This window comes from Sorangium sp. So ce128 (assembly GCF_051525245.1).
Lineage (GTDB): Bacteria > Myxococcota_A > Polyangia > Polyangiales > Polyangiaceae > Sorangium > Sorangium cellulosum_B.
The window spans coordinates 513,564-1,436,309 of record NZ_CP150313.1; the positions used below are offsets into that span (position 1 = coordinate 513,564).

667 protein-coding genes, 7 tRNA genes, 6 pseudogenes and 1 riboswitch (2 of these 681 running past the window's edge) are annotated in these 922,746 nt (G+C 71.3%); of the genes and pseudogenes, 356 read left to right on the forward strand and 324 right to left on the reverse strand.

The features are described 5' to 3' along the window. From WME82_RS02090 to WME82_RS02100, 3 genes are all read left to right on the forward strand, one after another. Positions 1–370: the 3' end of an FIST signal transduction protein gene (locus tag WME82_RS02090; protein WP_437743868.1), read on the forward strand. It extends 728 nt beyond the left edge of the window; the window shows 370 of its 1,098 coding nt (coding positions 729–1,098); its start codon lies beyond the left edge, outside the window; its stop codon occupies positions 368–370. A gap of 25 nt (positions 371–395) precedes the next feature. Further along, positions 396–2,267, forward strand: a complete 1,872-nt coding sequence (locus WME82_RS02095) for a GAF domain-containing sensor histidine kinase (protein ID WP_438041472.1) — start codon at positions 396–398, stop codon at positions 2,265–2,267. Positions 2,268–2,379: 112 nt separating this feature from the next. After that, the gene (locus WME82_RS02100; protein ID WP_438041473.1) at positions 2,380–4,338 is read left to right on the forward strand and encodes a 4-alpha-glucanotransferase; all 1,959 of its coding nucleotides are present in this window, start codon (positions 2,380–2,382) and stop codon (positions 4,336–4,338) included. Positions 4,339–4,372: 34 nt separating this feature from the next. Here WME82_RS02100 and WME82_RS02105 read toward each other — a convergent pair whose 3' ends face one another. Next, positions 4,373–5,869: a hypothetical protein gene (locus tag WME82_RS02105; protein ID WP_438041474.1), complete on the reverse strand. Its 1,497-nt coding sequence runs from the start codon at positions 5,867–5,869 to the stop codon at positions 4,373–4,375. A gap of 198 nt (positions 5,870–6,067) precedes the next feature. Here WME82_RS02105 and WME82_RS02110 point away from each other — a divergent pair, with 198 nt between their 5' ends. From WME82_RS02110 to WME82_RS02145, 8 genes are all read left to right on the forward strand, one after another. Beyond that, positions 6,068–7,762: a serine/threonine protein kinase gene (locus WME82_RS02110; protein WP_437914577.1), complete on the forward strand. Its 1,695-nt coding sequence runs from the start codon at positions 6,068–6,070 to the stop codon at positions 7,760–7,762. Further along, positions 7,759–8,763, forward strand: a complete 1,005-nt coding sequence (locus WME82_RS02115; RefSeq protein WP_438041475.1) for a PEGA domain-containing protein — start codon at positions 7,759–7,761, stop codon at positions 8,761–8,763. Before WME82_RS02110 ends, WME82_RS02115 begins: the two co-directional genes overlap by 4 nt. 177 nt (positions 8,764–8,940) lie before the next feature. Then, positions 8,941–9,891 carry a hypothetical protein gene (locus WME82_RS02120; RefSeq protein WP_438041476.1) on the forward strand — a complete coding sequence of 317 codons (951 nt, stop codon included), beginning with the start codon at positions 8,941–8,943 and terminating at the stop codon, positions 9,889–9,891. Between the two features lie 42 nt (positions 9,892–9,933). Next, the gene (locus WME82_RS02125) at positions 9,934–10,707 is read left to right on the forward strand and encodes a thioesterase II family protein (RefSeq protein ID WP_438041477.1); all 774 of its coding nucleotides are present in this window, start codon (positions 9,934–9,936) and stop codon (positions 10,705–10,707) included. A 125-nt stretch (positions 10,708–10,832) separates the two neighbouring features. After that, positions 10,833–12,479 (forward strand): fumarate hydratase, encoded by a 1,647-nt coding sequence (locus WME82_RS02130; protein ID WP_438041478.1) that lies wholly within the window; start codon positions 10,833–10,835, stop codon positions 12,477–12,479. 490 nt (positions 12,480–12,969) lie between these two features. Continuing rightward, entirely contained in the window at positions 12,970–13,176 is a 207-nt protein-coding gene (locus WME82_RS02135) for a hypothetical protein (protein WP_157906384.1), read from the forward strand. Continuing rightward, complete coding sequence (locus tag WME82_RS02140; protein ID WP_438041479.1) at positions 13,176–14,117, forward strand: alpha/beta fold hydrolase; 942 nt, start codon at positions 13,176–13,178, stop codon at positions 14,115–14,117. The genes WME82_RS02135 and WME82_RS02140 overlap by 1 nt, the downstream gene beginning before the upstream one ends. A 575-nt stretch (positions 14,118–14,692) precedes the next feature. Then, positions 14,693–16,324: a protein kinase domain-containing protein gene (locus WME82_RS02145; RefSeq protein WP_437743877.1), complete on the forward strand. Its 1,632-nt coding sequence runs from the start codon at positions 14,693–14,695 to the stop codon at positions 16,322–16,324. A gap of 289 nt (positions 16,325–16,613) precedes the next feature. Here WME82_RS02145 and WME82_RS02150 read toward each other — a convergent pair whose 3' ends face one another. After that, positions 16,614–17,192, reverse strand: a complete 579-nt coding sequence (locus WME82_RS02150) for a hypothetical protein (RefSeq protein WP_438041480.1) — start codon at positions 17,190–17,192, stop codon at positions 16,614–16,616. Positions 17,193–17,208: 16 nt separating this feature from the next. After that, positions 17,209–20,604: a maltose alpha-D-glucosyltransferase gene (gene treS / locus WME82_RS02155; RefSeq protein WP_438041481.1), complete on the reverse strand. Its 3,396-nt coding sequence runs from the start codon at positions 20,602–20,604 to the stop codon at positions 17,209–17,211. A gap of 467 nt (positions 20,605–21,071) precedes the next feature. On the opposite strand from treS, the gene WME82_RS02160 reads away from it, so the two are divergent. Together WME82_RS02160 and WME82_RS02165 are read left to right on the forward strand one after the other, a co-directional pair. Further along, positions 21,072–21,674 (forward strand): hypothetical protein, encoded by a 603-nt coding sequence (locus WME82_RS02160; RefSeq protein WP_012232997.1) that lies wholly within the window; start codon positions 21,072–21,074, stop codon positions 21,672–21,674. 159 nt (positions 21,675–21,833) lie between these two features. Further along, complete coding sequence (locus tag WME82_RS02165) at positions 21,834–23,435, forward strand: serine/threonine-protein kinase (RefSeq protein ID WP_438041482.1); 1,602 nt, start codon at positions 21,834–21,836, stop codon at positions 23,433–23,435. Between the two features lie 26 nt (positions 23,436–23,461). On the opposite strand, the gene gspC is transcribed toward WME82_RS02165, so the two are convergent. The 3 genes from gspC to WME82_RS02180 all read right to left on the reverse strand — a co-directional run bounded on the left by gspC (position 23,462) and on the right by WME82_RS02180 (position 27,109). Continuing rightward, the gene (gspC, locus tag WME82_RS02170) at positions 23,462–24,421 is read right to left on the reverse strand and encodes a type II secretion system protein GspC (RefSeq protein WP_438041483.1); all 960 of its coding nucleotides are present in this window, start codon (positions 24,419–24,421) and stop codon (positions 23,462–23,464) included. A gap of 310 nt (positions 24,422–24,731) precedes the next feature. Next, a complete protein-coding gene (locus WME82_RS02175; RefSeq protein ID WP_438041484.1) occupies positions 24,732–26,525 on the reverse strand; it encodes a cytochrome b N-terminal domain-containing protein in 1,794 nt (597 codons plus the stop codon). Then, positions 26,522–27,109 (reverse strand): ubiquinol-cytochrome c reductase iron-sulfur subunit, encoded by a 588-nt coding sequence (locus tag WME82_RS02180; protein ID WP_437743883.1) that lies wholly within the window; start codon positions 27,107–27,109, stop codon positions 26,522–26,524. Before WME82_RS02180 ends, WME82_RS02175 begins: the two co-directional genes overlap by 4 nt. A 245-nt stretch (positions 27,110–27,354) precedes the next feature. On the opposite strand from WME82_RS02180, the gene WME82_RS02185 reads away from it, so the two are divergent. Further along, complete coding sequence (locus WME82_RS02185) at positions 27,355–29,718, forward strand: autotransporter assembly complex protein TamA (protein WP_437914583.1); 2,364 nt, start codon at positions 27,355–27,357, stop codon at positions 29,716–29,718. A 70-nt stretch (positions 29,719–29,788) separates the two neighbouring features. Here WME82_RS02185 and WME82_RS02190 read toward each other — a convergent pair whose 3' ends face one another. The 5 genes from WME82_RS02190 to WME82_RS02210 form a co-directional block, all read right to left on the reverse strand. Next, on the reverse strand, positions 29,789–29,944 hold the full coding sequence (locus tag WME82_RS02190; RefSeq protein ID WP_437531283.1) for a hypothetical protein: 156 nt from the start codon (positions 29,942–29,944) through the stop codon (positions 29,789–29,791). A 378-nt stretch (positions 29,945–30,322) separates the two neighbouring features. Beyond that, positions 30,323–32,701 (reverse strand): (Fe-S)-binding protein, encoded by a 2,379-nt coding sequence (locus WME82_RS02195; protein WP_438041485.1) that lies wholly within the window; start codon positions 32,699–32,701, stop codon positions 30,323–30,325. A 209-nt stretch (positions 32,702–32,910) separates the two neighbouring features. After that, positions 32,911–33,609, reverse strand: coding sequence for a hypothetical protein (locus WME82_RS02200; protein WP_438041486.1), 699 nt, complete (start codon positions 33,607–33,609; stop codon positions 32,911–32,913). A gap of 13 nt (positions 33,610–33,622) precedes the next feature. After that, positions 33,623–34,459 carry a TrmH family RNA methyltransferase gene (locus WME82_RS02205; protein ID WP_438041487.1) on the reverse strand — a complete coding sequence of 279 codons (837 nt, stop codon included), beginning with the start codon at positions 34,457–34,459 and terminating at the stop codon, positions 33,623–33,625. 159 nt (positions 34,460–34,618) lie between these two features. Beyond that, positions 34,619–35,179: an ureidoglycolate lyase gene (locus WME82_RS02210; RefSeq protein ID WP_438041488.1), complete on the reverse strand. Its 561-nt coding sequence runs from the start codon at positions 35,177–35,179 to the stop codon at positions 34,619–34,621. A 214-nt stretch (positions 35,180–35,393) separates the two neighbouring features. Here WME82_RS02210 and WME82_RS02215 point away from each other — a divergent pair, with 214 nt between their 5' ends. The 4 genes from WME82_RS02215 (at position 35,394) to WME82_RS02230 (ending at position 38,980) form a co-directional block, all read left to right on the forward strand. Beyond that, positions 35,394–36,020 carry a LemA family protein gene (locus WME82_RS02215; protein ID WP_438041489.1) on the forward strand — a complete coding sequence of 209 codons (627 nt, stop codon included), beginning with the start codon at positions 35,394–35,396 and terminating at the stop codon, positions 36,018–36,020. Between the two features lie 14 nt (positions 36,021–36,034). Continuing rightward, positions 36,035–36,820: a TPM domain-containing protein gene (locus WME82_RS02220; protein WP_438041490.1), complete on the forward strand. Its 786-nt coding sequence runs from the start codon at positions 36,035–36,037 to the stop codon at positions 36,818–36,820. Positions 36,821–37,038: 218 nt separating this feature from the next. Continuing rightward, entirely contained in the window at positions 37,039–38,250 is a 1,212-nt protein-coding gene (locus WME82_RS02225; RefSeq protein WP_438041491.1) for a thiolase family protein, read from the forward strand. A gap of 160 nt (positions 38,251–38,410) precedes the next feature. Then, positions 38,411–38,980, forward strand: a complete 570-nt coding sequence (locus tag WME82_RS02230) for a peptidylprolyl isomerase (RefSeq protein ID WP_437743892.1) — start codon at positions 38,411–38,413, stop codon at positions 38,978–38,980. Between the two features lie 61 nt (positions 38,981–39,041). Here WME82_RS02230 and WME82_RS02235 read toward each other — a convergent pair whose 3' ends face one another. The 3 genes from WME82_RS02235 to WME82_RS02245 form a co-directional block, all read right to left on the reverse strand. Then, positions 39,042–40,139: a hypothetical protein gene (locus WME82_RS02235; protein WP_438041492.1), complete on the reverse strand. Its 1,098-nt coding sequence runs from the start codon at positions 40,137–40,139 to the stop codon at positions 39,042–39,044. A 174-nt stretch (positions 40,140–40,313) separates the two neighbouring features. Next, the gene (locus WME82_RS02240; protein ID WP_438041493.1) at positions 40,314–41,258 is read right to left on the reverse strand and encodes a CHAD domain-containing protein; all 945 of its coding nucleotides are present in this window, start codon (positions 41,256–41,258) and stop codon (positions 40,314–40,316) included. 92 nt (positions 41,259–41,350) lie between these two features. Continuing rightward, entirely contained in the window at positions 41,351–43,042 is a 1,692-nt protein-coding gene (locus WME82_RS02245; RefSeq protein ID WP_437861487.1) for a ribonuclease J, read from the reverse strand. Between the two features lie 343 nt (positions 43,043–43,385). On the opposite strand from WME82_RS02245, the gene sppA reads away from it, so the two are divergent. From sppA to WME82_RS02260, 3 genes are all read left to right on the forward strand, one after another. Further along, entirely contained in the window at positions 43,386–45,185 is a 1,800-nt protein-coding gene (gene sppA / locus WME82_RS02250; protein WP_438041494.1) for a signal peptide peptidase SppA, read from the forward strand. Positions 45,186–45,692: 507 nt separating this feature from the next. Continuing rightward, a complete protein-coding gene (locus tag WME82_RS02255) occupies positions 45,693–49,112 on the forward strand; it encodes a vitamin B12-dependent ribonucleotide reductase (protein WP_438041495.1) in 3,420 nt (1,139 codons plus the stop codon). Between the two features lie 336 nt (positions 49,113–49,448). Continuing rightward, entirely contained in the window at positions 49,449–49,967 is a 519-nt protein-coding gene (locus WME82_RS02260; protein ID WP_438041496.1) for a hypothetical protein, read from the forward strand. Between the two features lie 24 nt (positions 49,968–49,991). Here WME82_RS02260 and thiL read toward each other — a convergent pair whose 3' ends face one another. From thiL to WME82_RS02290, 6 genes are all read right to left on the reverse strand, one after another. Further along, positions 49,992–50,981, reverse strand: a complete 990-nt coding sequence (gene thiL, locus WME82_RS02265; protein WP_438041497.1) for a thiamine-phosphate kinase — start codon at positions 50,979–50,981, stop codon at positions 49,992–49,994. Beyond that, entirely contained in the window at positions 50,978–52,582 is a 1,605-nt protein-coding gene (locus WME82_RS02270) for a sensor histidine kinase (protein WP_438041498.1), read from the reverse strand. Before WME82_RS02270 ends, thiL begins: the two co-directional genes overlap by 4 nt. Then, positions 52,579–53,307 (reverse strand): GTP-binding protein, encoded by a 729-nt coding sequence (locus WME82_RS02275; RefSeq protein WP_012233021.1) that lies wholly within the window; start codon positions 53,305–53,307, stop codon positions 52,579–52,581. The genes WME82_RS02270 and WME82_RS02275 overlap by 4 nt, the downstream gene beginning before the upstream one ends. Before the next feature lie 108 nt (positions 53,308–53,415). Beyond that, positions 53,416–55,233, reverse strand: a complete 1,818-nt coding sequence (locus tag WME82_RS02280; protein WP_437861544.1) for a dynamin family protein — start codon at positions 55,231–55,233, stop codon at positions 53,416–53,418. A 44-nt stretch (positions 55,234–55,277) separates the two neighbouring features. Further along, the gene (locus tag WME82_RS02285; RefSeq protein ID WP_437743905.1) at positions 55,278–56,171 is read right to left on the reverse strand and encodes a M48 family metallopeptidase; all 894 of its coding nucleotides are present in this window, start codon (positions 56,169–56,171) and stop codon (positions 55,278–55,280) included. A 168-nt stretch (positions 56,172–56,339) separates the two neighbouring features. Beyond that, positions 56,340–57,383, reverse strand: coding sequence for a homoserine kinase (locus WME82_RS02290; RefSeq protein WP_438041499.1), 1,044 nt, complete (start codon positions 57,381–57,383; stop codon positions 56,340–56,342). 220 nt (positions 57,384–57,603) lie between these two features. On the opposite strand from WME82_RS02290, the gene hflX reads away from it, so the two are divergent. Further along, the gene (gene hflX / locus WME82_RS02295) at positions 57,604–59,472 is read left to right on the forward strand and encodes a GTPase HflX (protein ID WP_438041500.1); all 1,869 of its coding nucleotides are present in this window, start codon (positions 57,604–57,606) and stop codon (positions 59,470–59,472) included. 45 nt (positions 59,473–59,517) lie between these two features. Here the strand turns inward: hflX and WME82_RS02300 are convergent, their stop codons facing one another. The 8 genes from WME82_RS02300 to WME82_RS02335 all read right to left on the reverse strand — a co-directional run bounded on the left by WME82_RS02300 (position 59,518) and on the right by WME82_RS02335 (position 68,536). Further along, positions 59,518–60,468, reverse strand: coding sequence for a hypothetical protein (locus WME82_RS02300; RefSeq protein ID WP_438041501.1), 951 nt, complete (start codon positions 60,466–60,468; stop codon positions 59,518–59,520). Positions 60,469–60,478: 10 nt separating this feature from the next. Continuing rightward, positions 60,479–61,753 carry a PEGA domain-containing protein gene (locus tag WME82_RS02305; protein ID WP_438041502.1) on the reverse strand — a complete coding sequence of 425 codons (1,275 nt, stop codon included), beginning with the start codon at positions 61,751–61,753 and terminating at the stop codon, positions 60,479–60,481. Positions 61,754–61,927: 174 nt separating this feature from the next. After that, positions 61,928–62,536, reverse strand: coding sequence for a precorrin-2 dehydrogenase/sirohydrochlorin ferrochelatase family protein (locus tag WME82_RS02310; RefSeq protein WP_438041503.1), 609 nt, complete (start codon positions 62,534–62,536; stop codon positions 61,928–61,930). Between the two features lie 106 nt (positions 62,537–62,642). Beyond that, positions 62,643–63,404 (reverse strand): hypothetical protein, encoded by a 762-nt coding sequence (locus tag WME82_RS02315; RefSeq protein ID WP_437297480.1) that lies wholly within the window; start codon positions 63,402–63,404, stop codon positions 62,643–62,645. 122 nt (positions 63,405–63,526) lie between these two features. Continuing rightward, on the reverse strand, positions 63,527–65,143 hold the full coding sequence (locus WME82_RS02320; protein WP_437743912.1) for a BamA/TamA family outer membrane protein: 1,617 nt from the start codon (positions 65,141–65,143) through the stop codon (positions 63,527–63,529). Between the two features lie 51 nt (positions 65,144–65,194). Continuing rightward, the gene (locus WME82_RS02325) at positions 65,195–66,115 is read right to left on the reverse strand and encodes a hypothetical protein (RefSeq protein ID WP_438041504.1); all 921 of its coding nucleotides are present in this window, start codon (positions 66,113–66,115) and stop codon (positions 65,195–65,197) included. A 249-nt stretch (positions 66,116–66,364) separates the two neighbouring features. Then, a complete protein-coding gene (gene hisIE, locus WME82_RS02330; RefSeq protein ID WP_438041505.1) occupies positions 66,365–67,054 on the reverse strand; it encodes a bifunctional phosphoribosyl-AMP cyclohydrolase/phosphoribosyl-ATP diphosphatase HisIE in 690 nt (229 codons plus the stop codon). A gap of 3 nt (positions 67,055–67,057) precedes the next feature. Beyond that, positions 67,058–68,536, reverse strand: a complete 1,479-nt coding sequence (locus WME82_RS02335) for a prolipoprotein diacylglyceryl transferase (RefSeq protein ID WP_438041506.1) — start codon at positions 68,534–68,536, stop codon at positions 67,058–67,060. A 215-nt stretch (positions 68,537–68,751) separates the two neighbouring features. Here WME82_RS02335 and WME82_RS02340 point away from each other — a divergent pair, with 215 nt between their 5' ends. Next, positions 68,752–69,504 (forward strand): hypothetical protein, encoded by a 753-nt coding sequence (locus tag WME82_RS02340; protein ID WP_437743916.1) that lies wholly within the window; start codon positions 68,752–68,754, stop codon positions 69,502–69,504. 5 nt (positions 69,505–69,509) lie between these two features. Beyond that, complete coding sequence (locus tag WME82_RS02345; protein WP_438041507.1) at positions 69,510–71,000, forward strand: MXAN_5187 C-terminal domain-containing protein; 1,491 nt, start codon at positions 69,510–69,512, stop codon at positions 70,998–71,000. 202 nt (positions 71,001–71,202) lie between these two features. Here the strand turns inward: WME82_RS02345 and WME82_RS02350 are convergent, their stop codons facing one another. Together WME82_RS02350 and WME82_RS02355 are read right to left on the reverse strand one after the other, a co-directional pair. Then, positions 71,203–71,463 carry a hypothetical protein gene (locus WME82_RS02350; protein ID WP_438041508.1) on the reverse strand — a complete coding sequence of 87 codons (261 nt, stop codon included), beginning with the start codon at positions 71,461–71,463 and terminating at the stop codon, positions 71,203–71,205. A gap of 220 nt (positions 71,464–71,683) precedes the next feature. Next, positions 71,684–73,477: a protein kinase domain-containing protein gene (locus WME82_RS02355; RefSeq protein WP_438041509.1), complete on the reverse strand. Its 1,794-nt coding sequence runs from the start codon at positions 73,475–73,477 to the stop codon at positions 71,684–71,686. A 729-nt stretch (positions 73,478–74,206) separates the two neighbouring features. On the opposite strand from WME82_RS02355, the gene WME82_RS02360 reads away from it, so the two are divergent. The 18 genes from WME82_RS02360 (at position 74,207) to panB (ending at position 93,287) form a co-directional block, all read left to right on the forward strand. Continuing rightward, positions 74,207–74,279: transfer RNA gene (locus tag WME82_RS02360), tRNA-Thr, on the forward strand. 81 nt (positions 74,280–74,360) lie between these two features. Further along, positions 74,361–74,442 (forward strand) — tRNA-Tyr (locus tag WME82_RS02365). A 73-nt stretch (positions 74,443–74,515) separates the two neighbouring features. Beyond that, positions 74,516–74,588, forward strand: a tRNA-Gly gene (locus tag WME82_RS02370). Positions 74,589–74,604: 16 nt separating this feature from the next. Then, positions 74,605–74,680: transfer RNA gene (locus WME82_RS02375), tRNA-Thr, on the forward strand. Between the two features lie 52 nt (positions 74,681–74,732). Beyond that, positions 74,733–75,923: an elongation factor Tu gene (tuf, locus tag WME82_RS02380; RefSeq protein WP_012233037.1), complete on the forward strand. Its 1,191-nt coding sequence runs from the start codon at positions 74,733–74,735 to the stop codon at positions 75,921–75,923. Between the two features lie 9 nt (positions 75,924–75,932). Then, complete coding sequence (rpmG, locus tag WME82_RS02385; protein WP_012233038.1) at positions 75,933–76,103, forward strand: 50S ribosomal protein L33; 171 nt, start codon at positions 75,933–75,935, stop codon at positions 76,101–76,103. Between the two features lie 29 nt (positions 76,104–76,132). Beyond that, positions 76,133–76,205, forward strand: a tRNA-Trp gene (locus WME82_RS02390). An 87-nt stretch (positions 76,206–76,292) separates the two neighbouring features. Continuing rightward, complete coding sequence (gene secE, locus WME82_RS02395) at positions 76,293–76,922, forward strand: preprotein translocase subunit SecE (RefSeq protein ID WP_438041510.1); 630 nt, start codon at positions 76,293–76,295, stop codon at positions 76,920–76,922. A gap of 30 nt (positions 76,923–76,952) precedes the next feature. Continuing rightward, a complete protein-coding gene (gene nusG / locus WME82_RS02400; RefSeq protein WP_012233040.1) occupies positions 76,953–77,483 on the forward strand; it encodes a transcription termination/antitermination protein NusG in 531 nt (176 codons plus the stop codon). Positions 77,484–77,600: 117 nt separating this feature from the next. Continuing rightward, the gene (rplK, locus tag WME82_RS02405) at positions 77,601–78,044 is read left to right on the forward strand and encodes a 50S ribosomal protein L11 (RefSeq protein ID WP_437743923.1); all 444 of its coding nucleotides are present in this window, start codon (positions 77,601–77,603) and stop codon (positions 78,042–78,044) included. 145 nt (positions 78,045–78,189) lie between these two features. Then, entirely contained in the window at positions 78,190–78,900 is a 711-nt protein-coding gene (gene rplA, locus WME82_RS02410) for a 50S ribosomal protein L1 (protein ID WP_012233042.1), read from the forward strand. Between the two features lie 3 nt (positions 78,901–78,903). Next, positions 78,904–79,434, forward strand: coding sequence for a 50S ribosomal protein L10 (rplJ, locus tag WME82_RS02415; protein WP_012233043.1), 531 nt, complete (start codon positions 78,904–78,906; stop codon positions 79,432–79,434). 98 nt (positions 79,435–79,532) lie between these two features. Next, positions 79,533–79,919 carry a 50S ribosomal protein L7/L12 gene (gene rplL / locus WME82_RS02420; protein WP_437743924.1) on the forward strand — a complete coding sequence of 129 codons (387 nt, stop codon included), beginning with the start codon at positions 79,533–79,535 and terminating at the stop codon, positions 79,917–79,919. A gap of 366 nt (positions 79,920–80,285) precedes the next feature. Further along, on the forward strand, positions 80,286–84,422 hold the full coding sequence (gene rpoB, locus WME82_RS02425) for a DNA-directed RNA polymerase subunit beta (protein WP_437743925.1): 4,137 nt from the start codon (positions 80,286–80,288) through the stop codon (positions 84,420–84,422). 141 nt (positions 84,423–84,563) lie between these two features. After that, positions 84,564–88,847, forward strand: coding sequence for a DNA-directed RNA polymerase subunit beta' (rpoC, locus tag WME82_RS02430; protein ID WP_437743926.1), 4,284 nt, complete (start codon positions 84,564–84,566; stop codon positions 88,845–88,847). Between the two features lie 396 nt (positions 88,848–89,243). After that, positions 89,244–91,481: an HD domain-containing phosphohydrolase gene (locus tag WME82_RS02435; protein ID WP_438041511.1), complete on the forward strand. Its 2,238-nt coding sequence runs from the start codon at positions 89,244–89,246 to the stop codon at positions 91,479–91,481. Positions 91,482–91,502: 21 nt separating this feature from the next. Continuing rightward, the gene (locus WME82_RS02440) at positions 91,503–92,132 is read left to right on the forward strand and encodes a GNAT family N-acetyltransferase (RefSeq protein ID WP_438041512.1); all 630 of its coding nucleotides are present in this window, start codon (positions 91,503–91,505) and stop codon (positions 92,130–92,132) included. Between the two features lie 207 nt (positions 92,133–92,339). Beyond that, a complete protein-coding gene (gene panB / locus WME82_RS02445; protein ID WP_438041513.1) occupies positions 92,340–93,287 on the forward strand; it encodes a 3-methyl-2-oxobutanoate hydroxymethyltransferase in 948 nt (315 codons plus the stop codon). Positions 93,288–93,409: 122 nt separating this feature from the next. Here panB and WME82_RS02450 read toward each other — a convergent pair whose 3' ends face one another. Together WME82_RS02450 and WME82_RS02455 are read right to left on the reverse strand one after the other, a co-directional pair. Beyond that, positions 93,410–95,557, reverse strand: a complete 2,148-nt coding sequence (locus WME82_RS02450) for a VWA domain-containing protein (protein ID WP_438041514.1) — start codon at positions 95,555–95,557, stop codon at positions 93,410–93,412. Further along, on the reverse strand, positions 95,554–96,513 hold the full coding sequence (locus WME82_RS02455; RefSeq protein WP_438041515.1) for a DUF58 domain-containing protein: 960 nt from the start codon (positions 96,511–96,513) through the stop codon (positions 95,554–95,556). Before WME82_RS02455 ends, WME82_RS02450 begins: the two co-directional genes overlap by 4 nt. A gap of 255 nt (positions 96,514–96,768) precedes the next feature. Between WME82_RS02455 and ftsH the strand changes: the two genes are divergently transcribed. Continuing rightward, positions 96,769–98,628 (forward strand): ATP-dependent zinc metalloprotease FtsH, encoded by a 1,860-nt coding sequence (gene ftsH / locus WME82_RS02460; RefSeq protein WP_437743932.1) that lies wholly within the window; start codon positions 96,769–96,771, stop codon positions 98,626–98,628. 3 nt (positions 98,629–98,631) lie between these two features. Here ftsH and WME82_RS02465 read toward each other — a convergent pair whose 3' ends face one another. The 3 genes from WME82_RS02465 to WME82_RS02475 all read right to left on the reverse strand — a co-directional run bounded on the left by WME82_RS02465 (position 98,632) and on the right by WME82_RS02475 (position 102,379). Beyond that, a complete protein-coding gene (locus WME82_RS02465) occupies positions 98,632–100,077 on the reverse strand; it encodes an Ig-like domain-containing protein (RefSeq protein WP_438041516.1) in 1,446 nt (481 codons plus the stop codon). 95 nt (positions 100,078–100,172) lie between these two features. Then, on the reverse strand, positions 100,173–101,429 hold the full coding sequence (locus WME82_RS02470) for a serine/threonine-protein kinase (protein ID WP_438041517.1): 1,257 nt from the start codon (positions 101,427–101,429) through the stop codon (positions 100,173–100,175). Further along, positions 101,426–102,379, reverse strand: coding sequence for a LysM peptidoglycan-binding domain-containing protein (locus tag WME82_RS02475; RefSeq protein WP_437715344.1), 954 nt, complete (start codon positions 102,377–102,379; stop codon positions 101,426–101,428). Before WME82_RS02475 ends, WME82_RS02470 begins: the two co-directional genes overlap by 4 nt. A 153-nt stretch (positions 102,380–102,532) precedes the next feature. Here WME82_RS02475 and WME82_RS02480 point away from each other — a divergent pair, with 153 nt between their 5' ends. Next, positions 102,533–103,555: an OmpA family protein gene (locus WME82_RS02480; RefSeq protein ID WP_438041518.1), complete on the forward strand. Its 1,023-nt coding sequence runs from the start codon at positions 102,533–102,535 to the stop codon at positions 103,553–103,555. Between the two features lie 35 nt (positions 103,556–103,590). On the opposite strand, the gene WME82_RS02485 is transcribed toward WME82_RS02480, so the two are convergent. Next, complete coding sequence (locus tag WME82_RS02485; RefSeq protein ID WP_438041519.1) at positions 103,591–105,132, reverse strand: ArnT family glycosyltransferase; 1,542 nt, start codon at positions 105,130–105,132, stop codon at positions 103,591–103,593. Continuing rightward, complete coding sequence (locus tag WME82_RS02490; protein WP_437743940.1) at positions 105,125–106,783, reverse strand: helix-turn-helix domain-containing protein; 1,659 nt, start codon at positions 106,781–106,783, stop codon at positions 105,125–105,127. The genes WME82_RS02485 and WME82_RS02490 overlap by 8 nt, the downstream gene beginning before the upstream one ends. A gap of 256 nt (positions 106,784–107,039) precedes the next feature. Here WME82_RS02490 and WME82_RS02495 point away from each other — a divergent pair, with 256 nt between their 5' ends. The 5 genes from WME82_RS02495 (at position 107,040) to WME82_RS02515 (ending at position 112,335) form a co-directional block, all read left to right on the forward strand. Beyond that, entirely contained in the window at positions 107,040–108,263 is a 1,224-nt protein-coding gene (locus WME82_RS02495) for a DUF1015 domain-containing protein (protein ID WP_438041520.1), read from the forward strand. Positions 108,264–108,296: 33 nt separating this feature from the next. Beyond that, a complete protein-coding gene (locus WME82_RS02500; RefSeq protein WP_437743942.1) occupies positions 108,297–108,734 on the forward strand; it encodes a rhodanese-like domain-containing protein in 438 nt (145 codons plus the stop codon). 95 nt (positions 108,735–108,829) lie between these two features. Further along, positions 108,830–109,540: a glycosyltransferase family 2 protein gene (locus tag WME82_RS02505; protein WP_437743943.1), complete on the forward strand. Its 711-nt coding sequence runs from the start codon at positions 108,830–108,832 to the stop codon at positions 109,538–109,540. 285 nt (positions 109,541–109,825) lie between these two features. Next, positions 109,826–111,970, forward strand: a complete 2,145-nt coding sequence (locus tag WME82_RS02510) for a HAMP domain-containing sensor histidine kinase (protein WP_438041521.1) — start codon at positions 109,826–109,828, stop codon at positions 111,968–111,970. Beyond that, positions 111,967–112,335 carry a response regulator gene (locus tag WME82_RS02515; RefSeq protein ID WP_012233064.1) on the forward strand — a complete coding sequence of 123 codons (369 nt, stop codon included), beginning with the start codon at positions 111,967–111,969 and terminating at the stop codon, positions 112,333–112,335. Before WME82_RS02510 ends, WME82_RS02515 begins: the two co-directional genes overlap by 4 nt. Here WME82_RS02515 and WME82_RS02520 read toward each other — a convergent pair. Then, positions 112,323–113,324 carry a squalene/phytoene synthase family protein gene (locus WME82_RS02520; RefSeq protein ID WP_437861725.1) on the reverse strand — a complete coding sequence of 334 codons (1,002 nt, stop codon included), beginning with the start codon at positions 113,322–113,324 and terminating at the stop codon, positions 112,323–112,325. The genes WME82_RS02515 and WME82_RS02520 overlap by 13 nt on opposite strands. A 958-nt stretch (positions 113,325–114,282) precedes the next feature. Then, complete coding sequence (locus WME82_RS02525; protein ID WP_438041522.1) at positions 114,283–118,191, reverse strand: serine/threonine-protein kinase; 3,909 nt, start codon at positions 118,189–118,191, stop codon at positions 114,283–114,285. Positions 118,192–118,944: 753 nt separating this feature from the next. On the opposite strand from WME82_RS02525, the gene WME82_RS02530 reads away from it, so the two are divergent. Continuing rightward, positions 118,945–119,469, forward strand: coding sequence for a hypothetical protein (locus WME82_RS02530; RefSeq protein WP_438041523.1), 525 nt, complete (start codon positions 118,945–118,947; stop codon positions 119,467–119,469). Positions 119,470–119,796: 327 nt separating this feature from the next. Continuing rightward, on the forward strand, positions 119,797–120,963 hold the full coding sequence (locus WME82_RS02535; protein WP_437743948.1) for a hypothetical protein: 1,167 nt from the start codon (positions 119,797–119,799) through the stop codon (positions 120,961–120,963). 155 nt (positions 120,964–121,118) lie between these two features. On the opposite strand, the gene WME82_RS02540 is transcribed toward WME82_RS02535, so the two are convergent. Genes WME82_RS02540 through WME82_RS02550 form a run of 3 tightly spaced genes read right to left on the reverse strand, consistent with a single transcriptional unit; the run spans position 121,119 to position 124,339 of the window. Further along, positions 121,119–122,639, reverse strand: a complete 1,521-nt coding sequence (locus tag WME82_RS02540) for an AMP-binding protein (protein ID WP_438041524.1) — start codon at positions 122,637–122,639, stop codon at positions 121,119–121,121. 10 nt (positions 122,640–122,649) lie between these two features. Further along, a complete protein-coding gene (locus tag WME82_RS02545) occupies positions 122,650–122,919 on the reverse strand; it encodes an acyl carrier protein (RefSeq protein WP_012233072.1) in 270 nt (89 codons plus the stop codon). A gap of 34 nt (positions 122,920–122,953) precedes the next feature. Beyond that, positions 122,954–124,339 (reverse strand): cystathionine beta-synthase, encoded by a 1,386-nt coding sequence (locus WME82_RS02550; RefSeq protein ID WP_437861801.1) that lies wholly within the window; start codon positions 124,337–124,339, stop codon positions 122,954–122,956. A gap of 387 nt (positions 124,340–124,726) precedes the next feature. On the opposite strand from WME82_RS02550, the gene WME82_RS02555 reads away from it, so the two are divergent. After that, a complete protein-coding gene (locus WME82_RS02555; RefSeq protein ID WP_437743952.1) occupies positions 124,727–126,094 on the forward strand; it encodes a sigma 54-interacting transcriptional regulator in 1,368 nt (455 codons plus the stop codon). Positions 126,095–126,220: 126 nt separating this feature from the next. Here the strand turns inward: WME82_RS02555 and WME82_RS02560 are convergent, their stop codons facing one another. Continuing rightward, the gene (locus tag WME82_RS02560; RefSeq protein WP_438041525.1) at positions 126,221–126,520 is read right to left on the reverse strand and encodes a CsbD family protein; all 300 of its coding nucleotides are present in this window, start codon (positions 126,518–126,520) and stop codon (positions 126,221–126,223) included. 434 nt (positions 126,521–126,954) lie between these two features. Here WME82_RS02560 and WME82_RS02565 point away from each other — a divergent pair, with 434 nt between their 5' ends. Together WME82_RS02565 and WME82_RS02570 are read left to right on the forward strand one after the other, a co-directional pair. Continuing rightward, positions 126,955–127,212 (forward strand): GlsB/YeaQ/YmgE family stress response membrane protein, encoded by a 258-nt coding sequence (locus WME82_RS02565; RefSeq protein ID WP_437984107.1) that lies wholly within the window; start codon positions 126,955–126,957, stop codon positions 127,210–127,212. A 411-nt stretch (positions 127,213–127,623) separates the two neighbouring features. Continuing rightward, positions 127,624–128,838, forward strand: a complete 1,215-nt coding sequence (locus WME82_RS02570; protein ID WP_437743954.1) for a pyridoxal-phosphate-dependent aminotransferase family protein — start codon at positions 127,624–127,626, stop codon at positions 128,836–128,838. On the opposite strand, the gene WME82_RS02575 is transcribed toward WME82_RS02570, so the two are convergent. After that, positions 128,835–130,664 carry a chloride channel protein gene (locus tag WME82_RS02575; protein WP_438044851.1) on the reverse strand — a complete coding sequence of 610 codons (1,830 nt, stop codon included), beginning with the start codon at positions 130,662–130,664 and terminating at the stop codon, positions 128,835–128,837. The genes WME82_RS02570 and WME82_RS02575 overlap by 4 nt on opposite strands. 61 nt (positions 130,665–130,725) lie before the next feature. Then, the gene (locus WME82_RS02580; protein ID WP_437743955.1) at positions 130,726–131,292 is read right to left on the reverse strand and encodes a MarR family winged helix-turn-helix transcriptional regulator; all 567 of its coding nucleotides are present in this window, start codon (positions 131,290–131,292) and stop codon (positions 130,726–130,728) included. 254 nt (positions 131,293–131,546) lie between these two features. Between WME82_RS02580 and glyQ the strand changes: the two genes are divergently transcribed. After that, positions 131,547–132,494: a glycine--tRNA ligase subunit alpha gene (gene glyQ, locus WME82_RS02585; protein WP_012233080.1), complete on the forward strand. Its 948-nt coding sequence runs from the start codon at positions 131,547–131,549 to the stop codon at positions 132,492–132,494. An 88-nt stretch (positions 132,495–132,582) separates the two neighbouring features. On the opposite strand, the gene pyrE is transcribed toward glyQ, so the two are convergent. The 4 genes from pyrE to WME82_RS02605 are packed head-to-tail and all read right to left on the reverse strand — an operon-like array spanning position 132,583 to position 134,660. Next, positions 132,583–133,161 (reverse strand): orotate phosphoribosyltransferase, encoded by a 579-nt coding sequence (pyrE, locus tag WME82_RS02590; protein ID WP_437743957.1) that lies wholly within the window; start codon positions 133,159–133,161, stop codon positions 132,583–132,585. Continuing rightward, positions 133,158–133,859: a bactofilin family protein gene (locus WME82_RS02595; protein ID WP_438041526.1), complete on the reverse strand. Its 702-nt coding sequence runs from the start codon at positions 133,857–133,859 to the stop codon at positions 133,158–133,160. Before WME82_RS02595 ends, pyrE begins: the two co-directional genes overlap by 4 nt. Before the next feature lie 3 nt (positions 133,860–133,862). After that, a complete protein-coding gene (locus WME82_RS02600; protein ID WP_012233083.1) occupies positions 133,863–134,177 on the reverse strand; it encodes a bactofilin family protein in 315 nt (104 codons plus the stop codon). 54 nt (positions 134,178–134,231) lie between these two features. Further along, positions 134,232–134,660 (reverse strand): bactofilin family protein, encoded by a 429-nt coding sequence (locus WME82_RS02605; RefSeq protein WP_437743959.1) that lies wholly within the window; start codon positions 134,658–134,660, stop codon positions 134,232–134,234. A 638-nt stretch (positions 134,661–135,298) separates the two neighbouring features. On the opposite strand from WME82_RS02605, the pseudogene WME82_RS02610 reads away from it, so the two are divergent. Beyond that, positions 135,299–136,651, forward strand: a pseudogene (locus tag WME82_RS02610) (styrene monooxygenase/indole monooxygenase family protein); the annotation flags it as partial. A gap of 132 nt (positions 136,652–136,783) precedes the next feature. Here WME82_RS02610 and WME82_RS02615 read toward each other — a convergent pair. Further along, positions 136,784–137,458 carry a hypothetical protein gene (locus tag WME82_RS02615; RefSeq protein WP_438041527.1) on the reverse strand — a complete coding sequence of 225 codons (675 nt, stop codon included), beginning with the start codon at positions 137,456–137,458 and terminating at the stop codon, positions 136,784–136,786. Positions 137,459–137,561: 103 nt separating this feature from the next. Beyond that, on the reverse strand, positions 137,562–137,882 hold the full coding sequence (locus WME82_RS02620) for a hypothetical protein (protein WP_438041528.1): 321 nt from the start codon (positions 137,880–137,882) through the stop codon (positions 137,562–137,564). 174 nt (positions 137,883–138,056) lie between these two features. On the opposite strand from WME82_RS02620, the gene WME82_RS02625 reads away from it, so the two are divergent. Further along, the gene (locus WME82_RS02625; RefSeq protein WP_438041529.1) at positions 138,057–138,182 is read left to right on the forward strand and encodes a hypothetical protein; all 126 of its coding nucleotides are present in this window, start codon (positions 138,057–138,059) and stop codon (positions 138,180–138,182) included. A 226-nt stretch (positions 138,183–138,408) separates the two neighbouring features. On the opposite strand, the gene WME82_RS02630 is transcribed toward WME82_RS02625, so the two are convergent. After that, the gene (locus WME82_RS02630) at positions 138,409–139,092 is read right to left on the reverse strand and encodes a phage integrase N-terminal SAM-like domain-containing protein (protein ID WP_438041530.1); all 684 of its coding nucleotides are present in this window, start codon (positions 139,090–139,092) and stop codon (positions 138,409–138,411) included. A gap of 661 nt (positions 139,093–139,753) precedes the next feature. Between WME82_RS02630 and WME82_RS02635 the strand changes: the two genes are divergently transcribed. The 5 genes and pseudogenes from WME82_RS02635 (at position 139,754) to WME82_RS02655 (ending at position 144,104) form a co-directional block, all read left to right on the forward strand. Continuing rightward, the gene (locus WME82_RS02635) at positions 139,754–140,515 is read left to right on the forward strand and encodes a hypothetical protein (RefSeq protein WP_438041531.1); all 762 of its coding nucleotides are present in this window, start codon (positions 139,754–139,756) and stop codon (positions 140,513–140,515) included. A gap of 66 nt (positions 140,516–140,581) precedes the next feature. Next, positions 140,582–140,818 (forward strand): annotated as a pseudogene (locus WME82_RS02640) (HNH endonuclease); the annotation flags it as partial. Then, positions 140,819–141,388 (forward strand): hypothetical protein, encoded by a 570-nt coding sequence (locus WME82_RS02645; protein WP_438045036.1) that lies wholly within the window; start codon positions 140,819–140,821, stop codon positions 141,386–141,388. Between the two features lie 127 nt (positions 141,389–141,515). Further along, positions 141,516–143,021: a hypothetical protein gene (locus tag WME82_RS02650; RefSeq protein WP_438041532.1), complete on the forward strand. Its 1,506-nt coding sequence runs from the start codon at positions 141,516–141,518 to the stop codon at positions 143,019–143,021. Between the two features lie 270 nt (positions 143,022–143,291). Next, complete coding sequence (locus WME82_RS02655; protein WP_438041533.1) at positions 143,292–144,104, forward strand: hypothetical protein; 813 nt, start codon at positions 143,292–143,294, stop codon at positions 144,102–144,104. Between the two features lie 567 nt (positions 144,105–144,671). Here WME82_RS02655 and WME82_RS02660 read toward each other — a convergent pair. Beyond that, positions 144,672–144,905 (reverse strand): hypothetical protein, encoded by a 234-nt coding sequence (locus WME82_RS02660; RefSeq protein WP_438041534.1) that lies wholly within the window; start codon positions 144,903–144,905, stop codon positions 144,672–144,674. Between WME82_RS02660 and WME82_RS02665 the strand changes: the two genes are divergently transcribed. Further along, positions 144,886–145,218 (forward strand): hypothetical protein, encoded by a 333-nt coding sequence (locus WME82_RS02665; protein WP_438041535.1) that lies wholly within the window; start codon positions 144,886–144,888, stop codon positions 145,216–145,218. The two genes, WME82_RS02660 and WME82_RS02665, sit on opposite strands and share 20 nt — an antisense overlap. An 880-nt stretch (positions 145,219–146,098) precedes the next feature. On the opposite strand, the gene WME82_RS02670 is transcribed toward WME82_RS02665, so the two are convergent. From WME82_RS02670 to WME82_RS02685, 4 genes are all read right to left on the reverse strand, one after another. Beyond that, entirely contained in the window at positions 146,099–146,812 is a 714-nt protein-coding gene (locus WME82_RS02670) for a hypothetical protein (protein WP_438041536.1), read from the reverse strand. Then, complete coding sequence (locus tag WME82_RS02675) at positions 146,809–147,792, reverse strand: alpha/beta fold hydrolase (RefSeq protein ID WP_438041537.1); 984 nt, start codon at positions 147,790–147,792, stop codon at positions 146,809–146,811. The genes WME82_RS02670 and WME82_RS02675 overlap by 4 nt, the downstream gene beginning before the upstream one ends. A gap of 75 nt (positions 147,793–147,867) precedes the next feature. Continuing rightward, positions 147,868–148,923 (reverse strand): AraC family transcriptional regulator, encoded by a 1,056-nt coding sequence (locus tag WME82_RS02680; RefSeq protein ID WP_438041538.1) that lies wholly within the window; start codon positions 148,921–148,923, stop codon positions 147,868–147,870. Positions 148,924–148,946: 23 nt separating this feature from the next. Next, positions 148,947–152,111 (reverse strand): VWA domain-containing protein, encoded by a 3,165-nt coding sequence (locus WME82_RS02685; protein WP_438041539.1) that lies wholly within the window; start codon positions 152,109–152,111, stop codon positions 148,947–148,949. 385 nt (positions 152,112–152,496) lie between these two features. Here WME82_RS02685 and WME82_RS02690 point away from each other — a divergent pair, with 385 nt between their 5' ends. From WME82_RS02690 to WME82_RS02705, 4 genes are all read left to right on the forward strand, one after another. Continuing rightward, entirely contained in the window at positions 152,497–153,645 is a 1,149-nt protein-coding gene (locus tag WME82_RS02690) for a serine/threonine-protein kinase (protein WP_438041540.1), read from the forward strand. Between the two features lie 92 nt (positions 153,646–153,737). Next, positions 153,738–155,123, forward strand: a complete 1,386-nt coding sequence (locus WME82_RS02695; RefSeq protein WP_438041541.1) for an AAA family ATPase — start codon at positions 153,738–153,740, stop codon at positions 155,121–155,123. Next, entirely contained in the window at positions 155,116–155,664 is a 549-nt protein-coding gene (locus WME82_RS02700; protein WP_438041542.1) for a hypothetical protein, read from the forward strand. The genes WME82_RS02695 and WME82_RS02700 overlap by 8 nt, the downstream gene beginning before the upstream one ends. 132 nt (positions 155,665–155,796) lie before the next feature. After that, the gene (locus tag WME82_RS02705; RefSeq protein ID WP_438044852.1) at positions 155,797–156,396 is read left to right on the forward strand and encodes a Uma2 family endonuclease; all 600 of its coding nucleotides are present in this window, start codon (positions 155,797–155,799) and stop codon (positions 156,394–156,396) included. Positions 156,397–156,572: 176 nt separating this feature from the next. On the opposite strand, the gene WME82_RS02710 is transcribed toward WME82_RS02705, so the two are convergent. The 3 genes from WME82_RS02710 to WME82_RS02720 are packed head-to-tail and all read right to left on the reverse strand — an operon-like array spanning position 156,573 to position 161,778. Continuing rightward, positions 156,573–159,113, reverse strand: coding sequence for a P-loop NTPase fold protein (locus WME82_RS02710; protein ID WP_438041543.1), 2,541 nt, complete (start codon positions 159,111–159,113; stop codon positions 156,573–156,575). Then, a complete protein-coding gene (locus WME82_RS02715) occupies positions 159,101–160,417 on the reverse strand; it encodes a trypsin-like peptidase domain-containing protein (RefSeq protein WP_438041544.1) in 1,317 nt (438 codons plus the stop codon). The genes WME82_RS02710 and WME82_RS02715 overlap by 13 nt, the downstream gene beginning before the upstream one ends. Then, the gene (locus WME82_RS02720; RefSeq protein ID WP_438041545.1) at positions 160,414–161,778 is read right to left on the reverse strand and encodes a metallophosphoesterase; all 1,365 of its coding nucleotides are present in this window, start codon (positions 161,776–161,778) and stop codon (positions 160,414–160,416) included. Before WME82_RS02720 ends, WME82_RS02715 begins: the two co-directional genes overlap by 4 nt. 421 nt (positions 161,779–162,199) lie before the next feature. Here WME82_RS02720 and WME82_RS02725 point away from each other — a divergent pair, with 421 nt between their 5' ends. After that, complete coding sequence (locus tag WME82_RS02725) at positions 162,200–162,715, forward strand: hypothetical protein (protein ID WP_438041546.1); 516 nt, start codon at positions 162,200–162,202, stop codon at positions 162,713–162,715. A 193-nt stretch (positions 162,716–162,908) separates the two neighbouring features. Beyond that, entirely contained in the window at positions 162,909–163,463 is a 555-nt protein-coding gene (locus WME82_RS02730; protein ID WP_438041547.1) for a hypothetical protein, read from the forward strand. A gap of 43 nt (positions 163,464–163,506) precedes the next feature. Here WME82_RS02730 and WME82_RS02735 read toward each other — a convergent pair whose 3' ends face one another. From WME82_RS02735 to WME82_RS02750, 4 genes are all read right to left on the reverse strand, one after another. Then, positions 163,507–165,231: an FG-GAP repeat domain-containing protein gene (locus WME82_RS02735; RefSeq protein ID WP_438041548.1), complete on the reverse strand. Its 1,725-nt coding sequence runs from the start codon at positions 165,229–165,231 to the stop codon at positions 163,507–163,509. A 221-nt stretch (positions 165,232–165,452) separates the two neighbouring features. Further along, entirely contained in the window at positions 165,453–165,593 is a 141-nt protein-coding gene (locus WME82_RS02740) for a hypothetical protein (protein WP_438041549.1), read from the reverse strand. A 25-nt stretch (positions 165,594–165,618) separates the two neighbouring features. Continuing rightward, positions 165,619–167,652, reverse strand: a complete 2,034-nt coding sequence (locus tag WME82_RS02745) for a vWA domain-containing protein (RefSeq protein ID WP_438041550.1) — start codon at positions 167,650–167,652, stop codon at positions 165,619–165,621. A 1-nt stretch (position 167,653) separates the two neighbouring features. Further along, positions 167,654–168,541: a DUF58 domain-containing protein gene (locus WME82_RS02750; protein ID WP_438041551.1), complete on the reverse strand. Its 888-nt coding sequence runs from the start codon at positions 168,539–168,541 to the stop codon at positions 167,654–167,656. A gap of 319 nt (positions 168,542–168,860) precedes the next feature. Between WME82_RS02750 and WME82_RS02755 the strand changes: the two genes are divergently transcribed. The 5 genes from WME82_RS02755 to WME82_RS02775 all read left to right on the forward strand — a co-directional run bounded on the left by WME82_RS02755 (position 168,861) and on the right by WME82_RS02775 (position 175,546). Beyond that, on the forward strand, positions 168,861–170,018 hold the full coding sequence (locus tag WME82_RS02755; RefSeq protein ID WP_438041552.1) for a zinc-dependent alcohol dehydrogenase: 1,158 nt from the start codon (positions 168,861–168,863) through the stop codon (positions 170,016–170,018). A 334-nt stretch (positions 170,019–170,352) separates the two neighbouring features. Continuing rightward, complete coding sequence (locus WME82_RS02760) at positions 170,353–171,915, forward strand: hypothetical protein (RefSeq protein WP_438041553.1); 1,563 nt, start codon at positions 170,353–170,355, stop codon at positions 171,913–171,915. 11 nt (positions 171,916–171,926) lie between these two features. Then, on the forward strand, positions 171,927–173,492 hold the full coding sequence (locus WME82_RS02765; RefSeq protein WP_438041554.1) for a vWA domain-containing protein: 1,566 nt from the start codon (positions 171,927–171,929) through the stop codon (positions 173,490–173,492). 280 nt (positions 173,493–173,772) lie between these two features. Beyond that, entirely contained in the window at positions 173,773–174,630 is an 858-nt protein-coding gene (locus tag WME82_RS02770; RefSeq protein WP_438041555.1) for a hypothetical protein, read from the forward strand. A gap of 10 nt (positions 174,631–174,640) precedes the next feature. Continuing rightward, a complete protein-coding gene (locus WME82_RS02775) occupies positions 174,641–175,546 on the forward strand; it encodes a hypothetical protein (RefSeq protein WP_438041556.1) in 906 nt (301 codons plus the stop codon). A 14-nt stretch (positions 175,547–175,560) separates the two neighbouring features. Here the strand turns inward: WME82_RS02775 and WME82_RS02780 are convergent, their stop codons facing one another. Continuing rightward, complete coding sequence (locus WME82_RS02780) at positions 175,561–177,096, reverse strand: WD40/YVTN/BNR-like repeat-containing protein (protein ID WP_438041557.1); 1,536 nt, start codon at positions 177,094–177,096, stop codon at positions 175,561–175,563. Positions 177,097–177,167: 71 nt separating this feature from the next. Here WME82_RS02780 and WME82_RS02785 point away from each other — a divergent pair, with 71 nt between their 5' ends. Both WME82_RS02785 and WME82_RS02790 read left to right on the forward strand, forming a co-directional pair. Then, on the forward strand, positions 177,168–179,804 hold the full coding sequence (locus tag WME82_RS02785) for a hypothetical protein (protein WP_438041558.1): 2,637 nt from the start codon (positions 177,168–177,170) through the stop codon (positions 179,802–179,804). Between the two features lie 43 nt (positions 179,805–179,847). Next, entirely contained in the window at positions 179,848–180,588 is a 741-nt protein-coding gene (locus WME82_RS02790; RefSeq protein ID WP_438041559.1) for a hypothetical protein, read from the forward strand. 46 nt (positions 180,589–180,634) lie between these two features. Here WME82_RS02790 and WME82_RS02795 read toward each other — a convergent pair whose 3' ends face one another. Further along, positions 180,635–181,597 carry a hypothetical protein gene (locus WME82_RS02795; protein WP_438041560.1) on the reverse strand — a complete coding sequence of 321 codons (963 nt, stop codon included), beginning with the start codon at positions 181,595–181,597 and terminating at the stop codon, positions 180,635–180,637. Positions 181,598–181,983: 386 nt separating this feature from the next. Here WME82_RS02795 and WME82_RS02800 point away from each other — a divergent pair, with 386 nt between their 5' ends. Beyond that, complete coding sequence (locus tag WME82_RS02800; protein ID WP_438041561.1) at positions 181,984–183,345, forward strand: hypothetical protein; 1,362 nt, start codon at positions 181,984–181,986, stop codon at positions 183,343–183,345. Between the two features lie 18 nt (positions 183,346–183,363). Here WME82_RS02800 and WME82_RS02805 read toward each other — a convergent pair whose 3' ends face one another. Further along, positions 183,364–184,338, reverse strand: a complete 975-nt coding sequence (locus tag WME82_RS02805; RefSeq protein ID WP_438041562.1) for a tetratricopeptide repeat protein — start codon at positions 184,336–184,338, stop codon at positions 183,364–183,366. A 479-nt stretch (positions 184,339–184,817) separates the two neighbouring features. Between WME82_RS02805 and WME82_RS02810 the strand changes: the two genes are divergently transcribed. Together WME82_RS02810 and WME82_RS02815 are read left to right on the forward strand one after the other, a co-directional pair. Continuing rightward, positions 184,818–186,524 (forward strand): serine/threonine protein kinase, encoded by a 1,707-nt coding sequence (locus WME82_RS02810; RefSeq protein ID WP_438041563.1) that lies wholly within the window; start codon positions 184,818–184,820, stop codon positions 186,522–186,524. Between the two features lie 99 nt (positions 186,525–186,623). Further along, positions 186,624–188,813 carry a bifunctional alpha,alpha-trehalose-phosphate synthase (UDP-forming)/trehalose-phosphatase gene (locus WME82_RS02815; protein WP_438041564.1) on the forward strand — a complete coding sequence of 730 codons (2,190 nt, stop codon included), beginning with the start codon at positions 186,624–186,626 and terminating at the stop codon, positions 188,811–188,813. A gap of 4 nt (positions 188,814–188,817) precedes the next feature. Here the strand turns inward: WME82_RS02815 and WME82_RS02820 are convergent, their stop codons facing one another. Beyond that, complete coding sequence (locus WME82_RS02820; RefSeq protein ID WP_438041565.1) at positions 188,818–190,557, reverse strand: right-handed parallel beta-helix repeat-containing protein; 1,740 nt, start codon at positions 190,555–190,557, stop codon at positions 188,818–188,820. 340 nt (positions 190,558–190,897) lie between these two features. Between WME82_RS02820 and WME82_RS02825 the strand changes: the two genes are divergently transcribed. Together WME82_RS02825 and mgtE are read left to right on the forward strand one after the other, a co-directional pair. Beyond that, positions 190,898–191,515 (forward strand): Maf family protein, encoded by a 618-nt coding sequence (locus WME82_RS02825; RefSeq protein ID WP_438041566.1) that lies wholly within the window; start codon positions 190,898–190,900, stop codon positions 191,513–191,515. A gap of 372 nt (positions 191,516–191,887) precedes the next feature. After that, complete coding sequence (gene mgtE / locus WME82_RS02830) at positions 191,888–193,222, forward strand: magnesium transporter (protein ID WP_438041567.1); 1,335 nt, start codon at positions 191,888–191,890, stop codon at positions 193,220–193,222. Between the two features lie 78 nt (positions 193,223–193,300). Here the strand turns inward: mgtE and WME82_RS02835 are convergent, their stop codons facing one another. Further along, positions 193,301–193,906 (reverse strand): hypothetical protein, encoded by a 606-nt coding sequence (locus WME82_RS02835; RefSeq protein ID WP_438041568.1) that lies wholly within the window; start codon positions 193,904–193,906, stop codon positions 193,301–193,303. Between the two features lie 394 nt (positions 193,907–194,300). On the opposite strand from WME82_RS02835, the gene WME82_RS02840 reads away from it, so the two are divergent. From WME82_RS02840 to purU, 3 genes are all read left to right on the forward strand, one after another. Beyond that, positions 194,301–194,558: a hypothetical protein gene (locus tag WME82_RS02840; RefSeq protein WP_438044853.1), complete on the forward strand. Its 258-nt coding sequence runs from the start codon at positions 194,301–194,303 to the stop codon at positions 194,556–194,558. 122 nt (positions 194,559–194,680) lie between these two features. Beyond that, positions 194,681–195,418 carry a histidine phosphatase family protein gene (locus WME82_RS02845; RefSeq protein ID WP_012233128.1) on the forward strand — a complete coding sequence of 246 codons (738 nt, stop codon included), beginning with the start codon at positions 194,681–194,683 and terminating at the stop codon, positions 195,416–195,418. Between the two features lie 105 nt (positions 195,419–195,523). Then, entirely contained in the window at positions 195,524–196,417 is an 894-nt protein-coding gene (gene purU, locus WME82_RS02850; RefSeq protein WP_437719484.1) for a formyltetrahydrofolate deformylase, read from the forward strand. Positions 196,418–196,708: 291 nt separating this feature from the next. Here the strand turns inward: purU and WME82_RS02855 are convergent, their stop codons facing one another. From WME82_RS02855 to WME82_RS02865, 3 genes are all read right to left on the reverse strand, one after another. Beyond that, on the reverse strand, positions 196,709–197,380 hold the full coding sequence (locus tag WME82_RS02855; RefSeq protein ID WP_438041569.1) for a hypothetical protein: 672 nt from the start codon (positions 197,378–197,380) through the stop codon (positions 196,709–196,711). Between the two features lie 503 nt (positions 197,381–197,883). After that, the gene (locus WME82_RS02860; RefSeq protein WP_437743998.1) at positions 197,884–198,576 is read right to left on the reverse strand and encodes a glutathione S-transferase N-terminal domain-containing protein; all 693 of its coding nucleotides are present in this window, start codon (positions 198,574–198,576) and stop codon (positions 197,884–197,886) included. A gap of 168 nt (positions 198,577–198,744) precedes the next feature. Beyond that, a complete protein-coding gene (locus WME82_RS02865; protein WP_438041570.1) occupies positions 198,745–199,635 on the reverse strand; it encodes a homocysteine S-methyltransferase family protein in 891 nt (296 codons plus the stop codon). 518 nt (positions 199,636–200,153) lie between these two features. On the opposite strand from WME82_RS02865, the gene WME82_RS02870 reads away from it, so the two are divergent. From WME82_RS02870 to WME82_RS02905, 8 genes are all read left to right on the forward strand, one after another. Beyond that, the gene (locus WME82_RS02870; protein ID WP_438041571.1) at positions 200,154–200,654 is read left to right on the forward strand and encodes a hypothetical protein; all 501 of its coding nucleotides are present in this window, start codon (positions 200,154–200,156) and stop codon (positions 200,652–200,654) included. 118 nt (positions 200,655–200,772) lie between these two features. Then, the gene (locus WME82_RS02875) at positions 200,773–202,305 is read left to right on the forward strand and encodes a S53 family peptidase (RefSeq protein WP_438041572.1); all 1,533 of its coding nucleotides are present in this window, start codon (positions 200,773–200,775) and stop codon (positions 202,303–202,305) included. 23 nt (positions 202,306–202,328) lie between these two features. Next, entirely contained in the window at positions 202,329–203,231 is a 903-nt protein-coding gene (locus WME82_RS02880) for a hypothetical protein (protein ID WP_438041573.1), read from the forward strand. A 133-nt stretch (positions 203,232–203,364) separates the two neighbouring features. Further along, a complete protein-coding gene (locus tag WME82_RS02885; protein ID WP_438041574.1) occupies positions 203,365–204,930 on the forward strand; it encodes a L,D-transpeptidase in 1,566 nt (521 codons plus the stop codon). A 201-nt stretch (positions 204,931–205,131) separates the two neighbouring features. Then, a complete protein-coding gene (locus WME82_RS02890) occupies positions 205,132–205,479 on the forward strand; it encodes a hypothetical protein (protein ID WP_438041575.1) in 348 nt (115 codons plus the stop codon). Next, on the forward strand, positions 205,469–206,950 hold the full coding sequence (locus tag WME82_RS02895; protein ID WP_438041576.1) for a TolC family protein: 1,482 nt from the start codon (positions 205,469–205,471) through the stop codon (positions 206,948–206,950). The genes WME82_RS02890 and WME82_RS02895 overlap by 11 nt, the downstream gene beginning before the upstream one ends. 1 nt (position 206,951) lies before the next feature. Next, positions 206,952–208,286 carry a multicopper oxidase family protein gene (locus tag WME82_RS02900; RefSeq protein WP_437744006.1) on the forward strand — a complete coding sequence of 445 codons (1,335 nt, stop codon included), beginning with the start codon at positions 206,952–206,954 and terminating at the stop codon, positions 208,284–208,286. Between the two features lie 241 nt (positions 208,287–208,527). Beyond that, complete coding sequence (locus WME82_RS02905; protein WP_437744007.1) at positions 208,528–209,139, forward strand: DUF2914 domain-containing protein; 612 nt, start codon at positions 208,528–208,530, stop codon at positions 209,137–209,139. A 36-nt stretch (positions 209,140–209,175) separates the two neighbouring features. Here WME82_RS02905 and WME82_RS02910 read toward each other — a convergent pair whose 3' ends face one another. From WME82_RS02910 to WME82_RS02940, 7 genes are all read right to left on the reverse strand, one after another. Next, on the reverse strand, positions 209,176–210,513 hold the full coding sequence (locus WME82_RS02910; protein WP_438041577.1) for a metallophosphoesterase: 1,338 nt from the start codon (positions 210,511–210,513) through the stop codon (positions 209,176–209,178). Positions 210,514–210,571: 58 nt separating this feature from the next. Next, positions 210,572–212,623: an alpha/beta hydrolase gene (locus tag WME82_RS02915; RefSeq protein WP_438041578.1), complete on the reverse strand. Its 2,052-nt coding sequence runs from the start codon at positions 212,621–212,623 to the stop codon at positions 210,572–210,574. A 42-nt stretch (positions 212,624–212,665) separates the two neighbouring features. Further along, the gene (locus WME82_RS02920) at positions 212,666–213,712 is read right to left on the reverse strand and encodes a hypothetical protein (RefSeq protein ID WP_437914642.1); all 1,047 of its coding nucleotides are present in this window, start codon (positions 213,710–213,712) and stop codon (positions 212,666–212,668) included. Further along, complete coding sequence (tyrS, locus tag WME82_RS02925; RefSeq protein ID WP_438041579.1) at positions 213,705–214,934, reverse strand: tyrosine--tRNA ligase; 1,230 nt, start codon at positions 214,932–214,934, stop codon at positions 213,705–213,707. Before tyrS ends, WME82_RS02920 begins: the two co-directional genes overlap by 8 nt. Positions 214,935–215,094: 160 nt before the next feature. Further along, a complete protein-coding gene (locus tag WME82_RS02930) occupies positions 215,095–215,439 on the reverse strand; it encodes an HU family DNA-binding protein (RefSeq protein WP_437297590.1) in 345 nt (114 codons plus the stop codon). 135 nt (positions 215,440–215,574) lie between these two features. Further along, positions 215,575–217,965, reverse strand: coding sequence for a hypothetical protein (locus WME82_RS02935; protein WP_438041580.1), 2,391 nt, complete (start codon positions 217,963–217,965; stop codon positions 215,575–215,577). A 1-nt stretch (position 217,966) separates the two neighbouring features. Further along, positions 217,967–220,387: a hypothetical protein gene (locus WME82_RS02940; RefSeq protein WP_438041581.1), complete on the reverse strand. Its 2,421-nt coding sequence runs from the start codon at positions 220,385–220,387 to the stop codon at positions 217,967–217,969. Between the two features lie 438 nt (positions 220,388–220,825). On the opposite strand from WME82_RS02940, the gene WME82_RS02945 reads away from it, so the two are divergent. From WME82_RS02945 to WME82_RS03050, 22 genes are all read left to right on the forward strand, one after another. Further along, complete coding sequence (locus tag WME82_RS02945) at positions 220,826–223,249, forward strand: thioredoxin domain-containing protein (RefSeq protein WP_438041582.1); 2,424 nt, start codon at positions 220,826–220,828, stop codon at positions 223,247–223,249. A gap of 489 nt (positions 223,250–223,738) precedes the next feature. Further along, entirely contained in the window at positions 223,739–225,610 is a 1,872-nt protein-coding gene (locus WME82_RS02950; RefSeq protein ID WP_438041583.1) for a GAF domain-containing protein, read from the forward strand. Between the two features lie 12 nt (positions 225,611–225,622). Continuing rightward, positions 225,623–227,314, forward strand: a complete 1,692-nt coding sequence (locus WME82_RS02955; protein WP_437744016.1) for a sensor histidine kinase — start codon at positions 225,623–225,625, stop codon at positions 227,312–227,314. Further along, the gene (locus WME82_RS02960) at positions 227,311–228,204 is read left to right on the forward strand and encodes a TIGR02757 family protein (RefSeq protein ID WP_438041584.1); all 894 of its coding nucleotides are present in this window, start codon (positions 227,311–227,313) and stop codon (positions 228,202–228,204) included. The genes WME82_RS02955 and WME82_RS02960 overlap by 4 nt, the downstream gene beginning before the upstream one ends. 689 nt (positions 228,205–228,893) lie before the next feature. Continuing rightward, entirely contained in the window at positions 228,894–229,019 is a 126-nt protein-coding gene (locus WME82_RS02965; RefSeq protein WP_438041585.1) for a hypothetical protein, read from the forward strand. A 4-nt stretch (positions 229,020–229,023) separates the two neighbouring features. Next, positions 229,024–230,223 carry an alpha/beta fold hydrolase gene (locus WME82_RS02970; protein ID WP_438041586.1) on the forward strand — a complete coding sequence of 400 codons (1,200 nt, stop codon included), beginning with the start codon at positions 229,024–229,026 and terminating at the stop codon, positions 230,221–230,223. A gap of 134 nt (positions 230,224–230,357) precedes the next feature. Next, on the forward strand, positions 230,358–233,255 hold the full coding sequence (locus WME82_RS02975) for an MXAN_6577-like cysteine-rich protein (protein WP_438041587.1): 2,898 nt from the start codon (positions 230,358–230,360) through the stop codon (positions 233,253–233,255). Positions 233,256–233,504: 249 nt separating this feature from the next. Then, positions 233,505–236,030, forward strand: a complete 2,526-nt coding sequence (locus tag WME82_RS02980) for an MXAN_6577-like cysteine-rich protein (RefSeq protein WP_438041588.1) — start codon at positions 233,505–233,507, stop codon at positions 236,028–236,030. 366 nt (positions 236,031–236,396) lie between these two features. Continuing rightward, positions 236,397–237,503: a hypothetical protein gene (locus tag WME82_RS02985; RefSeq protein WP_438041589.1), complete on the forward strand. Its 1,107-nt coding sequence runs from the start codon at positions 236,397–236,399 to the stop codon at positions 237,501–237,503. A 266-nt stretch (positions 237,504–237,769) separates the two neighbouring features. Then, positions 237,770–238,126 (forward strand): NADH-quinone oxidoreductase subunit A, encoded by a 357-nt coding sequence (locus tag WME82_RS02990; protein WP_437744023.1) that lies wholly within the window; start codon positions 237,770–237,772, stop codon positions 238,124–238,126. Positions 238,127–238,152: 26 nt separating this feature from the next. Beyond that, positions 238,153–238,698 (forward strand): NADH-quinone oxidoreductase subunit B, encoded by a 546-nt coding sequence (locus WME82_RS02995; protein ID WP_437301525.1) that lies wholly within the window; start codon positions 238,153–238,155, stop codon positions 238,696–238,698. After that, entirely contained in the window at positions 238,695–239,348 is a 654-nt protein-coding gene (locus WME82_RS03000) for an NADH-quinone oxidoreductase subunit C (RefSeq protein WP_438041590.1), read from the forward strand. Before WME82_RS02995 ends, WME82_RS03000 begins: the two co-directional genes overlap by 4 nt. A 3-nt stretch (positions 239,349–239,351) precedes the next feature. Beyond that, positions 239,352–240,566 carry an NADH-quinone oxidoreductase subunit D gene (locus tag WME82_RS03005; RefSeq protein ID WP_438041591.1) on the forward strand — a complete coding sequence of 405 codons (1,215 nt, stop codon included), beginning with the start codon at positions 239,352–239,354 and terminating at the stop codon, positions 240,564–240,566. A gap of 79 nt (positions 240,567–240,645) precedes the next feature. Further along, on the forward strand, positions 240,646–242,328 hold the full coding sequence (locus WME82_RS03010; protein WP_438041592.1) for a 2Fe-2S iron-sulfur cluster-binding protein: 1,683 nt from the start codon (positions 240,646–240,648) through the stop codon (positions 242,326–242,328). Further along, a complete protein-coding gene (locus WME82_RS03015) occupies positions 242,325–244,091 on the forward strand; it encodes a complex I subunit 1/NuoH family protein (RefSeq protein ID WP_438041593.1) in 1,767 nt (588 codons plus the stop codon). Before WME82_RS03010 ends, WME82_RS03015 begins: the two co-directional genes overlap by 4 nt. Positions 244,092–244,102: 11 nt before the next feature. After that, positions 244,103–244,777 (forward strand): NuoI/complex I 23 kDa subunit family protein, encoded by a 675-nt coding sequence (locus WME82_RS03020; protein WP_437744028.1) that lies wholly within the window; start codon positions 244,103–244,105, stop codon positions 244,775–244,777. Positions 244,778–244,881: 104 nt separating this feature from the next. After that, positions 244,882–246,339, forward strand: coding sequence for an Asp-tRNA(Asn)/Glu-tRNA(Gln) amidotransferase subunit GatB (gene gatB / locus WME82_RS03025; protein ID WP_438041594.1), 1,458 nt, complete (start codon positions 244,882–244,884; stop codon positions 246,337–246,339). 141 nt (positions 246,340–246,480) lie between these two features. Beyond that, on the forward strand, positions 246,481–247,326 hold the full coding sequence (locus tag WME82_RS03030; RefSeq protein ID WP_437744030.1) for a lysophospholipid acyltransferase family protein: 846 nt from the start codon (positions 246,481–246,483) through the stop codon (positions 247,324–247,326). Between the two features lie 104 nt (positions 247,327–247,430). Beyond that, entirely contained in the window at positions 247,431–250,832 is a 3,402-nt protein-coding gene (locus WME82_RS03035; protein ID WP_438041595.1) for a GAF domain-containing protein, read from the forward strand. A 628-nt stretch (positions 250,833–251,460) separates the two neighbouring features. Further along, positions 251,461–252,243: a hypothetical protein gene (locus WME82_RS03040; protein ID WP_438041596.1), complete on the forward strand. Its 783-nt coding sequence runs from the start codon at positions 251,461–251,463 to the stop codon at positions 252,241–252,243. Positions 252,244–252,508: 265 nt separating this feature from the next. Further along, entirely contained in the window at positions 252,509–253,153 is a 645-nt protein-coding gene (locus WME82_RS03045) for a hypothetical protein (RefSeq protein ID WP_438041597.1), read from the forward strand. 98 nt (positions 253,154–253,251) lie between these two features. After that, complete coding sequence (locus tag WME82_RS03050; RefSeq protein WP_437744034.1) at positions 253,252–253,575, forward strand: hypothetical protein; 324 nt, start codon at positions 253,252–253,254, stop codon at positions 253,573–253,575. 134 nt (positions 253,576–253,709) lie between these two features. Here WME82_RS03050 and WME82_RS03055 read toward each other — a convergent pair whose 3' ends face one another. From WME82_RS03055 to WME82_RS03075, 5 genes are all read right to left on the reverse strand, one after another. Continuing rightward, positions 253,710–254,804: a hypothetical protein gene (locus WME82_RS03055; protein WP_438041598.1), complete on the reverse strand. Its 1,095-nt coding sequence runs from the start codon at positions 254,802–254,804 to the stop codon at positions 253,710–253,712. Further along, positions 254,801–257,197 (reverse strand): DEAD/DEAH box helicase, encoded by a 2,397-nt coding sequence (locus WME82_RS03060; RefSeq protein WP_438041599.1) that lies wholly within the window; start codon positions 257,195–257,197, stop codon positions 254,801–254,803. Before WME82_RS03060 ends, WME82_RS03055 begins: the two co-directional genes overlap by 4 nt. Before the next feature lie 114 nt (positions 257,198–257,311). After that, the gene (locus tag WME82_RS03065) at positions 257,312–258,493 is read right to left on the reverse strand and encodes a hypothetical protein (protein WP_438041600.1); all 1,182 of its coding nucleotides are present in this window, start codon (positions 258,491–258,493) and stop codon (positions 257,312–257,314) included. Positions 258,494–258,694: 201 nt separating this feature from the next. After that, entirely contained in the window at positions 258,695–259,294 is a 600-nt protein-coding gene (locus tag WME82_RS03070; RefSeq protein ID WP_438041601.1) for an RNA polymerase sigma factor, read from the reverse strand. A gap of 230 nt (positions 259,295–259,524) precedes the next feature. After that, positions 259,525–260,697 (reverse strand): RNA polymerase sigma factor, encoded by a 1,173-nt coding sequence (locus WME82_RS03075; protein ID WP_438041602.1) that lies wholly within the window; start codon positions 260,695–260,697, stop codon positions 259,525–259,527. A 442-nt stretch (positions 260,698–261,139) separates the two neighbouring features. On the opposite strand from WME82_RS03075, the gene WME82_RS03080 reads away from it, so the two are divergent. From WME82_RS03080 to WME82_RS03090, 3 genes are read left to right on the forward strand one after another with little or no spacing between them, the layout of a single operon-like run. After that, on the forward strand, positions 261,140–262,126 hold the full coding sequence (locus tag WME82_RS03080; RefSeq protein WP_438041603.1) for a hypothetical protein: 987 nt from the start codon (positions 261,140–261,142) through the stop codon (positions 262,124–262,126). Positions 262,127–262,157: 31 nt separating this feature from the next. Next, complete coding sequence (locus tag WME82_RS03085) at positions 262,158–263,240, forward strand: hypothetical protein (protein ID WP_438041604.1); 1,083 nt, start codon at positions 262,158–262,160, stop codon at positions 263,238–263,240. A gap of 20 nt (positions 263,241–263,260) precedes the next feature. Further along, positions 263,261–264,301 carry a hypothetical protein gene (locus tag WME82_RS03090; protein WP_438041605.1) on the forward strand — a complete coding sequence of 347 codons (1,041 nt, stop codon included), beginning with the start codon at positions 263,261–263,263 and terminating at the stop codon, positions 264,299–264,301. A 1,828-nt stretch (positions 264,302–266,129) separates the two neighbouring features. On the opposite strand, the gene WME82_RS03095 is transcribed toward WME82_RS03090, so the two are convergent. Next, on the reverse strand, positions 266,130–266,663 hold the full coding sequence (locus WME82_RS03095; protein WP_438041606.1) for a hypothetical protein: 534 nt from the start codon (positions 266,661–266,663) through the stop codon (positions 266,130–266,132). 914 nt (positions 266,664–267,577) lie between these two features. Between WME82_RS03095 and WME82_RS03100 the strand changes: the two genes are divergently transcribed. Genes WME82_RS03100 through WME82_RS03110 form a run of 3 tightly spaced genes read left to right on the forward strand, consistent with a single transcriptional unit; the run spans position 267,578 to position 269,447 of the window. After that, a complete protein-coding gene (locus WME82_RS03100) occupies positions 267,578–267,850 on the forward strand; it encodes a metal/formaldehyde-sensitive transcriptional repressor (RefSeq protein WP_437297622.1) in 273 nt (90 codons plus the stop codon). 11 nt (positions 267,851–267,861) lie between these two features. Further along, on the forward strand, positions 267,862–268,881 hold the full coding sequence (dmeF, locus tag WME82_RS03105; RefSeq protein ID WP_438041607.1) for a CDF family Co(II)/Ni(II) efflux transporter DmeF: 1,020 nt from the start codon (positions 267,862–267,864) through the stop codon (positions 268,879–268,881). Beyond that, positions 268,878–269,447, forward strand: a complete 570-nt coding sequence (locus WME82_RS03110) for a manganese efflux pump MntP (RefSeq protein WP_438041608.1) — start codon at positions 268,878–268,880, stop codon at positions 269,445–269,447. The genes dmeF and WME82_RS03110 overlap by 4 nt, the downstream gene beginning before the upstream one ends. A gap of 79 nt (positions 269,448–269,526) precedes the next feature. Here the strand turns inward: WME82_RS03110 and WME82_RS03115 are convergent, their stop codons facing one another. Both WME82_RS03115 and WME82_RS03120 read right to left on the reverse strand, forming a co-directional pair. Next, positions 269,527–269,700, reverse strand: a complete 174-nt coding sequence (locus tag WME82_RS03115; RefSeq protein ID WP_438041609.1) for a hypothetical protein — start codon at positions 269,698–269,700, stop codon at positions 269,527–269,529. A gap of 265 nt (positions 269,701–269,965) precedes the next feature. After that, positions 269,966–272,413: a membrane dipeptidase gene (locus tag WME82_RS03120; RefSeq protein WP_438041610.1), complete on the reverse strand. Its 2,448-nt coding sequence runs from the start codon at positions 272,411–272,413 to the stop codon at positions 269,966–269,968. Between the two features lie 308 nt (positions 272,414–272,721). Between WME82_RS03120 and WME82_RS03125 the strand changes: the two genes are divergently transcribed. Continuing rightward, complete coding sequence (locus WME82_RS03125) at positions 272,722–278,352, forward strand: DNRLRE domain-containing protein (protein ID WP_438041611.1); 5,631 nt, start codon at positions 272,722–272,724, stop codon at positions 278,350–278,352. 109 nt (positions 278,353–278,461) lie between these two features. Then, positions 278,462–280,132, forward strand: a complete 1,671-nt coding sequence (locus tag WME82_RS03130; protein WP_438041612.1) for a VWA domain-containing protein — start codon at positions 278,462–278,464, stop codon at positions 280,130–280,132. Between the two features lie 94 nt (positions 280,133–280,226). Here WME82_RS03130 and WME82_RS03135 read toward each other — a convergent pair whose 3' ends face one another. The 6 genes from WME82_RS03135 to WME82_RS03160 form a co-directional block, all read right to left on the reverse strand. Further along, positions 280,227–281,225, reverse strand: coding sequence for an AraC family transcriptional regulator ligand-binding domain-containing protein (locus WME82_RS03135; protein WP_438041613.1), 999 nt, complete (start codon positions 281,223–281,225; stop codon positions 280,227–280,229). Between the two features lie 140 nt (positions 281,226–281,365). Then, a complete protein-coding gene (locus WME82_RS03140; protein ID WP_438041614.1) occupies positions 281,366–282,757 on the reverse strand; it encodes a DUF1552 domain-containing protein in 1,392 nt (463 codons plus the stop codon). Beyond that, entirely contained in the window at positions 282,754–284,499 is a 1,746-nt protein-coding gene (locus tag WME82_RS03145) for a DUF1592 domain-containing protein (RefSeq protein WP_438041615.1), read from the reverse strand. Before WME82_RS03145 ends, WME82_RS03140 begins: the two co-directional genes overlap by 4 nt. Positions 284,500–284,661: 162 nt before the next feature. Further along, on the reverse strand, positions 284,662–285,369 hold the full coding sequence (locus WME82_RS03150; RefSeq protein ID WP_438041616.1) for a hypothetical protein: 708 nt from the start codon (positions 285,367–285,369) through the stop codon (positions 284,662–284,664). Beyond that, complete coding sequence (locus WME82_RS03155) at positions 285,366–286,112, reverse strand: tetratricopeptide repeat protein (RefSeq protein ID WP_438041617.1); 747 nt, start codon at positions 286,110–286,112, stop codon at positions 285,366–285,368. The genes WME82_RS03150 and WME82_RS03155 overlap by 4 nt, the downstream gene beginning before the upstream one ends. Continuing rightward, positions 286,112–286,657, reverse strand: coding sequence for an RNA polymerase sigma factor (locus WME82_RS03160; RefSeq protein WP_437549309.1), 546 nt, complete (start codon positions 286,655–286,657; stop codon positions 286,112–286,114). The genes WME82_RS03155 and WME82_RS03160 overlap by 1 nt, the downstream gene beginning before the upstream one ends. A gap of 209 nt (positions 286,658–286,866) precedes the next feature. Between WME82_RS03160 and WME82_RS03165 the strand changes: the two genes are divergently transcribed. Further along, entirely contained in the window at positions 286,867–287,850 is a 984-nt protein-coding gene (locus tag WME82_RS03165; protein WP_438041618.1) for a hypothetical protein, read from the forward strand. A gap of 342 nt (positions 287,851–288,192) precedes the next feature. Next, on the forward strand, positions 288,193–289,563 hold the full coding sequence (locus tag WME82_RS03170; protein ID WP_438041619.1) for an aspartyl protease family protein: 1,371 nt from the start codon (positions 288,193–288,195) through the stop codon (positions 289,561–289,563). Between the two features lie 53 nt (positions 289,564–289,616). Here WME82_RS03170 and WME82_RS03175 read toward each other — a convergent pair whose 3' ends face one another. From WME82_RS03175 to WME82_RS03190, 4 genes are all read right to left on the reverse strand, one after another. Further along, on the reverse strand, positions 289,617–291,395 hold the full coding sequence (locus WME82_RS03175; RefSeq protein ID WP_438041620.1) for a hypothetical protein: 1,779 nt from the start codon (positions 291,393–291,395) through the stop codon (positions 289,617–289,619). A gap of 9 nt (positions 291,396–291,404) precedes the next feature. Beyond that, complete coding sequence (locus WME82_RS03180) at positions 291,405–291,821, reverse strand: PAAR domain-containing protein (protein ID WP_438041621.1); 417 nt, start codon at positions 291,819–291,821, stop codon at positions 291,405–291,407. A gap of 26 nt (positions 291,822–291,847) precedes the next feature. Beyond that, on the reverse strand, positions 291,848–292,924 hold the full coding sequence (locus WME82_RS03185) for a hypothetical protein (protein ID WP_438041622.1): 1,077 nt from the start codon (positions 292,922–292,924) through the stop codon (positions 291,848–291,850). Between the two features lie 324 nt (positions 292,925–293,248). Then, the gene (locus WME82_RS03190; protein ID WP_438041623.1) at positions 293,249–293,497 is read right to left on the reverse strand and encodes a peptidoglycan-binding domain-containing protein; all 249 of its coding nucleotides are present in this window, start codon (positions 293,495–293,497) and stop codon (positions 293,249–293,251) included. Between the two features lie 132 nt (positions 293,498–293,629). On the opposite strand from WME82_RS03190, the gene WME82_RS03195 reads away from it, so the two are divergent. After that, a complete protein-coding gene (locus WME82_RS03195; RefSeq protein ID WP_438041624.1) occupies positions 293,630–293,905 on the forward strand; it encodes a hypothetical protein in 276 nt (91 codons plus the stop codon). 100 nt (positions 293,906–294,005) lie between these two features. Here the strand turns inward: WME82_RS03195 and WME82_RS03200 are convergent, their stop codons facing one another. Further along, a complete protein-coding gene (locus WME82_RS03200) occupies positions 294,006–294,266 on the reverse strand; it encodes a hypothetical protein (protein WP_438041625.1) in 261 nt (86 codons plus the stop codon). Between the two features lie 290 nt (positions 294,267–294,556). Between WME82_RS03200 and WME82_RS03205 the strand changes: the two genes are divergently transcribed. Beyond that, positions 294,557–294,889, forward strand: a complete 333-nt coding sequence (locus WME82_RS03205) for a hypothetical protein (RefSeq protein WP_438041626.1) — start codon at positions 294,557–294,559, stop codon at positions 294,887–294,889. A gap of 79 nt (positions 294,890–294,968) precedes the next feature. Next, entirely contained in the window at positions 294,969–296,108 is a 1,140-nt protein-coding gene (locus WME82_RS03210) for a D-alanine--D-alanine ligase family protein (RefSeq protein WP_438041627.1), read from the forward strand. A gap of 16 nt (positions 296,109–296,124) precedes the next feature. Here WME82_RS03210 and WME82_RS03215 read toward each other — a convergent pair whose 3' ends face one another. Next, a complete protein-coding gene (locus tag WME82_RS03215; RefSeq protein ID WP_438041628.1) occupies positions 296,125–297,219 on the reverse strand; it encodes a GHMP family kinase ATP-binding protein in 1,095 nt (364 codons plus the stop codon). Positions 297,220–297,379: 160 nt separating this feature from the next. Then, entirely contained in the window at positions 297,380–297,883 is a 504-nt protein-coding gene (locus WME82_RS03220; RefSeq protein WP_437744070.1) for a hypothetical protein, read from the reverse strand. 349 nt (positions 297,884–298,232) lie between these two features. On the opposite strand from WME82_RS03220, the gene WME82_RS03225 reads away from it, so the two are divergent. The 4 genes from WME82_RS03225 (at position 298,233) to WME82_RS03240 (ending at position 305,497) form a co-directional block, all read left to right on the forward strand. Further along, the gene (locus tag WME82_RS03225; protein WP_438041629.1) at positions 298,233–300,575 is read left to right on the forward strand and encodes an ATP-binding domain-containing protein; all 2,343 of its coding nucleotides are present in this window, start codon (positions 298,233–298,235) and stop codon (positions 300,573–300,575) included. A gap of 143 nt (positions 300,576–300,718) precedes the next feature. Then, positions 300,719–300,795: transfer RNA gene (locus WME82_RS03230), tRNA-Met, on the forward strand. A gap of 733 nt (positions 300,796–301,528) precedes the next feature. Next, complete coding sequence (locus WME82_RS03235; protein ID WP_438041630.1) at positions 301,529–303,508, forward strand: globin family protein; 1,980 nt, start codon at positions 301,529–301,531, stop codon at positions 303,506–303,508. Positions 303,509–303,616: 108 nt separating this feature from the next. Then, on the forward strand, positions 303,617–305,497 hold the full coding sequence (locus WME82_RS03240; RefSeq protein WP_438041631.1) for a protein kinase domain-containing protein: 1,881 nt from the start codon (positions 303,617–303,619) through the stop codon (positions 305,495–305,497). A gap of 102 nt (positions 305,498–305,599) precedes the next feature. Here WME82_RS03240 and WME82_RS03245 read toward each other — a convergent pair whose 3' ends face one another. Together WME82_RS03245 and WME82_RS03250 are read right to left on the reverse strand one after the other, a co-directional pair. After that, positions 305,600–306,238: a hypothetical protein gene (locus WME82_RS03245; protein WP_437863177.1), complete on the reverse strand. Its 639-nt coding sequence runs from the start codon at positions 306,236–306,238 to the stop codon at positions 305,600–305,602. Between the two features lie 478 nt (positions 306,239–306,716). Then, positions 306,717–308,000 carry an MFS transporter gene (locus tag WME82_RS03250; protein WP_438041632.1) on the reverse strand — a complete coding sequence of 428 codons (1,284 nt, stop codon included), beginning with the start codon at positions 307,998–308,000 and terminating at the stop codon, positions 306,717–306,719. Between the two features lie 254 nt (positions 308,001–308,254). Between WME82_RS03250 and WME82_RS03255 the strand changes: the two genes are divergently transcribed. Beyond that, the gene (locus tag WME82_RS03255) at positions 308,255–308,464 is read left to right on the forward strand and encodes a hypothetical protein (protein WP_437549338.1); all 210 of its coding nucleotides are present in this window, start codon (positions 308,255–308,257) and stop codon (positions 308,462–308,464) included. A gap of 12 nt (positions 308,465–308,476) precedes the next feature. On the opposite strand, the gene WME82_RS03260 is transcribed toward WME82_RS03255, so the two are convergent. The 3 genes from WME82_RS03260 to WME82_RS03270 all read right to left on the reverse strand — a co-directional run bounded on the left by WME82_RS03260 (position 308,477) and on the right by WME82_RS03270 (position 313,156). Then, on the reverse strand, positions 308,477–309,403 hold the full coding sequence (locus WME82_RS03260; RefSeq protein ID WP_438041633.1) for a glutamate--tRNA ligase family protein: 927 nt from the start codon (positions 309,401–309,403) through the stop codon (positions 308,477–308,479). 67 nt (positions 309,404–309,470) lie between these two features. Beyond that, entirely contained in the window at positions 309,471–311,267 is a 1,797-nt protein-coding gene (locus tag WME82_RS03265; RefSeq protein WP_438041634.1) for a glutamate--tRNA ligase, read from the reverse strand. Positions 311,268–311,401: 134 nt separating this feature from the next. Beyond that, on the reverse strand, positions 311,402–313,156 hold the full coding sequence (locus tag WME82_RS03270; protein WP_438041635.1) for an adenylate/guanylate cyclase domain-containing protein: 1,755 nt from the start codon (positions 313,154–313,156) through the stop codon (positions 311,402–311,404). A 437-nt stretch (positions 313,157–313,593) separates the two neighbouring features. Between WME82_RS03270 and WME82_RS03275 the strand changes: the two genes are divergently transcribed. Then, positions 313,594–314,301 (forward strand): hypothetical protein, encoded by a 708-nt coding sequence (locus WME82_RS03275; protein WP_438041636.1) that lies wholly within the window; start codon positions 313,594–313,596, stop codon positions 314,299–314,301. 115 nt (positions 314,302–314,416) lie between these two features. Here WME82_RS03275 and WME82_RS03280 read toward each other — a convergent pair whose 3' ends face one another. From WME82_RS03280 to WME82_RS03290, 3 genes are all read right to left on the reverse strand, one after another. Further along, positions 314,417–314,686, reverse strand: a complete 270-nt coding sequence (locus tag WME82_RS03280; protein WP_438041637.1) for a hypothetical protein — start codon at positions 314,684–314,686, stop codon at positions 314,417–314,419. A 172-nt stretch (positions 314,687–314,858) separates the two neighbouring features. Beyond that, positions 314,859–315,239 (reverse strand): Hsp20/alpha crystallin family protein, encoded by a 381-nt coding sequence (locus WME82_RS03285; protein ID WP_044967738.1) that lies wholly within the window; start codon positions 315,237–315,239, stop codon positions 314,859–314,861. A gap of 89 nt (positions 315,240–315,328) precedes the next feature. Further along, positions 315,329–315,793, reverse strand: a complete 465-nt coding sequence (locus tag WME82_RS03290) for an Hsp20/alpha crystallin family protein (protein WP_437863332.1) — start codon at positions 315,791–315,793, stop codon at positions 315,329–315,331. A gap of 437 nt (positions 315,794–316,230) precedes the next feature. Here WME82_RS03290 and WME82_RS03295 point away from each other — a divergent pair, with 437 nt between their 5' ends. Then, entirely contained in the window at positions 316,231–316,812 is a 582-nt protein-coding gene (locus WME82_RS03295; protein ID WP_438041638.1) for a YtfJ family protein, read from the forward strand. A gap of 34 nt (positions 316,813–316,846) precedes the next feature. Here the strand turns inward: WME82_RS03295 and WME82_RS03300 are convergent, their stop codons facing one another. Beyond that, positions 316,847–317,761 carry a MerR family transcriptional regulator gene (locus WME82_RS03300; RefSeq protein WP_438041639.1) on the reverse strand — a complete coding sequence of 305 codons (915 nt, stop codon included), beginning with the start codon at positions 317,759–317,761 and terminating at the stop codon, positions 316,847–316,849. A 173-nt stretch (positions 317,762–317,934) separates the two neighbouring features. Between WME82_RS03300 and crtI the strand changes: the two genes are divergently transcribed. Genes crtI through WME82_RS03315 form a run of 3 tightly spaced genes read left to right on the forward strand, consistent with a single transcriptional unit; the run spans position 317,935 to position 321,954 of the window. Further along, entirely contained in the window at positions 317,935–319,542 is a 1,608-nt protein-coding gene (crtI, locus tag WME82_RS03305) for a phytoene desaturase family protein (RefSeq protein WP_438041640.1), read from the forward strand. Continuing rightward, positions 319,523–320,479 (forward strand): phytoene/squalene synthase family protein, encoded by a 957-nt coding sequence (locus tag WME82_RS03310; RefSeq protein WP_438041641.1) that lies wholly within the window; start codon positions 319,523–319,525, stop codon positions 320,477–320,479. Before crtI ends, WME82_RS03310 begins: the two co-directional genes overlap by 20 nt. Continuing rightward, positions 320,476–321,954 carry a lycopene cyclase gene (locus WME82_RS03315; protein ID WP_438041642.1) on the forward strand — a complete coding sequence of 493 codons (1,479 nt, stop codon included), beginning with the start codon at positions 320,476–320,478 and terminating at the stop codon, positions 321,952–321,954. Before WME82_RS03310 ends, WME82_RS03315 begins: the two co-directional genes overlap by 4 nt. 5 nt (positions 321,955–321,959) lie before the next feature. On the opposite strand, the gene WME82_RS03320 is transcribed toward WME82_RS03315, so the two are convergent. Genes WME82_RS03320 through crtD form a run of 3 tightly spaced genes read right to left on the reverse strand, consistent with a single transcriptional unit; the run spans position 321,960 to position 324,906 of the window. After that, entirely contained in the window at positions 321,960–322,451 is a 492-nt protein-coding gene (locus WME82_RS03320; protein ID WP_438041643.1) for a beta-carotene hydroxylase, read from the reverse strand. After that, positions 322,448–323,332 (reverse strand): carotenoid 1,2-hydratase, encoded by an 885-nt coding sequence (locus WME82_RS03325; protein WP_437914681.1) that lies wholly within the window; start codon positions 323,330–323,332, stop codon positions 322,448–322,450. Before WME82_RS03325 ends, WME82_RS03320 begins: the two co-directional genes overlap by 4 nt. Next, on the reverse strand, positions 323,329–324,906 hold the full coding sequence (gene crtD, locus WME82_RS03330) for a 1-hydroxycarotenoid 3,4-desaturase CrtD (protein ID WP_438041644.1): 1,578 nt from the start codon (positions 324,904–324,906) through the stop codon (positions 323,329–323,331). Before crtD ends, WME82_RS03325 begins: the two co-directional genes overlap by 4 nt. A 98-nt stretch (positions 324,907–325,004) precedes the next feature. Between crtD and WME82_RS03335 the strand changes: the two genes are divergently transcribed. The 5 genes from WME82_RS03335 to WME82_RS03355 all read left to right on the forward strand — a co-directional run bounded on the left by WME82_RS03335 (position 325,005) and on the right by WME82_RS03355 (position 332,400). Next, entirely contained in the window at positions 325,005–325,916 is a 912-nt protein-coding gene (locus tag WME82_RS03335; protein WP_438041645.1) for a polyprenyl synthetase family protein, read from the forward strand. A 362-nt stretch (positions 325,917–326,278) separates the two neighbouring features. Next, a complete protein-coding gene (locus WME82_RS03340) occupies positions 326,279–328,045 on the forward strand; it encodes an acyl-CoA dehydrogenase family protein (RefSeq protein WP_438041646.1) in 1,767 nt (588 codons plus the stop codon). A 202-nt stretch (positions 328,046–328,247) separates the two neighbouring features. Next, a complete protein-coding gene (locus WME82_RS03345) occupies positions 328,248–329,336 on the forward strand; it encodes a MaoC family dehydratase (protein WP_012233223.1) in 1,089 nt (362 codons plus the stop codon). A 213-nt stretch (positions 329,337–329,549) separates the two neighbouring features. Then, on the forward strand, positions 329,550–331,685 hold the full coding sequence (locus WME82_RS03350) for an ATP-binding protein (RefSeq protein WP_438041647.1): 2,136 nt from the start codon (positions 329,550–329,552) through the stop codon (positions 331,683–331,685). Between the two features lie 145 nt (positions 331,686–331,830). After that, a complete protein-coding gene (locus tag WME82_RS03355) occupies positions 331,831–332,400 on the forward strand; it encodes a hypothetical protein (RefSeq protein WP_193790775.1) in 570 nt (189 codons plus the stop codon). A 138-nt stretch (positions 332,401–332,538) separates the two neighbouring features. Here the strand turns inward: WME82_RS03355 and WME82_RS03360 are convergent, their stop codons facing one another. The 5 genes from WME82_RS03360 to WME82_RS03380 form a co-directional block, all read right to left on the reverse strand. Next, positions 332,539–333,996, reverse strand: a complete 1,458-nt coding sequence (locus WME82_RS03360) for a cyclic nucleotide-binding domain-containing protein (RefSeq protein WP_438041648.1) — start codon at positions 333,994–333,996, stop codon at positions 332,539–332,541. A gap of 303 nt (positions 333,997–334,299) precedes the next feature. Continuing rightward, the gene (locus tag WME82_RS03365) at positions 334,300–335,358 is read right to left on the reverse strand and encodes a retropepsin-like aspartic protease (RefSeq protein ID WP_438041649.1); all 1,059 of its coding nucleotides are present in this window, start codon (positions 335,356–335,358) and stop codon (positions 334,300–334,302) included. A gap of 3 nt (positions 335,359–335,361) precedes the next feature. Continuing rightward, positions 335,362–336,528: a hypothetical protein gene (locus tag WME82_RS03370; protein WP_438041650.1), complete on the reverse strand. Its 1,167-nt coding sequence runs from the start codon at positions 336,526–336,528 to the stop codon at positions 335,362–335,364. Beyond that, complete coding sequence (locus tag WME82_RS03375) at positions 336,525–337,370, reverse strand: ribokinase (RefSeq protein ID WP_438041651.1); 846 nt, start codon at positions 337,368–337,370, stop codon at positions 336,525–336,527. The genes WME82_RS03370 and WME82_RS03375 overlap by 4 nt, the downstream gene beginning before the upstream one ends. Before the next feature lie 35 nt (positions 337,371–337,405). Further along, positions 337,406–339,280: a vWA domain-containing protein gene (locus WME82_RS03380; RefSeq protein WP_438041652.1), complete on the reverse strand. Its 1,875-nt coding sequence runs from the start codon at positions 339,278–339,280 to the stop codon at positions 337,406–337,408. A gap of 363 nt (positions 339,281–339,643) precedes the next feature. Here WME82_RS03380 and WME82_RS03385 point away from each other — a divergent pair, with 363 nt between their 5' ends. Beyond that, positions 339,644–340,453 (forward strand): SIR2 family NAD-dependent protein deacylase, encoded by an 810-nt coding sequence (locus WME82_RS03385; RefSeq protein WP_438041653.1) that lies wholly within the window; start codon positions 339,644–339,646, stop codon positions 340,451–340,453. Positions 340,454–340,595: 142 nt separating this feature from the next. Beyond that, a complete protein-coding gene (locus WME82_RS03390) occupies positions 340,596–340,835 on the forward strand; it encodes a DUF378 domain-containing protein (RefSeq protein WP_438041654.1) in 240 nt (79 codons plus the stop codon). Between the two features lie 28 nt (positions 340,836–340,863). Here WME82_RS03390 and WME82_RS03395 read toward each other — a convergent pair whose 3' ends face one another. Beyond that, positions 340,864–341,712 carry an alpha/beta fold hydrolase gene (locus tag WME82_RS03395; RefSeq protein ID WP_438041655.1) on the reverse strand — a complete coding sequence of 283 codons (849 nt, stop codon included), beginning with the start codon at positions 341,710–341,712 and terminating at the stop codon, positions 340,864–340,866. A 200-nt stretch (positions 341,713–341,912) separates the two neighbouring features. Between WME82_RS03395 and WME82_RS03400 the strand changes: the two genes are divergently transcribed. Both WME82_RS03400 and WME82_RS03405 read left to right on the forward strand, forming a co-directional pair. Next, positions 341,913–342,782, forward strand: a complete 870-nt coding sequence (locus tag WME82_RS03400) for an isocitrate lyase/PEP mutase family protein (RefSeq protein ID WP_438041656.1) — start codon at positions 341,913–341,915, stop codon at positions 342,780–342,782. Positions 342,783–342,792: 10 nt separating this feature from the next. Continuing rightward, positions 342,793–343,968 carry an acyl-CoA dehydrogenase family protein gene (locus tag WME82_RS03405; protein ID WP_438041657.1) on the forward strand — a complete coding sequence of 392 codons (1,176 nt, stop codon included), beginning with the start codon at positions 342,793–342,795 and terminating at the stop codon, positions 343,966–343,968. A gap of 60 nt (positions 343,969–344,028) precedes the next feature. Here the strand turns inward: WME82_RS03405 and WME82_RS03410 are convergent, their stop codons facing one another. Further along, positions 344,029–344,649 (reverse strand): glutathione S-transferase family protein, encoded by a 621-nt coding sequence (locus WME82_RS03410; RefSeq protein ID WP_438041658.1) that lies wholly within the window; start codon positions 344,647–344,649, stop codon positions 344,029–344,031. A 25-nt stretch (positions 344,650–344,674) separates the two neighbouring features. Continuing rightward, positions 344,675–345,349 carry a glutathione S-transferase family protein gene (locus tag WME82_RS03415; RefSeq protein WP_437744103.1) on the reverse strand — a complete coding sequence of 225 codons (675 nt, stop codon included), beginning with the start codon at positions 345,347–345,349 and terminating at the stop codon, positions 344,675–344,677. Between the two features lie 769 nt (positions 345,350–346,118). Between WME82_RS03415 and WME82_RS03420 the strand changes: the two genes are divergently transcribed. After that, positions 346,119–346,709, forward strand: coding sequence for a GNAT family N-acetyltransferase (locus tag WME82_RS03420; protein WP_438041659.1), 591 nt, complete (start codon positions 346,119–346,121; stop codon positions 346,707–346,709). Between the two features lie 97 nt (positions 346,710–346,806). Here WME82_RS03420 and WME82_RS03425 read toward each other — a convergent pair whose 3' ends face one another. Next, positions 346,807–347,298 (reverse strand): N-acetyltransferase family protein, encoded by a 492-nt coding sequence (locus WME82_RS03425; RefSeq protein WP_437744105.1) that lies wholly within the window; start codon positions 347,296–347,298, stop codon positions 346,807–346,809. 46 nt (positions 347,299–347,344) lie between these two features. Next, positions 347,345–351,673, reverse strand: a complete 4,329-nt coding sequence (locus WME82_RS03430) for a tetratricopeptide repeat protein (protein WP_438041660.1) — start codon at positions 351,671–351,673, stop codon at positions 347,345–347,347. Between the two features lie 360 nt (positions 351,674–352,033). Here WME82_RS03430 and WME82_RS03435 point away from each other — a divergent pair, with 360 nt between their 5' ends. The 5 genes from WME82_RS03435 (at position 352,034) to WME82_RS03455 (ending at position 364,688) form a co-directional block, all read left to right on the forward strand. Continuing rightward, the gene (locus tag WME82_RS03435; RefSeq protein ID WP_437744107.1) at positions 352,034–352,633 is read left to right on the forward strand and encodes a peptidyl-prolyl cis-trans isomerase; all 600 of its coding nucleotides are present in this window, start codon (positions 352,034–352,036) and stop codon (positions 352,631–352,633) included. Positions 352,634–352,689: 56 nt separating this feature from the next. Further along, complete coding sequence (locus tag WME82_RS03440; protein ID WP_272097713.1) at positions 352,690–352,986, forward strand: polyhydroxyalkanoic acid system family protein; 297 nt, start codon at positions 352,690–352,692, stop codon at positions 352,984–352,986. A 266-nt stretch (positions 352,987–353,252) separates the two neighbouring features. Beyond that, positions 353,253–358,025, forward strand: coding sequence for a hypothetical protein (locus WME82_RS03445; protein WP_438041661.1), 4,773 nt, complete (start codon positions 353,253–353,255; stop codon positions 358,023–358,025). Next, complete coding sequence (locus WME82_RS03450) at positions 358,022–364,009, forward strand: hypothetical protein (RefSeq protein ID WP_438041662.1); 5,988 nt, start codon at positions 358,022–358,024, stop codon at positions 364,007–364,009. The genes WME82_RS03445 and WME82_RS03450 overlap by 4 nt, the downstream gene beginning before the upstream one ends. A 262-nt stretch (positions 364,010–364,271) precedes the next feature. After that, positions 364,272–364,688, forward strand: coding sequence for a YkgJ family cysteine cluster protein (locus tag WME82_RS03455; RefSeq protein ID WP_437715531.1), 417 nt, complete (start codon positions 364,272–364,274; stop codon positions 364,686–364,688). A 35-nt stretch (positions 364,689–364,723) separates the two neighbouring features. Here WME82_RS03455 and WME82_RS03460 read toward each other — a convergent pair whose 3' ends face one another. The 5 genes from WME82_RS03460 to WME82_RS03480 form a co-directional block, all read right to left on the reverse strand. Further along, positions 364,724–366,382 carry a phytoene desaturase family protein gene (locus WME82_RS03460; RefSeq protein WP_437863769.1) on the reverse strand — a complete coding sequence of 553 codons (1,659 nt, stop codon included), beginning with the start codon at positions 366,380–366,382 and terminating at the stop codon, positions 364,724–364,726. A gap of 97 nt (positions 366,383–366,479) precedes the next feature. Continuing rightward, a complete protein-coding gene (locus WME82_RS03465) occupies positions 366,480–366,935 on the reverse strand; it encodes a hypothetical protein (protein WP_438041663.1) in 456 nt (151 codons plus the stop codon). A 26-nt stretch (positions 366,936–366,961) separates the two neighbouring features. Further along, positions 366,962–367,915: an MlaE family lipid ABC transporter permease subunit gene (locus WME82_RS03470; RefSeq protein WP_437863792.1), complete on the reverse strand. Its 954-nt coding sequence runs from the start codon at positions 367,913–367,915 to the stop codon at positions 366,962–366,964. After that, positions 367,912–368,472, reverse strand: coding sequence for a hypothetical protein (locus tag WME82_RS03475; protein ID WP_438041664.1), 561 nt, complete (start codon positions 368,470–368,472; stop codon positions 367,912–367,914). The genes WME82_RS03470 and WME82_RS03475 overlap by 4 nt, the downstream gene beginning before the upstream one ends. Positions 368,473–368,625: 153 nt before the next feature. Beyond that, positions 368,626–369,402, reverse strand: coding sequence for a rhomboid family intramembrane serine protease (locus WME82_RS03480; RefSeq protein ID WP_437914693.1), 777 nt, complete (start codon positions 369,400–369,402; stop codon positions 368,626–368,628). Positions 369,403–369,465: 63 nt separating this feature from the next. Here WME82_RS03480 and cysS point away from each other — a divergent pair, with 63 nt between their 5' ends. The 4 genes from cysS to WME82_RS03500 all read left to right on the forward strand — a co-directional run bounded on the left by cysS (position 369,466) and on the right by WME82_RS03500 (position 375,182). Next, on the forward strand, positions 369,466–371,064 hold the full coding sequence (cysS, locus tag WME82_RS03485; RefSeq protein WP_438041665.1) for a cysteine--tRNA ligase: 1,599 nt from the start codon (positions 369,466–369,468) through the stop codon (positions 371,062–371,064). A 158-nt stretch (positions 371,065–371,222) separates the two neighbouring features. Further along, positions 371,223–372,188, forward strand: coding sequence for a DnaJ C-terminal domain-containing protein (locus tag WME82_RS03490; RefSeq protein WP_437744116.1), 966 nt, complete (start codon positions 371,223–371,225; stop codon positions 372,186–372,188). 50 nt (positions 372,189–372,238) lie between these two features. Next, a complete protein-coding gene (locus tag WME82_RS03495) occupies positions 372,239–373,318 on the forward strand; it encodes an AgmX/PglI C-terminal domain-containing protein (protein ID WP_437744117.1) in 1,080 nt (359 codons plus the stop codon). A gap of 418 nt (positions 373,319–373,736) precedes the next feature. Beyond that, positions 373,737–375,182 carry a protein kinase domain-containing protein gene (locus WME82_RS03500; protein WP_438041666.1) on the forward strand — a complete coding sequence of 482 codons (1,446 nt, stop codon included), beginning with the start codon at positions 373,737–373,739 and terminating at the stop codon, positions 375,180–375,182. Between the two features lie 10 nt (positions 375,183–375,192). Here the strand turns inward: WME82_RS03500 and WME82_RS03505 are convergent, their stop codons facing one another. Next, the gene (locus WME82_RS03505) at positions 375,193–376,440 is read right to left on the reverse strand and encodes a chorismate-binding protein (protein WP_438041667.1); all 1,248 of its coding nucleotides are present in this window, start codon (positions 376,438–376,440) and stop codon (positions 375,193–375,195) included. A gap of 77 nt (positions 376,441–376,517) precedes the next feature. Here WME82_RS03505 and WME82_RS03510 point away from each other — a divergent pair, with 77 nt between their 5' ends. Beyond that, positions 376,518–377,234: a TlpA family protein disulfide reductase gene (locus tag WME82_RS03510; RefSeq protein ID WP_438041668.1), complete on the forward strand. Its 717-nt coding sequence runs from the start codon at positions 376,518–376,520 to the stop codon at positions 377,232–377,234. 73 nt (positions 377,235–377,307) lie between these two features. Here WME82_RS03510 and WME82_RS03515 read toward each other — a convergent pair whose 3' ends face one another. Beyond that, entirely contained in the window at positions 377,308–377,916 is a 609-nt protein-coding gene (locus WME82_RS03515) for a response regulator (protein ID WP_012233257.1), read from the reverse strand. Positions 377,917–378,373: 457 nt separating this feature from the next. Here WME82_RS03515 and WME82_RS03520 point away from each other — a divergent pair. Then, positions 378,374–378,447 (forward strand) — tRNA-Pro (locus tag WME82_RS03520). Between the two features lie 211 nt (positions 378,448–378,658). On the opposite strand, the gene WME82_RS03525 is transcribed toward WME82_RS03520, so the two are convergent. The 3 genes from WME82_RS03525 to WME82_RS03535 form a co-directional block, all read right to left on the reverse strand. Then, positions 378,659–381,406, reverse strand: a complete 2,748-nt coding sequence (locus WME82_RS03525) for an ATP-binding protein (protein ID WP_438041669.1) — start codon at positions 381,404–381,406, stop codon at positions 378,659–378,661. 292 nt (positions 381,407–381,698) lie between these two features. Then, on the reverse strand, positions 381,699–382,670 hold the full coding sequence (locus WME82_RS03530; protein ID WP_437744122.1) for an electron transfer flavoprotein subunit alpha/FixB family protein: 972 nt from the start codon (positions 382,668–382,670) through the stop codon (positions 381,699–381,701). A gap of 105 nt (positions 382,671–382,775) precedes the next feature. After that, the gene (locus WME82_RS03535) at positions 382,776–383,603 is read right to left on the reverse strand and encodes an electron transfer flavoprotein subunit beta/FixA family protein (RefSeq protein WP_437744123.1); all 828 of its coding nucleotides are present in this window, start codon (positions 383,601–383,603) and stop codon (positions 382,776–382,778) included. Between the two features lie 255 nt (positions 383,604–383,858). Between WME82_RS03535 and WME82_RS03540 the strand changes: the two genes are divergently transcribed. Beyond that, positions 383,859–384,176, forward strand: coding sequence for a hypothetical protein (locus tag WME82_RS03540; protein ID WP_438041670.1), 318 nt, complete (start codon positions 383,859–383,861; stop codon positions 384,174–384,176). A gap of 382 nt (positions 384,177–384,558) precedes the next feature. Here the strand turns inward: WME82_RS03540 and WME82_RS03545 are convergent, their stop codons facing one another. The 3 genes from WME82_RS03545 to WME82_RS03555 form a co-directional block, all read right to left on the reverse strand. Beyond that, positions 384,559–385,374 carry a hypothetical protein gene (locus WME82_RS03545; protein ID WP_438041671.1) on the reverse strand — a complete coding sequence of 272 codons (816 nt, stop codon included), beginning with the start codon at positions 385,372–385,374 and terminating at the stop codon, positions 384,559–384,561. A 267-nt stretch (positions 385,375–385,641) separates the two neighbouring features. Beyond that, positions 385,642–386,265 (reverse strand): sigma-70 family RNA polymerase sigma factor, encoded by a 624-nt coding sequence (locus tag WME82_RS03550; protein ID WP_437914703.1) that lies wholly within the window; start codon positions 386,263–386,265, stop codon positions 385,642–385,644. Positions 386,266–386,327: 62 nt separating this feature from the next. Further along, entirely contained in the window at positions 386,328–386,651 is a 324-nt protein-coding gene (locus WME82_RS03555) for a hypothetical protein (protein WP_438041672.1), read from the reverse strand. A gap of 296 nt (positions 386,652–386,947) precedes the next feature. On the opposite strand from WME82_RS03555, the gene WME82_RS03560 reads away from it, so the two are divergent. The 14 genes from WME82_RS03560 to WME82_RS03625 all read left to right on the forward strand — a co-directional run bounded on the left by WME82_RS03560 (position 386,948) and on the right by WME82_RS03625 (position 407,853). Next, a complete protein-coding gene (locus tag WME82_RS03560) occupies positions 386,948–388,168 on the forward strand; it encodes a serine/threonine-protein kinase (protein ID WP_438041673.1) in 1,221 nt (406 codons plus the stop codon). Continuing rightward, entirely contained in the window at positions 388,168–390,735 is a 2,568-nt protein-coding gene (locus WME82_RS03565) for a protein kinase domain-containing protein (RefSeq protein WP_438041674.1), read from the forward strand. The genes WME82_RS03560 and WME82_RS03565 overlap by 1 nt, the downstream gene beginning before the upstream one ends. Before the next feature lie 29 nt (positions 390,736–390,764). Next, positions 390,765–391,865, forward strand: a complete 1,101-nt coding sequence (locus tag WME82_RS03570; protein ID WP_438041675.1) for a hypothetical protein — start codon at positions 390,765–390,767, stop codon at positions 391,863–391,865. Positions 391,866–391,879: 14 nt separating this feature from the next. Next, positions 391,880–392,986 carry a PEGA domain-containing protein gene (locus tag WME82_RS03575; RefSeq protein ID WP_438041676.1) on the forward strand — a complete coding sequence of 369 codons (1,107 nt, stop codon included), beginning with the start codon at positions 391,880–391,882 and terminating at the stop codon, positions 392,984–392,986. A 104-nt stretch (positions 392,987–393,090) separates the two neighbouring features. Beyond that, entirely contained in the window at positions 393,091–394,584 is a 1,494-nt protein-coding gene (locus tag WME82_RS03580; protein WP_438041677.1) for a hypothetical protein, read from the forward strand. A 596-nt stretch (positions 394,585–395,180) separates the two neighbouring features. After that, positions 395,181–396,296, forward strand: a complete 1,116-nt coding sequence (locus WME82_RS03585; RefSeq protein WP_438041678.1) for a PEGA domain-containing protein — start codon at positions 395,181–395,183, stop codon at positions 396,294–396,296. A 20-nt stretch (positions 396,297–396,316) separates the two neighbouring features. After that, entirely contained in the window at positions 396,317–397,900 is a 1,584-nt protein-coding gene (locus WME82_RS03590) for a hypothetical protein (protein ID WP_438041679.1), read from the forward strand. A gap of 1,051 nt (positions 397,901–398,951) precedes the next feature. Continuing rightward, on the forward strand, positions 398,952–399,575 hold the full coding sequence (locus WME82_RS03595; RefSeq protein ID WP_438041680.1) for a hypothetical protein: 624 nt from the start codon (positions 398,952–398,954) through the stop codon (positions 399,573–399,575). Between the two features lie 35 nt (positions 399,576–399,610). Beyond that, complete coding sequence (locus tag WME82_RS03600) at positions 399,611–401,167, forward strand: hypothetical protein (protein ID WP_438041681.1); 1,557 nt, start codon at positions 399,611–399,613, stop codon at positions 401,165–401,167. Positions 401,168–402,026: 859 nt separating this feature from the next. Further along, positions 402,027–402,791, forward strand: coding sequence for a PP2C family protein-serine/threonine phosphatase (locus WME82_RS03605; RefSeq protein ID WP_438041682.1), 765 nt, complete (start codon positions 402,027–402,029; stop codon positions 402,789–402,791). Positions 402,792–402,860: 69 nt separating this feature from the next. Next, a complete protein-coding gene (locus tag WME82_RS03610) occupies positions 402,861–403,028 on the forward strand; it encodes a hypothetical protein (protein ID WP_438041683.1) in 168 nt (55 codons plus the stop codon). Between the two features lie 948 nt (positions 403,029–403,976). Further along, a complete protein-coding gene (locus tag WME82_RS03615; RefSeq protein WP_438041684.1) occupies positions 403,977–405,656 on the forward strand; it encodes an L-aspartate oxidase in 1,680 nt (559 codons plus the stop codon). A gap of 83 nt (positions 405,657–405,739) precedes the next feature. Next, entirely contained in the window at positions 405,740–406,615 is an 876-nt protein-coding gene (locus WME82_RS03620) for a CPBP family intramembrane glutamic endopeptidase (protein WP_437744140.1), read from the forward strand. Continuing rightward, on the forward strand, positions 406,612–407,853 hold the full coding sequence (locus WME82_RS03625) for a patatin-like phospholipase family protein (protein ID WP_438041685.1): 1,242 nt from the start codon (positions 406,612–406,614) through the stop codon (positions 407,851–407,853). The genes WME82_RS03620 and WME82_RS03625 overlap by 4 nt, the downstream gene beginning before the upstream one ends. 83 nt (positions 407,854–407,936) lie before the next feature. On the opposite strand, the gene WME82_RS03630 is transcribed toward WME82_RS03625, so the two are convergent. Next, positions 407,937–408,437, reverse strand: coding sequence for a YchJ family protein (locus WME82_RS03630; RefSeq protein ID WP_437297724.1), 501 nt, complete (start codon positions 408,435–408,437; stop codon positions 407,937–407,939). A gap of 234 nt (positions 408,438–408,671) precedes the next feature. Between WME82_RS03630 and WME82_RS03635 the strand changes: the two genes are divergently transcribed. From WME82_RS03635 to WME82_RS03645, 3 genes are all read left to right on the forward strand, one after another. Beyond that, entirely contained in the window at positions 408,672–409,139 is a 468-nt protein-coding gene (locus tag WME82_RS03635; RefSeq protein WP_437549458.1) for a Tudor-knot domain-containing protein, read from the forward strand. A 176-nt stretch (positions 409,140–409,315) separates the two neighbouring features. Beyond that, positions 409,316–411,403, forward strand: coding sequence for an elongation factor G (gene fusA / locus WME82_RS03640; protein WP_438041686.1), 2,088 nt, complete (start codon positions 409,316–409,318; stop codon positions 411,401–411,403). A gap of 10 nt (positions 411,404–411,413) precedes the next feature. Beyond that, positions 411,414–412,730 (forward strand): hypothetical protein, encoded by a 1,317-nt coding sequence (locus WME82_RS03645; protein WP_438041687.1) that lies wholly within the window; start codon positions 411,414–411,416, stop codon positions 412,728–412,730. Between the two features lie 105 nt (positions 412,731–412,835). Here the strand turns inward: WME82_RS03645 and WME82_RS03650 are convergent, their stop codons facing one another. Then, on the reverse strand, positions 412,836–413,270 hold the full coding sequence (locus WME82_RS03650) for a DUF6918 family protein (RefSeq protein ID WP_437549462.1): 435 nt from the start codon (positions 413,268–413,270) through the stop codon (positions 412,836–412,838). 614 nt (positions 413,271–413,884) lie between these two features. On the opposite strand from WME82_RS03650, the gene WME82_RS03655 reads away from it, so the two are divergent. The 8 genes from WME82_RS03655 (at position 413,885) to WME82_RS03690 (ending at position 420,891) form a co-directional block, all read left to right on the forward strand. After that, positions 413,885–414,700 carry a hypothetical protein gene (locus tag WME82_RS03655; protein WP_438041688.1) on the forward strand — a complete coding sequence of 272 codons (816 nt, stop codon included), beginning with the start codon at positions 413,885–413,887 and terminating at the stop codon, positions 414,698–414,700. Between the two features lie 167 nt (positions 414,701–414,867). After that, a complete protein-coding gene (locus tag WME82_RS03660; RefSeq protein WP_438041689.1) occupies positions 414,868–415,422 on the forward strand; it encodes an OmpA family protein in 555 nt (184 codons plus the stop codon). A gap of 148 nt (positions 415,423–415,570) precedes the next feature. Next, positions 415,571–416,311: a MotA/TolQ/ExbB proton channel family protein gene (locus WME82_RS03665; protein WP_437744145.1), complete on the forward strand. Its 741-nt coding sequence runs from the start codon at positions 415,571–415,573 to the stop codon at positions 416,309–416,311. Positions 416,312–416,332: 21 nt separating this feature from the next. Beyond that, on the forward strand, positions 416,333–416,830 hold the full coding sequence (locus tag WME82_RS03670) for a biopolymer transporter ExbD (protein ID WP_437914721.1): 498 nt from the start codon (positions 416,333–416,335) through the stop codon (positions 416,828–416,830). After that, positions 416,827–417,687: a TonB C-terminal domain-containing protein gene (locus tag WME82_RS03675; protein ID WP_437864343.1), complete on the forward strand. Its 861-nt coding sequence runs from the start codon at positions 416,827–416,829 to the stop codon at positions 417,685–417,687. The genes WME82_RS03670 and WME82_RS03675 overlap by 4 nt, the downstream gene beginning before the upstream one ends. Next, complete coding sequence (locus WME82_RS03680; protein ID WP_438041690.1) at positions 417,678–419,012, forward strand: tolB protein; 1,335 nt, start codon at positions 417,678–417,680, stop codon at positions 419,010–419,012. The genes WME82_RS03675 and WME82_RS03680 overlap by 10 nt, the downstream gene beginning before the upstream one ends. Before the next feature lie 325 nt (positions 419,013–419,337). Beyond that, entirely contained in the window at positions 419,338–419,910 is a 573-nt protein-coding gene (locus WME82_RS03685) for a hypothetical protein (protein WP_438041691.1), read from the forward strand. 399 nt (positions 419,911–420,309) lie between these two features. After that, on the forward strand, positions 420,310–420,891 hold the full coding sequence (locus WME82_RS03690; RefSeq protein WP_438041692.1) for a hypothetical protein: 582 nt from the start codon (positions 420,310–420,312) through the stop codon (positions 420,889–420,891). Positions 420,892–421,076: 185 nt separating this feature from the next. On the opposite strand, the gene WME82_RS03695 is transcribed toward WME82_RS03690, so the two are convergent. The 4 genes from WME82_RS03695 to WME82_RS03710 form a co-directional block, all read right to left on the reverse strand. Then, positions 421,077–422,762, reverse strand: coding sequence for an FHA domain-containing serine/threonine-protein kinase (locus tag WME82_RS03695; protein ID WP_157906421.1), 1,686 nt, complete (start codon positions 422,760–422,762; stop codon positions 421,077–421,079). A 271-nt stretch (positions 422,763–423,033) separates the two neighbouring features. Beyond that, a complete protein-coding gene (gene thiD / locus WME82_RS03700) occupies positions 423,034–423,861 on the reverse strand; it encodes a bifunctional hydroxymethylpyrimidine kinase/phosphomethylpyrimidine kinase (protein ID WP_438041693.1) in 828 nt (275 codons plus the stop codon). Between the two features lie 253 nt (positions 423,862–424,114). Beyond that, complete coding sequence (locus WME82_RS03705) at positions 424,115–425,317, reverse strand: hypothetical protein (protein WP_438041694.1); 1,203 nt, start codon at positions 425,315–425,317, stop codon at positions 424,115–424,117. Between the two features lie 64 nt (positions 425,318–425,381). Beyond that, positions 425,382–425,606: a hypothetical protein gene (locus WME82_RS03710; RefSeq protein ID WP_157907469.1), complete on the reverse strand. Its 225-nt coding sequence runs from the start codon at positions 425,604–425,606 to the stop codon at positions 425,382–425,384. Between the two features lie 200 nt (positions 425,607–425,806). On the opposite strand from WME82_RS03710, the gene WME82_RS03715 reads away from it, so the two are divergent. From WME82_RS03715 to WME82_RS03725, 3 genes are all read left to right on the forward strand, one after another. Next, the gene (locus WME82_RS03715) at positions 425,807–426,592 is read left to right on the forward strand and encodes an ABC transporter ATP-binding protein (RefSeq protein WP_437744153.1); all 786 of its coding nucleotides are present in this window, start codon (positions 425,807–425,809) and stop codon (positions 426,590–426,592) included. Positions 426,593–426,598: 6 nt separating this feature from the next. Continuing rightward, on the forward strand, positions 426,599–428,800 hold the full coding sequence (locus WME82_RS03720) for an ABC transporter permease subunit/CPBP intramembrane protease (RefSeq protein WP_438041695.1): 2,202 nt from the start codon (positions 426,599–426,601) through the stop codon (positions 428,798–428,800). A gap of 325 nt (positions 428,801–429,125) precedes the next feature. Continuing rightward, positions 429,126–429,809 carry an extensin-like domain-containing protein gene (locus WME82_RS03725; protein WP_438041696.1) on the forward strand — a complete coding sequence of 228 codons (684 nt, stop codon included), beginning with the start codon at positions 429,126–429,128 and terminating at the stop codon, positions 429,807–429,809. Positions 429,810–429,832: 23 nt separating this feature from the next. Here WME82_RS03725 and WME82_RS03730 read toward each other — a convergent pair whose 3' ends face one another. From WME82_RS03730 to uvrB, 4 genes are all read right to left on the reverse strand, one after another. Continuing rightward, entirely contained in the window at positions 429,833–431,770 is a 1,938-nt protein-coding gene (locus WME82_RS03730) for a glycoside hydrolase 5 family protein (protein ID WP_438041697.1), read from the reverse strand. 188 nt (positions 431,771–431,958) lie between these two features. Continuing rightward, the gene (locus tag WME82_RS03735) at positions 431,959–432,978 is read right to left on the reverse strand and encodes a LacI family DNA-binding transcriptional regulator (RefSeq protein ID WP_437549493.1); all 1,020 of its coding nucleotides are present in this window, start codon (positions 432,976–432,978) and stop codon (positions 431,959–431,961) included. Positions 432,979–433,270: 292 nt separating this feature from the next. Continuing rightward, the gene (gene serB, locus WME82_RS03740; RefSeq protein WP_012233298.1) at positions 433,271–434,455 is read right to left on the reverse strand and encodes a phosphoserine phosphatase SerB; all 1,185 of its coding nucleotides are present in this window, start codon (positions 434,453–434,455) and stop codon (positions 433,271–433,273) included. Positions 434,456–434,855: 400 nt separating this feature from the next. Further along, positions 434,856–437,015 (reverse strand): excinuclease ABC subunit UvrB, encoded by a 2,160-nt coding sequence (uvrB, locus tag WME82_RS03745; protein WP_438041698.1) that lies wholly within the window; start codon positions 437,013–437,015, stop codon positions 434,856–434,858. Positions 437,016–437,941: 926 nt separating this feature from the next. Between uvrB and rsgA the strand changes: the two genes are divergently transcribed. After that, complete coding sequence (rsgA, locus tag WME82_RS03750; protein WP_438041699.1) at positions 437,942–438,934, forward strand: ribosome small subunit-dependent GTPase A; 993 nt, start codon at positions 437,942–437,944, stop codon at positions 438,932–438,934. 364 nt (positions 438,935–439,298) lie between these two features. Here the strand turns inward: rsgA and WME82_RS03755 are convergent, their stop codons facing one another. The 6 genes from WME82_RS03755 to WME82_RS03780 form a co-directional block, all read right to left on the reverse strand. Beyond that, on the reverse strand, positions 439,299–441,245 hold the full coding sequence (locus WME82_RS03755; RefSeq protein ID WP_437715587.1) for a sigma 54-interacting transcriptional regulator: 1,947 nt from the start codon (positions 441,243–441,245) through the stop codon (positions 439,299–439,301). A 270-nt stretch (positions 441,246–441,515) separates the two neighbouring features. Further along, positions 441,516–443,273, reverse strand: a complete 1,758-nt coding sequence (locus WME82_RS03760; protein WP_438041700.1) for a hypothetical protein — start codon at positions 443,271–443,273, stop codon at positions 441,516–441,518. Between the two features lie 221 nt (positions 443,274–443,494). Then, positions 443,495–444,337, reverse strand: coding sequence for an SDR family NAD(P)-dependent oxidoreductase (locus WME82_RS03765; RefSeq protein ID WP_437864603.1), 843 nt, complete (start codon positions 444,335–444,337; stop codon positions 443,495–443,497). A 113-nt stretch (positions 444,338–444,450) separates the two neighbouring features. Further along, positions 444,451–445,599, reverse strand: coding sequence for an NAD(P)/FAD-dependent oxidoreductase (locus tag WME82_RS03770; RefSeq protein WP_438041701.1), 1,149 nt, complete (start codon positions 445,597–445,599; stop codon positions 444,451–444,453). A 6-nt stretch (positions 445,600–445,605) separates the two neighbouring features. Then, entirely contained in the window at positions 445,606–446,439 is an 834-nt protein-coding gene (locus WME82_RS03775; RefSeq protein WP_438041702.1) for a 3'(2'),5'-bisphosphate nucleotidase CysQ family protein, read from the reverse strand. A 5-nt stretch (positions 446,440–446,444) separates the two neighbouring features. Continuing rightward, the gene (locus WME82_RS03780) at positions 446,445–447,386 is read right to left on the reverse strand and encodes an aldo/keto reductase (protein WP_437744164.1); all 942 of its coding nucleotides are present in this window, start codon (positions 447,384–447,386) and stop codon (positions 446,445–446,447) included. A gap of 419 nt (positions 447,387–447,805) precedes the next feature. Between WME82_RS03780 and WME82_RS03785 the strand changes: the two genes are divergently transcribed. The 4 genes from WME82_RS03785 (at position 447,806) to WME82_RS03800 (ending at position 451,928) form a co-directional block, all read left to right on the forward strand. After that, a complete protein-coding gene (locus tag WME82_RS03785) occupies positions 447,806–448,342 on the forward strand; it encodes a hypothetical protein (protein ID WP_437744165.1) in 537 nt (178 codons plus the stop codon). 86 nt (positions 448,343–448,428) lie between these two features. Next, positions 448,429–449,526, forward strand: coding sequence for a pectin acetylesterase-family hydrolase (locus WME82_RS03790; protein ID WP_438041703.1), 1,098 nt, complete (start codon positions 448,429–448,431; stop codon positions 449,524–449,526). Between the two features lie 247 nt (positions 449,527–449,773). Continuing rightward, positions 449,774–450,466, forward strand: coding sequence for an ROK family protein (locus WME82_RS03795; RefSeq protein ID WP_437531806.1), 693 nt, complete (start codon positions 449,774–449,776; stop codon positions 450,464–450,466). A 172-nt stretch (positions 450,467–450,638) separates the two neighbouring features. Next, positions 450,639–451,928: a cytochrome P450 gene (locus WME82_RS03800; protein ID WP_437864702.1), complete on the forward strand. Its 1,290-nt coding sequence runs from the start codon at positions 450,639–450,641 to the stop codon at positions 451,926–451,928. 259 nt (positions 451,929–452,187) lie between these two features. Here the strand turns inward: WME82_RS03800 and astD are convergent, their stop codons facing one another. Further along, a complete protein-coding gene (gene astD / locus WME82_RS03805) occupies positions 452,188–453,657 on the reverse strand; it encodes a succinylglutamate-semialdehyde dehydrogenase (RefSeq protein WP_438041704.1) in 1,470 nt (489 codons plus the stop codon). A 545-nt stretch (positions 453,658–454,202) separates the two neighbouring features. Between astD and WME82_RS03810 the strand changes: the two genes are divergently transcribed. Both WME82_RS03810 and WME82_RS03815 read left to right on the forward strand, forming a co-directional pair. Further along, positions 454,203–455,738, forward strand: a complete 1,536-nt coding sequence (locus WME82_RS03810; protein WP_438041705.1) for a hypothetical protein — start codon at positions 454,203–454,205, stop codon at positions 455,736–455,738. Between the two features lie 315 nt (positions 455,739–456,053). Beyond that, the gene (locus WME82_RS03815; RefSeq protein WP_438041706.1) at positions 456,054–456,581 is read left to right on the forward strand and encodes a hypothetical protein; all 528 of its coding nucleotides are present in this window, start codon (positions 456,054–456,056) and stop codon (positions 456,579–456,581) included. Positions 456,582–456,831: 250 nt separating this feature from the next. On the opposite strand, the gene WME82_RS03820 is transcribed toward WME82_RS03815, so the two are convergent. Then, complete coding sequence (locus tag WME82_RS03820) at positions 456,832–460,374, reverse strand: protein kinase domain-containing protein (protein ID WP_438041707.1); 3,543 nt, start codon at positions 460,372–460,374, stop codon at positions 456,832–456,834. Between the two features lie 290 nt (positions 460,375–460,664). Continuing rightward, positions 460,665–461,540 carry an ATP-grasp domain-containing protein gene (locus WME82_RS03825; protein WP_437744172.1) on the reverse strand — a complete coding sequence of 292 codons (876 nt, stop codon included), beginning with the start codon at positions 461,538–461,540 and terminating at the stop codon, positions 460,665–460,667. A gap of 245 nt (positions 461,541–461,785) precedes the next feature. On the opposite strand from WME82_RS03825, the gene WME82_RS03830 reads away from it, so the two are divergent. Beyond that, positions 461,786–464,371 (forward strand): SUMF1/EgtB/PvdO family nonheme iron enzyme, encoded by a 2,586-nt coding sequence (locus WME82_RS03830; protein ID WP_438041708.1) that lies wholly within the window; start codon positions 461,786–461,788, stop codon positions 464,369–464,371. Positions 464,372–464,462: 91 nt separating this feature from the next. Here the strand turns inward: WME82_RS03830 and WME82_RS03835 are convergent, their stop codons facing one another. Together WME82_RS03835 and WME82_RS03840 are read right to left on the reverse strand one after the other, a co-directional pair. Then, positions 464,463–465,119 (reverse strand): hypothetical protein, encoded by a 657-nt coding sequence (locus WME82_RS03835; RefSeq protein ID WP_438041709.1) that lies wholly within the window; start codon positions 465,117–465,119, stop codon positions 464,463–464,465. A gap of 116 nt (positions 465,120–465,235) precedes the next feature. Then, complete coding sequence (locus WME82_RS03840; protein ID WP_437864762.1) at positions 465,236–465,802, reverse strand: hypothetical protein; 567 nt, start codon at positions 465,800–465,802, stop codon at positions 465,236–465,238. A 491-nt stretch (positions 465,803–466,293) separates the two neighbouring features. Here WME82_RS03840 and WME82_RS03845 point away from each other — a divergent pair, with 491 nt between their 5' ends. Beyond that, positions 466,294–466,692, forward strand: coding sequence for a hypothetical protein (locus WME82_RS03845; RefSeq protein ID WP_438041710.1), 399 nt, complete (start codon positions 466,294–466,296; stop codon positions 466,690–466,692). A gap of 22 nt (positions 466,693–466,714) precedes the next feature. Here WME82_RS03845 and WME82_RS03850 read toward each other — a convergent pair whose 3' ends face one another. Continuing rightward, complete coding sequence (locus WME82_RS03850; protein WP_438041711.1) at positions 466,715–468,178, reverse strand: sigma 54-interacting transcriptional regulator; 1,464 nt, start codon at positions 468,176–468,178, stop codon at positions 466,715–466,717. Between the two features lie 11 nt (positions 468,179–468,189). Further along, on the reverse strand, positions 468,190–472,188 hold the full coding sequence (locus WME82_RS03855; RefSeq protein ID WP_438041712.1) for a protein kinase domain-containing protein: 3,999 nt from the start codon (positions 472,186–472,188) through the stop codon (positions 468,190–468,192). Between the two features lie 73 nt (positions 472,189–472,261). On the opposite strand from WME82_RS03855, the gene WME82_RS03860 reads away from it, so the two are divergent. Further along, entirely contained in the window at positions 472,262–472,729 is a 468-nt protein-coding gene (locus WME82_RS03860; RefSeq protein WP_437917345.1) for a hypothetical protein, read from the forward strand. 64 nt (positions 472,730–472,793) lie between these two features. On the opposite strand, the gene WME82_RS03865 is transcribed toward WME82_RS03860, so the two are convergent. Then, complete coding sequence (locus WME82_RS03865) at positions 472,794–473,666, reverse strand: oxidoreductase (protein ID WP_438041713.1); 873 nt, start codon at positions 473,664–473,666, stop codon at positions 472,794–472,796. A 93-nt stretch (positions 473,667–473,759) separates the two neighbouring features. Here WME82_RS03865 and WME82_RS03870 point away from each other — a divergent pair, with 93 nt between their 5' ends. Further along, entirely contained in the window at positions 473,760–474,674 is a 915-nt protein-coding gene (locus WME82_RS03870; protein ID WP_438041714.1) for a LysR family transcriptional regulator, read from the forward strand. Positions 474,675–474,724: 50 nt separating this feature from the next. Here WME82_RS03870 and WME82_RS03875 read toward each other — a convergent pair whose 3' ends face one another. Then, entirely contained in the window at positions 474,725–478,189 is a 3,465-nt protein-coding gene (locus WME82_RS03875; RefSeq protein WP_438041715.1) for a DNRLRE domain-containing protein, read from the reverse strand. Positions 478,190–478,721: 532 nt separating this feature from the next. Here WME82_RS03875 and WME82_RS03880 point away from each other — a divergent pair. From WME82_RS03880 to WME82_RS03895, 4 genes are all read left to right on the forward strand, one after another. Next, positions 478,722–480,215: a B12-binding domain-containing radical SAM protein gene (locus WME82_RS03880; protein ID WP_438041716.1), complete on the forward strand. Its 1,494-nt coding sequence runs from the start codon at positions 478,722–478,724 to the stop codon at positions 480,213–480,215. A gap of 18 nt (positions 480,216–480,233) precedes the next feature. Then, positions 480,234–481,070, forward strand: coding sequence for an acyl-CoA desaturase (locus tag WME82_RS03885; RefSeq protein WP_438041717.1), 837 nt, complete (start codon positions 480,234–480,236; stop codon positions 481,068–481,070). 10 nt (positions 481,071–481,080) lie between these two features. Then, complete coding sequence (locus WME82_RS03890) at positions 481,081–481,506, forward strand: STAS/SEC14 domain-containing protein (RefSeq protein WP_438041718.1); 426 nt, start codon at positions 481,081–481,083, stop codon at positions 481,504–481,506. Positions 481,507–481,888: 382 nt separating this feature from the next. Then, on the forward strand, positions 481,889–485,941 hold the full coding sequence (locus tag WME82_RS03895; RefSeq protein ID WP_438041719.1) for a serine/threonine-protein kinase: 4,053 nt from the start codon (positions 481,889–481,891) through the stop codon (positions 485,939–485,941). Between the two features lie 187 nt (positions 485,942–486,128). On the opposite strand, the gene WME82_RS03900 is transcribed toward WME82_RS03895, so the two are convergent. Both WME82_RS03900 and bioA read right to left on the reverse strand, forming a co-directional pair. Then, on the reverse strand, positions 486,129–486,974 hold the full coding sequence (locus tag WME82_RS03900; protein ID WP_438041720.1) for a GFA family protein: 846 nt from the start codon (positions 486,972–486,974) through the stop codon (positions 486,129–486,131). A gap of 115 nt (positions 486,975–487,089) precedes the next feature. Further along, positions 487,090–488,373 (reverse strand): adenosylmethionine--8-amino-7-oxononanoate transaminase, encoded by a 1,284-nt coding sequence (bioA, locus tag WME82_RS03905; protein ID WP_438041721.1) that lies wholly within the window; start codon positions 488,371–488,373, stop codon positions 487,090–487,092. A 304-nt stretch (positions 488,374–488,677) separates the two neighbouring features. On the opposite strand from bioA, the gene WME82_RS03910 reads away from it, so the two are divergent. From WME82_RS03910 to WME82_RS03930, 5 genes are all read left to right on the forward strand, one after another. After that, a complete protein-coding gene (locus tag WME82_RS03910; protein ID WP_438041722.1) occupies positions 488,678–489,529 on the forward strand; it encodes an alpha/beta fold hydrolase in 852 nt (283 codons plus the stop codon). Positions 489,530–489,611: 82 nt separating this feature from the next. Next, positions 489,612–490,361 (forward strand): RNA polymerase sigma factor, encoded by a 750-nt coding sequence (locus WME82_RS03915; protein WP_438044854.1) that lies wholly within the window; start codon positions 489,612–489,614, stop codon positions 490,359–490,361. Positions 490,362–490,367: 6 nt separating this feature from the next. Continuing rightward, entirely contained in the window at positions 490,368–490,610 is a 243-nt protein-coding gene (locus WME82_RS03920; RefSeq protein ID WP_437744189.1) for an anti-sigma factor family protein, read from the forward strand. Positions 490,611–490,801: 191 nt separating this feature from the next. Next, the gene (locus tag WME82_RS03925; RefSeq protein ID WP_437744190.1) at positions 490,802–491,038 is read left to right on the forward strand and encodes a DUF433 domain-containing protein; all 237 of its coding nucleotides are present in this window, start codon (positions 490,802–490,804) and stop codon (positions 491,036–491,038) included. Next, on the forward strand, positions 491,035–491,421 hold the full coding sequence (locus WME82_RS03930; RefSeq protein WP_437864933.1) for a DUF5615 family PIN-like protein: 387 nt from the start codon (positions 491,035–491,037) through the stop codon (positions 491,419–491,421). Before WME82_RS03925 ends, WME82_RS03930 begins: the two co-directional genes overlap by 4 nt. A 465-nt stretch (positions 491,422–491,886) precedes the next feature. Here the strand turns inward: WME82_RS03930 and WME82_RS03935 are convergent, their stop codons facing one another. The 3 genes from WME82_RS03935 to WME82_RS03945 all read right to left on the reverse strand — a co-directional run bounded on the left by WME82_RS03935 (position 491,887) and on the right by WME82_RS03945 (position 495,933). Further along, entirely contained in the window at positions 491,887–493,740 is a 1,854-nt protein-coding gene (locus tag WME82_RS03935; protein WP_438041723.1) for a DEAD/DEAH box helicase, read from the reverse strand. A 95-nt stretch (positions 493,741–493,835) separates the two neighbouring features. Beyond that, entirely contained in the window at positions 493,836–494,282 is a 447-nt protein-coding gene (locus tag WME82_RS03940) for a hypothetical protein (RefSeq protein WP_438041724.1), read from the reverse strand. Between the two features lie 364 nt (positions 494,283–494,646). Next, on the reverse strand, positions 494,647–495,933 hold the full coding sequence (locus WME82_RS03945) for a phenylacetate--CoA ligase family protein (RefSeq protein WP_438041725.1): 1,287 nt from the start codon (positions 495,931–495,933) through the stop codon (positions 494,647–494,649). A gap of 879 nt (positions 495,934–496,812) precedes the next feature. Between WME82_RS03945 and WME82_RS03950 the strand changes: the two genes are divergently transcribed. The 4 genes from WME82_RS03950 (at position 496,813) to WME82_RS03965 (ending at position 502,913) form a co-directional block, all read left to right on the forward strand. Then, on the forward strand, positions 496,813–498,372 hold the full coding sequence (locus WME82_RS03950) for a dipeptidase (RefSeq protein ID WP_438041726.1): 1,560 nt from the start codon (positions 496,813–496,815) through the stop codon (positions 498,370–498,372). A 52-nt stretch (positions 498,373–498,424) separates the two neighbouring features. Continuing rightward, entirely contained in the window at positions 498,425–500,692 is a 2,268-nt protein-coding gene (locus tag WME82_RS03955) for a hypothetical protein (RefSeq protein WP_438041727.1), read from the forward strand. Between the two features lie 344 nt (positions 500,693–501,036). Continuing rightward, a complete protein-coding gene (locus tag WME82_RS03960) occupies positions 501,037–501,876 on the forward strand; it encodes an inositol oxygenase family protein (protein ID WP_438041728.1) in 840 nt (279 codons plus the stop codon). A gap of 404 nt (positions 501,877–502,280) precedes the next feature. Beyond that, on the forward strand, positions 502,281–502,913 hold the full coding sequence (locus WME82_RS03965; RefSeq protein ID WP_437744198.1) for a MarC family protein: 633 nt from the start codon (positions 502,281–502,283) through the stop codon (positions 502,911–502,913). 37 nt (positions 502,914–502,950) lie between these two features. Here the strand turns inward: WME82_RS03965 and WME82_RS03970 are convergent, their stop codons facing one another. From WME82_RS03970 to WME82_RS03985, 4 genes are all read right to left on the reverse strand, one after another. Further along, on the reverse strand, positions 502,951–503,643 hold the full coding sequence (locus tag WME82_RS03970; RefSeq protein ID WP_438041729.1) for an STAS domain-containing protein: 693 nt from the start codon (positions 503,641–503,643) through the stop codon (positions 502,951–502,953). Next, the gene (locus WME82_RS03975; protein ID WP_437531912.1) at positions 503,597–504,004 is read right to left on the reverse strand and encodes a PAS domain S-box protein; all 408 of its coding nucleotides are present in this window, start codon (positions 504,002–504,004) and stop codon (positions 503,597–503,599) included. Before WME82_RS03975 ends, WME82_RS03970 begins: the two co-directional genes overlap by 47 nt. 236 nt (positions 504,005–504,240) lie before the next feature. Then, a complete protein-coding gene (locus WME82_RS03980) occupies positions 504,241–505,149 on the reverse strand; it encodes an NAD(P)H-binding protein (RefSeq protein ID WP_438041730.1) in 909 nt (302 codons plus the stop codon). After that, positions 505,146–505,601 carry a nuclear transport factor 2 family protein gene (locus tag WME82_RS03985; protein ID WP_438041731.1) on the reverse strand — a complete coding sequence of 152 codons (456 nt, stop codon included), beginning with the start codon at positions 505,599–505,601 and terminating at the stop codon, positions 505,146–505,148. The genes WME82_RS03980 and WME82_RS03985 overlap by 4 nt, the downstream gene beginning before the upstream one ends. Before the next feature lie 170 nt (positions 505,602–505,771). Here WME82_RS03985 and WME82_RS03990 point away from each other — a divergent pair, with 170 nt between their 5' ends. From WME82_RS03990 to WME82_RS04030, 9 genes and pseudogenes are all read left to right on the forward strand, one after another. Beyond that, entirely contained in the window at positions 505,772–506,713 is a 942-nt protein-coding gene (locus WME82_RS03990; protein WP_437744203.1) for a helix-turn-helix domain-containing protein, read from the forward strand. 133 nt (positions 506,714–506,846) lie between these two features. Beyond that, positions 506,847–508,547 carry a right-handed parallel beta-helix repeat-containing protein gene (locus WME82_RS03995; protein ID WP_437865039.1) on the forward strand — a complete coding sequence of 567 codons (1,701 nt, stop codon included), beginning with the start codon at positions 506,847–506,849 and terminating at the stop codon, positions 508,545–508,547. Between the two features lie 94 nt (positions 508,548–508,641). Then, a complete protein-coding gene (locus WME82_RS04000; RefSeq protein WP_438041732.1) occupies positions 508,642–509,244 on the forward strand; it encodes a glutathione S-transferase N-terminal domain-containing protein in 603 nt (200 codons plus the stop codon). Between the two features lie 215 nt (positions 509,245–509,459). Next, the gene (locus WME82_RS04005) at positions 509,460–510,500 is read left to right on the forward strand and encodes a metalloregulator ArsR/SmtB family transcription factor (RefSeq protein ID WP_438041733.1); all 1,041 of its coding nucleotides are present in this window, start codon (positions 509,460–509,462) and stop codon (positions 510,498–510,500) included. Between the two features lie 140 nt (positions 510,501–510,640). Further along, the gene (locus WME82_RS04010; protein WP_438041734.1) at positions 510,641–514,561 is read left to right on the forward strand and encodes an ATP-binding protein; all 3,921 of its coding nucleotides are present in this window, start codon (positions 510,641–510,643) and stop codon (positions 514,559–514,561) included. A gap of 127 nt (positions 514,562–514,688) precedes the next feature. Next, positions 514,689–515,432 carry a hypothetical protein gene (locus WME82_RS04015; protein ID WP_438041735.1) on the forward strand — a complete coding sequence of 248 codons (744 nt, stop codon included), beginning with the start codon at positions 514,689–514,691 and terminating at the stop codon, positions 515,430–515,432. A gap of 296 nt (positions 515,433–515,728) precedes the next feature. Then, on the forward strand, positions 515,729–519,640 hold the full coding sequence (locus WME82_RS04020) for an ATP-binding protein (RefSeq protein ID WP_438041736.1): 3,912 nt from the start codon (positions 515,729–515,731) through the stop codon (positions 519,638–519,640). 144 nt (positions 519,641–519,784) lie between these two features. After that, positions 519,785–520,327: pseudogene (locus WME82_RS04025) on the forward strand (aldo/keto reductase); the annotation flags it as partial. 136 nt (positions 520,328–520,463) lie between these two features. Further along, positions 520,464–521,765, forward strand: a complete 1,302-nt coding sequence (locus tag WME82_RS04030; RefSeq protein ID WP_438041737.1) for an aminotransferase class V-fold PLP-dependent enzyme — start codon at positions 520,464–520,466, stop codon at positions 521,763–521,765. Positions 521,766–521,819: 54 nt separating this feature from the next. On the opposite strand, the gene WME82_RS04035 is transcribed toward WME82_RS04030, so the two are convergent. Beyond that, positions 521,820–522,296 (reverse strand): VOC family protein, encoded by a 477-nt coding sequence (locus tag WME82_RS04035; RefSeq protein ID WP_438041738.1) that lies wholly within the window; start codon positions 522,294–522,296, stop codon positions 521,820–521,822. A 299-nt stretch (positions 522,297–522,595) separates the two neighbouring features. Between WME82_RS04035 and WME82_RS04040 the strand changes: the two genes are divergently transcribed. Continuing rightward, a complete protein-coding gene (locus WME82_RS04040) occupies positions 522,596–523,072 on the forward strand; it encodes a hypothetical protein (protein ID WP_438041739.1) in 477 nt (158 codons plus the stop codon). Positions 523,073–523,195: 123 nt separating this feature from the next. Here WME82_RS04040 and WME82_RS04045 read toward each other — a convergent pair whose 3' ends face one another. Continuing rightward, the gene (locus WME82_RS04045; protein ID WP_438041740.1) at positions 523,196–524,776 is read right to left on the reverse strand and encodes a hypothetical protein; all 1,581 of its coding nucleotides are present in this window, start codon (positions 524,774–524,776) and stop codon (positions 523,196–523,198) included. 833 nt (positions 524,777–525,609) lie between these two features. Between WME82_RS04045 and WME82_RS04050 the strand changes: the two genes are divergently transcribed. Next, positions 525,610–526,683: a trypsin-like serine peptidase gene (locus tag WME82_RS04050; RefSeq protein WP_438041741.1), complete on the forward strand. Its 1,074-nt coding sequence runs from the start codon at positions 525,610–525,612 to the stop codon at positions 526,681–526,683. 279 nt (positions 526,684–526,962) lie between these two features. On the opposite strand, the gene WME82_RS04055 is transcribed toward WME82_RS04050, so the two are convergent. The 4 genes from WME82_RS04055 to WME82_RS04070 all read right to left on the reverse strand — a co-directional run bounded on the left by WME82_RS04055 (position 526,963) and on the right by WME82_RS04070 (position 530,803). After that, on the reverse strand, positions 526,963–527,547 hold the full coding sequence (locus WME82_RS04055; RefSeq protein ID WP_438041742.1) for a protoglobin domain-containing protein: 585 nt from the start codon (positions 527,545–527,547) through the stop codon (positions 526,963–526,965). A gap of 250 nt (positions 527,548–527,797) precedes the next feature. After that, positions 527,798–528,457, reverse strand: a complete 660-nt coding sequence (locus tag WME82_RS04060; protein WP_438041743.1) for a MarR family winged helix-turn-helix transcriptional regulator — start codon at positions 528,455–528,457, stop codon at positions 527,798–527,800. A 157-nt stretch (positions 528,458–528,614) separates the two neighbouring features. Then, positions 528,615–529,823: an aminoglycoside phosphotransferase family protein gene (locus WME82_RS04065; protein WP_438041744.1), complete on the reverse strand. Its 1,209-nt coding sequence runs from the start codon at positions 529,821–529,823 to the stop codon at positions 528,615–528,617. A gap of 56 nt (positions 529,824–529,879) precedes the next feature. After that, the gene (locus tag WME82_RS04070; protein WP_438041745.1) at positions 529,880–530,803 is read right to left on the reverse strand and encodes an RNA ligase family protein; all 924 of its coding nucleotides are present in this window, start codon (positions 530,801–530,803) and stop codon (positions 529,880–529,882) included. A 313-nt stretch (positions 530,804–531,116) separates the two neighbouring features. Between WME82_RS04070 and WME82_RS04075 the strand changes: the two genes are divergently transcribed. Beyond that, complete coding sequence (locus WME82_RS04075; protein ID WP_438041746.1) at positions 531,117–533,027, forward strand: response regulator; 1,911 nt, start codon at positions 531,117–531,119, stop codon at positions 533,025–533,027. A 90-nt stretch (positions 533,028–533,117) separates the two neighbouring features. Here the strand turns inward: WME82_RS04075 and WME82_RS04080 are convergent, their stop codons facing one another. Next, positions 533,118–533,675: a hypothetical protein gene (locus WME82_RS04080; RefSeq protein ID WP_438041747.1), complete on the reverse strand. Its 558-nt coding sequence runs from the start codon at positions 533,673–533,675 to the stop codon at positions 533,118–533,120. Between the two features lie 400 nt (positions 533,676–534,075). Here WME82_RS04080 and WME82_RS04085 point away from each other — a divergent pair, with 400 nt between their 5' ends. Then, complete coding sequence (locus WME82_RS04085; protein WP_438041748.1) at positions 534,076–534,582, forward strand: DUF1993 domain-containing protein; 507 nt, start codon at positions 534,076–534,078, stop codon at positions 534,580–534,582. Between the two features lie 168 nt (positions 534,583–534,750). On the opposite strand, the gene WME82_RS04090 is transcribed toward WME82_RS04085, so the two are convergent. The 4 genes from WME82_RS04090 to WME82_RS04105 all read right to left on the reverse strand — a co-directional run bounded on the left by WME82_RS04090 (position 534,751) and on the right by WME82_RS04105 (position 536,870). Then, a complete protein-coding gene (locus WME82_RS04090; protein ID WP_438041749.1) occupies positions 534,751–535,242 on the reverse strand; it encodes a UPF0262 family protein in 492 nt (163 codons plus the stop codon). Between the two features lie 287 nt (positions 535,243–535,529). Then, the gene (locus tag WME82_RS04095; protein ID WP_438041750.1) at positions 535,530–535,817 is read right to left on the reverse strand and encodes a hypothetical protein; all 288 of its coding nucleotides are present in this window, start codon (positions 535,815–535,817) and stop codon (positions 535,530–535,532) included. Beyond that, positions 535,801–536,088 (reverse strand): hypothetical protein, encoded by a 288-nt coding sequence (locus WME82_RS04100; RefSeq protein WP_438041751.1) that lies wholly within the window; start codon positions 536,086–536,088, stop codon positions 535,801–535,803. Before WME82_RS04100 ends, WME82_RS04095 begins: the two co-directional genes overlap by 17 nt. 104 nt (positions 536,089–536,192) lie before the next feature. Next, positions 536,193–536,870: a hypothetical protein gene (locus tag WME82_RS04105; RefSeq protein WP_438041752.1), complete on the reverse strand. Its 678-nt coding sequence runs from the start codon at positions 536,868–536,870 to the stop codon at positions 536,193–536,195. A 240-nt stretch (positions 536,871–537,110) separates the two neighbouring features. Here WME82_RS04105 and WME82_RS04110 point away from each other — a divergent pair, with 240 nt between their 5' ends. Further along, positions 537,111–537,923 (forward strand): hypothetical protein, encoded by an 813-nt coding sequence (locus WME82_RS04110; RefSeq protein ID WP_438041753.1) that lies wholly within the window; start codon positions 537,111–537,113, stop codon positions 537,921–537,923. Between the two features lie 49 nt (positions 537,924–537,972). Here the strand turns inward: WME82_RS04110 and WME82_RS04115 are convergent, their stop codons facing one another. Next, positions 537,973–538,824: an NAD(P)H-binding protein gene (locus WME82_RS04115; protein ID WP_438041754.1), complete on the reverse strand. Its 852-nt coding sequence runs from the start codon at positions 538,822–538,824 to the stop codon at positions 537,973–537,975. A 224-nt stretch (positions 538,825–539,048) separates the two neighbouring features. Here WME82_RS04115 and WME82_RS04120 point away from each other — a divergent pair, with 224 nt between their 5' ends. Beyond that, positions 539,049–539,789: a helix-turn-helix domain-containing protein gene (locus tag WME82_RS04120; RefSeq protein WP_438041755.1), complete on the forward strand. Its 741-nt coding sequence runs from the start codon at positions 539,049–539,051 to the stop codon at positions 539,787–539,789. Positions 539,790–539,857: 68 nt separating this feature from the next. Here the strand turns inward: WME82_RS04120 and WME82_RS04125 are convergent, their stop codons facing one another. Beyond that, entirely contained in the window at positions 539,858–540,316 is a 459-nt protein-coding gene (locus WME82_RS04125) for a hypothetical protein (protein ID WP_438041756.1), read from the reverse strand. Continuing rightward, positions 540,306–541,895, reverse strand: a complete 1,590-nt coding sequence (locus WME82_RS04130; RefSeq protein ID WP_437744230.1) for a B12-binding domain-containing radical SAM protein — start codon at positions 541,893–541,895, stop codon at positions 540,306–540,308. The genes WME82_RS04125 and WME82_RS04130 overlap by 11 nt, the downstream gene beginning before the upstream one ends. Before the next feature lie 521 nt (positions 541,896–542,416). Between WME82_RS04130 and WME82_RS04135 the strand changes: the two genes are divergently transcribed. From WME82_RS04135 to WME82_RS04160, 6 genes are all read left to right on the forward strand, one after another. Beyond that, positions 542,417–544,087: a DUF1592 domain-containing protein gene (locus WME82_RS04135; RefSeq protein WP_438041757.1), complete on the forward strand. Its 1,671-nt coding sequence runs from the start codon at positions 542,417–542,419 to the stop codon at positions 544,085–544,087. Between the two features lie 122 nt (positions 544,088–544,209). Continuing rightward, a complete protein-coding gene (locus WME82_RS04140) occupies positions 544,210–545,448 on the forward strand; it encodes a DUF1552 domain-containing protein (protein WP_438044855.1) in 1,239 nt (412 codons plus the stop codon). Between the two features lie 118 nt (positions 545,449–545,566). After that, positions 545,567–546,061: a cupin domain-containing protein gene (locus WME82_RS04145; protein ID WP_438044856.1), complete on the forward strand. Its 495-nt coding sequence runs from the start codon at positions 545,567–545,569 to the stop codon at positions 546,059–546,061. A gap of 214 nt (positions 546,062–546,275) precedes the next feature. Continuing rightward, positions 546,276–547,343: a hypothetical protein gene (locus tag WME82_RS04150; RefSeq protein ID WP_438041758.1), complete on the forward strand. Its 1,068-nt coding sequence runs from the start codon at positions 546,276–546,278 to the stop codon at positions 547,341–547,343. Between the two features lie 290 nt (positions 547,344–547,633). Continuing rightward, entirely contained in the window at positions 547,634–548,575 is a 942-nt protein-coding gene (locus WME82_RS04155) for a hypothetical protein (protein ID WP_438041759.1), read from the forward strand. A gap of 202 nt (positions 548,576–548,777) precedes the next feature. Further along, on the forward strand, positions 548,778–552,692 hold the full coding sequence (locus tag WME82_RS04160) for a serine/threonine-protein kinase (protein WP_438041760.1): 3,915 nt from the start codon (positions 548,778–548,780) through the stop codon (positions 552,690–552,692). 132 nt (positions 552,693–552,824) lie between these two features. Here WME82_RS04160 and WME82_RS04165 read toward each other — a convergent pair whose 3' ends face one another. Further along, positions 552,825–553,529, reverse strand: a complete 705-nt coding sequence (locus WME82_RS04165) for a hypothetical protein (protein WP_438041761.1) — start codon at positions 553,527–553,529, stop codon at positions 552,825–552,827. Between WME82_RS04165 and WME82_RS04170 the strand changes: the two genes are divergently transcribed. The 4 genes from WME82_RS04170 (at position 553,510) to WME82_RS04185 (ending at position 558,187) form a co-directional block, all read left to right on the forward strand. Then, positions 553,510–553,857: a hypothetical protein gene (locus WME82_RS04170; RefSeq protein WP_438041762.1), complete on the forward strand. Its 348-nt coding sequence runs from the start codon at positions 553,510–553,512 to the stop codon at positions 553,855–553,857. The two genes, WME82_RS04165 and WME82_RS04170, sit on opposite strands and share 20 nt — an antisense overlap. A 470-nt stretch (positions 553,858–554,327) precedes the next feature. Beyond that, positions 554,328–555,635 carry a hypothetical protein gene (locus WME82_RS04175; RefSeq protein ID WP_438041763.1) on the forward strand — a complete coding sequence of 436 codons (1,308 nt, stop codon included), beginning with the start codon at positions 554,328–554,330 and terminating at the stop codon, positions 555,633–555,635. A 159-nt stretch (positions 555,636–555,794) separates the two neighbouring features. After that, a complete protein-coding gene (locus WME82_RS04180) occupies positions 555,795–557,459 on the forward strand; it encodes a hypothetical protein (protein WP_438041764.1) in 1,665 nt (554 codons plus the stop codon). A 173-nt stretch (positions 557,460–557,632) separates the two neighbouring features. Continuing rightward, positions 557,633–558,187: a DUF1003 domain-containing protein gene (locus WME82_RS04185; RefSeq protein ID WP_438041765.1), complete on the forward strand. Its 555-nt coding sequence runs from the start codon at positions 557,633–557,635 to the stop codon at positions 558,185–558,187. Positions 558,188–558,360: 173 nt separating this feature from the next. Here WME82_RS04185 and WME82_RS04190 read toward each other — a convergent pair whose 3' ends face one another. Beyond that, complete coding sequence (locus WME82_RS04190; RefSeq protein WP_438041766.1) at positions 558,361–559,569, reverse strand: hypothetical protein; 1,209 nt, start codon at positions 559,567–559,569, stop codon at positions 558,361–558,363. 886 nt (positions 559,570–560,455) lie between these two features. Here WME82_RS04190 and WME82_RS04195 point away from each other — a divergent pair. Then, positions 560,456–561,847 carry an RICIN domain-containing protein gene (locus tag WME82_RS04195; protein WP_438041767.1) on the forward strand — a complete coding sequence of 464 codons (1,392 nt, stop codon included), beginning with the start codon at positions 560,456–560,458 and terminating at the stop codon, positions 561,845–561,847. An 857-nt stretch (positions 561,848–562,704) separates the two neighbouring features. On the opposite strand, the gene WME82_RS04200 is transcribed toward WME82_RS04195, so the two are convergent. The 4 genes from WME82_RS04200 to WME82_RS04215 all read right to left on the reverse strand — a co-directional run bounded on the left by WME82_RS04200 (position 562,705) and on the right by WME82_RS04215 (position 569,412). Then, complete coding sequence (locus WME82_RS04200; protein ID WP_438041768.1) at positions 562,705–563,547, reverse strand: hypothetical protein; 843 nt, start codon at positions 563,545–563,547, stop codon at positions 562,705–562,707. Beyond that, entirely contained in the window at positions 563,544–567,374 is a 3,831-nt protein-coding gene (locus tag WME82_RS04205; RefSeq protein ID WP_438041769.1) for an RHS repeat-associated core domain-containing protein, read from the reverse strand. The genes WME82_RS04200 and WME82_RS04205 overlap by 4 nt, the downstream gene beginning before the upstream one ends. A gap of 265 nt (positions 567,375–567,639) precedes the next feature. Beyond that, positions 567,640–567,798 (reverse strand): hypothetical protein, encoded by a 159-nt coding sequence (locus WME82_RS04210; protein ID WP_438045037.1) that lies wholly within the window; start codon positions 567,796–567,798, stop codon positions 567,640–567,642. 183 nt (positions 567,799–567,981) lie between these two features. Then, positions 567,982–569,412 carry a hypothetical protein gene (locus tag WME82_RS04215; RefSeq protein ID WP_438041770.1) on the reverse strand — a complete coding sequence of 477 codons (1,431 nt, stop codon included), beginning with the start codon at positions 569,410–569,412 and terminating at the stop codon, positions 567,982–567,984. 226 nt (positions 569,413–569,638) lie between these two features. Between WME82_RS04215 and WME82_RS04220 the strand changes: the two genes are divergently transcribed. Next, positions 569,639–570,346, forward strand: a complete 708-nt coding sequence (locus WME82_RS04220; RefSeq protein WP_438041771.1) for a FadR/GntR family transcriptional regulator — start codon at positions 569,639–569,641, stop codon at positions 570,344–570,346. Beyond that, entirely contained in the window at positions 570,343–571,701 is a 1,359-nt protein-coding gene (locus WME82_RS04225; protein ID WP_437914831.1) for an FAD-binding oxidoreductase, read from the forward strand. The genes WME82_RS04220 and WME82_RS04225 overlap by 4 nt, the downstream gene beginning before the upstream one ends. A gap of 57 nt (positions 571,702–571,758) precedes the next feature. On the opposite strand, the gene WME82_RS04230 is transcribed toward WME82_RS04225, so the two are convergent. Then, complete coding sequence (locus WME82_RS04230; protein ID WP_272093450.1) at positions 571,759–572,352, reverse strand: hypothetical protein; 594 nt, start codon at positions 572,350–572,352, stop codon at positions 571,759–571,761. A gap of 673 nt (positions 572,353–573,025) precedes the next feature. Between WME82_RS04230 and WME82_RS04235 the strand changes: the two genes are divergently transcribed. From WME82_RS04235 to WME82_RS04245, 3 genes are all read left to right on the forward strand, one after another. Continuing rightward, entirely contained in the window at positions 573,026–573,934 is a 909-nt protein-coding gene (locus WME82_RS04235) for an ABC transporter ATP-binding protein (protein WP_438041772.1), read from the forward strand. After that, complete coding sequence (locus WME82_RS04240; RefSeq protein WP_437744248.1) at positions 573,931–574,770, forward strand: hypothetical protein; 840 nt, start codon at positions 573,931–573,933, stop codon at positions 574,768–574,770. Before WME82_RS04235 ends, WME82_RS04240 begins: the two co-directional genes overlap by 4 nt. 89 nt (positions 574,771–574,859) lie before the next feature. Beyond that, positions 574,860–575,987 (forward strand): hypothetical protein, encoded by a 1,128-nt coding sequence (locus tag WME82_RS04245; protein WP_438041773.1) that lies wholly within the window; start codon positions 574,860–574,862, stop codon positions 575,985–575,987. Between the two features lie 76 nt (positions 575,988–576,063). Here the strand turns inward: WME82_RS04245 and WME82_RS04250 are convergent, their stop codons facing one another. Both WME82_RS04250 and WME82_RS04255 read right to left on the reverse strand, forming a co-directional pair. Beyond that, complete coding sequence (locus WME82_RS04250) at positions 576,064–576,450, reverse strand: VOC family protein (protein WP_438041774.1); 387 nt, start codon at positions 576,448–576,450, stop codon at positions 576,064–576,066. A 53-nt stretch (positions 576,451–576,503) separates the two neighbouring features. Further along, positions 576,504–576,947: a helix-turn-helix transcriptional regulator gene (locus WME82_RS04255; RefSeq protein ID WP_438041775.1), complete on the reverse strand. Its 444-nt coding sequence runs from the start codon at positions 576,945–576,947 to the stop codon at positions 576,504–576,506. Positions 576,948–577,270: 323 nt separating this feature from the next. On the opposite strand from WME82_RS04255, the gene WME82_RS04260 reads away from it, so the two are divergent. Beyond that, on the forward strand, positions 577,271–577,900 hold the full coding sequence (locus tag WME82_RS04260; protein WP_438041776.1) for an HD domain-containing protein: 630 nt from the start codon (positions 577,271–577,273) through the stop codon (positions 577,898–577,900). 22 nt (positions 577,901–577,922) lie between these two features. On the opposite strand, the gene WME82_RS04265 is transcribed toward WME82_RS04260, so the two are convergent. Continuing rightward, positions 577,923–579,440, reverse strand: a complete 1,518-nt coding sequence (locus WME82_RS04265; RefSeq protein ID WP_438041777.1) for a M20/M25/M40 family metallo-hydrolase — start codon at positions 579,438–579,440, stop codon at positions 577,923–577,925. A gap of 78 nt (positions 579,441–579,518) precedes the next feature. Next, entirely contained in the window at positions 579,519–579,785 is a 267-nt protein-coding gene (locus WME82_RS04270) for a hypothetical protein (protein ID WP_438041778.1), read from the reverse strand. A gap of 383 nt (positions 579,786–580,168) precedes the next feature. On the opposite strand from WME82_RS04270, the gene WME82_RS04275 reads away from it, so the two are divergent. Further along, positions 580,169–582,421 carry a prolyl oligopeptidase family serine peptidase gene (locus WME82_RS04275; RefSeq protein ID WP_438041779.1) on the forward strand — a complete coding sequence of 751 codons (2,253 nt, stop codon included), beginning with the start codon at positions 580,169–580,171 and terminating at the stop codon, positions 582,419–582,421. 63 nt (positions 582,422–582,484) lie between these two features. On the opposite strand, the gene WME82_RS04280 is transcribed toward WME82_RS04275, so the two are convergent. Then, positions 582,485–583,810 (reverse strand): trypsin-like serine protease, encoded by a 1,326-nt coding sequence (locus tag WME82_RS04280; protein ID WP_438041780.1) that lies wholly within the window; start codon positions 583,808–583,810, stop codon positions 582,485–582,487. A gap of 358 nt (positions 583,811–584,168) precedes the next feature. Here WME82_RS04280 and WME82_RS04285 point away from each other — a divergent pair, with 358 nt between their 5' ends. Both WME82_RS04285 and WME82_RS04290 read left to right on the forward strand, forming a co-directional pair. Beyond that, complete coding sequence (locus WME82_RS04285) at positions 584,169–584,357, forward strand: hypothetical protein (RefSeq protein ID WP_438041781.1); 189 nt, start codon at positions 584,169–584,171, stop codon at positions 584,355–584,357. Continuing rightward, positions 584,339–584,458, forward strand: a pseudogene (locus WME82_RS04290) (carbohydrate ABC transporter permease); the annotation flags it as partial. The gene WME82_RS04285 and the pseudogene WME82_RS04290, both read left to right, overlap by 19 nt. Positions 584,459–584,611: 153 nt before the next feature. Here the strand turns inward: WME82_RS04290 and WME82_RS04295 are convergent. Then, positions 584,612–585,730, reverse strand: coding sequence for an STAS domain-containing protein (locus tag WME82_RS04295; RefSeq protein WP_438041782.1), 1,119 nt, complete (start codon positions 585,728–585,730; stop codon positions 584,612–584,614). 148 nt (positions 585,731–585,878) lie between these two features. Between WME82_RS04295 and WME82_RS04300 the strand changes: the two are divergent. Both WME82_RS04300 and WME82_RS04305 read left to right on the forward strand, forming a co-directional pair. After that, positions 585,879–586,019: pseudogene (locus WME82_RS04300) on the forward strand (zinc-binding dehydrogenase); the annotation flags it as partial. Positions 586,020–586,063: 44 nt separating this feature from the next. Beyond that, positions 586,064–586,951, forward strand: a complete 888-nt coding sequence (locus tag WME82_RS04305) for a transglutaminase-like domain-containing protein (RefSeq protein ID WP_438041783.1) — start codon at positions 586,064–586,066, stop codon at positions 586,949–586,951. A gap of 54 nt (positions 586,952–587,005) precedes the next feature. Here WME82_RS04305 and WME82_RS04310 read toward each other — a convergent pair whose 3' ends face one another. Beyond that, positions 587,006–588,376 (reverse strand): glycoside hydrolase family 15 protein, encoded by a 1,371-nt coding sequence (locus WME82_RS04310; protein WP_437914853.1) that lies wholly within the window; start codon positions 588,374–588,376, stop codon positions 587,006–587,008. A 412-nt stretch (positions 588,377–588,788) separates the two neighbouring features. On the opposite strand from WME82_RS04310, the gene WME82_RS04315 reads away from it, so the two are divergent. Next, complete coding sequence (locus WME82_RS04315) at positions 588,789–589,691, forward strand: LysR family transcriptional regulator (RefSeq protein ID WP_438041784.1); 903 nt, start codon at positions 588,789–588,791, stop codon at positions 589,689–589,691. A 97-nt stretch (positions 589,692–589,788) separates the two neighbouring features. Next, complete coding sequence (locus WME82_RS04320) at positions 589,789–590,211, forward strand: DoxX family protein (RefSeq protein WP_438041785.1); 423 nt, start codon at positions 589,789–589,791, stop codon at positions 590,209–590,211. A 58-nt stretch (positions 590,212–590,269) separates the two neighbouring features. On the opposite strand, the gene WME82_RS04325 is transcribed toward WME82_RS04320, so the two are convergent. Then, entirely contained in the window at positions 590,270–591,967 is a 1,698-nt protein-coding gene (locus WME82_RS04325) for a CotH kinase family protein (RefSeq protein ID WP_438041786.1), read from the reverse strand. Positions 591,968–592,162: 195 nt separating this feature from the next. Between WME82_RS04325 and WME82_RS04330 the strand changes: the two are divergent. Beyond that, a pseudogene (locus WME82_RS04330) lies at positions 592,163–592,873 on the forward strand (hypothetical protein); the annotation flags it as partial. 46 nt (positions 592,874–592,919) lie between these two features. Here WME82_RS04330 and WME82_RS04335 read toward each other — a convergent pair. Further along, on the reverse strand, positions 592,920–594,404 hold the full coding sequence (locus tag WME82_RS04335) for a glucose/sorbosone family PQQ-dependent dehydrogenase (protein ID WP_438041787.1): 1,485 nt from the start codon (positions 594,402–594,404) through the stop codon (positions 592,920–592,922). Between the two features lie 605 nt (positions 594,405–595,009). Continuing rightward, positions 595,010–595,675, reverse strand: a complete 666-nt coding sequence (locus WME82_RS04340; RefSeq protein ID WP_438041788.1) for a DUF4339 domain-containing protein — start codon at positions 595,673–595,675, stop codon at positions 595,010–595,012. Between the two features lie 293 nt (positions 595,676–595,968). On the opposite strand from WME82_RS04340, the gene WME82_RS04345 reads away from it, so the two are divergent. After that, positions 595,969–596,760 (forward strand): OmpA/MotB family protein, encoded by a 792-nt coding sequence (locus tag WME82_RS04345; protein ID WP_438041789.1) that lies wholly within the window; start codon positions 595,969–595,971, stop codon positions 596,758–596,760. Positions 596,761–596,790: 30 nt separating this feature from the next. Here the strand turns inward: WME82_RS04345 and WME82_RS04350 are convergent, their stop codons facing one another. The 7 genes from WME82_RS04350 to WME82_RS04380 all read right to left on the reverse strand — a co-directional run bounded on the left by WME82_RS04350 (position 596,791) and on the right by WME82_RS04380 (position 607,428). Further along, positions 596,791–598,971 carry a hybrid sensor histidine kinase/response regulator gene (locus WME82_RS04350; RefSeq protein ID WP_438041790.1) on the reverse strand — a complete coding sequence of 727 codons (2,181 nt, stop codon included), beginning with the start codon at positions 598,969–598,971 and terminating at the stop codon, positions 596,791–596,793. Beyond that, the gene (locus WME82_RS04355) at positions 598,955–600,520 is read right to left on the reverse strand and encodes a methyl-accepting chemotaxis protein (RefSeq protein WP_438041791.1); all 1,566 of its coding nucleotides are present in this window, start codon (positions 600,518–600,520) and stop codon (positions 598,955–598,957) included. The genes WME82_RS04350 and WME82_RS04355 overlap by 17 nt, the downstream gene beginning before the upstream one ends. 137 nt (positions 600,521–600,657) lie before the next feature. After that, entirely contained in the window at positions 600,658–601,212 is a 555-nt protein-coding gene (locus WME82_RS04360; RefSeq protein ID WP_438041792.1) for a YfiR family protein, read from the reverse strand. A gap of 102 nt (positions 601,213–601,314) precedes the next feature. Then, complete coding sequence (locus WME82_RS04365; protein ID WP_438041793.1) at positions 601,315–601,668, reverse strand: response regulator; 354 nt, start codon at positions 601,666–601,668, stop codon at positions 601,315–601,317. 155 nt (positions 601,669–601,823) lie between these two features. Then, entirely contained in the window at positions 601,824–602,324 is a 501-nt protein-coding gene (locus WME82_RS04370; RefSeq protein ID WP_438041794.1) for a chemotaxis protein CheW, read from the reverse strand. 134 nt (positions 602,325–602,458) lie between these two features. Further along, the gene (locus tag WME82_RS04375) at positions 602,459–604,798 is read right to left on the reverse strand and encodes a TonB-dependent receptor (RefSeq protein ID WP_438041795.1); all 2,340 of its coding nucleotides are present in this window, start codon (positions 604,796–604,798) and stop codon (positions 602,459–602,461) included. Between the two features lie 395 nt (positions 604,799–605,193). Beyond that, on the reverse strand, positions 605,194–607,428 hold the full coding sequence (locus tag WME82_RS04380; protein ID WP_438041796.1) for a hypothetical protein: 2,235 nt from the start codon (positions 607,426–607,428) through the stop codon (positions 605,194–605,196). Between the two features lie 111 nt (positions 607,429–607,539). On the opposite strand from WME82_RS04380, the gene trmB reads away from it, so the two are divergent. The 5 genes from trmB (at position 607,540) to WME82_RS04405 (ending at position 612,716) form a co-directional block, all read left to right on the forward strand. Continuing rightward, positions 607,540–608,220: a tRNA (guanine(46)-N(7))-methyltransferase TrmB gene (trmB, locus tag WME82_RS04385; protein WP_438041797.1), complete on the forward strand. Its 681-nt coding sequence runs from the start codon at positions 607,540–607,542 to the stop codon at positions 608,218–608,220. A gap of 57 nt (positions 608,221–608,277) precedes the next feature. Then, positions 608,278–608,514, forward strand: a complete 237-nt coding sequence (locus WME82_RS04390) for a hypothetical protein (protein WP_437744282.1) — start codon at positions 608,278–608,280, stop codon at positions 608,512–608,514. Positions 608,515–609,072: 558 nt separating this feature from the next. Beyond that, positions 609,073–609,789 (forward strand): MXAN_6577-like cysteine-rich protein, encoded by a 717-nt coding sequence (locus WME82_RS04395; protein WP_438041798.1) that lies wholly within the window; start codon positions 609,073–609,075, stop codon positions 609,787–609,789. A 519-nt stretch (positions 609,790–610,308) separates the two neighbouring features. Continuing rightward, positions 610,309–611,895, forward strand: coding sequence for an IS21 family transposase (istA, locus tag WME82_RS04400; protein ID WP_438038801.1), 1,587 nt, complete (start codon positions 610,309–610,311; stop codon positions 611,893–611,895). Next, a complete protein-coding gene (locus tag WME82_RS04405) occupies positions 611,895–612,716 on the forward strand; it encodes an ATP-binding protein (protein ID WP_438038802.1) in 822 nt (273 codons plus the stop codon). Before istA ends, WME82_RS04405 begins: the two co-directional genes overlap by 1 nt. Before the next feature lie 889 nt (positions 612,717–613,605). On the opposite strand, the gene WME82_RS04410 is transcribed toward WME82_RS04405, so the two are convergent. Together WME82_RS04410 and WME82_RS04415 are read right to left on the reverse strand one after the other, a co-directional pair. Next, positions 613,606–613,797 (reverse strand): hypothetical protein, encoded by a 192-nt coding sequence (locus tag WME82_RS04410; RefSeq protein WP_438041799.1) that lies wholly within the window; start codon positions 613,795–613,797, stop codon positions 613,606–613,608. Positions 613,798–613,915: 118 nt separating this feature from the next. Beyond that, positions 613,916–615,397: an aryl-sulfate sulfotransferase gene (locus tag WME82_RS04415; RefSeq protein WP_438041800.1), complete on the reverse strand. Its 1,482-nt coding sequence runs from the start codon at positions 615,395–615,397 to the stop codon at positions 613,916–613,918. Between the two features lie 356 nt (positions 615,398–615,753). On the opposite strand from WME82_RS04415, the gene WME82_RS04420 reads away from it, so the two are divergent. Next, the gene (locus WME82_RS04420; RefSeq protein WP_438041801.1) at positions 615,754–617,376 is read left to right on the forward strand and encodes a GMC oxidoreductase; all 1,623 of its coding nucleotides are present in this window, start codon (positions 615,754–615,756) and stop codon (positions 617,374–617,376) included. 18 nt (positions 617,377–617,394) lie between these two features. On the opposite strand, the gene WME82_RS04425 is transcribed toward WME82_RS04420, so the two are convergent. Next, positions 617,395–618,867 (reverse strand): DUF1552 domain-containing protein, encoded by a 1,473-nt coding sequence (locus WME82_RS04425; RefSeq protein WP_438041802.1) that lies wholly within the window; start codon positions 618,865–618,867, stop codon positions 617,395–617,397. Between the two features lie 4 nt (positions 618,868–618,871). Continuing rightward, on the reverse strand, positions 618,872–620,620 hold the full coding sequence (locus WME82_RS04430; RefSeq protein ID WP_438041803.1) for a DUF1592 domain-containing protein: 1,749 nt from the start codon (positions 620,618–620,620) through the stop codon (positions 618,872–618,874). Between the two features lie 637 nt (positions 620,621–621,257). Between WME82_RS04430 and WME82_RS04435 the strand changes: the two genes are divergently transcribed. Next, complete coding sequence (locus WME82_RS04435; protein ID WP_438041804.1) at positions 621,258–622,781, forward strand: right-handed parallel beta-helix repeat-containing protein; 1,524 nt, start codon at positions 621,258–621,260, stop codon at positions 622,779–622,781. Positions 622,782–622,986: 205 nt separating this feature from the next. Beyond that, positions 622,987–624,363, forward strand: coding sequence for a multicopper oxidase family protein (locus WME82_RS04440; protein ID WP_438041805.1), 1,377 nt, complete (start codon positions 622,987–622,989; stop codon positions 624,361–624,363). A 25-nt stretch (positions 624,364–624,388) separates the two neighbouring features. Here the strand turns inward: WME82_RS04440 and WME82_RS04445 are convergent, their stop codons facing one another. Further along, entirely contained in the window at positions 624,389–626,560 is a 2,172-nt protein-coding gene (locus tag WME82_RS04445) for an alkaline phosphatase D family protein (RefSeq protein WP_438041806.1), read from the reverse strand. Between the two features lie 468 nt (positions 626,561–627,028). Here WME82_RS04445 and WME82_RS04450 point away from each other — a divergent pair, with 468 nt between their 5' ends. Next, complete coding sequence (locus WME82_RS04450) at positions 627,029–627,538, forward strand: chemotaxis protein CheX (RefSeq protein WP_437744293.1); 510 nt, start codon at positions 627,029–627,031, stop codon at positions 627,536–627,538. Between the two features lie 31 nt (positions 627,539–627,569). Here the strand turns inward: WME82_RS04450 and WME82_RS04455 are convergent, their stop codons facing one another. From WME82_RS04455 to WME82_RS04465, 3 genes are read right to left on the reverse strand one after another with little or no spacing between them, the layout of a single operon-like run. Further along, positions 627,570–627,944 (reverse strand): hypothetical protein, encoded by a 375-nt coding sequence (locus tag WME82_RS04455; RefSeq protein ID WP_438041807.1) that lies wholly within the window; start codon positions 627,942–627,944, stop codon positions 627,570–627,572. 23 nt (positions 627,945–627,967) lie between these two features. Beyond that, positions 627,968–628,423 carry a hypothetical protein gene (locus WME82_RS04460; RefSeq protein ID WP_437744295.1) on the reverse strand — a complete coding sequence of 152 codons (456 nt, stop codon included), beginning with the start codon at positions 628,421–628,423 and terminating at the stop codon, positions 627,968–627,970. 17 nt (positions 628,424–628,440) lie between these two features. Further along, positions 628,441–629,961, reverse strand: a complete 1,521-nt coding sequence (locus WME82_RS04465) for a hypothetical protein (RefSeq protein WP_438041808.1) — start codon at positions 629,959–629,961, stop codon at positions 628,441–628,443. Between the two features lie 524 nt (positions 629,962–630,485). Between WME82_RS04465 and WME82_RS04470 the strand changes: the two genes are divergently transcribed. The 4 genes from WME82_RS04470 (at position 630,486) to WME82_RS04485 (ending at position 636,528) form a co-directional block, all read left to right on the forward strand. After that, positions 630,486–633,272 (forward strand): nitrate- and nitrite sensing domain-containing protein, encoded by a 2,787-nt coding sequence (locus WME82_RS04470; RefSeq protein ID WP_438041809.1) that lies wholly within the window; start codon positions 630,486–630,488, stop codon positions 633,270–633,272. Between the two features lie 48 nt (positions 633,273–633,320). Beyond that, positions 633,321–633,857, forward strand: coding sequence for a chemotaxis protein CheX (locus WME82_RS04475; RefSeq protein WP_438041810.1), 537 nt, complete (start codon positions 633,321–633,323; stop codon positions 633,855–633,857). A gap of 36 nt (positions 633,858–633,893) precedes the next feature. Continuing rightward, a complete protein-coding gene (locus WME82_RS04480; protein WP_438041811.1) occupies positions 633,894–634,271 on the forward strand; it encodes a response regulator in 378 nt (125 codons plus the stop codon). A gap of 328 nt (positions 634,272–634,599) precedes the next feature. Next, complete coding sequence (locus WME82_RS04485; protein WP_438041812.1) at positions 634,600–636,528, forward strand: ATP-dependent nuclease; 1,929 nt, start codon at positions 634,600–634,602, stop codon at positions 636,526–636,528. A 749-nt stretch (positions 636,529–637,277) separates the two neighbouring features. On the opposite strand, the gene WME82_RS04490 is transcribed toward WME82_RS04485, so the two are convergent. The 6 genes from WME82_RS04490 to WME82_RS04515 all read right to left on the reverse strand — a co-directional run bounded on the left by WME82_RS04490 (position 637,278) and on the right by WME82_RS04515 (position 644,425). Then, positions 637,278–638,780 (reverse strand): carotenoid oxygenase family protein, encoded by a 1,503-nt coding sequence (locus WME82_RS04490; RefSeq protein WP_438041813.1) that lies wholly within the window; start codon positions 638,778–638,780, stop codon positions 637,278–637,280. 112 nt (positions 638,781–638,892) lie between these two features. Next, the gene (locus WME82_RS04495; RefSeq protein ID WP_437865921.1) at positions 638,893–639,627 is read right to left on the reverse strand and encodes a hypothetical protein; all 735 of its coding nucleotides are present in this window, start codon (positions 639,625–639,627) and stop codon (positions 638,893–638,895) included. A gap of 243 nt (positions 639,628–639,870) precedes the next feature. Beyond that, entirely contained in the window at positions 639,871–641,796 is a 1,926-nt protein-coding gene (locus WME82_RS04500; protein WP_438041814.1) for a glycosyl hydrolase, read from the reverse strand. Between the two features lie 501 nt (positions 641,797–642,297). Beyond that, positions 642,298–642,654: a hypothetical protein gene (locus tag WME82_RS04505; protein WP_437744303.1), complete on the reverse strand. Its 357-nt coding sequence runs from the start codon at positions 642,652–642,654 to the stop codon at positions 642,298–642,300. Between the two features lie 97 nt (positions 642,655–642,751). Further along, positions 642,752–643,000, reverse strand: coding sequence for a hypothetical protein (locus WME82_RS04510; protein WP_437865931.1), 249 nt, complete (start codon positions 642,998–643,000; stop codon positions 642,752–642,754). Positions 643,001–643,651: 651 nt separating this feature from the next. Then, entirely contained in the window at positions 643,652–644,425 is a 774-nt protein-coding gene (locus WME82_RS04515; RefSeq protein ID WP_437865940.1) for an acyl-CoA desaturase, read from the reverse strand. Between the two features lie 555 nt (positions 644,426–644,980). Between WME82_RS04515 and WME82_RS04520 the strand changes: the two genes are divergently transcribed. Both WME82_RS04520 and WME82_RS04525 read left to right on the forward strand, forming a co-directional pair. Then, complete coding sequence (locus tag WME82_RS04520) at positions 644,981–645,790, forward strand: transglutaminase-like domain-containing protein (RefSeq protein ID WP_437865948.1); 810 nt, start codon at positions 644,981–644,983, stop codon at positions 645,788–645,790. A gap of 292 nt (positions 645,791–646,082) precedes the next feature. Then, positions 646,083–647,432, forward strand: a complete 1,350-nt coding sequence (locus WME82_RS04525) for an MBL fold metallo-hydrolase (protein WP_438041815.1) — start codon at positions 646,083–646,085, stop codon at positions 647,430–647,432. 76 nt (positions 647,433–647,508) lie between these two features. On the opposite strand, the gene WME82_RS04530 is transcribed toward WME82_RS04525, so the two are convergent. Further along, positions 647,509–648,687, reverse strand: coding sequence for a hypothetical protein (locus WME82_RS04530; protein WP_438041816.1), 1,179 nt, complete (start codon positions 648,685–648,687; stop codon positions 647,509–647,511). A 507-nt stretch (positions 648,688–649,194) separates the two neighbouring features. Here WME82_RS04530 and WME82_RS04535 point away from each other — a divergent pair. Continuing rightward, positions 649,195–649,944 carry a hypothetical protein gene (locus tag WME82_RS04535; protein WP_437865964.1) on the forward strand — a complete coding sequence of 250 codons (750 nt, stop codon included), beginning with the start codon at positions 649,195–649,197 and terminating at the stop codon, positions 649,942–649,944. A gap of 52 nt (positions 649,945–649,996) precedes the next feature. Here the strand turns inward: WME82_RS04535 and WME82_RS04540 are convergent, their stop codons facing one another. After that, positions 649,997–652,576 carry an ATP-binding protein gene (locus WME82_RS04540; protein ID WP_438041817.1) on the reverse strand — a complete coding sequence of 860 codons (2,580 nt, stop codon included), beginning with the start codon at positions 652,574–652,576 and terminating at the stop codon, positions 649,997–649,999. Between the two features lie 312 nt (positions 652,577–652,888). On the opposite strand from WME82_RS04540, the gene WME82_RS04545 reads away from it, so the two are divergent. From WME82_RS04545 to WME82_RS04560, 4 genes are all read left to right on the forward strand, one after another. Then, positions 652,889–653,659, forward strand: a complete 771-nt coding sequence (locus WME82_RS04545; RefSeq protein WP_437865992.1) for an SDR family NAD(P)-dependent oxidoreductase — start codon at positions 652,889–652,891, stop codon at positions 653,657–653,659. 235 nt (positions 653,660–653,894) lie between these two features. Next, the gene (locus WME82_RS04550; protein ID WP_437744313.1) at positions 653,895–655,544 is read left to right on the forward strand and encodes a PfaD family polyunsaturated fatty acid/polyketide biosynthesis protein; all 1,650 of its coding nucleotides are present in this window, start codon (positions 653,895–653,897) and stop codon (positions 655,542–655,544) included. A gap of 26 nt (positions 655,545–655,570) precedes the next feature. Beyond that, the gene (locus tag WME82_RS04555) at positions 655,571–663,346 is read left to right on the forward strand and encodes an SDR family NAD(P)-dependent oxidoreductase (RefSeq protein WP_438041818.1); all 7,776 of its coding nucleotides are present in this window, start codon (positions 655,571–655,573) and stop codon (positions 663,344–663,346) included. An 11-nt stretch (positions 663,347–663,357) separates the two neighbouring features. Continuing rightward, the gene (locus WME82_RS04560; protein ID WP_438041819.1) at positions 663,358–671,205 is read left to right on the forward strand and encodes a beta-ketoacyl synthase N-terminal-like domain-containing protein; all 7,848 of its coding nucleotides are present in this window, start codon (positions 663,358–663,360) and stop codon (positions 671,203–671,205) included. Positions 671,206–671,218: 13 nt separating this feature from the next. Here the strand turns inward: WME82_RS04560 and WME82_RS04565 are convergent, their stop codons facing one another. After that, complete coding sequence (locus tag WME82_RS04565) at positions 671,219–671,494, reverse strand: hypothetical protein (RefSeq protein ID WP_438041820.1); 276 nt, start codon at positions 671,492–671,494, stop codon at positions 671,219–671,221. A 338-nt stretch (positions 671,495–671,832) separates the two neighbouring features. Between WME82_RS04565 and WME82_RS04570 the strand changes: the two genes are divergently transcribed. Next, on the forward strand, positions 671,833–672,357 hold the full coding sequence (locus WME82_RS04570; RefSeq protein ID WP_438044857.1) for a GxxExxY protein: 525 nt from the start codon (positions 671,833–671,835) through the stop codon (positions 672,355–672,357). Between the two features lie 323 nt (positions 672,358–672,680). Here the strand turns inward: WME82_RS04570 and WME82_RS04575 are convergent, their stop codons facing one another. Both WME82_RS04575 and WME82_RS04580 read right to left on the reverse strand, forming a co-directional pair. Further along, entirely contained in the window at positions 672,681–673,703 is a 1,023-nt protein-coding gene (locus WME82_RS04575; RefSeq protein ID WP_438041821.1) for a PEGA domain-containing protein, read from the reverse strand. A 26-nt stretch (positions 673,704–673,729) separates the two neighbouring features. Beyond that, positions 673,730–674,686, reverse strand: a complete 957-nt coding sequence (locus tag WME82_RS04580; protein WP_437866029.1) for a hypothetical protein — start codon at positions 674,684–674,686, stop codon at positions 673,730–673,732. Between the two features lie 182 nt (positions 674,687–674,868). Between WME82_RS04580 and WME82_RS04585 the strand changes: the two genes are divergently transcribed. The 5 genes from WME82_RS04585 to WME82_RS04605 all read left to right on the forward strand — a co-directional run bounded on the left by WME82_RS04585 (position 674,869) and on the right by WME82_RS04605 (position 681,019). Next, positions 674,869–676,335 carry a formylglycine-generating enzyme family protein gene (locus WME82_RS04585; protein ID WP_438041822.1) on the forward strand — a complete coding sequence of 489 codons (1,467 nt, stop codon included), beginning with the start codon at positions 674,869–674,871 and terminating at the stop codon, positions 676,333–676,335. Beyond that, a complete protein-coding gene (locus WME82_RS04590; protein WP_438041823.1) occupies positions 676,332–677,723 on the forward strand; it encodes a formylglycine-generating enzyme family protein in 1,392 nt (463 codons plus the stop codon). Before WME82_RS04585 ends, WME82_RS04590 begins: the two co-directional genes overlap by 4 nt. Before the next feature lie 78 nt (positions 677,724–677,801). Continuing rightward, entirely contained in the window at positions 677,802–679,187 is a 1,386-nt protein-coding gene (locus tag WME82_RS04595) for a serine/threonine protein kinase (protein ID WP_438041824.1), read from the forward strand. 36 nt (positions 679,188–679,223) lie between these two features. Then, positions 679,224–680,381, forward strand: coding sequence for a serine/threonine-protein kinase (locus WME82_RS04600; protein ID WP_438041825.1), 1,158 nt, complete (start codon positions 679,224–679,226; stop codon positions 680,379–680,381). A 128-nt stretch (positions 680,382–680,509) separates the two neighbouring features. Continuing rightward, entirely contained in the window at positions 680,510–681,019 is a 510-nt protein-coding gene (locus tag WME82_RS04605; RefSeq protein WP_437744323.1) for a hypothetical protein, read from the forward strand. 267 nt (positions 681,020–681,286) lie between these two features. On the opposite strand, the gene WME82_RS04610 is transcribed toward WME82_RS04605, so the two are convergent. After that, positions 681,287–681,508: a YdcH family protein gene (locus WME82_RS04610; protein WP_157906444.1), complete on the reverse strand. Its 222-nt coding sequence runs from the start codon at positions 681,506–681,508 to the stop codon at positions 681,287–681,289. A gap of 338 nt (positions 681,509–681,846) precedes the next feature. Here WME82_RS04610 and WME82_RS04615 point away from each other — a divergent pair, with 338 nt between their 5' ends. Then, positions 681,847–683,019: a tetratricopeptide repeat protein gene (locus WME82_RS04615; protein ID WP_438041826.1), complete on the forward strand. Its 1,173-nt coding sequence runs from the start codon at positions 681,847–681,849 to the stop codon at positions 683,017–683,019. A 36-nt stretch (positions 683,020–683,055) separates the two neighbouring features. Here WME82_RS04615 and WME82_RS04620 read toward each other — a convergent pair whose 3' ends face one another. Beyond that, positions 683,056–684,192, reverse strand: a complete 1,137-nt coding sequence (locus tag WME82_RS04620; RefSeq protein ID WP_438041827.1) for a vWA domain-containing protein — start codon at positions 684,190–684,192, stop codon at positions 683,056–683,058. 634 nt (positions 684,193–684,826) lie between these two features. Between WME82_RS04620 and WME82_RS04625 the strand changes: the two genes are divergently transcribed. Beyond that, positions 684,827–686,179 carry a hypothetical protein gene (locus WME82_RS04625; RefSeq protein ID WP_438041828.1) on the forward strand — a complete coding sequence of 451 codons (1,353 nt, stop codon included), beginning with the start codon at positions 684,827–684,829 and terminating at the stop codon, positions 686,177–686,179. 82 nt (positions 686,180–686,261) lie between these two features. On the opposite strand, the gene tmk is transcribed toward WME82_RS04625, so the two are convergent. Then, positions 686,262–686,960 (reverse strand): dTMP kinase, encoded by a 699-nt coding sequence (gene tmk, locus WME82_RS04630; protein ID WP_438041829.1) that lies wholly within the window; start codon positions 686,958–686,960, stop codon positions 686,262–686,264. Beyond that, positions 686,961–687,851 carry a pantoate--beta-alanine ligase gene (gene panC, locus WME82_RS04635; RefSeq protein WP_438041830.1) on the reverse strand — a complete coding sequence of 297 codons (891 nt, stop codon included), beginning with the start codon at positions 687,849–687,851 and terminating at the stop codon, positions 686,961–686,963. Between the two features lie 193 nt (positions 687,852–688,044). On the opposite strand from panC, the gene ppk1 reads away from it, so the two are divergent. After that, positions 688,045–690,258, forward strand: coding sequence for a polyphosphate kinase 1 (ppk1, locus tag WME82_RS04640; RefSeq protein ID WP_437914890.1), 2,214 nt, complete (start codon positions 688,045–688,047; stop codon positions 690,256–690,258). 57 nt (positions 690,259–690,315) lie between these two features. Here ppk1 and WME82_RS04645 read toward each other — a convergent pair whose 3' ends face one another. Beyond that, entirely contained in the window at positions 690,316–691,062 is a 747-nt protein-coding gene (locus tag WME82_RS04645) for a hypothetical protein (RefSeq protein WP_438041831.1), read from the reverse strand. 1,399 nt (positions 691,063–692,461) lie between these two features. Between WME82_RS04645 and rpsL the strand changes: the two genes are divergently transcribed. The 9 genes from rpsL (at position 692,462) to rpsS (ending at position 699,393) form a co-directional block, all read left to right on the forward strand. Continuing rightward, positions 692,462–692,860 carry a 30S ribosomal protein S12 gene (gene rpsL / locus WME82_RS04650; RefSeq protein WP_012233473.1) on the forward strand — a complete coding sequence of 133 codons (399 nt, stop codon included), beginning with the start codon at positions 692,462–692,464 and terminating at the stop codon, positions 692,858–692,860. 37 nt (positions 692,861–692,897) lie between these two features. Then, positions 692,898–693,368, forward strand: a complete 471-nt coding sequence (gene rpsG, locus WME82_RS04655) for a 30S ribosomal protein S7 (RefSeq protein WP_012233474.1) — start codon at positions 692,898–692,900, stop codon at positions 693,366–693,368. A 304-nt stretch (positions 693,369–693,672) separates the two neighbouring features. Beyond that, positions 693,673–695,787, forward strand: coding sequence for an elongation factor G (gene fusA / locus WME82_RS04660; protein WP_438041832.1), 2,115 nt, complete (start codon positions 693,673–693,675; stop codon positions 695,785–695,787). A 9-nt stretch (positions 695,788–695,796) separates the two neighbouring features. Further along, positions 695,797–696,987: an elongation factor Tu gene (gene tuf / locus WME82_RS04665; protein ID WP_012233037.1), complete on the forward strand. Its 1,191-nt coding sequence runs from the start codon at positions 695,797–695,799 to the stop codon at positions 696,985–696,987. 10 nt (positions 696,988–696,997) lie between these two features. After that, positions 696,998–697,309, forward strand: a complete 312-nt coding sequence (gene rpsJ, locus WME82_RS04670) for a 30S ribosomal protein S10 (protein WP_272100105.1) — start codon at positions 696,998–697,000, stop codon at positions 697,307–697,309. 13 nt (positions 697,310–697,322) lie between these two features. Beyond that, a complete protein-coding gene (rplD, locus tag WME82_RS04675; protein WP_437744333.1) occupies positions 697,323–697,946 on the forward strand; it encodes a 50S ribosomal protein L4 in 624 nt (207 codons plus the stop codon). Between the two features lie 15 nt (positions 697,947–697,961). Continuing rightward, positions 697,962–698,258, forward strand: coding sequence for a 50S ribosomal protein L23 (locus WME82_RS04680; RefSeq protein WP_012233478.1), 297 nt, complete (start codon positions 697,962–697,964; stop codon positions 698,256–698,258). Between the two features lie 2 nt (positions 698,259–698,260). Continuing rightward, entirely contained in the window at positions 698,261–699,091 is an 831-nt protein-coding gene (rplB, locus tag WME82_RS04685) for a 50S ribosomal protein L2 (protein ID WP_437279857.1), read from the forward strand. A gap of 2 nt (positions 699,092–699,093) precedes the next feature. Next, the gene (gene rpsS, locus WME82_RS04690; protein ID WP_012233480.1) at positions 699,094–699,393 is read left to right on the forward strand and encodes a 30S ribosomal protein S19; all 300 of its coding nucleotides are present in this window, start codon (positions 699,094–699,096) and stop codon (positions 699,391–699,393) included. Between the two features lie 246 nt (positions 699,394–699,639). On the opposite strand, the gene WME82_RS04695 is transcribed toward rpsS, so the two are convergent. The 6 genes from WME82_RS04695 to WME82_RS04720 form a co-directional block, all read right to left on the reverse strand. After that, complete coding sequence (locus WME82_RS04695) at positions 699,640–700,686, reverse strand: tetratricopeptide repeat protein (protein ID WP_438041833.1); 1,047 nt, start codon at positions 700,684–700,686, stop codon at positions 699,640–699,642. Positions 700,687–700,691: 5 nt separating this feature from the next. Further along, on the reverse strand, positions 700,692–704,912 hold the full coding sequence (locus WME82_RS04700) for a protein kinase domain-containing protein (protein ID WP_438041834.1): 4,221 nt from the start codon (positions 704,910–704,912) through the stop codon (positions 700,692–700,694). 373 nt (positions 704,913–705,285) lie between these two features. Further along, positions 705,286–705,939: a tetratricopeptide repeat protein gene (locus tag WME82_RS04705; RefSeq protein ID WP_438041835.1), complete on the reverse strand. Its 654-nt coding sequence runs from the start codon at positions 705,937–705,939 to the stop codon at positions 705,286–705,288. After that, on the reverse strand, positions 705,939–707,369 hold the full coding sequence (locus WME82_RS04710; RefSeq protein ID WP_438041836.1) for a serine/threonine-protein kinase: 1,431 nt from the start codon (positions 707,367–707,369) through the stop codon (positions 705,939–705,941). Before WME82_RS04710 ends, WME82_RS04705 begins: the two co-directional genes overlap by 1 nt. Positions 707,370–707,501: 132 nt before the next feature. Then, complete coding sequence (locus tag WME82_RS04715; protein ID WP_438041837.1) at positions 707,502–708,926, reverse strand: GDSL-type esterase/lipase family protein; 1,425 nt, start codon at positions 708,924–708,926, stop codon at positions 707,502–707,504. Next, a complete protein-coding gene (locus WME82_RS04720) occupies positions 708,923–710,065 on the reverse strand; it encodes an SDR family oxidoreductase (RefSeq protein WP_438041838.1) in 1,143 nt (380 codons plus the stop codon). The genes WME82_RS04715 and WME82_RS04720 overlap by 4 nt, the downstream gene beginning before the upstream one ends. A 339-nt stretch (positions 710,066–710,404) precedes the next feature. Between WME82_RS04720 and WME82_RS04725 the strand changes: the two genes are divergently transcribed. The 4 genes from WME82_RS04725 to WME82_RS04740 all read left to right on the forward strand — a co-directional run bounded on the left by WME82_RS04725 (position 710,405) and on the right by WME82_RS04740 (position 720,293). Continuing rightward, positions 710,405–712,180 carry a hypothetical protein gene (locus WME82_RS04725; protein WP_438041839.1) on the forward strand — a complete coding sequence of 592 codons (1,776 nt, stop codon included), beginning with the start codon at positions 710,405–710,407 and terminating at the stop codon, positions 712,178–712,180. Positions 712,181–712,185: 5 nt separating this feature from the next. Beyond that, positions 712,186–713,121 (forward strand): 3D domain-containing protein, encoded by a 936-nt coding sequence (locus WME82_RS04730; protein WP_438041840.1) that lies wholly within the window; start codon positions 712,186–712,188, stop codon positions 713,119–713,121. Between the two features lie 138 nt (positions 713,122–713,259). Further along, a complete protein-coding gene (locus tag WME82_RS04735; RefSeq protein WP_438041841.1) occupies positions 713,260–716,088 on the forward strand; it encodes a protein kinase domain-containing protein in 2,829 nt (942 codons plus the stop codon). Then, the gene (locus tag WME82_RS04740) at positions 716,088–720,293 is read left to right on the forward strand and encodes a DnaJ domain-containing protein (protein ID WP_438044858.1); all 4,206 of its coding nucleotides are present in this window, start codon (positions 716,088–716,090) and stop codon (positions 720,291–720,293) included. The genes WME82_RS04735 and WME82_RS04740 overlap by 1 nt, the downstream gene beginning before the upstream one ends. A gap of 6 nt (positions 720,294–720,299) precedes the next feature. Here the strand turns inward: WME82_RS04740 and WME82_RS04745 are convergent, their stop codons facing one another. Further along, entirely contained in the window at positions 720,300–722,183 is a 1,884-nt protein-coding gene (locus tag WME82_RS04745; RefSeq protein WP_438041842.1) for a S41 family peptidase, read from the reverse strand. Between the two features lie 385 nt (positions 722,184–722,568). On the opposite strand from WME82_RS04745, the gene WME82_RS04750 reads away from it, so the two are divergent. Next, the gene (locus WME82_RS04750) at positions 722,569–723,396 is read left to right on the forward strand and encodes a sigma-70 family RNA polymerase sigma factor (protein WP_437744346.1); all 828 of its coding nucleotides are present in this window, start codon (positions 722,569–722,571) and stop codon (positions 723,394–723,396) included. 90 nt (positions 723,397–723,486) lie between these two features. Here WME82_RS04750 and WME82_RS04755 read toward each other — a convergent pair whose 3' ends face one another. Continuing rightward, positions 723,487–724,308 carry an MBL fold metallo-hydrolase gene (locus tag WME82_RS04755; RefSeq protein WP_236644465.1) on the reverse strand — a complete coding sequence of 274 codons (822 nt, stop codon included), beginning with the start codon at positions 724,306–724,308 and terminating at the stop codon, positions 723,487–723,489. Positions 724,309–724,708: 400 nt separating this feature from the next. Between WME82_RS04755 and WME82_RS04760 the strand changes: the two genes are divergently transcribed. The 3 genes from WME82_RS04760 (at position 724,709) to WME82_RS04770 (ending at position 728,982) form a co-directional block, all read left to right on the forward strand. Then, positions 724,709–725,254, forward strand: a complete 546-nt coding sequence (locus tag WME82_RS04760) for a YdcF family protein (RefSeq protein ID WP_438041843.1) — start codon at positions 724,709–724,711, stop codon at positions 725,252–725,254. 2 nt (positions 725,255–725,256) lie between these two features. Next, positions 725,257–727,608 carry a peptidylprolyl isomerase gene (locus WME82_RS04765; RefSeq protein ID WP_438041844.1) on the forward strand — a complete coding sequence of 784 codons (2,352 nt, stop codon included), beginning with the start codon at positions 725,257–725,259 and terminating at the stop codon, positions 727,606–727,608. Between the two features lie 249 nt (positions 727,609–727,857). After that, positions 727,858–728,982, forward strand: coding sequence for a glycosyltransferase family 2 protein (locus WME82_RS04770; RefSeq protein WP_437297930.1), 1,125 nt, complete (start codon positions 727,858–727,860; stop codon positions 728,980–728,982). Positions 728,983–728,999: 17 nt separating this feature from the next. Here the strand turns inward: WME82_RS04770 and WME82_RS04775 are convergent, their stop codons facing one another. The 3 genes from WME82_RS04775 to WME82_RS04785 form a co-directional block, all read right to left on the reverse strand. Continuing rightward, positions 729,000–729,761, reverse strand: a complete 762-nt coding sequence (locus WME82_RS04775; protein WP_437914899.1) for a YdcF family protein — start codon at positions 729,759–729,761, stop codon at positions 729,000–729,002. Between the two features lie 168 nt (positions 729,762–729,929). Beyond that, positions 729,930–731,183, reverse strand: coding sequence for an MYXO-CTERM sorting domain-containing protein (locus tag WME82_RS04780; RefSeq protein WP_438041845.1), 1,254 nt, complete (start codon positions 731,181–731,183; stop codon positions 729,930–729,932). Between the two features lie 692 nt (positions 731,184–731,875). Beyond that, the gene (locus WME82_RS04785) at positions 731,876–733,351 is read right to left on the reverse strand and encodes a PQQ-dependent sugar dehydrogenase (protein WP_438041846.1); all 1,476 of its coding nucleotides are present in this window, start codon (positions 733,349–733,351) and stop codon (positions 731,876–731,878) included. Between the two features lie 104 nt (positions 733,352–733,455). Here WME82_RS04785 and WME82_RS04790 point away from each other — a divergent pair, with 104 nt between their 5' ends. From WME82_RS04790 to WME82_RS04800, 3 genes are read left to right on the forward strand one after another with little or no spacing between them, the layout of a single operon-like run. Further along, on the forward strand, positions 733,456–734,214 hold the full coding sequence (locus WME82_RS04790; protein WP_438041847.1) for an EboA domain-containing protein: 759 nt from the start codon (positions 733,456–733,458) through the stop codon (positions 734,212–734,214). A gap of 23 nt (positions 734,215–734,237) precedes the next feature. Continuing rightward, positions 734,238–735,122, forward strand: coding sequence for a TatD family hydrolase (locus tag WME82_RS04795; RefSeq protein WP_438041848.1), 885 nt, complete (start codon positions 734,238–734,240; stop codon positions 735,120–735,122). Positions 735,123–735,132: 10 nt separating this feature from the next. Further along, the gene (locus WME82_RS04800; RefSeq protein ID WP_438041849.1) at positions 735,133–736,506 is read left to right on the forward strand and encodes an alkaline phosphatase family protein; all 1,374 of its coding nucleotides are present in this window, start codon (positions 735,133–735,135) and stop codon (positions 736,504–736,506) included. A gap of 60 nt (positions 736,507–736,566) precedes the next feature. On the opposite strand, the gene WME82_RS04805 is transcribed toward WME82_RS04800, so the two are convergent. From WME82_RS04805 to WME82_RS04820, 4 genes are all read right to left on the reverse strand, one after another. Continuing rightward, positions 736,567–738,207 carry a hypothetical protein gene (locus WME82_RS04805; protein ID WP_438041850.1) on the reverse strand — a complete coding sequence of 547 codons (1,641 nt, stop codon included), beginning with the start codon at positions 738,205–738,207 and terminating at the stop codon, positions 736,567–736,569. Between the two features lie 84 nt (positions 738,208–738,291). Further along, entirely contained in the window at positions 738,292–739,173 is an 882-nt protein-coding gene (locus tag WME82_RS04810; protein WP_438041851.1) for a UbiA family prenyltransferase, read from the reverse strand. After that, complete coding sequence (gene eboE, locus WME82_RS04815) at positions 739,170–740,657, reverse strand: metabolite traffic protein EboE (RefSeq protein WP_438041852.1); 1,488 nt, start codon at positions 740,655–740,657, stop codon at positions 739,170–739,172. The genes WME82_RS04810 and eboE overlap by 4 nt, the downstream gene beginning before the upstream one ends. Continuing rightward, positions 740,654–741,988 (reverse strand): 3-dehydroquinate synthase, encoded by a 1,335-nt coding sequence (locus WME82_RS04820; protein ID WP_438041853.1) that lies wholly within the window; start codon positions 741,986–741,988, stop codon positions 740,654–740,656. The genes eboE and WME82_RS04820 overlap by 4 nt, the downstream gene beginning before the upstream one ends. Before the next feature lie 283 nt (positions 741,989–742,271). Here WME82_RS04820 and WME82_RS04825 point away from each other — a divergent pair, with 283 nt between their 5' ends. The 4 genes from WME82_RS04825 (at position 742,272) to WME82_RS04840 (ending at position 748,128) form a co-directional block, all read left to right on the forward strand. Next, positions 742,272–742,883: a polysaccharide biosynthesis/export family protein gene (locus tag WME82_RS04825; protein WP_437744360.1), complete on the forward strand. Its 612-nt coding sequence runs from the start codon at positions 742,272–742,274 to the stop codon at positions 742,881–742,883. Between the two features lie 2 nt (positions 742,884–742,885). Further along, positions 742,886–744,367 (forward strand): oligosaccharide flippase family protein, encoded by a 1,482-nt coding sequence (locus tag WME82_RS04830; RefSeq protein WP_438041854.1) that lies wholly within the window; start codon positions 742,886–742,888, stop codon positions 744,365–744,367. A 252-nt stretch (positions 744,368–744,619) separates the two neighbouring features. Continuing rightward, positions 744,620–745,954: a nucleotide sugar dehydrogenase gene (locus tag WME82_RS04835; protein WP_438041855.1), complete on the forward strand. Its 1,335-nt coding sequence runs from the start codon at positions 744,620–744,622 to the stop codon at positions 745,952–745,954. A 479-nt stretch (positions 745,955–746,433) separates the two neighbouring features. Then, the gene (locus WME82_RS04840) at positions 746,434–748,128 is read left to right on the forward strand and encodes a SpoIIE family protein phosphatase (protein WP_437549743.1); all 1,695 of its coding nucleotides are present in this window, start codon (positions 746,434–746,436) and stop codon (positions 748,126–748,128) included. A 39-nt stretch (positions 748,129–748,167) separates the two neighbouring features. Here WME82_RS04840 and WME82_RS04845 read toward each other — a convergent pair whose 3' ends face one another. From WME82_RS04845 to WME82_RS04865, 5 genes are all read right to left on the reverse strand, one after another. Further along, complete coding sequence (locus WME82_RS04845; RefSeq protein WP_438041856.1) at positions 748,168–749,571, reverse strand: hypothetical protein; 1,404 nt, start codon at positions 749,569–749,571, stop codon at positions 748,168–748,170. Positions 749,572–749,659: 88 nt separating this feature from the next. Further along, on the reverse strand, positions 749,660–751,522 hold the full coding sequence (locus tag WME82_RS04850; RefSeq protein WP_438041857.1) for a hypothetical protein: 1,863 nt from the start codon (positions 751,520–751,522) through the stop codon (positions 749,660–749,662). Next, entirely contained in the window at positions 751,515–753,071 is a 1,557-nt protein-coding gene (locus tag WME82_RS04855; RefSeq protein ID WP_437744365.1) for a GumC family protein, read from the reverse strand. Before WME82_RS04855 ends, WME82_RS04850 begins: the two co-directional genes overlap by 8 nt. Positions 753,072–753,408: 337 nt before the next feature. Then, positions 753,409–753,708, reverse strand: coding sequence for an STAS domain-containing protein (locus WME82_RS04860; protein ID WP_012233514.1), 300 nt, complete (start codon positions 753,706–753,708; stop codon positions 753,409–753,411). Next, entirely contained in the window at positions 753,705–754,265 is a 561-nt protein-coding gene (locus WME82_RS04865; protein ID WP_437897977.1) for an ATP-binding protein, read from the reverse strand. Before WME82_RS04865 ends, WME82_RS04860 begins: the two co-directional genes overlap by 4 nt. 92 nt (positions 754,266–754,357) lie before the next feature. Here WME82_RS04865 and WME82_RS04870 point away from each other — a divergent pair, with 92 nt between their 5' ends. After that, on the forward strand, positions 754,358–755,089 hold the full coding sequence (locus WME82_RS04870; RefSeq protein WP_012233516.1) for a sugar transferase: 732 nt from the start codon (positions 754,358–754,360) through the stop codon (positions 755,087–755,089). A 210-nt stretch (positions 755,090–755,299) separates the two neighbouring features. On the opposite strand, the gene WME82_RS04875 is transcribed toward WME82_RS04870, so the two are convergent. The 5 genes from WME82_RS04875 to WME82_RS04895 all read right to left on the reverse strand — a co-directional run bounded on the left by WME82_RS04875 (position 755,300) and on the right by WME82_RS04895 (position 762,430). Further along, complete coding sequence (locus tag WME82_RS04875) at positions 755,300–756,676, reverse strand: O-antigen ligase family protein (RefSeq protein ID WP_438041858.1); 1,377 nt, start codon at positions 756,674–756,676, stop codon at positions 755,300–755,302. A gap of 116 nt (positions 756,677–756,792) precedes the next feature. Beyond that, positions 756,793–757,758, reverse strand: a complete 966-nt coding sequence (locus tag WME82_RS04880; RefSeq protein ID WP_438041859.1) for a hypothetical protein — start codon at positions 757,756–757,758, stop codon at positions 756,793–756,795. Between the two features lie 114 nt (positions 757,759–757,872). Beyond that, positions 757,873–760,338, reverse strand: a complete 2,466-nt coding sequence (locus tag WME82_RS04885; RefSeq protein WP_438041860.1) for a hypothetical protein — start codon at positions 760,336–760,338, stop codon at positions 757,873–757,875. After that, positions 760,335–761,345 (reverse strand): NAD-dependent epimerase/dehydratase family protein, encoded by a 1,011-nt coding sequence (locus tag WME82_RS04890; RefSeq protein ID WP_437744369.1) that lies wholly within the window; start codon positions 761,343–761,345, stop codon positions 760,335–760,337. Before WME82_RS04890 ends, WME82_RS04885 begins: the two co-directional genes overlap by 4 nt. Next, positions 761,342–762,430: a Gfo/Idh/MocA family protein gene (locus WME82_RS04895; RefSeq protein ID WP_437744370.1), complete on the reverse strand. Its 1,089-nt coding sequence runs from the start codon at positions 762,428–762,430 to the stop codon at positions 761,342–761,344. The genes WME82_RS04890 and WME82_RS04895 overlap by 4 nt, the downstream gene beginning before the upstream one ends. A gap of 177 nt (positions 762,431–762,607) precedes the next feature. On the opposite strand from WME82_RS04895, the gene WME82_RS04900 reads away from it, so the two are divergent. Continuing rightward, positions 762,608–763,849 (forward strand): glycosyltransferase, encoded by a 1,242-nt coding sequence (locus WME82_RS04900; RefSeq protein ID WP_438041861.1) that lies wholly within the window; start codon positions 762,608–762,610, stop codon positions 763,847–763,849. A gap of 153 nt (positions 763,850–764,002) precedes the next feature. After that, the gene (locus WME82_RS04905; protein WP_272100194.1) at positions 764,003–764,380 is read left to right on the forward strand and encodes an STAS/SEC14 domain-containing protein; all 378 of its coding nucleotides are present in this window, start codon (positions 764,003–764,005) and stop codon (positions 764,378–764,380) included. Positions 764,381–764,540: 160 nt separating this feature from the next. On the opposite strand, the gene WME82_RS04910 is transcribed toward WME82_RS04905, so the two are convergent. After that, a complete protein-coding gene (locus tag WME82_RS04910; RefSeq protein WP_438041862.1) occupies positions 764,541–765,743 on the reverse strand; it encodes a P1 family peptidase in 1,203 nt (400 codons plus the stop codon). Continuing rightward, positions 765,740–768,037: a D-alanine--D-alanine ligase family protein gene (locus WME82_RS04915; protein WP_438041863.1), complete on the reverse strand. Its 2,298-nt coding sequence runs from the start codon at positions 768,035–768,037 to the stop codon at positions 765,740–765,742. Before WME82_RS04915 ends, WME82_RS04910 begins: the two co-directional genes overlap by 4 nt. A gap of 180 nt (positions 768,038–768,217) precedes the next feature. Between WME82_RS04915 and WME82_RS04920 the strand changes: the two genes are divergently transcribed. Beyond that, a complete protein-coding gene (locus WME82_RS04920) occupies positions 768,218–770,680 on the forward strand; it encodes an ATP-dependent helicase (protein WP_438041864.1) in 2,463 nt (820 codons plus the stop codon). A 103-nt stretch (positions 770,681–770,783) separates the two neighbouring features. Here the strand turns inward: WME82_RS04920 and WME82_RS04925 are convergent, their stop codons facing one another. Beyond that, complete coding sequence (locus tag WME82_RS04925) at positions 770,784–772,646, reverse strand: hypothetical protein (RefSeq protein WP_438041865.1); 1,863 nt, start codon at positions 772,644–772,646, stop codon at positions 770,784–770,786. Positions 772,647–773,047: 401 nt separating this feature from the next. Next, positions 773,048–773,908, reverse strand: coding sequence for an MBL fold metallo-hydrolase (locus WME82_RS04930; protein ID WP_437744376.1), 861 nt, complete (start codon positions 773,906–773,908; stop codon positions 773,048–773,050). Positions 773,909–774,040: 132 nt separating this feature from the next. On the opposite strand from WME82_RS04930, the gene WME82_RS04935 reads away from it, so the two are divergent. The 3 genes from WME82_RS04935 (at position 774,041) to WME82_RS04945 (ending at position 778,257) form a co-directional block, all read left to right on the forward strand. Next, the gene (locus WME82_RS04935; RefSeq protein WP_438041866.1) at positions 774,041–775,264 is read left to right on the forward strand and encodes an MFS transporter; all 1,224 of its coding nucleotides are present in this window, start codon (positions 774,041–774,043) and stop codon (positions 775,262–775,264) included. Between the two features lie 656 nt (positions 775,265–775,920). Continuing rightward, a complete protein-coding gene (locus WME82_RS04940) occupies positions 775,921–777,171 on the forward strand; it encodes a DNRLRE domain-containing protein (protein ID WP_438041867.1) in 1,251 nt (416 codons plus the stop codon). Between the two features lie 162 nt (positions 777,172–777,333). Next, a complete protein-coding gene (locus WME82_RS04945) occupies positions 777,334–778,257 on the forward strand; it encodes an N-acetylmuramoyl-L-alanine amidase family protein (protein ID WP_438041868.1) in 924 nt (307 codons plus the stop codon). Positions 778,258–778,263: 6 nt separating this feature from the next. Here WME82_RS04945 and lon read toward each other — a convergent pair whose 3' ends face one another. Next, positions 778,264–780,675, reverse strand: a complete 2,412-nt coding sequence (gene lon, locus WME82_RS04950; protein ID WP_438041869.1) for an endopeptidase La — start codon at positions 780,673–780,675, stop codon at positions 778,264–778,266. A gap of 117 nt (positions 780,676–780,792) precedes the next feature. Here lon and WME82_RS04955 point away from each other — a divergent pair, with 117 nt between their 5' ends. Both WME82_RS04955 and WME82_RS04960 read left to right on the forward strand, forming a co-directional pair. After that, positions 780,793–781,776: a lysophospholipase gene (locus WME82_RS04955; protein WP_438041870.1), complete on the forward strand. Its 984-nt coding sequence runs from the start codon at positions 780,793–780,795 to the stop codon at positions 781,774–781,776. 14 nt (positions 781,777–781,790) lie between these two features. Then, entirely contained in the window at positions 781,791–782,177 is a 387-nt protein-coding gene (locus WME82_RS04960) for an NFACT RNA binding domain-containing protein (protein WP_437744383.1), read from the forward strand. 85 nt (positions 782,178–782,262) lie between these two features. On the opposite strand, the gene WME82_RS04965 is transcribed toward WME82_RS04960, so the two are convergent. Next, positions 782,263–782,721, reverse strand: a complete 459-nt coding sequence (locus tag WME82_RS04965; RefSeq protein ID WP_438041871.1) for a hypothetical protein — start codon at positions 782,719–782,721, stop codon at positions 782,263–782,265. A gap of 349 nt (positions 782,722–783,070) precedes the next feature. Further along, complete coding sequence (locus WME82_RS04970) at positions 783,071–783,784, reverse strand: hypothetical protein (RefSeq protein WP_438041872.1); 714 nt, start codon at positions 783,782–783,784, stop codon at positions 783,071–783,073. Positions 783,785–784,280: 496 nt separating this feature from the next. On the opposite strand from WME82_RS04970, the gene WME82_RS04975 reads away from it, so the two are divergent. Next, positions 784,281–785,585: a glycoside hydrolase family 5 protein gene (locus tag WME82_RS04975; protein WP_438041873.1), complete on the forward strand. Its 1,305-nt coding sequence runs from the start codon at positions 784,281–784,283 to the stop codon at positions 785,583–785,585. Positions 785,586–785,750: 165 nt separating this feature from the next. Continuing rightward, a complete protein-coding gene (locus WME82_RS04980) occupies positions 785,751–787,607 on the forward strand; it encodes a hypothetical protein (protein ID WP_438041874.1) in 1,857 nt (618 codons plus the stop codon). Positions 787,608–787,701: 94 nt separating this feature from the next. Here WME82_RS04980 and WME82_RS04985 read toward each other — a convergent pair whose 3' ends face one another. Continuing rightward, a complete protein-coding gene (locus WME82_RS04985) occupies positions 787,702–789,501 on the reverse strand; it encodes a sigma 54-interacting transcriptional regulator (protein WP_438041875.1) in 1,800 nt (599 codons plus the stop codon). 145 nt (positions 789,502–789,646) lie between these two features. Between WME82_RS04985 and WME82_RS04990 the strand changes: the two genes are divergently transcribed. After that, positions 789,647–793,498, forward strand: a complete 3,852-nt coding sequence (locus WME82_RS04990) for a serine/threonine-protein kinase (RefSeq protein WP_438041876.1) — start codon at positions 789,647–789,649, stop codon at positions 793,496–793,498. Here the strand turns inward: WME82_RS04990 and WME82_RS04995 are convergent. Further along, on the reverse strand, positions 793,449–795,176 hold the full coding sequence (locus tag WME82_RS04995; RefSeq protein ID WP_438041877.1) for a protein kinase domain-containing protein: 1,728 nt from the start codon (positions 795,174–795,176) through the stop codon (positions 793,449–793,451). The two genes, WME82_RS04990 and WME82_RS04995, sit on opposite strands and share 50 nt — an antisense overlap. 268 nt (positions 795,177–795,444) lie before the next feature. Between WME82_RS04995 and WME82_RS05000 the strand changes: the two genes are divergently transcribed. Both WME82_RS05000 and WME82_RS05005 read left to right on the forward strand, forming a co-directional pair. Continuing rightward, positions 795,445–797,241, forward strand: a complete 1,797-nt coding sequence (locus WME82_RS05000; RefSeq protein ID WP_437744390.1) for an AMP-dependent synthetase/ligase — start codon at positions 795,445–795,447, stop codon at positions 797,239–797,241. A 181-nt stretch (positions 797,242–797,422) separates the two neighbouring features. After that, positions 797,423–798,925 carry a hypothetical protein gene (locus WME82_RS05005; RefSeq protein ID WP_438041878.1) on the forward strand — a complete coding sequence of 501 codons (1,503 nt, stop codon included), beginning with the start codon at positions 797,423–797,425 and terminating at the stop codon, positions 798,923–798,925. Positions 798,926–798,967: 42 nt separating this feature from the next. Here WME82_RS05005 and WME82_RS05010 read toward each other — a convergent pair whose 3' ends face one another. The 9 genes from WME82_RS05010 to WME82_RS05050 all read right to left on the reverse strand — a co-directional run bounded on the left by WME82_RS05010 (position 798,968) and on the right by WME82_RS05050 (position 806,859). Continuing rightward, complete coding sequence (locus WME82_RS05010) at positions 798,968–799,690, reverse strand: glutathione peroxidase (protein ID WP_438041879.1); 723 nt, start codon at positions 799,688–799,690, stop codon at positions 798,968–798,970. Between the two features lie 269 nt (positions 799,691–799,959). Then, positions 799,960–801,147 (reverse strand): methylated-DNA--[protein]-cysteine S-methyltransferase, encoded by a 1,188-nt coding sequence (locus WME82_RS05015; protein ID WP_438041880.1) that lies wholly within the window; start codon positions 801,145–801,147, stop codon positions 799,960–799,962. Positions 801,148–801,191: 44 nt separating this feature from the next. Next, on the reverse strand, positions 801,192–802,034 hold the full coding sequence (locus WME82_RS05020; protein ID WP_437866445.1) for a helix-turn-helix transcriptional regulator: 843 nt from the start codon (positions 802,032–802,034) through the stop codon (positions 801,192–801,194). Between the two features lie 110 nt (positions 802,035–802,144). After that, positions 802,145–803,125, reverse strand: a complete 981-nt coding sequence (locus WME82_RS05025) for a DUF2169 domain-containing protein (protein WP_438041881.1) — start codon at positions 803,123–803,125, stop codon at positions 802,145–802,147. Between the two features lie 349 nt (positions 803,126–803,474). Continuing rightward, entirely contained in the window at positions 803,475–804,320 is an 846-nt protein-coding gene (locus tag WME82_RS05030; protein ID WP_437744396.1) for a nucleotide-binding enzyme, read from the reverse strand. After that, complete coding sequence (locus WME82_RS05035; RefSeq protein ID WP_438041882.1) at positions 804,317–804,715, reverse strand: sigma factor-like helix-turn-helix DNA-binding protein; 399 nt, start codon at positions 804,713–804,715, stop codon at positions 804,317–804,319. The genes WME82_RS05030 and WME82_RS05035 overlap by 4 nt, the downstream gene beginning before the upstream one ends. After that, complete coding sequence (locus WME82_RS05040; RefSeq protein WP_437761427.1) at positions 804,687–805,184, reverse strand: HD domain-containing protein; 498 nt, start codon at positions 805,182–805,184, stop codon at positions 804,687–804,689. The genes WME82_RS05035 and WME82_RS05040 overlap by 29 nt, the downstream gene beginning before the upstream one ends. Before the next feature lie 137 nt (positions 805,185–805,321). After that, positions 805,322–806,500, reverse strand: coding sequence for a caspase, EACC1-associated type (locus WME82_RS05045; RefSeq protein ID WP_438041883.1), 1,179 nt, complete (start codon positions 806,498–806,500; stop codon positions 805,322–805,324). A gap of 5 nt (positions 806,501–806,505) precedes the next feature. After that, positions 806,506–806,859, reverse strand: coding sequence for a hypothetical protein (locus WME82_RS05050; protein WP_438041884.1), 354 nt, complete (start codon positions 806,857–806,859; stop codon positions 806,506–806,508). Between the two features lie 303 nt (positions 806,860–807,162). Here WME82_RS05050 and WME82_RS05055 point away from each other — a divergent pair, with 303 nt between their 5' ends. Beyond that, on the forward strand, positions 807,163–807,762 hold the full coding sequence (locus WME82_RS05055; protein ID WP_438041885.1) for a DUF1990 family protein: 600 nt from the start codon (positions 807,163–807,165) through the stop codon (positions 807,760–807,762). A 55-nt stretch (positions 807,763–807,817) separates the two neighbouring features. On the opposite strand, the gene WME82_RS05060 is transcribed toward WME82_RS05055, so the two are convergent. Next, positions 807,818–808,627 carry a haloacid dehalogenase type II gene (locus WME82_RS05060; RefSeq protein WP_438041886.1) on the reverse strand — a complete coding sequence of 270 codons (810 nt, stop codon included), beginning with the start codon at positions 808,625–808,627 and terminating at the stop codon, positions 807,818–807,820. Between the two features lie 192 nt (positions 808,628–808,819). Here WME82_RS05060 and WME82_RS05065 point away from each other — a divergent pair, with 192 nt between their 5' ends. Next, complete coding sequence (locus WME82_RS05065; protein ID WP_437866526.1) at positions 808,820–809,758, forward strand: LysR family transcriptional regulator; 939 nt, start codon at positions 808,820–808,822, stop codon at positions 809,756–809,758. On the opposite strand, the gene WME82_RS05070 is transcribed toward WME82_RS05065, so the two are convergent. Further along, complete coding sequence (locus tag WME82_RS05070; RefSeq protein WP_438041887.1) at positions 809,746–810,240, reverse strand: hypothetical protein; 495 nt, start codon at positions 810,238–810,240, stop codon at positions 809,746–809,748. The genes WME82_RS05065 and WME82_RS05070 overlap by 13 nt on opposite strands. Before the next feature lie 90 nt (positions 810,241–810,330). Continuing rightward, positions 810,331–812,217 (reverse strand): translational GTPase TypA, encoded by a 1,887-nt coding sequence (gene typA / locus WME82_RS05075; RefSeq protein ID WP_438041888.1) that lies wholly within the window; start codon positions 812,215–812,217, stop codon positions 810,331–810,333. 150 nt (positions 812,218–812,367) lie between these two features. Continuing rightward, positions 812,368–812,575: riboswitch (cobalamin riboswitch) on the forward strand. A gap of 238 nt (positions 812,576–812,813) precedes the next feature. Between typA and WME82_RS05080 the strand changes: the two genes are divergently transcribed. Further along, complete coding sequence (locus tag WME82_RS05080) at positions 812,814–815,015, forward strand: TonB-dependent receptor (RefSeq protein ID WP_438041889.1); 2,202 nt, start codon at positions 812,814–812,816, stop codon at positions 815,013–815,015. A gap of 13 nt (positions 815,016–815,028) precedes the next feature. On the opposite strand, the gene WME82_RS05085 is transcribed toward WME82_RS05080, so the two are convergent. Continuing rightward, positions 815,029–815,523, reverse strand: coding sequence for a hypothetical protein (locus WME82_RS05085; RefSeq protein ID WP_437744411.1), 495 nt, complete (start codon positions 815,521–815,523; stop codon positions 815,029–815,031). 458 nt (positions 815,524–815,981) lie between these two features. Here WME82_RS05085 and WME82_RS05090 point away from each other — a divergent pair, with 458 nt between their 5' ends. The 8 genes from WME82_RS05090 to WME82_RS05125 all read left to right on the forward strand — a co-directional run bounded on the left by WME82_RS05090 (position 815,982) and on the right by WME82_RS05125 (position 830,891). After that, positions 815,982–817,886, forward strand: a complete 1,905-nt coding sequence (locus tag WME82_RS05090; RefSeq protein ID WP_438041890.1) for a hybrid sensor histidine kinase/response regulator — start codon at positions 815,982–815,984, stop codon at positions 817,884–817,886. A 161-nt stretch (positions 817,887–818,047) separates the two neighbouring features. Then, a complete protein-coding gene (locus tag WME82_RS05095) occupies positions 818,048–818,743 on the forward strand; it encodes a DNA-directed RNA polymerase (protein ID WP_438041891.1) in 696 nt (231 codons plus the stop codon). 78 nt (positions 818,744–818,821) lie between these two features. Further along, positions 818,822–821,482: an ATP-binding protein gene (locus WME82_RS05100; RefSeq protein ID WP_438041892.1), complete on the forward strand. Its 2,661-nt coding sequence runs from the start codon at positions 818,822–818,824 to the stop codon at positions 821,480–821,482. Positions 821,483–821,539: 57 nt separating this feature from the next. Continuing rightward, a complete protein-coding gene (locus WME82_RS05105; protein WP_012233567.1) occupies positions 821,540–823,291 on the forward strand; it encodes a serine/threonine-protein kinase in 1,752 nt (583 codons plus the stop codon). Positions 823,292–823,763: 472 nt separating this feature from the next. Further along, positions 823,764–826,214, forward strand: coding sequence for a sodium-translocating pyrophosphatase (locus WME82_RS05110; RefSeq protein WP_437866665.1), 2,451 nt, complete (start codon positions 823,764–823,766; stop codon positions 826,212–826,214). A gap of 155 nt (positions 826,215–826,369) precedes the next feature. Further along, positions 826,370–826,573 carry a hypothetical protein gene (locus WME82_RS05115; protein WP_437297996.1) on the forward strand — a complete coding sequence of 68 codons (204 nt, stop codon included), beginning with the start codon at positions 826,370–826,372 and terminating at the stop codon, positions 826,571–826,573. A 227-nt stretch (positions 826,574–826,800) separates the two neighbouring features. Further along, positions 826,801–829,230: an alkaline phosphatase PhoX gene (locus WME82_RS05120; RefSeq protein ID WP_438041893.1), complete on the forward strand. Its 2,430-nt coding sequence runs from the start codon at positions 826,801–826,803 to the stop codon at positions 829,228–829,230. Positions 829,231–829,238: 8 nt separating this feature from the next. Then, a complete protein-coding gene (locus WME82_RS05125) occupies positions 829,239–830,891 on the forward strand; it encodes a hypothetical protein (RefSeq protein WP_438041894.1) in 1,653 nt (550 codons plus the stop codon). A 45-nt stretch (positions 830,892–830,936) separates the two neighbouring features. On the opposite strand, the gene panD is transcribed toward WME82_RS05125, so the two are convergent. The 13 genes from panD to WME82_RS05190 form a co-directional block, all read right to left on the reverse strand. Next, entirely contained in the window at positions 830,937–831,326 is a 390-nt protein-coding gene (gene panD, locus WME82_RS05130) for an aspartate 1-decarboxylase (protein WP_438041895.1), read from the reverse strand. A 134-nt stretch (positions 831,327–831,460) separates the two neighbouring features. Beyond that, the gene (locus WME82_RS05135; protein WP_438041896.1) at positions 831,461–832,606 is read right to left on the reverse strand and encodes a hypothetical protein; all 1,146 of its coding nucleotides are present in this window, start codon (positions 832,604–832,606) and stop codon (positions 831,461–831,463) included. Next, positions 832,606–832,782, reverse strand: coding sequence for a hypothetical protein (locus tag WME82_RS05140; protein ID WP_437866706.1), 177 nt, complete (start codon positions 832,780–832,782; stop codon positions 832,606–832,608). Before WME82_RS05140 ends, WME82_RS05135 begins: the two co-directional genes overlap by 1 nt. Positions 832,783–832,984: 202 nt before the next feature. Beyond that, the gene (locus tag WME82_RS05145) at positions 832,985–834,085 is read right to left on the reverse strand and encodes a metallophosphoesterase (protein WP_438041897.1); all 1,101 of its coding nucleotides are present in this window, start codon (positions 834,083–834,085) and stop codon (positions 832,985–832,987) included. 92 nt (positions 834,086–834,177) lie between these two features. Next, on the reverse strand, positions 834,178–834,723 hold the full coding sequence (locus WME82_RS05150) for a DUF1232 domain-containing protein (protein WP_437715874.1): 546 nt from the start codon (positions 834,721–834,723) through the stop codon (positions 834,178–834,180). 235 nt (positions 834,724–834,958) lie between these two features. Next, positions 834,959–836,053, reverse strand: a complete 1,095-nt coding sequence (locus tag WME82_RS05155; RefSeq protein WP_438041898.1) for a hypothetical protein — start codon at positions 836,051–836,053, stop codon at positions 834,959–834,961. 47 nt (positions 836,054–836,100) lie between these two features. Further along, positions 836,101–837,180 carry a dipeptidase gene (locus WME82_RS05160; RefSeq protein WP_438041899.1) on the reverse strand — a complete coding sequence of 360 codons (1,080 nt, stop codon included), beginning with the start codon at positions 837,178–837,180 and terminating at the stop codon, positions 836,101–836,103. A gap of 4 nt (positions 837,181–837,184) precedes the next feature. Beyond that, positions 837,185–838,606: a serine/threonine-protein kinase gene (locus WME82_RS05165; RefSeq protein ID WP_438041900.1), complete on the reverse strand. Its 1,422-nt coding sequence runs from the start codon at positions 838,604–838,606 to the stop codon at positions 837,185–837,187. 107 nt (positions 838,607–838,713) lie between these two features. Further along, positions 838,714–841,329: a transglycosylase SLT domain-containing protein gene (locus WME82_RS05170; protein WP_438041901.1), complete on the reverse strand. Its 2,616-nt coding sequence runs from the start codon at positions 841,327–841,329 to the stop codon at positions 838,714–838,716. 138 nt (positions 841,330–841,467) lie between these two features. Then, complete coding sequence (locus WME82_RS05175; RefSeq protein WP_438041902.1) at positions 841,468–841,869, reverse strand: c-type cytochrome; 402 nt, start codon at positions 841,867–841,869, stop codon at positions 841,468–841,470. 359 nt (positions 841,870–842,228) lie between these two features. Beyond that, complete coding sequence (locus WME82_RS05180; RefSeq protein WP_438041903.1) at positions 842,229–843,635, reverse strand: sensor histidine kinase; 1,407 nt, start codon at positions 843,633–843,635, stop codon at positions 842,229–842,231. Positions 843,636–843,917: 282 nt separating this feature from the next. Beyond that, a complete protein-coding gene (locus WME82_RS05185; RefSeq protein WP_437744427.1) occupies positions 843,918–844,382 on the reverse strand; it encodes an SRPBCC family protein in 465 nt (154 codons plus the stop codon). Positions 844,383–844,555: 173 nt separating this feature from the next. Next, on the reverse strand, positions 844,556–845,839 hold the full coding sequence (locus WME82_RS05190) for a SprT-like domain-containing protein (protein WP_437914951.1): 1,284 nt from the start codon (positions 845,837–845,839) through the stop codon (positions 844,556–844,558). 153 nt (positions 845,840–845,992) lie between these two features. On the opposite strand from WME82_RS05190, the gene WME82_RS05195 reads away from it, so the two are divergent. Both WME82_RS05195 and WME82_RS05200 read left to right on the forward strand, forming a co-directional pair. Then, a complete protein-coding gene (locus tag WME82_RS05195) occupies positions 845,993–848,053 on the forward strand; it encodes a sulfatase-like hydrolase/transferase (protein ID WP_438041904.1) in 2,061 nt (686 codons plus the stop codon). A 5-nt stretch (positions 848,054–848,058) separates the two neighbouring features. Next, on the forward strand, positions 848,059–850,077 hold the full coding sequence (locus WME82_RS05200; protein WP_438041905.1) for a sulfatase-like hydrolase/transferase: 2,019 nt from the start codon (positions 848,059–848,061) through the stop codon (positions 850,075–850,077). A gap of 22 nt (positions 850,078–850,099) precedes the next feature. On the opposite strand, the gene WME82_RS05205 is transcribed toward WME82_RS05200, so the two are convergent. The 3 genes from WME82_RS05205 to WME82_RS05215 form a co-directional block, all read right to left on the reverse strand. Then, the gene (locus WME82_RS05205) at positions 850,100–850,669 is read right to left on the reverse strand and encodes a hypothetical protein (protein ID WP_438041906.1); all 570 of its coding nucleotides are present in this window, start codon (positions 850,667–850,669) and stop codon (positions 850,100–850,102) included. Then, on the reverse strand, positions 850,666–851,916 hold the full coding sequence (locus tag WME82_RS05210) for an AAA family ATPase (RefSeq protein ID WP_438041907.1): 1,251 nt from the start codon (positions 851,914–851,916) through the stop codon (positions 850,666–850,668). The genes WME82_RS05205 and WME82_RS05210 overlap by 4 nt, the downstream gene beginning before the upstream one ends. Positions 851,917–852,121: 205 nt before the next feature. Next, the gene (locus WME82_RS05215) at positions 852,122–852,304 is read right to left on the reverse strand and encodes a hypothetical protein (protein WP_437914956.1); all 183 of its coding nucleotides are present in this window, start codon (positions 852,302–852,304) and stop codon (positions 852,122–852,124) included. Positions 852,305–852,627: 323 nt separating this feature from the next. On the opposite strand from WME82_RS05215, the gene WME82_RS05220 reads away from it, so the two are divergent. Next, the gene (locus WME82_RS05220) at positions 852,628–853,218 is read left to right on the forward strand and encodes a Uma2 family endonuclease (protein ID WP_438041908.1); all 591 of its coding nucleotides are present in this window, start codon (positions 852,628–852,630) and stop codon (positions 853,216–853,218) included. Positions 853,219–853,258: 40 nt separating this feature from the next. On the opposite strand, the gene WME82_RS05225 is transcribed toward WME82_RS05220, so the two are convergent. Together WME82_RS05225 and WME82_RS05230 are read right to left on the reverse strand one after the other, a co-directional pair. Then, complete coding sequence (locus tag WME82_RS05225; RefSeq protein WP_438041909.1) at positions 853,259–853,771, reverse strand: DUF1993 domain-containing protein; 513 nt, start codon at positions 853,769–853,771, stop codon at positions 853,259–853,261. A 213-nt stretch (positions 853,772–853,984) separates the two neighbouring features. Further along, positions 853,985–857,074 (reverse strand): PEP/pyruvate-binding domain-containing protein, encoded by a 3,090-nt coding sequence (locus WME82_RS05230; protein ID WP_438041910.1) that lies wholly within the window; start codon positions 857,072–857,074, stop codon positions 853,985–853,987. A gap of 157 nt (positions 857,075–857,231) precedes the next feature. Between WME82_RS05230 and WME82_RS05235 the strand changes: the two genes are divergently transcribed. From WME82_RS05235 to WME82_RS05255, 5 genes are all read left to right on the forward strand, one after another. Beyond that, on the forward strand, positions 857,232–858,254 hold the full coding sequence (locus WME82_RS05235; protein ID WP_438044859.1) for a YegS/Rv2252/BmrU family lipid kinase: 1,023 nt from the start codon (positions 857,232–857,234) through the stop codon (positions 858,252–858,254). Between the two features lie 54 nt (positions 858,255–858,308). Then, entirely contained in the window at positions 858,309–858,452 is a 144-nt protein-coding gene (locus WME82_RS05240; protein ID WP_438041911.1) for a hypothetical protein, read from the forward strand. Positions 858,453–858,594: 142 nt separating this feature from the next. After that, entirely contained in the window at positions 858,595–859,233 is a 639-nt protein-coding gene (locus WME82_RS05245; protein ID WP_438041912.1) for a hypothetical protein, read from the forward strand. Positions 859,234–859,404: 171 nt separating this feature from the next. Next, the gene (locus tag WME82_RS05250) at positions 859,405–860,568 is read left to right on the forward strand and encodes a formimidoylglutamate deiminase (RefSeq protein WP_438041913.1); all 1,164 of its coding nucleotides are present in this window, start codon (positions 859,405–859,407) and stop codon (positions 860,566–860,568) included. A gap of 139 nt (positions 860,569–860,707) precedes the next feature. After that, positions 860,708–862,666, forward strand: coding sequence for a sensor histidine kinase (locus tag WME82_RS05255; RefSeq protein WP_438041914.1), 1,959 nt, complete (start codon positions 860,708–860,710; stop codon positions 862,664–862,666). Between the two features lie 24 nt (positions 862,667–862,690). Here WME82_RS05255 and WME82_RS05260 read toward each other — a convergent pair whose 3' ends face one another. The 3 genes from WME82_RS05260 to WME82_RS05270 all read right to left on the reverse strand — a co-directional run bounded on the left by WME82_RS05260 (position 862,691) and on the right by WME82_RS05270 (position 865,892). After that, the gene (locus WME82_RS05260) at positions 862,691–863,521 is read right to left on the reverse strand and encodes a hypothetical protein (protein WP_437866943.1); all 831 of its coding nucleotides are present in this window, start codon (positions 863,519–863,521) and stop codon (positions 862,691–862,693) included. Further along, positions 863,518–865,023: a DUF5924 family protein gene (locus WME82_RS05265; RefSeq protein WP_438041915.1), complete on the reverse strand. Its 1,506-nt coding sequence runs from the start codon at positions 865,021–865,023 to the stop codon at positions 863,518–863,520. The genes WME82_RS05260 and WME82_RS05265 overlap by 4 nt, the downstream gene beginning before the upstream one ends. Positions 865,024–865,343: 320 nt before the next feature. Then, entirely contained in the window at positions 865,344–865,892 is a 549-nt protein-coding gene (locus tag WME82_RS05270; protein WP_438041916.1) for a glycoside hydrolase family 11 protein, read from the reverse strand. Here WME82_RS05270 and WME82_RS05275 point away from each other — a divergent pair. From WME82_RS05275 to WME82_RS05285, 3 genes are all read left to right on the forward strand, one after another. Further along, positions 865,891–866,394 carry a hypothetical protein gene (locus tag WME82_RS05275; protein WP_438041917.1) on the forward strand — a complete coding sequence of 168 codons (504 nt, stop codon included), beginning with the start codon at positions 865,891–865,893 and terminating at the stop codon, positions 866,392–866,394. The two genes, WME82_RS05270 and WME82_RS05275, sit on opposite strands and share 2 nt — an antisense overlap. A gap of 711 nt (positions 866,395–867,105) precedes the next feature. Further along, a complete protein-coding gene (locus WME82_RS05280) occupies positions 867,106–868,452 on the forward strand; it encodes a glycoside hydrolase family 30 protein (RefSeq protein ID WP_438041918.1) in 1,347 nt (448 codons plus the stop codon). 20 nt (positions 868,453–868,472) lie between these two features. Next, positions 868,473–869,963 (forward strand): glucuronyl esterase domain-containing protein, encoded by a 1,491-nt coding sequence (locus WME82_RS05285; protein WP_438041919.1) that lies wholly within the window; start codon positions 868,473–868,475, stop codon positions 869,961–869,963. Between the two features lie 108 nt (positions 869,964–870,071). Here WME82_RS05285 and WME82_RS05290 read toward each other — a convergent pair whose 3' ends face one another. The 7 genes from WME82_RS05290 to WME82_RS05320 all read right to left on the reverse strand — a co-directional run bounded on the left by WME82_RS05290 (position 870,072) and on the right by WME82_RS05320 (position 877,896). Beyond that, a complete protein-coding gene (locus WME82_RS05290) occupies positions 870,072–871,280 on the reverse strand; it encodes an alpha/beta hydrolase (RefSeq protein ID WP_438041920.1) in 1,209 nt (402 codons plus the stop codon). Between the two features lie 156 nt (positions 871,281–871,436). Then, positions 871,437–872,651, reverse strand: coding sequence for an aldose epimerase family protein (locus WME82_RS05295; protein ID WP_438041921.1), 1,215 nt, complete (start codon positions 872,649–872,651; stop codon positions 871,437–871,439). Between the two features lie 574 nt (positions 872,652–873,225). Continuing rightward, complete coding sequence (locus WME82_RS05300; protein ID WP_438041922.1) at positions 873,226–874,929, reverse strand: DNRLRE domain-containing protein; 1,704 nt, start codon at positions 874,927–874,929, stop codon at positions 873,226–873,228. Positions 874,930–875,119: 190 nt separating this feature from the next. Continuing rightward, positions 875,120–875,752 (reverse strand): hypothetical protein, encoded by a 633-nt coding sequence (locus tag WME82_RS05305; RefSeq protein WP_438041923.1) that lies wholly within the window; start codon positions 875,750–875,752, stop codon positions 875,120–875,122. Between the two features lie 216 nt (positions 875,753–875,968). After that, positions 875,969–876,718, reverse strand: a complete 750-nt coding sequence (locus WME82_RS05310) for a sterol desaturase family protein (RefSeq protein WP_438041924.1) — start codon at positions 876,716–876,718, stop codon at positions 875,969–875,971. Between the two features lie 2 nt (positions 876,719–876,720). Beyond that, the gene (locus tag WME82_RS05315) at positions 876,721–877,287 is read right to left on the reverse strand and encodes a sterol desaturase family protein (RefSeq protein ID WP_438041925.1); all 567 of its coding nucleotides are present in this window, start codon (positions 877,285–877,287) and stop codon (positions 876,721–876,723) included. Between the two features lie 12 nt (positions 877,288–877,299). Further along, positions 877,300–877,896, reverse strand: coding sequence for a hypothetical protein (locus WME82_RS05320; RefSeq protein ID WP_438041926.1), 597 nt, complete (start codon positions 877,894–877,896; stop codon positions 877,300–877,302). Between the two features lie 522 nt (positions 877,897–878,418). Here WME82_RS05320 and WME82_RS05325 point away from each other — a divergent pair. The 5 genes from WME82_RS05325 (at position 878,419) to WME82_RS05345 (ending at position 889,525) form a co-directional block, all read left to right on the forward strand. After that, positions 878,419–885,138, forward strand: coding sequence for an RHS repeat-associated core domain-containing protein (locus tag WME82_RS05325; RefSeq protein WP_438044860.1), 6,720 nt, complete (start codon positions 878,419–878,421; stop codon positions 885,136–885,138). A gap of 2 nt (positions 885,139–885,140) precedes the next feature. Continuing rightward, positions 885,141–885,731 carry an SMI1/KNR4 family protein gene (locus WME82_RS05330; RefSeq protein WP_438041927.1) on the forward strand — a complete coding sequence of 197 codons (591 nt, stop codon included), beginning with the start codon at positions 885,141–885,143 and terminating at the stop codon, positions 885,729–885,731. Between the two features lie 109 nt (positions 885,732–885,840). Further along, positions 885,841–888,183: an RHS repeat-associated core domain-containing protein gene (locus tag WME82_RS05335; protein WP_438041928.1), complete on the forward strand. Its 2,343-nt coding sequence runs from the start codon at positions 885,841–885,843 to the stop codon at positions 888,181–888,183. Then, complete coding sequence (locus tag WME82_RS05340; protein ID WP_437914970.1) at positions 888,165–888,488, forward strand: DUF7716 domain-containing protein; 324 nt, start codon at positions 888,165–888,167, stop codon at positions 888,486–888,488. Before WME82_RS05335 ends, WME82_RS05340 begins: the two co-directional genes overlap by 19 nt. Before the next feature lie 227 nt (positions 888,489–888,715). Then, positions 888,716–889,525, forward strand: a complete 810-nt coding sequence (locus WME82_RS05345; RefSeq protein ID WP_438041929.1) for a hypothetical protein — start codon at positions 888,716–888,718, stop codon at positions 889,523–889,525. A gap of 367 nt (positions 889,526–889,892) precedes the next feature. On the opposite strand, the gene WME82_RS05350 is transcribed toward WME82_RS05345, so the two are convergent. The 3 genes from WME82_RS05350 to WME82_RS05360 form a co-directional block, all read right to left on the reverse strand. Further along, positions 889,893–891,440: a hypothetical protein gene (locus tag WME82_RS05350; protein ID WP_438041930.1), complete on the reverse strand. Its 1,548-nt coding sequence runs from the start codon at positions 891,438–891,440 to the stop codon at positions 889,893–889,895. 35 nt (positions 891,441–891,475) lie between these two features. Next, positions 891,476–892,915: a hypothetical protein gene (locus WME82_RS05355; protein WP_438041931.1), complete on the reverse strand. Its 1,440-nt coding sequence runs from the start codon at positions 892,913–892,915 to the stop codon at positions 891,476–891,478. Positions 892,916–893,136: 221 nt separating this feature from the next. Beyond that, on the reverse strand, positions 893,137–894,258 hold the full coding sequence (locus tag WME82_RS05360; protein ID WP_438041932.1) for a hypothetical protein: 1,122 nt from the start codon (positions 894,256–894,258) through the stop codon (positions 893,137–893,139). A gap of 228 nt (positions 894,259–894,486) precedes the next feature. On the opposite strand from WME82_RS05360, the gene WME82_RS05365 reads away from it, so the two are divergent. After that, complete coding sequence (locus WME82_RS05365) at positions 894,487–895,584, forward strand: RNA polymerase sigma factor (RefSeq protein WP_438041933.1); 1,098 nt, start codon at positions 894,487–894,489, stop codon at positions 895,582–895,584. Here WME82_RS05365 and WME82_RS05370 read toward each other — a convergent pair. Beyond that, complete coding sequence (locus tag WME82_RS05370; protein WP_438041934.1) at positions 895,568–895,798, reverse strand: hypothetical protein; 231 nt, start codon at positions 895,796–895,798, stop codon at positions 895,568–895,570. The genes WME82_RS05365 and WME82_RS05370 overlap by 17 nt on opposite strands. 313 nt (positions 895,799–896,111) lie before the next feature. Here WME82_RS05370 and WME82_RS05375 point away from each other — a divergent pair, with 313 nt between their 5' ends. Beyond that, positions 896,112–896,609 (forward strand): hypothetical protein, encoded by a 498-nt coding sequence (locus tag WME82_RS05375; protein WP_438041935.1) that lies wholly within the window; start codon positions 896,112–896,114, stop codon positions 896,607–896,609. Next, positions 896,602–897,234, forward strand: coding sequence for an RNA polymerase sigma factor (locus WME82_RS05380; RefSeq protein ID WP_438041936.1), 633 nt, complete (start codon positions 896,602–896,604; stop codon positions 897,232–897,234). Before WME82_RS05375 ends, WME82_RS05380 begins: the two co-directional genes overlap by 8 nt. A gap of 181 nt (positions 897,235–897,415) precedes the next feature. On the opposite strand, the gene WME82_RS05385 is transcribed toward WME82_RS05380, so the two are convergent. Next, on the reverse strand, positions 897,416–898,330 hold the full coding sequence (locus WME82_RS05385) for a hypothetical protein (RefSeq protein WP_438041937.1): 915 nt from the start codon (positions 898,328–898,330) through the stop codon (positions 897,416–897,418). Further along, positions 898,303–899,277, reverse strand: coding sequence for a ferritin-like domain-containing protein (locus WME82_RS05390; protein WP_438041938.1), 975 nt, complete (start codon positions 899,275–899,277; stop codon positions 898,303–898,305). The genes WME82_RS05385 and WME82_RS05390 overlap by 28 nt, the downstream gene beginning before the upstream one ends. Before the next feature lie 510 nt (positions 899,278–899,787). On the opposite strand from WME82_RS05390, the gene WME82_RS05395 reads away from it, so the two are divergent. Continuing rightward, on the forward strand, positions 899,788–900,147 hold the full coding sequence (locus WME82_RS05395) for a DUF2325 domain-containing protein (protein ID WP_437992587.1): 360 nt from the start codon (positions 899,788–899,790) through the stop codon (positions 900,145–900,147). A 228-nt stretch (positions 900,148–900,375) separates the two neighbouring features. Beyond that, on the forward strand, positions 900,376–900,735 hold the full coding sequence (locus WME82_RS05400) for a DUF2325 domain-containing protein (RefSeq protein ID WP_438041939.1): 360 nt from the start codon (positions 900,376–900,378) through the stop codon (positions 900,733–900,735). A gap of 41 nt (positions 900,736–900,776) precedes the next feature. Here WME82_RS05400 and WME82_RS05405 read toward each other — a convergent pair whose 3' ends face one another. The 5 genes from WME82_RS05405 to WME82_RS05425 all read right to left on the reverse strand — a co-directional run bounded on the left by WME82_RS05405 (position 900,777) and on the right by WME82_RS05425 (position 905,371). Beyond that, on the reverse strand, positions 900,777–900,995 hold the full coding sequence (locus WME82_RS05405; RefSeq protein ID WP_012233609.1) for a hypothetical protein: 219 nt from the start codon (positions 900,993–900,995) through the stop codon (positions 900,777–900,779). Positions 900,996–901,031: 36 nt separating this feature from the next. Further along, a complete protein-coding gene (locus WME82_RS05410) occupies positions 901,032–901,646 on the reverse strand; it encodes a PH domain-containing protein (RefSeq protein ID WP_437914980.1) in 615 nt (204 codons plus the stop codon). Between the two features lie 217 nt (positions 901,647–901,863). Beyond that, a complete protein-coding gene (locus WME82_RS05415; protein WP_438041940.1) occupies positions 901,864–902,127 on the reverse strand; it encodes a GIY-YIG nuclease family protein in 264 nt (87 codons plus the stop codon). Next, a complete protein-coding gene (locus WME82_RS05420; RefSeq protein ID WP_438041941.1) occupies positions 902,124–904,511 on the reverse strand; it encodes a tetratricopeptide repeat protein in 2,388 nt (795 codons plus the stop codon). Before WME82_RS05420 ends, WME82_RS05415 begins: the two co-directional genes overlap by 4 nt. An 11-nt stretch (positions 904,512–904,522) precedes the next feature. Next, entirely contained in the window at positions 904,523–905,371 is an 849-nt protein-coding gene (locus WME82_RS05425; RefSeq protein ID WP_438041942.1) for an SDR family oxidoreductase, read from the reverse strand. Between the two features lie 406 nt (positions 905,372–905,777). Between WME82_RS05425 and WME82_RS05430 the strand changes: the two genes are divergently transcribed. Continuing rightward, entirely contained in the window at positions 905,778–908,687 is a 2,910-nt protein-coding gene (locus WME82_RS05430; RefSeq protein ID WP_438041943.1) for a protein kinase domain-containing protein, read from the forward strand. Between the two features lie 199 nt (positions 908,688–908,886). Beyond that, on the forward strand, positions 908,887–909,045 hold the full coding sequence (locus WME82_RS05435) for a hypothetical protein (protein WP_438041944.1): 159 nt from the start codon (positions 908,887–908,889) through the stop codon (positions 909,043–909,045). 10 nt (positions 909,046–909,055) lie between these two features. Here the strand turns inward: WME82_RS05435 and WME82_RS05440 are convergent, their stop codons facing one another. Together WME82_RS05440 and WME82_RS05445 are read right to left on the reverse strand one after the other, a co-directional pair. After that, a complete protein-coding gene (locus WME82_RS05440) occupies positions 909,056–909,865 on the reverse strand; it encodes a DUF1566 domain-containing protein (protein ID WP_438041945.1) in 810 nt (269 codons plus the stop codon). Between the two features lie 485 nt (positions 909,866–910,350). Beyond that, positions 910,351–910,599 carry a hypothetical protein gene (locus tag WME82_RS05445; RefSeq protein ID WP_438041946.1) on the reverse strand — a complete coding sequence of 83 codons (249 nt, stop codon included), beginning with the start codon at positions 910,597–910,599 and terminating at the stop codon, positions 910,351–910,353. Positions 910,600–910,628: 29 nt separating this feature from the next. Here WME82_RS05445 and WME82_RS05450 point away from each other — a divergent pair, with 29 nt between their 5' ends. The 3 genes from WME82_RS05450 to WME82_RS05460 all read left to right on the forward strand — a co-directional run bounded on the left by WME82_RS05450 (position 910,629) and on the right by WME82_RS05460 (position 915,725). After that, on the forward strand, positions 910,629–910,805 hold the full coding sequence (locus tag WME82_RS05450; protein WP_438041947.1) for a hypothetical protein: 177 nt from the start codon (positions 910,629–910,631) through the stop codon (positions 910,803–910,805). 759 nt (positions 910,806–911,564) lie between these two features. Continuing rightward, a complete protein-coding gene (locus WME82_RS05455) occupies positions 911,565–913,340 on the forward strand; it encodes a rhamnogalacturonan lyase (protein WP_438041948.1) in 1,776 nt (591 codons plus the stop codon). Positions 913,341–913,439: 99 nt separating this feature from the next. Next, a complete protein-coding gene (locus tag WME82_RS05460; RefSeq protein WP_438041949.1) occupies positions 913,440–915,725 on the forward strand; it encodes a SpoIIE family protein phosphatase in 2,286 nt (761 codons plus the stop codon). Here WME82_RS05460 and WME82_RS05465 read toward each other — a convergent pair. The 5 genes from WME82_RS05465 to WME82_RS05485 form a co-directional block, all read right to left on the reverse strand. Next, on the reverse strand, positions 915,722–916,984 hold the full coding sequence (locus WME82_RS05465; RefSeq protein WP_438041950.1) for a hypothetical protein: 1,263 nt from the start codon (positions 916,982–916,984) through the stop codon (positions 915,722–915,724). The two genes, WME82_RS05460 and WME82_RS05465, sit on opposite strands and share 4 nt — an antisense overlap. An 803-nt stretch (positions 916,985–917,787) precedes the next feature. Continuing rightward, on the reverse strand, positions 917,788–917,979 hold the full coding sequence (locus WME82_RS05470; protein ID WP_438041951.1) for a hypothetical protein: 192 nt from the start codon (positions 917,977–917,979) through the stop codon (positions 917,788–917,790). A 63-nt stretch (positions 917,980–918,042) separates the two neighbouring features. After that, positions 918,043–919,437, reverse strand: a complete 1,395-nt coding sequence (locus tag WME82_RS05475) for an ABC transporter substrate-binding protein (RefSeq protein WP_438041952.1) — start codon at positions 919,435–919,437, stop codon at positions 918,043–918,045. A gap of 127 nt (positions 919,438–919,564) precedes the next feature. Further along, positions 919,565–920,578 carry a hypothetical protein gene (locus WME82_RS05480; protein WP_438041953.1) on the reverse strand — a complete coding sequence of 338 codons (1,014 nt, stop codon included), beginning with the start codon at positions 920,576–920,578 and terminating at the stop codon, positions 919,565–919,567. A 159-nt stretch (positions 920,579–920,737) separates the two neighbouring features. Beyond that, positions 920,738–922,746, reverse strand: partial view of a TonB-dependent receptor plug domain-containing protein gene (locus WME82_RS05485; RefSeq protein ID WP_438041954.1) — the 3' portion only. 148 nt of this gene lie beyond the right edge of the window; only the last 2,009 of its 2,157 coding nucleotides appear in the window; its start codon lies beyond the right edge, outside the window; the stop codon is at positions 920,738–920,740.

Sequence of the window (922,746 nt, forward strand, 5' to 3'; positions counted from 1 at the left end):
CGTCATCCGCGACCCGCTGCGCGTCGTCTCGCCGGGAGGGCTCTACTGCGTCGGCGAGGTCCCGGACGGGTGCCTCATCCGCGTCATGGAGGGCGACCCCATCGGCCTCGTCGGCGCCGCGCGCGAGGCCGCGACCACGGCGCGCGAAGCGGTGGCTGGGCCCATCGCCGGCGCGTTCGTGTTCGACTGCATCTCGCGGTGCATGATGCTCGGCGACACGGTGCGCGACGAGCTGACCACCTTCGAGAGCGAGCTCGGCGAGAGCGTCCCGGTGATGGGATGTCTGACCTTTGGAGAAGTCGGTACGCTGGGCCGAGGGGTACCGCAGTTTCACAACAAGACCGCTGTCGTGCTCGCCCTGGGGGCCTGAGCGCGGGAGCGGTTGGAGCCCTGTCATGGCGAGCGGCGACGAGCACGAGATCCAGGAGGAACGGCTGGCGCTCCTCAGCGTCCTCCAGGAGCTCACGGTCGCGGCGCTCGATCTCTTCGATCCGCACCAGTCGATGGGGGTCTTCCTGGAGCGGCTCGCCGAGCGCCTGAGCTGCATCGCCGTGCTCGTGCTCGTCGAGCCGGCCCCGCGGGCGCCGCGGCTCCTCGACGCCGCCGGCCTGTCGGCGAGCTCGCGCGCGCTGCCCATCCCGCCGCGCTCGCTCGTCGCGTCGGGCGAGCCCACCGGCGGGGGCGCGGGCCTCTCCTTGCCGTACCCCGAGCTCGCGCGGCCCGGGCTCGTGACGTGGCACTTCTCGCTGGAGGGGCAGGGCGACAGCGGCGCGTCCAGCCTCCTCCTCTGCTTCGAGAGCGAGCCCCCGTTCGCGCCCCGGTACCGGGGCATGATGCGCCGGCTCACGGCGACCTTCCGCACGGCGCTGGTGCACCGCCTGCTCTACGCCCGCATGATCGAGAACGAGCGCGAGCGGGCGCGGAACCTCGCCGCCGCGGAGGCGGGGCGCGCGGCGGCGGAGGCGGCGCAGCGGCGCGCGGCGTTCCTCTCGGAGGCGAGCCGGCTGCTCTCGAGCTCGCTCAATTACGAGGCGACGCTGGTGCGCGTCGCGCGCCTGCCGGTCCCGTTCGTCGCGGACTGGTGCATGGTCGACATCATCGAGCGCGAGGCGATGCTCCGGCGCGCGGTCGTCGTCCACGCCGATCCCCAGAAGAGCGAGCTCGCGCGCCTCCTGCAGGGCCAGACGCCGATGGACTCGGTCCTCCCGTCCGGCGTCGCGCGCGTGCTGGAGACGGGCGAGGCGGCGCTCTGCGAGGTCGCGGGCGCGCCCCTCGCCCCGGAGAGCGAGCGCGGCTCGTACGACAGCGAGCCGCCGGTGTCGGCCAGCGAGGCGCTCCTCATGGAGCTCGGCCTCCGGCGTTACATCTCCGTGCCGCTCGTCACGCGCGGCACGATGCTCGGCGTGCTCACCATCGCGTCCGGCCGCGACGATCTGATGTACGGCGTGGAGGACCGGGCGCTCGCCGAGGATCTCGGGCGCAGGGCCGCGCTGGCGATCGACAACGCGCGGCTGTACGAGAGCGCGCAGCGGGCGATCCGGGCCCGGGAGGAGCTCGTCGCGGTGGTGTCGCACGATCTCAAGAGCCCGCTCGCCACCATCGTCATGAACACGAGCCTCCTGCGCCGGAAGCTGCCGGGCGCGGACGAGGCGGTCGACGTGCGGCGCCCCGTCGAGCGCATCCAGAAGGCGGCCGATCGCATGAACCGCCTCATCCGCGATCTGCTCGACCTGGCGAAGCTCGACGGCGGCCACATCTCGATCCAGCCGGTGCCCCACGACGTCGCTGGCCTGCTCGGCGACGCCATCGAGCTCCTGCGGGAGGAGGCGGCGGAGAAGTCGCTGCGCCTCGAGCAGAGCGTCGAGCTCGGCGTCGATCGGGCGCTCTGCGATCGCGAGCGGATCCTGCAGGTGATCGCCAACCTCGTCGGCAATGCGATCAAGTTCACGTCGGCCGGCGGCGAGGTCGCGATCCGGGCCGAGCCGTGGGGCCGGGAGGTGCGCCTCTCGGTGCGGGACACCGGCCCGGGCATCCCGGAGGACCAGCGGGCGCGGATCTTCGAGCGCTACTGGCAGGCGAAGGAGACGGCCCACAAGGGCACGGGGCTCGGCCTCTCGATCGCGAAGGCGCTCGTCGAGGTGCACGGCGGGCGGATCTGGGTCGAGAGCAAGGTGGGCGAGGGCAGCACGTTCTTCTTCACGCTGCCGATGGTGGAGGCCGCGAGCGCGACCTCGGCAGTCGCGGCTGGCACGCGCCTCGGGGCCTGACAGCGGCATTCGGGGTTTGCCGTACAGCGGTGTAATCACATCACCGAGGCAGGAGGGTCTCTTCGTCTTGCGCGTTGGCGGTCCGATCCGTTCATCGCTATACCTTGCCACGATGAAGGACGTCGGGAACGACAGGGGCGATGCGGCGCCGGTCCAGGCTCGATGGGGCGATGACGAGAGGGGGCTCGTCGAGGCCGCGCTCGGGTTGCTGGGCATCCGCAACCTCGTGCTCGCGATCCACGATCCGAGCTTTCCCTCGGACGACGCGGAGGACATCGGGCGCGGGTCCCCGAATACCGAGGGGGGGCGCCGATTCCTCCGGTTCGCGCGGGATCTCGGCTTCAACGGCGTCCAGCTGGGGCCGCAGGGGGAGACCTCTGCCGACAACGCGTCTCCGTATGACGGCACCATCTTCTCGCGGAGCACGCTGTCGATCGCGCTCGCCCGGCTGGTCGAGGACGGCCCCTCTGGCGCGCTCCTCCGCCCCGAGTCGCTCCGGGAGATCGTCGCCGGGCGGCCTCCTGGCAGCGAGGCTCGCGCGCAGCACGGCCATGCCTACCGCGCGCAGCGCGCCGCGCTCCGCGAGGCGTACGCGTCGTTCGAGGGCCGGCGGAGGCGCGGCGAGCCCGGCGAGCTCGCCGACCTCGAGCGCCGCCTCGACGCCTTTACGCGGCGGAACGCGGCGTGGCTCGAGAGGGACGGGCTCTACGGCCCGCTCTGCGCCGAGCACCGGAGCGGCTGGTTTCACGGCTGGTCTGGCGAGCCGGAGCTGGACCGACGCCTCTATGCGCCTGGCCCTGGCGAGGTGGTCGCGTGCGGGGAGCGCAGGAGAGCGCTCCTCGACCGGTACCGCGACGAGCTCCGCTTCTACGCGTTCTGCCAGCTCCTCGCGCACGAGCAGCACGCGGCGCTCCGGACGGTGACGGCCGATCTCGGGCTCAAGCTCTACGGCGATCTGCAGATAGGCTACTCGCCTCAGGATGCCTGGGCCTATCAATCGGTCTTCCTCAGGGGGTATCTCATGGGCGCGCCGCCGAGCCGCACCAACCCGGAGGGCCAGGTGTGGAGCTACCCTGTCCTGGATCCCGCGCAGTACGCGGATGCGTCGTCCGGCGGGCTCGCGCTCGTCCGGGCGCGGATGGACAAGATGTTCGATGAGTTCGACGGGGTACGCCTCGATCACCCGCACGGGCTCGTCTGTCCCTGGGTCTATGCGGCCGACGCCCCCGATCCGCTCCGCGCCGTCCAGGGCGGGGCGCGGCTCTTCTCGTCGCCCGACCTGCCGGAGCACCCGTTGCTCGCGCGGTACGCCATCGTCTCTCCCGGGCAGCTGAACCGCGCCGTGCCCCGGTATGCCGACGGCTGGGTCACCTCGCTGTCTCCGGAGCAGGTCGGGCGCTACAGCGTCATTTTCGACACGATCGCGCGCTGCGCGGAGGCCCGCGGGCGCGCCATCTCCGACGTCGTGTGCGAGGTCCTGAGCACGCTCCCGTTCCCGCTCGGGGCCGTCCTTGATCGGCACGGGCTCGGGCGCTTCCGGGTCACGCAGAAGGCCGATCTCGACAACCCGAAGGACGTCTATCGCAGCGAGAACGCCGCGCCCGCCGACTGGATCATGGTGGGGACCCACGACACGCCGCCGCTCTGGAGGCTCCTCGACACCTGGGAGCGCGCCTCCGCGCTGGGGCGGCAGGCGGCGTACCTGGCGACGCGCCTCGCGCCCTCGCCGGCCGAGGAGGGCGCGATGGCGCGCGCGCTCGCGTCCGACCCTCGCGCGCTGGCGCAGGCCAAGCTCGCCGACCTCTTCGCCAGCCCGGCGTCGAACGTGATGGTCTTCTTCGCCGATCTGCTCGGGATGAAGGAGATCTACAACACGCCCGGGACGGTGGGCGACCACAACTGGTCGCTGCGGGTCCCTCGCGATTACGAGCGGTCCTATCTGGAGATGCGCGCGCGCGGCGCGGCCCTCGATCTCCCGCGCGCGCTCGCGCTCGCGCTGCGGGCGCGGGGTGGCGCGGAGTCGGTCGAGCGCGGGAACCTCGCCAGGCGGCTGGAACGCTGCCCGCGCTAGCCGAGAATTTCCCCGAAAAATCCGGGAAGATACTTCAGTTCGGGCTCCACACGGCCCACTTCCCCGAGGTGGCCCATGTGTCGCTCGCATCCTTGAACGCCCCGATGAACGCGGCGCTCGCGTCGAAGAACCCGTCCGGCGGCACGACCGCGTCCTTGGTCAGGGACGTCGCGGGACCGAACACGGGCGCGGACGGGTCGAAGCAGCCCTGGATACCCGGGTCCTCCTCCCGATTCTTCCGATCGGGCGCGCTCAGGAACGCGATCTCATCGAAGCCGCCGTCGTCGTCCTGGAGGATGCCTGTCCCGTCGCTCGTCTCGGCGTAGGCGAAGTCATTCACCAGATTGAAGAAGATCGAGCTCGATATGTTCTGCTCGGGATCCGGGTCGCGCACGTCGAGGCCCGACTCGAAGCCCGTGACGATCGTGTTGGCGATGTTCGCCTTCGTCGACCGCCGGAGGAGGATGCCGTACTGCTCCTTGCCCACGTCCACGCCTTTCCCGCAGAGCGTCGCGTTGTAGATCGTCGGCTCGCTCCGAGGCTCGAGCGCCGGCGTGAGCGCGAGCGGGTCGTTGTCCCCCTCGAACCCGTTCGTCTCCTCCGCGACGTTCGGGTCCTGCTGCGCCACGAGGAACTGGAGCTTTCCGCGATAACCCTGGTCCCAGTCGAAGGCGTCGTCGCCGCTGTACTGGCAGGCGAGGTGCTTTGCGTTCACCGTGCCCCCGAAGAACTCGAAGCAATCGTCGGACACGTGCCTCACCTGGACGAAATCGATGATCGTCCCCCTGCCGACCCCGCCGAGGGTGAGCCCGTTGATCTCGTTGTTCGGCGCGATCTTCACCCCGGAGTACTCGATGCGCACGTATTTGAGCGTGCCGCTCGAGTCGTTCTCGTCGATGCCCCCGTATTGCCCGTTGTTCGTCAATCCCTCGATCTGGCCCGGGGTGCGTGTGCCGTTCGCGTCCACGTGGTTGGTCGGCGCGTTGCCGAGGAGGAGGACGCCGCCCCAATCGCCGGCCATGCGATCCTCCGGGGCCTTGCTGCTCGTGAACACGATGGGCTCATCCCTGGTGCCCACGGCGATGAGCTTGGATCCGGGGTGCACCACGAGCGTTGCGGGGACCTGCGGGTTCGTCTCGCCGAGCACGGTCGTGCCCTTCTCGATGGTCAGCGTCGCCCCGGCCGAGACGTTCACCTGGCCCTTGAGGATGTAGTTCTTGTCACATTTGAGCGTGAAATCCTCCGTGATATCACCGGTGATCTCGACGGTCGGCTTGTCGGCCGCCGCGCACCCGCCTGGCGGGTCGTCGCCCTCGCCGCCGGCTGAGCCGCTCGACGAGGGGACGCAGATGCTGTCCGCGCGATTGCAGATGGCGCCGTCGAACTGCGCGCAGTCCGCGTCGGAAGTGCATTGCACATCCCGCTGCTCGATGATGAGCGAGCACGCGAGGGCGCTCGTGGCGAGCGCGCCCATGGCCAGCGCGAGGGCGGCGGCAGGTGGTGAATCGACGGGGCTGCGCTTGTGGTTCATTGCAATCACCCGATGGCAAGGGAATCGTTCTGTCAAGCAGGGCCGCGCTGTCCGGCCGACAGGGACGTGGCGAAACCGTCGCTGACAGGCCATCGCATTCGCGAGAACGTCACATGACGGCCGCTTCGAGGTAACAGGTCGCGGGCATTCTCCGGGCCGGGCTGGCCTCCCTCGGGGGATCGATCCGGCACAGGTCGAATGAGCGCTCCCAGCGATCCCAATGGTTGGCGGAAATATCGCCCGATTGCCGAGATCGGCAGGGGAGGTATGGCCGACGTCTGCCTCGCGGTCGCCCAGGGCCCCGTGGGATTCAACAAGCTCGTCGTGCTGAAGCGGGTGCGGCCCGAGCTCGTGGAGGACGCCGACATCCTGGCCATGTTCCTCGACGAGGCGCGGCTCGCGGCCCGATTGAATCATCCGAACGTCGTTCAGACGTACGAGGTCGGCGACGAGGGAGCGCGCTTCTTCATCGCCATGGAGTACCTCGACGGCCAGCCGCTCGGCAGCATTCGCTCCCGCATGGGGCACGACAAGGTGCCGCTCCCGCTCCAGGTTCGCGTCCTGTGCGACGCGCTGGCCGGGCTCCATCACGCGCACAACCTGCGCGATTTCGACGGAACACCCATCCACGTCGTCCACCGCGACGTGAGTCCGCAGAACATCTTCGTCACCTATGATGGCGTGATCAAGGTGGTCGACTTCGGTATCGCCAAGGCGGCCGACTCGCTGACGGAGACGCGCACCGGAACGCTCAAGGGCAAGGTCTCGTACATGTCGCCGGAGCAAGCGCGCGGAGAGCGCGTCGACCGGCGCTCCGACGTCTTCTCGGTGGGGGTGATCCTCTGGGAGGCGATCGCCCGGAGGCGCATGTGGAAGGGCTTCAACGATCTCGCGATCCTCGGGCGGCTCGCCATCGGAGAGGTTCCGAGGCTCACGGAAGAGGCGTCCAGGGTCGAGCTCGACCCCGAGATCGAGCGGATCTGCCAGAAGGCGCTCGCGCCCGCGCTCGAGGACCGTTATGCCTCCGCGGCCGAGCTGCAGGCGGATCTCGAGCGCTGGCTCGGCGAGCGCCACCGGGGCATGTCCGCGCGGGAGGCCGGCGAGATCGTGGCCGGCCAGTTCGCGGACGACCGGGCGCGGATCAAGCAAGTCGTGGAGGAGCAGCTGCGCGGCGTGCGCTGGACAGGGAGCTATCCGAGGGTCACGCTGACGCCCGACCTGCCGAAGCTGAGCGCCGGTCCGATGTCGATGACGCCGACCTTGACTGCGCCTGCGGCGGTCAGCGCCTCCTCGGACGGGAGCTCGATGCTGCCCTCGGTCAGCATGACCGGCGCGAAGGAGCGCCCCGCGCGCCCGAACCGCACGATATTCATGATCGCGGCCACCTTCGTCGCCATCGGCGGAACCGTGAGCGTCGGGGTCTTGCGCGCGCAGCCATGGAGGATCGCCGCGGGTGATCACCACAAGGCGCAGGTCGCCGCGCAGCCTGCGGCGGAGCCCTCTCCGAAGCAGGAAGAGGCCATCCGCCTCGTCGTCCGTGTCTCGCCGGTCGACGCGAAGGTCTCCATCGACGGCTCGCCGATGTCGACCGGCGCCTACGAGGGCCGCCTCGCCAGGGATGGCCGCGCGCACGTCATCCGCGCCGAGGCGCCGGGTTTCCTCGCGCAGGAAGAGAAGGTCACGGCGAGCAACGATCTCTTCTTGAGCCTCGCGTTGAAGAGCGAACCGGAAGCGCAGCCAGGGAGACTCGCCCCCATCGGTCGGAGCGCCCCGGTGGGCGTCGCCACGGCGCCGCCTGCGTCCGCCGCGCCGCCGTCGAGCGCGCCCGCGCCGCCGTCTGCCGAGCAGAAACCGAAGCGGGGGATCGATCTGGAGAGCCCGTACGCCCGATGAAAACCCCGAGAGCGCTCGCCCTCTGCGCCGCGATCGTGCTCAGCGCCCCGCTCGGCGCGTTCGCTCAGCCTGCCGGTAACAAGACCGAGGAGGCCGACGCCCGCTTCCGGCGAGGCGTCGAGCTCTACAACGAGGTGGATTATGGCGCTGCGCTCACCGAGTTTCGCCGCGCCTACGAGCTCGCGCCCGCATATCAGGTGCTCTACAACATCGCGGGTACGTGTTATCAGCTCAAGGACTACGCCTGCGCGCTGCGCGCCTTCGAGAAGTACCTCGCCGACGGTGGCGAGCGGCTCCCGGGCGGCCGGCGGGCCGAGGTGGCGCGGGACATCGCCGTCCTGCGGAGCCGCGTCGCGACGGTGGAGATCTCGACCTCGGCGCCGGACGTCGAGATCTCCGTGGACGGCGTGCCGGCGGGCAAGACGCCGCTCCCTGAGCCCCTTCTGATGAGCGCCGGGCGCCGCCGCATCGTCGCCGAGGCGCCGGGCCGCCCGGCCGTGTTGAGGGTCGTCGACGTGGCCGGCGGCGATCACGTTCAGCTCAAGATCGCGCTCCCGGAAGCGCGAGCCCTGCGGGACCCCGGCGAGGGCGCGGGCGGTGCGCCGGCTCCGCCTCCGGCGCCGCCGGGCGCGCTGCGGATGGACCGCGCGCCTCGCCAGCAGCGGAGCGTGCCCGTGTTCCCCTGGCTCGCGACCGGCGCGCTCGCCGTGGGCGCGGCCGCCACCGGGGTCCTCGCGCTCGGCGCTTCCGGGGACCTCGACGCGGAGCTCGATCGGTATCCCGGCGCCGCCCGCGCCGTCGAGCGAGCGCGGGCGAGGAGCGAGGCGCTCGCGCTCACCACCGACCTGCTCGCGGGCGCCGCCGTGCTCGCCGGCGGCATCTCGATCTACCTCACTGTCGCTGGTGCGGGCCCGGAGCGCGGCGATGGAGAGCGCGCGTCATCTCCTCCGGTGAGGCTCATGATCGCGCCGGCGTCTCTCGAGCTCGCGGGCTCTTTCTAGGACCGACGCAGAGCGTCGCAGGGTCGCGACGGTCAAAACGCTTGCATCCAGCGCGCTGGAGCTGCATTGATCCGGGCGATCGCCGCGGTCATGGGGGCCTCCCGTGCGGCGACGGTGCGACAAGGTGGTCAATCGCCCGCGCTGCCCGCGAGTCGAGAACGAGATGGGAGACACCAGGTGAGCACGACCAAAGCGTCTCTTGGGACCCTGTTCCTCATGCTCTCCCTGGCCGCGCCTGCGCTCGCGCAAGAGGCGGCGCCGCGGCAGCCCGTCACGGACAAGACGAAGGAGCGTTGGGCGAAGAGCCAGGGGGGCCGGTTCGGCTTCGAGATCGACGTCCTCAGCTCGTCTTACCAGCGGGAGATCGCGGCGGCGGGCGGCGAAGAGGCCTCCGTCGAGGAGTCGTCGCGGCTCGGCGTCGCCATCACCGCCGCCGCCCAGTACAAGCTCTTCGCGGGTCTCCACCTCGACGCGGAGATCCCGTTCGCGTACGGCGACGTCTCGGGCCCCCAGTCGACAGACCTGTTCGGCAGGCGGTTCACGAGCAGCGCAGGTTACAGCCAGTTCTTCATCGGCAATCCCACGTTCGGCCTCCACTACGCTGCCAACGCCCTTCCCATCCTCGCGCTCTTCGGCGGCATGAGCTTGACGATCCCGCTCCACCCGCACCCGGGCGCGGAGCTCGAGGTCGCATCGGTGGCGAACTTCCCCGCGCGGGCTTACTTCGATGCGCAGCGCGTGCTGCTCGCGCACTGGGCCTTCCGGGCGCGCGTCGGGACCGAGATCAACGTCGGCAAGGTGCTGTTCTTCACCCACGACCTCGCGAGTCAGGTCTTCTTTCCGACCCGGGACGGGGAGGACACGAAGACCGTGATCGAGCAGGGAAACGAGATCGAGTTCCGCCCGTTCGGGAACTTTGGCATCGGCATGCGCCTTCAGGCGGCGTTCCCTCTCTCCTCGAGCAACTCAGCCCAGCTCGCGGCGGAGCCGTTCGTCGGCTGGGAGCCGCTCGTGAAGGGCTCTTTCACCCGCGTCGGCGCGCTGGTCGCGCTCGACGACGACCTCGGCTTCGGCCTCGATCAGGGGAAGGTCGCCACCATCCGCGTCGCCCTGGGGAGCAAATGGTAGGGAGCGAGCGCCGGAGGGGCGAGCTACGCTGAGCGCCCCGTGATGACGACCTCCAGCCCGAGCCGCGACCCCTGGGTCGGCGTGCCGAGGGCGAACCCTGCTGCCCGGCTTCGACTCTTCTGTGCGCCCTATGCGGGCGGCGGCTCGTCGATCTACAGCGCCTGGTGGCGCGAGCTCCCCGCGCACACGGAGCTCTGCGCGATCAAGCTCCCCGGCCGCGAGGCGCGCATGAGCGAGCCGCCGTTCGAGCGCCTCACGCCGCTCGTCCAGGCCCTCGCCACCGCGCTCGAGCCATGGCTCACGAAGCCGTTCGCGCTGTATGGCCATAGCCTCGGCGCGCTCGTCTGCTTCGAGCTCGCGCGCGAGCTCCGCCGCCGGGGAGCACCGCTGCCGCGCCACCTCTTCGTGTCCGGCCGGCGTCCGCCTCACGTTCGCGGCTCGGATCCGCTCCACGGCCTGCCCGAGCCCGAGTTTCTGGAGCGGATCCGCCGCATGGGGGGCACGCCCGACGAGGTGCTGCGCGACCCGGAGCTCCTGGGGCTCTTCCTGCCTGTCCTGCGCGCGGATTTCGCGGTCAACGAGGTCGAGCCGTTCGTCCCGGGGGCCCCGCTCGAGTGTCCGATCTCCGCGTTCGGGGGCCTCGACGACGAGCGCGCGGGCCGCGCCGATCTCGAAGGCTGGCGCCATCACACGCGCGGGGCCTTCCGGGTCGAGATGTTCCCCGGCGGACACTTCTTCCTGCGGAGCGCCCGGGAGCCGCTCCTGCGGTCGATCTCGGCCGTCCTCGGCGACGTCGAGCGCGCGCTCCCCGCGTGACGGCCGGCGCTGGGTGGGTGTTGAGCCCGGGGCGGGAGCCATGCAAAGAAGGAGGGACCCCGCAGCCGCTCTGCCGCTCTGCCTCTCTTCCTCTCTGCCTCTATGCTTTCCCGGAGACCCGAACGATGACCGATTTCCAGTACCAGGACATGCTCCCCCTCGGCCATGACGAGACCCCGTACCGCCTCGTCAGCCGCGACCATGTCTCGACCTTCGAGGCCGCCGGCTCGACGTTCCTCAAGGTCGAGCCGGAGGGGCTCACCCTGCTCGCGCGCGAGGCGATGCGCGACATCGCCCACCTCCTCCGGCCCGGTCACCTCGCGCAGCTCGCGCGGATCCTCGGCGATCCCGAGGCCTCCTCGAACGATCGCTTCGTCGCCCTCGAGCTCCTCAGGAACGCGAGCATCGCCGCGGGGGGCGTGCTCCCGTCGTGCCAGGACACAGGCACGGCCGTCGTCATGGGCAAGAAGGGCCAGCTCGTCTTCACGGGCGGCGGCGACGAGGCGGCGATCGCGCGCGGCGTCTTCGAGACCTACCGCGCGCAGAACCTGCGCTATTCGCAGCTCGCGCCGCTCGACATGTACCGGGAGGTCAACACGAACGACAACCTGCCGGCGCAGATCGAGATCTTCGCGACGGACGGCGACGCCTACAAGCTCCTGTTCATGGCGAAGGGCGGCGGCTCCGCGAACAAGAGCTATCTTTACCAGGAGACCAAGGCGCTCCTGAACCCGGAGAGCCTGCTGTCCTTCATCGAGGCGAAGATCCGCGCGCTCGGCACCGCGGCGTGTCCGCCATACCACCTTGCCATCGTCGTCGGCGGCACGTCGGCCGAGTACACGCTCAAGGTCGCGAAGCTCGCCTCGGCGCGCTACCTCGACACGCTCCCGGCCGACGGCAACGCGCGCGGGCGCGGCTTCCGCGACCGCGAGCTCGAGCAGAAGGTGCTCGAGCTCGCGCAGCGGACGGGGATCGGGGCGCAGTTCGGGGGCAAGTACTTCTGCCACGACGTCCGGGTCATCCGCCTGCCGCGCCACGGCGCCTCGTGCCCCGTCGGCATCGCCGTCTCGTGCTCTGCGGATCGTCAGGCGCTCGGCAAGATCACGCGCGAGGGCATCTTCCTCGAGCAGCTCGAGACCGATCCCGCGAAGTACCTGCCCGACACCACGGACGCGGATCTCGAGGGCGAGGTCGTGAAGCTCGACCTCCGCCGTCCCATGAGCGAGATCCGCGCGGAGCTCTCGAAGTACCCCATCCGCACGAGGCTCTCTCTGAGCGGCCCGATGATCGTCGCGCGAGACATCGCGCACGCGAAGATCAAGGAGCGCCTCGATCGCGGCGACGGTATGCCGAGCTACCTGCAGGAGTTCATGGTCTACTACGCCGGGCCCGCGAAGACGCCCGCGGGCTACGCCTCCGGCTCGTTCGGCCCCACCACGGCCGGCCGGATGGACGCGTACGTCGACCTCTTCCAGGCGAACGGCGGCAGCTACGTCATGCTCGCGAAGGGCAACCGCTCGCCCGCCGTCACCGCGGCGTGCAAGAAGCACGGCGGCTTCTACCTGGGCTCGATCGGCGGTCCGGCCGCGCGCCTCGCGAAGGACTGCATCAAGAAGGTCGAGGTGCTCGAGTACCCCGAGCTCGGCATGGAAGCGGTCTGGAAGATCGAGGTCGAGGATTTCCCCGCCTTCATCGTGGTGGACGACAAGGGCAACGACTTCTTCGCCGACATCAACAAGCCGGCCGGCCGGAAGCTCGAAGTCGCCGGCTGACGTCCGGAGCCCGGAATCGCGGCCGGGCAGCTCCCCTCCGCCTCCAGCGCCGGAGCCGGCCGCCCTTTCCAACCGTGCCAGACCTTCCATGACCCGCGCAAACTCCGCGTCCGCGTCGGCGGCCGAGCGACAGCGAGGTTGACTGGCGACGATGTCCCCTCCGGATCGGCGTCGAGGACCCGATTCCATCCGTTCGTGATACGGCTCGACACCAGCTTTCCCTGCTGCCGTCACCCGGATCGACGAGGGTGACCGAGGCAAATGGTCACATTCGAGGCGTCTTGGCGCCTGTTCAGCCCGGTGTCGGCTCGACGAGCGCTGCTGGGGCCGCGGCCCGCGGGGGCACGGTCCGTGCTTTGACCTCGTGCGGAAGGAGCTGAGCATGACAGTTCGACCTGATCGCACGGTGTCTCATGGCCGCGCTGACGCTGGGCACCACCGTTTCGAGGATCGGCACGGTGGTCCCGATGGATCTCGCCATCAGCTGGAGGTGGATCGTTTGGACCGGCTGGTGCGCGCAGCGCAGGAGATCGCTGGTCAAGCAGAGCGTCGAGAGCGCGAGAAGCGCAGCGACGCGGGCCAGGAGGCGAGGCCCGGCGACGGCGGCGTCAAGTCGCGTCCGGCGCCGAGGAATCCGAGCATCGCCGACCTCGAGCGCGCGGATAACGAGGGGATGCTGCCGCCGGGGGAGACGTGATGAGCGCACGCGCGATGAGCCTCGATGGGCTCGTCGATCGGCTCGTGCCGAGCGCGCTCCGCCCCGCGGAGCGCGCGCCCCTCGCCCCTGCGCTCGACGCGGAGGTGCGGCACGTCGACACGTGGAGCGCGGGGCGCCTCGCCTATTACGTGGACGCCCGCGCTGCAGGGCGCCCCGTGGTGCTCGTGCACGGGGTCGACGCGGCCGCCTCGTCCAGGGAGATGGCGCCCCTGTTCGATGCGCTCCGCGGCGAGCGGCCGGTCTACGCGCTCGATCTTCCCGGCTTCGGCCTCTCGGAGCGAGCGGACCGCGTGTACGATCGCGAGCTCTACCGCGCCGCGCTGCGCCGCTTCCTCACGGACGTGGTCCGCGCGCCGGGCGGCGCCGACGTCATCGCGCTCTCCCTCTCCTCGGAGTTCGCCGCCGCCGTCGCCTGCGAGGAGATGAGCATTGTCCACAGCCTCGTGCTCATCTCCCCGACGGGGCTCGGCCGTGAACCTCCCGGCGCGAGCGCCCTCCTCCGGGCTGTCTCGCGCGTCCCCTACGCCGCGGAGGCGCTCTTTCGCGTGCTGGCTGCGCCGCCCAGCATTCGCTGGTTCCTGAAGAAGAGCTTCGTCGGCGCGCCGGATCCAGGCCTTGTCGACTATGCCATCCGCGCATCGAAGGAGCCTTTTGCCCACCGGGCCCCCCTCGCGTTCATCGCCGGCACCCTGTTCACGGACGACGCTCTCCAGCGCCTCTATGCGCGTCTGCCCGTCGCCACGCTGGTCCTCCACGACCGTGACCCGTATTCGCGCTTCGACCGTCTCGCCGAGCTCACGCAGCAGAACGCCCGCGTGGAGGCCGCCCGCATCGCGCCAACGCTGGGTCTCCCGCACTTCGAGCAGCTCGACGCCACGCTCGATGTCGTGCGCAGGTTCTGGGCGCAGGACCCTTGGTAGCTCTCCTCCACAGAACGACCAGGACAGCCTGGTAGGGAGCTCCGCGCAGGGCGGACGTCGATTTCCTGCGGAGCCCCCCGGCTCCGCAGGGAAGCGGAGGTCGTCCGGTCCGCTCAGGAGCCGCCGCCCTCGACGCCGAACATGTATGCGCCATTACTGACTGGCCCCTTCTGGTGTCAGCGGGCCTGTGCTCCGCTGGTTTCGGGCGACCCCGGGGGGGTCTCAAGGATCGACCTGCGACACGCATCCAGTTCCACCGCTCCTGAAGTACCTGGTGTACAATGGAGCGGTGGTGGAACACCGGGTGTGCCGACAGGAGCACCCGGTGGGTGTGGTCACGTGCGTACCGGTTCGAGCGGCGCCATTTCGTTAGGACCATGACATCTGCCGCCCGGGAGGGGTGCCCTTGCGCAGCAATCCGGCGATGGAGCGCTGCGCCAAGACATCACGATGGATGGTCAGGCGATGGAGCAACGCGGCACGCGTCTACAGGGGGCGCGGATTGTTTCCAGGCGTAAAAGTCTTTGCAAACTCCAGGTCAACGGGCTAATTAAGCTCTTATAGCGGGGGATGTCGTGAATTCAGGCGGCCAAACCATCTCTTCGACCCAGCAAGCGAGCAACAGCTTGCTTGGTCGATACCGCCTGATTGCAAAATTGGGTCGTGGTGGGATGGCGGATGTGTTTCTGGCCGTCTCCCGCGGGCCCGGGTCGTTCAACAAGCTCGTTGTTGTGAAGTGTCTCCGCGTCGGGATGGCGGATGACCCGCGCTACGTCCTGATGTTCCTGGACGAGGCCAAGCTCTCGGCCCGGCTCAATCACCCCAACGTCGTTCAGACCTACGAGATCGGGGGCGAGAGCGGCGGGTACTTCATCGTGATGGAGTACCTCGAGGGCCAGCCGCTCAAGGACGTCGTGAGGGCGGTGGTGAGCGGCTGTCCTGGCGCCGCGAGCTTCACGCGGGGGGCGTGGGTCAGGATCATCGTCGAGGCGCTGCGCGGGTTGCACTACGCGCATGAGCTCGCGGACTTCGATGGCGGTCTGCTCGGCATCGTGCACCGCGACGTCTCGCCTCACAACATCTTCGTCACGTACGACGGAGCTGTGAAGATCGTCGATTTCGGCGTCGCGAAGGCGGCCCTCAACGCGGCGCACACCGAGAGCGGAACCTTCAAGGGCAAGATGGCCTACGCCGCGCCCGAGCAGGCGATGGCGAGCGCCGACGTCGATCGGCGGGCCGATCTCTTCGCCATCGGCATCGTGCTCTGGGAGCTCCTGGCGATGCGGCGGCTGTTCGATGGCGACCACGTCGCCGTGATGCACCAGCTGCTCACGCGGGACATCCCGCGGCTCTCCGCCGTCGTGCCGGACATCGACCCGGCGCTCGATGAGATCGTGGCGAGGGCCCTCCAGCGGGATCCCGATCGGCGGTTCGCCACCGCGCAGGAGATGGGCGACGCGCTGGAGAGTTACCTGCGGGGCTCGGGCGAGGACGTCCGCACGGAGCAGCTCGGCGCGCACGTGCTCGAGATGTTCGCGGAGAGCAGGGCGCTCGTGCGCCAGCAGGTCACCGCGCAGTTCGAGTACCTGAGCTCGCTGGACGTCGCGGGCGACATCCAGCGCGCCTCGATGGTCGGAGAGTTCCCCCGCGCCTCGATGGTCATGGGGATGAACCGCTCGATGTGGCCCTCCGCGACCGCGGCCGGTCTACCCCTCCTCAGCGATCAAAGCCACAGCCTCCCCGCCCACCATCATCACGAGCCCCCGGCCGTCGATCCCGGCAGCCTGGGCGCGACGGTGGGGCGCGCCTCGTCCTGGCGGCAGCGTGGGTATCTCGCCTCTGTGCTCGGGGTGGTCGCGCTGCTCGCCGCGGGGGCCTTCGTGATGTTCCGCGAGCGCTCGCTGGAGCCCGTCGCGTCGGAGCAGCCTGCTGCCGTGTCCACGGCTGCGACGGCGCTCGAACCGGGCCCGCTGAAGGCCAAGGTCACGATCAAGAGCGAGCCCGCGGACGCGAACGTGAGCTGGAACGGGACCATGCTCGGCAAGACGCCCCTCAGCGTCGAGCTGCCTCAAGGGATGCAGGTCGTCGTGGTGTCCAGGGCCGGTTGGGTCGACGTGTCGATCTTCCTGCAGCTCTCCGCGTCGGACGTTGTCGAGCGCACCGTCGCGCTCCGGCGTCAGGACGTCAGCGCAATCCCTTCAAATTAGAGCGGCGGTCACCCGAGCGGCGGGCACCCGCGTCGGATACGGGCCCATCTCGACGTTTTCGGTGCTCAGCGCACAGGAGTGCGCTTCCGCGCCGAAAACGCCGATCTGGGCCCGTCTCCTGTGCGGGTGACCGCCGCTCTGGAGCGGGTGCAGGTTCGTGTGCCGGGCCTGACAACCACCCTCATTGATTGGCATTTTTGGCGGGAAGTTGAACGGGGAGACGGGTGGGATCTTGCTCTCCGTCTCCTCGTCTCCCTGTGAATTTTCCCGAAAAATTCGCGGGGATACTTCAGGTGCCGGTCCGGAGGACAAGCATGGAGGAACCTGCTCTGGCGGCGAGGCGGTGGACTTCTCGACCGAGCCAGTCGAGGAAATCGAGGTTCCACGGAGGCCCGTCGGGCCAGCGCTCGCGTATGCGGTCGGCGAGCTCGAGATCCCAGCTCCCGTAGAGATCCACGAGCGCGTCATGCGCCTTGCGGCCGGCCAGCGCTGCAGGGTCCCCGCGAGGCTCGCCTCCGTGCGCGAAGGCGTCATCGCAAACATAGTAGTTGCACGTCGCCGCGCGCCGCTCGGGGGGGATGGTGCAGCCCTCATGACCGTGGAAAGCGCACCTCTTGGGGAGCGCTCCGCCATCGCTGCCCTGGGGCTCGACCCGCAGGATGAGCAGGCCGCGCTGGCCCGGGCGCAGGTTGCCCGCGGCCATCTGCTCGAGCAGCCAGCCAGCGCCGCCGAGCGAGACGATCCGCCCGATGTCCGACCACTCGACCCCCGGCGGGCTGGCGCAGCAACCCGTCGGGCCCTGCGGGCATGAGCCGCACAACGTCGAGTGCAACCGCGTATGCATGCCCGCGAGCTCCAGCCGGATCATCGCGCCACCAGCGCTCCTATGCTCTGGGCGTGATCAGACGCTCCAGCCCGCGCAGCGGGATGTCCAGCCAGTCAGGCCGGTTGTTGAGCTCGTAGCCGACCTCGTAAATGCACTTCTCGAGCATGTAGAAGTCGATCAGGAGCACCGTGTCCGCGTCGCTCGCGGGCACGTACGGCGCCGCCTCGTCGGTCCGCGGCTCGGCGGTCGCCTGAGCGCGCGCGACCGTCTCCATGTATCCCGCGAGGTAGCTCGCGGAGATCCACGTCACCCAGGCGTCGGTCCACGGCTTGAGGACGGCGACGTCCTCGGGCCGGAGGCGAGCGTCCCGGAGCGCCGAGGCGCCGGCGTAGTCGAACGATCGCAGCATCCCGCCCACGTCCCGGAGCGGGCCGCGCTTGTAGCGGCGCTCGTTCAGCGGTCTCGCCGGCTCCCCCTCGAAATCGATCAGGATGAAGTCGTCGCCCGTCGAGAGCACCTGGCCGAGGTGGAAGTCGCCGTGCGTCCGGATGCGGGGGATGTCGAACTTCCTCGACACGATCTGCTGGAGCTTCGCGTTGATCTCGGCCTCGCGCGGCAGCATCGCCGACACCTGCTCCCGCACGCTCTCGGGGAGCGAGCGCTCGCGCTTCCTCAGCAGCGCGAAGGTGCGCGAGAGCATGCCGTGCGCCGACTGGAAGATCGACTGCTGGTGCAGCGTCGAGAACGACTGCTGCCCGAACGCGGGGTCCTTGCTGTGCTTGCCGAGCGTGAGGTGGAGCTGCGCTGTGCGCTCGCCGAGCAGCCGCATCCTCACGATCTCGGTGCCCATGAGCTGGTTCACGAGCGGCGGCGGCGCCGCGCGCGACGCGTCGACCAGCGTGCCGGCCGGCATCGGCGGCGCGCCCCCCTTCGCCGTCTCCTCGTCGGCGAGCACCCGCTCGAAGAAGCGGTTCAGCGCCTCGAGCGTGCTCGTCCACGCGTCGCTCTGGCTCTGCACGTACTCCTGGAGCATCGCCACCGTGGTCGCCTCGCGACCGCGGGCCTGGTACTCGATCGCCCCGGCGAGCCGCGCCGTCGCAGGGAACTGGTGCTCCGTCAGGAACCGGCCGATCTCGAGCTCCGGGTTGATGCCCTCCTCGACCTGCCGGAAGATCTTGAGGAGGAGCTTGTCGCCGTAAATGATGGTCGTGTTGCTCTGCTCGCTCTCGGAGATGCGCGCCGGGAGCTCTCCCTCGGCGCCGAGCGTCTCGAGCGTCGTCCCGAGCGGCAGCGCGTGGAGCTCGCCGACGGAGCCCGTCGCGACCCCCTGCGCCCGGATCGCGGCCAGGACGAGCGCGGCGAACTCCGGGGTCGCCAGCGCGTCGTAGAGGACGCCCTCCGGCGCCGCCGCGCTCTCCGGCTCGGGATCGAGGATCGTGACGTCCGCGATCACCGCGTGACGCGCGCGCGTCACGAGCGTCCGCGCGTAGTCGCCCGTGGCGAAGCCGATCGGCACGACATACGTCTCCGGCGAGCCGTCCGTGTACTCGACGCGCGCGAGCAGGAGGTAGTGCTCCGCCGCGGTCTGCTCGCTGCGCAGGATCGGGATGACGTCCGCGAGGGTCGTGGCGCGCCGCGTGCGCGCCTTGCCGCGGAACCAGCGCCGCGCCGCGATGAACTTCCCGAGCGTCGGCTCGAGCACCTTGCGCCCCTCCGGGGAGAGGAGCGTCCGCCACGAGCCCTTCGTCGCGATCGCGGGCGCCGCCCCGGCGTCGCCCGCGGAGATCGCCGGCGTCGCCGGCTCCAGCGCGAACCAGAAGAAGTCGTGCGGACCGAGCGACAGGGAGTAACCGCGGCTCGTGATCTCCGGGAAGCGGCTCCTGCCGAACAGCTCGACAGGCACCATGCCCTCGAAGCGCGCGAGATCGAGCTCGACGTGCTGCGCGTACCGAGAGAGGTTCGCGACGATGAGCAGCCGCTCGTCCGCGTGCGCGCGGATGAACGCGAGCACCTTGCTGTTGTCCGGGTGCAGGAACTCGATCGTCCCGCGGCCGAGCACCTTGTTCTGCTTGCGCAGGGTGATGAGCCGCTTCATCCACCAGAGGAGCGAAGCCGGGTTCTGCTGCTGCGCCTCGACGTTGATCGCCTCGTAGTGGTACTCGGGGTCGATGATGATCGGCAGATAGAGCTTCTGCGGGTTCGCCCTGGAGAATCCGGCGTTCCGATCGGCGCTCCACTGCATCGGCGTGCGCACCCCGTCGCGATCGCCGAGATAGATGTTGTCGCCCATCCCGATCTCGTCGCCGTAGTAGAGGACGGGGGTCCCCGGCAGCGAGAAGAGCAGCGCGTTCATCAGCTCGATCCTGCGCCGCGTCTTCATGAGCGGGGCGAGCCGCCGGCGGATGCCCAGGTTGATGCGCGCCGTGTGCTCCTGCGCGTAGACGCGGTACATGTAGTCCCGGTCCTCGTCGGTCACCATCTCGAGCGTCAGCTCGTCGTGGTTCCGGAGGAACGTCGCCCACTGGCAGGTCTCGTGGACAACGGGCGTCTGCTTCAGGATGTTGACGATCGGGAAGCTGTCCTCGAGCTCGACCGCCATGAACATCCTGGGCATGAGCGGGAAGTGGAAGTTCATGTGGCACTCGTCGCCGCTCCCGAAGTACGCCGCGGCGTCGGCGGGCCACTGGTTGGCCTCCGCGAGGAGCATGCGATCGGCGAAGTTCGCGTCGATGTGGCGCCGGAGCTTCCGCAAGAACTCGTGCGTCTCCGGCAGGTTCTCGCAGTTCGTCCCTTCGCGCTCGTAGAGGTACGGCACGGCGTCGAGCCGGAGCCCGTCGACGCCCATCTCCAGCCAGAAGTCGACCACCTTGAAGACGGCGGCGTGGACGTCCGGGTTCTCGAAGTTGAGGTCGGGCTGGTGGGAGTAGAAGCGGTGCCAGTAATAGGCGTTGGCGACCGGATCCCAGGCCCAGTTCGATGTCTCGAAGTCCTTGAAGATGATCCGGGCGTCCTTGTAGCGGTGCGGCGTGTCGCTCCACACGTAGAAATCGCGCCAGCGCGAGCCCTTGGGCGAGGTCCGCGCCCGCTGGAACCACTCATGCTCGTTCGAGGTGTGGTTCAGGACGAGCTCGGTGATGACGCGGATGTCGCGGCGGTGCGCCTCGCGCAGGAGGCGGGCGAACTCGCGCCGGGTCCCGTAAGACGGGTTGATGTTGGCGTAATCCGCGATGTCGTATCCGCCGTCGCGCAGCGGCGAGGGGTAGAAGGGCAGGAGCCAGATCGCGGTGACGCCGAGATCTTGGAGGTAATCGAGCTTGTCGACGAGCCCCTCGAAGTCGCCGATGCCGTCCGCGTTCGAGTCGCTGAACGCGCGGACATGGACCTCGTAGATGATCGCGTCCTTGTACCAGAGGGCGCTGCCTTCGGCGGGAGGGGGCTTTTGATCCTGGCTCATGGCTGCTCCGGCGCTGCGCGTTGTCCGCGCGACGACGCCGGGCGCACAGGATGCAGCGGCTCGGGCCCTGTGCGGCGTGAGCACGCCACCCGGGCCAGAGGTGGCCAGGGAGGCAAGGCACGCTGCGGAGTCCGCCACTGGGCGCGCACTGCCGTCCCCACGCAGATGACGCGGATCACGTGTATAGTTTAACTACTCGGGATTGCAAGACCACGCGTGCCCGACTTCGGTAGCACGCCACGCGCGGGGCGCAAAGCGGCGCGGTTGCGTTCGGCTTGCATCCGGTTGCATCCGGTTGCGCTCGTTTGCGTTCGGGTTGCGCTCGTTTGCGCTCGGGTTGCACCCCGCGCGCTGTCGAGATCGCTGCTTCGTGAGCTCGGCCCACACGTCGAACCGCAGCCGGTGTAAGAAGCGCTGGCACTCGTTCTGCGATCGGGCGAGCTCATGCCCATCGAAGGAGCATTCTCATGATGCGTGTCTTCCACGTACTCCCGCTCTCCCTCGCCGCGCTCGGAGCGCTCGCGTGCTCGTCGACCCCCGAGCCGACGATCGACCCCAACAACCCGTGCCCTCCGGGCCAGTGGTGCGCCTCTGCCGTGCCGACCACGCCGGCGACGGCGGTGCCCACGCCCACCACCACCGCCGCGCCCGCGGGCTCCGCCGCCACGCCGATCCCGCCGGTCGCCGCGGTGGCCGCGACGCCGATCCTGCAAGGGATGGGCACGACGGAGGCCCCGGGGATGAAGCCGGACGGCGGGCCGTTCGCGGGGCAGTTCCAGGAGGGCCAGGCGCTCGAGCAGCAGATCAACATCTCGCCCGGCAAGTGCTACACCGTCGTCGGCATCGGCCTCGGGGTCCAGGAGCTCGACATCCAGCTCGTCTCGCAGCCCGCGCCCGCGCTGCCGCCCGTCGTGCTCGCGCAGGACAGCACCACCGGCGCCGCGGCGACGCTCGGCGGCAAGGCCTCCGGCTGCTGGAAGAACCCCCTGCCGATCGGCGGTCCGGGCAAGGTGATCCTCAAGGCGACGAAGGGCGCGGGGATCGCGGCCGCGCAGGTCTTCATCAAGTAACGCTCCCCCGCGCGGGCTGGCCGAGTCCGCCCGCACGCGAAGACGCCCGGCCGTGCGCGTGCCGAGAGGCGTGCGCCTCGCGCGCGACTCTTCTATTCCCGCCGCCTTCCTCCTCCCCTAGAGCAGACCGACGCGGCCGTGGGCCGCGCGCGCGACTCCATGAGCGAGACCGTCTTCCTCGGCCCCGACGCCAGCAAGACCTGCGCGAGGCCGCGCTGGGAGTGGCTGTCGCCGCGCCTCCCCCCGGACCTCGAGCAGGAGGCGACGAGGCGCGTCGCGTGGATGGCGCTCTGCACGATCGTGGCGGGCTCCCTCGGCTTCCTCGTGTCGGAGATCTTCCCGGGCCTCGAGCTCGGCCCGTACCCGATCCGCGTCGCGGTCTTCCTGCCGTTCATGCTGGTCTCGGCCGCGCTCTTCGTCATCGCGCGGAAGGGGCTCCTGTCGCCGCCGCGGATCGTCGATCTCTCGTTCGCCTACAAGATCCTGGGCGCCGCGCTGCTCTCGGTCATCTCCAACGCGCAGCCGTGGCCGGAGGGGCCGGTGTTGCCGGGATGGCCGCCGGTGGCCGTCTGGGTGCTCATGTTTCCCATCATCGTCCCCGCCCCGAGCGTGCGCACGCTGTTCACCTCGACGCTGGCGATCCTCACCGATCCGGCATGCCTCTGGGTGCTCGTCCGCTCGGGCTTCATGGATCCGCCCTCGCCCGAGGCGATGCTCCGCCGCTTCTTCCCGAGCGTCATCGCGCTCGCGCTCTCCGTCCTCGTGTCGCGCGTCGTCTTCGGGCTCGGGCGCAAGCTCGACGCGGCGCGGGAGCTCGGCAGCTACCGGCTCGTCGAGCGGCTCGGCGGCGGCGGCATGGGCGAGGTGTGGCGGGCGAGGCACCGGATGCTCGCCCGCCCCGCGGCCGTGAAGCTGATCCGGCCCGAGGCGTTCCAGGGCGAGCCATCGAGCAACGGCAACGCGAAGGCGCGGTTCGAGCGCGAGGCGCAGGCGACCGCCGCGCTCCGATCGCCGCACACGATCGGCATCTTCGACTTCGGCGTCGCCCGCGACGGGTCGTTCTACTACGTGATGGAGCTGCTCGACGGCATGGACCTCGACACCCTCGTCAAGCTGGACGGCCCGCAGCCGCCCGCGCGCGTGGTCCACCTGCTCCGGCAGGCCTGCCACTCGCTCCACGAGGCGCACAAGGCCTTCTTCGTGCACCGCGACATCAAGCCCGCCAACCTCTTCCTGTGCCGCTACGGCGCAGATCTCGACTTCTTGAAGGTGCTCGACTTCGGGCTGGTGGCCCAGCGCAGGAAAGACACGGATCCCTCCAAGCTGACGGCGGACAACGCGATCACCGGCACGCCCGCGTTCATGGCCCCGGAGGTGGTGCTGGGCGACCGCCCGATCGACGGCCGGACCGACATCTACGCGCTCGGGTGCGTCGCCTACTGGCTGCTCACCGGCGCCCTCGTGTTCGAGGCCGAGACGGCGATGAAGACGATGTTGCTCCACGCGACGGAGGCGCCCGTCGCGCCTTCGAAGCGCGCGGCGCGCGCGATCCCGCCCGCGCTCGACCGCATCGTGCTCGACTGCCTCGAGAAGGACCCCGCGCGGCGGCCGCAGTCGGCGCGCGAGCTGTCCGAGCGGCTCGCCGCGCTCCGCATGGACGCCGACTGGACAGAGCAGCACGCGGCGGCGTGGTGGGAGGCGGTCGCGCCGCCGTCGCTCTCGGGCCAGGCGGCCAGGGCGGCCGTCGACGCCTTCGGCTGAGCTCCGCGCGCGCCCGGCCCAGGTCCTCAGCGGATGTTGAAGTCGACCGTCATCAGCTGTCCGCCGCGCTCGATCGCGACGGACAGGCGGTTCGCGGTCCGGAGCCGCGCGTAGGCCTCCAGCGCCTTCTGGGGATCGGTGACGTCGAAGCCGTTGATCGACCTCAGGGTATCTCCGCTCTCCAGCCCGAGCGTCTCCAGCAGCGAGCCTCGCCTGATCCTGAGCTTCAGCCCGACGACCTGGTCTCCTCGTCGCTCCGGGGTCACCCGGGCGGAGCGCATGAGGAGCGCCTGCTGCTCGAGGATCTGATCGACCGCCGCGCGGTCGACGTTGAACTCCGTGGCGCTCACCCGCCGGATGCGGGCGGCGATCTCCGGCGGGATCGAGTTCAGGTTGTTGTCGCTCCCGACCGGCCTCGCCTGAGGCCGGGGCTGCGGCGCGGGCGCCTCCTCGCGCGCGCTCTTCCCGAGCTTCCCGAGCTGCATCTGACAGCGGGCGCCGCCCGCGGTGATCCAGACGCGGTCCCACGCGATGCGCGTGAGCGTGCCTCCCGCCGCGTCGCCGCCGAGCCGGCGGAGCTGCGTCTGCCCGTCGGGGCCCTCGATGGCCGCGAACGACCACGCGGCGTCCTGCGACGCCGCGATGAGCACCACGCGTCCGGCGTCGCAGGTCGGATCGCTCCACGGATCGCCGTGCGCCGCGGGCGCGCGCTCCTCGGGCGCGCCGCCCGGGGGCGGGAGGAGCGGCCCCGTCGCCGAGTCGAACGGGTTGCGCTGGAGGATCGCTTCAGCGCTCGTCGCGTGGAGGCCGTCGCGCAGCGCGCGGTGGGACGCAGGGGGCGTGGAAGAGAGCCTTGTGGCTCTGTCCGGGATGATCGTCCTCCCGATCAAGTGAGACACCCCCGACGCCTGAAAGTAGGCGGCGGACGCGATCATCGTGCCCGCGATCCACAGGAAGTGGTGCTTCACAGCCGCATCCAGGTCCACGGGTCCTGCTCTTTCTGGGGCTCGATCGCCGCCCACGCTCGAGGCGAGCGCCGCGCGCACGCCGGCGTGGGGGCGACCGTGCACAATGTCGCCACCGCCCCTCCCTCTCGGGACGCGCAGCACCGCGCGTGCCGGCCCGTCGCGCCGGAGCGCCCGCGCGAGCGCCTGTCAGAGCGCGCGCCTTGACCCGAACGGATCGGCGCGCGTCCACGGGCCGCGCGAGCGCGGGGCGCGCGCCGCGGCGGCGCTCATCGAGAGGGGGATCGAGAGGAGGAAAGGGCGGGGCAGCGAGCGCCGGCGGGCGGCTCGCTCAGGGCTTCTTGTCGGGCGCCTTGGCGGCGACCGTCGTCCCGGGCTCACCGCGGCCGCGGCGGTACACCCAGGCGGCGAGGACCTTCCGGTCGTTCGCGGAGAGCTTCTCCTCGAACGCCGGCATGTGGCCTTCCAGGTCCTTCGCCATCGCGGCCGGCGGGTAGGCCTTGCCGCTGCCGGGGTTCGTGATCTGCGCCTCGATCCACGCGACCGAGGCCCAGCCGCGGAGCTCGGGGGCGGCCGACTCCTCGTCGTCGGTCTTGCCGTCGAGCCGGTGGCAGCTCGTGCACCGCTGCCGGACCATCTTCTCTCCGGGCGTCCCGGCGCCGGGCTCCCCGCGCGCCTGCCCCTCGAGGAACGCGGCGATCGTCTCCTGATCGGCCGCGCTCATCGGCGTGAACACCTTCGCCGCCTCGGGATCCGCGGGCGGCTTCACCGCCGACGGCATCATCTCCTTGAACGCCGTCTTGCCGAAGAGGTGGTCGGCGTCGGGATCCCTCAGCACCTCGAGCGCCCAGGCCTTCGTCCCGAACCCGGTGAGGTCCGGCGCCGTCTGCTTGTCCTTCGGCGGGCCGAGATCGTTGAGCCGGTGGCAGCTCGCGCACTCCTTCTTGTAGAGGTCCTCGCCGCGCGTCTCCGGGTCGTTCCGGAGCATCGCGAGCGCTCCCTCGGGCGGGACGCCTTGCTTGAACAGCGCCACCGCGCGCGCGGTCCGCGCGGCGCTCTGCGCCTCCGAGCGCTGGAAGCCCTCGTCCTTCGCGTCCTTCACGAACGACTTCCCCAGCAGGCCGACGGCCCCGAGGCCGATCAAGAACAGCGGCGCGAGCGCCGGCAGCCGCGCGCGGAGCGGGCCGGGCTTCCTGTCGATGAACGGCAGCAGGGCAAGGTACAGCCCGACCACCCCCGGCAGGCCGACGGTCGCGATGAGCTCCAGCGAGCCAGGGAAGTACTTGCGCAGCTCGAAGAGCGGGCGGAAGTACCAGGCGGGGCGGGCGTTGTAGTCGCTGACGGGATCCGCCGGCGCCTCGAGCGGGGCGCCGTGCTCCATGGCCGCGAGATCGAACACGACGACCAGCACGAGCGCCACGGCCAGCAGGATCAGGCCGAGCTGCTTCGGGTAGAACCGATCCGCCTTGTTGAGGTCGGCGCCGTGCGGCGTGCCGAAGCCGTGCCTGCGGAACTGCGCGAAGCTCGCGGCGAGCAGCAAGGCCATGACCGCCGGCAGCACGAAGACGTGCAGGCTGTAGAGCCGCGTCAGCGTCAGGTGGCCGAGCGAGCTCCCGCCGATGACGAGCTGCTGCGTGAACGACCCGACCACCGGGACCGAGCCCATGATGCCCGTCTCGACGCGCGCGCCCCAGTAGCCGTCCTGGTCCCACGGGAGCGGGTTGCCCGTGAAGGTGAAGCCGAGGATCACGCCGAGCAGGCCGAGGGTCAAAAACCAGCCGATCTCGCGCGGCGCGCGGTACGCCCCGTGGAGCGCGATCCGCGCCACGTGGATCGCGACCAGGATGACGAGCGCCTGCGCTCCGAAGTAGTGGAGGCCTCGGATGAGCCACCCGGCGCGCAGGGTGAAGTTGATGTGCGCGACGCTCGCCCACGCCGTGGTCGCGCTCGGGGCGTACGCCGACATGAGCAGCGCGCCCGTGACGACCTCGACGAGCAGCAGCAGCGCGAGCGCGCCTCCCCACACGTAACCGATGCGCGCGCCGCCGGGGATCGGCGCGTCGAGGAACCGGCGCAGCGGCTCGCGGTGTCCTATGCGCTCGTTCAGCCAGTCGCCGAGGCTCATCCTGCGATCTCCTGGAGCTCGGCGACCCCGTCACGGTAGCGCCGGAAGTCCACCTCGAGCCAGCCATCGACGACCCGCGTCGCGAGCGGATCCATGGGGCGCGGGGACGGCCCCGTCTCAGGCGCACCCGACAGGCCGAAGCGTGACGCGTGGCACGGGCAGTTGAAGCTCTTCTTGTCGTCGTTGAGATCGATCCCGCAGCCGAGGTGGGGGCACGTGGCGCTCATCGCGCGGATCTTCTCGCCCTCCCGGATGACCCAGATCGCGCCGAGCATCTGGTCCTTCGCGACCGTGAAGGCGTCGCGCTCCTCGCCGATCACCTTGAGCCGCCGCGGCTCACCCGGCGGGAGGTCCGCGAGGCGCCCGACCCGGACCCAGCGCTCGCGCCCGCCCGCGGCGCCGGCGCTGCCCGCGGCGGGAGCCGCGATGAAGCTCGCCGCCGGTACGGCGATCGCGCCGGCGCAGGCCAGACCGCCGATCGCCACGAGCGCCTTCAGGGCGCCACGCCGCTCCTCGGGGGCCGGGCCCGCGGACGGCGCGCCGGCGCTCGCGGGCACCCCGTGAGGCCCAGGTTCGTGCGGCAATCCATGTCCGAGGTACCCACCGGCACCAGGTTCCTTTTGCGTCGGCTCTGCCATCTCGTAGGCTCTCCCTCGCTCGCGCCGCTGTCCGAAGGCCGCCCAGACTGGAGCGGGGCCCTCGGCGGCCGAAGCGGACGCAGCATATCGAAAACACAGGCGTAACGTTGAATCCTCGCCATCGCGCACATCGGGGCGATTGCGCTTCGGCCGGCACAGCCGAAAGTTCTCTTTCAGTTGTCCAGGTCCCGATGCCTCGTCCCGTCGCCGCAGCGCTCGTGATGTTCGCCGTGCTCGGGGCCTCCGCGTGTGCCGCTTCGCGTCAACCGCCAGCGTGTACACGTCCCGACCTCAGCGGGTGCGCCATCGAGGACGTCTCGTTCGACGGCGACGACGTGATCAGCGGCGACGAGCTCGCCGCGCGGATCGCGACGGCCGAGAGCTCGCGCCTCCTCGGGGGCGCGCTCGAGCCCGTGCCGATCCTGAGCGTCTGGGACGCGCTCACGGTCGAGTACGAGCGCTTCGACCGGTTCGTCCTCGAGCGGGATCTGGCCCGCATCGAGCGGTACTACCGCGCGCGCGGGTTCTACGGGGCGCGGGTGCGGGCGGCGCGGGTGCAGCGCTTCGGCGGCCCCGGCAAGGAGGGGCGCGTGCGGGTGCGCATCGTCGTCTCCGAGGGCGCGCCGGTGAAGATCGCGTCGGTGGATCTCGCGTGGCGGGACTGGACCCTGGAGAAGGGCAGGGACATCGGCCGGCCGGTGACCGAGGCGAAGGACGAGCTCAAGGTCGGCGAGCGCCTGGACGAGGCTCGGTACGAGGAGCTCAAGAAGAACCTGCTCCGGGTGCTCACGGATCGCGGCTTCGCCTACGCGAACGTGGAGGGGCACGTCGACGTCGACCTCGTGAAGAACGAGGCGCGGGTCCGGTACACGATCGAGCTCGGCCCCGAGTGCAGGTTCGGCAAGGTCAAGCTCGAGGGGCTCGGCGAGCTGCCCGAGGGGCCCGTCAGGACGGCGATCGGCATCGAGGAGGGCGAGCGCTTCTCGACCGCGGATCTGGCGGACGCAGAGCAGGCGCTCGCCGACTTCGGCGTGTTCGGCTCCGTCGCCGTGAAGCCCGAGCTCGCGCCGCCCGGACAGCCCAGGAACCCGGTCGTCCCCGTGACCTTCTCCGTGCAGCCGTCCGCGCTGCGCGCCGTGAAGCTCGGCGGAGGCGCCGAGGTCGGCTCGCGCGTCGAGGCGCACCTCGTCGCCGGGTGGGAAGATCGCAATTTCCTCGGGGGGCTGCGCCGCTTCAGCATCGAGGCCCGGCCGGGGCTCGTCTTTTACCCGGTGGAGTTCTCGAATCTGCTCGGCAAGGAGCTCGGGGACACGTTCCGCCTCCTGCCGGAGATCCAGCTCCGGTCCGAGCTCCGCCAGCCCGGGGCGATCGAGCGGCGCACGGCCGCGGTGCTGCGCGGCTCGTTCAAGCTCTACTGCCCCCAGACAGGTGAGTTCTGCACCAAGCCGGACAAGGGGGGCGCCGGCGAGGGGGAGTCAGGAGCTGCACCAGAGGCTGCCCAGGAGGCTCCGGAGCACGCGATCGTCGGCTACCGCGAGTACGTCGGTTCCATCGGCGTCGAGCGGCCCTTCCTGAAATCGGACCTGAACGCGGCCCTCCTCTACAACGTCCAGCTGAACAGCCCGTTCACCTACAATTCGGCGCGGCTGCCCTCCGGGTTCGGGACCCTCTTCATCCCTTACCTCCAGGCGCTTGTGTCCTATGACCGCCGGCTGAACGAGGCGGGGAAGCCCGACAGGGTCACCCCCCATCACGGCTATTACATCGCGCTGGACACGCAGCTGGCCGGCTATCTGGCGTTCGACACCGCGATCGCAGAGGCCCTGGTCGGCGAGAAGGCGCAGGACGAGCGGGACAGGCGGTTTCACTCCGCGCGCGACATCCGCCTTCAGCCCGAGTTTCGCGCCTACTTCCCTGTTTCGAGGAGATGGACGCTGGGTTTCCGCTTGATGACCGGGTGGCTGTTCACGGGCGACTACGGCGACGCCTCCGTGGATCCTGCCCAGTGCGACGCCCTCGCGGGCGTGGACAGGGACCGTTGCCGGAGAGACGTGGGGGCCGACCTTCAGCTGATGCAGTTCCGCGGGTTCTTCAGCGGCGGCGCGACCAGCAACCGCGGATACGGGTACAACGAGGTCGGCCCGCACGCCCGCGTGCCGAGCCTGACAGCCGGCGACAGCGCCGACGAGGAGGACGCCCCGCTGGTCCCCATCGGAGGCCGTCTGCTGTGGGAGACGAGCCTGGAGCTGCGGATACCGCTCGGCGAGAGCCTCGGTACGGTGATCTTCGCCGACGCCGGCGATGTCACCCGGGAGCACCGGCTGTTCCGCTCGGGAGCGCAGCGCCTGCACCTCTCGGCGGGCTTCGGGCTGCGCTACGTCACCCCGGTCGGACCGCTGCGCTTCGACGTCGGCTACCGCATCCCCTGCTTGCAGGTGCTCGGCGTCTGCAACGAGACAGAAGCAGCAGGCTGGCCCGCGGACGAGCGGCCCCCGGGCAAGCTGTTCGATGTGCTGCCCATCGCCGTGAACCTGGCGATCGGCGAGGCGTTCTGACGTGCGGTGATCCGTCCGGCGGGCGCCGGAGGGCGGTGGGGCCCGCGCCTTCGGGCAGGCCCTGGGGCGATCAGCCCTCTTCTTCTTCGACGTTCCAGGCGGACAGCGCGGTCATCCCGATGGCGACCGAGCAGAGGCAGCAGAGGGCAGGCTCCTCGAACCGGAGCTCGTCGCCGCGCGACCACACGTAGAGGCCGCGCCCGTGGGGCTCCCCCGTGATGGCCACGTTGCACACGTCGCAGCGGAGCTCGGTTGCGCCTGAGGCTGCTTGACGCGCGCGCAGCGCATTGTCGGCGATCGCGTCGACCGAGACGCAAATCGGATGGGCCAGTGTCCCTGTGAGCCGGTAATCCGCACTTGCGGTCCCCTCCGGCGTAGGGCAGGGGTCCAGGTTCGCGGTCCCCTTCAGAGCGCCTTCAATCACATCCACCTCCGGCGGCAGGGCCGAATCTAGCTCAGGCCGAGACGGGACGCACGAGAAGGCTGCGCCTGAACACCATCAGGCCTGCTCCAGGGCGCACATGTAGGCGAACACGCTGAAGCGGCGCGTCATGGCCTGCATGACGTACCGCTTCAGCGTGCAATGGTGGCGGAATTTGGCGGATCAGGCGCTGGCGGACGCGGCCGTCTCGGCGGCGTCCTGGACGGCGGCCGAGCGGCTGCCGGCCGAGCGGTCGAGAGCGCAGCTCTCTTCGAGCAGCTCGACAACGTCGAGCTGGCGGATCGACTCCTCCTTGGACTGATCCTTGAGGCCGTCGGTGATCATCGTCTGGCAGAACGGGCAGGCGGTCGCGATGGTCTTCGCCTCCGTCTGGAGCAGCTGCAGTGTCCGCTTGACGTTCACGCGGTCCTTGTTCTGCTCCTCCATCCACATCTGCGCGCCGCCGGCGCCGCAGCAGAGCCCCTTCTGCCGGTTCCACCCCTCGGCCTCGACGAGCTGCAACCCGGGGATGCGCTTCAGGATGTCGCGCGGCTGCTCGTACACGTCGTTGTAGCGGCCGAGGTAGCAGGAGTCGTGGAAGACCACCTTCCCCTCGACCGGCTTGCTGGGGACGAGCTTCTTCTCGGCGACCAGGCCGAGCAGGAAGTCGGTGTGGTGCACGACCTCGAACTTCGCGCCGAAGTCGGGGTACTCGTTCGCGAGCGTGTTGAAGCAGTGGGGGCAGGTCGTGACGATCTTCCGGACGCCGCCCTGCTCCTTGTAGCCGTTCAGGGTCGCGGCGTTCTGCTCGGCGAGCATCGCGAAGAGGTACTCGTTGCCCGCGCGGCGCGCCGGATCGCCGGTGCAGGTCTCCTCCTGGCCGAGGATGGCGAAATCGACGCCGGCGGCCTTCAGGAGCCTGGCGGTCGCGCGGGCGATCTTCTTCGCGCGGTCGTCGTAGCTCGCCGCGCAGCCGACCCAGTAGAGCACGGGGGCCTGCGGCTTCTCGCCCATGGTCGGGATCTCGAGCCCCTCGGCCCAGTTGCCGCGGTCGATGCGCGCGAGGTTCCAGGGGTTGCCGTTGACCTCCATCGCGTTGAACGGATTCCCGAGCTCCGCCGGGAACTCGCCCTTCACGAGGACCAGGTGGCGGCGCATGGAGACGATCTTGTCGACGTAGCTGATCATCACCGGGCACTGCTCCTCGCAGGCCCGGCACGTCGTGCAGGCCCAGAGCACGTCCGGATGGACGACGTTCGCCACGAGGTCGACCGGCTTGTACGCAACCTCGGGGACCGGGACCGGGTTCTCCGGGGCCGCCTGCTCCGCGCCCTCCTGCGTCTCCGCCGCCTCCGCTGCCTGGCCGTCCTGCGCCGCCGCACCGTCGGTGGCCTGCCCGTTCGCCTGGGCCGCGTGGCCGTCGGCGCGCGGCTCGCCTCGCGCGCCGCCCGGCCTGTTGATGAACTCCCCCTCTCGGCCGTACAGGTGATCGCGCAGGTCCAGGGTGAGCTGCTTGGGGCTCAGGATCTTGCCCGTCTTGTGGGCCGGGCAGTTGTCGCTGCAGCGGCCGCACTCGGTGCACGTGTAGAAGTCGAGGATCGCCTTCCAGGTGAAGTCCTCGATGCGCGCGACGCCGACCGGGGCGGCCTTCTCGGGCTCCTCGGCCGCCTTCATGACCATCTCGCCGATCGCCTCGGCGCTGCCCGCGACGAGCGGCAGCCGGCCGCGCGCCTCGATGTTGCGCGTGAAGACGTTCGGGATCGACGTGATGATGTGGAAGTGCTTCGAGTGCGGGAGCAGGTTCAGGAACACGAGCACCAGCGTGACGTGCGTCCAGAACCCGATGTGCGCGAGCACGACGAGCGTCCCCGGGCTGGCGCCGCTCAGGAGGACGGCGAACAGCGAGCCCGCCGGGGCCGGGAACAGGTGCCAGCGGAGCGCCGCCGGGTCCGCGGGGACGCCCGCGAACGGGGCCGTCACGGTGGCGACGCGCTCGCAGAGCGCCGCGTCCGCCGGGCCGCACGCCGCCGTGGACCAGCGGTGGTGGAGCACCAGCGAGGCGCCGTCATAGAGCATGTCGCTCACCATCATCGTGACGATGATGCCGAGGATGAGGAGCCCCTCGCCGGACAGGGTCATGCGCCGCTCGCGCTTGACCGCCCGGTAGTAGATGAACACGAGCGCGCCGATCACGACCAGCGTGGCCATGACGTCCTTCACGAACTCGTAGATTCCGCCGAGCGGCACCGCGCCGATGCCCGGAAGCCGCACCGGCTCGTGCCCCAGGATCCACAGATCGAACGACGGGTCGATGCCGCGCCCCCACAGCATCAGCGTCCGGAGCAGGAGAACCAGGAATCCGACGAAGATGAGCTTATGCGCCAGCCCGGCGAGCGGGTAGTAACCCATCTTCCGTTGCCGGAAGGCGTACTCCCAGGTGCCTTTGAGGCGCTCGGCGATCCGGTCGAGCCGGTCTTCCCCGCGCCCGACCTTGAGGAGCTGCCAACGCCGGTTGGCGCTCCACGCAAAGGCGGCGAAGAGGCCGACGAGCAATGTGAGCATCCACGTGGGATTCATTCGCGGGGCGTCTCCAGGTGTAAAATGGCCACATCTTTTAAGGTGGGCGGCTGCCGGACGTCAACCGCGCGGCGGCGAGGGAGCGCGCGGGGCTCCTTCGCCGGATTTCTGTTCTTGCAAGGGCGGATACGTCGGGGCGCGCTGGGGGCTCCTCGCGCGGCGGGGGCGCGGGCGGGGCGCGCCCCGCGAGCGGCTCAGAGCGTGAACTCGACGCTCTTTTCTTCGGTCGCGGCGGAGGGAGACAGATCGAGCGCCATGCTGTACGAGCGCTGGCCGACCCGCGCGCTCAGGCGGACGCGGATGGGGGCCGTCGCGTCGTTCAGCTTGTCGAGCCGCACGACGACGCGGTAGCGGCCCCGCGCCGGCTCGCCCTCGGTGAGGAAGACGTTCTCCACGTTCTGCTCCTGGCATTCGCCGCTCACGCGCGGGCAGTCGCGGTCCTTCATGAGGCCGCTCGCCGTCGGCTCCCCGACGCGCGCGAGCTCTCCCGCCGGGTCATAGACGTTGAGATCGACGTCGGCCTCGGGCTCCTCCCAGGCGATCGTGAACTGGAGGATCCCTGTGTGGAGCCCGCAGCCCTCGTCGATCACGCCGTTGCAGTTGTTGTCGCGGGCGTCGAAGCAGAGCTCGACCCCCGTCGGTGTGCAGGCGATCTCGAGCCCGACGCCCTCGGGGACCTTGATGTCCTTCGGCTGGAGGGGCGGCCTGGGCGGGGGCGGCGGCACCTCGATGCAGCCGGCGAGGAGCAGGGCGAGGGCGGTCGCGCCGCGCGCGCCGCGCGCGACGTCGATCGCCGCGCGGGCGAGGCGCTCGCGGAGGCCGTGAGGCGCCGGCGGGCGCGGCGCGGCGCGACGGGCGCGCGGCTCGCGCTGCGGGGGACCGGGGCTTCGCATGGGGGGCTGCATGTTATCCGCCTTCAGGCTCCCTTGGGGCGCCGGCGCTGCGCGTCTCGAGCGTGGGCGGCGCGGGCGGCTTCCGCGGCTTGGGGCCGCGCGGCTTCGGGGGAGGGGGCGGCGTTCCTCCGAGGGGCAGGGGCAGGTGCATGCCCCGCGCGGCCAGGATCTCCGCCGCGTGGGGGACGGTGAGCACCAGCGCGCGCGCATAGAGCGTGATCTGGTAGGGCTCCGGCAGGTCGCCGGGACGGCCGTTGGTCGCGTGCTCGAGCAGGATCGCCGCGGTGACGCTCACGTTGAGGCTCTCCGCGAAGCCGCGCATCGGGACGCGCACGGCGCGGGCGCAGGCGGCGGCCAGGTCGGGGCGGATGCCGTCGCGCTCGTTGCCGAGCACCAGCGCGAGGCGGGGGATGCTCGAGAGGTCGCGCGGGGTGAGCTCGCCTTCCGGGTGGGTCGCCACGAGCTCGTGCCCCGAGGCGCGGAGCGCGGCGATCGCGGCCTCGGTGGTCGCGTGCGTGCGCACGTCGACCCAGCGCTCGGAGCCGCGCGAGACCGTGTTCGAGACCAGGAACTGCTCGGCCCGCTCGATGATGTGCAGGCGCTGCAAGCCGAACGCGTCGCAGGAGCGGAGCACGGCGGCCCCGTTGTGCGGATCGTGCGGCGCATCCATGGCCACGGTGACGGCGTCGAGCCGCGCCGCGATGACGCCGCGCAGCCGGGCCCTGCGCTCGTCCGTGACGAACTCCTCGAGGATGCGGGCGACGTCGGCGACGTCGAGGGAGTCGAGCGCGGCGAGCAGCCTTCGCTGCTCCTGCGCGACGAACGAGCAATTGGGGGTCGAGCGGCGCATGGCGGGGGGCGCCTCTATAGCGCGGCGCGCGCCGGGAGGCTGCGGCGCAGCGCGGCCCGGACGCGCCCGCCCCCCAGGCCGCCTCGGTCGCTCCGAGCAGCGGCGGCGCGGGCCATCGCGCCGCGCGGGATCGGCGACGATGAAGGAGACGTCCGGCCGTCAGCGTTCGATCGCGCCGATCGCGTCGATCGCGTCGATCGCGACCGCGATCCGCTCGCTCTCTGCGTACTCGACCACGGCGCAGTCGCCGGGAGAGCCGTCCTCCCAGGCCAGGCAGACGAAGTCGGCCTCGGCGTCGAGCGCGATCATGGGGTGGTGCCACACGCCGGGGCGATAGGTGATGCCCTGGGCGCCGTGGGCGATGAAGGCGCCGAGCGTCGTGAGCTCGGGCCTGTCGCCGCCGAGGGCCACGACGACGAGGTAGCGCCGCGCGCTCATCGGCACGAACGCCTGGGTCGAGCCGGGGTGCTTCTCGAGCAGGGCGATCGGGAGCGGGAAGCTCGAGCGCGGGGCGCAGCGGAACACCGAGACGTTCAGCGAGGCGTGCCCGGGGCGGAGGTTCTCTATCGCGGCGAGGTGATCGAAGCGCCGCGCCGTCCCCTGATTGGCAGGCCTGCCGGGCTCGCCGTGCGGCGAGGCCATGAGGATGTCGCCATACGGCGCATAAGCTGCGGGGCTGAGCGAATGGGCTGCGATGCGCGGGCGGTGGCTCATCGTCATGGGCGACTGTGGCGGCCTGCCACGCGTGTGGCTTCCCTGAGGCTCTCCTGCGCGGTGCATGGAGCGCGCCGGCCGAGGGCACGACAGGGAAAGGGTATCACGTCGCGGGCGCGCCGCAGCACGCCAGCCCGCCGCGAGCGCCATGGGGCCGGGTTTTGCAGGGCGCCTCGCGACGCTTACCCGACGGGTGATGCAAGCGACCCTGGAGCCAGTCATGCGGATTGTTCACAAATCGACATTTCGGAAGCGCCTCGCGGTGGCCTCTCTGTTCCTGGCGGTGCTCGCCGTCATGACGTCCGTCGTCGGCTGCCAGCGCTACGACGTGCTGGTCGAGAAAGATCAGATCGCGGCCCAGAAATGGTCCGATCTCGAGGCGGATCTCCAGCGGCGTTACGACCTGGTCCCGAACCTGGTGGCGGTCGTGAAGGGGTCGGCCAAGCACGAGGAGCAGACGCTGGCGAGCGTCGCCGAGGCGCGCGCCCGCGCGACCAGCGTCCAGCTCAAGGCCGACGATCTGACGGATCCGGAGAAGGTGCAGGCCTTCCAGAAGGCGCAGGAGCAGCTCAGCGGCTCGCTCTCGCGGCTCCTCCTGGTGCAGGAGCAATACCCTGATCTCAAGGCGAACCAGGGCTTCCACAGCCTCCAGGTCCAGCTGGAGGGAATCGAGAACCGGATCCTCCGAGCGCGCCAGGAGTACAACCAGGCAGCGCGCGAGTACAACGCGGAGCTCCTGAAGATCCGGGGCCAGGTGGTGAACAAGGCGACGGGCCAGCCGTTCAAGCCGCGCGTCTATTTCACCGCCTCTCCCGAGGTCCAGTCGGCGCCGAAGGTCTCGTTCTGATGAGGGGCGCGGCGATGCGCCGGATCGGCACGAGCGGGGCGCGGCTGCGGGCCGTGGCCAGGGCCGTCGCGGCCGCGTTCGCGCTGGTCTGCGCGCTCGTCGCGCGGCCGGCCCTGGCCGACTTCACGCCGCCGGCGCTCACGGGGCACGTCATCGACACCGCTGGGCGGCTCGATCCGCCCGACATCCGCGCTCTCGACGCGAAGCTCGATCGCATCCGCCGCGAGACAGGGTTCGAGATCGTCGCCTTCGTGGCCGGATCCCTCGAAGGCGAGACGATCGAGGACGTCGCCTACGAGGCCTTCAACACCTGGCAGCTCGGCCAGCGCGGGGCCGACAACGGCGTTCTCCTCGTGATCGCCCCGAACGAGCGGCGCGTCCGGATCGAGACGGGCAAGGGCGTGGGGGGAGCGCTCACGGATCTCCAGTCGAACGACATCATCCGGCAGACCATCAACCCGCTGCTCAGGCAGGATCGATTCCGCGACGCCATCGACCAGGGAACGGCAGAGATCGCCAGGACGCTCGTCGCCGGGACACCCGAGGAGGAACGGCGCCCGGCGCCCGACACCCGACCGGCGCCCGCTCCGGTCTCGCCGATCAAGGTCGGCGTGACGGTCGTCGCCATCGTGGCGGCGCTCGTGCTGGCGCTGATTTCGCCCTCCTTCCGCTGGTTCCTGTGGCTCGTCCTCCAGGCGATCCTCTTCCGAGGTGGCGGCGGCGGCCGCAGCGGCGGCGGCGGGTTCGGTGGCGGCGGCGGCGGTCGCTCCGGCGGGGGCGGATCCAGCGATAGCTACTGAGCCGCTGCGCGCCGCCTCTTCACCCTGTGCAGGACGGATCGGGCCGATCGGTCGGCGTCCGCGCCGGCCTTTCGATCGGCCGCTGTGCTCACCCCTGGCGTGACCGGGCGGGCACACACGACATCGACGCCGGCGCGGCGCGGGTCGAACCGAGCGGAGATTCCAGGGCGCGCGCGATCTCCCGCTGCGCGCTGACCAGGCGACGCTACGCTCTCGTCATGGCTGCTGCCCTGCGCCCTGTCTTCGTCGTCGACGCTGTCCGGACCCCTATCGCCCGTTACGCCGGCGCCCTGGCGACGGTCCGCCCCGACGACCTCGCAGCGCACGTCCTCGACGCGCTCGTGCGTCGCAATCCTTCGCTTGCGCCGCGCCTCGATCACGTCGTCTTCGGCGCGACGAACCAGGCCGGAGAGGACAACCGCAACGTCGCGCGCATGGCCGCGCTGCTCGCCGGCCTCCCTTACGAGGTCCCGGGCGTCACGGTGAATCGCCTCTGCGGCTCGGGGCTCGAGGCGGTGGCCGACGCCGCGCGGATGATCGCCACCGGAGAGACCGACTGCGCGATCGCGGGGGGCGTCGAGAGCATGACGCGCGCGCCGTTCACGATGCCCAAGCAGGCCGAGCGCTTCGATCGGAGCGCGCCGACCGTCTACGATACGACCCTCGGCTGGCGCTATCCGAACGCGAAGATGGCCGCGCGGTTCGAGCTCCAGTCGATGGGGGAGACGGCCGAGAACGTGGCCAAGAAGCACGGCATCAGCCGCGACGAGCAGGATCGGTTCGCGCTCCTCTCCCACGAGCGCGCCACGCTCGCCTGGGAGTCGGGGGGCTTCGCCGCCGAGGTGGTCCCCGTGCTCGTCCCCCAGAAGAAGGGCGAGCCCGTCCTGTTCGAGCGCGACGAGGGCGTGCGCGCCGACGCCTCGCTCGAGGCGCTGTCGAAGCTCAAGCCGGCCTTCCGCGACGGCGGGACCGTCACGGCGGGCAACTCGTCGCCCCTCAACGACGGCGCCGCGGCCCTCCTGCTCGCCTCGGGCGACGCCGTGCAGGCCGCCGGCGCGACGCCGCGCGCGCGGGTGATCGCGACGGCGACCGCCGGGGTGGATCCCAACCTCATGGGGGAGGGGCCGATCCCGGCCGTGAAGAAGCTCCTCCAGCGGACCGGGCTGCGCGTCCCCAACGTGGACCTCTTCGAGCTCAACGAGGCGTTCGCGGCGCAGGCGCTCGCGTGCTCACGCGCGCTCGAGCTCGACCCGGCGCGCGTCAACGTCCGCGGCGGAGCGATCGCGCTCGGGCACCCGATCGGCTGCTCGGGCGCGCGCATCGCGTGCACCCTCGTGCATGCGATGCGCGCGCGCGGCGCCAAGGTCGGGGTCGCCTCGCTGTGCATCGGCGTCGGCCAGGGCATAGCGACGCTCTTCGAGCGCGCGTGAGGTCATTTCGCCGCTCGTTCGCGGCGCCAGATGAGATAAGACCGCCGCAGCAGAACGCAGGAAGGGGGGCCAGCGGCTCACCTCCCTCGGCTGATGCCGCCGCCTCGGCGGCCAAGAACTGACGGCGCCGCCTCGGCGGCCAAGAAAAGGAGAAGGCCTGATGGAATTCCCCCCGATCAACGTGCCCGGCACCGGCAAGCTTCACGCTCGGCTCAAGACCTCGCTCGGTGACATCACGGTCCGGCTCGAGGAGGAGGGCGCCCCCAACACGGTCAAGAACTTCGTCGGCCTCGCCATGGGCACCATCAACTGGACCGATCCGAAGACCGGCCAGGGGATGCAGGGGACGCCCTGTTACGACGGCGTCCGCTTTCACCGCGTGATCTCGGGGTTCATGATCCAGTGCGGTGACCCGCTCTCGCGCTACTCGGACAAGGCGCAGCTCTGGGGCACGGGCGGCCCCGGGTACAAGTTCGCCGACGAGTTCAACCCCTCGCTGAGGCACGAGGGCGCCGGCGTGCTCTCCATGGCCAACGCCGGCAAGAACACGAACGGCGCGCAGTGGTTCATCACCGACGGGCCGACGCCGCACCTCGACAACCGCCACACGGTGTTCGGCAAGGTCGTGAGCGGGCAGGACATCGTCAACCGCATCGCCAACGTGGCGACCACGCGCGATCGGCCCAACCAGGACGTCGTCCTCGAGCGCGTCGAGATCTTCCGGCAGTAGGCGCGCTGCGCGCCGCGCGGCGCCGTTCAGCGCCGCGCGGCCAGCGCGGTGCTTCGCTCGTTCAGCGGGCGCAGCAGACGGTGATCCTGTCGTCGCCTTCCTCGATCTCGCCGCTGGGGTCGCCGCCGCGCGGCTGGCAGCTGCCGCTTCCGGTCACCTCGATCGACACCGAGGCGGCGGGGGACGGATCGCCGACGCAGGCCCCGTTGAACGGCACGGTCTCGGCGGGCCCCCGGCAGCGGGTCTGCTCGAAGAGCGTCAGCGTCGCCGCGCAGCGCACGCCGTCCGTGTCGCACGTGCACCGCGTGCAGCCGCGGTTGTCGACCATCGAGCTCGCGAACACGTGTCGTTCGCCGAACCCCTCGGGGCAGCTCCGCTCGCCGTCGCGCCAGACGCAGACGCCCTGCTCGAACGGCGCATCGATCTCTTGCGGGGCGCAGGCCTCGCCGGCTTCACATCCGCCGGCGTCCGCCCCGGGGGCGCACACGAGCCCCTCGATACCGAAGCGCGGCGGCGGCAGCATCGCCTCGCCGCCCGACGCGGCGCACGCCGCCGAATCCACGTTGGGCGCTTCGCCGCTGTAGCTGCCGGGCTGGAAGTCGCCGAGGTTGATGCAGTTCTCCGCCTGCACCGGCAGCGTCGCGCTCCCCCCGTCACACGCGCCGTCCACGTACACCGTGACCGCGGGCGCCTCGCACTCCACGGTCGGCGCGCCGCACGCGCACGGGCTGCAGGTCGCGGGCGTGTCGAGGGGGTCGCGGCCGCCCACGTCCACCCGCTCGGAGAAGCCCTCGGGGCAGGCGACGTCCGCGGCCTCGGGGCCCTGGTACAGGAGGCCGGGCCCTTGCCAGTCCTCGGGCACGGCGACGCAGGCGAACCCTCCGCAGTCGTCGTCGGCGCAGTCGACGGCGCCATCGCCGTCGTCATCCTCGCCGTTGGTGCACCGCTCGCCGCCGCCGGCGCCGCCGCTGCTGCTCGTGGTGCTCCCAGCCGCCGTCTGGCCTCCTCCAGCTCCGCCGGAGCTGCTGGCCCCGCCGGAGCCGCTCCCGGACGGCGCCGGGAAGAGCTCGGGCTCGAACTGGTCGAAGTCCTGGGTGCAGGCGCTCGCCGCGAGGAGAGCGACGAGCGCGGTGACGCTTTGGAAGGCAGAGCGGCGCAACACGACCTCCGGGATCGGCGGGCTTCGCCTCGGTTCGAAGGAGCCCGACCGACGGTACCACGAAGCGCCCGCCCGCACGGCGAGCTCCGCAGCCGGCAATCCCGGTGACCCTTCGCCCCGTCCGAAGCGCGCCTGCTGCGGCGCTCCTTGCTGCACCGCGCCCCGTGCGCTGCGTCATCCGCTCGGGAGCGCGCGGGGATCACCCGACCAGAGCGATGTGAGCGTCTCGAGCTCCCGCGCGAGCTCCTCGGTCGCCTTGTGAGCGAGCCGCGCCCGCTCTGCGACGAGCGCCTCGATGACGGCCGCGCGCGCGTCGGGCGCCAGCTCCTCCGCGCTCCTCATCTGCGCGAGCGCCTCGTCGGCGTCGTGCAGCTGGCCGAGGCGGCGCTGCATCCGTGACGCGGATTTCGCGGTGCGCTCGGCGCGCTCTCCGAAGAGCGGCGAGAACGTCTCCGCGGAGTAGCGCAGCCGTTTGAAGCGGATCCGGAGCGCGTGCATGGCCGCGCCGTCGCCCGGGTCGCTCGCGGCGAGCGCGCACACGTCGTCCAGGGCATCACCGATCGCTCGCCTCGCGAGCGCCTCGGCGCCGCGCTTCCTCGCTTTCCGGCGCGAGATGCGCCGATCGAGGCGCGCGAGGTGAGGCTCCAGCCGGAGCCGCTCGCCCGCGGCCGGCGCGTCGGCCTGGGTCGCGCCCGTGTCGCCCGCGGCCGGCGCGTCGGCCTGGGTCGCGCCCGCGTCGTGCGGGCGATCCTGCCGGAGCAGCTCGACGATGTGGGCCCTCGCCTCGCGCTCGAGGCGCGCGCGCTGCGCGACCCATCCTGCGACGGCCGCCCGGGCCGCCTCGTCCAGCTCGAGCGCGGTGAGCGTCTCGCGCAGCACCTCCTCGTCGCGCAGCGCGCCGGTCGCCCGCGCGAACTCACGGAGCCCTTCGGCCACGGGGCGGAGCCGCCTCCTGCCGTAGATGCGTCGCGCGGGCTTGAGCAGCGTCCGGAGCCGGCGAAGCGAGACCCGGAAGTCGTGCACCGCCTCCGCGTCCGGCTCCGCGCTCTCGCCCTGCTCGCTCGCGGCGACGACGCGCCGCGCATCGGCGCGGACGCGCTCGATGTGGGAGAGCAGCACTGGACCCAGGAAATCTCGCGCGGAGAGCCTCGCGCCGTCGCCGGCTCCGGCGCCACCGCCGCCCGAGGGCGGGGGGCTCCCCTCGAGCGGCGTCACAGGCGCGTGAGCGCCACCGTCACCAGCGGGCGCCTCCCGAGCTTCGCCTCGAGCGTCCGGCGCGCCGCGAGCCGGGCGATCTCGATGATGTCGTTGTCGCGGCGCCGCGCGCGCGGCTCGCAGTCGTTCACCGCCTGCGCGACCGCGCGCGCCGCGGCCCTCAGCGCGCCGCCCTCGAGCTCCCCGGTGACCCCGCGGGCGAGGACCTGCGGCGGCGCCGCGAGGGCGCCGTGCACATCGACGACCAGCGACACGAAGGCCACCCCGGAGCGACCGAGGTTCGCTCGCTCCCGGAGGACCTCCTCCCCGAGCTCCTCGCCGCCCGCCGTCGCCACCCGGCCGGTGACGGCCCGGCCGCTCCGGCCGAGCGGCTGCGTCTTGCCGATCTCGACGACGTGGCCGTTCTCGGCGACGAGCACCTCGGCCACGCCGCGCTCCCGCGCGAGCTCCGCGTGCCGCGTCAGGTGGTGCAGCGCGCCGTGCACGGGGAGGAAGCTGCGCGGCTGGGTGAGGTCGATCATGCGCGCCTGCTCCGTCCGGTGCGCGTGCCCGCTCGCGTGGACGCGCCGATCCGTCGACCACGTTACGAGCTCGACGCCGAGGCGGAGCAGCCCGGCCATCATATCGACGACGGGGCGATCGTTGCCCGGGATGACGCGGCTCGAGAGCACGACCCGATCCCCCTCTTCGAGGCGCAGGAGCGGGTGCGTCCCCGAGGCGAACCGCGTCAGCGTGGAGGCCCGCTCGGCCTGCGTGCCGCTCGCGATGACGAGGAGCCGCTCGCGCGGCATCGAGGAGGCGACCTCGGGCGGGACGAGCAGGTCGCTCGGCCACGGGAGCCTCCCCACGGCCTGCGCGGCCCGCACGTGCGTCTGCACGCTGCGGCCGAGCAGGCAGATCTTGCGGCGCGCGCGGATCGCGGCCTGACCGAGGGCGAGGAGGCGCTGGACGTTCGAGGCGAAGACGCCGACCACGACGCGCGCCGGCGCGGTCTCGACGAGCTCCGCCAGCGCGTGGGCGACGGCGCGCTCGCTCCCCGCCTCGCCGGGCGAGTCCACGTTGGTGCTGTCGGACAGGAGCAGCCGGACGCCGGCGTCGCCGAGCGCCCGGAAGCGGGCCTCGTCGGTCGGCTCGCCGTCGAGCGGCGTCGGGTCCAGCTTGAAGTCCCCGGTATGGACGACGAGCCCCGCGGCCGTGTGGATCGCGAGCGCCGTCGCGTCGACGATCGAGTGCGTCACCCGGAGCGGCTCCACGACGAAGCCGCCGATCGCGACCTCGCGCCCGACCTGCGTGGGCAGCAGGCGCACCTTGTCCTCGAGCGCGTGCTCCGCGAGCCGGTAGCGCACAAGCTCCAGCGCGTGCGGCGGGCCCCAGACGGGGACGTCGAGGTGACGCAGGAGGAACGGCAGCCCGCCGATGTGATCCTCGTGGCCGTGCGTCAGCACGATGCCGCGCACCTGATCACGGAGCGCGAGCACGTGATCGAAGCGCGGGTGATACACGTCGACGCCGAGGTCCGTGCTCGGGAACGTGACCCCGCAGTCGATGAGCAGCAGCCCATCGGCCTGCTGGAGCGCGAGGCAGTTCATCCCCACCTCGCCGAGCCCTCCGAGGGGCACGAGCCGCAGGGTGGACGGCGCTGGCGGGGGGAGCTGGCTCGGGGCGGGGGCGCTCTGCTCGGGATGCACGTTTGGTGGAGGGGGGCTGCCACCCAGGGCGCCGGGGGCCTACGGCCCGCGGCTTGCTGAGCTGGTCTGAAAGAGAGAGGACGACTTCTTCAAGACGTAACCCACATCGGCTCGCCGTCCCCTTCGAAACTTGGAGCGACAGTGTAGCCACAGGGTGGCCCCTTGCGTCACGCTCTCTCTTTCCAGTTCCACCGCCGGGGCCAGGCGGCGCCGACCTCACCACCGGATCTCGTGCCGCGCGGACCGGTTCCTGCACACCCTGTCTCCCCCCACCCCATCGTGACCGCCGGCGGACGCCGAGCCGCCTTTCCGTCGCCCATCCCCTGATTCCGAGGAGCCTCCGGTGATCGCTGCCCTGCTCGTCAATCTCCTCCGCCTGCTGCTGCTCCCCGTCAGCGCGCTCCGCTGGGCGTTTGCTGCACCTCGGGGCGGGTATGTCGTCCTCGAAATCGATGGCCGCGTGGTCGACCTGCAGCCCCCCCGGGTCCGCCTCGCGCTCCCGTGGCGTCCGAGGAAAAGGGCTCCGCTCTCGGTGGAGCGCGTCCGTGAGCTCGGCAAGCACCTGATGAAGGATCCGCGCCCGGCGGGGCTGCTCCTCCGGATGCGGTCGGTGCACGCGGGGCCGGCGGTCGCGGCCTCGCTGCGGGACGCGCTCCTCGAGATCCGGGCGGGGGGCAAGGACATCGTCGCCTACCTGCCGATGGGCGCCGACACCACGATGCTCCTGCTCGCCTCGGCCGCGCGGGCCATCGTCGTCGGGCCCGAGACGATGGTGTCGCCGCTCGGGTTCGCGGTGGAGGGCCGCTACGTGCGCCGCGCCCTGGAGCAGGTCGGCGTCGAGCCCGAGGTGTTCGCGAAGGGGATGTACAAGAACGCCGGCGAGGTGCTCGTGCGGGACACGATGAGCGCCGCGCAGCGCGAGCAGGTGGGCGCCCTGCTCGACGGGCGCTTCGGGGATCTGACCGCGGCGCTCGCCCAGGGGCGCCGCGTCGATCGCGAGACGGCCGCGCTGTGGATCGACGAGGCCCCCTTCGGCGCGGAGCAGGCCGTCGCGCGAGGCATCGTCGACGCGGTCGCGTACGAAGACGAGCTCGAGCACATGCTCGCGGCGGGGTCGCTCCCCTGCGCGACCGCGGCGCCGCGCCGCGCCGAGATCGGCGCGGAAAACGCGGACGGCCCGCCGGGCGCAGGAGCTCGCGCCGCCGCGCGGCATTCGAAGAGCCGCCTCGTGGCGGCGGGCCGCTACCTGGGCGCGCGGCGCGCCCTCTCGATGACGCCGGTGTGGCCTCGGCCCGTCCTCGGCGTCATCGAGGTGCACGGCGCGATCGTCAGCCGCGCCCGCTTCCGGGGCGCCTCCCTGGCCAGCGAGGAGCGGCTCGTCGCGAGCCTGCGCGCGGCGCGGCAGAACCCGCGCGTCCAGGGGGTCATCCTCCACGTCGACTCGCCGGGCGGCTCCGCGCTCGCGTCCGACAGGATCCACCACGAGGTCACCCGCCTCGCGGAGGTGAAGCCCGTCGTCGCGTGCCTGTCGAACGTGGCGGCGAGCGGCGGCTACTACGTGGCGGCGGCCGCGCACGCGATCGTCGCGCAGCCGCAGACGATCACGGGGAGCATCGGCGTGGTCTCGGCGCGCTTCGCGCTCGGTCCGCTGCTCGAGCGCCTCGGCGTCTCGACCGACGTCGTGAAGCGCGGCGCGCGGGCCGACCTGTTCTCGCCGTCGCGCAAGCTCGACGCGGGGGAGCGGGCGGTGGTGGAGCGCGAGCTCGACGCGATCTACGCGGCGTTCCTCCGCGTCGTCGCCCGCGGCCGCCGCCGCCCGGTCGAGGAGATCGAGCCGCTCGCGCAGGGGCGCGTCTACAGCGGCGCCGACGCGCAGGCGCGCGGCCTCGTCGACATGCTCGGCGGGTTCGAGCGGGCGCTCCACGAGCTACGCCAGATGATCGGGCCCAAGGCGGCGGCCATCGAGCCGGCCATCGTGCGCGCGTCGCGGTACATCCCACCTCCACCGCTGCTGCCGGCGCCGGTGCCCACGCTGCTCGAGCTCGTCGGGCTCCGAGGGATCGCCCAGGAGGTGGCGCTCGCCATCCACTGCGAGGGGGAGCGGGTGCTCGCGTATTGCGCGGAGGCGGACGACCTGGACTAGATGGCGACGGCCGGGCGGGGCCCCAGCACGCGCCCACGCCCACGGCTCCATGGAAGAGCTGGTGGTTGGTTAGGCGCATTCCCGGGAAGAGGCGGATTTTCTCGCGGGAGAAGCTGTGCGTAATCTGTGCGCCCGGTGGGTAGCACCTGTTCAGAACTGATCACGGATCGCTAGGAATCCCGTACCGGACAGAGAGGCCCTATATGTGGGCCCTGTTCGGAGGGAGATCCCAACATGTAGCGGTTCTCCTTGACGCACGGACCGTTCGCGAGTTTGGATAGCAAGCGGTCAGGCGCTCCCGCATGTCGGCGCACGCCTTTCAGGCATGGCACCTGAAACTATGCTCACTGGTCTGAAGACGGAACGTTTGAGCAGGTAGTAGGGGAGAAGCGATGAGACCTGTGGAGATCGAGGCGATGAGGCCTCGGAGTTCTCCAGGGAACTCTTTGTGCTTTCGGTAGGACCCGGGTCACCGCCAGGTGCGGTGGTTCACAGGAGGACTTGGAAATGGCCCAGTCGGCAGTTGTGGGTGACGGCGGTAAGCTCCCCGCCGGGAACGGCAAGATGGCGGCACGGACGAAGGAAGAGGGGGGGGCTCGTCCGGTGACCGGGGGGGCCGCCAAGGCGCAGGTCGACGGCGCAGCCTCGAAGAAGGGCGCGAAGAAAGGGGCCTCGCGCCCCCGCGGGCTCGGGTTCGACCGGCGGTTCACGCACCGGGCCGCGGATCCGCTCGATGAGGTCACCTGGGAGCGCCGATCGAGCGTCATCACCAACCCCGACGGCTCGGTCGTCTTCAAGATGGAAGGGGCCGAGATCCCCGCCGGCTGGTCGCAACTAGCGACCGACATCGTCGTCTCCAAGTACTTCCGCAAGGCGGGGATCCACGGCAAGAAGGAGCTCGGCGAGACGAGCGTCCGCCAGGTCGTCCACCGGCTAGCGCGCACCATCCGCGAGGCGGGTGAGCACTTCGGTGGCTACTTCGCCTCGGCGAAGGACGCGGACACCTTCGAGGCGGAGCTCGCCTACCTGCTCGTCCATCAGTACGGCGCGTTCAACTCGCCCGTCTGGTTCAACTGCGGGCTCTACCACCGGTACGGCATCGAGGGGTCGGGCGGCAACTACGCCTGGAACGAGGCCTCGGCCGACGCGGGGAACGGGAGCGCCAACGGGAAGGCGTCGGCGCCTCGAACGAACGGGGCGGGCGCGGTCGACGACATCGTCGAGACCCGGAACGCTTACGAGCGGCCGCAGTGCTCCGCGTGCTTCATCCAGGCGGTCCAGGACGACCTGATGAGCATCTACGACCTCGTGAAGAGCGAGGCCCGGCTGTTCAAGTACGGGTCGGGGACGGGGACAAACTTCAGCTCGATCCGCGGGAAGCAGGAGAAGCTCTCGGGCGGCGGGACGAGCTCGGGGCTCATGAGCTTCCTCGAGGTGTTCGACCGCGCCGCCGGCGCGACCAAGAGCGGCGGCACGACGCGACGCGCCGCGAAGATGGTCTGCCTCGACATGGACCACCCGGAGATCGTCGACTTCATCCAGTGGAAGGTCCGCGAGGAGAAGAAGGCGATGGCGCTCATCGGCGCGGGGTACCCCTCCGACTTCAACGGCGAGGCGTACCACACGGTGAGCGGGCAGAACTCGAACAACTCCGTGCGCGTGAGCGACGAGTTCATGCGCGCGGCGGCGACGGGCGCGGCGTGGGAGACGCGCTCCCGGACGACCGGCGAGGTCGTCGACACGCTGAGCGCCAAGGATCTCTGGCGCCAGATCGCCGAGGCGGCGTGGGGCTGCGCCGATCCGGGCGTGCAGTACGACACGACCATCAACCGCTGGCACACCTGCCCGAACACGGCGCGCATCAACGCCTCGAACCCGTGCTCGGAGTACATGTTCCTCGACGACTCGGCCTGCAACCTGGCGAGCCTGAACCTCACCAAGTTCCTCCGCGAGGACGGCTCGTTCGACATCGAGGGCTACCGCCACGCGGTGCGGGTGTTCTTCGTCGCGCAGGAGATCCTCGTCGACTTCTCGGCGTACCCGACCCGCGGCATCGCGAAGAACTCGCACGACTACCGCCCGCTCGGGCTCGGTTACGCCAACCTCGGCACCCTGCTCATGCTGCAGGGCATCCCGTACGACTCCGATCAGGGGCGCTCGGTGGCGGGCGCGCTCACCGCGATCCTCTGCGGCCACGCCTACCGGGTCTCGGCGGAGATCGCCGCCGCGAAGGGGCCGTTCGCCGGCTTCGCCAGGAACCGCGAGCCGATGCTCCGGGTGATGGGCATGCACCGGGACGCCGCCTACGCGATCGACCGCGACCGCTGCCCGGAGTCGCTCTGGCGGGCCGCGTGCGCCGACTGGGACGAGGCGGTCCGGATCGGGCAGGAGCACGGCTACCGCAACGCCCAGGCGACGGTGCTCGCCCCGACCGGCACCATCGGCCTCCTGATGGACTGCGACACGACGGGCATCGAGCCCGACTTCTCGCTCGTGAAGTTCAAGAAGCTCGCCGGCGGCGGCTACTTCAAGATCGTGAACCAGTCCGTGCCCGAGGCGCTCCGGCGGCTCGGCTACCCCGAGGCCGAGGTGCAGGAGATCGTCGCCTACGTCTCCGGCACGAACACGCTCCTGGCGGCGCCGCACGTGAACCGGGCGTCGCTCAAGGCGCGGGGGCTCACGAGCGACGACCTCGCGAAGGTCGAGGCCGCGATCCCCGGCGTCTTCGATCTGGATCTCGCCTTCGGCCCCTGGATCCTCGGCGAGGAGGCCTATGACAGGCTCGGCGTCTCCAAGGAGTCGCGGGCGCGCTTCGGCTTCTCGCTGCTCCAGCACCTCGGCTTCTCGGCCGCGGAGATCGAGGAGGCGAACGAGACGATCATCGGTCGCATGACGGTGGAGGGGGCGCCTCACCTGCGCGAGGAGCACTACGCGGTGTTCGACTGCGCCAACCGCTGCGGCAAGAAGGGCCGGCGGTACCTCGCGCCGATGGCGCACGTCCGCATGATGGCGGCCGCGCAGCCGTTCCTGTCCGGCGCCATCTCGAAGACAGTGAACCTGCCGAACGACGCGACGGTCGAGGAGGTGCAGCGGATCTACGAGGAGGGGTGGCGCCTCGGGCTCAAGGCGGTCGCGCTCTACCGCGACGGCTGCAAGGCGTCGCAGCCGCTCTCGTCGACCTCGAGCTCGAGCGACAGCAAGGAGAGCAAGGGCAAGGCCGACAAGGCCGAGGTCGCCGCGCCCATCGTCCAGGCAGCGACCGCGCTGGCGAGCCAGGCGCGCCCGCGCTCGCCCTCGGCGGCGGCGCCCGAGCGGTTCCGCCTGCCCAGGAAGCGCAAGGGCTTCACGCAGGAGGCGCGCGTCGGCGGGCACAAGATCTACCTCCGCACCGGCGAGTACGACGACGGGACGCTCGGCGAGATCTTCATCGACCTCCACAAGGAGGGCGCCGCGTTCCGCTCGATGATGAACTGCTTCGCGATGGCGGTGTCGATCGGGCTCCAGTACGGCGTGCCGCTCGAGACCTTCGTCGAGCAGTACACCTTCACCCGCTTCGAGCCGCAGGGCATCGTCGAGGGGCACGACTACGTGAAGATGTCGACGTCGATCGTGGACTACCTCTTCCGCGTGCTCGGGGTCGAGTACCTGAACCGCTACGACCTCGCGCACGTCCAGCCGGTCACCTCGGCCATGGAGGACCCTGTCGAGTCGCGGGCGCAGGAGAGCGGCGCGGCGTCGTTCTCGCAAACCGCGCCGGCCGCGGTGGCGCTGGTCGAGGGCGGCGGACGGACGGCGAGCGCGCTCGACGCGCAGCTCGAGGACATGATGGGCGACGCGCCGGTCTGCGACGGCTGCGGGCACATCACCGTGAGGAACGGGGCCTGCTACAAGTGCCTCAACTGCGGCAACAGCATGGGGTGCAGCTGAGCTGCGACGGGCGGGGGTGGGGGTGACGAGGGAGGGGCCGGCGGGGGGCCCTCCCACGAACTCGCGCCTTTTCGTGGCTGTTGCCTCGTGAACGGGGGGGACGGGTCTGAGGGGCTTCGCTGCGATGCGGGCCGGCGCTCGGATTCGTGGGGCCCTCCCCCGCCGGCCCCTCCCTCGTCACCCCCACCCCCGCCGACTCGGGGGGAAGGGGAGGGTGGGGGTGATCGCTGAGCGTTTGGGGGGAGGCGGGCGCGGGAGCGCTGCGGGTGAGGCCGTACGGGCTTGTACTCGGGCAGCCGTATGGATGCGCTCGGAGAAGCTCTGTAGAAGACGGGCATGATCCGGTCGCGTTCGTCCATCGCCTTCGCCGTTCTTGTCTGCAGCATCCTGTCGAGCTCCTGCCGGAAAGAAGAAGCAGAGCCGGAGACGATCCCCGCGCCTACGCCGACGGTCGCGCCTGTGGCGGCCGATCCGGTGCCGGCGGCGACACCGACGCCCGCTGCGACACCGACGGCGGCGGCGACGCAGGAGCCCGCGGCGGCCCAGGAGCCCGCGGCGGCTTCCGCCGGGGCTGCGGCGGCAGCCGATGCAGGGGCGGCGACCGCCGAGGGGGCGACAGGGGCGACGACGTCACGCGGGGGAGGCGCCTCCATCCAGGCGTGCTGCACGGCGCTCCACGCGGTCGCCACCAAGTCGGGCAAGTCGCCGGAAGCCAAGTCGAAGGCGGCGACGGCATCCCATCTCTGCGCCGGGATCGAGAAGCTCGTGAAGAGCGGGAAAACCCCGCGCGCCAAGGCGCTCACCCAGATCCGAGCAAGCCTCGCCGGGACCACAGCGCCCGCCGAGTGCAACTGAGCCAGGTCGCGCCACGCTGGCCGCTCAGGCGAAGTGGTCGTACCCCCGCGGCACGAGGCCCGTGAGCTGCCCGCCCGGTCCGAGCAACGCCACGTCGCTCTCGCCCTCCTCGCGCGACACGCAGCGGCCGATCGCCACGAAGCCGGCGAGCTCCCCGACGTCGGGGCCCGCGACCACGACCGCATAGTCCTCGCCGCCGTAGAGCGCTAGATCCAGCGCGTCCAGGCCGAGCTGCGCGGCGGCGTCGCGGAGGTCGGCGCTCACGAGCGCCGCAGGATCGAGCAGCGCGCGCACGCCGCTCGCGCGCGCGAGGTGCGCCACATCCGCGACGAGGCCGTCGGAGACGTCGATCGCCGCGCGGGCGCGCCCCGCCGCGCGGAGGCCCGCGTCGATGCGCGCCACCGGGCGGCGGAACGCGCGGATCGCCTGCTCGGCCGCGGCGCTGGCCGGCGAGATGCCGCGATCGAGCAGCGCAAAACCGGCCGCGGCGAGGCCGACCGGACCGGCGAGCGCGAGCGCGTCGCCGGGCCGCGCGCCGTCGCGCCTGAGCGGCAGAGCCGCGACGCCGAGCGCCGTCGTGGTGATCGAGATCTCGCCGCCCCGCGAGAGATTCCCGCCGATGACCGCCGTGCCGATCTCGTCGCACGCGGCGCGCTGACCCCTCGCCAGCGCGCCGAGCTCGTCGTCGCTCACGCTCGGAGGAAGCACCAGCGCGGCCAGCAGGCCGACAGGGCGCGCCCCCATCGCCGCGAGATCGCTCGCCGCGGCCATCGTCGCGCGGTAGCCGAGATCCTCGAAGCCCAGGAGATCGCGCCGGAAATGGACACCCTCGACGGCGCTGTCGACCGTCCAGACGAGCGGCTCCGGGGCGCCCGGGAGGGCGCCGCCCCGCGGGGTCACGGGCGCGAGGATCGCGGCGTCATCGCCGATGCCGCACAGAACATGATCGCCCGCCGCACCCCCGAGCACGGCGCGCAGCATGTCGATGCGCTTCCACTCGGAGCGTCCGCTCATTGGAAGATGGGCGGCAGGACGCTGTTCGCCGGCGAGCCAGCGACCGTCGGCAGCTTGACCACGAACACCGTGCCGCGCGGCTCGTTCGGCTCGATGCGCACCGTGCCGCTGTGCGCCTCGACCAGGCGCTTGACGATCGAGAGACCAAGCCCCGTGCCGCCGTGCTCCCGCGTCGAGCTCTGATCGATCTGGTAGAACGGGTCGAACACCTTCAGCCGCTCGCCGGCAGGGATGCCGATGCCCGTGTCCACGACGCGGATCTCGACCGCCTGCTGGAGAGGCGCGACGAGCACCAGCCCGGGGAGATCGTCCATGTCCTCGCTCACGGCGCGCGCGACGAGCAGCACCTCGCCCCCCGCCTCGGTGAACTTCACCGCGTTCTCGACGAGGTTGATGAACACCTGGCGCAGCCGGTCGCCGTCCCCCAGCACCGGCGGGAGATCGTCCTCGGCCTGGATCCGGAGCTCGACGCCCTTCTTCGAGGCAGCTGGCGCGATGGTCGACGCCGCCTCGACGAGCACCGGGCCGACGGCCACCTCGGTGCGATGCACGATCAATGTGCCGCTCTCCAGCTTCGAGAGGTCCAGGAGGCTCATGATGAGCCCGAGCAGCTGCTCGCTCTTCGACCGGATCGTATCGATGAACTCGCGCTGCTCATCGGTCAGAGGCCCGCCGATGCCCTCGGCGAGCATCTCGCTGTACCCCATGATCGACGTGAGCGGGGTCCGGAGCTCGTGCGACACCGTGGCCAGGAAGTTCGACTTGAGCCGGTCGAGCTCCTTCAGCCGCTCGTAGGCCTGCTCCAGCTCCGCGTTCTTCTGCGACAGCTCACGGAAGCTCTCGCGGATCGACGCGACGTGCATCGTCGAGGTGAGGAGCGATTTGTGCCCGCTGAACAGGATCAGATCGAGGACCGAGCGGAGGTGGTCCGCGATCGCGCCGAGCCGCTCCGGCCGGAGCCGCGGCGTCCGCAGCCGCCCCTCCGCCGCAGGCGCGAGATCGAGCTGGGACGCCGCCTCGATCTGCGCGACAGGGAGATCGTCGAGGCCGTCGGGCAGGTAGGGGCCCAGGATCGACCGGCCGATCGCACGCCCGTCGTACTCGATCGGGAACACCTGGTAGAGCGCGCCCTCGAAGCAGGGATCCGCGACCTCGCTGCCGGCCGACGCGCCTTGTTTTGCCGTCCGATCCGCCGGCGCCACGCTCGCCCGCCGGCCTTCCTGCTCGCCGGTCAGGCCGCCGAGCGGCGGGAGCGGCGCGAGCGCGCCCGACTCCGCGAGCGTGGCGCCGTTGATCGATTGGATCCGGATCGGCAATCCGAACAGCTTGTGAAATGACGCCGCCATCTCCCCGAGGGCCTGGCGATCCACGAGATCCTCGAGCGAGAGGGGGCCGATGCCGACGAGGTCGACCACCGGCGCCGCCGCGGGGGGAGGCAGCGTCGAGGGCTCAGGCGCGCTGGACGCGCCGTCGCGCTTCGAGGAGCTGGGCCCGTCCGCGACGCGCGCCGACGGCATCGGCGCGGAGCCCGGCATGCTGAGGAGATCCTCGTCGTCGAGACCGAAATCCGCCGGCGTCCCCTTGTGGGCGTCGGGCCTCATGGAACGATCCGGGAGCTCTTCTCGAGGCTGCCGCCCATTCGCCTCGCGAGGAGGTCGTTCACCGAGCTCGTCACCCCGAGCTGGCGCGCCGCGCTGTTCAGGAGCTCCTCGCCGCTGATCGACAGCCGCTTCGAGAGCTGATGCGTCTGATCGAGCGTCTCCCACGTGAGGTGGAGAAGACCCATGAGCGTCTCCACCGTGCCCACGCCGCGGGTCGCGACGGCCTTGTACACCGGCTCCTTGCCCCGCGCGGCGAGCCGCGCCAGCTCCTCGTCGCTCCGGATGTCGGGCAGGTCGCGCTTGTTGAACTGGATGACGAGCGGCATCCTCGCGAGATCGAGGCCGTTCTCTCGGAGGTTCTGGCGGAGATCGAAGAACGCCTCGGCGTTTCGCTGCGTCTCGGAGATCTGCGAGTCGGCGATCAGCGCGACCCCGTCCGCGCCCTGGAGCACGAGCCTCCGGGTGGCGGCGTGCATCGGCTGGCCGGGCACGGTGAACAGCTTGATGCGGAGCGAGACGTCGCCGTCCTTCGCGCGGAAGGTGAGCGGCAGGAGATCGAAGAACAGCGTGCGATCGTCCTGCGTCTCGAGCGTCATCAGCCGTCCGCGAGCGTCTGACCCGGCGAGGCCGTGCAGCGAGACGAGGTTCGTCGTCTTGCCGCTGAGCGCCGGGCCGTAATAGACGAGCTTGATCGTCACTTCACGGGCTGCGAAGTCGAGCTGCACGGCCGCATTCTCGCATGAGCGCCCGACGATTGGATATGGCCACGGCGCATGGCGGAGGAGGCCGGGCTGGGCCGGGTCTCCTCCCTTGTCAGGAGGCGTGCGCCCCGCTCAGGCCGAGCCGCCCGGCGCGTTGGGCACGCTGGACACGGGCGGAGGGATCGGCCTGCTCTCGCCGTTTTCGACGGTCCAGAGCGCGCTCCGCAGCCCCTCCAGGCGCGACGTCAGCGCCTGGAGCGCCTCGGCCTGGGCGTCGCACGCCTTGAGCTGGCTCTCGCTGCTCGGCTCGGCTTGGACCCGCTCCTCGCGCGCCGCCTTGAGGACCTCGATGACCTCCCGGTGCAGCTCCTGGCCGGCCGTGACCACCCACGCGTCGAGCCGGCTCGCGAACTCCTGGATCATCTCGTCGAGCTTCGGCCCGATCCGGGTGGCGGCCTCGCGCAGCGCGATCGGCGCCATCTCCTTCGCCTTCTTGCGGGTCTCGGCCTCGACCTTCTCCTTCACGTACACGGCCAGGACAGGCGCCGCGAGCGCCAGGATCCCGCCGAGCAGGGCGTTCGTGAACATCACGCCGAGGCCGATGGTGAAGAGCGCGAAGACGCCGACATCGTAGCCGAACGTGTCGACCTCGACGTTCGGCGGCTTCACGTCGCCGCCGAGCGCCTCGCTGACCCGCTTCGCCACGTCGTGCGCGTCCTCGCGCACGAGCGCGATCGTCTTCTCGGCGAGCGCCTCGAGCGCCGTGGCGATCTCCTTCGTCTCGGCCTGCGCCCACTCGGCGAACGTGCGCTCCAGGAACGCCCCGAGGTAGACCTTGATCTCGTCGGTGTGGGCCTCGTCGATGATCGCCGGGAGCTGCCGGAGCACATCGTCGACGAAGCGATCGAGGTCGCGGTGCACCCACGCCCGGATGGCGCTCACCTCCTCGCGGATGCCGGCGCGCCGCTCCTCGATGGTGCGCGACTGGCCTGCCAGATCCTTCTCGATCATCTCGATGCGGCGGCTGAGCTCCTCGCGCGACATCGCGGTCGCCCGCCGCCGCGCGTCCACGCCCTTGCCGAGCAGGCGCGCGGACTCGAGGCCCTCGCCGAGCGCGTTGTCGAGCAGGATGCGCCCGCGCTCCTCGGCGAGGAAACGGGTCAGGTGATCGAGCAGCTCCGGCATCCCGCTGCCGGGCCGATCACCCTCCAGCGCCCGCTCGCTCGAGATCGGGAAGACCACGGGCGATTTCACGAGCTTCCCGAGCTCGCTCCGGATGTAGGCGAGCGCCTCGACCTCCTCGTCCTGGCTCCAGATGTCGCGCTTCGTCACGACGAACAGGATCTTGTCGCGCGACTGCCCGAGCAGCTTCTCCTGGAGGAAGACCCGCTCGCTCTCCTTGAGCGGCTGGCCGGCGTCGATGAGGAACAGCACGGCGTCCGACCGCGGGATGTAGCTGTAGGTGATGTCCGCCCGCTGGAGCGAGAGGTCGTTCACCCCGGGGGTGTCGACGAGGACCACGCGCTCGCGCAGGAGCTCGGCCGGGTACCCCACCTCGAGGAACTTCACCTCGCCGGCGCTCGACGAGCGCTCGCCGCCGACGGTGAAGGCCCGCACGTCCTCGAACGGCAGGCCGGTGCGCTCGCCCGACGCGTAGACCACCTCGGCGCGCGGATCGGCCGCGTACTCGAGGTGGTGGATCACCGCCGTCGTGGGCGTCACGCCGACGGGGAGGATCGAGGCGCCGAGCAGCGCGTTCACGAACGTCGTCTTGCCGTGGTTGAACTCGCCGACCACCACGAGGTGGAAGCGATCGGCGTCGAGCTTCTTCACGAGATCGTTCGTGATGCGCGTCGCGACGCTCTTGGCGCCGAGGGCCTCGGCGAACGTCACGAGATCCCTGAGCGCCCCGGTCACGTCGTCTTTGCGGCTGTGGAAGGATTCGAGCATGTGCGTCTACCTCGGCCTTGCGCCTTGCCAGGAGCGGGAGCCCCTCAGCCCCAGATCTTGATGACTTCGTGCACCTTCTCGTCGACCTCCTCCATGGAGAGGCCGCCCGCGCCGAGCCCGGCGTGGCGCTTGTAGAGCTCGCTCTCGGCGAAGGCCCGGAGCGCGAGGACGCGCTTCGGCAGCCACGGGTGGCTGGCCGTGAACTCGGCGAACCTGCCGACGCCGCCCTTGCCCTCCTCGTGCTGGGCGATGAACGCCTCGAGGTTGAGCTCCTCGTACAGCTTGGTCGAGCCGAGCGCGAGCTTGGTGAGCGCGCGCGTCGAGACGTCGAGGCTCTTCGCGCAGAGCAGGCCGGCGCGGTCGCAGGTGACCTCGGCCCGGCGCGACCAGCCGGAGAGCGCGAGCATCGCCGGGCCGACGATCCACTTCACGAAGACCGACGCCATCCGCGTCAGGTAGTGCATGGCGGTCAGGTAGACCACGTGGCTGTTGTGGATGTGGCCGCACTCATGGCCGATGACGCTGAGCAGCTCGTCGTCGGTGAAATGATCGACCAGCGCCGAGTGCACCATGATGAACGAGTCGTCGTTCGTCCCGTAGGTGGCCGCGTTGAGGGTGGGGCTGTTGACGATGTAGATCGTCGGGGTCGCGATCCCGAGCGTCTCGGCGCAGTGGACCGCGAGCTTGTGGACACGCGGGAACTGCGCGGGGCCGACCTTGACGGCGTGGCCGAGCAGCTCGTTCTTGCCGACCGTCTTGAACAGCCTGACCGCGGCGGTCACGGCGAGCTCGACCGGACGCATCTTCTCGAAGGCGAGCCGCGTGTTCTTGTCGGACACGTAGGCATACGCGTTGCCCGCGCCGTCCCCGCCGCCCGCGCGCTGGCCCTTCCGTCTCTCGATGAAGCCCTTGAAATCGAGCGTTCCGACCTGTGCCATTCGGCGAAGGTAACGGCCTAGCCGGGACCGCGCAACGCCGCCATCGCCACGCGCAGCGAAGTTAACGCAAAATCACAGACGACCTCCGCTCACATCTGAATCAGACGGCGAAGGCGCCAAGCAGACGGTGATCAGACAGCGGAAGACGTCGGCGCGAGTCGACGCGGATCAGACGCCGAGCAGAGCGAGGAGCCCCTCCGGGCCGAGGCGCTCGAGCGTCCGCTGCCGCGCAAGGAAGCGCCGGAAGTCCTTGTAGACACCGCTGCCCTTCGGGCGGAGCTCGAAATCGGTGATGCGCGTGATGGAGAACCTCAGCGCCGCGATCACGCTCTCGTGGAACAAACGGTCGCGCTCCTCGGTTGAGAGCGGCCGCACCGCCGTGTAGCCGGCGGCGAGCGCGGCCACGAGATCCGGGTCGAGATCGTCGCCGAAGCACCACGCGAGCATCGTGACGGCGAGGTCGAACGCGGCGCTCCCGCGCGAGGCGCTCTCGAAATCGAGCAGCGCCGAGATCTCGCCGGCCTCCCAGAGCACGTTGTCGCGGAAGAGGTCGCCATGGATCAGCGTCTGGGGGCCGGGTGTCCGCGGCGCCGCGGCGCGGATCCGTTCGAGCCGGCCGGTGAGCTCGTCGACGGCGGCGGCCACGTCGGGCGGGAGGGCCGGGGCGGGAGCGGGGGCCGTCGACTTCGCGCCCGCAGGGGAACGGAGCCCCCGGAGCCGCTGGTCGAGGCTGTCGAGGTCGAACCGGCTGGCGTTCGCCCCCTCGAACGAGGCGCCGACGAGGTGCACCCGCGCCAGGGCCGCGCCGACGCGGCGGGTCGCGTCCGGCGTGACGCGCGCCTGGCAGAGCGACGATCCCCCGACCCACGGGAACAGCGCGACCGGCTTTCCAGCGTGCTCCGCGACGAACGCGGCGCCCTCCGACGCGGCGTCCGTGTCGGAGGGCGCCGCGTCGCGGCGCCGGAGCGGCTGCGGGGTGGCGACGCCCCCGGCCGCGAGGTGCTCGAGCATGCGGGCTTCGCGTGACGCCGCGCCGAGCTGCTGCTCCTCGTAGACCCGCAGGAACACCTGTCCGCGGCCGTCGGCGAGCGCCAACGCGAAGTTGGAGTTGACGCTCCCGGCGAGCAGGCCGCGCACGTCGGCGATCTCCAGGCCGTAGAGCGCGCCGATGCGGCGGGCATCCGCGAGCGAGAGGGGGGTCAGGATGGCCATCGCGGCGCAGGGTAGCCTCGCCTCGCCCGCGGTCTCTACAGGAACCTGGAGGAGCGCGCCGAGCGGGAGGCGAGGAGGGACGGGGAGGCAACGGAAGGGGGACGAGCGGCGAGAAAATGCGCGCTCCGCACGAAGATCCGCGGTGCCCCTGGTCGCGGACCGGCCCCGCGTGCGTTATGAAATCGAGTGAGCGGGAGCGACATCCCCCTTCGATTATCGAATGCCCACCCTCTACGGAAACACCACCGGACTCAGCCCCCAGGCCACCAAGACCCTCGAGCGCATCTACCGCCGCAAGGTCCCGCTCGCCAGCATCGCCACGCCCGAGCTCATCAAGGCGCTCGCCGAGGCGTCGCATGAGACGGGGCGCCAGGTCGGCGCGCTGGTGCACCGCTCGGGCGAGATCGACTACGTCATCGTCGGCGACGCGACCCGGCTGATGCTGCCGGACATCGGGCGCCTCCGCGCCGCGCAGGGCCGCTTCAGGGCGCTGCGGCTCGTCCACACACACCTCTTCAACGAGCCGCTCACCCGGGACGATCTCGTGGATCTCGTCCGTCTCCGGCTCGACCTGGTCGCGGCCGTGCAGCTCACCCCGCAGGGCGAGCCGCGGACCCTCCAGTACGCGTACAACGTGCCGGTCCACGGGAAGGAAGCGGTCACGGTGACCGTGGACGAGGCCGAGGGACGCGGCGACAGCCGCGGGGCGGCGGCGCTGCCGTATCGGACCGTGGGCCCCGTCGCGATCGGCCGCGCCGACGTCGATTTCGGCGCGCTCATCCAGGCGCTCGAGGACGAGTTCACGAAGCGGTCGCGCACGCGGTCGGTCGCGGCGAAGGACGGCCGCGCGATCCTCGTCCACGTCGCCGAGAAATCCAAGGTGGGGGCGCTCGCCCGGGCCGAGGAGAGCCTGCGCGAGCTGACCGAGCTCGCCGGCACCGCGGGCGTCGACGTCGCGGACACGGTCCTCCAGCTGCGCGATCGGCTCGACCCGCGGCTCGTGCTCGGCAAGGGCAAGCTGGACGAGGTCGTGCTGCGCGCCTCGGAGCTCGACGCGGAGACGCTGGTCTTCGACCGGGATCTGACCCCCTCGCAGGCCTCGGCGATCGCGAAGCACACGGATCTCAAGGTGCTCGACCGGACGCAGCTCATCCTCGACATCTTCGCCCAGCGGGCCGAGTCGTCGGACGGCAAGCTCCAGGTCGAGCTGGCCCAGCTGAAGTACACGCTCCCTCGCCTCGGGCAGAAGGACGACTCCCTGTCTCGCCTGACGGGCGGCATCGGCGGGCGCGGTCCGGGCGAGACGAAGCTCGAGATCGGGCGCCGCCGCGCGAAGGAGCGCGTCAGCTTCCTGGAGGCGCAGCTGAAGCGGCTCTCCCGCCAGCGCGAGCAGCGCCGCCGCCGCCGCGCCCGGCTCGGCGTGCCGGTGGTCTCGATCGTCGGTTACACGAACGCCGGCAAGAGCACGCTGCTGAACACGCTGACCGGCGCCGACGTGCTCGCCGAGAACAAGCTGTTCGCGACCCTCGACACCCGCTCGAGGCGGCTCCGTTTCCCCGAGGAGCGCGAGGTGGTGATCACCGACACCGTCGGCTTCATCCGGGAGCTGCCGAAGGACCTGTTCGCCGCCTTCCGGGCGACGTTCGAGGAGGCCGCCGACGCCGACCTCCTGCTCCACGTCGTGGACGCGAGCGATCCCGCGCGCGACCAGCACATCGAGACGACCGAGGCGCTGCTGACCGAGCTCGATCTCATCGGCATCCCCCGCATCGTGGTGTTCAACAAGGCGGACCTGATCGCCCCGGCGGAGGGGCGGCGGCTGCTCCTCGGGCACCCGGATGCGGTGGTCCTGTCCGCCACGGACCGCGAGACGACGCGGGAGCTGCTCGCGAAGCTCGCGGAGCGGCTCAAGAGCCGCTGGGAAGAGGCCGCGATGGTGCCTGCCTACGAGGCGGAAGCCGCGGAGGACGAGCTCGGGGACGGCGGGCTGTTCGAGGGAGAAGCCGAGTCGATGACGGTGCTGGGCCCGCCTTCGAGCTCCGGGGCAGGAGAGATCAGCGCGCGTGTGAGAGGGACGTTCGAGGCGTGAGCTCCGCCGGGCTCCCTGGGGAGCCCGGCGGGAGCCGGAGAGAGCTCAAGGCGTCTCCGGGATCTCCTCACACGTGAAGAGGGGGCTGGGGAGGCACTTGCCGCTCGCGCACTGCTCGTTGGTGGTGCACTCCTCGCCACCCACCAGCTTGCAAGCGCCCTTGCCGTCGCAGGCGTTGATGCCGCTGCAGTCCGCCCCGTCCTCGCTGCCGAGCGGGATGTTCGAGCACGTACCCTCCGACCCCGCGACGTTGCAGGCCATGCACGCCGTGTCGCAGGCGGCGTTGCAGCAGACGCCGTCAACGCAGAGCCCGGTGGCGCACTCGCTCGCTTCCGTGCACTCCACGCCGTTCGCGGGTTTGCACTCGCCTGCGGCGTCGCACGCCTGGCCCTCGTCGCAGCCCAGGCCCTCCGCGCCGGCCGCGGCCAGCTCGCAGGCGCCGTCTGCGCACTCGTGGCACTTCGCGCAATGCGTGTCCTCCGTGCACTCGGTGAAGCAGGCGTCGGCCTCCGGATCGCAGGCGAACTCCTCGCACGCTTTCTCCTCGCCGGGCCCGCACTCCACGCTCTCCCCGTCGCAGGTGCCGCGGCTCGTCTCGACGCCCTCGGAGCACGTCGGCTCGCCGCACTCGGTCTCGGCCTTCGAGGGGCCGCACTCGCCGTCGTCGCCCGACGCCTTGAGCGCGGCGGTGCAGGCGTCGCACTCCGCGTCGCAGGCGGCGTCGCAGCAGACGTCGTCGGCGCAGAAGCCGCTCGCGCAGTCCGTGGCTGCGGTGCACGCCTTGGCGGCGTCGCACTTCGGACAGATGGAACCGCCGCAGTCGACGTCGGTCTCTTCGTTGTTCTTCTTGCCGTCAGAACATCCGTCGTCGGGGACGTCCTCGTCCCCCGGGATGCGCGAGCGATCGACCGAGGCGATGAGCTCGCAGCCCATCCCGAGAGTCGAGAGCGCGCCAGCGCAGAGCGCCATCGCGAGAAGATGCTGTTTCTTCCACATAGTAGTCCCCTTAGAAGGTAAACCGCGCGGCGGCGCCGCCGCCTGTCGGGCTGACGAACGGAGTGACGAACGCCTTCTTCGTCACGCTCGACGCTGCGGCCTTCGCCTGGGCCGGGTCGTCGCTGAGGAGCAGGACCGCGCCGGTGACGCCGAACGTGAGCGCCACCGCGAAGGACATGTCCGCGATGAGCGCGAAGCGATCGACCTTGTCCGCGGTCTTGGTCGTCGGGGCGTCATCGAAGTCGCTCTTCGCGCCGAGCGCCTGGATTCCGAAGATCGTCCCGACCACCACACCGGCGCCCGCGAGCCCGAGGGTGACGTAGGCCGGCACCGGAGAGCGCGGCTCGATCGGCGCTGACGGCGGCGGCGGCTGCGCGGGCGGCACGTCGGCGGGCGGCGGCGGGGTGGGGGGCTGGGCCGGCGTCGCAGCGACCGGCGCCGGCGCCTGCGGCGTCAGCGTGACGTTGACCTCGCGCGCCTCGGCGAAGGTGACCTCGAGCTCCTGGCTCGCGTCGGCGAACCCCTCGGCGGAGACGGTGAGGGTGTGCTTGCCGGGCGGGACCGAGAGCTCCTTGCCGGGCTGGGCCACGCCGTCGACCGCGACCTTGAGGCCAGGCGGCGCCTCCGGGACGGTCGCGACCTTCACCTTCGCCGGCGTCTTCTTCAGGGCCTCGACGCGCGCCTGACCCTCGGCGATCTTCTCCTTGAATTTCTCGGCGTCCGGCTTCGAATCGAGGAACGCCTGCCAGGCCGCGACGGCCTCGGTGACGAGGCCCTGCTTGTCGAGCGAGAGGGCGAGCTTGTACTTCGGTGCGGCGCCGGGCACGTACTCGTCCGCCTGGCGGTACAGGTCGGCCGCGACGGTGTACTCGCCCTTGTCGAACCTGGCCTCGGCCTCCTTGTAGAGCTTCTTCGCCTCGTCCTTCTTCTGCTTCTCGGTCAGCGCCTTCTTCGGCTTGGTGGTGGTCACCTTCGTCGCGGGCTCACCGGCCTTCGCGGGAGCCGCCGTCGCGGGCGTGCCCGCCTTCGCGGGAGCCGCAGCGGGCGTCCCGGTCGCGGGCGGCGTCGCGCCGGCCGCGGGCGGCGTCGCAGCGGGGGTGGGCGCCTGCGCCGCGGATGCGGCTGGCTTCACAGGAGCCGCCGCGGCGGCCGGCTTACCTGCCGGGGGCGCAGCCGGCTTGGCATCCGTCTGCGCAGATGCCGGACTGACGCTCGTCAGCGTCAGGAGCCCAGAGACCATCGCCGCCGAGGTCAACATCGTCAGCCGGCCCGATCGTGAACGCATACCGTAAGCCCTCCTCCGCAGATAGTGTCGCGTGGGCGCCCACTTAAGCCTTGAAGGCCGCTCTACACAAGGGGTTTCGCGTTCATCCGGGGGCGCGTGCGCCTTGGCCCAGGCCCGCGCCGAGGCCCGCACCCCCGCCGCGCCCCCGCCGCTTTGGCGCGGCCTCCTCGGACATCAAGGCTCGTCGCCTCGCTCCAGCCATGCAGGGAACCGAAGCCTCGCCTCCAGCCCGAAGCCCAGGGTCGCCCGGCGCATGCGCGCGGCCCGCTCGGGGCCCCGAGGGAGGCTCTCGCGGAGCCTGCGCAGCGCCTCGATGTAGCGGGCGAACCGAGGATCCGAGAAGAGGGCGCCGAGGTCCTCCCGGATGCGCCGTATCGTTCCAGGGCTGACGCCATGGCTGCTGAAGCTCATCGTCAGTCCGGAGGCAGAGACCACCGAAGGATTGACGAAGTTCGACACCTCCGGGCGATCCAGCGTGCAGACGAGGCGCCCGGCGCCCGCGAGCTCTCCGTGGAGGCGCCGCGAGAGCGCCTCGTCGCCCGGCACGAGGAACACGATCGCCGCCCCGGCGAGGTCGCCCTCCAGGAATGCTCGCCGGTGCAGATCGAGCCGCCCCTCCCGGCTGGCTTGCTCGATGGACCCGTCGACCTGCCCTGGCGCGACGACGGAGACGCGAGCGCCCGCCGAGAGGAGGCGCTCCACCGTGTACGGCGCGTCGCCGTCCGCGCCGATGACGAGCGCCCGCTGGCCGTTGAGATCGAGCGCGATGGGAAAGAGGCGCATGGGGGTGGAGCCGACACGAACAGAGCGTCCGCGCGACGAGTGTAGACCGACGCGCCGCCCGGCGGGTGAGGTGCGTGACGCCGAGCGAGGCCGCCGCGCGCGTGGCTCAGCGGCCGGGAGATCTCTGGGGAGGAGGAGGCGGGCTGGGCGGTGGCACCGGCGGCAAAAAGGGCTGCGTGCGGAAGGCGAGCCTCCGGTCGGCGTTGCCGATGCGCGTCACGAACAGGCCGACGAAGGAGCCGAACAGCGAGTCGCCCGGCCCGATCGCCGTCGAGCCGGGCGGCCGGGTCACCCACCGCTTGATGCGATCGAGCATCTCGGCGCTCATGGGGTTCACCTCGACCAGCACGGCGACGAAATAGCGGCTGCCGTCGCGGACGAGCGATCGCTCCACGAGCGGCAGCCGCCGGGCTTCGGCGCAGTTGCGGAGCACGCCCTCGACGTTGATCGCGACCGTGCTCGACTGACCTCCGGCCTGGATCAGCTGGATCCGGAACACCTCATCCCAGAGGTCGTAGACGATCCGGCAGCTCTTGGCGGCGAGCGCGACAGGGTTGCCTCCGCTCTCGTGAAAGAGGTAGCCGCGCATCGTGATGACGGTGGGGAGCCCGCTGAGCAGCTTCTTCGAGATCTCGCCGTCGACGACGTCGCGGAAGCCCACGGTCAGCTGCACGATCGTCTTGTCGAGCGTCAAGCTCGCCACCCTGGTGGGCAGCGCGGCCGGCGCGCCGAGCGCCTGCTGCGCGTCCGCGTCAGCGATCTCCTTGGGCCCCGGCCCCTCCTGGGCCATCGACCAGCTCGCTCGGAGGGCGAGCGTCGCGAGCAGCGCGATCCCGAGCCAGCGCGCCGCTCCGCGGCCGAGCGCCACGAGCGCTCGCCGCGCCTCTCGGAGGTGCCAGGCACGGCGGCCACCGCCCGCGCGCCGCGCATCGCGCGTCGCGCGCTTCGGTCCGCGATGTGCATTGAAGCAGATCGAGCAGATCGAGCAGATCATTTCCGCTCACCGCGCCGCGCCGGGATCAGCCCGAGCAGGTTCGAGAACGCGAGCGTCACCCCGCCGACCGCCGTGTCGACCCGCAGACCGAGGTTGTAGGTGACGTCCACGGGCACGCGGGCGAAGCCCTCGTATCCGGTCGGCGCATCGGTGAACTCGCGGCGCGTCGCGAGGCCGTACAGGCCCGCGGCGCCGAAGAGATCGACGCCGTAGATGGAGCCGCGGCCGGCGTAGACCGGGATCCGGTACTCCGCCTCCAGCTTCGCGGCGAAGTCTCCGTACCGGACCTCGATGATGTCCGTGCTGAGGAAGTTCGGCGGTTGCCTCCGATCGGGCGCGAGGTCGAGCAGCCGATCCGGCAGGAGATCGGTGAGATCGCCGACGTAGAATTTCTCGAAGAAAGGCGCGTCCCCGGCTATCGCGCCGGCGAACGCCTCGACGCGGAGCACGTGCCGCAGCGGCAGGCGGAACCAGCGCTGCGCGCCGAACTCGAACTTCTGGTAGCCGTAGTCGCTGCCGAACGGCGGTACGCCCACCGTGACCGAGACCGACGCGAGCGTGCCCTGCGTCGCAAGGAAGGGCGCGTCGCGCGTGTCGTGATCGATCGCGGCGTGCAGCGACGAGAGCACCGTCTTGCCGCCAAGGATGTCGAATTCGATGGGCTCGCGGCTGTTGCCGCGCATGTGCGAGGCGACCGTGGGCACGGTCGCGTCGATCTGCTCCAGGTGGTAGTCGAGCGACAGCCGCGAGGAGGAGGAGACGTCGTGACCTGTGCCGAGCGTCGCGCCGAACCGCTTGTAGGCGACGACGGCGTAGCCCGTGACCTCGCGCTGCTCGAGCAACGGGGACTCGAAGACGACGTCCCGGTTGCCGAAGAAGTCACGGGCGTCGTTGTAGAGCACCGTCACCGTGGCCGACCAGCGGGTCCCCACGAACGCGGGGTCGACGAAGCGGGTCCTCAGCGCGAGCTGGTCGGCCGCGAGCCCGACGCCGGCGCCGAGCGTGATCCCTGTGCCGGCGAGGTTGGTCTCGGCGACCTGCACGCCAGTGAACGCGGAGAGCGGCTTCGCGTTGCCCGCGGTGTCCTCGTCGGCCGCGATGCCGAGCCAGAGGTCCTGCACGACGAACGTGTTGCGCTCGACGACGTCGATCACGAGCGTCGCGCTCCCGCGCTCGACCCCCTTGCGGAGCGAGAAACCGACCGAGGCGAAGAACCCGGTCCCGAGGAGGCGGTAGCGCGTGAGCTCGATCTCCGGATCCTCGACGTCGAGCAGGTCCCCCGCGCGGAACCTGACGTAGCGGAGGATCACGCGCGCGGCGGTCCGCACGTTGCCTCGGATCTCGATGCCGTCGAGGGTGTACCGGACGCGATGCCTCTCCTGGAGCGCCGCGCCGGGCGACGGCGCCGCCGCGAGGGGGGGCGCGGAAGCGTGCGGCGCTCGCTCCTGCGCCGTGGCTTCTGCGCCGGCGGCCACCGCGCCTTGCCCGAGCGCGCGCCTCGGGCACGTCCCCAGGAGCAACGCGCACCAGAGCGCGAGGTGGGCGCGGCCGAGCGCAGGGGGCAGGGGGATGGCCCGGGAGCGTGAAGAGCTCCGGAATCGAGGTGGATTCACGGGATTCCTGCAACGCCGCCGAAGCCTCCCGAGGCGTCGGCGACGCGCCCTTCAGCAGCGCACCCTAGCACGATCGATCTCCTCGCCGGAGGAATCGGTCGCGTCGAGATCGACCCCCGCCGCGGCGTCCTCGGCGACGGCGTCGGAGGGGACAGGGGGCGACGGCGCCCTGCAGCGGATCTGCGCCGCAGCGGTCACGCGCTGTGGCCAACGTGCATCGCGCGGCGTCGGGGCGGGCTCGGTGTGCTCTGCCAGCACGAGCAGATCCAGCCGGGCCGGCGTCGGCTCGATCAGGTGATCGGCCGCGGCGAGCAGCAGCGCCCGGACCTCGGTCCGGACGCTGGCCTCGCGCGCCCAGCGCGCGCCGACGCTCGCGGCGATGGCGCGGGCGAGGAGGAGCTCGGCGCGGCCGCGCACGTCCGCGGGGATCCAGTCCGCGATGAGCGGATCCGCGAGCATGGATAACGTCTTGCGCAGCGCGGTGACGCGGCGAGGGCCGAACCTGTCCGGCGCGCGCTCCGCGTGGCGCGCGAGGCGCCCTGCCCTGCGGAGCGCGCGCCTCGCCGCCCTGCCGACCACCGCGCCGTGCACGGTGAGCCGTTCGCGCGGCGCATCGACGGCGCGCAGCACCGCGGCCAGCGAGACCCCGCCCGCGATCACCAGCGCGATCGTCACCGCCGTCGCCTCGAGGCCGTGCAGCTTCCAGCCGCCGGTCGCCGCGACGAAGGCGCAGGCCGACGCCAGCAGGAGCGCCAGGGAGCCCAGCGCGCCTGCGGTGTGCGAGCGGCCGCGCCAGGAGCCCTCTTCGCCGTGGAGGGTCCGCGCGTAGCCGTCCGGCGCGATGAGCCGTCCTCCGCTCGGGATGAGGCCCACCATGGCTCGCCGCGCCGCGCGCCCGAGGCCGACCTCCAGCGGGCCGAGCTCGATGCCGGGCGGCTCACGGAACGGGCTCACCCATCCAGAATAGCCCATCCGCCGCCCTCACGGAGGGCGGGGGCCGGCGCGCAGCTGCAGCGGCGAAGCCTCGCCGTCTGCCGCCTCGCTCTCGCGGGCGCCACCGCCATCGGGGTGATCCTGATCGGCAGCCCGGTTGCGGCGACAGGGCTTCGTCCGTCTACGACGGGCTCTGCGGTTGCTGACAGCGCAGCGCCGCGGACAGCGCAGCGCGGCGGATCACGAAGCGTGAGCCGCCGCCACATCGAGGCAGCGACGCGCGGCGCATCACGGCTTCCCCGGGCTGTCCTTCTGTGCCCGCGATGCCTTCTCGGCGAGGCCGCTCGTGCCCATGCGTGACGCGAGCGCCGAGAGCACCGCGCGCAGCGGGACGCCGCGCGACGCGATGCCGACCAGCAGGTGGTAGATGACGTCCGCCGCTTCGGACGCGACGCGCTCGTCGCTCTCCCCGGCGATCGCCTGGGCCAGCTCGCCGGCTTCCTCGCGGAGCTTTGCGCCGAGGAGCGGCGCGCCTCCGTCGAGCAGCTTCCGGGTGTAGCTCTTCGTCGCCGAGGACGCCTTGCGCGCCTCGATCTCGCGCTCGAGGGACTCGAGCAGCGCGGACGCGTCCTGCCCCTCGTCGGCGGCCTCGGGCTCCCCGTCGCCGCGGGCATCGACCTGCCGGAAGAAGCAGCTCGCGCTCCCCGTGTGGCACGTCGGGCCGCGGGGCTCCGCGAGGATCAGGAGCGCATCCCCATCGCAGTCGGCGTGGACGCTCGTCACCGCGAGCGTGTTGCCGCTCGTCGCCCCCTTCTCCCAGAGCTCGCCGCGCGATCGGCTGAAGAAGGTGGCGCGCCCCGTCTCGAGCGTCCTCGCGAGCGACTCCCGCGTCATGTACGCGAGCATCCGGACCTGCCCGGTCAGCCGATCCTGCACGACGGCCGGTACGAGCTTGCCCTCTCCGAATGCGATCTTCACGGTCTATGCCTCTCCGGTGGTGTCGGGCGCCTCGGCGGCGCCGGTTTCGCGGGCCGTCGTCCGGCCTTCGTCCTTTGCGCTGCCGCGCCTGGCCCGCGACGGCGCGTCGCCGGCCTTCGGCGGCGCGCTCCGCTTCTTTCTCGGCGTGTCGTCCTCGTCCTCGTCGTCCTGGTCCTCGTCGTCCTGGTCCTCGTCGTCGCCGTCTGCTTGCTTGTCGGCGGCCGCGGCGGGGCTCTCCGGGAGGCTGAGCGCCATCGCCTGCTCCGGGTGGTCCAGGGCGGCCTTGTAATAGACCGCGAACGCGATCGACGCCGCGAGCCCGGTCGCCAGCGCGACGGCCTGGGAGGTCGAGTACTGGAGGGTCGCGGAGGCGGCGAACGTCTCGGGCCTGAGGGCCAGGTACAGGGCGACCGCGGGGACGAAGGAGAGCACCTGCGTCACCTTGCGCACCATGTTGTCGCGGAGGAGGTGGGAGAACCCGATCGTGTACCCCACGGCGAAGATCACGAGGCCGGCCGGGAGCAACACGTGCTCCGGGAGCGACGGCGGGATCGAGCCGCGCTCCGCGTCGTCGCGGAGGAGCTCGAGCAGGTAGCGGCAGACGCCGTAGGAGAACGTGAAGAGGAGGAAGATCTCGCCACGGAACTTCTGCCGGCGGCGCGCGAGGAGCAGGAGCGCGAGCAGCCCTGCGCCGACGAGCGCCTCGTAAATCTGCGTCGGGTGCACGGCGAGCGACGCCTCGGAGCTCGGATCCAGCCCGCGCTCCTTGACGTGCTGCACCCACGCCGGGGACCCGCTGCCGTGGTCCAGCGTGCCCTCGGCCCAGCGCGGGAACGTGCCGAGCTTCTTCAGCCAGGCGGGCGCCGTCTCGCCGAGCGGCCGGCCGAAGTCGCAGCCGAAGAGGTAACACCCGATGCGCGTGATCATCAGGCCCGAGGCGAGGCTCGGGACGGCGACGTCGGCCCAGGGGAGCAGCGGGATGCGATGGGAGCGCAGGAACAGGTACGAGCCCAGGAAGCCGCCCAGGAAGCCGCCGTACGCCACCAGCCCGCCGCGGCGGATGTCGAACATCGCGCCGAACGAGTCGAACTCGTCGAGGTTCGTGAGGATGTAGAGCACGCGCGACCCGACGACCGCGGCGAGCGCGGTGACGACGTAGCAGTTGGCCATCGTCTCCTTCGGCAGGCCGTCGCGCTCCGCGAGCCCGAGCGTCAGGTACCAGCCGACCACGAGCGAGAGCCCGAGCATGACACCGTAGCTGTAGATGGGCAGCGGACCCAGGGTGTAGGTCTGCTCCTTGACCTGGGAGGCGATCGCCGCGAGCGCGACGCCTGCGATGCCCGCGGCCGTCGCGCCTGGCTTGTTCTTCGCGATGAGCAGCCCGATCGCGCCCGCGAAAGCGATGCCCGCAGCGATCAGGAAGACCCAGAGAAGGGGCACGGTCCAGGCGGGCAGCGGGACGCGGAACAGGATGGGATGCATGGCGCCTCTCCTTACGCCTGGGCTTGGGGACCATCAAGCATCGTCTCTCGCGCATGACGCAGCGAGCCAAAGCGTTCGCTGACGCTGGTCCAACCGCGCCGGGCGATCTCGATGTGCCCGGGCCGTCAGCGCAGCGCGAAGTTCTCCCCACCCTGTCGACGGCGCCCGCGAAGCGGCTCTCGAAGTCCGCGCGCGCCGCTGCTAGCATCGATTCCGTGCTCTCTGGCCGTGCCACCGTCGGGGTCTTCGCAGTGCCTGGGCTGCTCGTGAGCGCGGCGTGTGTTCCCGAAGGGCCGGCCACGGGGGACGCGAGCGCGCGGCCAGCCGGGACGGTCGCGTCGTCGGTCTCCTCGCCGACCGCGGGCGCCGCTCCGGGAGCGCAGGGGGCGGGCGTGTTCGAGGACGACTTCAACCGGCCGGCGCTCGGCCCCGACTGGAACGCCTTGAGCTCCAAGTGGGCCATCGACGAGGGGCAGCTCTGCGTGCGCGCCGCGAGGAACCGCGGCGTGTGGTTGAAGCGGCCGCTGCCGGAGAACGCCCGGATCGAGTTCGACGCCATCGCCGAGGCCCCAGATGGCGATCTCAAGGCCGAGCTCTGGGGAGACGGTCGGAGCGGGGCGACGGCGGCGAGCTACACGAACGCGACGAGCTACCTCGTGATCCTCGGGGGATGGAAGAACACGAAGCACGTGCTCGCGCGCCTCGACGAGCACAGCGCCGAACGGCTGGAGATCGACGTGGACCCGGACAGCGACGACGACCGCGCGCGGCCGGTCGCGCCGGGGCAACCGTATCGCTTCCGGATCGAGCGTCGTGACGGCAGGACCCTCTCCTGGTCGGTGAACGACGTCGAGTATCTGGAGCTCAGCGACCCTGCTCCGCTCTCCGGTCCAGGGCACGAGCACATGGGCTTCAACGCATGGGATGCGCCGGTCTGCTTCGACAACCTGCGCATCACGCCCCTCTAGCCGCGATGGAATCGGGTGAGGTCGAACGGGAGCTCGAGGAGCTGGAGACGCGCATCGAGCGGCTGCGCGCGCTCTACGAGCAGTATTTCATGGGGATCGAACGGCTGGAGCCGCTCATCCCGCGCAAGGACGTCGAGCGTCGCATCTGGGTGATGCGGCGGGAGCAGATCAGGAACACCGGGCTCCGGTTCAAGTTCCAGATGCTGATCCAGCGCTACAACACGTTCCAGCAGTACTGGGGCCGCATCTCGCGCGAGATCGAGAACGGCACGTACCGCCGCGACGTCATCCGCGCAGCGAAGCGGGTCGGAGCGAAGGAAGCGCTCACGATCGTCGGCCGCAAGCGGGCAGAGCGCTACGCGGAGCTCGCCGAGCAGCAGGAGACAGCGCGCGAGCCGGTCCACCGCGCCGATGACAGCGGCGGTCACGAGGAGATCGACGTCGACGACGAGGCGGTCACGCTGGCGCCCCCGCCCTTGCCCGCCGCGTCGCTTTTGGGAAAGCGATCGCTGGCCGCGCTGGCCGCCGAGGAGGCCGCGCCTCGCGCCGCGGTCGCGCCGCTGACCGCACCGGAGGCGTCGAGCGCGGCGCCGGCCAGCTCGCCGGTGCGTCCTGCGCTCGCGCCGCCCGCCATGCCGCAGGCCGCCGCGGCCGTGAAGCCCGCGCCGCTGGGAGGGCTGCCCCGGGGGCTCGGCCTGACCAGGCCCCAGCAGAAGCCGGCGGAGAGCAAGCCGGCAGAGGCGAAGCCGGCCGAGGCCTCGCCAGCAGGCGCGAAGTCGCCGGCGCGCCCTGCCGTCGACAAGGCTCAGCCTGCGGCGGGCGCGAACAGCCGTCAGCGGCTCGCCGAGCTCGCGGCGGAGATGCGCGCTCAGCGCACCAAGACCGGCGACGCGGCGAAGGCCGCGGCCGGGCCTCCAGACGCGTTGACGGACGTCGCGCCCGAGCCTCCGCCTGCTCCGAAGCGACCGCCGCCCCCGAGCCCCGTCAAGCCTTCTCCTGGCGCTCCGGCCGAAGCCCCAGCGGTCGCTGCGGCCGCCGCGGCGGGCGAAGCGAAGGGCACCGGAGCGAGGCGGCAGGAGCGCATCCACTCGGAGCGCCCGCCGTCGGCCCGGCGCCGTCGCTCCACCGCGCCGCCTGCGGCGGAGACCGGCGCGGCGAGCGGCGCCCGGCATACGGCGCCGCGGACGCCGTCGCGCCCCCCGGAGGCCGCGCGCGCCGGCCTCGACGCCGCGGTGCGCGCGCGACCCGCGCCCCCGCAGCGCTCTGCTGCGCGCGACGACGAGCTCCCGGAGCAGCGGCTGCGTCAGATCTACGCGAAGTACGTCGAGACGAAGCGCGCCGCGCGTGAGTCGACGGCCGGCGTCACCTACGAGCGCCTGGCGGAGAGCCTCCGCGCGCAGGCAGCGAAGCTGCGTGCGACGAACCCGGCCAAGTCCGTCGACTACGATGTCGTCGTCAAGGACGGCAAGACCCTGCTGAAGCCGATCCTCAAGTAGCCGAAGATAGGCAAGGAGCCGAAGATCGGCTGGCAGCAGGGCGGACGCGACGTCCCAGGGCGGGGACCGACGCGCGACCGACGTTCGGCGGCGAACGCCAGGAGCGTGAGCTCGCCGAGCCAGGCTCGGTTCGCTGAGACGCTCCCGAGGACGCTCGCGTCGTCAGACGGTCGGACTGCGCGGATGAGGATGTTCCGGCGGATCAGTGATGCGCGACGCGGCGCCAAAGCTGCGGCAGTCGCTGGACCCGCGCAGGTACTCCGGCGTCGTCCTCGACGAAGAGGATCGCACACGCCGTGCGGTCGGCCTCGCGCATCCTCGCGCATAAGTCGGCCAGGTCATCGTCGGCGTCCACAACGTCGGCTTCGGCCGGCTGGGAACAGCCTTGAATGTATTTGACATTGTCAAGGGCGATCCATCGCCCAACGAACTCTTTCGATCGACATATGTCGCGCCAGCTCATTCGAGGCGCGACCAAACGAATCTTACTGCCCATTTCCCGTGAGCGACCTTCTCCCCCGTGTTCCAAAGTCAAGCGCCGACCAAACAAAGCCAGGGCGCGGCGTGCACTGAACTTTCAGAACTGTCGGGGCAGGATCTAGCACCGGTCAAAATCGGGCGTCAAGGCAAGCCTGGAACAGCCCGGACCCGCTGAGCGTTGTGTCCGATCCGGCCCACTTCCTTCATCGACATTGCGCTGGCAGCTGGGACATCGCCTCGCCCGCCCCGATCCGCGCGGCGGCCAAGGCGTGGGACTTCGCCGCGCACCCCTTGGACGCGACCGCCCGCTTGGCGCTCGCGCTGATGGCGGCCCTCGCCTCGGCCTTCTTGGGGCCATCGCAGGACGCGAAGCGCTTCACGGCGAGATCCGTGTTGCCGCCGTTCGCCAGGTTGATCGCGGCCCTGCACTCCTGCTCCGCCTTCTCGTTGCCGGGCGGCGGGACCTTGGGCGCGGTGGTCGCGGTCGGAGTCGACGTGTTCTTCGGGGTGTCCGGAGCCGGTTTGTCCGGGCCGGTGGGCTCGGGCGGGGGAGGCTCCGGGGTGGTCGTGGGCGTGCTCGTGGGCGTGCCCACGGGATCCGACGCCACGGTGACCGACGGCGCGCCGGTGGGCAGCGGGATCGCGGTCGACGTGCTCTCCTCCGTCGTGCTCCCGCCGCTCCCCTTCGTCATCATGACGACGCCCACGACGCCGAGCACCGCGACGGCCGCGACCGCGGCGAGGATCGGAGCTGCCTTGCTCTTCTGCGGCGCCGGCGGCGGCGCGGGGAACACCTGGCCGCTGCCCGTGGGCACGGCCGGGTGCGCCGGCACGGCAGCCTGATCCATGACCGTCGCGGCCTGATGGGCCTGATGGTTGACGACGGTCCTCACCGGTCCCGATCCCGTGGGCGGCCCCGCGACGAACAGCGGCTCCCCGAGCTGCGTCTGACCCGAGCGCGACGGCATCAGCGCCGTCCCGCTGGTCGGCGCGTCGCTCCCGACGAGGGTGCGCGGCGCCGCCGCGAGCACCGAGAGGCGGGCGCCCGCGCCGATCGTGAGATCCTCGTAGAACTCCCGCGCCGACTGCTGCCGGTCCTCGCGCCTCTTGCTGAGGGCTCTCATGACGGCGGCCTTCATCTTCGGCGGGGCCGCGGCGCCCATCGGCACGGCCTCGAACGGGAACGGCTGCGCCGTCATGTGCTGCGTCGCCCATGCCCACGGCGTGTCGGCGTCGAACGGCAGGCGCCCGGTGAGCATCTCGTAGGTCAGCACGCCGAGCGAGTAGACGTCGCTCCGCGCGTCGAGCTCGGTCCCCGTGAACTGCTCGGGGCTCATGTACGGCGGGGTGCCGAGCACCGTCCCCTGCTGGGTCAGCTTCTGCTCGGCCTTGGCGCTGCGCTCGTCGCGCTTCGCGATGCCGAAGTCGAGGACCTTGACGTAGTCCTCCTCGCCGGCGCGCCTGGTCAAGAAGATGTTGGCGGGCTTCAGGTCGCGGTGGACGATCCCCTTCTCGTGGGCCTCCTGGAGCGACCCGCACGTCTGCGCGATGATGCGATCGACGCGCTCGGGAGAGAGCGCGCCGCCCCGCTCGAGCGCCGTCTCCAGCGACTGCCCGTTGAGGAGCTCCATCGCGATGTAGAGCTCCCCGGTGTTCGTCTGCCCGAAGTCGTAGACTTTGATGGTGTTCGGGTGCTCGAGCTCGCTGACCGTGCCGCACTCCCGCATGAAGCGCGCGACCACCTGCGGATCCTTCGCGTGCTGCGAGAGGAGCGTCTTGATGGCGACCTTCCGCACCGACGTGCCCATCGGCTGCTCGCCGTTGTAGACGCGGCCCATCCCGCCCTCGCCGAGCACGCCGATGATGCGGAACCGGCCGCCGACGATGGCGCCGATGAGCGGGTCTGCTTCCACCGGCGCGACAGGGAGGAGCGCGCCGCACGTGGCGCAGAAGCGCGCCCCATCGATGTTTGGCTGATGGCAAGCGGGACATTCCATGCGATCGAACCTCTACCCCCGAAGCATGACGGAACGCGATCGTCGCGTCGGGCCGCTCCGCGGCGCGCCCGGGCGAGCGTGCGCCGGGCAGGATCGCAGCAGCCGTGAGCGGAGCGCAAGGGACCTCTCGCTCGCCCGAGGCGCCGCCGACGCGCGCCGTCGTCGCCCTCGTCTTCGCCCCCTCGTTCAAGTTCGCTTGCGTTCGCGTTCACGCGGCTGCTCGTCCGAGGCGCGCCGTCGCTGCGCGCGGCGTTCGGCGCGGGCACGCGGCGCGCGGAGCGCAGCTGCGTGAGCACCTCGCCGCTGCGCTCCGCGCGCCGCGGGAGCGTGCTCCTCGACGTCCGCACTTGAAAACCGGGAGCGCTCGAGCGAGATCGGCGCCGTCGGAGGACGCCGGTGCTCTGGAGCGCCCGCGCGGCCAGACCGCGCTCTCCCAGCCGATTCCAGCGAAACGGACGAAAACGATGCACACCGCTTGACACGTCTCTTGCAGGGGGCTAAGAGCCTCCTCCCTTCGCGGGACTCGTCTACCTTCGGAGCGACGTGAGCGGCACCAACAGCTTCACCTCGCTGCGGTCCAGCCCGGTCGGGACACTCCGAACCGTGCAGGCAGGCGGTCCAGCAGGGCCGGGAGTTGATTGCTCGCACAGAAGTGATCGGTCTTGGGACATTTCGCTAGGTCAGCACGCACGTTTCCCGGAGCCCGGGGACGGGCAGCGGGTGGATGCCGCTGGCGTAGCTCAATCGGTAGAGCACCTGCCTTGTAAGCAGGGGGTTAGGGGTTCAAGTCCCCTCGTCAGCTCCGATGCAAGGCGACCGGTCGGTGGTTCGGGAGGTCAGGGCAGAGACAAAGTCGGCAAAATCTAATAAATAGAGAAAATCTGGAGGGTTGCCCGAGCGGCCAAAGGGAGCAGACTGTAAATCTGCCGGCAATGCCTACGATGGTTCGAATCCATCACCCTCCACCGGAGCGACGTTTCGCTCCGAAGGCGGTCCGACCAGGAACCAGATCCGCCGGGTCACTCCCGACGGAAGCCCGCGGGCGTAGCTCAGTTGGTAGAGCGTCAGCCTTCCAAGCTGAACGTCGCCGGTTCGAACCCGGTCGCCCGCTCCGTGGTCGGTCGTTTGCCCACCTAGCTCAGTTGGCAGAGCACGTCCTTGGTAAGGACGAGGTCGTCGGTTCAATCCCGATGGTGGGCTCCAACGAGGACAGCGAAACGCAGTCGCGAACTTCATTTCGGCAGGAGACATCTCGATGGCCAAGGAGAAATTCACTCGTACGAAGCCGCACGTGAACGTGGGCACCATCGGCCACATCGACCACGGCAAGACCACGCTCACGGCGGCGCTCGTCAAGGTGCAGTCGAAGCGCAACCTGGCGAAGGCGATCTCGTACGCCGACATCGCGAAGGGCGGGACGGTCCGTGACGAGACGAAGACGGTGACCATCGCGGCGGCGCACGTCGAGTACGAGTCGGCGAACCGCCACTACGCGCACGTCGACTGCCCCGGGCACGCCGACTACATCAAGAACATGATCACCGGCGCGGCGCAGATGGACGGGGCGATCCTCGTCGTGTCGTCGCTCGACAGCGTGATGCCGCAGACGCGCGAGCACGTGCTGCTCGCCCGGCAGGTCGGCCTGAACCACATCGTCGTGTTCCTCAACAAGTGCGACGCGGTGGACGACCCGGAGATGCTCGACCTGGTCGAGATGGAGGTCCGCGAGCTCCTGTCGAAGTACAAGTTCGACGGGGACAACGCGCCGGTGGTCCGTGGCGCGTCGCTGCCGGCGCTTCAGGGCGACCCGAAGTGGGAGGAGACGATCCAGCAGCTCCTCAGCGCGCTGGACAGCTACATCCCCGAGCCGGTGCGCGACATCGACAAGCCGTTCCTGATGGCGATCGAGGACGTGTTCTCGATCAAGGGCCGCGGCACGGTGGCCACGGGCCGCATCGAGCGCGGCGTGATCAAGGTCGGCGACGAGGTGCAGATCATCGGCTTCAAGGACACGAAGAAGTCGGTCGTGACCGGCGTCGAGATGTTCCGCAAGCTGCTCGATCAGGGGCAGGCGGGCGACAACGTCGGGTGTCTGCTCCGCGGCGTGGAGAAGGAAGAGATCGAGCGCGGCCAGGTGCTTGCGAAGCCTGGGTCGATCACGCCGCACACGAAGTTCACCGGTGAGGTGTACGTCCTCAAGAAGGAGGAGGGCGGGCGCCACACGCCGTTCTTCACCAACTACCGGCCGCAGTTCTACATCCGGACGACGGACGTGACCGGCACGGTGAACCTCCCCGAGGGGGTGAAGATGGTGATGCCGGGCGACAACATCACGATGACGATCGAGCTCATCGCCCCGGTCGCGCTGGAGGAGCAGATGCGCTTCGCCATCCGCGAGGGCGGCAAGACGGTGGGCGCCGGCGTCGTCACCAAGATCCTCGCGTAGGAGGCCGACGTGGGCGAGCAGGCCGGTGGGTGGCGTGCGGCGCGCATCGCCGTCTCACTGGCCTGCCGCGAGTGCAAATCGCGGAACTACAAGACCACGAAGGCGCCGGACCAGGTGGTGTCGCTCAAGAAGTTCTGCAAGCAGTGCAAGAAGCACACGGTTCACGACGAGACGAAGTGAACGAGTGCTCAGGAAGGCGCAGCGATTCTAGGGGTATAGCTCAGTTGGTAGAGCAGCGGATTCCAAATCCGCAGGTCGGGAGTTCGAGCCTCTCTGCCCCTGCCGGGGGATGTGGGCGCCTCAGGGCCGCCCCTGGATCCTCACCGAGCAGGCCATTGTCTGCCGCGGGTCGGCGCGTTTGGTGTTGTTATGGCGAAGGGTCAAAAAGACAAGCCGCCGACGAAGGTCGCGGAGGACGAGGAGCCGGAAGAATCCGGACCGAGCTCGCCTGCCGAGGACTCGTCCCTCGTGACGCAGAGCGAGGGGACGGGGGCTGCTGACGCGAACGACGCCGAGGCGCCGCGTGCCGATGAATCGAACGACGCCGATGAGGCCGAGGGCGAGGAGGTCGCGGCCGCTCAGCTTGGCTCGGAGCGCTATGTGCTCGCCGGCTTCTTCGCCGCGGGGATGCTGCTCGCCTACCTGCTCGGCAAGGTCGTCCATGGCGTCTGGGCGACCCTCGCCAACAAGGACTGGTTCAGCCGGGCGCTGCCGGCGCTCTCCGCGGTGGGTGACGATGACAAGACGACGTACGGCATGATCGTCGGCGGCGTCGTCGCGCTGGTCGTCGTGTTGCGCGCATTCCGCAACGCCGAGCTTCGCGCCTGGAGCGACGAGGTCGCCGCCGAGCTGGCGAAGGTGAAGTGGCCGACCAAGAAAGAGGTGACGAATGCGACGTTCGTCGTCATCGCGACGACCACCGTGGCGACCCTCTACCTGGCGCTGCTCGACCGCTTCTGGGCATTCGTGACCAACATCGTTTACGGCGATGGAAGCTGAAGCAGGGAGACCCTGAGGGAATCAAGCGCCATGGCCAAGAAGTGGTACGTCATCCATACCTACTCGGGATACGAGGCGAAGGTGCGCGACGCGCTCCAGCAGCGCGTGAAGCAGTACAGCCTGGAAGATCGGTTCGGCGAGATCCTCATCCCGAGCGAGACGGTCACGGAGAACCGTCCCGGCGGTAAGACCCGCGTACGTCAGAAGCTCAGTCTGCCCGGCTACATCTTCGTGGAGATGGAGATGAACGAGCAGGTCTGGCACCTGGTCAAGGACACGCCCAAGGTGACCGGCTTCATCGGCAACCAGACGCCGCAGGAGGTCCCGATCGTTCAGATCGACAATCTCCGGCGGGGGATCGTCGAAGGGGCGGTCAAGCCGAAGCCGCGGCTCACGTTCGAGGTGGGTGAGGAGGTGCGGGTCCTCGACGGCGCCTTCGCGAACTTCACCGGCACGGTCGATGACGTGAAGATGGACAAGCAGAAGCTCAAGGTGAAGGTCAGCATCTTCGGCCGACCCACCAGCGTTGAGCTCGACTTCTCAGCCGTGGAGAAGCGCTAGCCAGGAACGGACGGCTGCAAACCTGCGGGCGAGCACCGCGCCTCCGCGGTGCTTCGCTGTTTCTCTGAATAGTAGACCGCCCGTCGGGCGGCGGTTCGATAGGGTGCGAGATTCATCATGGCGAAGAAAGTCACAGGGTACGTGAAGCTGCAGCTTCCGGCGGGCAAGGCCAACCCGTCGCCCCCCGTCGGTCCGGCGCTCGGCCAGCACGGCGTCAACATCATGGCGTTCTGCAAGGACTTCAACTCGCGGACGGCGACGCAGGGGGACATGATCATCCCGGTGGTGATCACGGTCTACTCGGACCGCTCGTTCACGTTCATCATGAAGACGCCGCCGGCCTCCGTGCTCCTCAAGAAGGCGGCGGGGCTCGAGACGAAGAAGAAGCCGGGCGCGGGCTCCAAGGAGCCCAACAAGGTCAAGGTGGGCAAGGTCACGCAGAAGCAGCTGAAGGAGCTTGCCCAGCTCAAGATGCAGGACATGAACACGACGAACCTCGAGTCCGCGATGCGCAGCATGGCGGGCACGGCGCGCTCGATGGGCATCGACGTCGTCGACTGAGGTGGTCGTGGCGCTCCCCGCCGTCGGGGATGCGCCCCGCCGCGCCGGGCGCCCCGAGAGCGGCGCCCAGCGGGCCAGAAGCAAGATTTACCACGGTAGTTTGAGGCGCACCGTGGGAGGCGAGAGCCGTTAAGAAGGAGGGCATGTGCCGAAAGTCGCCAAGAAGAAGGTCGCAGCGCGGGCAGTCGTCGACCGCGCTCGAAAGTACACATTGCAGGAGGCGTGCGCGCTCGTGAAACAAGCGGCGCCCGCCAAGTTCGACGAGACGGTGGACCTCGCGGTCCGGCTGGGTGTCAACCCGCGGCACGCAGACCAGATGGTTCGTGGCGCCGTCGTGCTCCCGCATGGGACGGGGCAGTCGCTTCGGGTCCTGGTGTTCGCCAAGGGCGAGAAAGCCAAGGAGGCCGAGGCGGCCGGCGCCGACTTCGTCGGCGAGGCGGATCTCGTGAACAAGGTCCAGGAAGGCTTCATGGACTTCGATCGCGTGATCGCCACGCCCGACATGATGGGTCTGGTGGGCAAGCTCGGCCGTATCCTCGGTCCGCGCGGCCTGATGCCGAACCCGAAGGTCGGGACCGTGACGTTCGACGTGAAGACGGCCGTCTCGGAGGCGAAGGCCGGCAAGGTGGAGTACCGTGTCGAGAAGGCGGGCATCGTGCACGCGCGGATCGGCAAGGTCTCCTTCGCGGAGAACGCGCTCCACGTGAACGCGGACGCGCTGATCCAGGCGCTCGTCCGGGCCAAGCCGGCGACGGCCAAGGGCATCTACCTCCGGAGCATCACGATGTCTTCGACGATGGGCCCCGGGGTTCGCATCGACCCGGTCCACTTCATCGGCAAGACGGAGGAGGCGTAGCCCATGGAACGGTCCCAGAAGGAAGTGCTGATCGGCTCCGTCCGGCAGAAGTTCGAGCGGATGTCTTCCGCGGTCTTCCTGGACTTCAAGGGGATGAACGTCGAAGCGGTCACCAAGCTTCGCGATGAGTTCCGGAAGTCCGGCGTGGAGTACCGGGTCGTGAAGAACACGCTCGTCCGCCACGCCATCAAGGAGCACCCCTGGGCGAAGACCCTCTCGAAGAGCCTGACCGGCATGACCGGCGTGGCTTGGAGCTACGAGGATCCGAGCGCGGCAGCCAAGGTCGTCAAGGCGTTCCGCAAGGACAACCAGAAGCTGCAGATCAAGGCGGGGCTCATCGAGGGGCAGATCCTCTCGGGGGACGCCGTCGAGACGCAGCTCGCGACGATGCCCGGCAAGGATGAGCTTCGTGCCACGCTGCTCGCGACGCTGCAGGCGCCGCTCCAGCAGTTCGTGCAGCAGCTCAACGCGCCTCTCCAGAATTTCGCCTATCTCCTGAAGGCGAAGGAAGAGGAAGCGGGTAAGCAGGCCTGAGAGGGTGCTTTCGTATCAATTGGGCCTTGCGCCCGTCTGGTTTTGGTTTACATCGCCCCCTCCCCGGGGCGCGCAGAAGAGTTTGAAGGAGTCTTGCAATGGCTGAGATCACGCGCGAGCAGGTCGTCGATTACCTCTCCAACCTCCCTGTCATCCAGATCGCCGAGCTCATCAAGGACCTCGAGAACAAGTGGGGCGTCAAGGCTGCCCCCGCGGCCGTCGCCGTCGCGGCCGGCCCCGCGACCGCCGCTCCGGCCGAGAAGGCCCCGGAGCAGACCGAGTTCGACGTCATCCTCGCGAACGCGGGCAGCAACAAGATCGGCGTCATCAAGGCGATCCGCGAGATCACCGGTCTGGGCCTGAAGGAGGCGAAGGACCTGGTCGAGGCCGCGCCGAAGACCGTCAAGGAGCAGGTTTCCAAGGCGGACGCGGAGGAGATGAAGAAGAAGCTCGTCGAGGCAGGTGCTACCGTCGAGCTCAAGTAACGATCACCGCTCCCTGCAAGGGAAATCGGGATCCGCCGGCGGACGGCGGCAGGGGCGGTCGTCCCTGCCGCACGTCCCGCTTTTGTCTGATGAACGGGACCGCGTTTGCGGGCCCTCGCGCAACGCTGAAGAGGGCCGCGAGTACGGGTCCTCGGTCAATCCTGAAGAGGACCGCGGGTGCGGGTCCTCGGCCAACGTCGGAGCTCAATGGGTCGCCACGCGGTCCGCTCTGCCCCCACAACCAAGATGTTTTGGGTCCTCATTCCCTGGGGACGCTCGCTCGCCATTCGTGCGTAGCTTCGTGTTCGTTGCTCGGTTCGAGCCGTGCGCCCGCCCCGCACTGCTCGTGTGAGCCGGAGGAAATCGATGCCGTCGGTCGTCCAATCCAACTTCCGCGTCCGTAAGAACCTGGGTCGCGTTCGTCGCATCATCGACGTCCCCAACCTGATCGACATCCAGAAGTCGAGCTACGACAAATTCCTCCAGATGAGCGTTCCGCCGAACGAGCGGGAGGAGGTCGGGCTGCAGGCGGTGTTCCGCTCGGTCTTCCCGATCAAAGACTTCAACGGCACGAGCGAGCTCGTCTTCGTCTCGTACAACCTCGAGCCGCCGAAGTACGACGTCGATGAGTGCCGCCAGCGCGGTATGACCTACTCGGCGCCGATCAAGGTCACGAACCAGCTGATGATCTACGACACCCGCGACGGCGGGGAGCGGATCGTGCGCGACATCAAGGAGCAGGAGGTCTACTTCGGCGAGCTCCCGCTGATGACCGAGACGGGCACGTTCATCATCAACGGCACCGAGCGCGTCGTCGTCAGCCAGCTGCACCGCAGCCCCGGCGTCTTCTTCGATCACGATAAGGGCAAGACGCACTCGAGCGGCAAGCTGCTCTACTCCGCGCGCGTCATCCCGTACCGCGGCTCGTGGCTCGACTTCGAGTTCGACCCGAAGGACATCATCTATGTTCGCATCGATCGCCGGCGGAAGATGCACGCGACGGTGCTGCTGCGCGCGCTCGGCTACTCGACGCAGGACCTGCTGAACTACTTCTACTCGACCGAGACCGTTTACCTCGAGAAGGGTGGCAAGTACGCGAAGAGCATCGAGTACGATCTCCTGGCCGGTCAGCGGACGACGCGCGACATCAAGATCGGCAACGACGTCATCGTCAAGAAGAACACCAAGTTCACCCGCGCTGCCATCCGGAAGATGAAGGAGGCGAAGCTCGAGCGGCTCAGCCTCGAGCCGGAGGAGCTCGTCGGGAAGGTCGCGGCGCACGACATCGTCGACCCGGAGACCGGCGAGGTCGTGGTCGAGGTGAACGAGGAGCTCACCGAGGCGAAGCTCGAGCGGCTGCGCGACGCGAACATCGAGCAGTTCCGCATCCTCTTCATCGACGGCCTGAACGTCGGCTCGTACCTCCGCGACACGCTGCTCACCGACAAGGTGAAGACGATGGAGGACTCGATCCTGGAGATCTACCGGCGGCTGCGGCCGGGCGATCCGCCGACGCTCGAGACCGCCAAGACCCTGTTCCACAACCTGTTCTTCAACGCCGAGCGTTATGACCTGTCGAAGGTCGGCCGGCTGAAGCTGAACTACAAGTTCTACCGGGATGTCCCCGAAGACGAGCGGCCGGGGCTCGACCTCACGGTGCTCACGCCGCAGGACATCCTGGAGACCGTGCGTCACCTGATCGAGCTCAAGAACGGGCGCGGCTCGGTCGACGACATCGATCACCTCGGCAACCGCCGCGTGCGCGCGGTCGGCGAGCTGATGGAGAACCAGTACCGCATCGGCCTCGTCCGCATGGAGCGCGCGATCAAGGAGCGCATGAGCATGTCGCAGGAGATCGACACGCTCATGCCCCACGATCTGATCAACGCGAAGCCGGTCAGCGCGGTCGTGAAGGAGTACTTCGGGAGCTCCCAGCTCTCGCAGTTCATGGACCAGACCAACCCGCTCTCGGAGGTCACCCACAAGCGCCGCCTCTCGGCGCTCGGCCCGGGCGGCCTGACCCGCGAGCGCGCCGGGTTCGAGGTGCGCGACGTCCACGCGACCCACTACGGCCGTATCTGCCCGATCGAGACGCCGGAAGGGCCGAACATCGGCCTCATCGCGTCGCTGTCGACGTTCGCCCGCGTGAACGAGTTCGGGTTCGTCGAGACGCCGTACCGGAAGGTCGAGAACGGCCGGGTGACCGAGGACGTGATCTGGCTCTCGGCGCTCGAAGAAGAGGGCAAGTACATCGCGCAGGCGACCGTGAACCTCGATGAGGGTGGCCGCTTCAAGGAGTCGCTGGTCTCGGCCCGCTACAACGGCGAGTTCAAGATCGTCACGCCCGAGATGGTCGAGCTGATGGACGTCGCGCCGAACCAGATGGTGTCGGTCGCCGCCGCGCTCGTGCCCTTCCTCGAGCACGACGACGCGAACCGCGCGCTCATGGGCGCCAACATGCAGCGTCAGGCCGTGCCCCTCGTCGTGTCGCACGCGCCCCTCGTCGGCACCGGCATGGAGGAGCGGCTCGCCCGCGACTCCGGCGTCTGCGTCATCGCGCGGCGCCCCGGGGTCGTCGAGAGCGTCGACGCGACGCGCATCGTCGTCCGCGCCGAGGGCGAGGGCGCCGAGGTGCCCGATATCTACCACCTCATGAAGTTCCAGCGCTCGAACCAGTCGACCTGCTACACGCAGAAGCCGGTCGTCAGGACGGGCGAGGTGGTGAAGAAGGGCGACGTGCTCGCCGACGGCCCGTCGACCGACATGGGCGAGCTCGCGCTCGGCCAGAACGTGCTCGTCGCGTTCATGCCGTGGCAGGGCTACAACTTCGAGGACTCGATCCTGGTCTCCGAGCGCATCGCCAAGGACGACGTGTTCACCTCGATCCACATCGAGGAGTTCGAGTGCGTCGCCCGCGACACGAAGCTCGGCAAGGAGGAGATCACCCGCGACATCCCGAACGTCGGCGAGGAGGCGCTCAAGGACCTCGACGACTCCGGCATCGTGCGCATCGGGGCCGAGGTGCGGCCGGGCGACATCCTGGTCGGCAAGATCACGCCGAAGGGCGAGACCCAGCTCTCGCCCGAGGAGAAGCTGCTCCGGGCGATCTTCGGCGAGAAGGCCGGCGACGTCCGCGACAGCTCGCTCAAGGTGCCGCCCGGCGTCGGCGGGATCGTCATCAACGCCCGCGTGTTCTCGCGCAAGGGGACCGAGAAGGACGACCGCGCGCGGGACATCGAGGATCAGGAGCGGGCCAGGATCGAGCGGACGCGCGACGAGGAGATCAAGATCCTCCGCGACTCGTTCTTCCGCCGCATCCGCGAGCTCCTCCTCGGCAAGGAGGCGACAGGCAAGCTCGTCGACGACAAGGGCAAGGTGCTCTTCCAGAAGGGCGCCATCATCGACGAGCCCTCGCTCGCCGAGATCCCTCGCAAGTACTGGGGGGAGATCCCCGTCGACGACGCCGATCGGGTCCAGCAGATCCTGCGCGACCTCGAGGAGCTCGTCCGCACGCGCGAGGAGCACTTCCGCGACAAGATCGATCGCCTCTCCAAGGGCGACGAGCTGCCGCCGGGCGTCATCAAGATGGTGAAGGTCTATATCGCCATCAAGCGCAAGCTCCAGGTCGGCGACAAGATGGCAGGCCGCCACGGCAACAAGGGTGTCATCAGCCGCATCCTCCCCGAGGAGGACATGCCGTATCTGCAGGACGGCAGGCCGGTCGATCTCGTGCTGAACCCGCTCGGCGTGCCGAGCCGCATGAACGTCGGTCAGATCCTCGAGATCCACCTCGGGTGGGGCGCCTTCGAGCTCGGCAACCAGCTGCAGCGGATGATCGAGCAGCAGCGCGCGAGCGCCGAGATCAAGGAGCACCTGAAGGCCATCTATGCGGGCGACGAGACGATGAACGGCTTCTTCGACAACCTCGACGACGGCGACGTCAAGCGCTTCGTCAAGACGGTCGATGAGGGCGTGTTCATGGGATCGCCGGTGTTCGACGGCGCGCACGAGTCGGACATCAAGGGCGCCCTCGATCTCGCGGGTCTCCCGACCTCGGGCCAGGCGATCCTCTTCGATGGGCGCACGGGCGACGCGTTCGATCAGAACGTCACGGTGGGCATCATGTACATGCTGAAGCTCCACCACCTGGTCGACGACAAGATCCACGCTCGCTCGATCGGGCCCTACTCGCTCGTCACGCAGCAGCCCCTCGGCGGCAAGGCGCAGTTCGGCGGGCAGCGGCTCGGCGAGATGGAGGTCTGGGCGATGGAGGCCTACGGCGCGGCCTACGCGCTGCAGGAGTTCCTCACCGTGAAGAGCGACGACGTGATGGGCCGCACCCGGATGTACGAGGCCATCGTGAAGGGGGACTACACCCTGGAGGCGGGGCTGCCGGAGAGCTTCAACGTGCTCATCAAGGAGCTCCAGTCGCTGTGCCTCAACGTCGAGCTGGTCGAGACGAGCGCAGGGGTGGAGGCGTCGGCCGCGGAGGAAGAGGAGTGATGCAGTTCGTCACGTCACGAGCGCCGCGCGCCTTCTCGGTGACGGCAGGGGAGGCGCGCCGCGCGGGCGGCGCGCTCCCGAAGACTCAAGCAGTGGGCGCGGACAGGTTCATCGGTTTCGTTTCTGTCTCCGGAGGTCTCCATGCGTGACATCTTCAGCTTCTTCGAGAAGCCCAAAGACCCGCTGTCGTTCAGCGCCATCCGCATCTCGCTCGCGAGCCCGGAGAAGATCCGCGAGTGGTCGCACGGCGAGGTGAAGAAGCCGGAGACCATCAACTACCGGACGTTCAAGCCGGAGCGCGATGGTCTGTTCTGCGCCAAGATCTTCGGGCCTGTGAAGGACTACGAGTGCAACTGCGGCAAGTACAAGCGCATGAAGCACCGTGGCATCGTGTGCGAGAAGTGCGGCGTCGAGGTCATCCAGTCGAAGGTCCGGCGCGAGCGGCTCGGGCACATCTCGCTGGCCACGCCGGTCGCCCACATCTGGTTCCTGAAGAGCCTGCCGTCGCGCATCGGCAACATGCTCGACATCACGCTCAAGGACCTGGAGAAGGTGCTCTATTGCGAGGCGTACATCGTCATCGATCCCAAGGAGACTGGCCTCATGCGGGGCGATCTCCTGAGCGAGGAGCGGTATCTGCAGCTCCTCGACGAGTACGGTGACGACAAGTTCAGCGCCGGCATGGGCGGCGAGGCGATCCTCGAGATGCTCAAGCAGGTCGACGTTCATGGCCTGGCGGAGCTGCTCAGGACGGAGATGCGCGCCGCGACCAGCGAGGCCAAGCGGAAGAAGCTCGCGAAGCGGCTCAAGGTCGTCGAGGCGTTCCGCGAGAGCGGCAACCGGCCCGAGTGGATGATGCTGACCGTGATCCCGGTGCTCCCGCCGGATCTGCGCCCGCTCGTCCCCCTGGACGGCGGCCGCTTCGCGACCAGCGATCTCAACGATCTTTACCGCCGCGTCATCAACCGCAACAACCGCCTGAAGCGGCTCCTCGAGCTGAACGCGCCGGAGATCATCATCCGGAACGAGCGCCGGATGCTGCAGGAGGCGGTCGACGCGCTGTTCGACAACGGCCGCCGCGGCAAGACGATCACCGGCCCGAACAAGCGCCCGCTCAAGTCGCTCTCCGACATGCTGAAGGGCAAGCAGGGCCGGTTCCGCCAGAACCTGCTCGGCAAGCGCGTCGACTACTCGGGCCGCTCCGTCATCGTCGTGGGCCCGACGCTGCGCCTGCACCAGTGCGGTCTGCCCAAGAAGATGGCGCTCGAGCTCTTCAAGCCGTTCATCTACAACAAGCTGGAAGAGCGCGGCTACGTCAACACCATCAAGAGCGCCAAGAAGATGGTGGAGAAGGAGCGCCCGGAGGTCTGGGACATCCTCGAGGAGGTCATCAGCGAGCACCCGGTGCTCCTGAACCGCGCCCCGACGCTCCACCGCCTCGGCATCCAGGCGTTCGAGCCGGTCCTCATCGAGGGCAAGGCGATCCAGCTGCACCCGCTGGTCTGCGCGGCGTTCAACGCCGACTTCGACGGCGACCAGATGGCGGTCCACGTGCCGCTGTCGGTCGAGGCGCAGATGGAGGCGCGCGTGCTCATGATGAGCACGAACAACATCCTCTCGCCCGCGAGCGGTAAGCCGATCATCAACCCGACCCAGGACATCGTGCTCGGGCTCTACTACGCGACCCGCGAGCGGAAGTTCGAGAAGGGGTCGTACCGCGCGGACACCCTCGCCTTCGGCGAGGACGGCGTGGCGCAGGGCTACCTGCGCGGCATCTACGCCTCCCTCGAGGAGGTGCGGATGGCGTACGACAACGGCGAGGTCGCGCTGCACGCCGGCATCCGCGTCCGCGTCCCGATCATCGACGACGACGGCAACCCGCAGCTCGACGAGTTCGGCCACGTGAAGCGCCGCATCGTCGAGACCACGGTGGGCCGCGTCATCATCTCCGAGGTCCTCCCGAAGGGGGTCGCGTTCGAGTACGCGAACAAGACCCTCGACAAGAAGGCGCTCTCGGCGCTCATCGACGTCTGCTACCGCATCCACCGCAACAAGGAGACCGTCCTCCTCGCGGACCGGCTCCGCACGCTCGGCTTCGACCACGCGATGCGGGCCGGTATCTCGATCTGCATGGATCACATGGTGATCCCGGCGGCCAAGAAGGTCCTCCTCGGCGAGGCGCAGAAGGAGGTCGAGCGCGTCGTCGAGCAGTACCAGGAGGGGCTCATCACCGACGGCGAGCGGTACAACAAGATCGTCGATATCTGGGCGAGCATCGCCGACCAGGTCACGACCGAGATGATGGCCGGCATCGGCAAGGAGACGGTCGTCGACCACGAGACGGGCAAGGAGTCGATCGAGCCGAGCTTCAACCCCATCTACATCATGGCCGACTCCGGCGCGCGCGGCTCCACGCAGCAGATCCGGCAGCTGGCCGCGATGCGCGGCCTGATGGCCAAGCCGTCCGGCGAGATCATCGAGACGCCGATCACCGCGAACTTCCGCGAGGGTCTCAGCGTGCTCCAGTACTTCATCTCGACGCACGGCGCCCGGAAGGGGCTCGCCGACACGGCGCTCAAGACGGCGAACTCCGGGTACCTCACCCGGCGGCTCGTCGACGTGGCGCAGGACGCGGTCATCTCCGAGTTCGACTGCGGCACGCTCGACGGCATCCGCGTGGCGAAGCTCGAGGAGGCCGGCGAGGTCATCCAGCCGCTCGGCGACCGCATCCTCGGCCGCGTCGCGCTGGAGGACGTCGTCGACCCGCTCACCGGCGAGGTGCTGATCACGGCGAACACCGAGCTCGACGAGCAGGCGGTGCGGTCCATCGAGGACGCCGGCATCGAGGAGGTCGTCATCCGCTCGGTGCTCACGTGCCAGCTCCGCCGCGGGGTCTGCGCGCTGTGCTACGGGCGCGACCTCGCGCGCGGCTACCGGGTCAACATCGGCGAGGCGGTGGGCATCATCGCCGCCCAGTCGATCGGCGAGCCGGGCACGCAGCTCACGATGCGCACCTTCCACATCGGCGGCACCGCGGCGCGCGGCAAGATCGAGGCGAGCTACCTCGAGGCCCGCACCGAGGGCACCGTCCGCCTCCGCCGCGCGGTCGTCCAGAAGAAGAAGGACGGCACCATGGTGGTCATGAACCGCCACGGCGAGATCGTGGTCGTCGACGAGACGGGGCGCGAGCGCGAGCACAACCGCCTCGTCTACGGCGCCATCCTCAAGAAGGCCGACGGCGAGCGCACCAAGCCCGGCGAGCTGCTCGCCGAGTGGGACCAGTTCGCGACGCCGATCCTCACCGAGGTCTCCGGCGTGGTGAAGTTCGGCGACCTCATCGAGGGCGTCAGCGTGCAGGATCGCCTCGACGAGGTGACGGGCCTCTCGCGAAAGGTCGTCATCGAGTCGAAGGCGGCCGACGTCCGCCCGCGCATCTCGCTGAAGGACCCGGAGTCGGGCAAGACGCTGAAGCTCCCGAACAGCGAGCTCGAGGCGCGCTACCTGCTCCCTGTCGGCGCCCACATCGTCGCGCAGGAGGGGGATCTCATCGAGGCCGGCGAGGTCATCGCCAAGATCCCGCGCGACACGACGAAGGTGCAGGACATCACCGGCGGTCTGCCCCGCGTCGCCGAGCTGTTCGAGGCCCGAAAGCCGAAGGATCACGCGATCATCAGCGAGATCGACGGCGAGGTCACGTTCGGCAAGGACACGAAGGGCAAGCGGAAGGTCATCATCACGCCGTACTCGCCGGACGGGCACGCGCTCGGCGATCAGGCGCGCGAGTACCTGATCCCGAAGGGCAAGCACATCCAGGTGCAGCCGGGTGACCGGGTGCGCGCGGGTGACCCCCTCCAGGACGGCCCGCCGAACCCGCACGACATCCTCCGGGTGAAGGGCGAGAAGGAGCTCTCGGCCTGGCTCGTGAACGAGATCCAGCAGGTCTACCGGCTCCAGGGCGTCGGCATCAACGACAAGCACATCGAGGTCATCGTCCGGCAGATGCTCCGGCGGGTCCGGGTGCGCGAGGTCGGCGATACGAACTTCCTGGTGGACGAGCAGGTCGAGAAGCACATCTTCGAGAAGGAGAACGAGACCGTGCTCGAGCGCGGCGGCAAGCCCGCCATCGCCGAGGCGCTCCTCCTCGGCATCACCAAGGCCAGCCTGTCGACCGAGTCGTTCATCAGCGCCTCGTCGTTCCAGGAGACGACCAAGGTGCTCACCGAGGCCGCGATCAACGGCAAGACGGACGATCTCCGCGGTCTCAAGGAGAACGTCATCATGGGCCGCCTGATCCCGGCCGGGACGGGGCTGCCCGCCTACAAGCGCCTCCAGGTCGTGGTCGAGGGCGAGCCGGTGGCGCAAGCGCCGTACGTCGCCCCCAGGCCGCGTCCCGAGGAGACGCTCACGGCCGTGAACGAGGAGTAGCCGGCCTGCAGGCGCGCCCAGGGCGGGATCCAACCCCGACCCCGGGCGCGCCGCCCATCTCCCGAAGCGCGCTCGCAGCGCTCGGGAGGCGTTTTGCCCGTCGCCCCAAGGTGACCAGCCTGGCGAGCCGCGCCGGACGTGGCGCGCGCGCCTACCCGGAGCCAGTCTTCACTTCCACGTCGCAGCGTATCGGGTCGAGCGGGCATCGCCAGCCAACCGGCGTCGGCTGGAATGCTCACGGGGCTCGCGCGCCGCGCCGAGCTCTGCTCTCATTCCTCGAGCGCACCCCATGGCTGCATACGCCGCGAGCGGCTGGCCAGCTCTCCCCGCGTGCTCCCGTTCCGCGAGGGTTCTTGGGCGCGCCACCTCCAATTTCTGGGTAGAATCAGGGTTTCGATGGCTTCCGTTCAAGGATTGAACCAGCGGATTGCCGATCGCCTCGTCCTCGAGGGGCGCATCACCCCGGACGATCACCGTCGTGCGGTGGAGTACGCGATGCGTACGCGCGGCCGTATCGAGGACGCCATCATCGAGCTCGACATCGTCAACGAGGCCGAGCTCCTGAAGTTCATCGCGACCGTCCACAACACCCGCTTCGTCTCGACCGAGAAGCTCTCGAAGGCGATCATCGAGCCCCGCGTGCTCGCCAAGGTCTCGGCGATCACCGCGACGTTGCACGGCGTCTTCCCGGTGCTGCTCGACGATCGGAACACGACGCTCTCGGTCGCGACGGCGGATCCCGACAACGACGTCGCGCTGCACGAGATCCGGCTCGCCGCGGGCGTGCGGGACGTACGCGCCATCGTCGCCAGGCCGGCGGCGGTCCGCGCGGCCATCGCGTACCACTACCGGGGCGACACGACCGCGTTCAGCTCGCTTCTGCGCCCGGTCAACTCGTTCGACGAGATCCTCTACACCAACAGCAATAACCCGTTCGACCGCGCGTCGATGACGCACGAGCGCGCATCGATCACGCACGAGCGCGCGTCGATGACGCACGTGCCGGCGGTGGTCCCGCAGCCGGCGCACGGGCAAACGATGCACGGGCTGCCGGCGCACGCGGCGCCCACGCAGGCGGCGCCGATGCACCCGCAGGCGATGCACGTGCAGCCGGCGCACGCGGCGCCCACGCAGGCGGCGCCGGTGCCTGCGCCGCTCGTCACGGCGCCGCAGGTGCCCGCGGTGATGCGGGCGCCCTCCGCGCCGCCCCGGGTGGCCCCGGCCGGGCCCCCGCCCACGCCGGTGCCCCCATCGCCGCCCCCCCAGCAGCACGTCGCTCCAGCGCCGATCTCCGCGCCGGTCGCCGCGGCGCCGCCCCCGCCGCCGCCGCATCCGACGACGACCCACGCGTACGTCGAGACGCTCAACGTCCTCGTGAGCCTGCTCGAGAACGCGCGGCAAGACCTTCGAGGCCACTCCTCCACGGTCGCCCGCATCGTCCGCAAGCTCTGCGAGCGCATCGGCCTGCCGCCGACGACGGTCGCGAGCTACGTGGCCTCGGCCTACCTGCACGACCTCGGCAAGAACGGCCCGTACCACCTCACCGCGCTCAACGTCGCCGAGTACGAGGGGCACCGGCTCGCCGCGACGAAGAGCGTCGATCTTCCGGCGCACCTCATGGAGTCGGTGGGGCTGCCGCAGGAGGTCGTCTCGGCGATCAGCATGATGTACGAGCGCTACGACGGCAGCGGCTTCCCCGATGGCCTCTCTGGCAAGGAGATCCCGCTCGGCGCGCGCATCCTCGCGGTCGCGGACACCTACGCCGATCTCACGCAGAACCCGCGCAACCCGTACCGCAAGGCGCTCCGCCCGCCGGAGGCCTGCGACGTGCTCGCCCAGTACCGCGCCACCATCTTCGATCCGAACATCGTCGATCTCTTCCGCCAGGTCATGACGGGCGACGACATGCGCGCGAAGCTGCTCTCCGATCGGCACCAGGCGCTCATCGTCGACCCGGATCCCGAGGAGACGACGGTGCTCGAGCTGCGCCTGCTCGAGCAGGGCTTCGAGGTCTCGATCGCGCGCAACGTGGCGCAGGCGCGCCGCGAGCTCGAGACGAAGGACATCGAGGTGGTCGTCAGCGAGATCGACCTCGAGGAGCCCGACGCCGGCCTCACGCTCCGCTCCGACGCGCTGAAGCTCGGCTTCGGCCGCGACAAGACGTGGGTCATCCTCACCGCGAAGACGGACCGGCAGACCGCCCAGCGCGCCTTCGATCTCGGCGTCGACGACTTCGTCTCGAAGCCGGCGTCGACCGACGTCATGGCCGCCAAGCTCCGCCAGCTCATCGAGCGGCGCTCCACGACCACCGTCCCCCGCGGCGTGTCCGGCTCGCTCGCCGAGATGGGCCTGCCGGACATGATCCAGATCCTCTGGCACGGCCGGAAGACGTGCGCGCTCAAGATCCAGGCGAACTCCATGGCCGGCGAGATCCACTTCGCCGATGGACAGGTCGTCCATGCGCTCTGGGCCGGCGCGCTGGGCGAGGACGCGTTCTACCGGATGCTCACGCTCCGGGAGGGCGACTTCCGCCTCGACCCGAGCTTCTCGCCCAGCACCCGCAGCATCACCGCGTCACCCGAGGCGCTGCTCCTCGAAGGGATGCGACGCCTCGATGAAGGGACCTTGTCCTAGGCGCTTCGCGCTGGAGACCGCTTGAAGAGCCCCGTCTGCATCGAGACCCCGCGGCTGCGCCTCTTCATCCCTCCCGTCGAGTTCGCTGGCCGCTACCTCGCCTATTTCGAGCGCAACCGCGACCACCTGGTGCGGTGGGATCCGCCGCGCCCCGAGGGCTTCTACACCGAGGCGTTCTGGCGTGAGCGCCTCCTCCGCGACCACGAGGACTTCGCCGCGGATCGCGCGCTCCGGCTCGCGCTGCAGTCGCGCGGCGCCCCCGGCGGCGAGGTGATCGGGGTCTGCAACTTCACGCAGTTCGTCCGCGGCGCCTTCCAGGCCGCGACCCTCGGCTACTCGCTCGACCAGCGCGCCGTTGGCTCGGGCCTGATGTTCGAGGCGATCGAGGCGGCGATCGCGTACATGTTCGACACGCTCGGCTTCCACCGGGTGATGGCGAACTACCTGCCGCACAACGAGCGCAGCGGCCGGCTGCTCCGGCGCCTCGGCTTCGCCGTCGAGGGGTATGCGCGCGATTACCTGTTCATCGATGGTGCGTGGCGCGATCACGTCCTGACCGCGCTGACCAACCCGAGGTCCGCGCCTCCGGGCGGCTCGCGAACGACGGGGGCAGCGCACCCTGTCCGCGGCGCCGGCCCCCGCCACGGTTGATCCGGCCGCTCCTGGGATCGCGCCGCCGCGCGGCGTCCTGGCCGCACGCCCCTGCCGGCCGGCGACCGGCCGGCAACCAGGCGAGAACGCTGAAGATTGCGGCTTACCGCCCCGCGACCGCCGCGCGCCGCGTCTTGCCCCGCAGCGGGCGCCGCCCTAGCTTGTCCCGAGGCGTGGACCGCGAGTGCGGCCGCGACCCGGAGGCACATGTACGGTCCGCAAGGCAACGGTGGCGGCAGCGCACGCAGGCCAGCGCAGCGCTCGACGAAGGTCACGGTCCCCGAGATCCGCTCCCGCAAAGGGGTCTCGCCGATCGCGATGGTGACGGCGTACGACTTCACGATGGCGCGGCTGCTCGACGAGGGCGGCGCCGATCTGCTGCTCGTCGGCGACTCGCTGGGGATGGTCGTGCAGGGGCACACGACGACGCTCCCCGTGACGGTCGAGGAGATCTGTTACCACGGGCGCGCGGTGGTGCGCGGCGCGCGGCGGGCCCACGTCGTGGGCGACATGCCGTTCATGAGCTTCCAGCTCTCTCCGATGCACGCGCTCGAGAACGCCGGGCGCATGATGAAGGAGGGCAGCTTCGAGAGCATCAAGCTCGAGGGAGGCGAGGAGATCGCCGAGCACGTGCGCCGGATCGTCGCCGCGGGCATCCCGGTGATGGGTCACCTCGGGCTCACGCCGCAGTCGGTGCACGCGATGGGCGGGTTCAAGGTGCAGGGCAAGGGCGACGAGGCGGCCGAGCGCCTCATCGCCGACGCGCGCATCCTCGACGAGGCGGGCGCCTACGCGATCGTGCTCGAGGCCATCCCGCCGGATCTCGCGGAGGAGGTGACGGCCGCGGTCTCCGTCCCGACGATCGGCATCGGCGCCGGGGCCGGCTGCGACGGGCAGGTGCTCGTCTGTTACGACCTGCTCGGGATGTTCCGCGAGCTGACGCCGAAGTTCGCGAAGCGCTTCGCCGAGGTCGGCGATCAGATCGTGGAGGCGACGCGCGCCTACGTGGACGAGGTGCAGTCGCGCGCGTTCCCCGCTGCAGAGCACAGCTTCAAGCCGAACGGGCCTCGCCGGGCCGCCAGCGTGCCCGCCGCGCCGGCCAAGACCGAGTTCGCGCCGGCCGACGAGATCCCCCCGCACTGGCAGACGCACTGAGCGCGGCAGCGCGGCGTGGCGCGGCCGGTTGACTCGACTCGACTCGACTCGACTCGACGCCGGCTGCTCCGCGCCGGCAGGCGCGCGCTCCGCGCGGGCAAGCGCGCCGGAGGGGGCCGGCCTCAGCTCGCCTGGGCTTCCGCCGGCTCCTGCCGCCCTGCGATGGCGCGCAGCAAGAGCTCGACCGCGAGCAACAGGAGCAGCAGGAGCGCGACGTAGGGCGACCCGTCGATGGATGCGGCCATGCCGCCCAGCTCTGCCGCGCGGGCGCTCTCGGCGACGCGCCTCGGGCGGAGGTCGATCTCGCGCTCCGGGACCGACACGACGCGCGTCGAGCGCTCGCCGTCCAGGGTGAGCTCGTAGAGGCCGGCGAGCGGCGGAGACACGCGCAGGCGCCGCTCGACCTCGGCGACGGGGAGCGCCTCGCGTGACTGCGAGGCCCCGTCGCGGTCGACCCGCACGCGCTCGACCTTGACGTCGTGGTAGCCGTCGAACGTCCACAGCTCGCCCGCGGCGAGGCGCCGCGCGCCGCCGCGGGCGCGCGCGGCGCCGACGAAGCCGTCGAGCAACGACAGGAACGCGGGCCGCAGCGCGACGTCGCTCTCCTCCGTGCCGAGGGGCAGCGTCATGAACAGCACCACGCCGCGCCCGAGCGGGCGGCGCACGAGGAACGGGGCGCCGTCCGCCCACCGGGCGAGCACCTCGGCGCCCTCCGAGGCCTCCGCGCCCAGCGTCGCCCGGCCGCGCGGGGCGACGTCGGCGAGGCCGGGCGCGGACGGGCCGAGCCAGCCCGCCGTCGCCGGATCCACGCCGGGCACCGGGGAGGCCGACCAGCGGACGACGCCCGGGACCAGCGGCTCGAACCCGGCGCCGAGCGGCGCCGCGGCCGCGCGCTGGCCGAGCGTCAGCAGCGCGACGCCGCCCCGCTCGACCCACGCGGCGAGCGAGCGACGCACCTCCGGCGTGAAGCCGGGCGCGTCGTCGACGATGAGCCCCGCGTGCGCGGCCAGCTCGTCCGCGTGCTCCGGGACCGAGGGCAGCGGCCTGATCTGCGCGTCCAGGTCGAGCGCCGAGAGGGCCTGCTCGAGCGGCGGCGGGCCGCCCGTCTCGACGTGCGTGGTCGCGGGGTCGACCACGACCGCGATCGAGAGCGGGCCGCCGGCGGAGATGATCGGGGCGCGGTCGTCCTCGGCGATCGCGTCGCCGCCGGTGAGCGCGGCGATCAGGATCTCGGGCGCCGCGGCCGGGAGGTCGATCGAGAGCTCCTCGGCGCGCAGGGCCGGGTCGAGCGCGACCTTGCCGAGCACGGCGTCGCCGGCGCGCACCTCGAGGGATCGCCCCGCCGCGGCGGAGGCGCCCGTCGCCGAGGCGCCTGCGGCGGCGGCGCCCGCGGCGGGCGGCGCGTCCGCGCCGCCGTCTCGCTGCGCGACGGCGACGTCGGGCCCGCGCGCCGCGGTCGACGCGGCGGTGCAGACGACGCGGACGCGCGCCTTCTGGCCGGATCGATCGGCGCGCACGATCCCGCAGTCCTGGCCCGTCGCCTCGAGCTCCTGGAGCGGCACCCACGTGGCGATGTCGGGGGTGCCCGAGATGGGCGGGGCGTTGGGCGTGCCGTCCGCGAGGTCGCTGAGGAGCACGATGCGTTTGTCGCTCTGAGGCAGCCCACGGAGCAGATCGCGGGCGAGCGCGAGGGCGCCGTCGATGTCGGTGGCGCGGTCCGACGGCGCCGCCGCGGCGAGCGCCTCGCTGACGGCGGCGAGGTTGGTGGTCGACGCGAGGGCGACGCGGGCCGGGGCGCCCGCGAGGACGAGCGCCGCGGCGTCGCCGGGAGCGAGGCCGCCGGCGAGCTCGCGCGCGGCCGTGAGCGCGCGCTCGAACCGCGAGGGCGCATGCGAGGAATCGTCGATCGACCGCCCGTCGCGCGCGGCGCCCTCGGCGCCGTCCGTGCGCGCCCGCATGCTGAGCGAGTCGTCGACGACGATGGCGAGCGCGACCGACGCGCCGGCCCTGCGGCTGAGCGACAGGTGCGAGCAGCGCAGGAGCGGCGTCGCGCCGAGCACCGCGAGCGCGATCACCGAGACGGCCCGGGTGACGAAGAGGGCGCGGTCCTCGAGGAGGCTCCGGCGCCGCGCCGTCGGCGGCGTGGGCGGGACCAGGCGCGCCGGCGGGAACGGCCGCTCCTCGGCGCGGCGACGGCGCAGGAGGTGCGCGGCGACCGGCGCGCCGACGAGCAGCGCGACCAGCAGCGCGCCGAGCGTGACGAAGCTCATCGGCGCACCTCGCCGATCGCCTGCACGAGCGAGCGGACGACGTCGGTCGGAGGATCGGCGCTCGTCGCGCGGAGCAGGCGGCCGCCGCGCGACGCGAGCGCCCGCGACCAGGCCTCGGCCAGGGCGGCGAGGCGCGCCTGGTACTGCGCGCGGACCGCGCCCGCGTCGGCCTCCACGACCGCGCCGCCCTCCAGGGCGCGGAGGCGCACGTTGCCCTCGAAGTCGAGCGTCGCCTCGCTGGGATCGAGGACCTGGAGCGCGATCAGCGTGCGGCCGCCGGTGCTCAGCGACGTGAACGCCGAGAGCGCGCGATCGGCGCCCGACGGGGCCGCGCCGGATTCATGAGCAAGATCGATGAGATCTGAGATGAGGAGGACGACGGCGCCGCGGCGGGCCTTCTTCGCGATGGGCGCGAGCGCGCGCTCGACGGCGCCGGCGTCGCCGCTCCAGTCCTGGGCGGCGGAGGTGGCCTCGAGGGCGCCGACGATCCGCTCGAACGCCTCGCGCCCCGCCATCGCGGGCAGGCCGTGGGTGCCGGCGCCGCCGAGCCAGGCGAGCCCCACCGGGTCGCCGGTGGCGAGCGCGACGCGGGCCATGGCCGCGGCGATGAGCGCCGCGTAGGCCAGCTTGGCGCCGGGCGCGCGTCGGCCGCGGTAGGACATCGAGGCGGTCGCGTCGACGCACAGCCACAGGGCGCGATCGGTCTCGGTCTCGAACTCGCGCACCATGAGGCGATCGTGGCGGAGCAGGGCGCGGCGATCGAAGAAGCGGAGATCGTCGCCGGGCACATAGGGCCGCTGACCGCCGAACTCGACCCCCGCGCCCTTGCGGACGCTCCGGTGCATGCCGGCGTAGACGCCCTCGGCGACGGCGCGCGATTTGAGGCGGAGCGGGGCGAGCCCGCCCCAGTCGATGGGGAACGCTGCGAGCGAGGCGCGGTCGGAGGCGAGCGGCACGGTGTCGCTTCTTAGCCTGGATCCACCGGGCGATCACCTCGCGGCAGCGGCGCGTCGGCGCTGCGGGTGGACGCGCGGCAGCCGTGCGTCGGCGCTGTCGGTGGACGCGCGGCAGCCGTGCGCCGGCGGCGCGCCGAGCCGCGCTCGGGGACGCTCATGGGCTCCCTCCCTCGCGCGGCTTTCTCGTGGGCTTTCCCGTTCTTCCGGGGGCGAGGGCTTGCCGAGGCGACGCCCGCCGCACATCAGCTCCGTGGAATGGCTGACGAGAAGAGGCCGGCGTCGCGCGCGTGGCTAGGGTACCTGCTGATCGCGGTCGGGATCCTGGTCCTTTCCGGGATCGTCAGGTCACGAGGGCGCCCGCTCGTGCCGTACGACGAGGCGGTCGCCGAGGTGCGGCGCGGGGAGATCTCCGCGGCGATCGTGAAGCCCGACGAGATCGAGCTGATCCGCCGCGAGAGCCCGCAACGACCGGAGGAGCGCGTCCGCGTGACGCGGCTGCCCGGCGTCGAGGATGAGCCGCTCGTGAGGGCGCTTCTCGACAAGCAGGTCCGCATCGAGGCGAAGAGCCCCCAGACGTCGGTGTGGATGCAGGTGGCGATCTGGATGTTGCCGCTCCTCCTCATCAACGCGGCGTTCTTCATGATGCTGCGGCGGGCGGGGCAGGGGGCCGGCGGGCCGCTCGGGTTCCTGCGCAGCAAGGCGAAGATCTACGATCGATCCAGGCAGGATCCGGTGCGTTTCCCGGACGTCGCCGGCGTCGATGAGGCCAAGGACGAGCTCGTCGAGGTCGTCGACTTCCTCAAGGAGCCCTCGAGGTACCGCTCGCTGGGCGGGCGGATCCCGCGCGGCCTCCTGCTCATCGGGCCGCCGGGCACCGGCAAGACGCTGCTCGCGCGGGCGGTGGCGGGCGAGGCGAACGTGCCGTTCTTCTCGCTGAACGCGAGCGAGTTCGTCGAGATGTTCGTGGGGCTCGGGGCCGCGCGGGTCCGCGAGCTCTTCGAGGAGGCGCGCAAGAGCGCGCCCAGCATCGTGTTCATCGACGAGATCGACGCCGTGGGCAGGACCCGGGGCGGCCTCGGCGCCCTCGCGACCCACGACGAGCGAGAGCAGACGCTCCACCAGCTCCTCGCCGAGCTCGACGGCTTCGACGCGCGCACCACCGTGATCCTGATGGCCGCCACCAACCGCCCCGAGGTGCTCGATCCGGCGCTCCTGCGACCCGGGCGCTTCGACCGCCAGGTCATCGTCGATCGGCCCGATCTGCGGGGCCGCGAGGCGATCCTCGCCGTCCACGCGCGGCGGGTGCCGCTCGCGAGCGACGTCGATCTCGGGCTCGTGGCGCGCCGCACGCCGGGCATGGTCGGCGCCGATCTCGCGAAGATCGTCAACGAGGCCGCGCTGGCCGGGGCGCGGCGCGGCGCGAGCGAGATCGGACAGGCCGATTTCGACGAGGCGCTCGATCGCTCGCAGCTCGGGCTCCGGCGCCGCGGGCAGATCATGACCGCGGAGGAGCGGCGGCGCGTGGCTTACCACGAGGCCGGGCACGCCCTCGTCGCGCTCGCGCTGCCGGCCGCCGATCCGGTGGAGCGGGTGTCCATCGTGGCCCGCACGATCGGCGCGCTCGGCGTCACGATCCAGGTGCCCCGCGACGAGCGCCAGCTGGTCACCGAGCAGGAGATCGAGTCGCGTGTCACGGTGATGCTCGGGGGCAGGGCGGCGGAGGAGCTCGCGCTGGGGCAGGTGTCGAGCGGCGCGCACGACGATCTCGGGCGCGCCACGGCGCTCGTCCGCGAGATGGTGACCCGCCTCGGGATGAGCCGGCGCCTCGGGCTGGCCGCGCTCGCGCGCACCGTCGGCGCGCCGATGCTCGGCGTGCTCCAGGAGGAGCGCACGTGCAGCGAGGAGACCGCCCGCGAGGTCGACGAGGAGGTGAGGGAGCGGCTCGGCGAGATGTACCTGAAGGCCAAGCAGCTGCTCGTCGATCGCCGCGAGGGCCTCGAGGCGGTCGCGGAGGCGCTCGTGCTCAAGGAGACGCTGCGCGGCGAGGAGCTGGAAGAGGTCGCGGCCGTGTCGACGCGGCGGAAGATCGCCGTGGGCCCGCCGAGCGCGGCGTGAGCCTCAGGCCGCGCGCCGCCGGCGCCTGAGGCCGCCCGCGAGCGCGGCGAGCGACAGGCCGGCGGCCGCCCACGCCCGGCCGCCGGCGCTCCCGCGCGGCGCGCCCCCGGCCGCGCGGCAGGCGCAGCCGCCGTCCTCCTCCGCGAGCTCGCCGCCGCCTGCCGGGGCCTCCGGCTCGCCGACGCCGAGCCCTCGCACCGCGATCATCTGCACGGGTCGGTCGGGGTCGTTGGACTCGACGAGGACGGTCGCCGCGAGCTCGCCGCTGGCCTTCGGCGCGAAGCGGATCGCGAAGTCGATCTCCGTTTCTGGGTCGATCCCGAGCGCCGCGTCCGCGAGCTCGAAGCTCTCCGGGTCGTCGGTCGTCACGACGGCATCGAGCAGCGCCTCCCCCGCGTTCGACAGCCGGACGAGCTCCACGTTGGCCTGCCCCACCTCCACGGCGCCGAAATCGATCTCCTGCTTGTCCAGCGCGAGGTCCGGGAGCGGAACATGGACGCGCTCGCTCTCGAAGACCCATTCCCGCTCGGTGAGCGGAAAGGCGAGCGGGATGTCGGCGAGCGGGATCGACCACGAGCGGCCCAGCAGGCTGACGCTGAACGCGGGGACGAGGTGGAGCGTGCCGTCGTACCGCACCGAGCCCTCCGGACGAACGTTGAGCTCGACCGACGGGCCTCCCAGGTAGTCCACGGAGGAGGCTCCGCCTTCGGAGGTGATGTCGCCTCCGCTCACCGTCGCCTGATCGAGCGTCTCGATGGCCACGCGATGGGTCGTGTAGCGGGCCGCGACGTCCATCGCGATGTCGAGCTCGAACCTCCCGTCGATTTCGGGGATCGAGCCGCCGATGAGGTCGCCGAGCGATACGGACGCAACGCGCTGCAGCGCGGTGGAGCTCTCCAGCGTGATGCCCGGCTCCCAGCCCCAGGCGTCGAACTGCTCTCGCGCGTGCACCTGGAAATCGATCTGGGGCACATAGGGGATATCCCCCGTCCAGTCGAAGTCCTGGCCCAGGACGGAAATGCTGATACGTCCCTGTGCGCTGACATCGAGTCCAACATCGCAGCTGAACGCGCCTCCATCCGGGGCGCCTGGCGCCATGAGCGCGAGCGCCTCTGGCCACGACGCCTCGAGCGCTCCGTTCAACGAGACCTGGGTGTCGGCGTAGACCGCCGCCCCGAGGCTGACTTGGAGCGGTGAGCCCGGCGGGACCCAGCCTGTATCGAAGTCGAGCTCGAGCGGGATGGCGTCTTTGCGCTGAAACGTGAGCGGTCCCCGCGCGCACTGGAGCGGGTCGTCCGCGCATGGCACGGCGAGCGAGTCATAGGCCGAAGCGGCCGCGGGGGCGAGGAGGGCGAGCGCGGCGGCGACGCAGGGGAGAGCGCGCCGCCGCCGGGGCCGAGCAGAGCGGAAGGCCGCGAGGGCAGCGCCGCCGGACAGCAAGGAACGCATGAGAACGATTACCACGATCCTCGCGCTCCACGCCATAGCCGCAGCCCCCCGATGGCGGCGCGCCAGGCACGTCCCAGCTGCGTTCCTGCGGCGTGCTAGCGCGCCCCGAACAGCGTGCCGACCACGATGCCGGCGGCCGCGCAGAGAATGGCCACCACGGTCCAGAGGATGAGCTCACGCGATGTGCCGCCCGCCGTCGGAGCAGGGCCAGCGGGCGTCTCGCGGACCACCGCGGCCGTGCGTTCCGGCAGCGCCCTCCTCACCGCGCTCGCCACCGCGCTCTCCGGACGCGTGACCGGATGGCCGACGTGGCCAACATGGCCGACGCCCGGGGCGGAAGCGCCGTCCTGGAGGGGCGCGGCGTAATCCAGGCCGGTCCGCTCGAGCGCGAGATCGGTGATCGAGACGGCGTCCGCGAGGCTCGCGGGGGTGTGGTGCACGACGCGCCGTTCTTCCCGGCAGGCGCGCAGGGCGTCGGCGAATGCCCTGGCGCTCGGGTGCCGCTCGGAAGGGCTCTTGGCGAGGGCCCTCAGGATGACGGCCTCCAGGCCGGCCGAGATGAGCCCGGAGCGCTCGCTGGCGCGCGGCGGCAGCGGCTGCTCGGCGATCTGCGCCGTCATCACGGCGATGGGCGTCCGCTTGCTGAACGGCACGGCGCCGACCGCCATCTCGTAGAGGATGCAGCCGAGCGCGTAGATGTCGCTGCGCGGGTCGACGTCCTCCCCGCGCACCTGCTCCGGCGCCATGTACTCCGGCGTCCCGAAGATCATGTCCTTCTCGGTGAGCCCGGTCGTCTGCTGCTCGCCGTGCACCACCTTGGCGAGCCCGAAATCGACCACGCGGACGCGGCCGGCGAAGGGGGACGGCGCGGCGCCCGCGTGCCCGTGCGGGCGCTCGATGAGCACGTTGGCCGGCTTGAGATCGCGGTGCACCACGCCCGCCGCGTGCGCGGTCTCCAGCGCGGCGCAGATCTGCAGGGCGATCTCGATCGCCAGGTCGATCTCGATCGGCGCGTGGTCCCGCAGGAGCTCCTCGAGCGAGCTGCCGTCGATGTGCTCCAGCGCGATCACGAGGAGCCCGCCCTCCTCGACGAAGTCGAGCATCCGGACGACGTGAGGGCCCTCGACGCGCTCCAGGATGGCGGCCTCCCGGTGATAGCGCCTGAAGATCTGGGGCGTGCCCGAGAGGTGCCTGTGGATCACCTTCAGCGCGACGCGCTGGCCGTCCTCGTCGCGGGTGGCGCGGTAGACGACGCCGGAGGCCCCCTCGCCGATGACGGACTCGACGGTGTACCGCGACGCGACGCCGTGCCCGGCGGGCAGGCGATCGGGCGCGGGCTGCTGCGAGGTCACCGCCCACCGCCCGCGTCCGCGGGGATCGGCGGCGCGGGGTCCGGCGAAGGCGCCCTGAGGTGCAGCTCCGTCGACGAGGTGCAGGCGCGCACGATCTTGGGGCTGAGCTCGATGGGATCGAGCCGCGCGGCGGGGTCGGCCTCGCGCCACGCGGCGCACGCGGTCTCGGCGAGCCCGGTGGCGTCGAGCGCGACGTAGGCCTCGAGCAGGTGCCGCTGCACCGTGGCGATCTGCACCCGGGCGAGATCGCCGTAGCCGAGCAGGCGGCTCGCCCGCGCCACGGCGTCGATGTAGCGGCCGCTCCGCACGTCGCCGGCGAGCTGCGGCAGCTCGGCGTCGACCCGGCGCTGGGCGTCGCGCGCGCGGCCGGCCCCCTCGGAGCGCACCAGCGCGCCGGAGCTCGCGGCCTCGGCCTTGCCCTGGGCCGTGAGCGGCAGATCCGTGAGCGGGACGAGGATCACCATGCCGCGGCGCAGCGGGTCCTGCTTGAGGTGGTTGTACTTGTCGAGCATCCACGCGTGGTCCCGCTTGCCCAGGAAGCGATAGGCGATGGTGAGCAAGGTGTCGTGCTGGCCGACGACGTACCGCAGGTTGTACGGCACGATGATCTCCTGCCCATCGGTCGGCTCGAGCCAGGGCCACGTGTCGTTCGAGAGCGCGAGGACGTCGCTCCGGTCGGCGGTGCCGAGCAGCCGCTCCGCGAGGATCGCCCAGGTCTCGCCCGCGGTGACGCGGTGGTGGCCCAGCGCGGGCACCTCCAGCCGCAGGCCGGGCATGATCGGCACGCCGGCGCCCGCGTCGAGCGCGTTGGCGGCGACGAGCACCTGCTCCATCTGCACGCGCCCGTAGGTGCGCTCCGCGATCTGCGCGAGCGTCTCGCCCTCGCGGACGACGTGCGGGAACGCCGCCGCGGCGCTGCCGACCAGCGTCGTCGCCGCGAGGGCGCCCACGGACAACCAAGCTCGCCGAGACATCACGCCGCCGAGGGTACCAGGGGATCGCGCGCTGTGGGACGGCTCGCGACCGCTCGCGCGGCGGCGCGCGGGGAACGTTTGCCACGATTTCGTCGCGCCCGTGGTTTCGTGCCAGAGTGCGCGCGACGCATGAAAGACACGACGACGGCCGGCAGGATCCCGACGTGGCTCTCGCGGCGCTCGCCTGCGGCGGCGCGGCTCCTCGCGGCCGGCCTGCTCGGGCTGGCGACGCCGGGCTGCCTCGTCCGGCAGGGGCTGTACGACGAGGCGCGCGCGGAGATCCGGAGAGAGCGCGACGCGGGTGACAGGGCGCGGGCCGAGGCCCAGAGCGCGCGCGCCGAGGCCGCGCAGCGGTCCGCGCAGGTCGCCGCCATCGAGGAGGAGCTGGCGCGCCTTTCGGACGACCTCCGGGCGCGCGATCTCAGGCTGTCCGAGGCGACGACGGCCGAGGCAGGGCTCGCGCGGCGGCTCGACGAGCTCGCCGCCATGAACCAGGAGCTGTCGGCGCGGCTCCGGAGCGCCGGGCAGAGCGTGGGGCAGCTCGCCGGGGAGCGGGGCAGCCTGTCGGTGGAGCTCGCGGAGACGCGGGCCAAGCTCGACGATCTGCGCCGGAAGCAGGCGGCGGCGGAGGCGCGGGCGGCCGGGATCCGCGACGCCGTGGACCGGCTGAAGGGCGCGGCCTCCGCGGGGAAAATCCGTGTCGCGCTCCGCGCCGGGCAGCTCGTGATCGAGGTGCCGAGCGACGCGCTGTTCGCCGCGGGGAAGGCCGAGATCCAGCGCGAGGGGCGCGCGGTGCTGGCCGAGATCGCCGCGGTGCTCCGGACGATGCCGGAGCACAGGTTCCAGGTCGCCGGGCACACCGACGACGGCCGCGACGCGAAGAGCAAGAAGGCGAAGGGCGCGCGCTCCCCGTCGAGCTGGGAGCTGTCGTCGGCCCGCGCGGTGGCGGTGGTCCAGGCGCTGATCGCGGAGGGCATGGCGCCCGGGAGCCTGTCCGCGGCTGGCTACGGGGAGTTCGCGCCAGCGGCAACGAACGTCACGGCGGAGGGGCGGGCGAAGAACCGGCGGATCGAGATCGGCCTGGTGATGGACCAGGAAGCGTTGGAGAAAGAGAAAGCAGGCGGCCCGAGCGGGGCGCCGTCAAAGCCCTGACGGGTCGCCTCCAGCGTCTCCGGGCGCCGCCTGCGTCACGTCATCGATTCACCCGCCGGCTCCCCAGCCGCCTCCCCTCGCCGCAGCGCGCACGCGGCGAGGATGCACAGCGCCGGCGTCACGACCATGTGATACCGGTCCTCGCCGAAGAACACGGCGTGCGTCAGCGCCACCGACGCGACCGCGAACGCCAGGTAGCCGACGACACCCCCGTTCGCGGGCCGGCCCGGCAGCGGCAGCGCGGCGATCAGCGGGATCGCCACCGCGAGCGGCCAGAACGCGTGCTCGTCGCCAAACACCCCGAGCGCGACCAGCCCGAGCACCGCCGCGAGCGCAAGGAGCTGCGCGACGAGCTCCCGCCGCGGCCTCCGCCGCGGCATCGCCACGACCCCGAGCGCCGCGGCGGACAGCAGGCCGAGGTGCGACGCCGTGAGCACGCGACGCCCCGCCGCGCGCCGCTCCTCGGGCCACGCCGCAGGGTTCGCCTCGCCGAGATAGCCGATCGGGAACGACTCGTGATCGAAGGTGAAGCCCAGCTTCCTCGGGATCAGGGCCAGCCAGCGACCTGGATCATCCTTGATCCACTGAAGCCCCGCGGCCATCCAGCAGTGGTCCTGCGCCACCTGGCCGCGCGCGATCGGGCAGCCGTCGCCCGCGCGCAGCGTCTCGAAGCGGCCCGTCGCGCGCGGGAACGCGCCGATGGCGAGGTTCCAGCCGCCGTTCGTCGAGACGAGCGCGCAGCCGTCCATCACGCGGCAGTTGCGGATCGTCCACGGCGCCACCACCGCGAGGGCCGTCGCGGCCGCGAGCGCCGCCGCGAGCGCGCCGCGTTTCCACGCGGCCGCCCCTCCAGACGCTGTCGCCGCCGCTCCTCCGGATGCGGACGCCTCCGGGCCGCGCATGGCCAGCAGCGCGAGCGCCGGCGCGCAGAGCAGGCTCTGGGGCCGCACCAGCGCCGAGAGCCCGAGCGCCACGCCCGCGAGGACGGCGCCGCGGGCCGGGCGACCGCGCGCGGCGTCGCGCGCGAGCAGCCAGGGCGCCGTCACCAGGCCGAGCGCCGCGAGCGGCTCCGTCATGACGAGCGCCGCATAGACGATGAGCCCCGGCGAGAGCGCCGCGAGGAGCGCCGCCACGCGGGCGCGCGCCGGCGTTGTCGCGTACCGGGCGAGGCGGTGGACCACGACGACGAGCAGCGCGCCGGTCACCGCGTTCGCGACGGTCGCCGCGTGCGGCCCGGCGCCGAACAGCCGGTAGACGAGGGCGAGGAACCCGCTGTAGCCGACCGGATAATGGCACCACGGGTGCCATACCGCCTGGCCCCCGACGATGAGATCGTCCGAGTAGCCGAGCCCGGCGGCGATGCGGCGCGCGCCGAAATCGTAGTAGTGGCCGTCCCACACGGGCTCGCGCGCCCACGCGATCGCCACGTAGAGCCGCGGCAGCAGCGCGAGCGCGAACGCGAGCGCCGAGAACGCGAGATCCCCGCCGGCGCGCTCTGACGTGCTGCACGTGCCGCACGTGCCGCGCCCGCCTCCGATCCGCGCCGTCCCGTCGCTTCCGCGCGCCGCCTCAGCCATGCGGCTTGGCGCGCGAGCCGGCAGAGATCTCGCGCAGGCGACGCATGTAGGTCTTCGCCACCTGCGCCGGATCGAGCCGCAGGTACTTGGCAATTTCCTGAATGAATCCCTGTACGTAGACGGTCGCTGGCAGGTCGCCTATCGCCTCGTTCTCGATCGCCTGGAGGTGCGCCAGCGAGATCTTGGTCCGCTGCGAGATGTCGGTGAGCTCGACCCCCTGCGACTCGCGCACCTTGCGGAGCAGCGCGCCGCTGAACTGCGTCTCGGCGTTGATCTCGCGCGCGAGCTCGGCCTGGAGCATGGCCAGCTCGGCCGCGGCGGCGGCGTTCTCGGCGCGCACCGGGCCGAGCTGCGTGCGCGGATCGTCCGGGTAGGTCGAGAGATCGTACGCGCGGCGGCGCACCGGATCGAGGAGGGTGTCGTGCGCCTCCTCGATGCGCGCCTGCTCCTTCTGGAGCACCGCGGGGCTCAGCACGCTGACCACGGGCAGGCTCCCCTCCCGGTAGGTGTCGCGCTGGCGCTTGTAGGCGCGCCGGATCTCGTCGTCAGCGGCCGTCCGCGCGAGGCCGAGCGCCTCGTAGAGCGTCGGCGGCGCGGCGCTCTTCGAGGCGGCGGCGAGGGCGCGGGCGTGCGCCTCGGCCGGGCGGGAGTCGCGCGCGGCGAGCAGCGCGAGGATGCGCCGGGCCACGCGCTCGAGGTTGCGCGCGCTCTTCGACGTCGGGCTGTCGATGAGGAGCGGCTGGCGCCGGCGCGCGGTCAGCCACACCGCGTCGTCGTGCTCGATGTGGCCGAGGTAGTCGAGGGAGATGCCGAGGAAGCGCTCCGAGACGGCGCTCATCGCGGGGCCGAGCTCCAGGTCCGAGCGGTGCCGGGTCTGGCTGACCACGAGGTGCGGCTTCACCCGCGGCAGCTGCGCGGCCGCGAGCGACGCGACCCCCTCGTCGAACCGCTTCACCTCCATGATGAAGTCGCGCGGCGTCGCGAGCGCCGGGAGCGACGCGGCCACCTTCTCCACGAGCCGGATCTTGAAGCGCTCCTTCATGAGCGCCCGGCGCAAGGTGCGCTGGTAGAGCGCGCGGCAGAAGCGGTAGGAGTGCTCGACCGCGAGCGGCTCGGGCGTGGTGGCGCAGATGCCGACGTCGGCGTGCAGGAAGAGGTCGAGCGTCGAGGAGCCGGTCGCCGCGCCGAGGCTGACGATCACGTAGTCGACGTCGAGCTCCTGGATCATCTTCATCCAGTAGGCGGCGCGGCTCGGCCGGAGCGGCGTGGCCGTCATCGGGTCGTACGCGGTCGGGACGAGCCGGAGCCCGGGCACCGTGGTCGCGATCGGCTCGGCCTTGCCCTCCTCGATGTCCTCGCGCGTGACGAGCGGCGGCGCCTCGATCCCCAGCGCGGCGTGCAGCCCCGGGCTGTAAGCGTCGGTGTCGATGATGATCACGTCGCGCCCGAGCTGCGCGAAGTACACCCCCAGGTTGACCGCGAGCGTCGCCTTGCCGACGCCCCCGCGGCCGCCCCCCACGGCGATCACGCGGCGGGATCTCGAGCTGGAGAACGAGGTGATCTCGCCCGGCAGAGGGAGATCGTCGTCCGCCGAGCCGGGCGGGAGGGTCGAATAGCGCGGCGGAGGGTAGGACTCACCGGAGCTGGACAAGGTTCCTCTTCGTGCGGCGCGCGGTGGTGCGCGGGCGGGGTGGTGCGGCGGCGAGCGGATGCGAGCGGCTCGCGGCGCGAGTCCCTCCTAGCACGCGCCGCGCGCGGCCATGAGCGCCGCCGTCGCCGGGGCTCCGTGCCGGTGCCGAGGGCTCCGCGCCGGCGACGAGGGCCGCGCGGTCTGCCCGCCCCGTCGCAGCGGCTCCCGCCGCGCGAGCCGCCTCGACGCGCCCAGGCCGCTGGGCTAGTCGCTCCCCGTGGCTACCGTCCGACCTTTCCGCGCTTACCGACCCCCCCAGGCCCAGGCGGCTCGCGTCGCGAGCCCGCCGTACGACGTCATCTCCACCGCCGAGGCGCGCATCCTCGCGGCGGGAGGCCTGCACAGCTTCCTCCGCGTCTCCCGCCCCGAGATCGACCTGCCCGAGGGGACGGACGAGCACGACGACGCCGTCTACGCCCGCGGCGCGCAGAACCTCGCCGATCTCATCGCGAGCGGCGACCTCGCGCAGGACCCGGAGCCGCACCTCTACCTCTACGCCCAGAGGATGGGTGATCACCGGCAGATCGGCGTCGTGGGCTGCGCCGCGGTCGCCGAGTACGAGCAGGACGTCATCAAGAAGCACGAGAAGACGCGCCCCGACAAGGAGGACGACCGCACCCGCCACATCGAGGAGCTCGGCGCCCACGACGAGCCGGTGTTCCTCACGTACCGCGCCGACGCGGGCATCGACCGCGCCGTCGCGGAGGCCTTGCAGTCGCCGCCCATCTACGATTTCACGACCGCCGACGGCGTCGCGCACAAGCTCTGGGTCCTCGGCCGCGCGGCGACCGCCGACCTCGAGGAGCGCTTCCAGGCGATCCCGACGCTCTACGTCGCCGATGGCCACCACCGCAGCGCCGCGGCGGCGCGCGTCCACAGGAAGCTGCGCGGCGACGGCGGCGAGCACGACGTCTTCCTGGCCGTGGTCTTCCCGCACGACCAGATGAACATCATGCCGTACAACCGCGTCGTGCGGGACCTCGCCGGCCGCAGCGCGGAGGCGCTGCTCGCAGCCCTCGGCGAGCGGCTCGACGTCGCGCCGGCGAGGGACGGCGCGGCCGCCACCCCGGCCGAGCCGCGGGCCTTCGGGCTCTACCTTGGCGGCCGCTGGTACACCGCCAGGGTCCGCCCGGGGTCGTTCGACGCGAAAGACCCGGTGGCCTCGCTCGACTGCTCCATCTGCCAGGACCAGATCCTCGGCCCGATCTTCGGCGTCAGCGACCCCCGCCGGGACAAGCACGTCGATTTCGTCGGCGGCATCCGCGGCGTCGCCGAGCTCGAGCGACGCGTCGACTCGGGCGCGTTCACGATGGCGATCCACCTCTATCCCACGCAGATCGACGAGCTCTTCGCGGTGAGCGACGCTGGGCTGCTCATGCCGCCGAAGAGCACGTGGTTCGAGCCGAAGCTCCGCAGCGGGCTCTTCATTCATACGTTCTGACGAGCGCGCCGCGCCGGGGGTAGACTGCGCCCCATGGCGGACATCAAGCGTGTATCCCCCCAGCAGGCCAAGAAGCTCATCGACGAGGAGGGGTATCTCTACCTCGACGTCCGGAGCGAGCCCGAGTATGCGGCCGGGCACCCGAGCGGCGCGCACAACGTCCCGCTCATGCACGCCGGCGCCGGCGGCATGAAGCAGAACCCCGACTTCCTCGATGTGGTCGGCGCCCTCTATCCCAGAGACGCGAAGATCATCGTTGGCTGCAAGTCCGGACAGCGCTCGATGCGCGCGGCCGAGGCCATGGTGTCGGCCGGCTACACGGCCGTCATCGAGCAACGCGCCGGCTTCGAGGGGCCGCGCGACGCGTTCGGCGCGATCACCGAGCCGGGGTGGGGGCCGGCCGGGCTGCCCGTCGAGACGGCCACGCCTGGCGGCTCCTACGCCGAGCTCCGCAAGAGCGCTGGCAGGTAATACGTCCGGCGCGCACGGCCCGCGGCGCGGCGCCGAGCGTGTTGTCGCGGCGTCGATCGCGTTGCCGGAGACCGCTCGCTCCGCTAGGAATCCGCGTGCTCCACGGTGCGCGCGTCGCAGTGGTCATCCCCGCGCGGGACGAGGCGCGATGGATCTCCGAGGCGGCGGCGTCGGTCCCCGCCTTCGTCGACCACGTGATCGTCGTGGACGATGCCAGTCGAGATGGCACGGCCGAGATGGCGCGCGCGATCGGGGACGAGCGCCTCGAGGTGCTCGTCCACCCGGAGTGCCGCGGCGTCGGCGCGGCGATCGTCGCTGGCTACCGGCGCGCTCGCGCCCTCGGCGCCTCGGCCGTCGCGGTGATGGCCGGCGACGGGCAGATGGATCCGCGCGATCTCCCGCGCGTCGTCGCCCCGATCGCCTCGGGCGAAGCCGATTACGTGAAGGGCGATCGGCTGCGCCACCCCGACGTGTGGCGCGTCATGCCTCTCCAGCGGCTCGCCGCGACGGCGGCGCTCGCCGCGCTCACCCGCCGCGCGGCGGGGCTCGACGCCCTCTCCGACAGCCAGTGCGGGTACACCGCCATCTCGGCCCGCGCGATCGACGCGCTCGACCTCGACGGCCTCTGGCCCCGCTACGGCTATCCGAACGACTTGCTCGCCGCCCTCGCGGCTCGCCGGCTCCGCGTCTGCGAGGTCAGCGTGCGTCCCGTCTACCGCGGTGAGGCGAGCGGCCTGCGCGCGCGCCACGTGCTCACCATCCTTTTCCTGATTGCCAGGAACGCCATAAGGCAGTCCCTGAGCTGATCAGGAAAATCGCAGAACGCCCGCGCGCGGACGGAACGTGTGAGTGGGAGTCGATCGAATCGACACGAGCCGCTGCGCAAAACGGTCGACAACTCGCTCGTTGGTTTCATAGCAAAGCTGCCTGGCGACCTGACTCATCAACTTGGCGCGGAGGGGCTCCAGAGGCGCGAACCCCGCGGCCATGCTTCAACAAGGGGGGTGACGGACGTGGCCATCAGCCGAGCCGCCTGGGCTAGAATCTGGAATCCGGGGAGGTCGCGGACTCTGTCGTTCACGCCTCGGGTCGTGGCCTATGCATTCGGCATCGAGCTGCCGTACAGCCTGCTTGTCCCGGTCGCTCACCTGCGCCTCCTCGGCGTCGTGGACTCGGCGGTCCAGGCGCGGCTACTCGGGCTGATCGGGCTCATGTACCTCGTCAAGACGGGGGGGCTGATCGCGCTTCTCGTCCACATGCTGCGCCCGATCGAGCGCCTGCGGCAGTACGCCGTGGCCCATCGCCTCCAGAGCGGCGCGGGCGTCGAGGACACGAGCAGCGGCGGCGCGGCGCCCCCGGAGGAGGTCGTCCTCGCCGCGGCGAACGCCGCCTACGACACCCCGCTCGCGTTCGCGACGGTCTGGGCCGTGTCGTGGGGGCTCCTGTACCTGCCGGTCACGATGGCGCTCTACTTCATCGCGCCGGACCAGAGCCCCCTCGGCGTCCAGCGCGGCGTCGCGCTGGCCCTGTTCGCGCTGGCCCTGTTCGCGGCCGCGCTGCCGCTCGCCTACAGCATCCTCGGCCGCCTGCTCGCCCCCGCCGCCGGCGTGATCTCGCTCATCGCGCGCGAGCGCGGCCTCTCCATGCCCGGCAAGGGTTACTCGCTCGCCGTCCGCCTCGTGATCCTCGGTGCCTGCCTCGCCATCGCGCCGACGAGCTGGATGGCGGCGATGGTGCTCGGCGAGACGGCGGGGCCGGCCAAGCCCGGCCTGAAGCTCACCCTGGCGATCTTCTCGATGGTCGCGGTCACCTGGGCGCCCGTCTGCGCGGGCTTCCTCGCCGGCGCCCTCGCGGGCCCGCTCCAGCAGGTCGCCGCGGTCATCCAGAAGATCGTCCAGCGCGGCGAGGTCGACCGGCTGGAGCGGATCCCGATCTATTTCAAGGACGAGATCGGCGCGCTGGCGGGCGGCGTCAACGCGATGGTCGATCGCCTGGAGGAGTCGTCCCGGCGCACGCGGAGCTACCTGGCGGAGCGCGAGCGCCTGCTGCAGGACGCGGCGCAGCGCGCGGCGCAGCTCGGGGCCGTGCTGGACAACCTCGTCGAGGGGGTGTTCGCGTGCGACCGCCAGGGCCGGCTGACGATGATCAACGCCTCGGGGCTCAGGCTGCTCGGCCTCTCGGGCCGCTCGGAGCAGGCCGGCCGGATGATCGAGGAGGTGATGGACCTCGGCCGGGTGCGCCACAGCGACGGCCGCGCCTTCACGCGCGACGAGCTGCCCATGGTGCGGGCGCTCGCCGGCGAGACCATCGTGCAGGAAGAGCAGGTGCTCGCGGACGGCCGCGCGGGCCGCGACGTCTTCCTGCGGACCAGCGCGGCGCCGATCCGCAGCGAGGGCGGGGCGGTCCTCGGCGCGGTCGCGGTCGCCCGCGACGTGACGGAGCTCATGGAGCTCGATCTGGTCAAGGATCAGTTCATCCGGGTCGGCGCGCACGAGCTCAAGACGCCGGTCGCGATCATGAAGGGATACGCGCTCGCGCTCCTGCGCAACACGAACGATCTGCCGGCGCCGCGCCGCAAGATGCTGGAGGCCATCGACCGCGGCGCGGACAGGATCAACCGCATCGTCGACGATCTCCTGGCCATCTCGCAGGTCACGCTCGACGTGCTCCAGGTCTCCGAGGAGGACGTCGATCTGAAGGAGCTCGTGCAGGAGTCGGTCGATCGCGTCGCGAAGTCGGCGAGCCGCCACCGGGTGCGGCTGTCGCTCGACGCCGAGCGGCCGCCCGTCGTGCGCGCCGATCCGGAGCGGCTGCGCCAGGTGCTCGCGAGCCTCCTCGACAACGCGGTGAAGTACTCGCCCGACGGCGGCGACGTCGACGTGACCGTCGCCGTCGCCGAGCGCGCGCCGGCGTCGTCGCCGCCGTCCTCCTGCGACGCCGCGCTCTTCTCGCAGCGGCACGGCGCGGCGCCGCGCTTCGAGGCGGTCGTGTCCGTGCGCGACCAGGGCGTCGGCATCCCCGCCCACAGGCAGGAGCGGATCTTCGAGCGCTTCTTCCGCGCGCACACGGACACCCGACACGACTACGGCGGCATGGGAATAGGGCTGTTCCTTGCGAAGGACATGATCACCCGTCACGGCGGCCGTATCTGGTTCGAGAGCGAGGAGGACAGCGGCAGCACGTTTTATTTCACCCTTCCACTCAGCAGCGAGGCCCCCGCGGCCGATCGACGATGAGCGACAGACACGCAAAGACGGTGCTCCTCGTGGAGGACGACGCGGATCTCGTGGCGCTCGTCTCCCTCGTGCTCCAGGAGGACGGCTACCGGGTCAAGATCGCGTGCAACGGCCGCGAGGCGCTGGCCAAGCTGGAGCACGACCTGCCGGATCTCATCCTGCTCGACATGAAGATGCCGGTGATGAACGGCCCGGAGTTCGCGCGCGAGCTCGAGGTCCGGCACGGGCGTCAGGCGCCCATCGTCGTGCTCACCGCCGCGGCGGACGCGCACCGGCGGGCGGCCGAGGTCGGCGCGGACGCGTGGCTCGGCAAGCCGTTCGAGCCGGACGCGCTCCTCTCGACGGTAAGGCGTTACACGGGGTGAGCGCGGAGGAGCTGCCGCCGCTCGGCGAGGTCGCGCCGCACCTCGGCCCAGTACCGCGCGGGGAACCGGCGGTGATCGAAGCCGGTCGCGCGGAACACCCGTGTGATGCGGGCATAACGGCGCAGGCTCCACTCCCTCATGATCTGGAGCGAGGGGTGGAGGCCGCGCGCCTCGATGAACGGCGCCGCCCGCGCGTAGAGCGCTGGCATGACCTCATCGAGCCAGTACCGCATCAGGGCCTGGTATCCGGGCGTGTCGACGCACCGTCCGGAGATCACCTGAGCGCGCGTGACCCCGTGGCGCGCGAGCTCCTCCTCGGGCAGGTAGCAGATGCCGCGATCGGCGTCCTCCTGCATGTCCCTCAGGTTGTTGAAGAACTGATCGAGCCGGCCGAACTCCCCGGCAGCGTCCCAGTGCTCCTTCGTCAGGAACGGAACCAGCTGAAAGATATGGCCTGACAGCCGCACCAGCATCGTGTCGTGCTCCTTCAGGGTGCGGATGAGCAGGCTGGGCGCGTGGTAGTCGGCGAGGGCGAGCAAGTAGGCGTCCCAGGCGGCGAGCGAGCGCGGTTGCATCTCGTCCAGGTCGGGACGATCGAGCGCGGGGCGGCGGAGCCACAGCGCGTGGATGGCAGAGAGCTCGCGCGCGAAGGGGCAGCACGGATCGACGAAGCCGCAGGAACGGACGCGCCTCCACGCCACCATGAAGCGGCTGAATCGCCGCGCGTGGGGCTCGATGCGCTCGTTCTCGGCGAGGCGATCGACGATCCGGATCCAGCGGATGCGATCGAGCCACGCCCGCTTCACGTCGGGCGCGAGGCCGAGCACCCACGCGGCGTTGTCCTCGTCTTTCAACGCGTCGTCCGACAGGGCGCGATAGTGCGATGAGCCGACGATCGCCGAGATCGGCTGGTAGGGAGTCCGCTCCGATGCCGGTGCGGCAGCGGGCAGGTAGGGCGGTCGAGAGGAGATGTGTTGAGTAGGTTTCACGATGTCGAGTGCCGCACGTTGAACGTGCTTGTCGCCGGTGTGTCGCCCTGGCTTCGCGCGGTCACTGGCGATTATGGACGTGGCTCACCCTGTTTGCTTGGGGCGCCTGCGTCGGTGATGGATGGTGGCTCTCTACCGTGTAGAACTTTCCGATCCTCCGAGAGATGCGCGGTGACGCCTGTTCGCCTTCCTTTATGAGGCCTTATCGTCCCCCAGTCGACGCGGAAATTCGTCGTCCAGGGCACGGGCGCCGGAGATAATGCATGGATTCCCTGTGTGTTTTGCCGGTGTGTTGGGAACATGCCGTCAATGATCGTCGGTGTATACCCTCGGCCGGTACATTGTCCAACGGATAACGTCAGTGATCGCCTGACGTCTCGGCCCTCTCTCGCTCCGTCTCGGCGGTAGGTCACGTGTTCTAGGCACATGGATTATTCCGGAGTTCCTGGCGGATGGCCTCTACGCCCCACGTGAGGGCGGGTGAGCGCCGGGGGCGAGCCTCTCTCTCTCTGCTGCTCGGTCTGCCTCGATGAGCGGCGCGACGGGAACGCTCCGACTCGCGATCGGACGCGATGCTAGACGCGCTCGTGAGAGGGGGGATTCAGCGGTTGTCATCGCGCCGTGCGTGCTGCGGTGAACGGCCCCGATCTGTGGCTGTGACCACGGTCCAAAGCGGTCATCCGCGCCAGGCGCGCCCGAGTGGCGTCCGCTCCAGACAGAGGAGATCGATCCGCGTCCCCGCGCATTCATCGTGTTCAGACCTGCAATCGAGAATCTCAGGTTCGAAAGACGTCAGGAGCATCCTTAAGGTCAACTCCATGAATCGAGCAAGGTCGGGCCCTGGCCCGTGTCCTGCTAAAGTCGTACTAAAGCTGAAGGGCAGAGCGCCCGTGACGGCTTCCCCCCCGCCGTCGAATGGGCGCTCTTTTCTTGTGTTCTTCGTCCGGGACGCGAGGTCCTAGCGCTCGCGCAGCCGGGCTACCCGGTCGCGCCAGTACTGGAGATCGAGCGCGGAGAAGACCGCGGCGGCGCGCGCGAGCTGGCGCTCGCGCTCCGGATCGCGGCGCGGGAGGTGCCGCGCGAGCTCGAAGCGGGCGCGCGCCTCCTCGACGGGCAGGCCGCGCTGCAGGGCGTCGTCGATCGCCGCGGCCCAGAGCCGCCTCGCACGCGCGTGGCCGCCGGCGAGCCAGGCGGCGAGGCCGCGCAGGCGGAGCGAGGTCGAGCGGCCGAGGGGGAAGATGCGCGCGTACCGGCCGAGCGCGCGGCATGCCTCCGCGGAGAGGTGCGAGAGCTCGCGCCGCTCCGCCGAGCCAGGGGCGTCCTCGAGCAGCGCGAGCAGCACCTCGCACGTCGCGGCATACCCGTACAGGCAGTGGTAGCCCGCCGGCTGTCCCTCGCGGAGCATGGGGAGCGTCCGCTCGGCGGCCGCGCGGGCCTCGCCCTGCGCGCCGCGGAGCAGGTGCCCCAGCGCGACCTGGCCGTGCGTGATCTGCTGCGTGCGGTCGCCGAGCCGCTGCACCTCGGCCGACAGCGCGTCGAAGATGGCGATCGCGCCCTCGCCGTCGCCGAGCAGCAGCCGGCACTGCGCGCGGCCGCTCTCCGCCCAGATGTGGCCCTGCGCGTTGTCGCTCTCGCGCGACGCGATCACCAGCGCGCCGTACAGGTCGAGCGCCTCCCTCCAGCGGCCCTCGGAGTACGCCGCGCCGGCGAGCAGCGTGATGCACTCCTCCTTGCGGCGGCGGTCGTGCAGCGCCTCGGCCAGCCGCTCGGCCTGGGTGAGCAGCGCCCGCGCGTCGCGGCACCGGCCCTCGCCGAGCGCCGTCAGCCCGCGCAGGCACGAGACGAACGCGACGCCTTGCGGGTCGTCGAGCGCCGCGGCGACCGCCGTCGCGCGCGCGGCGTACGCGTCGACGACGGCCTTCCACGGGACGTACCCGAACGCGACGCTCAGGGTCGCGTACCCGCGCGCGAGCGCGAGCGACGGGCCGAGCCGCGCCGCGGCGTTGGTCGCCGCCAGCGCGGCCAGGAAGGCGAGCGTCGGCTCGTTGCGGAACAGGTAGGTCTCCGACAGCTTCTCCGCCGCGAGCGACGCCTCGGCGAGGCGCTCGCGCTCGGCCGCGTCGCTCGCGACCGGGGCCGGCAGGCCAGCGACGTGCGCGAGCTGCAGGCCGAGCTGCTTCAGCGAGGCCATCGCCGGGCGCAGCCGCTCCCCGAGGCCCGCGCGGCCGCTCGTCGCGCGCTCCCCCGCGCGGAGCCACGCGGCCTCGTCCCGGGAGAGCAGCTCCAGCGCCGCCGCGCAGTGCCGCTCCGCGCCGAGCAGATCGCCGAGGTTGTAGTGGGCCTGGCCGAGCCGCCGCTCCCAGCGCGCGCGCCGGATCGGCGGCGCGCGCTCCTCCGGCGGGTGCGCGCCGTCGAGGTCGAGCGCCCTCTTGTAAAAATCCACCGCGTCGCCGGAGGCGCCCGTCGCGAGGGCCTGGGCGCCCGCCTTGTCGAGGTACTCCAGCGTCTTCTGGACGGCGCCCGCGATTCCATAGTGGTGGGCGAGGAGCGGGTACGACAGCGCGAGGCCCGGCGCGTCGCGGTGGCGCCCCTCGATCGCGCGCGCCGCGGCCGCGTGCAGGGCCCGCCGCTCCGCCTCGGGGATGCCCGCGTAGACGATCTCCCGCAGCTTGTCGTGCACGAAGCCGAGCCGCCCCGGCTCCGTCTCCTCGAGCACGTGGCGGCGGGCGAGCTCCGCGAGCGCGTCCATGGCGTCGACCTCGGCGAGGCCCGCGGCGCCGAGCAGCAGGCGCTCCTCGAGCTCGCGGCCCAGCACCGAGGCGAGCCGCGCGAGCGCGAGCGCCTCGTGGCTCAGCCCCGACAGCCGGCGCGCCACGAGCTCGCGCAGCGAGCCCGGCAGCGGCAGCGGCGCGGGCGGCTGGCTCCCGCGCGCGGCGCGGGCGAGCCGCTCTGCGGCGGTGCTCTCGGCGCCCGCGCGGATCCGCCACGCGTAGGCCTCGTCCCGGTAGATCACCCGCTCCTGGATCGCGGCCCGGAGGTACTCGGCGATGAAGAACGGGTTCCCCTCCGACTGCTCGAAGAGGTACTGCACGAACGCCTCCGGCGGCTCGTCCAGGGCGAGCATGTCGCGCACCATCCGCCCGACCGAGCCGCGGTCGAGCCGCCCGAGCTCGAGCCGCGAGGCCCAGGGGGCGCCGAGGAGCGAGGAGAGCGCGGGCGACGTCTCCTCGGTCCGGTACGCGCACAGGAGGACGACGGGATGGGCCGCGAAGTAGTCGGCGTCGAGGTGCTCGAGGACGGCGCGCGAGTTCTCGTCGGCCCACTGGAGGTCGTCGAGCACGAGCAGGACGGGCCGCGTCGCGGCGAACGCGGCGAGCGTGTCGGCGAGCGCGGTCCGCAGCCGGTAGCGGGCCGCGTCCGGCGGCAGCTCGGGCGGCTCGGGGTAGCGGTCGTGGCCGTGGAGCTGGGCGAGCGACGGCTCGTGCGGCGCGAGGACCCTGCCGCGCGGACCGAGCAGCGCGTCGTAGCCCGCGGGGCCGAGCTCGTTGCACCGGTCGGCCACCGCGAGCAGCAGCGGGCGGAACGGGTGCAGCGGCGCGGCCTTGACCGCGCCCTCGCGCTCGACCTCGGCGGACACGGCCGCGCACGCGCCCGTGACCACGGCCATGCGGTTGAGCGCCGCCTGGTGCGCCGCCTCGACGGCGAGGCGCGTCTTGCCCACGCCGCTCTCGCCGCCGACGACGACGAGGCTGCCCTGGCGCCGCTCGTGGGCGCGCTCGAGCGCCGCGGTGATCCGCTGCAGCGCCTCCCCGCGCCCGGCGAGGCGCGGCCGGTACAGGTACGGCTGCGCATTCGGCACGCGCACGCGCGCGCGCGCCGCGCCGCTCCAGTCGTGCGGCGGCGTGTCGGCCGCGCCGAGCTCGGCGAGGGCGGTCGCGACCTCGTCGGCGTAGCCGAGCCGGTCCTCGGGGCGCTTCTTCAGGAGCCGCGCGATGAGGGCGTCGAGCGCGGGAGGCACGTCGGCGACGAGCTCCGAGGCCGGGAGCGGCTCGGCGTAGAGGTGCATGGACAGCACGACGGCGCTCGAGTCGCCGAGGAACGGGACGCCCCCGGTCACGGCCTCGTAGATCATGCAGCCGAGCGCGTAGAGGTCCGCGCGCGCGTCGACGAGGTCGCCGCGGATCTGCTCGGGGGACATGTAGTCGGGGCTCCCCATCAGCCTGCCGCCCGCCTGCAGCACGTCGCGCCCGGTGTGCCCCTCGAACTGGAAAGCGAGGCCGAAGTCGAAGAGCACCGGCGTGCCGTCCGGGCGGATGAACACGTTGTCCGGCTTGAGATCGCGGTGGACGAGGCCCCGGCCGTGGACGTACGCGAGCGGCCGGCAGATCGCGCGGAGGAGCGTCAGCGCCTGGCGGAGCGCGCCGCCCGCCGCGCGGTGGAACGGGCGCGGCGCGAAGGGCTGGTACGAGCGCGGGATGATCGAGGCGGGCGCGATCTCCGCCGTCGCGGTGCTGGCCTGCGCGTTCATGGCCGTGGAGACGCTCACGGTTGGCTCGCTGCTCACGCTCCCGCGGGCGCGCCAGCGCTCCTGGTTGTGATCGCGGAGCGTGCGCCCCTCGATCAGCTCCATCGCGTACCACGGGATCCCGCCCTGGACCCCCTCGTCGAGCACCCGCACGACGCCCGGGTGGTCGACGCCCCGGAGCGCGTGGATCTCGCGGCGGATGCTGGAGACGAGGCTCTCGTCGCCCACGCAGACGGTCTTCAGCGCCGCGAGCGCGCCCGTGACGCCGTGCTGAGCGCGGTAGACGACCCCCATCCCGCCGCGGCCGAGCGGCGCGAGCACCCGCCACGGCCCGATGGACACCGGGACATCCGGAGGGTGCCTGGCCTGTCCCGAGCTCGGCGTCGTGATCATCGAGGGACCGACGCACCCTTGGCACGGGCCTGGATTCGCCCCAGGTGGTAGGTCAAAAGCGGCTTCCCGACATCCACGCTGGAGCTGAGTACATCCACCCGACGGCGCGCGATGATGTCACGGCGCGGCCGACCATACAACAGGTCTGTGTGGAGGCCAGCTCATCGCACGAACGCCGCGCGGCGGGGCTGCCGCACCGACAGGCGACTACACATGAGCCAGCGGAGCGTGGCTATCGAGGCTCGCGCCGGGGCGGAGGCGCGGCGCGCCTCGAGGCGCCCTCGCGCCGCGCCGTGCCGTCGTCGCGCCGCGCGGCCGCGCGGCGCGTGCACGGAGGGAGCGCCGGCGCGCGGGCACCCTCTGGACGCCAGCGCCGCGCGAGACACGGTGAACCCGGGACTCTGCGGAGGCGCGCTCTGCCGCCGCGGTCGTCGCCGCATGTCGAGACGCGATGTCGAGGCGAGCCCAGCCGCGCGGCGCTCGGGCGGGGACGTCTCGGTCTCTCGCGGCGAGCGGACCGCCGGGGATCGTCTGCTTTCCCCGCTTGGTGGATTCGACATCTCCGATGTCGTTGTCCCGTTTCATCGAGCTTCGACCGTGCCGTGCGATCCCATCGTGCACAGCTGAGCTCGCGGTACACGGTTTGCTCCCGGTGCCCTCACGGCCCGCGCTGGCGGCCGCACTTAGAAAGGGAACCAACGAATGAAGCATTCGACTCATCTCGGGGCCTTGTTGACCGTCCTGTTCCTCGCTGCGTGCGGCGGCGAAGGTGCAGATTCCGCCCCGACGGACAGCGCCGTGAGCTCCAAGCAGCTCAGGGATCTGACGGCCGATGACGTCCAATCCGCCTGCGATTCGCTCGCGGCGAGGGTGAAGCTCTCCAAGGAAGATGCCTGTGAGTACCTGGGCCTCGTCGCGTCTCCCGCCGTCGGGCAGCCGTGCGGCACGGTGAAGGACGAGTGCCTCTCCACGGCCGACGAGGCGGCCGCGGAGCAGGACGACCACGCAGCGGATTGCATGCCTCCGACCGAGCACCGCGCCGGCTGCTCCGCCACGGTGGCCGAGTACGAGGTCTGCTTGCTCGCCCAGACGCAGCGGGTCCGGGCGCTCACGTGCGACTCGGCGCTGAGCTCGCTCGAGACGGCTCCTCCGGAGTGTGATGCGGTGGCGCGCAAGTGCCCGCAGATCGTGGGCGAGGGCCCGGAGCAGGGCGCCGAGAGCCCCTGAACACGGCGCGGAGGCGCGGGCGGCCACCCATCATCGGCGATCGATCATCGATCATCGCGCTCAACGTGGACGCACGGCTCGGTGCCTGAACGAATCGCCGGTAGGCACGACACGGCCGCTTGGCGGCCGTGAGTGCCATTGTCCTACCTCTGTTTCCCTGGATCTTTTGATTCCTACCGATATTCGTGCTCGTCCGCGCCTTCCAGGGCATCTCGGCGTATGATGGGCTCCGCAGCCGGCGCGCCCGGGGAGGTTCAACCCTCGGCGTCTCGGCTCAAGCGAAGTCGCGGCTCGCGCCGGGGGTTCGCTGGCACAGAGGAGGATTTCATGAAGATCACCAAGGTTTCCGGAGTGCTCGCCCTGCTGCTGATCGCCGCCGCGGCTGCTTGCGGCAAGGGCGAGCAGCCGGCTGAGGCGAACGCGACGGTCGAGGTGACCGCCACCGCCGAATCGGCGATCGGCGAAGGCGCTTACGTCGAGGAGCACGAGAGCGGCAAGGCCGCCTTCAATGTCGCTGCCGACGGGAACGTCAAGGCCGCGGTCACGGGTCCGGACGGCAAGCCGATCCGCGAGGACGTCAGCGGCACGCTGGTGTGGAAGGACGCTTCCGGGGAGAAGAGCGTGCCGCTCACGCTCGACGCGAAGACCGGCCTCCTGGTCGCCGCCGGCCCCAAGCTGGAGGCGGATCTCACCGAGATCGGCTACACGCTCAACGTCGCCGGCAAGCCGTGGAACGGGACGCTGCACGTGCCCGCCGGCGGCACCGCCGAGCTCTTCGCCAACGCCAAGGCGTCGGCGGAGCTCGGGCTGCCGGAGGGCAAGCTCGGCCCGCACGGCGGGCGCATCGAGATCGTGGGCGACGACCGCCTCGAGCTCCTGGTCGACGAGGTGACCGGCGAGGTCCGCGTCTATGTGCTCGACGCCGACCTGAAGCCCATCGACCTCGGCGAGCGCAAGATCACGCTCGGCGTGGTGGCCGAGGCGCCGCAGGTGGTCGTCCTCGCTCCGGCGGTCGCGACCGCGGACGTGGCCGCGACCGCGGCGGCGGGGGTGGCCGCGGGGGCGTACCTGACCGGCAAGCTCGCGCTCGCCGCCGATCCGCTGAAGCTGACCATCGCGGTGCGGAACGCGGGTCGCTCGGCGGTGGCCCTGTGCGGCTACCGGGCCGGGGCGGCGTTCGCCGTCCACGCGCGCGCCCCGCGCGTGAAGGTGCGCGTGAAGACCGACTGGGACGCGCGCGTCCACGCGCTCGCGAACGCCGACCTGAAGGCGAAGGCCGACATCGACCCGAAGGTCCACGTCCACGCGGGGGCCGGCGCCGCTGCCAGGGCCAACGCGAAGGCCAACGTGCACGTCAAGGCGCCGAGCGTCCGCGTGACGCCGCCGAGCGTGAACGTGCAGATCAAGGCGCCGAAGATCTCGATCCCCAAGCCGAGCTTCAAGGCGTCGGCGTCGGCCCGCGCGAGCGCGGGCGCCAAGATCGGGGCGCATTGATGCGACGCGCGGCGGTGACGGGCGCGCCTGTCACCGCCGCAATCCCAGCGACGCGGCGTGCTCCGCGGCGCGATGGGGGCGAGGGCGTGAAGCTCCATGGCATAAAGCTCAACGGAGGTGAGTGGAACGGCACCTCGATGACCACCCGAGCGCGCTCACCCGGGGAGCGCGCGATAATCGATCTTCCCCGTCGAGGTCCGCGGCAGCTCGTCCATCGCGACGATCGTGTCCGGGACCATGTACGGGGGCAGCCGCTCCGCTAGGTACAGCCTGAGCGAGCGATCGTCCGCGTCCCCTGCGAGGGCGACGAAGCCGCGCAGCGTCTTGCCGAGGCGCGCGTCCTCCACGGCGATCACAGCGGCCTGGCGCACGGCGGGGTGCGACGCCAGCGCGGCCTCGACCTCGCCCGGCTCGACCCGATAACCCCGGATCTTCACCATCCGGTCGATGCGGCCGCGGAAATAGAAGAGCCCGTCGGCCTTGCGCTCCACCCGGTCGCGGGTCCGGTACGGGCCGCCGTCCACGGTCGTCGGCCCCGAGACCACGAGCTCGCCCGTCCCGGGGCCCTCGATGACCTGGCCGCTCTCGCCGCCCGCGTCCAGCGCGCGCAGCGCGCAGTCGGCGTAGGGGCACGCGACGCCGATCGGGACCTCGCTCGCCCCGTCGAGCGCCGCGCGGTCGACCCGGTGGAACGTGCAGACGTTCGTCTCGGTCGGGCCGTAGAGGTTGTAGAGCGCCGCGCCGGGCGCCCGCGCCGCCAGGGCCGCGAGCTCGCGCGGCGGGAAGACCTCGCCGGCGAAGAGGATGGCGCGCACGGGCGAGAGCGCGAAAGCCGGCGCCGGCGCGCCCGCGTCCGCCGCGGGGAGCGCCGCGACGAGCTTCATGAACATCGACGGCACGCCGTAGATGACCGTCGGCGCGAGCGCGCTCACCGCGTCGCGGAGCGCGCGGCCCGAGGCGAGGTCACGCCGCGCCATCGTCGCGAGCGTCGCGCCCGCGCGGAACGTCGCGAGGTGGTCGAACCAGGCGAGATCGAAGACGAGCTCGGCCACGCGGAGGACCCGATCCGCCGGCGTGAGCCCGACGAGGTCGATGCAGAAGGCCGTGAACGCATCGAGCCCCGCCCACGTGATGGGGACCGGCTTCGGCTCGCCCGTGCTGCCCGAGGTGTGCAGGATGCACGCGATGTCCTGCGCGCGGTCGTCGCGGGCGCCGCCGTCGCTCGTCCCGTCGTCGCCGTCCGCGCCGGCGCGCGCGGCTCCGCGCAGCGTGCGCCCCTCGGCGTCGAGCTCCACGCGCGGCAGGCCCTCGCGGAGCTCGGCGTCGATGCCGTCCGCGAGGCCCGCGGCCGCGGCGTCGAGCACGAGCGCCCGGCACCCCCGGGCCCGCGCGATCCGCCCGAGCCGCGCCGGCGGCGCGGTCGCGTCGAGCGGGACCGCCACGGCGCCGGCCGTGAGCACCCCGGCGAGCGCCACCGGCTCGTCGTGCGCCCGGCCCAGCGAGAGCAGCGCCACCCGGTCGCCCGGGCGCACGCCCGCCCCGCCGAGCGCCGCGCCCACGGCCGCCGCGCGCGCCGCGAGCTCGGCGTAGGTCATCGCGGCGCCGCGCGACGCGAGCGCGACGGCGTCGCCGCGCGCGGCCAGGTCCTCGGCGCGCAGGCGGAACGTGCCGGCCACCCGCTCCCCGCTAGCCCTGCGCGGCCGCGATGCGGCCGGCGACGAAGCGCGCCATGCTGTCCACGGTCGACACCGCGTCGAGGTCCACCTCCTCGTCCGGGATCTTCACGCCGAAGCGCTGCTCGATGAACACGAGCACCCGCGTCAGCGACATCGAGTCGAAGCCGGACCCGCCCGCGAACAGATCCTCGTCCAGGGCGAGCGGCGCCTTGCGCAGCAGGATCTCCTTCGCGATATGGTCGTGCAGCGCGCGCCGCACCGTGTCGAGATCGTAGGTCACCGCAATGGTCCCTTTCCAGCCGGAGCTCGGGCGCTCAGCCGATGGCCGGCGTCGCCTTGCGGGCAAGATAGTCGATGAGGTCGATCTTGGACACGACGCCGAGCACCGTCTCCTTGTCGACGACGAGCGCGATCTTCGCGTCGCTCAGGACGCCCTTCAAGAGCTCGACCTTCGTCGCGGGCGTCACGGTCGCATAGTCGCTCTCGACGAGCCCGCCGATGCTCGAGTCGAGCGTGCCGCTCCCCGTCACGAGGTGCCGGAGCAGGTCGATCTCGTGGACCATCCCGCGCAGCTTGCCGTCCTGGGTCACCGGGAGCTGGCTTATCCCGTGCGATTTCATCATGTCGATGACCTCGCGGACCCGGGCGTTCGCGTCGGCGGTGACCACCGCCCCGCTGGGCTTGACGGCGAGCAGGTCGCGCACCGTCCCGAGGCCCTTGTCCTCCTCGAGGAAGCCGTTCTCTCGCATCCAGTCGTCATTGAAGATCTTCGAGATGTACTTGGACGCGCCGTCGGGCAAAAGAACGAGGATGTTCTCCTTCTTCCCGCTCTGCCGCGCATACTTGATCGCTCCGGCCACCGCCGCGCCCCCGGAGCCGCCCACGAAGAGGCCCTCGAGCCGCACGAGGTCCCGCGTCATGAGGAAGCACTCCTTGTCGTCGACCCGGATGATCTCGTCGATGATCTTGAGGTTCATCGTGCTCGGGAAGAAATCCTCGCCGATCCCTTCGACCTTGTAGGCAAACGGCTTCGTGATCCGCTGGGTCTTCACGTAATCGTAATAGAGCGAGCCGACCGGGTCGACGCCGACCATCTTGATCTCTGGCTTCCTCTCTTTGAGGAACTTGCCAATGCCGCTCAGGGTGCCCCCTGTCCCCATGCCGGCGACGAAGACGTCGAGCTCGTCGCCGCACTGCGCCCAGATCTCGGGGCCGGTGGACCGGACGTGGGCCTCGGGGTTCGACGGGTTGTGGTACTGGTTCGCGTAGAAGCAGTTCGGCGTCTCGTCGGCGATGCGCTTGGCCACCTGGTAGTAGCTGCGCGGGTCGTCGGGCTCGACGGCGGTGGGACAGACCACGACGCGGGCGCCATAGGCGCGCAGCGTCGCGATCTTCTCCTGCGACATCTTGTCCGGCATGACGAAGACGCACTTGTATCCCCGGATGGCCGCGACCATCGCGAGCGCGGCGCCCGTGTTGCCGCTGGTCGCCTCGACGATCGTCCCGCCGGGCTTGAGCCCGTTCGCCTCGGCGTCGCGGATCATGTTCAGCGCGACCCGATCCTTGTGGCTGCCGCCCGGGTTCAGGTACTCGCACTTCACATAGATGTCGCTCTCGAGCCCCTCGGTGACCCGGTTCAGCTTGACGATCGGCGTGTCGCCGACGGCCTTCGTGATATCGCTGCGCGCGCCTCGCATCATGGGGAGACCTCTTAGCCGCCGCGCGCCGCAGCGACAAGGGGAGCCCGCGCGCGCGGCGGCGCCGCGAGAGGCGGGCTCGCCACAGCGCTGGCGAGCGCGCGCGCCTGTCGTGACTGCCGGGCCCGGCCGTCGGCCATCCTTCCTATCCTTCTAGAAGAGACAGCAAAAGAAATTGTGTTTACGATGGGGTCCACACTGCCCCTATCCGGCGCGTTATCGTCACGGGTTCAAAGGCCCTGACGGCGGCGAGCCAGAGCTCTCCGGCGCGAGCCGCCGGGGCGCGGCGCTCGCGCGCTGACGTCAACGCCACGCGGCGCTGCTGCGCGCGCCGGGGCGAGCGGACCGGCGGGCGATCTCGCGCCGCGCTCCCTGTGGTAGACTGGCGAAATGGCGTCCGAGCCGAAGATCCACCCGAGCGCCGAGACGGCGCTCCTCAAGGTCCGCTCCAAGGAGATCGCGTTCAGCCGCTTCCGCGTGCAGGTGACCGCCGGCCCGGACGCCGGGGCGTCCCAGACGTCGGACGCGACGGAGTTCGTGATCGGCACGGCGCCCGGCAACCAGCTCATCCTCACCGACCGGGCGGTGTCGCGGCACCATTGCGTGATCTCGGTCACCCCGCGGGGGTTCTTTCTCCGCGATCTCGGCAGCAAGAACGGCACGACCCTCTCCGGCTTCCGCGTCGAGGCGGCCTATCTCCTGCCGGGCGCCTTGCTCGGGGTCGGGCAGTCCACGCTCCGCTTCGAGCCGCTGGCCGAGGAGATCCGCGAGCCGCTCGGCGACGAGGAGCGGTACGGCCGGGTGCTCGGGCAGAGCGCCGCGATGCGCCGCATCTTCGGGGCGCTGCCGCGGATCGCCGCGTCGGACTCGACGGTGCTGATCGAGGGCGAGACGGGCACGGGCAAGGGCCTGCTCGCCGAGGCGATCCACGAGAGCAGCCCGCGCGCTGGGGGGCCGTTCGTCGTGATCGACTGCGGATCCATCCCGCCGACGCTCATCGAGGCCGAGCTCTTCGGGCACGCGAAGGGGGCGTTCACGGGCGCGCAGGCGGCGCGCGCCGGCGCCTTCGAGGCGGCGCGGGGCGGCACCGTGCTGCTCGACGAGATGGGCGAGCTCCCGCTCGACATGCAGCCGAAGCTCCTGCGCGTGCTCGAGGAGCGGCAGATCCGTCGCATCGGCACGATCGAGCCGACCAAGCTCGATATCCGGGTCATCGCGACGACCAACCGCGATCTCCGCCAGGAGGTGAACCGCGGAAATTTCCGGTCGGATCTCTACTACCGGCTCAACATCGTCCGCCTCCGCGTCCCCGCGCTGCGCGAGCGCCCCGACGACATCGCGATGCTCACCGCGCATTTTTACCGGCAGCTCGCGCAAGGGCAGGACCAGAGCCCCCCCGGCGAGCTGCTGGAGGCCTTCATGCGCCAGGACTGGCCGGGCAACGTCCGCGAGCTCCGCGGCGCGGTGGAGCGCGCGGTGCTGATGATCGATCCCGCGCTATTCCGCGAAGCCGTGATGGGCTCCGAGGGGGTGGACAGCGGCGCCCCGGCGCTCCCGGCGCCCCGGGACGACGAGCTCAGCCTGTCGTTCCGCGAGGCGAAGGAGCGCGCCGTGGCGCGCTGGGAGCGCACGTTCCTCACGGCGCTCGTGCGCGCGAACGGCGGCAACCTCTCGCGCGCGGCCCGCGCGGCGCGCATGGACCGCAGCCACCTGCGCGAGCTCCTCCAGCGGCACGGCGTCTCGGCGACGGAGGCGTGACGGCCGGGCCCGCGGGCCAGCGCCGGAGACGGCCGCGCGCGCCTGGTGAGCGGCCAGGGCGGCGCCGGAGGCGGCCCGCCCGGCCGGACCTCCGGCGGGCGGCGCCAGGGCGCGCCCTCTCGCTGGTTACTGATTGGCCTTCTGGCGGTTCTCTCCCTTGAGCTCCTTGGCCTTCCCTTCGGCGGCCATCTGCTCATTATCGACCAGCTTGCCGACTCGGTTCTTGATCGCGCCGGCGGCCTCTTCGACCGCGCCCTTCGCGCGCTCCTCCGCCTTGGCGTCCTCCTTTTGTACCTTTCCTCGGAGCTCCTTGGCGCGGCCCTCCGCTTCCATATGCTCGTCGCCGAGCAGCTGGCCGAGGCCCTTCTTGATCTTGCCGCCCATCTCTTCGGCGGCCCCTTCATTGCGATCGCTTGCGTTGCTCATTGCATCCTCCTCGTGGCGTGGCCTCCGCAGAGCCTCTCTGCGGCGCGCCGCCGCCGTCGACCTCGCATTGGCAACCTCCAGATGTAGCAACCGGTGCGCCATCGCATGCCGAACGGTCTTTTCTAGGACGCGGAAGGGCGATTGGGGCAGGCTACCTCGCTCGCGCTCTGCCTCTCGGCTCGCCTGAGGCAATACGCCACGCGGCGGCCAAGCAAGCAATCCCACGGTCCGACCGGACGGCCCCCGCTCTGCTGGGGGCGCACCCGCGCTGCGGTCGGATTTCGCGGTGAATGCGGCGATGCGAGCGCTCTGTCCGTGGCGTTCAGCTCGGCTGGGCGTCTGTGGAGAGCCGGGACTCCAGGGCATGGCGCGGCGCTTGCTGAACAGCCTGCATAGCAACGAGGAGCACTTCGCTCCTTTCTGGGAGGTTCATCATGTCGTTCATTCTCTTTCTCCTGTTTGGCCTCGTCGTCGGTGCTCTGGCGCGCCTCATCGTCCCTGGACGTGAGCCGGGCGGGTGGGTCGTCTCGATGATCATCGGCGTCGTCGGCTCCTTCATCGGCGGGCTGCTCGGCCGCATGTTGTTCATGTACCGTGAGGGTGAGCCGGCTGGCTTCTTCATGTCGCTCATCGGCGCCATCGTGCTGACCGCCGGCTATCAGGCGATCGCGCGGCGCCGTACGGTGGCATGAGCGGGCCGAGCGATCCTCTCTTGAGGCGCCACGCCCGATACCGGCCCACGGCGCTGCATGAAGGAGCTCTCGATCCGCCGCCGCGATCTGTAACGTCCGGGAGCACCTCGGGCCGAGAGCAGGAGGCGCGGAGGAGGCGCCGCGACCCGTGAGCGCGATCTCGGCTCAGGCGGCGCGGCGCGCCCCCCTCTCGCTCGGCAGGCTGGAGGAGGCCCTGCTCGTCGCACGGCTCACCCCCCAGGGTCGTACGACGAGCAGGGCCTTCGGCGGCCTGTGGCGGCCTGCGGCGCGGACTCCGGCGCCGGCACCGCATTTCCGCCGGCGCCGCGCCCGCTCGCCGGGTAACGCTTGACGCCGCAGGAGGCTTTGGGCTTGCTAGCGGGCTCCGCGCTTTTGCCCAAGGTCCTGGCCATGTCGTTCTCGATCCTGCCCCCGCCGATCACGCCCCTCGCCGCGATCCTGCCGTCCGAGCCGCTGCTGCTCATGGGCGCCGGTCCGGTGCCCATCCCGCAGGCGGTGGCCCAGGCGAACGGGGTCATCATCAATCACCTCGGCCCCACCATGGACCGCGTCATCCAGAACGTGAAGTACATGGCGGCCTATGCGTTCCAGACGCGCAGCGACAAGATCCTCGGCCTCGCCGGGCCCGCGTCCGCGGCGATGGAGATGGCCGTGGCGAACCTGTGCTGGCCCGGGCGCAAGGTGCTTTGCCTGAAGGTGGGGACGTTCAGCGGGCGCCTCGGCGAGATGGCGCTCGGCGTGGGCGCCGATGTCACCTTCCTCGAGGGGCCGCCCGGGCGGCCCGTGTCGCTCGCGGACGTGCGGGAGGCGATGAAGAAGCAGCGCTACGACGTGGTCACGATGGCGCACGGCGAGACGTCCTGCGGCGTCCGCATGGTCGAGATGCCGGAGATCTGCAAGCTCGCGAAGACGCAGGGCGCCCTCACGATCGTCGACGCGGTGGTCACGCTCACGGCCATGCCGGTGCACATGGACGAGTGGGGCATCGACGTCGGCATCGTCGGCGGGCAGAAGGCGCTGTCGTCGATCCCGGGCGTCTCGGCCTGCGCGTTCTCGCAGGACGCGTGGAAGGTCGTCGAGGAGCGCCCCCTGCCGCGCCCGCACTGGTGCTACGACGCGACGCGCGCGCAGCGGTTCTGGGGCTACCAGCAGTACCACTACACGGCGCCGGTGCCCGGCGTGCTCGCGCTGCACGAGGCGCTGCGCCTCGTCTGCGAGGAGACGCTCGAGCGGCGGTTCCGTCGCCACGAGATGAGCTCTCTGGCCATGCAGGCGGGCCTCGAGGCCATGGGGCTCGAGCTGTTCGCGTCGAAGGACGTGCGCCTCAACAGCGTGCTCGCCATCAAGCTGCCGTCCGGCGTCGATAGCGCGCGGATCCGCGAGTACATGACCAAGGCCTTCCGCGTCGAGATCTCGGGCGCCTTCGGCCTCAACATCGTGCGTGTGGGCCAGATGGGCGAGCAGTGCCGCTCGCACAACCTGTTCAAGACGCTCTACGCGATGGGCATGAGCTTCCAGCGAGAGGGCGTGAAGCTCGACGTCGCCAAGGGAATGGCCGCGCTCGAGCAGGGTCTGGCGGGCGATCGCGATTACTTCGTGGACTAGCTCTGCCCCACGGTGGCCCGGTCCGGGATGGCCGGACCTCCGCGCCGCCTCGCGGCGGCAAGGGCTTGCTCGCGGCGCTTGCCGGCGTCGATACGGCTCCGATGCGCGTCGAGCAGATCGCTGCGCGTCAGGATCCCGAGGACCTTGCGGGGGGCCTGCCTGGACACGACAGGGAGCCTCCCCACCCCCTCGGTGACCATGTGATCGGCGGCTTCGCGCAAGGAGCTGTCCTCGAACACCACGGCGAGCGGCCGCCGGACCAGGTGGCGGATCGAGATGGTACCGGCCTGCTCGGTGAGCACATCGCGCTGGGTGACCACGCCGACGAGCTCCCCCCGATCGTCCACGACCGGGAAGCCCTGGTGGCGCGAGCCCGCCGCCTGCGACAGCAGAAAGGCGCGGGCCGTCTCGACCGTATCGTCGGCGGCGAGCGTCACGACGGGGCGTGAGGCGGCCTCGCCCGCGGTGATCTGCGCCAGGTGATCGGCCGCGTACTCGACCGTCACGCGCGCGCCGCGGCGGGCGATCTTCTCCGTCATGATGGAGTGCCGCATCAGCAGGCTGGAGACGAGGAAGGCCGCGCTGCAGCCGCCGAGCAGCGGCAGCAGCCCCATCGGCTGCCGGGTCGTCTCGAAGGCGAAGACGACCGACGCGAGGAGCGCCCGGGACGCGCCCGCGAAGATCGCCGCCATCCCGACGAGCCCGGCGACGCGCGCGTCCACGCCGAGCCCGGGGAGGAGCGCGCTCGCGGCCAGGCCGAGGATCGCGCCGAGCCCGCCGCCGACGGTGAAGAGCGGCGCGAGCGTCCCGCCCGAGGTGCCGCTGCCGAGCGCGATCGACCAGGAGATGAACTTCATCAGCGAGAGCGACACGAGCGCGGCGAGCGCCAGGCGGCCGCTCAGGATGTCGTCGATGTTGCTGTACCCGACCCCGAGCGTCCGCGGCGCGAAGTAACCCACGACGCCGATCGCGACGGCGCCGATCGCCGGCCACCACATCCAGTGGAGCGGCAGCCGCTCGAACGCCTCCTCGATCGCGTAGATCGCGCGGGTGGCGCCCATCGCCGCGAGGCCGAGGACCGCGCCGAGCACGATGTAGAAGGCGAGCGCGGGGCCGGTCGAGGGCGCCACGGACGCCATCTCGAACGCGGGCGCGCTGTGGCCGACGACCAGGCGCGCCGCGGTCGCCGCGGTCGCGGCGAGGGCGACGGGGATCACCGAGCGCGGGCGGTACTCGAAGAGCAGGAGCTCGATCGCGAGCAGCACGGCCGCCACCGGGCTGCCGAAGGTCGCCGACATGCCCGCCGCCGCGCCCGCGGCGAGCAGCGTCTTGCGCTCGTCCGCGGTGATCCGGAGCAGCTGCCCGACCAGCGAGCCGAGCGCGCCGCCGGTGGCGATGATGGGGCCCTCCGCGCCGAACGGACCGCCGGTGCCGATGGCGATCGCCGCGGAGAGCGGCTTGAGCAGCGTTATCCGCGGCGGGATGCGGCTCTGGTTGAACAGCACCTGCTCCATCGCCTCCGGGATCCCGTGGCCGCGGATCGCCTGCGAGCCGTAGCGCGCCATCACGCCGACGACGAGCGCGCCGAGGATCGGCACGACGAGCACGAGGAGGCCCAGGTGGTGCTCGGCGGGCGACGCGGGGGCGGCGGACAGCCGGCCGAAGAACGCGAGGTTCGTGATGACGGCGATGAGCGTGGTGAGCAGCTCCGCCGCGAGGAAGGCCACGCCGCCGAGCGCGATCGCGAGGCCGCTGACGAGGACGACCCGCCGGTCGACGGCGGCGCTGGGGGCGGGGACGCGGAGGTCCTCGAGGGTCGGGCCCATCGAGGGGGCGACCGGGATGCTCTCGGTGACTGGTGGGGGTGGGGCGTTCAATCTGGACAATTCAGCTCTCCTCGCGGTCTGTCGCTTCGGGTTCGGCTCCGGCGGGGGTCTCCTCGCCTTCGAAGAACAGCGGGGGGGCCTCGTCGCCGGCGCCGAGCGCCCGGGCGAGGGTGGCGAGGCTCTGCGCGAGCGCGCTGCGCTCGTCGGCGGGCAGGCGGTCGACGGCGGTGACGAGCTCGGCCTGCGCGGTGCGGGGCGCGCGGCGGAGCAGCGCGCGGCCGGCAGCGGTGAGCGAGATCTCGGTCCGGCGCGCGTCCTCAGGCGAGGCGCGCCGGGTGACCAGCCCTCGCTCGGCCAGGCGCGTCACCACGACCGACACCGAGCTCTGGTGCGTCAGCGTGCGCTGCGCGAGCTCGGCGATCGAGGAGGCGGCCGCCTGATCGAGCTGCTGCAGCACGAACAGCTGCGCGCTGCTCAGGCCGAGCTGCCGCTCGCACGCGCGCGACGAGACGCGCAGGCGCTGTACGATCGCGCGGATCGCATCCATGACCCGCTGCGCGTCGGGCCCGCCGGGGGCCTGCCGCGCGGGGCTCTTCCGGCGCGCCGTCGAAGAACCATGGGCTCCCATATAATTGCGCGGGAACCTACGCCGCTCGCCGGTCAACCGCAAGCAGTCTGCGGACCTCCGGGGGGCAGGGGCGGATCGAGGCGGGCCGTCCTCGACGGGGTGGTCGCGGGCGGCGGTGGATGGCGGCGGGGCGCCGGCGCGGCGTCCGGCGCGCGGCGCGCGGGCCCGGAGGCAGCGCGCCGGGCGGACCGTGCGGGCGACGCTACGCGGGGCGTCGCCTGCGCGGGCGATCCAGGCTAAGAACCGGCCCTCCCATGACCTTCCAAGACCTCATTCTCACCCTGCAGAAGTTCTGGGCCGATCGCGGCTGCCTCATCGTGCAGCCGTACAACTCGGAGGTCGGCGCCGGCACCTTCAACCCGGCGACGTTCCTGCGCGCGCTCGGCCCCGAGCCCTGGAATGTGGCCTTCGTCGAGCCTTCCCGGCGGCCCGCGGACGGTCGTTACGGGGAGAACCCGAACCGTATGCAGCAGTTTCACCAGTTCCAGGTGATCCTCAAGCCGAGCCCGATCGACATCCAGGACCTCTACCTGGAGTCGCTGCGGGCGATCGGCACGAACCCGCTCGATCACGACGTCCGGTTCCTCGAGGACGACTGGGAGTCGCCGACGCTCGGGGCGTGGGGGCTCGGCTGGCAGGTGTGGATCGACGGGCTCGAGATCTCGCAGTTCACCTACTTCCAGCAGATCGGCGGGATCGACTGCCGCCCCGTGTCCGGCGAGCTCACCTACGGGCTCGAGCGGATCGCGATGTACCTGCAGGACAAGGACAGCATCTACGACGTCGTCTACTCGGACAGGGGCGGGAAGATCGTGCGCTACGGCGACATCTACCAGCGCGCCGAGTGGGAGTGGTCGACCTACAACTTCGAGGAGGCCGACATCGCCGAGCACTTCGCGGCGTTCGACGTCTGCGAGGCCGAGGTGAAGCGGCTCCTGTACCGGGGCGCGGATCCGGCGGCGAAGGGGGCGGCGATCGATCCGAAGAAGGCGCTGGTGCTCCCGGCCTACGATTTCGTCGTGAAGGCGGCCCACCGCTTCAACGTCCTCGACGCGCGGGGCGCGATCAGCGTCACCGAGCGGCAGCGCTTCATCGGCCGTGTCCGCGCGCTCGCGCGGGCGGTCGCCGAGACGTACGTCGCGCAGCGCGAGGCGCTCGGCTATCCGCTCCTCGGCGAGCAGCAGGCGAAGGCGGCGGAGTAGCGCGCAGCCGAGGCGGCGGAGGAGCGCGCTGCAGCCGAGGCGGCGGGCAGCGCGCCGTCGCCTCGGCCGGGCTTCGCGTCGCGCAGCCTCAGCCGGGCGGGGTGTCCGGGATGAAGTCGCGGCGGGTGCAGATCGCGACGACCGGCAGCCCCGCGGCGCGGATCGCCTCCGCGCCGCCCTCGAGGCGGTCGACCAGGGCGATCACGCCGACCACGGAGGCGCCCGCGGTGCGGAGCTTCTCGACCGCCTTCAGCGTCGAGCCGCCCGTCGTGATCACGTCCTCGAGGATCGCGACGGGCATCCCGGGCACGAGGCCGCGATCGCCCTCGACGAGGCGCCGCGAGCCGTGGTCCTTGACCTCCTTGCGCACGTAGAGGGCGGGGAGGGGGCGGCCTCGCAGGAAGCTCGTGAGCGACACAGCGCTCGCGAGGGGGCACCCCCCGAGCTCGACGCCGGCGACGGCCTCGCACCGCGGGAGCGCGCCGAGCGCCTCGAACATCAGCGAGCCGACGAGGGCGTGGCCCTCGGCGGTCAGCACCGACTGCTTGCAGTCGATGAAGAAGTCGCTCTCCCGGCCGGACGCGAGGACGACGCGCTTCTGCTCGAACGAGCGCTCGCGCAGCAGCGCGACGAGCCGCTCCCGCTCCGAGGCGCCGGCGGCGCTCACCGGCCGCCCCGCTTGCGCAGCGAGGCCTTCGCGGCCCCCTTCCGGAGCGCGGGGACCACGGGCGGCGGCGGCCCGCCGGCGCTCTCGGCCGCCTCGGGCTCGTCACCCTCGCCGGCGGCCGAGGCCGACAGATCGGCCTCCTCGTCGTCGTGAACGGCCGCGAGGCGCGGCTCCGGCGCAGGAGCGGGCCTCGCCTCGACGACCGGGCGCGCCGCCAGCGCGGGGCGCGCGGGGGCAGGCGCGGCGCGCGGCGCAGGCCGGGCGGGCGGCGCAGGCGCGCGCTGCTCCGCCGGCGCGCGCGCCGGCCGCGTCGCCGCGGCGCGCGGCGCAGGTGCAGCGGCGGCGACCCGCGCCGGGGCGGGGGCGGGGGCCGCGGCGAGCGGCGCGCCGGTGGTGACGTTGCCGCGCACCAGCGCGCCCGCGTGGATGCCGATCTGCGGCGCGCCGAGGTCGCCGACGACGCGCGCGCCGGGCTCGAGGATCACGGCCTCGTCGCCGGAGATGTTCCCGGCGACGGCGCCGCGGACGACGACGCGCCGCCCGCGGACGTCGCTCTGGATGAGCGCGCCCTCGCCGATGGTCACGTCGCCGGTCATGACGACGCTCCCCTCGACGCGGCCGAGGATCTCGAGATCCCCGTCGCCCTGCACGTTGCCGCGGATGGCCGTCGTCGGCCCGATCGAGGACTGGGCGGCCATCGGCTACACGTCCATGTCGACGTTGCCCTTGAACGAGGCTCCGTCCGCGATGGTCAGCCGCGACGCCTTCACGTCGCCGACGAGGCGACCGCCAGCGAGGAGATCGACGCGATCGGCCGCCGTGACGTTGCCGGTCACGTTGCCGCCCACCTGGAGCGACGCCGCCCCGATGTCCGCTTCGATCAGCGCCCCTGCGTCGATGGTGAGAGGCCCCTCGACGGTGAGCTTTCCGCGCACCGTCCCGGCGACGATCACCTCCTCGTCGGAGGTGATCTCGCCCTCGATCGTGAGCCCGTTTCCGATGATCGTACCCGCCACGTTCGTGCTCCTCGCCGCGCCCTCGCGGCGCGATTCTTCGTCCGTCAACGCGCGCTACCGCCCTGCCGGTTCACGCCGCGGGGCCTGCCCGCGCCCGCCGGTCGTCCGCTCCGAGAGCTCGGCCGGGAGGTCGAACTCCGCCTCGATGCGGCCGGCGAACGCCGCGCCTTCCTCGAGGATCACCTCGCTGCCGCCCACGTTTCCGGCGTACTGCGCGGTCGCCCGGATCGTGACGGGGCCGCGCGACGCCACGTCCCCCGTGAGCTGGCCGGACACGACGAGCGAGCTCGCCTCGACGTCTCCGGTGACCGTCGCCCCGTCCTCGATCTCGAGGTCGCCAGCCAGCTGGATGTTGCCCTCGACGCTCCCCTCGACCCGGAGCGAGCCGTCGCCATGGACGCGCCCGCGGATGCGGGCGCCCCGTCCGATGAGCGATTCGGCAGCGTCCGATTCGCTGCGCGTCGTTGTCGAACCTCGGGCCATTCTCGTCTCCTGTGCGCGGGAGGGAGCCGCGCGAGCCGGGGCGCGCACCAGACGCCCGGCTCGTCCGCTGGAGCTGGGCGAACTGGATCACCCGGCCCCGCGGCGGCGCGGACGCTACTCCAAGCGGCTGCGCCTCGCAACCGGCGGGCGGGCTCGGTGGCGGGGGCGCTCCATGGACTGACTGCAGCGGAGCCCACGGGGGGAGGGGGCGTCGCGCGGGGGGGCGAGGGGGGCCCTCCCACGAACTCGCGCCTTTTGGTGGCAATGGCCGGCTGTACGGAGGTGCCGAGTCCATGAGGCGTCGCTGCGATGCGGGCCGGCGCTCGGGTTCGTGGGGCCCTCCCCCTCGCCCCCCCGCGCGACGCCCCCTCCCCCCGTGGGCTCTCTCCAGCGGGAAACGCGGAAGGGGGGCGAGGGGGGCGAAGGGGAGGGAACGGGGAACGATGCGCGGCGACGGCGCTTGCGAGCGCGTGGGGGTGGGCGCTTCCTGCGGGGCTGGCTCGGGTGATACGGTCTCTCTTGACTGGGCTTTCCTTGCTCGCGACGCCTGCTGTGGCCCTGACGGCGAACCGACTCGGATGGCTCGGCGCGCGTCGCCCGTGGGGGCGAGCGCAGACCAACCAACCCGGGGGTTCCTCATGCGGAAGATAGCTATCGTGGGGTCTGGACAGGCCGGCCTGCTCGCGGCGCACGGCCTGGTGAAGGCCGGCTACGAGGTGACGCTCTACTCGGATCGCACGCCCGAGCAGTGGCTCAACGACTCGAAACCGACCGGCACCGCGGCGCGGTTCGACGTGGCGCTCGCGTTCGAGCGCGAGCTCGGCCTGGCCTTCTGGGAGGACGCCGCGCCCCGAGGCCACGGCGCCCAGGTGACCGCGTCTGCCACCCCGGGCAATCGCCTCCTGACGCTGGCGGGCCGCCTCGAGCAGCACTTCTTCGCGATCGATCTCCGGCTCCAGAGCCACCGGTGGATGCTCGAGCTCGAGCGGCGGGGCGGCAAGATCGTGATCGAACCCGTCACGATCGCGCGGCTCGACGCGATCGCCGCCGAGAACGATCTCACCGTCGTCGCTGCTGGACGGGGCGATCTGTGCAACCTGTTCGAGCGAGACGCCGCGCGCAGCGTCCACTCGGAGGCGCAGCGCAACGTCGTCATGATGTGCGTGACCGGCCCGAAGCTCGGGTTCGACGGCATCCCGATGCTCCCGGTCAAGTTCAACCTGTTCGCGGGCATCGGGGAGGCGTTCTGGGTGCCCTACCACCACAAGGACGTGGGACCGAGCTGGAACTGTCTCGTCGAGGCGGTGCCCGGAGGGCCGCTCGACAGATTCCAGGGCGCGAAGTCGGGCGAGGAGATCATCGCGATCGCGAAGGGGCTGGTGAAGGAGCTCATCCCCTGGGACTACGAGTGGTTCAGGGGAGCCGAGCTGTCGGACAAACACGGATGGCAGAACGGGCGGGTCGTCCCCGCGGTGCGCAAGCCCGTCGGACGGCTGCCCTCCGGCCGGATCGTGACGCCGCTGGGCGACACGGCGATGTCGATCGATCCGATCGGCGGCCAGGGCGCCAACAACGGCAACAAGATGGCGCGCAACCTGGTCGAGTGCATCGTGCAGCACGGCGAGCGCCCGTTCGACGCCGACTGGATGACGCGCACCTTCGATCGCTTCTACGCGCGGCACGGCGGGCCCACCGACAGGTTCAACAACATCCTGCTCGCCGGGGTGTCGCCTCCGATGGCCCACCTCCTCATGGCGCAGTACGGCAGCGACGGGCGGGCGGACAACACGAGCGGACAGCAGGCGCTCGCGAACGCCTTCGTGAACAACTTCAACGATCCGGCGCGGCTGACGGCGGTCCTCGAGGACGTCGGGCGGGTGCGCGCCTTCATCCGGCAGACGACCGGGAAGCCCTGGCCGCTCGCGCTCGCAGCAGGGGGCGTGGGCGTCGGCATCGCGCAGGTGCGGCAGCGCTTCGGGCTCCCGCCGGGGCATCCGGAGGAGCTCGCCACGGTTCTACGTGGTCGCGGAGATGGCTCCGCGATGGCTACTCCAGGACGGGGTGGTACCGCCCGCTCGGCGTGACGATGACGGCGGTCCGCGCCTCGGTCGAGCAGCGGGAGCTCAGTGGTTCCCGAAAGGCCTGCTGAACCAGACGTTCGCGATCGAGCCGAGCCGCTCGGCGACGAGCGCCGCCGTCGCCGTGTCTCCCGGCAGCACGAAGACACGGAGGCCGGCGATCGAGGCATCGGGCACCCATGCGTGCAACGCCGAGCCGACCGCCGGCTCTTTCCTGAGCGCCTCGAGCGCTTGCTGCGCGAGCTCTCTCTGCTTCCGCGTGTGACAGCCGGGACGCAGCTCGACCGGGACGCGCCTTGGAACCGGGATCTGGGCCTGGATCGATGCCCAATCCTGGAAGTCCGGCTCGAAGACGACGACGATCGACCGTCGCTGCCGCTCGGGCACCACCCCGATGAACGACGGGTGTTTCGAGAGCAAATCGTGCAGCGGCTGGTAGTCGGTCACGCGGAGCGCTGGCCATGCCATCTCGCCGGCCGGACTCGTGCTGCCGGGCGCCTGAACCTCCGGCTCGCAGTAGGGCTGCAGGTTCACGCCGACCGCGTGGCCCCCGGTGATCTTGTGCTGCGCGCGCTGGATCGTCGCGAGGGTGACCGGGCTGAAGGCCGCTCGATCAACGGCGGGAGGGACATCGCTCGATCGACGTGCCGCCGGGGCGGCCTCCGGCCTCGAGGACGACGGCGCGGCCGACGTCGAGGCCGGGGCTCCCTGTGGTTTCACGCCGGTGGTCGCTGCATCGCCGCCGCTCCCCGGTGTAGGAGCGTTGCACCCGGCCACGAGGAGGAGGGAAGCGGCGAGCGGTCGGGCCGCGGCGAGGCTCCAATCAAAACGCAACGGTGACTCCTGGCTGAGATTCGATGTCGCCGACCGAATGAAACCAGGTCTGGTCGAAGGGGGCCACCACGAACCCGGCGATGTGCATCCCGACGATCGCAGCGTTCCCGGAGCCGACGGGGATGTAGATCGGCGCGCCGGAGTCAGCGGGAGCCGCGATGTTGACGTCCGTCCGGCGGCCGAACCACCCGTTCGAGCGGGCACGCCCGTCGATGACCCAGGTGGATTGCATAGTGAAGATCTCGACGCTGCACTTGGCCAGATAGTTCCTGCCGCTGAACCACACGATCTGCCCGTTCGCGGGGGCCACCTTGGTCGTGATCGGTCTGGTGACTGGGCAGCACGGGTCTGTGTGAATGCGCGCGGAGTATGTCTCCGGCGGGGACGAGAGACCGATGTACACCACGTCCCACGCCGTCCGATGGCCACCGGAGAGAGGCGACTGAGGGACGGGAGGGCGGCCGTGCCGAGGATGCGCGGCCACATGGCCGGGGTGTCGAGCACCATCTCGATCAGGCCGGCCTCGGTCGCGGTCGGGATCTCGGCCGCCGTCTCGGTGGGGGCGTCGACGGGTGCGCCGCTCATCGGGGCCACCTCCGAGCGCGGGTGAGCGAGCGGGCGAAGAGGCGGCGAGCGAGGCTGGGGATGCCCATCGCGAGCGCGCGGCGTGGACGCCCCAGCCGAGCTCGAGTCGTCCGGTGTGGAGCCCGCACGAACACGCGCCGGTCTCCTTGACAAGGCGGGGCAGCCGTCAGGTACGCTTCCTTTCCGCGATGAGTGGGGCCGGCACGACGGGGTGGGGTCGGAGCTCAAGGCGCTCCCCGCTGAGGCGGCGCTCAGCGGCCAAGGGGGCTGATGACGGCGAGAGGGCCGCGGTCGACGATGGGGATGTCGATCATCGTGGTCCGCCCATCGTTGTGGCCGAGCAGCGTCTGGATCGTCCGGATGTCGATGCCCACCTCGCGAAGGTGGGACGCGAAGCTCTGGCGGAGGGGTCGGCATGTCGCGCGCTTGGCGAGCTCCGCCGCGCGTCCGGCATCGTGCACGGCCCTTTGCACTGCCGATATTTGTCGTCGATCGAGGTCGACGTCTTTGCCGCGAATCGAAAGCGCTTCGAGGAGCCGGAGGCCGTTTCCGTAGAGGAGCTCGCCGATGAGCTGAAAAGGCGGGACGAAGTGTTCGAGCAAGGTGAGCGTCTCCTGTCGCGAGAGGACCGAGGGGAGGTGCTCCGGCCGGCGTGCGCGTTCGAGCGCTTCGAGCCGGGGTATCTGGAGGTCGAGAACCCGCTTGTAAAGGAAGAGGAGCGCCCAAAGCGCTTGCTTCTGCGTGGATGCCGCGGTGCGGCGTGCGACCGCAAGCTCGTCAAGGAAGGCCGTGACCTCTTCCGCGCCCATCTGCTGTGGGGGCTTGCCGCTGTGGAAGCGGAGGAATTGCCGGATCCAGTGCACAATTGCCTCTTCGGTGCGCGGAGAGTCATGCAGGCGTCGTATGGTGGTGCGTACGGCTTCGATGAGGGTCATGTGGATGGTCCTGCATGATAGGGCCGGTTCGTCGGTCCCGCACTGGCCCTTATCGGCGCGAGGCGGGCGCGAGTTGCGGCGATCGGGGGATACGTCGACCGGGCTCTGGTCGCCCGGCGTACCCAGCCGTCGGCGCGAATCTTGCGCGACGACACGCCGTCGCCGTCCGAGACCTAGCAACGGGAATACGTAGGTACGCAGCGGCGGCCTATCTCCGCAATCTCGCAGATAGGCTGCGGAAGGTCGCGCCCTATTTGCGGGATTGCGGAGATAGGCCATGATGGGCCGCGACTTATCCTCGGGAATATGGAGATAGGGTGCCACGGTTCGCGCCCTACATGTGAAAATGCGCAGATACGTCGTGCATCACAGCTAATTGCGACGTTAGCCCGGAAGCTGATTCAGAACCTCACGCGAATTTACTCGTTCGCTCAGGCAGTCAGGATGAGCACCCCTCGATCTCGTTCTCGTCGTTCTCGAACGCCATCGTTCTCGATTGCCACAGCAAGCCGGACGAGGGCGCCCGTCTCGCGTTGGGCTTGCGGCGGCGGGCACGTGTGCCGCAAGGGCAGCCGAACGCACGCACGGGGCGCGGCAGCGACGGCGCGGGTGTCCCTGGTCAAGCTTGTGACCCACGACTCTTTGCGCTACTGCTGGGACAATGAAGAAGGAAGTCAAAGGGCGCTGCGGTCTTCATGGTGAAGACTCGGATCTTCACGACAGCCACATTCTTCCACGGTGGGCGTACCGCAGGGCGAAGGAGTCGCCATCAGGTCAGATCGTCGCCCTCAAGAACGATTGCGTGATGTTCGACGAACGACAACTCTCGGAGCACCTCCTGTGCTTCGCCTGCGAGCAAAGGCTTGGGATCTGGGACAAGTACGCGGCGGATATGAGCCGCCAAGACGGCGGCTTTATCGCGCTGGAGTCCGTGACGCTGATTCCGGGCTTGGGTCACGGCGATACCAAGGGCGCTGATGCGAGCAATCTCGATGTCGAAACGCTCGCGAGGTTCGGTGCCGCAGTGTTCTTCCGCGCGAGTCTCTGCTCAAAGCTTCCGACTATCTCCCTGGGCAAGTACGAACACGAGTTCAGGGAGTGCTTGCTGGGGAAGGCCGATTTTCCTAGTAACGCTCGGCTGATTCTGCAACTGCTTCGTGGAGCACCTGACGAGCCCACTGACCAAACGTTTGGATTCTGTGGGTCCCTCCGCGAACACGGATACCATTTACATGGATTTGTTGTCTTTGGGCTTTGGTACAATTTGTTCGTTGGTCAGCAGTTGCCGCCGAGCACTGATCAATTATGCCTCGTTCGAACGAGCCGAGTTATGATCGGGCCTTCGAATGCGTTGCTTCTTGGCCTCGGTGCGCCGCTCGCGACCAGACCGCGAAAGGGCAAAATGGCAACGCTCTACAGGTAGAGACGTCCGAAAACTGCACATCCTCATCCGTCATTGAGTCCCACCTGATCGATCCAGCACACCTCCATGCCCATAACAGACAAGACTCGAAAGATCCTCTGGGGACGTTCCGGAAATCGCTGCGCGATCTGCCGCAGAGAGCTTGTCGTCGAGAAGACGTCGCAAGACGATGAGTCCGTGGTTGGGGACGAATGCCACATCGTTTCGGGAAAGTCGCTCGGCCCACGTGCCGATGGAGAATTCCCTACAGAGCGCATAGACGATCCGGATAATCTATTGCTCCTATGTCGGGTTCATCATAAGATGGTCGACGATCAGTACGAGACCTACGACGTCGAACTGCTTCACACGCTTAAGAGCAACCATGAGCGCTGGGTCTCGTCCAAGCTGACAGAGGAGAGAGAGACTCCGCCGGTCCGGATCCGGCGCATCAAGAAGAATATCCCGTCGCACCTCGTTCGGCTCATGACCGGGAAGGACATCATCAACCTGGTTTACGGTGCTGCCGCCTTCTCCTTTCAGCTTGACGAGTTTCAATCGCAGGAGGAAACAGATCTTGTTGCTGGCTTCCTCCAGGACGCGCAGGATTGGGGCGAGATTCTACCCGAACTCGAGGCCGGCGAGCGCGTTCGCGCCGCGTTTCGTATGACGACCCAGCTTCGTGAGCTTGAAACTGCTGGCTTCTTCGTGTTTGGCAGCCAAGAGGTGCAGCAACTCGAAGGTGGTATCGGACCACCGACGCCTTTTATAGTCGCAATCCTTCACATCATGCGATCCACAAACCCTACCATTATGAAGATCACGGTCCCTCCAGACTCCAGCGAGACACCAGCGAGTGCGAAGATCACCACGGAGGACGGAAGCAATGTCTAACAAGCCGCTGCTGCCGACCGCACTTTGCGCGGCGGCAGACCGGCAGATCGTTGGGCCGCGACAATCCAGTGGCTGGTGTTTGCGTCTCGACCGGCGTATGGTGGGGGAGATAGTCGAGAGGTAGGACATGAAGGACCAGCAAGGCGACGTAGAAGACGTCGACGTTCCCGACCTCACCCCGCCCGTTCCCGTGCCAGATGGGGTTCGCGGTCTTCTGTGCGCTCTCGCCTACGGCTGGACGCCAGTCCCTATGAAGTTCGGGCGCGTCGAGCAGTTTCGATGTGGTGGCGTCGATCTCTCCGACTCGGTGCAAGACCTGGTTCTGCACAACAACAGGCTGAAAGTGACGGTTGGGGGCGATGGATTGGCCGGGCTCATGCCTTTCCCCATGGATGCCCAGCTTGACGGGATGCTGGACGGGGGCGTTCGCCTCCACGGGGACATGATTCTCAGAATAAACCGGTCCATGAGCGTCTCCCAAGAATTCGGGATGCGCGAGGTTGTCACGATCGAAGCCGGAACGTGGACCGTTGCCGAAGGAGATGCGCCGTCGCTGTGGGTCGGGGTCGTCGAGGGCATGGGAGAGATCAATGTCAGCGGCAATCTCATCATTGAACGCAGAGCTGCGGATTGGCCTTTTGCTGGACATCGGCGTCACTTTGCCTTGTTCGGACGGTATAAGTACTACTTTGTTCAACATCGCAGTAGTGATCGAAGCGGCATCGCCTGGCATCTCGTCGTAGACACGAGCGGCACGGGGATGCCAGAGATGGAGGCCGTTGGCCGGGATTTCCTGGTGCTCGAGTTCGTGCTCGGCCGCCAGCTGTGTATGCCGATGTTGGTGGGGCTAGACTTGAGTCGGCGGACCGTCGCGTGCACGATCGGATTCGACAGGCGACGGCATCTCGAGAAATACAGCTTCCCGCCCGTGCCCCTGGAGCGCGACAATGACAAATGGATCGACGTCTCCTGGCCCTCCCTCTTCTTCGAGAGAATCAGTGCCGCATGGCGACAATTGCCTCACTCGGACAAGAGCTATTGGCTTGCGCTCGACATGTACCTCGATGCAATGCGGATGCATCTCGACTTCGACTACATGCACCTTCAGATCGGACTGGAAGCATTCGCTTTCTGGCTCCTCAAACAAAGGGGCCAGGGAGATCCGCTGGACGTCAAGAGCAAGGATGCGTGGGAGGCGTGGGTACGAGAGAATAAGGAATCGATTCGGGTGCATGCCGTAGAGGGTCGCGAGGACGCACTCGTGATGAAGGTCAAGGGTGCGTGCCGACTCGCTTCAGGAAATGTCGTTCCGAGTGCCTTTCTTGCATATGGTTTGAATCTCACCAAGAATCTTCGTGGAGAATTGCGTGGGCGAGATATCGTAGTGCATCAAGGACTGATGGCCCCCAACGGATATGACACGGTCGCCGACCTGCGCCGCGTAGCGCTCGTGCGAACCATGCTGGTGGCGCTGGTTGGGCTGGCAGCCGGCTACCGCGGCGCCATCAATGGCTGGGAGGTTGGTGGCCTCGGGTATCCAATTGAGCAGCAGGAGTGGTGGGAAGTCGCGGAGAGTGACCGAACTTTCGCGGGACGCAGATTCATCGCCGAGGAGTGCGTTTCGTCATCGTAGCGGGCAAGGGCGGCGGGAGGAGGCGACTGGTGCGCACGATGGCGCGAAAAAGGCGAGACGCGGCCCACCAAGGCGCTGCACACCGACGACGCATCTGTGCCGGGCTACGCCCGGCGCGGCGCCCCGCGGGTGAGCGCCAGGGCGTTGGGTGGGCGGGCCGTGATGCCGATGAGAGCTACGCAGACGCGCCAGCCCGCGCAACCCCGGGCCGCTCCACACGGTTGACGCGGCGTCGGCTCTGCGGTTCCCTTGCGTTCATTGGGTGACCAGATGCAGGCCAATCACGAACCTCCTTGTGGCATTACGACTCTGCTCCGCGATCAGTTCGATCGGTGGAAGTCAGACCCGAAGCACCTCGGCCTCGATTGGGGCTACTACTCGCCCGATTGCCCACCGTTGCTGTTCATTGGCGGCGGTGGGGTAGCCGCCAGGGCGGTGCCTCTCATCACCGTCAGCATCGAGCCGTTGCGGACGCACCACTTCGAGGCGCAGATCGCGCAAGCAGCGCCGTCGGTTCGGCCGTACATCGACTGGAACTGGTCGTACTTCGACGTGTTCCCGCGGGTCGTCAGCGGCGTCGTGCAGCCCTACTGGCGCAACATGGTGGAGTTCGGCGAGGGGTGGTCATCAGCCCGCATTGACCCGACCTCACCGTGGGCGTCATTCCGCGACTTCATGATCGAACTGCCATACATCCCGATGCATGCATGCGAGCACGTTCCGCGCGCGTCCCGAGCCGCCGGCGATGCTCTGAAGGACCTGTTTGTCGCTCGTGTGGAGGCGCTGGTGAAAATCTGGCCCGACGCGACGTTCGTGGTTCTTGCGTCCGCGGTGCGCCGACAGCTTGAGCGAGCCAACCTTCTCGACGATCTCCGACCTCTCGTCCTGAGCGTGTCTGCCGCGGAGCGTGGGTCGTATGGGAACGCGTTCGCTACGCGCGTCGCGGTGGGCACGCTTGCCACCGGAGCCCGCCCTCGAGTCATCGTGCGTCACGGGCCCTTCTCTCGCCAATACAACCCCCGACCTGAGGGGCGACGCGAGTTGGGTCGGCGCTTTCGGGAACTCGTCGCCCGCCCCGAGTAGGGCTGCAAGCTGAGCGACACATGAGACGCCCAACCAGGCCATGCACCCGACGGCGCTTCGCGCCGCGGGTGATGGCCAGGCCGTTCGGCCCGCGCCCGCCACGGGCGACTGCGCGCCTCGTGATCCGAGCGCGGCGGCCGCACAAGGAGGCCGCTGCGGCGCGGCGCGCGTGGCTCGCCGGCCGCCCGCCGTCGCGCGGAGTCGCGAGCCCTCGCGCAGCCGCGCGCCGCTTCCACCGAGCGCGCTCGCGGCGCGCGCCCTCGGCGCAGGCGCGGTCTCCCCGCCGCTCCCGCCCGCGCCGCGCCCAGGCCGAAGACCCGCGCCGCAGCCCCTCGCAGGCGCTCCCGAAGCGGCCAGCGCGCGCCGATGAGAACCTGGCGCGGCTCGCCGACTTCGTGCGGTGCCTCGCGCGGGGCGCGGAGCAGGTCAACCTGGTCTTCCCGGAGGAGAGCCCGGCCCTGGCGGAGCGCGGCGCGACCGGCTGGGCGAGGCGCTCCTGCCGGAATGACGGAGGGGTTGCGGCGGGTCCGCAGCGCTAGCGCGCCGCGTTCTCGATCCGGCGAGGCGTCAGACCGGCGCGCCTGTCGGCTCGACCGGCGCAGGCTCGGGCGGCGCCGGCTCGTCGGGCGCGGCGGCGCTGCCGCGGCGCTTCGGGCGGAGCCGCCGCAGGGCGCTGCGGAACGAGGTGGCGCTGGAGCGGCGCTTGACCTCGGGCATGTCCCAGCAGGCGTTGATGCCGGCGGCGCGCGCCTCGTTCCCGAGCAGCGTGGCGTACGTCACGATGGAGTTGCGGAGCACCATCGCCCTCTTCCCGGTTGCGCAACCCGAGGATGCCGAGCAGGTCGCGCCCGCTCACCTCGTCGAGCAGCGCGCTGCCTTCGCGCAGGAAGTCCTCGGTGAGGCCGACGAGCGAAAGCCGGGCCTGGTGCTGCTGGGCGAGCCGGAGCAGCATGGCGAGATCGCTGGTCTCCTCGGTGAGCGTGCCGCTCGTGTTCACGTCGGCGAACTGCTCGGCGACGTCCGGCTCGAACGCGAACGCCTGGTCGGCGAACGCCTTAGGCGCGCGCGCCAGGGCCGGCTCGCCTTGATCACCTGGTCGATGGGCCGCACCTGATAGGCGCCGGTGCGCTTGCCCTCGCCGAACCAGGGGTCCGCCGTGTCGAGGAGCTGGATGGCGCCGCGGAGCAGCGCGCGACGCTCGGGGCCATAGGCCTTGCTCGCGAGCGGCGCCTCGTACTGGACGACGGCCAGACCGTCCGGAGAGCAGGTTGTCGACGCCTGGGAGCTGCGCCGGCGCGTCCAGGACGCGTCCCAGCAGGCCGGGGCGCGAACCCAGCAGATCGTGGAGCGCGCCCAGCGGGCCGGAGAGCGCGTCCAGCGCCGCCGAGACGGCCGGGAATCGTGCCAGCAGATCCGAGGAGGCGTACCAGCAGATCCTGGGAGCCGTACCAGCAGGTCCGAGGAGGCGTGCCAGCAGGTCCGAGGAGCCGTACCAGCAGGCCCGAGGAAGCGTCCCAGCAGGTCCGAGGAAGCGTACCAGCAGCTCCGAGGAAGCGTACCAGCAGCTCCGAGGAGGCGCACCAGCAGGTCCGAGGAGCCGTACCAGCAGGTCCGGGGAGCCGTACCAGCGGGTGCTGGCAGGCATCCCGGGGCTGCTGGGGAGTCGCCGGGAGGTGCTGGCACGGCGCCGGGAGTTGCTGGCAGCCGACCTGGCCGAGGCGCGCGATAGCCTTCGCCGCGAGGTGCGGGCCAGGGATCACCTGCACGAGCACGTCCGCGAGGCGCTGGTCCGCGGCGGCGTCCCCAGCGGAGCGGATCGCGCACGCGCTCTCCTCGGACGCCCCCTATCGTTACTCCGACGTCCTCGCTGCGTGAGCGCGGCCGCCGCCTGGGTGGTGCCGCACGCACACGGTCTCCCTCCACGTCGTGTCCGCCTCGCGATGGCCGAGGATCCATGTCACAGGCGAGCGGGGGAGGGCCACCCGTGCGCCACGCTACTGCGTGATCTCTCGGGGCGACGCCGCCGCTGACGCTCCGAACGCGTAGGACACGCCCACTTCGGCGCGGAAGGGGACGAGCGGGGGCGGCTCGAGGCCGTGGGTGGAGCGATAGCCCGCGCGCAGCCCGAGCTCGACGCTCGGGCCGATCGACAACCCGAACGCGAGGCTCGCGTCGAGGTAGCCCCCCGTGGGCGCATAAAAGCCGTCGCGAATGCCCTCGTAGGTCGCGCGCGCGCGATCGCTCGCCGCGATGTACGTGCTCAGGATCGCCGTGTACTCCACCTCCAGCGCGATGAACCAGCCGCGCTGGAAATACCCTCCTGCGAGCCCGGGGTGCGCGCCCACGCTCACGAACCGAAACGTCTGGTTGTCGCCCGTCTGCACCGGCAGCCCCAGGCGCCCGGCGAGCGCCCAGCCGCCGTGCTGCAAGAGCGTCGCGCGCGCCGCCGGCTCCAGGCGGAAGGAGTCGAGCGCCGGCACGAGGAAGACCGGCAGCGTCAGCCCGATCTCGAGGTCGAGGCGGCGCACGAGCCGTTCCACCGGGATCGCCCGCCCGTAGGCGAGCTCCAGAGCGGGCGCGGAGTTCCATCCGAGATTGACGTGCGTCGCGTTCTCTTGCTCCCCTTGATAACCGCTGATGGGCGCGGCCGACGCGAACGCGGAGACCGCCGTCGCGGCGATCGCCGCGGCGAGGGCGACGGCCCTCATCTCGCCCCCTCGTATGCGCCGAGATGGGCGCGCAGGACCTCCATGACACGATCGGGGTGCTTGTTCACCCAGCCGTGGTCTTCGCCTTCGATGCGGACGAGCTCGACGTCGCAAAAAAGAGGGGCATGACGGCTCTCCTGTTGCTCGAACCCGATGACGGTGTTGATCGTCGTTCCGATCAGGGTCACCGGCTTGCAGAAGCGGTCGAGGCCGGAAGAGAAATCGAAGTCCCACTCTCCGTCCGTCTTCGCCGAGCTCTGCAGGTCCCGCATCGCGCGCGCGCCCAGGCGGAAGGCCTTGAAGTTGTCGGGGTCGTCCGGGTCTTTGTAATACCCTGGCTGCGACCAGCCCTGTCCCAGCGAGAGGAGGAAGTCTGCGCGCGCGTCTCCGTCGGGGCTCATGGCCCATTCCGACCAACCGAGATCGTTCAGCCCCTCGGCGGTGAGGCCGAACGTGAAGAGCTCGGTCTCGTTCGCGATCGCCGCGTTCAGGAAGCCCGGCTCGCTGAGGACGGCCTCTCCGACGCGGTCGGGGTGCCTCTGGATATAGAGGGCCGCGTACATGGCGCCCCACGAATGCCCGAACAGCGTGACCGGCGCGTCGGGGGAGAAGTGCTGGACGAGCTCGTGGAGATCCGCCGCGTACGTCTCGACGGTGAAATCCGATGAAGGGACACGCTCCGAGAGACCGGTGCCTCGCTGATCCCAGTGGACGACGAAGTACCGCTCGGAGAGCGCGCCGAGGCCGAGCATGCCGCGCATGTCGCCGCCGGGGCCGCCATGCAGCGTGATGAGGGTGGGGTTCTCCGGATCCCCTTGCGTGCGAAGGTGAATGAGGGCGCCGTCGCGGAGGGTGAAGCGAGGTAGCGTGTCGTCCTCCGCGACCGTCCTCGGGACGAGGTTTCCAGGCGCGTCCGGATCCAGGCAGCCCGAGGCGAGCACGAGGCACGCGAGACAAGAGCGGCGGGCGAAGGAGCGCATGACCGAAGCGTACGAACCCGGGCCGCCCCCGGCATTGTGCCGCCGCGCCAATCGATTGTCCGGCGGCGCCCTCGGCTACGCCACGGAGCGCCCGCGGAGCTGGCCCGGCGTGCTCCCCGTCCACCGCCGGAAGGCCTTGTAGAACGCGCTCACATCGGAGAAGCCCACCAGCGAGCCGATCTCCGCGAGCCCGATGGCGGGATCCTCCAGGTAGCGCAGCGCGAGCTCTTCGCGGGTCTTCTCGACGAGCGCTCGGAAGGGAAAACCGTCCTCCGAGAGGCGTCGTTGCAGCGTGCGCGCGCTCAGCCCGAGCCGCTTCGCCACCGTCGCCAGCTTGGGAGCACCGCCGTGCAGCTCGAGGGCGAGCGCGTGCCGCGCGCGCTCCACGAGGCTCGCGTGGGCGGGCGGGAGCTTTTGCACGAGGAGGGCGGCGTGGCGCTCGAGGACGGCACAGAGCTCGGGGGCGGCCCCTTTCATCGGCGTCGCGAGCGCCGCGCGCGGGAGGACGATCGCGTCGCCGGGCGCTCGAAATCGAACCGGGCAAGCGAAGATCCGGGTGTACGCCTCGAGCTCGGCGCAGCGCGGGTGACGGAACTGGATCGAGGAAGGCGACCACGGCGTGACGGCGAGCGCGCGGAAGCGAAGGACGATGTTCGCGAAGCCGAACTCGGTCGCGACCCGGTGCGGGGCCGCGCCGGGTACGTGCTCCCGGACGAGCCGGGCCTCCGTGCGATCGACGTGAAGGACATGGCGCACGGCCGTGCTGATGACGGCGAAGTGCCGCGAGAACCTCTGGAAGGCGTCGCCCACCGTGTCGCTCGACGCGACGACGTAGTCCATCACATCCCAGTGACCGATCGAGAGCGCCTCCGCGGCGCGGAGCCCGACGCCCGGATCGCCGGCCCTCTCGACGACATCGTCCCAGAGCGCGATCCACCGGCGATAGGAGAGCCGGAAGTCGGGGTTGCGCAGCTCCTCCGGCGTGAGCCCGTGCGCTCGGGTGAGCGAGCTCCCGTCGATCCCGGCGGCCTGCGCGGCCCCGAGCACGCTCCGCAGCGCCTTCACGCCGACGCTCAGCGTGCGCTCGCCCTCCGCCTTCACGAGCGGGTCGCGCCCCCGACGAGAGCTCACGAGGCGGGGCCTGCGCGACACGTTCACTGCCGCCCGCGGCGGCGCGCCAGGATCTTCTCCGCCGCGGTGAGCGGCCGCCCCTCGCGCGCCGCCTCGCGGTCTGCGGGCGCCGCGGTCTCGTGCGTGGCTCGCCCCGCCGCCGGCGCTGCGGCCGCTCCGCGCTGCTCCGGCCGCGCGGCTGCCTGGTCTGCCGGCCATCCCGCCTGCTCGGGCCCCGCCGATCCCGGGGGCGCGGGCCCCTCGGGCGGCGCCCTCCATCCCGCCTGCGCTGGCCTCCGCGTGGGCGCCGTCCACGCCGGCTGCGCTGCCGTGTGCCCCGGCTGCGGCGGCGCCCGCGCCGGCTCGCCCCCGCCGCGCCCGTCATCGCGCAGCGCCGGTCCCGCCTGCGCGCCCTCGCGCCGCTCGCGCCCCCGCTCCCGCGCCGACAGCAGCGCCCCCACGGTCGCGCCCGCGGCGGCCGGCTCCGCGGCGGCTCCCCACCGCGCCGCGCGGAGCCGCTCTCCCGCCCGCGCGAGCCACGCCGCCGCAGCTTCCGGCAGCGCGAGCCGCCGCGCCGCCACCGCGAGCAGCAGCGCGAGCGCGGCGAAGAACACCAGGCTCGGCGTCGCGTCCCGGTACGCGAACCGCTTCGAGGCCCGATCCTCGAAGATGCCCGCGAGCGTGTCGCGCCGCTTGCCCCCGGTGAACTCCGCGATCCGCCGGAGCAGCGACAGATCGCTGCCCGTCGGGCGCAGCTCCTCGCCGGCGGTCATCGCCGCCCCCGTGGTCCCGACCGCCTCCCCCGTGAGCTCGTCCCGGGCCACCGCCACGTAGGTCCCCGGCCGCGACAGCGGCAGCTTCGCCGTGTACGCGCCCGCGCCCGTCGCCTCGAGCGGCAGCTCTCGCGAGAAGCCGTCGGGCCCCGCGACGTGCACGACCAGCCGGCGGAACGACTGCGCCCGCCCGTCGTCGCCGATCACGCTCGCCCGCACCGACAGCTCGCCGCCCGACGCGTCCGCTTCCAGGCGCACGCGCGGATCCTCCTCCTTGCGCGTCACGTCGCGCGCGGCCTGCGCGATCATCCGCGCCGCGCCGGGCCAGCGCGTCCACGCGGCGCCCCAGCGGCCCTTGAGATCGCTCGTGAACGCGGCGGTCCGGCCGAGCCCCGCCGACCACACAGCGAGCACCGGATCGCCCTCCGGCCCGGACAGCAGCACCGTGGACCGGCTCTTGGCGACCGTCACCACGTAGCCCCCGAGCGGCGGCGCCTCGCCGAACGGCACGCCGGCGGTGATCGACGACGGCGCGCCCAGCGCGACGTGGAAAGGCTCCTCCACGATCGCGCTCTTCGCCGCCATGATCGTCTCCTGCGTGAACACCGCGGGCAGCCGCGTGGCGTCCTCGACGAGGTAGAAGCGGCCGCCGCCGATGCGCGACAGCGCCTCGAGCTCCGGCACGTCGCTGCCCTGGCCCAGCGCCACGACGCTCGTCGTCGTCCCGCGGCGCATCGCCGCCTCCACCATCGCGCGGCACGGCCCCATGTTCTCCGCGTCCGAGCCGTCGGCGAAGAGCAGCACGTGCTTCAGGCTCGAGGTGTCCCGGTCGAGCGCCTGGTAGGCCGCCTCGAGGGTGATGTCGACGTAGATGCCGCCGCCGCCGGGGCCCACGGCGCGGATCGCCTTCTCGATCGCGGCGCCGTCCGCGACCGGCCCGAGCGGCACGCTCCACCGCACCGCCGTGTCGACGTGCGCGACGCCGATCCGATCGCCGGGGCCGAGCAGCGAGGCCGACCGGGCGGCGGCCTCGTTGGCGAGCTCGAGCTTCGTGTGGGCGCCGGCGGTCGCCGCCATCGACCCGGAGATGTCGATGCCGATCACCTCGGCCAGGCTCGCCCGCCGCCGCTCCTGCTTCAGGTCGAACGCGACGGGCGAGATCTCCTCGAGCGGCGTCCGCGCGTAGCCGCCCGGCCCCATGCTCCGATCGCCGCCCATCAGGAGGAGCCCGCCGCCGAGATCGCGGACGTAGCTCGCGAGCGCGTCGATCTGGCCTGGCGAGAGATCCGACGCGCGAATGTCGCTGAGCACCACGACGTCGTAGCCGGCGAGCTCCCCGAGATCGGCGGGGACGCGGCTCAGGCCGCCCTCGTCCACGCGGAACGCGCCGTCCGCGAGCGCCCGCGCGATGAACGCGCCCTGCCCGGCGTCGCCCTCCAGCACGAGGGCCGCCGCGGCCCCGCGGACGCGCAGGAACGCGCTCGCCGCGTTGTCCTCGGCGGCCTCGTCGAGCCTCGGATCCTTCGCGGTGATCTCGACGTCGTAGCGGTGCAGCCCGGGCCCCGGCGCCTTCTCCCGGATGCGCAGCACGTCTTCTCCCGCGGCGATCGAGGCCTCGGTGCGGGCGATGAGCTCGCCGTCGCGGCGGAGGCGGATCTCGACCTCGGCCGGGGACGGCGACGAGGTGACGAGCCGCAGATCGAGCGCCTCACCCTCGTCGGCCCGCGCGGGCGCGCGGAGGGCGACCACGCGGACGTCGGGGACGAGCCGCTGCTCCAGCGGGATCACGTCGACCGGGAGGCCGGCGGCGACGGCGGCGGCGGCCGCGGCCATCGTGTCGCCGCGGGTCGCGACGCCGTCGCTGAGCAGCACGACGCGCGCCGCGGAGTCCGGCGGCACCTCGGCGAGCGCGCGCCGGATGCCGGCGGCGAGGTCCGTCCCGTCGCGACCGAGCGCGACCCGCTGCGGGGCCGCGAGCTGCGAGCGCGGGCGCGGCGGATCCTCGGTCGCCGCGCCCGCCGCGAACGCGATGGTGGCGATCCGATCGTCCTCGCGCATGCCGAGCTCGGCGACGGAGAGCTCCTGCGCGACGCGCCGGTCGGCGCTCGGTACGAGGTCGATCGAGCGGCTGCGATCGATTGCGACCAGGACGGTGAGCCGGTCGAGTGGCCGGCCAAGCTCTGGCCCGGCCACGGCCATGGCCGCGGCGAACGCGGCGAAGGGGGCGAGGGAGTCGCCGAGCCGCGAGCGCCACGCCCCCTGCCGGCGGGCGTGCGCCGAGGCGAGCGCGAGCGCGAGGTACCGGAGCGCGATGAATGACGTGGCGCCCAGCGCGAGCAGCGCGCCCCAGGGCCGCGCGAGCCGGAGATAGGCGTCCGGGAGCACGCCGCACCAGACGAGGCCCACGTAGAGCGCCGGCAGCGCGCCTGCCACCATCCAGCCGAGCAGGATCGGGCGGCGGAGCGCGCCGCGCCGGAGGGCGAGGCGCAGCAGCGCCGCGAAGACGAGCGCGCCGGCGAGCGTGGCGGCGTAGGGGAGGGCGCGCAGCGCGGCCGCCGGGATCAGGGAGGCCTCCGTTCGGTCCGCATGCGGGGGAGCCGCAGTAAATCATCTTTGCGCGGGCCCGGGGACGCCGCTTCGGCGGGTGTGGCCGAGTGCCCCATCGGCGACGCCGTGGGGCGTCTCTGTCGGTGTCGAGCGGGTTTCATGCGGCGCTCCGGCGCATCGGAGCACCTTTCCATGTTTGTCAGGGATGGCACGCAGTCTGCTTGAGCGCGGGTCATGGGCGCGGCGAGGCCGCGCAGTCGGGGCAGGAGAGATCATGTCGCGCATCGAGACCACGGACACCTGGAACGGCACGGGCGGCGGCGCGTGGGATCTCGACGAGGGCCTCGGCGAGCCCGCGCGCAGCGTGCACTGCCAGGAGGGGGATCTCATCGCGGGCAAGTACCGGCTGGTCCGCAGGATCGGCGAGGGGGCGATGGGCACGGTCTGGATCGCGACGCACGTGGCGCTCGGGTCGGAGGTCGCGATCAAGCTGATGCGGCCCGAGCTCCGGTCGCCGGAGCTCGCGGAGTACTTCGTCCGCGAGGCGCGCGCCGCCGGCCGGCTGAACCACGCGGAGGTCGTCCGGATCTTCGACCTCGGCGAGACCGCGGCGGGGGACCCTTACCTGGTGATGGAGCTCATCGAGGGCGAGTCGCTGCGGAGCGCGCTCTCGCGCGATGCGGCGATGACGCCGGAGCGGGCGATCGCGCTGCTCCTCCCGGTCGCGGGCGCGATGCACGCGGTGCACGAGAAGGGGGTCGTCCACCGCGACCTCAAGCCGGACAACGTGATGCTGGTGCGCCGCGGCGGCGGCCGGCTCCAGCCGAAGATCGTCGATTTCGGCGTCGCGAAGATCGTCTCCGAGCGCGAGGCGAGCCAGGCGTCGGCCAGCTTCGAGGTCTTCGGCACCCCCGACTACATGCCCCCGGAGCAGGTGCTCGCCGTCCCTGACATCGATCGCCGCGCCGATATCTGGTCGCTCTGCGCGATGCTGTACGAGCTCCTGTCGGGCCGGCCCCCGTTCTCGTCAAGGAACGCGCTGGACGGCCTGCGGGCGGTGCTGCAGGACGCGGTGCCGTCGCTCGTCGACACGTGCGGCCTCGACGCGGATCTCTGGGCGATCGTGGAGCGCGGGCTGCGGAAGGAGCCGTCCTCGCGCTGGTCGAGCATGCGCGAGCTCGGCGAGGCGCTCGCCGCGTGGCTAAGGGCGCGGGGCGTCCTGGAGGACGCGCGCGGCGTGTCGCTCGCGGGAGAGTGGCTTCCTCGCGAGGAGCCCTGTGAACCTGCAGGCAATGGCGCGACGCCGCGCGTATCCTGGTGGGTAGAGGAGCGGAGCCGGCCGAGCCGCCGGTGGTCGTCGCGCCGCCGGGTGTACCGGCTGAACCGGGGCCGGCTTCACGGCGAGCAGACGGCCTGCCCTTGAGGACGGGGGCGTGGTGGTGAGCGGCCAGAGCCGAGAGGCGGGATGAGCACGCTGAGGGCGGGCCGAAGCACGGCGGGGCGGAGGCTTGACCTTTGGGTCCGCATATTGCTCTGCTCTGGCGGGTGAACGCCCGCGCCACCCCATCGCTGCTCATCTCGCGGCTCGTCATCGAAAATTTCCGGACGTTCCGAGGGCCCACGGAGATCGAGCTGAGCTCTGGCGGCGCGGCGGACGCGATGCCCGTGCTTCACGGGACCAACGGGGCCGGAAAATCGAACGCGCTCGCGGCGATCGACCTGTTCTTCCGGGCCGCCTCGTTCTGGTTGAGCTCGGTCGTGAGCCCTGATGGGATGGTCTCCCAGGACGGTGCTTTGAAGCTGCAGTGGGACTTCAGCAACAGCTATTTCGGCCTGTCGATGAGCCACCGGAGCTGGCCTCCCGGTGTTCGCGATCCACAGCGGATCGCAGTTCACTTCGACGATGCGCGGCTGGGCGCCCTCCGCATCACTCTGACCCCGTCGGGCAACGACGTCCTCCTCCGGCTGGAGAGGGCGATATCCGGCTCAGCGAACAGCTGGAGAGTGCCCCGAGCGCTGAAGAACGCGGGTGGCTTTGTGATGCAAGATGGTGAGGGGAGCAGGCTGCAAGATGACGAGATCTCGCCGCTGAAGAACGCCATCGAGGCGCCGCTCGGCCCCGGGAGCAAACCATTCTTTCTGCTGGACGCTCTCCGCCGAGACTTCCGGGCGATCGGCGAGCGTGGGCCGCTGTCGGCTACCACGGCTGAGCGCCTCCTGGCGCTGGCAACCTCGCTTGAGCCGGAGGAGACGGAGCGCTGGCGCGTCTTCGTGGACCTCATCCATCGGTTCAAGACACTGTCCGATAGAGAGATCTCCGTGCTCCGCGCTCCAGTACCTGGCGGGCACGTCACCGACCTGCGCTTCGAGGTCCGGGGCAAGCAGATCCTACGGCTCTCCGAGCTCAGCTCGGGCGAGCAGCAGGTGGTCGCTCTCGTCGGGGCCGTGCTCACGTCCCGCGCTGGACTTGTCGCCATCGAGGAGCCGGAGTTGAGCCTGCATCCCGAGAACCAAGAGCTCGTCCGTGACATCCTGCGCGAGCAGGTGCAGCGCGGGATCGTCGACCAGATCTTCCTCGAGAGCCACGTCCAGGTCTTCGACGGCCCGGAGGTGCTCCGGTTCAGGCGTTCCCCCGAGGGGGAGACGCTCGTCACGCGGCAGCCTTCGCGCACGGACTGCGAGCTTCAAGATCGCGCGAGCAAGAAAGGCGCCAAGCTGCACTGGGTGACACCCGAGGGCTACACGCAGATCCCCGCGGAGATGCGAGGCGATCTCGGGCTGCAGAGCGGCGGATATCTGTGGTTCCTGCGTTCCCGACCGGAGGGCCGCTGGGAGGCGTGGACTGCGCCAGAGCTCGACGAGCAGTTCGGTCTTGGCGATGAGTCCTCCAAGGATGCCTGACGCGCGGCTCTGGATTGACACTAACGCGGCGCGTAGCGTCATCGACATCGAAAAGCTCTGCATTCTCGCTGGGAGCAAAAGGGTCGAGGTTGTAATCCATGCGCAGGTCTACCTTGAAAGGCGTCGCCAGATGCGTGTGAGCAAGGGCGCCAGATTCTCGGAGGTCCGCTTCGATGGCCTCCTCCGCCAGTTTGGCATCCAGATCATCGACATCCACCTTGATCATCCGAGCGCCGCCCGATGGGCCGACAGCTTGTGTCAACGGTATCCGACGGACCGAGATTGGGAGCAGGCGAAGAAGCGTACCCTCGGCGGCGAGCTGATCGCCGATTTCAAAGTCATCCCTGGAAAGATGCCGATGACCACGGACTGGCTCATCGCCCTCGCCGTCGAGGACGACCCCGCGTCGCGCATCATCACCCACGACGAGGGCGAGGAATGGCAGCGGCTCCGCGAAGCCGAGCCGAGGCGTGCCCTCCGCTGGGGCGAGGCGGTCACCTGGCTTCAGAGCCTGTCCGCGGACGAGCCGTCGCCCGGCTGAAGCGCATAGAGCGCCGCGCGAGGGTGCGGCATCGATCCGTGGGAGGTGCGCTGGCGTTCGCTCGGCGGCACCGAGCCTGCTCGGGAGCCCCAGCCCCGGAGGGCGCGGTGGTGTATGCTCGCGCAGGTCGTGATGAACCTCGCCGAGAAGGTCGTCCGGTCCGCCACGCTCGCCGATCTCGACGCGCTGCCGCCCGGCTGGCGGGGCGAGATCATCGACGGCACGCTGTACGCCTTTCCGCGTCCCGGCTTCGTTCACGCGAACATCGAGGACCTGATCACGGCCGACCTCAAGAACCCCTACCAGCGGGGCAGGGGCGGTCCGGGAGGGTGGTGGATCCTCTCCGAGCCGGGCATCCAGATCGAGCGCGCGCCGCAGATGTCGCCCGACGTCGCGGGCTGGCGCCGGGGGCGCATGCTCGCGCCGCCGCGGCCCGCGGAGCCCATCTCCCTCGTTCCCGACTGGTGCTGCGAGATCCTCTCGCCGCGCACGGCGAGCTACGACAACCTCGTGAAGCGCCGCTTCTACGCCGAGATCGGCGTGTCTGGCCTCTGGTACGTGGATCCCGTCCGGCGGACGTTGCTGGTCAGCCAGATCGAGAACGGGCGGTGGGTCGAGCTGGGGCTGCACGGACAAGACGAGAAGGTGCGCGCGGCGCCGTTCGAGGACGTCGAGATCGACCTGGCCGAATGGTGGGAAGGGCTCGACGAGGGCGAGGGCGACGCGCCCTGAGCCGCAGGGGAGGTGCCCCCGCAGCGGCCGAAGCGGACACCTCTCGCTCCTGCTCGATCACGTTCCGAGGACGGCGCCACCGCAGCAGGACGCGGCGTAGCTGGCGCGCCGGTGGTCTCTGGAGGGAGCTCGCCAGGGTCAGGAGCGGCTGCTCCGCGCGAAGTCGTCACTCCAGGCTAGCCTCGAGATCCTCCCCCCTCTGTGTACTTTTTTTTCCACCACCGCTCCACGTCGGGTCCGACGAACGAAGCAGGCAGCTCCTTCCGCTTGGCCAGAGTCACCATCCGGTCGATGGGCTCGCCATTCGAGACCTTGTGCGCGAGATCGGGCGCGTTTGCCCGCATCAGGTAGGCACTGTATTCGCGGCAGATGTCCTCGTTTCCGGGACCGTACTCATAAGCCAGAAACCATACCTCGCCTGCTGCATGCTCGTATTCATGCTTGAAGAGGAGGGTCGCGTACTTGTGAAGGACGCGCCCAGATGCGAGACGAATGAAACCCCCAAGCGCGTACCGGTACAGCTCCAGGGCTTCGCGTTCATCGTTCACGTCGGGGGACATGGCATCGAGATTCGCCATCTCAAAAAGCGCATCGACCGCATCCGAACCCGCCACGGCGTGGTAGCGAGCTTTTGTGGCCTCCCGCGCCAGCTTCCTGTCGCCGATCTGAGCGAGCATCCGCATGAGCCACCGGTACCGAAGCACGTCCCCGGGCGTCCGCTTGAAGTCGTTGACCGCACTTCGCAGCCGCTCTTCATCGACCCCGGCCTGGCTCCCCTGCGCATTGCCGAGCTTCATCTCGTAATAGAGCGTGCGCTCGGGGTACGGATCGGTGCCGCTGGACCGCAATCGCTGAATGAGCTCGCCAGCCCTTGGATACAGCTCCGCAATATGAAAGCCAATAATCAGGGCGAGGTAAAACGTTATGGTATTTATGTTCTCGGGGTCCAGCTCGAGCGCAAGTTCGCAGAGCTTGCTCACGATGCTGTGGTTGCTGGTTGGTGCTATGGTGTTTGCGATCTCGATGAGTCTGTTGACATGCCGTTTGTCGAACCGTTCTCGATTCGATTGTACGAGGTCATAAGCACGCTGCGCGTTCTGCAGGGCTCGCTGGGGATCGCGAGCGAACGTTCTTGCGACAGACAAATAAATGCCCTGGAGCTGCCGCAACGGGCTTTGCGGCGCCTTACCATCGTCCGCCGAGTCCTCCGCCTCCTCGACAGGCGGCCCTGCAGCTTCCAGTGAGAGCGCTTGCGCGCAGCGTGCAGTAGGCTCCTCGATTCCCTCCGGCTCGAGCGCCTTTGCCTCGTCCTCTTCGTCCGTGAGAGCCGACTCGGGCTCGATCTTCGGCAGGACACGTGGCTCCTCGAGGGATACCGGTTTCAGGTGGTCGATCCCGGTCAACCATGCATATGGCAACGGCGGCGCGATCGCCAGATACCGCACGAGCCTCACCGGCACCTCGCCGAGCCCCATGTGCGGATACTCCTCGCAAACGTACTTCAGATCGTGCAGCACCTTCGTGTCAGGCGCGTTCCTCTCCCGCGCGTACCGCCCGATCCCTTCGAGCTCCGCCACGAGGTTCACCGCCTTCGGATCCCCCTTCGACGAAGCCTCCCCCACCGCCTTCGCGAGCACGTTCCGGTGGAAATCCGGCCACGTCGTCTCGATCATCTTCTCCTTGAAGATCGCCCGCTTCCCGAGCACGTCGCTCGGATGCACCGCCCTCGCCTCCAGCGCCCCGTCGATCTTCGGCGCGAGCAGGTTCAGGTACCGCTTTACCGACCGCGGCGTCATCTCGTGCAGCCCCTCGAGCAGCAGATCGAACGCCTCCATCGTGTCGTCCTGCCGCCAGAGCGGATCCACCAGCTTCTTGACCCGCGGCGCCCTCTCCGCGAGGCCCTTCACGAACTCCTTCGCCCGCGCACCGTCGAGCGGCGGCACCCAGACCGCGTGCTGCAGGTACTTCTCCAGCTCGCGGTCCGTCTCCATCACCGACTTCCCGCCGCCTTGCGACCGCACCGCGCCGCGCAGCACTTCCTCGTCCACCGCCATCACGAAGAACAGGTTGTCGATGTCGCTGAGGTACTGGATCTCCTGCAGGAGCGAGAGCACGAAATCGGAGCCACAACGATCCAGGTCGTCGAGCAGCACCACGAGCAGGCACTGGCCCTTCTCGCTCGAAGCGAGCTCCTGCCGGATGATGATCCCGCAGAGATCCGGGATGCTCGTGAGCACCGCCGAGATCCGGTCGAACATCGCCGCGTCCCACACCGTCTCGGCGGTCGCGCCCCCCGCGCTCTGCAGGCCCTCGGTCCGATCCCGATCGATGATCCGCGCGTAATCCTCGAGCCGCTGCGAGATCTTCCGCGCGTCGCCCGCCATCGCGATCGATTGCAGGATCCGCATCGCCAGGGTCGTCCGGGCGTCCCGCCGCGCGGCCTGGAGCGCGGGCGCCTGGTACTCGCAGAACACCGGGCGCTTGCCCGCCTCCACGGACCTCTCCCGCACGAACGAGCGCAGCATCTTGAGCGCACTGCTCTTGCCCGTCCCCCATTTCCCGTGCACCGCGAACGTCATCGACGGCGACGGGGGATCCTCCTTCGACCGGACGATCGTCTCCGCGATCCGCTCGAGCTCCCCCCGGATCGGCAGGCTCTTCCACAGGAGATCCCCGCCCGCGTCGACCGGACGATCGTCGAGAATCACGATGGCCATAATCCCATTCCCACGAGGAAGCGGCTGCCCCGATCGGCCGCCTCCAGGAGCTGCTCGCCCTCATTCGTTCCGCGAACGGCGCCTCCAGGCTGCCGCTCCACCCACCCGACCAGGATGGCGCACTCGAGAGCGCGCCCGAACGCGAGAGGCGATATCCGCGGCAAACGCCCTGCGAGCTCCTCGCGCGAGAGCCTCGCCCCGCCCCGGAGCTTCCGCAGCACGGCCAGGACATGCTCCCGCCTTGCCGCGCGCCTCGCCCCCTCCGGCTTCAGCGTGAGCGTCCCATCCCGCCGCCGCTCCACCCACCCGCGCTCGATCATCCGCGCGACGGCGTTCGTCACGATGGGCGAGGAGACCACGCCGCCCAGTCGATCCACGATGGCCGCCTCCTCCTCTGGTTTGTCGGGCATGAATGCGTGGAGCACCCGGAGGACCTCCGCCTCCGAGGCGCCGTCGCGCGACGCATCGCGGATCTCACGGCGGACGTCCTCCGCGCCCGGGAGCGCCGCACGGCGTTGCTCTTCGGCCTTCGCGAGCAGGTCGAGCCAGCCATCGCCGCCTTCCATCGCCGCCCGACGCACGAGCCCGTCGAGGGAATGGCCAAGGACACTCCAGCTCATCGCGTCCGCGAGGTCCGCCGCGAGCGCCTCCTCGTCCCCGGCCCCGCGGAAGAGCTCGCGAACGCGGCCGGCGAGCGCGCTGCCGTCGCGGAGGCGCAGCAATCGCTCGACGGCCTCCACGGGCGCCGCATGGGCGGTCGCCACGTCTTTCGACGTCTGGGTAATGATCCCGAGCACCTCGTCGTTGTGGTTGCGCACCGCCGAACCCGACATCCCCTCCCAGGTCGCCGCCGTGCCCTGACGAACGTGGAGCTGGAATGCATTGCTGTCGAGATCGGCGGATGCCCGCTGGACCACGCCCCCGAGCCCCACGCCCCGCTCTCGTCGCAGGCCCGGCAGATCGGGGTATCCCTCGGCGAACCATGGATCCCCCGGCGACGGCGGGATCGGCGACGGGACGAGGAAACACGGCTCGCCGAGCCTCGAGGGCTCCGGCATGCGCAGGATCGCCACGTCCGCCCGCGGATCGTACAGGAGGGGCTCGAGCGACGCCGAGGAGACGCCTTCGAGGAGGTACGTGCAGCCAGACCAGAGCGGATCCTCGTGTTTCCAGAGGCGCGCGCTCGTGCTCCCGACCACATGAAATGCCGTCACGATGAGATCCGGGTACAGCGCCCAGGCCGTCCCGTGATCCCGCTGCCCCGATCTCGCGGCCGCCGCGACGATCCGCAGGCTCGGCCTCATGGGTAGTCTCGCAGCCGCGCCTCGTGCACGCGCCCGTCCTCGCCGAGCGTGATGTCCGCGAACGTGAACACCTGGGTCCTCGCCTCGTTCTTGCAGAGCTTCGTCAGGAAACTGGCGAGCTCCGCGTCCTTGCCCTCGGCGAGCGCATCGTCCGGCACGCGCACGAGATCGGCCCACGTGCCCGTGTTGATGTACGTCCGCCCCGCCCCCACATGAACCTCGCGGGCGAGGTGCGTATGCCCCATGACGACGACCTCGACGTCGCTCGTGAGCATCCGCTTTGCCGCGCCGAGCAAGGCGTCCTCCGGGTTATCCAAGTCTCGCTTGAACGTGTGGTCGTTCACGAGCATCCGCCGCATTGCCGTGCGAATGCGCTGCAGCCGTGCCTTCGGGATGCTCGTACCCTGATCAAGGAGCACCTTGATGCTGTCGGCGACGGGCCGGTCGAAGAGGAGCGGGACCCAGTCCGCCATGCCGACCTGTGTCGGTGGGTTGCGCAGCAGTGGATATGCATCGCCGAACACCGCGGCGAGTTCCTTGTCCTCGTCCTCGTCGTGCGCTCCGACGTTCGCCGTGGTTCCGGGGGGCCGGCCGTCGACGTTCCTCCGGGCGCGCCGCTGCGCGTCGAGCACGCGGCCAATCTGGGGCAGCACCGAGCGGATGACGGCAGGCTCGAGCACAAGCAAGAGGAGCACGAGGAGCTCGCCCTCGGGCTTCAGGAGATCGATGAACGGGTAGTGCTTCTTCAGCGGATTGACGACGCGATGGACCAGGAGGCTTCCGGCAGAGATCTCGAGCTCGTCCTTCGGCTCCTCGCCCCGCGAGAGCGCCGACGCGATCGCGCGGAGGTGCGTGAGGTCGTTCTGGTTGGCGTCGTCGTAGCGGTTGCCGTGCTCGATGAGCGCGCCGCCGACCCGGTAGGCGCGGCCATCGAGGACGAAGAGGACGTCGTGGGGTGTGGCCCCGAGGCGCCGGAGGAGCGCCTCTTGCACCTGCGGCAAGGCGAGCTCCAGATCGTGGTTGCCGAGCAAGATCGTCAGCCGGTGCCGCTGCGCCACGTGCGCTGCAAGCGCGTCGAACACGTCGCCGAACGAGCGGTCCTTCATCACCACGTCGAGCTTCGCGACGGCCTCGGCGGGACGCGGCGTCCACGGCGAAGCCGCGCCTCCGGGCACAGCCAGCGCGAGGTAATCGACGAAATCACCGGCGATGACGAGCTCCACGGCCTCGTCCGCGCCGGGCTCGGCGATGGAGCGGATGAACGCCGCGAGGCGGTCCGGGTGAGACATCATGCACGGCGGCTCGCCGCCGACGTGCAGGTCCGAGATGACGAACAGGCGGCGTGTGCGAGGGCGGCGCATGGTGACTCCGGAGCGCGCGACTGCGACGTGCAAGCGTTCGAGCGCACTCTTCCGGGCACAGCCTACAGCGCCCACACGCGCGATGGCAATTGAACGCTCCTTGCTGCTGCCGGATGCCGGGCCCCGTGTGGCCGTCCATCGGTCTGTGGGCGAGGACAGGAGCTCGCCCGCATGCAGGCCGCCAGCGGCGGCGGCGCAGGTGTGCGCGAGACCATTGGCGACCTCCTGGTCTTCAGATTACCATCGCCACGATGGGCGACCGATGGGATCTCCGTCGATGCAGACGGGCTGCCCATGAGAGACGCGACATCGACGGGCGGGACCTCTGCTGGCCGACCGACGAGAGCCGCGTGCGTCGGCGGTGCGCTTGTATCACGCAGATCTCGGAGATCGACGACGCGTTCACCCCTGGAGGTGCCGCATGCCGACGATAGAGGCGTTCATTCCGACGGTGGCGCTCTTCGAGACGATCACCGACGTCGCTCGTTCTCACAGGGCGCACCTCGTGCTCCAGCGCTTCGAGGGCGCGCACGGCGGCGCGGCGCTCTCCGTCGTCGAAGCGAGCCCTCTCGCGGCTCACGAGTATCTGAGAGGCGGCTATCAGCTGGTGTACCTGGCGTCGCGGAGGGCGCCCGCCAGCGAGCAGGACTGGGGCTTCGTCGACCGTGAGGCCGCAAATCTGCTCGAGTTCGCCGGCGCGCGCCAGCGCGGTCAGGATCTCGAGCAGGTCACGATCCGCCCGGTGGCGAAGAAGACCAGCGTGGCGACGTTGTTCGCCGCGACCAGGGCGGCGATCGTGGCGAGCTGCAAGCGAGGAATGCGGCTCAACGGTCGGCTTTACCCGAAGATCTTCTACGCGAAGGAGCTGGAGGCCGGGAGTTTCCAGCTGTGGGTTGATATCGAGACGAGGACCATATCCGCTGAGGTGGTCGGTTAGGACCTCTGGCCCCTCGCGGCGCGGCCTTGGCGCTCTGGCGGTCTTTCCGCTGATCCGCGGCGCTTTCCCGCCGCAGCGCTCAGGCTGCAGGCCTGTCATGGCCTCGCAGCGGCCAGGGCACGCGCGTGAAATACCAGACGTCGGCGACCACCAAGCCGAGCGCCGCGAGCGCCAGCAGCCAGGTCCACTCGACGTGGGCGTCCGGCTGTCCTGCCGCGCTGGAGACGGCGACCTCGCCGCCTCCCTCCGCGACGAGCGGCCTCGGCGTGAGGTCGCTCTCGGCGCCGCTCGTGAGATCTGGTCGCTCTGCGCGATGCTGTACGAGCTCCTGTCGGGCCGGCCCCCGTTCTCGTCAAGGAACGCGCTGGACGGCCTGAGGGCGGTGCTGCAGGACGCGGTGCCGTCGCTCGTCGACACGTGCGGTCTCGACGCGGATCTCTGGGCGATCGTGGAGCGCGGGCTGCGGAAGGAGCCGTCGTCGCGCTGGTCGAGCATGCGCGAGCTCGGCGAGGCGCTCGCCGCGTGGCTGAGGGCGCGAGGCGTCCTGGAGGACGCGCGGGGCGTGTCGCTCGCGGGGGAGTGGCTTCCTTGCGAGGAGCCCTGTGTACCTGCAGGCAATGGCGCGACGCCGCGTGTATCCTGGTGGGTGGAGGAGCGAAGCCGGCCGAGCCGCCGGTGGTCGTCGCGCCGCCGGGTGCACCGGGGGCACCGGGGCCGGCCTCACGGCGAGCAGACGGCCTGCCCTTGAGCGATCCCCCTGAATCGGCCGGCGTCCGCCCTGCGAGCGCGGGTCACCGCGAGGGCTGACCCGTGCGCAGCGGGCCACCTCGCGAGGTGGGCCAGAGCATGCAATTCGCCGCCGATCCCGGGATCGTGAAGACATCCATCCCATGCTCGAAGGTCTGCACGAAGACCTCGAGCTGGCCGTCTCCGTCGAGATCACCCACCGCCGGCGCGGCGGGCGCGCCGTTGCCGTTGCCGTTGCTGCCGGGGTTCGGCAGGGGCACGTCGTGCAGGACCGCGCCGTTCGCGCCGAGGATCACGAGGTTGCCGGAGTCGAGCACGTCGGGAGCGCCGTAGGTCGCCAGCAAGACCTCGGGTGATCCATCCTGGTTCAGGTCGGCCACGGTGGCCTCGGTCGCGAACATGATCGATTTGCCGTGCATGTAGCTGTATCGCCACAGGAGCGACGCATCGGGGCCGAATGCATAGAGGTAGCCGTCGTTCATCGGGACGATGATCTCGGGCCGCGCGTCCCCCTGGATGTTCACCGTCGTCGGCGAGGGCACGCCGTTTGGCGGGTAATAACCGTCGATTTCGAGCGGCCTCTCGCCGCGCGGGAGCGTCTCCCACCCGGGTTTGCGCATCGCCGATCGGCTGCCGTCGCCGTGCGCGCCCTCGAGCACCATCACCGCATACGCCTGCGTCTCGTAGGGCTCGTGCATCTCGACGTTCGGAATGCCGACGACCTCGTTCCGCCCGTCCCCGTCGAGATCGACCACGTTCGGCGGCGACGCGGTCCACTGCAGCCACTCGGCGGAGCTCGGGTGCGGCCACGTCCCGGTATGGAGATGGTAATGGTCGCCCTCCACCTTCGGGTCCGCCCAGCGGATGAACTGGCCCCAGGTCAGCGGCTGGTCGGCGAACGCCTCGTCGCGATTCTTGAAATACGGCGCGGCGTCGACCGCCACGCCGTCGTGGTTGAACGCCTGGATGTGGTGGTTGTCGTAGGTGGCCAGGATCTCGAGCTCCGGGTCGTCGTCGATGTCGCCGATGCCGACGTTGAGCCCATAACACCCGAACCCGGAGTGCCCCATGCCGTTGCGATCGGCGTCGTTCCCCGGGCCGCTCTGGCTATTGTACCGCGGCCAGGCCGCGAAGGCGGCGCCGGCGGGCGCGGGTCGATAGAGCGACCCATCCGCGCTGAAGACGAAGACCTGCGCGCCGCCGTCCTCGGTGCTCGCGGTCTGGGTCGTCGTCGCCACCACCTCGATGGTGCCGTCGCCGTCGAGATCCGCCGCGGCGAGCCCGCGCACCTCGGGGGCGCTGCCGGCCGTGGTGGTGTCCACCGGCCACCCGGCCTTCAGCGCGAGCCCGTTGTTCCATTCGAATGCGAAGACCTGAGGACCGTTGCCATAAACGATGTCGATCGCGCCGTCGCCCTCGAGGTCGGCGACCACGTGCGGCGCGTAGATCCTGTCCTCCCCGGCCTCGGCGCGATCGATCTCCTTCCCGTTCGAGTCGAAGACGAAGAGCGCATAGTAAGCGGCGATGAGCTCGTTCTGACCGTCGCCGTCGAGGTCCATCACCACCGGCGACGCGTACCAGCTCGTCTGCCCGGGCAGGACCATCCGGTGCTCGGGCGCCTGCACCTCGCCGGCGCTCGTGCCCACCTCGCAGATCGGGTTGCGCGTGCCGCCCGTGCTGCCGCCGCTCGCGCCACCCCCGATCTCGCCCCCGGCGCATGCCGCCGCGAGCAGCGCGAGGAGCAACGCCGCGCTGCCGAGAGGACACACACCCGGGCCGGTGCGCGCGGCCCACGGCGAAGGGGGCGGGTGCTGAGGTCCGGTGGGGAATCCGCGACCGGAACGGCACGGGCGGCGCTGGGTAACCATGGGTCCTCCGGGGGATGCGCCCGCGGGCGACGCCCGCCGGTGGAAAAGGACAGGAGCCAAGCTCATCGAGATTACCAGGAACCTTCAAAGCCGTGGATACGGGAGTCCACCCGAGGGGAGCCTCACGGGGTCGCTTTGAGGGTGGTTGTCCAGAGCAGGGTGTGGTTCGTCGTTCGGGGTGCGTTCCGCCCCTCGAGCAGGGATTCGCGTGCATCGGCGAGCTCGCCGAGCACATTGCGCTCCTGCGACCGCAGCGTGTTCACGACCGTATCGGCACGCGCGTGAAACTCACGACCGTATCGGCACGCGCGTGAAGTACCAGACGTCGAAGACCACGAAGCCGAGCGCCGCGAGCGCCAGCAGCCACGTCCACTCGACATGGGCGTCCGGCTGTCCCGCCGCGCTGGAGACGGCGACCTCGCCGCCTCCCTCCGCGGCGAGCGGCCTCGGCGTGAGATCGCTCTCGGCGACGCTCGTGAGGTTCGCCGGCACGGCAACGGACCCGGCCTGCGGTCCCTGCCAGGCGAGGCGGTAGAAGCCGGCGCGGGGCGTCTCCGCGATCACCGCGACGCCGGCGCGCTGCGCGACCTCGAGCCGCTCGCCCGCAGGGCCGATGGCCTGGAGGTCCCGCGCGGTCGCCGGGACGCTCACGCGCAGCGGCTCGCCGGTGCGCGCGGGGCCGGTGATGCCGTGGGCGCGGTGGGCTCGCGCCTGCTCGAGCAGGTTGCGCACGAAGAGCACGAACGACGCCTTGAGCGGCCAGTCGCTCTCGCCCACGTCGAAGCCGAGCAGCGTGCCGGTCCGCGAGGCGGTGGAGATGTCGGTCGCGATCGTGCCCTCCTGGGCGCGGATCAGCTCCTGCGTCGCCGCCTCCGGCTTGAGGGACGAGGCCACGCGGAGGTTCACGCCGTCCAGCGTCAGGAAGCGCAGCCGCGGATCCGCCGTGTCCCACGACGTGAGCGTGGGGCGCTCGAGCGTCTGCCCGACGAGCGTGCCGGCGCAGCGCCCGGGCGGCGGGTTCACGATCAGCAGATCGCCCCCCGGAGGATCGGGCGGGCACGCGCCGTCGATCACCACGAACGTGTCGGGATCGAGCCCGGGCTTCCCGAGCAGGTCCGCGAGCGCGCCCGAGGTCACGGAGGTCATCGGATCGGACGCGAGCGCCCGCTCGAGCCAGACGGAGCCGCCGGAGGGCGCTCCCGGCTGCGCGCCCTGGGCGTCGCCGCCCTGGCCCTTGCCGGCCGACGCGAGGAACACCGGGAGCTTGTCGCCGGCCGGCACGCGCCCGTAGGCGACGTCGTCGAGCGGCATCGCGTCGCGCGGCGAGAGCTCGAAGACGAGCCCCTTGCGGTAGTCGCCGGGCGACGGGCGGAACGTGAGCACGACCGGGAGGCGCTCGCCCGGCTTGACCAGCACGCGCCGCGAGCCGAGCACGTCCGACGCGTTGTCCTGCCGCATCGTCACGTACACGTCGCGCGGCTGCGCCCCGAAGTTCGCGACCACGAGGAAGGCCTGCACCTCCTCGCGATGCTCCGGACGCTCGCCGTCCGCGCCGCTCGCGCCAACCACCGCGCTCCCGGAGCGCACGTCGACGCGGACGATGGCGGCGTTGTCGACCGGATCACCGACCGTGATGACCTCCACCGGCAGCGACGCGCCGCGCAGCGAGGCGGGGCGGGCGAGGTTGCCGTCGGTGATCGCGACAACCCGGCGGGCGCCTCCGAGCTGGCGGAGCCGGTCGATCCCGAGCGCCACCGCGGCCTCGAGGTCGCCCTCGACGTCGCGCGCCGCGATGGGGTCGATCGCCGCCTTGAGCCGGACGAGATCGCGATCGAGCGCCGCGACGAGGCGCGCGTCGCGCCCCGCCTCGACGATCAGCGCGTCGCTGCCCGGGGCGAGGCCGGAGAGGAGGTCCCTGGCGAGCTGCTTCGCGAGCTCGACGCGCGTCGTCGCCTCGCCGGCCGGCCCTCGAGCGGCCGCGGACATCGAGGCGCTCGTGTCGAGGACGATCGCCACGTGATCGCCGGTGAGCTCGCGCCCGCGCGAGGCGGGGCGGGCGAGGGCGAGCGCGAGGAGGGCGAGCGCGAGCGCCTGCAGCACGAGCGGCAGCTGGGCGATGAGCTTCCTGAAGGGCGCGCGCGCCATGAGATCGCGCTGCGCGGCGGCCCAGAGCCACGTCGAGGGGACGCGCCGGCGGCTCCGCTTGATCTTGAGGATGTAGAGCAGGACGAGCGGGCCCAGCAGCGCGAGCAGCCACAGGCCGCCGGGCGAGAGCAGCGCGAGCGGGGCGCCCGCGGAGGCCTGTGCGAGCGGGGCGGCCACGTCAGTCGACGCTCCTCGCGACGAAGCGGCGGACGGCGCCCTCGAGCGGCTCGTCGCTCCGCGCTCGCACGTACGTCGCCCCGTGGCGGCGGGCGAACGCGCGCAGCGCCTCGCACAGGCCGGCGAAGCGGGCCGCGTAGGCGGCGAGGGCCGCGGCGTCCAGGGTCACGTCGACGAGCGCCCCCGTCTCGGCGTCCTCGAGCGTCAGGTCACCCTCGAAGCTCGGCTCGAGCTCGTCGGCGGCAACGACCTGGAGGGCGGCGACGTCGTGGCCGGCCTGCGCCGCGCGCCCGAGCGCGGCGGTGACCGGGCCGGGGTCGAAGAAGTCGGAGACGACGCAGAGGAGGCCTGGCCGCGCGCTCTGCCGCACGACGGCGTCGATGGCGCGCGCGAGGTGCGTCCCGCCGGAGGCCCTCACGCCGTCGAGGGCGCGGAGGAGCGCGGCGAGCCCCGCGCGCCCGCGCACCGGCGCGTGCTCGCGGGCGATGCCGTCGCCCGCCACGACGAGCTGCGCGCGCTCGGAGCGCGCGAGCGACATGTAGCCGATCGCGGCCGCGAGCCGGCGGGCCGCGTCGAGCTTCGTGGGCTCCCCGAAGTCGAGGGACGCCGACGCGTCGCACACGATGCGGGCGATGACGTCCTCCTCGGCGCGGAACAGCTTGAGCACCGGCTCCCCGGTGCGGGCGTACGCGGCCCAGTCGATCCGCCGCATGTCGTCGCCGGGCGCGTACGCCCGGTGCTCCTTGAACTCGGCCGAGCCGCCGCGGCGCCGCGCGAGGTGCTCGCCGGCGCCGCCGGAGCGGGCGCGGATCTCGAGCCGGCGCTGGAGCACCTCGAGCTCGCGGACGAAGCTCGCGCCGAGGAGCGGCTCGGGGGACGAGGGCAGCATCGGAGAGCAGTAGACATCGGCGCGGGCGGGGGTGCCAGCGGGGTCGCGGAGCAGCGGCGGCCCGCGCTCGGCAGGGGCGCCGGCCGCGCCCGGCCCGTGGTCGCCGTGGTCGCTCCCCGGCGTCGAGACAGACCGCCACGGTGGGGCAGGGCACCCCGTTCGCGCTCGCCGTGGCCGACGGGCCCCCGCCTGCGGGCGCGCCGCTGCTCCGTGGCTCGCTTTATGCGAGCCAGCGCTGTGGTTCCGCTGTCCGTGCGCCGGCTCGGCCGGTGGAGCCGCCGAGCGCCCCGTACCGATGTGTCAGCCGAAAGGAGGCACCGTGAAGGCCCTGGTTTTCCACAAACCTTCGGACGTCCGCGTCGAGGACGTCCCGGATCCCCGGCTCGAAGAGCCCACCGACGTCATCGTGCGCGTCACCGCGACCGCGATCTGCGGCTCGGATCTGCACATCTACAACGGCTTCTTTCCCCAGGCGAAGCCCATGGTGCTCGGCCATGAGTTCATGGGCGTCGTCGAGGAGATCGGCCCGCAGGTCACGAAGCTGCGGAAGGGCGACAGGGTCGTTGTCCCGTTCCCCATCGCGTGCGGGCGTTGCTTCTTCTGTCAGGCGGAGCTCCCCGTCCATTGCGAGAGCTCCAACCCCAAGCACTACGGCCCCGAGGGCGGCACGCTCGAGGGCAAGGGCGGCGCCCTCTTCGGGTACACGGACATCTACGGCGGTTACGACGGAGGTCAGGCCGAGTACGTGCGCGTCCCTTACGCCGACTTCGGGCCACGGAGGGTGCCTGATCGCCTCACCGACGAGCAGGTCCTCTTCGCGACCGACATCCTCCCCACCGGGTGGACGGCGATCGAGTGGGCCGAGCTCAAGGGTGGAGAGACGGTCGCCGTGTTCGGATGCGGGCCTGTCGGCCTCGCGACCATGAAGTGCGCCTGGCTCCGCGGCGCGGCGCGCGTCATCGGCGTCGATCGCGAAGAGTATCGCCTGAAGACGGCCCGCGAGGTCGCCAAGGCCGAGACCGTCAACGTCGACAAGGTCGACGCTGTCGAGGCGATCCGCGCGATGACGGGCGGGCGCGGCGCGGATGTGTGCGTCGACGCGGTCGGGATGGAGGCGCACCGCGGCCTCCTCGAGAAGGCCTCCAGCGCCCTTCACGGCCAGGTCGGGACGATATCGGCCCTCCGGCTCGCCATGAGCGCCGTGCGCCGGGGCGGGGTCGTGCCGGTCGTGGGGGTCTACGGCGTGTCCTACGACAACTTCCCGCTGGGCCAGCTCTTCGACAAGGGCCTGAAGCTCCGCGCCGGCCAGGCGCTGGCGCACAACTACATCGACCGGATCCTCAAGCACATCGAGGACGGCCACCTCCGGGCGGACGACATCATCACCCACCGCCTGCCGCTCTCGCGCGCCCCGCAAGGCTACGAGATCTTCAACAAGAAGCTCGACGACTGCGTCAAGGTCGTCCTCAGGCCCTGACGCAGCGCGCGGATCGCCCCTCCGGCGCCCTCCTCCCTTCGAACAACGCCACCACACCCCCCGCGTCGGCGGGCGATGCTCCGCCGGTCGATCCGGCGCTCGGGGGGAGCGGCCCAGGGGCTCGGGCGCCGCGGACACGCGAACCATCGCCCGCCGCAGCCCTGACGCCTGACACCGGCGTCAGGGGCGCGCGGCCGCGTTGCGTTGTAATTGGTTGAATTGATGTTTGTTTGTTCAGGGTATGGCGCTTGCTTGGGGCCGAACCTCGGCGAGCGCCCCGCTCGCTTGCTCGGCCGCCCGCGATGGCCTCTATCGCACGGAAGGAGAGCTCCCGATGGCCCGAGATCTGCGCTCAACTCGAACGCTCCTTCACCCCTTGTGGTTAGGAGCCCTGGCGCTCCTCGTCCTCAACGATCACGCCCTCAAGGGCTCTGGTGTGCTCCCTGGGTGGTTGACCGGGAAGCTCAGCGACTTCGCGGGGCTCCTGGTCGCGCCCGCGGTCCTCGCCTCGCTGCTCCGCGTGACCTCGCGCCGGGGATTTCTCGGCGCGCACGTCGTCATCGGCGTCGTCTTCTCGGCCATCAAGCTCGCTCCGGAGGCCGCCCGCGCGGTCGAGGGGCTCATGGCGCTCACGCCGCTCCCGTGGCGGATCACCGTCGATCCGACGGACCTCATCGCGCTGCCGGTCCTCCTCGCCTCGTACCGCGTGCTCGCCGAGGCGATGGCGCGGCCGGAGCCCGCGCGTCCGGTCGCCCACCGCCTGGCGCTGATGGCGGGCAGCCTGTCCTGCGTGGCCACGAGCTACGATCCGCCTCCGTGCGGCGAGGCCGAGGGGTGCGCGCCGCCGCAGCCGCAGGAGCTCGCGTCGCTCGTGATCGGCAACACGACCGGGACCGAGCAGCTCATCCGCGTGCGGCGCCTGCGGGAGTCGGTGCGGGTCGACTGCGGCGTCGTGCTCGACGACCCGACGAGCGCCCTCTCGCGCGATCTGTTCGCGAACGCCGAGACCTGGCTCATCGCGCCCGGCCGCGCGCTGCCGCTGGGCAACGCGGGGTGCGACGCAACCCTGATCGACGCCGACGGGCTGCCCCTCACGCTCCTCGCGTGGTCCGCGGCGGAGTTTCCGGAGCAGCTGCTCGTCACGTCGACGGAGAACCCGCAGCCGGATCGGATGATCGCGCTGCAGCGCGCCGGGGCCAGGCTCGAGCTCGCCGAGCACCCGGCGGTGTTCCCGGCGCCGCCCCTCGAGACGCCGTCGCCCGTGAGCGCGTGCGGCGCGTACGCCGCGGGGAGCGGGCTCGACTGGACCCTGCCCGTCCCCGGGGCAGGGGTCCTCACCGGCGTGACGTCGTCTCCGGACGGCTGTCATGCCCTCACGCTCGAGCGCGGCGACACCTTCTTCCTCTGCGCTCCTGCCGAGGCGATCCCGTTCAGCGAAGGCGACGTCCTCCGCGTGAGCTCCGTCGCGATCGACGGCGGCAGGTACCCGGAGCTCCCGCGGGACCAGCTCGCCTTCGCGCGCGGCATCCACATCGAGAGCGCGACGCACGCCGTGCTCGCGCTGCGAGGCAACGTGCTCGCCCGCTGGTCGATGGTGGGCCGGCTTCCGGCCGCCGATTTCTCGGCCGATCTCTCGCCGCTCCCGGGCTGCGACGCGTTCCACGACGCGTGCGGAAGCCTCGTCGCGCCGCTCGAGGCGTCGCTCCTCGGCGAGGGCGTCTCCGGGGTCGTCTCGCTGCGGCCCGGCGAGAGCGCGGAGCTCGCCGAGGGCGCCGGCGCGCTCTTCCTCGTGCGCGCCGACGACATGCCCGTGCGCGACGCGGAGTGCTTCACCGTTCCCGTCGATCAACCCCGCCTGCTCGAGTCGGTCTTGGTCGCCGCCACCGCGGCGCCGTAGGAGGTCACGCCATGAAGCTCCGAATCCATGATGTCCTCGCGCTCGGCGCCGCCGCCGCGCTCGGCGCGGCCGGTTGCGCCGATTCCGGTGACGCACGGGGCAGCTTCGCCGCACCCACGGATCCCCCGGGCAGCGTGGGCGTCTCCCAGGGCGGCGCGCAGGACTTCGGCCTGTTCCGGCAGATCCTCGAGGACGGCGAGATCCCCGGGCCGGACACGCTCGACGACGTCGGCTTCTTCGCCGAGCACAAGCTCGATTACCCGGCCGCGACCTGCGGCGAGGACGTGTGCATGCACGGGCTGCTCGGGATCATGGGCAACATGATCAGCGGCTCGCCCTGCACGCTCATCCAGATCGGGATGAACTCGCCCGTGGATCTCGGCGCGCTCGAGCGGCCGCCGCTGCACCTCGTCATCGCCGTCGACACGAGCGGCTCGATGGAAGGCGACCCGATCGCCTACGTCAGGGCGGGGCTCGTCGAGATGATCGGCGCCCTCCAGCCGACCGACCGGATCTCGCTCGTCCGCTACGCGGACGCGGCCGAGGTCGTCCTCGAGCAGGCGGAGGGCTCGGACAGGGAGGCGCTCACGGAGGCGTTCGAGGGCCTGACCGCGCGGGGGTCGACCAACCTGTACGAGGGGCTCTTCACCGCGTACGCGCTCGCCGAGCAGCACCTCGATCCGGCCTGGCAGAACCGCGTGATCTTCCTGTCCGACGGCGTGGCCACGGCCGGGCTCACCTCGCCTCAGCGCCTCGTGTCGCTCGCGGCCGGCTACGCGGAGAAGGGGATCGGCCTCACGGCCATCGGCGTCGGGGCCGAGTTCGACGTCGACGCGATGCGCGGGATCAGCGAGGTCGGCGCGGGCAACTTCTACTTCCTCGAGGACCCGAAGGCGGTGGAGGAGGTCTTCGCCGAGGAGGTGAAGACGTTCCTCGTTCCCCTGGCGCTCGACGTGGAGCTCGACGTCGCCGTGGGCGACGGTTACGTCGTGCGCGGCGCGTACGGCACGAACGGCTGGCAGGGCGGCGAGCGCGGCGGCGCCGTGCACATCCCGAGCCTCTTCCTCGCCGGCCGGACGAGCGCCGCGGAGCCCGTCGGCTCCGGCCGGCGCGGCGGCGGAGGCGCCATCCTGCTCGAGCTCGTGCCGAAGCCCGACCAGCAAGGCGTCGAGGACCCGCGCGCCGTGGGCAGCCTCGCGCTGTCGTGGCGGCACCCGCTGACGGGCGAGGCGCACGCGCAGGAGGTCGACATCGAGGCGCCGAGCGCGCCCGACGCGCCGCCCGAGGCCGGCTATTTCTCCGGCGACACCGTCGAGAAGGGCTTCGTGATGTTGAACCTCTTCGCCGGGTTCAAGCTCGCCGCCCAGCTCGCCGCGGACGCCGACCCCCGCACCGCGCGGCGCACGCTCGAGGCGCTGCGGCCGAACGTCGAGGCGTGGCTCGCGGATCATCCGGACCCCGACGTCGAGGACGACCTGCGCTACGTCGATCTGTTCATCGAGAACCTCATCACGGCGGAGGCGAACGTGCAGCCCTACACGCCGGCGGAGCCGCCGAACCCCTGGCCCGCAGATTGAGCCCCGCGCGCCGCGCCGCCAGCGCGCGCCAGGTGACAGCGACGCGCGCCAGGTGACACCAGCGCGCCGCGCCCGTGACCCCATTCACGTCGATCCCCCTCAACCCGCGTTTCGACGTCTCCACGTCTCCACATGCGCTCCGCGTGCCCGCGTACACGCGTACACAACACAACAACGCGTCCCGTGCGCCGCAAACCTGCGCCGCGGCGATGTCGCTTCCTCGCGGCGATCGCCTTGTGTAGGATCGAATTTCGCGGCCGTCGAGGAGGAGAGTGCACCTATGCGAAGATCCATGTGGTTCGGGTTGGCGAGCATCACCGTCTGTATCACCGCCGCTCTCCCGGCGAGCGCGGGTGTCCCGGAGTGCGGCAACATTCGCTTCGAGGGCCTGTCGAACTGTGAAGTGCGCGTCACGGGCGAGTGCACCGCGGGCTGCAGCGAGCTCGGGATCTACAAGACCGCGTGCGCCACGAAGCTCGTGCAAGTCTGCAAGACGGAGTGCACCCTCTCGGCGGAGGCGGGCTGCACGGACAGCTGCACCGAGCAGTGCTCGGGGGAATGCGCCCGCGGCGTCGCGATCACCTGCTCCCACAACTGCTTCAAAGAGTGCACCACCACGCGGGACGTCGATTGCTCCGGCGCCGTCGATGCCGCCCAGTGCGCCGCCACGTGGGACGCGAACTGCGACAGCGAGTGCGACGCCCAGTGCGTGACGGTGGACGGCGACTGCTACCAGCACTGTATCGAGTGCTGCGGGGGCTCGTGCACGGCCGGCGCGAACATGGACTGCCAGACCACATGTCAGAACGAGGAATTCGAGGACTGCGAGCACGAGTTCCGCGCGAACTGCGATGCTTCCTGCAGCGGCGACGGCGCGCTCTTCTGCAATGGGAAGTACATCATCTCCGGATCGCAGATCCCAGCGTGCGTGAACGCGCTGCTCGCGCAGGGCGTCAGCGTGGAGGCCGAGGCGGAGGTCACCATCGGTCCGGACGGCATCGACGGGAACCTCGCCGCTGGCATGTGCGCCTTCAGGCCTGCGAGCAAGGCCTCCCTCGCCGCGCCGTTCGCCGCGCTCGCGGCCGCGGCGGGCTGGCTCGCGCGGCGCCGCAAGCGTTCATCCCACACGTCGAGCTGATCGGCCCCAGATGAGCGTGCGGCCGATCCCCGGGACGCTGCTCTCGCTGCTCCCCCTGTGCTCCGCAGGTTGCGGGAGCGACGCGGCCGATGCGCTCGTGGTGTTCGGCCTCACGACGGAGTTGGCGGTCGGCTTCGATATCGAGCGCGTCGAGAGGACCACGAAGGTGGATGGCGTCGTCACGCGCGCCGAGCGTCTCTCGTATCGGAGGGGAGAGCTGTCGCTCCCGGCGGAGCTCGAGGTGGGGCCAGCGCGGGACGGCGCGGAGGTCGAGCTGTCCATCGCGGCGTTCCGCGATGGCGAGGCCTCTCCCATCGTGACGCGGAAGGCCACGACCCGCGCGGCTTCCGGACGGAGCGTGCTCCTGCCCGTCTCGCTCGACGAGGCGTGCTGCGCGACCTCCTGCGCGGCGAGCGCGACCTGCGCGGCGGGGGCGTGCGTCGACCCCTTCATCGACCCCTCCGCGCTCGACGACTACGACCCGCTGTGGATCGCGTCGGCGAGCGATGCATGCAAGACGCCGTCCTCTGGCGACCCCGCGGTCGTGATCGGGCAGGGGCGAGACGCGTTCGCCTCGCTGGAGCATGGCGAGGTGGTGCCGATCGAGGCGGGCCCTCAAGGGGGGCACCACGTGTGGCTCGCGCTGCGCGTGACCGGAATTCGCCAGATGGGCTCGCGCCTGACCGTGGAGGGGTACTTCCCCGAGCTGGAGTTCGAGCTCCTTCCGTTCACCGCGCAGATCACGCTGCACAAGGCCGGGGAGGGCGGCTGCGAGATCGATGGCGTGCGCTTCCAGGTGGACCGGGGGCTCCCGGTCGAGGCCGTCCGGGGGCAAGCGCTCGACATCGAGATCACCCTGGAGGACCCGAACGGCGACGTCGGGACGGCCGCGCAGCGGGTCGTCATCTCTCCCTGACACGTGGCGACCGCTCAGGGGCGTTCCTCGAGGCTGCCCGTTTTGGTCCTGGCTCGGCCGAGCACCCCTCGTACGATGACGCCAGCGCGTCGCGACCTCCGTCGCGCCGCCGCGGCCGCCGCGAGGCACGCGGCGGCAACGGCGCCGGCCCGGCCCTCCTCCACGCCGCCGGTACGACAGCCGCAGCCCGCTCCGCTCGGCCGCGCCCCGCCAGAAGGCGGGATCCCGCCGCCTGGCGCATCGGGCGCTCCGCCCGCACCCGCGGCGCTCGCCTGGCCGCCGCCGCTCGCCGCCGCCGCGCCGGCGCCGGTCGCGCCGGTCGCGACGGCGCTCGTGCCGCTGCCGGCCGCGGGTGAACCGGCGTCCGGCGTGCAGTCGCGGTGGCCCGTCATCAGCGCGATCCTCGGCCAGTCCGTCGGGCAGACCGCTCCGACCGCGGTGCTCGCCGCGCACTCCAGAGGACCACGAATGCACCCCTGCTGGAGCAGCGGCTCGAACGTCGCGCCGCCGTCGAGCGAGCGGCCGATCGTGAAGCCGTCCAGGAACTCGCTCGCGCACGCGTAGAGGCCCGAATCCGTCCAGGCGAAGCAGCGCGGCGCGACGCTCGAGACGCGCTCGAAGGCCAGCGTCGACGAGGGCGCGCGGAAGACGCCGTCGACGTCGCTGCCCACCGCCACCGTCGCGCCGTCCGGCGAGATCGCGAACGCGCGCACGAAGCCCTCGGTCGTGAACACGGGCGCGAACGCCGCCCCGCCGTCCGTCGAGACGAACAGGCGCCCCGGCGCGCTCGCGATCCGCACGTACAGCACGTCGGCGTCGAGCGGATCGACCCCCGCGATGTACGGCTCGCGCGACGTCGTGCTCCCCGGCACCGCCGCGGTCTGCCACGTCTCCCCGCCGTCGGCCGAGCGCGCGAGCACCCCCTTGATGGCGCCGCCCTCGCTCGCGAGGCCGCTCACATAGACCCGCCGCGGATCCGACGGCGCGACGTCGACCGTCCGGGCCACAAAGCCCGCCGGGAGCGGCGCCCCCGCGCCGGTCCAGCTCGCGCCGCCGTCGCGCGACGCCCAGAGGCCATGCCTGGTCCCCGCGGCCACCGCGACGACGTGCGACGGATCGCCCTGCCGGACCGAGAGATCGATCACCTCCCGCCCCGCGAGCTCCGCGGCGCGCGTCCAGGCGCAGCCGCCCTCGGCGCCGACCGCGATCCCGTCGGCCAGCGCGGCGAGCACCCGGCCGCTCGCCGCCGCCGCGATGGGCGGAGATTGGCCGGCCGTGTCGTCGTACCCGACCGCGCCCTCGCAGATCCAGCGCCAGCTCGCGCCCCCGTCTCGCGTGGTCAGCAGGCCGTACGTCATCCGGGCGACGGCGCGCGCTGGATCCGCCGGGTCGAACACGATCTGGTCCGCCGAGGGAAAGACGCCGTTCGCGGCCGCGGGGGAGGGGAGCGCCATGGCGGCGAGCGCGACGGCGCGCGCCGCGGCGGCGAGCGCGACGGCGCGCGCCGGGCGAGATCCCGGCCTCACGGCGCGCGGGGGAGGCGGGCGCATCGAGGATCCACCGTACCGCGGCGCGCGCCGAGAACCGCCCACGCGCCCTCCGCCCCGCTACACTCGCCGCAATGCCGGAGCGCATCGTCGTGTCCTTTCGAGGTACTGCGGCCCTCTCGCAGCCAGACAGCACGGACGCGGTCGCTCCGTGGCCCGGCCGCCGCGGCGCGCCGCGGGCGCCCGCGCCGCCGTCGCGCCAGAAGGGCGCCGCGCGCGCCGCCGGCGGCGCCGCGCGCGGCGAGGAGAGCTACCTCGCGAGGGCGCTCGCGCTGAAGAAGCGCGCCGAGGCGCTCGGCGCCACCCTGTGCGCCTGGAGCGCGCAGACCTTCTCGTTCGAGTTCACCCCCGACGATGTCGAGGAGGCCGTGCTGCTCGCCGCGCTCGCCGCGGAGGACGCCGCCGTGCACCCCGACGCGCGCTTCGCGGTCGGCATCGCGCAGGGCGAGATGACCTACGTCGGCGAGGCGGGACGCTTCACCGCGCTCTCCTGGGGGCAGCCGCTGCTCGTCGCCGTCATGCTCGCCCGCGTCGCGCTCCCCGGCGACGTGCTCCTCGATCCCGCGCTCGCCGCCGTGATCTCGGGCGAGCTCATGACCCTCGGCGCCCACCGCGGCATCGACGGCGCGCGCCGGGTGCGCGGCCTCCGCCTCGACGCGCAGCAGCCGCTGCGCAGGCAGGTCGCCGAGAGCGTGGCGCGCCTGTGCAAGCCGCCGCTCATCGGCCGCGACGCCGAGCTCGCCGAGCTCGCCGTGCCCCCCGGCTCGCTCGCGATCGTCCGGGCCGAGCCCGGCGCCGGCGGCACGCGGCTGCTCCTCGAGCTGGAGAGGCTGCTCGCGCCGTCGCGGAGCCTCTTCGTCGCGCCGATCGGGGCCTCGCGCGAGCCGTTCGGCGCGCTCCGGCGCGCCCTCGCGCGCGCGGCGCTCCGCGCCGAGAAGAGCCGCGCCCGCGCGCCGGTGCTCCCGGATCGGCTGAAGCCCGCGCTCGCCCGGCTCCTCGCCGGCGAGGGCGTCGAGCCGAGGATCGCCGCCGAGGTGCTCGCCGTGTGGCTCGCCCCGTCCGACGTCCGCGTCGGCCTGCTCGCCGTCGACGACGCCTCCGAGGTCGACGCCGCGAGCCTCGAAGCGATCGCCCTCGCCCTCTCGCCGGGCGGCGGCCCGCGCGCCGTCGCCCGGCTCGGGCGCTCGGAGCCGCTCCCCGCGCCGCTCACCGCGCTCACCCCCGCCGCGACGGTCACGCTGGGGCCGCTCTCCGCGCCGGGCGCGCAGGATCTCGTCCGCCGCCTCCTCGACGGCTGCATCGACGAGGCGGGCGCGCGCCGCTGGGCCGCGCGCGCGCCCGCGTTCCCGCTGGCCGTGCGCGAGCTCCTCTGCGAGGCGCTGGAGAGCGGCGCGCTGCGCTGGATCGGCAGGAGCGTCGGGCCGCGCCGGCGCAGCGCCGGGCGGGGCAGGCCCCCGCGCACGATGACCGGCGCCGAGCTCGCCGCGCCCCCCGCGCTCCGCTCGATCGAGGCCCGCCTGCGCCTGCTCGCGATCGGCCAGCGCACGGTGCTCACCGCGCTCGCGACCCTCGGCGGGGACGCGTCGGACGCGGCGATCGACGCGCTGTGCGACGGCACCGGCGCCCCGAAGGTCGCCGCGGTCCAGGCGGCGCTGCTCGGCGCCGGCTGGCTCTTTCGCCCGGAGCCTGGCTGGCTGCGGCTCTCCTCGCGCACGCTGCGCGACGCCCTGCTCGCGGGCGTCCCGCCGGGCGAGCGCGCCGCGTGGCACCTGGCCGCGGCGCGGGTCGTCGAGGATCACGCCAGCGTGCTCGGCCTCGCCGACGCCGCGTGGCACGCCGCGAAGGCGGGCGATCGGCGCTCCGCGGCCGATCTCGCCGGGCGCGCCGGGCGCGCGGCCGGCGACGCGCTGCTCGAGGGCTCGGCCGCGGAGCTGCTCGCGTTCGCCGACGAGCAGGAGACCGCGAGAGATCACCGGGACGGGGCGCCGGACAGCTCGTCGAGCCAGCCGCCTACCTTCCGCACGCCCATCGAGGTGGTCGGCGACGCGCCGGAGCCGCAGCGCGCGGCGCGCTCCGCGCTCGCCGCGGAGGGCGAGCGCGGCGAGGGCGCGGGCGACGTGGCCGGCGCGCCCGCGGCGCAACCGGACGACACGTCCAAGGACTTTTCCGACGCGACCTCCCCGGACGTCGGTCTTCCGTGCGGCGACGCCTCCGGTGATCCGCTCGCGAAGACCACGGAGTCGCCCGTCCTGTCGATGAACGACATCGCGGTCCGCCTCGCCGAGCTGGCCAAGCAGGCGCTCGTCCAGGGCGACCTCCGCACGCTCGAGCGGCTCGTGGGCGAGCTCCGCCGCACCGGCGAGCACCTCGAGCTGGCGGAGCGCATGACCGGCCTGATCTCGCTCGGGCGCGGCGCGAAGGAGGAGGCGCTCCGGCGCTTCCGGATCGCCGCGGAGGCCGACGCGTCGCCTTCGCAGCGGGCCCGGGCGCTGCTCGCGTACGGCGTCGCGCTGGCCGCCGCGGGCCGCACGGAGGGCGCGCTCCTCGAGGCGCTGAGCGCCCTCGCGCGCGCCCGCGAGGCCGAGGATCCCCACGGCGAGCAGGCGTGCGCGCAGTTCCTGGCGCAGCTCGCGGCCGCGACCGGGCACGGGGAGGCGGCCCGCGCGTGGGCGCAGGTGGCGCGCCTCGCCGGCGCGGAGCCCCCCTCGTGACGGCGCATTGACAGCGTCGTCGCGGCTGTCCATACCGCCGGCCATGTCGTCCCGAGAGCCCTCCGGCGAGCCGGCTCCCGCGCCGGAGACCGGCGAGGAGCGCGCCGCGCCGCCAGCGCGCGCCGGCGCCGGAGAGGGCGCCGGCGCGCGCAGGGTCGCCGCGCTCCTCGCGCTGGCGCTCTCGCTCGGCGCGATCGCCGGCGTCGCATACCAGCGCTACGCCGCGGTGCACCTGCGCGCCCTGCCAAGGGTCCCGGGCTGTGTCCGCGGGGCGCGGGTGGCGCTGCGCAGGCCGGTCGCGGCGTCCGGCACGGAGCCGCGCCAGACGGCGTCGGGCGAGACGGTCTACCTCACGCCTGGGGAAGATCGCGCGGTCGCCTGCGCCTTGCAGCTCGACGAGGCGCTCGCTCGGCACCTCGCCGGAGCGCTGGCCGAGCAGGCGCCGGCGCAGCGCGCCGCCCGGCTGAGCGAGCTCGTGCGCGACCGCGTGCCGGCCGACCCGGCGTACGATCGCGCCGCCTCTGCGGCGTACATGATGGCCTCCGCGGCCCTGCGGGGCCTGCCAGACGACGTCGCCGAGGTCCGCGCCGCTGCGGAGGAGCTCGATCGGCATCAGGCCTGCCGCTTCGACACGCGCCGCCCCTGCCCGACGCGCCCGCCGCTGCCAGCGCTCGTCTGGCTCACCGGCGTCCCGGCGGCGCTGAGCCTGCTCGGGCTGCTCTGGATCGGCCTCGCCGCGAGCGCCGCGCGCTACAGGCGCTGGACGGCGCGCCGGGGCCGCTGATCGCCCGAGCTCGCGCGCGTCGCGCGCCTCCGCCTCTGCGATCGCTTCAGTCGATCGCCTCGACGCGAAAGCTCGACTGGACCAGGCGGCGGGGCCGGGCCCCGATGTCGGCGACGTCGAACCCGAAGCCCGCGCCCTGGTGGTGGATCCCGCCCGACGTGGCGCCGCTCGGCATCTGCACCGACGAGCTCACCGTGACGTAGACCTTCGCCCCCTTGGCGAACGCGGCGGTCATCGCGAGCACGCGCCCGGCGAGCTGCGCCGCCGCCTCGCGCGCCACCCGCGCCCAGAGCGTCGCCGCTCCGGCCGTCGACGACAGCGCGCGCACCCCGAGCACCACGCCGGCGCCGCTCAGGTGCACCTCGAACACCGCGCGCGCCGTCGCGGGCGTCTCGGCGGAGCGCACCGCGTCCGCCACCACGGACGCGACCGTGCCGGCGGCGGGCAGATCCAGCCCCAGCGTCTTGTCCCGATCGCGCATCGCCTCGCGCAGCAGCTCGCCGGCCCTGTCCGCCGAGACCTCGCGCGGCGCGGCCGGCGCGGTCGGCGCCGGCGCTGGCGGCGCGCGATCCGGCAGAACGCCGGGCAGCTGCCACACCGGCGCCCCCCCGAGGCCGGCGACCCCGCGCGGCGCCTCGGCGGTCGGCGGCCCGTCGTACTCGCTCGAGGGCGCCGGGGCCGGAGGCGCCACGGGACCCTCCCGCGGCTCGACCGGCGCCTCCGTCGGCGCCGGCGGCGCTGATGGATCGAGCGGCCGCCGCTCGCGGCGCGCCGTCCGGCCGAGGACCGGCTCCGCCTCGCGCGGCCGTGCCTCGTCCGGCGTGCGCGCCTCGTCCTGCTCCGCCTCGCGCGGCGCGACGGGCTCTATCTCGATCTCCACCTCGCGGCGCGCGCCGCTCGAGCGGGCCTCGAGCACCGGCCCCGGGGCGCCCGCGATCCGCGCGAGCAGCGGGATGGCGGCATGGAGCAGCGTCGCTGCGAGCAGGAAGCGGACCTCGCGGGAGAGCAAGCGCCGAGCACCTTGGTGGGTGCCGGACAGGGGCGCAAGTGCGCGTTTCGTCGCCGGCGTGCTCACGTCCCCGCTCGCGCGCACCTGCGCAGCCCCGGGCACACCCCACCCGCTTCCTCGCTTTGCGGCCCGACAGGCTCACCCACGCGTGTTCCAGCGGGGGACAGGGTATTACGGCCACGCTTAAATATGCGCGTACGGAACGGTTGTCGCTTGAGCTCGAGACCGTACTGGTCGATGCTCCGCCTGCCGCGACGCCTTCCGGGCTCACGGCAGGAGCAGAAACGAAGCGCGCTGCCGCCATGCGGCGCGCTCACGGAACAGACGCAGCGCCTGGCGAGCCAGGGCTGGGCGCTACATCCCCGTTGTAAGGGAGGGGTATCGAAATGAAGGGAAACGTGCGCGCTGACGGGTCGCCTGCGGACCTATCGCCGACGCCCACGCCGCCGCCCGTCACCGTGATCCAGGCTTGCCCGGATCGCGGTCTTCCCCTCGACCTGCCTCCCCTCGGCATGGCCCCCGCGTCGGAGGAGCAAGCGTTCCTTCCCGGTTTTGCCCCGCCAACGCCGCCCTTCCCCATGGCCGGGGCCGGGCCGTACGGCTCCTGGTCCGCGCCCTCGCCGGACGAGCGCCGCGCGCGCGTGTGGCGCGCCCTCGGGGCCTTCGTCTTGGCCGCGGCCACCGTGATCGTCGTCGTCGCCGCCGCCGCGCGCGGGATCGCCGCGCGGATGCCGATCGCCTCCGCCGAGGCCTTCCGCGCCATGACCCCCGTCAACCGCGCGTCGCTGCTCGCGCTGCGCTCCTCGCGCGAGGACGCCGGGGTGAGCGCGGCCGTCGCGCCGGAGGGGCTCGCGCGCTTGCAGCCGCCGGCGCCGCCGCCCGCGCCGGTGACGCCGCCGCCCGCGATCCGGCACGAGGGATACGCGTCGATCCGCGGCGGCGTGCTCTTCACGCCCGACACGTTCAGGCCCGCCGGGTCGAGCTACGATCTCCTGCTGCACTTCCACGGCAACACCCAGCTCGTCCGCGAGAGCGCCGAGGTCGCCGGGCTGAACGCCGCGGTCGCCGTCATCAACCTCGGCATCGGCTCGGGCGCGTACGAGGACTTCTACGCGACGCCGGGCGTCTACGAGAGCCTGCTCGCGGACATCGACCGGGCGCTCGCGCAGCGCGGGCTGCCGACCCCGCGGCTCCGCCGGGTCGCCCTCTCCTCGTGGAGCGCGGGCTACGGCGCGGTCGCCAAGATCCTGGAGCTCCGCCGCGGCGCCGAGCCCCTCGACGCGATCCTCGTCACCGACGGCATCCACTGCGGCTTCGTCCCGGAGCAGCCGAGCGGGCTCAACCCGCTGCAGCTCGCCTCGTTCGCGCGCGCCGCGCAGCTCGCCGCCTCGGAGGAGCTGCTGTTCACCATCACGCACTCGGAGATCGACCCGATCGCGTACGCCAGCTCCTCCGCCACGGCCAGCTACCTGCTCGACGCCGCGGCAGGGCGCCACGTCGAGCGGTCGCCCGCGTCGGACGCGCCCCCGCACCTGCGGCTGCGCGCGGCCGAGGGCGCCGTCTCGAAGAAGCTCGAGAAGCAGATGATCCCGACCACCGAGGCGAGCGTGGGCGAGCTCCATGTCCGCGGGTTCCGGGGCAACACGCCCGAACACCACATGGCGCACCTGCTCCAGATGGCCTCGACCGTCCTCCCGGAGCTCGTCGAGCGCTGGCGCGAAGGCGGCGATCCGTCGTCCGAGCGCTGATCGACGGGAGCGGCAGGGTCAGCTCCGGCTCCGCGCCTCGGCCATCCAGGCCCCGATCGCCGTGGCGACCGGGTGATCCGCCCCCAGCTCCGCCTCGGCGAGCGCGAGCGCCCGCTCGTACAGCGGCAGCGCCGTGGACGGCCGCCCCGCGGCGTGGTGGACCTGCGCGAGCCGGACCAGCGTCGGCCGGAGCGACGGGTGGGCGGCCCCGGCCAGCGCCTCCCGCGCGGAGAGCGCGCGCTCGTACAGCGCCGCCGCCTCGGCCGTGTCCCCGAGCGCCTCCCGGGCGGCCGCCAGGTTGTGCAGGATCGACGCGAGGAGGCCCCCCTCCACGCCCGCCCCCGCCTCGGCGATCTCGAGCGCCCTCCGGAGCATCACCTCCCGCTCGGCGGTCGGGAGGTCCTCTTCCAGCTCCAGGAACGTGGCGGCGTTGTAGAGCGCCTCTGCGACGAGCGCGTGACGGGCGCCGAGCGCCCCCTCCCGCAGCGCGATCGCCCGCCGGAAGAGCGGCGCCGCCTCGGCGCGGGCCCCCCGCCTGCCGAGCAGCAGGCCGAGCCGGTTCAGCAGCGCCGACAGCTCGATGGGGTCGGGGTCGCGCATCCGCTCGTAGCCCGCGAGCATCCGGCGGAACAGCGCCTCGACGTCCTCGAGCTCGCCCTGCCGCTCGAGGATGGCGGCCAGCTGCTCGAGCAGCCTCGGCAGCGGCGGATCGGTGCTCGCCGCCGCCTCGGCGATGGCGATCGCCCTCGCGGAGCTCGCGCGCGCCTCGTCCAGCCGCCCCTGCGCGAGCCGCGCCGAGCTCAGCGCGTAGAGCGGCGCCGCCAGCTCGGCGTCCCCGTCACCGTAGATCTCCTCGGCGATCCGGAGCGCCCGCGCGCATGTCGCCTCCGCGTCGGCGTGGCGCGAGCCGGCGAGCTCGGACGCCGCCATGTCGAGTAGGCGCCGGTACTCTCTCCCCCTCCACCAGCGCAGCACGGCGCGATCCGGTCGCATCCTCCTCTACTACCTCGTCCCCACCCGGGAGGGCGAGAAGGCCGGCAGGGACGTCCGGCGCGCACCGGCCGGCGTCCGGCGGCGGCACCCGACAAGGACGATCGGAAGAGCATCGCGCGGGCGCGGAGCAGTGTACTCTGCTCGCAGGATCTCGTGGCGCGAAGGTGCGATGCAGACGCTCGATGCCAGCAACTGGCGGTTCCCGTCGATCGGGGCTATGGCGCACGGCGCATGGTGCGGCGCCTCCCGAACGGCCTCCCGAACGGCCTCTCGAGCGGGGGCCCCTGCCTCACGAACGGGGCGATCGTGGAGGCGATCGAGGAAAGGTCGCCAAGGACATTTCTTCCGTTTAGACTGCCCCGACGGCCCCACGCGCCGACGCTCCCCACGATCATGAGGTCCAGGCTCACGCATCGCGAGGCATCGTCACCGAGGGGAGGGCTCGCCCGCGCCCGCACGGGGAAGGCGACGGAGTTCATATGAGTGGTGCCAACGAAAACGTCGTCGATGAAGTAGCGCGCAGCGAGCCGATCGATCCGTTGCTCGGAAAGGTGCTCAACGGAAAGTTCAAGATCCTTTCCCAGCTCGCGACCGGCGGCATGGGCACGATCTATCGCGGCGAGCAGATCCCGCTCGGGCGCCAGGTGGCGATCAAGGTCTTGATCCCGAACCAGGCCTCGCGGCAGCTCGACCCGAACTTCCACAAGCGCTTCTTCCTCGAGGCGAGCATCCTCGCGCGTCTCCAGCACCCGAACATCGTCACCGTCTTCGACTACGGCCGCATCGAGGCCGACGATCAGGAGCGGTTCTTCATGGCGATGGAGTTCCTCGAGGGCGAGACGCTCTTCCGGCGCGTGCGCCGGCAGGGGCGCCTGCCGCCGCCCGAGGCGATGCGCATCGCGCGGCAGATCGCGCGCGGGCTGCGCGAGGCGCACAAGCACGGCGTCGTCCACCGCGACCTCAAGCCGTCGAACATCATGCTCGTCTCCAACGAGGACGCGGAGGAGGCGGTCAAGATCCTCGATTTCGGCCTCGTGAAGCAGCTGGGCGACGACTCGGAAGAGCTCACGCAGCAGGGCGCGTTCCTGGGCTCGCCCCGCTTCATGTCGCCCGAGCAGATCTCGCACGGCAAGGTCGATCTCAGGACCGACATCTACTCGCTCGGCGTCATCCTCTACCAGATGCTCTGCGGGAAGGTCCCGTTCGAGTCCGAGAAGTCGATCCAGATCCTGATGGCGCACCTCCAGCAGCCGGTGCCGCGCATGAAGGAGCGGAACCCGGACGTCGACATCCCGGAGCCGCTCGAGGCGCTCGTGATGCGCTGTCTCGCGAAGGATCCGGACGGCCGGCCCGCGACGATGGACGCCCTCATCCAGGGCCTCGGCGAGTGCGCCCGCGGCATGGGCGTGACGACAGCGTTCGGCGGCACGCAGATCACCTCGTTCGAGTCGCTGCCCGGCGTGCAGATCTCGTCGCGTTCGTCCACGGTGCAAGCGCTCAAGGACGCGGTGACGCTCCCGGCGCCGTCGAGTGATGACGATCCGAGCGGGCGCACCTCCGGCGTCGGCTCGGGCCCGGGCGCCGCCGCGACCGCGGCGGGCGCGTCCAAGGGCGCGACCGGCGCGCAGGAGGCCCCCTCCGGCGGCGGTCGCAAGGGGGTGATCCTCGCCGCCATCGGCGCGGTCGTCGTGGCGGCGGGCGCGTTCGCGCTGACCCGCAAGCCCGCTCAGACCGAGGCCACGCCCGAGGTCGCGACCGCGCCCACGACCGCGCCCGCGGCGACCGGCACGCCCGGCGATCACAAGGGCGCGCCCTCGTTCATGCTGATCATCGAGTCGATCCCGCCGGGCGCCGACGTCCTGGAGGACGGGAAGTCGCTCGGGCAGACGCCGCTCCAGCTCTCGATCGCGAACGAGCAGGTGCGCGCGTCGCCTCGCCGGCTGACCCTGCAGAAGGAAGGCTTCCAGCCCTACTCCATCGTGCAGGGGCCGTCGGAGATGTCCGTGCAGACCGTCGCGCGGCTCGCGCAGGTGGCCGCGCCTGCGAAGACCGACGACGCGCCGTCGAACACGAGCTCGGGCGGCAGGCGAAACTGGGGCCGCCCCGTTCGCCCCGCAGCGCCCACGGCCACGTCGAAGCCCAGCGCTCCGGAGAACACGGCCCCGTCGATCCGGATCGACAGGTAGCGATCAGGGCGCGCCCGACGAGCCCCATCGGCTAGCTCCTGATTTCACCGCGCCTCAAGGGCGTGGTGCAGGGGCCATGCGCTAGCTTCCTGGCCGCGCATGTCCCGCCTGCTCATCGTCTCGAACCGCCTTCCGGTGACCGTCCACGCCGATCAGGGGGACGTCTCTGTCGTCCCCTCGGCGGGCGGCCTCGTGACCGCGCTCCGGGGCCCCCACGAGCGCCACGGCGGCCTCTGGCTCGGATGGCCGGGCGACCTCGCGCGCCTCACCGAGGAGCAGCGCCGAGAGGTCGAGGATCGGCTCGAGCAGCTCGGCGCGGTCCCGGTGCAGCTCACCTCGGCCGAGGTGAGCCGTTACTACGACGGCTTCTCGAACAGCGTCCTGTGGCCGCTGTTCCACTACCTCGTCGAGAAGTTGCACCTCGACGCCCGGCACGACTGGGAGAGCTACCGCGAGGTGAACGAGCGCTTCGCCGAGGCCATCGTCGCCCGGTACAGGCCGGGCGACAGGGTGTGGATCCACGACTACCAGCTCACGCTGGTGCCGGCGATGCTGCGGCGGCGCATCCCCGACGCGCGGATCGGCTTCTTCCTGCACATCCCTTTCCCCGCGGCCGAGGTCTTCCGGATCCTGCCCTGGCGGGAGCAGGTGCTGCGCGGCATGCTCGGCGCCGACGTCGTCGGGTTTCACACGACGGCCTATCGGTACCACTTCGTCTACTCCGCGGCGCGCGTGCTCGGGCTCGATCCCGACCTGGAGACGCTCGCGTACGAGGGGCGGCGGGTGCGGCTCGGCGCCTATCCGGTCAGCATCGACGTCGACGAGTTCGTGCGGCTCGCGCGCGACGAGGAGGTCCGCGCCGAGGCGCGGCGCATCCGCGAGAGCGCCCAGGGCCGGAAGATCGTGCTCGGCGTCGATCGGCTCGACTACACGAAGGGCATCCCGAGGCGCATGCTCGCCATCGAGCGCTTCCTGGAGCGCGAGCCCGAGCTCCGGAGCAAGGTCCGGTTCATCCAGCTCGCGGTGCCGACGCGCGAGAACGTCGACGCCTACGCCGAGTTCCGGCGCGTCGTGAACGAGCTCGTCGGCCGCATCAACGGCAGCTACGGGACGCTCGACGATGTCCCGATCCACTTCCTGCACCGGTCGATGCCCATGGCCGGGGTCGTCGCGCTCTACCTCGCGGCCGACGTGATGATGGTGACGCCGCTGCGCGACGGGATGAACCTCGTCTGCAAGGAGTACGTGGCCTCGCGGCTCGACGACACCGGCGCGCTCGTGCTGAGCGAGTTCGCGGGCGCGGCCGCCGAGCTGATCGAGGCGCTCCTGGTGAACCCGCACGACATCGACGCGGTGGCGTCGACGATCCAGCGGGCGCTCGTCATGTCGCCGTCCGAGCAGCGCGTCCGGATGCAGGCGCTCCGGCGTCGCGTCGTGACGCACGACGCGCACCGCTGGTCGCACCGCTTCCTGAACGATCTCGAGCGCGCGGGCGGCGTCCTGCCCGCGGTGGGGGCCGTCCGGCGGCCGGAAGGCGCGCCCCAGGGGAGCACGATCGCGAGCGCGCGCAGCGCGCCGTCGCTGATCGTGATGCTCGACTACGACGGCACGCTGGTCCCCCTCGAGGCCATGCCCGAGCTCGCTCAGCCGGACGAGGCGCTCGTCACCGAGCTGCGCGAGCTCGCGGCGCGCCCGCGGACGCAGGTGCACGTGGTGAGCGGCCGGCCGCGCGAGGACCTCGAGCGGTGGCTGGGCGAGCTGCCCATCAGCCTCCACGCGGAGCACGGGTTCTTCTCGCGCGCCGCGCCCGGGGAGCCCTGGGTCGCGCTCCGCGAGGCCGCGCTCGACTGGAAGCCGAGGGTCCGCGACATCCTCCAGGGCTTCGTCGACCGCACGGCGGGCAGCTTCATCGAGGAGAAGATGGTCTCGATCGCGTGGCACTACCGGGCCGCCGACCCGGAGCTCGCCAGCCAGACGGCCCGCGAGGTGCCCCTGGAGCTCGGCGAGGTGCTGCGCGAGCACGATCTCGAGCTCATCCCGGGCCGGAAGGTGCTGGAGGTGCGGCTCCGCGGCGTCAACAAGGGGGTGATCGTGCCGCGGGTGCTCGCCATGATGGGGCCCGACGCGGTGGTGATCGCGCTCGGCGACGACAGGACCGATGAGGATCTGTTCGCGGCGCTCCCCCCGACCGCGCTCACGATCCACGTGGGCGGCGGGGAGAGCTCCGCGGCGTTTCAGCTGCCCGACCCGGCGTCCGCGCGTCGCTTGCTGCGCGCGCTCGTCGCCTGAGGGCTCACGCCCCGGCGCGGCGACCGCGCCGCCGGAGGGCGGCGCCGAGGAGCGCCGCCGCCCCGGCGAGGAGAGCCCCCGAGCCGGCGATCGGGCCGCCCGCGAGCCCCCCGCCGACGCTGCACGCGCTGGCGTGGGCGTCGTGCGGAGCGCCCGCGTTGCCCTGCGCGGCCTCGGAGCACGCAGCGGCGCGCGCTGCGGTGTCGTCGCCGTCCGCGGCGCAGTCGCCGGCGGACGCGTCGGCGTCGGCGTCGGCGTTGGCGTCGGCGTCGCTGGCATCGACGTCGCTGGCATCGACGTCGTCGGTGTCGCTGGCATCTGCCTCACCGTCGCTCGGGGCGGCATCGCGGCCGACGTTCCACGCCTCCTCCGCGGCGCTGCTGTCGCCGTCGTCGAGGTCCCGATCGCTGTCCGCGGCCCTCATGGCGAACGCCGCGAGGCTGGAGCCGGACTCGTAGGCTCCGATGTCGATCGCGCCGGCGACCGGCCGCAGCAGCGGTCCGCTGGCCCCGCGGCTGCCCCTCCTGGGCGAGGACTGCGGCGCGGTGAGCGGCTTCGGGAACGGGTACCCTGCCGGGCTCGGCGTCGCGCTGGAGCCGGCGTTGACGAGCGGGCTGTTCGACGCCGGGCGGAGGTCCAGCGAGCTGAGGTTGGTGAAGCCGGGGTCGGTGCTCTGCACCGTGCCTGTCCACGCCGCGGGGATGGCCGAGGAGCCGGTGGGCACCCAGTTGTTGGCGCCCGAGATCAACGCCGTTCCGGTCTTCCAGGTCGCGCTCCTGTCGACATAGACCTCCACGCCGCCGCCGCCGCGCCGATAGAACACGTTGTTGCTCAGTTCGACGCTCTCGATCCCGTCGAACATCCTGATCGCCGGCCGCGACCCGGGGGCGAGCAGGAACGTGTTGTTGACGAACCGGAAGCGACCCCACGTCTGCCCCGTGCCGTCGCCCCCGACGCGCACGGCGAAGTGCTGGCCGGTCTTGACGATGACATTGCCGACGACGTCGGAGTCCTCGCGCGCGAGCCCCTCGTCCTGGCCGTCCGGCCCGATCAGCTCGAGCTCGTGGTATTTCGCGCCCTCGATCCAGTTGTAATAGATCTCGTTCCGCTCCGCGCGGCTCTTCACGCTGTTGCCGCCATTGCCGTCGTGCACATAGCAGTGCCGCATGCGGAACACCGAGCCGAGGCGCGTCTCCTCGTCGGTCGCGATGTAGATGGGGTGCCTGGTGTCGCCCGAGCCGCAGGCATAGACCTCGACGTACTCCAGCGTGAGGGAGCCCGACTCGGAGTCGGCGCCGAGGATCCCGTGCCCGGCGCAATCGTGCACCACCGAGTCGCGGATCGTGATGTCGTGCGCTTTGTTGAACACGCAGCGGCCCGAGCCGCCGGTGATGTCGAAGCCTTCGAAGGTATAGTGATTGCCAGCGAAGACCACGGTGTTCGTCCCCCCCGATAGGACAGGGCGGCGGCCGTTCACGCGAACGCCGCGGATCGTGATCTTCTGCGCCTCGGTGCCCGACTTCTTGAAGAACAGATCCCCCGGATAGGTCGCGTCGCCCTCGACCAGCACCACGTCCCCGGCAGCGAGGCGAGGGGCGACCTCCGCGAGGCTCGCATAAGGCTTGCCCCGCCCCACCTCGTACGTCGCTGCGCTCGCCGGCGAGGCGGCGAGCAGCACGGAGAGCCCGATGCCCGGCGCGACGAGAGAGAGTGTGACGAGGTGCCTTGTGTTGAGTTGCTGCATTGGCGTACTGTCGCGTGCTGTAGAGTCCGAGTGCAAGCTGCTTTTTAATGAAATGCATGATGGGTAATTCAGGCGACACCTGACGGCAGGAATTCCTGCCGTTATTTCCGTGTACCCAGCGGCTTTCACCATTGCTGAGAATCCTCGCCGTCTGCCATTTCTCGATAAATTTTTGTAAATAAAAGCAAGTCGGTGCGAACGCCGCGAAGAGCGTGAAGAGCAGCGAAGAGCGGGTGAAGCGCGGGAGGAGCGGGAGGAGCGCGAGGGGCTGGAGGAGCGCGCGGGGCGAGGCGGGCGGTTCCTCTCGGCGCGCGCGTCGTTTCGTGTCATGGAGCCGACCATGTTTCCGGTTGTCCTCGCCTCCACGTCGCCCTTCCGGAGGGCGCTCCTCGATCGCCTCGGGCTCGCCTACGAGGCCGTCGCGCCGGCGTTCGAGGAGATCGCGCCCGAGGGGATGTCGCCCCTCGCGTGCGCCCGCCTCTTCGCGGAGGGGAAGGCGCTGAGCCTCGCGCCCGCGCGGGAAGGCGCCCTGATCATCGGCGCCGATCAGGCGCTCGAGCTCGATGGGGAGCTCCTCCGCAAGCCGGCCTCGCTCGACGAGGCGGCAGACCAGCTCGGGCGGCTCTCGGGGCGCGTCCACGCGCTCCACGCCGCCGTCGCCGTGCACGCGCCGCCGGGGGTGCCGCTCGCGGCCGGCGAGCCGCGGACGCTGGCCGAGTTCGTCTCGGTGGAGCTCCGCGTCCGCCCGCTCGACCGCGCGCAGATCCGCCGCTACGTCGAGCTGGATCGGCCGATCGGCAGCGCGGGAGGATACCTCTTCGAGAAGCACGGACCGTGGCTGTTCGACGACGTGCGCCACGCCGACGAGGCGGCCATCGTGGGGCTGCCGCTCGTCCCGCTCTGCCGCCTCCTGCGCCGCTTCGGGGTCGATCCGCTCGCCCCGCCCGCGCGCGCGTGAGCGCAGGCGTCAGGCAGGCGTCAGAGAGAGCGCCGGCAGGCTCCACGCAGGCCGAGAGAGAGCCTGCATCCTGGGAGATACGGTAGGTTCCCGCCAAACCGCGCCATTGCGCGTCGGCGCGATCCGAGCACCGAGGGAGAAGCCCCAGGGAACCAGGAAGTTGCCGGCTGCCCCAGGCGCTGTGCTGTCTGACGGCGCAGGCGGGGGGCCCCGGCGCTGTGTGCGCGCCGGGGCTCTCAGGGAGGGGCGGCCGTGGCGCGCCCGTTGCTAATCGTGGTTCCAGGGTCGAGCCTGCCGCTGGGCCCTCACGAATGAGCATCTTCTGCCGGGCGACGCCGACGGGGCGGGCCAGGCGCTCGACGAGGTGAGGCGATGATGGAACGCCCGCCCTTCAACGCGGCCGAGGCGCTCACGGCGGCTGATCTGACGCTGTCCTGGTCGGCCCTGCAGAACGAGGAGCGGGTGCAGGCCTATCGCCGCCTGCGGCGCGAGGAGGCGGAGGATTTCTTCGAGGGTCTCCCCACGGCCGACCAGGCCGCGCTCCTCGCGGGCCTCACGAAGGGCGAACGCAGGATGTGGCTCCGCCTGCTCGCGCCCGACGACGTGGCGGACCTCCTCCTCGAGGTGTCGCCGGCCGACCAGGCGGAGCTCCTCTCCTTGCTCGACGAGCCGACGCGGCGCGAGGTGATCGCGCTCCTCGCGTACGCCGAGGACGAGGCCGGCGGGCTGATGAGCCCTTGGTTCGCGCGCGTGCGGCCGGAGGCGACGGTCGACCAGGCGATCAGCTATCTCAAGCGGCAGGCCAGGGATCACCTCGAGACCATCTACTACGGTTATGTGCTCGACGCCGAGCAGCGGCTGCGCGGCGTGGTGTCGCTCAGGCAGCTCATGATCGCCCCCGGCGACCGGCGCGTCAGCGACGTCATGAAGACCGACGTCGTGTCGGTCAACGAGGACGCCGACCAGGAGGCGGTGGCGCGGACCTTCGCGGAGCACGATCTCGTGGCGATACCCGTCGTCGACAGCGAGGGTCGGATGAAGGGGATCGTCACCGCAGACGACATCGTGGACGTCGTGGAAGAGGAGGCGACCGAGGACATCCAGAAGCTCGGCGGCATGCAGGCGCTCGACGCGCCCTACCTCCGGACCCCCCTCTCCAGGATGCTCGGCAAGCGCGCGGGCTGGCTGTCCGCGCTGTTCGTGGGCGAGCTCCTCACCGCAACGGCGATGGGGCACTATGAGAACGAGATCGCCCGCGCCGTCGTGCTCGCCCTCTTCGTGCCGCTCATCATCTCGAGCGGGGGCAACTCCGGCTCTCAGGCGACGACGCTGGTCATCCGGGCGATGGCGCTCGGCGAGATCCGGCTCGCCGACTTCTGGCGCGTCAGCCGCCGGGAGCTCGCGTCGGGCCTCGCGCTCGGCGGGATCCTCGGCGCCATCGGCTTCGCGCGCGTCATCGCCTGGGAGAAGCTCTTCGGGGCCTATGGCCCGCACTACGCGCTCCTCGCCCTGGCCGTCGCGATCAGCCTGGTCGGCGTCGTGACCTGGGGCACGCTGGCGGGGGCGCTCCTGCCGTTCGTGCTCCGGGCGCTCCGCTTCGACCCGGCGAGCGCCTCGGCCCCGTTCGTCGCGACCCTCGTCGACGTCTCCGGCCTCGTGATCTACTTCAGCGTGGCCGAGCTCCTGCTCCGCGGTGTGCTGCTGTGAAGCGGGCGAGCGCCCCCCGCGCCCTCCCCGGGGGCTTCCCCGAAGCGCGCGGCCGGGGAGCGCCCGGGCGATGGGGGCCTAGGGGCTGACGCGGGACGCCAGGTAGCGCGCCACATACGCGCCGATCACGCGCGCGTCCTCGCGCCAGCGGCCGCCGGGCTTCAGCTTGTCCGCGTCCGTGGAGCTCAGGCTCGTGTTCGGGATGGGCGACGCCGTGCGGCTCGAGAACTGGACCTCATCGAGCACCCGGCCGTCCGGCGTCGTGAGCCGGAGCGTCAGCCGGATCTGGCTCGGGGCCGAGGAGACGACCGCGTAGAAGCCTGGATTCATGTAGCCGATATAGGGCTTGATCACGAACGGCGCCGACGTGTGGCCGTCGGACGGCGCGACCTCGACGCCCTCGTCCTGGGCGGCGGCGACCAGGGCCTTCGTGAACTCCTCGTTGATGGACTCCTTGTCCGCCACGAAGCGCTGGTGATCGTCCGCGTCCTTGCTGGCCAGGTACTGGTCCTCGCGCTGGTCGAGGATGAAGAGGCCCACGTAGTCGATGGGCATCAGGGCGAAATACCGCTGGCCGACGAACGTGTCGGGGCTCGCCTGGGTCACGACGCGCCAGCGCGGCCCGCACCCGGCGAGGGCCGCGAAGCCGAGCAGCGCGGCCGCGATGAAGCTGCGACGGTGCATGAGGGTCTCCTTCAGAGGGCCCGCCTTGTAGGCCATGTCCGAGCGAGCTGGCAAGGGCGGCGCAGCGCGCCGCGCCCGGGCGGGCCGGTCCGGCGCGCCGCGCCCAGGCGGGCCCGTCCGGCCCGCCGCGATCACGCGGCGGCGGCCCGCGCGCCCCCTCCGACCCGGACGGGGCAGGCGGCCCGCGCGCTCGATCGATGGCGCGCGCGGGCTCGCCCCGCGCTCGCGCGCGCTGTGCAATGGGCGGACAGGACCGGAGCTGGCCTGTCGGATGCATGTTGGATTCGACAGCTGCAATGGCCACCTCGTACGAGGATGCCTTTCTATCGACGTTGGAGGTAAACCCATGATCCCGAATTTCGTAGCCGGTCTCTTCAGCATTTGGCCCATCTTGGTGCTCCCGTTGCTCGGCGTCGATCCGCCGGAGGACGCGGGTGGCAGCGGCTCGCAGGTGGGCGAAGGCTCCGAGCTGGAGATCCCAGGCTTGCCCGGGGAGGGCGCCTCGCGGTTCGCCTATTCGATCTCCTGCATCGAGGGCAGCACGGGAAAGAAGACCTTCCTGACGCAGGACGACTTCTGCAGCGCCCTGCGCGACGAGCAGGTCTGCTCCGAGAGCGCGGCCATCTTCGCGCTCTTCCACGGCTGTCCCTGAGCGCCCGCGCGGCGGCGGTACAAACCCTTGACATTCGAGGGGGGCCTTGCTCTTCCTAGCGAGCGCGAACCGCCCCGCGCGGCCCTCCCCCCACAAGGTCGCGCGCCTCGGAGGCTCAGATCGTGACGAACCTCTATCTCATCCGGCATGGAGAAGCGCTGGTCAACGTGAACCATATCGTGGGCGGGATGCGCGGGGACACCGGGCTGACGCAGCTCGGCGTCCTCCAGGCGGAGCGCCTGCGCGATCGCCTGGCCGCGACGCGCGAGATCCCCGCCGACGTCCTGATCGCCAGCACCTATCGCCGGGCGCAGCAGACGGCCGAGATCGTCGCCCCCGCCCTGGGGCTGCCCGTCACGCTCGACGACGAGGTCCAGGAGCTCCGCCCCGGCGAGGCGGACGGGATGCCGGTCGGCGAGGCGATGGTGCGCTACGCGATCGATTTCGAGCGCGAGCCGTACCGGCCGGCGAGCCCCGGTGGGGAGAGCTGGGCTCAGTTCATGCTGCGGGTCTCCGTCGCCCTCGATCGCGTCACCCGTGAGCACGAGGGGCGGACGATCGTCGTCGTCACCCACGGCGGCTTCATCGACGTCGCGTTCCTCCACTTCTTCAGGATGAACGCGCTCGCCTTCCCGAGCGCGCACTTCGCCACCCGCCACACCTCGCTCACCCACTGGCAGCGAAGGCGGCGCTGGGGTCGGGCCGAGGCCTGGCACCTCATCTATTACAACGACAGCGCGCACCTGCGCGACGTCGAGCGGACCGTGCGCATCCCCTGGGCGGAGCTCTCCACGCTGGCGCCGAGGCTCGTGGATGATCCGTCTGGGCCGCCGTCCTCCGAGAGCGGCGAGGGGCGCTAGCACGCGCGGCCAGGCAGCCTGGCAGACAGGCTGCCGCCCGCCCGCGGTCCCTCCCGGCCCTCGCGCTTGCGCCTCCGCCTCGGGGCGAGCTACATGACCCGTATGATGGGTCCCGTTCACGCAACCTTCCTCATCGCCGCTCCCGACCAGCCCGGTCTCGTCGCGCGACTCGCGGGGTTCTTCTACGACATCGGCCTGAACATCATCGACGCGAGCAACCACACCGATGCGTTCATGGACGAGGGCCCGCGCTTCTTCATGCGTCTCGTCGTCGATCTGTCCGGCCTCGCCTCGCCGGCCGCCGTCGCCGCCCTGGGCGGCTCGGCCACCCGCGGCGCGATCGAGGCTGCCTTTCGCGAGCTCGCCGCGTCGCTCTCGGCGCGATGGTCGGTGGAATACAGCGATCACGTCCCGAAGATGGCGATCCTCGTCACGAGGGATCCTGCGTGCCTCTACGATCTGGTGCTCCGGCAGCGCGCGGGCGAGCTTCGCTGCGAGATCCCGCTCGTGATCTCCAACCACCCCACGCTCGAGGCGGTGGCCGAGAGCTTTCGAATCCCTTTCTTCTGCATCCCGATCACCCCGGAGACCAAGCGCGAGCAGGAGCGTCAGGTGCTTCACCTGCTGAAGAGGCACCATGTCGATCTCGTCGTCCTGGCGCGTTACATGCAAATCCTCTCCGAGCAGATGCTCGATGAGGCGCCGCCCGTCATCAACATCCACCACGGGTTCCTGCCCGCGTTCCAGGGCGCGAAGCCTTACCACCAGGCGCACGCGCGCGGCGTGAAGCTCATCGGCGCGACGGCGCATTATGCGACGCGGGACCTGGATCAGGGGCCGATCATCGAGCAGGACGTGGCGCGCGTGAATCACCAGATGGGCCCCGAGGAGATGACCCGGATGGGGCGTGACGTGGAGCGGCTCGTCCTCTCTCGCGCCGTCCGGGCGCACCTGGAGCGGCGGGTCATCGTCGAAGGCCGCCGCACCGTCGTTTTTTAGAGCGGCGGTCACCCGCTTCGGATACGGGCCCATCTCGACGTTTTCGGTGCTCAGCGCACAGGAGTGCGCTTGCGCGCCGAAAACGCCGATCTGGGCCCGTCTCCTGTGCGGGAGACCGCCGCTCTGCTCGGCATGGTGCAGAGGGGGGGCGGAGACCGCTGTGGATCTCCAGACAATGCCCCGACCGACCCAGGTCGTGGGGCAGTCGGGGCAATCTGGGCGATCGAGCGCGGGGGAGGTGCGCGCGGCCGGGCGCGCTCTCCTGGGAGCCCGATGAGCGCGCGCGAGGCGTTACGGCCGGCCCTGCTGGCCAGGCGCGGTGATCTGGCCTTGCTGGCCGGGCGCGAGCTGCCCGAGGACGGCCGACTGGCCATAAGCGCCCGACTGGGAGATGGCGGCCTGGCCGAGGCCGGCCTGCTGACCAGCATAGCCCTGGATCCCTTGGCTGGATTGCTGGCCGGCATAACCGCCGAACCCGGCCTTGGACGGCACCTGTGCCTGCCCGGGGAACATCCCGGCCTGGCTCGGCACGAGCGCGCCCTTGCCAGGGAACACCTCACCCTTGCTGGGCCCGAGCGCGCCCTTGCTCGGTCCGAGCGCGCCCTTGCTGGGGAACATCCCGCCCTTGCTCGGCACGAGCGCGCCCTTGCTGGGGAACATCTCGCCCTTGCTCGGTCCGAGCGCGCCCTTGCTGGGGAACATCTCGCCCTTGCTCGGTCCGAGCGCGCCCTTGCTGGGGAACACCCCGCCCTTGCTCGGGCCCATCTGGGCCTGTCCGGGCGCGAGCTGCGCCGCGCCCATCCCCAGGTATCCGCCTCGCTCCTCCTCCAACGCTTGCTCGACGGCCCCGATCTCGTCGTCACCGAGATCGCTTTGATCGAGGTCCGCGTCGTCCGTGTTCACCGCACAACCGGCGGCCAGAGCAGCCAAAAGAAATGCAGGCACCAGCATCTTGCTATGCATCGACATGATCGTTTCCCCCCGATGTCCGCGAGGGCCCACCAGGCCCAGACATCTCGGCTCACCGCAGAGCAGAGTGTGTGCCTGGCGGAGCTGTGCAGACGTTTCCGCTCCCGGCGTGCTTGACGTCCGCGAGGGCGTCAATGCAGCGCGCTCGCGCGAGCGGCGCCCCGCAGCGGAGCCCGCGCGATCCGGGCCGAGCGGATCGTCGAGGAGCGCTCGTTCCCCTTTTCTCCGGCGAAAGGACGTGTCGGGTCCAGCCAGGGCGCACCAGCGGCCCGGCGCGCCCGGTGAAGCCCTGACGGCAGGCCGCGCTGCGCTGGTGGCCCCGCCCTGCTCAGGACGCTCTGGGGTGCGTCGCGCGTGGCGCGCTGGCGCGCTGGACGGCGCGTTGGAGCTTGGTTTGTCCGCCCTGGTCGCAGTCCGTCAGCGAGGCGCCGCGCGCCCAGGGCGCACCACCGCGCAATCGCGGGGGGCGCGTCCCCTGCGCGTGCGGGACGGGCGGCTCACGCCTCGGGCTTCTTCCCGAACAGCCACTTCTTCGCCTCGTCGTCCATCGGCTGGCTCGCGTTCCGCAGCTCATTTCCGACCGCGAGCCCGCGCTCGACGGCGGGCCTCGCGCGCACCGCATCGAGCCACCGCTTGAAGTTCGGGAGCTCGTCGGCCGACACCCCGTACCGCTCGTGCGGCATCGCCCAGGGATAGCTCGCCATGTCGGCAATCGAGTACTCGCCAGCCAGGAAAGGCCGGTCCGCGAGCCGCTTGTCCATCACGCCATAGAGCCGCCGTACCTCCTTGGTATAGCGCTCGATCGCATAGGGGATCTTCTCCGGCGCATAGTGATTGAAATGGCCCGCCTGGCCGCTCATCGGGCCGAGGCCGCCCATCTGCCACATGAGCCACTGGGTCACCTCGTAACGACCGCGGACGTCCGAGGGGATGAACTTGCCCGTCTTCTCCGCGAGGTAGAGCAGGATCGCGCCCGACTCGAACACGGAGATCGGCGCCCCGCCGCCCGGAGGGTCGTGATCGACGATGGCGGGCATCCGGTTGTTGGGGCTGATCGCGAGGAACTCCGGCTTGAACTGCTCGCCCCGCCCGATGTTGACCGGGACGAGCTTGTAGGGGAGGCCCGTCTCCTCGAGCATTATGCTGATCTTCCAGCCGTTCGGGGTGGGCCAGTAATAGAGATCGATCATCTTGCGCTCCGTGTCCGTGGGCCGCCGCCGATCGCGACGGCGTGCTGTCTCAGGCGATGGCTCGTGTCTGCCGGGCGCCGCGCCGCTTCGCGCTGGCGTCGCCCGGCTCGTCGGACAATCGGTGGCACGTCGCCCCGTGGGGAGCAACCGGCGATTGGGCGCGTCGCCTCAGCGCGGCGATCCCGTCGGTTCGCGCGCGGGCCTCGCCCCGTCGACGAGCGCGCGCAGCGCCGCGATGTGCCCTGGCCCCGTCCCGCAGCACCCGCCCACGATCGTGGCGCCCGCCTCGAGCCAGCGGCGCGCGAGCTCCGCATAACGCGCGGCCGCCGAGCCGCGCTGGTCGACGCCAACGCCCCAGCCGAGCCCCTCGGCCTCCGCGCCCGCGTTCGCGTAGGCCCCGAACGGGACGCCGCACGCCGCGAGCCGCTCGATGTGCGCGAGCGTGCGAGTCGCCGGGGTGCAGTTGACGAGCACGGCACTCGCGCCGAGGGAGGCCGCCTCCCGCGCGGCGAGCCCGATGTCCTCGGGCGAGAGCAGATCCGACCCCGGACCGGCCGTGAACGACACCCATGCTTCGACGCCCGTGGCGACCGCCTCCTCCAGCGCCACGAGCGCCTCGCCGATGTGCGGGAACGTCTCGCAGAGGAGGAGGTCGACGCCCGCCCTCGCGAGCGCCTGCGCGAGCTCGCGGTGCTCCTGCCGCGCGTCGGCCGGGCTCAGGTCGGGCCGGTAGCAATCCTCGATCGGCGCGATGCTGCCGGCGACCCGGTGCCGTGGGCCCTCGTCGCGCACGGCCTCGCGCGCCAGCGAGACGGCGCGCGCGGTCAGCTCGGCCCAGGCGGCGCCCGCCTGCCTCCGTCTGGTGCGGAACGTGTTGGCCGTGTGCACCGTCGCGCCTGCGCGCGCGTAATCCCGATGGATCGCGCGGACCACGTCGCAGCCGTGCGCATCGAGCAGGGCCGCGGCGCTCCAGAGCGGCGCCGGCGTCTCGACCCCGCGCGCGGCGAGCTCGGTCCCGAGCGGGCCGTCGAGGACCACGATGGCACCCTCGGCGGACACAGCAGCTGAACCGAGGGGCGATCTGGCCACGTCCTCCATGTAGGCTCCGGTATGTCCGCGGCCGGCTTCCACGGCAACCCCTGAGTCGGGTCATGGCCCGTCTGCGGCTCGGGGTAAGCGAGGCCCCGCACGGCGCACCGTCCCGACCACTGTGCGGCAGAAAGAACGATGGAAATCTCTTTCGCGCCGGGAAATTACTTGCCAGGTATGGGGGGCCTGCGGCACCGTTGAAATGAATTCATCTTCCCCTCATTCCACTCGACTCGCCGGAGTCGTGGGGTCCGACAAGCAAGCGATCGTTTGCAGGAGCGACGCAGGACCGACATGGGGGAGCTCCCGCTGGCCCGCGCGAGGCCAGGCGAGCGCCGTCAGTGAGCCCATAAGAAAGGAACGCCATCATGATTCGACAGTCCATCCGTTCTTCCAAATCGCTCGCTCTCAGTGTTGCGCTTGGCGTCATCGCAGCGGCCGGGTTTACCGGATGCGGCGCGTCGGAGGAGGCTCCCGTCGATGACGCGGTGGCGCACGAGCGGATCACCCAGGCGGAGGTCTCGAAGGCCCTCGAGACGAGCGAGTTCCTGAACCTCGACATGAGCCGAGACACGGTCTACGCCCTCGATTACTCGGGGGGGGCCATCGACTACGCGCGCATCAAGCTCTCCACCGGCAACGGCAAGGAGATCTTGCTCTCGGAGCAGATGGCCGCCATCGAGCAGGCGGACTACGGCGACTACCCGGCGCCCGTCCTGACCGAGGCGTCGGACGATCGGTTCAGCATCTCCTCGGACGAGTCTGCCTTCGGGAAGCTGTCGGAGAGCGAGCTCGACCAGCTGAGGACCGACGGGTTCTTCTACTCCGAGGAGCCCCCGGCGGCCCCCGGGGCGAAGCCGCAGAGCACCGACCCCGACTGCATCCACGCCTACTGCGAGGTATGTACCGACAACACGACCGGCGGGCGCCCCGAGACATGGAAGCCGGGGACCTACACCTGCTACCTCATCGAGCACGTGTGGTGCTGAGACGCGCCTGACGGACTCTTTCCCCCTCGGTCGCAGGGCCTCATTGATGCGTTCGCTCTCGGTTTGGTGCGCCGCGCTGCTCGCCCTCGGGGGCACAGCGTGCGGAAAAGACGGACCCGTGCTCCCGAGCGGCCTTCCCCGGCCGCTCGCGGGGATCTACATGGACTTCGGCGCGGCGCCGGAGGAGGGCCGCTTCCGCGCGCTGATGGGGTTCCCGACCCGCGATGTCCCCGGGCTCGAGAGCGCGATCGAGGACATGTACGATCCCGGGAAGCCGGACACGTTCCGGAAGTACATGTCGGTCGAGACCTGGATGGAGCGCCACGCCCCGTCCGAGAGCGACGTCGCGGCCGTCGAAGACTGGCTCGTCCAGCAGGGGATGGAGATCCGGCGGCGGTCCAAAAACCGGCTCCTGCTCGAGTTCGCGGGCACGGTCGAGCAGTTCAATACCGCGTTTGACACCGAGCTCCGCGACTTCGAGCGCGAGAACCCCGCGGCCGGCGGCAAGCCGCTCCGCACGTTCGGCGCGCTCGATCCGCTCAGGCCGCCGCAGCGGATCATCGACCTCGCGTCGGGCGTCATCTCGGTCGAGATCCCCGCCGACACTGATCCGCTCCCGGGCGAGGGGGGCTCGATCGAGGAGGAGCCACCGCCGGAGCCGGAGCAGGGGTACACGCCCGCGCAGATCGCGCGGGCCTATGGGGTCGACGCGCTTCACACCGGCGGCCACAGCGGGCAGGGCGTGAAGCTCGGCGTCGTTGTCGGGGCGACGTTCAAGAGATGGGATCTCCAGTCGTTCTGGCGATCGTTCGGCGTCTCGCGCGACAACCCCGAGGAAGTGGTCACCGCGGATCCGATCTCCACGCGTTATGTCGAGAGCACGCTGGACATGCAATGGTCGGGCGTGATGGCGCCCATGGCGGAGCTCATCGCGTACCAGGGGCCGGACGCGCGCACCCACTCCATCCTCTATGCGTGGAACGAGGCGATCGCTGCCGGCGAGGTGTCGGTGCTCTCGACGTCGTTCGCGCACCGCGAGGAGACGGAGGCGCAGCCGATCCGCGAGCAATACAACGAGGCGGCGCGCATGGGCGCGGCGCTCGGGATGACGATCGTCGTCGCGAGCGGCGACTCGAGCAGGCCCGACGTGCCGTCGTCGAGCCCGTATGTGACGTGCGTCGGCGGGACGGTGCTCGAGCTCGGCGACGGCGGCGAGGTCGCGCGCGAGGTGGCGTGGAGCGGCTCCGGCTCGGGCCGATCGCGCGCCTTCGATACGCCGTGGTGGCAGGAGAGCGTCGTGACGGACGCGCAGGGCACGCGCGCGGTCTCCGACGTCGCGCTGAGCGCGTCGTCGGACTCCCCGTACTGGCTCTACTTCCTGGGCGAGTGGGATCAGCGCGGCGGCACCTCGTTTGCGGCGCCGGTGTTCGCCGGGCTGATGGCGTCGGTGAACAGCCACCGGATCGCGCAGGGCAAGCCCGTCGCCGGGTGGCTGAACCGGGCGCTTTACACCGATGCGGGCGTGCAGGCCGCGTTCCGCGACATCACCGAGGGCAAGACCCCCGAGGGGTTCAGCGCGGGGCCCGGCTGGGACTATCCGACCGGCTGGGGCGCTCCGCTCGCGGACAAGCTCGCGGAGGCGCTCCCGTAGGAAAGCGTCATCCTCTGGGTCGGATGGCGCCCCCCGTCGCGTTCCTCTTCCTCTCGCTCGTGTCGCTTCCGCTCCTTGCGGCGGCGGCGCTCGGCTGTGACCGCCCAGGCCGCTCCGCCGGTCCGGCGCCCGCGCCGCCCAGCGTCGCGCCCGCTCCGGCGCGGGAAGAGGCGGCGCAGGCCGCGGACGGTGGCGCGACGCCGGCGGCCGCCGCCGGGGACGCGGCGGCCGCTGCTGCGGGAGCTGCGCCGCTCCGCGCGGACGCGCCGTTCGTGGAGCTCCCTGTCGAGGGGTTTCCGAGCGCCGTTGTGTCGGTGCCGATCGGCGCCACCGCGCGGCGTCCCGTGCTCATCGCGTCGCACGGCAACTACGATCGGCCCGAGTGGCAGTGCCAGGTGTGGCGCGACATCGTGGGAGACGGCGTCTTCGTCCTGTGCCCGAGGGGCGTCGCGCGGCCCGATTCGCCGTCGGCGAGCGACGTCCGCTTCACGTACGAGAGCAACGCCCGCCTGGAGCAGGAGATCGACGCGGGGCTCGCGGCGCTGCGGGCGCGCTTTCCCGAGCACGTGGATCCCGGCGCGGTGCTCTATACAGGCTTCTCGCTGGGCGCGATCATGGGCTCTGCGATCGCCGCGCGCCGGGCGGCGCTCTTCCCGCGCCTCGTGCTGGTCGAGGGCGGACACGACAAGTGGACCCCTGCGACGGCCAAGGCGTTCGCGGACGGCGGCGGGCAGCGGGTCCTCTTCGTCTGCGCGCAGGCCGGGTGCGGCGGCGCCGCCGCGGCGGCCGCGGCGCGCCTGGAGAAAGCGGGGGTGCTCGCTCGCGTGGCGCGCAGCAAGGAGGCCGGCCACCGGTACGACGGGCCTGTGGCCGAAGAGACCCGAAGAGCGCTGGATTGGCTGATCGACGGCGATCCGCGCTGGTAAACGCCGCTCGGCGACGCGAGGGTGGGGAGCGCGCGCGTTGAACTGCCGCGGCTGCTCGGCGGGTCGAGACGTCGCGCCGCGGGCGGCCTGGTCGGCGGGCGGGCTCTGAGCTAGACGAGGCCCGTTGCTCGTCATGGCTTGCTCTTTCCCGGATGCGCGCGCGCGCCGCCGCGGTGGTCTGGATCGGCTGCGGCGCGCGTCGGCGCTCGCCGCGTCGGCGCTCGTGGCGGCCTGCGGCCCGGGCGAGGAGCCGCCGGGGCGCTCGGCCGCCGCGCAGCCGGCGGCCCCGGAGCCGGCGCTCGCCGCCGCGGGCGCCGTGGAGCCGCTGGACGGCGGCGCGGCCGTCGAGGCCGCGCCCGCGGCGTCCAGGGAGGCGCTGCGGCCCGGGCGCGGCGACAAGCTCGCGAGCATCGCCATGCGCACGTTCGTTCACGCCGCGCCCGAGCGCGGCGCGCTCAAGCTCGGTTACCTGCGGGCCGGCGCGCTCGTCGAGCGCGCCGCGGCGCCGTCGGGCGACGCGGGGTGCGCCGGCGGGTGGTACGCCATCCATCCCCGCGGCTTCGTGTGCGTCGGCAGGGGCGCCTCGCTCGACCTGGACCACGAGATCGTCGCCGCGACGCCGGCCGGCCCGCGACGGGGCGAGCCGTATCCGTACCGGTACGTCGTGTCGCGGAAGCCGCCGCCGCACCTCTATGTCCACCTGCCCAGCGAGGCCGAGCAGCGGCGCGTCGAGGGGCGCTCGCGCGCCCAGGGCACCCCCGCGTGGTCCCGCCGCGACGAGGCGCTCCTGGGCGAGCCGGAGCCGCTCACGCCCTTCTTCGCGAGCCGCCGCGACCTGCCCAAGCCGGTAGGCGCTGCCGAGAAGGTCCGCTTCCCCGCGCACCGGGGGCGCGCGCGGGCCGACTCGGCCTTCGGCCTGATCTCCACCTTCGCGTGGACCGGGCGGCGCTTCGGCCTGACGACCGAGCTCGACCTCATCCCGATCGATCGCACCTCGGCCGTCGCCCCCACGGCGATGCGCGGCGTGGAGGTGAAGAGCGAGGGGACGCCCGCGTTCGTCATGCACCACGGGGTGCGCACGCTGAAGCCGGACGCCTCGGGCGAGCTCAAGCCGGACGGCTGGGCGGCGCACCGCTCCGGCTGGGTGCTCACCGGCAAGACGGCCGCCGGCGGCGCCTATGCGGAGACCGACGCGGGCGCGTGGATCCCCGCGTCCGCGCTGCGGGTCGCGCGGCTGGGCCGCGACTTCTGGGGGCACGCGGCGCGCGGAAGGAAGTGGATCGACATCTCCATCGAGCTCCAGACGCTGGTCGCCTACGAGGGCGAGCGCCCCGTCTTCGCGACCCTCGTCTCGACGGGCAGGGGCGAGCTCGGCGATCCCGCGACCACCAGCGCCACCGTGCAGGGCACGTTCTTCATCCGCGAGAAGCACGTCACGGCGACGATGGACGGCGACGAGCTCAGCGAGTCGTCCGTCGACCTGCGGGACGTGCCCTATGTCCAGTACTTCCACAACAGCTATGCGCTGCACGGCGTCTACTGGCACGACGCGTTCGGCAAGGTGCGGAGCAGCGGCTGCGTGAACCTCGCGCCCGCCGACGCGGCGTGGCTGTTCGCGTGGACCGATCCCCCCGTCCCCGAGGGCTGGCACGCCGCGTTCAACGACAAGGGCGGGACGCTCGTGTACATCCACGCCTGACCGCGCGCGGCCAGGAGCGTGTAATACCGCCGGGCCGCGCGCGTCGGCCATGCATGCAACCCGGGACGACGCTGCTCGCGATCCAACTTCCTGCGCTGAGCTCTGGAGCGCTCGAGCTCAAATGCGGCATGAAGCCGCTGCGGGGCGCGGTCGCCCTCGGGCCCCGCACGTGATCGCACTCGCCACGCTGGAGCGGCTTCCATGAAATCACCTCACCTCGCCGGCCTGAACGCCCTGCTGATGCTCGTCGCTGCGCTCGCCGGCTGCGCGCCGCGCAGCCTTCCCGCGAGCTTCCCCGCGTCCTCTGCTGCCTCACCGCAGGCCGCGGAAGCTCCCTCGCCGCGGATCGGCGTCGCCCTCTCGGAGGAGCCTCCGCTGCCCGGCGAGCCCGCCGCGGGCTGGGTCGGGCTCGAGCCGGCGGCGGCCGCGGGCGCCGGCGCCGACCCTCACCAGCACCACCACCACCATCATCACGGCCCGGCGCCGGTGAGGTCGCCGGAGGGCGGCCCGGCGGCTGCCACGCCCGAGGAGCCTGTCCATGCGCACTGAACGCCGGCGATCGCGCGCGCTCGCCTCGCGCCTCCTGCCGCTCGTGGCGGGCCTCGCGCTCTCCTCGGCGGCCGCGGCCGGCTGCGCCGCCCCGTCGTCGACCGCCGACATGGCGCGGATCCGCGAGCTCTCCCGCGTCGAGCTCCCGAAGGGCGCGGCGTCAGAGGAGGTCGATCCGGCGCCGGCCGACGGCGCGCGCGCCCTCGGCCAGGCGCCGCGGCAGCCGCTCACCGCGGACGCGGCGGTGCGGATCGCGCTGCTCAACAACCGCGAGCTGCGCGCCGTGCTGAAGGAGGTCGGCGTCGCGCGGGGCAACCTCGAGCAGGCGGGCAAGCTGCCGAACCCGGAGATCGCGATCGGGGTCACGCCGCTGCAGGAGGGGGTCGAGCACGCGCACCTCGAGCTCGAGGTCGAGATCGACCTCACGTCGGCGCTCCTCTCGCCGCTCCACGCGAAGGCGGCGCGGTCGGAGCACGAGGCCGCGCGCTACCGCGCCGCGGGCGCGGTCGTCGATCTCGGCTACCAGGTGCGCGCCGCGTTCTACGCCGCGCAGGCGGCGGAGCAGCGCCTCGGCATCGCGAACCGCGCGCTCGACGCGTTCGCCGCGGCCCGCGACGCCGCCCGCGCGCTCTTCGAGGCGGGCAACGTCCCGGAGCTCGACGTGGCGACGCAGGAGGCGGGTTACGAGGAGGCGCGCGTCACGGCCGCGCAGATGGAGCTGGAGCTCCTCTCGCAGCGCGAGCGGCTCACCCGGCTGCTCGGCCTCTCCGGCGCGGCGACCTCCTGGACGATCGCCGGCGCGGTCCCTGCGGCGCCCGAGGCGCTCGCGACGCCGCCGCGCGCGGAGTCGCTGGCCTTGCGGGCGAGCCTCGAGCTCGCGGAGCTGCGCAGCCGGCTCGAGGCGGCGGCGGGGCGCGCCGGGGCCTTGCGCGCCGAGGGCTGGGTGCCGGACGTGGCGATCGGCGTCCACGGCGAGCGGGAGCTCGGCGCGAGCGGCGAGGCGCACGAGCACCCGTGGGTCCTCGGCGCCGGGGTCCGCCTCTCGCTCCCGCTCTTCGATCGGCGTCAGGGGGCCGAGGCCGCGCAGGCGGCGGAGTTCGACGGCCTGCTCGAGCGCTACCACGGCCGCGCCGTCGACGTCCGCTCGGCGGTCCGCGAGGCGCAGAGCCGGCTCCTGTTCGCGCACGCGCGCGCGCGGCACTACGCGCGCGTGATCCTCCCGGCGCGCAAGCGGGTGCTGGAGCAGACGTTGCTCCAGTACAACGCGATGCAGGTCGGGGTCTTCCAGCTGCTCTCGGCGCGCCGAGAGCAGCTCGACGCCGAGCTCGCGGCGGTCGAGGCGCTGCGCGAGCACTGGACGGCGAAGGCTGCGTTCGACGCGCTCCTGGCAGGGCGCCGCGTCGAGGCCGCGGGGGCCGGAGCTCCCGCGGCGATGCCGAGGGCCTCGGCCACCGGCGAAGGAGGGCATTGACATGGACCGACGTGCTTTCATCCACGCGGGCGGTCTGGCCGCCGGCGCCGCCATCCTCACGCAAGGGCTCGCCCATGCGCAGCAGCGCCCTGGCGCGCCGCCCGCCGCGGGCGCCGCTACGCCCCCGCCTCGCCGGACCGCGGCGCCCGGGGGGCAGCCCGCCGTGGTGACGCCGAACGGCAGCACGCTCCCGCTGCGCGTGGTGGACGGCGTGAAGGTCGGCCACCTCGTCGCCGGCCCCCTCGAGCACGAGATCGCCCCCGGCCTGAAGAGCGAGGTGTGGGGCTACAACGGGAGCACGCCCGGCCCGACCATCGAGGCGGTCGAGGGCGATCGCCTGCGCATCTACGTGACGAACTCGCTGCCGGAGGCCACCACGGTCCACTGGCACGGCCTCGTGCTGCCGAACGGCATGGATGGAGTCGCCGGGCTCACCCAGCGCCCGATCGAGCCCGGCGAGACGTATGTTTACGAGTTCGTCGTGCGGTATCCGGGGACGTACATGTACCACTCGCATTTCGACGAGATGACCCAGATCGCGCTGGGCGCGGTGGGGATGTTCGTCGTGCACCCGAGGAGGCCCAGGGGGCCGCGCGTGGACCGGGATTTCGTGCTGATGACGCACGAGTGGAAGATCAACGCGGGGGCGCGCCGGCCCGACCCGAACGCGATGAGCGACTTCAACGTCCTCACGTTCAACGGCAAGGCGTTCCCCGCGACGGCGCCGCTCGTCGTCGGCCGCGGCGAGCGCGTGCGCGTGCGCCTCGGGAACCTCGGCCCGATGGATCACCACCCGATCCACCTGCACGGCCTGTCGTTCCAGGTCACGGCGACGGACGGCGGGTTTGTCCCCGAGTCGGCCCAGTACCCGGAGACGACGGTCCTGGTCCCGGTCGGCAGCACGCGGGTCATCGAGTTCGTCCCCGAGGAGCCGGGCGACTGGGCGGTGCACTGCCACATGACCCATCACACGATGATGCAGATGGGCCATGGCCTGCCGAACATGGTCGGCGCCGAGACCCGCGCGCTCGATCGGCGGATGAGCCGCGTGATGCCCGGCTACATGACGATGGGGACCACGGGGATGGGCGGTATGGGCGAGATGCCCATGCCGATCCCCGCGAACAGCCTGCCGATGCGCGGCGGGGCCGGGCCGTTCTCGTACATCGACATGGGGGGAATGTTCACCGTCCTCAAGGTCCGCGACGATCCGGACAAGGCGGATCCGGCCGGGTGGTATGTGCACCCGGCCGGCACCGTGGCCGGGCCGGCGAGCGCCGAGCGGATGCGGGCGGACGGGATTGTCCCCGCTTCTGGAGGGAAGCCGGGCGGGTGAATCTCTCGACGTGAGCGAGGGCTCGCGGTCGGCATCTCGTCCGCGCGTCGAATCGAGGGGGCCTGGGGCTCGGGTCGATCGCGGCGGCGCGGGTCGGCCGTCTCGATGGACACACGCGGCGCGGCCGATCGACCACAGGTCAGCCAAAATCTTCAGCGATTTCAATGAGCCAGATGCGGTCCACGCCTTGCCATATCCGGTGGCGAGGCCGGGACGCCCCGGATCGCGGAGGAGTGCTTCGATGGCAATGAAGATGGCTCGACGGATGACGTTTCTGGCGCTTTGCACGGTCTCGCTCGCCGGCTGCGGCGAGCGTCACGACGCGCGGCCTCCGGCGCCGGCCGCTGCCGCGAGCCCCGCGGCGACGCAGTGCCCCGAGCCTGCAGCCGCCACGGCGGCGGCGCCCGCAGGCCTGCCGGCCGCGACGGTGACGGCGCCCGCGCCGGACGCGAACGTCGTGGCGGACAAGGGGGGCAAGGGGAGCCGTGAGGCCAAGGAGAAGGGGAGGGGGGCGGCGGAGCTGAAGGTGAAGCGGCTGGTGATCGCGGAGGGGGTGAAGGACCGCGAGCCGGTGGCGCCGGGGACGACGTTCCACGCGCCGGAGACACCGCGGCTCTATGCGTACCTGGAGGTCGAGAACCGGAGCGACGTGGAGGGCGAGGTGACGGTGGCGTTCGTCCCGCCGGGCGGCGGGGAGCCGGTCGGGAACGTGACGCTCGGGGTCGGACCGTCGCCGCGGTGGCGGACGTGGGCGTTCACGCGCGGGGCGCGGAAGGCGGGGGAGTGGACGGCGGTCGTGCGGTCGGAGACGGGCGAAGAGCTCGCGCGCGCGCCGTTCGAGGTGACGCTGTAGCCGAGCGCGGCTGGGCGCATCCACGAGGCTGCGCCGTCAGGCGGGCACGAGCTCGACGAGCGTGATCTCCGGTGGACAGTTGATGCGGACCGGCAGCCAGCCCCCGGCGCCGGCGTTGACGTGGAGGCGACGGCCCCGGTGCTCGTAGTGCCCGTTGTGGTAGAGCCCGGCGGGCAACATCGGCGTGAGCGCGTAATCGCCGATCCGGCCGAGCGAGATCTGCCCGCCGTGCGTGTGACCGGACAGCATCAGATCGAACGGCAGCTCGCGCGCGGCTCGGAACGTGCCCGGGTGGTGGCTGAGGAGGACGCGCGGCGCGCCGTCGTCCCGCATCTGGCCGAGCGCTCGATCGAGTCCGTCGCGCGTCGGGCGTCGGGCGGGCTCTCCCGGGCGCGCGCGGCTCGGGTAGTCGATGGCGCCCATCCACAGGCGATCGCCGCCGAGGCGGACCTCCCGCGCCTCGTCGACGAGCACCTGGGCGCCCGCTTCCTCGAGGCCCTTCACGATCGTCCCCACGCTGGCCGACCGGGCGGCGATGTACTCGTGGTTGCCCATGCAGAAGAAGAGCTGCCCCCGGGCGGGGCGCAGGCCCCGGAGCAGCCGCGCGGACAGCTCGAGCTGCGAGACGTGGTGATCGAGCAGATCGCCGGTGACGACGTGGATGTCCGCGCGGATCGCGTTCATGGCGTCGCGGAGCTCGTCGAGCCGCTCCGCATCCATGAAGCTGCCGACGTGCACGTCGCTGAGCTGCGCGATGGTGACGCCGTGCAGGCTCGTCAGCTCGCGGCGCACCGGCAGCGCGAGCCTCACGACGGCCGGACGCTGTCGCGACGCGAGCACGCCGCCCATCGACACCGCGACCGCCGCCGCGGGAAGCGCCCATGTCGCGCCGACGACGAAGCGGCGGCGGCGCTCATCGACGGCCTCCGGCCGGGCCTCGACATCGGCAGGCACGCGGATGTCCTGAGCGGCTGGATCGGCCTGAGCGCCGGCGCTGGCCTGCGCGCTCGTCGCAGGCTGGGCATCGGCCGCAGCCCGGGCGTTCCGGGGCGGCCGGAGCCGGCGGAGCGCCCGGACGGCCGCGCACGCGAGCGTGGCGAGCCCGAGGAGCAACCCGTAGAGGAGCAGGCCCACCTGCGCGCCCATGGCGATCAGCGCCAGCGGCTCTGGCGCGTGGCGCTGGAGCGCGCGCAGCCCCGAGAAGCTCGCCGCGGCCATGAGCAGCGCCGGGAGCGCGGCCAGCAGCAGGCCCGCAGCGCAGAGGCCGCTGATCAGCGCTCCATGTCGACGGAACGCCGCGCGCAGCCGCCGCCAGAGGATCAGGCCGAGGAGGCCGTTGACGAGCGTGACGACGAGGCCGCCGAGCTGGTACACGCCACGGAAACTAGCATCGCGCCGATCGCGCGTCCGGCCGCGGCCCCGCCGGCTGCGCCTAGGAGCCAGCCGCTCCGTCAGGCACCTCGGCGCTGACCGGGATCTCACGTGCTTCGAGCCCCTCGAGCGACGCCTTGCCCGAGAGCGCGTCGAGGTCGCCGCGCGCGTCCCGGAGGTAGCCATTGAAGAACGCGGCGAGGTAGCCCATCGCGATCGCCTGCTGCTCGCGCCGCGGGAGCCCGGCGTGGCCGTCGAGCGGCTCGGCGAGGCCGAGCGACGTCGTGTAGCCGAAGTGGTTCGCGCCGGGCAGGGTCACGAGGTGCTTCGGAGCGCGCGCGCGGTCGTAGAGCGCCGCCGGGACCGCGGCGGCGATGGGGTCCGCCGTGCCGCGGACGACGAGCGCCGGCCGAGGCGCGAGCGCGTCGATGGACAGCGCGCGCTCGGGGGCGCCCGCCGGCGCGAGGAGCGCGAGGGCGCGGACATCGAACGGGCAAGCGGCGTCGAGCGCGAGCGCGAGCGCGGCCTGCGCGCCGAGCCCGTGGCCGAGCAGGCCCACCCGAGCGAAGTCGGCCAGGAGCGGGCCCCGGGAGCCGGCGCGGAGGTGCGTGAGCGCGTCCCGGAGCACCGCGGCGCGGCGCAGCGGCGCGTCGTCGGGCGTGAGCCACGAGAGATCGGGCGCGACGACGACGAAGCCCCAGCGCGCGAGGTGCGCCATCACGCCGGCGAGCTGGCGGTAGTCCTGGGCAAGACCCGCGGGCGACCCGGCGGTGGCCGCGCTCGTGGCGAGGCGCCGCTCGTGGGCGATCGCGATGACCGGGAACGGGCCTCCCGGCGAGAGCGGCGCCTCCTCGCCGTCCGCGGACGCGGGGTAGTAGAGCAGCGCGGCGCTCCGCGCGGGGCATCGGTAGAGCGCGCCCTGGAACGGCCACGTGTCGGGGTAGCAGGCGTCCGCCGACAGCGAGAGCGCGCCGATGCGCCGGAACCCCGCCCGGTGCGGCCCGGCGCGCAGCCGCGGCGAAGCGCCGGTGGGGAGCGGCGCAGGCGGAGGCGAGCTCATCGAGGGGGGCGGGCGAGAGGTCGTCGCCGCAGGCGGGCGAGAGGGCGTAGCGGCAGGCGGGCGATTCGTCGTGGTGGCAGGCGGAGGGAGCGTCGCCGGAGAGGGGACATCTGCCGGGGAAGGCGACGTGTTGCCGATCGCGCGCTGCGACCAGACCGCGCCGTCGCGCGTCGCGTGGACGATCCGCCCATCGGCGCGCACGGCGAGCTCGATTCGCCCGAGCGGCCAGCTCTCGATCACCGATACCGCCTCGCACCGGCCCAGATCGGTGGCGAACACCGTCGGACCGCGGAAGCGGGCGCCGTCGTCACGGCTCCACCGCGCGAGCCCCACGCGCGCGAGCGGCGAGAACAGCTCGAGCGTCCCAGGTCCGCCGATCGTGCTCCGGAAGAGCGCCGGTGTCCCGCGGACCCCGGAGACCACCTCCTCCGGGCCGTGCCACGCTGCCCCGGACCCGGGAGAGCGCCGGAACATCACCAGGCGATCGCCGACGCGCGCGACGACCTCGAGGTCGCCGGGCGCGTTGGGTCCGTGCGGCGCGCCGGCCATGCGCTGGATCATCGCGACCGCCTCGAATCGACCGAGCCCCTCGCCGAAGATCACCGGGCCGCGCCAGCCGAGCTCCGCGGTGTCGTTGTCGCGGTGGTAGTGCGCGATCCCGCCGCGCGCGTGAGGCACCACGAGCTCGAAGTTGCCTTTGCCCCCGAAGCAGCCCTGGATCAGGGCGGGGTCGCCGGCCGCGCCCTCCGCGAAGAAGCGCGGCTCGCTCCACGACGGCTCGCTCGAGGGCGCGCACCAGAACGCGGCCAGCCGATCCCCGATGCGCGCCACCGCCTCGAGGTGGCCTGGATCGCCGAAGTTGCTCTGGATGAGCGACACCGCCTCGACCGGGCCGAGGCCGCTGGCGAACGTCGCCACGTGACGCCACGGCCCGGAGGCCTCCTCGCGGCGGTGGTGCTCGACGCCGAACGGCGTGTCGGCGGCGGGCAAGACGAGCTCGAGCGTGCCGCGGGAGGCGCATTGCAGGAAGAAGCCGCTGGTCGTGGTGGGCATGGCGCTGACGGCACCCAATTTACCGGTGAGGCGCCGCCGCGCCTACCGCAGCATCTCGGCGAGCCGCTCGCCGGTCGCCGCCGCGAGCCCCCGGGCGAGCGCCCGCGGGTTCAGCTCGACCGCGACGGCCACCGCGTCCGGCGCGTGGGTGGCGAGCGGCGGCTCGACCGGCGCGTCCAGCCCGAGCAGGTGGCCGAACGAGCCGCCCGCCAGCTCGTTCCAGGCCGCGAGCAGCTCCTCCGAGGCGGCCTCCCCGCTCGTCGAGAAGTCGCCCGCCACCGCGATCGCGAGCGCGATCCCCTCGCGGGCGCTCGGCCTCGCGGCCGCGCCCACGGCGGTCGCCGCCGCGAGCAGCCCCCGCGCGCCGCGGGCGAGCTCCCCGTCGAACGGCCCCGGCGCGAACGCGCGCACGGGCGCCGGGCCGAGGCGGGCCTCGAGCGCGCGCAGCGGGCCGCCCGAGAGCGCCGCGGGCGAGCGCTTGAGGCGGCCGAGCGCGTACAGCGACGCGACGCGCGCCGGCCCGCGCAGCGGGCTGCCGCCATCCTGCACGCAGGCCACGTCCTCGCCGAGCAGCACCAGCGCGTGCGGCTTCGTGCCGATGTCGCCCGTCACGCGCACGACGTCCGGGCGATCGAGCGCGCGCCGCTCCTTGCCCGTGAGCCGCCGCCGGAAGAGGCGCTCGATGGCGCGCGGATCGCCGCTGTGGCGCGCCACGTAGAGCGTGGCGTCGCCCGCCGGCCCCGCGCCCGCGTACGACGCGATCGCCGCCTCGCGCACCTGCCGCAGATCGACGCCGGTCGCGCGGGCGTGCCGGGCCAGGTTCTCCTCGGGCGCCACGAGCGCGATCGACGGGATGAGCCACGGCACCGCCGCGACCTCGCGGGGCCGGACGAGGATCAGCCACCTGAGCCCCGCCTGCGGCAGGAGGCGCGTCAGGTCCGCCGTGGCGAGCGGCGGCAGCGGCGGGCTAGGCCGGGCGGGCGGCCGCGGCGCGCCGCCGCACGAGGGCAGCGCGAGGCCGAGGGCGCAGCCCAGGACGCCGCCGAGCACGGCGCGCCGGCGAGGCGCTCGCCCGCGCGCGTCAGCCAACGACGAGGTAGGCGAAGCGGCGGTTCTTCGAGCCGACGCGGACCAGGTAGCGCTTCCCACGCTCGAGCTTGAGCTGCTCGTCCTTGACCACCTCGCCCTCGAGGTGCACCGCGCCGCCCTTCACGAGGCGCCGCGCCGCGGAGGTCGACTCGGCGAGCCCCGCCAGCGCCAGCGCGTTGCCGATCGGGATCGTGTCGCGGTCGCTCGCCACCTGGAGCTCCTCGATGTTCTCCGGCAGGCCGCCGGCCGCGACGCTGCGGCGCCGCTCGAGGGCCGCGCGCGCGTCCTCCGCCGAGTGGAAGCGGGCGACGATCTCCTGCGCGAAGAGCTCCTTCACCGCGATGACGCCCTGCTCGCCGCGGAGGACCGCCCCCCGCAGGGCGGCGATCTCCTCGGGCGGGCGCGACGACAGGAGCTCCATGTACCGCCAGATCACGCCGTCATCGACGAGCATCAGCTTCTGGAGCATCTCGAACGGCGGCTCGGTGATGCCGACGTAGTTGTCCGCGCTCTTCGACATCTTGGCGCCGACGACCTTCCCGTCCTCGACGCGCGCGTTCGTGCCCTCGAGGAGCGGCATCGTCATCACCATCTGGGCGCGCTTGCCGTAGCGGGGCATCAGGTCGCGCGCCACGAGCAGGTTGAAGAGCTGATCGGTGCCGCCGAGCTCGATGTCGGCCTCGAGCTCGACCGAGTCGTAGGCCTGGAGGAGCGGGTACATGAACTCGTGCACGTAGATGGGCCGCGCCTCCTCGTAGCGCTTCTTGAAGTCGTCGCGCTCCAGCATGCGGGCGACGGTGTACTTCGCGCAGAGCTCGATCATCTGCGTCGGATCGAGCTTGTTCAGCCACTCGGAGTTGTAGCGGACCTCGGTCCTGTTCTTGTCGAGGACCTTGAACGCCTGCGCCTGGTAGGTCTCCGCCGCGGCGACGACCTCCTCGCGCGAGAGCCGCGGGCGCAGCTCGTTCTTGCCGGTCGGATCGCCGACCATCGCCGTGAAGTCGCCGACCACGAAGACCACGTGGTGCCCGAGCTCCTGGAACTCCCGCATCTTCTGCATCACCACCGTGTGGCCGAGGTGGAGATCGGGTCGGGTCGGGTCGAAGCCGGCCTTCACGCGCAGCGGCTTGCCCTCGCGGATCCGCTCCTCGAGCTCGGCCCGGACGTGGAGGTCGACGACACCCTTGCAGAGGATCTGGAGCTGACGTTCGGCGGGGACCATGGGGGCCCGCTTCTACCGCGCAGCGGAACCGCCCGCCAGAGGGGCGACGCGCCTCGGCGCGCGCGGAGAGGGCGCAGGGAGTGACCAGGGCGCCGCGAGCGACGTCGTCACGCCGCCACGCCGTGGGGCGCGTCACGTCACGGACGCGCCGCGCGCCGCCTCATTCGTCGTCGGTCTCCTCGTCGTCCTCGTCCTCGTCGTCGTCGTCACCCGAGATCGCGTATGCGCGGCTCGCGTTGACGAGCTCCTTGAGCTCCTTGCCGACCTTGAAGAACGGAAGGCGCTTGGCGGGCACGGGCACCGGCTGGCCCGTGCGCGGGTTCCTGCCGCTGTAGGGCTTGTACGGCCTGACCGTGAAGCTGCCGAACCCGCGGATCTCGATGCCTTCGTTGCGCTGGAGCGCCTGCGTCATCGCGTCGAAGACGCAGTTCACCACGAGCTCCGCTCGAGCCTTGGTGAGCTCCCCCCGTCCCGCGATCGCGTCGATGAGCTCGCTTTTCGTCATGGTCCACCTCCCCCCACCCGAGCGGACCGCCGCCGGCGCTCGACTTGCCGCTTTCCACCGCAGAGCTCCAGGGGATGCGCCGCTCCAGGAGCCGCACGACAACAGAATCCTATGAAAAGCTCGCATGTTACGGGACTAGCGGTCAACCGAATTCCCGCCCACAACAGAGAGCGCGTCGAGCGCGAAGAGGGCTCCGGTTTGTCCCTGCCCGGCCTGCCCGGTCTCCCCGGTCTCCCACGTTGCCGCCGCGTCCTCGCGGGCGAGGGAGAGCTCGATTCCGACGGCACCCTCGGGGATCGGATACGGCGGGAGCTCGGCGCAGGCGAGCGGCGCGCCCCGGGGGCTCGGCGCGGCGGGCTCGACCCGCCAGACGTGGAGCAGGGCGCCGTCGACGAGGAGGCGCACCTCGCCGGCGCCGTCGCCCGAGAGCGCCACGCGCGGGCTGATCCGGGCGCCGCGGAGCCAAGGGGCGGGCAGGCCGACCCGGACGACGGCCTCGCCGCGCCCCGCCGCGTGCACCGCGAGCAGGCGCCCGCCTGACGCGCACGTGCCGCCGGCGTGCTCGGGAAGCGCGAAGGCGCCGCGCTGGTCGCGGGGCGGCCACAGCGACTCGCCCTCGATGCGGGCCTCGCCGGGCGGCTCGGCGTCGAAGACGAGCGGCGTGATCGAGACCGAGGCGAGGCCGCCTCCGTCCGGGATAGCGAAGCGGTAGCGGTACGCGGGGGGGCGACCGCGGGCCTCCCACGCCATGCGGTCGATCGCGTCGCCCCGGTAGCGCAGCACCGCGACGTCCTCCGGGGCGGGATCGAAGCCGAGGTTGAAGCCGTGATCGGTGTCGACGAACACGAGGCCGCGCGAGACGCCCGCGCGCGCGACGGCGGCGGGGTCGAACATGGGCAGGCCGCCCTCGCGATCGCGGAGCGCGGCGTGGTCGAAGCCCGCGCGGAAGGCGAAGCCGGCGAGCGGGAGCGCCGCCGCGAGGAGCGCCGCCGGGAGGAGCGCGCCACGCCGGCGCGCGGGGCCGCGCTCCGCGTGCGCCGCCGTCGCCGCGCGCTCGGCGAGCGCGAGGGCGGCCATGGCGGCGAGGACGTGCTCCACCGGCAGCACGTCGGCGAAGAAGCGCGCGCCGCCTCCCGGGTAGTTGCCGTCGAAATAGAAGGGGGCGTAAGCGGCGACCTGGAGGAGCGGGGCGATCGCGAGGGCGCGCGAGCGCGGCCGCCGCCAGGCGATCACGGCGCCGGCGAGCACGAGCAACGCGAGCGGCTCGGCGTTGAGCGCGTCCACGAGGTGGAGCTTCAGGCGGCGCAGCGTCGTGCCGGCAGCCGCCAGAAAGCCGTATCCTTCCGCGAGGTTGTGACGGACGAAGTCGCCGTGCTCGCCGAGGCAGCCGACGCCGGCGCCGAAGCCGTAGCGGAAGCAGCCGGGCGGGCCGTCCGAGACCGCGTAGTACGCGGCCTGCGACGAGGCGAAGGCGCCCGTCGCGGCGCGCTGGTGGGCCGCGAGCAGCGCGAGGCCGGGGAGGGCGCCGATCGCCATCGCCGCGGCGAGCCGCGCGAGCCGCGGCGAGGGGCGCGGCGGCGGATCGCCCTCGCGCGGGCCGGCCACAGCGCTCCCCGGCGCGATCGCCGGCAGGATCACGAAGGGCAGCGTCGCAGCGAGGGCGAGCGCGCTCGGCGGGCGCGTCGCCGCGAGCCAGCCGGCGGCGAGCCCGCCGAGCGCGGCGGCGCGGACCGCCGGACCGAGGGGCCCCGTCGCGGCGCCCGTCGACGCGGCGGCGCGTTCCTCGTCGAGCGCGCGCCGCGCCGACGCGAGCGCGACGGTGAAGCAGAGGGCCGCGAGCCCGTGCGACATCGTGTCGGCCGTGTGGTAGCGGAGCGCGGCGCAGAGCGCCGAGAAGAGCGCGGCGACGAGCGGAACGAAGCGGATCGGCGCGGCGCTCCCGGACGGGGCCGGGCCCTCCGGCGCGAACCGCGCGGCCAGGTCGTAGGTGGCGATCGCGAGCGCCGCGGCGAGCGCTGGGCCGACCGCGAGCGGCGCGCCCGCGAGGAAGCCCAGCGCGAGCAGGGCGGGGTAGCCCGGGGGGAAGAGGACCGCTACCTCGGCCGCGCCGCGCCCGGCCATCGTGTCGCCCATCGCGTCGCTGCGGACGAGGAAGCGGCCGAGCACGGAGGCCGCGGGCTCATCGAGGGGCCACGCGAGGTAGCCGGCCGCCATCGCGCGCGCCTCGAGCCAGTAGCTGGTCGCGTCGATGATGCGGGGGCCGCCCCGCAGGTAGACCGCGACGTACGCGGCCGAGAGCAGCGCCGCGACGACCGAGAGGGCCGCGGCGATCGCGGCGCCCAGGGCCGCGCCGGAGCGGGGCGCGGGGTCGCGGCCCGAGCGCGCGGCGCCGGGGCGTGGAGGCGCGGGGCCGGCCCGCGCGGTGGCGGGCGAGCGGCGGAGGAGCCAGGCGCCGGCGAGCAGCGCGGCGACGGCGAGCGCGAGCGCGATCCATTGCGCGGGGTCGCGGGGCAGGCCGGCGCGCACGTCACTGTCCGGCGAGCGGGCGCGCGCCGACGCCGCGCGCGGGGCGATCGAGGATCCAGACGTGGTGATCGACCCACTCCCCGTCGACCGGCGTGAGCGTGAGCGTGAACGTCTCGGGCAAGCCCTCGGGGAGGTCGAGCGAGGCCTCGGTCCAGCCGTCGCCCCTCTTGAGCGCGAGGTGGCCGATCTCCCGGCCGTCCGCCGTCGCGCGGATCGTGGCGGCGCGGGGCGCGGCGGTGCGGACCACGAGCCTGCCCTGGCCCTCGCGGGGGGCGTGAAGGCGGGCCGCCTCGCTCCTGCCGCCCGGGATGACGCGCCCCGCGTCGAAGCGATCGTGCCCTGATCCGCGCGGATCCGGGAGGACGCTGAAGCCGACGAAGCCGGCCTGAGGCCGCGGGAAGGCGTAGCCGTGCTCCCGCTCGCTCACGAGATCGGCGACGTCGAGCTCGTCGACGACCCGCTCGTCCTCGCGCATCGACGCGGGCGCCTCGCCGTGCGCGAGCGGGCTCCAGTCGGCCTGGTAGATGACCTTCTCCGCGCCGCCGCAGATCACGTTGCCGACGACGGGGATCGCGGCGATCCGCCTGCCGAAGATGGCCGGGAGGTCGCCCCACCAGCCCGGGTAGATGGCCAGCGTGTCGGGGCGGTCGGCGGCGGGGATGCGCTCGATGAGCTCCAGCGAGGCGCCCAGGCCGTGGACGCCCGCGCGGGCGAACGGGAGATCGTGGTAGCCGCCGAGCCCGATGATGTCGAGGCCGGGCCGGTCCGACGCGTAGAGGAGCGCGCCCGCGTCGCCGACGAGGACGCGGCGCACGTCGAGCTGGGCGAGGAGCTTGCCGGCGACGAGGTGCTGATCGCGGATGTTGCGGCTGGCGCGGCCGAAGAACCAGATCTGGTCGCGCATCCTGGGCAGCTGGTGGGCCCAGAAGAGCGCGGCCACGGCGAGGGCGAGCGCGACGCGCGCGCACCAGAGGCCGCGCGAAAGGGCGCCGCCGCGGGCCGCGGCCGCGATGCCGCCGAGGGCCCCGAGCCGCGCTCTGATCCCGGCCGGGGCGCTCTCTGGCCGCTCCTGGCGGCGCTCGCCGCCGTTGGCCCATGCGGCGCGCGCGACGAGCAGCGCGAGCCCCATCGCCGCGAGCACCAGCAGCCAGGCGACCGCGGGCATGGTGTAGCGCTCGTTCTGCCAGCGGACCTGACCGTTCAGGGCCACGAGCGCGAGCCACCCGGCGACCTGGATCCAGAGCAGCACCGCGGCCCCGCGGGTCCTGCGCGAGGCGAGGGGGATGAGCGCGAGGGCGGGCACGAGCCAGCCCCAGGGGAGGGCGTCCGAGAAGTGGTGGTTGGTGTTGCGGGCGACGACATACGTCGCGAGGAACTCGTAGGTGTCCCACTTCTCGGAGGACGTCATGTACGGGTTGTTCAGCGCCAGCTTGGCGATGGCGCCGCTCGCCGCCCATTCGCCGGTGAACACGCGGTTGGCGACCGCCTGGGCGAGGCACGCGAGCGCGCCGGGCACCGACGTCCGGAGCAGGGTCGCGATCGCCGCGCGCGCGCCGTGGGCCCGCTTCACGGCGATGGCCGCGTACACGCTCAGCGCCGCCACGCAGACGACCGACTCCGGCCGGGTGGCGTAAAGGAGCGCGCCGGCGAGGCCGGCGGCCCAGCCGAGGTGGGCGAGGCGCTTCGGCGGCGCCGCGGCGCGCGTGCCATCGGCCGTCCGCGTCGTCCGCGTCGTCGGCTCGCGCGGCGCGTCGGCCGCGCGGGCGACCGAGAGCGCGGCGAGGGTGGCGAGCGCCCAGACGCCGAGGTGGAAGGCGTTCTCCATCCCGCTGAACAGCGACCAGTCGAGCGCGCCGATGGAGAGCGCCACCGGCGGCAGGAGGTACTTCGCCCAGCGCCCGACGGGCTCGAGGAGCCGCGCGCCGACGAGCAGGAAGCCGAGCGTCGAGGTGCACGCGACGATCGCCGCCCACTGCATCAGCAGGACGCCGCGGAAGCCGACGAGATAGCCGAGGGCGAGGACGAACGGGTAGCTCAGGCTCGTGTTCCCGCTCGAGAAGCCGTTGCCCTCGGACCACTCGAACGGGTACCCGCGCGCGGTGGCGCGGGCGTAATCGAAGTGGATGAAGACGTCGTCGAGCGGCGCCGACCACATGCCGCCCGTCTGCTGGTGCATCGCGCTGTAGAACGCGACGGCGGCGTAGAGGACACATGCGCCGGCGTAGGCGGCGAACAGGACCGGATCGACGCGCGGCCAGGCCGCGACCAGGCGATCGAGCCAGCCGGGTGGCACCGCCGGGCCGGCGCCCCGGGAGGCCGCGGTCTCGGTTCCGTCCGTTCCGTCGTGGGAGGCGCTGCTCGGTCGGGGCGCTGCGCTTCCGGGCGGCGAGGGGGAACCAGGGTCGGCGCTGGACGGTGACACGCGGCTCTTTTACACGACTTTCACGCAGCCTGACCCGAGGAGCCCGCCCGCGAAGGCTGAGGCCGCCAGCTCTGCCCAGCACGTTTGCAAGCGGCCGCTTCAGGATTGAAATGGGAAAGTCATTTTACTAGCGAAAGTCCCCGAACTCGGAAGGGAAGCTCCTGGCCCGCATCCTGCTCAATGAGCAGGGCAGAGCGCCCGTGACGGTCTCCCCCCCCCGCCGTCGAGCGGGCGCTCTTTTTTTTCTCCGTTGCCTCGCTGGTCGGATGGCTGGCGGACGGATCTGCGGGTGTTTCTTGGCAGGCGCTCGCCGTCTGTGCTCGCCGGGGTTCCCGTCGTGCGCCCGTCTGCAGCGATGGCTCGCCGCGGCCCGGGCGACCTGAGCTGTGGCCGTCCGTGTAGGATCCCGTCCACGGACCGCGACACTCGAGGGGGCTCATGCCTGCGCTACCGCCGTTTTCTCGTCTGTTCTTGCTGCAGTTCCTCTGGTGCTTTCTCGCTGCCTGCGCGTCGGGCGCGGTGCCCCCGTCTGCGGTCGAGCGGCCGAAGACGGTGGTCCTCCCCGCTCCCGCGCCGACCGTTGCTGTAGCGGCCGAGCCGGAGCCGGAGCCGGAGCCGGGCACCGCCGTGCCCGTCACCCGCGCGGATCCGTGGTGGGGCGAGCCGCTCGCGCCGGTCACCCTCGTGGTGTGGGGCGACTATGAGTGCCCCTTCACCTCCCGGCACATGGCGACGCTGGAGCAGCTGAAGCAGGCCTACGGCCCCGAGCGGCTGCGCATCGTCTGGAGGCACTTCCCGCTCGCGTTCCACAAAAATGCGCGCCCGGCGCACCTGGCGGCCCAGACGGTGTTCCGGCTCGGCGGGCCCGAGGCGTTCTGGAAGTTCCATCGGCTCGCGTTCGCCAACCAGCGCTCGCTCGCGCCGGAGTCGTTCGAGTCGTGGGCTGCCGAGGCGGGCGTCGATCGGGCGGCGTTCCGCGCGTCCTTCGAGCAGCAGCAGCACGCGCCGAAGATCGAGCGGGACGTCGAGGCCGGCCAGGCCGCGGGCGTCAGGGGCACCCCAGCCACCTTCGTGAACGGGGTGTTCGTCAGCGGGGCGCGGCCCATCGAGGACTTCCGGACCCTCGTCAACGAGCAGCTCCGGGCGGCCGAGGATCTCCGGCGATCCGGCGTCCCGCAGGAGCGCATCTACGCGGCCCTGTCCGAGCAGAACAAGGCGCGCGCTCCGGCCCCGACGCCGCCCACGGCCCCGGCCCCCGAGGACACGACCGTGTGGAAGGTGCCTGTCGACGGATCGCCGATCCGGGGCAACCCGGGCGCTCTGGTCACGCTGGTCATGTTCTCGGACTTCGAGTGCCCATTCTGCCGCAGGGCCGCCCCGACCGTCGACGGCCTCGAAACGAAGTACGGCGCTCAGCTGCGCGTCGTCTTCAAGCACAACCCGCTCCCCTTCCACGAGCGGGCCGAGCCCGCCGCGGAGCTCGCGCTGGAGGCCAAGGCGCAGAAGGGCGACGCGGCGTTCTGGAAGGCGTACGAGCTCTTGAAGACCGGGGGCCTCGAGGACGCGGACCTCGCGGCGCACGCGAAGTCCCTGGGCCTCGACGTGGCCCGCGCGCAGAGGGCCATCGCCGCGCGGCGCCACGCGGCGCGCATCGAGCGCGATCAGCGCCTCGCCGACGACCTCCAGGCGAGGGGGACACCCCATTTCTTCATCAACGGCAGGCGTCTCGCCGGCGCCCAGCCGGCGGAGAAGTTCGAGGCCCTCATCGACGAGCAGATCGCGCAGGCCGCGAAGCTCGTGGCCGCGGGCACGCCGCCCGCGAAGGTCTACGACGCGCTGCAGAAGGAAGCGAGGGCTGGCAACGCGCCCGAGCGGATCCTCGCCCCGGCGCCGACCAAGGACAACCCCGGCAAGGGAGCGAAGCCCGGCGCGAAGGTGACGATCCAGATGTTCGCCGACTTCCAGTGCCCGTTCTGCAAGCGCGTCCAGCCCACGATCGACGAGGTCATCTCCGCCTATCCGGGCAAGGTCCGCGTCGTCTTCAGGCACCTGCCGCTCCCCTTCCACACGCGGGCGCCCCTCGCCGCCGAGGCGTCGATCGAGGCGTTCCGGCAGAAGGGCGAGGCCGGCTTCTGGGCGATGGCGCAGCGGCTGTGGGAGGACCAGTCCGAGAACGGGCTCGGCCGGGAGGCGCTCGAGCGCCACGCGGCCGCGATCGGCCTCGACGTGGCGAAGTTCGGCGCCGCGCTCGACTCGGGAGCGCACCGCGCGGCGGTCGAGGCGGACCGGAAGCTCGCCGAGCGCCTGCACATCACCGGCACGCCGTCCTTCGCCATCAACGACTACTTTCTCGGCGGTGCGCAGCCGACAGCGCACTTCAAGCGGCTCGTCGACAGGGCGCTCGGGCCGCACGATCCCCCCACGAAGGAGTCGCTTCACGGCGCGGGCAAGCCCGCGGCCCAGCCGGGAGCAGCGCAGCCGGCGCCGGCCCAGCCGGGGGCAGCGCAGCCGGCGCCGGCCCAGCCCCCCGCGACGGCCGGCCAGATGGGGGCGAAGCACCTCCTCATCATGTATGCGGGGTCACGGCGGGCCCCGGCGCGCGTCGTTCGCACGCGGGACGAGGCGCGCGCGCTCGCCGAGCAGGTGCTCAAGAGAGCGCAGCAGGGGGCGAGGTTCGAGGACCTCGCGGCCCAGTACAGCGACGAGCCGGGGGCGGCGGCGCGCGGCGGCGACCTCGGCACCTTCTCGAAGGGGATGATGGTGCCCGAGTTCGAGCAGGCGGTGGAGAAGGTCGCTGTCGGCGCGCTGAGCGGGGTCGTGGAGACGCCGTTCGGCTTCCACATCATCCTGCGGACCCGATAGCGAGCGTGGGCGGACCCCCTTGCAGGGGTCGAGCTGCGCACGAAGCGAAATGCAGAGTTGCGCATCACGGATCGTCCCCCGGCCTGGATCGGATGTACGCCGGGTATCCCGCTTGCGCGCAGGACGGCGATCGCCTGGAGAAGAGCGGCGCGAGGTAGCCCCACCCATTCACCGCGCGCTCCATGGCGCGCGCGGCTCGACAGCGGGTGACCTCCTGCTCCCGCGGGGATACCCAGCGGCCGTTCAGTGGACGAACGGGTTCGTCCGCGGCGACTCGCGGCGCGGGCGGCGTGATTTCAGGACAGGCCCGATTCTCCTTGCCGGTCCCGGTTGAGAAGATTTCGCGCCATCCTCCAAAGGGGTCCGCGCGCTCTCTGCGCGCTCCCGTGCGGCCTGCGCGTTGACCCCTCTCGCGCGCGTCGAGTAGAACGATCTTCGCGCCAGAGCGCGCCACCCAGTCAGCGCCCGCGCGGATTGGAACCGCAAACGATGCGTTGGTTCGTCGAGATCTCGTCGTTAGGCCAGAACGCTCCGCCGAGCAGGAAGGTGTGCGTCGAGGCCCCGCAGTGGCAGCCCGCGCTGCAGAAGGCCCGGGCGCTCCGCGGCGATGGGGGCCCGCTCAACAATTTCTCGGTGGATCTGCTGGAGAGCGGCTACCGAGCGATCGATCCGGCGACGCGCGTGCGGTACGTCGTGCAGCGCGCCCCGGACGACGCGGCGCTGACGGACGGGACCGACACGTCGGCGGGCGCCTCCCCGGCCGGGGCGGCTTCTCCAAAGCCGGCCGAGCCTGCGGGGCGTGTCGCAGGGAAGCGCCCGATCGCGCCCACGGTCCCGTTCATCTCGATGGGGACCGCGCTCCTCGTCTCGGAGCCAGCGGGCGCCCAGGCGCAACCGGCGAAAGGCGGGGAGGCGGCGCCGGGGCGGGATGCGCCGCAGGAGCGAGGCGCCGAGCCGGAGCGAGCGCCCGCGGAGCTGCCACCGTATCAGCTCATCTCACAGCGCGAGGAGAACCCGTCCGAGCGCTCGCCGCTCACGTACCGAGAGTTCGTCTATGCGGTCGCGACCGGCACCCCGCGCGATCTCGTCAGCGCGCTGCTGATCGATCGGCTCGAGCGCGCACGGCAGCGCATCGACGACGCGCGACCGGGCAAGTTCATCCATATCGCCGTGTTCGATCACGTCTTCGACGGCCGGCCTCAGCGCAGCCCGCTCGCGACCCTCGCCTGGAAAGACTGGCGCTCGGCCGAACCCGAGATCCAGTTCCGCCCGCGCACCGGCGGCACCGCACCGCCGCCGGCCATGCCGCCTGCGGACGTGGCGCCGCCGGTTGCCGTGCCGCCGGCCGTTGCGCCGTCTGCGGCGCCGCCGGTTGCCGCGCCGCCGGCAGACGCCGCGCCCCCCGCGGCCGTTGCGCCGCCTGCGGACGTGGCGCCGCCGGCCGTTGCGCCGCCTGCGGACGTGGCGCCGCCGGCCGTTGCGCCGCCTGTGGACGTGGCGCCGCCGGCCGTTGCGCCGCCTGCGGACGTGGCGCCGCCGGCAGACGCCGCGCCGCCTGCGGACGTGGCGCCGCCGGCTGCCGCGCCGCCTGCGGACGCGGCGCCGCCTGCGGACGTGCCACCGCCAGCCGCCGCGTATTCTGCGGACCTGCCGCGGCCAGCCCTCACGCCGCCGGCCGACGTGGTGCTGCTCGCCGTGCCGGCCGACCAGCAGGGGGCGCCGCCACGTCTCCAGCTCGTCCCGGAGCCGCCCGATGTCGCTGCCCCCACGCCGGCGCCGCCGCGGCGGCGCTCCTCCTTCCCCCCGAAGAACGGGCGCCTCTCCGGCGACGACCTCATCGCCGAGCTGTTCGAGGCGTGCAGCGACCTGCACTTCCTCCAGGACACCCTCGCGGGCGCCGACTTCATCCTCGCGCTCACGCTCGACAAGATCCCGTGCGCCCTCGGCCTCGTGTCGCTGTTCGACATCAACCGGCGCGAGTTCGTGGTCGTCCGGCAGTACGGCGGCAAGAGCGCGCTCCTCGCCAGGCTGTCCGAGCGGGCGCCGCTCCCGCTGGCCGCCATGCGGTCGAGGCGCGCCGTCGTGGTGCCCGACGCGGCCAAGGACGAGCGCGTCATGGACGAGCGGTGGAAGGCGATCGGCGTCGAGCTCCGGAGCGTCATCTGCGCGCCTGTCGAGCTCGCGGGCCGCTACCTCGGCCTCCTCGAGCTCGGAAACCCGCTCGACGGCAAGCCGTTCTCCGAGAGCGACGGCAACGCGCTCACCTACATCGGCCAGCAGTTCGCCGAGTTCGTCGGGGTGCGCGGCGTGGTCCTCGAGCCCGGCCTCGTGACCGCGGGGGCGAAGAAGGCCGCCCGCTAGCGGAGCCGAGCGATGGACCTCCTCCCCTCCGCTGGGAAGCGCCATCGCGTCCCGTACTTCGCCCTCGTCCCCGCCATCGTCGTCGCCGTGCTCGTGCTCGGCGGGATCGCCCTGCGCACGACGCTGCAGATCGAGAAGGCGCGGCAGCAGACCGTCTTCGACGCGACGCTCACCCTCGCCGACGAGCGCGTCGACCGGCTCGACAAGCTGATCATCGCCCAGGACAACGTCGTCGCCGCGCACGTCGACGTGGCGAACCTCTCGGTCATCGCGCGGCGGTGGCTCCCCACGGCGGCCCGCGAGACGCCGACCGTGCGCGCCATCCTGGTCCTCGACATGGACAACGAGGCGCACGACGTGCTCGCGTTCGCCTCGCGCGGCGCGTCCGGGCGGGAGGACGACGCCTTCCGCAAGCTCCTGCTCGCCCGCCTCCTGCCGCAGATGAACTTCGCCGGCGACACGACCGAGCTGCGCCACCTCCACCACGTCATCGATCAGCAGAGCCTGCTCGTGAGCTACTGGCAGCGCGAGCACGTGGGGCGCAAGTGCCTCATCGTCGCGTGGCACGAGGTGCCGCGCCTGGTCCACGAGGTGATGCCCCGGCTCTTCCGCGACCTCGATCGCGAGAAGAGCCGGATGAACGTCATCGACGAGGAGGGCCGCATCGTGTTCGGCCCGCCCATCATCGGCGGCGAGTTCACCGTCGGGCGCCCCTTCCCGACCACGCTCTACAACTGGCGCCTCCAGATGGCGCTCACCACGGCCGAGGAGCTCGGCGAGAAGGTCGAGCGGCAGCGCCTGATCGAGATCCTGATGGTCGGCTTCTCGGCCCTGGTGGCGCTGGCCGGGCTCGCGATCGTGGTGCTCGCCTCCGTGAACGAGCGGCGGCTCGCGGCGCTGAAGAGCGACTTCGTCGCGAACGTGTCCCACGAGCTCAAGACGCCGCTCTCGCTGGTCCGCATGTTCGGCGAGCTCCTCCTCGGCGGCCGCGTCCCCAACGACGAGAAGCGCCGCCAGTACCTGCAGATCATCGTGAGCGAGAGCGAGCGGCTCACCGCGCTCATCGAGAACGTCCTCGATTTCGCCCGCGTCGAGCGGGGCAAGGCCGCCTACGAGTTCGCGCGCGGGAGCGTCGCCGAGGTGGCGACGCGCGCCGTCGACATGTACCGCTACCGCGCCGAGCGCGAGGAGATGACCGTCGAGCTCACGATCGCCGAGGGGCTGCCCGAGGCGCTGATCGATGCGCGCGCGCTCGAGCTCGCCCTCGTGAACCTGCTCGACAACGCGCTCAAGTACGCGAAGGACGGCGGCCGCGTCGCCGTCGCGGTGGAGGCCGAGGGCGGGGGCGGCGGGCGCCTCGCCGCGCTGACGCGCCAGGCGAGGCAGGTCACCATCCGGGTGAGCGACCGCGGGCCGGGCATCGATCCCGACGAGCAGAAGCACATCTTCGAGCGCTTCGCGCGCGGGCGGCGGGCGAGCGAGCGGCAGGTGCGCGGCAGCGGGATCGGGCTCGCGCTCGTGAAGCACATCGCCGAGAGCCATGGCGGCGCCGTGCGGGTCGAGAGCCCGCTCACCGACGACGGGCGCGGCAGCGCGTTCGTCGTGTCGCTCCCCGCGCTGGAGCACGACCGGGAGGCGCAAGAGCGCGCCGCGAACGCCGAGCCGGTCGTGACCGATCCGGCGCCGGACGCGGGGTCGCCGTGAGGGCGCGCGAGAGCGGCGAGGCGGCGCCCCGGCGGAGGGACGCCGCGCGGGGCGCCGCGGTCAAGGCGGCGCTCGACGGGGTGCGCGCGCGGTGCGCCGTCGAGGAGCGCCGCGCGCGAGACCCGGTCTCCTTCGTCCATCGCTACACGGATCCGGCCGATCAGGAGCTCGTGGCGCTCATCGCCGCGTCGCTCGCCTTCGGCAACGTGAAGGCGCTGCACGCCAAGATCGGCGAGGCGCTCGATCGCCTCGGGCCGGAGATCGCCCTCACCGCCGACGACGCCCGGGCCGTCTCGGCGCGGCTGCGCGGCTTCCGCCACCGGATCTACCGCGATCGCGACCTCGTCGGGCTGATCGTCGGCGCGCGGCGGGTGCAGCGGGCCTCGGGCTCGCTCGGCGCCGCCTTTGCGGCCGAGCTCTCGCGCACCGGCGACCTGCGCCAGGCGCTCGGGGCCTGGGTGCGGGCGATCCGACGCGCCGGCGGCCTCGACCGGCGTCCGGACGACCGCGGAGCCGCGCACATCCTCCCCGATCCCGAGAAGGGCAGCGCCGCCAAGCGGCTCATGCTCCTGCTGCGGTGGATGATCCGCCCTGCGGACGGCGTGGACCTCGGCCTGTGGCCGGTGCCCCCGTCGGCCCTCCTCATCCCGGTCGACACGCACATCGAGAAGCTCGGCTACAATATCGGGCTCACCGATCGCAGGGGCGCCACCTGGAAGACGGCAGAGGAGATCACCGCGGCCCTCCGCGGCTTCGATCCAGCCGACCCGGTCAAGTACGACTTCGCCCTCTGCCACCTCGGCATGCTCCAGCAATGCCCGTCGCGGCGCGATCCGGTCCGCTGCCAGGGGTGCGGCGTGAAGCCGGTCTGCCGCCACTGGGACGAGTGAACACGCCCCGCACGGCAGATTTCCGTCCGGAACAGCTACAACCCTGATCAGTTCGAGAACGTGAAGGCCTTCGAATTTGAATCGGATTGCAACTGTGATTTGCAACCGTGCAATAGTGGCTGGTTGTGTTTGGTGTAAGTATTTGAAATTCTATCCTGCGTGGGGCGGCACAGAGCCTGCAAAATGACAGGCGAGCGCCGTCGCGGAGACCTTCCCCCCCCAGGTCCGCGAGGCGCTTTTTTCATTTTGTCCGCGGCAAGCGCATGAGCGCGGCCGTCCGGCAGACGGTACGGTAAGAAGAGCGCCGCAACCGAGCCCCCCCGAGCTCTGCTGCGGCGTTCTTCTTGCCGTGCCCCCTTCCCGGGTGCTTACGGGACCCTTGCCAGCTCTCTCCTCGCCCTGGGGTGTTGCGATCCGCATGCCACGTTCCGGGTTGGTAGATCTGGAACCTTTGTGCACGCCTGTGCTGGAGCTCTCGATCTCGCGTCGCGGTAGGCCTGGGCACATGGTCATGTCCCCGCGAGACGCGAATCCCAGGGAAAACGAGCCGTTGCCAACGTGCGTTTCCACCAGGGGCAGTCGCCCCACGCGCTGTCCGGCGCGATGGGGTGGAGTGGCTTCCGGAACGCTGTGTGACTTTTTCACGCGCTGCAGGAGATGATCGTGAAACGTGCTGTTCCCATGGATTCATGATCATCCAGACGAGCGAGCTGGATTGCGGCCTCGACGAGCGACTGGCCTGTGTTCCGTCCATCCTGGTGAAGAAGAATGTCGAGGTTGCCCGCATGCGGAAGCAGCGCCAGCAGGTAGATTGACCGTATGGTCTGGACATTCGGGGCAACGCTCCTGGTGGCGCTGGCGCTCGCGGTGCTGGCGGCGATCGGGCTGTGGGCGCACCTCCTTTACTGGGTCAAGCGGCTGACGCTGCCGCTCGAGTACAGCGTGGAAGAGGTCCTGCGGACCGAGGATGGCGCGCCGATCGAGATCCGCCGCGTCCCGCGCCCGGACGGCGCGGAGGCGCAGCCGGACCTGCCGCCGATCCTGCTGGTCCACGGGCTCGCCGCGAACCACAGAAACCAGGACATCCACCCCGATTACTCGCTCGCTCGCCACCTCGCCACGCTCGGACGCGACGTGTGGTTGCTGACGTTGCGCAGCGGCCGCCTCCTCACCCGCGCCGAGCGCCGCAGCGTCCGGTTCTCCGCCATGGTCCGGTACGATCTTCCCTGCGCCATCGAGGCGATCCTGGAGCGCACAGGCGCCCGTTCGCTGGATTATGTCGGCTTCTCCATGGGGGGCATGCTCCTCTATGCGGCGCTTGGCCGGAGCGTCGCCGGCGATCGGGTCCGCCGCGTCGTCATCGTCGGCTCGCCTGGCCGGCTCACCACGCCGGTGCGCCTCATGCGCTTCCTGCCGGGCCGGCTGCTGCCGGGCGTCCCGCTCCGCCTCATGGCACGCAGCGTCGCGTTCGCGTCGGAGTGGCTGCCGACGCCGATCCATCACGCCGTGGCCAACCCGCGCAACGTGCCTCCCGGCGTCACGCGGCTCGCGCTCGTCAACTGCATCGAAGACATCCCTGCAGCGCTGAACGCCGACTTCGCCGCGTGGATGGCGAGCGACGGGGAGATCCGCGTGGACGGCGAGAGGGTCCTGGACGGCCTCGCCTCGGTCGGGGCGCCGGCCCTGTTCATCGCGGGCAGCGCCGACAGGATAGCCCCCGCCTCGGCGGTGCGCGCGGCGTTCGACGCATGGGGGCGCGACCGCCCGGAGACGCCGAAGCGCTTTCTCGTGCTCGGGCGCGACTTCGGAGCGCGGGAAGATTACGGTCACGGCGATCTGGCCGTCGGCGCCTATACCGGCGTCGAGCTCTTCGAGCCGATCGCTCGTTTCCTCGGCCCCGATCTGCAGGCCGAAGACGCGCCCGGGCCCGAGACGGGCGCTGTGGCGCTGGAGGCCATCCAGACGCGTCAGCCGACATCCGACGAGACCGCTCCGATGCCGGATCTCCCGGCCGCCTGACGCCCGTGGAGGTCGATCGCGCGCGTGTGGAAGTGCGGTGATCGACGATTGCAGAGCGAAAGCGAAGAGGCGTATCCTCGGCGCCGGATCTCTCGGAGCCACGCGGTGGCCGGCCTGTCCGCCGAAGGATGTTCATGAGTCACCCCGGATTGCGCGCCAGATTCGAGCCGTCGTCGATGGCGCTCTGGCTGACGGTCGCGGCGCTTGTCGCCCTTGCCGCCCTCGCCGCGTCCTGCGCGGAGGACTCGGCCGCCGCGCCGTGTGATGACGGCCTCACGCTGTGCGGGGGAGCGTGCTTCGACACGCAGGCCGATCCGGACCACTGCGGCGGCTGCGAGGGCGTCTGCGCGAGCGGGACGCGGTGCGAGGCGGGCGTGTGCGTCGGCGGGGGCGGGGGCGGGGCGGGCGGCGAGCTGTGCGCCTCCGGCCTCGTGGCGTGCAGCGGCAGCTGCGTCGACCTCGCCACCGACGCCGCCCATTGCGGGGGCTGCGGCCAGGAATGCGCGGCCGAACAGCGGTGCGAGGGCGGCGCCTGCCGCTGCGCCTCCGGCTTCACCGCGTGCGGCGGCGGCTGCGTGGACGTGAAGAGCGATCCGCTGCATTGCGGGACCTGCGAGGCCCGCTGCCCCCTCCACGAGACGTGCGTGGAGGGGGCGTGCGTCTGCGACGAGGGCTTCGCGGTCTGCGGCGACAGGTGCGTCGATCTGGCCGTCGACCCGGCGCATTGCGGCGCGTGCGGCGCGGCGTGCGCCCCGGGGCTGTTCTGCCGGGAGGGCGCGTGCGCGTGCGCCGCCGGCGACTACGAGGACATCGGCTCGACGGTCCCTCGGCTCCTGACGGGCACCACGGTCGGCGCGGAGACCTATTTCCCGCTCGCCTGCATGGGAGTCGGCTCGACCCAGCTCGTCTACAGGTTCACCGCGGAGGAGGCCGGCTGGTACAAGTTCGACACCGCCGGGTCGAGCTACGACACCGCCATCGGCGTCCTGGACTTCGACGCCTGCGAGGAGCTCGCGTGCAATGACGATCGCGGGGGAGCCGTGACGGGCAGCGCCTCGGTGGCCCTCGAGGAAGGGCAGAGCGTCCTCCTCGTCGTCTCGGGCTACGACGGCGCGCAAGGCGACTTCGCCCTTCACCTCGACCGGATGGCGCCGCCGGCGTGCCCGCTCGACACCCTCGCGACGGCGCTCCCGCTGAGCATCACCGGGGACACCTGGGGGCTCGGCGACGCCGTCTCGACGCGTTGCGGTTCAATCGACACCTCCGACGCGAGCTATAGCTTCACCGCGCCGCGCGCCGGCGGGTACGTCTTCGACACGTCCGGATCCACGTTCGATACCGTCCTCGAGCTGCGCAGGGGGTCCTGCTCCGGGACGGTGATCTCTTGCAACGACAACGACAATGCCATGGGAGCCAAGGCGTCGCGCCTCGTCGCGAACCTCGCCGAGGGCCAGACGGTCGTCGCGGTCGTCGACGGCGTCGACGGCGGATCCGGGCCATTCACGCTCAACGTCTCCGAGTACGTGCCGCCTCCATGTCCGGAGCTCACGCTCGACGCCAGGTTTCCGCAGACGGTGACGGGCACCACGGCCATCCCGGATCGCGTGAGCGCCCTCCCGTCGCCCTGCACCAGCGCCAGCGGCCCCGAGGCCACCTATGCCTTCACCGCGCCGGCGGCCGCGCTCTACACCTTCGATACCTTCGGCTCCTCCTTCGACACGGTCCTGCACGTCCACGAGGGGACATGCAGCGGCGAGAGCGTCGCGTGCAACGACGACACCTCTGGCCGGCAATCGCAGGTGAAGGTGATGCTCCGCGAGGGAGAGACCATCGCCGTCGTCGTGGACAGCTACGCTGCAGTCGCCTCCGGCGCCTTCCAGCTCAACGTGCGCCAGACCTTCGTCCTCCCGTGCCCGCTGCTCGATCTCGGGTCGACGGTGCCTCAGACAGTGACGGGGACCACCGCGGATGCGGCCGACGTCCTGCGCCCGAGCTGCGGCGGCGGCGGCGCCGGCGAGGTGACCTACCGCTTCACCGCGCCCGCGGCCGGCACCTACATCGTCGATACGCTCGGATCGAGCCTCGACACGGCGCTCTCCGTCCTCGACGGCAGCTGCTCCGGGGCCGTGCTCGGGTGCAACGACGACGCGCCGGGAAGCGAGCAGTCGCGGCTGACACTGGAGCTCGCCGAGGGGCAAACGATCGTCCTCCTCGTGGACGGCAGCGCCGCGGGCGCGTCGGGCGATTTCACGCTCAACATTGCGCCGTTCTCCGGCGGCGGCACCTGCTCGACGGCGATCGATCTCGGCTCCGTCGTCCCGCAGCTCGTGACAGGGAGCACCGCGGAGCGGCCCGAGTCCGTTCGCCCGGCCTGCGGCTCCTCGTCGAATGCTCCAGACATGATCTACCGCTTCACCGCGCCGGAGGACGGGCTCTACATCTTCGATACGTTCGGATCGAGCTTCGACACGATACTCCAGATCTTGGAGGAGAGCTGTACGGGGACGTCGCTCGCGTGCAACGACAACACGGACGGTCAGCAGTCGCGTGTCGCCCTCCGCCTGGCCGCCAATCAAACCGTCCTCGTCGTCGTCGACGGCCTCGGCACGAGCTCCGGCGACTACGTGCTCCAGGTGGACCGGTTCACCGGCCCGGGGACCTGCGCGACGGCGATCCACCTCGGATCGCCGCTGTCGATCACCAGGACCGGCTCCACGCGCGGCCAGCCCGACGCGGTGAGGCCGAAATGCGTGTCCGCGGCGTCCGTGTCCTCTCCGGAGACGGTGTTCACCTACACCGCCCCGATCCGCGGCACCTATGTCATCGACACGATCGGTTCGTCGTTCAACACCGTCCTTCACGTCCACACGCGTGGCTGCGCCGGCATCGAGCTACAATGCAACGACGATCTGACGAGCTCACAAGCGTCGAGGGTACAGATCGAGCTCGCCCCCAACCAGACCATCACCGTGGTCGTCGACGGGTATAATGGAGCGTCCGGCGACTTCACGCTGAAGATCGCCAAGCTCTGAGTCCGCGCTGGAGGTGCCCTGGCCGGCCTGGCGACGGTGTCTGTCGCGTCGAGCCCGCGAGGGCGCCTCTCCGCGGCGCGGCGCGGCGAGCGCGGTCCGGGCCGCGGCTCGACCTGCGCGCCGCCAGCCGAGCACCCCCGCCGGTTGCGGATGCGCCGGCCGTAGGCGTATCCTGGCGCGCGCCTCGTTATCCGCGCGCCTCGTTATCCGCTCGCCTCGAGCGGCCACGCACCCCCCCCAAGGATGGCTATGAACAGATCCGGATCGCGCCCCAGGCCCGCCCTGTCGTCCGCCGCGCTGCTCCTGGCTGCGGGGGTCGTCCTCGCGGCGTCCTGCGCGGAGAGCCCCGACGCGTCGAGCGAGTGCCCTGACGGGCTGTCGCGGTGCAATGGAGAGTGCGTCGAGCTCCAGGCGAACGCCGAGCACTGCGGCGCGTGCGGCGACGCCTGCGAGGAGGGGCAGCTCTGCGTGAAGGGCCGCTGCAGCGGGGGCGGCGGTGAGGGCGGCGGCGGTATAGGGGCCGGCGTCGGGGGCGCGGAGAAGTGCGGAGAAGGCCAGACCGACTGCTCGGGCAACTGCGTGAACCTCCAGACCGACCTGCGGAACTGCGGCGATTGCGACGTCGAGTGCGCGGAGGGGCACGTCTGCGCGGACGGCTCCTGCGCGTGCGCGGGCGATCTCACGGAGTGCGACGGCGCCTGCGTGGATGTGCTGAGCGACAGGCGCAACTGCGGCGAGTGTGAATCCAGCTGCGCGCCTGCCCAGCTGTGCGTCGACGGCGTCTGCACCTGCCCGGCCGGTCTCGCGGCGTGTGATGGCGCGTGCGCTGATCTGCAGACGAGCCAGCTCCACTGCGGCGCCTGCGGCGTCGCGTGCGAGCGAGGGGCGTTATGCCAGGCAGGCGCCTGCACCTGCGTCCTCGGGACGTATGATGAGCTCGGCAACACGTTCCCGCAGACGATCAAGGGGACCACCATCAGCGGCGAGACGAACTACGATCTCGCGTGCGTGGCCGCCGGCTCGTCGGAGCGGGTCTACCGCTTCACGCCGTCCGTGGCGGGGACATACACGCTGGATACCGTCGGGTCCACCTTCGATACGGCCATCGGGGTGCTGGGAGCGACCACCTGCGCTCAGCTCGCCTGCAACGATGACATTGCCACCGGGGTCGCCCAATCGAGGGTCCGCGCGGTCCTCGAGGCGGGCCAGCAGGTCCTCATCGTGGTGACCGGCTTCGACGGAGGGGAAGGCGATTTCACGCTCAACATGGCGAGGGCCGATCCGCCGAAGTGCCCTGGGTGGGCGATCGACGCTGCGCTCCCGACGACCATCACCGGCAACACCGAGCACTTCGGCGACGCGATCAGGCCGACGTGCGGAGGCGCAGACAGCCCCGACGCGAGCTACATCTTCACGGCGCCGGCGGCCGGGAAGTATGTATTCGATACCTTCGGCTCCGGGTTCAATACGATCCTGGAGCTGCACGACGGCGCGTGTGATGGCGACGTGCTCACCTGCTCCGACGACTCAGGAGAAGGGTCGCAGTCGCGCGCCACGGTGGAGCTCAGCGCCGGCCAGAAGGTCGTGGCGGTGATCGACGGCTTCGAGGGCGCGCGTGGGCCCTATACGCTGAACGTCGCCGCGTGGGCTCCGCCCGCGTGCCCCATGGTGGATCTCGGCTCCACCTACCCGCAGACGGTCACGGGCCACACGTCAGGCCTCGACGGCGTCCTCCAGCCCCCGCCGGCCTGCGCCACGGGCAATTCCCCCGAGGTCAGCTACAGCTTCACGGCGCCCATCGCCGGCCGGTATACATTCGATACGCTCGGCTCGACCTTCGACACGGTGCTCCACGTTCACGACGGCAGCTGCACGGGCGCCTCGCTGGGGTGCAGCGACGACGCGGAGGGCTTGTCGTACCTATCGCGGGTGTCCACGCCCCTCGCGCAGGGGCAGACGGCGGTTGTGGTCGTGGACGGCGCGTCCGGGAAGCACGGCGCGTACACGCTCAACGTGAGCGGCACCCCGGCCCCCCCGTGCCCGGAGAACGCGCTGGAGTCGGTCGTCCCGCAGACCGTGCAGGGGACGACCGTCGGCGCTGGCGACTACGTGAGCGCGCCGTGCGGCATGCCCGGCGGCGAAGACAGGGCGTACAGCTTCACGGCGCCGGCCGACGGATTGTACGTCTTCGATACGTTCGGATCGAGCTTCGACACGGTCGTCCACGTGCACGCCGGCACGTGCGGCGGCGCGGTGCTCGGCTGCAACGACAACGCCACGGGCGTCCAGTCGCGGATCGTGGTGCCGCTCGCCGCGGGGCAGGAGACCGTCGTCGTGGTCGATGGCGCCAAACCCGAGGCCACGGGCGCGTTCAAGCTCAACATCAGCCTGTTCCAGGGGGACGGCATCTGCGGGAACCCCGTCGATCTCGGCTCGACGGTCCCGCGGACGACGACGGGCTCCACCCTGTACCAGCCGGACTCGGCCACACCGAGCTGCGTCCCGTCGAGCGGCAACGACAGGGTCTACCGCTTCACCGCGCCGGCAAACGGGACCTACGTCATCGACACGCTGTCGTCGAACTTCGACACCGTCCTTCACGTGCACGACGGTGACAGCTGCTCCGGCCCCGAGCTCGCGTGCAACGACAACACGGACAGGGTCAGCTCGCGCGTGACCGTGACCCTCACCGAAGGGCAGGTGATCACGATCATCGGCGACAGCCGGCGTTCCGCCTCCGGCAACCTCACCCTCAACATCGCAGAGATCCCTTGAGCGGGGCGCGCCCGCTCGGCGACCCGTCGGCCAGCGGGCAGAGGGGCGCGGGAGCGGGGCGGCACCGCTGCTGTGACGGGTCGGCCGTCGCGACGGGCCCGGCCGGGGCTCGTGGGTCACGGGCCGGGGAGGGAGGCGCGGATCGGCGCGCGTGGGGGCAGGTGGAGCGGCATGGAACGATAGGGAGCCATGGAAGGCGGCCAGCGCTCTCGTCGGTGAGCGACGCGGGCGACGTGTCGACGCGCACGCCCTAGGAGTTTTCTTGAGAGCGGCGCCCGCCCGTGCGAGTCTCGGCCCCCTTGGGACTTGCGCCCGTCGTCCGGGACGCGCCCCTGTGATCCGGGTCGAACCATGCCAAAGGAACGCGTGTTCTCCCTCGATGCCGTTCGGACCGACGGCTGGTTCGAGCGCATAGGCGACGGCATCGGCAGCTTCCAGGCGCTCTGCGAGATCGTGGGCGAGGCGTTCTTTGCCTTCTCGATGATTACGGGCGCCCGCATCACGGCGCTCACCGTCGACCGCCGCAACCCGGACAACACCCTGGTCGACTTCGTTATCGCGCCGCCGGGCGAGGAGGACATCGACGGCGACGTCCAGCGGCTCACGCTCGCGGACTTCCGCCACCGCCTCGTCGGCGCCCTCCTCACGGAGGACACGACGCCGCCCGCGCCCGAGCGGGACACCGACCTCGAGGGCATCCAGCTCCACATCGGCGTCCGCTACCTGCTGCTCGCCCCGCTCTACGGCTACAGCCTCCGCAAGCTCGCCGTCGAGGGGAAGACCTCGCGCCTCCTCCTCCTGCGCGACGGCATCGAGGAGACCCACGAGCTCAACGAGTTCCGCGCCCGCATCCGCTCGCACGTGCGCGACGAGCTCGAGCGCGCTTCGGCCGGCGCGCGCTCCGCCATCGATCTCACGAAGGTCGCCGAGGCCGAGGTCGCCTCGCAGCGCGGCGACTTCCCGAAGGTGATCCAGCTGCTCGGCACCTGGCCGGCCCCGCTCGCGATCTTCCTGCGCACGCCCGAGGGGCAGATGCTCACGCCGGACGCCCGCAGCCTGATCGCCAAGGGCCTCGGCCTCCTCGGCACCGCGTGCGTCAAGCTCGGCGAGGAGCACCAGGGCGAGGAGGTCATGCGCCTCGCCGTCCAGTATGCGCACGACGGGGCCGCGGCCGGCGACATCTTCCGCCGGCTGGGCGAGGCCATGCTCGACGACGGCCGGGCCGGCGAGGCCATCGGCCCCCTCCGGCGCGCCGCCAACCTTGGCGCCCCGCCGAAGCAGATCTGGCCGCTGCTCGCGCGGGCGTTCGTGCAGCGCAAGAAGTTCGTCGCCGCCCTCGCCTGCGTCCGCGAGGCGCGGAGCGTGGGCGTGGCGGACGCCGACATGGTGGAGGAGATCCGGGAGATCGAGGCCAGCCTGGGGACGGCGCTCACCGCGTGGCGAGGGCTGGTCCTGGCCGCGAACCGCTCCTAGACTTGCGGCCCCCCGGTAGCTCGCAGCTTGCCACCGGTTGGCCGACCGCCTCCATTGACACCCCCGCGGCGGCCGACTAGATCCGGCGCGGATTAAGCCGGGATCGCTCGGATTTTTGCTGCTTCAGGCAGCATCGCCGCGTCGCTCTCACCTTTTTGGACTGCATGGTTCGGGGCCGTGGGCCCCGAGGTCTCGCCCCGAGACGCCGCGCGCCTCGGCGAGATGGTCGACCCCTCCAGGGGTCGACGCGTAGGAGTGCTCTCTCGATGGCCACCTACATCCCCCTGTTCCTGCTGTTTCTCGTCGCCGCGATCATCGCGCTCGCGATGTTCACGCTGACGTCGCTGCTCGGCCCGAAGAACCCGACGCCCGAGAAGATGATGCCGTACGAGTGCGGCAGCGACTCGACGGGCGGGCGGTTCGTCAAGCCGAGCGTGAAGTTCTACCTGACGGCGATCCTCTTTGTCGTGTTCGACATCGAGGCGGTGCTCATCTACCCGTGGTCGGTCCAGTTCCGGACCCTCGGGTGGACAGGCCTCGCGACGATGAGCTCGTTCGTCGCGCTGCTCGTCGTGGCGCTCGTGTACGTGTGGAAGAAGGGAGCTCTGGAATGGGAGAAGTGAAGGCCGGTGGGCCCTCGACGCGGGTGATGGAGGGCTCCGAGCACGGCTTCGCGACCACGCGCGTGGACGCGCTGCTGAACTGGGCGAAGAAGTACTCGCTGTTCCAGTACCCGTTCGTGACGGCGTGCTGCGGCATGGAGTACATGGCGATGGCGAGCCCGCGCTTCGACATGGCGCGGTTCGGCGCCGAGGTGCCGCGCTTCTCGCCGCGCCAGGCCGACCTGCTCTGGGTGGTGGGGACCATCAGCCAGCGCCAGGCGCCGGCGCTCCGCCGCATCTACGAGCAGATGGCGGACCCGAAGTGGGTGCTCGCCTTCGGCACGTGCGCCTCGTGCGGCGGCTTCTACGACAACTACACGACCGTCGCCGGCATCGACAAGGTCATCCCCTGCGACGTCTACGTGCCCGGCTGTCCGCCGCGCCCCGAGGCGGTGCTCGACGGCCTCATGCTGCTCCAGGACAAGATCGCGCGCGGCGATCGCACGCCGGCGATCGTCAAGCCGCGCGAGGACCCGGCGCAGACGACGGAGCACCTCGTCACCCTCCAGCGCAAGGAGCGGAGCCTGCCATGAGCAAGAAGGTCCTAGAGCTCCTCACGGCGCAGTTCCCGGGCGCCGTTCTGGAGACGCACTCGCAGTTCGGCGACGACACGGCGGTGCTCGATCCCGCCGTGTGGCGCGACGTCGCCCTGTTCCTCCGCAACGACCCGCGGACCCTGATGAACATGTTCGTCGACCTGACCGCGGTCGACTACCTCTGGCGCGGCGACGTGCCCCGCTTCGAGGTGGTCTGCCACCTGCGGTCGCTCGAGCGCAACCACCGCATCCGGATCAAGGCGCGCGTCGGCGACGAGGAGGGCAACGGCGCCGAGATCGACTCGATCGTCCCGGTGTGGAAGGGCGCGAACTGGTTCGAGCGCGAGTGCTACGACCTGCTCGGCATCGTCTTCAAGGGGCACCCGGATCTCCGGCGCATCCTGATGTACCCGGAGTTTGAGGGGCACCCCCTGCGCAAGGACTACCCGGCCGACCGCATCCAGCCGCTCATCCCGTTCCGGGACGTGCCGAACACCGGCAAGCTGCCGCCGTTCGGCCCCGACGAGGGCATGAGCTTCGGCCGCCAGTCGCACGACTTCGCGCTGCACGGCCCCGGGGCGTCGATCGACGGAGACGAGGCCGTGAGCAACGGGAAGCGCGCGGGCGCGCTGGAGGAGCGGAGCTGACCCATGGAACCTCTGGATCGCGAGCTGGACGAGGCCGAGCTCGACCTACCGAGCGAGCCGATGCTCCTCAACATGGGGCCGTCCCACCCGGCGATGCACGGCACGGTGCGCATCGTGCTCGAGCTGTCCGGTGAGACGATCAACAAGGCCGACGTGCAGATCGGCTACCTGCACCGCGGCTTCGAGAAGATGTGCGAGCGCGGCACGTGGTCGCAGGTCTTCCCGTACGTCGACCGGCTCAACTACGTCTCGCCGATGCTCAACAACGTCGGCTTCGCGCTGGCGGTCGAGAAGATGCTCGGCGTCACGGTGCCCGAGCGCTGCCAGTACTACCGCGTGATCCTCGGCGAGCTGGCGCGCATCTGCGATCACATGATCTGCAGCGGCGCGATGAGCATGGAGCTCGGCGCCTTCACGCCGTTCCTCTACCTGTGCCGCGCGCGCGAGATCTTCTGGGAGATCTTCGAGGAGGAGACTGGGGCGCGCCTGACGCACAGCTTCGGCCGCGTCGGCGGCATGGCGCGGCCGCCCACGGCCGACTTCAAGGCGATGGTCCGCGTGGGCCTCGCGCGCGTGCTCGCGCTCGTGAACGACGCCGAGAAGCTCATCCTCAAGAACCGCATCTTCCTCGACCGCCTCGACGGCGTCGGGCAGATCTCGCAGGAGGACGCGCTCGCGCTCGGCTGGACCGGCATCGTGCTCCGGGCGACCGGCGTGCCCTACGACGTGCGCCGGGCGAACCCGTACATGGTCTACGACCGCTTCGACTTCGACGTGCCGGTCGGCACGCGGGGCGACAACTACGATCGGTTCATGTGCCGCCAGGAGGAGATCCGCCAGGCGGGGAGGATCATCGAGCAGGCGCTCGATCAGATGCCCGACGAGGGGCCCGTCAACATCGACGATCCGCGCATCGTGCTGCCGCCGAAGGAGGAGGTCTACACGACCATCGAGGCGACCATCCAGCACTTCAAGATCGTCATGGAGGGCATCAAGGTGCCCGCGGGCGAGTGCTACTCGTACACCGAGGCCGGCAACGGCGAGCTCGGCTTCTACCTGGTGTCCGACGGCAGCGGCACGCCGTACCGCGTGCGCATCCGCCCGCCGTGCTTCGCCACGACGCAGGGGCTCTCCCAGCTCATCACCGGGCTGATGATCCCCGACGTCGTGCCGACCTTCGGCTCCCTCAACATGATCGGCGGGGAGTGCGACCACTAGCGACGGCGCGAGGAGCGCTCCCGTCATCGACTTAGGAAAGCAAGGGCCCTCCGCGGCCCCGCCGGGAATCGAGAGCACGATGCCTACGATCAAGATCGACGGAAGGGAGATCCCCTTCGAGAGCGGTGACACGATCATCCGCGCGGCGCACCGCGCCGGGATCGACATCCCCCATTACTGCTGGCACCCGGGCCTCAGCGTCGCCGCCAACTGCCGGATGTGCCTGGTCGAGGTGATGCCGCCGCCGGGGCGGCCGGCGATGAGCCTCGACATCCTCCGCTGGGACGCGGCGAAGCAGGACTACGTGCCGGCGGCGAAGCCGAAGCTCCAGCCGGCCTGCCAGATGGCCTGCGCGAACGGCATGGAGGTGCTGTCCGACAACAGCGACCACGTGTCCGAGGCGCGCTCGGCGGTGCAGGAGCTCCTGCTGCTGAACCACCCGGTCGACTGCCCGATCTGCGACCAGGCCGGCGAGTGCCGCCTCCAGGACTACTGGCTGGAGCACCAGCGCAAGGGCAAGCGGATGCGGCAGGAGCCGGTGCACAAGCCGAAGGCGGTCACCTTCGGCCCGACCATCGTGTACGACGCCGAGCGCTGCATCGTCTGCACGCGGTGCATCCGCGTCTGCAACGAGCTCGCCCGGGATCCGGTGCTCTCCGTCCGCGAGCGCGGCAACCTCGGGGAGATCACGGTCTCGCCGGGGCGCGAGCTCGACCACAACTACACGCTCATGACCGAGCACGTCTGCCCGGTCGGCGCGCTCACGTCGCGCGATTTCCGGTTCAAGGCGCGCGTCTGGTTCCTCCGCAGCGCCCGGACCGTGTGCCAGGGCTGCGCGACGGGCTGCAACGCCTACCTCGACTACGATCCGCGCAACAACACCCCGTACCGGCACCGCCCCCGCGAGAACATGGCGGTCAACACGTACTGGATGTGCGACGAGGGCATGCTCTCGTACCGGCACGCGGTCGATGGGCGGCTGCTCACGGCGCTCGTCGGCAACGACGACGCGAGCGTCGACGACGCGCTCGCCGCGGCCAAGGAGCAGCTCGCAGGCCACGGCGACGACCCGCAGAAGGTCGCGATCGTCCTGTCGGCGCAGCACTCGAACGAGGACAACTTCGCGCTCTACCACCTCGCCACGACGTACCTCGGCGCGACCGACTTCTTCGTGTCGGGGAAGCCGCTCGGCCAGGGCGACGACATCCTCATCAGCGAGGACAAGAACCCGAACACCCGCGGCGCCGTGCAGATCGCGGCGGCGACCCCGCCGCGCCCGGTCGCGGAGCTGATCCAGGGGATCGCGTCCGGGCACTACGCGTACGTGGTCGCCCTCGGCTCGGACCTCGAGGTCGACGCGGGCGAGGCGCAGCGGGCGTTCTCGCGGCTGAAGGGGGTGGTGACGATCGCCGCCCACGAGGGGCCGCTCGCGAAGGCCGCGCGCGTCGCCCTGCCGGCGTGCTCCTGGGCCGAGGCCGAGGGGACGTACGTGAACGGCAAGGGCCTGGCGCAGCGGAGCGAGCGGGCGCTGCTCCCGCACGGCGACGCGCGCCCGGCCTGGGAGCTCATCGGCCGGCTCGGGCGCGCGCTCGGGTACGAGACCGGGTGGAAGACCCTGGCCGAGCTCCGCCGCGCGATGCCGCCCGGCGCGGCGCTTGGTGGGCCAGCCGGGGCAGCGGCGCCCTCCGCGCACGCCACGCCGGCGCCCGCCGCCGCCGACGGCGCGCGGGTCGAGCCGAAGAAGACGGAGGCCACGGCATGACCAGCGTCGAGCTCGTTCTCGCGATCGTCAAGATCCTCATCGTCGTCCTGTTCCTGCTGAACATGGCGGCGATCGCCACCTGGGCCGACCGGCGCCAGGGCGCGATGGTGCAGGACCGCGTCGGCCCGAACCGGGCGGTCGTCTACCTGCCGTCCCTGGTCGTGCGGGGCATCGTGTTCTTCCCCCCGGCGCTGCTCGCGGCGCTGTCCGTGTTCACGGCGACGCGCCCGGCGTCCGCGCCGGCCGCGGCCGAGACGATGGTGGCCGCCGCGCAGTTCGCGGTGGCCGTGGCCTGGCTCGGGCTGATCGTGTTCTGCGCGTCGGCCCGCAGCGGCGGCCCGATCAACCCGGCTGAAGAGGCGCTCGCCCGCGCCGAGCCGCGCAACATCTTCTACGGGGGCGTCATGGCCCACGTCGCGGTCTTCTTCCTGACGCAGGCGGTCCCGCTCTCGGCGGCGCCCGTCGTCGCGCGGATCGCGTGTGTGCTGCTCGGCGCGCTGCTGCTCGTGACGGGCGCGTACGCGGCGCTGCGCGTGCCCGAGGGCAAGATCCCGCTGCGGCTCCTCGGCACGCTCCACGCCGCGGCCGACGCGATCAAGATGATCTGGAAGGAGGACTTCATCCCGAAGAACGCCGACCGGCTCCTCCACTCGCTCGCGCCGCTGCTCGCGATGTTCCCGGCGCTCGTGACGTTCGCGGTCATCCCGTTCGGCGACAAGCTCTGCTTCGAGGACAACGGCGACGGGGTCTTCGGCTTCGGGGACCTCCCGCTGCTCAAGCGGACCGTCGACCAGGCGTTCACGTGCAGCGGCCACGTCGTGAACCTCCAGGTCGCGGACCTCAACGTCGGCATCCTCTACATCTTCGCGATGGCGGGCACCGGCATCATCGGCGCCGCGCTCGCCGGCTGGGCGAGCGACAACAAGTTCTCGCTGCTCGGCGGCCTGCGCGCCGCGAGCCAGATGGTCAGCTACGAGGTCGCGATGGGCCTCAGCGTCGTCGGCCTCTTCATCATCTACGGCAGCGTCCGGCTCGGCGACATGGTGCAGTGGCAGGCCGAGCACACGTGGGGGATCTTCGTCCAGCCGCTCGCGTTCGTCCTGTTCCTCGCGGCCCTCGCGGCCGAGACGAAGCGCATCCCGTTCGATCAGCCCGAGGGCGAGAGCGAGATCGTCGCCGGCTACTTCGTCGAGTACTCCGGGATGAAGTTCGGCATGTTCATGACGGGCGAGTACGTGGAGCTCATCACGTCGAGCGCGCTCCTCGTCACGCTCTTCTTCGGCGGCTACCACCTGCCGTTCCTGGACCGCGACGGCATCAACATCGCCTTCGGCGACGCGACGCTCTTCCAGTACAAGATGACCCACTTCGCCGTGAGCCTGACCTACGTGCTGGCGTTCTTCGGCAAGACGATCCTCATGGCGTGGGTGCAGGTCTTCTTCCGCTGGACGCTGCCGCGCTTCCGTTACGACCAGGTGATGCGGCTCGGGTGGACGAAGCTCCTGCCGCTCACGATCGTCAACATGATGGTCACGGGCATCGTCGTGCTGGCCGTCGACTCGGCGCCCGCGGGGCTCGTCGGCGGTCTCCAGGTCGCGGCCGACGTCACCCACGCGGTCGTCGCCCTGGGCGGGTTCGCGGCGGTCGTGGCGCTGATCGCCGGCCTGCTCGAGCCGGTCGAGCGCCAGCGCACCGTCAACTCCACCTCTTCCCGGTTCACGGCCGCGGCGGGGGGCACCAAGGCGTCGCCGCAGCAGGCATAGAGGAGGATCTCATGGCGAGAGCTACCCCCAGCACCACGTGGACGAAGCCGGCCGGAAGGCCGGTCGCCGGCAAGCCCATTCCGCGGCCGGTCCGGAGCGCTGACGTCCAGGCCTACATCCCCGAGATGGTCAAGGGCCTGGGGATCACGATGAAGCACTTCTTCAAGAACACGAAGGAGATGGTGCTCGGCCAGAAGCCCGACCCGGTGCTGCACGCGCTCGAGCCGGGCGTCACGACGATCAGCTACCCCGAGGAGAAGCGCCCCTACCCGGAGCGCTTCCGGGGCATCCACCGGCTCACGCTGCGCGAGGACAACTCGCCCCGCTGCGTCGCGTGCCTCTGCTGCTCGACGGCGTGCCCGGCGCAGTGCATCGCGATCGAGCCGGCCGAGTACCCCGACGGCGATCGGCGGAAAGGCTACGAGCGGTACCCGAGCAGCTTCGTCATCGACGAGCTCCGCTGCATCTTCTGCGGCTTCTGCGTCGAGGCGTGCCCCGTCGACGCCATCCGGATGGACACCGGCCTCCACGCGGTGCCCTACGACTCGCGCGAGCAGTTCATCTACCGGCGCGATCTCCTCATGAGCCTCTCCGATCGCTCGGGCTCGCGGCTGACGGCGAACAAGCGCCACGAGCCGGGCGACCCGACGCACCCTGGCCTCTCGCGCGACCACGCGGATCACTGAGCCGGTCACCCCCCGGTAGGCCGTGCCGTTGCGCGGCCTGGCGCGCGGCGGAGCCTGGGCATCTGGCCTCTCGTCCGGCTGAGGTTCTGCTAGAAGGGCGGGTCATGGCGACGACGTACGGCTCCTTCGAGGCGGTCATCGGGCTCGAGGTCCACGCGCAGCTCCTCACCCGGACCAAGGCGTTCTGTGGCTGCGCGACCAGCTTCGGCGACCCGCCGAACACGCACACGTGCCCGGTCTGCCTCGGCCTCCCGGGGGCGCTCCCGGTCCTGAACCGCGAGGCGGTCCGGATGGCGGTGAGCGCGGCGCTCGCGCTTGGCTGCGCCGTCCAGGAGAGCAGCGTCTTCGCGAGGAAGAACTACTTCTACCCGGACCTGCCGAAGGGCTTCCAGATCAGCCAGTTCGATCGGCCGCTCGCGCTGCGCGGCCAGCTCGAGATCGAGACCGAGGCGGGCAAGACGCGGGCGGGGATCACGCGCGTCCACATGGAGGAGGACGCCGGCAAGAACGTCCACGGCATCGGCGGCCTGTCGGTCGTCGATCTCAACCGCGCCGGCACGCCGCTCATCGAGATCGTCGGTGAGCCCGACCTCCGCTCGGGCGCGGAGGCGGCCGAGTACCTGAAGCGGCTGCGCGAGATCCTCATGTTCATCGGCGTGAACGACGGCAACCTCGAGCAGGGCAGCTTCCGCTGCGACGCCAACGTCTCGGTCCGCAAGGTGGGGGAGACGAAGCTCGGCACGCGGACGGAGCTCAAGAACATCAACTCGTTCCGCTTCGTCGCCGAGGCGATCGACCTCGAGATCCGGCGGCAGATCGCGCTCATCGAGCAGGGCGGCCGCGTCCGGCAGCAGACCCGCGGGTACAACGCCGAGAAGAAGGAGACGTACCTCCTCCGCGACAAGGAGAACGAGTCCGGCTACCGCTACTTCCCCGAGCCGGATCTGCCGCCGCTCGTCGTGGACGAGGCGTTCCTCGCCGACGTGCGCGGCGCGCTCCCGGAGCCGCCGGTCGACAAGCGGCGCCGCTTCACCGAGTCGCTCGGCCTCACCCCGTACGCGGCGTCGGTCCTGACCGGCCACCCGCAGATCGCGGCGTTCTTCGAGGAGGCCGCGCGCCTCCACGGCGACGCCGTGAAGGTTGCGAACTTCGTCCAGGGCGAGGTGCTGCGCGACACCCGGACGACGGGGCTCTCCGCGGCGTTCCCGGTCGCCCCCGGCCAGGTGGCCGCGCTGCTCCGCCTCGTGGACGAGGGCGCGATCAGCGGCAAGCAGGCCAAGGAGGTCTACATGGAGATGGCCGGCACGGACCGGGCGCCCGGCGACATCGTCCGCGACAAGGGCATGGCCGTGATGAGCGACGCGTCCGCGATCGAGGCGGTCGCCGCGTCGGTCATCGCCGCGAACGAGAAGCAGGCGGCGGCGTACCGCGGCGGCAAGACCGCGCTGTTCGGCTTCTTCGTCGGCCAGATCATGAAGAAGACGGGGGGCAGCGCGAACCCGGCCGTCGTGAACGACGTGCTGAAGCGACTGCTCGAGGGAGCTCCCGCCACGGGCGGGTGACGGGGCTTTCTCCGAGCGCAAGCGTGAAATAGGGTGCCGCCGGCCGGCGCTCTCGCCGCGCGAGCCGGGGCGCGCCCGGCGCCTCCGCCTCGCTGAAGCCCTGGCTCCACGATCGCCCCGAGCGGGAAGGACATCCGACGCATGGTCAGCGCTCGCCCCCTCGACGCCCTCCGCTTCCCTCTCCGCACGGCCGGCTTCGTCGGCCTCACCTTCGGCATGTACGGCCTGCTCGAGGTCGACACCGCGATCTCGCCCGCGGCCGACCGCGAAGTGGTCCTCCACACATGGATGCGCCGGTATGGGCGCGCGCTCCTGAAGCTCTACGGACTCGACGTGCGCGCGGGCGGGCTCTTCCAGGGTGAGCTCGCGGCGGGGCGCGCCGACGGCGCGGCCGATCCGGCGGGCGCCGGGTACTGCCCTGGACGCGACGCCGCTGGGCTCGGCCGGCTGTTCGTGATGAACCACCGCTCCGCGCTCGACATCATGATCACGCTCGCCTTCTTCGAGGCCACGGTCGTGAGCCGGGCCGACCTCGCTGGATGGCCGGTCATCGGCATGGCGGCGCGCCGCGTCGGAACGCTCTTCGTGGACCGTTCCAGCAAGCGCAGCGGCTCTGCGGTCGTCCAGGCGATGTGCTCCGCGCTCAAGGGCGGCCGTGGTGTGATGGTCTACCCCGAAGGGACCACGTTCTCCGGAGATGAGGTGCGGCCGTTCCGCGCGGGTGGCTTCACCGCGGCATGCCGCGTTGGCGCGGAGATCGTCCCCGTGGGGCTCGTGTACGGCGGCGCCGAGTCCTCCTACGTCGACGAGTCGTTCACGGCGCACATGGCCCGGGTGAGCCGTGCGCGACGTATCCCGGTAGCGCTCGAGGTCGGCGCGCCCATCGCCACGGTAGGCCAGGACGTCGGCGAGGTGCGCGACGAATCGCACCGCGCCGTCCAGGCGCTCGTCCACCGCGCCCGCGCGCGGCTCGCCGCCGACGGTTAGCGCCGCGCTTTCTCCTGCGCCGCTGGCTTCTGCGATCGGCCCTCGCTACGATGCGGGCCGCCGGCGACCCCATGGAGCGTGAAGGCAACCCTAGCGAGACCGCCATGGCATGGCAGGTCCTGAAGCCGCCCCGCGGAGGGGCGATCCATAATGAGCTGATGTTCCTGGCGGACGCGAGCGAGCAGCTCACCGGATCGCTTGACCCTCATACGATCCTCGAGCGGCTCGCGCGTCTGTCGGTGCCCTACCTGGCGGACTGGTGCACGGTCGATCTCATCGAGCGTGGCGCCGCGGACGCCATGGGCCTGGTCGGCTCCGTGCCGCCGCCGCCGCCGTCGGACGGCGGTGCCACGTTCTTGGCCGGGCCGGACGGGATCGACCCGGCGCCCGTGGCGGGCATCTACGCGGCCCGGCGCCATCGCGCCGCCGCGGACTCCGACCCGGCGGGCTCCGATCGCGCGGGCCAGGCAGGCGCGACGCGGCGGCGGTTCTGCCGCGTCGCCGCGAAGCACGTGAACCCCGAGCGCGAGGGGCTCCTGCGCGCGATCTCGCCCGACGCCGAGGAGCGCCTCGGCATCGCCAAGGTGCTGCACAGCGGCGAGTCCGAGCTCTTGCACGAGCTCGATCGCGACAAGAGCGACGAGGCCGCCGAGCGCGCCGCCGCGCTGGAGCAGCTCGGCACGCGGTCGGCGATGGCGGTGCCGCTCATCGCGCGCGGCCGCAAGCTCGGCGTGCTGTCGTTCGGCGTCTCGGAGTCGAACCGCATCTACTCCGCGGACGATCTCGTGCTCGCGGCCGAGCTCGCGCACCGCGTGGCGCTGGCGCTCGACAACGCCTACCTCTACCGGAAGGCGGAGGAGGCGCGCCACGCCGCGGAGCGGAGCGCGGACCGGGCCGCGTGGCTCTTCGCGGTGACGGCCGCGCTGTCCGACGCGATCACGCCGCCCGCCGTGCTCCGCGTGCTCGCGAGCGACGTCGTCGCGGCCGCCGGGGCGATGACCGGCGTGGTGGCGCTGCGCGCCGGGCTCGGCGGTGAGCTCGAGACGGTGCGCTCGACGGGCTACCTCGAGGCGCAGATCGCGCGCTTCAAGAGCTTCGACCTCGGCGCGGAGCTGCCGCTGGCGCGCGCGGTCCGGGAGCGCCAGCCGATCTTCCTCGAGTCGGAGGAGCGCTTCGGCGAGTTCGAGCCGGGCTTCGCGTCGTGCTGCGTCGCGACGGGCGAGCGCGCGTACGCCGCGATCCCGCTCTTCCTCGAGGGGCGCGTGCTCGGCGCCGTGGGGTTCGGCTTCTCGGCGCCGCAGTCGTTCACCGAGGACGACCGGGCGTTCATGCTCGCGCTGGTCCAGCAGAGCGCGCAGGCGCTCGAGCGGGCGCGCCTCTCCGCGCTGCAGACGGAGGAGGCCATGCACCTCTCGCACGAGGTGCTGAAGCAGATGCCCGAGGCCATCCTCGTCACGGACGTCGAGGGCAACATCCGGTACTGGATGGGCGAGGCCGAGTCGATCTTCGGCTACCTGTCCGAGGAGATCGTCGGCAAGAGCATGGCGCTCCTCCACCGCGACGACGTCCGCGAGGAGAGCACGGCCCGGATCCTCCAGCAGATCGAGGACGCGCGCACCTTCGTCGGCGAGGTCCCGTGCGTGCGGCGCGACGGCTCCGAGGTGCCGATCGAGATCACGGCGTACGCGGTCCACGACCAGGAGGGGCGCCCGCTGTTCCTTGTCGGCATCCACCGCGACATCACCGATCGCAAGCGGGCCGAGGAGGAGCGCGCCCGGCTGATCCGGGTGCAGGCGGCGCGGGCCGAGGCCGAGGAGGCGGCGCGGCGGTTCGCGTTCCTGGCCGAGCTCAGCACGGCGCTCGCCGCGTCGCTGGACTTCACGGCCACGCTCCAGTCGCTCGCGCGGCTCGTCCTGCCGGTGCTCGCCGATTTCTGCCTGGTCGACATCGACGACGGCCTCGGCCTGCGCCACGTCGCCGCCGCGCACGTGAGCCCGCTGAAGGAGCCGCTGCTCCGGTACTTCCACCCGAGCCGGGTCGACGGTGAGCCGGGCCCGGTGGCGCGCGTGCTGCGGACGGGCCGGTCGGAGCTCTACGCGGACGTCCGCGGGGACGTGCTGCTGCACGACGCGATGACGAGCGAGGAGGCCACGGCCAACCGGACGCTCGCGCCGCTCTCGTACCTCGTGGTGGCGCTCCGGGCGCGCGGGCGGATCCTCGGCGCGATCTCGCTCGTGTCGTCGGAGTCGGGCCGGTTCTTCGAGCGGTCCGACGTCGCCTTCGCGGAGGAGGTGGCGCACCGGGCCGCGCTCGCGCTCGACAACGCGCGCCTGTACCGCGAGGTGCAGGACGCGAACCGCCTGAAGGACGAGTTCCTCGGGACGGTGTCGCACGAGCTGCGGACGCCGCTCAACGCGATCCTCGGCTGGGCGAGGATGATGCAGGCGGGCTCGCTCGATCGGGTCGCGGAGACGCGGGCGCTGTCGGCGGTCGAGCGCAACGCCGAGCATCAGGTGACGCTGATCGACGAGCTGCTCGACGCGTCGCAGGTCGTGACGGGCACGCTGAAGATCGAGCGGCTCGCGGTGGAGCTGACGTTGCCGGTGCAGACGGCGGTCGAGTCGATCCTCCCGTCGGCCGCGGGCAAGGGCGTGGCGATCGAGACGAGGCTCGATCCGGAGGGCGTGTTCGTCGAGGGCGACCCTGCGCGGCTGCAGCAGGTCGTGTGGCACCTGCTCTCGAACGCGGTGAAGTTCGCGCGCCCTGGGGGGCTCGTGCAGGTGCAGCTCTCGCAGGACGAGCGCTTCGCCGAGGTCAAGGTGATCGACGACGGCGAGGGCATCTCGGCGGACTCGCTCCCGCACGTCTTCGAGCGCTTCCGGCAGGAGGACAACAGCGGCGCGCGCCGGCACGGGGGGCTCGGGCTGGGGCTGTCGATCGTGCGGCACATCGTCGGGCTGCACGGCGGCATGGTGCGCGTGACGAGCGCCGGCCCGGGGCGCGGGACGACGTGCACGGTTCAGCTGCCGCTCTCGACGGGCGCGACCGCGACGGCGCTCACGAACGCGGGCATCGCGCCCGACCCGCGCAACCCGTTCCCGCGGCTCACCGGGGTGCGGGTGCTCATCGCGGACGACGATCCCGACACGCTGGCGATGCTCTCGGCGGTGCTGCGGCGCTGCGGGGCCGAGGTCAGCACGGCGACGTCGAGCAACGAGGCGCTGAAGCTGCTGGAGACGTCGGAGCCGGCGCTGCTCGTCGTCGACATCGGGATGCCGGGGGAGGACGGCTACTCGCTGATCCGGCGGGTGCGGGATCTGCTGCCGCGCAAGGTGGGGCGCACGCCGGCGCTGGCGCTGACGCCGTACGCGCGGACCGAGGACCGGGTGCGGGCGCTCGCGGCCGGCTACCAGATGCACGTGCCCAAGCCGATCGAGCCGATCGAGCTGGCGGCGGCGGTGAAATGCCTCGCGACCGGGCTGATGCCTTGGTCCCGGGAGGACTGACGGGGGATCCGGGGGGCACGCGCCGGGGTGGGGGTGTGCGCGGCAGCGCGCGGGGGGCGCTGGCCATCCGCCAAGACGGGGGCGCGAGCGCTTGCGCATGAAACACCGCCCGGCATGTCTCACTTCGGGCCTTGCCCTCTGAGACGTTTCGTTGCGCGCCACACAAGGCGCGCCTGGGACGTGGAGCCTGCTGAGACCTTATGGCACCTCGTTCGGTGCTCCAGCGCGCCCCCCGCGCGCTGCCGCGCACACCCCCACCCCGGCGCTCACGGCCCTGACGCCCATGCCCCCTGGCCGAGGGCGCTCTTGATTCGGTAGGGAGCGAGCGGTCGGCCGCGTTCATTCAAGCGCCGACGTCGCGCTCCTCACGTCCGCCGTCAATGGTTGTCTCGGGGGCGAGGGCAAGTTGTTGCCCTGGGCAAAGGGTTGCCGTCAGGGGAGGGGCCGCCGGGCAAGTTGTTGCCCTCTCTCCCGGTCGCGCCTCCGTGATGCCACGTTTTTTTTTTGATTGGCATTCTTGTTGCAATTCTGGACGCAGCATCGCTCGGATCCCATGACCTGCGTCGATGCGCGGCGCCGGCGGCTCCAGGCGAATGCACAAGGATTTCTCGGAGAGGAGAGCATCGCCATGGCCACGCCCTATTCGATCGACATTGCTATGGACCAGAACACCTTCAACGCCCTGGAGACGGGCGGATTTTATCTGTATGGATTCAAGGGGGTGCAGACGAGCATCCAGGGCGGCGCGCCGCTCGTGTGGTTCCAGACCAAGAACTTCTCCCTGGATACCACCATCTCGTGGGAGGAGCAGTATCAGGGGTACACCTCGCAGAGCGTCATCATCCCCGGCGGCAAGATCAAGGCGAGCGCGTCCTACGACATGAACCTCGGCGACATCCTCCAGGTCACGAGCCCGGCGGGCACGGGCACCGTCGTGACCGGTGGAACGCAGAACGCGATCTCGATCGCGAACCAGACCACGACGCAGATGGTCTGCGGCATCTCGCAGGTGCAGTCGGTGAGCGGCAGCGCGGTGGCGACGCCTCTCTGCGCCTTCCCGCTTTACGGCAACATGCTCGATGTCTTCGCGCCCATCCAGCTCGTCTTGCTGGAGTTCGCCACGACCGCGGTGAACACGGGGACGGTCATCTTCCAGGCGTTCAGCCAGGCCGCCCTGATCAACCTCACCAGCGAGCCCGAGGTCTCGTTGAGCTTCGACATCAACGCAGGCTGGAATTCCAGCGGCAACCCGAACGTACAGCTCGTCCCCGCGGGCGCCAACCTCGCGCCGCTCCTGCTCCAGTCGTCCGCCAGCCTGAACCGAAGGATCCTGGCGGCGCAAAGCGCCCACGCGCCGGCGCCGGAGGCGCGCCACGCCTCCCGCAGCAATGGCGGCCTGATCCAGGCCTGACGTGGCGCCCGCGGGGCGGACCGGCTGCCGGTTCACCCTCCGCGGTCGGGCGACGAGCGCGACGCGGCAAGGAGGCCTCATGCGACGACCTCTTCGTGGACAGGCCGCGCTCGTCGCCGCGTCGCTGCTGTCCCTCACGTGCGGCACGGGTCTCAGGACGCCCGACGAGCGGCCAGGCGCGGCGACATCAAAGGCCGCGCGCGTTGACGAAGCCGCTCCGCCCATTTCCTCCTCAGCGCCGACCGAGAGACGGCTGATCGTCTCCATGAGCGCCGAGACAGCGAGCGCGCTCGCCGCCTCCGAGATCTCGCTGTACGCCTTCAAAGCGGTGGGCGCAGAGGACGCCGCCGGCGTGCCGCTCGTGTGGTTCCAATCGAGGTCCTACTCCCTCACCACGACCCTGTCGTGGGCGGCATTTTATCGGGCCTACACCGCGACCCGCACGCTCCTCCCGTCGGTCCGGGTGGACGCCTCGGCCTCGTACGACATCGAGCCCGGACAGGTGCTGTACGTGCAGGAGCCGACGGGCACCGGCGTCGTGCTCCTCGGGGAACCGGCGAACGCCATTTCGATACAGAACGACACGTCGACGCCGTTCACCTGTGGCCTCGCGCAGCGCCTCGGCGAGACCGCCGCGCCCATCGCCTCCTTTCCGCTCTATGGCAAGACCCGCCAGGTCTTCTATCCGATGGAGACGGTGCTCCTCGTCTTCGCGGCGTCGAGCCTCCGCCCCGGCGACCCGGCCACCACGTCGCCAGGGCCAGGCGTGCTCGTGGAGCTGGGCCAAGAGAGCGTCCGCCGGCTCGCGTTCGAGATCAATGCGGGGTGGAGCTGGGGCTCCGAGCCCTGGGCCATGGCCGTGTCGGCCGGCGCGGACATCCTCCCCCTGCTCGTCGTCCGGAGCCCCTGAAGGACGATGTCCTGGCATTGACGTTGCTATTCATTGCCATCGCGTGTTGCACCGGCACGACCTGTTCGTCGTGCCTTGATACAAGACAGGAGACAACCATGGCCGTCGTCAATATCCCGCCCAATCAGGTCATCTACAAGCTCGGCCCCATCCCTGGGACGATGCACGTCTACAACACCGGCAACCCCGGAGGCGGCGCGACGACCTACAGCATCACCATTCTCAACGTCGGCGCCTGGACCGACGTCGTCATCCAGACGGGTCACACCGACACCTACCAGCCCAACGGCAACGTTGTCTTCGTCCAGAACCTTGGGCCGAGCAGGCTCCAGGTCCTCTACGTGGAGAGCGAATTGACGGTCGAGCAGGCGGGCGGTCGCTCCGTGAAGGAGTTCCCCGTGCTCGACGCGCCCGCTGGCTAGTCCGGGAATCACCAGGGGGCCGAAGCGAAGAGGGCGCCATCGCCAGGGCCACCTGGGATCGGAGGCGGAAAAGGAAACCGCGGAGCGGTTCGGGCAACCGTGGAGCGGTTCGGCGACGGCGGCTGGACAGGTCCTCAGCGTCGCTTCGCGCACGCCGGGCACGCGATGCGGCCCTGCGCGTTCGGCGCGCACGCCTCGCAGAGCAGGTGCATCCGATCGTCGCAGGCCGCCGGCCGCGCCGTCGCGGCGCCGCACGCCTCGCACGTGAGCCTGTCCAGGCTCGAAGCGCCCGCGGGGAGCCGCAAGACGATGTCCCGCGACTCCTTGCGCCGCCGGAGACGCATGTTGACGAGCGCCGCGGGCACCTCGGCGCTCACCAGCGCGGCGACCGAGCACGTCACCTTCGCCGCGAACCGCCCCGGAAGAGCCTCGAGCTTCGCGTTCCGCTCGGCGACGAGGTGCGCGACCTTGGCCTCGACGGCCTTCGGATCCGCGCGCCGCCGCGGCGCCCGCGCCTCCGCGATCAGGTCCGCGAAATACGACACGATCCGATCGTGATCCCGCGCGTGCCTGCGCTCGACCTCGCCGAGCAGCGGCTGAACCGCCGTCCGCACCGCCAGCTCCGCACGGAGCGCGATCCAGTCCGCCGCGCGATCGTCTGTTGAGAGGGGCACGGCGCTCGGCAGTACGAGGGCGCTCGGCCAGGCCAGATCCAGGTGCGCGCCCACCGCGGCGTCCGGCTCGCCGCCGTCGTGCGCGTTCACCACGACCCGAACGAGCCCCTCGCGCCGGTCGTCGGCCTCGACCCCATAGGCGACGATGGCCGCGACGTAGACCGCCGCGCCCGTGGAGACCTGACCGGGCTCGCAGAGCCCGTTGCGCAGCACGAAGCGGTCCGCGGCGGCCCGCACGTGGGCAGGCCGCGGCGGATCCGCGGCGAGCCGCACCGAGGTGGACACCGGCCGTCCGCGCGCCCTCGCGATCAGCCGCTCGAGCAGCGTGGAGCCAAGGCCACACGCGACGTCGCCGTCCCGATCGGGGTAGAGCGCGAGGGCGCACTCCTCCGGGACCTCGATCTCGGCCGCGAGCCGCGCCGGCAGGAGCGCCACCGCCCGCGCGTCCTCCCGCTCTGCGAGCGCTCCGGCCTCCGCGAGCGCCTCGACCACGAAATCGAGCGGAGAGGGCAGCGCGCCCTCCGTGGGCGAGAGCATCCCCAGCGCCGTGGTCACGCCTCGTAGTCCTTTCCAAAGAGCCTGGCGTCGAGGCGCTTCACCTGCTCGTAACGCCCGCGCGCCGCGGCGAGCTCCTCGGCAATGGCGTCGAAGCCGCTCGCGATCTCCTCCTCTGAGAGCGATGTCGCGTAGAGGGAGACAATCCGCTCCTCCAGATCGCGCTCGTCCGCCATGTTGCCAAGGACCATATCCATCTCGCCCACGACCAGCTCGAACAGGTGCAGGCGGCGGTCGAGCAGATCGAGGACACGCTCCTCGGCGGTGCCCCGCGCGCAGAGGTTGTAGACGCGCACCTCCTCTCGCTGGCCCATCCGGTGCAGCCGCCCGATCCGCTGCTCGATGAGCATGGGGTTGTAGGGAAGATCGAAGTTCACGAGGACATGGCAGTGGTGGAGGTTGTGCCCCTCGCCGCCGGCGTCGGTGGAGACGAGCACGCGCGCGCGGCCGTCGCGGAACGCCGAGAGCGCCGCGCGCTTGTCCGCGGCGGAGAGGCCGCCGTGGAACGCCACGGGCTCGACGCCGGCCTCGCGGAGCACGGCCTCGATGTACGAAAGCGTGTCGCGGAACCGGGTGAAGACGAGGACTTGCTCGTCGTGAGCGCGCACGAGATCGACGAGGGCGCCGCCCTTCCGGGACGCGCGGACCGAGGCCGCGAGCTTCGCCAGCGCGGCGAGCGCGGCGCGCAGCCCGGGGACGCGCCGCTCGCTCGCGCTCATGCGCTCGAGGCTCCCGCGAACTGCGGCGGGGCTCGAGCCGGCGCCGAGCAGGAGCGTCGAGGCCAGCATCCGGGAGCCGGCGTCGGCCCCGTGCGCGCGCACGAGGGCGAGGACGCGCTCGTAGAGCTCGCGCTCCTCCAGGAGCGGATCGACAAGCGCCGTGCTCACATAGCGGGGCGGCAGCGCGAGGCCGCTGTCGGCGCGGGTGTTGCGCACCATGACCTCGGCGAGCAGGGCGCGCAGCCGCTCCCGGTTCTTCGGCGACAGCGGGTCCTTCGGGTCGACGAACTGCGCGCGGAAGGCGGCCGGGGTCGCGAACTGCCCGGGCTTGAGCAGCGTCACGAGGTTGTAGAGCTCCTCGAGATCGGTCTCGATCGGCGTCGCCGTGAGCATCAGGAGGAACCGGCTGTGCAGGCCGTCGACCAGCTTGAAGCCGGCGGTCGTGCGGCTCTTGACGTGATGGGCCTCGTCGACAATCACGAGGTCCCACGAGGCGGCCTGGACGAGCGGCGCGTGCTTCGCGCTCCTCGCGAGGGCGAGCGACGCGACGACCACGCCCTCCTCTTGCCAGAAGGCCTCGGGGTCCGCCGTGCGCGCGGCGTCGTCGGTCGTGCGCGCGGCGATCCCGGCCTTCTCCGCGAGCTCGCCCGTCCACTGGCCGACGAGCGCAGGAGGGACGAGCACGAGCGCCCGCCGGACCATCCCGCGGAGCTGGTACTCGCGCAGGATCGTCAGCGCCTCGACCGTCTTGCCGAGACCGACCTCGTCCGCGAGCAGCGCGCGCCCGCGGAACACGCGGAGGACGCGGCGCGCGGTCTCGATCTGGTAGCGGTGCGGCTCGACGCCGGTGAGCGCGGCGAGCGCGAGCAGCTCCTCGAACTGCTCGGCCGAGGCGAGCAGGTGGGCGCGCAGCGCGTGGCTCACCGCCGCGAGCGAGGAGGGCGGGCCCGCGAGCCGCTGGAGCAGCTCGGACCGGTCGAGGCCGGACATCAGGAGCGGCGCCGGCTTCCTGGGCGGCGGAGCCGGCAGAGGAGCCGGCTCGGGCGGTGGCGCCGGCTCCGCCGCGCCGGAGGCGGCAGGCGGCCGGGAGGCGGCAGGCGGCCGGGAGGCGGCAGGCGGCCGGGAGGCGGTGGGCGTGGCGCGCGGGCCGGCAGCGCGGGCGCGCGGCGGGCGTTTCGGGGTCGTCGGGGTCGCGGGGGGACTTCGTGGCGGCGCGGCGGGCGCTTCGGTCCGCCGAGCCCGCGCGGGTGAGCGGGCCCGAGCGCGGGTGACAGGGCGCTCCGGGGGCGACGGCTGCTCCGCGCGATGAGCCAGGAGGAGTCGCTGGACGTCGTGGCGAAAGACGAGCTGGCCCAGCCGGCGCGGGATACCGACGTTGCGGTCGATGCAGAACGTGCTCGCGTTGTAGACAAGGAACGCCGGATCCGCGCTCGTCGATTCGCGCATCCGCTCGATGAGCGCGCTGCCCGCGAGCGCCTGCGGGAGGCCGTGCGCGAGGAGCAGGTCACGCGCCTCGTCGAGCGTCAGCGGCTCCTGGTGCGACCGGCCCGAGAGCGCGAACGCCAAGGTGAAGAGATCAGCGCCGGAGAGCAGCCGGCTGCCCACTTCCGTGGCGAGCAGCCAGCGCACGTCGCTCGCGGAGATCGACGTGATGGGCGTCGTCGAGACCTGCATGCCTCGGCCGCGTGTATCCCTCCGGCTCCGGGATGTCGAGGTGCCATGGGCGCGAGAACGGTGGAAATAGGTCGATTATTTTTGGAAATTTGACGCCCCTGATCGGAATGCGTCCTAGATCTTCTGGCGAAGCCAGCGCGTGAAGGGGTCTAGGAAGGTCCGTTTCCAGTGGACGTTGAAGTACACGTCCGCTTCGCCGAGCTCGGGGTTGTGATCGATGGTGATGGACGCGGCGCGATCGAAGAGGCCTGTGGTGTCGAACATGGCGGGGCCGAAGCCGGTGCCCTCGACGTAGATGAGCACGTCGCCGCGGAAGGCGGAGAGGTTCGACGTGTGGCTCGCGTCGCGCCCCGAGAGCCCGCACGCGAGATCACGGACGGCGGCGAGGGAGCCGTAATTGTCGAAGAGGGGGCCTACGAGCTCGAGCCGGGACTGGTCGCTATAGACGAGGCTCTGGGTCTCGAAATCGGCGACGGCGCGGACGAACGAGGGAGTCGGGGCGAGCGCGCCCGGAGGGGGCGGGGCGCCGAAGACGAGCAGCATGGCGAGCTGGTTGGTCGTGCCCGGGGGGAAGATGGGCAGAGGAAACGCGCCCTGAGGATCCGCGGCGGCGCCGCGCAACGCGAGCCCGAGGACGGCGATGCTGGGATCGTAGGTCGAGCCCGCGGCGAGCGCCCCCTCGAGGTTGCTGCAGATCGCGTCGTTGTGCGCGGCGATCTCCGGATCCTCGGTGTAGAAGGTGCCCTCGTAGAGAAACACGCCCGAGAAGGCGCGGGGCGCGTGATTGACGAGCGCCATGGCCGTGTTGGCGCCCGCGGAGAACCCTCCGATGACGGGCCGCGCGCCGGGGTTCAGCGAGCGCACGAGGGCGAGCGCGAAGAGCCCGTCGTTCGAGAGGGTGTCGAAGTCCCAGTCGGCCATCACGCTGCAATCGGCGGCGCCGGACTCGCACGCGCCGGGCGGGAGCTCGGTCCTCCGCTGGTCGACGAGCCAGACGTCGTGACCGGCCATGGCGAGCTCGCCGGCCGCGGACTTCGCGTACCTCCCGGTCTCGCTGATCTCGTAGAATTCGCCCGGGAATGTGAATGGGCTGAAGAGGATCACGGGCTCGCCGCAGCCGCGGCCGGCCCCGCGCTTGCTCACGTGGATGATCGAGAATCGATCGAGGGGGCTGTCCCCGGCCTCCACTTCGTAGACCACCCTCTCGAGCGATGGATGCGGTCGCGTGACCTCGACCGAGGTGATGTCGTACGCGCCGAAGGCGCTGCCCGCGAAAAATCCGAGCCATCCCAGCATAGGCGCTTCCCTCCATGGGAACGGGGTTAACACCACGATGTTCACCGTGGTGCTTCGAGCGGCGCTCGCTGCTCGAAGCATCCATCTTCCGCTCGCGCACGCCCGGACGCTTGGTTGAAATTGACGAAAACGTGCGGCGTCGCTGGGTGGTGATGCTGGCGGGGTGTAGTGCCGTGTGTGCTGCTCGCCAGTCGTCGGGCGCTACCGTTCAAGGAGACCCCGCAGCCTCCTTCGCACTCGACCGAGCTGCTGCACCGCCATCGAGGCCGGCATACGGAGCCTGCGCGCGATGTCGCGGGTGCCATGGCCGACCGCGGCGAGCGCGAGCGCCTTACGGTCGCGCCGCGGCAGCCTGGATAACGCGAGGCGCACGGCGAGGAGGCGCTCCCGCGCGTCGACGAGGAGCTCGTCGTCCCGCGGCGGCTCTGGCCAAACGCTCCACGGGTCGGCCACGGGAACCTCCTGGCGCACCCAGGCGCGCTCGCGGTAATGGCTTACTTTGCGCCAGGCAATGCCCTGCAGCCAGCCGCGGAGCGCTCGTGTCGGGTGGACCGATGGGCCCGGACGGTACCTGCCTGCCTCGACAGCCATCCAGGCGGCCATGCGCACGGCCTGAACCAGGTCGTCACGGTCGCGGCGCGGCACGCCGCTGCCCTTGACGAGAGCGGCGAGCCAGCGACGCTCGGCGACGATGCGCTCGACGGGGAGGCGGACGGCGGGGTTCTTCGCGAACGAGGGGAGGCGGCGTCCAAGCGCGCTGCGCTTGTGGACATCGGAGTTCGTGCGGCGTCGGGTCTGCATACCAAGATCTCGGCAACACACGTCGAGGAGCTACCGAAGCCATCGCGCGCCCGCGCGGCCGTCGCACCGGTCGGGCTGCAGGCCGACATCGCTGCTGCCGGTCGACTCAGCCCGTGTGGGCGCCATTGGGTACCGATGCTCGTGATGATGCGAGCCGATGTGGAGCGGCCCTCTTTGCGCCGATTTATCGGTTCATCGATTCATCGATTCGCGGATTCACCGAACGCGTGTCACGGGCGCGGGGGAAGCGACGGCCACGGCGCGGGCAGGCGCAGGTGCGACGTGGGAGAGGTCGTGATGGCGCCCGCCAGCAGCGCGTGCGCCAGCGCGTCGTCCCCGATGGCGCGCGCGGCGGCCGCCATCCTTTGGTGCTCCTGCTCATCGCCCTGCGCGCCGGGCCAGCGCCGCGGCGACCGGGAGGTGTCCCGAGGGCGAGCTGGCGCGGTGTCGCCCCCGTTCGAGGCCGCTGTTTCTCCTGGCGAAGGCGTCTTATCGTCGGCAGGTGAATACGAGATCTCGCTGGCTTCCGCTGTCGGGTCCGCCGTTGAAGACGCATGAGCTCCCGCGGCGAAGGTGGCGCTCTGCGTCGCAGCGCCGCCGGAGTGGAGACCGCCGTGCCCGACGCCGTGCCCGGCCACGAAGAGCCCTGCTGTCAGGAGAACGCTCCAGGCGCTCGCTGCGAGCGATGCGTAGGCGCGAGCGACCGCTCGCGCCCGCGGTGTCCTCGCGCCGGACACCGCGCCGCGGAGCGCGCGCCGCGCGCGGCGGAGCAGGAGTCGCCACGGCGCGGCGCGGCTGGCACGCTCCTCCGAGCCACCGGCCGGGTGGATCGCCAGCAGGACGGCGAGGCGGCGGTGATGTCGCGCCTGCCAGCGGCGCGCCGCCGCGATGAGGTCCTCGCGCCCGTGGCGAACACGGCTCTTCGCCGTCGTGGTGGGTATCGAGAGCAGCGCCGCGACATGGCCGATTCCGGCTTCGTCGAGCTCGTGGGCTATCACGGCCTGGCGGCGCTCGGGCGGCAGATCGAGGAGCAGCGTCGACAGGATCTGCCGCCGCTCGGCCTCCATCCGGCGCTCCTCGGAGCTCGGCGCCTCGTCGGCGATCTCCGGCGGCTCGTCCGGCCACGGCTGCTCGCGCCGCCGGCTGGCGCGGCGCCGGTAGTTGGAGGCGTGGTTGTGGACGATGGCCTTCAGCCAGGCGCGCAGCTCGCCCCGGGCCGGATCGAAGGTGGGCAGCGCCCGCGAGATGCTGTGCAGCACCTCCTGAAGCACATCCTCCCTGTCGGCCACCGGGATCCGCTCCGACACCACGCGACCCTTCAAGTAGCCGAGGTGCTCGCGGAGGAGGGCGTCCCAGGTGGGCGGCGTCGCTCCGGGCGCAGCGGGCGGGTCCTTTGTCTCCATGCCCGATCCATTAACCGCCGGTTACCCGGCGGCGCCCGAAATCGTTTGTGCGGGCTTCGTCTGCCCGCGGAGCCTCCTGGGTGAGCCTTGCTCCCGGGTGAGCCTCGCTCTCCCGCGAGCTTCCCCGGGCGCTGAACCGATGAGCAAGGCGCGAGCAGGTGGCCGTGCCGTCGCTGCATTACGTGGATGCCTTCTGATTTGCCATCAGAATTTTTCATCGTTCAGCGCCGGAGGGCGCGCTTGTGAGCGAGCGGCAGGCTGACTAGCGTCGGCGCCCATGCGCGGGACCAGGTGCTGGGGTATTGCGCTCTTGTTGTGCGTTTCAGGCTGGGGCCGCGGCGCAATCGCCGACGTGCCGCGGTCGCCCGGCACGGGGATGGAGGGCTCTTCGCCGGCGGCTGCGTCCTCGGGGATCTCGCGCTCTGCGGCTTCTCCGCCGGCCGTGTCGCCTGCTGCGACGTCCTCCGCGTCCCTTGCGGAGACGCTTCGCCGTGCGGAGCAGGCGCGGCGCGCCGGGCGCTGGGACGACGCGGCGGCGGCGTATCGGACGGCGTGGGAGTCGACCGGCGACCCGCGCTGGGCCGGGGAACTCGGGCTCCTGGAGCTCTCGCTGCGTCGGCACCGGGACGCCGCGGAGCACCTGCGCCGGGCGCTCGAAGGGGGGGACGCGCTCGCGCCTGGCGCGAGGGCGCGGCTCCGGGGAGCGCTCCAGCAGGCGGCGCAGGAGGTCGTCGAGGTCGCGATCGTGGTCGGCAAGCCCGAGGCCGAGCTGTTCATGGACGGCCGGCGCGTGGGCCAGGGGTTCGTCACGTACGTCGTCTATGTCGAGCCCGGAAGCCACGAGGCGCGGGCGACGCTGCAAGGCCACGAGGACGGCGTGGGTCGCTTCGATGCGCAGCGCGGGGACAAGCCGCCGATCGGCCTGGCCCTCAAGGAGAAGCCGCCGGCGCCGCGGCCGGCGCAGCCGGCGGTCGCGCCCCGCGCCGCGGCGGCCGCGCCGGGGCCGGCGGCGGCGCGGCCGGCGGCCGGGGGGACGGCGATCGGGCCGGCGATCCGGCTCGGGGGGCTCGCGCTCGCGTCGGCCGGCGTTCTGGTCGGCGCGGGGTTCGCGATCGGGTGGGTGGTGAAGGACGGCGAGGCCGAGTCGCTGCGCGAGGAGCTGCGCAGCGCGCACGACGACCTTGCGGACAGCTCGTGCAGTTCAAGGACCCAGAACGTCGATGCGCGGTGTCCCCAGCTCCGGGACGCGGTCGTTTCCCGCGACGCCCTGGGCCTCGTCGCGGTGGTGAGCTTCGTGGCGAGCGGCGTGGTCGGTGCGACGGCGCTCTCGTCGTTCTGGTGGGCGCCCTCGCCGGACCACGGCGGCGTCCGCGTGGTCCCGCAGGCGATGGCGCGCGGCGGCGGCGTTCGGATCGATGGGGCGTGGTGATTCGATGGCCCGACACCAGGGAGGCAGGGCGATGAGGCGGTGGAAGGCGGGGTGGATCCTGGCGGCGCTGGCCGGCACGGTCGGTGCGGCGAGCGCGGCGGCGAGTGGCTGCGGGGTGGTCGACGGGTACGACTGCCACGAGTTGCTGACGTGCGACATCATCAACGAGGACGGCACCAACAACGGGGTCTGCCACGGGACCTGCGTCGAGGTCGACTTCCGTGATTTTGAGAAGCAGCCTCGCCTCGTCTGGATCGGGCCCGCCACGGAGCAGGCGCCGTGCGAGGCGGCCGTGCTGTCGGACGGCGAGAGCGCCGGGCTGCGCGAGTACGAGCGCCTCGTCGCCGAGCCGGATCGCGAACTCCGCTGCGGTCCGTGCGCGTGCACCGAGCCCGCGTGCGTGCTGCCGGCCGGCCTCACCGTGACCTCCGGCTGGATGTGCGACAACGGCCCCGGCGAGACGGTGACCCCGTTCCGCGCGCCGTCCGGCTGGGACGGGGCGTGCGTCGCGCCCGACGCGGTCGCGCCCGAGGCGTTCGGCTCGTTCAAGGTCGCTCCGGTCACCGAGCGCTCCTGCGACGTCGTGCCGGCGCCGGTGCCGCGCGATGGCGCTCTGCCGGAAGGGCAGGTCGCCGTCACGTGCGCGGGCGGCACACGGGACGACCTTTGCCTGGCAGGCAAGGTGTGTATGTTCGAGGTGTCGGGTGTCCCGCCGGGGTTTCGCCGCTGCATCGTCTCCGAGATGGAGGGAGATCATGCGATGTGCCCGTCCGGCGACGGCGCCGCCGGCCGCGCGTTCTCCGAGCGGTTCACGTTCTGGAGGGTGATCGACGACAGCCGCGACTGCACGCCGTGCGCATGCGCCGAGACCGAGCCGAGCAGGTGCGAGGCGCTCGTGTCGACGTTCGAGGACGACACGTGCACCGACCTGGTTGCCTCCACCGTGATCCGACAGCGCGTCTGTGTTGACGCCGATCTCGGTTCAGCGCTCGGGAGCATGCGCGCGGAGTGGCGGGTCGATGCGCCCGGCAGCTGCGCGCCGAGCGGCGGGGAGCTCGTGGGCGAGCTGATCGTGGAAAGGAGGACGCTTTGCTGTATGCCGGAGGGAACATGATGCGCGCGAACGGGAGGACGATGACGAGGACGATCTCCATGGCTGCGGCGCTCCTTGCGCTCGGCGCCGGCGCGGCGCTCGTCGGGGTCTCGTGCATCCGCCCCTGCAGCGGGCAGGAGTGCTGGACCGACATGCAGCGCACCTGTCCCGGGACCTGGCAGTGCTCGCACGACCTGCGGCCCAGGAGCGAGTACGTCAAAGAGCACTTCGACACCCGTGGCGTGGTCCTGGTCTGGATCGGGGACCCGCGCGACGCGCCGGACTGCAGATCGGCCAACGCCTATCCTGGATGGGACTACTACATGGATCCGAAGCCCATCGACCGCTGTCCCCGCTGCGTCGCCGAGCCGCTGCGAGAGAGGTCCTACACCCGGCTCACAATGATGAAAGGTGGTCATTGCGCCGATGGGACAGACGTTGACGCCTCGCCCGCCGGCGGGTTCGTGCTGCCGGTCGCGTGGGATGGCAGCTGCCTCTCCGAGAGGGTGATCAGGCATCGCTCCGCGGAGGACGCGGATCTCGTCTGGGGCGGCTACACCTATGAGATACCAGAGCCGAACTGCAAGGTGTCGCTGGCGCCGGAGGACGTGGCGGCCTCCTGGGGAACCATCGTCCGGACATGCTGGCGCGTCTGGGAGCTGGACGAGGTCTGCGCGTCGTTCGGCGCCATGTGCGTTCCGTATCAGGCGCCAGGCTTCCGTGAGTGCCTGGGTTATATCGGCGACGAGGAGACCCCGACGTGCCCCGACGAGCTTCCCGTGTTCGTGCGGGCCTATGCCGGCGTCGCGGGGTGCACCACGTGCTATGTCGAGGAGACGGGCTCGCGGGAGACGACGGAGACGCTCACGTTCTACGCGGACGAGCAGTGTACGCGGCCCATTCCCGCCGTCGGTGTGGCGGACGATGTATGCTTCGACCTGCCGCCTGGCTCTGCTCCGCGGAGCATCAGCGCGACGTTCACCGTCGAACGTACCGCCACGTGCACCGCCGTGGGCGGTGAGCAGGAGGGCGATCTCGGGCCCGGACGGGTGGTGCGCTTCTGCTGCGAACCGCCGGCGTGAGCCGAGCCCCGGGCGCCTTTCGGCGGGTCATCTCCGCGGGTGAGGGGGCGATACGGCGAACCGCGCCGCGTCATCCCGCGTCCTGTGTGGCGGGCTCTCCGAGGCGCTGGAGGCGCTTTTGCCCTGCGCCGTCATCCACAACGACCCAAGGAGCCCCTGGGTCGTACGCCGTGACGCCCCACATCGGCAGCGGTGGCCCTTGAGCGATTTCAGCAAGACCGTGTCGCTTTATTTCATCGCCGACAGCCGTCAACCTATAGCGAGCCTCCAGCATAGGTGCTCTGTCCGTCCTGTAGGGCACGCTCTCCAGCGCGGCCTCAGCCCCACGGTGCTCGGCCCACTGGCGCAGCCGCACAGCAAAGAAGCAATCGCTGATGCGTATCATCCAATACTTACTCAGCTCCGCGCCAGCCGATGAACGGTGCATCAATACGTCCACGGGCGTCGACCAGTCATTGCCGAGGCACGAGAACAAGAGCTCGTCAATCCGAGATAGGGTGAGTTTGCTACCGTCCACCCGAGGAAAGAATGCCGCTTGGTGGGTGCCCAGCGCTACGAGATCCTTTGAGGCTCGATCTGCGCGTCCACCCTCGGCGGACAGGAGCGGAGACCGACCGGATACCTTTCGCCAAGAGCGCGCCATGTGCTGGACGCGCGTCCGAGATTGAGCGCGCGCGTCGTCCAGACCGCGGCGCGCGTCAGCTGGCTTCACGTGGACGAATCCACGGCTAAATCCATCCTCCGGCGCATCTCCCAGGACGACGATGTCGAGATCCGGATGCTCGGGCCGATAGCGGAGCCTCCACGCGCAGAGCGCCCACAGCATCAGCCTATCGCTCCACAACCCGGACGTCCATACGACGATCCTCTGCTGCGATTTTAACGCATTGATGACATCATGAAGCCGCGAACGAAATTGGGTCCTTTCCCGCCCTCGAAGGTTCCAATAATCACATCGCCACTCACAATGGTCTTCGGGTTCGGACGCGCACGGCCCCTCCAGCACGCTATCGCGCATGAAACGCACAGGAAGGCGAAGCCCGCGCCGGACTGCTTTCCGAATGTCCTCATTTGTAGTGACGTGAATAGTCATCGGAGCCTCAGACTCGGGTTTCGCTCTTTTTGTGGGGAGTCAGCGGACGTGATCCTCAAAATTTGGCCGAGATCAAGACGTTCGAGCGAATTTCTACCAAGTTCTTCCCCGGCCGGAGAGGTGCAAGATCGGCCGCCCGTCGCGCGCTCGAAGCCGAAACCAAGGCTTTCCATAGGCCACAAAAAGGGCGAAACCCGAGTCAGAACAAACACTTTCTGCATTCCGGCGATGGAGGATCCCCGGACTCGCACCGCTTAAAGCAGCTCCGACACTTCGAACCCTCGCTTCCAGACCCTGGCCTTGCACAAGACCATGGACCTCGGTTGATGCAATCTTGAAACTTCTCATTGCAACTTTTATTGCTTGTCTGCTCGCAACCTTCTCGACAGCTCTTGTATCTAGCGTATGCGCTATCCCGACACGCTGTCCGCTGCGCTTCGTCCTCCATTTTTCCACACTGAATATTGTCAGACTCGGAGTCCGCCTCGCATTTCTCCTCACATGGCGTCTGGGCCGCGATGTTGCAGACGGGAGGAGGCGGATCCATGTCTTGCGGCTCCAGCGGCACGGGCCCGATGCCACCGACCCCTGTCGCGCCGAACCCGAAGCCGCCGGCTCCTGTCGCGGTGATGATGATACCGCCGGCGCCGCTCTCCCCCTCGCTCCGGAGGTAGCAGTCTCCAACGTCGAAGTTGCACCCCGCCAGACCGAGGCATAGAACAGCGAAAGGCTTGGTCATTTCTTCTCTCCCCCAAATCTCCACACTGGTCCGGCGGTGACCATCGTAACCACGCTGCCAGGAAGGATGCGGCTGCTCCCGCCGGCCCAGTCTACATTGGCGCTCACGGACACGCCCAGACGTCCGGCAAAGTACCAGTCGGACTGGGCGCGACCTCCTGGCGCGACGCCCATCACGCGGTCACAGAACACGGCGCCGCACACCGGCATCGAGTAAATCGACAGGGATGGACCGAGGCTGACGTTGCCTGTCTTCGTGTCGTACCCGAGCGTGACCGCCGTTCGGTCGTAGAGCCCTACGCGCGAGCCAGGGACGATGCTGAACATGTTATGAACTTCGAGGCGGAACTCGCTGTTCTTTCGCCAGAGCACCTTGGCGAACGGGCTCAACGCGAGCCTGGACTCGGTCCCGACCTGGATCCCGCCCACGCTCACGCCAGCGCTGAGCTCGCGTGCATGTACTGACGTGGGTGCGGCGATGAAGAGCTCACAGGCACAGAGAAGGCAGAGAAGCCACAGCGGTCGAATCACGCATATATTCCCCCCTTCTGCGATCATCTTGGCTCACCGGATAGCGCGTGATCCGAGGAGCGAGGGTGATTGTTCCATAAGTGATCTGGCTTTCCAAGAGAATTGGGAAAATTTTCGTAAGCATCACCTGGCTGGTGAGGCACAAGCCGTTCCGGACGGCGACGGAAGCGTACGTGATTGCGCGGTTCGGGTGTCAGCCATGTGTTTCGTGAGGCCGCTGCGCAGAAGCCCGCGGAATCGCGACGATTCTAGATGGTCGGTTCATGTTCGCGGGCGCGGGGAGGACGTGCTCCTGCACGTGACTTCTTCGCGTATGGACAGAATTGTATTGAGAAGAGCGACGCCTACGTGCTCTGGCACAGTCGGACCTACCAGCTGTTCCCTTGGACCTACCGCGGCTGACATATTGGTTGATAAGCCGAGAAAAAATCCAGTTGTGGAAAACTGGGGCGCTAGCGACGCGGCAGAGAGCGCAGCCGCATGCGCGATGGTGGGGCCGGCCATTTCGGTTTCGTCACGACCATCCACGAGTCCTTGCTTCGACAGGCGCCGCTGAAGCGATCATGCCGTTCAAACGCGGGCGCGTTCACCCTCGGCGGGTCGGAGCTCGGCATCGATCGGGGGCTCGCACCGTCCGACCGCTTCGTCCGCTACGCCTTCAACGTCGAGGTGGCGTGCATCCTTGCCGACAGCGGGCGCCGGCAGCTGCGGGCCATCGTCGAGTACCTCAAGCCGGCGCCGACCCATTTCGTGGACCTGATCGAGCCCCTGCCGCCCACCCTGCCGAACCACTGGGAGCTCGGCCTCAGCGGCCTCGGCGAGGGCGACGGACCTGCACCGACCCGTCGCCGGCCGCCGAGAGGAGCCAGCGCGCGGCGCTTGACCCATATAGTATACCCCCCTATGCTATATGCGTGCACACGGTCGAGAACAAGAAGAAGCTCATCGCGCGCGTCCGGCGGATCCGCGGGCAGCTCGAAGCGGTCGAGCGGGCCCTCGAGGGCGAAGCGGGTTGCTCGGAGGTCCTGCAGACGGTGACCTCGGCGCGTGGCGCGCTGAACGGCCTCGTGGGCGAGCTCATCGAAGGTCACATCCGCACGCACGTCATCGACGGGGAGCGTGCAACGGCACCCCAGCGGGAGGCCGCGGAGGAGCTGGTTCAGATCGTCCGCGCCTATGTGAAGTGAAGGAAGCAACGATGAGCGACTCCACGGGATCCGATCGGCTCGCCCAGCTTCGACACGCCCACGACCACGGCGCCGCCGCGTCCTCGCACGAAGCCAGGACCCGGTGGGTCGTTGCGCTGACCTTCGCCATGATGGTGGCGGAGCTCGTGGTCGGCTATGCGACGAACTCGCTCGCGCTCACGGCCGACGGCTGGCACATGGCCACGCATGCGGGCGCGCTCGGCATGGCGGCCTTCGCGTACTGGTTCGCGCGCAAGCAGTCCGGGTCGAGCGCGTTCTCCTTCGGCACGGGCAAGGTGCACGCCCTCGCCGGGTACACGAGCGCGGTCGTGCTCGCGCTCATCGCGCTCCTCATGGTCGTCGAGTCGCTGCGCCGCTTCCTCCATCCCGAGTCGATCGCCTTCTCCGAGGCGCTTCCCGTCGCCGTCGTTGGTCTCGCGGTCAACCTCGTCAGCGTGCGGCTCCTCCACGCCGACGATCACCATCACGAGGCGCACGACGACCACCCCGACCACGATCACCACGACCCTGGCCATGACGATCCCGACGACGAGCACGCCCATGGCCACGACCACCACGGGCACGATCACAATTTGCGTGCGGCGTACTTCCACGTCCTCGCGGACGCGCTGACCAGCGTGCTCGCGATCCTCGCCCTCCTCGGCGGGCGCTACCTTGGCTGGACGTTCCTCGACGCCGCGATGGGCATCGTCGGCGGGCTCGTCATCGCGAAGTGGAGCTACGGACTCTGCCGACAGGCGGCCAGGCAGCTGCTCGACGTCGTCCCTTCCGAGTCCCTTGCTCAGCGCATCCGCGATCGCATCGAGTCTACCTTCGCAGGAGCGAGCGTCGTCGATCTCCACCTGTGGGACATCGGTCCCGGCGCGCGCGCCTGCATCGTTTCGGTCGCGGTACCGAGCCCCCTGGCGCCTTCCGCTTACCGTGACGCGCTCGTCCCGATCGCCAGCCTCCAGCACGTCACGGTCGAGGTTCACCCGCTCTCTGCCGGTGACGCGCGGAGGGGCTCGTGAGTTTCAGCGCGATCTTGCTCCTCGCGCTCGGGCTCGCGATGGACGCGACCGCTGTCGCGGCGGCACGAGGGTTGTCTGTCCCGGCGATTCGAGCGCGCCATGTCCTGCTCGTCGCGGGGTTCTTCGGCGGCGCTCAGGCCCTGATGCCCGTCATCGGCTGGCTGCTCGGAGCGCGGATCGGTCCGCGCGTGCAAGCGTGGGACCACTGGATCGCGTTCGTGCTGCTCGCGTTCATCGGCGGAAAGATGCTCTGGGAAGCCCGCGGCGACGACGGCGGCGAGGGCGAGACCACGGCCGATCCCTTCGCGTTGAGCTCGATGTTCGCGTTGGCGATCGCCACGAGCATCGACGCCCTCGCCGTGGGCATCACGCTGCCGATGCTGAACGCCCCGTTCGCGATCTCCGTCGTGACGATTGGCGTCGTCACGGCGCTGCTCAGCGCAGCGGGGCTCTTCGCGGGACGGCGGTTCGGGGCGATGCTCGGCAAGCGTCTCGACCTCGCTGGGGGGGTCGTTCTCATCGGACTCGGGTTCAAGATTCTCCTCGAACACCTTGTGACGTCGTAGGCATGTCCCCGCGGACCGCGCCCGCCGGCTTCCGGGTGCGCAGGGCCGAGGCGAGTTCGAGTTGCGCTGCAGCGCTCGCTCAGATCGACAGCGCGATCGGCGAGCGCGGCTGCGCGCTGGCCGCCGCGTCGCTGCGCGGCGCGCTCCAGCCGCCGCCCGGCGCCTCGGCGGCCTCGCTGACGCCGAACGCGCGCTGCACGAAGGACGAGCTCCGCGCATAGGCGAGCAGGTCGCTCGGCCGGACGGCAGGCATGCCGCGGTGCAGCCCTCGAACGAAACGAATGGAACAGTGTCGACGCGCGCTGCTCGTCCAGCGTGCCTGCGCTGCCTGGCTCCTCGAGGCGTGATCCGGCCTCTCTGATTGGCGGAGCGGCGCTCCGCTCCCTGGCCGACGCAGCGAAGCGATGATGGACGAGCGTCCTGGGCTTGAGAAGCGTAAGCGCTGCAGCACGCCGAGGGCGATGCGCGGCGGATCGTAGGAAAATTGATTGGCGACGTGCGGCATGTCGCGTGACGGGTCAGCGGCAGAAGAGGAACCTGCAGTTCCCGGATGCGCACTGGTTGTCCTTCGTGCACGCCGCTCCCCGGCCGCGCTTGTCGACGCACTCGCCCTCGTTGGTACCCCACCCGCAGAACTGGCTCGCCGCGCAGTGCGCGTCGGAGCGGCAGAGGCACGTCTGGGTGAGATCGCCGCAGCGGTTGCTGGGGCACTCCTCGTTCACGCGGCAGCCCTGGCCGATGGTCTTCGATCCGGGCGTGTAACAGAAGCCCGCGCCGGCGACCAGCCCGCCGCAGCGGCCGGAGGCGCACTCGCTGTCGCGCGTACACAGCTGATGCTCGGCCTTCTTCGGCTCGCAGGCGTTGTCGCCGCCGACCCCAGGCGTCTTGAGCGCGCAGCGGAGGCCGCTGCCGCAATCGGCGTCGTCGTTGCAGACGCAGCGCCCCGGGATCGCGTTGCAGGCGACGGCCGTGCACTGGCCGCTCTCGCACTCCTCATCGAACCGGCAGCTCCCGCCAAGCGCCTGAAATCCAGGGCAGTAGGCCGCGCCGCACTTCGTGGGATAGGCAGACTCCCGCTCCTCCGCCGTCGCGAAGGGCGCGATACCGCTCTCGTCGAGATCAGCGGCGGGATCGGCCATCCCGGCCCGCGGCCCCTGGGCGCGCTCCCACATGCGGAGGAAGGACTCGGTCGAGGATCTCAGGCCGGTCGTGTCCACGCCCAGGCGATCCAGATCGGCAAGGAGGTCGGGCAGCATCCCCTCGTGGGCCAGGCCCTTCTCGTCGAACGCCGTCCCCAGGGGGCCGGGCCCCTGCTCGCGCTGTTCCCAGGCCTGGCAATCGGCCTCCGCCTGGAACGCCGCCGAGCAGGCGCCGTCCTCGCCGAAGCGCGGCCGGGTCTGCTGGATGAAGCCGTTGAGATCGGCCCCGAAGGCCATGGGGACCTTCAGGCCGAGCCGCCCGTACTCGTAGGCCTGCGCGAAGGAGCGCGACGAGCCCTGACAGCTGTTCTCGACCGAGCTGCGGCTGTACTGCCGGGTCTCGTCGTGCGCCGTGCGAAGGCCGAAGATGCCGCCTGTCTGCCGCAGCATCCGGATCACCCGCGCCGGCGTGGACTTCTCCTTCTCCGCCACCTCCGGGGCCATGATCTCCCGGAAGTGACCGTGGGAGACGTAGAGCGGATAATAGGCGCGCGCCCGCGCCAGCTCGAACACCCGATCGATACCGCGCTCCGAGAGGTGCGCGACGTCGATCATCATCTTACGGTCCATCATCTCGCCGACCAGCGCCTCGCCGAGGGGCGTCAGCCCGCGCATGTTGCGGCAGCTCGCGTCGACATCCATGCCCAGCGTCATCCCCGCGAGCGTGGCGCCGCAGTCGGTGTCGATGAAGCAATTCTCGGAGTACTGCGCGAACTGGAAGATCGGGTTGTGCAGCGCCGCCCCGCCGAAGGCGTTGTCGACCTGGTGCACCGGCTGGAGCGTCCGGACCCCCAGGGCGTGGTACCTGTCGAGCTGCGCGCGCATCCTCGCCGCGTCGACGCTCCGGCCGAACAGGTGGCTGGCCTCGATGGACAGCACCACCGCCAGCTTGCCCGCCTCGATGATCCGCCGGGCGTGCGCCGGGGAGAGCGCGATCTCCATCCATCCGGCGTTCCGCGCGGCCAGCGCGTGCGTCATCTGGAGCTGGAGATCGACGTCCGCCATCTCGTCGCACGGCCGCTGCCGGTTCTGCTCTGGCAGGATCGAGCAGAGCCAGTCGAAACTCACCGCCGACATGACGATGAGGCTCAGGCCGCGATCGTGGGCCGAGCGCAGCCAGCTCACGTGACCCTGCTGGTGAGCGATGGTGTCCCAGCGCGGCCACCCCTCGGAGAAGCGCTCTCGCCCGAGGTGGAGCCCGGTGTCGCCCTGCGTCCCCTCGGTCTGGCCGATCACCTCCGAGCCGCCGATGCCGCCGCCCAGGCCGAGCAGCGCTGACAGCGCGCCGCCGCTGGCGAGATCGAGCATCGTCGACTGAGGGCAGTGGTCCAGGAGCCCGCTGAGGCCCTGTCGAACGCGGCCGTGGTCGCTCCCTGGACTGCCGCCGTCGCAGTCGTCCAGGGCGCCCGCGCCGTCGTGCCTGCCGTGCAGCCAGCCGCCCCCGAACGCCTCCTCCGACATCATGTGGAAGTGAAGATCCGCGAATCCGCTCACCGGTGCTCCGGCGAGCGCCGCCGGGGCAGGGGCCGGGAGCGCCGCCGCGGCGCCTGAGGAGAGGCCGAGTGAGGCAGAGACCGCGAGCTCGTCCGTCGCGCCCTGTCCGCCGGGAGGTAAGGGCGTTCCCGGGTCGCACGCGGACGTCATGAGCGCGAGGGCGGCCAGGGCCGCGGTCGCGAAGGGGCGCGGCTGGCGCCGGCGACGCCCTCGGGGCGCCGGGTTGGGTCGAGCCGATGGTGCACGTGTCAGGCGATGGTCGGGGGAGGTCATGGGTGTCGCGGTCCGGAGTTCGGTCGTGGGGGTTCCAGGCGTCGGAGGACGTCTGGTTAGCTGGGGGATGATCCACCGCAGTTTCAAGGGGTGAATCGGGCCAGACCGCCGCGCGGCGCGTGGCGTGTTTTGTCAGCGCCTGGCGCGGTTTGTCGCCTTCGCCGCCGGCCCAGAGTCAGCTAATCCACGCAACGATGGGAGACCGCGAGCCGCTCCGCGAGCGGGCACGGCGGCCGACCGCGTCACGTCCGCTCATCTCGGCCGATCAGGCCGTCGGGGTTGATTCAATAATGACAGCTCTCAGGTCCATGCTGATACGTCAGCTCATCCAATCACGAGACGCCCTCGCGGATCCCAGGCGCGCGGGGCGCCTCCCGCTCCTCCTTTGCCTCGGCATCGTCGCATCGGCCTGCGCGGGCGGCGCCGACGAGCCGAGCGAGCCGAACGAGCCCATCGGAAGCGTGCAGCAAGCGCTCTGCTCCGCGGACGACGTGGGCTGCCAGAGCGGCGCACCGAGCTGGCCGAGGTGGTCTCAGCAGCCCGATCGGCCGGACGCCGTCTTCGAGGAGTTCGAGACCGGCTCGGGCGCCGCGAGCGCGTCGAGCAGCGCCAGCGCCAGCAGCGCGTCGAGCAGCGCCAGCAGCGCGAGCGGGGCCGGCGGAGGCTCAGGCTTCGAGTTCAAGCCCAAGGCGTGCGACCCGAACCTGCTCGGCAAGATGCCGGAGAACCCGAACCCGAAGGGCGCCGATCTCCAGAACATCACGACGAACTTCCACGTCCTGCAGTCGATGCAGCTCCTCTCGTCGATCGTCAACAAGACGGCCGAGGCCATCAACGCCGCCGACACGGAGACCATCGAGGACGCCGGCAAGGGGAGGTGCATCTGCACCCAGCAAGTGGTCGCCGGGTGCACGGACGTCATCCAGAAGAGCCAGACGACCTACGAGGAGTGCTCCGACTTCTGCGATCCGGCCACGACACCCACGAACACCTGCAGCATCGGCGTGCTCGTCTGGCTCTCCAACGACGTCCAGAAGACCCAGGCGGGCAAGGAGAAATGGGCCTTCAAGGTGGTCAAGTGGCTCGACAAGATGGCCGGCGAGATCTCCGACGGGCGCTTCGCCGATTTCCTGGAGCAGGCCGGCAGCGGGCTCGAGAACGCGACGGAGCTGCTCGCGAAGATCCAGTGTTATATCGACCTCTACACCGAGGGCTACCACCTCGGCAGCTACTCCGAGCAGCGGCCCGATCTGCACATGTGCATCCCCTGGGCCGGCCATGGCGCGTACGCCACGATGGTCGAGAGCGGCGACGGCAGGTGGGGCATCGGCGGCCGCTACACGTCGCACAACCTGAGCGAGGAGCGACGCGCCCAGATGCGCACCGGCGGCTTCGCCGTGACGGCGTTCGGCGAGACGCTGAGCATCCAGCCGGGGATGGAGTTCAACATGCAGCTCGACGGGTACAAGTGGTTCAACCGCGAGGCCCCGCTCGGCATGGCGGCCTTCGGCCACTCGGGCGGCGGCGGCCTCAGCCTCTCCGCGGCGAAGCGAAATGGGCTCTTCTACCTCGCGGACGGGGATCAGGTCGAATCGCTCGACACCGACGGCGACGGCCGGGTGGCTCCGCAGGAGTTCCTCATCGGGACCTACATGCCGTTCTCCTACACGGCGGACTACACGCCGACCGGCGCCCCGAGCCCGGCCACCTGGCCCAGGGGCGCGGCGGAGCCGGTCGAGGACTGGGAGGGGCGCTCCGCCGCCGTCATGGCCGCGGCGCTCAACCTCGATTTCCGGATGAAGCCGATCGAGAAGGAGCTGACGAAGATCCCCCTCCCGCCGGTCCCCGGCGCGTTCCTCATCCCGTACTTCCGGCTCGGCGCCGGGGTCGAGTGGTACGACGAGGCCTATTTCATGCGCAAGCGCCTGCAGGAGGCGCTCAACAAGCACACGAACCACAAGATCGGGGACGTCGATTTCGATCGCGACATGCACCCGTTCCAGGCGCCGGACGTGACCGGCGAGGCGGGGACGGAGGTCTCGGTGAAGCCGGAGATCGGCGCGAAGCTCTTCCTCGGCGTGCCGCTCGGCAAGCGGCTGAAGGTCGGCGTCGAGGCGAGCATCGGCTTCTCCGTGGATCTCAGGCCGAGCGGCTCCGGCGGCGTGGTCGATCTCAACACCTCGCTCGAGCGGGCGCTCGTGAACAGCAACCCGGACGAGAACCTCGAGTGCAAGCCCGTCTTCAACTACAAAGATCAGACGTACTGCTCGAACCGGCTCGTCGAGGAGTCCGAGCTGAACCTCGGCTGCTCCCCGCTCGACACCAACAACTCCTGCTGCCTCACCTTCGTCACCGGCGGCCGCGCCTGCATCGACGACTGGACGGGGATCACCGAGGAGTGGTGCGACTCTGGCAAGCTCTCGTACGAGCTGTTCGCCACCTTCATGAAGGAGAAGAAGGCAAAGCTGCTCAAGAGCGCCTTCCAGGCAGGCTTCACCGCCAAGTGGAACGCGAACAAGACCTGTGACGAGTGCGACAGCGACGGCACCTGCGTGACCGACGTGCGGAGCGACGATCTCCGCGACATCTCGGGCTGCCAGAAGCACGGCGTCTGCTGCCTCCCCGTGGCGTCGTCGCCCTTCGGCCTGGCCGGGTCGCGCGCCCTCACGAACGGCAGCTACGCGCAGGCCCGCTTCCTCCAGGCCGGCGACCTGGCCTATGACGCGGCCACGCGCATGCTCTACGTCGCGGATCGGACCGCCGTCCGCCGCATCGACCTGGCGAGCGGCGCGGTGACCACGATCGCGGGGTCGACCGCCTCGGGCACCGCCGACGGCGTGGGCACCGCGGCGCGGTTCAACACCCTCTCGGGCATCACGCTCCACGACGGTGCCCTCTACCTCGCGGATCGCGGCAGCCGCACGATCCGCAAGCTCACGCTGAGCAACAACCAGGTCACGACGGTCGCCGACCGCACGGTGGTCGGCACGCCGCGTGACGTGGCCGTGGTCGGAGGCCACCTGTACGTCACCGACAGCGCGAACCGCACGCTGATCTGGATCGATCTGGCGACGGGCGCGAACATCGCGGTCGCCGGCAAGGCGCCCCTGTCCGGGAACGCCGACGGCGTGGGGACGACCGCGCGCTTCGCCGAGCCGGCCGGCATCGTCGCCGACGGGCGCGGCAACCTCTACATCGCCGACGCGTTCAATCACTCGCTGCGCCGGTACGAGATCGCGACCTCGATGGTCACCACCGTGGCAGGCAACGGCGCCGCGGGGTCCGCGGACGGCGTCGGGACGGTCGCCCAGCTCACCTCGCCGCAGGCGCTCGCGATCGACGGCGCTGGCAGCGTGTTCATCGGCGAAGGCAACAGGCCTGGTCGGATCCGGCGCTTCGACCCGGCGCTCGGCGCCACGGCCACGGTCGCCGGCGCGCCTGGCACCGTATGGCAGGACGGCCTGGTCACGACGGCCGTCTTCGAGCTGCCCGGCGGCCTCGCCGTGCTGCCGTCGGGCGACATCTACGTGAGCGATACGCTGCCGTATACGGTCCGCAAGCTCGGGAGCAACTGCGACGCATCGGTCCCGGGAGCCGTCGTGTACGACGTCACGGAGTCCGAGTGCCCCGGCAACTTCGGCGCGTACCGCTGCGTGACCGAGACCCGGAGCGATGTCGTCGACTGGAGGGGCCCCGGCTGCCACCCGCTCCAGGCCGGCTTCCAGTCCGCGTGCGGCTGCACGTCGAACGCCGATTGCGCGAGCGGCGAGACCTGCGACGCCGTGAAGAAGCTGTGCACCGTGGGCGGCACGCCGGTCGCGTGCCTGTGCAGCGGGGAGCCGAACCCGAGCTGCGCGAGCGAGCCAGGCCGCACGTGCGTCGAGGGCGCGTGCACCCGCCGGTGCAACTACGATTCTTCCACCGCGGACACCGTCTGCGGCTACGGTCAGGTCTGCACGCCCGACGGCGCGTGCGCGCCGCAGGCCGGCGCCCAGTACGCCGAGCAGGTGATCTGGGGCCTCAGGAACCCCGAGGCGCCTGCCCACGCGATCGCCACCTACGGCATGAGCGAGATCGAGCTGATCGCCGCGCTCAACGCGGGCATCCACGTCGGCCTCGAGTTCAAGCTCTTCAAGAAGCCGAGGAAGTTCACGCTCTGGGACTGGCGCCGATCCTGGGATATCGGCTCGGTCGCCAAGGCCAAGTTCCAGCCAGGGCTCGAGGCGACGTACCAGTGGGACAGCACGTCGCTCGGCGAGGTGACGAACTACCAGGAGACGGAGGTGACCCGTTACGCGGCCATCACGTCGGAGACCGCCGACTTCCTCTCGTGGTGCAAGGACGAGATGCCGCTCCACGCGGAGGACCCGCTGCCCCCCACCACGGACGACGTGAAGGCCAGCGTGCAGGAGGTCATCGACTTCGGCTTCTCGCTGGGAGAGCAGGTATCCACGATGGAGAACCTCTGCATCGACGGCCGGCCCATGATGGACTGGCTGCAGGACAAGGACGCGCTCGCCGAGACGTTCGTGACCGGGACCTGCTCCTACGTCGGACCGGTGAGCGGCTTGCGTGGCAACCTCAATTTCCCGTGCCAGGAGGCGCACCTGTACCTGCTGATGCACTGGGGCTGCCTCGACACGCAGCGCTCCCCCGTCTCCAACCAGCTGCGGCTCGGCGACTTCAGCGGCGCCGTCGTCAACAACCCGACGCCCACGTTCGATCTGACCAAGATCCTGTACGACACGAGCAACGGGCTCGAGGCGTTCAACCTGATGCACCGCAGCGCCCTGGCCGAGACGTGGCTCGCCGAGGTGGAGGCGTGCTTCGACGACCACTCCGAGGACACCGTGCCTTGCACGTGCATCGACGACGCGGATTGCACGACGGGACCGGGGCAGACGTGCGTGAGCGGGACGTGTCAGGGCCCCGAGGACGACGTCATCCAGTGCTCCGTCGTGAAGAACGCGGGCGTGACCGTCGAGCGCTGCTGCGGCGACGGCGTGAAGCAGGCGTCCGAGCAGTGCGACGACGGCGACACGCAGAGCGGAGACGGCTGCTCGTCGAGCTGCCTCCTGGAGGCGAAGGGCGCGTGCTGCCGGTCCCAGACCTGCACCGATCTCGGCACGGGCGGTATCGGCTCCAGCGCGAGCTGCCGTGAGGCCGGCGGCTACTTCGTGAGCGGCTACAGCTGCGCGGAGATCGACGCCTGCGGGACCGCGCCGATCGGCTCGTGCACGGAGCCGGACGGCACCTGCCACACGCCGACCTACGAGGCCCAGTGCGACGCGGTGAGCGGCGTGTTCGTCGAAGGCGGCCGCTGCGAGAACGCGCCGGAGCGGCTGGAGATCCAGCCCGGCAGCGCCGGATTCGACGCGACCATCACCAGCCTGAGCTCGGGCGCCGGGACCAACAACGGGAATTCCCCGAACCTGACCGCGGGGCTGTGGACGTCCAGCGACGTCAAATACACGAACCGGAGCCTCTTCCGCTTCGATCTGTCGACCATCCCGGCGGGCTCCACGATCGAGCGGGCGCGCCTCAGCCTCTACGCCGATCCCGACGCGCGCCTCTACGGCCAGGGCACCTCGAACGGCCTCTCCCCGGGGCACGCGACGCTCGGCGGCTCCAACGCCTTCCTGCTCCAGCGCGTCACCTCGGCGTGGCAGGAGAACACCGTGAGCTGGGCCAACCAGCCCACGACCACGACGCTCAACGAGGTGCTCCTGCCGCAGAGCACGTCGGACGGTCAGGACTACGAGCGCGTCGACGTGACGGCGCTCGTGCGGGACATGCTGAGCGCGCCCGCGAACAACCACGGCTTCCTGATGCGGCTCCAGGACGAGGTGGCGAAGTGGCGGGAGGTCTCGTTCACGTCGAGCGATTACGCGACCGCCGCGCGGCGCCCCAAGCTCGAGGTGGTGTTCCGGAGGCCCTGAACGCCGGCGCGGTAGGGCGGGGCGCAGAGACGAAGATGCGCCCCGCTCTCGGCCTTTGGTTTTGATCGACACTCAAGAAGGATTGGAGCACATGAGAAGGTCATTCAGAATGTTCGCATGCGTCGCCGGCGGTCTCCTCCCGAGCGTGGCGGGGGTGTCCGCGGCGCTGGCCCAGGTCGCCCCGCTGGACACCAACCATGTGGTGATCATCGACCGGTCCGGCAGCATGTACGGCGACCGCATCGAGCTCGCGAAGAAGGCGGCCAAGATCTACTGGAACACGCTCGTATCGAGCAACGTGCCGGCGTCGCAGTCGTTCACGGAGCTGCTCGGCGTGGCGAGCTACTCCGACACCTCGTCGATCACGTACCCCATGACGGCGCTGCCGGCGTCCGGCCTGGACGCGGCGGTCGACGCGCTCGTCGCGGACGGCTCCACCTCGATCGGGGCCGGCCTGGAGGAGGCGCTCGACATGCTGATCGCCGAGAGCCCGACCAAGAACGCGCGCGAGTGCGTCATCCTGCTGTCCGACGGTCAGCACAACACGCCGCCTGCCCCGAGCGACTTCTACGCGGACTATTTCAGTCGCGTGGACGAGGTCCACTCGATCGCGCTCGGGTCCGGAGCGGACGAGGCGATGATGAGCGACATCGCGGCGAACTACGGGTTCTCGCCCGGGCTCTACCTGCGCGCCGACAGCGACACCGCGATCGACCAGCTCGAGCTGATCGGCGCGTTCAACCGCATGGCGAACGACTGTCGCGACGGCGGCATGATCGACCAGGGGCTGACGGAGATCCCGCCTCCGTCGCCTCCGTCGCTGCAGTCGTTCGCGTGCGCGGACACGCTGGTCTCGGCGGCGCAGATCGTGGATTTCACGATGATCTTCGTCGGGGCGGCCGCGCCGGAGGTCTACTTGCTTCCCCCGTGGGACCAGATGTCCCAGATCACCGAGGCGAACTTCGCCGCGTCTGGCTCCGACCTGACCTTCTTCTCGGCGGAGAACTTCAAGCGCTTCTCCCTGAACCTGACGGAGGCGTACGAGGAGGGGTCCTGGCAGTTCTGCGCCGTCAACACCTCGGATCAGCCCATCTACGTCTACTCCGCGGTATCGACCCTGGCCGACACGATCTCGCTCCGGGTCACGCCGAGCACGCTGAACGTCGGGGCGGCGCCGCTCATCGTGGAGGCCGAGGTGAGCCACCTGGGCAGCCCGGTCCTGGGCGCCGCGGTCAGCGCGGAGATGACCGGTCCGAGCGGCGCGGTCACGCCGCTGTCGTTCCATGACGACGGCGCCGCCGCGCACGGCGACACGGCGGCCAACGACGGCGTCTACTCGCTGAAGGTCGGCCAGTTCGCCGAGGCGGGGAGCCACGATATCACGGTGTTCGCGGACCACGCCGGCAGCGCCACCGTCCCGATGTTCACGCGGCAGCACACGTTCGGGTTCTACAAGAACCCCGCGCCCCCCTGCCAGAGCCTCGGGCCGATGAGCACGGCGATCGTCGCGTCGGTCGACGGGACAGCGTGCTTCCAGATCGATCGGGCGAGCCTCCCGACGGGCTGGACGCCGGCGACGCTGACGCTGCAGATGAGCCCGACGGACGGCGTCCCGCTGAACGGCGTCAGCGTGTCGGTCAACGGCGGGGCGCCCCAGAACGCCCCGGCGAACAGCTGGTCCGCGACGACCACGATCCCGTTCCCGGGCACCGCGAACGACGTTGTCTATCAGGTGAGCACGACGAGCAACAGGCAGCTCCGGATTCAATGGTATCCGTGACGCCGCGCGACGGTCTCGGCGCGGTGCGCCGCTGACTCGTCATGGACCGCGCGCGCGGGGCCCCTGCCTTTCGGGACCGCCGGTGAGCTTCGGCTCACCGGCGGCGCAGCGCGCGGGACACGGAGCGCGTGCTCGCATAGCCGAGCCCGGCGGCGAGCGCGCGCCTCGTGGGGTTGGACGAGGCCAGGTAGCGGTTCGCCAGCTCGGTTCGCGCTTCCATCAAGAGGGCGCGGTGCGACGTGCCCTGCTCTCGCAGCAGCCGCTGGACCGTCCGCGAGCTCACGCCGAGGTGCTCGGCGACGCGATCGATGTTCGGGTTGCCCTGGGCGATGCAGATGTGGAGGGCCTGTCGCGCGTCGTCGACGAAGCTCGACGGAGCGTCGGCGGCGGCCACCGGCGCCCCGCCGGCCTTGCCGAGCGCCTGGAGCCGCGCCGCCGCGCAGTCCTCGAGGATCTCGCAGAGGCGCGGCTCGGCGGAATGGAAGGGCAGCTCCAGGAGATCGCGATCGAAGACCAGCTCGTCGTAGGGGGCATCGAACTCGACCCGCGCGTCGAAGACGCGCTCGTACTCGCCTGCGACGCGCTCGCGGCGGTGCCGGAAGCGCACCGCCAGCGGGCGGATGTGCTCGCCCGAGAACGCCCGCGTCCGGAGCACCATCAAGCTGACGATGAGGTCCGCGACGGCGGGCACGCCGTCCGGCGAGACGTGGCGGAAATGCGCGCGGCGACCGGTCACCTGGAGGCTCAGGACGCCCGCATCGGCGACCAGCGGAGCGAAGCGGACGACGCGGTCCAGCGCTGCGCCGAAGCTGCTGCTGCTCCGTGTGAGATAGTCCAGGAGGTCGAGCGAGCCGACCTCGAGCTGCTCCGCGGCGTGCAGTCCGAGTAGAGGATTACCGCTCAATTGCTCGGCGGAGGACCAGATCTTCCGCGCTGCGCTCAGGGAGATTGGCAACCCGCGCTGGCGGAGCGCTCCCGGCGGGAGCGTGGCGTCGCGCAGGACCGCGTCGATCGGAAGCCCGAGCTTGGGCGCTGCGGAGAGAAGGAGCAGGACGAAGTCAGAGAACGCGGACTGAGCTGGCGCCTGGACCAAGGTTCCTCACAAGCTAAATGTGTCGGAGCGTAGTGGCCGAAGCCGCCCAGGGCAACCCGGATCCTGGCGCGGGGCGCCTGCCCGCCCGGCGCCGCTCGCGCGGTGCGCGGCGCGCGCGGCCGCGTCCGCGTCCCCAAGCGTCAGGCCAGGAGGCCCGGCAGCGGCCCGGTGCACACGCCGGGAATGCCGAAGGTGGTCACGTCGTCGAGGCCCATCGCGTTGCATACCGACACGAGCAGGTTGTTGTGCGGCAGGTCGGCGTATTTCATGTAACGGCCCATCTTGAAGTAGCCGCCCGCGCCGCCCGCGAGCACCCAGGGGATATCCTTGTACGTGTGCGTGTTGCCGACGCCGAGCTCGTTGCCCCAGAGCAGCAGGGTGTTGTCCAGCACCGAGCTGCCGTCCACTTCCTTCGCGAGCGCCAGCTGATCCAGCACGTATTTCACCTGCTCGCTGTGCCAGACGTTGATCTTCACGAGCTTCTCGTTCGCGACCGCATCGTTGTCGCCGGCGTGGGAGAGCTCGTGGTGCTCCTCGTTCACCCCGATCCAGGGATAGTACTGCCAGCTATCGGCGTTGGCCCACATGAACGTGGAGACGCGGGTCATGCCGCAGATGTGCGCGAGCAGCATCAGGTCGGTCTGCAGCCGGCCGACCTTCGGATAGTTCTCCATCGCTCGCGTGTCGAACTTCTCTGGCATCATGAGCGGCGTGCACGAGACCGCCGAGCTTTGTAGCCGCTGCTCGATGTTGCGAATGCCGCCGAGGTGCGCCTCGAGCCGCGCCTTGTCCTCGGAGCTGACACGCGCCTTCAGGCGGCCGATATCGTCCTTGAGGAAGTCCAGCACGCTCTGGCGCTCGGCGATCAGCTGCTGCAGCTCCGTTTCGGAGAGATCCGCGTTGGCGAAGATGCGCGAATACATCTGGAATGGATCGTCGACGGCCGTGTTCGGCTGGTTCGGACCGCGGTACGAGATCACGCGGAGCGGCTCCTGCCCCTCGATGCGCACGCCGAACTCGAGCGACGGGAACTGGCTGCTCTCGCCGATGCGACTCGCGATGTGCTGATCGACCGAGATGCGATCCGCCCAGCCGGCAGGGCCGCCCGCGCCCGTGAAGCTGCCGGCGAGCAGGGAGCCGCCCGTGAGCATCGCGCCGGGGCCCTTCATGTGGGGGCCGCCGGGTTTGTTCTCGCTCGGGACGCCGAGCTCGTCCTCGACCGTCGAGTTCATGTGCACGCCCTTGAGCACAAGCATCCTCTGCTTGTGCTCCTCGAGCGGCGCCAGGATCGGGCCGAGCGAGAGCGGCGCCTCGTGCGCGTCCCCTGCCGGAAAGAACGCCGACGGCACGGTGCCGTTCGCCGAGAAGATGCCGATGAAGCGCCTGGCGCCCGGCTGCTTCGCGTCCTGTCCAAACACCGTGGCGCTCCGCCAGACGGGGCTCGTGAGCGCGACGGTCAGGGCGCCGAGCCCGCCCAGCAGCTTGCGGCGGCTGATCTGGGTGCGGAGGTCGATAGGGCCTCTTCGGTTCATGGCATCTCCTTCGTGTGCGCGTCGATCGCGCGGCGGAAGAGGAAGGCGTCCGTCTCCACGACGGCGCGGGGAAGCGCGTTCAGATCCTGGCCGGCGGCCTTGAAGCTCTCGAGCAAGCTCTCCATCGAGCAACCATCCATGTCCTGTTCGAAGCGGGCGATCGCGAAGCGGAACCACTGGCGCGCCACGCACTCTTCCACCTCGGCGCTGCCCGCGAGCCTCTCGCCGAGCTCCGCCACGCCCTCGAACTCGCCGTCCATGTCGCGGGTGGCGATGACCTTGCCGCTCGCGTCGACCGGCTCGCCGCCGTCGAGCTCGCGGTAGCGGCCGATCGCGTCGTAGTGCTCGAAGCCGAAGCCGATCGGATCGAGCAGCTGGTGGCAGCCGACGCAGCTCGGGTCCACCTCGTGCTGCGACAGCCGCTCTCGGGTCGAGCTGCTCGGGTCGACCTCGGGCGGCTTGGGGATGTTGGCCGGCGGGGCCGGTAGCTGCTGGCAGAGCAGCGCCTCGCGCACGAACTTCCCTCGGTAGATCGGCGAGCTCTCCGCGGGCTTCGCCTGGATGGCGAGCAGCGCCGGGAGCGTCAGGATACCCGAGGTGGCGCCGTCCGTGCGCTTCAGCGCCTGGAAGGACTCGTCGCCGGTGACGCCGTAGTACCCGCCGAGATCCTTGTTGTAGAAGACCGTCGTCGAGGTGAGGAGCGCGCTCAGCTTGCCTCCCTCGTCGTCGAGCACATGGTCGAAGAAGGCGTCGGCCTGCCCGCGCAGCGACTCACGGAACGACCGCGATTGCCACTCGGGGAAGGCGTCCGCGTCCTTCACCACGCTGTTCAGGCCGTTCAGGTGCGTCCAGCTGCCGAGGAAGCGATGGACCAGCTTCTGGCCGCGCTCGTCCTCGAGCATCCAGTCGAGCTGCGCCGCGACGCCCTCCTTCGTGATCAGGCTGCCGTCTTCGATGGCCTCGTTCAGCCTGGCGTCCGGCAGGGTGCCCCACAGCATGTAGGAGAGGCGAGCGGCCACCTCGTGCGGAGAGAGCTTCACGGCGCGCTCGCTCACCTTCTCCGAGGTGCCGATCTCGACGCGGTAGAGGAAGCGCGGCGACTGCAGCATGCCGCGGAGCAGGAGCTCGACCCCGTGCTCGTAGCTCGTCTCCGCGCCGACGTCGAAGAGCTGAAGGTGTCGCTCGATGTCCGCCGCGTCCGTGATCGGCGCGCGGTAGGCGCGGGCGCCGAAGCCCACGACCAGCCGGCGCGCGCACTCGCTCGGCTCGGCGCCGGCCTCGCAAGGCGCGATCTCGTCGAGCGCCGCCGGATTGCCGGCGACGGCCGCGGCGATGACGTCCGCCGCGGCCTGGAAATGCTCGAGCTCGACCTGCGTCACGTCCGGCTGCAAGAGGCCGAACGCCGACGCCTCGATCGCGGGGCCGAGCGCCGCATCCAGGCCGGGCACGTCGCCGACGAGGTCGCGCACGGTGTTCAGGTACTGCTCCCGCGAGAGCAGCCGCATCGGCGAAGGCCCAGGATCGATGGTGCTCGCGTCGCACTTCAATGGCTCGCCCGGGCCCGCCGACCCCGAGCCCGAGCCTCCGCTGCTCGAGCTGCCGCTCGTGCCGTTCGTGCCCTCCGCCGGCGATGTGCCGTCTTCGCTGCCCAGGTTGCCGATGCACGCCGACAGCGCGAGCGCCGCGGCGAGCAGGCCCACGCTTCCGTGAGACTTGAATTGTTCAATCGATGATGTAGTCATTCAGGGCTCCGCTCGAGGCTGCTGGCTACTCCGGCTCGGTGGGGAGACCTGCTCGGGCGCGATCACCTTTTTCGTCGTCGAAGCGTGGAGACGTTTCGATTGGTACGAAGAGGTGGGTCTACGGTCGCCGAGCTCCGACCCGATGGCGGGAGCGCCGCCGGCTCACGGTCCTTCGATGCTGCAGCACACCGCGCAATCGTAGGCTTCGAGCAATTCGCGCCCGGCGCACGGGACGTCGCCGCACGCGGTTCCCTTCAAGGCGCCGCAGCTCGGGAGGCATTCCCCTTCGACCTCGATCGAATGCGGCGGATCGCAGGGCGTGTCGTTGCCCGGGGGCTCGTCGCCGTCCGGCGTGAAGTACAGCCGATCCAGCCCGACGCCCTCGACGGCGTTCGCGAGGACGAGCTCGTGCGCTCCGGCCGAGAGGGGGAAGCGGAGCGGCTCGCCATAGCGCGTGTCGTCGTGGAGATCGTCCCAGAACCAGATGTCGCCGACGCTGATGCGCCAGAGGTACCAGGGGCCGCTGTCCACCTGGAACCAGAAGCGGTTGTTGAGGGCGCTCGGAGCGTGGATCCGCCCCCAGATCACGTACTCTGCCCCGCTCGGCGCCTCGAAGCGGTAGCGAGCTCGCGCGAGCCCCGGCGCCTCGTCCGAGGGCACCCCGGCAGGGGCCGCGATGAAGCGGCCCTCGGAAGCGCGGCTGTCTTCACCGACGGTGAAGCCGTCGCTCAGCTCTCCGAGCTCCGCCTCGATATAAGACGATCCGGACACGACCGGCGCCCAGGCTCCGACCGAGGTGATCTCCGCATCACACCCGGAGGCCGCAAGGCAGCCGAACGCCATGATGCGAGCGGCCGAGCAGCGCTTCACGGCTGATCCAGGAACCGCCTTAGCTTCGCGCTGTGGGGGCTCTTGGGATACTGCTTGACGAAGGCCTGAGCCCGCCGCTTCGCCTCCTGCGCGTTGCCGCGCGCGGCCAGCACGTCGATGGCGAGCACCTCGCGCTCCTGCCGGAGCACGCCGTTCGGGAACTGCGCGCGCAGGCGCTCGAGGAGCGCCGTGGCTCCCGCCACGTCTCCGGAGCGCAGCTTGGCGCGCGCTTCCGTGAGCAGCGCGCTCTCCGCGCGCAACAGATCGGTCTCCGTCGGCTTCGGCCCGCTCGGCCTCCGGGTCGGCTCTTCCGCGGTGGGACCATCGAGCGGCGGCTCCGGAAGTGCCTTGGGCTCCTCCGGAGGCGCCACAGGGGTCTGCGGCACCTCCGCGGGCGCGCGCTCCGGGGCCGCCGCGCGGGGCGGCGCAGGCGGCTCGTCCGGGGAGGAGAGGGCCCAGTACCCTCCGCCGAGCACCAGGCCCCCGCCCACGAGCACCGCCGCTGCCTTGACCGAGAGCGCCGACGGCAACAGCGAACCGACGCCAGCCTTCGTGGCAGCGGCGGCGCTGGCGCCGGCCGTGGCGCCGACGGCCGTCCCAGCCGCCAGCTGGCCCGCGATGCCGCGCCATGCGCGCTCCTTCGCGCCCTCGGGCGGACCCACGTGGCGCACGCTTCCCAGGAGCTCCCGCTCGAGCGGGTCAGCCGCGCTCTTGATGCTCAGCAGCCGTTCAGGATCCCCCATCACACGGCCTCCTTTCGGCTCGTGTCCTGTGCCAGCGCGAGGCGCTTGACCTCTCGCGAGAAGGTCTCGCGCGCCAGGCGGAGGCGCGAGCGCACGGTGCCCACGGAAATACCCAGCAGGTCCGCGATCTCCTGGCCCGACTTCTCCTCGAGCTCGAACAGGACGAACACGAGGCGCTGCGGCTCCGGCAGCTTGTTCAAGATGGCCTCGGCCGCCTGCGCGCGCTGCCGCGACTCCGCGCTCAGCGCGAGCTCCTCGGACGCGCCGCCGTAGAGGTCCATCTCCGCGGCGTCCGTCGTGACCTCGCGCCGGAACCGCGCGGAGCGCCGGTAGTCGCTCGCAACACGCTGGCAGATGCCGAAGAGCCATGTCGTGAGGAGCGATCGACCCTCGAACTCGGGGAGCTTGAAATGCGCGGTCAAGAACACCTTCTGCGCCAGGTCGAGCACGTCCGCCTCGCGCACCCCGAGGCGCCTGAGCGAGCACCAGACGAAGTTGAAGTGCGCGTCGTAGAGGGCTCGAAACTCGGGGTCCGGTGTGCTCATGCCGTGACGTCCCGGTGACCTGTCAGCGAACGAGACGAGCAGACGCCGCCAGATCGAGCGCGGAATTGTGCAGGGACGATACCACTCGGTCCCCTAGTGGGGACGCCGGCTCGAGACGATCACAAATAAATGCGCGTGCACCGCGCGGCGGTTACCCTCGCGTCGTCCCGATGCGGAGGCGTCGCGCTTTTCCCATGGTTCTTGGTGCGATGCTGGCGGCTTCGGGGACCGCCACGGCACAGACCGAGCCGTTCCTGAGCGTGACGCGCGGCGCTGGCGCCGAGAGCTGCCCGGACGCGGCGCGCCTCATCGAGCGCGTCGAGCAGCTGCGCGGCCGGCCGGAGACGGGTGCGAGCGACTCTTACCTCGTCGACTTCACCCGGGATACTGACGGCTTCCGCGCGTCCATCCGCAGCGGGAGCGGCGCGCGCGAGCTGCGCGATCGCAGCCGCAGCTGCGCCGGGCTCGAGCAGGCGACCGCGGTGACGCTCGCGCTGCTGCTCGACTCCGACGCGCGGGAGCCGTCGGCGCAAGCTCCCGAGGCCGACGGGGGAGCCGAGCTGGCGCCTGCCCCCGAAGCGGCGGCGCCTTCGCCCAGCGTCTCGGCGGAGCGGCCGCCGGTCGCGCGGCCCGCGCCAGCGGGCGCCGGCAGCGGCGAGCGCGAGGCGTCGACGTCCGGACGTGGCGCCACGCGGCTCACGCTGGCGGCGGGCGCTGCCGGCCTGTTCGGCGTGGTGCGCCCGTTCGCGCCGGCGCTCTCCGCGGAGCTCGGCATCGGCGGTGCGCGATTTCGAGCGGCGATCGGCGCGCTCTGGCTCGTCCCGCAGACGCTGGAGCTCGGGCCGGGCGAGCTCCGCGAGACGATGCTCGGCGGCGCCGTGCGCGCCTGCTTCGCGGCCGCGGGCGTCGGGGTCCTGCGCTTCGACGTGTGCTCCGGCGTTCACGCTGGCCGGCTGAAGGTGGCGGCGAGCGGCTTCACGCGGAACGACGCCGTCGAGACGACGTGGCTGGCGGTGCCCATCGAGCTGTCGCTGGCGAGCCTGGCAGGTCCGCTCGGCTTCGACGTCGGCGCCGCCGCGCTGGTGCCGCTCCGGCGCAACGATTTCTCGGTGGATGGCGTCGGGGTCGCGTACAGGTCGCCGCCGGTCGGCGCGCTGGTGTCGCTCCGCGGCGTCGGCAGCTGGATGCTGTAGGCGTCTATCTCGAGCGGCGAGCGCGTCGGTGCGCTCCTCCTCCGCCGAAATCCACTGCGCCCGAAGACGCGCGCCCCCTCGGCGCAGGGCGCGCCAGGGCGGTTCATGGGGTGCGGATCGACGCGCCCACCTCGACGTCTTTGCCGGCGCCGGCGGCCCCGACTTCGAGCATGAATTCGGTGCCCACCAGCAGCTCACCGTCCGGGCCCACCCGGAGACACTGAATCGTGCCCGACCTACCGGGCGCCGACGCGCTCCATCGCCCGTCCGCGTCACGGCGCATCAGCACCGAGCGCCGTCGCTACGCTCGGAGGGACCGACTTCCCCCTGCAATGCTAGCCTATGAGGGTGACGTACCGCACGCGTATCGAGGAAGGCCCGCGCTGCCGCTTTCATGCTCTCGCCCCCTCGACGGAGGAGTGCGCGCGCTGCGGCGCTCCCGTCTGCCACGTGTGCGTCTCCTTCTCCGCTTCCCACGGGATCGCCTGCCCTGACTGCGAGCGCGCGATCCGGCACGGTCGCGCGCTCAGGAGCGCGGGCGTCACGGCGGTCTTGCTCGCGGCGCTGGGCGGCGTCGCGGCGGCGTACATCCACGCTGCCGCGGCCGTGCGGATACCGCCGGAGGGCCTCGCCGCGACCGAGCGCGCGCTGGAGGCGAACCCCTGTGAGGAGGACCTGATGCTCACGATGGCCGAGCTCCTCCGTCGCGCCAATCGCGATCGCGAGGTGATCGAGCGCGGCGAGGCGTTCCTCGCGGCGTGCGGCCACGAGCCCAGGGTGCTCTGGAGGATCCGCGCCGCCCACAACCGCCGCGGAGAGTACTCCGGGGCGGAGCGCGCGGCGACGCGGCTGCTCGAGCAGAACCCGGCCGACGGGGACGCCTTTTGCGGGCGCGCCGAGTCGCGGGAGCGCCAGGGGATGCTCGAGGAGGCGGCCGCCGACTACGAGCAATGCATCGCGCTCCGCCCGCACCAGCGGGGGGCGCCCGTCCACCTGGCGCGCGTCTATCAGGATCTCCGCCGCCCGTGCGACAGCATCGCGCCGCTCGTCCAGCTCCTCCATTACAATGCCGATGAAGGGACGCGGCTCGTGGGGTGGTCTGGCTTCACCGTGACGGAGATGGCGAGCCAGCTCGCCACCTCGGCCGACTGCCAGCATCTCGCCGTCACCGGACAGGCGCTCTTGCCGCGCGGGGAAGACCGCCTGGCTCGAGGCGAAGCAGCGATCGACGGCAAGGAAAAGGGCGTCTTCGTCGTCGATGCGATGGTGAGCCACGTGCTTGTACAGAGGGCGTTCGCGGACCGGATCGGCCTTTCCGCCGGGCCGCGTGTGCTGCGGGTGTGGACGCCGAGCGGCCTTCAGGAGGCGAAGCTCGCCGTCGCCGGCCGGCTGGAGGTGGAAGGCGCCTCCGCCCCGAGCGTGAAGCTCGCGATCGTGGAGGACCTCCCCGGCGTGGCGGGCGTGCTGGGGACGTCGTTCCTGCTCCGGTTCCGCGAGCAGTCGACCGAGAAGGGAACCACGCTCTCGCCGCCGTCGACCGGCGCGGCGCCGTGGACCGAGGAGACGGCGATCGCTGCGGCAGCGGGCGATGAGAACGAGGCGGCAGCAGCGGATGATGGCGGGGCGGCGGCAGCGGACCACGCCGCGGCGGCGGCGAAGGCAGGCGACGAGGAGGTGGCGAAGGCCCATGAGGGGCTCGCGCCGGCTCGATGAGCCGCTCCGTGTCGCGGAGCAGCGGGCGAGCCCGATGGCGAGATCGAGGTGGATTACCCCGCAGGCCTACCGCGCTTCGCGAAGTGCGCATGGCACTGGCGGAACATCTCCTGCCATCGTGCGTACTCCGTCGGTCGCTCGCGGAGCCGCTCCTTCCAGGTTGCATCGACCGCTGACCGCTTCTCGGCGGAGCTCAGCCCGTATCGCCGGAAGATCTCCTCGGCCGCATCAGGGAACAGGGACAGCTCGGCGCAGAGCGCGGCGTACTGGGCGAGCGGCAGGACGATGTCGATCGGCTCGGCGAGGGGCGCTGGACCGCTCGTGCCAGCTTTGCTGGACGGCGAGGGGGACGGCGGCGTCGTGGAGCTCTGGGAGGTGGCTCCGGTCACCGCCGCCTGCACGCTCGCGGTTTGCCTCAACAGCTCACGGGGGATCTCGAGGCTCAGCGACGTCTCTCCGAGCTGCGCCGGAGCCTGCGGAGCCCGTTTCGATGAGGCCGGCGCTCCGGCAGGCCTCGACGGAGCCGTTTCGGCAAAGGGAATCGCCGGGCTTCGCGGCAGCGCCTGCACCGGTGATGTCACCGCGGCCTCCCGATGTGCCCGTGGCCGCTGCGGCTGGGCTGTCGGCGTGGGTGGCCGAGGAGCCGCCGATGCTCCGGGCGCGAACGGCAGAGCTGGGCCGCGGGGGACGTCCACGAGCGGCCCGGTCTCTGCGACCACGGGTGGCGGGGGCTTCGCTGCCGCCGACACGGTGGGCCGCGGGAATGGCAGCGCTGCTCGCCGTGGAATGTCGGGCAGGGGCGCCGTGCCGGTGAGCGACTCCGCAGCGCGCGGAGGCTTCGGTTCGGCCCTCACGATCGCGATCTCGCCTTGCGCGGGCATGAAGGGGACCACCGCGGCTCGGGGCACGTCCAGCAGGGGTCCCGTGCCCTGCAGCGCGTTCGGGGTCGCCGCCCCACCGGCAGACGGCGCGGACGGCGCAGACAAGACGGCGAGCGGTGCGATCGAGCCCTCGACGTCAGCGACGTCCCGCGCCCGGGCGAGGAGCATCCCCAGCCGGTGCGCGTGGTGCGCCTCCAGCCGCTCGAAGTCCTTCGCCAGCACCGCATCGCGCCCCAGCACCGCCCGCCACCCCCGATGAAGCGCGGCGAGCGCCGCCTCGTCCCCCAAGCCGTGGCGCCGCAACACCCCTTCGCGCTGCTGGGGCAGTGCCTCGAGCTCCGCGCACAGCGCCGCGTACTCGGCCAGGCCCAGACCGGGCTCGCTGGGCATCACCGCCGCGGTGGGATCGTTGGTGGGCGCGTTCGCCGCTCCCCGTGCGTCAGCCACCCTCGACGGCCTCAGCACACGGGAGCCGACCCGGAGCGGTCCAAGCTTCCCGGGTTTCGCACGAAGCTCCACGAGGATCTCGCCGAGCTTCGGGTCCTCCTCCACGCGCCGCGCCCAGCGGCGGCGGAGCCGGGAGACGTCGTTCATGCCCAGGTCGTTCCCCTGCAGCAGCTCGAACGGCGCCGGATGCGCCTCGAAGGCAGCGAGGAAGCTCGCCCAGGCGGCCGCGTCCTCCGCGAGCGGCTCGACCGAGCGCTCCAGCCAGTCCTCCGCCAGCCCCAGCTCCAGCTCGTACGCCGCAAGCAGCTCCGGCTCGGCGACCAGCCGCTGCTTCCAGGCGAGATCGGCCCGCGCGAACGCACGCGGCGTCAGCCCCTCGACTGCGAGCACGTCCGCAAGCGCGAACCCCTCGGTCACCGCCGCCGTAACGGCCGCAACCTGCGCCAGCGAGACCCCTCCGCTCGCTTCCTGCGCTCCCGATGCGGGCTTCGTGGCTGCCGCCATCCCCTGCCCCTAATCGCCGACCAGCACGGTGCCGGACGCGAGCACCCATCCGTTCGGCGCGTCGGCCGGGTCGTTGCAGGTCAGCGCCGGATCGCCGAGGTGCGCGGCCGGCTTGTTGTTGATCAGCACCGTCTTGCTGCCCGCCTGGATCCGAGCCTGGTTCGACGGAGGACGCTGAAAGGCACCTCCATTGGGCAGGTGCGCGGGCGCATTCGCGGCGGTGCTCCCCTGGACCGCGGCCGGCTTGCCCTCGACGAGGACATCCGCACTCAGCTCGCCGGACAGGTCCCCGCTGAACGGCATCGGCGTCGGCGTTGGCACAGGCCCACCGGGCGAGGGCACCATCACCAGGTGCGTGTCGACGCCGATGACCTTGTCGCCTTGCTTCGCGGCGGGCTTTCCTGGCTTGGGGGGCTGCGATCGCATCGTTCCTCCGTGCACTCGCGTGGCGGCTACCGTTGCGTCGTGTTGGCGCCAGGCGCGGCCTCGGCCAAGCGGTGGGAGTGGAAGAGAGCGACCCGGAGATCCTTCCCATGCTCCCCGTGGAAGCCAACGACCCAGATGTCCGAGAGCGACCGCGCCGCGATGCTCGCCGGGATGTACGCGGCCTTCACCGCCGCATCGACGGGCATCGGCATCCGCACCCAGGCGCCGCCTCGCGGGAGAGCCCACACCTCCTGCACCTCGCGCGCTTCGGAATCGCCTGGCGGCGTGCCGACGATCACCAGCGTGCCATCCTCGCCGCGGTCGGCATCCAGGATGACCTCAACCGGCGGGGCAGGCATCTCCGCCACGGAGGTTCCGTCGAAGCGGAGGAGCAGAGGCAGCCATGAGATATCCTCAGGAGGAGGGCCGTACCGCGGCACCTCGCCGAGCACGTGATTGCCGACGACGTAAACGTCGGTCGGTGTGTTTCCGAGCAGATGGCTGTAGTACAGCTCGAACTTCCGCTTTTTACGCTGGATCTCGGGCGGCAGTGGGAGGAGAATCTCGGTCCTGTTCGGAGGCCCCGGTCGGGCCAGGACGAGCCGGACCGGAACTGGTTCGCCTTCCTTCATTGCAGCGTGCGCCTCGATCGCCAGCACGTCTCCCGAGGGCCAGCCCCGCGCCGCGGTTATCCCGTACTTCTTATCGTTCGTCGCCTTGTACGAAGGACGCGGCACGGGTTGCCCAGGGCAATCGAGCACCTCCTCGTGTGCCGTCCAGGCGTCGGTGGCGTCCTCCTTGTCCACGAGCAAGCCGACCAGGCACCCTCGGCCTTGATCCCACAGGCCCTGGTAGAGGTCATCGGAGTAGTCGCCTTCTGGTACCTGGTGGACCATCTTCCAGCGAGTACCTCCGAGGCGGAACACTCTCTCCTGATAGAAGGGATAGGTCCGGCTCGAGTTGTCCGCGGTGCGCAAGACCATCCACACCGCATCCGGCCAGCGCCCGACGAGGGTTCTCACCTCTCCCTCTGGTACGGAGGACTCCATAGGCAGACCTTCGACTATCTCTGCCGTCGACCCTACATGATCGCCATCGATCAATGCAAAGGAGGTGCCGTTGCGCTCCAGCAGGATCTGGCCGCCTTCCAGGGACCACAGACGGGCCGTACGGCCTGGGAGATCAGCGACCTTGTCAAACGAACTCTCTGGTCGCGGGGAAGATGGCCCCGCGGCGCCCGGTGCACGCTGCGCGACGTCTCCGACGCGCGCGGGGGTACCAGGCGCAGCGCTCCCTGGCCGGCAGGAAATAAGGGAACATGCCACGATGACAGCGGCTAGACGAGCCCCGTTCTCGGATCTCGGCGAACGCATGGGTTGAGTTCCTTCTTCGTGGATTCATGCCGCAGCATCAAATCATCGGTCCGGTCAATGCCCGTGCGCCGCCTCGAGCCGCCCGTGCGTCTCGTCGTCGAGGATGCCAGTGGGCTCAAGGCCCTGATCGCGCTGGAACGCCTTGATCGCAGCGACCTCCGCTCGCTCGGTCTGGCCCTCGGTGATCCGGTAGTAGCCGAGGTTCTTCAGCCGCAGCCGGATCCCGTGCGGCGTGTCCATGGGCGGCAGGTCGCCGAGCTTCAGCCGCCACTTCAGCGTCGGCTCCTTGGCGTCTGCGCGCACCTGGTCGAGTCACGCGGCCCCACTCTGCCGACGGCACATCGGCTGGATCGCGCACGTGAGGGCGATGATGTTTTCCTCGAGCTCGCTCGGTGGCGTCGGACACCTCGCCTCGACCTGCGCCGATACTCGCGCGTGACCGACATCGAGCCGTTCCTCAGCGACCGAAAGGCCGAGCAGGAGAGCCTTGGCCCGGGAGCGGCTCACCGCGAGGCCTCCGGGCTACAGCTCCTGTGGATGACCGAGGAGCCGGGCGATCTGGGGCTCCCGCGCCCGATCGAGAGCACGCTCGGCGTATGGTTTCAGCGCGAGATCGAGCAGATGGTGGAGAGTGAGCAACGCAGGATGCACGAGATCGTGCTCCAGCTCGGCAAGATGCGCGAGCGGCGCCGGAAATCGACCGGAGCCTAGCGTCGGCGCGGTGCCCATTCCGCCCCGTGGGCGGCCGAACGACCGATGCGTGATCCTTTCCTCGTCGGCTCCTCCTCCGTCGAGAAGGCGGCGCGCCCCATCACATCGTTTCAATCGACTTGAGCATCTCCGGGACGAAGTGGAGTCTCGGTCGGAGCAGCCTGTCGCGGCGCCCGGGCTGTCGGACCTGGAGCATGGCGCCGGTCGCGGAGCTGTTCGAGGCATCCAGCAGATCGTCGGTGAACGTATAACTATAATTCTCTTGCTTGGTCGGTGTCTTGTCCTCCGCAGCGGCCTCGGGGATCGAGACGCCGAGAAACAGCAGCGTGGCCGTGACTGAAATAAGCGATCGCGACTCCATCATGCCTCCTCGCCTTTATCGGACACGCGCGAGGACCGCGCATTGGGACTCTTTTTGCCGGGCTCGCTGTCGCGTCGCGGAGCTCGCTGGGGCGGCCGCGGCTTTAGCGCGAGGAGCTCCCTGCTCGGGGCGCCCGCTCCTGGGGCACGCTCCATCCATGGGGACGATGCACCCCTGCGTTCCGTGCCGACAGTCGCGCTCGATGTCGTTGCGGAGGACTCTCCGGACGGACCGCCGATCCGGTGATAACGCAGGTGACATCGCTCTCCTTCCGCGTAGAATCGGGCTCGATGCTCACCTGCAGTCGAAGGAGCACGACGGGCGGCCTCATCGTTGCGGTCGTCGCGGCGCTGGCCGTTGTCGTCCCCGCCGGAGCGGCGGGCGCGAGCGAGGAGACGCCGGCAAAGGTGGCGAACGGCATCGCCGTCGGCGCTCAGCTGGAGGCGCTCGCGGACGTCAAGGTCGCGCGCGCCGAGGTCGCCCGGGGCTCCAGGGTGAGCGTGGCCAGGCTGATCGAGCGCCAGGGCCAGCTCACCGCCGTCGACGTCGAGCTCGCCGACGGCCACATCGCGCGCGTGGCGATGACAACGGTCCGCAAGTCGTTCCGCGTCCTCTCCGAGTAGCCGTCTTCTTCGAGTCGCTCGCGTCGCTCGAGCCGCCGGCTTCTTCACCCCCGCGCGCGATCGCGGCTAGGGTGCCGCCATGCGGAACCCTGCCAAGGTGCGCGTCGCCGTCCTCTTCGGCGGCCGCTCGGCCGAGCACGAGATCTCCCTCCTGTCCGCCCGCTTCGTCGTCGAGGCGCTCGACCGCGACCGCTTCGAGCCGGTGCTCATCGGCATCGACAAGTCCGGCCGCTGGCTGCTCCAGGAAGAGGCGCTGCTCCTCGGCGCGGCGCGCGACCCCCGCCTCGCCCGGCTGAACGAGGCGATGCCGGAGATCGCCCTCGACGCCCACCCCGGGCCCGCGGGCGAGGCCACGCTGACCGTGCCGGGCGGCGCGCGCTCCCCGATCGACGTCGTCTTCCCCGTCCTGCACGGGCCCACCGGGGAGGACGGCTGCGTCCAGGGCCTCCTCGAGCTCGCCGGCGTCCCGTACGTCGGCTCCGGCGTGCTCGGCTCCGCCGTGGGGATGGACAAGGACGTGATGAAGCGCCTGCTCCGCGAGGCGGAGATCCCGATCGTCCCCCACGTCACGCTCCGCCGGGCCGCGTGGGACCGCGATCGCGGCGCGTGCATCGAGCAGATCGCCGCCCTCTCCGCCGGCGGCGCCGGCTTCGGGCCGATCTTCGTCAAGCCCGCGAACCTCGGGTCGTCCGTCGGGGTCCGGCGCGTCAAGGCGCGCTCCGAGATCGAGGCGGCCGTCGAGCACGCCTTCGAGTTCGACCTGAAGATCGTCTGCGAGCAGGGCATCGAGGGGGTGCGCGAGATCGAGTGCTCCGTGCTCGGCGACGACGACCCCATCGCCTCCGTGCCCGGCGAGATCGTGGTCGGGCACGCCGACGGCTTCTACTCCTACGCCGCGAAGTACATCGACGCCGACGGCGCCACGATCCGGATCCCGGCCGACCTCTCCCCGGCCGAGGCGAACGCCGTGCAGCTGGTTGCGCTCCGCGCGTTCCGCGCGCTGGAGGCGTCGGGGATGGCCCGCGTCGACCTCTTCCTCTCGCCCGATCGCGCGCTCTACGTGAACGAGATCAACACCATCCCCGGCTTCACGGCGATCTCGATGTACCCGAAGCTCTGGGAGGCGAGCGGCATCCCCGCGCGCGCGCTGATCGAGCGCCTCATCGGGCTCGCGCTCGAGCGCGGCGCGCGCAAGGCCCGCCTCAGGACGAGCGCCTAGCGCCGCGCGGCCCGCGTCAGCCCGCGTCGAGCCGCACGCCGGGGGCGCCGAGCGCGGGGCGCCGCACGAGGCGCGGGCCGAGCGCCTCGAGGATGCGCGCGTGGCGCTCGGCGGGCGCCCACACGAGGATGTGCCCGCCGCCGCCTGCGCCGCACACCCGGAGGACCTCGACCCCGAGGCCGTCGAGCCGCCGCTCCAGGGAAAGCGCGAGCGCGCTCGCCGCCCTCGAGAGGCGCACCTTCGCGGCCGCGCCCCGGCGCATGCCCGAGAGCACCAGCGAGAGCGAGCCGATCTCGAAGCCGCGCGCGACCTCGCCGGCCGCCGCCACGAGCTCGCCCTTCGCGTCGCACGCCGAGCCGGAGTCCATCCGATCCAGCACCTCGCCCGACACGCGCCGCACCTCCGTGTCCACGAGCAGCAGCCCCGCCGAGAGCGCGGGCACGAGGTCCGGGCAGCCGATCGCGAGCGGCCGCACCCCCGAGCAGCCGCCGGCGTCGAAGGCGAGATCGAGCAGCCCCCCGAACGCCGCGAACACCTGATCCTGCGCGCCGCACGCGTTGCACAGGCGCTCGCGCTCGATCGCGACCGCCTCGCGCGCCAGAGCCTCCGGCGCCACGGCCTCTCCGAGCGAGGCGCGCAGCGCGAACAGCGCCGCCACCGCCACCGACGCGCTGCCGCCCAGGCCGGCCCCGGGCGACGTCTCGCTCTCGACCCGCAGGGCGACCCCGTCGCCCACGCCCGCCGCGGAGAGCGTCGCCTCGACCAGGCGGAACGCGAGATCGTCGCGCGGAGGATCCGCGCGGCGCCGCAGGAGGACGCGCGCCCCTCCGGCGCCGCCGGCGCCCTCGGTCGGGCGCGGCTCCGCCCGCCCCTCGCCGCGCGCGGCGAGCTCGAGCCGCACCCAGCCTCGATCGAACGGCTCGACGATCACGCGCACGCGCAGATCGATCGCGGCGCCCACGACGCGCCCGCCGTCCTGTCGGGCGATGCCGGGCAGGTCGCTGCCACCCCCGGCGAAGGAGACGCGCATCGGCGCGCTCGAGGCCGCGCGCCACAGCGGGCTTCGCAGCGTTCGCGGCGCGGAGAGGGAGCCGGCGCAGGGGGTGCTCATGCTGTCCTTCGGCGCGAGCGCGACCCGCCGGGACGCGAGCCCGCCCCAGGGACCGAGGCGGAGCGCCCCGCGGCGGCACCCGGTGCAGGGAGCAGGCCATCGATGGAGCGCCCGGCGTGCACGCTCCCGCTCAGTCTCGCTCAGTCCCGCTCGGTTCCGCTCAGTTCAGGTCCTTGCTCGCGGGCTCGCTCCGCGGCGAGGGCTGCGCGCGGGCCGCGTCGAGGATCCGGTCGATCACCCTGAGCCCGGCCGCGAACATGTCCCGCTCAGCGCGCTCGCCGCCGGCGTGCACCTCGGCCGCCTTCTCCCGGAGGGCGAGCGCGTCGCGGCGGACGACCGGGAGGCGGGCCGCGCCCGCCGCCTCGGCGATGCACCCGGCGAGATCGTAGATGAGGAACGCGTCCTCCTCGCTGATCCGGGCCTCCGTACGGCGCCCCTCGGCGCGGGCGCGCGCCGGAGATCCGGAAGCGCGATCCCCCCGGGCGTGCGGCGCGACCTCCCGATCGTCGTCGTCCCCGATCGAGCCCGAGGAGACGCGGTCGAGCAGGCTGGTCAGCTCGACCCGGTAGGCGGCGAGGACCAGCGCGCAGAGCGCCCCGCGATCGCGCAGCGAGAAGAGGATCAGCTCGAGGAGCCGGTCGGACCGGGTCGCGCAGTTTTGCATCGCTGCCTTGTACGGCGTCCGCCCACGTGACCTCAATCCAGAACGCCACCGCCCGCGGCGGATCCGCCCTCGGACGCGGGGCACGTTACGCACCGAGGGCGCTCGCGTGGCGCGCGCCGGCCCGTCGAGGCGCACGCCGAGGCGCGAACCGCCCCGTCGAGGCGCGCGCCGGCCCGTGGAAACGCGCCGAAGCGCGGATAGCGTGGGGGGCCCCACGCGGCGGTTGCGGAGCTGTGCCGGATCGGTCAATAGGTCCGACCCTCCTGCGTCAACGGGCCGCGACGGATGTCTGGCGTGCTGACGCTCCGGCTCAGCCTGTCACCTCATCCACCATCGCATCGGCATCCCCGTGACCGCGAATCGTTCTACGAGCCCCACGCCCACCCGAGAGCAGTCCACCGCGCCGTCCTCGGCCACCATCACGACGTCCACCCGGCCCGCGCCGCCCACGCCTCCCACGTTGGCGGACGGCGCGCCCGGCGCCGGGCTGAGCGAGCACGGCGCGGCGATCGTGCACGAGGAGGAGGCGCTGCTCGCCCGCGTCACCGCGCACCTCGCCGCCGCCGCGACCAAGCCGTCGCGCCCGCCGCCTGCCGAGAACTACGAGGAGCAGCTCCTCTCGCTGCGCGATCAGATCGCGGCGGCGCGGCTGGAGGACGTGCCGGCGCTGGTGCAGCAGATGGAGCGCCTGCAAGGGATCGCCGCGCGGCGGAGCGAGAACGTCGTCGAGCCCGTCGATCCGAAGTCGCCCTACTTCGGCCACCTGCGCCTCCGGGAGAAGGGCCGCCCCGAGCGCGACGTCCTCATCGGGCGCACGACGCTCGTCGACGCGAGCGCGGGCGTGCGGATCGTCGACTGGCGCCACGCCCCGGTCAGCCAGATCTACTACCGCTACGAGGAGGGCGCGGAGTACGAGGAGACCTTCGGCGAGCGCGACGTCGAGGGCACCGTGCTCGTGCGGCGCACCGTGACCATCGACGACGGCGAGCTCTATCGCATCTCGGCGCCGCAGGGGACGCTCGTGCGCGGGCCCTCGGGCGGCTTCCGCGAGATCGCGACGCGGGCGACCGAGCTCTCCGGCGGGCAGGGCAGCGCGGTGCGCCCCGAGGACATGCGCGACATCGCGCGCGCGGCGGCGGGCGGCGCGCGCGGCGGGCTCGGGACGGGGGCGGCGTTCCACGCCCGCGAGGACCGGCACCTCCCGGAGATCGCGGCGCTCCTCGACCCGCGGCAGTTCGAGCTCATCTCGAAGCCGGACGCCGGCATCGTGGTCATCCAGGGCGGCGCCGGCAGCGGCAAGACGACGATCGGCGTCCACCGGCTCGCCTTCCTCTCCTACAACGGAGGCCGCCGCTTCACCGCCGACAAGATGCTCGTCATCGTCGGCAGCCCCGCGCTCCGCGCGTACATCAGCGAGGCGCTCCCCGCGCTCGGCCTGGGCGGCATCGCGGTCGAGACGTTCTCCGAGTGGGCGCGCGCGGCCCGGAAGCGCGCGTTCCCGTGGCTCGAGGCGCCGATCGAGGAGAACACGCCCTCGGTCGTGACCCGCTACAAGACCCACCCGGCGATGCTCCACCTCCTCGAGCAGCGCGCGGCGGAGCTCAAGGACGACGCGCGGGCGCGGCGCGACTCGCGCGGCACCCTCGCGTTCTGGGCGGACGTGCTCACCGATCTCGACCGGGTGATGGCCGCCTTCGAGGCGGCGGGCGACCCCGAGTTCGGCCCGGAGCAGGTGAAGCGCGCGTGGCGCTGGTGCGCGGACCGCTGCCCCGCCGTGCTCGACCTCGACCCCGGCGACCGCGCCGAGCGCAAGGCGGCGATGGCCGACGAGCCCGCGGACGACGACGACGACCGGGGCGGGGACGGGCGCGAGGTCTCGAGCGACGACCGCGCGGTGCTCGACCCCGAGGACGACGCGCTCCTCCTGCGGGCGTACCAGCTGCTCCGGGGCGAGCTCCGCAAGGGGAAGAACGTGCTCGTCTACGAGCACCTCTTCGTGGACGAGGCGCAGGATCTCGCGCCGATCGACCTCGCGGTGCTGCTCGGCGTCGTGGCCGAGCCGCGCAGCGTGACGCTGGCGGGCGACACGGCGCAGCGGCTCTTCATGGACTCCGGCTTCCGCGACTGGCGGGCGACGCTCGACGACCTCGGCCTGTCGCGGGTCGACGTCGAGCCGCTGCGCATCGCGTACCGCTCGACGCGCGAGGTGCTCGCGTTCGCCCGCGCGGTGCTGGGCCCGCTGGCGGATCCGACGCCGCCCCTCGCCCCGCGCAGCGGGGCGCCGGTCGAGCACCACCATTTCCCGAGCGCCGGCGCGGCCGTCGCGTTCCTGGCCGACGCGATCCGCCCGCTGTTCGCGCGCGAGCCCCGCGCGACGCTGGCGATCCTGGCGCGCCACCCCGAGCAGGCGGACGTCTACTACGACGCCCTCAGGATGGCGGAGATCCCGAACCTCCGGCGCGTGCGCGCCTACGAGTTCGCGTTCCGCCCCGGCGTCGAGGTGACCGAGGTCCGGCAGGTGAAGGGCCTCGAGTACGACTACGTGGTGCTGGTCGACGTGAACGCGTCGACCTACTCGGCCGACGACGAGTCGCGGCACCTGCTCCACATCGGGGCGACGCGCGCGGCGCACCAGCTCTGGGTGATCTCGACGGCGGCGCCGTCGCCGCTCGTGCCGGACTGGCTGGGCTGAGGGGCAGGGGGACGAAGGGACCGCTCGGGCGCAGCCGAGCTGTGCCGCCGCCCTCGGAAGGCATCGGAAAGGGAACGGACACAATCGACACCGGGCCGTGAGAGAATCCTTGACCGGAGCGAGGCCGTGAGTAGATTCCCTCTCGCGCGGTGGAGCAGCCTGGTAGCTCGTCGGGCTCATAACCCGAAGGTCGTGGGTTCAAATCCCGCCCGCGCAACCACGACCCAAGTAGCAAGAGGACGCGAGGATTGGCCGGAAAGGCCACCTCGCGTTTTTCGTTTTCAGGGTCTGTCTGCTGACGCCGAGCGTGAGACCGGAGAGGCGGTCTGAGCGATCCCGCCGTCCGGTCCCTTCAGGCGAGCGTCGCTCGTCGCGCGCTTTGCCTGCTCGCTTGGTGTGTGCCTCTCGGGAGAGGTCCTGGTCGTCCCGGCGGCCTCGCGCGCCCTGGGTCCCAGTCGTTCCATCGGAGCGCGGCGGCGCGGAGCGGCTCGAGCGCAGGGGCGATGAGGGGCACACCCCTTCTGGAACATCGAGCGTCGACGGCGTGAACTCAATCGCTCTCTGCGGCTCCGGCGCGCTGCCGCTCCGATGCCCTGTCCGTCGGCGGTGTCGCTCGGGAAGTGCGCAGCGCTACGGGGCCGGTGCAGGTGCGGTTCGCCAGCGCCACATCCGCGGCCTCGGTCCGCTCGTCGCGCAGCCGCGCCCCCGGCGAGGTCGCCGCGATCTGCGCGCGTTCGTCGTGCGTTCGTTGCGCCTTGGTCGGGCGTTGGTGGACATGGCGCGCGCTTCCACCGGCGTCTCGCGCCGGCGGCGCAGCCCTCTCGCCGCGCCGTAGGCAGGCGCCGGCCCCGTGATGTAGGATGGCGATAGAGGCGGCTCCTGTGCTCTGAACACGCGCGCCGCGGCGCGCACCCCACCGGCGCATTCCCGGTAACCTCCAGCGGACAACCACGATGGCCAAACCGAACGATCCCTTCGCACCCTCGACCAACACGCGCGGCGCCGCGACGCCGGGGGATGCTGCCAAGCCGCAACGCAGCGCGCCCGCGCCCGCGCCCGCGGCGCGTGCGTTGCCCTCTGCGGGGCCTGCCACCCAGCGAGGGCCGGGGGCCTACGGCGCGCCCGAGTTCCTCAACAAGGCGCGCAGCGCGCAGCCGCCGGAGCTCCTGAGCCAGCGCACCATCGAGCTCGTGCAGTGGTCCTGGGCGAAGGTGATGCCCATCTCGGACGCCGCGGCGGCGCTGTTCTATGAGCGGCTGTTCACGCTCGAACCGTCGGTGCGGCCGCTGTTCAAGAACGATATCGCCGAGCAGAAGAAGAAGCTCATGCAGACGCTCTCCGTGGCCGTCGATGGGCTGAACAACCTGCCCAAGCTCGTGCCGGTGCTCCAGGCCCTCGGCGTCCGGCACCAGGGCTATATGGTCGTCGATCGGCATTACGACGTGGTGGGCGAGGCGCTGCTCTGGACGCTGCGCGAAGGGCTCGGCGACTCCTTCTCGGCCGACGTCGAGTCCGCGTGGAAAGAGGTCTACGGCGTGGTCTCGGACGTCATGAAGAAGGCCGCCGCCGCCCACGCGGCCGTGGGCGGCGCGCAGGCGCACCCCTCGCCGGCGCCGGCCGGGAGGGAGGCCCCGCGGATCGGCTCCTCGCAACCGGCGCAGCGCTCGGCGCCCGCGGAACCGTCGGTGCAGATGCCGAAGTCGGTGCCGCCGCCCTCGTCGACCAAGGCCTCGCGGACGCTCGTCGGGGTCGTGCCGCCCTGGCAGGGCGACCCGCCGCCGCCCGCGCCCGCCGCGGCGCCCGCGGGCGCGCCGATCAGCCTGCGCACCATCGAGCTCGTGCAGCGATCGTGGGCGAAGGTGATGCCCATCTCGGACGCCGCGGCGGCGCTCTTCTACGACCGCCTCTTCGAGCTCGAACCGTCGGTGCGGCCGCTGTTCAAGAACGACATGGCCGAGCAGAAGAAGAAGCTCATGCAGACGCTCGCCGTGGCCGTCGATGGGCTGAACAACCTGGGCAGGCTCGTGCCGGTGCTCCAGGCGCTCGGCGTGCGGCACCACGGCTACATGGTCGTCGATCGGCATTACGACGTGGTGGGCGAGGCGCTGCTCTGGACGCTGCGCGAAGGGCTGGGCGACGGCTTCACGCGCGACGTCGAGTCGGCATGGACCGAGGTCTACGGCGTGATCGCGGACGTCATGAAGAAGGCGGCCGCAGATCACGTCGCGAGCGGGGGCGGTCGCAAGGCCGACGCCGCGCCCGCGCGGGAGCGGGCGCCCGCGCAGCGGCCGCCCCTCTCGGAGCAGCGCGCGCCGGCGCCGTCGAGCGTCACGGAGGTGATGCCGGCGAAGAGGCGCCCGGGCCCGCTCGACGAGGACGCCGACACGCTGCACTACCAGACCAACCCTGCCCATGAGGCCATGATGACCAGCGGTATCCACCACGAGGAGTCCCGGGCGGCGGCGCGCCCGGCATCCGCAGCGCCCCCTGCCGTCGCGAGCGCGAGCCCGCAGGGGCTCGTCATCCCGTGGGCGGGCCAGGACATGGTCGTCAACGTCCACGTCAAGCTGGACGGTCCGCTGGTGACGGTCCCGGTCTCCTCGCCCGGGATTACGTCGCCGACGGTCGCGGCGCCCGTCGTGCTGGAGCCGACTGGCCCGAGCGGCCTCGCTGCGGGGCTCGCGATCGCCCTGCTCTCGATCGCCGCCTCGATGGCCACGGCCATCCTGATGACGGTGGGTGGCGCCGACAAGGCTGCGGCGGGCGTGGGCGCCGCGGCCGGCGCGGGCGCCGTGCCCAACATCGCTTCCCTCGCGACCTACGCCGTGCCGATCATCGTCACGGTCCTCGTCCTCTCCGCGTTCACGATGGGACACATCCTGGGGCGGGGTCGGGCGCGGAGCGACGCGGGGCCCGGCGCGGGGCAGCTGTGAGCTCCTCGTGCGGGTCGTGAGCGGATCGTGAGCGGGTCGTGGACTGGAAGCCGACGCATTCGCCCGGCGAGCGCACGGGTTTGATGGCAAGATGGGAATGAGAGTCCGATGATCGCGGAGCCTGCGAGTACGCTGACCCACCTGGCGGGACAGTGGCTGGGACCCTTCCAGCTGATCCAGCTGCTCGGCATCGGCGCGATGGGCGCCGTGTACCTGGCCAGGGACAGCGTGCTCCAGCGCGACGTCGCGGTGAAGCTGATCGCGAAGGGGAGCGCGGACACCGATCCCGAGCGGCGCGACCGCTTCCTGCGCGAGGCGCGCGCGGCGGCGCGCCTCCTCCACCCGAACGTGGTGCAGATCTTCCAGGTCGGCGAGGACGAGGACGTCCGCTACATCGCCATGGAGTACGTCCACGGCCTCACCATGGCGCAGGCGGCCAAGCAGCACGGCGGCCGCCTGCCGGAGCAGTTCGGGATCGAGAAGATGCGCGAGGCCGCGGCGGCGCTCGAGCTCGCGGCGTCGTTCGGCATCTCCCACCGCGACGTCAAGCCCGCCAACCTCCTCCTCAATGCGTCGGGGACGCTCAAGATCGCCGACTTCGGCCTGGCGTCCCATCCGGAGAGCGGTCCGCTCGGCGGCAGCGCCGCCCGTACGCTGGAGGGCACGCCGTTCTACATGAGCCCGGAGCAATGGACCGGGCAGGACATCGCGCCTCCGTCGGACATCTACAGCCTCGGCTGCACGTTCTACCACCTGCTCGTGGGCAGGACGCCCTTCTCGGCGCGGGATCTCGCTGGCTGCTTCCAGGCGCATTGCCACGCGCCCGTCCCGGATCCGAAGCTGGCGATGCCGGACATCGACCCGCTCCTCGCGGAGCTCTTGCGCCGCTGCATGGCGAAGAGGCCTCAGGAGCGGCCGTCGGCCGGGCACATCGTGGCGTTCCTCGAGGACATGCTGATGCTCCGGCGCAGCAGCGTCAGGCCGCGAGAGATGGCGGAGCCGAAGAGCGCGCTGCTCGGCTCGCCCGTGGATCTCTCCGATACGAGGATAAGCGAGCTCCCAGCGCCGCCGAGGGGCCCGCTCGCGACGCCGACGGGCACGATCCTGGTGAACAGCTCGACCGCCGTCGGGCACTTCACCGGCCAGTACAGCTACCGTGATCATTTCGGGCTGACCGGCTATCCGTTCAGCGACATCCGGCAGCCGAGCTTCTTCTGGGACGCAGGCCCTTATGCCTGGATCCTGAGGACGCTGGCGTCGCAGATCGTGGCCGGGCAGCGCCCGGCGATCCTCGTGGGCGAGCCGGGGAGCGGCCGGACCTTCGTCTGTGAGATGATCAAGAACAAGGTCCCGCGGATCCATGTCTTCTCGGTCGAGCCGCAGCTGCTCTTCGGGACGCGGCCGCTCGTGTCGCTGTGCAGGCAGGTGGGGGCGACGGCCATCACACCGACGCTGAGCCAGCAGTTCCTCGTCGACGCGTTCCTCGGGCAAGCGCTCCTCCGCGCCGGGTCGGACGCGATCGCGGTGCTCGTCGTCGACGGCGTCGATCCGGAGGATCACGATCTCCTGATGGAGCTCCATGACATCCTGCGCTGCGCCCCGGCGGGCAAGCTCTCGATGATCCTGGTGGGCGCCCCCGATCTCCCCGCGACCCTCGCCTCGAACGGCGTGCCGCGCGAGCTCTACTCCGGCGCTCAGTCGCTCCTCTTGCCCGGCATGACCCAGCAGGAGATGATCGAATACATCGACTTCAGGATGTGCTCGGTCGGAGGGAGCAGGCGGGGGCTCCAGATGGACCTCGCGTCGCAGCAGCTGCTGCACGCGAGGAGCGGCGGTAGCCCGAAGCTCATCAACATCTACTGCCACAACGCGCTGACGATCGCAGCGCTCCAGGGCGAGACGGACGTGAGCCTGTCGTCGATCCGCCTGGGAATGAAGAGCAAGAGCTACCTCACCGCCGAGGCGGCCACGAACCTGATCCGGGGCTGAGCGCGCGCCTCCAGCGGGTCGTCAGGCGCGGCCGGAGCGGTCGTGCGCGGGGCGATCACAACGCGCTCGCGCGCTGGCCAATCCCCCTCATTCCTCGCCGCGTTAGCTGTCGTTTCCGGCGGTTCCGACTGGTGCGACCGTCCTGGCCGCTCCGGTCGCGGACGGCGCGCTCGGCGGCGCGGCGGGGAGGGGGGCGCGCCCGGGCATTGCGGCGAGCACCGCCGCGTCCGTCATCGGCGCGCGCGGCACGTTCAGCGCGCGTCCAATACGCGCCCTCGAATGCTTGTCGTTGTCGATGCACCTGCCGCGCGTGTATGCGCTGAGCCGGTCGCGCGGCTCCTGCTTGCGGCATGCCCCGAAGGATCCCTTGATCAGCGCGAGTCCCGCGCGAAAGCATTTCTCTCGATCCCCGACGAGATCCTCGTGCGACCACCCCTCCCGGGTCTTGCCGGCGCCGACGCGGACCTGGAGCAGACAGGAGTCGAGCCCCGAGCCGCGCGCGAGCTTCCCGAGCCCGAGGTCCACGTCGCGACGGTAACCGCTCTCGAAATACGCGATCGATAAGAGCAGCGCCATCGTCTCGGCTCGACCGCGCGGGCCGCCGAAGAGCGGCTTCAATGCGGGATCATAGGCAACCTTCGCCGCCGCGCGCGCGATCTCGTGGTAGCGCGCGCGGCCTTCCTCGGGCGTCTCGACCGCGTCCTTGATGAAGCTCTTCCCAGGCGGGGCCCATGTCATCATGATACCAACAGCCCACGCGATAATCGTATCCATAAGACATGTAAGGTCATGGGCTACCTCTGTGTCAAGCAATTCGGACAGCCTGGCTGGGATTGTCGTCGTCCGTTGTATGATGGCGTGCCGCTCAGTGTGCATTATAACGTCCTCGTCAAATTGCGAATGACCTGGGAAGCGGTGCGTCGTACGTGGTGCGCAATCGATTTCGCACTGGCTCGCACTGGCTCGCACTGGATTTGTGTTCGGTTGTGTTCAGTTACGTTTGTTGCGCTCGTTGCGCTCGTTGCGCTCGTTGCGCTCGTTGCGCTCGGTTTCGCGAGATTGCGGGTGTGCTCCCGGTTAAATTCGCGCCGAGTTGTCTCGCGCTCTCGCCGCGGGGCTCACGAATGGAGTGGCCCTCTCCAGTCCTCGAGAGAGCGACTGGCCCTCACCGGGCTGGGAGCGGTGATGTGCTGCGCGCGCGCTCGACGCGAGGCGCGCGTCAGGCCTTCTCGGCGGCGTCTTCTTCGGAGGTCGCGCGCGTGTCTTCGAGCCGGTCGACCGCGCGCAGCTCGGGGAACAGCCATGCCCAGAGCAGCACGACCGCGATCGTCCCGAGGCCGCCGAACACCACGGTGGGCACCGTCCCGATGAGCCTCGCGAGGGTGCCCGACTCGAGCTCTCCGAGCTCGTTCGAGGCGCCGACGAACACCATGTTGACCGCGCTCACGCGGCCGCGCATCTCGGGCGGCGTGGCGAGCTGCTCCAGGGTCATCCGCACGACGACGCTCACCATGTCGGCGGCGCCCATCACGGTGAGCGCGACGAGCGAGAGGGGGAAGCTCCGCGACAGGCCGAACACCACCGCGGCGAGCCCGAAGAGCCCGACGCAGAGGAGCATCCTCGGCCCGGCGCGCCGCGTGATGGGCCGGAAGGCGAGGACCACGGCCATGAGCCCGGCCCCGACGGCCGGCGCGGCGCGCAGGAAGCCGAACCCCTGCGGGCCGACCCCGAGCACGTCGGTCGCGTAGATGGGCAGCAGCGCGACCGCGCCGCCCAGGAAGACGGCCGCGAAGTCGAGCGAGATCGACGCGAGGAGGACCTTCTTCCGGTAGACGTAGCGCAGCCCGGCGAGCGCCGTGGCGAGCGACGGCGGCTTCCTCTCCAGGCGGCCGGCGGGCGCCCGCACGGCCAGGGGCCCGGCGCACGCCGCGGCGAGCGCGAGGCTCGCGCTCAGGTAGACGGGCGCAGGCGCCTTCCAGAGCGCGTAGAGCAGCCCGCCCAGGCTCGGCCCGCCGATGGCGCCGACCTGCCAGAGCGTCGATTGCCACGTCACCGCGTTCTGGAAGTGCTCCGTCGGCACGAGCGTGGGCAGGAGCGCCGAGCCGGCCGGCCCCTGGAAGGCGCGCACCGTGCCGAGGAGCACGAGGACCCCGTAAATCGCCGGCAAATTCGGGCTCGGCGAGCGCGCGAGGAAGAAGAGCGCGAGCGCCGCGAGCGCCGAGGTGAGGTAGCAAAGGACGAGGATCCGCCGCCGATCGAAGCGATCCGCCGCGTGCCCCGACGCGAGGGACAGGCCCGCGACAGGGAGGAACTGGGCGAGCCCCACATAACCGAGCGCGAGCGGATCTCGCGTGAGGTCGTAGATCTGATACCCCACGGCGACCGATTGCATCTGGTAGGCCACCGTGGCCAGAAGGCGGGCCGCCGCGTAAACGCAAAAATCGCGCGATGTGAAGGCGGCGAAGGGCGACGACGGCTTCAGGGCGGCGGGGGCGGTGGCCATGAACGAGTCCGGGCGACGTTCATGGCGCATTCCAGCGAGGGTCGCCAGGCTGCGATGCTGCGGTTACGGGCCGGGAGATCGAGCGCCAGGTCGCTGCACCCCGCGCGCCGTGGAGGGGTTGCATCCCGGGCACTGTGAGGGAGAGCAGGGACGGTCCGGGCACCACGGCCGGTCATCGGGACGGTCACGTTCACGTGGCCTCGGCGTGGAACACTGGCGCGCCGACTTGGACCTGTGGTAAGCGGCAGCCACACATGATGCTCCTTGGACATGACACTTCGTCGGGACGGGCGCGCGACCTCGCCGAGCAGGCGTGGCGCGCCTGGACGCTGTTTGGCAGCCGCTCCCGCCGTGGGCGTGATGGCCGGCGCGACGACGACGACGACGACGATTTCCCGCGGCCGAACGCGATCCTCACGTGGCTCCCGATGCTGGGACGCGCCGTCTCGCCGCTGCCCGCCTGATCCACGCGCCGCTCAGGGCCCGCTCGCCGTCAGCGTGAGCGAGCCGTCGCGGAGGCTCACGACGCGGTCTGCGGTCGCGATGCGCGACCAGTCGAACTCGCGGAGCAGGTCCGTCGGCGTGCACGGATCGGGGCGATCCCGCAGGCCGACGCAGCAGGCGAGCGCGCCGGTGAGCGCGGGCGCGCTCCGGGCGAGCGCCGCCCCGCGCGCCGCGCCGTGCGTCTTCGCCAGCTTGCCGCCGCGCTCCTCCAGGAGGAGCAGGTGGTGCCGGTAGACCGGCGCTGGCAGCCCGAGCAGCGCCTGGAGCGCCGCCTGCGTCGCGGTGCTCGGCGCGATGTCGCGCCCCCGGACGACGCGCGTGACGCCCGCCGCGCCGTCGTCGACCACCACCGCCAGCTGGTAGGAGAAGGCGCCGTCGCGCCGGCGAACCACGGGATCGCCCATCGCGAGGGCGGGCTCCTGCGACAGGTCGAGCCCGCCCTCGTCCAGGGGCCGGAACACGCCGTCCGGCAGCTGCGCCCGGATCGGCTCCACGCTCGCGCGCCACCCGCCGGGCGGCAGCGCGCGGCCGCGCGCGCGGTTGTCGTAGGCGAAGCCGCCGTCCGGGGCGCGCCGGCCGATCGCGCGCACCTCCTCGCGCGTCGCGGAGCAGGGGTACAGCGCGCCGAGCGCCTCGAGCCGGTCCATCGCCGCCTCGTGGTGCGCCCTCCGCGCGTGCTGCTCGACGCGCTCGTCGAAATCGAGCCCGAGCCACGCGAGATCCTCCTCGATCGCGCGCGCGAACTCGGGCCGGCAGCGGTCGGGATCGAGGTCCTCCAGCCGGAGGACCAGCCGCGCGCCCCGCGACCGCGCGTCCAGCCAGGAGAGCAGCGCCGCGGCGAGCGTGCCGAGGTGGGCGGGCCCGGTGGTCGACGGGGCGAACCGGCACACCTCGCTCATCGCTCTTCCTCCTGCCGCTGCCGGCCGCGCCCTCGTCGCGCGGCCCGCGGGCTCGTCACGCCGCGCCTCAGAGGAAGCGCGCGATGCGCGCCCGCACGCGCGGCTCGCCCAGCACCGCCATGACCTCGGTCAGATCAGGGCTGTTCCTCGTCCCGCAGACCGCGACCCGGAGGAGCATCGAGACGTCGCCGACATGGCCCTTCCACGACTCGGGAGAGGCCTTGTACTGCTTCACCTCGCCTGCGTAGCCCGAGGCCACCGCGATCTGCCGGATCTTCTCGAACCACGCCTCCTTCGAGTCGGCCGGGTCGAACGTGTCGAGCATCTGCCGGAGGAGCGGCTGGCGATCGCCCTCCGGGACGTTCTCGGGGAAATCGAGCGCGTCGACGCGGTCGTAGAGCTCGTCGTAGAAGAAGAAGAGCTGGGCCCGCAGGTCGGGCCAGGTGGTGATGCGCTTGTTCGACTTCTTGCCGCCGCGCTCGATGCCGAGCGCGCGCTTCGTGTACTCCGGATCTCGCTCCATCAGCGCGGCGAGCTCCTTGTCGTGCTCCCTGGCCCAGTCGAGGCCCTGGGTATAGACCTCCTCGGCGCTCATCCGGCTCACGACCGCCTGGCTCACGCTCTTCAGCTTCACCATGTCGCTCAGCGCGCCGCCGGGGGCGAGCTTGTTGAGCTTGAGGGGGAAGGCGGAATAGGGCTTGTCGGGGTTCGCCTTGCGCCAGTCCTCGAACGCGGAGTTGGCGATGTTGAGGAGGTACTCGATGGTGCCTGTCTCGGGGACGCCGATCTCCCGGTAATACGCGATGTTCGCCTCGGGGTCCTTGCGCTTGCTCAGCTTGCGCCGCGCGTCCGAGACCTTCGTCTCGCCCGTCTCCGGGTCGACCTCTTCCACGCGATCGAGCTTCTGGATCGGCGGGACGTGGGCGTACTCGACCGGCCTGAAGCCGAGCGTGCGGAAGAGCTGCAGGTGGAGCGGCATCGACGAGATCCACTCGTCGCCTCGGATCACGTGCGTCGTGCGCATCAGGTGATCGTCGATCGCGTGGGCGAAGTGGTACGTCGGGATGCCGTCCGACTTGAGGAGGATGGTGTCGAGATCGTTGACGGGCATCGAGATGACGCCCTTCACGCCGTCCTTCCACTCGACGCGGCCGGAGACGTCGTCCGGCGCGCGCAGCCGGAGCACGAACGGGGTGCCGCCCGCGAGCGCCTCCTTCACCCGGGCGAGCGGCGCGTCGCGCCACTTCGCCCACCGGCCGTGGACCCCGGGCTTCACCGTGAGGGCCATCTGCTCCTGCCGGATGGCGTCGAGCTCCTCGACCGTGCAGAAGCAGGGGTAGGCGAAGCCGCGGCGGATGAGATCGATCGCGTAATCCCTGTAGATCTCGACCCGCTCGGTCTGGATATAGGGGCCGTAGCTGCCCTGCTGCACGAACTCGCCTCGCGACGACGCGTCTCCGTCCTTCGCCGGCGCGCGGAGCACGCCCTCCTGAGGGGAGAGATCGAAGCGCGCGAGGGAGTCGACGATGGTGTCGAGCGCGCCGGGGATGGCGCGCTTCACGTCGGTGTCCTCGAGGCGGAGGTAGAAGACGCCCTCGCTCTGGAGCGACAGCCGCTTGTTGATGAGCGACACGAAGATGCCGCCAATGTGCATGAACCCGGTCGGGCTCGGCGCGTAGCGGGTGACCATCGCGCCTTTGGGCAGCGCGCGCCGGGGATAACGCGCCTCGTACTCCTCGGGCCGCCTGGCCGACGCCGCGGCGTCGCCGAAGAGGAGGCGCACGAGCTCGTCGCGGTCCTCTCCGGGGCCCGGTTCGCGGACGGTGACGGGAAGCGTCGTCTCGTTCGGGGCCTGCTTGTCCATGAGGGCGCGTCGCTCCTGGTCTGACATCGGGCGGGCAGCCATTGCACGCCCGCCTGGCCTTGTCAATCGGCCGGGGCCCCGTCAATCGGCCGGGGGCCTGTCAATCGCGGGCTAACGAGCGCCGGCGCGCCGCGCTACTGCGGTGTGTTCTCGCCGATGAGCCAATAGGTCTTCATCGCGCCCTTGCCCTTGATCGCCACGAGGCCCCGCTCCTCGAGGAGGAAATCTCGCGCGAGCAGGGAATAGCTCGCCTCGCTCACCTGGATCCGGCCGGGCTCTCCGCTCGACTCCATGCGGCTCGCCACGTTCACCGCGTCGCCCCAGAGATCGTAGCTGAACTTCTTCTTGCCGATCACGCCGGCGATGACAGGCCCGGTGTTGATGCCGATCCTGAGCTGGAACGGCTCGCCGTCGTCGCCGACGAACTGGCGCACGGTGTGCGTCATGGCGATCGCCATCCGCGCGATGGCCCTCGCGTGATCGGGGCGCTGCGCCGGCAGCCCGCCGACGACCATATAGGCGTCTCCTATGGTCTTGATCTTCTCCAGGCCGTGCTGCTCGGCGAGCTGATCGAACGAGGAGAACATCCGGTTGAGCAGGCCGACGAGCTCCGCCGGAGGGAGCCGCGCGGCGAGCGGGGTGAAGCCCGCGATGTCCGCGAAGAGGACGGTCACCTCCTCGAAGTGCTCGGCGATGAGCTGCTCGTGCTCCTTCAGCTGATCGGCGATCGTCCTCGGCAGGATGTTGAGGAGGAGCCGGTCCGAGCGCTCATGAGCTCGCTCGGCCGCCGCCTTCGCCTGCTCGAGCGCCGCCTTCTGCTGGCTCTGCCGCCGCGCGTTCGCCTCCAGGGCCGACAGCATGCCATTGATCGAGCCGGTGAGGCGCGACAGCTCGTCGGTGCCCGGCATCGCGACCCGCGCCGAGAGGTCGCCGACGCCGCCGATCTCCGTGACCTCCCGGCTGAGGCGGGCGAGCCGGTACAGCACCAGCTTCTCCAGGAGCAGCAGCGTCACGCCGCCGAAGACCAGGCCCACGACCACGGTCACGAGCACGAGATAACGCAACGTGTCATGGCCCATCCTGAGGATGGCCCGGTCGTTGTCCACGCGCACGAGCAGCGCCGGCTTGCCGTCGATGTCGTTGAGCACGGTGTATCCGGCGATCCGGTCGCTGCCGAGCGGGTGGACGAGGATCGGGTCGCGGTCGGACAGGGCGGCGCGCGCCTCGCGGAAGTCGCCGGGCAGCTGGGGATCGTCGAGGCGGTGCACGGCGAGCGAGAGGCCGGCGGGCTCGGTGAGGCGCTTGATCTCGGCGTCGGTCAAGAAGCGCCCGAACGTGACGGTGCCGGCGACCGGTCCGCGGCCGGAGCTACCGACGCTCGGCTGGGAGCAGAGGAGCATCGGCCCGTCCGGGAGGAGGACGATGCCGCCTCGGACGGCGCTGCCGGGCGCGTCCCGCCCGAAGAGGAGATCGCCGACGCGGAGCCGCTCCGCGATGCCGCGCGGCAGGGGGGCCCAGCTCTTCGTGGCGTGCTCGTAGCCGGTGCTGTACACCGGCGTTCCGTCGGCGCCGGCGAAGACCGCGAGATCGATCCGGGCGATGTCGAAGAGCTGGGCGACGAGGTTCGAGCGAACGAACTCTTGATTGCCGTCCTGCACGAACGCGTAGGCGTCATCCCACTGGCTCCAGTCGGTCCAGCGCGCGTTGAAGTCGCTGCTGGCCTGGCGGAAGAGGTTGAGCGCCACCTGCACGGTACGGCGGGTGTCCTGCGCCTCGGCGGCCATCGAGTTGGCGAGGAGCGCCCTCGAGGACACGCCGTACAAGGCAAAGCTGAGCCCGAGCAGCGTGGCGGCGATCGCCAGCAGCGTCTTCGCGCGCAGTGAGAGCAAGGCGTCGAGGGCGGGCTTCAGCGGCGCCGAGACTATCGAAATGCGGGACGGCGCGGAAGCGCGCCGGCGCCAGCCGGGACGGCGCGGGCCCGCGGCGGGCGGGGGAGGGGGCGCGGCGGCGGGGTGCGGCGGTGCCCCTGGCCCGGTCCGGGCCGCGCTCGCGTCGAGGGGTCCCCGGGGCGGGCCAGGCGGCGCGGTTTCATTCTCGTTCTATGGCGGCACGCGAGGCATCGAGTTCCAGATGTGTATCGTGGACGTTCCCGCCCGTCGTTTCGGGCCGAGTCCTCATCGATATTCGCGGAAATTCAGGTCCGTAGTAATGAAAACAACTTGAACGGTTGTCGCCGTTTCCGGCGGTGATGAACGACGCTACGGTATCTCACGTTGCCTCGTGGCTTCCTTGGACCGCTGTCGCGAGAGCAGATAGAATGCGTGCAATGCACACGCCCGGCCGGCTGCTTGTCATTCCTGCGGTCCTTCTCACCCTCGCCGCGTGCGCCAACGGCACCGACGATCTGCTGCCCGGCTATTACGAGGAGCAGGCCGGCGGAGGCGGACTCGGCGGTGATGGCGGCGCCGGAGGGGGAGACCTGTCCGCGAGCTCGAGTTCTAGCTCGAGCGTGAGCGTCGGCTCCACCGGGGCCGGCGGCGACGGAGGCGAAGGCGAGAGCAACGAAGGCGGTGGGGGCGAGGGCGGCGGTGGAGGAGAGGCGGCCGAGTGCGACTTGGGTGCGCCGAACACCTGCCTTGGAGCAGAGGATCTTGGTTGGATCTCTGGCGACGTCGGCGCTGATTCGTTGACAGAGACAGGGGCCACGTCGAAGTGGTTCAAGATCAAGATCGATGACGAGGAGGACGAGGGTAGCGACGAGCATTTCCGTGCCACGCTCACCTCCCCGCCAGGGATGAACTTCGATTTGATCGTCTACCAAGGGGAGCCTGAGGTTGATGCACCGGATTGCTTCGCGTCCGGCGTGAGAGGGCAGGGTACGCCCGAGTCGTTTTACGTGACCTGGAATGACCGCTGGGGCCCGGAGGACGACATCTGGTTCATCATCGAGGTGCGTCACACCGGAGAGACCGTGTGCGGTGAGGACGCGAACTGGACGCTGACGCTCCTCGGCAACAATGCGGCGTTGCCCTGAGCCTGCGCGCGTCATCCATCAGCGTTCGCACGCTACAGCCTTGCGTTGCAGCGTAGCGCTCGTCCGAGCTCACTCTCGCTGTCGAACGCGACGCCATGAAAAGGTATATCCCAGCTCAGTTGATCTCCCCTCGGTAGATACCGGCCAGTGCGGTACGATCCCCTTTCGGGCCGATCGCCACCGATGTTGCCCACTGGAAGGGACCCACGCCAAACATCTTGGCCCACGCGACGTCGCTGCACCCCACGCCGTCGCAGTCCTCATCGCCCCTCTCGTTGCAGTCCTCCTCGCCCGGGAGCACCTGCTCCTCGCAGTCCCCCCATCGCCCATCCGCGCCGCAGGTCTGCGTGCCCGGCGCCGGTCGACGCGAACGCGGGCAGGGCATGGCGCAGGAGAGGCACGCGGGAACCGTAGCCGAAACCCGCGCCGCCAGGACAGGGCTCCTCGGCCGAGGGCGCCCCGGAGCACGCGAAAGGCACCGCGCGCCGCCCCGACGCCGCCCCGGAGGGGGCCGTCGGTGATCGGCGACACGGTGCCTCGACACCTGGCACACCGCCTCAGCTCGCGCTGATCGGGATCTGACGCGGCTTGAGCGACGCGCTCTTCGGCAGGTGGATCCGCAGGACGCCCGCCCGGAGATCCGCGGAGATCTTCTCGGAATCGATGCCCTGCGGGACGACGAAGCTGCGGCGGAAGTCCGGCAGGCCTTCGACGCCCTGCTCCCGCTCGGCCGCCTCGGTCCGCCGGCCCTCGAACGTGAGCTCCCCCTTCTCCACGCGGACCGCCAGGCGATCCTGCGTCACGCCCGGGAGATCCGCCACGACCAGGAGCTCCTCGGCGCTCTCGTAGATGTCGACCGCCGGCGCCACGGCGGGGCGCTGCTGGATCTTCTCGGGGTTGCTCTCGGCACGGTGGGTCAAGCTTCGATCGGTGCTCATGTTCATCGCTCCTTCCTCTGTACACTCCAGATCCGCTCATCGCAGGATCGTCGCTCTCCTCTTCGTTCGCTCTCCAGCTCTCAGGTCCCTCAGCGAGCCGTCACCGCGATCTGACGCGGCTGCGCCTCGGCGGCCTTGTTCAGCGTGAGCGTCAGCACGCCGTTCTTCAGGACCGCGGTCGTCTTCTCCGGATCGACCTTGCTCGGCAGCGTGAAGCTCCGGCTGAAGCGCACCGCGCCCCGCTCCCTGCGGTGGACGAGGTAGCCCTCCGGCGCATCCGACTTGCGCTCGCCGCTCACCGTCAGGACGTCCTGATTCAGCGAGATCTGGACATCCTTCTCCGTCAGACCCGGAACATCGGCCTTGACGACAAGGGCGCTCCCCGTGTCGAACAGGTAGACGCGCGGACCCCCCACGTACCGGGACGTCTGGTCGAAGTCGCCGCGGAGCGACGCGCGGGGCGCGTCCGCCTCCTCGAAGACCCAATCGAGGCGCCGGCGAAGCTCATCCATCATGGCAAACGCGCGATCGAAATCCGTGGTTCGGTGCAGCATGGTCAATCCTCCATGACCGCCGCGCGCGGCGCGCGCCGGGGCTCCGCCCGCGGCGCCGTCAACCTGCTCGCGACGGCCGATTTGTTGTAGCGTTACGGGACCTTGGCTCCGAGAGCCGGTCTCTTCGCACCGCCCAATCTTTGCACGGCACGTGGGGTGTCAAGAGCACGGCGCGCCGTCGTCCCCCCGAGGCAGATCGGCGGGAGTGGCGATGGCGACCGGGCTCGTCAGAGCGAAGGGAAAGGCGGGCGAGCGCGACCTCTCCGGCTCCCCGGAGCAGCTCCATGCGCCTCCCGCCGGCCACCGCCCTGCAGGCCGAGCCACGCCAGCGCAGGCAATCGACGGAGCCAGCCACGCAGGCGCCCGGTGGAGCCTGCCGCCTCGAACACCTCGAACATCCCTGGGAGCGCATCCCGGAAAGCGCTAGAAACCCGGACATGCAGCCCTGCCCGTCCGCCTCCCGCCGCCGCGGCGTCCTTGTCGCCCGCCTTCGCTCGGTCTCCTCCGCGGCGGCGCTGTCCCTGGCGCTGATCTCGGGCGCCGCGCTGGCGCTGCCCTCGGAGGGGGACCGGGCGCCGAACGCGCGCGTCGAGGACGCGGACGGCCGCGCGCTCCAGCTCAAGGCGCTTCAAGGCAAGCCGATCCTCATCGTCTACGAGGACAAGGACTCGAAGACCCAGAACCAGGCGCTCAAGGACGCGCTGGCGAAGCTCACGAAGGGCGACCGCTACCGGCGAGGCATCGCCGTCGCCGCGATCGCCGACGTCAGCTCCTACGACTTCTGGCCGGCGAGAGGCTTCGTGAAGGACGCCATCCGGGAGGAGTCGAGGAAGGTCGGCGGGACCATCTATTGCGACTGGGACGGCTCCTTCCGCGCGGCCTACAAGCTCCGCCGCGGCGTCAGCAACGTCGTCGTTGTCGGCAAGAACGGCCACGTGCTCTTCGCGGCCGAAGGCGCCCTCAAGCCGGAGTCGCAGAGCAGGGTCCTCGATCTGCTCCGCAAGGAAGTCGAGGGCTGACCGCAGCGAACGCCCCGGCCGGCGGGGCGCGCGCTCAGCGCCCGTCCCTGCGGCGCCGCCGCGCGTGCAGCGCGGACTCGACCTGCGCGCGGATCTCCGCCGCCTCCGCGGCCGCCACGAGGCCGCCGCGCGCCTCGATGAAGGACCGGAGCGCCCCGGCGCCCGCGCCGCCCACGATCCACGGCACGCCACGGCACGCGTCCGCGTAGGCGTCGATGAGCTCGCGCGCCGACGGCGGGAGCGGTGGGATCGCGACCGTCAGCGCGACGAGGTCCGGCGCGAGCGCCTCGACCGCCCGCGCGATCGCGGCGGGCGGCGTCCTCGCGCCGAGCACGACGGAGCGGAAGCCCCACGAGCAGAAGCGCAGGCCGATGCCGAACAGCCCGAGCACGTGATCCTCGTCGGCGAAGGCCGCGAGCAGCACGCGCCGCCCGCTCTCGCCAGGCTGCGCGAGCCGCAAGAGGTGCAGCAGCGTCGCGCCGAGGACCTGCGAGGTGAGGTGCTCCTGCGCGACCGTGATCTTCCCTGCGTGCCAGAGATCGCCGATGCGCTCGAGCGCCGGGCCGAGCGCGCGCTCGAAGATCGTCACCGCCGGGCCGAGCGAGAGGGCCCGGTTCACCTCGGCCTCGAGGCCGTCAGGATCGAACCGGACCGCGGCGTCGACGATGCGCTCGCTCGCCCCGGCGAACGCGTCGCCGCCGCTCGTGCCCACCGGCACGCGCGGCCCCGCCGCCTCGAGCACCATGCGCGCCGCCTCGGCCGCGGCGATCCCGCCGTTCACGTGGTCGCGCATCTTCTTGATCACCGCCACATCGTCGTCGCTGTACAGGCGATACGCCGACGCCGTGCGCGCAGGGGACGGCACGCCATAACGGCGCTCCCACGCGCGCAGCGTCGCCGAGGACACGCCACACATCTCCGAGACGACATGGATTCTGTAGCGGCTCAACTGGATAAACCTTGCTAGGACCCGCCGAGCCGCGGCCGTCCGCGCCGGCCCGGCGCACCGGGATGCATCGGAACGGCGGGCAGCGAGGCCCAGAAAGACCCCCTCCTGCCGACGTCTTTCACCTTGGTCATTCGCCTTTGTCAAAGGCTAGGACAAACATTATACTGCGCGTCATGCAAAACACCAGCGCTTCGGCGCAGGATCCGGCGCATCCGGCGAGGCCCGACGCCTCGCCGGGCGACGAGGTGGCCGCTCCCCCGCGAGCGGCGCGCGCGCCCGGCGTCCTCCGTGGAGCGCGCGCGCCGCGCGCCGTCGTGATCGGCAGCGGCTTCGGGGGCCTCGCGGCGGCCGTGCGGCTCGGGGTGCGGGGCTACGACGTCACGGTGGTCGAGAAGCTCGACCAGCCGGGCGGGCGCGCGTACGTCCACCGCCAGGACGGGTTCACCTTCGACGCGGGGCCGACCGTCATCACGGCGCCGTTCCTCCTGGAAGAGCTCTGGCAGCTCTGCGGCCGGAACATGGCCGACGACATCGACATGCGGCCCGTGACGCCGTTCTACCGGATCCGGTTCCACGACGGCGCGACGTTCGACTACACGGGCGACGCCGCCGCGATGCGCGCCGAGGTCGCGCGCCTCTCACCCGGGGACGTCGAGGGGTACGAGCGCTTCGTCCGGCGGAGCGAGGCGATCTTCCGCGTCGGGTTCGAGGAGCTCGCGCACGTGCCGTTCGGGTCGTGGTTGGACATGGCGCGCATCGTGCCGGACATGGTGCGGCTCGAGAGCTATCGCACGGTGTACGGCCTCGTCGCGAAGCACGTGAAGGACGACCGCCTGCGCCAGGTGCTGAGCTTCCACCCGCTGCTCGTGGGCGGGAACCCGTTCTCGACGACCTCGATCTACAGCCTGATCGCGTTCCTCGAGCGCAACTGGGGCGTCCACTTCCCGATCGGCGGCACGGGCGCGCTGGTGAAGGGGCTCGTGTCGCTCATCGAGGGGCTCGGCGGCTCCGTGCGGTGCGGCGCCGAGGTGCGGCGCATCTCCGTGGAGGGCGGCCGCGCCCGGGGCGTGGAGCTCGCGTCGGGGGAGCGGCTCGCCGCCGACGTCGTCGTCTCGAACGCGGACTCGGCGTGGACCTACCGGTACCTCGTGCCCCCCGAGGCGCGGAAGCGCTGGACCGACCGGCGCATCGAGCGGCAGCGCTACTCGATGAGCCTCTTCGTGTGGTACTTCGGCACGCGCCGGCAGTACCCGGACGTCGCTCACCACACGATCCTCCTCGGCCCGCGGTACAGGCCGCTGCTCGAGGACATCTTCGAGAAGCACGTGCTCGCCGACGACTTCAGCCTGTACCTGCACCGCCCGACCGCGACCGATCCGGCCCTCGCCCCGCCCGGCTGCGACGCGTTCTACGTGCTGTCCCCGGTGCCGAACCTGCTCAGCGGCACCCACTGGCCCACGGCCCAGGAGCGGTACCGGCGCTCCATCTCGGCGCTGCTCGAGGCGACGATCCTGCCGGGGCTCGAGGGCGCGCTCGCGAGCTCGCGGCTCCTCACGCCGCAGGACTTCCAGGACCGGCTGCTGTCGTTCCGGGGCGCGGCGTTCGGGCCGGAGCCGGTGCTCGCGCAGAGCGCCTTCTTCCGGCCCCACAACGCGAGTGAGGACGTCGAGCGCCTCTACCTCGTCGGGGCAGGCACGCACCCGGGCGCCGGTCTGCCCGGGGTGCTCTCGTCGGCCCGCGTGCTGGATAGGGTGGTCCCGGATGCATCGAAGCTCGCCTGAGGCGTCGGCGGCGGACTTCGCCGCGTGCAGGGACCTGCTGCGCAAGGGGTCGAAGAGCTTCGCCGCGGCGGCGCTCCTCCTGCCCGCGCGCGTGAGGGAGCCGGCGGCGGCGTTCTACGCGTTCTGCAGGGTCGCCGACGACGCGGTCGACGAGCTCGGGGAGCACGCGCCGCCGTCCGCGGCCGCGGCCGCGGTCGCGACGCTGCGGGAGCGGCTCGCGCGCGCCGCGGCGGGCAGGCCGGACGACAGCCCGGTCGATCGCGCGCTCGCGCACGTGATGGCGGAGCACGGGCTGCCGCGCGCGTTCATCGAGGCGCTGCTCGAGGGGTTCGCGTGGGACGCGGAGGGGCGCCGCTACGAGACGCTCTCGGACCTGAACGCCTACGCGGCGCGCGTCGCGGGCACCGTGGGCGCGACGATGTCGACGCTCATGGGGGCGCGGGGGCCCGACGCGCTCGCGCGGGCGTGCGACCTGGGCGTCGCCATGCAGCTCACGAACATCGCGCGCGACGTCGGCGAGGACGCGCGGCGCGGGCGGATCTACCTGCCGCTCGCCTGGATGCGGGAGGCCGGGATCGCGCCGGACGGGTGGCTCGCGCGGCCGGTGTTCGACGACCGGCTGGGGCGGCTCGTGGCGCGGCTGCTCGCCGAGGCGGAGGTGCTCTACCTCCGCGCGGGCGCCGGCATCCCGATGCTGCCGCGCGACTGCCGCCCCGCGATCCAGGCGGCGCGGCTCATCTACGCCGACATCGGGCAGGTCATCGCGCGCCGCGGCTTCGACTCGGTGTCGACGCGCGCCGTGGTGTCGCCGGGCCGCAAGGCGTGGCTCGTGCTGCGGGCGCTGGTCGGCAGGTCCGTCGCGCCCGCGGAGGCCCGCGAGCACGGCGCGGCGCCGCCGCTCGACGAGGTCCGCTTCCTCCTGGAGGCGGCGCGATGAGCGCCGGCGGCGCGCCGGGCTCAGCCGCGCGGGAGATCGACGCGGCGCGGGGGCGCGTGCGCGAGGCGGGCGGCGAGGCGCTGCTCGCGCGCCTCGAGCACCTCGACGCGGTGCGGGCCGCCCCGGCGCCTCGGCCGGGACCCTCGCCGCGGCCGCCGGATCGGGGCGCGACCGCCGATTACGACGTGGTCGTCGCGGGCGGCGGGCTGTCGCTCCTGCTCGCGCCGCTGCTCGCGTCGGCCGGGCTGCGCGTCGCGGTGCTCGACAGGGCGCGGATCGGCGCCGCGCACCGGGAGTGGAACGCCGGGACGGCCGAGGTGGCCGCGCTGTCGGCGTCGGGGATCTTCGCGAGGGACGAGATCGAGCGGCTCGTCATCGCCCGCTACGTCGAGGGGCTCTGCCGCTGGCACGGCGGCGGGACGTACCCGGTGCGCGGCGTGCTCGACCACGCCATCGACGCGGCGGGGCTGCTCGCCGCGGCGCGGGCCCGGGCCGAGGCGCTGGGGGTGACGCTGCTCGACGGGCACGCGCTCCTCGGGCACGCGGAGGGGCCGGACGCGGTCGCGCTCGCCGTGGCCGAGGCGCAGCCGGGCGCCGCGCCGCGCGCGCTGTCCGCGCGGCTCCTCGTCGACGCGCGCGGCGCGGCGAGCCCCTACGCGACCGCGGACCTCCTCTGCCCGACCGTCGGCGGCGTGCTCACGGGGCTCTCGGAGGGCGACGGGGAGCGGCGGATCCGGCCGGACGTCGGCGAGATCCTCGCCACCACGGAGGACGTCGAGGAGGGCAGGCAGCACCTCTGGGAGGCGTTCCCGGGGCGGCCGGGCGAGACGACGGTCTACCTCTTCTATTACGCGCGCTCCGGGGACGTCGGGCCCGGCGCGCTCCTGTCGCTCTACGCGCGGTTCTTCCGGCTCCTCTCGCGCTACAAGGAGGGCGACGCGCGCCTCGTCCGCCCGACGTTCGGGTTCATCCCCGGCTGGTCGCGGCTGTCGGCCGCGCCGCGCGCGCCGGGGCGCCGGGTGCGGCTCGTGGGGGACGCGGCGGCGCGGCACTCCCCGCTGACGTTCTGCGGCTTCGGCGCGAACGTGCGCGAGCTCGCGGCGACGGCCGCCGATCTGGCGCGGGCGGTCCGGGAGCCGGGCGCGCGTCGCACGTTGGCCACGGCGCGCGACGCGCCGGTGCACTCGGGCACCGGCGCGCTCGCGGCCCTGATGGCGAAGCCCGCCGGCGGGGCGAGGGCAGGGGAGATGAACGCGCTCCTCAACACGGCCTTCGCCGTGCTCCACGCGATGGGCAACGACGCGTACGCGGGGCTGCTGCGCGACGAGATGCAGCCGGCCGATTTCGTGAGGTTCTTGCGGGAGACGGCGGCGCGGCGGCCCGAGGTGTACCGCGAGGTCGTGAGCGCGCTGCCGCTCCGGGCCATCGGCCGCTGGGGTGCGGGGCTCGCGAGGGAGCTCTACCGCGCCCGCTGAAGCTTCTACCGCGCCCGCTGCGCGGCGCGCTGGGCGCGGCCGCCCGCGGCGGCGCGCCGCGCGAGGACGAGGGGCCCGAGGAACAGGCCGTACGGCGGGCCGCCGGTGCCGTGGTGGACGCGGTGCGCGTCGCGGACGCGCGCGAGGTACGGGACGCGCGCGAGGCCCGAGACCGGGAGCCGCCCGTGGACGAGCCCGTCGTGGACCAGGACGTAGGCGAGGCCGAAGGCGGTCATGCCGAGGCCGAAGCCGAACGCGGCCTCGCGCAGCGGCCCGGGCGCGCCGTCGCAGCCGTAGATGATGAGCCCGGCGGCGATCGGGGCGTGGAGGAACGCGAGCGCGTCGTTCTGCTCGAAGGCGCCGCGCCGCTTCGTGTGGTGGGAGCGGTGGATGCGCCAGAGCGCGTGGTGCCAGACCTTGCCGTGGAGGAGCGCGGCCCACACCTCCATGATCGCGAAGGCGGCGAGCGCCGTGCCGATCCAGATCGCGAGCGTCATCGCGCCCTCCTCATGCGGAACGGCAGGAGGAGCTGCACCCAGGGGCTGGCGAAGCGGTCGAGCGAGAGGGCCTCGTGGACGACCGTCGCCGGCTTGCCGCCGAACGTCGCGGCAGCGAGGGAGCGCGCGTAGAACGGCGTGTCCTCGAGGGTGCGGAGGAGCCGCGGCGCGGACCCCGGGTCGGCGGCGATCTCCCGCGCCATGCCCCAGCGCGTGTCGCCGAGCGGCCGCGGGGCGAGCGGCGGGAGCTCGCGCGCGCCGCCCGCCGCGTCGAACGCGGGCGAGAGGAGCATGCGGGTGCCGTCGCGGCGCCGGACGTCGTAGGTGAGGGCGATCCCGTCCGAGCCGAGCGCGCGCGACCAGGTCCAGCGCTCGAAGGCGTGGTCGAGCGGCTCGTCGCCGGCGTTCGTGTCGAGGTAGGCGCTGCCGGAGAAGCGCAGCGAGGGGTGCGCGAGCTCGACCTCGGCCCGCGCGATCGGCGCGATGGGCGTCCAGCGGTGGAGCCCCCGCCCGTCCAGGGCGACGCCATCGTGCGCGCCGTCCGCCGCGGGTCCGGGCACGGACGGGCGGAGGCGCACCGTCCCCGAGAGCCGGGAGGGCAGAGGCGCCGTGATCTCGTCGAAGGAGACGCGGAGCTCACCCCCGGACCACTCCATCAGGCTCGGTCCGATGGCGAGCGACCGCGGCGACCTGGAGAGCGCGCCCCGCGGCCGCTCGGTCAGCGCCCAGCGATCGGCGCGCGCGCCGTACAGCGCGACGTTCATCGCGCAGTGCATGAGCGGGTCTGCGGCGCCGCGCGATCGCGCCTTGGCGTAGTAGGGCGAGAAGACGCTCCCGAGCATCGCGATGATCGTGATCGCGCTCTGCCCGTCGTCGCTCACCGCGTCCAGGTACCACCAGGCGTAGCCGCCGCTCGGGATCTCGAGGTCGAAGCGAGGTCCTCCATCACGCTCCGCGCCGCGAGCTGTCCGCTCAGCGCCGCCATCGGCACGCCCGCCCCGGGGTGCGCGCTCCCGCCGGCGAAGTACAGGCCCGGGAGCTTCGAGCGCGAGGCCGGGCGCGCGAAGGTCGAGTTCCACCCGTGGGACACCGGCCCGTACAGCGCGCCTCCCGTCGCCGGGAACATCCGCTCGAAGTCCGCCGGCGTCGTCGCCACCGGGGAGGCGCCCGTGCTCTTCAGCGAGAGGCCGAACCGCTGCAGTTGCTGGAACACGCGCTGCTCCCATTCGTGGATCTCCGTGGATGAGGGGGTGTGTTTATCACCGGTCGCAGGGGCATTGAGGATGAAGAACAGCCGCTCTCCGCCTCCCTCGGCGCCCGGGCGCGCCCCGGCCTCGGGCCCGCCGGGCTCGTGCGCCGGCGCGTCGCCGCGGTCCTCGGCGCAGACGTAGACCGTGGCGTCGCGCGGGAGCTCGGCGCGGTCGAACAGCGCGCGGAACTCGGCCTCGTAGTCGCCGGAGAAGAAGACGTTGTGCCGGAGGAGGGGGAAGCCGCTCGCCTCGGCCACGAGCGCCCAGGTGACCGCCGAGAGCGAGCGCGGCTCGCTCCCCGGCGCCTTGCGGGCGGCGCGCTGGCCGAACAGGCCGGCCCGCAGCGCCGCGGGGTCGGCGTTCAGCACGATGGCGTCGGCCTCGATGCGCTCGCCGCCCTCGAGCACGACGCCCGTCGCGCGGCCGCGGCCCTCCTCGATGGCGGCGACGTGCGCGCCGCAGCGCAGCGTCGCCCCGGCGCGGGCCGCCGCCGCGGCGAGCGCCTCGGCGACGCGGCTCATGCCGCCCTCGGGGAGCCAGAGGCCCTCGCGCTCCACGTGCGCGATGACGCTCAGCGTCGCAGGCGCGAGGTACGGCGACGAGCCGCAGTAGGTCGCATAACGCCCGAACAGCTGCAGGAGGCGCGCGTCCGTGAAGAAGTCGCCGAGCGCGCGGTGGAGGGTGCGGTGCCCGTCGATCTTCATCATCCCGCCGAGGCCCAGGTTGCCCGCCGTGCTCAGGATCGTCTTGAGCGTGGGCCGCTCCGCGCGCAGGAACGGCGCCTCGACGACGTCGAAGATCTCGCGCGCGTACCGGCAGAACCGGCGGTACCCGTCCGCCTCCCGCGCCCCCGCGAGCGCGCCGATCGCGTCCGCGGCGCGCTCGACGTCGGCGAAGAGGTCGAGCGTCGAGCCGTCCGGCCAGGCGTGGCGCGCGAGCGTCTCGGCCCGGCGGAGCGGCACGAGGTCCCCGAAGCGGAGCCCGAGCGACGCGAAGATCTCGTCGAAGACCCACCGCATCGTGAGCACCGTCGGGCCGACGTCGACGCGGCGGTCCCCGAGGACCGCCTCGCGTATCTTTCCGCCGACGCGCGGCGCCCGCTCGAGTAGCACCACGTCGAGCCCGCTCGAAGCAAGGAGCGCGGCCGAGGTCAGACCGCCGATACCCCCGCCGATCACCACGACGCGATCTCTCCCGTCCGCCATGGTCGGAGTGTACGCGTCGGAGGTAGTTTGTCTATACTTTGTTTAACTAATGTTCAAACTATTGACAAGCCCCTGAGGCTCGCCAAGACTCGACCCCCATGGATTTCGATCGCCGGATCGAGCGCGTCCTCCTCGCCGCCATCGAGCCGCTCTCCTCGCCCGCGTCGCCCCCCGGGCTCTTGGCCGCGACGCAGCACGCCGTCTTCCCTGGAGGCGCCCGCGTCCGGCCGCGGCTCTGCCTGGCCGTCGCTTCGGCGTACGGCGATCCCGCGCCGGAGGCCGCCGACGCGGCGGCGGCGGCGGTGGAGCTCATCCACTGCGCGTCGCTGGTCCACGACGACCTCCCCTGCTTCGACGACGCGCCGATCCGGCGCGGCCGGCCGTCGGTCCACCGGGCCTTCGGCGAGCCGATCGCGGTGCTCGCCGGCGATCAGCTCATCGTGCTCGCCTTCGAGGCGCTCGCGCGCGGCGCCTTCCACGCGATGGCGAGCGGCGTGACCGACGCGCGCAGGGCGGTCCGGTTCTTCGAGGTGCTCGGGGGCGGCGTCGGGATGCCGCAGGGGATCATCGCCGGGCAGGCGTGGGAGTCGGAGGCGAAGGTCCCGCTCTCGGCCTACCGGCGCGCGAAGACAGGCGCGCTCTTCGAGGCGGCGGCGACCCTCGGCGCGCTCTCCGCAGGCCAGGACGGGGCCGCCTGGGGCGATCTCGGGCAGCGCATCGGCGAGGCGTACCAGGTCGCGGACGACGTGCTCGACCTGGTCGGGAAGCCGGAGGACATGGGCAAGCCGGCGGGGCGCGACGGGGCGCTCGGGCGCCCGAACACGGCGCTGGAGCTCGGGCTCTCCGGCACGACCCGGCTGCTGCAGCGGCTCATCCAGGACGCGGTCGAGGCGGTGCCGCAGTGCCCGCGGGCGGACGACGTGCGGTCGTGGGCCGTCGACCTGGGGGACAGGCTCCTCCGGGTCTGCAGGGGGCCTTCGGCGGCGCTTCCGACCGTGAGCTCCATGTAACGGCTCGGGCGGCCTGACGTGCGTCCGAGAGGGGCGGCCGTCGGGGGGACTGGGGACGTCTGAGACTGATGATCGGGAGTGGAGCTGGGTTGTTTGCGGGCCGCGGGACGGAACGCGCGACGCCGACGTGAACCCTATGTGAACCCTATGTGAGGCAAATTCAGGGAGGGCCTTAATGCGCTGTCGCCTCGCGATAGTGAGGCTGCGCCCAGGCTCGACGAACGCGGTTTGGGGTGGCATCCTCGGCGGGCCTTTCCGCGTCTGCCGCGGGGAGCGTGGCTGTGGCGCGGTGTAAAGGCGCTGTGTCCTGCGTCCCGTGAAGCGAGGCGTGGGTCATAGTCCGCGAGCGGGGGGATTGTGGGATGAGGGCGATTCGGGAGCAACACGCCACGATCGTTTCTCGAAAGCTCGAGGCCGACAGTCCCGGGGGGATGCGCGAGGCGATCACCTCCGCCGAGCAGCTCGCGCGCGTCGCGCGCGGGCGCCTCCGCGACCGGGTGGTGGACGTCGGGAGCGCGGTGGGCGCCGCCCTCCGGGGTGCGCCGAGGAGCGCGAGCTTCGTCCGGGCGGGCGCCGCCGTGCCGCTGCACGTGTCGCGGATGCTGCTCGATCGACACCAGGTCGCCGCCCACGCGCTCGCCCACCTCTACGCGGAGATCGAGGCCTGCCGCTCGCTCGCGAGCTGGGCCTGCGAGGCCGGCGGGGAGGCCAGGGCCGTCGCCGAGGCGCACGCAGGGGCGCTGCTCCTGTCGCTGCGCGGCGGCGTCGATCTGGGCGGCGGGGAGATCGCGCCGCTCGGCGAGCTCGAGCTCCGCGACGACGAGGTCGCCAAGGCGATCGGCCACCCGGCGGTCGTGGCGTGGGCGCGCGACGCGGGCTCCAGCGTCGCCGTCGCCTCGATCGCGCGCGCGGCCGCCGAGCAGGGCATCCCCGCCAGCGCCGGCGCGGAGGACGAGCGCATCGGTTGGATCCGGCACAACATGCGCGACTTCGTCGAGCGCCTCGTCGAGCCGCTCGCCCCCGAGATCCACCGCCGCAACGGCCTCATCCCCGAGTCGATCGTCCGCCGCATGGGGCAGTTCGGGGTGTTCCGGCTCGCCACCGCGCCCGAGCACGGGGGCGACGGGCTCGGCGTGGCCGCCATGGCGACCGCCATCGAGGAGCTCGCGCGCGGCTCGCTCGGCTTCGGCGTGCTCACCATGACGGCCTCCATCGCGTCGGACCTGCTCGCCCGATCCGGCACGGACCTCCAGCGCCGGACCTGGCTGTCGCGCATCGCGAACGGCGAGGCGCGCTGCGCCCTCGCGTTCGCGGAGCCGGCGTACGGGTCGGACCTCGCGCGCGTCGTCACGCGCGCCGAGCGCCAGGCCGACGGCAGCTATCTCCTCATCGGAAAGAAGGCGTGGGTCACCGGCGCGTCCCGCGCCGATCTGGTGCTCACCCTCGCGAGGACCACGACGCCGGGAGGACAAGGGCAGCTGCCGCTCGGGCCGAGCCTCTTCGTCATCGCGAAGCGGCGCGGCGCGCCAGGCGCCGACTTCCCGGACGCCGGGATCGCCGGGACCGAGCTGCGGGCGCTCGGGCAGCGCGGCATGGGGCACTACGAGCTCCGGATCGAGGGGCTCCAGATCGGCCGCGAGGCCCTGCTCGGCGAGCGCGAGGGCGAGGGGATCGCCCAGATCCAGCGGGCGCTCGTGACCGGCCGCACCTACGCGGCCGCGTGCGGCGTGGGCGTGGCGCAGGCCGCGCTGGAGCTCGCGCTCGAGCGGGCGAAGACGCGCGTGCAGTTCGGGTCGCAGCTCATCTCCTTCCCGCGCGTGGCGCACCGGCTCGGAGGGCTCATCGCGCGCGTCGCCGCCGCGCGGCAGCTCACGCGCGCCGCGGCGCGCGTGGCGGACACGGGGCAGCCGTGCGAGCTCACGTCGGCGATGGCGAAGCTCTTCTCCAGCCGCGTGGCCTGGGACGCGGCCGACGCCTGCATGCAGCTCCACGGGGCGAGCGGCTACGCGGAGAGCTCGACCGCGGCGAGGCTCCTGCTCGACGCCCGCAGCCTCTTCTTCCAGCTGGGCCCGCACGAGGTGCTCGCGCAGGGCATCGCGCGCGCCCTGCTCGAAGGGCCGCTGCCCTGAGGCGAGCTCCGCCGCGGCGCGCTGCTGCGCGGAGGCACGGGCGGAGGGGGCGGAGGGGGTCGCGAACGGGCGGCCGGGCGCGTGAGCCAGCGAGCGAGCGCGTGCGCAGAGGCGCGGCGTGGCGCGGTGGGCGCGGCGCAGGCGCGGCGCGCGTGCGCGCCGTCGTCAGCCGAGCGCGCCTGTGCCATGATCGCGCGGACCGATGGTCCGCGTCCGCTCTCCTCGCTACGGCCGCAAGCTCGACGATTTCACGGTCGGCGCGGTGTATGCCCACCCCTGGGACGTCACCGTGGACGAGGGGATGCTCGCGCTCTTCGCGGCCTCGTTCCAGGACGCGATCCCGACCTACGCCAGCCGCGTCGCGGCCCGGTCGGTGGGGCTCAGGGACAGGCCGGTGAGCCCGCTCTTGCTCCTCAACCTCGGGATCTCCTTCAGCGTCCACGACGTGAGCGAGCAGGCGATCGCGCACCTCGCCTACACCGACGTCCGGTTCCCGGCGGCCTGCTATCCGGGGGACACGCTGCGCGCGAGCTCGCTGGTCATCGGCAAGAAGCCGGTCTCGACGGGGGACAAGGGCGTCGTGCACGTCAGGACCCAGGTGGTGAACCAGGACGGGCTGCTCGTCTGCTCGTTCGAGCGCAAGGCGCTCGTGCCCCCTGGCCGCGTCGCGGAGCGCCCCGCGGACGCGCCGCACGCGGTCGCGCAGCCGGACGCGCAGCCGGCGCGCCTCCCGGAGGAGCTCGACGGCCCGCTGCCGCCGCCGGCGCGCCAGGGCGGCTTCGCCTGCGCGTGGGACGACTTCGAGGTCGGCGACGTGATCACCCACGAGGTCGGCAGGACCATCGGGGACAGCGAGCACATGCAGCTCGCGACCCTCCTGCGCAACTCCCACCCGCTGCACGTGGACGAGCAGTACTCCAGGTCGAGCTCCTTCGCGAAGACGCGGGTCGTCCACGGGGGGCTCGTGCTGTCCTGGGTGCTCGCGCTCTCGAGCCGCGACACGGCCGGGTGCGGCGTCTGGGACCTCGGCCTCGACGAGGGGGCGCACCCGAGCGGCGTGCTCGCGGGCGACACGCTGTTCGCCGCGTCGAAGGTGATCGCCAGGGAAGAGGCCAAGAGCGGCGCCGGGAGCGTCACCTTCCGGATCGTCGGCGTGAAGAACACGCCGCCGCGCGCCCTGATCGAGCAGGGCGCCGACCTGTTCACACCCGAGCTCGGCAAGGCCGAGGGCAGGGTGAAGGAAAAGGTCGTGGAGATCACGCGAACGCTGCTCCTGCGCCGGCGGAGCTAGTTCTGTGCGTCAGCGATCACTGGGCGGGATTGCTGACGCACAGAACCAGGCGGCCGCGAAGCGTACGCCGGGGTGCGGAGCGGGGCGGAGCCCCGAGGAAACCAGGCGCGCCCGAGGCGGGGGCCGCAGAATGAGGAGTCCCCGGCGGGCCGCCTGCGGCATACAATGGCCGGCCATGAGCACCGCTCTGCCCCAGCGAGGAACGGGACGGCCATGAGCACCGCTGGGAGCCGTGAGCTGGACGCGCTCCGCGCGCGCGTCGCCGAGCTGGAGCGGGAGCTGGCCCACGCCCGCGCGCCAGGTCGGAGCGCCGCTGCGCGAGGCCCGGACGCGCCGGCCAGAGACCCGGGCAGCGCGAGGGGCTCCGCCCTCGTCGAGGAGGCGCGGCGGCAGCTCGACGAGGGCGAGCAGGCGGCGCAGATGGGCAACTGGCTCTGGGAGCTCGGCCAGAGCAGCACCATCTGGTCGCGGCAGCTCTTCCGGATCCTGGGCCGCGATCCCGAGGCGGATACGCCCTCGACGGAGACCTTTCTCGAGGCCGTCCACCCCGACGACCGGGAGCGGCTGCAAGCCGGCCTGCAGCTGGCGAACGAGACAGGAGAGGGGTCGGGCGCGATAGCGTTCCGCGTGCGCCACCGGGATGGAACGGTGCGGGAGTGCCTGCTGAGCAGCCTGCCCCTCGTCGAGGGGGCGGGGCCGCCGTCGCGCTTCTTCGGCGCGGTCGTCGACCTCACCGAGCGCCGCCGCGCCGAGCAGGAGCTCCGCCGCAGCGAGCGCATGCTGAAGGAGGCGCAGCGCATCGCCCACGTGGGCAGCTGGTCCTACGACATCGCGTCGCGGACGATCCGCTGGTCCGAGGAGCTCTACCACATCCTCGGCGTCGATCCCTCGGTGCGCCCGACGTTCGAGCTCTTCGCGGGCCTCATCCACCCCGAGGATCGCCACCGGGTCTTCGGCGGCGCGGAGACCGCGTCGCCGCTCGGCATCGCGAGCCCCGTCGAGTGCCGCGTCGTGCGCCCGTCCAGCGGGGAGCTGCGCCACGTGCAGATGGCGGCGCAGCTGGTCACGGACGACGCCGGGACGATCACCGGGCTGGTCGGCACGAGCCTCGACATCACCGAGCGCCGGCGCCTCGAGGAGCAGCTCCTGCACAGCCAGAAGCTCGAGGCGATCGGGCGCCTCGCCGGCGGGGTCGCGCACGACTTCAACAACATGCTCACCGCGATCTTCGGGCACAGGGAGCTCGCGGTGCGCAAGGTGCCGGCGGCGTCGCCCGTCGCCGAGCACCTCACGCAGATCGGCACCGCCGCGGAGCGGGCCGCGGCGCTCACGCGGCAGCTGCTCGCCTTCGCGCGCAAGCAGCTGATCCAGCCGAGCGTGGTCGACCCGAACGCGCTGATCTTCGGGGTCGAGCCGCTCCTCCGCCCGCTCGTGGGCGAGGACGTGGAGCTCGTCGTGCTGCCGGGGAGCCAGATCTGGCCCATCCACATCGATCGGGGGCAGTTCGAGCAGCTGCTCATGAACCTGGCCGTGAACGCGCGCGACGCGATGCCCGGCGGGGGCCGCCTGGTGATCGAGACGGCGAACAGGGCGCTCGGCGGGGACGACGGCGGGTGGGGGCCAGAGATCGAGCCCGGCGACTACGTGGAGCTCACGGTCACGGACACCGGGCAGGGCATCGACGACGCCGTCCAGAAGTACGTGTTCGAGCCGTTCTTCACGACCAAGGAGCCGGGCAAGGGGTCGGGCCTCGGGCTCGCGACGTGCCACGGCATCGTGAAGCAGCACGGCGGCCACATCGGGTTCGCCAGCGCCCCCGGCCAGGGCACGCGCTTCACGATCTGCTTCCCGCGCGTGCGCGGCGTGCCCTGCGAGCAGCCCGTGAGGGCGACCGCGGCCGCCGTCGGGGGCGTGGAGACCGTGCTCGTCGTGGAGGACGAGGCGCAGGTGCGCGAGCTCTGCGTCGCCGCGCTGCGCTCCTTCGGCTACTCGGTCCTCGCGGCGCGGAGCGGCAAGGAGGCGATCGCGCTCGCGACCGCCTATCCAGGCCCGATCCACCTGCTCGTGAGCGATGTGGTCCTGCCGGACGCGCGCGGCCCCGCGCTCTCGGCGATGCTCGCCCGCGCGCGTGCCCCGCTGCCCGTGCTCTACGCCTCGGGCTACACGGAGGACGCCCTCCTCCAGACCGATCTGCTCGACGGGGTCGCCCACTTCCTCGCCAAGCCGTACACGCCGACGCAGCTCGCGAAGGCGGTGCGCGCCGTGCTCGACGCGTCCGCGCAGGCGCGACGGGCGAAGGGCTCCGGCGACGCCCCGCCGCCGGCTCCGACCGCCGAGCGCCTGCAGTGAGCGCGCTCGTGCGCCGCGGGAGGCGGGCTCGCGGCGCGTTCGCGCGCGATCGTCGGCGTGTGTGCGGCCGTGCGCGGCGGCCCGCAGCGCGCCACGCTGGCCCCCACCGCCCGGGTGCATCTATCCTGGACGGGCGGCTTTGGCGATGAAGATCCGGGGGTCGGCGCTCATGCACACGAGGACCTACCTGCAGACGCGGTGGGGGAGCCAGGCCATGTCCGCCCTCGACGCCAAGCTGCCCGCCGCTGCGCGGGCGGTCTTCACGGCGCCCGATCTCGCGGCGCACAGCTGGTATCCCATCTCGGTCTGGAACGCGATCGCGGACGAGATCTCGCGGTGGCCCAACCGGTCCGGCGTCATCCGCGATCTCGCGGCCTACGTGGCCGAGCAGGACCTGACGCTCGCGCACAAGGTGCTGCTCAAGCTCGGCACGCCCGCGCTCGTCATGCGGCAGGCCGGCGTGATGTGGGGCATGTACTTCAACGGCGGCCGGCTCGCGCCCCTCGCCGAGGGAGAGCGGTTCTTCCGGCTGATACTTTACCTGGGGGTCGACCCGCAGTCCGACCCGGGGCGCCAGATCTGCAGAGACGCGGTGCCGGCGTGGCAGGAGAACGCGCTCCGGCTCTCGGGCGCGCGAGGCGGCCAGAGCCTCCACACGAAGTGCCGTTTCGAGGGACACCCCACGTGCGAGTACGAGGTGCGCTGGCTTCGGTAGAGCGGCGGTCACCCGCGTCGGATACGGGCCCATCTCGACGTTTTCGGTGCTCAGCGCCCTTTCGTGCGCTTCCGCGCCGAAAACGCCGATCTGGGCCCGTCTCCTGTGCGGGTGACCGCCGCTCTGAAGCGGGGCGAGTCACCACTTGGTGCAGAAGGCGAACAGGTTCACCTGCGCCTCTTCCGCGAGCACCTCCACGGGGGTGCTCCCGAACTTCGACCGGGCGAATAGCGTCCTGAGATCCTCGGTGCTGCGGTGGATCAGCTCCCACTCGAGGACGTGGTCCATGAACGCCTTGCTCGGGTTGTTCACCCCGAAATTGCCCACGACCGCGACGCCCCCGGGCAGGAGCTTGTCGTGCATGCAATTGAGGAGGCTCACGACCAGGTCGTCGCGGAGATAGTCCGTGAGCCCGATGCTGTAGATCATGTGCTGGGGCTTGAGCACCGTCCTGCCGCGGCCGTGGGCCAGCCGCACCACGTTGTCCTGCGCGAAGCTGAAGCGGTCCATGACGCCGAGCTGGTCGGCGATGCCGGCGGCGTAGGCGAGGGCCTGGTTGTCGATATCGATGCACGTCGCCTTGATGTCGGGCAGCTCGCCCCCCTCCGAGAAGAGGTCGAACAGCTCCCGGGCAGGGCCGCTCGCGAGGCTGGTGATGTGGACCGGGCCGGACGCGTGCCCGCTGCAGGCGTCCCGGATCGCGCGGCTCAGCACGCCTCTCCGGTTCTTGACGGCGCGGCAGGCGTCGATGGCGAGCCCCCACTGGTCGATGAAGCGGCCGAGGCGGCCGTCGCCCGCGGGCTCGTCGTTGTACATCATCTCGATGGTGTAGAAGTCGCCCGCGTAGCCGCGCGGCTTCGTGTAGCACCGGTCGACGGTGCGGCTCAGCATGAAGAGCGAGAACGTCTCGCGGAAGACATAGGCGCCGATGCCCTTCTCGAGGTGGCGCTCGCGCTCGATGTGCTCGCGCAGCGCGGACACGATCGTCTGGCACGCGGCGCTCACCTTCTCCTGGATCTCCGCCTCGGGCTGCTTGGCCTCCTTCACCATCCTGTCGGCGATCATCATCTCGAACTTGAACTGTTCGACCGTGTCGATGAGCTTCGGAGGGATGTTGTTGGTGCCGGCCTGGCCCGTCCTCGCGGCGTGAAAGCGGTTGACCTGCGGCACGTCCTCGACGAGGAGCGGCGGGAGCATCGCGGTGTTCTCGCGGAGGCGCTGGGCGAGCATGATCGCGAGCGACTGGTAGAAGCGCGCCGCGAGCCCGGGGACGGAGGCGAGGAGCGAGTGCACATACGGGCCCTCGATGACGTCGAGCGTGCACTCCTCGCGGGCGACGACGGAGGCGCTCGCGGCGGCGCTCTCGAGGAACGACATCTCGCCGAAGATGGCGCCGGGGCCGAGCTGGCGGAGGGCCACGCCGCGCCCGAGGTGGGCGACCTCGACCCCGACCAGGCCGCTGCGCACGATGAAGATGCCCTGCCTTCGCGAGCCCTCCTCGAGGATCTGTTCGCCCGGTCGGTAGGTGACGCAGCTCGACTTCTCCAGCAGCAGCCGCTCGTCGTCCTGGGTCAAGAACTCGAAACCTGTCGTCATGATGCCTCCCGACCGCCGCGGGCGCCCCGGCCTCGCGGAGGAACGGATCTCTCCCCCCGCCGCGGCGGCAGAGACGTCCACGCGTGCGCCCCTTCTACCACGACGCATCGCGCCTCCGCTGAGGCATGGCGGTCCGCCCGCTGGCTCGGCGCCGATCGCGCCGCGCTTGCCGCGGGGCGCCTCGTTGACCGCGCCGCGGTCGCCGCGGGGCGCCTCGTTGACCGCGCCGCGGTCGCCGCACCGCGCCTCGTCGATCACGCGCCGCGCTCGCGCCGAACGCACGTCGCGTGGTCCTTCACCGGGTCACCGCGGGGCGCAGGCCGCGACGCCGCCGTCCTCGGAGAGCACCAGCACACAGGTGCGGAGCACATCCATGCCGGCAAATCCGTCCGACGGACAGGTATCCCGCCGCTCGCCGGGCAGAAGATCGATATCCGCGGCGGCGTCGAACCCCGCCATCCGGAGGCGAGCGCCCGAAAGGACGGGAACGGTGTGCCTGCCTGATGCGGCGTAGGCGCTCCTGGCGCCGGTCGCCCGGCGCGACAGCCGCTTCCCCGCGGGGGAGACGGCGAAGAGCGAGCTCTGCGACGCCCCCGAGTCGATCTTCAGCGTGACGTCGATCCCCTCGACGCTCGCCCTGGCGGTGAGCTCGCTGCCCTGGTTCGGGCCGTCGCAGCGGGCGAGCTCCACGATGGCGGCCTCGCCGAACCGCGCCCGGAGCGTGCGTGCGGCCTCGTCGCGCGGAGCTTCGGTCATCCGGCCCTCGCGCAGGTCGAGCACGACGGCGCGGCCCGGCCCCGCCAGCTCCTGAGGCGCGACGATGCCGCCGATGCCGATGCGCTGCAGGACGTCGGGCATGCGGACGACGAGCAGCGCGGAGACCTCGACCCGGCCCCACCCGGAGAGCGCGAGGCTCGCGTCCTCGAGGCGGGACACCGCGAGGGGCCTGCCCGCGTGGTCGACGGCGACGTCGCCTGCGGTCGAGAGGGGCAGCGCGAGCTCGTCGGCGAGCCAGCGGGCGAGGACGTGGTGGGAGGCGCCGGTGTCGACGATCAGCACCGCCGGCTGGCCCGCCACGACGGCGTCGATGAGCGGCGAGGGGAACGCGCGATCGTTGAGGTGGTACTGGAGGCTGGCCCGGCGCTCGGGGCCCGCCGCCGGCGCCGCCGGGCCCGCGCCCGCCGCCGGGGGGCCCGCGGGTGAGGACGCGTCGCCGGCGCCGGTCGACGCCGCGCTGCGCGGCGAGGCCGGCGCGGCGCGGACCGCGGCGGGCTCGGCGCAGCCGGCCACCGCGAGCGCGCCGGCCGCGGCGGCGGCCGAGAGCGCGGCGAGGAGCTGCCTGCGAGCGCGCGGCACGAGCATCCGCTACTCGACGCAGCAGAGCGTCGACTGCCCCGTGGGATCCAGCGAGCCGCTGAGGTTCGTGCGCGCGGTGCAGGTGGAGCTGGTCGGCGTGCCGACGAGGTGAGCCGGGGGCGAGTAGGCGTACCCGCAGTACCGCCCGCCCTGCGAGATCTGGGCGTGATCGAAGCAGCTGTAGTCGTTGCCGAGCTCGACGCGCACGTAGTTGCAGTCGCCGCCGCTCGCGGTGCACGAGCACGACGAGCACGTCCGGGTGTCGTTGTACCCCCGGAACCAGTCGCTCTCGCGCCGCGCATAGCCGCTGCAGGTGGCGCTGCCGGACACGAGCGCGCATTGCGTCGCCGGCGAGGCCTGCCTCGGGACGCAGGCCTCGCCGGCGCCGCAGCCCACGCCGGCGCTCGCGTGGCAGAACTTCCTGGACTCGGTCCACGTCGCCGGCGCGGGGATCGCCGTGCCGGTCGCGGTGCAGCTCTGGATCACGTCGAAGAGGCCCACGCGCACGCCGCCCCAGTCGACGAACCCGTTGTTGATCGGCTTCGCGTCGCACGTGAACCCGACCCGCTTCGCGAGCGTGCCGCGCGTCCCGCCCTCGTCGGCCTCGCACTGCGACTCGTCGGCGTAGAGGTAGAGATCCGCCGCGCAGTCGGTGGGGTTCGGCGTGCAGCCGCAGCCCTCGCAGCCGCTGCCGGAGAGGCCGCGGAAGAGGAGCGTCTCCTTCGCGGTGAACCCGTCAGGGCACGGCTCGGTCGCGTCCACAACGACGCCAAGCTCGAAGTTCGTGGGTGCCGTCAGGCAGACCGCGCCCTCCGCGCAGTCCGAGTCCGCGCAGTCGACGGCGTCGTCGCAGTCGTCGTCGCCGCCATTGAAGCAATCCTCGACCTGCGTGCAGCCGGTCGTCGCGCTCGTGCCGGCGCTCGCGCTGGAATGTTCGGTCGTCCCGGCGCCATCACCGCCGCCCGACCCGCCCGCGCCAGCGAAGTTGCGCTCCTGGGCGCTGCAGGCCGAGAGGCTGACGAGCGCTGCTATCGCAGGCCCGCGAAGGTTCGTCATGCCGCCAGGATAGCCGCCCTTGCAGGCGAGGTGCAGCGCCATGTCCCGGAGGCGCGGCGCTCGCCGCGGGGGGGCGTGATGGGCGAGGTGCCCTGTGACGCCGGGAGGAGAGGCCGTCACGGAACCGTGGAGCGCTGGAGGCGGCGCTCCACCTCGGCGCGCGTCGGATACGAGGTCTGACACCCCTCGCGCTCGACCGACATGCCCGCCGCCGCGATCGCGAACCGGAGTGTGGCCTCGATCGCTATCCCGGACGCGAGCCCCCCGGCGAGCACGCCCGTGAGGGCGTCCCCGGCGCCCGTCGTGTCGACAGCGCGGGCCGGCAGGGCGGCGAACTCCTCGCCCGACGGCAGCAGCACCGCGCCGCGCGCGCCGCGCGTGAGCACCACGCGCTCCGGGAGGCGGCCGCGCAGCGCCTCGTGCTCGAGCTCGTTGACCACGGCGAGATCGAACCGGCCGACGAGCTCGGGATCGATGGCGTTGACGGGCGACGGATTGCAGATCGACAGCGCGCCATCGGCCCGCGCTGCCGCGAGCACGCCGTCGATCGCCGCGGCCGGGATCTCGCCCTGGCAGAGCCAGACCGAGGCCCCGCACGGCGAGGGCGGCGTGACGAGCGCGTTGGCGCCGGGGATCGCGAGGATCTGGTTCTCTCCGGCCTCGTCGACGCAGATCAGGGCCACGCCCGTCGTCGCGCCGCGGTGGACCGCCACGGCGGAGAGCTCCACCCCGTCGGCGGCGAGCGCGGCCGCGCAGAGCTCGCCGTGCGCGTCGTCGCCGCGCGCGCCCGCGAGCCGCACGCGCGCGCCGGAGCGCGCCGCCGCGACCGCCTGGTTCGCGCCCTTGCCGCCCGGCGCGACGAGGAAGCGGCGGCCCAGCACCGACTCGCCGGGGCGCGGCAGCCGCGGGCCGTAGCCGATGAGATCGGCGGTGATCGAGCCGCAGATCGCGAGCAATCCCATCACCGCCGCATACCACGAACGAGGCGGCGCGCGCGTCAGTCGGCGTTCACGGCCACGGCGTCGGTCTTGCCATTGGCGAGCGCGCCGGCGCGGCGGATGATGCCGATGAACTCCTGCTGATCGCCCTTGCTGGACGCGGCGGCCCTCGCGATCTTCTCGATGTCGGCGAGCCTCCAGGAGCGCGCGTGCGGGCTGTGGCGCAGGACCTCCGCGAACCCTGCCACCGCGGACGCGAAGCGGAGGTCGGCCGGCGCCGCGTCGAAGGTGGGGGCGATGGCGCCCGGGGCCATCTTGACCAGCGTCTCCTCGGCCGTGTTCGAGCCGAGCGGCGCCTTGTGGCGGAGGCGCACGACGACCGGCGCCGCGCCCTCGCCCGTCGGCGCGGAGGCCTTGAGCTCGACGTCGTAGATGGCCGTCACGCTGTGCCCTGCGCCGATCTCGCCGGCGTCCACCTTGTCGTTCCGGAAGTCCCGGTCGGCCACGTCGCGGTTCTCGTAGCCGATGAGCCGGTAGCTCTTGACGAAGCTCGGGTCGAACTCGACCTGGATCTTCACGTCGCGGGCGATGACCTGGAGCATCCCGCCGACCTGCTCGGAGAAGACCCGCCGCGCCTGCGCCTCGCTGTCGATATAGGCGTAGTTGCCGTCGCCCTGGTTGGCGAGCTGCTCCATCATGAGATCCTTGTAGTTGCCCTGGCCGAAGCCGACGGTGGACAGCGTGATCCCCTTGTCCCTCGCGCGCTTGATGGTCTTCAGGATCTCGTCGTGGGAGGTCGGGCCGACGTTCGCGTCGCCGTCGGAGAGCACGATGACGCGGTTGACGTGCCCCTTCACGAGCGTCCGCTCGGCCAGGCTGTACGCGAGATCGATGCCGCTCGACATGGCGGTGGAGCCGCCCGCGGTGAGGTCGGCGAGGGCCGCGAGGATCTTCCCCTTGCTCTCGATGCCGGTCGGCGCGAGCACCTCTCGCACGCTGCCCGCATAGGTGCAGAGCGCGACGGTGTCCCCCGGCTTGAGGGTGTCGGTGAGCATCTTCAGGCTCTTCTTCGCGAGCTCGATCTTGTCCGGCGACTGCATCGAACCGCTGGTGTCGACGAGGTACACGAGGTGCACCGGGGTCCGCTCCTTGACCGGCACGCGCTTGCCCTGGACCGCCACGCGCACGAGGTGGTGGCCCGACGTGAACGGCGAGGGCGCGGCCGCGAGGTGCACGGCGAACGGGCCTGTCGCGGGCGACGCGTAGCCGTAATCGAAGTAATTGAGGAACTCCTCGGCGCGCACGGCCTGATACGGGGGCAGCGCGCCATCCATGATCTTGCGGCGCGCGATGGCGTAAGAGGCCGTGTCCACGTCGATCGCGAACGTCGAGAGCCGGTCCTTCGCGGGGTCCTCGACCGGGTTGACGCCGTAGTCCCGGTACGTCTCGCTGCCCTGGGGCTCGGGCGCGGTGACGGCGACGGCCGGGGGCGGGGGCGCGGGGCGCGCCACGGCGGTCGCCGCCGGGGTGGGCGCCTTCTTGGGCGCGGGCGCGCCGCCCGTCACGCGGACGCGCGCGTCCGCCCCGGGCGCGGCGCCCGCCTTGGTCGCCCGTGACTGCGCGGGCCCCGGCGAGGCCGGCGAGGGCGCCACAGGGGCGGCCGCCACGGGCAGGGCCGGCGGCGGCGCGGCCTCCGCGGGCGCGGCGTCACGGTCGACCGCGTCGCTCGCCGCGGCCTCCTCGCGCTTGGCGGTGGACGCGCTGCCCTCGTCTTGCGCCGCGTCGAACTCCGGCTGCATGGCCTGCCCGGCGGGGGCCTCGGTCGACGCGGCCGATGCGGTCGCCGCCGTGGGGGCAGGCGTGGATCCACCGCAGCCGATGAGCAGCGCGGTGACGAGGGCGGGGGCGACGAGATCGAGGGGCCGGGTGCGCATTGAGGTGTCCTCCTTGAAGGGGATCGCGAGGGCGGATCCCTGCTGTACGTTCTCGTGGGTCGGCCATCGCCGATCGCCACACACAGGTCCTTGCGGGGGCCGCACGCGCGGCTGCCCCATGGTGCATTTTCCACGGGCGAGACGGGCCCTTTGCCGCTTTCACTGCGTGAACGCCGCGTGTCGCCGGTCGTCCGGCGAGCCGACGAAGGGGCTCTCGCGGCCGGGACCCGCTGTGGCGGGGCTCGGCGCGTCCGAGTGCCAGGGAAACGCGGTCGTCTTGGCCGGCTTACACCCGAAATCGACGGGAGCTCGGGTCGGGTCCTCCGTCCGCCTCCCTCTCGATCTATCCTCAGGGGGTCCGTGATGAGCGAAACGAGCCGCGAGCGCTTCCAGTCCACCCTGTGCCGCGCCAGGAAGATCGCCGTCCTGACCGGCGCAGGCGTCTCGGCGGAGTCGGGTATCCCCACGTTCCGCGGCGCTGGGGGGCTGTGGCGGCGTTACGAGGCGACGAGCCTCGCCTCGCCCGAGGCGTGGCGGCGCGATCCGGGCCTCGTCTGGGAGTTCTACAATCACCGCCGGGAGCGCGCCCTCGGCTGCGCCCCGAACCCGGGTCATCGCGCGCTGGCGCAGCTGGAGGCGCGGTGGCGGGAGGCCGGCAGGGTCTTCACCCTGATCACCCAGAACATCGACGGCCTGCACGAGCAGGCGGGCTCCCGGAGCCCGGTGCGCCTCCACGGCTCGCTGTGGCAGGTGCGCTGTCTCTCGTGCGGGAGCGTGACCGAGAACCGCGACGTGCCCATCACGCCCGCCTTCGCGGGCAGCGGCTCCCCCGATCCGGAGGCCCCCGCCCGCCGCTTCACGGCGGCGGAGCTGCCGCGCTGCGGCTGCGGCGGCGCCCTTCGCCCGCACGTGGTCTGGTTCGGCGAGGCCCTCCAGGAGAGCGATCTCGCCGCGGCGGCCGCCGGCGTCGAGGGCTGCGATCTCCTGCTCGTCGTCGGTACGTCGGCCGTGGTGTATCCCGCCGCCGGTTTCGTCCCCATGGCCAAGCGCCACGGCGCCCTCATCGCCGAGGTCAACGTCGAGCCGAGCGCGATCTCCGGCCTCTGCGATGTCGTGTTCACCGGCGGCTCCGGCGCGATCCTGCCCTCCCTGCTCGACGTCACGCCGGCGTGAGCGCCGCGGCCTGACGGGCGCGGCGAGCCGGCGGCATCGGCACGGCGAGGCGAGCCGGCGGCGTCAGCGCGACGCGCGGTCGCGCCGCAGCGGGCGCGCGGTGCACGCATCGCGCGGCGCGGCGCGTGCTTCTGCCGCGGTCATGGAGCAGGTCAACCGTGGGATCTCAGGGCTAACGTGGGCGGCGATCGCGCTCGTCGTGATCGGCGCCATCAACTGGGGGTTCGTCGGGCTGTTCGAGTTCGACGTGGTCGCCGCGCTCTTCGGCAGGCTCAGCGCGCTCAGCCGCATCATCTACGTGCTCGTCGCGCTCGCTGGGCTCTATCTGCTCTACGCTGCGGTCCAGCTCGGAAAGCGCGCTCGGGTCACCACGATGCCCTGAGGGCGATGCGCCCGTGCACCCCAGGCGCTCACGCGCCCGGGCTGGCCTGGCCGCCGAAGCCGCGCGGACGGGCGGCGGTCGCGCGCGCTTCGATGAACCGCGACACCGCGTCGACGAACGCCTCGGGGTTCTCCACCTGCGGCATGTGCCCTGTCGCCGGGATGAAGGTGAGCTGCGACCCCGGCAGCGAAGCGTGAAGCTTCTTCGCGTCGTCCGCGCTGTTGCCGAGGAGCTGGTCCGCCTCGCCCCAGACGAGGAGCGGATTCAGGCTGAGCGGGGCCCTGGGACCTCCGTGGATGGCGGCGTCGAGCACCGCCTCCAGCTGAGGTGGATTGGCGCTCTGCAGGACGTCCCGCAGGGCAGCCGGGGCGCGGCCGGGATCGGCGTAGGCGCGGCTCAGGACCCGCGGGCCATAGGTCTGCTTCCGCATCAACGCGCGCAGCATCCGGCGGGGCAGCGGCCGCGCTCCGAGCCAGCCGACGAGGCGCGGCAGCGGGGGGATGGGAACGCCGTTGACGAACACGAGCCCTCGGCAGCGGGCCGCGAACAGGCTAGCGAAGCTCGATACGACCGAGACGCCGAAGGAGTTGCCGACGCACCACGCGCTGGAGAACCCCAGCTCGTCCAGGAGCCGCTCCAGCCAGCGCGCATAGGCGTCCAGGGCGCCGAGCCCCGGGGCGTCCGTGCGCCCGATGCCGGGCAGATCGGGCGCGATCACCTGGAAGCGCTCCGCCAATCGCTCCCAGACAGGCGCCCAGTGCATCGACGCCCCGCCCCAGGCGCCGTGCACCAGCAGCAGCGGCTCGCCCTGCCCGCCCACGTGGACGCTGGCAGGGCGGCCGTCGATCGCGATCTCCTTCACCGAAACCGTGCTCATGCCCCTCTCCTGTGCGGAATCATCGCGGGGCCCATCCTGCCCCCGGCTGCCGGGGGCCCGCAACAGGAACGCACGCCGGCGGGCGCCCCCGTCCCTCCCTCTTGCGTGTGCGGGCGCTGGCCGGGCGCGCGGCGGCGCGCGGCGCCTCTCGGCCCTTCGCGCTTGCCTCACGGGCAGCCGATCGCGGTATCGTCCGCGCCGTGTCCCCCGCTCAGAAGCTCCGCGATCTGCTCGCCTCGCCCGGCCTCCTCGTCATGCCTTGCTGCTTCGACGCGCTGTCGGCGCGGCTGATCGAGCAGGCCGGCTTCTCGCTCTCGTTCATGAGCGGCTTCGCGGTCTCCGCCGCGCGCCTCGGCGCGCCCGACACGGGGCTCATCTCGTATGGTGAGATGGTCGATCAGGCGCGGGCGATCTCTGGCGCCGTGTCGATTCCGGTGCTCGGCGACGGCGACACGGGCTACGGCAATGCGATGAACGTGAAGCGCACGGTGCGCGGTTATGCGCAGGCCGGGCTGGCCTGCGTCATGATCGAGGACCAGGTCGCTCCCAAGCGCTGCGGCCATACGCGCGGCAAGCAGGTCGTGCCCCGCGACGAGGCGTTCACCCGCGTCCAGGCCGCCGTGGACGCGCGCGACGAGGGCGCCGGCGTGCTCATCATGGCCCGCACCGACGCCCGCCAGACGCACGGCTTCGACGAGGCGCTGGCCCGCGCGCGGGCGTTCGCCGACCTCGGGGCAGACATCGTGTTTCTGGAGGCGCCCGAGAGCGTGGAGGAGATGCGAACGTTCTGCCGCGAGGTGCGCAAGCCGACGATGGCCAACATGGTGGATCACGGCAGGACACCGGTGCTCCCGCCGGCCGAGCTCGGAGCGATCGGCTACAAGATCGCGGCCTATCCGCTCACCCTGCTCTCGGTCGCCGCCGCCGCCATGCGCGAGGCGCTCGCGGCCCTGGGCGCCGGCCGGCACCCCGACCCGCGGATGAGCTTCGAGGCGCTCCAGGAGATCGTCGGGTTCCCCGAGTACTACGCCGAAGAAGTGCGCTATGCGCAGCCGCCAAGGAAGGGGTGAGTCGAGCACCATGACCACGATGTCCTCTGCCGCCCCCGCGTCGCTCCTCGACGCGGCGCGGAGCCTCGTCCCGCTCGTCCAGGAGCACGCCCAGCGGGGAGAGCGCGAGCGCCGTTTGCCCGATCCGGTCGCGAGGGCGCTCCGGGAATCGGGCATCTTCCGCATGTGTCGTCCGCGCGCGCTGGGCGGGCTCGAGGCCGACCCCCTCACGGCGCTGCAGGTCATCGAGGAGCTCTCGCGCGCCGACGGCGCGGCAGGGTGGTGCGCCATGATCTGCGGCACGACCGGCGCGTTCGAGGCGTACATCCCGGCGGAGGGGGGCAAAGAGATGCATGCGAGCCCGGATGTCGTGACCGCCGGCGTCTTCGCGCCGAGCGGGCGCGCCGTCGAGGTCGAGGGAGGATATCGGGTCGCCGGGAGGTGGGCGATGGCGAGCGCCTGTCATCATTGCGACTGGCTGGGCGGCACCGCGGTGGTCTTCGACGGGATGGCCCCGCGCATGCTGCCCGGGGGCGTCCCCGAGGCCGTCGTGCCGATGTTCCGCGCCTCGGAGTGCGAGATCCTGGATACGTGGAGCGTCTCCGGCCTTGCCGGCACCGGGAGCCACGATTTCGCGGTCGTCGACGTCTTCGTGCCGAGCAGCCGGTGCATCCGGCTCCCGATGACGTCTCCGACCCATCCAGGGCCTCTCTTCGTGTTCCCGCTCTTCGGCTTCCTCGCGAGCGCGGTCGCGACGACCGCGCTCGGGATGGCGCGCGCGGCCATCGATGAGCTGGTCCGGCTCGCGGCGACCAAGCGGCCGAGCGGCATGACGACGTCGCTCGCGACGCGGCCCTCGACCGCGCTCGCCGTGGCCGAGGCCGAGGCCACGCTGGGCGCGGCCAGGGCCTACCTCTTCGAGGCCGTCGGCGCCGTCTGGGATGTCGCGGTCTCTGGCAGGCCGATCTCGCTGCGGGAGCGGGCGCGCGTCCGGCTCGCCGCGACGAACGCCGTCCTCGGCGCGGCGCGCGCCGTCGATCTGGCCTTCACGGCGGGCGGCGCCACGGCGCTCTACGCGGAGAGCCCTCTTCAGCGCAGCTTCCGCGACGTTCACGCCGTCACGCAGCACGCCCTCGTCGCCCCGCACACGCGCGAGGTCCAGGGCCGTGTGCTCCTCGGGCTGGACACCGAGCTGCCGATGTTCTGAGGGGCCGTCCGCGAGAGGAGACGCGGATGAGCCCGTAGCGCGCGAAGATGCGCCCCGCTCTCATCCCAGGGGCAGATCCACCCACCGCTCGAATCCAGGCCGGCGCTTGATGCGGCCGTACCACGCGTCGACGTGCTCCAGCGCGGGCCGCTCGGTCTTCAGGTTGTACCACCGCTGCGCCGCGACCCCGAGGGGGATATCGGCGAACGTGAAGTACTCTCCCGCGGCCCACGGGTGCCGTGACAGCTGCCTGTCCAGGATCCCCAGCGCGGCGAGCGCCGACCTGCGGGCGGCGTCGATCGCGCCGTGATCGCGGCGCTCTTCCGGCGTGCGCACGAGCTGCACGAGGAGCGTCCGGATCGGGGGCCACAGGGTTCCGAACTGCCAGTCGGTCCAGGCGTCGGCGCGCGCCCTGTCGGCGAGATCGCTCGGCTGGAGCGGCGGCGACCCGTAGCGCGAGAACAGATAACGCACGATCGCGTGCGACTCCCAGAGCACCAGCGGGCCGTCCTCGAGCGTCGGAACCAGCCCGTTCGGGTTGAGGGTGAGATAGTCGGCGTCCTTGACGCGACCGAACGGTCCGCCGGCGTCGATGCGCTCGAAATCGAGCCTGAGCTCGTCGAGCGCCCAGAGGACCTTTTGCACGTTCGAAGAATTCTTGTGACCCCAGAGTCTCAACATGATGTCCCTTGTCCCTCGGCGCCGCTCAGGCGGCCGTCGTCGCCGCCGGCTTCACGAACTTCGCGAAGCGCTCCACATAGAACTCGACCGGATTCTGGATGGCCCTGGCCGCGGGGCGCGCCTGCACGGCCTCGATCCACGCCCGGAGCCGCGTGAGCTCCGCGGGGATGGAGAAGTCGCGGAGGCGGCCGACCGCCGGCAGCCGCTCGAACCATGGATAGAAGGAGAGATCGACGAGGCTGACCTCGGCGCCGAGCCAGTAGGGCCCCTGGCCCGACGACCTCGCCAGCGCCTCTTGCTCGATGAACGCGAGCACCTCGCCGAGCGCCTTGCGCCCCTCGGCCTCCTGGTTCCGGGTCTCGGCCCTCAGCAGCTGGGTGAACGCCGGCACGAGGCGCGTGTTCGCGTAATCGATCCAGATCCTCGCCAGGGCGCGCCTGCCCGGCTCCCTGGGCAGGAGCCTTGGCTCGGGGAAGACCTCCTCGAGGTACTCGTTGATGATCGCCGACTCCCAGATACGGTGGCCCTCGTGCTCGATCGCCGGGACCTTGCCGTAGAGCGAGGCGTCGACGAACGCCCGCGGCTTGTTCTGCAGATCGACCTCGGTCAGCTCGAAGTCGATCGCCTTCTCCTGCAAAACGAGCCGGGTGCGGTGGGCGAAGGGGCACGCCTTCGCGCTGTAGAGTCGCAGCTTCGTCATCCTGTTCTCCTTGACGGCGTGCGCCGCGCGAAGAGCTCTCCTGCTCTCAGGCAGAGGGGGCGCTCCGCTAACGGGCCGTCGTCGTGGCAGGGAGCAGGGAGCGTGCCAGGGCTCTATTGCAGGAACGGATCACAATCGTTCGCGCTGGCCGCGGGCTTGCTGCGACGGGAGCAGGGATTGCTTGTGATGTGCTGCTGAGGCAGCAATGAATCCGGCGTGGGGCGAGGGAAGGCCTCTGCTGATGGATGGTCGACCCCTGTCGAGTACCCGGGAGACGTCGCGTCCGCCGGGATGAGGCGCGCTCAGATCTTCATCCTTCCTCCTCGTGTCATGGTTCGCAGCCCGCGCCACCTCAGCCAATGGCACCTCTGCTCGAGCGGTCATCCGTCGTCCACGCGCGGGCGTGGACGTGGACCTCCTCCCGGTGTGCCGGGAGGGCGCGCTGATGTTTTCCGCCTTACTCTTCTATGACGGACAATAGTCTGCTATGACGGACATGTCAAGACGCTCCGCGGTAGCGTCGATGTCCTCGGCAAGAGGTGTGTGGACCGGTGTGCAACGGCGATGATCGCTGCGGAGGCTGGGATTGACCGGATGTGCGAGGGCTGTCTTCGTTGTAAGGTACGTGCCGTGACGCCTGCTCGCCTCGACGCTCAAGCACTCCATGGCTCGCATGGTTCGGGACGTGACCGTCGCGTGGGCCGATGGCCTTGGCAAGACAGCGTTGTCGTCGTCAAGCGCATGACGGCGACAGGCATGGAGCGACGCGATGACAGGTGAACGCCCGCCGGACCGCATCCTGACCGCTCGGCTGACGCTGCGAGCATGGCGGCCCGAGGATGTGCCTTTGATCAGGGAGGCGATCGACACAAGCCTTGCTCACCTGCGGCCCTGGATGCCGTGGGCCGTGCACGAGCCTTCCTCCATCGAGGCGACCGCCGCGCTCCTCGAGAAGTTCCGGGACGACTTCACGGAAGGACGCGACTTTCATTATGGCATCTTCACGCGCGACGAGCGCGCCGTGCTCGGGGGTACGGGGCTCCACCCGCGGATCGGCCCGGGCGCGATCGAGATCGGCTACTGGCTCCGGGCGACGGCGACGCGCTGCGGTTACGCGACCGAGGCGGTGGCAGGCTTGACCCGGGTCGCGCTCGAGGAGCTCGGCGTGAGCCGCGTCGAGATCCGCTGCGATCCGCGGAACACCGCGAGCGCCGCCGTGCCCCGGCGGCTCGGGTACCGGCATGTGACGACGCTCGAGGCGAACGCCCTGACGCCCGCGGGCGAGCCTCGCGACACGATGGTGTGGGCGCAGACGGCCGCGGAGCTCCCGGGATCGCGCCGGGGAGGCCGGAGCTCGTGAGTCCATCACCCTCGGCCAGCGCGCCGGGAGCGCCGTCGGATTCGGATGTTCGGATCGAGGCGCGGCCGACGCGCTGATAGCGTGGCGGACGCCGCGGTCACTCGAGCTCGAGCGTCATCTCGATCATCGTGCGACGGAAGCCGAACCGCTCGAACAGGCGCTGCGCGGCGGCGTTCTGGGTCGCGGTGTGGAGCACGACGCGCGGCGCGCCCAGGGCCCGGAGGCGCGCGATGACGGCCTCCAGGAGGATAGCGCCCGCGCCCAGCCGGCGCGCGGGCTCGGCGACATAGATGTCGTGGAGGGCGCCGCAGGCGTCGAGGAGGCTGTTCCAGTCGCGCGGCTCCCGGCGGCCATAGGCGTAGCCGACCAGCGCCGGCTCGGCGCCCGCTCGCTCGGCGACGACGATCGCGGCGTCGGGGTCGGCGAGCTCGCTCGTGAGCCACCGCTCGTAGCCCGGCTCGAGCGGCTCCAGGCACATGAAGCGGTGCGGATCGAGGGCGTGGTGCAGGCGGACGAGCTGCGCGGCGAAGCGCGCCACCTCGGGCATGTCGGCGCGCACCGCGAGGCGGGCGTTGACGGAGGGGATCATCCGCCAGGATAGCCGAGCGCCGGCCGCTCGCTCCGCCTCAGCGTCCTCAGCGCCCCTTCCCCGCCCCCAGGCCCTCCAGCGCCTGCTCCGCGTCGCGCCGGTAGGCGTTGTCGGTCGGCGCCGTCTCCAGGAAGCGCTGGTAATGGTGGATGGCCTTCTCGCGGTTGTTCGCCGCGCGGAGCGCCTCGGCGAGGAGGAAGTGCGCGTCGAACAGCCACGGCGGGCTCGAGCGGTCCGGCGCCTCGCCCAGGGCGACCGCCTGCTCCATCTCGCTCGCGGTCCCGGCCCGGTTGCCGCGCGACGCGTAGATCTTGCCGAGGCGGTAGTGCCACTCGGGGACCTTGTCGTTGGCCGCGATCGCCTTGCGCCACGCCTCCTCCGCGGCCGCCCAGTTGCCCTGATCCTGGTAGCAGAGCGCCATCGTGGCGTAGGCCTCGTAGCGGGACGGCCGCTTCTCCAGCGCGATCTTCAGATCCGCCAGCGCGTCCCGGCTCGCCCCCTGCTTCTGCAGCAGCACGCCGCGCTGCCAGTACGCGTCGCCGAGCTCCGCGTCGAGCTCCAGCGCGCGCCTCAGCGCCATCTCCGCGCGCGCGGTCTGGGCCGTCTCGTTGGCGCCCCAGCCGACGTAGAGGTGGTACTCGGCGCGGTTCGGATCGAGCTCCGCGGCGCGCTCCAGGAAGCGCAGCGCCTCGGCCATGTTCGTGCCGCGCACGAGGAGCGCGCGGCCGAGGAAGTGGTTCGCCTCGGCGGAGTTCGCGCGGTCCTTGAGCACGTCGCGCAGGATGGGCTCCGCCTGGCTCGCGTGCCCCGCCATGACCTGGGTCGAGCCGACGCGCAGCTTCAGGTCGATGTCGTTCGGCGCCTTGCGGAGCGCGTCGGCGTACATCTCCAGCGCGCGCTCGCTCTGGCCGGTCTCCTCGAACAGGAGCCCGCGCTCGAGCGCGAGGCCCGGGTAGTCCTTGTCGGCCGCCGTGACCTTGTCGAAGATCTTCGCGGCGTCCTCGAACCGGCGCAGGCGACGGTACGCCACGCCCAGCTTGAACTGGCTGCCGAGGTCGTCCTCCTTCGCGAGCGCGAGCTCGAGCTCCTGCCGGGCTTCGTCGTACCGCCCGGTCTGGAGCGCGACCTCCGCCTTGGCCTTGTGCAGCGCGGGCAGGTCCGGGAACTTCGCCGTCGCCTCCGACAGCTTCTCCGCCGCCGCCTCGTTGCGGCCCATGCTGGACAGGAGCGACGCCAGCGCCACGTAAGCGTCGACGACCTCCGGGAGGTCCTCTGTCGACTTCACGGCGTCGAGGTACGCCTGCTCCGCGTCCTTCTTGTTGCCGAGCGCGAGCTCGGTGCGCCCGAGCCAGTAAGCGACCTGCGGGGCCGCCGCGTGCGTCTTCTGCAGCTCCTTCAGGAGGTCCTTCGCCTCCTTCATGCGCTCCTGCGCCAGCCACGTCTTCGCCTTGCCGAGCTGCGCGGCGAGGCGCTGGGCGTCGGCGCGGGCCGCGGCCTCGAAGCGCGCCTGCGCCTCGGAGTAGCGGCCCGACCGGTAGAGGACCTCGCCGTTGCCGATCAGGGCGCGCACCGCCTGCGGGTCGAGCTTCACCGCGGCGGCGAAGGCCTGCTCCGCCGCGCTCATGCGCGACCTCGCGAGGTGGATGGTGCCGAGCAGCGTGTACGCGTCGACGATCTCGGGGTCGCTCGCGGCGGCCCGGGTCGGGCCGTCGCCGGTGACCTTGCCGAGCAGATCGAGCGCCTCCTGCTCGCGGCCCGGGGTCTGCCAGAGCACCGACGCGATCAGGGTGCGGGCCCCGACGTGGTCGGGCGAGGCCTCGAGCGCGCCGCGGGCGCTCGCCTCGGCGCCCGCGGTGTCCCCGGCGAGGAGCTGCGCCCGGGCCAGGCCGTAGAGCGTGCGCGCGCTCTTCTGGAGGCCGCTCGCGTGCTGCCACGCCGCGATCGCCTTGGGGGCGTCCCTGGCGGCGAGCTCGATCTCGGCCGAGAGGACGGCGAGGTCGACGTCGTCCTTGAGCTGCGCGGCGAGCGCCTGCGCGGCCTGTCGCGCGCGCGGGAGCTCGCCGCTGGCCGCGGCCTGCGCCGCGACGGCGAGGGAGAGCAGGTCGCCCGGATGGGAGCTCGCGAGCGTGAGCATCTCCTTGCCGAAGGCGTCGTCGACGGTCCGGTGCCCGAAGCGGATGCTCCGCGCGAAGGCGATGTACGCGGCGTAGGCCATGGTCGCCCGGTGGCGCGGCGCATTGGCCCGCGTGGCGTTCGCGTCGTTCAGCGCTCCGTTGGCGGCCGACGCGGTGTCCTTCGCGAAGGCCGTCTGGGTCCGCTGGCGGAGCTCGGCGAGCGCCCCCTCGTGCGCGAAGGCGTTGAGCCGGTCGCTGATGAGGTTCACGCCGAAGGCGCCGACGTCCGGAACGAGCGCGAGCGCGCCGCCGCTGACGGCGGCGACCGCGAGCGCCGCCACGACGTAGCGCTTGATCTTCGATTTTGGCGGCGGTGCTTCCGTGGTCGCCGCGGGCTTCTCGGCCTGCGCGCCGGGACCGGCGCTCAGGTCGCCGATCTCGGTGCCCGCGCCGGTCAGGTCGACCTCGTCCCCGACGCTGGGGTGCGGCTCGCTGAGCTCGATGCCCCGATCGTCGGCGTCCGCGGGCGATTGCGTGAAGTTCGCCGATCGGTCGGACGGATCGTAAGGGGTGGGCGCGGCGCCGGGGGCGAGCTGCGTGACGCTCTCGCCGAGGGCGATCTCGTCGCCGAAATCGGCGGCGCCGAAGCCGGCGGTGGGCGCGGCGCCGAAGCCGGTGGTGGACGCGGTGCGGGCGTCGGCGGGCGGCGCGGCGCCGAAGCCGGTGGTGGACGCGGCGCGGACGTCGGCGGGCGGCGCGGCGAGGAAGTCGGCGGGCGGCATGGCGCCGAAGTCGACGGGCGGCATGGCGCCGCTGCTGGGCGGCTCCGGCGCCGCCTGCGGCGGGAGGGGGCGCGGCCCGGGCGCCTGGAATGCGGCGCCCACGCGCGAGTCGTCGTAGTCCGGCGGGGCCTCGTCGAAGAGCTCGGCGCCGACGATGGTCCCCGGTCCTACAGGCGAACCGGCACCGGTGGCCTTCGAGGGGAGGGCGGAGCCGGTGGCCTTCGAGGGGAGCGCGGAGCCGGTGGCCTTCGAGGGGAGGGCGGGGCCGGTGGCCTTCGTGGGGAAGCCCGCGGCGGTCGGAGCAGGGAAGCCCGCCTGGGCCGCGGTCGGGAGCCCGGCGCGCGCCGGCGAGGGGAGCGGCGCGGAAGCCGGCGTGGGCAAGCCCGTGTTCGAGAACGGGGCGGGCATGCCGATGACGGCCGGGGCCGAACTCGGCAGATCGCCGGCGACGATGGGCAGGTCGCCCGCGGATGTCGCGGGCAGCTCGGCGTCGCCGTCGCCCTCGAGAGGCAGCTCGAGCTCACCGAAGCCGAACGACATGGATCCGCTGCTGGAACGCGCCGGAGGAGCCGGGGGCGCGTCGTCGTCCAGGTCTCCGAAATCGTACTCCGGGGCCACGCGCGGGGGCGCGTCCCCCGCACCGCGGGTGCGCCCGCGACCGAGGGGCTGCGTGGTGGCCCCGGCGTTTCGCGCGCCGAGCCCGGCGTCCCGCGCACCAGGTCCCGAGGGGGCGCCCGGCGCCGACTCTCGCTCGCCGAACCCGAGGGTGCGCCGGCTGCTCGGAGGCAGCGGCTCGATCCGCGCCGGCAGGTCGGTACCGGCGAACGCGGTCGGCGTCGCCGGGGCAGTGCGGGACTCCGCGCGCGATCGCGCCGGGAGCGCCACCGTCGCCCCGGGCGCGTTGCCGTAGACGACCGGCAGATCGTCCGGGTTGAGCCCCTGCACCTCGGCGTCCGTCGGGCTCGGGAGCTCGACCATGAGATCGATCTCTCCGAAGCCGCGCCGTTGCGGCACGGTCTTGGCGTTCCGCCGATCGGACGGGGCGGGGCGATCGGGGACGTCCGGCAAGCCGATCTCGCCGAAGACCTCCGGACCCGGCGGCTCAGGAGGCGGCGCGGGCGGCGCAGGCACCGCGGGCGCTGCGCGGCGCGGCGGCGTCGGTACCGGCGCCGGCGCCGGCCCGGGGCGTCGGGGAGGCGCGACCGCGGGGAATGCGATGTCCTCCGGAGCCGCCATGGGCAGATCGGCGTCCTCGGTCGCCGCCGGGGCGCTCCGCTCCGAGAGCTGAAGCCCCCCCGCCCCGGCCCGCGGCGGGGGGGTGGGCACAGGCGTCGGCGCGGGCGCTGCGCTTGCGCCCCCCTTGGTCACCAGCAGGCTCGTACCGCACTTCGGACAGCGCATCCTGAGCCCCGCAGGGGGGACACGCTTCTCGTCGACCTGGTACGGCGATTTGCACCCGTCGCACTCGACCTTGATCATGCTTCCCGACCCGATGCCGGCGCTGCGAGCGCCTTCGCAGGCGCCCCACGCTCGTTCGGCCTGCGAAAGGCCGGGATGCCCCGACATCCGCTCTCCTTACTAGCAGGGGTTGCGGTCCTTAGGATCGCCTCTTCTGCCGGGCGCCCTCAAATCGGCGACTTCCTCGGGCATGTCGCGTACGTGGTCCGGAAGCAGGAAGCGGACAGCGCGCAGTCGCGGGGCGGTCGGGGACGGCGGGACGGGCGGGACGGGCGGGACGGGCGGGACGGTAACGGAGCGGCGACGCCATCTGGCAGGCGACGCGTGTCGCCATCGCGGCCTCGCCAAGCGTCCTCCACCTGTGCTAACGCGCTGCCGCTCATGCAGCGCTCGACGGCGGTCATCTACACGCTCTTCTTCGCGGGCGCGCTGGCGTTCGTCATCACGCAAGGCGGCTCGAAGGGGCGCGGCGCGGCCAGCGCGCCCGCCGACGCAGGCCCCGACGCCGCCGACGCCGCCGCATCGCCTGCGACGGCCGCGGCGGGCGACGCCGACGCGGGGAGCGACGCCGGCGCCGAGGGCATCGTCCAGGAGCGCGGCCCCGAGCCAGCGGGGCGATCCGACGCGGGCGTCACGCTCCTCTCGGGAGAGGCGCCGCCCTCGCTGCCGGCCGAGGCGCCGAAGAAGGTGCGCTTCGGCGTCGTGCTCATCCAGTACCGCGGCGCGCAGGGCGCGGCGCCGACCGCGCGCTCCAAGGACGCCGCGCTGGCGCTCGCCAGGGAGCTCGCCGAGGTGGCCAAGACGGACTTCAAGGCCGCCATCGAGAAGGGCGACAAGGGGTCGACCGACGACCTCGGCTACATCCCGCGCGGCGTGCTCGAGCCCGCGCCGGAGTACGAGCTGTTCAGCCTCCCCAAGGGGGGCGTGAGCGGCCCGGTCGACACGCCGCGCGGCTTTTGGATCGCGCGTCGGATCGAGTAAGTAGAGCGTACCGCACCCGGCGCGTCGCCGTGGACGCGAACGAGTGGAGATACCGTATGGCGACGATCGACATCCGTCGGCAGCACGCGCTCACCAAGGACGAGGCCAGGAAGCGCGCGGAAGAGCTTGCGCGGGGCATGGAAGACAAGCTCGGCATCCAGTGGCGATGGGATGGCGACGTCATCCGGTTCGAGGCGCCGGGCGGCGCCGCGAAGGGGACGAAGGGCCTCGTTCGCGTCGAGGCGTCCGCGGTCCATGTGGAGATCGATCTCCCGTTCCTGCTGAAGGCGATGAAGGGCATGGTCGAGTCGAAGGTCAACGACAAGCTCGACGCCGTGCTGGGCAGGGCCTAGCCCGGCAGCCGGGCCAGGCGCGCCCCGGCGGCTCGATCGACCGCGCCGCCCCGCAGCGCGCGGCGCCCCGGCCGACACGCGCTCCCTCCTCCTCAGCCCCGCAACCCCGCCTCCTCCTCGCGAGCGAGCGACCTCCGCCCGCTCGCCGCTGATCGAGCCCGCTCCCTGCCCGGCGCGCTTTACTCCGTCAGGTTCGGTTCGCTACTCTCCGCCATCGTCATGCGGTGCGCACAGATGAGACCCCGTTCGGAGGCGTCGCGAGCGAGATGACGGTTCAGGCACCCGAGGGGCAGGCGGAGAGCATGACGGCCCTGATCGCGCGGCTCCGCGCGGAGCAAGGCGAGCAACCGGAGCGGCAGCTCCAGGCGCTCTTGCTGCACGAGCTCGGCGCGCTCGAGGAGGCGCTCGGCGAGGAGCCCACGGCGGCGCGCGACTACCTCGCCGCGTTCAACGCGGATCCCCAGTTCCGCGAGCCGCTCGAGGCGCTGGTCCGCATCCTCACGCGGCGCAAGTCGATCAAGAACCTCGGCAAGCTGCTCGACGCGCTCACGCGCGCCGCGGCCACCCCCGAGGAGCGGGCGCGCTCGTTCTGGGAGCGCGCGGCGTACCTCCAGGACCACGAGCAGAACCTCGCGGCGGCCAAGGAGGCGCTCGAGGAGGCGGCGCTCAGCAACCCGGAGGACGCGACCCCGTGGCTCGAGCTCGAGCTCATCGCGGCCAAGGAAGGGGACCTCGCCGGCCGGATGCGCGCGCTGGAGGCCCGCGCGGAGCTCGCGACGGACGCGACGTGGAAGGGGCTGCTCTTCATCGAGCTCGCCGACCTCGCGGCGGCGACCGAGAACGTGGAGCGCGCCTACGAGCTGCTCGACGCGGCCGCCGCGCTGGAGGGGCGGGCGCGCTTCAGGTCGCAGCTCGCGCTCGAGGTCATCGCCCGGCGCGAGGAGGACCTCGGCGCGCTCGCGCGCGCCCTCGAGGGGCAGGCGGAGCTCATCGCCGACGCGCTCGACGACGAGGCGAGCGGCGACGCCAACGGCGTCCCGCGGACCCTACGCAAGCCGGAGCACGCGGCCGACGCGTGGCTCCGCGCCGCCGAGCTGACGCAGCGGGCCGGCACGGGCGGCTTCGCGTCGCTCCTCGAGCGGGCCGCGGAGCGGCTGCCCCAGTCGACGCTGCTCGGCCGGGCGCGCATCGCCGCGCTCGAGTCCGCCGGCGAGGCCGAGGCCGCCGCCAGCCTGGCCAAGCAGGAGATCGCGCGCGGCGCGAGCGGGCCCGGCGCTGCGGCCCTGTGGCTCCGCGTCGCCGAGGCGGCGGCGCTCGCGAGCGATCGCGAGGCCGCGCTCGCGGCGCTCCGGAGCGCGCTCGCGGCCGACCCGCAGTGCATCCCGGCCCGCGCGCTGGAGATCGATCTCCTCGGAGACGGTCAGGACCCATCCGCGTTCGCGGCCTCGCTCGAGGCGACGGCGGCCTCGTACGCCAGCGACGACGCGCGGGGGCGCGCGCTGCTCCTCGCGGCCTACGTCTGGGCGGTGCGGACGGACGACGTCGGCGCGGCGAAGGCGGCCCTGTCGCAGGCCGGCATGGCCGGCGTCCACCCGGGCGTGCTCGCGCGCTTCGGCCGCTCGTTCGCGGCCCTCCGCGGCGACGCGGCCTGGTACGAGGAGTCGACGAAGCGGCTGCTCTCGACGGGCGTCGACCCGGCCGAGAAGGCGAGCCTGTGGTTCGAGATCGGCCGGAGCCGCCTCCTCCGGGGGGACGCGGACGGCGCCGAGGGCGCCTTCGCCGAGCTCGCCGACGCCGGCGCCGACGACGGCGCGACGCCGAACGCGTGGCTCGGGCGGGCGCTCGGCGCCTTCGCGGTCGATCTCGTCCGCAGCCGGCGCGAGCGCGGCGACGAGCCCGGCGCCGCGGGCCCGCGGCGCTCGCCGACGGTCATCGAGTCGCTCGCCGAGGTCGAGGGCGAGGAGACCGCGCGCGGGCTGTGGCTCGTCGCTGCCCTGCGCAGCGCGCGCGGCGGCGATCTGGATCGCGCGCGGAGCCGGCTCCGCGCGCTCTTCGAGCGATCCGCGGACGACGAGGTCATCGCGGTGTTCCTGGCCGAGCTCCACCGGCGCGCCGGGAGCCCGACCGCCGCGGCCGCGACGCTCTCGGCCTGCGCCGCGGCGATCGACGACGCCGATCTCTCGGCGGCGCTGCACATCGAGGCGGCGATCCTGCTCTGGCGCGCCGGCGAGCGCGGGCGCGCCGTCGAGGAGCTCGAGGCGGCGCGCGGCAAGGCGCCGCGCGCCGGCGCGACGGCGCTCACCTGGGCCCTTCGCGGCCACGAGGCGGGCGATCTGGAGAGCCGGCGCCGCGCCCTCGAGGTCGCCGGCGAGGCGGGCGAGGACCCGGCGGCGCTCGCGCTGTCGCGGTTCGGCCTCGAGGTCGGCGCGGCCGAGGGCGGCGACGCCGACGAGGCGCTCGCGACGCTCGAGGCGCTGGAGTCGCAGGCGAGCGACGACCTCGCCCTGGCCGCCGCGCTCGGGCGCCTCCTCTGGCAGCCGGCCCTCGAGCAGCGCAGCGCCGTCGAGCGCGCGCTCGACTACATCGAGGAGCGCGGCGACGGCGCCGCGACGATCGCGCACGCCGAGCGCTTCCGCCTCGCGCGGACCCTGGACCAGGATCGCGCGCGCACCGCGGCGCGCGCGGCGGCGTGGGCCGCGGCCGACCCGAGCCCGCACGCCGAGCTCGAGTGGCTCGGCGCCGCGCTCGGCGCCGAGGACCGCGAGGCGGAGGTCGCCGCGCGGAGCGCGCTCGCGCGGCACATGGAGGGCGAGGCCCGCGCCGCGATGGAGGCCTCGGCCGCGATCGTCGGCGCGCTCGATCAGCCGAACCTGCCGCGGCCGTTCCTCACGGGCGAGCACGCGCCCGCGCAGCTCGCCAACCTCGAGCTCGCGCTCCCCGGCTGCGATCCGCGGCGCCGCGCCGCGGCGCTGCACGGGCTCGGCGACGCGCTCGGCGAGGAGGCGCAGCTCACCGCGCTCGGCCTCGCGGGCTGGTCGGACTTCGCGGCCGGGGATCACGAGCGCGCGCTCGCCGCGTTCCGCGCGGTCGTCGAGCGGCGGCCCGACGACGTCGCCGCCTGGGAGGGCGTCCGCGCGACGTCCGAGGCGCTGCGCGACCCCGTGTCGACGGCGCTCGCCTCGGCGCAGCTCGGGGCGCTCTGCAAGGACGACGCGCGCGGCGCGGGGTTCTGGGAGAGCGCTGGGCTCCTGCTCCTCCAGCACACCGAGGCCGACGAGGACGCGGAGATCGCCTTCGATCGCGCGTTCGCGCGCGACCCGCGGCGCGGCGTCGCCTTCGACCGGCTGTTCCGCCGGGTCCGCGCGCGCAACGAGGACGATCGGCTGCTCGACATCATCGAGAAGCGGCTCGGCGTGGCGGACAACGACCTCGAGCTCTGCAAGCTGTTCTGGGAGCGCGCGCGCGTGCTCCGCAAGAAGGGCAAGCTCGACGACGCGCTCGCCGCGCTCGAGAACGTGACGCTGCTCGAGCCGGACCACATCGGCGCGCTGGCGCTCTCGGCCGACATCTCGAAGGCGCAGGGCGACCTCGGCCAGGCGGCCGCCTTCTACGCCGAGCTCTCGCGCGTCGCGAAGGCGCCGGGGGAGCAGCGCCTCATGTCGGGGATCACGGCCGTCGACGCCTACGAGAAGCTCGGCGAGCACGACAGGGCGCTCGAGGTGCTGATCGGCCTGCACCGGGCCGGGCTGTCGACGCTCGTCGTCCGCGAGCGCCTCGTCCGGGTCGCCGCCCGGGTCGGCTCCTGGGACGAGGCGACGCGCCTGCTCGAGGAGCTCATGGTCGAGCGCGACACCCCCGAGGGGCGGATCGAGGCGGCGCGCCTCGCGATGGCCATCTACCGGGATCAGCTCGGCGCGCCGCGCCGCGCCGAGCGGGCCGTCGCGAAGCTCCTCGAAGAGGCGCCGGACGACGGCGAGGCGATCGATCTCGTCCTCACGACGGACTACGAGCCCGCCTTCCGCACCCGCGTGCTCGGCCGCGCCAAGGCGACGCTGATCCAGGCGCTCGCGTCCGAGCCGATCGACGCGGACCGGGTCGCGCTCCTCGCGAAGATCGCCGGCGCGGGGCAGGACGCGGCGCTCCGGCAGGCCACGCTCGGCGCGCTCGTCTCGCTCGTCCGCATCGACGACGGCATCTCCGCGGAGCTCAGGAAGATCGACGCCCGCGTCCCGGCGCGGCCGCAGATCGCCCTCGACGCCAAGGCCATGGCCGACATCGCCGATCCGCTCGACACCGGGCCCGTCGGCGAGCTGTTCGCGAAGATGGCCGAGACCATCTGCATGGCGCTCGGCCCCTCGCTCGTGTCGCTCGGCGTCGGCAAGAAGGACCGCATCGACTCGCGCGGCGGCCACCCGCTGCGCGTGGCGGTCGCCGAGTGGATGGGCGCGCTCAGCTTCGAGACGGACTTCGAGCTCTACGTCGGCGGCCCGAGCCCTCGCGGCGCGACCGGCGTCTACGGCCAGCTGCCGGCGCTCGTGCTCGGCCCCGAGATCACGACGCCGCTCGACGCCGCCTCGCGCTCGGCGATCGCGCGCGAGGCGTTCGCGCTGCGCCGGGGCATCTCGTCGCTCAGGACGCGGGACGACAGCACCGTCGCCTCGCTCGTCGCGGCCGCGTGCATCGAGGCGGGCTTCACGGTCCCGCAGCCGCCCTACGCCGTCTTCGGCGAGGTCTCGCGCGCCATCCACAAGGAGATGTCGCGCGCGACCCGCAAGGCCATCGCCGACGTCTGCCAGCGCATCGTCTCGAGCCAGCAGGACCCGCTCCGCTGGGCGCAGGCCGCGCGCAGGAGCATCGACCGCATGGCCGTCATCGCCGCGGGCGACGTCTCGCTGGTCCTCTCGGACATCCTCAATACCCCGCGCGAGCAGCTCGGCGGTGTCGTCGCCGAGAGCGAGCGGGCGCGCCAGCTGGTCGCGTTCGTCCTCTCGCAGAGCTACCTCGAGCTCCGGAAGAAGCTCGGCATGGGGGTCCGGTGAGCAAGAATCCGCAATCCAAGGGCTCCTCTGGCGGCGGCGACGAGGGCGCGCCGTCGCAGGAGAAGATCACGGTCCCCCCGCCGGCGATGTACGGCGCGGCGGTCTCGGAGGGCGACGTCGAGGAGGCCACGCTCCTCGCGAAGATCCCCGAGGAGCTCATCCAGTCGATCCGCGGCGCCGAGGAGGGCGAGCGCGCCGGCGAAGGCGGCCTGAAGCAGCTGTTCTCCCGCGAGCCCGTGCCCGTGCCCGCGAGGCCCGCGCAGAGCGCCGGAGAGAGCGACGCGCTGCTCGACATGCTGTTCGAGGATCAGCGCGGCGAGGACGTCGACGACGGGGTCGTGACCTCGGCGCCGGCGTTGCACGGGACGCGCCGGCCCCCGGCGCCCATCCCGCCGCCGCGCCCCCCGTCGCTGCCCCGCCCCGCCGCCCAGCCCCGCTCGGGCAGCAGGCCGGGCGACGTGAAGGCATCGCTCGGCGCGGAGCTCACGCCCGGCGATCGGACGCCGAAGATCCCGCCGCCGGCCCCGTCTGCGAGGTTCACGGCGCCGCGCCCGCAGCCCGCCGCCCCGCCGCCCCCGCCGTCGGTGCGCCGGGAGCCTGTATTCGAGGAGGACACCGCCGAGCCGGGCGACCGCGCGACGCCCATCCCCGACGGCGGCGACTCTCCGTTCGAATTCGCGCCGCCCAGCGGCGCCAGCAGCGGCCGGTTCGCGGAGGCGCACGCCTTCGACGACGAGGAGACGCACGGCATCGACGACGAGGAGACGAACGCCCTCGACGAGCCTGGGCCCACGACCCGGCCGTACACCGGCCAGTCGTCCGCCTCCACCAGCCGCTGGGATCAGCCCGCCGCCGACAGCGATCCCGGCGAGCTCGTGGACGAGTCCAGCCTGATCGGCGGGTCGACCGAGCCGACCGATGAAGAGCTCGAGGACGACCTCGCGCAGACGCGCGTCGCGACCCGGAGACCCGACAGCGGCGTCGCCTTCACGCCGCCGCGTCCGCCTTCATCGCCGCGCGCGTCGTCGTCGTCGCCGCCGCGCCCCTCGTCGTCGCCGCGCGCGTCGTCGCCACCGCGCCCGTTCGCGGCGTCCCACGTCCGGCCGTCGCCGTCGTTCGTGCCGTCGTCGTCGTTCGTGCCGTCTTCATCGCCGCGCGCGTCGTCGTCGCCGCCGCGCCCGTCTTCGTCAGCACGCGTTCCGTCGGCGCCTCCTGCGGGCCCGTCGTCGTCGCCTTCCCGCGCGCCGGAGAGCCTCCCGCCGCTGCCGTCGATCCCGCCGCCCGCCTCGGTGTTCGACGGCGAGCAGGACGCGAGCGCGATCCTCGTCCAGTCGCAGCAGCGCGACGTGTGGGCGGCGCGCGCCGCGTGGCTCCGCTCCGAGGCCGAGCTCATCGAGGATCCCGCGGCCCGGGCGCGCGCGCTGCTTCCCGTCGCCGAGCTCTACGTGATGGCCGGGGAGGACGCCACCGCCCGCGCCATCGCCGCCGAGGCGCGCGAGCTCGCCCCGAGCCTGATCTTCGCGCACCGCCAGCTCCGCGGCCTCCTGATGCGCGAGGCGGATCTGCCCGCCGCGCTCGAGGCGCTGGAGAGCGAGACCCGCGTCCTCGGCACGCCGGCCGCGCGCTGCCACAACCTCGTGCTCGGCGCGGAGCTCTGCCGCATCCCGCTCGTGGATCCCGAGGGCGCCCACAAACGCTTCGAGCTCGCGGCGCGGACGCACCCCGCCGATCCCCGCGCGCACGTCCAGCGCTTCTGCGAGGCGCTCGCCGCGCCGGACTCGGACGCGGCGGCCTCCGCCGTGCTCGCGAAGTTCCGCCTCCCCGAGGCGCCCGAGCTCGCGCCGCTCGCCGCGGCGAGCACTCAGGTCGCAGCGCACCGCGGCGCCCCGAGGCCGGCGCGCGGCCGCGCCGCCCCCGCCACGCCGTACGAGGCGCTGCTCCGTGCCCGCGCCCTGCTCGGCGCCGGCGACCTCGCCGAGGGCCTCGCGACCCTCGATCCCCTGCGCGGCACCTCGCTCGCGCCCGCCGTCGCGTGGCTCACCGCCGCGCTGAGCGCCGCGCGCAAGGAGACCCGCCCGGCGTCGCTCGGCGCGCTCCGCAGCGTCGCCGCCGGCTCGCACGGCGGCCAGGCGCGCCGCGCCCTCGCGGCGCAGGCGATCGAGCTCGGCGACGCCGCCGCCGTGCGCGACGCGACGCTCGACGACGGCGGCGCCTTCTCGCCGGCCGATCGCATCGTCCTCTCGGCGCTCGCCGGCGGCGCCGCGGGCGAGATCGACCCGTGGCTCGACGCCCTCGCCGACGATCCCGAGTTCGCGCCGCTCTGCGCCGCGGCGAGCGCCGCCCTGAGCGACGCCGGCGGCGACGTCGCGGTGGACGGCGCGCCCGCGTCGAGGGGTGTGCGCCCCCTCGGCGGCCCGAGGGCCCGCGCCGCCGCGGCCCTCGGCCGCGCGCTCTCGCGCGAGGCCGTCCCCGCCGAGGGCGGCGTCGACGCGAGCGACGCCTTCTCCCGCGCGGTCGTCACGTACGGCGACACCGCGCCGGAGAGCCCGCTCTTCCGGGCGCTCGCGCTCGAGCTCGATCTCGACGGCGATCGCGGCGCCCGCGTCGCCAGGGCCGTGGCGTCGCTGCGCGAGGTCGCGTCCGAGCGCGACAGCGCGCTCGCCGCCGCCGTCCTCGCGGAGATCGCGGGCGATCAGCGCGCGGCGATGAGCGATCTCGATCGCGCCCGCGCCGCGGACCCGCAGCACGAGGGCGCCGCGCGCGCCCGCGCCGCGCAGGAGAGCGGCGTCGGCGCGGCCCGCATCCTCGCGGAGCACGCGCTCACGCTCGACGAGGGGCCGCGCGCCGCGGTGCTCGTCACCGAGGCCGCGATCCGCCTGCTCGACGGCGGCGACAACGAGGAGGGCGAGCGCCTGCTCTCGCGCGCCGCTCAGATCGATCCGAAGCTCCCCGTCGCGCTCCACCTCGGCGAGCGCAGCGCGCGCGCCCGGGTGGACCGCGACGGTCTCCTCGAGTGGCTCAGGACCCGCCGCGAGGGCGCGGCCGACCCCCTCGAGCGGGCTCACGATCTCGTCCGCGAGGCGCTCCTCGTCGCCGAGGCCGACCCCGCGGCCGCGGCGTCGCTCCTCGATACGGCGCACCGCTCGCGCCCCCAGGACATCGGCCTGCGCGAGCTCTTCGAGCGGCTCGCGCCGGAGCCGCCCGCCGACCGCGCCTCCTGGCGCGCCGAGCGCGCCGCCGAGCTCCTGCGCGCCCTCGACGCAGGCGGTGATGGCGACGCGGGCCGCTCGGGTGACGACCGCGCTGCCGCGGGCATCGAGGCCGCTCGCCTCGCGCTCGAGGCCGCCCTCGACCACGAGCGCGCCGGCGACCTCGCGCAGGCCGCCGCGTGCGCCCGCCAGGCGATCGCCGCCGGGGACAACGCGCTCGCGCCGATCGCCCTCTACCGCGCGGCCGTCGCGGGCCACGGCACAGGAGAGCTCGTCGACGCCCTGATCCCGCGCGCCCGCGAGGCGGCGGACGCGGCGGAGCGCCTCGACATCTACGAGCGCCTCGCGGAGCTGGACGAGCACGGGCGCAAGGACGCCGGCAGCGCCCTGCTCTGGCGCCGCTCCATCCTGGAGGAGACGCCGCACCACCTGCCGACGCTCCGCCGGGTCGCCTCCTACCTCATCGGCGAGGGCCGCGACGAGGAGCTCGAGCCGATCGCCCTGGAGATCGCGCGTGTCCTCGACGGCCCGGAGGCGATCGCCCACGCGCTCCTGTCCGCGCGGCTGCGCCTGCGCGTGCTCCCGTGGGAGGAGGCGCTCGAGCCGGTCCAGATCGCGTACAGGAACGAGCCCCGCGGCATCTGGGCGCTGCGCCAGATGGCGGCCCAGGCCCGCGCGAAGGCGGATCACGCCCTCGCGATCGAGGCGGATCGCCAGCTCATCGAGCGCACCGATCGCCCGTCCGAGGCCGCGGCCCTCTCGGTGCGCGCCGCCAGGGACGCCCTGCTCGCGGGCTCGATCGAGGACGCCGTCGCCTTCTTCCGGCACGCGATCACGCTCGTCCCGCACTACCTCGTCGCGCACCTCGATCTCGCCGACGCGCTCGATCGCGGCGGCGACCCGGCGGCCGCCGCCGCGGCGCTCGAGTCTGCCGCGGGCGCGAGCGTCGGCCCCGAGGGGCGCGCGCACTCGCTCTACGCCGCGGCCGTGCTCTGGCAGGACAAGGTCCAGAACGTCGCGCGGGCGCGCGACGTCCTCGAGGCGGTCGCCACGGTCGATCCGTCGTACGCCGACGTCTTCTCGCGGCTCAGGGCCATCTACATCGCCGAGGGGGCGCGCGCCGAGCTCGCCGCGCTCCTCGAGCGCCGCCTCGAGGCGGTGACGGATCCCGCGGAGCGGGTCGAGATGGAGGTCCTGCGCGGCCGGGCGCTCGCCGACGTCGGCGACGCGGCGGCCGCGAAGCGCGCGCTCGCCGCCGCGCTCGACGCGAACCCCGATCACGTCGAGGCCCTGTCCGCCTTCGCCGACGTCTGCGCCGGCGAGGGCGACTGGGCCGGCGCCGAGCAGGCGTGGATCCGCCTCGCGCGCCTCGTTCCCGAGCCCGCCAAGCAGGTCGCGATCTACCTCCGCCTCGGCGAGCTCTACGACGAGCACCTCCCGAACGCGGAGCGCGCCGAGCTCGCGTACCAGGAGATCCTGAAGCGCTCGCCGGGCGACGTGAGCGCGCGCGAGCGCCTCGTCTCGCTCTACAAGCGCGCCGGCGACGGCGCCCGCGCGCTCGAGCAGCAGAACCTCCTCATCAACGCCGCGGAGGCGCCCGAGCAGAAGTGCCGCCGCACCGCGGAGCTCGCCGAGATCTACGAGGCGATGGGGGACGCGAAGAAGGCCGAGGCCACGCTGCTCACCGCCCGCAAGACGTGGCCGAAGGACGACTTCGCCCTCGGCGCGCTGGCCCGCTACTACCAGCGCACCGAGCAGGCCTCCGCGGCGACCACGCTGCTCGATCGCGCCCTCGCCGACGCGCGCCGCGCGCTCAACACCGGCCGCTTCGAGCCCTACCTCTTCTCGACGGTCGCGACGGTCGCGGAGCTCCGCGGCCGCGCCGGCGCCGCGAAGATCGCGCGCGCGACGGTCGACGCGCTCGACGGCCGCGACGCCGCGATGGGCGGCGCGGGCAACGCCGCCGGCGCGGCCCGCCTCGACGCCCACCTCGCGCCGGAGCTCATGACCCCGGCGTTCCGGGAGCTCCTGCTCAAGACGGGCCCGCTGCTCGACGCCGCGGTGCCGTTCGATCTCGACTCGATCCGCGCGACGCCGCTGCCGCCCCAGCACGCCGAGATCACCGATCTGGCGCGCGGCATCGGCGCGGCGTACGGCCTCCCCGGCCTGCAGGTCTACATGACGGGCGCGCTCGGCGCCGTCTGCGTGCCGGCGTCCACGAGCCCGCCCAAGATCGTCCTCGGCCAGGCGCTCGTCACCTCGCCGCGCGAGGACGTCCGGGTCGCCCTCATCCACCGCGCCGTCAAGATCCTCCAGACCAACGCCTCGGCCTTCTCGCGGACGGCGCCGATCGATCTCTGGCCGCTGCTCGCGGCTTACCTGAAGGCGTTCGTCCCGACGTGGTCGCCGCAGGGCGCGGACGCCGGGCGCCTGCGCGAGTACCACGGCCGCATCGAGCGGGTGATGGCGGGCGGCGTGGATCCGAAGATCAGCGTGCTCGCCGCCGACGTCATCGGCTCGATCGGCAACCGCGCCTCGACGTTGAACACCGCGATCAACGGCTGGGGGAACCGGGCCGCGTTCCTCGCCGTGGGCGACATCAACGTCGTCCTCACGGGCATCGCCTGGTCCGGCGGCAACACGAACGCGCCGCCCGCCGCGGGCAAGGACCGCGTCACCTGGATCGGGCGCAACGCGGAGGCGCGCGACCTCATCGTCTTCGCCGTGAGCGACGGCCTGACCGAGGCGCGGGAGCAGCTCGGCTTCAACGAGTGAAGGCGGGCGGGCGCTCGCGCGCTCGTGGCTGCGCGCTGCCCGCGCCTCATCGCGTCATCGTGCTACCGTCCTCGCGCATCGCGCTCCCATCGCGTTCCCATCGCGTTCCCATCGCACGATTGCACCGTGGCGCTATGTTGAGTGCGCGCCGTGGCGAGCACTTCGCCGTCGCGGAGGCTTGCTCGGCCGCGTATGCTCCGCTGCCTGACAGCGAGCGCTCGGCCTCTTCGCTCCGGCATCGGCTGCACGTTCCTCACGATCCATGACGACGACCCTCAAGGCCAAGCCCCGCGTCTCTTACGATTGCTCGAAGTGCCCGGCCTACTGCTGCTCCATCTACGAGCGGGTCGAGGTCACGCCGCGCGACCTGCGGCGGCTCGCCCGCCATTTCGGCCTCACGCTCGAGGCCGCCGAGGAGCGCTTCACGAAGCGCTACAACGACGAGCGCATCCTCCGGCGGCAGTCGGATCCGGTGCTCGGCCGGGTCTGCCGCTTCCTCGATCTCACGACCCGCGGCTGCACCATCTACGAGGCACGGCCCGAGGTCTGCCGCGATTACCCGGGCAGGCCGCGGTGCGGCTATTACGACGTGCTCCAGTTCGAGCGGGAGACACAGGACGATCCCGACGTGATGCCGCTCGTGCAGATCACGTTCCGGTCCAGGACGCCGGCCGGTTAGCGCTCGATAGGGCGGCAGCGCGGCTCAAGCGCGGCTCACGTCCCCTCGTGGACCTCGTCGTCCGTGTCCGCCTGCGCCGCCGCGCTCGCCTTCCTCCGCTCGTGCAGCCACTCCTCCGGCCGATCGGCGGGGTAGGTCCGCAGCGAGCCGTCGGCCGGCCCGAGCAGATCCTCCGCGCGTGCCGCGCCCGTGATCCGCTGCGCGGCCATGAGGCCTGACATCGCGGCGCCTGCCACCCCGTGGCTCAGCGTGCTGGCCCCGCACTGGTACAGCCCTGGGATCCTCGTCCCGATGGAGAACGACAGCGGGCCGAGCTGCCACCGCGTCTTGGCGGTGCCGTAGGCGGCGCCGCGGTACGTGGCGCAGTAGAAGTCGTTGGTCAGCGGCGTCGCCACCGAGCGGAACACGAGCGCGCGCGAGATGCCTGGGATGACGTTCTCCGCCGCCGCGATCATCTGATCTCCGATCGACTCCTTGAACGCCTCGTAGTCCGCCCCTCGCTCGCCCGTGCGGGTCTTTTCCCAGCGCGTGAAGGGGCCGTGGGGCACGAACGTGAACATCTCGATCGTGTGGTGGTTGCCCCGGGTCGGGTGGCCCGGGTCCTTCAGCGTCGTGATGGTCAGGAACAGCCCGTCCACCGCCCCGCGCGGCAGCTGGTGCTCCATGCGCTCGTAGAGGCGCCCCACGTCTCGCTCGCGGTACCACCAGTAGTTGCCTGAGTCGTAACCCATCGACCGGAGGTCCATGTCCACCGCGCAGAACACGCTGAGCAGGCTGACCGAGTACTCCATCCGCTGGACCTTGCGGCGCTCGCGGGCGGTCAGCTCGGGCGGCAGCAGCTCTCCATAGGTGATCGCCGGGTCCGCGTTCGAGACGACGCTCGCCGCGCGCAGGACCTCTCCCCCTTCCAGCTCGACGCCGGCCGCTCTCCCTCGCTCGACGAGGATGCGCTTCACCCGCGCGCGCGTCCGCACCTGCCCTCCGAGCCGGCGAAGGGCCCTGATCATCGCGAGCGGGATGCGCTTCGCGCCCCCGCGCGGGTAGTACCCGCCATCCATGTAATGGCAAACGATGCCCGCGTGGACAGGCAGCGCCACGCGCGACGGCGACAGCCCGTGATCGCCCCCCTGCGCCGACAGGAACGCGCGCAGCAGGGGATCGCGGATCGTCGCGTCCAGCAGATCCTCCTGGGTGCGGAGGCCCCAGCGCACGAGGCTCGGCGCCTTGAACGGCGCGAGCAGCACCCTCGGGAACTCGAGCATCGCCTCGAGCCGCCCGAGATCGTCGTTGACCCCGCGCAGGACACGGAAGTACCGCGCTATCCCCGCGGCCTCGTGCGGGAACCGCGCCGTGAGCCGGGCGACGAGCCGATCGAGGCCCTTGGGCACGTCGAGCCGCTCGTCGCCGATGATCAGGTGATCGAGCCCGTCCGGGTTGAGCTCGCAGAACTCGAGATCTCCCGAGAGCCCGAGCCCCTCGTAGAGCCGCCGCACGGCGCCCCCCGGGCCGAGCCCGCCGATGTAATGGACTCCTGGGCTGAACAGGTACCCGTTCAACGAGAAGCTGTGCGTCCACCCGCCGGGCAAGTAGTGCTGCTCGACGACGAGCACCTTCTGTCCCGCGCGCGCCAACGCGAGCGCCGCAGTGAGCCCGCCGGCGCCCGATCCGATCACGACGGTATCCGCGTGCCGCATGACGCTACCCCTCCGGACTACGATGCTCCAGGGACGTGGTCGGCTGCGCGCTTGTGCCCTCGATGGCCCCGCCTCTCGCTCGTCGCTTCCCCGTCGTTTACCCGCCGCCTCGCTTGCCGGCGTCGGGCGGCGCCCCGGCGTCGGGCGGCGCCCTGTCCGCCTTCTCCATGTTCATGAGCGGCAGCGGGCAGACGACGGGCACGGCGCGCGCGGGGGTCTGCGCCGACTCGCGGAGGCATGTCTTGCCGGTCAGGCGGAGGCGCTCGCCCACCTCGAGATCGGGCGGGCACACGACCGCCTGGGACGCGGAGACGAGATCCCCGTCGATCCAGAAGATCTCGCACCCGTCGTCCGTCCGGCGGAGGTGGTAGTGCCGCGTCGGCCGCCGCGGCACCGGCGTGCCCTCCGGGAGCGCCGCGCCGCCGTCGCTCGCCTCCGCGACCCCGCCCTCCCTCCCGGCGTCCCCCTGGCACGCAGTCACCCCGAACGGCACCCCGAACAGCAGCACCGGCAGGAGCCCGACCAGCGTTCGCTGCGACGTCGGCGGCGGCATCTGGGCGCCTCCCGGACCGGCCCTGCTCACCGGGTCGGGAAGAGCAGGATGGACATCTTGGTCAGGAAGAAGTCGGCGATCAGGATGGTGATCGACGTCACGACCACCGTGCGCGTGGTCGCGTGGCCGACGCCCTCCGTTCCGCCCCGCGTGATCAGCCCGAAGTGGCACCCGACGAGCGCGATGATCGCCCCGAAGAAGGGCGTCTTGTACATCCCGCTGAAGTAATCCATGAACGTGACGGATCCGAGCGCCGTCCTCAGGAAGAAGCCGGCGGGGATGCCGAACTCGGTCGCGCAGACCAGCATCGCCCCGCCGAAGCCCAGCACGAGCGCGAACGCGCCGAGCACGGGCATCACCACGACGCTCGCGAGCAGCCGCGGCAAGACGAGCTTCTTCAGCGGGCTGGCGCCGAGGGCGCGGATCGCGTCGATCTGCTCGGTGACGGCCATCGACCCGACCTCGGCCGCGATGCCGGCGCCGATGCGGCCGCCGACGATCACCGCCGTGAGCGTCGGCGCCAGCTCGCGCGAGAACGACAGGCCGATGATGCGGCCGGTGTACTCCATGCCGCCGAACTTCTGCAGGCCGATGGCGAACTGCACCGCCATGACCATCCCGACGAAGAGCGCCGTCACCGACGCGATGGCGGCCGAGCGGACGCCGAGCGCCTCCATCTGATAGAGGGTCGAGCGGATCTCGAGCGGCCGCTCGAACATCGACCTGAGCGCCCCCCAGGTCATCCGCCCGAACTGCCCGAGGTGCTCGACGAACCCGACCGCGTTCTCGTTGATCCGGGCGAGGAGCGGGGGGAGCGGCGGAGGAGGCAGGCTGTTCGGCGCCAGGCTCTGCGGGGGCACGCTCGTCGGCTGCAGGCTCTGCGGGGGCACGCTGGTGGAGCCCCCGCCGGAGGAGGCGGCCGGCGGACCGTTCGAGGCGGGCGGCGGCGCCGCCACGGGCCGTTTGCGATCAGTCGTCATCGGTCATCGGTGCGCAGGGTCGAGAAGCCGCGGACCATCCGCGTGAACGCCGGCTCGCTGGCGGCGTAGCCGGCGGGATCGGCGATGAGGAGCATGTCGTACACGCAGCCGTTCTTCTTGAGCACCCAGATGTCGAAGACCTTCGGCACCCCGTCGAGCTTCGCCGACATGACGGTGTGCATCGCCTCGCGGCCGTCGAACGGCACGACCTCCTGCTTCAGCACCTCGCGCTCGGTGAAGTGCAGGAAGAGGTGGTTGGTCAGCGAGACGAGCGGGATGTCCTCCTCGTTCCGGCAGCGCCCGTTGAGGGCGATGGTCGCCCCGTTCGCGTCGTCGCGGTACGCCACCGCCGCGTCCGACACCTCGAGCCGCTTCCAGCTCGCCGGCGCCGGGGGCACGCGGAACGCCACGTCCGTGCCGCGGTAGACCGTTCCGTCGAACGACGACCCTCCGCAGGCGGCGAGCGCGATCGCGACGGCGAGCAGCCAGGCTCGGGGGTCCGCTGCCTCGCCCGCAGAACCCGCGGCGGTGAGGCGCCTTCGAAGGGGTCGTCGCATCGCTGCGGGCCGACGCTATCACGCTTTTGCATCCTGGGCGAACCGCGAGCAGCCTGGCCGTTCCGGCGAGATCCTTCGGATCTCACCGGCTTTTTCGCCGCGCGCCGCGTACAGGGCGCCGCACCTCGGGTCGCTCCTGGTCGCACCTCGCCGTCACCAGGAGTCTCGCCGCCGCGGCGCGTCCCACGGCGGGGCCCGGCGGGCAGCGGGGTGCCGGGGGGACGGGCGAAAGTGCTGCCAGCGCTCGTGCTCGCGCCGGGTGCGCCCTGTCATGAAGATGCGGACGAGGAAGAGCCCGGCGACGAACCCCCCGAGGTGCGCGAAGAACGCCACGCCGCCGCCGCGCACGCCGATGGAGCCGAGCCCGTTCAGCAGGTTCACCACGAAGTACTCGAGGATGACCAGCCACGCCGGGAGCTCCAGGAACAGCCCGAAGATGAACCACAGGAGGAAGATCGGGTTCAGCACCGTGATCGGCGATCGCGGGTAGAGCGACGCGTACGCGGCCAGCACGCCCGAGATCGCGCCCGAGGCGCCCACCATCGGGATCGTCGAGCCGGGATCGATGACGACCTGCGCGCCCGCGGCGGCGATCCCGGACAGCACATAGAAGGCCGCGTAGCGGGCGCTGCCCAGCGCGTCCTCGACGTTGTCGCCGAAGATCCAGAGGAACAGCATGTTCCCGCCGAGGTGGGCCCACCCCGTCGGATCGTGCAGGAACATGCTGCTGAAGACCGTCCACCACGCGTCGCTCGGCGCTTCCAGGAGCTGCTCGGGGACGAGGCCCCACGCCGAGAGCAGCCGGTCGGGCGGCAACCCGGCCGCGATCGTCGATCGCATCCAGAAGAAACCGAGGACGTTGAGCGCGATCAGCAGGTAGTTGACGACCGGCAGCTTGCGGGTGGGCAGTTGGTCACGGACGGGCAGCATCGCGATCACCTTAAGCACGCGGGCCCGTGACAGCATCCGCCTGCCTTGATAGACCCCCGGCCGATGTCCGCCCTGCGCCTCCACGACACGCTGACCCAGAAGCTCGCCCCGCTCGCCCCACGGCGGCCTGGCGAGGTCCGCATGTACTGCTGCGGCCCGACGACCTACGACGTCGCGCACGTGGGGCACGGCCGCGCCGCGCTCGCCCCGGATATCCTCGTCCGCCACCTGAGGGCGCGCGGCCTCCGCGTCGTTTACGTTCGAAACGTCACGGACGTCGACGACAAGATCTTGCAGCGGTCGGCCGAGTCCGGCGAGCCCCCCATGGACCTGTCGGCGCGGATGGCTCGCCTGTACCAGGAGGACGTCGCCGCCCTCGGCTGTCTGACGCCCGACGTCGAGCCGAAGGTCTCGGAGCACATCCCGGAGGTCATCGCCTTCGTCGAGCGGCTGATCGAGCGAGGCGTGGCCTATGTCGTCGAGCGGCCCGGCGACGTTCGCGACGTTCGCGACGTTCGCGACGTCTATTACTCGGTCCGCAGCTTCCCCTCCTACGGCAAGCTCTCGAAGCGCAACCTCGACGAGCTGCGGGTCGGCGCGCGCGTCGGTCCGTGCGAGGACAAGCGCGATCCGCTCGACTTCGCGCTCTGGAAGGGGGTCGCCCCCGGCGGGTGGGGCTGGGACAGCCCGTGGGGCAAGGGGCGCCCCGGGTGGCACATCGAGTGCTCCGCCATGGCGGGCCACTACCTCGGGGCCGGCTTCGACGTCCACTGCGGCGGCATGGACCTCGTCTTTCCCCATCACGAGAACGAGATCGCCCAGAGCGAGGCCGCCCATCCGGACGGCGCGCCGCTCGCCTCGATCTGGATCCACAACGGCTTCGTCAATGTCGACAAGGAGAAGATGGCGAAGTCGCTCGGCAACTTCGTCAAGCTCCGCGACGTCTACGCGCGCAACGACCCGGAGGCGCTCCGCTACTTCCTGCTCACGGTCCACTACCGGGGCCCGCTCGAGTTCGACACCCACAAGCGCGACGACGGCCGGGTCGTGTTCCCCGGCGTGGTCGAGGCCGAGCGCCGCGTCGACTACCTGTATGCGACGCTCGATCGACTGTCCGCGCTCTCCGCGCCGTCCGCGCTCGCCGGCCCGCCCGCCGCCGGCGAGGGCGCCGCGCCGGAGCTGCCGGCGCGGCTCCCGAAGGGGTTCGCGGCGCTCGCCGCGCTCGCGGACGGCGCGCCGGGCCGCGCCGCCGCCGCGCTCGACGACGACCTCAACACCCCCGTCGTGCTCTCGATCATCGCCGAGGTCGCCAAGGCCGCCAACGAGCTCGCCGACGCCGCGCAGCGGCGGGGGAAGGACCAGGACGTCGCCCGCGCCGCCCCGCCGCTCGCGCGCCGCCTCCACGCGGCCCTGCGGTCCTCGCTCGACGTCCTCGGCCTGCTGCAGACGCCGTCTCCGGTCTACCAGGCCCGCACGCAGGAGCAGCGCCTCGGGCTCCTCGGCACGACCCGGCAGGCGATCGAGGCGAAGCTCGCCGAGCGCGCCGCGGCGCGCGCCGCGAAGGACTTCGCGCGGGGCGACGCCCTCCGGAAGGAGCTCGAGCGCGACGGCATCGAGGTTGCCGACTCTCCCACCGGTACGACATTCCGGGTGAGCGCCTGAGGCGCGCCGCGCCGCGCGCGTTCCACCGCTGACGCTCGCGCAGGCGGCTGCCCCCAGTGGACGAGGACCGACGGGAGATCTAGGTTTCGGCCCGATGAAGGCCCGCAGCGGTCCGCGCGCCTCGCACCTCCCGCGGACCAGAACGATGACGGACGACCATGGCTCGTGATCTCTACTCCGTGCTCGGCGTCTCGCGCGACGCGGACGAGGACAGCATCAAGAAGGCGTTCCGCAAGCTCGCGATGAAGTACCACCCGGACAAGAGCCCGGGGAAGGCCAACGAGCAGAAGTTCAAGGAGATCAACCAGGCTCACGAGGTGCTGAGCGACAAGACGAAGCGCGCGCTCTACGATGAGTTCGGCGAGGAGAGCCTCTCGCAGAACTTCGATCCCGAGCGCGCCCGCGCCTACCGCCGCTACGCGAACGCGCGGGCCGGCGGCGGGGGCCGCGGCCCCGGCGGCTTCGACGTCCAGGAGATCTTCGGCAACGCCCCCGCCGGAGGCGACCTCAGCGACATCCTCGGCGACCTCTTTGGCCGTGGCCGCGCCGGCGCGGGCGGCGCGGGCCGCCGCCCGCAGCCGGCGCGCGGCCGCGGCGGCGACATCGAGCAGAACCTCACCATCGATTTCGTGTCGGCGGTGCGCGGCACGACGCTCCAGCTCCAGCGCGAGGGTGATCCCGAGCCGGTCACGGTGCGCGTCCCGCCCGGGGCCGCCGAGGGCAGCCGCCTGCGCATCCGCGGCCAGGGCGCGCCGGGCATGGGCGGCGGCGAGCCCGGCGATCTGCTGCTCAACATCCACGTCACGCCGCACCCGTTCTTCAAGCGCGAGGGCGACGACCTCCACCTCGACGTCCCCGTCACCCTGGGCGAGGCCTACCGGGGCGAGAAGATCCGCGTCCCCACGCCCGACGGCGAGGTGACGCTCAAGATCCCGGCGCGCACCCAGACCGGCCAGGTGATGCGGCTGCGCGGCAAGGGCATCGCCCGCAAGGCGAAGGAGCCCGGGGATCTCTACGTGAAGTTCGTGGTGCACGTCCCCACCGTCGACGACCCCGAGGTCGCGAAGGCGATCGATGCGCTCGACGGCAAGGTGGAGGCGCCGCGCGGCGATCTCCGGTTCTGAGCGCGGCCTCCCGGCGCGGCGCGGGCCGCGCGTGCGGTCCGCTCCTCGCCGTGGCCATCGCGCTCGCCGCGTGCGCCTCGCCGGCGCCGCCGCGCCCGGCCCCGCGCGCCGCCGGCCTCTCCGCCCCGGCCGCCGCCCAGCCGGGGCGTCCGCCCCGGCGGGTGGGCGCGCTGGCGGCCGCCGCCTCCTCCACTGAGCTGCGCGCCCCGGCCGCGCCTCCGGCGGTCTCTCCTGCGGCGCCGGGCGCCTCCCTCGGGGACCCGTCCGCGGCGGCCGCCGAGGGCGACGCGCGCGGCGCCTCGCAGGGGCCCTCGATCGCGATCGATCCGCCCTACAAGCTCGGCCGCCACCTCGTGCCTCGCGGCCAGGCCGAGGCGGCGGAGCGGGATCGCTGGAACGCCGGGGGCAGGGGGGATCCTCCCGCGCCGCCGCCTCCGGCCGAGGGGCACCCGCTGCCGAGGATCATCGTGGACATCGACCACGTGAAGGGTCCGCTCAAGGCGAGCGAGGTGCAGCGCATCGCCCGGCGGCACCTCTGGATCCACGTCTACTCGTGCTACCGCCTGCGCGCGTACCGGGACCCGACGCTGCACGGCAAGACCACGGTGCGGCTCACGGTGAGCCGCGCCGGCAAGGTCACCGGGGCGCGCGCCACGTCGTCCACGCTCTCCGCGCCGGACGTCGTCTCGTGCCTCACCGCGCGCGCGCGGTCGCTCCCGCTCCCCGGGGCCAAGGCCGGCTCGACGGTCGTGGCCACGCTGCAGGTCTATCCGGGCGACGAGCCGGTCGAGCCTCCGCCGTCCGTCCTCGCTCCTGGCCCGGGCGAGCTCCAGCCGGACGCGATCTCCGCCGCCCTGGCCGAGGCCTTGCCCGTGTGGCGGAGCTGCTACGAAGAGGCCCTCGCGGGCGCGCCGGCGCTCTGGGGCCGCCTCGCGATCCGCTTCCACGTGACGGACAGCGGCGCTGTCGACGAGGCCTTCGAGGCTGAGTCGCGCTTCCCGGACGAACGGCTCACCCGCTGCGTGCTCCGGCGCGCGCGAGCGCTCACGTTCCCGGCGCCGGAGGGCGGCGACCTGCGCTTCGTCGTACCGCTCCGGTTTTCGCCCGACCCGCAGCCCTCAGCACCCTAGTTCCGCCCGCCAGAAGTCCGGCCATCTCTGGCCGGATTTCTGCGCCGCTTCAAGGCGACGTCGCGCGGGCGGAACCGGCTCTGTTTCCTCGGTGCTTCGCTCCGTTCTACGTCCCGTTCTACGCCCCGGTGTCCGCTTCGCGACCGCCCTGGTTCCGCCTGGCCAGGTAAGGCTCCTCTCCGCGCCTGACGCTGCACCGACCTCGGAGGCCGGGTTCGGTCTGCCCCAACCGGGATGGGCTCCTTGTGCTCCGCGATACGACTCGCCTCTTTCCGCGCGCGGCGTGCGGTGCGAACGCTCCCGCCGCCTGCACGGTCGAGGCGGTCGCACAAGCAAACCGTGCAGCGACCCGCAACGCCAAATTGCGCCGCATGGCGTATGTGCAACTTTACGGTGGGGGAGGAGGCTCAGGTAACCAATGGATATCTCACCGGGCACCATCGTTGGGGGGAAGTATCTGCTGGAGAGGCAGCTCGCGCGTCCGTTCGCGCGGATCGCGCGCGACCGCGGCTCTGTCTGGGCCGCGCGCGAGCTCCAGCTGGGCGCTCGCGTCGCCCTGAAGCTCTTCGACCCCGACGCCGGCGCCACGGGGGAGATCCTCTGGCTCGACCGCTGGGTCCGCGCCGCCGCCGAGCTCTCGTCGCGGCACGTCGTGAGCGTGCGCGATCACGGCACCGAGGACGGCGTGGTCTACCTGGCGATGGACCTGCTCTCCGGCGAGGATCTCGCGGCGCGCCTCGTCCGGCGCGGCCGGCTCTCGCTGGACGAGGCCGCGCGCGTCGCGGCGCAGGCCGGCGACGCCCTGCAGGCCGCCCATGCGGCGGGCCTCCTTCACCAGGGCCTCCGGCCGGAGAGCCTCTTCCTCGCGCTGGAGGGCGACGAGGAGGTCGTGAAGGTGCTCGACTTCGGCCTCCCGAGGGCGGTCGCGCCACGGCTCGTCGGCGAGATCGCGGCGGAGATCAGCGCGGGCGCGCTCCACTACCTCAGTCCGGAACAGATCCGGGCGGAGCGGACCCTCGACGCGCAGACCGATCTCTGGTCGCTGGCCTCGATCCTGTTTCGCGCGGTGACCGGTCACCTCCCGTTCCCCGGCGACATCGCCAGCGTCGTCGCCTCGAAGATCCTGCTCGCGCCGGTGCCCATCGCGACGCGGCTCGCGCCGAGGCTGCCTGCCGCGCTGGACGGCTTCTTCGAGAAGGCGTTCGCGCGCGACCGGGCCCGGCGCTTCCGCTCGGTGGAGGAGATGGTGTCGTCGTTCGCTCGCATCGCGGAGCACGCGCCGCCGCCCTCCTCTGGCCTCCAGCGCCCGCCCCTGTCGGCGCGCGCTTCCGGGATCGCCTCGGTGCGGGCGCCGGTCGCGGCGTTCGCGCAGGGGAACGCGGCGGCCCCTCGCGCCGTCGTGGGGCCGGAGGCCGGCTCCGAGCCGCCGACCGCGAGCCGCACGACGCCGCCGGACACGCTGCTCGGCGCGGAGAGCGCCACCGTGCTGCGCGGGCTCGCGTCGCCCGCGCGCCTGGGCTGGCTCCTCCCCGTCGGCCTCGTCGCGTTGATGGGCGTCGCGACGTTCGTGACGCTCACGCGGCCCGAGCGCCCGAGGCCTGCGATGGCCGCGACCGGCGCCAGGGCGGCCGTGCTCACGGCGGCGCTCGCCGCCGGCAAGGCCCAGGCGGCGCGCGCCGCCGCGCTCGAGGCGATCGCCTCGCCGCCGGCTCGGCCGGCGCCTCCCGAGCCTCCTCAGCGCGGCGCCCGCGCGGCGGCAACCGCGCCCCAGGCCGCCGCTTCGTCGCGCCTCGCGCGGCCAGGCACCGCCACGGGGGCGGCCCCGACGGGCGCGCGCGTGCGCCAGAGCCTGCTGAACGACTGAGCGCTGCGCGCTACGCGCTCCGGACGGCGTCGTCGTCAGCGGCGGCCTTCTCGGCGGCGGCCTTCTCGGCGGCGGCCCTCTTCTCCGCGGCCGCGTCGCTCGCCTTGCGCGCCTCCTGCGCCGCGCGGATTGCCGACAGCGCCGCGCGCGCGTCGCCGCGCGTCCGTTCCGACGCCGCGCGCGGGTCGCTCCCGTTCCCGATGCGCGCGCCGGTCATCGTCTCGAAGTACCCCGACTCGACCCAGACGGCGCCGAGCGTGTGCGCCATCTCCGCGCCCTCCGGCCCGAAGTACCCGACCGAGCCGCCGTAGATCTGGCGCGGGCCGACCTCGAGGCGGCGGCTGACGCCGCTCGCGTGCGCCGCCGGCGCGCCGACCGCGCTGCCGCGCGCGAAGGCGGCGCGCAGCGCCTCGACGGGCGACGCGTCGCCTGCGCTCGGCCTCGCCGACGGATCGCGCTCGACACGGACGAGCGTCTCGCCCGACGCGCCTGCCACGGTGAGCCCCGGCGCGAACGGCGACTCCGCGAAGTCGAGGAAGTAGAGGTGGGTCGACGGCGCGAGCACCCGCAGCGCCCGGTACACGTCGAACGGATCCGCGCCGCGCAGCGGGGCTCGGAACCTGCGGGCGAGCACGACCTCCTTCGCCTCGCCGGCCGCGACGCGCTCGTGCGCCGCGGCCACCTTCGCGGCGAAGTCCTCGTCGGCCACCGGCGTCTCGACGTGCTCTGGCAGGGCGTGCGGATCGAGCGCGGGGAGGCTCATCTGCTCTGGCCCGTGCGACAGCTCCCAGGCGCATCGGCTCACGGCGCCCTGCGACTGGCCGGCGATCGTCATGGTCTGCGCCACGCTGTCGAACACGACGACGGTCGCGTCCTTCATGACCCGTCCGAGGTAGGCCTCGTCGGGCCACGGCTCGACGCCCAGGAGCAGGTGCACCGCATCGTACGCGAGGAAGCCGACCCAGGCCTGACAGACGCGGGCCGCCAGGTCGCGCGCCGTGCCCTGTGCGTCCGGCGCATTCGACGTGTCCGCCGCCGCGGCTTGCGCGAGCCCGTCCGCGAGCGTCGCGAACGGGTCGAACCCGCTGGGGAGGAGGGTCTCGGCGCGCGCCCTGTAGCCGAGGATCGCGTAGCGGCCCCAGCGCTCGCCGGGCAGGGCGGACTCGAGCATGAACGACGACCGGCCCGGCGACTGGGCGCGGAGCGCGGCGTAGGCGCGGACCGGCGTGACGTGATCGGCCGGAAGGGTGCGGGTCACGACGGAGCTCATCGCAGCCCAGCCTACACGACGTTGCGCCGCGCGGAGAAGGCGGGCAAGGTACCTCGAAGGACGCGGTGCGAAGCGCGAACGCCCTCTCTTCGGCCCTTGGTTTGACCGCCTGCGGCGGCTGGCTGGTCGCCTTTGGCAGCTTGGCGGCTGCCTGCGGCGGCGCGCAGCCCGCCCCGGAGGGCGCGAGCACCACCGTCGTCTCGCTGCGGAAGATCGACTGCGAGGCGTGCGGCGCCGAGCTCGTCGCGGATCTCCGCGAGCGCCCGGGCGTCTATTCGGCCGCCTTCGACAGGCGCCGCGCCGAGATCTCCGTCACCGCGTCGCGGTCGTTCGACGTCGCGGGGACCGTGAAGCGGCTCGCCGCCGACGAGGGGTTCGAGGCGGTGCTCGGCGCCGGCCAGGGGCAGTACCTCGGCTGGGCGACGTTCCCCGAGGGCGCGGACGCCCGGACGATCGAGGACGGCGGCGCGGACATCCCCGACCTCGGCGCCCAGATCGTCCCGGGCAAGGTCACGGTCATCGACTTCGTGGCGGCCTGGTGCATGCCCTGCCGCAAGCTGGACGCGCACATGGTCACGGTGCTCGAGGCCCGCAAGGACGTCGCGTACCGCAAGCTCGACATCGTCGACTGGGACAGCCCGCTCGCCCGGCGGTACCTGAAGCAGGTCTCGAAGCTGCCGTACGTGATCGTCTTCGACACGTCGGGCGCGCGGGTCGAGGCGATCGCCGGCCTCGCGCTCGACGAGCTCGACGCGGCGATCGAGCGCGGCGCGCGGCGCTGAGCCGGCGCTGGCCCGGGCGCGCGCGTCCACGCTGCGCGCGCGGCGGGCCAGGCGTCGCCGCTCGGCGAGCGGATCAGTAGTGGCCGAAGAGGTCCTGGATGCGCGACTCGAGCGCGACCGCGATCTTGTAGAGCGACGAGATGGACGCCGACGACTCGGCGCGCTCGATCTGCGACAGCAGCGACACGCTGAGCCCCGTGCGGCGCGCCATCTGCTTCAGCGTGAGGTCCTTGTCCTTGCGGAGGTTCCTGATCGTGTCGCCGATGACGCGGTGGAGCTGCTCCTCGGGCGTGCGCGCGAGGCCCTTCTTGCGCATGACGCGGGCGAGCACCTCGCGGAACTCGTCCACGTTGAACGGCTTCTTGATGTAATCGACCGCGTCGAGCTTCATAGACGCGACGGCGCTCTCGAGGTTGGGGAAGCCGGTGAAGATGACGACGGCGATGTCGTTGTCGACCTTGCGGATGCGCTTGAGCACCTCGATGCCGTCGAGCTTCGGCATCATCAGGTCGAGGATGATGAGGTGGTAGCCGCCCGTGCGGACCTCTTCCTCCACGGTCGTGGGGTCGCCCAGCGTCTTGACCTGGTACCCGTCGCGCTCGAGAAGCGTCTGCATGTAGTCACAGATCGCGCGGTCGTCGTCGACGATCAGAATGCGTACAGCGGGAAGCTCAATTGCCACCTGTTCCTCCTCTCACGTCACGACCGCCGGAGCCGGCCGGTCGCCCTGGTCCGTTCTGGAAGGGGCCGCCCGTGCGGTCCCCTGCTCAAGTTGCGCGAGCAGGGGGCGAGGCCCTCACCGGCGCACCAGACGCCTCGCTCTCTGCTTCCTTTCGGCAACATCGGGATTCCAGTGACACTTTAACACGGCCTGAGCAAGTCAGGACGGGACATTTTTCTTGCGCTCCCACGATTCTTGGCTTCGTGAAACGTCCGGGGCGCCGGGGCGACCCCGAAGTGAGCGAATTCTTGCCACTTTTTGTCATCTGGCTGTCATGCGCGGCGCGGGCGCTCCCGGGGACGCCGTGCGAGCCCGCGGTGCGGCCGTGGAGCCCTGATCATTTCGTCTTGACAAGCGGCTCGCTCTTGGCGATGTTGCGCGCCCGCTGTTCAGCGGGCGTTGCTCTTGGGGCAGCGAACGGGGCGTAGCGCAGCCTGGTAGCGCACTCGGTTCGGGACCGAGGAGTCGGAGGTTCAAATCCTCTCGCCCCGACTCAGTTCATCTGGGGATCCACGAAGGGCGGCCTGATGGCCGCCCTTCGTCGTTTGGGTCTGCCGACGGGAAGACGGGGAGCGGGGGGCCTTCCTGGCCGTGGGCGTCTACGTGGACGTCTGGCCGTTTACGTCCACGACCACGACCACGTTGACGTCCACGACCACGTTGACGTCCACGTCCACGTTGGGGGGCGTGGTCGGGGGCGGTCCTAGCCTGTGCGGCCCGCCAGGTTGGCGATCACGGCCGCTAGCTCCGACGCCTCGATCGGCTTGGGCACGTGCGACTGGAAGCCGGCCAGCAGCGCGCGTGTACGGTCCTGGGCGCTCGCGTACGCGGTCAGCGCCGCGGCGGGGATGCGCCCTCCCTGCTCGGGGCTCTGCGCGCGCAGGCGACGGATCAGGCTGTAGCCGTCCTCCCCGGGCATCCCGAGATCGCTCAGGATCACGTCGGGCTTCTCGCGCTCGATCGCGGACAGCGCCTCGTCGACCGTCGCGACCGCGGTGATGCTCGCCCCCTTGCGCTCCAGCACCGTGGTCACGAGCTCCCGCGCGTCCGGCTCGTCGTCGACCATCAGCACCCGGACGCCCTGGAGCGTCGGCTCCAGCTCGTTGGACAGAGGGACCAGCCCATCGGCCCTCCGGAGCGCCGCGATGGCGCCCCGGGGCGCGAGCGGGATGTCCACCGTGAACGTCGCGCCCTTGCCGTCCCCGGCGCTCTCCGCCTTCACGGTGCCGCCGTGGAGCTCGATGAGGTGGCGGGCGATCGCAAGGCCGAGCCCGAGCCCGCTGTGCGGCCGCGTGCTCGTGCTGTCGGCCTGGCGGAAGCGGTCGAACACGTACGGCAGGAACTCCGGCACGATGCCCTGGCCCGTGTCGCTCACCTGGATGCGGGCCAGGCCCTCGGCCCTGCCGAGCAGGATCGAGACCTTGCCGCCGCGCGGGGTGAACTTGATCGCGTTCGACAGGAGGTTCCACACCACCTGCTGCAGCCGCGTCTGGTCGCCCGAGATCGGCCCCGCGTTCGGGTCGAGCTGCACGAGCAGCTCGATCCCCTTCGCGTCCGCGCCGTGGCGGACCGCGTCGATGGCGGCGTTGATGATCGGCGGCAGGTCGACCAGCATCACGTCGAGCCGCAGCTTGCCGGTGATGATGCGGGAGGCGTCGAGGAGGTCCTCGACGAGCTGCGCCTGGAGCGTGCCGTTGCGCTCGATCGCCTCCAGCGCGCGGACGTGCGTGTCCGGCTTCAGCGAGCCCTGCCGCAGCATGCGCGCCCAGCCGAGGATCGCGGTGAGCGGGGTCCTGAGCTCGTGCGAGAGCGTCGCGAGGAACTCGTCCTTGGCGCGGTTGACCTGCTGCGACTCGCGGTAGAGCTGGGCGTTGTCGAGCGCGAGCGCGGCGAAGTTGCAGAGCTCCTCGGCGAGCGCGAGATCCTCGACGGTGTAGCGCCGGCTCGACTCGGTCGAGAGCAGCGTGATCGCCCCGCGCGTCCGGTCCCGGGCGCGCAGCGGCACGATCATCGCCGAGCGGACGCCGAGCTCCCGGAGCAGCGCGAGGTACGCCGGGTCGTGCGCGCCGGACCAGCACTCGTTGCCGGGCTTCAGCGACGCGGCGCGCTGCCACGCCATGCCCTCGACCTCGGGGAGCAGGAGCGACTCGCCGCACCGGAGCACCGCGTGCACCGCGCGCGGCACCTCGGGATCCGTCGGGTAGCGGGCCGGGAGATCCCGCCCCAGCGCCTTCTTCGTGTCGCTCGCGTGCACGGCCGCGAGCCGGCCCAGCGAGCCGTCCGGCTCGACGATGTCCACCACCGTGGCGTCGGCGATGTGCGGCACCGCGAGGCGGGCGACGTTGGCCAGCGTGCTCTCGTAGTCGAGGCCCGACAGCGCGAGCTGCCGGCTCGCCTCGCCGATGAAGTAGCGCCGCTTGTCGGCGAGCCGCTTCTCGGTCACGTCGCGGAAGACCAGCACGAGCCCGACGAGCTCGCCCTCCTCGCTCCGGATCGGCGCGCCGTTCGAGTCGATCGCGAGCTCCGAGCCGTCCTTGCGCAGCAGCAGCGTGGTGTCGTCGAGCCCGATGATGCCGCCGTGGCGCAGCACCTCGGTGACGGGGTTGTCGAGGTCGTGGCGCGTCTGCTCGGAGATGATCCGGAAGACATCGGACAGGCGGCGGTCCTTCGCCTCGTCGAGCGTCCAGCCGGTCAGCGTCTCGGCCACGGCGTTCATGAAGTCGATCCGCCCGGTGCCGTCGGTCGAGATCACCGCGTCGCCGATGCTCTTCAGGGTGGTCGAGAACTTGGTCTTGCTGACCCGGAGGTCCGCCTCGAGCTGCTTGAACTGGGTGATGTCGGCGAAGATGGACACCGCGCCGAGCATCTCGCCCTCCGGCGAGAAGAGCGGCGCGCAGCTGCCGAGCAGCATCCCGTGGGTGCCGTCGAAGCGCTGGAAGTGGATCTCCTCCGCGGGGACGGTCTCCTTGCGCGACAGGCACCGCGCCATCGACCAGTCGCCGCCCTCGAACGGCCGCCCGTCGGGGTGGAACGCGCGGTAGCGCCCCCAGCCCTCGACGTTCTCGGCGGTGGAGCTGCCGGCCCAGATCCGCTCGGAGGCGCGGTTCTGGAGGATCAGCTTGCCCTGGATGTCGGAGACGATGATGCCGTGCGGGCTCTCGCTGAGGAGCGCGTCGAGCAGCCCGCGCTCGTGCTGGGTGATCACGCGCAGCCGCTCGACCTCGCGGCGCAGCGCCTCGATCTCCGTGTCGACCGGCGGCACCGACGCCGCGAGCGGCGTGAGCTCGAAGGAGGCGCTCGCGGTCGGATCGAGGCTCACGATCGCGCGGTCGATCTCCATGACCGTGGGGCCGATGAGCCGCCGCTGCTCCGTGGTCGTGGCCGTGTCGTACAGCAATGCCCGCGCCTGCGCGAGCGCCGCGACGATCGGCATGTCCGGGCGTTCGGGCATAGCTCAAGGGATCCCACGGCCGCAGGACGCGAACAAGATGCTACGTGCGCGACCTGACACGGAAATCGCGCCCGTGAACGTGAACTTCTCGCTGGACGGACTCATCCGGTGAGCCGGGGTACGCTCGCATCGCTGGAGGGCGGACGAGGTGCACCCCGGCGGGGTCGGTTGTGCTGGTCGCGTCGGTTGTGGTGGTCGCGTCGGTCGCGTCGGTCGCGTCGGTCGCGTCGGTCGCGTCCGCTGCGTTGGTTGCGTCGGCCGTCTCGGTCGCGCGAGGACGGTCGCGCGAAGATCAGCTGCGGGCTGCCTGGATCTGCTTCACGAGCTCGGGCACGGTCGCGAAGAGATCGGCGACCAGGCCGTAGTCGGCGACCTGGAAGATGGGCGCGTCGGCGTCCTTGTTGATGGCGACGATGACCTTCGAGCCCTTCATCCCGGCGAGGTGCTGGATGGCGCCCGAGATGCCGACGGCGACGTAGAGCGAGGGGGCGACGACCTTGCCCGTCTGGCCGACCTGGAGGTCGCTGGCGGCGTAGCCGGCGTCGCACGCGGCGCGGCTGGCGCCGACGGCGGCGCCGAGGACGTCGGCGAGCGGGTCGAGGACCTCGTTGAAGCGCTCCTTCAGGGCGCGGCCGCCGGAGACGACGACCTTGGCCTCGGTCAGCTCGGGGCGCTCGCTCTTCACCTGGTCGAAGGAGACGAACTCGACGCGCTCGGCCGCCGCGCTCGGCGGGACGACCGCGACCTGCTCGATCGGCGACGTCGACCCGGTGGGCTCGGCGGCGGCGAACGCGCTCTGGCGGACGCTCACGACCTGGACGGGGGTCGAGACGGTGCAGACGCCGTACGCGTTGCCGGCGTACATGGGGCGCTTGTACTTGAGCTTGCCCCCCTCGGGGAGGAGCTCGGAGATGTCGCTCGCGAACCCTGCCGAGAGCCGCGCCGCGACGCGCGGGAGCAGGTCCTTGCCGTAGGCGCTCGCGGTGCCCACGACGACGGCGGCGCCCTTGGCGGCCGCCGCGACGGTCGGCACGTAGCGCTCGGCGACGTAGTCCTTCAGCGAGCTCGCCTGGGCGACGAGCACCTTGGCCGCGCCGAGCGTCGCCGCCTCGGCGGCCGCGTCGCCGAGGGCGTCGCCGATCACGAGGATCGAGTACGTCCCGCCGAGCGCCGCCGCCGCCTGCCTCGCGAACGTGACAGCGGAGTGGGTCGTCTTCTTCAGCTTTCCATCGGCGGCCTCGGCCACCACGAGAACGTCAGCCATGATCCCTCCTGCACGACCCGCCGCTGCGGGTCGGGGTCCGCGTCGGCGGCACCCTCGATGTCTTCGACCTCTTGTCGCGTCCGGTCTTGTCCCTGCTGCGTCCCGTCAGATGGCCTTCGCCTCGTTCTTGAGGCGCGAGACGAGCTCGCTGACGTCCTTCACCTTGATGCCCGCCTTGCGCGCGGGGGGCGGCTGGAACGCGCTGTACTGGACCTTGAGCGCCTGGTCCGCGGCGAGGTCGGCGAGCTTCACCTCGGCGAGGGGCTTCTTCTTGGCGGCCATGATCGCGGGGAGCGCCGCGAAGCGGACGCCGTCGTTGTACTTGAACGCGGGCGCCGTCTTCTGGGAGTAGACGCTGGTCGGCGCGACGATGCGCAGGTCGACGGTGACGACGGCCGGCAGGCGCACGCGGAGGGTGGAGACGCCGCCGTCGACCTCGCGGCCGACGAGGAGCGCGCCCTTCTCTTCCTTGATGGTCGCGGCGAACGTGGCGAGCGGCCAGTCGAGCAGCTCGGCGAGGATCTGGCCGACCTGGTTGGAGTCACCGTCGACGGCCTGCTTGCCCATCAGCACGACGTCGGGCTTCTCGCGCTCGACGAGCGTCTTGAGGGCGCGGGCCACGAGGTCGCCGTCGAGCTTGTCGTCGGTGACGTCGACCCGGATGGCCTTGTCGGCGCCGGTGGCGAGCGCGGCGCGGAGGGTCTGCTCGGTCTCCTTCGGTCCGAAGGTGACGACGACGACCTCGCCCGCCCGCGTCTTCGGCGCCTTGCCGTCCTCGGTCAGGCGGAGCGCCGCTTCGAGCGCGTACTCGTCGAACGGGTTCGGCTTCCACTCGAGCCCGGTCGTCTCAATTTTGTCCCCGGAAGCGGGGATCTTCACCTTGTTCGCGTTATCCGGATCGGCGACGCGCTTGAGCGGAACGAGGATCTTCACGGCTCGGTGGCTCCTGTTGCTGTGTGGTAACGCAGAGCGTAGTCCGCCTCGGCGAGGACGCGCCACGCATGCGGCAGCCGGGCCGGCGGCCCCATGCGTGGACCCGGCGCGCGCGGCTGAAACAGCACGCCCGAGGCGGAGGGAGCCGGTCATGGCAGCGCCGACGTGGTGCGTCAAGCAGACGCGACGGCCTAATTCGAAGGGCGCGGGCCTGTGAGGGGCCTCGCGGAACGGGGAGAGGCGAGGTGATCCGTTGTGAGGGGGTGGCGGAAGGAGGGTGCAACGACGGCGATCCATCGAGAGGAGGCGGAGAGCGTCGTGAACGTGGTCGTGGTCGTGGTCGTGGTCGTCAACGACACGATCGTTGACGTGAACGTTCTGCCGAAACCTTGGTCAACGAATGAGAGCTGCGACTTCCGGGTGACGTTCACGTTCACGATCGAGCCGTTGACGACCACGACCACGACCACGTTCACGACCACGAGAACGTTGGTGACCGATGGTGGGGGAGGGGGCGTTTACGGATGCGATCCGTTGAGAGGGGGCGGTGGAGGGGGCGCGCAACGGATCTGATCCGTTGAGAGGGGGGTGCCGGAGGGGGCGCAACGGATCTGATCCGTTGAGAGGGGGGTGCCGGAGGGGGTGCGCAACGGATCTGATCCGTTGAGAGGGGGGCGGTGGAGGGGGTGCGCAACGGATCTGATCCGTTGAGAGGGGGGTGCCGGAGGGGGCTCTTGACGGATGGAGTCCGTCAAGAGGGCCCGTCGGAGGGGGGTGGTTAACGGATCGAGTCTGCCAGGAGGGCCCGTCGGAGGGGGGTGGTTAACGGATCGAGTCTGCCAGGAGAGCCCGGCGGAGGGGGCTCGTGACGGATCGAGTCTGCCAGGAAGGCCCGGCGGAGGGGGCTCGTGACGGATCGAGTCTGCCAGGAAGGCCCGGCGGAGGGGCGGCCCCGTCAATCCACGCCAGTCGCCGGGGCTCCCTCGTCGATCGCTGGCTCGCTGGCGTCGGGCGGCGCGCCGCCTTCCACTTCGGTCTCCTCCTTGCCGCCCGAGCGCCGGCGCTCGGCCTTGGCAGCCTCCCGCTGGAGCGGCGCGAGCAGCCGGCGCGCCGTCTCCTCGTCGGCCCCCTCGAGCTCCAGCATCTGGAGGACGCTGCGCACCACCTTGATCCAGCGGTTGCGCGCCCGGAGCTGCCCGCCGGGCGAGTCGGCCGCGCCCGGCCGGTCCTCCGCCGAAAGGTGGATACGCTGCGCGTCGAGCTTGCCGAGCTCGTCGCCCGCGGCGAACCACGCCTGCACCGCCTTGAGCAGGTTGCCCCCCGGCGTCGGCAGCGCCCTGAGCGCCGCCTTGGACTCCGGCGTCAGCCGGTCGCGCGCGAGCTTCACCTCGCCCGCCTCGTCGCTGTAGCTCGCCCCGAGGAACTTGAGCCCATCCGCGAAGAGCTGATCGCGGATCTCGAGGTAAATCGCCGCGTCCTCGGGATCGTCGGCCAGATCGGCGAAGCCGGTGAGCACCGCGTGGGCGCCGCGCGCCTTGCGATCGTGGATCTGATCGACCACGACCTGCCTTTGCTGGATCGCGGAGAGCTCGTCGTTCGCCTTCTTCTGCCGCCGGTGCGACTTCAAGACGCCTTCGTGCGCTTCCTCGATATCGTCGATGAGCGGGGCGCACCGCTTCAGCGACCCGAGGCGCGGCCTTTCGCGCTCCGGGTCGAGCCAGGCGCCGGTGATCTGGACCATTTGACGAGGAGAGAGGTCTTTGAGGGCCATGGTGCCTCCTTGGTTGTCCTCCGGCGACGCGCCGGGGAATGCACCATTCGTCAAGCTCTCAGTCCGGATGGGCAGTGTAAAGCCTCTTTTGCGCGGCGCGAGATTTCGAGTCGGCCCGCGGCGCGTCCGGGAGGGGCGCCGCGGCTCAATTACGGCTCGATTACAGCTGATTCGCGGCTCAAGAGGGGCTCAAGAGGGGAGGACGGTGTTATCGCCTGTAATTGCCTTTTGCGCCGGAAGCTCGGGTGGCCCGGCGCGGAGATCCCTTCAGGCCCCTTCGCTCGGCGGCGGCTCCTCGACGTCGCTCGCCCGCAGATCGCCCCGGAGCCGCCTGCGCAGGTGCTCGTCCATGCGCATGGCGTGCTTCTCGTGGACGCCGAGCTCGGCCGCGACCTTGGCCCAGGAGAGGTCTTGCCAGTACCGGAGCTCGATGAGGCGCGCCTCCCGCTCGTCGAGGCCGCGGAGCGCGGCCCCGAGCGCCTCGAACGCGCGGGTGCGCGCGATGGCGTCCTCCGGATGCGCCTTGAGCCGCTCGCCGGTGTGCGCGACGAAGCGCGCGAAGACGAGCGCGCGGCACGGCTCCAGGAGCTGCTCCCGCGCGTCGGCGTCGTCGTCGCTGAACGGGTCGCTCGTGTCCCGCACCGACTCGGCCGCATCGAGGAAGGCGTCGAGCCCGGCGCGCTGGAACGACGCCTCGCGGGTGATCAGGCGGATGACGGCGCCGGCGACCCGCTTCCAGGCATAGACGCTGAACGGGACGCCGCGGGTCGGGTCGTATCCGGGGCTGGCCTCCAGGAGCGCCTGATAGGCCGCCTGCTCGCAGTCTTCGAGGCGCTGGGACGTCCGCACGCCATGGACCTGCGCGGTCGTGCGCGCGACGTGGCGGGCCATGGGCAGCGCCTCCAGCACGCGCTCCTGGTCAGGGAGAGGTGGAGGCGGGCGCTGGCCGCGGGTCACCGCCGCCCACCGAAGGTGCCGTCGCGGCGCGCCGCCGCCGCCTCGCCAGCCGCGGGCCCGCCGGCGCCCGAGGCGTCGCGGGCGACCTCGCCGCTCTCGGAGGGGACCGGAGGCCGGGCCCGCAGGCGGTCGTAGAGCGGCGCTGCGGCGGGGTGCGTCTTGATGAAGATCGTGAGGAGCCTGCGGTAGTCCTCGATCTCCTCGGGGGAGAGCGCGCCGAGGTACGGGCCGAGCGCGTCGGCGAGGCAGCCCTCCAGGATGGGATCGGCGCCGCCGGGCGGCTCTAGCGCGTCGGGCTCGTCGGAAGCGTCGTGCGTCATGGTGACCTCGAGCAGAGGGGGCCCGCGTGCGTGCGGCGCCCGTTCCTTCTCCTAAATCACTGCCAAGGGGGCGTTTCAGACAAGGAAAGCGACGCGCGGGGATCTTTTGTCCGCGCCCGGCGGCGGGGCCAGGCCGGGCGCGGGCCGGGGCCCTGCGCCGGGGGCCTGGGCCGGGGTCCCGGTGGGCAGGCAACACCTTGATTTAATGCAGGTTTTCATGAATCGACGCGGGGGGTGCATTTTCTTTGTCTGAACCGGCCCCCTGGTCGTGATTTCCATCTCAGGAGACCTCGCTGGTGGAACGCGGCACCTCAGACGGCTCAGGGCGCTCGGGCGGTGCCTGGGATGCGCTGGAAGGGACACCTTACCGGGCGGTCCGGGTGCTCGGGCGTGGGGGCATGGGGGAGGTCGTCGAGGCGGAGCACCGCGCGCTCCGGAAGCGGGTCGTCGTGAAGCTCGTCCGCCGCGCGCTGGCGCACGATCCGCGGTTCGCGGATCGGCTCCAGGTGGAGGCGCGGGCGCTGGCGGCGGTGTCGTCGCCGCACGTGGTGGCGGTCCTCGATCTGGGACAGACGCCGTCGGGGCGCCCGTATTTCGTGATGGAGCGGCTCCGAGGGACGACGCTCGGGGAGGAGCTCGAGCGGCGCGGTCCGCTGCCGGTGGCCGAGGCGATCGATCTGGTGCGGCAGGTGCTGGCGGGGCTCGCGGCGGCGCACCGGGTGGGGCTCGTGCACCGCGACGTGAAGCTCGACAACGTGTTCCTGTGCGCGCCGGGGGCGGCGGCGCCGGGCAGCGCCCGGGTCGCGAAGGTGCTCGACTTCGGCGTCGCAAAGGTGCTCGACGGCGCGGTCGCCGAGGCGGCGCCGGGGGAGGCGCCGTTGCCTTCCGTGCCCGCGCCGGCGTATCCGACCGACGCCGGGCTGCTCGTGGGGACGCCACGGACGGCCTCGCCGGAGCAGGCGCAGTGCCAGCCCGTGGACGCCAGGGCAGATGTGTATGCGGTCGGGCTGCTGATGTATACGCTGGTTGTGGGGCACGGTCCGTTCGCCCATGTCGAGGACACGCTGGCGCTGCTGCGCGCGCACGTCGTGGAGACGCCGGCCCCGCCGTCGCGGTACGCCGCGCAGCCGATCCCGGCGGCGCTGGACCGGGCGGTGCTGAAGGCGCTGGCGAAACGGCCGGAGGAGCGGTTCCAGAGCGCCGAGGCGTTCGCGGCGGAGCTGGGGCGGATCGGGGCGGAGCCGGGGGTGGTGGAAGGGCCGGGCGGGGCGGGGGCGTGGGGAGGAGCGGCGCGGGGGCCGGAGGTGGAGGCGGGGCCGGAGGTGGAGGCGGGGTGGGGGCAGCAGAGAAGGGGGGGGTTTGAGGCGAGGCCGGAGGGGAGCAGCGGGGCGGGAGCCGGCGCGGGCGTGGCGGGGGCGCCGGTGGACGCGCGGCTGTTCGCGGGGCTGACGCTGGCGAGCACGGTGGTGTTCTCGGTGCTGGCGGCGCTGGTGCTGCGCGGGATGGGGGTCCTGTGATGGCGCGGGAGGCGCTGAAGGCCGGGGACGTGTTCCTGGACTACCGGATCACGGAGGTGATCGACGCGGGTGGGATGGGGGAGGTGTACAAGGCAGTGGAGGATTACTCGGAAGATGTCGTGGCGATCAAGTGCATGCTGCCACGGCACCTGAAGAGAGAGGACTTCGCGAGGCGGTTCCGGCAGGAGTGCAAGTTCTATCCGAAGCTGAAGCACCCGAACATCGTGAGGATGAGGAAGGCGGGTGTGTCGCCGGATCACGTGGCGTACATCGTGATGGATTACCTCGAAGGGAGGACGCTGAGGAAGCTGCTCAACAAGGCATATCGGCTGGACTTCCTGAGCGCGATGCACGTGATGCTGCAGGTGGCGGACGCGATGACGTTCGTGCACTCGAAGGGGATATGGCACCGCGACCTGAAGCCCGAGAACATCATGGTGGGGACGAAGGCGGACGCGAAAGGGCACGTGTGGCTGCTCGACTTCGGGATAGCGAAGTTCGCGGACGGCGGAATGAACACCGATGATCTGCCGGACGTGGGGACGGTGAGGTACATCTCGCCGGAGCAGGTGAAGATGCTGTACACGAGCTCGAGGAAGGCCGAGCGCGTGGAGCGGGCGAGGCCGGATGGGCGTACGGACATCTACGCGTTCGGTGCGATTTTTTATGAGGTGCTGACGGGGAAGCACCTGTTCCTGGACGACAGCGAGCCGGCGACGGCGGAGGAGACGCTGACAGGGCACCTGGTGGCGGCGCCGGAGCCAGTGCACGAGATCGTGCCGGATTGCCCCGAGTTCGTGTGGCCGGTGGTGGCGAAGTGCATCGCGATCGACCGCGAGGAGCGGTATCCGCGGTTCGACGATGTGGCGCGGGACCTGCGGGGGCTCTTGAGAGAGACGGTGCCGGCGGGGCACGTGCTGGCGCAGCGGCTGGCGCGGGAGCGGCTGGAGGCGGAGCGGCAGGCGGCGTTCGCGGGGGTGGCGCTGGAGGACAGCGCGCCGGTGGAGGACGAGCAGGGCGCTGCGGGCGAGGAGGAGGCGGGGCAGGAGGGCGGGATGGAGCGAGGGAGCGCGGAGGGCGAGACGCGGGGGCGGCGGGTGGTGCACGGGGAGACGGCGCCGCTGGAGCAGTTCGTGGCGCCGGCGAGCGCGCTGCCGTTCGCGCCGGCGTCGCGCGTGCCGCGAGGGCGGGGGGTGGGGCATACGGAGCCGCTGCCGGCGCTGAAGCCGCTGGAGTCGACGGCGAAGCTGTCCGGGGCGTGGGCGGAGAGGATGGCGCAGCGAGCGGGGGCGGCGGCGATGCCGCAGCCGCCGGCGGAGGTGAGGGCGCAGGCGTATTCGGGGCCGCCGCCGATGCCGGCGGAGGTGAGGGCGCAGGCGTATGCGGGACCGGTGCCGATGCCGCAGCCGCAGGGCGGGGCGCAGGCGTATGCGGCGCCGCCGCCGATGCCGCAGGCGTATGCGGGACCGCCGTCGCTGCCGCAGTCGCACGGTGGGCCGGCGTCGATACCGCAGTCGTATAATGGGCCGGTGCCGATGCCGCAGTCGCATGGTGGGCCGGTGCCGATGCCGCCGTCGTACGGCGGGCCGGCGTCGCACGCGGGGGCGCAGCGGTATCACGCGGGGGCGCAGGGGTATGGGGGACCGCCGCCGTTGCCGGTGATGGAGACGCAGCACGCCGTGCCATTGAGGGAGGCACGACGAGCGGCACCGCAGCGGCCGCAGGAGGTGGAGCTGCCGTACGTAACGCCGCAGCTCCTGGCGACGGAGGCGTCGCGTCCGGGAACGGCGCCGCCGATCGCGGCGCGGCCAGCGGCGCCGAGCTCGGTGACGGCACCGAGCGCGGGGCCGGCGGAGTCGTTGCGGAAAGAGACACCGATGACGCCGGTGGCGGCGCTGCTGACGCAGCCGCGGCGAGCGCCGAGGGCGTACGTGCTGGCGCCGCTGGTGGCGCTGGCGCTGACGCTGGGAGGCGTGGGCGCGGTGCTGGGGCTGCGCTCGGCGCGCGGCACGGCGCCGGAGCCGGTGACAGGAGAGCCGGCGGCATCGGCGGCGCCGGCCGAGAGCGCGACGGCGAGCGTGGCGACGGCAGCGGCACCGCCGGCGGCGCCGCCGCCCGAGGTGAGCGCGGCGGCACTGGCGCCGCTGCCCGAAGCGAGCCCCACGGCGCCCGCGCCGGAGGCGAGCGCGGCGGCGCCCGCGCCGGAGGCGACGGCGAGCGCGGCGGCGAGCACGGCCGAGGCGGCGGTGAAGGCCGGAGCCGTGGAGAAGACGGGGGCGGCAGCGCAGGCCGAGGCGCCTGCTCCCGAGGAGCAAGCGGCGGCGGCGAAGGAGCAAGCGGCGGCGGTGAAGGCAGAGCCGGCGAAGGCAGCGCCTGTGAAGGCAGCGCCGGCGGAGACGGAGGACGACGGGGACTTCTACCCGATGCCGAAGCGTCAGAAGCCGTCGTTTCTGCGGGTGATCGAGGAGCGGAAGAAGGCGTCGCCCGCGAAGCCGGCCGCGCCTGCGAAGCAACAGGGCGCGAAGCCAGCCGGGCCATGCGCCACGGCGGGGTGCAGGCCGTTCTAGTGTGTGGTCGCTGAGGAGAGAGGTCTTCGATGGGCAGCAACAAGGACAGCGACGACATCCGGCAGTACCTTCCGGATCTGGAGAGCATCCGGCGGGAGGCGGATCCTGAGGTTGCGGAGCGGAAGCTGCAGCAGGCGCTGAACAACCCGGAGCTGGACCGTGCGCTGACGGAGATGCAGCAGCAGAAGCCGACAGGGCAGCCGCTGTTCCAGTTCCCGGTGGTGCCTGCGCTGGCCAAGGAGCGAACGGGGCCGCCGCCGTTTCCGGGGCAAGCGGTGCCGCCGCCGTTTCCGGGGCAAGCGGCGCCGGCGCAAGCTGTGCCGCCGCCGTTTCCGGCGACGGCGCAGCAGCCGGCAGGACCGCAGGTGACGGCGGCGCATCAGCACGGGGCGGCGGTGCAGCATGGGGCGGCGGCGGCGCAACACGGCGCGACGATGACGCAGCGAGCGCCGGTGCAGCCGCAGGGCGCGCCGGTGCAGCAGGGCGCGATGGTGACGCAGCGTGTGCCGGTGTTCGGGGGGGCGGCGGCGCCGCAGCGCGCGCCGGTGCAGCAGCACGGCGTGCCGGTGCAGCAGCACGGCGTGCCGGTGCAGCAGCACGGCGTGCCGGTGCAGCAGCAGGGCGCGACGGCGCAGAGCCAGTGGGCGGATCGAGCGCTGCCGCCGATCGACAAGGCGCTGCTGCCGTCGTCGTTGTTGCCGGTGACGCCGCCGCCGGTCGCGGTGCCGAAGGCGCCGGCCGCCACGGAGTCGACGGGAAGGCGCCGGCAGTGGATGCCGACGTGGCTGATGGTGCTGCTGGCGGTCATCGCGGTGAGCAGCCCGTTCGTGCTGGCGATGCTCCTGCGGCGAGAGACGCCGCCGAAAGAGCCGGAGCCGGCGCCGCGGTCGAGCGGGATGCCGGCGCGGAGCACGCAGGCGCCGCCGGAGGCCTCGGAGCTGCTGCCACCGGCAGCGCCGGCACCGGAGGCGCTCGAGCCGAGCCTCGACGACACCGCTCCTGCGAGCGAGCCGCAGGCGCCAGCGCCGCCGGCGCCGGCGCGGCCGACGCGGGTTGCTCCGCACCTTCCGCAGGCGCCGGTCGCGCCTGCGCCCACCGAGAAGCCGCTCGCCGATGACGTGATGGATTGAAATTGCGTGGAGCCATGATGATGAACTGCCGAACCCTTGGTGTGTTGTTCACTGCGGCGACGCTGATCGCTGCACCTGGCATCGCTGCCGCGCAGCCTGCCGCGCCGCAGGAAGCGCCCCTCGTTGGCGCCGATGCGGCGAATCGCGCCGATGCGGCTTATCGACGAGGCCTGCGTCTCTACTCCGACAAGAAGTATGTGGAGGCGGAGGCTGAGCTTCAGTCGGCGTGGGAGCTGAATCCGACGTTCGACGTGGCGTACAACCTAGGGAACACGAAGTACCAGCTGAAGAAACACCGAGAAGCGGCGCAGTACCTTTCGTTCGCGCTGAGGAACTGGCCGCTGATGAAGTCGGCAGCGAAGCTGAAAACGACGGCGGAGCAGCGGTTTTCGGAGTCGCGAGCGCAGGTGGGGGCGCTGGTGGTGACGGCCGGCGCGCCAGGCGCGGAGGTGCTTGTAGACGGCAAGGCCGTGGGGAAGGCGCCGCTGGAAGACGAGGTGTTCGTCGACCCCGGCGAGCACCGGGTGGAGGCGAGGCATCTGGACTACGAGCCGGCGAGCCAGACGGTGAGCGTGGCGAAGGGAGCGACGGCGGAGGTGAAGCTGCCGATGGCGCTGGCGAAGAGCGAGGCGCAGGTCGGGCAGACGGCGGGGGGCGCGAGCGGGGCGGGCGCGGGGGTTGTCGGGCCCGTGGCGGGGCCGCCGGCGGTGCCGGTGGAACCGCTGCCGCCGCCGCCGAAGAGGAGCTGGGTGCCGGTGATCGCGCTGGGGGCGGCGAGCGCGGTGGGGCTCGGCGTGGGCGTGGGGATGACGGTTGCAGGAAGCAACGTGCTCGACGACGTTCACGCGCAGAGGCAGTCGATCAGGAACGCTGGAGGGCAGTGCACGAAGCCGTCGGCGTCGTTCGTCGACGATTGTGCGGAGCTGAGCCGCGCCGGAGAGCGCGTGGACACGCTCGGGCATGTGGCAGGCGCGGCCTACGTTGCGTCGGGTGTACTGGCCGCCGCCGCGTTGACCTATGCGCTGTGGCCGCGTGGAGAGACAAGAACTGCGGGACTGCCGCGCGTAGTGGCCACGGCGCATCCGACGGGCGCTGGTGTTGTCGTGCTCGGTGCATGGTGAAGGGCTCGGAAGAGGACGCGATGAAAACGAAAGCAAGGCGCTGGGTTGCAGCGAATGTTGTGCTTGTCCTCGCTGCGAGCGGTTGTGACGTCGTGTGGAACGACGTGTCAGGGGATTGTGAGCTGATGCTCACCTGCGCGCACTTCCTGCCGGCCGGCAGCGGCGGTGGACCGCCGAACCCCGCGTGTAAGGCGGATCCGACGCAGGACGTGAGCACGCTGACGGACGAGTGCGCGGTGTTCGCGAGCGCGGCGGCGGAAGCGGGGGGAGACGGGACGAAGGCGAGGCCGTACGCGTCGCTCGCGGAGGCGGTGGCGAACGCGGGGAACAAGCGAGTGCTGGCGTGCACGAGCGGTGCGTTCGCGGAGAGCGTGACGATCGAGGCCGGGGTCGAGGTGATCGGCGGCTTCGACTGCGGGGCGGAGTGGGCGTGGAGCGAGGAGGCGCGGAGCGCGATCGAGGCGCCGGCGAACCAGATCGCGCTCACGGTGTCGGAGGCCGCGAGCGGGGCGAAGGTGCGGAGCTTCTCGGTCCGCGCGGCGAGCGCGACGGAACTGGGTGGGTCGTCGATCGGCGTGGCGGTGGCGGACGTCGAGGCGGAGCTTGCGCAGGTGGACGTGACGGCCGGCGATGGGATGGCCGGTGCGAACGGCGAGACGCCGGAGGAGGCGCCGCAGGCGGGAGCCAGCGCGCCGGCGGACGTGTCCAATGCGTGCCCATTCGTCGTCTATGGCGGCGATCCCGGTGCGACGACGTGTGAGGACGGCGAGACGCGCGGCGGTGCCGGTGGACTCGGCGGGACCACGGCTACCGACGAGGGCAACGGGCAGAAGGGGGCGGATGGTGCGCCGTTGCCGGAGCCGAACCCCGACGAATATGGGTTAGGCGGTGCTGGGCAAGCCGGCGCTGCGGGCAACTGCAGACGCGGGGAAGATGGCGCTCCAGGAGCTGCTGGCGTTGCTGGGAAGGCCAGTAATGACACGACGCTGACGCTGGCCGGAATCGAGGGCGGCGACGGCGGCATCGGCATACCTGGAACGCGTGGTCAAGGGGGAGGCGGCGGCGGAGGCGCAAAAGCGGGGCTGTTCTGCGGGCCCGCAGCGAACCCCGTGGATGGCCCCGGCGCCAGCGGCGGCGGGGGCGGCGCCGGCGGTTGCGGCGGCAAGGGAGGCGGAGGCGGCAAGGCCGGTGGATCGAGCCTCGGTATCGTGAGCCTGGGGACGAAGCTTGTGCTGACGGAGGTGACCGTCGCGGTGGGCAAGGCGGGCAAGGGGGGCAACGGAGCCGGCGGGAGAGGTGGTGCAGCTGGAGGCAGCGGCGCGACCGGAGGTACCGCTTCGCCCCTTGGTGGATCCATCGGCTGCCGAGGTGGCGATGGCGGTCAAGGAGGCTTGGGCGGTCCCGGTGCAGGCGGCCGAGGCGGCCACGCGGTGGGCATCGCGTATGGGGTGGCGCCGGGTGCTGCGGTGACGCTGGCGAACTTCATTGGGGGCACAGCGGGCGAAGGCGGTGGCACGGCGCCGGGTGGAAATGCCGGCGAGGTGGGCGTGAGCGGAGAATGTTGGGACTTCACGGGTAATGCGAGCTGCGGCCAGTGAAGTGAGCAGCGCGGTAAGGACGACTGAGAATTATTGAGAGCTGAGCGCAATGCGGAGGAGCGACGGACGAGCACCGTGCTCCGCGAGCAGCTGAGCTGAAGGAGGAGACAAGAAATGGTCGGACGCACCCCGCGCCGGGGTGATAGGGACTCTTTTGTCGCGGAGACGCGGCACGGTGGGCTTCCCGGCGCTGACAACTTCACCACCGTAGAGTGGACTGCCGAAGGCGCGGGCGGAGGGACCGTTGATCTGCTGAGTCCTTCTGCGTCGGGCCGCGAGAGCGGATGTGATCCGACGGTCGCTGAAGGGAGCCCGGCAGCAGGTCGTTTTTGCGCAGCGGGAGAGCTTCGAGGCGCGGCCGGATGGTGGAGCCGCAGTGCCGGAGCGAGCGTCTCCGTGGTACAGGCGGCCCCGCCCGTCCCGCGCGCAGCGCGGGACTTGGGAGGGGCGGACCGCGCGCAGGCCCGGAGGGCCGAGCACGGGCCGGGGGTGGGCAGCATCCTTGTGGCCGTTCTTCTGTGCTGCACACCAGCGCGCGCTGCGTGGGACGACGAACGTGGCTCATCGAATGCCATGGCGTCGAGGACGTACCCAGAATGATGACCAGCCGATCGCTAGCTGTAGTGCTGACCGTTGCGACCTTGATGACCGACCCTGGCATCGCTGCCGCGCAGCCGGCGGCGCCGCCTGTCGCGCCAGGGACGGCGCCTGCCAGCCCCGACGCGGCGAAGCGCGCCGAGGCACTCGTCGACAAAGCGAAGTCGCTCTATCTGGAGGGCAAGTACCAAGAAGCCGAGGCGTCGCTGCTCGTGGCCTGGGAGCTGAACCCGACGTTCGACGTGGCGTACAACCTAGGGAACACGGAGTACCAGCTGAAGAAACACCGAGAAGCGGCGCAGTACCTTTCGTTCGCGCTGAGACACTGGCCGCTGCTGAAGGGTGTGGCGAAGCTGAAGCCGAACGCGGAGAAGTGGCTGGCGGAGTCGCGGGCGCAGGTGGGGTCGCTCAAGGTGTCGGTCACCGTAGCGGGAGCGGAAGTGCTGGTGGACGGCAAGGCCGTGGGGAAGGCGCCGCTGGAAGACGAGGTGTTCGTCGACCCCGGCGAGCACCGGGTGGAGGCGAGGCATCTGGACTACGAGCCGGCGAGCCAGACGGTGAGCGTGGCGAAGGGAGCGACGGCGGAGGTGAAGCTGCCGATGGCGCTGGCGAAGAGCGAGGCGCAGGTCGGGCAGACGGCGGGGGGCGCGAGCGGGGCGGGCGCGGGGGCCGGTGCGCCAGTGGCGCAGCAGCCACCCGGGGCGCCGATAGAGCCGCTACCGCCGCCGCCGAAGCGGAGCTGGATGCCGGTGATCGCGCTGGGGGCGGCGAGCGCGGTGGGGCTCGGCGTGGGGATCGGGATGACGGTGGCGTCGAACAACGCGAGCGCCGATGGGCACGCGCAAGCGGATGCGATCCTCAAGGCGGGTGGTGGCTGCCCGGATGCACCGGCTGCATACAGTCAAGCGTGCTCTGATCTCCGATCGACGGCTTCGCGGGTCGACACGTTCGGGCGTGCAGCCACCGTGGCGTACACGGCGTCGGGTGTGCTGGCCATTGCAGCCGTGACCTACGCGCTGTGGCCGCGCTCGGGGACCAAGGCGTCAGGCAAGGTACGTGTCCTGCCCGAAACGCAGGTCGGTTACGGGGGGATTGTGATGCAGGGGGCATGGTGAAGAGCCGACACGAGGGTGCGATGAAGAGGAATCGAGTGCGCTTGAAGCTGTGCTCCTTGGGGTTTGTCGTTTGCTCCGCCGGTTGCGATACGGTGTGGAGCAACGTCGCGGAGGACTGCGAGTTCACGCTGATGTGTGAGCACCACCGCGGATTGTGGGATGGCACCGGAGGCAGCGTGCCGAACCCGGCGTGCGAGGCTGATCCGACGGAGAACGCGAGCACGGTGACGGACGAGTGCGCGGTGTTCGCGAGCACGACGGCGGAAGCGGGGGGAGACGGGACGAAGGCGAGGCCGTACGCGTCACTCGCGGAGGCAGTGGCGAACGCGGGGAACAAGCGGGTGCTGGCGTGCGCGAGCGGTGCGTTCGCGGAGAGCGTGACGATCGAGGCCGGGGTCGAGGTGATCGGCGGCTTCGACTGCGGGGCGGAGTGGGCGTGGAGCGAGGAGGCGCGGAGCGCGATCGATGCGCCTGCGAACCAGATCGCGCTCACGGTGTCGGAGGCTGCGAGCGGGGCGAAGGTGCGGAGCTTCTCGGTCCGCGCGGCGAGCGCGACGGAGCTAGGTGGGTCGTCGATCGGCGTGGCGGTGGCGGACGTCGAGGCGGAACTGGCGCAGGTGGACGTGACGGCCGGCGATGGGATGGCCGGTGCGAACGGCGAGACGCCGACGGAGGCGCCGCACGCGGGGGCGAGCGCATCGGAGGTGGTGTCGAAGGCGTGCGAGGTCGTCTACGGCGGCGAGCCCGGCGTGACGATGTGCCAGGACGGCGAGACGCGCGGCGGTGCCGGTGGACTCGGCGGGACCACGGGTACCGACGAGGGCAATGGGCAGAAGGGTGCGGATGGTGCGCCGTTGCCGGAGCCGAACCCCGACGAATATGGGTTAGGCGGTGCTGGGCAAGCCGGCGCTGCGGGCAACTGCAGACGCGGGGAAGATGGCGCTCCAGGAGCTGCTGGCGTTGCTGGGGAGGCCAGTATTGACACGACGCTGACGTTGGCCGGAATCGAGGGCGGCGACGGCGGCATCGGCATACCTGGAACGCGTGGTCAAGGGGGAGGCGGCGGCGGAGGCGCAAAAGCAGGGCTGTTCTGCGGGCCCGTCGCGAACCCGCTGGATGGCCCCGGCGCCAGCGGTGGCGGAGGCGGAGCCGGCGGCTGCGGAGGAAAGGGCGGTGGTGGTGGGAAGGCGGGCGGGTCGAGCCTCGGGATCGTGAGCCTGGGGACGAAGCTTGTGCTCACGGAGGTGACCGTGGAGGTGGGGAAGGCAGGTAAGGGCGGAGATGGAGTGGTCGGTCAGAGCGGAGCAAACGGCGGGGCCGGTGGCCCTGGCGGAGATGCATCGGGAGTGTCGCCCTCGATCCGTGGCTGCGACGGCGGGCGAGGTGGCGCAGGCGGGGCCGGCGGCCCCGGCGCCGGCGGTCGGGGAGGTCATGCCGTGGGCATCGCGTACGCGGTGGCACCGAGCGCAGCGGTTGTGTTGAAGGACTTCGCCGAGGGCACAGTCGGGGATGGTGGCAGCGCGGGGCCGGGCGGGAACGCGGGTACGCCCGGAGCCAGCGGAGCGTGTTGGAACTTTGGTGGAAACGAGAGCTGCGGGCAGTGAGTAAAAGGTGTTGCTGCGTGGCAATTCCGCAGTTCTCAAGGGAATGCAATTGAAGGAGGAGGCCTCGGTGGGCCGTCGTCCGCGATCGCCTACCGAGGCGAGTCGGTGACGCAGGAAGGGCCGACGACGCAACAGCCCGGCACGCGAGGTGCTGGGGGAACCGGCGGAAGCAGCAACGTGTCGGATAACGCGGGCGCGGAAGGCATTGCAGCGGCGGAGCAGGCGTTTCCGTAAGCGACCGATGAGGTAGCGGGCGGCGTCGTCGACGGCGTCGCTCGCCGGCGCGAAGCGTGGCGAAAGAAGGGTTGGCGATCGCATGGAACGCGATCGACGGGGAGAGGTGTGTCCTGCGGGTGACCTGCGCGGCGACAAGCGGATGCTCCACCGGTACTGCAGGCGATGGCGGCAACGCGAGGCCGGGCGGGAACACTGGCGAACTGGGGACGAGCGGAGCGTGCCGCAACTTCGGTGGAAACGAGAGCTGTGGGCGGTGCGAGAAAAAATGGTGTCGCGTGGCAATTCCGCAGTTCTCAAGGGAATGCACTCGATTGTGAGCCCCCGGGCCGCGAGAAATACGTGCTGTCGAGTGATAATTGTATATGGCTCGAGGTAATGCGATTGATCGAACAAGAGGGCTGCAGTCTGTGAGCAGCTGAGCTGAAGGAGGAGACAAGAAATGGTTGGACGCACCCCGCGCCGGGGTGATAGGGATTCTTTTGTCGCGGAGACGCGGCACGGTGGGCTCCCCGGCGCTGACAACTTCACCACCACAGAGTGGACTGCCCAAGGCGCGGGCGGAGGTACCGTTGACCTGCTGACTTCTTCTGCGTCGGGCCGCGAGAGCGGATGTTATCCGACGGTCGCTGAAGGGAGCCCGGCAGCAGGTCGCTTTTGCTTCGCGCGAGAGCTGCCCGGCGCGGCGGGATGGCGGAGCCGCCGCGCCGGCTCGAACGTCCCCGTGCCTCAGGAGGCCCCTCGCGTCCGGCGCGTAGCGCGGGACATGGGAGGGGCGGACCGCGCGCAGGCGCGCAGGGCCGAGCATGGGCCGGGGGTGGGCATTCTCGTGCTCATCGCTGTTGTCGTCAGCACCCCCGCGCGAACTGCGTGGTGCGAGCAGCGGGTGCGGGTGGCTATGGGAGAGACGGCCGACGCGGCGCCGGCGAAGAACGAGGCGTCGACAGCCCCGGGAGCGACGACGGAGGGGGGCGGGAGCGCGACGGGTGCGGGGATCGTCGGGCTCGTGGCGGGGCCGCCGACGGTGCTGGTGGAGCCGCGACCGCTGCCGGACAAGAGAAGGAATTGGGTGTCGGTGATCACGCTGGGCGCGGCGAGTGCGGTGTGGCTCGGCGTCGGGATCGGGATGACGGTGGCGTCGAGAAATGCGCGGAGCGACGCGGACGGACATCGAGCGCAGATCCAGCAGATGCACGGACAGTGCATCGAGCCGCCGAGCGACTTGATCTATAGATGCCGCGACATGGAGCGTGAGGCGGGGCGCGCGGCTCGTTTCGGTACGGTGTCCGTGGTCAGCTATGCCGCGTCGGGGGCGCTGGCGATTGCCGCAGCCACGTATGCACTGTGGCCTCAACGCGCCACATCGGCGGGTCGCGCGCTGCGCGTCTTGCCCCAGACGTACGCAGACGGGGGCGGTGTCTTCATCGTGGGAGTGTGGTGAGCGAGGCGAGGGTGAGCACAATGAGGAACAGATGGATGACGTGGTTGATGAGCTGGGGTGCAGTTTCCATGGCGGTGAGCGGGTGCGACTATCTGTCTATCGGGCTGGCGGATGATTGCGAGTTCCTGCTCACGTGTCCTCATCATCTCGACGGTGGTGGCGGCAGCGTGCCGAACCCCGCATGCGAGGCGGACCCGACGAAGGACGCGAGCACGGTGACGGACGAGTGCGCGGTGTTCGCGAGCGCGACAGCGGAAGCGGGGGGAGACGGGACGAAGGCGAGGCCGTACGCGTCGCTCGGGGAGGCAGTAGCGAACGCGAACGGCAAGCGGGTGCTGGCGTGCGTGATCGAGCCGTTCGCTGAGAGCGTGACGATCGAGGCCGGGGTCGAGATGATCGGGGGCTTTGACTGCGGGGCGGGGTGGACGTGGAGCGAAGAGGCGCGGAGCGCGATCGAGGGGCCGGCGGATCAGATCGCGCTCACGCTGGGGGAGGGAGCGAGCGGGGCAAAGGTGCGGAGCTTCGCGGTGCGCGCTGCGAGCGCGACGAAGGCGGGCGGGTCGTCGATAGCGGTGCTGGTGGATGGAGCAACGGCGGAGTTGGCGCGGTGCGAGTTGATCGCGGGGAACGGAGCGGATGGCGCGGAGGGAGAGGATGCGCCGAGCGAGAGGCCGGCGCCGGCGCCTCCTGGGAACGCCGGAACGAACGCGTGCAGCGATGTTGATACATCAGGAGCGCCCGATGAAAGGCTACCGGGAGGCGGGCAGGTGGAGAACGCGTGCGGCAGCGCGCTGTCGATTGGCGGAGAAGGCGGCGCTGGAAGGGTAAACAACGGCAATGCCGGCCAGATAGGTCAGAGTGGGCCATTTGGGGCGGCAGGTGTCGGAGAACCACCGGCAGAGGCTTGGAGTTGCGGTGGTCCTGAACCGAACGGAACGGGCGATGGCGGCGCCGACGGTACGCCGGGTGATGCCGGCGAGCCTGCGAGCGGCCTCGGCACACTGAGTTCGTCGGGCTACGCCGGTACGAACGGCGGAGCCGGCGGAACGGGTAAGCCAGCGCAGGGCGGCGGCGGAGGCGGGGGCACGAAGGGTGGCGCGGCGATCTGCCCAGGCGCCATGCCGGGAGCTGGCGCGAGCGGCGGCAGCGGCGGCCCTGGTGGTTGCGGCGGGCTGCCCGGCCAAGGCGGCGGAGCCGGCGGAGCGAGCATCGCCCTGGCGAGCGTGGAGGGGAAGGTGACGCTGAAGGACTGCGTGCTGAAGGCAGGCGATGGGGGCAAGGGAGGTGCCGGCGGCGACCTTCAGCCGGGCGGATCGGGCGGGCTCGGCGGTGCTGGTGGCATGGGGGTCGGCGGGTCGAAGCACGCGTGCGATGGCGGGAAGGGAGGCCAGGGAGGTAACGGCGGTCCAGGAGGAGGAGGCCTCGGCGGGCCATCGTTCGCGATCGCGTACCGAGGCGAGGCGGTGAAGCAGGGAGGGCAGACCACGCTGGAACCGGGCACACCGGGCGCCGGGGGGCCCGGCGGGAGCAACAACGTGGCGGACAACGCGGGCGCAGAAGGCACGGCGGCGGCGGAGCAGCAACTTCCGTAAGTGAGCGACGAGGCAGCGGGCGGTCTCCTCTCCGGTGCCGCCTTCCGTCGCGACGTGTGATGGAGGCGACCCCGACGATCGCGCGACGCGCCATCGAGAGGGCGAGCCGTCTCCCGCAGGTGCCATGCACGGCGGCGAGCAGCGCCCGCCGGGCTGCTGCCACCGGCGAGCGGTGGAGAAAGTGAGGACGACCGTACGATTTTGTGATGACCCGGCCTGGCTGCGCGTAAGTAATCGAAAGACATCGATTTCTGGACGAAAACGCTAGGCGAGCTCTTTCGTGGCCGGCAGTATGCGCGCCGCTCGATCCCAAGGAGCGCCCTGCCGATGCGCCGGAATTCCAGTGGAAACGATGTCCCTCCCTCCGGAAGACGCCCCAGCCCGAGCGGGATGGGGGAGTGGGAGCGGATGTGGGTGCGCAGGCTGGGTCTCGAGGATGTGGAGTGGGACCCCGAGCTGCACTGCGAGCACTGCATCGCGAAGCGAGCGGCCTGGGAAGCGGTGATGGAGGAGCTGGCATCACGGTCGGGGAGCCGATCGAAGCTGCGGCTGAGCCCTGGGTGGGAGAAGATTCCACCGAGGGCGGGTAGGCGAAGCAGGCGGAGCAAGGGCCGCTGCAGGCGGCTGCTGCTGAAGATGGTTCGACTGGCGCGTCTCGTGCGCGATGATTTTTGAGCGCTTGAGCGAAAGGTCCCGTCGCGAGCTCCCAGCTCGAGCGAGCAGCCGCTGACGGCCTGAGCACGCCGAGGGCGCACGGCGACGGCGCAGCGCGCTGGGCGACAGAACAGGAGACCGGCGCACCGCGAGCGTGGTGCGCGCTGACTCGGCTCGTCCTTGCGACGAGCGTGCGAGGTGGAGGATGGTGCGTCCAACGATCGCCATCGAGGCAGGGGCCGAGGCCCTTGTGTCGAGGCGTCGTGCGAGCAACGAGGAGCGCTCTGGGGAGTTGCCTTGCCTGGGGCTCTTCCTGGTCACGGGCCGGCTTGGCGGAGAGGTCGTCTCCCCCACGGCGATCGAGATGGTGCATCCCGCTGTCGAGGCAGCCAGCGTGGACGATCTTGGTGCTGGTGAGATGATCGCGCCGCAGTGCCGGGACGAAGTGCGGCTCATGATGAGCCCGCGCCGAACAGGCCGCTCCGAGGACGAACGTCCGGGGCCCGGACCGAGCGGCGTGCAGGTGACATTCGCCGGTGTACTGCTCGCGCCAGGGGCGGCGTATATCGTCTACGCCGGCGATATACACATCTACCGGTTCCGTGGGGGGAAGCTGGAGGCGCGAACGCGTAAGGGGGCGGCGCTCGACGGTGGAGCGTTGGACGGATCCACCTCGCCGGATGCCCCAGCCATGCTGGGGCAACACGCCAGCGCGGCCACACGCGCGCTCGGCTGCGACGCAGCGGTGGAGATGACGGCCCAGGTCGAGGACACGGAGCCGGGTGACATCTTCCTCGCGTGCTCGGGGGGCCTCTGGGGCTCGGTGTCCGAGCAGCGCATCGCCGGCATCCTCGCAGCGCACCGTGAGCTGCGCCTGGCGGCGAGCCTGCTGATGGACTGCGCTCATGAGAACGGCGAGCCCGAGCAGGTAATGTGCGTCCTGGCACGTGTTGCGGGGTCTGTGGGTTGAACTCGTCAGGAGGAGCGGTGCAGCAGCGCCGGAGCGCGCGAAGGCCCGGAGGGACGAGCACGGGCCGGGGTGGGCAGAATTCTTGTGGGCGAAGGTGACGGCGCGAAGGGTGGGGAGGCGATCTTCCCGGGAGTCAGGCCGGCGCCGGAGCGAGCGGAGGCAGCGGCGAACCCCGCGGCTGCGGTGGACTGCCCGGGGAGGGAGCGGAGCGGCGAGCAGAGCCCGCTGGACTGCTGATCGCGGCGAGCGCTGCAGAAAAAATGAGAGACGGTATGATTTCGTGGCAATTTCGGAGGGCTGAACGTAACTCGGCAAAACGGCAACGATGATTCGAAGAAACCCCTTGGCGAGCTCATTCGTTGCCGGCAGAATGGGCGCCGCCCGAATTCAAGGAGCCCCATGCCGAAGCGCCGAAGGTCCCGCGGAGACGACCCCCCTCCCTCTGGTAAGCGCCCCAGCTTGAGCAAGATGGGCGAGTGGGAGCGGATGTGGGTACGGAGGCTGGGTCTCGAGGACATCGACTGGGATCCTGAGAAGTATTGTATGCACTGCATCGCGGAGCGGGCCGCTCGCGAAGAGGCGGCGGCGGAGGAGCTCGCGCCGCCGTCAGGGCCCAGACTGCCCGCGTCGCAGAGCCTCTTGTGGGCGAAGAACCCACGCCCGGCAGGTGGCCCTAAAGCGCGAAGCAAGCGTCGCCCCAAGCTGATGCTCGTGCCCTCGGTGCACCGCAGAAGCGAGGACTCTTGACCGAGAGGCCCCTTCACGAAGGGGCTGAATCGAGCGAGTCAACCAGCGGGTGTGGGGGACGCTGGCTCTGATGGGCTCTCCGGGAACCTGTCGTGTTGTGCCAGGACACCGCATCTCCGGCATCCTCGCTGCGCATCGCGAGCTGCTGCGCGCGGCGCGCCTTTGCGCGAGTCGCGGCTTCTGATGGATGGACTGCGCTCATGACCTCGCGCTGCGAGCCCGAGCGCGCGACGTGCGCCCCGGCGCGCGTCGGCAGCGGCCGAGGCGCTCCGCCATGAGCGCGATCAGCCCGTGCGCGCGCCCACACCTCGCGCAGGCTCACGCCGGCGCTCGGCTCTCCCCGGCCTCCCGCCCGAACGCCCGGCCGCAGCGCCGTCGCACGCAGGAAGCGCACCACGGCCTACCTCCGTGCGCCCCGCTCCTGCTACCCTCCTGGCCGTGGCGATAACGACCGATTTCCTCGTCATCGGTAGCGGTGTGGCTGGGCTGACCTTCGCGCTCGAGGCGGCCGAGCACGGCGAGGTGATCATCGTCACCAAGCGCGCGCGTGACGAATCCAACACGAAGTACGCCCAGGGGGGCATCGCCGCGGTCTTCGCCCCGGACGACTCCCCCGAGGCGCACATCGCCGACACGCTCGAGGCGGGGGCGGGCCTCTGTCACGAGGTGGTCGTCGAGATCTGCGCGCGGGAGGGGCCCGAGCGGGTGCGCGAGCTCATCGCGCGGGGCGCCCAGTTCGATCACGAGAACGGCCAGGTGCGCCTCGGGCGCGAGGGAGGGCACTCCGCGCGGCGGATCGTGCACGCCGCCGACGCGACCGGCCTCGAGATCGAGCGTGCGCTCCTCGAGCAGGCCCGGCAGAACCCGAACATCCGCTTCGCCGAGCACCACACGGCGATCGACCTCATCCCGCTCTCCCGGTTCGGGGGGCCGGACATCTGCGCCGGCGCCTACGTGCTCGACGAGACCGACGCCGCGCTGAACGGCGGGCCGCGGCCGCGCGACTCGGAGCGGCCAGCGCCCCGGCACCGGCCGGCCTCGAAGCCGCACGTCGTCGAGACCTACCTCGCGCGGGCGACCGTGCTCGCGACCGGCGGCGCAGGCAAGGTCTACCTCTACACGACGAACCCCGACGTCGCGACGGGCGACGGCGTCGCCATGGCCTACCGGGCAGGCGCCGAGATCGCGAACATGGAGTTCTACCAGTTCCACCCGACGTGCCTGTTCCACCCGGAGGCGAAGAGCTTCCTCGTGAGCGAGGCGCTGCGCGGCGAGGGCGCCATCCTCCGGCTGCCGGACGGGACGGCCTTCATGGCCAGCCACGATCCGCGCAAGGACCTCGCGCCGCGCGACATCGTGGCGCGGGCCATCGACTTCGAGATGAAGCGGACAGGCTCGGACTACGTGCTGCTCGACATCACCCACCGGCCCGCGAGCTTCGTCCGCGAGCACTTCCCGACCATCCACGCGCAGTGCCTGCGCTACGGCATCGACATCACCGCGCAGCCGATCCCCGTCGTGCCGGCCGCCCACTACATGTGCGGCGGGATCACCACCGATCTCTACGGCAGGACGACGATCCCCGGGCTCTGGGCGATCGGCGAGTGCACGTGCACGGGGCTGCACGGCGCGAACCGGCTCGCCTCGAACTCGCTGCTCGAGGGGCTCGTCTTCGGCCACCGCGCGGCCGCGCGCCTCGGCACCCAGATCGCCGAGCTCCGGCAGAGCGCGTTCCCCGATGTGCCCGAGTGGCAGGTCGGCAACGCGGTCGCCAGCGACGAGGAGGTCGTCGTCGCCCACAACTGGGACGAGCTGCGCCGCACCATGTGGAACTACGTCGGCATCGTCCGGTCCGACGCCCGCCTCCGGCGCGCCGCCCGGCGGATCTCCCTGCTCCAGGAGGAGATCCGCGAGTACTACTGGAAGCACCTTGTCACCCGGGATCTGCTCGAGCTGCGCAACATCTCCACCGTGGCCGAGCTCATCGTCGGCTGCGCCTCCGCCCGGCACGAGAGCCGGGGGCTGCACACGACGATCGACTACCCGGAGACGAACGATCGCCTCGGCACGGACACGGTCGTGAAGCGGGGCGTCCTGCCTTATCTGCGAGGTCGATGAGCGATCTGCACGGCACCCCCGACCCTCCGCCGAGCGGCGGAGGGCCCGGTCCGCTCGTCCGTCGAGGCGGCGAGGAGCGACCGATGTCGATCCCCGGGGCCATCGGCTGGACCGTGGGCGTCACCGCGCTGTTCCTGTTCCTGCTCGGCCTGATCTCCTCCTTCCGGATGGAGCCGGCGCTCGACGGCGCGGGCTCGTTCCGGGCGGCGCCGAAGCTCGACGTCATCGGCAGCTTCGCGTGCCAGGCCGCGGCGTACCTGCTCGGGCTCTTCGGCGTGCTCCAGGTGCACGCGCCCCGCGCGTCGATCCGGCAGTTCCTCGGCGTGCGCGGGACGCACGTGGCCTTCTATCCGCTGGCGATCGCGCTCGGCTTCGCGCTCGAGGGGCCCATCGCCGCGCTCTACACGGCGATCGAGGCGCGCTGGCCGTCGGGGATCGACGACGCCGAGCTCGTCCGGGTCTTCGTCGACGCGAGCGCGCCCGAGCGGGCCGCGCTCGGCCTCATCTTCATCGTGCTCGGCCCCGCGCTGGAGGAGGTCTTCTTCCGGGGAGCGCTCGCCCGCCCGCTGCGCTGGACGCACCGCGCGCCGCTCGTGATCGCGATCACGGCCGCGCTCTTCGCGGTGGCCCACGTCGGGTGGCAGAAGTTCCTGCCGATCGGCATCTTCGGCGCGGCCCTCGGCGTCCTCCGCGTCGCGAGCGGCTCGCTCTTGCCGTCCATCCTCCTCCACGGCACCTACAACGCCATCCAGTGCTTCTCGCTCCTCTCCGCGGCGGGCGCGGGGGCCGCCGACGGCGCGCCCTCGGCCGCCGGCGCCGCGCTGCCCGACGCCGCGGCGAGCCCGGTGTGGCTCGTGGCGGTGAGCTCCGCCTCTGCGCTCGTGTTGACCGCGCTCGCCTGCGTCCTCGGCCGTCGCGCCGAGGGGGCGGCCCGCGCGAGGGAAAAGGACCTCTCATGATGCCGTCGTTCGGGAGCCAAGGCGGCGGCGAGAGCCGATCCGCGCAAATCGCAGCGGGGGACGGCGAGGGCCGCTCCTCCGGGACCGTGGACGCGAGCGGCCAGGGCCGCGCCGCTCCGCGCGCCGGGGCGAAGCGAGCGCGCGTCAGCCTCTGCTTGCCCGGGGGCGGCCTGACGGGCGCGCTCTACCAGATCGGCGCGCTCGCGGCGCTCGAGGATGGCGTCGAGGGGATCGACAACCAGAGCTTCTCGCTCTACCTCGGGCACGGCAGCGGCGCCGCGGTGGCCGCGGCCCTGGCGGGCGGAATCCCGATCGAGCGGCTCTACCGCGCCCTGCTCGATCCGGTCGACAACTTCTTCCCGCTGGAGCGCAGCCACCTCCTCCACATCGACGTCGGCGAGTGGCGGCGCGCGCTCAGCACCAGCCTGGTCGCGCTCCGCCACGCGATCGTCCGGCTCACGACCCGGGGCGACGCGACCCCGAACGCGCCGGCGCAGCAGTACCTGTTCGAGCAGCTCGATCGCTTCAACGACTCGCTCCCCGCGGGGCTCTTCCAGCTCGATCGTTACGAGCGGTTCCTCGGCGAGTTCTTCCTGAGGCGCGGCATCCCGAACTCGTTCCGCGCGATGCCGCGGACGCTGCGCATCCCGGCGCACGACCTCGACTCGGGCGAGCGCGTCGTCTTCGGCGCCGAGGGGTTCGACCACGTCCCGGTGTCGCTCGCCTGCGCGGCGTCGCTCGCGCTCCCGCTGTTCTTCTCGCCGGTGCGCGTCGAGCACCGCCACTACCTCGACGGCGGGCTGGGCCACGTGGCGCACCTCGATCTCGCGCAGGCCGCCGGCGTGGACCTCACGATCGTCGTGAGCCCGCTCGTGCCCGTCTCCACCGCGCACCGCCCCGTCCCGACAGGGCACGGGGTGCGCGAGAGCGTGCGCGACAAGGGCATGCTCTGGATCTTCAACCAGGCGATGCGGATCGGGGCGCACGCGCGGCTCCACCAGGCGGTGGGGCGCGCGCTCGCCGAGGGCAAGATGCAGGTCCTCGTGCTCGAGCCCGCGCGGAACGACGCGCTGCTGTTCCTCCACAACCCCGCCAACCTGCGCGCGCGGCGCGCCATCCTGGAGTACGCCTACCGGACGACGCGCGAGCGCATCGCGGTGTGGATGGACAAGAACCGCGCCGTGGTCGAGGCGATGGGGTGGCACGAGGCCCGCGCGTCGGGCCCGTCGTCTGGCTGAGGCGCATCGCCGACCCGAGAACCTGGTCAGCGGGCCCAGGGCGCATCGGCCGCCCGAGCGCCCGCTCGGCCGGCGAGGGCCGGTCAGCTGGCGAGGGATGAGAAACGGGCGATCGTCAGCTCGTCGGGCGGGACGCTGATGCGGGCGCGCGGGATGGCGACGCCGTGGAGGTAGCGCCAGCCCTCGCCGTCGTGGAGGAAATCGGACAGCTCGACGAACGATCGATCGACGCCTGCCTCGAAGATCTTGGCGAGGAACAGCACCGACGCCGAGTCACCGCTCTGCAGGCTGTCGAGGATCTGGAGGCCCCGGTACCGGTGGTGATGGATCGTCACCTTCAGCTCGCGGAGCACCTGATCCCTGTCGCGCCCGCGGTCGATGTGGCCCATGTGCAGCGTCCGCCAGAGGTAGGCGGTGTCTCCGACGGCGAACGCGGCGTACCGCGAGCGCATCAGCGCCACGGCGTCGGGCGCCTCGCGATCGCCCAGATGGCAGGGGGCGCAGCACTCGCGGTACGAGCGCCCCGAGCCGCACGGGCACGGGCGGGAGAGGGTCCCCGTACCAGGACGAACATCTCGGGTCATGGGCGTTCTCTACACGGGTTCGTGCCCCGTTGCAGCGCCCTGGGGGCGTCGAGATGGGGCGCGGCGGGCGTGCGGCAGGGCGGCCCGGCACGGCATGGCGCGGCCTGCGGCAGGACGGCCCGGCACGGCATGGCGTGGCCCGGCGCCGTCGCGCCGTCCAGGGCCGACCCGCGCGCGTCCCTGAGCGAAGCCTCTTGCGGGGCGCCGGCGAGGACGGTAAGGCGGGCGGGAAGTATGCCCGCAGCGCGCGCTCACGCCGCGGCCCTCCTCCTGGCCCTCGCCCTGGTTCTGGGGGGCTGCAAGCGCCAATACGCCATCGGCGATCATGTCCTCGTGACGTGGGAAGGGAACGTCTACCCGGCGGAGGTCATCGAGGTCCTGGGCCCGACGAAGTTCAAGATCCACTACCAGGGATACGACGACATCTGGGACGAAGTTGTACCTCGTGAACGGATCCGCGGCCTCGTCGAGGGCAATGTCGTCCACCCGCCGCCGCCGCCGAAGGTCCGGAGCAAGGGGCTGCAGGCGTCGCAGACCAACGTCTACAAGATCGGCGACAGGGTCCGCGTCGAGTGGCACGGGCAGATGTACCCGGCGGTCGTCACCGGCATCGTGGGGCAAGAGCGCTACCGCATCCACTACGACGGCTACGGATCCGAGTGGGACGAGACGGTCGGGCTTTCCAGGATTCAAGCCAAGTAGCGTGAAATGTTCACGCGCGATCATTTTCCCCCTGGCGCTGTCCATGGGGCCGAATTAAGAGCCGCGCCGAATTTCTGACTGGGCGATCGCAAGAGTGCGCCGCCTGGCTGACGTTCGATGCGTGCCGCACGCCCTCCACGGGCACGCCCCCACGGGTGCGCGGCGGGGAGCCTTCTGTGATCAGCGAACTGTCCAAGCTGCGCAATATCGGGATCAGCGCCCACATCGATTCGGGCAAGACAACGCTGACCGAGCGCATCCTCTTTTACACCAAGCGGATCCACGCCATCCACGACGTCAAGGGCAAGGACGGCGTCGGCGCGAAGATGGACTCGATGGATCTCGAGCGCGAGCGCGGGATCACCATCCAGTCCGCGGCCACGCACTGCTTCTGGAACGGGCACCAGATCAACGTGATCGACACGCCCGGCCACGTGGACTTCACGATCGAGGTCGAGCGCGCGATGCGCGTGCTCGACGGTGCGATCCTGGTCCTCTGCGCCGTCGCCGGCGTGCAGAGCCAGTCGCTCACGGTCGACCGCCAGATGCGCCGCTACGGCGTCCCGCGCATCGCGTTCGTGAACAAGTGCGACCGCGCCGGCGCGAACCCGCTGCGGGTCCGCGCGCAGCTGCGCGAGAAGCTCAACCTGAACCCGGTGCTGCTGCAGCTGCCGATCGGGCTCGAGGACAAGTTCGAGGGGGTCGTCGACCTCATCGCGATGAAGTCCTACCGGTTCGAGGGGGCGAACGGCGAGAAGATCGTCGTCGGCGAGATCCCGGCCGAGATGGCCGACGAGGTGAAGACGGCGCGCGAGGAGATGCTCGACGCGCTCTCGATGTACTCCGACGAGCTCACGGAGGCGATCCTCGAGGAGCGCGTCACCGAGGAGCTCCTCCAGAGGGCGATCCGCGAGGCGACCGTGAAGCTCCAGATTGTCCCGGTGATGATGGGGTCGGCCTACAAGAACAAGGCGGTGCAGGTCCTGCTCGACGGCGTGACCCGCTACCTGCCGACGCCCGCCGACATCACGAACAAGGCCGTGGATCTCGACAAGGACGAGGCCGAGGTCGTCCTGTCGAGCGACTCGGAGAAGCCGCTCGTGATGCTCGCGTTCAAGCTCGAGGATGGCCGCTTCGGCCAGCTCACGTACCTGCGGGTCTACCAGGGCAACCTGGCCCGCGGCGGCGAGATCACGAACACCCGCACGGGCAAGCGCCACAAGGTCGGCCGCCTCGTCCGCATGCACGCGGACGAGATGGAGGACATCGACTCCGCGGGCGCGGGCGACATCGTCGCGATGTTCGGCATCGACTGCAACTCCGGGGACACCTTCACGGACGGGACCCTGAGCGTCGCGATGACGTCGATGCACGTGCCCGACCCGGTCATCTCGCTCACCGTGACGCCCAAGGACAACAAGGCCCAGGCGAACATGTCGAAGGCGCTGCGCCGCTTCACCAAGGAGGACCCGACCTTCCGCGTCGGGGCGGATCCGGAGAGCGGCGAGACGATCATCCAGGGCATGGGTGAGCTCCACCTGGACGTCTACATCGAGCGCATGAAGCGCGAGTACGCGGCCGAGGTCGTCACGAGCCCGCCGCGCGTCGCGTACCGCGAGACGATCACGCGCCGCGTCGACTTCAACTACACGCACAAGAAGCAGACCGGCGGCTCCGGTCAGTACGGCAAGGTCGGCGGCTTCATCGAGCCGTGGACGGAGGCGCCGTTCCGGTTCGACGATCAGGTCGTCGGCGGCGCGATCCCGCGCGAGTTCATCCCGGCGGTCGAGAAGGGCTTCGTGTCGATGCTCGCCAAGGGGCAGCTCATCGGCGCGCCCGTCACGGGCGTGTCGGTCACGCTGAACGACGGCGCGGCCCACGCGGTCGACTCGTCCGACATCGCCTTCCAGGAGGCCGCGCGCGGCGCCTGGCGCGAGACGTACCCGAAGGCCGGCCCGCAGATCCTGGAGCCGCTGATGAAGGTCGCCTGCGAGGGGCCGAGCGAGTACCAGGGCGGCATCGTCGGCATCCTCATGCAGCGGCGCGGCATCATCGTCGGTTCGACCGAGGCAGACGGCTTCTGCCGCGTCGAGGCGGAGGTGCCGCTCTCCGACATGTTCGGCTTCTCGACCGTCCTCCGCTCCGCCACCCAGGGCAAAGCCGAGTTCACGATGGAGTTCTCGCGCTATGCTCCTCTTCCGGCGGCGCTTGGTGAGGAGCTCATCAAGAAATACCGGGAAGAGCAGGCGAAGAAGGCCAAGTGAGGGGGTCGGCATGTACCGCAAAGAGGTAAACGAGCGGAGCCCCATGCGGGTCTTCGAGGGGTCGATGCACGGCGGGCTGGGTCGCGGCAACGTCGGCGTCATCGTCTCCCGGCCCGGCGTGGGCAAGACGGCGTTGCTCGTGCAGATTGCGCTCGACGATCTGCTGCGGGATCGCCGGGTCCTCCACATCTCGCACGAGAACGCGGTCGATCACGTCCGCGCGTACTACGACGAGATCTTCCACGATCTCGCGCAGTCGATGCGGCTCGAGGAGCCGGAGGCCGTCCGGCTCGAGGTCGAGCGGCACCGGCAGATCTACTCGCACCTCGGCCATGTGAAGGCGTCGGCCGACGCGCCCGAAGAGGCGGCGCGCCTGTGGGTCGAGAAGATGCTCGAGACGGTGGCGTTCGCGCGCGGCGTCGCCCACTTCGAGCCCGACGTGATCATCGTCGACGGCTTCGACGTGGCGGTCGCGTCGGAGCAGGCGATGGAGGCGCTCGGGCGGCTCGCGAAGGAGCGCTCCGCCGAGGTCTGGGTCGCGGCCCAGGTCGACGAGGCGAGCCCTCCCGGCAAGCTGCCTGCCGCGCTCCAGAAGGTCGAGCGGCACCTCAACGTGGTCGTCTACCTGCAGCCGGAGCGCGACGTGGTTCGCCTGCGGCTGCTGAAGGACCACGGCAACAAGGATCTCGCCGATCTCCACCTGCGGCTCGATCCCCACTCGATGCGCGTCATCGACGAGGACGTGCGGCCCCCCTCGGAGCGGCCGAAGGACCCGCGGAGCTTCCGCGTGCACTCGGGCGGCGCCAAGGGGGCCGAGGCCGAGTTCGGGGCGTGCGCCGAGCGGTACGGGGTGCAGGAGCTGAACTACAGCTTCGAGGGCCACCGGCTCCTCGAGCGCCAGCGCGGCGTGGTCGTGCTGGGGGACGACGAGCTGCGCAAGGGCGACTTCAGCCTCGTCTACGTGTCGCGGCGCCTCGGCCGCGTGCTGAGCGAGATCCCGCTCGTGCGCAACATCCTCCAGACGATCTGGCACCAGATCAACGCGGCCAGCCAGGTCTTCGTCGTGGGCACGCTCCAGGAGGACGGCACCGTGCGCGGCGGCACCGGCTGGGGCGCGGAGCTCGCGCGCCTCTGGAAGAAGCAGCTGTTCGTCTACGATCAGGAGAAGCGCGGCTGGTTCCGCTGGAGCGGTTCGGCCTGGGAGATGGCGCGGCAGCCGAGCATCACCTGCGAGAACTTCGCCGGCATCGGCACGCAGGACCTCAACGACGCCGGCCGCGACGCGATCCGCGACCTCTTCGCGCGCAGCTTCGGCGAGCCTGGCTGAGAGAGCCGATCGCAGGGGCGCCCTCCGCCGCGCACGCGGCCGCGGGGGCGCCTCGCTGCGGCGCGCAGCAGGCCGGCGCGAAGCGGGCCTGCTGCGCCGAGCCGCTCAGGCTGAGTGCTTCTGGATGAGCTGGGCGAGGCGCGGAACGGCCTCCTCGACGTTCTTCTTCGCTGAGCCGCGCAGCTTCTCGTAGGTGCCGCGCACCACGCCGCTCGACGACGACTTCGCCTTCTCGTCGGTGATGCTGAGGAGCGCGTCGGCGATCCGCGAGCGGTTCGACGTGAAGAAGGAGCTCGGGTTGCCGCTGCTCGCGGCCTCGGTCCAGATGGGATCGAGCTTCTTGGCGAACTCGGGCAGGAGCTTCTCGACCACCTGCTGGATGAAGCCGGGCTTGATGCCCTTCACGGCCGCGTAGCCGGCCTTGACCGCCAGGCCGGAGAGTCCGCTCTTCGAAGCCACCTCCTCGTCGACCAGCGTGCAACAGTCGGCGACGACCTTGGATTTCTTGTTCGCATCGAGCAGCGTTTCGCTGAGACCCATTCTCGAACTCCTCCGGGCGCTTCGGAGGCCGGTCGCGGCCCCCGGACCCATGTCAGCGTGACCCCCGGCAGGGAGCCGCGACCACGTCGAGCGGACCGGTGGTCCGCTCCCGACCACATCGAAGCGCGGCTCTTACCACAGCGGCCCGAAGGCCGGCATCGCAAGCGCCCACCCGGGAAACCTTCGGTCCAGGACGGCTCTCGTCCGATGTCGACCGTCCGGGATGGCACCGCAACGCCGTCACGCGCTCGATTCTCGGAAATGCCGCGCGGAGACCGCATGCATGGCCGCCCCTCGCGCGCCATACTCAAGATGTAATTTGAATCACAATCTGGCGTGGCGGGCGCTCGCCGTTGTCGTGTCGCGAGGCCTGCGGGGGGCTCATGGACGTTACCTGCGAAATCTGCGGAATCGTCACCACGGTGTCGAGCGACGCGCGCGGCGGGGCTGCGCTCGAGTGCAGCGTCTGCGGCGGTGCGATGCTCCGTGCGCACGGGAGGGGTGCGGCAGCGCCCCCGGCGGGAGGCGCCGGCCGGCGATCGAGCCGGCCTCCTCCGCCGCTCCGGCGATCGAGCGCGCCCTCGGTGCCACGGAGCGACGATGACCCGACGATCATGGATCTCCGGTCGCTCGCGCTGAAGTCGTTCATCGCGACGCTTCCCGCCGCGACGACGACGTCGAGCGCGTCGGCGGCGGGCTCGGTCGCGCCGGGCAGCGGCCCGGTCGCTCCGGCGGCGGTGGGCCTGACGACGCCACAGGCGATCCGGGGCGTGGAGTCGACCGCGGCGACCGCCTCGAGCGCGTTCGCGGGTACGGCGCCGGTCGTGGTCGATGCGCCGAGCGTGAGCGACGTGATGCGCGTCCACGACGCGCTCGTGCCCGTCGCGGTGCCCTCGCGGGCGCGATCACGAGCCCGCGTGCGCATCCTCGCGGCGGCGACGGTGGCCGGCGCCCTGGTGATCGCTGTCGGGCTCACGCTGATCGCCGGCCGGATGTCGCGCGCGCCGCGGGATGACGTGCCGCCTGCAGCGCAGCGCGGCGTGTCCCGGGCCGGGGAGATCGCGCGCGAGGTGCGCGTGCCGCTCGAGGCGTCCGGCCCCGGGAGGACGGCGCTGCGCGGGCTCGACGCGCGCGCGCGAGCGGCCGACGAGGACGAGGCCAGCGCCGCCGAGCCCGCCACGGCGCCGCAGCCGCGCGCCGCACCGGAGGCGGGCGCGCGCGAGGCCTCCGGGGCGAGTGTGCGTCCGCCCGCCGCTCCGGGGGCCCGCGCCCGGCCTGAGCGTCAGCCGTCGCCTTCGCTCGCGTCCGAGGAGGTGTCGCGGCCTCAGGCGCCGATGTCGCTCACCGATGCGATGGCTGCAGCCGTCGCCGACCCCCCGGCCCCGGCGGCTGTGGAGACGCAGCGCCAGGCGGACACCACCGAGGAATAGCCAGCGTCGAGGGAGCGCGGCTGGCCAACCGTTGGTGCCCAAAATATTCCCGCGCCTGGAGCGGGCGATGCATCGCGGCACTTTGACGGAATGCCTGTCATCCAGGCGCGCCGGCTCGCCGGCGGGCGCTCAAAATGCTGCAACGCGCCTCCCGGCGTGGTAACGGCATGCCCATGACAAACCTGCCTGCGTTGATCCTCGTGGTCTCGGCGCCCCTTGCCGCCTTCGCGGCCGGCTGCGGCTCCGATCCGCAGCCGCCGGCGAATGTCGCCAGCGACGTCGCGCCCCCTCCGGTGGCGAAGACCGCCGCCCCGCCTGCCCCGAAGCAGGACACCGCGAAGCCGACGAGCGGATCGATCCGCATCGACGACAAGATCCTCAAGGCCTGCGGCGATCTACCGACCGCCCGCTTCGCGTTCGACTCGACGTCGATCGAGGGCGAGGCCGCGGGCGCGCTCGACGCGCTCGCGCGCTGCTTCGTCTCGGGTCCGCTCAAGGGCAAGGGGATGAAGCTCATCGGCCACGCCGACCCCCGGGGGGAGACGGAGTACAACCTGGGCCTCGGCCAGAAGCGCGCCGGCAGCGTCGCGGAGTACCTCGGCAAGAAGGGCCTCGAGCAGGGCCGCATCGCGACCTCGTCGAAGGGCGAGTTCGAGGCGACCGGCACGGACGAAGAGGGCTGGGCGCGCGACCGGAAGGTCGACATCCTGCTCGCGGACTGAGCGCCGCGCCGCTTGCGGCGCTGGGCGAACTTGAAGAGGGCCACGGCCGCGCTTCCAGGCGAGAGAGGGGGCCGCGGCCGCAAACTCCACTGAACGGGGCCGCGCGCGGAACCCTGACGAGCCGACTCCCTGACCTGAAGAGATCGAAATGGCCTTCCTGCAAAGCGCCCCCGAGCCGGCGACGGCGGTCCCGATCAAGCTCGATCCCGTCTCCCTGGTCCTTCACGCCTCCGGTCCGGTCTTCCTGGTCGTCTGGCTGCTGATCTTCGCGGCGATCCTCGTCTGGGTGATCGCCGTCCTCAAGGTCCTCCAGCTCGCGCGGCTCGCCTCGCAGCAGGCGCGGTTCGAGCAGGAGTCGGCGCACGCCCACTCGCCCGATCAGCTGTTCGCGCTCGCGCAGCGGCACGCGGACGCGCCCGGCGCCCGCGTCGTGATGGAGCTGAGCCGCCGCGTCGGGACGAGCCGGCTCCTCGACTCGATCGCGAAGCGGGCGATCGTGACCGAGACGCAGCGCGCGAGCGCGCTCATGCCGACGCTCTCGTCGATCGCGGCGGCGTCGCCGTTCATCGGCCTGTTCGGCACGGTCTACGGGATCATGGACGCGTTCCTCCGCATCGGTCAGCAGAAGAGCGCGTCGCTGCCCGTCGTCGCCCCGGCCATCGGCGAGGCGCTCATCGCGACCGCGATCGGGCTGTTCGCCGCGATCCCCGCGGTCATCGCCTACAACGGGATCAACAAGCGCATCGACGACCTGCTCTCCGCGCTCGAGGCCGCGAGCGAGGGCTGGGTGGAGATCGCGTCGCTCTCCGCGCGGGGGATGCAGGAGTCCATCCCGCTCGCGCTCCAGCGGTCGAGCGACCGGCCCACGCCGGTGATGCCGAAGGGCTGAGGGGCGGGGCCGATCATGGGCATGTCGGTCGGTGGAGGGCGCAGGCGGCGCGGCGGCGGCGGGTTCAGCGACATCAACGTCACGCCGCTCGTGGACGTGATGCTCGTGCTCCTCGTTGTGTTCATGGTCACGGCCCCGCTGCTCACGGCCGGGCTCCGGGTCGAGCTGCCCAACGTCTCCGCCGAGGAGGCGCCGACGAAGGACACGAAGCTCGTCGTGACCGTCACGAAGGAAGAGAAGATCCTCTTCGGCGAGGACGACGCGACCGCCGACATCGAGGCCGTGCTCGCCTCGAACGGGCGCGTGCAGAAGGAGAAGGAGCTCTACATCCGCGCCGACAAGGACGCCCGCTACGGCGCCGTGGCGCGGGTCGTCGCCGCCGCCCGGGCCGCCGGGGTCGAGGGGCTGAACCTCCTCGTCCAGCCGGAGATCGAGCCGGAGGGCGCGCCGCCGCCGCCCGGGGGAACGGCGCCGCGACCCGGGGGAGCCGCGCCGCGGCCCGGAGGTGCGGCGCCGTGAGCACGGCTGCGGCGCGCGCGCCCGGACCGAGGACGCCGCCGGGGCAGCGTCGGCCGGCGAGCGACTTCCGCCCGCGGGACATCGCGCTCGCCGTCGCGGTGGCGATGGCCGTGCAGGCGGGGGCCGCCGTCGCGGTCAGCCTGGCCGATCTCGCCGTGCCCGCTGCGGCGCCCGAGATCGACAAGGGGCCGAGCGTCCCGGTGAAGGTCGTGCCGGTGCTCGACATGGACACGCCGCTGCTCAAGCTGGGCGGCAAGCGCGACAAGATGAAGCTGCCCGACCGGTGGGTGCGCCAGACGCCCAAGCCGCGCGTCGAGCAGAAGGCGTTCGTGTCGCCGAGCGCGGGCAAGACCGAGGCGGACATCCCGCCCCCGGAGGTCAAGATCGCGGACGCGGGCACCGCGCCGCCGCCGCCCGACGCCGAGATCGCGAAGCAGGTCGACACCGAGCTCGATCCGAAGACCGACGCCGCCCCGGCCGCCAACGTCGACCAGGAGGGCCACGAGGACGGCGTGAAGGAGGGGACCGAGACCGATCCCCTCAAGGCGCGCGCGGTGGATCTGTACCTGGCCCGCATCGCGGGCTGGTTCTCGAGCAGGTTCCGCGTGAACGGCTCGGGGCTCCCGCCGGAGGAGCTCACGAAGCACAAGCCGCGCGCGGTCATCGTCCTGTCCGACGGGCAGATGGTGAGCTACACGCTGACGCCGAGCGGGAATCCCGCCTTCGACGCGGCCGCGCAGGCGACCCTCGAGGCGGCGAAGGGGCAGGCGCTGCCGCCGCCGCCCGAGAATTATCCCAACCTCGGGCAGAAGCAGGTCAGCGTCACGTTCGTCTGTAGAGAGACCACATGCGACTAGCTCGATATGCCCTCGGCGCCCTGGCGCTCGCCGCCGCCGCGCTCGCTGCTCCCCCTGCTCCTGCGCAGGCGCCGGCCTCCTCGGCGGCGCCGCCCAACCCGGACGAGCTGCTCGGCCACATCACGGTCGTGGCCGGCGCGACGCGCCCGCTCCCGAAGATCGGCGTCCTGCCGTCGCTCGTCTCGGACCCCGAGGACGTGACGATCCACAGCGTGGTCCGGCGCGACCTCGAGCTGTGCGGCGAGTTCGAGGTGCTGCCCGACAGCGCCGCGCCCGACGGACTGTACCTCTCCGACAGCCCCGTGGACGTGAAGGCGTGGTCCGCGAAGGGGGTCGAGGCGGTCGTGAGCGTGAGCGGCAAGAAGGTCGCCGCTGACAAGGTCGAGCTCGTCGGCCAGGCGTTCCTGGTGAACCGCGGGCAGGCCCCGGTGTTCGACAAGAAGTTCATCGTGCCCCTCCGCGACGTGCGCTTCGAGTCGCACCGGGTGGCCGACCAGCTGATCGGCGCCCTCACCGGCCAGAACGGCGGTTTCGCCAGCCACATGACGTTCGCCTCGGGCTCGGGCTCGCTGCGGCGTGTCTTCACGATCGACGCCGACGGCCATGACGCCAGGGCCGTCTCGCCGCCCGACCAGACCGCCATCGCCCCTGCGTTCGGGAAGAACGAGCAGCTCCACTACGCGGCGAGCGTGAAGGGCGACGAGTACAAGGTCTTCACGCCCTCCGGCGGCCCGCTCCCGCTGCCCGTGAAGGGCTCGGTCTACGGGATCGCGTTCTCGAAGGATCGCGCCCAGGTCGCCCTCAGCATCGGGGTGGGGTCGACGATCAAGCTGTTCTCCGGGCCCGATCTCCAGAGCATCAAGCCGGCGTCCGAGGTGGGGATGGCGCTCCACCCGGTGTTCACGCCGACCGGCAAGCTCGCCTTCTCCGGCGAGGGCAGGTACGGACAGCGCATCTACGTCGGTGGCAAGGCGATCTCCCCGGACGGGCTCTTCGCCTCGGCGCCCACGTTCTGCAACCACCCCGACGGCGTGAAGGCCGTCTATGCCGTCGGTGTGGGAAAGAACACCGACCTCGTCGCCTCGGGGGAGACGGGCGGCGGCCTCGTACGGTTGACCCAGAATCAGGGCAGGAACGGGTACCCGGCCTGCAGTCCCGACGGGCGACTCGTGGCGTTCTTCTCCACGCGTACCTCCGGCGAGGGGCCAGGGCTCTACGTCATGCGCGTCGACGGGCAGCGCCCGAAGCGCATTTCGAACCTCCTCGGGGACTCGCTGCGCTGGGATCCTCTTCCGCCCGGCAAGGCCGTCGAAGCGAAGAACTGACGGGGCGAGCCGCGGGCACGGCCCGGACATCCGGCGTGTGTCCGATCGAGGGCCGCCCGCATCGTGGCTGAGCCAGGCGTTCTCTCTCCGACAACTTTTTACGTCCCGGCACGTCTGACGTGGGTAGTTCCTGCGCGCCCTCCCGCGCCGCTGCTGCGAGCGACGACGATGAAGGGAGAGCGCGTTAGCAGCCCCCGCTTCCTTGGCCCACCGCGTCGGTCGCGGTTAGCCTCCGGACTGCTCAGGGGGAGAGTTGGCTGGAAAATTGCACCGAAATTGGGACGAACCGCCCTGGCCAGCCAGCCAAGAGGAAATGGAGAAGTGCATGGTGTCGAGCCGTATCTGGACCGCCATCGCGATCGTCTGGGCCTTCTGTGCCGGTGGCTGCAGCCAGGTGGCGGCGGTTCAGGAGGCGAGGATCAGCGAGCAGGGGGGGTTCAGGAACCCGGAGCATCGGCTCGCCGCGGCAGAGGACGGGGGTTACTGCAGCGCCGAGGTGCTGCGCTGGCAGTACGATGAGCCGGCGGCGACGCTCCGCCTTGCCGATGCCCGTTTGATGCTCGACTGCTGCGGGAAGCGCGCGATCCACGTCGAGAGGATCGACAGCCTCTTCGAGGTCACCGAGCAGGACGCGCCGGACGGCGCCGGAGGTCGCTGCAGCGACCAGTGCGCCTTCGATCTTTCCGTTGGCGTGCGCGACGTCCCGCAGGGCGAGGTCTACGTGAAGCTGCTGCGCGACGTCGTCGATCAGCAGGGCGGCCCGGCCGTGATCTGGAGCGGCTCCCTCGATCTGGGGGTCTCCGCCGGCGCGGTCGTCCTCGACGAAACCCCCGCGGAAGCCGGCTGCCAGGCGAAGGGCTCCCCGCGCCAGCGCAGCAAGACGGTCGCCGCGCGATGAGGCGCTGAGCACACGCCCCTGCATCGCTCCGCAGCACCGCATCCGAGGTCGGCAGGGGGGAGAGCTCGCGGTCGTCCCGGCGCGCATGGCGGCGCGTCATGGGGTGGGATGGTGGAGGATGATGGAGGAGCTTGGTCGACCATGACGTTGATGGTCAGAGAATCGGGCTAACTCTGCCACTTTCGCCTGGACAAGGTTTCCAGAAACCCGTAAATCACACTCGAATGTGCGTGCAGCTGCTCCGGGGTGCGGCGCATGTGCGCACCTTATGTACGTTGGCTTGCAGCTGAATCCCTAGGCGCAAGTAGCGGACACGTGAAGCGCGTTTCTAGAGGCCCTGGTTCTTTGCCTTTTGGGCGTATTTTGACAGTGTCGCGGGACAGCCAAGGAAATCGGGGCATGAAGTACATGGGGGTCTGTGGAGCGCTTGCAACGGTGGGGTCGCTGCTTGCTCTGAGCGCGTGCCTGGAGGCGGAGCCCGCGCAGGTGGGGCTCGTGAGCGAGGCCGGCGGGTTCGTGGATCCGGAGCGGCGGCTCGCCTCCGAGGGGGAGGAGAGCTACTGCGGGGCCGAGGTCCTGCGCTGGCGCTACGACCACTCCAGCGGCGCCCTGAAGATCGCGGACAGCCGGCTCCTGCTGAACTGTTGCGGCCAGCGCGCGATGCACGTCGACAGGATCGACAGCATCTACGAGATCACCGAGCGGGACGAGCCCGATGCGGCGAATCCGAGGTGTGATTCGGTCTGCGCGTTCGACTTCGCGGTGGCGATCCCCGAGGTCGCCCAGCGCAAGGTCTACGTGCGGCTGCTGCGCGACGTCGTCGACGCGCAGGGCAGCGCAGAGCTCGTCTGGCAGGGCGAGATCGACGTCCGGAAGTCGGCCGGCGAGGTGGTGCTCGATCGTGCCGCCGCTCCGGGCGAGGCCTGCAGCGGGCCGTCCCAGCAGCCGCTCACCGCCCAGCAGCCGCTCGCCGTCCAGTAGCCGCTTGCTGCTCCGGCCTGGGAGCGGCCCCGTTGCGCAGGAGCGCTCGCAGGGTGCAGGCGCTGCGCTGCGTGCTGCCGGCGCGGTGCGCCTGGTGATTGGCTCCGTGTCGTCGTGACGGAACACGCGATCGAACCACCACCCGGTGGTTGAGCGACGGTGGAGCAACGCCCCGGCGGTCTGTCTCAGTCGATCAGCGTGCGCGCGGGGCGGCCAGGCTCGCACTTCACGAGCGTGGCGGTCAGCTCGAGCGTCTCGGGGAGCGTGCCCTGCACCTGCGCGACGACCTGCTCGACCACGTGCTGAGCCTCGTCCAGGTTGGGACCCACGATGGAGACGACGAACGTGAGCGGGCCGGTGCGCCCGGCGGCGGCCGGCGTCAGGCTGAGCAGCAACGTCTGGGTCAAATCGACGACCTGAAGCGCGGCCTTGCGCAGCGCGAGCATCTCGAGGATCGTCGGTCGCAGGCTCACGAGGCCGTTCTGGCCGCGGAGCTCGAAGCGCGCGATCTGCATCGGCACCTCGCCCCACTCGGCGAAGAAGCCATCCTCGTCGATCGCCTTCATCAGGTGCTCGCGCACGAGCAGCCCCGTGAGGCCGTCGCGCCGGGCGAGGTAACGCTTCGCCTTGTCGTGGTGCGGCGAGTCGGGCCCGAACGTGACCACCATGAGACGGCACTCGCCGAGCTGCACCTCGGCCCCATGAAGCAGCGAGACCTGCGCTTTGCGCTCGAAGGGGAAGTCCGCGTAGGTGCCGTTCGTGCTGTTGAGATCCTCGACCAGCCAGGAGCCCGTCTGCCAGCGGAGGAGCGCGTGTGACCCGGAGACGGTCGCCTCGGCGAGGACGAGGTCCTGATCGCTGCGGCGGCCGATGGAGAGCACCGGCTTCTGCAGCGGGAACAGGGTGGCGACGCTGTCGGGCGCGTTCGTGGCGTACGTGATGAGCAGCGACTGCGCGCCCGGCGTGAACTGCGTCTTGATGGCTCGCCCAGGCGCGGGGCCGGGATCGATGCGCTCGCGCGGCAGCTGGATCGGCGCGGTCGCGGTCTGCGTCGGGTTGAAGAACCGCATGTGCCGCGCCTGCGGGCGCATCTGCGGATCCGGGTTCAGCGCGCGGAAGATCTGCCTGATCTCGTCGTTCGTCAGCGCGGCGGGCACGTCGAACGTGATCTGCTGCTTCATCGTCTTGAGCCGCGGCTTGTAGCCGGGCTCGGGGACGCGGCAGGTCCACATCTCCCAGAGCGTCAGCGCCGCCGCGTAGACGTCGTCCTCCGGGCTCGCGCCGCCGCTGCGCAGCCGCTCCGGCGACATGTAGTGAGGCGTGCCGCCGTCCGGAGGCGCCCCCGGCTTGCGCACGGCGGCGCGGGCGCGCTCCTTCGCGAAGCCGAAGTCGAGGATGACCGCCCGATCGTCGGCGACCATCACGTTGCCGGGCTTCAGATCGCCGTGCACGAGCCCCTGCTGGTGGATCGCGGCGAGCCCCGCGCAGACATCGGTCGAGATCTTTCGGAACTCGTCGGCGCTGAACCCGCCCGACGTCTTGCGCTTGCGGATGTGGTTGTGGAGCGTCTGCCCGGGGATGTACTCCATCACGAGGATGGGCCCCCATGGGCTCGGGGCGAGGTCGTGCACGCGGCAGACGTTCGGGTGGCGGGCCTTCTGCGCGAGGATCACCTCCTGCCGCAGCGCCTCGTCGTCGCCGGGCATGGCGGAGGCCTCGGGCACCACCTTGAGCGCCACCTGTTGCTGGGTCAGGCGGTCGAAGGCCAAGAACACCTCGCCCATGCCGCCTTTGCCGATGCTCTTCAGGACCTCGTAGCGGTCGTTGATGACCGTTCCGACGTCGATGGGAGGGAGGGGATCTTTGGTCACGGCCACGGGCGCACGAAGGGTGAGGAAGAGCTCCGCGACGGCGCCGAAGGAGACGCGCCGGGACGCCGATACGGACTGCGCGCAGGGTCGTCCATTCGAGCGCCGGGCGCAACGAGTCGTTGCACAAGCGCTGCACGCGGCCCGTTCGGCGCCCTACGGGACCGCCCCGCCGCTCCTTCACAGAGCAGCCAGGCCGCCGTGCGGGGCCCGCGGCGCGGGGCCGCCGTGGTCGTCGCGGCCGTCCACAGACGCGCGCGGCGCGCCGCGTTGTTCAGGGGAACGGCCGCGCCGTGTGGGCGTGGTTCAGCGGCTCGTGGCCCTGGCCGAGCCCCGGCGCGGAGCGCATCGCCTCGCGGAGGTAGCGCCGCGCGCGCCCGATCGCCGGGACGAGGGCGAGGCCTTGGGCGAGACCAGCGGCGATGGCCGAGGCGAGCGTGCAGCCCGTGCCGTGGGTCGCGCGCGTCTCGATGCGCGCGTCCTCGAACAGCTGCTCGCCCTCCGGCATCCCGGAGGCGCCGGGCCCCGGCGCGACCCGGAGGACGTCGACGACCGTCGCGCCCGGGAGGTGGCCCCCCTTCAGCAGCACGGCGCGCGGACCCATGGCGAGCAGCCGCGCTGCGGCGCTGCGCATGGCGTCCACGCTGTCGATGACCACGCCGGTCAGCGCCTCGGCCTCGGGGATGTTCGGCGTGAGCAGCGCCGCGAGCGGCAGGAGCCGGGCGCGCAGGGCGCCCTCCGCGTCGGACTTCAGCAGCCGGGCGCCGCCCTTGGCGACCATCACCGGGTCCACCACGAGCGGCGCGCCGCGGCCGAGGCGCTCGTAGACGCGCGCGACCTCGTCGATGACCTCGGCCGAGTGGAGCATCCCGGTCTTGATGGCGTCCGCGCCGATGTCGTCGAGCACGACCTCCATCTGGCGACCGATGAAGTCGGGCGGCACCGGGAACACGGCGTCGACGCCGCGGGTGTTCTGGGCGGTGAGCGCGGTGATCGCCGTCGCGCCGAACGCGTCGAGCGCGGTGACCGCCTTCAGATCGGCCTGGATTCCTGCGCCGCCGCCCGAGTCGGAGCCGGCGACGATGAGGACGCGTCCTTTCATGGCGCGCTCCGGCGGCGGGCGGTTGCGGAGGCCGGTCGGCCCCCGCGCGGCAGGTGCGCTGGGAAAGCGGGGAGCGAGCTGTGAGAGGCGCGCATGGCGAGCGCGCAGGGTGTCCTGAAATGCAGCGAGTGGCGAGGGCTTCTTGCTGGCGGCGCGAGAGGGCCGCCGGCCACGGAGGTCGGGCCGGCGGCAGGTCGAGCGCTCTGCTCGCCGCCGCGAGCGGAGGCGCCCGCGCCGCGATCCCGGCCGTGCGTCAGAGGCCAGCGCGCACGATCTCACCCGACATCGGGCTCCCGGCCAAGCCGCGGTTGGACCAGTAGACGAAGCCGTTCCGGAGGCGGACGCTCGTCGGCCGCGCCTGGTTCGAGGCGATGACCCGAGGGCCGCCGCCGCAGCCGTCCAGCGGACACATCTTGACGACGCCGACTGCGCTCATGCCCGTGCCGAGAGCGGTCCAGTACACGCCTGTGGGGCCGACAGCCATGCTGGTCAATGACGGCTCGCCCTCGACGAAGGTCGTCGGGCTGCCGCCGCACCCGGTCTTCTTGCACGCGAAAATGGTATTCTTGACCGCGTTCATCACGTAATGAATCCCGTCGTGGATCGCCATGACGACGCCGTGCTCGGCGTGGAGCTGGATCGCGCCGTCGGCATTGCCGGGATCGCAGAAATAGACGCCTCCTGGATCGGTGGCGTGGGCCCAGTACACGGTCGTCCCATCCATGACGAACGAACGGATCCCGTCCGCGCTCACGCAGCGGATCCGCTGGCATTGGCCGTTATCGCACTCGAGGACATCGAACTTGTCCGAGATGCGCGCCACGCCGTCATCGCTCACCTGGATCTGGTTCAGGTTGCTCACGATGGACTCCAACACTTCCACCGGCGACTTGCCGAAGCAACCGGCCGCTGGGCATCTGTAGTAACGGCGCGACCCTCCGTCGTTCGGGGAGCTCAGCCAGTGCACGAAATTCGGATCCACCGCGACGAGGTATGGAGAGGCGATGGCGGCGCCCGAGGGAGGCCCGAGCCCCTCGGCGAGGACCACCGGAGCCGGGCAGCCTGCCAGGGGACAACGCAGCAGCGTGGAGGTGGAGAGGATGAAGACGCTCTGGTCGTCGACCGCGATCGAGTACGGGTCGTCGAGGCCCGTGGCGACGACCTCCGGGGGCAATGGTTGCGTGTCCCCTCCGCCAGCTGCGCCCGTTCCTCCTCCCCCGCCTTCGCCGGCGCTCACGCCGCCGCCGGTCCCGCTGCCAGCCGGCGACGCGCCGCCGCTGCCGGTCGGCGATGCACCGCCGCTGCCGGTCGGCGACGCGCCGCCGGTCCCGCCGCCGCCGCTGTCGCCGAACGAGCGCTCCGCCGGTGAGCAGGCGACTGCCGGGAGGGCCGCCGCGCCGAGCATCACGAGCGATATCGCGAAGAGCCGTTGCCGCATCGGCGACGAGTATGCCACAGGGCGCGCCGAGCGAGGCGACCACGGCAGGGGGAGGTGCCTGATCGCGCTGGAGGCCTCGGCGTCAGTAATGCTTGTCGAGGACCGCGGGATCCTTCGTCGTCGCGAAGACCGTGTCGCAGCGCCGGCACCTGTACTTCACCTTCGTCGGCCGGGCCGAGATCCCGAACGCGAGCTGGATGTACCCGAGGACGCGGTACTCGGCCTCGGCGCTCACCATGTAATGATCGCGACCATGTCCGCAGGGGCACTGGACCGGCTCGGGCGTCGTACGGTCGCGATAGGGCATCGACGGGCTCGTTGGCATGGACGTCAGCGTAGTCTAGGGGGCCCGCGGCGGACGTCGAGGGGGCGGCGCCGCGACGCCGCCTGGACGGAGGCGACCGGGCGGCGCGAGCAGAGGGGCGGCGCGCCACGGCTCGCGCTGCGTGCGGGTCCGTCCGACGGGCGCTTTGCGCCGCGCCGCGGACCGAACTAGGAGACGATTCCATGCGCCCCGCCCTGTACGCCGAGCGTCTGGTGAAGCGGTACGGCGGCGTCACGGCCGTGGACGGGGTCGATCTCGCCGTGTACGCCGGGGAGGTCGTCGGGCTGCTCGGGCCGAACGGCGCGGGCAAGACGACGACCTTGCGGATGCTCGCCGGCATCCTGTCGCCGGACCAGGGGCAGATCCTGGTCGGCGGCGTCGACCTGGCCGCGAGGCCGCTCGAGGCGAAGCAGCGCCTCGGCTTTCTCTCCGGGGACACGCAGCTCTACCAGCGGCTCACGCCCCGCGAGGTGCTCCGCTACTTCGGTCGGCTGTACGGCATGGAAGAGGCGGCGCTCTCGCGCCGGATCGACGCGCTCGTGGCCGACCTGGAGATGGACGCGTTCGCCTCGCGGCCGTGCGGCACGCTCTCCACGGGGCAGAAGCAGCGCGCCAACATCGCGCGCGCGTTCCTCCACGAGCCGGAGGTGCTCATCCTCGACGAGCCGACGACCGCGCTCGACATCCTCAGCGGCCGCTTCATCGTCGCGTCGATCCGGCGGGAGCGCGCCGCGGGCAGGGCGATCCTCTTCTCGACGCACATCATGAGCGAGGCCGAGTACCTCTGCGACCGCATCGCCCTCATGCACGAGGGGCGCGTCGTCGACGCCGGCGCCCTGCCCGAGCTCCTCGGGCGGTCCGGCACCACGAACCTGACCGACGCCTTCCTCCACCACGTGGAGCGGAGCCGCCCGAGCGCGGCGCGCGACACGCCCGAGCGCGCCGGCGCGCCCGCGCCAGGGGGCTGACGCGCCGTGAGGCTCGCCATCGTCTGGACGATCCTCCGCAAGGAGCTCGTCGAGTCGCTCCGGGATCGGCGCACGCTCGTGCGGCTCGTCGTGGTCCCGCTCCTCCTCTATCCGCTCTTCGCGCTCGCGATGAGCAAGCTCGTCGGCGTCGAGGCGGCCGCGCGCGAGGCGCGCCCGTCGAGGATCGCGGTCTGGGGAGAGCTCGCCGAGGGCCTGCAGGCGAGGCTCTCCGCGGCGGGCAAGATCGAGCTCGCGCCGTGGGCCGGCGCGCCCCCCGACGTGCGCGAGGGGCTCCTCTCCGGGGCGCTCGCGCCGCCGGCGGGGCCGGCGGCCCCGCCGGACGACGGCGAGGCGGCGCCCCCCGAGGCCGAGGCCGAGCCGGCGAGGTGGATCGAGCCGGAGAACCCCGTGCTCGCCGCGGCGCGCGCCGCGGTGAGCGAGCGCAAGGTCGACGCGGTGCTCGTGCCGTGGCCATCGATGGGGGCCGAGCTCGGGCGCGGCGGGAAGGGCGCCGTCGCGATCTACTTCGACTCGGTCCGCGCCGACTCGGCCACGGCAGAGGCGCGCCTCGAGGGCGCGCTGCAGCGCGCCCGCAGGGCCATCGTCGCGGATCGAGAGGCGGAGCGCGGCCTGCCCGAGGGGTTCTCGCGCGCGTTCGACGTCGTGCCGCGCGACGTCGCGGCGGACAGCCGCAAGGTCGGCCAGATCCTCGGCGCGATGATGCCGATGCTGCTGATCCTGATGTCGCTCCTCGGCAGCTTCCTCCCGGCGATCGATCTGACGGCGGGCGAGAAGGAGCGCGGCACGATGCAGACGCTGCTGTGCGCGCCCGTGCGGCCCATCGAGATCATCTCGGGCAAGTTCCTGGCCGTGTGGGTCATCTCGCTGCTCACGGCGCTCGGCAACGTGGTGAGCATGTCGCTCACGGTGAGCCGGTTGCTGCCCGACGCGATGGTCGTCGGCCCCGGCACCTTCGCGCTGACGTTCGTGCTCCTCGTGCCGGTCACGCTCCTGTTCTCGGCGCTTTTCCTCGCGCTCGCCGTGTTCGCGAAGGACTTCAAGGACGGCCAGAACGCGCTCATGCCGGCGTACCTGCCGCTCTCGCTGCTCGCCGGCATCACGGCCCTGCCGGTGGTCGAGCTCAACCCGTGGACGGCCTACGCCCCGGTCCTCAACATCGCGGTGCTGATCAAGGCGCTGTTCGTCGGAGAGGCGCCGGCCGATCTCCTCTTCACGGCGCTCGTCTCCTCGGCGCTCTATGCCTGCCTCGCGCTCCTCTTCGCCGCGCGCGTCTTCGAGCGCGAGAGCGTGCTCCTCGGGGGGCACGAGTCGGCGCGCGCCGTGCTCGGCCTGGGGCGCCGGGCCGGCGGGGCGCCCTCGGCGGGCTTCTCGCTGGCGGCGTTCGCGGGCGTCCAGGTGCTCTTCTTCTATGGCAGCCTGCTCATCGCCCGCACCAGCGTGGCGGTCCAGCTCGCGGTCTCGCAGGTCGGCTTCTTCCTGGTCCCGACCCTCGCGCTGGTCGCCGGCTTCGGCTACTCGCCGCGGGCGACGCTCGGCCTCAGGCCGGCCTCGGTCCGGGGCCTCGCCGGGGCGCTGCTCCTCGGGGTCGCGGCGTGGGCCGCGATCGGCGGCACCGTCCTCCGGTGGTTCCCCGCGCCGGAGCCCTTCGCCCGTGAGCTGGGCGAGCTCGTGCTGCTCGGCGGGCAGCCGTACCCGGTCGTCCTGCTGCTCGTCGCCGTCACGCCGGCCGTCTGCGAGGAGCTCCTGTTCCGCGGCCTCGTCTACGCAGGCCTGCGCCGCGCTGGGCCCGCGGTGGCGATCGGCGTATCGGCGCTCCTCTTCGGGCTCGCGCACGGGTCGGTGTACCGGCTCTTGCCGACGTTCTCGCTCGGGCTGGCGCTCGGCTACGCGCGCCACCGCACCGGCTCCGTTCTGCCCGGGGCGCTGTTTCACGCGCTGAACAACGGGCTCGCGGTGTCGCTCCTCTATTTCAAGCCGTCGTGGGCGCAAGGCGTCATCGAGGGAGAGCTCCTGCCGTGGAGCATCACGTTCGCGGGGATGGTCGTCTCGCTGGCCGGGCTGCTCCTGCTCCGGTCCTCGGCGCCGAGCGAGCCGGAACCGGAACCGGAACCGGAAGAGAAGGCGAAGATGGACGAGCGCGAGCGTCGCGGGGGAGCGGCCGGCGGAGGCAGCGCGGCACAGGGCTGAGGCTGGCGAACGCGGCAGCGGTGTGGGCGAGAGCGCGTGGAGGGGAATCGCGCACCTTGCGCCGGCCGCTCGCGGCGGTACGGACATCGATGTGCACGCACGCTTTCTTCCGGGGTTCGCTGCGGCGGCGATGACCTCGGCGCTGTCCTGCTCTCACGGCGGTCCCACGCTCGCGGAGCGCGGAGGAACCGCGCCCGGGCGTCTCGCCGCGCCGGCGCCCGGCGGCGCGCCTGCCCTCGCTGGAGTCGCTGGAGCAGCACCGGTTGAGGCCGGGGGCGCGCCGGTCTCCGCGGAAGCAGCGCCCACCGGTGCCGCAGGTCCACCCGTGACGCCGCCGACATCACCGGGATGGGCCGGCCCCTGGATCGAGCACCTCGCCGGCGCTGCCGGCCTCCGCGAGCGGCCTCCGCGGGCGCAGCGCCAGTGGAACCACATCGCCGCGGCCGCGGGGGCGGATTGCCGCGATGCCCTCAAGGTGGCGGGGGCACGGTTCCAGTCGCTGCCGGATACCGTGAAGCCCAACAAGAAGGGGTGTGGCATCCCCCACGGCGTGCTGCTGAGCCGCGGGCCGACCGGCATCGTTTACTCGCCGCCGCTGCAAGTCGATTGCTCGCTCGCCCTCCGGCTGGCCGATATGGAGCGCGTGATCCAGGAAGAGGCCGAGGCGCACCTGAGCTCGCAGATCGTCCGCATCAACACCCTGGGGAGCTATGCCTGCCGCGAAGTGGTCGGCAGGATGCGCCCGTGGAGCGAGGGGCTGAGCGAGCACTCGTTCGGCAATGCATTCGATATCGCGCGCTTCTCGCCGAAGCGCGGCCGCGCGATCAGCGTGCTCCGCGATTACGTGCTCCACGGAGACGACCCGAGCACCCGTGAGGGCCGCTTCCTCCGGGGCGTGGCCCGCCGGCTCCGCGCCGAGGGGGCGGCCGCGCGCGTCCTCGGCCCGGACTTCGACGCGAGCCACCGGGACCACCTGCACATCGATTGCGGCACGCCGCGCTGGTACTGAGGCGACGGCCGGCGGCCCCGCGCTTACCGCGGCCCCGGCCGCAGCTCGAGGATCCGCACGTCGTACGGCGCGAGCTCCACGGCGTGGACCGGGGACTTGCCGCCCAGCTCGGTCAGGTGCCCCGAGGCCGCGGCGGGCTTCACCGAGAGCGGCTGATCCGCCTGGCTGACAAGGAACACGAAGCGGCGGCCATCGCGGTGGCGCAGCGTGTCCGCCGCGACGCGCGGGTCGTCCACCGTCACCGGTCGCTTCACGCCGGCGAGCTCGGCGAGCGCGTCGTAGATCTTGTAGGTCGGCTCCGGGTTGATCCGCGGGGTCGCCGCGGCGAAGTGCTCGATCGGATACGTGCAGAGCACGACGCTGCCGCTCCCGATCTTGCGCCGCAGCAGCGCCGGCCGGCCGCGCTGGTCGACCGCGACGACCTCCGCGCCCCTCGGGCGCACGGGCAGGTAAGCGCGGCTGTGCTCGGTGCCGGAGACCGGGAACGTGAGCGTCGTGCCCGCCGCGATCGTGCCGAACTCGCATTCGAAGGTGAGCTTCGCGCAATCGTCCTCGATCGGATCGATCATCCCATAGCGCAGCTGGTGCTCGACGCCGAACATCGCGTTGAGGTGCGCGTACCACGGCCCGCGCTGCGACCCGTGCGTGCCGTGGCAGTACGACGCGTAGACGACCGCGCCGGCGGACGAAAGCCGCTCCAGGAGGTGCCATGTGGGCGCGGTCAGCTGCTTGGCCGACGGCAGCAGGTAAAGCCGGCAGTCCTCCGCGATCCCGTCCCGCTCCCGCGTCAGCCCGACCGGCAGGTCCGCCTCCTTCGCGGCGATGTAGGCCTGCCGCAGCATCGTGAACAGGTAGCTGCGGTCCTCGGCCTCCGTGAACGGGAACGCGCCTTCCAGGTACGACGGGACGATCAGCGCCGCGTCGGCCGGCTCGCGCTCACAGCCGAGGACGTCGATGTCGGAGAGCACCTTGGCGAAGCGGGCCATCTCCTCGAGCTGCGGCTTGGGGCGGCCCTCGACGGTCGTCAGCCCGAAGTGGAGCTCGAAGGGGTGGTGCCTGTAGGGATCCTGGTGGATGAGATCGAAATCGGTGTTGTTCCAGCCGATCCACCCGGTGGCGCCGGCGAGCAGCGTGTTGTGGAGGACCTGCCGGTAGTAGTGCGCGGCGTTCTCGTCGGACGCGAAAGCCGACGAGACGCCGAACTCCTCCAGCACGACGGGCTTGCCGAGAAAGCCCGTGAGCTCGCAGACGAACGCCGCGCCGTAGTGCTGGCGCGTCAGGTCGTTCTCCATCCGGTACACGTGCGGGCCGAGGAAGTCGACGAGCGCGCCGAGATCGCGGACGGAGAACCCATTGTCGTTCCCCGTGACCTCGATGCCCCACGCGCCGTCGCCGATCGAGATCGGCTGGCTCGCCCCGCCGGCCCGCAGCGCCTGCAGGACCAGGCTCGCCCAGCTCGTGACGTTCTCGCGGATCGAGCGCTCGCGCTCGCCGTAGATCGGCATCTCGTTGGAGACGAGCCAGCCCGTCACCGCCCGGTGCCCCGCGAAGCGCCGCGCCATCTGCTCGGCGAACCAGGCCTGCCGGGCCACCATCCACACGTCGCCGTAGAGGTCCCGCCCGCGCCGCCACGCCGGGTCCCAGTTCTCGCCGGACATGTGGCCGACGAGGAGGGTCGGGATCGTCGTGAGGCCCGCCTCGACGTGCGCCTCGAGGAAATCGGCATAACGCGCGACGCAGTCCTCGTCGATCCGGTCCGGCTCCGGCATGAAGTGCGGCCAGTAGAAGAACGACCGGGTCATGGTCAGGCCGTGATCGGCGAGCACCCGGAGCTCCTCGCGGACCACGAACGGATCATAGCTCTGCCACATGAGCGGGCCGCCGCGCCGCGACCAGAAATTGGCCCCAAGCCAGGCGACCGCCTGTTGACGAACTGCGACTTTGGCGAAATTGCGGTGCATAGTCCTCACGTCCTGGTCATGCAGAGCGGCGCTCTCGAACACCGTCCGTCCCCGTGCTCGCGGCGCGGGCCGCGCGCTCGAGGCGCGAGCGGCGGGCAGGTGACTTAATCGGTTCAGCTTACGCCACTTAATCGGTTCAGTCTATGCGCCCGTGCGGGGGGCCGCGCCCTCCCTCGGGCCAGGCCGGCTCATGCGCGGGGGGGCGGGGCGGTGCTGCCCCGCGTCGCGAGCGTCGGCGCGCTGCACTCGTCGTCGGTGACCGGCTCTCCTGCGACGAGGCGGAGGAGCAGCGCGGCGGCGCGGGAGCCGTGCTCGGCGATGTTGCGGCGCACCGCGGTCAGGGCGGGGTGGACGAGCTGGCACAGCGCCGAGTCGTCCCAGGCCACGATCGAGAGGCGCTCCGGCACGGGGACGCGCATCTCGTGGGCGACCGCGAGCGCGGCCACGGCCATCACGTCGTTGTCGAACACGATGGCCGTCGGCGGTGAGGCCTCGGCCAGGAGCCGCCGTGTGGCCTGGCCGCCTGCCTCGCCCGTGTAGTCGGCGTGGACCGTCTGCACCCGATCCAGGCGCCGCTGGCGCGCGGCCGCGGTGAACGCCTTGGTCCGGACCGCGGTGTGCACGAACTCGGCCGGGCCGGCGACCCGCGCGATCGACCGGTGGCCCAGCGCGGCCAGGTAGTCGACGACGGCCCGCATGGCGCTCGCGTCGTCGCTCCACACCCCGGGCAGCTGCCCCTTGCCCGCCGGTCCGCCGATCACCACCGCCGGGAGCTTCAGCTCCTCGATGAGCTTCACGCGCGGATCGTCGTCGCAGAGGTCGACGAGGATCACCCCGTCGACCCGCCGCTCGGCCCACCAGCGGCGGTAGGTCTCCACCTCGGCCACGCGATCCTCCGTGACCTTGAGCAGCAGCGCCTCGGCCTTCTCGGACAGCTCCGCCTCGATGCCGGAGATGAGCTGCATGAAGAACGGCTCGATGCCGAGCATGTGCGCGGGCCGGTCGATGACCAGGCCGACGGCGCCGGCGCGGCCGTCGGAGAGCGCCCGCGCCGCGTTGCTCGGCTGCCAGCCCAGCTCCGCCGCGATGGCCAGGATCCGCTCGCGCGTCGGCTCCGACACGCCGGGCCTGCCGTTCAGCGCATACGACACCGCTCCTTTGGATACCCCCGCCCGCCACGCGATGTCCGTGATCGTCGGACGCTTCACGCATCACCTCCGCTCCAGGCGACGGAGCGCGCCTGCCGTGTGAACCCGCTCTGCCGCATGGCCCCGGTTGGATAGCACGACGGCCCGCTGGCGAGCCGAACGCCGCGCAGGGCCGAGCGCCGCGAGCGAGCGACGAGCCCAGCGCAGCCCCTCCCACACCGTCGCCTGGCCAGGCGGGGCGGGCCAGGCGCCGCGCCGGACGGCCGCGGGGCCCGGTCAGCGCGCCGCTGTCAAGCGCGGCGCTGCATCCCGTGGGACTCCGTTGCTGGGCGGACGGGCCGTGTCGCGCTGCTCAGGCCACCTCGAGGAGCTCGCGTTCGGTGATGCCGAGCAGGAAGAGGATGGCGTCGAGGCCGCTTGCGGAGAGGGACGTGTCGGCGGCCTCTCGCAGCTTGGGCTTTGCGCGGAACGCGACGCCGAGGCCGGCCCTTTGCAGCATCAGGAGGTCGTTGGCGCCGTCGCCCACGGCGATGGTCTGATCGAGCAACACGCCTTCTGCCTGGGCGATGGTCTCGAGCAGCTCGGCCTTGCGTTGCGCGTTGACGATCGGCCCTGTGACCCGGCCGGTCAGCTGTCCGTTCACGACCTCGAGCGCGTTCGAGTAGGCGTAGTCGATCCCGAGCCGCGCTTTCAGCGCCTCCGCTGCGATCGAGAAGCCGCCGGAGATCACCGCCGTCCGATAGCCGAGCCGCTTCAGCACCCGGATGAGCGTCTCTGCGCCCTCGGTGATGGGGAGCTCTGCGGCGAGCTTCCGCAGCACCCCGACGTCGAGGCCGCGGAGCAGCGAGAGCCGCTGGCGGAGCGACTCGTCATAATCCATCTCCCCTTGCATCGCGCGCTCGGTGATCTTCGCCACCTGTTCCGCGACGCCCTTCGCGCGCGCCAGCTCGTCGATCACCTCGATCCGGATGAGCGTCGAGTCCATGTCCATCACGACGAGCCGCTTGCTCCGGCGGAAGAGGCCCTCGCGTTGCAGCGCGAGATCGAAGCTGTTCTGCGTCGCGAGGGCGAGGAGGGCCTGCTTGAGGGCGTCGGCCTCCTCTTCGCGCTGGAGCAGCACCTGGATCTCCACCGACGAGAGGCGTTCGACCGACAGCCGCGCGATCTTCTCGATGTTCGCGCCGTGGGCTGCGAGTGTGGAGGCCACGTCGTGCAGCGGCTTCGCGCCGAGCTCGCGGCCGATGGCAGTCACCACGTAGCGGCTCCCGGGCGCGCGCCGCGGCGCGCCCCCGTCGAGGGGCTTGAAGTCGAGCGTCACGCCGAGCTCTTTCGCGGCGAACAGCAGCTCCTTGAGTCCGCTGCGTGTCTCGGGGAAGAGCGCGAGGAGCGCGAGGTTCAGGTTTCCGTGGACCACCACCTGCTCGATATCGAGCAGCGTGGCGCCGATATCGCTGAGGATGCCCGTAAGTCGAGCGGTGATGCCAGGGTGGTCCCTGCCGGTGACGGTGACGAGGATCGGATCGGACGAGACTGTCATGCCGGAGCCCCCTTAACAGCGCCGCGCGTCAGGGTCGACTCCGATAGATCGCTGCACGAAGCAAACCGATGCTTCACCGGAAGAGCGTTTGCCAAACCACCGCTCCCCCTCGCGCTCCACGCCCCGGCGACCTCCTGCTCCGCATGCCCCGCCGCGCCTGCAGCCTCCCCATCCCCCCATCCCCCCATCCCCCCACAAAGAGCCCGCGGGGGAGGAGGCTGCGCGCGCGGGGGGGCGGTGGGCGGGCCCCACGAATCCGAGGGCCGGCCTGCAGCGCAGCGATCTCCGCGCGGTCCTCCCTCACCCGTCCAGCCGGCACCAGCCCCCCAAAAGGCCCGAGTTCGTGGGAGGGCCCACCGCCCCCCCGCGCGCGCAGCCTCCTCCCCCGCGGGCTCCGTAGCTATCGGTAGCGCCCGCCCCCTCGCCCCGCCGCCGCCCGTCCGCCCCCTTTGCCGCCCGCCGCCGGCCGCCCGCCCCCCTTGCCGCCCGGACCGCGCCGGCTCGCCGGCCGCCCAGCCCGCGCCGGCTTCTCCTCGGCCGCCTCGCGCGCCGCGCCGGCGTCCCCGTCCCCCTGCTGTGCCTTGAGCTGTCGGAGCTGATCGCGCAGCCGCGCCGCCTTCTCGAACTCGAGGTTCTCCGCCGCCGCGAACATCTCCTGCCGGAGCGCGTCGATCTGGTCGACCAGATCCATCGCGGCGCGCGCCGCCTCGGCCGCGGGCTTCGCCGGGCCCTTCGGGACGGCGTAGTAGTCGCGCGTGCCCGAGGTGGGCGACAGGTCGAGGATCGCCTTCTTCACCGTGGCCGGCGTGATGCCGTGCTCCTTGTTGTACGCCTCCTGGATCGCGCGCCGCCGGTTCGTCTCGTCCATCGCGCGCTTCATCGCTTCGGTGATGCGATCGGCGTACATCACGACCTCGCCGTGCACGTTGCGTGCGGCGCGGCCGATCGTCTGGATGAGCGAGCGCGGGCTCCGGAGGAAGCCCTCCTTGTCGGCGTCGAGGATGGCGACCAGCGACACCTCGGGGAGATCGAGCCCCTCGCGCAGCAGGTTGATGCCGACCAGGACGTCGAACTCGCCGCGCCGGAGATCGCGGAGGATCTCCACGCGCTGGAGCGTGTCGATGTCCGAGTGGAGATAGCGGACCCGGATGCCGAGCTCCGTGTAGTACTCGGTCAGATCCTCGGCCATCCGCTTGGTCAACGTCGTGACGAGCACGCGATCGCCGCGGCCGACCCGCTCCCGGATGCGCGCGAGCAGGTCGTCGACCTGACCGGACACCGGGCGGATGTTGATCTGCGGATCGATGAGCCCGGTCGGCCGGATGATCTGCTCCACGACCGAGCCGGCCGACTTCTGCAGCTCGTAGTCGCCGGGCGTCGCGCTCACGAAGAGGACCTGCGCGTAGTGTTGCTCGAACTCCTCGAACTTGAGCGGCCGGTTGTCGAGCGCGCTGGGGAGCCGGAACCCGTACTCGACGAGCGTCTCCTTCCGCGCCCGGTCGCCCCGGTACATCGCCCCGACCTGCGGGACGGTCTGGTGCGACTCGTCGATGATGAGGAGGAAGTCCTTAGGGAAATAGTCGATCAGCGTCGGCGGGGGCTCGCCGGCCTTCCGGCCCGAGAGGTGGCGCGAGTAGTTCTCGATGCCGTTGCAGAACCCCATCTGCTCCAGCATCTCGAGATCGTACATCGTGCGCTGCTCGATACGCTGCTTCTCGAGGAAGCGCACGGCCCTGTCGTAGTGGTCGATGCGCTCGCGCAGCTCCTCGCGGATCGCCTGGATCGCGAGCCTGAGCTGCTGTTGCTCGGTGACGTAGTGGGAGCCGGGGAAGACCGCGTAACGATCGAGCTGGCCCACCACCTTGCCGCGGACAGGGTCGACCTCCTTGATGGCCTCGATCTCGTCGCCGAAGAACTCGACCCGGATCGCGAGCGCCTCCTCGTAGGCCGGGAAGATCTCGACGACATCGCCGCGGACGCGGAACGTCCCGCGGTGGAAATCGACGTCGTTCCGCGTGTACTGGATGTCGACGAGCCGCCGCAGGAGCTCGTCGCGACGGATCTCGGTGCCGCGCTCGAGCTTGATCAGGAGCCCGTGGTAGCTCTCGGCCGAGCCGATGCCGTAGATGCAGCTCACGGAGGCGACGATGATCACGTCCGGCCGCGAGAGCAGCGCGTGCGTCGCCGCGTGGCGCATGCGGTCGATCGCGTCGTTGATGATCGCGTCCTTCTCGATGAACGTGTCGCTCGTCGGGACGTAGGCTTCGGGCTGGTAGTAGTCGTAGTAGCTGACGAAGTAGTGGACGGCGTTGTTGGGGAAGAGCTCCCGCATCTCGCCGTAGAGCTGGGCCGCCAGCGTCTTGTTCGGCGCCATGATGAGGGTCGGCTTTTGCAGCTTTTCGATCACCTTGGCGGCGGTGAACGTCTTGCCGCTGCCCGTGACGCCGAGGAGGACCTGGAAGGCCTCGCCCTGCTCGAAAGCGGAGCAGATCTCCTGGAGCGCGCGAGGTTGGTCACCGCACGGCTTGAATTCGGAGACGAGCTCGAAGTGTGTGGGCATGGAGCGGAGGACCCTAGTGCGGCGAGGCGCTCCTCGCAACCTCCGCGGCCGTCAGGGCCGGAGGGCGGGGTGGCCTCGCTGGGAAGGCGCGGTCTCGTACGGCTTCGTCGGTCTTCCAACTATCGGCAACCATTGGCAACCATCGGCCGAGCGGGAATTGTCGACCCACTGTCGTTCACCTGGAACGAGGGCGCCCCACGTCCCGCGCCCCTCCGTCCGGCCCACGCTCGCCCCCGCTTCGCCGCATGCGCCGCACCTCGCCGCGCGCTCGTTGCACCCCCAGAGCGGGCTCCGCGCGCTCGTTGCACCCCCAGAGCGGGCTCCGCACGCTCGTTGGATGAAGCGCGCTCCGTACGCGCGCGCTGTGCTCGCTGGCCATACGGCCGGGCCGAGCCGAGAGCGCTTGACGTCGGCGCGGGGCCATAGGATTCTAGGTGCTGTCGCGTCGTGGTGACGTGAGCCGAACGCGGAGGTCAGGTCATGAGTGCCAACACATCGCACACCCATTGCGCCGCCGCCGTCGTTTCCGCCGCGGCCGGCTGAGCTCGTCTCCACGTCTCCGCGACGTCGCCCGCGTGCCCTGAGGGGTGCGTGTGTGCCCTGAGCGCGTGCCCCTTCCAGGGATCTGCCCTGGCCGGGCGTGCCTTCTGGCGTGACGTCCTGATCGATCGACGAGCTCCGCTCCGCGGCGGCCCCGCGCGTGGAATGGCCGGCGCGTGCGCGCTTGTGCGCCGCCGCGCCCTGTCCGTCGATCGCCGCGCGCCGAAGCTCGGGCGCGGCCGAACGCCATGGAGCGCTCGTCCGTCATGCAAACTCACCTCGATTCTCTCGTTGATCCGTCTTCGCAGCACGAAATGCAGCCCGATCTGGTCGGGCTTGGATGGACTCCCTTCTTCGCGAGTCAGCTCGCCTGTCTCAAGGATGCCGTGCAGCCTGCGCGCGTCGTCCTCGCCTCCGCGTCCAGGCACCACGTTCAGACCGCGGATGGCCCGCGCCTCGCGGTGGTCAGCGGTCGCCTCGCGCACGAGGCCGCGGATCGCGCGGCGCTCCCCACCGTCGGTGACTGGGTGGGGCTCAGGCCTGGCGACGGCGCCGGGCCTTCGTACATCGTGCACACGTTCGCGCGGAGCACGTGCCTGCGCCGCAAGGCCGCTGGGCCCACGGTGGAGGCCCAGGTGCTCGCGGCCAACATCGACAAGGTGTTCATCGTCACGTCGCTGAACGCCGACTTCAACCTGCGCCGCCTCGAGCGCTACATCGACGCCGTCCTCGACAGCGGTGCTCGCCCGGTCCTCGTGCTCAACAAGGCCGATGTCTGCCCGGATCCGGCGCGGTACATCGACGCGGCGCGGGACGTGGCCCCTGCCGCGCCGATCGCGCTCGTCAGCGCGCTCTCCGGCGCCGGCCTCGACGAGCTCCGCGCCGAGATCGGGGCAGGGGAGACCATCGCCCTCGTCGGCTCGTCCGGCGTGGGGAAGTCCGCGCTCAGCAATCGCCTGCTCGGCGCGGAGGTCCAGCTCGAGGGCGCGATCCGGGCTTCGGACGAGCGTGGCCGCCACACGACGGCTCACCGGGAGCTGTTCCTGATCCCTGGCGGTGGCCTTCTCATCGACACGCCGGGCATACGGGAGCTCGGCGTCTGGTCTGCGGGCGGCAGCGCCCCGGCCGGCTTCGACGACGTCGAGGCCCACGCCGCGGCCTGCCGCTTCCGGGACTGCGCGCACGATGGCGAGCCCGGCTGCGCGGTGCTCCGCGCCATCAAGGACGGCGACCTCGATCCCGAGCGTCTCGGCGCCTACCTCAAGCTGGGTGCGGAGCGACGCCACCTCGCCGGGCAGCAGGACGTGCGCGTGAGGATCGAGGAGAAGCGGCGCTGGAAGCAGATCTCGAAGCAGATGCGCGCCAATCCGAAGCGATAAGCAGAGCCGCCCTCCCGCCTCCGGCGTCCCCGCCACGCCGCGTAGACACCCCCAGCAAATCCCCCCGCATCCTCCCCCGCCCCCGCCCGCCTGCACGCACCTTCGTAACCGCTCTTTCCCATCCCTTGGAAAGAGCCCTCGGGAGGGGGTGTCGCGCGCGGGGCCGGCGGGGGAAGGGCCCCACGAACCCGAGCGCCGGCCTGCACCGAAGCCACTCGCTCCTGGTTCTCCCTCCCCCGTTCAGCCGGCCATAGCCACCACAAGGCGCGAGTTCGTGGGAAGGGCCCCCCGCCGGCCCCGCGCGCGACACCCCCTCCCGAGGGCTCCCCCGCGTCCTGGAGAGCCCTCTCCGTCCCGTGTCCCGTCAGATCCCGTATTGCCGGAGCTTCTTGTGGAGCCCCTCGCGCGTGATCCCGAGCGACTTGGCCGCGTTGGTCTTGTTGTTGTTGTGCCCGCGCAGCGCTTCCAGGAGGAAGAACTTCTCGACCGCGTCCATCATCTCCTTGAGCGACCCCTTCGGCGTCCCTGCCCGCGCGATGAGCCCCTCGACCTGCCGGATCCTCGGCGAGAGCAGCTCCGGCGTCCCGAACGCCCCCGGCTCCAGCTGGATGACGATCCGCTGCACCTCGTTCTGGAGCTCCCGGACGTTGCCCGGCCAGTCGTACGCGACCATGAGCTCCATCGCCTGCTGGCTGAACCCGCCGCAGGGCTTGCCGATCTCGTCCGCGTAGCGCTCCAGGAAATGCGCCGCGAGCAGCGAGATGTCGTCGCGCCGCTCTCGCAGCGGCGGCAGGCGGATCGGGAAGACCTTGAGGCGGTAGTAGAGGTCCTCGCGGAACCGCCCCTTGGCCACCTCGTCCTCGAGGTTCCGGTTCGTCGCGGCGACGATGCGCACGTTGACGTGCTTCGGGCTCGTCGCGCCCACGGGGCGGATCTCGCCCTCCTGGAGCGCCCGGAGGAGCTTCGATTGCAGCGACAGCGGCGTCTCGGTGATCTCGTCGAGGAAGAGCGTGCCCCCGTCGGCGATCTCGAACAGCCCCTTCTTCTCCTCGGTGGCGCCCGTGAACGACCCCTTCTTGTGCCCGAAGAGCTCGCTCTCCAGGAGGCTTTCGGCCAGCGCCGCGCAGTTCTGCGCGACGAACAGCTTGTCGCGGCGGCGAGAGCGGTAGTGGACGGCGGCGGCGATGAGCTCCTTGCCCGTGCCCGTCTCGCCCTCGATCAGCACCGTGACGCGCGTGTCGACCACCTTGTCGAGCTGCCCGATCACCTTGCGCATCGCGTCGCTGTTGCCGATGATGTCGACCGCGCCCCCGCTGCCGCCCCGGCGGCGCTCCTCGCGCCCCTTGAGGAAGCTGTTCTCCTTCTGGAGCCGCTCCTCCGCGAGCACGAGCCGCTTGATGAGCCGGGCGTTCGCCACCGCGAGCGAGGCGTTGGCGGCCAGCACGAGGAGCGTCTCCAGGTCGCCGGCGTTCAGCATCCCGGGCACGCTCCGGTTGTCGGCCTGGAGCACGCCGATGATCTCCTCGCCCTTCCAGAGCGGGACGGCGAGCGTGCTGCGGATCGAGGCGCCCATCAGCGACTCGGACTGCCCGACCTCGATCGGCGCGTCGGCGGCGAGCACGGCCGCCCGCTCCTTGATCACCTTCCGGTACACGCTGCGCGTGATCGGGACCGGCCCTGCAGGCGGCCCCCCTTTGCCCGACGCGGACCGGACCCGCGTCAGCACCGGCACGAACGCCGCCGGCGCCGCGCCCGGCTCCTGGTCGTCGTCGCGCAGCACCACCGTGACGTGGGTCGAGCTCGGCACCAGCGCGAGCACCGCGTCGGCGATCTCGGCGAGCACCTCGTCGAGATCGGTCGCCGCGCCGATGCGCTTCTGCGCCGCGTACATCGCCGACAGCGCGCTCGGGTCGCGCTCGATCTTCGCCTCGGCAGGCTCGATCTCGTCGAGGCGGCGGATCGAGACGACCCGCGCGTCGTCGGCCTCCTCCGGGATCTTCACCACCATCCGGGTGACCGCGTCCCCGGAGCCGAGCTCGATGACGTCCCCCGTCTGGAGGGCGAGCGCGCTGCGCCCCGCGCCGAGCTCCAGCCGCTCGCCCCGCCGCGTCACGCTCGTGCCGTTCGTCGAGCGCAGATCCTCGAGGATCACCCCGTCGGCGCCGCTCACGATGCGCGCGTGCGCCCCGGAGACGTGGCGATCGTCGAGGACGACGCGGTTGTCCGACGAGCGCCCGAGCGTGATCAGCTCGCCCTGGAGCTCGAAGGTGCGCCCGGCAGCGAGACCCTGGGTTACCTCGAGCACGATCATGGTTCGTTCTTCAGCCGGGAAGACCCCGTGACAAGGGCCGGAGTAAACCGTCAAGACGGCGGAGACGCCAGGAAAAATCAGGAGCCAGGCGCGTCAGTGAAGCTTCGCGCAAGCTTCGCGAGCGTCGCGCGACCTTCGGGCAAGCATCGCGTCCGGGTGACGCCAATCAAGGAAAATCTGGATCCAGGTGATGTGCCCGCCGGCGCGCTCCATGCGCCCCGTGCGCCCCGTGCGCCCCGACCGCGGACGGGGCGCACGGCGCTGCGGCGGTCACTGCGCGCGGGCGGTGAGGCGGTAGATGACCGTCTTGAAGGGCGCGTTGCCGGCGATCTTCTCGGGATCCTTCGAGGCCTCGCCGTCGTCGACGATCTTCTGCAGCTTGGTCGCGACCTCGGCGTCGCCCTTCGGCGAGAGGGCGTCGATGACCGAGACCGAGACGAAGCGGACGGCCGCGTTCGAGACCTTCGGCATCGCGTCGATGATCTGCTGCCGGACCTCGGGGGTGCCGAGCACGCCCGCCATGTAGGCGGACTTGATCCCCTGGAACTGCGTCTCCTTCGCCTGCGACGCCGGATCGCCGAGCTTGCCGACGTAACACTCGAGCTTGGTGCCGCAGGCCCCGAGCAGCTCCTTCGCGATCTTGATCTCCTTCTCCATCGACTTGCCGACCGTGCCGCCGCCGCTCGTGCGGGTGCCCGCGAGCCGATCGACGTCGGCGATCTGGTCGGGCTTCATCAGCTTGAGCGCCGTCTGCAGCGAGACGTCGCGGATCTGCGCGACGTCGTCCTCCTCGCCGCGCGCCTCGAGGCCGGTCTTCACGAGCCACGGCACGAGGCTCGCGTCGAAGAAGTTGCTCGCCGCCTCGGCGAGCATCACCCGCGCGTTGATGCCGGCCGGCGGCATCTCGAGCCCCGCGGGCGTCTTCTCGTAGGCCGCCTGGAAGGCCGCGAGGGTCTCCGGCGTCCTCGGCACCTTGGTCAGCTCGCGCGCGATGATGGCGCGCGGCACGTCGTCGGCCTTCCCGAGCGCGGCGAGCAGCGGCTGCGACGACTCCTGCCGGCCGATCGTCGCCAGGACGAGGGCGGCCGCCGCGACGTGGGCGGTCTCCGCGGCTTTCTTCTGCTCCGCGTTCGCCTTGTCGCCGCCGGCGCCCTTCAGGTTCTCGACCTTCGAGTACTCGACGAGCTCCTTCTGGTCGCCCTGGAGCAGCGCGATCGTCGGCTGGATCGCGGGCTTGCCGATCTTCGTGAGCGCCAGGATGGCCGTCGTGGCCGCGTCCGCCTTGAACGGCGACAGCACCACCTTGAGCAGCGGCACGACCGCCTTCTCGCTGCGCTGCCACCCGAGCAGCTCCGCGGCGGTGATCTGCCAGAACAGCTCGTTCCGCATCGTGCTGACGTCCTTCGGGTCGTTGATCGGGCGCCCGATCATCGTGATGAGCCCGTCTTCCCAGGACTTGCTGTTGATGTCGACCATCGCGTCGTGCACGTCGCGCGAGATCGTCGAGCCCTTCGGCTTGCCGTGCTGGAGCTTCGAGAAGACGGCCATGAGCGGCTCGGCGGCCTTCTCCGACTTCATCGCGCCGAGGCCGCGCACGGCCCAGCGGACGTCCTCCTCGGTGGACTCGGGCTTGTAGTCCTTGAGCGCCTTGATGAGGCAGGCCTCGCCGCGCGGGTCCCTCGTGTCGGAGATGAACTTGATGAGCTTCGAGTTCGTGCGCTCGTCGAGATCGCCGGCCACGCACTTCTGCGTCATCGGCTCGATGATCTTGTCGAGGAGCGGCTTCACGGTCGGGCCGGTCCGGTCCTTGTTGTCACGCGTCATCGCGTCTTCGAAGAACTGGACGAGCCGGTTGACGGAGGCGGTGAGCGTGGCCGGGTCGTCGAGCCGCTTGACGTGCGTCTCGGGGTCGTTCTCGTCGCCACATCCGACGATGACCCCTGCGGAGAGCGCCATCGACGACGCGGTGGCGGCCCCCAGGAGGAGCGAGCGAAGGAGCGGCAGGATGCTGCGTGCTGAGCGGGACATGGTGTTTCCTCCGGGACCTCGGTGATGCTGCCGGCCTGACCTCGCCGTCGCACGGTGCGCTTCAGGAGAGGCGGTCAGCGGCTAGCCTTCGTTAGCCTGAGGGGACGAAAGCGGACAAAAACAGCGCGCGGCAGGGGGCGCGGCCCCCCTTCGGCCACGACGTGGCGCCGCTCCGCCATTGGAAACGGCGAAGCCGACGCTATTCGCCGCCAGAGAACGTGTCAACGCGAGCGCGGCGCCGAGACGAGCCGGCGGATCCCCGTGGCGAAGAGGCGGTCGGGGATGACACGGCGCAGCGCGACGAGCGCCCGTGCGTCCCGGCCGACGAGGGTCCTGAAAGGCGGCGATGCGTCGTCGATGAGGCGGAGGATCGCCGCCGCGACCGGGGTGGGCGGCGGCGCCTTGGCGGCGTCCTTCAGGACGATCTGCTCGATCGCCCTGGTCATCGCGCCGTAAGGGCCTTCGAGCGAGACGTGGGCGCCGCGCCGCTGGTTTTCGTAGAAAATTTCGGTCTTGAAGGTGCCGGGCTCGACGAGGCAGACATGGACGCCGAACGGGGCGACCTCCCAGCGCAGCGCCTCGCTGAAGCCCTCGACGGCGTGCTTCGTGGCCGCGTAGGCGCTCACGCCGGGGAGGCCGACGAGCCCGGAGAGGCTCGAGACGTTGACGATGCGGCCGCGCCCCGCGCCGCGCATCGCCGGGAGCACCGCGCGCGTCACGGCCATCAGCCCGAAGACGTTGGTCTCGAACTGCGCCCGGACGTCGCCGTCCGCCTGCTCCTCGAAGGCGCCGCCGACCGCGATGCCGGCGTTGTTGACGAGGGCGTAAGCGGGGCCGTGCTTCCGAAGGATCTCCCCGACCCTGTCGGGCGCGCTCGCCGCGGCGACGTCGAGCTGCTCGATCTCGAGCGTGACGCCCCGCGCGCCGGCGGCGGCGAGGAGCGCGCCGGCCTTCTCGGGGCGGCGCATCGTGGCGATGACCCGGTGGCCCGCGGCCGCGCACGCGACCGCGGTCGCGAGGCCGATGCCGCTCGAGGAGCCGGTGACGAGGACGAGGTGACCCATGGCGAAGGGGCGCGAGTATAGGCGAAGCGCGACGCGGCGGGGGAGCGCGGCACGTGCGGCGCGGGCGGCGCGTCGAAGCGCCGTCGCCGCCGCCGCGCCGCCGGGGCAGGCGTTCAGCCGATGATCATCGCCTCGCTGAGGAGCCGGCCCTCCCTGAAGCGCCGCAGGTTCCAGCGATCGAACAGGGGGAGGGAGGCGCCCTCGGCGATGTGCTGCGCGAGGAGCTTGCCCATGACGGGCGCGATCATGAAGCCGTGCCCCATGAACCCGGAGGCCTGGTAGAAGTGCTCGACCTCGTCGACCCCGCCCACGATCGGGTTCTGATCCGGGGTGAGGTCGTAACAGCCGGCCCACTGCCGCAGCACCTTCACGCTGCCGAGGAGGGGGCACGCGGCGACGAGCGCCCGCGCGTACAGGGAGAGGAACTTGTGGCTCGACCCCATGTCGAGGCCGTCGGGGACGTCCTCGTTGGAGATGCCGCCCACGATCTCGCCGCGCATCGACTGGGAAAAATAGAGGCCGTTCGAGAGATCCGCGACGAGCGGGCCGAGCCAGGGCTTGAGCGGCTCGGTCGAGCAGATCTCGTGGCGGTGCGGGTGGTTGGGCAGCTCCACGCCGAGCATGCGCGCGATCTCGGGGCTCCACGCGCCGGCCGCGTTGACGACCTTGTTCGTCCGGATCTCGCCGCGATCGGTGACCACCGCGTCGATCCGCGCGCCCTGCGTGCGGAAGCCGAGGACGTTCGTGAAGGTGGCGATGTCGACGCCGAGCTTCTGCGCGCGCTCGGCGTAGCCCCAGACGAACGGCCAGGGGAACACGACGCCGTCGTCGGGGTTGTAGCTCGCCGCCACGACGCCGTCGGTCGAGAGCTGCGGCACGATCGCGCGCGCCTCGTTGGCGGTGAGCATCCGCGTCCCGAGGCCGCACGCGTTCTGCACGGCGACGCTCTTCTCGAGCGTCCGGCGGCCCGCCTCGCTGCGCACGAGGAAGAGGTAGCCGCCCTGCCGGAACCAGATGTTGATCTTCATCTCGCGGGCGAAATCCCGGCAGATGCGGATGCTCTCCTGCATGAGCCGGATGTTGCCCTCGCTCGAGAACTGCGCCCGGACCCCGCCGCCGTTGCGCCCGCTGGCGCCGCCGCAGAGGTAGCTCCGGTCGACGACGACGATGTCGTTGACGCCGTGGTGCCGCGCGAGGTTGTACGCGATCGCGAGGCCCATGATCCCCGCGCCGATGATGACGATCTCGGCCTGCCCCCGCATCGCGCCTCAGCCGAGCTCCGACCTCGCCGCGGCGACGACGGCGGCCTGGAGGGCGCCGTTCGAGGCGATGATGCCGCGGCCGAGCTTGAGCCCGGGGCCGTTGTAGTCGATGGGCGCGCCCGAGAGATCGGTGAAGCTGCCGCCCGCCCCGAGGAGCACGGCCTCGGGCGCGCAGCTGTCCCAGAGCTTGGCGCCGCCGCCGCCGTGCACGTAGAGGTCGACCTCGCCGGTCGCGATCCGGGCGATCTTCACGCCGACCGAGCCGCAGGGGACGACCTTCGAGATGCCGAGCCGCGCGAGGAGCGGATCGAGCTCCTTCGGCCGGTGCGAGCGCGAGATGATGAGCGTCGCGTCGGCCGGTGCGCTCACGGCCGAGACCCGGAGCGGCCTGCGGCTGCCGTCCCTCGCCTCGAGGAAGGCGGCGCCGCCCTCGCCGGCGCGGCCGGCCAGCGCCTCTCCCGTCGTGGGCATCACCACGACGCCCAGCGCCGCGCGGCCGCGGTCCGCGAGCCCGATCATCACGGCGAACTCGCCGTTCCTGTCCGCGAACTCCCGCGTGCCGTCGAGCGGGTCGACGAAGAACACCCGCTCCTTCCGCAGGCGCGAGGCGAGCTCGTCGCCGGTCGGGACGCTCTCCTCGGCGAGGATCGCCTCGCCGGGGAACGCGGCCTCGAGCGCGCTGCAGATGAGCGCGTTCGCCTCGCGGTCGGCGCGGGTCACCGGGTCGCCGGGGCCCTTCATCTCGACGGCGAACGGCGTCGCGTACACGTCCATCACGATCGCCGCCGCGGCGCGCGCGATGCGGACGATCTCGTCGAGCTCCCTGTCGTTCTGGTCCATCCTGCTCACACCTCGATCCCGGCCTGCTTGAGGCGCGCGGAGAGCTCCGTGAGCGCCGTGTCCTGGAGGTAGGGCGGCATGCCGGCCTCGCGGACGAGCTGGTCGAGCTGGGCGACCGAGCGGGGGCCGAGCACGGCGGACGAGACGACGCGGTTCGCGAGGACGAAGCGCAGGGCCGCCGAGCGGAGCGAGGTGACGGCGCCCGAGACCAGGGGCCTGAGCGCGTCGAGCTGGCGGATGCGGGTCTTGAGCTCGTCGCGGGTCCACCGCTGGTAGCGGTGATCGTCGAGGTAGAACTCGCGCTCGGGGCTCCACTGGCCGGCGAGCAGCCCGTGAGCGAGCACCGATCGGGCGAGGACGCCCGCGCCGGACTCGGAGACGTCGCTGGCGACGTCGTGGAGGTCGCCGGGGAAGAAGGCGTTGTAGGCGATCTCGATGACGTCGACCTCGTCGCGCAGCGCGGAGCGGGCGACGTCCGCGGAGCCGGCGCTCACGCCGTAGGCGCGGATCTTCCCGGCCTGCTTGAGCTCCTTCAGGAAGGCGAGGGCCTCCTTCGATTGCATCGCGGCCACGGTGGGGTTGTGGAGCAGGACGACGTCGACCACCTCGCGGGCGAGGCGCTCCTGCGACCGCTCGAACGCGGTGCGGAGGTGGGCCGGGTCGAACCGCTTCGTCGGGGGATCGCCGTCGCGAACGGTGCCGATCTTGGTGACGACGAACGTCGTGCCAGCGCCCTGGAGCCGCCTGCCGAGGCAGCGCTCCATCTCGCCGCGGCCGTAGACGTCGGCGGTGTCGAAGAGGTCGATGCCGACCGCGAGCGCGCGATCGATGACGCGATCGATCTCGACGTCGGCGACGGGACCGTAGCCGTCGCCGGAGAGTCCCCAGGTGCCTAGGGCGAGCTCCGAGACCTGAAGGGTCGTCTTGCCGAGGGGGCGCTTCCTCACGGGCGGCGATCTACACCAGCGCCGGGAGGGCGCCACGAAATAGGGGCGGAGCTCCGGGCACGGCGCGCCGCGTCGCGCGCCCTCTCGGAGCGGCGGAGCTGCCCCGGGGCGGGCGTCCCCCGTCGCGCCTCGGCGCGCGGTGGCAGGGCGCGTCCTCCGGAGCCTCACGCGCCGGCGCGGGTCGTCGGGCCGCCACGTCCCTGCGCGCTCGGCCACGGAACGCTCCATGCCAGAGAGCCAGGGAAGGGGAGTGATGCGGAAGCGCGCGGGGCGGCGCCGCGGGGGGCAGGGTCTTCAGGTGACATGTCGAGTCGAGCCCTGCCGATGGCCGACGAAGGGGGCTGGAGAGTATGGCGAAAGGGCCTAATGAGGCGTCGGCGGCCGAACCCATCCGCGACCGGAGGTCGCGGCCGCCCGCGGTGAGCTCCTCTGCGCGGCGCGCGCTGGAGCTCGTCGCCGTCCGAGGCAAAGACGTGCTCGGCGTCCGCCACGTGCTCGCGGAGGGGCGCGCCCACATCGGCGACACGCCCGCGTCCATCGTGCGCGTGCCGTCGGGGGAGCTCGACAGAGCGGCCCCGGTCATCGCGGAGGTGATCGGCGCCCGCTACGTGCTGCACGTCCCGCGGCGGACGCGGGCGCGCCTTCACGGCGCGGACGGGCTCGCGCGCCTCTTGACGGGCCCGGCCGACATCGAGCTCCAGGAGGGAGACCGCGCCGTGCTCGTGATCGGGACCGTCCAGATCCGCGCGCAGATCGTGCCCATCGAGATCATCTCACGCCTGGGGGCGTCCGGCCTGCGCTGGATCGGCCTCATCGGCGCCCTCTACCTCGTCGCGCTCGGCATCTGCGCCGCCCTCGCGCCGCGCGACCGCGCCCGCCTCGACGAGGGGTCGATCCGCCGCGCTGTCGGCGAGGCCGCGGCGCAGCTGTGGGCAGAGCACGCCCCTGTGCCATGACGCGATGGCACCGCCGAGCGGGCGCCGAGCGGGCCGCCACCGGCGGGTGATGCCCGCGCGTCATGGAGTGGTATTCTCTGCCCTCCATGCGATTCAAGATCGTTTTGCCCCTTCCGGTTCAACTCCTGCTCTGCCCGCTCGCCGTCCTCGGCTGTGGCGGCACGTCCGCCGAGCACGAAGACCCGAGCAGCGAGCCGCGGGGCGGGATCCTGAGCCTGCCGTCCGGCTGGAGCTCCATCGAGCCGGGCGGCGAGACGACGTGCTCGCGCGGTGATCCTTTCAAGTACTTCGTCCGTCCGGGCACCGTCAATCGCCTCATCGTCGAGTTCCGCGGCGGCGGCGCGTGCTGGGACGCGACCACGTGCTCGTTCGCGGGAGCGCTCTTCCAGGAGACGGTCGGCGAGGACGCCCTGACGACCGGGATCTACGATCATGAGAACCCGGACAACCCCTTCAAGGAGTGGCACCATGTGTACATCCCCTATTGCACCGGGGACGTCCACTGGGGCGACAACGTGGCCACGTATGGGGAGGGGAGCCAGGCCGTCACCATCCAGCACAAGGGCGCCGTCAACGTCCGCGCGGCGCTCGGCTGGATCTACGAGAACGTCCCCGCGCCAGAGAAGATCTTCGTGACGGGCTGCAGCGCGGGCGCGTACGGCGCCATCCTCTGGTCCGCGCACCTGCGAGAGCACTACAAGAGCGCGTCGGTCATCGAGTTCGCGGACAGCGGGGCAGGGATCATCACGGAGACGTTCTTCAGGGACAGCCTTCCTTCCTGGAAGCCCGAGGGCGCTTATCCCACATGGATACCTGGCCTCGACCCGGCCGAGCTCGCGCGGCTGTCGGTGCTCTACGAGAAGATCGGCGCCCATTACCCCGACATGCTCCTGTCGCAGTACAACACCGCCTATGATGAGGACCAGGTCTTCTTCTTCAACGCGATGGGCGGCGGCGACGCCCAGGCGTGGTCAGACGCCATGAGGGCAGAGATCGCCGAAATCGAGGCGTCGACGCCGAACTTCAGGTCGTTCCTTGCCGCCGGCTCCGCGCACTGCATCCTCTGGCGCCCGGAATTTTACACCCTCGAGTCGCGCGGAGCGCGCCTCGTGCAATGGCTCGACGGGCTCGCGAACGGTGCCCCGCCGCCGAGCGTCGCGTGCGACGCTTGCGGCTCGCCTTGAGCGTCGCCCGGGAGCGGGCGGCGCGGCGGCCGGGCAGCGAGGGGCGGGGTGCGCGCTGGTCGGCGCCGGGCGGAGTGTGCGCGCGAGGGCGGGCGCAGGGGGCGTGGTCGCCCGCTCAGGCGTGCGCCGTCGCCGCGCCAGTTGACGCGCAGCCAGAGCTCTAGATTATGTCCGCCGCGAACGCGGGCGCGTGGGCGCATCCGCGGCGGCCCCGGAGGAAGAGCTCCGGGGGGAGACAGAGGGATCCATGCGCACGCTTTGTATCGATATCGGCGGAACGGGGATCAAGGCCACCATCCTCGACGAGCAGGGGACTCCGATGACGGATCCCGTGCGCGTGCCGACGCCCCAGCCGGCCTCGCCGGACCCCATCCTCGACCTCATCGAGGAGATCGCCCGGGCGCAGGGGGAGTTCGATCGCGTCTCGATCGGCTTCCCCGGGGTGGTGATGGAGAACGTGACCAAGACGGCGCCGCACCTCGACAACGAGAAGTGGAAGGGCTACCCGCTCGGCGAGGCCGTCGAGCGCCGCCTCGGCAAGCCTGTCCGCGTCGCCAACGACGCGGGCATCCAGGGGCTCGCCGTCATCGAGGGCAAGGGGCTCGAGATGGTGCTCACCTTCGGCACGGGGCTCGGATGCGCGCTGTACATCGACGGCCGCTACGTGCCGAACCTCGAGCTCGGGCACCATCCGTACGGAAAGAGGGACCTGAAGTACGAGGACCGCGTGTTCGACGCCGAGTGCAAGCGCATCGGCCCGAAGCGCTGGAACAAGCGCGTGCGCAAGATGATCGAGCAGGTCGAGCCGATCTTCAATTACCGCAAGCTCTACCTCGGCGGCGGCAACGCGCGCCTGCTCGATGCCTCGCGGCTGCCCGAGAACGTCGTCGTGGTGGACAACGTCGCTGGCCTGCTCGGCGGAATCAAGCTCTGGGCCTAGCCCAGCGCGGCCGCGCGCCCGTGCGCTGGCGGGGAGGCCGGTCCCCTCGCCCGCGCGGCCTTCTCGCCTGGCCGCCTTGTCGCCTGAGACGACGCGCCGACCCTGGGGCGGGCCTGCGCGGGCGTGGGTCGCGCCGGTTCCCAAGCGGGCGTGACCGTCGTACCCTGACCCGATGAACTCGCCCGACGCACCGAAGCCCGACGCACCGCCCGCGGCCAATCCAGCGGCGGACGCTGATCTCGATCCGTTTCGCCTCCAGTCGCCGGAGACCCTCGCGAACCCGTACCCCGTGTACGCCAGGTTGCGCCAGGAAGCGCCCGTGTACTTCAGCGCGGCTTACAACGGCTGGCTCGTCACCCGCTACGACCAGGTTGCGGCGGGCTTCCGTGACCCGCGTCTGTCGGCGAAGCGCTCCAGCGCCTTCGTGACGAAGCTGCCTGACGAGGTGCGGCAGCGGCTGGAGCCCTTGCGCCGCAACCTGGCGTCGTGGGCCTTGCTGCTCGATCCGCCGGAGCACACGCGCATCCGCTCGCTGATCAACAAGGCGTTCGTGCCGCGGCTCGTCGAGGGGTTGCGCTCCCGTGTGGAGACGCTGGTCAACGAGCTGCTCGACGCGGTCGCCCCGGCGGGCCGGATGGATGTCCTCCGCGATCTCGGCGACCTCTTGCCGCTGCTCGTGATCGGCGAGGTGCTCGGTGTACCCGCCGAGGACCGGCACCGGCTGAAGGGCTGGTCCAACGCGCTCAGCGGCTTCCTTGGCGCGGGCCGGCCGACGCTGGAGATCGCGGGGGGCGCGCTGAGCGCCGTGGCCGAGCTGGAGGACTATTTCCGCGGCGTGATCGCGGCCCGGCGGCAGAGCCCCGGCAACGACCTGCTCAGCCAGCTCATCCTCGCGGAGGAGCAGGGCATGATCCTCGGCGAGCAGGAGCTGCTCTCGACGTGTTGCATGCTCCTCTTCGGCGGCCACGAGACGACGAAGAACCTCATCGGCAATGGCCTGCTCGCGCTCCTTCTCCACCGTTCCGAGCGCGAAGCGCTGCGCGGTACCCCGTCGCTGATCGGCCCGGCGGTGGAGGAGCTGCTCCGATACGACTCTCCGGTGCAGTGGATGAGCCGCGTCGCGCTCGACGACATCGAGCTCGACGGCGTGCGGATCCCGAAGGGTGATCGCGCCTTCCTGGTGCTCGGCGCGGCGAACCGCGATCCCGCGCAGTTCCCCGACCCCGACAAGCTCGACTTCCGCCGCACCGACATCCGTCACATCTCGCTCGGCGTGGGCGTCCATTACTGTGCCGGCTCCGCGCTCGCCCGGGTCGAGGCCCAGGCTGCCATCTCCACGTTCCTGCGCCGTTTCCCCGACGCCGAGCTCTCCCCTGGGCCGCTGACCTGGCGGATGAACCCCGGCATGCGCGGCCTCACCGCCCTCCCGATAGAGCTAGGCCCGCAGAGCTCTGCCTCCTGACCCCTCCTGTCAAATCGTTCCCCAACCCGCCAGTTCCACCATGGAGCCGCCGGGGAGAGGGGAGGGGGCGCGCGGGGGCGAGGGGGAAGGGCCCCGCGGATCCGAGCGCCGGCCCGCTCCGCAGCCAGCCCCCCCAGATCTTCCTCTCCCGCACAGCCGGCCATAGCCACCACAAGGCGCGAGTCCGCGGGAAGGGCCCCCCTCGCCCCCGCGCGCCCCCTCCCCTCTCCCCGGCGGCCGTTGCGCCCTGGTCCAGGTTCTAGTTGTTGAGCCGCATCCCCGGCGCCAGCTGTCCAGGCAGCGCCACCGCCGCCGCCTCCAGCCCCGCGACCGGATATGCGCAGTAGTCCGCCGCGTAATACGCGCTGGGCCGGTGGTTCCCGCTGCTCCCGACCCCACCGAACGGCGCGGCGCTCGACGCCCCCGTCAGCGGTTTGTTCCAGTTGACGATCCCCGCCCGGGATTCCCGCCAGAACCGCTCATAGAGCTCCCTGCGATCCGAGATCAACCCGGCCGCGAGTCCATAACGCGTGCGGTTGGCCAGCGAGAGCGCCTCATCGAAGCTCCCGTAGCGCTGCACCTGCACGAGCGGCCCGAAATGCTCCTCGTCCGGTAGCTCCTTGATCGCCGACACATCGAGGATGCCGGGCGAGAGCAGCGCGGTTCCCTCCTCGAGCCGGCGCATCTCCAGCAGCACCTCGCCGCCGAGCGAGACCAGCCGTGCCTGCGCCGCGAGCAGCCGATCCGCCGCCGCGAGCGAGATCACCGCGCCCATGAACGGCTGCTCCGCGTCGTCGTACCTGCCCACCTTGAGCCGGGACGCCGCGTCGACCAGGCGCGCCAACAGCGCGTCGCCCTCCGGCGTCGCCGGCACGAGCAGCCGCCGCGCGCACGTACACCGCTGGCCCGCCGAGATGAAGGACGACTGAAGGATATGGTGGATCGCCGCCTCGGTGTTCGCGACGTCCTGGACGATGAGCGGGTTGTTGCCGCCCATCTCCAGGGCGAGGATCTTCTCCGGTTGGCCCGCCAGCTGCCGGTGCAGCGCGTTGCCCGTGCCGGAGCTGCCCGTGAAGAAGAGTCCGTCGATGCCCGGGTGACCGGCGAGCGCGACGCCGGTGCGCCTCCCCCCCTGGACCAGGTTGAGCACCCCGGCCGGGATCCCCGCCTCCTCCCAGAGCCGCGCGGTCTCCTCCGCGACCCTCGGCGTGAGCTCCGAGGGCTTGAACACCACGCAATTGCCCGCGATCAGGGCCGGGACGATGTGTCCGTTCGGCAGGTGGCCCGGGAAGTTGTAGGGCCCGAGCACGGCGACCACGCCGTGCGGCCGGTGGCGCACCACGGCCGTCGCGTCGCCCGCCTCGGCCTGACGCTCGCCCGTCCGTTCGCGCCAGGCCATCAGCGACACGTCGATCTTGCCGATCATCGTCTGGACCTCGGTGAGCGCCTCCCAGCGCGGCTTGCCCGTCTCCAGCCCGATCACGTCCGCGAGCCGGGGCTTGTGCTCGCCCAGGAGGCCGGCGAACCGCTTCACCAGCGCCGCCCGCTCCTCCAGGCCGCGATCGCGCCACGCAGCGAACGCGCCGCGCGCCGCCGTCACGGCCGCGTCGACCTGCTCCTCGCTCGCGGCGCGCCCCTCGAAGACGACCGCCTGCGTCACGGGGTTCCGGCTCGCGAACGGCTCGCCCGCGCCGGTCACCCAGCTGCCGTCGATGAAATGGGTCGACATGGTCACCTCTCTGTCGCGGAGCTCCCCCCGCGGAACACCACACGGGCTCAACAGTCCGTCCACCCAGTATGGTTTGCGTCCACCTCGCTCCGCCAGTGTGCATCGTACCAGAGGCCGGCGCCCTCAGGGCTCGCGCGCCCCGGACGGAACGTCGCGCCGGCGATCGCCCAGGAAAGATGGGGCCGCTCGTCGAGCTCGCCAGGGCTTCGCCGCGTCCGGGGGGACCACCACATCATGTGTTCCGGCGCGACTGAGCCCCAACCAGATGGGGGCCGCTCGGCCAGTTGCTCTCTTGGTGAGAATCCAGGAGCCGAGATCTCAATGCGCTTCGTGGTCGATCGTTCCGAGTTCGCTCGTGGCGGGCGCGCGACATTCACGGGAATGCACCGTGGCGAACAGGTGTGCTGAGCGTAATTGCGCGTTGGATCACGCTCCGGGCGCACTGCAGCAGGGCGCTCTCCACGCCCGGTGACACCAAGTCTTGACGGTCCTGTGGCTGGCGTGGAGACGTGCTCATGTCAGTTTTCCCGCCGATGCATCACACGGTGGCTATCTCAGACATCCATCTATGTGAGCTCGAGCCGTCCGACGGTCTCTGGATGCGCTATCGGCAGGCGCCGTACTCCCCGGACGGGGAGATTGCGGCGATGCTCGACGCGCTCCGGGGAGAGGTCCGGAAGGGGGCGGGCAGCTCCGGAGGGCCCGGCGCGGAGCGCGACGAGCTGACGCTGGTCCTGAACGGCGACATCTTCGACCTGGATGCGCCTCGGGTGATCGGCAACGAGAGCGTGGTCCACGACCTGCCGCGCACCGCCGAGCACGCCGTGCCGGCGATGGAGGCCATCCTGCGCGATCACCCGGTGTTCGTCGCGGCCGTCGGCCGGATCGTCGCGGACGGGCACACCGCGGTCTTCGTGGCGGGCAACCACGACATCCAGCTCACGCTGCCCGAGGTGCGCGAGGCGGTGCAGCGGAGCGTCGTGGACGCGGCCATGCGCGAGCTCGCGATCCGGGACGGCGGCCTTCCGGCGGGATCGACCGAGGACCTCCGCGCGGCGCTCGCGGCGCGGGTGGTCTTCCGCGCCTGGTTCCACCGCACGCACGACGGCGTCATCGTCGAGCACGGCAATCAGTACGACTCGTACTGCTCTTATCGCTACCCGATGGCGCCGTTCGGCCGGAATCCGGGGGAGATCCAGCCGACGATGGGCTCGCTCGTGAGCCGCCTGCTCGTGTCGCGCATGGGGTACTTCAACCCGCACGTCGACTCGTCGTTCATGCTCTCCGGCTTCGGCTATCTCTCTCACTGGACGCGGTACTACCTGTTCTCTGGCCGCTCCCTCGTGCTTGCCTTCGGCGTGGGCGCGCTGCGCACGATGATCGAGCTCGTGCGCCGGCGCGACCCGAGCCGCCGGGCGCTCCGGCGCGCGGACCTCGCCGCGGCCGCCCGCGAGACGGGCGCGCCTTTCCCCGCCGTGGTCAAGCACGCGCGGCTGTTCGCGCGGCCGGCCGAGGACTGCCTCGGCCGCGTGGCGCGCGAGCTCTGGCTGGATCGCCTCGGGCTCGCGGCGGTCGGGATCCTCGCGGCGCTCGCGTGCCTGTGCTGGATGCCGGGGGGGCTCGCGGCGGCGGCGTTGCTCGCGCCGACGCTCCTCGTCGCGTACGAGTGCACGGTCCCGAAGCCCACGCTCGACGCGGTCTGGCAGGGCGTGAACCGGGCGGCGCGGTCCGTGGCCAGGGCGCACGGCGCCAAGGCCGTGATCTTCGGGCACACCCACAACCCGGAGGGGAGCTGGGAAGGCGGGGTGTTCTTCGGGAACACCGGCTCCTGGTCCGCGGCGTTCGAGGACATCGCGTGCACGCAGCCCGTCTTCGAGGCGCGCCCGCTCGTCTGGTTGCGGTCCGAGGACGATGCGGGTCCCGAGGCGCCCCTGTCGGGCGGCCTCGTGATGTGGAAGGACGAGCGGTTCCAGCCCTGGAGAGCCGATGCGAGGCCGTCCGTGCCGAGGAAGGCCGAGATGGCCAAGCGCCCGCGCCCCGCCGCGCTTCGGCCCCAGGCCACGGCCGCGCTGCGCAGCTAGGCTGCCGGCGCTCATCCTGCGCGCGAGCGCCGAAGACCCGGCGCCGGATCCTGTCAGGGGCATGTGTGGCCCCACGACCCCGCAAACAGGCAAAGAGAGAGACGTCGCCGGTCGTATCGCGCCCGGCTCCGTCGACCTCGACACGCTTCGCGGTCTCGGGCATCGTCGAGGCCGACCATGTCGTCTCTCGCGGCCCCTCATACCCCTGCGCCGGGGTAGCTATCGCGCGGGCACGCTCCTGATGGCTGCTCCGCGGTCCCCGGCGGGCCGCGCGTGGCTCATGTTCGCGAATGACATGGTTCTTGCGAGACTGGAATGAACTTTCTGTTCGAGATCTGTCTGGTCGTGAGCGTGGTGCTGCTGGGCTTGCTGGCGGGAGCGCTCTGGGCTGAAGGCGCTTTGCTGGTGCCCTACTGGAAGACCCTGAAGGCTGAAGAGTTCTATCGTCTGCATCCTCAGTACGCGCCGCGCCTGTTTCGCTTCTTTGCGCCGATCACGGCGATAACTCCTGCCGCCGCATTCGTCGCGGCCGTCTTTGCCTGGCTGGCTGCCAGCAGGGCTGTATGGGTGTCGACGGTCGTTGCTGTGCTGGCGAATTCGCTGGTCGCGATCTATTCGGCTATTTCAAGCACGCCAACGCCGCCTTTGCGCAGGCAGCCATCGACCCCAAGGACCTGCCGGTGGAGCTTGAGCGCTGGGGTGATTGGCACAGGCTGCGGGTTGCGATTTGCATGCTGGCATTCTTCGGAAGCGTCTTTGTGCTCTATCTTTCCTGAGCGAGCCGTCTGTTGGCTCGTCCCGCGCGTCTCCAGCACCAACAGGTCGCGAAGAGCGGTGCGTTGACGTCCCCTGTTTGCCCGAGAGCAGGCTCGGTCACGCCATCAACTATATGACGAGGCGTTGGAGCCGACTCACGCGATCTCGATGCACCCGTGCTTGGTGGCATCCACATGACGGAGCCCTGTCACCGGCTGACGACGCGCGAGTGAATCGAGCTCCTAGCAGGCGCGCGCTGGCTCAAGCCGTGACCGCTCCCGCTGGCCCCCATTCGCAGGCCTTCGCGTGCGGCCGAGGCGTCGAGGCGCACGTCAGGTCAACCCGCCGGCATCAAACACCGGAAGCCGAGGCCGTTGTGCCGGTACCAGGCCCACTCCCCAAAACGGAAGTGCGCGGCCAGGAAACCAGGGCTTCGCGCCCAGGAGCCACCGCGAACGACCCGCACGACATCGCTGGTGTTCACATCCGTGTCTGTCGCCGTGTCAATGTGCGCATCATTCTGCGTGAAGGCTCGGCGCCTCGCCTGCACCTCGGAATTCCAGGCGTCGAGGCACCACTCCCACACATTGCCTGACTGGTCGAGCGTGCCCACCGGGCCAGCTCCTTTGGCGTATGCACCGACGCGCGTCGTGCAACCCACGTGCTCGTCGAAGTTGGCGAGATCCGGGGTTGGCTCCTCCAGTCCCCAAGGGAACTCTCGGCCCGTCCCCTGGGTGGCAGCGTATTCCCATTCCTCCTCGGACGGTAGCCGCACACCGGGGTTTCGCTGGCTGAGCCAGAGGCAAAACATCTCCGCCTCGTACCAGGTCACGTTGACCACGGGATGGTGGTCGAGCTCGCAGGATGGAATCCGGTCTACGAACTCGCGCTCGATGCGGTGATCCGGATCGAACCGCTCGTAGAGCGCATTCGTCACGGGCACGCGTCCGATCTTGAATGGCGGCCCTAGCCCCGTCACCTCGCACCAGCAGGGCAGGCGCACGCCGTCCGGCAGCTCCACGAGCTCCAGCCCCAGATCCGGCGGCTCTGCGAGATGATCGAAGAAGCACGAGAGCTCCTCCCTGGCGGCTGCAGCAATCGCGGGCCCAGGCGCCTTTTCGGCGATGGACTCCAGGGCTTCGTGAACGAAGAAGAGGTCCGCGCCGTGGGTCGTCGTTCGTCGGATCTGGCGCAACAAGCCGACACCGTCGCGGGTCGGCCCGACGCGCTCCGCGAGCTCGCGGATAACATCGCGCCGCTTCTCCCACGCGTCGCGGGCCGCCTCTAGCCCCACAAGCTCGAGCAGCGTCTCTGGCCTCACGGCGCCGTCGCCGGCCGAGCCCAGCGCACGGATCGCCAGGTCCGGGTTCACATCGGCGAGATCGCGGAGGAGCCGCTCCTCCTGGCCTCGCTCACCGGAAAGAAGCGCGAACGTCTCGGCCCACTGCCCGAGCGCAGCGGAGTCGCGCCCGAGCTGCCGCGCGAGCGCCTGCCACGCTGGCGGGCCCGCGCTGTGTAGCGCCGCTGCGGCGAGTCGCTCCTGCAGCGCGCGGTGCTGGAACCGCCACCTCGACCGGCCAGCGTCGACCGGGATCATAATCCCGGTCGCCTGCGCCACGTCTCCGAGCAGCGCCTCGGGATCGTCCCACACGGGCCGCGCCCTCGCGAGCCGGGAGAACGCGTCGCTCGCGCGCAGAGCGTCGAGGACGCACTCGAGCTCATATGGCCCCGCGCCGAGCCGGAGCAGGTCGAGCGCGACCTGTTCCAGCGTCTGACGGACGCGGGACCTCTCGCGCAGCGGCGGTGCGGTCGGCGACGCGCGGGGCCTGCCGCGGAGCAGGTGGTCGATCGCTTCGCCGAGGAGCTGCGCACGGCGCGCGGGTAGCTCGATCGGGGCGCCGGTGCGGAGTGGCTCCAGCGCGACGAGCGCCATGAGCGTGAGCAGGAATGGATTGCCGGCGAGCGTCCGGAGGCTCTGCTGCGACTGGATGGCTGCTGCGATGCGATCGATCTGCGCCGCGCTGATCTCACGGGAAGATAGCCAGTGGTCGAGCAGGAGGCGCTGGGCTGCCGCGGTGAGCGGGAGCAGCTCGAGCGCCGCGAACTGGGCCGCGGGCATCTGATAACCGAACGGGCGCGACGTCACCACCACGCGGCAGCCGGCGTCGAGCCACGCGCGCTCGCCCGCGATGCGGCGCACGTGGGCGAGCAGCGCGTCGAGGCGATCGCCCGGCACCTCGTCGAGCCCATCAAGCAGGAAGAGCACCCGGCCCGCGGCCGCCTGCTCCGCGAGCGCCGCGCCGGTACCTGCCGGGAGCCCAAGGCGCCCGCGCGTCCGCTCGACGTACTCAAGCAGCCCCTCGCCCGACCCGTCCAGCTCGGCGAGCCGGATGAGCACCGGAATGGCGGCCGCTCCCGGATCGCGGCCCGCTTCGAGCACGCCGCGGGTCCGTTCCGCGCGCGCCAGCGCGAGGTGCTTGAGCAGCGTCGATTTGCCGCTTCCCGGCTCGCCGAGCACGCTGAAGCAACGCGGCGCCGGCAGGTCGAGGAAGCGCTCGAGCGTCTGCGGCTTCCCTTCGAGCGGCATGCGGTCTGCGCACTCGATATACCGGCGGTCGGCCACGCGGAGCTCGACGTACACCTCCTCGAGGAGGCGCAGCGTGGCGCCCTCCTGGTCCACGCCGAGCGGTTGATGACGGATGTCTTTTTCGATGGCCGCGAGATAGCCGACCGGCGCGTCGCGCCGCGCGCTTCCGGCGACACGCTCACCGGCACCTGTCGAAGCCGGGCGGGCCGCGCGCTCCGTCGGCGCCGCGGCGATCCCTGGAATCGTGTCCTCCAGCCGGTCGAGGCGACGCGAGCCCGGCACACAAGCCGCGCGCATTGTCGGATCGGCGCCCGGCGCCCCTGGATCGCGGAGAAGGCTCCGGAGCGCGTCAAACGCGGCGCCCGCCTCGGCGAAGCGGGCCTGCGGGGACGGCGCGACGCAGCGAGTGAACCACGCGTCGAACCCCGGCGGCAGTAGCGCGGCGCGCCCGCTCCTCGTGGCGCAGGCCGACGCGGGAGGCACGGACGCCGCATGGCTTACCTCGATCAGGTGCCTCAGGAGCGCTCGATCCTCGAGCGACCAGTATGTGGTTCCGGTGAGCACCCAGAAGGTGAGCAATCCGAGCGCCCAGACGTCGGTGGAAGGTGTGATGGGCGCTCCCGTGAGCTGCTCAGGGGCCATCCACAGCGGACTGCCGACGAGTGTGCCCGCCAGCCGGGCCCCTTCGAGAACCTTGGCCACACCGAAGTCGAGCAGCTTGACGAGCAGAGACTCACCCTGCCGCTTCGATGCGGCGATGAAGACGTTCTCGGGCTTGACGTCACGATGAACGACGCCCTCGGCGTGCGCCGCCGCGAGCGCGTGCGCGACCTGCGCCAGTATCTCCGCAGCGCGGGCATGAGGAAGCGGCCCCGTGTGGCGCACGTGCTCTGCCAGCGTCTCACCCTGGAGCAGCTCCATCACGAGCCATGGAGTCCCCTCCGCGACGCCGGCATCGATGACGTCGACCACATGATCGCTCGAGATGCGGTGACCGATCCGGGCCTCCTGCTGGAAGAGCCGGACGAGGCGCTCGTCGCCGCAGAGCTCCCGCCGGAGGATCTTGAGAGCTCGCTGCGCCCCCGTCGTGATGTGCTCGACGACGTAGACGGCGCCCATTCCGCCTCCCCCGAGCGGACGCAGGACACGGTAGCTGCCTGCGAACACGGCCCCTGCCTCCGGGAACACTGCTGGACCCATGGGAGGCGATGTTACCCGAACCCGCCCCGTACCGCCTCGCGGAGTACCCCCGCCACCTGCGAGGCCCGGCGTCGCGCCCCCTCCTCGACGCACGCCCGACGGCGCGCCTCTCCCACCGGGTGCGGCATCCAAGGTCGCACCCCCGTGCGATCTCGCCCAAACTCCGCGAAATCCCGTTCCCCCGCCCCGGCACAGTCCCTGCGTAACGTTGTCGCGATAGGCTCTGTACGCCTCGCTCCGCGGGAGCGGTATGTGCGTCATCGACTGGTTCACCACGCCCACAAGCCATCCGCCTTCGCCGAGCGAGCGGCCGCGACGGCGCGCGCCGCGCGAGTCCTCGCGACCCGCGTGGGCGGAGCGTTCACTCCACTACCGCCGGCGCCTCAGCCCAGCACCGCCCCGTAGAAGTCGCGCGGATCCATCTGCTCGGGGAAGACCGAACAGCCGCCGTCGTTGATCTCGATCACCGTAGTTCCACCGCGCTCGAGCCGGGCCACGTCCGCCGTGAAGAACGGGGAGCCGATGACCTGCCCGAGATGGGCGAATTGCTCCGGAAGATCGAGCGTGGAGTCCACGTCGTAGTACGGCGCGTGCGCCACGAGCCGCCCCTCCCAGAACACGAGGCGGTGCTCGTCGGTCACGCGGCGCTGGCCGGGCGCCCAGCCGGGCAGCGTCGCGAGGTCGAGGTACTTTCTCACGACGAACCCCCGCTCGAAGCGGTCCCCGCGGAGCTCCAGGATCTTCTCGCACACCTCGGCGAAATCGTCGTACGTGGCGCCCTCGGGCACAAAGCACGCACGATGCCAGAGCTCCTTGACCGATTTCACGTGGTCCTTGACCACCCACGGCGGCGGCCCGAGCTCCAGGGCCACCTCCCACGCTTCCCGGATGTCTTCGCCTTCGGTCCACCGCGTGGGCGCCGTCTTGTCGCCGAGCAGCGGGACGTAATTGGGCATGTACATCGCCTCGGCGAAGCTCTCCGGATCGACGACGAGCTCCTCGCCGCGGTCCTGCATGGCCTCGTACAGGCCCGTGTATTCTTCTTCGCTCAACATCCATCCCCGGTAGAGCCACGTCCGGTGCCGGGGCCTCGGCAGCCGGCGCAACGCGCGCTCCGGCTCGCCATTCACGACGGGATCGAGCGGGATCGCATAGGACTCGATGCCGAGCTCCTCGGCGGCCAGCACGTCGATCTCGAAGCGATCCTCGGCGAACTGAGGGACATGGGGTCTTCCGAAGAGGATGGTGACGTCGCTCATGGAGTCCTCCTGGGTGCCGCCGCGCCCGGGTCCGGGTCGGCGCGGCGGGGCGGACAAGGTGGATCCACGTTCGCGAAGAACCAGTCTTGCGAAGAGCGATCGCTTGCGAGAGGATAGACTCAACGGGGGCGAAAATCGGGTCTTTCAGCGCCTGTCGGGTTGAGCCCAGCGCGCCCGGACGATAGAGTCGGCTCGGACCTCGGCCCTGGGGAGCTCCCCGGCGCGATCCGCGGAGTGGACGACGCATGAGCCTCAGCGAGCGCGAGGGGATGGCGCTGACGCAGCCCGCATGCGGCGCGCCCGCCTCGACCGAGGCGGGTAGCGCGCCGCCGGCCGGCGCGGCGTCGGACGTCACGTTCAGGCTGCGCGAGACCCCGGGCGCCACGGCCCCCGAGCTGCCGCCCATCTCCGTCACGGCCCCCGAGCGCCTGTCCGCGGAGGAGCGCTACGAGGACCTCGGCTGCATCGGGCGCGGGGGCATGGGCGAGGTGCGCCGCGTGCGCGATCGCATCCTGGGGCGCGTGCTCGCGATGAAGATCCAGTCGGCCGAGACGCGCGACGCGACGCCCGATCGCGCCCGCTTCCTCGCCGAGGCGCGCCTGACCGCGGCGCTCCAGCACCCCGGGATCGTTCCCGTGCACGAGTGCGGCGAGCTCGCCGACGGGCGGCTGTGGTTCACGATGAAGGAGGTCCGCGGGCGCACGCTCGGCGAGGTGATCGCCGAGGCGTACGCGGCCGGCGGCGGGAGCCTCTCGCCCGTCGCGCTGCGGCGGGCGGTCGACACGTTCCTCCGCGTCTGCGAGGCCGTGGCGTACGCGCACAGCCGCGGCGTGATGCACCGCGACCTCAAGCCCGCCAACGTGATGATCGGCGAGTTCGGCGAGGTCCTGGTGATGGACTGGGGCCTCGCGCGGCCCTCCGCGCCGCTGCGCGCCTCGCCCGGGGCCGCGGGCGCGGCGGACGTGATCGAGGCGGCCCCGCTCACGCAGCCCGGCGAGGTGCTGGGCACGCTGCTCTACATGGCCCCGGAGCAGGCGCGAGGCGAGGGCGATCGCCTCGGCGCGGCGAGCGACGTCTACGCGCTCGGCGTCGTGCTCTACGAGATCCTCGCCGGGCGCCACCCCTACGGCGGCCAGCCCGCGGCGGTCTGGGGCGCGCTCCTCACCGGCGGGCTCAGGCCGGTCGAGGCGAGCGCCCCCCACGAGGTGCCCGCGGAGCTCGCGGCGATCTGCGCCCGCGCGATGGCGCTCGCCCCGGAGGCTCGCCACCCGGACGCGGCCGCGCTCGCGGCCGACGTCAGGAGCTGGCTCGACGGCGCGCGGCGGCGCGAGCGCGCGCTCGCGATCGTGGACCATGCCCGCGCGATCCGGCCGGAGATCGAGGCGACGCGGGCGCGCGCCCGGGCGCTGCGCGACGAGGCGCGGGCGATCCTCGACGGCCTGAGCTCGTTCGATCCGGCCGAGCAGAAGGCGCGCGGGTGGCGGCTCGAGGACGAGGCGGAGCGCCTGGAGCGGGAGGCGTCGCTCGGCCAGGTCGAGTGGATGCAGGTCCTCCGCTCGGCGCTGAACGAGGCGCCGGATCTCCGCGAGGCGCACGATGCGCTGGCCGATCACTACGCCGAGGAGCTCGCCCATGCCGAGGAGGCGCGGGATCCGCGGGGCGCGGCGCGCGCCGAGGCGCTCCTCCGGCAGCACGACCGCGGGCGCCACGCGGTGCTGCTCGCCGGCGACGGGGCGCTCACGCTGGCGACCGTGCCCGCGGGGGCGCTGGTCTCCCTCCACCGCTACGTCGAGCGCGACCGGAGGCTCGTGCCCGAGCTCGCGCGCGAGCTCGGCCCGACGCCCCTGCTCGAACTGGCGCTCCCGCGCGGCAGCTACCTCCTCACGCTGCGCGCGCCGGGGTACCACGACGCGTGGTATCCCGTGCTCATCGAGCGCGGGCGGCGCTGGGACGGCGTCCGGCCAGGCGGGGAAGGGGCCCACCCGGTGCGCCTCCTTCGCCTCGGCGAGCTCGGCGAGGACGACCTCTACGTGCCGGCCGGCTGGTTCCTCGCCGGCGGCGATCCGGACGCGGGGGACAGCCTCCCGCGGACGCGGCTCTGGTGTGACGGCTTCATCGTCCGGAGGCACCCGGTCACCAACGCCGAGTACCTCCGCTTCCTCAACGCGCTCGTCGCGAGCGGGCGGGAAGCCGAGGCCCTCGAGTGTTGTCCGCGCCTCTCGCTCGGCCGCGCCGCCTCGGGATCGAGCCCGGACTCGCTCCGGTTCGAGCGGGGAGACGACGGCCGCTTCCGGCTCGGGTGCATCCAGACCGACGTCCAGGAGGAGCCGAGGATGCCCGTCGCGTTCGTCCACTGGCGGGCGGCGATGCGTTATGCGGCGTGGTACGCCGCGGGGACGGGCGCGCCGTGGCGCCTCCTGAACGAGCTCGAATGGGAGAAGGCGGCGCGGGGCGTCGACGGCCGGTGCATGCCCTGGGGTGATTTCCTGGAGCCGACCTGGGGTTGCATGCTGGGCAGCCACGAGGGCGTCGCCGGCCGGCGGCCCGTCGACGACTTCCCGCAGGACGAGAGCCCTTATGGCCTGCGCGGCGCGGCGGGCAACGTGCGCGACTGGTGCATCAACGCGTGGAAGCGCGAGGGGGCCCGGACCGAAGCGGGGGTCGTGCTGCTCGATCCGGCGGACGACGGCGACGCGGATTTCCGCGCGGCGCGGGGCGGCGCGTGGTCGACGTCGCCGAACCTCTGCCGGGCGGCGGGGCGCTTCGCGGGCAAGCCCGGGGATCGCTTCGGGGGGATCGGGTTCCGGCTGGCGCGCCCGGCGCCGGGGTGAGCGGCGCGGCGCTCCGCCTCCCTGCGCTGGAGGCCTGCCCGGGCGCGCCTGGGGCGGCGCCCCCGGGCGAGGCGTCAAGCGCGCGGGCCGCTCACGCGGGCCTCATCACGCCATGGTAGTGGTGCCAGGCGGCCTGAGGGTCGATGTGGTGCGGATCGATCGACGGCGTATCCCCCACGAACACCTGCGTGAAGTTCACCTTGCTCGGGGTGCTCTGGAAGATGAGGCCGTTCTGGGGCCGATCCATCTTGTACCAGATCGCGTTGCGCAGCTCGCCGGCGCTGCCGAGCTCCACGAGGAGGCCGATCCGGCGCCCGAGCGGCCCGTCCGGATCGACGGCCCAGTAGAGCGCGCTGGCCGGAGAGGTCGGCTGGTAGATGCCCTGAGTCCACTGCTGCGCCGACGCCTCCTGGCCGGTCGCGAGGACGCTGCCCCCGACGAGCCAGTCCCGGAACTCCTTGGGGTAATCCGGCGCTCCCGGGCGGTTCGTGAACCCGAACGAGACCAGGGTGATCAACCTCGACTTGATGGGGGCGAGCCTCGACCAGTACTCGGTCTTCGCGGTGTACCCGCCGGGGGGTGTCATGCCCGTCACGGCCAAGTGGAGGAGCGGGTTCCCGGTGCTCGTCTCGATGAAGCGGAGCTTCGAGTCGATGGGGATCTGCGTTTGGTCCGGCTGATCCGACCCCGTGGGCAAGACGTATCCCCGCGTGACACCCAGCTCGCCCGTGCTTGATACAATGTTCATGGCTTGATGAACTCCTCGTCTCGTGCGTGGAACCTCGAAATGTTGGCCGGTTTGTCCGGCGCGAGCGCGACCTCCGGAGGGGCGGACCTCGCCGGGCGCGCGCTCGCGCCGGGGGTTCACAGGAGACCCACGGTGATCGGCTGGAAGAAGACCTGGACGCCGGTCCTGGTCCCCGCCTCGTTGCCCTTCGTGTCGCCGACATAGTCGAGCAGCGAGACCAGGCTGCCGGTGGAGAACGAGAAGAGGTCGTGGGCGTGGTTCGTGTCGAGGTACTCGTGCTCGAAGTACGTGGGGCCGAGGATCCCGGTGATCTCGCGGGGCGCGGTGTAGAGGTGGAACCAGCCGGTCCCCTCGGCGCGCGTCCAGTCGCTCTTCGTCTCGATGGCGTCGATATGGACGGACGCCCAGACCTCGTTGCCATTGAAGACGTGGAGCTCCACTTCCAGCGTGGTGCGCGGCCCGTGACCGCCGAAGTCGGCATCCCCGCCGACGCGCGGCGGGACGTAGAACGGCGTCTCCGAATGAAACGTCACCGCCGAGGAGAAGGCGACAGCGTCGCTGGCCGCCGACTGCTCGACCGCGTCCGGCGGGGCGAGATCCTCTGCTGCCGACTCTCCAGCGGGCGTCACGGCGCAACCAGCGAGCAACGAGAAGGACAACGAAGCGAACAGCGCACGCATCATGATAGAGCTCCCTTCGAGGTGTGCCTGCGCGCTCTCCTGCCGAGATAGCGGCGCTGCGCGCGGCGATTGGCCTTTCAGCAGGCGTCGTGCCACCGCGAGGAAACGAGGATCCGTGCAGGATCCGAGGCGCTCTCGCGTCGCGGCGCCGCAGGTCGGGTCACCCTCGCTCGACTTGAGCAAGACCTGCGCGAGCGGCGCTTGCGCGAGCGCCGCGCGGCGCATGCTCAATCAGCCTTCCCGAGTGCGGACCTCACCTCGCCGTCCGACAGGATGTTCATGCTGTAAATATTTGCTCACGCTTGATGCGTGGGGTCGGCGCTCGGCGGGTGAGCTCTGCATTGAAAGTGCGAGACAAGGTGTGATATATGTCGCCCATGAAGGTTGGGGGAACTCATCTCATCACAGTTGCCGCGCTTCTCGCCTGTGGGTGCGCCTCCTCTTCGCCGCCCTCGCCCTCGACGCCGGAGCGCCTGGGAAGCGGTGCCCCGGTAGTGGCCGTCGCTCAGCCGGCGGCCCCGGCCGGCGACACCGCCGCGGCGGGCCCTGCCGGTCCCCGGAGCCGCCGCTACCCCTTGGAAGAGCTGCGCAGGGTGGCCCGCGTCGCGTCCGCGCGATGCAAGAAGGCGAATGCGTCCTCGGACTCGGCGTGTCTCCTCACCGAGGCCACACCATTCCTCAAATACCGGCCCGAGGACCCGGATTGCCGTTACGTGTCGGGGACCGCGCTGTCCGTCGCCGAGTGCTCCGATTTCGAGGAGGGCTGCCAGAGCGTGGACGCGAAGGATCTCGACCACCAGCTCGCGGCCCTGCAGAACGCCGGCAAGGACTGCAATCGCGAGCCGACCGACTCCGAGCGGGCAGAGCTGCTGAAGCTCCTCGGCGCGAAGTGAGGCCCTGCGTCCCCGGCGCGCGTCAGCGCGTGGCCTTGCCCTTGCGCGGCCGCGGGATGCCGTAGGCGCTCAGCCGGGCCACGAAGGTGCGGCGGGGCATGCCGAGGAGCGCCGCGGCCTGCGTCTGGTTCCCCGCGCACTGCTCCAGCGCGTCGACGATCCGCTTCCGCTCGATCGCGTCGAGCTCGCCGCGCAGGCCGCCCCCGGCCTCGGCCGGAGGGAGGGTGACGGCCGGCGCAGCGACCTCGGCGGGCGCCCTTGCAGGGCGCGGCTCGACGGGCGCCGCCGCGGGGCGCGCCTCGGAGGGCGGCAGCGCGGCGGCGGCGTCGAGCAGGAGGTGCTCCGGGAGCAGCGTGTCCCCGCCGGAGAGCACGACCGCGCGCTCGATGACGTTGCGCAGCTCGCGGATGTTGCCGGGCCAGCGGTGCGCCTCCAGCGCGGCGAGCGTCTCGGGGGCGAACGCCGGCGCCGGGCGCCCGACGGCGCTCGCGGTCCGGTCGGCGATCGCGCGCGCGAGCGGCGCGATCTCGGCGATGCGCGCCCGGAGCGGCGGGATCGTCAGCGCGATGCCGTTCAGCCGGAAGAACAGATCCTCCCGGAAAGCGCCCCGCTTCACCTCGGCGGCAAGATCGCGGTTCGTCGCCGAGAGGAAGCGCACGTCGATGGGCCGCGGGCTCAGGCCCCCGACGCGCATCACCTTCCGTTCCTCGAGCACGCGCAGGAGCTTCACCTGGATGCTGGGCGGCAGCTCGCCCACCTCGTCGAGCAGCACCGTGCCCTTCTCGGCCGTCTCCAGGAGGCCCGGCTTCGCCTGGACCGCGCTCGTGAACGCGCCCCGCTCGTGGCCGAACAGCTCGCTCTCGAGGAGCGACTCCGAGAGCGCCGCGCAGTTGAGCCGCACGAAGGGCCCCTGCGCGCGCGGCGAGCGCCGGTGGATGTGCTCGGCCAGCACCTCCTTGCCGGCGCCCGTCTCGCCGAGCAAGAGCACGGTGATCGGCGCGCCGGCCACGCGCTCGGCCAGCGCGTAGAGCCGCTCCATGGCCGGGTCGAGCACGATGGGCTGGCCCGGCCCCTGGCCCGGCGCCGCGCTCGCGGCGCCCTCGCGCGGCAGGATCACGATCAGCGTCGAGCCGAGGTTCACCGCGTCCCCGACCGCGAGCTCCATCGTCTTGCCCTGCTCGGGCTGGAGCTCCAGGAGCTTGGTCGTCGGCCCGGCGCTGCGCTCGCGGCGGAGGCGGGTCCCGTTCGCGCTCCCGAGGTCCTCGATCGCGATGGGCGGGCCGAGGTGGATGATCGCGTGCCGGCGCGAGACGGAGCTGTCGTCGATCGGGACGTCGTTCTCCGGCGACCGGCCGAGCGACACCCGGCCCTCGGCAGGCAGCGGGTGCCGCGTCACGCGGCCCCCGGCGAACACCGCGAGCTCCAGGGCGCCCTGTACATCGTTCCGGGTGGACTTCGCGGCGGCCACGGTTCTCTCCCTGTTCACTGCGGCTGGTTTTACCTCGTCGCGCCGCCCCCGTCTGCTCGCGTCTCGAGCCACGCGCGCGCGAGCGCCAGCGTGCGTACGTGCGCGTCGATGTCCTCCAGAAAACTCCGCCGGTAGGCGGGATCCGCGATCTTGTCGGCGCGGGCGAGCAGCTCGGCGCGCGCCTCGCGGAGGACCTCACGGGCCGCCTCGACCTCGCCGCTCCCGTGGAGCGCCTCGGCCAGCAGCGCGGGGACCACCTCCTGCCGCAGCACAAAGAGACACGCGGTCGACCGCTCCAGGGCGAACGCCTCGCGGGCCAGCGCGGCGGCCTCCGCCGCCCGCCCCTGCCGGAGCCGGATCTCGGCGAGCAGCGAGAGGCGCACGGACTGAAAGAAGGGCACCAGCCTGGCGGCATCCCCGACGGCGCGCACCTCCTCCTCCGCCCCGGCGAGATCCCCTCGCTCGAGGCGGCATTCCGAGAGGAGCAGGCGCGCCTGCGTCGTGTAAGAGAACCCGCTGGAGGCCGAGGCTCTGCGGAGCATCGTGCCGGCCTGCTCCTGCGCTTCCGTGACCCGCCGCTGCTCCAGCAGCCCCATGATCCGGAACGAGAGCGCCGTCAGCGCGACGTAGGCCGGCGCGTGCTCCACCGCGAGCAGCGCGTCGAAGGCCTGCTCGGCGAGCTCGAAAGCGCCGAGCCTCAGCTCGTTCTGGGCCGCATACAGCCGCACCATCATGATGTGGAAGCGATCGCCGAGGGCCTCGATGTGCTCCTTCGCGGTGCGGCACCGCTGGAGCGCTCCCCATGCATCTCGCTCGGCGTGGGCGCACCACCACGCCCGCACCATGTCGATCGCGGCCCAGGCGATGTGATCATCCCCCGCGATCGGCGCGACGTCCTGCTCGATCCTGTGCAGGTAGCGCCGCGCCAGGTCGGGCATCCCCTCCCAGAGCACGGCGTGGAAGGTGATGGGGGTCCAGGTGACCAGCACCAGCCGGGGATCGACGGGGAGATCCGCGGGGGGCGCGCGCTGGATCAGGTCGCGGGCGGCCTGCCGGTCACCCGCGTAGACCGCGCCGAGGAGCGCGATCGCCAGGGCCCTCCCGTGGTGCTCGCTGCCTGGCGACAAGCTCTCCAGCGCAGCGAGCGCGTGCGCGCAGGACTGCGCCAGGTCGTCGAGGTGGAACAGCAGCTCCGACAGCAGGATATGGAGCTCGGCCAGCACCTCCCCCGCGGGCTCGCAGGCGATACCCCGCCGGGCGCGCGCGAGCACCGCCGGCACATCGGCCGCGAGCCGCGCCTTGTCGGCCGCCTGCAGGTAGAACCCCGCCGCCCGCGCCGTCTCCCCGCCGCGCTCGAAATGCTCGGCCAGCACCATCGGATCCTGCTCGCCCGCCTGGAGGAGCCATTCCCCCGCGAGCCTGTGCCCGACGCGCCTGTCGCGGTCGGTGAGCATGGCGTAGGCGCCCTCCCGCAGGAGCGCGTGCCGGAACGCGATCTCCTCCTGGCCCGCGAAGCACGGCGTCCGACGGCGCTCGAGGATCTCGCGCTCGAAGAGCTCGGCCCAGGCGTCGTTCTCCCGCGCGCCGGGCGCCGGGGAGCCCGAGAGCGCGCGCACGCCCCAGGTCCAGCACACCTCGCCAAAGACGCTCGCGGCCCGGAGCAGCCGCCGCTCCTCCGACCCCAGCGCCGCGAGCCGCGCCTCCACCATCCCCAGCACCGTCTCCGGCAGCGCGCCGCCCCGCCCCTCGGCGACCGCCCGGATCAGCTCCTCGAGGTAGAACGCGTTCCCGTCGGCCTGCGCCACGATGGTGGCGGCGGTCTGCGCGTCGATCGCCTCGCCGAGCGCGCTCCGCACGAGCAGCTCGGCGGCCCGGGCGGGCAGGGGGCGCAGCTGGATCTCCGAGCGCCCCCGCTCCACCCAGAGCCGGGGGAAGAGGTCGTGGACCTCGGGCCGCGCGAAGGCGACGACCACGAACGGCCGATCGCAGAGCTCACGCAGCGCCCGATCGAAGATCCGCACCGAGGGTGCGTCCCCCCAGTGCAGGTCTTCCAGCACCACCAGCATGGGCTGCGCGTCCGTCACCGCGCGCGCATGATCGAGGTACGCCTGCTCGACGCGCTCCGCCATGAGCGCCGGGCTCTGACGCGCCGCTCGCAGGAGCGGCCGGTCATCGTCCGGGAACGGCGCGCCGATCAGCTCTCCGAGGAACGCCGCCACCCGCGGGCGATCGGCCTCGGCGAGGAGGCGGCACGCGGCTCGCTCGAGCTTCTCGCGGCGCGCCGGGGCGGCCTCGCCCGCCGCGATCCCGAGCGCGTTGCGCAGCGCCCCGGCCAGCATCGCGAACGCCGAGCCCGCGCCGATGGAGTCGCCGCGGCCCACGCCGAGGTCCATGGCAGGGTAGCGCCGCTTCAGCAGCTCCAAGAGCTCGTGGCGCAGGCGCGACTTGCCCATCCCCGCCGCCGCAGTCACCAGCGCCACCGCGGCCTGCCGATCCTCGAAGCTCCCCTCGACGGTCTGGAGGAGGCCGCGCAGCTCGCGGTCGCGGCCCACGTAGGGGCTCGGCCTGCCGAGCAGCTTGCGCGCCGCCTCGCCGACCTCGCGCTCCGCCAGCAGCCAGAGCGCTCCCCCTTGCTCCAGCACGTCGAAGCGCATGTCGAGCAACGCCATCGTGATCGCGTCGATCTGGACGCCCTCGTGGCGCTCCTCGCGCCCGTCCGCGCGGCCGGCCCGCGAGGGCGCCTCGAACAGCGAGGCCGCCCGCTCCAGCACCTCGCCGAGCGGTATGCGCCCCGTGTCCTCGGCCCGGCCCGTCACCAGCGCGACGTTCCACGCGCCCGTCGGCAGGGTCGCGTGGATCCGCAGCGCGCAGCGGGCCGCGAGCGAGGCCGCGTCGGTCGCGCTGCCCGCGCCGGTCACCGTCGCCACCACCGTCCCGTCGCAGAGCTGCTCCACCCGCGCGCCCAGCGGGGCCGCGACGCACCGCACCTGCGCGAGCGCGTCGAGGGACACCGCGCTGAGCGGCACGGTCTCCTGCAAGGGGCTCGGCCGCTCGCGGACCGGCTGGATCGCCACGATCGAGATCAGCCGCTTCTCGTCCCCGGTGATCGGCGCGACGCTCCGATCCGCCGGGGTCGCGCCGCCGCTCGCGTCCCTGATCCCGTCGAGGAGCTGCGCCACCGCGGCGCCCTCGCCCGGCCGCGCGGCCGGCTCCTTGGCCAGCATCCGCGCCACCAGGTGATCGAGCTCCGCGGGCATCTCGGGCCGCAGCTCCCGCAGGCGCGGCGGCTCCTCCATCAGCAGCTTGGCGAGCAGCGCCATCACGTGCTGCCCGTGGAACGCCGGCAGCCCGGTCAGGCACTCGAACAGCACGCAGCCGAGCGAGAAGACGTCGGCGCGCGCGTCGAGCAGCGCGTGGTCCCCCCGCGCCTGCTCCGGCGCCATGTACCCGGGCGTGCCGAGCACGTTGCCCGTCTGCGTCAGCCGCGTCGCCGCCGCGTGCAGGCGCGCGATCCCGAAATCGAGCACCTTCACGCGCTCGATCGAGCCATCCACGAGGAACAGGTTGCTCGGCTTGACGTCGCGGTGGACGATCCCGCGCGCGTGCGCCGTCCCGAGCGCTCCGGCCGCGGCGCGCACGACGGCGAGCGCCTCCTCGAGGCGCAGCGCTCCGCGCAGAAGGCGCTCCGAGAGCGTCTCCCCCGCGAGCCACTCCATCACGAGGTACGGCTGACCCGACGGCGCCGTCCCGTGGGTCACGTAGCGCACGATGTGCGGGTGCTCGAGGCCCGAGAGCATGTGCGCCTCGTGGACGAAGCGCGCCGCCGAGTGCGCGTCGGCCTCGCGCAGCAGCTTGAGCGCCACGGTCGCGCCGCTCGCCCGGTCGCGGGCCCGGTAGACCGTCCCCATCCCTCCGGCGCCGGCCAGCGCGTTCACCTCGAAGCGGCCGTCGATCACGCTGTCCGGGAGCATCGAGGAGGAGCTTGCCTCCTCGCTCGCCGCCGCCGCAAGGGCGGCGACCCGATCCACGTCGGGCCAGCGAGCCTCCGGTCCGGGGCGGCTCGATTGCGGGTGATGAGGCGGATATGATACGTCTCGCGTGATGATGCCTGGGGGGTTGTTGCTCGTCCTCGCCGGCGCATGCGCGCTCCTCGCGGGCGCGTGCTCCGGAGCGCCGCAGCCCGCCGCGGGCCCGCGGGCGGCGGGCGCCTCGAGCGCCGAGCCCGCCCGCCCCCGGATACCCATGTATCCGGCGGCCGAGCTGGACCGGATGGCGCGCATCGCCGCCGCGCGCTGCAAGAAGGCGAACACGCCGTCGGACGCGGCGTGTCTCGTCACGAACGCCTCCACCTTCCTGAGGTACCCACCCGGGGATCCCGATTGCCGCTATGTCGCGGGGACCGCGCTCTCGGTCGCCGAGTGCTCCGAGTTCGAGGAAGGATGCCTGAGCGTGGATCCCCAGGATCTCGTCCGCCAGCTCGATGTCCTGCAGAGCGCCGGGAAGGATTGCCAGCGCGAGCCGACCGACGCCGAGCGCGCCGAGGTGCTGCGGCGCGCCGGCGTGAAGTGACGCGCGGGCCTCGTTGCCATTGCGCGAACAACCGAGCGCCGAGAGCCGGAGATGATTGCGGTGGCTAGGAAGTTTCCGCGCCGCCCGCCGCGGCGTCCACCGTTGTGTCGAGCGCGATCGCCTCGGTGCGGTCGACGTCGGCCGCGACGCGGGCGAGCTTCGCGCGGATGCCGCTCACCGCGTCGGCGCCGAGCGGCAGGCGGAGCGGCATCGGGTCGAGGCCGATCGCATCGATGATCGCGCGCGCCGCCTTCGCTGGATCGCCCGGCTGCGATCCGTCGGACCCGGCCGCGTACGCGCGCGTCGCGCCGACGGTGGGCGCGTAGGCGTCGAGCGCCGGCATCGACCGGAAGGCGCCCCCGAAGAGGCGCGTGCGGAACGCCCCCGGCTCGACGATGAGGACGCGGACGCCGAGCGGCGCGAGCTCGGCGGCCATGCACTCCGAGAGCCCCTCGAGCGCGTGCTTCGCGGCGCAGTAGGCGCCGAAGCCGGGCCCCGTCGTGAGGCCGCCCATGCTCGTGATCTGGACGATCGCGCCGCTCTTGCGGCCGCGCATGTGCGGCAGCACCTCGCGGGTGAGCGCCACGGCGCCGAAGAACATCGCCTCCATCGCGGCGCGGAGCTCCTCCTCGCTGGTCTCCTCGACCGCGCCGACCAGGCTGTAGCCCGCGTTGTTCACGAGCACGTCGATCCGGCCAAAGCGCGCGAGCGCCGCCGCGACGCCGCGGCGGATGTCGTCCGGCTTCGTGACGTCCAGCTTCACGACCTCGACGCGCCCTGGCGCCTCGGCCGCGAGGCCCGCGAGCGCGCCCTCGCCGCGCGCCGCCGCCACGACCGAGTCGCCACGCCGGAGCGCCTCCTCGGCGATCGCGCGGCCGAAGCCCGAGGACGCGCCGGTGATGAACCAGATCCTGGATCCGCTGTTTGCAGTGCTCATGGGTCTCTCTCCTCTGCCTTCGACGGGGAGCCTACGCCGCGGCGCTGTGCCGGAAAACGGGGTGAATCTGCACGGGATGTTAAGCTGCGCTTCATGATCCAGGACGACCTGGCGGGCCTGTCGGTGCTCCTCGTCGTGGCCGAGAAGCGGAGCTTCACCCGAGCGGCGGCGGAGCTGCGCGTGACGCCCTCGGCGGTGAGCCAGACGATCACCGGGCTCGAGCGGCGGCTCGGCGTGCGGCTCCTCCAGCGCACGACGCGCAGCGTGGGCCTGACCGAGGCCGGCGCCCGCTTCCTCGAGCGGCTCCGGCCCGCGCTCGCCGAGGTCCGCGCCTCGTTCGAGGCGCTCGACGAGCTGCGCGAAAGGCCCGCCGGGACGCTGCGGCTGAACGTCCCGAGGATCGCGTGCAGGCAGGTGATCGAGCCGGTGCTCGCGGCGTTCGTCGCGGCCTACCCGGAGATCCGCGTCGATGTGGCGATCGAGGACGGGCTCGCGGATATCGTCGCGCAAGGGTTCGACGCGGGCATCCGCCTCGGCGAGACGCTCGACAGCGAGATGATCGCGGTCCGTATCAGCGAGGACCAGCGCATCGCCGTCGTGGGGTCGCCGGCGTATCTTTCAGCGCGCGCGAAGCCGAAGCACCCGCGCGACCTGCACGCGCACGCGTGCATCAACTACCGGCAGATCACGAGCCAGAACGTCTACAGGTGGGAGTTCACCGAGAACGGGAAGGACTTCGACATCGCGGTGAGCGGTCCTCTCGTGTGCAACGATCCCGATCTCATGGTCCGCGCCGCGGTCGACGGCATCGGGCTCGCCTACGTCCTGGAGGCGACGGTGCGGGACGAGCTCCACCGCAAGCGCCTCGCCCGTGTCCTCGATGGCTTCTGCCCGCCCTTCCCGGGGTACTTCCTTTACTATCCGAGCCGGGCGCACGTGCCGCCCAAGCTCTCGGCGTTCATCGACTTCCTGCGCAGGCGCGGGAGCCGCGGGCGGCGCGGCGGATGAGGGATGTCACAGAGAGCGATGGGGCGGACAGGCGCTGTCGATCCGGCGGATCACTCGCCCGCGTGATAGCAGACGTCGAGCCTCGGCCTGCGCGCGGCGTCGGGATACTCGCTCGCGCGGAAGTCGGTCCTGTTGTTCGCGTCGACAAGCGCGACGCCGTGGTTCGGCTGCGCGCCATCGACCCAGCCCTGCACGAGGGACGTCAGATCGGCGGTGACGAACGCGTCGGTCTGCGCCAGCGTGGCGAGGGAGGCCTCGACCGCCGGGCTGTACCCGCTGAACCCGCCCCCATGGAGCGTCGATTCCTCCCAGGCGCCGTTCACGCGGTGCACGGTCACGACGCTGCCCGCGGGCTTCCAGGCATAGGAGAGCGATAGCGTCGCCGAGGTCACGCTGGAGCCTTCCGGGATGAACGACAGATCGTAGGCGAGGACGGCCGTCGCCGGCTGGACCGCGCTCGCGCTGGTGATGAGGTAGGGATACGCGCCGTACGCCCAGCCCGTCGTGGGGCCCTCGACGAAGGAGTCCTGCACGGCGCCGAACGCGCCGCGACGAACGCTGACGCACTCGAGGTCGCAGGCGTTGCCGAGGCCGTCGCTGTCCGAGTCCCCCTGGGCGGCGTTGGGCTCGGCCGGGCAGTTGTCGCTCGCGTCGGGCACGCCGTCGCCATCCATGTCCGGCGCGGACGCGACGCGGAAGCGCGCGACGCCGGGGTCATGGTCGCTGGCCTGGTCGGCGAACTCCGCATTGACATGGACGACGTCGAAGCCCATGAGCTTCGGCCCGGCCAGGTTGGCGCTGACCAGCACGTGGTCGAGCGACTGGCCATTGCCGTCGAACACGTACGTGTAGCGCTCCTCCGGCGGGAGCGTCTCGATGAGCGTCGTCAGCCCGGCGTCCTTGAGGATGCCGAGCGGCGCCGAGAACTGGAAGTCGTTCAGGTCGCCCAGGACCACGACGTTGGCGGAAGGATCGCTGTCGAGGATCTGCCGCACGAAGCCGGCCACCACGGTGGCCTGCTGTCGCCGCTGGACCTCGCTCGAGAGGGTCGGGGGCTGGAAGCGCCCGTAGAGCGGCTCGTCGCCGCCCTTGGAGTTCCAGTGGTTGGCCACCACGAACAGCGGATGTCCGTTCCAGCGGAACTCGCCTGCCAGCGGCTTGCGGCTGCTGGCGAAGGCCGGATTGCCCGGGTCGATGCGGCCGGGGCTGTAGCGCAGCGACACGCCGCCAGCGCCGCCGAGCACCTCGTTCGGCGTCAGGGCGCCGGCGCCCGGGCGATCGACGAACGCGAGCCCGCGGTCGGTCCGGAACAGGAAGCCCACGCGGATGTTGCCGCCGGGCTCCCCGCCGTCGGTGCCGTCGGTCGGATCGATGCTGCGGAATTGATAGGTGCTGGGCCCGCCCGGCACGGCCGCGATCGCGGCGATGAGCCGCGCGAACGTGGTCGAGGCGTCCACCACTCCATCGTTGGTCGGGCCGCTGTTGTCCTGGACCTCTTCGAGCGCGACGAGGTCGGGGCTGCCGAGGTTCTCGACGAGGATCCGCGCGAGTCGATCGAACTTGTCCTGCGGATCGCCCGGATCGAGGTTCTCGACGTTGAACGCGGCCACGTCGAGGTCGTCCGCGGTCCGCGGTCCGAGCGTCGTGACCTCGCGCGAGAGCGTCGAGGTCGCCGCGGGGAGCGCCTCGTCGACCGGCAGGAGCTTGTAGTTGGCGAAGTTGTAGTCGACCGTGCCCACGATGGGCCCGGCGAACGTGGCGCCCACGTCCAGCGCGGGCGGCGAGGCGCGCAGGGGGATCTGGAGCAGGATCCGCTCCGGGTTGAAGTCGCCGGGGCTGACGACGACGGCCCCGCGCGCGCTGCGCAGGCCGGCCGCGTCGCCCGTGGCCGCGTCGCGGTCGCCCGGGACCAGCGCGATCTCCGCGGTCCCGGAGCTCGGGAACTCGCGGGTGGGGCCCACGACGGCCGGGGCGTTGACGCTCACCCGCATGCCCTCGAGGCTCTCCCAGAAATCGATGCCGTCGGACTCGGGGTCGAAGCCGTTCGTGGCCTCGACGCTGCCGCTGGCGTCGTCCTCGATGATCTGCGTCGGGGGGCGGCGCGCGCCGGGCGCGAAGCCAATCGAGACCGGGGCCGGCAGCGCATGGCCGCTCGAGAGGACGGTGATCTGCGGGCGGGCGAGCTCGGTGACCGTCAGGTTGTGGTACGCGCTGCCGCGGGAGGGCGTGCACGGGTCCGCGCAGCCGGCGCGGTACTCCGTGACCTCGCCGGTGAGCTCTACCAGGTCGCCGACCCTCACCGACGGCGCAGCGCCGGTGAAGACGAGCAGCCCCTCGGAGGTGGCCGGATCGCCGTCCGGCGCCGTCGACTCCACGGTGAAGCCGTTGCTGCGCAGGGTCGCCACGAGGCCCGTCGTCTTCACGACCGCGCCCGAACGCGGCGAGAGGTGCGCGCGCCCCTGGATGTCGTGGATCGCGAGCGCCTGCGCCGCCTGCGCCGTGGTGAACGAGACCGACACGTCGGCGGGCAAGGGGTCGATCGTCCCGTTGCTCCCCGGGTCCTGCTCCTGCACGCCGCTCGCCCGCACGACGAGGAGGCACGCGGCGCTCGGGGGGAGCGGCTCGGCCGGCGTGAGCGTGAAGGCGAGGGGGCCGCCGCTGGCCACGAACGGGCGCGCGCTGCCCCCGCAGGAGAGCTCGAAGGCATCCGCGACGGCCACCGCCTCGCTGAACGTCACGCTCAGGCTCGCGGTCGGGTCGGCGCCCGTCGCGCCGTCGCCGGGCGCCGTCGAGGTCACCGCCGGCGGGGTGTCGCCGCCGCATTCGAGCGCGGCGGTCGAGGTGTTGCGGGGGGTAGGCGTCCCGGTCGAGAGGTCGTCGACGTTGCTGCCCGTGTCCTGGCAGCCAGCGCCCTGCCGGAGCGACGCCGTCGCGTTGGCGGTCGCCGGCGCCGGCGCGGCGCCCTCGAAGTAGCTCGCCCCGCCGAAGCCGACCAGATCCTCGATCAGCGCCTCCTGGGCCGCCGAGCAGGGCGCGGTGCCGCCGTTGCAGCCGAGGCCCGTGGCCTGCCGGACGAGGGCGACCTTGCCGGCCGAGCCGCTCATGTTGATGGGGGTCGCATCGACGAGGTCGGCGGCGGGGAGCGGCGCGCCGCTGCCAGAGCCCCCGGCCTGCTGGACGAGGAAGTACTGGCCGGGCTGCAGGGTGATCGCGGGCAGCTCCGTGAGCTGCGTCGTCGTGGCCCCGAGGGCGCCCGTGCCGCTGGCGCTCGCGTACTGGATGGACCACCCCGCGAGCGACACCGGGCTGTTCGACCGATTGAACAGCTCGACGAAGTCGTGCGTGTAGACGGCCCCAGCGTTGCCCCCGCCGCCGTACACCTGGCTGATGACCACGCGCCCGCTCGGGAGGGAGGCGGCGAGCTCGGCGGTCCCGAGATCGCCGGGCTGCTCGGCGGTCCCGAGCTCACCTGGGTCCGGCGAGCCGCCGCAGCCCCAGGCGGTCGCGAGCGCCATGGCCGCCGTCCATCGAACGCGGTCACGCCGGAGAAGAGAATACCCCGCGCGCGAGAGGGCGCGCGGGAACAAGGATGACTTTAGCACCATGACACCTGTTGGCCTTCGAAGACGATTGCAAGAAATGGCCGAAGCAGACAGCGGCGGCCACTTTCACGCTACGCCGGAACGTGCATTGTGAATGTCACGTCTCCATGAAATCGCAACTGGCCAGTCCGGCCGACCCCCGGAACCCGGGATGCTGCGCGAGGAGATGTTTCGATTCGAGGATAAGTTTGTCGGGGAATCGCAACAGAGAAGACACGTCCTCGTGTGGTTTGCCGTCGCGTTCGCCGAGGTTGGGACGGCGGGGGTGGCGCCGTCGACCCGGCCAAGGTGGCTCCTGTGCCCTCATGTCGCGTGGAGTGCCCCCTGAGCTGACCCCTGCCCACCCCATGGCGCATTCGTTGTCCTCCAGCTTGCCCCCTCGTCTGTCTCCGTCCTGCTTGCCTCGAGGGTGTGATACGTCCTGAACTGAACAGGAGTGTCCTCGATGCGCATCGCGATCATCTCGACCTATACGCACCCGAGCCGTCTGCTCCGCAAGGAGCGCTCGATCATGCAATCGTCCGTGCCCGAGCTGCTCGCGGCCCTGTGCCCGCCTGATGCCGAGATCGAGCTCTACAACGAGAAGGAAACGGACATCCCGCTCGATCGCCACTGGGACCTGGTGTTCTTCTCGTACCTGCACGCCTATTACGAGCACACCAAGGTCCTCTCCACGCTGTTTCGACGGCAAGGCATGACCACGGTGGCCGGCGGGCGGCACGCGAGCCATTTCCGCGCGGACGCGCTGCAGTACTTCGACGCCGTGGTCGCGGAGGACCCGGAGGCCAACCTCCCGGCCCTCATCGCCGATTTCCAGCGGGGCGAGCTCCAGCCCGTCTATGCGCTCCCGCCGGTGCCCCCGGAGCAGATCCCCACCTACCGCTATGACCTTGTCGATTACCGGAACAACCTCGTCCGCCTGCCCGGCATCGAGGCGTCGCGCGGCTGCCCCTTCTCCTGCAACTTCTGCGTTCTGACCGGGCACGAACAGTATCGCTATCGCCCCATCGACCACGTGATCCGGGACATCCGCGACAGGATGATCTTCAACCAGCGCATTCCCGGGGTGACCAACAACGTATTCAGCTTCCTCGACAACAACCTGGGGGGCTCGCCCCGCTACCTGCGCGAGCTCTGCGAGGCGCTGATGCCCCTCAAGAAGATCTGGGGCTGCGCGCTCACGTTCAACGTGCTGCGCGACCCGGAGCTGGTGCGCCTCATGGGGCGGGCAGGGTGCCGCTACGTCTACACAGGGCTCGAGTCGCTGAACCCCGAGTCGATCAGCTCGATGAACAAGGGCCAGAACAAGCTGAGCGAGGTCCGGGAGGTCATCCAGCGGGCCTTCGCGAGCGGGATCGTCCTCTCCTTCGGGCTCCTCGTGGGCGCGGACGGGGACACCAACGACTACCTCGAGCGGGTGCCCGAGTACCTCCATGATCTCGGCGATCACTGCCCCACCTTCCTGGGGATCGTCTGCCCGTACCCGGAGACGCCCTTCTTCGCGCAGGTGGCGGCCGAGGGCCGGCTCCTTCCCGGGGTGATCAGCCGGGACCTCGATGGATACACCCTCTGCCACCGCCCGCCCCGGCTGCACCCCTCGGAGGTGATCGACCATTTCCAGCGCCTGTGCCGCGCGCTGGGGAGCCTCCACAACGTGGGCCGCCACGTGTGGAATCGGCTGATGACGAGCGATCTGCCCCGTTACAAGGCGTGCGTCGTCATGTCGGCGCCCGAGGTGATGAGCCTGCGCGCGCCGCTCGCCAACCGATCACGCAGCTACATCGCCGGGCGCGACCCCATCGAGGCCTGGGACGCGGAGAAGATGCGGGAGCTCGGCCTCGAGCCGCAGCGCATCGAGGCGTCGTCCTGCAGAGCGGATCCGCGCGGCCTCGCGCGGATCCGGCCCCGCCGGGCGGGTCGCTCCAGCGCGGCCGCGTGAGGCCATGGGGGATCCGCCATGAAGGGCCGAACACGCCTCGTCGCGATCGCCTACTTCGCCCTGGTGCACGCCGCCGCCGTCGTCGGGCTGTTCCTGCCGATCCGGGCGAGCTTCATCGTCCTCGCCGCCGCGCTCTACGCGGCGCTCCAGCTCTCCACCGTGGTCGGCCTGCACCGGCTGCTCTCGCACCGCGCGTTCCGCTGCCCGAAATGGGTCGAGTATGCGCTCGTGTCGGTGGCGATGATCAGCGGCCAGGGCAGCCCCATCGCGTGGGTGGCCACGCACCGGCGGCACCACGCCCACACCGATCGCGAAGGCGACGTCCACTCGCCGCGCCGCGGCCTCTGGTACGCCCACCTCGGGTGGATCCTCGACGATGGCTCGACCGACCCCCGCGATCCGGAGAAATACTGCCGCGATCTGGTCGGCGATCGCTACTACCGGTGGCTGCTCCGCTGGCGCTTCGCCCCGCAGGTCGCGGCGTTGCTGCTCGCGGGGCTCGCCCTCGGCTGGGCCGCGGTGCCCTTCGTGTTCTTCGTGCCGCTCGTGTGCTGGATGCACGCGACCTACCTGGTGAACTCCGTCTGCCACGCGGCCCGCTTCGGCAGCCGCGCGTTCGATACCCGCGACGGGAGCCGCAACGTGGGCTGGGTGGCGGTCCTGACCTTCGGCGAGGGCTGGCACAACAACCACCACGCCTTCCCGCGCGCCGCCCGCCAGGCGATGGCGCCCGGGCAGCACGACCTCGCCTTCCTGTTCATCCGCGCGCTCGCGGCGGTCGGGCTCGCTTCGGACATCCAGCCGAGCCCGGCGGGCCGTGGGAGTACGCACCCCGCCGCGCGGCCGAGGCGCTAGCATGGTTGGCATGAGCGATCTCGGCCCCAAGGACGCGAGCCCCGATGTTCGTGACGAGCCCGACGGCATCCTGCGGGTGGAGATCCACGGCGAGGTCACGGAAGACCGAGTGCGCGCTGTCCTCGGCGCGATCCGGCGCGTGGCGGAGAGCGGCCGCGACGTCCTGGTGCTCGCCGACGTGCGTCACATGGGCCCTGTTTCGGCGCCGGTGCGTAAGGCGGTGACGGAAGAGATGCGGGGAGCGCGCGTCGATGCGGTCGCGATCATCGGAGCGAGCTTTTCCATGCGCGTGATAGTGGCGCTCCTCGCGAAGGGCGTGCATATGCTCACAGGACAGCCCTACCCTCAGCAGTTCTTTGACACCGAGGGCGAGGCGCGCGCGTGGCTGCTCGCTCGGCGAGACGCGCTCCGGGTCGGGCGGCGCCCGGGCACCTGAGTGACCGCGTGTGCACGGGGGCGTTTCAGGACAGCTCGTACGGTGACCGTGCCGTGGCAGATCGCCTGATCGCGGCGTCAGGCCTGGGGCGGGTACTCGGCGAACCGCGGCAGGTCGTCGGTGATCGGGAACCAGCTCGCCGCGGACGCAGCAGCGCTCCTGGGGGCGCTCCCTATCTGTACTTCGTGGCCCAGGACGACATCCGTCCTTCCGACCAGAGCCCGGCCGCTCTCTGCGACGACACGTACAGTGACCGTGGCTTCTTCACGAGCCCCGTGCGACGAGCGCATTCTGTCCTTCCAGGAATGTGCCGTGTCGTAATCGTCAGGCGCCTCCGATTCTCATCACGCGTACCGGGCGACTGGGGCGGTATCATCAGGGTATGCACAGGGGGGAGTCGCCGAGGATCCTTGCCGGTCGGTTCGAGCTCGAGCGCGTCGCCGGCACCGGAGGCATGGGCGACGTCTATCGCGCGCGGGATCGGCAGGATGGTGAGCCGGTCGCGCTCAAGCTCTTGAGAGGCTCGGACGCGCAGCTCGTCGCGCGGTTCCAGCGGGAGGCGCGGCTCCTGGCTGAGCTCCGGCATCCGGCGATCGCACGCCTCGTCGCCCACGGCGTCTCTGACCAGGGACAGCACTACCTTGCCATGGAGTGGCTCGAGGGCGAGGACCTCGCGTCGCGGCTCGCCCGCGGGCCGCTCGGCGTTGAGGAGGGGCTCGCCCTGGTCCACCGCGTGGCCGAGGCGCTGTCGCTCGTGCACGGCCGCGGCGTGATCCACCGCGATCTCAAGCCGGCAAACCTGTTCCTGCAGGGCGGTCAGCTCGATCGGGTCAAGCTCCTCGATTTCGGGATTGCGCGCGACGCGGCAGCGACCGGCGGGCTGACCGAGCCCGGCGTGCCCATTGGAACGCCCGCCTACATGGCGCCGGAGCAGATCCGCGGCGAGCTGGACATCGACGCACGCGCGGACGTGTACGCGCTCGGGTGCATCCTGTTCGAGTGCCTCACCGGCCAGCCTCCTTACTGGGGCGAGCACGCGTTCGCGGTGTTCGTGAAGGTGCTCTTCGAGGACGCGCCGAGGCCGAGCGCGCTGCGGGGCGAGGTGCCCGAGGCCGTCGACCTGCTCACGGCGCGGCTCATGGCGAAGGACCGCGAAGGCCGGCCCGAGGACGCGGCCGCGGCGGCCAGCCTGCTCGCTGCGCGCTCGGCAAAGCATGCGGCCGCGGAGCTGTCTGCGCCGGCGCTGACGCGCCGCGAGCGGGGGCTCGTCAGCGTGATCCTGGCCAGGGTGGGCGTGGCTTTCCTCCCGGCCACGCACGCCGCGCTATGGGCCAAGGAGGCCATGCGGATGGGCAGCGAGGCCTCCTCCACGGGGTCGCGCAGCGAGGCCGCCACGGCGCCGCATGCCAACGCCGCCACGGCGCCGTTCGCGGAGGCCCCCACGATCGATGCGCGAGGGAAGGTCACGGCGCCGCCAAGGACGGGGTCGTCCCTGGTGGACCTGCGCCGCGCGGCGGCCGAGCACGGCGGCCGCCTCGAGCCGCTGCAGGACGGCGGGGTCGCCGCGGTCCTCACGGGCGCGGCGACGCCGATCGACCTGGCCGCGCGCGCCGTGCGCTGCGGCCTCGCGCTGCGGAAGCTCCTGCCCGGCGCCCGGCTGGCGGTCGCGACCGGGTGGGACGCGCTCGGCGGCGGGCAACCCATCGGCCCGGTCATCGACCGCGCCTCCGCGCTGCTCGTAGGCGGCGACGCCAGGACGCCGGGCGACGGCGCATCGGAAGCGCTGGCCCCGGTGCTCGTCGACGCGATCACGGCCAGCCTCCTCGGGCCGGGCTTCGAGATCGCGAAAGGGCCCCGCGCGCAAGCGGTCGTCGGCGAGCGTGATCCGTTCGATGAGGCGCGCACGCTGCTCGGCAGGCCCACCCCGTTCGTTGGGCGCGACCGCGAGCTGCGCGCCCTGGAGGACCTGTTCGACGAGTGTTCAGGCGAGCCCTGCGCGCGGGCGGGGCTCGTGATCGCGGTGGCGGGGATGGGCAAGTCTCGCCTGCGTCTGGAGCTCGTGCGGCGGCTCAGGGCGCGGGCCGAGCCGCCCGAGATCTGGATCGCGCAGGCGAATCCCGCGCGCGCGGGGGCGCCTCTCGACCTCCTCGGGCAGGTGGTGCGCCGCGCCGTTCACCTGGTCGACGGCGAGCCCCTCGCGCGCCGCCGGGAGCAGCTCGCGGCCCGCGTGGCCCGGCACGTGGACCCGGCGCTCCGGGAGCGGGTGACCGAGTTCCTGGGAGAAATGGTCGGCGCCCCGTTCCCGGGCGAAGGGCGCGTGCAGCTGCGCGCGGCCCGGCGCGATCCGCTGCTCATGGGCGACCAGCTCCGCCGGGCGTGGGTCGATTTCGTCGGCGCCGAGTGCCGGGAGCGCCCGGTGCTGCTCGTGCTGGAGGATCTGCACTGGGGCGACCTCCCGACCGTGGAGTGCATGGACGCGGCGCTGCGCCTCCTGGAGGAGCAGCCGCTCATGGTGCTCGCCCTGGCGCGGCCGGAGGTGCGGGCAACGTTCCCTGCGCTCTGGGCCGGGCGGGGCACGATGGAGATCGGGCTCGGCGAGCTGCCCCGCCGGGCCTGCGAGCGGATGGTGCAGGCTGCCCTGGGCGATCGCTCCGATGGGGAACACGTGGCGGAGATCGTGCGGCGCGCCGCGGGCAACCCGTTCTTCGTGGAGGAGCTCGTGCGCGCCTCGGCCGAGGGGCGGGACGCACGCGAGGCGCCGGAGACGGTGCTGGCAATGGTGCAGGCGCGTCTCCAGGACCTCGACGCCGAGGCGCGGCGGCTGCTGCGCGCCGGGAGCGTGCTCGGCGAGGTGTTCTGGCGCGGCGCGGCGGGGCGCCTTCTGGGGCTCCGACAGGAGGGAAGCGCGGCGCTCGACGCACGCCTCGCGGATCTGGAGCGGCGCGAGTGGATCGTGCGGCAGCCCGAGTCACGGTTCGCCGGCGAGGCGGAGTTCGCCTTCCGGCACGGGCTCGTGCGCGAGGCGGCCTACAGCATGCTGACCGAGGTGGATCGGCGGCTCGGCCACCGGCTCGCCGGCGTGTGGCTGGAGGAAGCAGGCGAGCGCGATGCGCTGGTGCTGGCAGAGCACTTTGAGCACGGCGAGGCGATCGAGGCGGCGGCGCGGTGCTACGAGCGGGCGGCGGAGCAGGCGCTGGAGGCGAGCGACCTCGAAGGTGCGCTCGCTCGGGTCGACCGGGCGTTGGCCTGCGGGCCAGGGCGCGATGCCGCTGGACGGCTGCACGCGCTCGCGGCGACCGCGCACAACTGGCGGGGTGCGTTCGTGGACGCGGAGCGCGCGGCGAAGGCGGCGGTGGGCCTGACGCCCGCGGGGAGCAGGGTGGCGTATGCCGCGCTGGCGATGCTCGCCTGGGCGAGCGGGGCGCTGGGGAAGGCGGAGCAGCTCGAGGCGGTGGCGTCGTCGCTGCCGCTCGATCGGGTCGATGCGGCGCTCGACGGGGATCTCGTGCTCGCCTGGTACAGCACCGCTACATGGCTGCGGGGGCTCGGGCGCCACGCCGCGGCCGAGACCCTCGAGCGGGTCATGGAGGGAGTGCAGCCGGAGCGTCTGGAGCCCGGCCTGGCGGGGCATATTTACTTCACGAGGAGCACTGCGCCGTGCTGCAAGCCCCGTCGACTGGAGCTCTCTCTGCGCCTCACCGAGGCGGCTTTCCGGGCCTACGAGCGCGCCGGCGCGCTGCGCGATGCGTGCCTGATGCGCACGAATCTAGGCAACGTGCAAGCTCGACTCGGCGCTTATGGACCGGCTGAGTCGATGCTCCATGAGGCAAAGCGGGTCGCAGCCCAGCTCGACCTGCCCTATGTGGCGAACGCGGCCAGCGTCTTGCTGGGGTGCATCGCCTTGGCCCAGGGGCAGAGCGACACCGCCAGGAGGTTGGCGGCCGGGGTCATCGAGGCGGCGCGAGCGTTCGCCAACGGCAGGCAGATGGCCCAGGCCAGAGTGCTGCTCGCGCAAGCGCTGCTTGCTCTAAGCGAGCTTGTACAGGCGTGCGCGCAGGCGACCATCGCGATCGGCGAGACGCAGGCGTACCCCGCGCTGCAGGCCGTCGCGCACGCCACGCTCGCACAAGCCCTACTCCGAGCCGGGCGCGACGTGGAGGCGCTTGCCGCGGCACGCGTGGCGATCGAGCTTGTCGAGCGCTTCGGAGGTCTCGATGAAGACGAAGCGCTCGTGCGCCTCGCCTGGGCCGAGACGCTCCACGCCTGCGGTGACGTCGACGCGGCCCGGGCAGCGCTCGTCGCTGCCCGCGATCAGCTGCATGCCGAGGTGGACGCCATCGAATCTCCCGACCTGCGCCGCAGTTTCCTCGAGGCGGTGCCGGAGCATGCCCGCATCCTCGCGCTCGCGGAGGTGTGGGGCGTGGCAGGCAGGTGATCCCCCCGGATCGGCGCAGTGGCTCGCGCGCCTGCGAGATCGCGTGTCTTCCCTCGGTGAGGGTGTTCCTCTCAGCGCTGGGTATAGTGCTTTGCGCTGCTCTCGTTGTGACCGCACCGTGAGCGCAGGGACGGTCCATGACAGCCGGTACGGTGACGGTGCCGTGACAGATCGCGCGCTGGCGGCGTCAGGCCTGGGGTGGGTACTCGGCGAACCGCGGCAGGTCGTCCGTGATCCGGAACCAGCTCGCCTTGGAGTCGACGAAGATGTGGGCTGCGGGGCGGATGCCGGGATCGGTGTCGAGCGTGCCCGCGGGCACCACGGCGAAGCCGCGCTCGGGTGACTGGCGCGGGGCCGCGCCTCCGCAGCGCTTGCAGAACGCGACGGTGAAGAACCGCGCGTCGGGCACCTTGTAACTCGCGATCTGCGCGTCACCGTGGATCCAGCGGAAGCTGTCCAGGGCGACGAAGACGTTGGTCGCGTGCGCGGCGCTGCGCCCGAGGCGACAGCGCGTGCAGTGGCAGCTCACCATGCGGAGGGGCGTGCCGTCGAACTCGAAGGCCACACTGCCGCACAGGCAGCTCCCCTGGGTGACGCCCTCTTTCGGCTCGACAACGGGTCGCGAGACGACCGGCGCCTGCATCTCGGGCCGCCATTCCTCGAACTGCGGCAGGGAATCCGTGATCGTGTACCAGGGCGCCTTGGAGCCGACGAACTGGTGGAACTTCGGCTCGATCCCGAGATCGCCCTCCAGGTTGCCGGCATGGAGCACGGCGAGCTGCCTCTCGGGGCGGAGCATCGGCGTGGCCGAGCCGCAGGTGGCGCAGAAGGAGCGGCGGTCGCTCGCGCAGGACGGGCGGATGGCGTCCTCGCCGGCGAGCCAGCGAAAGCCGGGCAGCGGCGCGACGACGGCCGTGGTGAACGCCGTGCCGTTGAACTTGCGGCACATCGAGCAGTGACAGTTCAGCATGGTCTGGAACGGTCCGTCGATCTCGAAGCGGACCGTTCCGCAAAGACATGCGCCCTTGGTCATGTTCGTATCTCCCGTGGGATGGCTTGCGCGCGTACGCTAGCACGGCGGGGTGTCCAGGCGGGCGTCCAGGTTCGATTCAAGGGCGCCCTTCACCCGAGGCGCGCTGTCCCGCGGCTCAGATCCCCGACAGCACGCCCACGATCGCCTCGCTGATACGCGATAGGTCGGCTGGCTCGATGATGTAAGGCGGCATGGTATAGACCAGCTTCCCGAAAGGCCGTAACCAGACGCCGCGCTCCACGAACGCCGGCTGCACGCGCGCCGTGTCGACGGGCTGCTTGAGCTCGACAACGCCGATGGCGCCGAGCACGCGCACGTCGGCCACCGCGTCGAGCGCGCGGCAAGGGGCGAGCTCGCGGCGGAGCTGCGCCTCGATGGCCGAGACGCGCGCGCGCCACGGCGAGGCGAGCAAGAGCCGGACGCTGGCCAGCGCGGCGCTGCAGGCGAGCGGATTGCCCATGTACGTCGGGCCGTGCATGAACACGCGCGGCTCGTTGCCGGCGATCGTCGCGGCCACGCGCTCCGTGCAGAGCGTGGCGGCCAGGGTCATCGTGCCGCCGGTGAGGGCCTTGCCGAGGCACATGATGTCCGGCGCGACGCCCGCGTGCTGGCACGCGAACAGCTCCCCGGTGCGGCCGAAGTTGGTCGCGATCTCGTCGAAGATGAGCAGCACGCCGTGGCGGTCGCAGAGCGTGCGCAGCTCGCGCAGGTACTGCGGGTGGTAGAAGCGCATCCCGCCGGCGTTCTGCGCGATCGGCTCGAGGATCACGGCGGCGACCTCGTGCGCGTGCCGCTCGAGCAGCGCGGCCATGCTGCTCAGGGCGTCCGGCGACCAGGGCGCGTCGAACGCCGGCCCGGGCGCTTCCGCGAACAGGTGTTGCACGAGCGCGCCACGGAAGAGGTGGTGCATGCCATTGACCGGATCGGTGACCGCCATCGCGCCGAACGTGTCGCCGTGGTAGCCGCCGAGCGCGCTGATCAGGCGGCGCTTCTCGGGCTGCCCCCGCGCGATGAAGAACTGGAGAGCGAGCTTGATGGCCACCTCGACCGACACGGATCCGGAGTCGGCGAGGAAGACGCGCGTCAACGGCTCGGGCGTGAGCGCCACCAGCGCCTCGCACAGCTCGACCGCCGGCGCATGGGTGAGGCCGCCGAACATCACGTGGCTCATCCGCCCGAGCTGGGCGCTGATCGCCGCCGTCAGCGCCGGGTGCGCGTAGCCGTGGATGGCGGCCCACCAGGACGCCATGCCGTCGATGAGCTCGCGGCCGTCGGTCAGGGTGAGGCGAACGCCCTCCGCGCGCTCGACCGCGAAGAGCGGCGCGCTCGAGAGGGGCGCGGCGTAAGGGTGCATCACGCAGCGGCGGTCGCGCGCGACGAGATCGTCTCCGCCAGGCATGGCGTTCTCCGATGGCATGGCGACGCGTCTAGCCCAGAAACCCCATCGCCACCAGGTCCGCCGGGCGCGCCGGCGGCCTCCGCGCCCGGCGCCATCCCGCCGGCGGGACGCGGCCCCGGCCCCCTGCGGACGATTCCTTGAACAGGCTGTAACGTTCGGGCCCCCTCCGAGACTGTGCAGGTAGCGGGATAGCCGTCGCGGCGCCGGGGACACGCCCGGGCGCAGGGGCGCGCGCATCCATCGCACGTCGAAATACCGATGACGTCGCGCTCGAGGAGAGCCTCGCGACGATGAGGAGACATCCATGAACGGTCTGCTTCGCAAGGTCCTGCGGTCTGGCACCATGATCTCGGCCGCTGCGCTCATGTCGTCCGCGCTGCCCGGCTGCGGCGGCAGCGACACGGACGGGGGCACGGGGGGCGGCGGCTCCCAGGGCTCGGACAAGAACACGTATGTCCTCGTCCACGGCGCCTTCGTGGGCGCATGGGCATGGGACAAGGTGGTGCCGCTCCTCGAGGCCGGCGGCAACGAGGTGATCGCCCTCGATCTCCCCGCTCACGGCGAGGACCAGACGCCCGTCGCGGACGCCGGCCTAGAGGCCTATACCGACGCCGTGGTGGAGGCCATCGACAGCGCCTCGCGCCCCGTGATCCTCGTCGGCCACAGCATGGGCGGCACCGTGGTGAGCCAGGCCGCCGAGCAGCGGCCCGACAAGGTGAAGACGCTCGTCTACCTGACCGCCTTCCTGCTCAAAGATGGCCAGTCACTGAGCCAGGAGTGGGCCGACGATGAAGGGGCCGCGATCAAGGCGTACGCGGCCCCTTCGGAGGACGGCACGACGCTGACCTTCAAGGAGGGGTGGGCCGCGAACGCCTTCTGCCAGGATTGCTCTCCGGAGGACGTCGCGCGGCTCGAGAGCCACCTGCGCGAGGAGCCCGCGAAGTCGTTCGACGAGCCGATCCATGTCACGGAGGAGAGGTGGGGGAGGGTCCCCCGGGTCTACATCGAGGCGCTCAAGGATCTCGCCATCAGCCCTGCAGAGCAGAAGCAGCAATACACCGCCTTGCCCTGCGAGCGGGTCATCTCGATCGACGCGGGCCACGCCCCCTTCCTGACGAAGCCGAAGGAGGTCGCGGACGCGCTGAGATCGCTCTGACCGGGGCGGCGGCCGTCGTCGTCCGCGGGGCGAGCCGCCCCGGATCCACGTCGATTGATGCGGGGCTCGGCGGCGTGATACCCTGCTCCGCGTGTCCCATGACCCCTCGGCCGCCGCCGACGGCAAACAGGCCGCAACGGCGCAGCGCGCATCGGCCGAGGTAGGCCCGCTCCTCGCGCCCGCCGCGCCGGGCAACGCGGCTGCGCCCGCTTGCGCGGCGCCGGCGGACGACATCGCGCTCGTCCGCCGGCTGCTCGCGGGGGACGAGCAGGCCTTCGAGCAGCTCGTGACCCAGCTCCACACACCCATGCTCCGGCTCGCCCGGGCGGTCGCCGGCCCCGCGGGCGCGCAAGAGGTCGTCCAGGAGACCTGGGCGGCGGTCTTCGATGGGCTCGTGCGCTTCGAGGGGCGCTCCGCGCTGAAGACATGGGTGTTCAGGATCCTGACGAACCGCGCCAGGACGTGGGGCACTCGAGAGAAGCGCATGGTCCCTGTCTCCTGGCTGGAGAACGGGGATCACGGCGGCGAGCCTGCGGTCGATCCGGCCCGATTCGACAGCACCGGTGACTGGGCGGCTCCGCCTGTTCCGTGGACGGAGCAGAGCCCGGAGGTGCTCTTGCTGCGCAAGGAGATAGGCGCCGTGCTGCAGCGAGAGCTCGAGACGCTCGTGCCTGGACAGCGCGCGGTGGTCCTCTTGCGCGACGTGGAGGGGTGTCCGTCCGACGAGGTCTGCGAGATCCTGGGTATCAGCGAGGCGAACCAGCGGGTCCTCTTGCACCGTGGCCGATCGAAGCTCAGGGCCGCGCTCGAGCGCTACATGACGAGGGGGTGAGCGCGCATGATCGTCACGTGCTGTCAGCTGACCGAGATGATCACCGACAGGAGCGAGGGAAAGCTGTCCTCCGAGCAGGAGGAGGGCTGCGCGCGGCACCTCGCGTGGTGCGACAGGTGCCGCACCTACCTGAAGCAGATGGATCTGACGATCGACGCGCTCCAGGGGCTCCCGGGCGAGCCGCCGCACGACGACGTCCGCGCCGCGCTGTTCGCCCAGTTCCAGCGGCGGAAGACCACCGCCGACTGAGCCTGGCGCCTCGGGCGGCGGCGCTCAGGCCCGAAGGCAGCGCCGCGGAGGCGCCAACGCGCCGCTACTGCCACCGCGACCGGCCGCGGCAGCTTGGGCGCCGGCCGTGCCGCCCGCCGGTGCGGTCGCGCATTCGCCGAGAAAGCAACTGACGGGAGCGTAGGAGCCGACGATGAGGTAGCCTCGCCAGCATGCCGACGGAGCTGCTGGAACGGATCACGCACGACCCCGCCGTGATGGGGGGCCGGCCCTGCATCCGAGGGATGAGGGTGACGGTGGGCACCATCCTGGGACTGCTGGCTGCGGGGCACCCGGTCGAGGAGGTGCTCGAGCTCTATCCCTACCTCGAGAGGGACGACGTGATGGCGGCGCTCTCTTATGCGGCATGGCGTGTCGAGGAGGTTGAGCTCCCGCTGAAGGCCTCATGAAAGTTCTGGTGGACATGAACCTCTCGCCGACCTGGGCACCGTTCCTGAAGGGCGAAGGGATAGAGGCCGTTCACTGGTCTGCAGTCGGCGACCCTCGAGCACAGGATCGAGAGCTGATGGCCTGGGCACGCCAGGGCGGGTACATCGTCTTCACGCACGACCTCGATTTCAGCATCATCCTCGCTACAACCGGCGCCAGCGGTCCGAGCATCCTGCAGGTTCGAACCCTGGATCCTCTCCCGAACGCGATGGGGGCCGATATCGTCCGCGTGCTTCGCGAGCATGACGACGAGCTCGACCGCGGTGCAATTGTCACCGTCGATGGGACGACGTCGCGGGTCCGGATCCTACCGATTCGAAGGGCAACGAAAGGCCATGGCTAACATTGCCGCATCGGAGACCCTTTCCCGCGATCTCACCGTCTTCAGTACACGCCGGCTGGCCATCAGCGGCTGATAACGACGCGAACCGGCGCGGCGCGCGAGCCGCCAGGGACACGGTGAGAGCTGCCAGGGACGCTTGGAGTGCCGCCAGGGACACGAGAAAGTATCAAGGACGACTGCGGGGTTGCCACAAGGGGCACGGAGCCCCATGACGGGGACAGGAGTCGGCCCATCAGGGACACTGAGACCGCCTCCAGGGATACGAGGTGAACGCCCAGGGACATCCCGTCGCGCCTTCGCCTCTCCCTGGCAGTTCCCACGGCACGCCGAGCGTGCGTGTGGGGGGATCCCACGAGGGATCCTGGTCTGACCCAAGAGCCGCCGGCGCGCCTTTGCCTGTCGTGATGAACATCCGCTTCTCCGGCTCTCCAGCGGAGCAGACGCCGGCGCTGGCTGTCGTGGATCTCAGGCCCGTGGACGCCGGCGCGGGGGCGCCATACCCGCAGCGCCATCCCGTGCCTCAGCCGCGCCGCTTCGTGCCTCGGCCGAGCTGCCCCGCGCCCGTGCCTCGGCCGCGCCGCTCCGGGCGTCGCCTGGGACGTCGTGCTGGTCCCGGCGGACCTGGACCTTGCGGCCCTTCAGCCGTGTGGCGCGCAGCGCCTCGATGACGGCGTCGGCCGCGTCGGCCGGGACCTCCACCGTGGAGAAGCCGTCGGCGATCTCGATGGCGCCGATGTCGCGGGAGCTCAGCGACGCCTCGTTCGCGATGGCGCCGACCAGATCGGCCGGCCGGATGCCCGCGGCGCGCCCCGCGCTGATGTAGAGCCGGGCGATGTTGCCGTCGGTCTCCCGCCCCTCGCGCCGCGGTCGCGCCTGCGCCTCGCCCGGGCGCCCGCGCGGCCCCGCGGGCCCGCGCGGCGCGCGGTCGTCGCGGGCGCGCTCCGGCCCGCGCGGAGGCGGCCGGAACGACGGGATCTCCGCCTCGTCCTCCTCCCGGTCCCCCTCCGTCGCGTCGTGGGCGAGCTTCACCGCCGCCGCCGCGATGTCCATCACGTCGAACTCGTCGGCGAGCCCCTCGACAACGACCCGGAACCGCTCGGCGCCGCCCTCGATGAGCGCCTCCCGCAGCGAGGCGCGCGTCAGCTCCAGGCGCCGCGCGCGCAGGTCGGCCACGGTCGGGAGGGTGGCGGCCTCGATGCGCTGCCCGGTGAGCCGCTCGACGTTGCGGATCAGGTAGTGCTCGCGCGGCTCGACCAGCGTGATCGCCGCGCCCTCGCGGCCGGCGCGCCCCGTGCGGCCGATGCGGTGGACGTACACCTCGGGGGCGCAGGGGACGTCGTAGTTGATGACATGCGAGACATGCTCGATGTCGAGCCCCCGCGCCGCGACGTCGGTTGCGACGAGCAGCTCGGCCGTGCCGGCGCGGAAGCGGGCCATCACGCGATCGCGGTGCTCCTGCGAGAACCCGCCGTGGAGCGCCTGGGCCTCGTAGCCGCGGGCGCGCAGCGCCTCGGTCAGCTCGTCGACCTCGTTGCGGGTGCGGCAGAAGAGGATGGCCGACGACGGGTCCTCCATGTCGAGCACCCGGGTCAGCGCGGCGGACTTGTGCGCCCGCGGCACGATGTACGCCGTCTGGCGGACGCGGGGGAGCTCGCCGGGGGCCGCCTTCTCGCCCGCGATCTTGACCCGCACCGGCTCGCGCAGGTGCCGGCCGGCGATCGCGGCGATCCGCGGGGGCAGCGTCGCGGAGAAGAGCACGGTCTGCCGCGCCGCCGGTGTGGCCGAGAGGATCTCCTCCAGCGCCTCGGCGAAGCCCATGTCGAGCATCTCGTCGGCCTCGTCGAGCACGACGGTGCGGATGCCGTCGAGCGCGAGCGTGCCGCGCCCGATGTGGTCGAGCGTCCGGCCCGGCGTGGCCACGATGACGTGGACCCCGCGGCGGAGCGCGCGCAGCTGCTGCCCGAAGGGCTGGCCGCCGTACACGGACAGCACCTGCACGCCGAGCCGGCGGCCGTAGCGGTGCATCGCCTCGGCCACCTGCATCGCCAGCTCGCGGGTCGGCACGAGGACGAGCGCCTGGGGGAGGCCGGGCGGCTCGCCGCCGATCTGGAGGCGCTGGAGCAGCGGCAGCGCGAACGCGGCCGTCTTCCCGGTCCCGGTGGCGGCCTGCCCCAGCAGGTCGCGCCCGGTCAGGAGGTGCGGGATCGCCTCGCGCTGGATCGGCGTGGGCTCCTCGTAACCGAGCTCGGCGAGCACGCCGAGGAGGGCAGGTGCGATGCCGAGCGCGGCGAAGCTGGCGGACGAGGTGGTCGTCTCCACAGGGGCTCCCCATGTCATGGTCGCGCACCGGCGCCGTTGCAACCGGCATCGGTGCGGGGCGCAGCGCGCGCGGCAGGCGAGCCCCGCTGCCCCGATCAGCCGAGCTTCGCGGCGAGGGCGCGGTACCGCTCCGGCAGGCGCGCGGCGTCCAGCCGGCCGAGGAGCGCGCGCGCGGCCTCCTGCGCGCCGGGGCTGCCCTCGGGCGCGCGGCTCACCGCCTCGAGGTAGAGCTCGAGCGCGCGCCTGCGCTCCGCGAGCGCCGGCGCGGCCCGGCCCCGGAGCTCGAGGATCTCGGCCTGCTCCGCGCAGAGCGCCGCGTACGCGCCGATCTTCTCGTGGTCGCCGAGCAGGGTGGCCGCGCCCGCGGCGTCGAGCCGGTCGAGCATGTCCCGCATCGGGCCGAAGAGCCCGTCGGCGGTGGTGCGGACGAGCAGCTCCGCCTCGTCGAGCTGACCGGCGCGCCGGAGCCCGGCGATCCGGACGATGGCCTCGGCCAGCTGCTCGATCATGCGGAGGATGTAATCGCGCTGTCGGAGCGACATAGGGTCTCCTGTTCGAGTCTAGCCGATCGCGGCCTCCGTGGCGCGTGCCGGCACGCGCGCGTCGAGCGGGAGGAGACCGTCGTGTCGATCAGGCTTGGTGCCGAGATCCAGAGCGCGATCGATGAATGCAACGAGCGGCAATCCCTTCGTCGTCCGGCAAGATAGGTATGGAAAGATGATGGAGGCCAGGGTCGAGGAGCACATGGAGTTGGTGATGGCTCGCACAGGGGTACGACCATCGTGCCAAGCTCGATGGCGACATGAGGTCTCTTGCTCGAATCTGACCGACGATGGTCTTCGTGGCGCGCGCCGGCGCCGCGGTGCGCCCTCCGCTCCGCCCAGCTCGTGCGTCTCGGAAGGTCGATCAGCTGGAGCGGTGTTCCAAGCCGCTCCCCGCGGAGGCCGCCAGCGTGCTCGCCTGCGGTGGATCCCTCCGCGCGTCGAGCTTGCTCGGCACGTCGGAGATCGTCACGCGGTGCTTGCCGCCGCGGGTGAGCGCGATATCGTCGACCACGCGAGTCCGAATGACGGCTCGGTCGCCGAGCTGCTTGCGGAGCGCCTGCTCGATGAGGCGCGCGTGCTCGTCCTGGTAATCCTTCGCCGGGATGATCTTGATCGTGATGGCCCCGCTCCGATCCTGGTGGACCTGGTAGCGCTTCACCGACGGGTAGTCCTTGAGCAGGTGGGGGAAGAACTCGCCCGCCAAGAGCCGTCCGTCCGGTCCCACGATCATGTCGAGCACCCGCCCTTCGACCGAGGTGAGGAGCGGCAGACCTCGCCCACACGAGCACGCCGACGCGGACCCGATGGCGATGTCCTCGTTCTTGTAGCGGAGCAGCGGCATCGACCGGGAGATAAAGTCGCTCACGATCACCTCGCCAGGCTCGCCAGGCGTTGCGTGCCGGCCATCGTGCACCAGCTCCAGGTAGACCCCCTCCATGTTGATGTGCAGCCCTTCGTGCCGGTCGCACTCCGAGGCGAGCAGCATCACCTCCCTGCATCCATATCGGTTGAACAGGGGTGCGTCGAAGGCGCGCTCGATGGTCCTGCGCTGGTGCTCGAAGAGCCGCTCGGCGGAGCACACGAGGCCTCTGGGCGCCGGCAGCTTGCGGCCCGTCTCGAGGGCGAAGCGCGCCGTGTGGTAGAGCGGGTTCGTATAGCCGATGATCAAGTTAGGTCGGTAGCGTACGATGTCGTCCACGACGGCGGCGAGCCGTTGCTCGGACAGGTCGAACGCGCACGCGTACTTCTTGCGGAGGATGGCCTCGTGCAGCTCGCGCTTCCCCTTCTTGAGGCGGCTCTCCGGGAGGAGGGGGGTCCCCCAGATGTGGAGCTCCTTCTCCCCCACCTTCGCTCCAGCCCAGCCGTCCGACCGCATCGCCGCGGCGATCCGATGCTCGTACGTGCCGTGGTCCAGGTAGAACCGCAGCGACTCCCCGGTGGACCCGCCCGTCGCGCTCGCGATCAGTTTGCCCTTGTAGCCCTCGGCGAGCAGCTCGCGCCCGTGGGCGAGGATATCTGCCTTGGTCAGAACGGGGAACCGCACGAGGTCCTCTGGTGCCTTCACGTCTGCTACACGTACCCCATGCTCGGCGAAGCGGCGCCGATAGAATGGCACCTTCTGCTCGGCGAAGCGGAGCGCGTCGAGCATCCTTCGAAAGGACAGCTCTCGAATTTCGCGCTCCGGGCGCCACTGCGATTGTTCGATCTCATGCAGTCGCGTCAGGGTTGCCCGTCGCCGTATGTGGGTTTCGTACAACGGGAACAGAACATGTCGAAATAGCGGTCCATACATGCTTTCTAGCATTACAAGATACCTCTTCTTGTCAAGCGACATGTCGCAGAGATGGCGCGGCAGCGTGTCTGGGGCGCGATGTCGAGATCCCGATTGGGCACCGAGGCGAACGCGCGATTGATAGAGCTCACAACAAAGGGGCTTTCATGTGCATTTTATGGCTGGAGACCGACTCGTCGCACGCGTTCGGCCGGAACGGCGGCGTCGCACCCTCGTGGCCGAGCGGGGCCGCCTTCGTCGCACAGCAAGCTTGCCTGTTCGTGTAAGCTCGTTCACGTTGCGCTGGCTCGGGTTGCTGGTGGGTGTTCGCGTTGGCGTGGTCGCCATGGCAACTGAGCTGCTGACAACCACGCTCGAAGGCACGACCGTGGTTGTGCGCGTGGACGATGGCAGGGCGAACCCCGTGTCCGAGCCGATGATCGACGCTCTCCTCGGGGCCCTTTCGAGGGCTGAAGAGGAGGCCGGCGCGATGGTCCTCGCCGGCCGGCCGGGCTCCCGTTGGGGGGTCGAGCCGCGGGGCGCCCGCGTCGACGAGGCAAGAGAGAGCAAGACGACGCCCGCCGGCGGCGCCATCTTTATGCCACGGTGGCTTCCCATGGGGGCCGTTGCGGCACAGGGGGCCACCTGTGCCGATATGTCGGCGCCCAGCGGTGGTGCTGCCTCGCCGCTCCGACGCACGATCCTGCCGCCTTCATGGCTGGCTTTCCCGCCGAGCTCGCATGGTACGATCCGGTCATGCGCACTTCGCCAATGCTCGCGCTGCTCGCCGCCGCGTCGCTCGCGGCCTGCGTTCGTTCCCCCGCGCCCGCCGCGGCGCCCGATGTCTTCGCGCCGTCCGCCGCCGACGTCGGGCCCTGGTACACGTCGGCGCCCGATCTCACGGCGATCCCACCGGGGATCGAGGCGCCGGAGCAGCGGGCCGCGCGGCTGCAAGCCAGGGCGATCCTCGTGGATGGCCACAGCGGCGTGCCCTCGCTGCTCCTCGGCGGCTCGTTCGCTCAGGTGAGCTCGGACGACGAGCTGATGGCCGCGGAGGTCGCCAGGATCAAGGCGGCGGGCGTCACCGGCGCGTTCTTCCCGATCCACGTCGGCCCGTCCGCGCCGCCTTCGTCCTCGAGGCTCGGCGGCAGCGCCGCGCGCCGCGCGCTCGATCTCATCGAAGCGACCCACCGGCAGGTCGAGCGCCACCGCGAGGCGCTGATGCTCGTGCGCAACGCGAAAGACATGCGCCGCGCCGAGCGCGACGGCCGGATCGCCGTGATCATGGGCATCGAGGGCGGGCACGCCATCGAGAATTCCCTGCCTGCGCTGCGCTCGTTCTACCGCCTCGGCGTCCGCACCATGGCGCTCACGCACATGACCACGAACGACTGGGCAGGCTCCGCGGGAGGCGCGCTCGATGCCGGGTACGTCCGCGACCGCGGCCTCTCCCCCTTCGGTGAGGCCGTGGTCCGCGAGATGCAACGGATCGGCATGCTGGTCGACGTCTCGCATGGATCGGACAGCACGTTCCAGGGCGTCATGAAGGTGGCCAAGGCGCCGATCATCACCTCTTCCACGATGCCCGCCGCCGGCCACCGCCGCCGCAACCTCGACGATTACATGCTGCGCGCGGTCGCGGAGAACGGCGGCCTCGTCATGGTGAACTCGTGGGCGCTCTTCCTGGACGAGGCGTATGCCGAGCAGTCGGCGCGCTTCACGCAGAAGTACGGGGCGCACCTCAAGGAGCTCGGCGAGAGGCTCCCGGGCGACACGAAGGCGCTCCGCGAGGAGATCGAGAAGCTCAGGACCCAGGAAGGGGAGAAGACGCCGCCGCTGTGGCGGATCGTCGACCATATCGACCACGTGGTGAAGGTCGCGGGGATCGAGCATGTCGCCCTCGGCTCCGTCTTCGAGGGGAGCGAGGCGCTCAAGGAGGGGCTCGCAGGCAGCGCCGGGGCCCCGAACATCACGCTGGAGCTCATCCGTCGCGGGTACTCGGATGCGGACATCCTCCGCCTGCTGGGCGGGAACTTCGTGCGGGTCCTCGAGCAAGCCGAGGCCTACGCGGCCGCGACGGAGACAACGCTGTCCGGGGACGGCAGCACGCAACAGCTCAGCGCGGCCGAGCTGGGTGATCCGCCGGCGCAGCCCCTGCTGCCGGCGCCCCCGCCGCCGGCGCCTCCGCCGTCGTGGGGGCCGATGTCGCGGGGGGTTGTCCCGCCGCCCTCGCCGTCGCCGCAGCGACCGGTAGCGCAGCCGTCGAAGGCCGGAGCGCCTGAGTCTCCGTATTCGGAGCTCCGGCTGTCGCGGTAGCCTCTCGCCGTCGACAGGCGGCCGCGCCGGGTTTACGGTGGCGATCCCCGGGATGCGAACGGCGGCGCGACCCCTGACCCGGCTGCGAACCTCCACGCTTCCGGCGGCGCTCGCCGCCTGCGTGCTCGGCGGCGCGTGCTCGGAGGCGCCGCCGGGCGGCCACGGCGGTGGTGGCCAGGGCGCGGGCGCGCACCCGGTGACGACGACCACGTACGTGAGCGTGGCCACGGGCTTTGGAGGCGCGCTGGAGGAGCTGCCGCGCGTGTTCACGGTGACCGGCGTCGTCACCGACGGCGCGGCGCCGCTCGAGGGCGCCATCGTGATGCAGGCCGGCGGGGAGCCGGCCCTCGTGACCGGCCCGGACGGCGCGTTCTCCATCGAGATCACGCGGGACATCCCGGGCCAGCCGACCGTTGTCGCGGCGAAGATCGGATACCGGACGGACGGCATCGAATTCGAGGTCGTCCCCGACGGGCCGGTGGAGATCCCTATTCGCCGCGCGTCGCCGCCGGACAACGCGCTCGGCTACACCTACGGCGATCCGGGCGACGGCGACCCGCACAACTCGACGCGGTTCTGCGATCACTGCCACACGACGCTCGTGGCCCAGTTCCTCGAGTCGGGGCACGCGCGGTCGGCCAGGAGCCCGCTCCTCCAGGCCATCTACGCCGGGGTCTCGATGGCCCACACGGACGAGGCCTCGTGCGGCGCCGCGGGCGGGCGCTGGAAGGCTGGACGCGTCCCGGGGAGCGAGGGGGGCGCCGCGATGCGGTGTTATCTCGGGAGCGGCGTGCTTCCGGATCTCAACCCGTCCTGCGGCGGGGGAGCGCAGCCGTCGTGCGACGATCCCGCGCTGCCCGAGGCGGTGCGCCCGGCGGCGTTCGGCGCGTGCGCCGACTGCCACGCCGCGGGGATCGACGGCCCCGCGGGCGGGCGAGACCTCCTCGAGGCCACCGGCATCGCGTTCGAGAAGGGCGACCACTGCGACGCTTGCCACAAGATCCGCGACGTCGATCTGAGCAAGCCGCCCGGGGTCGCCGGCGCCCTGATCGTCCAGCGCCCGCAGGAGAGGAGCTCCCCCGATCCCTCGTCGAGGCTCCTGGAGGTGATGTTCGGCCCGCGGCCGGACGTGCCGAACAGGTTCATGGGCGGCAGCTACCAGCCGAAGTTCTCGGCCTCGGAGTTCTGCGGCGGCTGCCACGAGCAGAAGCAGGCGGCGCTCCTGCCGGGCGCGGCGCTCGATCCGGTCCGCTGGCCCGACGGGCTCCCGATCCATCAGACGTTCTCCGAGTGGGCCGCGAGCTCCTGGAACCGCCCGGCCACGCAATGCCAGGCCTGCCACATGCCAGGGGTCCTCTCGCTGAAGAGCAGCCTCGACGTGACGAACGAGGCGAACGCGAGCGTCTCGCTCGGCTTCGTCCGCCCGGCGGGGACGGTCCGCTCCCATATTTTCCGCGGCCCGCTGGAGGGGTCCCCGCGGCTCATCCAGGGCGCGGTCGAGGTCCGCATCGACGCCTCGGCGGCGCCGGGCGAGCTCGCGGTCACGGTCTCCCTGGCCGGAGGCGCGGCGGGCCACGCCGTTCCGACCGGGGAGCCGATGCGCGCGCTCGTGCTCCTCGTCGCGGCGGAGGCGTGCGGCGCGCCCCTTTCGCCGTCGAGCGGCATGACGGTGAACGACACCGGCGGCGCGCTCGCGGAGGCGCGCGTCGGCCAGGGCGCGGCCCTGACGGGCGCCCAGCTCGCCTGGGAGGAGGGCGCGGCGCGCGCGAGGGCGGGCGACGTGGTGCGGATCGTCCGCCCGACCGGCGTCTACGACGATTACACCGGCATCGGCCGCTTCGCGGACCCGTCGATCGACGCCGCGGACAAGGGCCTCGAGGTCCGCGCGCCGGTCGGCGAGGCGCGGGTGGTCGCCGCGGGCGGCGGCGCGATCACCCTGAGCGGCGCGATCCCCGCGCAGGACGGGGATATCGTCTACCTCGGCGCGCCCCTCGCCACCGCGCCCGCCGACGGCCAGCCCGCGGCCGCGTTCGCCGGCGCCGCGGGCTACACCTTCGCCAAGGTGCTCGTCGATCCGGCGGGCGCGCGGCACGCGCCGCAGCACCGCGCCGTCGATATCGCCAGCGACAACCGCATCGCGCCGGGGGGCGTCGCGGTGACGTCGCACGGCTTCGCGATCCCCGCGGGCTGCTCGGCGACCGCGAACGTCACCGCCACGCTGCTCTACCGGCCGGTCCCGCTCGCCCTCGCGAAGGAGCGCGGGGCCTTCGCGCACGATTACCTGGTCGCCTCGGCGTCCTCGCCTGTGCCGCTCGATTGAGCGAGCCAGCCGAGGAGCGATCCAGGCCGGCGCGCCATGGCCCCAACCCGGGCCCCCATAGGCGTTAACCACGCTTCGCGCCGCGTTCTCCCACATCCGAACGTTTACGTGGTCGTGGTCGTGGTCGTGGTCGTGGTCGTGGTCGTGGTCGTTCACGGCCTATCGTTGACGACCACGACCACGACCACGACCACGACCACGTAAACGTAAGCGTAAACGTAAACGTAAACGTTGGTGACCCGCAGCACCGCGAGCCGATCGCGCGGCTCGTACTTGCCGCTCCGATATCGTGCTGGTCTCAGGCGCTGGCGCTGGACAGGGGGGGTACGCTATGGGCCTGAGCGATGAGCGAGAAGCGTGTGCAGACGTCGGGTGTGGAGGGGAGCGCCGCGCGCGCAGCAGCGGAAAAGAGGGAAACTTCGGCGTTCCGCGATTACCGCGAGGACGCGCGGCCGAGCGTGAAGGAGCTTTACCGGCTGAACCACGAGGGGCAGACGCTCGCCTTCGTGCGGGAGAAAGAGCGGCAGTACCTCGGCCTCGACCGGCGCCGGATGGGCATGTGGGAGGCGCTCGAGCTGCTCGATCGGGTGGTCGACGACAGCGATCCAGACACGGAGCTGTCGCAGATCGCACATGCGCTCCAGTCCGCGGAGGCGGCGCGGCGGGACGGGCAGCCGCCGTGGTTCGTGCTGACCGCGCTGATCCACGACGCCGGGAAGATCCTGTGCACGTGGGGCGAGCCGCAGTGGGCCGTGGTGGGCGACACCTTCCCGGTGGGCTGTGCAACCTCGGAGCGGATCATCTTCCCCGAGCTCTTCGCGCGTAACCCGGACATGGCGAACCCGGTGTACCAGACGCCATGCGGGATTTACGAGGAGGGCGCGGGGCTCTCCCGGATACACATGTCGTGGGGACACGACGAGTACCTGTATTATGTGGTGAAGGACCACCTGCCGCTCGAGGCGCTCGCCATCATCCGATATCACTCGTTCTACGCGGCGCACCGCGAGGGCGCGTACGGGCACCTGATGAACGAGCAAGATCGGCGGATGATGGAATGGGTGCGGCGCTTCAACCCGTACGATCTGTACTCGAAGGCCGATGACCCGCCGGACGTTGAGCGGCTGAAGCCGTTCTACAAGGACCTAATCGCGGAGTTCCTGCCGGACGAGCTCCGCTGGTGAGGGGCTGTGACGGATGAAGCGAGCGGACGGACATGCGTGAGCCCATGGAGATCCTGCTCGTCCCATCCCGCTCGTCTCCGGGGGCCTACGAGGCACACCGCGGAGCTACCGCGCCTCATCCAGGACGATAGACTAACGCTGGAGGGGGTATCCGGGAATGGGCCCGACCGCCGCCCCAAGCTTTCTCACCCCTCCGGTGCTGTCGCCAGATCGAGCCGCCGCCCGATCGCGTCGTGCCGAGGGGATGTGATCCGTCGTCACGTCCCACCGAAGTCCCGTGGGATCCGACGGATCACGCCGGTTCGCTACCGCACCGTCGTCCCTCCGCGGCGCTGTTCTGGCGCGGCCGCCCGGGATGTGGGAGATGGGCCTGGCCCGCGGGGGCCGCGACGCATCCGATGAGCATGGCCCATTACGTCTCGGTCTTCCTCGTCTCGCTGTCGGCGATCTTCTTCGTCGTGGATCCGCTCGGCATCGTGCCGCTGTTCCTGACGATGACCGCGGGCGATCCGCCGGAGAAGGTGCGGCGCACGGCGCGGCGGGCGTGCGCCGTCGCCGGCGGGCTCATGCTGTTCTTCGCCCTCTTCGGCGGCGTCGTCTTCAAGGTCTTCGGCGTCTCGCTGGCCGCGTTCCGCGTCGCGGGCGGGCTGCTCTTGCTCGTCACGGCGCTCGACATGCTGCGCGCCCGCTCCTCGGCGACGCGCACCACCCCGTCCGAGGAGCAGGAGGGCATCGCGAAGGAGGACGTGGCGCTCGTGCCCCTGGCCATGCCGCTCCTCGCCGGGCCGGGCGCCCTCGCCACGGTGATGGTGCTGATGGCGCGCGGGGGCAACGACCCCGTGGCCATGGGGCTGGTGCTCGCCGGCGTGGCCATCACCTTCGTGGCCTCCTACTTCGTGCTGCGCGGCGCGGGGCTCGTGCAGCGGGCGCTCAAGGCGTCCGGCATGGCCGTGCTCGAGCGCGTCATGGGCCTCATCCTGGCGGCCATCGCCGTGCAGTTCATGGCCGACGGGGTGAAGGAGCTCTGGCACGGGTGACGCGCGTCCGGCGTCGCCCGGCGCGTCGCCCGGCGCGTCAGTTGAGCTGGCCCGCGCGCCGCGGCGCCTGCTTCATGCAGAGGACGAGCGCGTCGCGGAGCCGCGCGATGGTGGATACCCGCGACATGTCCACGCCGTCCACGAGGAGGCCGCGCGCCACGTCGGGCCGGATGCCCACGATGATCCCTTTCGCCCCGAGGAGCTCCACCGCTCGGACCAGCGACAGAAGGATGTTCCCGAGCGAGGCGTCGATGGAGTCGACGCCGGTCAGATCGATGATCACCACCCTGCAATGGGTGTTCGACACCGCGCCGAGGAGCCCCTGCATCATCTGGTCCGCCCGGCAGAGATCGACCGCTCCGAGCACCGGCATCATCAGCACGCCCTCCCAGACCTGGATGATCGGCGTCGACAGCGCGCGGATCGTCGCCTGCTGTTCCGCGTTGAGGGCCCTCGTGCGCGAGAGCTCCTGCGCGAGGTCGTCGAGCCGCCTCAGGTCGCTCGCCGCGACCGCCTGGGCGATCTGGACGAGCTCCTCCCGCTCCCTCAGCGCATCCCCGAGCTCCCCCAGCGCCGCCGCGATCGCGCCGAGATCGTCGCCAGGGTCCGATCCCTCGGCGAGGGCTGCATCCGCGTCTCCCTCCTTGAGCTGCTCGATGTAGCGTAGGATCGCCTGCGCCCGCTCACCCGGCACGACGCCCCCGGAGCATCTCGCTCTTGAGCTGCTCATAGACCGTCTCCGAGATACAGCTCGTGAAGCAGCGCGTGTGGACGAACTGGCCGTCCCGCTTGAAGACGTTGGAGTTGATGAGCACGTGCTTCATGCTGCCGTCCTTGGCGCGGAGGCGGGCCGGGTAGGAGGCCAGCTTGCCGGTGCCCGCGAGCGAGCAGAGGATCTGGTCTATCACGTCCTTGTCGACGTGGAAGTCGGTGACATGTCGATTGATGTACTCCTCGCGCGCATAACCGAGGAGCTCGAGCTCGAGCTTGTTCGCCCACAGGATCTTGCCGTTCGCGTCCACCAGATGGACGCCCAGCGAAGCGTTGTCCAGGACATCATGCCAGTCTTCCACGCGGTCCTTCGTCCCCATCGCCAATCTCCCCCGGTCGTGCTTCGACCTTGACTTGTCCGGCCCGATGAGCGCCCGAGGTGCGGTATCCGCGAAGGCGCTGCCTGCCCGCAGCTGCTCAGGTTACAGGAGAACGGGGAGCTGGACGAGCGGTGTGGTCGTCGCGGTGGGGTCGGGCACATCGGGAGAGCGTGAAGGCGAGTCGTCGTGGAGCTCGCTTGTCGGCTGGATGCGGCGGGCTCAGCGGCTCGACGTCGCTACGCGGCCGGGCCGCCTCGGCGCGCGCTGGGCTCCCCACGGAAGACGTGCGCGTGGGCGCGCGCGAGGTCGCCGAAGGCGCGGGGCGCGCGGCCTGTCACGCGCTGAACGACGTCGGTGACGCGGTCCTCAGCCCCGTCGCGGATGGCGAGATCGAGGCTCACAAGGAACGCGGCGTAGGGCGATGGGATACCCGCCCGGACGAGGTATGCCCGAGCGTCCTCCTCGCCGGGGCGGACGTGGCGTATCGCCCGGCCGGCGATGCGGGACACGATGGCCGCCACGTCATCGTAGCTGAGCGCCTCCGGGCCGGTGATGACGTGAGATGTGTTGTGCGGCGCGCCGTCGAGGAGCGCGCGCGCGGCGACCTCCGCGATATCGTCGGCGTCGACGAAGCCGACGCGGCCGCCGCCCGTCGCGGTCGTGAGCTCGCCTCGCCCGGCGATCGCCGCCGCGTGCGGGTGGCGCGGGTCGATGAAGTTCTGCATGAACCACGACGGTCGGAGGACGGTCCACTCCGGAGCGCGCTCGCGGAGCGCGCGGTGGACGAGGCCGAGCCCGGGGCTCCCCTCCGCCACGGGCGACGCGCTGAGCAGGACGAGGCGGCGAGCCCCGCGCGCGAGCGCGCGCTCGACGAAGGGCAGCATGAGCGCCGAGGGATCCTCGACCATCGCGGGCGCCACGAGGTACACGCGATCGGCGCCGCGGAGCGCCTCGTCGTGCGTCGCGGCGTCGGCCCAGTCGAAGCGGGCGTGCTCCACGCCGTCGCGGGCGGCGGGCGCCGCGCGGCTCGCGGTGCGGACGCGCGCGCCGGCGGCCGCGAGCCGCGCGGCGACGGCTCGCCCGGTGGTGCCCGTCCCGCCGGTGATCAGGACGAGCGGCCCATCTCTCCCTGCGCGCGCCCTCATGACGCCCCCTCGCGATGGGCGTCGAGCTCGCCGCCGAAGGCCTCGAGGACGGGCGCTGGATTCCAGTACTCGCGGTAGCGTACGACTCGGCCGTTCCTCGTCGCGACGATCATCACATAGTCCTGCTCGTAGCGTCTGCGCGCGGGCCCGATGGTCGCCGAGCCGTGCACCTCGGCGAGCGCGACGTCGGGATCGGTCGTCGGATACCGCCGCACGTCGCGGAGCTCGAGCCCGTGGAAGCTCTGGAGGATGCCCTCGAAGTGGCGCCGGATGGCCGCCTTCCCCTCGAGGCGCGCCGGCGCGCCGAGCGCCGGCGCGTACGGGAACTCGACGGTTGCGTCGTCGGCGAAGAGGTCGAGCCAGCGATTCATGTCACGGCCGATGAGATCGAGGAGCGCGTCGAGCGCCTGCGCGGCGTCGAGCGGACGGGAATGCGGCTGGGGGTGCGTCATGGGATGTCCTTTCCTTTCGTGTCGACGAGGCCAGCGTAGGGGCGCCGCGGTTGCCGCGCGTCCAGCTCCACGATCCGCGCGTCCACGGTCCACGGCCGGCGCCGCCCTCGTGGCGGGTCGCGCGCGCCGGCGTGGCGCGGCCCGCCGCGTGATGTAGAGTCGATCGCGCCATGTCCGCCGCGTTCGACGAGCTGGCCCGGAGCGTCGTGCTCCGCGAGGCCGAGGTGAGGCGCTTCGCGCTCGGCGATCGCTGGGGCAAGCGGCAGCCGGCGCAGCGCGCCTCCGCCCGGGTGTACGCGGCGCTCGGCGGCGGCGGGTGGATCGACGTCGCGCGCCGGCGGCTCGCGCTCGGCGCGGGAGAGCTCGTGTTCCTGCCGCGCGCCGAGGAGCACGCGATCCGCGATCGGCCGACGACCTCGCTCGCGCACCCGGAGGCCCTCTGCCGCGGGATGCGCGCCGTGGCCGACGACGCCCTGGCCACGGAGGCCCCGCCGGAGACGCGCCTCGTCGTCGTCGACCTGCACGTCGACGCGGCGGGCGCCCCGTGGGTCGCCCTGCTGCCGCCGGCGGTGCACGTCGCGGGCGCGACGCCGGGGCTCGCGCGCTGGCTCAACGACACGCTCGCGCTGCTCGCCGGCCCGCCGGCCCTGTCGGCGGCGCTGCGCCGCTCCGTCGGCGAAGCGTGGGCGCACGCGCTCTTCGCGAGCGCGCTGCGCGACCCCGCGGCGTCGCTGCCGCGGCGGGACGCGCTCCGGGACGAGCCGATCGCGGCCGCGCTCGCGCGGGTGCGCGCCTCGCCCGAGCGCGCGTGGGAGCTCGGGGACCTCGCGCGAGCGGCCGGGCTCTCGCGATCCGCGTTCGCGGCGCGCGCGACGGCGCTGCTCGGCGAGCCGCTCGGCCATCACGTGCGCCGGCTGCGCCTCGAGCGCGCCGCCGTCCTGCTCGGCGAGACGACGCTCCCGGTGAAGCTCGTCGCCGCCCGCGTCGGCTACGACAGCGAGCCCGCGTTCGGGCGCGCCTTCGCGCGCGCCCACGGCGTGAGCCCCCTCGGCTACCGGCAGGCGAGGCGGCGAGAGCACGACGGTGCGCACACCGTCGGACGCGCAGGTTGACGAGAGGGAAGCGCTGCTGAGCGGCGCAGCTGGTATCATGTCCACCCGGATCTGAGCACCAGCTCCCACGCGCCGGCGCGCGGTGCGTGGCTTTCGGCGCGGCCCGCCCAGCGGATGCCGTATCCTCCTGCGGATGCGGCAAGGCGCGAGGATAGGTGTCCTGCTCGTCGCGATGGCGGCGTGCGGCGGCGATGGCGATGATGCGGAGTCCACCGCTGGCGCCGGAGGCGCCGCGCCGGGCGCGGGCGCCGCCGGAGGCTCCACGTCGGGCGCGGGCGCCGCCGGTGGTTCCTCGCCTGGCGCGGGGGGCTCCACGCCGGGCGTCCCGGCCTACGGCCGTTTCGGTCAGCCCACGACCACCTTCACGCTGCCGGAGCCAGCCCCGAGGGAGGGTGAGCTCCCCGAGATCGCCTATCCCGATCTCGCCGGGTCGTTCCCGGAGGTCGACTGGAGCGCGCTCGACCGGCTCTACATTCCGGCTGGCCACTACCGGAGCATCCTGCTCGGCGGCCTGCCCGAGCGGAGCGCGGAGCGCCCGCTCGTGATCACGAACCTCGGCGGACAGGTCGAGGTCGGGGGCGACGCCGCCAACTACGTGTTCGTGATCAAGGGCGGAAAGGGCTGGATCCTGACCGGCCGCCACGACCCTGTCTCGAAGACCGGAGACGAGGGGTTCCGGGGGCACGCCGAGGGCGCGTTCGCCCATGGCCAGGGGACGTACGGCATCTTCATCGACGACGCGTTCAGCAAAGAGGGCCTCTCGGGGCTGGCCATCGGCGGAGGAGCGTCGGATTTCGAGCTGGATACCCTCGAGGTCGCGCGCGCCGAGTTCGCCGGCATCGTCGCCAAGACCGACGACGACGGGCAGGCCACGATGCGCAACGTGAAGATCCACGACCTCTACGTGCACGACGTCGGCTCGGAGGGGATCTACTTCGGCAGCACCCAGGCGCAGCCGCAGCATGCCTTCGAGCGCCTCGAGGTGTACGATAACCGGTTCCTGCGCACCGGCACCGAGGCGCTGCAGGTCGGGCAGCTCGGCTCGGACTGCGAGATCCACCACAACGTCATAGGGCCGGGCGCGGTCCGGTGGCGGTCGGCGTTCGACCATTACCAGGACGGCAACGTGCAGTTCGGCCAGCGCTACGGCAGCTCGAGCTTCCACCACAACCTCGTGATCGGGACGGGCGACCTCTTCGTCGAGCTGTTCCCGACGCGCGTGGACGGCGATCCGCGCTCGCCGTCGGACACGATCTCGTTCACGGACAACTACTTCGCCGACACGTCGCTGAGCGGGGTGTACACGCACGCGGTGGACACCGGCGCCACGATACGCTTCGAGCGCAACGTCTTCCTCGGTTTCCACTTCAACTATGGCGAGGTGTACCCCGACGCGGACGAGCCGGTGCAGGTCTTCGCGGTGGGCAGCAACGCGCCGAACCCGCACATCCTGAAGGGCAACCGGGTGGACGGGCCCTATCCGTTCATCAAGTGGCTCTTCGACAGCGTGCAGGCCGAGGACAATCCGACGGTCGCGGTGGAGCGGGTCCGCTTCCGAGACTTCATGGGAAGCGGCCTCGACGAGGACTACCGGCGCCTGGAGTGGTGGACCGACCGCGCGACGCTCAGCCCGGACGAGCGCGCCGTGACGTACCCCAAGGGAGCCCACGTCCTCCACCAGGGCGCGCTCTACGAGGCGCTCGCGGAGAGCCAGGGCAAGCAGCCCGATCAGCACCCCGACGTCTGGCGCGCGCTGCCGGCTCCAGCGGACGACGTCCGGTTGAGCGCCGACTCGCCGCACCAGGGGCTCGGCGTCCGCTGGCCGCCGCCTTAAAATCCCAGCGATCTCCCCGTCTCCCCGCCTCCCTGTTCAATTTCTCTTTGCTGAGATACCAACAGATGAGTGGATTCGTCACGAGCTATTCTCCATGAGGCTCTTCTACGCTCCCACATCCCCCTTTGCTCGCAAGGTGCGGGTCACCGCGCATGAGCTGCAGCTGGGAGACCGGATCGAGCTTGTGCTGGTCAATCCCTGGTCGGACGCGGCGCTGCGGTCGCTGAACCCGTTGGCCAAGGTCCCGACGCTGGTGCTGGGGGACGGACAGGTGCTCTTCGAGTCGGCGCTCCTCTGCGAATACCTGGATCACCTCGCGGCCGGCGGGCTGTATCCAGCGCCGGGAGAGGCGCGGTGGAGCGCCTTGCTCCGGCAGGGCGTCGCGGACGGCATCAGCGCTGCTGCCGGGCGCCTCTTCGCCGAAGAGCATCGCCCATCCGACGAGCGATCGAGCAGCGTCATGCAGCGCCAGGCGGCTGCCATCGAGGCCAGCCTCGACAGGCTGGAGCGCGACGCCGGTGCGCTGTCGGGAGCGCTCGCGGACATCGGCGCGATCTCGGTCGCCTGCGCGCTCGGCTACCTCGACTTCCGCTGGCCGGATCGGGCGTGGCGAAGCGGCCGGATCGGCCTTTCGCGCTGGTTCGACGTCGTCGGCCAGCGCCCGTCCATGACCGCGACGCAGCATCGCTCGCCGTGATCTCCTGACGTGGGGTCCCCAGGCGGCGCCCGCCGCCCCTGCGGGCTCGGCGCTCGTCATCTCCCACCCCATCCCGCCCGCGCCCGGCTCCCACCCGAGCCCGGCTGTGCGCTCGACGGTGACGCTTGAACGAGCGACGCCCGTCCCGCGAGATTTCGGTTCGATAACTGTCGAAACAGATTGACGGCGCCCCCGCGCCGCCTAGATTTACTTTGATGATCATCGAAGCAGATCCCCCGGCGCGCGAGCTGGGCGTCGAGGCGCGCATCGGCGTGCTCAAGGCGCTCGCCGACGCGTCGCGGCTCCAGGTGGTGAACGCCCTGATCGAGCGGCCGCACTGCGCCGAGGAGCTGGCCGAGCGGCTGGGGCGCGCGCCGTCCACGGTCTCCTTCCACCTCCGGAAGCTCGACGAGGCCGGGCTGGTGACGAAGCAGAAGACCCAGTACTACCTGGTCTATGCGCTGCGCGACGATCTGCTCCGCCTCACGCTGAAGGAGCTCGTCTCGCTCCCCTCCGCCGCCGACGGCGCTGCGCGGCGGCGCGCGGAGCGAGCCCGGGGCCAGGTGATGCGCGCCTTCTTCCGCGGGGGCGTGCTCGTCCAGATGCCGAAGCAGTGGCGCAAGCGGCGCATCGTGCTCGAGCAGTTCCTGGGCAGGTTCCAGGCGGGCCGGCGCTACCGCGAGCAGGAGGTGAACGAGATCATCCAGACCCTGTATCCCGATCACTGCACGATCCGGCGCATGCTCGTCGACGAGGGATACATGACGCGCGACGGGCTGCACTACGAGCTGATCGCGGAACAGACCAGGACACTTGAGGCGAAGGACACGACACCCGAGGCGGAGAACACGACGCCCGGGTCAGGGACGAAGAAGGCGAGAGCGAGCACGATGGAAACGCGCAAGGAGCTGAAGCGGAAGTACCTCGAGACCCCGAAGCAGGCGGGCATCTTCCAGGTCAGGAACACGGTGAACGGCAAGGTCCTGCTCGGCAGCAGCACGAACCTCCATGGGCCGCTCAACAAGCACCGTTTCGCGCTGTCCATCGGCGCGCACCAGAACCAGGCTCTCCAGCGGGACTGGCAGCAGCACGGCGCCGACGCCTTCACGTTCGATGTGCTCGAGGTCGTGCAGCAGAAGGACGAGCCGGGGTTCTCCGTGGCGGACGAGCTCACGCTGCTCGAGCAGATCTGGCTGGAGAGGCTCTCGCCCCTCGCGCCGCGCGGCTACAACACGGATACGCGGCTCCGCGAGTGACGCCGCCTCGCGCCGTCCCCGGATGACGCCGCGCTCGCCCGTGTCCTGGCCGCCGGGGCGCCTCGAGGCCGGCGGCGCCTGAGCCGCATGCGCCCTGTCCCGGTGGCGAAAGCCGTGGATTTCATCCACGATGGCGCTGCATGCGGCCAGCCGGCATAGGGAAGAAGTCTCCAGATGTCGTCGAGCCCTCGCCCGATGGCCGCGCCCTCGACGCGAGCGCCGAGGGCTGCCTCGCCGGGGGCGGCGAGATGGGCGCCCTGCTGCGCTCGATCGACTGGGCGAAGACGAAGCTCGGCCCCGTCGCGACATGGCCGATCAGCCTGAAGACCGTGGTCGGCCTCGTGCTCGGCAATCGGTTTCCCATGATCATGCTGGTCGGGCCGGAGATGCTGCAGATCTACAACGATGCCTATCGGCCTATCCTGGGCATGAAGCACCCTGCGTCGGTGCTCGCCCCGGCGCGCGAGGTCTGGGCCGAGGTCTGGGACGTCGTCGGCCCGATGACGCAGACCGTGCTCGACGGGGGGGCCGCGACGTGGAGCGAGCACCTCCTGCTCCCGCTGCAACGGCGAGGCTTCGTCGAGGAGACGTACTTCACGCTCTCCTTCAGCCCGATACCCGGCAACGACCAGCGGGTCGCCGGCGTCATCATCACGGTGCAGGAGACCACGGAGCAAGTCCTCGACGCGCGCCAGCTCCGCATGCTGCGCGATCTCGCGACGCGCTCCGCCCAGGCGAAGTCTGCCGAGGAGGCGTGCTCCACAGCGGCGGAGATCTTCGCGGCGAACGTCGCCGATCTTCCGTTCTCGCTGCTTTACCTCCTGGACGGCGATACGGGCCATGCGCGCCTCGCTGGCGCGAGCGGGCTCGACGGCTACGAGGGGGCGGCGAAGCCGGCGCGCATCTCCCTCCACGACCGAGGCGGCGAGGCCTCGACCTGGCCGCTCGCGGAGGCGGCGCGCGCCTCCGGCGAGCCCCTCGTTTGCGATCTCGCGGCCCGCTTCGGCGCCTTGCCACTCGGCCGCTGGGGCAGCGCGATCGAGCGGGCGATCGTCCTGCCCCTCTCGCGGCCGGGGCAGCCTCGTCCTTATGGCTTCCTCATCGGCGGCGTGAGCCCGCATCGCCTGCTCGACGAGCCGTATCGCGGGCTGTTCCGGCTGATCACCGATCATGTGGTGACGGCCATCGGGAACGCGCGCGCTTACGAGGAGGAGCGCAGGCGCGCCGAGGAGCTCGCCGCGATCGACAGCGCGAAGACGCTGTTCTTCAGCAACGTGAGCCACGAGTTCCGGACGCCGCTGACGCTGATGCTCGGCCCCCTGGAGGACGCGCTCGCGTCGCCGGAGCGCGCGCTCTGCGGCGAGCACCTTCTGCTCGTCTACCGCAACGCGCTGCGCTTGCTCAAGCTGGTCAACGCGCTGCTCGACTTCTCCCGCCTCGAGATGAACCGTGCGCAGGCGTCCTACGAGCCGACGGACCTCGCGGGCTTCACCGCCGATCTCGCGAGCGCGTTCCGCTCCGCGATAGAGCGAGCAGGGGTCGCGTTCAAGGTGGACTGCCCGGCGCTCCCGGAGCCGGTCTTCGTCGACCGGGACATGTGGGAGAAGATCGTGCTGAACCTGCTGTCCAACGCCCTGAAGTTCACGTTCGAGGGCGAGATCGTCATGTCGCTGCGCCTTCGCGGGGACCACGTCGAGCTCGTGGTGCGCGACACGGGCACCGGCGTACCCGAGCACGAGCTGCCGCACCTCTTCGAGCGCTTCCATCGCGTCCAGGGAGCGCGCGCGCGCACGCACGAGGGTTCCGGGATCGGGCTCGCGCTGGTGCACGAGCTGGTGCGCCTGCACGGCGGAAGCGTCCAGGCGGGGAGCCGCGTGGGCGAGGGGACGGCGTTCACGGTCGCGATCCCGCGCGGGTCCGCGCACCTCCCGCCGGAGCGTATCCGCGCCGAGAAGATGCTCTCGTCGACGGCGACCGGCGCCGCGCCCTACGTCGAGGAGGCGCTGCGGTGGCAGCTCGTCGACGAGGCGCCCGCCCTGGCGCTCGCCTCGACCGATCCCGCCGGGCCCGGCCACGTCTCGGCGCCGTTCGACCCGAGCGCGCGCGTTCTCCTCGCCGACGACAACGCCGATATGCGCATGTACGTGCGGCGCATCCTCGATGCGCGGTGGACCGTCGAGGCCGTGAGCGACGGCGCCGCCGCGCTCGAGATCGCCCGGCGGTCGCCGCCGGATCTCGTCATTGCCGACGTGATGATGCCGGGCCTCGACGGCTTCGGCCTGCTCCGGGCGCTGCGCGCCGATCCGGCGACGCAGGGCGTGCCGGTGATCATGCTCTCGGCGCGCGCGGGCGAGGAGTCCCGCGTCGAGGGGCTGGCGGCCGGCGCCGACGATTACCTCGTGAAGCCGTTCTCGGCGCGCGAGCTCGTCGCGCGCGTCGCGACCCACCTCCAGCTCGCCGAGCACCGGCGCGCCGCGGAGCGGGAGCGCGAGCAGCTGTTCGCGCTGTTCGAGCAGGCGCCCGTCGGGATCGCCGTCTACCGTGGCCCCGAGCACATCATCGAGGTAGCGAACCCCCACTTTGTGGCCATGGTGGGCCGTGACGTGCTCGGACGCTCGTTGCAGGAGGCCTTCCCTGAGGTCGTCGGCTCGTCGTTCCTCGAGGTCTTCTACCGGGCCTATGCGACGGGCGAGCCGTTCGTCACCCACGACTACCGGTTCGACCTCGATCGCGGGCGCGGCGTGCTGGAAGAGTCGTACTGGAGCTTCAACCTGCTCCCCATGCGTGACCCGGGCGCTGCCGTCGCCCGGATCCTGGTCGTCGCGCTCGACGTCACCGAGTACGTGCGGGCGCGAAAGAAGCTCGAGGCGGCGGCGCGGGAGCGCGAGGAGCTGCTGCGCCGCGCGGAGGACGCGCGGCGCGACGCGGAGCGGGCGAACCGCGCGAAGGACGAGTTCCTGGCGATGCTCGGCCACGAGCTGCGGAACCCGCTCGCCCCGATCGTCACGGCGCTCCACCTGATGCGCCTGCGCGCCGGGGGGCATGCCGAGCGCGAGCGGCTCGTCATCGAGCGCCAGATCAAGCACCTGACGGCGCTCGTCGACGACCTGCTCGACGTCTCCCGGATCACGCGGGGCAAGGTCGAGCTGAAGAAGCAGCGGATCGAGATCGCGGAGGTCGTGGCCAAGGCGGTCGAGCTGGCGAGCCCGCTGCTCGAGCAGCGCCGGCACCACCTCACTATCGCTGTCCCTTCTGCCGGCCTCGCCGTGGAGGGCGACGTCATGCGGCTCGCCCAGGTGGTCTCGAACCTGCTCACGAACGCCGCGAAGTACACCGAGAGCGGCGGTGAGATCGCCGTCCGGGCCGGGCGCGTGGAGGGCGAGGTCGTCCTCTCCGTGCGCGACAATGGTATCGGCATCGCCCCCGAGATGCTGCCGAGCGTCTTCGAGCGCTTCGTGCAGGAGCGGCAGGCGCTCGACCGAGCCCAGGGCGGCCTTGGCCTGGGCCTCGCCATCGTCCACAACCTCGTCGCGATGCACGGCGGCCGCGTGAGCGCGCACAGCGAGGGCCGCGGGCGCGGGAGCGAGTTCACCATCCGGCTGCTGGCCGCGGCGACCGTGAGCTCGCCCGAGGCTGCGCCGGCGCGCCTTCCGCCCGGGGCGCAGCGGACGCCGTCTCCGGCCGGCCAGCGCCGCATCCTGCTCGTGGACGACAACTTCGATGCCGCCGAGCTCCTGGCCGAGTCGCTGGGCGCCATGGGCTACACGATGCGCGTCGCCTCCGACGGCCCGTCCGCGCTCCGGATCGCGGAGGAGTTCGCGCCCGACGTCGCGCTGCTCGACATCGGGCTACCGGTGATGGACGGCTACGAGCTCGCGCGGCGCCTCCGCGAGCAGCCGGCGGGCGAGCGGGTTCGCCTGATCGCGATCACCGGTTACGGGCAAGAGTCGGATTTCCGGCGCTCGGAGCGGGCGGGGTTCGAAACACACCTCGTCAAGCCCATCCAGATCGATCGATTGATGGCGCTCATCGAGGAGCCTCCGGCCTGCAGGGCCGAGTGAGCCGCGGCGACGTAGGATGAGCTTCTGGCCAGAAGGTGCCGTCCGGGGCGGCTCGTAGGACAGCGTCACCTGCTTGCGGAGCGCGAGGCAGCTTCTGACGCAGGAAGGAACAATGGATATGCAACGCATGCGAATTGCGAGGATGGGTGTTCTGGTCGCAGGATTCGCCGCGACCGCGGGATGCACGCTGGTCTCGGGGGTAGGAACACTCGAGTTCAACGGTGAGGCCGCTGGAGGAGCTGGCGGAAGCGGTGACGCCGGCGGCGGCGGCGCCGACGCGGGAGGCGGCGACGCGGGCGGCGCCGGAGGCGGCGACGCGGGCGGCGCCGGAGGCGGCGGAGGCGAAGCGGGGGGTGGCACGGGCGGCGCCGGGGGCGGCACGGGCGGCGGCGCAACGGGGGGCGAGGTCATGGTCCAAGAGTGCGTGCCCGGCGAGGGGGTTGCCGTGGGCGCCCGCGTCTGGGGTGACGCGTGGCTCAACGGGTTCGTCCTTCATTGCGCCGACTTTCAGAGCGACGGTCACACCGGGGACGGGTACGATGCCGGCCCCGTGACTGGCAGCATGACGGGCACGCACGTCTCCAAATTCTGCGACTACCCCAGGAATGTCGTGGCGTTCAGGTATACGTACGACGCGGAGCATGTGTACCAGGTCCAGTTTGGTTGTTCGACGCCTGAGGTATGGAAATCGTCGACTCCCAGCGTCGAACAATGGCTCGATCCCATGGGCGGAATGACGGCTGGTCCGCAAGAGTACGGAGCGCAATGCGAGGAGGGGTCCGCCTATAGCTACTTCACGCTCAACGTCAGCGAGGATGGTGAATCCATACGAAGCTTCGAAGGACCTCGCTACTGCTTGGGAATGCCCTGATCCCTCGCAAGGCCGCCTCCGGAGACGCCGCTCCTCGGCGAGAGGACTCTCCTCAGCGAGGCGGCAGCGACCGGGGACCCCCGCCGCGGGAGGCGAGCTCCAGGTCTCCGGGCGCAGTCTTCGCCGTTCGCCCCGCCCCTCCCAGGCGATCACGCTCTGCCGTACCGCGTCGTCTCTGGAGGTCGCCGCGCTCGCCCGTATCCTGGCCACCGGGGCGGTTCGAGGCCGGCGGCGCCTGAGCCGCGCGCGCGTGTCCCTGTGGCAAAAGCCGTGGATTTCATCCACCATGGCGCTGCATGCGGCCAGCCGGCATAGGGAAGAAGTCTCCAGATGTCGTCGAGCCCTCGCCCGATGGCCGCGCCCTCGACGCGAGCGACAAGGACTGCTTCGCCGGGGGCGGCGAGATGGGCGCCCTGATGCGCTCGATCGACTGGGCGAAGACGAAGCTCGGCCCCGTCGCGACATGGCCGATCAGCCTGAAGACCGTCGTCGGCCTCGTGCTGGGCAATCGGTTCCCCATGCTCGCGCTGCTCGGGCCGGAGATGCTGCACATCTACAACGATGGCTATCGGCCTATCCTGGGCATGAAACACCCTGCGTCGATGGGCGCCCCGGCGGCCGAGGTGTGGGCCGAGATCTGGGACGTCATCGGCCCGATGGCGCAGAGCGTGCTCGACGGCGGGCCCGCGACGTGGAGCGAGCACCTCATGCTCCCCATGAAACGGCGAGGCTTCGTCGAGGAGGCATACTTCACGTTCTCCTACAGCCCGATACCCGGCAACGACCAGCGGGTCGCCGGCGTCCTCGTCACGGTGCAGGAGACCACGGAGCAAGTGCTCGACGCGCGCCAGCTCCACATGCTGCGCGATCTCGCGACGCGCTCCGCCCAGGCGAAGTCTGCCGAGGAGGCATGCTGCACGGCCGTGGAGATCTTCGCGGCGAACGACGCCGATCTGCCGTTCTCGCTGCTCTACCTCCTGGACGGCGACACGGGCGACGCGCGTCTCGCCGGCGCGAGCGGGCTCGACGGCTACGAGGGGGCGGCGAAGCCGGCGCGCATCTCCCTCCACGACCGAGGCGGCGAGGCCTCGACCTGGCCGCTCGCGGAGGCGGCGCGCGCCTCCGGCGAGCCCCTCGTTTGCGATCTCGCGGCCCGCTTCGGCGCCTTGCCACTCGGCCGCTGGGGCAGCGCGCCGGAGCAGGCGCTCGTCCTGCCCCTCTCGCGGCCGGGCCAACATCGCCCGTATGGCTTCCTCGTCGGCGGCGTCAGCCCGCGCCGCCTGCTCGACGAGTCGTATCGCGGGCTGTTCCGGCTGATCACCGATCATGTGGTGACGGCCATCGGGAACGCGCGCGCTTACGAGGAGGAGCGCAGGCGCGCCGAGGAGCTCGCCGCGATCGACAGCGCGAAGACGCTGTTCTTCAGCAACGTGAGCCACGAGTTCCGGACGCCGCTGACGCTGATGCTCGGCCCCCTGGAGGACGCGCTCGCGTCGCCGGAGCGCGCGCTCTGCGGCGAGCACCTTCTGCTCGTCTACCGCAACGCGCTGCGTCTGCTCAAGCTGGTCAATGCGCTGCTCGACTTCTCCCGCCTCGAGATGGGCCGCGCTCAGGCGTCCTACGAGCCCACGGACCTCGCCTGCCTCACCGCCGATCTCGCGAGCGCGTTCCGCGCCGCGAGCGAGCGAGCCGGGCTCGCGTTCAAGGTGGACTGCCCGGAGCTCCCGGAGCCGATCTTCGTCGACCGGGACATGTGGGAGAAGATCGTGCTGAACCTGCTGTCCAACGCCCTGAAGTTCACGTTCGAGGGCGAGATCGTCATGTCGCTTCGTGTGTGCGGGGACCACGTCGAGTTCGTGGTGCGCGACACGGGCACCGGCGTACCCGAGCACGAGCTGCAGCACCTCTTCGAGCGCTTCCACCGCGTCCAGGGGGCGCGCGCGCGCACGCACGAGGGCTCCGGGATCGGGCTCGCGCTGGTGCACGAGCTGGTGCGCCTGCACGGCGGTAGCATCCGGGCGGAGAGCCGCGTGGGCGAGGGGACGGCGTTCACGGTCGCGATCCCGCGCGGGTCCGCGCACCTGCCGGCGGAGCGCATCCGCGTCGAGAAGACGCTCTCGTCGACGGCGACCGGCGCCGCGCCCTACGTCGAGGAGGCGCTGCGGTGGCAGCTCGTCGCGGAGTCGCCCGCGTCGGGCGATCGCGTCGAGCCCGACCACGTCGCGGCCCCGCTCGGCCCGAGCGCGCGCGTTCTCCTCGCCGACGACAACGCCGATATGCGCATGTACGTGCGGCGCATCCTCGATGCGCGGTGGACCGTCGAGGCCGTGAGCGACGGCGCCGCCGCGCTCGAGATCGCCCGGCGGTCGCCGCCGGATCTGCTCGTCGCCGACGTGATGATGCCGGGCCTCGACGGCTTCGGCCTGCTCCGGGCGCTGCGCGCCGATCCGGCGACGCGGGGCGTGCCGGTGATCATGCTCTCGGCGCGCGCGGGCGAGGAGTCCCGCGTCGAGGGGCTGGCGGCCGGCGCCGACGATTACCTCGTGAAGCCGTTCTCGGCGCGCGAGCTCATCGCGCGCGTCGCGACCCACCTCCAGCTCGCCGAGCACCGGCGCGCCGCGGAGCGGGAGCGCGGGAAGATGTTCGCGCTGTTCGAGCTGGCGCCCGTCGGGATCGCCGTCTACCGTGGCCCCGAGTACGTCATCGAGATCGCGAACCCGCACTTCGTTGCCATGGTGGGCCATCGCGACGTGATTGGACGCTCGTTGCAGGAGGCCTTCCCTGAGGTCGTCGGCTCGTCGTTCCTCGAGGTCTTCTACCGGGCCTATGCGACGGGCGAGCCGTTCGTCACCCACGACTACCGGTTCGACCTCGATCGCGGGCGCGGCGTGCTGGAAGAGTCGTACTGGAGCTTCAACCTGCTCCCCATGCGTGACCCGGGCGCTGCCGTCGCCCGGATCCTGGTCGTCGCGCTCGACGTCACCGAGTACGTGCGGGCGCGAAAGAAGCTCGAGGCGGCGGCGCGGGAGCGCGAGGAGCTGCTGCGCCGCGCGGAGGACGCGCGGCGCGACGCGGAGCGGGCGAACCGCGCGAAGGACGAGTTCCTGGCGATGCTCGGCCACGAGCTGCGGAACCCGCTCGCCCCGATCGTCACGGCGCTCCACCTGATGCGCCTGCGCGCCGGGGGGCATGCCGAGCGCGAGCGGCTCGTCATCGAGCGCCAGATCAAGCACCTGACGGCGCTCGTCGACGACCTGCTCGACGTCTCCCGGATCACGCGGGGCAAGGTCGAGCTGAAGAAGCAGCGGATCGAGATCGCGGAGGTCGTGGCCAAGGCGGTCGAGCTGGCGAGCCCGCTGCTCGAGCAGCGCCGGCACCACCTCACTATCGCTGTCCCTTCTGCCGGCCTCGCCGTGGAGGGCGACGTCATGCGGCTCGCCCAGGTGGTCTCGAACCTGCTCACGAACGCCGCGAAGTACACCGAGAGCGGCGGTGAGATCGCCGTCCGGGCCGGGCGCGTGGAGGGCGAGGTCGTCCTCTCCGTGCGCGACAATGGTATCGGCATCGCCCCCGAGATGCTGCCGAGCGTCTTCGAGCGCTTCGTGCAGGAGCGGCAGGCGCTCGACCGAGCCCAGGGCGGCCTTGGCCTGGGCCTCGCCATCGTCCACAACCTCGTCGCGATGCACGGCGGCCGCGTGAGCGCGCACAGCGAGGGCCGCGGGCGCGGGAGCGAGTTCACCATCCGGCTGCTGGCCGCGGCGACCGTGAGCTCGCCCGAGGCCGCGCCGGCGCGCTGGATGGCCGGGACCCACGGAACTCCATCTCTCGTCGACCGGCGCCGCATCCTGCTCGTGGACGACAACCTCGATGCGGTCGAGCTCCTGGCCGAGTCGCTGGGCGCGATGGGGTACACGACGCGCATCGCCTCCGACGGCCCGTCCGCGCTCCGGATCGCGGAGGAGTTCGCGCCCGACGTCGCGCTGCTCGACATCGGGCTGCCGGTGATGGACGGCTACGAGCTCGCGCGGCGCCTCCGCGAGCAGCCGGCGGGTGAGCGGGTTCGCCTGATCGCGCTCACCGGTTACGGGCAGGAGGCGGATTTCCGGCGCTCCGAGGGGGCAGGCTTCGAGACGCACCTCGTCAAGCCCATCCAGATCGATCGATTGACGTCGCTCCTCGAGGAGCCACCGGCCCGCAAGGCCGAGTGATCCACGTCAGAGATCCTCGACGACGACACGGCGTGACCGCGCCCGGAGCGCTGTGCGGAAGCGGTGACGCCGGGGGCGGCGGAGGCAAAGCGGGAGGCGGCGAGGCGGGCGGCACGGGCGGCAGCGCAACGGGGGGCGAGGTAGGTGATCCGCGACGGCAAGGTCCGGTATTTCGGGCTCAGCAACGAGACCGCCTGGGGGGTGGCGCAGTGGAGCCGCGTCGCGGCGCAGCTCGGGCTCCCCAGGCCGGTGTCGATCCAGAACGCCTACAGCCTCGTCAACCGCACGTTCGACTCCGCGCTCGCGGAGGCCTCGCGCCGCGAGGACGTGCCGCTGCTCGCCTATAGCCCGCTCGCGTTCGGCCTGCTCACGGGCAAGCACCTGGGCGGGCCGCCGCCGGGCTCGCGCTTCGCCCGGTTCGAGACCTTCGGCCAGCGCTACAGGAAGCCCAACGTGGACGAGGCGGTGCAGGCCTACGTCAAGCTCGCGCGCGCCCACGGCCTGAGCCCGGCGTCGCTCGCGCTCGCCTTCGTGCGCAGCCGCTGGTTCGTGGCGAGCACCCTCCTCGGGGCGACCACGCTCGAGCAGCTCGAGGAGAACGTGAAGAGCGCGGGCGTGGCGCTCGGCGCGGAGGTGCTCGCCGAGATCGAGCAGATCCACGCCCGGTACCCGAACCCGGCGCCCTGATCTCGCCGGCCCCGGCGGCGCCGCTCGCCCGGGGCGGCGCGGTCCGACCCCTCTGTTCGCGGGAGCGCGGCGCTCCCGGGCGAGCGATGCTGCGGCGCCGGCGGGCAGCCGCCGCGCCGGCACGGAGGGGGATCAGATGACGACCAAGCTACCCAGGCGGAGCCTGCTCGCTGGCCTGCTGGTGATGGGCGCCGCGGGCTGTGCGGGCTCGGGGGCGATGACGACCGCGAGCGCTCGCCGGAAGGCGCCGGCCGATCCGTGGCAGAGCGTTCGGGACGAGTTCGATCTGTCGCCGGCGTGGATCCACATGACGGCCTTCCTGCTCGCCTCGCACCCGCGGCCCGTCCGCGAGGCGATCGAGCGGCTGCGGAGGGAGCTCGACGAGAACCCGGTGGACGCGCTCCACGCGCGCGAGGATCCGGCGCCGGTGCGGGAGGCGGCGGCGGCGTACATGGGCGCCGGGGCCGAGGAGATCGCGCTCACGGACAGCACCACGATGGGGCTCGCGTCGCTGTACCTCGGCCTGCCGCTCGAGGCCGGCGACGAGGTGCTCACGACGGAGCACGATCACTATTCCACGCACGAGTCGCTCCGGCTCGCCGCGGAGCGGGCGGGCGCGGTGGTGCGGAAGATCGCGCTCTACGGGAGGGGCAGCGCCGCGACGGCGACGGCGATGGCGGGGGCGATCGAGGCGGCGCTCACCCCGGCCACGCGGGTCGTGGCGATCACGTGGGTCCACTCGAGCTCGGGCGTGAAGACGCCTGTGCGCGCCATCGCCGAGGTCGTCGCCAGGGCGAACCAGGGCCGGGCGCCGGGGAAGCGCGTCGTCTGCTGTGTGGACGGCGTGCACGGCTTCGGGGTCGAGGACGCCACGATGGCCGATCTCGGCTGCGATTTCTTCGCCGCGGGTTGTCACAAATGGATGTTCGGGCCGCGGGGCACCGGCGTGCTCTGGGGCAGGCGGGAGCTCTGGCCGATGCTGCGCCCGAGCATCCCGCCCTTCGGAAGGGCTGCATACGAAGCCTGGCTCCGGCAGCAGCCGCCGCCGCCCACGACCGCGGACATGATGTCTCCCGGAGGGTTCCACTCCTTCGAGCACCGGTGGGCGCTGCCCGCGGCGTTCGCGTTCCACCGGGGCATCGGCAAGGCCAGGGTCGCGGCCCGGATCCACGCCTTGAACCGGCAGTGCAAGGAAGGGCTCAAGGGGATGGGCCATGTCACCCTGCACACGCCGCTCGACGACGCGCTCTCTGCGGGGATCGTGTGCTTCGAGGTGGCGGGGATGACGCCGGAGGCCGTCGTGGGGAGGCTCCGCGAGAGGAAGATCATCGCCTCGACGTCGCCGTACGCAACCTCGTATGTCCGCGTCGCGCCGAGCCTGCTCAACTCCGAGGCGGACGTCGACGCGGTGCTGCGCGCGATCCGCGCGCTCGCGTGAGGGGCCCGGTCCGGCGAGCCATGGCCGGACCTCTGGTGGGCCGGACGAGGGCGCCTATCGGGCGGCCTCCTCGATGCGCGCGATGTCGATCTTCTTCATCTGCATCATCGCCTGCATGACCCGCCCCGCCTTGGCCGGGTCCGGGTGCTGGATGAGCCGGATCAAGACGGACGGGACGATCTGCCAGGACACGCCGAACCTGTCCTTGAGCCACCCGCACTGGCTCTCGGCGCCGCCGTCGGCCGTGAGCTTGCTCCAGAGCTCGTCGACCTCCTCCTGCGTCTCGCAGGTGACGACGAGCGAGAACGTCTCGTTGAAACTCTGGTGGGCGCCGTTCAGGGCCATGAGCCGCTGGCCGTTCAGCTCGAACTCGGCCATCACGAGCGAGCCCTTGGGCCCCGGGCCGGCGTCTCCCGAGCGGAGCTCGGAGAGGATCCGCGAGCCCTTGAAGATGGACAGGTAGTACTTCACCGCCTCCTCAGCGTTGTTGCTGAACCAGAGGCACGTCTTGATCTTCTGCGTGGTGGTCATGATCGGGGCTCCTGGCCGGGGTCGGGCCCGGCGGTGAGGTGAGGGCGGCGCGGTCACCGCGACCGCGCTTTGCCTGGATGTCGGAGCACGGTGCGCCGGCTCGACATGGGGCCGACGATTTTTTTTCGACCCACCGGGGCGGCCGGGCTCCCGGGTCGCCGGGGCGGCCGAGGGGGGCGGGGCGGCAGCCCGCCGGGCGGCCGCCGTGGTCCGCCGGCCGCCGCCCCGGGGCGGCGCCGGGCGACGATGAGCTCGCGGGCCGGGTGGAACGTCGTGGCGATCCGTGAGAGAGCACGCGCATGAGACACATCCTCGATGGGTCGATGGGGGTCATCCTGGCCGCGGGGCTCTGCAGCGCTGCGTGCAGGGCGTCCGCGCACGATCCTCCCGGCATGAACGCGCCTCCCGGCACGAACGCGCCTCCCGGCACGAACGCGCCTCCGGGCACGAACGCGCCTCCGGCGGAAGAGCCCGCCGCGCCTCCGGCGGAAGAGCCCGCCGCGCCTCCGGCGGAAGAGCCCGCCGCGCCGCCGGCGGCCGCCCCGACAGGGGAGAGGATCGTCGTGGGCAGCGATCCCTGCAAGAGCGACGCAGACTGTGTGCCCGTGTGCGCGTGCCACGCGGCCGCGTGCATCGCAAAGGCCACCGCGCCGACGTGTGATCGAGGCCTGATGTGCACGCAGGAGTGCCGGCCCGGAACGATGGATTGCGGCGGCGGCTGCCTCTGCCAGGGCGGCCGGTGCGCGGCCCGCCTGATCAACGTGCCCCCGCCCTGAGCCCCTCTGCGTGCGCCGGCCTGCGGATGAGCGCGTAAAAGCTCTTAGAGCCCCGCTGAGGGCCCACCAGGACCGTGGACGCCTGGATTCAAATGTTCGTGGAGCGGGCGCCCAGCGCCGTCCTCAGTATTTGTAAACATCGGCGAAGATCGAGCGACGCATGACCTCGTTCGTCGTCGTCTCGCGCACCCACGCGGCGATCCCCGTCCCGTTCGGGCCGAAGCCCACCGTCGGCTCCCCGTGTTCGGCGGCGTTGTCGTCCTCCAGCGCGTGGGCCTCCGTCCATCCCTGCGCGGGGGAGAGCTCGCTGGCAAAGATCGACCGGAGGGCGGCGGCTTTCTGGGTCCACACGGCGAGCCCTCGCCCGGCCCCATCCACGGCGATCTCGGGACCGCTCACACTATCTTCGTCGGCCGAGAGCTTGTTGGCTGGCTGGAACGTCGTCCCCGAGAAGCGCCGCGCCCAGATCGCGCAGCCGGCGCCGCACTGACGGAACACCACGCCCCCGTCACCCTCCGCGTTCATCGCGACGGCGTAGTCAGTCGCTCGTTGGCCCGCGGTATCCACGCCGGTCGCTCCGGCCCACACGCCCCCTGAATAGGAATTGGCGATCACGTGCGACACCGAGGAGGTCGAGTCGCGCTGGAGGAAGACGACCATCGCGTTCCCGTTGCCGTCCATCACGACGCGTGGGCTCAAATGGTCGAGCGTGTCATCCGCTTCCAGCGGCTTCGGGCCTGCCGCGCTGCCCTTGTGCGTCGTCAGATCGTAGGTAACCACGTTGCCCAGCACGTTGAGACGCCCGCCGTCCGACTGGTACCATGCTGCCACCGCGCGCAGCGTCGTGCCCACGGTCGAGACGCCGACAGCCGTGCCGTTGCAGCTGGTCGTGCTCCCCGACACCTTCACCGGTGTCTGCCAGCCCTGCCCGCCCTCGTAAATGGCCAGGTATCCCTCACGCGCCGAGGTGTCGGCGGTGTTCACGTCGATCCCCACGGCGATATGGCCGGCGGGGGTCATCGCGACCGTCGTCGAATGTCTCGAGACCCCCGAGGTGCCCTCGGCGATCGTCTCGACCGTGCCCCACCCGGCGGGCCATCCGAGCGATGCCGTGAACCGCTTGCCGAACACGGCGCCGCCCACCGAGGCCGAATACCAGACGACCACCCCGTTGCCATCGGCGTCGATGGCAACCCTGGCGTTCACGCCTCTCGTGGCCGCGTCGTTGATCTGCAGCAGCGGGTCCCAGCTGTCGCTCTTCTTGATATAGCGGCGCGCCCAGACGGTGTCCTGATCATAAAACACGAGCAGCGCGTCGCCGTTGGCCGAGACCGCGACCTGCGGAAGGAAATTCGAGATCTGATTGGCGAGATCGTCATGACCGATGCGCTCGAACGTATCCCAGTGAGGCGGGGGGGCTTCGCCCCCGGTCCCGTCGCCCCCGGTCCCGTCGCCCCCGGTCCCGTCGCCCCCGGTCCCGTCGCCCCCTGCTCCGTCACCGCCCGCTCCGTCACCGCCCGCTCCGTCACCGCCTGCCCCGTCACCGCCTGCCGCGCCGCCGCCGCCCACGTCGCTGGAACTCGACGACGACTCGAACGTTCGCACCTTCTGTCCGCAGGCCGCGACGAGGACGAGCCCCAGAATGAGACCCAGCTCGCGCCTGGCGCCCGTTCCTCCGCCGTGCCCGAATTTTTCGCGCATCATGCGCGAAGAGGAGATCCGAACGCCTCGGAGATGTCAATCCCCAACTGCGCCACCTGTCCTGGCTTGACAGAACACATTCACACTCTCCGCCACCGCGGCAGGAGAGGGTGGCAGCGCGCCCCGTCGGCCGCGGCCGCAAACCTGAACGGCGACGGTCGTCCCGACCTCGCCGTTTCGGACTGATTCACTGGCATGGGCGCGCGGCTCAGCGCCTGCTTGCCCTCATCTCGACGTATCCCCATCCTGAGCCGCTCAGCCTGCTGCGCCACGTGGCCGGCCCGGACCGGCGCGACCCGATCGTAACGCGCGACGTGTTGCGGATGCTCGCAGAGCTCCGCCTGTGATTCGCTTCGGCGCCGGAGCCCCAAGGAGCCCTTCTTTGACGGGCTCCGTGAAAGAAAAATGTGCTCATTATGTGGCGATTTCATTCGAGCGGTGTCTTTCCTGGCTCAGCGTCGCCGATTGCGCTCGGCAGTCGCGCGTGAGCGCTCGAAAGCCTTACGTGCGTGAGATGGGATGGTGTAGCGTCGCCATCAAGTTGCCGCTCCCGCTTGGGAGGACTGGCTAGGAGGACGTGCAAGATGCAGAGGCCAGGGGCTCGCGCACGAACGGTGCGTTCGAGGGTTTCGTTCACGGTATTGACGGCGGGGATGTTGGCTGCTTGCTCCGAAGGAGCACAGCCGCCGGGACCGGAGGAGTCACAGCCCTGGCCGTCCTCGCAGGGCGCGGCGTATGACTCACCGCTCGACACCGGCAGAAGGCAGGTCTTCTTACGAAAGATCCCAACGGCGCCGGCGTCGGTTCCACTGGAGCCACCGCAGGGTAGGGCCGCCATGGCGCCCGAGTACCCGTATGACCATTCTGGAGATGCAGAAAAGGTAGCGGCGCACGAAGCCCACAAACGGCTCCTCCAGCCGGTCAAGGACGATGAGTTCTCCGTCATTGTTGGCAACGGGGAGACAGGCGAAGAATATCAGGTCATCCAGACCCTCGAAGGCCTCAAGGTCGCCGCCGAATATGCGAGAAAGCTCGGGTACGACGGCCGCGCGGAGAGGCCCACGGGCGATGTGGGGCCGGTCGCGGCCGAAGAAGAGCTGAGGCCGCCCAGCTTGGGGACGCAGTCGATCGTCGGGCCGGCAGACAATCGACTCGATTTCAGGATCAGCGCCTTTTATCCGGCGACCGCCTGGCCTCAGACCACGATGGTGCGTGTGACGAACAACCATGGCGCTGGCTCCGGGACGATGATCGGGGCCAGGATCGCCATCACCAACGCGCACGGGACCGTCGATTCGGCTGGAGGTATCGATTGGCCTCGCATTGTCCCGAGGCAAGACACGACGAGCCCTGCTCCGCCATACGGCGCGGTCGGAGCTCAGACCTACGCCTACCCGACGGCGTGGGTGACCCGGAACTGTCCGGTCAATCCCACCTGGGAATGCAATGCGCATGATTGGGTCATTCTGATACTTTGGCCCTCACCCTTCGGCGGAGGTCACCCGGGCTACCTCGGCTACGCAGCGCACTCGAACGATGCGGTCGTCCAGTCCTGGGCTCATCATCTTTGGGGGTTTCCCGGCTGTGGAATGGCGCAGAGTCCGCCGGGTTGCACGGACGGCGTGCTCTTCGGAGGCGCCGGAGAGGGACAGAACCCGGGCCCAGTCGTCTCCGAGCCGCTCGCCGACTGGCCGTTTCTCAATGCGAAATCCCGGCTCAGCCACAGAGTCGACAATTCGGAGGGCGTGAGCGGCGCCGGCGTCTTCAGCTACGCTCCGGCTGCCGGCGGCCCCTACGTGATCTCCACGTCGATATCGAACGGTGTGGTCGCCAACACGGGCGGGCTGGGCCCGCGTATCACGGACACGCTCGTCAGTTACTTCAACTCGGTCCGCGCGCAGTTCCCGTAGTGCCCTGCTCCTTGGCGTCCCAGGCGACATCGAGGGACACCGGGCCTGCGCATACCGCGGATACGGGTCCTGCTGCATTTCCGGCGAGAAGAACGGGAAGACACGGGCCATAGGTCACCCCTGAGCGAGGAAATCCAGCCCCTGTCTACCACACCGGCGAGCGGGCGATGGGGTGCTGGTCCACAGACCCCATCCGAAGGGCGCCTGACGCGCAGAGGGGTTCCGGGCGCCTCGAGGCGCGGCGCAGAGCACGCGCAGCGGCGCAGGGCGGCCAGCGCGTCAGAAGTCTCCCTCCTTCACGTAGGGGTAGCTCCACAGCGTCACCTGCAGCAGGCAGGATTTGACCCACGCCGCGTGCATCCTCTCGACCTCCTCGGCGGAGTGGCCCTTCCTGGCGAGGAACGGCTTCAGGGTGAACGTCACCGGGAAGATGAGCGCGAAGAGGTTGCGAAAGGGCACCAGGTCGGTCGACGGCGCCCCGTCCGTCTTGTTCTTCTTGATGCGGTGGTGGCGGAGGCCGATCTCGTGCTGGTAGTCGAGCCACTTCTGGTCGTACTCCGCGCGCGCGGTGTCGAGGATCCACTGGCCGGAGCGCTTGCGGACCCCACCGAGGTAGTCGCCGAGCGGCTTGCCGTCGGCCTTGCCGGTGAAGGACGCGAGCAGGTGCGGGTTCGCGCCGACGAAGCCGTACCAGACATCGAGGATCTGCTCGACCTGATCCTTCACGACGTCGTGCGAGAGGCGCAGGTACTTCACGTCTTCTTCCCCGAAGAGGGCGCTCTTCTTCATGTCCTCGAAGTCGGCTGGCAGAACCGGGGACTTCGCGACGGCGTGTGTTCCAACCGTGTATCCATGGATGGTCATGATCGTCCACTCCTTCTGCGGGCAATACCCCGCGCTCACCTCGAGCGACGTGCTCGGGGCGTCGAACCGGTCGCCGCGACGGCGACGGGCCGGTAGGTCGTTCCGCCGAAGCTCGGCCTCGACTCCTCACGACAGGGCCGGCGCGCGAGCCGGCTGCGCTTCGAGGTCGCGGGAGCGCAGGCCCGGAGCGAGGAGCCAGTGACAGGCCTCGGGAAAGCTATCCCCTCATCTCGCGGGGATGAGCAACGCTCTACTCGGGCTGGACGAAGCGCCTCCACGCGTCTTCGCGCTGCTGCTCTTCAGCCTGCTCGTGTTCGCCGCAATCGATCCTCAGGTGTCGTCCCGCCATCGGCGCGTCGACGAAAGCACAGTGGTGGGGCAGCGCCCCTTCATGCGCGTTCGGCCGGAAGTACTTGCAGGTGACGCACATGCGGCTCACCGGGATGTGCCCGCTGAGCTGCAAGGAACGGATGATCTTCACGACGCCAGCCAGGAACGCCTCTTGCTCCAGCGCCGAGAGCGCTCCCACCGCGGACACGATGGCGTCGGGCAACGTCGTCACTTTCTGCGCGAGCGCGCGCCCGTGCGGCGTGAGCTCGATCGGGCCCGCCCGCGGGTGGCGCGGGTCCGGGCGCTTGACGACAGCTCCCTTGTCCACGAGCGTTCGGACCGAATCGCTGATGGTCGCTAGCGTGACGCCCAGGCGATGCGAGAGCTCGCTCCCGCTGAGCGGCCCCTCGAGCGAGAGGGTCGCGAGGATCTGCCCCTGCGTGGGCGACAGGCCCTCGTGGTTCGCCTGTTCCCACGCCTGCAGCTTCATCGCGAGCCCCAGCTTTCGAAGCCCGACCGCGATGCGCCGGTCGATCGGCTCGGAGTTCTCCTCGAAGAAGAGCGGGAGCGAGCGACCCATGACCGTCATTTAACTTAGGAGGCACCGCGGTGCTCTTCTCCCTGATCCATCGGTACGCCGCCGACTCCTGCTGTACCCGTTCGCGGGGAAGGCGCGCCGCGGGGAGGGCGCGCGTCGTCGACCGTCCGAGAGCTCGGTGGCAGCGGTGCTCACCTAGCTAGCAGGATCGAGAGCGCACCATCGCGGCTGTCCTCGCGAGCCACGCCACGGGATCTCTCGCGTGGTAGGGGTGCTCCGACGGCTCGATGTCGTCGAGGAACTTGCGGTAGATGATCGCCTGGCGGGCCGCTGCGACAGGCGCGAGCAGCTCGGCGGCGCGCTCGGGGTCGGAGCCCGGGATCGCGGCGCGCCACGCGCGGCTCCAGAAGCTCCGGAGCGGCTCGACCGCGCCGGGCGGGGCCCCGTCGAGGAACGCTGGCTGATCGAGCAGCGGATGCCCGACGCCGCTGTCGCCCCAGTCCAGCAGGACGGCCGACGTCGCGTCGCCACGAGCGTTGCCGGGGTGAAAGTCGCCGTGAACCAGCGTGTCGGGCAGCCCGGCCTCGGCCAGGCGAGCGAAGCGCTCGGGCAGGCCATCGATGAAGCTGTCGAGGGTCGCCCGATCCCCGGCGGACAGCTCGGGCGTCCGAGCCACCACGTCCGTGATGAGCTGGAGCAGGGCCGGCGCGCGCCAGTCCGGCAGCCCCAGCGAAAGGAGCTCGCCGACCTGCCGGCTCGCGTCGCGCTGCAGCCCGACAAGCAGCGAGATCAACCGCTCCCGGACCGGCAGATCGGCCTCGTAGAGATCCTCGCCCGGGATCTCGGGCATCAGGATCCGCCGGTCGTCGTGGTCGAGGAGCGCCGGCACGGGCCCGCCCGCGAGCCGCGCGATCACAGCCCCCTCGTGCCCGAAGAACGGAGGGACGTGCTTCAGCCAGACCGTCTGGTCGCCAGCACGGAGCCGCCACAGGCTCGACAGGTTCCACGACCGCATCTGCTCGGCGGGCGCCGTCCGCGCGAGGCCCCGATCGCGCAGGACGGCGTCCGCCCACGCGAGGTCGTCTGCAGGCCCGCCCGGCCGCGCCCACGGCTGCCGGAGCGGGTGGTCGTCGAGCGCTCCGCGCCAGGGCTCGACGCCGGGCGGCGGCGCGTCGATCTCCGCCTCCGCGAGGTAGGTGACCGTCCCGCCGTGGGGGATCGGGAGCTCGGCGGCGAGCATCCGGAGGACCGTCACCTGGAGGCCGAAGCGCTCGCGGGCACCCTTGACGACCGAGCGCGCGTCCTGCCACCAGGGCGTCGCGACCGGATAGGACGGCAGCGCGCCCACGAGCTCACCCCTCGCGGTGAGGAGGACCAGTCGAACGACGCGCGGCGGGTGGGGCAGCATCGAGCCGAGGATAGCGCGCGGCCGGCGTCGCGCGCGCGAGCGCCCGGCCCCGCGGCTCAGAGCCGCTCTGCCGCGACGGCGGCCCTGACGGCGCGCTCCAGCGCCTCGCCGTCCTCGGGCGCGAGGGCGCGCATCGCGCCGGGGAACGCCGCCTCGAGGTCCACGAGCACGTCGAGGGCCGCCTCCTCGTCGACGGCCGCCCGATCGTGGCGCCCCACCTTCGACGCGGCGGACGCGAGGCGCGGGCCGTTCACGAGCCGCTCCCCCCAGCGGATCAGCGTCGTGAGGTCGACCGGGCGCTCCGGGTCCCACGGCGCGCTCTCGTCGAAGCGGTCCTCGCGCATCTCGGCGATCTTGCGCTTCAAGGCCATGTACGCCCCGGCCGGCATGCGGACGTCGGGCTTGGCCACCAGGCCCTCCGCGAGGTTCTCCGGGCCGAGGGGCGGCAGCCCCAGGGCGGACGCGACGCGCGACGGGAAGCGCTCGGGCACGGCGGCGATCTCCGCCTTGCGCCCCCGGGCGAGCAGCGGGGGCATCATGAGCCCCGCCGCGGCGGCGACCGGGGCCGCCTCGCTCCAGGCCAGGAAGGCGTCCTCGCTACCGTCGACCGCGCGGAGCTCGAAGGGCGCCCACCGCAGGTCGGGCGCGTACCAGACCCCGGTCTGCACCGCGCTCACGCCGCCCGAGGGCACGTCCGGATGCGGGTAGCCGCCGCCGAAGAGCTCGCCGTAGAGGACGAGCCGCGCCGCGCCGACCGCCGCGTACGCCGCGCGGGCGGCGTCCCGGAGCGACGCGCGGAGCAGCTGCCAGCCGAAGAAGGGGTCCTCGTCCCGGAGCCACTCCTTGCGCTTGCCGAAATGGACGCCGGCCGCATCCACGCCGATCACCAGCTGCGCGCCGTGGATCTTCTCGAGCGCGACCCAGGTAGGAGCGTCGCTCGCGCCGAGGCACGGCATCTTCGGGAAGGGGAGGAACTCCATCTCCGGTTCCGGCGACGATAGCGCCGATGGCGCGGCCGGTCCGCGGACGCCGGCGTGCTGGTCGAATTTGGACGGGGAGGCGGGGAGGCAGGAGAAAAAACTCAATGAATCTCCCTGTCTCCCCGTCTCCCTGTGACCTTTCTCGGGCAAAGTTGACCACCACCGCCGACGCCGGATGGTGCGTTGCGTCGTCCGCCGCGGAGGAGCGCGGCGGTCCCGCGCCGCCCGCGCTGCGAGCCGCCGGCGCGGCGAGGGCGGCGAGGCGCTTGATTCCGGGAAAGCGTTGGAGTTCCTTAGCCATCAGGGGGTCACCATGTCCGCTGAACCCAGCCGGGCGCCGCCTGCGCCTCGCTTTCGCCTCCTGCTGATCGAGGACAGCGCCATCGCGGCCTCCGTCGTGCAAAGCCACCTCGACGCCGTGCCGTGGCAGCGCGCCGAGCTCGCGCATGCGGAGACGCTCGCCGCCGGGCTCGCGCGCGTGAACGAGGGGTGGGATGTCGTCCTCCTCGACCTCTCCTTGCCCGATGGCGAGGGCCTCGAGGTGGTCGAGCGGGTGCGGGCGGTGGACCCCCATGTGCCCATCGTCGTGCTGACGGGACACGACGACGTCCGCCTCGCGGAGCGCGCGCTCGGCGCCTCGGTGCAGGATTACCTCGTGAAGCGGGGCCTCGACGCGGACACGTTGTGGCGAGCCATCCGCTATGCGGTCAGCCGCCAGCAGCTCCTGACGCAGCTCGCGCGGGCGATGGCCGAAGCCCGCGAGAACGAGGCCAACCTGCACCAGCTCATCGCCCGGAGCGCCGATGGGGTGATCGTGCTGGATCCCTCCGGGACGGTGCTCTTCGCGAACCCCGCCGCAGAGTCGCTGCTGGGCGACGGGCGCCCCGTCGCCGGGCGGGGCTGCCCGGCGGCGCTCTGCGCCGGCGAGACGAGCCTGGAGATCGGAGGGCAGCAGGTCGCCATCGACGTTCGCTGGGTCGGCGTGGACTGGCAGGGGCGCCCCTCGCGCATGGCGCTCCTGCGCGACGTGACCGGGCGGCGCCGGGCCGACGAGCTGAGGTCACGGCTCGAGCGCAGCGAGCGGCTGGCCGCGGTCGGCCAGCTCGCGGCGGGTGTGGCCCACGAGATCAACAATCCTCTCGCGTACGTGGTGGCCAACCTCGAGCTGCTCGCCCGCGAGGTGCGGCGGCTTGCCGACAAGGGCGTCGCCACCGAGCACCTCGCCCAGCCGCTCGCGGACGCCCGCCACGGCGCTGCGCGGGTGGTGGACATCGTCGGGGATCTCGGGGTGTTCGCGCGCGCGGAGGCGAACGAGGCGATCGGGCCGACCGACGTCAACGCGGTGATCGAGAGCGCGCTCAACATCGTGCATCCCCAGATGAAGCACCGCGCGCGGGTCGTGCGTGAGCTCGCCTCGGTCGCGCCCGTGAGCGGCGCGGAGGGGCGCCTGACGCAGGTGTTCGTCAACCTGCTCATCAACGCGGCGCAGTCGATCCGGGAGGGGCGCGTCGCCGAAAACGTCGTCGAGGTGCGGACCCGCGACCAGGGCCGGGAGGTCGTCGCGGAGATCGTGGACTCCGGCTGCGGCGTGCCCGAAGAGCACATGCACAGGCTGTTCGAGCCGTTCTTCACCACGAAGCGCGCGGGGGAGGGGACGGGGCTCGGACTCGCGATCTGCCGCAACATCGTCGAGTCGTGCGGCGGCACCATCGGCGTCAGCAGCGAGGCCGGCGTCGGCACCTGCGTCCGCGTCCGGCTGCCCGCCTGGTCGAGCGCCGAGCTCACCCCTCGTCGAGCGCCGCCTGCGCCCGCGCGGGACGAGGAGCCGTCACGGCGCGCCCGGATCCTCGTCGTGGACGACGAGCCCCTCCTCCTGCGCGCGCTGCGCAGGCTCCTCGAGGCGTCGCACGAGGTCGTTTGCGCGCGCTCGGGCAGAGAGGCCCAGAGGACGCTCCAGCTGGACGCAAACTTCGATGTCGTGCTCTGCGATATCGTGATGCAGGAGGGCACGGGGATAGAGCTCCACGAGTGGCTCGAGGCGGAGCTGCCGGCGCTCGTCGACCGGGTGCTGTTCATGACCGGAGGGGGCACGAGCGAGGTGAGCAGGCGGTTCCTCTCGGCCCACGGGGGACGCGTCCTGCCGAAGCCGATCGACCCGGCGGAGCTGCTCCGGCGGATCGAGGCGCTGCTGCAGGCGAGAGCGGCAGAGCCCGAGAGGATGTAGCGGCGGGCCGGGGCGGGTAAGGGGGGAATCGGCGCCGGCCTCCTGCGCGTCATTGGCCGCGCGCCGCGCGCCGCGCGCCGCGGCGCGGGCTCACGTCCCGCCGCAGGCCTCGTACTCCGCCTTGCACGCGTCCGCGCCCGCCTGCTGCACGCACGCCCTGCAGTCCGCCGCGATGCCCTGGCCGGCGCACTCCCTCTCGCACTCGTCGGCGCACACACCTGCCGCGCAGACGCAGGCGATGAGCGCGTCCGTCTCGGGATCTTGCAGGGGATCCGTGTTCGGATCGCAGCCTTGCACGCACGCGCAGCAGATGCCGTCGCCAGGGCAGCAGCCGTCGCCGCGCCCGAGGGGACAGCCGCAGTCGCCGCCGTCTTGCTCCATGCACGGCCCGTAGCCGCTGCCGTCGGCGAGGCACGTCGCGACGCCGGGCGCGCTGGCGGCGTGACAGGTGCAGGACATGGTCTCGCCAGGAGTGCAGGTTGCGCCCGAGGCCGAGCTGGAGGTCGTCGAACTGGCGCTCGCCGAGCTTTCGCTCGTCGAGCTGGCGGCCGACCCGCCGCTCCCGGTCGGCTCCGGATCGGTCGTCGTGGAGCCGCACGCGGTCGCGAGCGCAGCCGTGAACAAGCAGAGGAAAAGGAGGTTTCGCATCGGCGCCCCCTATAGCGCGCCGCCCGCGCGGCCGTCGAGGGCCATCACGGCGCGCTCCATCGCGCTCCCTCCCCGGCGCGGAGCCGCGCCGCGGCACCCCGTCATCGAGGCTTGTTCGTCAATGCCCTTTACATTACTTCACGAGCGCGTCATGACGCGGAGCGCTCGGCGGGCGTGTCCTCAGCGCTGGAGTCCGTGGATCCCGGCGAACGAGCGCCGTGCTCGGGCGCCCGGGGGGGCGCGGGCGGCCCCTGCGCGACAGGGCGTCCTTGCCTGACGAGCAGGATGCCCTATGTTCGCGCCTGCTCGCGTCCCCGCCGAGGGGTGCGTCGGCGCCGCGCCGCGTGCGCCGTGCGGGGAACGCGCTGCCTGAACCGTGCGATAGCAAGGAGATGAGAAGATGACGATCTCGATGTATCAGGCCTCGGTCCCGGTGCTCGTCAGGATGCTCGGCAACCTCTCGGCGATCCTCACCAAGGCCGCCGCGTACGCCGAGGCGAAGAAGATCGAGCCTCGCGTCCTTCTCGACGCGCGCCTCGCCCCGGACATGCTCTCGTTCACGCGCCAGGTGCAGATCGCCACCGACATGGCCAAGGGCTGTGGAGCGCGGCTGGCGGCCGCCGATCTGCCGAAGTACGAGGACAACGAGGCCAGCTTCCAGGAGCTACAGGCCCGCATCACCAAGACCGTCGCGTTCCTGAACAGCCTCCGGCCCGAGCAGATCGACGGCTCCGAGGACCGCGATATCACCATCCCGACGCGCGATCAGCCGCTGCAATTCAAGGGCCTGGTTTACCTGCTGCACTTCGTGCTGCCCAACTTCTATTTTCACGTGACGACCGCCTACGCGATCTTGCGCCACAACGGGCTCGAGATCGGCAAGCTAGACTTCCTGGGCGCCCGCTGATCCGAGCGGCGGTCACCCGAGCGGCGGGCACCCGCTGCGGATACGGGCCCACCTCGACGTTTTCGGTGCTCGGCGTGCTGGAGCACGCCTGTGCGCCGAAAACGCCGATCTGGGCCCGTCTCCTGTGCGGGTGACCGCCGCTCGTCGTTGTTTCCGGCTGACGCCCGGCTACCGCACGCGCCTCGGATCGTGCTGGTGCGCTGGGAGCGGGCCGAGCCGCGTCGTGTCGACGAGCAGCGAGACGACGAGCGAGAAGAAGCGGCGGCGCGTCTCGAAGCTCGGGCTCAGGTCGGGGAGGAGGGCGCCTATCCGCCTCGCGCCGGCGTCGTGGAGGACGCGCTTGGCCATATCGATGGGCTCGATGTGGGCGGGGTAGAGGTCGCCCCCGGAGAGCTTCCGGATGAGATCCACGTACTCGCCCACGAGCGGCGCGACCTCCGCCCGCGCGAGGGCGAGGGTGTCTGCCGAGAGGGCGCTCCCGGTGAAGACGAAGTGGAGGTCGCTGTCGTCGCAACCGGCGACGAGGGTGCAGGGCTCGCGCGAGGGCCAGGGCGGCTCGCCGGAGACGATATCGGTCGTGAGCGTGCGCCACTCCTGCCTGCGGAGCGGCGACGCGCTCGACCAGAGGCGCTCTTCGATTCGGATGGCATGGACGGGCATATGGGCTGAGCTCAGTGTAGCGCTCACACCTCTCGGTTGTAACGATTCACCGTCGGCCAGCGAAGAAACCGACAAAAATCCACGGTATTCGTATTGTCCGCATTTGGTCCGGTGCACGATCGCCTCGGGGACCTCCGAACGCCCAGGATAGAATTCCGCAGCAACCTCTGTTTCGTCACGCCCAACGACCGCAGGAATGCGCACAATGCTCGGTGCGCCAGGGTGATACGCGGCATCGCCATGGGGTTCTTCGTGTGTGGCACAAGACCGGTATCGCGACGGCAGCGCTAGAAATCCCTCACCAGGATCCAGACATACCTTGGGGATGGGAAGCGCTGCGCGATGACGTCGATCTCCGCTGGATCCGCGCCATGGGCGTAGCTCGCGCTGGAGATCTGCCGGAGCTCATCGGGCGATACGCCGCTCCAGGCTTCCAGGCCTGGCATCCGCGTCGCAGGCTCCCGCGCCAGGACCTGCCGAGCGCGCTCGAGCGTCAAGTTGCCGCCGAGGGAGCGGCTACAAACAACGGCAGCGTTGTGTGGGTCGACGATGAGCAGGTCAAGGTCGGTAGGCATGGTTCGAGTCGGCGTAGTAGAGGCTCACGCGAGTCGAGGCGCCTGCCGCGAAGAGCTCTCGCACGAGATCAAGGGTTTCCGATCGATGCTCGGGATAGACGTCGTGGGCGACGAGGTCTTCTGCCTCCTCCGGGGTCAGCGCGCCCCACGAGACGACCGATCCGTCTTCGAAATCAGGTGGGCGTGAGAAGCACGAGCGTGTCGTCTCCAGCGGAATGGACAGCTCGAGCCGGTCAACGAAGCGGCCCTGGGCGTCGAGCGACACGAGCATGGCGAAATCTCTGAAGTCTATGGCCATAGGAGTGACCCAGATCTGCTCGACGTGCCGCTATCAAGCCGCGGCCGTTTGCTTCAGCAGCTTGTTGGGCGGCGATGTCACGCCAGGATGCTCCTGGTGCACAAGTGGAGCGCTTCGGGGAACGACGACATCGTCTGCTTGAGTGAATGACTCCGGGCGATGCACTCGAACGTCTCATCGTGGAAGGCAAGCAAGTAGTGTCGATACTGCTTCCACCCATCTGGATTGTACTCGCTGTGAACCGAGTTGATCTTCATCAGCTCGGCGATCCATCGAGACCTCTCGACGACGTGCGCAGCATACCCGACCAACCCGCGGCCGTGCAGGGGATGTCCGTGGAGAACCTCGTCATTCGGTGGACCGAGCTTGTGGGCGAGGCATCGCTCGAATTCGACGATGGCGATCAGGCGCAGGTCGGCGCTGGTGGGATCGACCACGGTCGCATACGAGCCATCCCACGCGGGGTCAGGTTCGCGCATGTTGTAGACGACGAGAGTTCTGGAGCCCGAGGAGAAAACATGCGGGAGTGGGGCGCCGACATCCCAAGGATGTTGCCAGGGGATCTCGACGGCACACTCCTCCTCGGTCGCTCGGGCGAGATCTCGCTCGAGCGAGATGCACTTGTCGTGCGCGGTTTGGTAACGGGCCCATCCCCCGTCTTCGCGTTTTCCGGAGAGCGCAGCGGCTGCAGCCGACAGCTCCTCGCGGGCGGCGTCCAGGCCGCGCCTTATGTCTTCAACCGTCATTTCGTCCACCCAACGAATCATGGGCTGGTCAACCGAAGCCGCCGGACCAAGTCTGTCGATTCAGGCGCTCTGGGTGACCTCACGCACAGAAGGTCTCACGGATCGGCGCCGCGCCGCAAGTCCCGAGCTTCGTCCAGCGCCGCAGGGCAGATCCGTCCAACGCCGGCGGTCGTCGCTGCCTCTCCGGGGTGCGGTGGGCGCGGTAGGGCCGCGGTGGACCGTGCCCACGCGGTGGTGGTAGGAGAAGATATGGCGAAGAGGCGTGCAGCATGGATGTGCGCGGCGTGGACGCTCACAGCCGGTGGATGCACCACGCTCGTGGGGCTGGACGACAGCTACCACCTGGTGGACGGAGCGGGCGGCGAGGCCGGCGCGGGGGCGGGGGGCGAGGCCGGCGCAGGCGCGGGCGGGGGCGAGGTGGTCGTCCCCACGGACGTCGAGCTGATCGACGACATGGAAGACGGCGACAGCGCCATCGATGAGGCGGGCGGCAGGGTCGGCTACTGGTACAGCTTCAATGATGGGACGGGCACGCAGACTCCCCCGGTCTACACGGAAGACAATCCCGTCGGGTTCATCCCGGAGGAGCTCGCGGAGCCACGCGGCGAGAGCACGATGGCGATGCACACGTTCGGATCCGGCTTCACGGAGTGGGGCGCCGGGTTCGGCTTCGCGCTGAACGGCCCCGACGGGGGCCTGTTCGCCTACGACGCGTCGGCGTACAGCGGTATCGTGTTCTGGGCCAGGCTCGGCGACGCGGGCGCGGCGACGACGATGAAGGTCAACATCACGGACAAGACCTCGGACCCCGCGGGCGGGCTCTGCGATGAATCGGGCGAGGACGTGGCCAATCCGTGCTTCGACGACTGGTCATTCACCGCGCGCCTCGGCACGGCGTGGGCGCCGGTCGTGATCCCCTTCGATGAGTTCGCGCGCGACGGCGGGGACGCCGAGCAAACCGGCGAGGACATCGATCTCACAGGGCTCTTCGCGATCGAGTTCGGGTTCACGGAAGGGGAGGATTTCGACGTCTATATCGACGATGTCGGCTTCTACCCATGATCGCCTGATGCAAGGCCTCCCGGCGGCGCGCCTCTGGGCTCGCCGGCGCTCAGCGAAATGCGTCGAGGTGATCCCGGACCCACGCTGCGAAGGGCCGCGGCGGGCGGCCGAGGACCGCGGCGACGTCGTCCGTCGGCGCCGACGCGCGCCCGTCGCGCAGGAACGTGAGGCCCTGGGAGACCGCCGCGACGAACGCTTCCGGGGCGCCGGCCGCCCGCATCTTCGCCGTCGCATGCTCGACGGTGACGTCCTCGGCGGCGATCGGGCGTCCGAGCGCCTCGGCGAGGATCGCGATCTGCTCGTGGGCGTCGAGGCCGGCGGGCCCGGTGAGGGTATACGCCCGCCCATCGTGATCGTTTGACGTGAGCGCCCGGGCGGCGACGGCCGCGACGTCGCGCGGGTCGACGACCGCGTGCTTCCCTGTGCCGGTCGAGACCTCGATCGAAGCGCCGGCGCGCACGTTCGCGGCCCACGCGAGCACGTTCGAGTGGAATCCCGCCGGCCGGAGCAGCGTGAAGCGGCGCCCCGTCGCGATCACCGCTCCTTCTCCGGCCCGATGCCAGCTGGACGCGATGAGGTCCTCTTGCTCGGCGCCGTAAGCCGAGAGCTTGACGATCTGCTCGACCCGCGAGCGCATCACCGCCGCGGCCATCGCGCGGTCGTGGTCGGCCACCGTCGGCCCGGGCGCCGTGAGCAAGAAGACGCGGTCGACGCTTCCGAGCGAGCGCCCGAGCGACGGCGCATCCGTGAAGTCCCCGCAGGCCACCTCGACGTCGTTTCCCCAGAGCGCACGCGCGCGGGCGGGATCGCGGGTGAGCACCCGAACGTCGGCCCGGGCGGCGAGCAGCTGTGGGATCAGCGCGCGACCGATGGTGCCTGTCGCACCAGCAACAAGGATCATGAACACCTCCGTTTCGAGCGCGAAGCCTGCTGTCTCGGCGAAGCCGTCTCTTGGAGATTCCGGCACGAAGGTCGAGCTCGTCGGCGCGCGACGGCCGAGGCGCCGGAGGCCGCGCGCGCTACACTGCCTTCGTGCTTGCGCCCTCGCTCCCGCCATCCCGCTCGGAGAGCTGCGACCTCCCGCCGCGTGCGCCGCTCCGTTCCTGGATCTCCGACGTCCACGTGATGAGCGCCGTCCCCTCGCCGCCCGGGGGGTGGACGCGGCTACCGAGCGGGACCACGTCGCTCGTCGCGTGCTGGACCGGCGGAGAGCCGGTCGTGGCCGCGGTGGGGCCGCTTCAGCGCGCCACGTTCAAGCCGTCGGGCGCGGTGCCTCTCTATGCTCGCCTCTCGTTCCACCCCGGGGGCGCGCGGCCCGCCCTCGGCGTCGCCGCCCACGAGCTCGTCGATCGCGTCGTCCCGCTCGACGACCTCTGGGGCGCACGCGCGCGCGAGCTTCGCCATGCGCTCGCTCGCGCCGGCGGGGACCCGGCCGCGGCGGTGCGCCTGCTCGAGGACGCCCTCTGCCGCGCGGTCGGCGCGAGGGCCGACGCCCCCGCGCGCCGGGCGCTCCTGCGCCGCGCCGTCGATGCCCTCGACGCCTCCGCGCTGGCACCCGACTCGGACGCCTCCATCCCCGCGCTCGCGCGGCGCCTCCGCGTCGCAGAGCGGACGCTGCGCGCGCTCTTCCACGAGGAGATCGGCATATCGCCGAAGCGCTACGCGCGCATCGCGCGCATCCGTCGCGCCGCCGAGCGCCTCGCCACGACGAGCCTCGCGCGGCTCGCCCTCGAGACCGGCTTCTACGACCAGGCCCACCTCACCGCCGAGTTCCGGTCGCTGCTCGGGGTGACGCCGCGGGCCTACCTCGCGGGCGCGCGCCCGTCCGCGAGGCCCGTGTGCGGCGGCGCGACCGCGCGCGGGTGACCTCCGCGCCGGCAGACACGCTTCTTTTCCGCCAGCGCGGCGCATCCCGGGGCCGCGCGCCCCCGGGATCATTCGAGGAGGTTGTCCCGCACCGGCATCCCCTTGCGGTGCTCTTCCTTGTCCACGTGCGGCGCGCGGGGCTTCACGCCCGCGGCAGGCTTGCCGCTCGGGACCATCATCGCCCCGCCGGCGTCCGCGGGAGCGCCGGCGTCGCGGGCCACGATGGCCTCGCCGGCCTCCGCGTCCGCAGGCGCCGTGGCACCCATCCCATCGCCGGCGTCGGCGGCGCCCCCGCTCACGGAGTCGCTGGTCGGGGCGGGCGCGCTCTGGCCGCTGCTCCCGCCGGCCGCGCTCCGGCGGTCAGGGCCGGTCCGCGCGTCGGGGCCGCTCGGCGACGCGCCCGGGTCGCTCGCGCCGCCCTTGCAGGCAAGGAACGCCCCGGCGGCCATGGCGATCGCGATGGACGCGCCCGCCTTGAGCCGCCTCTTCAGCCGCCGCAGCCCGACCTTCTTCGGATCAGCGAACATCCCGCGCCTCCTCGCTCTCCGCCGCGATCCGCGGGCGGCGTCTCAGCTGGATGGTCCTCGTGTCCCCGCAGGCAGCCGGCGCCGGCGGCGCCGCGACGGGCAACGCTTCGGGGGCCGGGGCGGGATACCGGTTCTCGTCGGCGCCCCGGTACACCCCGAAGATCGATAACGCGCTATTGACGAGCTCGGCGAGCTCGAGCCGGCGCGGCATCACGTCTGTCATGTGGCAGACGAGGTACCAGGCGCGGAACATCGCATAGAAGAAATCGTTCGGCGGGAGCCTGATGAGCCGCTTCATGAGCGGCAGCAGCGCAGGGATGGCGGCCGTGACCGCGAACACCTTGTGCAGGTTCTCGATCTGCCGCTTTTCCTCGTCGGACGAGAAGCGCAGCACCGACTCGGTGTAATAGCTGTCGTCGATGAGATCGAAGTCCCCGCTGAAATGGCCGTGCTCGACCGCGTACGCAGCGATGCCCGTTCCGGGATAGGGCGTGCACAAGGTGGCGGCGGCGTAGTCCACGTCGAGCTCGATGTTGAGCTCCAGCGTCGCCAGGTCGTCCTCGAGCGTCCCGCCCGGGATGCCGAGGATGTTGTCGGCGAAGACCACGATCCCCGCGCGCTTGAGGAGGCGGATCCCGTGGACGAGCCGGTCCATCCGGATCTGGCGCCGCAAGACGCCGTTCGCGAGCTCGGGGTTCGCGGTCTCGATGCCGACGTTGACGGTGTAACAGCCAGACCAGGCGAGGAGATCCACCATCTCCTCGGTCATCATGTCAGCGCGCAGGTGGCAGTAATAAGGCAGCTTCACCTCACGCCGGTAGAGCTCTCCGAACTGCCTCAGCCACTCGGCGTCGTACACGAAGATGCTCTCGCGAAAGCCGACGAACTGGAGCGGGCCTTGCTTCATCACGTGGACGAGCTCGGCCACGACGTTCTCGGGGCTGCGGACGCGCACCTTCTTCCAGCTCGAGCCGTAGTGCTCGACCAGCGACGGGTTGAAGCAGTAGCTGCAGGGGAAGGGGCACCCCCGGTTCGTGGTGAACGACTTGAGGGGGCGCCGCCGCAGGCCGTCGTCGTACTCGTAGAGCAGACGCCGCGGAGGGAAGGGGATCGCGTCGAGGTCGCGGCGCAGCCCGCGCGCTGGATTCCTGTAGATTTTCCCCTCCGACTTGACCCAGAGGTCCCGGATACCGCGGTGATCGTCGCCTCGCGCCAGCGCGTCGCACAGCTCGACGGCGGCGTCCTCGCCCTCGCCCTGGCACACCACGTCGAGCCCCGGCGTCTGGATGACCTCCGGGTAATAGGTCGCGTGCGGCCCGCCCATCAGCGACACCGCCTTCGGATAATGCTGCTTGATGTGGTGATTGAGCCCGAGATAATAGCGATGGAGCCCGGTCGTCGCCCCGAAGGCGATGACGTCCGGCCCGTACCGCCGCACCTCGGCGAGGACATCGTTGCCGCGCGTGCCGATGAACTTGCACTCGTGGCCCGCTTGCTCCAGGCAGCCCGCCACGTACAGCGCGCCGAGCGGCTCGGCCCCCTCTATCTCCTTGACGATGAAGAGAACCTTGACCCCCATCGGCCGCACCTCCGCGAGCGTCTGTTGATTCGAACGGCGCCCGGCGCGGCGATGGTGCCACGACCTCATGGCGGAAGGAAGGCGCCTTCTCCTCCGGCGCGATCCCGACGTCTCCACGTGCCCACGTCCCCACGTCCAGCCGTCGAAATCGTCGGTAGTTGAAGTATCTACTGTCGGCAGTGATGTTTCGTGAGGTGTCGCGCGCAGATACCGTCGAGGTTCAAAAACGCGACGACGGTAGATAAAATGGGTGGGTTGGTGGGTCGTTGGGGCACAAAAAAGTTCGCGATCGACCTCTGCCGTGAGCCGGACAGGACAGGTTCTGGTACATACTGTTAAATCGGCGCTGTTGAGTCGCAGCGTCGGGAACACGTGCAGGTGCCGATCCATGTGGTCGGCGCTCGCACCAACTCGTGCCTTTCGTCGGGCGCGGCGTGGAGAACACGGTGAACCCCGAGCAACACACGCATCGCTGGCCTCTCGAGCTTTTCGGCTCACAACTCAGGTACGCTGCGCCGCTCTTGCTCGCGTTCGTCGCGGCTTGCAACGGCCAGATCGGCGGGCCCGGCCAGTCCACGGGGTCTGGCACGGGCCCCGGCGGGGACGAGCCTGGGATCGTAGAGCCCCCGGAAGACGTGCTGGATTCGGCGTTCTGCCAGACGCCGAGGCCCGGTACGGCGCCGCTCCGCCGTCTCAGCAATTACGAGTACGAAAGCACGGTGAAGGATCTCTTCTCCGGCGTCCCGGGCGTGGCCTCCGCCGTCGACAAGGTGGTCGCCACATTTCCGAACGAGTCCGAGTCGCTCGGCTTCCGCAACAACGCGAGCTTCTTGAACGTCGGCTCGCTCGTCGCGCAGAAGTTCCTCGACGCCGCGGAGGAGGTCGCCGCTGTCGCGGCCCACGCCTCGGGCCTCGTCTCCTGCGATCCGGAGGAGATCGGTGAGATCGAGTGCGCGCGCGACTTCATCCGCACCTTCGGCGCCAGGGCGTACCGCCGGCCGCTCACGGAAGCCGAGGTCCAGAGTTACGAGGAGCGCTTCACCGCAGGATCGGACGGGTACACCTTCGACGACGGCATCGAGTGGGTCGTCTTCAGCATGCTGCAGTCGCCGAACGTGCTCTATCGCGTCGAGCTCGGCCAGGCGAGCACGGGGGACGTCACCGAGCCCACGCCGTACGAGATGGCCTCGCGGCTCTCGTACCTGGTCTGGCAGTCGCAGCCGGACGAGGAGCTCACGCGGGCGGCGGAGGCGGACGAGCTCGGCACGCCAGAGCAGCTCGAAGCCCAGGTGCGGCGCATGCTGGCCGATCCCAAGGCCGAGCGCTTGCTCGAGTACTTCGACCAGTGGCTCGACACCGACATCCTGGGCAGCATGAACCGCGATCCGGAGGTGTATCCAGACCTCTCGCGCGACCTGCCCGCCTTGCTGCGAGCGGAGACGCGCACGTTCGTGAAGGACCTGTTCGCGAGCCCGAGCGGCTCGCTCGACGACCTCTTCGCCGCCGACTACAGCTTCGTGAACGGCGCGCTCGCGCAGCACTACGGCGTGAGCGGGGTGAGCGGCGACGATTTCATCAAGGTCGACATGCCTGGCCGCTCGGGCGTGCTGACCCAGGGCATGATGCTCACGCGCGACAAGGCGACGCGCACCTCGATCGTCCGCCGCGGCCTCAAGGTGCGCACCGATCTCCTGTGCCAGATCGTGCCCGCGCCGCCCAACGACGTGAAGCTCGATCTCGAGGGCCTGGGAGAGGGGCTCTCGCAGCGCGAGCGCCTCGAGCTCCACCGCACCGAGCCGAGCTGCGCGGGGTGCCACGCGCTGATGGATCCCATCGGCGTGGTGTTCGAGTCGTTCGACGCCGTGGGCCGCCCCCGCACCACGGACGAGGCCGGCAGGCCGATCGACACCTCGAGCGCCATCTCGAGCACGCGCGACGTCAACGGCCCTGTGGCGAACGCCGCCGAGCTGGGCCAGCGCCTCGCGCAGAGCGAGGAGGCGCGCGCCTGCTACGTGCTGCAGAACTTCCGCTTCTTCTACGGTCGCGACAAGACGGACGCCGATCGCTGCTCGATGGCGTCGCTCTCGCTCGCGTTCAAGGACAGCGGTTACAGCCTGTCCGAGCTCCTGGTCGCGCTCACGCAGACCGACGCCTTCCGCTACCGCCCCGTCATCGTCCCGGAGAAACAATGAAACCTCTGAGCCGCCGTACCTTCCTGCGTGGCGCATCCGGAGTTGCGCTCGCGCTCCCGTTCCTCGATGCGATGCGTTCGAGCCGCGCGCGAGCCCAGACGACGCCGTCCCCGCGCCGTATCATGTTCGTGTTCCAGGCGAACGGCGACGAGACGGAGAGGCGCTTCGACGCCCGCGGTGAGACGAGCTTTCAGCTCGGCGAGTTCCTCGCCCCGCTCGAGCCGTACCGCGAGGATCTCCTCTTTCTCAACAACCTGCACAAGCACTTCTACGATCTGCCGGAGTCCGAGCGGGCCGACAACCACCAGCAGGGCGGCAGCTCGCTCGCTCCGTGGAAGTCCGGCACCGGGTCGTTCCCCATCGGCGGCACCGAGAGCACCATCGGTTACGTGGAGGGGCCGAGCGCCGACTACGCGATCGGCGGTCGCGTGCTGGAAGCCAACGAGAGCATCGCGCACCGGCACCTCGTGTACCGCGTCGGGGACAAGTGGAACGACATCTGGAACACGCACTCCCACGCGGGGCCCGCGGGCGAGCAGAACCCGATCCCGCCGGAGACCGACCCGTACGAGGCCTACGCCCGGATCTTCGCCTCCATGCCCGACGAAGGGGGCGCGCAGCAAGAGGTGCTGAGGCGCCTGGCGAAGAAGCAGTCGGCCATCGATCTGGTGCGCGAAGAGGGCAACTCCCTCCTCACCAGGGTCGGCGCCGAGGACCGCGCCAAGATCCAGCAGCACCTCGACGCGATGCGCGACGTCGAGCGCGCGCTCCAGGCCGGCAACGGCGCGGCCGCGTGCGTGAAGACCCCGCTGGGCGAGCGGCTCGACCCCTACGCCGACGAGAACCACGCGATCATGGGCGAGCTGTTCTTCAGGATCAGCGCCCTCGCGTTCGCCTGCGATCTGACGCGCGTGGTGCATTTCAACTGGAGCGGCAACACCAGCAACCGCGTCTACTCGAACCTGGGCTTCAGCGATGGGCACCACGACATCTCGCACAACAGCGACGACGACTCGTTCGCCAAGGTGCGCAAGATCCACAGGCACCTCTGGGAGCAGAACACGAAGCTCTACGAGATCTTGAAGAACACGAGCGACGGCGACGGCACGCTCTGGGATCATACGCTCGTCGTGCACTGGAACGAGCTCGGGCAGGGCGACAGCCACAGCATCGAGGACAACCTGGTCGTCTTCGCGGGCAAGGCCCACGACCACTTCCGGCGCGGGCGGCTCGTGGATTTCCGCGGCGATCGCTCCTTCGCCGACATGCTCGTGAGCTGCTTCCACTACATGGGCTTCGAGGACGTCAAGAGCTTCGGCGAGGGCGTCTTGAACACCGGGGGCGCCCTGCCGCTCACCTGAGCAGGCGCCGCCTGCCGTCGGCGGCGCGGAACGCAGCGCATCGGGCGCCCCGGCTGCGGGCGCGCTCCGTACGCTTTTCCAGGTGAGCGCTCTCTCCACGGGTGCTTCACTGGGCGGCATGTCGATCATCCAGCCTTGTTTCGATCGGTCGGTCGTCGTCCGCGGCGCTGACGCTGAGCTCGTCGGCTCTCCCGCCGCGCGGATCCAGCTCCTCGCGGACAGCAGCGCGACGGGCGGAGCCCTCTCCACCGTACGCGTGACGCTCGCGAAGGACGCGGACGGCGCGCGGCCCCATCGTCACGACGCCTCGGCCGAGATGTTCTATGTGCTCGACGGCGCCGTGCAGGTCCTCTCGGGGAGCGACATCGTGACGGCCGAGAAGGGCGACCTCCTCGTGGTCCCTCCGCGGGTCGCCCACGCGTTCGCCGCCGCGCGCGGCAAGGGCGCAGAGCTCCTGGTCGTCATCACGCCAGGGGTCGAGCGCTTCGATTACTTTCGCAAGTTGACGCGCATCGCGCACGGCGAGGAGCCGCCCGAGACCCTTCGCGACGTGCAGGAGCTCTACGATACGTACTTCCTGAGCAGCCCCGAATGGGAGACGGCGCGCCGATGAGCGGGCTCTCGGCCGAATCGATGTCTCCCCGGGGGTAGACCGCATCGGCCGCTGGGGCGCTCGGCGACGCCGGCTTCGGTGGGTATTTCAAGCCAAGGTCCGGGCAGCTGCTGTCTCGGTGTCTCGTGACAGCGATGTTGTGCAGCGCTTGCTCTCGCGAACGCGATGCGTCCCGCGCTTGACGGCGTCGGCGATCGCCTGGATAAGCTGCCGCATGAGATCCGCGGCGCTCGCGCTCCTCGTCGGGGCCGCGCTGGGCAGCTTCGATCGTCCCGCAGGTGCGGCGCCGCGCGCCTCGTCGCTCGCGTGGGTGAGGATGCCAGGGGCCGAGGCGTGCATCGACGCGCCGACGCTCGCACAGGCCGTGGAGCGGCGGCTCGGGCGCGGGGCGTTCGTGCCGCCCACCCGCGGCGAGGTGTCCATCGAGGGGCGGATCGAGCGCGCGCAGGAGGCCGGCGTCTGGCGGGCGACGATCCGGGTGTTCGGCGAGGGCGGGGCGGCGATCGGGTCGCGTGAGATCGAGGCCGAGCAGGTCGATTGTCGGGCGATCGACGAGCAGCTCGAGCTCGTGATCGCATTGCTCGTCGACCCGGACGCCTCGCTCGTGCCCCCCGGCGGCGCGGGCGTCCCGGCCGCGGCCGGCGCCGGGGGAGCGCCGGCCGCGGGCGCGGCGGCGCGGCCTGCCCCGCGGCCCCCCATCGCGACGAAAGCTGCCGTGCCTCCGGCGTGTCCGCCGGCTCCAGCGGCGCCGAGCGCTCCCTGGCGGGTGGGAGGCGCGGTGGAGGCGGTGGGCGGGCTCGGGCTCACGCCTGGGCCCGCGAACGTCGGGGTCGGGGTCCGCGCGCACGCGACGCCGCCGCGCGGGCCGGGGTTCGAGCTGGGCGGCGCGCTGTGGAAGAGCTCGGTCGCGGGCGAGGTGCCCGGATCGCCCGCGTTCTCGCTCGCGTACGGGAGGCTGTCCGTGTGCCCCGTCGAGATCGCGCGCGGCGGGACGGCGCTCTCGGGCTGCGCCGGCGCGATGGTCGGCTCGCTGCGCGTCGAGGGACCGGCGGTGCGGAGCAGGTTCCGGCACGAGCGGCTCGTGTTCGATCTGAGCCTCGACACGCGCGTGCGGCGGCGCTTCGTGGGCCCGCTGTTCGGGGCCGTCGGGCTCGGGATCGCGGTGCCGCTCGCGCGCGATGTGTATTTTTACACGGACGAGGCGGGGGAGCGGCGCGACGTCTTCCGTGCGTCACCGGTGTCGGCGATCCTCGACCTCGGCCTCGGCCTCGAGCTGCCGTGACCGGGCCGCGTCAGATCATCGACGCAGACGCGGGCTGAGCAGCCCTCCATGTCGCCACCAGCGCATCGACCTACCCCGCGAACGGCCCCGCGCGCCCAGCGCCCCACCCCTGAATCACGTCGTTCGGCTTAACACGACTTAACGGTGGGCGGCCTCGGTCCGCGCTATTCAGCGCCGCGGGGGAAAACCTCGCTCTCAGGAGAATCCTTATGATCGAGAAGAGCACTCTGTCGATGCATACCTGTTCTCTCCATCCGTCACGCGCTGCTCTGCCGCGAATCGGCGCGGCGTTGTTGCTTCTCGGCGCCCTCGGCGCCGCCGCATGCACCGCCGGTGCCGGCGCGGACGAAGAGGAGAGCCTCGGGGTGGCGAGCCAGCGCGGAACTTACGATCTGACGAGCAGCTACACGGGCAACGTCGGAGACACCCGCGGCTGGCTCATCGAGTGGCAGGTACCCGAGCTTCTGAACGCGTCCACGGCCTGGACCGCGGTGGGCCAGTGGTACTACAATCTAGAGTCCGGCATTTACCACAGCCCGGATGGGTGGTTCGTCTACTACTTCGGAGATGACAACGGCGTCACGGGGAATCATTCGAGCTGCAACACCCAGTGGGGCTCGGGAGGCACCTGCGGCGGCTCGCTCGGCGGCCTGCAGCCCGGGCAGCAGGTCGTCTTCAAGTACGAGTGGTGCACGCCCGAGCGCGCCGCGAGCGTGACCGGCGCCCAGCTCTGCCTCTATGTCGACATGAAGGACGGCGCCGGCTGGCAGTTCCTCGCCCAGGACGCGCGCAGCACCGTCGAGATGTACGCGCACGACATCGAGCATTTCGCCGACGTGGGCCCGCAGTACCCCGAGCCGCAGGTCTCCTGCGAGGCGCCCATCAAGATGCTTCGCCAGCAGGTGAAGACGACCTCGGGCGCCTGGCAGAACATGTCGGGCGCGAGCACCTGGTCGTTCCACGACGCCGAGCCCTACGTCTACCAGAACAAGAACCTCGGCGCGTCGCCGTCGACCTGGGAGGCCTGCACGTCGACGGTGCCCGGGAACGACTGCAGCAGCACGCCCGCGTGGTCGTCGGGGCAGGTGTATACGCCCTCCACGCTGGTCACCAACGGCGGCCACCTCTGGTCGGCGACCCAGCAGATCTGGTGGTCGCACCCGGAGTGCCCGCCCAGCAACCCGACCTTCTGGTGCCCGGCCGAGTGGGCCGACCTCGGGCCGTGTAACTGATCGCGGAGCCCGCTCCTCGGAGACGCCGGCGGACGGCGTCTCCCCCCTCTCTCCTCGATTCAGCCCGCCTGTTCGGAGCGCTGAGCCGACGGCGCACGCCGCGTCGTCTGCCTTCATCGCCGTTGTGCGCTCTGGCGCGCGGCGAACGCCCTGTTAGGATGGCGCGTCGCGGAGGCAGGGACGGGTCAGATGGACGGCTCAGATGGACAGCGTCGCTGACGGTCCGGCCGCCGAGGGGTTCGGCGGCACGGACCGCTTCGAGATCCGCGCCCGCCTCGGGGCGGGCGGCATGGGGGTCGTTTATCACGCTCACGATCGGCTTCGCTGCGCCGATGTGGCGCTCAAGACGCTGCTCCGGATGGAGGCCGCCGACATCCTCCGTCTCAAGAGCGAGTTCCGCGCCATCGCGGACATCGCCCATCCGAACCTGGTGACGCTTTACGAGCTCATCTCCGCGCAGGGGCGCTGGTTCTTCACGATGGAGCTCGTCTCCGGCGTGAATTTCACCAGGTACGTCCGCGGGGGCGAGGCCGCCGCCCCGGGCTCGCCGGCGCATGTCCCGGAGCGGACTTCCCCCGCGGCGGCCACGACCTGTCAGGTGAACCTCCACGGCCGCGCGCCCTCGCCCCGCGCCGACGGCGCGGCGCCGACGGCCTCCGGCGGCGAGCCTGCGCCACAGCCCAAGGTCGACGTTGCGCGCCTCTGCCAGGCGCTCGAGCAGCTGGTGCACGCCGTCGAGGCGCTGCACGGCGCGGGCAAGCTGCACCTGGATCTCAAGCCCTCGAACGTGCTCGTGGACCAGAGCGGACGGGTGGTCGTGCTGGACTTCGGCATCGCCCGCGACACCGGCGCTCGCAGGACGGCGCTCGCGACCGCCGAGACAGACGCCCCGATCGCCGGGACGCCCATCTACATGGCGCCGGAGCACATGCGTGGAGAGCTGTCCGCCGCCGCGGACTGGTACGCGGTCGGCGTGATCCTTTACGAGTCGCTCACCGGCCGCGCGCCTTTCAGCGGCAGTCTCTTCGACATCGTCGAGGCAAAGGCGTTCGGCGAGCCGCCGCCTCCTCACCTCATCGCGCCGGACGCACCTCGGGCGCTGAGCGATCTGTGCCTGCAGCTCCTCCAGCGCGACCCGCGCGCGCGGGCCACGGGCGCGGACGCGCTGCGCGTCCTCCGCGAGGCGGCGGTCGCCCTCGCGGCAGCGCCGGGCGCCGCTCCCCGGCCCGGCGCTCCGCCGCCAGGCGGCGAGGCGCCGACGCCGCTCCCTCGCGCGCCGTTCATGGGACGCGGCGAGCCGCTGCGAGCGCTCCAGGAAGCGTTCGACGAGGCGCGCGCTGGCCGCCCGGTGGCGGTCTACGTCCATGGTCGCTCCGGCATGGGCAAGTCGGCGCTGGTCCAGCATTTCCTCGACGATTTGCGCGGCCGCCGCGCCGCGGTGGTCCTGGCGGGCCGGTGTTATGAGCGCGAGTCCGTTCCGTTCAAGGCCTTTGACAGCGTGCTGGACGCCCTCAGCCGCCATCTCAAGCGGCTACCGCGGTCCGAGGCCGCGGGCCTCCTGCCGCGCGGGATCCACGAGCTCGTGCGCGTGTTCCCCGCCCTGCGCGTCGTCGCGGCCATCGAGGACGTCCCGCGGCGCGCCTTCGAGATCCACGACGCCCAGGAGCTCCGGTTCCGCGCGTTTCGAGCGCTCAAGGAGCTCCTGTCGGCGCTCGCCGACAAGGGGCCGCTCGTCGTGTCCATCGACGATCTGCAGTGGGGCGACCGCGACAGCGCGCTGCTCCTCGCCGACCTCCTCGGCCCGCCCGATCCGCCCTCGATGCTCATGCTCGGCGTGTATCGGTCCGAGGACGAGGCATCGAGTCCACTCCTGCGGGAGCTCTTCGGCGCTCCGGCGCCCAGGTGGACGGGGGCCACCGAGCACCGGAAGCTCTGCCTCGGCCCGCTCGTTCGTGAAGAAGCGGAGTCGCTGGCTCGCTCGCTCCTGGGCGGCCACGGCCCCTCGCACAAGGCGTCGGAGATCGCCCGCGAGTCCGAGGGCAGCCCCTTCTTCCTGGCGGAGCTCGCGCTCCACCTGGGCCGCGCGGCGCAGGTTCACCCGGGCCACGAGGACGCCTGTTCCCCGGCGCCGCCTGTGTCGCTGGAGGCGCTGCTCCTGGCGAGGTTCGCGGATCTGCCGGCGGACGCCCGGCGGCTCCTCGAGGTGATCGCCGTCGCGGGGCTCCCCATCGAGCAGCGCGTCGCGCTCAGGGCCGCCGGGTTGCGGGGGGACGCAGCGTCGGCGCTGCACGCCTTGCGGACATGGCACCTGGTCCGCACCGGCGGGCTCGAGGAGGCCGATCCTGTCGAGGCGTACCACGATCGGGTGCGCGAGGCGGCGTCCGGCCAGATCGAGCCGTCGCGGCTCAAGGACCATCACCGCCGCCTCGGCGAGGAGCTCGCGGCCCTGGGGCGCGCCGATCCCGAGCAGATCGCGCGTCACTTCCATGGCGCAGGCGATCTCGACAGGGCGGGCGCGTACGCCGCGGAGGCGGCGGACAGGGCCGCCGCTGCGCTCGCCTTCGAGAACGCGGCGCGGCTCTACCAGCTCTCGCTCGACTGCGCGCCGGCGGGCAGCGACCGCCGGCACGGGCTCCTCGTGCAGCTCGGCCATGCGCTCGCGAACGCGGGCCGCGGCGCCGACGCCGCCCGCGCCTACCTCGGCGCGGCGGACGCCGCGCGAGGCGCCGCGGCGCCCTCTGTCGTCCTCGACTGCAAGCGCCTCGCGGCCGAGCAGCTCCTGACGAGCGGTCACACGGAAGAGGGCGTCGCGGTGCTCCGGGAGGTGCTCTCCGAGACGGGCCTGCGTTACCCCGAGACGAAGCGCCGCGCCCTCGCCGCGGCGCTCGTTCACCGGACGCGGCTCGCCCTGCGCGGCTTCGGGTTCAAGGAGCGCGACGCGAGCCAGACCGATCCCGCCGAGCTGCGCCGCGTCGACGTCTGCTTCTCTGCGTTTCTCGGGCTCTGCGCGGTCGATCCGGTGCGCGCGGTGGGCTTTCACGCGCAGCACATCCTCCTCGCGCTGGCCGCGAGGGAGCCGGGGCGGGTCGCGCTCGGGCTCGCGTTCATGGCGCTGTTCTCGTCGATCATCGGCAAGCCGGCGGGCAGCTCCGTCGAGCGCGCCATCGCCGCGGTGACGCCGCTCCTCCAGCGCTCCGGCGACGCGCGCGTCGAGGGCGTCCTCCGGATCCAGCGGGCGATCGCCGCGCACGAGACGTCGTTTCGAGAGACGGTGATGCACGCAGAGGAGGCAGAGCGCATCTTCCGCGAGCGGTGCACCGGGGTGGCCTGGGAGATCGGCACGGCGCAGACCATCTGCATGATCGGGCTCGGCAAGCTCGGTGATCTGAGGCGGCTCGCCCAGCGCCTCTCCACGTGGATCAAGGAAGCGGAGGCGCGCGGCGACAGGTATGCCGTCACGTCGCTGCGCACGGTCACGGGGGGCCACAGCCTTGTCGCGCTCGCCGCGGACGATCCGGCGCGGGCGCGCGCGGATCTCGCGGAGGCCCTCGCGGCATGGCGGCAGCAGGGGTTCCAGCTTCAGCACTTCTTCGGGCTCTTTGCGGACGTGCTCATCGATCTGTACTGCGAGGACCCAGGCGCCGCGTGGCGCCGGCTGACGGCCGCGTGGCCGGCGGTCGAGGACTCCACGTACCTGCGCATGAGCCCGATGCGGATCGGCGCGATCGAGCTGCGCGGGCGGGCAGCGCTCGACGCGGTCGCGAGCGCGGCGGATCCGGCCCCGCTGCTGCGCATCGCCGAGCGCGTGGCCGGCGTGCTCCTGCGGGAGCGGGTGGGCTGGGCGAGCGCCCAGGCGTGGCTCACGCTGGCCGCCGTCGCCTGGACGCGCGGCGACGCGGCGCTCGCGCGCACGCACCTGGAGGCGGCGATCGCCGGGTTCGACGCGAGCGAGGTCGCGCTGAGCGCCGCGGCGGCGCGCAGGCGGCTAGGGGAGGTGCTGGGCGGCGACGAGGGCCGCGCGCTCGTCAGGACGGCCGACGACGCGATGGTCCGCCTCGGCGCCAGCCGTCCGGATCGGATGACGGCCCTGTTCGCTCCCGGCTTCGGCGGCCGCTGACGCCGGGAGGAGGGGTGCCCGAGCCGGCACGACGGCCCCGCGGTTAGCTCGATGAGCTCGCCGTTCAGCTGGCAGCTCGGGGCGGCGCATGGTGCTGTCGGCCGGGAGGCGGCGCGCGCCGGGTTGCCTGCGTCAGGGCGTCAGGGCGAAGCAGTAGATCCCGCCGTAGCCGCCGCCGCCGCCGACGGTGTTCGAGCCCGGCGCCGGGCCTCCCGAGTCCACGATATTGACCCCCGGCGCGCACCCCGGCGCATTGTGGGACGTTATCCAGTGGGACCCGCCCCCGCCCCCGCCCGGGCCGCCGCCGCCGCCCCTTGGCCACGAGTGTCCGAGCTGCGGTCCCCCCTCGGCCCTGTCTCCCGTCTTGGCCGTCCAGTCCTTGCACGTCGCCGTGGCGCCCTGGAGCTGCCCCTGGGCGTTGGAGCCCGTCAGGGTGTCGTGGTTGTCGACCTCGGGTTGGCCCGGGTCGGGCTGGTGGTTGGGGACGCCGTCCTCGTTCGGCAGATCGTTCATGATCGCCGCGTCGGCCCCGCTGGGGCGCGTGTTGAGCAGCTCGTCCTTGTCGTTCGCGACCAGCCGGCCGAGCCGGTCGTACCAGGGCCCCTCGCCGATCCGGTCGATCGCGTTGACCTGCTTCCCGTCCTCGCCTGCCGTGGCGCTCAGGAACGCGCGCCACATCTTGCTTCCTGCGCCCGGGAGGCTCTTCTCGGCGATCGTCGCGCAGATCTTGTCCGCGCCGCGGAGACCGGCGCCCGGCCCTGTCTCACCGAAGCGGAGGTCGCCCCCGAAGCCGTCCTGGGAGCCCGACAGCTCCCGCATGGCGGCGAGGCTGGTCACGAAGAAGCTGAATTTCTCGGTCGTCCCGCCGCCCGAGGTGGACGAGGTGGTGTCGCCGCTCGAGGTGGATGAGGTGGTGTCGCCGCTCGAGGTGGATGAGGTGGTGTCGCCGCTTGAAGTGGATGAGGTGGTGTCGCCGCCCGAGGTGGATGAGGTGGTGCCGCCGCCGGAGGTGGATGAGGTGGTGCTGCCGCCGGAGGTGGATGAGGTGGTGCCGCCGGAGGTGGACGAGGCGCTGGTCGAGGCGTCCGCTTCCGAGTCTGAGCCGGAGCAGCCGACCACGTGCGAGAAGAGCGCGAGGGCCAGAGGCAGCAGCAAGTGGCGATAAGTGCGTGTCATGGTCTCCGTTTCCTTTCTCGTGTTAAGCAGGAGCGTTGCTGCCAGCCGCACCCCCGAGGTCGAGCAGGCGAGAGACAGGGGGCCCACAACCCAGCCGAGGGTGCTGGTGCCCCATCCGCCTGGCGAGGGGAATTTCTCAATTCGGCAAATTTTTTGCAACACCCAGATGGCTATGTGGCGGCGCCGCGGGACCGAGAGTCAATCTTTTTTCGCGGGCTGTTGGGTGTGATGTTCCGCCCGGAATGACGCGCTCCGTTGCGCGTCACATCTTCTCCGCCACGCGCTCGCTCATCGCCGGTCGCACGGCGACATGGAGCTCCGAACGGACCGCGCGCGGCGCGTGCTCCCGCCCTCCAGAGCCGCTTTCCGTCATCCACCGCGGTCGTGCCGGTTCGCGCCCTCTGGTAAATTTGGAGCCGAGACCGATCCCTGGTCTCCCTTTTGGCTTACGGAGGTTCCATGTCCTCTTGTTCCCGCGCGCTCCCGCCCACGCTCGCCGCCCTCGGTGTCGTCGCCCTCGTCTCGCTGCCCGGCCAGGCGCGCGCCGAGGACGATTCTTTTGCCATGTCGGTCGGGGTCTCCCTGTCGGTCTCCTTCGGCCAGAAGCTCGTCGCCTTCGGGCTGGGCGCCGACCTCCGCGCGACGTTCCTCATGGAGGGCAGCGTGCCCGGAGCGTTCGACTCGGGGCACATGGGATTCGGTCCGTTCGCGCAGGCGACATGGCTCAACTTCTCTGCCGGCCGCTTCGCGATCGGCACCCACGGCGGCGGGGATCTGTCGCGCGACGCCAGCATCGACGGCGAGCTCGGCTGGATGTACCGCACCCCCTACCGCGACCTGCTCCCTGGGCAGCACGGTCTCCACGTCGGTGTGATGGCCAGCCTGCTCGACCCGGCGGTCGTCGATTTCTCGGCGGGCGCGGCCATTCCACTGTCGGGCGAGCCGTTCGCCCCCGAGGGGATGTTGGGCGTGGGCGTCCACGCCGCTCCGATCTTCGGAGAGCGGTCCACTGCCATCGACGGCCGGCCGTTGCGCACGGCCGATGGGGTGGTGCTCCCGCCGGCGCTCGGGCTGGGCCCTGCTGCGTCGCGCCCGGCGCGGCTCGATCGCGCGACCCGGGCGGCGCTCGCGGGTGCGTGGCTGGACAGCGCGCGGGCCGAGTGCGGCTCGATCCCGGCGTTCCTCGCCCTCGCGCGGGACCTCGCGGCGGTGGGCGCGCCCGCGTCGCTCGTGGCGCGGGCGCTCGGCGCGCTCGGCGACGAGGTCCGCCACACGGCGCGGTGCAGCGAGATCGCGAGCGAGCTCGCCGGGTGGCGCCTGAGGCCAGCGCTTCTCCCGCCTCCGGCGGCGCGCGACGCGGACCGGCAGGCGGCGCTCGTGCGGATGGCGCTCGAGGCGTGGCACGACGGCTGTCTCGGCGAGGGCGCGGCGGCGGCCCGGGCGCGCCGGTCGCTCGCGGGGGCGAAGGACGCGGGCGTGCGCGCGGTGCTCGGCGAGATCGCGCGCGACGAGGCGCTGCACGCCGAGCTCGGCTGGCGCGTGCTCGCCTACTGCCTGGCCGAGGGCGGGCGCGAGGTGCGCGAGGCGGTCGGCGACGCGATGACCGGGCCGGCGCCGGCGCCGCCGGCGGACGACGCCGAGGTCGAGGGCGAGCGGAAGGAGGTGCAGGCCTTCGGCCGGCTCCCGCGCGCGGAGGCCGACGCTGCCTGGGACGAGACGTGGGCGGCGGCGCGGCGCGACGGGGAACGGATGCTCGTCGCCGCGTGAGCGGCCGAGGCGAGCGCGCCTGGCCGCGAGCGCGTCTCCGGGAGAAACGTGTCGAGCGGAATTTTCCGCTTGCGCTGCTTGTGAACGCTTTCGTCTACTGGGACGATGCGCACGTGGACTCATCTCTCTTCAGTGCTGGTGATAGCGACCCTCGCGGCAGTGCCGGGATGTGGAAACGACGAAGCGCCGTTCGAGGGCGTGGTCCTCGGCCTGACCGATCGGTACGTCACCGAGGGCGGCGAGATCACCGTGAGTCGGGACATGTCGGAGTACGAGTCCGTCGAGGCCCAGGTGATCGCCGCGGACGGCGCGGTGCAGGCCTTCCCGGGCGCGCTGTCGGCCGACGGCTCGCGCTGGGAGATCCCGGCGGTGCCCGAGGGCGAGTACTGGATCGTGACGACCACCGCGCCGGACGAGCGCGCGACGAACGCGCCGAAGAGCCGCGTGATGCTGCAGGCGACGGCGCGCACCGTCGATTTCGGTCGCGCGTACTCCGGGCGCCCCGACAACAGCAATGCGACGCAGGACACCGAGGCTGCGCTCACCGCGGACGGGCTCAGGCCCTGGCACCAGCTCAGCTTCGACGCGGAGGGCGCGGTGGTCCAGCCGCTCCAGGACAGGCTCGAGCTCTACAGCTTCAATGTCGACGCGATCGCCTCGCTCGTCCCGGAGGAGGGGACGAAAGGCGCGCCCGCCGACGGGGACACGGCCTGCTCGGGCTGGGCGTTCAATTGGAAGGCGAAGGTCTTCCCGGCGTCGCACGACGGCGGGCGGCCGCTGGTCGATGGTTCCCGGGGCGATGTGCTGCACGTCACCCAGCTCGTCCAGCACCAGGTCGGCTCGCCGCCGGAGCAGGCGGACCCGCACGATCCCTGGTCCTCGTTCACCTACGAGGCGGCGGAAGCGTCGTTCTCGACGCGGGAGGTGAACATGCAAGACGGGGAGGCGATCACCTTCGGCGGTTCGTTCGCGCCGCTCGAGCTGTCGAGCTTCGCGGCCGACCTCCGGAGTTCGCGGTTCATCGCGCAGGTGACGGCGAACGCGCCGGCCGTCCTCTCGAGCACGGTCACCTCGATGGTGATGTACCAGGAGCCCGGCACCGGCGTGCCCCTCTATGGAAGCACACCCACGTTGCTCCAGGCGCAGGTCACGAGCGGCCAGGAGCCGGTCGACCCGATCTGCTTCTCGACGGACGACACGTGTGAGCCCGAGCTCTGCCCGGATGGGTGCAACGCTGCCTTGACGACGTTCCACCCCGGCGACCACGCGGCGACATACCGGTACGGCAACCCGTACGCCGAGAGAGGCATGGAGCTGCTCGACGTGAGGGTGGCGTTCCGAACGCGGGTGATGCATCCCGTCGATGAGGTCCAGGAGAGCCTGCGCGGCTTCGTTTCGGTCGTCAGGAGCGCCGAGGACGCGAACGGCGCGGCGGTGGAGCCGCTGCTCGGCCTGCCGCGGGACCCGCGGATCGACGGCGTGAGCCTGCCGGTGGACACGGTGACCGAGGGCGCCGGCGCGACACCGACCATCACCTTCGAGCCGCCCGACCTGGGCGAGCCGGACGGCTATCGCGTCGTCGTCTTCCTTTACGATGACGTCAAGGACGCGGACGGCGCGGTGCTGAGCCAGCGCACCAGCGTGCTCAGCGTCGACACCACGGCGACCACGGTCAAGGTGCCGGAGGGCGTGCTCGAGAGCGGGCGGTACTACAGCGTGCAGATCACCGCGTACCTGGGCACGCACACGCGACAGGCGCCCTTCAAGTACCGAGGAGCGACGCTGGCCCAGGCACAGACGTACACGGGCATGTTCACGCCCTGAGGGCGGGAGCTTGCTGGCGCGCACCAGGCCGGGGCGCCGGCGGTTGGGCCCGGGTTGGGGCCACACCCTCCCGACGCCCGGCGGGCTGGCGCAGCAGCCAGTCATCTCCTGCGGGTACGGTCCACGCCGGGAAGGGCGCGGGTCGTCCGGTGGGGGCGAAACTTGCATCCCGCATGGCCCCGATGGAGCGGAATCGACATCACGCGAACACGAGCGAGCTGAACAACCTGGTCCGGCGCAACATAGAGACCCTGATCGCCGTACAAGAGAAGATGGAACGTGGGAAGACCCATCAAGAGACGGTGGCGGACGCGATCACCCGCTTCGCGGGGAGCATGACTTTCGTCTATATCCATGCTCTCCTGTTCGGGGGCTGGATCCTGTTGAACCTGGGCGTCGTCCCCGGGATCCAGCCCTTCGACCCATTCCCTTTCGTGATGCTGGCGATGATCGCATCGGTCGAGGCGATCTTCCTGTCGACCTTCGTGCTCATCAGCCAGAACCGGATGCAGGCGCTCGCGGACAAACGGGCAGATCTGGATCTCCACATCAACCTCCTCGCCGAGCACGAGGTCACGCGCTTGATCGGCCTCGTGGACGACATCGCTCGGCATCTCGGTGTCACCAGCGGACAGGACGCAACCCTGGACGAATTGAAGAAGGACGTCCGGCCCGAAGAGGTCATCGAGGAGATCGAGCGGGCGGCGCGCGATAGGCCCGGCACGTGAGGCCGCGTGAGCGCGCGAGGCCTGGATGAGCCCGGTGCGCAGCGCGGCGAGCCGAGCATGTCGAAGTTCAGCTCACCTCGATCGAATCCTTCTCGGGCAGCGCCGGGGGAGGGAAGTCCGAATGCCTCGGAGACGTCAAGCCCCGACGGCGGCACCTGCGGGCTCGGCGCAGCTCAGCGCTTGCCCTTGGCGCCGCCTGCCTTTGCGGCGCCGCCGCTGCTCCCATGCGCGTTCGCCTTGCCGCCGCCGCCATGGTCCTTGTCGTGGATCATGACCTTGGTGTTGCCGCGGCCATGGTCCTTGTCATGGATCATGACCTTGGTGTTACCGCCGCCATGGTCCTTGTCGTGGATCATGATCTTGGTGCCGCCGCGGCCATGGTCCTTGTCGTGGATCATGACTTTGACCTTGTCGCCGCCACCATGGTCCTTGTCGTGCACCATGATCTTGACCTTGTCGTCGCCGCGATCATGATCGTGAACCTTCACGTCCACGTCGGCGCGCGCGCCCGCGTGCACGTCGACGTCGGGCCCATCGACGAAGCTCTTCACGAGGATGTTGACCCGCGGCGCCCGCGCGGCCGTCGCGATCACGCGCACGCCCGGCCGGTAGCCCCAGAGCGCCACGCGCGTCGTGCCGCGGAATCCGAGCGCGACCGTCAGTCGGAGCGGGTTCACCACCGCCGCGAGCTTGCCCACGAAGTAGAATCCGGCAGAAGCCGGCGCGAGGACGAGCACCTCGGGCCGCTCGGCCACGAGACCCAGCTTGAGCGTTCGCCCCTCGACGGCGACCGGCTTGAGGTGAGCATCGAGCACATAGACGCGCACCTCTCCCGTGGCCTCGTTCGCGACCATCTCGAGCCGGTCGTCGCCGACCACCTGGACGGAGCCGCCGTGGGGGCCCACCGTGACCTCGGACACCTTGCTCTCAGCGCTCACCCTGGCGCTCGCCACGAGCTCCGCCGTGCCGCCCGCGGGCACGTGCAGCACGCCGCTCCACGGCTTGCCCGAGATCGTGAGCGTGTAGCTGATCTCCGTCAGGTCCGCCTCGAGCTTCGGCCCCGCCGCGACAAGGAGCCCCGTCCTCGCGTCGATCGCGAGCGGGATCGTCCGCGCCTCTCCGGACGGCAGCTTCCAGACGAGCGTGCCGCCGACGTCCTCCTTGATGCGCACACCGGAGCTGGCGGTGATCGCGGCCTTCACCTGGCCGTCGCCGTCGATGCGCCAGGCGACATTCCCCTCGTCGTGCTCCTCGACCAGCGCCGCGGCGCCGAGCTCTTCGCTCAGGGCCATCTCCGCGCTGGCCGTCGCCGTGGCCTCGCCGCAGGCGGGCAGGAGCGCGAGCGTGAGAGACACGAGCGCGGTACGAGTCCTACGGATCATCGGTTCCTCCGTTGCCATCCTGTGCCTCGCCGGCCAGCGCCGGCTCGGTCGTGGCATCCTCTCGACTTCCTGGACAGCAGTGCGCCCGACGGGGCGCCGCGGCTCATCAATCTCGTGGTGGTCACGTGTGGGGCACTCCTCCACTCCTTCGCATCAGGGATGTTCTTACCGCTGGAGCCCCTGGCGAGCCGGGCGGCGCGCGTGGCGAGGAACCGCGAGCGGCGGGCGCGGGCGGTCCGGCAGCGCCAGGAGAGCGCCGCCGGCGGAGAGCCGTAGCGCTGTGGCGCCCGAGGTCGTCCCTCGTCGCGCGGGGGTGGTGCCGAGTGGCCCGGGCCCACGCTGAGCCCGGTAGCAGGGGCGAGCTGGATGGCGTGCCGCGGCTCAGCACGCGAGCGCGCTGGCTGGGTGAAATTATGAATGTTCACAGCAGCGCGCACCTCGCTGGCCGGGCGGCAGGCTGGTCGATCGAAGTTGACACCGGACATGTGAACGCTCACACTATCGGCCGGTCGTCATGCTTTTTCTTCGCTCCGGATCGGCCGTCATGCGCATCCAGGAGACGGTCATGAAGTAGCGAACGGTCATGTTGCTCGCGGCTGGGATCGCGGTCCTGGCCAGTGGTGACCGTGGCTGCAGCAACGATCTTAGCGGCGGTGGGACTCCGGTGTAGCCGGCAGCGGCGGGAACCCCGGAAGCGACCCGACGTATCCCGCCCAGCAGCAGGCTCTCCGGGGGGATGCACCATGAACATTCTGGTTGTGTTGTACGGCAAACGCAGCTGCTCGATGCCTTGAGCGCGCGGCGAGCGACCCCGACCTACGCAAGGGCAGCGCTGAGCAGTGAGAAGATTCCAGTTTTACTTACTTAATATGACGAGGAGGACAAGATGAAATTCGGAACCAAGCAGAGCTTGCTTGCGGCGGCGACGGGCGTCCTCGCCGTGTCGTGCGTCATCGGCCCCGAGGGGGCGTACGACGCCGAGATCGAGGAGGCAGGCTCGCTCGAGGGCGCCATCACGATCGATACGAGCGCGGTCTACACGATCGTCGGCGTCCAGAGTGGAAAATGCGTGCAGGTGGCTGGAGGCAGCACCGCTGATGCAGCGGCCATGCAGATCGCCAGCTGCAACGGCTCGACGCGGCAACAGTTCCGCATGGAATCGGCGGGCGGCGGCTACTATCGCATCCGCAACGTCAACAGCAACCGTTGCATGGACGTCGCGGGCGCGTCCACCAGCGACGGCGCCGCCGTCCAGCAATACTCCTGCTGGACCGGGACAAACCAGCAGTGGTCGTTCACGGACGTCGCCAGCGGCGTCGTGCGCCTCACCGCGCGCCACAGCGGCAAGTCCCTGGACGTCTACGGCCGCGGCACCGCGGACGGCACCGCCGTGATTCAATGGGCGTCGAACGGCGGCACCAATCAGCAATTCCGACTCACGCCCGTGGGTTCGGGAACCGGCGGCACCGGCGGCTCTGGCGGCACCGGCGGCTCTGGCGGCACCGGCGGCACTGGCGGCACTGGCGGCTCCGGCGGCGGCGGCTCCGCCGGCACGCGCAGCGCCGGCTGCGGCATTCCCACCTCCCTCACCAGCGGTAACCGCACCATCAACGTCAACGGCACCACGCGCCAGTACGTGCTCGACATTCCGGCGAACTACGACCCGAACAGGGCGTATCGGCTGGTGTTCGGCTGGCACTGGCGTGGCGGATCGGCCAACGACGTCGTGAACAACGGGTACTATGGGCTCAAGGCGCTGGCGAACAACAGCGCCATCTTCGTCTCGCCGAACGGCATCGACAACGGCTGGGCCAACACGGGCGGGCGCGACATCGCCTTCGCCCGCGCCATGGTCGACTCCCTCAAAGCCAACCTATGCGTCGACACGAGCCGCGTCTTCTCGACCGGGTGGAGCTTCGGGGGGATGATGTCGAACGCGCTCGGCTGTGATATGCCCGACGTCTTCCGAGCCATCGCGCCGATGTCCGGCGCCCTCTACAGCGGCTGCAACCAGTCCAACACCCAGCCCGTCGCCGTCTGGATGTCGCACGGCCTGTCCGACAGCGTCGTCCCCATCTCGGCCGGAAGGGCGGCGCTCGACGTCTTCGTGCGCAAGAACGGCTGCAGCACCGAGACGAGCCCCGTAGGCTCCAACTCGTGCGTCGCCTATCAAGGGTGCCGGGAGGGATACCCGGTGCACCGCTGCGAGTTTGCCGGTGACCACCAGACGCCGAGCTTCGCGAGCTCGTCCATCTGGAGCTTCTTCACGCAGTTCTGACCTCGCGCCCCGCCGATGCGGCAGCTCGGGCGGCGGCAGACGCGCCCGCCCGAGCCGCCGCGTTGCCCCGCCCCGCCCGTGAGCTGTCGAAGCAGGCGGTCCACCGAAGGAGCGTGCTTTCATCGGGCCGAGCGGGCCCATGCCGCACGGAGACGTGGATCTCCGATCGGACCGGGCACAAGTCGAGCGGCCAGATCCATCATTACAGGCGCGCCGCGCGCAAGGTCGCCGAGCTGCGGCTGGGCGACTTCGCCCCCCTGGATGAAGCGATCCCCGAACTGGCCGGCAAGGGACGCGCGGAAGGCCCTCCCGCGCCCGCTGGACCGGCGACGCGAGCGGCGAGCGCCGAAGCCGCCATCGCGCCCGCACAGACCGTCCAGGCGCCGGCGCGAGGCGACCTCTCCGCCCCCACCTCGTCGGACGCTGAGGCCCCGAAGGGGGCCGGTTGGGCCCGCGTTGGGCCAGGCCGACCGCGAGGGGGTCCGAGCCCCGAGCTGAATGCCCGATCGCTCCTCCGCACCAGGGAGGTCCTTGGGCCCCGTCGCTGGTGCGGCGGAGCGAACGACGGAAAGGCCAACAATTTTCAATATCTCTACGGGGCACGGGCGGCTGGATCCTCCTCGGGTGTGGCCCAACGCGGACCCAACCGGCCGACGTCGGATGCTTCAGCGTCCGCCACGGCGGGGGCGGCAGCATCGCTCGGGGACGGCGCCTGACGGGACATTGCCGAGGCGAGGGTAAGAGCGAAGCGCGGTTCTCCGGCGCGTTCACGGACAAGCTGCTGGGATGAGGTGCGCGACCCGGGCCGGGTCCCGACTCCCCAGGTCACTGAGCCCGGGCCGGGTCGCGCGGCCGCCTCAGTCGAGCGGATCCCCGTCCTCATCCATGGCGACGGCGAAGGGCCCCTCGCCCGGTCCCGCCGGCGTGATCCACCGGCCGGCCACGGCGTCGGGCGCGACGCCTGCGAGCTCCGCGATGCGCTCCTGCCAGTGCTCGGACGCCTCGGTCGCGCAGCGAATCACCGAGGACGCCGTCTTCCCCGCCGCCGGCTCGGCCTCTAGCTCCACGGCTACCTCCGTCGCGAGCGCCGTGTCCGTCTCGACGATCACGGCGTCTGGATCGGACCGGCGGATCAGATCCGCGACGCTCGCGGCTCCCGACGAGCCGAGCACGTACGTCCCCACCTGCACGCGCTGCGCTGCCACGAGCCGGCCCAGCACGTCCTTGCCCGCCTCGCCCAGCGAGGCGAGATCGAGCGGCACCGCCCGCGCGCGGGCCGAGAGCCCTGCCTCGGCGAGCGCCTTGGCGACGGCGCGCTCATCCACGATCTCGCCTCCGAGCACGGCGACGTCGCCGAATCGGTGTCGGCGGACCACCTCCCTGACGGCCAGCGAGGCGCCCTCGTGGAGCGCGATCCCCGCCCGCGCGCACGCGATCCGCACGACCGGGAGCGCCGCGCGAGACGCCGCCGCGCTGGCCAGCAGCACCGCGGAGATGCCGTATCCTCGCACCAGGTCGAGGCACAGGAGCACGAGCCGGGCCGCTGACACCCGCGACAGCGTGCCGTAAGGGGCGTGGCGCGTGTCGGAGAGGTAGATGATCCGGTACCCCTGTACGAGCGACGCGATCTGCGACGGGAGGCGCGCGGCGGCGCCGCGCTCATCGAGAATGACGAGGGTTCGCTGGCTGGATGAGCTCATGACTGGCGGGGGGCGAAATGTAGCAGGTGGAGCTGACCGTTCGGAAGGCGGCCGAGCGAGTAGGTGATGCGATTCACGCACGCGCGCTGCGCAGGCTGCCCTGACTGGGACTCCAGCCCTTCGAGCGTCTCCCTGGGCGTGTAGGAGCCCGAGTGCACCTGCCCCGGCGCGAGGGAGCGGAGGGCCGCGTCGTCGCGGGTCATGATGTCCCGCAGCGAGCGCAGCGCTTGGTTGCGCGAGCGGAAGACCGTGTTCGTCTGCTTCGTCGGCCGCGAGGTCGCGAGCGCGGACGGATCCTGTCCCGGGCCCGGCACGTGCGCGCGCGCGTGCCCGACGTTGTTCCCGAAGCTGCGATTCTCCGAGTCTTCCAGCAGCCGCTCGGCCTCGCGCAGCGACGCGAGGCCGAAGGGATCGATCCATGCAAACGGGTTGACCGCATAACCGTAGTAACCCGCCCCCCCGGCCACGCCGAGCGGATCCGGGGAGACGAACATGCCGTCGGCCGGGTCGTAATAGCGATAGCGATTGTAGTAGAGGCCGGTCTCGGCGTCCTCGTACTGCCCCGGAAACCGCAGCGGGGTGCTGGCGCCGCCGTCGCGCGGTGCCTCGAGCCCGAAGGCCTGCCGATCCAGCGAGCCCACGATCGCGCCCGCGTCGTCGAGGAGGTGCTCCGGCGTACCGACAGGATCGTTAACGTAATGAATCCATCGTCCGTCGGCCTCGCGGTGCGCCGCCGGGACGAACGAGTCGTCCATGAAGCAATAGGTCCGCACCGAGGCCCCGGCGCCCCCAGGCGCGGCCGCGCTCTGGCCCGGAGAGCGCGTGATCTCGTGCACCAGGACGTCTCCATCCCACACGAACCGGGTCTCGCGCGCGAGCCGCAGCGCGCCTGCCGCCTCGTCCCACGCGAGGACTCGCTTCCGGACACGCCTCGCCAGCGGATCGTACTCGAACTCGACGCGGGCGCCGTCGGGCGCCTCGACGTGCTCGAGCAGCCCTGCGCCGCTCCAGCCGTAGCGGTAGACGCGCGGCTTGTCCCCTCCTGCGTCCTCGCGCCGCTCGACGAGCCGCCCCTCGGCGTCCCAGCGGTACTCCGTGTTCCCCTTCCGGAGGAGCTTCCCGCCCCTGCCGTACCTGCGCTCCGGAGCGCCGTCTCCCTCGTGCAGGTTGCCCGCGGGATCGTAACGGAACACCTCGCGCCGCCCCACCTCGGGCGTCATCGCGAGCAACTGGCCCACGGGATCGTAGCGGAGCTCCGTCATCCCGCGCGCGCCGCCGCTCCGCGCCACGAGCTCGCCGGTCGGATCATGGCGGTAGCTCATCAGCGCCACGATGGCGTCGGGCGGCTCACCCACCCACGCCGGGTGGCCTGGCGCGGTCGGCGGGCGCTCCCCAGGGCGCGTGAGGCGCTGCTGCGAGAGGCGGCCCAGCGGGTCGTACGAGGTCCCGATCGCGCCGCCGCCCGGGAGACGCCGGAAGACCTCGCGACCGAAGGGATCCAGCCCGTGCTCGATCAACGCCGCATCGTCCAGCACTGTGCGCACGCGCGAGCCCATCGCGTCGCGCGCGATCGCCTCGCTGTGCCCGAGCGTCGTGCGCCGCGAGATCCGGTTGCCCAACGCGTCGTACCGCGCCTCGACTGCGTGCGCCTCGCTCCCCAGGACCTGGGTCTCCTTGACGATCTGGCCGAGCGGATCCCTCTCGAGCTCGATGTGCCCGCCGGGCCAGCGCGTCTCGACCAGGTTGCCGAGCATGTCGTACTCAAAATGCTCGTCGCCCGCCGGGGTCGTCCGCTGGACGAGGCGCCCCGCCAGATCGTACGCGAGATCAGTATGCACGGCCGGCCCCGCCGCCTCGGCCGCCATCGACTCGCCCGTCGTGACCCGCGTCGGGCGCCCCGCCGCGTCGAGGCGATAGCGCAGTACGCGTCCGTCGAACGTGCGCTCCTCGATCAACCGACCATAGATATCGTAAAGGAGCTGGTGCTTCTCCCCGACCTCGTTCACGACCGTGGTGAGCTCGCCCTCGCGGTTGTAGAGCAGGCGGGACACGTGGCCGTTCGCGTCCTTGCGCCAGCAGAGCCGGTGATACCCGCCCCACCCCCACTCGGTGACATGCCCGCTCGGGTTCTGGGCCCGCACGAGGTGCCGCTCCCCGTCGTACTGATACCGCGAGACGCCTCCCTGGGCGTCGATCACCGCGATGAGGTCGCCGCGATCGGAGTAGACGAAGCGCGTCTCTGCGCCCGCCGGATCGGTGCGCCCCGTGACCCGGCCGAGCGCGTCGTACCGGAAGCGCCATACCGCGCCGTTCGGCGACGCGACCGCGATCAGGTTCCCCTGCGCGTCAACCTGGTACGATGTCGTAGCCCCGTTCGGATCGATCCGCTCGCGCAGCAGGCCCCGCTGGTCGGGGCGGTAGGTGGTGGTCTGCCCCAGCGGATTCGCAATGTGCTCCGGGTTCCCCCGCGCGTCGCGGAGGATCTGAGTCACCCCGCCATGCGGGTCGGTGATCTTGACGGGGGAGCCCGCCTCATCCCGGACGATCGACGTACGGGCGCCGAGCTGGTTCATGTAGCCAACCAGGTTCCCGCGCCCGTCGCGCTCGAAGCGCTCGAAGCCGCCGTCCGGATACTCGAGGACGGCGAGGAACCCGCGCGCGTCGTACACGGCGCGTATGGGCGACGGCCCGGCGTCGTGCGCCATGGTGAGCAGGCCGAACGCGTTGTGCGCGAAATGCCCGACGTGCGTCGAGTCGATGACGTGCGTGTAGTCCTCGTCGAGGTACTCGAAGACGCAGTGGTGAACGCCCCTGGCGGGGTGGCGGCCCGAGGCGAGCACCGAGGGCACGTCCGGGTCCAGGCTCGGATCGGGGCTGGACAGGTAGTCGCCCCAGGACTCGATGCACCGCCCCTGGGCGTCGTACACGAAATGGAAGCAGAGGCCGGTCCGATCGACGTCGGCCGTGAGCCGGGCCTCGTCGTCATACTCGTAGCGCGCGGAGAAGCCGTCGGCGTCGGTCGCCCCGACGAGCCGTCCGCGCGTGTCGTAATCGTATCTCTCCAGGGCGATCCACCGCCCCTGCTCCAGCGCGTTCTTCACCTCGATCGAGGCGATGTGCCCGGCGCCGTCCCTGCGCACGCGGAGCTTCCGGCCGGCGCTGTCCGTCACCTCGACGAGCTGGCCGTCCTCGTACACGAGCGCGATGCGGTTCTTGTTCCTGTCCTCGATCGCCGTGAGCAGGTAGAGGTGCTCGCCGAGCTTCTCCGAGAAGGCGTAGAGTCGCCCGTCGTTCGGGTCGACGACATAGCCCCACGGCTCGCGGCGGAGGCGGAAGCCGAATGAGGAGACCACGTCATCGCCCGTGCGCAGCGACTTCGGGAAGGAGACGCGCGTGCCCTGGTCCGTCCAGACGTCGATGGAGCGGCGGCGCTCTTCGACGCGCCAGCCGAGGCTGTGGGCCCATCCCCACCCGAGGCCGACGTCGCGGCGGTGCGCATGGGCGCTGTAGCTGCGCGTCAGCTGGAGCGGCAAGGGTCCGGGCAGCTCGACGATGAGGATGGGATGGGTGAACGCGCGCCCCGTGGCGACGTCGACCGGGTGCGACTTCGTGCCGCAGAGCGGATAGCGCTGTGGATCCGGGGCGCCCTTGCCGCCGCCCTGCGCCTGGTTCCCGCCGCTCCCGACGCCGGCGCCCTGCCGGCCCGCTCCTGCGCCGCCCCCGGGTCCTCCCGATCCGCCGCCGCCACCACCGCCGCCCATCACGAAGACGCCGGGGTTCATGCCGGGAATGGCCGGGATGTTCGGGACCGGAGCCGTGCGCGCCATACTCTGAGGTTCGCTTGAACGTCCCCCCGGAGACAAGCCAGCAGTTCAGACCCTGCGGAGCTCGACAGTTTCGTGCGCTAAGGCCCGCGCGCCGCGGTCGCCAGGGCGCACTGTCGCGCCGATCTACCCCCCAGGCCTGCCCGGAGCACCGCAGCGCGGAGAGGACGGCGCCGCGCTCGCCCCCACCGGAGGGCGCGCTCGACGTTCATAACCGGCGGCGAGCAGCAGGGCTCCGGCGGCGACTCGACGCGAGCAGCGGGCTCGACTATCGGCGCGAGCTTGCTCGACCCTCCGGAGCCGCCGGCAGGCCGAGCAGCCGAGCGATCGCCTCGTGAACGACCCGGGCCGCCGCGACGTCCCCGAGGGCGACGGCGCGGCTCAGGGTGCTGGCGAGCGAGGCGACCACGGCGGCTCGAGGCGACATCTCGGTCATCCCGAGTTCGCCAGGCGCCAAGCTCGGTGATTGGGCCCGCGTTGGGCCCACACCTTCCGAGGGGCTGCGATCCGTCGCTATGCCCCGCCGAAATGCCGGCGATTACGGCGAATCGCACCGGTTCGCCACCGCAAATTCGTCCTTGGGCCTCGTCACTCGTGCGGAGGAGCGGCCTCAGGGGCGAGGTGCGGGTTGGGACCCCGAGCTGGAGGTGGTGAGCGCCGTCTCCCCGTCGGGGGCGGCGCCGCCGCCCGTGAACGGCGCCGTGCAGAACAGCGCCTCGACATTCGCCTTCTGGCAGTGGCCATAGGCGCTGGGGGTGCGGTCGCAGCTGAGGGACCGGCACTCCGCAACGTCGAAGCAGATGGCGCCTTCGGACTTGCTGCCGGGGGCGACGTCGTTCAGGCCGTCGTGACAGACGCCCTGGTCGCAGTAACCGCTGTAGTTGTCGACGCTGACCAGACCGTCGAACGTGTCGGTGTTCTCGCTGGAGCAGTCCTGGTGGCTGCGGCAGGCGGTGCAGGTGGCGGCCAGGCTGGCCTGGGAGGTGATCTTCATGAGGCCGCTGGCGCAGTCGCCAGGGTCCAGGGCCTGCTCGCCGTTCTTGTGGAGGGGCTGGCAGGTGTGCTCCTCGGGATAGTCCCCGCCGGAGAAGTAGGCGCGCAGGGCGGCCGTGGTCGGCATGCAGCGGAGCCCGGGCGCGCACAGGTCAGAGTTGCTGTCGCAGGGGTTCCCCTCGGCTGGCAAGGGCGGAGCGGGGCGGCAACGGCGGCCGTCCGTCTCGCTGGTGCAGGCCAGCCCGGTGGCGCAGAGCAGGTCGGGGCAAAGCTCACCCTCGGCGGGCAGCACCAGGCACGTCCCGGCGGTCGACCCGGAGCTGGCCGGTTGGCAGATGGTCCCTTTGCAGGGGTTCCCGCCCAGCGCGGCGGCGCCGGCCAGGTCGCAGGCGCTGCCCGCTTCCAGGGCCGGCTTCAGCAGGGGGGTGATGTCCAGGCCGCCGTCGGGCTCGCGGCAGCCGTCGCCGGACCGGCGCAGGCGGGCGATGAGGTCGCCGCCGGCCTGTTCGTCGTAGATGTACTGGGGGTTGCCGAGGGCGGGCAGCATCGTCGCCTCGCACAGGGCGGTCTCGCCGGCGGCGCAGGCGGCGTCGTCGGCGTACTTGCCGGTCGTCTGGGTGCAGCAGCGCTGCACCCCGGCGCAGCGGGCGGCGGACCATTCGGCGCAGAACGCGGTCAGGGGCACGGGATCGGCGGGCGCCGGCGAGTTGCCGCCCGAGTCGCCGCCCGACGAGCAACCGGTCAGGGTCAGGGCAGCGGCGGCGAGGGCCAGGGCGGTGCGTCGCAGCGACAGGGCGGTAGAGCGGAAGCAAGTCGATGTCATGGGCGCGGCTTCTATCATGTTGGGTAGCGGAGTCGACGGGCGGTGGAGCCCGAGCAGCCGGCCGATCGCCTCGTGGACGACACGAGCCGCGACGTGATCCCCGAGGGCGACGGCGCGGCTGAGGGCGCTGGCCAGCGAGGCGACCACGGCGGCGTCAGGCGACGGGTCGGCCGGCGCGAGCTCTCCGATCCCGAGGCTCGCCGGTGGGGCCCGCGCTGGGGCCATGCCTTCCGAGGTGGGCCGATCCGTCGTCAGGTCCCCCCGAAATCGCCGGGGTTCCGACGGATCGCGCCGGTTCGGCACCGCAAATTCGTCCTTGGGCTTCTTCCTTCCCTGGCCCGAGGCGAGGGCAATAACCCCTCCGGAGCCCCCCACCTGACCGGCATGGATTCCCGATTCTGTCTTGACCGCGAGGATTGCCGCCGGTACGTTGGTCTGACCAAAGGACAACATGACCAGCGCCCACCGCTTCCGGACGGTGTCCCGTCCGGCGATCTACGTCGATGTCGCCGACCAGATCCGCGACGCGATCCTCAATCGCTCGCTTTCGTCAGGTGAGCGCCTGCCGCCCGAGCGCGAGCTCGCTCAGCAGTTCGGGGTCAGCCGCGCGACGATCCGCGAGGCGCTCCGCCACCTCCAGGCGCAGGGGCTGCTCGCGTCGCGCGGCCGGACCTCGCCGATGCAGGCCGCGAGCCCTGACGCGGCGGTCGACCGCTTCTGCGAGGCGCTCACCCACGTGGTCCAGCTCCGGAACGTGTCGCTCCCGGACCTCATCGAGCTGCGCGTCGCGATCGAGACCGCCGCGATGACCCGCTCCGCGGCCGCGCCGGTCGCAATTCACCTCGACGAGGCGCGCGCCGCGCTCGAGGCGATGGATCGGGAGCAGATCTCCCCCACCGAGTTCCACGACGTCGATATCGCATTCCACGTCGCGCTGGTCGCGGCCTCTGGCAACCAGGCGCTCGCCCTCGTGATGGTCGCGGTCAAGGACAGCATCCGGCTCCACCTCGAAGAGGCGCTGAGGCCGCGCTCGTTCGCGGCGATCCGCCCGCGGGTGGTCGAGGAGCACCGGGCGCTCCTGCGCGCGATCGAGCGCGGTAACGCGAAGTCGGCAGCGACGCTCCTCAGGGCGCACCTCTCGGAGTTCTACGGCACATGACCCCGCTCGACGAACTTGCACTTGTCCTGGGCGACGGCCTGGTGACGGATCGGGACATCCTGGAGGGCTATCGCCGCGATCAGGCCCTCTGGGCGCCTGGCGGCTGGCCCGTCGCGGTGGCGCGGCCTGCCTCGACCTCCCAGGTGCAGGCGCTGGCGCAGTGGGCGACCCGGCACCGCACCGCGCTGGTGCCGCGCGGCGCCGGGACCGGGGTGGCCGGCGGGGCGACCGCCAGCGACGGCTGCGTGGTGGTGAGCTTCGAGCGCATGAACCGGATCCTCGCGATCGATGAGGCGGCGATGCTCGCCGTCGTCCAGCCGGGGGCGCTCAACGGCGAGCTCAAGGCCGCCGCGCACGAACGGGGGCTGTGGTATCCGCCCGACCCGTCGAGCTACGCCGTCTCGACCCTCGGCGGCAACGTCGCCACCAACGCCGGCGGCCTGTGCTGCGTGAAATACGGTGTCACGTCCGATTACGTGCTCGGCCTCGAGGCGGTCCTCGCCGACGGGACGGTGCTCCGCACGGGCGGCCGGAGCCGCAAGGACGTCGCAGGCTACGATCTGACGCGGCTCCTTGTCGGCTCCGAGGGCACCCTCGCGCTGATCACCGAGATCACGCTGCGTCTGCGGCGGCGGCCCCCGCCGGCGACCACGCTCGTCGCGACGTTCACCTCGCTCGAGGCCTCGGGCCGGGCGGTCGCGGCGATCGTCCGCTCGGTCGATGCGTCGATGCTCGAGATCATGGACCGCACGGCCGTCCGCGCCGTCGAGCGCTTCCGCCCGCTCGGCCTCGACACCGAGGCTGCCGCGATGCTGATCGCGCAGAGCGACGCGCCCGGGTCCGCCGAGCTCTCCTGCATGCAGGCGGCCTGCGAGGCCGCCGGCGGGACGGTGATCGCCACCACCGAGGACGAGAGCGAGGGGCAGATGATGCTCACCGCGCGCCGCCTCGCGCTCACGGCGCTCGCGGAGCTCGGCACGGTGCTCGTCGACGACGTCGCCGTGCCGCTGCCGCAGCTGCCGGAGATGTTCCGTCGAATCGAGGCGATCGCCGCCGCGACGCAGACCACCATCGCGACGGTGGCGCACGCGGGCGACGGCAACCTTCACCCTCTTGTCGTGTTCGATGGAAGCGACGCCGCGGCCGAGGCGCGCGCGGTCGCGGCCTTCAACGAGGTGATGGCGCAGGCGCTCGAGCTCGGCGGCACGATCACCGGCGAGCACGGCGTCGGCACGCTCAAGCGCGGCCTCCTCACCCGCCAGCTCGGCGCGGCGTCGCTCGCGCTGCACCGCCGCATCAAACACGCCTTCGACCCGGGCGGCATCCTCAACCCCGGAAAGGTGATCGACGGCTGACGTGGCGTGATGTCCGCGCAGCGCGGCGCCGCCTCGCGCCGCGCGGCGCCGCCGCGATCAGAGCCCGGTGTAGATCGTTGCGAAGGAGGCCGCCTCGCCGCGGAGCAGCAGGCTGAGACGCGGGTTCGGCACCTTGAAGGTGTGAATCTTGGCGTTCCGCACGTCGAGCACCGCGAAGGCGCCGCCCGGCGTGCTCTCGGCGAGCCCGTTCATGAGCAGGTTCAGCACGACCGAGACGCGCTTGGACGACAGCGGCTCGCCGCGGAAATACATCTTGATGACATGCGGCGTCCCATCGATGACGAGCCCGAGCTCCGGATTCACGTTGATCTCGAGATCGCCCAGGCGGTACGTCGACGCCGGCGGCTCGAACCACGTCATCTTCGTCGAGGCGAGGAACTTGCGATATCCATTCACCACCGACGGGTAGATGCGGCGGCGCCGCTCGTCGTGCTGCGCGGCGAGGAAGCCGTCGAGCACGCTGGTGGGCTTTCCGCTCCTGTGCATGTCGACGATCGCCTCTCGCACCTGCCTGTAAAAGTCCGTGTAGAGCTCGTCCTTCCGTTCCTTGAACTCCCTGACGCCGGTCAGCTTGGGCGTCCCGGCCTTGAGAACGAAGTCGACAAAGTACGTCAGCGAGATCTTTTCCATGAAGTCTCCTGCAAAACGAAGCATTCCGGCGCGCCATCGACACGCGTCGTACGAGAGACACGCCGTCGCGCCGCGTCCTTGGTGTCTACCATGGATAGTCATCTTCGACCCGTCGGGAAAGGGATCGGTCGGACGGACATTGTCCCAACCTGTCGAGGGCGGACGGATGCGCCGCTGGTCGAAAAAGTGTTGTAATTACGAACATTTATGCGGGTGGCCGGGCGCGGTTCACCAGGCGGCGCGGGGCTCCTCCGGGCCGCGCGAGTGGCCATGACGAGAGGAGGCGCGCGCGGCAAAGGTAATCGACAGAATCCAGCTGTTCTCCAGGGGATGTCCTGTGGAGAACCCCTGTGGAGAACTGGAGAGGACGGGGGGTGATCGAGGCGTGGACCCGGTCGGACATGGTCTGTCATAACCACGTGCTCCTTGGCGCTTGACGCTGCCCGCGGGCGGAGGATGGGGCCGGAACGCCTCCGGAGCGTCTGGACTTCCCGCTCCCTCACGATGTGTTTTGCTCTGAACCTGTGTTTCGAGGTCGACTCGGCGCGCGCCTGGTCGCGCCGTCGCGATGGAAAGATTCCTGCCCCGCTCTCCCTCGCCTCGGGCATTCCGCTTGCGTGCGGCGGTCGGCCGGCCAGACTACGCCGCCGTGCTGGCCATCGAAGCGTCCTCCGTGAGGAAGGTCTACCGCGGCTTCTTCCGCCGGAGCGGCGGACAGACGGCGCTCGCGGGCCTCGACATCGCCATCCAGCGCGGCGCCGCGTTCGGGCTCATCGGCCTCAACGGCGCGGGCAAGACGACGTTCATCAAGACGCTGCTCGGCGTGGTGCGCCCCACGAGCGGCGCCGTGCGCGTGCTCGGCGGCGAGCCGGAGGACCCGGGCGTGCGCGCCAGGATCGGGTACCTGCCGGAGCGGCTCTTCTTGCCCAGCGCGTTCACGCCGCGGCAGTTCCTCGCGAGCGTGGCCCGCATGAAGGGCCTCTCGCCGGGCGAGGGCGCGCTGCGCGCGCTGGTCGAGAGGGTAGGGCTCGGGGTCGACTCGGACCGCAAGATCGGCGGGTTCTCGAAGGGGATGCGGCAGCGCCTCGGGCTCGCCGCCGCCTTGCTCGGGCAGCCGGAGCTGCTCGTGCTCGACGAGCCCACCGACGGCGTCGATCCGCTCGGCCGCGCCGAGATCCGCAGGATCCTGGGCGAAGAGCGCGCGCGGGGGGCGACCTTGTTCCTGAACTCGCACCTCCTGTCGGAGACCGAGCGCATCTGCGACCGCATCGGCATCCTCGCGGGCGGGCGGCTCGTGCGCGAGGGCGCGCTCGTCGAGCTGTGCGGCAGCGAGACGGCGTACCGCGTGCGGTTCGCGGACGGCGCCGATGCGGCGAGGCTCGCCGCGCTCGGGTTCCATCCGATCGACGGGGAGGGAGGGTGGCGCCTGGAGGCCGAGAGCCCCGCGGCGCTCAACGAGGCGCTCGACGAGGCGCGGCGCGCCGGCGCCTTGCTCGTCGAGCTGTCGCGGGACCTGCGCGATCTGGAGGACGTGCTTGCGGAGGCGCTGGGCGCGGGCGGCGCCCGCGGAGGTGTGGCGTGAGGGCGGCGCTGAGCGTCGCCGGCGACCTCCTGCGCGAGGCCTCGTCGCGGCGGTGGTTCCTCGCCCTCGGGATCGGCGTCACGATGGCGCTCGTGGTGATCGGGGGCGCGCTGCAGCTCGAGGTGGTGGACGGCGCGCTCGCGGCGACGCGGCTCTTCGGCAAGGAGGTCGGCCGCGGCGACATCCGCTCGGTCGACGTCGCGCTCCGCTACGTCGGCCGCGCGCTGGCGTACGTGCTGTTCTACGGGGGGCTCGCGTTCGGGATCGTCTCCTGCGCCGATTTCGGCCCGAGCCTGCTGGCGCCGGGGCGCATCGAGCACCTGCTCTCGTTGCCCGTGCGGCGGTTCGAGCTCCTGCTCGGCACGTTCCTCGGCGTGCTCGCGCTCTCGCTCGTCAGCACGCTGTACGGCGCCCTCGGGATCACGGTCATCTTCGGGCTGAGGGCGGGCGTGTGGATGGCGAGCCCGATCGTGGCCGCGCTCCTCGCGAGCGTGACGTTCGCCGGCATCTACGGGGCGATGCTCACGACCGCGGTGATGGTGCGGAGCGCCGCGCTGTCCGCGGCGGTGGGGATCGCGCTGTTCATCCTCGGCATCGTCGCGGGGTACCGCGAGCAGCTCGACTCGTTCTTCGAGCCTGGCCTCGCCCGCGGGGCCTTCCGCGCGGCGACGCTCGTGCTGCCGCGGGTGTCGGCGCTCGCCGACGCGTCGGCGGAGTTCGCGGTGGCGACGGCGATCAAGGGGGATGTGCTCGCCAGCCAGGTGGCGGGGCTGCTCCTCTTCGGCCTGGCCGCGCTCGCGGTGGGCATCCACGTGTTCGAAGAGAAGGATTTCTAGGGTGGAGCGGCGATGCTGGACGAGGCGGTGAGCGATCGACATCGGCAGCTCCGCGGCGCCTGGGCGGGGGTGACGACCCGATGAGACCGATGAAGAACCGGGGCGTGTGGCTCGCGGCGGCGATGGTCCTGCTCGCGCTCGCCGCGTGGCTGATGTCGCGCGGTGACAAGGAGAAGCCCACGGTCCGGCCCCGGAAGATCGAGTTTCCGCGCTATCCGAAGCCGGCCGAGGTGGAGCGCGCCAGCCGTCGCCGCACGCTGCCGCCGCTGTCCGCCCCGCCGCCCGGCGTCGAAGCGCCGCAATGGAAGCGCGACCCGGTGCTCGCCGCCCTGCCCGCCGATCCGAAGCGCTCGGCCATGGTGTTCGAGATCGAGGCGCTCAAAGAGTCGCCGATCATGCAGATCTGGCTCGATTGCATGCTGTCGCGCGGCGACGAGCGCGCCGGCCTGGCGCGCTTGAAGGACCGATACGGGATCGACGTGCTGGAGGACGTGGAGCGCATCGCCGCGTCGAGCACGGGGCTCATGGTGCTCCAGGGATCGTTCGAGGGCGCGAGGTTCGAGCGTGAGCGATGGTCCACGCGGACGTACGGGGAGAGAGGTGTCCTCTACGAGGAAAAGGACACGGGCAGGGGCGTCGCGACGTGGGGGCCTGACGTCCTGATCTTGAACCCGCGCGCCGAGCCCGATCTCGTCGAGGACGCGATCGATCGGCTCGAATCGACCGATCCCGCGCAGGGATCCATCCTTCAGGAATACCAGGCCTACAGCGACGTCTATGGAGTGCTCTCGCCCGACGATCTCTCGAAGATGCTGCCGTCGGACCAGGACCAGCTCGCCGAGCGGATCCGAGAGACCGTCCAGCGGGTGGAGATCCACGTCGACGCCTCGGAGGATGTCGCCGTCGTCGCCGAGGTCGCCGGCCCCGCTGGCCAGGAGATGCAGGACCTGTCGAAGCTGTTCGGCGCCGCGCTCTCCATGGGGCGGCTCAACGCGAAGCGCGAAGACAATGACGAGCTCGCCGAGCTGCTCGACCACGCGCGGGTGGAGACGCAGGCGCGGCGCCCTCCCTGGGCGAGCAAGCCGGAGGAGCAGCGCTTCTCGGTCGACGTGGCGCTGCCCGTCGAGCTGCTGAAGAACCTCGGCCCGTGTCGTCGAGACCGGCCCGAGCCGGACGGCGACATCAAGGCCGAGCCCGAGCCAGCGCCGATGCGGTGACGCGCGCAATGCCTCGCGAGCCGCTCGTTCCTGGGCGACACCTTATCAGGCCGGGGATGCCCTTGGCGCCGTGGTATCAGAGCGGCTGATACAGCTGGATCAGGTTCCCGCAGGTGTCCGAGAACACCGCGATCATGACCGGGCCCATCGGCGTGGGCTCCTGGGTGAACGCGACCTGGTGCTCCTTGAGGCGAGCGAACTCGGCCTTGAGGTCCGTTACCTCGAACGCGGTGAGCGGGATGCCCTGCGCGAACATCGCCTGCTGGAACGTCTTCGCCGCCGGGTTGGCGTTCGGCTCCAGCACGAGCTCGAGGTCGTCGGGGCCCTCCGGCGAGACCACGGTGATCCACCGGTACTCTCCGACCGGGAAATCGTTCTTCTTCTTGAAGCCGAGCACCTCCGTGTAGAACTTGAGCGCGCGTGTCTGGTCCTCGACCATGATGCTGTTGAGCTTGATCCTCATCGATCGCCTCGCTGAGCTGACGGTTCGGGCCGACTCTGCCAGGGCCGCCCGGCTCACGCTTCTCGAAAACTGCGAAACGCGCCCGGCGGCAGCCGGCCCATCAGGGTGAGACAGCCGGGGACGAGCTCCCACGGGAGCCTCCCCGGCACCTGGACCATCGCGCGCACGCGGCGCCGGTACGCCGACGGCGGCACGCCGATCCGCTGAGCGAACAGCGCGCTGAAGCTGCCGAGGCTGGAGAACCCGACCTCCATGCACACGTCGGTCACCGAGTGATGTCCAGCCGCCAGGAGCTGCTTGGCCAGATCAAGGCGCCGCCGGATGCGGTACTGATGCGGGGTCACGCCGAACACCGCCTCGAACTGCCGGATGAAGTGGTAGGGTGAGATCGCCACCTCCCGCGCCACGTCCTCGATCGACAACCTCGACTCGTGCACCTCGGAGAGCAGGTCCCGCGCCCGGCAGAGGTTCCTGAGCGCGTCGTGTCCGAGCAGCATCGCCGGCGACCAGGATAGAGCGTGGCGGCGGCTGCCTCAAGCGACCCCACCGGAGGGGCGCGCGAGCTACGGCCTGCGGGGTCGTCTCGCTTTCCTGCCGGCGGAGTATCGGGCTGCAACCGGACCGCGCTCGCCACGGATCGAGTGGAGCAGCCGTGGCCGAAATTGCGGTTCCATTGTCCTTTCGGACACACACGCCGTCCAGTACCCACTGTGGCGAGGCGCCGGCGGCGCGGCGGCGGGCCGTCCGCGCGCCCGGGCGCCGCGCTGCCTTCACCGCGCCCCGAGCCAGGCCCAAGCAAACCCGGGAGGAGCCAATGAATGTGATCGAACTACCCGAGATTCCGGACAGCGCCCTTTGTGTCGAGGCGACCGAGCACGCCAGGGCCGTCAGCGCCCCGTTCCTCTTCAACCATGTGGCGCGCACGTATGTCTTCGGCGACGCGCTGGGGCGGAGCAGAGGGCTGTCGTACGACCGCGAGCTGCTCTATCTGGCGTGTGTGTTCCACGACCTGGGCCTCACCGACTCGGCCCCCGTCGAGACGCGCTTCGAGGTCGAGGGGGCCGACGCGGCCAGCGCTTTCCTTGCCGCGCGCGGGGTCGGCGCGCGCGAGCAGGAGATCGTCTGGGACGCGATCGCCCTGCACACCACCGTGGTGATACCCCAGCGAAAGCGCCCCGAGATCGCCCTTTGCCAGATGGGCGCGGCCATCGACGTCGGCTACGCGCCCCGGACGCTCCTGCCCGACCGGCTCGTCGAGGAGGCGCTCGGGCGTTACCCTCGGCTCGGCTTCAAGGAGGCGATGACCTCCGCGTTCTGCGGGCTGCTCCGCCGGAACGAGGCGGCCGCGGCCACCTCGCCGGTCGTGGCCGACGTCGGCGAGCGCAGGCTCGACGGGTTTCGACCCATCCACTTCTGCGACGTCATCGCGGGCGCGGCGTTCGACGAGTAGCGCTATCAGGAGCTCGGAGGCTTCAGAGGGCGAACAGAAAATCCACGAAGGAGCGGGTCGCGCCGTCGAGGCCGAGGTACTTCTTGCCGGCGGCGGGCTCGATGACGAAGTATTCGTCCTTGGCGTGGGCGCCAGAGCCGTGGCCGAGGCCGACGTGGCCGGCGGGGAGCTCGAGCGGCTTTCCCGTGAAGAGGTAGCCGGGCCAGGAGCCGGCGAGGCGCGGCCAGATCACCGGGTTCAGGCCCGCGGCCTTGTAGACGGCGAGCTGGGTCTGGATGGGCGGCGCCTCGAGCGCGGTGTCCGTCGGGTCGTAGCTGCCCATGTTCTTGATAGCGATGTCCTTGTAGCCGCGCCTGTCGAGGTGCTTGCGCAGTTTGGCGAGCACGTCCGTTGCGGTCATGTCCGGCACCAGCCGGATATCCATCTTGGCGAAGGCGCGGTGCGGCAGGATGGTCTTGGAGCCCTCTCCGATGTAGCCGGCGTAGAGGCCGTCGATGTTCACCGACGGGCGCGAGACGTAGCGCTCGAGCATGGCGCGCTCGTCGAGGTCGTTCACCCACCTGTCGACCCCGAAGACCCTCTTCCAGTCGGCGTCGTCCCAGCGCGCCGACAGGTCGTCGAGCAGCTTCTTCTGCTGGCTGGAGACCGGGCGCACGGCGTCGGTGAGGCCGTCGATCATCGGCTCGTTGCCGTCCGCCGAGACCAGCGTGCCGAGCGCCTGCACCAGCCGCCAGGCCGGGCTGTCGACGACCACCTTCATGCTGGAGTGGATCTCCCCGTCGCGCGGGCCGCGCCCCCACGCGCCGCCGCTCGCCTCCAGCTCGACGTAGACGATGCCCTTCGCGCCCAGGACGACGTTGACCGTGCCCGACAGCGATTGGTCCGCCGCCGGCATCATCACGCCCTGGCATTTCGCGAGCGCCTTCATCACGTCATCGTTCCGCACCACCTGCGAGAAATGCGGCGAGCCGAGCTCCTCTTCCCCTTCGGCGACCACCACCAGGTTGACCGGCAGCTTCAAGCCAGCGGCGCGCACCGCGTGCAGCGCCGCCAGGAACGCCCCCTGCGGTCCCTTCTGGTTGACCGCGCCGCGCCCCAGGATGACCTTGCCGACGTCCGCCTTGTCGACAAGCCTGGCGGCGAAGGGCGGCGAGGACCACTCCTTCTCCTCCACCGGCTGGACGTCGTACATGAAGTAGAAGCCCATGGTCTGCTCCGCGCCGGCGTCGAGCGTCGCGAAGATGCCCGGATGCCCGTCGGTCTTCATCTTCTTGACCGTCCCGAAGCCGGCGTCGCGCAGGAGATCCATCGTCAGGTCGCAGCACTCGGCGATGCCGACGTTCTGCGCCGAGATCGACGGCTGCTGGATCCAGCGCTGGATGCGCTCGATCGACTGACTCCGCTGCTCGGCGATCTTGTCGTATACCGGCGAGAGGTCGACGGCCTTGCCGCTCGCGCCCCTGGCGAGGCGGGGAAACGAGGCGAGCAGTCCGGAGGCCGCGGCGCCGGCGATGAAGGTGCGGCGATCGATGTCCAGCATGGCGCGCAGCTTAAAGCGCGCCGGCCAGGAACGGTCCTCCCCCCGCTTTCATGGACACCCCTCGTTGCGCGACGGGGATCAGCTTCTGACCTCTTCGTCCTCGCCTTCTGAAGGCGGAGGGCGCTCGCCCGCGGCGACCTGGAGCTCGCGGACGATCGACAGGAGCGCTGGACAGCAGAAGCGCTCGACCACGGAGCCGTCGGGCGCGAGCTCGAAGCTCGGCGGCTCGCCGTGCACCGGGCAAGCCACTTCGGCGTACCTCGACTCGAGATCCCTCAGGACGCTCTCGTCGACCTCGCTGACCTCGCCATTCGCTGCCGCCCCTTCGTTCCCGTGAGTCGCCATGCGGCGCACGGTAGCAGGAACGGCGCCGCGCCTCTCGCGGTGCCTGGGGGGCTCAGGCGACCTCTGCGATCGACGCAGGGGCGCCGGCGCCCCGCGGCCTCAGCCATCGAGACGCCGTGACCAGAGCGGCTGCCCGAAATCAGGCAGACAAAATAGCAGCGCCGCCGGGCGCCTCGGGGGATTAGGCGGAGGCCGCCGGCGGAGCTGGTCCCTGACTAAGCATCCTCCGTGCCAGGTACACACTTCGGAAATTCCCCTACTTATGTCTCGGGCGCCGATCGGGCGGGTTTCGATTCTGCGAGGATCCGGCTTGCACGGTTGCAGGATCGCGACGGCGCTCGCCCACTTCCGTGACCGCCCTGTCGCCGGCTAGCGTCGGGGACATGAACCGCCTGCGTACGACCCCCGCCTTCATCCTGGCGCTGCCGCTGCTCGCGGCGTGCAGCGCCCCCGCGCCGAGGCCGCTGGACAAGCCGGCCGCGTCCCCGGCCGCCGCGACCCCGCCGCCGCACGCCGCGCCGGCAGCGCCCTCCGGACCGGGGCGGCTTCCTTATCCGGCGACCGCGAAGCGGCCCGTGGCGAGCGAGTACCATGGCACCCGGGTCGTCGACGACTACCAGTGGCTGGAGGACGGGAGCTCCCCCGAGGTGGAGCGCTGGGTCGCCGAGCAGAACCAGCTCTCGCGCGGCGCCCTCGACGCCGTGCCGGCGCGCGGCGCCATCCGGGCGCGCGTGCAGGAGATCCTGTCGGCGACCTCCGCGAACCACTACGCGCTCGACGAGGCCGGCGGGCAGATCTTCGCGCTCAAGGACCAGCCGCCGAAGCAGCAGCCTTTCCTCGTCGTCCTGAGGTCCGTGAACGACCCCGCCTCCGCGCGGACCCTCGTCGATCCAGAGGTCATCGACCCGAAAGGGCACACGGCCATCGACTGGTTCGCCCCGTCGCGCGACGGCAAGAAGGTGGCTGTCTCCCTGTCCGAAGGCGGCACCGAGAGCGGGACCGTGCGCGTCTACGACGTGGCGACGGGCAAGGAGACGGGCGACACCGTTCCTTACGCGAACAGCGGCACCGCGGGCGGCAGCCTGGCGTGGACCGGCGACGGCAAGGGGTTTTACTACACAAGGCACCCTCGGCCCGGGGAGCGCCCGCGAGAGGACATGGGCTTCTTCCAGCAGATCTACTTCCACAAGCTCGGTACGCCGGACAAGGACGACAAGTACGCGCTCGGCACGGAATTCCCCCGCATCGCCGAGGTGGAGCTCACGACGAGCGAGAGCGGCAAGCTCGTGCTCGCCAGCGTGCAGAACGGCGATGGAGGCGAGTACTGGCACTATCTCCTCGACGCTTCGGGCAAGTCGACGCGCTTCGCCGACCTGCCCGACAAGGTCATCCGGGTCGTGTTCGGCGCCGACGACCGGCTCTACCTCCTGTCGCGCAAGGACGCGCCGCGCGGCAAGGTGCTGCGCCTCTCGCCGGGCAAGCTGGACCTCGCCAGGGCGGAGCTCGTCGTGCCCGAGAGCGAGGCGGTGATCCAGGACTTCTTGCCCACGGCAGGGCGGCTCTACGTCCGCGATCTGCTCGGCGGCCCGTCGCAGGTCCGCGTCTTCGATCTGAAGGGCAAGGCGCTCGGGACGGTGCCGATCCCGCAGGTCTCCTCGGTGCGGCAGCTCGTGCGCACGCAAGGCGACGACATGCTCTTTCGCGGCGTGAGCTACACCGAGCCGGCGGCCTGGTTCACGTACTCGGCCAGGGACGGCAAGGTGACGAAGACGCCGCTCGCGATGACGGCCCCTGTCTCCTATGCCGACGTGGAGGTCGCCCGGGAGGCGTGCACCTCGAAGGATGGGACCAAGGTTCCCCTCAACATCCTGCGCCGGAAGGGCGCGCCCCTCGACGGGACCGCGCCGGCGCTGCTCACGGGATACGGCGGCTACGGGACGAGCATGGCTCCCGGGTTCAACCCGCTCTGGCGGCTGTGGTTCGACCAGGGAGGGGTGGTCGCGATCGCCAACCTGCGCGGCGGCGGCGAGTTCGGGGAGGCGTGGCACCGCGGCGGCAACCTGACGAAGAAGCAGAACGTCTTCGACGACTTCGCGGCGTGCGCGCAGCACCTCATCGACGGGCGCGTCACGAGCCCGGCGCGGCTCGCCATCCGCGGCGGCTCGAACGGCGGTCTGCTGATGGGAGCGCAGCTCACGCAGCACCCGGAGATGGTCAAGGCGGTCGTGTCGCACGTCGGTATCTACGACATGCTCCGGGTGGAGCTCACGCCGAACGGGGCGTTCAACGTGACCGAGTTCGGCACGGTGAAGGACCCCGAGCAGTTCAAGGCCCTTCACGCCTACTCGCCGTATCACCACGTCAAGGACGGGACCGCCTATCCGGCGACCCTGTTCCTGACCGGCGCCAACGACCCGCGGGTGGATCCATGGCACTCGAGGAAGATGGCCGCGCGGATGCAAGCGGCCTCGTCGGGCTCGGCGCCCATCCTGCTCCGGGCGAGCGGCTCGACGGGCCACGGGGCCGGGACACCGCTCTCCGAGGAGATCGAGGAGCAAGCCGACGTGTTCGCGTTCCTCTTCAAGGAGCTCGGGCTCGGCGCCCCGCCCGCCAAGGACGACGCGGCGCCCCGGTGATGGAACGGCCGCGGCCGCCCCCGCCCGGGGTGCGGCCGCGGTCCGGTCGCTGCGTGTCTCGCTTCACCAGGTGGTGAAGTAAGCCCACGCCTCGTTTCCGGCGGAGGCCTGGAAGCAGTATCCGCCGTTGCGCTTCGCGGGCAGGGTGATGTTGCCGCCGCTGCACGCCACCGTCGTGCCGTTGACCGCGAACGTGCGGCCGCCCGCGAAGTTGCCGCAGTTGGCGCCGCTCAGGCTCGCCGTGGTCTCGAAGCAGCGCGCGCCGGAGCCGAGGCTGCCCGAGCTGTAGCTCGCGCTCGAGAACACGGTGGGGCCCGTGCACAGGCTGCTGCACGGCGCCGTCCCGGTGCTGGGCTGGCAGACGCCGGCCACGCAGCTCAGGCTCGTGCAGTCCGCGCCGGTGACGCACGCCTGGCCGTTCGCGCAGTCGGCCGCGCACGTGCCGCCGCAGTCGACGTCCGTCTCGGTGCCGTTCTTGACGCCGTCGGTGCAGGTCGGCGCGGCGCCGCCGTTGATCACGCTCACCCCGAGGCCCTGGAGCCACGTCGTCACCGGGTAGCGCGCCGCCGTGTCGAGCCGCGTGTGCCAGTTGGTCTGCGAGGGAGCCGGGCCGCTCCAGCCGGACGGGAACGTGTAATAGGCGTTGACACCCACGACCACGAGGTCGGTCGCGCTCTGCCGGTAGAGCGGGCCGCCCGAGTCGCCGGGGCACAGGCTGGCGTACGTGGTGCTGCTGGCATAACCCGGCGTGAGCACGTAGGCCGCGGCGACATCGTTGATGGCGGTGCCAGAGACGTACGAGCCCGGGTGATCCAGGATCGAGGCAGGCGCCGCGCTGAGGTCCTGGAGCTTGAAGAGCCCGCCGCCCCCGCCGCCGGGGTTCTCGCAGCCATAGCCGGTCGCCACGACGGGATCCCCCACCGCGACCGGCGCCCCGTCCACCACGCCGGCCGGGATCGTCGGCGAGAGCTCGTTGACGACGACCACCGCGAGGTCTGGCGCGTACCCCGGGTTCAGGACGTTGACCCCGCAATCGGTCGCTCCCCCCGCCAGCGCGGCGGCGCAGACCTCGAGCCACTTCGGATGGATGTACGTCTGCTGGATCGTCAGGTTGACGTACGGCGAGATCGGGGGCGTGTTGTCGGCGCTGACCGAGTACGAGCCGCCCGGCCCGTAGCCCGCGGCCACGGTCGCGGCGTACTCGTCATCGACGCAGTGAGCCGCGGTGAGGAAGTGACGCGGTCCGACCTTCGCGGCGGTGCACCCCGGGCCGAGGACCGTCGACGGATACTGCGATTCTAGCGCCGGCTGCCCCCCGATCAGCGCGTCGTCCGCCGCGCCGATCTCCTCGGAGGTCTCGCCGTAGCCCTCCACGCTGCAGGCGGCCAAGCACAATGAGAACAAAGCATATACAGATGAGCGCACTGGTTGCTTCTCCTGTCGCCCCGAGTGCATCGACGCCTCGCGCCCCCCGCGTCGTATCGGTGCGACGGAGGGTCTTTATGCCGACGGTTAGCCTCCTTCCAACTCGAATGCATCATGGGCCTCATGCAAGGCGTGCATGCCGTCGCCAGATCGCCACGACCGCGTCGCACGAGCCTGGGTCCGGAGGCGAGCCGAAGGAGCGCCGCCCGCCCCCGCGGCTCGCCGCGCCGGCCACGGCGCCCCGCCGCCCCGCCGCCTCGACGCCCGCGATCCGGGGTCGGGCGGGGCGCGACGCCCGCTCACGGCCGTTGACTATGAACCGATGAAGTGCTCTGCTCGCGCGCGCTTCTTGCGGGTCTTGGGGCACGTCCTTGGGCACGTCCTGCGCCCGGCGCTGGAGGTGGTTTGCGCCGGTAGCCTGCCTGGGCTCGCGCGGCTCTCCAACTACCGCACGGCGTTCGACGTCGGCTCTCCGATAGGCGGTGAGCTCCTATCTACTGGAACCAGGTGATGGCCGCCTCGGTGGTCGTCAGCGTGCCTGTGGTGGCCGGGTTCCTGCTGCTCCAGCGCTACCTCGTCCAGGGCCTCACCGCGGGCGCGGTGAAGACCTGATCGGTCGGGACGGGTGGTGTCGCCTCGGGCCGGCCTGGAGGGGCACGCGCCGGGGCGCAGGCGACGGCGCTGCTGCGAGCGCTCGATGGCTTGAGGGTGGACAGCAGGGCATGGGTCCGCCCGCCGCGCTGTTTGCTGTGGCCGGGCGAGCGCTCACCGCTTGCGGGACGGAGCCTCTCCACGGGGCAGCGCCGCCGGCCGATGCGCCTCTCCACGGGGCAGCGCCGCCGGCCGATGCGCCTCTCCACGGGGCAGCGCCGCCGGCCGATGCGCCTCTCCACGGGGCAGCGCCGCCGGCCGATGCGCCTCTCCGCGTTCGCCTCGCTCGGGAGCGCGCGCCGCGACCGTCGCGTTCCGCTGCGCCGCGACCGCCGCGCTCCGCTGCGCCGCCCCGCGGCGCGCGGCGAGGGCCCGGGTCAGCCCCTCGGCCAGCGTCGCCGCGGTGTCGAGGCCGCCGAGGTCGACGCCGAGCTCGACCAGCGTCTGCGCCAGCGCGGGCGAGACGCCCACCAGCGTGCAGGACGCGCCGAGCAGCCGCGCTGCCGACGCCGCCCCGACGAGCTGCGCGGCGGCCCGGGCGTCGAGCGCCGGCACGCCGGTGATGTCGAGCAGCACCTGCGCCGCCTGCTGCGCGGCGATCGCCTCGAGCAGGCGCTCAAGGAGCGCGCTGGCGCGCGCGTCGTCGATCATGCCCACGATGGGGAGGCAGAGCACGCCGTCCGCGACGCGGATCACCGGGACGCTCATCGCCTGGATCGCGTCCCGCTGCGCCGCGATCACCCGCACCGTCTCTTCGAGCTCCCGGTTGCGCGCCTCCAGCGACGCCTGGAGCGCCCGCTGGTCCTCGATCAGGGCCTCGTATTTGTGCTGGATCTCGGCCGCCTCCGGGACGGCGAACTGGAACAGCACGCCCTCGAAGCCGTGCCCGGCGTCGCGCACCGGCACGCCGAAGGAGCAGACCCACACCGCTCCGCCCCTCTTGCCCGTGAGCTCCTCGACAAGGTCGGTGTCGTAGCTGATCGGCGGGATCGCGACCTCCTCGCCGCGAAAGAACCGCTCGACGTGCGGCATGATCCCGTTCTCGACGAGCTGCGGGTCCTCCAGCATGTTGTAGTTCAGTTGCAAGAACACCTCGGCTGGGGCCCGCCAGAGCGCTTCCCAGCCGGCATTGACGGCGTGGGTCCTGCCGACGGGGTGGTGGATCGACACGCTGAAGCAGCGCGCCGCCATCAGCGCGCGCCATCTGCGTGCGTCCGCCCGCAGCGATTCCATCTCCTGCTCCATCGCCTCCAGGCGGCGAACCAGCTGAGCGCTATCGTCGTCCCCCTCGTATCCCATATGCCCGAGTGTTCCCCGAGCGGCGCCGGGCTGTCCAGCGCCGCACCGGGCGAGCGGGCGATCTCGCGCAGCCGGCGGCAGCGCTTCCGGAAGCATAGGCACCTCTGCGGTGCAGCTCGCAAAGCACTTCGGGGCGGAGGTCACCGGCGTGTGCAGCACGGCGAACCTGGGGCTGGTGAAGTCGCTGGGGGCCGACACCGTCATCGATTACACCAAGGAGGATTTGGCACCATCCCCCTGGACAGCCTACCTCGTGGAGAACGAACGATGACGACCACCGGAGAGATCCTCGATTTCTACACGCGCCCCGCGGCGATGACGTCCGGGGGCGCGCACGCGCCCCGGTTCGACGAGCTGCCGGGCGACGTGGCCTCGCTCGTGCGCGTCGTGCAAGGCCTCTTGCTGCACGTGCACTGGGCGCAGGCCTACGGCGTGGAGCTCTCGGACGAGCGCCGCGCCGAGTCCCACCTCCGCCCGACGGACCGGATGCTGGATCGCCTTTTCGCCCACGACGATCGGCCGCTCTCCGCCGCCCGGCCGCTCGACACGCGCCTCGTCGGCTCCTGCCGTGACTTCACGGTTCTCCTGGTGGCCTTTCTGCGCGCCAAGGGGATCCCTGCCCGCGCCCGCTGCGGCTTCGGCGGCTATTTCCACGCCGGGGACTTCGTGGATCACTGGGTCTGCGAGCACTGGAACGCCGCCGAGGAGCGCTGGGTCCTCGTCGACGCGCAGATCGACGACGTTCAGCGGGCGGCGCTGAAGCCCGACTTCGATCTGCTCGACGTGCCGCGCCACCGCTTCGTGGTGGCGGGCGACGCCTGGGCGCAGTGCCGCGCCGGGGAGGCCGATCCGTCGAAGTTCGGGATGTTCGACATGCGCGGGCTCTGGTTCATCAGCGGCAACGTCCTGCGCGATCTCGCGGCGCTCAACAACATGGAGATGCTGCCGTGGGACGACTGGGGTGCGATGATCGGACCCGACGAGCCGCTGCGGGACGACCAGCTCGCGCTGTTCGACCGGCTCGCGGCGACCACCCGCTCGCCCGACGCGCGCTTCGCCGAGCTGCGCCAGCTCTACGAGGGCGACGAGCGCCTTCGGGTGCCGGCGATCGTCTTCAACGCCGTGCTCAACCGTCAGGACAACACGCTGACCTGACCTGCGTCGAGCCCCGCCGCCGGGCACCTCTCGTACGTGCGCGCCGCGCGCTGGCTACCCGTGGCGGCTTGGAAAATCCCCCACGGCGGCCTCGCGCGCCCTGACCGCGCTCCGGAAGGCGGCGTAACTCCAGCTCAGATCGCTCACGCTGCATTCGTACCCGTTGTCGCGATCGAACTGCTCGCTCAGCTGGAGGCGATCGGAGTGGTAGATCACCGCCTCGAGCATCCTGTCGCCCGCGTCGATCAGCTTCGCCGCGATGTCTGGATCGGCGGGATCGCTCACGCCCACCTGCGCGAAGAACTTCTGCGTCGTGGCGTTCACGAGCACGGCGCCGGGGGAGCTCTTGATCTTCGCCGCGAGCATGAAGTAGAGCTCCGCGAAGTTGCACGTCGTGAGCGCCCACGGGTGACCGGCGTCCGGACCGTGATCCGACAGGTTGCCGTCGTACGTATCCTCGGGGTACCGCCCGATCATCGGCCCCCTGCTCCGAGGCAGCGCCCGATCGGCGTCGTTGATGCGGTACCGCCGCTCGCCCTGGGCGAACGCCTCGCGCACCAGCGCGGCCGTCGAGAGCAGCACCGGGTCCGCGCAGTTCGTGGAGCCGTAGACGGCCGACATGACGATATCCACGTTGAGCGTCGCTCCCCTGCCTTCGGCGGGCCTGCCGTTCGGGCCCGTGATGGACGCGTAGTACGGCTGCCCGTCGTACGTGCCCTGGTGCGTCGCCATCTGGCTGCCCAGCCACTCTGCGGCCGCCCACATGTCGTTGATGTACGGAGAGAGCCCGTGCTCGTCGGCGCGGCTGATCAGCGAGAGGAACGCCTTTCGCTGCACGGAGCGGGCATAGAAGCTGAACCCGGCCGTCTCCTCCCAGAGGTTGTGCGTCTGCTCCTTGTAGGCCGAGAGGAGGTACCGGGTGTCCTTCTCGATGATGGACCTGGCCGTGGCGAGCGCCTGCAGCGAGAGCCGATCCTCGATGGCGAGCAGGGACAGGATGCGGTGCGCCGGGCCATCCGTCTGCGAGGTCCAGTTGTCGCGCACGGTGCCGTCGATGTGGAAGCACGCCAGCGCGAACCTGCTCGCTCGCTCGGCGTTCTCCTGGCACAGCGCCGAGAACATCGTGTAATCCTCGCAGAGGGTCCGCGCCGTGAAGACCGGGTTGTCGAGCGCCTCCGGAATGCAGATGGCCGCGTCCCGGATCCAGTGGTGCACATAGTCCTGGTCGGTCTGACCCCTGTCGTCCGGCAGGGACGGGGACGCGAGCACACACCCCTTGACGGACTGCATCGCGCCCTTGCTGAAGACCCAGGTCCCCGTCGCGATGTTCCGCAGGAGGAGCACTTGCATGTACTTGCTGATCGCGTCGAACGATACGGACGAGACGTCGACGCTCGTGCTCAGGTAACCGAATGAACTGGCCATGGGACCCCCTCTCTCTCGTGGTTTGTTCCTTTATAGCGGGGCGCCGATCCGTGCGCTACGCGCGATCGCGGCGATGTGGTGTGGGAGGCCCTGCTCGAACGCCGTCTTGTTGCTATCCGTTCGCATGCCCGGGCACGGGGCTTGCCCCTGGCGTGCAGGGATCCCGCGCGCGGAGCGACGCCACCACCGGCGGCGCCGGCGCGTCGAGAGCAGGCGTGCGGCGGTCGCGCGCCGCGTCACGCGGCCAGCGGAGCGTCGCGGCGTTGTCGCCTGGTCTCCTCTGAACATCGCGCTCCGCGAGCGGCCCGGCCGCCCGCCGCGCGGCGCCGCGTTCGCCGGGCCGCGGCGGGCGACGCCGATCCCGGGATGTTCGCCGTTGCGAACAATCCGCCCCGCCGCGCACAGTGGGCGCATGGTCGACCCGCTCTTCGACGATCTGCCCGCCCTGCTGTGCTTCGCGCGCGTCGTGGAGCGCCGCTCGTTCACCGCGGCCGCGGCGGAGCTCGGGGTGTCGAAGTCGATGGTGAGCACCCGGGTCGCGCGCCTGGAGGAACGCCTCGGCGAGCGCCTGCTCGTGCGCACCACGCGCAAGCTCACCGTCACGGACGCCGGCATGAACCTCTATGCGCGCTGCGCGCGTGTGCTCGAGGAGGCCGCGGCCGCGGTGCGGGGCGCGTCCGACGCCGACCGGGGCCGCATCCGGCTCAACGCGCCGGTCAGCTTCGCGCAGATGTACCTGGCGGAGCCGCTCGCGCGGTTCCTCCGGGCGAGCCCGGGCGCGCACGTCGAGCTCATGCTGAACGACCGGCTCGTCGACCTGGTGGAGGAGCGCGTCGACCTGGCCATCCGGATCACGAAGCTCAAGGACTCGAGCCTTGTCGCGCGCCAGCTCGCCACGACGGCGCTGCACGTGGTCGGCGCGCCGGGCTACCTCGAGCGGCGGGGGCGGCCCGAGCAGCCGGGGGATCTCCTGCGCCACGACTGCCTGCGCTACCTCCACCTGCGCGTCGAGGACGAGTGGCGCTTCTACGGGGCCGGCGGGCGCATCTCCGTCCCCGTCTCCGGCCCGCTGACGGCGAGCAACGGGACGGCGCTCCGAGAGGCGGCCGTGTCCGGGATCGGCCTCGCGGTGCTGCCGCGCTTCATGGTCGACGAGGATCTCGCGGCCGGGCGGCTGGTCACGCTGCTCGACGCGTTCGCGCCCCGGCCGATGGGCATCTACGCGGTGCACGCGGCTGGCCGGCGCCCGCCCGCGCGGGTGCGGCGGCTCATCGACCACCTGGCGGCCGCGTTCCGCGGGATCTCGTGGGCGTAGCGGCAGATCGTTCTCCTCGGAGAACAATTCGTTCCCGGGCGCGCTCTACCGTGGCGCGGCGCCGGGGCTTACTCCTCGGGTCATGGAGGCATCACCCATGAACCGTGTCGAAACGATCCTCTCCGTTCCCCGCTCGGCCGAGCTGGCCGCGCTGATGTTGCGCCTCGGGCTGGGCGCCGTGTTCCTGGCGCACGCGATCGCCAAGCCGCTCGTGTTCACGTTGCCGGGCACCGTCGCGTTCTTCGCGGCGAGCGGCTTCCCGGGCTGGACGGCGTATCCGGTGTTTCTCGCCGAGCTGCTCGGCGGCGCGGCGCTCCTCGCCGGGCTCAGGACGCGCCTTGTCTCGCTCTTGCTCCTGCCGGTGATGATCGGCGCGCTGCTCGTGCACCTGCCGAACGGCTGGATGTTCGCCGGCCAGGGGGGCGGCTGGGAGTACGTCGCCTTCCTGATGATCGCGCTCGGCGCGCAGGCCCTCCTCGGTGACGGCGCGTTCGCCGTGAGCCGGCTGCAGCGCAGCTAGCGCCTCGCCGCGCAGGGTCGAGAAGGGCCGCGCGAGCTGCGCGGCGGCTCGCGCCGCGTCACGGCAAGTTGGCGTCCATCCAGGCGAGTCGGGCCCGCAGGAAGTCGCGCATGCTCTGCAGCTGCCCCTCCCACGTCGGCGCGGTGGGGCCGCCGAGGAAACCCTCGCTCGACTCGATGACGCTCGACACCGGCCACTTGGCGAAGTCGCGGACCACGGCCTGCGAGAGCGGCGCGCTCAGCTCGTTCATGCGCTGCTCGATCGCGGCCTCGGACAGGTGCGTCTGGCGAAGCGCCGTGTAGCGCGCCTTCACCTGCGCCATGAAGCTCGGATCCGCGGTGAGCTTCTGATACCAGTTGTTGACGTTCCTCGTGCCGCTGAAGCGCCAGCCGGTGTCGTTCGCCGATTGCGGCGTCGCGCTCTGGGCGCCCACGCCGCCGAGCGCGAAGTTGTAGTCCCACAGCGGCCCGGCCTTGAGCTTCTGATCGCGATCCTTGAAGTAATACGCGCTCCGCACGTACGCGTCCACGTTGAGCGTCAGCTCGCTGATGATCAGGTAATCGATGAACGACGGCACGTCGATGTACGACGCGTAATCGCCGATCGGCGTCTGGTGGATGCTGTCGTGGAACTGCTGGATGTACTGCGTCAGCCAGGTCGTCTGCTCGTCGTTCAGGGGGTCGGGATCCACGACCTCGAGATCGATCCAGCACGTGCCGCCCTCGTCGGGGCGGGGACCCCCGCCGCCGCCGAAGCTGAACGACGGGAGGGGATCCGACCCGGTGCAGGCGAGCTTCGGCTCCTCGGCGGCCGCCTGGTCGAACTTGAAGATGTAGCCGCCGCTGATGTCCGGCAGTGCCCGGTCCGTCTCCTTGAGCTCCTTGAGATCGGTGCGGACCTTGTTGTTCTTGATGGTCTCCGAGATCCAGTAGATGCCCTGGTAGTCCGCTTCGCCGACGACGCGCGCGTCGTAGTTCAGATAGACCTCGGCGAACTCGACGCGTGGCGCCTGGAGCCCCATGTCGCGGCCGAGGGTGAAGGTGAACGGATTGCGGATCAACGTGCGATCGTAATAGGGAGGGATCAGCGCCCAGTCCGAGTCGGCGGGCATGCCCAGCACCGGGTAGTCGAGGTCCTTGTCGTCGTTGCCCCACAGCTCGAGCTTGTACGGTGTTTGCGGGAAGTTCTGCGACGACTGACCGCGCACGTGATACCCGCCGCGCATCGCCATCGTGGGCAGCGAGGCGATCGACGCGACGCCGTTGACCGGCTCCCAGATCATCACCGCCGCGTCGAAGTAGACCTCCTTGTCGGTCGGCTTGCCCATGCCGTAACCGTCCATGATCACGATGGGAAGATCGGAGGTCGCGTCGAAGGTGCGCGCGATGTAGAGGCCTGTGCTCACCGCGCCGCTCGCGGCGCCTCCAACGAACGTTTGCGCGCGGACCTGCGTCGTTTCAGTGAGGGTCACGGGCTCGCCCGTGTACAACGTGGAGGACGCGGTCGGCAGCAGCCCGTCCAGCGTGTAGCGGATCTCTGCCCCCTCGATCGCGGTGGACATCCCCACCTGGATCTGATCTCTGAACGTCTGGCTAGGCGTGGAGAACGACACATCCCCGATCAGGGACGGGGGCGGCGCCGCGGTGCCGCTGCCGTCGCCAGCCGGTTCCTGGCCCTGGCCGCAAGCAACGCTCAGAGAGATCAGGGCGAGCGAGATGGAGCGGTGAAACCGGGCAAAGCGCCCTCGTTTAACCATGGTATGATTTTCCACTGCGACCTCATTCAGAGTTCAAGGATTCTCCATTCTACTGACACACAGGGCTGCAGCGCTATCCGTTTCGGGCGCGGCGACTCGAGCTGCCTCGTGCCTCTCGGCGGGGAGCAGCTCACACCTTGTAAGACGGCGCGTGTGAACGTAGATCACGGGGTAAGGGCGGCGCCAGCTGGGATTGGAATGGTGGCATGGTCGCGTGGGCAGGACGACCCCGCCGCCGAGACGCTCTTCTCCACGCTGACCAACGTGAGCTTCGACCCCGAGGCGCTCCTCGAGCTCTGCCTGGAGTGCGGCCAGGTGAACCTCCTTGTGATGAGGATGCTCGACGAGGGCCACCGCGTGCGCTTCGGCGAGCCGCAGCCGGCGATGGTCCGGGAAGGCACCGTGGCGGGGCCGGGGATCCTCGTCTCGGGGCACGATCTCTCGGACCTCGCCGAGCTGCTCCGGCAGTGCGAGGGGACGGGCGTGAGGGTGTACACCCACGGCGAGATGCTGCCGGCGCACGCGTATCCGGAGCTCGCGAGCCCGCCGCTGCCCGACCACTTCGTCCGCGAGACCGAGGTCGGCTACCACCACGAGGCGATCCTCGCGCACGCGGGCGCCATCGTGGAGGCGGTGAAGGCCGGGAAGATCAGCCGGTTCTTCCTGATCGGCGGCTGCGACGGCCCCGAGGCGGCGCGCAGCTACTTCACGGACTACGCCGCGCAGACGCCCCGGGATTCGTTCATTCTCACGCTGGGTTGCGGCAAGTACCGTATTCGCAACCAGGACCACGGCACCCACCTCGGCCTGCCGCGGCTGCTGCAGCAGCGCTACGATCTCCGGCTGACCGGCAGGGCGCCGTCGATGGACCTGCTGCAGCTCCACCGGGCGCCCGCGAGCGCCTGAGCGCCTGTGCGCGGGGTTGCCCGCGGCGCGCCCGCCCTCTGTTGGCTCAGTGCGATGTCGTGTACTTGAACTCGAGGATCGCCCCCGGGTTGTCCAGGACCGTCGTGACGCCGCCGGTCGGTCCGCTCGTGTTCCCCGTGGTGTCCGTGATGATGTAGAAGGTCTTGCGGTCCGGGCTCATCGCGAGATCGCGGTACCGGTTCGTGCTCTGGAAGAGGACGACCGGCTCGCCCTCCACGGTCTTCCCGTTCGGGCTCAGCTTCACCTGGTACACGGCCCCCTTCTTGAGGGAGGTCATCAGGAGAGAGTGATCCCACCCGCGGATGCCGTGCCCGGCAGGGTAGTAGTGGAGCGAGGAGGGCGCGATCGTCGGCCAGCAGATGTACTGGCTGAAGCCGCACGCCCAGTCGAAGAAGACGTAGTCGCTCGGGACGGTGTAGAAGGTGAGGAGCGGCTCCTTGAAGTCCGGATGGCTGAAGGCGCTCTCCAGCTGCCGCGGCACGGACGCGGGAGGAGCCCAGTCGCTCCAGAAGAGCTCGTTGCACGGCGTCGGGCTCGAGGCCGACCAGTTGTCGTACGTGTACGCCTGGTCGTCCTGGTAGCCGGCGACGTACGGCCAGCCATAGTTGTTGCCGGCCTGGATGAGGTTCAGCTCGTCGTCGCTCTTCGGCCCGTGCTCGTTCGCGTAGAGCTTGCCGCCCCGGCCGAACGTGAGGCCCTGCGCGTTGCGATGGCCGTACGAGTAGATGTGGCTGCGGACCCCGTCGATCTCCGGGTTGTCCTTCGGGATCGAGCCATCGACGTTCAAGCGCAGGATCTTGCCGACGTATTTCTGCCAGTCCTGCGCCGCGACCTCGGCCGCCGTCGGCAGCTCCTGCGCGCGGTTCGGGTTGCACATCCTGGCGAACTGGTTGTTCCCCTGATCTCCGATGGTGTAATAGAGCTTCCCATCGGGGCCGAACAGGAGCCGCGCGGAGTTGTGATCGTCGCTCCCCGGCAGGCCCGTGATGACGTCGACAGGGTTTCCGAGGGTCTCGGTCACCGGGTTGTACGTGTAGCGGCGGATCTTCGTCTTGCGGTCCACCGCTGGATCTGCCGCGACGTTGTAGGTGAAGGACACGTACACGTAGTCCTTCCCTTTGTGCTTGAGCAGATCCGGGTGCAGCGCCAGGGCCAGCAGCCCGTCCTGACCTCCCGACTGGAACGCCTCCGGGATGGTGATCGCGGTCTTCTGAAGGCCGTCCTCCGGCCTCACGCGCACGACCCGCTTCCCTGTGCGCTCGGTGAGCCACAGGTAGTCATCCGGTCCCCAGACGATCCGCATCGGAAACGAGAGATCCCGTACGATTTCGCGCGAGGTGAAGGTCGGCTCCTCGCCCGAGCACACCTCATCGGCATCGCCGGGATCCTCGGCGTCACCGGGATCCTCGGCCTCCTCGGCGACGATGGCCTGAGCATCGGATTCGAGCGGCTCGTCCGGGGGACCCGCCTGGCCACATCCGGTGAGGCTCCACGAAGCCGTGGTGAGCAAACCAACTTGAGCCAGAACAACAGCCAGGTTGCGTGAGATAAAGGGCGACATAGGACTACCTCCCTGTCTCGATCAAGGGACTTTCAAGTGTCGGTGCTAACCAGATCCCACCGCGCCATGGCGTGGCGGACGCGCTGGGAAAATCTCGGCATACAACCGGGGATTGTGTGACATCCGGTAGGGCCCTCCCCGATTAGAGTAAGGTCTTTACTATAGCAAATGTGGAGCTCGCTCGCACTGACAACGTTGATTTGCGATGTCGGTGGATGACATTGTGCGTGAACGAGCCACTGTGTCGCTCCTGGCGCGGACATGGCTGCTCCGGTCGGCTCGACGCCCAGCGCGAGGCGCGACCGCGCGTTGCGTCGAGCGTCGGGGCGATCCACCGCTGACAGCGCGTGGCGCGGCGGAGGTGCTCTCACGAGACGAAGGCGAGCCGCCGGGACGCCGAGGAGCGCGCCCTCCTCGCTCTCATGGCGTCGCTTGCGCCTCGGCGGCCTTCGTGTCCGGGTCGCCGTGCCAGGACGGCCGAGCGTCGCAGCGCGGCCGAACTCGCGATGTCGCGTGTCGCGCAGCGCTCGAAGGAGCGCTGGATCTCGGTGGGGTTACTTCGTCGGCGCCGGCTCTGCGGACACGTCGAGCTTCTCGATCGAGCGCGGGGTCCCGAAGCCGGGCCCGCCGAGCGCGGTCTCGACCTTCAGATACACGCCCTGATGCCCGGAGGAGCGCGCGGCGTCGAGGAGGACGTCATTGCGGTAGAGCGTCACGACCAGCCCCGCGACGACCGACAGCGCGAGCGTCAGGCGCTGCGCCCGGCCCGTTTCGCGCGCGCGGGGCGCCGCGTAGGGCGACTCGTTGAACAACTCCGGCTCCCGCGCCTCCGGCATCCACGGCGGCGAGGTGGGCCGAGACGCCGCGAGCATCGCCGCGGGCGGCGCCTGCACCTCGGTCCGCGTCACGAGGTGAGGCGAACTGTCGTCCAGCGCTCCGATCGGCATCGTGGCGCCGAGCGGCATCGTGGAGAACATGTTCGACGCCACCGGCGTCGGATGGTCGGAGTCCATGCTCCGCCGCGCAGGCGGCGGAGGCGGGCCCCGGCGCGCCGTGCTCGGCGGAGGACCCTGGACCTGCGCCGGCTCGGGGGGCGTCGGCTCGATTCCCGCCACGACGCCGAGCGGCTGCCAGGCGGCCATCCCGGGGCGCCATATCTTCGTCGTCTCGTCGATCACGTCGAGACGGAACAGATCGTCGAGCTTGTCCAACGTGAGCACCTTGATGTCGTCAGGCGCGATCGCGACATGCCAGAGACTCTCGCGATCATCGGTTGCCGGAACGGGCGGCGCCGGGCGCCTGGCCGGAAGGGGCGGCGGTTTCATACAAAGTCCTCCCTTGCGTCCCCGAGGATGCCACGGCGCGAGCGCACCGTACACACCGACATGAGGCCCCGCGTGCTTTCGAGACGGTGCGGATTTTTGCAATGAGTGAGGTGTGACCCGTCGCGCTGGCGGGATCCTCGCCATGCCGGTATTCTCGCCGGCGATGGCGGCGGAGCATGGAGGCAGTCATGAACATCGCGGATGAGGCGATCGTGGCCGGCAACAGCGCTGGATCGTCCAGCTTCCGACGCTGGATGCGCGTGATGCCGGCGCTCCTCCTCGTCGCGGCCGCCGCGTTCGTGGCGGCATATTACGTCCCGCTTCACCACGCTCACGTGCTCTTGCTGGAGGAGCAGCGGAAGTCGACCCAGAGGGCCAAAGAGCTCGAACAGACGCTGAGCCAGGTGCGCGGGGAGCTCCAGGCGAAGACGGCGCAGATCGAGAAGGGCGAGGCGGAGCGGCAGCAGACCGAGGCCGCGAAGAAGTCGGGCGCCGAGCGGGTCGGGCAGATCAAGGCGGAGCTCGCGGGGAAGCTCGACAAGCACGTCAAGAAAGGGGTCGCGGCGGTCGCGGTCGCGGAGGGACAGGCGTTCGTCGCGCTCTCGGAGAGCGCGGTGTTCCTCCCCAACACGGTCGACGTGAGCCCGCAGGGGCAAGCCCTCCTGTGCCAGGTCTCGGGCGCGCTGTCCTCGAGCGGCGGCGGCCAGGCGGCGCTGCGCGTCGGCGCGGTCAGCGGTCCTCCGGCCTCGGTGCCTGCCCCCTTGCAGGCCGCCTATCCGACGCCGTGGGAGCTCTCCGCGGTCCGGGCGGCGACCGTCACGCAGACGCTCCAGGACAAGTGCGCGGTGGCAGGGGCCCGGCTGTCGGCGGTCGGGTACGCCGAGCACGACCCCGCGGCCGCCGCGCTCGGGGAGACCAAGCTGCCTCCGGGGCGCGTCGAGATCTCCGTCGCGCTGCCGGCGGCCTCCGCGGACAAGTGACGGTCGCGACGGCGCTGGACGTGCGCGCCGTCACGCGCCCCCCAGGCTGGCCGCGATGATCCGGCGCAGCTCCTCCTCGACGAACCGCTGCTTCGACAGCACCGCCCGCACGCCGAGCCCGCGCAGCGCGGCCTCGCTCTGCTCCTGCGCCGCCGTCGTCAGCACCACGACCGGCACCCGGGCGAGCCCGGGCGAGCGCCTGAGCTCCGCCACCATCTCCAGGCCGCTCATGTAGGGCATCTCCAGGTCGGTCAGCACCACGTCGGGCGGCGCCGCCCGCGCCCGCGCGAGCCCCTCCCGACCGTCGCTCGCCTCCTCCACGCGCAGCCCCATCGACCGCAGGATGCCGCAGAGCAGCTCCCGCGCGACGGGCGCGTCCTCCACGACCAGCGCGAGCGGCTCCCGCTTCTGCTCGGCGGCGGCGGTGAAGGGCGCGTCCCGGGGCGCCTGCCGGGCGTACGTGAACAGCCGCTCCACGTCGAGGAGCAGCATCGCCTCGCCGTCCGCCGTCGGCGCCACCCCGCGCACGAGCGGCGAGGTGAGGGGCATCTCCTCCGAGCGCACGAGCGCGACCAGCCGAGGGTTCTCGTAGCCGTCCACGCTCACCGCGAACAGGCCCGCGGCGTGGTGCAGCACGAGCGCCGCGTCCCCGGGCTCGGGCAGGCCTCCGTCGCCGAGCACCGCCCCGAGCGCGTACAGCGGCGCGAGCTCCGCGCCGGCGCCGCTGGTCAGGCGCACGCGCGGCCCGTCGGGGGCGCGCAGAAGCTCCTCGTCCTCCAGCAGCACGACGGAGTGCACGGCGTGCGTCGGCACCGCGCACCGGAAGCGCCCGCTGGAGATGGGGACCACCTCCTCGCCGTGCAGGTTCTTCGGCACCACGAGCACGATCGTCGTGCCGAGCCCGGGCTTCGAGTCGACCCGTACCTGCCCGCCCAGCGCGCCGATCTCGCGCGCCACGATGTCGAGCCCGACGCCCCGGCCCGAGATCGCGCCGACGCTGCGGCTCGTCGTGAGCCCGTGCGCGAACAGGTACGGGATGAGCTCGGCGTCGTCGAGGGTCGAGGCGCCCGGGACCGACGGCGCGAGCACCTCGCGCAGGCGGGCGAAGTCGACCCCGCCGCCGTCGTCCTTCACCTCGACCCGCACGGCGGCGTCGGTCTGGACCACGGTCACCGCCACCGTCCCGCGCGCGGGCTTGCCGCGGCGCGCCCGGACGTCCGCCGGCTCGATCCCGTGGTCGATGGCGTTGCGCACGAGGTGCAGGAGCGCCGGCTCGAGGCGGCGCTCCACGGCCGCGTCGAGCAGCCCCGTCCCCTCGACCCGCGCCTCGACGTCCTTGCCCAGCATGCGCGCCGCGCTCCGGGCGGCGAGCGACACCTGGTTCAGCAGGCGCTCGGTGCGCACGACCGACGCCCTCCGGACCACCTCGTCGAGCTCGCCGAGCGCGCGCCCCGCCGCGAACTCGTTGCTGGACCAGTCCGCCCGGACGGCGCTCAGGAGGCGCTCGATCTCCGCGCCATAGCCGAGCGTCTTCGCGATGCGCTCGGCAAATCGATCCACATCCGCGCCGCGGGGGTCGATCTCGACGAGCAGCGCGCGGAGCATGCGCTGGGACTCGCGGAGCCGCCGCTGGATGACCTCCCGCTCGCCGTGGAGCCGCTGGAGCTCCTGCAAGAGCGCCCCGACGGCCTCGGCGTCGAGGGCCGCGCGGGCGGTCGGCTGGGCGGGGTCGGGCGGCGCGTCGGGCTGGTCCAGCCGCGGCGGCAGGACGCTCTCGTGCACGGAATCAGGCGCCGATACGAGCGGCGGCGCGAGCTCGCCGTCGGGCGGGCCGCCGCCGCCGAGCTCCGCGCGCGCAGCGCGGAGGGTCTCCTTCACGATCTCGAGCTCGGGCGCGGCCTCGTCGCCGGGGCTCGCCGACAGGAGCCCTAGCCCCTCCAGCGCGCCGAGGAGGCTGTCGCCGGTGAGCTGCGTGGGGCGCGCGCCGCCCCGCACCGCGTCGATGACGTCCTCCGCCAGCTCGGCCAGGTCGCCGCACGCGGCGAGCTCCAGCATGTGCGCCTCGCCCTTCAGCGTGTGCAGGAGCCGGCGCAGCACCTGCAGGTTACCGCTCTGCCCCTGCTCGTAGCCGAGCCACAGGTCCGTCGCCTGGGCCACGCGGTCCGGCATGGTCCGGTGGAAGGCGGCGACGAGATCAGCCCGGCTCCTCATCCGCGTCCGCCTCCGCGCTCTCGGGCTTGCCGGCCCTCGCCCCCAGCGGCTTGACCCGGAAGGCCTTCGCCGTCGTCTTGAGCACGTGCGACAGCTGGAGCAGCGACTCGGCCGAGCGCGTCGCGGCCACGCTGCTCGTCAGCGTGTCGTTCACCGCCCCGACGATGTTGACGATCGCCGTCTTGACCCGCGCCGTCCCCTCGCGCTGGTGGTCCACCGCGTCCGAGATCTGCGCGGCGGCCGCGGCCGTGTCGCGGGCCAGCTTGATCCCGTCCTCGGTCGCGAGCACGGACGCGTGGGAGGCCGCGTGCATGTTCGCCACGAGCCTCCGGATGTCGCGCACCGAGTCCATGACGTGCTCGGACAGGCGGCGCATCTCGGCGGCCACGAGCGAGAACCCGCGCCCCACCTCGCCGGCCTTCGTGCCCTCGAGCGCGGCGTTGAGCGCGAGCAGGTCCGACTTGTCGGCGATGCTCTGGATCAAGGACAGGATCTCGCCGATGCGGTCCGAGTGGGAGCTGACGAGGCGCGTCTGCTCCGCCGTGTGCTGGACGCTGACGAGGCTCCGCTGCGCCGTCTCGTGCACGGTGGCCGCGTCCTTCGCGATGTGATCCGCGCTGGCGGTCAGGGCCTCGACGGTCCGCCGGATCTCCTCGAGCGCCGCGTTCTGCTGGCTCGCGCTCGTCTCCTGCTCGCGCACCGACGAGAACATGCCGGCGGCGGCCGACGCGACCTCCGCCGAGGTGTTGCCGATCCGCGAGGCGAGCTCCTGGAGGCTCGTCACCATGGAGCGGAACGCGGCGAACAGCTCCCCGTCGCCGGTGATCTTGCACGTGAAATCGCCGCCCGCGACCCGCGCGGCCGTCTCCTGGAGCTCGCGCAGCTGGGTGTTCATCCGCTCGAACGCGCTGGCCATGTCCCCGAGCTCGTCGTCCGAGATCCTGAGGGACAGCCGGGCCGAGACGTCGCCGCGGGCGATCCGGTCCGCCGCCTCCTTGATGTGCGCCATCGAGCGCGTCATGCGCGCCGAGATGACCCAGGCGAGGCCCAGGCCGAGCAGCGCGATCCCCGCCGATTGCAGGGCGATGGTCCTGCGCGCGTCGGCGCGGCGCTCGGCGATCCGGTCGCTGCGCAGCCCGACGGCCAGCGTCCCGAGCTGGCGATCGCCGTTCCGCGACCGGATCGGGGTCTCGCTGACGACCACGCCGGCGTCGCCCCGGCCCCGCGCGCCCTCGGGCGCCTGCGCCGCGCCGATCGCGGCGATGCGCTGCCCCCTCGCGTCGTAGACCGACACCCAGCTCACCAGGGGATCGGTCATCGCGGTGCGCAGGGTGTCCGGGAAGGTCTCCGGCGGCTGCTCGAGGTCCATGGCCACGCCGATGGGCTCCTTCAGCATGGTGGCGAGGATCCCGGCGCGCTCGCGCAGCTCGGCCTCGCTCGCCCGCGCGGCGTGTTCGGGGATCAGCCACAGATCGAGCGCCGACAGCACGATGGCCACCGACGCGACGAGGGCGGCGATCTTCCAGCGGATAGAGCGAAAGTTGAGCATGGCGGGTGAGGGGCGGCGATGGCGGACGCTGAACGAGGGGCGCTGGATGGGCGATGGGAGATCGCGAGTCGTGAACCGTGAGCCGTGAACCTGCGAGCGGCGATGCGCGGTGTCCGGTGACGGACGCCGCGAGGGCCTCAGTCGACGATGCGGGCGAGCCGGAGGAGCTGCGGGTCGAAGCGGAGGCCGACGGCGTTGGCGTGCTTCACGTTCAGCAGGAGCTCGGGCTTCGCGCCCGAGAGCCCCACGGCGACGTCGCAGCCGCGCTTCGTGTCGTCGCCGTCGCCGCACACGACGATGCGGACGACGGCTCCCTCGCGCGACGGGATGTCCGGGATGGCCGCGGCGAGCCCCCGCGCCACATAGACCACCTCGGCGCCGGCGGCGCGCAGCGCCTCCTGCAGCTGGGCCCTTCCGCTGTACGTCACGCGCAGGACGGACGCCGGCCGCTTGGCCACGGTCGTCTTCGCGGCCAGCCTGGAGAGCACGGCCGCCATCGCGCTCGCGTCCTCCGCGCTCGCGCCTGACTCCGCCCCGACGACCGCGAGCACGGCCGTGCCCGCGCGGCTCGCGAACCCGCTCTCGTAGCCGATCGACCGCAGGAGGATGGCGCCCCGCAGCTCGTAGGGGACGGAGGCGGCAGAGCGGCTCTCGGTGCTCACGGTCGTGAAGAGCGCTGCGGCCATCAGCATTCGAATCGACGAGATCGGAGACACCATGTTCCGCTGGCGAGCTGTGTACGATCGCGGACGGATCCTCGACGAGCGTGGCATCAGGCGACCGCGGTCCCCACGTCAGCGTTCCTTGCCGGCGAGCCGCTTGACCAGGGCCGGCAGACGATCGAGGTGGCGCTTCGAGAGGACCGCGTCCGCCTGGACCTCCAGCTTCAGCTGTTCGAGCTCCCGCTCGGAGTGTCCGGACATCAGGATGACGCTGAGCTGCCCGAGCCGCTGATTCTTGCGGAACAGGGTGAGCAGCCGGTCCCCACGGATGGTGGGCATGAAGACGTCGAGGACGACGATGCGCACCTGGTGCCGCACGATGGCCTGCGTCGCCCCGATGGGGGAGGGGAGCGCGAGCACCTGAAAACCGGCGGAGCCCAGCACGCGAGACACCTCTTCTCGGGCGATCTCGCTGTCGTCGATCACGAGCACAGGCGCGTTTGCCGGCGCGTTTGTCAACGTGCTCGCCGGCGCGCTCGCCGGCGACCGCGACAGCGGAGCCGCGCTCGCCGGGGACGCCTCATCGGCCGAATCGAGCGGCGGTCTGGCCCTGGACGCAGGTGATCGGGAGCTCGGAACGCTCATGGATTCGACCAGATGCCCTGAGCTTCGCGCGTCGCCACGAAGGGCCGAGGCGCAACGTCGGAAGCGTCGACCAGGTGGGTCACGTCGAGGAAGGTCACTGCTCCCTCGCTGGTGTCGACGACAGCGTTCGGCACGGGCTCCCCGAACACCTCGACCGCGGCGACACACCGCGTCTTGCCGGCGGGCAATCCCAGGTAGCCGCGCGCAGCGCGGCAGACGACGATGCGGAGCGGGGTAGCCGCCGGCTCCGCGAGGACGGGCGACACGATCACGATGATCCTCCCCCGGTCCTGGAGGATGCCCATCACCCGGGGGTCGGTGCGCGGCAGCGGCAAGGGGGCGCGCCACGCGATCACCTCTTCCACCTGCTGCGCCCTCAGCGCGAAAGTCACCGAGCCCATGTCGAAGAGCAGGAAATCGACAACGGCCCTCTCGCGCAGGCCCTTGTCCGGGGCGTCGTCGCGCAGATCGTGAACCTGGCTGATTGCTTCGGACAAGGTGTCCTCGATTTATCACAAGGGCAGACGCCGGGGAGGTGCATTCGTATCGGGCTGCGTGGTGTCAGGAGATTTCTGACGTCGGTTCTGCTGTCGCTGTCGTGCGCGCCGCCTTCCCGCGCAGGCCGGCGGCGTCAGTAAGACGCCTCGACCGAGGCGCCCACGTAGGGGCGACCGGTGGTGATGATCAGCCGGTGCGAGTCGTAGGACGGTGGAGGGACCTTGTTGAAGGTGAGGTTCTTGCCGAACACGGAGACCCAGACGCGCTCGAGCGGCGAGAAGGATACAGCGGCGTCGAGGTTGAACGCCGATCGCGCCGCCATCCGATCTCTGGGCGGCAGATCGTCCGTGTCGTGGGCGGGCGCGTCCCTGGAGCCGTGGCTGTTCATGCCAGTCCGGAAGGTCGCGGCGAGCCCGGCGGTGAACCGGCTGGCGCTGTAGCTCAGGTGGCCTTTGACGAGGTGGATGGGGTAGTTGGCCCAGGTCTCGCCGTCCCAGTTGGTCAGGATGTTGAGGTCGCTCTCGGGGCCGAACGGCTTCGACACGCTGTACCAGAGGTCCCCCGCGAACCCGCCGCCGAGGTCGCCGATCGCGCCGATCTCGCCGCCGAGGGCGTCGACGTCCGCGGTGCTGTTCGAGAAGCTGCCCCACCAGCCGCCCGCGGACGGGTGCCTGGGGTTGTGGGCCACGTGGTCCTCGAAGTCCTCGGGCCGCACCTGATCCCACGACACCCAGCCGAGGGGGTTCTTGTAGCGCTCATAGAAGACCGCGACGTCGAGGGCGAGGCGCTCGTCGAGCAGGCCCACGACATAATCGAGCTCCACGAGGTGGGAGGACTCCGGAACGAGCGAGGGGAGCGGCGCGATGGGCTCGTCCTCGAAGGCGGCGTTGAATTGCTCGAGCCAGTTGAAGTAAGCGGCGTCCGGGAAGCGGAAGCCCTTCTGGTAGGACAGCTTGACGTTCTGCGTGTCGCTGATCGCGTAGGCGGCCGCGACGCGGTAGGAGGGGCTGCTCACCGGCTCGGGCTCGCGCGAGAGGCCCCCGCGGAGGTTCAGCTCTCCAAACTCGGTGTGATCGAAGCGCAGGCCCGCGGAGACGGTGAGATCGCGGAAGGTGGCGGTGCTCTCGCCGAAGGCGGCGAGCTCGGTCCACGAGAAGCTCTCCGGGGACTCGAAGGCGGTCCCGTAGAGCCGTCCCCAGCGGGACCTCTGGCCGCTGAAGCGCTTGTGGCTCGCCGACGCGCCGATCGCGAGCTGGCTGTTCGGCAGCGCCGTCGTCTTGTAGACCGCCTTGATGTCCCGGTGCTCCTCGCCGAGGCCCCCGACCGGCAGGACCCCTGCGCCCGGGACCGGATTGGACGCCTTCGCCATCTCGTCTGCGACCCAGTCGGCCGGGACGAGGGCCGTCTCGAAGGCCGAGAAGGTCGGGACCAGCTCGACCTTGTGCTGCCTGGACAGGTGGACGTGGATCTCCGGCGTGACGGTGAACGTCCTCTGTCGCAGATGGCCGGTGTTGCTGTCGGACCACTGGCCCGCGAGCTGCTCGCGGGTCATGGCCCTGTTCGGGGCGTTGCCCATCATCGACGTCTGCGCGTAGTCGAGCCGCAGATCGACGCTGACGGGGCTGCGCTCGGAGCCGTAGCGGAAGCGGCCGAAGCCCTTGTAGCTCGGCTCGCCGAGGGCGTTGACGCGCGTGTGGCGCAGGAAGGGAGACGTCGTGACGCCGGCGTAGCCCTTGCCGTACAGCTCCGCGGTGTTCGGCCGGGGCGCCTCCGGCAGCTCTCCTTCGTTGTCGGCGTGGCCGAAGTAGAGGAAGCAATCGGCGTTGTGCTTCTCGCTGAGCAGGCCGCCGTAGCTGACCTCCAGGGTGCGCGTGTCGCCGGAGGCATACGACGCCTTGCCCCAGAGCCCGGGGCGGGTGATCCCCGTGGGCCTGAGGACGTTGACGAAGCCGCTGATCGCGCCGGAGCCGTGGACGATGGCGCCGGGGCCGAGGATCACCTCGACCCGCTCGATGTCTCCGGTGAGGGGCACGGCCAGCGTGCTCCCGATGGCGCCGAAATGGGCGCGCATGTTCGTGTTCACGCCGTCGACCATGACGAGCGTCTTGGCGTTGTTGTCGATGAGCACGCCGCGCACGCCGATGAGGCGCGAGGTGCGCTCGTGCTCGCCGATCAGGACGCCGGGCTGGTGGGCTTGCAAGAGGTCGTCGAGCGAGCGGACGGCGTGGAGCTTCAGCGTGCGCGCATCATAGAGGCGCGCCTGACCGGTCGACGTCTTGCTCTCGGTCTCGAAGAAGCCAGTCGACGAGACCTTCACGTTGAGCAGCTCCTCGAGATCGAGCGAGAGGAACTGCCCCTGACCGCCGTCATCGCCGCTGGCCAGCGCCTCGCTCCCCGGGGTCTGCGCCCAGGAGGAGCCCGCCGCCCCGAGAGGGCATAGCAGCGAGCAGAGGAGCAAAGCCGACTTGCGCATCGATTCCCCACGTTCGAGCGCCGGGCAGGGCGCACAGGATCGGGGCGAGCCGGCGTGCCGGTGGCCCGAGGTCCTGGAGCACGCCTGGACCGCCGGCCATGGCGGCGCGCGGCGGCGCCAGCGGGCGCGCGCCGCCCGGTCTCCCCCACGAGTCTGCAACGGATCTGTTCGCTGACTTGCTGTATTGCGCGAACATCCCGATGTTACACGAATACCAGGATGCGTCAACGGCTGTCCTGAACGCTCGACGTGGAGCGCCGCGAGCCCGCCGGCGCGCTCTCGACTCTCGAGAGCGCATCTTGGGAGCGGGAGTTGCACCCGGGGCGCGACTCGACGGGAGTCGATGTGAGAAGGTGTGGTGTTCCCCGGTGGGCGGGCCGCGCGGGGGGCCGGCGTCAGCGCCCGGTGATCCAGTAATGGAAGGCGTGGAATCCAGCGCCGCGGCGCAGGGTGATCGCGATCGGCGCCGGCGTCGAGAGCCGTGCGGCGGGGAGGGGCAGCGCTCGCTCCACCCACGGTCCGCGCGGCACGTCGATGGTGCCGATCGCCTGGCCCGCCACGGAGACGGCGAGCTCGGCGCCGTCGTCCGAGGCCACCCGGAGCACGAGGTGCGCCTCGGCGGGGAGCGCCGCGAGGTGGGCGACGAAGCGATCGGCTGTCCGGTGGTAGCGGCCGCCGTCCGCGAGCTCCGTGCGCGTGAGGTCGAGCTCCCCTGGCGCGCTGCTCTCGGGCGCGGCGAGCGCGATCGCCATGTTGCGCTGGTCCGCGAGCGGATCGAGCGCATAGGCGTGCGCCGCCTCGGACTCGAGGTCCGAGACGTCGAGCTCGTCGAGGATCCGCTCGCCGGGCACGGACCGCACCGGCAGCGCCCCTGAGCCGAGGAGGTCCCAGCGCGCCTCGTAGGCGATCATCGTGGTGCCGCCGAGGATGGCCTGGTCCTCGACGGTGGCGTCGACCAGCGCGCGCCCCAGCACCGGCGCGCACGCCATCCAGTGCGGGTAGACGATGAAGTGGGTCGGCCGGCGCTCCGGGGGCAGCTTCTCGTAGTGCTCGAACCTGGAGCCGGCGCCGGCCACCCAGTAGCGCGCCTCGCCCTCGGTGGTCAGGCCCACGACGTCGAAGGTCTTGCGGCCGCTGAAGTAGGCGAGCGCGCCCGTGTCGTTGACGCCGATCCTGGCGTCCTCCGGCAGGTGCTGCGCGGCCCAGCGGCCGAGCCAGACCTGCTGCCGATCGATGGCGCGGGCGGAGTTGGCGAGGTCGCCGATGGCCCACGGCAGCCGCGCGGCCAGGGCGCCGGCGAACGCGCCGGCGAGGAGGGGCGTCACGTAGTGGAGCGAGGGCCGGAGCCGCTGGGCGGCGTCGCCGAGCTCGCGCGCGAGGCAGGCGGCCATGACGATCCACGCCGGCGCGAAGGGCCAGACGTACCGCACGCGGTTCCAGAGGAAGCTGAGGTACGTGCAGGGCAGCAGCGCGCCGAGCGCGAGGGCGCCCACGATCGCGGCGTGCGCTGGGCGGCCCCTCCGGTGCGCTGCCACGGCGAGCGCGACGGCGCCGAGGGCGATGACGGCGGCGGAGCCCTCGGGGAGGAAGACGGCCGTCCACTGGCCGCCGTCGATCACGTCGGTCACGAGCAGCCGGACGTTGTCGAGGAGCGCGGCCCTGAGCGTCGGTCCGTCGTAGTTGGGGTTGTCGATCAGCCACTTGACGGACGTCGTCGATGAGGTCGGGTGGCCCGCGAGCAGCTGGTTCAAGGCCGGGACGACGAGCGGACCGAGGAGCGGCGCGAGGGCGAGCAGGCGCCCGGCGGAGCGCGCGGAGTGCCAGAGAGCGCCGCTGCGGGAGGGGGATGGAGCGGAGAGGGGCGGCGCCGGGAGGGGCGCTGGAGGCGCGGAGCGTGACGCCCACAGGGCGAGCGCGATCGCGGCGAGCAGGGAGGCGAGCGCGCCCTCCGGGCGGAGCAGGGGCGCGACGAAGCCGCAGAGCGCGAGGGAGCGGGCGATCGACGCGCTGGGCAGCTGCGTGGGCGCGCCGGGTGGCTGCGCGGGCGCGCCGGGCGCCTGCGCGGGGGCAGCGCTGTCCGTGGCGGGCTCTGGCGGTGCTGGCTCGCAGAGCGCCGCTGCCAGACGGGCGGACCGGGTGAGGATCCAGGCGAACGCGACCGTCTCCATCCCGCTCCAGGCGAACCACGCGAACGCGGCGAACCCGGCGCACATCGCGCCTGCGCCGGCGGCGGCCGCGGGGCCGGCGAGGGGGCGCGCGAGGCGCGCGGTCTCGACGGCGAGCGCGGCGTGGAACACGAGCCCGAGCGCCCAGACCGCATAGACGAGCGAGAGATCGCGCAGGCCGAGCGCGTGGAAGGGGGCGAGCAGCACGGGCCAGAGCAGGCTGGTGGCGCCGCTCGAGTAGCCGTCGCCGGCGACGAAGCTGAAGAAGCCGCCCTCGGCGAGCCGCCGGGCGTACTGCATGTGGATGAACGCGTCGTCGAGCGGCAGGGCCGGGCGCCCGGCCTGCGCAAGGATCGCCCTGATGCAGAGCGCGCCGAGCGCGCCGCTCGCGGCGAGGGCGGGCGCATAGGGGAGGGCGCGCGCGGCGAGGGCGCGCAGCCGGGAGGGGGCCGGAGGTGCCGCCATGGGGCCCGACGCATACCACCGCGCCGCCCGGGGACAGCGATTTCGCGCGCCGGGTGGCCGGCGGATTTCCCGCGCGGGGGCGGCCGGCATTTGGTAGAGCGCCGGGGCTCCATGGTCTTCCAGCCGCGCCCGAACCACCCCTACGCCGACGCGCCTCGCTTCCCTGACGGCGAAGACGTCTCCATCGACGCCTTGATCCCGGGCGCCGGCCCCGTCGAGATCGAGATCGGCCCCGGGCGCGGCGGCTTCCTGTTCGAGCGCGCGGCGGCGAGCCCCGAGGCGCGGCTGCTCGGGCTGGAGATCCGCCTGAAGTGGGCGGCGATCGTCGATGGGCGCCTGAGGAAGGGCGGCCTCGGCGGCCGCGTACGGGCGCTCAACGCCGACGCGCGCGAGGCGCTCGCGCGGCTCCGGCCCGACGCGTCGATCGCGCGTTTTTTCCTGCACTTTCCGGATCCATGGTGGAAGAAGCGCCACACGAAGCGCCTCGTGATGGGCCCGGCGCTGCTCGACAGCCTCGCGCGCCTGCTCGTGGACGGCGGGGAGCTCTTCGTGCAGACCGACGTCGAGGAGCGCGGCGCGCTCTACGCCGAGCAGATCGGCGCGCACCCCGCGTTCGAGCCGGCGGGCGACGCGCCAGGCTCGCCGCACCTCGCCGAGAACCCCTACGGCGCGAGGAGCCCCCGCGAGCACCACGCGATCGCCGACGGGCTGCCGGTGAGCCGGCTGCTCTACCGGAGGCGGCCGCGCGCGGCCGGCGGCGCGCCGCTGGATCCCGGCCAAGACGCCGGCTGAGCCCGCTGGACGCGCTCGACGGGGCGCGTGAGGCGGATGGCGGCTACGCTGTAGGTCATGCGTGTGATCCTTGCGTGGATAACAGTCGCCGCGGCGATCCTCGCTCAGGCGTTCATCACCGTGCGCCTGTGGCGGAGCGAGCTGTACTCGCGCGACCAGAAGCTCCTGCAAAGCGCGCTGATATGGCTATTGCCGGTCGCGGGATCCTTCATTGTGTATTCGGGGCTGCGGCAGGAAGACGATGTCTCTCGGCCGACGCCGAACACCGAGATGGAGAGTGACGAGGAGGATTAGCGCCGTCCGCTGCCTAGCGGGCGATGCTCGGGCTCTGAAGAACTCCGCCCGCGCACGCACGGTGGCCGCCACGGTGCTGTCGAATCGGGAGAGGGAGCCAAGCCTGCGCTAGGCGCAGCGCCCATCGCCGCATGTGCGTCGCCGACCCTGGTCGTGGACCGATACCGTCGTGGCGTCGCAAGAGTGGGAGCTGAGCGCCTCCACGCCTTGCGAAGGACGGGGCCGGTCGGTCGGTGTTGAGGCTCATGTGTCCTGCAGCGATGCGGGCGCACCTGTGATGGGGGACGCGAGGCTTCGGGTGAAGGGCTCGTTCTGGGCTCTCTGTGGTGCCCCGAACAGAGGCAGTCGTTCTTTCGGAATCGAGATGAGAAAAAGCTGAGCCGCACGCGCCGTCCGCAGCGACAGCGGTCCATGGGAGTCGTCGAAGCTGTCCAGAGCAAGTCATGATGTTGGCACGACTCCACTTACCTCTTACATCTGGAGGACGACATGCATCGTGCGCGCGTGAACATGTGGATCCTGGGTTGGCTGGCGGGCGTGGGCGTCTGTTCGGTACCGATGGTCGGATGTAGCGGCGGCGAGAGCACCCAGGAGGAGACGAGCGCCACGTCAGGCTCCACCACCACGAGCACGGGTAGCGCTACTGGCGGGGACGGGGGGAGCGGTGGAGACGTGCAGGGGGGCACGGGCGGGCTCGGCGGCGCTGGAGGGCAAGGCGGGAGCAGTGATGGCGGCGCGGGGGGCACCGGCGGCGCGGGCGGGCTCGGGGGGGCCGGAGGGCAAGGCGGGAGCGGTGACGGCGGCGCGGGTGGCACCGGCGGCGCGGGCGGCACCGGCGACGCGGGGGGACAAGGCGGCCTCGACGGCTCGGGGGGACAGGGTGGGGCCAGCGAACCTCCGTGTCCCCCGACCCAGACGTTCTGTGACCCTTTGTGCGTGGATACACAGACAGACAGCATGAACTGTGGGGCTTGCGGCACCACCTGCAAAGCGGGCTCGACCTGCCAGGCCGGCGCCTGCACATGCCCGCTGGCGGGGCAGACCTACTGCGATCCGCTTTGCGTCAACACGAACCTCGATCAGTTCAACTGCGGGGCGTGCGGCAACACATGCGGCGGCGGCTCGTTCTGCACCGCTGGCGAGTGCACGTGCAATGCGGGGCTGGCGTACTGCGGTAACCGATGCGTGAATCTCAGCAACGATGAGAGCAACTGCGGAGCGTGCGGCACCGCCTGCACCGACGGACAGAACTGCGTCACGGGTATCTGTCGCTAGTTCCGCGTGTCAGAAATCCCACCAGGGATCTGTCTCGCGAACGAAGCGAGATTTGACGCAAAGACGCCAAGGGCGCAAAGGCGCAAGAATAACATGGTCTGCATTTTTGCGTCTTTGCGACTTTGCGACTTTGCGTCTTTGCGTTGAAATCTCCCGCCGGATCCCTGGCCGGACCTCTGGCGGACGGAACCAGGAGGTCGAGGACACGGAAGAGGGGGCCGTTCCGGCGTTCGTCGATCCATCGGAGGTGTGATGAGCCTCAACGAGCCGCGTACCGTAGGCTGCCAGTTTGCAGCCTCATGGGGCCACCTGACGGCGTTTTTTGCAGGGTCATGGGGCCACCCCAATTGCAGGAGGATGGGGCCACCCGCGCGGGGGCGTGACCCAGTTTTTTGCAGGGTCATGGGGCCAGCTTCCGAGGTTTTTTGCAGCCTCATGGGGCCAGCTCGGGACGCCGCGGTCGGGATCTGAAATGGGCTCCTTGCGACGACGGCGCGGGTCGCCGTCGGAAGGAGGCCGATGCCCTACCGAGAGCTGATCATGGTTGACATCAAGGAGATGCTCCGCCGTCGTGCGGCGGGTCAGAGCGCGCGTCACGTGGCGCGCGAGACGGGGTTCGACCGCAAGACGGTCGGCAGGTACTTCGATGCCGCAGCGACGCTGCCCCTGCCGCGCGGCCGCGAGCCGACGGACGAGGAGATCCACGCCATCGCCCAGCGTGTACAGGCGCGCCCGGTGCCCGACGCCAGTGAGGAGTGGCAGCAGATCGGCGCGCATCGCGCGAGCATTGAGGCCTGGCTCACCCAAACTCGGCCGCTGAAGCTGCGGAAGATCCACACGCTGCTCAAGCGCGACCACGGCGTCAGCGCGAGCTACTACACGCTCCGACGCTTCGCCAAGGAGGAGCTGGCGTGGCGTAAAAAGACGCCGACGGTTCGCGTCGCGGACACCGAGCCCGGCGAGGTCGCGCAGGTCGACTTCGGCCTGATGGGCAGGCTGTTCGACCCGACGACGCAGCGGGTTCGCAACCTGTGGGTGCTGGTGGTGACGCTCGCGTACAGCCGCTACCAGTTCGTGTGGCCGTCGTTCGAGCAGACCACAGCGGCGGTGTGCGCGGGCCTGGATGCAGCGTGGAAGTTCTTTGACGCGATGGCACGAGTGATCCTCCCGGACAACATGAAGGCCATCGTGCTGCGCGCCGACGAGCTCGCCCCGGTGCTCGTGCCCGCCTTCCTCGACTACGCGCAGACGCGCGGGCTGTTCGTCGATGCCGCGCGCGTCAGGTCGCCCAAAGACAAGGCGCGGGTAGAGAACCAAGTCGCCTACGTGCGGGAGAGCTGGTTCGACGGCGAGTCGTTCACGAGCCTCGACGAGGCGCGCACGTCCGCCGAGCGATGGTGTCGCGACGTCGCCGGCGCGCGCGTCCACGGCACGACACGCGAGGTGCCGCGCGAGGTGTTCGAAGCGCGCGAGAAGAGCGCGATGAAGCCGGCGCCGGCAGAGCCGTTCGACGTGCCGCACTGGACTGACGCGAAGGTGCACCCCGATCATCACGTGCAGGTGCTCCGGTCGCTCTACAGCGTGCCTACGCGCTACGTCGGCAGCACGGTGCGCGTTCGCGCCGACAGCGTGTCGGTGAGGATCTACGCCGGCACGGAGCTCGTGAAGGTGCACGCGCGCGTCGCGCCGGGCAAACGCGCAACCGACCCGAGCGACTACCCCGCGGGCAAGGACGTCGCGGCGGTGCGTGACGTGGCCTCGCTCGTCGCGAGCGCGAAGAAGTGCGGTGCGCACGTCGGCATCTACGCCGAGCGGCTGCTCGACGTGCCGCTCCCCTGGACGCGCATGCGGCTCGTCTACGCGCTGCTGCGGCTGTGCAACAAGTTCGGAAGCGGGCGTGTCGAGGCGATTTGCCAGAGCGCGCTCGCGTTCGATGTCGTCGACGTCCAGCGCGTTGCGCGCATGCTCGAGACGGCGAAGACGCCCGCATCACCGTCGACCGATGAGCGCAAGGTCGTTGCGCTCCCCACGCCGCGGTTCGCGCGCAGCACCGAGCACTTCGCGACACGCACGCCGGCGGCTGCCGCGGCGAAGGAGGAGGCGTGATGAGCTCCAGTGACGTCGACCCTGCGCTCGTCACGGCGCTCAAGCGTTTGCGTCTCGGCCGCATCGCCGCGACGCTACGCGAGCGCCTCCTGCTCGCCGAGAAGCAGTCGATGGGACACGAGGAGATGTTGCTCATGCTGCTGACCGACGAGATCGCGCGCCGCGAGGCGAGCGCGACGGAGAGCCGCGTGCGCGACGCCGGGCTCAATCCCAGCATGCGTCTGGAGCTCTGGGACAAGACCGCGAAGGTCAGCTTCGACAAGCGTCTGCTCGGTGGGTTCACGAGCCTGCGCTTTCTCGAGGAGCACAAGCACATCGTCATTCTCGGCTCGGTCGGCGTGGGCAAGACCTTCCTTGCGAGCGCGCTCGGACACCTCGCGTGCCAGCACGGCTACAGCGTGCGCTTTCTGCGCGCCGACGCGATGCTGCGCAGGCTGCGCCAGAGCAGGCTCGACAACTCACGCGACGCCGAGATGGTCGCGCTCACGACCGTCGACCTGCTCATCCTGGACGACTTCGCGCTCGAGGCGATGAACAAGGAAGAGAGCCGCGACGTGTACCAGCTCTTCCTCGAACGTACGGGCAATGCATCGATGATCGTCACGAGCAACCGCGATACAGCCGAGTGGATCGCGATGTTCGACGACGTGCTACTCGCGCAGAGCGCCGTCGATCGGTTCAAGAACGCGGCGTTCGACTTCATCATCGAGGGCGAGTCGTACAGGCCACGGCTCAAGCCGAAGCTCGACGAGACCAACACGGCTCCGCCACTGCCCGCGCGCAGCAAGCCGCCAACCCACCCACGCAGCAAGCGGCGATGACCGCTGCGGCCCCGGCGACGAGGTCACGCCCGGGGCCGCGCCTCTGACCCCTCGCTCCACTCGGCGCGCCTGGCCCACCCTCGTCGACGTGACCGCGGGCGCCGCCGGGGGCGGGGTGGACCTTCCTGCTCGTGAGCGTCGCGGACCCTGCACGGGAGCCTACAGGGGGCCTCGGTGGCCCCATGACCCTGCAAAAAAGAGAGACGTCGCCGGTCGCTTCGCGCCCGGCTCCGGGGACCTCGACACGCTTCGCGGTCTCGGGCATCGTCGAGACCGATCACGTCGTCTCCCCCTGGCCCCATGACCCTGCAACGTGGTGGCCCCATGACCCTGCAACGTGGCACCGTAGGCTGCGCCGTCCACGACCTCCGGCAGACACGGAATGTCATCGTCGTGCTGCGCCCCCTCTTCTCCCGCGGACCGCCTCGCCGTCACAAAGGAAGAGCTCCTGACAAGAAACTTCCGCCGGGGTTGCCGCGGCGTTTTCGTTGAGCCGAACGAGAACGCTCGGGGTACGTACGGGTATGAGGCGGGAATCCTTATTTCTTGCGAGGGTTGCTGCTGTCGCTGCGGCAGCCCCGGCGGCGTGCTCGGGTTCGGGGGAATTTCCGAGAGGAGGCGCGGGCCGCCGAGGATCGGCTGGGGCATCCGAGGTCGTGCTCGCCTTTGGCCTTCACTTCCGGATAGCTTCAATCCTTCTCCTCCCCCATCCTGCGGGGGAGCGGGACCGCACGGCCCGCGATCAGACCCAGCGCTCCGCGTTCGATCGTCTCTTCGAGGTGGTCGCGCGCCAGCTGGCGGATGCGAGGATCGAGGCCTGGGACGACCGGTGGGGGGACGCCGCGCCTCCGGATGGCGTGCAGCCGCTGGAGGGCACGGAGCCGGGCGCTCACCCCTCCCGGCGCACCGGGGCCGAGTCGCGGCGCTTCGGCTCCGCGCCGGTGCCGCGGGCGACCGCGCGCTCGGCGGGAGCAGGCCGCCACGCACCCCACCACAGAAGGGCCGCCGACGCCTCCTCGCCTCCGGGCTCGGCCGCCACGCGCAGCGCCTCCCACGCCCCCGCGAGCGCCCCGCCGGTCACCAGCAGCGCGCGCTCGTCGTTCCGCGCAGCGACCGACGAGGCCAGCTCGCCGCGCCGTGAGGCGCACGGGAGCGCGCCGAGCTCGTGGGCGCCCGCGCGCAGGTCCGCCTGACGCCGATCATCTCTGCACCTCGCTCCCCTCCGTGGGCGCGACGCAAAAATCCGCCTCTGCGGCGTAGCCCTGGGCGCCGCGGAGCTCCACCACCCGGTCCCGGCCGAGGGGCGCAGCGCCCGGGACGCGGAACGTGGTGACGTCGAGCCTCGGCACCGGCGTCTGCCGCGGCGCCGGGAGCTGGGGTACCCAGGCGTACGGCGCCCGGTAGGCCCGGTACACCAGGTTGAGGCTGAGCGGCGGTTTGCGCCAGTAAGGGCTGATGTACTCCCAGACGATCTCGTGCCCCGCGGTGACCTCGAAGATGCGGCCGTCGGAGCCCTCGGTGATGAGCGTGTTGCCGTTGGGCAGCCGCTGAGCGCTGCTGATGAAGGGGCTGTAGAAGCGCGCCGCGTCGAGCGGCATCACGAAGCCCGCTTCCCTGGGCGTGTATCGCCAGCGGATCTCCAGCGTGGTGGGGTCGATCTCCAGCACCCGCGAGTGGTCGCGCAGGGCCGTCTTGAGGCCCCTCGGCGCGCCGGGGTTGGGGGCGCCGTAGCCGGCCCAGCCCCCGTTGTCGAAGACGAGGAGATTGCCCTCGCCCGGCAGCCCGCGCGGGATGAGGTGGGCGTGGTGCTGGCCGATGATCCAGCCGAGCCGGCGCTCCGCCTCGCTGCCGTCGTACCGCGGGCCGAGCTTCCACACGATTCGCCCCGTCTTCTTGTCGACGATCGCGATGATGTTCGCCTCGCGCGCGTCCCAGATCAGGTTGTCGGGGTGAAAGCGCTTGTCCCCGGCGTCGTACCACCGGTTCGGCCCGAGCAGGGACAGCGAGTTGATGTGCAGCCAGTCGCCGATCCCCCCGGCCGCGGCGCCCGCGCCGAGGACGCTGCCGCCTGGCGCGCGCAGGCTGGGATCGCGGCGCAGGGCGGCGCGCGCGGCCTCATCGAAGCCCAGCTCCTCGACGTGCTCGTGGGCGCGCCACTGCCACACGATGTTCCCCTTCCAGTCCACCTCGATGATCTTGTCATCGAGCAGCGGGTGCTCGGAGATGGCGAAATTCTGCACGTTCTCGTGCACGAGCAGGAACGTGCTCCCCCGGTCGACCAGCGGGTCCTGGCCGGGCGCGTAATAGCCGACCGGATTGCCCTGCCGCTGGAAGTCGTGGTGCTGGCGCGAAAGCCAGCGCGGCGCCTCGCCGGGATCGTGGATGTGCTCGAGGCGGTCGAAGCGCCACACCACGTTGCCTTCCCAGTCGACCTGGACGAGGTCGATCTGGTCCTGCGCCCCGTGCCGCGGGTCGCGCTCCCCGGTGCTGCCGAACACCTGTCCACCGGGCAAGAGCTTGTTGGGGAACCCGTGCAGTCCACTCCAGAGCTGCACCTCCCGGCCGTTCATGTCGATGAGCAGCGCGCCGAGCCCTGCAGCCTGGAAGATCGTATAGCCGTTCCAGCTCCGGTCCGGGTCATAGAGGGTGACCCCGGTGGGGTAAATGGTCGGATGGCCCATGGTTCGCGTCTCCTCGTCCGCGGTGGCGCTACGCACGGGGCGTACCAGCGGTGGAAGCCACGGGTGGAGGTGTTGCGCCGGGCGCCGTCGCGCGACGCTGCTGCGCAGCGAGCAGCCGACCAGCACCCGCGCTGACCTGGGCGCAGCGCGGACGTCGAGAGCGTCCTCCGGCCGCCGAGATCCCCGCGGAGGCGTGCGCCTCGCCAGGACGGCGCGCGTCGCTCGCGGCGGCGGCGCCGTCGGAGCGCGGGCGCGCGGTCAACGAGGCGCGAGGCGCGAGGCGCGACGCCGAGCCGCGTCCGCCGGTGGGCTCTGGAGACCGGCTGGGCCATACTCCGCCCCGAGAAGTGGGTGGCATGGATTTCGACGTCGACTTCGCCATCGTGGGTTCGGGCTTCGGCGGCAGCGTCTCCGCGCTGCGCCTCACCGAGAAGGGCTACAGCGTCACCGTGCTCGAGTGCGGCAAGCGCTGGCGCAAGGAGGATTTCCCGAAGACCAACTGGAATGTACGGAAGTTCCTCTGGGCGCCCAGGCTGCTCTGTCACGGCATCCAGCGGCTGACGCTGCTCAGGGACACGCTCATCCTCTCGGGCGCGGGCGTGGGCGGCGGCTCGCTGGTCTATGCCAACACCTTGCTGGTGCCCCCGCCCGAGGCCTTCACCAGCCCAGGCTGGCCGGCCGGCACCAGCTGGCGCGACGAGCTGATGCCCTTCTACGAGCTCGCGAAGCGCATGCTCGGCGTGACCGCGAACCCGAAGCTCTGGCCGGCCGATCGGCAGCTCCGGCAGATCGCCGACGAGATGGGCCGAGGGGACACGTTCCACGTCGCCAGCGTGGGCGTCCTCTTCGCGAGGGAGGGCGAGCAGGAAGGGCAGCGCGTGCCAGACCCGTTCTTCGCTGGCGAGGGGCCCGACCGCGCCACGTGCGTCCACTGCGGCGGATGCATGGTGGGCTGCCGCTTCGGCGCCAAGAACACGCTCGACCTCAACTACCTTTATCTGGCCGAGAAGAAGGGCTGTACCATCCAGCCCGAGACGATGGTCACCGCCATCGACGCGCTCCCGGGCGGCGGCTACGAGCTCACCCTGGAGCGCTCCACCGCGCTGCTCAGGAAGCGCCGCCGCACGCTCCGGGCGCGCGGTGTCGTGCTCAGCGCCGGCGTGCTCGGCACGATGAAGCTCCTGCTGAAGGCGAGGGCCGAGGGTCGGTTACCCCATCTCTCCCCGCAGCTCGGCCATTACGTGCGCACCAACAGCGAGGTCATCCTCGGGGTGACGGCCAGCGACGATCGGGTCGATTACTCCCGCGGCATCGCGATCACGAGCGGCATCTACCCCGACGCGCGCACGCACATCGAGCCGGTGCGTTACCCCGCCGGCTCGGACGTGATGGGCGCGCTGGGCACGGTGCTCACCGACGACGCGCCGGGCTTGCCGCGCTGGCTGCGCTGGCTGGGGCGGCGGCTGCTCCACCCCATCGACCTGATCTCGGGGCTCCTGCCGTTCAAATTCGCCAGGCGCTCCACGATCCTCCTCGTGATGCAGACGCTGGACAATTACATGCAGCTCGTCTGGAAACGCGGCGGCATGACCACCCGCAGGCCGCCCGACCAGCCGAAGCCGCCGGCGTACATCCCCGTCGCCAACGAGGTCGGCAAGCGGCTGGCCGTGCTGATGGACGGCACCCCGCGCAACGCCATCAACGAAGCGGTGCTCAACGTACCGACCACGGCGCATATCCTCGGCGGCTGCGCGATCGCCGAGAGCCCCGAGCGCGGGGTGATCGACGAGCGCAACCAGGTGTTCGGCCACGAGGGCCTCTATGTTGTCGACGGCTCGATGGTGCCGTCGAACCTGGGCGTGAACCCGTCGCTCACCATCACGGCCATGGCGGAGCGGGCGATGAGCAAGCTGCCCCCGAGGCGCGACAACCCCGCCTTCTCCGGGGCCGCGGTGCTTCCCAGCAGCGGGGCGCGCTGAAGGCGCCTCGCACGTCTCTCACGGCAGCTCCGCGAGCGGGCCCTTCCTGTACGCCGTGTCGTTCCCGAAGTGCTCGTCTTCGTAGCCGAAGGCGCGCAGGATCGATGTGTAGACGTTGTGCATCGAGACGTCGGTCTCGTAGTCGGACTGGGTGGGATCCCCGCTCGCGCGCTTGTTGTAGTTGACGTGGCGGCCGCCCGGCCACCTGCCGCCTGCCTTGCCGGCGAGCAGGACGGGGATATCGCGGGGCGAGTGCCCGCCGCCGCACCCGAACTCGCTCGTGAAGAGCACGACGCTGTTGTCGAGCATCGTGCCGTCGCCCTCGGGGGTGCTCTTCAGCCCGTCGAGCAGGCGTGCGAAGAGCTCCATACGCCAGTTGCGATTCGCGAGGATGGTCGCGCGCCAGTCCTCGAGCCTGTCGGGCTCCGCGCCGCTCGGGCCGACGTCGAGGGCGGCGTGGCCGAGGCTGTGGCCGAGGTCGGTGCTGTAGGGTTGGGGCAGCCAGCTCGTCAGGACGTCGGCCACCTGGAAGGTGGCCACCTGCGTGAGACCGCACCGGAACGCATGCAGGAGGACGTCGACCAGCAGGGGAGCGGCCTCCTCGATTCCCCCTCCCGTGTAGGATCCGTATCCCTGGTACACGGGCGCTCCGCTGACATCCGGCTTCGTGCAGGCGGCCAGGTTGGAGATGCCCTCGAGCTTCTTCTCCAGGCTCCGGATGTGCTCGGCGTGCGCGTCGAGCAGGTGCCTGTCGGCCGCGCTCACGCGCCCCTTCAGGGCAGCGAGGTGCTCGCTCACGCCGTCGAGGACGCTCTTCCGGTGGGCGCGGAGCCGGAGCTGTTCGGGCGTCGGACCCGCCCCGGTCTCCGTGACGTCCTGGAAGAGCCGGTCGAAGGCGCTCGTCGGGTCCTTCTCGCTGGACACCTGCTCGCCCGCAGCGTTGTACAGCGGCTCTCCGTAGTTGTGTCCGTCGACCATGAGATCGATCGACGAGAACGGCGCCGGGCTCTCGCCGGCGAGCCGCTGCGCGATCACCTGATCGATCGATGGGCCGAGCGCCCTGGCGTCGTCGCCTCCCGAGGTCGTATCGGCGCAGGTGAGCACGGTCGCGTTGGAGCAGCCGTGGTGCCCGCCGTAGTCTCCCTGGAGCATCCCGGCGGCGTCGTCGACGCCGCGGAGCAGGGTGAGGTCGCCCTTGTGGGCCTCGAGCGGAGCCATCTCTTCGCCGAGGACCTCGAGCGCCGACCCCTCGCCGCCGGGCGCCCAGAGGTCGAGCATGCTCCAGGCGCCCGGCTTCCAGGGATCCCCCTTCTCCCCGGAGGAGTGGCGAGACGTGATCGTGCCGCCGTGGCTGAAGAACACGATGAACCGCCTGGCCCTGCCGTTCGCGGCCCAGACGTCTCCATGGGTTGCCTCGAGCAGCGGCAGGGCGATGCACAGACCGGTCGCGGTGCGGAGGAAATTCCTTCGGCTGAAAGCGGCGCGGCTCATGGGTTCACTCCTCGATCTGGCGCAGGTGCAAGAAGGCGTTGCTGGTCGTGAGGGAGACGATGAGATCACGCACGCTGCCGCCGCTCTCGGGCGTCGGCGTGGCCGCCTCGATCGACGCGAGATCCTGGTCGATCGGGACGCGCCGGAGCGCCGTCTGGAAGAAGCGCTTCGTGAGGCAGGCGCGCGCCGCGGGGCTCGCCGCGAGGGCCGCCGACATCCCGACGCCGCCGTCGACCTCCACGCCCTCTTCGTCCGGAGGGAGCGCAGGGAGGCTGCCGCGTGCGTCGATGTCGAGCAGGTAGGGTGCCTGCGCGTCCCCGCCCGCCTCCTGCGACTGCCATCTCCCGAGCGCGTCGTAATGCTCGAACGCGAAGCCGATCGGGTTGATGGTCCTGTGGCAGCTCGCGCAGGCGCCGCTCGACGTCTTGGCCTCGACGTCCTGGCGGATCGTCCTGTGCACAACCTCGCCGTTCTCCTCGACGGCTCCGCCCTTGACCGGCACGTCGCTGGCGTTGGGGGGCGGCGGGCCGAGGGGGCGGCAGAGCACCTGCTCCAGGATGTACGCGCCGCGGCGGATCGGCGATTTGACCTCGATGCTGCCGAACACGCTCAGGAAGGCCGCTCGCGTGAAGATCCCCGCGCGCTGATCGCGGGGGAGGGAGACCCACGAGAACGTCCGCTCGTCGGCGGGGCCCTCCACCCCGTAGAGCGCGGCGAGGGACCCGTTCACGTAGGCGTCCGTCGTCGTGAGCAACGTCTCGAACCTGCCGTCCCCCTCGAAGAGCACGCGCTCCGCGAGGGCCTCGAGCTCGGTGCGCATGGCAGCGCGCAGCGCGGGTGAATCCTCGGGATAGATCTCGGGGCTCTTCGGCGCGCTCTCGAGCGAGGCGTGCTTGCTCGTGCCGTCGAGCTCCAGCCAATCGGCGAAGAAGCGTCTCGCCGTGGCGCGGGCGCGGTCGTTCGAGAGGAGCCGCTCCGCCTGCGCGCGCACGCCCTCCGCCGTGTCGAGCGCGCCGGACTCCGCGGCGTCGAGCAGCGCGTCGTCCGGCGTCGTGTTCCAGAGGAAATACGACAGGCGCGACGCCCGCTCCCAGCCCGTGAGCGGACGGACGCCGGAGGCGAGCGGCTCGCTCCCGTCCCCGTCGCGGCCGAGCTCGACGAAGTAATAGACGTTGGGCGACTGGATCATGGTCTCGAGCACGACGAGGAGGGCGTCCTCGAACGACTGCTCCTTCCGCGCCCGGGCGTACTGGCCCTTGAGCATCGCGACCTCGGCCTCGTCGAGCGTGCGCCGGAAGGCGCGGCGCCCGAACGTCCGCACGAAGCTGTCCACGCACGCCTCGTCGTCCGCGCCGCTCGTGTCGCACGGGAACACCGGTGTCCCCCACGACGCGCGCCGCGCGACGATCGCCTCCGCCGCGGCGTTGAGCTTGTCGACGGCGAGGAGCGAGGCGACCTCTCCCGTGTCCGGGTCGAGGTCGAGCTCGAGCCCCGGATCGCCGAACAGGTCGCGCATCGAGCTCGTGAACTGCTCCGGTGTCATCCGACGCATCCCCGCTGGAGCGACGTCGACCAGCCCGCTCGCGCTAGGCGACCCGCCGCGGTCGCCTCCGAGGTCGCCGACGCAGCCCGAGAGCAGGTGGGACGCCGCGAGGACAACCGCGCCGGCGAGCGCCGTCGCGCGCCGCCCTGGCGCGGTGAATCTATCGAGAACGTCGAGGGGTTTCACGCCGCTAGGCTTCGTTCGCTTCATGGCTTCAGTCCTCGCGCGGTCGCTGAACACAGCGGGCTGGATCGCAGGGGCCTCAGCTCGATTCTCCCGGGAATTATCGAGCCATGCTGTGCTGCGTGTTCGCCGTCCGCCGGGGCTCGGCATTGAGCGATCGCCGAACCGGGGCTTCTATCCATCGTGGATGATCGACTGACTCATCGGCGGGGTCCAGCTCACAGGCCGCATGGAGCTCATGCACCCTGTGCATAGCCTACGTCATCGTCTCGAATGACGCGAGGGGCCGTTGATTGAAGAGAACCGACAGGACCCCAAAAACCCTCAGAGGCGCGAGAAAAATCCCTTCTTGGCGTCCCTGGCGGCTCAACTTCTTCTCACAGGAGCGCCGTTGTCATCGATGGTTCGATGTAAGGAAGATGGTTCGATGTAACGAACGACCCGTTAGCAAGCCTCTCGCGAAAGCGGCATCCGGCGCGAGTCTGGAGTACATCCTGCTACCTTGGGGGCGGAAGATGCGACCACAGCAATGTCTGGTCGCATGACAAAGTGGATCGGCGTGTCATCTTGCCTCACCGAGGCGAGAAGGCCTCGCGATGTGTAAAATTACAATGGAGCTTTTATGGCCCATATGGTGGAGAATTCTGTGAGGGTTCGAGCTTGCGTGACCGGATTGCTCCTCGCCGCCGGTTGCACCGGCGAGCTTGGCGGAACGACGTATGGCGACGGCGGTCCGGCGCCGCTCCCTCCGCCCGTCGTGAACATTCCGCCGATTCACGTCGATTGCAGCCACGTCGGAAGCGGCAAGGATTACCAGGTCGGCCCTGGCAAGGAATTCGAGGCGATCGGCGACGTCCCGCTTGAATCGCTCGTCGCCGGCGACACGGTGCGCATCTTCTGGCGTGCCGAGGCGTACCACGAGAAGATCATGCTCGGGGGCCAGGGGACGGCCGAGCAGCCGATCCGGCTCTGTGGCGTCCCGGGGCCGAACGGCGAGCTGCCGGTGATCGACGGTCAGGACGCGACCACCCGGCCCGAGCTCGATTTCCCCTTCGACGGCCACCAGGTGAGGGGGCTCATCATCGTCGGGCACAAGCACGACGACCCGTGGGAGCTCGAGCCGACCCACATCACGATCGAGGGCCTCGAGATCAAGAACGCGTCGCGCCCCCACCGCTTCACCGACAAGTCGGGCTCGGAAGCGGCCTATTCGGACCCCGCGGCCGGCATCTTCGTGGAGCGCGGCGATCACGTGACCATCCGCGCCTGCGAGGTGCACGAGAACGCCAATGGCCTCTTCATCGGCACGGCCGGCGGGGATATCCTGACCACGAACGTGCTCATCGAGTCGAACTACATCCACGACAATGGAAGCCTCGAGGATTACAACGAGCACAACGTCTACAACGAGGCCTCGAACGTCATCTACCAGTTCAACCGCTTCGGCCCCACGCGCGGCGGGAACGGCAACAACATCAAGGAGCGCTCGGCCGGCGTCGTCATCCGGTACAACTGGATCGAGGACGGCGCCCACCTGATCGACCTCGTCGACGCGCAGGAGGCGACCGACTCGGTCGCGTTGCCGTCGTTCCACGAGACGTTCATTTACGGCAACGTGCTCCTGCGCAACGGCTACGGAGCGTCCATGATCCACTACGGCGGGGACAGCGGGGAGACCGAGTACTACAGGAAGGGCACGCTCCACTTCTTCTCCAACACCGTCTTCGTCAAGAACGACAACTACGAGGACTACGATCGCTCGGCGATGTTCGAGGCCTCGACCAACGACGAGCAGATCGACGCCCGCAACAACGTGTTCGCCAGCAGCCTGGAGCCGACCGAGCTCCGCGCGGTCACCTTCCTCGGGGACCGCGACGGCGTGGCCGCCGGGGCCCTCACCCTGTCCGGGAACTGGGTGACGAACGGGTGGCTGCCGTTCGATCCCGTCCGGGAGGTGGTGAAGGTGATCGGGCAGGTGGACGGCCTGGACGACTCGATCTTCGGCGTCGATCCGGCGTTCGCGTCGGCGGCAGACCACGACTTCATGCCGGCCGCGAGCGCGCCGCTCATCGGCGCTGGCGCCTCGCTCGACGGCCTCCCGCCGGTCGAGCACCAGTACACGCCGCACCAGCAGGCCAAGGCGCGCAACGACGGCGCGACCCTCACGATCGGCGCGTTCGGGCGGTAGCCCGCGCCGTGCAGTCCCGCGGCGAGGCTCACTCCACGGCCCGCGGGGTCACCCCACACAACCCAGGTCGGCTCGCCCGTGAGGGATCGCGCCTTGCAAAGGGCGGCGCATGCGCTGGATCGGATGCGCCTTGCCCCGTGCATGGCGCAAAGGGTGCGTGTCCTCGGCACGTTTTGCCGGAGAGATTGCGGTACTCCTATCGCTCATGACCCTGCTCGCGGGGTGCGGCGCGGAAGAGGCGCCGCCGGATCTCCGGCAGCCGGCGGGCTGGGACGACGCGCTGCGGCTGCCGGATGCCGAGGATCACGACCCCGCGCCCGACGTGGTCGAGGTGCACCTCGAGGCCAGGGTGGCCGCGATCGAGGTGGTCCCGGGGCTCACGACCGAGGTCTGGACCTACAACGGGATGCTCCCCGGTCCGACGATCCGCGCGAAGAAGGGCGACCGCGTTGTGGTGAAGCTCGAGAACCACCTTCCCGAGGCGACGACGGTCCACTGGCATGGTCTGCGCGTGCCGGCGGCCATGGATGGGACGCAGCACGTGCAGAAGCCCATCGAGCCGGGCGAGGGCTTCGAGTACTCCTTCACCGTGCCGGACGCCGGCACGTTCTGGTACCACCCCCACCTTCGCTCGAGCGCCCAGGTCGGTGCGGGCCTCTACGGCGCGTTCGTGGTCGAGGATGCCGCGGAGGAGGCGACGCTCGGCGACGAGCTGCTGCTCGTGATGAGCGACATCGGCGTCGAGGAAGACGGCTCGCTCACCCCCGCGGACGAGAGCGGATGGTTCGGCGATTACTTCGGGCGCGAGGGCGGGACGGTCCTGGTCAACGGGAAGATCCTGCCGACGGTCGCGGCGCGGGAGGGGGTTCCGCAGCGCTGGCGGGTGGTCAACGCCGCGCGCAGCCGCTACTTCCGCTTCGCCGTGCCGGGCCAGCCGCTCGTGCTCATCGGCGGAGATGGTGGCCTCTCGGAGAGCCCGCTACCCGTGGACGAGGTGACGCTCGCCCCGGGGGAGCGCGCGGAGCTCACCATGCTGCCCGTCGAGGGCGAGCCGGTGGTGATCCCGCTCCTGGACGCGAATCGATTCCACCTGCCGAACGAGGCTGATCCCAAGGACCTCATGCGCCTCGAGCTGGCCGACGAGCCTCCGGGGAGCGGCGCACCGACGCTCCCCGAGCGGCTGGCCGAGATCGCCTCGATCGACACCACGGGCGCGCAACGACAGGCGGTGGAGTTCATGGAGCAGGGCGATTCCGACGGAGCGGTGCTCGGGATCAACGGCCAGACGGACGGCTCTCTCATGTTCTCTGCAAAGACGAACACGGTCGAGATCTGGACGCTGATGAACACCACCAACTACGATCACCCGTTCCACCTGCACGGGTTCTTCTTTCAGGTGCTCGACATCGACGGCGCCGAGCCGCCCGTGCGCGCATGGCGCGATACCGTCAACCTCGTGCCTGGAGAGGCCGTGCGGATCGCCATCCCGTTCGACGACCGGGCCGGCATGTGGATGTTCCACTGTCACATCCTCGACCACGCGGATCTGGGGATGATGGCGATGCTCCACCTGATGCCGTGAACGGTCTGTCGCGGGCTGCCGGGCGTCAGACCCACGCTTGCGTCGTGGGATCCCAGCGCTTCCAGGCGCCGTCGTCGTCCAGGTAGAGCTCGCTCTCCCCGGGGAGGGTGCGGAAGCGCTTGCTGCTGATCTTCAGGTCGCCGATCCTTGCCGAGTAGTCGGTCTGCGCTTCGGTGGCCTTGATGCTCCGCATGTCGGCGACGAGCTCTTGCCCGCTCGCCTCGACCACCACATAGCCGTGGGCGCTGCTGTTGGCGTGGGCGAGGTGCGGGTTGATCTTCGTCTCGGGCGACGTGAGCAGCGTGTCGATGCTGAGGGCGAGCGCCGCGGCGCCCGGGAGCCCGCGCAGCGTCGGATCGCTCGCGACCTGGCTCGTCAGGATCTCGCGGAAGGACGCCGAGGAGACGGCGCCGCCGACGAGCTCGACGATCTTCTTCGTGGGATCGCCGCTCGGCCCGGGCGTGCCAGCGTAGAAGGCGTGGACATCGCCGGTGATCGCCACGACGCCCCCCAGCCCGACGAGCCTCTCGAGCAGCTCGTCCCGCTTGTTGCGGAAGCCGTCCCAGGCGTCGGTGGTCGTGTAGAAGCTGCGCTTGAACTGGGCGGGGAGGGAATAGGGGCTGAGATCGACGGCGAGCTGGACGAGGCAGAACTCGTTGCCCCATACCTTCCAGGTCGCCTTCGAGCCTTCCATGGTGTCGAGGAACCAGGCCTCTTGCTCGGCGCCCATCATGTCCTCGCTCGCGCCCTGCGTCTCCTTGTAGCGGATGGCAGCGTAGATATCGAAGGTGTCCTTGGCCGTGAAGTAGCGGGTGCCGATCATGCCGTACGCGTTGATCTTGCCGAAATCCACGTAGGCGATGCCCCGCTCCAGGCCCGCTTCCGCGGCGTCGATGAGCGGGATCTGCATGTCCGCGGGCAGGTCCTCGTTCGCCGCAGCGACGATCTCGTTGATGAAGGCGACGCTGATCTTCCCCGTCACCTCGGCGGGGTCGTAGCCCACGGTCTCCGCGGCCCCGAGGAGGACCGGCGCATAGATGCCGTCGCCGTAGGTCTCCACGTCCACGTAGGGCAGGGCGGCCGCGGGGACCTCCCCGAGCTCGGCCACGAGCTTCGGCTGATCGAGCGCGACCCTGCCGGGGAAAGCGTCCTCGGGGATGAGGTGATCCGGCCGGTAGCTGCGCAGATCGGTCATCACCAGGTGGACGTGCCGGCCGAACACGAAGTCGCGGTAGATGTGGAATTCGTCCGGGAGCGAGGCGTCCGGGTCGAGCTCGACGTCGTCGCCGTAATCGACGGGCTGGTACTCGAACCAGGCCTGGTTCGCGGCCTTGCGCCGGTCCGCGTCGGTCTCGTCCTGCCGGCCGTCGAAATAGGTGGCCGTGGCGCCGAAGCAGTCGTTCGAGAACTCGTGGTCGTCCCACGTGGCGATCATCGGGAAGCTCTCGTGGACCTTCTGGAGGTTCGCGTCGGAGCGGTATGTCCTGTAGAGCTCCCGGTAGTTATCGAGCGATCTCGCCGCGTGGTAGGCGCCGTCGCCGTCACCGAGGGAGATGCTGCCGGCCACGTCGGTGAAGACGACGCGGCGCCCGGTCGTGCTCTGGAAGCTCGGATCGCCGTCCGTCTCGTAGATGTAATCGCCGAGGTGGACGAAGAAATCGAGCTCCTCCTGGGCGAGCGCCAGGTAGGTGTTGTAGTACCGGCCCACGTAATCCTGGCACGACACGTAGGCGAAGCGGACCTTGACGTCCGCCTCCTCGGCCGGGGCGGTCTTGGTGCGCCCCACGCGAGACGCGTAGCTCGTCCCGCCCTTCACGTAGATGAAGCGGTAGTAGTAGACCGTGCCCGCCGCGAGGCCGCGGACCTTCACCTTCACGCAGTGATCGTGCCTCGCGAGCGCCTTCACCTTCGCCTGTCCGGCGTCGAGCGCCACCCGCTGCGCGAACCCGGCGTCGGTCGCGACCTCGACCTCGAGATCGAGATCCCCTGCGCCGTCCTGCACGCGCGTCCAGAGGACGGCGCTGCCGGGGCGCGGATCGCCGGAGGCGACCGACTGGGGGAAGTACTCGGAGCCGTCCGCGAGCTCGCGCTCGTCGTCGAGCGGGTTGATCGTCTCGGGGTCATCGCCGCAGGCCGGGACGACCAGCGCGCCGGCGGTGACGAGCGTCGCTCGAAGGAAATCTCTGCGCTTCAGCATCGGGCGATCAGGGAATCCTGGAACTTTCGCTGATGTCAATCTCCTCGTGGACCCCGCCGCTTCGCGCGCTGCCGGTCACGCCTGTAAAGCGCAAAGCGCGGCGTCCGGTGAGTGGGGCAAGTGTGTGTGCTCACACGTGGCCGAGCGTTGACGTGCGTGGTCAGGCGTGGTCAGATGTGATAGAGATGTGATAGATAGGCCGTCGCGTGCTCGTGCGTCCTGTCCGAGGACCGCATTGGTCCTCGAGGGATAGATGAGCTAAGTTGAGCGTTTGTCATGCGGCGGCGGAGCACGACACCGGAGGGTGAGTCCGACATGAGGTCGGGGCACAGCATCCCTGACCGACCCGGCGCCGAGCGTCGCGACTCGCTCCCCCCGCCCCGATCCGGGCAGCCATCCTCCGGGCCTGGGCGCTCCGGCCCGTCCAGCGAGCCGTCGTCCGCTCCAAGGTCTGCTTCGTCGCGCAAGGTGCGGACCATCGACGTCCTCGTTCAGGGCGCGACCGTGGAGCTCTTCCACTTCTACGGCGTCGCCATAGCGCCTGCGGACATCGGGGAGAGCCGCGACGAGGCGCTCGTTCACAGCGATCCCGCGAGCACGGTCGAGTTCTCTGCGCCCGGCTTCTCCGGCCTGCTGGCCTTGTCGGCGCACCCTGGCGTGTTTCGCGCGATGACGGGGCTGCCGCCCGGGCTCGACAGCGTCGACGACTGGATGCGTGAGGTCGTCAATCAGCTCATGGGAAAGGTGAAGAGCCGCCTCGCGCGGTTCCAGATAGCGCTTCACGCCGAGCTGCCGCAGCTGCGCCGCGCGAGCGACGTGGCGCGGCGGTACCGGGGCAGCAAACAGCAGTTCTGCTATGCTTTCCGGACGTTGAAGGGCGAGGTGGTCGTCACGCTGGGCGGCGACTTCGACGAGAGCTCGCTGGTGTTCTCGAACTCGTCCCCGCTTCCGCTCGATGGCAAGGTGATCCTGTTCTGAGCCCTCTTGCGCGGCACCCGCGCCGCGCAGTCTAGGGGCTGCCGCCGCCGGTACCGCCGCTGCCCGTGGCGCCGCCGCCAGCGCCACCGTCGCCGCTACCGCCGCTGCCGGTGGCGTCGCTACCGCCGCTGCCCGTGGCGCCGCTGCTGGTGGCGTCGCTGCCGCCGCTGCCGGTGGCGCCGCTGCTGGTGGCGTCGCTGCCGCCGCTGCCGGCGGCGCTGCCGCTGCTCGTGGCGCCGGGCGGCGGGAACGGTGCGAAGCACGCGTTTCCGATGACCTGCTGGCCCGGGTCGCAGGGGTCGGAATCCCAGCATCCCACGAGCATCGCCGCGGAGATCGCGCCGAGGGCGACGACCAGGGCGCCGCGACGGGTGGGCGGCATGATGCGAGACGGGTGAATGACCATCGTTCGTTCCTCTCTCCACGGACTCACGGCGGCAAGACCTGGCCGTCGCGGATGCGCGCGATCACCTTGACGGTGGGGTTCACGTCGCTGGCAAGGAGGTAGCCGATACCGCCCGCCTCCTCGCCCACGGCGCGGAGCACGGCGCTCGGACTCGCCACCTTGCGCGGCGGCCGCTCGCCGCCGCGGATCTTCCTGTCGATCCAGTAGCGGGCGACGCCCTCGGGATCGAGGCCCAGCACCGCCATGTCGAAGCGCTTCCGCAGCGCGGAGTCCTCGGGGAGGTTCACCGGCATCATCGACCTGCCGGACCACTCGGTGCGCGTCGTCTGGAAGATCGGGCGGAGTGTGTCGCGGCTCGCCGCCCGCGCGGGGTTGGTCTGGTTGACTACAATGACGATCTCGTCCTCCACAGCGAAGGACGAGGCCGATGGGGTCATGCCGAGCAGGGCCAGGAGGAGCAGCAGGGAGTAACGCTTCATAGTGCGTCGAACCTCTCTCAGAAGGCCAGGATCAGACGCGCGAGCGCGCTCGTGGTGTGGAAGTCCTCGATCTCCGGCACCCCCGGGGGCTGATCGCGCAGGGCGGTCATGATCGTGCGCAGCACCTGGGTCCGGAGTGTGACGTCCGGAGTGATGTAGAAGTTCAAGCCGCCGCCCACCTGGAACATGGTGTCGTGCCCGTAGAACGGCGCGTGCAGGGCGGCGCCGATGACGAACGGCTCCATGTCCAGGAAATCGAGCCGGTGCGCCGCCACGGCGTACGTGGAGGTCTTCCAGGCGTCCGGCGCGTAGACCCCGAATCCCCCCTGGCGCTTCCCTTCGTCGTAGACCACGCGGACGACCGCCGCCTCCGCGCGCAGGCGGGTGGTCCCGATGTCGAGCGAGACGTCGCCGGCCCCGGTGTACTCCTGGAACGACCACGTCGCATGGATGTCGGGGTTGAGCTCTCCGACCTTGTAATCGGCGACCCAGTCGCGGGAGCTGCTCGCGATGAACGACGCCCCGAGCTTCAAGGTCATCTTGCCGGGGTCCTCATAGCTGGCGTGCAGGCGGCCGCCGAACCCGCGGTTGTCGTCGAAGGCGAACGGCGCGTCCTCGTTGCGCCCGTTGCTCACGTACGCGTTGTACCCGAGCTCCCACGGGCCCGTGAACGTGCTGCCATAGATCATGATCCCGGTCTGCCGCGTGGGAAACAGGCGGGATGTAATGAAATAGGGGATGGCGGCGGTGATGAGCACCGGGCTCCCGTGGTCGACGTTGTAGATGCCGATCGGGGTGAAGAACTGCCCGACGCGCACCTTGAAGAGGTTGAAGCGCGTCCAGTCGATGTGGGCGCGCTCGATCGACACGAGCCCCCCATAGGTGGTCGGCGAGCCGAGCGCGATCGCCGTCGAGTCGAAGGTCCCGTACGGCTGCGTGGTCGTCCGGCCCACCACGCCGGGCGGCAGCGTCGCCGCGTCCGCCGGGACCGGGGAGCCGCCGGGAGCGGTCGTGAACCGCAGCTCCCCGAGAAAGCGAAAGTGATCGGTCGGCTGCGCGTCGAGGTAGAGGTTCAAGTTCCCCACGACGAAGTTCGTGGCGTTCGCCTGCGGGAGGGCGGCCGCGAGGCCCGAGTTCTCCGGGACCCATGTGCGCTGGACGCCGACGTCGACGAACCCGTAGATCCGGAAGAGATCCTTGCTGTCGTCCTGCTCCGGCGGGGCCTGCGCCTCCTCGAGCGCCTCGAGGCGCTTCTCGAGCTCCGCCGATCGCTTCTCTGCAGCGGCGAGCCGCGCGGCCATCGCATCTTCTCCGGTGGCGGGCTCGGCGGTGGCCGCTCCGGTGGCGGCGGGGGTCGCCGCGGCCGCGCCGGTGGCGGCGGGCGCGGCGGGCGCAGCGGCCGCTCCGGTCGCGGCAGGCGCGGCGGCGGGCGCCCCGGTCGTGGCGGGCGCGGCGGGGGGCGCTCCGGTCGCGGCGGGCGCCGGGGCGACGCCGGCGCCAGGGCTCTGCGCGTGCGCGAGAGATGCCGTGAAGAGCACTGCTCCGATGGCTGCGCTCGAAGCGCGCGCGAGGCGACCTGTCCGCGCTCGCCGCAGTGAACTCCGACCCATCATCATTGATTTCTCCCCGTTCGCAGAGCCTTCGTTGCGGCTCCAGCCGACGTCGCACGCGCTCTTGCGGACTCGCGAACTTCACGCGTAGCATACACGGCCACGAGGGCGGGCGTGAACTCGACGCGCTCCGTGACGCTCCGGTGCACCACAACTGGGTGAGACATCACAACAGGAAAGAACGTGAATCAGGGGAGCGTACATGGTGTGCGGGCGAACGATGATGATGACTCCACGTGTGCACGTGTTGACTGTCGTTTGCATCACTTGCATCACTCGCATCACTTGCATCACTTGCATCATCCGCGTCGCGCGCGGGGGGCAGCTCGCCCGGGGCTCGTGCTGAGTGCGCCGCGCGGGGGGACAGGCGTTCGCGCGAGCCCCCTCGTCACGAAGCACACGAGATGCGCGCGGGCGCCGCGCCGCGCGGGCCACGCCGGGGGGACGGGGGCATGCCGACATTGCGTAGCGCTTCGATTCGACTGAAGCTGTGGTCGCTCGCCGGCGTCCCCGTCGCGGGGGCCCTGCTGCTGGCGGCGATGATCGTCGGCGACGCGCGGCAGCAGGCGGCGAGGGCGGCGGGGATAGGCTCGATCGAGGACCTCGCGCAGCTCTCCTCGATCATGGCGCAGCCGCTGCACGCCCTCCAGAAGGAGCGGGCGTGGACCGCGCTGGTCGAGGGGCTGGAGGCCCGTCCTCCGGAGACGACCGACGTCGAGGGCGAGCAGCGCGCCGCGCCGCCGCTCAATCGCGCGGCGGAGCTCCTGCGCGCCGGCGGCCAGCTCCGGGACGCGCGGGCGGCGACCGACGAGAGCCTCGCCCAGCTCGACGCGTTCCTGGCCGCGCGCGACCTCTCCGGGCTGCCGCGCCGGCTCGCCCGCGATCTCGCGGAGGGGCGCGCCAAGGTCGGCGAGCTCGGCGCGTTCCGGGGTCAGGCCGACGCGAAGACGGTGTCGCTCGACAGCGTGCTGAGGGTCTTCGGCGGCATCAACGTGAGCCTCATCCGGGCCAACGCCGGCCTCTCCGAGCTGAGCGACGAAGGCGAGCTCCTGCGCAGCATCCAGTCGATCGTCGCCGTCCACGAGTTCGCCGAGCGCGCCAGCCGCCAGCACGCGCTGCTCGCGCACGCCTTCGCGTCCACGCAGTTCGAGCCGGGCGCCTTCAAGACGCTCGTGACGCTGATGACGGAGGAGCAGCTCTATCACGAGGAGTTCATCGCCAACGCGTCGGAGCCGGCGCGGGCGCTCTACGACGCCGCCCGCTCCAACCCGCGCGTGCGGCGCGCCGACGAGCTGCGCGCCGCCGCGATCGCGTCGACCGACGAGGCGCTGGCGATCGATCACGACGCGTGGTTCGAGGCGCAGCAGGGGCGCGTCGACGGGCTCGCCGCGATCGAGCAGGAGGCGATCTCCGGGATGAGGCGCGCCGCGGCGGCCAGGGTGGCGGACACGCGGAGGACGGTGCGCGACGGCGTCGCGGTCTCGGCGTTCGTGCTCCTCGTGTCGGTCGCGCTTGCGCTGGTCCTCGTGCGGGGGATCTCCCGATCGCTCGAGGTCCTCGGCGAGGCGGCGGCCCACGTCCGGCGGACGCGCGACTACACGACGCGCGCCCGCAAGACCGCCGACGACGAGTTCGGGGCGCTCACGGACGCCTTCAACGAGATGCTGGCGGGCATCCAGGCGCGCGACGAGGTCCTCGAGGGCCACCGGCAGAACCTCGAGGCCACGGTCGCCGAGCGGACCTCGGAGCTCGAGAAGCGCAACCGGGAGATGCGCCTCGTCCTCGACAACGTCGATCAGGCCCTCGTGACCCTCCACCGGGACGGCACGATGGAGCCCGTGCACTCCGCCGCCTTCGAGCGCCTCTTCGGCGTACCGGCGCGCGACGAGCACTTCGCCGATCGCATCGCCGGCCACGATCCGCGGGCCAGCGCGTTCCTCAGGATGGGGTGGGAGGCGGCCTGCGACGACTTCCTCCCGCTCGAGGTCGTCCTCGACCAGCTCCCGAAGACCTTGCACCGCGAGGGCCGCTACCTCGCGCTCGGCTTCAAGCCGATCCTGTCGGGAGAGGGCCAGTTCAACGGGGCGCTGATGGTGATCACGGACGTCACGTCCACGATCGCCTCCGTGCGCGAGGCCGAGCAGCAGCACGAATATATCCAGGTGTTCGAGCGGGCCGTGAAGGATCGGCTCGGCCTCGTCGGCTTCGTCAACGACACGACCAAGCTCGTCGACGCGGTGAGCGCGCGGTCCAGCGGCGAGGTGGACGAGGTGATGCGCCTCGTGCACACGATCAAGGGGAACGCCGGGCTCTGGGACGTGACGAGCGTGGCGAGGGTGGCGCACGAGATCGAGAGCTTCGTCGTCGAGGAGCGCGCGCTGCCGTCCGACGACCAGATCGACGCGCTGAGGGACGTGTGGCTCGCGTTCGTGGGGCGCGTGAGCGTCCTGCTCGCGTCGACGGCGCAGTCCTCGCGCGCCGACGTCGGCCATGAAGAGGTCGATGCCTTGCTCGCCATGGTGCGCCAGCGCCGCGACCCCGCCGAGATCGAGCGGGCCATCGGGGCCCTCCGCGACGAGCGGACCGAGGTGCGGTTCAGCCGGATGAAGGACCAGGCCGAGACGCTGGCCCGGAAGCTCGGCAAGCCGAAGCCCGAGGTGCGCATCGACGCCGGGGGCGTCCGGCTGCCCGCGTCGCGGTTCGCCGGGATGTGGCAGGCGCTGGGCCACGTCGTGCGCAACGTGATGGACCACGGGATCGAGCGGCCGGAGGCGCGCGAGGCGGCGGGCAAGCCGTCGAACGGCACGCTCACGCTCCGCTCGCGGATCACGGCGGACGAGATCGTCATCGAGATCGGCGACGACGGCGCGGGCATCGACTGGGAGCGCGTGCGCGAGAAGGCCGTGGCCGTCGGGCTCTCGGGGGCGACGCGGCGCGATCTCGAGGCCGCGCTGTTCGCGCCCGGCTTCAGCACGGCCGAGCAGGTCACGGACGTCTCCGGCCGCGGCGTCGGTCTCGGCGTGGCGCTCCACGAGTGCCGGCGGCTCGCGGGCCGGGTAGAGCTCGACACCGAGCGCGGCCAGGGGACGACCTTCCGCTTCCGGTTCCCCCGGGATCCGAGCGACGCCGCGGGGGTGTCGCTCCCTGCCTCGCTGCCGCCTCCGAGCGGGCGGGGCTCGCTGGTGCCGCCTCCTTCGCGGGGCGGATCGAGCCCGGGCATGGCCTCGGGGAGCGCGTGACACGGTGAGCACATCGACAATGCAGAGCGAGATATCGAGGAGAGGGGAATGAACTCGGAGAGCTGGGACCGCATCCATGAGGAGCTCGCTTCGTCGTGCGTCCACCTGTTTCGTGACAACGGCGTCGAGCTCCGGCGGCTGGACGACGGGACGTCGGAGGCGACGCCGGGCAACGCGGTGGTCTCCTTCATCGGCTTCACGGGCGACCACCTTCGCGGGAGCCTGACCATCGTCGCCCCCGTGGCGCTCATCACGCGCAGCCACCCGCTGCGAGAGCAGCGCGAGATCGACGAAGACATGGTGTGCGACTGGGCGAGCGAGCTCGCCAATCAGCTCCTCGGGCGGGTGAAGAACCGCCTGCGCCACCTCGGGCTGGTCATCGTGCTCTCGACGCCGAGCGCCGCGATCGGCGAGCACCTGCGCGCCAGGGAGGAGCAGAGCGAGGGCTTCCGGCGGCTCCTGTTCGCCGCGGGTTCCGACCGGCTCGTCGTGCTCTTCGACGCGCTCGCCCCCGACGACGCGCTGGAGCTCGAGGAAGTGAACATGCCCGATCCGCAGCCCGAGGGCGAAGTGCTGCTGTTCTGAGCCGGATGGCCGTACACGCAAGAGGAGACACGTCACATGGCCAAGAAAATTCTTCTCGTCGAGGATTCGAGTACGGTCCGCCAGCAGGTCGGCATTCTCCTGTCGGGGGCGGGCTATGGCACGCTGGAAGCGGACAACGGCCGAGATGCGGTGGCCGCGGTCGCCGCCCACAAGGATGGGCTAGCCATGATCATCGCGGACGTGAACATGCCCGTGATGAACGGGATCGAGATGATCCAGAGCCTGCGGGACAAGGGGCTCGCGTCGGGCGTCCCGATCCTGATGCTCACCACCGAGGGGCAGCCGGAGCTCATCGAGAAGGCCCGGAAGGCCGGCGCGAAGGGCTGGATCATCAAGCCGTTCAAGCCGGACCTGTTGCTCGCCGCGGTGAAGAAGCTCGCCGGCGAGCCCTGAAGCTGCGGCCGCGCGAGCGGCGGGCATCCCTGCGACATCGGCCCGACCGAGGGGCGTCGCTCCCCGGTACTACGGAAAATCGGCGGCTGCCGCAGGTGCTCCACGGATCTACCCTGCGGCGCTGGACAGCGCTCGGTGGTTGCGGCGCAGCGCTGATCTGTGTGATCCTCTGTGCGGGAGGTCACTGGAGGCGCCCGAATAGGCAGACCTGGTCCACCGGCTTCGGTTGACCTGTCGACTCGTCGTTGGGCGGGCAGGAGCACGATCGATAGTGTGCGCAACCATAATTCGGAAGCCTCTCCCACGAAACGATTATTAGGAGTCGACTATGACCCTTACAATCGACATCTCTGTCAATTTGCCCAATCTATTTGGTGGGCAACATCAGAATTTGATGATCGTAGACGGCTTAACGACATTCGTTGGCCCGAATGGGTCTGGAAAGACTCAAGTGCTCCACGTGTTGCGCGACGAGCTCGTTCGGCATTCTGCCGGAAAGAATGTTCGATACCTGTCTCCCGGACGGCTCGCCACCATCGAACACGTTCGTTCGGATCTCGACGGCCACCGAGGAGGAAGGGCAGAATTTAATCCCACCTATATCGGGCAAAAGCAACACCTGCGTAGACGCCACGCTGCCTCAGGCATTGCCGGTGATGTTCTGGCACTCCATGAACGACCTGACCTCCGCATCAAAGTCGAGGCACGACTTCAGGCGCTGTTTCGTCGTAGAATCGACCTTGAGTGGACGCAAGCGGGACTCCAGGTGGACTTCACGAGGACAGACAACGATAGTTCGTACTATGCTAGCCAAGAGGCGAGTGGCTTGCTGCATTTGGTTTCGATCTTGGCCGCCGCATTCGACGATGGCGTCGGCGCGTTGCTACTTGACGAGCCCGAAGTGTCGCTGCACCCGCAGCTTCAAGCATACGTCCTTCGCGAGCTTCGCGGCGTGGCAGGGGATCCCGCTCTGCCTGGGCAAAAGCTAGTAGTAATATCGTCCCATTCTCCAGCAATGCTCCAGGCTCGTCGGCCCGAGCATTTGACGAGCATGGTCTTCTTTCAGGACTCAACCGCACCGTGGAGGCAAATTCCCGCCGCCACGCCGGAGCTCCGCTCGAAATCGATCGCGGGACTTCTTGCTCGAATGGGAGAGTCTCACCGTGCCGCCTTCTTCGCGCGACTGTTGCTCCTCGTGGAAGGACCGAGTGATGAGATCATTGCTAATGCGCTGGCAGCGCGGCTGGAGCTTCCTCTCGACGCATCAGGCACGCAGATCGTACCCGTTATCGGTAAGGGTGAAATGGGGTCGGTACGAAAGCTCTTTCGTCTGACAGGGAAGACATGCGCCGTGTTGGCTGACCTCGATGCATTTGTCGACGACGGCAAGCTCACGGGAGAGTTTTACGACCATCCCGAAATCGAACAAACGCTTCAGACCCGTGGCCACCGAGATCTTCGGAGCTTCTCCACCGCTGTTCGCGACGACTTGAAGAAAACACTGGCAGCGAACTATGGTGATCTCGGCCCCGCCGTCGAGCGACATCCGTACTGGATCAATCGAGAGCCCCAGGCGTCGCCTGAGAGCGCGCGCTATAGAGCCGGCACAGCGACACTCCTTAGCATGAACGACGAAACGGTTGCATCGCTTCCAAACTCCCCTCAGTGGTTGTCCTTACGCATGCGCATCGTGGCACTCCTAGATGCCCTTGAACTTGGTGGCTGTTTTATCCTCCGGCGTGGGGCCCTTGAGAGTTACTCGCTATCGACGTCCGCGTCAGACATCCGCGGCAAGCCGGAAGCTGCTGTCGCCGAAGCTGAGCGCATTGAGACGGAGCCTGAATTGCGCGTTCGCCAGGAGTTCAGTGATATCATCCGCGCAATCGAGTATTCTGCGCCCCGGCCACGTGTGGACGAGGCCGCGCAACTCCGGCAGATACTGCTGGCGGCCTTAGCTCCGTGTCTTGATAATACCACTAAGACAACCACAAATATCGAATTAAACCAACGGGTTCGCAACTTTGTCAAGGATCGAGCGGCACTCCTTGCAGTTGAGAATCTCACGACAACCGGACCGGCACGTCTGCGTGTCTCCCTCAATTCGACGATCCTAGATGCGCAGAGGTTTCCCATCGAGGTAACGCGCGAAAATCTCTACGCCGTACTGGACGCAGCCCTTCCGTCTGGGACGTCGGGCGTAGTAACTCAGGTGCAACAGGAAAGGACTTCTAACGGCTCCACGGGACGAACCGCGTGAATCGACAATGCCGCCCAACCCGGCGCTGAACCTGACGGCGCTTCGCGCTGCGGGTTGCCGTCACGTCATCCGGACGAGAGTGAGCGACGGCGTCCGCCGCAGGGGCGCGCCCCCGAAGGAGGAAGACGTGGCGAGGACGAACGCGTCGAACCGCGACCGTCGGCGAGTTGCTCGACCGCCGGCACATCGACCTCACCGATCGCGGTTTGCGACGCACCCCCATCACCACGACGGGTCCTGGGCAGTGGGCCGTTGCCTAAACATCCCGGGAGCGCGAGCGCTTTGGCTCGCTGACGCCGTGGCGCTCGTCAAGCGCGTGCGAGCATCCGCCACGCGCGGCGCGCGCGAGAGCCTCTAGCTCTACTGCGGGAAGTCGGTCTGGAAAGCGAACCGCCATGACGCTAAAGGCGCCAAGGAACAAGGGAAATCGGAGGGGAGATGCCGGGGCGACCCTTTTCCTCTCCTCTTGGCGGCCTTGGCAGCCTTTCTGCTGCTCTGGAGCAACTTCCCGCAGTAGTGCTAGTACTACAGCCGTACTTGCGGCCCATCCGCGGCTGTAGGCGGGCGGACGGACAGGGATTTCTCGACGATTTTGATGCCTACAGCCGCACCTCGGACCAAGTACGGCTGTAGTACTAGCTCCGCGTCTCACCGCGGTCTCGACGCCCGACGAGCCTCTCGCTCGGCGCGGCGCCACCTCCTCTCCCTGCCTGACGGCGATGCGCCAGCCGGGGCGGAAGCAGCGGCTTTCAATCCGCGCGGGGCAGGAACGCCCCGTGGAAGGTCTGGGGCGAGGCGTGGGGCAGGTGGACCCGCGCCGCTGGCCCATCGTCCAGGTGCGCGGCGTCCCAGACGTGGATGGCGCTCTTCCCGGCCTTCGCGTCGGTGACCAGGGCGAGCACATGGCCGTCCCCCTCGGGAGCGCCGGGCGCGCGCGGCACGAAGACCGGCTCCGAGGGGCGCTCGTGGTGTGCGACGCGCGCCAGGGTGATCGCGCCCGTGTCGACGTCGACGCGCGCGATGCCGTTTCCGTGCGGGTCGTCGGCCCGCCCCTTCGTGGCGAGGAAGACGACGCCGTGCCGCTCCCCCTCGACCCGCGGGTCGGCGCGCGGGTATTCGCCGACGACGCCGCCGAGGTCCTCCACGAGGAGCTGCTCGCGGCTCGGGCGCACGCGGTGGCGCACGAGGACGCCTCCCTCGACGGCGGCGAGCTCGGGCCGATCCGGGTCCTTGCCGATCGCGCCGAGCGTGGCGAGCGTTCTGTGGCGGACGAGGTCGACGACGATGTCCTCGCCGTCGTCGTAGGCGTTCGCGAAATGCCACTGGAAGAACGCGTCGACGCCGAAGCGGCGCACGCGGGAGACGTCGTCGATGTCGACGACGATCACCTCCGTGCCCCGGCGGGGCTCGAAGCGCACCCAGGACTCGAAGCCTCCCCACTGGAGCATCGCGCGCCCCACCCGGATCATCGCGGGCGAGACGAAGAACACGAGGTGCCGGTGGGTGGCGCAGAAGTCGTGGAGCATCACCGGCGCCGAGAGCGGCACCGCGCCGAGCGAGCGCGCGCGCCCGTCGTCGTCGATCGCGTAGAGGTCGAGCTGGGTCCTGCGCCCGTAGCGGACGCCGAAGTTGTAGCTCGTCTTCCTGGCGGCCACCCGGTGCGGGTGGGCCGAGAAGGTGGAACCCACGGCGCCGCCGAGATCGCTCTCGCCGAGCGTGTCGAGCGTCGCGGGATCGAGCTCCGTCGGCCTGCCGGCCTCCATGAGCGCGAACAGCCGGCCGCCGGCGAGGAAGGCGCTCGTGTTCGCGACGTTCTTGCCCTTCTTGCCCTTGCCCTTGCCCTGCAGCGCGTGGAGCACCCGCTTCGGCCAGGGCAGGGTCGAGCCGTAGAGCCGCCGCCCGGCCGCGAGCTCCTCCACCAGGCCGCGGCTGCGCACGAGGCGGTGCGCGCCCTCCGCTCGGCCGCTCGACAGCCGCACCGCGAGCACCCCGCCGTCGGCCTCGAAGGCGTGCGGCACGCGGACGCCGAAGAGGGTCGCGCGGGCCGGGCCCACGCGAAAGAGCGTGCCCTCGAGGCCTTCGGGCAGCGTCCCCTCGATCGCGAGCGGCGCGAACCCGTACTCGGCTTCGAGGTCGATCGGGTGATCGAAGGCGCGCGCTCCGCGAGCGGCGTCCGTGGAGGCGCCCCCCGCGCCGGCGAAGGCGGCGTCGAGGGCGGCGTCGAAGTCGGGGGCGGACAGGGCGATGGACATGGGACCTCCGTGCGGCCGATGTGATCGTCGATCGCATCGGGGTCGTGATGACGCAATCATCAACTGCATTGGCGGGCCTCGAAGCGGCCGCCGGCGGCGGCGCCGGCCCTCGTCAGTGCAGCCTGTCCTTCGCCTCGGCGAGCTCCTCGTTGATCCGGTCAACGAACGCGTCGAGGGTCATCGGGCCCTTGCTCGCGGCGGCGGCGGCCTCGATGGCCTGCGACGCGAGCGAGGTGAGGCGCTCGACGTAGGCGAGCTGGCCCTCGAGCTTCTCGTAGTCCCCGTCGACGAAGTACCCGCTGTCGTCCTTCACGTCGAGCTCGGGCGCATAGCGCTGCTTCACGTACCGCAGGATGGCGCACACGGCGACGTGGACCTTGGGGCCGGCGAACTGCGTCTTCGTCCAGTTGTAGCGGCTCCCCTCCTTGAAGAACTCGACCCCCGGCGCCTCTGGCAGGCTGGGGACGCTGACGCTGACGCGCGGCCCTCCGCCGCGCCCCGCCTTCTCCTGCGCTGCGCGGGTGAGGTTGCGCGTGATGGCCGCGGACTCTGCCAGCGCCTGACGCATCATGTCCGCCATCTTCGAGTCGCTGAGCAGCGCGTGGTACGTGTGGTTGATGAAGGTGCCTTCACCGTCGAAGTGAAAGTGGAGAGGCTCGCATTCGCGGTGGGGATAGAGCGTGATCCCCTCGAGACCCGAGCACGTCACGCGCCGATCGGCGATGAGCTCCTTCATGGTCTTGCTGGGCCAGCCGGCGGCCGCGGCCTTGGCGGCGAGATCCGCGACGAGCTCGGGGACGACGATCGGGTCGCGGAGCTTGCCCGAGTACGCGATGGAGATGCCCATGGTGCCTCCTGAACGATCTCCCCTTACTCCAGCGCCGTCGTCGAGGCCAGCGCGCGCCAGGGAGGGAGCCCTCGGCCGCGGCGACGATGACAGTGAAAGAGCCGCCGGAGCTCCCTCGCTCCGGCGGCTCTGCGCCGCCTGGAACCGCCTGAACCTCGACACCTGACCGCGAGGCCTGGGGCTCGACGCAGCTTTCACGTCTAGAGCGGATGTCCGCGTTCCGCTCCTCGCCTCCTCGCCGGGCTACTGGCAGGCTGTCGCGCCGAAGCAGACCGCCGGATCGTCCGCGAAGCGACGGAAGTTGTCCGCCTCCGGGTGGCCCGGGAAGGGAACGTAGTAGTAGACGGCCTTGTTGTCGAAGTCGCTGCCGTCGTAGTAGGTCTGCCACGTCAGCGCGTAAGCGACGCCGGCGCTCTTGGCGAGATCGAGGAGGTGGGTGTTGTACCAGTCCTCGGTGAGCGCGCCCTGCCCCGCGTCCGGAAACAGGCTCGTCACCTCGGCGGAAGAGAGCGCGACGGCGCCCGCCGAGCTGAGGCCGTAGTTGGCCAGGAACTCGGTCCGCAGGCTCTCATCGAACAGGGTGTCGTGCCACTTGCTCACGTGGTCTGCCGGGTAGAGCGTGAGCGACGCGCCCGCCGCGAGCTTGCTGACCCGGTGGAGGAGGTGCAGCCGGTAGGTGCCCGTCTCGGTGAGCGCGTGAGGCTTGCCCTTGGCCGCGCCGATCGCCGCGACGGCGCTCGCCATCGCCTTCATGTCCTCGAGGTCTGCCGACGACGCCGCGCGCTCGTACGGGTAATAGAGATCGATGCCGAGGATGTCGATGAGGTCGTCGCCAGGGTACGCCTCGAGGTAGTACTCCTCCAGCAGCGCGGACGGCGGCTGGCCGTCGTTCTCGAGCGCTGCGATCGCCTCCTGGGGCGGGCTCTCGTACGCCGCGCCCAGCTCGGTGAGCTCCTCGACGAGGCGGGCCCGGAGCATGTCGCGAGAGAGGCTCTCTGGATCCCTGACCTTCGCCTCGGCGGGCGTCACCGAGCTGTCGCTCAGCTTTCGCACCTTGTCCGTCGAGTACGCGAAGATCACGTTCTCCATCCCCGGCTCGCTCCGGACGGCCTCGGCGAACGTGCGGTACGCGGCGCTGTAGGCGGCGGGGCCGGTGACGGCCTGATCGTCGTCGAGCAGGGCCTGGCAGTTCCAGTAGGGCTGACCCCACCAGAACCATCCGCCGGTGTGCTCGTGGAACGGACGGAGGACGATCGGCTTGCCGTCGAGCCCGTGCTCGCGGAAGAACTGGGCCACGTACTTCGCGTGGGCGACGAGCCAGTCGCGCGCCGAGATCCCGGCGTGGGTCCCCTGCTCGATCGGCACGTCGTTGGCGATCTTGCAGATGCACTTCAGGTTCTCCGGGATGTCCGCGCTGGAGCCGAGTGATCGCGAATAGTACGTCTCGGCGTAGAACGGGGTACCTCCGCCCTGGGCGTGAATCGGGACGCTCTGTCCGTCGACCGAGAGGGTGGCGAGCGGCGTCTCGATGGCGTCCGCGAAGTCCGACGTGCTGATGTCGTAGTTGCACGGGGGCGTGTGCCAGTCGAAGGCCACCATCCCGCCCGGCTGCTCCAGCATGTACGCCGCGGCGTCCGCGGTGACGTCGCGGCGATTCCAGGGGACGGGATCGAAGACCATCGCGTCGAGGGAGATGCCGAGCAACCCGGGGTTCTCTCCCACGGTGGCGCCGGCGTCCGACGACCAGCCCCGCTCGCCGCGGCTGGCGGCGCCCGCCATGCTCGAGAACCAGTCGTTGGTCGACACGAACTGCTTGGTGCCCGGATCGTAGAGCCCCCACGTGATGGCGTTCTCGTAACCGAACCGGAACTTGCCGGCTCGAGACGACGTCCAGAGGTCCTCGAGGAGGTCGCCCCTCGGCGTGTCCGGAAACTCCGGCGTGTCTCCCGGCGCGCCTCCCGTGCCCGACGACGTGCTCGACGACGCGCCTCCCGAGGTGCCTCCCGAGGCGCTTGACGACGCGCCTCCCGAGGAGCCCGACGAGGTGCCTCCCGAGGAGCCCGACGAGGTACCTCCCGGCGGCGTGTCCTCGTCCGACGACCCGCAGGCGGCCGTCAAGCACAGGAGGAATGCGGCATAAACGCGTGGACTGAGCGGGACAAGATTCATGGATTCTCCCCTGCGAACGGTGCCAGTGACGAGGCGACACTAAAGCGTGTTAATCGGTTCAGTGTCAACGGCCATCTCACCAGGGGAGAGGTGCGCCGCACCGGGCTTCGCGCCGATTTCACCCCGAGCGCCCCTCGGCGCGATGCTGCGGTGCGTCACCTGGCAGCTGGCTCACCGCGAGCGCATCGCGGCAGGTTCGGCCGGCTGCCGCCGGCGCGCCCTGTCCCGGAGCCCTGCCGGGACAGGTTCTTAACCGGTTCTTCGTTGATGGGGTTGCATCCAGCGAGCGCGCTTGAGCGCATGGCCTCGGCGGCCGAGGTGGCGACCCATCCATGCGTCGCGGCGGAAGCGGTTTCTACCGCCCGCCACCCGCAGCTGGCCCGTGGCGAGCACCACGCCGGACAGCCGGACCCGCGCGCTCCTTCGTCCTCGTTCGCCTACCAGGCGGCCGGATCACCGCGCCGCCGCGGCGCGTCCGCCGTGGACCGGCGATGGCACCGCTCACACGCTGCCGCTCACCTTCGCTGTACGGGTATTCCCGTCGAGCGACGACTCGATGGTGTACAACGCTCCCTGGTAGGAGATGCTCCCGTCCTCACTCATGTTTCCGCCGCGCAACACGTTGGCGGCGCTCTCGTACAGAAGGAAGGAGGAGTGACCGGTGGGCACCGCGCTGGACAGCGTCCAGGTGCCCTCCGCGCCGCCCGATTCGATCACGAGGTGCTGCCGAGCGCCCGACGGGTCGATGAGCACGCCGAGCGTCGAGCCGCTTCGGTCGCGCGCCGTGGCGCGGAAGTGGAGATGGGCAGCGGTGGAGAGCAACAGGGAGGAGGCGACTGGCTTCTGGGGGATGGACATGGCGGTGATGAACAGCTCCGTTGATGGACCTTGCAAGTTCCCGTGCGACGCGTCGTTCCGGGGCTGCCCGGCGGCCGAGCTCTCGCGGAGCCGGCGATCACGGGCCTGCGCCGGCGAGCGCGCTCGTCGGCTGCCAGGAGAGCCCGTCGTACCTCCGGGGAGAGCCCGAACGGTCGAGCCGCTTGAACGTCTCGCCCGCCTTGAGGTGCCGCTGCCTGTCGCGATCGAATGGACCGCGCTGCTCGCTCGCCGGCTCGTACATGGCATCGCTCTTCCCATGCACCTGGAAACGCCAGCAGAGCCTTTGTTCCACACCGTCCACGACCCGCGACAACAACACTTTCATGGCCTATAGCTCTCTGCGCTCAGCGCGCGTGCTCGCGAGGAGGAAGCAACGGACGCGGCGGGATCGGCGAGCGCGGCCTTCCCGTCCGTACCTCGCCCAGGGCGCGCGCTTCCCTGACGTCGGCCTCGACCTCCGCCACCATCCAAGCCCTCGTCCTGCCCCGAGAGCGGCGACGGGCCTCCGGCGGAGCGGAGCGCGAACAGCGCGCTCGGGAGGAAGCGAGGCCACGATCGGAGGTCTTCCCGGAGCGCGCGCAGGACGGTCGGCGTCCGCTCGACGCGCGACGGCGAGATCGACACGAGGCCGTCGCCCGGCCTCGCGCTGCTCGGCGCGGCGGTGATGCTGGGCGTAAACACGTGGATCATCTCGACGTTCTCCCGAAGGCGGAAAGCACGCAAGGCGCGTGCATCCCGGGGCTGTACATGAACTGCCTCGAACGTCGCTTGACGGCCGTGCTTGCCGCTCCAGGACCGACGGCCCAGACGGCATCGCCGACAACTGCGCTGCGTGTGCGCAAACGATGTATAGCAGAAAGGACGGCCGCTGCACCACGTTTATCGGCGGAGCACACACCGATTTCACCGGCACGATGCTTTTTCGCGGCGCGGCGCCCCGGGCCTCATGAGAGATGTCTCTTCCAGGGAGGGGAGCTCAACCCTCGGCACCCGTGGTCCCGGTGTCCAACCGGGCGACCTGGCGCCTGCCGGCCATCTGGAGGATGCCCATCCAGGCGATCACGCGGATGACCTGGTAGGCCGGGTCGATCTCGAACCAGCGCACCGCGAAAGTCGGGCTCTGCGGGTACTTGTGGTGGTTGTTCTGGAAGAGCTCGCCGAGCGTCACGAGGTCGAGGGCGAGCGTGTTGCGCGAGTCGTCGTCGCTGTTGAAGTTGCGGTAACCGTAGCGGTGGCCGCACCAGTTCACGATGGCGCCGTGGAGCGGGCCCATCGTCCAGTGGAGCGGGACAAACAGGAACTGCCACCATTGCGTGGCGAAGGCGATGTAGAAGAGCGCGTAGCCCGTCCCCCACGCGAGGCGGCTGGCCCACGAGTTGCCGATGCGGTCGAGCGCGCGCCACTCGGGGTAGCCGCCCAGAAAGCGCGGCTCCACCTCCGCCGTGCCGTCGCAGATGGCGTCGTAGCGCTTCGCGGTCGACAGCATCATGGAGACTGGCTCCGCGTAGTAGCGTGGCGAGTGCGGGTCCTTCGGGGTGTCGCTGTACGCGTGGTGCATGCGGTGCAAAATCGCATACGCCCGGGGCACAAGGTACGAGGAGCCCTGCGTGACGTAGGTGAGGAGATGGAAGATCCGTTCCCAGCGCTTCGACATCGTGAACATCCGATGCGAGGCGTACCGGTGCAGGAAGAAGGTCTGGAAAAATACCGATAGCGTCGAATGGGCGATCAGGATGGCGACGAATTCCATGGCTCGCTTGTACACCCAGGTTGGGCCCACATGCGGTCAGCTCACGGTCACGATTCGCGAGGTCCGTTGCCGCGTCGCTCGTGCGAGCGCGTTCTTATGCCACGCGATTTCGTCCGTGGAGGCGAGTCCGTAACGGGCGAGTTCATCGACCGGAAACAATGCTGTGCTGACAGGCGCCGCGTCGCTCCAGGTATAGCGCATCACGGCATCACGCAAGCGACGTCGCACGCCGCCTTATCACGACGAGCCGAACGTTGAGACCGTCAGCGGCGGCGGATCGTTCTTGACATACATGGGCGCTGCGTACAGAATGTTTCAGTAAACCATTCGAGCGTGTGCCGAAGAATTCGTCGCGCTCGGGGTCCAGGGGCTCGCAGCGGCGTCGCGCGGTGCGGGCTCATCGAGCTTGACGTGGGATAGCTCGTCCGAGCGCTCCATCGCGGCGGGGAGCTGGCGCGGCCGGCCGTCGCGCGGCGGCTCGTGCGCCGCAGGAACAGGGTGCCTCGCTGCGTCCTGCTCGTGACTGGAGCCGCGCGATCACATCGAGGTGCACGCATGCAGATCCGCGTAGGATACGAGCTGCTCTATGAATTCCCACGACCGACGCCGGTGATCCTGACGCTGAGCGTCCACTACTCGCGTGCATCGGATCTGGTGCGGCCCGATCACATGCTCACCAGCCCGTCGATCCCGGTCCGAGCTTACCGGGATGCCTTCGGCAACTGGTGTAGCCGTATCGTCGCGCCGGCGGGTCAGCTGAAGATCTCCTCCGACGCGGTGGTGAACGACACGGGCGCGCCGGACCGGGTCGTGACATCGGCCGAGCAACACCCCGTCGATGCGCTGCCAGAGGAGACGCTGGTGTTCTTGCTGGGCAGCCGGTACTGCGAGACGGATCGCCTGTCGGAGGCGGCGTGGGACCTGTTCGGCCAGTCGCCCACCGGCTGGGGTCGCGTGCAGGCCGTCTGCGACTTCGTTCATCGGCACATCGCCTTCGGATACGAGTTTGCGAGCCCTACCAAGACGGCGGAGGAGGTGTTCAACGATCGGAGAGGCGTCTGCAGAGATTATGCGCACCTCGCGATCGCGCTCTGCCGTTGCCTGAACGTTCCGGCTCGTTACTGCACCGGCTACCTGGGCGACATCGGCGTACCTCCTCCCCACGGGACGATGGACTTCTCCGGCTGGTTCGAGGCCTATCTCGGTGGCGAGTGGCATACGTTCGATGCGCGCAACAACGTGCCTCGCATCGGGCGCGTGCTGATCGCCCGCGGGCGCGATGCCGCCGACGTGGCGATCACCACGACCTTCGGCGAGAACACGTTGCGGAGCTTCCGCGTCTGGACGGATGAGGTTGTGGGCTAGCTCCGCCCGGGGCAGCCTCGCGCGGTGGCCGCGCTCATGGGGGCGGTGAGGGTGCTCGTCGTGAGCTCGCTCGAAGGCGCCGCAGCGCTGCCTTCTTCGACCGCCGCCGGAGCGATGTGACGGCGCTGCACCGCCGCGAATGTCGTCGATGCAGGAGACGGTGGTGTGCAACTTGGACGATCGGGTGGTGTGGTGATGGCATCATGGCATTGGGCCGCCTCGGTGCGTCCGGCCGCTCGAGGCGAGTCGGCGCACATGCCTGCTCTCGGTCAACGTGGTAGTCTGCGCGCCTATGGACAACGCGCAGGGCGACGGTGCCGATGAAGGAGACTGGGGACGACTTCACGTCACGCGCGCCTGCTGTGGTGCAGGCGTTTGCAGGAACTTCGCTCCAGAGCTCCTGGGCGAGGTCGCGCCCGCGCACTGGGAAGCCATGGACGGCGACGTCGGGCGCCGCGGCCCCGCGGTGCTCGCGGGCACCTATGATGAAGGGGCCTTCACCGGCATCCTGCGCCAGCCCCGGAGCCGGGCCGACCTCGAGGCGGCGCGCTCGGCGGTCGCCGCCTGTCCGGTCAACGCCTTGCGCCTCCGATCGTCGTCGCCATGCCGCGCGCGGCCCGGCGCGCTCGGCGCCCCGTTCCGCGCCTGGCCGCGCCGCATCGAAGAGGACGTCTGGGCCCTCGGCCATCCCGCGCGCGAGAACGCGGGCGCGACGGCCTACTTCATCGAGCGCCCCGGCGGCGGCGTGCTCGTCGACCTGCCGAGCCCGACCGAGGCCGTCTTCCGTTTCCTCGAAGAGCGCGGCGGCGTGCGGTGGATCTTCCTCACCCACCGTGACCACACCGCGCACCACGCCGAGTTCGCGGCGCGCTTCCCCGGGTGTCGCCGCGTCCTCGGCGCCGCGGACGTGAACCCGCGCGCCGACGGGCGCAATCCGGCCACCTCCGATGTGGAGATCAAGCTCAGCGACCGCCTCGAGCCCATGACCCTCGACGGCTCGCCGCTCGCCGACGGCGACCTCGCCGGCGCCGAGCTCGCCGTGCTCTCGCAGCCCGGCCACACCGCGGGCTCGATGTGCCTGCTGTACCGGGGCCGCTTCCTGTTCACCGGCGACCACCTCGCCTACTCGCGCCGCATCGGTCAGATCGTGGCGTTCCGGCTCCAGTGCTGGAACGACTGGGAGCGTCAGATCCGCTCCGTGCGCCGCCTGGTCGCGCTGGCGGGCGCTGGCCACCTCCGCTTCGCGTGGCTCCTGCCCGGCCATGGCGAATGGCGCCGCCTCGAAGGCGACGGCGGCGCTCGCGCGACGGCCGTCGAGCTCGGGCGTGCGCTCGCCTGGATGGAGCGGCAGGCGCCTGGCCACGTCCCTTTCTTCCGGTTCATCCCCTGGTTGCAGAGCCGCTCGTATCCCGGCACCCGCCTCGCGCGCGCGGTGCACGCGATCGGCGGCGATGGCCCCGGGAGCGAGGCCTGGGTGCTGCCGCGCGCCGCCCGGCCGTACCTGCCCGATTACCGGCCGGAGAAGGTCGCCGCCGCGTGGCTGCGGCTCTCCCTTGTCGCGGCCACGGCGCTCGGCGCCGCGGCGGCCGCCGCGCGGCTCGCCGCGCGCGCGGCGGGGGCGGTCGCGAAGAGGAGGGCGTGAAGCGGCCTCGAGGGGCGCCCGGCGCTCCGGTCTTCGCAGGGCCGGGGCGGGAGCGCCGCCGCGCCGGGCCGCTCGATCAACCGGTCGCGCTGCCTCGGTCGTCCTGTCGCAGCAGATACGCTGTCTCGGGGTTCTCCCGGCGCCAGATCACGTTGTCCATGAAATAGTGGTGGATGTTCACGAACACGAAGACGGCTGCGAAGTACGGTGTCGGTCCCAGGTCGGACATCGCTTCGCCGTCGCTCGAGCTCAGCACCAGCGCGCCGTGCGCGCCGTCGAAGAGCGCGGGCGCGCCGCGGAACACGACCCACCCGAGGCCGACGGCGGTCGCCGCCAGGATCCCGAGGCGCAGGCCGGTCGGCCGCCCGAACAGCGGCGGGCCCTCGGCGTCGCGCGCCTCGTTCCGCTTCATGAGCCAGACGAAATACAGATACTGAACGGAGTGGAGCGCCGGGATCACGTACACCATGAGCCGGTCGAGGCTCGAGTAGACCGTCCAGAGCCAGATCGTGATGAGGAAACCGGCCAGCGGCGCGAGCGGCGGCAGGCGCCGCTCCATTCGCCACCTGCGCGCGATCACCCAGAGCAGCGCGAGCGCGCTGAGCCCGAACGCGAGCCCGGTGACGGGCTCGAGCGCCGGCGGGTGCCCGAGCGACGTGTAGACCACGCCTTTCTCCTCGACCTCTCTACCTGGATCCGCCGGGCTCGCCCACGCGTACGCCCAGGCCGCGAAGCAGTGCGCGAGGATCACCTTGCGCTCCAGGGGGCCGAACCGGAACCCACGCCGCGCCGAGAGCACCGTCAGGACGCCGAAGCCCTGCTTCACGTAGTGCCAGCCCACCAGGAGGAACATGAGCTGGATCATGAAGCCCATGGACCGCGCGGAGCCGGTCGAGAGCGCCCCGATCGCCCACGCGAGCAGCGCGACCGGGACCAGGAGGCCGGCCAGGATGTAGCGGGCTCGCTGCGCCGGGGCGAACGCGCCGCCGAACGCGCGGCGCCTCGCGTCCTTGTAGAACAGCAGGTACGTCACCGCGAAGTGAGGATCGTTGATCACGGACGCGGCGTGGAACGTCAGGAAGCCGATCGCGAGCTCCGCCGCGTCGAGCCCGACGGCCCTGCGGGCGAGCCACGCGAGCGGGAAGAGCACGAGCGTCGCGCCCCCGACGAGCAGGAACTCGGTGAGGTGGGCGCGCAACGCGGCTCGACGCGGCGTCGCGACCGGGACTGGCAGCGTCGCGCCCGCGCTGGTCATGCGCCGAAGCTACCACACAGGGGCGCCCGTACGGCGCGCACGCCGCGCGCTCGGCCGCCGACGGATCTGCCAAAATCCGTTGCCGTCGCGCCGCTGGCTCCGAGCCAATCTCCGGCCGCCCCAGGGCATCCAAGCCGCCATGCCCGTCCCCTACCGCGACGGCGTGGAGACCGGAGGCCCGCCACGACCAGATCGTCGAGGGGCTCTCGGCCGTCAAGGAGAGGGTGGGAGAGCTCGAGGGCCTGAGGCAGATCGAGCCCCGGCTCGAGGGCGAGCTTGATGCGGTGCGCTGCCGGCTCGAGGGGTCGCGGGGCGCCGTGGCCTCCTTCCCTCCTCATCATCAATAAATGACGAGATCTCTCGTCACAAATAAATGACAGATCGCTCGCCGCAAATAAATGACAGATCCGATGTCGCGCTGCCGCTGGCGGCATCGAGAGCGTTCGGCGCGAAGCGGGCGCCGCTCCTCGTCCAGCTGTGCTATTTCGCGATCATGCGGAGTCGGTCATGAGCCTGGGCGACCTGGTCGACGACGTCCCCGAGGACCCGCTCATCACCGGCGCGGTCCAGCGTGCGCTCGTCGCCTATGCGGCGGTTCTCCCCGCGGATGTCCTCCGTGACGTCGAGATGCTCGCCACGAGGACGCTGTTCGTGCACCCGCTCGGGATCTCGTTCGTCGCCCGGCTCGCCCCCGGGGTCCGCGTCGAGGTGGACATGGGCGACGATCTCGCCGAGCAGGCGCAGCAGGGGTTCGCGGTCGGCGAGATCATGATCTCGATGATGCGCGTGCTCCGCAGGCGGTCGCGCGAGCGGGGCGAGCGTCGCTTCTTGATGCCCGAGACGCCGATGCTCATGCTGCAAGCGTTCCTGGGCTACTTCAACCCGGACCCGGCGCTCTGGACGATGGGCGATGACGCCGTGCGCGGCGCGCTGGATCGCCTCTGCGAGGCCGTCGTCGGCCTGTTCTTCACGGGCCTCGTCGTCGATGTGCTGGAGAGCCCATCGTCGCTCGACGACTGGGGGGAGACCGGCCTCGCGCTCTCCGCGGTGCTGCCGGCCATGGCCGCAGCGCTCCACGGCGCGAGGGCCCGGCTGTCCAGGCGCGACCGGCACGCGCTGGAGACCTACGATGCCTGCGGCTGGGATCCGGCGCGGCTCGAGCGCCGGCTGGGCGGCGGCCCGGAGCCCGCCCGTCCGGCGTTCTTCGCGCTGGGTGCGGCGCTCGCCGCGGAGCTCCGCGCCTCGCCGGCGAGCTGACCCCGCGTGGCCGGCGTGGCCGGCGTGGTCGACGTGGACGCGCTCCCTCGCCTCACTCCGCCCCTTCCGTTTGCCGCGCGGGCAGCCACATGCGCACCGTCGTGCCCTCGCCCAGCGCGCTCTCGATACGGATGCTGCCGTGGTGCTCCTCGATGAACCGGTGCGTCAGCGACAGCCCGAGCCCGGTCCCTTGCCCGGGCGGCTTCGTCGTGAAGAACGGCTCGAAGATGCGGCTCAGGTCCTCGGCGCGGATGCCGCAGCCGTGATCGTGCACGTCGATCTCCACGCCGTGGATGTCCCCGCGCGGCAGCGGGCGAGCCTCGACCACCACGGCGCTGCCGTGCGGGCTGGCGTCGAGCGCATTGCCTATCACGTTGAGCAAGGCCGACTCGAGCTGCGATGCGTTGACGAGCACCTCGGGAAGCTCCGATGAGGTGCCGTCCGCCTCGAGGTGGACCCTGCGCTCGCGCGCCCGCGGCGCGGACAGGTCGACCGCGCGGCGGAGCGCCGCGCGCACGTCGCAGGGCTCCCGGCCGATCGGCTTGCCGCGCGCGTACTCGAGCAGCGCCGTCACGAGATCCGAGCACCGGATCGCCTGCCGCTCGATGGTGCTGAGCGCCTTCAGGAGCGAGGCCTCGTCGGGCAGGCCATGCCCCTTCCGGTGCCGCCTGAGCAGCAGCTGGGCGTTCATCAGGATGGCCGACACCGGGTTGTTCATCTCGTGCGACAGCCCCGCAACCAGCGTCCCTATCGCCGCCATCTTGCCCGCCTGGAGGAGCTCCTGCTGCGTCTCCGAGAGCCGCTCCAGCGCCGCCGCGAGCTCGCCGTTCTTCGCCGCGAGCTCCAGATAGGCGCGGTGCAGCCGCTCGGCGGCGCGGACTCGCGCCCTGAGCTCCAGGGGGTCGAACGGCTTGCTCATGTACTCGTCGGCGCCGACGTCGAGCCCCCCCACGGCCTCCGCGCCGCTCGCCCTGGCCGTCAAGAGGAGGACCGGGATGTCCCGGAGCGCGGCATCCCCCTTGAGACGCCTGACCAGCTCGAATCCGTCCATCTCCGGCATCATCACGTCCGAGACGATGACATCGGGCCGCTTCGCCGCGATCGACTCGAGCGCTTCCCGGCCGTTCGTCGCCAGGACGATCTCGTGTCCAACCGACAGGATGTCCGCCAGGTACGATCTCATGTCCGGGTTGTCTTCCACCACGAGCACGCGCGGCCCCTCCGCGCCGCCGTCGGCGCGGGGCGCGACCGCGGCGGGCAGCGGAGGCACCTCGAAGCCGCGGAGGTTGACCGACGACGGGGGAGGCTCGAAGGCACCCGCGCCGTTGAGCGATCTCGGCGGCTCGGGCGCGGCGGTCGCCCGCCGCGCCGCCAGGAAATCCGCGGCGCGCGGGAGCCGCACGAAGAAGCGAGAGCCGACCCCGGGCTCGCTCTCCACGCCGACCGTGCCGCCCATGAGCTCCGTGAGCTCCTTGGCCAGCGACAGCCCGATCCCCGTCCCCTCGTGCTTTCGCGTCGCCGAGGCGTCGATCTGCTGAAACCGTCGAAAGAGCAGGTGTCTCCTGTCCGCCGGGATGCCAGGGCCGGTGTCCTCGACCGAGAGCTCGAACAGACCATCGAGCGCCCGCAGGTCGACGGTGACGCGCCCGCCAGGCGGGGTAAACTTCAGCGCGTTGCCCAGCAGGTTGAGCGCGATCTTCTCGAGCTTGCGCCGATCGGCGGGGACCCTCCGCAGCTCGGGATCCACGTGAATCGAGAGATCGAGCCCGCCGCGCGCCGCCGCCGGGCGAGCCTCCTCCACGATGTCCGAGACGAGCTCTCCGACGTCGACGGCCTCCCAGTCGATCTGCATCTTGCCGGCCTCGATCTTCTGGTGATCGAGGACATCGTCGACCAGCCGGCGGAGCCGCCGCCCGCTGCGCTGGATGAGCTCGAGGTCCGCCCGTACCCGCAGCGAGAGCGGTTCGTCCCGGTTGGACAGGAGCGACTCGAGCGGTCCGAGGATGAGGGAGAGCGGCGTCCGGAGCTCGTGGCTCATCATCGTGAGGAACTCTCCCTTGGCGCAGGCCGCGGCGTCCGCCGCCTCCTTGGCCTTCTGGAGCTCGATCTCCATCCGTTTGCGCTCGGTGATATCCGCGTAGATCCCGAGGATCCCCGTCACCTCGCCCCGCTCGTCGCGGATGGGCACCTTGCTGGTGAGCAGGAATCGCTGCTCGCCGTCCGGGCGGAGCAGCGGCTCCTCGACGTCGAGGACCGGGGTGCCGCCCTCCATGACCTCCCGGTCGATGCGCACGAAGCACTCTGCGTTCTTGCTGCCCCACACGTCGAAATCGGTCTTGCCGACGAGGTTCTCCAGCACCTTCGTGTTGGTGTCGTTGAGGAAGTTCTGATTTCCTCCGAGAAACCGTCCATGACGGTCTTTCCAGAAGATGGCGTGGGGGACGTTGGCGATGACGTACTTGAGCACCGCCTGCTGCTGGTCGACGGGCGCCGGCGTCCATTCCTGGGCGGCGGTGCCAGTCGAGGCCTCGTCCGGCGGCGCCACACGGGGCGTCCGCGCGCGTGCTTCGCGCGTCCGACGGGCCGTGAGGAGCCTGCTGATCTTGGCAGAGAGGCGGTAGAGACGTCTCATCGTCGTATCGTCACAGGAGCATAAGGCGAGCGCGGGCGACATCAAACCTGCTCAGCACCGGGACGCCGCGGTCGAGCGCGTGCGGTCGTGTAAAATGACGCCCGAGCAGGCTGGCGCGTCGGATCCGCCGCTCACCTCGCCGCTGGGCGCTGTGGTAGCGCCTGGTGTCGGTCCCGTCGAGCCCTCCCGGCGGCGCTGGCCTGCGCGTCGCTGGCCTCGTCCCACTGGCCCTGAACCCCACGAACCCCACCAGCTCTGCACTGGCTCCTGCGCGCGGCGGCTCCACCGTGCTACAGGAGAGGAGGTACGCCCATGGTGGAGGGAGTCGCGCTCATCACCGGAGCGGCGTCGGGTATCGGCGCTGCGACCGCGCGCAAGCTGTCGCAGACCGCATCCGGCCTGGTCCTGATCGATCGGCGCCGCGACGCGCTCGACGCCCTCGCGGGCGATCTCCGCGGGCCGGAGCTCCTGCTGCGCGAGGCCGACGTGGGGGACGACGCCGCGTGGGTCGAGATCGAGGCGGCTGTCGAGGGTCGCTTCGGGAGGCTCGACCATGTCGTCGCGAACGCCGGTATCGCCCACGGCGCGCCGATCGAGGAGACGTCGTTTGACGACTGGCGGCGGGTCCTCTCCGTGAACCTCGATGGGGTCTTTCTGACGCTCCGGACGGGCCTTCGTCTGCTCAGGAAGACCGGTCGTGGCGGGACGGCTGTCGTCGTCTCCTCGATCGCGGCGGTCAAGGCCGAGCCGGGGATCGGTGCTTATGGGGCATCCAAGGCCGGCGCGGCGCAGCTGGTCCGCGTCGCGGCGAAGGAGGGGGCGCGCGACAAGATCCGGGTGAACGGCGTCCTGCCCGGCGGCGTCGAGACGCCGATCTGGGCCCAGGCGCCCTTCTTCCAGGCGCTCGTCACGACGGCCGGCAGCGAGCGCGCCGCGTTCGATCAGATGGCGGCGATGTCGACGCCCCTGGGCCGCTACGCGAGCGCCGACGAGATCGCCGGGCTCATCGCGTTCCTGCTCTCCGACGCCTCTGCCACCATGACTGGCGCGCTCCTCGTCAGCGATGGTGGCTACTCTCTCTAGAGCGTCGGGCCCGTCGCCGGTGCGGTGAGCGCCGCGCTGCGGCGCGTGTGACAGATACGAAACAAAGGCGCGGTGCGTCACGAGGGCGCGTCAGGCCCGCAGGAGCCGAGGGAAAGCGCTTTCATCGCCTGGTGAAGGCGTCCGTCCCGCCGTTGCGCCGTGACCGAACCATTACCGCGGGCCGCTCACGACGGGTGTTATAGAGGCCGTGCTTGTCATTAGGAGGCAGCCCAGCATGATTGAGGATCCGCAGGTCATCCGCAGCGCCGGCCTCCAGCCGATCGGCATCTGGCGCAGCGGGCCCTGGCTCCCCGCGTTCACATCGACAGATCTGCGGGAGGCCGTCTCCTGCGTGCGAGAGCCGGTGCACGTGGTGCGTGAGACGCCGGATGGGCGCGTCGGCGTGTCCCGGGGCGGCGCTGTCCTCCGCGAGGATCAGGTCAACGGGGTCCCGACGTTCCCGCTCCTCGGAACGCTGCCCGCCCTGTACCCGGAGTGGCTCGGAGACCGCTCCTTCGTCGAGGTCCACGGCCTGCGCTTCCCCTACGTGGCCGGCGCGATGGCGAACGGCATCCACACCACGCGGCTCACGATCGCGATGGCCAAGGCAGGCATGATGGGGTTCTTCGGCGCCGCCGGGCTCGGGCTGCACCGGATCGAGCAGGCGATCGACGAGATCTCGGCGGCGCTCGGGACGGACGGCCCCACCTGGGGCTGCAACCTCATCCACGCTCCGAACCAGCCCAGGCTGGAGAGCGACACGGTGGAGCTCTACCTGAAGAGGGGAGTCCGGCGGGCCGAGGCGGCCGCCTACATGGGCCTGAACCCGATGGTCGTGCGGTTCGCCTACAGCGGCGTCAAGCGCTTGCCCGACGGCCGCGTCGACCGGAAGAACCACCTGTTCGCGAAGATCTCGCGCCCGGAGGTCGCCGCGCGCTTCCTGTCGCCCGCGCCGGCCGAGATCCTCGACACCTGCGTTCGCAACGGGTGGCTCACCCGCGACGAGGCGGAGCTCGCGCGGAGCCTCCCGGTCGCCGAGGACATCACCGTGGAAGCGGACTCCGGCGGTCACACCGACAACCAGCCCCTCGTCGCGCTGTTCCCGGTGATCCTCGGCGTCCGCGACGAGCTCGCGGCGAAGTACGGGTATCACCGGCCGATCCGCGTCGGCGCCGCCGGCGGCCTCTCCACGCCGGAGTCGGTCGCCGCCGCGTTCGCGCTCGGGGCGGCGTACGTGCTCACGGGCTCGGTCAACCAGTCGTGCATCGAGTCGGGCCTGTCCGACGAGGGAAAGAAGATGCTGGCCCAGGCCGATCTCCCGGACGTGGTGATGACGCCGGCCGCCGACATGTTCGAGCTCGGCGTGCAGGTCCAGGTGCTCAAGCGCGGCACGATGTTCGGTGTCCGCGCGCAGCGGCTCTACGACCTCTACGTCGCCCACGACTCCATCGAGTCGCTGCCCAGCGACGTGCGCGCGCGCATCGAGAGGGAGCTGTTCCAGATGTCGTGCGACGAGGTGTGGGCGGGCTGCGAGCGGTTCTTCGCCGAGCGCGACCCGGCCGAGCTCGAGCGCGCCGCGCGCGAGCCGAAGCACAAGATGGCGCTGATCTTCCGCTGGTATCTCGGCATGTCCAGCAAGTGGGCGATCGCCGGGGACCCGAAGCGCCGCGCCGATTACCAGATCTGGTGCGGCCCGGCCATGGGCGCGTTCAACCGCTGGGTCAAGGGGTCGTTCCTCGAGGACCCGGCGCGCCGCACCGCGGTCCAGGTCGCGCGCAACCTGCTCGAGGGCGCGGCCGTCGTCACGCGCGCGCAGCAGCTCCGGACGTACGGCGTCCCCGTGCCGAGCGCCGCATTCCACTTCACTCCTCGCCCGCTCGCCTGAGCGCCTGACCACCTGCCGAGGTCCTCATGCACCCTTCGTCTTCGCGTATCCCGCACATCGCCGTCGTCGGCGTGAGCGCCATCTTCCCCGGCTCGGTCGACGCGCACGGCTTCTGGCGCGATATCCTGTCCGGGACAGACCTTATCACGGATGTCCCGAGCACCCACTGGCTGGTCGAGGACTACTACGATCCCGACCCGTCCGCCCCGGACAAGACGTATGCGAAGCGCGGCGCCTTTCTCAAGAATGTGCCGTTCGATCCGCTCGAGTGGGGCGTCCCGCCCTCGATCGTTCCGGCGACGGACACGACGCAGCTGCTCGCGCTGATCGTGGCGAAGCGGGTCCTGGAGGACGCGGCTCAGGGGCAGTTCGAGTCGATGAGCCGCGAGCGGATGAGCGTGATCCTCGGCGTCACCTCCGCGCAGGAGCTGCTCGCCTCGATGGTGAGCCGGATCCAGCGGCCGGTGTGGGCGAAGGCGCTCCGGGATCTCGGGTATCCGGAGGACGAGGTGAAGCGCGCCTGCGACAAGATCGCGGGCAACTACGTGCCATGGCAGGAGTCGAGCTTTCCGGGCCTGCTCGGGAACGTGGTGGCCGGGCGCATCGCGAACCGGCTCGACCTCGGCGGGACGAACTGCGTGACCGACGCGGCGTGCGCGTCGTCGCTGTCGGCGATGTCGATGGCCATCAACGAGCTGGCGCTCGGCCAGTCCGATCTCGTGATCGCGGGCGGCTGCGACACGATGAACGACGCCTTCATGTACATGTGCTTCAGCAAGACGCCCGCGCTGTCGAAGTCGGGCGATTGCCGGCCGTTCTCCGACAAGGCCGACGGCACGCTGCTCGGCGAGGGCATCGCGATGGTGGCGCTCAAGCGGCTCGACGACGCCGAGCGCGACGGAGACCGGGTCTACGCGGTGATCCGCGGGATCGGCTCGTCCTCGGACGGGCGGAGCAAGAGCGTGTACGCGCCGGTGCCGGAAGGGCAGGCGAAGGCGCTCCGCCGGACGTACGCCGCCGCCGGGTACGGCCCCGAGACCGTGGAGCTGATGGAGGCGCACGGCACCGGGACGAAGGCCGGCGACGCGGCCGAGTTCGAGGGCCTGCGCGTGATGTTCGACGAGTCGGGGCGCGAAGACCGCCAGTGGTGCGCGCTCGGCAGCGTGAAGTCGCAGATCGGCCACACCAAGGCGGCGGCCGGCGCGGCCGGCCTGTTCAAGGCGATCATGGCGCTGCACCACAAGGTGCTCCCGCCGACCATCAAGGTCGACAAGCCGAACCCCAAGCTCGACATAGAAAAGACCGCTTTTTATCTCAACACCCAGGCGCGGCCGTGGATCCGGCCGGGGGACCACCCGCGGCGGGCGTCGGTGAGCTCGTTCGGCTTCGGCGGCTCGAACTTCCACGTGGCGCTGGAGGAGTACACGGGCCCGGCGCCGAAGGCGTGGCGGGTGCGGGCCTTGCCGGCGGAGCTGTTCCTCCTGTCGGCGGACACGCCGGCGGCGCTCGCGGATCGCGCGCGGGCGCTGGCGAAGGAGGCGGAGGTGCCCGAGATCCTGCGCTTCCTGGCGCGGGAGTCGGTGCTCTCGTTCGACGCGTCGAGGCCGGCGCGGCTCGGGCTGTGCGCGACGGACGAGGCGGATCTCAGGAAGAAGCTCGAGCAGGTCGCGGCGCACCTCGAGGCGAGGCCGGAGCAGGCGCTCTCGGCGCCGCTCGTGCACTGCGCGAGCGGGGAGGCGCCGGGGCGGGTGGCGTTCCTGTTCCCGGGGCAGGGGAGCCAGTACGTCGGGATGGGCGCGGACGCGCTCATGACGTTCGACCCGGCGCGCGCGGCCTGGGACGCGGCGGCGGGCGTCGCGATCGCGGACGCGCCGCTGCACGAGGTGGTGTTCCCGCGGCCGGTGTTCTCGGACGAGGACCGGACGGCGCAGGAGGCGCGGCTCCGCGAGACGCGGTGGGCGCAGCCGGCGATCGGCGCGACGAGCCTCGCGCACCTCGCGCTGCTCGCGGCGCTCGGGGTGCGGGCCGAGGCGTTCGCGGGCCACAGCTTCGGCGAGATCACGGCGCTGCACGCGGCCGGCGCGCTGTCCGCGGCGGACCTCCTGCGCGTGGCGCGGCGGCGCGGCGAGCTGATGGGCGCGGCGTCGTCGGAGCGGGGCGCGATGATCGCGGTCCCGCGGGGGATCGACGAGGTGCGGGCGCTCGGCCTCGGCGGCGTGGTGATCGCGAACCACAACGGCCCGAAGCAGGTGGTGCTGTCGGGCTCGGTCGCGGCGATCGAGGCCGCGGAGGAGCGGCTGAAGGGCGTCGGGATCCAGGCGCGGCGCCTCGACGTGGCCGCGGCGTTCCACTCGCCGCTCGTGGCGGAGGCGAGCGCGCCGCTCCGCGAGTTCCTGGCGGGCATCGCGGTCGAGGCGCCGGCGGCGCCCGTGTACAGCAACGCGGAGATCGAGCCGTACGCGGGCGGCGGCGACGCCGCGCGCGACCGGCTGGCGCGGCAGCTCGCGGAGCCGGTGCGGTTCGTGGAGGAGATCGAGCGGATGTACGCGGACGGCGTGCGCACGTTCGTCGAGGTCGGGCCGGGCTCGGTGCTGACGAACCTGGTCGGCGACATCCTGAGCGGCCGGCCGCACCGGGCGCTGGCGCTCGACCGCAAGGGCAAACACGGCGTGACGAGCCTGCTCGAGGCGGTGGCGCGGCTCGCCGTGGCCGGGGTGCCGCTGGACGCGCGGGTCCTGTGGGAAGGCTTCGCGGCGCCGAGCGATCCGCGGGCGCTGCCGAAGCCGAAGCTGGCGCTGCAGATCAACGGCAGCAACTACGGGAAGCCGTACCCGCCGCAGGGGGGCGCGAAGGCGCTGCCGGCGGCGAGCCCGCCGCGGGCGGCGCAGAAGCCGGCGCCGGAGGCGGCGCGGGCGGTGGCGAGCGCGCCGCGGCCGGTGGTGAGCGCGTCGGCGTCTGCGGTGAGCGCGCCGGCGCCTGCGGTGAGCGCGCCGGCGCCTGCGGTGAGCGCGTCGGCGTCTGCGGTGAGCGCATCGCGTTCGGCAGTGAGCGCGCCGGCGCCTGTGGTGAGCGCGTCGCGGCCGGTAGTGAGCGCGCCGGCGCCCGTGGTGAGCGCGCCGGCGCCTGCGGTGGCGAGCGCGTCGGCGCCTATCGTGAGCGCGTCGCGTTCGGCAGTGAGCGCGTCGGCGCCCGTGGTGAGCGTGCCGCAGGCGGTGGTGAGCGTGCCGCAGGCGGTGGTGAGCGCGCCGGCGCCTGTCGTGAGCGCATCGCGGCCGGCGGCGAGCGCGTCGTGGCTGGCCGCGTACCAGGAGGCGCAGCGCGCCACGGCGGAAGCCCACAGCGTGTACCAGCGCACGATGGCCGAGAGCCACATCGCCTTTCTCCAGGCCGCCGAGGCGTCCTTCTCAGGGCTTGCCGCGCTGGCGACCGGCGCTCCGTACCCGGTCGCTCCGACGACGGTGTCCGAGGTACGGCCTCCGCCGGTTCTCCTCGCTCCGGTGCATGTGGGGCCTGTCTCGGAGGCATCCCTACGGCCCGCAGGGGCGCCGACCGCGCGCTCCGGCGAGGGCAGGAGCAACGTGGCCCTGGACGGCCTGAACGGTGCCGGCGGGGAGCTCCATACGCCTGTCGCGCTGCCGGCGCAGGCGGCGCCTGCCGTGACAGCGAAGGTGGCGGTTGCAGCGCCCGCCGTCACCGCAAAAGCGGCCGCCTCGGCGCCTGTTGCGGCGGCGAAGACCGCAGCCGCGACGCCTCCGATGGCAGTGTCTACGGCCGTCACCCCGCCTGCGGTCGCCGTGGCAACGCAGGCGGCGGTCGCCGCTGCGCCGCGTGTCGACATCGAGCGGTTGGTCCTCGACGTGGTCGCGGACAAGACGGGATACCCCGTCTCCATGCTCGGGCTGCAGATGGAGCTGGAGAGCGATCTCGGCATCGACAGCATCAAGCGGGTGGAGATCCTGTCCTCGGTCCGTGACAGGACGCCTGGGCTGTCGGAGGTCGATGCCTCGGCGCTGGCGCAGCTGCGCACGCTGGGGCAGGTCGTCGACCACCTCCGCGCCTCGCTGCCGGCCGCCGGGCCGGCTGCCAGCGCCAGTCCGGCGGCCGTCGCGCCCGCCGCGAAGGCGTCTGCCATCGCGGCGTCTGCCATCGCGGCGTCTGCCATCGCGGCGTCTGCCATCGCGGCGCCTGCCGTCGCTTCCGGCGCGGCGCCTGGCGCGGCCGAGGTGGAGCGGGTGGTGATGGCGGTCGTCGCGGAGACGACGGGCTACCCGGCGGAGATGCTCGGGCTTCAGATGGAGCTGGAGAGCGACCTCGGCATCGACAGCATCAAGCGGGTGGAGATCCTGTCGGCAGTTCGGGACCGGACGCCGGGGCTGTCGGAGGTCGACGCTTCGGCGCTGGCGCAGCTGCGCACGCTGGGGCAGGTCGTCGACCACCTCCGCGCCTCGCTGCCTGCTGCCAGCCCCAGTCCGGCGGCCGTCGCGCCCGCCGCGAAGGCGTCTGCCGTCGCGGCGCCTGCCGTCGCTTCCGCCTCTGCGCCTGGCGCGGCCGAGGTGGAGCGGGTGGTGATGGCGGTCGTCGCGGAGACGACGGGCTATCCGGCGGAGATGCTCGGGCTTCAGATGGAGCTGGAGAGTGATCTCGGCATCGACAGCATCAAGCGGGTGGAGATCCTGTCGGCAGTTCGGGACCGGACGCCGGGGCTGTCGGAGGTCGACGCTTCGGCGCTGGCGCAGCTGCGCACGCTGGGGCAGGTCGTCGACCACCTCCGCGCCTCGCTGCCTGCTGCCAGCCCCAGTCCGGCGGCCGTCGCGCCCGCCGCGAAGGCGTCTGCCGTCGCGGCGCCTGCCGTCGCTTCCGCCTCTGCGCCTGGCGCGGCCGAGGTGGAGCAGGTGGTGATGGCGGTCGTCGCGGAGACGACGGGCTATCCGGCGGAGATGCTCGGGCTTCAGATGGAGCTGGAGAGTGATCTCGGCATCGACAGCATCAAGCGGGTGGAGATCCTGTCGGCGGTCCGTGACCGGACGCCCGGACTGTCGGAGGTCGATGCGTCGGCGCTGGCGCAGCTGCGCACGCTGGGGCAGGTCGTCGATCACCTCCGCGCCTCGCTGCCGGCCGCCAGCGCAAGCTCGGCGATCGTCACGCCCACCGCCGCCGCCGTGCCTGCTATCGCAGCGCCTGCCGTCTCGTCGGGCGCGGCGCCTGGCGCGGCCGAGGTGGAGCGAGTCGTGATGGCGGTCGTCGCGGAGACGACGGGCTACCCGGCGGAGATGCTGGGGCTGCAGATGGAGCTGGAGAGCGACCTCGGCATCGACAGCATCAAGCGGGTGGAGATCCTGTCGGCGGTCCGCGACCGGACGCCGGGGCTGGCGGAGGTCGACGCGTCGGCGCTGGCGCAGCTGCGCACGCTGGGGCAGGTCGTCGACCACCTCCGCGCGAGCCTCGGTCCCGCCGCTGTCACCGCCGGCGCTGCCCCGGCGGCGCCCGCCGAGGAGCCGGCCTCCGCGCCCCTCGGCCGGTGGACGCTCGTCGAGGAGCCGGCGCCCGCCGCCGGCCTCACGATGCCCGGCCTCTTCGACGCAGGCACCGTCGTGGTCACCGGCCACGACGCGATCGGCCCCGCGCTCGTCGCGGTCCTCGCGGCGCGCGGGATCGCCGCCGAGTACGCCCCCGCCGTGCCCCGCGGCGCGCGCGGCGCCGTGTTCCTCGGCGGCCTGCGCGAGCTGGCCACGGCCGACGAGGCGCTCGCCGTCCACCGCGAGGCGTTCCTCGCTGCCCAGGCGATCGCGGCGAAGCCGGCCCTCTTCGTCACGGTCCAGGACACCGGCGGCGACTTCGGCCTCGCGGGCTCGGACCGAGCCTGGGTCGGCGGGCTGCCGGGCCTCGTGAAGACCGCGGCGCTGGAGTGGCCCGAGGCGTCCTGCCGCGCGATCGACCTCGAGCGCGCCGGCCGCTCGGACGGCGAGCTCGCGGAGGCCATCACCTCGGAGCTCCTGTCCGGCGGCGTCGAGCTCGAGATCGGCCTGCGCGCGGACGGCCGGCGCACCACCCCGCGCAGCGTCCGGCAGGACGCGCAGCCCGGGCCGCTCCCCCTCGGGCCGTCCGACGTGGTCGTGGCGAGCGGCGGCGCCCGCGGCGTCACCGCTGCGACGCTGATCGCGCTCGCCAGGGCCAGCCACGCGCGGTTCGCGCTGCTCGGCCGCACCGCGCTCGAGGACGAGCCGGCCGCCTGCCGCGGCGCCGACGGCGAGGCCGCGCTCAAGGCGGCGCTCGTCAAGGCGGCGACCTCCGCGGGCCAGCGGGTGACCCCGGCGGAGATCGGCCGGAGCGTCGCGAAGATCCTCGCGAACCGCGAGGTCCGCGCGACGCTCGACGCGATCCGCGCCGCCGGCGGCGAAGCCATCTACGTCCCTGTCGACGTGAACGACGCGCGGGCGGTGGCCGCGGCGCTCAACGGCGTGCGCGGCGCCCTCGGCCCCGTCACGGCGATCGTCCACGGCGCCGGCGTGCTCGCCGACAAGCTCGTCGCCGAGAAGACGGTCGAGCAGTTCGAGCGCGTGTTCAGCACGAAGGTCGACGGCCTCCGGGCCCTGCTCGGCGCGACCGCGGGCGACCCGCTCAAGGCGATCGTCCTCTTCAGCTCGATCGCCGCGCGCGGCGGCAACAAGGGGCAGTGCGACTACGCGATGGCGAACGAGGTCCTGAACAAGGTCGCGGCCGCCGAGGCAGCCCGCCGCCCGGGCTGCCGGGTGAAGTCGCTCGGCTGGGGCCCCTGGCAAGGCGGCATGGTGAACGCGGCGCTCGAGGCCCACTTCGCGCAGCTCGGCGTGCCGCTCATCCCGCTCGCCGCGGGCGCGAAGATGCTCCTCGACGAGCTGTGCGACGCATCGGGAGATCGCGGCGCGCGCGGGCAAGGCGGCGCCCCGCCCGGCGCGGTCGAGCTCGTGCTCGGCGCGGAGCCGAAGGCGCTCGCGGCCCAGGGCAACGGCGGCCGGGTCGCGCTGGCCGTCCGCGCGGACCGCACGACGCACCCCTACCTCGGCGATCACGCCATCAACGGCGTCCCCGTGGTGCCGGTGGTGATCGCGCTCGAGTGGTTCGCCCGCGCCGCGCGCGCGTGCCGGCCGGATCTCGTCGTGACCGAGCTCCGCGACGTGCGGGTCCTGCGCGGGATCAAGCTCGCGGCCTACGAGTCCGGCGGCGAGGTGTTCCGCGTCGACTGCCGCGAGGTGAGCAACGGCCAAGGCGCGGTGCTCGCGGCGGAGCTGCGCGGGCCGCAGGGGGCGCTGCACTACGCGGCGACCATCCAGATGCAGCCGCCCGAAGGGCGCGTGGCCCCGAAGGGCCCGGCCGCGCCGGAGCTCGGCCCGTGGCCCGCCGGCGGCGAGCTGTACGACGGCCGCACGCTCTTCCACGGCCGCGACTTCCAGGTGATCCGGCAGCTCGACGGCGTGAGCCGCGACGGGATCGCGGGGACGGTCGTGGGCCTCCGCGAGGCCGGCTGGGTGGCCCAGCCGTGGAAGACCGATCCGGCGGCGCTCGACGGCGGGCTGCAGCTCGCGACGCTGTGGACGCAGCACGTGCTCGGCGGCGCGGCGCTCCCGATGTCCGTGGGCGCGCTGCACACCTTCGCCGAGGGGCCGTCCGACGGCCCGCTGCGCGCCGTGGTGCGCGGGCAGATCGTGGCCCGCGATCGCACGAAGGCCGACATCGCGTTCGTCGACGACCGCGGCTCGCTCGTCGCGGAGCTGCGCGACGTGCAGTACGTCCTGCGCCCCGACACGGCGCGCGGCCAGGCGTGATCGAGGCCAGCGTGTTCGAGCCCATCGCGATCGTCGGCCGCGGGTGCGTCCTCCCGGGCGCGCTCCACCCCGCGGCCCTCTGGGACAACGTGCTCGCCGGCAGGGACCTCCTGTCCGCCGCGCCCGACGGCCGCTGGCGCCTCTCGCGTGAGCGCGCGCTCGCGCACGTCGCCCGCGGCGCGCGCGACGTGCGCGACGCGAAGGACCGCGCGTGGAGCGACCGCGGCGGCTACGTCACCGGGTTCGACGAGCACTTCCGCCGCGTGCTCGCCAGCGACCCGTTCCCGCGGCGGGGCGGGCCGCCCGAGTCCCTGCTCGCGCTCGACCCGCTCTTCCAGTGGGTGCTCCACGCGGGCCGCGAGGCGCTGCGCGAGGCGGGGCACGAGGGCCGGTCCGACCGCGCGGGCGCGGTGCTCGGGAACCTCTCGTTCCCGTCGTCGGCGATGTCGGCGTGGGTCGAGTCGACGTGGCTCGGCGATCTCGCCGGCGTCCCGCGCCCCGATCCGCGCAACCGGTTCATGTCGGGGCTGCCCGCCCACCTGCTGGCCGACGTGCTCGGCCTCGGGGCCGGGGCGTTCGCGCTCGACGCCGCGTGCGCGTCGTCGCTGTACGCGATCGCGCTCGCCTGCGAGCGGCTGCAGGACCGCGAGGTCGACCGGATGCTCGCGGGCGCTGTGTGCCGCTCGGACGACCTCTTCATGCACATCGGGTTCTGCGCGCTGTCGGCCATGAGCCGCACCGGGCAGAGCCGCCCGTTCTCGTCGGAGGCCGACGGCCTGGTCCCGGCGGAGGGCGCGGCGTTCGTGGTCCTGGAGCGCCTGTCGGACGCGGAGGCCGCGGGCAGGCCGATCCTCGGCGTGATCCGCGGGATCGGCCTGTCGAACGACGGCCGCGGCCGCGGCCTCCTGGCGCCCTCCGTCGAGGGCCAGCTGCGCGCGATGCGGGCCGCGTACGCCATGGCGGGCCTCGATCCCCGCGAGGTGTCGCTGCTCGAGTGCCACGCGACGGGCACGCCCCTCGGCGACGCGACCGAGATCGCGACCCTCAAGGAGGTGTTCGGCTCCCGCGACGTCCCGCTCGGCTCGCTCAAGTCGAACCTCGGTCACCTCGTCACGACGGCCGGCGCGGCCGGGCTCCTCAAGCTGCTCGGCGCCATGGCGGCCGGCGTCCGCCCGCCGACGTTGCACGCCGATCCGCTGAGCGAGGCGGCGGCCTCGAGCCCCTTCCGGGTGCTGCAGCGCGCCGAGCCGTGGGAGGGGCGGCGGCTCGCGGGCCTGTCGGCGTTCGGGTTCGGCGGGAACAACGCCCACCTCCTCGTGGAGGCGTACGAGCCGTCCTCGCCGAGGGGCCGCGCGGCCCACGCCGCGCCGCAGCCCGCCGCAGAGGCCTCGCGCGCTGTCGCGGCCGCGCATCCCGCGCCGGCAGGCCCCCTGGCCGTGGTGGCCATGGGCCTGTGCGTCGGTGAGCTCAGCGGCGTCCGGGCCTTCGCGGAGCCGCTCCTCTCGGGCCGCGGCGCGGATCCCCGCCGGGCGGCGGTCGCGCTGCCCGCGGATCGGCTCCGGTTCCCGCCGCGCGATCTGCAGCAGGCGCTCGCCCAGCAGACGCTGCTGCTCGAGGCGGCGATCGAGGCCACCGAGGGCCTCGCGCTGCCGCGCGATCGCACCGCCGTGCTGATCGGCATGGGCGCCGACACCGAGGTGTGCCGGTACATGACGCGATGGCGGCTCGCCGAGACGGCGCCGGCGCGGCTCGGTCCGTCGGTCGACGTCGGCGCGCTCCAGGACGCGATCATCCCTGCGCTGCAGGCGGCGGGCGTCGTCGGGAACATGCCCAACATCCCGGCGAACCGGCTGAACAGCCAGCTCGACGTCGGTGGACCGTCGTTCACGATCGCGGCCGAGGAGCTGTCCGGCCCCTGGGCGCTGCGCGTCGCGTCCCGCGCCCTGCGCGCCGGCACGGTGGACGCGGCGATCGTCGGCGCGGTGGATCTCTCGTGCGAGCCCGCCCACGCGGCCGCGCTCGAGGCGCTCGGCGTCCGCCTGCCCCCCGGCGACGCCGCCGTGGTGCTCGTGCTCGAGCGCCTCGACGACGCCGTCCGGGAGCGGCACCCGGTCCTGGCCGTGGTCGTGGACGAGCCGGCCGACCCTGGCCTCGTGCTGTCGTCCACGGATCTCGCGCCGCGGTTCGGCCACGCGCACGCGGCCTCGGGCCTGCTGCACGTGGCCGCCGCGGTGCTCGCCTGCCGTCACGGCCGCAAGCCCGACGGGGCGCCGTGGTCCGACGAGATCCGGATCGCCGAGGTCCGCTGCGCCGGCCTCGGCGGCGGCTCGCTGTCGGTCCGCATCGGGGCCGGCGGCCCCGCCGCGCCGCTCCCGCCGCCGCGATCGGCGGAGGGGCCGACGCTGACGCTCCCCGCCCACCCGCCGGCGATCGTCGTGCCCGGCGCGGCCTCCTGTTCATCCCCCGGAGACTCCATGGAACCTGCGCCGCCTCTGCCGTCCGCTCTCGACGACCTGCCGCCGCTGTACCCCGGCCCCACGGGGTTCTCTGCCGCCGACGCGGATCGGGCGCCGTCCTGGGACGAGCCGCCGCCGGTCGGGCCGGCGGTCGTCACGGCCGTCGCCGCGAGCCTCGCGGAGGAGCCGCCGCCGGTCGGACCGGCCGTCGTCGCGGCCGCTGCCGTGGACATCCCGGGCGACGTGATCGCCGGCGCCGCGGCGTTCACCGTGCAGCTGGCGCAGATCCACAAGGAGTGGGCGGAGCAGCAGGCCCAGGTCCACCGTCGGTTCCTTCAGATGCGGCAGCGCGCGCTGGACTCGCTCGTGCAGGCGTCGCCGGGCGCGGCCGCGGTGGTGGTCGAGGCCCCCTTGGCGCTGGTGCCTCACGCCGCGCCGGTCCGTATCGAGGCCCCGCGCCCGGTCGAGGCGCCGCGTCCCGCCGCTTCGCCGCGGCCGATCGAGGCGCCGCCTCTCGCGCGCATCGAGGCGATGCGCCCTGCCGCTGCGCCGCAGCCGATCGAGGCGCCGCGTCCGGTCCGCGCCGAGCCACCGCAGCCCGCCCGCGCCGAGGCGCCGCGCTCGTTCGAGCCGCGCGTCGTCGAGGCGCCGCGCCCCTCCGCCGCGCCGCCGCCTGCGCCGCGTTTCTCCGCCCAGCCGGTGCTCTCCGCGGCGCCTTCCGTTGCGCCCCGCGGCCCCCGGTTCAGCCGCGAGCAGCTCGAGCACCTCGCCTCGGGCCGGATCTCCGACGTGTTCGGCCCGCTCTTCGCCCGGCAGGACGCCTATCGCCGCCAGGTGCGCATGCCCATGCCGCCGCTCCTGCTCGCCGATCGGGTCACCGGGATCGACGCCGAGCCCGGCTCGATGAAGCTCGGCACGATGTGGACCGAGACCGACGTGCGGTGGGATTCCTGGTACCTGCACGACGGCGCGATGCCGGCCGGCGTCATGATCGAGAGCGGCCAGGCCGACCTGCTGCTCATCAGCTGGCTCGGCGCGGACTTCGAGAACAAGGGCGAGCGCGTCTACCGCCTGCTCGGCTGCGAGCTCACCTTCTACGGCGGCCTGCCGCGCCCGGGCGACACGCTCGTCTACGACATCCACGTCGACGGGCACGCGAAGCACGGCGACGTCCGACTGTTCTTCTTCCACTACGACTGCCGGATCGGCGGCGAGCTGCGCCTGAAGACGCGCAAGGGCCAGGCCGGCTTCTTCACCGACGAGGAGCTCGCGAGCTCCGGCGGCGTCCTCTGGGACGCGGACACCGCCGAGCACGCGACGACCGCCCGCCTCGATCCGCCCCGGATCGCGTGCGGGAAGTCCGCGTTCGACCGGGCCGACCTCCTCGCGTTCGCGGCCGGCGACGGCGCGGCGGCGTTCGGCCCCGGCTTCGATCGTCTGAGCACCCACGTCAGGACGCCGCGGATCAGCGCCCCGCCCATGCTGTTCTTCGATCGCGTCGACGTGTTCGATCCGGCGGGCGGCCCGTGGAAGCGCGGCTATCTCCGGGCCACGCTGCCGATCACGAAGGACGGCTGGTACTTCGAGGGCCACTTCAAGGACGACCCCTGCATGCCGGGGACGCTCATGTTCGAGGGCTGCCTGCAGGCGCTCGCGTTTTACATGGCGGCCATGGGCTTCACGGTGGACGCGGACGGCTTCCGCTTCGAGCCCGTGCCGGAGATCCCGTACCTGCTCCGCTGCCGCGGCCAGGTGGTCCCGACGAGCCGCGTGCTCACGTACGAGGTGTTCGTCGAGGAGGTCCACGACGGCCCGTGTCCGACGGTGTTCGCCGACTTCCTGTGCACGGTCGACGGCCTCAAGGCGTTCCACGCCCGCCGCGTGGGCCTGCGCCTCAGCCCCGACTGGCCGCTGACGAGCGCCCCCGAGCTGCTCGACGGCCACGTCGAGCCGGTGCCGGTCGCGCGCGTCCCCTGGTCCGAGACGGGCGCGCCGCCGCCGGACGGCGCCGTCTCGGCGGGACACGCGGACGCCGGCGGCTTCCCGCTCGATTACCGGAGCCTCCTCTCGTGCGCCTGGGGCAGGCCGTCGGACGCGTTCGGCCCGCTCTACCGCAGGTTCGACGGGGGCCAGCACGTCGCCCGGCTCCCGGGGCCGCCGTACCACTTCATGAGCCGGGTCCTCTCGGTCTCGCGCCCCATGGCGTCGATGAAGGCCGGCGCCGAGGTCGAGGTCGAGTACGACGTCCCGGAGGACGCGTGGTACTTCGACGAGAACGCGAGCCTCACGATGCCGTTCGCGGTGGTGCTCGAGGCCGCGCTCCAGACGTGCGGCTGGCTCGCGAGCTACGCCGGCTGCGCGCTCTCGACCGACGGCGCGCTGTACTTCCGCAACCTCGACGGCAAGGGCACGCTGCACGCCGAGGTCCTGCCGGTGCTGGCCGGCGGCGCGCTGCGCACCCGATCGCGGCTCACGAACATGTCCCGATCGGGCGGCATGATCATCCTCTCGTTCCGGGTCGAGTGCAGCCTCGGCGGCGCCCGCGTGTACGACCTCGACACGGTGTTCGGCTTCTTCCCGAAGGCCGCGCTCGCGACGCAGATCGGGATCCCGCCGAGGCCCGAGGAGGTCGCCGCGCTCGATGAGCCGTCCGATTTCGAGGTCGATCTCCGCGAGCGCCCCGCGCGGTACTGCGGCGGCAAGCTCGGGCTCGCGCGGCCGTCGCTGCTGATGATCGACCGGATCGACGGCCTGTGGCAGGCCGGCGGCCGGAAGGGGCTCGGCCGGCTCCGCGCGCGGCGGGACGTGCACGCGTCGGAGTGGTTCTTCAAGGCTCATTTCCTGGGCGATCCCGTGCAGCCAGGCTCGCTCGGCATCGAGGCGATGCTGCAGACGATCCAGTTCTGGATGCTGCACCAGGACCTCCACGCGGGCCTCCGCGACCCGCGGTTCGAGCCCGTGATGACGGGGCACGAGCACTCCTGGCGGTACCGGGGCCAGGTGCTGCCGGCCAGCCGGCGGGTGACTGTCGACACCGACATCCTCGAGATCGGCCGCGACGATCGCGGGCCCTACGTCATCGCCGAGTCCTACCTCTGGGTGGACGGCCTGCGCATCTACGGCGCGACGCTCGGCGTGCGGATCGTCGACGGCGCCTCGCCGCGGGCGCGGCGCGACGTCGGCTTCGACCCGCGCGCGAGCGCGCGCCGCCTCGCCTCGCTCCCGGGCGCCGTGGGCGGGAGCCCGCGCCTGCGCCCGCAGGAGCAGCCCGCGGCGAAGGCCGCGCCGGCGCCGGCGCTCGACGACGTCGAGGAGGTGCTCGACCCGGACGGGTGGGTCGCGGACCACCGCCCCACGTGGACGGTCCCGGCGCTCCCCGGGATGAGCATGGTCGACCGGCTGGCCGGCGCCGCGTTGCGGGCGCGCCCGGGGAGCGTGGTCGTGGCCGTGGAGGACGTGGTGGTGCAGCGCTGGCTGCCCGTGCCGGGGCCGGTGCGCGTCAAGGCCGAGGCGACCGGATCGGGCGACGTCCTCGACGTCCGGCTGCTCGCGTGGCGCGAGGCATCGAACCCGGCGCTCTCGCGGTTCGAGCCCGTGTGCACCGGCCGCGTGCGGGTGGCCCGTGACTACCCGCCCGCTCCGGCGCCGGAGCCGGCGCTCGACGCGCCGGAGGCGGACGATCCGTACGCCGCGGGGACGCTGTTCCACGGCCCTGCGTTCCAGTACCTGACCGCGCTCCGCCTCGGCGCGCGCGGGTCATCGGCGGTGCTGGACCCTGCGAGGGGCTCGGTGGCTCCCGGCACGCTGCACCAGGGCATGCTCGACGCGCTGACCCACACCATCCCGCACGACCGGCTGTCGCTGTGGGATCCGGAGTGCCCGCCCGCCCAGATCGCGTTCCCGTCGCGCATCCCGTCGCTCCGCCTGTACGGGCCGGCGCCCGGGTCGCCGGTGCGCGTGGAGGTGCGTTACGAGGGCCGTGACGATCGCTTCGTCTCGTTCCGGGTGCAGGCCATCGCAGAGGCCGGGGCCGCGGCGGGAGAGCGCGTCTGGCTGGAGCTACGGCTGGTCGAGGTGCTGCTCCCGCAGGGGCCGATCGGCGGTGCGCCTCCCGGGATCCGCCGGGCGTTCCTGCGCGATCGCGCGCCGGTCGACCTCGCTGTCTCGCGGGTCGACGCGGCGTCGGGCGAGGCGCGCTGCAGCCCCGCCGACGTGCGCACGATGGACTGGATGCCCGGCACCGTGGCGCAGCTCTACGCCGCGTCGGGCGACCTCGTCGAGGCGGCGGCGGTGAAGGATCACGTCGCGCGGCGCGCGGGCGTGCACCCGTCGACCGTGTCCCTCGCCGGTGTCTCCTCGGCGCAGCCGCTCACGCGCTGGCCGTTCACCGTGGCGCGCGAGGGCTCCGAGGTCGTGGTCCGCGACGCGGGCCCGCCCGTGATCGACATCGAGCCTGTCCGCCGCTACTGGGGCGCGGCCATGGGCATCGGCCGGTGGCCGGCGGAGGACCTGTACTTCGGCCTCATCGAGCGGTTCATCCGCCGGGTGCACGTCGTCGATCCCGAGGCGTTCCGCGCCGTGAAGGGCCGGAGCCTGCTCTACCTCGGCAACCACCAGGTCGGCGTGGAGTCGCTGCTGTTCGGCATCGCCGTGTCCGGCCTGACGGAGGTCTCGACGGTCACGCTGGCCAAGGCCGAGCACCGGACGACGTGGCTCGGCACGATGCTCGCGCACTGCTTCGCGTACCCAGGCGCGCGCGATCCGAAGGTGATCACGTACTTCGATCGCGAGGACAAGGCGTCGCTCGGGAGCATCATCGCGGAGCTCGGGGCCGAGATGCAGGGGGCCGGCAAGGGCGTGATGGTGCACGTCGAGGGCACGCGGTCGCTCGAGTGCCGCACGCCGGTGCGCAAGATGAGCGGCTCGTTCATCGACATGGCGCTCGCGGTGGGCGTCCCGGTGGTGCCGGTGCGCTTCTCCGGCGCGCTGCCGCCGGAGCCGCTCGAGCGGCGGCTCGAGTTCCCGCTCGGCATGGGCCTGCAGGACATCTGGATCGGCCGCCCGCTGCTGCCCGAGGAGCTCGCGGGGCTGACCTACAAGGATCGCAAGGACCTCGTGATCAGCGGCATCAACGGGCTCGGACCGAGCAACGCGGTCGAGCAGCCGTTCCCCGGGGATCCTGCGTTCGCGGCGTCGGTGGACGCCTGGGTCGAGGAGGCGGGCGTCGCGCACGAGGACGCGACGGTCTTCCGGGTGCTGCAGGCGTGCGCCGACCCGACGCCGGAGACGGCGGCGATCCTGGAGGCCGCGCGCACGGGGCGGCTCGTCGCGCCCGACGCGCGGCGGGCGGACTGGCTGCGGAAGCTCGCCGCGCGGCTCCTCGGGAGGCGGCTCGGGGGGTGAGCCGAGGTGGAGCTCATCGGGGCCATCCCTGCGAGCGCGCGACAGCGCGGATTGCTTCGGCGAGCTCCGCTTCGAAGCGCTGGAAAGCCGGCAGTGCTCGCAGCGCCTCGAGGCTGACCTCTTCGCCGAACAAGCGGTAGAGCCGCTCCGGCTTTCGTCTCATCCCTCCTTCTTTCAAGAGGCGCCCCAGCGTCAGCTTGGGATCGGCCTCGCGCTCTGGCTCGGCGGGAAGAGCTGATTGCGCGCCGCTGCCGAGCAAGGTCCGGAAGACCTCGCCGTCGACCAGCATCCGCGCCTCGGTCTCGACATCGCAGGCGCCGGGAAATATAGCGACAACGCGAGCGAGGACAGCAGTCGATCGTCTTGCCGGTGTGCCGCCGCGCGAAGCGCGGTCGGCAGCAGCGGCTTGTTGGGAGGGAGAGAGAAAGAGAGATTACACAGGGAGACGTGGAGGCGGGGAGGAGAGAGATATATATAGACCAAGGTGGAGAGGCGAGAGGTGGGCCATTCTTCGAGGCTGCTCGCTTGGGGGTTGACTGCTTTCAGGTCGCTCGTTTGCGGGGCGGCTCCCGGTGACGTCAATTCGCGCAACCAGGGCTGGTTTTGCGTCGATATATAGGCATGACCATGGATTCGGCACGGGGTGACAGGGAAACGAGAAAATTGTGGGATCTGTCCGAGCGAATCATCGGAGCGTGCATCGAGGTGCACCGCCACCTCGGTCCCGGGCTCCTGGAGTCTGCCTACGAAGAATGCTTGTGTCGTGAACTGTCGCTCATGGACTTAGGCTTCGCGAGGCAAAGGCCACTTCCAGTGACCTACAAGGGGGCCACGCTCGAGTGTGGTTATCGACTCGACGTTGTCGTCGAGGAGAAGCTCATCCTGGAGCTCAAGGCCGTCGAGCACCTGCTGCCCGTCTATGAAGCTCAGGTGCTCACATACCTGAAGCTGACGCACCTGGACGTCGGGTTGCTCGTCAACTTCAACACGCCGGTGCTCCGCCGCGGGATCCGACGCCTCGTACGCCGCGATGCGGAGGCTGTCCGGTTCTCCCGATGGCGCACCGAAGACGGCCACCCCAGCACCACCGGCCGCCCCGCATCGATGCCGCCCGAAGCAGTCGGCGCCGAGCCTGATGGCTCGAACGACTGATCCCCATCTCTCGCCTCCCCGCCTCCCCGCCTCCCTGTGAATCTTTCCTTCTTCCTCTCCGCCCAACGAGGAGCGGCAAGAGAAAGTCGTAGTCACTCGGACCTTCCGCATAGCGTCCTGCGCGTAGGTAGAGCCGCCTTCCGGTCATCCGGCGGCCTCGCTGGCCGTGGTCTCGAGAACCGCGTCGACCTCGCGCAGCGACACGGTGCGGGCACCGTTGCCGGGCCTTTCTAGCTGCCCCACCACCGTACGCGCGCCGCTCGGTTGCCTCGCGCGCAGCACGGCGGCCCTGGCATCTGGGCGCCTCGCGCGCCCGATGCCGCTCACCACCTGATCGCCGCCGGCTCCGCGACCCAGTTCAGGCTCCCCCCGTTGTAGTCCGGCTCCGGCCGCGTCAGCGCGTACGTCAGCACCACGCCTCCCGTCACCACGGCCGCCGCGCCCGTCCAGAACCACCACCGCGTCCACAGCGACGGCCGCACCGGGATCAGCTTGGCCGTCAGATCTGCCCGCTGCCCCGCGTGCAGATCGAGCGTCGCCGCGTACGTCTCGAACCCGTCCCGCACCACCTCGATCCTGTACTTCCCCGGCGGCCGCTCGAGGTCGATGGGCGCGAGCCCGGCCTCGCGGCCGTCCACACGCACGAGCGCCTGCGCCGGCTCCGCGCGCACGGCCACGCGCGCGGGGAGGATGTCCAGGTGCAGATCGAGCGTCGCCTTCTCCCCCGGCCGGTAGGTCTTCTGGACGAACGCATCCTGGCGCCCTGGCCGCGCCGCGCGGAAGAGGTGGACCCCGGGATCGAGCTCCACGGTGAAGCGCTTCTCCACCGGCGCCGCCGCGCGCTCGGCGGACCCGGGGTGCGTCACGAAGACCCGGGTCCCATCGTCGGTGGCCAGCCGGAGCGCGCGCCCGTCGACGGTCAGCGGGGTGCCCGGGGGATCCAGCGTGATCGCCACCCGGACCACGAGCTGATCCAGCTCGGCGACGAACGCCCTGGCGTCGTCGATCTGCGCGGCCGCGAGGCCCTCGGTGCCCGCGAGCACGCGGCGGAAGGTGCGGCGCGCGGCGACGTAGCGGCCCAGGGCGCGCTCGCAGAAGCCGATGTTGTACTGGACGATGGGCGCGTCCCGCGCCGCCGCCGCCTCCTCGAAGGCGGCGAGCGCCTCGCCCCACTGCGCGTCCTTCGATCGCTGCACGCCGAGCAGGAACGCCGCCCTGCCGCGCGCGGTGCGCTCATCGACCGCCGGCGCCTCCGCCGGGGCCGGCGCCTCGGCGCGCGCGCGCCCGGCCGTCGAGAGATCGACCGCCGCCATGACCAGGCCACCCAGGATCCATCGTGTCCGCATCGTACCCCTCGTCCCTGGCCGCCCCCTCAGTCCGTCCCGCCGCAAGCGATCTCGCAGTGGGCGAGCGCGCAATCGAGCCCGGCCTCGTGGGTCGCCACCGCGTCCGGGAACATCGCGTCACACCCCATGAGACAGGCCTGGTCCCCGACGTCGCACGGGACCTTGCAGTTGTCCAGCAACGCACACTCGATCTCATGCTGGCAAGCCGCCATCTCATCGGCGCAGTGCAGGTTCTGGCACTTGACGCAGGGGTCCAGCGGCTCGTTGCCGCAAGCGTCGTCGTCGAAGCAGAAGTACTGCATACACGCCATCCGGTGGCTGTAGGCGACGTAGCCGGCGGCGTGCGCCTGGTAACACGCGCTCTCGCAGGGCGAGAAGGCCGCGTCATCCGGGTCCTCGGCGCACGCCTTGACGCACGTGACCAGGTCCTGGCAATCCTGGTCGTCTCTGCAAGCCTGGTAGGTCTCGCAGCAGCGCTCGTCCTCGCACTTGTAGCAGGTGTTCGGATCCGTCGACGGCGAGCACGTCTGGTTGAAATCCGGGTCTGTCGGGGCGGGGATCTGACCGCAACCGGCGCACTCCGCGCCCGGGCCGGCGAGGCGACAGTCGATGAAGGCCTGCTTCGCGCTCTGGCCAAGAGAGCCGGTGACGGGCGGGCACGCCTGCTCGCACGCGATGTCCGCGTCTCCGCTCGGGCCCAGCGGACAAGCGTCGAGGCAGTCGAGGTAGGCGGCGCAGCCCGGGTCGGCCGCGCACGCGTTCACCTGGGACAAGCACGCTGTCTGCTCCACGCACGTACCGCACGCGCTCGCGCCGTACGTGGCATCACCGCCGCCACCACCGTTGCCGCCGCCGGCGCCCGATCCCGTGCTCGCCGCCGCTCCCGGATCTCCGGATGGGGAATCGCCGTCGCACGCGGGGGAGAGCGCCGCCGCGGTGGCTACGGAGAGCGCGGCGAGCACTGGCCGGGTGACCCACGACATACAATCTCCTCGCGAGCGGCAGAGCGATGTTCGGGTGATTCGGGTGATTCGGGTGATTCGGGTGACGAGGGATTCGGATGAAGAAGCGAAAGAACCCTCTTGGCCTCGCCCCTCCTCGATGATAGCGAGGAGACTACCCCTGGGTCCTGTCGGGCGGCAACGAGAAAGGCGAAAGGCGGCAGGTGGTCGAACCGACACGCGCGCTCTCGATCCTCATCGTGCTCGCTGCGGCGGGGCTCTCCGGCGCCTGCGGCGAGCGAGAGCGAACGCAGCTCCTCGTCGTCGTGGACACCGACGCGCCGGTCGCCGCGCAGCTCCTGGCAGACCCCTCCATCTCGCCGGAGGCGGTCATCGATACGGTGCGCATCGACGGGTTCGACGGCGCGTGGCGCCCCGGCTGCATCGATGACGTCGACTGCACGGCGAACTTCGTCCTGCCGGACCCTTCGTCCTGGCCGTTCTCCTTCGGGGTGGCCGCGCCGGAGGAGGGGAGCGCCGTGCTCCGCCTGCGCATCCGGGCGTTCCGCGGCGCCGTCGCGGCGCGGGGGAAGGACTCCATCGAGGGGAGGGTGTTCTCGACCATCGATCCTCCGCCAGAGGCCGCCATCGACCGGCTGATCGAGGTCGCGCTCCCCGCGTCTGGCGTGGTGACGGTGCGACTCACGCTCTCGGCCGACTGCCTGGGCGTGCCCGCGTCGCTGCGCAAGCCGCCGCACACATGCATCGATGCCTCCAGGCGGACGGCGGTCCCATCGGAGGGTGTCCTCGTCGGATCAGGGGCAGAGAGGGGCGCGACGCGCGCCGGCACGTGGTCGCGCGCGCGGGAGGTCCCCTGCGGCGCCGCGCCCGAGGGCGCCGATGCCGCCTGCATCCCCGGCGGATTCAGCGTCATCGGCCAGGCCGAGCTCGCCGGCGTCGACGAGCAGAGCTATGTCTCGGTCGTGCCGCCGCGGCCGGTGCATGTGGGCCCGTTCTTCATGGACAGGACGGAGTTCACGGTCGGCCGTCTCCGTGCGCTGCTGAACGAGGGGCTCCTCCACGCGGAGGCCGATGACCTTGCCGGGCCTGATCCGAGCAGGGCGGGGCTCGCAGACTGCCGCTGGCTTGGCGCCGAAGGCGGAGCGAACGATGGATATCCCCTCAACTGCATCTCGTGGCGCCTTGCCCGGGAGGCGTGCAGGGCGAGCGGCGGTGATCTGCCGACGGAGGCGCAGTGGGAGCACGCCGCGCGGGGTCGAGGGCAGGGGCGAATCTATCCCTGGGGTGACGCGTCTCCCGCGTGCTGCACGGCGAGCGCCGGGCGGGGGACGCTGTGCCCTGGCGATCCGGGGCCGGAGGAGGTCGGCTCGCATCGGCCCTCGGCGACGTGCGGTGGCCTGGGCGACAGCTCCAGGGATGGCGTCCTGGATCTCGGCGGGAGCCTGAGCGAGCTGTGCGCCGACAAGCTGGTTCCGTACGGAGAGGGCTGCTGGAGCGCGCCGGGGATCTTCGTCGAGCCCCGCTGCGACGATGAAGGCATCAACGCGCACGCCGCCCGCGGTGGAGACTGGGCCAGCGGCCCCGCGAACACGAGGCCCGCGTTCCGGAGAGGCGATGTCCTGGACTCGCTTCACGGCTTCCGGTGCGTCTACGCGGGAGGTGCGCCGTGACGGCTCGTGGCCTGTCGACGGCGCTCGCGGCCGCCGGGTTTCTGCTCTCGGCGCCCGCGTGCGAGCCCGAGCCTCGCCAGTGGCTCGTCAGCGTCTCCACGGACGCCCCGGCGCCCCGGTTCGGAGATCACCTGCTGCTCGAGGTGATGGGCGAGGGCGCGATCTGCACCGGGTGCATGCGGCTCATCGGGGTGGATGGGCCGGACAGCCTGCCCGTCAGCTTCGGCGTGGTCCCGCGGGAGGAAGGCGCCGCCGTGCGGGTCCGAGCGCGGCTCTACCGGGCCGAGCAGGCGGGCTCCGACGGCCTTCCCCGCGGTCCGGCCTTGATCGACGCCGTGGCCAGGCTCCCGCCGCTCGATGGCGAGACACACGTGGCCCTCGATCTGTCCATGCGCTGCTTCGGTGTCCCGAGCCTCCCCGAGCAGCGCGCGACCTGCGACCCGGAGGCGGGCGCGCTCGCGCCGGAGCCGGTGCTCCCGCTGCTCTCGGAGGTCGAGGCCCGGCCCGAGCCCGGCTCCTGGCCGAGCGCGGCCCCGGTACCCTGCCAGGGGCCGGCGCCGGCGGGGATGGTGTGTGTGCCCGGAGGGGTCTTCCTTCTCGGGACGCCGCGACCCGGATACACCATCGATCTCGACGAGCTGAGCCAGCCCGAGCGCCTCGTGCAGCTCGGCGCGTTCGCCCTCGACGCGGACGAGGTGACCGTGGGCGCGGTCCGGGAGCTCGTGGCGACAGGGCAGATCCGATCAGCGCCCGTGGCCAGGGACATCGACGCGCCGGGGTCGGATCTGGGCACTTGCACGTATCTCGGCGTGTCCGACGGCGCGAACGACGCGCTGCCCGTCAACTGCGTCACCCACGCGCTGGCGGAGGAGGCCTGTTCCGCGCGGGGATTGCGGCTCCCCACCGAGGCGGAATGGGAGTACGCGGCCGGCAACCTCGATGACGAGACCGCCTATCCCTGGGGCAACGGCGGGGATCTCTGCGCGATGGCGCTCCTCGGCAGGGGCCGGGGCGGCGGGGAGGTCGACCAGGACGTGTTCGAGAACTCCGGCTGTCGGCCGCTCGACGCGCCGGTGCCCTGGGGGCCTGTCGCCGGAGGCGCCCCGAGCGACGTGACCGCCCTTGGCATCCGGAACCTCGCCGGGAGCATGTCCGAGTGGGTGGCCGACACCTTCGCTCCCTACGCCGCGCCTTGCTGGCAGTCGGGCGGGCCGCTCCTCGTCGATCCGGTGTGTCGCGCGCCGGCCCCCGGCGCGGCGCCGGGCTTCTCTTATCGCGGGAGCTCCTGGTCGGGTTACAAGCTGGGGGCCCGGGCCACGGCGCGCAGCCATGAGAGGGCGTCGGCGTTCAACCCGGCCACCGGCTTCCGCTGCGCGCAGCCGATGTGACCGCGCTGCCGCGGATCGGGGCCGGCCGGCGACCGCGAACCGCTGCGTCCAGCTGGGAACCACGGTACGCTGCCGCTCGTGTCGGACGATCTCCAGGGCTCTCTCCCGGCCGGCAAGATCATCGCCGGGCGCTTCCGGATCGAGCGCCTCATCGGCCGCGGCGGGATGGGCGAGGTGTACGCGGCCAGGAACGTCGGCACCGGGCGCGACGTCGCGCTCAAGATGATCCGCGGCGTCGCCGACGCCGCGCAGACCCGGCGCTTCCTCCGCGAGGCCAAGGCGGCGACCGCGATCCAGCACCCGAACGTGATCGAGGTGCTCGACGTCTTCGAGGAGGACCACACGCCCGTGATGGTCATGGAGCTGCTCCGCGGCGAGCCGCTCTCCGGGCTGCGCAAGCGGAGGGGCGCCCTGCAGCTGTACGAGGCGGCGCGCCTCCTCGTGCCGGTCGCCTCCGCGCTCCGCGCCGCGCACGAGAAGGGGATCGTGCACCGCGACCTCAAGCCGGACAACATCTTCCTCTCGGAGCCGCAGGCCGGCGGGTGCGTGCCCAAGGTGCTGGACTTCGGGATCGCCAAGGTGCTCGACCCGACCTCCATCAGCTCGGAGACGCAGGGAGGCAACACCAGCACCGGCTCGATCCTCGGGACGCCTCATTACATGTCGTTCGAGCAGGCGATGAGCGAGAAGGACATCGATCATCGCGCGGACATCTGGGCGATGGGCGTCATCCTCTTCGAGGCGCTCACCGGCCGGAGGCCGCTCGAGTTCGAGAACCTCGGCGAGATGTACACGGCGTTCCTGCAGCGCGAGGTGCCGTCGATCCGCTCGGCCGTGCCCGACCTGCCCGCGGACGTCGCCGGGGTGCTCGACCGCTGCCTGCAAAAGCGGCGCGAGGATCGGCTCGACGATCTGGCGCTGCTCGTCGAGGTCCTCGGCCGCTACACCGATCCCACGTCGGCGGGCGCGCTCGCGGGAGGCAAGGTCGTCGGCGCGCTCGCGCCGCTCGCCGCGCCTCTGATCTCGGGAGCCGTCGCGGCGCTTCCGGCCCTCGCGGCCCCCGGCGTGCGCGCGCGATCGCTGAAGAGGGCGTTCGCGTTCGCGGCGCTCCTCGTGGTGGCCTTCGTGGCGGTGTTCGCTGCGCTCCGCCCCCCGCCGCCGGACGGGCCTGCCGCTCCGGTCCCCGCCTCGGCGGAAGCGGTGGTGGAGCCGCCGCCCGCGGCGGTCGCGGTGCCTGCAGCATCCATGTCGAGCGCGCCCGCTCCGCCCCTTCCCGCTCGGGACGAGCCTGCGGTCGCAGGCGTAGCGCCGTCCGCGGCGTCGTCGTCCAGGCGGCCCTCACCGAGCGCGCTCTCTGGCACGCTGAAGGCGCCGGCGACACCGGCGACATCGGCGACACCGCCGCCGCCGCCGTCGGCGCCGGCGACGCAAGCGCGGGGGATCGTCGACCAACTCCCGTACTGACGGCGAGCGCGCCCCGCGTTACCCTGCTCCCGCGCCATGGAAGGTCAACGTATCGCCGGGAAGTACCGCCTTGCCCGGCTCCTCGGCAGGGGCGGGATGGGCTCGGTGTGGCTGGCAGAGCACCTGTCGCTGCGCACGCCGGTGGCCATCAAGCTCATCGACGTCGAGACCGCGAAGAACGCGACCGCCCGGGCGCGCTTCGATCGTGAGGCGCAGATCGCGGCGCGGATCCGCAGCGCCCATGTGGTCAAGGTGCTCGACCATGGCCTCACCGACGATGGATTACCGTACATCGCGATGGAGTGTCTGGCAGGCGAGAGCCTGCGCGATCGCCTCTCCGCGCGCCGGCGCCTGACGCCGGCGGAGACGGCGACGATCGTCTCTCACGTCTGCCGCGCCCTCTCGCGCGCCCACGAGGTCGGGCTCGTCCATCGCGACATCAAGCCGGAGAACCTCTTTATCGCGCGCGAGGATGAGGGGGAGATCGTCAAGATCCTCGACTTCGGCGTGGCGAAGGTGACAGACGCGCTCGCCATCACCGGCATGGATCCCACGCGCACGGGGGCGCTCCTCGGGACGCCCTACTACATGAGCCCGGAGCAGGCGAAAGGCCTGAAGAGCGTCGATCACCGCTCCGATCTCTGGTCCCTGGGCGTCGTGGTCTACGAGTGTCTCACGGGGGAACGTCCTTTCACCGCCCCGGCGCTCGGGCCGCTCATCGCCAAGATCCTGGGCACGCCCCCGCCCGCGCTGACCGCGGCGGCGCCAGGCGCTGGCATCCCGGCGGAGGTCGAGGCCTGGATGCGGAAGGCGCTCGCCGTCGAGCCGGACGCGCGCTTCGCCTCGGCCCGGGAGCTCTCCGAGGCGTTCATGGTGGCGTCGGGCGTCGCCGACTCGATGGATCGCGGCTCCTCCGCGGGCCTCCCGGACGGCAAGCCGCCCTCGGCCGTGCGCCCCCCTGCCGGGGTGTGGGAGACGGCCGACACGGTGGCCTTGCCCTCCAGCGACGGCCAGGCGCCGGTCGCCGCTGCGCCGCAGCCCCCGGTCGCCCCCCTGTCGTCGGCGATGGGGCCGGGCGCGGTCGCGGCCGCGCGCCCTGTTGCGCCCGCGCGCGGCCTCGTCTGGGCGGTCGTCTTGCTGGCGGTCGCGCTGCTCGCGGTGAGCGGCGTCCTCGCCGCGACGCTCCTGCGCTGACGGCGATCCGCTGGATGCGGAGCGGCGTGCGAGGGCGCGCCGTGCGTCAACGGCCAGCGTGGCGCGCGGTGTGTGGCGCGCTGCCTTCGTGCTTGATCGCGCGGCGACACGGGAGATACCCTGCGCGCATGCGCCGCCTGGTCCCGTGCGTCCTCCTTCTCTCGTCCTTCGCCCTTGCGTCGGGTTGCGCGACCTACACGCAGGATCTCGATCGCGCCCGCAGCCACTACGAGGCGAACCGGTTCGAGCAGGCGCTGGCGCTGTTCCGGGTGCTCGAGCACGATCAGGACTCGTTCTCAGTCCCGGAGCGGGCGCAGTACGCCTACCTCCGGGGCATGACGGACTACCGCCTGGCCGACCTCGCGCCGCAGGGCACCGGCGTCGCCGATCCGCGCAAGGGCTACCGCGACAACGCGCGCCACTGGCTCGGGCTCGCCGCGGCGACCGAGAAGCAGGCCCCCGGCGGCATCACCAGCGAGCAGAAGAACCGCCTGACCGAGACCCTCGCGGACCTCAACCGCGACGTGTACGGCGGCGCCGAGGCGCTGCCGGAGGGGGGCGCCGCGCCGCCGTCCGACGCTCCCGCGTCGCCCGAGGAGCCGCCGTCGGAGTCGGAGCCGTCGGCGCCCACGCTCTGACCGCCGCGCGCTGACGTCCCCGCTCGTCGCGCCTCGCGGGCATCGAATCGGGTGCGAGCATCGCATTGCGTGCGCGTGTCCCCGCCCGCCGGCACGTCCGCCGTGGCGATCGGGCGCGCGCGCGTCCCAGCAGCGCGCGCAGATCCGTGCGGCGCGCGCAGCGTGCGAGCGGCCCATTGCGTGGGCGCGCGGGATGTCTGGAATAGAACGGAAAGGGGCGGGGGCGCCGTGTGTGGCGCAGGATGAGGGTCGGCGAGGGGTCGCTCGCTACGACAACCGCCGGCGCAGGGATTCGATCTCGTCCTTCGCGGCGAGCTTACGTTTCTTGAGCTGGGCAGCTTCCATTCTCTCCCCCGGTGTCAGGAACGCCCGTCGACCCAGCTGCCTGAGGCGTGAGTCGAGCTCGCGATGACGCGCTTCCGCCATGCTCAGCCGCTGCTCCGGGCCGATTCCAGTCACCGCGCGAGGAGAGATGATCTGATGCTTCATGTGCCCACCTCCAAGGCCCCACAACGGGGCCGTGATGCCTTCGAGGGCCCACAACAGAAGCCCTCGTTCTGATCGTCGCTGGAGAGGAGAACGCCGCCGACCGAGCTACACGCCGAGACAGCGGCCTGATGAACGAATGCGAGATTACCGCAACATGGCGGATCCATGCAGGCTTTTTGTCGGGCGATGCCATTCTGCAATTTCACAGAGCAGCCGTTGTAGTCAGGGATTGCCCTACGGCGTACAGCAATCCACCGGTGTCCCGGACGGCCGGGCCGGACTCTCCGTCCATGCACGTTGCGGAACAACCTCGAGCGTGGGGCTATTCTTCCCCGGCAATGTCGAGCTTCAGCGCCACCTCGGTCGCCCTTCTGGCCCTTGCGGTCGTCCTGGGCGGATGCACTTCGGAGGCCAACGTGCCGGCGCGGGCGCGATCGCCGCAGCCGGCCTCGGCGCGCGCGCCGGTCGAGCTCGCGCCGGTCGTCGTGTCGCCCTACTCGGACGCCGAGCTCGCGGCGGAGTTCGAGCGGGCGCGCGCGCTGCTCCTGGCCGACAAGGCGCGTGAGGCGGTGCCCCTGTTCGAGCGGCTCGCCCGCCTCGCGCCGGGCGGCGAGGTCGCGCCCCCGAGCCTGTTCAACGCCGGGCTCGCGCACGAGGCGCTCGGCGACCGCGCGCTCGCGGCCGAGCGCTACCGCGAGGTCGCGCAGCGCTTCCCGGACCACGCGGTCGCGCGCGGCGCGCTCTTCCGGCTCTCGCGCGCGGCGGCCGCCCTCGAGCGGTGGCCCGAGCTCGTCGAGGTGTCGCGCCGCCTGCTCCGCCTCGGCGATCTGAGCGTGCTGGAGGCGATCGAGGCGCGCGGCGCGCTCGCGCTCGGCCTGGTCGAGCAGGATCTCGTGGAGGAGGCTGCGCGTCAGGTCGCGCTCGCGCGCGATCTCATCGAGGAGCACCGGCTCGGCGAGTCCGGCAAGCCGCCGATCGAGCTCGCGCAGGTGAGCTTCGCGCTCGGCGAGGTGCGGCGGCGCCGGAGCGAGGCGATCTCCTTCGTGCCGGTGCCGGCGAGCTTCGCCGAGGCGCTCGAGCGCCGCTGCCAGGGGCTGCTCGACGCGCAGAGCGCCTACACCGAGGCCATGCGCAGCCTCGACGCCCACTGGTCGGCGATGGCGGGTTACCGCATCGGGCAGCTCTACAAGGAGCTCCACCGCGACGTGATGCAGGTCCCGCCGCCGCGGAGCGCCGACACCCCGAGGGAGAGGCAGCTGTTCGAGGGGGCGATGCGGCTGCGCTACCGCGTGCTCCTGGAGAAGGGGCAGAAGATGCTCGCCGGCACCGTGCGCCTCGGCGACCGCACCGGGGAGTCGTCGGCGTGGGTCCTCCGCGCCCGCGACGCGCAGCGCGAGATAGAGCTCGCGCTCGCCGACGAGCAGGCGGCCCTCGCGAGGCTCCCGTTCACCGAGGCCGAGCTCCTCGCCGCGCTCGACGCTCTGAAGACGGCGGCGCCGAAGCGGCCGTGAGCCCCGCGCGGGCGGCGGGGGTGGGGCCCGCGCGGCTCAGTTCAGCGTCGGCGCGCACCCGAAGAGCACGTCGAGCTCCGCGCGCACCTCGTGTTGCACCGTCGTGCAGGACGCGGGGCAGAGGATGATCTTCTTCGGGAGCACATCGTCGTCGTAATACCACCCCGGCCCCGTGCCGCAGTCCGCCGCGTCGTCCGCCTTCGGGACCTCCAGCGGGCTCGCGCCCTCGGGCGCGAACCTGACCGCGACCCGGCTCGTGTCGAGGACCGCGCCCGCGGGCGGCGCGGGGATGAGGAGCTCGCACGGGAGCGCCGACGCGCGGATCTCGGCCATCTTCGCCGAGAACGCCGTGATGTCCGCCGTGACGTCGAACGCGCGGGTCGTCCCGCCGGCGTCGGCGATCTGGTCCAGGTTGGTGAGCGTCGAGCCTTGCACCGCGACGACGTAGGTCTGGACGCCGTTGTAGCGGAGGGCCCTCTGCGCCATCTCCGCGGTGCTCGCGACGGTGTTTCCGGAGCAGCCCGAGGGATCGCCGTCGGTCGCGAGCACGACGATCACCTTGTGGGAAGGGTTCGCGTCCTTGTAGGCGGTCGCGTTCGTGAGCACCCCCTGGAGCGCCGGGCGCATGGGCGTCCCGCCGCCGGGCGAGGTGCTCTGGATGGAGGCGGTGAGCTCCGGCGTGTTCACCGGCAGCTCGCCGATGGCGACCGCGAGCTCGTCGTAGCTCGTGTGGTTGCAGTCGCTCTGCCCATCGCTGCTCCGCGGGAAGTAGGTCAACCCCACGTTCATCCCGGCCGAGGCGGCGTCGGTCACGAACGCCGAGAGCGCGTTCGTGACGCCGACCCATTTCGAGCCGAGCATGCTGCCGGATCGGTCGAGCAGGATGAGCATATCGAGCGGCACGAGCGTGGCCTCCGCGCTCGCCTGGGCGCAGGAGGACCCCTCCCCGAGGCCGCCCTCGCCGGCGCCGCCGAGCCCTCCCCCCTCGCCGAGCGACGTGTCTCCGCTCGCGCTGCTCACGCCGAAGGAGCCGCCGCCGCCGCTCGCGGCGTCATCCGGCGGGGGGATCGTCGCGGGCTTCTCGTCCTCGGTGGCCGCGCAGCCGCCCGACTGCGCCGCGATCCCGGTGGCGACGAGGAAAGGGGCAAACACGAAATGACGTCGGAAGGACATCTCTGCGCTCCTCTGAAAATGGGTGCGACGTGGCTCGCTGCCGCGGGGCTCCACGCGCGAAGTGGTCTGTCTATCGAGGGGTGGCCGAGCTCCGAGACGATCTCGTCAGTGTATGCAGCTCTCGATCGAGGCGCGATAGGGGCTCTCCGGTTTGTAAGCCCCGCTCGTGTCGTGCTGTCGTTGCTCTCTCTTCTTTCGTCGCTTGTCGCGGCTCTCGTCGCTTGTCGCAGCTCTCGTTGCTTCTTGCAGCTCTCGTTGCTCTCGCGGTCTCGTGCGCGCGCCGGCGCGGCGGGGCTCTGCGTCTTTGCTCGTCGCTGAGCGCGCCGACCGTTCCGGGTGCTCGCGCGCCGGAACATCATGTTTCCTTGCGCAGCCGCGAAGGACGCGTAATTCCCACGAGGTGCGTCACGCTTGCTGGAAAGAGGCGAACATGACTAGGTGGATTCCATGGGTACTTTCCGCTGTCGCCCTGACGGATCTCGGCTGTTCGACTGCGACATCCGCGGGCAGCTCGGGCCCGGCGGGGGCCGGCGGCGCCGCTGGGGCGGCTGTCTCGAGCGGAGGGGGCGGCGCAGGCGGGGACGGCGCGCCGTGCCGGATCGACTGCTCGCTCGTTCCGACCTCGCAATGTGTCATGGCCGTCTGCAACGAGGCGACGCGCGATTGCGAGCTCGTCCCCAGCGCGGGCGGGGAGCCCTGTGACGACAGGGACGCCTGCACGGTCGGCGAGACGTGCGAGGAGGGGGTCTGTCAGGGCGGGGCCCAGGAGGACTGCGGCCTCGCGCCGGACGCCTGTCACGTGGTCACGTGCGTCGACGCGGGCGGCGCGCCTCGCTGCGGGGTGGAGCCGAGGGCGAACGGGGCCCCGTGCGCGACGGAAGACCGCTGTATCCTCGACGCGGCGTGCCTGGACGGCGCCTGCGTCGGGACGCCGCGGGACTGCTTCTTCTTCCACGTGCCGGACTCCTGTCATGTTGGTGCGTGCGACCCGGCCACCGGTGCGTGCGAGGCGGTTCCGGGGAACGAGGGGGCGCCGTGCGCGGACTCCGGCGATCTCTGCATGGTCGGCAAGACCTGCCAGAGCGGCCGCTGCGAGGGGGGCGTCCCGAAGGACTGCGGCGCGCTGAGCGTCGGGTGCAACGATGGCGCCTGTGATCCGGGCTCTGGCAATTGCTATGCTGAGCCGATCGGACCGGGCGGCGCCTGCCTCTCTGGGACCGACGAGTGCAATCGTGGCGTCTGTGACGAGAGCGGCGCCTGTATTTCCATCCCCACCCCCGGGGAGTCGTGCCTCTCGCAGGCGGTCGGTTGCACGCGCGGCGTCTGCAGCGAGGCCGGGGTGTGCACGGCGCGCCCGGTTCCCGACGGCGGGGTCTGCGTCGACAGCGACTCGTGCACCGTGGGGGAGTCCTGCCTGGCTGGCGTCTGTCAGGGCGGCGCCGCCGCGGGGACGCCGGTGGTCTATTTCCGGGATACGTTCGAGAGCGACGGGGCCGGGTGGGAGCTCGGTCCGACCTGGCAGATCGGCGCGGCGAAGGCGTCAACCGGGCAGACCTACGGGCACGCCGATCCGGCGCTCGATCACACGGCGACGTCGGACAACGGGGTGGCCGGCGTGGTCATCGGAGGGAACGCGCCCCTCGGGGTCCACCCGTACTTCTACCTGACGAGCCCGGTCGTCAACGCCGATGTCGCGGGCGGCGTGTACCTGACGTTCTGGCGTCTCCTGAACAGCGATGAGACGCCTCACATGACGAACCGTGTCGAGGTCTATGACGGCGTCCGCTGGAAGGTGCTCTTCGAGTCGGGGGCGTACCCCGGCGTCCGCGACTCGGCCTGGACGAAGGTCGTCCATGACCTGACGCCCTACAAGAACGCCGGCCTGCGCGTCCGCTTCGGCTACGAGATCGGGCGGGAAGCCTTCGTCGATACCGTGTCGAGCTGGAACGTCGACGATGTGGAGATCGCGAACGCGGCTTGTCCGTAGAGCGCGCGACGGGGGCGCGGGGAGGCTCAGGGACCTTGCGCCCTCGGCAGCTCGACTCCGATGTTCGAGCGGGGACCCTGGCTCACCGCTCCACGACGGCCGAGAGCGCCGCCGTGATCGCCCGGGAGACCTCGTCGACCGCGCCATCCCCGTCGATATGGATGACCCTGTCCCCCGGGACGAGCTCCTCCGCCCGGCGGTATGCCTCCGCGAGCCGCGCCTGCAGCTCGGTCTTCTCGAACAGCTCCGCCGCCCCCCCGCGGCCGCGGCGGCGCTTCTCGGCGATCTCGGGCGCCACGTCGATCACCACCGTGACGTCGGGCCTCAGGGCGTGGCGGTTGAGCTCACGGATCCATTCGACGATCGCCCCGGAGCCCGCCCCGTCCTCGCCCGCCGTCGTGGACTGGTAGGCCAGGCTCGACAGGTCGTAGCGATCCGAGATCACGACGTATCCGTCACGGAGGAGCGGCTCGATCTCGGCGCCGAGGTGATCGAGGCGATCGGCCGAGAAGAGGAGCGCCATCACCTCCGCCTGGCGGGCGCCGGGAAGCGAGATCCGGTGGGTCAGGACCTGCCGGAGCAGCGCGCCCACCGGCCCGGCGCTCGGCTCTCGGGTGACGTGGACCATGCGCCGCGCCGCCCTGAGGTGCGCCGCGTAGCGCTCGGCCTGCGTGCTCGTGCCGGCGCCGTCGATGCCCTCGAACACCACGAAGACGCCACGGCCGGCCTCCCCCGCCGGGCGCGACGCGGGGCTCTCTTGCTCGCCTCTCGTCTTCGGCATCTAGCTCGCCTCCTCGCTCGACTCCGCGACGGGCGGCGCGTCCTCCCCGAGCACGACGTTGTCGATGAGCCGCGTCGTCCCGACGCGGACGGCGACCGCCAGCAGCGCCCGATCGCCGATCGCCGCGGAGTCGCTCCAGATCGCCAGGGACTCCGGATCGGCGAGGTCCACGTAATCGATGCTCGTCGCGGCGGCCGCGAGGCGCGCGCGCGCGGGCTCGAGGAGCGCCGCGGCGCGCCGCTCGCCGCGGGCGAAGGCGCGGCACGCGCCGGCGAGGGCGAGCGGGATGGCGCGCGCCGCGCTCCGCTGCTCGGGCGAGAGGTAGGCGTTCCGCGACGACATGGCGAGGCCGTCCGGCTCGCGCACCGTCGTGGCACCGACGATCTCGACGGGAAGGAACAGGTCGGCTACGAGCCGCCGGATGACCTGGAGCTGCTGGTAATCCTTCCGGCCGAAGACGGCGACGCACGGGCCAGCGAGCGAGAGCATCTTCGTCACCACGGTGGCGACGCCCTCGAAGTGCGCGGGCCGATGGACGCCGCAGAGCGGGCCCGCGGTCGCGCCGACGCGCACGCGCGTCTCCTCGCCGGGCGGGTACATCGCCGCGACGTCCGGCGCGAACACGCCGTCGGCGCCGGCCTCCGCGCAGGCGGCGAGGTCTCGCTCGAGCGTCCGCGGGTAGCGTGCCAGGTCTTCTCCCGCGCCGAACTGGGTCGGGTTGACGAAGATGGTCACGGCCACGAAGTCCGTCCTCCGCCGCGCCTCCGTGATCAAGGCGAGGTGGCCTGCGTGGAGCGCGCCCATCGTCGGGACGAGGCCGACGCGGCTCCCTCCCGCACGAGCCCGGTCGCTCGCCACCCTGAGGTCGCCAGGATGTCGCCAAAACTCCATAGTTGAACCCTATCAGACGTACGGCAAAATCGGAGCTTCGATCATGGTTGACCCGCCGTCCACCCCAGATAGCGCCCTCGCTCCCGACTCAGAAGACGACGTGGATTCAGCTCGGGTCGCCGGGCCTGCACCGCGCCCGAGCGGCCCCTCCAGCGCGCGGTCCGGGGGGAGCTCCGCTCCGTCCAGCGGCCCGGTGTCGATATCGGCCGCCCCGGGGGCGATCCCGATCGAGGGGGACCCGACGCACTACCTGAACCGCGAGCTCTCGTGGCTCGAGTTCAACGCGCGGGTGCTGGCCGAGGCCAGGTCGCACGAGGTGCCGCTGTTCGAGCGCCTCAAGTTCCTGAGCATCTTCTTCTCCAACCTCGACGAGTTCTTCATGGTGCGCGTCGCCGGCCTCCAGGCGCAGACGCAGCGCACGATCGCGGAGGTCCCGCCGGACGGGCTCACGCCCCACGAGCAACTCGTGGCGATCAGCGCGCGGGTCCACGCGCTCGTCGATGACGCCTACCAGCTGTGGCACTCGGATCTGATCCCGGCGCTCCAGCGCGCGGGCATCGTGATCGTCCGGCCCGATGAGCTCGACGCGACCGAGCTCGGCGCGCTCGACGAGCGGTTCCGCACGGACATCTTCCCGATCCTCACGCCGATCGCGATCGATCCGGGGCACCCATTCCCGCACCTGCGCAACAAGATGATCAACCTCGGGATCATGTTCTCCCGGGAGCATGAAGCGCAGGAGCCCGGCTTCGCGGTCATCCAGGTGCCGCCGGGGCTGAGCCGGCTGATGCGGGTCCGCGTGGAGGGCGCGACGCGCGCGTTCGTCCTGCTCGAGGACGTGATCGCCCGGCACGTGAAGGATTTCTTCCCCTCGGGCAGGCTGCGCGGCACGTACCCCTTCCGCGTCACCCGGAACTGGGACCTCGAGATCGACGAGGAGGAAGGCGAGGACCTGCTCGAGACGATCCAGGCCGAGCTCCGCCGGCGCGATCGCGGCAACGCCGTGCGCCTGGAGATCGGCTTCGGCGAGGGCGCCGGCACCTCGGTCCAGCGGCTCTGCCGCGCGCTCAAGGTCGACGCGTCGCACGCCGTCTACCGGGTGCCTGGGCCGCTCCACATCGCCGACCTCATGGGCATCGTCGCGGACGACGAGCGCCGCGAGTACCGGGACGAGCCGTTCGCGCCGCAGGTCCCGCCGCTCTTCCGGGACGTCGAGGACATCTTCGCCGTCATCCGGGAGCAGGACGTGCTCCTGCACCACCCGTACGAGTCGTTCGATCCGATCGCGGAGTTCGTCTCCCGCGCCGCCGACGACCCGAACGTGCTCGCGATCAAGCAGACGCTCTACCGGACCGGCGGCGACTCGCCGATCCTGAAGGCGCTCGCGCGCGCGGCCGAGAGCGGCAAGCAGGTGACGGCCATCGTCGAGCTGAAGGCGCGGTTCGACGAGGCGAGCAACATCCAGTGGGCGAGGACGCTCGAGCAGAGCGGCGTGCAGGTGATCTACGGCCTGCTCGGGCTGAAGACGCACGCGAAGGCGCTGCTCGTGGTGAGGCGCGAGAAGGACAAGCTGCGCCGCTACGTGCACCTGTCGACGGGCAACTACAACCCGCAGACCGCGCGGCTCTACACCGACATCGGCCTGTTCACGGCGAACCGGGAGATCGGCGAGGACATGACGTCGCTCTTCAACCTGCTGACCGGCTACAGCGCGCCGCCCAAGTGGAACCGCCTCCTCGTGGCGCCGCTCGGCCTGCACGAGGCGGTGCTGGGCCTCATCGCGCGCGAGGAGGCCCACGCGCGGGCCGGGCGCAAGGCGGAGATCGTGGCGCAGATGAACGCGCTCGTGGACGTCGACGTCATCGACGCGCTCTACTCGGCGTCGCAGGCCGGGGTCGACATCAAGCTCGCCGTGCGCGGCATCTGCTGCCTCCGGCCGGGGATCCCGGGCCTGTCGGAGCGGATCCAGGTGCGCGCGATCATCGATCGTTTCCTCGAGCACAAGCGCCTGTTCCGGTTCGCGAACGGCGGCAGCGAGGAGATCTACATGTCGAGCGCCGACTGGATGCCGCGCAACTTCCATCGCCGCGTCGAGCTGATGATCCCGATCATCGAGCCCGCCACCCGCGCGCGCGTGGAGGACATGCTGAACACCGTGATGTCCGACACGGCGAAGACCTGGGAGCTCGCGAGCGACGGCAGCTACCACAAGCTCCAGCAGCCCGCCGGCGCCCCCCAGCTGCGGTCGCAGCACCGCTTCATCGAGCTCGCGCGCGAGCGGGTGAAGCTCAGCGATCCGCTGGCGCGCGGCGGCGGGCGCTTCCACATCCTCCGCATGCCCGCGGGCACGGACGACGGCGGGCCGCGCCACCGCAAGGGCGCCAAGAAGAAGAAGGGTCTGCCCTGAGCGACGACGCGCAGGAGCGGTAGAGGCCTCCGCGCGGCCTCGCGCGCGGGGAGCCCTTCAGAACTGCGTCTGCAACGCGGCGGAGCCGGGGCCGAGCGAGAGCGTGGTCTGGGCCGACGCCTTGGGCGTCGCGTCGCTGACCGGCACCTTCTTCCCTCCGATGACCCAGAGCGGGATGCCCACGGCGATCATGATGCCGCCCGCCACGGAGACGAGCGCGCCGGCGAGCTGGCGGCGCCCGTCGGAGCGCGTCTCGCAGATGCCCGTGAAGCCCCCGAAATCGCAGTAGATCTCGTATCGGTTGCTCGCCGACGCGAGCAGGCCCGTCCCGGTGAAGAACGCGATCGTGCCGCCGGCGGTGAGCGCGATGCCGCCCAGCATGAGGCCCGGGCTCTTCCGGCGCAGGGGAACCGGGGGCGGAGCAGGCGGGATCTCCGCCGGGGTCACCGGGTAGCCCGGCGGGAGCGGAGGGTAGGCGCCGCCGTACGGAGCGTAGCCGCCCGGGGGACCAGGCGGCGGATAGCCCGGCGAGGCCCCTGGCGGAGCCCGCGGGGCCTCCTGCGGCGGCGCCGGGTAGGGGACCGCCGGGTACGGCGGCGCGGAGGCAGCGGGCGGCGCGGAGGCAGCGGGCGGCGCGGAGGCAGCGGGCGGCGCGGAGGCAGCGGGCGGAGCGGGTGGCGGCGCCGGTTGCGCGCCCGCCGTCGCCGCGGCGAGCAGGCCGGACAGCGCGACGCCGAGCGGCAGGGCGCGCGGGGAGCGGCCCGGCGTTCGAGCGGCGTCGGGCGAAGCATTCAAGCGAAGCATCTCGGGCGTCCTTTCATCACGGCGGTTGCGATCACTCGTGTGGAAGCTCGGCAGGCTTTTGCGCCGGCTCCGGCGGAGGCGCCGCCTCCGCTGTCGGCGCCCCCGCTGCCGGTGTCGCTCCCGCTGCCGGCGTCGCCCCCGCTGTCGGTGTCGCCACGGGCGGGGCGGCGGCCGGCTTCGGTGCGCTGGTGCGCTTCTTCGGCGGGGCGGCTGCGGCTGCTCCGGTGGCTGCTCCTGATGGAGAAGCGCTGGCAGCCGTCCCCTCTGGCGAGGCGCCGGCTGCAGCACGCTGCGGGGTTGCAGCGCGCGCCGTCTCTGCTGCGGGCGGTTCGGCGGTGACGATCGTTGGCGGTGACGAGTCGACGGGAGGTGGCGCCGGCAGCTCGTCGGTCGCCGTCGGCGCGGCGAGGGACGCGGTGGACGGCTCCGCGGCGTGTGTCTTTGCCGGAGCGGCTCTCGCGGGCTCCGGCGCGGCGCGCTCTGGGGCGCGGGGGGACTGCGCGGCGAACACGATCACCGCGGCGAGCGCCACGAGGCCCAGGAACACAAGGAGCGCGCGATCTCGCTTTGGCTTCGTCTGTGCGCTTCCGCCGCGCGCTCGCGCGGGCTGCGCCTCGACGCCGCCTCTCCGATGGGATCGATCGCCGGCGTCGCGCGCCCGCGCGGGCTCCGCGCTGCTCGGCGCGGCGGCGCCGCGTGTGCGCGCGCCGCGCGGGTCGTCGCCGCTTCGGCTCGCCGTCGGATCGACGCGCGCTACCGCGGGGCCTCGCGCTGTCGCGCTGTCGCCCTGATCGCCGCGCGACGAGGGCTCCGCGCCCCCCGTGTCCACGTCGGACGCAGGCCTCGACGCAACGCTGCTCTGCGGCGCCTTGCGCCGGCTTTCTTTACGCTGGGCGCGTGAAAGCTTCTTCGCCACGCAGCGACCGTACCGAACAGCAGGCGGGCCGCCAAGGGCCCGCGGCGCGTGTCGGCGTCCGACTCGTGCGGCGGGCGCAGGCACCCGCGCGTCCCGGGAGCCGCGGTCGCACGCCGAGCGCCCCGTCGAACGAGACGCGCACGGACGGCCCCCGCCGCGCGCCGCGACCCACGAGCTCTTCGCGCGGGGCCGGGACGCGCAGAACACGGCCTCCGCAGGCGCGGCGGGACCGACGCGCCCGACACGAACGATGCCGCGCCTCGGCCAGCGCAACGGACGCGCCCGACGCGAACGACGCGACCGACGCGAACGACGCCAGCGACGTGAACGATGCGACCGACGCGGCGGGCGCGACGCACGGGATCGACGCGAACGAACGGCACGCTGGCGCATCCAACACGAACGGGTGTCGTCCCGCTTGACATGGGTCGCCTCCTGGGTATCCTGCGCGTCCCCATCCCTCAGGTGGAAATCCGCGTCACTATGCCGACCATCAGCCAGCTCATCCGCCAAGGCCGCGAGGCCGCTCGTTACAAGACGGCCTCTCCTGCGCTCAAGTCCTGCCCGCAGCGGCGAGGCGTGTGCGTACGTGTTTACACCACGACGCCGAAGAAGCCCAACTCGGCGCTCCGCAAAGTCTGCCGCGTCAGGCTGAGCAACCAGATGGAAGTGACGAGCTACATCCCGGGCGAAGGCCACAACCTGCAGGAGCACTCGGTCGTCCTCATCCGCGGCGGCCGTGTCAAGGACCTGCCGGGCGTGCGCTACCACGTCGTCCGCGGCACGCTCGACGCGTCCGGCGCTGCCGGGCCTAGCTCCACCAACAAAGCGACCCGCAACCGCAAGCGCTCGAAGTACGGCGTGAAGCGCCCGAAGGCCTGACAGCCTCAACGCGCGAAAGCCGAGCAGAGGAACGAAGATGCCCCGTCGTCGCGAAGTCCCGAAGCGGAAGATCATTCCGGACCCGAAGTACAAGGACAAGCTCGTCGCCAAGTTCACGAACTCCCTGATGCAGTCGGGCAAGAAGGCGACCGCCGAGGGGATCCTCTACGGCGCGTTCGACATCGTGCGCGACCGCTTCAAGGAGGAGCCGATCGACGTCTTCCGCAAGGCGCTCGACAACGTGAAGCCGAAGCTCGAGGTGAAGAGCCGGCGCGTCGGCGGCGCGACCTACCAGGTCCCCGTCGAGGTCCGCCCCGAGCGTCGCGTCGCGCTGGCGATGCGGTGGCTCGTGACCTACTCGCGCGGCCGCGGCGAGAAGACGATGCGCGAGCGGCTCGCCGCCGAGCTCGTCGACGCGGCGCAGAACCGCGGCAACGCGGTCAAGAAGCGCGACGACACGCACAAGATGGCGGAGGCCAACAAGGCGTTCGCCCACTACCGCTGGTAGGTCAGCGAGGCCAGCGCAGATCCCGGATCTGCGCTGGTTCGTCATTTCAGGTCCCATCCCCAGGCGAGGAGACGCGTAGAGCGAGATGGCACGGCTGACATAAGGATCGGGTTACAGAGCCGGTCCTCTCGAGGGAGCGCGACAGCGCTCGCCCTCGCGGGACCTAGAAAAGCTGCTGCTGTACCCCGACACCCTCTCCAGGTTCAAGTGCCCGCCATAACGGAGGCGGGCCGGGCTGGAGAGGGTGTTTTGCATCCTGAGTCCGGAACCCTCACCCCACGCATCACACGACGGAGAAGGAAAAGTGGCACGCGAGTACAGCCTGGAACGGACGCGCAACATCGGGATCATGGCCCACATCGATGCGGGCAAGACCACGGTCACCGAGCGCATCCTTTATTACTCGGGTGTCAACTACAAGATCGGCGAGGTCCACGAGGGCGCAGCCACGATGGACTGGATGGTCCAGGAGCAGGAGCGCGGCATCACCATCACGTCCGCCGCGACGAACTGCTTCTGGGCGCCGGAGCAGGGCCCCGAGAAGGGCGTCTCTCACCGGATCAACATCATCGACACGCCCGGTCACGTCGACTTCACCATCGAGGTCGAGCGGAGCCTCCGCGTGCTCGACGGCGCGGTGGCGGTGTTCGACGGCGGCAACGGCGTCGAGCCGCAGAGCGAGACGGTGTGGCGCCAGGCGGACAAGTACGGCGTTCCGCGCATCGCGTTCATCAACAAGATGGACAAGGTCGGCGCCGACTTCGACATGTGCGTCGACTCCATCCGCGAGCGCCTCGGCGCGAACCCGGTGGCGATCCACTACCCGCTCGGCGCGGAGGACTCGTTCCGCGGCGTGATCGACCTCGTGACCCTCCGGGCCGCCGTGTTCGACGAGGAGACGAAGGGCCAGCGCTACGACTGGCGGGAGATCCCGGCCGACCTCCTGCCGCGGTGCAAGGAGCTCCGCGAGAAGCTCATCGAGGCGTGCGCCGACGCGAGCGACAAGGTGATGGAGAAGTTCATCGCCGGTGAGATCGACCAGATCACCGAGCAGGAGATCCACGCGGCCATCCGCGCGGGCACCCTCGGCTTCAAGATCGTCCCGGTCCTGTGCGGCTCGGCGTTCAAGAACAAGGGGGTCCAGCTCCTGCTCGACAGCGTGGTGAACTACCTGCCGTCGCCGGTCGAGATCCCGGCCGTCGAGGGGACGCTGCCCGACAAGAAGGACAAGGTCGTCTCGCGCAAGGCGGGCGACGACGAGCCGTTCTCGGCGCTGGCGTTCAAGATCATGAACGACCAGTTCGGCAACCTCACCTTCTTCCGCGTCTACTCCGGGACGACGAAGAGCGGCGTCAGCGTGCTCAACTCGACGCGCGGCAAGCGGGAGCGCTTCGGGCGCATCCTCCGCATGCACGCGAACAAGCGCGAGGAGATCGACGTCTGCTACGCGGGCAACATCTACGCTGCCGTCGGGCTGCGCGACACCCGCACCGGGGACACGCTCTGCGATGAGAAGCACCCGATCGTGCTGGAGCGGATGGAGTTCCCCGACCCGGTGATCTCGATCGCCATCGAGCCGAAGACCAAGGTCGATCTCGACAAGCTCGGGCTCAGCCTGCAGAAGCTCGCCTACGAGGACCCCTCGTTCCGCACGTACACGAACGAGGACACGGGCCAGACGATCATCGCCGGGATGGGCGAGCTTCACCTCGAGATCATCGTCGACCGCCTGAAGCGCGAGTTCAAGGTCGACGCCAACGTCGGCAAGCCCGAGGTCGCCTACCGCGAGACCATCTCGAAGAAGGCGACCGACGTGGAGGGGCGCTTCGTCCGGCAGTCGGGCGGACACGGCCAGTTCGGTCACGTGAGGATCGACATCGAGCCGGCGGAGCGCGGCGCGGGCTTCGTGTTCGAGAACGACATCGTCGGCGGCATCATCCCGAAGGAGTTCATCCCCTCGATCGAGAAGGGCATCCGGGACGCGATGGGCCGCGGCGTGCTCGCGGGCTACCCCGTCGTCGACATCAAGGTGCGGCTCCACTTCGGCAGCTACCACGAGGTCGACTCCTCCGGGCCCGCGTTCGAGGTCGCCGCGTCGATGGCCTTCCAGGACGGCGCCAAGAAGGCGGGGCTCGTGCTCCTGGAGCCGATGATGGCCGTCGAGGTCGTGTCGCCCGAGAACTACCTCGGGGACGTCATCGGAGACCTCAACTCGCGGCGCGGCCGCATCCTCGATATGGGGCAGCGCGCGAACACTCGGGTGATCCGCGCGGAGGTCCCCCTCGCCACCATGTTCGGTTACGCGACCGACGTCCGTTCCAAGACGCAGGGCCGCGCGACCCATTCGATGCAGTTTTCTCATTACGCACCGGTTCCAGCAGCGATCCAGGAAGAGATCGTCGCCAAGCAGCGAGGTTAAAGAGACGCCATGGCCAAGGAGAAATTCACTCGTACGAAGCCGCACGTGAACGTGGGCACCATCGGTCACATCGACCACGGCAAGACCACGCTCACGGCGGCGCTCGTCAAGGTGCAGTCGAAGCGCAACCTGGCGAAGGCGATCTCGTACGCCGACATCGCGAAGGGCGGGACGGTCCGTGACGAGACGAAGACGGTGACCATCGCGGCGGCGCACGTCGAGTACGAGTCGGCGAACCGCCACTACGCGCACGTCGACTGCCCCGGGCACGCCGACTACATCAAGAACATGATCACCGGCGCGGCGCAGATGGACGGGGCGATCCTCGTCGTGTCGTCGCTCGACAGCGTGATGCCGCAGACGCGCGAGCACGTGCTGCTCGCCCGGCAGGTCGGCCTGAACCACATCGTCGTGTTCCTCAACAAGTGCGACGCGGTGGACGACCCGGAGATGCTCGACCTGGTCGAGATGGAGGTCCGCGAGCTCCTGTCGAAGTACAAGTTCGACGGGGACAACGCGCCGGTGGTCCGTGGCGCGTCGCTGCCGGCGCTTCAGGGCGACCCGAAGTGGGAGGAGACGATCCAGCAGCTCCTCAGCGCGCTGGACAGCTACATCCCCGAGCCGGTGCGCGACATCGACAAGCCGTTCCTGATGGCGATCGAGGACGTGTTCTCGATCAAGGGCCGCGGCACGGTGGCCACGGGCCGCATCGAGCGCGGCGTGATCAAGGTCGGCGACGAGGTGCAGATCATCGGCTTCAAGGACACGAAGAAGTCGGTCGTGACCGGCGTCGAGATGTTCCGCAAGCTGCTCGATCAGGGGCAGGCCGGCGACAACGTCGGGTGTCTGCTCCGCGGCGTGGAGAAGGAAGAGATCGAGCGCGGCCAGGTGCTGGCGAAGCCCGGGTCGATCACGCCGCACACGAAGTTCACCGGTGAGGTGTACGTCCTCAAGAAGGAGGAGGGCGGGCGCCACACGCCGTTCTTCACCAACTACCGGCCGCAGTTCTACATCCGGACGACGGACGTGACCGGCACGGTGAACCTCCCCGAGGGGGTGAAGATGGTGATGCCGGGCGACAACATCACGATGACGATCGAGCTCATCGCCCCGGTCGCGCTGGAGGAGCAGATGCGCTTCGCCATCCGCGAGGGCGGCAAGACGGTGGGCGCCGGCGTCGTCACCAAGATCCTCGCGTAGGAAGAGCACCATGCCTGATACAACCAAGATCCGGATTCGCCTCAAGGCCTTCGACCACCAGCTGCTCGACAAGTCGACGAGCGACATCGTCGAGACGGCGAAGCGGACCGGGGCGCACGTCGCGGGTCCTATCCCGCTGCCCACCGAGATCCGCCGTTACACGGTCCTGCGGGGGCCCCACGTCGACAAGAAGTCGCGCGAGCAGTTCGAGATCCGGACGCACAAGCGGCTTCTCGACATCATCGAGCCGACACAGCAGACCCTCGACGCGCTGATGAAGCTCGACCTCTCGGCCGGCGTCGACGTTGAGATCAAGAGCTAGGAGTCCAGGTACCATGAAGGTTACCGTTTACAACCTCAAGCGGGAGCAGGTCGGCGAACTCGACCTCTCGGACGAGGTCTTCGGGACCGAGGTGAAGGAGCACCTCTTCTACGAGGTCGTGAAGGCGCAGCTCGCGTCTCGCCGCTCGGGCACCAAGGCCACCAAGGAGCGGAGCGCGGTCGCCGGCTCCACGAAGAAGCTCTATCGCCAGAAGGGCACCGGCCGCGCTCGCCAGGGCTCGATCCGCGCGCCGCACCACGCGGGCGGCGGCATGGCGCACGCCCTGGAGCCGAAGGACTGGTCGTACCGTCCGCCCCGCAAGGTGCGGATCGGCGCGCTGAAGAGCGCGCTCTCCCTCTTCGCGAAGGAGGGGCGGCTCATCGTGCTCGACAGCCTGGAGGTCTCCGAGATCAAGACCAAGGCGATCTCTGCCACGCTGACGACGCTGCAGGCGGATCGGAAGTCGCTGGTCGTCGACACGGCCGGCAACGAGAAGCTGGTGAAGAGCCTCCGCAACCTGGAGAACCACCAGTACCTGCCGCCGGAAGGGGTCAACGTCTACGACCTCCTCAGGCACGACCACCTCATCGTCTCGAGGGACGCCGCCAAGGCGCTCGAGGCGCGTTGCCTTCGCTAGTCAGGGGAGTCCGACATGCAGCCCGAGCAGATCATCCGCCGGCCAATCATCCTCACGGAGAAGTCGAGCCGGCTCCGCGACCAAGGCAACAAGGTCATCTTTGAGGTCCGCCGCGAGGCGAACAAGATCCAGATCAAGGACGCCATCCAGACGCTCTTCAAGGTGGGCGTCGTGGACGTCAACACGCTGATCATGCGCGGCAAGGACAAGCGCATGGGGCGCGGCTACGCGAAGCTGCGCAATTGGAAGAAGGCGATCGTCACCCTCAAGGAGGGTGACGAGATCCAGTTCTTCGACGAGAAGGCGGAATAGCGATGGGAATCAGATCCTTCAAGCCGACCTCGCCGGCGCGGCGTTACTACTCGGTCAGCGACTTCAAGGAAATCACGAAGGTCGAGCCCGAGCGGTCGCTGCTGGAGCAGCAGACGTCCACCGGCGGCCGGAACAACAACGGCCGGATCACGTCGCGGTTCCGCGGCGGTGGTCACAAGCAGCGCTACCGGATCATCGATTTCCGGCGCGACAAGATCGGCGTCCCGGCGAAGGTCGCCGCGATCGAGTACGACCCGAACCGGACGGCGCGCATCGCGCTCCTGCACTATGTGGACGGCGAGAAGCGCTACATCCTGGCGCCCGACGGCCTCGCGGTGGGGGCGACGCTGCTCGCGAGCCGGAACGCGGACATCAAGCCTGGCAACAGCCTGACGCTCCGCTTCATCCCGCCCGGCACCTCGATCCACAACGTCGAGGTCAAGAAGGGCAAGGGCGGTCAGCTCGTGCGCTCGGCCGGCGTGGCCGCGCAGCTCATGGCGAAGGACGGCGACTATGCGCAGGTCCGCCTCCCGAGCGGTGAGATCCGCAAGGTGCACCTCGATTGCCGCGCCACGATCGGGCAGGTGTCGAACTCCGAGCACGCGAACATCAGCCTCGGCAAGGCGGGGCGTTCGCGCTGGCTCGGGCGCCGGCCGCACAACCGCGGTGTCACGATGAACCCCGTCGATCATCCGATGGGCGGTGGTGAGGGCCGGACGAGCGGCGGGCGCCATCCGTGCTCGCCGTGGGGTCAGCTCTCGAAGGGCCTCAAGACGCGGAACAACAAGCGCACCGACGGGATGATCGTCCGGCGGCGCGGGACCAAGGGTTAGTCATGCCGAGGAGCATCAAGAAAGGGCCCTTCATTGACGGTCACCTGCTGGAGAAGATCCAGGCGGCCCAGGCGACCAATGCCAAGAAGGTGATCAAGACGTGGTCGCGCCGCTCGACGATCCTGCCCGAGTCGGTCGGCCTGACCTTCGCCGTGCACAACGGGAGGAAGTTCGTTCCCGTGTTCGTGACGGAGAACATGGTCGGCCACAAGCTGGGTGAGTTCGCCCCGACGCGCACGTTCCACGGCCACTCCGGGGACAAGAAGGCCAAGGTCGCCAAGGGCGGCCCGGGCGGTCGCTGATCGCTCCGCGTCAACCGCGAGCGCATCGACATGAAGCGGGCAGGGTCGCAGCAGCGGCCCTGCCCGTTCCTTTTCGCGCAGCTACAGCCTGAGCGCCCTCACCACGGGCATGTCCGTCGCCGCGCGGGGCTCACCCGCACAGGAGACGGGTCCAGATCGGCGTTTTCGGCGCGCAAGCGCGCTCCGGTGCGCTGAGCACCGAAAACGTCGAGATGGGCCCGTATCCGCAGCGGGTGAACCCCGCGCCTAGAAGGTGCCGCGTAGACCGGTGAAACCGGGGCCGACGAGCAGCTGCGTCGAGGCGGTGGCGCTCTGCGAGCCGCCAGCGCCGCCTCCGGTGAAGCTCAGGATGAGCAGGGTCGTGCCCGTGACGAGCCCGAGCGCGCCGACCACGACGCCGATGTTCGCGACCGTCTTCTGGGTCTTGCCGGCGTCGATGTCGTCCTGGCGATCGGCGGGGCAGGGGCCCCCGCAGGTCTCGGCGAGATCGCTGTAGGTGCTGTTCGCCATCAGCCCGGCGACGGTGAACATCGCGAGCCCCGCAACACCCACGCCGCCAGCGGCGTAGGCGTAAGGCCGCAGGTACGCACGCGGCGAGGGCGCTTCCGAGAAGGGCGGGCTCGGGCCCTCGTCGAGGAGCGCCGGAGCGCCGGAGCCGGCCTCGGTCGGGCCGCTCGGCTCGGCGTCGAGCGCGACGGTCTTCGCTTCGCCCGCCGAGAGATCGACGGTCTGCGGCGTCGAGGTGAGCTTGGTGCGCAGGACGATCTCGGTCTTGCCGGGCTTGACCGGGAACGGCTTGCCCCACCGCTCGCGCGGGACGTCCTTGCCGGCCACCGCGAGCGAGGTCGCCGCGTCCGGGTGCGCGACCGTGACCGTGACGAGGGCGATCTTGCGCGCGAGCTCGTCGCGCTCCAGCTGCGCCGTCTGCTCCGTCTGGGCATAGCGCGGCTCGTCCTTCGCCCGGGACGCGGCCTCCGCCGCGACCTGATCGAACTCGAGGTACGCCTCGACGTGATCGCCCAGATCCGCGAGGCAGCGCGCGATGTAGAGGCGGGAGTTCGGGCTCGGCACGGTGGCGTACGAGGCCCGGAACTGCTCCAGCGCAAGCGCGTGGCGCTTGCTCTCGTAGAGGGCAGCGCCCTTCTTGAAGTGGTTCTGCGCCTTCTCCACCGCGTCCGGCGCGGGCGTCGCCGCGGCGCCGTCCGCGCCGGCTGCGGGCCCGGGGAGCGTGCACAAGCACAGGCAAGATGCCGCACCGAAGAGCAGCGCACGGAGCCAGGGTCGAGATCGCACGGTGTTCAGATACCCGATGGGTTGTACTTCTTCTTGGGGGTGGGTTTGCCGGTCGTTGCCGGCTTGGGCGCAGGCTTCGCCGGCGTGGACGTCGTCCGGGGGCGCGCGGTCGACGGTGGGCGCGACGCCTGCGGCGCGGCGATGGGCTGCGCCGTCGCTGCCGCGGGCGCCTTGGCCGTCTGGGAAGGCGCCGGCTCCGCCGCGGGAGGCGTCGGCGAGGGCGCTGGCGCCGCCTCGGGAGGCGTCGACGACGCCTCGGGAGCGGGCGGCGACGCCGGCTCCGCCGCCTGAGGCTCCGCCGGCGAAACGGGCGCAGCCGGGACGGCCTCCGCCGCAGCCGCGGTGGCGGTGGTGTCGGCCGCCGCGGCCGCGGGCAACGCATCGACGCGCGCCTTGCCGATCTCCGGGCGCGAGCGCTCGTCGCCGCCGCGCACGACCAGCGCGACGGCCCCGAGCGCCACGCAGAACATCGCCGCGCCAGCCACGATCAGCTGGAGCCGCTTGCGCCGCTCCCCGGTCTCGAACGATCGGTCGACCGCCGTGACCTCGCCGACGTCGTTGGCGAGGCTCCGCGAGCCGCGCCTCGCGAGGCGTTCGCTGAGCGCCGCGGCCCGGGACGCGGGCGGATCCGCCGCGGCGAGCACCTTCGTGGCGGGCACGCCGGCCGCCGGGAGGATCCGCTTGGCGGACGGGCCGAGCGGCTTGCCCTCGCGGGCGGCGGGCCGCGGGCTCACCGGCTCGGCCGGCTCGCCGGGCGCGACGTCGGCCTGCAGGGCGGGCGCGATGATGAGCCGCGGCGGCACCCCGGCAGGCTGCGCCGGCACGGCGATCTCTTCGAACGAGATCGGCTCCAGGCTGACCGGCGGCTCCTCGTCCTTCTCCGCGGTCGGTGATGCGGCCCCTCTGCTGGACGCCGGGCCGGCGCCGGCTGGCGCCGCTGCCGCAGGGGGAGACCCCGCCGCGGCGGCGGGAGCGCCCTCGCGCGAGCCCGCGCCGACGTCGGCCAGCGCAGCGTGGCCCTCCAGAGAGGCCCCGGGCCGACGCTCCGAGTTCACGGCCGCGCCTGCGTCGACGGCCGCGATCGCGTCGCGGAGCTCCTGCGCGCGCTTCGACTGGATCTCGCCGATCGCCTGCCGCACGAAGGCCGCCACGTCCTCGTCGGTCGTGGGCTCGCCGAGCGTCGACGCGACCTGATCGATGGCCCGCTGCATCTCCGCGCACGTCGAGAAGCGGCTCTCGGGGTCCTTCTCGAGCGCCTTGAGGATGATCCTGTCGAGCTCGGGGTGGATCGCTCCGTTCAGCTCGCGCGGGGGGAGCGGGTTTTTGATGGTGATGTTCTCGATGGTCGCGAGCTCGGTCTCGGCGCGGAAGGGGTGCAGCCCCGTCGTGAGCACGTACAGCAGCGCGCCGAGCGAGAAGATGTCGCTCCGGCGATCGATGGGGAGCCCGCCGAGCTGCTCCGGCGAGAGGTACGGCGTCTTCCCCTTGACGATGCCGCCAGCGCGCGTGACGTGCAGGCGCCCCTTCGACTTCGCCACGCCGAAGTCGACGATCTTCACGAACCCGGCGGTCGAGATGAGCACGTTCGCCGGCGAGATGTCCCGGTGGACGAGGTCGAGCAGCACGCCGCTGTCGTCGCGGAGCTCGTGCGCGTTGTGGAGCCCCGCGCAGATCTGCGAGGCGATGCGGAGCACGATCCGCTGCGGGATGCCCCCGAGCCGCTTCGCGGCCTTCTGCAGCGTGCCGGCCGTCTCGCCGTCGACCCACTCCATCACGATGTAGAGGACGTCGTCCTCCTCGCCGAGGTCGAGGATCTCGACCACGTTGGGGTGCCGGATCCGCGCCGCGACCCGCGCCTCGTCGAGGAACATCGACTCGAAGTCGGGGTCGTCGGAGACGTCGGGCAGCATCGTCTTGATGGCGACGATCTTCCTGAAGCCGCGGGTGCCCTGGAGGCGCGCGGCCCAGACGGCCGCCATGCCGCCCTTGGCGACTGGCATGAGGATCTCGTAGCGGCCGAGGGTGCTCCCCGGGCCCAGCTGGTCCACGGCCGACGCCGCGCGACCCCAGAGCTTGTTCGGGCCCTGCATCCCGGTCGGCGTGGCGACCGTCCTGCTGGAGGTCGATGCCGGACCGTTGCCGCGCGCGCCCTCCTGCGTCGCGGCCACCGCATGCGCCCCGCCCGGAGGTGCGGCCGCCGCCGGCGGGGGCGGCGGGGTCTTCGCTGCGACAGGGATGGCAGGCGCGGTGGCCGACGCGGGCGCGACGGGGGGCAGCGGCTGAGAGGGCTCGGCCGACGCGGGCGCAGCCGGCGGGAGGGGCGCCGACGGTGTCGCCGGCGCGCGGCTCGTGGCCGTCGCCAGCGGCGGCGCGGGCGTGGCGGCCGCGCGCGGCGCCGGCGTCACGGCGGGCACCACGGGCGTGCGGCGCGTCGCAGCGGCCGGCGGCGGCACAGGTACCCGAGGCGTTGGAGGGCTCGGCGTGAGCGCTGGCACGACGACGGCAGGCGCTGCAGCGGCGACCTTGCCGTGCGTCTCGGGCTGCGCCGGCGACGCCGCGCGAGCCGGCGGCGGCGGGCGAGGTGGCCTCGGGGCCGGCCCTCCCGGGGCCGGCTTCGGCGCCGTCCCTTCGGCCGGTGTCGGCGTCGCCCGCGCCGCCACGAGGGGGTCGCCCAGATCGCCCGGGCGCGGCGCGGCGGGCCGCGCGGGCGGCTGCTCCTTCGCCGTGGCCGCCCCCGTCGCTGCGGCGCGCTCGGTGCTCGCCCCGGCGGCGGCGCGATCCTCGGTCCCCTGGCCCGACAGCTCGATCCGCGGAAGGGTCTGCGCGGGACGCCGCGCCCCGGGCAGGTCGCGGGCGGGGACCTCGTCCACCGAGCCCCACCCGGTGTCGACGCTGGCGTGCGCCGCATCGGTGCCCGCGGGTCCCGCGCCGTTCGACGCGCCTGCGCCGGCCGCTGGCTTGGCCCCCAGGCCGTTCTTTGGCGCGGCGGCGTCCTTCGTCGCCGTCGCGCCGCTCGTCGGGCGAACCTGGCTCGCGGCGATCGCGCCGCCCGCGGCCACCGGCGGCGCGCCAGGCGTCGCCGGGTTCGCGCGCGCGCGCGGCGACGGCGCGGTGATCGCCTGGCGCGGGCTGTCGCCGCGGGGGGAGAGCGCGCCGTCGGCCGCGGGGATCGCCACGCCCACCAGCGTCATCCCCCGCGCGCGCGGCGGCGGCCGCGGCTCGTCCGCGCCAGCGGGGCTCGCCATGGCCGCCGCGATCATCGTCCTGCGCGGCTCGATCGTCTTGCCGGCCAGCCTGCTTACCGCCGCGGCCACGTCCTCATCGCCGGCGATCCGCCCTGCTCCCGCGGCCTCCAGCGCCGCGAGCATCGCCGAGGCGCTCTCGAAGCGGCGCGCCGGATCGCGCTCGAGCGCCGCCTGGACGACATCGACGACCTCGGCCGGGACGGCGCTCCCGGCGAGCCCCGCGAGCTGCGGGATCGGCGCCGACTGCACCTTCTGGATGACCGCAGCCTCGAGCTTCGACGAGAACAGCCGCTGCCGCGCGAGCAGCTCCCAGAGGACCACGCCGACCGAGAAGAGATCCGCGCGCGGATCGAGCGGGGCTTCCGCGTGCGCTGCCATCGCCTTGACCCGCTCGGGCGCGGCATAGGCCAGCCGATCGGGGTTCCTCGTCCCCATGGGCGCGAGCCCGGCGATGGCCCGCGCGACGCCGAGCCCGCCGACCCGGGTGACGCCGTCGATGCCGACGGAGACGTGGGTCGGGTTCAGCTCGCCGTGAACGAGCGGCGCCGGCTGCGCCGTGTGCGCGGACGCGAGCGCGCGCAGCACGTCGATCGCGATCCGGAGGGACACCGGCGGCGGCAGCCCCTCGGCGCCGGCCAAAGGCACCAGCGCGCCCAGCGGCTCGCCCTCCACGTACTCCGAGACGATGAAGACCTCGCCGTCCGCGATGCGGGCGTCGAGCACCGAGAGCACGTTGGGGAAGCGGACCTGCTGCGCCATCCCGGCTTCGCGGAGGATGCTGTCGGCGGTCTCGGCCTTCTTCGTGAGGTGCCGGTAGATGCGCAGGATCGTGACGGGCGGCGCGCTCTTCGCCTCGCCCTCGTCGGAGGACGCCCGCGCCAGCCACGTGGAGCCGATGCCGCCGCCGGAGAGCTCTCTCAGCAGCTCATAGTTGCCGAGTCGCGAAGCAGAGCCCGCACCGGGCGGCCTGTCGAGCGCCATGGGATTCGCATGCTATCAGGACGTCAGAAGCTGGATCCAGCGTTCACGGCCGACGACTCGGCGAGTTTGGGCGTATCCGGAGCGCCCTGTCAGGTGGGCCTCGCATGGGATTCAAGCGGGCGCTGGACGGTCGGGCCAGCGCCGCGCGTGCGGCGAAATGCCACGTGCTCGCGAGATCTCGCCGGCATGTGGGCGCTGCGCGCGCGGCCGGGCACACGCCCGCGACGGGCCGCAGGGCCGCGCGGCGACGGCGCTCCTCGAAGTCGCGCCACCGCTGCGCGATCATGTCTGGAGCGAGGGGCGCGGGCCCCTCTGTTCACACACAGGTGCCCGGGTGTGGGGAGCTCGGTGTGGGCCGTCCAGGTCAGCGAGCTCAGGGGCGCGACACGCTGGACACGCGGAGCGCATTGGGGTGAACGGTCAGCGTCACGAACCTGGTTCGGCGCTCGTGGCTCGAGAAGGCGCTCGCGGCGACGGGGATCCCGTGCCGGAGCGCCACGGCGACGTGGGGGCCCGGATCGACCCGGATTGCCCGCGACGGCTGCGTCACCTCGCCGTCGAGCAGCAGGGTCACGCCGTCGGTCGCGCCGGCGAGGTTCAGCACGATCCTCGGCATCCGTCCCTCGAGGTCCTCGAGGCGCGCGTCGATCTCGGCGAGCACCCCCGGCGACGCCTTCCGCGCGTTCGCGTCCGCGTCCGCGTCTGCGATCGCGCGCGCGTTGTGGTACGTCCGCTCGGCCGTGCGCAGCCGGCCGAGCCGCTCGTGACAGAGGCCGATGTGGTACGTCACGTTCGCCGTCGGCCGCCGGCGGGCGATCGCCTCGAACCTGTCCAGCGCGTCGGCCCAGCGCCCCGCGATCTCGAGCGTCAGCCCCTGTGCGAACTGGAGCCTCAGCGCGCGCGTCGCGCTGTCGTCCTGCGCATGCAGCCAGGAGGGCGAGAGCAGCGCCCAGCAAACGAGCCCGAGCGCAGCGGCGCGCCGCCAGCGGCGTCGGCGAGGAGCGGTGATCGGTGCGGCGCTGGTCATCAGAACCCGGGGCTCGTGATGCGGGGTCGAGATGGCCCGCGCGGCGCTTGCCAGCGCGGGGGCTTGTCCTCGTAAGCCGACGAGACGTCGTCGCTGCCCGGGTCCCTCGCGGCGCGCTCGGGCGAGCCCGGCGCGCCGCCGCGGCTCGCCGCGTTCCGAGGCGACGCGTCGCCGCTCGTCGCCTCGGGCGCGCTGGCGCCGCGCCGCCAGGCGGCGCCGCTGCCGGCGAAGGCCGTGGCCAGCACGGGGCGGAGGCTCTCGCGCGCCGCGCTCTCGGGCCCCGCGTCCGCCTGCTCCCGCAGCGCGGCCGAGCTGAGCGCCGCCGCGAGCGCCGCGGCGCCCGCGAGCCGGATCGCCAGGATCGTCCTCGCGCGGCGCGCCGCGCCCTGCGGGGCGGCGGCGCCCTGCGTGCGCCCGATCGTCGTCGCCTCCCGCCATCGAGGCGCCCGCGGCACCCGGGTCCAGAGCCGCTCGATGGCGCGAACGGCGAGCCTCGGGGGCGCGGCGAGCGCGCCGCGGGCTCGCGTCACCTCCCCGGGCCGCGAGCCTGCGGCCGGCGGCGAGAGGACCACGATCGGCGCGGGCGCGCTCGCGCCGAGATCGTCGAGCGCGGCCTGGAGATCCGCGCGCAGCGAGGCCGCGTCCGGGTAGCGCCGCGCCGGGTCCTTCTCGAGACACCGGCCGGCGATCTTCCGGAGGCGCGGCGGGATCGAACTCGGCAGGGGCGCGGGCTCGGTCTCGAGGATGCGCCGGAGGACCGCGTGGTGGTTGCCTCCCGTGAACGGCTGCGCGCCGCTGAGCGCCTCGTAGAGCATGACGCCGACCGCCCAGAGATCGGCGCGCGCGTCGATGGTGCGCTTGCCGAGCACCTGCTCCGGGCTCATGTACGAGGGCGTCCCGAGCAGCTGCCCGTCGATGGTGATGGCGTCGCCCGCGCCCGTGAGCTGGCTGATGCCGAAGTCGACGATCTTCGGCACGATCCCCTCGCCGGGGACCGTCGCCATCATGATGTTCTCCGGCTTGATGTCGCGGTGTACGACGCCCTCGGCGTGAGCGGCCGAGAGCCCGCAGCACACCTCGATGAGGACGGGCACCACCTCGTCGGGCGGCAGCGGCCGGTTCGGCTGGAGGCGGTCAGCGAACGGCGAGCCCCGCAGGAGCTCCAGGGCCAGGAACAGGTAACCCTCGTCCTGGAGCTCGCCGGCGTCGACGACGCCGACGATGTTCCGGTGCTGGAACTTGCCGATGATCTTCGCCTCCCGGATGAAGCGTCCGACGACCTGCTCGTCCCGGAGCGCCGGGGACAGCTTGAGCGCCACGTCCCGGCCGATGAGCTCATGGCGCGCCCACCACACGCTCGACATCCCACCCGCGCCGATCTGCCGGATCAGCCGGAAGCGACCTCCTGCAACGTCCCCGGCATGAAGCATGTGCCCCCTTCGCCCATCGCGCGTGAGAAGCCTTCACGCCGATCGAGCAACGACAGCGGAAAGCACGAGCAAGGCCACCGGGCCGGCCGCCCGCCGTCGGCGTCGAACCGACCCCGGAGGCGGCGACGCTCGTCAGGGGCGATAGCGCTCCAGGATGTCGTTCGAGAGCTTCACGCCGAGCTCCTGGTAGCCGCGGAAGGTCAGGTGGACGCCGTCGCGCGACGCGCGCGGCGGGCGCTCGCGGTACCAGGTCTCGATCGAGCCCCTTCCGCCCATCGCCTGGTACGTGTCCCAGAACGCGCAGCCGCCCTCCCGCGCGGCGTCGCGCAGGACGTCTCGGACGACGGGCGTGCGCTCCGGCGCGTCCCTCCGGTCCGTCGGCGCGAGCACCAGGCAGTCGACGTCGGGCTCCACCCTGCGGGCGCGGGCGAGCAGCTCGGCGAGCTGCTTCGCGTAGAGGGAGGGATCCGTGGTGACGTCGCCCGCTTCGTTCGTGCCGTACTCGATCACGACGAGCTCCGGCGAGCGCCGCGCGAGCTCGGCGGCCCAGCCGAGCTCGCTCCACCGGAGCGGCGTCGCCAGGCGGGCGCCGTTGATGCCGAGCGTGTCGAGCACCACCCCGGCCCCGGCCTCCGGATCGCGCTCGACGACCAGCCCGCAGAGCTCGGCCCCGCCCGACGGCGCGACGCTGAGCTTCACCGCGCCCGCGCTCGCCAGCCGCGTGTGCTGCAGCGCGCCGGGCGCCTCGCCCGTGGCCGCGCGGAGCACCTCGCTGGGGCCGCCCTCGATCGTCACCGCGACCTCGTCGGTGGGCGCGCTCGGGCGGAAGCACACGTCCCAGATCAGCCGCGCGGAAGGCGCCGCCGAGGTGAGCGAGATCTCCGCGCGCACCGGGGCCGTCTGCGCGCCGAAGAGGATGCCCCCGAGCCCGAAGACGCCGTCGTCGGCCGGCGTGGAGCCGCCCGGAGACTTCGGGCGGGTCCGCCACTTGCCGTCGGCCGTGAGCCGCGCGCCGTTGTGGCGGTAGGCGGCATAGCCGAGGTGCACGAAGCCGAGCCCGCCGTCGCCGAAGCGCCGCTGCAGCGCGGCGCGGACCGCGCCGCTCCAGAAGTCCGCCGCGGCGTGCGAGTCGCCGAGCCAGGCGATGCGCACGTGATCCCGGCGGCGACCCTGCTCGAGCGCGCGGAGCGCCGCGAAGAAGTGGGCGTAAGCCCCGTCCTCGGGGCGCAGCAGATCCAGCTCTGGCGGGCGCGCCGGCGCGGGCTCCGCGGGGCTCGGCGCGGCTGTTTCCGGGGCGGGGGCCTCTGCGAGGCGCGGCGGGGGCGAAGGCGCGGGCGGCGCGGATCCCACCTCGGGCGCGGGCGGCGCGACGTGCTCGCGCGTCGCGCTGCAGCCGAGCGCTGCGGCCTCGAGCAGCGCCGCGAGCAGCGCCGCGAGGGCGCGCCGCGACGCGGCGGAGAGGGGCCGCGCCGGCGCTCGACGCCGCGGGGCGCAGCAGGACGCCGCGCGGCGCTCCGGGATCCGCGCGCGGGCTGCGGGGCGGGCTGCGCCCCTCACGACAGCGGATCCTCGACGTCGGGCTCGGCGTCCGCGCTGACCTCGATCTCCTGGCGCTCGCGCCGCTCGCGGACGCGCTCCTGGACGGCGCCGACGAGCACGTCGACGTACGACTCGAAGGGCGGGCACGCGATCCCCGCGGCCGTGAGCACGAGATCCGCGTTCCGGGCGTCGTAGCGCACCGGGGTCATCAGCTGCTCGACGAACGCGCGCGGGCTGCGGACGAAGCGCTCGATCCCGGGCGTACGGAGCAGCGCCTTGGCGAGGTTCGACGGGATGTGACCGCGCGCGGCGCGGCGGCCGCTCGCCCGCGCGATGAGATCGAAGACCCGCCGCGCCGACAGCGGGTGCGGATCGGTGACGTGGAGCGTGCGACCCGGCGCGAGGCGGTTCAGGCCGATCGCGTGCGTCGCGCGGACGACGTGGTCGATCGGGACGATGTTGAGCGGCACGTCGCCGCGGCCGGGCATCGGGATCGCCATGTCGGCCGGCGCTGCCATGATGAGCAGCACCAGGAGGTACAGGCCATCGAGCCGGTCGATCTCCCCGGTCGTCGCGTCGCCCACCACCGTGGTCGGCCGGACGACCGCCGCCGGCACGTGGCGCATCGCCCGCCGCACGAGCACCTCCGCGCGCATCCGCGTCTCCTCCACGGGGTTGCGGAACGCCTGGCCGGCCTCGAGATCGTCCTCGTACACCATCCCCGTCCGGTCCCCCGCGACGAACGCGGTCGATTGATGGACGAGGCACTGGAGCGAGGTGCAAGCGCGGGCGAGCTCGATCACCTCGGCCGTACCGACGACGTTCACGGCGTGCGCGGTGCCAGGGGCGGCCCCGGCGTGGCCCACGTGCGCGAGGTGATGGATCCGGTCGACCTCGCGGGCCAGCTGCCGGAACTCGGCGCCCGACAGCCCGAGATCCATCGCCGCGACGTCCCCCTCGAGCAGCACGAGGCGCTCGCGGTCCGCCGCCGGGAGCGCGTCCCGCTCCGCGCTGGCCTGCGCCGACGACTTCGCGATCACGACGGCGTACACGAGCGTGCGCGGCTCCGACGCGAGGATGTGCTGCAGCATCTTCCGCGCGATGAACTTGGGGAAGCCGGTGATGAGCACCACGCTGTCGTAGCCGGGGCGAGGCATCGGCTGGAGCTTACCGCAGCGGTGCGCCTGCTCCGCAGCTTTCCGCTGAGGCCGCCTCGGACCAGCGCAGGGGTGATGGGGGCAGCTGCCACGCTGCGCGCCGCTGTCCGGCCGGGGCGTGCACCCGCCGCTGCAGCCGAGCGCTTTCACCATCGGCGACCGCGGCCCGACGGTTCCTCGCTCGGTCGATGCGATGTGCCCGGGAGTCGCCTCCTCGCGCCTCCTCGCGCACGAGTCGCTCGGCGACGAGGACCTCACGTGCGTCGCCCGGCGCGCGCGGCGATTTTGCAGGTTCGTGGTCGATCGCGGCGGGAAGGCGCTACCGTTCGGGTCGTGATCGTGCGATCGACCTCTGCCGTGCGCCGCGGCGCTGCGGTGCTCCTGGCCATCGTCCTCGGCCTGAGCGCGGGCGCTCTGGGCTGCAAATCGCCTGGCGCGCCGTCCGACGCCGGCGCCGCGGCCCTGAGCCCCGTGCCCGCGCCGGCGGGGCTCGTCGCCGAGGCGTTCCTCCCGACGCCAGACGCCACGTGGGCCAAGGCGCGCGCCCTCGTCGGCGGCTCGGCGGCGCTCCTCCCGAGCAGCGCTGGCGCCCTCGCGGCGTCGCTGCTCGGCCTGCCCATCACCGTCGCGTCCGAGATCGACGGCGGGGTGCCGGTGCTCGGCGCGGCCGTGGAGGCCGCGGATGGGGCGCGCCCGCGGGCCGCGCTCGGCATCCACGTGAAGGACGGGGGACGCTTCGTCGACCAGCTCACGCGAGGCGAGGGGGCGCGCTTCCGCGCGAAGCCCGACGCGGCGACCGCGATCGCGCTGCTCGAGCCGCTCCAGGGCGCGAGCCCGGTGGCCCTCGGCGTCCTCGGCAACTACCTGCTCGTCGCGGAGACGCCGGGCGACCTGATCTCCCTGGGCCCCTACGTCGCGCGGACGATGCCTCAAGCGCAGGTGCCGAAGGAGGATCTCGCGGTCGAGATCCCGAGGGCCGCGCTCGAGGGCCCGGTGCTCAAGGCGGCTCGGAGCGCCTGGGACAAGGCGCGCGGGCCCGACGGCGCGCCGCGCGCCACCGCGGTGCCGCTCGGTCCGATGATCGAGAGCGCGCTCGCGATGCTCGGCGATCTCGAGCGAGCGCGCCTCACGCTGGTGCTGGACGAGAACGCGCACCTGCGCGTCTCCGGAACGCCGAAGGCAGGGGGTGGCCCGGCGTCGAAGGCGTCGGCCGATCTCGCCGTCGGCGACGTGAAGCCGCTGCTCGATCTGCCAGCCGACTCGCTCGTCGGGATCCTCGTCCGCGATCGGGCCGCGACGCGCGCCGAGAACGTGCCCAGGCTCGTCGACGCCCTCGCTGGGCTCGTCGAGGGCGACCTCCCGGCCGCGGAGCGGGAGCGGCTCGGCGCCGCGATCCGCGCGGCGTCGGACGCGCGCGGCGACTGGTTCGCCGGCGGGCTCCGCTTCGACGGCGCGGGTCCCACGGCGTTCGTGCGCGCCGCCGTGGGCGACCGGGCCAAGCTCGAGGCCTCCATCCAGGATCTCCTCGGGACCGCGGAGCTCCCGCCGTTCAAGGCTGCGCTGCAGCGCGAGGGGCTCCGGGTCTCCGCGGGCAAGGCGGCGCTTCCGCTGCTCGACGGCGACGTGCGGCGGGTGCGGTTCGAGCGGACCGCGGGGGCGAGCGCGCCCGCTGGCGCGGGAGGGGCGCCGGCGCGCAAGGGGCCGCAGGGCGGAAAGGGCGGGCCCGCCGCGCAGGGAGCGTCGCTTCCGCCGTCGTCGATCGAGCTGCTCTACCTGGTCCGCGACGACGGCCTCTTCGCGTCCGTCGGCAACGATCCGGGCGCGGGGCTCCGCAGCGTGGTCGGCGCGCTCCAGGGAGAGCGCCTCGGCGAGGTCCCGTCCATGAAGACCGCGCTGGCGCCGCTCGGCTCCGACATCGCGTTCGCGCTGGTGGTCGAGCCGCTGCGGCTCGTCGCGAGCCGCCTTGGCCAGCCGGGCGCGGGCGACACCGCGCCCGTGGTGATCGCGGCCGGCGCCGCGCCCGAGAGCGCCGGCTCACCCGCCGCGTTCTGGGCGCGCGCCGACGTCGCCGCCGCGGCGATCCGGGAGCTCGTCCGGCTCGGAGGCGCCTTTTGACGAGCGTGGCACGCGCGCGAGCGCTCGTCCTTGGCGGGATCCATGCGTTCCTGCTCGCGCTCCCCGCGGGGTGCGCGACCAAGGGGGGCGCCGACTGGGTCCACGACGGCTCGAGCGAGCCGCAGATCGCGCGCGGAGGCGGCGGCTGGCTCCACGAGCCCTCCCCGGACGACGGCGATCGCGACCGGCGCGCCAGCTCCGCTGTCGACGGCGCGCCGGGCGAGGCGCCCGGCGGGGCGCAGGCCGATCTGGGCGGCGCCGCGGGCGCGGCCTCCGCGCAGGGCGACCCCGCGATCCTCGTGCGCGAGCACGGCCGGCCCGCGCGCGTGACGCCGGCGTCACAGGCGGCGCCGGGGCTCGCGCCCGGGATGTTCCGGAACACCTACTACGACTTCCCGAGCGAGGGCGGAGGGCCGAAGGATGCGGTCCTCTACGACGCTGCCTGCGCGCCGCTCGCGAGCGTCCCGCGCGCGTTCCACGACCAGGTCTGCGTCCAGGGCAGCGGCCGGCTCGCTTCGGGTGACACGGTAAGCTTCGCGCGACGCGGCTGCGCGTGCGCCGATGTCTGCCCGCGCACCGGCCAGCAGGTCTGCTTCGAGCGGCTCGATCCGCGGCGGTTCCCGTATGGCCGCGGCGCGACCGGGCGCCCGATCACCCCGCTGCGCACGGTCGCGGTCGACTCGAGCGTCATTCCGCTCGGCACGTCCCTCTTCGTGCCCGAGCTCGTCGGGCTGCCGCTGCCGGGCGGGGGCCGACACGATGGGTGCTTCGTCGCCGAGGATCGCGGCATCAAGGTCGTCGGACGGCAGATCGACGTCTTCACCGGCGATCCTGCGGTCACCGCGCGCCTCAACGCGCTCTTTCCGTCGAACCGCGGCGTGCGCCCCGTGCTCGACGACGCGCGCTGTCGCGCGATCTTCGCCGCGCGGGGGGCCTCCTGAGCGCGGTCTCCCGCGGCGTCGCCGGGGGCGCCCGCGGAGGGAGCGCGAGGGACCGTAAGGCCGGCCGCCCTCCCGCGTGAAATCCGGAACCTGGCGCGGGCGGGGAGGTGATACGATTTCCCGCCTTCCGGTGGCCGAATGACCTCACGTGGCGTCCTCCCCGAGTCCGTCATCCCTCCGCCCTCGGAAGTCACGGACACGCCGGACGAGAAGCAGCGGGCGCGCGCCCGCCTCGGGATGACCGTCAAGAACAAGTGGCGGATCGACTCGCTCCTCGGCGTGGGCGGCATGGCCTCCGTGTACGCCGCCACCCACCACCGGAACGGCTCGCGCGCCGCGCTGAAGATCCTGCACGCCGAGTTCGCGCGCGACGTCGGCATCCGCGAGCGGTTCCTGCGCGAGGGCTACGTCGCCAACAAGATCGATCACCCCGGCCGGGTCGCGATCCTCGACGACGACATCACCGAGCAGGACGAGCCGTTCCTCGTGATGGAGCTGCTCGACGGGGAGACCGTCCAGCAGCTCTGGAAGCGCAAGAGCCGGAAGCTCCCCGTCGCCGAGGCGCTCTGGATCGCGGGGGAGGTGCTCCTCACGCTCGAGAGCTTCCACGCGGAGGGCATCGTCCACCGCGACCTGAAGCCCGCGAACATCTTCATCACGAAGGACAACGTGGTGAAGCTGCTCGACTTCGGCGTGGCGAGGATGCGCGGCGCGCCCGGCGACAAGACCAAGGCGGGCACGGCGCTCGGGACCCCCTCGTTCATGGCGCCCGAGCAGGCGATGGGGCTGACCGAGGGGGTCGACGGGCGGGCGGATCTCTTCTCGATCGGCGCGACCCTGTACGCCGTGCTCAGCGGGCAGCGACTCCACCAGGGGCGCTCGGACAACGAGGCGTTCATCCTCGCGGCGACGACGCCGGCGCCGTCGCTCGCGCGGATCGCGCCCGAGCTGCCCGCCTCGGTCATCGGCCTCGTCGACAAGGCGCTCGCCTGGGACAAGCGCAACCGCTTCGAGTCGGCCGCGCACATGCGGCAGGAGGTGCTGCGCGTCCTCGAGGAGGTCGGCGCGTCCGTGCCCCGCCGCTCCTCGCCGCAGAGCACGAGGCGCCCCCCGCCGGACGACTCGCCCACGGCCGTCGGGATGCGGGCGGCTGAGGAGCCCGCGCCTCACGACGAGCCGGGCGAGGCGGAGCCGGACGACCCCGCTGTCACGCGGCTCACCGAGGTGTTCCGCCGCGTGGAGCGGCTGCTACCGGCGGTGCGTCACTACGGCTGGACCCATCCGGACGCGGACAACAAGCTCCGCGCGACCTTCCAGGCGATCGTGGAGGCGCTGCGCGCGGACGGGAGCCTCGTCCACTGGACGCTGACGCCGTACGCCTTCGAGCATCGCCGGCGGACGGTGTGGGAGCCGTCGCACCCGCTCGACCTCGTCCCGTACAACCTCTTCGCGGCCGGCGTGCGGCGCGTCCAGCTGCTCCCTGGCATCACGGAGGACGAGCTGCGCGCGCTCTGCGAGGTGCTGCTGCTCGATCCGCTGCGCGACCTCGCCCCCGAGGACGACGTCGCGGCCGCCCTGTGGGAGCGCCGCCTCGAGCACGTGCGCTACGACGTGGTGAGCGTCTTCGTCGAGGGGGACGCGGCCGATCGCGAGCAGTTCTGGCACGAGGCCGACGACCTCGAGGGCATGGCCCGGCGCGCCGCCGAGGAGAAGGCGAACCGCGCCGAGGCGGCGGCGATGGTCATCGACACCGACGCCGCCGCGCTGCGGGCCGCGCGCCGCGCCGCGAGCGCGCTCGCGCTCGACCCGGTCGCGCAGCGCGCGCTCGGCACGCAGCTGGTCATGAGCCCGGACCGCTGGAGCGAGCGCTTCGTCGAGGTCGTGGCCGACGCCTTCCTGAACGCCAGGCGGTACAAGGACGTCGAGCTCGTGACCGAGCCGATGGCCGCCTCGGCGCGCGATCTCATCCTCGCGCGCCGCTTCGAGGTGCTCTTCGGGATGCACGATGCCATCGAGAAGGCCCTCGACGCGCTCGCGCCCAGGCAGCAGGGGGGCGCGCTCGCGACGGAGCTCGCCCGGGGGATGTTCCCGCCCGACACGATGCGGCTGCTCCTCCGCGAGGCGACGCGCGTCGTCATGACGGCCGCCTCCGGCGGCGCGGCGCAGCCCGCCCCCGTGGACCTCGATCTGGTCGCGCAGCGGCTCGCGCCCATCCTGCACAAGCTCGGCAGCGAAACCCTGCCCGTCGCGATGGAGGTCGTGGGGCACACCGGCCACGAGGCGCTGCGCCGCGCGCTGCTCGGCCACGTCGAGCGGACGCTGCCCGGGCACGAGGAGGGTGTCGTGGACGCGCTCATGACGCTGGATCTCGACGTGGCCCGCCCGATCCTCAAGATGTTCGCCGCGTCGCGGACGCCGGGCGCCCTGGGCGCGCTGAAGCGGCTCTCCGGGTGCGCGAACGCGGCGCTCCGCTGCGAGGCGATCGCGCACCTCGCGACGAGCCCCGAGCAGATCCGGGACGAGCTGCTCTCGCTCGCCGAGTCGGCGCCGCCCGACGTGCGCGTCGCGGCGCTCCGCACGCTGGCGCACCACCAGGTCCGCGCGGCCGGCCCGCTGCTCGTCCGCCGCGTGCAGGACAGCTCGTTCCACCAGCTCACGCTCGACGAGCGGCGCGAGTTCCTCGGCGCGCTCTACACGCTCAACCCGGCGCGCGGCGAGTCGGTCGCCGTCGAGCTGCTCCAGCGGCACGGCCTCCTCGCGGACGACGCGGCGGAGCAGACCCGCTGCCTCTCGGCGGAGCTGCTCGGCCGCGAGGCGCGCTCGCAGGAGGCGCTCGACGCCGCGCTCGCCGCCACGAAGCGGCGGCCCTGGAACAGCCAGGCGCTGCGCGACGCCGCGGGCGCCGCCGCCGAGGCCATCGCCGCGCGCCTCGGCAAGCGGATCTCGACCGCCGGGGAGGTCCCGTGATGGCGCCCCAGGTCGACGTCATCAGCCAGAACGTGTCGGAGAACATCCGCCGCGAGCAGGCGCGCGATCTCGCCGCCAGCGTGGTGCAGGCCCTCTTCCGGCTGGTGAAGCTCTCGACCCTGCACGCGATCGACAACCAGGCCATGGTGCGGCAGGTCGAGGAGACGGTCTCGCTGGTCCAGGACTTCGGCCAGCGCTCCGGTCACAACGTCTCGATCCTGTTCACCCGCGGCTCGGTGTTCGTCTCCGGGCAGCTCCTCAAGGCGAACCGCGCCGTCTACGAGGGCGCGCTCGAGCTCGGCGACGTCCTGAGCCGCTGCGGCTACTCCGAGATCGGCGTCGCCAAGGACGTCCGCGCGAGCGATCTCTACGCCCTCGCCTCCGCGCTCGCCGAGGCCCTCCGCAGCAGCAAGCCGGCGCTCGCCGACCGCCCGGCGCCGCGCATCCGCCTGCGCGCCGTGGACGAGGCCGTGCTCCGCCGCGAGGTGGCGATCGATCGCGAGGGCGACGAGACCTCCGCGATCGTGCGCACCTACGCGACGGCGATCGTGATCATCCGCCGGTTCTACGACGACCTGCGGCACGGCCGGTACACGCTGCGGCAGGGCGTCAAGCGCATCACGCAGCGCCTCGTCGACCTCTCCGCGAACGAGACGCCGGCCTTCCTGGGCGTCACCGCGCTGCGCAACCAGAACCACGACGACGCCGGGCGCGCCGTGAACACCGCGATCCTGAGCCTCGCGATGGCGCGGCAGATCACGAGCGACGTCGTCCTTCTCCAGCGGCTCTCGATGGCGGCGCTGCTCTTCGACATCGCCCGGCCGCGCCTCACGGGCGCCGCGACGAGCGGCTCGGGCGGGCTCGTCCCGCAGCTGAGCGAGCAGCAGGAGGCGGACGTCCCGGCGGGCACGGCGGTCGTGCTGACCGCGCTCGGCCTCGTCAACGAGCCGAGCGTGATGCGCACCGTCGTGGCCTACGAGGCGCACTGGGTGCGCCGCCAGCCGGCGCTCGGCCCGGTCTACCGCGGCCTCCGCCAGCCGACGCTCCAGGCGCGGATCCTCGCGACCGCCCGCGCCTTCAACGACCTCCTGACGCCGGGCCCGGGCGAGGCGCCGCTCTCCGCCGACGAGGCCATCGCCAAGCTCGAGCAGGAGGCGGCCGATCCGGCGGACCGCGCGGTGCTGCGGCTGCTCGTGGGCGCGCTCGGCATCTTTCCGACCGGCACGCTCGTGGAGCTCTCGACCGGGGAGGTCGCGCTCGTCGTGCAGACGCCGACGCACCCGGCCCGGTACTCGCAGCCGCGCGTCCGGCTGGTCCTCGACGCCGCCGGCGGTCCCATCCCGCGCGCGCTCGAGGTCGATCTCGCCGAGCGGCCTCGCCAGGGTGAGCCGCCGCGGCACATCCGCCGGATCGTCGCGACGAGCGACGACCCCGCCGCCGCGTCGATGCGCGCCCACGCGGCGATCCAGGAGGCGCCGCAGGTGTCGCTCCGCTCGCCGGTGCTCGCGGCGGAGCCGCCGCCGATCCGCAACGCGCCGGCGTCGCCGCTCGGAAACCTGCGCATGCCGCCGCAGCAGCAGATCACGCGGCCCTCGTCGCCCACGCTGCCCATGACCAACGCGCCGGCGAGCCGGAGGACGCAGCCGCGGGCCAGCGACGCCGCCCGCGGGCCCGCCTCGCCGCCCGAGGCCACGTTCGGGGGACTGCCGGACGACGGCGCGGACGCCAGGATGCTCGCGGATTTGCCGCCTGCGCCGTCCGGCAGGCTGTCTCCGCCCTTGCGGTCAGGGCGCACGACGGCGCGCTGGCCAGATCCACCGCATCTGGAGCCCGCCGCGGTGGCGGACCCAACCTCGCCCGCCCCGGGCGCTCATGGAGAGGAGTCGTGGTCGGTGCAGACAGACAGCGATCCGGACGAGGTCCCCGAGGAGAGCGCGCGGCCGCCGTCGGTGCGCACCCGCGGCTGGGGAGATCCGCCGCAGCGGCGCGAGCGCAACCCCGTGTCTGATCTGCCTCCGTCGGCGATGGCCGGTCCGATCGCCGTGCTGTCGTTGCCGGGCGACCCGGCGACCGCGGAGGGCACGCTCGCGCGCACGCCGCTCGTCCACCTGCTCGTGTACATGCTCGACCGGCGCCTCACCGGCACGACGTGCTTCATCGACCCCGACGGCGTCCGCCACGGCATCTTCTTCAGCGAAGGCGTGCCGGCCAAGATCTGGACCGGGACGATCATCGCCCCGCTCGATCGGGTGATCCTCGATCTGGGCCTCCTGGACGAGGCGACGCTCCGGGAGACGCTCCGGGACATCACCAAGCGACGGGTGCTGCATGGCCGGCTGCTCGTCTCCCGGGGCCTGCTCGACAGGGAGACGGTGTTCGGCGTGCTGCGCGAGCAGCTCGTGCGCAAGCTGGTCGCGCTCTACGATCTCCCGCCCGGGACGCGTTACGCCTACTACGACGCCCAGAACCTGCTGTCGTCCTACGGCGGTCCGGAGCTCATCGGGTGCGAGCCCCTCGCGGTGATCATGGCGGGCGTCCGGCTCCACGCCGACGATCCGCTGATCGACACGACCCTGGACCGGATCCAGAACCGGCAGCTCGGGCTCCACGTCGAGGCCGAGATGAAGCGGTTCCAGCTCCATCGCGACGAGGCGGCCATCGTGGATCTCCTGCGGATGCGGCGCATGACGCTGGCCGAGCTGCTCGCCGCCGGCGTCGCGCAGGAGCGCGTCGTGCGGCTGATGATCTATGCGCTCGCGATCACGCGGCACCTCGATCTCGGCGCGCCGGGCCGGCGCCCTGTCGGGGTCGGCGGTCCCGCCGGGCCCGGCCGGGAGCGGGCCGCTGGCGCGCCCCCGGCCGAGGCGGGGCCAGCGCCCCAGCGCGAGCCCTCCGGCGCGGCGGCGCGCTCGCCGCGCCCCACCGCGGGCTCGACGATGCCCGGTCCACGCCCGGCGCGCGGCGAGGCCGAAGGCCGCGCACCGCAGCGGCAGCCCGACGACGTCGCCGCGCCGTCCAGCAGGCGCGCCGGGGTCCCGGTCGCCCCCCGTCGCTCCACGGCGCCACCCCCGGCCGCGGCGCCGGAGGCGGCGTCGTGGAGCGGCGCGCCCACCCCGAGCCCGGCGGCGCCCTTCGACGCGCGCGCGTCCGGCGGTGATCCGGGCGGCGGTTACCGCGGCGTGGATCCGAAGGCGCTGAGGCCGCCTCCTGCGCCGACCTTCGCCGGCGCCCGCGTTGCGCCGCCGCCCCAGCAGGCGCCCACCGTCAAGATGGCGGCGGTCGGCCCGGAGGGCAGCAGGGCTGCGCGAGGGGCGGGGCGCGCCGAGGCGCCGTCGCCTGTGCCGCCGGCGCGCGCCGCGGAGCCGGCGAAGCCGCAGGGACCGGCGGCGCTCGCGCCCGATCTCCCCCCGCTGCCGCGCGCCGCGCCGAACCCCGAGCTCGCCGCGCGCCGCGCGGAGATCGAGGCGCGCGCCGCGTCGATCGACGGTGAGAGCTTCTTCGAGATGCTCGGCGTGGCGGAGGACGCCCCTCCGGAGCGCGTGCAGAGCGCCTATTTCGCGCTCGCCAAGCGGTGGCACCCCGACCGGACGCCGGCGGAGCTCCAGGACGTCAAGCCGCTCGTCGCGCGCGTGTTCGCCCGCATCAGCGAGGCCTACCAGACGCTGAGCGATCCGAAGCGGCGCGCCGAGTACCAGAGCGCGCCGAAGGAGGCCCCGCCCCCCGCCGAGGACGAGCAGCGGATCGCCCGCGCCGTCGACGCCGCGCTCGAGTTCCAGAAGGCCGAGATCCTGCTCAAGAAGAACGACCTCGCGGGCGCCGAGGCCCGCGCGCGGCGCGCGCTCAACGCCGACCCGGAGCAGCCCGAGTACATGACGTTGCTCGTCTGGATCCAGGCGCAGCGGCGCGGCGATCCGCCCGTGCTCGCGGAGGGGGCCACGAGCGCGCACTACGACGATCTGATCCAGACGCTGGATGCCGTCCTGGAGAAGGAGCCTCGCTACGAGCGGGCGCTCTTCTACCGCGGCATGCTCCTCAAGCGCTCGGGGAGGATCGACAAGGCGATCGGCGATTTCCGCCTGGCGGCAGAGCTCAACCCGAAGAACCTCGACGCCATCCGCGAGGTCCGCCTGCAGGAGATGCGGAGCCGCACGACGAGCGATACGACGCCCGCGGGCGGTCTCCTCGGCAAGTTCTGGAAGCGCTGACGCGCGTCAGCGCGCTGCCGCGGGCACCGCGCCGAGCGACCGCAGCGCGCGGCAGACCGTCTCGTCGCGGCAGGGCCCTATCCGCCCTGCGTGCGCCGGCCAGGGCACGTCGCGCACGCGGTGCAGATCGCGCACGTCGGGGCCTCGCCACGGGCCGAGCGCCCGGTCCACGCGCGCCTCTCGCTCGTTCGTCGCCGGCAGCGACAGCTGCACCTGCGGCACGATGCCCACCTTCTGCACCGGCGCGCCGTCGGGGAGCGCGTAGAGGAGCGTCGTGAGCCGCAGCACGCCGACGTGGGCGTCGTCGTCGAGGTATTCCTGAGCGCACCCCTTGCCGTACGTCCGATCGCCGATGATCACGCCGCGCCGGTAGCTGGCGATCGCGCCGGCGATCATCTCCGCCGCGCTCGCGGAGTCGCCGTCGACGAGCACCGCGAGCGGCCCGCTCCACCCGCGCTCCTCCGGGACGTCGGGCGAGCGCTCCACCTCGACGCCGCCGTCGCGGCGCCGCATCGGGAACAGCGGTACGCCCGGCAGGAACAGCCCTAGCGCGGCGATCGCGCCGTCGGTCGAGCCGCCTCCGTTCGCGCGCACGTCCAGCATCACGCCCCGCGTGTCGCCCTGCGCGCGCGCGCGGAGGAGCGCCGCCGCGACCCGATCCCCGAGGTCGTCGGGCACGTCGGGGATGGCGATCACCGCGACCTTGCCGTCCCCGTAGCGCACCAGATCGAGCGGCAGCTCCGAGGGCGCCGCCTCGGCCGGCTGCGGTCCGACCGGGTGCGGCGCCACGGTCAGCTCGAGGGGCGCCGCGACCCCGCGCCGCAGCAGCGCCACGCGAGCGGTCGTCCCGGGGTGCACGTCGGACAGCACGGCGAGCTGCTCGGCCTGCTCGACGCTCATGCCGGAGATCGGCAGATCCTGGATCCGGATCACCACGTCCCCGTCCTCGAGCGGCGCGAGCGCGCCGCGGTCGATGCGCACCCCGATCGCGGTGCGCGTCATCTCTTGCCAGAGCCGGGCCGGCGGGTGCGCCTCGAGGTCGAGATCGTAGATGGAGACCTCCTCCTCGAGCGGCGCCCAGGCGCCGTGCGCGTCCAGCTGGGGCACATAGGCGCGCACCGCGGCGGCGATCACCGTGCGCGCCCAGCCGTCCTCGCTCATCGAGGGCGCCGCCCGCTCGCGCACGGCGTCGGCGTACCGGGCGAGCGGCTCCCCGACGTGCGCGCGCAGCCCGCCGACCTCCCGGCCGAGCTTGCGCGCGAGGTCCCGGGCGCTGCGCGTCACCTCGCCGTCCTCGAACGGCGCCGACGACACCAGCTCCCACGCCGCGGCGTGGTTCGCGGGCGGGCTGGCCAGGCCGCGCCGGTAGCCGTCATCGAAGAGCCTCTCGAGCTCGCGCGACCACCGGCCGAGCTCCCCCCCGACGCGCAGCGCTGCCGCGCACGGCCCGCTGCCCACGGGCGCCTGCAGCTCGTCCAGGAGCGCGGCGGCTTCCCGCTGCAGCGAGGCGCCCACGGGCGTGTCGGGGGCGACCGACCACAGCCCGTGCGGATCCAGCCAGTCGGAGGTCGCTTCGGCAAACTTTGCGGGATCGACGCGGAGCGGCGGAGCGGCCAGCGTGGTGCGGGCCTGGGCCACGATGGCGCGGGCCTGCTCGCAGCCGAGCGACGTCGGCGCCCCGGTCGGCACCGCGATGCCGCGGTCGAGGGCGTTCGGGTCACAGCCGACGCCGTCGATCTCCTCGTCGTCCGGCGCGACGGTGTGGAGCAAGGGCCGCGCGATCCCGCGCCGCGCCCTCGCGAGGGGGATCTCCGCCTCGCGCGAGAGCAAGGCGAGCGTCGCCAGGCTTGCGGCGATGCACGCGACGGAGCCCGCGACGCGCGTCCTCACTGCTCCCCGGATATCACGATGCGGCGCGCGGGGGCAGGGGCGACCGCAGCGGCGGCCGCGCGGCGAGCGAGCGCGCGCGCCGCTCGGGCGGCGCCGTTGCCCGCGGCCTGGGGCCTCGGCGCGCACATCGTCCGCCTCATTCGCCGCTCGTGCGCTGTGGATCTGGGCTCAGCGCTGCGCATTCGTGCTCCTCCGCTTTCCCGCAAAGCTTTCGCTTCCGTCGAGGGATCCGAACACGTTGCGCATTCCAGCGCAAAAAAAGGCGATTTCCTAGGGTTTATCCCGGCATCGCGCCTGCATCTGCGTCTGTGCCGCCCGCCGGCTCGTAGGGGCTCGCAAACCAACCCTCCTTGATCGGCGCGCGCGGTGGGAGAGCGGAGAGATCATGAGCGCCACCTGGGATCGTGCGGCATTCTCGGCTTATCGTACAGAGCTCGCGAACTACGCCACCCTGAGCCCGGACGCCGAGCGGGAGCTCGCGCTCCGCTGGCGAGCTGGTGACCAGGACGCTGGCCGGCGCCTCATCGAGGCGTGTCTGCCCTTCGTGATGACGATCGCTCTCGAGTACCGCCGCTGGGGGCTGCCGATGGAGGACATCGTGCAGGAGGGGAACATCGGCCTCCTGAAGGCCGCGGAGCGCTTCGATCCGGACCGCGGCTGCCGCCTGGCGACGTACGCGGCCTACTGGATCCGGGCGGAGATCCGCGAGCACGTGGCGCGGGGGTACCGGATCGTGCGCCTCGGGTCGTCGAAGAGCGAGCGGCGCGCGCTTCGCATCTACCGCAAGACGCACGAGAAGGACCCGGCGGTGCTCGCGGAGCTGAGCGGCCTGTCGGAGGAACGGGCGGCCGAGCTGCTGCCGCTGCTCATGGCGCGCGACGTCAGCCTGGAGCGCTCTCCGACCGAGGACGGCGTAGCTCCGGTGGAGCGGCTCGCGTCGAGCGCGCACACGCCGGAGGACGAGGCCTGCGACGCCGATGAGCGCGCGCAGCTCTCGCGCGCGCTGCTCCAGGTCGTGAACGAGCTGTCGCCCCGCGAGCGCTCCATCATGAACCAGCGCTGGCTGACGGACAGCCCCGTGACGCTCGAGCAGCTCGGCGCCGACTTCGGCGTCAGCAAGGAGCGCGTGCGGCAGATCGAGGAGCGCGCCAAGAAGCGGATGCGCGCGCGCATCGAGGAGATCACCCGAGAGCCGATGGCGAAGAGCGCTTAAGGCGCCTGTGGCAGCGAGACGCGGCGCGCTCCAGCGCCGCGTCTGGCCGCGCGCTGCTCCTTGCCGCCACGAGCCTGGCGAGGCGTCGCGCTAGATCTCGATGACCGTGCCTTCGCGCGCGGCGATGGTGTTCGGGAAGAGCTCGCGGGCGCGCATCTCCTTCTCGCGCACCATCGCGTCGGTCTGGTTGGGATCGTGGTGGTGCAGGACGAGCTGCTTGGCGCCCGCCGCCTTCGCGAGCTCGCAGCCCGCGACGAACGTGGCGTGACCCCAGCCCGTCTTCGGGCCGCCGCCGACCTCGCCCGCGTACTCTTCGGGCGTGTACATGGCGTCGAAGATCAGCACGTCGGCGCCCATCGCGAGCTTCTTCAGCTTCGGATCCACGATCGCGTAGTGCTCGGAGTCGGTGATGTACACGACCACCTTGCCCTCGTGCTCGACGCGGTACGCGTACACGCCGTTCGGGTGGTTGCCGCGCGCGTTGGTCACGCGCACATCGTCGTTCGGGCCGATCGTGACCACCTCGCCCTCGTAGAGGTCGCGGAAGGTCATCGCCGCGCCCATCTCCGTGAGGTGCACCGGGAAGCTCGGGTAGTCCATCTGCCCGGCCAGCGTCTCCTCGAGCGTCCGGGAGACGTTGAGGCCACCGTAGAGATGGATCTTGTTCCCGCGCACGAACGCGGGCGTGAAGAACGGGAAGCCCTGGATGTGATCCCAGTGCACATGACTGAAGAACATCCAGGCTTCGAAGGGCATCTCCTTGACCAGCTCCTGGCCGAGGAGACGGAGCCCCGTCCCTCCATCGAGGATGACCAGCGTTTCGCCGGCACGAATCTCATAGCAGCTCGTGTTGCCGCCTACTTCGACCGTGCCTGCACCGGGCGTGGGGATGCTTCCGCGAACCCCCCACATCTTGATCCGCATCCTGCCTCGCTCGCTGAACCCCGCCCGTTTCAAGGTAGAGCTATTAGATTCCGAGCGCGGGCAGCGTCAAGCCGCCTGGTGCACCGGGAGCAAGGAAGGTCGCAGACGTGGAGACCTGGCCGGGGGAGCAGGGCCAAGGCGCCAATGTAGTCAGGGGATAGGTTGCGGGCCCAGCGGCGGTCGCGGCCTGCCGCTGGGGGGCGGGAGCGCGCGGAGGCGGGGCCGAGGCGCGGGCGCCGGGGCGGGGGGCGCAGGTGGCGGCCACAGGTCAGCCTGCGGGCGGCGCAGGCATCGGAGCGGCAACGGCCCGCGGGCGGCAGCGGGAGGGCAGGACGATCGCGCGCAGCGGGCACGCGAAGGTCGCGGCCGATGGGCTATGGTCGGTCGCATGCCGCTCCACGCGGACGCCATCGTCGTCCTCGGCTGCAGGGTGTTTCCCTCCGGGCGCCCGGCGGCCCCCGGTGCGCGCCGCGCGGCGCGCGCCGCGGAGGCCTACCGCGCCGGGGTCGCGCCGTGGGTGATCGCCAGCGGCGGGCGCCGCTGGGGCGCGCAGGTCGAGGCGCGCGTGCTCGCCGCCGAGCTGCGGCGCGCCGGCGTGCCGGCGCACGCGATCCTGCAGGATCTCTGGTCGCTGACGACGCACGAGAACGCGATCTTCAGCGCGGCCCTCCTGCGCCGCGTGGGCGCGCGGCGCGCGGCGATCGTCACCTGCTCCTGGCACATGGCCAGGGCTCTCCAGAACTTCCACGACGTCGGGATCGACGCTTGCGGGCTGCCGGCGTCGCGCGTAAGCGAGCCGGTGGTTGCGCGCGCATGGCAGCGCGGTCACGAGGTGATCTCGATGTGGCTCGACGCGCGCGCGATGCGCCGCAGGCGGATCCTCAGCGAGAGCGCCGCCTGGCTGCTCGACACCGCTCGTCAGGGTGAACCGTGATCATGCCGAGAAGGCGCTCCTCTCCGCTCCTCGTCCTCGCGCTGCTCCTCTCCCTCTCCGCCTGCACCGGGCAGCCGGCGCCGGGCCCTGCGCCCGACGCCGGGAGCTCCGCGGCGGCGCCGGCCGCCAGCGCCGGGGCGGCGGGGCGGCTCGATGCCCTCCTCGCGGCCGAGCAGCGCCGCGCCGCCCTGGAGGTGAGCCCCGCGGACCAGCAGAGCCGCGACGTCGGCGTGCGGCGCGCCGCCGCGCGGGCCCTCGCACGCATCGGCGGAGACGCGGCGTGGCCCGGGCTCGCGCGGGCGCTTGCCGACGAGGACGACGAGGTGGTCGCGTGGGCCGCCTACGGCCTCGGGTTCTCGTGCAAGGAGCGCGAGGTCGAGGCGGTCTCGGCGCTCGTCGCGCGCGCCCTCGCCCGCGACGCCCGCCCGAGCCCCGCGGGCGCGGCGAGCGCCGCTGCGTCCGCGGCGGCGCCGAGCGGCGGCGCCGCTGCGGGTGCGCCGCCGCTCGACGCGGGCGGCGCGCTCGCCCGCGCCATCGGGCGGTGCGGCGCGGAGGCGTCGGAGCCGACGCTGGTCGCGTGGCTCGACGGCCCGCGCGAGCGCGCGATCCACGCGGCGTATGCGCTCGGCGATCTCGCCGCGATCAAGCTCAAGCTGCGCGAGGAGACGCTCGTCGCGCTGCTCAACCTCGCCTCGGGGAGCGCGGCGAGCCCGCCGGTCCCCGAGGCGCTCTACCCGATCGGGCGCCTCGAGCACGTCCCGCTCACGGTCATCCCCCGCATCCGCGACGTCGCGACCGCGCGGCTCGCGGAGGCCTCCGACGCGCGGCTCTTCGCGGTGCGCGCGCTCGGCCGGGCAGGGGAGGCGGCTGCCTCCGAGCTTGCGCGCGTGCTCTCCGCGAAGGGCGTGTTCACCGCGAGTGAGCGCGCCGAGGCCGCGCGCGCGCTCAAGCGCCTCGGCCCGCCCGGCCAGCGCGCCCTCGCCGACGCGGTCGCCGCGCTCGCCCCGAGCGCGGACCCGATCGCGCTCACGGGCCTCGTGAGCGAGGACTTCGGCGTGCTGCTCACCGCGCTCGACGCGCTCGGATCTGCGGGCGCCGCGCGCAAGGCGCTCCGCGATCTCGCCGCCCTGCCGCCGCCGCCGAGCGCGCCCGCGGCGATCCTCCGCCGCGTCGCGTGGCTCCGCTGCGGCGCGGCCCGGCTCCTCGCGGGCGGGGACTACCGTGATCCGCTGCTGCTCGGCTGTGACGTCACGGCGCCGGCGGAGCCGGGGAGCAAGCCGGACGCAGGCGCGCCGGTGCGCGGCCCGATCGGCGCCCGGGCGGTCGTCGAGGTGATCGGCCGCGACGCCATCACGGGCGCGCGGCTCGCCGCGTTCCGCGCGTACGCCGCGTCGGGCGATCTGCGCGCGCGGGAGGCCGCGATCGAGCTCATCGCCGCGCACGAGGAGATCGCCGGCGCGCCCGACCTGCTCGCGAAGGCGCTCGCCGCGGAGGAGCCGGGCCTCGTCGCCGCCGCGGCGGAGGTCATCGCGCGGCAGCCTCAGCGCGCGTCGGAGGCGCCGGGGAAGCGGAAGCGCAGGAAGCGGAGCGACGAGAAGGACGCTCCCGCAGCGGTCACGTCGCCGGCGATCGAGGCCGCGCTGCTCGCGATCCTCGACCGCCCAGGTGCGCGCGACGATCCGGAGCTGATCGGCGCGGTCGTCGACGCGGTGGGCGCGCTGGCGCTCAAGCCGGCGGAGGCTCGCCTGGAGCAGCTCTGCCGGTCGAGCCACCCCACGACGCGGGCGCGCGCCGGGACGGCGCTCGGCGTGCTCAGGGGCCGCAAGATCGCGTGCGACGCCGGTCTGCCGGGGGACGCGGGCGCGGCGGGGCGGCCGGCCGTCGCGCCGCCGGTCGGCGAGGTGCCCGCCGAGGCCTCCGCGCTCGTGCGCGCGCCGGCGGTGCTGATCTTCGACACGGACGCCGGCGAGCTCACGATGACGCTCGACCCTGCGCTCGCGCCCGTCGCGGTGACCCGCTTCGTCGATCTCGCGCGCTCCGGCTATTACGACGGCAAGCTTGTCCATCGCGTGGTGCCCGGCTTCGTCACCCAGTTCGGCGCGCCGTTCGGCGACGGCGCAGGAGGTCCGCCCGGCAGGCCGGCGCTGCGTTGCGAGACGTCGCCGGTCGCGTTCGAGCCGCTGCGGGTCGGCGTCGCGCTCGCCGGCCGCGACACCGGATCGAGCCAGCTCTTCGTGATGCACGCGCGCGCGCCGCACCTCGACGGCCAGTACGCGGCCGTCGGCGTCGCCGCCGGGCCGTGGGCTGCGCTCGCGGATGGGGACATCATCCGGAGCGTGAAGGTGCAGGACTGATCGCGGGCGGCGCGCGGCGTGCGCGTCCCGTGACGACCTGGGGCGCGCGGCGCCTGTGTTGCGTGCGCGCGCGGCGCACGACGCGCCTCACGCGGCGCGCTTCACGGAGCGTGCGACATGCGCCACGCATCGGTCCTGTGCGGCGCGTGACGCGCGTGCGCGTGCGCATGCAACTTGAACGGCGATGTCGCGGCGTGGCCCATCCATGTCGGTTGACAACCGCCCCCGACCGGCGCTCTACAGTTTAGCGTGGTCATTGCCTCCTTTCTGGCCGTCGCGGTGCTCGTGTACACCTACTTCGGGTACCCGATCGTTATCGGCGTCCTGGCGCGCCTCCGGCCCGCGCAGCGGAAGGAGGATCCGGACTACGTCCCCACGGTGACGGCGTGCATTCCCGTCTTCAACGCGGCGTCGTATCTCCCGGCGAAGGTCGAGAGCCTCCTCGCGCTCGACTATCCGAAGGACAAGTTAGAGGTCCTGCTCTTCTCGGACGGCTCGACGGACGACACCGTGCTCGTGGCGCGACAGCTGGCCGAGCGCGATCCTCGGGTGAAGGTGATCGTCAGCGAGGCGCGTCGTGGCAAGCCGATCGGCGTGAACACGATGCTCGGGGTCGCGACGGGCGAGGTGCTGTTGATGACGGACATCCGCCAGCCGCTCGTGCCTGGGGCGCTGCGCGCGCTCGTGCGGCTCCTGGCCGATCCGAACGCGGGCTGTGTCTCTGGCAACCTGGTGCTGAAGGGATCGGCGGGGTCGGGGGCTTACTGGCGTTACGAGAACTGGATCCGCCTCCAGGAAGGGCGGTTCAGGAGCATGGTGGGCGTGACCGGTCCCATCTATGCGATCCGCCGCGCCGACATGAGCCATCTCCCGGAGGGCGTCATCCTCGACGACATGTGGGTGCCGATGCGGCTCCGCCTCGAGGGGCGTTCGATCCTGTTTGCTCCCGACGCGATCGCGTACGACGACGCCTTCGGCGACGAGCGCGAGTTCGGCCGCAAGGTGCGCACGCTGGCCGGCAATTATCAGCTCTTTTCGCTGCTCCCGGCGCTCCTCGTCCCGTTCAGGAACCCGTCCTGGTTCGAGATCTTCTCGCACAAGCTGCTCCGCCTCGTGTGCCCCTGGGCGCTCGTCGCGCTGCTGATCACGTCGACGGTCGCGTGGATGGGCGCCGAGATGAGCGGCGACGCCTCGTGGACGCTCTACGCGGCGCGCGCGCTGTTCGGCGGGCAGGTGGCCTTCTACCTGCTCGCGGCGCTCGGGGGCGCTGCGGGCAAGCTCGGCGCGCTCGCGCGGACGTTCGTGGTCCTGAACGCGGCGGCGGTGGTCGGCCTCTGGCGATACCTCCGCGGCTCGCAGAAGGTCACCTGGTAGCGCGGGGCGCGCCGGGGCTACGGCTCCAGTAGACCCACGAGCTCGTGAACGGCGCGCTGCGAACGTCTGAGGGAGAGCGACTCCGGCAGCAGCCGCTCAGGCCCCTCGGGCGGCAGCGACTGGAACCTGACCGGCGCGGGGAGGACGTCGAGCCCTGCGCGCTCGAACATGCGGAGGGAGCGCGGCATGTGGAGCGCGCTGGTCACGACCACGACGGCGTCGGCCGACAGGCCGCGGGCGATCCGCGTGGAGTGGAGGGCGTTCTCTCGGGTATCGCGCGACTCGGTCTCCAGGATGATCTTCTTCCTGGGAACGCCGAGCTCCACGAGGAGATCGGCCATGGCGCTGGCGAGCTGGGTGGGCGCGCCTCGGACGTCCTTCCCCGAGACGATGATGTGGCCGAAGCCGTGCTCGCGGTAGACCCGCACGGCGGCGAGGCCGCGCTCGAGGCCTGCCGCCGACTGCCGTTCCATGGCTGGCTCGCCGAACTCGTCGGCGTCGATGCCGGCGGTGAGGATGACGAGGACCCGCCGCTCGGGTGAGCTTCCGGCGAGCTCCGCGTGCAGGTCCCTCGGCACCGTGCTGATCCGGCGTGCGAGCGCGCTGGAGAGCCAGGGCGTGGAGAGGAGCCACAGCGCGAGCCAGGCGCTCCACGCGAGCGCCCGCCCGATCTTCGCCCCGCGTGTTCGGAAGCTCCAGTCGCCGCCGGAGAGCGCGAGGCCGACGCCCGCGGCGACGAGGAGCACGAGGAGGGGATCGACGAGGCGGGAGATGGGCAAGGCGAGGCTCGCCGTGAGGCGCTGGGTGGGCTCACTCTATGAAGGCGCCGGGGGGGCGATGCGAGCGAAAAAGGGCCCGTCTCCAGGTGAAACGGCGGGACGGAGTCGATCGGGGATCGTCCGCCCCGCAGCGACGCGCGCTTGCGGCGGTTCGTTGTGGGGCGGGGCTCAACGCCGCCGGTGTGTGCGCCGGCGCCTGGCTGCGGCGGCGAGGGCGAGCCCCGCGAGGCCCGCGGGGAGCCAGCCGTCGGGGGCGTTGCCGGGCATCCGGCAGCCGCAGCCGCCGTCGTCGCTGGAGCGGCTGACGCTGCCGCCGGTCGAGCTCTCGCCGCCGGTGCCGTTGCCGCCGGCGCCGCTGCCGCCGGCGCCGTTGCTGCTGCTGGCGTTGGCGGGCGGCTCTCCTAGATCGAGCGGCGCTTCCGCGTCATCGGCCGCGACGAGGATGGGCGGCGCCTCGCCGGTCTCCTCGTAGATGGCCAGGAGGTCGTCTCCCGTGCTGTCCGTGCGGTTCTCGGACTGCAGGAACTCGATGTACTCCTTCGTCATCGACTGGTAGTACACGCGCGCCGAGAGCGTTTGCCTGCCGAAGGCGTTGGCCGGGACGGTGAGCGTGAAGCGCGCCTCGTCGTAGTTGCGGTATCCGCCGTTCCCATCGGCGAAGTCGATCTCCTGGGTCGGCTGGGTGGTCCGCGACGGGACGAAGCCCTTCGGCGGGATGCGCGTATCGGAGATGATCATGTCGTGGAGCGCGAGGTGCTCCTCCTTCTCACCCACGCCCGCCTCGCCGTCCCATCGCCCGTGCACGGCCCGGTACTCGTGGGTGGGCGGCTCGTGCTGGATCTCGCCGGTGTCGGCGTCGTAGCCGCCGAGCAGCGGCCGTTCGACGCCGCTCTCGTCGACGAGGAACACGGCGATCCAGGCGCGCCGGCTCTCCGCGTAGCCTGTCGGGAACTTGTGACCGGTGAGGTTCTCGACCCGGACGGTGACGGCGATTTCCTGTCCAGGCGCGGCCTCCTGCGGGGCGTCGACGAGAGTGACCGAGGCGGCCGAGGTGAGGCTCTTGAGCGTGCCGTCGAGCGCGAGCTCGAAGGAGTCGGGATACTCCGCGGCGCGGGCCTTGTCAGCCGCCATGACGGCCTGGATGCCCCAGTGGTTGCCGCCGACGAGGAGGTGGTCGCGCGGGTCGTTGCGGATCGGCCCCTCGTCGGCGACAGCCCACTCCCCCGGCTTCTTCTGCATGTGGCAGTCGATGCAGCTCTGTTCGTTCGAGCCACCGTCGCGGAAGTCGCTGGCGGCCCACTCCTCGTAGGTCGTGTCGAGGGGAAATTCGATGGTGGTGGGCGTACCGCTCGCGTCCCTCAGCATCACCTCCGGATTCGTGACCTGGTGACACTGGCCACAGAATCGGGAATCGGCGAGCATTGGGGCATTCTCCCCGATGTGAGACCTGGACTCAATGTTCTCGTAAGGACCGTACATTACAGGAGTGTTGATGAAGTCAGCAGCCTCTGGTGAATGGTCGAACACGAGCTGAGCATTGCCGAGGAGGTACGACTCAGTATTGTTGGGGCCCGGCGTCGGCATCGCGCGGTGGCAAACGTTGCAGCTGACGCCTTGGCCATCGACGATCTTGCCATCAACCGATGCCTCAGGGTCGAATCCAGAGCCATCCGGAGGCGTCGCTCTCCCGTTCAGGAACCCAATGGGAGAGTGACATCGCAAGCAGAAAGTCCCCACCCCCGGCGCGTCCTGGTTGGCAATCGCCAGAGCAGCTTTGAAGACAGGATCGCGCCATGCGTTGGCCATCATGGTACCTGCCCACGTGTCGGTGGGCATGTAGTCCTGGCGATCCTCGTATTCGGCGAGATGGCAGCCGGCGCAGCGCTCTGCGGTGCCCAGATTGTTCGGTTGTGGCATGTCGCCCGGCGCCGTGCCCTGGAGGTCATCGATCCCAGCGGCTGCCTCGTGACTCAGCAACCCGAGCGCGAGCACCCAACCCACTGCCAGTTTCAGCGTATTCTGCATGGCTCGAATCCAGATCTGGTAAGCTGCTCTTCGGAAGGTGGGGACCAACGATGAACGGCCACGCTGTTCCCTATGGATCGCGGGACAATCTATTCCGGATCGATTCGGAAGATGCTGCCTCCGTAAGAGACGATGTACAGCTCGCCCGCTGCGTCTTCTCCGAACGAAGCCAGGCCCTGGATGGTACTCTCAGAAGCGAGGTCCTGGCTGAGCGAGCTTCTTGGCGTGGCGATGCCGTCCTTCCATGTAAGCATCCAGACTCTGTCCGATGCGTAGTCGCCGAACAGGTATTTCCCACGAAGCGCGGGGATCCTGCTCCCACGATAGACATAGCCGCCGGTTACGGAACCATCGCCGTTGTCGTGATCGTACGCCACGATGGGCGCCGTGATCGTCGGCGAGTTGCATGGGGTCGCCTGGTCTTGCTGGATGCACGTACCCCCCTCGGTGACGCTCCATCCGTAGTTCTTGTTGCCCTGGCCGCGCGGCTCGACGTTGATCTCCTCAAACAATCGCCCACCGACATCTCCGATGTAGAGATCTCCCCGGCAGCGGTCGAAGCTGAATCGCCACGGGTTGCGCAGGCCGTAATCCCAGACGTCCGGATCTCCACCGGTGACGTTCCCCGCTGGCGCTGTCGGATGATTATCGACATCGATGCGCAGGATCTTGCCGAGCTTTACCTCAATGTTCTGCCCATTGTTGTTCGGATCCGGGTTGTCGGTTTGGCCACCACCGTCGCCGACGCCTATATAGAGCATGCGATCTGGGCCGAACGCGAGCATGCCGCCGTTGTGGTTGCCCATGACACCGGATGTTATGCGGAAATAGCTGCGCTTGCTCTCGGCGACGGCGACATCCGGATTGCTTGGCGAGCGTGAGAATTCCATCAGAGTGAGTCCAGTCGCCAAATCACCCTGGCGGCGTGCGTTGAAGTACACAAAGAAGCGCCCGTTCTCTGCGTAGTCGGGATGGAACGTGAGGCCGAGTAGCCCCTTCTCGTCATCATAGCCCGTGTCGACCGGCGTGACGAGCCCCGTGATGTCGAGGAACGGCTCCTCCTGAAGCGCTCCGTTCTTTACCAGGCGAATCCTTCCGACCTGCTCGATAACGTAGAGTCGGCTCGCATCGGCAGGCTCGCTGGTTACATGGAGCGGCCGGTCGAAGCCGTTGACCACCTCGGTGAGCTTGAGCGGCGGCACGGTCCCGCCCGGCTCGTCGCACTCGATCGTCCCGCTCCCGCCGGCACCGGAGCCGGCGCTGGTCGCAGGGCCGGCGCCGGCTCCGGTGCTTGTGGTCGAGCCCGGGCCGCTGGTGCTGGCGTTGGTGCCGGTGCTGGTGCTGGTGCTTGTGCTGGTGTTCGCGCCGGATCCGCTGCTCGTGGGAGCGCCGCTCGAGGTGCCGCCGCCGGAGCCCGGTCCACCGGGACCGGTTCCTCCCCCGCCTCCTCCGCCTGTGCCTGCGCTGTTGTCGCTGCCGCCGCAGCCATTCAGGGTGAAGCCGAGCCCGAAAAGGGCGGCTGCGATGGGCATAAAAGACAAAAGGAAACGCTTCTGGTCCATCATGCAGTAGGACACTATCCGAACAGCGCGCCCCTTGGTATAACTTTCCACCGCTCGGCGACGTCGGCATTTTGCGGCAGGCGCCCGGACCGGCGGGCATGACTACAATGCAAGACGCTTCCCTACTGCTGTTTGGAATTCTCTCGCGCCGGATTCCTTCGGCGGCGCGCTCCTGGCTGGAGTGCGTCGAACGGGTGACCGGGACCGGTGCGGGTCTCGGCGGCACGCCCGACGCGCGGGAGAGCGAGTCGTCGACGTGGTTCGATCTCGACCGCTTCCTCGCGACGTTCACTGCGGCGGTACGGGTGCTCGGTAGGGCGCAGCTCGGGCTTCACCCCGACGAGCGGGATGCGCTGGAGGCTGCCGGTGTCGCCGGGGCGGTCGATGGCAGGGCACTGGATGAGCTCGGCCGGGTAACGATGCTGGCGCAGGTTTCGAGGCGCCTGCCCGCACCGGAGCTCGAATCGCTGCTCCGTGTTTGTTATGAGCAGGGAGATGGCCGGGAGCGGCAGGCGCTCTTGCGGGCACTGCCGTTCTTGACCGAGGCGGAGCGCTTCGTTCCGCTCGCGGTCGAGGCGTGCCGAACGAACGAGCTGCCCATCTTCGAAGCGATCGCCTGCGAGAATCCCTACCCGGCTGCCCATTTTCCCGATCTCAACTTCAACCAGTTGGTCCTCAAGGCCATGTTCATGGGCGTGGCGCTCGCCCGGATCATCGGGCTCGACCGACGGCGATCGGGCGAGCTCGCCAGGATGGCGGAGGACTTCGCGAGCGAACGGAGGGCGGCTGGCCGGAGCGTCCCGGCCGACATAGGCTTGCTCTCTCTGGACCACGAGCGTGAGCGCGCGACACGGATCCCCGAGTGAAGCAGCGCGCTGCGGAGGGACTCTTGAAGCTATTCGATCCCCATATCCACATGACATCGCGGACGACGGACGACTACCAGGCGATGGCCGCGGCCGGCATCGTGGCCGTCCTCGAGCCGGCGTTCTGGCTCGGTCAACCGAGGACCCATGTCGGCACGTTCGAGGACTACTTCACGTCCCTGCTCGGCTGGGAGCGTTTCCGGGCCAGTCAGTTCGGCATCCGTCACCTTTGCACGCTGGGGCTCAACCCGAAGGAAGCCAACAACCCTCGCGTGGCGCAAGGCGTCATCGATCTCTTGCCGCGCTATCTCGACAAGGAAGGCGTGGTCGCGGTCGGGGAGATCGGGTTCGATGACATGACACCGGAGGAAGAGAAGTATTTCGCCCAGCAGGTCGAGCTCGCCCGAGAGCACGATCTTCCGATTCTGGTGCATACGCCGCACCGCGACAAAAAGCGGGGCACGGAGCGGACGCTCGCCCTGGTGAAGGAGCTTCGGTTCCCTGAGGAGCGTGTGCTCATCGACCATAACAATGAAGAGACGCTGCCGCTCGTGCTCGCGACCGGCTGCTGGGCCGGCCACTCCATCTACCCCAATACCAAGATGGACGAGGACCGGATGGTCACGCTCGTCAAGACCTACGGCGCTGAGCGAATCCTGATCAACAGCGCGGCGGACTGGGGCGTGAGCGATCCGCTCAAGGTCCCGAAGACGGCGGCGCGGATGCGCGAGAACGGGATCTCGGACGATGCGATCGAGCGGATCGTGTGGAAGAACCCCCTCACCTTCTTCTCCCAGAGCGGCCGGCTCGATCTCGCGGAGTTCGGCGAGGCGCCGGCGGTGGATCAGCGCGCCCTGTTCGAGGGCAACTCGGTCTTGCGCGGGCAGGCTCCCGTCGTGAAGAGCTGATTGAACAGGTATGCACCGCACCGTCGTTCTCAATGTCGTCGGGCTTACCGGCGAACTCCTGGGCGATGCGACGCCGAACCTGAAGCGGCTCGCTCAGGAGGGCGTGATGCGCCCTCTTCAGACCGTGCTGCCGGCGGTCACATGCACCGTCCAGTCGACGTTCACGACAGGCCTCCTCCCGAGCGGGCACGGCTGCGTCGCGAACGGCTGGTACTTTCGCGATATCGCCGAGGTGAACCTGTGGCGCCAGGCGAACCAGCTGGTGACGGGGGAGAAGATCTGGGAGGCTGCGCGTCGGCGCGATCCGACGTTCACCTGTGCGAAGCTGTTCTGGTGGTACAACATGTACAGCTCGGCAGACTACGCGGTGACGCCGAGGCCGATCTACTGGGCGGACGGGCTCAAGCTGCCGGATATCTACACTGAACCGGCGTCGTTGCGAGATGAACTCGTCTGCCGATTGGGTGAGTTCCCTCTCTTCAATTTCTGGGGTCCGAACGCGGATATCCGGTCGACGGAGTGGATTGCGCGGTGTGCGCGCCATGTTTACGACACGCGACGGCCCACGTTGACGTTGGTTTACCTTCCGCACCTCGACTACAACCTGCAACGGCTCGGGCCGGATCACCCGGGGATCAGGGACGATCTCCGCGCCGTGGACGCCGTATGCGGGGAGCTCATCGACCATGTGCGCAAGGATGGGGCGCGGGTGATCGTCCTGTCCGAGTACGGCATCACGCGTGTGTCCGGCGTGGTGCACATCAACCGTGCGCTCCGAGAGCAGGGGCTCCTGCGCGTCAGGGTTGAGCGTGGCCTCGAGAAGCTCGACGCCGGCGCATCCGAGGCGTTCGCGGTGGCGGATCATCAGGTGGCGCATGTGTACGTGCGTCGCCCGGAGCGTATTCAAGAAGTGAAGGCGCTCCTTGAAAGGCTTTCCGGAGTAGACGTCGTTCTCGATGCGGAAGCCAAGCGCTCAGCCGGACTGGATCATGCGAGGTCGGGAGAGCTTGTAGCGATCTCACGAGAGGATCGGTGGTTCAGCTACTACTACTGGCTCGATGACGATAAGGCTCCAGAGTTTGCCAGAACCGTCGATATCCACCGCAAGCCCGGATACGATCCTGTGGAGCTGTTCTCTGACCCTAAGCTGCGCGTCCTGCCAGCCCATGTCGCCTGGAAGCTGCTCAAGAAAAAGCTCGGTTTCCGGTATCTTATGGACGTGATCCCACTGGATGCCGCATTGGTGAAAGGATCGCACGGTCGTTTGACCGCGCGCCCGGAGCAGGGGCCGCTCGCGCTCTCTACTTGTGGCTCGCTGCTGCCGGATGGAAGGGTTCTTGCTCTTGATGTGAGTCGAATCGTGATGGATCACATCTTTTGTTGACGCCCCCGTCAATTGCTTCGTGTCATAAATTGGTATGAACGGTTCGCGGTGGCCACGCTGCTAAATTCCAAGCTTTGCCAGAAACATGGTATCGTAATCTGTTTGGAGCGTCCCCGACTCGAACGCGATTGTTCTGAAGAATGAGCCGATGATGATGGTCTCGTTGCTGAGGGCTGCCTTTGCGGCAAATCCGTCTGACGGGCCTCCGCTTCGGTATGACCTTTTCCAGAGCGTTTTTCCTGACGAATCTAGCTTCAGTACCCAGGGGGATGGGAGCTCGTCGTGGTCCATGATCTCGTTGTCCACCCTCAGCTCCCCGCTGAATTCTCCGATGAGCACGACGTTGTTGAGCGTGTCATTGCTGATGCCGCCGATCGCGTTGTGGGAAGTTCCTTCGAAGTCGCGACTCCAACGATGTTTTCCGGATGCGTCGAATTGGACGACGAAGAACGCTGTGTCCCCATCGGGTGAACCGAGGCCATGGCTGCTGTCAAATTCGATGCGCTCATCGTAGTTGCCGGTGGCCGAAATGTTGCCGAGGCTGTCCACGGCTAGAGCAGACGGGTAACCATTGTCGAAGTCACGTGTCCAAACCGGGGTCCCAGCGCTATCGAGCTTCGCTAGGAACATCCCCGCGCCGTCAAGCTCTGGCGAATCGCCAAAGCGAATCGAGTTCTGATGATTCCCGATGATAACGATGTTGTCGCTTCGATCGATGGTTGCGTCTATCAGCGCATCATCGCCTGAGCTGCCGAACATCCGTGCCCATCCGCCTTGTGCTGTGCTCGTGGATCCTGTCTTCCCATCGAGCTTTGCAGTATACATATCCGGCGTGTCCGCTGGAGCGGATGTCAGGATCGTATCGTCGAACTCAATGTTCCCTCTGAACGTTCCTGAGATGAACGCGTCGCCATGTTGCGTGCTACTGATCTTGGGGCGAACGGTTCTGGTGAATTGGTCAAAGTAACTATCGTTAACGATTTTTGCTGGGAAGCTGCGGCTCCACGTGTGCTCTCCTTTGTTGCTGAATTTTGCGACAAATAGACCCGGTCCGACGTCGCTCCCGCCGAAATTTATCGTGCCGGCGCTGACGCCAGTCAACAAGATGTTGCCTGCGGCATCTACGCTTACGGATGTCGCTTCCTGAGCTGCTGCATCTCCGAAGCTGTGACTCCATATGTGGTTTCCGTCTTTGTCAAGGGCGACGATGAATATGTCGGAGTTTCCGGCGCTTGTGTGTGGCTCTGTGCCAAATTGTATGGACTGCGAGAAGGCGCCTGCTGCGATGATGTTGCCCTGTCGGTCGGTTGTTACTGAGTGAGCCACTGATTCAGTTCCGAATGCTCGTGCCCACAAGGTGCAGTCGAAGCCGTCGCAATTTTCGTCGTCGTCGATCGCACAGGTCTCCTGAGCTGGCAGCTTTTCGTTCTGGCATGCACCCCAGGTGCTTCCACTGTCGTCGCACGTCCGTGTTCCGGATTTGCACAGCCCGAAATCAGCAGTACCTTCTGGGCCGCTGTAGCATTCCTCTGTGATGTTCGGCCTACAAACGTTCGCGCTGTTATTCCCGCCTGCACTCTGGTCTTCTGATGGTGGAGAGTCTTCAAAGTCGTCGAGCCCGAGGACGAGCGCGCATCCGGAACCGGCAAAGAATAGCGCAAAGAAGCCTGTTGGAATGATTCGTGCGTTACGTAACGTCATGAGCCGCGTCTCCAGTAGCCCGAGCTGTTGTCTCTCAGTCGTCGATGAGGATGCCAGCTGCGGCACCGACTCCCGCGCCAGTCCTCACGTCCCCCGCACCACCCGCTGCATCGCCAGCGTCAGCGGAAACCCCAGCATCGCCAGCGCCGCCGCGCCGTCTGCCCCCGGCGCTCCGCTCCTCGCGATGAGCACCGCGTCCAGCAGCGATATCCCTGCGATGAGCGTCACCACGGCGCGCGGGATCCGGTCCTTTCGCGTCCCCCGCAGCAACCTCACCGCGTGGATCACGCAGCCAGCGAGCGCCCCGTACGCGATCGTGCCCATCATCCCCGTGAGCGGCGCACCGAGCGTCGCCAGGAACGGGACCGCCATGAAGCCGAGGGCCCACAGGCTGCGCACCGCCAGCAGGTTCTCCTGCTTTGCGATCGCGGTCAGCCCGATCAAGTAGAACAGCAGCGCCACCCCCCCGGCGAGCACCGCGCTCCCGAGCTGCCCCCCCGCCGCGAACGCCGCGGTCATATAGACCAGCACGCGGCACGCCCCCATCAGCGCCGGGCTCAGCGGGTTCCCCTTGTGCCAGGCATCGTAAAGCACGATCGCCCCAGCGAGCAGCGCGCTCGCCAGGGCGGGCGCCATTCCCCGGTTCGCCACATAGGCGTGGCCGCCCACGATCAACACACCGGCCCCGAGCAGGCCGTAGCCCACCGCGAACACCTCCCGGGCGCTCACCAGCCCGGATGGGATCGGCCGCTCGGGCCGCTCGCGCGCGTCGATCTCTCGATCGAACGCGTCGTTCAGGAACATGCCGCCCACGTACATCAGCGACACCGCGAACCCCACCAGCGCCACGTCGATCGCCCGCGGCGCAGACCCCGAAAGGACCATGCCACAGAGCACGTTCGTCCACACCGTGGGCAGATTCGAGACGCGGCCGAGCCGCAGATAGACCCGTGCGCGCGAGCTCATCGCTCTGCCCCCACTCCGCTGTCCGCTCGCCCGCCGGCGCTGGCGCCGACTCGACTGTCCGCTTGCCCACCGGCGCCTGCGCCGACTTCGCGGTCTCCCCCGACTCCACGGCTCCCGCCGACGCCTCGGCCCTCGCCGACACCGGCGCCCACGCTTCCGTCCCTCACCATCCGCTCCTCCACCCAGCGGAGCTCCCTCGCCACCGCCTCGACCAGCCCGCCTCGGCGCTGGTCGTCCGGAAGTACATCCCAGGTGTAGGTCTCTACCTCGAGGTGCTGCGTCGCTGGCGAGTCTCGCAGGTGCGACAGCAGCGCCGCCAGCTCCGGCTGCGTCGTCGCGAGCGCGCCCTCGAGCTCCCGGAAGATCGGCACATGGAAGTGGACTCGCCACTCCTCCGGCTGCACCCCGGGCGGCGCTGCGGTCCCGCCGTCGAGCGCCGCCAGCGCCTCGGGCAGATCCAGGTAGCGGACGAGCTCGCCCCCGCCTGGGCCCCCACGCCGCTCGACCACCTGGTGCAGGTAGACGACGTCCTCCGCATACGCGCGCAGCCTCGCCATCGTCGCCGGCTCGCGCTCCGCCACGCGGGCGCGCAGCCCGGCGCTGAGCTGCACCTTGTGCACGCCGATGCCCGCAGCGCGGAGCGCCGCGAGCGACGCGGGGGCGTCCTCGAACTCCACCGCCATGTGGCACGCGTCGAAGCAAAGGCCAAGGTGGCTCCGGAGCGCCTCCTCGGCGTCCGGCAGGCTCATCCCGGCCAGCGCCGACAGCTCGCGCGCGCGCTCCGGCGCGAACACGTGATCGGTGAAGAAGCCGATCGCCTCGGGCGTCGTCTCGAGGAAGCAGCACGGCTCCGGCTCGAGGGCCAGCGCGATGTGCTTGCCCGTGCGGCGCCGGATCTCGACGAGGTGCGCCGCGTGCTCGACCAACCGCCGCGCCATCGCCGGCGCATCGCCGGGCGTGCGCACCCGCGGCCTGAACGCGCCGGGCACCGTGCTGACGCTGCCCATCAGGCCCTCGTCCGCCGGCAGCAGCTCGGCGAGGAGCGTCGCCAGGAGATCGCTGTACGCGAGCCGCTCCTCGTCGAGCCAGTCGGGCAGGTACACGCGCTCCTTCACCGGCGCGCCGTGGAACCGGCCGTAAGGGAAGCCGTTCAGCGTGAACACGTAGAGGCCGTTCCGCTCGAGAAAATCGCGGAACGCGTCGAGCTCCGCCGGCTCGGCGAGCTCCGCCGCCGCCCTCGCCGAGAGCCGCAGCCCCACCCCGCACCGGCGGCGCGCGCCCGGCCCGAGGCCCTCCGCCCCGCTGCCGCCTCCGCCGCTTCCGTCGCCTCCTCGGTGCAGCGCCCCTTGTTCCCCGCCGGCCGCGCGCGACCAGATCGCGAGCAGGTGCGTCTCGAGGCTCTGCTTCACCTCCGACCACGTCTCGCCCGCGTGGATGTTCGTGCAGTACGTGAGGTGCGGCGCGCCCGCGCACGCGAGCCTCATGATTGCGCCGCTCCCGTGACCGCGCTCGCCGCTCCCGTGGCCGCGCTCGCCGCTCCCGTGGCCACGCCCGTCGCTCCCGTGGCCGCGCTCGCCGCTCCCGTGGCCGCGCTCGCCGCTCCCGTTGCGCCGATCGCCGCGAGCGCGCCCCGCCTCCCGGCGCGCTCGCGCAGCCGCGCGATCGCCGCGACGATGTGCCGCTCCTCCATCGCGTGCACCTCGCGGGCGCGCCCCACGTCCTCGAGCAACGTCACCGTGAGCTCCCCGCCGAGGTGCTCGCGGAACTCGTCCAGCCCATCGAGCACGCAGAGCCGCTCGCCCCGCTCCCCGCTCTCGCACGTGCGCGTCAGCGCGAGCGCGTCGTCCCACAGCGTGAAGCCGAGCGCCTCGAGCGCCGCCACCACCGCGGCCGCCGTCGCCTGGCTGCACAGGCCCGCCAGCTCGGCGTACAGCGTGTCGATCGCGATCCCGATCGCGACCGCCTCGCCGTGGCGGAGCCTGTGCTTCGTGAGCGACTCCAGCTTGTGCGCAGCCCAGTGCCCGAAGTCGAGCGGCCGCGCGCTCCCGAGCTCGAACGGGTCGCCCGCGCTCGCGATGTGCTGGAGGTGGATCTCCGCCGAGCGGCGCACGAGCTGCGCGAGCGGCGCGAGCGACCCCGACGCGAGCGCGGGCGCGTGCTCGGACAGCCACGAGAACAGCCGCGCGTCCCGGATCAGCGCGACCTTCACCGCCTCCGCCATCCCCGCCACCTTGTCGCGCAAGGGCAGCGTCTCCAGGAAGCGCGGATCGATGAGCACCGCGAACGGCGGGGCGAACGTGCCGAGCAGGTTCTTCTTCCCGAACGCGTTGACGCCGTTCTTCACGCCGACCCCGGAATCGGCCTGCGCGAGCACCGTGGTCGGGATCCGCACGACCCGGACGCCTCGGTGCACCGTCGCCGCCGCGTAGCCGACCATGTCGAGCACCGCGCCGCCTCCGACGATCATCACGAACGACTGCCGATCCATCCCCAGCGCGTCGAGCCTCGCCTGCAGCGCCGCCGTCGCCGCGCCGTCGTTCTTCGCCGCCTCGCCGCCGGGCACCACGATCGGCTCGGCCGCGAGCGTGAGCAGGTCCGGTCGCGCGCCCACGTACCGCGCGATGTCGTCCGCCAGAGACGGCCACGCCGCCGCGACGCCGCCGTCGATCACCGGCAGCACGCGGTGACGCCGGCGCGGCTCCTTCGCGGCGATGGCGGCCGCCAGGTCGGCGTTGCTCGGCGAAAAGACGCCCTCCGTGAAGTAGACGGGGTACTCGAAGGGGACCGCGATCCGTTGCAGATGAAGCAGCATCAAAGCCGACTTTCGAGAGAGGTCATCGGCCCGTCAAGTTGGTTCCTCGCGAGGATCCCGCGTCTTGCCGCGGTACGAAAACTTCCCCTTGGCGGCGGACGGCCTTCCTGCAATGCTGGCGCCGCTCGGTGAATCGCGCCGCCGTACGGCCGAGTTCACCTCGTTCCCCGTGATCGCCCCGTGATCGCCGCGTGATCGCCGCGTGATCGCAACCCCGTACCGCCTGACATCCTCCTCAATGCAGACGCCCATGGAAGGCACAGCCCGTCCCACGAAACGGTCCTTCATGCGAGGAGTGCTTCTGACGGCAGCGGCAGGGCTCGCCCTCGCCGCGTTCTCCGCCGGGTGCGCGCCCACGTACGTCTACAATCCCGCGAACTACGCGAAGGAGTACGACCCGCGTAAGCACGAATACACGATCGGGGTAGGGGACCAGATCCGGATCAACGTCTGGCGCATGGCCGACCTGTCGAGCGAGGCGCTCGTCCGGGCCGATGGCGTCATCACGATGCCGCTCATCGGCGACGTCTACGTGGCCGGCAGGACCCCGACCCAGGTGCGCGAGGAGCTGAAGAAGCGGCTCTCAGAGTTCGTGAAGGACGAGACGGCCGTGATCACCGTCGCCGTGACCGGGATCAACAGCTACCGGTTCGTGGTCAGCGGCAACGTCGCGCGCGCCGGCATCTTCGCCTCCAACTACTTCGTCTCCGTCTCCGAGGCGCTCGCGCTCGCCGGCGGTCCCAACCAGTTCGCCTCGACGGATCAGATCCTGCTCATCCGCATGGATAGCCCGGGCAAGTTCCGGCACATCCCCATCAACTACGACGACATCGCCTCGCGCAAGCGGCCCGAGCAGGACCTCGTGCTCAAGGCCGGCGATACCGTCTTCGTGCCCTGATCGTGGCCGGCTCCTCCGCGCTTGCCCGAAAGGCCGTCCTCGGCGCGGTCTGGACGATCGCGACGGGGCTCGGCTCGCGCGTGCTCGGCCTGATAGGCACCCTCGTGCTCACCCGGTTCATCGCGCCGGATGTGTACGGCGAGGTCTCGGCAGCGTCCGTCGTGATCATGACGGCGCACTTCATGTCGAGCCTCGGGACCGGCCAGTTCATCGCGTCGAGGCCCAACCTCGACCGCCAGATGGTCTTCAACGCGACCGTCTATTTCCACGTGGCGGGCCTCGTCGCCATCGCCGCCGTGTACCTCCTCCGGGAGCCGATCGCGGTGCACCTCGTCGGCGCGCCCGGGATGCTCGAGTTCATGCCGGGGCTCATTCTCGCGATGATCATCGATCGGATCTGGTACGTCCCCGATCGCCTGCTCATCCGCGAGATGCGCTTCCGCAGCGTGAGCCTCCGGAACGCCGCCGGCGAGCTCACCTACACCGCGGCGTCCGTCTCCCTCGCCGTGCTCGGCTGGGGGGGGAACGCCATCGTGGTGGCGACGCTCCTGCGCGCCGTCGTGCGCGTGGTGACCACGGTCCCGGCGGTGAAGCTCTCCGAGTGGCTGACGCCGAGCCCGCTGTCGGGCGAGAAGGCGCGCGAGCTGTTCGCCTTCGGCATCCCGCTCAACTTCGGGTCGCTGGCGAACTTCGGGGCTTCCAAATGGGACAACCTCGTCATGATTCGCCTGTTCGGGGAGCAAGTCGGCGGGCTCTACAACCTCGCCTGGAACCTCGCCGACATCCCGGCCTCCCAGGTCGGCGAGCGCATCGGCGACGTGCTCGTCCCGTCGTTCGCGAAGCTCGAGCCGGAGCAGCGCAAGGCGGCGCTCGTCCGCGCGCTCACGCTGCTCGCGCTCCTCATCTTCCCGCTCGCCGTGGGCCTCGGCGCGGTCGCCCCGACGATCCTGAACGACACCTTCTTCAACGAGGCATGGGAGCCGGCCGGCCCGCTCCTCGCCGTGCTGTCCGCGCTCGGCGTCACGCGCCCGATCGGCTGGGTCCTGTCCTCGTACATGCAGGTCTACGGCCGGACGCGGACGATCATGGTCCTCGAGTGGCTCAAGGTGGCCGCGATCGTCGGCAGCATCGCGCTGCTCGGAACGATCGGCGGCGTCCTCTGGGCCTGCGCCGGCGTCGGCGTTGCGTTCGGGGTGCACGCCCTGGCGAGCCTCTGGGTGGTCAAGCGCGCCGATGGCGTCCCGTACATGCGGCTCCTGCGCCCGCTGGTCCGCCCGCTCGTCGCGTGCGTGCCCATGGTCGCCGCGGTGCTCGCCGTTCGCTACGGCATGCGGTCGCTCCACGACCTGCCCCGCGGGTGCCGCCTTGGCGCTGAGGTGGTGGTCGGCGGGCTCGCCTTCGTCGCTTCCGCGCTGGTCATCGCGCGGCAGGCATCACGGGACTTCCTCCAGCTCGCCCGCGAAGCGGTCCACCGCCGTCGTTAAGGCGTTTCCTGAATGTCACCGATCCGGCGTGACGAGCGAAGCGCGCGCAACGAGCGCAACGAGCGTCGCCAGCGTAACGAGCGTAACGAGCGTGCGGACCGCAACGAGGAGCACCTTTCCCCGCCGATCGTTGGGGCCCCACGCGACACTCGAGCGAAATTGGGGGGGCCTGTGGTAGCGTCGGGCCCCTCTCTTCGAAACTGGGTCGGGATCCGCATGGCGGCTCCCCTCCACCACTGGAGATAATAGGAAATGGCAGAGACGCATCCCCCTGCGGTCGAGAGCTTCCTGGCCAAGATCAACTCCCGCGAAGCCCAGGTGGGCATCATCGGCATGGGTTATGTCGGCCTGCCGCTGGCGCTCACGTTCATCGAGAAGGGCTTCCGCGTGCTGGGCTTCGACGTGGACCCGGCGAAGGTCACCGCGCTCGGAGAGGGGAAGGGCTACATCAAGCACCTCGATCCCGCGCGCATCGCGGCGGCAGCCAAGACGGGCCGATTGGAGGCGACGGCGGACTTCTCGCGGCTCGGCGAGCCCGACGCCATCCTGATCTGCGTCCCGACCCCGCTGACGGCCCAGCGGGAGCCCGACATGAGCTACGTCGTCGGCTCCGCCCAGAAGATCAAGGAGCGGCTGCGGAAGGGGCAGCTCGTCGTCCTCGAGTCCACCACGTATCCCGGCACGACCGATGAGCTCGTCAAGGGCATCCTCGAGCAATCGGGCCTGCGCATGGGGCAGGATTTCTACCTCGCCTTCTCGCCCGAGCGCGAGGACCCGGGGAACCGCGATCACAGCACCGCGACCATCCCGAAGGTCGTCGGCGGCGTCGATCGCGCGTCGCTGGTCCTCTCGCAGGCGCTCTACTCGCAGGCGATCGCGCGCGTCGTGGCCGTCTCCTCGGCGCGCGCGGCCGAGGCGGCGAAGCTGACCGAGAACATCTTCCGGGCCATCAACATCGCCCTCGTGAACGAGCTCAAGGTCGTCTACGACGCCATGGGCATCGACGTCTGGGAGGTGCTCGACGCCGCGTCGACCAAGCCGTTCGGCTTCATGCGGTTCAACCCCGGCCCGGGCTGGGGCGGCCACTGCATCCCGCTCGACCCGTTCTACCTCGCGTGGAAGGCGCGCGAGTACGGCGTGTCCACCAAGTTCATCGAGCTCGCGGGCGAGGTGAACGTCGAGATGCCGCACTACGTCGTCAACAAGCTCCAGCTCGCGCTGAACGAGCGCGGCAAGGCGCTGAAGGGCACGAAGGTCCTGCTGCTCGGCGTCGCCTACAAGAAGGACATCGACGACCCGCGCGAGAGCCCCGCGTTCGAGATCATCGAGCTCCTGCGCAAGCTCGGGGCCGTGCTGAGCTTCCACGACCCGCACGTCCCCAAGCTGCCGCGCATGCGCACCTGGCCGCATCTGCCGGAGCTCTCGTCCGTCCCCCTCAACGAGGACACGCTCAAGAGCCACGACGCGGTCATGATCGTCACCGACCATTCCGTGGTCGATTACGATCTGGTGCTGAACCACGCCGCCCTGATCGTCGACGCCCGTGGCGTCTACCGCGCGGCGAACCCCAAGGTGGTCAAGGCCTGACGGAGGGCGAGGGCGCCCCGAGCGGCGCGAGCAGGCGTCGCACGCCAGCGCGGCGGTCCTGGTGACCAGGCATCCAGCGGCGGCGTCCTTGCCGTGTCGCCGCTGGCCCCGTGGCGTGTCGCTCGATTCACGCGCTGTGGGCGGCGCGCCGCGGGCATCGCCGTAGCGCCCACGCCGCGGCGCGGGCGCCACGGCGGAGCTCCTGGGTGACTCCTCGGCAACCGCGAGGAGCTCCGCGTGTCCTCGCGACCTCGTAGCCGCGTCACCTTGTATCCGCGTATCCTCGTCACCACGTATCCTCGTGACCCGGCAACCCCGTAACGCCGTAACCCGGTAACCCGGTAACCGACGGTAACCGATGCAGCTCTTGCCGAGCTCGCGAAATCGCGAGCATCCCCTTGATGTCAGGGCGCCGGTTCGGTACCCATCAAAGACGGTCCATGTCCACGCCGCCGCCCATGGTCGGGCCAGGTCGAACGATGTCGCCTGCAGATGACAGCCTGGGCCCTGCGCCGTCGAGCTCGGATTGGAAGGGCCACCTGGAGATCCGGCTCGGCGATCTCCCGGGGACGCGACGGCCGCTGACCGAGTCCCACATCGTCATCGGCAGGGCGCCGGGCGTGCAGCTCACGCTCGACCACTACACGGTCTCACGGCGCCACGCGGAGCTCTTCTGCGATCCGTTCGGCCGGTGGTGGATCCGCGATCTCGGCAGCACCAACGGAACGCTCGTCAACGACGAGCGGATCAACGAGAAGGTGCTGAAGCCGGGCGATCGCATCGGGATCGGCGACTACATCCTCGAGTTCCAGCTCACGGCGCGGGCCCCTCGTGTGCCGATCGACCCGGGCGGCCTCCATTTCGAGGAGGACAAGCCGACCGCGATCCGCAAGCTCGGCGAGCTCGACCCTCCGCGGATCGCGGCGAAGCACCTGTTCACCCTGATGGACCTGTCGCGGCGGCTCCTCAGCATCGAGGACGCGACGGATCGGTTCGACGCGCTCTGCCAGCTGATGGTCCGCGAGGACTTCCACGGCAGCATGGCGCTCGCGCTGCGGCTCCGGCAGAACGGCGCGCTGACGATCCTGTCCGGGCCGCACCGCCCGTTCCAGTCGCTCCGGCGCGAGGACTCCGTCGCCCCGCCGTACATCTCGCGCCGCGTGCTCGCGGCGGTGCAGGACACGCGCGAGCCGGTGCTGGCCGGCAACCTGGTGAGCGACAGCGCCACGGTCGAGCTCACGATGTCGCGCGACGTCATGGCCCTCTGGGTCGTGGCCTGTCCGCTGCGCGTCGAGGAGCAGATGATGAACCTGCTCTACGTGACCCTGCCCCCCGACTTCGGCAGCGTCGAGTGGCTCGGGCTCATCGCGCTCGCGGCGGAGGTCTATCAGCAGGCCGAGTCGGCCTGGGAGGCGCGGCGCCACGCGCAGGCGCACGCGGCGATCGAGCGCGAGCTCGAGATGGCGCACCAGATCCAGCGGACCTTCGTCCCGAAGCGGCTGGAGTTCAAGGCGCTGGACGTGGCGCTCGGCTTCGAGCCGTGCCGGTGGGTCGGGGGTGACTACGTGGACATCGTCCCGATGCCGGACGGCCGCATCATGCTCGCCGTGGCGGACGTCTGCGGCAAGGGGCTCCAGGCCGCGCTCATCGGCTCGAGCGTCCACACGATGGTGCGCGCGACGGTCGACGCCGGCCGCGGGATCACGGGCATGATGGACCGGCTGAACGCCTACCTCTGCGAGTACCTGCCGGAGCACTCGTTCGTCACGATGGTGGCCGTCGCCCTCGACCCCGCGACGGGCCGCATGGAGTGCGTCAACGCAGGGCACCCGCCGGCGCTGGTGGCGACCGCGGAGGGCGGACTGCGGCACCTCCAGGCGGCGGTCAACCCGGCGCTCGGGGTCGGCCTGGTGCCGATGGAGGCGCACCAGAGCGTGCTCGCGCCGGGCGAGGTGCTCGCGATGTACACCGACGGGCTCACCGAGCTGCGCAACTCGTCGAAGCAGATGCTCGGCCTGCACGCGCTCGGCACGGGCTTCGCCAAGCTCTGCGCCACCAGCGCTGGCCGCCCGGTCGCGTCGATCGCCGACAAGCTCACGCACATGCTCGAGGAGTTCCGCGGCGACCAGCTGCCCGAGGACGACAGGGCCTTCCTCCTCGCGCGGCGCACCTGAGCGCGCCGCGGTCGGCCGCCCGGCGGAGCCCCGTCGCGCTCAGCGAGCGGCGTCGCCCGCGCCAGCCGACGCCTCGCCCTCCAGCGGCTCGCTCGGCGTCGGCTCCCGGCGCGGCGTTCCGGAAGGGCCTGCCGAGCCGAAGGGCTGGGTCATCAAGATGCGCGAGCCCGGCGCCATCTGCCGCGGGAACGCGCCCGACACGGACAGGAGGAGCGTGTTCCGGACGACGCGCGTGTCGGGGAGCTCCGCTGTCCTTGCCTCGGCGCGCTGGTTCGCGTGCTGGTACCGGAGCGCGAGCGCAAAGTCGGGGATGAGGATGACGGGGCTCCAGAGCAGCCCGACATCGGTGAGCACCGCGAGCGTCGTCGGCCCCGTGTCGAGATCCCCCTCCGCGTTCGTCTCGAGAGGCTGCGAGAGCTGCGCGCTGGCCGAGCCCTCGACCGACAGGTGCCAGGCGGGGCGGATGGGCACGGCGGCGCGGAGCGTCAGCATATGGGAGAGCTGGATCTGCTGCAGGAAGACGTTCGGCGTGGCCGCGTAGGTGTACGCGAGCTCGGCCGCGTCGCCCCGCTCGTGCAAGTAGCGCAGCGCCGCGAGCCCGCTCGGGCGCACGAGCGACCCGGCGCCGCCCGCCAGGTCCGTCGCGACGACCCCGCCGAGGTCGAGCTGGCTCGAGAAGCGACGCCCGAGGTCGTGCTGCCAGCTCGCCACGAGCGTGCTGAGGAGCTGGTCGCGCGACGTGTACGTGTCTTCGGTCGTGGGATCGGTGTCGGTGACCGGAACGTTGTCGAAATGGGTGTAGCCGACCGAGAGCGCGAGGGCCGCGACGTCGTGACGGAAGCTTCGGTTCGCGTTCAGCGTGTTCGTCACGCTGTACGTGCGCTGCGGGCGATCCAGGAGCGGGTTGTAGACGGCGAACGTCGCCGCCTGCCCGAGCGACCAGACCGGCGAGGGCTGGAACGAGAACCCCTCGTTGAACGACCCCTGCACGAAGTTCGTCGTCCCGCCCGCGTTGCCCTGGAGCGTCGTGGTCCCCGGCGTCTGCTCGAGCTGGAACGTGTTGAGCTGGCCTTGCGACCCGGACGCCCCGAGCGTCAGCGAGGTCCTCGGCGACGTGACGAAGCGGCCGGTCCACGCGGCCACGTTCGAGTACGAGCTCGCCTCCGCGTGCCGGAAGAAGAGGCTCGTCGAGAACGTGTAGGAGAGCGTCTGGGCGGTCCGCGGCGTCGTGTAGGTGAAGATCAGGCCGGGGCTCGCGGTCGCGAGGCCGTCGGCGTCGGGACCGGGCCCGGCAGGGGGCTCGGCCGCGGAGGTCACGTTGTCGGTGACGCCGATCGACCCGGTGAAGACGCCGTGGAGGGTTGCGTCCTGCGCCCGGGCGTCGTGGTGGGTGAGGATCGCGCAGCCGAAGGCCGCGACCGCAATACCTCGTCCGGAGCGCATGAGGGCTGCAAGGTAACAATGGAGCCGGCGCTCGGCTATGCCTCCCCGACCTTTCGGCGCAAGGAGGCGAACGCCGCGCGCCGGCCGTTCAGGCGTCGAGAAGGACGACACCGAGGATGGGCGCCGGCCGGAGCTGCTCGATGGCCTGGCGGATCGCCTTGCGGGTCGACTTCTTGACCAGCGAGGTCAGGATCACGCCGTCCACCGAGTCGCCGATGACGTTCAGGTCCATGCTGCCGAGCACCGGCGGCGTGTCGATGATGATGTACGAGTAGCCCGCGCGCTTGAGGCTCTCGATCGCGGTCGAGAACGCCACCCCGTCGAAGATCGGCGGCCGCTCCGTGCGCGGATCGACCGCCAGGATGTGGACGGGCGTCTGGAGGGCGAGCCTCGCGTCGGGCGACCTGCCGCCCGGCGCGGCGTTCCTGTCCGACGACGACTCGCCGCCGTCGTCGCCGGGCGTCACGGTGGGCGCCGCCTGATCGACGACGACCCAGGGCGCGAACCGGTCGTTGACGTGGCGCTGGAGCTGCTCCGTGAAGCAGCTCGGGGGCTCGAACCGCAGCGCCTTCGCGATGCCGGGCTTGCGGATGTTCGCCTCGACGAGGAGGATCTTCCCGCGGACGGTCTCGCGGAGCGCGAGGGCGAGGTTGATGGCGCACGACGTCTTGCCCTCGCCGGGCCCCGCGCTCGTCACGGCGATGGTGATCCCCGAGCCCGTCGGCAGCTTGCGCCGGAGCGTCCGGTACGCGTCGGCCTGGGGCGAGTAGGGCGCGCGGAGCATCACGATGTTCGGATCCACGGCGTCCGGCATCGGCACGGGGCGCACGGTGATCTCGCCCGGGCCGCGCAGCGACTCCTCCGGGAGCAACCCGGCGTTCTCCGGTGTGGTGGGCAGGGAGCGCAGCTGCTCGATGTGCAGCGACGGCGGCTCCTCGAACGTCGGATCCAGCGACTGCAGCTTCGCGTCCACGGCCTGGTGCGCCGGGGTCGACACCACGCGGTTGAAGATCAGGGAGGGCGGCGAGTTGAACGTGCTGGTGAGCGAGCGCTCGATCGGCCGCTCGGGCGGCGGCTGCTGCTGCGGCGGCGGCTGCTGATGCGGCTGCGGCACCTCGCGCACCGTCACCTCGCGCGCCGCGGGCGGCACCACGCGATCGAAGACGAGCGACGGAGGCGAGGGGAACGCGCCGCTGAACGATCGCTCGAGGGACGGCGCTCCCCCGGGGGGCGCCCCCGCGTCCCGGACCCCCACGTCGCGCGCCGGCGAGGCGATGACCCGCTCGATCGGCACCGGCAGCGCTGGCGAGCTGCCCGGCCTCCCGCCGCTCGATACGAGCCCAGGGCTGCTCAGCGTCGCGCTCAGATCGGCGACACGCGCGATCGCGGGGGATGAGCCTTGCCGCTCGGGGCCGGGCGGCAGCGCCGGCGCGGGCATGCCGAGCACCGTCGCGGTACCCGGGTGCGCGCGGTGCTCCCCGTGGTTCGCCGCGGGACCCCCGAGGAAGAGCGCCGTCGCTGGCGACGGCCCCCTGAGCGGCTGCTGCGCGCCGGGGTGAGCGCCCGGCGCCTGCGCGGCGCCGAGGCGCAGCCCCATCGCCTGCGGGTGCTGCAGCGGCGAAGGGGGCAGATCTTGCCGGATGGTCGGCGAGTCGAACGCGGCGCTCGGGTCGTCCTGGCTGGAGCTCGGGCGCTCCGCCGAGACCACGTCCTCCGCGTCGTTCGCGAGGCGCAGGACGCGGGCGATCATCTCCTCGCGCACGTCCGGATCCGGCGCGATCGAGCGCCAGTTGCCGACCACGTTGCGGAGACGGCGCGCCTCGATGACGAGGGCGCGGACCCGCGCGGTCTGCTCCGCGCGACTCAGGAAGTCGCAGACCTGATCGAGCGCCCGCTCGAGGGAAGCGACCGGCGGGGGCTTTCCCGGCTCAGCTCCGCCTGCCTCAGCCACGGCGCCCTCGGGGCGCGCGCGCGGCGGGCGGAACGACGACGAGCACCGGAGCGAGCGCCATTCGATCGATATCTTCCATGTCGTAAACCCGATCATCGAACACGATGCCACGCGCCGCGGCGGCCGCGATGCCGGCCGCAACGGACAAGAACAGCCCGCCGATGGCGATGATCAACCGCGACGGGCTCGACGGCGCGCTCGGCCGGTACGCCGGGTCGAGCACCTCGATCTGCGCCGAGTAGCCGCCCTGCTCCGAGCTCGCGGCGATCTCCGCGCGGAACGACTTGCCCTCGAGGTCGGAGAGGCGCTGCTGCGCGCGCGCCTTCTCGCGGCTGAGCCGCGACCAGTCGGTCTCGGTGTTGATGATCTGCTTCGCCGCCTCGCTCGCGTCGGCCGCGTTGCCCTTCTTCGCGCCCCTGCGCACCGCGATCTCCCGCTCGAGAGCGGCGAGCTGGGACTTGATCTTCGCCTTCTCGGCCTCGTCGGTCGCGGGGACCTCCACCACCGGCTCCGGCGGCAGGACGAGCGCCTGCTCGGCGCGCCGCAGCGCCGCCTCGGCGTTGGTCACGCGGGCCGCCGCCGCCCGGACGTCGGGGTGCTGCTCGGTGAAGCGGGACTGCTTGTCGGCCAGATCCCGCCGCGCGGTGGCGAGCTCTTGCTCGGCCTGATCCCGCTGCCGGGTGAGCGCGGGGGAGGGCACCCCGGCGGCGCTCGCCGCCGGCTGCTCCGGCTTGCCGGTGAGCCGGCTGCGCAGGCGGGGCACCTGCCGCTCGAGCGCCTCGAGGGTCGGGTCGGTCCCTGTGGCGCGCCGCTCCCGCTCGCGGATGGCGGCGCCGCCCTGCGAGCCGCCGGGTGTGGATTGCTCGGTAGCGAACTCGGGGTGCTCGGCCAGGAACGCCGCGAGCTCGGCCTCGGCCTTCTCGACGTCCTGCTCGGCGCGCTTCAGCTCGGCGTCGAGGAACTCGTTCGTCAGCTTCGCCTGCGACCTGCGCATGCGGGTCGTCTCCTCGACGAGGATGTCCGCGAGCCGCTGCGTCACCTCCTGCGCCTGCTCGCGCGTCTCTCCTTCGGCCGAGATCGCGAAGGTGTCCTGCGAGCGGGCCTTGAAGGTGATCTTGGCGCGGAGCCGATCGACCGCGTCGACCATGCCCCGCTTCTCGAGGACGTCGGGGAAGAGGTTGAACTCCGTCACGACCTTCTCGAGGTTGGAGCGCGCGAGCAGCGTCTCCTTGAGCCGCGCGGAGAGGGTGCGGAGCGGGTCGGGCCCGTCGGGCCCGAGGTACGTCGCCTTGACGCCCTCGCGGTAGAAGATCACGGTCTCGGAGCGGTACGCGGGCTTCCTCGACTGCACGACGAGCACCGTGAACCCGAGCCCCGCGATCGCCACCAGCACCGCCACGTACCAGTGCGCCAGCGTCCGGTTGATCATCGCGCTGACGCTGGGCGGCTGCGGACCTGCAGGCCGCGCCGCTGCGTCGGCGGGGATCGCCCCGAGCGCCTCCTGGGGCGGGGTAGGCCCGGAGAGCTGCTGGTTCATCTTCTTGTCCATGGTCCCCGCTCCTCGAAGGTTGCCTTGCTCCGCCCGGTCCGGAGAACGCGCACCCCGGTCAGGCAGGCTGGTTGGCTATGGTAGACGTGCGACGCCCGAGCGCCAGCTTGTTGCACCCAGCTCCGGCTGTGCCCGCTGCGCGCAACCCCACGCCTAACACGCCCCCAGTACGCGCAGCACGCGCAACCAGCACCACGGCGACAGGGGGCACCGCCCGGGCGACGCCAGCCGCGCTGCACCGTCCGCGCGACACCTGCCGCGCGGCGCTGCCACCGCGACCGTTGTCGACGGGTGGGCCGGGGGGCCGGGGTGGCGGCGCGCGCGCCGCCACCGAGCGTCACGTGGGGAACACCCGATCGAGGCGCAGCAGGCGGAAGATCGCGCGCGGCTGATCCCTCAGCCCGACGATGCGCACCTGGCCGCCGTTGGCCCGTACCCGCTTGAACAGCGAGACGATGACGCCGACGCCCGAGCTGTCGATCAGCCGGAGGGACGAGAGCTCGAGCGTGATGTTCTGCCGGTTCTCGGCCACCAGCTCGTCCACCAATGTCCTGAACTCCGGTGCGGTCACTGCGTCGAGGGTCCCCTCGAACTGCACGACCGTCTCACTGCCGTTATCGGTCCGCGTATAACTCATTGGATTTTGATTCCCCCTGCGGCGCGGGTCGCGCCCGAACGGGAGACGCTCCGCATTCGAAAACTGCTCGTCCGATGCCCTGTCGCCCCGGCGAAATCGGCGTCGGAATGCTCTTGTTCGCTGCTGCCTTCACCCCCGTCGCCGGCAATACACGAGCTGCCCTCCCTCCGTTTCACAAGACGGAGGACATTCGGACTGCCGGGACAGTAGTCGACCTCATCCATGAACGACTTGATGATGAAGAGCCCCATCCCGGACTCGGGGAGGTCGTCGATGGGAGGGTTGTCGATGGCCGCGGGATCGAAGCTGCAGCCCGTGTCCATCAAACGGATGATAATGCCGTCCGCGTCGGACTCGATCTCGATGTCGACGTCGCCCGGCGGGCCAGCGCGGTATCCGTGAATCGCGATGTTGTTGAACGCCTCGCCGAACGCCGAGACGGTCTGGTCCTCGAAATCCTCCTGGGTGAGGCCGGGCGACCCGCCCTCGACCCTCCCCGGCGCGGCCATCTTGCATGCGGCCGCCACCACGCGGAGGGCGAGGTGGCGATAGGTCAACGAACCTGGTACGCGGAGTCGGATCACGCCCAAACCTCCATCCGAGCTTGTACCCTACCACGTTCTCGACTATGGGAGCCACAAGGTAAACAGTGACACCTGGCGTTCGTGTAGCGAAACGTGCGATCGACATCGCGGGCTCGCTCGTGGGTCTCACGCTGACCCTCCCGCTCTACCCTCTCATCGGCGCGGCTATCTACCTCGAGTCGCCCGGGCCGATCTTCTACATGCAGCGCCGTGCCGGGATGCTCATCGGCACGGAAGTGCGGGACGGCGTGGCCTACCCGCGGTTCGTCGAATTCCACATGCGCAAATTTCGTTCCATGCGCGTGGATGCCGAGAAGTTGACGGGGGCCGTGCTCGCCCAGCAGGACGACCCGCGCATCACCCGGGTCGGCCGCTTCCTGCGCAAGACGCGCCTCGATGAGATCCCGCAGTTCTGGAGCGTGCTCATGGGCGACATGAGCATCGTGGGGCCGCGCCCCGAGCGCCCCGAGCTGCTCGTCAACCTCGCGCTCGCCATTCCCTTCTTCGAGGAGCGGATGCGCGACATCAAGCCGGGCATCACGGGGCTCGCGCAGGTGTCGCTCGGGTATACCGGACGCGCCCCGGCGGAGAGCGAGGTCGCCGCGTTCGAGGCGACGCTGACGAACCCGTTCGGCCTCGAGGAGGCGGAGGGGGCCGAGGCCGACGACATGCGGATGAAGCTGCTCTTCGATCTCGCGTACGCCGCGTCGCTCGAGAAGCTCTCGACGTTCCTGCAGATGGAGCTCTCGATCATCGTGAAGACGCCGCTCGTGATGGTCCTCGGCCTCGGGCGCTGAGCGGGCGCCGCGCCTCCGGACCCCGGCGCCATGGCGCTCTCTCCGCTGAACCGGGGGCGCTTCCCGCGGCTCTGCTAGGACACCGATCACGTTGATCGAGCGAGAACTGAGCCGCCAAGACGCCAAGAACAAAACACGATCTTGGCGTCCTCGGCGCGCTTGGCGGTTCAAATTCCTGCTCTTTTCCGGGGTTTCAACCCGTTTGTCGCTCTAGGCCCTCTTGCTGAGCACGACGATCACGAGCACCAGGGCGAGATCGGCCAGGATGAGCCGGTAGACGTCGCGCTTCTCGAGCCGGATCGAGAAGTTCGGATCGACGCTCCTGATGGCGGAATACAGCGCCCCCGCCAGGCCGAAGTAGATCCAGAGCACGTAGTGGTAGGTGAACGAGAGGAAGAAGATCCCGACCATCATCCCGCAGAACCCGGCCATGATCGCCATGGACCAGGCGCGGATCGCCGCGAACTGGGCGCCGTGCTCGTACCGCTTGAGCGCGACCAGCGAGATCTTGAGGGTGAGGTAGATCATCGCCGTCCACGCGAACATCCCGAGCGGACCGAGCTCCGAGAGCGCGAGGAGGTACGCGTTGTGCGCGGTGAGCCAGTGGTGCTCCGTGAACTGGCGGAAGCCCGCGCCCATCAGCGGGAACATCCGGTAGATATTCAGGCCCTCGCCCAGGATCTCCGTGCGCTCGTTCGCTGACTCATCCGCCTCGCCCCCGCCGCGGCCGCCGAGCATCATGAGCGGCGCCGCGCAGATCGCGCCGAAGATCGCGCCGCGGATGCCGTACTTCTTGACGAAGTAGACGCCCAGCACCGTCGCGAAGACGAGCTGGCCGCCCCGGGACTGCGTGAGGATGATCGCGGTCGCGATGAGGAGGAGCGAGCCGAAGACCATGAGCGCGCGCGTGAAGGAGCGCTTCTGCTCGAACATCGCGAAGCTGAACGGCAGCACGATGCCCGCCGTGAGCGCGAGCTCGTTCGGATCCTGGAGCACGCCGCGCCAGCGCACGCGGCCGTTGATCGTCGACGTCTTGAAGAGGCCGACGCGCTCGCACAGGTACTCGACCTCGGGATCGGCGCCCGGCCCCTCGCGGCAGTCCACGCGGAGCTCGCAGGACCGGCCGTCGGGGATGCCCGCCTCGCCGCGCGAGCCTCCGATGGTCTGCGTCATCGCCAGGCACTGAAACGAGGAGAACCCCTGGTGGATCGCGACGCCCGCCACGAAGAGGCCCATGATGAGCACCGTGGCGGCGAGCTTCTGGAACCCTTTGAAGCCGTCGGGGCTGTGCCCGATCAGGAAGAAGAGGACGAACGTCACGCTGATCGAGACGAACCCCTCGGTGAACTCGGCGGGGTTCCGGAAGCCCAGCGTGAGCACGCACCAGCAGTAGACGACGATGGCCCACCGGAGCTGCGGGGTCGCCTTCAGCCTGACCTTGCCCATCGCGAGGTCGAGGCCCATGCCCATGAAGGCGAGGCCGAGCCAGAGGTACAGGAACGGCAGGCTCTCGAAGCGCTCGTCCCACTCCTGAGGCCTGCCGTAGATGAAGACGATGAGAAGGATGACCCCGGGGAGCGCGAGCATGTCGAGGGTCCTCGGCGGAGACGCCGTTCGGGTGGTGGGGGACGTTCCGGAGGATCGCGGCTCGCGTCAAGCGACTTGCGCTCGCTCCCTCCGGCGTGGTTTCCGGGCCCTCGAGGCTACGTGCTGAGGCCCACGCGGCGCACGGCCTGGTTCAGGAACGGGACGAACTCATCCGCGGCCCTCGCGTTGCCCGCGCTCGAGGGGTGGTTGTCGGTGTTCCCCTCCGAGCCGTGCAGGGAGAAGTTGGACTCGCCCTTGTTCGTGAGCACGTCGTAGTAGTCGAAGACGACGACGTTCTTCTCCGGATAACCGCTGAGCCAGCCGTCGGGCGACTTGACCCAGTTGTTGAACGAGCGGGCGAGATCCGCCTGGCGCTGCGCGATCTCGGCGTCGGAGGGCTTCCCGAGGAGCCGCTTCGCGGTCCACTTCCAGGCGGGCTCCTTGGAGCGTTTGAGGACGTTGGCGGGGGCGGTGACGTAGACGAACAGCGTGTCCTTCCGCTTCGCGAGGTCGGGCAGGATGGACGTCAGCGTGGCCTTTGCGTTCCAGACGGTGAGCTCCGGGCCGGCCGGGTTGCCGGGGGCGGAGCCCTCGCCGACGAAGCGGTTGTTGGGATAACAGGACTTGAAGACGACGATCCGGTTCACCACGCCGTCCGGGTGCATCTGGTCGTTCAGCGCGACCCGGAGCACCTTGTCCATCTTGTCGCGGAACTTGGGCGCCCAGTCGAAGAGGTCGGTCTTCTCGCCGATCTCGCTGCCGTAGGAGGCCTCATGGACGCGGTAGCCCTGCTCCGTGAGCTTCTTCTTGAGCCCGCCTCCGTTCGGGTGCGCCTCGTAGACGCACGACGCCTTCTCCTTCTCGGCGCCCGTCTCCGTGAGGAGCTGGCCGCCGCACGAGTGATGGATGAACAGGAGATCCAGCGGGGTATCGGGCCGGGCGCTCGCGAAGCCGGACAGATCGAGCGAGCCGGCCTTCGCGATGGGGCCGGTCGCGGCCGGCGCCGTCCCCTCGATGGGGATGAACAGGGCGCCCAGCGCGACGAGAAATGCGCCGGCAGAGACGAGTCGCTTCTTGCTCATGGCATCTCCGTACAGGACGTGGGCAAGGAGAATGGATTATTGCAGCGCGCCACGCCGAGGACAAGCGTGGCGCGGGGGGCGTCATCGTCGCATTTGCCGTTTGCGACACGGCGCTCAGAAGGCGAGGACGCCGCCCTCGTCGGCCTTGGCGGCCGAGCCGGCGCGGATCGTAATCTCGTCGCCGCCGCCCGCGGGCTTCCTGATCACGTCGTAGGACGCGCCGGGGGAGAGCCCCGTGACGACGTGCTTCGTCACGCCGGGGAGCGAGGTGAACTGCACCTCGGACACAGCGCCCAGCTCGACCGGGAACAGGACCAGCGTGTCCTTCACCGCCGCGCCAGCGAACGGCGTCCCGCGCTTCGTGCGCACGAGCGTCACCGGATCCGCCGTCGCGTTGCCGGCCGCGCCCTGGAGCACGTGCAGGAAGCGCGTGTCCTTCGGCATCGGGGCCGGCGGCTCGACCCGCAGGGTTGCGAGCATCGGCTCGTTCTCGGCCGGCTTGGTGTCCCAGGTGCCCGTCGGCTTGTACGGCTCGGCCACCATGACGGCGCTCTCCGGCAGGAGCGTGGTCACGAAGAGCTTCTGCCCCTTCGCCGTCGTGGCCGTCGCGAGCTTCCCCGCGACCTGCGCCGCGCTCGGCGTCTGCACGAAGAAGCGCTTGAAGCGCCCGTCCTTGCCCGTGGCGGCGCGGTCATAGAGGACGAGGTGGTCCGGCTTGAGCCACACGAGCGCGCGGCTGACGTGCGTGACGTCGCGGATGTTCTCGTACTCGGAGTTGTAGAGCGGGGTCGCGTCGCCGAGGACGTAGACGTAGTCCTGCGCGAAGCTCTTCGCGAGCACCCTGGGATCGCCCGTGTGCACGAGCGGCCACTGGGACCCGCGCCGCCAGAGCTCGCCGCGGTTCGGGTCGTCGTGGCGGCGGTTCCTGTCGTTCTCGACCGTGAGGGTGTTGTGCTGCTCGGAGCTCCCCATGAAGGCGCCGTACCCGACGCGCTCCTTCGTGAGCCACTCGCCGCCGCGGTAGAAGCCGAAGCTGAGGCCGTCGCCGTGCTGGTGGTCGATCTGCTCCCAGCCGAGCTGGAACTGGAGCCACGTGGCCTCGGGCCCCCAGCTCGTCCTCGCGAAGACCTGGCCGAGGCCGGGGCCGTAGTGCGTGAGCGGGGTGGAGGGGCGCGGGTCGGTCGGGGTGACCGCCGGGTCGAGCAGGAGGAAGTACATGATCGAGTGGCGCTTGTGGACCTGGCCGAGCTGCGAGCGGGCGCGCCGCGCGAGGGCTGCGGCGCCGCCCGGGCCGGCGTGGATGGCCATCCAGCGGAGCGCGTTCAGGCGCTCGGCGTTGCCGCTGTTCTCGGCGTGGAGGCCGAGCGCCGCGAACGGGTCGATGTGATCCGTGTACTCGTAGCGCTCCCCGTCGCCCGTCCACGCGGCCTCGTGGGTCGGCCCGAGCCGGCCCGCCGGCGTGGCGGGGCTCAGGCTGTGGAGGTGGGCCGGGATGAACTCGTGCCAGAACGGGTTGCCGTCGAGGTGCACCTGCGGGCCCCACTTCGCCGGATCGGCCTCGCCGGCCGTCTGGATGGCGAGCAGCGTCTCGCTCACGTAGGCCAGCGTCGCGGGGCCGTACTGGAAGCCCTCCGGCGGCGCGCCGCCGCGCGCGTCGTTCCGCAGGACGCTGTCGGTCATGTAGAGCCACGCCCCGGCGACGTTGGCGAAGTAGTCCCTGAGCCGCGGGTAGGTGCCGCTCGGCTTCGGATCCGGCGGATCGTCGGCCTCGTCGAACGCGAGCGACAGGAGCGTCAGGTTGCGCATGTGCGACGTGAAGTAGTTGTTCGCGGCGTACCTGCGCTTCTTCGGCTCCTTCAGCATCGCCGGGTCGTTCAGCTTGCCCACGGGCTCGGGGTGATCGTGGCTCGTCGTCGACGACTTCAGCTGCTCCTCCGCCCAGCGGAGGAAGACGGGCCGTATCGCCGCCTTGTCCTGGGCCGAGAGGTACCCGTAGATCCAGTCGACCGTGAGGCCGAACGACTCGCCGGCCCAGCGGGCGCGGTCGCCGGTCGAGAACCTGCGGACGAAGGGATCCTGCGGATCGCCCTTGTTCACGCGATCGACGATGTAGAGAAGGATCTTGCGCGCGCGGGCGGCGTGGTCGTTGCGGGCCGCCTCGTCGCTCGAGACGAGCGACATGAAGGCGAACAGCTCCGCGTGCGCCTCGCAGTAGATGCGGGCGTGGGTGCAGTCGCCCTCCGAGGGGATGTTGCCCTTGTCCATCGCCGCCGCGGCCTCGGCCGTCACGGCGGCGAGCTCCTTGAACAGGGGGTTCGCCTGCGTGGCGCGCGCCCGGAGCTTCGGCAGATCGGCCGCGCGCACCCAGAGCCGGGGGTGCCCCTTGGCCGGCGTGGCCGGCGGCGCGGCCGGCGCGTCGAAGCGCGGCGCCGCGACCGCGAGCGCGGCGGTGGCGGACTGGGTGCCCTCGCCGCTGTGGACCGCCGGGGGCCCCGGGGTCTGCCGCCGGTCGCAGCCGGCGAGGAGACCCGCGAGGCCGAGCGCGAGGCCGAGCGACGCGAGCGACCGCGAGCCCGTCATGTCGCGCGTTCCTTGAGGTACGTGAACGTCCGCTGGAGGCCCTCCTCCGTGGAGACCAGCTGCTTCCACCCGAGCGCCTTGAGCTTCGTGTTGTCGAACCGGTTCCCCTTCCACGAGGTCGCGCTCTTGTAGGGCGTGAAGATGGCCGGCAGCTGCCCCTTCGAGTAGGCGTGGTAGCGCTCGACGAGCTTCGATATCCCGGCGAGGGCGAAGTAGGGCACCGTGAGCGAGCGGATCGGCTTCACCTCGCGCTTGTAGCGGGCGAGGTAGACGTCGGCCGTGGGCAGGTCGTCGTCGTGGACGTTGTAGACCTGCCCCCGCGCGACGTCGCTCCGGCCGGCGACGGCGATCGCCTCCGCGCAGTTGTCGACGTACGACAGCGGGAGGACGTTGCGGCCGCCGAGGTGCAGGAACACGCCGAAGAGGCTCATCCCCACGCGGCTGGAGAAGGCGTTGCCGCCGGGGCCGTAGATGACGCCGGGGCGGAGCACCGTCAGCGGGAAGCCGTAGCGCGCCTGGTACTCCCAGAAGAGCTTCTCCTGCCGGAGCTTCGCCTGCGAGTAGAGATCGCGCTGCGCCGGCCGCGTCTCCAGGGGCGTGTTCTCGTCGACGATGTACCCCCGCGGGAGATCGGCGACGCCGTAGACGCCGAAGGAGCTGACCAGGACGACGCGCGGCGATCGGCCGGTGTGGACGAGCGCCTCGAGCAGGTTCTTCGAGGCGACGACGGTGCTCAGGAACATGTCCGCGGGCGCGCCGCCCATGGCCGCGGCCACGTGGTAGACGACGTCCACGCCCTCGACCGCGCGCTCGGCGGCCTCCTTCGTGGCGAGGGAGCCCACCGCGACCTCGAGGGGGACGCCCCGCCGCTTCTCGATCTCGTCGAGCCGCGAGCGGTTGCTCGCGGGGCGGACGAGGCAGCGGAGGTCGGTCTCGCCGTGGGCGAGCAGCCGGTCGACGAGGGCCGATCCGAGGAAGCCGTTCGAGCCGGTGACAAGGACTTTCATGTGCGCGCCTTCTCCTGCGGGACCTGCCGGAAGATCTCATCCATCATCGACGCGACCCGGATCATGTCCCGGTACGAGATGGGCAGCTCCGCGCCCCGCGTGATGCTGTCGTAGAAGAGGCCGATCAGGCGGTTCAGCCCCGAGAAGAAGTGGAAGTCGCTGCGGGCGAACCGCACCACGTTCTTGCCCCCCTCGCGGAGGTACGAGAGGGCCTGATCGAAGGCCGGGACGACGCGCCCGATGGCGCTCGGGAGCTTCGGCGACGCGTCGAGGGTGACCGTGCGGCTCGTGAAGTCGACGTGGAGCGTGTTCTTCGTGCCATAGACGCGGAGAAAGTGCCCGGGCGGCCGCGCGTGCGACGAGAAGGTCCCGTAGGCGCTGACGCGCGCGCCCTGCACCGTGACGCGGAGCTCGTCGAGCATGTCGTCGCGCGAGTCGCCGAACCGCTTCTCCCGGAGCGCGTAGGCGGTCGCGGTGACCTTCGGCTGCTCGTCGTCCACGAACTCGACGATCTTGTTCAGCAGGTGATCGACGTTGTTGTGGAACAGCTTGCCCGGGAGGCGATGGACCCAGTGCGAGCCGTCGCCGAGGAGCGCCGTGCCGAAGGGGCCGGCGAGGTTGTAGCCGAAGCAGCTCTCCACGTGGACGGGATCACCGATCACGCCGTCGCCGACGAGCCTGCGCATCTCGATGGCCGGGGGATCGAACTGGTACTCCCAGCCGACGGTCATCTTCTTCCCGGCGGCGGTGCAGAGCTCGATGAGGCGCCGCACGTCCGCGAGGTTCAGCGCAGTCGGCTTCTCCACGTAGACGTGGGCGCCGGCCTCGATGGCGCGCCGGGCGAGGAACAGGTGCGACTGCGGAGGGGTGGTGATGTGGACGACGTCGGGCTTCTCGACGTCGAGCAACCGGTCGAACGAGTCGTAGTGGCTCGGGATGCCGTAGCGCACCGCGATCTGCTCGGCCATCAGGAGCTCCAGGTCGCATACGGCGACGACCCGAGCCCGCTCCGGCATCTTCTGGATCTCTTCTATGTGGCCGTCGGCGATCTTGCCGCAGCCGACGATCGCGATTTTGAGGGTCATGCGGCGGCGGAGCGTACCGCAACGTGGCAGCCGAGAGCTAGGCTCTCGGCCGGCCCGCGGTCAGCGCGGACGCGTCCAAGCTCCTCCACGCGCGTCCATGCGCGTGGAGGAGCTTGATGACGGTCGCGGCGGCCTCGGGTAGGCTGCGCGGCGCAGCATAAAGAAGGGTGGTGATTCGTGCGCGTGCTCCATGTTCTTCATACGTCGCTGCCTGTCATTGCGGGATACACGATCCGCAGCGACTACATCATCAAGCACCAGGCCGAGCACGGGATGCGGCCGGCGGTGGTGACGTCGGCGCAGCAGGGGTCCGGGGATACGCTGAAGGACGAGATCGGCGGCATCTCGTACTGGCGGACGCGCGAGCCTACCGGCAAGAAGCTGCCGCTGGTCAGGGAGCTCCAGCTCGTGCGGGCGCTGGAGGCGCGCGTCGAGGACGCGATCCGGGAGTTTCAGCCCGATCTCGTGCACGCGCACTCGCCGATGCTCGTCGGGCTGCCGGCGCTCGCGGCGGCGCGCCGCTTCGGGCTGCCGCTCGTCTACGAGGTGCGCGACCTCTGGGAGAACGCCTCCGTCGACCGGGGCAAATTCAAAGAGGACTCGGCGCCTTACAAGATCGCGGCCGGCCTCGAGACGATCGTCTACAAGTACGCTGACGCGACGGTGACGATCTGCGAGGCCCTGAAGAGCGCTGTCGCGCCGCGGGTGCGCAGCACGGACGCGCTCCACGTCGTGGGCAACGGCGTCGACTCGGACAAGTTCGCGCCGCGGGAGGCCCCGCCCGGCGCCTGGGAGCGCTTCGGGCTCGCCGGGAAGAAGCTCATCGGCTACGTCGGCACCTTCCAGCCGTACGAGGGGCTCCAGACGCTCATCGCGGCGATCGGCGACATCGCGCGGGAGATCCCGGACGCGCACGTCGTGATCACCGGGGCCGGCGGCCAGGAGATGGAGCTCAAGGCGTTCGCCCGCGAGCGAGGGGTGGAGTCCAAGGTGACCTTCACCGGGCGGGTGCCGCACGACGAGGTGTTCAACATCTACGCGATGGCGAGCCTGCTCGTGTATCCCCGCATCCGGACCCGGACGACCGAGCTGACGACGCCGCTGAAGCCGCTCGAGGCGATGGCCATGGCCCGGCCCGTGATGGTGAGCGACGTCGCGGCCATGGGGGAGCTCGTCCGTTATGGCGAGACCGGGTTCGTCTTCAAGGCGGGCGACAGCGCCGACCTCACGAGGCGGTGTGTGGAGGCGCTCAAGGACCCGGCGCGCCTCGAGCAGGTCGGCAAGAACGCGCGGGCGTGGATCCTCAAGGAGCGGCAGTGGCCCACGCTGCTCTCGCGGTACGAGACCATCTACGAGCAGGCGATCGCCGTGCGGCGCGGACAGGGCAAGTCGCGCGTCGGCGAGCCGCACGCGGCGTGAAGGGCGGCGACCCCAGCCCGGGCTTCCCACGGCCGACGGTCAGCGTCGCTGCCGCGTGAGCGTCGCGATCCCTAGGCGCGTCCTCGCGCGATCCGGGGTATGATCACGCGGCCCCATCCCGCCCCTTCGGGAACTGGCAGGAGGTCTCTCAACGTGTTCGAGATCAAAGTCGACCGGATCATCGCCATGGTGGATTTCGTCCTCGAGGGGCGTGTCCGCCTCGAGGAGATGGAGAACTTCGTCAGCGAGCTGAGGAAGGCGTGCGAGAGCCTCCAGGGCCGGGAGATCAAGATCAAGGCCGATGTCCGCGGGTTCAGGCCGATGTCCCCCGATGTGGCGGAGAAGATCCGCGCCGTCCAGGAGTTCGGCCTGGAGCTCGGGGTGATGCGCGTCGCCGAGATCATCGAGAGCGACATCGTCGCGCTCCAGCTGAACCGCGTGGCGCGCGAGAGCGGCACGGACAAGGTCCTCCGGCGCTTCTGGGACGAGGACGCGGCCCACGAGTGGCTCCTCCACGGTGATCCGGAATGAGCGGCGGGCACCCGCTTCGGATACGGGCCCATCTCGACGTTTTCGGTGCTCAGCGCACCTGAGTGCGCTTCCGCGCCGAAAACGCCGATCTGGGCCCGTCTCCTGTGCGGGTGACCGCCGCTCGGCGGGGCCTTTGCCGGAGAGAAGGGGGCGGGGGGCGCTAGAAGAGGGGGGGCGGGTCGGAGGGGTGCGGGGGGCGGTACTGCTTCAGGATCTCGGCAACGGCGTCTAGCGGCAGGGCCGGCGCGTGGTGTCCGCTGTGGCCGGTCATGTCGACGCCGCCGAACATCGCGTTGAGGATCGCCTCCTCGACCACGTCGACGGTGGCCTCGTAGAGCGCGTCGACCTCGGTGTCGAGGACGAGCTCGGCCATGTGCCGGCCCGGCGCGAGGGGGTGCACGCTGAGCGAGCGGCTCGACCGGGGGGCGCTCCACTGCTCGGTGGTGACGCGAGGCACCCGGTTCGCGGTGCTCCAGGCGAGGACGATCTCGCCCGAGTTGTTGGCCGCATACCCGCCGGTCCGGCCGATCGCGAGCGCGGCGCGCCGCGCGAGGCGCGCGAGCTGACGATGGATGAGCGGGGCGTCGGTGGCGACGAGCACGATGATCGAGCCGGCGGGGCCCCGCCGCGGGACGTGGTTGAAGCGGTCGCTGATGAGCCGCCCGACCGGGACCCCATCGACGCGGAGCAGCTCGCGATCGCCGAAGTTCGACAGCACGAGCGCCCCCACGAGGGCGTCGACTCCGCCGACAGGGACCGACCGGCTCGAGGTGCCGATCCCGCCCGCGAAGTGGAACGTCTGCATGCCCGTGCCGGCGCCGACGCACCCCTCGGCCACGGGGCCACCCCGGGCGTTGTCGATCGCCTCGTCGACGTCGGCCTGCGCCACGTGGCGCCCCACGGCGTCGTTGAGGAAGCTGTCGTCGCACTCGGCGACGACCGGGATCACGACGTCGTAGTCCTTGCCGATCTTGGGGTGTTTGCGCGAGAGCCACGCGACGGTCGCGTCGAGGACGCGGCCGACGCAGAGCGTGCTGCAGAGCAGGATCGGCGTCTCGCAGAGGCCCCACTCGTTGATCTGCGAGAGGCCGGTCACCTCGCCCGCGCCGTTGAGCACGTAGCTCGCGGTGAACACCCGATCGAGGAAGACGTCGCCGTCGGCCGGGACGACCGCGGTCACGCCCGTGCGCACCGGACCGAGGCCGGGGACGAGCTCGCCTTCGCCCTCGATCTTGGTCACGTGGTGGACCCGCACCCCAGGGACGTCCGTGATCGCGTTCTCCGGACCGGTCGGAAAGCGGCCGATCGCGACGCCGAGATCGCGCAGCCGAGGGCGCCTGAGCGCGGTCGAGGGCGCGCTCATGGGCCGGCGACCTCGCCGTTCGCGACGGAGACCGTGTCGGAGAGGGGCGCGGCCTCCGCCGGGAGCGGCGCGGGCCCGGCGAGCGGAGGGCCGGGCGCGGCCAGCAGGCCCGGATCGGCGGCCGGCGAGGCGCCCGACGCGCTCGCGGAGGGCGCGGCGGCGCCCGCCGCAGGCGGCGCCGCGGTGAACGCGGGCCGCGGCGCCGTGGCGGCCCGGGCGTCGCGGTAGCGCTTGAGGCAGCCGGCCAGGATCTCGCCGATCAGCATCCGGTAATCCATCCCCGCGACCTTCGCGATCACGCAGAGATCGCTGAAGTCGGGCGTCAGGCCGGGCAGCGGGTTGATCTCGATGACGTACACCCTGCCGTCCTTCGCCATGCGCAGATCGACCCTGGCCACGTCGCGGCACCCGAGGGCCGCGAACGTGTCGCGCACGACCTTCTCGACGCGGCGGAGCTCCGACGGCGTGAGCTGCGCGGGGCACTCGAAGCGCACGCGCGGCGTGTCCGTTTGCTTCTCCTCGTAGCCGTAGACGGGGTAGGTGGGCGGGTCGACGAAGACGACCTCCATCGGCGGCAGCACCTTCGGCCGCCGCTCCCCGAGCAGGCCCACGGTGAACTCGCGGCCCGTGATGTACTCCTCGATGAGGGCCGGCTGGTGGTAGCGATCGACCAGCTGCTTCGCCGCGGCGCGCGCGGCGGCCTCGTCCTTGACGACGGACGCGGACGTGATCCCCTTCGAGGTCCCCTCGGCGTTGGGCTTCACGATCACCGGGTAGCGGAACGGCTTCAGCTTCTCGCGCCCGGTCGTGACCACCTGCCACTCGGCCGTCTCGATGCCGGCGGCCCGCAGGATCTGCTTCGTGAGGCCCTTGTCGAGGGCGAGCGAGAGCGTGGTCGCGTCCGAGCCGCTGTAGGGGATGCCGAGCAGCTCGCAGAGCGCCGGCACCTGCGCCTCGCGGCCGCGGCCGCGGAGCCCCTCGGCGATGTTGAAGACGACGTCGACCCCGGAAGCCGCGAGCGCGCGCGGCAGGTCCGGGGTCGCCTCGAGCGGGACCACGGTGTGGCCGTAGCTCTCGATGGCGCTCGCGATCGCCTGGATCGTGCGCGGCGAGTCGAACTCGGCCTCCAGGTCGTGCATCGTGCCGGGGCCCGCCTTGTCGGCCGCGGCCGTGTCGCTCCGCTTCATGTTGTAGGTGAAGCCGACGCGGAGCGCGGTCCGCTTCGCCCGCCGCGGCTGGTTGCTCTCCAGGAGCGGCAGGAGCCCCCGCCGCTTGCAGGCGCTCCTCACGATGGCCCGGATCACGCCGTCGAAGTCGACGCCGCGCTGCGCCGCCGCGACGAAGACGCTGGCGCCCGGCTGGAGGGTGGGCAGCCCGTCGACCTCGAGGAAGTGGACGTCGTGGCCCTGGCTGCGCGAGGGGGACGGCGTGACCCGGAACTCGCAGCGGGCGTGATCCTTGAGGTCCAGGGCGCGCACGACGCGCGCCGTGATGGCCCGGATGCGCTCGATCGTGGCTGCGGGCAGCTGCGCGGGCCGGCGCGTGACCTGCTCGGGCTTCGCGTGCTTCAGGTTGAAGTCGTACACGTTGTAGCTGCCCGGCACCTGGGGATCGATCACGAACTCGATCGGGGTGAGGACGCCCTCGGGGATGCCGGTGCCGCTCGAGCGCGCGCCGTTCGCCTCCTTGAGGCCGTCGACGAAGGCGCACGCGACGTCGATGCCGGCGATGTAGTGCTCGACGAGCAGGCCCGCCTCGAAGCGCGCGAGCTGCCGCTCGACGACCTCGGCGAGGTGGTGCGCGTCCTCGCAGACGCTCCACTCCCGGAAGATGCCCTTGGAGGAGCCCTCGAAATTCGGCTTCACGATGACGGGGAAGCTCATGTCGTCGAGCGCGCCGCTGTCCAGGGTGGTCCGGTTGACGAGGCGGGCGCGCGGGGTGGCGACGCCGTAGCTCGCGAGGACGCGCTTCGTGAGCGACTTGTCGAGCGCGACGTTCAGCGTGTAGGCGTCGGAGCCGGTGTACGGGATGCCGAGCTCGTCGAAGAGCGACGGATAGAACGCCTCGCGCGTCTTGCCCTTGTGACCTTCGGCGGTGTTGAAGATGAGGTCCGGCTGGAGCGCCTCGAGCCGGGCGAGGACCCGGGAGGCCGGGCCGCTGACCTCGATCCGCTCGACCTCGTGCCCGGCTCGCTCGAGCGCGCCGGCGATGGCGGCGATCGTCTCCGGGCTGTCGAACTCGGCTTCCTCGGCGGAGCCCGTGATCTTCAGGTTGTGCGTGAGCGCGATGCGCATGGTCTCTCCTGTGCCGGTCGTCCGGGCCGCGGCTCCCCCGGTGCTCTGCCGGAGGCGCACGCGCGTGCGAGGTTACGGCCAGCGGGCGTGATTTGCCGGGGAAAAAGCAGGAGAGCGCCGCTCGGGGCTCCGGGGCTCGGCGGGCTCCCGCTCGCGCGGAGGTCGTGCTAGCGACCCCGTGTGGATCGTTTCGCCGCACACGACGCCGACCGCTCTCCGCCGCCCGAGCCTGGCCTCCCTCACGAGGAGCTGAACGAGCCGCAGGCGCGCGCGGCCAGCCACGCGGCGGGTCCGCTCCTCATCTTCGCCGGCGCGGGGAGCGGCAAGACCCGCGTCATCGTGTACCGGATCGCGAACCTCATCGTCACGCACCGTGTCCCGCCCTACCGGATCCTGGCGGTGACGTTCACGAACAAGGCGGCGACCGAGATGAAGCGCCGGCTGGAGGGGCTCATCGGGGCCGACATCGTGAAGGACCTCTGGGTGGGCACGTTCCACGCGGTGTGCGCGCGCCTGCTGCGCCGGCACCACGAGGCGGCCGGGCTCGACAAGAACTTCGTCATTTACGACGACGACGATCAGCGGGCGGTCATGAACCGCGTTCTCAAGGAGCTCAACCTCGACGATCGGCGCTATCCGCCCCGCCAGGTGCTCTCGCGCATCCACGCGGAGAAGCAGGAGGGGCGGGGGCCCGCCGAGTTCGAGCGGAAGGGCTACTTCGACGACGCGATCGCGCGGTGCTTCGAGGCGTACGAGCGGCACCTCAAGGCGGCGAGCGCGGTGGACTTCGACGACCTGCTGCTCGCCGTGCTGCGCATCGCGGAGGACCCGACGAGCTACGCCGGCGAGGATCTCCGGGGGCGCTTCCGGCACGTGCTCGTGGACGAGTTCCAGGACGTGAACCAGGTGCAGTACCGGCTCGTCCGGGCGTTCTGCAAGAGCCACGACAACCTCTGCGTGGTCGGCGACGACGACCAGAGCATCTATCGCTGGCGCGGCGCGGACGTCCGGATCGTCCGCGGCTTCCGGCGCGATTTTCCGCACGCGACGGTGGTGAAGCTCGAGCAGAACTACCGCTCGATCGGGCACGTCGTGCGGGGCGCGCTCGGCGTGATCCGCCACGCGTCGGATCGCGAGCCGAAGGAGCTCTGGACGGCGAACCAGGACGGCACGCCGATCGACGTGGTGGCGGCGGACAGCGAGCACGACGAGGCGGCGTGGGTGGTCGAGTGCGTCCGCGAGCTCATCGCGGAGGGCGTCTCGCCGAACGAGATCGCGGTGTTCTACCGGATCCACGCGCAGTCGCGCGTGCTCGAAGAGGTGCTGCGCGAGGCGCGCATCCCGTACCAGATCATCGGGGGCACGCGCTTCTTCGAGCGGGCGGAGGTGAAGAACCTGCTCTCGTACCTCCGCGTGATCGCGAACCCCAAGAGCGACGTGGATCTCAACCGCATCATCAACGTGCCCGCCCGCAAGATCGGCCAGAGCACGGTCGACAAGCTCATCCAGGCGGCGGACCTGCTGGGCGTGTCGCTGTTCGAGGCGATCGATCCGCTCCTGGAGGGGCGGGTGCCGCCGTCGGCGATGCCGGGGGGCCAGCTGCCGCCGCTCGCGTCGGCGGCGAAGCGCAGCCTGCTCGGCTTCCGCGATCTGATCCACGGGCTCATGACCGAGGCGAAGAGCGCTTCGCCGAGCGCGCTGGCGGAGGAGGTGCTCGCGCGGTCGGGCTACGCCAAGGCGCTCGAGCAGGAGGACAGCGTCGAGTCGGAGGCGCGGCTCCAGAACTTGCGCGAGCTCGTGCAGTCGCTCGTCGACTACGAGCAGGAGGCGACCGCCGCGGGCGACGAGGCGACGCTCGCGGGCTACCTCGAGCGGGTGAGCCTGGTGTCGGACGTCGACGCGCTCGCGGACGTGCCCAAGGTGGCGATGATGACGATCCACGCCGCGAAGGGGCTGGAGTTCCACGCGGTGTTCCTGACCGGCATGGAGGAGGACCTGTTCCCGTTCCGGAGCCAGGATCCGAACCGCAAGGGCGACATCGAGGAGGAGCGCCGGCTGGCCTACGTCGCGATCACGCGGGCGCGCGAGCGGCTCTGGATCACACACGCGGCGCGGCGGGCGATCTTCGGCCAGACGCGTTACGGCTTGCCGAGCCGCTTCCTCGCGGATCTGCCGCCGGCCTCGGTGCGCGGGATCGCGACGCCCGCCAGCATGATGGCGCAGCGCCGGGTCGAGGGCGGGTTCGGCGGGGGCGGCGGGTACGCCGCGCCCGGGCTCCGGTTCGGCGGCCAGGAGCGCTCGTGGGAGGGCCGCGAGCGGAGACCCGGGGCGCAGGCGGACGAGCGGTTCGCAGGGGCGCGGTTCTCGCGGGAGGGCGAGCCGGCGAGGGGGGCGATGGCGCGCGGCATGGACGTCCCCGACCGGGCGCCGGGCGAGCGGTACGTCGAGCGGGAGGCGGTCGACCCGGGCGCCGAGGGCGGCGAGGGGCTCGCGTTGCGGCGCGGGATGCGGGTGTACCACGAGCGGTTCGGGCCCGGCGTGGTCGAGAGCGTGGATCCTGGGGCGGATCCGATCGCGACCGTGAAGTTCTCCGGGTGGGGGAAGAAGCGGATCAAGGTGGCGTTCCTGCGCGCCGGGCCGTGAGAGGGGCGGGCTCTGGCAGCGCGTTGACCAGGAACGGTTCCGGCCGCGCGGGAAGTGCGGCCCAGCGGCCGGGCCCCTGAGAGGGGCCCTGCGCGACCCGGTGTCAGCGGCTGGACGCGGCCGCGGCGGTGGACGTGGCGAGGCGCCGAAAATGCTCGATGCTGAGGAGGTTGCACAGGCTCTCCAGGTGCTGCCGGCGCGCCCTGTGCTCGTCCAGCAGGCGGGCGACGGGCTCGTGCCCGAGCAGGTCCACGGCGATGCTGTCTCGCGAGAGGAGCACGTCGCGCGCGTGGTCGTGGAGCGGCCCCGCGAGCATGTCGGCGCGCATGGCGTCCGCCGAGCGGCGCTTCTTGCCCGAGCGGCCGCGCCACGCGGTCGCCGCTCGCCAGAGCTCGCCGGTGACATAGAGCAGATCGCGCGCGAGCAGGCGCGTGAGCCCGGGCCCCTGGAGCGGAAGCAGGGAGTTGTCGTTCACGAGGATGCCGCGCGCGGACGGCAAGAAGCGGCGCACGATGGCGTCGTGGAGGCCCGCGTGCGTGCCAATCGGGGAGGGCAGGCCGAACGCCAGCCGCACGACGGACGGGCTCGCGTACGGGGAGAAGGTCTTCCACCAGGCGAAACGCGACGTGATCGCGCCCCAGCGGCCATACCGCTCGAAGAGGTAGAATTGATCGAGCACGTCGTGGAGGTCGGGCGAGCGCCGGAACATCGCCTCGACCACCGAGCGGGTGCGCTCGCGGACGGCGGCCAGAGGATCGGGTGAGCGAAAGCTCAGCGCTGTCGGGCGGCGCCACTTCCGGGCGAAGAAGGCCGTGACGTCGTCCGCGTTGGCGCGAGCCACCCGCGTGTATTGGCCGGGGCGAGCATAGTAATAGCCACGGAAGATCTCGCCTCCACCCCCTTCGAAGCCCAGGGGGCGGTCGTCCCAGCTCGGATACCTGTCAATCGCGCGCTTGGCGCTGGAATCGCCGTTCATGTGAAACGCGATGAGATCCGCGTGACGGCTGAAATCGTCGTGGATGGGCAGATCCAGCTCGCGGTGCTCGTGGCGTGCGCCCACGAGGGCGGCGATGCGCCTGGCCACGCGCACGTCGAGGCTGTCGGTCGCGCCGGTGGTCTTGGCGACGATGCGCTCCGCCGGCACGATCGACGCGACCAGCGCAAAAGCCGCGCGGCTGTCGATGCCCGCGGTCAGATCGGCCCGGACCGTGTCGCAGCCCGCCGCGGCGAAGCGCGTGTTCTCGCGCATGGTGTCGACGATCCGGTCGATTCGCTCCCGGACCGCGGCCGCGTCACGGGCGTCGATGCGGCGCTCGAACAGCCCGAGCGGCGCGGGGAGCCGCTCCAGGCGTCCGCCCCGCAGGCGCAGCCAGTGCGCCGGATCGCCCGGCTCGACGCGCGCGAGCAGCGGCCGCCCGCCGATGGACCAGTCCGCGGTGATGATCGAGCACGCCGAGGCGTGGTCGATCTCGACAGGGCACGCCCCGGTCGCCACGAGCGCGACGTCGTGCGGAGAGACGTAGAGGACCCCGTCCGCGTGCAGGGTGCGCAGCGCCCGGCGGCCGAGCAGATCCGAGATCACCGAGGCCGTGCGCTCAGCGCGGTCGACGACGATGGCGGAGAAATTGCCATCGAGCGCAGCCACCGCGTCCCCGCCGCCCGACGTCCAGGCGCGGAGGACGGCCCTCGCGGGCGCAGCCCTGGATTCGCCCTGCAGCTCGCCGAACAACAGCAAAGCGTGCGTGTCGGTGACCACCTGATCGAGCAGGGCGAGCCGCGCCGGCGGCTCCGGCGTGAGGAGCGCCCACCCGCCGCCCACCTCTGGCAGGACCTCCACCGTTGTCCGGGGCTCCGGGCCCATGGAGGACATCCGCTCGCCGACGAGGAGCGCCGCGCGGCGAAGAAACGCGCCGGGATCGCGGTCGCTCGCGTCCGGCAGGTTGAAGGCGGCGATGAACGAAATCAAGGTATCCTCACCCGATCTGTGATGCCCGCCCAGCAAAGCGGGTGATGGCGAGCGGCCGCGACGAGCGCTTCGCGCGCGAGGAGGGCCAGCGACGGGAAGCGCTCATGCGCGCGCGAATCTAGCCGGAGCTCCACCATGGCCGCAAGCGACGGCCGAGACGACGCCGCGCGGCCTCTCGCACGCAGCGCGCCGGCCGGGGAAGGCATCCCCGCTCCCCCCCACCCTGGTACAAAGTCCCCAGGGACGGCGAGCAAACAACGCACCTCGACCTAGAGCAGAGCGGCGGTCACCCGCACAGGAGACGGGCCCAGATCGGCGTTTTCGGCGCGGAAGCGCACTCCGGTGCGCTGAGCACCGAAAACGTCGAGGTGGGCCCGTATCCGACGCGGGTGACCGCCGCTCTAGAGCCACACCTCGCCTAGAAGGGGGAGCACGCCCATCCTCACATCGCGCGACGCCCGGCCGAGGCGCTCTGCCAGGCGCTCTCCCTGCATCGCGGGGAGCGCGACGGCAGGGCGATCGAGGGGCAGAAAGAAATTGTCCCAGTGAGAGAAGAGCACCGCGCGCGGCGACAGGGCGCGCGCGACGCGCTCGGGGAAAGCGCTCGAGGTGGTCCAGCCGGCAACGCAGAGAAGGAGCAGATCGGGCTCCCTGCAATCGAGGCCCGCCTCGACGAGCTCCGCGCTGCCCAGGTGGACGATGCGCCGGTCCGCGACCCGGATCTCCACCGCAAAGACGGCGCCGCACCGGTAACGCTCGGCCCGGAGCGGGACCTGGTCGCAATCGGAGATGTCGCCGGGGAAGGGGACCCGGCCGAGCAGCAGGCGGGCGTGAGCGCTCGGGAAGAAGCGCAGCTGGAACGGGCCGACCTCGCCGACCACGGGCTCGCCGCCCGGCGCGCGCTCGACGTCGCGCACGCGCGCCGCGGGGACGCCGGCGGCGCGGCAGAGCGCCGCCGCGGAGCGCGAGCCGAAGACCGTGGCCCCGGTGCGGAGCGCGATCTCCGGGATGTCGAGCGCGTGATCGAAATGGGTGTGGCCCGCGATGACGGCGTCGGCGCGCGGCGCGTGGCGCGCGATGGCGGCCACGTCGGGGACGAGCCGGCCGACCACGCAACGGCGGAGCGAAGCGCGCGTGAGATAGGGATCGATGAGCACCACCGCGCCGGCGTGCTCGATCGCGAACCCCGCCGTGCCCAGCCACCGCACCCGGACCTCGCCCGCCGGCGCGAGCGATCGCGGAGAGAAGGTGTCGGCGATCATCGGCGCGGGCTCGTCCGGCCGGCAGACGGGGTGAGTCGTTGCGGCGTGCTCATCGAGATCGAGATCGAAACGTACGCCAGTGTCCGTGTTTCCGGCGACCGACGCTCGTCCGCTCGGTTACGATCGTCGGTCGTGGCAGACCGAACGCGCGTCGGCACGATCGCCGCCCTCGCCGCGCTGTACTTCGCACAGGGCATTCCGTTCGGCTTCCAGGCGACGGCGCTCCCCGTCTTCCTGCGGGCGAGCGGCGTCTCGCTCTCCGGCGTGGGCTTCGCCGGCGCGCTCGCGCTCCCGTGGGCGGCGAAGGCGCTCTGGGCGCCGCTCGTCGACCGCTACGGCTGGGAGCGGCTCGGCAGGCGCCGCTCGTGGATCCTGCCGCTCGGGGTGCTGCTCTCGCTCACGTGCGCGACCGCCGCGTTCGTCCCGCCGTCGCGCCACCTCGGCGCCCTGCTCGCGCTGGTCTTCCTGATGAACCTGCTCGCGGCCACCCAGGACATCGCGGTCGACGGGCTCGCGATCGACCTGCTCGGGCGCGGTGAGCTCGGCCTGGCGAACGCCGCGCAGGTGGTCGGCTACAAGGTCGGCATGCTCGTCGCGGGCGGGCTGCTCGTCTGGGCGAGCGCCTGGATCGGCTGGGGCGGTCAGTTCGGGGCGATGGCCGCGCTCGTCCTCCTCTCGGCGCTGGCCTCGCTCGCGCTGCGCGAGCCTCCCGCGAGCGAGCTCGAGGCGCACGCGCGCCGGTCGCTCCGCGAGGTGCTCGCGGCGGTCTTCGCCGCCCTGCGGGCGCCTGGCGCGCTCTGGGTCGTCGCCTTCCTCGGGACCTACAAGCTCGGCGAGGCGATGGTCGACATGATGTTCAAGCCGTTCCTCGTCGACGCCGGCTTCCCGCCGCACCGGATCGGCCTCTGGGTAGGCACGTACGGCCTCGTCGCGTCGATCGCCGGCTCGCTCGCGGGAGGCCTCCTGTCGCAGCGGATCCCGCTGCTCGCCGCCGTCGCGGTGACCTCGGCGCTGCGCACCGTCGCGATGGCGGGCGAGTGGTATCTCGCCGCGGCGGGGGCGCCCACCGCGGAGGCCGTCGTCGCGGTCACCGTGGCCGAGCACCTCTTCGGCGGCGCGCTCACGACGGCGGTGTTCGCTTTCATGATGTCGCGTGTCCGGCGGTCGGTCGGCGCGACGCACTACACGCTGCTGGCCAGCGTGGAGGTGCTCGGCAAATCACCGGCGGTGTGGCTCTCGGGCGCCGTCGCCCAGCGGCTCGGCTATGCAGGTCTGTTCGCCCTGGGGACCGTGATCTCGGTCGTCTTCCTCGGGCTGCTCTTGCCGCTGCGGGAGCGGAGAGCGGGTGAGGGGTGAGCGGGCCCGGTCGTCCCATTTTGCCCCAGTGACCAATTTTGCCCCAGTTCCGTGACCTGGCGAAATTGAATCGTAGAAGCAAGACAGACGCCGAAGACGCCGAAGACGCCGAAGACGCCGAAACGCAGCGGGAAAGAGGAGAGATGAAGAATTTTTGCTCTCTCCTCTTCCCTCGGCGCCCGCGGTGCCCACCATGGCTCTTTTTCTCACGAGATCAGGGGGACAGCCTTTTTCGTCGCGGCGCTGGCTGGTGCGAAAGACGATGATCCGCGCGCCCATTTCATGATATAACCAGACAGCGCTACGGCTGACTGCTGCAAGAATCGCTCGTGACCGCGCTCGCCCGACTTCATCCATCGATCGCCCGGCCGGCGACGCCCCTCATCCCCCAAGGGGGGTGAGATCCTCCTGGGGCCAGGGAGGTCGAGGTCGGCCACGATCCGGGAGGCGAGCGCCTGGTAACGGCCGTCCCATTGCGCCGTCGTGCCGCACGCGCTGGTTGACGAATGACTCCTTCAGCGCTCCGCCTTCGGGCAAATGGAGCACCGTATCAGCATCGCCCAGTTTGGAAGAAGTATTTCCTAAGTCAACAGCGTGCGGCAGCTCGCCGCACAGCGCGGCGCCGCTATGCCGGCGCCGCAACGAGGAGCTCTCCTATGAGAACCGCCTATCTGTCGATCTCTGCCTCTGCGCTCGCGCTCGCCTCGATGATCTCCGGCTGCATGGCTACAGCCGAGCCGCACGACGATACCGAAGATGCCATCGGCGAGGGCGCGGCGGCGCTCGTCTCCTGCTCGGTGCTCCCCTCCGGCAACATCGTGACGAACGGCAGCTTCGAATCGCCGGACGTGTGGCCCGGCACGTCGTCGATCTACAACGGCTCGATCACCGGCTGGCAGGCTGCCTATGGTCAGATCCAGGTCTATGACCACTCGAACGGCATGAACCCCGCGCACGGCGACCAGCACGTCGAGCTGGACGCCACGAACTCGAGCGGCATCTATCAGAACCTCACGACCGTCCCGGGAGCGACCTACCAGCTCCGGTTCGCCTTCGCCGCGCGCCCCGGCACGAGCGCGAGCCAGAACGTGCTAGGCGTCGTCTGGGGCGGCCAGCAGGTGGCCACGCTGACGACCGCCAGCTCCGCATGGGCCAATCACACCTATACCCTCGTGGCCTCCGGCACGACGACGCGCCTCCAGTTCAACGACCTGGGCATCTCGAACGGCCAGGGGACGCTGCTCGATAACGTCACCGTGGTCGCCGCAGATACGGATCAGGACGGGGTGTTCGACTCGTGCGACAACTGCCCGGCGCTGGCCAACCCCTCCCAGGCCGACGCCGACGCCGACGGCATCGGTGACGCCTGCGAGCCCCCCCCGCCCGCCGAGCCCGTGTGCGTGGTCGTGCAGCGCGGCACCTACGGGAGCGTGCAGGATGCGCATATCCAGCCCGGCGTCTCGTGGCCGTACGGCGATTACCCGTACGTCGTCATGAATACGTTCCCGGAGGGCGTGCAGCTGGGCGTGCTGGCCTTCGATCTGTCGTTCATCCCGGCGGGCTCCGACGTCGAATCCGCGACCCTCTCGCTGTCTCACACGTGGAAGGCGAGCGCCAGCACCATCGAGCTGCACCGCGTGAACGGCCCCTGGCAGGAGTCGACCGTGCACGCCGGCAACTTCCCCGGATACAACCCGGCCGTCGAGGCCTCGATCACCACCGTCGCCCAGGCGAGCGCCGTCGTGACCGCCAACGTGGCGGCCCTCGTCCAGTCCTGGGTGGATGGTTCCCCGAACCACGGCGTCGCGCTCCACGACGTGAACGGTCGGACCGACATCCGCTCGAGCGAGCAAACGAACATCGCCCCCCGGCCGAAGCTCGAGGTCTGCTACACGCCGGCCCAGTAGCGGGGTTCCGGCCGAGGCGCGGGGCACGCCGGGTCACGAGCTCTCGGACGTCCCGGGTGATCTCGGGATGTCGCCACGTCACGCCCCCTTCGTCACCTCGGCCACGCTCGCTTGCCGAGAACCTGACGCCGCGCTCCGCCTTTGATAGCAAGCGGAGCCGCGGTGATCTCGCGCAGGAAGCTCGTCCTCGGTCTCGCCGGCGCCGCCGGCGCCGCCGCCCTCTCACGGGCGCTCGCCCCGGGCTCCCCGCGCGAGATCGCGGCGCGGCGCGCCCTCAAGCTCCCGATCGCGCCGAGCGGGTGGCCGTTTCCAGGGGCCCGCGTCGTCGCCCCCTCCGCCGTCTTTCCACGGGATTTCGGGGTCCGCCGCATCTACCTCGACGCCGGACATGGCGCCCCCGGCAACTCCGGCAACCTCTCCTGCTTCTGCGTCGACGAGCAGGACTTCACCCTCGCCGCGGCGCGCGCCCTCGCCGAGCGGCTCAACGCCACCGGGCGCTTCGAGGCGCGCGTGGGCAGGGCCGGCGACCGTCCGTTGCCCTACGCGGAGCGCGTCGAGGACGCCGCCCGGTGGGGCGCCGACGCCTTCGTCAGCCTGCACTCGGACGTGCGCGGCAAGACCGAGACGTGGTCGCCCGGCCAGGGCCGCCAGTGCCCGCTCAGCCTCGCCGCGCCGGGGTTCGCCGTCCTGTGGTCCGACGAAGGCGAGCCCGCCCTCTGCGCCCTCCGGCTCGCGCTCGCGCGCGGCTTCGCGAGGCGCATGGAAGAAGCAGGCCTGTTGCCCTACGACGGCGCCGCGTACAGCGGCCTGTACGCGCCGGACTCCGCCCAGCCCGGCGTCTTCCTCGACCGGCGCCCCCCGGGACAGCGCATCTTCGTGCTGCGCCGCCCTTCCATGCCCTCCATCCTCGTCGAGACCCACCACGCGCTCGACGCCCGCGAGGCGACCCGCTGGACCGAGCCCGCCACGCTCGACGCCTTCGCCGCCGCCGCCGCCGCCGCGCTGGCCGATGCGCTCGGCGCCGCCGGCGCGCCGGCCGACACGCTCGGCGGCGACGGCGCGCCGGTCTCCCCGCCGCCCACCTGAGGCGCGTCAGGACGCCCGCGCGTGCGGCATCTCCTCGGGCGCCTCCAGCCGGATCGAGCGGAGCCGCAGGCAGAGCGCGAGTGCCTCGTCGAGCGTGTTCACCAGGTAGAACTCGAGCGAGCTCCTCACCTCGGCCGGCAGATCGTCGAGATCCGCCTCGTTGTCCGCCGGCAGCAGGATCTCGAAGATCCCCGCGCGGTGCGCCCCCAGCACCTTCTCCTTGATCCCCCCGATCGGCAGCACCGTCCCGCGAAGCGTGATCTCCCCCGTCATCGCGATGTCGCTCCTGACCGGCCTGCCCGACAGGGCGCTCACCAGCGCCACCGCCATCGTCACGCCCGCGCTCGGCCCGTCCTTCGGTACCGCCCCCGCCGGAACATGGATGTGAACGTCCCGCCGCTGCAGCCGATCGGACGGCACGCCGAGCTCCGCCGCGTGCGCGCGCGCATAACTCAGCGCCGCGCGGCCGCTCTCCTTCATGACGTCGCCCAGCTGCCCCGTGAGGACGAAATCGCCCTTGCCGGGCATCACGCTCGCCTCGACGTGCATGATGTCGCCACCCACCTGCGTGTAATACATGCCGGTCGCGACCCCCGGCTGATCGTACTGGAGCCTCCGCTCAAGGCGCATCCTCGCGCGGCCGAGCAATTCCTTCACGTCGTCGTCGACGCCCACCACAGCCCGCTCGATCTCGCCGGCCGCGATCCGGCGCGCGGCCTTCCGCGCCAGCGCGCCGAGCGTCCGTTCCAGCTGCCGCACGCCCGCCTCGCGCGTGTATCCGCTGATGATCCCGCCGAGCGCCGTGCCCGTCACGCGCAGCTGCTCCTCGCGCAGCCCGCACTCCTTCCGCTGCCGGGGGAGCAGGTACTTCCGGGCGATCTCGTGCTTCTCCTGCTCGGTGTACCCGGCGAACAGCGCGGGCTCCATCCGGTCGAACAGCGGAGCGGGGATCGTCTCGCGGAAGTTCGCCGTGCAGATGAACAGCACCTCGGACAGGTCGAACGGCAGGCCGAGGTAGTGATCGACGAAGCCGTCGTTCTGCGCCGGATCCAGCACCTCGAGCAGCGCCGCGCCAGGATCCCCCTGGTAGGAGGCGCCGAGCTTGTCGACCTCGTCGAGGACGATCACCGGGTTCTTGGAGCCGATCCGCTTGATCCCCTGGAGGATGCGGCCGGGCATCGCGCCCACGTAGGTGCGCCGGTGGCCGCGGATGTCCGCCTCGTCGCGCGCCCCGCCCAGCGAGACGCGGACGTACTTGCGCCCGAGCGCCCGCGCGATCGACTCCGCGATGGACGTCTTGCCGGTCCCGGGCGGACCGAGGAAGAGCAGGATCGGCCCGCGGGAGATCGCGCGGCTCCGCTCGCCCTCGCTCCTCGCCTGCTCCAGGCGCAGCTTGCGGACGGCCAGGAACTCGAGCACCCGGTCCTTCACGTCGCCCAGGCCGTAGTGATCCTCGTCGAGGATCGCCCGCGCCCGATCGAGATCGACGTGGTCGTCGGTCCGCTGGTTCCAGGGCAGATCCGCCACCCACTCGAGCCACGTCATGAGGACCTGCGCCTCCGGCGACGTCTCCCGCCCCATGCGCCGCAAGCGCGCGAGATCGCGCCGGGCCTCCTGCAGGATCTCCGCCGGCAGGTTGGCCCGCTGCAGCTTGTGCTCAAGACGTGCGGCGGCGTTCTCGTCGTCCTCCTCGCCGAGCTCCTTCTGGATCGCGCGCAGCTGCTCGCGCAGGTAGATCTCCCGCTGCCGCTCGCCGAGCTCCTCCTCGACGGTCGTCCTGATCTTCTCCTGGGTCTCCACGATGCCGATCTGCCGGTAGAGGTGCAGCGCGAGGCTGCGCATCCGCTCTTCCGTCGAGAGGATCTCGAGCAGCGCCTGCTTCTCGGGGGTCGGGAGGTCCAGGTAGAAGGCGATGTGGTTCACGAGCTCGGCCGGGCCGTACATGCTGCCGACGAACTGCTTGAGCACGTCCTCCGGCGCGCCGCGGTGGCGGCCGTACTCGACGGCCCGCTCGCGCACCTCGCGGGAGAGCGCCTCCAGGGCGCCGTCCTCCTCTGGACGGAGGGGCAGATCGGCGAGCTCGATGACGGGGGCGCGGATCACGCCGTCGACCTCGGTGTAGCGGGGCGCGGCCGCTCGCCGCTCGCAGTAGAGCACGAGCTGAAGGCCCGACCCGAACCGCTGCACCTGGGTGATGCGGGCGATCACGCCGATCGAGAAGAGGCCGCCCGCGGTGGGCTCCTCGGCGGCGTCGCGCTGGGCGACCGCGAAGATGCGCTTGTCTTCTCCCTCGACCCGGAGGGCGGCCTCCACCGCTCGGAGCGTCTTCAACCGTCCGACCGTGATGGGCGTCGCTATCCCAGGGAAGAGGACGGTGTCGCGCAACGAGAGCACGGGCAACGATCGGCGCTCGGGCATGGCCGGCCTTTGTGCGAACCTCATGCCATGGAGGACCGTACCGAAAACTCCTTTCGGCGCGGAAGCATCGAGAATCGTGGTCAGCCGCGCGCGGAGCGGTGGTAGGGTCGGCCCGCGATGCCCGCGGACACCTTCACGTTTCAGGCGGACGATGGCCGAGAGCTCTTCGTGTACCGCTGGCTCCCGGAGGGCGGGGCGCGCGGCGTCGTCCACGTCGCGCACGGCATGTCGGAGCACGCGGGCCGCTACGCGCGCCTCGCGCAGGCGCTCTGCGCCGACGGGTGGGCCGTCTACGCGAACGACCACCGCGGCCACGGCGCGACGGCGCGCGGGAGCGACGAGCTCGGCTTCTTCGCGAGCCAGGGCGGCTTCCAGCGGGTCGTCCGCGATCTCGCGCAGCTCATCGCGCGCGCGCGCGGCGAGCACCCCGGCCTGCCGGTCGTCCTCTTCGGCCACAGCATGGGCGCCGCGCTCGCGCAGGAGGTCCTGAGCGAGCACGGCGGCTCGATCGACGGCGCGGTGCTCTCCGGCGCCGCGGGCAAGGCGAACGCGCTCGTGGACGCGGGCCGGCTCGTGGCCCGCGCCGAGCGGCGGCGGCTGGGCGAGCGCGGCAAGAGCCAGCTCCTCCAGACGATGAGCTTCGACAGCTTCAACAAGATGTTCGCCCCGACGCGCACGCCCTTCGACTGGCTCTCTCGCGATCGCGCCGAGGTCGACGTGTACATCGCCGATCCCCGCTGCGGCTTCCCGGCGACGACCTCGCTCTGGGTCGACCTGCTCGACGCGATGGCGGCGCTCGCGCGCCCCGAGCGGCTCTCGCGCATCCCGAAGGACCTGCCCATCTACGTCTTCTCCGGCTCTCGCGACCCGGTCGGCGGGCTGCTCAAGGGCGTCACCCAGATGATCGAGGCGTACCGCGCCGCCGGTCTCCGCAGGGTGGCGCAGCGGTTCTACCCCGGCGGGCGCCATGAGATGCTGAACGAGATCAACCGCGAGGAGGTCGTGCGGGACCTGCTCGCGTGGCTCGCCGCCGAGGTGGCGGGCGAGGCGAGGGCGCCGGCGAGGCCTGCGCAGCCGGGCGCCGGCGCAGCGCCCGGCTGACGGCGGGGGCCGGCATGGGCAGCAAGGGGCGGCCGTACCGCACGCTCACGATCGATGGCTTCGAGGTGCTCGTCGGCCGCGGCGACGAGGACAACGACGCGCTCACCTTCGAGGTCGCCGAGCCGCACGATCTCTGGCTGCACGTGGCCGGCGGCACGCCGGGCAGCCACGTGATCGTGCGCAACCCCGAGCGCGTGGAGGTCCCGCGCGAGGTGGTCGAGCGCGCCGCGGCGGCCGCCGCGTGGTACTCGAAGGCGCGGAGCGCCGCCAAGGTGGAGGTCCACGTCTGCAGGGCCGGGGACGTGAGCAAGCCGCGGGGCGCGCCCGCCGGGCTCGTTCAGCTCGCGCGGTGGAAGAGCGTGCGCGTGCGGCCGGAGATCCCCGGGCGCGATCCGGGGTAAGGCGAGCGCCGGCGCCTCGCGCGAGGGCGACGGCGAGCCGCGCAGGGGCGAGCGGCGGCTCGGTACGTCGTCGTGGGGGCTTCTGTCAGAGCTCGTTCGCGATCACGCACGCTCCGGCCTGGCAGGAAGCGGTGAGGCCGGAACACGGCGCGACGAAACACGCCACCTCGTCTCCCAGGCACTTGGGCGCGGGCGTGCCCGTGGGGACTGCGTTGCAGTTGCAGCCTCCACAGTAATTGTCGACGAGGCTGCAGTCGGCGTCGGTCACGCACTGGCGCATCGGGGCGGGCACGCACGCGGCCCTCCCCTTCCGTTCCTCGCAGACAAACCCGTCCATACAGCGGACGACAGCGCAGGTGAGGCGGCCGCCCGCGGGCCCCGCGAGCGCATCCGCCTGCTCGGAGAGGGTCTCCTCCTCGGCGGCCTCGAGATCGCCCACGGGCGGGGCGCCGCACGCGGAGAGGAGCGTCGTGAGCGCCGCGGTCGTCGCGAGCAGCGCGCAAAGGTGCATCTTCATCGAGCGCAGGTTCGTGTCATGAAACATGATGTCTTCTCCCATCGCTGTGGTGAGGGGCGAGCCGCCGCCGCCATCCGAAGGCCGGGCGTCTCGCCGTCGTCGATAGAGGAGTATGCGCGACGCTCGCCACATCTGACATCACGTGTCTTTTTCTTCTTCGCTGCGTTTCACCATGGCGGCAATCTGGCAGCGACAGCTGCTCGCCAGGCGCTCGCGAACAGCTAGACTGTCGCCGTGCAGCTTCGCATCGAAGGGGATCGATTGACGCTCACCCTGGAGGGCGCCGAGCGGCTCTGGGCCGTGAGGCTCTGGCCCATCGTGGTGCCCCGCGAGCACGTGGCGCGGGCGGAGGCGGCGCGCTGCGAGGCCGCTGCGCTCATGCGCAGAGCGAGGCCGCCCTGCTCCGTCCTCCGGGCCCGCTCCGCGCGTGCTCGCCGCCCCCGGCGGCCAGCGCCGCGAACCGCCGCCTGAGGCGGCTGCTCCAGGCTTGCACCGCGCAGGCGCTCATGCCGGTCCGCGCGCAGACCGAGGCGATCGGCTCCTCCTCGATGAGGAGCGCCTCGAGGAGCGAACGCCCGAGGGGGCTGAGCTCCGCCCGGAGCAGGCCGAGGGGGCGCTCCAGCGCGTCGCGGGCGAGCACCCTGGCCTCCGGATCGTCGTCGGACCGGGCGCCCTCCTCCGGCGCGTCGTCGAGCGGCAGCGCCGCGGCGTCGAGCTGCCGCTTCCGGCAGCGGAAGGCCGCCGCCACCCTCTGGTCGGCGATGAGGCCGACCCAGTTGGCGAGGCTCAATCCGCGGGCTGGATCCCAGGCGCGGAGCGCCCGGCTGTCGTCGCGGAACAGCTCGACGAACACGTCCTGCACGAGGTCGTCCATGCGATCGTCCGCGCCGCCCGTCAACCGCGCGCGGCGCCGGTGCAGCGCCCGGCCGACCCGCGCTTGAATCACCGGCGTGAGCGCGGCGATCACGGATCGGAGGGACCGAATCTCTCCGCCGAGCGCGGAGTTGAGGGCGGATGTCGTCATGTTGGCGTCGGGCAAGCGGATCTCCTCGGGCTGCGAGCAGGGGGGCGTCCTCGCTCGTCTCGCCATGCGTCTGCCGTCCTCGCCCGCGTCCGCCTGTGTGCGCGCACGGAAGACAGGAGGCGGCAGAAGAAAGATGCGAGGCGGATGCGGCGGACGTGACCCGCTCCGCGCCTCGCTCCGTCCTCCGGTGTTCGAGAACCCTGCGAGGCGCACGGGTCTTGTCGTCCTAGCAGCCTGTGTGCCCGCGCCGGCGCCGCGGGCGCAGCGCGCTCCAGCGAGCGTGACGCGTCCCCCTGGCGAGCTCGTGCAACTCTTGCACGACCGGGCTAGGTAACTCTTGCCTGATCCCGGTAACTCCTGCACCCGGAGGGCGCTCCGCCCGCGCGCGGCGGCAGGGCGACGGCAGGCCCCGCGGCGCCGCCTGGTCCCGAAGGCCGAGCTCGGGCTCCGAGGATCCGGCGCGGATCGCGGTCCGGGAGCGTCCGTGCGATTTGTGACGGCTGGCAGGGGCGCAGCGCAACCTGAGGGAGACGAGCTCCTTTCCATCACCCGCAGAGGACCCATGACCCACGCGTATCGACTCGCTTCCTTCTCGATTATCGGCTTGCTGGTCGCTTGCAGCTCGACGGATCCCGATGTCACGTCGGGCGCAGGCGCGGCCTCTGGAGGGGCCACCGGAGGCAGCGGCGGAGGTACGGCCACGGGCGATGCCGGCACAAGCGGTGCCGGCGCGGGCGACGCCGCGACGGGCGGTGCCGGTGCGGGCGACGCCGGCACGGGCGGTGCCGGCACGGGCGGTGCCGGTACGGGGGGAGTCGGGGGCTCCGGCGGGGCCGGCGGAGCAGAGACGCCGGCGGACGCCGCGGCCATGGTCCCCGACATGGGCATCGGGGCCAACATCGGCAACACGCTGGAGAACACCACCGAGTGGGAGACGGGCTGGGGCCAGCCGCTGATCACGCAGACGTTCATCAACGGCATGGCCAACCACGGCATCAAGACGGTACGCGTGCCCGTGGCCTGGGACACCTACGCCGTCAACGGCACGATCGACGCCACCAAGATGGCCCGAGTCAAGGAGGTGGTGGGCTGGATCGAGGCCGCAGGAATGTACTCGATCGTGAACATCCACTGGGACGGGGGCTGGATCTACAACGAGGACAACGCCGATAAGTACAAGCTCACGGGCGACGTCAAGACCAAGTTCGCGTCCTACTGGACCCAGATCGCCACGGCCTTCAACGACGTCGGCCACAAGCTGATCCTCGAGGGGATGAACGAGGAGGGGAACTACTGGGTCAACGGCGTTCACGACGGCGGGACGCCGGACTACGCCGCTCTGAACGAGATGAACCAGCTCTTCGTCACCACCGTGCGCGCGCAGGGCGGCTACAACGCGAGCCGCGCCCTGCTCATCTCCGGCTTCGTGACGGACATCGACAGGACCTGTGTGGGCGATTTCAAGGTGCCGACCGACCCGGCCGGCACGAAGAGCCTCTTCCTCTCGATCCATTACTATACGCCCTATACCTTCTGCGGCCTCGACACGGTGGAGAGCTGGGGCTCTCCCAAGACGACGTGGGGCACGGAGCCCGAGAAGGCAGAGCTGAAGAGCAAGTTCGACACGCTCGGCGCGTTCAGCGCGCAGCGGAGCCTCCCGATCATCCTCGGCGAGTTCGGCGTCACGCTGGGCACGAACTACCCCCGTGAGGCGGCGTCACGGACGCTGTGGATGCGGTCGGTGGTGGAGGCGGCGCGGTCTCGCGGCGTCGTCCCCGTGCTGTGGGACACGGGGACGGACATCAAGCGCACGGACGGCTCGTTCTCGACGGAGTGGCAGGCCGTCGTGAGCGCCGTCAACCGGTAGTCGGCGCCGCTTTCGCTCCGGCGCAGGGGGCGCGGCGCGCCCCCTGCCGTCCCTTTGTCCGGCCATCGCGAAACTGGACGGTCGCGCGAAACCACCCAAGCAGGCCCGCGTACCTGGGGTGGCTGGACGCCATGGAGCGGTCCAGACCACAACAAGGAGAGGGGCATGTCATCGACTCGCAACGTCGGGATGGCGAGGGTTTCTGCGTCCGCTGTGCTGTTCTTCGCCGCGGGGGCGTTCGCCGCGTGCGCGGTCCCCGAGGGCGCTGAGCCCTCGGGCGATCATGAGGGCTCGGAGCCCTCCGGCGATCCAGGTGAGCCGCAGGCCGAGGCTGAATCGACGGCCGAGGCGGACAGCGAGCTCAAGGTGAACGACTGCGTGAACCCGCACCCGTTCGCCGGCTGCAACGACGCGGCCGTCCAGAGCTGCGTTTGCGCGGCGGACCCGTACTGCTGTACCACCCAGTGGGACTCGATCTGCGCCGCAGAGGTGACGAGCCTCCATTGCGTACCGCCGTCCGCGGCCGTCATCGGGCGCCTGCAGTGCGCCGCGCCGGACGGCGCGGGCACGATCACGAGCGCGCTCGCGTTCGCGCCGATCAGCATTCCCGGCCTGGGGAGCGGCGTGACGGACGCGAACGGCGATTTCAGGATCCCCATCTCGTCGACCGCGAGCGCGAGCGTGCACCTCGACGTGACGTACGACGGCGTCGTGAGCTCGAGCGGCGTGACGACGCCGCTCACGATCATGGACGACCTGCACGCCCCGCGCGGCCAGGGGGTCGATATCGCCGGCAGCCCGCGCTCGAGCGGCGATCTCGACGTCGACGTGGTCACGCTGAGCGGCGTCGACTGCGAGCTCTGGCGGCTCGGCGTCGATACGCTGCGCGACTTCCACGCTGCCCGCGGGGCCCAGCCGCCCGCGCACGCGCTGCGCATGCTGCGCTGGAGCGGGGTCTACGTGGGCACGCCCTTCACGTTCTACGACTACATCAACATTCGCACGGACTTCCTCACGAGCACCTGGGGGAGCACGGCCGCGGAGCGCCGGCGGGTCATCACCCACGAGTTCGGCCACAGCGTGCGGCACGTCGCCGACGGGGATCTGAACCACTGGAATGGTGACGACGTGGCCTATGTCTATGGGCGCTCTCACGACGGCTCCGAGATCGCCAACCAGGGGTACGCCTTCAACGAGGGCTTCGCGGACTACTGGGAGCAAGCCCGGGCCGGCGCGCGCGGCCGCCTCTGCGGCGGCGGAGCCGCGTGCCCGTCGAGCCAGTACCGGGACTGGAACGAGAAGCGCATCGCCAACGCGCTGCTCGATCTCTCCGATGTCGTGGGCGACAGCGCGATGATCCAGGTGCTGGAGGCGAACCCCGGCGCGATCCACAGCCTTTACGAGTTCCAGGCGCGCCTCCACGTGCAGAACCCAGCCGTCCCGGCCCCCGCCGCGGTGCCGGCCTGCCCGCCCGGCTTCAGCGATGATGGCGCGACGTGCTCCTCCACGGTCAACAAACCGAGCTACGGGCGCGGCGTCGGCACGGCGCCGACGCTCTGCGGCGCGGGCCAGCAGTACGACGCGGGTCTCTGCTATCCGGCGTGTGCGTCGGGCTACTACGGGGTCGGCCCGGTGTGCTGGCAGAGCTGCCCGGCCGGATACACGGACGACGGCCTCACGTGCCGGCGCGACGCGCAGATCATCAACGCCGACAACTCCGCGTGCCCCTGGTATGACGCCTGCGGCCTGACCTTCGCCAAGGGCTGCTCCACCTGCCCGCCGGGGTATAGCAACGACGGCTGCACGTGCCGTATCAACGCGCATATCTTCGGAAAGAGCTCTTACGGGCGCGGCGCCGGCTCCGTGCCGACGAGCTGCGGCGCGGGCCAGCAATACGACGCGGGTCTCTGCTATCCGGCCTGCGCCTCCGGCTACAGCGGCGCGGGCCCCGTGTGCTGGGGGAGCTGCCCGGTCGGCTACGTCGACTTCGGCGCGACGTGCACGAAGGTCATTTCGAAGTGATCGACGGACCGCTTGCCTCCTCGAGGGCAGCGGGAGAGCGCTGAGGCCTCCACGTCGCCGTCGCATCCTGGCATCGGAGCCGCGCCCGGCGGCGTCACCGCCTGCGCTTCGCCAGGCCGTAACGATTCATCTTCAGCACGAAGGTCCGCAGCGGCATGTGGAGCGCCTCCGCCGCCCTCGTCTGCACCCCGCCCACCGCGGCGAGCGCCTCGGCGATGCGCGTGCGCTCGAGCTCCCTCACCTCCTCGGCGAGCGGCCGGAACGTCCGGCCAGCGCCCCTCGCGGAGGGCGCCGCGCGGGAGGCCGGCGCCACCGAGGGCGGGATGCCCTCGGGGCGCGGCGGCCCCGCCGCGAGCGCAGCGGGCAGGTGCCCGCGCTCGACGATGCGCGCGCTGACCGTCGCCGCGATGTAGTCGATGACGTTCTTCAGCTCACGCACGTTGCCCGGCCACGCATGGGCCGTGAAGAGCTCCGTCGCCTCGGTCGACAGGACCATCTCCTCGCGCCCCGCGCGCGCGCACGCGTCGGCCAGGAACGCCCGCGAGAGCGCGAGGATCTCCCGGGGGCGCTCCCGGAGAGGAGGCAAGATCACCGTGGCCGCGCCGAGGCGATAATAGAGATCTTGCCGGAAGCGGCCCGCCTTGACCTCCCCCTGAAGATCCTTGTGCGTGGCGGCGACGACGCGGATGTCGACCTCGCGCTCGCGCACGTCGCCCAGCCGGAGGATCCGCCGGGTCTCGATCGCGCGCAGGATCTTCGCCTGGGCGCTCGCCGAGAGATCGCCTATCTCGTCGAGGAAGACGGTCCCCCCGCTCCCGTGCTCCAGGAGGCCCGGCTTCGGGCCCGTCGCGCCGGAGAACGCGCCTCGCTCGTAGCCGAAGAGCTCGCTCTCGACCAGGCTCTCGGGCATCGCGGCGCAGTTGAGCGTCACGAGCGGCCGCCGCGCCCTCGGAGACCACTCGTGCAGCGCGCGCGCCGCGCTCTCCTTTCCGGAGCCCGTCTCGCCGGTCACCAGCACCGGCAGGTCCGTCGCCGCGAGGCGCCGGATCAGATCGAACACGCGCACCATGGCCGCGTCGGCGAGCACCGTGCGCTGCCCGCCGATCTCCAGCGTGGTCACCGCCTCCGCCGCGGTCGCCGGCTGCCCGGGGCGCGCGACCTCCGCGGCTGCCCGGGCCGACGCGACGAGCGTGTCCGCGTCGCAGCCGTCCGCCGGCGCCGTCGCCACGCCGACCCTCGGCGCCGCGGCGACGGCGTGCACGGCGTCGACGAGCCGCTGCACGGCGTGGCCCGCCGCCGTAGCGTCCGCCTCGGGCAAGAGCACGAGGAGCCGATCGTCGGCCTCGAAGCCCGCGAAATCGGTCACCGCGAGCTCCCGCTCCAGCGCGCCGGCGACGACCTCGCGGGCCGAGGCCGCCCCGAGCTGGACGGCGATCACCGTCGCCGGCCGATCGTGGCGCAGCGCCCTGTCGATCTCCCCCTCGATCCTCCGCCGCAGCTCCGCGATCTCGAGGACCTGCCGGCTCTTCGCGGGGCGCGGGCACCGCATCACCACGACGGCCTCACCGATCGACACAACGTCGCCCGAGCCGAGCGGCCTCGCGCCGTCGACGCGGACGCCGTTGAGCAGGGTGCCGTTCCGGCTGCCGAGATCGACGAGCTGCGCGCGCCCGTCGAGCAGCACGATCTTCGCGTGCTCCCGCGACGCCGAGGTGTTGCGGAGGCGCACGTCGGCCCGGGGCCCGCGGCCCAGGAGCACCACGCCGCTCCGCGGCAGGCGGAGCACCGACGAGGAGCTCCCCTGCACCACGAGCAGGTACGAGCCGCCCTCGTCGGCCCCGCGCGGCGCCTCGTCTGTTCGGGTCGGGCCGCCGGACGCCGTTGCCTCGCTCATCCTCTCGCGGCCGACTCTCTCATTGCGGCGCCAGGGCGCGCAAGGCTCCAGGTCGGCGCGGAATCCGGCGCGGAATCCGGCGCAAAATCGCGCGCACCGCGTGGTAGGCTCGCCGCCCGCAGGCCGGGCACTGCAGAGCGATTCGATGCAGCGGACGCCCCCCAGCAATGCGCGATTCTCGATCGGCCGCCGCCTCGGCGAGGGCGCGTTCGGCGCCGTCTACGAGGCGCAGGATCGCGAGCGGGGGGCGCGCGTCGCATTGAAATCGCTCCACCGCATCGACCCGGTCGCGCTCTACCGGTTCAAGCGCGAGTTCCGCGCCCTGTCCGAGGTCGTCCACCCGAACCTGGTCGCGCTCCACGAGCTGTTCTCCGAGGACGATCGGTGGTTTTTCACGATGGACCTCATCGAGGGCATCGATTTCCTCTCCTCCGTGCGCGGCTCATTGGCCCGCGGCGCCCGCGCCGCCTCGGCGCCCAGCCCCTCCGCGCCCAGCCTCGCGCAGGACGATCCGGACGCGACGGAACCGGACCTGTCGGCGGCGCGGCCCCATCCGGCCGCCGGCGACGCCGGGCGCGACCCGGCCGCCGCTCCGCCGCCGCCCTGGGGGCCGCTGAGAAGCGCGCTCCTCCAGCTCGCCCAGGGCCTCGCCGCGCTCCACGCGGCCGGCAAGCTCCATCGCGACCTCAAGCCGTCGAACGTGCTGGTGACGCGCGAGGGGCGCGTCGTCATCCTCGATTTCGGCCTCGTGGCGGAGCTCTCGAGCGGCTCCATCGACCAGAGCGGCAGCCACATCGCGGGGACGCCGGCGTACATGGCGCCGGAGCAGGCGAAGGCCGGCTCCCTGTCGCCCGCCTGCGACTGGTACGCGGTGGGCGTCATGCTCCACGAGGCGCTCACCGGGCGCCGGCCGTTCGAGGGAGGGGCGCTCGACGTCATCCTGCGAAAGCAGGTGGAAGAGCCGCCTCCTCCGAGCGCCCTCGCGCCGGGCATCCCGGAGGACCTCGACGCCCTCTGCGCGGAGCTCCTGCGCCGCGCGCCCGACGAGCGGCCCCCGGCGCCCGAGGTGCTCCGGCGGCTGCTGCCGCCGAGCGGCGACGCCCGCGGCAGCGCCGGCGCGCCGCCGCTCGCCGAGGCGCGCCCGGGGCCGCCGGCCGGGAGCGCCGCGCCGTTCGTCGGGCGGCAGCGGCACATCGACGCGCTGCGCGGGGCGTTCGAGCGGGCGAGGGGAGGGCGGGCGACCACCCTGCACATCCACGGCGCGTCGGGCACGGGCAAGACCGCGCTCGTCCGGCGCTTCCTCGACGACCGCGCGCGCGTGGATGACGCGGTGATCCTCGAGGGCCGGTGTTACGAGCGGGAATCCGTCCCCTACAAGGCCGTCGACAGCCTGATCGACGCGCTCAGCCGCCACCTCTCGCGGCTCCCCAGGCTCGAGGCCGCCGAGCTCATGCCGCGCGACGTCCACGCGGTCGTGCGCCTCTTCCCGGTGCTCGGGCGGGTCGACGCGATCGCCCGGGCGCCGCGGCGCGAGATCGAGCCCCCGGACGCCCGGGAGCTCCGCCGGCGCGGGTTCGCCGCGCTCCGCGAGATCCTCGCGCGGATCGCGGATCGACGGCCGCTCGTCCTGTTCATCGACGACCTCCAGTGGGGGGACGCCGACAGCGCCGCGCTCCTCACCGACGTCCTCCGCGAGCCCGACGCGCCCGCGCTCCTGCTGCTCCTCTGCTACCGGAGCGAGGACGCCGAGCGGAGCGAGCTCCTCGCGCGGCTGCTCCCGCCAGCCCCGAGCGACGGGGACGAGGGCGACGTGCGCTCCCTGGCCGTCGGCGCGCTCACCCCCGAGGAGGGGCGCGCCCTCGCGCTGGCCTTCCTCGGCGGCGGCGCTCGCGCCGTCGCGCAGGCCGACGCGATCGCGGCGGAGGCGGCCGGGAGCCCCTTCTTCGTGATCGAGCTCTCGCGCGACGTGCAGGGCCAGGCCGCGCCGGAGTCGGCGCGCGGCGCGGACGACGGCGGCGTCCGGCTGGGATCGGTCCTCGCGAACCGCCTCCTGCGCCTGCCCGCCGAGGCGAGGCGCCTGCTCGAGGTCATCGCCGTGTCGGGCAAGCCGCTCGATCTCCGCGACGCCCGGCAGGCCGCGGCGCTCACCCCCGAGCAGGAGCGGGCCGCGCTCGCGGCGCTCCGGGCCGGCAACGTCGTGCGCGCGCGGGGGCAGCACGGCGAGCAGGAGCTCGAGGCGTTCCACGACCGCATCCGCGAGGCGGCCCTCGCGCAGCTCGGCGCGGCGGAGCTCGCCGAGGTCCACCTGCGGCTCGCCGCCGTCCTGGAGGCCTCGGGGCGGGCCGACGCGGACGTGCTCGCCGTGCACTTCCGGCGCGCCGGGCGCCCCGGCGAGGCGGCCCGTTACGCGGTCCTGGCGGGCGACCGCGCGGCCGAGGCGCTCGCCTTCGATCGCGCCGCGGAGCACTTCGCCGCCGCGCTCGAGGCGGCGCCGGCCGGCGCGGGGGAGGCGCGCGCGCTGCGGGTCAAGCTCGCGCACGCCCTGCGCAACGCCGGCCGCGGCGCGGAGGCGGCCCGGGCGTACGCCGCCGCGGCCGAGGGCGCGCCGCCGCGGGAGAGCCTCGATCTGCGGCGGTGCGCCGCCGAGCAGCTGCTCGTGAGCGGCCATATCGAGGAGGGCAAGCGCGCGCTCCGGGGCGTCCTCGCGGCCGTGGGGATGCGCCTCGCCGAGCGCCGGTGGGCGGTGCTGCTCTCGCTCCTGTTCTTCCGCCTGCTCCTGCGCGTGCGCGGCTTCCGCTTCCGGGAGCGCGACGCCCGCGATCTGCCGGCCGAGACGCTGACCCGCATCGACATCTGCTGGTCGGCCTCCGTCGGGCTCGCCATGGCCGATGTCCTCCAGGGCGCCGAGTTCCAGGCGAGGCACCTCCTCCTAGCGCTCCGCGCGGGCGAGCCCTACCGCCTCGCCCGCGCCATCGCGACCGAGATCGCGCACCTCGGCACGGACCATGTCGTGGGGCGCTGCCAGGCCCACCGGCTCTACGGCACGGCGGCGGCGCTCGCGGAGAAGGTCGGCGACCCGTACCTCATCGCCGTCAACAAGGGCATGCTCGGCGTCGTCGAGAGCCTCTCCGGGCGCTGGGCCGAGGGCCTCGAGCTCTGCCGCGAGGCCGAGGACCTCCTGCGCGCCCGGTGCGCGGGCGTCGCGTGGGAGCTGGGCACCACCAGCCGGTTCATGATGGTGGCCCACTACCACCGCGGCGAGCTCGACGCGCTGGCCCGCCTCGCGGCGCCGCGCTGCGCGGACGCGGACGCGCGCGGCGACCTCTACGCGGCCAGCTTCTTCCGGGTGGGGCTCACGTACATCGTGCCGCTCGCCGCGGACCGGCCCGACGCCGCGCGCGACGAGGTGCTGGGCGCCATGGCGCGCTGGCCGCGCCGCGCGTTCGATCACCTCGACTGCCTGGAGACCCTGGCGCTCGGGCGCATCGATCTCTACGCCGGCGCGCCGCTCGCGGCGCTGCGGAGGATCGAGGACCGCTGGCGCAAGATCGCCTGGTCGTTCCTGCCGAGGTTCCAGTACTACCGCGTCTTGATCCATCACCTGCGCGCGTCCGCGGCGCTGGAGGCCGCCGCGCGCGACGGCGCTCGCGACGCGCGGCTCGGCCGGGCCCTCCTCCGCGGCGCGGCGCGCGACGCCCGGCGGCTGTCGCGCGAGGGCGCGCCGTGGGTCGCTCCGATGGTGATGTCCCTGCGCGCCGCCATCGCGGCGCAGCGGGGCCAGGCCGCCTCGGCGCTGTCGCTCCTCGCGGCGGCCGCGGCCGCGTTCGACGAGCGCGGGATGGCCCTCTTCGCCGCCTGCGCGCGCCGCCGCCGCGGCCAGCTCCTCGGCGGGGGCGAGGGCCGCTCCCTGGTCCAGGCCGCGGACGCCTGGATGGCGGGCCAGGGCGTCAGGAACCCCGCGCGCCTGGCGGCGATCTTCGCGCCGGGGTTTCCGTGAGGTCGATCTCCACGGTGTGCACCGCGGCCATCGCCGGGGAGGTCCGGAGCGCCGAGAGCAGCGGGCTCGCTCCGGCGTCCTCGGGGCGGTAGGCGACGATCAGCAGGAGCGCGGCCGGGTCCGGCGAGGCCATGATCTCCGCGAGCAGCGACGCGCTCTCCGCGTCGCCCCAGTGGGCGTCGTCGATGAACACGACAACGGCGCGCCGGTCGGAGATCCGCCCGAGCAGATCGCCCAGCGCGGCCGAAGCGCGCGCCCGGAGCCGCTCCTCGCCCTCTTCCGCTGCGCTCCGCGGCGCCGCGAGCGGCGGCGACGCGCGCACGGCCGGGACGCGCGCGAGCACGGGAAAGACGCGGGCGAGCGCGGCGGCGCCGCGGGGCATGAGCGCGGCGGCCTCCCCCGGCGGGGTCCGCACGAGGTGGCGGCTGAGCGCGTCGATCGCGCCGTCGAGCGCCCTGAACGGCACCTGCTCGCGCTCGTGGCACCTGCCCTCGAGCACGAGCGCGTCACCGGCCTCGCCGTCGAGGAACGCGCGCACGAGCGCGCCCCCGTTCGCCGCGGCGGCGCCCTGGACGAGGACCAGCCCCGGCCGCCCCTCGCGCGCCCGCGCGAGCGCGCCTGCGAGCGCCTCGAGCTCCCGCGGCCGCGTCGCCGGCGCCTCCTCCGCCGCGCGCGACGGGCCGCGGCCGCCGCGACCGACCGGCGCCGCCGGGTCGGGGGGTGCCGCCGCGAGATCACCCGCCGCGCCGAGCCGCCGCACCACCTCCGCGCCGGAGGGGCGCCGCTCCGGCGCCGCGCACAGGAGATCGGCGACCAGGTCGGCCAGGTCGTCCGGCGCCCACGGCGCGACGTCGCGGAGCCGGGGCGGCGCGGATCGCTGCTTCTCGGCGAGGACCTCGATCGACGTGCCCGTGAAGGGCGGCCTCCCTGCCAGCGCCTCGAAGAGCATCACGCCGAGCGCGTACCAGTCGGCGCTCGGCGCCGCGGCGGTCGCGCCCACCTGCTCCGGCGCCATGTAGCGCGGCGTCCCGACGAGCTGCTCGGCGTCGGTCGCGCTCTGCCCGCTGCCGCTGGTCGAGAGGCGCGAGGCGATGCCGAAATCGAGCACGACGGCGCGCCCCTCGGCCGTGACGAGCACGTTGGAGGGCTTCACGTCCCGGTGGACGAGCCGCGCCGCGTGGACCGCCTGGAGCGCCCGCGCGACCTGGACGAGCGAGGACCGCACCCGCCCGAGGTCGGCGCGCGCCTCCGCGCAGGCGGCGCCGGCAGGAGAGGGCGCGGGCGGGCGCTCGACCGGCTCCTCCAGCGTGGCGTCGAGATCGATCCCCTCGTCCGGGGGCGCGGTGCTGGTCAGGCTGGGCCACGAGGCGGCGCCGCCCGTGGCTCCCTGCCCGCGCACGTGCGTGAGCCAGTCGACCCCGCGCACGAGCTCCATGGTGAAGAACCACTCGTCCCCGCTGCCGATGAGCTCGTGGAGCCGGACGAGGTTGTCGTGGGTGACGTCCGCGAGCGCCCGGAACTCCCGCTTGAAGCGGTACAGCGCCGAGGCGCCCACGCGCGCGAGCGCCTTCAGGGCGACCCGCTCCCCGCGCTCGCGATCGATCGCCTCGTACACGATCCCGAAGCCACCTGCCCCGAGCCGCCGGACGATCTGAAAGCGCTCGGGGACATGCCGCATGGACGGGCCACGTGAGGTGAGGTTCCTTATCGGATCGTATCAGGCCGCGGCGCCGGGCGGCCATGCCGAACCGTGGACCGTGACGTCCGGACCGGGCGGTACGCGGCGCGCGGAAGCGGAACGCTGAGCGCGGAACGAGACAACCGGCGGCTCGTCCTGTGCCGCCCAGCGCTTCGAGGGGCTCCTCGACGCTGATTGACAATGCCCCGGCGGCTCCCGCATCCTGGCCACCCCGCGACCCCCGAGGCCTTGAGCCGCAGGAGATGCAATGAGCACCGTCCTCCACCGTCTGGAACAGTGGGCTAACGAATCTCCTGACGCGCCGGCCCAGCGCTTCAAATCTCAAGGCGAGTGGAAGACGCTGACCGCGCGCGAGTACCGTGACCGGGTTCACCACCTCGCGCTGTTCCTGGAGTCCAGGGGCTTCGACGCGAGCCAGGTCGGCGCGATCCTCTCGTACAACTGCCCGCAGTGGGTCCACGTCGACCTGGCGGCGCTGCTCGTCGGGGGCAAGTCGGCGGGCCTCTACCCGAACTCCACCGCGAAAGACATCCAGTACATCCTGAACCACACCGAGGCGACGCTGCTCTCGGTGCAAAACAAGGAGTACTTTCAGAAGATCTCCGGAGAGAAGGGCGAGTATTCCGTCCCTGACAGCGTGAGTTGGATCCTCGTCTTCGATGGCGACACATCGATCTCTCCCAAGGCGATCTCGTACGAACAGGCCCTGGCCGAGGGCCGCGCGCTCGCGGGGCAGCCGGGCGCGAAGACGTTCGCCGACTACCTGGCGAAGATCGACCCCAGGGCCGGCGCGTTCCTGATCTACACCTCGGGCACGACGGGCAACCCCAAGGGGGCCATGCTCTCGCACGACAACCTGGCTTACACGGCCGACATGGCCGTGAAGTACTGGAACCTGCCGTTCGCGCGCGGCACGATGTTCTCGTTCCTCCCGCTCTGTCACATCGCCGAGAAGCTGCAGTGCGTCGGGGCGGGGCTCACCCAGCGCTACACCGTCAACTTCTGCTCGAAGTTCGAGAACGTCTCGATCGAGCTCCCCGAGGTGCAGCCCACGCTGCTGCTCTGCGTGCCGCGGCTCTGGGAGAAGATGATGGAAGGCGTGATGGCGAAGGTGCGCGGCGGCAAGGGCGCCAAGAAGAAGCTGGCCGAGTGGGCGCTCGCCGTGGGCGCCCGCGTGGCCCAGGCGAAGTACGCGCAGCGCGCGCCGAGCGCGCTCGACGCCTTGCAGCTCAAGCTCGCCGACAAGCTCGTGCTGGGCAAGGTGCGCGCGGCGCTCGGCCTGGGCAAGGCCGAGGTGCTCGCCTCGGGCGCGGCGGCGCTCGCGCCGCACATCTCGACGTGGTTCCGCGCGCTGAACCTCGAGATCCTCGAGGACTTCGGCCAGACGGAGTCGACAGGCGTCATCTGCATGACCGAGCCGGGCATCGAGAGCGCGGGCACCGTGGGCAAGCCCGTGCCGGGCGTCGAGTTCAAGCTGGCCGAGGACGGCGAGATCTTGACCCGCGGCCGGCACGTGTTCGTGGGTTATTACAAGGACAAGGCGGCGACGGAGGCCGCGCTCGAGGACGGCTGGCTGCACACGGGCGATCTCGGCGAGTGGAACGACCGCGGACAGCTCAAGATCCGGGGCCGCAAGAAGGAGATCCTCAAGACCTCGGGCGGCAAGATGATCGCGCCGCTCCCGATCGAGGAGAGGCTCAAGGCGGCGGAGATCATCAGCCAGGTGTGCATGGTGGGCGACGGTCGCAAGTACCTCTCGGCGCTGATCACGCTGACCGAGGGCAAGCTCGCCGAGCTGAAGGATCGGGGCGCCCTGAGCAGCGACGCCGCGATCACGAGCCCCGAGGTGGTCGGCCAGGTGAGGGTGCACGTCGACGCCCTGAACGCGGAGCTCGCCAGCTTCGAGCAGATCAAGCGGTTCACCGTCCTCGGCCGCGAGTTCTCGGTGCAGGACGGCGAGATGACGCCGACGCTGAAGATGAAGCGCAACGTGATCGAGCAGCGCTTCCGCGGGACCATCGACGAGATGTATCCCGCCGAGTGAGCGGGGGCCGCGGGCCCCGCCGGCGGGCGGTCGGTCGACGAACGCGCCGCGGCGCTCGCCCGGCCCTGGGAGAGGCGCCCCGCGGCGCGTTCGTCGACCGCCCGCTCGATCAGAGAATGTCGGGCTGTCGCTCATCTTCTGAAGGGATGCGCGCGGCCCTTTCATGTGGGAGGGAAAAGCCATGAGTTCACCGAGAAGCCACCTCGTGCTCGTGCCGGGTTTTGCGGGCTTCGATATCCTGGGTGGGATCGTCTATTACAGCGGTGTCACGGAGATCCTCCGAAACTCCGATACCGGGCCGTATCAAGGCCCGCTCTCGGTGCATTGCTTCGCGAACCTGCCCACGGCGAGCGTGGACACCCGCGCCCACGCGCTCCTCCGCTGGCTCGCGGATCGGTTCAGGCAGGGGGTGTTCCACGGGGGCGCGGGCCGTGGCCAGCGGGACTGCGTCCACCTCGTGGGCCACTCGACCGGCGGGCGGGACATCAAGACGCTGATGCTCCTGCTCCTGGCCGAGACCGAGCAGAAAGGGTCTGTCTACGGCGTCCCGGTGGAGCGCATCCTCGAGAGCATCTGCTCGATCCAGTTCCTCTCGACGCCGCACCGCGGGACGAACCTCGCCCACGTCCTCCACCGGAGGCAACCCCTCCTCACAGGCCTGGCCGGGGCCCTCCACTGGTGGCTCCGCCTGGCTGGCCCGAAGGACGCGAGCTCCGCGGCCCGCCGCGCGAAGACGCTCCTGCAGGTGTTCGGCCAATCGGACGGCATCGTCCGCGCCGCCCTCGACACGATCGAGCGCTTCCACGCGTTGCCGTGCGACGACCTCGCCAGGGCCGAGGCGCGCGGCGAGTACTTCAACGTGCTCCGCTGGCTGCTGCACGTCGCCGAGGACACCGAGGCCTTCGAGGATCTCGATCCCCTGCCGCTGTCAGGCCAGTCGTCGCGCGAGGAGCGCTGGTCCAAACATGGCCTGTCCGCGCGCGGCCTCGGCGCCTGGCCGCGCGAGCTCGCGGCCTCCGTCAAGAGCGCGAAGCAGACAAGGAAAGCCAGCCTCCTCGGGGCGGAGCTCGAGGAGGAGCTGAGCGCGTACTACGAGCAGCGGGGCATCGCGCTCCGGTCGATCGTCACCCGGGCGAAGCGCGATCCCGGCGGCCCGTTCCTGGGCGCCTTCGGCATCTTTCACGGCATCACGGCCAACATCAAGGATCCGAAGGTGGTCGAGGCCCTCGGGCCGTCCTGCTCCGTGCCACGGTTCGACGACCCGACCCAGACCGAGACGCTCGATCCGGAGATGAACGACGGGATCGTCAACTGCGTATCGATGGTCTATCCCGACACGAAGCGCAGCTTCCTTGTCGACGCCGACCACGCCGACGTGATGGGCCACTATCGGTTCATCGCCCCGGAGGACGGCGACGGAGCGGACCCGAAATACGGCGGATACGACCTGTTCCAGTCCCGGTCGACCTTCGATCAGGCCGAGTTCGACAGGTTATGGAGCAGCATCGGGCAGTTCGCCATGAACAGCGACAGGTGCGCCGCCGCGGCGCGCCGCAGCTCGGCCGTCGCCCACGTGGAGGCGCCGGCGGTGTCGCCGGCCTCGGCGCCCGCGGTGGTGCCGGCCTCGGCGCCCGCGGTGACCCATTTCCGCGCCGAGCCGTCGGACCCGGAGGGCGGCGCGTAGGCGCCCCCCATCGCCGGGGGGCGCCCAGGCCGTCTCCGTGAATCAGGCCTTCGCGAGGTAGGCTTCGAGCTCGTCGGCGCCGCCGATGTGCTTGCCGTCGATGAAGACCTGCGGGGTCGTGCCCTTGCCGCTCACCGCGCGCAGGCGGCGCGGCGAGGCCGCCACCTCCTCATAAGGAATCTTCCGCGCGTCGAGGAGCCGCTTCGCCTTGGTGCAGTAGCCACAGCCCGGCTTCGTGAACAGCAGCACGTCGTGCGGCGACTTCGACGACGGATCCAGGTACTTCAGCATCGTGTCCGCGTCCGACACATCGAAGGGATCGCCCTCCACCTCGGGCTCGATGAACATCTTCTTGATCACGCCGTCGTCGACCAGCATCGAATAGCGCCACGAGCGCTTGCCGAAGCCGAGGTTCGCCTTGTCGACGAGCATGCCCATCTTCTCGGAGAACTCCCCGTTCCCGTCGGGCAGGAACTGGACCTTGTCCGCCTCCTGCGCCTTGCACCACTCATCCATCACGAACGCGTCGTTCACGGACACACACGCGATCGTGTCCACCCCGCGCCGCTTGAACTCCTCCGCGAGCTCGTTGTAGCGCGGCACGTGGCTGCTCGAGCAGGTCGGCGTGAAGGCGCCCGGCAGCGCGAACACCACCACCTTCTTGCCAGCGAACACGTCCTTGGTGGTCACGTCCTTCCACTGACCGTCGATACGCGTACGAAACGTGACATCCGGAACGCGCTGCCCTTCGAGGTTCTTCAGCATGACAGTCGTACTCCTCCCGTGCTCTTCTCGTTGCCATCCGCGACGGCAACCTTGTCCAGCGTCGTGCGGCGCTCCACGCGGCGCTCTCGGGCCGGCGAGAACGTAGCCCCGAGCTTCGACGCCGGCCAGCGCGACGGCGAGCCCGACCGATGGACGCGCCGCGATGGCGAGCCCGACCGATGGACGCGCCGCGAAGGCTGCTCGCCCGGGCGACGGCGCCAGAGGAGGCGCCCCGCTGGGCAGCCCCAGCGCCGCCGCGGGGCGAGGCGTCAGCCGCTCCGCGCCAGATCCACCGCGCGCCAGAGGTACCAGCTCGCCACCGTGCGGTACGGCTTCCACCGCGCGCCGCGCTTCTCGAGATCCGCGCGCGCCGGCGGCTCGGGCCGCTTGAACGCGAGCGCGAAGCCCTTGCGGATACCGTAGTCGTCCACGGGCAGCACGTCCGGGCGGCCGAGGCGGAACATGAGGAGCATCTCCACCGTCCACCGGCCGATGCCGCGCACCCGCGTGAGGCGCTCGATGATCGCCTCGTCCTCCATGCCGTGGACCTCGGCGAGCGTGGGGAGCTCGCCGTCCTCCGTCTTCCGCGCGAGGTCGCGCAGCGCGAGGAGCTTCGCCTGCGAGAGGCCGGCGCCGCGGAGCTTCTCGTCGGAGGCGCGCAGGAGCTGCGCGGGCGTGGGGCCCTCGTGCGCTCGCGGGAAGAGCGCGCGCACGCGCGCGAAGATGGTCGCGGCGGCCTTGCCGGTGAGCTGCTGGTAGACGATCGACTCCGCGAGCGCGAGGAAGAGGCTCGACGTCCTGTCGATCCGCAGGGCGAACGGCCCGACCGCGTCGATGACGCGCGCGAGCGCCGCGTCGGACGCGCGCAGGTGCTCGACGGCGGCGCCCGGATCGAAGCCGAAGTCGCCGCCGGGCGCGGCATTTGGAGCGCCGCGCGCCTGGCCGCCCTCGATCGCGAGGAGGCGGAGCTTCGTCGTGACGCCGCCGTTCGCGGAGAAGCCGCCGGCCTTGCCGCCGGCCGCGAGCACGCGGTGGCACGGGACGATGATCGCGAACGGGTTCCGCCCGAGCGCCTGTCCCACGGCGCGCGCCGAGCCGACCGCCCCGAGGCGCGCCGCGACTTCGCCGTAGGTCAGCGTCGCGCCCGGCGGGATGGTGCGCGCGACCTCGTAGACGCGGCGGTGGAACGGCGGCACCCGATCCATGTCGAGCGCGACGGCGGACAGGTCGCTCGCCTCGCCGCGCAGGAGCGCGACGATCGCGTCGACCGCGCGCTGCACCTCGGGCGGCGGCGCCGCCGCCTGGGCGCCCGGGAGGCGCTGGAGCAGGCGCGACCGCGTCTCGGGCTCGCGCGCCTCGGGGAGCTGCAAGGCGGCGACGCCGCGCTCGCCCCACGCGATGCCGCAGCGGCCGATCGCCGTGTCGAACAGGAGGAAGCCGTGTGCCGTTGCTGTCATGGGGTCCTCGCGGGCAGGCGGGGCGCCCGCGTCCGGCGGCCATCCTAGGAGCGCGCGGCGAGGCGATCTTGGAAGATCTTGCGATCCCCCCTCGCCGCCTTCCGGAAGCCGCGGGGCGAGACGCCGGCCGCGCGGTGGAAGGTGCGGACGAAGTTGGAGAGGTCGCCGAACCCGACGTCGAGCGCGATGTCGGTGATCGACCGGGCGCCGTCGGCGAGGAGGCGCGCCGCGCGGCGCAGGCGGGCGCGGACCAGGTACTGGTGCGGGGTCACGCCGACGACCTTCCCGAAGACCCGCAGGAAGTGGAACGGGCTGAGCCCGACCTCCCGCGCCGCGCCCTCGAGGTCGATCGGCTCGTGCGCGTGCTCGTCCAGCCAGAGCGCCGCCTCGACGGCGCGGCGGCGGTCGCGCGCCCCGGTGTCCGGCGGCCTTCGCTTCCGGCCGGAGGCGACCTCGACGAAGCGGGCGGCGAGGAGCACCCCCACCTCGTCGACGCCGATGTCGCTCCTGCCCTCGGCGGCCGCCTGCGCGAGCTCGCCGAGCACCATCAGCTCGGGCACCGGCGGCAGGCCGCCGGCCCGGAACGCGCCGTCGCCGTCGCCGAGGGCCTCGACGAGCGCCGGCGCGAGCTGGAACGACAGGCACTCGTCCCCGACGACGTGCTCGTGCGAGCACGTGTACTCGTCGCCGGGGTGGCCGACCAGGAGCGACCCGGCCACGAGCTCGAACGCCTCCCCCCGAACGCGGTAACCGAAGCTGCCCTTGCGCACGTAGGAGACGGAGAAGCCGCGGTGGAGCTCGGCGAACGGCGCGTCCCCGGGCCCGGAGCGGCACCGGTAGTCGACCACCGAGATGGCGTCGCCCCGCACCAGCGTCGTGACGTCCATGGGTCACCGAATGTACTTGCGGCGGCGAGGCCGAGCAACGCGCCCCGCGCCCGTGCTGCGGCGCCGCGCCCGCCGCAGCGCCTCCGGGATGGGTTGCGCGACGGCCTCGCTCACGTACTGACGACGTCTTGATCGGACACGTTGAGCGTCACCCCTGTCGGATCGGACGTCGCGACGGCGCTCTGGGCCGCTATCGCGATCTCGGCAGGAGCCAGCCATGCGGGCGGGGCGCCCGGCACCTCGACACCGACGACGACACGCACCGCCGCGAGCGCTGCTGCCTCCGCGAGCGGGAAGCTGCGCCGCCAGACCAGCGAGCACGATTGCCGGTCGCCGTCGACGTGCAGCGTGTCCAGCACGAGATCGAGCGGCTGCCCCTCCGTGACGCCGAACGCGGAGAGGCCATGGACGCGCGCGAGGGCGCGCGCCCCGGGGAGCCGCGTCCGCAGCGCTGCGAGCGTCGGGTGGAGCCCCGTGAGCACGAGCCACTCGTCGCCGACCAGGGCTTCGACGCGCTGATCGGGGGGGGCCGCCTGGAAGTAGCTCCAGTCGAAATCGTCGGGGATCTCGAGGATGGGCCCCTCGAGCGCCTTGTGGGGCGTACGCCCGAGCAGCCGCCTGCGCGACGGCCACACGCTCCCGAGCGGCGCGAAGCCCGCCGGGTGGTCGCGCCGCGAGGGATCCAGGACGGCCGGGCGATCGGTGCCGAACGGGTTGTCGGCCATGCCGATCCCCCCGAATGCGCGCTCGTAGGCGAGCGGGATCGCCTTCTCCGCGCCGCCGGGCTCGATCGAGAGCGCCTTGTCGAGGATCGGGCGCTCGCCGGCGAAGAGCGCGAGGCGCACGGAGAAGGGCGCCGCAGGCGGGCCCGGCGGCGCGTGCGCGTGGCCCGTGAAGAACACGTCGATGCGCGCGAGGTAGGGCGCGAGATCGCTCGTCAACCGGACGCTGCGGCCCGGGTGGTTGTGATGGTGGATGTCGGCATCGATGATTTTTTGCGGCTCGACGGGAATCATCGGTGCGCCGTCGACGAAGGCGAAGGTCGCCTTGGCGATCACCGTGAGGTGGAGCCGCCCCCGCGCGCGCCACATGACCCCCGCCGCCGCCGTTCCGGAAGGCGCCGCAATCGCGCTGGGAATGGGCGGGGCCTCGGACTTCACCGCGCCATGAGAGCACCGGGGCGTCGCGAGGGTCAAGCCTCGCCGCGCCGCGACACCGACGCGTCGTCCGACGTTCGCCTCTCCGCCCGCCGAGGAGGTTCATCGGCCTCGCAGCGCGGGTGAAAGCGACAGAGTCCGGCGACGACCGCAGGATCCGAATCCGGCGAGTCGTCCTATCCATCCATCGGTGTCGAACCTCGCGCTCGGCGAACGACGAGTTCCCTTCGTGCCGTCGCGGGAGCGCAGGAGCGCCGGACCCTCCTCGCCTGAGGGCGGGGTCTCAGGCCGTGTCCTCGAAGCCGGGGAGCGGCTCGTAGTCTTGAGTTGCGTCGTCCTCCTCGCCGGGCTCGGCGCAGGCCGGCTCGTCGCCGTCCTCGCCGGCGCCGCCGGTATCGTGGAGCAGCCCATCGAACGGCCCGGGGAGCGGCTCGTCCTCGTCCGCCTCGAGCAGCGCGTCCATGCCCTCCACCTCGCCGGTCTCCAGGTAGCGCTCCCACGCGCCGGGGTGATCCCGGGCGCAGAGCGCCGAGAGCGCGGCGACGCCGAGGCGCACGATGGGCTTCCCATCGGTGCTGCTGCGGGGCCGCGCCCTCAGGTCGCGCGGGGCGTACACCGTGAGCTCGAGGGGCGCCACGTCCGCCACGTGGTAGTGGACGTACTCCCGGAGCTCTCCGCCCTTCTGGATCGTCACGCGCTCCCGGTCGAACGTCCAGCCGAGCGCCCGCACGTGCCGCTCCAGCGCCTCCTCGTCGGCGGGGAACACGTGCAGATCGACGTCGCTGCCGCGGCGGATATGGCCGGTGGAGACCGAGCCGATGAGCCGCGGCGAGAACGGCGCGAGCGCGCGCATGGCCTCCAGCGCCACGATGCGCAGCGCGAAGAGCCGGCGCGTCCGCTGGCTCCCCTCGGCGCGCTCGGCGAAGAGGAGCAGCGCCTCGCGGATCTCGCCGTTCGAGGGCAGGTCCGCGGGCCGGTAGCGCGCTCGCCGCCCCTCCACCTGGCCGAGGATCCGCTTCGCGGCCATCCGCTTGGCGGTGAAGTACTGGTCCACGCCTTCCTCGTACATGAGGCGCGCGGCCTCCGCGGCGATGCGGGCCCGCAGCCCGCCGAAGCGCTCGGCGCTCATCGGGCCACCCGCGCCGCGCGCGCTGTCGGCGCCGGCGCCGCGGCGACCGCCGGCTCGAGGGCTTGCCTCAGCCGGAGCATCGCGCCGCCGACCACCCGGCCGCCCCGAGGCGCCCCGAACAGGCGCTTCTGCACCACCTGCTGCGCCACGCCGAGGCGGCGCGCGATCTCGCCCTGCGAGAGGCCGTCGAAGAAATACGCCTCGACGACCTCCCGCTGCTTCGCCGTCAGCGCGGTCTCGACCGCGTCCCGCACCGCGGCGCAGAGCCGCGCTCGCCCGGGCGGCTCGGCCTCGCCGCCCCAGAGCCGGCGATCGTCGCCCCAGCGGTCGACGTCGTCGCAGAGGATCTCCCGGCGGACCTTGCGCTCAGGCGAGCGGCTCCTTTCGCAGGTCATCGGAGGGGGCGGGCTCGCCGCCGATCGAGAGCAGGGTCCAGTCTGCGCCGTCGAGCAGGAGCTCCACGGCGGCCTCGGGGCGGAGCACGGTCGCCTCGGGCGAGCGGCCGCCGACGTCCCAGCGGCGGAGCCGCGCGAGGTCCGCGAGCGCCTTCGTGCGCCGCAGACGCCGCCGGGTCGCGCCGGGCGCGCGCAGCAGGTGGAGGTGGTGCCGCACGAGCCAGACGATCCGCGGGCACACGAGCTCCGCGAGCACGTCGGCCCCCTCCTCGGCGTGGTCGGCGCAGGCGAACGCCTTGCCGACGTCGTGGAGCAGGGCCGCGGCCCAGAGCGAGCGATCCGCGGTCTCGCGGCGGGCCAGGTCGAAGACCTGCAGGGAATGGAAGAGCGCGTCGCCCTCGGGGTGCCAGCGCGGATCCTGCGGCACGCGGTCGAGGGCGAGGAGGAGATCGAGGAGGTCCTTGTGCATCGACGGGAGGGCGGTCAGGCCGCCCGCGGGCTGCGGGCGAGCGGTGCCCCTTCACCCTGGGGCGCGGTCACACCCACCGGGAGGCCCCGCGCGCCGGGCGAGCCGAAGCATAGCGCGGGCGCCCCCTGCGCCAGGGCTCAGGGAGTGAACAGGGTGGCCGATCGCTTCCTCGGCGGCGTGAGTTGCGCGGCCGTCTCCGCGGTCTGACGTGTGCCTGGGGCCTCCAGGCGGACCAGCCTGAGCACGGTGCCCCCGACGATGATCTGGCCGTTTTGCGGGAGCAATGCGCTCGTGATGCGCTGATCGTCGATCAGGGTCCCGTGCGTGCTTCCCTGGTCGATCACGCGCACCTCATCCGCTCCGACGACGATCGTCGCGTGCTTTCGCGACACCTTCGGATCATCGAGGCGGATGAAGCAATCGGGCTCTCGCCCTACCCTGAACTCTCCAGGCCGGAGCAGGAACCGCCGACCCGCGAGGGGCCCGTTGCACACGAGGAGCTCGTAGGCGATCGAGGTGTTCCCGCCCGACGCCGGGATGGTGGGCCGGAGCGGGGCCTTCGCGATGCGCAGCCGCCCCTCGTACTTCTGCGTCCACATCTGCGGGGTTTGCCGGCCTCCCTCGGCCTTGATGCTCGCTTGCACGTACTCGCAGAGCTCGTGGACATCGACGTATCCGTCTCGGTCCAGATCGGCTGTTCCGGTCGACAGGCCCTCGACGATGTGGCGCGTGAAGATCGACTGCGGGGGCACCCCCACGGGCTGGTCAGCCTGCCACGCCAGCTGAACCGACGTCGTGGCGGAGATCACGACGCGACCCGAGCCGTCTCCCATGAACGTCCCGGCGATGTCGACGCTGTCCTGCTCGCTCTTGGCGGAGTTCTCGTAGGCGCCGCTGTAGCAGCAGTCGAGGATCAGGACGATGCGCTTCGCGGGGCACTGATCGATCTGGCGGCTGATCCACGCCGCGTCGACCGAGGTCGCGCTGAAGAGCTCCTTCTCCGTGTCGTGTGTGGCGAGGTGGAGGTGCCCCCAGTCGTCCTTCAGGCCATGACCGGAGTAGTAGAGGACGAGCAGATCCTCCGGATGGCGGCGATGGAAGAGCGCGCCGATGGCCTTCCGGACTTCGAGCTGACTGCCATCGACGCAGAGCTCGACGCGAAAATCGCCGATGTCCGGGTTTCCCATCGTGTCGGCGAGCTTCGATGCGTCGAGGGCGGGCGCCTGAAGCGAGCGCAACCTGCCGTCCGCGTACATTCCGTTCGCGATGATGAGCGCGATGCGGTCCCGTCCGCCCAGCACAGGATCTCTGTCCAAGGCTGTCATTTGATTGCGCTGATGCGGCGCGCGAGGTCGAGCACTTCCTTCTCCCCGAGCGGCTTGTCCGAGGTGAACTCGACCTCCAGACCGTTCTTCCCCCGGATGCGAATGCGGCGCCTCGGCGCGCGGACGACCCACTCATTGACGAGCTGAATCACCTGGGGAAGCACCGCGGGGAGCGCGGCGAGCGCGATGGCGCCGACGGTGAAGGCGTCTCCCTTTGCGTTCTTGGGGAGGTGGCCTTCAACGGCGCGGCACGGGGTCGCGCCTGCGGTGCCGATGTCGCGCATCAAGCTCTCGAGCATCGTGTCCAGCTGGTCGGCCTCGACATCGGCGTCGTGAAATTTGAACTGCATGTCCATTGGCCATGCACCTCCTCGCTGTTACGAGTCGCCGAGGAGCGTATCAGCGCTCGCTGGCAGGTGCCAGCCGCGCGGGCCGGCGAGCCCGCGCGCGGCGCGCGCCGCCATCCTCGATCTGCGAAGCGCGCCTGAAGCCCGCTTCGCGATCGTCCAGCACATCTCATGTCCATGCTGATCCATCCGTGAGAGCCCTGGCGGATCCGTGCAGGCCGGTCAGCCGCGAAGTTGCTCCTCGTGCTTCGTCGTGACTGTAAAGCCATCAAGATGGCGTCTCCGTGATCGGCTATCCTGCCCCTCGTGCTCTCCCGCGCCCGCCCCTCCGACGCCGCGATCCGCGCCTTCCTCGCTCGCCAGGCGGGCCGGCCGCTCTCGTACGCGGAGGTCGGCAGCACCGGCGCCGGCGACGGCCGCCCGCGGCCGCCGGCCGGCTTCAACGTCGACCACCACCGCGCGGTGCTCGGCCAGGGCGCCGCGCTCTTCGACCGCGCTGTCGAGGCGATGCGGCGCTGGGCGCAGTTCCGGCTCGGCTGGGTCGAGCTCTGCTATCCCGACGCTCCCCTCCAGACCGGCGTCACCGTGGTGATCCTCGTCCGCGTGCTCGGGATTCACTGGCTCAACGCGTGCCGGATCGTTTACACGGTCGATGAGACGATCGGCCCTGTGCGCCGGTTCGGCTTCGCCTACGGGACGTTCGAGGAGCACGGCGAGCGCGGCGAGGAGCGCTTTCTCGTCGAGCACAACGAGCATTCCGGCGAGGTCGCCTACGACATCTTCGCCGTCTCCCGGCCGAACCACCTCCTCGCCCGGCTCGGCTTCCCCTACGCGCGCCGGGTCCAGGGGCGGTTCGCCCGCGACTCCGTGTGCGCCATGCGCAGCGCCACGACCTCGCCGCCGTGAGGCGTACCGGGAGCCCTGGGACGAGCTGATCGCACAGGCGGCATGGCCCCGCCGGTCACGCCCTCTCCTTCACGAACTCCACGAGATCCGACAGGCTCGCTCCCGTCGCGTCAGCGCTCACGCCGAGCTCCTCGGCCGGCAGGCCCAGGCGGTTGACCCAGAACGTGGGATAGCCGAACCACCGGGCCCCCGCGGCGTCCCAGCCGGCGAACGCGACGAACGCGATCTCCTCGCGCGTGAGGCCGAACGCGTCGAGCGCCATCCGGTACGCGCGAGGATCCGGCTTGTACGTCCTCGCCCCGTCCGTGCTGAGCACGTGCTCGAACAGGCCCCCCAGACCGGAGCTCTCGATGGCGGCCCCGAGCATCCTCGGCGTGAAGTTCGACAGGAACGAGAGCCGGATCCCCGCGCCCCTCAGCGCCCGGAGCGCCGGCAGCACGTCAGGCCACGCCCGGAGATCGAGGTAGGCGCCGAGGAGCCGCGCCCGCTTCTCCTCCCCGAGATCGAGCGGCAGCGCGCGCTCGGCGAACACCAGCGCATCCGCCGTCACCTGCCAGAAGTCGGCATACTCGTGGGACGCGACCCGGAGCCACGTGTACTCGAATTGCCGGGTGCGCCACGCCTCGCTCAGCGATGCGCCCTTGCCCGGACAGAGCTCCTCCGCGAGCGCCGCGATCGGCCGCGGATCGAAGATCGGAAAGGCGTCGAAGGCGATCGCCTTGATCTTCGACCCGGCCGCCGGCCGCGGCGGCGCCGGCCCGTGCTGGGCGGCACAGGAGGCGCTCCCGGCCGGGGCCGAGCCCAGGAAGCCCGCCGCGGCCGTGCCGGTCACGCGGTGGAGAAACTCACGACGATTCGTCAACATGCCGGCCTCCATCGGATCATCCGACGTGAAACACGCGACCCGCGAGAGCGCGAGTGCGCGGGTGCGGGAACGCACGCGGGAGAGCATGCGCGGTCCGTCGTTGCCCGGGGATCCGCCATCGACGTAGACTCGCCATGCACCTTTGCATGGCGCGGAGCGCTCTCCGGCAGCAGCGCCCCGCGCCCCGGAGCCATGCTCGACTGGGACGATCTGCGCTACTTCCTCGCCGTCGCGCGGCACGGCAACCTCTCCGCCGCCGCGCGCGTCCTGAAGGTCACCCAGCCGACCGTGGGGCGGCGCGTCGCGGCGTTCGAGCGGCGCCTCGGGGCGAGGCTCTTCCAGCGCTCGCCGTCGGGGTTCGCGCTCTCGGCCGCGGGCGAGAGCGTGCTCGGCCACGCCGAGCGCATGGAGCAGGACGCGCTCGCGGCCGAGCGCGCCGCCGCCGGACGCGACGCGGGCCTGAGAGGCCACCTCCGTATCACCGCGTCCGAGTGGCTCGCCACGCGCGTCCTCGGGCCGCTGCTCGTCCCGTTCCTCGCGCGCCACCCCGCCATCTCCGTCGATCTCATCGCGGACGCGCGGTGGCTGAGCCTGCCGCGGCGGGAAGCGGACATCGCCCTTCGCCCCGCCGCGTTCGAGCACCACGAGGTCTTCCAGCGCGAGGTCGCGCGGATCGGGTTCGGGCTCTATGCATCGGAGGCCTACCTCGCCGAGCGCGGCCCGCCGGACTGGGGCCGGCAGTGCGAGGGCCACACCCTCGTCACCATGAACGACGATCCTCCGGCGATCGCCGACCTGTCGTGGGTGCGCGCCGTCGCCGCGAAGGCCCGCGTCGCCGCGCGCACCAACGGCCGCGAGCCCCAGGCGACGATGGGGGCCGCCGGCGTCGGGCTCGTCTGCCTGCCCCGCTACCTCGGCGACGCGACCGCCGGCCTTTGCCTGCTCTCGCCGCCCTCGCCGCCGCCAGGGCGCAAGCTGTGGCTCGGGGTGCACCGCGATACGCGCGGGGTGCCGCGCGTGAAGGCGCTCGTCACGTTCGTCGCCGACGCCCTCGGGCCGCTCCGGAGCGCCCTCGACCCCGGCGCGCGGCCGCGCGCGTCAGGCGACGAGCGCCCCCGCTACCGGCCCTGATCGCGCTGGCACGCCCTGAGCTCCTCGAACTGCGCGTCACACGTCTGGGGCAGGAAATCGGTCGTGCACTCCCGAACGCGCCCGCTCAGGCAATCGAAGAGCGACGCGACCGACGGCGCGAGGAACTCGCAGGGGATCCGGTCCGCGGAGGCGACGGTCTCGCCCGCGCAGTCGAAGAAAGGGGCGGTCAGCGCGTTGCAGGGGCGCTGCTCGGAGAGCAGGTCGGCGCAGCGCTCGCTGCACCGGAGCTCCGGACACGTGACGCCGTCGAAGAGCGAGCAGAAGAAATCGCACGAGGCCCTCTGCTCTTCGATGGAGGGCCCGCCGGAGCTCGCCGATTGCGACCCCACGGCCGCGCCGGCGCCCCCGGCGCCGTCGGAGCTCCCGGGGAGCCCGTCGACGACGACGGCCCCGCCGCAAGCGCCCGCCCCCGAGAGCGCGACGAGCGAAGCCAGGAAAGCGAAGAGCAGCGGCGTTCTCATCAGGGCATCCTATCGCGCGGCAGGCACGGCAGGGGCGCGCGTCGGGCGCATCGGGCGCGCGTCAGGCGCGCGTCGGGCGTCCGATGCCGCTCACTCCACCGCCTGCGATTGCTCGATCGCGTCCTCGCGGCGCTCCCGGCGGTTGCACGCGAGCACCTTCTTGCGGACGCGCACCGCGTCGGGCGTGACCTCGACGAGCTCGTCGCCGTCGATCCACTCCATCGCCGTCTCGATCGTGAGCAGCCGCGGGCTGGCCAGGAGGACGTTCTCGTCCTTGCCGTGGTTGCGCACGTTCGACAGCTTCTTCTCCTTGATGACGTTGACGTCGGTGTCGTTCGGCCGGTTGTGCTCGCCGATGATCATCCCCTCGTAGACCTCGACGCCGGGGACGATGAAGAACATGCCGCGCGGCTGCAGGTGGTGCAGCGCGTACGGGGTCGCCACGCCGACGCGATCGGCGACGATGGCGCCGGTCGGGCGGCGCATCATCGGGCCGCCCCAGGGCGCCCAGCCGTCGAACATCGTGTTGAGCAGGCCCGTCCCGCGCGTCGCCGTCAGGAACTCGCCGCGGAAGCCGATGAGCCCGCGCGACGGCACCCGGAACTCGAGGCGGGCGCGGCCGAAGCCGGGGTTCGTCATCTTCACCATCCGGCCGCGCCGGGAGCTGAGGCGCTCGGTCACGATGCCGACGTAGGTGTCCGGCACGTCCACGACCACGAGCTCGAGCGGCTCCATCACCTCGCCGTCGATCTCGCGCGTCACCACCTCGGGGTTCGAGAGCTGCATCTCGTACCCCTCGCGCCGCATCGTCTCCACGAGGATCGCCAGCTGGAGCTCGCCGCGGCCGAGCACCACGAACGTGTCGGGCACCTCCGTCGGCTCCACCCGGATCGCGAGGTTCTTCATCGCCTCGCGCTCGAGCCGCTCCTTCAGGTGACGGCTCGTGAGGTACTTCGACTGCTTGCACTTGCCGGCGAAGGTCGACGTGTTGACGCCGATCTTCATCTTGATCGTCGGCTCCTCGACGACGATGCGCGGCAGCGCCTCGGGGTGCGCCGGATCCGTGATCGTATCGCCGATCGTGACCGCGTCGAGCCCGGCGATCGCGATCACCTCGCCCGCGACGGCGCTCTCGACCGCGACGCGCTTCAGCCCCTCGTAGGCGTAGAGCATCTTCACGTAGCCGCGCGACTGGCCGCCCTCGCCGAGGAGCGCGACGTCGGCGCCGGACCGGGCGGTGCCGCGGACCACGCGGCCGACCGCGAGCCGGCCCACGTAATCGTCGTGGGTCGTGTTGCAGACGATGACCTGGAGCGGACCGTCGGGGTCGCCGGAGGGGCCGGGGACCCGCTCGAGGATGGTCTCGAAGAGCGGCTCGAGGTCCTTCGCCTCGTGCTCGAGCTCGCGCTTCGCCTGGCCGAGCTTCGCCACGGCGTAGAGCGTCGAGAAGTCCATCTGCGCGTCGCTCGCCTCGAGGTCACAGAAGAGGTCGAACACCTCGGAGAGCACCTCGTGGGCGCGCGCGTCGCTCCGGTCGATCTTGTTGATGACCACGATGACCGGGAAGCCGCGCTGGAGGCACTTCGAGAGCACGAAGCGCGTCTGCGGCAGCGGGCCCTCGGCGGCGTCGACGAGGAGGAGCGCCCCGTCGGCCATCATGAGCGTGCGCTCGACCTCGCCGCCGAAGTCGGAGTGGCCGGGCGTGTCGACGATGTTGATCTTGACCCCGCGGTACCGGATGCTCGTGTTCTTCGCGAGGATGGTGATGCCGCGCTCCCGCTCGAGGTCGTTCGAGTCCATGACGCGCTCGGCCACGACCTCGTTCTCTCGGAAGGCGCCCGACTGGCGGAGCATGTGATCGACGAGGGTCGTCTTCCCGTGGTCGACGTGGGCGACGATGGCGATGTTGCGGAGATCGTTACGGGGCATATACGGCGGCGGCCGTGTAGCACGCGACCCACGGAGGAGCGAGCCCATCCTCGCTAGAGCCCGAACGTTCGGCCTGCACGGCAGGCCCGCGTCGAGGCGCTCGGATGGAGAGCGCGAGGCGCGCGCATGGCGCGAGAGCGGCGCGCGTCGAGCGGGCGAGCGGAGCGGTAGCGATTGACAGCCGAAGGCGCACGGCCATAGGGTGCGCGCCGTGCTGGTGCCCGGGCGTTCGCCTGGGCCGAAGAGGGAACCCGGTGAAACTCCGGGGCTGCCCCGCAGCGGTAAGCGAGAACGACCTCCACCCCAAGCACTGGCCCGACGAGGGCTGGGAAGCGGTGGACAGTAGGGAGCCGGTCAGACCGGAGCGCTCGCGAGCCCGAAGACCTGCCAGCGCCCGGCGGCGGGAGACATCCGGCGCCGGTTCGACCTGGGAGCCTCGAGGGAGGCGGTGAGGTCCGAGCCGGTGCAGCTCTGCCTCTGCCACGTCCCGGATACCGAACCGCCCCCCGCGTCGCCTTCCGGTCGCCCGCGGGGGCGAGAGGTCGGTCCAGCGCACCGTGCGATGGCCAGCCATTTCGTCCTCGCGGAGCTCGACGCGAGCGGCCCGACGCCGCTCCGCGCGATTGCGGCGAAGGAGGACACGAATGCTGCGCGAGACGGTCACGACGAGCGACGGGCACCGCCATCCATTTCATCTGCTCGCCGCGTTATCCATGGTGCTGGCCGCCGCGCGGCCCGCGCGCGCCGAGGGCGACACCCCCGGGTCGCCCGCTGCCCCGCCGGAGGCCGCCGCTGCAGAGCCCACCGGCGAGGGCGCGCCCGCTGGCGACGCCGCGATCGAGGTCACGATCCAGGCGGAGAAGCCGGGCAGCGAGGCCGCGTCGCGCGTCTCCGTCGGACACCGGGAGCTCGAGCTCCGGCCGAGGCTCCGGCCGGGCGACATCCTCGAGTCGGTCCCCGGGCTCTTCGCCGTGCAGCACGCGGGCGGCGGCAAGGCGAACCAGTACTTCCTCCGCGGATTCGACGCGGATCACGGGACCGACGTCGCCTTCTTCGTCGACGGCGTGCCCGTCAACATGGTCAGCCACGGCCACGGGCACGGCTTCACCGATCTCTACTTCATGATCCCGGAGCTCGTGACAGGGCTCGACGGGTACAAGGGGCCTTATTACGCGAGCATCGGCGACTTCGGTACGGCGGGCGCCGTCAACCTGCGCTTCGCCGAGAAGCTCGAGGAGAGCTACGCGCAGGTCAGCCTGGGGCAGTACGGTATCCAGCGCGGCCTCGTCCTCGCCTCGCCGGATCTCGGCGACGCGTGGCGCGCGGTGGCCGCGGCGGAGATCTACCGGAACGACGGGCCGTTCCTGAGCCCGGAGCGGCTCGAGCGCTTCAACGTGTACCTGCGGGCCACGCACGATCTCGACAACACCGGGAAGATCCAGATGACCTGGATGTCGTATGGATCGACCTGGCACGGCTCCGGCCAGATCCCCGCGCGCGCCGTGTGCGGCGAGGGCGAGCAGGGCGGGTTGAACCCGCCGCCGTCGGCGTTCGGACAGCCGTGCATCGACCATTTCGGCGCCGTGGATCCGACCGAGGGCGGGGCGACCGAGCGGCACATGGCGTCCGTCGCGTACTCGACCGCGTGGCGGGACGCCGATCTGAGCGCGCTGGCCTACCTCGTCCGCTACCGCTTCACGCTGTACTCGAACTTCACCTTCTTCAGCGAGGACCCCGTCCACGGCGACCAGATCGAGCAGAACGACGACCGCACGGTCGGCGGCGCCGATCTCCGCTTCCGCAGGCAATACGAGCTCGGCGGGGCGAGGTTCACGACCTCGCTCGGCGCGCAGATCCGCGCGGACGCGATCGACAAGTCCCTCCACCACGACGAGGCGCGCGAGCGGATCGAGGAGAAGAGCAGGACCCACGTCGATGAGAGCCAGATCGGCGTCTACGTCGAGCAGGACGCCCGGCTCCGGCGCTGGCTCCGCGTCGTGCTCGGGGCGCGCGCGCAGTGGATCGACGTCAACGTGGACGATCCGGGCGAGGACCTCGAGGCGGCGGGGAACAGGTCGAGCGGCGCCCGGGGACAGATGCAGCTGCTCCCGAAGCTCACGGCGATCGTGTCGCCCGTCGAGGGGGTCGATCTCTTCGCCCACTTCGGGCGGGGCTTCCACTCGAACGACGCGCAGGGCGTGGTGCTGGGGCAGGGGGCGGCGACGCTGATCACGCCCGCGACGGGCTACGAGGTCGGCCTGCGGGTCGCGCCCTTGCGCGGGCTGTCGCTGAGCGGGGCCGCGTTCCTGCTCGACCTGGACTCGGAGCTGGTCTGGAGCGGCGACGCGGGCGCGACCGAAGCGTCGGGGCAGACGCGGCGCTACGGGATCGAGATCGGCGGGCGCTACCGGCTCGGGAGCTGGCTCTTCGCGGACGTGGACGCGACCTTCACCCGCGCGCGCTTCCGCGAGAACGCCGGCAACGCGAGCGCGGTCGCCCTCGCGCCGACCCAGACGCTGACCGCGGGCGTCGGCGTCCGCCCGACGCTCGGCGCGTTCACGCCGTTCGCGGCGCTGCGGGTCAAGGCGATCGGCGCTCGGCCCGCGACCGAGGACGAGTCGCTCACCGCCGAGGGGTTCACGGTCGTCGACGCCAACGCCGGGCTGCGGTGGAAGAACGTCGAGGTGGCCGTGGACATCCAGAACCTCTTCGACACGACGTGGCGCGAGGTCCAGTTCGCGAGCGAGTCGCGGCTGCAGTACGAGCCGGCCGCGGTCACCGGGATCCACTACTCGCCGGGGTGGCCGTTCACCGCGATCGGGCGGGCGACGCTGTACTGGGAGTAGGCGCAGCGCCGGCTCATGTCCGGCGGAGGTCCTCGCGCAGCGCGTCGAGCGATGCCCGGAACGCGGCTTCGCTCACGGCGGCGCCCGTCGCCAGGGGCAGGAGCTCTGCGAACATCTGCCAGGCTTCCCGGATGTCACATACCCTGTGCGGATAACGCTGACGGGCAATGAGCGTGAGCCCTGTCACGACGCTGCGAACCATCGCCGCCTGGAACCCCGAGCCCTCGAAGACGACCGCTGAGCACCTGATGGTTGCGCTCGCCTCCGCGAGGAAGCTCGCGATCGCCCTGCGCGCGGGCGCCGACGGCAACGACGCCCCGCTCTCGACGAGGGTGAGCAGCCCTATGCCGCGCGGGTGCTTCTTCGCGAACTCCGCGCACGCGTCGCTCAGGTGGCGCGCGGCCTCCTCGGTCGTCTCGCGGCGCCAGATGACGCAGAAGATCTGGTGCCAGGAAGTCAGGACATAGTCCGGTTGTCTGGTGACCAGGTGCCAGGGGTCAGGATGCATGATCGTGCTCGTTCTGGAGCGGTCGCAGCGGAGATGCTCGCGGGGGCCTCAGGGTACACCGGCCAGGGTACACCGGCGTCTCTTTCCCCGCGACACGCACGCACACCAACTCGAGCGTGAGCCACCGGGCGTCGATAACGGATCCGCGCCGCGCGCTCTCGGCGCTGATGGGCAAGACAGTACCGGTGCCGTCGAGGTTGGGTGGCTCGCACTGGCCACGTTCGATGGCGCCACAATCGATGAGTCCGTCTTGACAGTCTCGAACCGCTCCAGCGGGTAGCCGTGGCCCTGCGCGGCCGCCGGCGGGCGCTCTCGACGCCGGCCCACGCGGCAATTGCTGTGCTCGTCACTCGCGGCTGCCGGCCGCCACGATGACCGCTCGCAGACGCGGAGAGCAGGACGGGAACGGAGAGCCTCGCCGCGTGGCAAACGTGTACCCATGCTGTAGGCTGTGCCGCATGGATCCGACGGGGCTCGGCGCCGATCTGCAATTCCGCATGCTGATCGAAGGGGTGAAGGACTACGCCATCTTCATGCTGGACACCGAGGGGCGCGTGATCACGTGGAACGCCGGCGCCGAGCAGATCAAAGGATACTCCGCGCAAGAGGTGATCGGTTCGCACTTCTCGCGCTTCTATCCGGCCGAGGCGATCGAGCGGAAGTGGCCACAGACAGAGCTCGCCGAAGCGCGGCGCGTAGGCCGCTTCGAGGACGAAGGCTGGCGCGTGCGCAAGGACGGCTCGATGTTCTGGGCGAACGTCATCATCACGGCCCTCCACGGCCCCGACGGCGAGCTGCGCGGCTTCTCCAAGATCACGCGCGATCTGACCGAGCGCAAGCGCCAGGAAGAGTCGCTGCGGCAGAGCGAGGAGCGCTTCCGCACGCTGGTCGAAGGCGTGAAGGATTACGCCATCTTCATGCTCGACCCCGAGGGCAGGGTGGCCACGTGGAACGCCGGCGCGGAGCGGATCAAGGGATATTCCGCGCGAGAGGTGATCGGCACGCATTTCTCGCGCTTCTATCCGGCCGAGGCGATCGAGCGCGGCCGGCCAGAGACGGTGCTCGCCGCCGCGCGGCGCGAAGGCAGCTTCGAGGACGAAGGCTGGCGCGTGCGCAAGGACGGCTCGATGTTCTGGGCGAGCGTCCTCGTCACGGCCATCCGTGGTCCGGGCGGCGAGCTGCGCGGCTTCTCCAAGATCACGCGCGATCTGAGCGAGCGCAAGCGCCTGGAGCAGATGGAGTCCAACGCGCGCCAGATGGAGGAATTCGTGGCGATGCTGGCGCACGAGCTGCGCAATCCGCTGGCGCCGATCGCCAACGCGACCAGCGTCCTCAAGCTCGAAGGCCAGGACAACGCCCAGGTCGTCTGGGCAGCCGGCCTGATGGAACGGCAGCTCGGTCAGCTCGTGCGGCTCGTCGACGACCTGCTCGACGTGAGCCGCATCACGCGCGGCAAGATCGCCCTGGAGTCCAAGCGGATCGACCTCGCCGACGTGGTGACGCGCGCGGCGGAAGCGTCCCGGACCTGGATCGACGCGCGCGAGCAGACCCTGGAGCTGCAGCTGCCCGCCGAGCCGCTCGCCATCGTCCCGGGCGACCTGGCGCGGCTCACGCAGGTGGTGAGCAACCTGCTGCACAACGCGGCGAAGTTCACGCCGCCGCGCGGCGCGATCCGGGTCACCGTGGAGGCGGACGACGCGCACGCGATCCTCCGTATCCGCGACAACGGCGTGGGGATATCGCCCGAGCTGCTGCCGCAGGTGTTCGATCTGTTCACGCAGGGGGAGCGCGGCCTCGATCGCGTCGAGGGCGGGCTCGGCCTCGGATTGACGATCGTGCGCCGGCTGGTCGAGCTGCACGGCGGGACGGTCCAGGCGCTCAGCGAGGGGCCCGGCGGCGGCAGCGAGTTCATCGTGCGATTGCCGCGGCTGACGCGCCCCCTCGCGCCGCCGACGGTGGGCGCGCCCGCAACGAAAGCCGGGCGCAAGCTGCGCATCCTCGTCGTCGACGACAACCACGACTCGGCCGAGAGCATGGCGCTGCTGCTCAAGCGCATGGGCAACGACGTGCACGCCGTGTTCGACGGCCCTTCAGCGCTCGAGCTCGCGGCGCAGCTCCAGCCCGACGTCGTGCTGCTCGATATCGGCATGCCGGGCATGACAGGGATTGACGTCGCGCGCGCGCTGCGTCGCACTCCCGGCCTCGCGGGCCTATCGCTGTTCGCGATGACCGGTTACGGCCAGGAATCGGACCGCCGCATGACCCGGGAGGCCGGGTTCGACGTGCACCTGGTCAAGCCGATCCGCGCGGAGGTGCTGAAACAGCACCTGGCGGACATCGCCAATCGTCCTGGAGCCGGCTGAGCGCCTCATCCCGTCGCGCGCCCCGGAGGCGGCGGCGACTCCGCCGTTGCGTCGCCAGGCACCCTCGCGGCGGGCGGCTCGCTGTAAGCTGCGTCCGGCCGCCCCGTTGCGAAGAGGTGCGCCGCGGCGATCTCGCCGGGGCCTCCTCAACGAGGGCTTCCATGCCGTTCTCCGTCCACACGACCCACGCCGCGGCGCGCTGGCGCCTGTCCACGGCGTCCGCCCCGCTCTTCCTGGCGCTCCTTTCGCTCCTCCTCCTGGGCTGCGGCCCCCGCCTCGTCCCGTTCACGCACGAGCTCCGGGTGCAGCGCGACCTGAGCGACAGCGACGTGAAGAACCTGCAATTTTACGTTTCGCACCCGATCGCGCTGCGCCGCGAGCTCACGGCCGAGAGCTCGCAGGTGACGAGCAGCCACAAGCTCCTGCTCGTCTCCGGGAAGGTCATCGAGGAGGTCGTCGTCGAGGAGCGCACGCCCGGCGTGGTGGTCGCCGCTCGCGGCGGCGCCCTGTCGGTGAGCTTCGAGCCCGGCGCGTCGCTCACGTTCTCCGCAGGCCCCGAGCTCTTCGGGCCCGCGCCGCCCGCGCCGTCGTTCCCGGGCTTCGCGACCCCGCCCGATCCGTTCCCCGGCAACACGGAGCCGCTCCTGGCCAGCCCGAGCGCGGCCGGCGACGGCAGCGGCCCCGGCGGCAACTACTGGCTCGCGGCCGGGCCCGGCCGCGAGATCCGTTACCAGGGCAAGGTGTTCTCGGTGATCGAGGACAGCCTGCGGGCGCACCTCCTGATCGACGCCGACGCGCTCGAGGAGGTCGTCGAGCGGCGCACCGTCCTCCCGGGCGTGCGCCTCCCCGCCCGCTGACGCGCGGAGGCGCGCCCCGCCGCGGGCCGGGGCGCCGTTGCGAGGGCGCGCGCCCTGCGCTTCCATGCCGCCCGCCTCGTGACCACGCCGCCGCCGCCCCCGCCCGCCGCGCTCCGCGCCCCGCGCGTCCGCGCAGAGCTCGTCGCGACCGGATGGGAGCTGTTCTCGGCGCTCCTGTTCCTCTCCGCCGTCGTCCCCGCCGCCCTCACCACGCCGTGGCCGGCGATCCTCCTGCTCGCCTCCCTGGCCGCCTCGGCCGCGTTCTCGGGCGCGCTCACCCGCCGCGGCGACCGCGGCTTCGCCGTCGCGGCGGCGATCCGCACCCTCTCGTGGCCGCTCGCGGTCTTGCCGCTCGCGTTCCGAGGCGCCCCGACCGTGCCCCCCTCCTGGCCAGGGCCGCTCGGGATCGGCCGCGCGACGCCGCCGTCGTGGCTCGGCCTCCTGGTGACCGCGGTCGCCTTCGGCGTCATGGCGGGCGGCATGCGCCGCGCGATCTACCGCGCCCTGCTCCGCGAAGGCGCCGTCGAGGGCGGCGCCGGAGACGCCGCCTCGGCGCGCGCCCTCGCCGCGGCGCTCCGGCCGAGGCTCGCGGAGTCGGCGGCGACCGCGGGCATCGTCGGCGGGCACGTCATGCTGCTCTTCTGCGTCGCGTTCCTCCGCACCCAGAGCCAGGTCGTGTTCCAGGCGTGGTTCGAGGTCGTCCCCCTCCTCGCCCTCTCGGGCACCCTCGGCTTCACGCTCGCCGTGCGCCCCGCCACGCGCCCGATCCTGGCCGCCCTCGCGGCCGGCCCTTCCGGCGCCCGCGCCCTGCTCGACCGTGGCCTCGCCCGCGCCGAGCGGCTCCCCGACGTGCTCGCCTCCTTGAACTTCGCGCTGTGGCTCGGGTGCACCGCGATCGGCATGGCCTACGTGCGCGTCGGCGCCACCTCCAGCGTCGCCGACGCGCTCATGCAGCTCGGCTTCGGCGCGCTCTTCGCCTTCGGCGTCTCGTTCTACCAGCGCGCCTGGCACAAGGACTCGGTCGCCCGCGCGGTGGACCTCCTGCGCGCCTGGACGGGCGCGCCCGAGCACGGCGGCGCGCCCCCGACGCCCCTCCGGCGGCGCATGCTGCGCGACTTCGGGCTGCCCCTCCTGTTCACGGGGCTCCTCTCGCTCTTCTCGTCGATCGGCCTCTACCGCGCGCTCGCCACCGGCTCGTCGTTCGACGAGGACTTCAACGCGATCACCGCGCTCTTCGCCTCGCTGTCCCTCCTCGTCCTCGCCGCCCTCGGCGTCGTCGCGCGGGCGGCGCGCGAGCTCTCCCGGCCGATGGCACAGCTCGCCCGCGCCGCCGACGAGGTCGCGCGCGGCGAGCTCGACGCCGCCGTGCCGCGGCTGTCAGGGCCGAAGGAGGTCGTGGGTCTCGGCGAGAGCGTCGAGCGCATGCGGCAGGCGCTGTCCCGGACGATCGCCGAGCTCGAGGCCGAGCGCGCCGGCCTCGAGGAGAACGTCGCCGCGCGCACCGCCGAGCTCACGCGCGCCCTGTCCGAGCTGAAGCGGACGCAGGCCGCGCTCATCCAGGGCGAGCGGCTCGCCTCCATCGGCGAGCTCGTGGCCGGCGTGGCGCACGAGATCTACAACCCGCTGAACGCCATCGCCGGCGCCGCCCAGCCGATCGAGGAGCGCGCCGCGGAGCTCCGCGCCGTCCTCGACGCGTACCGCGAGGCGGAGCGCGATCTCCCGGGCGAGCGCCGCCGCGCGCTCGAGGCGCTCCGCGAGCGGCTCCAGACCGAGGCGGCGCTCGACGATCTCGCCGGCATCTCGACCCTCGTCCACCGCGCGGTCGAGCGCAGCGTCCGCATCGTCACCAACCTGAAGAGCTTCTCGCGCGTCTCGGGCGAGCCGCTGCCGGTCGATCTGCACGCCGGGCTCGAGGAGACGCTGCTCCTGCTCGGCCCGCGGCTCCGGCAGGCGCGCATCGAGGTGATCCGGCGCTACGGCGAGCTGCCGCCCGTCACCTGCAGGGGCGGCGAGATCAACCAGGTGTTCATGAACCTCCTCGTCAACGCCATCCAGGCGATCGAGGCGCCGCCGGCGCCCGCCGCGCCGGCAGAGGAGGGGACCTCCGGCGGGGGCGCGGCGCCGCGTGCGCCCGGCGAGCCGGCGATCTGCATCGAGACCTGGGTCGACGAGGACATGGCGGCCGTCGCGATCTCGGACAGCGGGCCCGGCGTTCCGGCGGACCTCGCCCAGCGCATCTTCGATCCGTTCTTCACCACGAAGCCGCGAGGGCAGGGGACCGGCCTCGGGCTGTCGATCTCGACCGAGATCGTCCGGCGGCACGGCGGCACGCTGGCCCTCGCGCCAGAACCAGAACCAGAAGAAGATGGCGACGGCGGCCACGGCGGACACCCGTGCCGCGGAGCGCCGGCCTCGGTCCACGGCGCGCGCTTCGTCTGTCGCCTGCCCCTCGATCCTCGCCCGGCGAGCGCCCGTCCGCAAGGCGATACCCCTCCTCCCGCACGGCCGTCCACGGAGGCGAGCCCGCCCGAACGGCCGTCCGCGGAGGCGAGCCCGCCCGCTCGGCCTAACGCGCGGCTTGGCTCGACGAGACGAGCGCGTCATCGGCGCCGGTCTCCCACCCCACCTCCACACGGAGCTCGCACGATATTCATCGCAACCCGACCGCGGGCCCGTAGACCGGCTGTTTCAAACCGGATACGTTCAGCGAGCGATCCGACTCACCGCACAGCGCAATAGGGCCCTGAGAGACGAGAACGGCTCTTCTGGGGAGCGCTGAGGAGAAACGAAGGCACCATGGAGCGCGCGATTCAGCGACCGGCAGGTCCCAAGGCTTCGAGCACCGATCCGTTGATCGGGAAGGTCGTGGCCGGCAGGTACCGGCTCGAGGCACGGCTTGGCGAAGGCGGCATGGGCGTCGTTTATCGCGCTCGCCACGTGCTGATCGACCGGGTCGTCGCCCTGAAGCTCATCCGGCCCGATCTCCGCGGAGAGACCCACCTCCGCGCGTGGATGCTGCGCGAGGCGCGCGCCGCAAACCGCGTTGATCACGCCCACATCATCGATATCCACGACATCGGCGAGACCGAGGAGGGCGAGCTCTATCTCGTCATGGAGTACCTCGTCGGCACGCCGCTCTCGGCGGAGCTCGCGCGCGGCCCGATGCCGATCGCGCGATCGGTGGACATCCTCGAGCAGATGTGCGCGGCTCTCGCGCGCGCCCACGACCTCGGCGTCGTGCACCGCGACCTGAAGAGCGACAACATCCTGCTCACCCACCGCGGCGGCCGGAAGGATTTCGTCAAGATCCTCGACTTCGGCCTCGCCGCCATCGCGCGCGACCCGCGCCTCGCCCCGAAGGGCGCGGTCTTCGGGACGCCCGAGTACATGTCGCCCGAGCAGGCGCGCGGCGAGGAGGCGACGGCGCAGTCCGACCTCTACGCGCTCGGCGTGCTCTTCTTCGAGATGCTGACCGGGCAGCTCCCCTTCCGCGCGAACGACCGCGACACGCTCCTCGAGATGCAGCGGACCCACGCGCCGCCGCGGCCCCGCTCGATCCGCCCCGACGCGCACGCGCAGGGCGAGGCGATCGTGCTGCGCCTGCTCGAGAAGGACATCCGCAAGCGCTACCGCGACGCCCACCACCTCCAGGAGGAGCTGAAGGCGCTCCAGCGCGGGCTCCCGGCCCACGCGTGGGAGGTCGAGGGGAGCGACGGCGTGCCGGTGCCGCCGCCGCCGCCGCCGCCGCAGAGCGCCGGCGTCATCGAGTGGGCGAGCCGGGCGGCCCTGTTCTCCCGCATGGTCTCCCGTGCCTACCCGTCCGGGCAGGTGCCGCAGGAGGTCCAGAACGGCCTTGCGCAGGCCTGGGACCTCGCCGCGCGCGCCAACAAGCTCGAGGGCGAGGTCGCGAGCCTCACCCGCAAGCTCGAGGCGCTCGAGCGCCGCGGCCGCGCGCTGCGCGCCGAGATCGGCCGCAAGGTCGAGGAGCTCGCGCACGAGGAGTCGCGCGTGATGCGCGAGGCGATGGCCGACGGCGAGGACGTCGAGAAGGTCCGCGTCGAGCTCGCCGCCGCCGAGAAGCTCGCGCTGTCCGCGCGCCAGCTGGCGGACGGGGCGGCCCGCCAGGGCAACCACGATCCGCTCATTTACGAGCGCGCGGGCGCGGCCGGCGCGACCGCGCAGGCGAAGCGCGAGCAGCTCGGGCGTTACGAGCACAAGAAGAACACGCGCGAGGCGAACGCGCGCGACCTGCGCCGCCAGATCGACGAGCTCCGCGCCCAGCTCGCCCGCTACGCCGAGGCCCTGGAGGAGGACCTGGCGCAGGGGCGCGAGCGCGTCGCGGCGCGCACGCGCGAGGGGCTCGCCTACGAGAAGTCGTTCAGCGAGGCCTCCAACCTGCTGCTGAGCCACCTCCGCAACAAGCCGGAGTGTCGGGATCTCGTCGCGGAGCTCCTCACGTCCCACGCCAGCCCTGGCGCGGACTCGGGCTCGGATCAGCGGCTCTCCGGCTCGGATCGGCGGCTGAACAACGCGACCGAGCGCAACTGAACACGGACGAGGACAGCTGAACGCGATCGAGCGCCGCTGAAAGCGTCCGAGCGCAGCTGAATGCGACCGAACGCGACAGCGTGTGACAGCGTTCGGTCGTGCGCGCTTCTTTCTTTCACCATCGTACGTAATCTCCCTACGTCATCTCCTGACGTCGCGCCGCTGACAGGCCTTCTCGTCATGGGCGCGCACCGCGCCCTCTCGACGGCGTCTCGGGTGCATGGTAGCTAGCGCGCGCCTCGGGGGTCCGGTCACGGTGGAGGCATGCCTGGCAGCTCTGGGCACTCCGACACCCTCCGGTCGTCGAGGGACGAGGCTGTGCTGAAGCGTCGGCGTTAGAGCAAGAGCCCATCCGGCAGCGCGCCGGTCCCCTTCCCCTTTACGCAGGCGGCCAACCCCTCGGAACCACGAAGCAGCGAGCGGCGATGGCGCCGTCCTCTGCCTCGGATTTTGCGATGGAGGCACACCGTCCATGAACGTTCTCCGGTCCCAAAAGGCCTGGCTCGCACCGATGCTGGCCGGGCTCGCCGCGCTTGCCCTGCTGCTCAGCGGCGGGCTCGCCAGCGCCAGTGAATCCGATCTTGTCCTCCCCGACCTAGGCACCCAGTCCTTCGGCGGCATCGACGGCCGCACGCTCCTCATGGGCGGCATCGGCGTCTGCGCGCTCGGGTTCGTGTTCGGGCTCGTCATTTACTCGCAGCTGAACAAGCTCCCGGTCCACCGCGCGATGCGGGAGATCTCGGAGCTCATCTACGAGACCTGCAAGACGTACCTGGTCACGCAGTTCAAGTTCATCCTGGTCCTGGAGATCCTGATCGGCGCGGTCATGGTTCTCTACTTCGGCGTGCTGCGTCACATGGATGCCGCGAAGGTCGTGGTCATCCTGCTGAGCAGCCTCGTCGGCATCGCGGGCAGCTGCGGCGTCGCGTGGTTCGGCATGCGCATCAACACGTTCGCGAACTCGCGCGCCGCGTTCGCGAGCCTCAAGGGCAAGCCGTTCCCGACGTACGCGATCCCGCTCAAGGCCGGGATGAGCATCGGCGCGGTCCTCATCAGCACCGAGCTCATGCTCATGCTGGTGATCCTGCTCTTCATCCCGGGCGATTACGCCGGCCCGTGCTTCATCGGCTTCGCCATCGGCGAGTCGCTCGGCGCCTCCGCGCTCCGCATCGCGGGCGGCATCTTCACGAAGATCGCCGACATCGGCTCGGACCTCATGAAGATCGTCTTCAACATCAAGGAAGACGACGCGCGCAACCCGGGCGTCATCGCCGACTGCACCGGCGACAACGCGGGCGATTCGGTCGGCCCGAGCGCCGACGGCTTCGAGACCTACGGCGTGACCGGCGTCGCGCTCATCTCGTTCATCCTCCTCGCCGTCCCCGACGCCGCCGTCCAGGTCCAGCTGCTCGTCTGGATCTTCGTGATGCGCATCGTGATGGTCCTCGCGAGCATCGGCTCGTACCTGCTCAACGAGGCGATCGCGAAGGCGTCCTACGCCGACGCCGACAAGATGAACTTCGAGGCTCCCCTGACGCGCCTCGTCTGGCTGACCTCGATCGTGTCGGTCGCGCTCACCTACGCCGTCTCGGCGTTCATGATCCCGAACATCGGGGGCGACACGACGCTCTGGTGGAAGCTCTCGTCGATCATCACCTGCGGCACCCTGGCGGGCGCCATCATCCCGGAGATGACCAAGATCTTCACCTCGACCGAGTCGGGCCACGTCCGCGAGGTCGTGACCGCGTCGCGCGAGGGCGGCGCCTCGCTGAACGTGCTCTCGGGCCTGACGGCCGGCAATTTCAGCGCGTACTGGATGGGCCTCGTCCTCGTCGTGCTGATGGCCATCTCGTACTTCTTCTCCGCCCAGGGTCTCGCGCAGCTCATGATCGCCGAGAGCGTCTTCGCCTTCGGCCTCGTGGCGTTCGGCTTCCTCGGCATGGGCCCGGTGACCATCGCGGTCGACTCCTACGGCCCGGTGACCGACAACGCGCAGTCGGTCTACGAGCTCTCGCTCATCGAGAACGTCCCGAACGTCGAGGCCGAGCTGAAGAAGGATTTCGGCTTCACCCCGAACTTCGACAAGGCGAAGCACTACCTCGAGGAGAACGACGGCGCAGGCAACACCTTCAAGGCGACGGCCAAGCCGGTGCTCATCGGGACGGCGGTCGTCGGATCGACGACGCTCATCTTCTCGATCATCGTCGTGCTCACGAACAAGCTGACGACGAACGTGGACAAGCTCTCGCTGCTCCACCCGCCGTTCCTGCTCGGCCTCGTGACGGGCGGCGCGATCATTTACTGGTTCACCGGCGCGTCGACCCAGGCGGTCTCGACCGGCGCCTACCGTGCGGTCGAGTTCATCAAGGCGAACATCCGCCTCGAGGGCGTGGAGAAGGCCTCGATCACCGACAGCAAGAAGGTGGTCGAGATCTGCACGCAGTACGCGCAGCGGGGGATGTTCAACATCTTCCTCGGCGTCTTCTTCTCGACGCTCGCGTTCGCCTGCCTCGAGCCGTTCTTCTTCATCGGCTACCTCATCAGCATCGCGCTCTTCGGGCTCTATCAGGCGATCTTCATGGCGAACGCCGGCGGCGCCTGGGACAACGCGAAGAAGCTCGTCGAGGTGGAGCTGAAGGAGAAGGGCACGCCGCTCCACGCGGCGACGGTCGTCGGTGACACCGTGGGCGACCCCTTCAAGGACACCTCGTCCGTCGCGATGAACCCCATCATCAAGTTCACGACGCTGTTCGGCCTCCTCGCGGTCGAGCTGGCGATCGAGATCGACCGCGGGACGAGCCTCGTGCTCGCGGGCATCTTCTTCGTGCTCTCGACGGTGTTCGTGTACCGCTCCTTCTACGGGATGCGGATCAAGTCGGACGAGAAGGCGACCGCCGCTGCCGGCGCCCGCGCCACGGCCTGAGCCAGGCGTCTCCTCTCGCGCTCGGCGCTCCCCGCGCCCTGACGCTCCCCTCGTTCACGCGCTGACCTCCCCCGCCGCCCGACGCCGCTCCGCGGTCGACGGCGCGCGGGGGGAGGGGCCTTGCGCCCAGCGTGCCCGCACTATAGTGACCCTTCATGCGAGCGCTCTGCCCCACCTGCGGCCTCCATCACGAGGTAGTCCGGGTCCTCGAAGACGGACACGGCGAGCAGCGCAAGGACGTCTATCAGGTAGAGCCGCTCCTCGGCTGCGAGCGCACCTGGATCTCGGACAGGGAGCTGCTCGAGGCGCGCGCTCGCTTCGGTCAAGACGTCGTCGTCCCCGACGAAGATGACGAGTAGCGCGGCGACGACGGCCGCGCGGTCATGACGAGCAACGCGGCTCCGCTGGTCATCTGAAGGCATCTTCGCCGTGGCCCCGGCGCGTGGCCGCCGGTCGTGCGGTGCTCATGACACGCCCGATCGAGGGTCAGGCGATCTCTGACAACAACTCGTCGCGTGAGGGGCATTGGGGCGCCACCGTCGCCAGGCATCGTCTGCGTCCATTACCCGGCGGAGACGAGGAAATGATGACGAGGCGGACCCTGAGGACGGCGTTGCTTCTGGTGCTCGCAGGCGGTCTTGCCGCGATCGGGAGCGGTTGCGGCGAGGATGGCGCGAAGGGCGCGCCCGGTGAACAGGGCGCACCGGGCAAGGACGGCGCGAACGGTGAGCAGGGAGAGCCCGGGGAGCAAGGGGAGCCCGGTGAGCAGGGGGAGCCCGGGGCGCCAGGGGAGCCGGGAGCGCCCGGGGAGCCCGGAGCGCCCGGGGAGCCGGGGGCGCCCGGCGAGCCCGGAGCGCCCGGTGAGCCCGGAGCGCCCGGGGAGCCCGGAGCGCCAGGGGAGCCCGGGGCGCCCGGCCAGGACGCGCCGGTGTGGAGCAGCGCTGCGAACCTCGGGGATTACGTGAGGGAGCGCGTCGCGCTGTTCGCCGCCGGCACCTTGCCCGAGGGCGAGCAGTTCCCGCTCCGCGCGGCCGCGACCGACACCATCCGTGCCCTCGCCGGCGTGCGCTCCGACATCGTGGTGACCTGGCTCGATCCGCTGACCTTCAGCACCGCGCCGGAAGCGCCTCGCTTCGGCGCCAACAACGACTACACCGCGTTCTTCGGCGAAGGGTGGGCCGCCACCGCGGGCGACGCGCCGCAGTGGAACGGCTCCGCCACCGCCGGGTGGCTCTGGGTCAACCACGAGTACGTCTCCGGGCGAAGCCCGACGGTCAGCTCCGCGCCGACCGGGCAGCACCTCACGCTGGCCCGGCACCTGCGCAAGCTCGGCGTCCTCACGAATGATGTCGAGTCGAACGTCTGGTCGCAGGCGGACGTCGACACCTATATCCGCTGGGAAAAGAAGGAGGTCGGCGGCTCCTGGCTCCGGACCGTGCAGGACCCGGCGACGGGCGCATGGTCGGTCGACCGGAGCGCGACCGCCGTCCGCTACGACGCGACGAGCAAGACGCTGAGCCGCCTCGCGGGGCACGAGCTTTCGAGTCCGGGCCACGACGACACGACCGGCGCGGCGCTCGCGGGCGGGCTCGTGGCCGGCATCATGGGCGACTGCGCCGGCGGGCAGACGCCGTGGGGCACGGTGATCACCGCCGAGGAGAACGTGCAGGACTACTACGGTGATCTCGAGGCGAGCTGGTCGGGCGATCAGCGGTTCCTCACCGGCCGGGGCTTCGACCCGGGCGCGCCGGTGAGCCCTGTCTTCGAGGCGAGCACAAGCGCGGAGTTCGGGCGCATCTCCGATCCGAACGGCCGGCAGCCGCGCGACCATTACGGGTATCTCACCGAGATCGACCCGGGGCAGCCCGCTGGCGAGTACGACGGCAAGACCCAGGCGGGCACGGGCCACAAGAAGTTCGGCTTCATGGGCCGCGCCCGCTGGGAGGCCGCGACGTTCGCTGTCGACGACGCGTGGAGGCTCGTGCCCGGCCGGCCGATCGTGGTCTACGGGACCGACGATCGCCGCGGCGGCCGCATCTACAAGTACGTGACCAGCGGCAACTACACGGCCGGGATGACGCGGGCGGCGATCCGCGCGCTGCTCGACGAGGGCAAGCTCTACGCGGCGCACATGGCCGGGCTCGACAACACGACAGGCAACACCCTGGTCGCGACCCACGCGGCCCCGACCGAGGCGGCCCCGGGCACGGGGCAGTGGATCGAGCTCTCCGTCGACAGCGCCGCCATCGCGCCGAACGCGGCAGCGCTCGGCGACCCGGCCAGGACGGTCGGCGACGCGCTGCGCGACGTGAGCTGGAACCGGATCGGCGGCTTCCCGACGGATTACGACGTCTGGCGCGCGCTGTTCACGGCGAGCAACAAGGTCGGGATCATGGAGCTGAACCGGCCCGAGGACATCGAGTGGAACCCGCGCGACCCGAGCGGCACGCCGCGCATCTACGTGGCGTTCACCAACCACACGGGGCAGACGTCGCTCGATCAGGACGGCGCGGTCTTCGATCCGGCGACGCACGCGACCCAGTCCCCGAAGCGCGCGGACGCCGTGGGCTCGATCTTCGCGCTGGAGGAGTCCGACCCCGCGAACCCGGGCGCGTCGGCCGAGTTCCTGTACTTCGAGGTGTGGCACGGCTCGAAGGGGCAGGGCGACTTCGACGCCTCCTGCCCGGACAACCTGCTCCTCGACCGCGATGGCGGCGTGTGGTTCGGCACCGACGGCAACTTCGGCGTGGCCTCGCACGCGGACGCCTTCTACTACCTCGATCTCGACCCTGCCCACCGCGCGGGCCAGCCGGGCGTGACCCAGCCGAGCTTCGGCAAGGCGTTCCGCGTCGTGGGGCTGCCGAGCGACGCGGAGGCGACCGGCCCGTCGTTCACGCCCGACATGGGCACGATCTTCATGTCGGTGCAGCACCCCGGCGAGAACGCCTACAGCACCTGGCCGAAGGGCGACGCCTCCCTGTCGAGCGTGATCGCGGTCACCTTCCTGCCCGAGTGATCCCCTCGATGCCCGCCCGCCGCGCGCGCCTGCTGTCTGCGCCCCTGGCCTTCGCGGCGGTGTCCGCCGTCCTCGCCGCGGGCGCGCGCTGCGGCGGGGGCGGCTACGACCCGCTCGCCACCGCGGCCGCGCGCGCCGGGCGCGCGGGCAACCCCGAGGCGTCGATCCCGCCGATGTGTTACGCGACCACGGCCAGCGGCGCGAACGGCTGCTGGACGTGCCACACGATCGGGATCGGCCCGAACACGCTCGCCGATCACGAGCTCCAGCGCGAGTACAGCTTCTCGGACGCGGCCCGGAAGAACCCCTGGACGAACCTGCTCGACGACCTCTCGGCCGCCGCCGCCCGGACGAGCGACGCGGAGATCCTCGAGTACATCCGGGAGGACAACTACGCGCCGCTGCGCGAGGCGCTCGCCGCGCGCCGGGATTACCCGGGTTACGTGCCGGATCTCGACCTCGGCGCCGGGCTCGACGAGGAGGGCTTCGCGCGCGACGGGAGCGGCTTCCGCGCGGTCCGCTACAAGCCGTTCCCCGGGAGCTTCTGGCCCACGAACGGCAGCGCCGGCGACGTGTTCCTCCGGCTGCCGGCCGCGTTCCGCGAGGACGCCTCGGGCGCGCCGTCGCGCGAGGTGTACAAGCTGAACCTCGCGCTGCTCGAGGCGGCGATCGCGTCGCCGTCGCCCCTGCCGAGGGAGAGCGCGGCCGGGCCCGCTGACGCGGCCGCCGGGCGGGAGGTGGAGCCGGTGAGCGAGCTCCTCGCCGGCTTCGATCTCGACGGCGACGGCGCGCTCGAGCCCGCGGTGACGCGCGTCGTCCGCCTGCCCGCGCGGTACGCCGGCGGGGCGGCCGGCGTCCCGGTGCGGGCGTGGCTCTACCCGCGCGGGGCGGAGCTCCTGCACTCGGTGCGGTACCTCGACCCGGATCGCCCGGCGCTGCTCGCCGCGCGGATGAAGGAGCTGCGCTACGCGCGCAAGGTCGACGAGCCGGACGACTGGGCGATCGCGCGCGCGTACGAGCGCGAGGCGGAGGAGAAGGACGAGGGGCAGCCGCCGTTCCACCCGGGCGGGCCCGAGGTCGGCCTGCGCAACGCGTTCGGCTGGCAGATCCAGGCGTTCATCGAGGACGAGCAGGGCCGGCTGCGGCTGCAGACCGCGGAGGAGCACCGGGCGTGCATGGGCTGCCACGGCGCGGTCGGGGTGACGGTGGACCACACCTTCTCGCTGGCGCGCAAGGTGCCCGGCGCGGCCGGCTGGCGGCACCAGGACCTGCGCGGCATGCCCGACGTGCCGCAGGCCGGCCACGCGGAGCCGGAGGTGCTGACCTACCTGCGCCGCGCGCGCGGGGCCGACGACTACCGCGGGAACGCGGAGATGCTCGCCCGCTTCTTCCCGGGCGGCGCGCTCGATGAGGCCGAGGTGCGGCGCGGCGCGCCCGGCGGCGACCGCGATCTCGCGTACCTCGTCGCGCCGTCGCGCGAGCGGGCCCTCCTGCTGGACAAGGCCTACCGCGCCCTGGTCCGGATGCAGCGCTTCGAGGCGGGGCGGGATGTGGCGCTCGGGCCCGCGACGGGGATCCTGCGCGTCGTGGAGGGCGAGTCGACGGGCCTCGGCGAGGCGCAGCGCGTGTACCTCGACGGGCGGGCGCACCTCGCCTGGTGAGGCCCAGGCGGCGGCCCGGAGGGGCCTCGGCGCCTGGGGGCACGCTCAGTTGGGCGCGAGCGGGCCCGGCGTCTCGGGCGGCTGGTCGGCGAGCGGCCGGTTGCGCCCGTCGACGCGGAGCACGCGCGGCGTGTGCCGCCGCGCCTCGGCGTCGTCCATGTCCGCGAACGTCGCGATGATCACGAGGTCGCCCGGCTGATTGAGGTGCGCCGCCGCGCCGTTGATGCACACGACGCCCGAGCCGCGCGCCCCCGCGAGCGCATACGTGGTCAGCCGGGAGCCGCGCGTCACGTTCCAGATGTCGACCGCCTCGTACGGCAAGATGTCCGCGGCCTCCAGGAGGTCGGCGTCGATCGTGACGCTGCCCTCGTAGTGCAGATCCGCGTGGGTCACGGTCGCGCGGTGGATCTTGCTCTTGAATATCCGTCGGTTCATGCGTGATGCCCTCTGCCCTTCCCGGCCAGGGACGGCGGCGCGCGCGCCCGGTCGAGCGCGCCCGCAGGCCCGCGGGCGAGGCGGGCCTCCCTCGCCAGGGGAGGGACGGGCTACCTCATGCGCGCAGGCGGCGGTCAGTCAAGGAACAATCGCTGCCGCAGGAGCCGGCCGCCCGCCAGGTGGATGGCGTCCTCGTCGGGCAGCGGGTCGTCCGGGCCTGGCAGCGCGTCGGGGTGGCCGACAACCAGGATGACCTCGCAGGGACCCACCGCGACGTCCCGGAACAGCTCCTCGCGCGTGCCCGAGATGCTCGCGCCGCCGACGCCGTCCAGCGCCAGCTCCACGGACCACGGGCGCGCGCTCCCGCCCTGCACCAGAAAGGCCCTTACCGCGACCGGCGCCGGCACGCGCGTGCCGGGTGAGAGCGCGATCGTGAGCCTTTTGCCCCTGCCGACGTGGCGCGGGGTGCCCGGCCCGCGATCGCCCTGCTGCGGGCCGTCGCCGAGGATCGTCGTCACGAGCGTGTAGTCGGGGAGCGGGGCGGCGCCCGGCGCGAACGGCGCGGGCCGCAGCGCGAGCAGCGACACGAGCGCCGCCGACACGACCCAGCCGACCACACCCACGGCCGCCCGGGCCCGCGCCGCCGGAGTCGTCCGCCGCGCGCTCCGCCGCTCGACGACCAGCTCGGGGTGCGGCAGGCCCTTGCGCGGCGGCCTGGCGAGAGCGTCCGCGCCGTCCTGCGCGCGCTGGGCAGGCTGCCCGGGCGCCGCGCTCGAGCGCGCATCGCGCGGCGGCTCCGATGTCCCGGGCGGCACCGATTCGCCGTCGATCGCGCGACAGACCGGCGCGTCCGTGGTGGACGGCGCGCTCGTCCCGCTGAGCGAGTCGGCGTCCGCGCCCAGCGGCGCGGCATCGGCGACGTCGCTCGCCTCCTCCGCGTCGCAGTCCCACTCCTCGGGGCACCGGAAGCGGATCCCCGACTTCCGATCGACCGCTGGACGCGCCAGCGGAGACGGCGCGGGCGCACCGCCGCGCGGCTCCCGGAGCTGGGCGAGGAGCTGGTCGGCGAGCCGGGCGCGGGTCTCGTCGTCGAGGGGCGGCCGGACTTCGCGCTCCTCCCGCTCGGCGCTCGAGCGCGCCGCGGTGTTCGCGGCGTTTCCCGGAGCGTCTTGCGCGTCCTCCGGGCGCGTCTCTTCGGCGAGCCTGCGCCAGCGCGGATCGGTCGTCGGATCCCGCTGTGCGATGCGCGTCAGGGCGCGCAGCAGCTCGTCGTCGTCCATCAGCCGCTCCCCGCGTCGAGCCACGCGGTACAGCGCTCGACCTGCCGGCACCGGCTCAGGAGCGCGGGCGCAGCACGGGGGACCGGAAGGGGGGGGCGCCGCTCGCCGAGCGTCAGGGTAGGCACCCCGTCGCTCAGATTCGCCTCGTGGATCAGCGCGAGCGGTCGCTCGGGCATCTGATTCCCTTCCCCTGGGGATCGAAGAACCCCAGTTTGCTGTTCACGTTATCCGGTCTTCGCGGCGCGCGTCAATGCGCTGGTGGGCGCGCCCAGGGGCTTCTCCCCCTGGCACCTGTCGGCGTGGTCGTGAACGTGGTCGTGGTCGTTGACGACACGCGATCGCATTGCGGACGGCGCCGATATTTTCTCACAATTGCGTCTATTTTTTCGGTTTGGCCGCGTTGGGTGCGCTGGTCGCATCGGTGCCGCCAGAGGCGTCGGCCGCCTCGGTCGCCTTGGTTGCGTCGGCCGTCAAGACGCGCACGGTGTCACCGACAATCTCCAGCGCTGCTGGTTTTCCGCCGTAATGCGACGCCATGCCGACGTCGATCCGCCAGATCTTGTCGCCGCAGGCCGACGTGACGCCGTGCTTCTGGACCGTGTGGCCCACGACCATGCGCTTCGCGGACATCGCCGCGAGGGTCTGGTCCAGCGCCGCGCAGGGGGGCGACCCCGGGGCCGGCGGCGGCTCGCTCGAGTAGAGGCGCGCCCACACCGGGCTGTCCTCGGCCGCGATCACGGCCGGCGCGGAGGGGCTCTTCCCCTCCATCCACGCGCGCACCTCGCGGTTGATCCGCGCGATGCCGTAGCGCGTGTGGGCCGGGAGCACGCCGCCGTGCGCGAAGACGGTGTCGCCGACCGCGATGATCACGTCGCGCGCCGCGAGCTTCCTCGCGTAGAGACCGCCGGGGGCGAACGCGGCGGCGCGGGCTCGCGCGGGGGGCGGCACCGGCGCGAGGCGGGGGCCCGACGCGTCGAGCCCGGGCACGTCCTCGAAGTCCTTGAAGCCGCCCTCGGTGACGTAGCGGAAATCGAGCTGGACGTTCATGACCTCGTGGTTGCCGTTCAGCGCGTACACGACGCCGCCGCCGGCGCGCGCCTCGACGGCGAGGCGATCGAAGAGGTCGACGATCTCCTGCTCGCCGTCGCCGCGGTCGAGCTCGTCGCCCGTCTGCACGAGCACGAGCTTGCCGCCGATCCAGCGATCCGCGCCGTCGATCGCGCCCGCGATCCGCAGGGCCGCGCGCGTTGCCGCGAGGTCGCCGTGGACGTCGCCGATGGCGACCACGCGATCGGCGGCCGGGTAGGCGTAGGAGCGATCCGCGTCGGGCGGCGGCGCGGCCGGGGCTCCGGTCGAGCGCGAAGGCGGAGAGGAGGCGGCGGCAGCCGGGCTGTGCGCCGTCGAGGCAGGTCGGTCGGCGTCGCAGCCCGCGGCGAGCAGTGCGGCGAGCAGCGCGGTGAGGCGGGGAGCGGCTGACATCGGACGCGATCCTCCGGGGGATGATCGGGGGTGTACCATGGCGAGCGGTGGACGCGCCGCGGCGCGCCGCAGCGGCGCCTCGACGCGCGCGATCAGGCCGGGAGCTTGGCGGAGAGGAATGATTTCAGCTTGATCAGATTCTTCGCGTCACGGCTGAAGCTCGGTGCCGTGTAGCTCGACGCCCAGCCGGTGATCTCGTGCATGAACGAGGTGCGGACCTGCTCGTCGCTCAGGATGTCGTCGACGGTGCGGCCGCGCGCGGCGCCCTTCTCCAGCGAGCGCACGTAGCCCTTGAGCCGGGCGTAGTCGCCGCCGAGCAGCTCGGCGATGAGCTCCGCGTCGCGGGCGAGCCGCGCGAGGGCCGGCGCCTGATCGCGCAGCTCAGGGCTCTCCGCCGCGGCGAAGGACGCGGCGACGCGCAGCACGAAGGCGTCGTCGAGGAAGCCGAGATCCTCGATGCCGTCCGGGATGAGGTCGAGCGACTTGAAGAGGTAGTTGAGGCCCCCCGCGAGCGAGCGGCGCGTGGCCTCCGGGCTTTCCGGCGAGGCGAGCAGGCCCGCCAGATCCGTGGCGTCCGAGGCGAGGCTGCGCAGCCACTCGGGGAACGTGTCGAGACAGCGGTCGTCGAGATCGGTCATGGGATCCTCCCGGCGGGAGCCGGAGGGTAGTCCGAGGGGCGCGGCGCCGTCCATGCCATCCATGCAGGCGAAGGCGCTCGGCGCCGCTTCGGGCGCCGGGCGCTGCGACCAGGACATCGTTGCCGGCGCGAGCGCGGCCGGCGCGAGCGCGCGTCGCCGGCGCGGGCGCGCGTCGATCGGGGCTCGCGGGCGGCGGGCCGCGCAGCGCGCGCGCTCTGCCGCGGCAGCCCCCCGATTATCCGTCCGTCAGCCCGATGCGCCCCGTGACGCTCGCGCTCGCGCGCACGCTCGCCTGGATGCGCGCCGACGCGCTCTTCGAAGCCTCGGCCGCCCCGGCGACGCACGCGAGCGCGCGCGCTCCCGCGTCGCCCACGATCCGCGGGAGCGCGGCGCCGACCTGGACCACCGTCTGGGCGTCGCCGAGGAGCCGGCGGCCGAGCGCCACCTCGGCGTGCAGCAACGCCGGCAGGTTGGCCTGCAGCGTCGCCGCGAGCCGCGCGGCCATCTCGCCGCCCTGCACCACGCGCACCTGGACCCGCGTGGGCGTGCAGGCCGCGTGGACGGCCGCGTGCGCGCGGCAGCACGCCTCGCACTCGGCGTCGCCGCTCGGGGGCCACTCCACCCAGGAGCACTGCGGCGCCTGCCAGGTGCCCTCGCAGCGCGCGTGGCACGTGGCGTCGCAGCCGCCGTCGCACTCGCCGTCGCACTGCCCCGCGCAGCGGCCCTGCGCGTCGTGGGCGGAGCACTGCCCCCGGCACTGCCCGGTGCAGCGCCCGTCGCACCGCCCGTCGCAGCGACCCTGGCAGTGGCCGGAGAGCCGCGCGGGCTCGCAGTACGCCACGATCTGCCCTGGAGCCAGCTGCACGTTGCACGAGCCGCTGCACTGCGCGCCGTTCGCCTCGCAGGCCGGCCGCCTCAGCGTGACCCCCACCCCGGCGCCCTGGAGCAGGATGGCGTCCATCGCCGCCGAGACCGGGCCGCAGGCGCCGCTGGCCTGGCCCCCCACCTCGTCGCGCGGCGCCATCTGCGCGGGGGGTATCCCGAGATCCGCGCCCATCCGGCGGCACGCGCCGGCCACCTGCGCCTCGATTGTGGCCGACACGGCCGCCATGTCCTTGGCGGCCTGCACGAACGTCCTCACCTTCGCGTTCGCCCGGGCGTCCGCGGCGAGCTGGGCCCCGAGGACGTCGCCCGGGCCGCGCAGCTCGGGGCAGACGGCCTCGCCGGCGCCCTCGACGCGCGGGAGCTCGGCGCAGCTCGGGCCGGCGATGGACGCGAGGAGCGCGAGGGCGAGGAGCCCTCGCGCCGACCGGGCGACTCCCCTGCGCATGCGTGGCCTTTACCACGAGCGCGCGGGCAGCGCGCCGCGGCCTTCGGCTACGGGCGCGCGCCGCCGGCCGCGCTCGCGCTCTTCGCATCCATCGCCGGCTGCCAGCCGAGGATGCGCAGCGCGTTCTGCGCGAAGATCTTCACCACGTCCTCGCGCGACATGCCGCGCTGCCTGAGCCGCGCGGCGAGCGCCGGCAGCGCCGACGCGTCGTCGAGCCCCCTCGGCGGGACGATGCCGCCGTCGAAATCCGAGCCGATCGCGACGTGATCGACGCCGGCCACGCGGACCATGTGATCGACCTGCGCGACCACGTCGTCGACGTCCGCCTCGCTCGTGCCGTTCACGAAGGGGGCGTGGAAGTTGAGCCCCGCGACCCCGCCGCTCCGCGCGATGAGCCGCAGCTGCTCGTCCGTCAGGTTGCGCGGCCGGTTCGCCACCGCGCGCGCGTTCGAGTGGGTCGCGACGATCGGCGCGCCGTGCGCCGCGGCGATCGGGACGAGATCCGCGAACGCGGCGTCCGAGATGTGCGAGACGTCGATCAGGGCGCCCTGGTCGTAGACGCGCTCGCAGAACCGCTTGCCGAGCTCGGTCAGCCCGTACGCCGCCGGCTCGCCGGTCGCGGACGACGAGAGCCGCGTGTTCTTCGCGTGGTTCGGGCTGATGAGCCGCACGCCGCGCGCGATGAAGCGGTCGATCTGCGCGATGTCCGCCGCGAACGCGCCGGCCCCCTCGATCGAGAGGAAGGTGCTGATCTTCCCCGGCTCGGCCCGCGCCGCGCCGAGCGGGAGGAGCACCGGGTTCGCGGCGATGATCGCCTCGATCGTCGCGAGGACCGCGCTGGCGTCCTCGATCTGCGGGCCCTCGGGGCGCGCCTGGTCGGGCAGGTAGATCGGCAGCACGATGCCGAGGTAGTGGCCCGCGACGAGCGTCTCCCTGCGGGCGTGGCCTTCGCCGAGGCGCCTGTCGCGCCCCTTGAAGTGGACCTGCCAGGGCACGTCGACGTGCAGATCGACGACCGGCACGGGGGGCTCCGCGGGCGGGTCGCCGAGCGTGGGCCGCGGCGCGCCCAGGGCGCCGGCGGCGCAGGTGACGGCGAGCAGGGCGCGGACGCGGGCGCTTCCGTTCATGCGCTCACCCGCTCACCAGCACGCCCAGCGCGAAGCCGACGCCGAGGCACACGAGCCCGATGAGCCCCACGAGCCACCAGGCAGCGCCCTCCGAGCCCCCGCCCTCGGCGGCCAGGGGGACGTCCACGACCCGCACGTCGTAGTGGCCGCCCGTGAGCGTCGGCACGCCGGCGGGCTGCTGCGCGCTGATGTGGGTTGGCCTGGCCGAGAAGGTCGCCGTGGGCGCCACCGACGGGGACGCCTGGACGGGCGGCGCTGACGTGCGCGGCGGGGGCACCGTCGGGATCCTGGACGCGACCGGCGGCATGCTCTGCACCGGCTGCGTGATGTTCTGCGGCGGTGGCGCCATGTTCTGCGGCGGTGGCGCCATGTTCTGCGGCGGTGGCGCCATGTTCTGCGGCGGTGGCGCCATGTTCTGCGGCGGTGGCGCCATGTTCTGCGGCGACTGCGTCGCGTTCTGAAGCGGCTGCGGCGGCGGCAGCGAGGGCAGCTGGTGCGTCAGCGCGGGCGACGCCGGCGCGTCGGGCCGCGCGCTGGGCGTCGCGATGCCCGTGCGGTGCGCGATGGCGCCCAGCGTCTGCGCCATCTCCTCGGCCGTCTGGAAGCGCCCGGCCACGTCCTTGCAGAGGGCGCGCTGGAAGAAGAGGCCCCAGGCCGCGAGGTGGGGCGCGACCTGCTCGATCGGGCGCACCTCCTTGGCGAGCACGGCGGTGAGCCGCGCGAACTCGTTCTCGGCTGGGAACGGCTGCGTCGCCGTGAGCATCTCGTAGAAGATCACGCCGACGCTCCAGAGATCGGCGCGCGCGTCGACGCCCTGCGCGTTCTTGATCTGCTCGGGGCTCATGTAGCCGGGCGTCCCGAGGAGCGTGCCAGCGCGGGTCTTCAGGCCCATTCCGCCGGCCGCGTCCATCACCTTCGCGATGCCGAAGTCGAGCACCTTCACGCGGAAGCCCCCGCGCGGATCGCGGATGAGGAACAGGTTCTCGGGCTTCAGATCGCGGTGGATCACCTTGTGGCTGTGCGCCGCCATGAGCGCCTGGAGCACCTCGTGGATGATGGGCACGGCCTGCTGCGGGGGGATCGGGTTGCCCGTGTCGATGTACGCGGCGAGCGGGACGCCCTGCAGGAGCTCCATGACGAGGTAGGGCGTGCCGTCCTCGGCGCGGGTCGCCTCGAAGACCGAGGCGATGTTCTGGTGGACGAACCCCCTCGTCGCCTCCGCCTCGGCGAAGAAGCGGTGGAGTACCTGCTCCTCCTGCGTGAACTCGGGGTGGAGCACCTTGATCGCCCGCTTGCCCTCGCCGCGAAGGCTCTCGGCCTCGTAGACCGCGCCCATGCCCCCCTCGCCGAGGAGACGCAGGATCCGGAAGCGCCCGCTGAGCACGGCGCCCACGAGCTGATGGGAAGGGCTCGATGGGTCGATCACACGCGGACTCTACCAAAGCTTCACCGCGGCCCGCTCGCCGAAACCTCGGCGGCTTTTGGCTTCCGGTTCCGCCGGCGCTTCGGCGTGCGGCTCCGCCGGCGCGGGTGTCAGGGCGCGGCGTTCGCCACGGCCGAGCGCGCGGCCGGGCTCGCGGGCAGCGGCGTCCGCAGGGCCTCGCCCGGCTGAGCGCCGGCGTAGAGGAGCTCGTAGACGGCGAGGCTCGTCATCACGCGCTTCGTGTAGAGCCGCGTCTCCTCGTACGGGATGCGCTCGACCCACAGGTCGAAGCTCTGCGAGGGGCGCTCCGCGATCCACCGCTTCGGCGCGCCGCCCCCCGCGTTGTAGGCGGGGATCGCCAGCAGGGGGTTGTCCGAGAACTGGCCGCGCAGCTGCGAGAGGTAACGGCAGCCGAGCGCGATGTTCACCTCGGGGCGCTTCAGCGCGTCGGCGCTCCACGGCAGCCCGAGCGGCTTGGCCACCCGCTTCGCGGTCGGCACGATGAGCTGCATCAGCCCGAACGCCTGGGCCGGCGAGGCCACCCTCGGGTCGAAGGCCGACTCCTCGCGCATGATCGCGTAGGCGAGGGCCTCGGGGATCCCGCTCCGCTTGGTCTCCGCGGCGACGAGGCCGGAGAAGGGGCGCGGGTAGGCGAGCTCCCAGGCGCCGCGCCAGCGCCCGACCGGGTAGTGATCGACCCACTCGCCCGCGAGCTCGACGGCCGCCGGCGCCGCCATGGCGGTGCGCAGGATGCTGTACGACTGCGGCAGCGCGCCCGAGCGCGCGAGCAGGAACGCCGAGGCCCACATCACCTCGCGCGGCGCCGTCTTGCCCCCGACGCCGAGCAGGTCGAGCTCGCGCCGCGCGAGCTTCGCTTCCCCCTGGCGCGCGAGCTCCACCGCGCGCGTGAACGCGGGTTGCGCGAAGAGCGGGCTCCTGAGCTCGGTGTACGGCGCGCTCGCGTCGCGCTCCAGGGCCGCGGACAGGGCGCGCTGGGCGGCGGCGGGGTCCACGTCGGCGAGCCGCGCGTGGGAGAGCGCCATGTAGAAAGAGAGCGGGTAATCGCGGATCACCTGCTCGAGCAGCGCCTTCCCCTTGTCGGGCGAGCCCGTCTCGATGTGGGCGCGCCCGAGGTAATAGGGGAGCCTGCCGGCGGCGTGGTACGCGCGTTCGTGCGGGAACCGCTCGAGCGCGCGCTCGAGCGGCCTGACCGCGCCCGCCCAGTCGCCGCGCTCCATCTCGAAGAGCGCGAGCTCGAACAGGCCGTCGGCGACCATGTCGCCCGCCGGGTAATCGTCGGGCATGGCGGTGAGCAGCTGCACGAACTGCGCCTGGTCCCCGAGCCCGAGCAGCGCGCGCGCGCCGAGGTAGCGCGCGTCGTCCGCGAGCCGGTGATCCGGGTATTCCTTCTCGAGCAGCGCGAAGCGCGCGGCCGCCTCGGCGTGCCGATCGACGCGGAGCGAAGCGCGCCCGGCGTTGTAGAGGGTCTCGGGCCGCCGCGGGGCGGGCGCCCCGGCTGCGGCGGGCGCCCCGGCTGCGGCGGGCGCGTTCGCACCTGCAGCGGTGGGCGCGACGCCGGCAGCGGCGGGCGCGACGCCTGCAGCGGCGGGCGCGACGCCTGCAGCGGCGGGCGCCGCCGGCCCGCAGCGCTCGATCGCCGTGCCGAAGAGGTCGGCGGCCTCGGCCCTCCGCCGGAGGCGCCCGAGCGCCTCGCCGCGCGCGGCGAACGCGTCGCAGGCGAAGGCCGAGGGCGCCTGCGCCTCGGGGAGGGCGATCAGCGCGTCGGTGACGGCGAGCGCTTCCTTGTCCTGGCGCGAGGCGAGCAAGGCACGCGCGCGGGCGAGCAGATCGGCGGGGCCCAGGTCGAGGAACGGCTTGCGCCGCGCGAACGGCAGCGTCGACAGGGCCTGGTCCTGGATCTCCTTCGCCTCCCCGGCGCCGGCGCCGCCCGGCGCCTCGTCGATGACGCGCCGGGTGACACGGATCGCCTCCTCGGCGTGGTCTTCGCTCGGGTGGCGGAGCAGCGCGCGCGCGAAGCGGAGCGCCTCGGGCACCCACGTCGACGCCGGCCAGCTGCGGGCGAGGTACGCGCGCCAGCGCGCGGCCGCGCCCTCGATGTCGCCCTTGTCGGCGAGCGCGCCGGCGACGAGGCGATCGAGCTCGTCGGCGATCGCGACGTCCGACGCGACGGCGCGCGCGCGCTCGAGCGCCGCATCGGGCTGCCCCGCCCTGGCGAGGAGATCGGCCGCCGCGAACCTCGCGTGATCCGCGAGCGGCCCGCCCGCCGCCGCGGCGGCGTCGTACTCCCTCGCCGCGCCCACGGGATCGCCCGCGAGGGCGCGCAGCCGCCCGAGCTGGTAGCGAAACGCCGCCGTGTCCGCGGGCGACAGGGGCGCCGAGAGCGCCTGGGCCATCGCCGCGGCCGCGCCTGCGTACGCCTCCTGCTCGACGAGCTTCTGCACCTGCGCGAGCCGCGGGTCGTCCAGCACGAGGGTGAGGCGCTCGGGGTCGAACGCCGGCGCCTCGCCCGGCGTGCCCGGGACGACGGGCCCCGCCGGCGCCGCGCTCGGCGGGGGCGCCGGCTGCGGGCAGAGCGGCGGGCAGGCCGTCGCCCCGCGCTGCGCGGGGGGCGCGCCGGCGCACGAGGCGCCGAGCGACGCGGTCAGCGCGAGCGTGGCGGCCAGCGCGAGCGCGGCGGCCCCGGAGCGGGCATCCAGCCTGAACATGCCTGCACCATACTCCGGATCGCGCGGTCGCACAGCGATCGAGGCGAGCGGCGCGCCTGCGAGCCGCCGGCGCGCCCTCTCGTGAGCTGGCGCGCCGGCGTTCGGACGTGAGAAGCGGGCGTGGCGGGGGGCGCGGCGTTACTGGGCCGCGTCGCAGGCGAGGAAGATCCGGATGGACTCGATCGTGTCGTCCGAGAGCTTCGCGCCGATGGGCATCCCGTCCCCGCCATTCGCGCCGCCGATCCGGATCTCCGAGAGGATCTCCGCCGCCTCGGCGGTGACGCTGGCGGGGTCGTCGACGTTGACCTCCTCCGGAGCGCCGATGCGCGACGCGCCCTCCGAGGTCGACAAGTGACAGGGCACGCACTGGTCCTGGAGCGCCTGGTAGCCCGCCTCCGCCTGCGCGGTCGAGTCGGGCGGACACTCACCGAGCGGCGACCCCCCGGAGGTATCGCCGCCGCCGTCATCGCCGCCGCAACCTTGGAGAGCGCCCATGACAAAGGGCGCGAAGCAGAGCAAGAGCATCGTACGAACGGGCATCAAAGCACCTCAACAGCTTGTTTAGGGAAGGGGAGCGAGCCGGAGTCGAGCCTCCAGCCATGCAGGCCGGCCGGGCGCTGCGCGCCGATGGTGCCTGGGGCTGCGCACCGGGTCAACAAAGACGGATCGGCGTGGACTGAAGGGGACCGGGGTCGTCCGAGGGGGCAACCTCGTACAAGTTCGAGGCGCCGTGGGTCTGCTCGGCGGCAGCCTCGTGCGAGGGGAGGCGCCGCCTGCCCCGTTCGGATAGGGCGGCTACTGCGGCGCGTCCGGGACCGGCGTGTCGAGCACGATCTCGGCGCCTCTCTTTTTTCGCAAGCGCATCCTCACGTCGCTCGCGGAGCGCAGCCTCCCGGAGGTCATGCGGTGGAGCTCGGGCCGATTTCGGGCGCGTGCGCTGCCTCGCTGCTCGCTCTGGGCAGCTCGAACCAAAAGAGGCTCCCCTTGCCCACGACCGTGCGGAGCCCCACGCGGCCGCCGTGCGCCTCGGTCAAGCGTTTGACGGTGGCGAGGCCCAGGCCCAGACCCGGCACTCGAGCGCCTTGCGCTCGGACATGAGGCTCGAACACCATCTGCTCCAGGGCCGGCGCGACGCCGGGCCCCGTGTCCTCCACCTCGATCCGCACAGCCTCTCTCGCGTCGATCACCCGGATCACGACGCGACAGACCGCCGCGTCGCCGAGGTACTTGAGCGCGTTGCGGGTCAGGTTGGCGAGGATGCTGGTCAGCACGCCGGGGCTCGCGGCCACCGCGCACGGGGCGAAGGGCTCGACCCGGAGCTCCGCGCCGAGCTCCACCGCGACAGGAGCGAGCTCGACCATGAGATCGTCGATGATGGGGTGCACCTCGGCGCGCGCGCCTGGCTCCGGACTCGCGCCCGCGCGAGCAAACGCCAGCAGCCCGTCGGTCATGCGCTTGACGCGCAGGATGGCCTGCCGGCCCCGTTCGAGCCCTTTTCGTGCCGGATCTCCCTCGCCGCACCGCCGCAGGGCGAGGTCGAGCGCGAGCGCAACCGCGCCGAGGGGGCTGAGCACGTCGTGCGCGACCCGGCCGGCGAACTGCTCGAGCTCATCCGCTCGACGCTCCAGGACCACGCCTTGCTGCCAGAGCAGCCTCACGTGGCGCCGGACCTGCACGGCGGCCGCCGCGCAGGCCAGCAGCGCGAACGTCACGCTCGCCGTGTTGAGCACGAGCGCGGTCCGACGGGAGCGAACGCGGTTGGCTGCTATCTCGATCGCCAGAAGGCGTGCCTGCCGGGCGTTGAGCTCGATGCTGGCCATCACGGCGTCGTTCGTCGAGTTGAAGTCCGCCCGCAGCGCGCCGTCCACGAGCTTGTTGGCCTCGTCCGGATGGCCGTTCGCCACCAGCGAGAGGACCCGATCGGTGTCCTGATCGAGCTTGCCGAGCGCCTGCGCGACGGTCTGCCATTGCTTGAGCTCGCCCGGGTAGACGGGCATGCCGAGGTAGACGTCGATGCTCCGGGATAGATTGTCGCGCGCCTCGTCGAGCTCGTGGCGGTCGCGCGGGCGGCCCAGCGCGGCGTCGTTGACGAGGTCGCTCAGGAGCGCCTGGGTATGCCTCAGCTCGGCGCGCGCGGCCGCCAGTTGCATGATGCTCGGCGTGGCGTTCTCCGCCAAGCTCATGGCCGCCGCGTCGATCTCGGCGGCTCGGTGCTCCGCGTAGCCGGCGGAGATCACGAAGCTCGCGATGGCGACGAAGAAGGCCGCAAACAGCGACAGCAGGATAGACGGCAGCCGCTCGAGCATAAGAGAAGACTTCGCTCTCGCCGGGTCCTTCCTCCGTCGCATCGCCATGCCGGGATGCTGTTCCGCCGTCCGCCCGAGCGCAACGCGGGAAGTACGCCGGAGCCGTGGCGGATCACCCTCGCTGCATCAGCGGATGTCCCCCAGGCTCGTGTCGAGGGAGGATGAGATAACCACGATTACGCTGGTGAGCGCTGGTCGGCCTTGGTGCCCTGAGCGCGATCGAACGAGCTTGGTGAACACCGATGAGGCCCCCGGAGAGGGTGTTCGTGGGGCGGCGCAGCGCTAGCTCGCCCGCCGCCGCTCCAGGTGCGTCTTCATGGCCTTGAGATCCCCGTGCACCGCCTTCTTGAAGCTGCCAATGAACAGCCGCCCCAGCGCCTCCATGAACCAGCCCATCCCGGCGATCTCGCCCTCCATCTTGAGCAGCGTGCCGGCGCCCTCGGGCTCGAAGACATACCGGAAGCGGTAGGCCCCCCGCCCCGTGGTGCCCTTTTGCCCGTCGACGAAGAGGTCCAGACGCCTGCCTGGCTCCGCCGCCGTGACCTCGAACAGCTCGGTCGATTCCTTGCCGAACATCTTGCGCGTCTCACGCCACATCGCGCCCTTGCCGACGACGGCGCCCGTGAGCTTCTCTACCCGCACGAAATTGGGCATCCAGTCGCCGAACGCGTCGATGTCGGTCGCGAGCCGGAAGACGTCCTCGGGCGATGCATCGAAGCGCTCTTCAATGGTGAACAGGAGCGGCATCTCGTTCTTCTCCTAGGCTTTCCCGCGCGCCGCGCCATCGTGCCGGAACCGATCCTTCTCCGTCAACGAGCGCGTCGAGCGTGCGCCGCGGCCGAGACGCTGGCGCTCCGCCATCTCGCATCGTCCGGCTTCCGTCCGAGCTCCTCGCGCGGCCCGGATCCGGAGTCGCGAGCTCAGCCCTTCTTGCCCGGCGGCAGCAGCATGCCCCGGTTGCCGGTCGCCCCCTGCATCGGGCGGTGCAGGACGATCTTTCGCCCCGCCTCGCGCCCGTGCGCGTGCGCCGCCGTCCGCTGGTTGCCCGCGTGGCGCAGGTGCTGCACGTGCGGGTGGCGCGTTCGATAGTAGCCGTCCAGATCGGCGTCCCTCACCCAGACGAGCCCCTGCTCGACGGACACCTTCCGCTCCGCGTTCAGCTTCTCGAGGAACCCGAGCATCACCCCGGCCTGGTAGGTCCGCCGGTCCTTGTTGCCCTTCACCCCTTGGGTCCGCTTGTGCTCGTTCCACAGCTGCTCGGCCGTGTGGTGCAGGAACGCGTGCACGTAGGCCGCCATCTCCAGGTTCGCCGGCGTCCCGCAGATCTCGAGGACGCTGCCCCGCTTGCCCTCGAGCGGCACGTAGACGGGCACCCAGATCGCCTCGACGAAGAAGTGCTTCCCCAGGATGCCGCCGACGATCCGCTCGGTCTCGCCCACGCGCCCGCTCGGCGCGCCGAGGTGGCGGAATCCGTACTGCCGCGCGGCGCGCGCCTTCGCGACGTCGAGGTTGTACTTCAGCATCAGCCGCTGCGCGGCGCTCATCGCCGCCTGCGCCTCGTTCGCGTTCGGGCTGTCGGCGAGCGCGAGCAGCCGCGCGATGCGATCGAGGATCCGGGCGTCCACGCTCGCCTCCGACGCGCCCGCGTCGCCGCCGCGCGCGGCCCCGCCAGGATCCGCCGGCGAGCGCCCCGCGGCCGGCATCCCGGCCGCCGTCCCGTCGATGCCGAGGCGCGTGCACACCTCGCGGAACGCAGGCCCGTGCGCCGCCTCGTCCCTGACGCCCAGCACCTCGTGCACGTACTGGTGCGCCATCTCGTGCTTCAGCACCTCGATCACGACGCCCCACGGCTGCGTCAGGACGAGCGGCCGCGAGATCTCGATCGCGCGCGTCTCCGAGATCCACCGCCCGAGCCGGCTCGCGGCGTCGGACAGCTCGATGGACGCAGAGCGCAGCTTCCGCCGGAAATGCGTGTAGTTCAGGCTCTGGTAGGCCGCCATGAGCTCGCGCACGAGCGCGGCCTCCAGCTCGGCGCTGAGCCTGGCCGCCGTCTCGAGCGGCGACTCGGGCGCGGGCGCGCCCGGCGACGGCCTCGCCTCAGGCTCCGCGGGGGCCTCGGTCGACGCGGGTTCGGCCGGCGGCGCCCCGGCCCCGGAGGCCTGCTGCGCGCCGGGCATCCCGTTCAGGAAGAGCTGCTCCGCCATGCGAACGCCTCCATGGCACGCCTCGCGCGGCGGTCGAAGGGTTTTCTCGTCTCCCGGGCGGGCAACCCCGGCCGGCGCCGTCACCTCGATGCCACCGAGCCGCCTCAGAAACGTTCCCGATACGCCACGTCCTCGGTAAACTCGCGCGCCTCCGTGCTCCGCTCCAAGGCGCTCAACGATCCTCGGCCGGTCGAGGCCGACGCCGCAAGCCGCTCGTCCCGCGGCTTCGCCCGCGATCTGGGCGCAGATCGCGCCGCGGCGCGCGCTCGGCTGCGCGCCGTCGCCCGCGCCCGCCGCCGCTACGGCCGCCTGTTCCTCGCGCTCCCGCTGCTCCTCGTCGTGGTGGCGGACGTCCTCCTCCGCGGCGATCGCCTGCTCGATCTGGGCGGGAAGCACATCGCGAGCTACCTCGGCGCGATGGTCGAGAGCGCCGCGCTCTGGGGGCTCCTGCTCTTCGCGGCCTCGTCGCGGCGGGGCGCGTCGCGGTGGCTCGCGGCGCTGCTCTTCGTGGCGCTCGCGACGCTGTCGCTCGGCGGCCAGCTCTACTTCCACCGCCAGTACGCGACGTACCTCAACCTCGACGCGACGCTCTTCGGGACCTCGCTCTCGGCCAGCCTCTTCGGCCAGCTCCGGGCCGACGGCGAGAACTTCTTCCGCTCGGTCCTCCCGCCGCTCCTGCTCGCGATCGCGCTCGTGTGGCTGGGCCGGCGGATCGTGCGGCCTGGCCGCACGGCGTGGGCCCGCGCCGCCCGCCTCGCCGCGCCCGCGGTCGTGGTGGCCGCGTTCGTCCTGCCGTGCTCCTACCGCACGGTGCAGGCCTCCACGCCCGACGTCATCTACTTCCACGCGATCGGCGGCCTGCTCAAGGAGCTCGCCGGCGTCCAGACCACGGCGCAGGTGCGCCCCGGGCTCCGCACGCCGCCCTCGCTGCCGCCTGTCACCCCGCGGCCGGGCCCGCGGCGCAACGTCCTCTTCATCCTGACCGAGAGCGTGCGCGCCGACGCGACGTGCTCGGCGCGCGCTCCGGTCGGCGTCGGGGTCGCCGCCGGCGAGGCGCCCGCCGCGTGCCCCGGCACGCCGCGCATCGACGCGGCGGTCCCCGACCGGCTGCCGCTCACGCAGATGCGCTCGAACGCCTCGACGACGGCGATCGGGCTCGCGGTGCTCTGGTCGGGCCTCCAGCCGGTCGCGACCCGCGAGGCGCTCCACACGGCGCCGCTCGTCTTCGACTACGCGCACGCCGCCGGCTTCGACAGCGCTTACTGGACGAGCCACCACATGATGTTCGCCAACTCGCGCCTCTACGTGCAGGACCTGCCGGTCTCGCACCAGTGCGGCGCGACCGAGCTCGATCCGCTCGCCGACATCGATCTCGGGGCCGACGACCGGCTGCTGTCGGCGCACGTCCGGTCCGAGGTGCTCTCGCTGCGCGAGCCGTTCCTCGCGGTCGCGCACTTCGGGAATACCCACGTCCCCTACCTGGTCGACCCGGAGGACGCGCCGTTCCAGCCCGCCCTCGAGAGCAAGGCGCCGGACGACAACGAGGCGTACCGCAACTTCTACAGGAACGCGGTCTACCGTCAGGACGCGGCCATCGCGGAGCTCATCCGCTTCGTCCGCAGCTCTCCGGTCGGCGAGCGCACGGTCATCGTCTTCACGTCCGACCACGGCGAGGCGTTCCGGGAGCACGGCCAGCTCGGCCACACGGGCTCGATCCTCGACGAGGAGATCCGGGTGCCCGGATGGGTCGACGCTCCGCCGGGCACCCTCACGGCCGCGGAGGAGGGCGCGCTGCGCGCGGCCCGGGACGAGCCCGTCTTCCACACCGACGTGGCGCCGACCCTGCTCGACCTGATGGGCCTCTGGGAGGAGCCTGCGCTCGCGGGGTACCGGGCGGCGATGGTCGGGCACAGCCTGCTCCGGCCGTCGCCCGGGCCGGCGGTGCTGGCGCTCACGAACTGCACCGGGATCTGGGGCTGCGCGTTCAAGAACTGGGGGATGATGCGCGGCAACATGAAGCTCGAATCCCGCGCCTGGGACACCGCCTGGCACTGCTACGACGTGCTCGCCGACCCCCGCGAGCAGCGCGACCTCGGGCCCGCCGCCTGCGGCGACCTGCCCCGGCTCGCGGACGCCCTCTACGGCGGTCCCGCCGGCAGCGTCGACGTCCCCGCCCACCTCCGCGACCTCGCGGTCGGGCCTCGCCACGACTGATCCGGATGACCCAGGACATCGACCGACAGGGCGGCGCGCTCGCCGAGCCGCCCACGTCCCCCGCCATCCTCCCCCCCGCGCACGGGGACGATCGCGCCGCCCGTGACCGCGTCCGCCCGCGCGCTGCGCGGAGGGCCGCGCTCCGCCGCGGCCGCCTGATCAGCGCTGCCCTCCTGGCCTCGCCGGCGCTCTGGATCCTCGTCGCCGACGTGCTGCGCCGGGCCCGCCACATGACCACGTTCGATCGGCCGCACGCCGCGGGGTACGCCGCGACCGTGGCGGCGTCGCTGGGGTTCTGGGGCCTCTTGCTCTACGTCGCCTCGGGCCGTCGCGGCGCGGCGCGCGGCGTCGTGGGCGCGCTGTTCGTCGCGCTCTTCACGCTCGCGTGCGGCGTCCAGGGGGGCTTCCACGCCCTCTACAACATCTACTGTTCGGTCGACTCCCAGATCCACTCCCAGTCGATCCCCTGGTCGATCGTGGGCACGCTCCCGCTGGGGCACCCGCGCGTGATCGCCCACTTCGCGGTCGCGCTCGGGCTCGCCCTTGGGGCGCTCCGGCTCTCCCGACGGCTCGTGCGCCCCCGGCGGCTCAGGCGGCGCCTCGCCGCCGCGCTCGTGCCGCTCGCGCTGGCCGGCGTGGCGATGATCCCGGTGAGCTACCGGGTGATCCAGTCGTCGTCGGCCGACATGATCTACTTCCACGGCATCACCGCCGTGGTGAAGGAGCACCTCGGCGTCACGAACGACTCACCGGATCTGCGGGTGCAGCGCCGCAACCCGGAGCGCGTGCCGCGGCTCTCGGCGCGGCCTGCGCGGCCGCGGAACGTGGTGCTCATCCTGCAGGAGAGCCAGCGGGCGGACGTGACGTGCGTCGCGTATGACCCGGCCTGCGACAAGGCGACGCCGTTCTCCAACGCCGCCGCGCCTCGCCGCATGCCGCTCCTGCAGATGCGGGCCCACGACTCGACGACGGCCATCTCCATCTCGAACATCTGGTCCGGCGTCCCTCCGACGGAGAGCCTCGCGGTGCTCGGCGCTGCGCCGCTGCTCTGGGATTACGCCCACGCGGCCGGGTGGGACACCGCGTACTGGACGAGCCAGAACCTCATGTTCGGGAACGCTCGGCTCTACGTGCAAGACATCCCGGTCTCGCACCGGGCTGTCGCGACCCAGCTCGATCCGGGCGCCGACCTCGATTACGGCGCCTATGATCGGCAGCTCACGGATCGGGTGATCGAGGAGTGGGGCGAGCTCGTCGAGCCGTTCTTCGCGGTCGTCCATTACTCGAACGTCCATTTCCCGTACGTGAGCGATCCGCTCCACTCGCCGTTTCAACCGAGCGAGCTGACCAAGGCGCCCGAGAAGAACGAGCACTTCAAGAACTACTACAAGAACGTCGTTTACCTGTCGGACATGGCGGTTGGCCGGCTCATCGAGCACATCCGCGGGACGCCGAGCGGCGAGCGCACGGTCATCGTGTACACGTCGGATCATGGCGAGTCGTTCCGGGAGCACTGGCAGCTCGGCCACACGAGCTCGCTCTGGGACGAGGAGATCCTCGTCCCGACGTGGGTCGACGCGCCGGAGGGGACGCTCGCGCCGGAGGAGCGGGCGAGCATCGAGGGCGCGAAGGACACGTTCGTGTGGCACCTCGACCTGGCGCCGACGTTCCTCGATCTGATGGGCCTCTGGGACGAGCCGGGCCTCGATCCGTTCCGCCGGCGGATGATCGGACACCCGTTGACGCGGCCCGAGCGCACGGTCGCGCCGATGCCGCTCACGAACTGCACGTGGGTGTGGGGCTGCGCGTTCCGCAACTGGGGGATGATGCAGGGGCCGATGAAGATCGAGGCGCGCGAGTGGGACGGCGAGTACCACTGCTTCAACGTGCTCGACGACCCGCTGGAGCTGACCAACCTGGGAGAGCAGGCGTGCGCGCCGCTGCCCGACCTCGCGCGGGGGCTCTTCCACGAGATGCCGAACGTCACGCCGCCGGGGAGGCCGAAGGTCGACTGGGGCGGGTGAGCCTGTACGGGGCGCGGGGGCGCTACGCGCCGAGGCGTCGCTCGAGGTCCGCGACCTCCGGGCACAGGGAGCGAATGCGGCTGTACCGCGAGGCTGCCTCGCGGGCCAGGATCCCGGGCCCCTCCGCCGGCTCCTGGAGGACGCCGCGCTTCTTGGCGAGGGGTTGATAGTAATGCTCCTTCGGGTTTTCGTGGGCGCGTACTGCCTTCCACGCCCACTCGGAGGGCAGATCGTGTCCGGCGAGGAGCCACACCTCGACCTCTTGCCAGGCGTTCTCGGCCAGAAAGCGCTTTCCCAGTGGAAGAGCGGTGCTGGCCAGCGACTCCAGTCTATCGAGTGCCTCGCGCCGCCCCGGTTTGCCATCGCGGTCGACGATGAGCAGGAAGCACTCGATCATCGCCTGGTAGCGCACGAGGATCTCCTGGAGGCGTTCCCACCGGAGCGCCTGGTCGACGCCGCCGAGGAGCGGATCGCGGCAGACGATCACCTTGGCTTTGCGGCCAATGACCTCGAACATCCTCGTGATGACGGGCTCGAGGACGTATTGGTCCTTGCGAAAGTCCTCGGGGATGACGAGCACGCGATAGCTCACTGCGCGGCCTCGCCCGCGTCGTCTGCCATGAGCTCTACCATGTCTTCTAGCCACCCTGAGGCGTGGAGCCGAGCGAGGTCCTGCGTCTCGAGGACCCGGCTCAGGTCGGGGAGGTCGACCACCTTGCGCACGCTGGACTCGTCGGCGCCGCGAAGCCGGTAGATGAGGAGGGCGCTCTCCCTGGACTCGGGGGTGAGGAAGCCGAGGAGCTGGGGCGAATGGGTCGTCGCGATGACCTGGACATCCCTGGTGCGACACTGCTGCTCGATGAGCTGCACGAGCAGGTGAAGGCGCGTCGGATGGATGCCGTTCTCGATCTCCTCGAAGAAGTAGAAGTGAGCGGAGTCGGTGTCGAGAAGAGCGGCGAGGATCGCGAGGAAGCGCAGCGTGCCGTCCGACGCGCTGTAGGCCGAGATCCTGCGCCCGCCCTGCTCCACGAGGTGCACGAGGACGCGTCCGGCGAAATCCTGGGGAAATTCGAGATCCATCACGTCGAGCGGCGTGAGGGCGCGGATCCACTCGAGGAGCGTGGCTCTTCGCTTCGGATCCTGGGAGATCGCTTGCAGCACGGACGAGAGGTTTTCGCCGCGATCCCCGAGCACCTGTCGGCCTGGCAACGAGGGGAGCCGCGCAGCGTCCGGTGAGAGATCCAAAAAGCGCATCGAGCGTAGCGTGTGCAGCGTCCTCTTTGCTTGTCTCCGGACGTAACGAGGATCCCTGACCTGCGCGATCGCAGGCGAACTTATCGCAGGCGAGCTTGACAGGGTGGATTCCTCACCACCTCGCGCGAGGCGTACGAGCAAGTGTTCTTTGTCTTTCTGCGCAGGGGCGTTCTCAGCGGGGTGGGAGTCGAAGCTCATGTCTGTGCTCTCGTAGAGGGCCTCGCGTGTGACCCTGGGAGCAGCATTCGAGAGCCCGGTGGTGACGGAGATTCGATATTTGTGATGGTATTGGTTCTCAATGTCCTTGAGCTCTGCACCGATCGAGAACTCTGCTCCTCCTCCGAAGACGACCTCCTTTGTGCCGCCTCGAAGACCCTTCCACTGAAGCTCGCCGCCCTCGCCGTACTTCTCTCCCAAGATCTCCGCCAGCGAGTAGCCGCGGCCGACGCCATGGAGAAAGCGGAACGCATCGCGGAGGTTGCTCTTGCCGGAGGCGTTCGTCCCGACGAGCAGCGTGAAGGGGCCCAGCGGGATCGCCGCCTTCCGGAAGCTCTTGAAGTTCTCGAGCGTGATCGAGGTCAGCATGGGCTCTCGGCGTGGAGTGTAGCTGCCTCGCTGCCCGTCGTTTCACTGAATCGCTCGACGGCGCGCCAGCGCCCGGTGAAGCGTGCGGACTCTGGACGGGCGGCGGACGGACGGCGCGCGCTCCGGGCCCAGCTCGCTCCGCGACGCGGGCGGTTGAGCCCCGTGCGGCGCTCAGCCCTCCTCCAGCAGCGCCGCCTGCACGGCCCTAAAGCGCGCGCTCTGCGCCGCGCCCTTGCGCCCAGGCGAGGTGGATCGTGTTCCGGGCGCCCCGGCGCCCCTTGCCCGGCCGCGGCCCCACCACGACGACCTGCTTCGCCGCGACCGCCTCGGCGATGAAGTAGTTCGGCAGGACCGCGATCCCGACGCCCGCGAGCACGAGCGCCAGCATCCGCGCCTGGAGTCGCGGCTGCGCTCCCTGGGCGCGCGCTACGAGCGAGGGCCGGTGTGGAAGCCGTTCGCCGTCCGGGATAGCCGGCTCGTCACCGGGGAAGAACCCGGCGTCCTCGGCGCTGGTCGCGCGGGAGACGCTCGTTGCGCTCGCCGAGCAGGAGCCGAGGGAGAGCGCGCGCTGAGCGTGCGCCGCGCTGGACCGAGGCCCGGCGCCGATCGGGCGAGAGAGCGCGTCGCGGTCCCACGTCGCGGAGGTGGAGCGAGCTGGTGAGGTCGAGCGATGCGTCGCGACACCTCGCTCGGAGGCGCTATGCTCGACGCGTGCCCGCTGCACAGAAGCCACACCCAGCCACGGTGGCGGATCTCCTGGCCATCCCCGAGGAGCAGCGCTTTCACGAGATCCTCGACGGCGAGCTCGTGCAGAAGGCCGTCCCTTCGTTCGAGCACGGCGACGCGCAGTCCGCCATCGTCGCGCACGTGAAGATCCCCTTCCAGCGGCGCCCCGGGGGCCGCTGGCCCGGAGGATGGTGGTTCGCCACGGAGATCGAGGTCGAGTTCATGCCGGACCAGGTGTACCGGCCTGACGTGGTCGGCTGGCGTCGCGAGCGCGCGCCGGAGCGGCCCAGCGGGTGCCCTGTCCCGATCCGGCCCGACTGGGTCTGTGAGGTGCTCTCCCCGAGCAACGCGCGGAACGACACGGTCAAGAAGATGCGCGTCTACCAGCGCTGTCAGCTCCCCCATTGCTGGATCGTCGATCCCCGGGAGGAGACGCTGACCGTGCACCGGTGGACCCCGGAGGGGTACCTCGTGGCGCTCCGCGCGGAGCGGAGCGAGCGCATCAGGGCCGAGCCGTTCGATGCGATCGAGCTTCAGGTCGGGGTGCTCTTCGGGGACGAGCGCGAGGACGACTGACGGTCGCCGGCCGCCTCCCCGCGGGGGAGGGCGGCCGCTGTCACAGGTCGCGGAGGTCGAGCGACCCGATGAAGTCGGACTTGCCGACGTCGAGCCCGTTGTGCCGCAGGATCGAGTACGCGGTGGTGGCGTGGAAGTAGAAGTTGGGGAGCGCGAACCCGAACACGAACTCCGGGGCCTTCATGCCCTTGCCCGGCAGGAAGAAGAGCGGAATCGTGCGGTCTTCCGCGCCCTTCAGCTGCTCCGGCTTCACCGCCTTCACCTGCTCGATCGCCTTGCCGATGCGCGCGCGCAGCTCCGCGAGCGTCTCGTCGCCCGTCTCGAGCTGCGGCGGCTCCCCGCCGGTGAGCAGCGCGCTCAGCCTCAGGGGCCAGGCGATGACGTTCTGGAGCTGACGCCTGAGGTTCCACTGATCGGGCGCGAGGCGCGCGGTGAGGAGCACCTCCGGATCGAACTTCTTCTGCTGTGCGTAGGCCTCCGCCTTGTCGAGCCAGACCAGCGCCTGGCCGAGCATGCGAGTCATCTGGGGGAACGAGCTGTCGTAAAGGCTCATGATCTTCTCCTCGTCAGCAGGAACAGCCGGCGCCTCTGGTCCACCCGCGGCCTCCGCGCGTCAACTCCGCGCGCGCGCCGGCGCCGGTTCACGTCGCGCGGCCGTCTGAAGCGGCAGTCGCGCTCGGCTGGATGCTTCGAGGAGGAGTGACGCGCCCGGCGGAGCCTCAGGCGGCGGGGCTCGCCGGGGCTCCGCAGGCCGCCCGTGCGCCGCTCAGTCGACCCGGTGGAACACGCCCGCTGGATCGAGGGTCCACAGCTTCGCGCCGCCCTCGCCGCCGTCCGGCGTCCGGACGTGGATCAGCCGGATGCCCTTCTGCTCCAGCTCGGCGAGGATCGCGGGATCCAGGCCGGGCTCGAGGCGGGGCTCGAAGATGAAATCCTCCGAGAAGTTGTGGTGCTGCGGGTGGTACGTCTGCGCGTGGTAGCCCCTGAGCACGATCGGTGCGCTCGTCAGCCCCTCGATGCGCGTCTCCACCCACTTGTGGAGCGGCGCCGTGTACCCCGCCGTGGGGCCCGTGGGGGCCGGCGGCCAGTAGAACGAGGTCTCCACCGTGACGCCGGACGTCCACGAGAGCGAGCGCTCCTGGAGCAGCGCGCCCGCCACCGGGGGGCCGTCTGCGGGACAGGCATCGAGCTGCACCACCTCCGAGGACACGTCGAGCGGCGTGCCGTCCCACTCGAGCGCCGGCACGGGCGTGGCGTAGGCGGCGCTCAGCATCATCCCGACGTCGCGCAGCGCGACCAGCGGGCCCAGCGACGGCGGCAGGAGCTCGGGCACCGGGGAGGCGGCGAGAGCATAGGTGATCTCCGAGGCCCCGGCGCCGTCCACGAAGGAGTCCGTGGCCGTCTCCTCGGCATACGCGTGGGACGCGGCCGGCCACGCCGCAGGGCTCCCCGAGAGCGTCGCCACCGATCCACCGGAGAGGTAGTCGAGCCGCGCGTCCTCGAAGAGCGTGCCGGCGAGCGCCGCCGGCGTGAGGAACCCGCTCTTCGCCGAGAGCCTCGCGCGCACCTTGAGCCGGTGGTTCGCGAACACGTTGCCGAACTCGCCCTGGAAGGTGCAGACCTCCCGGGGCTCGTCGAGCAGGAACGGCGTGAGGCTCGGCGCCGTGTCCGGGAGCGCGACCTCGCGCACCTGCTTCACGACGAGGTCTCCAGGCTTCATCTTCTTGAACTCGTAATCGAGCAGGAACGACTTCCTGCCGGGGTTCACCTCGCTGAACCGCGCCTCGACGCGGCCGAGCAGCGCGGCGAGCGCGAGGTAATCGTCCTCCCATTGCATCACGTGGCCGCCGAGCGGGACGAGCGTCGAGCCGGACAGGAGGTAAACGGAGGTTTCCTGGTCGAAGAGGCTCGCGGTCACGACCTCCGGCTGCGCTCCGCCTTCCGGGTTGGTGACGGACGTCGCCCCGAGCTGCGTCACGATCTTGATCTGGTCATTGACCAGCTCGCGCCGCTCGAGCGTCGCGACGCCGTTCGCCATCTCGTCGTCGTCAGGATAGGAGTGATGGACGAGGACGCCCATCCCGACCTCAGCCTCGTCGACGCCATGGAGGAGCCGGGCGAGGAAGGCATTGTCGTTGTAGAAGCTCGCGTACACCTTGCGGATCGCGCGGAACACGCCGCGCTCGCTGGCCTCGCCGGCGTCGCACAGGCTCGGCCCCTCCTGGTCGGCGTCCCGATCGTCGGCCAGGCAGCCGCTGTAGCTGTCGTAGAGGCCCGCGCCCGTGAAGACGGCGCTGTCCTCCACGTTGGTCGAGCTCCGGAACCGGATCTTCTTCGTGGGCGTGAAGCCCTCGAGCGCCGCCTCGATCGCCTGCCGCTGCCCCGCCGAGAAGGCGGTCTCCCCGGTGATCCGCGCGCGGATCGCCGCGAGATCGGCCTTGAGCGCCAGCATGTCGGGCGGGTAGCTATGTCCCGCGAGGCGCTCCGCGATCTCGGCGCGAAGCGTACGGCCGCCGGGCATGACCTGATCGAGGAAATCGTCCCAGAGATCGAACGACAGCGCGACAGCGACATCGGAGTTCTCCGGGATGGCGTCCCGCAGCAGGCCATAGTTCGCGGCCTTGCCCCCGAAATGCACGAGTTCCGCGGGGCCGAGATCCTCGGTGGATCCGGCGTAGGCGCCGAGGGGCTCCTTGGGCTGGATCCCGAGCTCGCCGGGCCGCTTCAGCGCGAGCAGCTGCTCCCTGTCCGCCGGCGCGATCCCTCCGGCCTCGAAGAGCACGGCGCGGCAGATGGACCCGTATTGCAGCGAGGCCCGCAGCGCGACCTCCTCGCCGTCGAGCGCCTTTGCCGCCTCGGCGGCGGCCGGATCGCCGAGGTAGACGAACGGGATGCCGAACGAGGTCGCGAGGAGGGCGGTGTGCGCGTTCGGCGTCGCGGGCGACAGCGAGACGATGCCCGCCACGTACGGCACCTCCGCAGGGATGGAGTCGGTGAGCAGGATGTCCTCGGCCCGGAGCTCGCCGCTCGCGTAGGCGGCGTCGATCGCGTCCGGCGGGACATAGCGGAGCCGGCCCACGGCCCAGCCCGTCGCATAACACGCGTCGCCGTCCAGCCACCGCTCGACCGAGCTCACCGGGAAGCCGCTCGCCTCGAAGAAGGCGCTGTTCTCCGCGGCCGACGCGGCTTGCTCGTACGTCGGGAAATAGAAGGGCCGCGCCCCCTGGGGCGCGATGACGCTGTCCTTCACGAGCTCCAGGACGACGCGCGCCACCTCGGGGTCGTAAGCCTCCTGGCGGACGAGCTGGATGCCGTATTCCGGCACGCTCTCCGGGGTCGGCGGGAAGAGCACGGCGCCGAGGATGGCCTTCTGCCCCTCCTCGTGCAGCGAGACCTGGTCGAACTCGTCCCGCGACATCTCGAAGAACGGGTCGAGCCGCGCCGTGGCGAACTCGCCGTGGAACGGGAACTTGTTGCTGTCCTGGTAGTAGACCTTGGTGGGGTCGTGCATCAGCACGGTGAACTTCACCCAGCCCGGCGTCTGGAAGGTCGCGGGCCAGGCGGCGAAGGGCTCGAAGGGGAAGCTGATCTGGTTCTTCCAGTCCTCCGATGGGGTGATGTCGATCGGGTAGGTGTCGACGGGCCATGACGCGCCGCCTCCGGCGCTCCCGCCGGCCCCCCCGCCTTCGCCGCCCGCGCCGCCTTCGCCGCCTTCGCCGCCGGTGGCGCCTCCGCTGCTGGTGGCGCCGCTGCCACCCGCGCCCCCTGACGAGTCCTCTCCGCAGGCGGCGAGCGTCCCCGCGCCGAGGAGCGCGAGCGCAAGACAAGCCGGTCGACCGATTCGCTGAAGTCTCATGAACAACATCGCGGTACAACTGCCGTGCCATCGTGCGGCCAGCGGCATCTCTGGGCTGCGCGGCGGGGCGTCGCTGTCGCGCGCGTGGCGCACGCAGGCACAGCCGTACGGGCGCGGCGCGGCTGCTCGCGCAGGTCTGCTCGCGGCCACCCTGCCGATTTTTCTTGGGGTTTCAACCGGTTCGGCGTTCTACGATGCCGCCATGACCGAGCGGAGAGCGGCGCTGATCGTCAACCCTGCTGCCGGCCACGCGGGCGATTCGGTCGAGTCGCTGCCTGCCCGGCTCCAGCGCGAGTTTGCGCTGAGCGTCTACGAGACGAGCGCGGAGCGCTCTGCCGCCGCCTGCGCCGACGCAGCGCGCCGCGAAGGGGCCTCCCTGGTGATCGCGGCGGGCGGCGACGGGACGATCTCCAGCGTGGCGTCCGCGCTCCTCGGGGCCGATGCGTGCCTGGGTGTCCTGCCGCTGGGAACGGCGAACTCGATCGCGCACTCCCTGGGAATCCCGGCCGACCTGGAGGGGGCGATCGACGTGCTCGTCCACGGTGAGCCGACGCGCATCGACGCCGCCCGCGCCAACGGGAAGACCATGATCCTGCTCTCGGCGGTCGGGCTGCACGCCGACACGGTCGGCGAGACCCCGCAGGACGAGAAGCAGCGCTGGGGTGTGCTCGCGTACATCCGCACCGGGCTGAGGAAGCTGATGAGCCTCGAGCCGTTCGTGGTCGAGATCGAGACCGAGGACCAGCGGATCCACTGCCGTGCGGTCGCGGTGACCGTCGCGAACATGGCGCCTCCGCGCACGGTGCTGGCGCAGGGGCCGCCCGTCCTGTCCCCCGACGACGGGCGGCTCGACCTGACCATCGTGTCGGCCACGACGCTGGTGGAGGCGGTCGCGACCGGACTGCACCTCCTGAGGACCGCGATCGACGGCGAGCCGGCCGAGCGCGACAACGTAGGTTTCCTCGCCGCCCGGCGGGTCTGCATCACGACCGATCCGCCCCAGAACGTGCTCATCGACGGCGAGGAGGCCGGGACGACGCCGCTCGTGGTGGAGTGCCTCCCTCGCGCCCTGACGGTCATGGCGCCCCGCCGCGAGGAGGCCCGTGAAGCGCCGCCCGCCGCGGAGGTCGAGGTGAAGCTCGCGGGGTTGCCCGAGCTCGAGGTCGAGCCGAAGCCGTGAGTCGCGCTCGGGCCGCGAAAGCCCGAGGAAAATCCAGACGACCGTGGCCGGGTCGTGGTCGTGGTCGTGGTCGTTTACGTGGTCGTGGTCGTTTACGTGGTCGTGGTCGTTTACGTGGTCGTGGTCGTTTACGTGGTCGTTTACGTGGTCGTGGTCGTGGTCGTTCACGGCCTATCGTTGACGACCACGACCACGTAAACGACCACGATCCGGCGTCGCGGCGCGGCGAGCAGCATCGTGACGGCCTCGTCAGGGAAGAACCGGAGCCGCCCGGCGTAAGGAAACGTGGTTCTGCCGCGGCAGGGCTCGATTCTTGACCTTTCATCGGGAGCGCAGAGGAATGCGAACGACGTTCTGGGCTTGTGTGGTGGGGGTGTGCTTGGCTTGCGGCCTCTCGGGGCTGGGCTGCGGGGGAGACGACGACGGGGCGACGCCCGGCGACTCGGCGGGTTCGGCGGGAGGCGGGGGCTCCGGGGCCGCGTCCTGCTCCGGACTCGACACGTCGGCGCTCGTCAGCGAGCTCTCGCCCGCGGAGGTCGAGCAGGCGTGCAAGGGGTATCGCCGCTGCAGCGCCGAGCAGGTGACCGTCGAGTACGTTTGCCTCATGCAGGGCGTGCTCGGCGCGGCGTACGGGGACGACGCCGGGACCAGCGACGCCGAGCTGCAGGCGAAGTGCTCCGAGCTGGTCGAGGGGTGCATGGCCGACCCGAGCCAGGCAGAGCAGCTGATGGAGCAGGCCCTCATGGAGGTCGACGCAAAGCCCTGCGCCCAGCCGACGCAGTGCACGGCCACGATCGCGGAGATCGACGCCTGCGCCGCCGAGGTGCGAGCGTACACGCGCGATGTGCTCCCCGCGTGCAGCGCGCTCACCATGGCGTTTTACGAGCAATCCGACGAGGACCCCGCCGTGCTCGATGGGGCCTGCAGCAAGCTCAACGTCGGCTGCCTCCCGCTCCTCCTGACGCCGAGCGATGATTGACCGGAATTGACGGGAATTGACTGGAAGGCGCGCGTCCCGGACCGCTGCGCTCCCTGCCGCGGTACAGATGGCCGCTCTGGATCGCGGCGCCGCCCCGGCAGAGCGGCCTGCCCGCGCCTTTTCCCGTCTGTCCCAACGTGATGGACGCGATGGACGTGATAGACGTGCGCCATGAGGCTGACCGAGCGAGCCATCGAGCTGCCGGCGCTCGCGAGCGCCCACTCGCATGCTTTCCAGCGCGGGATGCGCGGTGAGGCGCAGCGGCCGGGGCCGTCGGGGGCGGACGACTTCTGGTCGTGGCGCAGCGCCATGTACGCGCTCGCCGAGTCGCTCACGCCGGAGTCCATTCATGCGATCTCGAAGGTGGCTTATCGCGAGCTCCGCGCAGCGGGCGTGCGCACGGTCGGCGAGTTTCATTACGTGCACCACCAGCCGGGCGGCGCGCCCTACGCGGATCGCACGGTCCTCGCGGACGCGGTGATCGAGGCCGCGCGCGAGGAGGGCCTCCGGATCGCGCTCCTCCGGGTCGTCTACGCGCGCGCCGGCGCGGGCAGGGCGCCCGAGGGGGCGCAGCGGCGGTTCTCGGACGCCTCGCTCGACGCGGCGCTCGCGGACGTCGAGGCGCTCCGGGCGCGCTACGCGGGCTGCGAGGACGTGCGCGTCGGCGTGGCGCCCCACAGCGTGCGCGCCGTGCCCCCGGCGTGGCTCGGCGAGATCGCGCGGTACGCCGCGGAGCGCGGGCTCATGGTGCACATGCACGTGGCCGAGCAGCCGGCCGAGATCGAGGCGTGCCTCGCCGAGACGGGCCGGCGGCCGGTGGAGCTCCTGGCCGAGCGCGGGGTCCTCGGCGAGCGCTTCGTGGCGGTGCACGCGACGCACCTCGCGCCGCACGAGCCGGCGCTGCTCGGCGCGGCGAGGGCGTTCGCGTGCCTGTGCCCGACGACCGAGCGCGACCTCGGCGACGGATTGCCCGACGTGGGCGCGCTGCGCGCGGCGGGCGCGCGGCTGTGCGTCGGGATCGACAGCCACGTGATCACCGATCCGTTCGAGGACATGCGCGGCGTCGAGCTCGGCGAGCGGCTGCGGACGGGCCGCCGCGTGACGCTGCGGGGCGAGGGCGGGGCGACGCCCGCCGAGGCGCTCTGGGAGATCGGCTCGCAGCGAGGGGCGGAGGCGTGCGGGTTCGTGGATCCCGGCGGCAGCATCTCGGTGCGCCGGGACGCGCCGGCGCTCGCGATGGTGCGGGAGGAGCGGCTGCTCGACGCGGTGGTGTACAGCGGGAGCCCTTCGATCGTGGAGGGGAGCCCCGCGCCCTCGGGCCCGCCTGCGCATTGACCGAGGCGAGGCGCCGGCTCGCCTCGGCGCCGGGGATCGAGGCAGGCCCGGGCCGAGCGGGCGAGCGTGAAGCGCGCTCACACGGGGTGGTGGCGTGGTTTGTGAGGAGCCGTTCCCCCGCGTCTCGCCTGCGTCATGCATGGGAAACGAACGGCGAAGGAAGGAATGGCTCGACTGGATGCCCCTGGCGGCGCTGCTGCCGATCGGCGTCGTCTTGCTCCTGAGCCTCCACGAGATCCAGGACGTCCATCGCAGGAACATCGCGGCGACGCTGCAGGCGGTGCTCTCGACGACCCGCGAAGGGCTCTTGACCTGGGCGCGGCAGGCGAAGGGCGCCGCGGGGTTCTGGGCGAACGAGCCGAGGATACGGCGCGCGGTCGCCGCCCAGGTCGAGGTGCGCCGCAGCGATGGCTCGCTCCGCGATAGCCCGTACCTCCAGGATCTGCGGCTGGAGCTGGAGAGCGTCGTCGAGCGGGAACAGTGCCTCGGCTTCGACGTCATCGCGCTGGACGGCACCCATATCGCCTCGGATCGCGATGAGCTCCTCGCCACCAAGACGCTGAGCGCCCACGACCCGGACACCATCGCCGCGGCCCTGCGCGGCTCGACCGTCATGGGTACTCCCTTCGCCATGCGGTCTCCCGTCCTCGGAAGGGTCACCCCCGTCCTCATCGTCGCGGCGCCGGTGCGCTCCGTCGCCGGGGAAGGGGGGGTCATCGCGGCGCTCGCCTTTCGCATCGATCCCGGGAAGGAGCTGACGCAGATCGCCCATCGCGGACAGGTCGGCGCGGCCGGGGAGACCTACGCGTTCGACAGGCACGGTCGCGTCGTCACGGAGCTCAGGTTCGCCCAGAACCTCCGCGACATGGGCCTCCTGGCGGCAGGCGAGCGCACGAGCCTCAACGTGGAGATCCGCGATCCCGGGGGCGAGGCGCCGGACGGCTCCGCGCGCCCCTTGCCTCGCATGGAGCAGCCGCTCACGCGCATGGCGACCAGCGCCGTCGCGGGGATCGCCGGGGTCGACGTCGAGGGATACCGCGATTATCGCGGCGTCGAGGTCGTCGGCTCGTGGCTGTGGGATCAGGAGCTCGACCTCGGCCTGGCGACCGAGATCGACAAGGACGATGCCTATGGCGTGTATGTCGTGACGCGCCGTGTGGTCCTCACCGCCTGCGGCGTGATGCTGCTCGCCACGCTCGTCCTGACGATCCTGCTGCAGCGGCGCGCGAAGGACCTGGCCACCGGCGTGCAGCGCGAGCAGGAGCTGCGAAGGGAGCTCGAGGATCGTGTCCGTCGCCTGGAGTGCGCGGAGACCGAGCTGAAAGACGCCATCCGCGTCCGCGAGGAGTTCCTGCGGTTCGCCTCGCACGAGCTGCGCACGCCGCTGACGAGCCTGCGGCTCCTGTACGAGCACATGCTGCGATCGCGATCGCAGCCCCTCATGGTGACGCTGGGCTCGAAGGACATCAGCCGCTTCTTGAAGGTGTCCTCGCGGGAGCTCGCCCGGATCACGCAGGTCATCAACAACATGTTCGTCGTCGCGAGCTTCGCGACCGGCCCGCCGGCGCTGAACCTGGAGAGGGCGGAGCTCAACGAGATCGTGCGCAGGACCGCCCGGCAGGTGACAGAGCAGCTCGAGGCCGACGGGTGTTCCCTGGAGCTCCAGCTCGATCGATCGGTGTTCGGCTACTGGGACGACGCGCGCGTCGAGCAGGTCATCACGAACCTCCTGTCGAACGCGTCGCGGCACGGCGCTGGACAGCCGATCACGCTGTCGGTCGTCCGGCAGGGCGGCTTCGCGGTGATCTCCGTGCACGATCGCGGCGTCGGCATCACGCCGGAGCAGCGAGACAGGCTCTTCGAGCCGTTCCGGTGGACACCGGAGGCGCACAGCGGGCTCGGCGTCGGGCTCTACGTCTGCAGGCTGATCGTGTGGGCGCACGGCGGAGAGATCCTGGTCGAGAGCGAGCCAGGTCAGGGCACGACGTTCCGCGTCCGGCTGCCGCTGCCTCCGGAGATCGAGGGAGGCGACGCCGCCCTGGCGCCCGAGAGCGAGCGGAAGCCGGCGGAGGAGCGGAGCAACGGAGGGACGGAGTAACGGGAGCAGGGGAGCGGCGGGCGCTCATCCCATCGCGCCCGCGATGAGCTGCGCCGCCCTCAGGAGGACCGCCACGACCGCCCCGACGTTCCACGCGCGCGCGAGCCACCACTGCACCTCGGCGCCGTTGATCCATGGCGGCACCCACGCCGGCGGCGCCAGCAGATCGGCGACGGTGAGGACCCGCTCGCGCTCCTGCGCCGCGCGGTAGCCGCCCTCGCCGCCGCGGACGTGCTCCTCCGCCCGCACGAGGGCGAGGAGCCGCGCGCCGCGCCCCTCCGGGAGCAGCGCCGCGCCCGCGCGCAGCGCCTCCGGGGTCGCGGGCAGCTCGACGGCCCGGCCGCGCTGCGTGAGGCGGAGCGCGCCGTCCCCCGCGCGCTCGACCCGCCCCCGGACCCAGCCCTCGGAGCGCTCGCCGCGGAGCACCGACGAGAGCGACGCGAGCTCGGGATCGGGGCCCAGCCGGGGCGCGCGCTCCCCCGGGAGGACGCGCGCGGCGAAGAGCCAGAGGGCGATCGGGAGCACCGACAGGAATGGATTCAGGGCGAGCAGGCTGGTCACGCCCGCCACCCCGTCGAGCACCGGCAGGGCGAGCACGCCCGCGCCGGCGAAGGCGCCCACGGCGATCGTCGCGCCGAACCCGCCGACCACGCCGACGGCGACGTTGCCGATCGCGACGACGCCGACGGCGACGTTGCCGATCGCGATGAAGCCGCGCGCGACGTTGCCGATCGCGATGAAGCCCGTGACGACGTTGCCGAACACGAGGAACCCGTTCGCGATGTTGCCGGCGTCGACCCAGCGCGCGCGCTCCGCGGCGCTCGCCTCGCCTCCGCCCCGGAGCGGCCAGCTCATTCCGTCACCTCGAACGAGGTGCGGCCGACGAGCTGGCCGTCCTCGGTCTCGACATCCACCGTCCAGCGCCCTGCCAGGCGGCGCGGCAGGCTCCCGCCCACGAGCTGCGACTTGAGCCGCACCGCGCCCTCCGGCCCGGGCACCCGCAGCGTCTCCTCGGGCGCGCGGAGGACCTCGCGCCCCTCGCGCCGCCAGACGTGGAGCAGGCGATCGCCGTCGCCGCCCGGCACCACCACGTCGGTCACCGCGCGGAGCTCGCGGATCACAGAAAAATGAAGTGATTTCACGGACATGGCGAGACGTCCGTCCGGGAGCACCGAGGGGCCCACGGCCGCGGAGGACAGGTGCATCGGGACGGGCGGGATGAGCTCGCGCGTCCCGTAGGCGAGCCCGACCCCGGCGGCCATCGCGACGACGAGGAACACGGCGCCCATCCGGCTCCAGAGGGCCCCGAACGGCAGGTGCAGCGTGCAGAAGCCGAGCACGGACACGAGGGCGGCGGAGAGCAGCGTGTACAGCGTGCGGGTGTCGGGGAGGAGCGCGGGGATGACGAGGTTCAGGCACGCGAACAGCGTCACCCCGTAGAACACCGAGGCGAGGGTCTTCCAGCGCATGAGCACGCGGTCGAAGACGAGATCGAGCGTCGAGAGCACCGCGCAGGCGGCGAGGAGGAGGACGAACCACCGGTTCGGCGCGTCCAGGCTGGCGCTCTTCCAGTAGAACGGGAGGAGGAAGAAGAGCATGCCCTGATAGAGGTTCTTCAGGACATAGGTCATCACGAGGAAGCGCAGCCGGGCGCCGCGCCACGCCGTCGCGAAGTCCTGGCGGGCGCCGGTGCCGAAGAGCCGGAAGAAGAGGAGCACGAGCAGCCAGGCGACGCTGACCGTGACCGCGAGGAAGCGCGCGTGCTGGAACCCCTTCTGCGCGAAGGTCACCACGAACGCGCCGAGGCTGAGCGCATACGCGGTGTGCAGCCACCAGAGCTTCTTGTGGTGGCGCTTGAGGAAGGCGCGGGCGGACGATCGGAGGTCCCCGGGCTTGTCCTCGTCCTCGGCGTTCAGGTCGACGTAGGACGCCTTGGGCTCGGCCTTGACGGTGGGCGCGTTGTCCTCGTCCGCTGCCGCGCCGCGCGCTGGCCGCTCGGGCATCTTGAGCGTGCGGTCGTCGTGCTCCCCGCCCGGGGTGCTGGCCCTGGGCGGCATGCGCAGGGTGGCCTCGTCCCCGGCCTGAACGCCGGCCCTGGGCGGCATGCGCAGGGTGGCCTCGTCGGTCGCCGGGGGCCGGGCCTGTCCGGCCGCGTGGGGAGGGGCGTGGCCCGGCGAGCGATCGGGCTCGTCGCCCGGCATGTACATGATCGTGGGCGCCTCTCCGAAGGCCTCCGGGACGCGCGTCTTGTGGACCGGCGCCGTGGCGCTGGAAGGCGGCGGCGACGGCAGCGAGGGCGCGTTCGCGTGGGCCCCGGGGGCCGGGGCGTCAGGGGAGCGCGGCGCGTGCTGTTTCATGTCCGGCCCGCAGCGTACCCGACGGGCGGTCCACCTTCGAGCGCCGCACGAGCGGGCCGGCGCGGCCGGCGCTCGGGGGCGCGCAGGGCGGCGAGCGCCTGGACGGGGCGCGTGGCGTCGTCCTGAACAACCCCCTCATGGGTCGGCATCTTGCCGGGAAACTGAACAGGGAGACGGTGAGATCGTCGGGATTTTACTCCCCATCTCCCCGCCTCCCTGTGAATTCTCCCCCCCGAAAAATTCGAGGGGATGCTCCAGGTGCCCGTCGTTGCTCCGTTCAGGGACGGCTGTCGGCCGAAACGATGCTCAGGGCTCGGCGCTCACTCGATCGAGACCTTCACATCGGCGCTGCCGCTGCTTTGATAGCCTTCCACGACCAGCGAGACCTCATAGAAGGTCCCGAGGGTCAGCCCCTGCTTCCCCCACGCGTCGAAGTGGTTGCCGACAGTGATGGTTCCGCTCGTGCGCTTCTGCTGCCGGACGCTCCAGAACTGATAGAAAGTCGCCGTGCCATCGATGGAAGGTTGGTTGACTCGCTGGGTCTTGTAGATGTCGTAGGTGCCTCCGTCGCTGGAGACGGTGCCCACGTGCCCTTCTCCGCCCGGCGGACGCCAGTTGCCCCAGCTATCGATGATGTAATACTCGATGAGCGGGCTCCTCGTCCACCCGTAGACGCCCAGGTAGGAATTGCCGTTTGGCCGGTAGTCGGCCTCGTAGGTGACGATATTGTTCTTCCCGCCCGGCCTCACGCCTTTACGGCCCAGCAGGTTGTTGATGTTGCTCCAGTTCACGCTGAAGCCATCCGCCGTGTTGCGCAGGCACCCGTCTCCTCGGTCCTTCCAGTATTCGAAGGTGAGCCCGCAATGCATGCCTGTCCTGTCGCTGCAGACCTCCAGGTCGGCTTCCGTGCACCGGGTGGGCGTGCCGGTCCCGGTCGAGGCCGTGGTGCTCGCGCTCGTGCTGCTCGCGGTGGTGCTGCTCGTTGTCGAGCTGCTCGTTGTCGTGCTGCCCGCGGTCGAGCTGCTCGTTGTCGAGCTGCTCGCACCCCCGGACCCGTCCGAGCCCCCGGTCCCGCTCGTCGTCGACCCGCCCGGGCCCGCGGTGCTGCCGGTGGTGCCGGTGCTGCCCGAGGTCACGCCGCCCGGGCCCGCGGTGCTGCCGGTGGTGCCGGCGCTGCCCGAGGTCACGCCGCCCGTCCCGGACGAGCTGCCACCCGCCCCGGTGTCTTCTGCAGAGGAATCGTCCGGCCCCGCGCACCCCACAGCGACGAATCCCAGGGCGATAGTAAAATGTTTTAACAAAGTTAAACTCACAGATCCTCCTTGGCGAAATGAGTCAATTCCCTGCAGCCGATCTCGTGATCATGGCTAGCATCTGGGCTCGGTGGCGACAACGGCCCGTAGAGCCATTCCAGCCGCTGGTCCATGGCCCGCCTCAGGCTCGACCCGGCCGAGCAGCGGACGAGGTCGCACGACCGCCCCCGGTACGGTGGGTTTGCCAACAGCCGCCGAGGCAAGCGTCTCCTCCCGTCACCCTGGCTCCCTGACGCGCTGGCTCCCTGACGCGCCGAGTCGCGTGAAACAGCGCAAGAGAACTACATGAGGGCGCGAATGTGGGATCGGCTCGGGTCCCATCTTCCACGCTCCGCGCCGTCATGCTCTACTGTTGCCGTTCTCGGGAAGACGCTGCCTGTTCGGCGCCCTGTCCGGCCGGACAGGTCATCGACCACCTGAGAGCTGTTGAGACCTCTCACCGTGGAGCGACCGGGAGGCGCCGGTGCTCGGGTACGGCCCCATGATGACCAGGACCTCGAGAACCTCGTCCCTCCTCGCGATCACCCTGGTCCTCGTATCGGGCTGCGGTCGTGATTCGGCGGCTCCCTCGGACGAGGCTGGGTCGAGCGGTGGAAGCGGCGGCGCGCCCTCGACCGGAGCAGGAGGAGCGGCGGGCTCGGGCGGGGCGCCGGCGGGCTCGGGCGGGGCGCCGGCGGGCTCCGGTGGGGCAGGGGCGGCGAGCGCGGCTTCGACCAGCGGCGGCTCGTCGGGCGCGAGCGGGGGCTCACCGAGCGAGCCTCGCCCCACGGTGACGGCCGCTCCGGGCACGGAGCTCGTCCGGGTCGACACGAACGTGATGCACCAATCCTTCGAGGGCTGGGGCACGAGCTTGTGCTGGTGGGCCGATCACGTGGGCGGATGGCAGGAAGCCAAGCGCAACGCCGTGGTCGAAGCGGTCGTCGATCCGGTGAATGGCCTCGGCTACAACGTGTTCCGCTACAACATCGGCGGCGGGGAGAACCCGTCCCACGAGCACATGAAGGAGCACCGCGAGATGCCTGGATTCCAGAGCGCCGACGGGACCTTCACGTGGGCGAACGACGCCAGGCAGCGCGCCATCCTCCTGCGCATCGCGGAGCGCGGAGCGGATCTGATCTTCGAGGCGTTCTCCAACTCTCCCCCCTACTGGATGACGAACAGCGGTTGCGCCTCGGGCAGCAGCAACGGCAAAGACAACCTCAAAGCGGACCATTACGACGACTTCGCCCACTACCTCACGGAGGTCGTCCGTCACTACAGGGACGAGCACGGGATCACCTTTCGCACGCTGGAGCCGCTGAACGAGCCTTTTGCCGACTGGTGGAAATCGAACGGCTCCCAGGAAGGATGCCACTTCGACCGGGCGAGCCAGGAGAAGATCATCCAGGAGGTGGCCAGGCAGCTGACCAGCAAGGGCCTCGGCGAGACGGTGGTCAGCGCGTCGGACGAGAACAGCATGGATGACGCCGTCCGGAACATCGGCGCCTTCGGCGCGGGGACGCTCGCCGCTTTCCAGCAGCTCAACGTCCACTCCTACGCCGGCAGCCAGCGCAGCGAGCTCCGGCAGCTCGCGACCAGGCTCGGCAAGCGGCTGTGGCAATCGGAATCGGGGCCGCTCGGGCAGAACATCAGCGACGACACGGACGCGGCGCTGTTCATGGCGGAGCGCATCATCGACGATCTGCGCGAGCTGAAGCCGGAGGCCTGGGTGGACTGGCAGTCGGGCGATCCGTCGCGCAGCTGGGCGAGCTTCACGCTGAACGACCGCGAGCAGTCCTTCGCTCCCATCAAGCGCTTCTACATGCATGCCGGCTTCAGCCGCTACATCCGGCCCGGCGCGCGCTTCGTCGACGTCGATAGCGAGGACATGGTGGCCGCGGTCAGCGCCGACGGGGGCTCTCTCTCGCTCGTGGTCCGCAACGGCGATCGCAACGCGAGCCGCGGCTACACGCTCGATCTCACCCGGCTCCCCACGGTCGGTCCCGCCGCGGAGGTGCACCGCACCTCGCGCACGGAGGACCTCGATCGGCTCCCCGACATGGCGATCGAAGACTATCGCCTGGTGGTCACGGTCCCGGCCTTTTCCGTCACCACCTTCGTCATCCCGATGCCCTGATTTCCCCTGGAGCGACATCCATGATCGAGCGTCGGACCGTTCGCTTCACGACCCTGTGCGTCGGCGCGTTGTGCGGGGCGCTCATGGGCTGCAGCGAGCGAGGCCCCGCGGCAGAGGCGGATGCGCCGCGCCTCACCGGTGGAGCTGGAGGCGGCGGGGCGGGTGGCAGCTCGCCTTCGAGCTCGAGCGGAGGCACGAAATCGGCGGGGGAAGGCGGCAGCGGCGGCGGCGGCCCGGCCGCCACGCCGTGCACCTTCACCTGTCACGACGACTGTCCGGCCCTGGGCGCTCTGGAGGTGGAGGGCAGCTGCGCTGTCCCGAGCGAGCGGTGCTGCTGGCTGGGCGCTCCGAGCGATCCCTATCCGAGCGGCGGGAGCTCTTCGGTCGACGACTCCGCGCCGATCCCGGTCGACGAGCTCCCTGTCATCTCCGACATGCCCGATCCGCTCACGATGGTCGATGGGACCAAGGTCACCACGGCAGCGCAGTGGCGGGCTCGCCGCAAGGAGATGATGCGGATCCTGGAGGACTACACGTACGGGCACATGCCGCCGCCGCCGGGCAACGTGACGGCCGTGCCGGTCTCGGAGCCGTCGGAGATCACGACGGCCTCGGGCGTGGACGCCACCTACCGCAAGCTTCACCTGAGCTTCGGGCCAGGTGGGGAGCTCGGCTTCGACCTGGGCCTCTTCTTCCCGAAGGCCGAGGCGACTCCGGAGGGGGAGGCCGAGGCGCGTCCCATCTTGATCTCGCTCTCCTTCAGCTCCGGCGAAAGCAGCCTCGGGGGAGCGGCGGGCGCGCTCGCGCGAGGCTACGCCGTGGCCACGATCGGCTACCAGGAGCTCGGCGCGGACTCTCGCGACTACGCGTCGAGCGCGTTCTTTCCGGCCTACCCGGACCACGACTGGAGGGACATCTCGGCGTGGGCCTGGGGCATCTCCCGCGCTGTCGACTACCTGATGACCGATCCTGCCGTCGATCGGGGCAAGATCATGATCACGGGGACGTCACGCCTGGGCCAGGCGGTCCTGCTGGCGGGCGCCTTCGACGAGCGCATCGCGCTCACCGCCCCGGTGGCGGGGGGCATGGCCTTTCGGTTCTCGGGCGCCGAGATGGGCGGCGGGCTCGGGCAGGGCATCACCGAGATCGTCGACCAGAACACCTACTGGTTCGGGCCGCTGCTTCCGGAGTTCAGGGACCGGACGGAGCGCCTTCCCTCGGACCAACACTGGCTGCCCGCCCTCGCCGCGCCGCGGCTCTTCATCCTGTGCAACTCGCTCAAAGATCAGTACGGAAGGGCCTACGCGGCCGTGCAGTCGTACCTTGGCGCGGAGCCGGTGTACGACTTCCTCGGCGTCCCCGAGCATGTGGGGCTGAACTTCCGGCCCGGCGGGCACGGCGCCACCGAGGAAGACTGGAACGCCATCTTCGACTTCGCCGATCAGGTCCTCCTGGGGAAGCCGGGGACCCGGCGCTTCGACGTCATCCCGCCGCGCAAGGAGACTCCCTAGAGCAGCGGTCACCCGCTCTGCGACGCTCGTACCAGGGGCGGGTGGGAACCGCTCTAGGTCGCCAAGGCTGCCGGTCTGAACCGTTCCCCAGGCCACCGGTCCGTACCGTCAATCGACCGGATAGCCCCGCCACATCCAGCGCAGCGTGTCGGGGAGCGTTTGCCTGATCACTCTCCCGTCGCAGTGGCTGGCGCCGTTCGCGTAGACGAAGCGGTAGTGATACCCCTTCTCCTTGAGGACCGCCGCCACGCGCTGGTTCGCCATCACCCAGTTGTGGTGGCTGGCTTCATCCCTGGTGCTGCCGAGGTCGTTCTCGCCGACCTGCAGGAAGACGCGCAACGGCTTGGGCGGGTTCTCCCGGATGAGCCCCTCCGTGTACTCCCAGGCGCCGTCGGGATACTCGGCCTCGGTGGGCGCGCGGGGGTTCTGCTGGTCGACGAACGTGCCGGAGTAGGTGACGATCTTGCGGTAGGTGTCGTGGCCGAACCAGCCCATGGTCAGCGCCGCCGCCCCGCCCGAGCTGCATCCGTACGTGGCGCGGCCGTCCGGGTTGCTCGTGAACTTCAGGTTGGGGTACGCGGCGTGGACGGCCTGGTCGTTCTTGACCGCCTCGAGGAGCTCCGTATCGACGAACCTCTGATAGGCGTCCGACATGGTATCGTATTCGAGCCCCCGCTCGCTGCCGTACGAGTCGCCCCCTCCGCTCGCGGCGAAGATGGCGATGACGCTCGGGAAACGGTCGTTCGGGTCCGCGACGAGGTTGTTGATCGTGTTGATGATCTCGTTCCTGTCGCGCGCGTCCTGGACGACCATGAACGGCGCCTCCGCGCCGTCGACGTACGTCGCGGGGATCGCGACCTCCACGCGGCGGTTGAAATCCCCCTTGGCGTTGTCGTTCAACGTCGGATCGTGGCCGGTGAAGATGTCGCTCTCCCGGGACGACAGGGAAAACGTGAACGTCCGTCCCTGGGGAACGCCGTCGATCCTCTTGATCTCCGGGGCGTCTCGGTAGTCAGGCCCGATCTCGAAATCGCCGTCGCCTTCGGTGCCGACCGGATCGACCGTCCCGCCCTGTCCTCCCCCGCCGCTCGGGTTCGGGTCGTCCGTGCCGCCCGCGCCCGAGGTGCTGCTGCTGCTCGAAGGGCTGCTGCTGCTGCTGCTCGAAGAACTGCTGCTGCTGCTGCTGCTGCTGCTCGAAGCGCTGCTGCTTCCTTTTCCTCCGCTGCCGCCCGAGCCGTCGGCGGCGTCGTCGGACCCGCAAGCAGCGATTGAAAGCGCGACAAGGAGCGAGATACTGCATGGGATCGAGCGGGTCATGGATCCTCCTGGGATTGGGTTGCCGCCCGCCGTCGGCGTGTGCCGCACGGACGCCGGGCCGTGGCGCTCGCGCGCCGCTCGGCGGACGTGATGCCGATCGTGACGTTCGCGTGAGCGCGCAGGCGCCGCGAGGCAGCGCGGGTGACCGTCGGCGAGCTACTCGGTGGTGAACCGGAAGACGGCCGTCTGCGCGTAGCGCTGGCCGGGTTTGAGGATGACCTCGTTCTTCCAGGCCGGGACGTTGATCGAGTTCGGGAACTTCTGCGGCTCGAGGCACAAGCCGCTGTACTGGTCGTAAACCGCGCCGCCCTTGCCCTTGATCGACCCGTCGAGGTAGTTGCCCGTATAGAACTGGATCCCCGGCTGATCGGCCTCGATCGTCAGCACCCGACCGGTCTTCGGATCCTTGACCCGAGCCGCCTCGCGGAGCTTGTGCGGGTCGCCGCTGATGACGAGGTTGTGGTCGTATCCGACCGGCTTGCCGCCCATGGCTTTCAGGTCCTTGCCGATCGGCTTGGCGGCGGTGAAATCGAGCGGCGTCCCCTTCACCGGCTTGATCTGGCCCGAGGGGATGTCGGTGGCGTCCGGCGGGGTGTAGCTGTCGGCGTGCAGCGTCAGCTCCTGGTCGGCGACGGAGCCCGAGCCGTGCCCTCCCAGGTTCCAGTAGCCGTGGTGGGCCATGTTGACGATCGTTGTCTTGTCGGTCGTCGCCGACATCTCGACCCTGAGCTCGTTCTTGTTGGTGAGCGTGTAGGTCGTGGTCGCGTTGACCGTGCCGGGGTATCCTTCTTCCCCGTCCTTCGATACGTACGTGAGCTTGATGGAGGGGCCGTCCGGCGTCTCGGTCGCTTCCGCGTCCCAGACGACCTTGTCCCAGCCTTTCTTGCCGCCGTGCAGCGTGTGGGCGCCGTTGTTCGCGGAGAGCTTGTAGGTCTTGCCATCGAGCTGGAACTGCGCGTTCTTGATGCGATTGGCCACGCGGCCGACCGTCGACCCGAAGTACGGGCTGCTCTTCAGGTACCCGTCGAGGTTGTCGTGGCCGAGGACGATGTCGCCCATCTTCCCCGTCTTGTCGGGGACGTGGAGCTCGGTCACCGTCGCGCCGTAGGTCATCACCTTCGCGACCAGGCCGTTCGCGTTCGTGAGCGTGTAGAGGATCACCTCTTTGCCATCGGCGTTGCCGAAAGGCGCCTTGGAGACGGAAGCGGGCTTTGTGTTCACGGCTTCACCACCAGGTGGCTCGGATCTGGCGGCCGGGGCCGCTGGAGCGGCGTCCGTCGCGGGGGCCGCCGCCGGCGCAGGCGGCGCTGCCGCAGGGGGCGTGTCGACGGTCTGCGCGCCGCCGCACGCGCCGGCGAGGCACGCCGTCATCGTCAATCCGAACCACGATCTCGTCCTACCCATCGCCATGCTGTTCCCTCCGCCAGGATTGTCTCACCTGGATCGGCTCACCTGAGCGAGCCCAGCGCGGGCGAGCCCCCGCGATCTCGCCATGGCTTGCGTTCACGACACCCGAGCGGAGCCGGCGCAGAGATCGATCCCGGTACAAAGGACCAAGAGTCCGGTGCGCACGACGGCTACCCGGGACAAAGCGAAACGACACCCTGAGACGAAATTGTGAACGTTCACATTGTCCGTGTCAACTCAAATGAACTGGCGCGAGGCGAGCCTCGATCCCGAAATTGGAATCCACGTCGAACAATACCGTGGCCCTGCGCCCGCCCTCTTGACGCGCCGCTCCGGAGGAGACTTGCCAGCCATCCGATGTCGAGCTTGGCCGCGGACTGACAGAGCATCGTTGACATCAAAAATGTGAACGATCACAATGTCGATCTCACCTACAACGTGGCCAGGAACAACGCCGTGGGATTCTCGGTCGTGTTGGTAGAAGGCTGTTCCCTGGCGGAACGTGCGGATCCCGCAGGTTCGCCGGGGCCGCCCGGGTTTACTGGACCTGGATCGTGAACTCGTCCGCGAGGCGGCCGTTCACGTCCTTGAAGTACGCCGTCGCGCGCTTCGGATCCCCGCCGACGTGGAAGCGGATGAACAGGGCGCCATAGGCGGCGGTGCCCGACATGACCACGTTGTTCTTCTTCCACTTGTTGCTGGCGTAGTAGGAGGCCCACCACGTGTCGTCGTCGTGGCTGGCCGCGTCGTAGTCGCGGATGCCGACGCCGGCGAGGCCGGAGACGAACACGAAGTTGCGGCTCGGGCCGAGCTCCACGAGGTCGTAGGCGCCGGTCTTGCCGTGGCCGGTCGCGGCGTTGCCGACGTCGGTCAGGGTCAGCGTGCGCGAGTAGGAGTGCTCGTGGCCGGTCGAGACGATGGCGCCGGCGTTCATGCACTCCTGGTACGCGCTCCAGCCGACCTCGTTGCCCTTGGTGCCGACCTGCATGTCGTTCTGGTTCTTGTGCCAGTTGCAGATGGACCAGATCGAGCTGTCGGCGGCGAGCGAGTCGCGGATGAAGTCCACCTGGTCGGCCGCGTTGGCGGCGCAGGTCGACCGGAGCTCGCTCGTCCCGATGCAGGACTGGATGATGTGCAGCCCGCGGAAGTTGCACGTCGACTTGACGCCGAGCTCGCCGGTACAGTTCATCGACGGCACGGCCGCGTGGCGAGCCTGGATCTTGCTGGCGTAGCCGCTCGTGCCGCCCCAGGCCGCGGCGTCGTGGTTGCCGATGATCGCGAAATAAGGATAGTTCGCGCCGAGGATGCTGTTGATCCGGTTGTCCCACGCGGTCGGGTTGTTCGCATAGTCGAAGTCACCGTTGTGGATGGTGGCCGCGGCGCCCTCGTCCTTGATCAGGTTGAGCACCGCGTCCGAGTTGCCGTTCGCGCCCTGGTCGCCGATGAAGGCGATCAGGAGATCCGGATCGGTCGGCGTGCCCGCGCCGCCGCCGGGCGAGCCATACGTGATGGTGAGCTTGGGCCGCTGCGCCACGGTGGCGTGCTCCGAGGACGCGAAGTCGATGCCATCGGTGTTCGACGCGCTCGCGATGAGGAGGCCGTCGTTGGAGGTCCCGTCGATCCACGCCTGGACGAGCGCCACGCCGGCCGCGTTCAGCGTGATCGTCCTGGCGCCGGCGCTGCCGGTGACGCTGCCCACGAGGCTTCCGCGATCGGTCGAGCCCATCGCGCCCGCGGTGGCCCACGCCGTCGTGGACGTCGCGTTGTTCCAGGTGACCTGCGACTCGCTCCACGAGCGCTTCACCTCGTAGACGCTGTACGTGTTCGCGGAGCCGTCCGTCACCTGGAGGGTGATCGACGCCGACTGGACGATGCTCCCCGCGGGGATGCCGGAGACGGTCCATTTCAGCAGGCAAGATTTGTCCACGCCCGAGCCGTCGTCGCCGTCGGCCTCGCACGTGGTGGCTCCGCCGTAGTTCGTGGTGGCGGCGGCCTGCCGGAGGGTCGCGTCGGTCGAGCCGGCGTACGACGAGCTCGGGAGCGACCCCTGCTGGAAGGAGACCGTGGTCAGCGTCTGCCGCGTCTCCAGGACCTCCTCGATGTACTCGTCATTTGCGCCGCAGGCATGGATGACCGCGAGCGCCGGCAGGGCGGCGCAGAGGGCGCCCTTCGATCGTCTCGACCAGCCCGTCTCTCGGTTGTCGTGTGTGCCTGCGTCCTCTCGCGTGCGCGAATTCTGCATGAGTCTGTCTACCCTTTCTCCTGATCTCGAACGTAGGTGTGAGCGAGGCACGGGCAGGTTAATGGAAGTGTTGTTCCGTTATTGGATACAATTCCATGAAGATCGTGTTCCATCCTGGTACGATCGACTGAGCGTTTGCCTGGCGCCGCGCCTCGCAGGCTCAGCAGATCCAGTTGCTCGCGATCGCAGCTCAGTAGAGATCGCCGGCGCACCGGAGGGCGAAATTGCCTGATGCGTCCTGCGTGCAGGTCGGTGCGGTGGTGCACTCCCTTTTGTCGCTGCTGCCAGCCGGCTTGACCACCTCGATCAGGCAGGCGCAGGAGGGCTCCGGCGCGCAGGCGACGGCGACCGCTTTGCAGGAGCTCTGCGGCGGCAGCCGGAACAGCTCGTCGTGTTGATCCTCGATGGTCTGGCAGTACTCGCTGTCCGATCGGCAGAAGTAGCTTCCGCACGCGAACGTCCCCGGCGGCGCTGCGCCCGCGCACTCCTCGCCGTCGCCGACGCTCACGCCGGCCCGCGCGGCCTCACAGGCGTTGGCGTAGGAGCGCCCGTCGCAGGCGCAGACCTCGCGCGGCGTGGCGGTGTCGCACGACGTGGGCCGCTCCTGGCAGATACCGTAATTCCCCGGGACGACGCCGCCCTCTCCGCAGTCGCCTGGCGGGTAGTTGCAGTACTGATCCGCGGCGCAGAACACGCCGCCGCAGGGCCCTCGGGCCGCGCCCGTTCCGTCGTCGCCGCCGTCCCCGCACGCCGCGACGAGCGCCACGAGCGCGCCGAACGCCCCGAGCCCCACGCTCGTCGTCGCGCTGGTGCCCCGTCGCACCGCGCGATGCCTCACCGCACGTCGCACCGCCATGCACGTTGGAAGATCCATGCCGCTCCCTCCTCTCACGTGGCCATCGGACAATCCTGGATGGCCCGTGTCGTTCGGCGGGCGGGAACGTAAAGGAGCTGGACGGGCCAGTGTGCAACAAGTCTGTGTCGGCGAGGGCGCGGCGCTCCGCCGTCGGATCCGCCCGGCGGTTCCCGGGCGCTGACATCACCGTTCGAGACGCTCGAGCGCTGATCTGGAGCGCACATCCCGGGTCGTCGCGTCCGTGGCGTCGCCGCGGTAGTACGTCCCGCGAACCAGATCCCAGAGCGGGAAGGTGACGTTGAAGTTCCACTGCCGCATCAACGACGGCCTGTGGTGCGCGCCGTGGTGGCGCCGGAGCCGTGCCACGACGCGGCTGCGGCCTATCCTGCCGTCCGGCGGGAGGTGGTACGAGAGATGGAGGCACTCGTACAGCACCATGTACGCCATGCACGTCGCCACGAAGAGCGACGCGAGGTTGCCTTGACCGGCCGCGCTGAGGGCGAGCGCGAGCGGGAGCGTCAGCGCGAAGACGCCCGCGATGCCGTACGACGGGATCAGCACGAAGCCGAGCTCACGCGGTGTGCGGATCGCCATGTCGCGCTCGACGAACACGCGGTGGTGCACCGGCGTGTGCCGGTCGTAGAACGCCTCGAGGAAGCGCCGCCTCCGGTGAAGCAGACCCCGATGTGCCCGCCACTCGACGGCATTGCAAAAGACGAAGAAAAGCGGAATCGCGGCGAGCTCCCAGGCCCGCAGGCCATGCAACCGCGTGAGCGAGAGCGCCGCGAGCCCACACCCGAGGCCGACCGTGCTGGCGAGGTGGAGCCAGGGAGAGTACCACCGCGGCATCGACATGACCCGGCGCCGCCGCAGCTCGGCCCGGCCCGAGTCGTCGAGCGGGGCGGGGTCGGGCGAGCCATTCTGGTCAGACACGCTCACTGGCCTGCCTCGCGCCCTGTGTCGAACGCCCGGTCCCAGAGCGCGGAGCTCACCCCGAAGCGCGCGCGCGGCGCGGCGTGGTGCCGGAGGTGATGGCGGCGCTGCGCCGGAAGAGGGTGCTCCGCGTCGCCGAGCAGGTGCGCCGCGAGATGGGAGAGCTCATAAAGAAGATAGCCGGCGACGAGCCCGGCCCAGAGCGGCGCGGCGCGAGAGACCCCCGCGGCCGCCGCGGTCGCGCAGAAGCCTGCGGAGAAGGCCCCGAGCGTGGCGGCGGGGGGTTTGACGATCGGCGTCTGGTCAGGGGCCTCGTGGTGCGCCAGGTGGATACGGGCGCCGAGGAAGGCGAGCGGGTGCTCCGCCGGCAGGTGGAAGAGGAAGCGGTGGAGCAGGTACTCGATCAAGGTCCATCCCGCGAGGCCAGCCGCCCAGAAGAGCGCTCCGGCGAGGGCGCCGCCTCCGCTCCACACGCCGATCCCGAGGAGGATCACCTCGGCTGCCGCGACGACGGCGAGCCGCCGCGCGTCGGCGGGGTCCCGGAACATGGCGCCACGCAGGGTCGACATGCGGCCTGGCCCTCACATGAAGATGCCGTCGACGAGGGTCCAGGGCTCGCGCGTCAGGACGCGCCGGGCGAAGTCGAGGAGGACCGCGTTGAAGTCGCCCCGCGGATAACGCGCGAAGCCGTCGCGCACCGAGGCGGCGTCGAGGTCGTAGCGGCGCACACCGAGGGAGTGGTCCATCCACACCGACTGCCGGAACGCCGTCGATTCAGGGCATAACGCCGGCGTCGGGCGGAGGCGATGGTTGTAGAGGAGGCACTCGTCGGCCACGCGCAGGTCGTGCGGGGAGAGCTCGAACGACTTCGCGGCGAAGGCGCGGTGGAACAGCGAGCGGCTGCGCTGCATGTAGTCTCCGCCCCGCTCGTCCGGGCACAGCAGCCCGAGATCATGAATCATCGCCAGCGCGTGGAGCAGGTCGGGATCGGCCTTCTGGCGGCGGCGCTCGAGGAGCAGCATCGTGAAGTGGAATACGCGAAGACAGTGGTTGCGCAGCCCGTCGCCGCGGTAGGGGGAGAGCTCCTCGAAGAGCTCCTGCGCGCGTGCCCCGAGCGCCGAACGCGCTCCGAGGCGATGCGACAGCGCGGCGTCCGGCGTCGGCATGAGCTCGGCCATGATGAGATCCTACCACGGAGCGCGCCGGCGCTGGCGCGCAGATCGTCGCCCGTGTCCGAGACTCCAGCTTCCCGTGCCCGGCGGTTCCAGATCGTAGGTAACCCCAGCGTGAGCTGGTCCTCGTCGAGGTAGGCAACGCCGATCGAGTCGTCCCTGCGCTTGGGCGGCCGGCGAGCGCTCCGATCACGCCGTCGTGCGTGCTGACCTCCCGTACCGGCTCAATCCACTCAATCTGGGCCGTGCGAGGCTCAGCCGAGAACCGCGGTTGTGATCGTCGAGGCAGGGGGCACGCCGTCATGCGCGCGTTCACGCTCGGTTGCCCTCTCCTCGTCGTGACTTCATCATGGACGGCCAATCGCGCCTCGACGAGGGCAACTGTGGCGCCCGCCGCGCGCACACCGGTCAGGTACAGAGGGATTCACGAATGCCTCGACCTCGGCATGGAGGGCGCGGTTCGGCAGGAGCGCAGCGCTTGACGCGCGCTGCAGCGCCGTGGCACTGCTGTTCGCCGGGGAGGGTGCGATGTCGCCAGTTCCGCGTTGGTTGCTCCGGGCGTTGATCCCGCTCTGGATGTTTCTCACTTGCGTGCTCGCGTCGGGCGGGTGCCAGTGCAGCTTCGGCGAGCCGATTCCGGAGCCGCCTGGCCTCGTCGCCTGCCGGACGCAGCGCGCCCATGGCCCTGCCACGTCCCGTCCCGCGCCGGAGGTCGAGACCGCCGCCGCCGGCACCGTCCCCGGGGCGTTTTCCATCACGAGCACCGGCGAGGCCGTGTACACCATGGACCTGGCCTCCCCGCCCTCGCGCGCGGGCATGGGTCCTGGGCTCCAGCTCGTCTACCGCAGCGACGGCGGCGACGGCGTGCTCGGCAACGGCTTCTCCATCACCGGGCTGTCCGCGATCACGCAATGTCCGAAGAGCCTCGCGCAAGACGGGGAGATCCGCGGCGTGCGGTACGACGGCGACGACGCACTCTGCCTCGACGGCCAGCGCCTCGTCCCCGTGGGAGAGGGGCCGGGAACCATCGAGTACCGGACATTCCCGGATACCTTCGTCAAGGTGGTCGGTCACTACCCTCCGGAACGCGGCGCGCCCGCCGAGGCGCTCTTCTTCGAGGCGAATCTGCCCTCCGGCCGCGTCGTGGAGTACGGGCGCGCCGACGGCAGCAAGCCGCTCGCGCGAGGCGGCGTCCCGCGCGCGTGGCTCGCGAACGAGGCCCGTGACGGCCGCGGCAACGCCATGACGTACGCATATTGCCTCGCCGAGGCCGAGGACGGCCATACCGCCGAATATGCGGTGGACGAGATCCGCTACACGAGCTTCGAGGGCACGCCGTCGCTCGAGCCTTCCCGGGCGGTGCGCTTCGTGTACGGGACCAAGGACTCGGCCGCGGTTCGCATGGGCTACTCGGGCGGCATGGCGCTCCAGCGCTCGCTTCGCCTGGAGGAGATCCAGATGCTCGGTCCGGGCGACGCGCTGGTCCGGAGCTATGGTTTCCGCTACGAGCTGAGCCCGACGACGAGCCGGACGCTCCTCACCCAGGTCGAGGAGTGCGCGAGCGACGGGGTCTGCAAGCCGCCCACACGGTTTCAGTACAGCCGCGGAAAGCCCGGATTCGAGCGGCTCACGACGGACATCGACAAGCCGGTCTCCGAGAAGGCGAGCCCGATGGTGTTCGACATCGACGCCGACGGCCTCGACGATCTCGTGATTCCGGACATCGTCGCGGGGTCCAGCACGCCGTCGCATCCGATCACCGCGTGGGGGGTGGCGCGCAACCTCGGGCCCCGCGCCACACCGTCCTTCCTCGCGGCGCCGGAGCTCGCCTTCCTCCAGGATTGGCTGTTCGTCGCCGATCCGGATGGACCGTCCGACCCGGCCCTTCTTCAGCCCGAGCTCGGGACGGTGCTCGATTACAACGACGATGGGCAGATGGACGTCTTTCTCCACGACGTCTTCGACACCAAGACCACATGGCACGTGCTCCTGTCCCAGCCGGACCGGACCTTCGCACTTCACGACACGGGGATCCGCCGGCCGTTCCCGCTCGGGGTCACGCCTGCGCCGCCGAGCCTGAGACGACCCGGCGCCTCGGTGCACCTCGCCGATCTCGACGGCGACTCGGTGCCGGATCTGATCCAGTGCCAGGACCACGCCGAGGAGCTGGTACCGGACCCGCTCTCCGCCGTGTGGACCGTCCACCTCTGGAGGCCCGCGCGCGGCGCGACGTCCGCGGGATTCGACCCTACGGGCGAATCGATCGAGCTGCTCACCGGCTATCCATGCGCAATGGAGCTCCACACGCTCGACATCGACGCTGACAGCAAGATCGATCTCATCGTGCCCTCCGTGAGGTTGTTTGGTGACGGGACGGCCCTCATTGGAGATAGTTACGAGGCGATCATGCGCCGGGGCGAGGGACGCTGGGGGGTCATCGACACCAAGCTCCCTGTCGTGTGGCCCGGGGGCCGCGTCGTCTTTCTCGACGTCAACGGCGACGGCCTGCCCGATGCCGTCGAATCGGATGTCCATAGCCACCAGCTCTACACCTACCTCAACACGGGGCCGACGTTCGTGATGTCGCCGTTCCGGACCGTCGACGCGTTCAGCTTCGGCGATCTGCTGGGGGCCCCGGATCAGGACGCCCTTTTCCGCCTCGCGGTGCCGCTCGACTTCAACGGCGATGGACGGCAGGATCTCCTCATGCCCGTCCCACCAGGCATGCTGCTGAGTGGCTCCAATGTCCTCCCCTCCTGGGCCGTCCTGCAAGCGACGGGCGACCTGGCAGGGCCGCCGTTCAAGCTCGTCGACGCAGGGGTTCCTTTCGAGGCCAAGCTCGGTGACGCGATCACGCTCGCCGATCCGCACGGGCCGCGCACCGGCGATCTCAACGGTGACGGGGCCCAGGACGTGATCCTGCCGCTCGGCGGTGTGTTCAACGTCTTCCAGAACCTCTCGGCCGACCAGGATCTCCTGGTCGCAGTCTCTGACGGGATGAACGCGCACGAGCCGACCGAGCCGGGCTTCGTGCCCAACGTGAGCATCTCGTACGGCCACCTGACCGATGCGCCGGTCACGAGCGGAGGCGCGGAGGAGGATCCGGACCGGAGGAGCGCGCTCTACGTCGCGCGTTCCGGCGCGGCGGACGACTGCGGCTATCCGCGGCGCTGCGTCGTGGGCCCTCGCCGGGTGGTCAGCGCGTACGCGCTCAACAACGGCGCGGATCGAGCGAGGCGCTTCGAGGTCGGCTATCGCGACGGACGCTACCACCGGCTGGGCCGCGGATTTCTCGGGTTCGGCGAGCGGATCGTCACCGACCTGGACACGGGTGCCGTGACGATCGACGTCTACGACCACGTCACCTTCGACGACGAGCTGCAGATCTTTCCCTTCGCGGGGAGCGTCCAGCGGACGCTGCGCGGGGCTCCGGGGCTCGCGAGCCAGCCCAGGCCGGAGCAGATTGAGCTCTCGTTCAGCGACGTGACGCGGACGCTCGTGCCGACCAACGACGGCGCCACGTACTTCACGCTGCCCACCGAGCGCCGGGTGAGGCGAGCGCAAGGGGTCTATCCGCCCCCGAGCGGTGACGCGACCTCGATCGAGGCGTACGTGCGGGAGATCGAGCGCGGCGGCGACGGCGCGACGCTGCTGCGCGACTCGGTGTCGAAGGTGACGGACTTCGACATGTTCGGCAACGTGCGCGCCGAGGAGGTCTCGACGGAAGGCGTCGACCTGACGCTCGAGGTCACGCGGACGTTCAAGAACGACACCGAGCGCTGGGTGCTCGGCCAGCTTGAGACGCAGAAGGAGTGCAGCGCGGCGGCGGGGATGTCGCAGTGCCGGACCCTCACGCGAACGACAACGATCTACGGGGAGGTCGAGACCGAGTCCACCGAGAGCGACGACGGCCTGCCGGACACGAAGCTGAAGCTCACCTATGCGCGCGACGACTTCGGGAACATCACCAGCGTCACGGCGGAGGACGCCTTCGGGCACAAGCGCACATCCAGCACGGACTTCGACGAGGAGGGCATGTTCCCCGAGAAGTACGTGAACGCGGCCGGGCACGCTACGCTCGTGGAGTTCGACGACGCGATCGGCGTGCTCCTCAAGCGGGTCGATCCGAATCAGCTCGTGACGACGTGGGCGCACGACGGCTTCGGGCGGCTCGGCATCGAGAGGCGCCCGGACGGCACAACGACGACCGTCACCCTCGCTCGCAGCAAGGATGGTGGCCCGGACCAGGATGCGTGGCGGGTGAGGCAGCAGAGCATCACGACCGGCGGTGCCGACGATACGGTGGAGTTCGACAGCCTCGGCCGCCCGATCCGGTGGCTGGGATACGGGCCCGAACCGGAGCCGTCGGAGGGCTCGGGCGATGCGAAGCGCATCATGCAGGAGATCGGGTACGACGCGCTGGGCGAGCACATCGCGCGGCGCTCGGTGCCGGTCAGGGAGGACACGCCCGAGAGCGCGATCCTGTACGATCGCTACGAGTACGATGCGGCGGTCCGCGAGGTGCGCCATACGACGCCGTGGAACGCGGTCACGACGACGGCGTACGATGGCCTGCAGGTGCGCGTCACCGACCCGCTCGATCATGTGACGGTGACCGAGCAGGATCCGCTGGGGCGCATCAAGACCATCACCGACGCGGCCGACGGGATCACCCGTTACGCGTACGGCCCCTTTGGACTGCTGCACACGGTCACCGATCCGGGCGAGGCGGTGACGCGCACGACGCGCGACGCGTTCGGCCGTGTCCGGCAGCTCGACGACCCCGATCGGGGCACGACGGTCTCGATCCATGACGGCTTCGGCGAGCAGATCTCGTCGACCGATGCGCTCGAGCGAAAGGTCACGTGGACCTACGACGCGCTCGGTCGACCCCGCTCGCGCGTGGACCAGGACGGCGCGGAGAGCCTGACGACCACGTGGACATGGGACACCGCGTCGCACGGCGTCGGCAGGCTCCACACGCTCGCGAGCCCGGACGGGGACAAGACGTACGGGTACACGGGCCTTGGCCAGCTCGACACGATCGCGCTCCGCATCGACGGCGAGCGCTCTCCCCTGGAGGCCAGGCTGGGCTACGACGAGCTCGGCCGCGTCGAGACGGTCACGTACCCGGCGCCGGCCGGCGCGGCGCCGTTCGTCGTGGCCCACGACCGCGACGCGCACGGCCATGTGCTCGCCGTGCGCGACATCGGAACGAACCTCGCCTACTGGCGCTTGGCGGACGTGGACGACGCGGGGCGCTTCCGGGAGGAGGTGTTCGGCAACGGCCCCGTCACGGAGCGGAGCTACTTCGCGGACAAGCAGCGCCTGAGGCACTTGACGACGCAGAGCGGCGCGGGTGAGGTGCAAAACCTGGACTATGGGTTCGACGATCTCCTGAATCTCACGCGCCGCACCGACGCGCTCCAGCCAGAGAACACGACGGAGCGCTTCCGGTATGATCCGATCCATCGGCTGACCTGCGCGTACTTCGGCGATCTCGAGAGCGCGACGGCACCCTGCGCGCTCCGCTACGACTACCACCCGAACGGCAATCTCACCTTCAAGTCGGACGTTGGTGACCTCTCGTATGACGACCCGCTGCACCCGCATGCGAGCACCGGCGCGGGTACGGACAGTTACGCGCATGACGCTGTCGGTAATCAGACGGCGCGGCCCGGCGGCACGACGGTGCGCTATACGCCGTTCGACCTGCCGGAGCAGATCACGCACGGCGCGAGCACCATCACGTTCGGCTACGACGGCGACCAGCAGCGGATCCGCAAGACCACGCCGGAAAAGGAGACGCTCTACTTCGGCGATCTGTACGAGCGGGTCACCGAGGCGGCGTCGGGCGCCGTGGAGCACCGGTACCACGTCCACTCGCCGGAGCGCGTGGTGGCGATCGTGACCCGGGGAGGCTCGGACGACGGCACGCGCTACGTGCATGTAGATCACCTCGGCTCGATCGATGCGCTCACCGACGAGGACGGCGACGTGATCGAACGGCGGAGCTACGACCCGTTCGGGCAGCGCAGGAACCCCGTGTGGGGGGAGCGCCCGCCTGCCTCGTTCCCGAGCGAGACGACGCAGGGGTTCACCGGGCACGAGAGCGACGACGAGCTCGGGCTCGTGAACATGAAGGGCAGGATCTACGATCCGAGGATCGGGCGGTTCTTGACGACCGACCCGATCGTTTCGATTCCGTCCTTCGGGCAGAGCTGGAATCCGTACAGCTACGTGCGCAACAGCCCGCTCAATCACGTGGATCCGAGCGGGTTCCAGGAAGAGCCGGTGGAGGCGCCGATCCTGCCGGTCTACTCGGTGGTGCGCCCGGAACAATACGCCGTAGAGATCTTCTACTCGCCGCCGAAAGCAAACCAGCCTGAAGAAGGGCCGCGCGAGGCCGTGGAGGTCGGCGCCACGACGGCGCCTATCGACGTGGGCACGACCGGAAGCTCATCCGGGTACGTGCCGCAGCCGTTGACCGTCTCGCCGGAGCACTCGGGCGTCGGCGGCCCAGCCACCGTCGTCGGCCAGACCTTGCTGGGCGCCGCGGAGGGGACGCGCGACCTCGGAGCAGGGATCGGGCGGATGCTCGTGCTGAATGCGCTGACGCTCGGGATGTACAGCGGCTACGAGTTCGCCAGCGCGATGTGGGAGGGCTACGACGAGGACGGCCTCGTCGGCGCGCTCAACGCCGTCAACCCGCTCTACCACATCGGCCGCGGCGCGGCGGACACGGCCCTCGCCATCGATCGGGATGACTATCGGACAGCGGGCGCGGCGGGGACCAAGACGATGGTCCTCGCCGCGGCCACCGTCTTCGGGATGGGAAGGGGGCTGGGCGCGGCGGAGGGATCGGCGGTTGCGGCGGGGGCGGTACGAGGGGCAGGAGCCACTCGCGAGCTCGCTCAGCATATTGCCAACGTCGAACGTGTGCCGATGAACTTCAGACGAACGGTTGTGCTCGTCGAAACGGCCGAAGGACCGACGCTAGTTGCTGGAGGCGCGAGCGATCTATCCGCCGCTCAAATCGCTGCGGCTCAGAGGCTCGGGCTGACTCCAGCACCACCGATGCCAGGAGTTCATGCGGAGCCAACCGCAATCTTCGGAGCCGGAAAGCTCGGCCTGACACCTACGCGCGGCGTAACCACCAGCACCATTTGCACAGGCCCCGGTGGATGCACTGAGTTTATCGAAGGCCTCGGAGGCCGCGTCACCGGAAAGCACACATTCGAGTTCTAATCATGGAAGAAGACACCCTCATTGGCGCGATCATCAGACGAGCAACAGATCCGACGACCCGCACGGATTGGCCGGACCGAGACACGCCTGAGCTAGCTCCGTGCGCCACACTGGAGCAGGTGGAGCGAGCCGAGCAGGCATTGAAGTGTAAGCTCCACCCATTGCACCGAAGGCTGCTCCAAGAGGTCGGAAATGGTGGATTCGGTCCAGCGAATGGTCTCATTGGCTTACCGGGAGGCAAAGTTGATGACGACGGTCGATCGGTCGTAGAGCTCCGCGAGCAGCTCTTCGCAGACCCTACGGGTGCTGGTGTACCTGCGCAGGTAGTCCCTCTCTGCGATTGGGGCAGCGGCACATGGTCGTGCGTCGACGAAGACACTGGACATGTGCTAATGTTGGACGAAACAGGCCTCACCGACACGCAGATATCGCTTCATGACTGGATGGCTGACTGGGTCAATGGTGTTTCACTCGCGGAGAGGCTGTTCACATTTGAGGAGCGTTCAGGGATCAATCCGTTCACCAAGGCTCCGATGACCGCGCGACTTCGAAGCCGTCCAATCGGCGTGCCCTACCGTGGACGGACCAGCTGAACCGCCCGTTCAGCGCTCCGACGAGGTGCGGCACGCGCGGTGGATCGCACACCGTGATCGGGGCACGACTGCCTTTACCAGCGACGCGGCCGGTCGACCGCGCACGCGCGTGGGCCAGGACGGCGGCGAGCGCCGGACGACCACGTGGACCTGGGACAACGCGGCGCACGGCGTCGGCAAGCTCCACACGCTCACAAGCCCCGATGGGGAGAAGACGTATGGCTATACCGACCGCGGCCAGCTCGACACGATCTCGCTCCGCATCGACGGCGAGCGCTCTCCCCTGGAGGCCAGGCTCGGCTATGACGACCTCGGTCGCGTCGAGACGGTCACGTATCCGGCGCCTGCCGGCTCGGCGCCGTTCGTCGTGGCCCACGATCGCGACGCGCACGGCCATGTGCTCGCCGTGCGCGACAGCGGAACGAACCTCGCCTACTGGCGCTTGGCGGACGTGGACGACGCGGGGCGCTTCCGGGAGGAGGTGTTCGGCAACGGCGCCGTCACGGAGCGGAGCTACTTCGCGGACAAGCAGCGCCTGAGGCACATGACGACGCAGAGCCGCGCGGGGGAGGTGCAAGACCTGGACTATGGGGTCGACGATCTCCTGAATCTCACGCGCCGCACCGACGCGCTCCAGCCAGAGAACACGACGGAGCGCTTCCGGTATGATCCGATCCATCGGCTGACCTGCGCGTACTTCGGCGATCTCGAGAGCGCGACGGCGCCTTGCGCGCTCCGCTACGACTACCACCCGAACGGCAATCTCACCTTCAAGTCGGACGTCGGTGACCTCTCGTATGACGACCCGCTGCACCCGCATGCGATCACCGGCGCGGGCACGGACACCTTCGCGCATGACGCCGTCGGTAATCAGACGGCGCGGCCCGGCGGCACGACGGTGCGCTATACGCCGTTCGACCTGCCGGAGCAGATCACGCAGGGCGCGAGCACCATCACGTTCGGCTACGACGGCGACCAGCAGCGGATCCGTAAGACCACGCCGGAAAAGGAGACGCTCTACTTCGGCGATCTGTACGAGCGGGTCACCGAGGCGGCGTCAGGCGCCGTGGAGCACCGGTACCACGTCTACTCGCCGGAGCGCGTGGTGGCGATCGTGACCCGGGGAGGCTCGGGCGACGGCACGCGTTACGTGCATGTCGATCACCTCGGCTCGATCGATGCGCTCACCGACGAGGACGGCGACGTGATCGAGCGGCGGAGCTACGACCCGTTCGGGCAGCGCAGGAACCCCGTATGGGGAGAGCGCCCGCCTGCGTCGTTCCCGAGCGAGACGACGCAGGGGTTCACCGGGCACGAGAGCGACGACGAGCTCGGGCTCGTGAACATGAAGGGCAGGATCTACGATCCCAGGATCGGGCGGTTCTTGACGACCGACCCGATCGTTTCGATTCCGTCCTTCGGGCAGAGCTGGAATCCGTACAGCTACGTGCGCAACAGCCCGCTCAATCACGTGGATCCGAGCGGGTTCCAGGAAGAACCGGTGGAGGCGCCGATCCTGCCGGTCTACTCGGTGGTGCGCCCGGAACAATACGCCGTAGAGATCTTCTACTCGCCGCCGAAAGCAAACCAGCCTGAAGAAGGACCGCGCGAGGCCGTGGAGGTCGGCGCCACGACGGCGCCTATCGACGTGGGCACGACCGGAAGCTCATCCGGGTACGTGCCGCAGCCGGTGACCGTATCGCCGGAGCACTCGGGCGTCGGCGGCCCAGGCACCGTCGTCGGCCAGACCTTGCTGGGCGCCGCGGAGGGGACGCGCGACCTCGGAGCAGGGATCGGGCGGATGCTCGTGCTGAATGCGCTGACGCTCGGGATGTACAGCGGCTACGAGTTCGCCGGCGCGATGTGGGCCGGGTACGACGAAGACGGCCTCGTCGGCGCGCTCAATGCCGTCAACCCGCTCTACCACATCGGCCGCGGCGCGGCGGACACGGCGCTCGCCATCGATCGGGATGACTATCGGACAGCGGGCTCGGCGGGGGTGAAGGCGATCCTCCTCGGCGCGGCAACGGTGTACGGTGCGGGCAGAGGGCTGGGAGCGCTCGCGGAGGGGTCGACGGCGGCGGGAGCCGCGACGGCAACACCGAGAGCGTACTCGGTGGCGTTCGAGACCACCATCCCGAAGGCCGGGGTCGGCAGATACCCTGCGCACTTCGCCGCAGCGAATGAGAATCTGCTTCAAGCGATGGCAGATCCACAGCTCGCGCAAATGCTTCGTCAAACCCTAGGGCAACAGTTCGAGAGCACGGTCCTGAGTCCAACGGGTCGCGTTCTTGGAAGATCACCCACGGGGTGGACATGGCATCACGTTCCCGGTAGACCTGGTGTGCTTCAGCTGGTTCCAATCGAGCAACACGCGTCGGGCTCGTCCTGGCAAAATCTACTTCATCCAAACGGACAGGGAGGGATGAGTGAATGGGGACATCTCTACTAAAAGAAGTTCTTCAGGAGTGGGAAAAATACGAGCCCGATGACGACCTATATGTTCCATCCGGAACGAGCATCACCTTGAACACACCCGTCGTCATTCTTTCGTTCGATCGGCATCGTCCTCGGAGGGTCGAAGACCTCGAATACATCTTGAGTTTTGAGCAAGTCAGGGACGCCATCGTCGGGCTCGAGGCCCAGCTTCGGCGTGATACGTCGGCTGAAGAGCGGCTCGCAGCGGTTCTGCATTATGCGCGACATGACGCGTTCATCGATCCCCAGCACGTGTCGGTGGGTAAATCGCGGGAATGAATCGGCTCGTCGCGCGGAAACCGACCATGTCCAGGTCGTCGGTCCGATGCTGCGCAACGCGCCCCTCGGCCTGCTCTGCGCCGAGGTGCGCTTCCTCGCGTCTGAGTTCGCACAGTGGCTGCTCGCGTCGCGGTTCCGCCCGAGATGGCGCGCGCCACGCTCCCGCCGGTCTGCTTCGAGGAGCACGTGAACGCGGCCACACACATCACATCCGTGAGCCCGACGAGGTGCTCGGCCGCGTCGAGACGGTCACGTACCCGGCGCCTGCCGGCGCGGCGCCGTTCGTCGTGGCCCACGACCGCGACGCGCACGGCCATGTGCTCGCCGTGCGCGACAGCGGAACGAACCTCGCCTACTGGCGCTTGGCGGACGTGGACGACGCGGGGCGCTTCCGGGAGGAGGTGTTTGGCAACGGCGCCGTCACGGAGCGGAGCTACTTCGCCGACAAGCAGCGCCTGAGGCACATGGCGACGCAGAGCGGCGCGGGGGAGGTGCAGGACCTGGACTACGGGTTCGATGATCTCCTGAATCTCACGCGCCGCACCGACGCGCTCCAGCCAGAGAACACGACGGAGCGCTTCCGGTACGATTCGCTCCATCGGCTGACGTGCGCGTACTTCGGCGATATCGAGAGCTCGGCGGCACCATGCGATCTCCGCTACGAGGGCAAGCCCAACGGCAATTTCCCCTTCAAGTCGGACGTCGGCGCGCTCTCCTACGACGACCCGGCGCACCCGCACGCCGTCACCAGCGCGGGTACGGACAGCTTCAGCTACGACGCCGTCGGCAACCAGCTCGCGCGCTCGGGCAGCGTCGCGGTGCGGTACACGCCGTTCGATCTGCCGGACACCATCGCGCAGGGCGCGAGCACCGTCACCTTCGCCTACGATGGCGACCAGCAGCGGATCCGCAAGACAACGCCGGAACAGGAGACGATCTACTTCGGCGCTCTGTACGAGCGAATCACCGACGCGGCGACAGGAAGGCCGAGCACCGGTATCACGTCCACTCGCCGGAGCGGCTGGTGGCGATGGTGACCCGAGGTGGCGACCAGCCAGACAAGCGCTACATCCACGTCGACCACCTCGGCTCGGTCGATGCGGTCACCGGCGAGGACGGCGCCTCCTCGTACGCGCGCGCGAAGAAGCTAGTTGGTCAAGCGATCGTCAGGGCAGGCCGGGGCGAAGACTTACGAGCGATTTGCCGCGCCTGGTTGCTATGGACGTGCCTCCCAGCGTCCCCATTCGCTAGCGAAGGGTAATTGGAGCAGGGCGAGCGAGAGGGACTGTTTGAATCTGGGGATAGTGCGCCTTAGACAAAAGCCGGGGCCAGCGATGTTGTCGTCATGTTCGGTGGGATATGAAGCCAAGGCTCTCTCGTCGATGCCTTGACCGATGACCGCACCTATTCGCGGAAGCGAAGCGTCTTGACGGCGACGCCATCCTCCCCCCTGATCTCGTTGCCAGACCAATCCCAGCTCACGCCGCCCTTACCCGGCGGTCCCAGTTCATACCTGACGCCCTCAAGCGTAAGCTGGTCCTCGTCGAGGTAGGCAATGCCGATCGAGTCGCCGCCGCGTCCAGGGCCGCCGTAGCCGCCGTCGCCTCCTCGGCCTCCCTCGCCGCCGCCACACGACCAGGTGCCGTCCCCCACGGCCCCGCCGGGGGCGCCTCGGCCGCCGTCGCCGCCTCGCTCGGGCGGCCCGCCGTCACCACCTCCCCCGGCGTCGACCGTCGTGAGCAGGCTGTCGCGCACCGTCAGCTTGGCGTGAAGCACGGCGATGGCGATGCTCGGCTGGCCGTTCCCGCCCGGTTGGCCGCCTCGACCGCCGCAGCCCCCCGCGCCGCCTGAACCGCCGGCTGCGCCCCCCTTGGAGGCCACATCGCACACAGCGAGCCCGCCGCGACGCCCGCCTCCCCCGCCGCCGCCCTGGCCCGGCATGCCGCGGCCCCCCTCGGCTGCCTTGTCGCCCTCCCATCCGGTCTCCGTGAGCCGCCCGATGCCCTCGCCAGGTGCGCCGGCGGCGCCCCACTTGCCGGTTTTCCCGCTGAAGCCGACGCCGCAACCACCGTCTTCGCGGTCGCCGAGTCCTCCTTGCCCCTCGTGGCCGGGGTCCGGCGCGGGTACGGGCTCGCCGGCCTCCCCATCGCCAGCGCCGTCGGCGAGCCCGTCGCCTCCCTTGCCACCGACGCTCGGGATCCCGCCCTCGCACGGGTTCACCACCGCGGGCCCGCCGGCGACGGTGGCTGCCGAGCACGCATCCCCGCCGTAGATTCCGTGCGGCCCGTCGGGTGCCCGATTGAACCCGGGCCACCTCTCGCCAGAGCCGCCCCCATTTCCGTAGGACGCGCGGATCTCGCTCCGGGTGAGCTCCACCGCGGTACCCGACCGAACGAGCATCCCGATATAGGTTCCACCCGAGAGGTCGATGTGGTCGATCGTCGAGACGCCATCCGCCGCCCCGGTGTCGCCGGCGCTCGCTGGCTCGACGGTCAGATCGATGGCGAAAGGTTTCTCACGGACGTTGATGCTGGTCGTAACATCCTCGTCAAAGCGTTCAAATGTCTGGCAATGAAAGCCCCCGTAGAGGTCCACGCCGGAGGGTAGGAGGACGGCTCCTTCGAAGGCGTCGTTGCACGCGAACACCCTTCCTCTTCCGATGCGCGCCAGGGCAATCGCGCGCTGGAGAGAGCGGACCGGCTTGTTCTTCGTGCCTGGATTCGCATCGTCACCGCCATAGAAGGGCCCGGCAACAAACACGCCACAGCCGTCGTCCAACCGATCGGCGGCAAGGTGCTCGAGACAGACGGATTCCGGCGGTGCTTCGTCCTGGCACGACGATGTGAGCGTACACGGCGGAGCGTCGGCATCGATGGGGCCTGGCGCGCTCTCGCAGCCAACCGTGGCGAAGGGGAGAGCAAGGAGCAGGACAATCGTGCCTTTTGACATCATCGGTATTCCTCGACGGCGGCGCCGCGGCAAGCGACTCAATGGGGCGGCTCGTTGGTCGCACCGAAGCGATAGAGATGCCCCTGTGGACCAGCCGCGCCTCTGCCCACTTCGTCATCGGCGCTGGCGTTGCCTGCGGGGCCGCCGCCTCCGGGGCTTCCAACTTCGATGGTCGTGCCGGGCAGGATGGCCAGATGGGGGACCACATACGCGATGCCGACGGCAGCGCCGCCGAGCCCACCGCCGGCATCACCGCCGCGGCCGCCGTTCCCTCCGAAGCCGCCATCGCATGCGTCCCACATTTCGGTTCCAGCCAAGCCGTTGCCGCTGTCCCCGCCATGTCGTCCGATGCCGCCTAGTTGACCAGTTCCGCCGACCCCACCCTTGCCGCCGCTGCCCGCGACAACCTTCGTGGCGTCGAGTTCCAGCTCCGAGTCCTCCAGTGCAACGATGGCGATGCTCGCTCCGCCATAGCCGCCGCCCCGGCCTGCCTGGCCGCCGCAACCCCCGCTCCCCCCCGAACCACCGGCTGCACCGCTTTGAGGGCGGCCTACAGGGCACGCAACCATGGGCCCATGCGACTTGCTGCCGCCGCCGCCGCCCCCCCCTTGGCCGGCGCCGCCCTTCTTTCCATCCTCACCCCGGACACCCACCCATCCGTGGATGTCGAGGTAGCCTTCACCTGCCGCGCCGTCAGCGCGGCCACGACTGGCACCGGGCGCACCGTCTCTCCCCTTCGTGCACGGATCGCTGCCCGCGCCGAGCCCCGCAATCCCGTAGCCTTGCGGATTTTCCGCAGGCTCCGGCTGCCCTGGCGTACCATCGCGGCCGACCTCAAGCCCTCCGTCGCCGCCGTATCCGCTCGTCGACTCGCTCCCATCGTCGCACACGGTCACGACTGGCAGGGCGCCCACGGCGGCGTCCGCAGTGCAGGCGGACGCCCCATCGTTGCCCTCCATGCCATCCGTCGCTCGATGGCTGGGCGCGTCCTTGCCCGCCTCCCCATCCTTGCCGTTGCCCGCGATGACATCGCTCGACGCTACCCTCGCCTTGGCGCCCTGGCTCAAGATCATCGCGATCGACGACTTTCCATCGCTCGCGGAGGCGTCGGCCGCCACGGCGTGTACGCCGAAGATCACGGAGGTCGCGTCGTCCCCTGCGATGATTGCGTCGTTCCCCCCGAGGACCCGCAGCGGGATCCCCACCGTCGGAGCGATGATCGTCGGGTGATCCGGCCCGCCGAACGACCCCTCATACGACCACTCGCCGTCCTCGCAGAGCCGCCCGCCCCAGAGATCGACGCCCGAGGGCAACGCGAGCGCCTCCTCGAACCTCCCGCCGCACGCGTACACGCGCCGGGTCGCCGCCTCGCCGTGGCCTCGCCCGTGCGCGGCGAGCCGGACCGCGTGTTGCAAGGTCTTCACGGGCGCATCCTTCGTGCCGGGGTGCTTGTCGTCGCCGTGCTCGCCGACGAACACGCCGCACTCATCGAGCGCTGGCGCTGTGCTGGGCTCTCCCGCGCACGGGTCGAGCGGAGGCTCCGGCTCGGGGGGACACGCCAGCTTTTCCGAGCAATCATCGGAATAGCTAGCGCAAGCTGTCAGCGTACCAGCTCCCCACAGGCAGGCTGCCAGAGCGATGGCCGACCTCACGGCGCCTCGGCCTGCCAGCGCCGCCATTCTCTCGGCCCCCTGCGTGCTCACCATTTCCCCTCGATTCGCGCGCCGATTTCGCTCCCATTCGCCACGGGCGAGACATGGACTCGATCCCCAGCCGGTGTGAGTCCCAGGAAAGAGAAGTCCGTGAAGAATGACGCGGCGGTCATGGCCCCGAGGACACCGCCCGTGATCACGGCGGCCATCCCGGCCCGGCCGTACGTGTTGCGCGCGTCCTGAAGGCGCGCCAGCTCGCCACACGGCGAGCTCCGAGGCGCTTGCCAGCACATCGACGCGCTCGATGACGGCTCGCTTTGGAGCCGAGCTCTCCGGGCGCTCAGGTCGTCATCGAGCTTGCCCGCCCGAACGATGAGGATGGTGCCCACCGCCACGCCTGCCGTCGAGACGGCGATCCCCGTGATGCGCAGCGTCCCCGGCCAGGAGGCCCACGGGCTGGGAGCCTGCGCGCGCGCAGCGGGCAACCTGCGCGCGGAGGACGGCGCCGCTGTCGCGATCTCCTTGGCGCTGCTCGCCTCCTTGGCGCTGCTCGCCGCACTGCGGGGCAGCTGCATCGTGATCTCGTGCTCCGCGCCTGCCACGGCGAGGAACGAATGGAGCGCGTCCTCACGGCCCGGTGCGCGGGCCCGCACCATGTGTTTGCCCGGCTCGAAGAAGCGCGTGTAGGTCCGTGCAATCTCGCCGATGCGCTCGCCGTCGATGAACACCTCGGCGTCGGGCGGATCGACCCCGAGCACGAGCGTCGCTATGTGCCTCGCTGCCTCGCGCTGTCCTGCCTCGAATCGCCGCCGGAGCGCGTCCGGCAGCGTCTCGCGCTGTTCCAGGCTCCTGGAGAGGTGCTCGGCCGCGTCGCGATACCTGTGCAGCGCGACCTCGCAAAGTCCGAGCTCACCGGCGAGCTCCGCGCGCTCTCGCTCGGTGCTGGTCGCGGGGTCCGCGGACTCGAAAGCAGCCTTGTATGCCGCGTGCGCCTCGACCCACAGCCCGGCATTGCGCGCTCTCTGACCGCGGCGAACATGGTCCTTCACCGAGGAGCTGCCGCTCGGTTTCGCCTTCGCTTGAATGTCGTCCGCGCTGGCCGAGCGCGTGAGGCCTGTCGCGACCCCGAGCGCAAGAAAGATCGAGAGCGAATGCGCGATGCAACGCATCCAGCCACGCTAGTGATGTCGTCCACTTGGCGTCAACCGACAGAAATCGCCAGATTTTGGTCCGTTTTTGTGAGAATTTTCGGTCGGTTGGTGGAATGAGCTCAGCCGTCCGCCAGGGCCTAGGTGAATGTGGTTAATTGTCCTACTATAGGGCATGTTGTCCGACCAAAGTTGCTTGCCGGATCATTTCCGTGAAGCGTTTCGACCGGCTCAAGTGTGCTGCGTACCGTGGACAAGCCAGCGACCGTCTCCCCCGGCTTCGAGCTCTTCCGGCGTCTCGCGCGGCGCCACGGGGTGCCGGCGCGAAACGCCGAGGATGTCGCCCAGGAAGCGCTGCTGCGGGGGCTGGAGGCCGACAAGCGGCTCGACCCGGGGGGAGACCCGGCCCCGTACCGCGTCACGATCGCCATCAACCAGGCGCGCAACCATGTCCGTGACGCGCGCTGCCGCGGCGAGGTGCTGACGTCGTTCGATGAGTGCGAGATCCGGGACGAGTGCCCCACGCCGGAAGAGCTGCTCCGGAGACGGCAGCAGGAAGAGTTCACGCGGGAGCTGATAAACCAGCTCGATCCCAAGTACCGGGATCTGGTGATCAAGCACGATCTCCAGGAGGTCCCGCTCGCCGAGATCGCCGCCGAGCAGGGACTCCCGCTGGCCACGGTGAGGACGCGGCACTGGCGGGCGCACAAGGCGCTCCGGGTGCAGCGGGAGCGGTGGCAGGCGCAGGAGCGCTCGCAGGGAAGGGACGATCGCGCCTTCCTGTCGCTCGCGCTGGGTTTCCGCCGTCACGCGTCGTGGGTGGCCTCGCTGCGCCATCTGGGCGTGAGGATCCTCGTTCAGTGCGCGCTCGTCCTGCTGACCGGCGCGATCGTCTCCGCTGTGCCGCCCTTGGCCGATCTGGAATCGTGGCTCGGGGCGGCGGCGGTCCGCGCCCCTGTCGTCCCTGTCACCCCGCCCGCAGCTCAGGACGCTGCGGCGTCCCCTGCGCGAGACGGCGCGCACGGCGCCGCGGCGCCCGCCGCGCCGATCGCGCGCGAGATCTCGTCGCCAAGGGATCAAGGAAGCGCACGCACGCAGGCGGCGGCGAGCAGCACGCCCGCTCTCTCAACGAGGACCGATGGCCGGCCCGCGTCTCCGGCGAGGGCCGTTCGACCGACCATCAGCGAGCACGAGAGGAGCCTGATCAACCAGGCCCGGAGGGCTGTCGAGGCCGGCAACGCCATGGCCGACGTCGAGGCGCTCCAGCTGCTGAATGCCCACGCGCGGGAGTTCCCCGATGGGCTGCTCGCCGCCGAGCGCGAGGCACTTCTCAGACAGCTGCGCTGAGCCCTCGGCTGTCCTCTGACAGCAAGCAGGCGGTGACGCTGGTGATGTCTTCGGACAGCACAAGGCGACGATCCGCCTTGTTCCCGACAAGAACGGTCACGTCCAGGAAACGAAACGCGATGACGACGATGGAGGATGTGCTCAGTGCGATGTGGCTCATTTCGCCGCTCGGGCTCGCGATGATAGCCTGCGTCGCGATCGGCTTCGCGGTCACCGCGCGTGAAGCGCTGGGACGCGAGCGCGGGCTTCGCGAGGCGCGCGAGCACGCGCATGATGACGAAGAGGCAGCCCTCACCGATGCGAGGGATCAGGCTGCAGGGGAGCGGGACCGATACCGGCGCCTGCTGGACTGTCACGTCGATGCGGCGCTCGCAGAGCTGACAAACGTCCGCGCGCGCCCCATTCCCGGGCCAGGCAGGGTCCTCGAGTCGTTCTGCGCGACGAACCCTTCGTGGAGGAGAAAGCTGGCCGAGAGCACGGGGCTATCGCCGAGGGAGGTGGAGCAGTTGCTAAGGAACGACCTTCCCATGACGCCCGGCCTTGCCCGGCAGCTGGAGGACTTCACCGGCACGCCCGCTCGGTACTGGGAGCGCCTGTGGCGGCTGCACGACGACTACCGGACGCACGCAGAAGAGACCGTGGTCATCCAGGTCGGCGAGCCCGTCACCAGGCGCGAGAGCTCGGCGCGTCCCGCGTCGTCACCGGCGCCGAGCTCGGTGCCGCCGCCTCCGCCCACGATGCCTCCTGGCGCGCCCGACGTTCCTCCGCCCGTGGTGCCGTCTCCCGAGCTCGCGGCCAGGAGCCCGCGGGCGAAGCTCCCGCCGCCACCGCTGCCGCGGCTTCGGTCGCCGCTCCCTGTCCGCTCCGCCACGGGGGAAGAGGTCGTCCGCCGAGCTGGGACGTCGGCGAGCTTCCCGCTACAGCGTGAGGAAGGGGGGGCGAGCTCCGCCGACGCGTCGGATTGGGAGGAAGCAGAGCGCTCTCCGCTGAACACGACACTTCCGGGAGTAGGAAGCCATGGGTGAGCGCCGCCGTGCCTCGGATGCGGTGGACGTGGCCATGCGCCCCGAGGTACGCGTTGCATTCGATGCCATCGTGCAGCAATGTTCCATGATCAGGGACAGGCTGCGCCGGCTCCAGGTTCCAGAGTGCGACCGAGACGACGTCATGCAGGATATCCTGCTCTCGGCATGGAGGACGGTCGAGGCAGGAGGGGTCCCTGCGCCCGAGCACCTGTCGATGAAGCAGGCTACAAGACGCTGGCTGGATGTGGTCGTGTGGCACCATACGACGCACTACAGGGAGTTCCAGAATCGGTGGCAGAAAGGCCGCGATTCGTATGCGCATTCGGCGATCGATGACCTTATGCCGCCGCCGTCTGGGCGCGTGGAGGCGCGGCTCGGCCTCCGCAACCTGGAACGGATCGATCCCGCGCTGCGCGACGTCGTGATGGACTTCGCTTTGGGGCTCACCGCAGAGGAGATTGCGGCCGAGCTTGGTCAGAATCCCAATACGATCCAGGAGCGCCTGGCGCGCGGAAGAGACCAGCTCCGGAGGGTGCTGCACTTGAACGATGCCCCGACGCTGCCCGCCATCAGGAGCAAGCTGGCGAGCATGTCACCGCTTCGGGAGCCGAGCCGTGAGGGCTGACGTCTTGCTTTGGGAGCGGACGCCTTGTTGCCGAGCGGACTACGTGAGGGCCCGAAGATCCGGCTCTGCGGTGGTCGTCGTCGACCTGGATCTCGGCTCGCGGCGAGGCGACGGTTCACCTCGGCGATCGCAGGGCGCCGCTGCCCGCAGTCGCGCTCGCCGTCCGAGGGGACGACCTCGGTCACTCCAGATCAGGCCGCGCGCTGCCCATGCCGATGGCCCACGCCATCGTGTAGCGCGCGTTGATCTCGCACCGGGGGTTCCAGCGCAGCTCGCCGTGTTCGTCCTCCCAGCGGAATGCGTCGATTCCGAACGGCCCGAAATAGCCCGCGGCGGCGAGCGCCTGCCCCGCCTCGAGCGCGGCCTCGACGAGCCCCCGGCGCTCGCCGTCGCCGAGGTCGCCCTCGCCGGCCAGGGCGGCCCCGAGGTACGCCCCGTTCGCGTCGCAGCGCTGGACACACGGGTCGCCGAGGCGCACCGCGCCGCCGCGGGCGACGTGCCCGTGCAGCGAGAAGTCGCCGCGGCGCTCGACCCAGGGCTCGACCTGGAGGCCGCTGTCCGGCGACGCGGGATCGAGCGACGCGGCGGCCCAGGGCCGCGCATCGGGCGGCAGCGCGCCGCGGGCGACCCGGCGCCGGCCGCGCCCGGCGAACCCGAACGGCCGCTTGAGCAGCCAGTGGCCCGTCGGCGTGGGCTCCGCGATCGCGGCCTCGAGCTCGGCCAGAGAGGCGACGTAGCGCGCGCCGGGCAGCGTCTGGCCGAGGTCCGCGCAGAACCTCCGGTGGTTGACGCGCCGGAGCACGTCGAGCGGCGGCGCCTCCGCGAGCGCGACGCCGGCGCGGCCGAGGAGGCGAAGGGCGCGGGGCGTGGGGCACCACGCGCGGCCGACGAGCGGCGTTCCAGGAGGCGCCGGCGGCACGAGAGGCGAGGGGAGCTCGGGGCTGAGCACGACGTCGCCGGGGCGCAGCAGGGCCGAGACCCGGCCGGCGAGCTCGGGCGCCCGGCCGGCGACCGCGGCGCGCGGGGTGTACCCCGCGGGGCGCGCCAGCTCCTCGTCGGCGTCGAAGTTCAGGACCCAGGCGCTCGCTCGGTCCATGAGGCCAGCGCGTCGAGGAACGGCTCGGAGAGGCCGGAGCGGCTGCGGTCGCGGCGGTTCATCGGCTCGCCCCGCATGAGCAGCGGCGAGAGGGGCGGCGGGATGTGGCGCACCCACACGTCGAAATCGCTCGGCCCGCGCTGCGCGACGTCCTCCGGCCCGTGCGGCGCGGCTTCGCCCGCGCCAGCCGGATCGCCGCCGAGCGACGTGGGAATCGCCGCCTGGCCAGCGCTCCCGCTCGCCTGCGTGAAGCGGCGGAACCAGCGGACCCCGAAGCGCACGTGCGGGATCTCCTCCGCGCAGACCCGCTCCGTGAGCGCGGCGCCCTCGACGTCGCCGATGGCGCGGAAGCGCTCGGCGAAGCGCGCCGTGTGGTCGAGGTTGCCCCCCTCGAGGCCCATGCCCATCACGGCCACGAACTGCGCGGGCGACGCGGCGGCCGGCACCCGCGTCCAGAACCAGTCGCGCACAGGGAAGTCGCCGAAGCGGTGGCCGATCGCGGCGAGGTACGCGGCGTAGAGCCGCATGTGGCGCACCTCGTCGAGGGCAATCCGGACGAGGCCGCCGCGGAAGGCGCGCGGCGTCTCGGGGAAGGCGAGCAGCGCCCAGGCCATGAGCTCCGCCGCCTGGAGCTCGTGGTGCAGGAACGCGTGGAAGAGCTGCGCGCGGCGCGCCGGGTTGCGCAGCGCCTCGGGCCCCGGGCTCTTCTGCGCGCGCTCCGAGATGCGCAGCACGGCGGGCCGTCCAGGTCGCTCGAGGCGCCGCGGCGGGGCCGGCGCGGCGCCCGACGCAGACAGCGTGGCATCCGACTCCCAGAGGGAGGGCACGGGCGGCGGAGAGAGCTTGTGCTCGAGGTCGGTCGAGAGGACGTAATCCCAGGCCCAGCGCTCGACGGTGTCGGGCGGGGGCGGAGGCGGATCGCTGGGCGGCGTGGCGGGAGACATCATGGCACGGCGGGGCAGGGGGGACGCCGCTTCCTACCACAGCTCGACGTCGCCGGCGGAACGCCGTGGCATCCGCCCGGAGAGCGCCCCCATGGAGGCGTTAAATCTGGACTATTGTTGAATTTTATTCCGGCCTTCCCGCCTTCGTGGCCGCATCCGGCACGCCCTCACCGGGCGCACCCCGGCCGCGGGCAGCGGGGACGGCATGTCGGGCTATCTCGGTGCCGGTAGGTTTGCCTTCCGCACCGAGCGGTCGTAGTCGCGGCGCTCTCGTGGCTTTGGCGGGACGCTCGCGGTAGCGCCTGCGATCCGTCTCCTCGCCCGGGCCGCGCGCGCCGGCAGGAACTGCTGCGAGGGGGAGAATATTCCCCGATCCTCGCGGCTACCGCCGCGCAGCGTCGGGTCCTCGCGCTCGCGATGTCACGATGACAGAGGCCTCGGTGACTCGACGACATTTTGCCGGGGAATAGGCCGGAGCCGCGACATTTGCGCGGAAATGGCCGCTGGAGCAGCGTGGCTTACGCCTTGCTCCAGGGAGATCGCATGAAGGCGGAGCGGCGTTCCCAGGCGGTCGACAGGAAGCGCGAGGAGCAGACGGTGCTGGTCATCGGGGGCAGCGGCGGCATGTCGAGCCGCTACCGCGATGTGGTCGAGAAGCACGGCTGGTCGCTGCGCCATTACGAGAACCGCGTGCCGCCGGGCGCGCGCCACGGCGTGGGGCGGATCGCGCTCATCGTGATCATGGTGACGATGGTCTCGCACGCGCTGCGCGACCAGATGCAGAGCCTCGCGGCGGATGGCGCCCCCGTCGTGTACCTGCGCAGCGCCTCCGTCTCGGCGCTGCGGGCCGCGATCGAGCAGCGGTCCGCCTGACACCACGTCGCGCTGCCGCGGCGAGGAGAGGCCCTCTCCCCCGGAGCCGGCGTCGCGCCTCCTCTCCTGCTCCTCTCCTCTCCTCTCCCGACCCTCCTCGAGCATGTCTGTCCCGCGTTTCGACGCTCGCGCTGTCACGGTGACAAGGGCCTTTGCGATTCGAGGACAATTTGCCCAGGAATAGAGTCCGATAACGAGGATTTCGCCGGAAATGGCGAGCTGGAGAGCGTGGCTTGCGCCTTGCTCCAGGGAGATCGCATGAAGGCGGAGCGGCGGAGTCAGGGGAGCGACAGGAGGCGTGAGGAGCAGACGGTGCTGGTCATCGGGGGCAGCGGCGGCATGTCGAGCCGCTACCGCGATGTGGTCGAGAAGCACGGCTGGTCGCTGCGCCATTACGAGAACCGCGTGCCGCCGGGCGCGCGCCACGGCGTGGGGAGGATCGCGCTCATCGTGATCATGGTGACGATGGTCTCGCACGCGCTGCGCGACCAGATGCAGCGCCTCGCGGCGGACGGCGCTCAGGTCGTGTACCTGCGCAGCGCGTCCGTGTCCGCGCTGCGGGCCGCCATCGAGCAGGCGGCCGCCTGACGGGGCGCGCCGCGCCCGCGCGAGGAGGGGCCACGCAGCGCTCAGCGCACGCCGACGAGGCGCTGCATCAGGCGCTGGAACTCGGGGACCGAGAGGTCGATGTGCTCGACGACGCGGCCGTAGAGCGTGGCCGTGGGCACGTTGCGGCCGTTGAACTCCTTCTCGAGCTCGGAGAGCTTCCACAGGATGATGCGCTCGGCGCGGGTCAGGCCGTCGCGCACGTCCGGGAGCTCGTCGAGCGGGGATCGCCTAGGGGGCATGGTCAGGCTCCGAGATCTGGCGTTCGTGGGCCGCGCTCACTGCACGACGCCGAGCACGCGCTGCTGGCGCGCGAGCTCCGCCGCGTTCTTGAGCGCCTCGAACAGCTCGCGAGACGCCGGAAGCCCCCGGATGACGAGCTCGGGATCGCTCGCGTCCTTCGTGAACACGCGGATCTCCGCGACGTCGAGCAGCCGCTGCATGAACGTCTGGCGGAGGTCGATGTCGAGGACCCGCCAGAGCTGCAGGGTCTCGATCCGGCGCGTGAGCAGGCCGGCCTCGTAGTCGATCGTGCGATCGGTGATCTTGTAGCGGAGGCTCTTGCGCTTCCAGTGCAGGATGCCGAGCCAGATGAGGCCCACCAGCACGAGCGAGAGCACGCTCGCCGCCACGTAGGACCAGAACCACGCCTTCCAGCTCGGTGTGCCCTCGAAGAGGACGCGCGCCGCGCCCGGCGCGGGGGCGAGCGCGCCGCTGGCGTGGGCGAGCGCGCCGCCGGCGTGGGCGAGCGCGCCGCCGGCGTGGGCGGCGGGGGCGAGCGGCGCGGCGGGGGCCGCGGCCACCGGCGCTCGCTCGTCGAGCATGCTGCCGCAGAATCGGCACTTGATCGCGGCGTCCTGGATCTGCTCCGCGCAGAAGGGGCAGGGCTTCACCCCGACGAGTGTAGTCTACATCCCGGGCGTGAGATCCACGGCAACCACCAAGCTTCGCGCCGCGTTCTCCTACATCCGAACATTTACGTGGTCGTGAACGTTTACGTGGTCGTGGTCGTGGTCGTCAACGGTAGGCCGTGAACGACCACGACCACGACCACGTTCACGTCCACGTTCACGACCACGTTCACGTAAACGTTCACGTCCACGTAAACGTTCACGTTGCCCCCCGGCCCCCGGCGGCGAGCGCCACCTTTCCCGCGCGCCCCAGCCGCCGGATCGCCGCCTCCCTCCGCAGGGCCTCCCCCCTGTCGGCCGCCGCCTCGACGTGGACCAGCGCGAGCGGCCCCCGTCCGCGCGTGTACCGCGCCCCGCGCCCCGCCGCGTGCTGCGCGAAGCGCGCCTCCACGTCGCGGGCGATCCCCGTGTAGAACGACCCGTCTCCGCAGCGCAGGATGTAGACGTGCCAGGCCGCTGTCACTCCTTCGGCCCCTCGTTGTAGCCGCGCGGCCGGTACTTCGGGTCCACTCCGCCGTGCGTCGCGCCGTTGTCGAGCGTGTCGGTCGCGAGGTACGCGAGCCACGTCCCGGGGTGCTCCTCCGCGAGCCGCCGGAGCTCCGCGTCGTGCGCCGCGAGCCGCTGCTCGTCGTGCAGGCACTGCAGCGCGAGCGCGATCAGGCTCAGCTCGTTCGGGCCGAGCTCCATGCCGCGCTGGTAGTGCGGGAAGGCCTCGTCGGGGCGGTGCATCCGGCAGAGCGTGTCGCCCGTGTACACGTGCGCCATCGGCCACGTCGGGGCGAGCTCCATCGCGATCTTGCTCTCGGCGAGGCGGGTCTCGAGGTCGCCGCGGGCGCCCTTCATCACCGAGTAGTTGAGGTGCGCCTTGGCGCTGTTCGGGACCGCCTCCTTCGTCGCCGCCCAGAAATCGAGGTCGTTGCGGTAGTCCATCGCGTGCCGGTAGGCCTGCGCGCACTGGAAGCCGAAGAAGAGCACGAACAGCGCCGGCGTCACCCACGCCCTCCACGACCAGCGCGCGCGCGGCGTGAGGGTCGAGCCCGCGAGCGCCTCGTGGAGCCACGAGAAGGCGACGGCGAGCACGAGCGACGAGCCGATGGCCGGGAAGTACCAGAAGCGCTCGGCGCGCACCGTCGGCAGGACGACCGGGATGTTCGAGTGCGGGAAGTAGCTGACAACGACCCAGGTCAGCCCGATCGCCGCGATGCACAGCCCCGCGTAGCCGCGGCGCAGCGGCACCCAGGCGCTCCGGTCCGCCGTCGCCGGGCAGGGCAGGGGGCGCGCGCCCTCGACAAGCAGCCCGAGCCCGAGGAGGAACGCGGGCAGGAACGGCAGCGGCCAGAGCACGAGCGGCAGCGCCCGGAGCAGCGGAACGCGCCCCGCCGGGCGGAGCACGTGCCAGTCGTACGCCGCGAGCGCCGCCGCCGCGATCGCGAGGAGCGCCCCCGCGAGGAGCAGCGGCCACCTCCGCGACGTCGCCTGGCCGCCGTCCACCAGGAAGGCGGCGCGCACCGAGCGCCGCTCGCGCCGCTCCAGGTGCTCGCGGCGGAGGGCCGCGATCCAGAGCGCGAGCGAGCCGAGCGGGGGCAGCACCATCATCGCGGCGCCGGCGACGCTGCCGAAGAAGACAAGCCTGTCCGGCACCGGCTCCTGCGGGTACGAGTAGTCGCCGCTCAGCGTCCACGGGAACACGATCTGGGTGAGGCCCCGCCAGTAGACGCGCAGCGCGCCGGCGATCCGGTGCGGCATGTCCGCAGCGCCGAGCGGGTTGTTGAGCGGATCGCGCGGCAGGGGCGCCTGGTGGAACCAGACGAGCGCCTCGTGGAGCGCGCGCTTCACGAGCGGCGCGCCCTCGGGGAGCGCCGCGGCGAGCTCGGCCGGCATGGGCGCGGGGAACCAGCGCCGCCGGAGCTCGACGTAGAGCACGAACGCCGCGCCCGCGGCGAGCAGCGCGAGCAGCGCCCGGACGAACCGCGCCGGCCGCGTGGGGTGGGTGAGCGGCGCGGCGATCAGCGCGGCGAACGGGACGAGCGGCACGCAGACGAGCGCGCTCTCCTTGGAGAAGAGGCCGAGGAGCACGGCCGCGAACACGCCGAACGGCATCGCCCACGCGGGCAGCGCGAGGGCGGCGAGGGCGGCGATCGCCCCCATGCCCCCGAGCACGTCGGCGATGCCCACGATGCCGCTCACCGCCTCGGTGAGCACCGCGCAGCCGACGAAGAGGAGCCCTGTGAGGTACGCGAGCCCGCGCCGCCGCGTGAGCCAGAACGTGACGCACGTGAGCAGCGCGCCGTTCACCGCGTGGAAGAGGACGTTGTAGAAGTGGTGGAAGAACGGCTGCTTCGTGACCGCCCAGATCGTGCGCCAGAGGAAGTTCGGCAGCGGGCGGTAGGAGCCGACGCTCCGGTCAGGCGGCAGCCCCCAGAAATCGCGGTGGATCGCCTCGAGGAAGCCGATCCCGCCCTTCGCGTTCACGTACGGGTTGGCGAGGAGCGCCTCCTGCTCGTCGAAGATGTAGTTCGTCGACGGTGCGCGCGTGAAGAGGATGACGGCGACCAGCGCGAGCGGCGCGATCGCGGACAGGAACGTCGGGTCGAGCCCGAGGAAGTAGTCGCGCACGCGCCGCGCGGCGTCCCCGAGGAAGGACGGCGTGGCGGGCGGCCCTGCCGACGGCGGCAGCCCGGAGGACGGCGGCGGGCCGAAGGACGGCGGCGGCCCTGCCGACGGCGGCGGCCCGAAGGACGGCGGCGGCCCGGAGGACGGCGGCCCGTACGGCGTCGTCGTGTCGTCGTCGAGCGCGCTGGACATGGGGTCGCGCGCGGCGGCAGGGGACGGGGGCCGATAGGTCACGCCGCGCCCTCTCAGCCCTTCACGTCCGGTGGAGCGCCCGGCGCGCCGTCCGGCTCGGGGATGGACCAGATGTCGCCCCAGAGCGGCTGGCCGCCGTCGACGCCGTAGACAGCGCCCGTGATGAAGTCGTTCTGGTCGCTGGCGAGGAAGACGATGAGCCGCGAGACCTCCTCGGGGGTGGCGAGGCGCTTGAGCGGCGTGGCGCGCCGCGCGAGCTCGAGCAGCTCGTCGCCGTACTGCGACGTGCCGCTCGACCGGATGTTGCTGCCGGGCGCGACCGCGTTGACCCGGATGCCGAGCGCCGCCCACTCGACGGCGAGCGAGCGGGTCAGGTTCTCCACGCCGGCGCGCGCGGCGCCCGTGTGCGCCATGCCCGGGAAGCCGCGGCTCACCGACGCGGTGACGTTCACGATCCGGCCGCGGCGCGCCGGGAGCATCGCGCGCCTCGCGACCTCGCGCGTCATGAAGAAGGTGCCGTTCAGGTTGTTGCGGACGACCGCCTCCCAGCCCTTCGGCGTCATGTCGCTGGCCGGGCTCGGGAACTGGCCGCCGGCGTTGTTCACGAGGACGTCGACGCGGCCGAATTTCCCGAGGACCTGGCCCACGAAGGCGGCGATCTGCTCCGGCTCGCGGATATCACACGGCGCGGCGAGCACGTCGTCGCCGGGGACGCCGTCGCCCGCGAGCGTGCTCGCCGCGGCCTCGAGCTTGTCGGCCCGGCGGCCGCAGAGGGCGACCTTCGCGCCGAGGTAAGCGAGCTCACGCGCGCACGCGAGGCCGATGCCGCTGCCCCCGCCGGTGACGATCGCTACCTGGTGTCCGAAGAGTCCTGGGGCGAAGATCGAGCGCACCTGGGTCACGCCCCGCGTTTACAACGGCTCAGCGGGCGCCGCCACACGCTGGGCGATCCGGGGTGGTTCCGGCGTCCCAGGCAGAAAGGCCCCGGCGTTCGAGGGCGCTTGCCCGTCCGGCTCCGGCGCCTGGCGCGGATTGCGCCGCGGCTCGGCGATCGCCCAGCGCGCCTGCCAGACGCCTCGCGGCCGGCGCGCGGTCGGACCGCCGATCCCGCTGCGCGACATCGGCGCTGCTCACGTGAGCGACAGCGCCTCTCGAGCGAGGCATTGTTGAACGAATTTGGTCATTTGCGTGTCCTCACGACGTCCCTGGGCCCCGGAGCCGCCCTCGCCTCGGGGCACGATTCCGGCGCTCCGGCGGAGCGGACCGCGCGGAGAGCAGCGCATTCCGCATGATATCCTCTCGCTCGTCATGGACTCTGCGTACCTCGAAGGGCATGTGATCGCCGATCGGTACCGCGTCGTTCGCGTGCTTGGCCGCGGCGGCAACGCGATCACCTACGAGGCCGAGGACCTCTCGACCGGGGGGCGCGTCGCCGTCAAACAGCTCCTGATCTGGAAGCGCGCGGAGTGGAAGGCCCTCGACCTGTTCGAGCGCGAGGCGAGGGTCCTCGCGAACCTCACCCACCCCAGCATTCCTCGCTATATCGATTACCTCAAGCTCGACGGCGCGCAGGGGCCTTGTTTCTATCTGGTGCAGGAGCTCGCGCCGGGGCGGCCGCTCTCGGCCTGGGTCAAGGACGGATGGCGCGCCGACGAGGCCGAGGCGTCGACCATCGCGCGGCACGTCCTGCGGACGTTGCTTTATCTCCAGGGCTTCAGCCAGCCCATCGTCCACCGCGACATCAAGCCGCAGAACCTCCTCCGCCACGAGGACGGCTCCGTGTACCTCGTCGATTTCGGCGCCGTGGGGGAGGCGCGGGACACGACGTCGGGAGGGAGCACGGTGGTGGGCACGTACGGTTACATGGCCCCGGAGCAGTTCCGCGGCCGCGCCGCGCCCAGGAGCGATCTCTATGGGCTCGGCGCCACGCTGCTGCACGTGCTCTCCGGCCGCGATCCCGCGGATCTGCCCCAGAAGGGCATGCGGTTCGATGTCCGCGGCAGCGTCCAGGTCTCGCCCCCCTTCGCCGACTGGCTCGATCGCATGCTCGATCCCGACCTGGATCGCCGGTTCGCCACGGCGAGGGAAGCGCTCCTCGCGCTCGATCGCCCGGCGGAACGCAGCCCCCGGCGGGGCCTCTTCGCGGCGGCCGCGGTCGCCCTCGGCCTCACGGCCGCCGGCGGCGCCGCCCTGGTCGTCCATCGCACCCGATCGGTTCCGCTCCCCACCGCGGCCGTCTCGCGCGACGCGCCCGGCACGCCCGCGACGACCGCCGCGAAGGAAGCGAAGGAACGGGCGTCCTTCGCCCCGCTGCGCACGCTCTCGGGGCACTGGTCCGCGATCTTCGAGGTCGCTTATGACCCCGGGGGCAAGCGCCTCGCGAGCGGCAGCAACGATCTCGCGCTCAAGCTCTGGAACCTCGACGACGGCCAGCCGCTGCGCTCCTTCGCCGGGCACACGAAGCGCATCGGAGGGATCGCGTTCACGCCGGACGGCAAGGCGCTTGTTTCTGCGGCCGACTCGACCGTGCGGCTCTGGGACGTCGACTCGGGCGCGCCGCTGAAGACGCTCGACGCCGGCGCCGGGGTCATCACCGATCTCGCGCTGTCCGCCGACGGCGGCCGGGTCGCCGTCTCGAGCATGGATGGGACCGTGCGGGTGTTCTCGATCCGGACGGGCGAGAGCGAGAAGACGTTCCAGAACGGCGGGCGCGTCATGTCCGTCGCCATGACGGCCGACGGGCGCGTTGTCCTGAGCGGCGACGACCGCGGGGCCGTCCGGGTCTGGTCGGTCGAGACGGCCAGCGAGATCGGCGTGCTTTCGGGCCACGCCGGGCCGGTGAACCGCATCGTGATCGGGCCCGACGGGCAGACCGTGATCAGCGCGAGCGACGACCGCACCATCCGCCTCTTCCACCTCGGCAGCCGGAAGCCGCTCACCACGCTCTCCGGGCACACCGACGAGGTCTGGTCGCTCGCGCTCTCACCGAACGGCGACACCCTGGTGAGCGGCGGCAAGGACGACATGATCCGGGTCTGGGACGTTTACTCGGGCAAGCTCAGGAGAGAGCAGCGCGCCGGCCTGAACGGCGTGATCGCGCTCGCCTTCCACCCGGGCGGCGCGCAGTTCGCCGCGGGCGGCGGGAACAACCAGATCCGCATCTGGGCGGCGCCGGGCAAGGTGTGGAGGCCGCCGGTGCCGCCCGCCGACTACGCGCCAGCGCCCGTCGTCCCCGAGCCGTCGCCCTCCGTCGAGGCGTCGCTCGTCCGCGACGCCAACGCGCTGCTCGACGAGGCCAGATCGCAGAGCGTCTACCAGCGGGCGCGCGCGCTCCTCGATCAGGCGCTCCGCGCGAACCCCGCCTACGCGCCGGCCCACGCGGCGCTCGGCCGCGTCGCGTACAAGAGCGGTTATCTCCGTGGCAACGAGTACGAGCCGGACAGCCTTGTGCGCGCCCACGAGCACACGGACAAGGCGCTGGAGCTCGATCCCAGATGCCTGGACGCCCATGTGGTCAAGGGCTGGGCCTACATGTTCCAGAAGAACCACGGCGAGGCGCGCAAGAGGGTCGAGGCCGCGGAGGCGCTCCGCCCCGACGCCGACGACGTGGTCCTCCTGTCGGCCACCCTCGCCGAGCGCGAGGGGAAGACCGAGGAGGCCCTCGCGGGCGCGAAGCGGATCATCGAGAGCAGCAAGAACCCGCAGGTGCTGGCGCGCGCTTACGACATCCTCACCGACGTCTACAAGGCCATGCGTGAGTGGGACGCCGTGGAGGATACCTACCTGGCGATCGTTCGCCTCGATCCGAAGTCTGCCTGGGCCAAGGGCAACTACGCCGCCTTTCTCACGTGGAGAGAGGAGCACGATCGGGCCGTGGACATGGCGCGAGCCGCCCTCGCCACGAACGATTACCCGATAGGGCGCACGATCCTGGCCAGCGCGCTGTGCGGCAAGGGCCGGCAGCTGCTCGCCCGGCAGGACCTCGAGGGCGCGCGGGCGCAGTTCCTCGCCGCGAAGGAGGCGTACCCCGGGAGCGCCGAGGCGCCGCACGGCATGGCGCTGTACCTCCGCGCGATGGCGGAGAAGGAGCAGGAGCAGCAGAGACGCGCCGAGCTGCTCGCCGAGGCGAAGAAGCACCTCGAGGAGGCGCTGCGGCTCGATCCCAAACACCGGGGCGCGCAGAAGGCGCTCGCGGCGCTCGACCGGCCCGCGCGCTGAGCGCGCTGGGACCGCGGGTCGGAAATCCCGCCAGAGAAACCCGCCGATGACGAGCGGTCGCCGGAAACAGTAGCGATTTTCATAGCTTCTGCCTGTTTCGCCGCTGAGGGTGGCTTTGGCGTGGCCCAACGGGGCGCTCTGCGCCGCGTCGACTACCTCGCGCCCCTGCACGCCTCCCCGGGGCGCGCGCGACACCGCCGTGCTGCTCGCGCGCCTGGAATATGCGGCCTTGCAGCAGCTCTTCTCCGATCTGCCGGCCGAGACCACGCGCTCTCTCGAACTCGCGCTCGATCTGCTCGCGGCCGACCAGCCAGCCACACCGCTGGAGGGCCGGACGGGGAGACGGCGAGCGAGGTGACGGGCGAACTTCAGCGCACGCACCTCGCCCAGGCTGCCGTGAAGTAATTCCACTTGCCGCTGGCGCCGGCGTTGAACCCGGTGAAGCCGTCGTCGAAGTTGAGCGCCCACGCCGCCGACGCGTTCCGCGCGGCCGCGTGAGAGCCCCAGTACCAGTCGTTGCTCCGGGCGCCGTACTGCGTGTCGGGGAACATCGTCCGATGGATCGAGGGCGCCACCAGCGCCTCGTCGACGAGGGTCGCCAGCTCCCGGATGCTCGGCAAGCGCCAGGCGTGGTCGTTCAGGTCGAGCGTCGCACAGTAGCTCTTCGCCTCCTCCCACGTCATCGTGGTGGGTGAATACCCCTGCTGCCAGATCAGCCCTGTGTAGTTATCTCTCACCTCTGCTTGCGACACGACGGTGTACTGGTCGGGCGGCGCTACGGCCGGGCTGCTTGGCGCCTCCCCCGCGCCGTTGCCCCGCACGCAGCGCAGGCTCGCCGCGTTCGCCTTGGAGTAGGCGTTGCTGACGATCCCGTCGCTCAGGTTGAAGGCCCAGGCGAAGTCGCGATCGCGCCCGGCGCCGGCCTGCCGGATCGTGAGGATCCAGTCGGACGACGTCTTGTGGAAGCCCCCCCGCGCTCCCGGGAACGCGGTACTGTCGATGGCCGGGCTCCGGGTGAAGTCCACGAGCGACGTCATCTCGATGCGCGTGGGCAGACGCCAGTCGGAGAACCCGCCGAGCGTCAGAGAATCGCAGTAGCTGAGCGCCTGGTCCCACGTGTACACGTCCGCGGGAGGGCTCTGCTGCCAGTCGAGGCACGTGACGTTGTCGTGCACCACGCCGCCGCCGAGATCGGTGTAGCTCGCGGGGTTGGGCAGGCCGCGTATACGCGAGGCCGAGCTGCTCGTTTAAGGTCGTCGGACACTGCAGGCTCGCTGCGCTCCGGCTCGACCAGCGCTCCATCGCGCGGTTCACCAGAGACATAACGCAACGCGCGGGCCACACGGTCACCTCAGCTCCTTCCTCTCGTGATCCAGGTGAGCCGAGGCGCCCGAGATCAATCACGGGTTCTTCGTCTTTTTTTGCTTCTCCAACCGATCGCTCAGGAAGGTACTTTTGCGCTGAGGAACGATGAAAAGTTACATGCGCCGGCGGCCACGAGGGGTGAGGTCGCCTGATGCCCACGGCTGAGGAGGGATGGGCACACCGGCGCTGCTCGGGCGCCGTTCGAGGTGGGCTATGGTTCACGCGCTGGCGCAAGGAGGGGGCAGCCGGCGCGCATTGTTCGGATGGCGTCGGACTGCCCCGCGGCGGCGCTGGCCGGTCAGTATTGGGTGTTGTTCGAGCTGGAGATGTTCGACGAGCTCACGCCGATGAACGGCGACTTGCCGATCTGGCTGTAGCGGGTGTTCGTCATCGTCACGGTGCTCGTGCGGCTGTCCGTGCTGAAGATGGACTCCTTTATCTTCGAAATGTCGCACCGGTCGATGATGACGTCGACCTTGAAGGTGGTGCCGCCGTTCTGCCAGGGATATGCACCACGAACGCGGGGGTGAGCCCGAAAAGGTGCCATGTAATGACAAGTTTCGCGCGATCGTCGAGATGACGAACTGCTGGAAGCACTTCACCGTGGATGTCTCGGACCTCAGGCAAATGGGGTGGGGCAAATTCGACACGCTCAAGATGTCCAGGATCTGGGCCGTCGAGTTCGAATTCGATGCGGGGAAGGCGTTCAATCTCTGGATAGACGACGTCTCGTTCTACCGGCGGCCGCAGTAGCCGCACACCACGGCTCGCCACCGCGGAGGTCGTCGGAGGACGTCGCGCTCGCCGGCGCGTCGTGCAGGACGAGCGTCCTGCCGGAGCGGGCCCGGCGCGCCCGGCAGGGCGAGGCAGAGCCTGCCGCCGCACGGCGGCATCGAGCATCTCGCGGGCGAGCTCGGTCGTCTACAGGTAGCTCGCCTCCGGCTACGAGCCTTCCTTAGCACGGCAGCCGTGCTCGCCTCGTCTCCTGGACGGTTCCGCTTGGCCACAAAATTTCACCCTTGCGGTTCCTTCGGGGTGCGCCAAAAAAAAGCGTGCGGACGCCTCAAAGTGGTGACCGAAAGCCAGCACCTCGTCCCACATACCCGTCGAGTTCTGGAAACGGTGATCCCGGACGTTCCGTAGCGGTGGCTCAGCGGCTGCTCGGTCGTGGGGTGATCCGCGACCGGCTCACGTACGCCACGTCCGGCAGCGCCGGCGTCGGCGTTCAGCTTATTTCGATTGGCTTGAAAGGCGAGGACTACAATGAGAGACATTGCGCATGCGACCATGGCCCTGGTCGTGGCGGGAGCCCTTAGTGCGTGCAGCGGGTCCGAGTCGGGCGATGATGGTTCCGGTGGCGCTCCGAATGCAGGCGGCGCATCGGGGCAGACATCCAGCGGAGCATCGGGGCAGACATCCAGCGGCGCATCGGGGCAGACGTCCAGCGGCTCATCGGGCGGTGGAACCTCCGGCACGGGCGGCACCGACAGTCCAGGCGAGTCAATCTGCGGAGTGACGCCGGCCGCCGCGACTGGCCACGTCACGCTGGAGAACCTGTGCCGCGGCGTGGTGGCCGTGCGCTCGGGCGAAGGCAACTTCATCAGCTGGCGGTTGATGGGCTACGAGGATCCCGAGACCGGATTCAACGTCTACCGCGACGGCGCCAAGGTGAACGACACCCCCATCACCGACTCGACCAACTACTTCGACCCGGGGGCCCCCGGAGACGCGAAGTACACCGTCCGCGCCGTGATCGATGGCGCCGAGCAGGGCGACTCGGCCAACACGCGCGACGGGGACGCGGGCACACCCACGTGGCAGCAGAACTATCTGACCATCCCGCTCAAAACGCCCGACAATTACGAAGCCGGGGACGCCTCTCCCGGCGATCTCGACGGCGACGGCGACTACGAGCTCGTGGTCAAGGAGCAGGACACCCCGCGCGATCCGTCGCAAGACGGCCGCACCGGCCAGCCCAAATTCGCGGCCTACGACACCGACGGCACCTTCCTGTGGCGCATCGACCTGGGCATCAACATCCGCGAGAGCGAGCACACCACGCCCTTCGTCGTGTACGACCTCGACGGCGATGGTCGCGCTGAGATCGCCATCAAGACCGCTCCTGGCACGCGCGACGGGAAGGGAGCGTTCCTGCACACCGGTCCCGCCGCCGACGATGACGACTCGCGAGACTATCGCAACGGGGCGGGCAAGATCTTGAGCGGGCCGGAATATCTCACGATCTTCAGCGGCGTCGACGGCTCGGAGCTCGCGACCATCGGGTACCACGCCCCCATCACCAGCGGCAGCTTCGGCGACAACAACGGCAACCGCTCGGATCGCTACAACGCCACGCTGGCGTTCCTCGACGACTCCGGCCAGCCGAGCGTCGTCATGCAGCGGGGCTACTACGCCCGAACGACGTTCGGAGCGTACAACTACCGAGACGGCAAGCTGAGCCTGATGTGGAGCTTCGATTCGTCCGCGAACGGCAACGGTGCCTACGCCAGCAAGGGCACTCACAGCGTCATGGCAGCGGATACGGACGGCGACTTGAGACAGGAGATCATCCCTGGTGGCGCGACGATCGGCCCCGACGGCAAGGGCAAGTGCGCCGTCAACTTCGGCGCGCACGGCGACGCGCTTCACATCACCGACCTGGTCCCCTCACGCCCCGGGCTCGAGGTGTTCCAGCCGACCGAATCGAACGGCGTGCCCTCCTACTTCCTCCGAGATGCGGAGACCTGCGAGATCCTGTGGCGCGGCCCCAACAGCGACGGTGAGGGACCGGGCCGCGGGGCTGCCGACGACATATCTCCCGATAATCCCGGAGGTGAGGCCTGGACCAACACCGCCGGCCTGTTCAATGCGGCCGACGGTCGCAACATCGGATCCCGTCCCCGCCAGGTGAATTTCCTGGTCTGGTGGGACGGCGACGAGAGCCGCGAGCTGCTCGACGGCAACACCGTCACGAACTTCGACGGCGAAGGCCGGGGCTTCACCGCGGAAGGCTGCACCTCGATCAACGGCACCAAATCGGTGCCGACGCTCAGCGCAGATCTGTTCGGCGACTGGCGCGAGGAGGTCGTGTTCCTGTGCGGCAACAGCCTGCGCATCTACACCACCAATCACGTCACCCGACGCCGCATCTACACGCTGATGCACGACCCGCAGTACCGTGCCAACGTGTCGGCGCAAAACGCCAGTTACAACCAGCCGCCGCACACCAGCTTCCACATCGGCGACGGCATGAAGGAGCCCCCCAGACCCGACATTACGGTACGGTGATGCCGGCGTGCCGTCGTGCGGCCGGAGCAGCGCTGCCGCCAGCGGCTTCGCTCCGCCGCCACCGACGGCGAGGTGCTGAGGCTGCGACGCGCGGCGTATATGGGCTTACGTTGGAGCGAATTCGACGACCACGCGCGCCGGCGCATCGCGTACGTCGGCGGCTCGCCGAGCAACGGGGAGGCGCGGATCCGCGCCGAGGCGTACCGGAGGGCGCTCGCCGCGCGCGCGATATCTTACGACGAGCGCCTCGTCGCGTTCGGCGAGTTCACGATCGACACCGGGCGCAGCGCGATGCGCGAGATCCTCGATCGCGGGGTCGATTTCGACGCGGTCGTTGCGGCGAACGACAACATGGCGCTCGGGGCGATCGAGATGCTCAAGGCGCAAGGCGTCGGCGTCCCGAAGGACATCCTCGTGTGCGGCTTCGACGACGTCGGCGTGGCGCGTTACACGAAGCCGTCGCTGACGGCGGTGCGCCAGCCGATCAAGCGGCTCGGGGCGCTCGCGGTCGAGACGGTCCTGCGGATGCTCGACGGCGAGGACGGCCCGGAGCTCAACCTGCAGCAGATCGAGCTCGCGCGGCGCGAGTCGTGCGGCTGCGGGTTCCGGCCCGTCGCCGTGCGCCCGCTCACGGCGCCGCCGCCGCCGGCGCGCGGCGCGCTGCCGTCGCTCGGCGGCCGGCGCGACGAGCTGGAGCGCGCGCTCGAGCTGGCCGTGGGCATCCCGGCCGCCGCCTTCTGGGGCTGGCCCGCCGAGCTGCTCTCGGCGCTCGAGGAGGAGCTCGAGGGGAGCGAGGGCCGCTTCGTGCAGGCGCTGGAGCGCCTCCTCGACATGGCGACGCTCGACGGAGTGTTCCTCGACCGGTTCCAGAGCGTGATCACGCTCCTCCGCGCGCGGCGCCGCCGTCCGTCCGAGGATCCGGCCGCGGCCGCGACAAACGAGACGCTCGAGCGGCTCTGGCACGCTTGCCGCGTCCTCATCGGAAGCGCGTCGGTGCGCGAGGAGGGGCGCCAGCGCCTTGAGGTCGAGGTCGCCTCGATCAACCTGAACTGGAGCGGGCGGTGGTTCTCGACGTGCCTGAGCCTGCCGCTCGTCAAGCGCATGCTGGCCTCGGAGATGCCGAGGCTGCACTTCGCGCACGCCGCCATCTCGCTCTACGAGGACGTCCAGCGAACCACCCTGAAGCCGCTCTTCCTGATGGAGGACGGCCGCGAGGTGGACCCTCGCTCCGAGAGCTTCCCGGTCCAGAAGCTCGCCCCGCCCGGGTTCCTGAACGCGAGCGAGCGCAGGAGCGTGGTCGTGATGCCGCTCATGCTAGGTAACACCGAGCATTTCGGCATCATGGCGCTCGGCAGCGGCGCGAGCGAGATGGTCTACGACGCGCTCCGCCTCCAGCTCGGCTCTGCGATGAAGACGGTGGCGCTCCACCGAGAGGTGGTGCGGCAGGTGGAGCTGCGCGAGCGGCTGGAGCAGGAGCGGGGGCGCGAGGAGAGCCTCGTCGCGGCGCGGATCCAGACGACGCTGGTGCCTGAAGGGCCCGAGCAGCTGGCGGTCGAGGGGCTCGACATCGGCGCGGCGATGACGCCGGCCACGGAGGTCGGCGGCGACTACTACGACGTCATCTCGAGGCCCGAGAGCGGGTGGCTCGGGATCGGCGACGTCGCCGGGCACGGGCTCGCGGCGGGGCTCGTGACGCTGATGATCCAGAGCATGGTGTCGGCGCTGACGAGCAGGGATCCGGGCGCCAGCCCGAGCGAGCTCATCGCCGCGCTCAACAATGCGATCTACAAGAACGTCCGCGGTCGCCTGAAGCGGGACGAGCACGCGACGCTGCTGCTCTTGCGGTACGAGCGGAGCGGCCGCGTGACGTTCGCGGGGGCGCACGACGACATCATCGTCTGCTCGGCGCGCACGCGGCGCTGCGTGTGCATCCCGAGCACCGGGGTCTGGCTCGGCGTGCTCCCCGTGCTCGACGCGCTGACGCGGGATTCCGAGTTCTTCCTGGAGGACGGGGACGTCGTCGTGCTCTACAGCGACGGGGTGACGGAGGCCCGCAACGTTCACCAGGAGCAGTTCGGGCTGGAGCGGCTCTGCGCCGCGATCGAAGCCGCGCAGTCCGCGCCCGTCGAGGTGATCCGCGACCGGATCCTCGGCGAGGTCGAGGGCTGGTGTCCGAGCCCCGACGGCGACATCACCGTCGTCGTGGCGAGATCCGCGCGCCCCGGTAGCCGCCGGGCCGCGCGCGAGGCAGCGAACTGCACGATGGAGCTCGGGCTGTATTCGTCGCCAGGCTCGGCGCGGGCGTCGGGCATGGGCAACTACGCCACGCCCGCCGGCCGGGCGCTGGACCTGGCGCCGTGTTCGAGAGGTGGGGCGAGAGGCTAGTCGCAGGTGTTGTCGCGCGAATTGACCAGCGTGAGGTTGCGGAACGTGCTGCGGGTGGCGCAGGGGCTCTCGTTGACCGCGGTGTTCTTGATCGTGAGGTTCTGGATCGTGATGTCGGAGGAGTTCTCGAACTGGGTGCGCGCGGCGAGGCGGACGTCGCCGCCGCCCGTGACGGTGCCGGACTCCGCCGCGATGTTCACGTTGTGGCAGTTCTCGATGAGGATGGAGTTGTTGCCGGTGTCGGCGACGTCGATGCGGTCGATGGTGACGCCGCCGCTCTCGGACACGCAGAAGATGCCGCGGCCGCCGCCGCGCGCCTTGACCTCGCCGACGTGGATGTTCGTGGGGTAGCCGTCGCCGATGCGGCCGGCGCGGTTGGCGAGGCGGAACGCCGCGTAGCCGGTGCCCGTGCCCGCGTTCACCGCGTCGACCTTGCCGACGTCCGCGTTGGTCGTGTCGTTCAGGAGGAGGCCGCACTCCTTGGTGCTGCGGGCGACGACCGCGCCGATGCGGATGTCGTCGACGCCGTACGTCTCGACGCCGTGAGAGCCGGTCCCCTCGGCGTAGACGTAATCGATGTCGATGTTCTTCACCTTCTTGGTGCGATCCGCGTGGCCGTAGTTGTCGATGCGGATGCCGAGGCCGCTCGAGACGCGCAGCTCGACCTGACCGATACGGAGGTTGTCGACGTCGCGGAAGAACAGGCCGTAGCGCGGCGTGCCGGTGATGGTGACGTTCGGGATCTCGATGTCGGTCCGGCCGCGCGCGTAGATCGGCGCCATGTCGCCGGAGCCGCTGCCCGTGACGTCGATCGTGCCGCAGACGTTGAGCACGGTGTAGCTCGGCACGCTCAGCCGCGCGCTCGCGGGGATGGTCCCCGACCCCTGAACCAGGACCTTCTCCTTGCTCGTGCGGCCGGAGCGCAGGCTGTCGAGCGCCGCCTGCACCGCGGCGCGCATGTCGCCGCCGCTGTAGACGCTGCGGCTGCCGTTCCGCGCGACCCACGTGGATCCGGATCGGGTGACCACGGCGTTGTATCCGCTCGTGTTGCCGTCGCAGGGATAGGCCGGGTCCGACCCGGCCACGAGCGAGAGCCCGTTGTCCGCGCCCGCTCCGTCGCCCGCGGGCGCGTCGTCCGCGGGCGCGTCGCCGCCGGTGTCCTCCAGGTCGCCGCCAGCGGTCAGCGCGCAGCCGGGGGCCACGAGCAGCCCGGCGAGGGTCACGGACACCACGGAAGCCACGTGCATTCTGATCTTCATCTCAAGCTCCAAACGGTAAGGGGTGCCTGCCGTCCCCTGTTGGCGCTCGCGCCGGGCTCGACGCCCGGAGCCCTGGCGGGCAGCACCGAGCGACCGTAGAGGTGCAGTCGCAAAAAGAGTGTCGGCGCGCAGGCGAAACCAATCACGGCTCTCGGCGAGCGACGATGCATTCGCCTGCGAACACACGATTGCAGCGCTGCGCCTCGCCATGGCGCCGACCCGCACCGAACCTCGCACCTCGTCACCATCGATGATCGTCAAATCGGAGTTTGCAGGTGTCCACCTGCGGTTGACGCGCGTGGACGTGCGGCGCTCCCGCCGACCGCCCCATGGGGTGGCGTCCTGACGGGATGTCGCGCCGCGGATGTGCTCGCTAGGCCCTCGACGCGCCCCTGAAGGCCATCGATGCGCCCTCGGAGGATTCCGACACATTTTCTGAAACTTCGATGCGTCCTCAGAGCATTTCAACACATTTTCTGAAGACCACGCTGCGCCCCGGGAGAACTCGGCACGCAGCTTGAATACCACCCATGCACTCTCAGGGGATTTCGACACGTTTTTGGGAGCTTCCGCCGACAGCAGGTTGACCCCCAGCGCGCCTGAGCTCGCTTACCCCTTGTCGCCGAGGCGCGTCGGACTCGCTCTCGCCCTGGATCGGCCCCCGAATGTGCTGGATCTCGCACCCAGAACCGTTCTGGGTTCTCGTGACATGTAGCACGGCGCTGTCCTCGTGGATTCGCGCTTCCAAGGGCGCATGTCGCGCGGGCATGACCTCTGCAGCGAGCCCGACGTCATGAATCACATCAGCCCGAGCCGTGGGCAGAACCGATCTTCGACGCCTTCACGCGCACCGGCGACACGACCGGGACCGGAACAGGCGAGGTCGATCCGAAGAGGAAGCGGCGGGAGAGCATCCTGCGCGTCATGAACGCCGAGTTGGAGGCGCTGCGCCCTGGCGTGCCCGCGCGCGAGCAGGCGAAGCTCGACGCGCACATCGACGGCCTCAAGCTGCTGGCGCCGGGAAGGGCATTCGTCGTCTTATCCGCCGAGATCGTCTCTCACTTTGTCGCGAGTGGACAGGTATCATCTTTTGTGCAGGCGTACGTTCGCAATTCTACGAATTTGCCGTTCTGAACCTTGTAGACGGCGATGTCCCCCTTGACATCGCCAACCGAATCGAAGTCGCATGGGCCTGATGCCCCTTCATAGTTGATGGCTTTGCCGGCGGCGATGGCCTCAATCGCCTTCTTGAACTCCTCCGTTCCCGTTCGCACGATCGTCCCGGCAGGGTCATTGATCTGGTCCAACGCGACGTTGACGTCGGGTCCCGTCACCTTCGACGGATCCTCCAGAGCCAGGGTTGCCTTCACGGTACCCAGAAGCGCCACCACCATCGAATCATACACGGACGAGTCATAACCTGCGGGATCGGCGCCGGTCTCTTCCGCAAAGGCCTTGGCGAAGTTGTCTCCGGACGCGTCGGCGGTCCAGCAAAGGTTCGAGACGCCCTCCTGGCCATCGGCCATCGTCCCCAGGGTTTGCAGAATGGCGGCGCGGCGGAACGACGAGCTGTTCAACATCGGCACGGTATAGCCTGCCTGCTTATAGGCCTTGGCGACACCCACGGCGAGCGTGGGCAGCACCCAATTGACGATGAAATCGGGCGGCCCCTTCGGCTCACTGGGATCATCCGCGTTGACCATGTCGAATGCCCCTGCAACCAGTCCAGCAAAATCGATGGTATTGGGATCTATATTAGGATTCACCCCGAGCATCTCGTAATCGACGATGTCCGGGTTCGGAGGATGCTGAGCCGACCTCAGTTCACCCGTGTATGCAACACGGTCATCGCCGGCAATAATAGACACATTGACCGTCCCATCTCCATCGAGATCTCCATCGCCCTCGGAGCCGCGGGAGAACATGTCTCTAAACATGATTTCGGCGTGCCTAGTGGCCGTGATGGTGGTCCTTCTCAGCCAGTTATCCAAGTCTTGATAGCCGGGCGCATCCGTCGCGGGCGTGGGGGCGGCGTTGGGATTGTTCAGATTCATGTTGGTGCAAGAGCCGCACACGACCGGGACCTTTGTCGGGGAATCGGCAACATAGTTCATGTTGTTGACGGTCATGCTGGTGACGCTCGTGGCCGTCACGAGCACGGGGCTCCCCAAGCCGAGCAACTCGGTGGCAAGCGGTCTCACCGTCGTGGCGTCGCTCTGGTCGTCGCGCTTCTCGAGCTTGAAGCGAAGACCTCGACTCGCGGACGTCCCCGCAAGGGCCTCATTGAATTGTTCGAATGCCATCTCGGCAGCCTGGATCATGTAGGGGTTCGCATTCAGGCCCGTGTCCGGGAGGATCGCTCCGATGACGACGGTAGACTCCTTGGTGGAGTCACCGTTGCTAGCACAGCCAGACATCGCAAGGCACGTTCCCAGGATGATGTATTTTCGCACAGGGCCCCCTTTTCATGTGGTATAGACCAAGGTCTGAACAGAAGGCTCGACCTTGCATCACCTAGACTGTCGGTGGCTAACGGCTGAACTGAACCGAGGCGGCACTATTCTTGTTTGCAGGTTCCGCTTACTCGACCGTCTGGTCAATCGACCGGAGCGCAGACTCCTTCAATCCGTATTGCTTGCGAGCTCTTTCGAGCGCGACGATCGTCTTGATCTCCAACGGCAGCTGAATGGCGGGGCGACGGATCTGCCAGCCGTCGTCGGCCAGATCGAACACCATGTCCGCCGTCTGAACCGCCAACGCGGCATGGTCAGGCACCATCGCAAACGTGCCCAGATGAACCGGCGTCAGAAGCGATGCGACGCCGACGATGACCGGAATGCGGCATTTCTTGCCCACCTTTGGCAACCAAATGGAGGCCAACCATCGCGGCTTCAGCAGAATGTTGTCATTGAGCACCCACAGAGCATCGATCTTTTCGTCTTCCACCAGCGACTCTAACGCTGTCGCGACCTCGGTGCGGCGAGGGTCCCGACCGACTTCCTGGCCGATGATCTCGATCTGCTCTACTTCTGCCAACTTCTTCTGTCGGGCCATGAATCCCGCGAACGGAGCTCGATAGACGACTCCTACACGTCGCACCGGGCGGTTGATGATGGATCGGAGCTTCACAAACTGAGTGACGCCGGGAATCTCGTACGCAATGCCGGTGACGTTCTGCACCATGTGGAAACTGTCTTCCAAGAACGACGTCATCGTGATAACCGCAGGGGGAAACTGCGTCCCGGTCGGCTGAGCGTTTTGATAGGCGCGGTAGAGCCGCACCGCTGCATTGTCCATCAAGACCACGCTTGCAGGCTTGATCGCTCGAATATCATTTGCCAAGAGCTCCGGGCCCGATTCTTCATTGATGCGTTGTTCGAAGACCGCGAAGTCGCCCGAGAGTTCATCCCTCAAGCCCTTCCAAACGCCTTCGACGTGCTCGCTGGCTGGCATGACGACGAGGATGGTGGGAGCGTTCGCGGGCCGGTGCATCCCCCGACTGCGATCGGACGGAGCTGCTGGGATCAGCGGAAAGAAGGCCTTCGTGGCACAAGAAAGGCCACAGCCTACCAACAGCAGGGCGGCGAGCATCATCCGCGCTCTTATCGGTTTACCCCCAGTTCTGCGTTCACTTTGGGGTCGACTTTCTGGCGAGCGCGGCATCGGGCTTCTCCTCCAAGGCGCTTTCGAAATCCCGAACTCGGATCCGACGAATCGTGGCACCATTCCCAGTCGCAGGTAGTCGTCTCGACCTCACCACAACTCCTGTGCTAATTGCATGGTGAATGTTCGTCCCAGTGTGGGCAGGTCCATGCCGACGGGGCCGGGCTCCGAATAACGGGCGTCGGTGAGGTTACGGATTGCCAGGGAGACCCGGGTTTCGCCGAGCGAGAGCGGCTTGAAGCCGTGGCTGGAGACCATCAAGTCGACTCGCATGTAGGCGGGTAGCGTATATGGCTTTCCGTCGTTGAGGCGGAGGTTCTGTTCGGTCGGTCCGCGCTCGCCCACCCAACGTGCCGTGGCCGTCATCTGAAGGTAAGCCTCCGGAATATCGAGCCCGACCGACGACATCCCCCAGACATTGGGAAAGAGCGGTGGCGCCGCGAGGTCTTTGGTCGGGTCCGTTTCATCCGATTTCAACTGCTTTTGATACGCAAGCCCAACCTCCCCATGGCACCTTCCGCTACCCAATCTCATAGCCAGCTCGGTGCCGACGAAGCTGCGAGTAGGCCCGTTTTTCGCAATAAAGCCGAGCCCGTTCGTCGCGAAATCGATGCTACGCTCGAGTTGCTGGTAGAAGACCGATGAGCTGATCTCAATGGCCTCGAATGCGCGGATGTTGAGAATGAACTCGCCGCTTTCGACCACCTGTGGCAAGAGCGGAAGCTGGCCCACGGCGGAACGATTGCCAATAATATTCCCTGTCGTTCCGAAGCCGGGGTTGGCAAACAGGAGCATCGCCGACGGAGCTTGGAAGGCGCGACCACCCACCACGCGTACCGTGACGTCCTCGAACAGTCGATATCCGACAGCTGTCCGCCAGCTCGTCGCGGCGGGGTAAAGGTTCGACTTGTCTAGCCGGAAATCGCCGAGGACAACAAGGTCTGGCGCGATCCTGAGGTTCTGAATGGCGACCTGGCCGTGCACCGCCATGTTGGTGATGTGCTGAAACTCGGCCGTGCCATCGGGAAGGAGAGATTCTTCGTAGCCTGGCGGGTGTCCTGCCGCTGGTTGGCGATAGATTTGAGTGTAGAACGGAACGCGATGTCGTTCGATCGCCGCATCGAAGCCTAGCGCGGTGCTGAGCCACTTCACAGGATCGAACGCGAGTCCCAGACGTCCGTCGAAAGCGTGGTAAGAGAAGTTGCGATGGTAGGCATATTGCTGACTTCCGGACAGATACTGCAGGTCGTCCGCCGCTGGCGCCCCCTGCGACCACCCCAGCGAAGCCCATGTCGAGAACCTTTTCGACCATTTGCGCTCGCCCGTGGCGGAGGCCCAGTAGTTGTCGATGACGTACTTCGAGTTGTGGGTGAGCGCTGAGAAGGACTGGAATTCGCCATAGGCATCGTGGTGCTGCGCTCCGCCCTGCACCGTCAACTCGCCGAGCCCCTCGCGCGATAGTCGGAGATTCGCGTAAAAACTCGCCGGACGTGCCAGATCGCCCTTGGATCTCGTTTCGAAGAAATCCTTGTACTGGACGCTTCTTGGGTCCTGCTTCGGAAACGTTTGTTGCACGGCCAAGCCCGAGCGATCGAGATTCGAATCCGATGTGGACATGAGCAAGCTCAGGTGTTCCGAGCCGTAGGTGACGGTGGCCCACCGACCGAGCCCGCTCGCCCCGGACGTCGAGTAGCCCAGACCAGCAGCGCCGTGGCCCCCCTCGGCGGGTTCGCGGGTGATTACGTTGATTGTCGCGATGAAAGCGTTCGTGCCATACACCGCCGACAACGGACCACGCGCGATGTCTACTTGCTCGACCGCGTCGAACGGCACGTACTCGGGGCCGAGAAACGCCGTCATGTCGGGGCGAAATGAAACCTCGATCCCGTTGATCATGACCTTGACGATGCGGGTGGCGGACGCGAGTCCACCAGTGGTGCCGCGCACGCTGATGGTAGGCGTAACGAGATCGTCGATTACGTAGAGACCTGGGACGTGCGCCAGCACTTCCGCGAGCGAGCTCCAGCCATGTCGCTTGATGTCTTCACGCGTATAGACGAAGACGTTCGCTGAGGACAGGTCCTGCGATTCTGCCTTGC

What these genes read in the sequence shown, in the direction of transcription:
- WME82_RS02125 (WP_438041477.1), top strand. Translation starts at nt 9,934, where the DNA reads ATGACGACCTCCAGCCCGAGCCGCGACCCCTGGGTCGGCGTGCCGAGG.
- WME82_RS03475 (WP_438041664.1), bottom strand. Translation starts at nt 368,472, where the DNA reads ATGCGACGACCCCTTCGAAGGCGCCTCACCGCCGCGGGTTCTGCGGGC.
- WME82_RS03985 (WP_438041731.1), bottom strand. Translation starts at nt 505,601, where the DNA reads ATGACGCACCCCCAGCCGCATTCCCGTCCGCTCGACGCCGCGCAGGCG.
- WME82_RS03645 (WP_438041687.1), top strand. Translation starts at nt 411,414, where the DNA reads ATGTACCGCAAAGAGGTAAACGAGCGGAGCCCCATGCGGGTCTTCGAG.
- WME82_RS04150 (WP_438041758.1), top strand. Translation starts at nt 546,276, where the DNA reads ATGAGATCCGCGGCGCTCGCGCTCCTCGTCGGGGCCGCGCTGGGCAGC.
- WME82_RS03320 (WP_438041643.1), bottom strand. Translation starts at nt 322,451, where the DNA reads ATGACGCTCGCGATCTGGATCGGCACGGCGCTCGCCGCCTTCGCGATC.
- secE (WP_438041510.1), top strand. Translation starts at nt 76,293, where the DNA reads ATGGCGAAGGGTCAAAAAGACAAGCCGCCGACGAAGGTCGCGGAGGAC.
- WME82_RS05050 (WP_438041884.1), bottom strand. Translation starts at nt 806,859, where the DNA reads ATGCAGTTCAAATTTCACGACGCCGATGTCGAGGCCGACCAGCTGGAC.
- WME82_RS04145 (WP_438044856.1), top strand. Translation starts at nt 545,567, where the DNA reads ATGTCGATCATCCAGCCTTGTTTCGATCGGTCGGTCGTCGTCCGCGGC.
- WME82_RS04225 (WP_437914831.1), top strand. Translation starts at nt 570,343, where the DNA reads ATGACCCCGCTCGACGAACTTGCACTTGTCCTGGGCGACGGCCTGGTG.
- WME82_RS04390 (WP_437744282.1), top strand. Translation starts at nt 608,278, where the DNA reads ATGCGTGTGATCCTTGCGTGGATAACAGTCGCCGCGGCGATCCTCGCT.
- WME82_RS03490 (WP_437744116.1), top strand. Translation starts at nt 371,223, where the DNA reads ATGGCTCGTGATCTCTACTCCGTGCTCGGCGTCTCGCGCGACGCGGAC.
- WME82_RS03200 (WP_438041625.1), bottom strand. Translation starts at nt 294,266, where the DNA reads ATGGAGTCGCGATCGCTTATTTCAGTCACGGCCACGCTGCTGTTTCTC.
- WME82_RS03245 (WP_437863177.1), bottom strand. Translation starts at nt 306,238, where the DNA reads ATGATGACATGGGCCCCGCCTGGGAAGAGCTTCATCAAGGACGCGGTC.
- WME82_RS04190 (WP_438041766.1), bottom strand. Translation starts at nt 559,569, where the DNA reads ATGATCCGTAGGACTCGTACCGCGCTCGTGTCTCTCACGCTCGCGCTC.
- WME82_RS03145 (WP_438041615.1), bottom strand. Translation starts at nt 284,499, where the DNA reads ATGACTACATCATCGATTGAACAATTCAAGTCTCACGGAAGCGTGGGC.
- WME82_RS03950 (WP_438041726.1), top strand. Translation starts at nt 496,813, where the DNA reads ATGCGCACTTCGCCAATGCTCGCGCTGCTCGCCGCCGCGTCGCTCGCG.
- WME82_RS02650 (WP_438041532.1), top strand. Translation starts at nt 141,516, where the DNA reads ATGAAGGACCAGCAAGGCGACGTAGAAGACGTCGACGTTCCCGACCTC.
- WME82_RS05035 (WP_438041882.1), bottom strand. Translation starts at nt 804,715, where the DNA reads ATGACCTGCGAAAGGAGCCGCTCGCCTGAGCGCAAGGTCCGCCGGGAG.
- WME82_RS03920 (WP_437744189.1), top strand. Translation starts at nt 490,368, where the DNA reads ATGATCGTCACGTGCTGTCAGCTGACCGAGATGATCACCGACAGGAGC.
- WME82_RS03690 (WP_438041692.1), top strand. Translation starts at nt 420,310, where the DNA reads ATGAAGTACATGGGGGTCTGTGGAGCGCTTGCAACGGTGGGGTCGCTG.
- WME82_RS02705 (WP_438044852.1), top strand. Translation starts at nt 155,797, where the DNA reads ATGAACCTCGCCGAGAAGGTCGTCCGGTCCGCCACGCTCGCCGATCTC.
- WME82_RS02810 (WP_438041563.1), top strand. Translation starts at nt 184,818, where the DNA reads ATGAGTGGTGCCAACGAAAACGTCGTCGATGAAGTAGCGCGCAGCGAG.
- WME82_RS02605 (WP_437743959.1), bottom strand. Translation starts at nt 134,660, where the DNA reads ATGGCCCGAGGTTCGACAACGACGCGCAGCGAATCGGACGCTGCCGAA.
- WME82_RS02700 (WP_438041542.1), top strand. Translation starts at nt 155,116, where the DNA reads ATGCCTGACGCGCGGCTCTGGATTGACACTAACGCGGCGCGTAGCGTC.
- WME82_RS05275 (WP_438041917.1), top strand. Translation starts at nt 865,891, where the DNA reads ATGCCTGTCCTGTCGCTGCAGACCTCCAGGTCGGCTTCCGTGCACCGG.
- WME82_RS02335 (WP_438041506.1), bottom strand. Translation starts at nt 68,536, where the DNA reads ATGCATCCCATCCTGTTCCGCGTCCCGCTGCCCGCCTGGACCGTGCCC.
- WME82_RS05175 (WP_438041902.1), bottom strand. Translation starts at nt 841,869, where the DNA reads ATGCCCGTTCGTACGATGCTCTTGCTCTGCTTCGCGCCCTTTGTCATG.
- WME82_RS04880 (WP_438041859.1), bottom strand. Translation starts at nt 757,758, where the DNA reads ATGAGCAAGAAGCGACTCGTCTCTGCCGGCGCATTTCTCGTCGCGCTG.
- WME82_RS04735 (WP_438041841.1), top strand. Translation starts at nt 713,260, where the DNA reads ATGACCTCACGTGGCGTCCTCCCCGAGTCCGTCATCCCTCCGCCCTCG.
- WME82_RS04610 (WP_157906444.1), bottom strand. Translation starts at nt 681,508, where the DNA reads ATGAAGCATCAGATCATCTCTCCTCGCGCGGTGACTGGAATCGGCCCG.
- WME82_RS04895 (WP_437744370.1), bottom strand. Translation starts at nt 762,430, where the DNA reads ATGACCCTCAAAATCGCGATCGTCGGCTGCGGCAAGATCGCCGACGGC.
- WME82_RS02570 (WP_437743954.1), top strand. Translation starts at nt 127,624, where the DNA reads ATGTCGTTCTCGATCCTGCCCCCGCCGATCACGCCCCTCGCCGCGATC.
- WME82_RS05445 (WP_438041946.1), bottom strand. Translation starts at nt 910,599, where the DNA reads ATGGCACCTTTTCGGGCTCACCCCCGCGTTCGTGGTGCATATCCCTGG.
- WME82_RS04580 (WP_437866029.1), bottom strand. Translation starts at nt 674,686, where the DNA reads ATGTCGTGGGTCACCCGGCCAGTGCTCGCCGCGCTCTCCGTAGCCACC.
- WME82_RS04540 (WP_438041817.1), bottom strand. Translation starts at nt 652,576, where the DNA reads ATGAGACGTCTCTACCGCCTCTCTGCCAAGATCAGCAGGCTCCTCACG.
- WME82_RS03010 (WP_438041592.1), top strand. Translation starts at nt 240,646, where the DNA reads ATGCCTACGATCAAGATCGACGGAAGGGAGATCCCCTTCGAGAGCGGT.
- WME82_RS03770 (WP_438041701.1), bottom strand. Translation starts at nt 445,599, where the DNA reads ATGCGGGGGCAGGCCGAGATCGTCATCATCGGCGCGGGGATCATGGGC.
- WME82_RS04860 (WP_012233514.1), bottom strand. Translation starts at nt 753,708, where the DNA reads ATGAGTTATACGCGGACCGATAACGGCAGTGAGACGGTCGTGCAGTTC.
- panC (WP_438041830.1), bottom strand. Translation starts at nt 687,851, where the DNA reads ATGGAGTTTTGGCGACATCCTGGCGACCTCAGGGTGGCGAGCGACCGG.
- WME82_RS03390 (WP_438041654.1), top strand. Translation starts at nt 340,596, where the DNA reads ATGGAGCAGGTCAACCGTGGGATCTCAGGGCTAACGTGGGCGGCGATC.
- WME82_RS02965 (WP_438041585.1), top strand. Translation starts at nt 228,894, where the DNA reads ATGATCATCCAGACGAGCGAGCTGGATTGCGGCCTCGACGAGCGACTG.
- WME82_RS03880 (WP_438041716.1), top strand. Translation starts at nt 478,722, where the DNA reads ATGCGCATCGCGATCATCTCGACCTATACGCACCCGAGCCGTCTGCTC.
- WME82_RS04065 (WP_438041744.1), bottom strand. Translation starts at nt 529,823, where the DNA reads ATGCTGCCCCACCCGCCGCGCGTCGTTCGACTGGTCCTCCTCACCGCG.
- WME82_RS02950 (WP_438041583.1), top strand. Translation starts at nt 223,739, where the DNA reads ATGCGTTGGTTCGTCGAGATCTCGTCGTTAGGCCAGAACGCTCCGCCG.
- WME82_RS03430 (WP_438041660.1), bottom strand. Translation starts at nt 351,673, where the DNA reads ATGATCAAGGTCGAGTGCGACGGGTGCAAATCGCCGTACCAGGTCGAC.
- WME82_RS02480 (WP_438041518.1), top strand. Translation starts at nt 102,533, where the DNA reads ATGAAAGACACGACGACGGCCGGCAGGATCCCGACGTGGCTCTCGCGG.
- WME82_RS04515 (WP_437865940.1), bottom strand. Translation starts at nt 644,425, where the DNA reads ATGGAATTCGTCGCCATCCTGATCGCCCATTCGACGCTATCGGTATTT.
- WME82_RS05025 (WP_438041881.1), bottom strand. Translation starts at nt 803,125, where the DNA reads ATGTGGCGCGCGCGGGGGCGGCTCCACCTCACGGTGATCGCCAAGGCG.
- WME82_RS04780 (WP_438041845.1), bottom strand. Translation starts at nt 731,183, where the DNA reads ATGCTCGCCGATTCCCGATTCTGTGGCCAGTGTCACCAGGTCACGAAT.
- WME82_RS03980 (WP_438041730.1), bottom strand. Translation starts at nt 505,149, where the DNA reads ATGAGGGCGCGCGCAGGGAGAGATGGGCCGCTCGTCCTGATCACCGGC.
- WME82_RS03155 (WP_438041617.1), bottom strand. Translation starts at nt 286,112, where the DNA reads ATGGGGGATCCTGAACGGCTGCTGAGCATCAAGAGCGCGGCTGACCCG.
- WME82_RS04525 (WP_438041815.1), top strand. Translation starts at nt 646,083, where the DNA reads ATGGACAACGCGCAGGGCGACGGTGCCGATGAAGGAGACTGGGGACGA.
- WME82_RS02220 (WP_438041490.1), top strand. Translation starts at nt 36,035, where the DNA reads ATGCGCCGGATCGGCACGAGCGGGGCGCGGCTGCGGGCCGTGGCCAGG.
- WME82_RS03075 (WP_438041602.1), bottom strand. Translation starts at nt 260,697, where the DNA reads ATGGAGACAAAGGACCCGCCCGCTGCGCCCGGAGCGACGCCGCCCACC.
- WME82_RS04295 (WP_438041782.1), bottom strand. Translation starts at nt 585,730, where the DNA reads ATGGAATCGCTGCGGGCGGACGCACGCAGATGGCGCGCGCTGATGGCG.
- WME82_RS04825 (WP_437744360.1), top strand. Translation starts at nt 742,272, where the DNA reads ATGCGAGGAGTGCTTCTGACGGCAGCGGCAGGGCTCGCCCTCGCCGCG.
- WME82_RS05145 (WP_438041897.1), bottom strand. Translation starts at nt 834,085, where the DNA reads ATGTCAGCCGCTCCCCGCCTCACCGCGCTGCTCGCCGCACTGCTCGCC.
- ftsH (WP_437743932.1), top strand. Translation starts at nt 96,769, where the DNA reads ATGGCTGACGAGAAGAGGCCGGCGTCGCGCGCGTGGCTAGGGTACCTG.
- WME82_RS04915 (WP_438041863.1), bottom strand. Translation starts at nt 768,037, where the DNA reads ATGCGCATCGCGCTCACGCACAACCTGAAGATCACGGGCTCCGCCGAG.
- WME82_RS05245 (WP_438041912.1), top strand. Translation starts at nt 858,595, where the DNA reads ATGCGAACGACGTTCTGGGCTTGTGTGGTGGGGGTGTGCTTGGCTTGC.
- rplL (WP_437743924.1), top strand. Translation starts at nt 79,533, where the DNA reads ATGGCTGAGATCACGCGCGAGCAGGTCGTCGATTACCTCTCCAACCTC.
- WME82_RS03170 (WP_438041619.1), top strand. Translation starts at nt 288,193, where the DNA reads ATGAGGGTGACGTACCGCACGCGTATCGAGGAAGGCCCGCGCTGCCGC.
- WME82_RS02890 (WP_438041575.1), top strand. Translation starts at nt 205,132, where the DNA reads ATGAAATCACCTCACCTCGCCGGCCTGAACGCCCTGCTGATGCTCGTC.
- WME82_RS02285 (WP_437743905.1), bottom strand. Translation starts at nt 56,171, where the DNA reads ATGGCACAGGTCGGAACGCTCGATTTCAAGGGCTTCATCGAGAGACGG.
- WME82_RS03395 (WP_438041655.1), bottom strand. Translation starts at nt 341,712, where the DNA reads ATGAGCACGGTTTCGGTGAAGGAGATCGCGATCGACGGCCGCCCTGCC.
- WME82_RS03665 (WP_437744145.1), top strand. Translation starts at nt 415,571, where the DNA reads ATGGCCTTCCTGCAAAGCGCCCCCGAGCCGGCGACGGCGGTCCCGATC.
- WME82_RS03525 (WP_438041669.1), bottom strand. Translation starts at nt 381,406, where the DNA reads ATGCCCGAACGCCCGGACATGCCGATCGTCGCGGCGCTCGCGCAGGCG.
- WME82_RS03500 (WP_438041666.1), top strand. Translation starts at nt 373,737, where the DNA reads ATGGATATCTCACCGGGCACCATCGTTGGGGGGAAGTATCTGCTGGAG.
- WME82_RS02725 (WP_438041546.1), top strand. Translation starts at nt 162,200, where the DNA reads ATGCCGACGATAGAGGCGTTCATTCCGACGGTGGCGCTCTTCGAGACG.
- WME82_RS03125 (WP_438041611.1), top strand. Translation starts at nt 272,722, where the DNA reads ATGCTGATACGTCAGCTCATCCAATCACGAGACGCCCTCGCGGATCCC.
- WME82_RS03825 (WP_437744172.1), bottom strand. Translation starts at nt 461,540, where the DNA reads ATGAGCGACGTCACCATCCTCTTCGGAAGACCCCATGTCCCTCAGTTC.
- WME82_RS04705 (WP_438041835.1), bottom strand. Translation starts at nt 705,939, where the DNA reads ATGACCAGCGCCGCACCGATCACCGCTCCTCGCCGACGCCGCTGGCGG.
- WME82_RS04440 (WP_438041805.1), top strand. Translation starts at nt 622,987, where the DNA reads ATGACCCTGCTCGCGGGGTGCGGCGCGGAAGAGGCGCCGCCGGATCTC.
- WME82_RS04275 (WP_438041779.1), top strand. Translation starts at nt 580,169, where the DNA reads ATGAACCGCCTGCGTACGACCCCCGCCTTCATCCTGGCGCTGCCGCTG.
- WME82_RS03285 (WP_044967738.1), bottom strand. Translation starts at nt 315,239, where the DNA reads ATGAGCACCGATCGAAGCTTGACCCACCGTGCCGAGAGCAACCCCGAG.
- WME82_RS04420 (WP_438041801.1), top strand. Translation starts at nt 615,754, where the DNA reads ATGGATTTCGACGTCGACTTCGCCATCGTGGGTTCGGGCTTCGGCGGC.
- WME82_RS05065 (WP_437866526.1), top strand. Translation starts at nt 808,820, where the DNA reads ATGCTCGACTGGGACGATCTGCGCTACTTCCTCGCCGTCGCGCGGCAC.
- WME82_RS02485 (WP_438041519.1), bottom strand. Translation starts at nt 105,132, where the DNA reads ATGGCTGAGGCGGCGCGCGGAAGCGACGGGACGGCGCGGATCGGAGGC.
- WME82_RS05330 (WP_438041927.1), top strand. Translation starts at nt 885,141, where the DNA reads ATGGAAGAAGACACCCTCATTGGCGCGATCATCAGACGAGCAACAGAT.
- WME82_RS03670 (WP_437914721.1), top strand. Translation starts at nt 416,333, where the DNA reads ATGTCGGTCGGTGGAGGGCGCAGGCGGCGCGGCGGCGGCGGGTTCAGC.
- WME82_RS05030 (WP_437744396.1), bottom strand. Translation starts at nt 804,320, where the DNA reads ATGAGCGCCGAGCGCTTCGGCGGGCTGCGGGCCCGCATCGCCGCGGAG.
- rplK (WP_437743923.1), top strand. Translation starts at nt 77,601, where the DNA reads ATGGCGAAGAAAGTCACAGGGTACGTGAAGCTGCAGCTTCCGGCGGGC.
- WME82_RS03415 (WP_437744103.1), bottom strand. Translation starts at nt 345,349, where the DNA reads ATGACGAAGCTGCGACTCTACAGCGCGAAGGCGTGCCCCTTCGCCCAC.
- WME82_RS05225 (WP_438041909.1), bottom strand. Translation starts at nt 853,771, where the DNA reads ATGAGCCTTTACGACAGCTCGTTCCCCCAGATGACTCGCATGCTCGGC.
- WME82_RS03555 (WP_438041672.1), bottom strand. Translation starts at nt 386,651, where the DNA reads ATGACGCACGACGCTTCCGACGAGCCCGACGCGCTAGAGCCGCCCGGC.
- WME82_RS03000 (WP_438041590.1), top strand. Translation starts at nt 238,695, where the DNA reads ATGAGCAAGAAGGTCCTAGAGCTCCTCACGGCGCAGTTCCCGGGCGCC.
- WME82_RS02790 (WP_438041559.1), top strand. Translation starts at nt 179,848, where the DNA reads ATGTCGTCCCGAGAGCCCTCCGGCGAGCCGGCTCCCGCGCCGGAGACC.
- WME82_RS03625 (WP_438041685.1), top strand. Translation starts at nt 406,612, where the DNA reads ATGATGCCGTCGTTCGGGAGCCAAGGCGGCGGCGAGAGCCGATCCGCG.
- WME82_RS04805 (WP_438041850.1), bottom strand. Translation starts at nt 738,207, where the DNA reads ATGACGTTACGTAACGCACGAATCATTCCAACAGGCTTCTTTGCGCTA.
- WME82_RS05450 (WP_438041947.1), top strand. Translation starts at nt 910,629, where the DNA reads ATGACGAACTGCTGGAAGCACTTCACCGTGGATGTCTCGGACCTCAGG.
- tyrS (WP_438041579.1), bottom strand. Translation starts at nt 214,934, where the DNA reads ATGGTCCCCGCCGAACGTCAGCTCCAGATCCTCTGCAAGGGTGTCGTC.
- WME82_RS02685 (WP_438041539.1), bottom strand. Translation starts at nt 152,111, where the DNA reads ATGGTGGCAGGCGCGCTGCCGGCGCTCTACGTGGGCCTCGTCTGGTGC.
- WME82_RS02465 (WP_438041516.1), bottom strand. Translation starts at nt 100,077, where the DNA reads ATGCGTTCCTTGCTGTCCGGCGGCGCTGCCCTCGCGGCCTTCCGCTCT.
- WME82_RS04200 (WP_438041768.1), bottom strand. Translation starts at nt 563,547, where the DNA reads ATGAGCTCATCCAGCCAGCGAACCCTCGTCATTCTCGATGAGCGCGGC.
- rpoC (WP_437743926.1), top strand. Translation starts at nt 84,564, where the DNA reads ATGCGTGACATCTTCAGCTTCTTCGAGAAGCCCAAAGACCCGCTGTCG.
- WME82_RS03410 (WP_438041658.1), bottom strand. Translation starts at nt 344,649, where the DNA reads ATGTTGAGACTCTGGGGTCACAAGAATTCTTCGAACGTGCAAAAGGTC.
- WME82_RS04350 (WP_438041790.1), bottom strand. Translation starts at nt 598,971, where the DNA reads ATGAGGAGCCGGGCTGATCTCGTCGCCGCCTTCCACCGGACCATGCCG.
- WME82_RS04085 (WP_438041748.1), top strand. Translation starts at nt 534,076, where the DNA reads ATGACGATCTCGATGTATCAGGCCTCGGTCCCGGTGCTCGTCAGGATG.
- WME82_RS04425 (WP_438041802.1), bottom strand. Translation starts at nt 618,867, where the DNA reads ATGAGCCGCGCCGCTTTCAGCCGAAGGAATTTCCTCCGCACCGCGACC.
- WME82_RS02555 (WP_437743952.1), top strand. Translation starts at nt 124,727, where the DNA reads ATGGCGTCCGAGCCGAAGATCCACCCGAGCGCCGAGACGGCGCTCCTC.
- WME82_RS02160 (WP_012232997.1), top strand. Translation starts at nt 21,072, where the DNA reads ATGATGCGTGTCTTCCACGTACTCCCGCTCTCCCTCGCCGCGCTCGGA.
- WME82_RS04555 (WP_438041818.1), top strand. Translation starts at nt 655,571, where the DNA reads ATGCACCCTTCGTCTTCGCGTATCCCGCACATCGCCGTCGTCGGCGTG.
- WME82_RS04445 (WP_438041806.1), bottom strand. Translation starts at nt 626,560, where the DNA reads ATGCTGAAGCGCAGAGATTTCCTTCGAGCGACGCTCGTCACCGCCGGC.
- thiD (WP_438041693.1), bottom strand. Translation starts at nt 423,861, where the DNA reads ATGAAAGGACGCGTCCTCATCGTCGCCGGCTCCGACTCGGGCGGCGGC.
- WME82_RS05480 (WP_438041953.1), bottom strand. Translation starts at nt 920,578, where the DNA reads ATGATGCTCGCCGCCCTGCTGTTGGTAGGCTGTGGCCTTTCTTGTGCC.
- WME82_RS05470 (WP_438041951.1), bottom strand. Translation starts at nt 917,979, where the DNA reads ATGTGCGCGTCGAGCTTCGCCTGCTCGCGCGCGGGCACGCCAGGGCGC.
- WME82_RS04060 (WP_438041743.1), bottom strand. Translation starts at nt 528,457, where the DNA reads ATGGGTCGCTCGCTCCCGCTCTTCTTCGAGGAGAACTCCGAGCCGATC.
- WME82_RS04600 (WP_438041825.1), top strand. Translation starts at nt 679,224, where the DNA reads ATGGAAGGTCAACGTATCGCCGGGAAGTACCGCCTTGCCCGGCTCCTC.
- rpsG (WP_012233474.1), top strand. Translation starts at nt 692,898, where the DNA reads ATGCCCCGTCGTCGCGAAGTCCCGAAGCGGAAGATCATTCCGGACCCG.
- WME82_RS02130 (WP_438041478.1), top strand. Translation starts at nt 10,833, where the DNA reads ATGACCGATTTCCAGTACCAGGACATGCTCCCCCTCGGCCATGACGAG.
- WME82_RS03365 (WP_438041649.1), bottom strand. Translation starts at nt 335,358, where the DNA reads ATGCTCGTGCCGCGCGCTCGCAGGCAGCTCCTCGCCGCGCTCTCGGCC.
- WME82_RS05430 (WP_438041943.1), top strand. Translation starts at nt 905,778, where the DNA reads ATGGACTCTGCGTACCTCGAAGGGCATGTGATCGCCGATCGGTACCGC.
- WME82_RS02970 (WP_438041586.1), top strand. Translation starts at nt 229,024, where the DNA reads ATGGTCTGGACATTCGGGGCAACGCTCCTGGTGGCGCTGGCGCTCGCG.
- WME82_RS02880 (WP_438041573.1), top strand. Translation starts at nt 202,329, where the DNA reads ATGGCGCCCCCCGTCGCGTTCCTCTTCCTCTCGCTCGTGTCGCTTCCG.
- WME82_RS05070 (WP_438041887.1), bottom strand. Translation starts at nt 810,240, where the DNA reads ATGAGAACGCCGCTGCTCTTCGCTTTCCTGGCTTCGCTCGTCGCGCTC.
- WME82_RS03765 (WP_437864603.1), bottom strand. Translation starts at nt 444,337, where the DNA reads ATGGGTCACCTCGTCCTCGTCACCGGCTCCTCGAGCGGCATCGGCCTC.
- WME82_RS02225 (WP_438041491.1), top strand. Translation starts at nt 37,039, where the DNA reads ATGGCTGCTGCCCTGCGCCCTGTCTTCGTCGTCGACGCTGTCCGGACC.
- WME82_RS03290 (WP_437863332.1), bottom strand. Translation starts at nt 315,793, where the DNA reads ATGCTGCACCGAACCACGGATTTCGATCGCGCGTTTGCCATGATGGAT.
- WME82_RS02280 (WP_437861544.1), bottom strand. Translation starts at nt 55,233, where the DNA reads ATGCTCGAATCCTTCCACAGCCGCAAAGACGACGTGACCGGGGCGCTC.
- WME82_RS04325 (WP_438041786.1), bottom strand. Translation starts at nt 591,967, where the DNA reads ATGGTTAAACGAGGGCGCTTTGCCCGGTTTCACCGCTCCATCTCGCTC.
- WME82_RS03440 (WP_272097713.1), top strand. Translation starts at nt 352,690, where the DNA reads ATGGCGACGATCGACATCCGTCGGCAGCACGCGCTCACCAAGGACGAG.
- WME82_RS03800 (WP_437864702.1), top strand. Translation starts at nt 450,639, where the DNA reads ATGAACTCGCCCGACGCACCGAAGCCCGACGCACCGCCCGCGGCCAAT.
- WME82_RS04985 (WP_438041875.1), bottom strand. Translation starts at nt 789,501, where the DNA reads ATGAGCGAGGCAACGGCGTCCGGCGGCCCGACCCGAACAGACGAGGCG.
- mgtE (WP_438041567.1), top strand. Translation starts at nt 191,888, where the DNA reads ATGATGGAACGCCCGCCCTTCAACGCGGCCGAGGCGCTCACGGCGGCT.
- WME82_RS02670 (WP_438041536.1), bottom strand. Translation starts at nt 146,812, where the DNA reads ATGAGGGCCGTCGCCCTCGCCGCGGCGATCGCCGCGACGGCGGTCTCC.
- WME82_RS04310 (WP_437914853.1), bottom strand. Translation starts at nt 588,376, where the DNA reads ATGGCCAGTTCATTCGGTTACCTGAGCACGAGCGTCGACGTCTCGTCC.
- WME82_RS05185 (WP_437744427.1), bottom strand. Translation starts at nt 844,382, where the DNA reads ATGCCGCTCCTGTTCACCATTGAAGAGCGCTTCGATGCATCGCCCGAG.
- WME82_RS05260 (WP_437866943.1), bottom strand. Translation starts at nt 863,521, where the DNA reads ATGAGCTGGCCGCTCCGGGGCGGAGGCGAGGCGAGCGCCGCGGAGCGC.
- WME82_RS03650 (WP_437549462.1), bottom strand. Translation starts at nt 413,270, where the DNA reads ATGGGTCTCAGCGAAACGCTGCTCGATGCGAACAAGAAATCCAAGGTC.
- WME82_RS03120 (WP_438041610.1), bottom strand. Translation starts at nt 272,413, where the DNA reads ATGACCTCCCCCGACCATCGCCTGACACGTGCACCATCGGCTCGACCC.
- serB (WP_012233298.1), bottom strand. Translation starts at nt 434,455, where the DNA reads ATGACAGTCTCGTCCGATCCGATCCTCGTCACCGTCACCGGCAGGGAC.
- WME82_RS04575 (WP_438041821.1), bottom strand. Translation starts at nt 673,703, where the DNA reads ATGCGGACACGATGGATCCTGGGTGGCCTGGTCATGGCGGCGGTCGAT.
- WME82_RS02835 (WP_438041568.1), bottom strand. Translation starts at nt 193,906, where the DNA reads ATGCACCGTCGCAGCTTCATCGCGGCCGCGCTGCTCGGCTTCGCGGCC.
- WME82_RS04360 (WP_438041792.1), bottom strand. Translation starts at nt 601,212, where the DNA reads ATGCTGATGGCCGCAGCGCTCTTCACGACCGTGAGCACCGAGAGCCGC.
- WME82_RS03605 (WP_438041682.1), top strand. Translation starts at nt 402,027, where the DNA reads ATGGTGCGTCCAACGATCGCCATCGAGGCAGGGGCCGAGGCCCTTGTG.
- WME82_RS03435 (WP_437744107.1), top strand. Translation starts at nt 352,034, where the DNA reads ATGCAGCGCTCGACGGCGGTCATCTACACGCTCTTCTTCGCGGGCGCG.
- WME82_RS04970 (WP_438041872.1), bottom strand. Translation starts at nt 783,784, where the DNA reads ATGGCGAGACGAGCGAGGACGCCCCCCTGCTCGCAGCCCGAGGAGATC.
- WME82_RS02290 (WP_438041499.1), bottom strand. Translation starts at nt 57,383, where the DNA reads ATGGCCATCCTGACCCCCCTCTCGCTCGCGGATGCCCGCCGCATCGGC.
- eboE (WP_438041852.1), bottom strand. Translation starts at nt 740,657, where the DNA reads ATGAGGCTCGCGTGCGCGGGCGCGCCGCACCTCACGTACTGCACGAAC.
- WME82_RS05155 (WP_438041898.1), bottom strand. Translation starts at nt 836,053, where the DNA reads ATGCGCAGGGGAGTCGCCCGGTCGGCGCGAGGGCTCCTCGCCCTCGCG.
- WME82_RS03870 (WP_438041714.1), top strand. Translation starts at nt 473,760, where the DNA reads ATGATCCAGGACGACCTGGCGGGCCTGTCGGTGCTCCTCGTCGTGGCC.
- WME82_RS02185 (WP_437914583.1), top strand. Translation starts at nt 27,355, where the DNA reads ATGCCTCGTCCCGTCGCCGCAGCGCTCGTGATGTTCGCCGTGCTCGGG.
- rplD (WP_437744333.1), top strand. Translation starts at nt 697,323, where the DNA reads ATGAAGGTTACCGTTTACAACCTCAAGCGGGAGCAGGTCGGCGAACTC.
- WME82_RS02630 (WP_438041530.1), bottom strand. Translation starts at nt 139,092, where the DNA reads ATGACCCTCATCGAAGCCGTACGCACCACCATACGACGCCTGCATGAC.
- WME82_RS03005 (WP_438041591.1), top strand. Translation starts at nt 239,352, where the DNA reads ATGGAACCTCTGGATCGCGAGCTGGACGAGGCCGAGCTCGACCTACCG.
- WME82_RS04205 (WP_438041769.1), bottom strand. Translation starts at nt 567,374, where the DNA reads ATGGCGCGCACGGCTCCGGTCCCGAACATCCCGGCCATTCCCGGCATG.
- WME82_RS02560 (WP_438041525.1), bottom strand. Translation starts at nt 126,520, where the DNA reads ATGAGCAACGCAAGCGATCGCAATGAAGGGGCCGCCGAAGAGATGGGC.
- WME82_RS05135 (WP_438041896.1), bottom strand. Translation starts at nt 832,606, where the DNA reads ATGGACGACGACGAGCTGCTGCGCGCCCTGACGCGCATCGCACAGCGG.
- WME82_RS03030 (WP_437744030.1), top strand. Translation starts at nt 246,481, where the DNA reads ATGGTCAGCGCTCGCCCCCTCGACGCCCTCCGCTTCCCTCTCCGCACG.
- WME82_RS03715 (WP_437744153.1), top strand. Translation starts at nt 425,807, where the DNA reads ATGCGCCCCGCCCTGTACGCCGAGCGTCTGGTGAAGCGGTACGGCGGC.
- WME82_RS03180 (WP_438041621.1), bottom strand. Translation starts at nt 291,821, where the DNA reads ATGCGATCGCAGCCCCCCAAGCCAGGAAAGCCCGCCGCGAAGCAAGGC.
- WME82_RS04545 (WP_437865992.1), top strand. Translation starts at nt 652,889, where the DNA reads ATGGTGGAGGGAGTCGCGCTCATCACCGGAGCGGCGTCGGGTATCGGC.
- WME82_RS05085 (WP_437744411.1), bottom strand. Translation starts at nt 815,523, where the DNA reads ATGCATCCTGACCCCTGGCACCTGGTCACCAGACAACCGGACTATGTC.
- WME82_RS05390 (WP_438041938.1), bottom strand. Translation starts at nt 899,277, where the DNA reads ATGATGTCTCCCGCCACGCCGCCCAGCGATCCGCCTCCGCCCCCGCCC.
- WME82_RS05095 (WP_438041891.1), top strand. Translation starts at nt 818,048, where the DNA reads ATGCCGTTCTCCGTCCACACGACCCACGCCGCGGCGCGCTGGCGCCTG.
- WME82_RS04255 (WP_438041775.1), bottom strand. Translation starts at nt 576,947, where the DNA reads ATGCTGCTCGGACACGACGCGCTCAGGAACCTCTGCCGGGCGCGGGAC.
- WME82_RS05350 (WP_438041930.1), bottom strand. Translation starts at nt 891,440, where the DNA reads ATGATGTCAAAAGGCACGATTGTCCTGCTCCTTGCTCTCCCCTTCGCC.
- WME82_RS03015 (WP_438041593.1), top strand. Translation starts at nt 242,325, where the DNA reads ATGACCAGCGTCGAGCTCGTTCTCGCGATCGTCAAGATCCTCATCGTC.
- WME82_RS04490 (WP_438041813.1), bottom strand. Translation starts at nt 638,780, where the DNA reads ATGTCCATCGCCCTGTCCGCCCCCGACTTCGACGCCGCCCTCGACGCC.
- WME82_RS05105 (WP_012233567.1), top strand. Translation starts at nt 821,540, where the DNA reads ATGGAGCGCGCGATTCAGCGACCGGCAGGTCCCAAGGCTTCGAGCACC.
- WME82_RS05375 (WP_438041935.1), top strand. Translation starts at nt 896,112, where the DNA reads ATGACGCCCGGCCTTGCCCGGCAGCTGGAGGACTTCACCGGCACGCCC.
- WME82_RS02300 (WP_438041501.1), bottom strand. Translation starts at nt 60,468, where the DNA reads ATGTGGAAGAAACAGCATCTTCTCGCGATGGCGCTCTGCGCTGGCGCG.
- WME82_RS05150 (WP_437715874.1), bottom strand. Translation starts at nt 834,723, where the DNA reads ATGACCGATCTCGACGACCGCTGTCTCGACACGTTCCCCGAGTGGCTG.
- WME82_RS03885 (WP_438041717.1), top strand. Translation starts at nt 480,234, where the DNA reads ATGAAGGGCCGAACACGCCTCGTCGCGATCGCCTACTTCGCCCTGGTG.
- WME82_RS04570 (WP_438044857.1), top strand. Translation starts at nt 671,833, where the DNA reads ATGGATTCGGCACGGGGTGACAGGGAAACGAGAAAATTGTGGGATCTG.
- WME82_RS02780 (WP_438041557.1), bottom strand. Translation starts at nt 177,096, where the DNA reads ATGCGCCCGCCTCCCCCGCGCGCCGTGAGGCCGGGATCTCGCCCGGCG.
- WME82_RS04095 (WP_438041750.1), bottom strand. Translation starts at nt 535,817, where the DNA reads ATGCCTACCGACCTTGACCTGCTCATCGTCGACCCACACAACGCTGCC.
- WME82_RS04120 (WP_438041755.1), top strand. Translation starts at nt 539,049, where the DNA reads ATGAGCGCCGTCCCCTCGCCGCCCGGGGGGTGGACGCGGCTACCGAGC.
- WME82_RS04130 (WP_437744230.1), bottom strand. Translation starts at nt 541,895, where the DNA reads ATGGGGGTCAAGGTTCTCTTCATCGTCAAGGAGATAGAGGGGGCCGAG.
- WME82_RS04305 (WP_438041783.1), top strand. Translation starts at nt 586,064, where the DNA reads ATGACGACCACCGGAGAGATCCTCGATTTCTACACGCGCCCCGCGGCG.
- WME82_RS04520 (WP_437865948.1), top strand. Translation starts at nt 644,981, where the DNA reads ATGCAGATCCGCGTAGGATACGAGCTGCTCTATGAATTCCCACGACCG.
- WME82_RS05115 (WP_437297996.1), top strand. Translation starts at nt 826,370, where the DNA reads ATGCGAGCGCTCTGCCCCACCTGCGGCCTCCATCACGAGGTAGTCCGG.
- WME82_RS03215 (WP_438041628.1), bottom strand. Translation starts at nt 297,219, where the DNA reads ATGAGCACCCCCTGCGCCGGCTCCCTCTCCGCGCCGCGAACGCTGCGA.
- WME82_RS04160 (WP_438041760.1), top strand. Translation starts at nt 548,778, where the DNA reads ATGGACAGCGTCGCTGACGGTCCGGCCGCCGAGGGGTTCGGCGGCACG.
- WME82_RS03425 (WP_437744105.1), bottom strand. Translation starts at nt 347,298, where the DNA reads ATGATCCCCTCCGTCAACGCCCGCCTCGCGGTGCGCGCCGACATGCCC.
- WME82_RS02820 (WP_438041565.1), bottom strand. Translation starts at nt 190,557, where the DNA reads ATGCAGCAACTCAACACAAGGCACCTCGTCACACTCTCTCTCGTCGCG.
- WME82_RS03840 (WP_437864762.1), bottom strand. Translation starts at nt 465,802, where the DNA reads ATGATGCGTGCGCTGTTCGCTTCGTTGTCCTTCTCGTTGCTCGCTGGT.
- WME82_RS05190 (WP_437914951.1), bottom strand. Translation starts at nt 845,839, where the DNA reads ATGGCGGAGCAGCTCTTCCTGAACGGGATGCCCGGCGCGCAGCAGGCC.
- WME82_RS02355 (WP_438041509.1), bottom strand. Translation starts at nt 73,477, where the DNA reads ATGGAATGTCCCGCTTGCCATCAGCCAAACATCGATGGGGCGCGCTTC.
- lon (WP_438041869.1), bottom strand. Translation starts at nt 780,675, where the DNA reads ATGCCCGAGCGCCGATCGTTGCCCGTGCTCTCGTTGCGCGACACCGTC.
- WME82_RS05300 (WP_438041922.1), bottom strand. Translation starts at nt 874,929, where the DNA reads ATGCAGAATTCGCGCACGCGAGAGGACGCAGGCACACACGACAACCGA.
- WME82_RS02310 (WP_438041503.1), bottom strand. Translation starts at nt 62,536, where the DNA reads ATGCGCCTCTTTCCCATCGCGCTCGATCTCAACGGCCAGCGGGCGCTC.
- WME82_RS02975 (WP_438041587.1), top strand. Translation starts at nt 230,358, where the DNA reads ATGAGTCACCCCGGATTGCGCGCCAGATTCGAGCCGTCGTCGATGGCG.
- WME82_RS05360 (WP_438041932.1), bottom strand. Translation starts at nt 894,258, where the DNA reads ATGCGTTGCATCGCGCATTCGCTCTCGATCTTTCTTGCGCTCGGGGTC.
- WME82_RS02675 (WP_438041537.1), bottom strand. Translation starts at nt 147,792, where the DNA reads ATGCGCTCCTTCGCCCGCCGCTCTTGTCTCGCGTGCCTCGTGCTCGCC.
- WME82_RS04710 (WP_438041836.1), bottom strand. Translation starts at nt 707,369, where the DNA reads ATGCTTCATGCCGGGGACGTTGCAGGAGGTCGCTTCCGGCTGATCCGG.
- WME82_RS03925 (WP_437744190.1), top strand. Translation starts at nt 490,802, where the DNA reads ATGCCGACGGAGCTGCTGGAACGGATCACGCACGACCCCGCCGTGATG.
- WME82_RS04980 (WP_438041874.1), top strand. Translation starts at nt 785,751, where the DNA reads ATGTCATCGACTCGCAACGTCGGGATGGCGAGGGTTTCTGCGTCCGCT.
- WME82_RS03130 (WP_438041612.1), top strand. Translation starts at nt 278,462, where the DNA reads ATGTTCGCATGCGTCGCCGGCGGTCTCCTCCCGAGCGTGGCGGGGGTG.
- WME82_RS04475 (WP_438041810.1), top strand. Translation starts at nt 633,321, where the DNA reads ATGAACTCGGAGAGCTGGGACCGCATCCATGAGGAGCTCGCTTCGTCG.
- WME82_RS02645 (WP_438045036.1), top strand. Translation starts at nt 140,819, where the DNA reads ATGGTCGACGATCAGTACGAGACCTACGACGTCGAACTGCTTCACACG.
- bioA (WP_438041721.1), bottom strand. Translation starts at nt 488,373, where the DNA reads ATGCCTGGCGGAGACGATCTCGTCGCGCGCGACCGCCGCTGCGTGATG.
- WME82_RS03050 (WP_437744034.1), top strand. Translation starts at nt 253,252, where the DNA reads ATGGCCGTCGTCAATATCCCGCCCAATCAGGTCATCTACAAGCTCGGC.
- WME82_RS02575 (WP_438044851.1), bottom strand. Translation starts at nt 130,664, where the DNA reads ATGGGCCCGACCCTCGAGGACCTCCGCGTCCCCGCCCCCAGCGCCGCC.
- WME82_RS03445 (WP_438041661.1), top strand. Translation starts at nt 353,253, where the DNA reads ATGACGGTTCAGGCACCCGAGGGGCAGGCGGAGAGCATGACGGCCCTG.
- glyQ (WP_012233080.1), top strand. Translation starts at nt 131,547, where the DNA reads ATGACCTTCCAAGACCTCATTCTCACCCTGCAGAAGTTCTGGGCCGAT.
- WME82_RS04345 (WP_438041789.1), top strand. Translation starts at nt 595,969, where the DNA reads ATGAACATCGCGGATGAGGCGATCGTGGCCGGCAACAGCGCTGGATCG.
- WME82_RS04615 (WP_438041826.1), top strand. Translation starts at nt 681,847, where the DNA reads ATGTCGAGCTTCAGCGCCACCTCGGTCGCCCTTCTGGCCCTTGCGGTC.
- WME82_RS03970 (WP_438041729.1), bottom strand. Translation starts at nt 503,643, where the DNA reads ATGAGCAGCTCAAGAGCGAGATGCTCCGGGGGCGTCGTGCCGGGTGAG.
- WME82_RS02515 (WP_012233064.1), top strand. Translation starts at nt 111,967, where the DNA reads ATGAGCGACAGACACGCAAAGACGGTGCTCCTCGTGGAGGACGACGCG.
- WME82_RS02450 (WP_438041514.1), bottom strand. Translation starts at nt 95,557, where the DNA reads ATGAGCTTCGTCACGCTCGGCGCGCTGCTGGTCGCGCTGCTCGTCGGC.
- WME82_RS04965 (WP_438041871.1), bottom strand. Translation starts at nt 782,721, where the DNA reads ATGTTTCATGACACGAACCTGCGCTCGATGAAGATGCACCTTTGCGCG.
- WME82_RS03830 (WP_438041708.1), top strand. Translation starts at nt 461,786, where the DNA reads ATGAGCCTCAGCGAGCGCGAGGGGATGGCGCTGACGCAGCCCGCATGC.
- WME82_RS03565 (WP_438041674.1), top strand. Translation starts at nt 388,168, where the DNA reads ATGGCGCGGGAGGCGCTGAAGGCCGGGGACGTGTTCCTGGACTACCGG.
- dmeF (WP_438041607.1), top strand. Translation starts at nt 267,862, where the DNA reads ATGAGCGACTCCACGGGATCCGATCGGCTCGCCCAGCTTCGACACGCC.
- WME82_RS03465 (WP_438041663.1), bottom strand. Translation starts at nt 366,935, where the DNA reads ATGCCGCCGCCGACGTCGCAGCGAACGCTGGTCGGGCTCCTGCCGGTG.
- typA (WP_438041888.1), bottom strand. Translation starts at nt 812,217, where the DNA reads ATGGGCTCGCTCCTCCGTGGGTCGCGTGCTACACGGCCGCCGCCGTAT.
- WME82_RS04230 (WP_272093450.1), bottom strand. Translation starts at nt 572,352, where the DNA reads ATGGAAAAGATCTCGCTGACGTACTTTGTCGACTTCGTTCTCAAGGCC.
- WME82_RS02955 (WP_437744016.1), top strand. Translation starts at nt 225,623, where the DNA reads ATGGACCTCCTCCCCTCCGCTGGGAAGCGCCATCGCGTCCCGTACTTC.
- hflX (WP_438041500.1), top strand. Translation starts at nt 57,604, where the DNA reads ATGCCCACCCTCTACGGAAACACCACCGGACTCAGCCCCCAGGCCACC.
- WME82_RS04955 (WP_438041870.1), top strand. Translation starts at nt 780,793, where the DNA reads ATGCCCGCGGACACCTTCACGTTTCAGGCGGACGATGGCCGAGAGCTC.
- WME82_RS03210 (WP_438041627.1), top strand. Translation starts at nt 294,969, where the DNA reads ATGCGGAACCCTGCCAAGGTGCGCGTCGCCGTCCTCTTCGGCGGCCGC.
- WME82_RS03975 (WP_437531912.1), bottom strand. Translation starts at nt 504,004, where the DNA reads ATGGGGACGAAGGACCGCGTGGAAGACTGGCATGATGTCCTGGACAAC.
- WME82_RS03630 (WP_437297724.1), bottom strand. Translation starts at nt 408,437, where the DNA reads ATGACCCGAGATGTTCGTCCTGGTACGGGGACCCTCTCCCGCCCGTGC.
- WME82_RS05295 (WP_438041921.1), bottom strand. Translation starts at nt 872,651, where the DNA reads ATGACGGCGTGCCTCGCCGGCGCGTGCGGCGGCGCGCAGACCGTCGAC.
- WME82_RS04845 (WP_438041856.1), bottom strand. Translation starts at nt 749,571, where the DNA reads ATGCGCTCCGGACGAGGTATTGCGGTCGCGGCCTTCGGCTGCGCGATC.
- WME82_RS03045 (WP_438041597.1), top strand. Translation starts at nt 252,509, where the DNA reads ATGAGCGCCGAGACAGCGAGCGCGCTCGCCGCCTCCGAGATCTCGCTG.
- WME82_RS04510 (WP_437865931.1), bottom strand. Translation starts at nt 643,000, where the DNA reads ATGAAAGTGTTGTTGTCGCGGGTCGTGGACGGTGTGGAACAAAGGCTC.
- WME82_RS05215 (WP_437914956.1), bottom strand. Translation starts at nt 852,304, where the DNA reads ATGCTGGCGCTCGTGCTCGCGGGCGTCGGGATCGCGGTCCTGCCGAAC.
- WME82_RS04125 (WP_438041756.1), bottom strand. Translation starts at nt 540,316, where the DNA reads ATGTTCGCTGATCCGAAGAAGGTCGGGCTGCGGCGGCTGAAGAGGCGG.
- WME82_RS02760 (WP_438041553.1), top strand. Translation starts at nt 170,353, where the DNA reads ATGGCCCGAGATCTGCGCTCAACTCGAACGCTCCTTCACCCCTTGTGG.
- WME82_RS03480 (WP_437914693.1), bottom strand. Translation starts at nt 369,402, where the DNA reads ATGCTGCCCGTCCGTGACCAACTGCCCACCCGCAAGCTGCCGGTCGTC.
- WME82_RS03895 (WP_438041719.1), top strand. Translation starts at nt 481,889, where the DNA reads ATGCACAGGGGGGAGTCGCCGAGGATCCTTGCCGGTCGGTTCGAGCTC.
- WME82_RS04990 (WP_438041876.1), top strand. Translation starts at nt 789,647, where the DNA reads ATGCAGCGGACGCCCCCCAGCAATGCGCGATTCTCGATCGGCCGCCGC.
- WME82_RS03385 (WP_438041653.1), top strand. Translation starts at nt 339,644, where the DNA reads ATGAGCGAAACGAGCCGCGAGCGCTTCCAGTCCACCCTGTGCCGCGCC.
- WME82_RS04910 (WP_438041862.1), bottom strand. Translation starts at nt 765,743, where the DNA reads ATGAGCGCGCCCTCGACCGCGCTCAGGCGCCCTCGGCTGCGCGATCTC.
- WME82_RS05090 (WP_438041890.1), top strand. Translation starts at nt 815,982, where the DNA reads ATGGATCCGACGGGGCTCGGCGCCGATCTGCAATTCCGCATGCTGATC.
- WME82_RS03470 (WP_437863792.1), bottom strand. Translation starts at nt 367,915, where the DNA reads ATGACGACTGATCGCAAACGGCCCGTGGCGGCGCCGCCGCCCGCCTCG.
- WME82_RS04075 (WP_438041746.1), top strand. Translation starts at nt 531,117, where the DNA reads ATGTCCGCTGAACCCAGCCGGGCGCCGCCTGCGCCTCGCTTTCGCCTC.
- WME82_RS03795 (WP_437531806.1), top strand. Translation starts at nt 449,774, where the DNA reads ATGCGCACGCTTTGTATCGATATCGGCGGAACGGGGATCAAGGCCACC.
- WME82_RS03295 (WP_438041638.1), top strand. Translation starts at nt 316,231, where the DNA reads ATGCAGCCCTGCCCGTCCGCCTCCCGCCGCCGCGGCGTCCTTGTCGCC.
- WME82_RS02900 (WP_437744006.1), top strand. Translation starts at nt 206,952, where the DNA reads ATGGACCGACGTGCTTTCATCCACGCGGGCGGTCTGGCCGCCGGCGCC.
- WME82_RS03945 (WP_438041725.1), bottom strand. Translation starts at nt 495,933, where the DNA reads ATGCTCGACGCGCTCCGCTTCGCCGAGCAGAAGGTGCCATTCTATCGG.
- WME82_RS05080 (WP_438041889.1), top strand. Translation starts at nt 812,814, where the DNA reads ATGCTGCGCGAGACGGTCACGACGAGCGACGGGCACCGCCATCCATTT.
- WME82_RS02775 (WP_438041556.1), top strand. Translation starts at nt 174,641, where the DNA reads ATGAGCGTGCGGCCGATCCCCGGGACGCTGCTCTCGCTGCTCCCCCTG.
- WME82_RS03860 (WP_437917345.1), top strand. Translation starts at nt 472,262, where the DNA reads ATGATGCCTGGGGGGTTGTTGCTCGTCCTCGCCGGCGCATGCGCGCTC.
- WME82_RS02580 (WP_437743955.1), bottom strand. Translation starts at nt 131,292, where the DNA reads ATGGGAGCCCATGGTTCTTCGACGGCGCGCCGGAAGAGCCCCGCGCGG.
- WME82_RS05320 (WP_438041926.1), bottom strand. Translation starts at nt 877,896, where the DNA reads ATGGCCGAGCTCATGCCGACGCCGGACGCCGCGCTGTCGCATCGCCTC.
- WME82_RS02270 (WP_438041498.1), bottom strand. Translation starts at nt 52,582, where the DNA reads ATGAGGCCCGACGCCCACAAGGGGACGCCGGCGGATTTCGGTCTCGAC.
- WME82_RS04535 (WP_437865964.1), top strand. Translation starts at nt 649,195, where the DNA reads ATGAGCCTGGGCGACCTGGTCGACGACGTCCCCGAGGACCCGCTCATC.
- trmB (WP_438041797.1), top strand. Translation starts at nt 607,540, where the DNA reads ATGGTCTTCCAGCCGCGCCCGAACCACCCCTACGCCGACGCGCCTCGC.
- gatB (WP_438041594.1), top strand. Translation starts at nt 244,882, where the DNA reads ATGGCGACGACGTACGGCTCCTTCGAGGCGGTCATCGGGCTCGAGGTC.
- WME82_RS04395 (WP_438041798.1), top strand. Translation starts at nt 609,073, where the DNA reads ATGGTCGGATGTAGCGGCGGCGAGAGCACCCAGGAGGAGACGAGCGCC.
- WME82_RS02260 (WP_438041496.1), top strand. Translation starts at nt 49,449, where the DNA reads ATGATCCGGTCGCGTTCGTCCATCGCCTTCGCCGTTCTTGTCTGCAGC.
- astD (WP_438041704.1), bottom strand. Translation starts at nt 453,657, where the DNA reads ATGTCGACCCATTTCATCGACGGCAGCTGGGTGACCGGCGCGGGCGAG.
- WME82_RS04010 (WP_438041734.1), top strand. Translation starts at nt 510,641, where the DNA reads ATGCGGCCAGCCGGCATAGGGAAGAAGTCTCCAGATGTCGTCGAGCCC.
- WME82_RS03960 (WP_438041728.1), top strand. Translation starts at nt 501,037, where the DNA reads ATGAGCGAGAAGCGTGTGCAGACGTCGGGTGTGGAGGGGAGCGCCGCG.
- WME82_RS03570 (WP_438041675.1), top strand. Translation starts at nt 390,765, where the DNA reads ATGGGCAGCAACAAGGACAGCGACGACATCCGGCAGTACCTTCCGGAT.
- WME82_RS04110 (WP_438041753.1), top strand. Translation starts at nt 537,111, where the DNA reads ATGGCGAAGAGGCGTGCAGCATGGATGTGCGCGGCGTGGACGCTCACA.
- WME82_RS04265 (WP_438041777.1), bottom strand. Translation starts at nt 579,440, where the DNA reads ATGCTGGACATCGATCGCCGCACCTTCATCGCCGGCGCCGCGGCCTCC.
- WME82_RS04100 (WP_438041751.1), bottom strand. Translation starts at nt 536,088, where the DNA reads ATGCTCGTGTCGCTCGACGCCCAGGGCCGCTTCGTTGACCGGCTCGAG.
- WME82_RS03345 (WP_012233223.1), top strand. Translation starts at nt 328,248, where the DNA reads ATGGTCCGCGTCCGCTCTCCTCGCTACGGCCGCAAGCTCGACGATTTC.
- WME82_RS04835 (WP_438041855.1), top strand. Translation starts at nt 744,620, where the DNA reads ATGGCAGAGACGCATCCCCCTGCGGTCGAGAGCTTCCTGGCCAAGATC.
- WME82_RS03020 (WP_437744028.1), top strand. Translation starts at nt 244,103, where the DNA reads ATGGCGAGAGCTACCCCCAGCACCACGTGGACGAAGCCGGCCGGAAGG.
- WME82_RS05380 (WP_438041936.1), top strand. Translation starts at nt 896,602, where the DNA reads ATGGGTGAGCGCCGCCGTGCCTCGGATGCGGTGGACGTGGCCATGCGC.
- WME82_RS02770 (WP_438041555.1), top strand. Translation starts at nt 173,773, where the DNA reads ATGCGAAGATCCATGTGGTTCGGGTTGGCGAGCATCACCGTCTGTATC.
- WME82_RS04470 (WP_438041809.1), top strand. Translation starts at nt 630,486, where the DNA reads ATGCCGACATTGCGTAGCGCTTCGATTCGACTGAAGCTGTGGTCGCTC.
- WME82_RS02660 (WP_438041534.1), bottom strand. Translation starts at nt 144,905, where the DNA reads ATGGTGCTCCGCAACTCCATCGTGACGTACGCCACGCTGCTCGGGAAC.
- WME82_RS05315 (WP_438041925.1), bottom strand. Translation starts at nt 877,287, where the DNA reads ATGTCGACCCTGCGTGGCGCCATGTTCCGGGACCCCGCCGACGCGCGG.
- WME82_RS05285 (WP_438041919.1), top strand. Translation starts at nt 868,473, where the DNA reads ATGATCGAGCGTCGGACCGTTCGCTTCACGACCCTGTGCGTCGGCGCG.
- WME82_RS02980 (WP_438041588.1), top strand. Translation starts at nt 233,505, where the DNA reads ATGAACAGATCCGGATCGCGCCCCAGGCCCGCCCTGTCGTCCGCCGCG.
- WME82_RS02195 (WP_438041485.1), bottom strand. Translation starts at nt 32,701, where the DNA reads ATGCTCACATTGCTCGTCGGCCTCTTCGCCGCCTTTGCGTGGAGCGCC.
- WME82_RS03260 (WP_438041633.1), bottom strand. Translation starts at nt 309,403, where the DNA reads ATGAGCGAGGTGTGCCGGTTCGCCCCGTCGACCACCGGGCCCGCCCAC.
- WME82_RS03530 (WP_437744122.1), bottom strand. Translation starts at nt 382,670, where the DNA reads ATGGCTGACGTTCTCGTGGTGGCCGAGGCCGCCGATGGAAAGCTGAAG.
- WME82_RS02625 (WP_438041529.1), top strand. Translation starts at nt 138,057, where the DNA reads ATGGCCGGGGTGTCGAGCACCATCTCGATCAGGCCGGCCTCGGTCGCG.
- WME82_RS02530 (WP_438041523.1), top strand. Translation starts at nt 118,945, where the DNA reads ATGAAGCATTCGACTCATCTCGGGGCCTTGTTGACCGTCCTGTTCCTC.
- WME82_RS02905 (WP_437744007.1), top strand. Translation starts at nt 208,528, where the DNA reads ATGGCAATGAAGATGGCTCGACGGATGACGTTTCTGGCGCTTTGCACG.
- WME82_RS03590 (WP_438041679.1), top strand. Translation starts at nt 396,317, where the DNA reads ATGAAGAGGAATCGAGTGCGCTTGAAGCTGTGCTCCTTGGGGTTTGTC.
- WME82_RS05385 (WP_438041937.1), bottom strand. Translation starts at nt 898,330, where the DNA reads ATGGACCGAGCGAGCGCCTGGGTCCTGAACTTCGACGCCGACGAGGAG.
- WME82_RS02305 (WP_438041502.1), bottom strand. Translation starts at nt 61,753, where the DNA reads ATGCGTTCACGATCGGGCCGGCTGACGATGTTGACCTCGGCGGCGATG.
- WME82_RS04210 (WP_438045037.1), bottom strand. Translation starts at nt 567,798, where the DNA reads ATGTCGCCTCGAGCCGCCGTGGTCGCCTCGCTCGCCAGCACCCTGAGC.
- WME82_RS04405 (WP_438038802.1), top strand. Translation starts at nt 611,895, where the DNA reads ATGAGCTCCAGTGACGTCGACCCTGCGCTCGTCACGGCGCTCAAGCGT.
- WME82_RS05170 (WP_438041901.1), bottom strand. Translation starts at nt 841,329, where the DNA reads ATGTTCAGGCTGGATGCCCGCTCCGGGGCCGCCGCGCTCGCGCTGGCC.
- WME82_RS04020 (WP_438041736.1), top strand. Translation starts at nt 515,729, where the DNA reads ATGCGGCCAGCCGGCATAGGGAAGAAGTCTCCAGATGTCGTCGAGCCC.
- WME82_RS02750 (WP_438041551.1), bottom strand. Translation starts at nt 168,541, where the DNA reads ATGCTGCCCTCGTCCCCCGAGCCGCTCCTCGGCGCGAGCTTCGTCCGC.
- WME82_RS04495 (WP_437865921.1), bottom strand. Translation starts at nt 639,627, where the DNA reads ATGGGCATCTCCATCGCGTACTCGGGCAAGCTCCGCGACCCGATCGTC.
- WME82_RS04195 (WP_438041767.1), top strand. Translation starts at nt 560,456, where the DNA reads ATGAAATTCGGAACCAAGCAGAGCTTGCTTGCGGCGGCGACGGGCGTC.
- rplJ (WP_012233043.1), top strand. Translation starts at nt 78,904, where the DNA reads ATGGAACGGTCCCAGAAGGAAGTGCTGATCGGCTCCGTCCGGCAGAAG.
- WME82_RS03220 (WP_437744070.1), bottom strand. Translation starts at nt 297,883, where the DNA reads ATGCAAAACTGCGCGACCCGGTCCGACCGGCTCCTCGAGCTGATCCTC.
- tuf (WP_012233037.1), top strand. Translation starts at nt 74,733, where the DNA reads ATGGCCAAGGAGAAATTCACTCGTACGAAGCCGCACGTGAACGTGGGC.
- WME82_RS04380 (WP_438041796.1), bottom strand. Translation starts at nt 607,428, where the DNA reads ATGGCGGCACCTCCGGCCCCCTCCCGGCTGCGCGCCCTCGCCGCGCGC.
- WME82_RS03545 (WP_438041671.1), bottom strand. Translation starts at nt 385,374, where the DNA reads ATGGCCCTCAAAGACCTCTCTCCTCGTCAAATGGTCCAGATCACCGGC.
- WME82_RS03235 (WP_438041630.1), top strand. Translation starts at nt 301,529, where the DNA reads ATGGCCAAACCGAACGATCCCTTCGCACCCTCGACCAACACGCGCGGC.
- WME82_RS05010 (WP_438041879.1), bottom strand. Translation starts at nt 799,690, where the DNA reads ATGCTGAAGAACCTCGAAGGGCAGCGCGTTCCGGATGTCACGTTTCGT.
- WME82_RS02150 (WP_438041480.1), bottom strand. Translation starts at nt 17,192, where the DNA reads ATGATCCGGCTGGAGCTCGCGGGCATGCATACGCGGTTGCACTCGACG.
- WME82_RS04050 (WP_438041741.1), top strand. Translation starts at nt 525,610, where the DNA reads ATGGCGCCCGAGTACCCGTATGACCATTCTGGAGATGCAGAAAAGGTA.
- rpsL (WP_012233473.1), top strand. Translation starts at nt 692,462, where the DNA reads ATGCCGACCATCAGCCAGCTCATCCGCCAAGGCCGCGAGGCCGCTCGT.
- rpsJ (WP_272100105.1), top strand. Translation starts at nt 696,998, where the DNA reads ATGCCTGATACAACCAAGATCCGGATTCGCCTCAAGGCCTTCGACCAC.
- WME82_RS05270 (WP_438041916.1), bottom strand. Translation starts at nt 865,892, where the DNA reads ATGCATTGCGGGCTCACCTTCGAATACTGGAAGGACCGAGGAGACGGG.
- WME82_RS04000 (WP_438041732.1), top strand. Translation starts at nt 508,642, where the DNA reads ATGAGGCTCTTCTACGCTCCCACATCCCCCTTTGCTCGCAAGGTGCGG.
- WME82_RS02715 (WP_438041544.1), bottom strand. Translation starts at nt 160,417, where the DNA reads ATGAGGCCGAGCCTGCGGATCGTCGCGGCGGCCGCGAGATCGGGGCAG.
- thiL (WP_438041497.1), bottom strand. Translation starts at nt 50,981, where the DNA reads ATGAGCGGACGCTCCGAGTGGAAGCGCATCGACATGCTGCGCGCCGTG.
- WME82_RS05005 (WP_438041878.1), top strand. Translation starts at nt 797,423, where the DNA reads ATGAGTTCACCGAGAAGCCACCTCGTGCTCGTGCCGGGTTTTGCGGGC.
- WME82_RS05210 (WP_438041907.1), bottom strand. Translation starts at nt 851,916, where the DNA reads ATGCTGACCTCGATCACGCTCGAGAACTTCAAGAGCTTCCGGAAGGCG.
- WME82_RS03680 (WP_438041690.1), top strand. Translation starts at nt 417,678, where the DNA reads ATGCGACTAGCTCGATATGCCCTCGGCGCCCTGGCGCTCGCCGCCGCC.
- WME82_RS04005 (WP_438041733.1), top strand. Translation starts at nt 509,460, where the DNA reads ATGATCATCGAAGCAGATCCCCCGGCGCGCGAGCTGGGCGTCGAGGCG.
- WME82_RS02805 (WP_438041562.1), bottom strand. Translation starts at nt 184,338, where the DNA reads ATGCGACCGGATCGCGCCGTGCTGCGCTGGTGGAGGGGGAGAGAGTAC.
- WME82_RS03405 (WP_438041657.1), top strand. Translation starts at nt 342,793, where the DNA reads ATGACCACGATGTCCTCTGCCGCCCCCGCGTCGCTCCTCGACGCGGCG.
- WME82_RS04550 (WP_437744313.1), top strand. Translation starts at nt 653,895, where the DNA reads ATGATTGAGGATCCGCAGGTCATCCGCAGCGCCGGCCTCCAGCCGATC.
- WME82_RS05120 (WP_438041893.1), top strand. Translation starts at nt 826,801, where the DNA reads ATGACGAGGCGGACCCTGAGGACGGCGTTGCTTCTGGTGCTCGCAGGC.
- WME82_RS04015 (WP_438041735.1), top strand. Translation starts at nt 514,689, where the DNA reads ATGCGAATTGCGAGGATGGGTGTTCTGGTCGCAGGATTCGCCGCGACC.
- WME82_RS02115 (WP_438041475.1), top strand. Translation starts at nt 7,759, where the DNA reads ATGAAAACCCCGAGAGCGCTCGCCCTCTGCGCCGCGATCGTGCTCAGC.
- WME82_RS05180 (WP_438041903.1), bottom strand. Translation starts at nt 843,635, where the DNA reads ATGCTCGAGCGGCTGCCGTCTATCCTGCTGTCGCTGTTTGCGGCCTTC.
- WME82_RS03165 (WP_438041618.1), top strand. Translation starts at nt 286,867, where the DNA reads ATGCTGGCGGCTTCGGGGACCGCCACGGCACAGACCGAGCCGTTCCTG.
- WME82_RS03340 (WP_438041646.1), top strand. Translation starts at nt 326,279, where the DNA reads ATGAGGGCGATTCGGGAGCAACACGCCACGATCGTTTCTCGAAAGCTC.
- WME82_RS03205 (WP_438041626.1), top strand. Translation starts at nt 294,557, where the DNA reads ATGCTCACCTGCAGTCGAAGGAGCACGACGGGCGGCCTCATCGTTGCG.
- WME82_RS04170 (WP_438041762.1), top strand. Translation starts at nt 553,510, where the DNA reads ATGGCGGCGAGGCTGGTCACGAAGAAGCTGAATTTCTCGGTCGTCCCG.
- WME82_RS03600 (WP_438041681.1), top strand. Translation starts at nt 399,611, where the DNA reads ATGACGTGGTTGATGAGCTGGGGTGCAGTTTCCATGGCGGTGAGCGGG.
- WME82_RS04500 (WP_438041814.1), bottom strand. Translation starts at nt 641,796, where the DNA reads ATGAATCTTGTCCCGCTCAGTCCACGCGTTTATGCCGCATTCCTCCTG.
- WME82_RS03375 (WP_438041651.1), bottom strand. Translation starts at nt 337,370, where the DNA reads ATGGGATTGCTCGCGATCTGCGGCTCGATCACCGCCGATCTCATCGGC.
- WME82_RS04700 (WP_438041834.1), bottom strand. Translation starts at nt 704,912, where the DNA reads ATGGCGCTCGACAGGCCGCCCGGTGCGGGCTCTGCTTCGCGACTCGGC.
- WME82_RS02655 (WP_438041533.1), top strand. Translation starts at nt 143,292, where the DNA reads ATGCAGGCCAATCACGAACCTCCTTGTGGCATTACGACTCTGCTCCGC.
- WME82_RS04055 (WP_438041742.1), bottom strand. Translation starts at nt 527,547, where the DNA reads ATGACCATCCATGGATACACGGTTGGAACACACGCCGTCGCGAAGTCC.
- WME82_RS04625 (WP_438041828.1), top strand. Translation starts at nt 684,827, where the DNA reads ATGGCCGTCTGCAACGAGGCGACGCGCGATTGCGAGCTCGTCCCCAGC.
- WME82_RS02095 (WP_438041472.1), top strand. Translation starts at nt 396, where the DNA reads ATGGCGAGCGGCGACGAGCACGAGATCCAGGAGGAACGGCTGGCGCTC.
- WME82_RS02690 (WP_438041540.1), top strand. Translation starts at nt 152,497, where the DNA reads ATGTCGCGCATCGAGACCACGGACACCTGGAACGGCACGGGCGGCGGC.
- WME82_RS02175 (WP_438041484.1), bottom strand. Translation starts at nt 26,525, where the DNA reads ATGAGCCTCGGCGACTGGCTGAACGAGCGCATAGGACACCGCGAGCCG.
- WME82_RS02350 (WP_438041508.1), bottom strand. Translation starts at nt 71,463, where the DNA reads ATGAGCTGGCGCGACATATGTCGATCGAAAGAGTTCGTTGGGCGATGG.
- WME82_RS04960 (WP_437744383.1), top strand. Translation starts at nt 781,791, where the DNA reads ATGGGCAGCAAGGGGCGGCCGTACCGCACGCTCACGATCGATGGCTTC.
- WME82_RS03710 (WP_157907469.1), bottom strand. Translation starts at nt 425,606, where the DNA reads ATGCCCTATCGCGACCGTACGACGCCCGAGCCGGTCCAGTGCCCCTGC.
- WME82_RS02165 (WP_438041482.1), top strand. Translation starts at nt 21,834, where the DNA reads ATGAGCGAGACCGTCTTCCTCGGCCCCGACGCCAGCAAGACCTGCGCG.
- WME82_RS03085 (WP_438041604.1), top strand. Translation starts at nt 262,158, where the DNA reads ATGAGGCGGTGGAAGGCGGGGTGGATCCTGGCGGCGCTGGCCGGCACG.
- WME82_RS03310 (WP_438041641.1), top strand. Translation starts at nt 319,523, where the DNA reads ATGCATCGAAGCTCGCCTGAGGCGTCGGCGGCGGACTTCGCCGCGTGC.
- WME82_RS02815 (WP_438041564.1), top strand. Translation starts at nt 186,624, where the DNA reads ATGTCCCGCCTGCTCATCGTCTCGAACCGCCTTCCGGTGACCGTCCAC.
- WME82_RS05000 (WP_437744390.1), top strand. Translation starts at nt 795,445, where the DNA reads ATGAGCACCGTCCTCCACCGTCTGGAACAGTGGGCTAACGAATCTCCT.
- WME82_RS03660 (WP_438041689.1), top strand. Translation starts at nt 414,868, where the DNA reads ATGCCCATGACAAACCTGCCTGCGTTGATCCTCGTGGTCTCGGCGCCC.
- WME82_RS03955 (WP_438041727.1), top strand. Translation starts at nt 498,425, where the DNA reads ATGCGAACGGCGGCGCGACCCCTGACCCGGCTGCGAACCTCCACGCTT.
- WME82_RS04460 (WP_437744295.1), bottom strand. Translation starts at nt 628,423, where the DNA reads ATGAAGCGTTACTCCCTGCTGCTCCTCCTGGCCCTGCTCGGCATGACC.
- WME82_RS05230 (WP_438041910.1), bottom strand. Translation starts at nt 857,074, where the DNA reads ATGAGACTTCAGCGAATCGGTCGACCGGCTTGTCTTGCGCTCGCGCTC.
- WME82_RS03685 (WP_438041691.1), top strand. Translation starts at nt 419,338, where the DNA reads ATGGTGTCGAGCCGTATCTGGACCGCCATCGCGATCGTCTGGGCCTTC.
- WME82_RS04115 (WP_438041754.1), bottom strand. Translation starts at nt 538,824, where the DNA reads ATGATCCTTGTTGCTGGTGCGACAGGCACCATCGGTCGCGCGCTGATC.
- WME82_RS03065 (WP_438041600.1), bottom strand. Translation starts at nt 258,493, where the DNA reads ATGCTGGGATGGCTCGGATTTTTCGCGGGCAGCGCCTTCGGCGCGTAC.
- WME82_RS03655 (WP_438041688.1), top strand. Translation starts at nt 413,885, where the DNA reads ATGGATCTCCGGTCGCTCGCGCTGAAGTCGTTCATCGCGACGCTTCCC.
- WME82_RS04940 (WP_438041867.1), top strand. Translation starts at nt 775,921, where the DNA reads ATGAGAACCGCCTATCTGTCGATCTCTGCCTCTGCGCTCGCGCTCGCC.
- WME82_RS04185 (WP_438041765.1), top strand. Translation starts at nt 557,633, where the DNA reads ATGGCCCCGATGGAGCGGAATCGACATCACGCGAACACGAGCGAGCTG.
- WME82_RS04755 (WP_236644465.1), bottom strand. Translation starts at nt 724,308, where the DNA reads ATGTGGGGGGTTCGCGGAAGCATCCCCACGCCCGGTGCAGGCACGGTC.
- WME82_RS04285 (WP_438041781.1), top strand. Translation starts at nt 584,169, where the DNA reads ATGAAGTGCTCTGCTCGCGCGCGCTTCTTGCGGGTCTTGGGGCACGTC.
- WME82_RS03890 (WP_438041718.1), top strand. Translation starts at nt 481,081, where the DNA reads ATGAGCGATCTCGGCCCCAAGGACGCGAGCCCCGATGTTCGTGACGAG.
- WME82_RS04320 (WP_438041785.1), top strand. Translation starts at nt 589,789, where the DNA reads ATGAACCGTGTCGAAACGATCCTCTCCGTTCCCCGCTCGGCCGAGCTG.
- WME82_RS02765 (WP_438041554.1), top strand. Translation starts at nt 171,927, where the DNA reads ATGAAGCTCCGAATCCATGATGTCCTCGCGCTCGGCGCCGCCGCCGCG.
- WME82_RS05015 (WP_438041880.1), bottom strand. Translation starts at nt 801,147, where the DNA reads ATGACAGCAACGGCACACGGCTTCCTCCTGTTCGACACGGCGATCGGC.
- WME82_RS03265 (WP_438041634.1), bottom strand. Translation starts at nt 311,267, where the DNA reads ATGGACAAGCAGGCCCCGAACGAGACGACGCTTCCCGTCACCGTCCGC.
- WME82_RS04315 (WP_438041784.1), top strand. Translation starts at nt 588,789, where the DNA reads ATGGTCGACCCGCTCTTCGACGATCTGCCCGCCCTGCTGTGCTTCGCG.
- WME82_RS02325 (WP_438041504.1), bottom strand. Translation starts at nt 66,115, where the DNA reads ATGGGCTATTCTGGATGGGTGAGCCCGTTCCGTGAGCCGCCCGGCATC.
- WME82_RS02140 (WP_438041479.1), top strand. Translation starts at nt 13,176, where the DNA reads ATGAGCGCACGCGCGATGAGCCTCGATGGGCTCGTCGATCGGCTCGTG.
- WME82_RS02255 (WP_438041495.1), top strand. Translation starts at nt 45,693, where the DNA reads ATGGCCCAGTCGGCAGTTGTGGGTGACGGCGGTAAGCTCCCCGCCGGG.
- cysS (WP_438041665.1), top strand. Translation starts at nt 369,466, where the DNA reads ATGTCCGCCCTGCGCCTCCACGACACGCTGACCCAGAAGCTCGCCCCG.
- WME82_RS04840 (WP_437549743.1), top strand. Translation starts at nt 746,434, where the DNA reads ATGTCGCCTGCAGATGACAGCCTGGGCCCTGCGCCGTCGAGCTCGGAT.
- WME82_RS04790 (WP_438041847.1), top strand. Translation starts at nt 733,456, where the DNA reads ATGCAAGACGCTTCCCTACTGCTGTTTGGAATTCTCTCGCGCCGGATT.
- tmk (WP_438041829.1), bottom strand. Translation starts at nt 686,960, where the DNA reads ATGCCGAAGACGAGAGGCGAGCAAGAGAGCCCCGCGTCGCGCCCGGCG.
- WME82_RS03575 (WP_438041676.1), top strand. Translation starts at nt 391,880, where the DNA reads ATGATGATGAACTGCCGAACCCTTGGTGTGTTGTTCACTGCGGCGACG.
- WME82_RS05110 (WP_437866665.1), top strand. Translation starts at nt 823,764, where the DNA reads ATGAACGTTCTCCGGTCCCAAAAGGCCTGGCTCGCACCGATGCTGGCC.
- WME82_RS03550 (WP_437914703.1), bottom strand. Translation starts at nt 386,265, where the DNA reads ATGGCCCGCCACGTCGCGCGCACGACCGCGCAGGTCCATGGCGTGCGG.
- WME82_RS03865 (WP_438041713.1), bottom strand. Translation starts at nt 473,666, where the DNA reads ATGAGCACTGCAAACAGCGGATCCAGGATCTGGTTCATCACCGGCGCG.
- WME82_RS04040 (WP_438041739.1), top strand. Translation starts at nt 522,596, where the DNA reads ATGAGACACATCCTCGATGGGTCGATGGGGGTCATCCTGGCCGCGGGG.
- WME82_RS05340 (WP_437914970.1), top strand. Translation starts at nt 888,165, where the DNA reads ATGGGGACATCTCTACTAAAAGAAGTTCTTCAGGAGTGGGAAAAATAC.
- WME82_RS04355 (WP_438041791.1), bottom strand. Translation starts at nt 600,520, where the DNA reads ATGCTCAACTTTCGCTCTATCCGCTGGAAGATCGCCGCCCTCGTCGCG.
- WME82_RS03460 (WP_437863769.1), bottom strand. Translation starts at nt 366,382, where the DNA reads ATGCGGCACGCGGATACCGTCGTGATCGGATCGGGCGCCGGCGGGCTC.
- WME82_RS04245 (WP_438041773.1), top strand. Translation starts at nt 574,860, where the DNA reads ATGAAGAACCGGGGCGTGTGGCTCGCGGCGGCGATGGTCCTGCTCGCG.
- WME82_RS04785 (WP_438041846.1), bottom strand. Translation starts at nt 733,351, where the DNA reads ATGATGGACCAGAAGCGTTTCCTTTTGTCTTTTATGCCCATCGCAGCC.
- WME82_RS02785 (WP_438041558.1), top strand. Translation starts at nt 177,168, where the DNA reads ATGCCGGAGCGCATCGTCGTGTCCTTTCGAGGTACTGCGGCCCTCTCG.
- WME82_RS03760 (WP_438041700.1), bottom strand. Translation starts at nt 443,273, where the DNA reads ATGTCCCGCTCAGCACGCAGCATCCTGCCGCTCCTTCGCTCGCTCCTC.
- WME82_RS04215 (WP_438041770.1), bottom strand. Translation starts at nt 569,412, where the DNA reads ATGGCCCCAGCGCGGGCCCCACCGGCGAGCCTCGGGATCGGAGAGCTC.
- WME82_RS04855 (WP_437744365.1), bottom strand. Translation starts at nt 753,071, where the DNA reads ATGGACAAGAAGATGAACCAGCAGCTCTCCGGGCCTACCCCGCCCCAG.
- WME82_RS04680 (WP_012233478.1), top strand. Translation starts at nt 697,962, where the DNA reads ATGCAGCCCGAGCAGATCATCCGCCGGCCAATCATCCTCACGGAGAAG.
- treS (WP_438041481.1), bottom strand. Translation starts at nt 20,604, where the DNA reads ATGAGCCAGGATCAAAAGCCCCCTCCCGCCGAAGGCAGCGCCCTCTGG.
- WME82_RS05290 (WP_438041920.1), bottom strand. Translation starts at nt 871,280, where the DNA reads ATGACCCGCTCGATCCCATGCAGTATCTCGCTCCTTGTCGCGCTTTCA.
- WME82_RS03115 (WP_438041609.1), bottom strand. Translation starts at nt 269,700, where the DNA reads ATGCCTGCCGTCCGGCCGAGCGACCTGCTCGCCTATGCGCGGAGCTCG.
- WME82_RS03965 (WP_437744198.1), top strand. Translation starts at nt 502,281, where the DNA reads ATGGCCCATTACGTCTCGGTCTTCCTCGTCTCGCTGTCGGCGATCTTC.
- WME82_RS03240 (WP_438041631.1), top strand. Translation starts at nt 303,617, where the DNA reads ATGATCGCGGAGCCTGCGAGTACGCTGACCCACCTGGCGGGACAGTGG.
- WME82_RS03775 (WP_438041702.1), bottom strand. Translation starts at nt 446,439, where the DNA reads ATGGACCAGAACGACAGGGAGCTCGACGAGATCGTCCGCATCGCGCGC.
- WME82_RS02635 (WP_438041531.1), top strand. Translation starts at nt 139,754, where the DNA reads ATGAAGAAGGAAGTCAAAGGGCGCTGCGGTCTTCATGGTGAAGACTCG.
- WME82_RS05160 (WP_438041899.1), bottom strand. Translation starts at nt 837,180, where the DNA reads ATGAACGGAAGCGCCCGCGTCCGCGCCCTGCTCGCCGTCACCTGCGCC.
- WME82_RS02860 (WP_437743998.1), bottom strand. Translation starts at nt 198,576, where the DNA reads ATGATCGATCTCTATTACTGGCCCACCCCGAACGGCTGGAAGATCAGC.
- WME82_RS03995 (WP_437865039.1), top strand. Translation starts at nt 506,847, where the DNA reads ATGCGGCAAGGCGCGAGGATAGGTGTCCTGCTCGTCGCGATGGCGGCG.
- WME82_RS03360 (WP_438041648.1), bottom strand. Translation starts at nt 333,996, where the DNA reads ATGACGACAGGTTTCGAGTTCTTGACCCAGGACGACGAGCGGCTGCTG.
- purU (WP_437719484.1), top strand. Translation starts at nt 195,524, where the DNA reads ATGGGTCCCGTTCACGCAACCTTCCTCATCGCCGCTCCCGACCAGCCC.
- rpoB (WP_437743925.1), top strand. Translation starts at nt 80,286, where the DNA reads ATGCCGTCGGTCGTCCAATCCAACTTCCGCGTCCGTAAGAACCTGGGT.
- WME82_RS03335 (WP_438041645.1), top strand. Translation starts at nt 325,005, where the DNA reads ATGGATTTCGATCGCCGGATCGAGCGCGTCCTCCTCGCCGCCATCGAG.
- WME82_RS04740 (WP_438044858.1), top strand. Translation starts at nt 716,088, where the DNA reads ATGGCGCCCCAGGTCGACGTCATCAGCCAGAACGTGTCGGAGAACATC.
- WME82_RS03160 (WP_437549309.1), bottom strand. Translation starts at nt 286,657, where the DNA reads ATGAGCACACCGGACCCCGAGTTTCGAGCCCTCTACGACGCGCACTTC.
- WME82_RS02895 (WP_438041576.1), top strand. Translation starts at nt 205,469, where the DNA reads ATGCGCACTGAACGCCGGCGATCGCGCGCGCTCGCCTCGCGCCTCCTG.
- WME82_RS03090 (WP_438041605.1), top strand. Translation starts at nt 263,261, where the DNA reads ATGACGAGGACGATCTCCATGGCTGCGGCGCTCCTTGCGCTCGGCGCC.
- WME82_RS02945 (WP_438041582.1), top strand. Translation starts at nt 220,826, where the DNA reads ATGCCTGCGCTACCGCCGTTTTCTCGTCTGTTCTTGCTGCAGTTCCTC.
- WME82_RS03175 (WP_438041620.1), bottom strand. Translation starts at nt 291,395, where the DNA reads ATGGCGGCAGCCACGAAGCCCGCATCGGGAGCGCAGGAAGCGAGCGGA.
- WME82_RS03790 (WP_438041703.1), top strand. Translation starts at nt 448,429, where the DNA reads ATGCGATTCAAGATCGTTTTGCCCCTTCCGGTTCAACTCCTGCTCTGC.
- WME82_RS04090 (WP_438041749.1), bottom strand. Translation starts at nt 535,242, where the DNA reads ATGCCCGTCCATGCCATCCGAATCGAAGAGCGCCTCTGGTCGAGCGCG.
- WME82_RS02205 (WP_438041487.1), bottom strand. Translation starts at nt 34,459, where the DNA reads ATGCGCCGCTCGACCCCCAATTGCTCGTTCGTCGCGCAGGAGCAGCGA.
- WME82_RS03585 (WP_438041678.1), top strand. Translation starts at nt 395,181, where the DNA reads ATGATGACCAGCCGATCGCTAGCTGTAGTGCTGACCGTTGCGACCTTG.
- nusG (WP_012233040.1), top strand. Translation starts at nt 76,953, where the DNA reads ATGGCCAAGAAGTGGTACGTCATCCATACCTACTCGGGATACGAGGCG.
- WME82_RS04975 (WP_438041873.1), top strand. Translation starts at nt 784,281, where the DNA reads ATGACCCACGCGTATCGACTCGCTTCCTTCTCGATTATCGGCTTGCTG.
- crtD (WP_438041644.1), bottom strand. Translation starts at nt 324,906, where the DNA reads ATGGCGGACGGGAGAGATCGCGTCGTGGTGATCGGCGGGGGTATCGGC.
- WME82_RS03620 (WP_437744140.1), top strand. Translation starts at nt 405,740, where the DNA reads ATGTCGATCCCCGGGGCCATCGGCTGGACCGTGGGCGTCACCGCGCTG.
- panD (WP_438041895.1), bottom strand. Translation starts at nt 831,326, where the DNA reads ATGAACCGACGGATATTCAAGAGCAAGATCCACCGCGCGACCGTGACC.
- WME82_RS04485 (WP_438041812.1), top strand. Translation starts at nt 634,600, where the DNA reads ATGACCCTTACAATCGACATCTCTGTCAATTTGCCCAATCTATTTGGT.
- WME82_RS04430 (WP_438041803.1), bottom strand. Translation starts at nt 620,620, where the DNA reads ATGAAGCGAACGAAGCCTAGCGGCGTGAAACCCCTCGACGTTCTCGAT.
- WME82_RS03255 (WP_437549338.1), top strand. Translation starts at nt 308,255, where the DNA reads ATGATGCTCCTTGGACATGACACTTCGTCGGGACGGGCGCGCGACCTC.
- WME82_RS05125 (WP_438041894.1), top strand. Translation starts at nt 829,239, where the DNA reads ATGCCCGCCCGCCGCGCGCGCCTGCTGTCTGCGCCCCTGGCCTTCGCG.
- WME82_RS04505 (WP_437744303.1), bottom strand. Translation starts at nt 642,654, where the DNA reads ATGTCCATCCCCCAGAAGCCAGTCGCCTCCTCCCTGTTGCTCTCCACC.
- WME82_RS04605 (WP_437744323.1), top strand. Translation starts at nt 680,510, where the DNA reads ATGCGCCGCCTGGTCCCGTGCGTCCTCCTTCTCTCGTCCTTCGCCCTT.
- WME82_RS04375 (WP_438041795.1), bottom strand. Translation starts at nt 604,798, where the DNA reads ATGCGCAAGTCGGCTTTGCTCCTCTGCTCGCTGCTATGCCCTCTCGGG.
- WME82_RS04890 (WP_437744369.1), bottom strand. Translation starts at nt 761,345, where the DNA reads ATGAAAGTCCTTGTCACCGGCTCGAACGGCTTCCTCGGATCGGCCCTC.
- WME82_RS02535 (WP_437743948.1), top strand. Translation starts at nt 119,797, where the DNA reads ATGAAGATCACCAAGGTTTCCGGAGTGCTCGCCCTGCTGCTGATCGCC.
- WME82_RS04220 (WP_438041771.1), top strand. Translation starts at nt 569,639, where the DNA reads ATGACCAGCGCCCACCGCTTCCGGACGGTGTCCCGTCCGGCGATCTAC.
- WME82_RS02710 (WP_438041543.1), bottom strand. Translation starts at nt 159,113, where the DNA reads ATGGCCATCGTGATTCTCGACGATCGTCCGGTCGACGCGGGCGGGGAT.
- WME82_RS03755 (WP_437715587.1), bottom strand. Translation starts at nt 441,245, where the DNA reads ATGATCGTGCTCGAGGTAACCCAGGGTCTCGCTGCCGGGCGCACCTTC.
- WME82_RS04720 (WP_438041838.1), bottom strand. Translation starts at nt 710,065, where the DNA reads ATGCCTCGCCCCGGCTACGACAGCGTGGTGCTCATCACCGGCTTCCCC.
- WME82_RS02500 (WP_437743942.1), top strand. Translation starts at nt 108,297, where the DNA reads ATGGCGGACATCAAGCGTGTATCCCCCCAGCAGGCCAAGAAGCTCATC.
- WME82_RS03060 (WP_438041599.1), bottom strand. Translation starts at nt 257,197, where the DNA reads ATGCAGGTCTCGACGACGCCCATCACGTCGATCTCCGCGAGCGACGTG.
- WME82_RS02855 (WP_438041569.1), bottom strand. Translation starts at nt 197,380, where the DNA reads ATGCATAGCAAGATGCTGGTGCCTGCATTTCTTTTGGCTGCTCTGGCC.
- WME82_RS02345 (WP_438041507.1), top strand. Translation starts at nt 69,510, where the DNA reads ATGGAATCGGGTGAGGTCGAACGGGAGCTCGAGGAGCTGGAGACGCGC.
- WME82_RS03940 (WP_438041724.1), bottom strand. Translation starts at nt 494,282, where the DNA reads ATGTCGCTCCGACAGCGCGATTACATCCTCCGCATGATCGAGCAGCTG.
- WME82_RS02100 (WP_438041473.1), top strand. Translation starts at nt 2,380, where the DNA reads ATGAAGGACGTCGGGAACGACAGGGGCGATGCGGCGCCGGTCCAGGCT.
- WME82_RS04140 (WP_438044855.1), top strand. Translation starts at nt 544,210, where the DNA reads ATGTTCGTGTTCCAGGCGAACGGCGACGAGACGGAGAGGCGCTTCGAC.
- istA (WP_438038801.1), top strand. Translation starts at nt 610,309, where the DNA reads ATGCCCTACCGAGAGCTGATCATGGTTGACATCAAGGAGATGCTCCGC.
- crtI (WP_438041640.1), top strand. Translation starts at nt 317,935, where the DNA reads ATGCAAAACACCAGCGCTTCGGCGCAGGATCCGGCGCATCCGGCGAGG.
- WME82_RS02565 (WP_437984107.1), top strand. Translation starts at nt 126,955, where the DNA reads ATGTCGTTCATTCTCTTTCTCCTGTTTGGCCTCGTCGTCGGTGCTCTG.
- WME82_RS03315 (WP_438041642.1), top strand. Translation starts at nt 320,476, where the DNA reads ATGAGCGCCGGCGGCGCGCCGGGCTCAGCCGCGCGGGAGATCGACGCG.
- WME82_RS02215 (WP_438041489.1), top strand. Translation starts at nt 35,394, where the DNA reads ATGCGGATTGTTCACAAATCGACATTTCGGAAGCGCCTCGCGGTGGCC.
- WME82_RS05200 (WP_438041905.1), top strand. Translation starts at nt 848,059, where the DNA reads ATGACCCAGGACATCGACCGACAGGGCGGCGCGCTCGCCGAGCCGCCC.
- WME82_RS05060 (WP_438041886.1), bottom strand. Translation starts at nt 808,627, where the DNA reads ATGTTGACGAATCGTCGTGAGTTTCTCCACCGCGTGACCGGCACGGCC.
- WME82_RS02825 (WP_438041566.1), top strand. Translation starts at nt 190,898, where the DNA reads ATGTTTCCGGTTGTCCTCGCCTCCACGTCGCCCTTCCGGAGGGCGCTC.
- WME82_RS04810 (WP_438041851.1), bottom strand. Translation starts at nt 739,173, where the DNA reads ATGAGCTCGCGCGCACGGGTCTATCTGCGGCTCGGCCGCGTCTCGAAT.
- WME82_RS05465 (WP_438041950.1), bottom strand. Translation starts at nt 916,984, where the DNA reads ATGAAGATCAGAATGCACGTGGCTTCCGTGGTGTCCGTGACCCTCGCC.
- WME82_RS03350 (WP_438041647.1), top strand. Translation starts at nt 329,550, where the DNA reads ATGAGCACCGCTGGGAGCCGTGAGCTGGACGCGCTCCGCGCGCGCGTC.
- WME82_RS04645 (WP_438041831.1), bottom strand. Translation starts at nt 691,062, where the DNA reads ATGCTTCGCTTGAATGCTTCGCCCGACGCCGCTCGAACGCCGGGCCGC.
- WME82_RS04250 (WP_438041774.1), bottom strand. Translation starts at nt 576,450, where the DNA reads ATGAGGATCAAGCTCAACAGCATCATGGTCGAGGACCAGACACGCGCG.
- WME82_RS03815 (WP_438041706.1), top strand. Translation starts at nt 456,054, where the DNA reads ATGAACTTTCTGTTCGAGATCTGTCTGGTCGTGAGCGTGGTGCTGCTG.
- WME82_RS03280 (WP_438041637.1), bottom strand. Translation starts at nt 314,686, where the DNA reads ATGCCCTGCCCGCGTTCGCGTCGACCGGCGCCGGGCACGCAGACCTGC.
- WME82_RS03835 (WP_438041709.1), bottom strand. Translation starts at nt 465,119, where the DNA reads ATGAACATTGTATCAAGCACGGGCGAGCTGGGTGTCACGCGGGGATAC.
- WME82_RS02110 (WP_437914577.1), top strand. Translation starts at nt 6,068, where the DNA reads ATGAGCGCTCCCAGCGATCCCAATGGTTGGCGGAAATATCGCCCGATT.
- WME82_RS02915 (WP_438041578.1), bottom strand. Translation starts at nt 212,623, where the DNA reads ATGCCCACCACGACCAGCGGCTTCTTCCTGCAATGCGCCTCCCGCGGC.
- panB (WP_438041513.1), top strand. Translation starts at nt 92,340, where the DNA reads ATGTACGGTCCGCAAGGCAACGGTGGCGGCAGCGCACGCAGGCCAGCG.
- WME82_RS02720 (WP_438041545.1), bottom strand. Translation starts at nt 161,778, where the DNA reads ATGCGCCGCCCTCGCACACGCCGCCTGTTCGTCATCTCGGACCTGCAC.
- WME82_RS04530 (WP_438041816.1), bottom strand. Translation starts at nt 648,687, where the DNA reads ATGACCAGCGCGGGCGCGACGCTGCCAGTCCCGGTCGCGACGCCGCGT.
- WME82_RS02885 (WP_438041574.1), top strand. Translation starts at nt 203,365, where the DNA reads ATGGCTTGCTCTTTCCCGGATGCGCGCGCGCGCCGCCGCGGTGGTCTG.
- WME82_RS05255 (WP_438041914.1), top strand. Translation starts at nt 860,708, where the DNA reads ATGGGAAACGAACGGCGAAGGAAGGAATGGCTCGACTGGATGCCCCTG.
- WME82_RS04455 (WP_438041807.1), bottom strand. Translation starts at nt 627,944, where the DNA reads ATGGTCATTCACCCGTCTCGCATCATGCCGCCCACCCGTCGCGGCGCC.
- WME82_RS02995 (WP_437301525.1), top strand. Translation starts at nt 238,153, where the DNA reads ATGGAGGGCTCCGAGCACGGCTTCGCGACCACGCGCGTGGACGCGCTG.
- WME82_RS05460 (WP_438041949.1), top strand. Translation starts at nt 913,440, where the DNA reads ATGGGCTTACGTTGGAGCGAATTCGACGACCACGCGCGCCGGCGCATC.
- WME82_RS02550 (WP_437861801.1), bottom strand. Translation starts at nt 124,339, where the DNA reads ATGATGCGAGGCGCGCGCAGCGATATCACGAAGGCCGTCGGCGACACG.
- WME82_RS05020 (WP_437866445.1), bottom strand. Translation starts at nt 802,034, where the DNA reads ATGGACGTCACGACGCTGGTGCGGGGCGACGCCATCTCGGTGGTCGAC.
- WME82_RS03250 (WP_438041632.1), bottom strand. Translation starts at nt 308,000, where the DNA reads ATGGCCACCGCCCCCGCCGCCCTGAAGCCGTCGTCGCCCTTCGCCGCC.
- WME82_RS02595 (WP_438041526.1), bottom strand. Translation starts at nt 133,859, where the DNA reads ATGGCCGCCCAGTCCTCGATCGGGCCGACGACGGCCATCCGCGGCAAC.
- WME82_RS03140 (WP_438041614.1), bottom strand. Translation starts at nt 282,757, where the DNA reads ATGAACCGAAGAGGCCCTATCGACCTCCGCACCCAGATCAGCCGCCGC.
- WME82_RS04620 (WP_438041827.1), bottom strand. Translation starts at nt 684,192, where the DNA reads ATGTCCTTCCGACGTCATTTCGTGTTTGCCCCTTTCCTCGTCGCCACC.
- WME82_RS02210 (WP_438041488.1), bottom strand. Translation starts at nt 35,179, where the DNA reads ATGACGATGAGCCACCGCCCGCGCATCGCAGCCCATTCGCTCAGCCCC.
- WME82_RS04035 (WP_438041738.1), bottom strand. Translation starts at nt 522,296, where the DNA reads ATGACCACCACGCAGAAGATCAAGACGTGCCTCTGGTTCAGCAACAAC.
- WME82_RS04565 (WP_438041820.1), bottom strand. Translation starts at nt 671,494, where the DNA reads ATGCTGGTCGACGGCGAGGTCTTCCGGACCTTGCTCGGCAGCGGCGCG.
- WME82_RS04070 (WP_438041745.1), bottom strand. Translation starts at nt 530,803, where the DNA reads ATGGAGTTCCTCCCCTTCCCGAAGATGCCGTGCCTCGGCGCGAGCGAC.
- rpsS (WP_012233480.1), top strand. Translation starts at nt 699,094, where the DNA reads ATGCCGAGGAGCATCAAGAAAGGGCCCTTCATTGACGGTCACCTGCTG.
- WME82_RS02230 (WP_437743892.1), top strand. Translation starts at nt 38,411, where the DNA reads ATGGAATTCCCCCCGATCAACGTGCCCGGCACCGGCAAGCTTCACGCT.
- WME82_RS04480 (WP_438041811.1), top strand. Translation starts at nt 633,894, where the DNA reads ATGGCCAAGAAAATTCTTCTCGTCGAGGATTCGAGTACGGTCCGCCAG.
- WME82_RS03635 (WP_437549458.1), top strand. Translation starts at nt 408,672, where the DNA reads ATGCCCGCAGCGCGCGCTCACGCCGCGGCCCTCCTCCTGGCCCTCGCC.
- WME82_RS04030 (WP_438041737.1), top strand. Translation starts at nt 520,464, where the DNA reads ATGACGACCAAGCTACCCAGGCGGAGCCTGCTCGCTGGCCTGCTGGTG.
- tuf (WP_012233037.1), top strand. Translation starts at nt 695,797, where the DNA reads ATGGCCAAGGAGAAATTCACTCGTACGAAGCCGCACGTGAACGTGGGC.
- WME82_RS02990 (WP_437744023.1), top strand. Translation starts at nt 237,770, where the DNA reads ATGGCCACCTACATCCCCCTGTTCCTGCTGTTTCTCGTCGCCGCGATC.
- uvrB (WP_438041698.1), bottom strand. Translation starts at nt 437,015, where the DNA reads ATGCCCACACACTTCGAGCTCGTCTCCGAATTCAAGCCGTGCGGTGAC.
- WME82_RS03730 (WP_438041697.1), bottom strand. Translation starts at nt 431,770, where the DNA reads ATGCACCGCAATTTCGCCAAAGTCGCAGTTCGTCAACAGGCGGTCGCC.
- WME82_RS04270 (WP_438041778.1), bottom strand. Translation starts at nt 579,785, where the DNA reads ATGGCGACTCACGGGAACGAAGGGGCGGCAGCGAATGGCGAGGTCAGC.
- WME82_RS03420 (WP_438041659.1), top strand. Translation starts at nt 346,119, where the DNA reads ATGACAGGTGAACGCCCGCCGGACCGCATCCTGACCGCTCGGCTGACG.
- WME82_RS04080 (WP_438041747.1), bottom strand. Translation starts at nt 533,675, where the DNA reads ATGCGAAACCTCCTTTTCCTCTGCTTGTTCACGGCTGCGCTCGCGACC.
- WME82_RS04995 (WP_438041877.1), bottom strand. Translation starts at nt 795,176, where the DNA reads ATGCGGCATGTCCCCGAGCGCTTTCAGATCGTCCGGCGGCTCGGGGCA.
- WME82_RS04765 (WP_438041844.1), top strand. Translation starts at nt 725,257, where the DNA reads ATGCCGAGAAGGCGCTCCTCTCCGCTCCTCGTCCTCGCGCTGCTCCTC.
- WME82_RS02105 (WP_438041474.1), bottom strand. Translation starts at nt 5,869, where the DNA reads ATGAACCACAAGCGCAGCCCCGTCGATTCACCACCTGCCGCCGCCCTC.
- WME82_RS04045 (WP_438041740.1), bottom strand. Translation starts at nt 524,776, where the DNA reads ATGATGCGCGAAAAATTCGGGCACGGCGGAGGAACGGGCGCCAGGCGC.
- WME82_RS03900 (WP_438041720.1), bottom strand. Translation starts at nt 486,974, where the DNA reads ATGACCAAGGGCGCATGTCTTTGCGGAACGGTCCGCTTCGAGATCGAC.
- WME82_RS03875 (WP_438041715.1), bottom strand. Translation starts at nt 478,189, where the DNA reads ATGGCGCTCGCGACCGCCTGGGGCTGCGGCGGCTCGCCGGACCCAGGT.
- WME82_RS05140 (WP_437866706.1), bottom strand. Translation starts at nt 832,782, where the DNA reads ATGCCCGAGCGACCGCTCGCGCTGATCCACGAGGCGAATCTGAGCGAC.
- WME82_RS02930 (WP_437297590.1), bottom strand. Translation starts at nt 215,439, where the DNA reads ATGACGAAAAGCGAGCTCATCGACGCGATCGCGGGACGGGGGGAGCTC.
- WME82_RS02200 (WP_438041486.1), bottom strand. Translation starts at nt 33,609, where the DNA reads ATGCGAAGCCCCGGTCCCCCGCAGCGCGAGCCGCGCGCCCGTCGCGCC.
- WME82_RS05250 (WP_438041913.1), top strand. Translation starts at nt 859,405, where the DNA reads ATGAGGCTGACCGAGCGAGCCATCGAGCTGCCGGCGCTCGCGAGCGCC.
- WME82_RS04885 (WP_438041860.1), bottom strand. Translation starts at nt 760,338, where the DNA reads ATGACGGGCTCGCGGTCGCTCGCGTCGCTCGGCCTCGCGCTCGGCCTC.
- WME82_RS05405 (WP_012233609.1), bottom strand. Translation starts at nt 900,995, where the DNA reads ATGCCCCCTAGGCGATCCCCGCTCGACGAGCTCCCGGACGTGCGCGAC.
- WME82_RS05325 (WP_438044860.1), top strand. Translation starts at nt 878,419, where the DNA reads ATGTCGCCAGTTCCGCGTTGGTTGCTCCGGGCGTTGATCCCGCTCTGG.
- WME82_RS03040 (WP_438041596.1), top strand. Translation starts at nt 251,461, where the DNA reads ATGGCCACGCCCTATTCGATCGACATTGCTATGGACCAGAACACCTTC.
- WME82_RS02665 (WP_438041535.1), top strand. Translation starts at nt 144,886, where the DNA reads ATGGAGTTGCGGAGCACCATCGCCCTCTTCCCGGTTGCGCAACCCGAG.
- WME82_RS04415 (WP_438041800.1), bottom strand. Translation starts at nt 615,397, where the DNA reads ATGGGCCATCCGACCATTTACCCCACCGGGGTCACCCTCTATGACCCG.
- WME82_RS03910 (WP_438041722.1), top strand. Translation starts at nt 488,678, where the DNA reads ATGAACGGTCTGCTTCGCAAGGTCCTGCGGTCTGGCACCATGATCTCG.
- WME82_RS02800 (WP_438041561.1), top strand. Translation starts at nt 181,984, where the DNA reads ATGAAGGGAAACGTGCGCGCTGACGGGTCGCCTGCGGACCTATCGCCG.
- WME82_RS05040 (WP_437761427.1), bottom strand. Translation starts at nt 805,184, where the DNA reads ATGCACAAGGACCTCCTCGATCTCCTCCTCGCCCTCGACCGCGTGCCG.
- WME82_RS04800 (WP_438041849.1), top strand. Translation starts at nt 735,133, where the DNA reads ATGCACCGCACCGTCGTTCTCAATGTCGTCGGGCTTACCGGCGAACTC.
- WME82_RS04930 (WP_437744376.1), bottom strand. Translation starts at nt 773,908, where the DNA reads ATGATCGCCGACACCTTCTCTCCGCGATCGCTCGCGCCGGCGGGCGAG.
- WME82_RS04760 (WP_438041843.1), top strand. Translation starts at nt 724,709, where the DNA reads ATGCCGCTCCACGCGGACGCCATCGTCGTCCTCGGCTGCAGGGTGTTT.
- WME82_RS05265 (WP_438041915.1), bottom strand. Translation starts at nt 865,023, where the DNA reads ATGAAACAGCACGCGCCGCGCTCCCCTGACGCCCCGGCCCCCGGGGCC.
- WME82_RS03035 (WP_438041595.1), top strand. Translation starts at nt 247,431, where the DNA reads ATGGCATGGCAGGTCCTGAAGCCGCCCCGCGGAGGGGCGATCCATAAT.
- WME82_RS03275 (WP_438041636.1), top strand. Translation starts at nt 313,594, where the DNA reads ATGCACACGCCCGGCCGGCTGCTTGTCATTCCTGCGGTCCTTCTCACC.
- WME82_RS03455 (WP_437715531.1), top strand. Translation starts at nt 364,272, where the DNA reads ATGACGACGACCCTCAAGGCCAAGCCCCGCGTCTCTTACGATTGCTCG.
- WME82_RS04875 (WP_438041858.1), bottom strand. Translation starts at nt 756,676, where the DNA reads ATGCTCGCGCTCCCCGGGGTCATCCTTCTCATCGTCTTCATCTACGGC.
- WME82_RS03930 (WP_437864933.1), top strand. Translation starts at nt 491,035, where the DNA reads ATGAAAGTTCTGGTGGACATGAACCTCTCGCCGACCTGGGCACCGTTC.
- rplB (WP_437279857.1), top strand. Translation starts at nt 698,261, where the DNA reads ATGGGAATCAGATCCTTCAAGCCGACCTCGCCGGCGCGGCGTTACTAC.
- WME82_RS04750 (WP_437744346.1), top strand. Translation starts at nt 722,569, where the DNA reads ATGAGCGCCACCTGGGATCGTGCGGCATTCTCGGCTTATCGTACAGAG.
- WME82_RS02435 (WP_438041511.1), top strand. Translation starts at nt 89,244, where the DNA reads ATGGCTTCCGTTCAAGGATTGAACCAGCGGATTGCCGATCGCCTCGTC.
- WME82_RS04175 (WP_438041763.1), top strand. Translation starts at nt 554,328, where the DNA reads ATGTCCTCTTGTTCCCGCGCGCTCCCGCCCACGCTCGCCGCCCTCGGT.
- WME82_RS03070 (WP_438041601.1), bottom strand. Translation starts at nt 259,294, where the DNA reads ATGCAGACCCGACGCCGCACGAACTCCGATGTCCACAAGCGCAGCGCG.
- WME82_RS03355 (WP_193790775.1), top strand. Translation starts at nt 331,831, where the DNA reads ATGAAGATCCGGGGGTCGGCGCTCATGCACACGAGGACCTACCTGCAG.
- WME82_RS03380 (WP_438041652.1), bottom strand. Translation starts at nt 339,280, where the DNA reads ATGCGCACCCGGCCCCTCGATCTCGTCGCCCCCGCCCTCGTCACCGCG.
- WME82_RS03990 (WP_437744203.1), top strand. Translation starts at nt 505,772, where the DNA reads ATGTCCGCCGCGTTCGACGAGCTGGCCCGGAGCGTCGTGCTCCGCGAG.